Origin of the sequence: Enterobacter cloacae complex sp. 372C4 (genome assembly GCF_050030615.1) — a bacterium.
Classification (GTDB): domain Bacteria; phylum Pseudomonadota; class Gammaproteobacteria; order Enterobacterales; family Enterobacteriaceae; genus Enterobacter; species Enterobacter intestinihominis.
Genome location: NZ_JBLGUQ010000001.1, coordinates 976,264 through 1,893,905, shown reverse-complemented (window position 1 = coordinate 1,893,905; position 917,642 = coordinate 976,264). Strand labels below are relative to the sequence as shown.

Annotated in this window: 860 protein-coding genes, 13 tRNA genes, 10 rRNA genes, 2 other RNA genes, 12 pseudogenes and 2 riboswitches (2 of these 899 only partly in view); of the genes and pseudogenes, 528 read left to right on the top strand and 369 right to left on the bottom strand. The window is 55.3% G+C overall.

Annotated elements, in window-relative coordinates; translation table 11 throughout:
* From ACQG11_RS09110 to nadS, 7 genes are all read left to right on the top strand, one after another.
* Positions 1-65, top strand: partial view of a DeoR/GlpR family DNA-binding transcription regulator gene (locus ACQG11_RS09110; RefSeq protein WP_003861944.1) — the end only. The gene continues 736 nt to the left of window position 1, outside the view; 65 of the gene's 801 nt are visible here — the last part of the coding sequence; its start codon lies off the left edge, out of view; its stop codon occupies positions 63-65.
* Between the two features lie 118 nt (positions 66-183).
* Positions 184-783 (top strand): glucose-1-phosphatase, encoded by a 600-nt coding sequence (gene yihX / locus ACQG11_RS09105; protein ID WP_003861947.1) that lies wholly within the window; start codon positions 184-186, stop codon positions 781-783.
* Positions 777-1,658 (top strand): virulence factor BrkB family protein, encoded by an 882-nt coding sequence (locus ACQG11_RS09100; protein ID WP_023298923.1) that lies wholly within the window; start codon positions 777-779, stop codon positions 1,656-1,658. Before yihX ends, ACQG11_RS09100 begins: the two co-directional genes overlap by 7 nt.
* Entirely contained in the window at positions 1,655-2,092 is a 438-nt protein-coding gene (gene dtd / locus ACQG11_RS09095) for a D-aminoacyl-tRNA deacylase (protein ID WP_015569909.1), read from the top strand. The genes ACQG11_RS09100 and dtd overlap by 4 nt, the downstream gene beginning before the upstream one ends.
* Before the next feature lie 44 nt (positions 2,093-2,136).
* Entirely contained in the window at positions 2,137-3,078 is a 942-nt protein-coding gene (gene fabY / locus ACQG11_RS09090; protein WP_022649838.1) for a fatty acid biosynthesis protein FabY, read from the top strand.
* A gap of 148 nt (positions 3,079-3,226) precedes the next feature.
* Positions 3,227-3,538, top strand: a complete 312-nt coding sequence (locus ACQG11_RS09085) for a hypothetical protein (RefSeq protein WP_022649837.1) — start codon at positions 3,227-3,229, stop codon at positions 3,536-3,538.
* Positions 3,539-3,829: a NadS family protein gene (gene nadS / locus ACQG11_RS09080; protein ID WP_032626927.1), complete on the top strand. Its 291-nt coding sequence runs from the start codon at positions 3,539-3,541 to the stop codon at positions 3,827-3,829.
* 41 nt (positions 3,830-3,870) lie between these two features.
* Here the strand turns inward: nadS and fdhE are convergent, their stop codons facing one another.
* Genes fdhE through fdnG form a run of 4 tightly spaced genes read right to left on the bottom strand, consistent with a single transcriptional unit; the run spans position 3,871 to position 9,394 of the window.
* Entirely contained in the window at positions 3,871-4,800 is a 930-nt protein-coding gene (gene fdhE, locus ACQG11_RS09075) for a formate dehydrogenase accessory protein FdhE (RefSeq protein ID WP_022649835.1), read from the bottom strand.
* On the bottom strand, positions 4,797-5,432 hold the full coding sequence (fdoI, locus tag ACQG11_RS09070) for a formate dehydrogenase cytochrome b556 subunit (RefSeq protein ID WP_006808711.1): 636 nt from the start codon (positions 5,430-5,432) through the stop codon (positions 4,797-4,799). Before fdoI ends, fdhE begins: the two co-directional genes overlap by 4 nt.
* On the bottom strand, positions 5,429-6,331 hold the full coding sequence (gene fdxH, locus ACQG11_RS09065; protein ID WP_003861960.1) for a formate dehydrogenase subunit beta: 903 nt from the start codon (positions 6,329-6,331) through the stop codon (positions 5,429-5,431). Before fdxH ends, fdoI begins: the two co-directional genes overlap by 4 nt.
* A gap of 12 nt (positions 6,332-6,343) precedes the next feature.
* On the bottom strand, positions 6,344-9,394 hold the full coding sequence (gene fdnG, locus ACQG11_RS09060; RefSeq protein WP_250116064.1) for a formate dehydrogenase-N subunit alpha: 3,051 nt from the start codon (positions 9,392-9,394) through the stop codon (positions 6,344-6,346).
* 371 nt (positions 9,395-9,765) lie between these two features.
* Here fdnG and fdhD point away from each other — a divergent pair, with 371 nt between their 5' ends.
* Together fdhD and ACQG11_RS09050 are read left to right on the top strand one after the other, a co-directional pair.
* Positions 9,766-10,602 (top strand): formate dehydrogenase accessory sulfurtransferase FdhD, encoded by an 837-nt coding sequence (gene fdhD, locus ACQG11_RS09055; RefSeq protein ID WP_045308722.1) that lies wholly within the window; start codon positions 9,766-9,768, stop codon positions 10,600-10,602.
* Between the two features lie 114 nt (positions 10,603-10,716).
* On the top strand, positions 10,717-10,929 hold the full coding sequence (locus tag ACQG11_RS09050; protein WP_003861966.1) for a DUF1471 domain-containing protein: 213 nt from the start codon (positions 10,717-10,719) through the stop codon (positions 10,927-10,929).
* 40 nt (positions 10,930-10,969) lie between these two features.
* Here the strand turns inward: ACQG11_RS09050 and ACQG11_RS09045 are convergent, their stop codons facing one another.
* Both ACQG11_RS09045 and ACQG11_RS09040 read right to left on the bottom strand, forming a co-directional pair.
* A complete protein-coding gene (locus tag ACQG11_RS09045; RefSeq protein ID WP_022649832.1) occupies positions 10,970-11,293 on the bottom strand; it encodes an AzlD domain-containing protein in 324 nt (107 codons plus the stop codon).
* Positions 11,293-11,952, bottom strand: a complete 660-nt coding sequence (locus ACQG11_RS09040) for an AzlC family ABC transporter permease (RefSeq protein ID WP_022649831.1) — start codon at positions 11,950-11,952, stop codon at positions 11,293-11,295. The genes ACQG11_RS09045 and ACQG11_RS09040 overlap by 1 nt, the downstream gene beginning before the upstream one ends.
* A 103-nt stretch (positions 11,953-12,055) precedes the next feature.
* Here ACQG11_RS09040 and ACQG11_RS09035 point away from each other — a divergent pair, with 103 nt between their 5' ends.
* The 4 genes from ACQG11_RS09035 (at position 12,056) to ACQG11_RS09020 (ending at position 17,156) form a co-directional block, all read left to right on the top strand.
* Positions 12,056-12,604, top strand: a complete 549-nt coding sequence (locus tag ACQG11_RS09035) for a helix-turn-helix domain-containing protein (protein ID WP_023305101.1) — start codon at positions 12,056-12,058, stop codon at positions 12,602-12,604.
* A gap of 17 nt (positions 12,605-12,621) precedes the next feature.
* Positions 12,622-13,617, top strand: a complete 996-nt coding sequence (locus ACQG11_RS09030; RefSeq protein WP_045308721.1) for a LacI family DNA-binding transcriptional regulator — start codon at positions 12,622-12,624, stop codon at positions 13,615-13,617.
* 105 nt (positions 13,618-13,722) lie between these two features.
* Complete coding sequence (locus tag ACQG11_RS09025; protein WP_426728320.1) at positions 13,723-15,846, top strand: alpha-galactosidase; 2,124 nt, start codon at positions 13,723-13,725, stop codon at positions 15,844-15,846.
* Positions 15,847-15,890: 44 nt separating this feature from the next.
* On the top strand, positions 15,891-17,156 hold the full coding sequence (locus ACQG11_RS09020) for an MFS transporter (protein WP_426728319.1): 1,266 nt from the start codon (positions 15,891-15,893) through the stop codon (positions 17,154-17,156).
* Between the two features lie 33 nt (positions 17,157-17,189).
* On the opposite strand, the gene ACQG11_RS09015 is transcribed toward ACQG11_RS09020, so the two are convergent.
* The 12 genes and pseudogenes from ACQG11_RS09015 to rhaB form a co-directional block, all read right to left on the bottom strand.
* Positions 17,190-18,974: a hypothetical protein gene (locus tag ACQG11_RS09015; RefSeq protein ID WP_426728318.1), complete on the bottom strand. Its 1,785-nt coding sequence runs from the start codon at positions 18,972-18,974 to the stop codon at positions 17,190-17,192.
* Positions 18,974-19,492, bottom strand: coding sequence for a DUF3304 domain-containing protein (locus ACQG11_RS09010; RefSeq protein ID WP_421767871.1), 519 nt, complete (start codon positions 19,490-19,492; stop codon positions 18,974-18,976). Before ACQG11_RS09010 ends, ACQG11_RS09015 begins: the two co-directional genes overlap by 1 nt.
* Positions 19,492-20,003, bottom strand: a pseudogene (locus ACQG11_RS09005) (DUF3304 domain-containing protein). Before ACQG11_RS09005 ends, ACQG11_RS09010 begins: the two are co-directional and overlap by 1 nt.
* Positions 20,004-20,358: 355 nt before the next feature.
* Entirely contained in the window at positions 20,359-20,673 is a 315-nt protein-coding gene (gene rhaM, locus ACQG11_RS09000; protein WP_022649824.1) for an L-rhamnose mutarotase, read from the bottom strand.
* Positions 20,670-21,818, bottom strand: a complete 1,149-nt coding sequence (gene fucO / locus ACQG11_RS08995; RefSeq protein WP_023305097.1) for a lactaldehyde reductase — start codon at positions 21,816-21,818, stop codon at positions 20,670-20,672. The genes rhaM and fucO overlap by 4 nt, the downstream gene beginning before the upstream one ends.
* Before the next feature lie 135 nt (positions 21,819-21,953).
* The gene (locus ACQG11_RS08990; RefSeq protein WP_032622004.1) at positions 21,954-22,955 is read right to left on the bottom strand and encodes an ABC transporter permease; all 1,002 of its coding nucleotides are present in this window, start codon (positions 22,953-22,955) and stop codon (positions 21,954-21,956) included.
* The gene (locus ACQG11_RS08985; RefSeq protein WP_023305096.1) at positions 22,952-23,956 is read right to left on the bottom strand and encodes an ABC transporter permease; all 1,005 of its coding nucleotides are present in this window, start codon (positions 23,954-23,956) and stop codon (positions 22,952-22,954) included. The genes ACQG11_RS08990 and ACQG11_RS08985 overlap by 4 nt, the downstream gene beginning before the upstream one ends.
* Positions 23,956-25,458, bottom strand: a complete 1,503-nt coding sequence (locus tag ACQG11_RS08980; RefSeq protein ID WP_023305095.1) for a sugar ABC transporter ATP-binding protein — start codon at positions 25,456-25,458, stop codon at positions 23,956-23,958. Before ACQG11_RS08980 ends, ACQG11_RS08985 begins: the two co-directional genes overlap by 1 nt.
* Positions 25,459-25,557: 99 nt before the next feature.
* Entirely contained in the window at positions 25,558-26,544 is a 987-nt protein-coding gene (gene rhaS, locus ACQG11_RS08975) for a rhamnose ABC transporter substrate-binding protein (RefSeq protein WP_023298909.1), read from the bottom strand.
* 82 nt (positions 26,545-26,626) lie between these two features.
* Positions 26,627-27,457 (bottom strand): rhamnulose-1-phosphate aldolase, encoded by an 831-nt coding sequence (rhaD, locus tag ACQG11_RS08970; RefSeq protein ID WP_022649818.1) that lies wholly within the window; start codon positions 27,455-27,457, stop codon positions 26,627-26,629.
* 121 nt (positions 27,458-27,578) lie between these two features.
* The gene (gene rhaA / locus ACQG11_RS08965; RefSeq protein WP_022649817.1) at positions 27,579-28,838 is read right to left on the bottom strand and encodes an L-rhamnose isomerase; all 1,260 of its coding nucleotides are present in this window, start codon (positions 28,836-28,838) and stop codon (positions 27,579-27,581) included.
* Positions 28,835-30,304, bottom strand: a complete 1,470-nt coding sequence (rhaB, locus tag ACQG11_RS08960) for a rhamnulokinase (RefSeq protein ID WP_045308717.1) — start codon at positions 30,302-30,304, stop codon at positions 28,835-28,837. Before rhaB ends, rhaA begins: the two co-directional genes overlap by 4 nt.
* Positions 30,305-30,605: 301 nt before the next feature.
* Between rhaB and rhaS (ACQG11_RS08955) the strand changes: the two genes are divergently transcribed.
* Positions 30,606-31,442, top strand: a complete 837-nt coding sequence (gene rhaS, locus ACQG11_RS08955; protein WP_165716206.1) for an HTH-type transcriptional activator RhaS — start codon at positions 30,606-30,608, stop codon at positions 31,440-31,442.
* Positions 31,443-31,515: 73 nt separating this feature from the next.
* Entirely contained in the window at positions 31,516-32,364 is an 849-nt protein-coding gene (rhaR, locus tag ACQG11_RS08950) for an HTH-type transcriptional activator RhaR (RefSeq protein ID WP_426728317.1), read from the top strand.
* On the opposite strand, the gene rhaT is transcribed toward rhaR, so the two are convergent.
* Positions 32,365-33,399, bottom strand: a complete 1,035-nt coding sequence (gene rhaT / locus ACQG11_RS08945; protein ID WP_426728316.1) for an L-rhamnose/proton symporter RhaT — start codon at positions 33,397-33,399, stop codon at positions 32,365-32,367.
* A 288-nt stretch (positions 33,400-33,687) separates the two neighbouring features.
* On the opposite strand from rhaT, the gene sodA reads away from it, so the two are divergent.
* Both sodA and yiiM read left to right on the top strand, forming a co-directional pair.
* A complete protein-coding gene (sodA, locus tag ACQG11_RS08940; RefSeq protein ID WP_003861999.1) occupies positions 33,688-34,308 on the top strand; it encodes a superoxide dismutase [Mn] in 621 nt (206 codons plus the stop codon).
* 66 nt (positions 34,309-34,374) lie between these two features.
* Positions 34,375-35,049, top strand: coding sequence for a 6-hydroxyaminopurine reductase (gene yiiM, locus ACQG11_RS08935; protein ID WP_046621326.1), 675 nt, complete (start codon positions 34,375-34,377; stop codon positions 35,047-35,049).
* A gap of 99 nt (positions 35,050-35,148) precedes the next feature.
* Here the strand turns inward: yiiM and cpxA are convergent, their stop codons facing one another.
* Both cpxA and cpxR read right to left on the bottom strand, forming a co-directional pair.
* Complete coding sequence (gene cpxA, locus ACQG11_RS08930) at positions 35,149-36,522, bottom strand: envelope stress sensor histidine kinase CpxA (RefSeq protein WP_022649811.1); 1,374 nt, start codon at positions 36,520-36,522, stop codon at positions 35,149-35,151.
* Positions 36,519-37,217 carry an envelope stress response regulator transcription factor CpxR gene (cpxR, locus tag ACQG11_RS08925; RefSeq protein ID WP_003862004.1) on the bottom strand — a complete coding sequence of 233 codons (699 nt, stop codon included), beginning with the start codon at positions 37,215-37,217 and terminating at the stop codon, positions 36,519-36,521. Before cpxR ends, cpxA begins: the two co-directional genes overlap by 4 nt.
* A gap of 150 nt (positions 37,218-37,367) precedes the next feature.
* On the opposite strand from cpxR, the gene cpxP reads away from it, so the two are divergent.
* Positions 37,368-37,874 (top strand): cell-envelope stress modulator CpxP, encoded by a 507-nt coding sequence (gene cpxP, locus ACQG11_RS08920; RefSeq protein ID WP_023305089.1) that lies wholly within the window; start codon positions 37,368-37,370, stop codon positions 37,872-37,874.
* Positions 37,875-38,048: 174 nt separating this feature from the next.
* On the opposite strand, the gene ACQG11_RS08915 is transcribed toward cpxP, so the two are convergent.
* The gene (locus ACQG11_RS08915; protein WP_115259791.1) at positions 38,049-39,029 is read right to left on the bottom strand and encodes a phage integrase; all 981 of its coding nucleotides are present in this window, start codon (positions 39,027-39,029) and stop codon (positions 38,049-38,051) included.
* A 69-nt stretch (positions 39,030-39,098) separates the two neighbouring features.
* On the bottom strand, positions 39,099-39,419 hold the full coding sequence (locus ACQG11_RS08910; RefSeq protein ID WP_000229411.1) for a helix-turn-helix domain-containing protein: 321 nt from the start codon (positions 39,417-39,419) through the stop codon (positions 39,099-39,101).
* Between the two features lie 100 nt (positions 39,420-39,519).
* Here ACQG11_RS08910 and ACQG11_RS08905 point away from each other — a divergent pair, with 100 nt between their 5' ends.
* The 13 genes from ACQG11_RS08905 (at position 39,520) to ACQG11_RS08845 (ending at position 47,041) form a co-directional block, all read left to right on the top strand.
* Positions 39,520-39,801: a Cox family DNA-binding protein gene (locus ACQG11_RS08905; protein WP_115259790.1), complete on the top strand. Its 282-nt coding sequence runs from the start codon at positions 39,520-39,522 to the stop codon at positions 39,799-39,801.
* A gap of 12 nt (positions 39,802-39,813) precedes the next feature.
* Entirely contained in the window at positions 39,814-40,017 is a 204-nt protein-coding gene (locus ACQG11_RS08900) for a DUF4761 family protein (protein ID WP_115259789.1), read from the top strand.
* Positions 40,007-40,180: a hypothetical protein gene (locus tag ACQG11_RS08895; protein ID WP_170972971.1), complete on the top strand. Its 174-nt coding sequence runs from the start codon at positions 40,007-40,009 to the stop codon at positions 40,178-40,180. The genes ACQG11_RS08900 and ACQG11_RS08895 overlap by 11 nt, the downstream gene beginning before the upstream one ends.
* A 12-nt stretch (positions 40,181-40,192) precedes the next feature.
* Complete coding sequence (locus ACQG11_RS08890; RefSeq protein ID WP_001514710.1) at positions 40,193-40,420, top strand: phage filamentation protein Fil family protein; 228 nt, start codon at positions 40,193-40,195, stop codon at positions 40,418-40,420.
* Positions 40,421-40,506: 86 nt separating this feature from the next.
* Positions 40,507-40,938 (top strand): tellurite resistance TerB family protein, encoded by a 432-nt coding sequence (locus ACQG11_RS08885; protein WP_063922350.1) that lies wholly within the window; start codon positions 40,507-40,509, stop codon positions 40,936-40,938.
* Positions 40,938-41,120, top strand: a complete 183-nt coding sequence (locus ACQG11_RS08880) for a DUF3927 family protein (RefSeq protein ID WP_063922349.1) — start codon at positions 40,938-40,940, stop codon at positions 41,118-41,120. Before ACQG11_RS08885 ends, ACQG11_RS08880 begins: the two co-directional genes overlap by 1 nt.
* Positions 41,121-41,205: 85 nt before the next feature.
* Positions 41,206-41,598 (top strand): hypothetical protein, encoded by a 393-nt coding sequence (locus ACQG11_RS08875; protein WP_115259787.1) that lies wholly within the window; start codon positions 41,206-41,208, stop codon positions 41,596-41,598.
* A gap of 69 nt (positions 41,599-41,667) precedes the next feature.
* Positions 41,668-42,240, top strand: coding sequence for a 3'-5' exonuclease (locus tag ACQG11_RS08870; RefSeq protein ID WP_115259786.1), 573 nt, complete (start codon positions 41,668-41,670; stop codon positions 42,238-42,240).
* Positions 42,237-43,151 carry a DNA adenine methylase gene (locus tag ACQG11_RS08865; RefSeq protein WP_249358856.1) on the top strand — a complete coding sequence of 305 codons (915 nt, stop codon included), beginning with the start codon at positions 42,237-42,239 and terminating at the stop codon, positions 43,149-43,151. Before ACQG11_RS08870 ends, ACQG11_RS08865 begins: the two co-directional genes overlap by 4 nt.
* Complete coding sequence (locus ACQG11_RS08860; protein ID WP_426728315.1) at positions 43,151-43,459, top strand: DUF4406 domain-containing protein; 309 nt, start codon at positions 43,151-43,153, stop codon at positions 43,457-43,459. Before ACQG11_RS08865 ends, ACQG11_RS08860 begins: the two co-directional genes overlap by 1 nt.
* A complete protein-coding gene (locus ACQG11_RS08855) occupies positions 43,456-46,053 on the top strand; it encodes a replication endonuclease (RefSeq protein WP_426728314.1) in 2,598 nt (865 codons plus the stop codon). Before ACQG11_RS08860 ends, ACQG11_RS08855 begins: the two co-directional genes overlap by 4 nt.
* Positions 46,020-46,529 carry a hypothetical protein gene (locus ACQG11_RS08850; protein WP_001514719.1) on the top strand — a complete coding sequence of 170 codons (510 nt, stop codon included), beginning with the start codon at positions 46,020-46,022 and terminating at the stop codon, positions 46,527-46,529. Before ACQG11_RS08855 ends, ACQG11_RS08850 begins: the two co-directional genes overlap by 34 nt.
* Positions 46,530-46,735: 206 nt before the next feature.
* Entirely contained in the window at positions 46,736-47,041 is a 306-nt protein-coding gene (locus ACQG11_RS08845) for a hypothetical protein (RefSeq protein ID WP_001514720.1), read from the top strand.
* A gap of 410 nt (positions 47,042-47,451) precedes the next feature.
* Here ACQG11_RS08845 and ACQG11_RS08840 read toward each other — a convergent pair whose 3' ends face one another.
* Together ACQG11_RS08840 and ACQG11_RS08835 are read right to left on the bottom strand one after the other, a co-directional pair.
* The gene (locus tag ACQG11_RS08840) at positions 47,452-48,498 is read right to left on the bottom strand and encodes a phage portal protein (RefSeq protein ID WP_060568730.1); all 1,047 of its coding nucleotides are present in this window, start codon (positions 48,496-48,498) and stop codon (positions 47,452-47,454) included.
* Positions 48,499-48,500: 2 nt separating this feature from the next.
* Positions 48,501-50,219 carry a terminase large subunit domain-containing protein gene (locus ACQG11_RS08835; RefSeq protein ID WP_426728313.1) on the bottom strand — a complete coding sequence of 573 codons (1,719 nt, stop codon included), beginning with the start codon at positions 50,217-50,219 and terminating at the stop codon, positions 48,501-48,503.
* 146 nt (positions 50,220-50,365) lie between these two features.
* Between ACQG11_RS08835 and ACQG11_RS08830 the strand changes: the two genes are divergently transcribed.
* From ACQG11_RS08830 to ACQG11_RS08750, 17 genes are all read left to right on the top strand, one after another.
* Positions 50,366-51,205 (top strand): GPO family capsid scaffolding protein, encoded by an 840-nt coding sequence (locus ACQG11_RS08830; protein ID WP_103848521.1) that lies wholly within the window; start codon positions 50,366-50,368, stop codon positions 51,203-51,205.
* Between the two features lie 38 nt (positions 51,206-51,243).
* Positions 51,244-52,290 (top strand): phage major capsid protein, P2 family, encoded by a 1,047-nt coding sequence (locus ACQG11_RS08825; RefSeq protein WP_101360959.1) that lies wholly within the window; start codon positions 51,244-51,246, stop codon positions 52,288-52,290.
* A gap of 44 nt (positions 52,291-52,334) precedes the next feature.
* Positions 52,335-53,180 carry a phage terminase small subunit gene (gene gpM / locus ACQG11_RS08820; protein ID WP_103848522.1) on the top strand — a complete coding sequence of 282 codons (846 nt, stop codon included), beginning with the start codon at positions 52,335-52,337 and terminating at the stop codon, positions 53,178-53,180.
* Positions 53,181-53,279: 99 nt separating this feature from the next.
* The gene (locus ACQG11_RS08815) at positions 53,280-53,768 is read left to right on the top strand and encodes a head completion/stabilization protein (RefSeq protein WP_001514727.1); all 489 of its coding nucleotides are present in this window, start codon (positions 53,280-53,282) and stop codon (positions 53,766-53,768) included.
* Positions 53,768-53,971 carry a tail protein X gene (locus ACQG11_RS08810; RefSeq protein WP_001514728.1) on the top strand — a complete coding sequence of 68 codons (204 nt, stop codon included), beginning with the start codon at positions 53,768-53,770 and terminating at the stop codon, positions 53,969-53,971. Before ACQG11_RS08815 ends, ACQG11_RS08810 begins: the two co-directional genes overlap by 1 nt.
* A 9-nt stretch (positions 53,972-53,980) precedes the next feature.
* On the top strand, positions 53,981-54,310 hold the full coding sequence (locus ACQG11_RS08805) for a phage holin, lambda family (RefSeq protein WP_001514729.1): 330 nt from the start codon (positions 53,981-53,983) through the stop codon (positions 54,308-54,310).
* Entirely contained in the window at positions 54,303-54,692 is a 390-nt protein-coding gene (locus ACQG11_RS08800) for a M15 family metallopeptidase (protein ID WP_103848524.1), read from the top strand. Before ACQG11_RS08805 ends, ACQG11_RS08800 begins: the two co-directional genes overlap by 8 nt.
* The gene (locus tag ACQG11_RS08795; protein ID WP_103848535.1) at positions 54,689-55,213 is read left to right on the top strand and encodes a DUF2514 family protein; all 525 of its coding nucleotides are present in this window, start codon (positions 54,689-54,691) and stop codon (positions 55,211-55,213) included. The genes ACQG11_RS08800 and ACQG11_RS08795 overlap by 4 nt, the downstream gene beginning before the upstream one ends.
* The gene (locus ACQG11_RS08790; RefSeq protein WP_063922335.1) at positions 55,213-55,497 is read left to right on the top strand and encodes a hypothetical protein; all 285 of its coding nucleotides are present in this window, start codon (positions 55,213-55,215) and stop codon (positions 55,495-55,497) included. The genes ACQG11_RS08795 and ACQG11_RS08790 overlap by 1 nt, the downstream gene beginning before the upstream one ends.
* A gap of 57 nt (positions 55,498-55,554) precedes the next feature.
* Entirely contained in the window at positions 55,555-56,022 is a 468-nt protein-coding gene (locus ACQG11_RS08785; protein WP_426728312.1) for a phage tail protein, read from the top strand.
* The gene (locus ACQG11_RS08780) at positions 56,023-56,655 is read left to right on the top strand and encodes a phage virion morphogenesis protein (protein ID WP_060568737.1); all 633 of its coding nucleotides are present in this window, start codon (positions 56,023-56,025) and stop codon (positions 56,653-56,655) included.
* Between the two features lie 180 nt (positions 56,656-56,835).
* Entirely contained in the window at positions 56,836-57,465 is a 630-nt protein-coding gene (locus tag ACQG11_RS08775; protein ID WP_103848536.1) for a phage baseplate assembly protein V, read from the top strand.
* Complete coding sequence (locus ACQG11_RS08770; RefSeq protein WP_103848526.1) at positions 57,462-57,827, top strand: GPW/gp25 family protein; 366 nt, start codon at positions 57,462-57,464, stop codon at positions 57,825-57,827. The genes ACQG11_RS08775 and ACQG11_RS08770 overlap by 4 nt, the downstream gene beginning before the upstream one ends.
* Positions 57,824-58,735, top strand: coding sequence for a baseplate assembly protein (locus ACQG11_RS08765; RefSeq protein WP_426728311.1), 912 nt, complete (start codon positions 57,824-57,826; stop codon positions 58,733-58,735). The genes ACQG11_RS08770 and ACQG11_RS08765 overlap by 4 nt, the downstream gene beginning before the upstream one ends.
* Positions 58,728-59,336 (top strand): phage tail protein I, encoded by a 609-nt coding sequence (locus ACQG11_RS08760; RefSeq protein ID WP_426728310.1) that lies wholly within the window; start codon positions 58,728-58,730, stop codon positions 59,334-59,336. The genes ACQG11_RS08765 and ACQG11_RS08760 overlap by 8 nt, the downstream gene beginning before the upstream one ends.
* Positions 59,333-61,048, top strand: a complete 1,716-nt coding sequence (locus ACQG11_RS08755) for a phage tail protein (RefSeq protein WP_426728309.1) — start codon at positions 59,333-59,335, stop codon at positions 61,046-61,048. Before ACQG11_RS08760 ends, ACQG11_RS08755 begins: the two co-directional genes overlap by 4 nt.
* Positions 61,048-61,425, top strand: a complete 378-nt coding sequence (locus ACQG11_RS08750; RefSeq protein ID WP_286480745.1) for a tail fiber assembly protein — start codon at positions 61,048-61,050, stop codon at positions 61,423-61,425. The genes ACQG11_RS08755 and ACQG11_RS08750 overlap by 1 nt, the downstream gene beginning before the upstream one ends.
* A 126-nt stretch (positions 61,426-61,551) precedes the next feature.
* Here the strand turns inward: ACQG11_RS08750 and ACQG11_RS08745 are convergent, their stop codons facing one another.
* Genes ACQG11_RS08745 through ACQG11_RS08720 form a run of 6 tightly spaced genes read right to left on the bottom strand, consistent with a single transcriptional unit; the run spans position 61,552 to position 67,371 of the window.
* Entirely contained in the window at positions 61,552-62,001 is a 450-nt protein-coding gene (locus ACQG11_RS08745; protein ID WP_426728308.1) for a phage tail protein, read from the bottom strand.
* 11 nt (positions 62,002-62,012) lie between these two features.
* On the bottom strand, positions 62,013-65,168 hold the full coding sequence (locus tag ACQG11_RS08740; protein WP_426728307.1) for a phage tail tape measure protein: 3,156 nt from the start codon (positions 65,166-65,168) through the stop codon (positions 62,013-62,015).
* Positions 65,169-65,243 (bottom strand): GpE family phage tail protein, encoded by a 75-nt coding sequence (locus ACQG11_RS08735; protein ID WP_326490683.1) that lies wholly within the window; start codon positions 65,241-65,243, stop codon positions 65,169-65,171.
* Between the two features lie 50 nt (positions 65,244-65,293).
* Positions 65,294-65,632, bottom strand: coding sequence for a phage tail assembly protein (locus ACQG11_RS08730; RefSeq protein ID WP_001514743.1), 339 nt, complete (start codon positions 65,630-65,632; stop codon positions 65,294-65,296).
* 14 nt (positions 65,633-65,646) lie between these two features.
* Positions 65,647-66,162: a phage major tail tube protein gene (locus ACQG11_RS08725; RefSeq protein ID WP_001514744.1), complete on the bottom strand. Its 516-nt coding sequence runs from the start codon at positions 66,160-66,162 to the stop codon at positions 65,647-65,649.
* Positions 66,163-66,174: 12 nt separating this feature from the next.
* Positions 66,175-67,371: a phage tail sheath subtilisin-like domain-containing protein gene (locus tag ACQG11_RS08720; protein WP_016155241.1), complete on the bottom strand. Its 1,197-nt coding sequence runs from the start codon at positions 67,369-67,371 to the stop codon at positions 66,175-66,177.
* Between the two features lie 161 nt (positions 67,372-67,532).
* Here ACQG11_RS08720 and ACQG11_RS08715 point away from each other — a divergent pair, with 161 nt between their 5' ends.
* The 9 genes from ACQG11_RS08715 to ACQG11_RS08675 all read left to right on the top strand — a co-directional run bounded on the left by ACQG11_RS08715 (position 67,533) and on the right by ACQG11_RS08675 (position 75,731).
* On the top strand, positions 67,533-68,660 hold the full coding sequence (locus ACQG11_RS08715; protein WP_181239940.1) for a phage late control D family protein: 1,128 nt from the start codon (positions 67,533-67,535) through the stop codon (positions 68,658-68,660).
* 46 nt (positions 68,661-68,706) lie between these two features.
* The gene (locus tag ACQG11_RS08710; RefSeq protein ID WP_016155243.1) at positions 68,707-68,949 is read left to right on the top strand and encodes an ogr/Delta-like zinc finger family protein; all 243 of its coding nucleotides are present in this window, start codon (positions 68,707-68,709) and stop codon (positions 68,947-68,949) included.
* A gap of 101 nt (positions 68,950-69,050) precedes the next feature.
* Positions 69,051-69,383 carry a zinc ribbon domain-containing protein gene (locus ACQG11_RS08705; protein ID WP_016155244.1) on the top strand — a complete coding sequence of 111 codons (333 nt, stop codon included), beginning with the start codon at positions 69,051-69,053 and terminating at the stop codon, positions 69,381-69,383.
* 8 nt (positions 69,384-69,391) lie between these two features.
* Positions 69,392-70,024: a type VI secretion system-associated protein TagO gene (locus ACQG11_RS08700; protein WP_016155245.1), complete on the top strand. Its 633-nt coding sequence runs from the start codon at positions 69,392-69,394 to the stop codon at positions 70,022-70,024.
* Positions 70,025-70,268: 244 nt separating this feature from the next.
* Complete coding sequence (gene fieF / locus ACQG11_RS08695; protein ID WP_023298903.1) at positions 70,269-71,153, top strand: CDF family cation-efflux transporter FieF; 885 nt, start codon at positions 70,269-70,271, stop codon at positions 71,151-71,153.
* A gap of 184 nt (positions 71,154-71,337) precedes the next feature.
* Positions 71,338-72,300 (top strand): 6-phosphofructokinase, encoded by a 963-nt coding sequence (gene pfkA / locus ACQG11_RS08690; RefSeq protein WP_003862009.1) that lies wholly within the window; start codon positions 71,338-71,340, stop codon positions 72,298-72,300.
* A gap of 208 nt (positions 72,301-72,508) precedes the next feature.
* Positions 72,509-73,498 carry a sulfate ABC transporter substrate-binding protein gene (locus tag ACQG11_RS08685; protein WP_023298902.1) on the top strand — a complete coding sequence of 330 codons (990 nt, stop codon included), beginning with the start codon at positions 72,509-72,511 and terminating at the stop codon, positions 73,496-73,498.
* 111 nt (positions 73,499-73,609) lie between these two features.
* Positions 73,610-74,353, top strand: coding sequence for a CDP-diacylglycerol diphosphatase (locus ACQG11_RS08680; protein WP_023307189.1), 744 nt, complete (start codon positions 73,610-73,612; stop codon positions 74,351-74,353).
* A gap of 73 nt (positions 74,354-74,426) precedes the next feature.
* Positions 74,427-75,731, top strand: coding sequence for an SLC13 family permease (locus tag ACQG11_RS08675; RefSeq protein ID WP_426728306.1), 1,305 nt, complete (start codon positions 74,427-74,429; stop codon positions 75,729-75,731).
* A 47-nt stretch (positions 75,732-75,778) separates the two neighbouring features.
* On the opposite strand, the gene tpiA is transcribed toward ACQG11_RS08675, so the two are convergent.
* Complete coding sequence (tpiA, locus tag ACQG11_RS08670) at positions 75,779-76,546, bottom strand: triose-phosphate isomerase (RefSeq protein ID WP_003862019.1); 768 nt, start codon at positions 76,544-76,546, stop codon at positions 75,779-75,781.
* A 111-nt stretch (positions 76,547-76,657) separates the two neighbouring features.
* Positions 76,658-77,260, bottom strand: coding sequence for a DUF1454 family protein (locus ACQG11_RS08665; protein WP_426728305.1), 603 nt, complete (start codon positions 77,258-77,260; stop codon positions 76,658-76,660).
* Positions 77,261-77,372: 112 nt separating this feature from the next.
* Between ACQG11_RS08665 and ACQG11_RS08660 the strand changes: the two genes are divergently transcribed.
* Positions 77,373-77,792, top strand: a complete 420-nt coding sequence (locus ACQG11_RS08660; RefSeq protein WP_022649804.1) for a DUF805 domain-containing protein — start codon at positions 77,373-77,375, stop codon at positions 77,790-77,792.
* On the opposite strand, the gene fpr is transcribed toward ACQG11_RS08660, so the two are convergent.
* From fpr to ACQG11_RS08640, 4 genes are all read right to left on the bottom strand, one after another.
* Positions 77,793-78,539: a ferredoxin--NADP(+) reductase gene (gene fpr, locus ACQG11_RS08655; RefSeq protein ID WP_022649803.1), complete on the bottom strand. Its 747-nt coding sequence runs from the start codon at positions 78,537-78,539 to the stop codon at positions 77,793-77,795.
* A gap of 96 nt (positions 78,540-78,635) precedes the next feature.
* Positions 78,636-79,646 carry a class II fructose-bisphosphatase gene (glpX, locus tag ACQG11_RS08650; RefSeq protein WP_023307187.1) on the bottom strand — a complete coding sequence of 337 codons (1,011 nt, stop codon included), beginning with the start codon at positions 79,644-79,646 and terminating at the stop codon, positions 78,636-78,638.
* Positions 79,647-79,816: 170 nt separating this feature from the next.
* Positions 79,817-81,325, bottom strand: coding sequence for a glycerol kinase GlpK (gene glpK, locus ACQG11_RS08645; RefSeq protein WP_022649801.1), 1,509 nt, complete (start codon positions 81,323-81,325; stop codon positions 79,817-79,819).
* A 21-nt stretch (positions 81,326-81,346) separates the two neighbouring features.
* Positions 81,347-82,192, bottom strand: coding sequence for an MIP/aquaporin family protein (locus tag ACQG11_RS08640; protein WP_022649800.1), 846 nt, complete (start codon positions 82,190-82,192; stop codon positions 81,347-81,349).
* Between the two features lie 400 nt (positions 82,193-82,592).
* Here ACQG11_RS08640 and zapB point away from each other — a divergent pair, with 400 nt between their 5' ends.
* Positions 82,593-82,832 carry a septal ring assembly protein ZapB gene (gene zapB / locus ACQG11_RS08635; protein ID WP_022649799.1) on the top strand — a complete coding sequence of 80 codons (240 nt, stop codon included), beginning with the start codon at positions 82,593-82,595 and terminating at the stop codon, positions 82,830-82,832.
* 584 nt (positions 82,833-83,416) lie between these two features.
* Here the strand turns inward: zapB and rraA are convergent.
* From rraA to priA, 7 genes are all read right to left on the bottom strand, one after another.
* Complete coding sequence (gene rraA / locus ACQG11_RS08630) at positions 83,417-83,902, bottom strand: ribonuclease E activity regulator RraA (protein ID WP_022649798.1); 486 nt, start codon at positions 83,900-83,902, stop codon at positions 83,417-83,419.
* Between the two features lie 92 nt (positions 83,903-83,994).
* A complete protein-coding gene (gene menA, locus ACQG11_RS08625) occupies positions 83,995-84,921 on the bottom strand; it encodes a 1,4-dihydroxy-2-naphthoate polyprenyltransferase (protein ID WP_426728887.1) in 927 nt (308 codons plus the stop codon).
* Between the two features lie 62 nt (positions 84,922-84,983).
* Positions 84,984-86,318, bottom strand: a complete 1,335-nt coding sequence (hslU, locus tag ACQG11_RS08620) for an HslU--HslV peptidase ATPase subunit (RefSeq protein ID WP_022649796.1) — start codon at positions 86,316-86,318, stop codon at positions 84,984-84,986.
* Positions 86,319-86,327: 9 nt separating this feature from the next.
* A complete protein-coding gene (gene hslV, locus ACQG11_RS08615) occupies positions 86,328-86,858 on the bottom strand; it encodes an ATP-dependent protease subunit HslV (RefSeq protein ID WP_022649795.1) in 531 nt (176 codons plus the stop codon).
* Positions 86,859-86,952: 94 nt separating this feature from the next.
* Positions 86,953-87,921 carry a cell division protein FtsN gene (ftsN, locus tag ACQG11_RS08610; RefSeq protein WP_017383099.1) on the bottom strand — a complete coding sequence of 323 codons (969 nt, stop codon included), beginning with the start codon at positions 87,919-87,921 and terminating at the stop codon, positions 86,953-86,955.
* Positions 87,922-88,013: 92 nt separating this feature from the next.
* Positions 88,014-89,039, bottom strand: a complete 1,026-nt coding sequence (gene cytR, locus ACQG11_RS08605; protein ID WP_022649794.1) for a DNA-binding transcriptional regulator CytR — start codon at positions 89,037-89,039, stop codon at positions 88,014-88,016.
* 119 nt (positions 89,040-89,158) lie between these two features.
* Positions 89,159-91,354, bottom strand: a complete 2,196-nt coding sequence (gene priA / locus ACQG11_RS08600) for a primosomal protein N' (RefSeq protein WP_154051977.1) — start codon at positions 91,352-91,354, stop codon at positions 89,159-89,161.
* Between the two features lie 200 nt (positions 91,355-91,554).
* On the opposite strand from priA, the gene rpmE reads away from it, so the two are divergent.
* Positions 91,555-91,767: a 50S ribosomal protein L31 gene (gene rpmE, locus ACQG11_RS08595; protein WP_003862040.1), complete on the top strand. Its 213-nt coding sequence runs from the start codon at positions 91,555-91,557 to the stop codon at positions 91,765-91,767.
* A gap of 48 nt (positions 91,768-91,815) precedes the next feature.
* Here rpmE and metJ read toward each other — a convergent pair whose 3' ends face one another.
* Positions 91,816-92,133 (bottom strand): met regulon transcriptional regulator MetJ, encoded by a 318-nt coding sequence (metJ, locus tag ACQG11_RS08590; protein WP_006179183.1) that lies wholly within the window; start codon positions 92,131-92,133, stop codon positions 91,816-91,818.
* A 275-nt stretch (positions 92,134-92,408) separates the two neighbouring features.
* On the opposite strand from metJ, the gene metB reads away from it, so the two are divergent.
* The 4 genes from metB to katG all read left to right on the top strand — a co-directional run bounded on the left by metB (position 92,409) and on the right by katG (position 99,490).
* Entirely contained in the window at positions 92,409-93,569 is a 1,161-nt protein-coding gene (metB, locus tag ACQG11_RS08585; RefSeq protein ID WP_023307184.1) for a cystathionine gamma-synthase, read from the top strand.
* A gap of 2 nt (positions 93,570-93,571) precedes the next feature.
* The gene (locus tag ACQG11_RS08580; protein ID WP_023298896.1) at positions 93,572-96,004 is read left to right on the top strand and encodes a bifunctional aspartate kinase/homoserine dehydrogenase II; all 2,433 of its coding nucleotides are present in this window, start codon (positions 93,572-93,574) and stop codon (positions 96,002-96,004) included.
* A gap of 270 nt (positions 96,005-96,274) precedes the next feature.
* Positions 96,275-97,165, top strand: coding sequence for a methylenetetrahydrofolate reductase (gene metF, locus ACQG11_RS08575; protein WP_022649792.1), 891 nt, complete (start codon positions 96,275-96,277; stop codon positions 97,163-97,165).
* Between the two features lie 144 nt (positions 97,166-97,309).
* On the top strand, positions 97,310-99,490 hold the full coding sequence (gene katG, locus ACQG11_RS08570; protein WP_058677363.1) for a catalase/peroxidase HPI: 2,181 nt from the start codon (positions 97,310-97,312) through the stop codon (positions 99,488-99,490).
* Positions 99,491-99,581: 91 nt separating this feature from the next.
* On the opposite strand, the gene gldA is transcribed toward katG, so the two are convergent.
* The 5 genes from gldA to argE form a co-directional block, all read right to left on the bottom strand.
* On the bottom strand, positions 99,582-100,685 hold the full coding sequence (gene gldA / locus ACQG11_RS08565; protein WP_023298894.1) for a bifunctional L-1,2-propanediol dehydrogenase/glycerol dehydrogenase: 1,104 nt from the start codon (positions 100,683-100,685) through the stop codon (positions 99,582-99,584).
* A 12-nt stretch (positions 100,686-100,697) separates the two neighbouring features.
* Complete coding sequence (gene fsa, locus ACQG11_RS08560) at positions 100,698-101,360, bottom strand: fructose-6-phosphate aldolase (protein ID WP_058646047.1); 663 nt, start codon at positions 101,358-101,360, stop codon at positions 100,698-100,700.
* Positions 101,361-101,488: 128 nt separating this feature from the next.
* Positions 101,489-102,253, bottom strand: coding sequence for a helix-turn-helix transcriptional regulator (locus tag ACQG11_RS08555; RefSeq protein WP_023298892.1), 765 nt, complete (start codon positions 102,251-102,253; stop codon positions 101,489-101,491).
* Between the two features lie 102 nt (positions 102,254-102,355).
* Complete coding sequence (gene ppc / locus ACQG11_RS08550; protein ID WP_022649787.1) at positions 102,356-105,007, bottom strand: phosphoenolpyruvate carboxylase; 2,652 nt, start codon at positions 105,005-105,007, stop codon at positions 102,356-102,358.
* 306 nt (positions 105,008-105,313) lie between these two features.
* On the bottom strand, positions 105,314-106,465 hold the full coding sequence (gene argE, locus ACQG11_RS08545) for an acetylornithine deacetylase (protein ID WP_015569956.1): 1,152 nt from the start codon (positions 106,463-106,465) through the stop codon (positions 105,314-105,316).
* An 88-nt stretch (positions 106,466-106,553) separates the two neighbouring features.
* Between argE and argC the strand changes: the two genes are divergently transcribed.
* From argC to oxyR, 4 genes are all read left to right on the top strand, one after another.
* Positions 106,554-107,558 carry an N-acetyl-gamma-glutamyl-phosphate reductase gene (gene argC, locus ACQG11_RS08540; RefSeq protein ID WP_063163757.1) on the top strand — a complete coding sequence of 335 codons (1,005 nt, stop codon included), beginning with the start codon at positions 106,554-106,556 and terminating at the stop codon, positions 107,556-107,558.
* Positions 107,559-107,564: 6 nt separating this feature from the next.
* Positions 107,565-108,341, top strand: a complete 777-nt coding sequence (argB, locus tag ACQG11_RS08535; protein WP_094948456.1) for an acetylglutamate kinase — start codon at positions 107,565-107,567, stop codon at positions 108,339-108,341.
* Between the two features lie 105 nt (positions 108,342-108,446).
* On the top strand, positions 108,447-109,820 hold the full coding sequence (gene argH, locus ACQG11_RS08530; protein WP_063163756.1) for an argininosuccinate lyase: 1,374 nt from the start codon (positions 108,447-108,449) through the stop codon (positions 109,818-109,820).
* A 305-nt stretch (positions 109,821-110,125) separates the two neighbouring features.
* A complete protein-coding gene (gene oxyR, locus ACQG11_RS08525) occupies positions 110,126-111,043 on the top strand; it encodes a DNA-binding transcriptional regulator OxyR (protein ID WP_022649783.1) in 918 nt (305 codons plus the stop codon).
* Here the strand turns inward: oxyR and sthA are convergent.
* Positions 111,026-112,426, bottom strand: coding sequence for a Si-specific NAD(P)(+) transhydrogenase (gene sthA / locus ACQG11_RS08520; protein WP_003862057.1), 1,401 nt, complete (start codon positions 112,424-112,426; stop codon positions 111,026-111,028). The two genes, oxyR and sthA, sit on opposite strands and share 18 nt — an antisense overlap.
* A gap of 196 nt (positions 112,427-112,622) precedes the next feature.
* Between sthA and fabR the strand changes: the two genes are divergently transcribed.
* Positions 112,623-113,261 (top strand): HTH-type transcriptional repressor FabR, encoded by a 639-nt coding sequence (gene fabR / locus ACQG11_RS08515; RefSeq protein ID WP_003862059.1) that lies wholly within the window; start codon positions 112,623-112,625, stop codon positions 113,259-113,261.
* Positions 113,262-113,270: 9 nt separating this feature from the next.
* Positions 113,271-113,630, top strand: coding sequence for a YijD family membrane protein (locus ACQG11_RS08510; RefSeq protein WP_017383113.1), 360 nt, complete (start codon positions 113,271-113,273; stop codon positions 113,628-113,630).
* Between the two features lie 90 nt (positions 113,631-113,720).
* Here the strand turns inward: ACQG11_RS08510 and trmA are convergent, their stop codons facing one another.
* Positions 113,721-114,821 carry a tRNA (uridine(54)-C5)-methyltransferase TrmA gene (trmA, locus tag ACQG11_RS08505; protein WP_023298887.1) on the bottom strand — a complete coding sequence of 367 codons (1,101 nt, stop codon included), beginning with the start codon at positions 114,819-114,821 and terminating at the stop codon, positions 113,721-113,723.
* Between the two features lie 104 nt (positions 114,822-114,925).
* Positions 114,926-115,101, top strand: a riboswitch (cobalamin riboswitch).
* Between the two features lie 66 nt (positions 115,102-115,167).
* Here trmA and btuB point away from each other — a divergent pair.
* The 9 genes from btuB to ACQG11_RS08460 all read left to right on the top strand — a co-directional run bounded on the left by btuB (position 115,168) and on the right by ACQG11_RS08460 (position 123,521).
* Positions 115,168-117,015 carry a TonB-dependent vitamin B12 receptor BtuB gene (gene btuB, locus ACQG11_RS08500; RefSeq protein WP_023330102.1) on the top strand — a complete coding sequence of 616 codons (1,848 nt, stop codon included), beginning with the start codon at positions 115,168-115,170 and terminating at the stop codon, positions 117,013-117,015.
* Positions 116,960-117,811, top strand: a complete 852-nt coding sequence (gene murI / locus ACQG11_RS08495) for a glutamate racemase (RefSeq protein WP_023298885.1) — start codon at positions 116,960-116,962, stop codon at positions 117,809-117,811. The genes btuB and murI overlap by 56 nt, the downstream gene beginning before the upstream one ends.
* A 383-nt stretch (positions 117,812-118,194) precedes the next feature.
* Positions 118,195-119,736: ribosomal RNA gene (locus ACQG11_RS08490) — 16S ribosomal RNA — on the top strand.
* Between the two features lie 70 nt (positions 119,737-119,806).
* A tRNA-Ile gene (locus ACQG11_RS08485) sits at positions 119,807-119,883 on the top strand.
* A gap of 42 nt (positions 119,884-119,925) precedes the next feature.
* Positions 119,926-120,001 (top strand) — tRNA-Ala (locus tag ACQG11_RS08480).
* A 169-nt stretch (positions 120,002-120,170) separates the two neighbouring features.
* Positions 120,171-123,075, top strand: a 23S ribosomal RNA gene (locus ACQG11_RS08475).
* Between the two features lie 69 nt (positions 123,076-123,144).
* Positions 123,145-123,260: ribosomal RNA gene (gene rrf / locus ACQG11_RS08470) — 5S ribosomal RNA — on the top strand.
* Together the 16S, 23S and 5S rRNA genes with 4 tRNA genes alongside form the textbook arrangement of a ribosomal RNA operon.
* Before the next feature lie 55 nt (positions 123,261-123,315).
* A tRNA-Asp gene (locus tag ACQG11_RS08465) sits at positions 123,316-123,392 on the top strand.
* 53 nt (positions 123,393-123,445) lie between these two features.
* Positions 123,446-123,521: transfer RNA gene (locus ACQG11_RS08460), tRNA-Trp, on the top strand.
* Between the two features lie 100 nt (positions 123,522-123,621).
* Here ACQG11_RS08460 and hdfR read toward each other — a convergent pair.
* On the bottom strand, positions 123,622-124,443 hold the full coding sequence (gene hdfR, locus ACQG11_RS08455) for an HTH-type transcriptional regulator HdfR (protein WP_022649779.1): 822 nt from the start codon (positions 124,441-124,443) through the stop codon (positions 123,622-123,624).
* Between the two features lie 118 nt (positions 124,444-124,561).
* On the opposite strand from hdfR, the gene ACQG11_RS08450 reads away from it, so the two are divergent.
* Positions 124,562-124,900, top strand: coding sequence for a DUF413 domain-containing protein (locus tag ACQG11_RS08450; RefSeq protein WP_006808641.1), 339 nt, complete (start codon positions 124,562-124,564; stop codon positions 124,898-124,900).
* Between the two features lie 26 nt (positions 124,901-124,926).
* Here the strand turns inward: ACQG11_RS08450 and ACQG11_RS08445 are convergent, their stop codons facing one another.
* Complete coding sequence (locus tag ACQG11_RS08445) at positions 124,927-126,447, bottom strand: YifB family Mg chelatase-like AAA ATPase (RefSeq protein WP_426728304.1); 1,521 nt, start codon at positions 126,445-126,447, stop codon at positions 124,927-124,929.
* Positions 126,448-126,787: 340 nt separating this feature from the next.
* Here ACQG11_RS08445 and ilvL point away from each other — a divergent pair, with 340 nt between their 5' ends.
* The 7 genes from ilvL (at position 126,788) to ilvA (ending at position 133,338) form a co-directional block, all read left to right on the top strand.
* The gene (gene ilvL / locus ACQG11_RS08440; protein ID WP_001311244.1) at positions 126,788-126,886 is read left to right on the top strand and encodes an ilv operon leader peptide; all 99 of its coding nucleotides are present in this window, start codon (positions 126,788-126,790) and stop codon (positions 126,884-126,886) included.
* Between the two features lie 86 nt (positions 126,887-126,972).
* Positions 126,973-127,023, top strand: a complete 51-nt coding sequence (gene ilvX, locus ACQG11_RS08435) for a peptide IlvX (protein ID WP_193941730.1) — start codon at positions 126,973-126,975, stop codon at positions 127,021-127,023.
* Between the two features lie 2 nt (positions 127,024-127,025).
* Positions 127,026-128,672 (top strand): acetolactate synthase 2 catalytic subunit, encoded by a 1,647-nt coding sequence (gene ilvG, locus ACQG11_RS08430; RefSeq protein WP_045308986.1) that lies wholly within the window; start codon positions 127,026-127,028, stop codon positions 128,670-128,672.
* Positions 128,669-128,932, top strand: coding sequence for an acetolactate synthase 2 small subunit (ilvM, locus tag ACQG11_RS08425; protein WP_003860184.1), 264 nt, complete (start codon positions 128,669-128,671; stop codon positions 128,930-128,932). Before ilvG ends, ilvM begins: the two co-directional genes overlap by 4 nt.
* Before the next feature lie 18 nt (positions 128,933-128,950).
* The gene (gene ilvE, locus ACQG11_RS08420; protein ID WP_003860182.1) at positions 128,951-129,880 is read left to right on the top strand and encodes a branched-chain-amino-acid transaminase; all 930 of its coding nucleotides are present in this window, start codon (positions 128,951-128,953) and stop codon (positions 129,878-129,880) included.
* A 60-nt stretch (positions 129,881-129,940) separates the two neighbouring features.
* Positions 129,941-131,791: a dihydroxy-acid dehydratase gene (ilvD, locus tag ACQG11_RS08415; RefSeq protein WP_022649775.1), complete on the top strand. Its 1,851-nt coding sequence runs from the start codon at positions 129,941-129,943 to the stop codon at positions 131,789-131,791.
* 2 nt (positions 131,792-131,793) lie between these two features.
* Positions 131,794-133,338: a threonine ammonia-lyase, biosynthetic gene (ilvA, locus tag ACQG11_RS08410; protein ID WP_426728886.1), complete on the top strand. Its 1,545-nt coding sequence runs from the start codon at positions 131,794-131,796 to the stop codon at positions 133,336-133,338.
* 45 nt (positions 133,339-133,383) lie between these two features.
* Here ilvA and ilvY read toward each other — a convergent pair whose 3' ends face one another.
* Positions 133,384-134,274 (bottom strand): HTH-type transcriptional activator IlvY, encoded by an 891-nt coding sequence (ilvY, locus tag ACQG11_RS08405; protein ID WP_017382574.1) that lies wholly within the window; start codon positions 134,272-134,274, stop codon positions 133,384-133,386.
* A gap of 152 nt (positions 134,275-134,426) precedes the next feature.
* Here ilvY and ilvC point away from each other — a divergent pair, with 152 nt between their 5' ends.
* Complete coding sequence (gene ilvC / locus ACQG11_RS08400) at positions 134,427-135,902, top strand: ketol-acid reductoisomerase (RefSeq protein WP_022649773.1); 1,476 nt, start codon at positions 134,427-134,429, stop codon at positions 135,900-135,902.
* A gap of 36 nt (positions 135,903-135,938) precedes the next feature.
* Here the strand turns inward: ilvC and trmL are convergent, their stop codons facing one another.
* The 5 genes from trmL to lldP form a co-directional block, all read right to left on the bottom strand.
* Entirely contained in the window at positions 135,939-136,412 is a 474-nt protein-coding gene (trmL, locus tag ACQG11_RS08395; protein ID WP_022649772.1) for a tRNA (uridine(34)/cytosine(34)/5-carboxymethylaminomethyluridine(34)-2'-O)-methyltransferase TrmL, read from the bottom strand.
* Between the two features lie 46 nt (positions 136,413-136,458).
* The gene (locus tag ACQG11_RS08390; RefSeq protein WP_022649771.1) at positions 136,459-137,799 is read right to left on the bottom strand and encodes an MFS transporter; all 1,341 of its coding nucleotides are present in this window, start codon (positions 137,797-137,799) and stop codon (positions 136,459-136,461) included.
* A gap of 178 nt (positions 137,800-137,977) precedes the next feature.
* Positions 137,978-139,165, bottom strand: coding sequence for an FMN-dependent L-lactate dehydrogenase LldD (gene lldD, locus ACQG11_RS08385; RefSeq protein ID WP_022649770.1), 1,188 nt, complete (start codon positions 139,163-139,165; stop codon positions 137,978-137,980).
* Positions 139,162-139,935 (bottom strand): transcriptional regulator LldR, encoded by a 774-nt coding sequence (lldR, locus tag ACQG11_RS08380; protein WP_023298877.1) that lies wholly within the window; start codon positions 139,933-139,935, stop codon positions 139,162-139,164. Before lldR ends, lldD begins: the two co-directional genes overlap by 4 nt.
* Entirely contained in the window at positions 139,932-141,587 is a 1,656-nt protein-coding gene (gene lldP / locus ACQG11_RS08375) for an L-lactate permease (protein WP_022649769.1), read from the bottom strand. The genes lldR and lldP overlap by 4 nt, the downstream gene beginning before the upstream one ends.
* A 1,099-nt stretch (positions 141,588-142,686) precedes the next feature.
* On the opposite strand from lldP, the gene ACQG11_RS08370 reads away from it, so the two are divergent.
* The 4 genes from ACQG11_RS08370 to ACQG11_RS08355 are packed head-to-tail and all read left to right on the top strand — an operon-like array spanning position 142,687 to position 147,562.
* Positions 142,687-143,268, top strand: a complete 582-nt coding sequence (locus ACQG11_RS08370) for a fimbrial protein (protein WP_032621994.1) — start codon at positions 142,687-142,689, stop codon at positions 143,266-143,268.
* A gap of 30 nt (positions 143,269-143,298) precedes the next feature.
* Entirely contained in the window at positions 143,299-143,973 is a 675-nt protein-coding gene (locus ACQG11_RS08365) for a fimbrial biogenesis chaperone (protein WP_022649767.1), read from the top strand.
* 4 nt (positions 143,974-143,977) lie between these two features.
* The gene (locus tag ACQG11_RS08360; RefSeq protein ID WP_426728885.1) at positions 143,978-146,458 is read left to right on the top strand and encodes a fimbria/pilus outer membrane usher protein; all 2,481 of its coding nucleotides are present in this window, start codon (positions 143,978-143,980) and stop codon (positions 146,456-146,458) included.
* 9 nt (positions 146,459-146,467) lie between these two features.
* Positions 146,468-147,562: a fimbrial protein gene (locus ACQG11_RS08355; protein ID WP_426728303.1), complete on the top strand. Its 1,095-nt coding sequence runs from the start codon at positions 146,468-146,470 to the stop codon at positions 147,560-147,562.
* A gap of 31 nt (positions 147,563-147,593) precedes the next feature.
* On the opposite strand, the gene ACQG11_RS08350 is transcribed toward ACQG11_RS08355, so the two are convergent.
* The 4 genes from ACQG11_RS08350 to ACQG11_RS08335 all read right to left on the bottom strand — a co-directional run bounded on the left by ACQG11_RS08350 (position 147,594) and on the right by ACQG11_RS08335 (position 151,760).
* Complete coding sequence (locus ACQG11_RS08350) at positions 147,594-147,956, bottom strand: YibL family ribosome-associated protein (protein ID WP_022649764.1); 363 nt, start codon at positions 147,954-147,956, stop codon at positions 147,594-147,596.
* Between the two features lie 58 nt (positions 147,957-148,014).
* Positions 148,015-148,605: a mannitol operon repressor MtlR gene (gene mtlR, locus ACQG11_RS08345; RefSeq protein WP_022649763.1), complete on the bottom strand. Its 591-nt coding sequence runs from the start codon at positions 148,603-148,605 to the stop codon at positions 148,015-148,017.
* Entirely contained in the window at positions 148,602-149,750 is a 1,149-nt protein-coding gene (gene mtlD, locus ACQG11_RS08340) for a mannitol-1-phosphate 5-dehydrogenase (protein ID WP_038416916.1), read from the bottom strand. Before mtlD ends, mtlR begins: the two co-directional genes overlap by 4 nt.
* A 102-nt stretch (positions 149,751-149,852) precedes the next feature.
* Positions 149,853-151,760 carry a PTS mannitol transporter subunit IICBA gene (locus ACQG11_RS08335; RefSeq protein ID WP_022649761.1) on the bottom strand — a complete coding sequence of 636 codons (1,908 nt, stop codon included), beginning with the start codon at positions 151,758-151,760 and terminating at the stop codon, positions 149,853-149,855.
* A gap of 436 nt (positions 151,761-152,196) precedes the next feature.
* On the opposite strand from ACQG11_RS08335, the gene ACQG11_RS08330 reads away from it, so the two are divergent.
* From ACQG11_RS08330 to selB, 3 genes are all read left to right on the top strand, one after another.
* Entirely contained in the window at positions 152,197-152,805 is a 609-nt protein-coding gene (locus ACQG11_RS08330; protein ID WP_046620387.1) for a glutathione S-transferase, read from the top strand.
* 103 nt (positions 152,806-152,908) lie between these two features.
* Positions 152,909-154,294, top strand: coding sequence for an L-seryl-tRNA(Sec) selenium transferase (selA, locus tag ACQG11_RS08325; protein ID WP_426728302.1), 1,386 nt, complete (start codon positions 152,909-152,911; stop codon positions 154,292-154,294).
* Positions 154,291-156,129: a selenocysteine-specific translation elongation factor gene (selB, locus tag ACQG11_RS08320; protein WP_063163874.1), complete on the top strand. Its 1,839-nt coding sequence runs from the start codon at positions 154,291-154,293 to the stop codon at positions 156,127-156,129. Before selA ends, selB begins: the two co-directional genes overlap by 4 nt.
* A 3-nt stretch (positions 156,130-156,132) precedes the next feature.
* On the opposite strand, the gene ACQG11_RS08315 is transcribed toward selB, so the two are convergent.
* Complete coding sequence (locus ACQG11_RS08315; RefSeq protein WP_022649757.1) at positions 156,133-157,017, bottom strand: ROK family protein; 885 nt, start codon at positions 157,015-157,017, stop codon at positions 156,133-156,135.
* Between the two features lie 166 nt (positions 157,018-157,183).
* Between ACQG11_RS08315 and aldB the strand changes: the two genes are divergently transcribed.
* Positions 157,184-158,722, top strand: a complete 1,539-nt coding sequence (gene aldB / locus ACQG11_RS08310) for an aldehyde dehydrogenase AldB (RefSeq protein ID WP_023307168.1) — start codon at positions 157,184-157,186, stop codon at positions 158,720-158,722.
* 132 nt (positions 158,723-158,854) lie between these two features.
* On the opposite strand, the gene ACQG11_RS08305 is transcribed toward aldB, so the two are convergent.
* The gene (locus tag ACQG11_RS08305; RefSeq protein ID WP_032626985.1) at positions 158,855-160,804 is read right to left on the bottom strand and encodes a glycoside hydrolase family 127 protein; all 1,950 of its coding nucleotides are present in this window, start codon (positions 160,802-160,804) and stop codon (positions 158,855-158,857) included.
* A gap of 10 nt (positions 160,805-160,814) precedes the next feature.
* Positions 160,815-162,215 (bottom strand): MFS transporter, encoded by a 1,401-nt coding sequence (locus ACQG11_RS08300; RefSeq protein WP_022649754.1) that lies wholly within the window; start codon positions 162,213-162,215, stop codon positions 160,815-160,817.
* Between the two features lie 225 nt (positions 162,216-162,440).
* Here ACQG11_RS08300 and ACQG11_RS08295 point away from each other — a divergent pair, with 225 nt between their 5' ends.
* Positions 162,441-163,259 carry an AraC family transcriptional regulator gene (locus ACQG11_RS08295; RefSeq protein ID WP_022649753.1) on the top strand — a complete coding sequence of 273 codons (819 nt, stop codon included), beginning with the start codon at positions 162,441-162,443 and terminating at the stop codon, positions 163,257-163,259.
* Positions 163,260-163,352: 93 nt separating this feature from the next.
* On the top strand, positions 163,353-163,808 hold the full coding sequence (locus ACQG11_RS08290; protein WP_045309001.1) for a 4Fe-4S dicluster domain-containing protein: 456 nt from the start codon (positions 163,353-163,355) through the stop codon (positions 163,806-163,808).
* A 7-nt stretch (positions 163,809-163,815) separates the two neighbouring features.
* Here the strand turns inward: ACQG11_RS08290 and avtA are convergent, their stop codons facing one another.
* Both avtA and ACQG11_RS08280 read right to left on the bottom strand, forming a co-directional pair.
* Entirely contained in the window at positions 163,816-165,069 is a 1,254-nt protein-coding gene (gene avtA, locus ACQG11_RS08285; protein WP_045622149.1) for a valine--pyruvate transaminase, read from the bottom strand.
* A gap of 242 nt (positions 165,070-165,311) precedes the next feature.
* Positions 165,312-167,342, bottom strand: coding sequence for an alpha-amylase (locus ACQG11_RS08280; RefSeq protein WP_063163875.1), 2,031 nt, complete (start codon positions 167,340-167,342; stop codon positions 165,312-165,314).
* 313 nt (positions 167,343-167,655) lie between these two features.
* Here ACQG11_RS08280 and ACQG11_RS08275 point away from each other — a divergent pair, with 313 nt between their 5' ends.
* Complete coding sequence (locus ACQG11_RS08275; protein WP_022649749.1) at positions 167,656-168,480, top strand: protein bax; 825 nt, start codon at positions 167,656-167,658, stop codon at positions 168,478-168,480.
* A 35-nt stretch (positions 168,481-168,515) separates the two neighbouring features.
* Here the strand turns inward: ACQG11_RS08275 and xylR are convergent, their stop codons facing one another.
* From xylR to xylF, 4 genes are all read right to left on the bottom strand, one after another.
* Positions 168,516-169,694, bottom strand: coding sequence for a D-xylose utilization transcriptional activator XylR (gene xylR, locus ACQG11_RS08270; protein ID WP_038416899.1), 1,179 nt, complete (start codon positions 169,692-169,694; stop codon positions 168,516-168,518).
* Positions 169,695-169,728: 34 nt separating this feature from the next.
* Positions 169,729-170,910 carry a xylose ABC transporter permease XylH gene (gene xylH / locus ACQG11_RS08265; RefSeq protein WP_003860151.1) on the bottom strand — a complete coding sequence of 394 codons (1,182 nt, stop codon included), beginning with the start codon at positions 170,908-170,910 and terminating at the stop codon, positions 169,729-169,731.
* Complete coding sequence (locus tag ACQG11_RS08260; RefSeq protein ID WP_063152813.1) at positions 170,888-172,429, bottom strand: xylose ABC transporter ATP-binding protein; 1,542 nt, start codon at positions 172,427-172,429, stop codon at positions 170,888-170,890. Before ACQG11_RS08260 ends, xylH begins: the two co-directional genes overlap by 23 nt.
* 72 nt (positions 172,430-172,501) lie before the next feature.
* Positions 172,502-173,494: a D-xylose ABC transporter substrate-binding protein gene (gene xylF, locus ACQG11_RS08255; protein WP_022649746.1), complete on the bottom strand. Its 993-nt coding sequence runs from the start codon at positions 173,492-173,494 to the stop codon at positions 172,502-172,504.
* Positions 173,495-173,865: 371 nt separating this feature from the next.
* Here xylF and xylA point away from each other — a divergent pair, with 371 nt between their 5' ends.
* Positions 173,866-175,188, top strand: a complete 1,323-nt coding sequence (xylA, locus tag ACQG11_RS08250) for a xylose isomerase (RefSeq protein WP_045622160.1) — start codon at positions 173,866-173,868, stop codon at positions 175,186-175,188.
* 59 nt (positions 175,189-175,247) lie between these two features.
* The gene (gene xylB, locus ACQG11_RS08245) at positions 175,248-176,702 is read left to right on the top strand and encodes a xylulokinase (protein WP_063163876.1); all 1,455 of its coding nucleotides are present in this window, start codon (positions 175,248-175,250) and stop codon (positions 176,700-176,702) included.
* A 52-nt stretch (positions 176,703-176,754) separates the two neighbouring features.
* On the opposite strand, the gene ACQG11_RS08240 is transcribed toward xylB, so the two are convergent.
* Positions 176,755-177,750, bottom strand: coding sequence for an acyltransferase (locus ACQG11_RS08240; protein ID WP_022649743.1), 996 nt, complete (start codon positions 177,748-177,750; stop codon positions 176,755-176,757).
* A gap of 184 nt (positions 177,751-177,934) precedes the next feature.
* Here ACQG11_RS08240 and ACQG11_RS08235 point away from each other — a divergent pair, with 184 nt between their 5' ends.
* The 3 genes from ACQG11_RS08235 to glyS all read left to right on the top strand — a co-directional run bounded on the left by ACQG11_RS08235 (position 177,935) and on the right by glyS (position 181,391).
* Positions 177,935-178,240, top strand: a complete 306-nt coding sequence (locus ACQG11_RS08235) for a YsaB family lipoprotein (RefSeq protein ID WP_426728301.1) — start codon at positions 177,935-177,937, stop codon at positions 178,238-178,240.
* A gap of 160 nt (positions 178,241-178,400) precedes the next feature.
* The gene (glyQ, locus tag ACQG11_RS08230) at positions 178,401-179,312 is read left to right on the top strand and encodes a glycine--tRNA ligase subunit alpha (protein ID WP_003860141.1); all 912 of its coding nucleotides are present in this window, start codon (positions 178,401-178,403) and stop codon (positions 179,310-179,312) included.
* 9 nt (positions 179,313-179,321) lie between these two features.
* The gene (gene glyS, locus ACQG11_RS08225; protein ID WP_022649741.1) at positions 179,322-181,391 is read left to right on the top strand and encodes a glycine--tRNA ligase subunit beta; all 2,070 of its coding nucleotides are present in this window, start codon (positions 179,322-179,324) and stop codon (positions 181,389-181,391) included.
* Between the two features lie 189 nt (positions 181,392-181,580).
* On the opposite strand, the gene fadA is transcribed toward glyS, so the two are convergent.
* A complete protein-coding gene (gene fadA, locus ACQG11_RS08220) occupies positions 181,581-182,744 on the bottom strand; it encodes an acetyl-CoA C-acyltransferase FadA (protein WP_000416981.1) in 1,164 nt (387 codons plus the stop codon).
* 9 nt (positions 182,745-182,753) lie between these two features.
* The gene (fadB, locus tag ACQG11_RS08215; RefSeq protein ID WP_426728300.1) at positions 182,754-184,943 is read right to left on the bottom strand and encodes a fatty acid oxidation complex subunit alpha FadB; all 2,190 of its coding nucleotides are present in this window, start codon (positions 184,941-184,943) and stop codon (positions 182,754-182,756) included.
* A gap of 190 nt (positions 184,944-185,133) precedes the next feature.
* Between fadB and pepQ the strand changes: the two genes are divergently transcribed.
* The 11 genes from pepQ to birA all read left to right on the top strand — a co-directional run bounded on the left by pepQ (position 185,134) and on the right by birA (position 196,730).
* On the top strand, positions 185,134-186,465 hold the full coding sequence (gene pepQ, locus ACQG11_RS08210; RefSeq protein WP_017382602.1) for a Xaa-Pro dipeptidase: 1,332 nt from the start codon (positions 185,134-185,136) through the stop codon (positions 186,463-186,465).
* Positions 186,465-187,079 carry an IMPACT family protein gene (locus ACQG11_RS08205; RefSeq protein ID WP_015572737.1) on the top strand — a complete coding sequence of 205 codons (615 nt, stop codon included), beginning with the start codon at positions 186,465-186,467 and terminating at the stop codon, positions 187,077-187,079. Before pepQ ends, ACQG11_RS08205 begins: the two co-directional genes overlap by 1 nt.
* A 41-nt stretch (positions 187,080-187,120) precedes the next feature.
* Positions 187,121-188,572, top strand: a complete 1,452-nt coding sequence (gene trkH, locus ACQG11_RS08200; protein WP_022649737.1) for a Trk system potassium transporter TrkH — start codon at positions 187,121-187,123, stop codon at positions 188,570-188,572.
* Between the two features lie 10 nt (positions 188,573-188,582).
* Entirely contained in the window at positions 188,583-189,128 is a 546-nt protein-coding gene (hemG, locus tag ACQG11_RS08195; protein WP_022649736.1) for a menaquinone-dependent protoporphyrinogen IX dehydrogenase, read from the top strand.
* Positions 189,129-189,478: 350 nt separating this feature from the next.
* Positions 189,479-191,020: ribosomal RNA gene (locus ACQG11_RS08190) — 16S ribosomal RNA — on the top strand.
* A gap of 70 nt (positions 191,021-191,090) precedes the next feature.
* Positions 191,091-191,167: transfer RNA gene (locus ACQG11_RS08185), tRNA-Ile, on the top strand.
* Between the two features lie 105 nt (positions 191,168-191,272).
* A tRNA-Ala gene (locus tag ACQG11_RS08180) sits at positions 191,273-191,348 on the top strand.
* Between the two features lie 170 nt (positions 191,349-191,518).
* Positions 191,519-194,423 (top strand): 23S ribosomal RNA (locus ACQG11_RS08175).
* A gap of 69 nt (positions 194,424-194,492) precedes the next feature.
* A 5S ribosomal RNA gene (gene rrf / locus ACQG11_RS08170) occupies positions 194,493-194,608 on the top strand.
* Positions 194,609-194,742: 134 nt separating this feature from the next.
* Positions 194,743-195,771, top strand: a complete 1,029-nt coding sequence (gene murB / locus ACQG11_RS08165; RefSeq protein WP_280005236.1) for a UDP-N-acetylmuramate dehydrogenase — start codon at positions 194,743-194,745, stop codon at positions 195,769-195,771.
* Positions 195,768-196,730 carry a bifunctional biotin--[acetyl-CoA-carboxylase] ligase/biotin operon repressor BirA gene (gene birA, locus ACQG11_RS08160; protein ID WP_003861169.1) on the top strand — a complete coding sequence of 321 codons (963 nt, stop codon included), beginning with the start codon at positions 195,768-195,770 and terminating at the stop codon, positions 196,728-196,730. The genes murB and birA overlap by 4 nt, the downstream gene beginning before the upstream one ends.
* 33 nt (positions 196,731-196,763) lie before the next feature.
* On the opposite strand, the gene bcsG is transcribed toward birA, so the two are convergent.
* Genes bcsG through bcsE form a run of 3 tightly spaced genes read right to left on the bottom strand, consistent with a single transcriptional unit; the run spans position 196,764 to position 200,189 of the window.
* Positions 196,764-198,443: a cellulose biosynthesis protein BcsG gene (gene bcsG, locus ACQG11_RS08155; protein WP_023298844.1), complete on the bottom strand. Its 1,680-nt coding sequence runs from the start codon at positions 198,441-198,443 to the stop codon at positions 196,764-196,766.
* Positions 198,436-198,630, bottom strand: coding sequence for a cellulose biosynthesis protein BcsF (gene bcsF / locus ACQG11_RS08150; RefSeq protein ID WP_022649733.1), 195 nt, complete (start codon positions 198,628-198,630; stop codon positions 198,436-198,438). The genes bcsG and bcsF overlap by 8 nt, the downstream gene beginning before the upstream one ends.
* Positions 198,627-200,189 (bottom strand): cellulose biosynthesis c-di-GMP-binding protein BcsE, encoded by a 1,563-nt coding sequence (gene bcsE, locus ACQG11_RS08145; protein WP_423398289.1) that lies wholly within the window; start codon positions 200,187-200,189, stop codon positions 198,627-198,629. The genes bcsF and bcsE overlap by 4 nt, the downstream gene beginning before the upstream one ends.
* A gap of 174 nt (positions 200,190-200,363) precedes the next feature.
* On the opposite strand from bcsE, the gene bcsR reads away from it, so the two are divergent.
* The 9 genes from bcsR (at position 200,364) to ACQG11_RS08100 (ending at position 216,224) form a co-directional block, all read left to right on the top strand.
* Positions 200,364-200,552 carry a cellulose biosynthesis protein BcsR gene (gene bcsR / locus ACQG11_RS08140; RefSeq protein WP_022649731.1) on the top strand — a complete coding sequence of 63 codons (189 nt, stop codon included), beginning with the start codon at positions 200,364-200,366 and terminating at the stop codon, positions 200,550-200,552.
* Between the two features lie 11 nt (positions 200,553-200,563).
* The gene (gene bcsQ, locus ACQG11_RS08135; RefSeq protein ID WP_023307157.1) at positions 200,564-201,316 is read left to right on the top strand and encodes a cellulose biosynthesis protein BcsQ; all 753 of its coding nucleotides are present in this window, start codon (positions 200,564-200,566) and stop codon (positions 201,314-201,316) included.
* A complete protein-coding gene (gene bcsA / locus ACQG11_RS08130) occupies positions 201,313-203,928 on the top strand; it encodes a UDP-forming cellulose synthase catalytic subunit (RefSeq protein WP_023298842.1) in 2,616 nt (871 codons plus the stop codon). The genes bcsQ and bcsA overlap by 4 nt, the downstream gene beginning before the upstream one ends.
* 10 nt (positions 203,929-203,938) lie before the next feature.
* Positions 203,939-206,362, top strand: a complete 2,424-nt coding sequence (gene bcsB / locus ACQG11_RS08125) for a cellulose biosynthesis cyclic di-GMP-binding regulatory protein BcsB (RefSeq protein ID WP_071785220.1) — start codon at positions 203,939-203,941, stop codon at positions 206,360-206,362.
* 6 nt (positions 206,363-206,368) lie between these two features.
* On the top strand, positions 206,369-207,475 hold the full coding sequence (gene bcsZ, locus ACQG11_RS08120; RefSeq protein WP_426728884.1) for a cellulose synthase complex periplasmic endoglucanase BcsZ: 1,107 nt from the start codon (positions 206,369-206,371) through the stop codon (positions 207,473-207,475).
* Positions 207,457-210,939 (top strand): cellulose synthase complex outer membrane protein BcsC, encoded by a 3,483-nt coding sequence (bcsC, locus tag ACQG11_RS08115; RefSeq protein WP_426728299.1) that lies wholly within the window; start codon positions 207,457-207,459, stop codon positions 210,937-210,939. The genes bcsZ and bcsC overlap by 19 nt, the downstream gene beginning before the upstream one ends.
* A gap of 120 nt (positions 210,940-211,059) precedes the next feature.
* Positions 211,060-213,066 (top strand): biofilm formation regulator HmsP, encoded by a 2,007-nt coding sequence (hmsP, locus tag ACQG11_RS08110; protein WP_023298838.1) that lies wholly within the window; start codon positions 211,060-211,062, stop codon positions 213,064-213,066.
* A gap of 159 nt (positions 213,067-213,225) precedes the next feature.
* Positions 213,226-214,512 (top strand): C4-dicarboxylate transporter DctC, encoded by a 1,287-nt coding sequence (gene dctA / locus ACQG11_RS08105; RefSeq protein ID WP_022649724.1) that lies wholly within the window; start codon positions 213,226-213,228, stop codon positions 214,510-214,512.
* A 221-nt stretch (positions 214,513-214,733) separates the two neighbouring features.
* The gene (locus ACQG11_RS08100; RefSeq protein ID WP_038416892.1) at positions 214,734-216,224 is read left to right on the top strand and encodes a M16 family metallopeptidase; all 1,491 of its coding nucleotides are present in this window, start codon (positions 214,734-214,736) and stop codon (positions 216,222-216,224) included.
* A gap of 486 nt (positions 216,225-216,710) precedes the next feature.
* Here ACQG11_RS08100 and ACQG11_RS08095 read toward each other — a convergent pair whose 3' ends face one another.
* The gene (locus ACQG11_RS08095; protein WP_063148101.1) at positions 216,711-217,640 is read right to left on the bottom strand and encodes a sugar kinase; all 930 of its coding nucleotides are present in this window, start codon (positions 217,638-217,640) and stop codon (positions 216,711-216,713) included.
* 230 nt (positions 217,641-217,870) lie between these two features.
* Between ACQG11_RS08095 and pdeH the strand changes: the two genes are divergently transcribed.
* Together pdeH and ACQG11_RS08085 are read left to right on the top strand one after the other, a co-directional pair.
* Positions 217,871-218,644, top strand: coding sequence for a cyclic-guanylate-specific phosphodiesterase (gene pdeH / locus ACQG11_RS08090; RefSeq protein ID WP_015571521.1), 774 nt, complete (start codon positions 217,871-217,873; stop codon positions 218,642-218,644).
* 65 nt (positions 218,645-218,709) lie between these two features.
* Positions 218,710-220,752 carry an AsmA family protein gene (locus ACQG11_RS08085; RefSeq protein ID WP_426728298.1) on the top strand — a complete coding sequence of 681 codons (2,043 nt, stop codon included), beginning with the start codon at positions 218,710-218,712 and terminating at the stop codon, positions 220,750-220,752.
* Positions 220,753-220,845: 93 nt separating this feature from the next.
* Here ACQG11_RS08085 and ACQG11_RS08080 read toward each other — a convergent pair whose 3' ends face one another.
* The 3 genes from ACQG11_RS08080 to ACQG11_RS08070 form a co-directional block, all read right to left on the bottom strand.
* Complete coding sequence (locus ACQG11_RS08080) at positions 220,846-222,168, bottom strand: MFS transporter (protein WP_022649720.1); 1,323 nt, start codon at positions 222,166-222,168, stop codon at positions 220,846-220,848.
* A gap of 260 nt (positions 222,169-222,428) precedes the next feature.
* Positions 222,429-223,454, bottom strand: a complete 1,026-nt coding sequence (gene yhjD, locus ACQG11_RS08075) for an inner membrane protein YhjD (protein WP_426728297.1) — start codon at positions 223,452-223,454, stop codon at positions 222,429-222,431.
* Between the two features lie 50 nt (positions 223,455-223,504).
* Positions 223,505-224,404, bottom strand: coding sequence for a LysR family transcriptional regulator (locus ACQG11_RS08070; RefSeq protein ID WP_032621978.1), 900 nt, complete (start codon positions 224,402-224,404; stop codon positions 223,505-223,507).
* A gap of 119 nt (positions 224,405-224,523) precedes the next feature.
* Between ACQG11_RS08070 and ACQG11_RS08065 the strand changes: the two genes are divergently transcribed.
* Together ACQG11_RS08065 and ACQG11_RS08060 are read left to right on the top strand one after the other, a co-directional pair.
* Positions 224,524-225,282 (top strand): SDR family NAD(P)-dependent oxidoreductase, encoded by a 759-nt coding sequence (locus ACQG11_RS08065; protein ID WP_023298834.1) that lies wholly within the window; start codon positions 224,524-224,526, stop codon positions 225,280-225,282.
* Positions 225,283-225,456: 174 nt separating this feature from the next.
* Complete coding sequence (locus tag ACQG11_RS08060) at positions 225,457-226,059, top strand: response regulator transcription factor (protein WP_022649715.1); 603 nt, start codon at positions 225,457-225,459, stop codon at positions 226,057-226,059.
* On the opposite strand, the gene ACQG11_RS08055 is transcribed toward ACQG11_RS08060, so the two are convergent.
* The gene (locus tag ACQG11_RS08055; protein WP_022649714.1) at positions 226,038-226,376 is read right to left on the bottom strand and encodes a lysozyme; all 339 of its coding nucleotides are present in this window, start codon (positions 226,374-226,376) and stop codon (positions 226,038-226,040) included. The genes ACQG11_RS08060 and ACQG11_RS08055 overlap by 22 nt on opposite strands.
* 71 nt (positions 226,377-226,447) lie before the next feature.
* The gene (locus ACQG11_RS08050) at positions 226,448-226,987 is read right to left on the bottom strand and encodes a GNAT family N-acetyltransferase (protein WP_022649713.1); all 540 of its coding nucleotides are present in this window, start codon (positions 226,985-226,987) and stop codon (positions 226,448-226,450) included.
* A 146-nt stretch (positions 226,988-227,133) separates the two neighbouring features.
* On the opposite strand from ACQG11_RS08050, the gene ACQG11_RS08045 reads away from it, so the two are divergent.
* Entirely contained in the window at positions 227,134-228,720 is a 1,587-nt protein-coding gene (locus ACQG11_RS08045) for an STY4199 family HEPN domain-containing protein (RefSeq protein ID WP_032626868.1), read from the top strand.
* A 110-nt stretch (positions 228,721-228,830) separates the two neighbouring features.
* Here ACQG11_RS08045 and ACQG11_RS08040 read toward each other — a convergent pair whose 3' ends face one another.
* The 3 genes from ACQG11_RS08040 to ACQG11_RS08030 form a co-directional block, all read right to left on the bottom strand.
* Positions 228,831-230,480 (bottom strand): alpha,alpha-trehalase, encoded by a 1,650-nt coding sequence (locus tag ACQG11_RS08040; RefSeq protein WP_022649711.1) that lies wholly within the window; start codon positions 230,478-230,480, stop codon positions 228,831-228,833.
* A 182-nt stretch (positions 230,481-230,662) separates the two neighbouring features.
* Positions 230,663-232,015: a glutathione-disulfide reductase gene (gene gorA / locus ACQG11_RS08035; RefSeq protein ID WP_426728296.1), complete on the bottom strand. Its 1,353-nt coding sequence runs from the start codon at positions 232,013-232,015 to the stop codon at positions 230,663-230,665.
* Between the two features lie 71 nt (positions 232,016-232,086).
* Positions 232,087-232,929, bottom strand: coding sequence for a 23S rRNA (adenine(2030)-N(6))-methyltransferase RlmJ (locus tag ACQG11_RS08030; protein WP_426728295.1), 843 nt, complete (start codon positions 232,927-232,929; stop codon positions 232,087-232,089).
* A 207-nt stretch (positions 232,930-233,136) separates the two neighbouring features.
* Between ACQG11_RS08030 and prlC the strand changes: the two genes are divergently transcribed.
* The gene (gene prlC / locus ACQG11_RS08025; protein WP_048966515.1) at positions 233,137-235,179 is read left to right on the top strand and encodes an oligopeptidase A; all 2,043 of its coding nucleotides are present in this window, start codon (positions 233,137-233,139) and stop codon (positions 235,177-235,179) included.
* A 7-nt stretch (positions 235,180-235,186) separates the two neighbouring features.
* On the top strand, positions 235,187-235,939 hold the full coding sequence (gene rsmJ / locus ACQG11_RS08020) for a 16S rRNA (guanine(1516)-N(2))-methyltransferase RsmJ (RefSeq protein WP_426728294.1): 753 nt from the start codon (positions 235,187-235,189) through the stop codon (positions 235,937-235,939).
* A 92-nt stretch (positions 235,940-236,031) separates the two neighbouring features.
* On the opposite strand, the gene uspA is transcribed toward rsmJ, so the two are convergent.
* The gene (gene uspA, locus ACQG11_RS08015; protein ID WP_003861223.1) at positions 236,032-236,469 is read right to left on the bottom strand and encodes a universal stress protein UspA; all 438 of its coding nucleotides are present in this window, start codon (positions 236,467-236,469) and stop codon (positions 236,032-236,034) included.
* A 283-nt stretch (positions 236,470-236,752) separates the two neighbouring features.
* Here uspA and uspB point away from each other — a divergent pair, with 283 nt between their 5' ends.
* The gene (gene uspB, locus ACQG11_RS08010; protein WP_003861224.1) at positions 236,753-237,088 is read left to right on the top strand and encodes a universal stress protein UspB; all 336 of its coding nucleotides are present in this window, start codon (positions 236,753-236,755) and stop codon (positions 237,086-237,088) included.
* Positions 237,089-237,142: 54 nt separating this feature from the next.
* Here the strand turns inward: uspB and pitA are convergent, their stop codons facing one another.
* Complete coding sequence (pitA, locus tag ACQG11_RS08005; RefSeq protein WP_022649706.1) at positions 237,143-238,642, bottom strand: inorganic phosphate transporter PitA; 1,500 nt, start codon at positions 238,640-238,642, stop codon at positions 237,143-237,145.
* A 228-nt stretch (positions 238,643-238,870) separates the two neighbouring features.
* Here pitA and ACQG11_RS08000 point away from each other — a divergent pair, with 228 nt between their 5' ends.
* The 8 genes from ACQG11_RS08000 to ACQG11_RS07965 all read left to right on the top strand — a co-directional run bounded on the left by ACQG11_RS08000 (position 238,871) and on the right by ACQG11_RS07965 (position 250,193).
* Positions 238,871-240,073, top strand: a complete 1,203-nt coding sequence (locus tag ACQG11_RS08000; RefSeq protein WP_426728293.1) for an NAD(P)/FAD-dependent oxidoreductase — start codon at positions 238,871-238,873, stop codon at positions 240,071-240,073.
* A 142-nt stretch (positions 240,074-240,215) separates the two neighbouring features.
* The gene (locus tag ACQG11_RS07995) at positions 240,216-241,058 is read left to right on the top strand and encodes a TnsA endonuclease N-terminal domain-containing protein (protein WP_000090707.1); all 843 of its coding nucleotides are present in this window, start codon (positions 240,216-240,218) and stop codon (positions 241,056-241,058) included.
* Entirely contained in the window at positions 241,045-243,168 is a 2,124-nt protein-coding gene (locus ACQG11_RS07990) for a transposase (RefSeq protein WP_063256007.1), read from the top strand. The genes ACQG11_RS07995 and ACQG11_RS07990 overlap by 14 nt, the downstream gene beginning before the upstream one ends.
* Positions 243,168-244,616 carry an ATP-binding protein gene (locus ACQG11_RS07985; RefSeq protein WP_001049180.1) on the top strand — a complete coding sequence of 483 codons (1,449 nt, stop codon included), beginning with the start codon at positions 243,168-243,170 and terminating at the stop codon, positions 244,614-244,616. The genes ACQG11_RS07990 and ACQG11_RS07985 overlap by 1 nt, the downstream gene beginning before the upstream one ends.
* Positions 244,617-244,656: 40 nt before the next feature.
* A complete protein-coding gene (locus ACQG11_RS07980) occupies positions 244,657-246,213 on the top strand; it encodes a TnsD family Tn7-like transposition protein (RefSeq protein ID WP_426728292.1) in 1,557 nt (518 codons plus the stop codon).
* Between the two features lie 11 nt (positions 246,214-246,224).
* Positions 246,225-247,151 (top strand): hypothetical protein, encoded by a 927-nt coding sequence (locus ACQG11_RS07975; RefSeq protein WP_058680833.1) that lies wholly within the window; start codon positions 246,225-246,227, stop codon positions 247,149-247,151.
* A gap of 352 nt (positions 247,152-247,503) precedes the next feature.
* Complete coding sequence (locus tag ACQG11_RS07970) at positions 247,504-247,803, top strand: helix-turn-helix domain-containing protein (RefSeq protein ID WP_001097216.1); 300 nt, start codon at positions 247,504-247,506, stop codon at positions 247,801-247,803.
* A gap of 563 nt (positions 247,804-248,366) precedes the next feature.
* The gene (locus ACQG11_RS07965) at positions 248,367-250,193 is read left to right on the top strand and encodes an AAA family ATPase (protein WP_001239419.1); all 1,827 of its coding nucleotides are present in this window, start codon (positions 248,367-248,369) and stop codon (positions 250,191-250,193) included.
* Positions 250,194-250,361: 168 nt separating this feature from the next.
* Here ACQG11_RS07965 and copM read toward each other — a convergent pair whose 3' ends face one another.
* The 7 genes from copM to silR form a co-directional block, all read right to left on the bottom strand.
* Complete coding sequence (gene copM, locus ACQG11_RS07960; protein WP_000647571.1) at positions 250,362-250,712, bottom strand: CopM family metallochaperone; 351 nt, start codon at positions 250,710-250,712, stop codon at positions 250,362-250,364.
* A 147-nt stretch (positions 250,713-250,859) separates the two neighbouring features.
* A complete protein-coding gene (silE, locus tag ACQG11_RS07955) occupies positions 250,860-251,291 on the bottom strand; it encodes a silver-binding protein SilE (protein ID WP_000790485.1) in 432 nt (143 codons plus the stop codon).
* 287 nt (positions 251,292-251,578) lie between these two features.
* Entirely contained in the window at positions 251,579-253,117 is a 1,539-nt protein-coding gene (locus ACQG11_RS07950; RefSeq protein WP_048213845.1) for an IS66-like element ISKpn24 family transposase, read from the bottom strand.
* A 48-nt stretch (positions 253,118-253,165) separates the two neighbouring features.
* Positions 253,166-253,513 carry an IS66 family insertion sequence element accessory protein TnpB gene (tnpB, locus tag ACQG11_RS07945; protein ID WP_001774233.1) on the bottom strand — a complete coding sequence of 116 codons (348 nt, stop codon included), beginning with the start codon at positions 253,511-253,513 and terminating at the stop codon, positions 253,166-253,168.
* The gene (gene tnpA, locus ACQG11_RS07940) at positions 253,510-253,914 is read right to left on the bottom strand and encodes an IS66-like element accessory protein TnpA (protein WP_003031976.1); all 405 of its coding nucleotides are present in this window, start codon (positions 253,912-253,914) and stop codon (positions 253,510-253,512) included. Before tnpA (ACQG11_RS07940) ends, tnpB (ACQG11_RS07945) begins: the two co-directional genes overlap by 4 nt.
* Before the next feature lie 83 nt (positions 253,915-253,997).
* The gene (silS, locus tag ACQG11_RS07935) at positions 253,998-255,479 is read right to left on the bottom strand and encodes a copper/silver sensor histidine kinase SilS (RefSeq protein ID WP_000555736.1); all 1,482 of its coding nucleotides are present in this window, start codon (positions 255,477-255,479) and stop codon (positions 253,998-254,000) included.
* A complete protein-coding gene (silR, locus tag ACQG11_RS07930) occupies positions 255,472-256,152 on the bottom strand; it encodes a copper/silver response regulator transcription factor SilR (protein ID WP_000697968.1) in 681 nt (226 codons plus the stop codon). The genes silS and silR overlap by 8 nt, the downstream gene beginning before the upstream one ends.
* A gap of 189 nt (positions 256,153-256,341) precedes the next feature.
* Between silR and silC the strand changes: the two genes are divergently transcribed.
* The 7 genes from silC to ACQG11_RS07895 all read left to right on the top strand — a co-directional run bounded on the left by silC (position 256,342) and on the right by ACQG11_RS07895 (position 266,010).
* Positions 256,342-257,727, top strand: a complete 1,386-nt coding sequence (silC, locus tag ACQG11_RS07925) for a Cu(+)/Ag(+) efflux RND transporter outer membrane channel SilC (RefSeq protein ID WP_000475506.1) — start codon at positions 256,342-256,344, stop codon at positions 257,725-257,727.
* A 27-nt stretch (positions 257,728-257,754) separates the two neighbouring features.
* On the top strand, positions 257,755-258,108 hold the full coding sequence (gene cusF / locus ACQG11_RS07920; RefSeq protein WP_001246155.1) for a cation efflux system protein CusF: 354 nt from the start codon (positions 257,755-257,757) through the stop codon (positions 258,106-258,108).
* Positions 258,109-258,221: 113 nt separating this feature from the next.
* Positions 258,222-259,514, top strand: coding sequence for a Cu(+)/Ag(+) efflux RND transporter periplasmic adaptor subunit SilB (gene silB / locus ACQG11_RS07915; RefSeq protein ID WP_000157620.1), 1,293 nt, complete (start codon positions 258,222-258,224; stop codon positions 259,512-259,514).
* A gap of 10 nt (positions 259,515-259,524) precedes the next feature.
* Positions 259,525-262,671 carry a Cu(+)/Ag(+) efflux RND transporter permease subunit SilA gene (silA, locus tag ACQG11_RS07910; protein WP_000574029.1) on the top strand — a complete coding sequence of 1,049 codons (3,147 nt, stop codon included), beginning with the start codon at positions 259,525-259,527 and terminating at the stop codon, positions 262,669-262,671.
* An 86-nt stretch (positions 262,672-262,757) separates the two neighbouring features.
* Complete coding sequence (locus ACQG11_RS07905; protein WP_000758228.1) at positions 262,758-263,198, top strand: DUF411 domain-containing protein; 441 nt, start codon at positions 262,758-262,760, stop codon at positions 263,196-263,198.
* Between the two features lie 126 nt (positions 263,199-263,324).
* A complete protein-coding gene (gene silP, locus ACQG11_RS07900) occupies positions 263,325-265,772 on the top strand; it encodes an Ag(+)-translocating P-type ATPase SilP (protein ID WP_001353604.1) in 2,448 nt (815 codons plus the stop codon).
* A 40-nt stretch (positions 265,773-265,812) separates the two neighbouring features.
* Positions 265,813-266,010, top strand: coding sequence for a DUF2933 domain-containing protein (locus tag ACQG11_RS07895; protein WP_000843494.1), 198 nt, complete (start codon positions 265,813-265,815; stop codon positions 266,008-266,010).
* Positions 266,011-266,043: 33 nt separating this feature from the next.
* Here the strand turns inward: ACQG11_RS07895 and ACQG11_RS07890 are convergent, their stop codons facing one another.
* The gene (locus ACQG11_RS07890; protein ID WP_000287501.1) at positions 266,044-266,781 is read right to left on the bottom strand and encodes a peptidoglycan DD-metalloendopeptidase family protein; all 738 of its coding nucleotides are present in this window, start codon (positions 266,779-266,781) and stop codon (positions 266,044-266,046) included.
* Between the two features lie 288 nt (positions 266,782-267,069).
* Positions 267,070-267,519: a copper resistance protein gene (locus ACQG11_RS07885; protein ID WP_001023257.1), complete on the bottom strand. Its 450-nt coding sequence runs from the start codon at positions 267,517-267,519 to the stop codon at positions 267,070-267,072.
* Positions 267,520-267,753: 234 nt separating this feature from the next.
* Here ACQG11_RS07885 and pcoA point away from each other — a divergent pair, with 234 nt between their 5' ends.
* The 7 genes from pcoA to pcoE all read left to right on the top strand — a co-directional run bounded on the left by pcoA (position 267,754) and on the right by pcoE (position 274,605).
* On the top strand, positions 267,754-269,571 hold the full coding sequence (pcoA, locus tag ACQG11_RS07880) for a multicopper oxidase PcoA (RefSeq protein WP_000925240.1): 1,818 nt from the start codon (positions 267,754-267,756) through the stop codon (positions 269,569-269,571).
* Positions 269,572-269,576: 5 nt separating this feature from the next.
* Positions 269,577-270,467 carry a copper resistance outer membrane transporter PcoB gene (gene pcoB / locus ACQG11_RS07875; protein WP_001378118.1) on the top strand — a complete coding sequence of 297 codons (891 nt, stop codon included), beginning with the start codon at positions 269,577-269,579 and terminating at the stop codon, positions 270,465-270,467.
* A 39-nt stretch (positions 270,468-270,506) separates the two neighbouring features.
* Positions 270,507-270,887, top strand: coding sequence for a copper resistance system metallochaperone PcoC (pcoC, locus tag ACQG11_RS07870; RefSeq protein ID WP_000025662.1), 381 nt, complete (start codon positions 270,507-270,509; stop codon positions 270,885-270,887).
* A 55-nt stretch (positions 270,888-270,942) separates the two neighbouring features.
* Entirely contained in the window at positions 270,943-271,821 is an 879-nt protein-coding gene (gene pcoD, locus ACQG11_RS07865) for a copper resistance inner membrane protein PcoD (RefSeq protein WP_229692861.1), read from the top strand.
* 54 nt (positions 271,822-271,875) lie between these two features.
* Positions 271,876-272,556 (top strand): copper response regulator transcription factor PcoR, encoded by a 681-nt coding sequence (pcoR, locus tag ACQG11_RS07860; protein WP_001188930.1) that lies wholly within the window; start codon positions 271,876-271,878, stop codon positions 272,554-272,556.
* On the top strand, positions 272,553-273,953 hold the full coding sequence (pcoS, locus tag ACQG11_RS07855) for a copper resistance membrane spanning protein PcoS (RefSeq protein ID WP_426728291.1): 1,401 nt from the start codon (positions 272,553-272,555) through the stop codon (positions 273,951-273,953). The genes pcoR and pcoS overlap by 4 nt, the downstream gene beginning before the upstream one ends.
* Positions 273,954-274,170: 217 nt before the next feature.
* Positions 274,171-274,605, top strand: a complete 435-nt coding sequence (gene pcoE, locus ACQG11_RS07850; RefSeq protein ID WP_000723069.1) for a copper resistance system metallochaperone PcoE — start codon at positions 274,171-274,173, stop codon at positions 274,603-274,605.
* A gap of 368 nt (positions 274,606-274,973) precedes the next feature.
* Here pcoE and ACQG11_RS07845 read toward each other — a convergent pair whose 3' ends face one another.
* Both ACQG11_RS07845 and ACQG11_RS07840 read right to left on the bottom strand, forming a co-directional pair.
* Positions 274,974-275,918, bottom strand: a complete 945-nt coding sequence (locus tag ACQG11_RS07845; RefSeq protein ID WP_404348054.1) for a hydroxyacid dehydrogenase — start codon at positions 275,916-275,918, stop codon at positions 274,974-274,976.
* Complete coding sequence (locus ACQG11_RS07840; protein ID WP_063146809.1) at positions 275,918-276,610, bottom strand: RraA family protein; 693 nt, start codon at positions 276,608-276,610, stop codon at positions 275,918-275,920. Before ACQG11_RS07840 ends, ACQG11_RS07845 begins: the two co-directional genes overlap by 1 nt.
* Before the next feature lie 169 nt (positions 276,611-276,779).
* On the opposite strand from ACQG11_RS07840, the gene ACQG11_RS07835 reads away from it, so the two are divergent.
* Complete coding sequence (locus ACQG11_RS07835; protein ID WP_063148109.1) at positions 276,780-277,517, top strand: IclR family transcriptional regulator; 738 nt, start codon at positions 276,780-276,782, stop codon at positions 277,515-277,517.
* Between the two features lie 36 nt (positions 277,518-277,553).
* Here ACQG11_RS07835 and ACQG11_RS07830 read toward each other — a convergent pair whose 3' ends face one another.
* Entirely contained in the window at positions 277,554-278,888 is a 1,335-nt protein-coding gene (locus ACQG11_RS07830) for an MFS transporter (protein ID WP_045308786.1), read from the bottom strand.
* A gap of 328 nt (positions 278,889-279,216) precedes the next feature.
* On the opposite strand from ACQG11_RS07830, the gene ACQG11_RS07825 reads away from it, so the two are divergent.
* Positions 279,217-280,242 carry a TerC/Alx family metal homeostasis membrane protein gene (locus ACQG11_RS07825; protein ID WP_426728290.1) on the top strand — a complete coding sequence of 342 codons (1,026 nt, stop codon included), beginning with the start codon at positions 279,217-279,219 and terminating at the stop codon, positions 280,240-280,242.
* A gap of 83 nt (positions 280,243-280,325) precedes the next feature.
* Here ACQG11_RS07825 and ACQG11_RS07820 read toward each other — a convergent pair whose 3' ends face one another.
* The 3 genes from ACQG11_RS07820 to ACQG11_RS07810 all read right to left on the bottom strand — a co-directional run bounded on the left by ACQG11_RS07820 (position 280,326) and on the right by ACQG11_RS07810 (position 282,803).
* Entirely contained in the window at positions 280,326-280,988 is a 663-nt protein-coding gene (locus tag ACQG11_RS07820; RefSeq protein WP_063201337.1) for an HAD family hydrolase, read from the bottom strand.
* 106 nt (positions 280,989-281,094) lie between these two features.
* On the bottom strand, positions 281,095-281,889 hold the full coding sequence (locus ACQG11_RS07815) for an SDR family NAD(P)-dependent oxidoreductase (RefSeq protein ID WP_022649696.1): 795 nt from the start codon (positions 281,887-281,889) through the stop codon (positions 281,095-281,097).
* 32 nt (positions 281,890-281,921) lie between these two features.
* Complete coding sequence (locus tag ACQG11_RS07810) at positions 281,922-282,803, bottom strand: LysR family transcriptional regulator (RefSeq protein ID WP_023298821.1); 882 nt, start codon at positions 282,801-282,803, stop codon at positions 281,922-281,924.
* A 99-nt stretch (positions 282,804-282,902) separates the two neighbouring features.
* Here ACQG11_RS07810 and ACQG11_RS07805 point away from each other — a divergent pair, with 99 nt between their 5' ends.
* Positions 282,903-283,409: a phenolic acid decarboxylase gene (locus ACQG11_RS07805; protein WP_022649694.1), complete on the top strand. Its 507-nt coding sequence runs from the start codon at positions 282,903-282,905 to the stop codon at positions 283,407-283,409.
* A 59-nt stretch (positions 283,410-283,468) separates the two neighbouring features.
* On the opposite strand, the gene acpT is transcribed toward ACQG11_RS07805, so the two are convergent.
* The 20 genes from acpT to ACQG11_RS07705 form a co-directional block, all read right to left on the bottom strand.
* Complete coding sequence (gene acpT, locus ACQG11_RS07800; RefSeq protein ID WP_022649693.1) at positions 283,469-284,062, bottom strand: 4'-phosphopantetheinyl transferase AcpT; 594 nt, start codon at positions 284,060-284,062, stop codon at positions 283,469-283,471.
* Positions 284,063-284,064: 2 nt separating this feature from the next.
* Positions 284,065-285,294 carry a beta-ketoacyl-ACP synthase gene (locus ACQG11_RS07795; protein WP_023298820.1) on the bottom strand — a complete coding sequence of 410 codons (1,230 nt, stop codon included), beginning with the start codon at positions 285,292-285,294 and terminating at the stop codon, positions 284,065-284,067.
* Entirely contained in the window at positions 285,291-286,022 is a 732-nt protein-coding gene (locus tag ACQG11_RS07790) for a 3-ketoacyl-ACP reductase FabG2 (protein ID WP_032626847.1), read from the bottom strand. The genes ACQG11_RS07795 and ACQG11_RS07790 overlap by 4 nt, the downstream gene beginning before the upstream one ends.
* Entirely contained in the window at positions 286,019-286,489 is a 471-nt protein-coding gene (locus ACQG11_RS07785; protein ID WP_192935579.1) for a 3-hydroxy-fatty acyl-ACP dehydratase, read from the bottom strand. The genes ACQG11_RS07790 and ACQG11_RS07785 overlap by 4 nt, the downstream gene beginning before the upstream one ends.
* Positions 286,489-287,655 (bottom strand): beta-ketoacyl-[acyl-carrier-protein] synthase family protein, encoded by a 1,167-nt coding sequence (locus ACQG11_RS07780; RefSeq protein ID WP_426728289.1) that lies wholly within the window; start codon positions 287,653-287,655, stop codon positions 286,489-286,491. Before ACQG11_RS07780 ends, ACQG11_RS07785 begins: the two co-directional genes overlap by 1 nt.
* A gap of 1 nt (position 287,656) precedes the next feature.
* Positions 287,657-288,235, bottom strand: a complete 579-nt coding sequence (locus ACQG11_RS07775) for a DUF3261 domain-containing protein (protein WP_199159664.1) — start codon at positions 288,233-288,235, stop codon at positions 287,657-287,659.
* Positions 288,232-290,553 carry an MMPL family transporter gene (locus ACQG11_RS07770; protein WP_426728288.1) on the bottom strand — a complete coding sequence of 774 codons (2,322 nt, stop codon included), beginning with the start codon at positions 290,551-290,553 and terminating at the stop codon, positions 288,232-288,234. Before ACQG11_RS07770 ends, ACQG11_RS07775 begins: the two co-directional genes overlap by 4 nt.
* Complete coding sequence (locus ACQG11_RS07765) at positions 290,522-291,127, bottom strand: outer membrane lipoprotein carrier protein LolA (RefSeq protein ID WP_108367959.1); 606 nt, start codon at positions 291,125-291,127, stop codon at positions 290,522-290,524. Before ACQG11_RS07765 ends, ACQG11_RS07770 begins: the two co-directional genes overlap by 32 nt.
* Complete coding sequence (locus ACQG11_RS07760) at positions 291,124-291,546, bottom strand: acyl-CoA thioesterase (RefSeq protein WP_006812302.1); 423 nt, start codon at positions 291,544-291,546, stop codon at positions 291,124-291,126. Before ACQG11_RS07760 ends, ACQG11_RS07765 begins: the two co-directional genes overlap by 4 nt.
* 3 nt (positions 291,547-291,549) lie before the next feature.
* Complete coding sequence (locus ACQG11_RS07755) at positions 291,550-293,241, bottom strand: glycosyltransferase family 2 protein (RefSeq protein WP_038416876.1); 1,692 nt, start codon at positions 293,239-293,241, stop codon at positions 291,550-291,552.
* Positions 293,232-293,582, bottom strand: a complete 351-nt coding sequence (locus ACQG11_RS07750) for a hydroxymyristoyl-ACP dehydratase (RefSeq protein WP_426728287.1) — start codon at positions 293,580-293,582, stop codon at positions 293,232-293,234. The genes ACQG11_RS07755 and ACQG11_RS07750 overlap by 10 nt, the downstream gene beginning before the upstream one ends.
* A complete protein-coding gene (locus ACQG11_RS07745; RefSeq protein ID WP_426728286.1) occupies positions 293,569-294,915 on the bottom strand; it encodes an AMP-binding protein in 1,347 nt (448 codons plus the stop codon). The genes ACQG11_RS07750 and ACQG11_RS07745 overlap by 14 nt, the downstream gene beginning before the upstream one ends.
* The gene (locus ACQG11_RS07740) at positions 294,908-295,507 is read right to left on the bottom strand and encodes a hypothetical protein (RefSeq protein WP_045622193.1); all 600 of its coding nucleotides are present in this window, start codon (positions 295,505-295,507) and stop codon (positions 294,908-294,910) included. The genes ACQG11_RS07745 and ACQG11_RS07740 overlap by 8 nt, the downstream gene beginning before the upstream one ends.
* The gene (locus tag ACQG11_RS07735) at positions 295,479-295,730 is read right to left on the bottom strand and encodes an acyl carrier protein (RefSeq protein ID WP_022649680.1); all 252 of its coding nucleotides are present in this window, start codon (positions 295,728-295,730) and stop codon (positions 295,479-295,481) included. The genes ACQG11_RS07740 and ACQG11_RS07735 overlap by 29 nt, the downstream gene beginning before the upstream one ends.
* Positions 295,731-295,741: 11 nt before the next feature.
* Positions 295,742-295,999 (bottom strand): phosphopantetheine-binding protein, encoded by a 258-nt coding sequence (locus tag ACQG11_RS07730; protein WP_003861263.1) that lies wholly within the window; start codon positions 295,997-295,999, stop codon positions 295,742-295,744.
* Positions 295,980-296,795 (bottom strand): lysophospholipid acyltransferase family protein, encoded by an 816-nt coding sequence (locus ACQG11_RS07725; RefSeq protein ID WP_038416873.1) that lies wholly within the window; start codon positions 296,793-296,795, stop codon positions 295,980-295,982. Before ACQG11_RS07725 ends, ACQG11_RS07730 begins: the two co-directional genes overlap by 20 nt.
* Positions 296,792-297,514 carry a beta-ketoacyl synthase chain length factor gene (locus tag ACQG11_RS07720; protein WP_022649678.1) on the bottom strand — a complete coding sequence of 241 codons (723 nt, stop codon included), beginning with the start codon at positions 297,512-297,514 and terminating at the stop codon, positions 296,792-296,794. Before ACQG11_RS07720 ends, ACQG11_RS07725 begins: the two co-directional genes overlap by 4 nt.
* A 125-nt stretch (positions 297,515-297,639) precedes the next feature.
* Positions 297,640-298,689: an AI-2E family transporter gene (locus ACQG11_RS07715; RefSeq protein ID WP_003861270.1), complete on the bottom strand. Its 1,050-nt coding sequence runs from the start codon at positions 298,687-298,689 to the stop codon at positions 297,640-297,642.
* 135 nt (positions 298,690-298,824) lie between these two features.
* On the bottom strand, positions 298,825-299,382 hold the full coding sequence (locus tag ACQG11_RS07710; RefSeq protein ID WP_022649677.1) for a DcrB family lipoprotein: 558 nt from the start codon (positions 299,380-299,382) through the stop codon (positions 298,825-298,827).
* 72 nt (positions 299,383-299,454) lie between these two features.
* Positions 299,455-300,120: a 7-cyano-7-deazaguanine/7-aminomethyl-7-deazaguanine transporter gene (locus tag ACQG11_RS07705; RefSeq protein WP_022649676.1), complete on the bottom strand. Its 666-nt coding sequence runs from the start codon at positions 300,118-300,120 to the stop codon at positions 299,455-299,457.
* Positions 300,121-300,289: 169 nt separating this feature from the next.
* Between ACQG11_RS07705 and tusA the strand changes: the two genes are divergently transcribed.
* The 4 genes from tusA (at position 300,290) to ACQG11_RS07685 (ending at position 303,557) form a co-directional block, all read left to right on the top strand.
* A complete protein-coding gene (tusA, locus tag ACQG11_RS07700) occupies positions 300,290-300,532 on the top strand; it encodes a sulfurtransferase TusA (RefSeq protein WP_000130627.1) in 243 nt (80 codons plus the stop codon).
* 234 nt (positions 300,533-300,766) lie between these two features.
* The gene (locus ACQG11_RS07695; RefSeq protein WP_063146801.1) at positions 300,767-301,738 is read left to right on the top strand and encodes a TRAP transporter substrate-binding protein; all 972 of its coding nucleotides are present in this window, start codon (positions 300,767-300,769) and stop codon (positions 301,736-301,738) included.
* Between the two features lie 12 nt (positions 301,739-301,750).
* Positions 301,751-302,260, top strand: a complete 510-nt coding sequence (locus ACQG11_RS07690) for a TRAP transporter small permease (protein ID WP_023298808.1) — start codon at positions 301,751-301,753, stop codon at positions 302,258-302,260.
* A 10-nt stretch (positions 302,261-302,270) separates the two neighbouring features.
* On the top strand, positions 302,271-303,557 hold the full coding sequence (locus ACQG11_RS07685) for a TRAP transporter large permease (RefSeq protein WP_426728285.1): 1,287 nt from the start codon (positions 302,271-302,273) through the stop codon (positions 303,555-303,557).
* 89 nt (positions 303,558-303,646) lie between these two features.
* Here the strand turns inward: ACQG11_RS07685 and zntA are convergent, their stop codons facing one another.
* Together zntA and ACQG11_RS07675 are read right to left on the bottom strand one after the other, a co-directional pair.
* Complete coding sequence (gene zntA / locus ACQG11_RS07680; RefSeq protein ID WP_426728284.1) at positions 303,647-305,818, bottom strand: Zn(II)/Cd(II)/Pb(II) translocating P-type ATPase ZntA; 2,172 nt, start codon at positions 305,816-305,818, stop codon at positions 303,647-303,649.
* 76 nt (positions 305,819-305,894) lie between these two features.
* Positions 305,895-306,521, bottom strand: coding sequence for a lysoplasmalogenase (locus tag ACQG11_RS07675; RefSeq protein WP_022649672.1), 627 nt, complete (start codon positions 306,519-306,521; stop codon positions 305,895-305,897).
* Between the two features lie 129 nt (positions 306,522-306,650).
* On the opposite strand from ACQG11_RS07675, the gene ACQG11_RS07670 reads away from it, so the two are divergent.
* Positions 306,651-307,007 (top strand): DUF2500 domain-containing protein, encoded by a 357-nt coding sequence (locus ACQG11_RS07670; protein WP_423398096.1) that lies wholly within the window; start codon positions 306,651-306,653, stop codon positions 307,005-307,007.
* A gap of 60 nt (positions 307,008-307,067) precedes the next feature.
* On the opposite strand, the gene ACQG11_RS07665 is transcribed toward ACQG11_RS07670, so the two are convergent.
* Together ACQG11_RS07665 and rsmD are read right to left on the bottom strand one after the other, a co-directional pair.
* A complete protein-coding gene (locus tag ACQG11_RS07665) occupies positions 307,068-307,349 on the bottom strand; it encodes a DUF1145 family protein (protein ID WP_426728283.1) in 282 nt (93 codons plus the stop codon).
* Positions 307,333-307,935, bottom strand: a complete 603-nt coding sequence (rsmD, locus tag ACQG11_RS07660; protein WP_022649669.1) for a 16S rRNA (guanine(966)-N(2))-methyltransferase — start codon at positions 307,933-307,935, stop codon at positions 307,333-307,335. The genes ACQG11_RS07665 and rsmD overlap by 17 nt, the downstream gene beginning before the upstream one ends.
* Before the next feature lie 126 nt (positions 307,936-308,061).
* Here rsmD and ftsY point away from each other — a divergent pair, with 126 nt between their 5' ends.
* The 6 genes from ftsY (at position 308,062) to livJ (ending at position 315,046) form a co-directional block, all read left to right on the top strand.
* A complete protein-coding gene (gene ftsY / locus ACQG11_RS07655) occupies positions 308,062-309,522 on the top strand; it encodes a signal recognition particle-docking protein FtsY (protein WP_192970332.1) in 1,461 nt (486 codons plus the stop codon).
* Between the two features lie 2 nt (positions 309,523-309,524).
* Entirely contained in the window at positions 309,525-310,190 is a 666-nt protein-coding gene (gene ftsE / locus ACQG11_RS07650; RefSeq protein WP_426728282.1) for a cell division ATP-binding protein FtsE, read from the top strand.
* On the top strand, positions 310,183-311,238 hold the full coding sequence (gene ftsX / locus ACQG11_RS07645; protein ID WP_022649667.1) for a permease-like cell division protein FtsX: 1,056 nt from the start codon (positions 310,183-310,185) through the stop codon (positions 311,236-311,238). The genes ftsE and ftsX overlap by 8 nt, the downstream gene beginning before the upstream one ends.
* A 250-nt stretch (positions 311,239-311,488) precedes the next feature.
* Entirely contained in the window at positions 311,489-312,346 is an 858-nt protein-coding gene (gene rpoH, locus ACQG11_RS07640) for an RNA polymerase sigma factor RpoH (RefSeq protein WP_000159624.1), read from the top strand.
* Positions 312,347-312,482: 136 nt separating this feature from the next.
* A complete protein-coding gene (locus ACQG11_RS07635) occupies positions 312,483-313,748 on the top strand; it encodes a 4-aminobutyrate--2-oxoglutarate transaminase (RefSeq protein ID WP_032626831.1) in 1,266 nt (421 codons plus the stop codon).
* A gap of 197 nt (positions 313,749-313,945) precedes the next feature.
* Positions 313,946-315,046 (top strand): branched chain amino acid ABC transporter substrate-binding protein LivJ, encoded by a 1,101-nt coding sequence (gene livJ / locus ACQG11_RS07630; protein WP_015571474.1) that lies wholly within the window; start codon positions 313,946-313,948, stop codon positions 315,044-315,046.
* Between the two features lie 200 nt (positions 315,047-315,246).
* Here livJ and panM read toward each other — a convergent pair whose 3' ends face one another.
* A complete protein-coding gene (panM, locus tag ACQG11_RS07625; protein WP_022649664.1) occupies positions 315,247-315,630 on the bottom strand; it encodes an aspartate 1-decarboxylase autocleavage activator PanM in 384 nt (127 codons plus the stop codon).
* Between the two features lie 424 nt (positions 315,631-316,054).
* Here panM and livK point away from each other — a divergent pair, with 424 nt between their 5' ends.
* The 10 genes from livK to ugpQ all read left to right on the top strand — a co-directional run bounded on the left by livK (position 316,055) and on the right by ugpQ (position 326,121).
* Positions 316,055-317,164, top strand: coding sequence for a high-affinity branched-chain amino acid ABC transporter substrate-binding protein LivK (gene livK, locus ACQG11_RS07620; RefSeq protein ID WP_426728281.1), 1,110 nt, complete (start codon positions 316,055-316,057; stop codon positions 317,162-317,164).
* 46 nt (positions 317,165-317,210) lie between these two features.
* A complete protein-coding gene (gene livH / locus ACQG11_RS07615; RefSeq protein ID WP_022649662.1) occupies positions 317,211-318,137 on the top strand; it encodes a high-affinity branched-chain amino acid ABC transporter permease LivH in 927 nt (308 codons plus the stop codon).
* Entirely contained in the window at positions 318,134-319,411 is a 1,278-nt protein-coding gene (locus ACQG11_RS07610; RefSeq protein ID WP_069597026.1) for a high-affinity branched-chain amino acid ABC transporter permease LivM, read from the top strand. The genes livH and ACQG11_RS07610 overlap by 4 nt, the downstream gene beginning before the upstream one ends.
* Positions 319,408-320,175 carry a high-affinity branched-chain amino acid ABC transporter ATP-binding protein LivG gene (livG, locus tag ACQG11_RS07605; RefSeq protein WP_022649661.1) on the top strand — a complete coding sequence of 256 codons (768 nt, stop codon included), beginning with the start codon at positions 319,408-319,410 and terminating at the stop codon, positions 320,173-320,175. Before ACQG11_RS07610 ends, livG begins: the two co-directional genes overlap by 4 nt.
* 1 nt (position 320,176) lies before the next feature.
* A complete protein-coding gene (livF, locus tag ACQG11_RS07600) occupies positions 320,177-320,890 on the top strand; it encodes a high-affinity branched-chain amino acid ABC transporter ATP-binding protein LivF (protein WP_023298801.1) in 714 nt (237 codons plus the stop codon).
* 246 nt (positions 320,891-321,136) lie between these two features.
* Positions 321,137-322,453, top strand: coding sequence for a sn-glycerol-3-phosphate ABC transporter substrate-binding protein UgpB (ugpB, locus tag ACQG11_RS07595; protein WP_022649659.1), 1,317 nt, complete (start codon positions 321,137-321,139; stop codon positions 322,451-322,453).
* A 129-nt stretch (positions 322,454-322,582) separates the two neighbouring features.
* Positions 322,583-323,470: a sn-glycerol-3-phosphate ABC transporter permease UgpA gene (ugpA, locus tag ACQG11_RS07590; protein WP_022649658.1), complete on the top strand. Its 888-nt coding sequence runs from the start codon at positions 322,583-322,585 to the stop codon at positions 323,468-323,470.
* Positions 323,467-324,312, top strand: a complete 846-nt coding sequence (gene ugpE / locus ACQG11_RS07585) for a sn-glycerol-3-phosphate ABC transporter permease UgpE (protein WP_023298800.1) — start codon at positions 323,467-323,469, stop codon at positions 324,310-324,312. Before ugpA ends, ugpE begins: the two co-directional genes overlap by 4 nt.
* A gap of 1 nt (position 324,313) precedes the next feature.
* Positions 324,314-325,384 carry a sn-glycerol-3-phosphate import ATP-binding protein UgpC gene (locus ACQG11_RS07580; protein ID WP_022649656.1) on the top strand — a complete coding sequence of 357 codons (1,071 nt, stop codon included), beginning with the start codon at positions 324,314-324,316 and terminating at the stop codon, positions 325,382-325,384.
* Positions 325,381-326,121: a glycerophosphodiester phosphodiesterase gene (gene ugpQ, locus ACQG11_RS07575; protein WP_063163687.1), complete on the top strand. Its 741-nt coding sequence runs from the start codon at positions 325,381-325,383 to the stop codon at positions 326,119-326,121. Before ACQG11_RS07580 ends, ugpQ begins: the two co-directional genes overlap by 4 nt.
* Here the strand turns inward: ugpQ and ACQG11_RS07570 are convergent.
* A complete protein-coding gene (locus ACQG11_RS07570) occupies positions 326,111-326,482 on the bottom strand; it encodes a DUF2756 family protein (RefSeq protein WP_069597024.1) in 372 nt (123 codons plus the stop codon). The genes ugpQ and ACQG11_RS07570 overlap by 11 nt on opposite strands.
* Before the next feature lie 122 nt (positions 326,483-326,604).
* Here ACQG11_RS07570 and ggt point away from each other — a divergent pair, with 122 nt between their 5' ends.
* The gene (ggt, locus tag ACQG11_RS07565; protein ID WP_426728280.1) at positions 326,605-328,350 is read left to right on the top strand and encodes a gamma-glutamyltransferase; all 1,746 of its coding nucleotides are present in this window, start codon (positions 326,605-326,607) and stop codon (positions 328,348-328,350) included.
* A gap of 100 nt (positions 328,351-328,450) precedes the next feature.
* Here the strand turns inward: ggt and yhhY are convergent, their stop codons facing one another.
* A complete protein-coding gene (yhhY, locus tag ACQG11_RS07560) occupies positions 328,451-328,939 on the bottom strand; it encodes an N-acetyltransferase (protein ID WP_023298796.1) in 489 nt (162 codons plus the stop codon).
* A 257-nt stretch (positions 328,940-329,196) separates the two neighbouring features.
* Between yhhY and ACQG11_RS07555 the strand changes: the two genes are divergently transcribed.
* The 5 genes from ACQG11_RS07555 to gntU all read left to right on the top strand — a co-directional run bounded on the left by ACQG11_RS07555 (position 329,197) and on the right by gntU (position 334,138).
* Positions 329,197-330,234 carry an oxidoreductase gene (locus ACQG11_RS07555; protein ID WP_426728279.1) on the top strand — a complete coding sequence of 346 codons (1,038 nt, stop codon included), beginning with the start codon at positions 329,197-329,199 and terminating at the stop codon, positions 330,232-330,234.
* Between the two features lie 123 nt (positions 330,235-330,357).
* A complete protein-coding gene (locus ACQG11_RS07550; protein ID WP_003861565.1) occupies positions 330,358-331,053 on the top strand; it encodes a pirin family protein in 696 nt (231 codons plus the stop codon).
* A 91-nt stretch (positions 331,054-331,144) separates the two neighbouring features.
* On the top strand, positions 331,145-332,140 hold the full coding sequence (gene gntR, locus ACQG11_RS07545; protein ID WP_003861567.1) for a gluconate operon transcriptional repressor GntR: 996 nt from the start codon (positions 331,145-331,147) through the stop codon (positions 332,138-332,140).
* Between the two features lie 126 nt (positions 332,141-332,266).
* Positions 332,267-332,794 carry a gluconokinase gene (gene gntK / locus ACQG11_RS07540; RefSeq protein WP_003861569.1) on the top strand — a complete coding sequence of 176 codons (528 nt, stop codon included), beginning with the start codon at positions 332,267-332,269 and terminating at the stop codon, positions 332,792-332,794.
* Positions 332,795-332,797: 3 nt separating this feature from the next.
* A complete protein-coding gene (gene gntU, locus ACQG11_RS07535; RefSeq protein ID WP_017693851.1) occupies positions 332,798-334,138 on the top strand; it encodes a gluconate transporter in 1,341 nt (446 codons plus the stop codon).
* A 105-nt stretch (positions 334,139-334,243) separates the two neighbouring features.
* Here the strand turns inward: gntU and yhgN are convergent, their stop codons facing one another.
* A complete protein-coding gene (yhgN, locus tag ACQG11_RS07530; protein ID WP_003861574.1) occupies positions 334,244-334,837 on the bottom strand; it encodes an NAAT family transporter YhgN in 594 nt (197 codons plus the stop codon).
* A 178-nt stretch (positions 334,838-335,015) separates the two neighbouring features.
* Between yhgN and asd the strand changes: the two genes are divergently transcribed.
* The 6 genes from asd (at position 335,016) to glgP (ending at position 345,727) form a co-directional block, all read left to right on the top strand.
* Positions 335,016-336,119: an aspartate-semialdehyde dehydrogenase gene (asd, locus tag ACQG11_RS07525; RefSeq protein ID WP_022649649.1), complete on the top strand. Its 1,104-nt coding sequence runs from the start codon at positions 335,016-335,018 to the stop codon at positions 336,117-336,119.
* A gap of 239 nt (positions 336,120-336,358) precedes the next feature.
* On the top strand, positions 336,359-338,545 hold the full coding sequence (glgB, locus tag ACQG11_RS07520) for a 1,4-alpha-glucan branching enzyme (RefSeq protein WP_426728278.1): 2,187 nt from the start codon (positions 336,359-336,361) through the stop codon (positions 338,543-338,545).
* Complete coding sequence (gene glgX / locus ACQG11_RS07515; RefSeq protein ID WP_426728277.1) at positions 338,542-340,515, top strand: glycogen debranching protein GlgX; 1,974 nt, start codon at positions 338,542-338,544, stop codon at positions 340,513-340,515. The genes glgB and glgX overlap by 4 nt, the downstream gene beginning before the upstream one ends.
* A gap of 17 nt (positions 340,516-340,532) precedes the next feature.
* Positions 340,533-341,828, top strand: a complete 1,296-nt coding sequence (gene glgC / locus ACQG11_RS07510) for a glucose-1-phosphate adenylyltransferase (protein WP_003861582.1) — start codon at positions 340,533-340,535, stop codon at positions 341,826-341,828.
* Positions 341,828-343,261 carry a glycogen synthase GlgA gene (glgA, locus tag ACQG11_RS07505; RefSeq protein ID WP_022649646.1) on the top strand — a complete coding sequence of 478 codons (1,434 nt, stop codon included), beginning with the start codon at positions 341,828-341,830 and terminating at the stop codon, positions 343,259-343,261. Before glgC ends, glgA begins: the two co-directional genes overlap by 1 nt.
* 18 nt (positions 343,262-343,279) lie before the next feature.
* Positions 343,280-345,727, top strand: coding sequence for a glycogen phosphorylase (glgP, locus tag ACQG11_RS07500; RefSeq protein WP_023307123.1), 2,448 nt, complete (start codon positions 343,280-343,282; stop codon positions 345,725-345,727).
* Positions 345,728-345,817: 90 nt separating this feature from the next.
* Here glgP and glpD read toward each other — a convergent pair whose 3' ends face one another.
* A complete protein-coding gene (gene glpD, locus ACQG11_RS07495) occupies positions 345,818-347,326 on the bottom strand; it encodes a glycerol-3-phosphate dehydrogenase (RefSeq protein WP_038416857.1) in 1,509 nt (502 codons plus the stop codon).
* Between the two features lie 250 nt (positions 347,327-347,576).
* Between glpD and glpE the strand changes: the two genes are divergently transcribed.
* The 3 genes from glpE to ACQG11_RS07480 are packed head-to-tail and all read left to right on the top strand — an operon-like array spanning position 347,577 to position 349,562.
* Positions 347,577-347,909, top strand: coding sequence for a thiosulfate sulfurtransferase GlpE (gene glpE, locus ACQG11_RS07490; protein ID WP_022649643.1), 333 nt, complete (start codon positions 347,577-347,579; stop codon positions 347,907-347,909).
* A 47-nt stretch (positions 347,910-347,956) separates the two neighbouring features.
* The gene (gene glpG, locus ACQG11_RS07485; protein WP_426728276.1) at positions 347,957-348,787 is read left to right on the top strand and encodes a rhomboid family intramembrane serine protease GlpG; all 831 of its coding nucleotides are present in this window, start codon (positions 347,957-347,959) and stop codon (positions 348,785-348,787) included.
* A gap of 16 nt (positions 348,788-348,803) precedes the next feature.
* Positions 348,804-349,562 (top strand): DeoR/GlpR family transcriptional regulator, encoded by a 759-nt coding sequence (locus tag ACQG11_RS07480; RefSeq protein WP_022649641.1) that lies wholly within the window; start codon positions 348,804-348,806, stop codon positions 349,560-349,562.
* A 78-nt stretch (positions 349,563-349,640) separates the two neighbouring features.
* On the opposite strand, the gene malT is transcribed toward ACQG11_RS07480, so the two are convergent.
* Positions 349,641-352,346 carry an HTH-type transcriptional regulator MalT gene (gene malT / locus ACQG11_RS07475; protein WP_423398101.1) on the bottom strand — a complete coding sequence of 902 codons (2,706 nt, stop codon included), beginning with the start codon at positions 352,344-352,346 and terminating at the stop codon, positions 349,641-349,643.
* A 573-nt stretch (positions 352,347-352,919) separates the two neighbouring features.
* On the opposite strand from malT, the gene malP reads away from it, so the two are divergent.
* Both malP and malQ read left to right on the top strand, forming a co-directional pair.
* Positions 352,920-355,313 carry a maltodextrin phosphorylase gene (gene malP, locus ACQG11_RS07470; protein WP_022649639.1) on the top strand — a complete coding sequence of 798 codons (2,394 nt, stop codon included), beginning with the start codon at positions 352,920-352,922 and terminating at the stop codon, positions 355,311-355,313.
* Between the two features lie 9 nt (positions 355,314-355,322).
* Entirely contained in the window at positions 355,323-357,401 is a 2,079-nt protein-coding gene (gene malQ, locus ACQG11_RS07465; RefSeq protein ID WP_426728275.1) for a 4-alpha-glucanotransferase, read from the top strand.
* A gap of 111 nt (positions 357,402-357,512) precedes the next feature.
* Here the strand turns inward: malQ and gntT are convergent, their stop codons facing one another.
* From gntT to gntX, 3 genes are all read right to left on the bottom strand, one after another.
* Positions 357,513-358,829, bottom strand: coding sequence for a gluconate transporter (gene gntT / locus ACQG11_RS07460; protein WP_023298788.1), 1,317 nt, complete (start codon positions 358,827-358,829; stop codon positions 357,513-357,515).
* Between the two features lie 305 nt (positions 358,830-359,134).
* Positions 359,135-359,710, bottom strand: a complete 576-nt coding sequence (gene nfuA / locus ACQG11_RS07455) for a Fe-S biogenesis protein NfuA (RefSeq protein WP_003861601.1) — start codon at positions 359,708-359,710, stop codon at positions 359,135-359,137.
* 61 nt (positions 359,711-359,771) lie between these two features.
* Positions 359,772-360,452, bottom strand: a complete 681-nt coding sequence (gene gntX / locus ACQG11_RS07450) for a DNA utilization protein GntX (protein ID WP_023298787.1) — start codon at positions 360,450-360,452, stop codon at positions 359,772-359,774.
* A 36-nt stretch (positions 360,453-360,488) separates the two neighbouring features.
* Between gntX and bioH the strand changes: the two genes are divergently transcribed.
* On the top strand, positions 360,489-361,271 hold the full coding sequence (bioH, locus tag ACQG11_RS07445) for a pimeloyl-ACP methyl ester esterase BioH (RefSeq protein ID WP_063163680.1): 783 nt from the start codon (positions 360,489-360,491) through the stop codon (positions 361,269-361,271).
* Here the strand turns inward: bioH and feoC are convergent.
* The 5 genes from feoC to greB all read right to left on the bottom strand — a co-directional run bounded on the left by feoC (position 361,246) and on the right by greB (position 367,298).
* Entirely contained in the window at positions 361,246-361,482 is a 237-nt protein-coding gene (gene feoC / locus ACQG11_RS07440) for a [Fe-S]-dependent transcriptional repressor FeoC (RefSeq protein ID WP_015571443.1), read from the bottom strand. The genes bioH and feoC overlap by 26 nt on opposite strands.
* A gap of 11 nt (positions 361,483-361,493) precedes the next feature.
* The gene (gene feoB / locus ACQG11_RS07435; protein WP_275062499.1) at positions 361,494-363,812 is read right to left on the bottom strand and encodes a Fe(2+) transporter permease subunit FeoB; all 2,319 of its coding nucleotides are present in this window, start codon (positions 363,810-363,812) and stop codon (positions 361,494-361,496) included.
* Positions 363,813-363,842: 30 nt separating this feature from the next.
* Entirely contained in the window at positions 363,843-364,070 is a 228-nt protein-coding gene (feoA, locus tag ACQG11_RS07430) for a ferrous iron transporter A (protein ID WP_022649633.1), read from the bottom strand.
* Positions 364,071-364,406: 336 nt separating this feature from the next.
* Positions 364,407-366,737: a Tex family protein gene (locus tag ACQG11_RS07425; protein ID WP_423398103.1), complete on the bottom strand. Its 2,331-nt coding sequence runs from the start codon at positions 366,735-366,737 to the stop codon at positions 364,407-364,409.
* 87 nt (positions 366,738-366,824) lie between these two features.
* Complete coding sequence (gene greB, locus ACQG11_RS07420) at positions 366,825-367,298, bottom strand: transcription elongation factor GreB (protein WP_022649631.1); 474 nt, start codon at positions 367,296-367,298, stop codon at positions 366,825-366,827.
* Between the two features lie 228 nt (positions 367,299-367,526).
* Between greB and ompR the strand changes: the two genes are divergently transcribed.
* Both ompR and envZ read left to right on the top strand, forming a co-directional pair.
* Entirely contained in the window at positions 367,527-368,246 is a 720-nt protein-coding gene (ompR, locus tag ACQG11_RS07415; protein WP_001157751.1) for a two-component system response regulator OmpR, read from the top strand.
* Positions 368,243-369,589 carry a two-component system sensor histidine kinase EnvZ gene (gene envZ / locus ACQG11_RS07410; RefSeq protein ID WP_003861615.1) on the top strand — a complete coding sequence of 449 codons (1,347 nt, stop codon included), beginning with the start codon at positions 368,243-368,245 and terminating at the stop codon, positions 369,587-369,589. The genes ompR and envZ overlap by 4 nt, the downstream gene beginning before the upstream one ends.
* Before the next feature lie 530 nt (positions 369,590-370,119).
* Here envZ and pckA read toward each other — a convergent pair.
* The gene (gene pckA, locus ACQG11_RS07405) at positions 370,120-371,736 is read right to left on the bottom strand and encodes a phosphoenolpyruvate carboxykinase (ATP) (RefSeq protein ID WP_046620356.1); all 1,617 of its coding nucleotides are present in this window, start codon (positions 371,734-371,736) and stop codon (positions 370,120-370,122) included.
* Between the two features lie 376 nt (positions 371,737-372,112).
* Here pckA and ACQG11_RS07400 point away from each other — a divergent pair, with 376 nt between their 5' ends.
* Positions 372,113-373,870 carry a DUF4153 domain-containing protein gene (locus ACQG11_RS07400; protein WP_058645891.1) on the top strand — a complete coding sequence of 586 codons (1,758 nt, stop codon included), beginning with the start codon at positions 372,113-372,115 and terminating at the stop codon, positions 373,868-373,870.
* Between the two features lie 122 nt (positions 373,871-373,992).
* Here ACQG11_RS07400 and hslO read toward each other — a convergent pair whose 3' ends face one another.
* The 4 genes from hslO to ACQG11_RS07380 form a co-directional block, all read right to left on the bottom strand.
* Positions 373,993-374,877: an Hsp33 family molecular chaperone HslO gene (gene hslO, locus ACQG11_RS07395; RefSeq protein ID WP_006812239.1), complete on the bottom strand. Its 885-nt coding sequence runs from the start codon at positions 374,875-374,877 to the stop codon at positions 373,993-373,995.
* 18 nt (positions 374,878-374,895) lie between these two features.
* Positions 374,896-375,297 (bottom strand): ribosome-associated heat shock protein Hsp15, encoded by a 402-nt coding sequence (hslR, locus tag ACQG11_RS07390; RefSeq protein WP_003861618.1) that lies wholly within the window; start codon positions 375,295-375,297, stop codon positions 374,896-374,898.
* Entirely contained in the window at positions 375,294-375,977 is a 684-nt protein-coding gene (gene yrfG / locus ACQG11_RS07385) for a GMP/IMP nucleotidase (protein ID WP_003861619.1), read from the bottom strand. Before yrfG ends, hslR begins: the two co-directional genes overlap by 4 nt.
* A 64-nt stretch (positions 375,978-376,041) precedes the next feature.
* Positions 376,042-378,180, bottom strand: coding sequence for an intracellular growth attenuator family protein (locus ACQG11_RS07380; protein ID WP_023298780.1), 2,139 nt, complete (start codon positions 378,178-378,180; stop codon positions 376,042-376,044).
* Positions 378,181-378,507: 327 nt separating this feature from the next.
* Here ACQG11_RS07380 and nudE point away from each other — a divergent pair, with 327 nt between their 5' ends.
* Complete coding sequence (nudE, locus tag ACQG11_RS07375) at positions 378,508-379,068, top strand: ADP compounds hydrolase NudE (protein ID WP_003861622.1); 561 nt, start codon at positions 378,508-378,510, stop codon at positions 379,066-379,068.
* 93 nt (positions 379,069-379,161) lie between these two features.
* Here nudE and mrcA read toward each other — a convergent pair whose 3' ends face one another.
* Positions 379,162-381,714 (bottom strand): peptidoglycan glycosyltransferase/peptidoglycan DD-transpeptidase MrcA, encoded by a 2,553-nt coding sequence (gene mrcA / locus ACQG11_RS07370; protein WP_045308980.1) that lies wholly within the window; start codon positions 381,712-381,714, stop codon positions 379,162-379,164.
* Between the two features lie 120 nt (positions 381,715-381,834).
* Between mrcA and pilM the strand changes: the two genes are divergently transcribed.
* The 12 genes from pilM to trpS all read left to right on the top strand — a co-directional run bounded on the left by pilM (position 381,835) and on the right by trpS (position 391,795).
* Positions 381,835-382,608 carry a pilus assembly protein PilM gene (pilM, locus tag ACQG11_RS07365; protein ID WP_063149290.1) on the top strand — a complete coding sequence of 258 codons (774 nt, stop codon included), beginning with the start codon at positions 381,835-381,837 and terminating at the stop codon, positions 382,606-382,608.
* Positions 382,608-383,102 (top strand): PilN domain-containing protein, encoded by a 495-nt coding sequence (locus ACQG11_RS07360; RefSeq protein ID WP_022649625.1) that lies wholly within the window; start codon positions 382,608-382,610, stop codon positions 383,100-383,102. The genes pilM and ACQG11_RS07360 overlap by 1 nt, the downstream gene beginning before the upstream one ends.
* A gap of 3 nt (positions 383,103-383,105) precedes the next feature.
* Positions 383,106-383,558: a hypothetical protein gene (locus tag ACQG11_RS07355; protein WP_023298776.1), complete on the top strand. Its 453-nt coding sequence runs from the start codon at positions 383,106-383,108 to the stop codon at positions 383,556-383,558.
* Positions 383,548-383,952 (top strand): HofP DNA utilization family protein, encoded by a 405-nt coding sequence (locus tag ACQG11_RS07350; protein ID WP_032621951.1) that lies wholly within the window; start codon positions 383,548-383,550, stop codon positions 383,950-383,952. Before ACQG11_RS07355 ends, ACQG11_RS07350 begins: the two co-directional genes overlap by 11 nt.
* Entirely contained in the window at positions 383,864-385,102 is a 1,239-nt protein-coding gene (hofQ, locus tag ACQG11_RS07345) for a DNA uptake porin HofQ (RefSeq protein WP_045308978.1), read from the top strand. Before ACQG11_RS07350 ends, hofQ begins: the two co-directional genes overlap by 89 nt.
* 286 nt (positions 385,103-385,388) lie before the next feature.
* On the top strand, positions 385,389-385,910 hold the full coding sequence (gene aroK, locus ACQG11_RS07340) for a shikimate kinase AroK (protein WP_003861630.1): 522 nt from the start codon (positions 385,389-385,391) through the stop codon (positions 385,908-385,910).
* Positions 385,911-385,967: 57 nt separating this feature from the next.
* Entirely contained in the window at positions 385,968-387,056 is a 1,089-nt protein-coding gene (aroB, locus tag ACQG11_RS07335) for a 3-dehydroquinate synthase (RefSeq protein ID WP_038416842.1), read from the top strand.
* 92 nt (positions 387,057-387,148) lie between these two features.
* The gene (damX, locus tag ACQG11_RS07330) at positions 387,149-388,447 is read left to right on the top strand and encodes a cell division protein DamX (protein WP_032626787.1); all 1,299 of its coding nucleotides are present in this window, start codon (positions 387,149-387,151) and stop codon (positions 388,445-388,447) included.
* Positions 388,448-388,514: 67 nt separating this feature from the next.
* Positions 388,515-389,327, top strand: coding sequence for an adenine-specific DNA-methyltransferase (gene dam / locus ACQG11_RS07325; protein ID WP_003861633.1), 813 nt, complete (start codon positions 388,515-388,517; stop codon positions 389,325-389,327).
* Between the two features lie 39 nt (positions 389,328-389,366).
* A complete protein-coding gene (gene rpe / locus ACQG11_RS07320) occupies positions 389,367-390,044 on the top strand; it encodes a ribulose-phosphate 3-epimerase (protein WP_003861634.1) in 678 nt (225 codons plus the stop codon).
* Positions 390,037-390,798, top strand: coding sequence for a phosphoglycolate phosphatase (gph, locus tag ACQG11_RS07315; RefSeq protein ID WP_017384158.1), 762 nt, complete (start codon positions 390,037-390,039; stop codon positions 390,796-390,798). The genes rpe and gph overlap by 8 nt, the downstream gene beginning before the upstream one ends.
* A complete protein-coding gene (gene trpS / locus ACQG11_RS07310; protein WP_015571430.1) occupies positions 390,791-391,795 on the top strand; it encodes a tryptophan--tRNA ligase in 1,005 nt (334 codons plus the stop codon). Before gph ends, trpS begins: the two co-directional genes overlap by 8 nt.
* A 137-nt stretch (positions 391,796-391,932) precedes the next feature.
* On the opposite strand, the gene ACQG11_RS07305 is transcribed toward trpS, so the two are convergent.
* From ACQG11_RS07305 to tsgA, 5 genes are all read right to left on the bottom strand, one after another.
* On the bottom strand, positions 391,933-392,103 hold the full coding sequence (locus ACQG11_RS07305) for a YhfL family protein (protein ID WP_003861638.1): 171 nt from the start codon (positions 392,101-392,103) through the stop codon (positions 391,933-391,935).
* A gap of 146 nt (positions 392,104-392,249) precedes the next feature.
* Positions 392,250-393,623: a siroheme synthase CysG gene (gene cysG / locus ACQG11_RS07300; protein ID WP_108367942.1), complete on the bottom strand. Its 1,374-nt coding sequence runs from the start codon at positions 393,621-393,623 to the stop codon at positions 392,250-392,252.
* 134 nt (positions 393,624-393,757) lie between these two features.
* Positions 393,758-394,084 (bottom strand): nitrite reductase small subunit NirD, encoded by a 327-nt coding sequence (gene nirD / locus ACQG11_RS07295; protein ID WP_063841658.1) that lies wholly within the window; start codon positions 394,082-394,084, stop codon positions 393,758-393,760.
* Positions 394,081-396,624 (bottom strand): nitrite reductase large subunit NirB, encoded by a 2,544-nt coding sequence (gene nirB / locus ACQG11_RS07290; protein WP_426728274.1) that lies wholly within the window; start codon positions 396,622-396,624, stop codon positions 394,081-394,083. Before nirB ends, nirD begins: the two co-directional genes overlap by 4 nt.
* Before the next feature lie 260 nt (positions 396,625-396,884).
* Positions 396,885-398,069, bottom strand: coding sequence for an MFS transporter TsgA (gene tsgA / locus ACQG11_RS07285; protein ID WP_022649615.1), 1,185 nt, complete (start codon positions 398,067-398,069; stop codon positions 396,885-396,887).
* Positions 398,070-398,347: 278 nt separating this feature from the next.
* On the opposite strand from tsgA, the gene ppiA reads away from it, so the two are divergent.
* From ppiA to argD, 4 genes are all read left to right on the top strand, one after another.
* Complete coding sequence (gene ppiA / locus ACQG11_RS07280; RefSeq protein WP_022649614.1) at positions 398,348-398,920, top strand: peptidylprolyl isomerase A; 573 nt, start codon at positions 398,348-398,350, stop codon at positions 398,918-398,920.
* 105 nt (positions 398,921-399,025) lie between these two features.
* Entirely contained in the window at positions 399,026-399,610 is a 585-nt protein-coding gene (locus ACQG11_RS07275) for a putative adenosine monophosphate-protein transferase Fic (RefSeq protein ID WP_023298771.1), read from the top strand.
* A gap of 30 nt (positions 399,611-399,640) precedes the next feature.
* Complete coding sequence (gene pabA, locus ACQG11_RS07270; RefSeq protein WP_063149297.1) at positions 399,641-400,204, top strand: aminodeoxychorismate synthase component 2; 564 nt, start codon at positions 399,641-399,643, stop codon at positions 400,202-400,204.
* Positions 400,205-400,291: 87 nt separating this feature from the next.
* Complete coding sequence (argD, locus tag ACQG11_RS07265) at positions 400,292-401,512, top strand: bifunctional acetylornithine/succinyldiaminopimelate transaminase (RefSeq protein WP_022649611.1); 1,221 nt, start codon at positions 400,292-400,294, stop codon at positions 401,510-401,512.
* On the opposite strand, the gene ACQG11_RS07260 is transcribed toward argD, so the two are convergent.
* Together ACQG11_RS07260 and crp are read right to left on the bottom strand one after the other, a co-directional pair.
* Positions 401,509-403,596: a YccS/YhfK family putative transporter gene (locus ACQG11_RS07260; RefSeq protein ID WP_023298768.1), complete on the bottom strand. Its 2,088-nt coding sequence runs from the start codon at positions 403,594-403,596 to the stop codon at positions 401,509-401,511. The two genes, argD and ACQG11_RS07260, sit on opposite strands and share 4 nt — an antisense overlap.
* Before the next feature lie 57 nt (positions 403,597-403,653).
* Entirely contained in the window at positions 403,654-404,286 is a 633-nt protein-coding gene (gene crp, locus ACQG11_RS07255) for a cAMP-activated global transcriptional regulator CRP (protein WP_000242758.1), read from the bottom strand.
* Between the two features lie 310 nt (positions 404,287-404,596).
* Between crp and ACQG11_RS07250 the strand changes: the two genes are divergently transcribed.
* Positions 404,597-405,001 (top strand): OsmC family protein, encoded by a 405-nt coding sequence (locus ACQG11_RS07250; RefSeq protein WP_022649609.1) that lies wholly within the window; start codon positions 404,597-404,599, stop codon positions 404,999-405,001.
* 85 nt (positions 405,002-405,086) lie between these two features.
* On the opposite strand, the gene ACQG11_RS07245 is transcribed toward ACQG11_RS07250, so the two are convergent.
* From ACQG11_RS07245 to ACQG11_RS07235, 3 genes are read right to left on the bottom strand one after another with little or no spacing between them, the layout of a single operon-like run.
* Positions 405,087-405,956: a phosphoribulokinase gene (locus tag ACQG11_RS07245; RefSeq protein WP_003861663.1), complete on the bottom strand. Its 870-nt coding sequence runs from the start codon at positions 405,954-405,956 to the stop codon at positions 405,087-405,089.
* Between the two features lie 29 nt (positions 405,957-405,985).
* Positions 405,986-406,204 (bottom strand): YheU family protein, encoded by a 219-nt coding sequence (locus ACQG11_RS07240; RefSeq protein WP_022649608.1) that lies wholly within the window; start codon positions 406,202-406,204, stop codon positions 405,986-405,988.
* The gene (locus ACQG11_RS07235; protein WP_426728273.1) at positions 406,201-407,223 is read right to left on the bottom strand and encodes a hydrolase; all 1,023 of its coding nucleotides are present in this window, start codon (positions 407,221-407,223) and stop codon (positions 406,201-406,203) included. The genes ACQG11_RS07240 and ACQG11_RS07235 overlap by 4 nt, the downstream gene beginning before the upstream one ends.
* A gap of 228 nt (positions 407,224-407,451) precedes the next feature.
* On the opposite strand from ACQG11_RS07235, the gene mdcA reads away from it, so the two are divergent.
* From mdcA to mdcH, 8 genes are all read left to right on the top strand, one after another.
* Positions 407,452-409,107, top strand: a complete 1,656-nt coding sequence (gene mdcA, locus ACQG11_RS07230) for a malonate decarboxylase subunit alpha (protein WP_426728272.1) — start codon at positions 407,452-407,454, stop codon at positions 409,105-409,107.
* On the top strand, positions 409,107-409,964 hold the full coding sequence (locus tag ACQG11_RS07225) for a triphosphoribosyl-dephospho-CoA synthase (protein ID WP_426728271.1): 858 nt from the start codon (positions 409,107-409,109) through the stop codon (positions 409,962-409,964). Before mdcA ends, ACQG11_RS07225 begins: the two co-directional genes overlap by 1 nt.
* Positions 409,965-409,973: 9 nt before the next feature.
* On the top strand, positions 409,974-410,273 hold the full coding sequence (gene mdcC, locus ACQG11_RS07220; RefSeq protein ID WP_045308975.1) for a malonate decarboxylase acyl carrier protein: 300 nt from the start codon (positions 409,974-409,976) through the stop codon (positions 410,271-410,273).
* Positions 410,266-411,099, top strand: coding sequence for a biotin-independent malonate decarboxylase subunit beta (locus tag ACQG11_RS07215; RefSeq protein ID WP_003861672.1), 834 nt, complete (start codon positions 410,266-410,268; stop codon positions 411,097-411,099). Before mdcC ends, ACQG11_RS07215 begins: the two co-directional genes overlap by 8 nt.
* Positions 411,099-411,899: a biotin-independent malonate decarboxylase subunit gamma gene (gene mdcE / locus ACQG11_RS07210; protein WP_032677151.1), complete on the top strand. Its 801-nt coding sequence runs from the start codon at positions 411,099-411,101 to the stop codon at positions 411,897-411,899. Before ACQG11_RS07215 ends, mdcE begins: the two co-directional genes overlap by 1 nt.
* A gap of 123 nt (positions 411,900-412,022) precedes the next feature.
* The gene (locus ACQG11_RS07205; RefSeq protein ID WP_023307100.1) at positions 412,023-412,982 is read left to right on the top strand and encodes an AEC family transporter; all 960 of its coding nucleotides are present in this window, start codon (positions 412,023-412,025) and stop codon (positions 412,980-412,982) included.
* Positions 412,983-412,984: 2 nt separating this feature from the next.
* The gene (locus tag ACQG11_RS07200) at positions 412,985-413,602 is read left to right on the top strand and encodes a malonate decarboxylase holo-ACP synthase (protein ID WP_165716082.1); all 618 of its coding nucleotides are present in this window, start codon (positions 412,985-412,987) and stop codon (positions 413,600-413,602) included.
* Positions 413,602-414,498 (top strand): malonate decarboxylase subunit epsilon, encoded by an 897-nt coding sequence (mdcH, locus tag ACQG11_RS07195; protein ID WP_063138223.1) that lies wholly within the window; start codon positions 413,602-413,604, stop codon positions 414,496-414,498. The genes ACQG11_RS07200 and mdcH overlap by 1 nt, the downstream gene beginning before the upstream one ends.
* Before the next feature lie 100 nt (positions 414,499-414,598).
* On the opposite strand, the gene ACQG11_RS07190 is transcribed toward mdcH, so the two are convergent.
* Positions 414,599-415,531, bottom strand: coding sequence for a LysR substrate-binding domain-containing protein (locus tag ACQG11_RS07190; protein ID WP_022649599.1), 933 nt, complete (start codon positions 415,529-415,531; stop codon positions 414,599-414,601).
* Positions 415,532-415,546: 15 nt separating this feature from the next.
* Positions 415,547-417,451, bottom strand: coding sequence for an ABC transporter ATP-binding protein (locus tag ACQG11_RS07185; protein ID WP_426728270.1), 1,905 nt, complete (start codon positions 417,449-417,451; stop codon positions 415,547-415,549).
* A 132-nt stretch (positions 417,452-417,583) separates the two neighbouring features.
* Here ACQG11_RS07185 and kefG point away from each other — a divergent pair, with 132 nt between their 5' ends.
* The 4 genes from kefG to slyD all read left to right on the top strand — a co-directional run bounded on the left by kefG (position 417,584) and on the right by slyD (position 420,839).
* Positions 417,584-418,135: a glutathione-regulated potassium-efflux system ancillary protein KefG gene (kefG, locus tag ACQG11_RS07180; protein ID WP_003861686.1), complete on the top strand. Its 552-nt coding sequence runs from the start codon at positions 417,584-417,586 to the stop codon at positions 418,133-418,135.
* Positions 418,135-419,940, top strand: coding sequence for a glutathione-regulated potassium-efflux system protein KefB (gene kefB / locus ACQG11_RS07175; protein ID WP_003861688.1), 1,806 nt, complete (start codon positions 418,135-418,137; stop codon positions 419,938-419,940). The genes kefG and kefB overlap by 1 nt, the downstream gene beginning before the upstream one ends.
* A 13-nt stretch (positions 419,941-419,953) precedes the next feature.
* Positions 419,954-420,154 carry a YheV family putative zinc ribbon protein gene (locus ACQG11_RS07170; protein ID WP_022649597.1) on the top strand — a complete coding sequence of 67 codons (201 nt, stop codon included), beginning with the start codon at positions 419,954-419,956 and terminating at the stop codon, positions 420,152-420,154.
* Between the two features lie 94 nt (positions 420,155-420,248).
* Complete coding sequence (gene slyD / locus ACQG11_RS07165) at positions 420,249-420,839, top strand: peptidylprolyl isomerase (RefSeq protein WP_003861691.1); 591 nt, start codon at positions 420,249-420,251, stop codon at positions 420,837-420,839.
* Positions 420,840-420,890: 51 nt separating this feature from the next.
* Here the strand turns inward: slyD and ACQG11_RS07160 are convergent, their stop codons facing one another.
* Positions 420,891-421,109 (bottom strand): protein SlyX, encoded by a 219-nt coding sequence (locus ACQG11_RS07160; protein WP_023298761.1) that lies wholly within the window; start codon positions 421,107-421,109, stop codon positions 420,891-420,893.
* 238 nt (positions 421,110-421,347) lie between these two features.
* Here ACQG11_RS07160 and fkpA point away from each other — a divergent pair, with 238 nt between their 5' ends.
* The 11 genes from fkpA (at position 421,348) to bfr (ending at position 429,548) form a co-directional block, all read left to right on the top strand.
* Positions 421,348-422,166 (top strand): FKBP-type peptidyl-prolyl cis-trans isomerase, encoded by an 819-nt coding sequence (fkpA, locus tag ACQG11_RS07155; RefSeq protein ID WP_003861695.1) that lies wholly within the window; start codon positions 421,348-421,350, stop codon positions 422,164-422,166.
* 167 nt (positions 422,167-422,333) lie between these two features.
* Complete coding sequence (locus ACQG11_RS07150; protein ID WP_003861697.1) at positions 422,334-423,056, top strand: helix-turn-helix transcriptional regulator; 723 nt, start codon at positions 422,334-422,336, stop codon at positions 423,054-423,056.
* Positions 423,056-423,442, top strand: coding sequence for a sulfurtransferase complex subunit TusD (tusD, locus tag ACQG11_RS07145; protein ID WP_003861699.1), 387 nt, complete (start codon positions 423,056-423,058; stop codon positions 423,440-423,442). The genes ACQG11_RS07150 and tusD overlap by 1 nt, the downstream gene beginning before the upstream one ends.
* On the top strand, positions 423,442-423,801 hold the full coding sequence (gene tusC / locus ACQG11_RS07140; RefSeq protein WP_426728269.1) for a sulfurtransferase complex subunit TusC: 360 nt from the start codon (positions 423,442-423,444) through the stop codon (positions 423,799-423,801). The genes tusD and tusC overlap by 1 nt, the downstream gene beginning before the upstream one ends.
* A 7-nt stretch (positions 423,802-423,808) precedes the next feature.
* Complete coding sequence (gene tusB / locus ACQG11_RS07135) at positions 423,809-424,096, top strand: sulfurtransferase complex subunit TusB (RefSeq protein WP_022649592.1); 288 nt, start codon at positions 423,809-423,811, stop codon at positions 424,094-424,096.
* Between the two features lie 124 nt (positions 424,097-424,220).
* A complete protein-coding gene (gene rpsL, locus ACQG11_RS07130) occupies positions 424,221-424,595 on the top strand; it encodes a 30S ribosomal protein S12 (RefSeq protein ID WP_000246815.1) in 375 nt (124 codons plus the stop codon).
* Between the two features lie 96 nt (positions 424,596-424,691).
* Positions 424,692-425,162: a 30S ribosomal protein S7 gene (rpsG, locus tag ACQG11_RS07125; protein WP_003861706.1), complete on the top strand. Its 471-nt coding sequence runs from the start codon at positions 424,692-424,694 to the stop codon at positions 425,160-425,162.
* A gap of 96 nt (positions 425,163-425,258) precedes the next feature.
* Complete coding sequence (fusA, locus tag ACQG11_RS07120; protein WP_022649591.1) at positions 425,259-427,373, top strand: elongation factor G; 2,115 nt, start codon at positions 425,259-425,261, stop codon at positions 427,371-427,373.
* 69 nt (positions 427,374-427,442) lie between these two features.
* Positions 427,443-428,627, top strand: coding sequence for an elongation factor Tu (tuf, locus tag ACQG11_RS07115; RefSeq protein ID WP_017693880.1), 1,185 nt, complete (start codon positions 427,443-427,445; stop codon positions 428,625-428,627).
* 177 nt (positions 428,628-428,804) lie between these two features.
* Entirely contained in the window at positions 428,805-428,999 is a 195-nt protein-coding gene (gene bfd / locus ACQG11_RS07110) for a bacterioferritin-associated ferredoxin (protein ID WP_003863268.1), read from the top strand.
* A 72-nt stretch (positions 429,000-429,071) separates the two neighbouring features.
* Positions 429,072-429,548 carry a bacterioferritin gene (gene bfr, locus ACQG11_RS07105; RefSeq protein ID WP_003863270.1) on the top strand — a complete coding sequence of 159 codons (477 nt, stop codon included), beginning with the start codon at positions 429,072-429,074 and terminating at the stop codon, positions 429,546-429,548.
* On the opposite strand, the gene ACQG11_RS07100 is transcribed toward bfr, so the two are convergent.
* Complete coding sequence (locus ACQG11_RS07100) at positions 429,532-430,005, bottom strand: prepilin peptidase (RefSeq protein ID WP_048966381.1); 474 nt, start codon at positions 430,003-430,005, stop codon at positions 429,532-429,534. The two genes, bfr and ACQG11_RS07100, sit on opposite strands and share 17 nt — an antisense overlap.
* Before the next feature lie 380 nt (positions 430,006-430,385).
* On the opposite strand from ACQG11_RS07100, the gene rpsJ reads away from it, so the two are divergent.
* From rpsJ to ACQG11_RS06945, 31 genes are all read left to right on the top strand, one after another.
* Positions 430,386-430,697: a 30S ribosomal protein S10 gene (gene rpsJ, locus ACQG11_RS07095; protein ID WP_001181005.1), complete on the top strand. Its 312-nt coding sequence runs from the start codon at positions 430,386-430,388 to the stop codon at positions 430,695-430,697.
* Positions 430,698-430,729: 32 nt separating this feature from the next.
* Positions 430,730-431,359, top strand: coding sequence for a 50S ribosomal protein L3 (gene rplC, locus ACQG11_RS07090; RefSeq protein ID WP_225303556.1), 630 nt, complete (start codon positions 430,730-430,732; stop codon positions 431,357-431,359).
* 10 nt (positions 431,360-431,369) lie between these two features.
* A complete protein-coding gene (gene rplD, locus ACQG11_RS07085; RefSeq protein WP_000424395.1) occupies positions 431,370-431,975 on the top strand; it encodes a 50S ribosomal protein L4 in 606 nt (201 codons plus the stop codon).
* Positions 431,972-432,274 (top strand): 50S ribosomal protein L23, encoded by a 303-nt coding sequence (gene rplW / locus ACQG11_RS07080; protein ID WP_000617546.1) that lies wholly within the window; start codon positions 431,972-431,974, stop codon positions 432,272-432,274. Before rplD ends, rplW begins: the two co-directional genes overlap by 4 nt.
* A 17-nt stretch (positions 432,275-432,291) precedes the next feature.
* Positions 432,292-433,113: a 50S ribosomal protein L2 gene (gene rplB, locus ACQG11_RS07075; protein ID WP_000301859.1), complete on the top strand. Its 822-nt coding sequence runs from the start codon at positions 432,292-432,294 to the stop codon at positions 433,111-433,113.
* A 16-nt stretch (positions 433,114-433,129) separates the two neighbouring features.
* Positions 433,130-433,408 carry a 30S ribosomal protein S19 gene (gene rpsS / locus ACQG11_RS07070; RefSeq protein ID WP_001138117.1) on the top strand — a complete coding sequence of 93 codons (279 nt, stop codon included), beginning with the start codon at positions 433,130-433,132 and terminating at the stop codon, positions 433,406-433,408.
* Positions 433,409-433,422: 14 nt separating this feature from the next.
* Positions 433,423-433,755: a 50S ribosomal protein L22 gene (rplV, locus tag ACQG11_RS07065; protein WP_002919773.1), complete on the top strand. Its 333-nt coding sequence runs from the start codon at positions 433,423-433,425 to the stop codon at positions 433,753-433,755.
* Positions 433,756-433,772: 17 nt separating this feature from the next.
* Entirely contained in the window at positions 433,773-434,474 is a 702-nt protein-coding gene (gene rpsC / locus ACQG11_RS07060) for a 30S ribosomal protein S3 (RefSeq protein ID WP_000529945.1), read from the top strand.
* A 12-nt stretch (positions 434,475-434,486) separates the two neighbouring features.
* Positions 434,487-434,897, top strand: coding sequence for a 50S ribosomal protein L16 (gene rplP, locus ACQG11_RS07055; protein ID WP_002919759.1), 411 nt, complete (start codon positions 434,487-434,489; stop codon positions 434,895-434,897).
* Positions 434,897-435,088, top strand: coding sequence for a 50S ribosomal protein L29 (gene rpmC, locus ACQG11_RS07050; protein WP_003863282.1), 192 nt, complete (start codon positions 434,897-434,899; stop codon positions 435,086-435,088). The genes rplP and rpmC overlap by 1 nt, the downstream gene beginning before the upstream one ends.
* Positions 435,088-435,342, top strand: coding sequence for a 30S ribosomal protein S17 (gene rpsQ, locus ACQG11_RS07045; RefSeq protein WP_002438707.1), 255 nt, complete (start codon positions 435,088-435,090; stop codon positions 435,340-435,342). The genes rpmC and rpsQ overlap by 1 nt, the downstream gene beginning before the upstream one ends.
* Before the next feature lie 166 nt (positions 435,343-435,508).
* On the top strand, positions 435,509-435,880 hold the full coding sequence (gene rplN, locus ACQG11_RS07040; RefSeq protein ID WP_002919748.1) for a 50S ribosomal protein L14: 372 nt from the start codon (positions 435,509-435,511) through the stop codon (positions 435,878-435,880).
* Positions 435,881-435,890: 10 nt separating this feature from the next.
* Complete coding sequence (gene rplX, locus ACQG11_RS07035) at positions 435,891-436,205, top strand: 50S ribosomal protein L24 (RefSeq protein ID WP_003863287.1); 315 nt, start codon at positions 435,891-435,893, stop codon at positions 436,203-436,205.
* Positions 436,206-436,219: 14 nt separating this feature from the next.
* Positions 436,220-436,759 (top strand): 50S ribosomal protein L5, encoded by a 540-nt coding sequence (rplE, locus tag ACQG11_RS07030; RefSeq protein WP_022649589.1) that lies wholly within the window; start codon positions 436,220-436,222, stop codon positions 436,757-436,759.
* Positions 436,760-436,773: 14 nt separating this feature from the next.
* Entirely contained in the window at positions 436,774-437,079 is a 306-nt protein-coding gene (gene rpsN, locus ACQG11_RS07025) for a 30S ribosomal protein S14 (RefSeq protein WP_003863291.1), read from the top strand.
* Positions 437,080-437,109: 30 nt separating this feature from the next.
* Entirely contained in the window at positions 437,110-437,502 is a 393-nt protein-coding gene (rpsH, locus tag ACQG11_RS07020) for a 30S ribosomal protein S8 (RefSeq protein WP_006178918.1), read from the top strand.
* Between the two features lie 12 nt (positions 437,503-437,514).
* Positions 437,515-438,048, top strand: coding sequence for a 50S ribosomal protein L6 (gene rplF / locus ACQG11_RS07015; protein ID WP_003863296.1), 534 nt, complete (start codon positions 437,515-437,517; stop codon positions 438,046-438,048).
* 9 nt (positions 438,049-438,057) lie between these two features.
* Positions 438,058-438,411 (top strand): 50S ribosomal protein L18, encoded by a 354-nt coding sequence (gene rplR, locus ACQG11_RS07010; protein ID WP_003863297.1) that lies wholly within the window; start codon positions 438,058-438,060, stop codon positions 438,409-438,411.
* A gap of 14 nt (positions 438,412-438,425) precedes the next feature.
* Positions 438,426-438,926 (top strand): 30S ribosomal protein S5, encoded by a 501-nt coding sequence (gene rpsE, locus ACQG11_RS07005; protein ID WP_003863299.1) that lies wholly within the window; start codon positions 438,426-438,428, stop codon positions 438,924-438,926.
* A 6-nt stretch (positions 438,927-438,932) separates the two neighbouring features.
* A complete protein-coding gene (gene rpmD, locus ACQG11_RS07000) occupies positions 438,933-439,112 on the top strand; it encodes a 50S ribosomal protein L30 (RefSeq protein WP_003863301.1) in 180 nt (59 codons plus the stop codon).
* A gap of 3 nt (positions 439,113-439,115) precedes the next feature.
* The gene (rplO, locus tag ACQG11_RS06995) at positions 439,116-439,550 is read left to right on the top strand and encodes a 50S ribosomal protein L15 (protein WP_014885468.1); all 435 of its coding nucleotides are present in this window, start codon (positions 439,116-439,118) and stop codon (positions 439,548-439,550) included.
* Positions 439,551-439,557: 7 nt separating this feature from the next.
* Positions 439,558-440,889 (top strand): preprotein translocase subunit SecY, encoded by a 1,332-nt coding sequence (gene secY, locus ACQG11_RS06990; RefSeq protein ID WP_003863305.1) that lies wholly within the window; start codon positions 439,558-439,560, stop codon positions 440,887-440,889.
* A gap of 31 nt (positions 440,890-440,920) precedes the next feature.
* Positions 440,921-441,037, top strand: a complete 117-nt coding sequence (rpmJ, locus tag ACQG11_RS06985; protein WP_000868187.1) for a 50S ribosomal protein L36 — start codon at positions 440,921-440,923, stop codon at positions 441,035-441,037.
* 146 nt (positions 441,038-441,183) lie between these two features.
* On the top strand, positions 441,184-441,540 hold the full coding sequence (rpsM, locus tag ACQG11_RS06980) for a 30S ribosomal protein S13 (RefSeq protein ID WP_003863308.1): 357 nt from the start codon (positions 441,184-441,186) through the stop codon (positions 441,538-441,540).
* 16 nt (positions 441,541-441,556) lie between these two features.
* Positions 441,557-441,946 carry a 30S ribosomal protein S11 gene (gene rpsK, locus ACQG11_RS06975; RefSeq protein ID WP_003863312.1) on the top strand — a complete coding sequence of 130 codons (390 nt, stop codon included), beginning with the start codon at positions 441,557-441,559 and terminating at the stop codon, positions 441,944-441,946.
* Between the two features lie 32 nt (positions 441,947-441,978).
* Complete coding sequence (gene rpsD / locus ACQG11_RS06970) at positions 441,979-442,599, top strand: 30S ribosomal protein S4 (RefSeq protein ID WP_003863314.1); 621 nt, start codon at positions 441,979-441,981, stop codon at positions 442,597-442,599.
* A gap of 25 nt (positions 442,600-442,624) precedes the next feature.
* Positions 442,625-443,614 carry a DNA-directed RNA polymerase subunit alpha gene (locus tag ACQG11_RS06965; protein ID WP_002919219.1) on the top strand — a complete coding sequence of 330 codons (990 nt, stop codon included), beginning with the start codon at positions 442,625-442,627 and terminating at the stop codon, positions 443,612-443,614.
* Positions 443,615-443,654: 40 nt separating this feature from the next.
* On the top strand, positions 443,655-444,038 hold the full coding sequence (gene rplQ, locus ACQG11_RS06960) for a 50S ribosomal protein L17 (protein ID WP_001216368.1): 384 nt from the start codon (positions 443,655-443,657) through the stop codon (positions 444,036-444,038).
* 107 nt (positions 444,039-444,145) lie between these two features.
* Positions 444,146-444,514, top strand: a complete 369-nt coding sequence (locus tag ACQG11_RS06955; protein WP_022649586.1) for a DUF1992 domain-containing protein — start codon at positions 444,146-444,148, stop codon at positions 444,512-444,514.
* A 2-nt stretch (positions 444,515-444,516) separates the two neighbouring features.
* Positions 444,517-444,942, top strand: a complete 426-nt coding sequence (gene zntR, locus ACQG11_RS06950) for a Zn(2+)-responsive transcriptional regulator (protein WP_193543924.1) — start codon at positions 444,517-444,519, stop codon at positions 444,940-444,942.
* Positions 444,943-444,999: 57 nt separating this feature from the next.
* Positions 445,000-445,215 carry an alternative ribosome-rescue factor A gene (locus ACQG11_RS06945; protein ID WP_022649585.1) on the top strand — a complete coding sequence of 72 codons (216 nt, stop codon included), beginning with the start codon at positions 445,000-445,002 and terminating at the stop codon, positions 445,213-445,215.
* Here ACQG11_RS06945 and mscL read toward each other — a convergent pair whose 3' ends face one another.
* The 5 genes from mscL to def all read right to left on the bottom strand — a co-directional run bounded on the left by mscL (position 445,216) and on the right by def (position 449,994).
* The gene (gene mscL / locus ACQG11_RS06940; protein ID WP_003863335.1) at positions 445,216-445,629 is read right to left on the bottom strand and encodes a large-conductance mechanosensitive channel protein MscL; all 414 of its coding nucleotides are present in this window, start codon (positions 445,627-445,629) and stop codon (positions 445,216-445,218) included.
* 146 nt (positions 445,630-445,775) lie between these two features.
* The gene (gene trkA / locus ACQG11_RS06935) at positions 445,776-447,152 is read right to left on the bottom strand and encodes a Trk system potassium transporter TrkA (protein WP_003863337.1); all 1,377 of its coding nucleotides are present in this window, start codon (positions 447,150-447,152) and stop codon (positions 445,776-445,778) included.
* A 22-nt stretch (positions 447,153-447,174) separates the two neighbouring features.
* Positions 447,175-448,461 (bottom strand): 16S rRNA (cytosine(967)-C(5))-methyltransferase RsmB, encoded by a 1,287-nt coding sequence (gene rsmB, locus ACQG11_RS06930; RefSeq protein ID WP_045622658.1) that lies wholly within the window; start codon positions 448,459-448,461, stop codon positions 447,175-447,177.
* A gap of 52 nt (positions 448,462-448,513) precedes the next feature.
* Positions 448,514-449,461 carry a methionyl-tRNA formyltransferase gene (gene fmt, locus ACQG11_RS06925; protein ID WP_023298756.1) on the bottom strand — a complete coding sequence of 316 codons (948 nt, stop codon included), beginning with the start codon at positions 449,459-449,461 and terminating at the stop codon, positions 448,514-448,516.
* A 23-nt stretch (positions 449,462-449,484) separates the two neighbouring features.
* Positions 449,485-449,994, bottom strand: coding sequence for a peptide deformylase (gene def / locus ACQG11_RS06920; RefSeq protein ID WP_006812188.1), 510 nt, complete (start codon positions 449,992-449,994; stop codon positions 449,485-449,487).
* Positions 449,995-450,121: 127 nt separating this feature from the next.
* Here def and dprA point away from each other — a divergent pair, with 127 nt between their 5' ends.
* From dprA to ACQG11_RS06890, 6 genes are read left to right on the top strand one after another with little or no spacing between them, the layout of a single operon-like run.
* Positions 450,122-451,246 carry a DNA-protecting protein DprA gene (dprA, locus tag ACQG11_RS06915; RefSeq protein WP_032626756.1) on the top strand — a complete coding sequence of 375 codons (1,125 nt, stop codon included), beginning with the start codon at positions 450,122-450,124 and terminating at the stop codon, positions 451,244-451,246.
* Entirely contained in the window at positions 451,218-451,691 is a 474-nt protein-coding gene (gene smg, locus ACQG11_RS06910) for a DUF494 family protein Smg (protein ID WP_000460665.1), read from the top strand. The genes dprA and smg overlap by 29 nt, the downstream gene beginning before the upstream one ends.
* Positions 451,692-451,717: 26 nt before the next feature.
* Positions 451,718-452,272 (top strand): DNA topoisomerase family protein, encoded by a 555-nt coding sequence (locus ACQG11_RS06905; RefSeq protein ID WP_023298754.1) that lies wholly within the window; start codon positions 451,718-451,720, stop codon positions 452,270-452,272.
* Positions 452,265-452,837, top strand: coding sequence for an L-threonylcarbamoyladenylate synthase type 1 TsaC (gene tsaC, locus ACQG11_RS06900; RefSeq protein ID WP_022649580.1), 573 nt, complete (start codon positions 452,265-452,267; stop codon positions 452,835-452,837). Before ACQG11_RS06905 ends, tsaC begins: the two co-directional genes overlap by 8 nt.
* 4 nt (positions 452,838-452,841) lie before the next feature.
* A complete protein-coding gene (gene aroE, locus ACQG11_RS06895) occupies positions 452,842-453,660 on the top strand; it encodes a shikimate dehydrogenase (RefSeq protein WP_032626754.1) in 819 nt (272 codons plus the stop codon).
* On the top strand, positions 453,657-453,905 hold the full coding sequence (locus tag ACQG11_RS06890; RefSeq protein WP_032626752.1) for a DUF1488 domain-containing protein: 249 nt from the start codon (positions 453,657-453,659) through the stop codon (positions 453,903-453,905). Before aroE ends, ACQG11_RS06890 begins: the two co-directional genes overlap by 4 nt.
* Here ACQG11_RS06890 and ACQG11_RS06885 read toward each other — a convergent pair.
* Positions 453,881-454,435 (bottom strand): gamma carbonic anhydrase family protein, encoded by a 555-nt coding sequence (locus ACQG11_RS06885; protein WP_032626749.1) that lies wholly within the window; start codon positions 454,433-454,435, stop codon positions 453,881-453,883. The genes ACQG11_RS06890 and ACQG11_RS06885 overlap by 25 nt on opposite strands.
* A gap of 477 nt (positions 454,436-454,912) precedes the next feature.
* Between ACQG11_RS06885 and ACQG11_RS06880 the strand changes: the two genes are divergently transcribed.
* From ACQG11_RS06880 to rrf (ACQG11_RS06855), 6 genes are all read left to right on the top strand, one after another.
* A 16S ribosomal RNA gene (locus ACQG11_RS06880) occupies positions 454,913-456,454 on the top strand.
* 84 nt (positions 456,455-456,538) lie between these two features.
* Positions 456,539-456,614 (top strand) — tRNA-Glu (locus ACQG11_RS06875).
* A 182-nt stretch (positions 456,615-456,796) separates the two neighbouring features.
* Positions 456,797-459,702 (top strand): 23S ribosomal RNA (locus tag ACQG11_RS06870).
* Positions 459,703-459,771: 69 nt separating this feature from the next.
* Positions 459,772-459,887: ribosomal RNA gene (gene rrf, locus ACQG11_RS06865) — 5S ribosomal RNA — on the top strand.
* A 14-nt stretch (positions 459,888-459,901) separates the two neighbouring features.
* Positions 459,902-459,977: transfer RNA gene (locus ACQG11_RS06860), tRNA-Thr, on the top strand.
* Positions 459,978-460,020: 43 nt separating this feature from the next.
* Positions 460,021-460,136, top strand: a 5S ribosomal RNA gene (gene rrf / locus ACQG11_RS06855).
* Positions 460,137-460,482: 346 nt separating this feature from the next.
* Here the strand turns inward: rrf (ACQG11_RS06855) and ACQG11_RS06850 are convergent.
* The 3 genes from ACQG11_RS06850 to ACQG11_RS06840 form a co-directional block, all read right to left on the bottom strand.
* Positions 460,483-460,704: a lipoprotein gene (locus ACQG11_RS06850; protein WP_003860364.1), complete on the bottom strand. Its 222-nt coding sequence runs from the start codon at positions 460,702-460,704 to the stop codon at positions 460,483-460,485.
* A gap of 247 nt (positions 460,705-460,951) precedes the next feature.
* The gene (locus ACQG11_RS06845) at positions 460,952-464,065 is read right to left on the bottom strand and encodes an efflux RND transporter permease subunit (protein WP_048206623.1); all 3,114 of its coding nucleotides are present in this window, start codon (positions 464,063-464,065) and stop codon (positions 460,952-460,954) included.
* Positions 464,066-464,076: 11 nt separating this feature from the next.
* A complete protein-coding gene (locus tag ACQG11_RS06840) occupies positions 464,077-465,216 on the bottom strand; it encodes an efflux RND transporter periplasmic adaptor subunit (RefSeq protein ID WP_063199839.1) in 1,140 nt (379 codons plus the stop codon).
* 396 nt (positions 465,217-465,612) lie between these two features.
* Between ACQG11_RS06840 and envR the strand changes: the two genes are divergently transcribed.
* Entirely contained in the window at positions 465,613-466,260 is a 648-nt protein-coding gene (envR, locus tag ACQG11_RS06835; RefSeq protein ID WP_023307086.1) for an acrEF/envCD operon transcriptional regulator, read from the top strand.
* Here envR and ACQG11_RS06830 read toward each other — a convergent pair.
* Both ACQG11_RS06830 and ACQG11_RS06825 read right to left on the bottom strand, forming a co-directional pair.
* Positions 466,255-468,339, bottom strand: coding sequence for a putative bifunctional diguanylate cyclase/phosphodiesterase (locus ACQG11_RS06830; RefSeq protein ID WP_157506556.1), 2,085 nt, complete (start codon positions 468,337-468,339; stop codon positions 466,255-466,257). The two genes, envR and ACQG11_RS06830, sit on opposite strands and share 6 nt — an antisense overlap.
* 139 nt (positions 468,340-468,478) lie before the next feature.
* Positions 468,479-468,643: a DUF2556 family protein gene (locus tag ACQG11_RS06825; RefSeq protein ID WP_003860373.1), complete on the bottom strand. Its 165-nt coding sequence runs from the start codon at positions 468,641-468,643 to the stop codon at positions 468,479-468,481.
* Between the two features lie 363 nt (positions 468,644-469,006).
* On the opposite strand from ACQG11_RS06825, the gene ACQG11_RS06820 reads away from it, so the two are divergent.
* The 4 genes from ACQG11_RS06820 to ACQG11_RS06805 all read left to right on the top strand — a co-directional run bounded on the left by ACQG11_RS06820 (position 469,007) and on the right by ACQG11_RS06805 (position 472,465).
* A complete protein-coding gene (locus tag ACQG11_RS06820) occupies positions 469,007-470,227 on the top strand; it encodes a tyrosine-type recombinase/integrase (RefSeq protein WP_045325326.1) in 1,221 nt (406 codons plus the stop codon).
* Positions 470,227-470,877, top strand: a complete 651-nt coding sequence (locus ACQG11_RS06815; RefSeq protein ID WP_019077825.1) for a hypothetical protein — start codon at positions 470,227-470,229, stop codon at positions 470,875-470,877. Before ACQG11_RS06820 ends, ACQG11_RS06815 begins: the two co-directional genes overlap by 1 nt.
* A 590-nt stretch (positions 470,878-471,467) precedes the next feature.
* Complete coding sequence (locus tag ACQG11_RS06810; RefSeq protein ID WP_019077824.1) at positions 471,468-471,752, top strand: helix-turn-helix transcriptional regulator; 285 nt, start codon at positions 471,468-471,470, stop codon at positions 471,750-471,752.
* Between the two features lie 20 nt (positions 471,753-471,772).
* Positions 471,773-472,465: a hypothetical protein gene (locus tag ACQG11_RS06805; RefSeq protein ID WP_224253882.1), complete on the top strand. Its 693-nt coding sequence runs from the start codon at positions 471,773-471,775 to the stop codon at positions 472,463-472,465.
* Between the two features lie 400 nt (positions 472,466-472,865).
* Here the strand turns inward: ACQG11_RS06805 and ACQG11_RS06800 are convergent, their stop codons facing one another.
* Entirely contained in the window at positions 472,866-473,039 is a 174-nt protein-coding gene (locus tag ACQG11_RS06800) for a hypothetical protein (protein ID WP_162842356.1), read from the bottom strand.
* Between the two features lie 139 nt (positions 473,040-473,178).
* Here ACQG11_RS06800 and ACQG11_RS06795 point away from each other — a divergent pair, with 139 nt between their 5' ends.
* The 15 genes from ACQG11_RS06795 to ACQG11_RS06725 all read left to right on the top strand — a co-directional run bounded on the left by ACQG11_RS06795 (position 473,179) and on the right by ACQG11_RS06725 (position 484,904).
* On the top strand, positions 473,179-473,370 hold the full coding sequence (locus tag ACQG11_RS06795) for a host cell division inhibitor Icd-like protein (protein ID WP_260897133.1): 192 nt from the start codon (positions 473,179-473,181) through the stop codon (positions 473,368-473,370).
* Positions 473,363-473,557 carry a hypothetical protein gene (locus ACQG11_RS06790; protein WP_019077820.1) on the top strand — a complete coding sequence of 65 codons (195 nt, stop codon included), beginning with the start codon at positions 473,363-473,365 and terminating at the stop codon, positions 473,555-473,557. Before ACQG11_RS06795 ends, ACQG11_RS06790 begins: the two co-directional genes overlap by 8 nt.
* Positions 473,554-473,760 (top strand): hypothetical protein, encoded by a 207-nt coding sequence (locus ACQG11_RS06785; RefSeq protein ID WP_019077819.1) that lies wholly within the window; start codon positions 473,554-473,556, stop codon positions 473,758-473,760. Before ACQG11_RS06790 ends, ACQG11_RS06785 begins: the two co-directional genes overlap by 4 nt.
* A 240-nt stretch (positions 473,761-474,000) precedes the next feature.
* Positions 474,001-476,691 (top strand): TOPRIM and DUF927 domain-containing protein, encoded by a 2,691-nt coding sequence (locus ACQG11_RS06780; protein ID WP_045325322.1) that lies wholly within the window; start codon positions 474,001-474,003, stop codon positions 476,689-476,691.
* Between the two features lie 354 nt (positions 476,692-477,045).
* Entirely contained in the window at positions 477,046-477,348 is a 303-nt protein-coding gene (locus ACQG11_RS06775; protein WP_045325320.1) for a hypothetical protein, read from the top strand.
* A 232-nt stretch (positions 477,349-477,580) separates the two neighbouring features.
* Positions 477,581-478,747 carry a phage major capsid protein gene (locus ACQG11_RS06770; RefSeq protein WP_426728268.1) on the top strand — a complete coding sequence of 389 codons (1,167 nt, stop codon included), beginning with the start codon at positions 477,581-477,583 and terminating at the stop codon, positions 478,745-478,747.
* Between the two features lie 51 nt (positions 478,748-478,798).
* Complete coding sequence (locus tag ACQG11_RS06765; RefSeq protein ID WP_045338306.1) at positions 478,799-479,359, top strand: HK97 family phage prohead protease; 561 nt, start codon at positions 478,799-478,801, stop codon at positions 479,357-479,359.
* Between the two features lies 1 nt (position 479,360).
* On the top strand, positions 479,361-480,596 hold the full coding sequence (locus ACQG11_RS06760) for a phage portal protein (protein WP_045338305.1): 1,236 nt from the start codon (positions 479,361-479,363) through the stop codon (positions 480,594-480,596).
* Positions 480,593-480,931, top strand: coding sequence for a phage head closure protein (locus ACQG11_RS06755; protein WP_001201224.1), 339 nt, complete (start codon positions 480,593-480,595; stop codon positions 480,929-480,931). The genes ACQG11_RS06760 and ACQG11_RS06755 overlap by 4 nt, the downstream gene beginning before the upstream one ends.
* The gene (locus ACQG11_RS06750; protein WP_045325314.1) at positions 480,928-481,221 is read left to right on the top strand and encodes a head-tail connector protein; all 294 of its coding nucleotides are present in this window, start codon (positions 480,928-480,930) and stop codon (positions 481,219-481,221) included. Before ACQG11_RS06755 ends, ACQG11_RS06750 begins: the two co-directional genes overlap by 4 nt.
* A complete protein-coding gene (locus ACQG11_RS06745) occupies positions 481,221-481,664 on the top strand; it encodes an HNH endonuclease (protein WP_001145894.1) in 444 nt (147 codons plus the stop codon). Before ACQG11_RS06750 ends, ACQG11_RS06745 begins: the two co-directional genes overlap by 1 nt.
* A gap of 275 nt (positions 481,665-481,939) precedes the next feature.
* Entirely contained in the window at positions 481,940-482,296 is a 357-nt protein-coding gene (locus ACQG11_RS06740; protein WP_000113647.1) for a phage terminase small subunit P27 family, read from the top strand.
* Positions 482,280-483,941, top strand: coding sequence for a terminase large subunit (locus tag ACQG11_RS06735; protein ID WP_063962766.1), 1,662 nt, complete (start codon positions 482,280-482,282; stop codon positions 483,939-483,941). The genes ACQG11_RS06740 and ACQG11_RS06735 overlap by 17 nt, the downstream gene beginning before the upstream one ends.
* A 13-nt stretch (positions 483,942-483,954) precedes the next feature.
* Complete coding sequence (locus ACQG11_RS06730) at positions 483,955-484,557, top strand: tail assembly protein (protein ID WP_040214902.1); 603 nt, start codon at positions 483,955-483,957, stop codon at positions 484,555-484,557.
* Entirely contained in the window at positions 484,554-484,904 is a 351-nt protein-coding gene (locus ACQG11_RS06725) for a hypothetical protein (RefSeq protein WP_230068996.1), read from the top strand. Before ACQG11_RS06730 ends, ACQG11_RS06725 begins: the two co-directional genes overlap by 4 nt.
* 348 nt (positions 484,905-485,252) lie before the next feature.
* On the opposite strand, the gene fis is transcribed toward ACQG11_RS06725, so the two are convergent.
* The 12 genes from fis to ACQG11_RS06665 all read right to left on the bottom strand — a co-directional run bounded on the left by fis (position 485,253) and on the right by ACQG11_RS06665 (position 495,614).
* Complete coding sequence (gene fis, locus ACQG11_RS06720; protein WP_000462905.1) at positions 485,253-485,549, bottom strand: DNA-binding transcriptional regulator Fis; 297 nt, start codon at positions 485,547-485,549, stop codon at positions 485,253-485,255.
* 23 nt (positions 485,550-485,572) lie between these two features.
* Entirely contained in the window at positions 485,573-486,538 is a 966-nt protein-coding gene (gene dusB / locus ACQG11_RS06715; RefSeq protein WP_006812176.1) for a tRNA dihydrouridine synthase DusB, read from the bottom strand.
* Between the two features lie 329 nt (positions 486,539-486,867).
* Positions 486,868-487,608: a carbonic anhydrase gene (locus tag ACQG11_RS06710; RefSeq protein ID WP_038416814.1), complete on the bottom strand. Its 741-nt coding sequence runs from the start codon at positions 487,606-487,608 to the stop codon at positions 486,868-486,870.
* A gap of 137 nt (positions 487,609-487,745) precedes the next feature.
* On the bottom strand, positions 487,746-488,627 hold the full coding sequence (prmA, locus tag ACQG11_RS06705; protein ID WP_038416812.1) for a 50S ribosomal protein L11 methyltransferase: 882 nt from the start codon (positions 488,625-488,627) through the stop codon (positions 487,746-487,748).
* An 11-nt stretch (positions 488,628-488,638) separates the two neighbouring features.
* Complete coding sequence (gene panF, locus ACQG11_RS06700) at positions 488,639-490,090, bottom strand: sodium/pantothenate symporter (protein WP_022649570.1); 1,452 nt, start codon at positions 490,088-490,090, stop codon at positions 488,639-488,641.
* Positions 490,080-490,322 carry a YhdT family protein gene (locus tag ACQG11_RS06695; RefSeq protein ID WP_022649569.1) on the bottom strand — a complete coding sequence of 81 codons (243 nt, stop codon included), beginning with the start codon at positions 490,320-490,322 and terminating at the stop codon, positions 490,080-490,082. Before ACQG11_RS06695 ends, panF begins: the two co-directional genes overlap by 11 nt.
* A 108-nt stretch (positions 490,323-490,430) precedes the next feature.
* The gene (accC, locus tag ACQG11_RS06690; protein WP_003860388.1) at positions 490,431-491,780 is read right to left on the bottom strand and encodes an acetyl-CoA carboxylase biotin carboxylase subunit; all 1,350 of its coding nucleotides are present in this window, start codon (positions 491,778-491,780) and stop codon (positions 490,431-490,433) included.
* A 10-nt stretch (positions 491,781-491,790) separates the two neighbouring features.
* Positions 491,791-492,252, bottom strand: coding sequence for an acetyl-CoA carboxylase biotin carboxyl carrier protein (gene accB, locus ACQG11_RS06685; RefSeq protein WP_010436174.1), 462 nt, complete (start codon positions 492,250-492,252; stop codon positions 491,791-491,793).
* 21 nt (positions 492,253-492,273) lie between these two features.
* Positions 492,274-492,726 carry a type II 3-dehydroquinate dehydratase gene (gene aroQ, locus ACQG11_RS06680; protein WP_022649568.1) on the bottom strand — a complete coding sequence of 151 codons (453 nt, stop codon included), beginning with the start codon at positions 492,724-492,726 and terminating at the stop codon, positions 492,274-492,276.
* A gap of 234 nt (positions 492,727-492,960) precedes the next feature.
* Positions 492,961-493,560, bottom strand: coding sequence for a protein-methionine-sulfoxide reductase heme-binding subunit MsrQ (gene msrQ, locus ACQG11_RS06675; protein WP_022649567.1), 600 nt, complete (start codon positions 493,558-493,560; stop codon positions 492,961-492,963).
* Positions 493,561-494,562 (bottom strand): protein-methionine-sulfoxide reductase catalytic subunit MsrP, encoded by a 1,002-nt coding sequence (gene msrP / locus ACQG11_RS06670; protein WP_426728267.1) that lies wholly within the window; start codon positions 494,560-494,562, stop codon positions 493,561-493,563.
* A gap of 77 nt (positions 494,563-494,639) precedes the next feature.
* Positions 494,640-495,614 (bottom strand): MDR family oxidoreductase, encoded by a 975-nt coding sequence (locus tag ACQG11_RS06665; protein WP_023298743.1) that lies wholly within the window; start codon positions 495,612-495,614, stop codon positions 494,640-494,642.
* Between the two features lie 183 nt (positions 495,615-495,797).
* Here ACQG11_RS06665 and csrD point away from each other — a divergent pair, with 183 nt between their 5' ends.
* The 8 genes from csrD (at position 495,798) to tldD (ending at position 508,071) form a co-directional block, all read left to right on the top strand.
* Positions 495,798-497,738, top strand: a complete 1,941-nt coding sequence (gene csrD / locus ACQG11_RS06660; protein WP_022649564.1) for an RNase E specificity factor CsrD — start codon at positions 495,798-495,800, stop codon at positions 497,736-497,738.
* A gap of 282 nt (positions 497,739-498,020) precedes the next feature.
* Entirely contained in the window at positions 498,021-499,064 is a 1,044-nt protein-coding gene (gene mreB / locus ACQG11_RS06655) for a rod shape-determining protein MreB (protein ID WP_000913396.1), read from the top strand.
* 62 nt (positions 499,065-499,126) lie between these two features.
* Positions 499,127-500,143, top strand: a complete 1,017-nt coding sequence (gene mreC / locus ACQG11_RS06650; protein ID WP_003860400.1) for a rod shape-determining protein MreC — start codon at positions 499,127-499,129, stop codon at positions 500,141-500,143.
* Positions 500,143-500,631, top strand: coding sequence for a rod shape-determining protein MreD (mreD, locus tag ACQG11_RS06645; protein WP_003860402.1), 489 nt, complete (start codon positions 500,143-500,145; stop codon positions 500,629-500,631). The genes mreC and mreD overlap by 1 nt, the downstream gene beginning before the upstream one ends.
* Before the next feature lie 9 nt (positions 500,632-500,640).
* The gene (locus ACQG11_RS06640) at positions 500,641-501,234 is read left to right on the top strand and encodes a Maf family protein (protein ID WP_003860403.1); all 594 of its coding nucleotides are present in this window, start codon (positions 500,641-500,643) and stop codon (positions 501,232-501,234) included.
* Positions 501,224-502,693, top strand: a complete 1,470-nt coding sequence (rng, locus tag ACQG11_RS06635) for a ribonuclease G (RefSeq protein ID WP_003860405.1) — start codon at positions 501,224-501,226, stop codon at positions 502,691-502,693. The genes ACQG11_RS06640 and rng overlap by 11 nt, the downstream gene beginning before the upstream one ends.
* Positions 502,694-502,735: 42 nt before the next feature.
* Positions 502,736-506,542, top strand: coding sequence for an AsmA2 domain-containing protein YhdP (gene yhdP, locus ACQG11_RS06630; protein WP_069597001.1), 3,807 nt, complete (start codon positions 502,736-502,738; stop codon positions 506,540-506,542).
* A gap of 83 nt (positions 506,543-506,625) precedes the next feature.
* Positions 506,626-508,071 (top strand): metalloprotease TldD, encoded by a 1,446-nt coding sequence (gene tldD, locus ACQG11_RS06625; RefSeq protein ID WP_022649562.1) that lies wholly within the window; start codon positions 506,626-506,628, stop codon positions 508,069-508,071.
* A gap of 112 nt (positions 508,072-508,183) precedes the next feature.
* On the opposite strand, the gene aaeR is transcribed toward tldD, so the two are convergent.
* Positions 508,184-509,110 carry an HTH-type transcriptional activator AaeR gene (gene aaeR / locus ACQG11_RS06620; RefSeq protein ID WP_022649561.1) on the bottom strand — a complete coding sequence of 309 codons (927 nt, stop codon included), beginning with the start codon at positions 509,108-509,110 and terminating at the stop codon, positions 508,184-508,186.
* A gap of 178 nt (positions 509,111-509,288) precedes the next feature.
* Here aaeR and aaeX point away from each other — a divergent pair, with 178 nt between their 5' ends.
* From aaeX to ACQG11_RS06595, 5 genes are all read left to right on the top strand, one after another.
* Entirely contained in the window at positions 509,289-509,492 is a 204-nt protein-coding gene (aaeX, locus tag ACQG11_RS06615) for a p-hydroxybenzoic acid efflux pump operon protein AaeX (protein WP_003860416.1), read from the top strand.
* 7 nt (positions 509,493-509,499) lie between these two features.
* The gene (aaeA, locus tag ACQG11_RS06610) at positions 509,500-510,432 is read left to right on the top strand and encodes a p-hydroxybenzoic acid efflux pump subunit AaeA (protein WP_023298740.1); all 933 of its coding nucleotides are present in this window, start codon (positions 509,500-509,502) and stop codon (positions 510,430-510,432) included.
* A 5-nt stretch (positions 510,433-510,437) separates the two neighbouring features.
* A complete protein-coding gene (aaeB, locus tag ACQG11_RS06605; protein WP_426728266.1) occupies positions 510,438-512,405 on the top strand; it encodes a p-hydroxybenzoic acid efflux pump subunit AaeB in 1,968 nt (655 codons plus the stop codon).
* Between the two features lie 86 nt (positions 512,406-512,491).
* Positions 512,492-513,946, top strand: coding sequence for an NAD-dependent succinate-semialdehyde dehydrogenase (locus ACQG11_RS06600; protein WP_017382714.1), 1,455 nt, complete (start codon positions 512,492-512,494; stop codon positions 513,944-513,946).
* A gap of 45 nt (positions 513,947-513,991) precedes the next feature.
* A complete protein-coding gene (locus ACQG11_RS06595; protein ID WP_022649557.1) occupies positions 513,992-514,264 on the top strand; it encodes a barstar family protein in 273 nt (90 codons plus the stop codon).
* Positions 514,265-514,323: 59 nt separating this feature from the next.
* On the opposite strand, the gene yhcN is transcribed toward ACQG11_RS06595, so the two are convergent.
* Both yhcN and argR read right to left on the bottom strand, forming a co-directional pair.
* Complete coding sequence (gene yhcN, locus ACQG11_RS06590) at positions 514,324-514,587, bottom strand: peroxide/acid stress response protein YhcN (protein WP_006812160.1); 264 nt, start codon at positions 514,585-514,587, stop codon at positions 514,324-514,326.
* A gap of 378 nt (positions 514,588-514,965) precedes the next feature.
* Entirely contained in the window at positions 514,966-515,436 is a 471-nt protein-coding gene (argR, locus tag ACQG11_RS06585) for a transcriptional regulator ArgR (RefSeq protein ID WP_003860428.1), read from the bottom strand.
* A 397-nt stretch (positions 515,437-515,833) separates the two neighbouring features.
* On the opposite strand from argR, the gene mdh reads away from it, so the two are divergent.
* Positions 515,834-516,772, top strand: a complete 939-nt coding sequence (gene mdh, locus ACQG11_RS06580) for a malate dehydrogenase (RefSeq protein ID WP_023298737.1) — start codon at positions 515,834-515,836, stop codon at positions 516,770-516,772.
* 51 nt (positions 516,773-516,823) lie between these two features.
* Here the strand turns inward: mdh and degS are convergent, their stop codons facing one another.
* The 3 genes from degS to zapG form a co-directional block, all read right to left on the bottom strand.
* Positions 516,824-517,891: an outer membrane-stress sensor serine endopeptidase DegS gene (degS, locus tag ACQG11_RS06575; RefSeq protein ID WP_003860430.1), complete on the bottom strand. Its 1,068-nt coding sequence runs from the start codon at positions 517,889-517,891 to the stop codon at positions 516,824-516,826.
* A 92-nt stretch (positions 517,892-517,983) separates the two neighbouring features.
* Complete coding sequence (degQ, locus tag ACQG11_RS06570; protein ID WP_022649555.1) at positions 517,984-519,351, bottom strand: serine endoprotease DegQ; 1,368 nt, start codon at positions 519,349-519,351, stop codon at positions 517,984-517,986.
* 171 nt (positions 519,352-519,522) lie between these two features.
* Positions 519,523-519,921, bottom strand: coding sequence for a Z-ring associated protein ZapG (gene zapG, locus ACQG11_RS06565; protein WP_022649554.1), 399 nt, complete (start codon positions 519,919-519,921; stop codon positions 519,523-519,525).
* A 189-nt stretch (positions 519,922-520,110) separates the two neighbouring features.
* On the opposite strand from zapG, the gene zapE reads away from it, so the two are divergent.
* The 11 genes from zapE to ACQG11_RS06510 all read left to right on the top strand — a co-directional run bounded on the left by zapE (position 520,111) and on the right by ACQG11_RS06510 (position 530,133).
* Complete coding sequence (zapE, locus tag ACQG11_RS06560) at positions 520,111-521,235, top strand: cell division protein ZapE (RefSeq protein ID WP_426728265.1); 1,125 nt, start codon at positions 520,111-520,113, stop codon at positions 521,233-521,235.
* A gap of 347 nt (positions 521,236-521,582) precedes the next feature.
* The gene (rplM, locus tag ACQG11_RS06555) at positions 521,583-522,011 is read left to right on the top strand and encodes a 50S ribosomal protein L13 (protein ID WP_003860434.1); all 429 of its coding nucleotides are present in this window, start codon (positions 521,583-521,585) and stop codon (positions 522,009-522,011) included.
* A 15-nt stretch (positions 522,012-522,026) separates the two neighbouring features.
* Positions 522,027-522,419 carry a 30S ribosomal protein S9 gene (rpsI, locus tag ACQG11_RS06550; RefSeq protein WP_003860436.1) on the top strand — a complete coding sequence of 131 codons (393 nt, stop codon included), beginning with the start codon at positions 522,027-522,029 and terminating at the stop codon, positions 522,417-522,419.
* Between the two features lie 307 nt (positions 522,420-522,726).
* Positions 522,727-523,365: a stringent starvation protein SspA gene (gene sspA, locus ACQG11_RS06545; RefSeq protein WP_003860438.1), complete on the top strand. Its 639-nt coding sequence runs from the start codon at positions 522,727-522,729 to the stop codon at positions 523,363-523,365.
* 5 nt (positions 523,366-523,370) lie between these two features.
* Complete coding sequence (gene sspB, locus ACQG11_RS06540; protein WP_032622090.1) at positions 523,371-523,868, top strand: ClpXP protease specificity-enhancing factor; 498 nt, start codon at positions 523,371-523,373, stop codon at positions 523,866-523,868.
* Between the two features lie 269 nt (positions 523,869-524,137).
* A complete protein-coding gene (locus tag ACQG11_RS06535; RefSeq protein WP_022649551.1) occupies positions 524,138-524,878 on the top strand; it encodes a DUF1120 domain-containing protein in 741 nt (246 codons plus the stop codon).
* 49 nt (positions 524,879-524,927) lie between these two features.
* Positions 524,928-525,674 carry a DUF1120 domain-containing protein gene (locus ACQG11_RS06530; RefSeq protein ID WP_022649550.1) on the top strand — a complete coding sequence of 249 codons (747 nt, stop codon included), beginning with the start codon at positions 524,928-524,930 and terminating at the stop codon, positions 525,672-525,674.
* Between the two features lie 147 nt (positions 525,675-525,821).
* Positions 525,822-526,493, top strand: coding sequence for a fimbria/pilus chaperone family protein (locus ACQG11_RS06525; protein WP_022649549.1), 672 nt, complete (start codon positions 525,822-525,824; stop codon positions 526,491-526,493).
* A gap of 24 nt (positions 526,494-526,517) precedes the next feature.
* Positions 526,518-528,905 (top strand): fimbrial biogenesis usher protein, encoded by a 2,388-nt coding sequence (locus ACQG11_RS06520; protein ID WP_271075431.1) that lies wholly within the window; start codon positions 526,518-526,520, stop codon positions 528,903-528,905.
* The gene (locus tag ACQG11_RS06515; protein ID WP_022649547.1) at positions 528,902-529,432 is read left to right on the top strand and encodes a hypothetical protein; all 531 of its coding nucleotides are present in this window, start codon (positions 528,902-528,904) and stop codon (positions 529,430-529,432) included. Before ACQG11_RS06520 ends, ACQG11_RS06515 begins: the two co-directional genes overlap by 4 nt.
* Positions 529,429-530,133 (top strand): DUF1120 domain-containing protein, encoded by a 705-nt coding sequence (locus ACQG11_RS06510; RefSeq protein WP_022649546.1) that lies wholly within the window; start codon positions 529,429-529,431, stop codon positions 530,131-530,133. The genes ACQG11_RS06515 and ACQG11_RS06510 overlap by 4 nt, the downstream gene beginning before the upstream one ends.
* 150 nt (positions 530,134-530,283) lie before the next feature.
* Here ACQG11_RS06510 and ACQG11_RS06505 read toward each other — a convergent pair whose 3' ends face one another.
* The 4 genes from ACQG11_RS06505 to gltB form a co-directional block, all read right to left on the bottom strand.
* Positions 530,284-531,564, bottom strand: coding sequence for a cytosine deaminase (locus ACQG11_RS06505; protein WP_426728264.1), 1,281 nt, complete (start codon positions 531,562-531,564; stop codon positions 530,284-530,286).
* Complete coding sequence (codB, locus tag ACQG11_RS06500; RefSeq protein WP_058677027.1) at positions 531,554-532,804, bottom strand: cytosine permease; 1,251 nt, start codon at positions 532,802-532,804, stop codon at positions 531,554-531,556. The genes ACQG11_RS06505 and codB overlap by 11 nt, the downstream gene beginning before the upstream one ends.
* Positions 532,805-532,991: 187 nt before the next feature.
* Positions 532,992-534,410 carry a glutamate synthase subunit GltD gene (gltD, locus tag ACQG11_RS06495; protein WP_032626441.1) on the bottom strand — a complete coding sequence of 473 codons (1,419 nt, stop codon included), beginning with the start codon at positions 534,408-534,410 and terminating at the stop codon, positions 532,992-532,994.
* A gap of 9 nt (positions 534,411-534,419) precedes the next feature.
* A complete protein-coding gene (gene gltB, locus ACQG11_RS06490) occupies positions 534,420-538,880 on the bottom strand; it encodes a glutamate synthase large subunit (RefSeq protein ID WP_022649542.1) in 4,461 nt (1,486 codons plus the stop codon).
* 687 nt (positions 538,881-539,567) lie between these two features.
* Between gltB and ACQG11_RS06485 the strand changes: the two genes are divergently transcribed.
* Positions 539,568-540,509 (top strand): TIGR01212 family radical SAM protein, encoded by a 942-nt coding sequence (locus tag ACQG11_RS06485; RefSeq protein WP_096147825.1) that lies wholly within the window; start codon positions 539,568-539,570, stop codon positions 540,507-540,509.
* Here ACQG11_RS06485 and ACQG11_RS06480 read toward each other — a convergent pair.
* On the bottom strand, positions 540,489-541,991 hold the full coding sequence (locus tag ACQG11_RS06480) for a helicase HerA-like C-terminal domain-containing protein (protein ID WP_126490384.1): 1,503 nt from the start codon (positions 541,989-541,991) through the stop codon (positions 540,489-540,491). The two genes, ACQG11_RS06485 and ACQG11_RS06480, sit on opposite strands and share 21 nt — an antisense overlap.
* 137 nt (positions 541,992-542,128) lie before the next feature.
* Here ACQG11_RS06480 and ACQG11_RS06475 point away from each other — a divergent pair, with 137 nt between their 5' ends.
* On the top strand, positions 542,129-543,769 hold the full coding sequence (locus ACQG11_RS06475) for a dihydroxyacetone kinase subunit DhaK (RefSeq protein ID WP_045308041.1): 1,641 nt from the start codon (positions 542,129-542,131) through the stop codon (positions 543,767-543,769).
* A 43-nt stretch (positions 543,770-543,812) separates the two neighbouring features.
* Here ACQG11_RS06475 and ahr read toward each other — a convergent pair whose 3' ends face one another.
* From ahr to pepA, 5 genes are all read right to left on the bottom strand, one after another.
* On the bottom strand, positions 543,813-544,832 hold the full coding sequence (gene ahr / locus ACQG11_RS06470; RefSeq protein ID WP_426728263.1) for an NADPH-dependent aldehyde reductase Ahr: 1,020 nt from the start codon (positions 544,830-544,832) through the stop codon (positions 543,813-543,815).
* An 83-nt stretch (positions 544,833-544,915) separates the two neighbouring features.
* Positions 544,916-545,419: a GNAT family N-acetyltransferase gene (locus ACQG11_RS06465; RefSeq protein ID WP_032626432.1), complete on the bottom strand. Its 504-nt coding sequence runs from the start codon at positions 545,417-545,419 to the stop codon at positions 544,916-544,918.
* 123 nt (positions 545,420-545,542) lie between these two features.
* Complete coding sequence (locus ACQG11_RS06460) at positions 545,543-548,398, bottom strand: valine--tRNA ligase (protein WP_063149058.1); 2,856 nt, start codon at positions 548,396-548,398, stop codon at positions 545,543-545,545.
* Complete coding sequence (gene holC, locus ACQG11_RS06455; RefSeq protein ID WP_003861884.1) at positions 548,398-548,841, bottom strand: DNA polymerase III subunit chi; 444 nt, start codon at positions 548,839-548,841, stop codon at positions 548,398-548,400. Before holC ends, ACQG11_RS06460 begins: the two co-directional genes overlap by 1 nt.
* A 118-nt stretch (positions 548,842-548,959) precedes the next feature.
* Positions 548,960-550,471: a leucyl aminopeptidase gene (gene pepA / locus ACQG11_RS06450; RefSeq protein WP_003861882.1), complete on the bottom strand. Its 1,512-nt coding sequence runs from the start codon at positions 550,469-550,471 to the stop codon at positions 548,960-548,962.
* Between the two features lie 265 nt (positions 550,472-550,736).
* On the opposite strand from pepA, the gene lptF reads away from it, so the two are divergent.
* From lptF to mtgA, 5 genes are all read left to right on the top strand, one after another.
* Entirely contained in the window at positions 550,737-551,837 is a 1,101-nt protein-coding gene (lptF, locus tag ACQG11_RS06445; protein ID WP_032676537.1) for an LPS export ABC transporter permease LptF, read from the top strand.
* Positions 551,837-552,919 (top strand): LPS export ABC transporter permease LptG, encoded by a 1,083-nt coding sequence (gene lptG, locus ACQG11_RS06440; protein WP_022649534.1) that lies wholly within the window; start codon positions 551,837-551,839, stop codon positions 552,917-552,919. Before lptF ends, lptG begins: the two co-directional genes overlap by 1 nt.
* Before the next feature lie 137 nt (positions 552,920-553,056).
* The gene (gene arcB, locus ACQG11_RS06435; protein WP_032626426.1) at positions 553,057-555,390 is read left to right on the top strand and encodes an aerobic respiration two-component sensor histidine kinase ArcB; all 2,334 of its coding nucleotides are present in this window, start codon (positions 553,057-553,059) and stop codon (positions 555,388-555,390) included.
* A gap of 232 nt (positions 555,391-555,622) precedes the next feature.
* Positions 555,623-556,276 (top strand): isoprenoid biosynthesis glyoxalase ElbB, encoded by a 654-nt coding sequence (elbB, locus tag ACQG11_RS06430; protein ID WP_063163489.1) that lies wholly within the window; start codon positions 555,623-555,625, stop codon positions 556,274-556,276.
* Entirely contained in the window at positions 556,273-556,998 is a 726-nt protein-coding gene (mtgA, locus tag ACQG11_RS06425) for a monofunctional biosynthetic peptidoglycan transglycosylase (RefSeq protein WP_022649531.1), read from the top strand. Before elbB ends, mtgA begins: the two co-directional genes overlap by 4 nt.
* Before the next feature lie 39 nt (positions 556,999-557,037).
* Here mtgA and npr read toward each other — a convergent pair whose 3' ends face one another.
* The 11 genes from npr to ACQG11_RS06370 form a co-directional block, all read right to left on the bottom strand.
* The gene (gene npr, locus ACQG11_RS06420; RefSeq protein WP_003861872.1) at positions 557,038-557,310 is read right to left on the bottom strand and encodes a PTS phosphocarrier protein NPr; all 273 of its coding nucleotides are present in this window, start codon (positions 557,308-557,310) and stop codon (positions 557,038-557,040) included.
* Positions 557,307-558,161: an RNase adapter RapZ gene (rapZ, locus tag ACQG11_RS06415; protein ID WP_003861870.1), complete on the bottom strand. Its 855-nt coding sequence runs from the start codon at positions 558,159-558,161 to the stop codon at positions 557,307-557,309. Before rapZ ends, npr begins: the two co-directional genes overlap by 4 nt.
* Positions 558,162-558,206: 45 nt before the next feature.
* Entirely contained in the window at positions 558,207-558,698 is a 492-nt protein-coding gene (gene ptsN, locus ACQG11_RS06410; RefSeq protein ID WP_003861869.1) for a PTS IIA-like nitrogen regulatory protein PtsN, read from the bottom strand.
* An 82-nt stretch (positions 558,699-558,780) separates the two neighbouring features.
* Positions 558,781-559,068 carry a ribosome hibernation promoting factor gene (gene hpf, locus ACQG11_RS06405; protein ID WP_426728262.1) on the bottom strand — a complete coding sequence of 96 codons (288 nt, stop codon included), beginning with the start codon at positions 559,066-559,068 and terminating at the stop codon, positions 558,781-558,783.
* 22 nt (positions 559,069-559,090) lie between these two features.
* Positions 559,091-560,524 carry an RNA polymerase factor sigma-54 gene (gene rpoN, locus ACQG11_RS06400; RefSeq protein ID WP_022649530.1) on the bottom strand — a complete coding sequence of 478 codons (1,434 nt, stop codon included), beginning with the start codon at positions 560,522-560,524 and terminating at the stop codon, positions 559,091-559,093.
* 47 nt (positions 560,525-560,571) lie between these two features.
* Entirely contained in the window at positions 560,572-561,297 is a 726-nt protein-coding gene (gene lptB, locus ACQG11_RS06395) for an LPS export ABC transporter ATP-binding protein (RefSeq protein WP_003861862.1), read from the bottom strand.
* A 6-nt stretch (positions 561,298-561,303) separates the two neighbouring features.
* Positions 561,304-561,858: a lipopolysaccharide ABC transporter substrate-binding protein LptA gene (gene lptA / locus ACQG11_RS06390; protein ID WP_254308803.1), complete on the bottom strand. Its 555-nt coding sequence runs from the start codon at positions 561,856-561,858 to the stop codon at positions 561,304-561,306.
* Positions 561,827-562,402 (bottom strand): LPS export ABC transporter periplasmic protein LptC, encoded by a 576-nt coding sequence (lptC, locus tag ACQG11_RS06385; protein WP_022649529.1) that lies wholly within the window; start codon positions 562,400-562,402, stop codon positions 561,827-561,829. The genes lptA and lptC overlap by 32 nt, the downstream gene beginning before the upstream one ends.
* Positions 562,399-562,965, bottom strand: a complete 567-nt coding sequence (kdsC, locus tag ACQG11_RS06380; protein WP_017382729.1) for a 3-deoxy-manno-octulosonate-8-phosphatase KdsC — start codon at positions 562,963-562,965, stop codon at positions 562,399-562,401. The genes lptC and kdsC overlap by 4 nt, the downstream gene beginning before the upstream one ends.
* Positions 562,966-562,979: 14 nt before the next feature.
* Positions 562,980-563,966 carry an arabinose-5-phosphate isomerase KdsD gene (gene kdsD, locus ACQG11_RS06375; RefSeq protein WP_426728261.1) on the bottom strand — a complete coding sequence of 329 codons (987 nt, stop codon included), beginning with the start codon at positions 563,964-563,966 and terminating at the stop codon, positions 562,980-562,982.
* Between the two features lie 13 nt (positions 563,967-563,979).
* A complete protein-coding gene (locus tag ACQG11_RS06370; RefSeq protein WP_045308038.1) occupies positions 563,980-564,957 on the bottom strand; it encodes a calcium/sodium antiporter in 978 nt (325 codons plus the stop codon).
* 227 nt (positions 564,958-565,184) lie between these two features.
* Here ACQG11_RS06370 and mlaF point away from each other — a divergent pair, with 227 nt between their 5' ends.
* The 7 genes from mlaF (at position 565,185) to murA (ending at position 569,978) form a co-directional block, all read left to right on the top strand.
* Complete coding sequence (mlaF, locus tag ACQG11_RS06365; protein ID WP_426728260.1) at positions 565,185-565,997, top strand: phospholipid ABC transporter ATP-binding protein MlaF; 813 nt, start codon at positions 565,185-565,187, stop codon at positions 565,995-565,997.
* A 7-nt stretch (positions 565,998-566,004) separates the two neighbouring features.
* On the top strand, positions 566,005-566,787 hold the full coding sequence (gene mlaE, locus ACQG11_RS06360; RefSeq protein ID WP_003861848.1) for a lipid asymmetry maintenance ABC transporter permease subunit MlaE: 783 nt from the start codon (positions 566,005-566,007) through the stop codon (positions 566,785-566,787).
* A 4-nt stretch (positions 566,788-566,791) separates the two neighbouring features.
* Positions 566,792-567,340: an outer membrane lipid asymmetry maintenance protein MlaD gene (gene mlaD, locus ACQG11_RS06355; protein WP_022649526.1), complete on the top strand. Its 549-nt coding sequence runs from the start codon at positions 566,792-566,794 to the stop codon at positions 567,338-567,340.
* An 18-nt stretch (positions 567,341-567,358) separates the two neighbouring features.
* The gene (mlaC, locus tag ACQG11_RS06350) at positions 567,359-567,994 is read left to right on the top strand and encodes a phospholipid-binding protein MlaC (protein WP_006812130.1); all 636 of its coding nucleotides are present in this window, start codon (positions 567,359-567,361) and stop codon (positions 567,992-567,994) included.
* Positions 567,994-568,287 (top strand): lipid asymmetry maintenance protein MlaB, encoded by a 294-nt coding sequence (mlaB, locus tag ACQG11_RS06345; RefSeq protein ID WP_022649525.1) that lies wholly within the window; start codon positions 567,994-567,996, stop codon positions 568,285-568,287. Before mlaC ends, mlaB begins: the two co-directional genes overlap by 1 nt.
* A 126-nt stretch (positions 568,288-568,413) precedes the next feature.
* Complete coding sequence (gene ibaG, locus ACQG11_RS06340) at positions 568,414-568,668, top strand: BolA family iron metabolism protein IbaG (protein WP_003861840.1); 255 nt, start codon at positions 568,414-568,416, stop codon at positions 568,666-568,668.
* Between the two features lie 50 nt (positions 568,669-568,718).
* Positions 568,719-569,978 (top strand): UDP-N-acetylglucosamine 1-carboxyvinyltransferase, encoded by a 1,260-nt coding sequence (gene murA, locus ACQG11_RS06335; protein ID WP_006812128.1) that lies wholly within the window; start codon positions 568,719-568,721, stop codon positions 569,976-569,978.
* A gap of 63 nt (positions 569,979-570,041) precedes the next feature.
* On the opposite strand, the gene sfsB is transcribed toward murA, so the two are convergent.
* On the bottom strand, positions 570,042-570,329 hold the full coding sequence (gene sfsB, locus ACQG11_RS06330) for a DNA-binding transcriptional regulator SfsB (protein ID WP_022649524.1): 288 nt from the start codon (positions 570,327-570,329) through the stop codon (positions 570,042-570,044).
* A 229-nt stretch (positions 570,330-570,558) separates the two neighbouring features.
* A complete protein-coding gene (gene ispB / locus ACQG11_RS06325; RefSeq protein ID WP_006812126.1) occupies positions 570,559-571,530 on the bottom strand; it encodes an octaprenyl diphosphate synthase in 972 nt (323 codons plus the stop codon).
* 257 nt (positions 571,531-571,787) lie between these two features.
* Here ispB and rplU point away from each other — a divergent pair, with 257 nt between their 5' ends.
* From rplU to cgtA, 4 genes are all read left to right on the top strand, one after another.
* Positions 571,788-572,099: a 50S ribosomal protein L21 gene (gene rplU, locus ACQG11_RS06320; RefSeq protein ID WP_003025032.1), complete on the top strand. Its 312-nt coding sequence runs from the start codon at positions 571,788-571,790 to the stop codon at positions 572,097-572,099.
* 19 nt (positions 572,100-572,118) lie between these two features.
* Entirely contained in the window at positions 572,119-572,376 is a 258-nt protein-coding gene (gene rpmA / locus ACQG11_RS06315; protein ID WP_003861831.1) for a 50S ribosomal protein L27, read from the top strand.
* 95 nt (positions 572,377-572,471) lie between these two features.
* The gene (locus ACQG11_RS06310; protein WP_426728259.1) at positions 572,472-573,437 is read left to right on the top strand and encodes a DMT family transporter; all 966 of its coding nucleotides are present in this window, start codon (positions 572,472-572,474) and stop codon (positions 573,435-573,437) included.
* Positions 573,438-573,452: 15 nt separating this feature from the next.
* Positions 573,453-574,628 carry an Obg family GTPase CgtA gene (cgtA, locus tag ACQG11_RS06305; RefSeq protein WP_003861823.1) on the top strand — a complete coding sequence of 392 codons (1,176 nt, stop codon included), beginning with the start codon at positions 573,453-573,455 and terminating at the stop codon, positions 574,626-574,628.
* Between the two features lie 33 nt (positions 574,629-574,661).
* On the opposite strand, the gene pmrB is transcribed toward cgtA, so the two are convergent.
* Genes pmrB through dacB form a run of 3 tightly spaced genes read right to left on the bottom strand, consistent with a single transcriptional unit; the run spans position 574,662 to position 577,800 of the window.
* The gene (pmrB, locus tag ACQG11_RS06300) at positions 574,662-575,705 is read right to left on the bottom strand and encodes a two-component system sensor histidine kinase PmrB (RefSeq protein ID WP_426728258.1); all 1,044 of its coding nucleotides are present in this window, start codon (positions 575,703-575,705) and stop codon (positions 574,662-574,664) included.
* Complete coding sequence (pmrA, locus tag ACQG11_RS06295; RefSeq protein WP_022649522.1) at positions 575,702-576,364, bottom strand: two-component system response regulator PmrA; 663 nt, start codon at positions 576,362-576,364, stop codon at positions 575,702-575,704. Before pmrA ends, pmrB begins: the two co-directional genes overlap by 4 nt.
* 2 nt (positions 576,365-576,366) lie before the next feature.
* Positions 576,367-577,800 carry a serine-type D-Ala-D-Ala carboxypeptidase gene (gene dacB, locus ACQG11_RS06290; protein WP_003861817.1) on the bottom strand — a complete coding sequence of 478 codons (1,434 nt, stop codon included), beginning with the start codon at positions 577,798-577,800 and terminating at the stop codon, positions 576,367-576,369.
* Between the two features lie 228 nt (positions 577,801-578,028).
* Here dacB and greA point away from each other — a divergent pair, with 228 nt between their 5' ends.
* A complete protein-coding gene (greA, locus tag ACQG11_RS06285) occupies positions 578,029-578,505 on the top strand; it encodes a transcription elongation factor GreA (protein WP_023298719.1) in 477 nt (158 codons plus the stop codon).
* 151 nt (positions 578,506-578,656) lie between these two features.
* Here the strand turns inward: greA and yhbY are convergent, their stop codons facing one another.
* Complete coding sequence (gene yhbY / locus ACQG11_RS06280) at positions 578,657-578,950, bottom strand: ribosome assembly RNA-binding protein YhbY (RefSeq protein ID WP_003861814.1); 294 nt, start codon at positions 578,948-578,950, stop codon at positions 578,657-578,659.
* A gap of 127 nt (positions 578,951-579,077) precedes the next feature.
* Here yhbY and rlmE point away from each other — a divergent pair, with 127 nt between their 5' ends.
* From rlmE to ACQG11_RS06250, 6 genes are all read left to right on the top strand, one after another.
* A complete protein-coding gene (gene rlmE, locus ACQG11_RS06275; RefSeq protein ID WP_003861812.1) occupies positions 579,078-579,704 on the top strand; it encodes a 23S rRNA (uridine(2552)-2'-O)-methyltransferase RlmE in 627 nt (208 codons plus the stop codon).
* A 102-nt stretch (positions 579,705-579,806) separates the two neighbouring features.
* The gene (gene ftsH, locus ACQG11_RS06270; protein WP_003861810.1) at positions 579,807-581,741 is read left to right on the top strand and encodes an ATP-dependent zinc metalloprotease FtsH; all 1,935 of its coding nucleotides are present in this window, start codon (positions 579,807-579,809) and stop codon (positions 581,739-581,741) included.
* 98 nt (positions 581,742-581,839) lie between these two features.
* Entirely contained in the window at positions 581,840-582,688 is an 849-nt protein-coding gene (gene folP / locus ACQG11_RS06265; protein ID WP_022649520.1) for a dihydropteroate synthase, read from the top strand.
* A complete protein-coding gene (glmM, locus tag ACQG11_RS06260; protein WP_003861804.1) occupies positions 582,681-584,018 on the top strand; it encodes a phosphoglucosamine mutase in 1,338 nt (445 codons plus the stop codon). Before folP ends, glmM begins: the two co-directional genes overlap by 8 nt.
* A 222-nt stretch (positions 584,019-584,240) precedes the next feature.
* Positions 584,241-584,573 carry a preprotein translocase subunit SecG gene (gene secG, locus ACQG11_RS06255; RefSeq protein WP_003861803.1) on the top strand — a complete coding sequence of 111 codons (333 nt, stop codon included), beginning with the start codon at positions 584,241-584,243 and terminating at the stop codon, positions 584,571-584,573.
* A 9-nt stretch (positions 584,574-584,582) separates the two neighbouring features.
* Positions 584,583-584,669, top strand: a tRNA-Leu gene (locus ACQG11_RS06250).
* A 187-nt stretch (positions 584,670-584,856) separates the two neighbouring features.
* On the opposite strand, the gene argG is transcribed toward ACQG11_RS06250, so the two are convergent.
* Positions 584,857-586,203 carry an argininosuccinate synthase gene (argG, locus tag ACQG11_RS06245; RefSeq protein WP_022649518.1) on the bottom strand — a complete coding sequence of 449 codons (1,347 nt, stop codon included), beginning with the start codon at positions 586,201-586,203 and terminating at the stop codon, positions 584,857-584,859.
* A 287-nt stretch (positions 586,204-586,490) separates the two neighbouring features.
* On the opposite strand from argG, the gene ACQG11_RS06240 reads away from it, so the two are divergent.
* The 12 genes from ACQG11_RS06240 to mtr all read left to right on the top strand — a co-directional run bounded on the left by ACQG11_RS06240 (position 586,491) and on the right by mtr (position 600,194).
* Positions 586,491-586,567, top strand: a tRNA-Met gene (locus ACQG11_RS06240).
* Positions 586,568-586,774: 207 nt separating this feature from the next.
* The gene (gene rimP, locus ACQG11_RS06235) at positions 586,775-587,227 is read left to right on the top strand and encodes a ribosome maturation factor RimP (protein ID WP_014833432.1); all 453 of its coding nucleotides are present in this window, start codon (positions 586,775-586,777) and stop codon (positions 587,225-587,227) included.
* Positions 587,228-587,255: 28 nt separating this feature from the next.
* On the top strand, positions 587,256-588,758 hold the full coding sequence (gene nusA, locus ACQG11_RS06230; protein ID WP_003861798.1) for a transcription termination factor NusA: 1,503 nt from the start codon (positions 587,256-587,258) through the stop codon (positions 588,756-588,758).
* Between the two features lie 24 nt (positions 588,759-588,782).
* Positions 588,783-591,470, top strand: a complete 2,688-nt coding sequence (gene infB, locus ACQG11_RS06225) for a translation initiation factor IF-2 (protein ID WP_022649517.1) — start codon at positions 588,783-588,785, stop codon at positions 591,468-591,470.
* A 106-nt stretch (positions 591,471-591,576) separates the two neighbouring features.
* A complete protein-coding gene (gene rbfA, locus ACQG11_RS06220; protein ID WP_003861793.1) occupies positions 591,577-591,981 on the top strand; it encodes a 30S ribosome-binding factor RbfA in 405 nt (134 codons plus the stop codon).
* Positions 591,981-592,931, top strand: a complete 951-nt coding sequence (gene truB / locus ACQG11_RS06215; protein WP_426728257.1) for a tRNA pseudouridine(55) synthase TruB — start codon at positions 591,981-591,983, stop codon at positions 592,929-592,931. Before rbfA ends, truB begins: the two co-directional genes overlap by 1 nt.
* A gap of 154 nt (positions 592,932-593,085) precedes the next feature.
* Entirely contained in the window at positions 593,086-593,355 is a 270-nt protein-coding gene (rpsO, locus tag ACQG11_RS06210) for a 30S ribosomal protein S15 (RefSeq protein ID WP_003861789.1), read from the top strand.
* 242 nt (positions 593,356-593,597) lie between these two features.
* The gene (pnp, locus tag ACQG11_RS06205) at positions 593,598-595,736 is read left to right on the top strand and encodes a polyribonucleotide nucleotidyltransferase (RefSeq protein ID WP_022649515.1); all 2,139 of its coding nucleotides are present in this window, start codon (positions 593,598-593,600) and stop codon (positions 595,734-595,736) included.
* Positions 595,737-595,846: 110 nt separating this feature from the next.
* Positions 595,847-596,731 carry a lipoprotein NlpI gene (gene nlpI, locus ACQG11_RS06200; RefSeq protein WP_003861782.1) on the top strand — a complete coding sequence of 295 codons (885 nt, stop codon included), beginning with the start codon at positions 595,847-595,849 and terminating at the stop codon, positions 596,729-596,731.
* Positions 596,732-596,838: 107 nt separating this feature from the next.
* Complete coding sequence (gene yrbN / locus ACQG11_RS06195; protein WP_097397692.1) at positions 596,839-596,919, top strand: protein YrbN; 81 nt, start codon at positions 596,839-596,841, stop codon at positions 596,917-596,919.
* Positions 596,912-598,807 (top strand): DEAD/DEAH family ATP-dependent RNA helicase, encoded by a 1,896-nt coding sequence (locus ACQG11_RS06190; RefSeq protein WP_022649514.1) that lies wholly within the window; start codon positions 596,912-596,914, stop codon positions 598,805-598,807. The genes yrbN and ACQG11_RS06190 overlap by 8 nt, the downstream gene beginning before the upstream one ends.
* 142 nt (positions 598,808-598,949) lie before the next feature.
* A complete protein-coding gene (mtr, locus tag ACQG11_RS06185) occupies positions 598,950-600,194 on the top strand; it encodes a tryptophan permease (protein ID WP_046620869.1) in 1,245 nt (414 codons plus the stop codon).
* A gap of 84 nt (positions 600,195-600,278) precedes the next feature.
* Here the strand turns inward: mtr and ACQG11_RS06180 are convergent, their stop codons facing one another.
* From ACQG11_RS06180 to ubiU, 3 genes are all read right to left on the bottom strand, one after another.
* Positions 600,279-601,286: a luciferase-like monooxygenase gene (locus ACQG11_RS06180; RefSeq protein ID WP_154051815.1), complete on the bottom strand. Its 1,008-nt coding sequence runs from the start codon at positions 601,284-601,286 to the stop codon at positions 600,279-600,281.
* 77 nt (positions 601,287-601,363) lie between these two features.
* Positions 601,364-602,242, bottom strand: a complete 879-nt coding sequence (locus tag ACQG11_RS06175; protein ID WP_063924465.1) for a U32 family peptidase — start codon at positions 602,240-602,242, stop codon at positions 601,364-601,366.
* Between the two features lie 7 nt (positions 602,243-602,249).
* Positions 602,250-603,245, bottom strand: a complete 996-nt coding sequence (ubiU, locus tag ACQG11_RS06170; protein ID WP_426728256.1) for a ubiquinone anaerobic biosynthesis protein UbiU — start codon at positions 603,243-603,245, stop codon at positions 602,250-602,252.
* A 221-nt stretch (positions 603,246-603,466) separates the two neighbouring features.
* Between ubiU and ubiT the strand changes: the two genes are divergently transcribed.
* Entirely contained in the window at positions 603,467-603,991 is a 525-nt protein-coding gene (gene ubiT, locus ACQG11_RS06165) for a ubiquinone anaerobic biosynthesis accessory factor UbiT (protein ID WP_003861771.1), read from the top strand.
* The gene (locus ACQG11_RS06160) at positions 603,985-604,488 is read left to right on the top strand and encodes a GNAT family N-acetyltransferase (RefSeq protein WP_022649509.1); all 504 of its coding nucleotides are present in this window, start codon (positions 603,985-603,987) and stop codon (positions 604,486-604,488) included. Before ubiT ends, ACQG11_RS06160 begins: the two co-directional genes overlap by 7 nt.
* Here ACQG11_RS06160 and ACQG11_RS06155 read toward each other — a convergent pair.
* Positions 604,475-604,804 carry a GIY-YIG nuclease family protein gene (locus ACQG11_RS06155; protein ID WP_023307056.1) on the bottom strand — a complete coding sequence of 110 codons (330 nt, stop codon included), beginning with the start codon at positions 604,802-604,804 and terminating at the stop codon, positions 604,475-604,477. The two genes, ACQG11_RS06160 and ACQG11_RS06155, sit on opposite strands and share 14 nt — an antisense overlap.
* A gap of 14 nt (positions 604,805-604,818) precedes the next feature.
* Here ACQG11_RS06155 and ACQG11_RS06150 point away from each other — a divergent pair, with 14 nt between their 5' ends.
* Complete coding sequence (locus ACQG11_RS06150) at positions 604,819-605,253, top strand: YhbP family protein (protein WP_022649508.1); 435 nt, start codon at positions 604,819-604,821, stop codon at positions 605,251-605,253.
* Here ACQG11_RS06150 and ACQG11_RS06145 read toward each other — a convergent pair.
* Complete coding sequence (locus ACQG11_RS06145; RefSeq protein ID WP_015571965.1) at positions 605,233-605,751, bottom strand: type 1 glutamine amidotransferase domain-containing protein; 519 nt, start codon at positions 605,749-605,751, stop codon at positions 605,233-605,235. The two genes, ACQG11_RS06150 and ACQG11_RS06145, sit on opposite strands and share 21 nt — an antisense overlap.
* Before the next feature lie 128 nt (positions 605,752-605,879).
* On the opposite strand from ACQG11_RS06145, the gene ACQG11_RS06140 reads away from it, so the two are divergent.
* Together ACQG11_RS06140 and ACQG11_RS06135 are read left to right on the top strand one after the other, a co-directional pair.
* A complete protein-coding gene (locus ACQG11_RS06140) occupies positions 605,880-606,524 on the top strand; it encodes an NAD(P)H-binding protein (protein WP_022649507.1) in 645 nt (214 codons plus the stop codon).
* A gap of 40 nt (positions 606,525-606,564) precedes the next feature.
* A complete protein-coding gene (locus ACQG11_RS06135; RefSeq protein ID WP_023307055.1) occupies positions 606,565-607,602 on the top strand; it encodes a permease in 1,038 nt (345 codons plus the stop codon).
* 50 nt (positions 607,603-607,652) lie between these two features.
* Here the strand turns inward: ACQG11_RS06135 and dolP are convergent, their stop codons facing one another.
* Genes dolP through ACQG11_RS06115 form a run of 4 tightly spaced genes read right to left on the bottom strand, consistent with a single transcriptional unit; the run spans position 607,653 to position 611,341 of the window.
* The gene (gene dolP, locus ACQG11_RS06130) at positions 607,653-608,228 is read right to left on the bottom strand and encodes a division/outer membrane stress-associated lipid-binding lipoprotein (protein ID WP_022649505.1); all 576 of its coding nucleotides are present in this window, start codon (positions 608,226-608,228) and stop codon (positions 607,653-607,655) included.
* 9 nt (positions 608,229-608,237) lie between these two features.
* Positions 608,238-608,828: a DnaA initiator-associating protein DiaA gene (gene diaA / locus ACQG11_RS06125; protein ID WP_003861754.1), complete on the bottom strand. Its 591-nt coding sequence runs from the start codon at positions 608,826-608,828 to the stop codon at positions 608,238-608,240.
* A gap of 21 nt (positions 608,829-608,849) precedes the next feature.
* Positions 608,850-609,245, bottom strand: coding sequence for a YraN family protein (locus ACQG11_RS06120; protein WP_022649504.1), 396 nt, complete (start codon positions 609,243-609,245; stop codon positions 608,850-608,852).
* Complete coding sequence (locus ACQG11_RS06115) at positions 609,203-611,341, bottom strand: penicillin-binding protein activator (protein ID WP_426728255.1); 2,139 nt, start codon at positions 611,339-611,341, stop codon at positions 609,203-609,205. Before ACQG11_RS06115 ends, ACQG11_RS06120 begins: the two co-directional genes overlap by 43 nt.
* A gap of 61 nt (positions 611,342-611,402) precedes the next feature.
* Here ACQG11_RS06115 and rsmI point away from each other — a divergent pair, with 61 nt between their 5' ends.
* Positions 611,403-612,266, top strand: coding sequence for a 16S rRNA (cytidine(1402)-2'-O)-methyltransferase (gene rsmI / locus ACQG11_RS06110; protein WP_426728254.1), 864 nt, complete (start codon positions 611,403-611,405; stop codon positions 612,264-612,266).
* Between the two features lie 67 nt (positions 612,267-612,333).
* On the opposite strand, the gene ACQG11_RS06105 is transcribed toward rsmI, so the two are convergent.
* The 11 genes from ACQG11_RS06105 to kbaZ form a co-directional block, all read right to left on the bottom strand.
* A complete protein-coding gene (locus ACQG11_RS06105) occupies positions 612,334-614,223 on the bottom strand; it encodes an enterotoxin (protein ID WP_032626403.1) in 1,890 nt (629 codons plus the stop codon).
* A 16-nt stretch (positions 614,224-614,239) separates the two neighbouring features.
* A complete protein-coding gene (locus tag ACQG11_RS06100) occupies positions 614,240-615,412 on the bottom strand; it encodes a MalY/PatB family protein (protein WP_023307051.1) in 1,173 nt (390 codons plus the stop codon).
* Positions 615,413-615,424: 12 nt separating this feature from the next.
* The gene (gene malX, locus ACQG11_RS06095) at positions 615,425-616,996 is read right to left on the bottom strand and encodes a maltose/glucose-specific PTS transporter subunit IIBC (protein WP_426728253.1); all 1,572 of its coding nucleotides are present in this window, start codon (positions 616,994-616,996) and stop codon (positions 615,425-615,427) included.
* A 116-nt stretch (positions 616,997-617,112) separates the two neighbouring features.
* Positions 617,113-617,985, bottom strand: coding sequence for a tagatose-bisphosphate aldolase subunit KbaY (kbaY, locus tag ACQG11_RS06090; protein ID WP_003861740.1), 873 nt, complete (start codon positions 617,983-617,985; stop codon positions 617,113-617,115).
* Between the two features lie 12 nt (positions 617,986-617,997).
* Positions 617,998-619,143, bottom strand: a complete 1,146-nt coding sequence (locus tag ACQG11_RS06085) for an SIS domain-containing protein (RefSeq protein ID WP_426728252.1) — start codon at positions 619,141-619,143, stop codon at positions 617,998-618,000.
* 246 nt (positions 619,144-619,389) lie between these two features.
* Positions 619,390-620,523 (bottom strand): N-acetylglucosamine-6-phosphate deacetylase, encoded by a 1,134-nt coding sequence (nagA, locus tag ACQG11_RS06080; RefSeq protein ID WP_426728251.1) that lies wholly within the window; start codon positions 620,521-620,523, stop codon positions 619,390-619,392.
* The gene (gene agaF, locus ACQG11_RS06075) at positions 620,520-620,954 is read right to left on the bottom strand and encodes a PTS galactosamine/N-acetylgalactosamine transporter subunit IIA (protein ID WP_426728250.1); all 435 of its coding nucleotides are present in this window, start codon (positions 620,952-620,954) and stop codon (positions 620,520-620,522) included. Before agaF ends, nagA begins: the two co-directional genes overlap by 4 nt.
* A gap of 16 nt (positions 620,955-620,970) precedes the next feature.
* Complete coding sequence (gene agaE / locus ACQG11_RS06070; protein ID WP_022649494.1) at positions 620,971-621,849, bottom strand: PTS N-acetylgalactosamine transporter subunit IID; 879 nt, start codon at positions 621,847-621,849, stop codon at positions 620,971-620,973.
* Positions 621,839-622,618, bottom strand: a complete 780-nt coding sequence (gene agaW / locus ACQG11_RS06065) for a PTS N-acetylgalactosamine transporter subunit IIC (protein WP_426728249.1) — start codon at positions 622,616-622,618, stop codon at positions 621,839-621,841. The genes agaE and agaW overlap by 11 nt, the downstream gene beginning before the upstream one ends.
* Before the next feature lie 10 nt (positions 622,619-622,628).
* Entirely contained in the window at positions 622,629-623,102 is a 474-nt protein-coding gene (gene agaV, locus ACQG11_RS06060; protein ID WP_003861728.1) for a PTS N-acetylgalactosamine transporter subunit IIB, read from the bottom strand.
* Between the two features lie 19 nt (positions 623,103-623,121).
* Positions 623,122-624,429, bottom strand: a complete 1,308-nt coding sequence (gene kbaZ / locus ACQG11_RS06055; RefSeq protein WP_063152496.1) for a tagatose-bisphosphate aldolase subunit KbaZ — start codon at positions 624,427-624,429, stop codon at positions 623,122-623,124.
* Between the two features lie 239 nt (positions 624,430-624,668).
* Between kbaZ and ACQG11_RS06050 the strand changes: the two genes are divergently transcribed.
* Positions 624,669-625,472: a DeoR family transcriptional regulator gene (locus ACQG11_RS06050; protein WP_015571958.1), complete on the top strand. Its 804-nt coding sequence runs from the start codon at positions 624,669-624,671 to the stop codon at positions 625,470-625,472.
* A gap of 108 nt (positions 625,473-625,580) precedes the next feature.
* Here the strand turns inward: ACQG11_RS06050 and garD are convergent, their stop codons facing one another.
* On the bottom strand, positions 625,581-627,152 hold the full coding sequence (gene garD, locus ACQG11_RS06045; protein WP_048965679.1) for a galactarate dehydratase: 1,572 nt from the start codon (positions 627,150-627,152) through the stop codon (positions 625,581-625,583).
* Between the two features lie 367 nt (positions 627,153-627,519).
* Between garD and garL the strand changes: the two genes are divergently transcribed.
* The 11 genes and pseudogenes from garL (at position 627,520) to ACQG11_RS05990 (ending at position 641,302) form a co-directional block, all read left to right on the top strand.
* Complete coding sequence (gene garL / locus ACQG11_RS06040) at positions 627,520-628,290, top strand: 2-dehydro-3-deoxyglucarate aldolase (RefSeq protein WP_426728248.1); 771 nt, start codon at positions 627,520-627,522, stop codon at positions 628,288-628,290.
* A 21-nt stretch (positions 628,291-628,311) separates the two neighbouring features.
* Positions 628,312-629,202: a 2-hydroxy-3-oxopropionate reductase gene (garR, locus tag ACQG11_RS06035; RefSeq protein ID WP_022649490.1), complete on the top strand. Its 891-nt coding sequence runs from the start codon at positions 628,312-628,314 to the stop codon at positions 629,200-629,202.
* Between the two features lie 56 nt (positions 629,203-629,258).
* A complete protein-coding gene (gene garK, locus ACQG11_RS06030; RefSeq protein ID WP_022649489.1) occupies positions 629,259-630,404 on the top strand; it encodes a glycerate 2-kinase in 1,146 nt (381 codons plus the stop codon).
* A gap of 32 nt (positions 630,405-630,436) precedes the next feature.
* An RNA gene (rnpB, locus tag ACQG11_RS06025) (RNase P RNA component class A) lies at positions 630,437-630,813 on the top strand.
* Between the two features lie 665 nt (positions 630,814-631,478).
* The gene (gene tdcA / locus ACQG11_RS06020; protein ID WP_426728247.1) at positions 631,479-632,399 is read left to right on the top strand and encodes a transcriptional regulator TdcA; all 921 of its coding nucleotides are present in this window, start codon (positions 631,479-631,481) and stop codon (positions 632,397-632,399) included.
* 96 nt (positions 632,400-632,495) lie between these two features.
* Positions 632,496-633,485, top strand: coding sequence for a bifunctional threonine ammonia-lyase/L-serine ammonia-lyase TdcB (tdcB, locus tag ACQG11_RS06015; RefSeq protein WP_023298701.1), 990 nt, complete (start codon positions 632,496-632,498; stop codon positions 633,483-633,485).
* Between the two features lie 9 nt (positions 633,486-633,494).
* Positions 633,495-634,826, top strand: coding sequence for a threonine/serine transporter TdcC (tdcC, locus tag ACQG11_RS06010; protein ID WP_426728246.1), 1,332 nt, complete (start codon positions 633,495-633,497; stop codon positions 634,824-634,826).
* Between the two features lie 30 nt (positions 634,827-634,856).
* Complete coding sequence (gene tdcD / locus ACQG11_RS06005) at positions 634,857-636,065, top strand: propionate kinase (RefSeq protein ID WP_426728245.1); 1,209 nt, start codon at positions 634,857-634,859, stop codon at positions 636,063-636,065.
* 15 nt (positions 636,066-636,080) lie between these two features.
* Positions 636,081-638,374 (top strand): annotated as a pseudogene (gene pflB / locus ACQG11_RS06000) (formate C-acetyltransferase).
* 274 nt (positions 638,375-638,648) lie between these two features.
* Complete coding sequence (locus ACQG11_RS05995; RefSeq protein WP_022649483.1) at positions 638,649-639,980, top strand: amino acid permease; 1,332 nt, start codon at positions 638,649-638,651, stop codon at positions 639,978-639,980.
* 20 nt (positions 639,981-640,000) lie between these two features.
* On the top strand, positions 640,001-641,302 hold the full coding sequence (locus ACQG11_RS05990) for a serine dehydratase subunit alpha family protein (protein ID WP_426728244.1): 1,302 nt from the start codon (positions 640,001-640,003) through the stop codon (positions 641,300-641,302).
* Positions 641,303-641,403: 101 nt separating this feature from the next.
* On the opposite strand, the gene ACQG11_RS05985 is transcribed toward ACQG11_RS05990, so the two are convergent.
* Positions 641,404-642,105 carry a pirin family protein gene (locus tag ACQG11_RS05985; RefSeq protein WP_171932332.1) on the bottom strand — a complete coding sequence of 234 codons (702 nt, stop codon included), beginning with the start codon at positions 642,103-642,105 and terminating at the stop codon, positions 641,404-641,406.
* 104 nt (positions 642,106-642,209) lie between these two features.
* On the opposite strand from ACQG11_RS05985, the gene yhaJ reads away from it, so the two are divergent.
* On the top strand, positions 642,210-643,112 hold the full coding sequence (yhaJ, locus tag ACQG11_RS05980) for a DNA-binding transcriptional regulator YhaJ (RefSeq protein ID WP_022649480.1): 903 nt from the start codon (positions 642,210-642,212) through the stop codon (positions 643,110-643,112).
* Positions 643,113-643,159: 47 nt separating this feature from the next.
* On the opposite strand, the gene ACQG11_RS05975 is transcribed toward yhaJ, so the two are convergent.
* From ACQG11_RS05975 to ACQG11_RS05925, 11 genes are all read right to left on the bottom strand, one after another.
* Positions 643,160-643,525, bottom strand: a complete 366-nt coding sequence (locus ACQG11_RS05975) for a DUF805 domain-containing protein (RefSeq protein ID WP_022649479.1) — start codon at positions 643,523-643,525, stop codon at positions 643,160-643,162.
* A 106-nt stretch (positions 643,526-643,631) separates the two neighbouring features.
* Positions 643,632-644,618, bottom strand: a complete 987-nt coding sequence (locus ACQG11_RS05970; RefSeq protein WP_048965768.1) for a glutathione S-transferase family protein — start codon at positions 644,616-644,618, stop codon at positions 643,632-643,634.
* A 72-nt stretch (positions 644,619-644,690) separates the two neighbouring features.
* The gene (locus ACQG11_RS05965) at positions 644,691-645,083 is read right to left on the bottom strand and encodes a DoxX family protein (RefSeq protein ID WP_426728243.1); all 393 of its coding nucleotides are present in this window, start codon (positions 645,081-645,083) and stop codon (positions 644,691-644,693) included.
* A gap of 254 nt (positions 645,084-645,337) precedes the next feature.
* The gene (locus tag ACQG11_RS05960) at positions 645,338-645,634 is read right to left on the bottom strand and encodes a YqjK-like family protein (RefSeq protein WP_022649477.1); all 297 of its coding nucleotides are present in this window, start codon (positions 645,632-645,634) and stop codon (positions 645,338-645,340) included.
* Positions 645,631-646,029 (bottom strand): phage holin family protein, encoded by a 399-nt coding sequence (locus ACQG11_RS05955; RefSeq protein WP_003862647.1) that lies wholly within the window; start codon positions 646,027-646,029, stop codon positions 645,631-645,633. Before ACQG11_RS05955 ends, ACQG11_RS05960 begins: the two co-directional genes overlap by 4 nt.
* Before the next feature lie 2 nt (positions 646,030-646,031).
* Complete coding sequence (locus ACQG11_RS05950) at positions 646,032-646,337, bottom strand: DUF883 family protein (protein WP_008503141.1); 306 nt, start codon at positions 646,335-646,337, stop codon at positions 646,032-646,034.
* A gap of 29 nt (positions 646,338-646,366) precedes the next feature.
* On the bottom strand, positions 646,367-646,735 hold the full coding sequence (locus tag ACQG11_RS05945; protein ID WP_017382428.1) for a DUF1090 domain-containing protein: 369 nt from the start codon (positions 646,733-646,735) through the stop codon (positions 646,367-646,369).
* 143 nt (positions 646,736-646,878) lie between these two features.
* Complete coding sequence (gene mzrA, locus ACQG11_RS05940) at positions 646,879-647,262, bottom strand: EnvZ/OmpR regulon moderator MzrA (protein WP_058677050.1); 384 nt, start codon at positions 647,260-647,262, stop codon at positions 646,879-646,881.
* 2 nt (positions 647,263-647,264) lie between these two features.
* Positions 647,265-647,927 (bottom strand): DedA family general envelope maintenance protein YqjA, encoded by a 663-nt coding sequence (gene yqjA, locus ACQG11_RS05935; protein WP_022649475.1) that lies wholly within the window; start codon positions 647,925-647,927, stop codon positions 647,265-647,267.
* A 341-nt stretch (positions 647,928-648,268) separates the two neighbouring features.
* On the bottom strand, positions 648,269-649,045 hold the full coding sequence (gene exuR, locus ACQG11_RS05930; protein ID WP_023298695.1) for a transcriptional regulator ExuR: 777 nt from the start codon (positions 649,043-649,045) through the stop codon (positions 648,269-648,271).
* 196 nt (positions 649,046-649,241) lie between these two features.
* Positions 649,242-650,540: an MFS transporter gene (locus ACQG11_RS05925; protein WP_336197047.1), complete on the bottom strand. Its 1,299-nt coding sequence runs from the start codon at positions 650,538-650,540 to the stop codon at positions 649,242-649,244.
* A gap of 475 nt (positions 650,541-651,015) precedes the next feature.
* Here ACQG11_RS05925 and uxaC point away from each other — a divergent pair, with 475 nt between their 5' ends.
* Both uxaC and ACQG11_RS05915 read left to right on the top strand, forming a co-directional pair.
* On the top strand, positions 651,016-652,428 hold the full coding sequence (gene uxaC, locus ACQG11_RS05920) for a glucuronate isomerase (RefSeq protein ID WP_023307034.1): 1,413 nt from the start codon (positions 651,016-651,018) through the stop codon (positions 652,426-652,428).
* 17 nt (positions 652,429-652,445) lie between these two features.
* Positions 652,446-653,933 carry a UxaA family hydrolase gene (locus ACQG11_RS05915; protein ID WP_023307033.1) on the top strand — a complete coding sequence of 496 codons (1,488 nt, stop codon included), beginning with the start codon at positions 652,446-652,448 and terminating at the stop codon, positions 653,931-653,933.
* Positions 653,934-654,072: 139 nt separating this feature from the next.
* Here ACQG11_RS05915 and sstT read toward each other — a convergent pair whose 3' ends face one another.
* From sstT to ACQG11_RS05895, 4 genes are all read right to left on the bottom strand, one after another.
* Complete coding sequence (sstT, locus tag ACQG11_RS05910; RefSeq protein ID WP_022649471.1) at positions 654,073-655,314, bottom strand: serine/threonine transporter SstT; 1,242 nt, start codon at positions 655,312-655,314, stop codon at positions 654,073-654,075.
* 275 nt (positions 655,315-655,589) lie between these two features.
* Complete coding sequence (locus ACQG11_RS05905; RefSeq protein ID WP_022649470.1) at positions 655,590-656,555, bottom strand: TerC family protein; 966 nt, start codon at positions 656,553-656,555, stop codon at positions 655,590-655,592.
* A 252-nt stretch (positions 656,556-656,807) separates the two neighbouring features.
* Positions 656,808-657,806, bottom strand: coding sequence for a Gfo/Idh/MocA family protein (locus tag ACQG11_RS05900; protein WP_022649469.1), 999 nt, complete (start codon positions 657,804-657,806; stop codon positions 656,808-656,810).
* Between the two features lie 70 nt (positions 657,807-657,876).
* On the bottom strand, positions 657,877-658,380 hold the full coding sequence (locus ACQG11_RS05895; protein ID WP_023298690.1) for a M48 family metallopeptidase: 504 nt from the start codon (positions 658,378-658,380) through the stop codon (positions 657,877-657,879).
* Between the two features lie 83 nt (positions 658,381-658,463).
* Between ACQG11_RS05895 and rlmG the strand changes: the two genes are divergently transcribed.
* Complete coding sequence (gene rlmG, locus ACQG11_RS05890; RefSeq protein WP_023298689.1) at positions 658,464-659,600, top strand: 23S rRNA (guanine(1835)-N(2))-methyltransferase RlmG; 1,137 nt, start codon at positions 658,464-658,466, stop codon at positions 659,598-659,600.
* A 132-nt stretch (positions 659,601-659,732) separates the two neighbouring features.
* Here rlmG and ACQG11_RS05885 read toward each other — a convergent pair whose 3' ends face one another.
* From ACQG11_RS05885 to lsrR, 3 genes are all read right to left on the bottom strand, one after another.
* On the bottom strand, positions 659,733-661,754 hold the full coding sequence (locus ACQG11_RS05885; RefSeq protein WP_426728242.1) for an FAD-dependent oxidoreductase: 2,022 nt from the start codon (positions 661,752-661,754) through the stop codon (positions 659,733-659,735).
* Positions 661,755-661,951: 197 nt separating this feature from the next.
* Positions 661,952-663,538, bottom strand: coding sequence for an autoinducer-2 kinase (gene lsrK / locus ACQG11_RS05880; RefSeq protein ID WP_108367893.1), 1,587 nt, complete (start codon positions 663,536-663,538; stop codon positions 661,952-661,954).
* A 33-nt stretch (positions 663,539-663,571) separates the two neighbouring features.
* Positions 663,572-664,543, bottom strand: a complete 972-nt coding sequence (gene lsrR, locus ACQG11_RS05875) for a transcriptional regulator LsrR (RefSeq protein WP_155025578.1) — start codon at positions 664,541-664,543, stop codon at positions 663,572-663,574.
* A gap of 215 nt (positions 664,544-664,758) precedes the next feature.
* On the opposite strand from lsrR, the gene lsrA reads away from it, so the two are divergent.
* The 6 genes from lsrA to lsrG are packed head-to-tail and all read left to right on the top strand — an operon-like array spanning position 664,759 to position 670,444.
* A complete protein-coding gene (gene lsrA / locus ACQG11_RS05870; protein ID WP_426728883.1) occupies positions 664,759-666,246 on the top strand; it encodes an autoinducer 2 ABC transporter ATP-binding protein LsrA in 1,488 nt (495 codons plus the stop codon).
* Positions 666,243-667,274, top strand: coding sequence for an autoinducer 2 ABC transporter permease LsrC (lsrC, locus tag ACQG11_RS05865; protein ID WP_426728241.1), 1,032 nt, complete (start codon positions 666,243-666,245; stop codon positions 667,272-667,274). Before lsrA ends, lsrC begins: the two co-directional genes overlap by 4 nt.
* Positions 667,275-668,252 carry an autoinducer 2 ABC transporter permease LsrD gene (lsrD, locus tag ACQG11_RS05860; RefSeq protein WP_022649461.1) on the top strand — a complete coding sequence of 326 codons (978 nt, stop codon included), beginning with the start codon at positions 667,275-667,277 and terminating at the stop codon, positions 668,250-668,252.
* Between the two features lies 1 nt (position 668,253).
* Positions 668,254-669,255 (top strand): autoinducer 2 ABC transporter substrate-binding protein LsrB, encoded by a 1,002-nt coding sequence (gene lsrB / locus ACQG11_RS05855; protein WP_023307027.1) that lies wholly within the window; start codon positions 668,254-668,256, stop codon positions 669,253-669,255.
* Between the two features lie 11 nt (positions 669,256-669,266).
* A complete protein-coding gene (gene lsrF / locus ACQG11_RS05850; protein WP_426728240.1) occupies positions 669,267-670,154 on the top strand; it encodes a 3-hydroxy-5-phosphonooxypentane-2,4-dione thiolase in 888 nt (295 codons plus the stop codon).
* Positions 670,151-670,444, top strand: a complete 294-nt coding sequence (gene lsrG, locus ACQG11_RS05845; protein WP_022649458.1) for a (4S)-4-hydroxy-5-phosphonooxypentane-2,3-dione isomerase — start codon at positions 670,151-670,153, stop codon at positions 670,442-670,444. The genes lsrF and lsrG overlap by 4 nt, the downstream gene beginning before the upstream one ends.
* 195 nt (positions 670,445-670,639) lie before the next feature.
* Here the strand turns inward: lsrG and ACQG11_RS05840 are convergent, their stop codons facing one another.
* On the bottom strand, positions 670,640-671,329 hold the full coding sequence (locus ACQG11_RS05840) for a B3/B4 domain-containing protein (protein ID WP_063150231.1): 690 nt from the start codon (positions 671,327-671,329) through the stop codon (positions 670,640-670,642).
* 42 nt (positions 671,330-671,371) lie between these two features.
* Between ACQG11_RS05840 and ACQG11_RS05835 the strand changes: the two genes are divergently transcribed.
* The gene (locus ACQG11_RS05835) at positions 671,372-671,974 is read left to right on the top strand and encodes a helix-turn-helix domain-containing protein (protein WP_045308009.1); all 603 of its coding nucleotides are present in this window, start codon (positions 671,372-671,374) and stop codon (positions 671,972-671,974) included.
* 85 nt (positions 671,975-672,059) lie between these two features.
* Here the strand turns inward: ACQG11_RS05835 and ygjG are convergent, their stop codons facing one another.
* Entirely contained in the window at positions 672,060-673,439 is a 1,380-nt protein-coding gene (gene ygjG / locus ACQG11_RS05830) for a putrescine aminotransferase (RefSeq protein ID WP_022649457.1), read from the bottom strand.
* A 422-nt stretch (positions 673,440-673,861) separates the two neighbouring features.
* Here ygjG and ACQG11_RS05825 point away from each other — a divergent pair, with 422 nt between their 5' ends.
* Positions 673,862-675,382, top strand: coding sequence for a methyl-accepting chemotaxis protein (locus ACQG11_RS05825; RefSeq protein WP_199160285.1), 1,521 nt, complete (start codon positions 673,862-673,864; stop codon positions 675,380-675,382).
* 239 nt (positions 675,383-675,621) lie between these two features.
* Positions 675,622-677,181 carry a methyl-accepting chemotaxis protein gene (locus ACQG11_RS05820; protein WP_022649455.1) on the top strand — a complete coding sequence of 520 codons (1,560 nt, stop codon included), beginning with the start codon at positions 675,622-675,624 and terminating at the stop codon, positions 677,179-677,181.
* Here the strand turns inward: ACQG11_RS05820 and ACQG11_RS05815 are convergent.
* A complete protein-coding gene (locus ACQG11_RS05815) occupies positions 677,178-677,672 on the bottom strand; it encodes a PadR family transcriptional regulator (RefSeq protein ID WP_063841069.1) in 495 nt (164 codons plus the stop codon). The two genes, ACQG11_RS05820 and ACQG11_RS05815, sit on opposite strands and share 4 nt — an antisense overlap.
* A gap of 145 nt (positions 677,673-677,817) precedes the next feature.
* Between ACQG11_RS05815 and ACQG11_RS05810 the strand changes: the two genes are divergently transcribed.
* The gene (locus ACQG11_RS05810) at positions 677,818-678,582 is read left to right on the top strand and encodes a siderophore-interacting protein (protein ID WP_032626343.1); all 765 of its coding nucleotides are present in this window, start codon (positions 677,818-677,820) and stop codon (positions 678,580-678,582) included.
* On the opposite strand, the gene ACQG11_RS05805 is transcribed toward ACQG11_RS05810, so the two are convergent.
* Together ACQG11_RS05805 and ACQG11_RS05800 are read right to left on the bottom strand one after the other, a co-directional pair.
* The gene (locus ACQG11_RS05805; protein ID WP_426728239.1) at positions 678,583-679,752 is read right to left on the bottom strand and encodes a DNA repair protein; all 1,170 of its coding nucleotides are present in this window, start codon (positions 679,750-679,752) and stop codon (positions 678,583-678,585) included.
* A 456-nt stretch (positions 679,753-680,208) separates the two neighbouring features.
* Positions 680,209-680,700 (bottom strand): Hcp family type VI secretion system effector, encoded by a 492-nt coding sequence (locus tag ACQG11_RS05800; protein WP_045327447.1) that lies wholly within the window; start codon positions 680,698-680,700, stop codon positions 680,209-680,211.
* Between the two features lie 205 nt (positions 680,701-680,905).
* Here ACQG11_RS05800 and ACQG11_RS05795 point away from each other — a divergent pair, with 205 nt between their 5' ends.
* The 4 genes from ACQG11_RS05795 (at position 680,906) to ACQG11_RS05780 (ending at position 683,643) form a co-directional block, all read left to right on the top strand.
* Positions 680,906-681,298, top strand: coding sequence for a polymorphic toxin type 44 domain-containing protein (locus ACQG11_RS05795; RefSeq protein WP_003862589.1), 393 nt, complete (start codon positions 680,906-680,908; stop codon positions 681,296-681,298).
* Positions 681,276-681,740 (top strand): hypothetical protein, encoded by a 465-nt coding sequence (locus tag ACQG11_RS05790; protein WP_023307019.1) that lies wholly within the window; start codon positions 681,276-681,278, stop codon positions 681,738-681,740. Before ACQG11_RS05795 ends, ACQG11_RS05790 begins: the two co-directional genes overlap by 23 nt.
* A 543-nt stretch (positions 681,741-682,283) precedes the next feature.
* Positions 682,284-683,477, top strand: coding sequence for a DUF1441 family protein (locus ACQG11_RS05785; protein WP_426728238.1), 1,194 nt, complete (start codon positions 682,284-682,286; stop codon positions 683,475-683,477).
* A complete protein-coding gene (locus tag ACQG11_RS05780) occupies positions 683,461-683,643 on the top strand; it encodes a hypothetical protein (RefSeq protein WP_426728237.1) in 183 nt (60 codons plus the stop codon). Before ACQG11_RS05785 ends, ACQG11_RS05780 begins: the two co-directional genes overlap by 17 nt.
* An 89-nt stretch (positions 683,644-683,732) precedes the next feature.
* Here the strand turns inward: ACQG11_RS05780 and ACQG11_RS05775 are convergent, their stop codons facing one another.
* On the bottom strand, positions 683,733-684,086 hold the full coding sequence (locus tag ACQG11_RS05775; RefSeq protein WP_426728236.1) for a hypothetical protein: 354 nt from the start codon (positions 684,084-684,086) through the stop codon (positions 683,733-683,735).
* A gap of 340 nt (positions 684,087-684,426) precedes the next feature.
* Positions 684,427-684,502, bottom strand: a tRNA-Ile gene (locus ACQG11_RS05770).
* 124 nt (positions 684,503-684,626) lie between these two features.
* Here ACQG11_RS05770 and mug point away from each other — a divergent pair.
* Entirely contained in the window at positions 684,627-685,133 is a 507-nt protein-coding gene (mug, locus tag ACQG11_RS05765; protein WP_023298636.1) for a G/U mismatch-specific DNA glycosylase, read from the top strand.
* A 100-nt stretch (positions 685,134-685,233) separates the two neighbouring features.
* On the opposite strand, the gene rpoD is transcribed toward mug, so the two are convergent.
* From rpoD to rpsU, 3 genes are all read right to left on the bottom strand, one after another.
* A complete protein-coding gene (rpoD, locus tag ACQG11_RS05760) occupies positions 685,234-687,078 on the bottom strand; it encodes an RNA polymerase sigma factor RpoD (RefSeq protein ID WP_006812010.1) in 1,845 nt (614 codons plus the stop codon).
* A gap of 153 nt (positions 687,079-687,231) precedes the next feature.
* Positions 687,232-688,977: a DNA primase gene (gene dnaG, locus ACQG11_RS05755; protein ID WP_003862574.1), complete on the bottom strand. Its 1,746-nt coding sequence runs from the start codon at positions 688,975-688,977 to the stop codon at positions 687,232-687,234.
* A gap of 115 nt (positions 688,978-689,092) precedes the next feature.
* Positions 689,093-689,308 (bottom strand): 30S ribosomal protein S21, encoded by a 216-nt coding sequence (rpsU, locus tag ACQG11_RS05750; protein WP_001144069.1) that lies wholly within the window; start codon positions 689,306-689,308, stop codon positions 689,093-689,095.
* Between the two features lie 236 nt (positions 689,309-689,544).
* On the opposite strand from rpsU, the gene tsaD reads away from it, so the two are divergent.
* Positions 689,545-690,558: a tRNA (adenosine(37)-N6)-threonylcarbamoyltransferase complex transferase subunit TsaD gene (gene tsaD / locus ACQG11_RS05745; protein WP_284097915.1), complete on the top strand. Its 1,014-nt coding sequence runs from the start codon at positions 689,545-689,547 to the stop codon at positions 690,556-690,558.
* 87 nt (positions 690,559-690,645) lie between these two features.
* Here tsaD and ureG read toward each other — a convergent pair whose 3' ends face one another.
* From ureG to plsY, 9 genes are all read right to left on the bottom strand, one after another.
* Positions 690,646-691,263 carry an urease accessory protein UreG gene (ureG, locus tag ACQG11_RS05740; protein WP_023298635.1) on the bottom strand — a complete coding sequence of 206 codons (618 nt, stop codon included), beginning with the start codon at positions 691,261-691,263 and terminating at the stop codon, positions 690,646-690,648.
* 9 nt (positions 691,264-691,272) lie between these two features.
* Positions 691,273-691,947 (bottom strand): urease accessory protein UreF, encoded by a 675-nt coding sequence (locus tag ACQG11_RS05735; RefSeq protein ID WP_046620811.1) that lies wholly within the window; start codon positions 691,945-691,947, stop codon positions 691,273-691,275.
* On the bottom strand, positions 691,947-692,486 hold the full coding sequence (locus ACQG11_RS05730; RefSeq protein WP_193131720.1) for a HupE/UreJ family protein: 540 nt from the start codon (positions 692,484-692,486) through the stop codon (positions 691,947-691,949). Before ACQG11_RS05730 ends, ACQG11_RS05735 begins: the two co-directional genes overlap by 1 nt.
* 9 nt (positions 692,487-692,495) lie before the next feature.
* Positions 692,496-692,960 carry an urease accessory protein UreE gene (gene ureE, locus ACQG11_RS05725; RefSeq protein ID WP_045308003.1) on the bottom strand — a complete coding sequence of 155 codons (465 nt, stop codon included), beginning with the start codon at positions 692,958-692,960 and terminating at the stop codon, positions 692,496-692,498.
* Between the two features lie 9 nt (positions 692,961-692,969).
* The gene (ureC, locus tag ACQG11_RS05720) at positions 692,970-694,673 is read right to left on the bottom strand and encodes an urease subunit alpha (protein WP_023306978.1); all 1,704 of its coding nucleotides are present in this window, start codon (positions 694,671-694,673) and stop codon (positions 692,970-692,972) included.
* Complete coding sequence (locus tag ACQG11_RS05715) at positions 694,666-694,980, bottom strand: urease subunit beta (RefSeq protein WP_332954337.1); 315 nt, start codon at positions 694,978-694,980, stop codon at positions 694,666-694,668. Before ACQG11_RS05715 ends, ureC begins: the two co-directional genes overlap by 8 nt.
* Positions 694,981-694,990: 10 nt before the next feature.
* The gene (locus ACQG11_RS05710; RefSeq protein WP_332954339.1) at positions 694,991-695,293 is read right to left on the bottom strand and encodes an urease subunit gamma; all 303 of its coding nucleotides are present in this window, start codon (positions 695,291-695,293) and stop codon (positions 694,991-694,993) included.
* Positions 695,294-695,303: 10 nt separating this feature from the next.
* A complete protein-coding gene (locus ACQG11_RS05705) occupies positions 695,304-696,131 on the bottom strand; it encodes an urease accessory protein UreD (RefSeq protein ID WP_426728235.1) in 828 nt (275 codons plus the stop codon).
* Between the two features lie 689 nt (positions 696,132-696,820).
* On the bottom strand, positions 696,821-697,435 hold the full coding sequence (gene plsY, locus ACQG11_RS05700) for a glycerol-3-phosphate 1-O-acyltransferase PlsY (protein ID WP_157506637.1): 615 nt from the start codon (positions 697,433-697,435) through the stop codon (positions 696,821-696,823).
* 107 nt (positions 697,436-697,542) lie between these two features.
* On the opposite strand from plsY, the gene folB reads away from it, so the two are divergent.
* A complete protein-coding gene (folB, locus tag ACQG11_RS05695; protein WP_015571902.1) occupies positions 697,543-697,911 on the top strand; it encodes a bifunctional dihydroneopterin aldolase/7,8-dihydroneopterin epimerase in 369 nt (122 codons plus the stop codon).
* Positions 697,912-698,017: 106 nt separating this feature from the next.
* Positions 698,018-698,839 carry an undecaprenyl-diphosphate phosphatase gene (gene bacA, locus ACQG11_RS05690; RefSeq protein ID WP_003862545.1) on the top strand — a complete coding sequence of 274 codons (822 nt, stop codon included), beginning with the start codon at positions 698,018-698,020 and terminating at the stop codon, positions 698,837-698,839.
* A gap of 13 nt (positions 698,840-698,852) precedes the next feature.
* Here bacA and ACQG11_RS05685 read toward each other — a convergent pair whose 3' ends face one another.
* Complete coding sequence (locus ACQG11_RS05685; protein ID WP_023298627.1) at positions 698,853-700,094, bottom strand: multifunctional CCA addition/repair protein; 1,242 nt, start codon at positions 700,092-700,094, stop codon at positions 698,853-698,855.
* A 60-nt stretch (positions 700,095-700,154) separates the two neighbouring features.
* On the bottom strand, positions 700,155-700,775 hold the full coding sequence (locus ACQG11_RS05680) for a TIGR04211 family SH3 domain-containing protein (RefSeq protein WP_001303390.1): 621 nt from the start codon (positions 700,773-700,775) through the stop codon (positions 700,155-700,157).
* A gap of 237 nt (positions 700,776-701,012) precedes the next feature.
* On the opposite strand from ACQG11_RS05680, the gene ACQG11_RS05675 reads away from it, so the two are divergent.
* From ACQG11_RS05675 to hldE, 3 genes are read left to right on the top strand one after another with little or no spacing between them, the layout of a single operon-like run.
* The gene (locus tag ACQG11_RS05675) at positions 701,013-702,314 is read left to right on the top strand and encodes an inorganic triphosphatase (protein WP_426728234.1); all 1,302 of its coding nucleotides are present in this window, start codon (positions 701,013-701,015) and stop codon (positions 702,312-702,314) included.
* Between the two features lie 21 nt (positions 702,315-702,335).
* On the top strand, positions 702,336-705,191 hold the full coding sequence (gene glnE, locus ACQG11_RS05670; RefSeq protein ID WP_045307997.1) for a bifunctional [glutamate--ammonia ligase]-adenylyl-L-tyrosine phosphorylase/[glutamate--ammonia-ligase] adenylyltransferase: 2,856 nt from the start codon (positions 702,336-702,338) through the stop codon (positions 705,189-705,191).
* Between the two features lie 40 nt (positions 705,192-705,231).
* Positions 705,232-706,662, top strand: coding sequence for a bifunctional D-glycero-beta-D-manno-heptose-7-phosphate kinase/D-glycero-beta-D-manno-heptose 1-phosphate adenylyltransferase HldE (gene hldE, locus ACQG11_RS05665; protein ID WP_063149087.1), 1,431 nt, complete (start codon positions 705,232-705,234; stop codon positions 706,660-706,662).
* Between the two features lie 114 nt (positions 706,663-706,776).
* Here hldE and ubiK read toward each other — a convergent pair whose 3' ends face one another.
* Entirely contained in the window at positions 706,777-707,073 is a 297-nt protein-coding gene (ubiK, locus tag ACQG11_RS05660; RefSeq protein ID WP_000566823.1) for a ubiquinone biosynthesis accessory factor UbiK, read from the bottom strand.
* 120 nt (positions 707,074-707,193) lie between these two features.
* A riboswitch (FMN riboswitch) is annotated at positions 707,194-707,344 on the top strand.
* Between the two features lie 105 nt (positions 707,345-707,449).
* On the opposite strand from ubiK, the gene ribB reads away from it, so the two are divergent.
* Complete coding sequence (gene ribB, locus ACQG11_RS05655; RefSeq protein WP_003862538.1) at positions 707,450-708,103, top strand: 3,4-dihydroxy-2-butanone-4-phosphate synthase; 654 nt, start codon at positions 707,450-707,452, stop codon at positions 708,101-708,103.
* 44 nt (positions 708,104-708,147) lie between these two features.
* Here the strand turns inward: ribB and ACQG11_RS05650 are convergent, their stop codons facing one another.
* From ACQG11_RS05650 to zupT, 5 genes and pseudogenes are all read right to left on the bottom strand, one after another.
* Positions 708,148-709,209, bottom strand: coding sequence for a type 1 fimbrial protein (locus tag ACQG11_RS05650; RefSeq protein WP_423397830.1), 1,062 nt, complete (start codon positions 709,207-709,209; stop codon positions 708,148-708,150).
* Positions 709,193-709,954: pseudogene (locus ACQG11_RS05645) on the bottom strand (fimbrial biogenesis chaperone). The gene ACQG11_RS05650 and the pseudogene ACQG11_RS05645 overlap by 17 nt, the downstream one beginning before the upstream one ends.
* Positions 709,955-709,963: 9 nt before the next feature.
* Entirely contained in the window at positions 709,964-712,408 is a 2,445-nt protein-coding gene (locus ACQG11_RS05640) for a fimbria/pilus outer membrane usher protein (RefSeq protein ID WP_045622941.1), read from the bottom strand.
* Positions 712,409-712,484: 76 nt separating this feature from the next.
* Positions 712,485-713,045 (bottom strand): fimbrial protein, encoded by a 561-nt coding sequence (locus tag ACQG11_RS05635; RefSeq protein WP_022649431.1) that lies wholly within the window; start codon positions 713,043-713,045, stop codon positions 712,485-712,487.
* Positions 713,046-713,311: 266 nt separating this feature from the next.
* Complete coding sequence (gene zupT, locus ACQG11_RS05630; protein WP_022649430.1) at positions 713,312-714,085, bottom strand: zinc transporter ZupT; 774 nt, start codon at positions 714,083-714,085, stop codon at positions 713,312-713,314.
* Positions 714,086-714,215: 130 nt separating this feature from the next.
* Here zupT and ygiD point away from each other — a divergent pair, with 130 nt between their 5' ends.
* Positions 714,216-715,004 (top strand): 4,5-DOPA dioxygenase extradiol, encoded by a 789-nt coding sequence (gene ygiD, locus ACQG11_RS05625; RefSeq protein ID WP_045307992.1) that lies wholly within the window; start codon positions 714,216-714,218, stop codon positions 715,002-715,004.
* Positions 715,005-715,085: 81 nt separating this feature from the next.
* Here the strand turns inward: ygiD and ACQG11_RS05620 are convergent, their stop codons facing one another.
* The 3 genes from ACQG11_RS05620 to tolC form a co-directional block, all read right to left on the bottom strand.
* Positions 715,086-716,246 carry a glutathionylspermidine synthase family protein gene (locus tag ACQG11_RS05620; RefSeq protein ID WP_022649428.1) on the bottom strand — a complete coding sequence of 387 codons (1,161 nt, stop codon included), beginning with the start codon at positions 716,244-716,246 and terminating at the stop codon, positions 715,086-715,088.
* A 2-nt stretch (positions 716,247-716,248) separates the two neighbouring features.
* The gene (locus tag ACQG11_RS05615; protein ID WP_045307990.1) at positions 716,249-716,914 is read right to left on the bottom strand and encodes a DUF1190 family protein; all 666 of its coding nucleotides are present in this window, start codon (positions 716,912-716,914) and stop codon (positions 716,249-716,251) included.
* Positions 716,915-717,105: 191 nt separating this feature from the next.
* Entirely contained in the window at positions 717,106-718,584 is a 1,479-nt protein-coding gene (gene tolC, locus ACQG11_RS05610; RefSeq protein WP_022649426.1) for an outer membrane channel protein TolC, read from the bottom strand.
* A 203-nt stretch (positions 718,585-718,787) separates the two neighbouring features.
* Between tolC and nudF the strand changes: the two genes are divergently transcribed.
* From nudF to parE, 5 genes are read left to right on the top strand one after another with little or no spacing between them, the layout of a single operon-like run.
* Positions 718,788-719,420, top strand: coding sequence for an ADP-ribose diphosphatase (nudF, locus tag ACQG11_RS05605; RefSeq protein WP_022649425.1), 633 nt, complete (start codon positions 718,788-718,790; stop codon positions 719,418-719,420).
* On the top strand, positions 719,417-719,839 hold the full coding sequence (locus ACQG11_RS05600; protein WP_003862516.1) for a DUF1249 family protein: 423 nt from the start codon (positions 719,417-719,419) through the stop codon (positions 719,837-719,839). The genes nudF and ACQG11_RS05600 overlap by 4 nt, the downstream gene beginning before the upstream one ends.
* 27 nt (positions 719,840-719,866) lie before the next feature.
* Positions 719,867-720,694, top strand: coding sequence for a 3',5'-cyclic-AMP phosphodiesterase (gene cpdA / locus ACQG11_RS05595; RefSeq protein WP_023298619.1), 828 nt, complete (start codon positions 719,867-719,869; stop codon positions 720,692-720,694).
* Positions 720,694-721,275 (top strand): esterase YqiA, encoded by a 582-nt coding sequence (gene yqiA, locus ACQG11_RS05590; RefSeq protein WP_023306967.1) that lies wholly within the window; start codon positions 720,694-720,696, stop codon positions 721,273-721,275. The genes cpdA and yqiA overlap by 1 nt, the downstream gene beginning before the upstream one ends.
* 28 nt (positions 721,276-721,303) lie before the next feature.
* Complete coding sequence (parE, locus tag ACQG11_RS05585) at positions 721,304-723,196, top strand: DNA topoisomerase IV subunit B (RefSeq protein ID WP_023306966.1); 1,893 nt, start codon at positions 721,304-721,306, stop codon at positions 723,194-723,196.
* A gap of 126 nt (positions 723,197-723,322) precedes the next feature.
* Here the strand turns inward: parE and ACQG11_RS05580 are convergent, their stop codons facing one another.
* The gene (locus ACQG11_RS05580; RefSeq protein ID WP_045307989.1) at positions 723,323-725,452 is read right to left on the bottom strand and encodes a TonB-dependent siderophore receptor; all 2,130 of its coding nucleotides are present in this window, start codon (positions 725,450-725,452) and stop codon (positions 723,323-723,325) included.
* Positions 725,453-725,836: 384 nt separating this feature from the next.
* Between ACQG11_RS05580 and ACQG11_RS05575 the strand changes: the two genes are divergently transcribed.
* The 5 genes from ACQG11_RS05575 to ACQG11_RS05555 are packed head-to-tail and all read left to right on the top strand — an operon-like array spanning position 725,837 to position 730,507.
* A complete protein-coding gene (locus ACQG11_RS05575; protein WP_023306964.1) occupies positions 725,837-726,649 on the top strand; it encodes an ABC transporter ATP-binding protein in 813 nt (270 codons plus the stop codon).
* The gene (locus tag ACQG11_RS05570) at positions 726,646-727,629 is read left to right on the top strand and encodes a FecCD family ABC transporter permease (protein ID WP_045307988.1); all 984 of its coding nucleotides are present in this window, start codon (positions 726,646-726,648) and stop codon (positions 727,627-727,629) included. The genes ACQG11_RS05575 and ACQG11_RS05570 overlap by 4 nt, the downstream gene beginning before the upstream one ends.
* Positions 727,626-728,675 (top strand): FecCD family ABC transporter permease, encoded by a 1,050-nt coding sequence (locus tag ACQG11_RS05565; RefSeq protein ID WP_426728233.1) that lies wholly within the window; start codon positions 727,626-727,628, stop codon positions 728,673-728,675. Before ACQG11_RS05570 ends, ACQG11_RS05565 begins: the two co-directional genes overlap by 4 nt.
* Before the next feature lie 9 nt (positions 728,676-728,684).
* The gene (locus tag ACQG11_RS05560) at positions 728,685-729,635 is read left to right on the top strand and encodes an iron-siderophore ABC transporter substrate-binding protein (RefSeq protein ID WP_063163865.1); all 951 of its coding nucleotides are present in this window, start codon (positions 728,685-728,687) and stop codon (positions 729,633-729,635) included.
* Positions 729,632-730,507, top strand: coding sequence for a MurR/RpiR family transcriptional regulator (locus tag ACQG11_RS05555; RefSeq protein WP_015571883.1), 876 nt, complete (start codon positions 729,632-729,634; stop codon positions 730,505-730,507). The genes ACQG11_RS05560 and ACQG11_RS05555 overlap by 4 nt, the downstream gene beginning before the upstream one ends.
* Before the next feature lie 29 nt (positions 730,508-730,536).
* On the opposite strand, the gene ACQG11_RS05550 is transcribed toward ACQG11_RS05555, so the two are convergent.
* Complete coding sequence (locus ACQG11_RS05550) at positions 730,537-731,376, bottom strand: AraC family transcriptional regulator (RefSeq protein ID WP_126291779.1); 840 nt, start codon at positions 731,374-731,376, stop codon at positions 730,537-730,539.
* Between the two features lie 166 nt (positions 731,377-731,542).
* On the opposite strand from ACQG11_RS05550, the gene ACQG11_RS05545 reads away from it, so the two are divergent.
* From ACQG11_RS05545 to ACQG11_RS05535, 3 genes are read left to right on the top strand one after another with little or no spacing between them, the layout of a single operon-like run.
* A complete protein-coding gene (locus tag ACQG11_RS05545; protein ID WP_426728232.1) occupies positions 731,543-733,357 on the top strand; it encodes a DUF2264 domain-containing protein in 1,815 nt (604 codons plus the stop codon).
* 31 nt (positions 733,358-733,388) lie between these two features.
* The gene (locus ACQG11_RS05540) at positions 733,389-734,654 is read left to right on the top strand and encodes an oligosaccharide MFS transporter (RefSeq protein WP_022649415.1); all 1,266 of its coding nucleotides are present in this window, start codon (positions 733,389-733,391) and stop codon (positions 734,652-734,654) included.
* Positions 734,655-734,682: 28 nt separating this feature from the next.
* On the top strand, positions 734,683-735,870 hold the full coding sequence (locus tag ACQG11_RS05535; RefSeq protein WP_426728231.1) for a glycoside hydrolase family 88 protein: 1,188 nt from the start codon (positions 734,683-734,685) through the stop codon (positions 735,868-735,870).
* A 12-nt stretch (positions 735,871-735,882) separates the two neighbouring features.
* Here ACQG11_RS05535 and ACQG11_RS05530 read toward each other — a convergent pair whose 3' ends face one another.
* The 6 genes from ACQG11_RS05530 to qseB form a co-directional block, all read right to left on the bottom strand.
* Positions 735,883-736,410 carry a hypothetical protein gene (locus ACQG11_RS05530; RefSeq protein WP_048966582.1) on the bottom strand — a complete coding sequence of 176 codons (528 nt, stop codon included), beginning with the start codon at positions 736,408-736,410 and terminating at the stop codon, positions 735,883-735,885.
* 39 nt (positions 736,411-736,449) lie between these two features.
* Positions 736,450-736,890, bottom strand: coding sequence for a peptidoglycan-binding protein LysM (gene lysM / locus ACQG11_RS05525; RefSeq protein WP_022649412.1), 441 nt, complete (start codon positions 736,888-736,890; stop codon positions 736,450-736,452).
* Positions 736,891-737,041: 151 nt separating this feature from the next.
* On the bottom strand, positions 737,042-737,356 hold the full coding sequence (locus tag ACQG11_RS05520; protein WP_003862506.1) for a putative quinol monooxygenase: 315 nt from the start codon (positions 737,354-737,356) through the stop codon (positions 737,042-737,044).
* A 30-nt stretch (positions 737,357-737,386) separates the two neighbouring features.
* Positions 737,387-737,968 carry an NAD(P)H-dependent oxidoreductase gene (locus tag ACQG11_RS05515; protein ID WP_426728230.1) on the bottom strand — a complete coding sequence of 194 codons (582 nt, stop codon included), beginning with the start codon at positions 737,966-737,968 and terminating at the stop codon, positions 737,387-737,389.
* Between the two features lie 104 nt (positions 737,969-738,072).
* Positions 738,073-739,422, bottom strand: a complete 1,350-nt coding sequence (gene qseC, locus ACQG11_RS05510) for a quorum sensing histidine kinase QseC (RefSeq protein WP_157506663.1) — start codon at positions 739,420-739,422, stop codon at positions 738,073-738,075.
* Positions 739,419-740,078, bottom strand: a complete 660-nt coding sequence (gene qseB, locus ACQG11_RS05505; RefSeq protein WP_022649409.1) for a quorum sensing response regulator transcription factor QseB — start codon at positions 740,076-740,078, stop codon at positions 739,419-739,421. The genes qseC and qseB overlap by 4 nt, the downstream gene beginning before the upstream one ends.
* A 139-nt stretch (positions 740,079-740,217) precedes the next feature.
* Here qseB and ACQG11_RS05500 point away from each other — a divergent pair, with 139 nt between their 5' ends.
* From ACQG11_RS05500 to ACQG11_RS05480, 5 genes and pseudogenes are all read left to right on the top strand, one after another.
* Entirely contained in the window at positions 740,218-740,619 is a 402-nt protein-coding gene (locus ACQG11_RS05500; RefSeq protein WP_022649408.1) for a YgiW/YdeI family stress tolerance OB fold protein, read from the top strand.
* Between the two features lie 118 nt (positions 740,620-740,737).
* On the top strand, positions 740,738-742,996 hold the full coding sequence (gene parC, locus ACQG11_RS05495) for a DNA topoisomerase IV subunit A (protein ID WP_023298608.1): 2,259 nt from the start codon (positions 740,738-740,740) through the stop codon (positions 742,994-742,996).
* 162 nt (positions 742,997-743,158) lie between these two features.
* A complete protein-coding gene (plsC, locus tag ACQG11_RS05490) occupies positions 743,159-743,896 on the top strand; it encodes a 1-acylglycerol-3-phosphate O-acyltransferase (protein WP_022649406.1) in 738 nt (245 codons plus the stop codon).
* Between the two features lie 61 nt (positions 743,897-743,957).
* On the top strand, positions 743,958-745,370 hold the full coding sequence (gene ftsP / locus ACQG11_RS05485; RefSeq protein WP_426728229.1) for a cell division protein FtsP: 1,413 nt from the start codon (positions 743,958-743,960) through the stop codon (positions 745,368-745,370).
* A 151-nt stretch (positions 745,371-745,521) separates the two neighbouring features.
* Positions 745,522-746,697 (top strand): annotated as a pseudogene (locus ACQG11_RS05480) (YgiQ family radical SAM protein); the annotation flags it as partial.
* A 135-nt stretch (positions 746,698-746,832) separates the two neighbouring features.
* Here ACQG11_RS05480 and ACQG11_RS05475 read toward each other — a convergent pair.
* Positions 746,833-747,468, bottom strand: coding sequence for a hypothetical protein (locus ACQG11_RS05475; RefSeq protein ID WP_023279901.1), 636 nt, complete (start codon positions 747,466-747,468; stop codon positions 746,833-746,835).
* A 613-nt stretch (positions 747,469-748,081) separates the two neighbouring features.
* Between ACQG11_RS05475 and ACQG11_RS05470 the strand changes: the two genes are divergently transcribed.
* Genes ACQG11_RS05470 through ACQG11_RS05460 form a run of 3 tightly spaced genes read left to right on the top strand, consistent with a single transcriptional unit; the run spans position 748,082 to position 751,675 of the window.
* On the top strand, positions 748,082-749,329 hold the full coding sequence (locus tag ACQG11_RS05470) for a tyrosine-type recombinase/integrase (protein ID WP_007897923.1): 1,248 nt from the start codon (positions 748,082-748,084) through the stop codon (positions 749,327-749,329).
* Positions 749,316-751,082: a hypothetical protein gene (locus ACQG11_RS05465; RefSeq protein WP_032607906.1), complete on the top strand. Its 1,767-nt coding sequence runs from the start codon at positions 749,316-749,318 to the stop codon at positions 751,080-751,082. Before ACQG11_RS05470 ends, ACQG11_RS05465 begins: the two co-directional genes overlap by 14 nt.
* Positions 751,070-751,675, top strand: a complete 606-nt coding sequence (locus ACQG11_RS05460; protein WP_426728228.1) for a hypothetical protein — start codon at positions 751,070-751,072, stop codon at positions 751,673-751,675. Before ACQG11_RS05465 ends, ACQG11_RS05460 begins: the two co-directional genes overlap by 13 nt.
* On the opposite strand, the gene ACQG11_RS05455 is transcribed toward ACQG11_RS05460, so the two are convergent.
* Genes ACQG11_RS05455 through tnpA (ACQG11_RS05445) form a run of 3 tightly spaced genes read right to left on the bottom strand, consistent with a single transcriptional unit; the run spans position 751,582 to position 753,917 of the window.
* Positions 751,582-753,120, bottom strand: coding sequence for an IS66-like element ISKpn24 family transposase (locus tag ACQG11_RS05455; protein ID WP_048213845.1), 1,539 nt, complete (start codon positions 753,118-753,120; stop codon positions 751,582-751,584). The two genes, ACQG11_RS05460 and ACQG11_RS05455, sit on opposite strands and share 94 nt — an antisense overlap.
* 48 nt (positions 753,121-753,168) lie before the next feature.
* Positions 753,169-753,516: an IS66 family insertion sequence element accessory protein TnpB gene (gene tnpB / locus ACQG11_RS05450; RefSeq protein WP_001774233.1), complete on the bottom strand. Its 348-nt coding sequence runs from the start codon at positions 753,514-753,516 to the stop codon at positions 753,169-753,171.
* Positions 753,513-753,917, bottom strand: a complete 405-nt coding sequence (gene tnpA / locus ACQG11_RS05445) for an IS66-like element accessory protein TnpA (RefSeq protein ID WP_003031976.1) — start codon at positions 753,915-753,917, stop codon at positions 753,513-753,515. Before tnpA (ACQG11_RS05445) ends, tnpB (ACQG11_RS05450) begins: the two co-directional genes overlap by 4 nt.
* Here tnpA (ACQG11_RS05445) and ACQG11_RS05440 point away from each other — a divergent pair.
* The 3 genes and pseudogenes from ACQG11_RS05440 to ACQG11_RS05430 form a co-directional block, all read left to right on the top strand.
* The gene (locus ACQG11_RS05440; protein WP_426728227.1) at positions 753,916-755,649 is read left to right on the top strand and encodes a hypothetical protein; all 1,734 of its coding nucleotides are present in this window, start codon (positions 753,916-753,918) and stop codon (positions 755,647-755,649) included. The two genes, tnpA (ACQG11_RS05445) and ACQG11_RS05440, sit on opposite strands and share 2 nt — an antisense overlap.
* A 3-nt stretch (positions 755,650-755,652) precedes the next feature.
* On the top strand, positions 755,653-756,081 hold the full coding sequence (locus ACQG11_RS05435; RefSeq protein WP_017384060.1) for a hypothetical protein: 429 nt from the start codon (positions 755,653-755,655) through the stop codon (positions 756,079-756,081).
* Positions 756,082-756,171: 90 nt separating this feature from the next.
* Positions 756,172-756,860, top strand: a pseudogene (locus tag ACQG11_RS05430) (IS3 family transposase); the annotation flags it as partial.
* Between the two features lie 546 nt (positions 756,861-757,406).
* Here ACQG11_RS05430 and ACQG11_RS05425 read toward each other — a convergent pair.
* Both ACQG11_RS05425 and ACQG11_RS05420 read right to left on the bottom strand, forming a co-directional pair.
* Positions 757,407-757,715: an ArsR/SmtB family transcription factor gene (locus ACQG11_RS05425; RefSeq protein ID WP_032415288.1), complete on the bottom strand. Its 309-nt coding sequence runs from the start codon at positions 757,713-757,715 to the stop codon at positions 757,407-757,409.
* 95 nt (positions 757,716-757,810) lie between these two features.
* Positions 757,811-758,935 carry an alkene reductase gene (locus ACQG11_RS05420; protein WP_023279877.1) on the bottom strand — a complete coding sequence of 375 codons (1,125 nt, stop codon included), beginning with the start codon at positions 758,933-758,935 and terminating at the stop codon, positions 757,811-757,813.
* Between the two features lie 260 nt (positions 758,936-759,195).
* On the opposite strand from ACQG11_RS05420, the gene ACQG11_RS05415 reads away from it, so the two are divergent.
* The 5 genes from ACQG11_RS05415 (at position 759,196) to ACQG11_RS05395 (ending at position 763,910) form a co-directional block, all read left to right on the top strand.
* A complete protein-coding gene (locus ACQG11_RS05415) occupies positions 759,196-760,128 on the top strand; it encodes a LysR family transcriptional regulator (protein WP_158002126.1) in 933 nt (310 codons plus the stop codon).
* An 82-nt stretch (positions 760,129-760,210) separates the two neighbouring features.
* A complete protein-coding gene (locus ACQG11_RS05410; protein ID WP_017384065.1) occupies positions 760,211-761,086 on the top strand; it encodes an MBL fold metallo-hydrolase in 876 nt (291 codons plus the stop codon).
* Positions 761,087-761,192: 106 nt separating this feature from the next.
* A complete protein-coding gene (locus ACQG11_RS05405) occupies positions 761,193-762,044 on the top strand; it encodes a DMT family transporter (RefSeq protein ID WP_023279882.1) in 852 nt (283 codons plus the stop codon).
* A gap of 75 nt (positions 762,045-762,119) precedes the next feature.
* Positions 762,120-762,956: a helix-turn-helix transcriptional regulator gene (locus ACQG11_RS05400; protein WP_023279881.1), complete on the top strand. Its 837-nt coding sequence runs from the start codon at positions 762,120-762,122 to the stop codon at positions 762,954-762,956.
* A 294-nt stretch (positions 762,957-763,250) separates the two neighbouring features.
* Complete coding sequence (locus ACQG11_RS05395) at positions 763,251-763,910, top strand: SDR family oxidoreductase (protein ID WP_007897903.1); 660 nt, start codon at positions 763,251-763,253, stop codon at positions 763,908-763,910.
* A 41-nt stretch (positions 763,911-763,951) separates the two neighbouring features.
* Here ACQG11_RS05395 and ACQG11_RS05390 read toward each other — a convergent pair.
* A pseudogene (locus ACQG11_RS05390) lies at positions 763,952-764,548 on the bottom strand (LysR substrate-binding domain-containing protein); the annotation flags it as partial.
* A gap of 447 nt (positions 764,549-764,995) precedes the next feature.
* Positions 764,996-765,322 carry a four-helix bundle copper-binding protein gene (locus ACQG11_RS05385; protein ID WP_022649401.1) on the bottom strand — a complete coding sequence of 109 codons (327 nt, stop codon included), beginning with the start codon at positions 765,320-765,322 and terminating at the stop codon, positions 764,996-764,998.
* A gap of 431 nt (positions 765,323-765,753) precedes the next feature.
* Between ACQG11_RS05385 and ACQG11_RS05380 the strand changes: the two genes are divergently transcribed.
* Together ACQG11_RS05380 and ACQG11_RS05375 are read left to right on the top strand one after the other, a co-directional pair.
* On the top strand, positions 765,754-766,887 hold the full coding sequence (locus tag ACQG11_RS05380) for a glutathione-independent formaldehyde dehydrogenase (RefSeq protein ID WP_022651297.1): 1,134 nt from the start codon (positions 765,754-765,756) through the stop codon (positions 766,885-766,887).
* Positions 766,888-767,456: 569 nt separating this feature from the next.
* Positions 767,457-767,756: pseudogene (locus tag ACQG11_RS05375) on the top strand (IS66 family transposase); the annotation flags it as partial.
* 71 nt (positions 767,757-767,827) lie between these two features.
* Here the strand turns inward: ACQG11_RS05375 and ACQG11_RS05370 are convergent.
* A complete protein-coding gene (locus ACQG11_RS05370) occupies positions 767,828-770,479 on the bottom strand; it encodes an excinuclease ABC subunit UvrA (protein ID WP_012561117.1) in 2,652 nt (883 codons plus the stop codon).
* A gap of 616 nt (positions 770,480-771,095) precedes the next feature.
* On the opposite strand from ACQG11_RS05370, the pseudogene ACQG11_RS05365 reads away from it, so the two are divergent.
* The 3 genes and pseudogenes from ACQG11_RS05365 to ACQG11_RS05355 all read left to right on the top strand — a co-directional run.
* Positions 771,096-771,781 (top strand): annotated as a pseudogene (locus tag ACQG11_RS05365) (IS3 family transposase); the annotation flags it as partial.
* Positions 771,782-772,453: 672 nt separating this feature from the next.
* Complete coding sequence (gene ltrA / locus ACQG11_RS05360) at positions 772,454-773,962, top strand: group II intron reverse transcriptase/maturase (protein WP_001189111.1); 1,509 nt, start codon at positions 772,454-772,456, stop codon at positions 773,960-773,962.
* Positions 773,963-774,042: 80 nt separating this feature from the next.
* Positions 774,043-774,499, top strand: a pseudogene (locus tag ACQG11_RS05355) (IS3 family transposase); the annotation flags it as partial.
* A 199-nt stretch (positions 774,500-774,698) separates the two neighbouring features.
* Here ACQG11_RS05355 and fghA read toward each other — a convergent pair.
* From fghA to ACQG11_RS05330, 5 genes are all read right to left on the bottom strand, one after another.
* Positions 774,699-775,535: an S-formylglutathione hydrolase gene (fghA, locus tag ACQG11_RS05350; RefSeq protein WP_012561110.1), complete on the bottom strand. Its 837-nt coding sequence runs from the start codon at positions 775,533-775,535 to the stop codon at positions 774,699-774,701.
* Positions 775,536-775,599: 64 nt separating this feature from the next.
* Complete coding sequence (locus ACQG11_RS05345; RefSeq protein ID WP_012561111.1) at positions 775,600-775,998, bottom strand: VOC family protein; 399 nt, start codon at positions 775,996-775,998, stop codon at positions 775,600-775,602.
* 43 nt (positions 775,999-776,041) lie between these two features.
* On the bottom strand, positions 776,042-777,151 hold the full coding sequence (gene frmA / locus ACQG11_RS05340) for an S-(hydroxymethyl)glutathione dehydrogenase (RefSeq protein ID WP_017384070.1): 1,110 nt from the start codon (positions 777,149-777,151) through the stop codon (positions 776,042-776,044).
* 34 nt (positions 777,152-777,185) lie between these two features.
* Positions 777,186-777,461, bottom strand: a complete 276-nt coding sequence (gene frmR, locus ACQG11_RS05335; RefSeq protein ID WP_017384071.1) for a formaldehyde-responsive transcriptional repressor FrmR — start codon at positions 777,459-777,461, stop codon at positions 777,186-777,188.
* A 113-nt stretch (positions 777,462-777,574) separates the two neighbouring features.
* Positions 777,575-778,272, bottom strand: a protein-coding gene (locus ACQG11_RS05330) for an IS1 family transposase (protein WP_426728226.1) whose coding sequence is annotated in 2 segments (ribosomal slippage) — positions 777,575-778,023 and positions 778,023-778,272 — 699 coding nt in all. Because the reading frame shifts where the segments join, the coding sequence is not laid out codon by codon here.
* A gap of 400 nt (positions 778,273-778,672) precedes the next feature.
* Between ACQG11_RS05330 and ACQG11_RS05325 the strand changes: the two genes are divergently transcribed.
* The gene (locus ACQG11_RS05325; protein WP_023280857.1) at positions 778,673-779,656 is read left to right on the top strand and encodes an MDR family oxidoreductase; all 984 of its coding nucleotides are present in this window, start codon (positions 778,673-778,675) and stop codon (positions 779,654-779,656) included.
* Between the two features lie 62 nt (positions 779,657-779,718).
* Here the strand turns inward: ACQG11_RS05325 and ACQG11_RS05320 are convergent, their stop codons facing one another.
* The gene (locus ACQG11_RS05320; RefSeq protein ID WP_023280966.1) at positions 779,719-780,375 is read right to left on the bottom strand and encodes a TetR/AcrR family transcriptional regulator; all 657 of its coding nucleotides are present in this window, start codon (positions 780,373-780,375) and stop codon (positions 779,719-779,721) included.
* A gap of 423 nt (positions 780,376-780,798) precedes the next feature.
* The gene (locus ACQG11_RS05315; RefSeq protein WP_017384073.1) at positions 780,799-781,095 is read right to left on the bottom strand and encodes a helix-turn-helix transcriptional regulator; all 297 of its coding nucleotides are present in this window, start codon (positions 781,093-781,095) and stop codon (positions 780,799-780,801) included.
* An 858-nt stretch (positions 781,096-781,953) separates the two neighbouring features.
* Between ACQG11_RS05315 and ACQG11_RS05310 the strand changes: the two genes are divergently transcribed.
* The 5 genes and pseudogenes from ACQG11_RS05310 to ACQG11_RS05290 form a co-directional block, all read left to right on the top strand.
* Positions 781,954-782,442, top strand: coding sequence for a P-loop NTPase fold protein (locus tag ACQG11_RS05310; protein ID WP_023280967.1), 489 nt, complete (start codon positions 781,954-781,956; stop codon positions 782,440-782,442).
* A gap of 44 nt (positions 782,443-782,486) precedes the next feature.
* Positions 782,487-783,637 (top strand): IS3 family transposase gene (locus ACQG11_RS05305; protein WP_087855188.1). Its coding sequence is split into 2 segments (ribosomal slippage): positions 782,487-782,745 and positions 782,745-783,637, totalling 1,152 coding nucleotides; the frame shifts between segments, so codons are not numbered across the junction.
* A 124-nt stretch (positions 783,638-783,761) separates the two neighbouring features.
* A complete protein-coding gene (locus ACQG11_RS05300) occupies positions 783,762-786,476 on the top strand; it encodes a P-loop NTPase fold protein (RefSeq protein WP_157843391.1) in 2,715 nt (904 codons plus the stop codon).
* 204 nt (positions 786,477-786,680) lie between these two features.
* The gene (locus tag ACQG11_RS05295) at positions 786,681-787,010 is read left to right on the top strand and encodes a hypothetical protein (protein WP_000140246.1); all 330 of its coding nucleotides are present in this window, start codon (positions 786,681-786,683) and stop codon (positions 787,008-787,010) included.
* Between the two features lie 114 nt (positions 787,011-787,124).
* A pseudogene (locus tag ACQG11_RS05290) lies at positions 787,125-788,138 on the top strand (radical SAM protein); the annotation flags it as partial.
* A gap of 89 nt (positions 788,139-788,227) precedes the next feature.
* On the opposite strand, the gene dkgA reads toward ACQG11_RS05290, so the two are convergent.
* Positions 788,228-789,055 carry a 2,5-didehydrogluconate reductase DkgA gene (dkgA, locus tag ACQG11_RS05285; RefSeq protein WP_023306942.1) on the bottom strand — a complete coding sequence of 276 codons (828 nt, stop codon included), beginning with the start codon at positions 789,053-789,055 and terminating at the stop codon, positions 788,228-788,230.
* Between the two features lie 105 nt (positions 789,056-789,160).
* Positions 789,161-790,324 (bottom strand): alcohol dehydrogenase, encoded by a 1,164-nt coding sequence (gene yqhD, locus ACQG11_RS05280; RefSeq protein WP_023330190.1) that lies wholly within the window; start codon positions 790,322-790,324, stop codon positions 789,161-789,163.
* 195 nt (positions 790,325-790,519) lie between these two features.
* Between yqhD and ACQG11_RS05275 the strand changes: the two genes are divergently transcribed.
* Entirely contained in the window at positions 790,520-791,419 is a 900-nt protein-coding gene (locus ACQG11_RS05275; RefSeq protein WP_017382749.1) for an AraC family transcriptional regulator, read from the top strand.
* A 45-nt stretch (positions 791,420-791,464) separates the two neighbouring features.
* Here ACQG11_RS05275 and yghB read toward each other — a convergent pair whose 3' ends face one another.
* Positions 791,465-792,124: a DedA family general envelope maintenance protein YghB gene (yghB, locus tag ACQG11_RS05270; protein WP_015571869.1), complete on the bottom strand. Its 660-nt coding sequence runs from the start codon at positions 792,122-792,124 to the stop codon at positions 791,465-791,467.
* 142 nt (positions 792,125-792,266) lie between these two features.
* A complete protein-coding gene (gene metC, locus ACQG11_RS05265; RefSeq protein ID WP_023306940.1) occupies positions 792,267-793,454 on the bottom strand; it encodes a cystathionine beta-lyase in 1,188 nt (395 codons plus the stop codon).
* 252 nt (positions 793,455-793,706) lie between these two features.
* Here metC and exbB point away from each other — a divergent pair, with 252 nt between their 5' ends.
* Together exbB and exbD are read left to right on the top strand one after the other, a co-directional pair.
* Positions 793,707-794,438, top strand: coding sequence for a tol-pal system-associated acyl-CoA thioesterase (gene exbB / locus ACQG11_RS05260; protein WP_023298602.1), 732 nt, complete (start codon positions 793,707-793,709; stop codon positions 794,436-794,438).
* Between the two features lie 4 nt (positions 794,439-794,442).
* The gene (gene exbD / locus ACQG11_RS05255) at positions 794,443-794,868 is read left to right on the top strand and encodes a TonB system transport protein ExbD (protein ID WP_023298601.1); all 426 of its coding nucleotides are present in this window, start codon (positions 794,443-794,445) and stop codon (positions 794,866-794,868) included.
* A 91-nt stretch (positions 794,869-794,959) separates the two neighbouring features.
* On the opposite strand, the gene ACQG11_RS05250 is transcribed toward exbD, so the two are convergent.
* Together ACQG11_RS05250 and ACQG11_RS05245 are read right to left on the bottom strand one after the other, a co-directional pair.
* Entirely contained in the window at positions 794,960-795,397 is a 438-nt protein-coding gene (locus ACQG11_RS05250; RefSeq protein ID WP_023330188.1) for a hypothetical protein, read from the bottom strand.
* The gene (locus ACQG11_RS05245) at positions 795,390-795,794 is read right to left on the bottom strand and encodes a hypothetical protein (RefSeq protein ID WP_023298599.1); all 405 of its coding nucleotides are present in this window, start codon (positions 795,792-795,794) and stop codon (positions 795,390-795,392) included. Before ACQG11_RS05245 ends, ACQG11_RS05250 begins: the two co-directional genes overlap by 8 nt.
* A gap of 102 nt (positions 795,795-795,896) precedes the next feature.
* Here ACQG11_RS05245 and ACQG11_RS05240 point away from each other — a divergent pair, with 102 nt between their 5' ends.
* Both ACQG11_RS05240 and ACQG11_RS05235 read left to right on the top strand, forming a co-directional pair.
* Complete coding sequence (locus tag ACQG11_RS05240) at positions 795,897-796,400, top strand: ESA_00282 family adhesion-associated protein (protein ID WP_023298598.1); 504 nt, start codon at positions 795,897-795,899, stop codon at positions 796,398-796,400.
* Between the two features lie 43 nt (positions 796,401-796,443).
* Positions 796,444-796,932 carry a TIGR00645 family protein gene (locus tag ACQG11_RS05235; RefSeq protein WP_006811956.1) on the top strand — a complete coding sequence of 163 codons (489 nt, stop codon included), beginning with the start codon at positions 796,444-796,446 and terminating at the stop codon, positions 796,930-796,932.
* A gap of 113 nt (positions 796,933-797,045) precedes the next feature.
* On the opposite strand, the gene ACQG11_RS05230 is transcribed toward ACQG11_RS05235, so the two are convergent.
* Positions 797,046-798,086: an aldo/keto reductase gene (locus tag ACQG11_RS05230; RefSeq protein WP_022649394.1), complete on the bottom strand. Its 1,041-nt coding sequence runs from the start codon at positions 798,084-798,086 to the stop codon at positions 797,046-797,048.
* A gap of 82 nt (positions 798,087-798,168) precedes the next feature.
* Here ACQG11_RS05230 and yghX point away from each other — a divergent pair, with 82 nt between their 5' ends.
* Positions 798,169-799,056 (top strand): YghX family hydrolase, encoded by an 888-nt coding sequence (yghX, locus tag ACQG11_RS05225; RefSeq protein ID WP_023298595.1) that lies wholly within the window; start codon positions 798,169-798,171, stop codon positions 799,054-799,056.
* Between the two features lie 113 nt (positions 799,057-799,169).
* Positions 799,170-800,717, top strand: coding sequence for a methyl-accepting chemotaxis protein (locus ACQG11_RS05220; protein WP_022649391.1), 1,548 nt, complete (start codon positions 799,170-799,172; stop codon positions 800,715-800,717).
* A 2-nt stretch (positions 800,718-800,719) separates the two neighbouring features.
* Here the strand turns inward: ACQG11_RS05220 and fucR are convergent, their stop codons facing one another.
* Entirely contained in the window at positions 800,720-801,469 is a 750-nt protein-coding gene (gene fucR / locus ACQG11_RS05215) for an L-fucose operon activator (RefSeq protein ID WP_038416725.1), read from the bottom strand.
* Between the two features lie 76 nt (positions 801,470-801,545).
* Positions 801,546-802,412, bottom strand: a complete 867-nt coding sequence (yghU, locus tag ACQG11_RS05210; RefSeq protein WP_126291767.1) for a glutathione-dependent disulfide-bond oxidoreductase — start codon at positions 802,410-802,412, stop codon at positions 801,546-801,548.
* Between the two features lie 183 nt (positions 802,413-802,595).
* Here yghU and gss point away from each other — a divergent pair, with 183 nt between their 5' ends.
* A complete protein-coding gene (gss, locus tag ACQG11_RS05205; RefSeq protein WP_155026025.1) occupies positions 802,596-804,458 on the top strand; it encodes a bifunctional glutathionylspermidine amidase/synthase in 1,863 nt (620 codons plus the stop codon).
* 52 nt (positions 804,459-804,510) lie between these two features.
* Here gss and pgaD read toward each other — a convergent pair whose 3' ends face one another.
* The 4 genes from pgaD to pgaA are packed head-to-tail and all read right to left on the bottom strand — an operon-like array spanning position 804,511 to position 810,650.
* Positions 804,511-804,945: a poly-beta-1,6-N-acetyl-D-glucosamine biosynthesis protein PgaD gene (gene pgaD / locus ACQG11_RS05200; RefSeq protein ID WP_038416723.1), complete on the bottom strand. Its 435-nt coding sequence runs from the start codon at positions 804,943-804,945 to the stop codon at positions 804,511-804,513.
* Positions 804,942-806,273: a poly-beta-1,6-N-acetyl-D-glucosamine synthase gene (gene pgaC, locus ACQG11_RS05195; RefSeq protein ID WP_022649386.1), complete on the bottom strand. Its 1,332-nt coding sequence runs from the start codon at positions 806,271-806,273 to the stop codon at positions 804,942-804,944. The genes pgaD and pgaC overlap by 4 nt, the downstream gene beginning before the upstream one ends.
* A complete protein-coding gene (gene pgaB / locus ACQG11_RS05190) occupies positions 806,266-808,203 on the bottom strand; it encodes a poly-beta-1,6-N-acetyl-D-glucosamine N-deacetylase PgaB (protein ID WP_426728225.1) in 1,938 nt (645 codons plus the stop codon). The genes pgaC and pgaB overlap by 8 nt, the downstream gene beginning before the upstream one ends.
* Before the next feature lie 8 nt (positions 808,204-808,211).
* Positions 808,212-810,650: a poly-beta-1,6 N-acetyl-D-glucosamine export porin PgaA gene (gene pgaA, locus ACQG11_RS05185; RefSeq protein WP_426728224.1), complete on the bottom strand. Its 2,439-nt coding sequence runs from the start codon at positions 810,648-810,650 to the stop codon at positions 808,212-808,214.
* A 668-nt stretch (positions 810,651-811,318) separates the two neighbouring features.
* Here pgaA and ACQG11_RS05180 point away from each other — a divergent pair.
* Positions 811,319-811,846 carry a helix-turn-helix transcriptional regulator gene (locus tag ACQG11_RS05180; protein ID WP_045308383.1) on the top strand — a complete coding sequence of 176 codons (528 nt, stop codon included), beginning with the start codon at positions 811,319-811,321 and terminating at the stop codon, positions 811,844-811,846.
* Between the two features lie 61 nt (positions 811,847-811,907).
* On the opposite strand, the gene ACQG11_RS05175 is transcribed toward ACQG11_RS05180, so the two are convergent.
* Positions 811,908-814,985 carry an autotransporter domain-containing protein gene (locus tag ACQG11_RS05175; protein WP_426728223.1) on the bottom strand — a complete coding sequence of 1,026 codons (3,078 nt, stop codon included), beginning with the start codon at positions 814,983-814,985 and terminating at the stop codon, positions 811,908-811,910.
* A 114-nt stretch (positions 814,986-815,099) separates the two neighbouring features.
* Positions 815,100-815,414 carry a lipoprotein gene (locus ACQG11_RS05170; protein ID WP_003862457.1) on the bottom strand — a complete coding sequence of 105 codons (315 nt, stop codon included), beginning with the start codon at positions 815,412-815,414 and terminating at the stop codon, positions 815,100-815,102.
* A 175-nt stretch (positions 815,415-815,589) separates the two neighbouring features.
* Here ACQG11_RS05170 and ACQG11_RS05165 point away from each other — a divergent pair, with 175 nt between their 5' ends.
* From ACQG11_RS05165 to ACQG11_RS05155, 3 genes are all read left to right on the top strand, one after another.
* Positions 815,590-816,222, top strand: a complete 633-nt coding sequence (locus tag ACQG11_RS05165; RefSeq protein WP_003862456.1) for a response regulator transcription factor — start codon at positions 815,590-815,592, stop codon at positions 816,220-816,222.
* On the top strand, positions 816,219-818,018 hold the full coding sequence (locus ACQG11_RS05160) for an ATP-binding protein (protein ID WP_426728222.1): 1,800 nt from the start codon (positions 816,219-816,221) through the stop codon (positions 818,016-818,018). Before ACQG11_RS05165 ends, ACQG11_RS05160 begins: the two co-directional genes overlap by 4 nt.
* Positions 818,019-818,407: 389 nt before the next feature.
* Positions 818,408-818,734: a hypothetical protein gene (locus ACQG11_RS05155; RefSeq protein ID WP_023298582.1), complete on the top strand. Its 327-nt coding sequence runs from the start codon at positions 818,408-818,410 to the stop codon at positions 818,732-818,734.
* On the opposite strand, the pseudogene ACQG11_RS05150 reads toward ACQG11_RS05155, so the two are convergent.
* The 3 genes and pseudogenes from ACQG11_RS05150 to ACQG11_RS05140 all read right to left on the bottom strand — a co-directional run bounded on the left by ACQG11_RS05150 (position 818,712) and on the right by ACQG11_RS05140 (position 820,937).
* A pseudogene (locus ACQG11_RS05150) lies at positions 818,712-819,468 on the bottom strand (DUF4225 domain-containing protein). The gene ACQG11_RS05155 and the pseudogene ACQG11_RS05150 overlap by 23 nt on opposite strands.
* A gap of 584 nt (positions 819,469-820,052) precedes the next feature.
* Positions 820,053-820,128, bottom strand: a tRNA-Phe gene (locus tag ACQG11_RS05145).
* A 95-nt stretch (positions 820,129-820,223) separates the two neighbouring features.
* Positions 820,224-820,937: a DUF554 domain-containing protein gene (locus ACQG11_RS05140; protein ID WP_426728221.1), complete on the bottom strand. Its 714-nt coding sequence runs from the start codon at positions 820,935-820,937 to the stop codon at positions 820,224-820,226.
* A 181-nt stretch (positions 820,938-821,118) separates the two neighbouring features.
* On the opposite strand from ACQG11_RS05140, the gene ACQG11_RS05135 reads away from it, so the two are divergent.
* Positions 821,119-823,254, top strand: coding sequence for an ornithine decarboxylase (locus ACQG11_RS05135; protein ID WP_022649374.1), 2,136 nt, complete (start codon positions 821,119-821,121; stop codon positions 823,252-823,254).
* A gap of 99 nt (positions 823,255-823,353) precedes the next feature.
* Here ACQG11_RS05135 and ACQG11_RS05130 read toward each other — a convergent pair whose 3' ends face one another.
* The gene (locus ACQG11_RS05130) at positions 823,354-824,046 is read right to left on the bottom strand and encodes a response regulator (protein WP_426728220.1); all 693 of its coding nucleotides are present in this window, start codon (positions 824,044-824,046) and stop codon (positions 823,354-823,356) included.
* Positions 824,036-825,673 (bottom strand): ATP-binding protein, encoded by a 1,638-nt coding sequence (locus ACQG11_RS05125; RefSeq protein ID WP_022649372.1) that lies wholly within the window; start codon positions 825,671-825,673, stop codon positions 824,036-824,038. The genes ACQG11_RS05130 and ACQG11_RS05125 overlap by 11 nt, the downstream gene beginning before the upstream one ends.
* 345 nt (positions 825,674-826,018) lie before the next feature.
* Between ACQG11_RS05125 and ACQG11_RS05120 the strand changes: the two genes are divergently transcribed.
* Genes ACQG11_RS05120 through citG form a run of 8 tightly spaced genes read left to right on the top strand, consistent with a single transcriptional unit; the run spans position 826,019 to position 833,330 of the window.
* Complete coding sequence (locus ACQG11_RS05120) at positions 826,019-827,380, top strand: 2-hydroxycarboxylate transporter family protein (protein WP_022649371.1); 1,362 nt, start codon at positions 826,019-826,021, stop codon at positions 827,378-827,380.
* Between the two features lie 17 nt (positions 827,381-827,397).
* Positions 827,398-828,261, top strand: coding sequence for a fumarylacetoacetate hydrolase family protein (locus ACQG11_RS05115; protein ID WP_015571851.1), 864 nt, complete (start codon positions 827,398-827,400; stop codon positions 828,259-828,261).
* A gap of 13 nt (positions 828,262-828,274) precedes the next feature.
* The gene (citC, locus tag ACQG11_RS05110; RefSeq protein ID WP_022649369.1) at positions 828,275-829,297 is read left to right on the top strand and encodes a [citrate (pro-3S)-lyase] ligase; all 1,023 of its coding nucleotides are present in this window, start codon (positions 828,275-828,277) and stop codon (positions 829,295-829,297) included.
* A gap of 16 nt (positions 829,298-829,313) precedes the next feature.
* Positions 829,314-829,607, top strand: a complete 294-nt coding sequence (gene citD / locus ACQG11_RS05105) for a citrate lyase acyl carrier protein (protein WP_017382935.1) — start codon at positions 829,314-829,316, stop codon at positions 829,605-829,607.
* The gene (gene citE, locus ACQG11_RS05100; protein ID WP_023306921.1) at positions 829,604-830,479 is read left to right on the top strand and encodes a citrate (pro-3S)-lyase subunit beta; all 876 of its coding nucleotides are present in this window, start codon (positions 829,604-829,606) and stop codon (positions 830,477-830,479) included. Before citD ends, citE begins: the two co-directional genes overlap by 4 nt.
* A gap of 10 nt (positions 830,480-830,489) precedes the next feature.
* On the top strand, positions 830,490-832,007 hold the full coding sequence (gene citF / locus ACQG11_RS05095) for a citrate lyase subunit alpha (RefSeq protein WP_045308348.1): 1,518 nt from the start codon (positions 830,490-830,492) through the stop codon (positions 832,005-832,007).
* Between the two features lie 2 nt (positions 832,008-832,009).
* On the top strand, positions 832,010-832,549 hold the full coding sequence (citX, locus tag ACQG11_RS05090; protein ID WP_426728219.1) for a citrate lyase holo-[acyl-carrier protein] synthase: 540 nt from the start codon (positions 832,010-832,012) through the stop codon (positions 832,547-832,549).
* Positions 832,527-833,330: a triphosphoribosyl-dephospho-CoA synthase CitG gene (gene citG, locus ACQG11_RS05085; RefSeq protein ID WP_395036785.1), complete on the top strand. Its 804-nt coding sequence runs from the start codon at positions 832,527-832,529 to the stop codon at positions 833,328-833,330. Before citX ends, citG begins: the two co-directional genes overlap by 23 nt.
* An 81-nt stretch (positions 833,331-833,411) precedes the next feature.
* Here the strand turns inward: citG and ACQG11_RS05080 are convergent, their stop codons facing one another.
* The 4 genes from ACQG11_RS05080 to mutY form a co-directional block, all read right to left on the bottom strand.
* The gene (locus ACQG11_RS05080; RefSeq protein ID WP_022649364.1) at positions 833,412-834,668 is read right to left on the bottom strand and encodes a nucleoside permease; all 1,257 of its coding nucleotides are present in this window, start codon (positions 834,666-834,668) and stop codon (positions 833,412-833,414) included.
* Between the two features lie 259 nt (positions 834,669-834,927).
* Entirely contained in the window at positions 834,928-836,004 is a 1,077-nt protein-coding gene (mltC, locus tag ACQG11_RS05075; RefSeq protein WP_032621902.1) for a membrane-bound lytic murein transglycosylase MltC, read from the bottom strand.
* A gap of 124 nt (positions 836,005-836,128) precedes the next feature.
* A complete protein-coding gene (locus ACQG11_RS05070) occupies positions 836,129-836,401 on the bottom strand; it encodes an oxidative damage protection protein (RefSeq protein ID WP_003862425.1) in 273 nt (90 codons plus the stop codon).
* A 26-nt stretch (positions 836,402-836,427) separates the two neighbouring features.
* Complete coding sequence (mutY, locus tag ACQG11_RS05065; protein ID WP_426728218.1) at positions 836,428-837,480, bottom strand: A/G-specific adenine glycosylase; 1,053 nt, start codon at positions 837,478-837,480, stop codon at positions 836,428-836,430.
* A 144-nt stretch (positions 837,481-837,624) separates the two neighbouring features.
* Here mutY and trmB point away from each other — a divergent pair, with 144 nt between their 5' ends.
* From trmB to ACQG11_RS05050, 3 genes are read left to right on the top strand one after another with little or no spacing between them, the layout of a single operon-like run.
* The gene (gene trmB / locus ACQG11_RS05060) at positions 837,625-838,344 is read left to right on the top strand and encodes a tRNA (guanosine(46)-N7)-methyltransferase TrmB (RefSeq protein ID WP_426728217.1); all 720 of its coding nucleotides are present in this window, start codon (positions 837,625-837,627) and stop codon (positions 838,342-838,344) included.
* Entirely contained in the window at positions 838,344-838,670 is a 327-nt protein-coding gene (locus tag ACQG11_RS05055; protein WP_003862421.1) for a YggL family protein, read from the top strand. The genes trmB and ACQG11_RS05055 overlap by 1 nt, the downstream gene beginning before the upstream one ends.
* Before the next feature lie 57 nt (positions 838,671-838,727).
* Positions 838,728-839,444: a DUF2884 domain-containing protein gene (locus ACQG11_RS05050; protein WP_426728216.1), complete on the top strand. Its 717-nt coding sequence runs from the start codon at positions 838,728-838,730 to the stop codon at positions 839,442-839,444.
* Between the two features lie 83 nt (positions 839,445-839,527).
* Here the strand turns inward: ACQG11_RS05050 and ACQG11_RS05045 are convergent, their stop codons facing one another.
* From ACQG11_RS05045 to ACQG11_RS05020, 6 genes are read right to left on the bottom strand one after another with little or no spacing between them, the layout of a single operon-like run.
* Entirely contained in the window at positions 839,528-839,866 is a 339-nt protein-coding gene (locus ACQG11_RS05045) for an endonuclease domain-containing protein (RefSeq protein WP_023298571.1), read from the bottom strand.
* 56 nt (positions 839,867-839,922) lie between these two features.
* Positions 839,923-841,071, bottom strand: a complete 1,149-nt coding sequence (hemW, locus tag ACQG11_RS05040) for a radical SAM family heme chaperone HemW (protein ID WP_038416710.1) — start codon at positions 841,069-841,071, stop codon at positions 839,923-839,925.
* Positions 841,064-841,657: an XTP/dITP diphosphatase gene (locus ACQG11_RS05035; protein ID WP_045327517.1), complete on the bottom strand. Its 594-nt coding sequence runs from the start codon at positions 841,655-841,657 to the stop codon at positions 841,064-841,066. Before ACQG11_RS05035 ends, hemW begins: the two co-directional genes overlap by 8 nt.
* A gap of 3 nt (positions 841,658-841,660) precedes the next feature.
* The gene (gene yggU / locus ACQG11_RS05030; protein WP_023304404.1) at positions 841,661-841,957 is read right to left on the bottom strand and encodes a DUF167 family protein YggU; all 297 of its coding nucleotides are present in this window, start codon (positions 841,955-841,957) and stop codon (positions 841,661-841,663) included.
* Positions 841,954-842,520: a YggT family protein gene (locus tag ACQG11_RS05025; protein WP_003860024.1), complete on the bottom strand. Its 567-nt coding sequence runs from the start codon at positions 842,518-842,520 to the stop codon at positions 841,954-841,956. The genes yggU and ACQG11_RS05025 overlap by 4 nt, the downstream gene beginning before the upstream one ends.
* A 21-nt stretch (positions 842,521-842,541) precedes the next feature.
* Positions 842,542-843,243, bottom strand: coding sequence for a YggS family pyridoxal phosphate-dependent enzyme (locus tag ACQG11_RS05020; RefSeq protein WP_023298569.1), 702 nt, complete (start codon positions 843,241-843,243; stop codon positions 842,542-842,544).
* 17 nt (positions 843,244-843,260) lie between these two features.
* Here ACQG11_RS05020 and ACQG11_RS05015 point away from each other — a divergent pair, with 17 nt between their 5' ends.
* Positions 843,261-844,241, top strand: a complete 981-nt coding sequence (locus ACQG11_RS05015) for a type IV pilus twitching motility protein PilT (protein WP_032676501.1) — start codon at positions 843,261-843,263, stop codon at positions 844,239-844,241.
* Between the two features lie 10 nt (positions 844,242-844,251).
* On the opposite strand, the gene ruvX is transcribed toward ACQG11_RS05015, so the two are convergent.
* The 8 genes from ruvX to metK all read right to left on the bottom strand — a co-directional run bounded on the left by ruvX (position 844,252) and on the right by metK (position 851,391).
* Complete coding sequence (ruvX, locus tag ACQG11_RS05010) at positions 844,252-844,668, bottom strand: Holliday junction resolvase RuvX (RefSeq protein WP_006811925.1); 417 nt, start codon at positions 844,666-844,668, stop codon at positions 844,252-844,254.
* Entirely contained in the window at positions 844,668-845,228 is a 561-nt protein-coding gene (locus tag ACQG11_RS05005; protein WP_022649353.1) for a YqgE/AlgH family protein, read from the bottom strand. Before ACQG11_RS05005 ends, ruvX begins: the two co-directional genes overlap by 1 nt.
* Positions 845,229-845,302: 74 nt before the next feature.
* Positions 845,303-846,250, bottom strand: coding sequence for a glutathione synthase (gshB, locus tag ACQG11_RS05000; RefSeq protein WP_426728215.1), 948 nt, complete (start codon positions 846,248-846,250; stop codon positions 845,303-845,305).
* A 31-nt stretch (positions 846,251-846,281) separates the two neighbouring features.
* Positions 846,282-847,013 (bottom strand): 16S rRNA (uracil(1498)-N(3))-methyltransferase, encoded by a 732-nt coding sequence (gene rsmE, locus ACQG11_RS04995; RefSeq protein ID WP_003860033.1) that lies wholly within the window; start codon positions 847,011-847,013, stop codon positions 846,282-846,284.
* A gap of 51 nt (positions 847,014-847,064) precedes the next feature.
* Positions 847,065-847,772 carry a deoxyribonuclease I gene (gene endA, locus ACQG11_RS04990; RefSeq protein ID WP_161177545.1) on the bottom strand — a complete coding sequence of 236 codons (708 nt, stop codon included), beginning with the start codon at positions 847,770-847,772 and terminating at the stop codon, positions 847,065-847,067.
* Positions 847,773-847,866: 94 nt separating this feature from the next.
* Positions 847,867-848,364 carry a SprT family zinc-dependent metalloprotease gene (locus ACQG11_RS04985; protein ID WP_426728214.1) on the bottom strand — a complete coding sequence of 166 codons (498 nt, stop codon included), beginning with the start codon at positions 848,362-848,364 and terminating at the stop codon, positions 847,867-847,869.
* A gap of 58 nt (positions 848,365-848,422) precedes the next feature.
* Complete coding sequence (gene galP / locus ACQG11_RS04980) at positions 848,423-849,820, bottom strand: galactose/proton symporter (protein ID WP_023306911.1); 1,398 nt, start codon at positions 849,818-849,820, stop codon at positions 848,423-848,425.
* Between the two features lie 416 nt (positions 849,821-850,236).
* Positions 850,237-851,391 carry a methionine adenosyltransferase gene (metK, locus tag ACQG11_RS04975; RefSeq protein WP_022649349.1) on the bottom strand — a complete coding sequence of 385 codons (1,155 nt, stop codon included), beginning with the start codon at positions 851,389-851,391 and terminating at the stop codon, positions 850,237-850,239.
* Positions 851,392-851,816: 425 nt separating this feature from the next.
* Here metK and ACQG11_RS04970 point away from each other — a divergent pair, with 425 nt between their 5' ends.
* The 4 genes from ACQG11_RS04970 (at position 851,817) to speB (ending at position 855,299) form a co-directional block, all read left to right on the top strand.
* Positions 851,817-851,957, top strand: a complete 141-nt coding sequence (locus ACQG11_RS04970) for a hypothetical protein (protein ID WP_418251239.1) — start codon at positions 851,817-851,819, stop codon at positions 851,955-851,957.
* 94 nt (positions 851,958-852,051) lie between these two features.
* A complete protein-coding gene (yqgB, locus tag ACQG11_RS04965) occupies positions 852,052-852,183 on the top strand; it encodes an acid stress response protein YqgB (protein WP_057979949.1) in 132 nt (43 codons plus the stop codon).
* Positions 852,184-852,191: 8 nt separating this feature from the next.
* Positions 852,192-854,168 (top strand): biosynthetic arginine decarboxylase, encoded by a 1,977-nt coding sequence (gene speA, locus ACQG11_RS04960; protein ID WP_022649348.1) that lies wholly within the window; start codon positions 852,192-852,194, stop codon positions 854,166-854,168.
* Between the two features lie 210 nt (positions 854,169-854,378).
* A complete protein-coding gene (gene speB / locus ACQG11_RS04955; protein WP_017382921.1) occupies positions 854,379-855,299 on the top strand; it encodes an agmatinase in 921 nt (306 codons plus the stop codon).
* 76 nt (positions 855,300-855,375) lie between these two features.
* Here the strand turns inward: speB and ACQG11_RS04950 are convergent.
* Positions 855,376-855,708 (bottom strand): annotated as a pseudogene (locus ACQG11_RS04950) (MFS transporter); the annotation flags it as partial.
* 415 nt (positions 855,709-856,123) lie between these two features.
* On the opposite strand from ACQG11_RS04950, the gene ACQG11_RS04945 reads away from it, so the two are divergent.
* From ACQG11_RS04945 to ACQG11_RS04880, 14 genes are all read left to right on the top strand, one after another.
* On the top strand, positions 856,124-856,447 hold the full coding sequence (locus ACQG11_RS04945) for a Rieske (2Fe-2S) protein (RefSeq protein WP_003860044.1): 324 nt from the start codon (positions 856,124-856,126) through the stop codon (positions 856,445-856,447).
* Positions 856,444-856,752 carry a recombinase-like helix-turn-helix domain-containing protein gene (locus ACQG11_RS04940; protein ID WP_155025147.1) on the top strand — a complete coding sequence of 103 codons (309 nt, stop codon included), beginning with the start codon at positions 856,444-856,446 and terminating at the stop codon, positions 856,750-856,752. The genes ACQG11_RS04945 and ACQG11_RS04940 overlap by 4 nt, the downstream gene beginning before the upstream one ends.
* A 10-nt stretch (positions 856,753-856,762) precedes the next feature.
* Positions 856,763-857,785: an aromatic ring-hydroxylating oxygenase subunit alpha gene (locus tag ACQG11_RS04935; protein WP_017692695.1), complete on the top strand. Its 1,023-nt coding sequence runs from the start codon at positions 856,763-856,765 to the stop codon at positions 857,783-857,785.
* The gene (locus ACQG11_RS04930; RefSeq protein WP_353417033.1) at positions 857,785-858,534 is read left to right on the top strand and encodes an SDR family oxidoreductase; all 750 of its coding nucleotides are present in this window, start codon (positions 857,785-857,787) and stop codon (positions 858,532-858,534) included. The genes ACQG11_RS04935 and ACQG11_RS04930 overlap by 1 nt, the downstream gene beginning before the upstream one ends.
* A 12-nt stretch (positions 858,535-858,546) precedes the next feature.
* The gene (locus ACQG11_RS04925; protein ID WP_032671673.1) at positions 858,547-859,335 is read left to right on the top strand and encodes an IclR family transcriptional regulator; all 789 of its coding nucleotides are present in this window, start codon (positions 858,547-858,549) and stop codon (positions 859,333-859,335) included.
* A gap of 78 nt (positions 859,336-859,413) precedes the next feature.
* Positions 859,414-860,340 (top strand): VOC family protein, encoded by a 927-nt coding sequence (locus ACQG11_RS04920; protein ID WP_271075152.1) that lies wholly within the window; start codon positions 859,414-859,416, stop codon positions 860,338-860,340.
* On the top strand, positions 860,337-861,524 hold the full coding sequence (locus tag ACQG11_RS04915; protein ID WP_426728213.1) for an NAD(P)/FAD-dependent oxidoreductase: 1,188 nt from the start codon (positions 860,337-860,339) through the stop codon (positions 861,522-861,524). The genes ACQG11_RS04920 and ACQG11_RS04915 overlap by 4 nt, the downstream gene beginning before the upstream one ends.
* Before the next feature lie 25 nt (positions 861,525-861,549).
* Positions 861,550-862,806, top strand: coding sequence for an MFS transporter (locus tag ACQG11_RS04910; protein ID WP_022649340.1), 1,257 nt, complete (start codon positions 861,550-861,552; stop codon positions 862,804-862,806).
* Between the two features lie 10 nt (positions 862,807-862,816).
* Positions 862,817-863,347, top strand: coding sequence for a cupin domain-containing protein (locus ACQG11_RS04905; protein WP_022649339.1), 531 nt, complete (start codon positions 862,817-862,819; stop codon positions 863,345-863,347).
* 9 nt (positions 863,348-863,356) lie between these two features.
* Entirely contained in the window at positions 863,357-864,127 is a 771-nt protein-coding gene (locus ACQG11_RS04900) for an alpha/beta fold hydrolase (protein WP_045308337.1), read from the top strand.
* A complete protein-coding gene (locus ACQG11_RS04895; protein ID WP_041907473.1) occupies positions 864,111-864,905 on the top strand; it encodes an SDR family oxidoreductase in 795 nt (264 codons plus the stop codon). The genes ACQG11_RS04900 and ACQG11_RS04895 overlap by 17 nt, the downstream gene beginning before the upstream one ends.
* A 9-nt stretch (positions 864,906-864,914) precedes the next feature.
* Entirely contained in the window at positions 864,915-865,685 is a 771-nt protein-coding gene (locus ACQG11_RS04890; RefSeq protein WP_023295404.1) for an aspartate dehydrogenase, read from the top strand.
* 9 nt (positions 865,686-865,694) lie between these two features.
* Complete coding sequence (locus ACQG11_RS04885) at positions 865,695-867,164, top strand: aldehyde dehydrogenase (protein ID WP_426728212.1); 1,470 nt, start codon at positions 865,695-865,697, stop codon at positions 867,162-867,164.
* Positions 867,165-867,177: 13 nt separating this feature from the next.
* Complete coding sequence (locus ACQG11_RS04880) at positions 867,178-868,818, top strand: thiamine pyrophosphate-binding protein (protein WP_063201536.1); 1,641 nt, start codon at positions 867,178-867,180, stop codon at positions 868,816-868,818.
* 45 nt (positions 868,819-868,863) lie between these two features.
* Here the strand turns inward: ACQG11_RS04880 and ACQG11_RS04875 are convergent, their stop codons facing one another.
* Positions 868,864-869,622, bottom strand: coding sequence for a M48 family metallopeptidase (locus ACQG11_RS04875; RefSeq protein ID WP_003860073.1), 759 nt, complete (start codon positions 869,620-869,622; stop codon positions 868,864-868,866).
* A gap of 272 nt (positions 869,623-869,894) precedes the next feature.
* Between ACQG11_RS04875 and tkt the strand changes: the two genes are divergently transcribed.
* From tkt to ACQG11_RS04810, 13 genes are all read left to right on the top strand, one after another.
* Positions 869,895-871,886: a transketolase gene (gene tkt, locus ACQG11_RS04870; protein WP_022649333.1), complete on the top strand. Its 1,992-nt coding sequence runs from the start codon at positions 869,895-869,897 to the stop codon at positions 871,884-871,886.
* Between the two features lie 313 nt (positions 871,887-872,199).
* The gene (gene cmtB, locus ACQG11_RS04865) at positions 872,200-872,643 is read left to right on the top strand and encodes a PTS mannitol transporter subunit IIA (RefSeq protein WP_022649332.1); all 444 of its coding nucleotides are present in this window, start codon (positions 872,200-872,202) and stop codon (positions 872,641-872,643) included.
* 27 nt (positions 872,644-872,670) lie between these two features.
* A complete protein-coding gene (locus ACQG11_RS04860; RefSeq protein ID WP_333028294.1) occupies positions 872,671-874,050 on the top strand; it encodes a PTS mannitol transporter subunit IICB in 1,380 nt (459 codons plus the stop codon).
* Positions 874,051-874,073: 23 nt separating this feature from the next.
* Positions 874,074-875,351: a zinc-binding dehydrogenase gene (locus tag ACQG11_RS04855; protein WP_426728211.1), complete on the top strand. Its 1,278-nt coding sequence runs from the start codon at positions 874,074-874,076 to the stop codon at positions 875,349-875,351.
* Positions 875,348-876,319, top strand: a complete 972-nt coding sequence (glpX, locus tag ACQG11_RS04850; protein WP_038416695.1) for a class II fructose-bisphosphatase — start codon at positions 875,348-875,350, stop codon at positions 876,317-876,319. Before ACQG11_RS04855 ends, glpX (ACQG11_RS04850) begins: the two co-directional genes overlap by 4 nt.
* 15 nt (positions 876,320-876,334) lie before the next feature.
* Positions 876,335-876,844, top strand: coding sequence for an MltR family transcriptional regulator (locus ACQG11_RS04845; protein WP_022649328.1), 510 nt, complete (start codon positions 876,335-876,337; stop codon positions 876,842-876,844).
* The gene (locus ACQG11_RS04840; RefSeq protein ID WP_022649327.1) at positions 876,841-877,551 is read left to right on the top strand and encodes a nucleoside/nucleotide kinase family protein; all 711 of its coding nucleotides are present in this window, start codon (positions 876,841-876,843) and stop codon (positions 877,549-877,551) included. The genes ACQG11_RS04845 and ACQG11_RS04840 overlap by 4 nt, the downstream gene beginning before the upstream one ends.
* Before the next feature lie 292 nt (positions 877,552-877,843).
* The gene (gene epd, locus ACQG11_RS04835) at positions 877,844-878,863 is read left to right on the top strand and encodes an erythrose-4-phosphate dehydrogenase (protein WP_063853797.1); all 1,020 of its coding nucleotides are present in this window, start codon (positions 877,844-877,846) and stop codon (positions 878,861-878,863) included.
* A 49-nt stretch (positions 878,864-878,912) separates the two neighbouring features.
* Positions 878,913-880,076: a phosphoglycerate kinase gene (gene pgk, locus ACQG11_RS04830; RefSeq protein ID WP_023298554.1), complete on the top strand. Its 1,164-nt coding sequence runs from the start codon at positions 878,913-878,915 to the stop codon at positions 880,074-880,076.
* 92 nt (positions 880,077-880,168) lie between these two features.
* Positions 880,169-881,248 carry a class II fructose-bisphosphate aldolase gene (gene fbaA / locus ACQG11_RS04825; RefSeq protein ID WP_017692704.1) on the top strand — a complete coding sequence of 360 codons (1,080 nt, stop codon included), beginning with the start codon at positions 880,169-880,171 and terminating at the stop codon, positions 881,246-881,248.
* Positions 881,249-881,436: 188 nt separating this feature from the next.
* Positions 881,437-882,291: a small-conductance mechanosensitive channel MscS gene (locus ACQG11_RS04820; RefSeq protein WP_022649325.1), complete on the top strand. Its 855-nt coding sequence runs from the start codon at positions 881,437-881,439 to the stop codon at positions 882,289-882,291.
* 143 nt (positions 882,292-882,434) lie between these two features.
* Complete coding sequence (gene argO, locus ACQG11_RS04815) at positions 882,435-883,070, top strand: arginine exporter ArgO (protein ID WP_003860085.1); 636 nt, start codon at positions 882,435-882,437, stop codon at positions 883,068-883,070.
* 92 nt (positions 883,071-883,162) lie between these two features.
* A complete protein-coding gene (locus tag ACQG11_RS04810) occupies positions 883,163-883,885 on the top strand; it encodes an oxidative stress defense protein (protein ID WP_426728882.1) in 723 nt (240 codons plus the stop codon).
* 42 nt (positions 883,886-883,927) lie between these two features.
* On the opposite strand, the gene argP is transcribed toward ACQG11_RS04810, so the two are convergent.
* Positions 883,928-884,821 (bottom strand): DNA-binding transcriptional regulator ArgP, encoded by an 894-nt coding sequence (gene argP, locus ACQG11_RS04805; protein ID WP_003860089.1) that lies wholly within the window; start codon positions 884,819-884,821, stop codon positions 883,928-883,930.
* Between the two features lie 127 nt (positions 884,822-884,948).
* Here argP and rpiA point away from each other — a divergent pair, with 127 nt between their 5' ends.
* The 3 genes from rpiA (at position 884,949) to ACQG11_RS04790 (ending at position 887,327) form a co-directional block, all read left to right on the top strand.
* Complete coding sequence (rpiA, locus tag ACQG11_RS04800) at positions 884,949-885,608, top strand: ribose-5-phosphate isomerase RpiA (protein WP_022649322.1); 660 nt, start codon at positions 884,949-884,951, stop codon at positions 885,606-885,608.
* A 265-nt stretch (positions 885,609-885,873) separates the two neighbouring features.
* A complete protein-coding gene (gene serA / locus ACQG11_RS04795; RefSeq protein ID WP_022649321.1) occupies positions 885,874-887,106 on the top strand; it encodes a phosphoglycerate dehydrogenase in 1,233 nt (410 codons plus the stop codon).
* 14 nt (positions 887,107-887,120) lie between these two features.
* Positions 887,121-887,327 carry a hypothetical protein gene (locus ACQG11_RS04790; protein ID WP_426728210.1) on the top strand — a complete coding sequence of 69 codons (207 nt, stop codon included), beginning with the start codon at positions 887,121-887,123 and terminating at the stop codon, positions 887,325-887,327.
* A 34-nt stretch (positions 887,328-887,361) separates the two neighbouring features.
* On the opposite strand, the gene ACQG11_RS04785 is transcribed toward ACQG11_RS04790, so the two are convergent.
* The 3 genes from ACQG11_RS04785 to zapA form a co-directional block, all read right to left on the bottom strand.
* The gene (locus tag ACQG11_RS04785; protein WP_193129796.1) at positions 887,362-887,958 is read right to left on the bottom strand and encodes a 5-formyltetrahydrofolate cyclo-ligase; all 597 of its coding nucleotides are present in this window, start codon (positions 887,956-887,958) and stop codon (positions 887,362-887,364) included.
* A gap of 24 nt (positions 887,959-887,982) precedes the next feature.
* Positions 887,983-888,166: non-coding RNA, 6S RNA (gene ssrS, locus ACQG11_RS04780), on the bottom strand.
* A gap of 41 nt (positions 888,167-888,207) precedes the next feature.
* Positions 888,208-888,537 carry a cell division protein ZapA gene (gene zapA / locus ACQG11_RS04775; RefSeq protein ID WP_003860096.1) on the bottom strand — a complete coding sequence of 110 codons (330 nt, stop codon included), beginning with the start codon at positions 888,535-888,537 and terminating at the stop codon, positions 888,208-888,210.
* Between the two features lie 167 nt (positions 888,538-888,704).
* On the opposite strand from zapA, the gene ACQG11_RS04770 reads away from it, so the two are divergent.
* From ACQG11_RS04770 to ACQG11_RS04735, 8 genes are all read left to right on the top strand, one after another.
* A complete protein-coding gene (locus tag ACQG11_RS04770; RefSeq protein WP_074142809.1) occupies positions 888,705-889,283 on the top strand; it encodes a YecA family protein in 579 nt (192 codons plus the stop codon).
* Positions 889,284-889,314: 31 nt separating this feature from the next.
* Positions 889,315-890,628 carry a Xaa-Pro aminopeptidase gene (gene pepP / locus ACQG11_RS04765; RefSeq protein WP_154849503.1) on the top strand — a complete coding sequence of 438 codons (1,314 nt, stop codon included), beginning with the start codon at positions 889,315-889,317 and terminating at the stop codon, positions 890,626-890,628.
* On the top strand, positions 890,625-891,803 hold the full coding sequence (ubiH, locus tag ACQG11_RS04760) for a 2-octaprenyl-6-methoxyphenyl hydroxylase (RefSeq protein ID WP_250116196.1): 1,179 nt from the start codon (positions 890,625-890,627) through the stop codon (positions 891,801-891,803). The genes pepP and ubiH overlap by 4 nt, the downstream gene beginning before the upstream one ends.
* Positions 891,804-891,815: 12 nt before the next feature.
* Positions 891,816-893,018: an FAD-dependent 2-octaprenylphenol hydroxylase gene (gene ubiI / locus ACQG11_RS04755; protein WP_022649317.1), complete on the top strand. Its 1,203-nt coding sequence runs from the start codon at positions 891,816-891,818 to the stop codon at positions 893,016-893,018.
* Between the two features lie 397 nt (positions 893,019-893,415).
* Positions 893,416-894,510 carry a glycine cleavage system aminomethyltransferase GcvT gene (gene gcvT, locus ACQG11_RS04750; RefSeq protein WP_023298548.1) on the top strand — a complete coding sequence of 365 codons (1,095 nt, stop codon included), beginning with the start codon at positions 893,416-893,418 and terminating at the stop codon, positions 894,508-894,510.
* A gap of 23 nt (positions 894,511-894,533) precedes the next feature.
* A complete protein-coding gene (gene gcvH / locus ACQG11_RS04745) occupies positions 894,534-894,923 on the top strand; it encodes a glycine cleavage system protein GcvH (RefSeq protein WP_058646291.1) in 390 nt (129 codons plus the stop codon).
* 127 nt (positions 894,924-895,050) lie between these two features.
* Entirely contained in the window at positions 895,051-897,924 is a 2,874-nt protein-coding gene (gene gcvP / locus ACQG11_RS04740; protein WP_323633712.1) for an aminomethyl-transferring glycine dehydrogenase, read from the top strand.
* Positions 897,925-897,994: 70 nt separating this feature from the next.
* Positions 897,995-898,738, top strand: coding sequence for an SDR family oxidoreductase (locus ACQG11_RS04735; protein ID WP_023306889.1), 744 nt, complete (start codon positions 897,995-897,997; stop codon positions 898,736-898,738).
* A gap of 2 nt (positions 898,739-898,740) precedes the next feature.
* On the opposite strand, the gene ACQG11_RS04730 is transcribed toward ACQG11_RS04735, so the two are convergent.
* From ACQG11_RS04730 to ACQG11_RS04705, 6 genes are all read right to left on the bottom strand, one after another.
* The gene (locus ACQG11_RS04730; protein WP_032626112.1) at positions 898,741-899,241 is read right to left on the bottom strand and encodes a protein disulfide oxidoreductase; all 501 of its coding nucleotides are present in this window, start codon (positions 899,239-899,241) and stop codon (positions 898,741-898,743) included.
* On the bottom strand, positions 899,231-899,833 hold the full coding sequence (locus ACQG11_RS04725; protein WP_023298545.1) for a DsbA family protein: 603 nt from the start codon (positions 899,831-899,833) through the stop codon (positions 899,231-899,233). Before ACQG11_RS04725 ends, ACQG11_RS04730 begins: the two co-directional genes overlap by 11 nt.
* A 1-nt stretch (position 899,834) precedes the next feature.
* On the bottom strand, positions 899,835-901,844 hold the full coding sequence (locus ACQG11_RS04720; protein WP_271075404.1) for a protein-disulfide reductase DsbD family protein: 2,010 nt from the start codon (positions 901,842-901,844) through the stop codon (positions 899,835-899,837).
* A 48-nt stretch (positions 901,845-901,892) separates the two neighbouring features.
* Positions 901,893-902,252 carry a hypothetical protein gene (locus ACQG11_RS04715; protein WP_022649310.1) on the bottom strand — a complete coding sequence of 120 codons (360 nt, stop codon included), beginning with the start codon at positions 902,250-902,252 and terminating at the stop codon, positions 901,893-901,895.
* Positions 902,253-902,376: 124 nt separating this feature from the next.
* Positions 902,377-903,810, bottom strand: a complete 1,434-nt coding sequence (bglA, locus tag ACQG11_RS04710; RefSeq protein WP_022649309.1) for a 6-phospho-beta-glucosidase BglA — start codon at positions 903,808-903,810, stop codon at positions 902,377-902,379.
* A 116-nt stretch (positions 903,811-903,926) separates the two neighbouring features.
* The gene (locus tag ACQG11_RS04705; RefSeq protein WP_022649308.1) at positions 903,927-904,658 is read right to left on the bottom strand and encodes a MurR/RpiR family transcriptional regulator; all 732 of its coding nucleotides are present in this window, start codon (positions 904,656-904,658) and stop codon (positions 903,927-903,929) included.
* A 266-nt stretch (positions 904,659-904,924) separates the two neighbouring features.
* Between ACQG11_RS04705 and trhA the strand changes: the two genes are divergently transcribed.
* A complete protein-coding gene (trhA, locus tag ACQG11_RS04700; protein ID WP_022649307.1) occupies positions 904,925-905,584 on the top strand; it encodes a PAQR family membrane homeostasis protein TrhA in 660 nt (219 codons plus the stop codon).
* Between the two features lie 521 nt (positions 905,585-906,105).
* Here trhA and ygfZ read toward each other — a convergent pair.
* The gene (gene ygfZ, locus ACQG11_RS04695; RefSeq protein WP_426728209.1) at positions 906,106-907,086 is read right to left on the bottom strand and encodes a tRNA-modifying protein YgfZ; all 981 of its coding nucleotides are present in this window, start codon (positions 907,084-907,086) and stop codon (positions 906,106-906,108) included.
* Between the two features lie 294 nt (positions 907,087-907,380).
* Here ygfZ and sdhE point away from each other — a divergent pair, with 294 nt between their 5' ends.
* Together sdhE and ACQG11_RS04685 are read left to right on the top strand one after the other, a co-directional pair.
* A complete protein-coding gene (gene sdhE, locus ACQG11_RS04690; protein ID WP_003863437.1) occupies positions 907,381-907,647 on the top strand; it encodes an FAD assembly factor SdhE in 267 nt (88 codons plus the stop codon).
* Entirely contained in the window at positions 907,628-908,038 is a 411-nt protein-coding gene (locus ACQG11_RS04685; RefSeq protein ID WP_022649305.1) for a protein YgfX, read from the top strand. The genes sdhE and ACQG11_RS04685 overlap by 20 nt, the downstream gene beginning before the upstream one ends.
* A gap of 1 nt (position 908,039) precedes the next feature.
* On the opposite strand, the gene fldB is transcribed toward ACQG11_RS04685, so the two are convergent.
* On the bottom strand, positions 908,040-908,561 hold the full coding sequence (gene fldB / locus ACQG11_RS04680) for a flavodoxin FldB (RefSeq protein WP_015571793.1): 522 nt from the start codon (positions 908,559-908,561) through the stop codon (positions 908,040-908,042).
* Positions 908,562-908,662: 101 nt separating this feature from the next.
* Between fldB and xerD the strand changes: the two genes are divergently transcribed.
* The 5 genes from xerD (at position 908,663) to lysS (ending at position 914,756) form a co-directional block, all read left to right on the top strand.
* Positions 908,663-909,559, top strand: a complete 897-nt coding sequence (xerD, locus tag ACQG11_RS04675; protein WP_192970467.1) for a site-specific tyrosine recombinase XerD — start codon at positions 908,663-908,665, stop codon at positions 909,557-909,559.
* Positions 909,560-909,587: 28 nt separating this feature from the next.
* Positions 909,588-910,301 (top strand): bifunctional protein-disulfide isomerase/oxidoreductase DsbC, encoded by a 714-nt coding sequence (gene dsbC, locus ACQG11_RS04670; RefSeq protein WP_023306885.1) that lies wholly within the window; start codon positions 909,588-909,590, stop codon positions 910,299-910,301.
* A 5-nt stretch (positions 910,302-910,306) separates the two neighbouring features.
* Positions 910,307-912,040 carry a single-stranded-DNA-specific exonuclease RecJ gene (recJ, locus tag ACQG11_RS04665; protein ID WP_048965620.1) on the top strand — a complete coding sequence of 578 codons (1,734 nt, stop codon included), beginning with the start codon at positions 910,307-910,309 and terminating at the stop codon, positions 912,038-912,040.
* Positions 912,041-912,130: 90 nt separating this feature from the next.
* Positions 912,131-913,229, top strand: a protein-coding gene (gene prfB, locus ACQG11_RS04660) for a peptide chain release factor 2 (protein ID WP_115438011.1) whose coding sequence is annotated in 2 segments (ribosomal slippage) — positions 912,131-912,205 and positions 912,207-913,229 — 1,098 coding nt in all. Because the reading frame shifts where the segments join, the coding sequence is not laid out codon by codon here.
* Between the two features lie 9 nt (positions 913,230-913,238).
* Entirely contained in the window at positions 913,239-914,756 is a 1,518-nt protein-coding gene (gene lysS, locus ACQG11_RS04655; protein WP_022649302.1) for a lysine--tRNA ligase, read from the top strand.
* A gap of 48 nt (positions 914,757-914,804) precedes the next feature.
* On the opposite strand, the gene idi is transcribed toward lysS, so the two are convergent.
* Positions 914,805-915,347 (bottom strand): isopentenyl-diphosphate Delta-isomerase, encoded by a 543-nt coding sequence (gene idi / locus ACQG11_RS04650; protein WP_171936855.1) that lies wholly within the window; start codon positions 915,345-915,347, stop codon positions 914,805-914,807.
* Between the two features lie 163 nt (positions 915,348-915,510).
* Here idi and actS point away from each other — a divergent pair, with 163 nt between their 5' ends.
* From actS to ACQG11_RS04635, 3 genes are all read left to right on the top strand, one after another.
* The gene (gene actS / locus ACQG11_RS04645) at positions 915,511-916,251 is read left to right on the top strand and encodes an amidase activator ActS (RefSeq protein ID WP_022649300.1); all 741 of its coding nucleotides are present in this window, start codon (positions 915,511-915,513) and stop codon (positions 916,249-916,251) included.
* 80 nt (positions 916,252-916,331) lie between these two features.
* Positions 916,332-916,405, top strand: a tRNA-Gly gene (locus ACQG11_RS04640).
* A gap of 596 nt (positions 916,406-917,001) precedes the next feature.
* Positions 917,002-917,316: a hypothetical protein gene (locus tag ACQG11_RS04635; protein WP_015673660.1), complete on the top strand. Its 315-nt coding sequence runs from the start codon at positions 917,002-917,004 to the stop codon at positions 917,314-917,316.
* On the opposite strand, the gene ACQG11_RS04630 is transcribed toward ACQG11_RS04635, so the two are convergent.
* A protein-coding gene (locus ACQG11_RS04630) for a DUF4225 domain-containing protein (protein ID WP_022649283.1) crosses the window boundary here: on the bottom strand, positions 917,313-917,642 show its 3' portion. The gene runs 477 nt beyond the window's last position; only the last 330 of its 807 coding nucleotides appear in the window; its start codon lies off the right edge, out of view; the stop codon is at positions 917,313-917,315. The genes ACQG11_RS04635 and ACQG11_RS04630 overlap by 4 nt on opposite strands.

The window sequence follows — 917,642 nt, the reverse complement described above, 5'->3', positions numbered from 1 at the left end:
ACCTCAAATCCAGCAAGGTTGAGGTTGTCGAAGTCAATTCCGGAGAAGAGCAGCAGGCTGGCTGAAAATCCTATGGCCCGATATTGCGATTCGGGCCTTTCCTTTCTCTAAGCTGAATCTGGCGCATAGCTAAACTTTCTCTTTCCCGCTACAGTTACTTTTCCACGGCGAAAGGAGATAAACATGCTTTATATCTTTGACTTAGGAAATGTAATCGTCGATATCGATTTTAACCGGGTGCTGGGCGCATGGAGCGATTTTAGCCGTGTTCCGCTGGCGACGTTAAAGCAGAATTTCGCGATGGGTGAGACTTTCCATCTGCACGAGCGCGGTGAGATCAGCGATGAAGCGTTCGCAGAGCGTTTCTGTCAGGAAATGGGTCTCTCGTTAAGCTACGAGCAGTTTTCCCACGGCTGGCAGGCCATATTTGTCGCGATCCGCCCCGAAGTGATCGACATCATGCACAAGCTGCGCGAGCAGGGGCATCGCGTTGTCGTGCTGTCTAATACCAACCGCCTGCATACCACCTTCTGGCCGGATGAATACCCGGAAATTCACGCGGCGGCAGATAAAGTGTATCTCTCCCAGGAGATGGGGATGCGTAAACCTGAGGCGCGCATCTATCAGGCGGTATTGCAGGAAGAAGGATTCACGGCAGCGGATGCGGTCTTTTTTGACGACAACGCCGATAATATAGAAGGGGCTAATCAGTTAGGTATCACCTCCATTCTGGTGACCGGAAAAGAGACGATACCGAACTACTTTGCGAAGCAGTTATGCTAAAAACCGTTCATCAAAAAGCCAATCACCACACGCGCCCGCTGAGGGCGTGGCTGAAACTCCTCTGGCATCGCATTGATGAGGACAACATGACCACGCTGGCGGGCAATCTCGCTTACGTGTCCTTGCTTTCGCTGGTTCCGCTGGTGGCGGTGATTTTTGCGCTTTTTTCGGCGTTTCCGATGTTTGCCGATGTGAGCATGCAGCTTCGCCATTTTGTTTTCGCAAACTTTATTCCTGCCACCGGCGATGTGATCCAGAACTACATTGAACAGTTTGTCGCTAACTCCAGCAAGATGACGGCGGTGGGGGCGTGTGGGCTTATTGTTACCGCGCTGCTGCTGATGTACTCCATCGACAGTGCGCTCAACACTATCTGGCGGAGCAAAAAAGTCCGCCCAAAGGTCTATTCCTTTGCCGTCTACTGGATGATTTTAACCCTCGGCCCCTTGCTGGCGGGGGCGAGCCTGGCGATCAGCTCCTACCTTCTTTCGCTGCGCTGGGCGAGCGATTTAAACAGCGTGATCGATAACGTGCTGCGCATCTTCCCGCTGATTTTATCGTGGCTTTCGTTCTGGCTGCTTTATAGCGTGGTGCCAACTACGCGCGTACCCAACCGGGATGCCGTGGTGGGTGCGCTGGTCGCGGCGTTGCTCTTTGAGTTGGGCAAGAAAGGATTCGCGCTTTATATCACCATGTTCCCCTCTTATCAGCTGATTTACGGCGTACTGGCGGTGATCCCCATTTTGTTTGTCTGGGTCTACTGGACGTGGTGCATCGTCTTGCTTGGCGCCGAAATAACTGTCACTCTCGGGGTCTACCGCGAACTTAAAAAAGCAGCAGAAGCTGAAAAACAACAAGAAGCAGACCAACCATGATTGCATTGATTCAGCGCGTAACCCGTGCCAGCGTCACCGTGGCGGATGAGGTGACGGGTGAAATCGGCCCAGGACTTTTGGTGCTCCTGGGTGTCGAAAAGGATGACGACGAACAAAAAGCCAACCGCTTGTGTGAGCGCGTGCTGGGCTACCGCATTTTCAGCGATGCGGAAGGCAAGATGAACCTGAACGTTCAGCAGGCGGGCGGCAGCGTGCTGGTGGTGTCCCAGTTTACGCTGGCTGCGGATACCGAACGCGGCATGCGGCCGAGTTTTTCGAAGGGCGCGGCACCGGATCGCGCAGAAGCCCTTTACGAGTACTTTGTTGAGCGCTGTCGCCAACAGGACATGAATACACAAACCGGACGATTCGCTGCGGATATGCAGGTTTCGCTGGTGAACGATGGCCCCGTCACATTCTGGCTCCAGGTATGAGCCAACTGGCGGCCTGGCCGCGGGTAACAAGAGAGAGTACAGCTATGTATCACCTTCGAGTACCGCAAACGGAAGAAGAGTTAGAGGTTTATTACCATTTCCGCTGGGAAATGCTGCGCAAGCCACTGCATCAACCGAAAGGGTCTGAACGCGACGCCTGGGACGCGATGGCGCACCACCAGATGGTGGTTGATGAAGAGGGCAACCTCGTTGCCGTGGGGCGTCTGTATATCAATGCCGACAACGAAGCTTCAATCCGCTTTATGGCCGTTCACCCCTCCGTGCAGGACAAAGGCCTTGGAACGCTGATGGCCATGACGCTGGAATCCGTCGCCCGTCAGGAAGGGGTCAAGCGCGTCACCTGTAGCGCCCGTGAAGATGCCGTTGAGTTCTTTGCCAAGCTTGGTTTCGTGAATCAGGGGGAAATCACCGCCCCGCAAACTACGCCGATTCGTCACTTTTTGATGATCAAACCCATCGCCACCCTGGACGATATTCTCCATCGTGCCGACTGGTGCGGGCAGCTCCAGCAGGCGTGGTATCAGCACATTCCGCTCAGTGAAAAAATGGGCGTGCGTATTCAGCAATATACCGGGCAAAAATTTATTACCACCATGCCGGAAACCGGCAACCAGAACCCACACCATACCCTGTTTGCCGGTAGCCTGTTTTCACTCGCCACGCTCACCGGCTGGGGACTGATCTGGCTGATGCTGCGCGAACGTCATCTCGGCGGCACCATTATTCTGGCCGATGCCCATATCCGCTACAGCGCGCCGATCAGCGGCAAGCCGAGCGCGGTAGCTGACCTGGGCGCACTGGGCGGCGATCTCGACCGTCTGGCGCGTGGGCGTAAAGCACGCGTACAAATGCAGGTTGAGCTGTTCGGCGATGAAACGCCGGGCGCGGTGTTTGAAGGCACCTATATCGTTCTGCCTGCGAAGCCGTATGGCGCGTATGAAGAGGGCGGGAACGAGGAGGAGTAGCAGTCGTCTGGAAAGCGGCTCGCAAATACACAACGTAGCAGGAATTATACTTCGCTTTATTCAGCGTATCCCATTAACGTAATCAGCTAGGGGTACGTCATTGACGTACATTGGATGTTTGCTACTATAAGCCAATGGCGTATGATTTATGCTATTCATTGAAACGGATATTTTTACAGAAGACGTCAAAACGTTACTGGATGACGACGAATATCATAGGTTCCAAATATTCCTGGCAACGCAACCGGATTACGGCGATCTGATCCAGAATACGGGAGGCTTGCGAAAGATTCGCTGGCTTGCTGGCGGTAAGGGAAAGCGTAGTGGAGTCAGAGTTATCTATTTTCACCGTACGCGTGAGTGTGAAATCAGGTTGCTGCTCATCTATCGCAAAGGGATCAAAGATGACCTCTCCGCGGGTGAAAAAGCCATACTGAAAAAGATGATTGAGAGGTGGTAAATGGATAAGGCGCTGTTTGAGCGATTAACCCAAAGCATTGCGCAAATCAACGAAATTGCCGAGGGCCAACGAGAGCCGTCGCGTACGTTTCAAATTGATGCGATGAAAATAAAAGAAATTCGTCAGGCGTCCGGGTTGTCGCAGAGTAAATTCGCGAACTTAATCTCAGTTAGCGTTGATACGTTGCGTAACTGGGAACAAGGCAGACGCTCACCTACAGGCCCCGCTAAAGCGCTATTGCGCGCCATTGCTAACGACCCTCAACATGTCATCCCAGCCCTATCGCAGTAAATAGCCCGGTTGCACAGAGGCTCGCCGGGCTTTAGTGGAGATTACTCCCCTTCCCCCGGGAACAGGAACGGGTTGATCGAGCTACGGGCAAAGCCCTCCTGCTCCATCTTCGCGTCCAGGATCAGCGAGGCGAGATCGTCGGCTACCGCTTCGACTTTCGGGTCTTTTTCCTGATACAGAATCTTCAGGTAGGTCCCGCAGTCGCCGCAGCTTTCGGCTTTCACCGCCGCGTCTTCGTTTTCCAGCGACCAATAGTTCAGATCGCGGGTCTGTTCGCAGTTGCTGCACTTGATGCGCACCACGTGCCACTCGGTTTCACACAGGTTGCAGTGCAAGTAGCGCAGCCCCTGCGTCGTACCAATCTGTACCATGCTGGAGACCGGCATTGAGCCGCACACCGGGCAAAACTGGCGCGCTTCGCCATATTCAGCGCGGGCTTTACCCGGGATCAGGCTCGCCATTTGCGCCCAGTAGAGCGACAGCGCAGCCCAGATGAACGGCGCTTTATCGCTGCTCACCAGCGAGAAGTCGGAGGCAAACAGCGCGCTCGCCATCTCTTCCAGCTCTTGCTCTGAGGCTTTTTCCAGGTTCTCAATGACCGCCAGCGCCGTGCCGCTCATTTCGGGCTTCAGCTCGGCAATCAGCGAATGCAGCAGCTTATGCCAGTGCTTGTCGCGCGGCAGAACGTGAATGTCCAGCGGCGGCTTGCCCTGCGCGTTGGCTTCTTTGATGCGTGCGGTCAGATCCATTTGCAGCGGGTGGTCGTATAGCACCACTTCCTGCGCATGGGCGACCAGCGCGGCAAAACGCAGAAAATCGCCCAGCGGGTTGTTCTCTGCCAGCTCGCGCAGACGCTCTGCGCGGCGGTTGTAGAGGTTCTTGAGTCTGGGGAACAACAACGGCGGAATATAATCCGCCGTGCGTTTCTCGCTCGACCCCAGCTCATCTTGCGGGATTATGCGAATACTCATTCAGATGACTTTTCCTGTTTCTGGCGGACTTCACGGTACCAGCGCGGGTGATGTTTCTTCGCCCACGTACTGGTTACCCATCCTTCCACCATCGCGGTAATGGTGCCTTTCACCCAAAGGGCGGCGTAGATATGCACCATGATAACCACAATTAACGCCACTGCGGCAAATGAATGCAGCATCAGCGCAAATCGGATCACCGGGATTGAGAAAGCAGGCGCAAAGTACGGACGCCAGATGATCACGCCGCTCACCAGCAACAGGACCAGGAAGATAATCGCCGCCCAGAATACGCATTTCTGGCCGAAGTTATAACGCCCGGTATCACCCACTTCCTCGTTGACGACGATCTTACGAATATTCTTCGCCCAAAAGATATCATCCCGATTGATTAGGTTATGGTGCCAGTAGCGGAAAAACATGATGATAAACGAGGCAAACATCACCACACCCACGAACGGGTGCAGGATGCGCGCCAGCTGCGGCGTGCCCAGTATCTGCATCAGCCAGTTGAAGGAGGGGAAGAAGAACCCCAGCCCGCTTATCGCCGCCAGCATGAAGCAGAAGGCGGTGACCCAGTGGTTGATGCGTTCCGGCGCGGTGTAGCGCACGATGGTGTCACGTTTTCTCATTTGCGCACCTCGTCTTTCTCTTCATGCAGGTTATCGTCTTCCTCTTCCGCGCGGTTCGGACCAACGCCGACGTAGTGGAAGATGCTCGCTGCAAAGGTGGCCGCAAAACCGACCGCGGCCAGCGGTTTCCAGATACCTTTCCAGAACTTCACGGTGGCGCTGATTTCCGGGTTCTCCGGCAGGCCATGGTACAGATTCGGCTTGTCGGCGTGGTGCAGCACGTACATCACGTGCGTACCGCCAACCCCGGCCGGATCGTACAGGCCCGCGTTATCGTAACCACGGGTTTTCAGCTCGCCCACGCGCTCTGCCGCCAGCGTTTTCATATCCTCTTTAGAGCCAAAGTGGATAGCGCCGGTTGGGCAGGTCTTCACGCAGGCTGGCTCCTGACCGACATTTACGCGGTCAACGCACAGCGTACATTTGTAGACGCGGTTGTCTTCCGGGTTCATGCGCGGCACGTCGAACGGACAGCCCGCGATGCAGTAGCCGCAGCCAATACACTGCTCAGACTGGAAGTCGACGATGCCGTTGGCATACTGAATGATAGCCCCTTCTGACGGACACGCCTTCAGGCAGCCCGGATCCGCACAGTGCATACAGCCGTCTTTGCGGATAAGCCATTCCAGTTTGTCGTTCTGTTCCACTTCCGAGAAACGCATTACCGTCCAGGACTTGGCGGTCAGGTCCGCCGGGTTGTCGTACACCCCGACGTTGTGACCCACTTCGTCACGGATGTCGTTCCACTCTGAACAAGCCACCTGACAGGCTTTACAGCCGATACAGGTGGTCACGTCGATAAGTTTCGCCACTTCCTGCTGGTGGTCCCGCGCCTGAGGCGCGGGCGTGAAACCGTTAGTCGCGGAACGACGGATAATGTCTTGAGATTGATAAGCCATAAGTCGTCTCCGTTACACCTTTTCCACGTTCACGAGGAAGGCCTTAAACTCCGGCGTCTGCGTGTTCGCATCACCGACGAACGGCGTCAGGGTATTCGCAATGAACCCTTTCTTCGCCACGCCCTCATAACCCCAGTGAATTGGGATGCCGATGGTATCCACCTGCTGACCATGAACGTTCAGCGTGCGAATACGCTTGGTCACCACCGCCTTGGCTTTGATGTAGCCGCGGTTAGAGGAGACCTTCACGGTATCGCCATGGGCAATGCCGAGTTTGTTCGCCAGCTTCTCGCCGATCTCCACAAACTGTTCCGGCTGCGCGATGGCATTCAGCAGCGCGTGCTTGGTCCAGTAGTGGAAGTGCTCGGTCAGACGGTAGGTGGTGCCGACATACGGGAACTTGTCCTTTTTACCCAGCGCTTCAAAATCGCCCTTGAAGATACGGGCTGCCGGGTTAGAGACCACGTTCGGGTGCAGCGGGTTAGTACCCAGCGGCGTCTCAAACGGCTCATAGTGTTCCGGGAACGGACCTTCCGCCATTTTATCGATAGCAAACAGGCGCCCCATCCCTTCAGGCTGCATGATAAACGGCCCGACATCGCTGCCTGGTGCGGCAGTGCTGTAGTCCGGAATATCCACGCCGCCCCATTTCGCGCCGTCCCACTTCAGAAGCTGACGCTTCGGATCCCACGGGTTGCCCTGCGGATCAGCGGAGGCACGGTTATAGAGGATGCGGCGGTTAAGCGGCCACGCCCATGCCCAGCCCAGCGTATTACCGAGGCCCGACGGGTCGGCGTTATCGCGGTTGGCCATCTGGTTGCCTTTCGGCGTCCAGCTCCCGGCAAAGATCCAGCAGCCGCTTGACGTCGTACCGTCATCGCGCAGGTGCGCGAAGGTGCTGAGCTGATCGCCTTTCTTCGCCAGCACCGCACCGGTCGCCGGGTCGATAACGTCCGCCAGCGCCTTACCGTTGCTCTCCATCGCCACTTCTTCCGGAGACGGATTCTCTGGCGTCGAGTAGTTCCAGGTCATGTTCAGCACCGGCTCAGGCGTTGCGCCGCCCTCAGAGGCGTACATCTTACGCAGGCGTAAGAAGATGCCGGCCAGGATCTCGCCGTCGTTCAGGGCGATGCCCGGGGCGTCTGCGCCTTTCCAGTGCCACTGCAACCAGCGGCCGGAGTTGACGATAGACCCGTTCTCTTCCGCGAAGCAGGTGGACGGCAGACGGAACACTTCGGTCTGAATCTTCGACGGGTCGACATCGTTCGACTCACCGTGGTTCTGCCAGAACGTCGAGGTTTCGGTATTGAGCGGGTCAATCGTCACCAGGTACTTCAGTTTCGACAGAGACTCGACAACCTTGTTCTTGTTCGGGAACGACGCCACCGGGTTAAAGCCCTGGCAGATATAGCCGTTGACCTGGCCCTGGTGCATCATTTCGAAGTACTGGAGGACGTCGTACCCTTTGTCCCACTTCGGCAGCCAGTCAAAGCCCCAGCTGTTTTCCGCCGTCGCCTTGTCGCCGTAGAAGGCTTTCATCAGCGAGACGAAGAACTTCGGATAGTTGCCCCAGTAGTTTACCTGGCCTTCGAGCAGCGGTTTTGGCGTGCTGGCCGTCAGATAGGTTTGCAGGTCAGTCTGTTTCTCGCTCGGCAGGTTCATGTAACCCGTCAGGCTCTGAGACAGCAGGCCAAGGTCGGTCAGACCCTGGATGTTGGAGTGACCGCGCAGGGCGTTAACGCCGCCGCCTGCCATCCCCATGTTGCCGAGCAGCAACTGAACCATCGCCATGGTGCGGATGTTCTGCGCGCCGATGGAGTGCTGCGTCCAGCCGAGTGCATACAGGAACGACGCGGTTTTATCTTTGGCGCTGGTTTCCGCAATCAGCTCGCACACCTTCAGGAAGTCCGCCTTCGGCGTCCCACAGATGTTTTCGACAACCTCCGGCGTATAGCGGGAAACGTGCTCTTTCAGCAGGTTCCACACGCAGCGCGGGTGTTGCAGGGTGGTGTCGCGCTTCGCAAAGCCGTTTTCGTCCAGCTCGTAGTTCCAGCTGGTTTTGTCGTATTTGCGTTTTTCGGCGTCATAACCGCTGAACAGGCCATCGTCGAAGCTGTAATCCTCACGCACGATCAGGCTGGCGTTGGTATAGGCTTCGGTGTACTCGCGGTTATATTTTTCGTTGGTCATCAGGTACAGCAGTACGCCTGACAGGAAAGTGATGTCAGTACCTGAACGAATTGGGGTGTAGAAATCCGCCACTGACGCTGTACGCGTAAAGCGGGGATCGATCACAATCAGCTTCGCGCCGTTGTGGATTTTGGCTTCCATCGCCCAGCGGAACCCGACAGGGTGCGCTTCAGCGGCGTTACCGCCCATCACCACAATAAGGTTGGCGTTCTTGATGTCGACCCAGTGGTTGGTCATCGCACCGCGACCAAATGTTGGAGCAAGACTTGCTACCGTTGGTCCGTGTCAGACACGCGCCTGGTTGTCGACCGCGAGCATACCGAGTGCGCGCGTAAATTTCTGGGTTAAATAGCCGGTTTCGTTACTGGACGCTGAAGCACACAGCATGCCGGTGGAGAGCCAGCGGTTAACGGTGGTGCCTTCGGCATTCTTCGCAATAAAGTTGGCATCGCGGTCTTCTTTCATCAGCTTAGCGATGCGATCGAACGCCTCTTCCCAGCTGATTTGTTGCCATTTGTCAGAGCCGGGAGCACGGTACTCAGGAAACTTCAGGCGGCTTTCGGAGTGGATAAAATCTACCAGACCGGCCCCTTTCGGACACAGCGCACCACGGTTGACCGGATGATCCGGATCGCCTTCGATGTGGAAAATAGATGCTTTGGCGTTTTTCGCACCGTCGCCGAGGCTATACATTAACAGCCCACAGCCGACGGAGCAGTACGTACAGGTGTTACGGGTTTCGCGGGTGCGCAGCAGTTTATACTGCCGAGTTTCCGCCAGCGCTACGCCGGGCGCAAAGCCCAGTGCCGCCGCCGTGGTGCCTGCCATACCGCCAGCGCAGATCTTAAAGAACTGCCTTCTGCTGACCTGCATGGGTCACTCCTTGGTTCATTACGACATTGCTATGTAGTTTTACTTTGCGGTTGAGAATTAACCGCAAAGGAGAAAAATTTGCGTTAATCCCTCATTTCTCCGAGGGATAAGCCCAGAATACCACAATGTCGGTACGCCTGTTCCAACGGCGTTAAAACAAAGTGAACGTATTATCACGGCATTGATTATAAAGTGTGATATCAATCACATTTCTCTCTGCGGATGTTAAGGGTGTGTAGCAGATGACCGGTTGCACCCCTCCGAATTGAGTAGGAGAATGGATGCTGAAAAGTTGATCCATACTATGCGTAAGGTCCGCTGTTTGTGGTGCAATAGCAGGCTCACTTCCGTGGTTGTTCAGGAATACCGTCGTGTTTAAACAAAACCGTGCTACCCACGCGTCGCCACTGCCTGCGGGCATTGTGGAACTGTCGGTACACAGACCGCCTCACATTTCACATGCCACGCCGGATTTTCTGGCGGAAGAGGTCCCCGTTGCCCTGGTTTACAACGGGATTTCGCATGTGGTGATGATGGCCTCGCCGAAAGATCTCGAGCTGTTCGCCATCGGTTTCTCCCTCTCGGAAGGCATCATTGCGCATCCGCAGGAGATCTACGGCATGGACGTCGTACCGGCCTGTAACGGTCTCGAAGTGCAAATCGAACTCTCCAGCCGCCGCTTTATGGGGCTGAAAGAGCGCCGCCGGGCGCTGGCCGGACGTACCGGCTGCGGCGTGTGCGGTGTTGAACAGCTTAACGATATCGGCAAACCCATTATCCCGCTGCCGTTCACCCAGACGTTCAATCTGGCGCATCTTGATCGGGCGCTTGTGCACCTGAATGACGTTCAGCCCATCGGCCAGCTCAGCGGTTGTACGCATGCGGCGGCGTGGGTATTGCCGTCGGGGAGCATTGCAGGCGGGCATGAAGATGTTGGCCGCCACGTCGCGCTGGATAAGCTGCTGGGCCGTCGCGCTCGGGAAAACAACGTCTGGCAGCAAGGGGCCGCGCTCGTTTCCAGCCGCGCCAGCTACGAGATGGTGCAAAAATCCGCCATGTGCGGCGTGGAAATTTTGTTTGCGGTGTCAGCGGCAACCACGCTGGCGGTTGAAGTGGCGGAGCGCTGCAACCTGACGCTGGTGGGGTTCTGCAAGCCAGGCAGGGCGACAATTTACACCCATCCGCAGCGATTAATTGTTAATCAGTAATTTTGAATGAGTATAGCAAATCCTTCCGCTTTTAGTTGTTCATGATGAGGTCTAGTATTTATCTCATCAAGGCACGGTGCCTTATCTAAACAACTTAACGAAAGGGTTTATCTCATGAAAAGCATCAAAACTTTTGTCGCAGTAATCGCTCTTGCTACATCTTTCGGTTCTTTCGCTGCGCAGACTGTGACCGCATCCGCCTCTACGCTGGACGGTGCAGAAGCTAAAATCGCCGCACAGGCTCAGGAAGCGGGCGCGTCATCCTACAAAATTACTCAGGCATTCACCGGTAACCGCGTACACATGACCGCTGAACTGAACAAATAATTTCGCAGTACCGTCGAAAGAGCGCCCCTGGGGCGCTTTTTTAGTTTATGCCCGCCAGACGCAGTAGCGCCGTCACCACCGCCGCCGCGACGATCACCACAATTAACGGCATTTTGCGCCAGGCCAGAAACACCGCGAACCCCACCCCCAGCACGCGCGCCATCCCGGCAAAATGGTCCCCTTCATAAAACGTTGTCGCCAGCGCGACGGAGAACAACAATACGGTAGCCGCATCTGAAAGCAGCGCCTGAGAACGTTCAGAAAGCGCCAGCCGGCTGCCGAGTTTTGCCCCGCCGAGACGCATCAGATAGGTTCCGGCAGAAAGAATGGCGATGCCGAGAATAAAGACCGTCATGTTTTCCATTATTTTTTCCTCGCGGCAAGGCCGAGCAAAGAGAGCAGCACCGGCAGGCCCACCGGTGCGAACGGCACGGCTGCCAGCGACAACAACGCGCCGCTACAGGCGCGGATCAGCGTGGTACGGTTTTTAAATGCCGGCACCACTAACGCCAGCAGGATCGCCGGGAACACCGCGTCCAGCCCGATGGTTTCCGGGTCTGGCAGTAGCTTGCCGACCATCGCCCCCAGCACCGCGCCCAGCGGCCAGATGATTGCCACGCCTAACCCGCACAGCCAGTAGGCCGCTTTACGCTGCTCGGCGGTTTTTTGCGACAGGCCAAACACCACGCTTTCATCGTTCATGATATGACAGCCCAAAAAGCTCAGGCCGCGCTTGCCCACCAGGTCACGCACCGTCACGCCGAACGGCACATGGCGCGCGTTTACCAGTAAACCGGCTGCGGCCGCCGCCAGCGGATTGCCGCCGCTCGCCACGATGCCGATGAACATAAACTCGGATGCGCCTGCCAGCACCGTGAGGGAGAGAACAAACGGCACCCACAGCGGGAAACCGTAGGCCATCGCCAGTGAGCCATAAGACATGCCGACCACGCCCACCGCTAGGCAGACCAGGACGATCGCTTTTATCGTGTCGCCTTTCAGGCAAGAGAGGTGATTCTTCATACCATTTTAGCCATATCGAACGTATTTCCATTATAATGAACGCATCAAAAACGTTTTACAAGGCGAACGATTCGTTCGTTATAGAGAGAATGAGGCCGTTATTATGACGCAGCCAATCAGCGTAATCGCCAGAAGCCTGGTGCGAGAACGCCTGCGAACCGGGCTCTCACTGGCGGAAATTGCCCGCCGTGCCGGGATCGCCAAATCCACGCTTTCACAACTGGAGTCTGGCAACGGCAACCCTAGCCTGGAAACGCTCTGGTCGCTTTGCGTGGCGCTGGATATTCCGTTTGCCCGGTTACTGGAGCCACAGCAGCCCGTCACGCAGGTGATCCGCCGCGGCGAGGGCACAAAAGTTGTCGCCGGGCAGGCGAACTACGAGGCGATTTTGCTCGCGGCGTGTCCGCCGGGGGCGCGTCGTGATATCTACCTGCTGCTGACTCAGCCGGGGGCAGACCGTATTTCCCAGCCGCATCCGCCAGGGTCGGTTGAGCATATTATCGTGACCCAGGGGCGGGCGATGGTCGGCCTGATCGACGCGGCGGAAGAGCTCGGCCCGGGAGATTACATTTGCTATCCCGCTGACCAGCCGCATATCTTTAAGGCGCTGGAGCCAGATACGCACGCGCTGCTGGTGGCGGAACAAAACTAAAGAAGATACGGAAAATCATGTCGCTTAAAGCCATTGCCAAAGAACTGGGGCTGTCTGTTACCACCGTCAGCCGCGCCCTCAACGGATATGACGACGTTTCTGCTGAGACGCGCGCCCGCGTGGAAGCGGAGGCCCAGCGCCGTGGCTACCGACCAAATACCTTTGCCCGTCGCCTGAAGATGGGCAAAATCGACGCCGTCGGGTTGGTGTTTCCGGTGCATCCTGTTCCGCTCAATAACAGCGTTTTTATGGACATGGTCGGCGAAATTAGCCACGAACTGGCGCGACATGAGATTGACCTGCTGCTCATCGCTGACGACGATCTGGCGGACAAACACAGCTATATGCGCATGGTGCAGAGCCGACGCGTGGATGCGCTGATAGTGGCGCATACGCTGGATCACGATCCGCGTCTTGAGCAGCTTCAGGCCGCCGGGTTCCCGTTCCTGGCGCTCGGCCGCAGCCAGCTGCCGCAGCCGTACGCGTGGTTTGATTTCGACAACTATGCCGGTACGTATCAGGCCACCCGCTGGCTGATCGAGAAAGGCCATCAGCGCATTGCGCTGCTGGGCGAAAGCAACAACCAGGCATTCATCACCCAGCGTCGCCAGGGCTTCCTGGACGCGCTGCGGGAAGCCGGTCTTTCCAGCGAATGGCTGCGCGCCATGCCCCCTTCGCGCCGCGTGGGGTATGCCACCACGCAAGAACTTCTCTCCCTGCCGCAGCCGCCCACGGCCATCATTACCGACTGCAACACTCACGGCGACGGCGCAGCGATGGCTCTGGCGCAGATGGGGCGCTTAACCGGTGAAAATGCCGTCTCGCTGGTGGTCTATGACGGTTTACCGCAGGACAGCATTGTCGATATCGACGTCGCGGCGGTGATCCAGTCTACCCGTCAGGGCGTCGGGAAACAGATTGCCGATATGGTGCGCCAGCTGATTAACGGCGACGACATTGATACGCTTCAGGTGCTCTGGCAGCCGGAATTTTCCCCAGGCCAGACGGCCTGATTACACCAAAAATTCAAAACTCGATCACAGATCCGAAACGTTGTGGTTTATATCCGAAACGTTTCGGATCAACACTCAGGACATCCCGATGACAGGAGATGTCCGATGCAAGATGCCATTTTTCGACTTGAAAGCAATACGGTTGACGTGGTGCTAAAAACCCATCCGTTCGCCGAAATTCTCTACTGGGGACCGCACCTTCACCACTTTTCGCCGCAGGATGTGCTGAGTATTGCGCGCCCGGTTGCTAACGGCAGGCTGGACGTCGACTCGCCCGTCACGCTGATGGCAGAGCTGGGGCACGGCCTGTTTGGTTCGCCCGGCATCGAGGGGCATCGCCAGGGGCTGGACGGTTCGCCTGTCTTCACCACCACAGGCGTACAACAGCAGGGGCAAACCCTGACGGTAACGGCGGAAGATAAACAGGTGGGCCTGCGCCTGACCAGCGAGCTGGTGCTGGATGCCAGCGGCGTACTGGTGGTGCGCCATGGGTTAACCAACCTGAAAACGCTGGCGTGGCAGGTGGATCGCTTTGCCGTGACGCTGCCGGTGGCCGAACGTGCGCAGGAGGTGATGGCCTTCCACGGACGCTGGATCAGGGAGTTTCAGCCGCACCGCGTGATGCTTGAACATGACAGCTTTGTGATTGAAAACCGCCGGGGTAAAACCTCCCACGAACATTTCCCGGCGCTGATCGCCGGTACGCCATCGTTCAGCGAAATGCAGGGCGACGTCTGGGGCGTGCATCTGGGCTGGAGCGGCAACCACCGCCTGCGCGCGGAAGCGAAAACCGATGGCCGCCGCTATATGCAGGCCGAAGCGCTCTACCTGCCGGGTGAAATGGCGATTGAAGAGGGGGAAACGCTCTGGACGCCGCGCCTGTATGCCAGCCACTCCCCGCACGGGCTGAACGGCATGAGCCAGCAGTTCCACCGTTATCTGCGCGACAACGTTATCCGCTTCCCGGAAGATAAACCGCGCCCGGTGCACCTCAACACCTGGGAGGGGATCTACTTCAACCACGATCCGGACTACATCATGCGCATGGCCGACGAGGCCGCAGCGCTGGGCGTGGAGCGCTTTATTATCGACGACGGCTGGTTCAAAGGCCGCAACGATGACCACGCGGCGCTGGGCGACTGGTATCTGGACGAGAAAAAATACCCGAACGGCCTTAAGCCGGTGATCGATCACGTTAAACAGCTTGGCATGGAGTTTGGTATTTGGGTTGAGCCGGAGATGATTAACCCGGATTCCGATCTGTATCGCGCGCACCCTGACTGGGTGCTGGCGCTGCCGGGCTACGCCCAGGCGACCGGGCGACATCAGCTGGTGCTCAATCTTAATATTCCGCAGGCCTTTGATTATCTGGTCGAGCGCATGAGCTGGCTGCTGGGCGAGCATGCGGTCGACTACGTGAAGTGGGACATGAACCGCGAGCTGGTGCAGCCAGGGCACAAGGGCAAAGCCGCCGCCGATGCCCAGACCCGCCAGTTTTATCGCCTGCTGGACGTGCTGGGCGAGCGTTTCCCGCACATTGAGTTTGAATCCTGCTCCTCCGGCGGCGGGCGAATCGATTATGAAGTGCTGACCCGCTGCCACCGCTTCTGGGCGTCCGACAATAACGACGCGCTGGAGCGCAACACTATCCAGCGCGGCATGAGCTACTTCTTCCCGCCGGAGGTGATGGGGGCGCATATCGGTCATCATAAATGTCACGCTACCTTCCGCCAGCACAGCATTCAGTTCCGCGGACTGACGGCGCTGTTTGGTCACATGGGGCTGGAGCTGGATCCGCTCACCGTCGACGCGCAGGAGCGTGAAGGCTATCGACATTACGCCGCGCTGTATAAGCGGTGGCGCGAGGTCATTCATCACGGCACCCAGTGGCGCGTGGATATGCCGGACGCCACCACCCTGGCGCAGGGTATAGTGAGCGAAGACAAGACGCAGGGGCTGTTTTTGGTCAGCCAGCTCGCGATGCCGGATTACACCCTGATGATGCCGCTGCGCATGCCGGGGTTAGACGCCAGCGCGCAGTACCGCATCACGCTGCTCGATCACCCGAACATTCAGATTACGGGCGAGGGCGGGCACACCATGCGCAAGCTGCCGGCGTGGATGGACGCGCCGCAAACGGTAAGCGGTGAATGGCTGATGCAGGCGGGTATTGCGCTGCCAATTCTGGATCCGGAAACCGCCATTCTGATTGGTGTGGAACGCGTGTAAGGGTGACGGGCCGGGCAACCGGCCCTCCGTTGAGGATAAAAATAATGAACACAACAACCTGTACCCACAAAGACAACCCTAACTTCTGGATCTTCGGGCTGTTCTTCTTTCTCTACTTCTTCATCATGGCCACCTGTTTTCCGTTCCTGCCGATCTGGCTGTCGGACATCATCGGCCTGAACAAAACCCATACGGGGATTGTTTTCTCCTGCATCTCGCTGTCGGCCATTGCCTTCCAGCCGGTGCTGGGGGTCATTTCGGACAAGCTGGGGCTGAAAAAACACCTGCTGTGGATCATTTCGGTGCTGCTGTTCCTGTTCGCGCCGTTCTTCCTGTACGTCTTCGCCCCGCTGCTGAAAACCAATATCTGGCTGGGGGCGCTGAGCGGTGGGTTGTATATCGGCTTTGTCTTCTCAGCGGGTTCGGGGGCGATTGAGGCCTACATTGAACGCGTGAGCCGCAACAGCTTTTTTGAGTACGGCAAGGCGCGCATGTTCGGCTGTCTCGGCTGGGGGCTGTGCGCCTCAACGGGCGGCATCCTGTTCGGCATCGATCCGTCGTATGTTTTCTGGATGGGATCGGCGGCAGCGCTTTTGTTGATGCTGCTGCTGGTGGTTGCGAAACCGAAGCCCAACCAGACGGCGCAGGTGATGAATGCCCTGGGCGCCAATCAGCCGCAGATCACCGCTAAAACCGTCTTCACCCTGTTCCGCCAGCGCAGAATGTGGATGTTCATCCTGTACGTGATTGGCGTGGCCTGCGTGTATGACGTCTTCGACCAGCAGTTTGCCACCTTCTTTAAAACCTTTTTCGCCACACCGCAGGAGGGGACCCGCGCCTTTGGTTTCGCCACCACGGCCGGGGAAATCTGTAACGCGATCATCATGTTCTGCTCGCCGTGGATCATTAACCGCATCGGCGCGAAAAACACGCTGTTGATTGCCGGGGTAATCATGGCGACGCGCATTATCGGCTCGTCGTTTGCCACCACTGCCGTGGAGGTGATTGCCCTGAAGATGCTGCACGCGCTGGAAGTCCCGTTCCTGCTGGTGGGGGCATTCAAGTACATCACCGGGGTGTTTGATACGCGCCTGTCGGCCACCATCTACCTGATTGGCTTCCAGTTTGCCAAACAGTCGGCGGCGATCTTCCTCTCCGCCTTTGCCGGAAATATGTATGACCGGGTCGGCTTCCAGGAGACGTACCTGATGCTGGGCTGCTTCGTGCTGGCGATTACGGTGGTGTCGGCATTTACGCTGAGTGGCAGGCGGGAGATTGCTGCTAGCAGGGGCGCGGTGGAGGTGAATTAGGGAAGGGTGCTGCCGCGAATGCGGCAGCATGACTTAGGCTTCAGGCATCTCCATTGAGCGGATCGCAAAAAAGTCCTGCGAAATACCCGCCCCTTTGTCGACCGTCTGCAGATCGTGAACGAACCATGCGTACATTTCTGGCGGTGCGGTATCCAGGGGTAATGGCCGGGGCTTACCGAGATTTGCCGCGTGGAAGTATTCCAGAAACCGCTTCGCACGCCACAGCGCGGGTCCATATACGCTTGGAACGATATCCCTGCGTTTGTCCCTGGGGTCCTGCTCCATACTGTTTCGCATCCTTATGGCGGCATCCTTCACGTCATCAAGCCAGCCCCAGTTTTGCTGCAATACGGCCAGTTCATTTGCATACTGCCCGGCGGTCTCTTTCGCCTCCTGCGTGATGCCTGCAAATCCCGCAGATGCGCCAGCAGAGGCCAGCACATCGCCGCGCTGTTTTTCATATTTCATGCATTCCGTGCGGTACTGATAGTACTGACGGCCCAGCCAGTCGATATAGCTGTCCAGATGACGGTTCTGGCATGCGGTGCTTAATGAAGTAAAGGGTAGTGCGCTCTGGTACGCCTCTGCCCACTGCAGGACGGACTGGTTTTTGACGTTGTCCTGGACGATGAAATAAGCAGCCACATCAGTATCTATTTCATCGAGCGACTGAAAATCAGGAAAAGGCACGCCCGCCATGGTCGCCTCACGGTACATCCTGTGGAGCGCCACGCGGCAGAGTTCCGCACTGGGCTTTTGTTCGTCCGGTTTCAGGCCCCCGCCGATATCCTCCGCGCATCCGGGATAGAGTTCTTCCTTGTGCGCCGGGTTATTGCCGGTGCGGTACAGGCAGCGCCAGACGCGGGTTTCATGGGCGGCAACCAGATGCAGGCTTTTCTTTACCGACTCAGGCAAGGGGGTATCCTGGTCGATGGACTTGTCTCCCAGCAACACGCTAATCCCTTTTATCGGCCCGCCAAACGCAGAGATAAAGTAATCCACGCCGTTGTTGTTGCTGGCCGACGTGCGTCGCGAGCAGTCAAACAGGCCGGTAAAGACGATATCGACGGGTATGCCCTGGTAGGTGTATTTATCCCCCTCTTTCTTACAGATATCTTTCAGCAGACTGTCCAGGAATTTACGTGCCAGGGTAGCGCCGAGGTCAAAACCGAAAAGGGAGACAGAAATGAGTTTAATGGGCACCGGGCTGGCTGATTTTGCTCTCTCATAAAATCGCTCGAAGCGCATTTTCGCCGAGGCGATACGCGTATCAACGCCTGTTACCAGCATATCTGCGACAGCAGGGTTATCACGTATCCAGGGGGTAGCTTCGATGCTGGCTTTTTTAAGTGCATTCGTGGCTATATTTTTCCCCAGCTTTCTCCACTCTGCGGGTTTAAGCAGCTTTGCACCTTCGTTTTTCAGGATTTCATACCAGTTTCTGCCTTTAAGTAATTCTCCGCCTGCTTCCTTCGCCATTTCAGCAGGCTGAGATTTGAGATCATCCTGCACATTACTTCTGGTACCATCTATTAATGCAGTGAGTTTGGTAGAAAGATCCTCGTTAAAGGGGGTACCAAGACCTGATATGTAGACCGTATCGTACGCTTCTCTTGACGTATTTTGTCTTTCGTCAGGAAATGCACGAAACAAACGGGCAATATTACTGAGTCGTTGCTCTGGCGCATCCTGTTCAATATTCCTGTGAATACCATCGAAAAAGAAACCCACATGCCAGATGCGTGAACAATTGTGTATGCCGTAATCTTCAGCCTGCTGTGCCCGGTTTGCCGCAGAAATGAGGCTTTCTATATCCATTAGTTATTGTCCATTGTATTTAAGTGTGCCGCTTCTGGCCGTTTTTCATAAGGCGACCATGCGTTATCACTCCATCCCAAAAGTACTTTATCGCCAGGCAGAAAATGAACGTGTAAATCATTTTCGCCCTGCTTCCGTACTGGCATAGGCATTTCTGTACGACGAGTTTCTTTACGGAGTCCTGCGTTGTATTGATCTCGCGTCGTACTTAGAGTCCATATTATTTCGGCAGTATCACCGCTAATACTGCCGCAGCAGGTGGCTTTACCCCCGCCATGCGCAAAGGCATTCGCCCCCGCCACGCCATTTACGCTAAACCCCAGGATAGGCCTGTCAATTTCACTGTGAATAATCAGCGTCACCGGCCCCGACGGTGGTCCCCAGGCCGCAGCCCATACCGACCAACCAAGATAAATCACCACCGGCAGTATCAGTGCTCCCCAGAGCCACTTTCCCCAGCGGGCATAACCGCGATTCACGGCGCTGTCTATTTTTTGATATTTACCGAACCATCCCATTATTTTGTTTCCCTGTTATTAGCATTCTCCTGATGCGTTTCATAAGGCGACCATGCGTTATCACTCCATCCTAACAGGACTTTATCGCTCGGGAGGAAATGAACGTGTAAATCATTTTCGCCCTGCTTCCGTATTGGCATAGGCATTTCTGTGCGACGAGTTTCGAGACGCATACCTTTAAGATATTGTTCATGAGTAATATCCAGCGTCCAGATTATTTCAGCCTTCTCCCCGCTAATATTCCCACAGCAGGTTGCCCCTCCCCCCCTTGCGCAAAGGCATTCGCCCCCGCCACGCCATTCACGCTAAACCCCAGAATGGGCCTGTCAATTTCACTGTGAATAATCAGCGTTACCGGCCCTGAGGGTGGTCCCCAGACCGCAGCCCACACCGACCAGCCAAGATAAACCACTACTGGCAGCATCAGTGCACCCCAAATCCATTTCCCCCAGCGGGCATAACCCCGGTTATTTCCATTGTCAATTTTCTTATAAGCTTTGAAAAATCCCATGTTATGTATTCATCCATGATGTTGAGGGTTGTTAATCAAGAAGTCGTAAAGCAGTGTCATACGCTATCTCAGTACCACCCTGTAATGGGGCTGCCCGGAAAAATGTATGGTTCATCTAAAGGCAAGTGGCAGGGTTACCCTGCCACAAAATGCGGAGAATCTGACGTGATCGGATAATTTAGTCACGCGGGGTTGTCCGTTGAAATGCTTTCGCCAGTAATCCATCACCAAAACCTGACTTATCTTAAGGTTAATCAGGATGGTTACATGAAGAAGAGATGCTGTAAACGGATGAAATGCATGTCTAATTCTGAAAAATGCCTCCCCGTAGAGCGGCCTCCAGGGGGAGTATTCATCAGTCCAGGTAAAACACCTCGTTCAGCTCCGCACTCACCGGGCTGTTGTCCGGGTTAGACGGCATAACGTCAGCCATATGTTTCCACCAGCGCTGGCAGACGTCGGTGTTTGCCACCGCGTTCCAGCGCTCTTCCGATTCAATCTCCACTGTCGCAAACAGCAGGTTGCGGGCTTTGTCGAGGTAAATGGCGTAGTGGTGCGCGCCGTGGGCTTTCAGCACCGCTTCCAGCTCAGGCCAGATCGGGTTGTGGCGGCGCGCATACTCCTCGTGCGCATCCGGGTTTACCTGCATCACAAACGCTTTGCGGATCATAATGCCTCCAGGTACAGCTCGCGGACCTCATCGCGGCTGGCGGTACGTGGGTTGCACGGCGCGCACGGGTCAGCGAGGGCTTTATCCAGCCAGCCTTCAATATCGGCTTTGGTCACGCCAAGCTGGCTAAATCCGGACGGAATGCCGACCCGGGCGCTCAGATCGCGAATCGCCTGAATGGCGGACATGCTGGCCGCTTCGTCGCTCATGCCGCGCGTGTCAACGCCCATCGCCTGCGCCACACGGGCGAATCGGGCGACCGCGTTCGGGCGGTTAAAGTTTTCGATGATCGGCAGCAGGATGGCGTTGCACACGCCGTGCGGCAGGTTGTGCGTCGCGCCCGGCTGGTGCGCCAGAGCATGCACCAGCCCCAGCCCGGCGCTGTTAAACGCCATGCCCGCCAGATACTGCCCAAAAGCCATCTGCTCGCGCGCTTCCAGGTTGTGACCGTCGTCGACCGCTTTCGGCAGCCAGAGGTTGATCAGACGAATGGCTTCCAGCGCGTTGGCATCGGTCAGTGGGTGTGCGCCCACGGAGACGTAAGCTTCAATGGCGTGGGTTAGCGCGTCCATGCCGGTTGCGGCGGTCACGGAGGCCGGAATATCGAGCATCACGCTGGCATCGTCCACGGCGATATCCGGGATGATGTTCGGGTCGATAATCACCTCTTTAACCTGACGCGCGGCGTCGATGATCACCGCGTTGCTGGTCATCTCCGCTGCCGTGCCTGCGGTAGTGTTGATCGCCACCAGCGGCACGCCCGCGTTTTTTACTTTGCCGACGCCGGAGTAATCGGTTGACGGACCGGGGTTGGCGGTGAGGATTTTGATCGCCTTGGCGGTATCAATCGGGCTGCCGCCGCCGAAGGCAATCACGTAATCACACTCCGCATCCTGATATGCCGCATAGCCTTTCTGCACCAGCGCTTCCGTTGGGTTTGGGAAGACCTCATCGAACAGGTGATACGACATCTGATGGGCGTCGAGCGCGGAAAACAAACTGTCGAGCAGGCCCAGCTTCACCAGCTGGCCGTCGGTGACAATCAGCGCTTTTCCCCACTGTTTGTTTGCCACCAGATTGACCATATCGCCGATCGCGCCCGCGCCGTGCAGGCTGATTTTGGGGAGTGCCAACATAAAGCTCATGATAATTCTCCTTAATATGCTTTTGAGGTAATCCGTTCCCCTCACCCTAACCCTCTCCCCGGAGGGGAGAGGGGACTGCTCGGTGCGGCTTTTCACCCTCTCCCCTCAGGGGAGAGGGCAGGGGTGAGGGGCAATTTAATTCCGTCTTCGCTGCATCATCCGGCGGGTAATAATCGGCAGCGAAATCACCACGATCAGCATCGCGCCGATAATCACCGACATCACAATGCCGGGCACGTTGAGCAGGCTCAGGCCGAAGGTCACCAGCCCCATCAGGAAGGCGGCGATAATCACGCCCACCATGCTGCCGGACCCACCGAGAATATTGACGCCGCCGAGCACCGCCATCGTCACCACCGCCAGCTCCCAGCCCATCGCGATGGTCGGGCGGGTGCTGCCCAGACGCGAGGTAAGCAGCACCGACGCCAGGCCGGACATCAGCCCAACCAGTGCGAAGAGGATCAGGTTGTGGCGCTTCACGTTGATGCCGGAGTACCACGCGCCGGTCGGGTTGTTGCCGATGGCGTAGGTGCGGCGGCCAAAGTTGGTGCGGTGCAGCACAAAGGCAAACAGAGCGGCCAGCACGATAAACAGCGCGAATTCAAACGACAGCGCGCCCCAGACGTAGCCCTGGCCGAACCAGGCGAAGCTCTCAGGGTAGCTGTTCAGCGCCTGGTCCCCGAGCAGAATGTAGGTGATCCCGCGGTACAGGCTCATCGTGCCGATGGTGATGACGATGGACGACAGGTTAAAGCGCGTCACCAGAATGCCGTTGAACAGCCCGCACAGTAGCCCGACGCCTAATCCGACGCAGACCAGCAGCGGCGTATCGACGCCCGCCGCCGCGCAAAAGCCCATCACCGTGGAGCTGAGCGCGATGGTGGAGGCTACCGACAGGTCAATTTCCCTGGCGATAATCAGCATCGCCATCGGCAACACGATGATCGCTTTTTCGGTGAAGTTGAACGTCGCGTCGGAGAGGTTCCAGATATTGAGAAAGTAGGGTGAGGCGAGCGCGTTCACCAAGAACACCGCCAGCGTCACCGCCAGCAGGAACCCCTCCCAGCACAGCAGACGCTGGAAGATGCCCGGCGCAGAAGTGGGTTTGATTGCTTCAGATGTCATCATTTTGCTCATGATTTCACCGCCAGTTTCTGACGTGCCAGCGCCGCATCGCGCAGTATCAATCGGCCTTTACGTTTATTGCCGCGCTCGTTCAGCAGCACCGCTATCACAATTACCGTGCCGGAAATCGCCATCTGCCAGAACGGGGAGACGCCGATCACCGGCAGGGCGTTGTTAATCACCCCGAGGAACAGTGCGCCAAACAGACAGCCGAGCACGCGCCCGGTGCCGCCCATGGTGCTGATCCCCCCAATCACACAGGCTGCCACCACCTGCAATTCAAAACCGTTAGCGACGTCAACATACGCAACGGCAAAGCGCGATATCCACAGGTAGCCGCAGAACCCGGCCAGCAGACCGGAAAGGCAGAAACTAATGAACTGCATTTTTCCGGCGTTGATCCCGGTGTAGTACGCTGCCGTGGCATTACCGCCTGCGGTGTAGAGCGCTCGTCCGGTGCGGCTGTAGCGCAGGAAGTAGCCCACCAGCAGCAGCGCGGCGATGGCGCACCAGCTCAGCACCGGCAAGCCCAGCACTGACGCACGTGGCAGGCCGAGGAAATCTGTACCCATCTGGTTTGAGTTCACCCAGCCGCCGCCGGAGAGCAAAAAGATCATTCCGCGGTAGATGCTCATAGTGCCGAGCGTTACCACAATCGCCGGAATGCCCAGCTTCCACACCAGCAGGCCGTTTATCGCGCCCATCAGCAGCCCAAGCACGCTGGCAAGGATCAGCAGCGCCCAGACGGGCACGTCCGGGTAATGGAAATTAATCAGGGCGACAATCATCCCGGTCAGGGCCAGATTGGCCGCCATCGACAGGTCGATGCCTTTCGTGAGCAGCACCATCATCTGCCCGAGCGCGAGGACGATCAGAATGGCGGTGTCGTTAAACATCTCCACCAGGTTGCCCGGCGCGATAAACGATGGCACGCGGCTGCCAATGGCGACGATCATCAGGATAATCACCGCGCCCAGCAGGGCTTCGCGGTGTTTTAAGAGTGAGCTAAGCATTATGCCGCCTCCTGTTTTGCACCGCTGGCGGCGCTGACGATGGTTTCCGCCGTCGCGTCTCCCGCCTGGTACTCGGCCACCATCAGCCCCTCGTGCATGACGATAATGCGATCCGCCATGCCCATCACTTCCGGCAGTTCGGACGAGACCATAATTACCGCCAGCCCCTGACTGACCAGCTCGGACATAAACTGATGCACGGCTGCTTTTGAGCCGATATCGATGCCTTTTGTCGGCTCATCGAGGATAATCACGTCAGGGTGCGTCGCCAGCCATTTGCCGATCACGACCTTTTGCTGGTTGCCGCCAGAGAGGGTCTCCACCGCCTGCTTCCAGCTGAAGGCTTTCACTTGCAGGCGTTTGGCGTACTCGTCCGCCAGCTTCCATTCACGGTCGTCATGCAGCACACCGTTCGGATTGAGCTTGCTGAGCTGAGGCAGGCTGATGTTCTGGGCAATCGGCAGGGCGATAATCGCCCCCTGTTTCTGTCTTTCTTCCGGCACGCAGACGATACCGGCTTTGATCGCATCCGCAGGCTGGCGGAAGCGCCGGGGCTGTCCGTTGAGGATAATTTCCCCGGACGATGGCCGCGTGACGCCGGAAAGCGCCTGCATCAGCTCGGTACGCCCGGCCCCCACCAGCCCGTAAAAGCCGAGGATTTCCCCTTTACGCAGGGAGAACGAGATATGCGCAAACTCGGTCGGATGGCAGAGGTTTTTCACCTCCAGCACCGTCTCGCCTTTTTCGCAGTCGATTTTAGGGAAAGTTTGGGTAATGGCGCGCCCGACCATCATCGACACCATCCGCTCCTCGGTGATCTCATTTATTGCACCTGCACCGACGAACGCGCCGTCGCGCAAAATAGTGTAGTGATCGGCCAGCTCAAAAATCTCGTCGAACTTGTGGGAGATAAACAGGATGGCTTTGCCCTCCTGCTTTAAGCGCTCCACAATCTGGTAAAACTCGAGGATTTCATGCTGCGACAGCGCCGCCGTCGGTTCATCGAGGATCACCACCTGCGCCTCAAACGACAGCGCGCGGGCAATCGCCACCATGTGACGCTGGGCGATGCTCAGGGTTTTCAGCGTCGCGCGCGGGTCGATTTGCACTTCCAGCCGCGTGAGGATCGCCTGCGCCCGGCGGTGCATTTCCGGCCAGTCGAGCTTTTTCAGGAAGCCTTTGTGAAGGTACTGACCGACAAAAATATTCTCGGTGACCGAGAGTTCATCAAACAGCACAGTTTCCTGGTGAATGGCGGTGATGCCCATTTTATGCGCCGACTCCGGCGTCGGGAGATGAACGGGGATCGCTTTATAGAGAATTTCGCCCTCGTCGGGCTGGTAAATGCCGGTCATCACTTTGACCAGCGTCGACTTGCCCGCGCCGTTTTCGCCTATCAGGGCGGTCACTTTGCCGGGCCACAGCGCAAGCTGCACGTTCTCAAGAGCACGCACGCCGGGGAACACCTTGGTGATGCCAGAAAGCTGTAGCAATGGGGTCATGATAGTTCTCCTGGACAGAGGAATTTGTAGGGCGGGTAAGCGGCAGCGCCACCCGCCTTTTGCCGGATGGCGCTACGCTTATCCGGCCTACAAATTGCATCAAAAGATTTTCGAGAACTTATCAATATTGCTGGCATCGTAGACGAACGGCTCGGCCATCGCGCCGTTGCCGTCAGCATCCAGCTTCACTTTGCCCAGTCTGCCCATGCTGGCCTCGCCTTTCGTGGCCGTGCCTTTCACCAGGTCATCCGCCAGGTAGGTTGCCGCATAGCCGAGGTCGATCGGGTTCCAGATGGCAAAGCTCTTGCTCGCGCCGGACTTCACCGCGCCCGCCATCTCGGACGGCAGGCCTAAACCGGTGACGTACACTTTGCCAATCTTGCCCTGGTCCTTCACCGCCTGCGCAGCGGCCACAATGCCCACGGACGATGGCGAAACAATCACTTTCAGTTCGGGGTAGGTTTTCAGCAAGCCGACCGCTTCGCGGTAGCTTTTGTCAGAGAGATCGTCTCCGTAGGCCACGGTCACCAGATTGACGGACGGGTACTTCGGCAGCACCTTTTTCATCTCCGCAATCCATGTATTCTGGTTGGTGGAGGTTGGCGTGGCGCTCAGCACCGCCACGTCGCCCTTCTCCACGTTCAGCGCTTTCAGCGCGTCGGCGGCGAGCTTCACGTTGGTTTCGCCAATCAGGGCATTATTGGACGGGTTGAGGTGGATCTGGCGTCCGGCTTTCGCCACCCCGGAGTCCCACGACACAACCTTAATGCCGCGCTGCATCGCTTTTTTCAGCACCGGCACGACGGCGTCCGGATCGTTCGCGGAAATCGCGATCGCATCCACGCCCTGGGCGATCAACCCGTTCAACACCTCGATCTGCGCTTCCGCCGTGGTGGTGGTCGGGCCGGTATAAATCACTTTCACATCGCCTAACTCTTTGGCCGCCTCCTGCGCGCCGACGTTCGCTGCCTCGAAGAATCCATTTCCTAAGGACTTCGCCACCAGGGCGATTTTCACTTCTGCTAAAGCGGAACCGGACAACGCCAGAGCGGCAACGGTGAGGATCAAGCTTGCTTTTATTTTCATTGCTTTTACTCCACTGACTTGAGTTAGTTGTAGGGATTGCAGGTGGTTTTCGCCCCGTCTCAATGAGCGGGGCGCGATGTTGTTATTGGTACAGATCTAACGCCGACTGCATGGGGGTGACGCCAAAGCGTTTGCCCAGGGCGATCAGCTCTTCCCGGGTGATGGTCTGCTTCATGCCGCCCATGGAATAGACCTTCACCAGCACTTCCGCGGATTTCTCGGCGGTGTCGATCAGGCCGAAGGTTTCATCCAGCGTCGGGCCGCTGCCGAAGACGCCGTGGAACGGCCACAGCACCAGTGAGTGCTTCTGCATGTCCGTTGCGGTCGCCTGGCCGATTTCGTCGGTGCCCGGCACCATCCACGGCAGAATGCCGACACCGTCCGGGAACACCACCAGACACTCGGTGCTGCCTTCCCACAGTTTGCGGGTGAAGAAATCAGAATTATTTTCCAGCACGTAGGTCAGGGCGATCAGGTTGGTGGCGTGGCAGTGCATGATCACGCGGTCTTTGCCATTGGTCGCCTTGATGCGTTCGCAGTGGGAGAGGAAGTGCGCCGGCAGTTCAGAGGTCGGCACCGCGTCGTCCGTCAGTCCCCAGAGAATGTGGTAGCCCGCGCCGTCGCTGTCCACCTTCACCACGCCAAGGTTGGCCTGCGGGTCGAGCTGGACGTTGCGGAAGAACTTCCCGGAACCGGTGACGATAAACGGCGTGTTGGCGAGCAGCGGCATCGGCTGGCTCAGGGCGATATAGCGCGGCTTCTGGTGGAAATCGGCGGCAAATGGCTCGATATCCGCGTCGTCCAGGCGTAGCGTCAGGTTGCCGCCGTTGCGCTCATCCCAGCCTTTGAGCCAGGCGTCAGAGGTGGCTTTGATCATGCCCTGGACGAACCAGGAAGTGGTGATGGTCTGCATAGTTTTCATTTCCAGTTATCGCGGTGAGGTTGAACCCCTCACCCTAACCCTCTCCCCAAAGGTGAGAGGGGATGGTTTGCTCCCTCTCCCCTTTGGGGAGAGGGCAGGGGTGAGGGGGCTGTTACCCGCGCTGACTCAACACGTCTTCCTCATATGCCCGCACGTTGTCCAGCCACTGGCTGCCCGCAGGCGCATCGTGACGCTGGCAGTACATCTCCCACACCGCCTGCCACGGCAGGGATTTCTGCTCTTCCAGCAGCGCCAGGCGCGCGGTGTAGTCGCCGTTTTCTTCCAGCTGTTTCAGGGCGGCGACAGGCTCCAGCAGCGCGCGCAGCAGGGCTTTCTTCATGTTGCGGGTGCCGATAACCCACGCCGCGATGCGGTTGATGGAGGCGTCGAAGAAGTCGAGGCCAATGTGTACGCGGTCAAAGAGGTCGTGGCGGATGATTTCGCTGGCAATGGCCTGGGTTTCGTCATCCAGCAGCACCACGTGGTCGCTGTCCCAGCGGACCGGGCGGCTGACGTGCAGCAGCAGGCGCGGCACGTAGAGCATGGCGGCGGAGATTTTGTCGGAGATCACCTCGGTTGGGTGGAAGTGGCCGGCATCCAGGCACAGCGCGGTCTGGCGGCTGGTGGCGTAACCCATGTAGAACTCGTTTGAGCCCACGGTGTAGCTCTCTGCGCCAATGCCGAACAGCTTGCTCTCGACGGCGTCGATGTGGTGCGCCGGGTCCAGTTTTTCGCTGATAGCTTCATCCAGCGCGGCCAGCAGACGCTGACGCGGGGCCAGTCGGTCTACGGTGATGTCTTTCATGCCGTCCGGGATCCAGATATTCATTACCGATGGCGTGCCAAGCTGCTCGCCGAAATACGCCGAGACCCGGCGGCTGGCTTTGACATGGTCGATCCAGAACTGGCGGATTTCGTCGTTGGCGTGCGCAAGGGTAAACCCGTCCGCGCTCAGCGGGTGCGAGAAGCAGGACGGGTTAAAATCCAGACCCAGCCGGTTGGCCTTCGCCCACTCCACCCAGTTCTTAAAGTGTTCCGGTTTGATTTCGTTACGCGCGACCGGCTCGTCGGATTCGAGATAAATGGCGTGCAGGTTCAGGCGCTTTGGCCCGGGGATCAGGCTCAGCGCCAGCTCCAGATCCGCACGCAGTTCGGTGGCGTTGCGCGCTTTGCCCGGGTAGTTACCCGTGGCCTGAATACCCCCCGTCAGGGAACCGCCCGGGTTCTCGAAACCGGCGACGTCATCACCCTGCCAGCAGTGCATGGAGACGGGCAGACGGTCGAGCTGGCGCAGCGCCTCTTCGACATCCACGCCGACGGCGGCGAAACGCTGTTTAGCCAGGTCCCAGGCTTGTTCAAGTTGAGTGGTCATGCGCAAAGCTCCTTAGTCAGTCGTTTTTGCTGAAACTGCGCCCGATAGCGGGCAATTTCATGGCAGGGATGGGGGGTGAAGGTGGTCAGGCTGTTATTCGCCGTCACCACCGAACGGAAATCGTCGACGTTTGAAAGTTCGTCCAGGGTCATCAGCTGAATGCCGATATTGCCGAGCGTGGAGGCTTCAATCGGACCTGCCACCACGGTAATGCCGCAGGCATCCGCGCAGAGCTGGTTCAGCAGCTGGTTCTGGCAGCCGCCGCCCACGATATGCAGTTGTGTGAACGGTTTGCCGCGAAGGTCAGCCAGCTCGCTCAGGATGTCGGCATACAGCAGGGCGAGACTGTCAAAAATGCAGCGTGCCAGCTCGGCGGAGCGGGAAGGTACCGGCTGCCCCGCTTCAAAACAGGCGGCCTGGATTTCGGCGCTCATGTGCACCGGGTTGATAAAGCGATCGTCGTTCGGGTTGATCAGGAAGGTGCAGGCCTTCAGCGTTTCGGTTTCCGCGATAAGCGCGGGCAGGTCGGTGATGTTCTGCTCTTTCAGCACCCGCTGGAGCAGCCACAGCCCCATGATGTTCTTCAGCACCCGGTAGCGGCCTTCGGCACCGCCTTCGTTGGTGATGTTCGCCGCCATCGCGGCATCACTGGTGTACGGGGTTTTGCTCTCGAAGCCCATCAGTGACCAGGTGCCGGAAGAGAGATAGGCCGCATCTTTGTCGGCGAGCGGCGAGGCAATGACCGCACTCGCGGTGTCGTGACTGGCGACGGCGACAACAGGGATTTCATTCCCCTGCGGGCAAAGCCAGTGACCGATTACATTGCCCGGATGGGTTGGCGCGCCGAACCAGGACGGCGAGGCGCCCGTCCAGGCCAGCAGATGTTCATCCCAGTTATCGGTGTTGATGTTGACCAGCTGCGTGGTGGTGGCGTTGGTGTATTCCCAGTTCATATTGCCGGTCAGACGGTAGCTTAAGTAGTCCGGGATCAGCAGCGCATGTGCCACCTTTTCGACCAGCTCAGGCTGTTGCTCAACCAGCGCACGTAGCTGATACAGCGTGTTAAACGGCAGAAACTGGATGCCACTGCGACCATAGATGTTCTCCTTGCCAAGCTGCGCGATGGCGTGCGCCATCAGCCCATCGGTGCGGCTGTCGCGGTAGGAGACCGGCAGGCCGACGCGTTCGCCGTGACTGTCCAGCAGCACGTAATCCACACCCCAGGTATCAATGCCGATACTGTCGATGCGAATACCGTCTTCGCAGACGTTGTGAAGTCCGGTGCGGATCTCTGCTTCCAGGGCGTCGATATCCCAGGTAACAAAACCGTCCTGTTTTTGCAGACAATTGGCGAAACGGTGCATTTCGCGAAGCGTAAGGGTGTGCAGGTCGCAGTCCCAGGTGGCGAGCATTACACGGCCGCTGGATGCGCCTAAATCGACAGCCACACAATGGCGAAAAGTCATGGTCGGGTCCTTTCTTAAGTCATTAGCGAGGAGTGTAAGAAAGGGAAGAAATAGCCACCTTCTCGCCACTGACAGCCCAAATCTCGCGCTGGCAAGAAAGCAAAGATGAACGTGATGGAGTTCACAGTTTCCAGTAATCGCGGGGTTTGCAGGCAGTGTGACGCTGACCGCATTTCCCGATCTTTCCGCCTGTTTCTTGAAAAACCGGCAGCTTTTGCGCGGTTTGCTGTCAAAAATTTAAGGTGAGCGGGGAAGGCCTTAATTACTATTTTGAGAACTTTTCTCATTGGTAGAGGCCGTTATGACCGTACTGCACAGCGTCGATTTTTTTCCTTCGGGGGCTTCGCCGGTTGCGATTGAGCCACGGCTGCCTCAGGCTGCGTTCCCGGAACATCATCATGATTTTCATGAAATTGTGATTGTTGAGCACGGAACGGGCATCCACGTGTTTAATGGTCAGCCGTATACCATCAGCGGCGGTACGGTGTGCTTCGTGCGCGATCACGACAGGCACCTGTATGAACATACCGATAACCTGTGCCTGACCAATGTGCTCTATCGTTCTCCGGATGCGTTTCAGTTTCTCTCCGGGCTGAATCAGCTGTTGCCGCAGGAGAAGGACGGCCATTATCCGTCGCACTGGCGGGTGAATCAGTCCACGTTGCAGCAGGTGCGTCAGCTGGTAAGCCAGATGGAGCAGAGCGAGGATGGACAGGAGACGCACGCCATTGCTACCCGCGAGATGCTGTTTATGCAGCTGCTGGTGCTGCTGCGGCGCAGCAGCCTGGTGGAAGGGCTGGAAAATAACGACGCGCGCCTGAATCAGCTGATGGCCTGGCTGGAAGATCATTTTGCCGACGATGTCTGCTGGGAAACGCTGGCGGATGACTTTTCGCTCTCGCTGCGCACGCTGCATCGTCAGCTCAAGCAGCATACCGGGCTGACGCCGCAGCGCTACCTCAACCGTCTGCGCCTGATCAAAGCGCGTCACCTTTTAAGGCACACGGATGAAAGCGTCACGGATATCGCCTATCGCTGCGGTTTCGGCGACAGTAACCACTTTTCAACGCTGTTTCGTCGGGAATTTAGCTGGTCGCCGCGCGATATCCGTCAGGGGAAAGACGCGTTGCTTCAGTAACGCGAGGGCAGTCACCGTTTTTTTACCGCAGAAAGGCTAATAATGTCCGGTTATTCGCCGTCGAGGTTGTGGTGTGGCTGCTCAGTTAATTCTTCGTAAAGATGATTTTTTTGCCTCCTCGAGTCAGGCCGTCGCGGTGGCGGACCGCTATCCGCAAAACGTCTTTGCCGAGCATACCCACGAGTTCTGCGAGCTGGTGCTGGTGTGGCGGGGCAACGGCCTGCACGTCCTCAACGACCGTCCCTACCGCATCACGCGCGGAGACCTGTTCTACATCCGCGCCGAAGATAAACACTCTTACGCCTCGGTTAACGATCTGGTGTTGCAGAACGTCATCTACTGCCCTGACAGGCTTAAACTGAATGTCGACTGGGCGGGCAATATCCCCGGTTTACATGATGCCAGAGGCGAACCGCACTGGCGCTTAAGCAGCAACGGCATGGCTCAGGTGCGCCAGACGATTTCCCAGCTGGAGCAGGAGAGCCAGAAGAGCGATCCGGTGGCAAACCAGATGTCGGAGCTGCTTTTTGCCCAGCTGGTGATGACCCTGAAGCGCCATCGTTACGCTACGGATAATCCCTCCGCCACCACGCAGGAAGCGCTGCTGGATAAGCTCATCACCCGGCTTGCGGGCAGTCTTAACAAGAGTTTCGTGCTGGAAAAATTCTGCGAGCAGGAGCAGTGCAGCGAGCGCGCGCTGCGTCAGCAGTTCCGCACCCAGACGGGGATGACGGTAAACCACTATCTGCGCCAGCTGCGCATCTGCCACGCTCAGTATCTGTTACAGCATACGGAGCTGATGGTGAGTGAAGTGGCGATGCGCTGCGGCTTCGAGGACAGTAACTACTTTTCGGTGGTGTTTAACCGTGAGGTGGGGATGACGCCGGTTCAGTGGCGTCATCGCAGTCGAAAGGCAGCGTAATCAGTTCGCCATGCCGAGGCCGACGATATTGGCCGCAATAATAATCACCACGCAGCCCAGGCTCAGCACGCCAACCGGACGACGCCCGGCGTTGTTCCACTCCTTCAGTACCAGCCCAACCAGCCCGCCGCACAGCACGTAGAAGCTCATGTGCAGCATCCAGCTCATGTAGTCATACTGCGCCGGAATACTGGCGTGACCCCAGGCGTAAAAGAAGAATTGCAGATACCACATCAGACCGCCGAGGGCGGAAAGCAGGACGTTGGTGACGATCAGCGGTTTTGCCAGCGAGAAGTCGGCTTTTACCGACAGATTCTTCACTTTTGCCAGACGAATGAAGCAAAAGGCGAGGTTTACCAGTGCGCCGCCGCCCATGATCACCACGTAGCTTGGCAGGGCAACGTACAGCGGGTCGACGCCCAGCGCCGCAGCGGCGTCGTGCATCGGTTTGGCGGCGTTCATCGCGAACGACATGCCCGCCGAGAAGACGCCGCACATCACCGCCAGTAGCAGCCCTTTCTTCAGGTTGAACTCTTCGGCTTTGATGCCCATCTTGCGTTCTTTCAACTGGCCCGCGCGGGTGACAATTCCCACGCCGATCACCGCAACCAGCACGCCCAGCAGCGTCATTCGCCCACCCTGGGTGTTGATCAGCACATCGAAGTTGCCGTTGAGGATTGGCGTCATCAGGGTGCCAACAATCAGCGTAATGCCGATCGCGATGCCAATCCCCATCGACATTCCGAGGTAGCGCATGGTGAGGCCGTAGTTGATATTACCGATACCCCACATCGCGCCGAACAGGTATACCGGCAGCAGGGTGGAGGCGTTGAAGGAGGAGAAGTAGCCCCAGAAATCGGGCAGCAGCATGGCGCTGATTGTCCACGGCAAAATCAGCCAGGACACGGTACCGCCAACGGACCACATGGTTTCCCATGACCAGCCTTTCACCTTTTTAAACGGGGCATAGAAACAGGCTGCACTGGCCGCGCCTATCAAATGCCAGAAAATACCCATCGTAATCGCATGATTCATTTTTACATCCTCATCGTTTTTATAGCCGGAGGCTTCCCGCCGACTTGATGAGTGTAAAAATTAGGCGGTTTGGGAACCTTCAGAAGGTTGCCGCACTTTTGTTTTGAATGGCAATCAGCACGTTAACCGCGTGAGCAGACTCACAATTCCTTCATTTCTTAAAAACCGAATAACCTTATAAAAACTACGGCATTGATAATCATTTTCAATATCATTTAATTAACTATAATGAACCAACTGCTTACGCGGCATTAACAGCTGTGCCGCCCGACAATAATGGAGAGGATTATGAGTTATACACTGCCATCCCTGCCGTATGCCTACGACGCACTGGAACCGCATTTCGACAAGCAGACGATGGAAATCCATCACACTAAACATCACCAGACCTACGTGAATAACGCGAATGCTGCGCTGGAAAGCCTGCCAGAGTTCGCTAATCTGCCTGTTGAAGAGCTGATCACCAAACTGGACCAGCTGCCAGCAGACAAGAAAACCGTGCTGCGCAACAACGCGGGCGGTCACGCTAACCACAGCCTGTTCTGGAAAGGCCTGAAAACCGGCACCACCCTTCAGGGCGACCTGAAAGCGGCTATCGAGCGTGACTTCGGTTCCGTTGACAACTTCAAAGCGGAATTCGAAAAAGCCGCTGCAACCCGTTTCGGCTCTGGCTGGGCGTGGCTGGTCCTGAAAGGTGACAAACTGGCGGTCGTTTCAACCGCAAATCAGGACTCCCCGCTGATGGGTGAAGCTATCTCTGGCGCATCCGGCTTCCCAATTCTGGGTCTGGACGTGTGGGAACACGCTTACTACCTGAAGTTCCAGAACCGTCGCCCTGACTACATCAAAGCCTTCTGGGATGTAGTGAACTGGGACGAAGCAGCAGCGCGTTTCGCCGCTAAAAAATAAGGTTGCATTGACGCCTGTGAGAAGCGAGTCTGATGACTCGCTTTTTTTGTATCTGAAGGAGTGGAGATGCATTACCCGGTGAATGTGTTTACAGGCAAGGTAAGGGAGTACGAAGGCAGTCGCCCGAGCGCTATCGCCAAAGTGCAGGTCGACGGTGAGCTGACGCTTACCGAGCTTGGTCTGGCGGGCGACCAGCAGGCCGAAAAGAAAATCCACGGCGGGCCCGATCGCGCGCTGTGCCACTATCCGCGCGAGCACTATCAGCACTGGAAAACCGAATTTCCTGAACAGGCGGACCTCTTCGTCGCCCCCGCGTTTGGCGAAAATCTCTCAACGGAAGGGCTGACGGAGAAGAACGTCTTTATTGGCGATATTTATCGCTGGGGCGATGCTCTGATTCAGGTCACCCAGCCGCGCTCGCCGTGCTTCAAGCTTAACTACCATTTTGGCATTCAGGATATGTCGGCCCAGCTGCAAAACGCGGGTAAAACCGGCTGGCTGTATCGCGTTGTGCAGGCGGGACAGATTTCGGCGGATGCGCCGCTTGAGCTGGCTTCGCGCCTGAGTGAGGTGTCGGTATACGAGGCCTGTGCCATTGCCTGGCATATGCCCTTCGACGATGAACAGTTTCACCGCCTGCTGTCAGCGGCAGGATTATCCACCAGCTGGACCAGAACGATGCAGAAGCGGCGGATAAGCGGCAAGATCGAGAGCAGTTCGCGGAGATTGTGGGGGAAATAATTGCCCCTCACCCCGGCCCTCTCCCCAAAGGGGCGAGGGTGAAAAGACCGCACCGAGCCGTCCCCTCTCCCCTATGGGGAGAGGGTTAGGGTGAGGGGATTACGAACGCTTATACAGCGGCAGCCACAGCGTTAACCGCAGACCGCCCAGCGGGCTGTCATCGGCTTTCACCCAGCCACGGTGCTGCTGCATGGCGGTTTCAACAATCGCCAGACCCAGCCCCGTACCGCCAGATTCACGGTCGCGCGCCTCGTCGGTACGGTAGAACGGACGGAAAATCTGCTCGCGATCTTCCGGGCTGACGCCTGGACCGTCGTCGTCCACGATGATAGTGATCCCGTCTTTATCCACCGAAAACGCCACTTCAATCTTCGTGTGCGAGTAGCGCAGGGCGTTACGCACGATATTCTCCAGCGCGCTTTCCAGCGTGTTGGGGTTACCGTACAGCGGCCACGGGCCCGGCGGGAAATTGACGGTGAAGGATTTGCCCATCTGTTCCGCTTCGAAGGCCGCGTTGTCCAGCACCTCATGCCAGAGGTGATTGGCTTTCACCGTTTCGCTCACCAGCGCGTTTTTCTGCTGATTGCGCGACATCACCAGCAGATCGTTGATCATGCTGTCCAGGCGATGCGCTTCCGTTTCAATACGCTCCAGCTCTTTGCTCTCACCGCTGCGACGGCGCAGCAGGGCGGTACCCAGCTGTAAACGCGTGAGCGGCGTTCGCAGCTCGTGGGAGATATCCGACAGCAGACGTTGCTGGGCCGTCATCATTCGATCAAGCGCGCTCACCATCTGGTTAAAACTGGTTCCGGCGGCCAGGAACTCCTGCGGCCCGGATTCCAGCTCCGGATGCTGCCTCAGGTTGCCCTGCGCCACTTCGTCCGCCGCGTTTTTCAGCTTACGCGCCGGTTTCGCCAGGCTCCACGCCAGCCATAACAGCAGCGGGGAACTAACCAGCATGGTGACAATCAACAGCAACAGCGGACGGTCAAATAGCAGGTTGATGAAGTCGGACTGGGAACTGCTCGCGGGGCGAATCAGGTAGAGCTGGTAGTTATCTTCCCCATCCCGCACCGAGAAAGGGCCCACCATTTCTACCCGACCATATTTCTTTTTCTGCGGGTGATCGGCGTTATCCGCCTGGCCAATAAAGTTGCGGATAATCTGCATTTCATTGCGATCGGCCCCAATCACGCGGCCTTCACTGGTGACCAGTAAAAGACGTTGTCCGGGGGGCGCCCACTTGTCGATAGCGCGAAACAGCCTGCGCCACCACATTAAATCGTTCGGCGGATCGTTTGCCAGCTCCGCTTCCACGTGCTGCTCGATCATCACGCCCTGACGTTGCTCGCTGTCGAGCAGCTCCGTCATCTGGCGTGAGTCGAGTTTTGGCAACATCAAAACGAGCATTAAAACCAGTGCCAGCGTCAGCCAGAAGATGGCGAAGATGCGGGCGGTTAAGCTGCCTATCATGAAGCGGAAACCATCAGATAACCGCGACCACGCAGGGTTTTAAACCAGGGGTGACCGTCTTTACGCTCCGGCAGCTTACGGCGCAGGTTCGAGATATGCATATCGATGGCGCGGTCAAACGGGGTAAGGCGTTTACCCAGCACTTCCTGGCTCAAGTGTTCACGCGACACCACCTGGCCGAGATGCTGCGCCAGCAGATACAGCAGGGTGAACTCGGTGCCGGTTAGCTCCAGCGTTTCACCGTCGAAGCTCGCTTCCTGGCGGCCCGGGTTCAGGCTCAGGGAGTCCACTTCCAGCGTAGGTGAGCTGTTGTCGGTATTCTGCTGCTGCTCGCTCCAGTGAGAGCGGCGCAGGATCGCGCGAATACGGGCCACCAGTTCACGGTCGTTGAACGGCTTAGGTAAATAGTCATCCGCACCCAGCTCAAGGCCGAGTACGCGGTCAAGCTCGCTGCCGCGCGCGGTCAGCATAATGACGGGGGTCTGGTGTGTCTGGCGAAGCTCTTTCAACGTATCAATACCGTTTTTCTTCGGCATCATGACGTCGAGCAAAAGTAAATCGATGCTGTCGTCAAGGAGACTCAGCGCCTGTTCCCCATCATGGGCAACCAGGACGTTGAAACCTTCCATGTCGAGCAACTCCTTTAAAAGAGATGTGAGCTCTCGGTCATCATCAACTAACAGGATTTTATTCATTGTTTAAATACCTCCGAGGCAGAAATTACGACATCAAGGCTATCTAATCCATGACTTTACGTTGTTTTACACCCCCTGACGCATGTTTGCAGCCTGAATCGTAGACTGTCTCTCGTTGAATCGCGACACGAAAGATTTTGGGAGCAAGTGATGCGCAAAGTTACCGCTGCCGTCATGGCCTCAACGCTGGCCTTCTGTGCGTTTAGCCAGGCTGCTGTAGCTATCAACAGCGATAACGGTTCCTCAGCAGAGGGCGCAACGCAGCACAGCAGCCAAAGCCATATGTTTGACGGCATAAGTTTAACCGAACATCAGCGTCAACAGATGCGAGATCTGATGCAGAGGGCACGACACGACCAGCCCCCTGTTAATGTTAGCGAAATGGAGACAATGCATCGCCTTGTCACCGCAGAAAATTTTGACGAAAGCGCTGTACGCGCTCAGGCAGAAAAAATGGCGCAGGAACAGGTTGCCCGCCAGGTAGAAATGGCGAAGGTTCGCAACCAGATGTTCCACCTGCTAACGCCCGAGCAGCAAGCGGTTTTGAATACCAAACATCAGCAACGTATGAACCAGTTGCGTGAGGTTGCACGGATGCAGCGAAGCTCAGATATGACGCTTTTCAGTAGCAATAGCAGTACCCGTAGTAACCAGTAAACCCTGTTTTCCTTGCCATAGACACCATCCCTGTCTTCCCCCACATGATGTGGGGGTTTTTTTTATCAGGTACTTAGAATAAATCCCTTATAAATCAACCATTCTTGCAACAGCCATAAGCAGTTACAAGAAGGATATAGCGTTACGGGTGTAGACAAGATGTAGACAACATTGTCACACCGCCAACCCGCCACCGAGAGGGTTTAACGTTACTGCGTGTTGCAGGTAATCAGGTGCAAGGTGAGCATAAACCATCGTCTGTTGTATGCTGGCGTGCCCCAGAATTTGCTGTAACGCAATAATGTTCCCCCCGTTCATCATGAACCAGCTTGCAAATGTATGCCGAAGCACATGCGTGGCCTGCCCGCGTGGTAAATCGGGCTTAACCTGTCTGAGCCGTTCGCAGAAGTTTTCATAGTCAACTTTGAACAGTGGCCCGGTGTCGCTGGTCTTGATCTCTTTCTCCAGTTCTTCCGATATCGGAACCGTGCGCTTTTTCCCGTTTTTGGTCTTAAGAAACGTCACGCGCCCGTGATTTACCTGCTCGCCTCGCAGCGTGCTACCTTCGCCCCAGCGTGCGCCGGTGCTTAGGCATAACAGTGCTACGCGTCGATCGTCGCCGGTCAGAGTATCCAGCAATTTGCTGATCTCTGATTTGGCGAGGTAGGTCATAGCTGGCGGTGCTTCTTTCAGTGGTTCCAGACCCTTACAGGGGTTTTCCTTCCTGAACTCTTCCAGCTTTATCAACGTGCTGAACATCCCGGACAAGCGGTAAATATCCCGGTTGATCGTTGCTGCGCTGATACCGTCTTCCAGCCGTTGGCTTCGGTGCTGTGCAATCATTCGCTTGTTCAGTCGGTTAACGGCTGGATCACTAAGCGCCCTGATTGTTTTATTCAGGTGCCGCTTTTCAATCTCGCCATTTTCCTGAGTCTGTCCATATAGCAGCCACCAGGTATCTAACAACTCGCTTAAGGTGCGTCGGTCAACGCTCGCGCCCAGCCATTCTTTTTTGTCGGCGTTGGCTAATACATAACGCTCAAAAAGAACTGCCTCTTGTTTCTTCTCAAATCGCCTGCGGATACGTTTTCCGTTACGTCCGCGCGGCCATACGTCCACTTCATATTGACCACCTTCAAGCTTCTTAATCGACATAAGAAAGCCCTCCGGCGTTTATTTCCCCATCCTGATAACAGATAGTGAAAATGTAATGTTTATAAACAGTTAACCAGTTTGTTTCTCGGAGCGGTCTGATCCAGTTGACTCTGGCCCAATGTGTGCGAGGGCCGGTGCGATTTGACCAGCTTGAGGGGCGGTCTTATCAGTCATAAGCCAGAGCGTGTATTTTGCGAAACGTGAATGCTGAGTGATCTTAAGCAAGATATCGCTACCAATACTCTCCACTCTTCCTGTCTCGTAATACTTCTGCGTGCCAGCAGGTATTCCAGTTAATTCAAAGAATTGCTGCCTTGTTAACCCCTCCGCATCCCTGATAGCTCTGATTTTTTCACCCACGCCGCTTGACGGGGTAGGGATTTCTACCATAACATTCTCCTTAAGGGTGGTAATCTCTACCATGAGCAACCGCCAATATAAGCAGTTACAAGCCGAAATAAGCGCCTAGCGCCGATGGGGATTATGACACATGACAGAGAAAGAGTTAGAGGGGTTCATTGAAGTGCGTCACGCCGTTGACGCGGTTCCATACCCTAAATTTGCCGAGTTAATCGGTAAGAAGCCCGCCACGGTTAAGAGCATGATTGAAGACGGTAAGTTGCCGATCATCCCGTGGAAGAACCCGGAAAGCCTGGGCGCCCGTGCTGAGAACTGGATCTACATCCCTGAGTTCAACCGCGCGATGCGCGATGCCTTCTACAACCGTCCGAAAGAGCAGCGTGATGCCTGGCTGCTGTGGATTGGTCTGTAAGGAGTCGATGAGATGACGGGCCAGTTAATACAATTAAGCCGCCATAGTTATATTTATCGTGGCTTCACCATTCATAAATGCCCGCGCAATGCCATTACGATGAAAACGGCATATAGCGTTTTAAATGATGGGAATTATTTAGGGCGTGATTTTGCTTTAGCCGAAGCAATGAAAACAATTGATAAGCTAAAAAGCGGTGAAAGTTATGAAGGCTGAAATGATTATCGGTCTTTCTATTTTTGCTGTGCTGGTTTTGCATTTAATTCAATTACTGATCAGACAGCGAAGCGAAAAAGTAAAGCAGCAGAGAGCTAAAGCGCTTGCTGAATTTAAAACCCGCCGCGAAGAAGTAGAGCGCAAGGCCCGTAGACAACTGTAGCAGGTACACGATATGAACGATAACGCCCCATCACTTGCCAGCCTGTTAAAGCACGGTTGCCAGGTCACGCACTACCGCAATACACGCGGCTGGATTGAATGCCCAGACGGGCGTTTCTTTAAACCGGAACCGAATAAGGTGCGCTTTATTAAAGGTATGAGTAAGCCTTTTGTTTATACGAAGAAGATAAACAAAGGCTTATTTAGTGCCTTAGCAAGTTTATTTAGAAAGCTGCTTTAGTAATTAAGTAACAGATAAAACTTTTTCTACCTGTCGTCACTTTATTAAGTGATGGCGCATTCACTCACCCAAAAAAGGGGTTAATTATGTTTGGCATGTTCAAGAAAAAAACCGCTGCTGTAAAAGTTGAATTAAAGAAAGTTGAAAACCGCGATCTGATGGAGGCCATTGTTGGCGGCTGTCTGCTGGTTGCTGCTGCTGATGGTGAAATTGAGAAAGAGGAAACCGCAAAGCTCGATCAGCTGCTCCGCTCGAATCCCCGCCTGAGCCATTACGGCAACGAAATCACCGCGCTGATCACCCGCTTCACCGAACAGCTTGAGGCAGGTTTCCGCGTTGGTCGCATGAATATCCTGCGTGAAATCGAAGATATCAAAAATGACCCGAAAGAGGCGGAGGAAGTCTTCGTCAACATGCTGACCATTGCCGAAGCTGACGGCGAGATCGAGCCGGAAGAGCAGAAGGTACTGGAAGAGGTTGGGCGTCGTCTGGGCCTGCGCGTTGAGGATTACATCTGATGAACCAGATGCTGAGCATGTTGCGGCCTGCGCTGGTTCTGCTGCTGGCTTTCATGGTGGTAGCGGTGGACTTCACCAGCTATCTGCTCTCAGCGGTTGGCGATCTGTTCTTCGTGGGGGCGCTCGTTGTTCTGGTATGGCCTGCGATTAAGCCAGCCAAAGAGCAGCAGGGCGACGAGTAAGAGAGGCACCGGGCAACCGGTGCTTATCCGGGGCGTTACTTTCGAGTGGCGCGCCTGATAAGCGGCAGTGATGGGGGATAGGGCTATGAGTATCGTGCAAGAAAAACCAGTATCCGGGCGTCAGATGTTCCTTGAACAGCGCGCGCGTTTGCAGTCGAGTATTTCGGTTTCCCGCACCAATGACACGGCGAGCCGTTTCAACCGCCTGGGCGAGACTCAGAAAAAGGCGATCATCCTGCTGGCAAACGAAGCAGCGCAGCGGTTTAACGATCTGCCGTCCCTGACTCATTCCCATCTCACCATGCCTTTCGAACAGTTCAGCTCTCAGGACAAAGTGAGCCTGATGTTGGGCATCAAGCGCCTTGCCGAGCTGGCTGCGGCGTTGCCGTGGGAGTTTCCCGATTATGCCGCGCCACGCCTTGAAATTCAGGCGTTACGCGAATCACAGCCACCCGCGCCGGATGGCGCAGTCAATTAGTCACTGAATGATTAACCAGTAGTCAGGCGCATCACCGCGCCGGGCTTCCTGCACCCAGGAGAAAGCAAAATGAAGCACGTAATGATTGATATTGAAGCCATGGATAACAAGCCAACTGCGGCGATTGCGTCTATTGCTGCGGCAATTTTTGACCCTATGTCAGGTGCAGTTTCCGCCTCAATGTATCGGCGCATTGCTATTGAAAGCAGTGAGGCATTCGGTGGAACGCTGGGCGCTGAAACAATCAAATGGTGGTTTAAGCAGTCGGGAGAAGTACGAGCGGAAGTAATCAAAGAAGGGGCTTACTCCCTCCCTGTAGCTCTTAGTGAATTAAATATGTTTATCCTGGAATATTGTGATCTCGCGAGCGTGAAAGTTTGGGCGCGCGGCACTGATTACGATATGCCGATTATCTACAACGCACTGCGCGCTGTAGATTTAAAACCGGTCTGGAATTTCTGGAATGTCCGCGACGTTAGGACGGTTGAAGAGGTTGCGCTTACTGTCTGTGGGTATGCCTCAAATCGGCTTGTCGATTCTGAAAAGCATAACGCTGCCGCTGATGTGTGGAATCAGATCGCCCAGCTCTCAGACAACCTAAAAAGCCTCGCAGCCAAAGGCGCTACGGGGGCGGCATTATGATCCGCTCACTTCTCAAATGGCCCGGTGGCAAAAGCCGCGTGATGCCTGAATTACTGCCGCATTTACCAAAGGCTGGTTGCCTCGTTGAGCCTTTTGTTGGTGGCGCTTCCGTGTTCCTCAATACCGATTATCGCCGCTATATCCTTGCGGATATCAACCCAGACCTGATCCGCCTTTATCGTGAGGTCAAAAGCAACCCTGAGCTGGTTATTGATCTTGCCCGTCCGCTCTTTGCGACCGGCAACGCCAAAGAAGAATACTTACAGAACCGCCGCATTTTCAACGGTACAAAAGGTTTGCTTGATGTGGCCCGCGCTGCCCTGTTTCTCTACCTCAACCGCCACGGCTACAACGGTGTGGTGCGTTACAACCAGAGCGGCGGTTATAACGTGCCGTTTGGTCAGCACAAAAGCGCGCCTTACTTCCCAGAGGCGGAGATCCGCCAGTTTGCTGAGAAGGCCAACGACACAAAAACTATTTTTCTGTGCAGCTCGTTTCAAAACACCCTCAAAGTGATGGTTGGAACGGATGAAGCAATCTACTGCGATCCGCCGTACCTGCCTGCCAGCGAAACCGCCAATTTCACCCAATACCACACCGAGCCATTCACCGAGAAGCACCACCGCCATTTAGCGGCGGAGCTGCTGGAAGTTAACCGCAAATATGGCGCGCCGGTGGTCATTTCCAACAGTGACACCGAAACCACCCGCGAGATTTACCACCGCTTCCACCTGCATGAAATCGACGTGCAGCGCTCTGTTAGCACTGACGCTAGCAACAGACAGAAGGCTAAAGAAGTGATCGGCACTTTGGGCATCGTTGAAGGATGCCCGGCAGGTGGGTGCGGACACTGCGAGAGCAGCAGAGAATGCCTGGGCATCGCGGACGATTCAGAAATGGAGGCTCTGTAATGTCAAAAATCTATATCGCTGGCCCAATGAGCGGTTTGTCTGGCTTTAATCGCCCGGCGTTTCACCGTGCAGCCGCGCACATTGTACGGCGCGGAAATGTTGCTCTTAATCCGGCGATCCTGCCGGATGGCTTAGAGCAAGCGGAGTATGTGGATATCTGCCTTGCCATGCTTCGCTGCGCTGATGGCATCTTCATGCTGGACGGTTGGCAGCAGTCTGCTGGGGCAAAAGCAGAATACGCGCTTGCTGAAAAGTTGGGGCTGGATATTCAGCACCAGATGATTGATCGGTACATGGGCGCACGATGACCACCGCAGCAAGTGGGCGCGGCGCTCCAACGCCGCCCCCTCCATATCCGGGTAGCGCACCAGACGCCACCCGGTACGCTTACGAATGGCAGAAGCCGAAAGCTGCCATTTGTGTTGATAAGACTCCCGTTGTTGATCTAGTCGAGCTGGGTCAAGAACAGGAGTTTTTGGCGTGGGTGAAAGTTACCCTTTCGCCGCTACCTCGCTTTATTCGTCTGCGTCTGGCTTCCCGTATTGACAGCATTCACACCATGAAGGGCAGGCATATAGCCCGCTCTGAGTTGCGTAATATCATTCGCCGGGAGTTACCGTCCATCAACATGGTGAATGGGCAATATGCTATAGCAATGACCGATGAGGCAAAATCTCAGGCGGATACAGCATTCAATGAGTTAAACCCGCTTTACCACACGTTTAATACTTTGCACGGATTAGTTGAGCGCTTTAACCGCCTGCCGGACTTCACGGCGGAAGATGTTGAGCTGCTGGCGCAGGATATTGCTATCTACATGCGGTCTGTACTGAGTGAAGTTCACGAAACGGTAGAAACGCTGAGTGATCGCCAGTATGCAAAATGCCTTTACGACGAAGCGGCGGGCCTTGCGCGCCTCTTCTGCCTGACGCCGCCAAGAATCAGGCTAGCGCACTTTATTGATGATGCCACTACCGGCATCAGCAAGATGCTGGACGATCGCTATTGGAACAGGAATCTGAAAAAGTACGCCACCCGCTGGCGTGAGCACTTGCATATTGCATTTGGTGACGTGAAGCGGGGCGCTGCACCGTATTGCAGTAAGCACCATGTTGATGAGTGGGATGCCAGGCGTAAACGTAGCCGCGCGATCATGGCCCGTCTTGAACTGGAAGACCAAGACACCAAAGAGCGTATTTCACTTATTGAGCAGATTGATAAGAGCATTTCTAACCCGGCATTGCGCCGCGTTGAACTCATGACCCGCATTGGTGGTTTTGAGAAAGTTGCCACCGAAAGCGGCTATGCAGGCCAGTTTTTTACTCTGACAGCACCATCCAAATACCACGCCTATACCGTATTCGGTCATCGTAATCCCAAATGGAACGGTGCCAGCCCCAGAGCAACGCAGCGCTATCTTAATCGGGTATGGCAACAGATTCGTGCAGAGCTGGCCCGCCGTGAAATTCCTGTATTTGGTCTGCGGGTAGCTGAGTCTCACCACGATGGTACGCCGCACTGGCATGGTCTGCTGTTCTCTTTGCCGGAACATTCCGCGGAACTGCTGGAAGTAATGGAAGATTACGCCACTCGTGAGGATGCGGAAGAGTTGCAGGGCAAGCACGGCAACCGCCCGCGCTTCGAGATGAAACCGATCGATCAGGAAATCGGCAGCGCCACCGGCTACGTGGTGAAGTACATCAGTAAAAACATTGATGGTTACGCGCTCGACGGTGAAACAGACGACGAAAGCGGCAAGCCGCTGAAAGAAACGGCTAAACACGCTACCGCGTGGGCATCGTGCTGGGGCATCCGTCAGTTTCAGTTTTTGGGCGGCGCGCCGGTATCTGTCTGGCGTGAGCTGCGCCGGTTCCGCAATCAGGAACAGGCCGACAAGATAAACCCGCTTTTTGCTGAGCTGCACCGTGCTGCGGATGCTGGCGACTGGCAGCAATACACCCAGTTGCAGGGCGGGGCACTGGTTGCCCGCCGTGATCTGCCGTTGCGCATCTGGTACCAGCAGAAAGACGAGCCGAATGATTACGGCGAGTATCTGGATCTTATCAAAGGTCTGATGATGCCAGCCGTTCACATCCCACCAATTGAAACCCGCCTGCATACCTACCGCATTGTACGTAAGAAACCGGAGATTTTAGACGACTCCGGGCAGGCCGTTGACTTTGATTTTGACCTTCGGGGCGCGTCTGCGCCCCCTAGGACTCGTGTCAATAACTGTACTGAGGTCAAAAAACATACAATTTCAGGGGGTGACAATTCGCCACCAGTTGAGCCTGAACAGTATGAAATTGGTCAAATGACCCACGAGCAGAAAAAACGGCTCAACGAAAGCATCAGAAACTACAAACCGGAACGGCAAAAATCACCTGCTGATGAGTTTGAGGCGCTGGCTAATGCCATTACGGCATCAGATTGTGATGATATTGAGCAGGTCAGGGCGGAGAGCTATCTAAAAGTTGCTCAAGAATTGAGGCAGCAGGAAAGGGATATGCCTGCTGTTACCGCGCCAGCTCCTATATCAGCCGATCGCATTGCGGCACTGGATGATTTTGCCAGATCAATAGGCATAGAGCTGAGCACAGGCCAGTTATCGTTATTGCTACGCGGTGAGTGCTTGCGAATTGATGGCTTTATTGTCTCCGCAACCAGTAGCGGAGAGCTGAGACGCAGAAAAGATAACAGCGCTGACCGGAAGACCGCCGATTTGTGGCAGCATATGAAGCTAAGTCATAATGTTGACAGCAGAGATATCAGGCATGATCCCGTTGGCAGCTATGCGGAAATGTTGAAAAAAGCTGATCCGGCTGCGTGGGACAGGTTGTTTGGCACCAGGAATCAGGAGCAGCGCGTATGTTTGACGAAGAACAGCGAGAGCAGGAAGTAATTGATTTCATCAGTAACAAAATTAAGCGATGCCGTAAGTGTGGTAACGAGCTGCACTACAAGGAAAAGTATTATTTTAATGATCGCATTTGCTGCACCTGCAAGGGGTTAAAACCGTTTGACGCTCCCGAAGATATTGCTTTGTCTGAAAGCTGCGAGCCAGAACCAGCGCGGCTGGCAGATGAAGGCCATGATGCGCGAACCAGTACCGAGCGTGAGCTATTTAGCCGATATCCCGAATGGCAGTTGATGAATGAGAGGGCGGCAAAGAAATGGCGTGAAGAGCATCCGCCTGAAGAAAGCAGTCTCCCATCTTCCCGATCAGCGGTAAATTCCGCAGGCCCATTATCTGTTGAGCGCATCAATGAGCTGATGGCTAAATATGATGCCAGCGAAGCCGTGGATATCAGGCAGGAAGAGCTGATATCGCTGCTGTGGGAAGTGCTCTATCACCGCAAGATTAATCCAGTCTTCTGAATGGCAATCGTTATAACCTTCGCAACTTGTTGCGCAGGTTATGGCGATTCTGCGGGCGCGGGCGGCAAAGAGTCCGCAGCATCGCGAAGCGGTGCTTATGCTGTGTGCGTTTTTGGAAATGAGAGCTGAAACAATAATTTTAGTCATTACAGGCACTAATCTGGCTAAGCCCATTTGGGTGACTAGTCAAATTTAAAGGAATAGAAATGCCAAAAATGAAAGATGGGGATCTGCTTTATAAAGATTACGTTAACCACGCCCGATCAGCTGGTGACGACCCAACCAAGATTATTTCAGATGCCAAGCGCTTTAACAGGCATGAAAAATATGAGGTGCTTGATTTTCTTAATGCACTGCATGGACAGAACGGGGCAGACCTCGCCATCAAAACACGGCAAATTTGTGAGTGGATGATTCGCACCTATCTGCCTGGCACGATTCAAAGCACAAAAGCTGTTGAATCATGGGTTGCTGCAAACTTCGAAGAGCTTTCTAAAAAGTATCCATATTGATGATTTTCATCTCTAAAGGCCGTCATTGATGGCCTTTTTTTATTTTCTGTAGAAATTGCCGCACAATCCCGCATTAAATTGCACAATTTTTTTGACGGTACTTTTGCCAGACAAGCCCAGACGCGGCGCGGCCTGCCGTGATCTGCAAGTTTGCACAAAAAGACGGGGGTTTTGTGTGCGGGCGAGGCGGGGGAACCATCGCGCGCTGAGGGGGTAAGGAGGGTATACCTGTTCATGCCGCTTTTCGCGTCTGTGCGGCTCTGTTTGGATGTGATTGCGAGGTGGTCAGGTGAGGGGGTGGAAAAGAAAAGCCCCTGCCAGCGTGGCGCTGAGGGGCTTATATGGCGTTTGGCTTTCGGGCTGGCTGCGCTCACCCTCTGGCAGGGTGGGGCATCAATCTTTTTGAATGGTCAGGCGGCTGTTGATGGGGTTGCGAGGGCGTAAGGGTTGAAGCGGATCACCTCAATGCCCAGCCAGTCATTCAGCTCTTTCAGGCTTTCTTGTATCGGCGTCAGCTCGTTGATTGAGAAGACGCGGGCGGCTTTCTCAACGTCACCAAACCCCCCGGCGTTGCCTGGCATCACCCCCATCAGTTGAGGCGGGACGCGGTGCGCGGCAAGCATATCATCCCGCGTTGCGTCCTTGATGCCGGTAAACTCATCCTTTGCCGCTATCTGGCTGAATGGCAGGATTTGCAAGCCGTCTTTCTTCCCGCCTGCTGCGTATACGAACAGGTTTTTAAAAGCGCCGCCGCCGCGTGCATCCTTCAATGACTTCTTCAGGCTCTCAACATCTTTGTTGTTGGCGATCGGGTCGGTCAGGTAGACGATTACCCCGGCGTGACTGCCGTTGATGTAGTAGTTACGGCGGAACATGGTCGCTTCACTGTTGAGCATGGCACTTTGTAACGAGGCCATGTATTCAGGTGCGCCGTAGATCTCCTGGTGAATGCTGGGGTTTTTTATCTGGCAGATGCTGCCCGGCTTGAATGGGTAGTCTGCATCGCGACGGGTGATAAACCAGTATTGATCTTTTTTCAGGTCGCTGCCGCGCCGGGTATATTTAGCCTGGGCATGTTTCAACGCGATAGGTTCGCCCAGCATGTTACGGCGCACCTCCATGTAGTTGTTGCCGAATACCAGATAATCCAGCACCCACGCGCTCATTTCCTGCCTGCTCAGTAGCGGGTGAGGGATGTAGCAGGATGTGATCACATTGCGCTTAAAGACCAGCGGCGACTGATGATAGGCCGTTGAATCAAACATCCGGGCGATGCCGTAGGGGCTGATCGGTGGTTCAAAATATACGCCGTTATCAGCACACTCCATGCAATCCAGCAACATGCTGCGATCGGTGATGGCTACCGGGTCGCCAAAGCTGAATGACTCAATGCCTGCGGTTTGTTCGCTGGCAACCGGCTGAGGTCTGGCCTGAAACTTTTGCTTTTTGCGGCTCACGTTTAAAACTCCTCTACAAAACTGTCACTACCGCCGCCGCTTTCGCTGCCGATCGGCTCGTTATACAAAGCTGTCATTGATGCCCAGGCAAGATCGCCGTGGTTGCTGCCGCGTTTGCGGTCGGAAACGTAGGTCATAACCCCGCCTTTCTGCACCTTGCGAACCGTCATAAATGATTGGACGAGATCCAGCATTCCCGCATCCACCTCCAGACGACCGGCACGAATCAACATAAGCGCTTTCATTACCATGGCGCGCTTGAGATGTACGGAATACTGGTACTTCACCGCCAGCGGGAAGAATTTGACTACCAATTGCCAGACGGCATCACCAAAGCCGCCAGTGCCATCGATCGCGATGTGCTGGACGTTGTAACGCTCAGTAAGTGCCTCAATAGCTTTTGCCTGTTCCTCAAACTCCATACCTCTAAGCTGGATGCGTTCAATGATGCGGAACTTGCCGCCCGGCACCGTTGGCGGAACTATGACGACCAGCCCGGCAGAGTCACCATTACCGCTTCCCCCATTGGGGTCGTAGCCTACCCATATCCCGCGATCGCCTATCGGTCTGGGTGCGAATGGGTTCCAGTCGGGCCATACATCATCGTTGAAGCCGTCAACGCAGCAGCCGATCATGGCGTTGTAGTTAAAGGCGCGTTCACCCACGGTGACGAAGCGGCAACGGTAAAGGTTGTCGTATTCCTCTGGGGAGTTCTCCATCTTGATGGTTTCAATTTTCACCAGGTTGAAGCCGAGTTTTACCGCGTCTTCAATGGTGACAATCTGCCGCCAGATCCCATCCCCGCCCAGCTTGCCAGTTTTCAGCGCCTTGTGGCTGACGTCTATTTCTACCCGTTCACCTCTGGGCCTTGCCTTGTTGAACAGGTCGCCAGTCCAGAATGCGTAAGCCTCATGCTCCTCTGTGGATGGCGTAGAAAAGTAGGTACGGCGCAGCCCTTCATGGGTTGCCATACCTGCGGCGACTTTGCGCAGCTCAAGGAAATTATTGATCCAGAATGCTTCATCCAGATACAGATCCCCGGTGTAGCTCTGCGCTGTTGCTGCTGAGGTGCCGAGAAAGTAGAACGTTGCGCCATTGCTCAGGGTGATGGCGTCGCCGCCTTTCAGCTCAACGCCAACCTGTGCAGCCAGTAGCTGGATGAACTTCTTGAACTGGAACGCCTGGGCACGGCTGGCCGATAAAAAGATTTGGTTGTTGCCGGTTTCCAGCGCTCGTAACAGCGCTTCGCGGGCAAAGTACCAGGTGGCACCAATCTGGCGCGATTTGAGAATAAAGCGGTTGCGGCGTTCGCGCTGTTTGTACCAGCGTTTTTGATGCTCGTAGAGTGAATCCAGCACCAAAGTGCGCAGATCCCCGATCTGCTCTTCCGTAAAGTGGTTTTTCGGTTTCTTCTCGCGCCCCTTCTCTTCGCTGCGGCGCTCTTCGCGCTCCATCCGCACCAGTTGACGGGTTAACAGGTCAATGGTTTTGAAGTCATGCGCCGTCAGGTCTGGCTTTTCCGTCAGACGTAATAGCCGCACCTGCATCCGATCCTGTACGCGCTCCAGTGCGGTGGACTCGTCCCACTTATCGCGGCGACGCCATGAATACAGGGTGTTGGTACTCACGCCGATCGATTTTGCGATCTGCGTGATGCTGTATGCCTGCCAGTACATGACCTTAGCGGCAATCCGTGGCTCATCGTGGGAAGTCTGTTTCATGCTGGCAGAGTACCGCGCCCGCGCGCGCGTCGCTTTGGGTTGTCATTGTCGGAAAACGGCAACAACGGCAACGCTTTGCGCGTTTCGGCTGCGGCGGGAATGATAGGGGCACTGGTTAATATCACTCACTCATTCGGGATTTCGACATGCCAAAGTCAAAACCATTTCGCGTTGCTGTCGAGGGTGCTACCTGCGACGGTCGGACGCTGGAGCGTCAGCACATTGTGCAGATGGCTCAACGCTTTAACCCAACCGTATACGGTGCCCGCGTCAATCTGGAGCACCTCCGGGGCTACTCTCCAAACAGTGATTTTCGTGCTTATGGCGATGTTATTGCCGTCAAGGCAGAGGAGATCACCGAAGAGCCGCTGAAAGGCAAAATGGGCCTGTATGTGCAGGTTGATGCCACTGATGATCTGGTTGCCCTGAAAAAGAACCGCCAGAAGATTTATCACAGCATTGAAGTGCATCCCTCTTTTGCAGATACCGGCGAAGCCTACCTGATGGGGCTGGCCTGTACCGATAGCCCCGCCAGTCTGGGCACGGAAATGATGGAGTTTTGTTCCAAAAACACCGTTAACCCGCTGGCATCCCGTAAGCATGATCCGGCTTGTTTCTTCACCGCCGCCGTTGAATCCACGATGGAATTTGAAGATGAGCAGCCGCCGCAGGATGAAGGCAAAAACTTCTTTGCCCGTGTTAAGGCGCTGTTGGGCGGTACGCAACAGCAGTTTAGCCAGCAGAACGGTGAAAACCGTGAAGCTATCGAGGCGATTGCCGAGAGCCAGGGCAAGCTGCTGGACAGCACAACCCAGCTTTCCGCTGCGGTGAAAGGTAAGGCTGACGCTACCGAGCTGGAAAGTCTGCGTAAGGACTTCAAAGCGCTGGAAGAGAAACTGAAAGGCCAGGACGCCGATCAGTACAGCCAGCGCCCGCCTGCAACTGGCGGCGATGGTCAATCAACTCAACATCTGGCTGATTGCTGATAAGGCTCAGTGCGTCAGGCTCAGGAAAGGAAAATAAGATGCGTAATACAACCCGCGATTTGTTTGATAAGTACATTCAGCGACAGGCTGAACTGAACCATATCAGTGCTGCTCACATCACCAAGGCGTACAGCATTGATCCGAGCGTTGAGCAGACGCTTGAGGATAAGATCCAGCAGTCGTCTGAGATGCTGAAAAAAATTAACATTTACGGCGTTAACGATCAGACCGGTGAAAAAATCGGGCTGGGTGTTAGTGGCCCGGTATCCAGTACCAACAATTCCACCACGGATCGCCGTCAGCCTACCTCTGTGGCGGCGCTGGATTCGAATAAGTACACCTGTAACAAGGTGAACGCCGATACCTTTACGCCGTACACGCAGCTTGATGCCTGGGCAAAATTCCCGGACTTTCAGCAGCGCCTCAGCAATCAGATCATCAAGCGTATTGCGCTCGATCGCATCATGATCGGCTTCAACGGTACCAGCTACGCGGAGAAGTCAGACCGCGCCGCCAACCCGCTGTTGCAGGATTGCGGTATCGGCTGGCTCCAGCAGTACCGTGCGAACGCAGCTCAGCGCGTGATGAAAGATGTCACCGTGACCAGCCGTGACGACACCAATCAGGTGATCGCGAAAGGTGATTACGGTAACTATGACTCCATCGTATTTGATGCAGTCAACTCGCTAATGGATGAGTGGTACAAGGATTCGCCTGATCTGGTGGTGATTACCGGGCGTAATCTGACGGTAAACCGTTCATTCCCGATCATCAACGCTGTCAGCACCAATAACCCGAACTCCGAAGCGCTTGCCGGGCAGTTGATTGCGTCACGTAAAACGATCGGCAACCTCCCGTCATTTATCGCGCCATTCTTCCCTGATGGCAGCATGTTCATTACCTCCTGGGAAAACCTGTCTATTTACTGGCAGGAAGGTGGGCACCGTCGCCGCATCGTTGAAGAGCCGGAATATAACCGTGTCTCAACGTACAGCTCTTCGAATGATGCTTACGTCATTGAAGACTACGGCTATGGCTGTCTGATCGAAGGCATCACCGCCGCCGAGCCAGACCCAGCACCATAAGACGCCGCAGGCCAGCAGTGCGCTGGCCTGTTCAGGGGGCATAAATGTTAACACCAGCACAAAAACACTTTGATCGGGTGATGGCAGAGCGCCGCAGTAATCGCGGGGCGACAACAGCCGACAGAACAGCCTACGAGCAGGTGCTTTTCCGCTTGCGCATGGATAAAGCCGACCTCAGCCGCATCCAGTCGAATGCCGGTAAGGCGAAGCTCAAAAGCGAACGCCTGCCGGATTACCTGCCGTGGATTGATGGCGCACTGGCAGCGGATACAGGCCAGGCGGATGAAGTGATCACCACCGTAATGATCTGGGCGGCGGATGCCGGTGATATTGCGCAGGCGCTGCGGATAGGTCAGTACGTGCTGCGCCATAAAATCCCGATGCCTGACCAGTACAAGCGCACCACCGCCACGGTACTGGTTGAAGAAATTTGCGATCCCATCCTTGCCGCCTTCAAAGCGAACCCGGCAAAGGCGAGCGTGAGCATTGACAACCTCAACGCGCTGAACGGCATCACCACCCATGAAGATATGCCCGATCAGGTAAGGGCCAAGCTGTTTAAGGTCATGGGGTACACCGTGCGCCTTAATCAGGACGTTGAGTCCCAGCAGCTTGCCCGCTCGCATTTGCAGGAAGCTATCAGGCTCAACGCAAAAATTGGTGTGGCGCGTGATATCGAACTGCTGGATCGCAATATCAAAAAGCTGACCGCAGCCAGCGGCGTAGAAGGTGAGGGCGATACGCCACCGGTACAGCCGGAAGCGAAGCCAGAGGCCGTGAAAGCAGCGCCGGAGAAAGCGCCGCGCACCACCGCAGCCAAAAAGCCGAAAAACAGCCAGGAAAAGCCAGCAGCAAAGAACAAGACGACGCGTAAAAACGCGAAGTCATAACGAATGTGCCCCCGCGCACCAGGCGGCACGGTGTGACGTAATAAGGCCAAGCCTCTACTGCGTCACACCGTCCACCGCCTGCCTTATGGAGAGTCCTGTATGAGCCTGGTCGCCACTGAACCGGTAAGACCGCCATCAGATCCCGCGCCGGACGATGGCGGCGCAAAGGTTGAGAGCCTGCCTTTCTGGCCTGTCATCGTGCTGGCTGATTTGCGCCGGGCGATGCGCCTTGACGGGCAGGTAACGACCGATCGCCTTATGTCCCGCACCATTGAGGCAGTGGCCCACGTCAACGATCAGCTTCTTCTGTGGCGTCAGGTTCAGGTTGATGCCGGTTATCTGACTCTGGCGGAGATCCCCGCCGATCCGGTGAATGGCGAATCGGTGAAGGTCTGGCGCTATAAAAATGCCGTCTGGTCACTGACCAAAGCCCTGCTGATTGAAGGGTATCGCGATATTGATACCACCAGTAAAGGGGATGACCACGCGCAGGCGCTCAGCACCCAGATAGATACGCTCTGGCGTGATGTTCGCTGGTCGATTCGCGATATCCAGAATGAAGATCGCGGCCTTGCGGAGCTGTGCTGATGAACGTGCAGGCGCAGCAGGATGACACCGTTGATGAACTCTGCTGGCGGTATTACGGCAGGACGGCGGGAGTAACCGAAGCCGTGCATGAAGCCAATCCGGGGCTGTGCGACAGCGGCCCGCTGCTGAGTGCCGGGCAGGTTGTTTATCTTCCCGAATTACCACCACCCACCCAGCGGGAAACCGTGCAGCTATGGGATTGAGAGGTTGCCATGAGCGACGTACCTACGGGGATGCTGGAACAAACAATGAAATGGATTGCTACTTATCTGCCGACGCTTTACGCGGCAGGCGCTGCGCTGAGCATTTCGGCGCTTATGAGTCTGTATGACGGTCAGTCAATGCTGAAAACCGCCACCGGTTCACTGGTCTGCGGGATCGTTACGCTGGCGGTTGCCGGTTCGCTGGAATATCTGGGCTTGCCGTCTAATGCCGTTACCTTCGTGGGCGCATCCATAGGTTTTATGGGGGCTGACAAGGTGCGCAACAAAGTGACCGGCTTTATTGAAACCCGTATCGGGGGAGCGAAAGGAAATGAGTGAATTTAAATTCAGCCAGAGAAGTGAAGATAACCTGAAAGGTGTTAACGCTGACCTTGTGAAAGTCGTCCGCCGCGCCCTTCAACTTTCTGCCGTTGATTTTGGTATCACCGAAGGGCTTCGCACTGTAGAGCGGCAAAAACAGCTTGTTGCTGAGGGGAAAAGTCAGACGATGAACAGCAGGCATATTTCAGGCCATGCGGTTGATGTGTTTGCTTATCCCACTCCGGCAGGCTCATGGGACTGGAAATATTACCAGCAGATTTCCGAAGCCTTCAAACAGGCGGGAAAAGAGCTGAATATCCCCGTTGAATGGGGCGGTGACTGGAAAACCCTGAAAGACGGCCCTCACTTCCAGCTACCTTATGCGGCTTATCCTGCATGATTCTGAACTGGCTCAGGCGACACTGGCGCGGCCTTCTGGTTGCGCTAATTCTGGGTGGTGTCTTCCTTTCTGGTTCATGGTTTGGTGCCAGCCAGGCTAATACGGCATGGGCACTTAAATGGAAACAGCGGGATGCCGACGATGCTACCGCGCTGGCAAAGCGGCAGGCAGAAGCCAGAGCTGAAGAACAACGCCGACAGGGTGAAATAGATGCGATTGAGAAAAGGGCTGAGGGGCAGATTGCTCAGGCTGCTGCTGATGCTGACCATGCCCGCGCTGTTTCTGACGGGCTGCATGACGAAGCCGCAAAACTCGCCGCCAGACTGGCAGCAAGTGAACGCGCCCGCCGTGCCGCAACTGCCAGCGAAAGCGCGACAGGCACCACCGGCAGCGAGCTGCTTGCCGAGCTGTTCCGCCGCGCTGACCAGCGAGCGGGAGAGCTGGCGGCAATTGCTGATCAGGCAAGAATCCGAGGATTAGCCTGTGAGGCTTCTTATAATTCAATAGGTAAGGGAAAGTGATGGAAAAGCAAATGCAGTATGCGGCTACACCGCAGAATTTTAAGTTTAGCCTCTCGCAACTGGTGAATATCCGCGTTAGCGATGAGTGGGGCGAGATTCAGGCCCGCGCTCAATACGCCAATAGCGAGAATCAGTATCTGATCCATTATCAGGCGGCAGACAAATGCGCGCGTACTGAGTGGTTTACTCAGTCGGTGCTGGATGCCGTGGAAGATGATAATTATCCGGGGTGCCCGGTATTTGGTGCCGTAGATTTGCCGAAAGGCGCGGTTGTCGAAGAATAAGCATTCCAGCAGGTGTCTGTGGATGCCTGCGATAATGCTTTTTCGTGAGGGCTTCACATGCTTAAACCCGATCTACTACGCAAGCATATCAGCCACGCGGTGCCATGGTTGCGTGACAACCCTGATAATCTGGCGGTGTATGTACAGAAGGGGCGCATGGTGAGCACCGGGCAGCGCTCTGCCTCGTTTGAATACGAGTACACCATTGAGGTGCTGGCGATGGATTACCCTGAGCCGCTGGATTCCCTCAGCCTGCCAATTCTGGCATGGGCGCGCCTGTATCAGCCTGAGCTGCTATTCAACCCTGACCGCGCCCGCGATGGCATCACCTTTGAAGCGGATATCCTGAGCAATTCCACCATGGACGTGCTTATCAAAATTCAGGCCAGTGAGGCGGTTGTTGTCAAAGTTGAAGAGGGTAAGCCGGTTATACATCACCGTGCTGATCCTATGCCGGGGCCGGAGCTGGGTGCCTGGTCACTGGTCTTTGAAGATACGGTAAGCGGCAAGACGTGGACGGACTAAATGAACGTTGATCCGCTGTTTCATGCCCTTGATGATTATCTGGCAACCGTGGCGGCGCAGCTCGCACCGGGCCAGCGCCGTAAGCTCACGCGCGAAGTGGCTATTGGCCTGCGCAAACGCCAGCAGCAGCGCATCAACAGCCAGAAAAATCCCAGCGGGGAAAGCTATACACCGCGCCGCCGTAAGATTTTGCGCACTCAGGGCGGGGTTAAATTCCTGTGGAAAGATGAAACCCGTGAGCTGAGCAACTGGCGCACCACCGGGCGCGGAGAGCAGCGTGCTATCACCGGTTATGATGTTGATAAAGGGGCGTTGCGCACGTTCTATAAGCGCGATATTCAGCGCTATATTGAGATCCATCTTAACCAGACCAAGCGCACCACCACCCGCAAAGAAAAGATGTTCCGCCGCCTGCGCACCGCTCGCTTTCTCAAGGCATACGGTACCGCCAGCGCCGCCGTGGTGGGTTACTCCGGGCATACCGCCGAGATCGCCAGCGTTCACCAGTATGGTGAGGTTGATACCGTGGCACCCGGTGCCCGCACCCGTTACCCCGCGCGTGAATTGCTGGGCTTTACGGAAAGCGATCTCGACTGGCTGGCGGATACCATCGTCAGTTTTCTGCAACCCTGACACCTTCCTGCAGCACTGTTAAAAGTGACGGTGCTCGATGTTTTTTCCCGGCACTGTCATAGCTGGCAGTGTCTGCCGGTACCGCCATCCATTGTTACCAACTCCTGACAACGCCAGCGCGTTGCTTGCGCGCGCGTGGATCATGAAACTGGCTGTAAATTTAATAACGCAAGCCAGCTTATGAACCTGAACGAACTCAACCGCCTGCTCTGTAATGTTGTCCGCGTCGGTACCGTGACCGAAGTCGATCATGAGCGCTACGTTGCCCGCGTGAAAAGCGGGGGAAATGATGCCGATTGGATCCGCTGGGCAACCTTACGGGCGGGAACGGCGGTTACATGGTGGGCACCAACGCCGGGTGAGCAGGTATTGCTTTTGTCTCCGGGTGGAGACTTTGACAACGCGATTATCTGGGGGAGCCTGTACAGCGACAGCGTGAAGCCACCTGATAGCGGCGCGGCGTCAGATGTGATCCTGTTCCCTGACGGGGCGAAAATAGCCTATGACCCGGAAGCCGGTGCGCTGGTTGTTACTGGAGTGAAGAGCGCAACGGTTAAGGCGCTGGAATCCATCGCAGCGACGGCCCCACAAATTACCTGCACCGCAACAACCTCAATCACTCTTGATACGCCGGAAGTGATCTGCACTCAAAAGCTCTCATGCTCCACGTTTGAGATGAAACAGGGTGGCAAGATGACCGGCAATGTTGAGCATAGCGGCGGCAGCATTACATCAAATGGCGTTGTGGTGCATACCCACAAACATGGCGGCGTAGAACGTGGCGAAAGCCAGACGGACGGCCCACAATGACCAGCGCAAGATATCGCGGGATGAACGCCGAAACCGGTGAAGCGCTCACCGATAACGAGCACATTTCTCAGTCCATCAATGACATTTTGCTAACGCCGGTTGGCTCTCGCGTTATGCGCCGCGCCTACGGCTCGCAGCTCAATAACCTGATTGATCAGCCAGGTAACGCTGTAACGCGCCTTCGCATTATGTCCGCGATATACAGCGCGCTTTTCCTCTGGGAGCCGCGTATCTCGCTGACCAATATTGTGCTGACGGAAACCGGGGCGGGGCAGATGGTTGCCACCATCAAAGCCAGTCGTACCGATACCCAATCACCCTTTACCACGGACGTAACGATCGGCAGGCAGGTGCAGGCATGAGCGGAACAATTGACCTTTCACAATTACCGCCTCCGGTAGTGGTGGAGCCGCTGGACTTTGAAACGCTGTTCAATGAGCGTAAAGAGGCGTTTATCGCGCTTTACCAGGAAGATGAGCAGGACGTTATCAGGCGCACTCTCTCGCTGGAATCTGAGCCGATCACCATGCTGCTGGAAGAAAACTGTTATCGCGAATTGTTGTTACGCCAGCGCGTGAACGAAGCGGCGCGCGCGGTAATGGTAGCGTACTCCGTGGGCAGTGATCTGGATCAGCTGGCGGCAAATTTCAATGTGGAGCGCCTGACCATCACGCCGGAAGATGACAGCGTTGTACCGCCTGTGCCTGCAGTGATGGAATCGGATGCCGATCTGCGCGTCCGCACACCGCAGGCGTTTGAAGGGCTGAGCGTCGCCGGGCCAAAGGCGGCATATGAATTTTTCGGCCTGTCTGCTGATGGGCGCGTTGCTGATGTGTCTGCCGTAAGCCCAACGCCTGCCTGCGTTACCATCTCTGTGCTTTCCCGCGAGGGTGACGGCACCGCCAGCCAGGAGCTGATCGATATCGTTGCCAGCGCGCTGAATGGCGAAGAGGTGCGCCCGGTTGCCGATCGCGTGACCGTGCAGGCGGCGGAGATCGTGCCTTATGAGATTGATGCCACGCTGTATATCTATCCGGGGCCGGAGTCGGAACCCATCCGCCAGGCATCTGAGCAGAAGTTACAAGCGTACATAGCCGATCAGCGTCGTCTGGGGCGGGATATCCGGCTGTCTGCCATTTATGCCGCGCTGCATGTAGAAGGAGTGCAGCGGGTGGAGCTGGCGCAGCCGGTGGCGGATATGGTGCTTGATGATACTCAGGCGTCCCACTGTACCGGCTACACCATAACCGTTGGGGGATACGATGAGTAAAACCCTCACGCCGCCCAGCTCAACGCGCCTTGAGCGTGTCGCCGCCCGCGTCTGCGCCTCTCTGGGGGAAGTGCGGGTACCGCTGCGTCAGCTCTGGGATCCGTACACCTGCCAGGTTGACCTGCTGCCCTATCTGGCGTGGGCTTTTTCCGTTGATCGCTGGGACGAAAGCTGGGCGGAAAACGTCAAGCGCCGCGTGGTGCAAGATGCTTTCTACATCCATCAGCACAAGGGAACAACCAGCGCCGTGCGGCGCGTGGTGGAGCCGTTCGGCTTCCTGATCCGCATCATTGAGTGGTGGCAGACCGGCGAGAAACCGGGCACGTTTCGCCTGGATATTGGCGTGCAGGACCAGGGCATTACGGAAGAAACCTATCTGGAACTGGAGCGCCTGATTGGTGACGCCAAGCCGTGCAGCCGCCATCTGGTCGGCATGTCCATCAACCTGCAGACCAGCGGCCCCTATTTTGTGGGGGCAGCCACCTACACCGGAGAGGAAATCACGATCTACCCGTATATCAACGAAACCATTATTTCCGCCGGCACCGCTTACGAGGGCGGGGCGGTCCATGTTATTGACACAATGAGAGTGAATCCATGAGCGCAAAATTTTATACCCTGCTGACGGATATCGGCGCGGCGAAACTGGCAAGCGCCGCCGCGCTTGGTGTCCCGCTTAAGATTACCCAGATGGCTGTGGGCGACGGTGGTGGAGTGTTGCCAACGCCCAGCGCGCAGCAGACAGCGCTGGTTGCTGAAAAGCGCCGTGCGGCATTGAATATGCTGTATATCGATCCGCAGAACAGCAGCCAGATTATTGCTGAGCAGGTGATCCCCGAAACTGAGGGCGGTTGGTGGATTCGTGAGGTCGGTCTTTTTGATGAAACCGGCGCACTGATTGCCGTGGGCAATTGCCCTGAGAGCTACAAGCCGCAGCTGGCTGAGGGGAGCGGACGCACGCAGACGGTGCGAATGGTGCTTATTACCAGCAGTACCGATAACATTACCCTGAAAATTGACCCGTCAGTGGTTCTGGCAACCCGCAAATATGTGGATGACAAGGTGCTGGAGCTTAGGGTGTATGTGGATGATCTGATGGCTAAACACCTTGCCGCAGCGGACCCTCATACTCAGTACGCCACTAAGGAAAGCCCTACGCTGACGGGGACGCCGAAAGCACCAACTGCACCGGCAGGAACCAATACCACACAGATTGCCAGCACAGCTTTTGTGCAGGCTGTGGTCACGGCCCTAAATAACGCACTGGCGCTGAAAGCTCCACTGGCAAGCCCGACCATGACCGGAACGCCAACGGCACCCACTGCTGCGCAGACCGTGAACAATACGCAGGTTGCCACCACGGCATTTGTGAAATCAGCTATTGCGGCACTGGTGGCATCATCCCCGGCGGCGCTGGATACACTGAATGAACTGGCGGCTGCACTGGGTAACGATCCGAACTTCGCCACTACCATGACGAATGCGCTTGCTGGAAAGCAGCAGAAAGACGCCACGCTGACCAACCTGAGTGGCAAGGATGTTGCGGGACTTCTTCAGTACCTTGGTTTGACCTATTTCGCAGATAGAGGAAGCCTCGCTTTGCAGTATTTCGCGGGGCCACTCTCTTCAAAGGACAGCGTGACAGCGACGTCACCTGATGGCACTACACGTAAAATATCGCTCAATGCCACAAACGGTTTGCAAATAGTTATCTATGACGGGGGGCAGTATCGTGGCGCTATAAATGTTCCTACAAAAGCTGGGACGATGGCTCTTACATCTGATTTGGTTAATTTTGCTGATAAATCGAGCGCTGCAGAGCAATCTTTTACAGGACCAGTATCTTCTGGAGAAGGGCTCGTAGCAAAATATGGTGCCGCAAAAATAATTCTGTCAGCCCAAAACGGTCAGAGAATTGTTGTTTATACAAACGACACTTACCGTGGAGCTATTAATATTCCACTTCGTGACGGAACTATGGCGCTCCTGGATGATGTTACTAATGTTAGCGCAACGCTGCTGGGTATATCTCAGTCATGGCAGAACGTGAAAGCCAACCGTACTGCCGGGGTGACGTATACCAACTCTACAAGTAGGCCAATTGCAGTTTCTATCGCCGGAATAATGGCATCACGTCAGACTGGAGTTCAGTTGTCACTTGCCGTTAATGGCACAGAGGCTTCAAGTTTTGCCGTGACTGACAGCTCGTTTGACATCAGGGGTAACGTATTTGCGATTGTGCCACCAGGAGCAACTTACAACCTTACAGCAAGTAACATTAATTCAATTCTGACCTGGTCGGAGCTTCGCTAATGAATACGGTAATCAAAGAGCAAAAATTCTTTAAAGACGTGGTCGGGGTGATTTTCTGCATCGATATCATGGAAATGAATGCTGACTCTTGGTGTGAGGAAATACAGGAAGGGTGGCAGGAAATTAGTGCCCATGAAGCGATGTTGCTTGCCAATCCTCCCCCGACGCAGGAACAGCTAATCGAACAGGTGAGCGCGCAGAAGCAGACTTTGATTTCTGAGGCGACTGCAATTATAGAGCCACTTAAGGATGCTCTGGAGGGTGGTTATATAGACGATGCAGACAAACCAAGACTGACTACGTGGCAAAAATATCGCTATGAGGTAACGAAGGTTGATCTAGCAAAACCTGTGTGGCCAGTTAAGCCTGCAGCATAGGAACCTTTGATAGAAGCTACAGCACCGCCATAAATGACCGTGCTGTAGCACGGTTAAAAGTGACGGTGCCCGATGATTTCGGTACCACACTGCCAACAATGAACGTGTTGGCCATAAAAAATAAAGTTAGAAATTCACCCCCGCTTTCACCATAGACAGCACATCATTGTTGGTAATTTCCGCCAGCTTCTCCCTGATATCCTCGCTGACCTTTTTCAGGCTGAGGGTAAAATCAATCTTCCGCGCTTTCCCATCCTGAAAGAACTCAGTGCGATTCTGGGTTAACCCGTCGATCACATACATACCGTAAATCTTGCCGGTACCTTCAATCAGGGGCCAGGCTCTGCCGGTGTATGCCATTGTCTCCAGCGTAGTGAGCGACACGTCGCCGCCGCTGATTTCCGGGTACAGCGTACCGGATAGCGTGATCGGCTCTTCATCCGGGCCTATGTACTGATAGCGCGGGGATTTCCCCACGCGATCGTTTTTGACGTGTCGCCATGTATTCGACTGGTTCGACGTCTGGTAGGGCGTCGTTTGCAGCGCAAACGGAAACATGCCCAATATCATCATCATGGCTTTGCCCCTTATTCGTGGTCGGTCAGTTGCGAGCGTTTGCGCCGTGCGGCCTGCTGCTGGGCAACGGTGAACTCTTCGCGGATGCGCTGGACAAGTTTTTGTTCATCCATCTGGCCCGCGTCGTTGATGTTGATTTCAAAGTTAAACACGTCGCCGCCAGGCATCAGCGCCGCGACGGAAGCCGCAGACGGAACCGCCGACACTGGCGAACGAGCGGCAGGCTGCTGAACGCTGTACGGCAGCACCGAAGAAACGAGCGCGCCAGCCTGCTGTTGCATCCATGCGGTGAGTGATGGCACCTGCCGCTGAACCTGTTGCACCGGTTCGGCGTACCCGCCACGGATAGGAATGTACGGCTGTTTATTTTTGAAGACGATTTCACCGGGGCCGTCTTTCTTCTCTGCCGTGTTGCTGGCGATTTTATCCAGGCTACCGCTGATCTTCGGTGCGAGGTTCGCCGGGCCTTTCAGGTTATTGGCAAGCGCCTGTTGCTGCTGGCTCTGTTCCGTTTTCCGCTTCTGCTCCTTCTTCTCTTCTTCCTTCTTCGATTGCGCGGTGACGGCTTTCAGATCTCCGGCAAGCGTATCCGCCAGCCCGGTGAGCTTCTTCTGCGTGTTGGCTTTCTCAGTGGCGGCTCTTGCTCGCTCAGCGGCATCGGGAATTAAACCCAGCGTTTCGAGTATGTTACTTATCCCGTCGGCGATACCTTGAATTATCGGGGTTAACGCAGATAAAGCGCTACCAACAACCTTGCCGAACGTTTCGCCCATGCTGGTGCATGATTCCAGTGCTTCTGTGGAAAACTGAATTGGCTCTAAAAGTTTGGTGAACCAATCCCAAACCCCGCTGATAGCGGTGCCGATTGAGTCGAAGATTGGAGCTAATGGAGCAAAAGCGGTACTAAATGCCGTGGTTAATGGTTGCAATCCACTCATCAGGCCAGTGTAAAAGCCAGTGAAAAATGCTTTTATTGGCTCCCAGAATTTAATAACGGCGATGGCAGCAGCAGCCAAAGCCATAACCAGTACACCGATCGGGCTTAGCAAAAGTGATAAGCCACCACCTAGCGCCATGAATACGGTGCGCCCCACATTGAGAAGCGTCCCAAATCCAGATGTGGCGAGAGTTCTTAACCCATTACCAAGCCAGGTAAGCGCGGTCATAGGTTGCGTGAATAAAGTAAATAAACCCTGTCCGGTGACAACCGCTGCACGGGAGAGGGTTGTTAATGCCGAGCTTACACCGCTGAATGCTTGTTTACCCAATTGCCCTAAACCGGATGCAGCTGCGCGGAAGATAGAGGGCCAGTCTTTAATGCTGCGCCCAACCCCAGATAGTGACGGGATAAGCCCACGCAGTGAGCCGGTCAGCTTAGTTATTGAGCCTGTCAGTGCCCCTGCTCCACCAGGGCCAGCCAGTGTGGTGAAGCTCAGGCGCACAAGCGCCATCGGGCCGAGTATTGCGCCCAGCGCCAGCATAAGCGAACCCAGTACCGTGAGAATGGCACCGATCGCGGCTACGGTCTTCATGATGGCGGCAACCAGCGCCGGGTTGGCTTCAATCCAGCCCCGGATTGATTGCAGGACGCCGCCGACTGATTTCATGATCGCCATCATTGGCCCGCGCATGGACTCACCCAGCGCACTGAAATTGTTGCCAAACTCCGCTTTGGTTATCTGCCACTGTGATGAGAGTGAATCTTTATCAATATCGGATTCCCGCTTCATGGAGCCTTTAGACGCGGTGCCGTGGGTTAATTCGAGCTGCCTGCGCAGCTCTGGCAGGTTGTTAGCGACTTTGGAAACCGCCATTGCGTATTCGTCTCCAAAGAGCTGAGTAAGCACGTTCATTTGCTTATCTGGTTCCAGCTTTTTGGTGGCTTCCATCACCGCCATAATGGTGCCCATGGCGTCTTTTGCCATGTTCTTCTGCACCTTCTCAGCGCTTAGCCCCAGCGCGTCCAGACCTTCCATAAACCGATCTGGTTGCACCATTGCGTTGCCCAGCTCGCGCACCATCGCTTTAACTGCGGTGCCCGCTGTTTCGGATTGTTCACCAAGGCTCAGGAACGTGGAGCCAAGTGCCGCCGCATTCTGATAGCCGAGCTGATCGGCAGCACCACCCACGCGCTGCAACACGTCGATAATGTCAGAGCCTTTTGATTTGGCGTTATCGTCCAGATAGTTGATGACGTCGCCCAGCTTGCCAATATCCTGAATGGGGATTTTATACAGACCGGCGATTTTGCCCAGGCTTTCCGACAGCTGATCGGCAGGCAGCTCAAACGCCTTTGAGGCCATGGCGGCGGTGTTGGCAAAATCCAGTAGATCCTTCTTCTGCTTCTGCCATGGATCATCGCTGTTAGCCACACCCATACGCGCGCCGCCCTCTACCAGTGCGGCATAGTCAACGGCCCCGTTGGGCATTGGCAGGTTTTCGGCGGCGTCTTTGATAGCGTTTTGCATCTCAGCAAACTGAGCGGTGCGGTTGCCGTCATCATCGCGCAGGCCATTCACCTGTTTGGATACGCCCTTCATGGCATCTTCCAGGCTGCTGTAACTCTTGATGGCGGCTGCTACGGGGGCAAGTACCGCCGCGCCGGTCGCTGCGGTCTTCATGCCTGAACTTTGCAGCTTCTCGCCGGTTTCTTTGGCGCGGGCATAGCGGGCCTGCGCCTGAGTGACAGACTCAAGCCGACGCTGCTGCTCAGTAAGCTGGCGATTGTACTGCGCGGTGCGCTGGCTGATTTGTTCCGTTGCCCGGTTGGTACTGCTGATCGCAATCCCTTCACTGTAGAAGCTGGCGCGCAATTGGTTGAGCTGGGCCTGTTCCGTTTTCTGCTGGGCTGTCAGGTTGCGGATCGCTGCCCGCTGCTGATTGAGGGCGGTAACTTGCTCAGCGCTGCGCTGGCGTAGCGGGCCGAATGCCGCCGCCATTTCACGCGCCTGCGTCTTTGCCTGAGCCAGTTGATCGGTGGTCTTCTTATTGGCTGCGGTCAGTCGGTCAAAGCTGGAAGCATGACGCTCAAGCCCTTTGATGCTGCTTTGCGTCTGCTTGATTTGAGAGGCCAGCGCGGCGGCACTCTGGCGCGCCGCACTGACAGGGCGGGACATATTATTCAGGGCACTGAAAGCAACCTGAATATTTAATTTGCGGTCTGCCATTTATTGATCTCCGCCACTGCGCGCAGCGGCTTGATCACGCCATAACAGAAGTTCCTCTACCGTCATGGCGTCCATCTCCGCTGGTCGCCAGTGGAAAATGACGGCGATATCCGCCATTAAGTTTTCTATGCGTTCGCAGGGGCATCGGATGACGCGCTGCCCGTATCCGTCCCGCTCTGATCCGAAGGTGGCTGCAAAAAATCAACCACCGCATTGGCGAGCTGGCAGAAGTCCCACGTATCCATGCGGGCGATTTCGTCAGCGGTCAGCGCCGGGGCTGTAACGCGCGGCAGCAGAACAACCAGCGCATCATAATTCGACGTCAGAACGTCATAGACTTTTAAGCCACGCAGCGATCCGGCCTGCTTTAAGACTGGCGTGATCGTGATTTCGCTGATTGCCGTCTTACCGCGAACGATAGGCGCATTGAGCGTTACAACTTCTTTACCGGTTACTTTGGTCATGGTGTGTTAATTCCTTATAAGCCAATGTTGGCGCGGTGTTTTTCCATCATGTCAACGCCGCCAACTTTGTAGATCATATTGAGCACATCAACTTCAATGATTTCTTCGCCGTTGATGGTCAGCTTGTAATAGGTATTTTTCAGGGTGTACTTATGGGAAGTATCATCCCCGGTTTTGGACGTGCCCGGATCCATCTCCGTAAAGCGTCCGCGCGTCTGGATTTCAACGGGTACCGCTTCGCCGGTTGAATCATCCTGGTAAGACCCGGCATAGCGCGTTTGCATACCATCGGCGGTGGCGATGCCCCATTTTTTCAGCAGCCCCGCATCCATGCCGCCAAGGGTGATATCCATATCCAGCGCCCCGGCATCAAAGCCGAGATCGACCGCGACAGAACCCGGCATACCACCGGCCTGATAATCCTCTGTTTTGCGGGTTAACTTCGCCGGGGTGATTTCCGGCACCATGCCGAAATAGTTATCCCCGTCAAAGAACATGTTGAAGTATTTAAGTTTTTTAGGCAGAGCCATACGCGCCCCCGGTTAGTTATTCACTGCGCTGGAAAACGTAGCGAAGTATTCATCAGTGAACTCCTGCACCAGGCTGAGATTTTCCAGCGGCGGGACAGGCGTGTAGTTGTATTTGATGGTGAGCTGCCCGTTGCGCAGCGTTTCGCTGGTATTCGGTTCAGGGTCATACCAGCAGCGCGCACCCAGCAGCTTGCCCGCCGTCACATAGGACGTCAGCTTGCGGTTGATACCGTCAACGATATCTTTTACCAGCGACGGGGTGAGCGGCTTATCAACATAGGAGAAGTGAGCCTCTGCCACGGTATCAGCCACAATCTGAGCGGTACGGGTGTAGCTCTCAAAGATGTAGGTTTCTTCGTCGCAGGTACGTGATCCCCAGATGCGATAGCCGTCCTGTTTGATCAGGGTGGTGACGCCTGCTGCGTTCAGCTCGTCCGCATCGGTATCGGTGCCCTGTAGGGTGAAATAGATATCGCGATCCATCCCCAGCACGTTGTTAACCGGAACGTTGGAAATGGTTTTGTGCCAGCCCTGCGTTGCGTCGATTTTGGCGCGCATCCCTACCGCATGAGCACCCACCGGCACGGTGGCGTTTGCTCCCGCGTTGGTATCGTAGCAAATGAAGTTAGGCCAGATGACCATCATTTCACGCTGGGCAAACTGCTCGCGGTATTCCTTTGCCTCTGCAATGGTGTTGCAGCCGTTCGCTGAAACATAAGCAAAGGCGCGCAGCTTCTCCGCCATCACGCCGAGTTGCGCCGCTACTGGCTGAGTATCAAGGCCGGGAACGGCAAGCACACGCGGACGGACGCCAACACGCATCTCCGCCGATAACAGCGCATACATGCCGGTGAAAAGTCCTGTTACCGGGTCGGTGCCACCAATGACCAGTTGATCCTGAGTCGGAGCGGTGCCGGTTTCCGGTGGTGGAATTTTTGACGCATCAGCCACGCGGATCACAATGGTCTGTGGGCTGGTCTGGTCTGAAATGGCTTTCAGGGTGGTGAACAGGGTGCCGGTTTTGCCTGCTTTGCCCAGCATGTTAGCCACGCGGGTAATGAGTACAGGGGTATCCAGCGGGAACGCTTCTTCGTCTGCATCGTCAGCGATACAAACGACGCCGATAACCGCCGAATCAATATCGGTGATCATCGTGCTCAGATCGGTGGTTTCCGTGACGGTTACACCGTGATGGTAATTTGTGGCCATGTAGTTGCCTCGCCAGGTCAATGATTGCCACTTATCATTGCGACAATTGCCAGCCGGTGCGAGAGGTGGGCGTTGTCAGCAGACCGCAACAACAGCCCCGCGTTGTCTGTACGCGCGCGCGTGGCGACGATGGTACCCTCACCAATGAGGGAACCAATAAGATGTTGGATGATGATGCGCGTTATTCGCCCCGCCCGGCGTTCAGTATTCAGATTGAGGGCAAGCAGCTCACCGCGCTGGATGATCGTTTGATCTCGTTGTCGCTGACGGACAACCGGGGATTTGAAGCGGATACGCTTGATCTCACGCTGGATGATTCAGACGGACAGATCGTTATGCCATCGCGTGGAGCGAAGATTTCCGTTTCGCTGGGCTGGGATAATGACCCGCTGATATTTAAAGGGCTGTACACCGTTGATGAGGTTGCGCACCGTGGCCCGCCTGATCAGCTCACCATCAGCGCCCGCAGCGCAGACTTTCGCGACACGTTCAACGTGAAGCGTGAATACTCCTGGCACGATATTACCGTTGGCGATGTGGTTGCCAGTATTGCCAGCCGGTACGACCTGCGCGCCGGGGTGAGTGAGGAACTGGCGAAGATTGAGATCGATCACGCTGACCAAACCAGTGAGTCAGATATCAGTTTTCTCACCAGAATGGCGGATATGCTGGGTGCGGTTGCCACCGTCAAAAACGGCATGTTGCTGTTCATCACGCCGGGGCAGGGCGTAACCCAGAGCGGTAAACCTTTACCGGCGATCAGCATTGTGCGGGCCAGCGGCGACAAGCATAGCTTTAGTATTGCCGATCGTGACGCTTATACCGGCGTTACGGCCTACTGGCTGGATCTGAATTTCGGGAAAAAGCCTGCCACCACAGTACAAACCAACACCAGCAGACGCCGCAGAACAACCCAACCGAAGAAGCCGAAAGAACCCGCCTCAAGCAGCAAGGAAGGGGATTACATGGCAGGCGCGGAAGGTAACGTATTCGTGATCCGCAAGACGTTTAAAACTGAGAAGGCAGCGAAGCGGGCAGCAGCGGCGAAGTGGAGCCAGTTGCAGCGTGGCGCGGCGTCATTCTCCATCACGCTGGCGCGGGGCAGGGCAGATTTGTACCCGGAGCAACCGGCAAGCGTATCGGGCTTTAAGTCCACAATTGATAACGGTTACTGGACTATTACCCGATGTGTGCATGATATCGGCAGCGGCGGCTTTACCACTTCGCTGGAGCTGGAAGTTAAGATCGATGAATGGACGGCTGAGGCGGGTGACGAATCAACGGGTTAAGCGTTATACTTGACGTGATATTAACCAGCCCAGAGGAGGCCCGCGTATGGCAATGCGCTGTCCTCGCTGCCGTGCAGTTGCGAAAACTCGTACCAGTGTAGAGTTGAGTGATTTAGTGCGACGCAGTTATCACCAGTGTCAAAACATGTTGTGCGGCTACTGCTTTACCAGCATGACGCAAATAGACGAATCATTAAACCAGACTCAACCAGTCCCCGGCGCGGTGGTTCCTCAAGATGTTTTCCCGCGAAGTCATCACGGCGAAGATCAGTTATCTCTCACACTATGAAATAACCCGCCTATGTGGCGGGTTAATTTTTATTTATTCAAACAAAATCAACTGATAGGCTTTATGACGGTTATGTAACCATGTCTATGGAGAATAGAAAAATGGCATTAGTAAGCTGCCCGGAATGCAGTAAAGAAATTAGTGATTCAGCGTTTAAGTGTCCGTCATGTGGGCACCAAGTAAGAAAACCGAAGCGCTCTTTTTTTGGCAAGATAGTGAAGTGGGTATTTATCCTGTTCAACATCTTCATGATTTATTGCATTTTTGCTGGGGTTGGCGGCAGTAGTGATGTGATCAATAACGCAGCCTCAGACGCTGAACGGGCCGGGGCTGCAATCGGTACGGGGCTGGGAGTGATGATGCTGGGAACTATCTGGGTTATTGGCGATATCATTATCGGGATGTTTGTTTTTTTGACCCGCCCAAAAGCATAGAGGTGTTTATGAAAAAAATAATAATTTCTATGGCGCTCTGCTTTACGGCTGTTTCAACGGCATATGCAGCGGAAGAGGCTAAGGGTGATTTCGATAAAGATGCTTTGCTGAAATGTCAGTCTGAGGCGAAAAATGATTCCCGTTTAGCCTGTTACGATAAAGTTTTACCGCCGAAGGCATCCGAAGAAGCTAAGCCTGCTGTTGGTGTTGGAAAGTGGCAGGTATCAACAAAATCCTCTCCGGTAGATGATTCGGAGAATGTTTTCGTTAGCCTTTCTGCTAATGAGTCTTTTCGCTCTCAATTCGGTGAGTCAATAACTCCTGATCTGTACATCACTTGCAGAGAGAAGAAAACAGAGCTGTATATCAATTGGGATACATATCTGGGCCTTAATGAAACGCAAATGCTATACCGCCTGGACAAGCAAAAGGCAAAAACGAAAACTTGGAATATATCTAGCGATACCAAAGCGGTCTTTTATCGTGGGAATGTGATCGAGTTCGTTAAGTCTTTAAGCCAGGCTAACGTAATGTTCACTCAGATCACGCCATACAACGAAAGCCCTGTAAGTGCGACGTTTGATCTGGCGGGTCTGTCAGAGGCATTGAAGCCACTTCAAAAAGCGTGCGGATGGAAGTAAAGCGGTGTGCAGCCCCGAAATGCTCGGGGCTTTTTTTGTCGAAGTGTAGTCAAAATGTAGACGAAGATTAGAATAAATCCTTTTATTCCATTGTGTTACTGGCCGGATTTCTTCACCATCCCTGTCTTCCCCCACATGATGTGGGGGTTTTTTTTGCCCATCGTTCAGTGTTGTTAACGCTTTATTCATCCTTTCACTCCACCGCCATCCGTTATACTAGCGCCATGGCATGACAGGAGTGTTTATGAATCAATCCTATGGACGGCTGGTAAGCCGGGCCGCAATAGCCGCGACGGTGACGGCGTCGTGTTTGCTGATCATTAAAATTTTCGCGTGGTGGTACACCGGGTCGGTTAGTATTCTGGCGGCGCTGGTGGATTCACTGGTGGATATTGCCGCCTCGCTGACCAACCTGCTGGTGGTGCGCTATTCGCTGCAACCGGCAGATGAAGAGCATACGTTTGGCCACGGCAAAGCGGAATCGCTGGCCGCGCTGGCACAAAGTATGTTTATTTCTGGCTCCGCGCTTTTCCTGTTTTTGACCGGCATTCAGCATCTTATTTCGCCTTCTCCGATGAACGATCCGGGCGTTGGTGTGGTCGTAACCGTAGTTGCACTTATAAGCACACTTGTTCTTGTAACGTTCCAGCGCTGGGTTGTACGCAAAACACAAAGCCAGGCTGTACGGGCCGATATGCTTCATTATCAGTCTGATGTTATGATGAATGGGGCAATTCTTATTGCGCTCGGTCTGGCCTGGTATGGCTGGCATCGTGCCGATGCGTTGTTTGCGTTAGGGATAGGGATCTATATTTTATACAGCGCGTTGCGGATGGGGTATGACGCGGTACAGTCGCTTCTTGACCGTGCGCTTCCGGATGCAGAACGTGATGAAATTTATGCCATCGTGACCCACTGGCCTGGCGTCAGTGGTGCTCACGATCTTCGTACGCGGCAGTCAGGGCCGACCCGTTTTATTCAGATTCATTTGGAAATGGAAGACAACCTGCCACTGGTTCAGGCGCATATGGTCGCTGAACAGGTGGAGCAGGCGATTTTGCAGCGTTTCCCTGGGTCAGACGTCATTATTCACCAGGATCCGTGCTCTGTCGTCCCCAGGGCGTTTTGAGCTTTCGTAATTCGTTGTAAAAAAGTGAGCCAGACCAGCATTTTGTGGATAAATTACCACCATATGGCCTGACCTGAATCAATTCAGCTGGAAGGGATTGATATACTATTTGCAGTATTCGACGGTTGAACAGTTTCTTCCGGCAGCAGATTTCAATTTTGCATTCCTAAGTTCAGAGGTAGTCATGATTAAGAAAATCGGTGTGTTGACAAGCGGCGGTGATGCGCCGGGCATGAACGCGGCAATCCGTGGGGTTGTCCGTGCAGCGCTGACGGAAGGTCTGGAAGTTTTTGGTATCTATGACGGTTACCTGGGTCTGTATGAAGACCGCATGGTTCAGCTCGACCGCTACAGCGTGTCTGACATGATCAACCGTGGCGGTACTTTCCTCGGTTCCGCGCGCTTCCCGGAATTCCGTGACGAACACATCCGTGAAGTGGCTATCGAAAACATGAAAAAACGGGGTCTGGATGCGCTGGTGGTTATCGGCGGCGACGGCTCGTACATGGGTGCAAAACGTCTGACTGAAATGGGCTTCCCGTGCATCGGCCTGCCTGGCACCATCGACAACGACATCAAAGGCACTGACTACACCATCGGTTACTTCACTGCGCTGGGTACCGTTGTGGAAGCGATTGACCGCCTGCGTGACACCTCTTCCTCTCACCAGCGTATTTCCATTGTTGAAGTGATGGGCCGTTACTGTGGTGACCTGACCCTGGCGGCGGCCATTGCCGGTGGCTGTGAGTTCGTGGTAGTTCCGGAAGTAGAGTTCAGCCGTGAAGATCTGGTCGCAGAGATCAAAGCCGGCATCGCGAAAGGTAAGAAACACGCCATCGTTGCTATCACCGAGCACATCTGTGACGTTGACGAGCTGGCGAAGTACATCGAAACCGAAACCAAACGCGAAACCCGCGCGACCGTTCTGGGTCACATTCAGCGTGGCGGTTCCCCAGGCCCGTACGACCGTATCCTGGCGTCCCGCATGGGTGCGTACGCGATCGAGCTGCTGCTACAGGGCCACGGCGGCCGCTGCGTCGGTATTCAGAACGAGAAACTTGTTCACCATGACATCATCGATGCCATTGAAAACATGAAGCGTCCGTTCAAAGGTGACTGGCTGGACTGCGCGAAAAAACTGTACTGATCGGCTCTGTTGCCCGGTGGCGCTGCGCTTACCGGGCCTACAAAAGCACGGATCGTAGGCCGGGTAAGGCGTAGCCGCCCCCCGGCTTTTTTGTGCCCACGCACTTTTTATTCCTTCACGTTATAGCCAATCTTTTTTTATTCTTTAATCATCGGTTAGCTTTCTGGCACGCTGCATTCATCAAAACACTACACAAGAGAGCCGGGCGATGAATAAATGGGGCGTGGGGTTAACATTATTGCTGGCATCGACCAGCGTTCTGGCAAAGGACATTCAGTTACTGAACGTGTCGTACGATCCGACGCGTGAACTGTACGACCAGTACAACAAAGCTTTTGCGGCGCACTGGAAACAGGAAACCGGCGATAACGTGGTGGTTCGCCAGTCTCACGGCGGTTCAGGTAAGCAGGCGACATCGGTGATCAACGGCATTGAAGCCGATGTGGTTACCCTGGCGCTGGCTTATGACGTAGACGCGATCGCGGAGCGTGGCCGTATCGACAAAAACTGGATCAAGCGCCTGCCGGACAACTCTGCGCCATACACCTCGACCATTGTCTTCCTGGTGCGCAAAGGCAACCCGAAACAGATTAAAGACTGGAACGACCTGATTAAGCCGGGCGTGTCTGTCATCACGCCGAACCCGAAAAGCTCCGGCGGCGCACGCTGGAACTACCTGGCGGCCTGGGGCTACGCCCTGCACCACAACAACGGTGACCAGGCTAAAGCGCAGGAATTCGTGAAAGCGCTGTTTAAAAATGTCGAAGTGCTGGACTCCGGCGCGCGCGGCGCAACTAACACCTTCGTCGAGCGCGGTATCGGCGACGTGCTGATTGCCTGGGAAAACGAAGCCCTGCTGGCGACTAACGAGCTGGGTAAAGACAAATTCGAGATCGTGACCCCGAGCGAATCCATCCTGGCTGAGCCGACCGTCTCCGTCGTCGATAAGGTTGTTGATAAGAAGGGCACCAAAGCGGTGGCGGAAGCCTACCTGAAGTACCTCTACTCACCGGAAGGGCAGGAAATTGCGGCGAAAAACTTCTACCGCCCGCGCGATGAGGCCGTCGCGAAGAAATACGAAAACGCCTTCCCGAAACTGAAGCTGTTCACTATCGATGATGTTTTTGGCGGCTGGACCAAAGCGCAAAAAGAGCACTTCTCTAACGGCGGCACCTTCGACCAGATCAGCAAGCGCTAAGCGTTTTACAAAGAACGACACGGTAACCCGGTGTGAGAAATCCACCGGGTTTTTTATTTGGTCATCATTTTGCGTTACTCTTTTGCCTCTATTGAAAACAGGGAACGCGTTGTGAAAAAAATTATCTTACTGATTCTGATCGTTATCGCCCTTGCCGCAGGCGGCGTGTACTGGATGAAAGCGGGTAATCCGAATGCGTTGCGTCATATCGTTCTCGACCAGTGTGTGCCCAACCAGCTGCATAACCGTAACCCGGCACCGTGTGCGCAGGTGATGCCAGATGCGGGCTACGTGGTGTTCAAGGACCGCAACGGACCGCTGCAATACCTGCTGATGCCCACGTACCGTATTAACGGCACCGAAAGCCCGCTGCTGACTGAGCCTCAGACGCCGAATTTCTTCTGGCTGGCATGGCAGTCTCGTCATTTTATGAGCATGAAACGGGGAGCCGACGTGCCTGACAGCGCTATTTCTCTGACCATCAACTCCCCGACCGGACGCACGCAGAACCATTTTCATATCCACATCTCCTGCCTGCGCCCGGACGTGCGCGAGAAGCTGAACGCGGCGCAGGGGCAAATCAGCACCCAGTGGCTACCGCTTCCGGGCGGGCTGGAAGGGCATGAGTACCTTGCCCGTCGGGTGACGGAGAACGAACTGGTGCAGCGCAGCCCGTTTATGATGCTGGCGGAAGAACTGCCGGAAGCGCGCGACCATATGGGACGCTTCGCGCTGGCGATGGCGCAGCAGTCAGACGGCTCGTTTGTACTGCTGGCGACAGAGCGTAACCTGCTTACCTTTAACCGCGCGTCGGCTGAGGAATTGCAGGATCATCAATGCGATATCCTGAAGTGACCCCACCATAAATAGCGTTTACTCGCCCTGCCTGTCGCCGTAGACTTGCTGAAAAATTCTACAGGAGACAGGTATGTCGCTCTGGTTAACGCATCCTCTGCTGCTTCCCTCGCTGATCGTCGGCGTCACCATCGTGCTGTGGGCGACGTCGCTGTTGCCGGAATTTATCACCGCGCTGCTGTTCTTTACGGCGGCGATGACCGCCAGAATCGCCCCGCCGGAAGTGATCTTTGGCGGCTTCGCCTCGTCTGCCTTCTGGCTGGTGTTCAGCGGCTTTGTGCTGGGCGTGGCGATTCGGAAAACCGGCCTGGCGGACAGGGCCGCCCGGGCGCTGTCGGCAAAGCTTACCGACTCCTGGGTGCTGATGGTGGCAAGCGTTGTGCTGCTGAGCTATGCCCTGGCATTCGTGATGCCGTCGAACATGGGACGTATTGCGCTGCTGATGCCGATTGTCGCCGCGATGGCGAAGCGGGCCTGCATTCCTGATGGCTCGCGGGCCTGGTTTGGCCTGGCGCTGGCGGTCGGGTTTGGCACCTTCCAGCTCTCGGCCACTATTTTGCCCGCTAACGTGCCAAACCTGGTGATGAGCGGCGCGGCGGAGGGCTCATACGGCATCCACCTCAACTATGTCCCGTATCTGCTGCTGCACACGCCGGTGCTGGGTATTCTCAAAGGCCTGATTCTGATTGGCCTGATCTGCTGGCTGTTTCCCGGCAACCCAAAACCGGCGAAGGATCTCGCGCCATCGGAACCGATGGGACGTGACGAAAAACGACTCGCCTGGCTGCTGGCGGTGGTGTTGACGATGTGGGTAACGGAGAGCTGGCACGGCGTGGGCCCAGCGTGGACAGGGCTGGCGGCCTCGGTCATCGTTATGCTGCCGCGCATCGGATTTATCACCGGCGAGGAGTTCTCGGCGGGGGTGAATATGCGCACCTGTATTTACGTCGCGGGTATACTCGGGCTGGCCATTACGGTGACGCAGACCGGTATCGGTGCGGCCGTAGGCGAGGCGTTGCTCCATATCATGCCGCTGGATGCAGACCGCCCGTTTACCAGCTTCCTGGCGCTGACGGGGATCACCACGGCGCTCAACTTCATTATGACCGCCAACGGCGTTCCGGCGCTGTACACCACGCTGGCGCAGAGCTTCTCCGACGCGACCGGTTTCCCGCTGCTGTCGGTGATCATGATTCAGGTGCTGGGGTATTCCACGCCGCTGCTGCCGTATCAGGCGTCGCCGATTGTGGTGGCGATGGGCTTAGGGAAAGTGCCTGCGAAGGCGGGGATGCTGCTCTGCCTGGCGCTGGCGATTGCGACGTATCTGGTGCTGCTGCCGCTGGATTATTTGTGGTTTAGCGTATTAGGACGTTTGTAGTGGTTTTGTAGGGCGGGTTAGCGAAGCGCCACCCGCCCCAAAGGCAATTACGCCTGCTTAGCCGCTTCTGCCGCTTTAACGATCACCGCGAAAGCGTCTGCTTTCAGGGATGCGCCGCCAACCAGCGCGCCATCGATGTCTGGCTGGGTGAACAGCTCAGCTGCGTTTGATGCGTTAACGGAACCGCCGTACTGGATGATGACCTGCTCAGCCACTTTCGCGTCTGCTTTTGCAATGTGGTCACGGATGAACTTGTGCACCGCCTGTGCCTGCGCTGGAGTTGCAGATTTGCCGGTACCGATCGCCCAGACTGGCTCGTAAGCGATAACCGCGCCTTCGAACGCTGCCGCGCCCTGGGTTTTCAGCACAGCGTCGATCTGACGTGCGCACACTTCTTCGGTTTTACCCGCTTCGTTTTCTGCTTCGGTTTCACCGATGCACAGAACCGGGATCAGACCCTGCTCTTTCAGCACAGCGAATTTCTTCGCGATGAACTCGTCAGATTCTTTGTGGTAGGTGCGACGCTCAGAGTGGCCGATGATGATGTATTTCGCGCCGATGTCTTTCAGCATTTCAGCGGAGGTTTCACCGGTAAACGCGCCAGACAGGTTAACGTCAACGTTCTGCGCGCCCAGAATGATGTGGCTGCCGTCAGCGGCACGTTTAGCCAGATCCAGGTACATATCCGGCGGAGCGATAGCAACCGCGCAGCCGGTCACGCCAGCCAGCTCTTTACGCAGGTTAGCAACCAGTTCGTTTACCATGTGGCGGCTGCCGTTCAGTTTCCAGTTACCCATCACTAAAGGATGTCGCATTTCAATTCTCCACGCTCAATAAGCGAATTAAGGAATATGGCCACCCTTAAGGGCAGCATGGTCTGTGAATCAGTATAGAGATTTTCCCTCGAAAGGCTTTGCTTTTTGTCATTAATTCGCCCCCTCGAGTGCGTCTGATAGGGCCAGCTTAATCGGTTCAACCGCGAAGGTCAGCCCCTTTTCGCCGTTATCTGCGACAACATAGCGAACGGCACCTTCCGTATCGGCGTAATAGCGTTTGTTTTTCCCGGCGGTAAGCAGTTTTTGCAGCTTTTGCTGGCTTTGCGCTTTCGTGAAGGTGGGGGTAAAGGCGCGCAAAATAGCACTCATATACTCCAGCGCTTTCGCTTTCGCTTTCGCTGCTTTCTGCTCTGGGCCCTGAATCGGCAGCCAGGTGATCTGCATACTTTTGATTTTTAACGTTCCGCGCTCAAGGGCAGTGGAAGCATATAGATTCTCGTTAATTTTGCTGGCAGCGCGGGTCAGGGTTGGCGTATCGCGGGCACCGTCAATCGCACGGAACTCCCCCAGCGCAAGCGAGGGGTTTTCTTTATTGAAGGCTTCGCGGAACTGGCTGATAGATTGATCGAAAGAGGGGGCGCCCGCCAGAAGGTAGGGGGCGGTGACCGGGGAAGCCGGTTCCGCGGCGTGCAGAGAAAAACTGGCGCTCAGCATCGCTAAACACAAATAAAGAGAGTGTGCCGAACTTTTCATCAACATTGCCCCTGGCCGTTATTGCCCATGATTAAAACGATATCTGGTCGGCTTGTCAAAAGGTCACAACTCCAGGGTAAAATGCGGGCTAAACAATAATAAGGAACCTTACATGACCATACAGCAGTGGTTGTTTTCATTCAAAGGGCGTATTGGACGCCGTGACTTCTGGATCTGGATGGCAGCGTGGGTTGTCGCCATGCTGCTTCTGTTTTTTGTTGCCTATAACGCCTGGCTGAGCACGCAAACTGCGGCTTTTGCGCTGGTCTGTTTACTGTGGCCAACCGCCGCCGTGGTGGTGAAACGTCTGCACGATCGCGGTCGCTCCGGCGCTTGGGCTTTTCTGATTATTCTGGCGTGGATGCTGGTGGCGGGGAACTGGTCAATGCTGCCCTCCATCCTCCCGTGGGTGGTGGGCAGACTGCTGCCGACGGTTATCTTTGTGATGATGGTTGTCGAACTGGGCGCGTTTATCGGCACCCAGAGCGAGAACAAATACGGAAAAGATACCCTTGAGGTGAAGTACCGCTGATCACCAGTAGTGTTCGGCGGTCATATGGCCCGGTCGGCGGCGAAGGTGTTTCGTCATCTGCCGGGTATCCTTCAGCAGTTGCTGCGTATCGCGCACCATTTGCGGGTTACCGCACAGCATCACGTGGCTGGTTTCGGTATTCATCGGTAAACCCACCGCCTCTTCCAGCGCGCCGCTTTCAATCAACGCCGGAACGCGGCCGGTTAACGAGCCAGCTGCGGTTTCGCGGCTGACCACCGTCTGAATTTTTAACTTCCCGCCATATCGCTGTTCCAGCGCCTGCATCTGCGGCAAATAGCTCAGGTCTGCGGCGTAGCGCGCGGCGTGAACCAGCACGATATTCTTAAAGCGCTCCAGATCTTTGCCGTACTCCAGGATAGAGAGATACGGGCCGATGGCCGTGCCGGTCGCCAGCATCCAGAGCGTGTCACAGTCGGGGATTTCATCCAGCACGAAGAACCCCGCCGCGTCGGAGACAATCTGCACCTCATCGCCCGGTTTCAGCGCGGCGAGGCGCGGGCTGAGCTTACCGTCCGGAACGGTGACCAGGTAGAACTCGAGATCCGGGTTATCAGGCGCGTTAACGTAAGAGTAGGCGCGCTGTACGCGTTCACCGTCGATATCCAGCCCGAGCTTGGCAAACTGCCCGGCGGTAAACGGATGAACGGGCGCGTGCAGCGTGAGGCTAAATAGCGCATCGGTCCAGAACTGTACCTTTGTGACTTTACCTGTTACCCAGTCCGCCATGATCTTCTCCTGTGCTGTTTCTCTCTTCTATCTTCCGTACTTGTGGGAAACATTTCCAGCCCATTCGGGCCGGAAAGCTCTATCGATCAAACGGTTTTACAGAATGTGCGTCTGTACGTCCGGGTCTTTGCGGTCGAGATAATGAATGGACTGAATGCGGCGAATGGTGCGGGATTTGCCGCGGATCAGCAGGGTTTCAGTGGTGGCCATGTTTCCCTTGCGGGTGATGCCATCCAGCAGATCGCCTTTGGTGATGCCGGTTGCGGAGAAGACCACGTTATCGCTGCGAGCCATCTCGTTCAGCGCGAGCACTTTATTGGCCTCGATGCCCATCGCCGCACAGCGCGCCAGTTCGTCTTCACCAATGCGAAGGTTCTCGTCGCTGTCGCCTTTGACCTCATGGCGTGGCAGCAGACGCGCCTGCATATCGCCGTCCAGCGCGCGGATCACTGCCGCAGAGACCACACCTTCCGGCGCGCCGCCGATGCCGTAAAGCACGTCGACCTCGCTGTCCGGCATGCAGGTCAGAATAGAGGCGGCAACGTCGCCATCAGGAATGGCAAATACGCGCACGCCGAGTGCTTGCAGATAAGCGATGGTGGCGTCGTGGCGCGGTTTCGCCAGGATGGTCACGGTGAGTTCGTTGAGCGGTTTACCCAGCGCCGCTGCGATATTGCGCAGGTTGGCATCCAGCGGCAGGCTAAGGTCGATAGCGCCTTTAGCACCAGGACCGACAATCAGCTTTTCCATGTACATATCTGGCGCGTTGAGGAAGCAGCCCTTATCGCCCACCGCCAGCACCGCCAGCGCGTTGGCCTGGCCCATCGCCGTCATGCGCGTGCCTTCGATCGGGTCGACCGCGATATCCACCGCATCGCCTTTGCCCGTCCCGACTTTTTCACCGATGTAGAGCATCGGGGCTTCGTCGATTTCGCCTTCGCCAATGACGATAGTGCCATCGATATTGACCTGATTAAGCACAATGCGCATGGCGTGGACGGCTGCGCCGTCTGCGGTATTTTTGTCGCCACGGCCCAGCCACTTGTAGCCTGCGAGGGCGGCAGCTTCGGTGACGCGGGAAAACTCGATAGCAAGTTCACGTTTCATGAGGTACTCGTACAATCAAAAGGAATTGCACGAAGTTTATCACAGAGTGGGGAGGGGGAGGGGTGGTGCGGTCTGAGCCCCTCACCCCGGCCCTCTCCCCAAAGGGGAGAGGGTGTTTTAAGTCCCCTCGCCCCTTTGGGGAGAGGGTTAGGGTGAGGGGTGAGTCTGTCTTACTCGTCGTGCTCTTCCCATGCCAGGGCACGTTTCACCGCTTTCTTCCAGCCGCTGTAGCGGTAGTTGCGCTCGGTGGTTTCGATGCCTGGACGGAATTCGCGTTCGATCACCGCTTTTTCCTGAAGCTCGTCAAGGTTTTGCCAGAAGCCAACCGCCAGACCTGCCAGATACGCCGCGCCCAGCGCCGTTACTTCTCGCACCTCAGGACGTTCAACGCGGGTACCCAGAATGTCGGACTGGAACTGCATCAGGAAGTTGTTGGCTACCGCACCGCCGTCCACGCGCAGGGCGTGCAGACGAATGCCGGAGTCCGCCTGCATCGCTTCCAGCACGTCGCGCGTCTGGTAGGCGATGGATTCCAGGGTCGCACGAATAATGTGGTTAGAGTTCACACCGCGCGTCAGGCCGAAAATCGCGCCGCGGGCGTATGGATCCCAGTACGGTGCGCCCAGACCGGTAAACGCTGGCACCACGTATACGCCGTTGGTGTCTTTCACTTTGGTCGCGAAGTATTCGGAGTCAAACGCATCGCTGATCAGCTTCATCTCGTCGCGCAGCCACTGAATGGAGGCACCCGCCATGAATACCGCCCCTTCCAGGGCATAGTTCACTTCACCGCGTGGGCCGCAGGCGATGGTGGTCAGCAGACCGTTTTCTGATTTCACCGCTTTCTCGCCGGTGTTCATGAGCATAAAGCAGCCGGTGCCGTAAGTGTTCTTCGCCATCCCTTCCTTGACGCACAGCTGGCCGAACAGCGCCGCCTGCTGGTCACCGGCAATACCGGCGATAGGAATACGGGTGCCGCCTTTACCGCCGATGTTGGTCTGGCCGTAAACTTCTGAAGATTTGCGCACGTCTGGCAGCATCGCACGCGGAATGTCCAGCGCGTCCAGCATCTTGTCATCCCACTCCAGGGTGTTGATGTTGAACAGCATGGTGCGCGAGGCGTTGGTGTAGTCGGTGACGTGAACGCGTCCCTGAGTCATCTTCCAGATAAGCCAGGTATCGACGGTGCCAAACAGCAGCTCGCCGCGTCGTGCACGTTCGCGTGAACCTTCCACGTGATCGAGGATCCACTTCACTTTGGTGCCGGAGAAATAGGGGTCAATGACCAGACCGGTTGTACTGCGCACGTACTCTTCCATTCCGTCGCGCTTCAGTTTTTCGCAGATCTCTGAGGTGCGGCGGCACTGCCAGACAATGGCGTTGTAGATGGGCTTACCGGTTTCGCGCTCCCAGACAACGGTGGTTTCACGCTGGTTGGTGATACCGATAGCGGCAATCTCGTCAGAACTGATGTCGGCTTTCGCCAGCACTTCCACCAGCGTGGAGCTTTGTGACGCCCAGATCTCCATCGGGTCGTGTTCAACCCAGCCTGGACGCGGATAGATTTGCTCAAATTCGCGTTGAGACACGCTGACAATGTTCGCGTCATGATCCATTACGACAGCGCGGGAGCTGGTAGTGCCCTGGTCGAGCGCAACGATATATTTTTTTTCGGTCATGGTATGTGTCCCGTAGTCAGATTACAGCGAAGCTTTTTGTTGTGTGGTGGAAGTCGACTCTTTTTCCTCTTCCACACAGGTGTCGCACGGTAAGTGGCGACCAATTAATTTGCGATAGCCGAATGCGCCCAGCGCCGCCCCTACGATTGGCCCGAACAGCGGAACCAGGAAGTAAGGAATGTCTTTGCCGCCGGTAAAGGCGACATCGCCCCATCCTGCAAAGAAGGCGAAGGTTTTTGGACCCAGGTCACGCGCCGGATTCATCGCAAAGCCGGTCAGCGGACCCATTGATGCGCCAATTACCGCAATCAGAAGGCCAATCAAAAGTGGTGCCAGCGGGCCGCGCGGAATGCCGTTTCCATCGTCGCCCAGCGCCATAATGACGCCCATCAGAATAGCGGTAATCACCATTTCAACTGCGAACGCCTGCACAAAATTAATATGCGGATTCGGATACGTTGAGAAAATGCCTGCCAGATCCAGACTTTCGACACTGCCACGCACCATATGATGCGTCTGTTCGAAGTCGGTGAAAAGATTGTAATAAAGCCCGTAAACTAACGCCGCTGCGCAAAAGGCGCCGGCAAATTGTGAAATGATGAAAGGGACAACTTTGCGTCCGTCAAAGCACGCGAATAGCCACAACGCGATGGTCACCGCCGGGTTAAGATGTGCGCCGGAAACCCCTGCGGTCAGGTAGATGGCCATCGCCACGCCCAAACCCCAGATAATACTGATTTCCCACTGACCAAAACTGGCACCCGCCACTTTCAGTGCAGCGACACAGCCTACTCCGAAGAATATCAACAACCCGGTACCCAGGAACTCGGCAATGCACTGGCCTTTTAAGGTTGATGTCTGACTCATAATCGGAATCCTGCAAAAGAGTAATGTTTATTGTTTGCGTGACCGCCCGTGACAGCCACGATGCCCTGTAGACATAGTGTTAATTTATCGTTAACGAGCACAAACGAGAAATATCGAAATCTAAATGTGTGGTCTGCGTCAATAAAATGAGCGTTTTCGCGCCATAAAGCGCGTTTTTGCATCAACGGTATAATGTGAGCTGAATCATTTCATTAACTAAAGAGTTAACAATTTAGGGGTATATACCGCGAACGCACCAGGACCAGACCTAAAAGTGTTGCAAACCGCGATCTGCGCGGTGTGTCGCTGGACACAGAGCGCCGCGCTCCATACAATCGACGGTATATGTCGTGCGCGTTTACGTTAAAGCGTCGCCTTGCAATTCAGGAGAGGTAGCATCATGTCTTTAGAAGTGTTTGAGAAACTGGAATCGAAAGTACAGCAGGCGATCGACACCATCACCCTGCTGCAGATGGAAATTGAAGAGCTGAAAGAGAAAAACAACTCCCTGTCCCAGGAAGTTCAGAATGCTCAGCACAGCCGTGAAGAACTGGAGCGCGAAAACAACCAGCTGCGCGAACAGCAGAACGGCTGGCAGGATCGCCTGCAGGCACTGCTGGGACGTATGGAAGAAGTCTGATTTCCTTTGGGAATGAATTGAGTAGGCCGGGTAAGGCGAAGCCGCCACCCGGCTTTTTTATGGTTATTGCTCACGGATTTCAACCATAAAAAAGGCCGCCAGAGGCGGCCTTAACGCTACTTGTCCTGCGCTGTCATAGCATAAGCAACAAACCCACTCGGTTCATCACTCTTTACAACGAGTACGCTGGCGACAATGAACGCGATACATAAATAGCGTTTCATTATGCGGTCCCTGCTGCTTACCGCTCCACCGTTCACCACCGGTGATAAGTCGGTGGACACAAGCCCGGTTAAAGGTTGCTTTACGGTTGTGAATACACCTTTCCCTGGACCGGCGCCCATTTGCGAGATGGCGGAAAGGGACACAGCATCATAATGAGCAACAGCTGCGGAGTTAAGGTTTCCACACATAATTAGGAATTCATAAAGGGTCGACAGGGGTTACCTGAGGAATGAATCAGGGTAAGATAAAAATCCTGGTTAAAGGTTGCAATATCACCCAACGGACCGCGAATCCCGAGGGACAAAAAAACCGCCACATTGCTGTTGGCGGTTTTTTTATGCATCTCGCTTATCGATTAACTACTCAATGTCCAGCGCATCCTCGGAAAGGATAATGCCGGTATTGTCAGCATAAAGGTGGTCGCCCGAGAAGAAGGTCACGCCGCCGAAATTGACGCGCACGTCGCTTTCGCCGATGCCGTCGCCCGCTGCGCCTACCGGTATGGCCGCGATGGCCTGAATCCCGATATCCATGTCTTCGAGATCGTCCACCTGACGCACGGAACCGTACACCACAATGCCTTCCCACTCGTTCTGGACGGCAATTCCCGCCAGTTCAGCATCAATCAATGCACGGCGCACGGAACCGCCGCCGTCGACCACCAGAACGCGGCCACGGCCGTTCTCTTCGAGCAGATCGTACAGCAACCCGTTGTCCTCGAAACATTTCACCGTGATGATTTGTCCGCCAAACGACGACCGTCCACCAAAGTTGGAGAACAGGGGTTCAACGACGTTGACATCTTCCTGGTAGATGTCACAAAGCTCGGAGGTATCGTATTTCATAGGTTTAACGCTCTGTTGCTGCGAATGTGTTCAGTATATCGTGCGAAATGCCTTGTTGGCAAAATCATCAATTGTTAATTGATATTTGTCAGCTAACTCAGCGTCTGGCTTAAGACAATCCCGATGACGAACAGCAGGTTAGTCAGCAACGCGCCTTTTACCGTGCGCTCCAGCATCGGCGGCATGGCAGCCGGGCTGAGTTCACGCATGACATAGCGGGCCTGCTTAACCAGCAGCGGTGCGGCGAGCACAAACAGCCAGCCCCACAGGCTGTGCAGAGAGATCAGATTGAACAGCGCCAGGCAGACCAGCGCGCCGATGAGCAGGCAGGCGTGATAGCGGCGGGCATTCACCGGGCCCAGACGCACGGCCAGCGTGTTCTTACCGTTCTCACGGTCGCTGTCGATGTCGCGCAGGTTATTGATATTCAGCACCGCCGTCGCCAGCAGACCGCAGGCGGTCGCGGGCAGGAACAGGGCGGGGATCACCGTATGCGCCTGCAAGTACCAGCTTCCCATGACGCTCAGCCAGCCGAAGAACACCAGTACGGAGATGTCGCCCAGACCAATATACCCGTAAGGACGCGTCCCGACGGTATAGGTAATTGCTGCAATAATGGCGAGCAAGCCCAGCACCAGGAAGCCAATGAAATCGCTGGTGGTTTTCGAGGCGACCGTCACCAGCGCCAGGCCGGACAGGCAAATCAACACCACGGTGATAATCAGCGCCCGCTTCATCTGTGCCTTGGTAATCACCCCTTTTTGCATCCCGCGCAGCGGCCCGATACGATCAGGTTTATCGCTGCCTTTTACCGCATCGCCGTAATCATTGGCGAGATTAGAGAGGATTTGCAGTAGCCCGGCGGTGACAAGCGCCAGACCAGCCACCAGGGGATCGAAATGCCCCTGCCACCAGGCAAGTGCGGTACCGACGATAATGGCGGCAAAAGCCAGAGGAAGCGTTTTTGGACGCAGACTTTCGAGCCACGCCTGCGTACGGCTGATATCAGTCATAGTTATTTAGCCAATAAAAATGGGGGCCATAGCCCCCATCAACAGTGATGAAAATGCATTGAACGCGATTATAGAATAAAACGGCTCAGATCTTCATCTGCCACTAACGCATCCAGGTGTTTGCCCACATACTCTGCGTCAATGGTAATGGTTTGACCGTTAAGGTCGCTCGCATCGTAAGAGATATCTTCCACCAGGCGTTCCAGCACGGTGTGCAGACGACGCGCACCGATGTTTTCGGTGGTTTCGTTGACCTGCCATGCGGCCTGAGCGATGCGTTTGATCCCATCATCGGTGAACTCGATATTCACGCCTTCGGTCGCCATCAACGCTTTGTACTGTACGGTCACAGAAGCGTTTGGCTCAGTCAGGATACGTTCGAAATCTTCAGTGGTCAGCGCCTGCAGCTCAACGCGGATTGGCAGACGACCCTGCAGTTCCGGAATGAGATCGGATGGGCTGGCAACCTGAAACGCACCTGACGCGATAAACAGAATGTGGTCAGTTTTCACCATGCCGTGCTTGGTAGAGACGGTGCAACCTTCCACCAGCGGCAGCAGGTCGCGCTGAACGCCTTCGCGGGAAACATCCGGGCCGGAGCTGTTGCCGCCGCGCTTACAGATTTTGTCGATTTCGTCGATAAACACGATACCGTGCTGCTCAACCGCGTCGATAGCGTCCTGTTTCAGCTCTTCCGGGTTAACCAGCTTCGCGGCTTCTTCTTCAATCAGCAGCTTCATCGCGTCTTTGATTTTCAGCTTACGCGCTTTCTGCTTCTGCCCGCCCAGGTTCTGGAACATGGACTGCAACTGGCTGGTCATCTCTTCCATGCCCGGAGGGGCCATGATTTCAACGCCCATTGGCGCGGCAGCGAGATCGATTTCAATCTCTTTGTCGTCCAGCTCGCCTTCACGCAGTTTTTTGCGGAATGCCTGACGCGCAGCAGAAGGTTCAGGCTGCTGTTCAGCCTGTCCCCAGTTATTTTTTGCCGGTGGGATCAGCACGTCGAGAATACGCTCTTCGGCCATCTCTTCGGCGCGATAGCGGTTTTTCTCAATCGCCTGGACACGCACCATCTTAATCGCTGAATCGGTCAGGTCGCGGATGATGGAGTCCACTTCTTTACCCACATAGCCCACTTCGGTGAATTTGGTGGCTTCAACTTTGATGAACGGCGCGTTAGCCAGTTTGGCCAGACGACGGGCGATTTCGGTTTTACCCACCCCGGTCGGGCCGATCATCAGAATATTTTTTGGCGTCACTTCATGGCGGAGCTCTTCGTCGAGCTGCATGCGACGCCAGCGGTTACGTAGTGCGATAGCCACGGAGCGCTTGGCGTTGTCCTGGCCGATAATGTGTTTGTTCAGTTCGCTGACAATTTCGCGTGGGGTCATTTCAGACATGGGCGATCCTTACGCTTTGGAGGTCAATTCTTCGATGGTGTGATTGTGGTTGGTATAGATGCAGATATCACCTGCAATATCCAACGCTTTCACCGCGATATCGCGCGCGTTCATGTCGGTATTTTCCAACAGCGCACGGGCTGCGGCCTGGGCGTACGGGCCGCCAGAGCCGATGGCAATCAGGTCGTTTTCAGGCTGAACCACGTCGCCGTTACCGGTGATGATCAGCGAGGCGTTTTCGTCAGCCACGGCCAGCAGCGCTTCGAGCTTGCGTAGCATGCGGTCGGTACGCCAGTCTTTTGCCAGCTCAACGGCGGCTTTCACCAGATGTCCCTGATGCATTTCCAGTTTGCGTTCAAACAGTTCAAACAGCGTGAAGGCATCAGCCGTGCCGCCTGCGAAACCGGCGATCACTTTGTCGTTATAAAGACGACGTACTTTCTTCACGTTGCCTTTCATGACGGTATTACCCAGCGTGGCCTGGCCATCACCGGCAATTACCACCTGGCCGTTACGGCGTACACTTACTATTGTTGTCACGAGCAGACCCCCTGGTTACAGATTCGGGAAACAGAAGCCCTGAGCCTGTGCTCAGGGCTGAATTAAATGATAGATGGGGGGGATTTTGGGGGTTTCAACCCCCGGAGGCGAGTCGAATGCAGTTTGTGTGGCCAGCCACTTTCAAACGGGAAATGGTGCCGTCTGCGTTTTCTTTGCCTTTGACCGGTCCAATCACCACGCGATTCCAGCCGTTATTGGTGGTAATGCGTGAGTCAAATCCTTCAAATGCCAGCTGAGCTCGCACCGTTTCTGCCTGTTCGGCGCCTTTAAACGAACCGCACTGAACCATCCAGCGGCGTTCATCTTTTTTCTCAGCCGTCTGCTTCGGTGCCTCGGTCTCTTTAGTGACCGGCGCAGCCTGCTGCGTTTTTGGCTGTTGCGCAGTGGTATGTGCAGGCGTCTGCAACAGATCCTGATACGGCTGTGCTGTTTGCTTCTGCGGCTGGGCTTTCGGCTGCTGCTGAACAGGCTGCGTTTGTACAGTACGCGTCTGCTGCTGCGGTTGTGTACGCGGCTGTTGTACCGGCTGCGTCTGCGTCCACTGCTGCTGTTGCGTTTGCTGCTGTGCCTGACGCTGGCGCTGCAACGTTTGCTGACGCTGCGCCGGGGTTTGTTCATTCCACGGTACTTCGTTCAACTGCGTAGGCTGCTGGCGCATGTCCGCCTGCATCTGAGCGAGCAACTGGCGCTGTTCGTCCGTCAGCTGATCGGCATTCTTCACTTCACCCCCGGCAGAAGGCTCGGTAGGCGCACGTACGCCAGGCTGGCGGCTTTCCAGCTCTTTAATGTAGCGCCAGCGCTCTTCAGGCTTCGGAGGAAGGCCGTTGCCGACGACCTTGTTACCCTGAAGGGCTTCAGACTCTTCTTTTTTATGATGCGTAATGAAGTAGAGGCCGCCAATAAAGGCCACCAGCACAGCCGCAGCAATGGCGACCATGGCTGGGGAGACAGCAGACAGGCTACGTTGCTTGCTTTTTGAACTACTTTTTTTGCGTCGCGAAGGTGCCGGCTGGCCGCGACGTACATAATCTCGTTGTGCCACTATCGTTTCGCTGTATTTATTCGTTCGTCAGCCCGCCATGTTACTTAAGCGACGGGGCTTTGACCAGATAAGGGTGTCGAAAGGTATTTACTTTAAGTTAATGCCTGGGTAGAGCCGCGCACAATCAGCTCACAATCCAGTAGTCGTGACCCACTGCTAACTGTTTGACCGTGCAGCTGATCCAGCAAAAGCAGCATCGCTTCCCGGCCAATGTCATACCGCGGCTGCGAAACAGTCGAAAGCGGCGGATCGCAAAACTCCGAAAGCGAAATATTATCAAAACCGATTATCGACAGGTCCTTTGGCACGCGCAGGCCGTGACGTTTGGCGTAGGATAACGCCCCCAGCGCCATCACGTCGCTGTGGCAGAAGACCGCGGTAGGTGGTTCTGGCAAGGCAAGCAATTTTTCCAGCGCCTGCCCGCCCGCTTCAAAGGTGAAATCACCGCGCGCAATGTAGTGCGGATCGACAACAGCCCCGGTACGGCGAAGCGCCTGAACGTAGCCCTGCAACCGGTAATGACACAGCGGCATCTCTTCTGGTCCGGCAATACAACCGATACGCTTATGCCCCAGCTCCTGAAGATAGTTCACGGCGTTGAACGCGGCGGTGAGGTTATCGATATGAACGGTCGGCAGCTCCAGCTCCGGCGCGAATTCGTTCGCCATGACCATTGGCGGTAAATTGCGCTGTTCTTCAATGCTGGCATCAAACGGCAGGCGTGAGCCAAGCAGCAGCATGCCATCAATCTGCTTGGTGATGATCAGGTCGATGAACGTTTTTTCCTGCTGGTTCTGGTGGGCACAATCACCAATCAGCACCAGATAGCCCTGGGCGGCGGCCGTGACCTCAATGCCGCGGATGATTTCGCTGAAGAAGGGATCGCAGATGTCCGGCACGATCACCAGGATGGTGCGGGATTCGTTGCGTTTAACGTTGCGCCCCATGGCTTGCGGGAAATAACCGACCTCAAGCGCCGCCTTTTCAACCCGGTTTCGGGTCGCCTGGGAGACTTTGTCAGGGTTCATCAATGCGCGGGACACGGTTGCTGTTGAGACTTGTGCTTTCTCGGCAACGTCTTTCATGGTCGCCGAGGCAACCTCTTTCCTGGACTTCAACGTCTTCTCCTCGCCTGAACACCGAACTGCGGACCGCACCATTTTTACAGATAGTTAATGGAATCGGTTACAGAATTTTCATAAAAAGTGTGAGGCGCATTAAATTTTTCGATCCGTCTTCAGCCTTCAATCGGATCGACGTCCAGAACCCACTTCACTTTTCGCGCTTCCGGCAGGGTATTAATCAGCGCCAGCGTGCCGCTGACGATCTGCTGTAAACGGATACGCGAAGGGTGCTGAAGTAAGAGTTGCCAGCGGAAACGGCCGCCGCGTTTCGGGGCGAGCGCGGGTACCGGGCCTAAAATCCACAGCTGATTATCCACTAGTGGGCTGGCCTGCAGGAGATTTCTCAGCTGTTGCAGGAATAGCGGCGCCTGCTGGTTGTTATGATCTTCCGCACGGATGATGACGTGGCTGGTCCACGGAGGAAGCTGCATCGTCTGACGTTCGGCCAGCGCCTGGTCGGCGAAGGCGTCATAGCCTTTGTGCAGCAGCGTTTGCAGCAGCGGGTGCTCAGGATGGTGCGTTTGCAGCACTACTTCGCCCTGCTTACCCGCTCGACCGGCGCGACCAGCAACCTGGGTATAAAGCTGTGCGAAACGCTCGGCGGAGCGAAAATCCGCGGAGAACAGCGCGCCGTCGACGTCCAGCAGGGCGACCAGCGTCACGTCCGGGAAGTGATGCCCTTTCGCCAGCATTTGAGTGCCAATCAGGATGCGCGCGCCGCCGCGATGCACTTCCGCCAGCTGCTGCTCCAGTGCCCCTTTGCGGCTGGTGGTATCCCTGTCGATACGCGAAATGGGCACATCAGGGAAGAACGGCGCCAGCGCCTGTTCGAGCTGCTCCGTCCCCAGACCCACCGGCACGATGTGCGTTGAGCCGCAGGACGGGCACTGACGGGGTACCGGACGCTGGCTGTCGCAGTGGTGGCAGCGTAAATGGCGCTGAGCCTGGTGGAAGGTGTAGTAGTGATCGCAGCGCGGGCACTCGGCAATCCAGCCGCAGTCGTGGCACAGCAACGCAGGCGCGAAGCCGCGGCGGTTCAGAAACAGGATTACCTGGTTGCCCGCCTGCAAATGTTGGCGCATGCGGCTAATCAGCGCAGGCGCTAACCCGGCCTGCACCTGCTGGCCTTTCAGATCCAGCACATGCTGAATGGCCGGACGGGCATTCCCCGCGCGGCGCGTCAGGCGCAGCATGTGGTATTTACGCTGGCGAACGTTGTGCAGCGTTTCAAGCGCGGGGGTGGCGGACCCCAGAATAATGGGGATTTGCTCGCTGTGGGCGCGGTACACGGCTAAGTCGCGGGCGTGATAGCGCCAGCCTTCCTGCTGTTTATAGGAGCTGTCATGCTCTTCATCGATCACGATAACGCCGAGATTTTTAAACGGCGTAAAGAGTGAGGAACGGGTGCCAATCACAATCGCCGCTTCGCCGTTTTTCGCTTTCAGCCAGGCGCTGAGGCGCTCGCTGTCGTTCAGGCCGGAGTGCAGAACCTCAACGGGCGCATTAAAGCGTTCACGGAAACGGGCGATGGTTTGCGGCGTCAGGCCGATTTCCGGCACCATTACCAGCGCCTGTTTGCCCTGCGCGAGCACATTTTCCAGTACGCTCAGATACACTTCGGTTTTACCGGAGCCGGTGACGCCCGCCAGCAGCCAGGCGGAGAATCGATCGGCGGCGCTGTGAATCGCGCCCACGGCGGTGGCCTGCTCGGTATTCAGACGCAGGCGATCGCCCGAGACGGAAAAGCCGTCGCGCCAGTCGTGAAGGGCAGGTGCTTCGCTGGCCAGCTCGCTCAGCCCTTTCTTCCTTAATGCCTGCAACGCGGTTTCGCTCACCTCGAGCTCGTCGACCTGATGGCGCCAGATTTTCCCCTGGCGTAGCGCGGCCAACGCCTGCTGTTGTTTTTGCGAGCGCTTCAGGCTGTTAATGTCGACCGCCTGACCCTGCTCGGTGGCAAACCAGTACCACATTGGCGCATGGCTGGCGCGCTTACCCTGACGCAGCATAATCGGCAGGGCGTGGAACAATACGTCGCCAATAGGATGGTGATAATAATCTGCCGCCCACAACAGCAGTCGCCAGGTGCTTTGAGAGTAAACAGGTTCATCATCCAGCACTTCAACGATCGATTTCAGCTCGGTAAGCGGCAGCTCGCTTTTATCGCTGACGGAGACGACGATCCCCACGCGCTGCTGTTTACCGAACGGCACGGTCACGCGACAGCCCGCTTTGGCGCTCATGCTGTCGGGCAGCAGGTAGTCAAAGGTGCGGGGAAGCGGAACGGGCAGGGCAACGTGAGCGACGGGCATCGAATCTTCCTGACTTGAAAAGTGGCGCGTTAGTATACACATTAGTGAAAGCGGCGTGCGGATCAGTTTGCATACGTTGGTTAAATTCTGTATGATTCGCCGCCTTTGGTGTACTTTACGCCAAAGAACTTACATTCAACATCGCGTGGTGTCTGGCGTTAGGGCTGGAAGAGCGACGCGGCCTTAACTGAGGTTCTCCCATGAAAAAAGATATTCACCCGAAATACGAAATGATTACTGCAAACTGCTCTTGCGGTAACTCTATCCAGATCCGCTCTACCGTGGGTCACGATCTGAACCTGGACGTGTGCGGCAAATGCCACCCGTTCTACACTGGTAAGCAGCGTGATGTTGCAACCGGTGGCCGTGTTGACCGCTTCAACAAGCGTTTCAGCATCCCGGGCGCTAAATAAGTTTCCCGAAAAAAAGGCACCGCAAGGTGCCTTTTTTGTATCCGCTTATCAGTATTCCCACGTATCCGGGTCGATACCCAGTTCACGCATGATCACCTTCGCCTCTTCTGGAATTTCGTCACTGCGCTCTTTGCGCAGATCGTCATCGTTCGGCAACGGTTGGCCGGTAAACGCATGCAGGAACGCTTCGCACAGCAGTTCGCTGTTAGTGGCGTGACGCAGGTTGTTCACCTGACGACGCGTACGTTCATCGGTGAGGATCTTCAACACCTTCAGAGGAATGGACACCGTGATTTTCTTGACTTGCTCACTCTTCTTACCGTGCTCAGCGTATGGGCTGATATATTCGCCGCTCCATTCAGCCATGAGATACCTTTAATCCTCTCAGTCATTAATCTAAAGGTGCAAAACCGGTAACCATCAGTTTTGAACCGTAATCTTGCGTAGTTTACCGTAGAGACGATACCGAGGCACGGATATTGCCGCTGTAGCGTGTCCTAAAGCATATAATTTTAACGGCTATTTGCGCATTGCTCAATCTATACGCAAAGAAGTTTAGATGTCCAGATGTATTGACGTCCATACTTTCAATGTTTACTCTGGTGCCTGACTTTTCACCTCATTCGCCAGGAAGCCTCACCATGACGCGTAAACAGGCCACCATCGCAGTGCGTAGCGGATTGAATGATGACGAGCAGTACGGCTGCGTTGTCCCGCCAATTCATCTCTCCAGCACCTATAATTTCACCGGATTTAATGAACCTCGCGCGCATGACTACTCGCGTCGCGGCAATCCTACGCGTGACGTTACCCAGCGCGCGCTGGCGGAACTGGAAGGCGGCGCAGGGGCGGTATTAACCAATACCGGCATGTCTGCCATTCACCTGGTAACCACGGTGTTCCTGAAACCTGGCGATCTGCTGGTGGCGCCGCACGACTGCTACGGCGGCAGCTATCGTCTGTTTGATAGCCTGGCGAAACGTGGCTGCTACCGCGTGTTGTTTGTCGATCAAAACGACGAACAGGCGCTGAAACAGGCGTTAGCCGAACAGCCGAAGCTGGTTCTGGTGGAAAGTCCAAGCAATCCATTGTTGCGCGTAGTCGATATTGCGAAAATTTGTCAGCTCGCAAGGGATGCGGGAGCGATAAGTGTAGTGGATAATACGTTCCTCAGTCCGGCCCTTCAGAACCCACTGGCACTGGGTGCCGATCTGGTGTTGCATTCATGCACGAAATATCTGAACGGCCATTCTGACGTGGTAGCGGGTGTGGTGATTGCCAAAGATCCTGATGTTGTCACTGAACTGGCATGGTGGGCCAATAACATTGGCGTCACCGCGGGCGCGTTCGACAGCTATTTGCTGCTGCGCGGCATCCGCACGCTGTCACCGCGTATGGACGTCGCGCAGCGTAATGCCCAGACGATCGTGGATTTCCTGAAAACCCAGCCGCTGGTGAAGAAGCTTTATCACCCGTCGCTGCCGGAAAACCAGGGGCACGAGATTGCCGCGCGCCAACAGAAAGGATTTGGCGCGATGTTAAGTTTTGAACTGGACGGTGACGAGCAAACGCTGCGTCGCTTCCTGAGCGGGTTGTCATTGTTTACGCTGGCGGAATCCTTAGGGGGAGTAGAAAGCTTGATCTCCCACGCCGCAACCATGACGCACGCAGGTATGGCACCCGAAGCACGTGCCGCCGCCGGGATTTCCGAGACGCTGCTGCGTATCTCGACCGGTATTGAAGATTCTGAAGATTTAATTGCCGATCTGGAAAATGGCTTCCGGGTCGCAGCCAAGGGGTAATCATGAGTGTGATAGCGCAGGCAGGGGCGAAGGGTCGTCAGCTGCACAAGTTTGGTGGTAGTAGTCTTGCTGATGTGAAATGTTATCTGCGTGTCGCAGGGATCATGACCGAGTATTCACAGCCGGGGGACATGATGGTTGTCTCTGCGGCGGGCAGCACCACCAACCAGCTGATTAGCTGGCTGAAACTGAGCCAGACCGATCGCCTCTCTGCGCATCAGGTGCAACAGTCCTTACGTCGTTACCAGAGTGAACTGATTGCCGGTTTGCTGCCTGCGGACGTGGCGGACGGACTGATAAGCGCCTTTACTCACGACCTTGAGCGTCTGGCAGCTCTGCTGGACAGCGGCATTACCGATGCGGTGTATGCGGAAGTGGTTGGCCATGGTGAAGTGTGGTCTGCACGCCTGATGGCCGCCGTGCTGCAACATCTTGGCGTGGAAGCCGCCTGGCTCGACGCGCGTGATTTCCTGCGTGCCGAACGCGCCGCACAGCCGCAGGTAGACGAAGGGTTGTCCTACCCGCTGCTGCAACAGCTGCTGGTGCAACATCCGGGTAAACGTATTGTGGTGACCGGCTTTATCAGTCGCAGCAACGCAGGTGAAACCGTACTGCTGGGCCGTAACGGCTCTGACTACTCGGCAACGCAGATTGGCGCCCTGGCGGGCGTGTCCCGCGTCACCATCTGGAGCGACGTGGCCGGTGTCTACAGCGCGGACCCGCGCAAAGTGAAAGATGCCTGCCTGCTGCCGCTGCTGCGTCTCGACGAAGCGAGCGAGCTGGCGCGTCTGGCGGCACCAGTGCTGCACGCGCGCACGCTACAGCCGGTTTCCGGCAGCGACATCGACCTGCAACTACGCTGTAGCTACACGCCGGATCAGGGGTCCACTCGCATCGAGCGCGTGCTGGCATCCGGTACGGGCGCGCGCATTGTCACCAGCCACGATGACATCTGCCTGATTGAGTTCCAGGTGCCTGCGGGCCAGGATTTCAAACTGGCGCACAAAGATATCGACACCATCCTGAAACGTGCCCAGGTGCGTCCGCTGGCCGTTGGCGTGCATAACGATCGCCAGCTGTTACAGTTCTGCTATACCGCTGAAGTGGTGGACAGCGCCCTGAAGATTCTGGATGAAGCGGGACTGCCGGGCGAGCTTCGCCTGCGTCAGGGACTGGCGCTGGTGGCAATGGTGGGCGCGGGCGTCACCCGTAACCCGCTGCACTGCCACCGCTTCTGGCAGCAGCTGAAAGGGCAGCCGGTGGAGTTCACCTGGCAGTCGGAAGAGGGCATCAGCCTGGTTGCCGTTCTGCGCAAGGGGCCAACCGAAAGCCTGATTCAGGGCCTGCACACCTCCCTGTTCCGCGCGGAAAAACGCATCGGCCTGGTACTGTTCGGGAAAGGGAACATCGGTTCCCGCTGGCTGGAGCTATTCGCCCGCGAGCAGGTGACGCTTTCGGCGCGTACCGGATTTGAGTTTATTCTGGCAGGCGTGGTGGACAGCCGCCGCAGCCTGTTGAACTACGAAGGGCTGGACGCCAGTCGGGCGCTGGCCTTCTTTAACGATGAAGCGGTTGAGCAGGACGAAGAGTCGCTGTTCCTGTGGATGCGCGCGCACCCGTACGACGATCTGGTGGTGCTGGACGTTACCGCCAGCGAGCAACTGGCCGACCAGTATCTGGATTTTGCCAGCCACGGGTTCCACGTCATCAGCGCCAACAAGCTGGCAGGCGCGAGCAGCACTGATAAATATCGCCAGATCCACGACGCGTTCGAAAAAACGGGTCGTCACTGGCTGTATAACGCCACCGTTGGCGCAGGTCTGCCGGTTAACCATACCGTGCGCGATCTGATTGATAGCGGCGACAGCATTCTGGCGCTGAGCGGGATCTTCTCCGGCACGCTCTCCTGGCTGTTCCTGCAATTTGACGGTACCGTGCCGTTCACCGACCTGGTGGATCAGGCGTGGCAGCAGGGCTTAACCGAGCCGGATCCGCGCGTCGACCTTGCCGGTAAAGACGTGATGCGCAAGCTGGTGATCCTGGCGCGTGAAGCGGGCTACGACATTGAGCCTGGCCAGGTTCGCGTTGAGTCTCTGGTGCCTGCGGGCTGCGAGGAAGGATCTGTCGATCACTTCTTTGAGAACGGCGACGAGCTGAACGAGCAGATGGTGCAACGTCTGGAAGCGGCAAACGAGATGGGCCTGGTGCTGCGTTACGTGGCGCGCTTCGAGGCGAACGGTAAAGCGCGCGTGGGCGTGGAGGCGGTACGTCCTGAACATCCGCTGGCGGCGCTGCTGCCGTGCGATAACGTCTTCGCCATCGAAAGCCGCTGGTACCGCGATAACCCGCTGGTGATCCGTGGCCCGGGTGCGGGGCGCGATGTGACCGCCGGAGCCATTCAGTCCGACATTAATCGCCTGGCTAAGCTACTGTAACCCCTCACCCTAACCCTCTCCCCTTAGGGGAGAGGGGACTGCTCGGTGCGGTCTTTCCCCCCTCGCCCCTTTGGGGAGAGGGCTGGGGTGAGGGGCCTTCTCACCCCCCATCATGAATCCCCTTCATCTTCCCTGAACAAACCTCACCGTTAATGTTGATTATTTCTGTTGACGTCATCCCGCTTTTCCGTCATTTTTACATCTGGACGTCTAAACGTATAGAAGTTCACAACACAACAAACAATGACACGCGAAAGATAGAGGTAAGGTATGAGCTTTTTTCACGCCAACCAGCGGGAAGCCCTGAATCAGAGCCTGGCCGAAGTAAACGGCCAGATTAACGTCTCTTTTGAATTTTTCCCGCCGCGCACCAGTGAAATGGAGCAAACCCTGTGGAGCTCTATCGATCGCCTGAGCAGCCTGAAGCCGAAGTTCGTCTCCGTGACCTACGGCGCCAACTCCGGTGAGCGTGACCGCACGCACAGCATCATTAAGGGCATTAAAGACCGAACCGGTCTGGAAGCGGCACCGCACCTCACCTGTATCGACGCCACCCCTGATGAACTGCGCGCGATTGCTCAGGACTACTGGAACAACGGCATTCGTCATATCGTTGCCCTGCGCGGCGACCTGCCGCCGGGGAGCGGTAAGCCGGACATGTACGCCACCGATCTGGTTGCCCTACTGAAAGACGTTGCTGACTTTGATATTTCCGTTGCCGCTTACCCGGAAGTTCACCCGGAAGCGAAAAGCGCCCAGGCGGATCTGCTTAACCTGAAGCGTAAGGTGGACGCAGGTGCCAATCGCGCCATTACTCAGTTCTTCTTTGATGTGGAAAGCTATTTACGCTTTCGCGACCGCTGCGTCTCGGCGGGTATTGATGTCGAAATCATCCCTGGCATTCTGCCGGTCTCGAACTTCAAACAGGCGAAGAAATTCGCGGATATGACCAACGTGCGCATTCCGCTGTGGATGTCCAAAATGTACGAAGGTTTGGACGATGACCCGGAAACACGCAAGCTGGTGGGGGCCAATATCGCGATGGATATGGTGAAGATTTTAAGCCGTGAAGGGGTGAAGGATTTCCACTTCTATACGCTTAACCGCGCGGAGATGAGTTACGCCATTTGCCATACGCTGGGTGTCCGCCCGGCGTTATAAAGTAAAAATCCCTCATAAAGTGAGGGTTTTTTACTCGAACAGAAAGTTAAAAGGTATTAGCTATCGAATCTGTGGATTAATTCAACTATCTCTTATCGCTAGTGGTGTATATCGTAACGGTAACACTGTAAAGGGAGCATAGCGATGAGCATGTCAGACGAGACCAATAACGCGGCATCCGCCGGCAAATGTCCGTTCCACCAGGGCGGCGTCGATCACAGCGCGGGTGCAGGTACCGGCAGCAAAGAGTGGTGGCCTAAACAACTCCGCATCGATTTACTTAATCAACACTCCAGCCGTTCAAACCCTCTGGGTGAAGACTTCGACTACCGCAAAGAATTCAGTAAGCTCGACTATTCCGCCCTAAAGGGCGATCTCAAAGCACTGTTAACCGACTCACAACCGTGGTGGCCTGCCGACTGGGGCAGCTATGCGGGCCTGTTTATCCGTATGGCCTGGCACGGTGCGGGTACCTATCGCTCCGTTGATGGTCGCGGCGGTGCCGGTCGCGGTCAGCAGCGTTTTGCGCCGCTGAACTCCTGGCCTGATAACGTCAGCCTGGATAAGGCTCGCCGTCTGCTGTGGCCAATTAAGCAAAAATACGGACAAAAAATCTCCTGGGCCGACCTGTTTATCCTCGCGGGTAACGTGGCGCTGGAGAACTCCGGCTTCCGCACCTTTGGTTTCGGTGCCGGGCGTGAAGACGTCTGGGAACCGGATCTGGACGTGAACTGGGGCGATGAAAAAGCCTGGCTGACTCACCGTGACCCGGAAGCGCTGGCGAAGCGCCCGCTGGCCGCCACAGAAATGGGCCTGATTTACGTTAACCCGGAAGGGCCAAACGCCAGTGGTGAACCGCTGTCTGCGGCGGCGGCGATCCGCGCTACCTTTGGCAACATGGGCATGAATGACGAAGAGACCGTTGCGCTTATTGCAGGCGGCCATACGCTCGGTAAAACGCACGGTGCAGGCGAAGCCACGCACGTGGGCACTGACCCTGAAGCGTCGCCTATTGAAGCGCAGGGCCTGGGCTGGGCCAGCACGCACGGCACCGGTATTGGCGCTGACGCCATCACCTCCGGGCTGGAAGTTATCTGGTCTCAAACCCCAACCCAGTGGAGCAACTATTTCTTCGAGAACCTGTTCAAATACGAATGGGTGCAGACGCGTAGCCCGGCGGGCGCAATTCAGTTTGAAGCCGTGGATGCGCCGGAAATTATGCCTGACCCGTTCGACCCGTCGAAAAAACGCAAGCCAACCATGCTGGTCACCGACCTGACGCTGCGTTTTGATCCGGAATTCGAGAAAATTTCCCGTCGTTTCCTGAACGATCCGCAGGCCTTCAACGAAGCCTTTGCGCGCGCGTGGTTCAAGCTGACCCACCGCGATATGGGGCCAAAAGCGCGGTACATCGGCCCGGAAGTACCGAAAGAAGATCTGATTTGGCAGGATCCGCTGCCTCAGCCGGTGTTCCATCCGACGCAGGAAGATATTGAAAGCCTGAAAGCGGAAATCGCGGCCTCGGGTCTCTCCGTGAGCGAGCTGGTTTCCGTGGCCTGGGCGTCGGCATCGACCTTCCGCGGCGGCGACAAGCGTGGCGGCGCTAACGGCGCGCGTCTGGCGCTGGCACCTCAGCGCGACTGGGACGTTAACGCCGCGGCGGTGCGGGCATTACCGGCTCTGGAAGCGATCCAGCGCACCACCAACAAAGCGTCACTGGCCGATATCATTGTGCTGGCGGGTGTCGTGGGCGTTGAGCAGGCGGCGAAAGCGGCAGGCGTTTACGTCAACGTACCGTTCACTCCAGGTCGTGTGGATGCGCGTCAGGATCAGACGGATATCGAGATGTTTAACCTGCTCGAACCGATTGCCGACGGTTTCCGTAACTATCGCGCACAGGTGGATGTGTCCACCACGGAGTCGCTGCTGATCGACAAAGCCCAGCAGTTGACCCTGACCGCGCCGGAACTGACGGTGTTGATCGGCGGTTTGCGCGTGCTGGGTGCAAACTTCGATGGCAGCAAGAATGGCGTGTTTACTAACCGCGAGGGCGTGCTGAGCAACGACTTCTTCGTCAATCTGCTGGATATGAACACCCAGTGGAAAGCGACCGACGACTCAAACGAGCTGTTTGCCGGTAGCGATCGCGCCAGCGGGGAAGTGAAATATACCGCCACCCGCGCCGATCTGGTCTTCGGTTCCAACGCTGTCCTCCGCGCGCTGGCCGAAGTTTACGCCAGCAGCGATGCACAAGAGAAGTTCATCCGCGACTTCGTTGCCGCATGGGCGCGAGTGATGGATTTGGATCGGTTTGACGTGAAGTAACCCTTGTGCCGGGTGGCGGCTACGCCTTACCCGGCCTACAAATTAAAGTGCCATGTAGGCCGGGTAAGCGCAGCGCCACCCGGCTTTTCTATTACTCCCACTCCTGCAAGAATCGCTGTCCATACTGGTCCGCCACCAGCAGCGCCGCATAGACCTGATCCGGCGTTACGCCGCCAGGCATGTTGTGAATGGTTTCCCCTTCGGCACAGGACGCCTCCGCGATCAGCCGCATTTTAGCCGGAATATCCTCTTTGATATTCAGCTGCGCCAGCGTAATTGGCAGCCCGACGCTATGGCACAGCGCCGCAACGGTTTCGATTTCTTCTACCGGCGCGTTCTCCAGTACCAGTTGCGTCAGCGTACCAAATGCCACTTTTTCACCGTGGTAGAAATGGTGCGCATCCGGCACCGCCGTCATGCCATTGTGAATGGCGTGTGCCGCCGCCAGCCCGCCACTTTCGAAGCCCACGCCGCTCAGATAGGTGTTGGCTTCAATAATGCGTTCCAGAGCAGGCGTCACCACGTGTTGTTCCGCCGCCAGCATCGCTTTCTCGCCCTCTTCAACCAGCGTGTTGTAGCACAGCTCAGCCAGCGCTAACGCTGCCTGCGTGCACTTGCCACCCGCCATGGTCGTGGCGCCGCTACGCGAACAGGCGCGCGCTTCAAACCAGGTTGCCAGGGCATCGCCAATCCCGGCGGCCAGCAGGCGCGCAGGTGCGCCCGCCACCACCCTGGTATCGACAATCACCATGTTCGGGTTGTGCGGCAGCATCAGGTAGCGATCGAACTCGCCGCTGTCGGTATAAATCACGGAAAGGGCACTGCACGGCGCATCGGTGGAGGCAATGGTCGGGGCAATAGCCACCGGCACGTCCATAAAGTGCGCCAGCGCTTTGGCGGTATCCAGCGTTTTTCCGCCCCCGATACCCAGCACCGCCAGGCAGTCGGTACTGTCGGCCAGTTTTTTCAGGCGATCGATTTCATTTTGCGAACATTCGCCGCCAAACGGTGCAATTTCGGCATGGAGTCCGGCTTTTTTAAAACTCTGACGCAGGGTTTCTTCGGCAAAACCCAGCACAAATTTATCGCCTACCACCAGCCAGCGAGCCGCCAGCGGCTTCAGGTAGTCGCCGAGACGAGTGAGAACATCAGCGCCCTGGATGTACTTCCCCGGCGATTGAATGATACGGTCCATAACATTTCTCCCTTAGAGGTTGAGGTTACCAAACGCGTTTTTCCAGTCCTGCTCGAACTTCTCTATGGCTGACTCTACCGCTGGCGTGCCGAGCATTTGTTGCGCTACGTCTAAGGGAAGCGTGATTGCCTCACATCCTGCCAACAGGCAATCCAGCGCCTGGCGCGGCGTTTTAAAGCTGGCAGCCAGCACCATGCTCTCTGGCGCATGCTGTTCCAGCAGGGATTGCAGTTCCTGTACCGTGCGAATGCCGTCACCGCCCTGCGCATCGACGCGGTTTACATACGGTGCGACATATTTCGCTCCTGCCAGCGCGGCCAGTAACCCCTGAGCGGCGCTGTAAACGGCGGTTCCCAGCGTGGTAATTCCCTCTTTCTTCAGCGCTTTAATCGCGATGAGCCCCTGTGCAGTGACGGGAATTTTTACCACGATGTCCGGCAGGGCATTGTTCAGCCGTTTTGCTTCCGCCACCATTCCTTCGGCGTCGCGGCTCATGGTTTGGGCAAACAGCCTGCCCTCCGGGCCGATAGCATGCTGCAGGCGCGGCAACACCTCCCAGACAGATTCGCCGCTGGCGGCTACGATGCTTGGGTTGGTGGTCACGCCCGCAATGGGAAAAATGCGCGCCAGGCGTTCAACTTCTGCCACGTTGGCGGTATCCAGGTACAGTTCCATTATTTTTCCTTAAGTCAGAAAGGTTGAATAAAGGATACGGCGCACCCAGTCGCGGCGAATACAGGTCAATTTTGCCAAATACTGGATAAATGTAATGTCCCTGGCGAAGTGAGAGAGCGATCACAATGCTACTTTTTGGCGATCAGCTGGCTGTGATACTGGCGTCGATATTCGGAAGGGGAACGTTCAGTGTGCTTGCGAAAGAGACGGCAAAAGTAGTTGCTGTCCGTAAATCCGCAGCTTGCAGCGATATCTTTGATTTTAAACTCGTAGCCTTTAAGAAGCTGACGCGCGTGCTCGAGGCGTGTTTGCGTAAGATATTCGTTGAACCCCACGCTGCCTGTTTTTTGAAAAAGATGAGAAAGGTAGTTCGGTGAAATATAAAACGCCTGCGCCACCGATTCACGGGTCAGTGCAGAGGCGTGATGTTCTTCGATGTAGTGACGAATCGCTTCAAATAATGCACGGCTGCGGCTGGCGGTATGGATATCGCTGCCCAGCAGATCGCGACAGTGGCTGAGCAAACTTAATACCACCAGTCTGGCCGTTTCCCGATCGTCTGGCTGCATTTGCAATTCAGCGAGCGTCTGCAAAAGGAATGCGCCCACTCGCGGCCCGCGTCTGGCAACCTGTTGCTGTTGCAAAAGCGTGTTGTCGCGCTCGAGCTGAAGAGTCAGTTGTTGCTTGCCGAAGCTGATGTTGAGCGAAAAGGCGGGTTGAAGCGGAATATTACCGGATGAAAAAAATAACGCTTCGCAGGCCGTATCAAAGCTAAGCACGAGGCAAGGTGACGTTCGGGGGAGCGGTTTAGCCGAAGGGGGGAAATGCACCTGACGCAGCGGCAAGGTGCCGTTGATCAGGTCATTCAGGATGTGGGGGATATCGTGGTGCATGGTGTGGATACCAGGGTATTGCCCGGCGGCGCTGGCGCTTGCCGGGCCTACGAAAAGCCTATTGTAGGCCGGGTAAGCGTGAGCGCCACCCGGCAAAACCGATCAACCGGTGTTACGCATCCCCGCCGCAACGCCCGCAATCGTCACCATCAGCGCCTGTTCAACGCGCGGATCCGGCTCTTTACCTTCCTCTTCCGCCAGACGCGAACGGTGCAGCAGTTCAGCCTGTAAAACGTTCAGCGGGTCGGTGTAGATGTTACGCAGTTGGATAGACTCGGCGATCCACGGCAGGTCTTCCATCAGGTGGGAGTCGTTAGCGATATCCAGCACCACTTTGATGTCGCCTTCCAGCAGCTCGCGTAGCTCTTTACCCAGCGCCCACAGCTCGGGTTTCACCAGACGCTGATCGTAGTATTCCGCCAGCCACAGGTCGGCTTTCGAGAAGACCATCTCCAGCATGCCCAGACGGGTAGAGAAGAATGGCCAGTCGCGGCACATGGTTTCCAGTTCGCTCTGCTTACCGTCTTCCACCACTTTTTGCAGCGCCGCACCGGCACCCAGCCAGGCTGGCAGCATCAGACGGTTTTGCGTCCAGGCAAAGATCCACGGAATGGCGCGCAGGGATTCAACGCCGCCAGTAGGACGACGCTTGGCCGGGCGCGAGCCGAGCGGCAGTTTACCCAGCTCCTGCTCAGGCGTGGCTGAGCGGAAGTAAGGCACAAAGTCTTTGTTTTCACGCACGTAGCCGCGATACAGATCGCAGGAGATGTCAGACAGCTCGTCCATAATCCGGCACCAGGATTCTTTTGGCTCCGGCGGCGGCAGCAGGTTGGCTTCCAGGATCGCACTGGTATAGAGCGACAGGCTGCTGATGGTCACTTCCGGCAGGCCGTACTTGAAGCGGATCATCTCGCCCTGCTCGGTCACGCGCAGGCCGCCTTTCAGGCTTCCTGGTGGTTGAGAGAGCAGCGCTGCGTGTGCAGGCGCACCGCCACGACCAATTGAGCCGCCGCGTCCGTGGAACAGGGTCAGTTCAATACCGGCTTTTTCGCAGGTTTTAATTAGCGCATCCTGCGCCTGATACTGCGCCCAGGAGGCTGCCATCACGCCCGCATCTTTCGCGGAGTCGGAATAGCCAATCATCACCATCTGCTTGCCCTGAATAAAGCCGCGATACCAGTCGATGTTCAGCAACTGGGTCATCACGTCGTTGGCGTTGTTCAGGTCGTCGAGAGTCTCAAACAGCGGTGCTACCGGCAGAGCGTAGTCGATGCCCGCTTCTTTCAGCAGAAGGTGAACGCCCAGCACGTCGGACGGGGTCTTCGCCATGGAGATCACATAGGCGGCCACCGATCCTTTCGGGGCATCCACGATCGCTTTACAGGTGTTGAGCACTTCGCGGGTGTCATTGCTTGGCTCCCAATTGCGCGGCAGCAGCGGGCGCTTGGAGTTCAGCTCGCGGATCAGGAACGCCTGTTTGTCGGCTTCGGACCAGCTTTCATAGTCGCCAATGCCGAGATAGCGGGTCAGCTCGCCCAGCGCTTCGGTATGACGGGTGCTTTCCTGACGGACGTCGATACGCACCAGCGGCACGCCGAAACACTTCACGCGGCGCAGGGTGTCGAGCAGCTCGCCATTGGCAATGATGCCCATCCCGCAGGCCTGAAGCGATTTATAACAGGCGTACAGCGGTTCCCAGAGCTGTTCGTTCTGGCTCAGCAGACCTTCCGGCTTCGGCAGGCGCTGGCCTTTCAGGCGCGCTTCCAGCCAGGCCTGCGTGGCCATCAGCTGACCGCGCAGTTTTTTCATCAGGAAACGGTACGGCTCACTGGCACCTTCTTCACCGGCCAGCGCGCGCAGTTCCGGCGTCGCTTCTACCATCGACAGCTCGGAGATCAGCACCTGAATATCTTTCAGGAACAGGTCGGTTGCTTTCCAGCGGCTCAACAACAGGACGTGACGGGTGATTTCCGCCGTCACGTTCGGGTTGCCGTCGCGGTCGCCGCCCATCCAGGAAGTGAAGCGAACCGGCACAAAGTCGACCGGCAGGCGATAGCCCAGATTTTCTTCCAGCTGTTCGTTCAGCTCGCGCAGGTAGTTTGGCACCCCTTCCCACAGGCTGTTTTCCACCACCGCAAAGCCCCATTTGGCTTCGTCGACCGGGCTTGGGCGATGCTTACGAATTTCATCGGTGTGCCAGGACTGAGCAATCAGCTGGCGCAGGCGGCGCATAAGCTGGTTACGTTCGTAGTCGGCAATGTCTTTGTTATCCAACTGCTTCAGACAGTTGTTCACTTCCACCATTTTGTGGATCAGCGTACGACGCGTGATTTCGGTTGGGTGTGCGGTCAGCACCAGCTCCAGCGAAAGGGATTCCACCGCTTTTTTGATGGTCGCTTCGTTGAGGTTGGGCTGGTCTTTGAGTTTACGAAGGGTGCGGGCAATGACTTCCGGGTTGCTGGCCGCTTCGCCTTTTGGCGAAATGCTGTGGTATTGCTCAGCGGTGTTTGCCAGGTTCAGAAACTGGCTGAAGGCGCGGGCAACGGGCAGTAGCTCATCATTAGAGAGGTTCTGCAAGGTGGTGAGCAGCTCCTGACGATTGGCCTCGTTACCGGCGCGGGAAGATTTGGACAGCTTGCGGATGGTTTCAACACGGTCGAGGATGTTCTCCCCCAACGCATCTTTGATGGTATCTCCAAGCACTTTGCCGAGCATACTGACATTACTACGCAACGCGGAATATTGTTCGTTCATAAAAACCCAGTCACCCCATCATTTTTGTTTATGCCCAGGCGAAAATTTTCTGGACATTATTTTGTCATCTCCCTTTATAAAGCCACGTAAAACCCCCGTCGTCAATTGCTGCGAAAACGGTTCAGCAGATGAATAAATGCGGGCAATTTACGAAATTTAATTCGTATTGCGTCAGATAAGAGATGCTTATGGGAATGTGACGTAGATCGCGGGATTTACTCCTCTCACCCTAACCCTCTCCCCAAAGGGGAGAGGGTACTTGAACACCCTCTCCCCTTTGGGGAGAGGGCAGGGTGAGGGGCCGTTTTAATGCCAGCAGAAGTGATGCACAACCTGGGTAATGAGTTCGCGGGTGGGCTTGATGAAGCGGGTTTCGAGATATTCGTCCGGCTGGTGGGCCTGGTTGATGGAGCCAGGGCCCAGAACCAGCGTCGGGCACAGGGTCTGAATAAACGGCGCTTCGGTGCAGTAGTTCACCACGTCGGTTTTCTCTCCGAGCAGTTTTTCCACCACCTGAACCAGCTGGTGGTCAGGCGGGCATTCGTAGCCTGGAATCGGCGGATGCAGTTCGGAGACCGTCAGACGTCCCGGCCAGCGCTCGCTGACCGGGGCCAGCGCTTCGTTCAGTAAGCCATCCAGATCGCTCAGCGTCATACCCGGCAGAGGACGGATATCCATATGCAATTCGCAGCAGGCGCAGATACGGTTGGACGCATCACCGCCGTGCAGGCTGCCGAGGTTCAGCGTCGGATACGGCACGGTGAACGCCTCGTAGTGATAGCGCTCTTTCAGATCGTCGCGCAGGGTCATGATGCGGCCAATCGCGTCATGCATCAGCTCAATGGCGTTCACGCCGCGCGCCGGATCGCTGGAGTGACCAGACTGGCCCAGCACGCGCACTGCGGTAGAAATATGGCCTTTGTGCGCCCGAATCGGTTGCAGAGAGGTAGGTTCACCGATGATCGCGCAGTCCGGGCGAATCGATGTGTTTTCAGAGAAATACCGTGCGCCCGCCATGCTGGTCTCTTCATCGGCGGTCGCCAGAATGTAGAGCGGCTTTTTCAGCGTTGTCACGTCCACGTCACGCAGCGCGTCGAGGATAAAAGCAAAGAAGCCTTTCATGTCCGCCGTGCCGAGACCGTAGAGCTTGTTGTCGTGCTCTGTCAGGGTGAACGGATCGCGGGTCCAGCGGCCATCGTCAAACGGCACGGTGTCAGTGTGACCAGCCAGCAGCAGGCCGCCAGCGCCATGTCCGGTGCTGGCGAGCAGGTTAAATTTGTGACGTGTTCCGGGGACGGGCTGAACCTCAACGTTAAACCCAAGATCGCTAAACCAACCCGCCAGCAGATTGATTAAAGACTCATTGCTCTGATCCAGCGCTTCTTCCGTTGCGCTGATGGACGGTGTGGCAATCAGGGCGCGGTAAATCTCGATAAATGGCGGTAAGTTCATTTTCATTGTTGACACACCTTAGGTCGTGATAGTATCAATATTCATGCAATAAATGTGAATAAAAATACATTAACGTTGAGCATAAAGGAACCCGATGTTGAATACGCTGATTGTAGGCGCTAGCGGTTATGCGGGCGCAGAGCTTGTAAGCTACGTGAATCGCCACCCACATATGACCATAACCGCTTTGACCGTGTCAGCGCAAAGCAATGATGCCGGAAAGTTAATTTCCGATTTGCATCCACAACTTAAGGGCGTGGTTGATTTGCCTTTGCAGGCCATGTCTGACATCAGCGAGTTTAGTGACGGCGTTGACGTGGTGTTTTTAGCCACCGCACACGAGGTCAGTCACGACCTGGCGCCGCAGTTTCTGGCAGCCGGTTGCGTGGTCTTCGATCTCTCCGGCGCGTTTCGCGTTAACGACAGCGCGTTCTACGAAAAATATTACGGCTTCACCCATCAGCACCCGGATCTGCTCGAAAAAGCGGTGTACGGCCTGGCGGAGTGGAGCGCAGATAAACTGAAAGAAGCGAATCTGATTGCCGTGCCTGGCTGTTACCCGACGGCGGCGCAGCTCTCCCTTAAGCCGCTGATCGACGCGGGTCTGCTGGATCTTGACCAGTGGCCGGTGATCAACGCCACCAGCGGCGTGAGCGGCGCCGGGCGCAAGGCCGCGATCTCCAACAGCTTCTGCGAAGTGAGCCTTCAGCCGTATGGCGTGTTTAATCACCGTCATCACCCTGAAATCACCACCCATCTGGGCGCGGAGGTGATCTTCACCCCGCACCTCGGTAGCTTCCCGCGCGGGATCCTCGAAACCATTACCTGCCGCCTGAAGCCGGGTGTGACCAAAGAACAGGTGAGCGAAGTCTTCACGCAGGCGTATGCGGATAAACCACTGGTGCGTCTGTATGACAAAGGCGTACCAGCGCTAAAAAACGTGGTCGGCCTGCCGTTCTGCGACATCGGCTTTGCCGTGCAGGGCGAGCACCTGATTGTGGTCGCCGCAGAAGATAACTTACTCAAAGGCGCTGCCGCACAGGCAATGCAGTGTGCAAATATTCGTTTCGGCTTCCCTGAAACGCAGGCTCTTATTTAAGGTGTGATGATGAACCCATTAATTATCAAACTCGGTGGTGTACTGCTGGACAGCGAAGAAGCGCTGGAGCGCCTGTTTACCGCGCTGGTGAACTATCGTGAATCACATCAACGTCCGCTGGTGATTGTCCACGGCGGCGGCTGTGTGGTGGACGAGCTGATGAAAGGGCTCAACCTGCCGGTGATTAAGAAAAATGGCCTGCGCGTCACGCCTGCCGACCAGATTGACATTATTACTGGTGCGCTGGCGGGGACGGCGAACAAAACGCTGCTGGCGTGGGCGAAGAAGCACCACATCGCGTCCGTTGGTCTCTGTCTGGGCGATGGCGATAGCGTGAAAGTGACCCAGCTCGACGAAGCGCTTGGCCATGTTGGACTGGCGCAGCCAGGTTCGCCTAAGCTGATTAACACCCTGCTGGAAGGTGGTTTTCTGCCGGTGGTGAGCTCAATCGGCGTGACCGAAGAGGGCGAGCTGATGAACGTCAATGCGGACCAGGCGGCAACCGCGCTGGCGGCCACGCTGGGCGCAGACCTGATCCTGCTCTCCGACGTGAGCGGTATTCTGGACGGCAAAGGCCAGCGTATAGCGGAAATGACCGCCGCAAAAGCCGAACAGCTGATCGATCAGGGCATTATCACCGACGGCATGATCGTTAAGGTGAACGCGGCGCTGGATGCCGCGCGCACGCTGGGTCGTCCGGTGGATATCGCCTCCTGGCGTCACGCGGAGCAACTCCCGGCGCTGTTTAACGGTACGCCGATTGGTACGCGTATTCTGGCTTAAGATTCTGTGCCGGATGGCGCTTCGCTTATCCGGCCTACGTGAATTTTGTAGGCCCGGTAAGCGCAGCGCCACCGGGCAAAAATATCATCATTAAGGAAATTCGTTATGGCACTTTGGGGTGGGCGTTTTACACAGGCAGCGGATCAGCGGTTCAAACAGTTCAACGACTCTTTGCGCTTCGACTACCGCCTGGCCGAACAGGATATTGTCGGCTCTGTGGCCTGGTCCAAAGCGCTGGTGACCGTGGGCGTGCTGACCGCAGAGGAACAGCAGCAGCTGGAAGAGGCGCTGAATAATCTGCTGGAAGAGGTGCGTCTGGATCCGCAGCAAATCCTCCAGAGCGATGCCGAAGATATTCACAGCTGGGTGGAAGGCAAACTCATCGACAAAGTCGGCCAGCTGGGTAAAAAACTGCATACCGGCCGTAGCCGTAATGACCAGGTGGCGACCGACCTGAAGCTGTGGTGCAAAGAGACCATAGGCGAACTGCTGGCGGCAAATCGTCAGTTGCAGGGCGCGCTGGTGGACACTGCGCAGAACAATCAGGATGCGGTGATGCCGGGTTATACCCACCTGCAACGCGCACAGCCGGTGACCTTTGCGCACTGGTGTCTGGCCTACGTTGAGATGCTGGCGCGTGATGAGAGCCGTTTACAGGATACCTTAACGCGTCTGGACGTCAGCCCGTTGGGCAGCGGCGCGCTGGCCGGTACGGCTTATGAAATCGACCGTGAGCAGCTGGCAGGCTGGCTGGGCTTTGCTTCCGCCACCCGCAACAGCCTGGACAGCGTCTCTGACCGTGACCACGTGCTGGAGCTGCTGTCGAATGCCTCTATCGGGATGGTGCACCTGTCGCGCTTTGCCGAAGACCTGATCTTCTTTAACTCTGGCGAAGCGGGCTTCGTCGAGCTGTCCGACCGCGTGACGTCCGGCTCCTCCCTGATGCCGCAAAAGAAAAACCCGGATGCGCTGGAGCTGATCCGCGGCAAATGTGGCCGCGTGCAGGGCGCGCTGACCGGCATGATGATGACCCTGAAAGGGCTGCCGCTGGCATACAACAAAGACATGCAGGAAGACAAAGAGGGGCTGTTCGACGCGCTCGACACCTGGCTGGACTGTCTGCATATGGGCGCGCTGGTGCTGGACGGCATTCAGGTGAAACGTCCGCGCTGCCAGGAAGCGGCGCAGCAGGGCTATGCTAACTCAACTGAGCTGGCGGACTACCTGGTGGCGAAAGGTGTACCGTTCCGCGAGGCGCACCATATTGTGGGTGAAGCGGTAGTGGAAGCGATTCGTCAGGGTAAAGCCCTTGAAGAGCTGGCGCTTGCCGACCTGCAAAAATTCAGTGCGGTTATTGGGGAGGATGTCTACCCGATTCTGGCCCTGCAATCCTGCCTGGATAAGCGTGCGGCGAAAGGTGGAGTCTCGCCGAAGCAGGTAGCGCAGGCGATTACGGACGCGAAAAACCGGTTGGTTTGATTTGTGCGGGCTGGTGCCCTCACCCCGGCCCTCTTCCACAGGGAGAGGGAGAAAAACGGAGCCTGGCTTAGTGCTGGGCTTTTTTATACGCAAAAAAAAGCGGACCACGGGGTCCGCAAAAGTTCACGTTGGCTTTAGTTTTTCGAGTTTTGAGAGAAACTCGCTGACGGTGCGGGGTCGTTTTGGGTCAAACACGTGCCGCCTCGTCTATGTGATGTATTATTCAACAGAATGCTTGATAGGGATAATCGTTCGTTGCTATGCTATCTATCGCCATGAACTATCGTGGCGACGGAGGATGAATAATGAATATTCGTGATCTTGAATACCTGGTAGCGTTAGCTGAGCATCGCCATTTTCGCCGCGCGGCAGACTCCTGCCACGTCAGCCAGCCAACGCTGAGCGGTCAGATCCGCAAGCTGGAAGATGAGCTGGGCGTGATGCTGCTGGAGCGCACCAGTCGTAAGGTACTGTTCACGCAGGCAGGTCTGCTGCTGGTGGATCAGGCGCGCACCGTACTGCGCGAGGTCAAAGTGCTCAAGGAAATGGCAAGCCAGCAGGGGGAGGCGATGTCCGGCCCGCTGCATATTGGCCTGATCCCAACCGTTGGCCCGTATCTGTTGCCGCAAATCATTCCGCTGCTGCACCAGACGTTCCCGAAACTCGAAATGTACCTGCATGAAGCGCAAACCCATCAGCTGCTGGCGCAGTTAGACAGCGGCAAGCTCGACTGCGCGATCCTGGCGCTGGTCAAAGAGAGTGAAGCCTTTATTGAAGTACCGCTGTTCGATGAGCCGATGATGCTGGCGATCTATGAAGATCACCCGTGGGCGAACCGCGATCGCGTGCCGATGGCCGATCTGGCCGGAGAAAAGCTGCTGATGCTGGAAGACGGCCACTGTCTGCGCGATCAGGCGATGGGCTTCTGCTTCGAAGCGGGTGCAGATGAAGATACCCATTTCCGCGCAACCAGCCTGGAAACGCTGCGTAACATGGTCGCGGCGGGAAGTGGCATTACGCTGCTGCCTGCGCTGGCCGTGCCGCGCGAGCGTAAGCGTGATGGCGTGGTCTATCTGCCGTGTATTAAGCCAGAGCCGCGTCGCACGATCGGCCTGGTTTATCGTCCGGGTTCACCGCTGCGCAGCCGCTATGAGCAGCTGGCAGAGGCCATCCGTGGTGCAATGGATGGCCATTTCGACAACGCGTTAAAACAGGCGGTTTAAGCCGTTCAGCGCAGCTACCCGATAGGCTTCCGCCATGGTCGGGTAGTTAAAGGTGGTGTTAACGAAGTACTCGATGGTGTTGCCACCACCTTTTTGCTCCATGATCGCCTGGCCGATATGAATGATTTCCGCGGCACGTTCACCAAAGCAGTGAATACCGAGGATCTCTTTCGTCTCGCGATGGAACAGGATCTTCAGCGTACCCACGCTCATCCCCACAATTTGTGCGCGCGCCAGGTGTTTAAACTGGGCACGACCCACCTCGTAAGGCACCTTCATGGCCGTCAACTGCTGCTCGGTTTTGCCGACAGAACTGATTTCCGGGATGGTGTAGATGCCCGTCGGGATGTCCTCGATCAGATGCGCCGTCGCTTCACCTTTCACCAGCGCCTGTGCGGCGATGCGGCCCTGATCGTAAGCAGCGGAGGCCAGACTTGGGTAACCAATAACGTCGCCCACCGCGTAAACGTGCGGCAGCGCAGTCTGGTACATGCTGTTGACCTTGAGCTGACCGCGGCTGTCGGTTTCAAGCCCGATATTCTCCAGCTGCAATGAATCCGTGTTGCCGGTACGGCCGTTGGCGTACAGCAGGCAGTCCGCCTTCAGCTTCTTACCAGATTTCAGGTGCATGATCACACCGTCGTCGCAGCCTTCGATTTTCTCGTACTCTTCGTTGTGGCGAATCACCACGCCACTATTCCAGAAGTGGTAGGAGAGGGAATCTGACATCTCCTGATCGAGGAACGCCAGCAGCCGGTCGCGGGTGTTGATCAAATCGACTTTGACCTCCATTCCCCGGAAAATCGACGCATATTCACAGCCAATCACGCCCGCGCCATAGATGATCACATGGCGTGGCTCGTGGTGCAGGCTGAGGATGGAGTCGCTGTCGTAAATGCGTGGATGAGAGAAGTCCACGTCTGCCGGATGATATGGGCGCGATCCGCAGGCGATCACAAATTTTTCAGCGGTGAGCGTCTCAACCGAACCGTCGTGGCACTCCAGCGCCAGGGTGTGTTCATCCACAAAATGCGCGTTACCCTGCAGAATTTCACAGTGGTTGCGCTCATAGAAACCCTGACGCATGCGCGTCTGCTGGTTAATGACCGTGTCTGCGTGATTCAGGATATCGGCAAAAGAAGAACGAAGAAGTCGGGAGTGGTCGCTGTAAAGAGGGTTCTGGTTAAATTCGATAATGCGGCTAACGGCGTGGCGGAGGGCTTTCGAAGGGATGGTGCCCCAGTGGGTGCAACCGCCGCCGACATTATGGTAGCGCTCAATAACCGCTACTCTGGCTCCCTGTTTTACCAGACCCATAGCAGCACCTTCGCCGCCGGGGCCGGAACCAATAACTATTGCGTCGTAATCGTAGGAATGTGGCATGGCAAGGCTTACCTGTTCTTATACATAAAAGCAACAGAATCATAACATCATTGCCTGGGTAACCCAATTATCGTTGTGCTTTTTTCGGGCAGTGGAGCACAAACCGCGCGTAAACAATCATTCACAAAGCCAGGTAAACAGATTAATTTTATTCTCTGGTATAGTGCCAACGGGCCTTTGGAAGGATTCAACTATCGTGATGGGCGTAAGAGCACAACAAAAAGAGAAAACCCGGCGTTCGCTGGTGGAAGCCGCATTCAGTCAACTGAGTGCTGAGCGGAGTTTTGCCAGTTTAAGCCTGCGCGAAGTGGCGCGCGAGGCCGGGATTGCGCCAACGTCCTTCTATCGTCATTTCCGTGATGTGGATGAACTGGGCCTGACCATGGTCGACGAGAGCGGTTTGATGCTGCGCCAGCTTATGCGTCAGGCGCGTCAGCGTATTGCCAAAGGCGGCAGCGTGATCCGCACCTCCGTGTCGACATTTATGGAATTTATCGGCAATAACCCTAACGCGTTTCGCCTTTTGCTGCGCGAGCGCTCTGGCACGTCGGCGGCGTTTCGTGCCGCCGTCGCGCGTGAAATTCAGCATTTCATCGCGGAACTTGCCGACTATCTTGAACTCGAAAACCATATGCCGCGTGCGTTTACTGAAGCACAGGCCGAGGCGATGGTGACCATTGTTTTCAGCGCGGGTGCCGAAGCGCTGGATGTCAGCATTGAGCAACGTAAGCAACTCGAAGAGCGACTGGTATTGCAGCTGCGGATGATTTCTAAAGGTGCGTACTACTGGTATCGCCGTGAACAAGAGAAGTTGGCACATCAAAACGATGAGTGAAGGTGAGTAATGAAACAGTCAGGTCAGGATAAAGGAACGCTGTTGCTGGCATTGATCGCTGGCTTATCCATTAACGGTACGTTTGCGGCGGTTTTCAGCTCAATTGTACCGTTCTCGATTTTCCCGATTATCGCGCTGGTGCTGACGGTGTATTGCCTGCATCAACGTTATCTGAACCGCACCATGCCGGTTGGGTTACCGGGGCTGGCCGCAGCCTGTTTTATTCTGGGTGTATTGTTGTACAGCACCGTGGTGCGTGCAGAGTATCCGGATATCGGTTCTAACTTCCTGCCTGCGGTGCTGTCTGTGGCGCTGGTGTTCTGGATTGGCTCGCGCATGCGTAGCCGCAAGAGCCAGTTACCAGAGTAAAGGGTTTTGTCATTGTAGGCCGGATAAGCGAAGCGCCATCCGGCTTTTTTGGCAGGTGGCGCTTCGCTTACCTGCCCTACAAGGCCCACATTACTTCGCCGTGAGCAGTACGCCGCACTCCATATGGTGCGTATATGGGAACTGATCGAACAGCGCCAGACGTTCAACCTTGTGCGTCTGGCTTAATGTTTCCAGATTCTTGCACAGCGTCTCCGGGTTACAGGAGATGTACAAAATACGCGGGTACGCCTGCACCATCTTCTCGGTTTCGCTGTCCAGGCCACTGCGCGGCGGATCGACAAAAATTGTCTCACACTGGTAGCTCTTCAAATCAATCCCTTGCAGGCGGTTAAACTCACGTACGCCGTTCATCGCCTGGGTAAACTCTTCTGCCGCCATACGAATGATCTGCACATTATCAATATGGTTAGCGGCGATGTTGTACTGCGCGGCGGCCACCGACGGTTTGGCGATTTCCGTCGCCAGCACGCGCTCGAAGTTACGCGCCAGCGCCAGCGAGAAGTTGCCGTTACCGCAGTAGAGCTCCAGCAGATCGCCCGTCGACCCTTCCGTCGCATTCAGCGCCCACTCCAGCATCTGCACGTTCATTGCCGCATTCGGCTGGGTGAAGCTGTTCTCCACCTGACGGTAAACCATCTCTTTTCCGGCCACCGGCAAACGCTCGTCGATGTAATCCTGGTCCAGCATGATTTTGGTTTTGGTCGCGCGGCCAATCAGGTGCACGTTGATGTTCTGCGCGCGCAGCGCATCGCGCAGGGCTTCTGCCTGCTCGCGCCACTCGTCGGTCAGCGCTTTGTGATAGAGCAGAGAGACAATGGCCTGATTGCTTTGGGTGGTCAGGTAGTCAATCTGGAACAGCTTGTTGCGCAGCACCGGATTAGTGCGCACACCGTCGATCATCAGCGTCATTAGCTGGTTGATAAGCTCACTCGCCGCCGGGAAACTGTCTACGCGAATCCGGGATTTCGTCTGCTGATCGAAAATGATGTGGTACAGGTCATCGCCATCGTGCCAGATGCGAAACTCAGCGCGCATACGGTAGTGGCTGACCGGAGAACGAAACACCTCGGGAACGGGCGCGTTGAAAGGCGTCATCATACTTTGCAGGCGGACAACTTTTTCTGCCAGCTGTGCGTCGTACTGTTCTGTCGGGAGGTGTTCGGGGGTCATGATGCGTCCTGAGTGATAAAGAATTACGCGGGGATTGTAGGGATTGTGCAGTGGATGTCCAGATTTAATGGCTAATAGCTATCTGGACATCTATACGTGTCTAATTGTAGCATTCTGTTTCCGGTCTCCTGAGAGTGAAAAGGGAATCCAGTGCAAATCTGGAGCTGACGCGCAGCGGTAAAGACTGGCGGGATGAGAGTTGTAGACACTGTGAAAACGGGAAGTCTTCATCCGTATAACGCCACCCAGCCCGAAGACCTGCCGGGATCACGTCGCATTTGGTTTCATCATCGCGTGCTATCGATGAGGCCTGCGGCATCCTTCTTATATTGTGGATGCTTTAACAATGATTAAAAAAGTATCGCTGTTGACGGCGTTTTCCGTCACGGCATTTTCGGGCTGGGCGCAGGAAAGCGCCGACTCGTTGGTGGTGACAGCAAACCGTTTCGAACAACCTGAAAAATCTGTTCTGGCTGCGACTTCTGTCGTGACGCGGGCCGATATCGACCGCTGGCAATCCACCACGGTTCTGGATGTCATGCGTCGCCTGCCTGGCGTAGATACGGCACAAAATGGCGGGATGGGGCAGCTCTCTTCTCTCTTTATACGCGGTACGAACTCCAGCCATGTCCTGATTCTCGTCGACGGGATCCGTCTTAACCAGGCGGGCGTCACGGGGTCGTCCGATCTCAGCCAGTTTCCGATCTCCCTGGTGCAGCGCATCGAATATCTTCGTGGACCGCGTTCGGCGGTGTACGGCTCGGATGCGATCGGTGGTGTAGTCAACATTATCACTACGCGTGCGAAGGATGGCACAACGCTGAATGCTGGCGTTGGGACACACGGCTTCCAGAATTATGGTGGCAGCACCCAGCAAACATTGGGTGAAAGTACGCGCGTTACGCTGGCGGGGGATTACACCTACACAAAAGGCTTTGACGTCGTTGCTGACGGTAATAACGGCGGCCTTGCCCAGACCGATCGCGACGGCTTTATGAATAAAACGCTCTACGGCGCACTGGAGCATGCTTTCTCTGAGCAATGGAGTGGTTTCGTTCGCGGCTATGGTTACAGCAACCGTACCGCCTATGACGGCTATTACAGTTCATTTACCCCTGATGTGCTGGTTGATACCCGCCAACTCTATAGCCAGACCTGGGATGCCGGATTGCGGTTTAACCGGGATGTTTTCCATTCACAGTTGCTCTCCAGCTACAGTCACAGCAAAGACTACAATTACGATCCGCACCTTGGACGCTATGACTCCACAGCAACCCTGGATGAAATCAAACAGTACAATGTTCAGTGGACCAACTCAGTTGACGTGGGACATGGCAACATCGGCGCGGGCGTTGACTGGCAGAAACAGAGCACCGAGCCGGGTACCAACTACGTAACCAACGCCTATGACCTGCGTAACACTGGCGTCTACCTGACTGGGTTGCAGCAGTTTGGAGATTTCACTCTGGAGGCGGCGGCCCGCAGCGATGACAACTCTCAGTTTGGTCGCCATGGTACCTGGCAAAGTAGCGCAGCCTGGGAGTTCGTTGACGGTTACCGCTTCATAGCCTCTTATGGCACGGCCTATAAAGCGCCGAATCTGGGTCAGCTCTATGGCTTCTACGGCAATACCCATCTTGATCCTGAAGAGAGCAAGCAGTGGGAAGGGGCGTTTGAAGGCCTGACGGCAGGCGTAAGCTGGCGCGTATCCGGCTATCGTAATGACGTTGATAATCTCATCGACTTCAACAATAACCTGCAGCAATATTACAACGTCGGCAAAGCACGCATTAAAGGTGTAGAAGCGACAGCGTCGTTTGATACGGGTCCGTTGACGCATACTGTGGGCTACGACTATGTGGATGCCCGCAATGCGGCAACCAATCAACTTCTGGACCGTCGTGCTAAACAGCAGGTGAAATATCAGCTTGATACGCAGATCTATGATGTTGACTGGAGCCTGACGTATCACTATCTCGGCACGCGCTACGACACCGACTTTGGAACCTATCCGTCAGAGAAAGTTAAAATGGGCGGCGTCAGCCTGTGGGACGTCGCGGTTTCATATCCTGTCACCTCACATCTCACAGTTCGTGGTAAAATAGCCAACCTGTTCGATAAAGATTACGAGACAGTTTATGGCTACCAAACTGCAGGACGGGAATACACCTTGTCTGGCAGCTACACCTTCTGATCCGCGTCCCACCGTGCTGGTGTTTGATTCCGGCGTCGGTGGGCTTTCGGTCTATGATGAGATTCGGCAGCTCCTGCCGGATCTCCATTACATCTACGCCTTCGATAACGTCGCGTTCCCGTATGGGGAAAAGAGTGAAGACTTTATCGTTGAGCGTGTGATTGAAATCGTCACTGCGGTACAAAAGCGCTATCCCCTGGCGCTGGCGGTTATTGCCTGTAATACGGCAAGCACGGTCTCTCTTCCTGCCCTGCGCGAAAAATTCCCGTTCCCGGTTGTGGGCGTTGTCCCGGCAATCAAACCTGCGGCGCGTCTGACGGCGAACGGTATCGTGGGGTTGCTGGCGACACGCGGTACGGTAAAACGTCCTTATACGCGTGAGCTTATTGAGCGCTTTGCCAATGAATGCCAGATCGCCATGCTCGGCTCGGCGGAGCTGGTGGAAATGGCGGAAGCGAAACTGCACGGCGAGACGGTATCGCTTGAAGAGCTGCGTCGCATTCTGCGTCCATGGCTGCGGATGCAGGAACCACCGGATACGGTTGTTCTCGGCTGCACCCATTTCCCGCTATTACAGGAAGAGCTGTTAAAGGTTTTGCCTGAAGGGACCCGGCTGGTGGATTCCGGTGCTGCGATTGCGCGTCGGACCGCCTGGCTACTGGAGCACGAGGCGCCGGATGCGAAATCAGCGGATGCTAACATCGCTTTCTGTATGGCGATAACAAAAGAAACCGAACAACTTTTGCCCGTTTTACGTCGTTATGGCTTCGAAACGCTCGAAAAACTGGCGCTGTAGCACGGTTTTGAGCAAAAAAGAGACGGTTGAACGTTTTTTTTCAAAGAGGGGTTGTCAACGTCTGAGAACTCCCTATAATGCGCCTCCACTGACACGGAACAACGGCTTACAAGCCGCCGGGACAGCGGGGTTCAGAGATGAACGCCAACAGAGAAAAGTGAAAATAATTGCTTGACTCTGAATGAGGAAAACGTAATATACGGGACCTCGCAACGATGAGCTGAAAGCCGCGTTGCAACTGCTCTTTAACAATTTATCAGACAATCTGTGTGGGCACTCAAAGTGACATGGATTCTTAACGTCCTCGGACGAAAAATGAATACCAAGTCTCTGAGTGAACATACGTAATTCATTACGAAGTTTAATTCACGAGCATCAAACTTAAATTGAAGAGTTTGATCATGGCTCAGATTGAACGCTGGCGGCAGGCCTAACACATGCAAGTCGAACGGTAACAGGAAGCAGCTTGCTGCTTCGCTGACGAGTGGCGGACGGGTGAGTAATGTCTGGGAAACTGCCTGATGGAGGGGGATAACTACTGGAAACGGTAGCTAATACCGCATAACGTCGCAAGACCAAAGAGGGGGACCTTCGGGCCTCTTGCCATCGGATGTGCCCAGATGGGATTAGCTAGTAGGTGGGGTAACGGCTCACCTAGGCGACGATCCCTAGCTGGTCTGAGAGGATGACCAGCCACACTGGAACTGAGACACGGTCCAGACTCCTACGGGAGGCAGCAGTGGGGAATATTGCACAATGGGCGCAAGCCTGATGCAGCCATGCCGCGTGTATGAAGAAGGCCTTCGGGTTGTAAAGTACTTTCAGCGGGGAGGAAGGCGACAGGGTTAATAACCCTGTCGATTGACGTTACCCGCAGAAGAAGCACCGGCTAACTCCGTGCCAGCAGCCGCGGTAATACGGAGGGTGCAAGCGTTAATCGGAATTACTGGGCGTAAAGCGCACGCAGGCGGTCTGTCAAGTCGGATGTGAAATCCCCGGGCTCAACCTGGGAACTGCATTCGAAACTGGCAGGCTAGAGTCTTGTAGAGGGGGGTAGAATTCCAGGTGTAGCGGTGAAATGCGTAGAGATCTGGAGGAATACCGGTGGCGAAGGCGGCCCCCTGGACAAAGACTGACGCTCAGGTGCGAAAGCGTGGGGAGCAAACAGGATTAGATACCCTGGTAGTCCACGCCGTAAACGATGTCGACTTGGAGGTTGTGCCCTTGAGGCGTGGCTTCCGGAGCTAACGCGTTAAGTCGACCGCCTGGGGAGTACGGCCGCAAGGTTAAAACTCAAATGAATTGACGGGGGCCCGCACAAGCGGTGGAGCATGTGGTTTAATTCGATGCAACGCGAAGAACCTTACCTACTCTTGACATCCAGAGAACTTAGCAGAGATGCTTTGGTGCCTTCGGGAACTCTGAGACAGGTGCTGCATGGCTGTCGTCAGCTCGTGTTGTGAAATGTTGGGTTAAGTCCCGCAACGAGCGCAACCCTTATCCTTTGTTGCCAGCGGTTAGGCCGGGAACTCAAAGGAGACTGCCAGTGATAAACTGGAGGAAGGTGGGGATGACGTCAAGTCATCATGGCCCTTACGAGTAGGGCTACACACGTGCTACAATGGCGCATACAAAGAGAAGCGACCTCGCGAGAGCAAGCGGACCTCATAAAGTGCGTCGTAGTCCGGATTGGAGTCTGCAACTCGACTCCATGAAGTCGGAATCGCTAGTAATCGTGGATCAGAATGCCACGGTGAATACGTTCCCGGGCCTTGTACACACCGCCCGTCACACCATGGGAGTGGGTTGCAAAAGAAGTAGGTAGCTTAACCTTCGGGAGGGCGCTTACCACTTTGTGATTCATGACTGGGGTGAAGTCGTAACAAGGTAACCGTAGGGGAACCTGCGGTTGGATCACCTCCTTACCTTAAAGAACCTGCCTTTGTAGTGCTCACACAGATTGTCTGATGAAAAACAGCAGTAAAAAATCTCTGCAGGCTTGTAGCTCAGGTGGTTAGAGCGCACCCCTGATAAGGGTGAGGTCGGTGGTTCAAGTCCACTCAGGCCTACCAAACTCCTTTTAAAGGATGAGCGGTACAGAGATTACAAACGATGGGGCTATAGCTCAGCTGGGAGAGCGCCTGCCTTGCACGCAGGAGGTCTGCGGTTCGATCCCGCATAGCTCCACCATCCTTTACTGCAAAACAAGAAAACTTCAGAGTGAACCTGAAAAGGTGCACTGCGAAGTTTTGCTCTTTAAAAATCTGGATCAAGCTGAAAATTGAAACGACACACAGCTCATGTGTGTTCGAGTCTCTCAAATTTTCGCAATCAGAAGTGAAACATCTTCGGGTTGTGAGGTTAAGCGACTAAGCGTACACGGTGGATGCCCTGGCAGTCAGAGGCGATGAAGGACGTGCTAATCTGCGAAAAGCGCCGGCGAGGTGATATGAACCTTTGACCCGGCGATGTCCGAATGGGGAAACCCAGTGCAATCCGTTGCACTATCGTTAACTGAATACATAGGTTAACGAGGCGAACCGGGGGAACTGAAACATCTAAGTACCCCGAGGAAAAGAAATCAACCGAGATTCCCCCAGTAGCGGCGAGCGAACGGGGAGCAGCCCGGAGTCTGAATCAGCTTGTGTGTTAGTGGAACGGTCTGGAAAGTCCGACGGTACAGGGTGATAGTCCCGTACACGAAAGCACACTTGCTGTGAACTCGAAGAGTAGGGCGGGACACGTGGTATCCTGTCTGAATATGGGGGGACCATCCTCCAAGGCTAAATACTCCTGACTGACCGATAGTGAACCAGTACCGTGAGGGAAAGGCGAAAAGAACCCCGGCGAGGGGAGTGAAAAAGAACCTGAAACCGTGTACGTACAAGCAGTGGGAGCCTCTTTATGGGGTGACTGCGTACCTTTTGTATAATGGGTCAGCGACTTATATTCTGTAGCAAGGTTAACCGTATAGGGGAGCCGAAGGGAAACCGAGTCTTAACTGGGCGTTAAGTTGCAGGGTATAGACCCGAAACCCGGTGATCTAGCCATGGGCAGGTTGAAGGTTGGGTAACACTAACTGGAGGACCGAACCGACTAATGTTGAAAAATTAGCGGATGACCTGTGGCTGGGGGTGAAAGGCCAATCAAACCGGGAGATAGCTGGTTCTCCCCGAAAGCTATTTAGGTAGCGCCTCGTGAACTCATCTTCGGGGGTAGAGCACTGTTTCGGCTAGGGGGCCATCCCGGCTTACCAACCCGATGCAAACTACGAATACCGAAGAATGTTATCACGGGAGACACACGGCGGGTGCTAACGTCCGTCGTGAAGAGGGAAACAACCCAGACCGCCAGCTAAGGTCCCAAAGTCATGGTTAAGTGGGAAACGATGTGGGAAGGCACAGACAGCCAGGATGTTGGCTTAGAAGCAGCCATCATTTAAAGAAAGCGTAATAGCTCACTGGTCGAGTCGGCCTGCGCGGAAGATGTAACGGGGCTAAACCATGCACCGAAGCTGCGGCAGCGACACTATGTGTTGTTGGGTAGGGGAGCGTTCTGTAAGCCGTTGAAGGTGTCCTGTGAGGGGTGCTGGAGGTATCAGAAGTGCGAATGCTGACATAAGTAACGATAAAGCGGGTGAAAAGCCCGCTCGCCGGAAGACCAAGGGTTCCTGTCCAACGTTAATCGGGGCAGGGTGAGTCGACCCCTAAGGCGAGGCCGAAAGGCGTAGTCGATGGGAAACAGGTTAATATTCCTGTACTTGGTGTTACTGCGAAGGGGGGACGGAGAAGGCTATGTCAGCCGGGCGACGGTTGTCCCGGTTTAAGCATGTAGGCGGAGGTTCCAGGTAAATCCGGTACCTTGTTAACGCTGAGGTGTGATGACGAGGCACTACGGTGCTGAAGTGATAAATGCCCTGCTTCCAGGAAAAGCCTCTAAGCATCAGGTAACACGAAATCGTACCCCAAACCGACACAGGTGGTCAGGTAGAGAATACCAAGGCGCTTGAGAGAACTCGGGTGAAGGAACTAGGCAAAATGGTGCCGTAACTTCGGGAGAAGGCACGCTGATATGTAGGTGAAGTCCCTGCGGACGGAGCTGAAATCAGTCGAAGATACCAGCTGGCTGCAACTGTTTATTAAAAACACAGCACTGTGCAAACACGAAAGTGGACGTATACGGTGTGACGCCTGCCCGGTGCCGGAAGGTTAATTGATGGGGTTAGCGGCAACGCGAAGCTCTTGATCGAAGCCCCGGTAAACGGCGGCCGTAACTATAACGGTCCTAAGGTAGCGAAATTCCTTGTCGGGTAAGTTCCGACCTGCACGAATGGCGTAATGATGGCCAGGCTGTCTCCACCCGAGACTCAGTGAAATTGAACTCGCTGTGAAGATGCAGTGTACCCGCGGCAAGACGGAAAGACCCCGTGAACCTTTACTATAGCTTGACACTGAACACTGGTCCTTGATGTGTAGGATAGGTGGGAGGCTTTGAAGCGTGGACGCCAGTCTGCGTGGAGCCAACCTTGAAATACCACCCTTTAATGGCTGGTGTTCTAACGTAGACCCGTAATCCGGGTTGCGGACAGTGTCTGGTGGGTAGTTTGACTGGGGCGGTCTCCTCCCAAAGAGTAACGGAGGAGCACGAAGGTTGGCTAATCCTGGTCGGACATCAGGAGGTTAGTGCAATGGCATAAGCCAGCTTGACTGCGAGCGTGACGGCGCGAGCAGGTGCGAAAGCAGGTCATAGTGATCCGGTGGTTCTGAATGGAAGGGCCATCGCTCAACGGATAAAAGGTACTCCGGGGATAACAGGCTGATACCGCCCAAGAGTTCATATCGACGGCGGTGTTTGGCACCTCGATGTCGGCTCATCACATCCTGGGGCTGAAGTAGGTCCCAAGGGTATGGCTGTTCGCCATTTAAAGTGGTACGCGAGCTGGGTTTAGAACGTCGTGAGACAGTTCGGTCCCTATCTGCCGTGGGCGCTGGAGAATTGAGGGGGGCTGCTCCTAGTACGAGAGGACCGGAGTGGACGCATCACTGGTGTTCGGGTTGTCATGCCAATGGCACTGCCCGGTAGCTAAATGCGGAAAAGATAAGTGCTGAAAGCATCTAAGCACGAAACTTGCCCCGAGATGAGTTCTCCCTGAGACTTTAAGTCTCCTGAAGGAACGTTGAAGACTACGACGTTGATAGGTCGGGTGTGTAAGCGCAGCGATGCGTTGAGCTAACCGATACTAATGAACCGTGAGGCTTAACCTTACAACGCCGAAGCTGTTTCGGCGAAGAGACAGACACGATTTTCAGCCTGATACAGATTAACAGAATTTGCCTGGCGGCTTTAGCGCGGTGGTCCCACCTGACCCCATGCCGAACTCAGAAGTGAAACGCCGTAGCGCCGATGGTAGTGTGGGGTCTCCCCATGTGAGAGTAGGGAACTGCCAGGCATCAAATTAAGTAGTAAGCCGGTGCATTAATCCGGTGGTTACAGAAGTATTCGGTGGAGCGGTAGTTCAGTCGGTTAGAATACCTGCCTGTCACGCAGGGGGTCGCGGGTTCGAGTCCCGTCCGTTCCGCCACTTATTAAGACATTGAGCCTGCCCTTTGGGCAGGCTTAATGGCAAAAAAATTTAGGGGCGTAGCTCAGTTGGTAGAGCACCGGTCTCCAAAACCGGGTGTCGCGAGTTCGAGTCTCTCCGCCCCTGCCATATAGAATCCTTTGCTTCGGCAAAGGATTTTTTTTTGCCTGTAAAACGGCTCAACACCTTCCTGAAGAATAAGCAGCCTGCGTTTCCGCAGGCTTTTGCGTTAATCCAGTATGCTGGTTTTTAACAGATCTTTTATCTGCGACTGCTTATCGCTGTTTTGCAGCCAAATGGCATACAGCGGCCTGGAGAGCGTTGTTGAATCGGTGACAACATGGAGTGCAGGTTTATTATCCGCCCAGCGAACAGGTAACCATGTACAGCCTTTCAGTGTGGGAAGATGCTGGCATGCGATCTCCGCAGAGCTTGTCGTGAGTTGCGGGATATCATCGCTGGCAATTAACCCCGTCTCGTGCTGCTGAAAATCAGGCCCCCATTCCAGGCGTAAATAATTCAGGTCGGCCTTCATCATTGCAGGCTCGGATGCATAGAGCGCCAGGCTAAACTGTCCAACAATCTGGCTGCTAAATTCATCCATCTTGGGGGCTTCTGTGGTGATCAGCAGATCAAGCTGCCGCTCGTGGAGTTGCTTAACCAGCGACTGGCGTTGCGCAATCCTCGCCTCAAATTGCAGATGATTGTGTGTGCGATATAGCCGCATAAGCCACTGGCTGAGCATGCATTCCCATAGTGAAGCGCTGGCACCGATCGAGAATTCATTATGCCGGGAGGTGTGCGCAACCTCCTTTCGCGCTGCCTGCCAGGTATTCATCAGGGTTTCTGCATAAGGCAATAGCTTTTCACCGGCCGGGGTTAGACGAATATTGTTGCGATGGCGGGTAAAAAGGTTCACACCCAGTTGATTTTCCAGCTGTCGAATACGAAAACTGACTGCTGACTGCGTCAGGTAGAGGGCTTCAGCTGCTCGCCCAAAGTGTCGCGTTCTGCTCACTTCGAGGAAAGTTTTTAGCAATTCCGTATCCACATCTTTCTCCACAAAATTATTTGTCGTTATGATTTAAATGTTTTGTTTTACACTCTGTCAAGCGTAACTAATACTCCGCGCCATAAATAGCTCGGCCAAAGAATTAGGAGCGTGTAGGATGGCGGAAAGCTTTACGACGACTAATCGTTTTTTCGATAATAAACATTATCCGCGCGGGTTCTCTCGTCACGGCGATTTCACTATCAAAGAAGCTCAACTTCTTGAGCGCCATGGTTATGCCTTTAACGAGCTGGATCTGGGTAAGCGCGAACCGGCAACCGAAGATGAAAAACAATTTGTCTCTGTTTGTCGTGGTGAGCGTGAGCCGCAGTCTGATGCAGAACGTGTATGGATCAAGTATATGGCTCGCATTAAGCGTCCTAAGCGTTTCCATACGCTGTCTGGCGGCAAGCCGCAGATGGAAGGTGCAGAAGACTACACCGAGTCTGACGATTAAGAAGAGAAGGGGCTACGGCCCCTTTTTTATGCCAGCATTTTTTGCAGATGCAACAGCAGCCGATCGATCGCACGGTAGCTTAATGCCTCCTGCAAATGTCGCCTCTCTATTCCGGGGCAGCCCTCCACGTCAGCGACCGTGCGCGCAACTTTCAACAAACGCTGCCACGCGCGAATGGATAACCCAAACCGCGTCAGTGTCTCTTCCAGCCAGCCTGCATCTTCGGCGTTGAGAGAGCAAAACTGTCGGATCCCGCTGTTATCCAGCCGGGCATTCAGCCTGTTCTGACGAGCATACTGCCGCGCCTGAGCCGCAATAACCCGTTCTCGCACCGCTGCTGAGCTTTCGCCTTTGATACCGGTTTGCCTCAGCAGACCGGGCGGTGGCAGGGGGATATCGAGAGATAAATCAAAACGGTCGAGGAAGGGGCCGGACAGCTTACTCAGATAGCGCAGCGTCTGCTCCGGCGTACAGCGGTTATGGTTGCCCTGATAATGGCCCGTTGGGCTAGGGTTCATCGCGGCGACCAGCTGAAACTGCGCAGGGTAGCTTATTTTGGCGCGTGTACGAGACAGATGGATTTCGCCGGATTCAATCGGCTCCCGCAACGCATCCAGCACGCGGCGTTCAAACTCTGGCAATTCATCCAGGAACAGAATGCCGTTGTGTGCCAGTGAGATTTCACCCGGTCCGGGAATTGAGCCCCCGCCCACCATCGCGGTAAGAGACGCACTGTGGTGTGGCGAGCGGAAAGGACGGCGGCGCCACTGTTTATGCAGCGATATTGAACTGACCAGGCTAAATATCGCGGCGCTTTCCAGCGCTTCGTGATTATTGAGGGGGGGCAGCAGGCCGCTCAACCTGCTCGCCAGCATCGTTTTCCCCGTGCCTGGCGGACCTATCAGTAGCAGGTTATGCCCACCCGCGGCCGTTATTTCTAACGCCCGCTTACCCTGTTCCTGACCCATAATATCGCTGAGGTCATCGGGTGAATCTGCCACTACCTCCTCATTCTCCTGCGGCTCGGCAAGCTCATGTCGGCCTTCCAGCCAGGCGCAAACCTCCTGCAAATGTCCCGCGACAAGACACCCCTTTTCGGCGATAAGGCTGACTTCAGAGGCATTTTCATTGGCCACAATGATTTGCCTTCCCGCGCGTATGGCTTCAAGCGCACCCGAGATTGCTCCGGGAACGCCTCTTAACGCGCCTGTAAGCGCTAATTCACCCACGAACTCGCACGAGCTTAACCCTGGCGTATTGAGCTGTTCAGAAGCCGCGAGAAGCGCTATAGCAATAGGTAAATCATATCGCCCTCCCTCCTTTGGCAAATCGGCGGGCGCAAGGTTGATGGTGATCTTCTTCGCCGGAAAAGCATAACCGCTATTAATAATTGCGCTGCGCACGCGATCCCTGGCCTCCTTAACGGTCGTTTCGGGTAAGCCGACCAGCGTCAGTCCGGGCAGTCCATTACTTAAATGAACCTCTACAGAAATAAGCGGTGCCTTCACGCCGATGGCCGCGCGTGTATAAACAACTGACAGTGACATAAGCCCCTCCTTGGCGGTGACTATGCCAGCATCATTTTTTCCTGTTTAGCGCTAATTCACTGAATTACGGCGCTCGTTCCAGCCTTTTAGCGCCTAAATGTAATCATTACATGTCGGTGGAATCGGCCTCGCAGAAAAGAAATCATGCGCGCCTTGCCTGATGAAACGGGCCAAAAAATGAAAAATCTTCATTTCTATTTTTTCCCTATATAAAACAACGATTTTGAAAGAAATAGTTCGCCTGCTACAGAAATGAGTCATAAAAAAATCTTGTGTCAGATGAAATATCTGTGGTAACTCTTTAGGTATTCCTTCGAACAAGATGCAAAAAGAACTGAAAATGACAGCCCTTCTACGAGTGATTAGCCTGGTCGTGATTAGCGTGGTGGTGATTATTATCCCACCGTGCGGGGCTGCACTTGGACGAGGAAAGGCTTAGAAATCAAGCCTTAACGAACTAAGACCCCCGCACCGAAAGGTCCGGGGGTTTTTTTATGACTAAAAAACTTAAATGAGGAGCAGAGAATGACGGCTAGCACAAAATTCTGTTTCTCCAGATTTATGACGGGGAACTAACTATGAATGGGGCACAATGGGTAGTACATGCGTTGCGCGCGCAGGGAGTCGAAACCGTATTCGGTTATCCGGGTGGCGCAATTATGCCGATTTACGATGCACTGTATGACGGCGGCGTGGAACACCTCTTGTGCCGACACGAGCAGGGCGCAGCGATGGCCGCCATCGGTTATGCCCGTGCGACCGGTAAAACCGGCGTCTGTATGGCCACCTCCGGTCCGGGCGCAACGAACCTGATCACCGGCCTGGCTGACGCGCTGCTCGATTCCGTACCCGTGGTGGCGATCACCGGCCAGGTGGCCTCTCCTTTCATCGGCACCGATGCTTTCCAGGAAGTGGATGTGCTCGGTTTATCGCTTGCCTGCACCAAACACAGCTTCCTCGTTCAGTCTCTCGAAGAGCTGCCGCGCGTGATGGCCGAAGCGTTCGAGGTTGCCAGCTCTGGCCGTCCTGGCCCGGTTCTGGTAGATATCCCGAAAGATATTCAGGTTGCACTCGGCGATCTGGAACCGCACTTCTCCACCGTTGAAAGCGACAACGTGTTTCCCCATACGGAGGTTGAAGAGGCTCGCCAGATGCTGGCGCAGGCGAAACAGCCGATGCTGTATGTAGGCGGCGGCGTGGGCATGGCGCAGGCTGTTCCTGCCCTGCGCGAATTTATCGCAGTAACGCAAATGCCCGCCACCTGCACGCTGAAAGGATTGGGCGCGGTCGACGCGGACTATCCATACTATTTGGGCATGTTAGGGATGCACGGCACCAAAGCGGCAAACCTGGCGGTGCAGGAGTGTGACCTGCTCATCGCCGTCGGCGCCCGTTTTGACGACCGCGTCACCGGCAAGCTGAACACCTTTGCGCCGAACGCCAAAGTGATCCATATGGACATCGACCCGGCGGAGATGAACAAACTGCGTCAGGCGCATGTCGCGTTGCAGGGCGATCTCAACGCGCTTTTACCGGCGCTGGAGCAGCCGCTGGATATCAACCCATGGCGTCAGCACACCGCAGATATGCGCGCTGAACACGCCTGGCGTTACGATCACCCCGGCGAGGCCATCTATGCGCCGCTGTTGTTGAAACAGTTGTCCGACCGCAAACCCGCAGACAGCGTGGTGACGACGGATGTCGGCCAGCATCAGATGTGGTCAGCCCAGCACATGACCTACACCCGCCCGGAGAACTTCATCACCTCGAGCGGCTTAGGCACGATGGGCTTCGGCCTGCCCGCTGCCGTGGGCGCACAGGTTGCCCGCCCGAACGATACCGTTATCTGTATCTCCGGTGACGGCTCCTTCATGATGAATGTCCAGGAGCTCGGCACCGTGAAGCGTAAGCAGTTACCGCTGAAAATCGTTTTGCTCGATAACCAGCGTTTGGGAATGGTTCGCCAGTGGCAGCAGCTGTTCTTCCAGGAGCGTTACAGCGAAACGACCCTGACCGACAACCCCGATTTCCTCACCCTGGCCAGCGCCTTCGGCATTCCTGGCCAGCACATCACCCGTAAAGACCAGGTTGAAGCGGCACTCGACACCATGCTGTCAAGCGAAGGGCCATACCTGCTTCATGTCTCAATCGACGAGCTTGAGAACGTCTGGCCGTTGGTACCGCCCGGTGCCAGTAACTCACAAATGCTGGAGAAATTATCATGATGCAACATCAGGTTGCCGTGCAGGCTCGCTTCAACCCGGAAACGTTAGAACGCGTATTGCGTGTGGTGCGTCATCGTGGTTTTCAGATTTGCTCTATGAATATGGAAACGGCCACGGATGCACAAAATATCAGTATCGAATTAACCGTTGCCAGCCCGCGGCCGGTCGACTTACTGTTTAGTCAGTTATCAAAACTGGTAGACGTTGCCCATGTTGCCATCTGCCAGAGCACAACCACATCACAACAAATCCGCGCTTAAGCGTGACAGGACGAAAAAATGACGACAAAAAAAGCTGATTACATTTGGTTCAATGGTGAGATGGTTCGCTGGGAAGACGCGAAAGTTCACGTGATGTCCCACGCGCTGCACTACGGCACCTCCGTGTTTGAAGGCATCCGTTGCTACGATTCTCACAAAGGACCAGTGGTGTTCCGCCATCGCGAACACATGCAGCGTCTGCATGACTCAGCCAAAATTTATCGTTTCCCGGTCTCCCAAAGCGTTGATGAGCTGATGGAAGCCTGCCGCGAGGTGATCCGCCAGAACAAACTGACCAGTGCCTATATTCGTCCGCTGGTCTTCGTGGGTGATGTCGGCATGGGTGTCAATCCGCCCGCTGGCTATAACACCGATGTGATCATTGCTGCGTTCCCGTGGGGCGCCTACCTGGGCGCGGAAGCACTGGATCAGGGGATCGACGCAATGGTTTCTTCCTGGAACCGCGTGGCACCAAACACTATCCCGACCGCGGCTAAAGCGGGCGGTAACTACCTCTCCTCACTGCTGGTTGGCAGCGAAGCGCGCCGTCACGGTTACCAGGAAGGTATCGCGCTCGATGTAAATGGCTACATCTCCGAAGGTGCGGGCGAAAACCTGTTTGAAGTGAAAGACGGCATTCTGTTCACCCCGCCGTTCACCTCGTCCGCGCTGCCGGGCATCACCCGCGACGCCATCATCAAGCTGGCAAAAGATCTGGGTATCGAAGTACGCGAGCAGGTGCTGTCCCGCGAATCCCTGTACCTGGCTGACGAAGTGTTCATGTCCGGTACCGCGGCTGAAATTACACCGGTGCGTAGCGTCGACGGCATTCAGGTGGGCGAAGGCCGCTGTGGTCCGGTCACCAAACGCATTCAGCAAGCCTTCTTCGGCCTGTTCACCGGCGAAACAGAAGACAAATACGGCTGGTTGGATCAGGTTAATCACTAAATATAAATTTGGGACGGCACGCACCGTCCCATTTAATAGTCAGACGGGAGTAAATAAAGCATGCCTAAGTATCGTTCAGCCACCACCACCCACGGCCGTAATATGGCGGGTGCCCGCGCACTGTGGCGCGCCACCGGAATGACCGACGCCGATTTCGGCAAGCCAATTATCGCCGTGGTGAACTCCTTCACCCAGTTTGTGCCGGGCCACGTGCACCTGCGCGATCTTGGTAAGCTGGTTGCCGAGCAAATCGAAGCCTCCGGCGGCGTGGCGAAAGAGTTCAACACCATTGCGGTGGATGACGGTATCGCAATGGGCCACGGGGGGATGCTCTATTCACTACCGTCGCGCGAGCTGATCGCCGACTCGGTGGAGTACATGGTTAACGCCCACTGCGCCGATGCGATGGTCTGTATCTCCAACTGCGACAAAATCACCCCGGGGATGCTGATGGCCTCCCTGCGCCTGAACATTCCGGTGATCTTCGTTTCCGGCGGCCCGATGGAAGCGGGTAAAACCAAGCTTTCCGACAAAATCATCAAGCTCGACCTGGTCGATGCCATGATCCAGGGCGCGGACCCGAAAGTCTCTGACGAGCAGAGCGACCAGGTGGAACGCTCCGCGTGTCCGACCTGCGGCTCCTGTTCCGGGATGTTCACCGCCAACTCCATGAACTGCCTGACCGAAGCGCTGGGCCTTTCTCAGCCGGGTAACGGCTCGCTGCTGGCGACCCACGCCGACCGTAAGCAGCTGTTCCTTAACGCGGGCAAGCGCATCGTTGAGCTGACCAAACGCTACTACGAGCAGGACGACGCCAGCGCGCTGCCGCGCAACATCGCCAGTAAAGCGGCGTTCGAAAACGCCATGACGCTGGATATCGCCATGGGCGGTTCCACCAACACCGTTCTGCACCTGCTGGCCGCCGCGCAGGAAGCCGAAATCGACTTCACCATGAGCGACATCGACAAGCTCTCCCGCAAAGTGCCGCAGCTGTGTAAAGTCGCGCCGAGTACCCAGAAGTACCATATGGAAGACGTGCATCGTGCTGGTGGTGTCATCGGTATTCTCGGCGAGCTGGATCGCGCAGGGCTGCTGAACCGCAACGTGAAAAATGTGCTCGGCCTGACGCTGCCGGAGTCGCTGGACCAGTACGACGTGATGCTGACCAAAGACGACGCGGTGAAAAAGATGTTCCGCGCCGGTCCGGCAGGTATTCGCACCACGCAGGCGTTCTCGCAGGATTGCCGCTGGGACACGCTGGATGACGATCGCGCCGAAGGCTGCATCCGCTCGCTGGAACATGCCTACAGCAAAGACGGCGGTCTGGCCGTGCTGTACGGTAACTTTGCGGAAAACGGCTGCATCGTGAAAACCGCAGGCGTGGACGACAGCATTCTCAAATTCACCGGTCCGGCAAAAGTGTATGAAAGTCAGGACGAGGCGGTAGACGCTATCCTCGGTGGCAAAGTGGTGGAAGGCGACGTGGTGGTCATTCGCTACGAAGGGCCGAAAGGCGGTCCGGGCATGCAGGAGATGCTCTACCCGACTACCTTCCTGAAATCGATGGGCCTCGGCAAAGCCTGCGCGCTGATCACCGACGGTCGTTTCTCTGGCGGCACGTCAGGCCTCTCCATTGGCCACGTCTCCCCGGAAGCGGCAAGCGGCGGCAATATCGCGATCATCGAAGATGGCGACCTGATCGAAATCGACATTCCGAACCGCGGCATTCAGCTGAAGCTGAGTGACCAGGAGATTGCGGCCCGTCGTGAAGCGCAGGAAGCCCGCGGCGACAAAGCCTGGACGCCGAAAGACCGCCAGCGCGAAGTCTCCTTCGCCCTGCGCGCTTACGCGAGTCTTGCCACCAGTGCAGATAAAGGCGCGGTGCGCGATAAATCTAAACTTGGGGGCTAATGATGGCCGAGTCACAACCCTTATCCGCCGCCCCTGAGGGGGCGGAATATCTCAGGGCGGTGCTGCGCGCACCGGTCTATGAAGCCGTTCAGGTCACGCCCCTGCAGAAAATGGAAAAACTCTCCTCGCGCCTCGACAACGTCATTCTGGTGAAGCGCGAAGACCGTCAGCCGGTGCACAGCTTCAAGCTGCGCGGCGCCTACGCGATGATGGCCGGGCTGACCGACGAGCAAAAAGCGCGCGGCGTGATTACCGCGTCGGCGGGCAACCACGCCCAGGGCGTCGCGTTCTCGTCTGCCCGTCTGGGGCTGAAAGCGCTGATCGTGATGCCGGTTGCCACGGCGGATATCAAAGTCGACGCGGTGCGCGGTTTTGGCGGGGAAGTGCTGCTCCACGGCGCGAATTTTGACGAAGCGAAAGCCAAAGCGATTGAGCTGGCGCAGCAGCAGGGTTTCACCTGGGTCCCGCCGTTCGATCACCCGATGGTGATTGCCGGGCAGGGTACGCTGGCGCTGGAACTGTTGCAGCAGGATGCCCATCTCGACCGCGTTTTCGTCCCGGTGGGCGGCGGTGGCTTAGCCGCTGGTGTGGCGGTGCTGATCAAACAGCTGATGCCGCAGATCAAAGTCATTGCCGTGGAAGCGGAAGACTCCGCCTGCCTGAAAGCGGCGCTGGATGCCGGGCATCCGGTAGACCTGCCGCGCGTCGGGCTGTTTGCCGAGGGCGTGGCGGTGAAGCGCATTGGCGACGAAACCTTCCGCCTGTGCCGGGAATATCTCGACGATATCGTCACGGTGGACAGCGATGCGATCTGCGCGGCGATGAAAGATCTGTTCGAAGACGTTCGGGCGGTGGCGGAACCGTCCGGCGCGCTGGCGCTGGCGGGCATGAAAAAATACATCGCGCAGCACAACATCCGCGGCGAGCGTCTGGCGCACGTGCTTTCCGGTGCCAACGTGAACTTCCACGGCCTGCGCTACGTTTCCGAGCGCTGCGAGCTGGGCGAACAGCGTGAAGCCCTGCTGGCGGTGACCATTCCGGAAGAGAAGGGCAGCTTCCTGAAGTTCTGCCAGCTGCTGGGCGGTCGTTCGGTAACGGAGTTTAACTACCGTTTTGCCGACTCCAAAGACGCCTGCATTTTTGTCGGCGTGCGTCTGAGCCGCGGCGTGGAGGAGCGCAAAGAGATCCTCAACCTGCTGCATGAGGGCGGCTATAGCGTGGTCGATCTCTCCGACGACGAGATGGCGAAGCTGCACGTGCGTTACATGGTCGGTGGCCGTCCATCCAAGCCGCTCAAGGAACGCCTGTTCAGCTTCGAGTTCCCGGAATCGCCGGGCGCGTTGCTCAAGTTCCTGCACACGCTGGGCACCCACTGGAACATTTCTCTGTTCCACTACCGCAGCCACGGCACCGACTACGGCCGCGTGCTGGCGGCGTTCGAGCTGGGCGAGCACGAGCCGGATTTCGAAACGCGCCTGAACGAGCTGGGCTATGAGTGCCATGACGAAACCCACAACCCGGCGTTCCGCTTCTTCCTCGCGGGCTAAGGGTTGAGCTGCGTGTAGGCCGGGTAAGCGCAGCGCCACCCGGCTTTAGTGGTTCGGCAATATCTTCCAGAACGCATCAATAAGCGGCTCATGCAGCCGCTTTTTTTGTGCGCACACGCCAAGCTCGAACGGCGTTTTTTCGTCGCTGCGTTCTAAAATCATCACGCGATTGCGCACTGGCTCCGGGCTGTTTTCCAGCACCACTTCTGGCAGCAGCGCCACGCCGCAGCCGAGCGCCACCATCGACACCATCGCCTCATGGCCGCCGACCGTGGCGTAAATCGACGGGTTGCTGATTTTCTGGCGGCGGAACCACAGCTCAATGCGGCGGCGCACCGGCCCCTGATCGGCCATGATAAACGGCACCGTCGACCAGTCCGGTTTCTCCACCGAGACCTGGTTGCGCACAGGGCAGGGCAGCGCCGGGGCAATCAGTACTACCGCCAGATTCTCCAGCATTGAGAACGCTACCGCGCCCGGCAGGGTTTCCGGCTTCCCGGCAATCGCGAGATCCGCTTCGCCCGTGACCACTTTTTCCATCGCGTCGGCGGCATCGCCGGTGGTGAGCTTAATTTCAACCGACGGATGTTCCGCGCGGAAGCGGTCGAGAATGGGGGGAAGATGGCTGTAGGCGGCGGTCACGGAGCAGAAAATATGCAGCTCGCCGGAAAGCGACGGCCCCTGCTGGTCGATGGTGTGCCGCAGCTGCTGGTACTGCAACAAGGTTTGCTGGGCAAAGATGCGCAGCTCTTCACCGGCTTCCGTGAGGGTGACGGTGCGGTTATCGCGCACGAACAGCGGCTGGCCGAGGTCTTCCTCAAGGCGCTGGATCTGGCGCGACAGCGTGGAAGGGCTGACGTGCATCGCCCGGGCGCTGCGGCCAAAGTGACGGCTTTCCGCCAGATGCAGGAACATTTTCAGATCGCGTAAATCCACCGATTCCACTCCCTCTTTTTACATTGCATAAATTGCAATGTGACGTTGTGAATATATCAATTTCCGCAATAAATTTCCTGTTGTAATGTGGGTACATTCTCGCTGAAACGCGAACCGAACAATAAGACACACAACATCACGAGGTATCACCCATGGCTAACTACTTTAATACACTGAACTTGCGCCAGCAGCTGGCGCAGCTGGGCAAATGCCGCTTCATGGCGCGCGATGAATTTGCTGATGGCGCGAGCTACCTTCAGGGTAAAAAAGTGGTCATTGTTGGCTGTGGCGCACAGGGTCTGAACCAGGGCCTGAACATGCGCGACTCCGGGCTGGATATCTCATACGCCCTGCGTAAAGAAGCGATTGCTGAAAAGCGCGCTTCCTGGCGTAAAGCGACCGAAAACGGCTTCAAAGTAGGTACCTACGAAGAGCTGATCCCGCAGGCGGACCTGGTGGTTAACCTGACGCCAGACAAGCAGCACTCTGACGTTGTGCGTTCCGTACAGCCGCTGATGAAAGACGGCGCTGCGCTGGGTTACTCCCACGGCTTCAACATCGTTGAAGTGGGCGAGCAGATCCGTAAAGACATCACCGTAGTGATGGTGGCACCGAAGTGCCCGGGCACCGAAGTGCGCGAAGAGTACAAACGTGGTTTCGGCGTACCGACGCTGATCGCCGTTCACCCGGAAAACGATCCGAAAGGCGAAGGCATGGCGATTGCCAAAGCCTGGGCAGCGGCCACCGGCGGCCATCGTGCGGGCGTACTGGAATCTTCCTTCGTTGCGGAAGTGAAATCTGACCTGATGGGCGAGCAGACCATTCTGTGCGGCATGCTCCAGGCGGGTTCTCTGCTGTGCTTCGACAAGCTGGTGGAAGAGGGCACCGATCCGGCATACGCGGAAAAACTGATTCAGTTCGGCTGGGAAACCATCACCGAAGCGCTGAAGCAGGGCGGCATTACGCTGATGATGGACCGTCTGTCCAACCCGGCAAAACTGCGCGCGTTCGCACTCTCTGAACAGCTGAAAACCATCATGGCACCGCTGTTCCAGAAACACATGGACGACATCATCTCCGGCGAGTTCTCTTCCGGCATGATGGCGGACTGGGCGAATGACGATAAGAAACTGCTGACCTGGCGCGAAGAGACCGGTAAAACCGCGTTCGAAACGGCACCACAGTTCGAGGGTAAAATCAGCGAGCAGGAGTACTTCGATAAAGGCGTACTGATGATCGCGATGGTGAAAGCGGGCGTTGAGCTGGCGTTCGAAACCATGGTGGATTCCGGCATCATTGAAGAATCTGCGTACTATGAATCGCTGCACGAGCTGCCGCTGATCGCAAACACCATCGCCCGTAAGCGTCTGTATGAGATGAACGTGGTGATCTCCGATACCGCCGAGTACGGTAACTATCTGTTCTCTTACGCCTGCGTACCGCTGCTGAAAGAGTTCATGACTACCCTGCAAGCAGGCGATCTGGGTAAAGCGATTGCGGAAGGTGCGGTTGATAACGCGCAGCTTCGTGACGTTAATGAAGCGATTCGCAGTCACGAAATCGAGAAAGTGGGCCAGAAACTTCGTGGCTACATGACCGATATGAAACGTATCGCAGTAGCAGACTAAAAAGACAATCGGGTGGCGCAAGCCACCCGAACTGTTTTAGCTACGCAGTATCGCGCCGGGATAACCCAGCTGGCGCCACGCCTCATACACCACCACCGACACCGCATTCGACAGGTTCATGCTGCGGCTGTCCGGCATCATCGGAATACGAATTTTTTGCTCAGCGGGCAGGGCATCCAGAATGGTGGCCGGCAGGCCGCGGGTTTCCGGACCAAACATCAGATAATCCCCGTCCTGATAGCTTACGGCGCTATGCGCTGGCGTGCCTTTGGTGGTCAGGGCAAACATGCGCTGCGGCTTCTCTGCGTCCAGAAACGCGGCGTAATCGTGATGACGAACGACGGCAGTAAACTCATGGTAGTCCAGCCCCGCGCGGCGCAGACGTTTGTCGTCCCACGTAAAGCCCATCGGCTCAATGATGTGCAGACGAAAACCGGTGTTGGCGCACAGGCGGATGATATTGCCGGTATTGGGTGGGATTTCTGGTTCGAATAAGACGATGTTAAGCATGCTGCCCCCTTAATTGCGGGGGGCAGAATAGCAGAAAAGAGAGGGACTAGGCGACGCCCGGCTCCTGCGAGCGGCTATACAGCATTTTGTAGACGGTTGCCGCTGCGGCCACGAGAGCAGGCACGCTGAGGATCATCAAAATACTGTCCGCCTGCCACTGCATGGAAAGAAGCTGGGCGCTGGTCATGGTGCCCGCCACGCCGCCGAAGCGGCCGATCCCCTGCATCCAGGCGATACCCGTCGCGCGGCACTCGGTAGGGTAAAAGGTGGCGGCCAGGGTCTGCATCCCCGACTGCGCGCCGTTCATCGCGATCCCCATCAGGAAGATTAACCCGCCAAACAGGGCGATATGATTATGCTCAATGCCGAGTAAAAGAATCAGGCCCATCGTCAGCACGAAACCACACGCGACCACCTTGTGCGCTTCCCAGCGGTCCATCATCCAGCCCGCGAGCAGAATGCCAGCGGTGCCGCCGAAGGTGAACAGCGAGGTGAGCCAGGCGGATTCCGCCAGCGCATACCCCATCCCCTGCATCAGCGTTGGCATCCAGCTCAGCAGGACGTAATAAATCACCAGTCCCATAAAGTAGGTGACCCACAGCATCAGGGTGCCGGGCAGCCAGGGCATGGAAAACAGCTGCGACACGCTGCCTTTTTTCGACGCGACCTTCTCCTCCGCCAGGAAAAAGCCCGTGACGCTATCCAGCGTGCTGCGGGCGAACCGGCTGGCGATGCGGCGAACCTGCGCGACGTCTTTTCCGCGCTGCACCAGAAACTTCACCGACTCCGGCAACAGCAGCGCCAGCAGCACCGTTAAAATCAGCGGCGCAATCGCGCCGGTCAGCAGCACGCTTCGCCAGCCATGGTGAGGGATAAGCCAGGACGAGATCGCCCCGCCGCCCGCCGCACCCAGCGGAAAGCCGCAGTACATGGTGTTAATTGCCATGGCGCGGCAGCGCTGGGGGGCAAACTCTGAGATCAGCGTGATGGCGTTAGGCATCGCGGCGCCCAGCCCGAGACCGGTCAGAAATCGCCACAGCGTCAGGGTATTCAGACTTTGCGCCCAGGCCGTGCCCAGGCTCGCCAGGCCGAAGAACAGGCATGAAAAGACCAGTACGCGCTTGCGTCCCATACGGTCCGATACCGGACCTGCAATAAGAGCTCCCAGCGACAGCCCCAGTAGCGCCGCACTCAACACCGGCCCCAGATCCTGTTTATGTATTCCCCACTCCGCCGACAGCGTAGGCGCAATGTAACCCATCGCTGCGGTATCGAAACCATCGATCGCCAGCACCAGAAAGCCCAGCACAATAAGAAGCCAGTGAAACCCTGAAAAAGGACTCTCATCGATCACCTGCTGAATATCCACCCGACCTGAATACGTCATACGTTCCCCTCCGATGTGATGTTGTTTTTGTGTTCTTGTATTTGCTTGTCTATACAATTGCGGAGGGCAGGCTGTGTCAAATTTTCTTATCCAGAATGTTACGCAGGTGTTATTTTCGACAAAAAAGCGCCCAAGGGGGAAGTCGGGCGCGGAAGAAGGGGAGGCTAACCGGGGGAGATTAGGCCGCGTTTCCCTGAGAAAGGGGGGCCAGCGCCGCAGGCAGCTTACTGAGCTCCTGCACCAGAGAGTCTTTGCTGATTTCACCGATTGTTTTCGCACCGGTAAGGGTCATCGCCACCTTCATCTCTTTCTCGATCAGGTTCAGCAGATTCGCCACGCCCGCCTGGCCGCTGGTGGCCAGCGCGTACAGGTAAGCACGGCCCAGCAGCACACTGTCTGCGCCCAGGGCAATCATGCGTACCACGTCCAGCCCGTTACGGATGCCGCTGTCGGCCAGAATCGCAATATCGCCTTTCACCGCATCGGCAATGGCTGGCAGGGCGCGGGCGGAGGAGAGCACCCCGTCAAGCTGGCGGCCACCATGGTTAGAGACCACGATCCCATCGGCACCAAAACGCACCGCGTCGCGCGCATCTTCCGGATCGAGGATCCCTTTGATCACCATCGGGCCGTCCCAGAATTCGCGGATCCACTCCAGGTCTTTCCAGGAGATGGATGGATCGAAGTTGTTCGCCAGCCAGCCGATGTAATCTTCCAGCCCGGTCGGTTTACCCAGGTAGGCCGAAATATTGCCCAGATCGTGCGGACGGCCATTCACGCCGACATCCCACGCCCACTGCGGGTGCGTCACCGCCTGCCAGTAGCGGCGCATCGCGGCGTTCGGACCGCTCATGCCGGAGTGCGCATCACGGTAGCGGGCGCCGGGCGTGGGCATATCGACGGTAAAGACCAGCGTTGAGCAGCCTGCCGCTTTGGCGCGCTCCAGCGCGTTACGCATAAAGCCGCGATCGCGCAGGACGTACAGCTGGAACCACATCGGGCGCTTGATGGTCGGGGCGACCTCTTCAATCGGGCAGACGGACACGGTGGAAAGGGTAAACGGAATGCCTTTGGCATCTGCGGCGGCGGCGGCCTGCACTTCGCCCCGGCGGGCATACATGCCGCATAAGCCGACGGGCGCAAGCGCCACCGGCATGGAGAGCGTCTCGTTAAACAGCTTCGTCTCAAGGCTCAGGTCAGACATATTCTTCAGCACGCGCTGGCGCAGGGCCACTTCCGACAGGTCCTCCACGTTGCGGCGCAGGGTATATTCGGCGTACGCCCCGCCGTCAATGTAGTGGAACAGGAATGGCGGCAAAATGCGCTGTGCCGCGGCGCGATAGTCACTGGCTGCGGAAATAATCATGCTTTGTTCTCCCTGGAAATATCACTCTCGCCAGGCAGACGGGTAATACGCGCCTGTCGGGCCTGATCTTCATCGAATCGTTTAATGGTGGTATGCACGAAGCCGAGATGCGCCATCATCGCCTTGCGCGCGGCCTCGGCATCACCGGCCAGAATGGCGTTGAGCACCGCCTCGTGCTGTTCGGTCAGTTGGGCAAATACCGGCGGCACCAGATACATGCGCTGGCGGCTCTGCTTCACGGAGGATTGCAGCAGGTCGAAGAACCCGCGCATGGTTTGCAGCAGAACCACGTTGTGCGAGGCCTCGGCAATCGCGAGGTGAAAACGCACGTCCGCCTGGGAGGCGATGTCCGGGTCGCTGCTTTGCGTGGCCTCAAAGCAGGCTTTGAGCTTCTCTTTGTCGGCCTCGGTTGCCCGCATCGCCGCGTGCCACGCGGTGCTGGTTTCGATGGCGTGACGCGCTTCGAGGATGTCAAAGCTGTAGTCCGGGTCGTTTTCCATCAGCGTTTTAAGCGGCTGCACGATGTTTTGTTCGGACCAGTCGTCATGCTGCCAGCGCACGAAGGTGCCGCCGCCTCGACGGCTCAGCAGCACCCCTTCGCTGACCAGCGTCGCCAGCGCCTCGCGCAGTGAATTGCGCGACACGCCAAGCTGGGCGGCAAGCTGACGCTCGGCGGGCAATCTCATGCCCGCTTCCAGCTGTTGTTCTTCTATCAGCGCCCGTACGCGAGTGGCAATCTCGTCGGACAGACGTCTGGGCATCACTATCATGGAATCATCCAGGTTAAGACATAGGCCTGCAATGTGGTGATCACGCCCACCATGCAGGTAAATATCAGGCTGTGTTTAACGGTAAAGCGGAACAGATCCGACTCTTTGCCTACCAGCCCCACCGCGGCACAGGCAATGGCGATGGACTGCGGTGAGATCATCTTCCCGGTCACGCCGCCGGTGGTGTTCGCGGCGACCAGCAGCACGTCCGAGACGCCAATCTGCTGCGCGGCTGTGGCCTGTAGGGCGGCAAACAGGGCGTTAGATGACGTATCTGAACCGGTCAGGAACACCCCCAGCCAGCCGAGGAACGGCGAGAAGAAGGTAAACGCGTGGCCGGTATGCGCCAGCGCTAACGCCAGCGTCGACGACAGGCCGGAGTAGTTCGAAATAAACGCGAACGCCAGCACCATGCCGATGGAGTAAATCGGCAGCATCAGCTCTTTAATCGTCGCCGCAAAGGTCTGCACCGCGGCGGCAGGCTTCATGCGCAGCCACACTACGGAAAGGATAGCGGCAAACAGGATGGCCGTGCCGGTGGCTGAGAACCAGTCGAACTTAAACACTGCCGCATACGGCGTGGCGTCGTGTACCACCGGCGGCATACGGGCGACCATCTTGTCGAGGAACGGCACGGAGATATTAATCACCATGTCGTACAGCGCGCCGCCCGGGGCGAACAGGGCCTTAAACGGCGGAATGCTCCACAGCGTCACGGTGGCGGTCAGGAACAGGAACGGTGACCACGCGCGCACAATCTGTCCGGCGGTATAGCCGGTGCGCGCCAGCGTCTGATCCACGTGCGATGCGCCCATGTCAGCAAAGCGGAAGATACGTACCGGCTGCCAGCGTTTCAGGAACAGCGTCAGACAGACCAGCGACACCAGGGAAGAGATGATGTCCGGCAGTTCCGGGCCGAGGAAGTTGGAGCTGAGATACTGGGCAATGGCGAACGAACCGCCCGCTACCATCACCGCAGGCCAGGTCTCCTTCACGCCGCGCCAGCCGTCCATAATCGCCATGATCCAGAACAGCACGATAATGGTCAGGAACGGCAGCTGGCGGCCCACCATCTGGCCGATCTCGAAGCTGTCCAGCCCGGTCACCTGGCCCGCCACCAGAATAGGAATGCCCATCGCGCCAAACGCCACCGGGGCGGTATTCACAATCAGGCACAGGCCAGCGGCATACAGCGGGTTAAAGCCCAGACCGACCAGCAGGGCGGCGGTGATGGCCACCGGTGCGCCGAATCCTGCCGCCCCTTCCAGAAATGCTCCGAAGGAGAAGCCGACGATCAGCATCTGCAAACGCTGGTCCGGCGTGATGGAGAGAATCGACGAGCGAATAATGTCGAACTGCCCGGTTTTGACCGAGATTTTGTAGACAAAGACGGCGGCGATGATGATCCACGCAATCGGCCACAGTCCGTAGAAGAAGCCATAGACGACGGAGGCCAGCGCGCGATCGACCGGCATTTTGTAGAAGAACAACGCCACCATCAGGGCGATGGCAACGGTATACGTCGCGGCGAGGTAGCCCTTCAGCTTGAGCTTAATCAGCGCAAAGAAGAAAAACAGGATCGGTAGCGATGCGATCAGGCTCGACAGCCAGATATTTCCGGCCGGATCGTAGTTTTGTTGCCAGAGGCTCATGCAGGTCTCCTGAGGACCACACAGGTGTTCGTCGGGTGAGTCTCTGCTCATCTCTGCGTCACACTTAGTGTAAAAGTGGTCCTTCCAATATTGTGATGTAGGGTTAATGACAACAAATGGTTAACCAAGTGTTGCTATTCAGCAATTGTTTTGTGAAGTGGAGCATCGAAATTGTGAACGATGGATAGCTTTGTGCGTGATTGGTAGGACCAAACCCGCAAAATCAAATCACCGTGTGCGTTGGGAGCGGTGGTCAGGTGGAGAGCCTTACATTCGCCTTTTAAGCAGATACGGCGCGTAAAAGAGGTTATATAAAAAGGAGAGGTGATAATGTTTCGTGAATTTAATGAGGTTTGTTTGTTTTATTTGTGTTTTTGAGAAGCTGTATATGTGTGAGCAGAGTGATATATTTCCTATAAATAAAAATTTTTTTTGGTTAAAAATGCGAAATCTAAGCTGTAGCAAAAAATTTTAATTAAGGTAAATTTCACATATAGATTTTAACAGTGTATTACAAACGATCAATTGATGATCGATAAAGAAATATCCTGTTCAAGTGTTGTTTTTCAGGATAAAGGGTAAGAATTTTGCGCTGAACAGACATTTTTTGGCTAATAATATTCTGAAATAAATTGATCAAACAATGATCAGTTGACTCTCTTGTAATTTAGTTGCGGTATTAAAAGCAGATTAATAATTATTATGGCAATCGAAAGGGGTTAAATTTGTTAGTTGAGTGTTAATTTCTGAGTGTTTACAGACGCGGCATATTGCTTTTCAATGCGTAGACGTTAAAAGGCATTTGATTTACTATTTATTCAGAAGCAACGTAACAGAAGATTTTAAATTTATTACTAACCACAACGTATTCAGTGTTATTTTCGGCCAGAAGTCATTCCTCAGTTGAAGGATATCTGTGTATGGCCTTCTGAAAATATACGGATTATCACCATGGGATGGACCCTGCTTTATTCTATAAGGTCGCGTCACCCATTCTGCTAAAAACCTTTCGGTGGCGTTTTTAAATCCTTATAGCGGTTATTGTACCTGGTACAACAAGTCTATATCTGTTTAATTTACAGAGGGGAAAGTGTTCCAAATGAAAATCAAAAATGTGGCGCTGGCGATTGCCGCGGCGGGGCTGCTGTTATCTTCTCAATCAGTACTGGCAAGCAGTGATTCTGGCGTTAATGCTTCTCTGGATACCGGTGCGGGTTCGCAAAGTACGGGCGGGGTGATCAATTTTACCGGGAAGATTACCCTTATTTCCTGTGATATTACTCCGGCCTCTAAAAACAAAACGGTAGACCTTGGGGCGTGGGCAAAAAGCTACTTTGACGATCACAACGAAACGACGCCGCGCGAGTTCAAAATCAACGTGGAAAACTGCCCGGAGACGGTTGAATCGGTTGCGGTACTGTTTGACGGAACCAAAGATACGGTGAATGACACACTGCTTCAGGTTACGCCGGGTGAAGGTATGGCGACGGGTGTCGGCGTGAAGCTTTATAACAGCGATCGCAGCACCGCGATTAAACCGGGTACGGTATCTGAAACAACCGCACCGGATGATCAAGGCAATGCTGAATTAACTTTCTATGCCGCACTTGACAAAGATGGCACGGAAATCAACGCCGGCGATGTTAACGCCGTATCCAACTTCCTGATGGTTTATAACTGATTTCACTGTCAGCCACCTCCAGAGATAATAATGATGAAACGTTTATCGTATATTATGCTCACTGCATTAATGGTTAGTTCTGCGTCAGTTTCCGCTGGCGTTGTAATGGGGGGAACACGGATCGTATACCCGCAAAACAGCAAGGAGGTGGCATTTTCTGTTTCTAATATGGAAAGTGCGGTTCCCTATCTTATTCAGTCGTGGGTTGAAGGCGATGGGCCGGATAAAAATAACGCTGCGCCATTTATTGTCACACCACCTCTGTTCAGACTTGATCCGGAGCAGACCAACACGCTGCGTATTCAATATACCGGCGCTCCGCTGCCCACAGATCGTGAATCTGTATTCTGGCTCGATATTAAAGCGATAGCGCCAAAGCCAAAAGAGAGCAGCAACGAATTACAGGTAAACGTCAAATCGAAATTTAAAATCTTCTACCGCCCGGATAACCTGAAAGGGGACGCCGCCACGGCCTGGCAGAAAATAACGTTTTCGCGAACGGGAAAAGGGCTTAAGGCCGCTAACCCGACGCCATACTACGTCTCTTTTTATCGTCTGACCGTTGGCGGGCATAAAATTGAGCAGCCGGGCATGATCGGTCCAGGGGAAACCCGGGAATGGCCTGTGTCCGCCTCCGGGGGCGTAAGCTGGTCGGCTATTAATGATTTTGGTGCCATCACCGCCACCCACACCCAGCCTCTTTAAGACCATGCCTTTTCGCCTGTTTCGTTACGCGCCGCTTTCGGTGTTGCTGCTTAGCTTCAGCCGCACGGGGATGGCCGAGGATTACTTTGATCCCGCCGCGCTGGAGCTTTCCTCTACTGAACAGAAAACGGCGGATCTGCACTATTTCTCTGAAAAGGGCGGGCAGATGCCAGGCACCTGGCTCGTGACGCTGGAGATTAACGGACGCGAGGAGCGGCATCAGGAGATCACCTTCGTCAATGAGAAAGGCAGCCTGCAACCCGTTTTTAGCGTATCGCTGCTGGAAGCGCTTGGCGTAAATGTAGGGGCCATTCCTGCATTCTCCCGGTTGCAGGAGGGAGAAACGTTCACGCACCTCGAGGATTTTATTCCGGCAGCGCGAACTTCTTATGATTTCAACCAGCAGCGTCTCTTTCTCAGCCTGCCGCAGGCGGCAATGAAACACCGCAGCCGTGGCTACGTGCCGCAGTCGCAGTGGGACGATGGTATCCCGGCGGCATTTACTGATTACAGTCTGTCGGGCGGTCAGGCCCGTCATCAGAGCGGGGTCACGACATCCAGCTATCTGAGCCTGCGTAACGGCATCAATCTGGGGGCGTGGCGGCTGCGTAACACCTCGGCCTGGAGCTACAGCGACGCGGGCGGCGACCATTTTCAGTCGCAAAGTAGCTGGCTGACCCGGGATATTCGCCGTCTTAACAGCCAGCTACGGATCGGCGATGCCTGGACCGCAGGCGACGTCTTCGATAGCGTGGCGTTTCGCGGGGTACAGCTCTCATCAAGCGAAAGCATGTTGCCCGACAGCCAGCGCGGCTTCGCACCAACCATCCGCGGCGTCGCACACAGCTTCGCTAAAGTCTCCGTTTCGCAAAATGGCTATGTGATCTATGAAACCTGGGTGGCCGCCGGGCCATTTATCATTAACGATCTGTTCCCGGGCGCACAAAGTGGCGATCTACAGGTTACGGTCACGGAAAGTGACGGCTCAACGCGCGTCTTTACCCAGCCCTATTCTGCGGTGCCGTTTATGCGACGCCAGGGCAGCCTGAAATACAGTCTCAATGCAGGACGATTTCACTCCGGCTCCGGTGATGCGCGTTCGCCCGAATTTGTTGAAGGCGCTTTCTTCTACGGTCTGCTCTCCAGGATGACGGTGTATGGCGGCTTTCGTACGGCGAGCAACTATCAGGCCGGTGCAATTGGCGTAGGCAGAGGGTTTGGCGCATTTGGCTCGCTGGGTATTGATGATACGCTGGCAAAAAGCCGTTTACCCGACGGCAAAAGCGCGATGGGGCAGGCGTGGCGCATTCAGTACCAGAAAGATTTCAGCGCTACCGGCACCGCCTTCAACCTGGCGAGCTATCGCTATGCCTCGCGCAATTACTACGAATTTAGTGAACTGAATCAGTCTGACAGCCAACAGCTGCAACTCAATAATCGCCGTAGCCGCTCGCAGGTCACTTTTTCACAGACGCTGGGTCAGTTCGGCAGCCTCAGCGTCTCGGCATGGATGCAGGATTACTGGCATACGTCCGGGCAGGATAAAACCATCCACATTGGCTGGTACACCAGCTGGCGGGGTATTTCCTGGGGCGCGGGGTATGACTACACCGACTCAGCGCTTGAGCAGTATCCCGATCGCACCGTGTCGTTTAACGTCAATGTTCCGCTTGGCAACTGGCTGCCGGGCAGTTCGGTCAGTTACTACGCCAACCACAACAATCGTGGGATGACCACGCAGCAGGTGTCACTCAACGGCAGCGCGCTGGCGAACCGCAACCTGAATTACAGCGTTCAGCAGAGTAAGACCAGTGAGGGAGAGGCCGACAGCACCAGCCTGGCGCTGCAATACAACGGTGGCTACGGCAACGTCAGCCTCGGTTATGACCACAGCCGAAACGGTAGCAACGCGAGTCTTGGACTCGCCGGAGGCGTTATCGCCACGCAGTATGGCGTCACGCTTAGCCAGCCGCTGGGCGATACCGTCGCCCTGCTGCGCGTGCCCGGCGCGGCGAACGTTGAGCCGGAGGGCTACAACGGGATCCATACCGACAGCCGCGGCTATGCGGTCATGCCAACGCTCTCGGCGTATCGCAAAAATACCGTCAGCCTTGATACGGCGACGCTGGGTGAGAACGTCGACATTGAGCAAAGCGGTCTGACGCTCATTCCCACCAGCGGCGCGGTGGTGCTGGCCAATTACACAACCCACATTGGTTATCGCGTTCTGTTTTCCCTGCGCTACAACGGCGAACCGTTGCCGTTTGGCGCGCAGGCTGAAGTGGTGGAGCAGAACCGCCATTCTGCAAACCGAAGCATGGTCGCTGACGGCGGTCAGGCCTACCTGAGCGGGGTACCAGAGCGCGGCACCCTGCGCGTCACCTGGTATGAAAACGGGGAGCAGCAGCAATGCCAGACACCTTTCAGACTGGGGAAAGCTCATATGGCCCCCGGTATCGCCACGCTGTCCGTTGAGTGCCATTAGAGGAATATCATGCGTCGTTTTATTCACTGGTTTTTCTATCTGAGCCTTCTTTCGCTTTTTGGCATGCTGAGTTTTCATGCCCATGCTCAGACTTCACCTTGCCGCACCACGCGCGATCAGTGGGTCGTTCAGGTGCCTTATGCCATTGGGTATGCGCCCGGCACGGCTGACTGGACGCCGATATCTGCGCCGATACAGTCTACCGGGGCAGATTTCTACAGCTGTGATGGCGGGAATGATGCCTGGCGTAGTATCGGCTTTGTCGACGTGGATAACCCCGTCGGCACCGTGGTGGGTGAAGACGGTGCGTCGCGGCACGTCTACAAAACCCAGATTGACGGCATCGGCTACGCGCTCGGGTTTCGCGAGCAGCAGTACTGCGGCGCCGATGTGATACGTTATATTGACGGCACAAGTCAGGTGAATGGCAATGAGTCCCGGCGCATTTGCGACGCATCGCAAAACCCCGCCTTTGCCAGCGCCTCAACGTACAAAATGCAGTTCTGGGTGGTGTTTTACAAAATCCCGACGACCAGCGCCATGCCTGACGATAACGCCAATTCCCAGGAGCAAAATGTCGGCTCGCTGATATTGCAGGCGGGAGAAAATCAAGCCAGCGCCACCAACGTGGCGACACCGGTACAGATCCATCTCGCCAGCTTCACCGTCAGGCGTACCAGCTGCTCAGTGGGCTCTCGCAGCATTCTTGTTCCCATGGGGAGCGTGAGCCAGCGTGAATTTCACGGCATCGGCTCCCGCGCCGGAGGCGGACGCTTCAGCATTCCGGTGACCTGTGAAAATAACACGGCGGTTAAGATGGGTTTCTTTGGCGATACCACGCCAGGCAACGATCGGGCGCTGGCGTTGACGAAGCAGGAGGATAGCGCCAGCGGTGTCGGGATCGAACTGCTTTACGGTGACAATACCGGTTCGGTTCAGGGGCAGGTGGTATCGTGGAACACCCCGCAGGTGTCAGCGCTTGGCCAGGTGGGGGATAACCAGACGCAGACCTTCTGGTTTGATGCGCATTACATTCAGACGGAAGAGAACGTAACGGCGGGAAAAGCAGATGCGATGGCCACGTTTAACCTGATTTACAACTGAGTTTCCCCTGCGCAGCGGCAGGGGAGAGCGATCAGAACGCGGTCTTACTAAAACCCGTCATCTCTTTCAGGCCCATTTCGCGGCCAAGCTCAGTCATCGGGTGCACCACCACCAGGCCACGGACGCTTTTCTTCAGCTTGCCCATGTCGGCCTGCTCTTTTTTGGTGATCGCGCGGCGATGCGGCATGTTCATCAGCTTCTGCGCCTCTTTACTCAGCTTCTGGCCTTTCACATCGCGCAGGCGCTCAATTTCCGCCTCCAGCTTCACGGACTCTTTTTCCAGCTCGGCATATTTCTCGGCGGAATCAACAAGGGAGAGGCCAGCCATCTGATGGCGGATCAGATCCAGACGGTCGCTCAGGCGTTTAATTTCGTTCTTTTCGACTTCTTTCATGACAAATAACTCTGAAAACGGGGAATTTACAGGGAAGGATACACCAATGTGTGCGGGCTTACTTCTGAAACGCTTTTTTTAAGCTGATTTTAGAAATCAGCTCAGTCAGGGAAAGCACCATGGTGGAGCGGACAACTTGTTGATAACGCAGCTTTTGCATCATGTACAGCTCAGGGTCGCTGTCATCAAAATGAGGTGCGGGAGGGAGCGCGGCTACGCAGTGCAGTTCGCCGAAGGGCCCGAGTATCTCATCATCGGTGAAGGTGTACTCATTGCCGTCATGATTGAGCTCTTCGCGCAGCGCCATTAACAGCTCGGCGTCTTCATACTCCTGACGGTTGAGCACGCCAAGCCCGTAGATCAGCTTCAGCCGTACCGATAAATCGCCCAGCGGTCCGTCTCCGTCCAGTAACGGTTCTACAGCATACTTTACCGCGTAGTCGTCTTTGCGAAACACCTGAAGCACCAGAATGTTCACCGCCTCGGTTAACAGCTCGACGGCGGCGATCAGGAAACTTCGTACGGTTTTGCCAGCATTCAGACGCTCAAGCACACGATTTTCAAAGGCCTGGGTTTGTTCCATTATTGCCTGCATATCTGACAATCTGTTATTCGGGCGCAGGCTAACCTGCGCCGGACTCTGCATCATTTGGTTGCGTTGTATGCGCTGACCGCCTCCGCAACCACGTCACTGTTGGCATCCAGACCGGAAATCTGCGCCAGCGCAGCCTGTGCGCCTTTGTCATCAATCAGCTGAGCCAGCTCAATCGCCTGCGGGTCCTGCTCGCTGCGGTAGTGCATTGCGGCAGCAATCCCTTTCACCAGGTTAGCGTGCGGCAGACCGTATTCCAGCGTGCCCAGCAGCGGTTTAATCAGGCGGTCGCCCGCGCTCAGTTTACGCAGCGGCTGACGACCCACGCGCTCAACGTCATCTTTCAGATACGGGTTTTCAAAACGACCGAGGATTTTCTGGATGTATGCTGCGTGTTTATCAGCATCAAAACCGTAGCGTTTGATCAGCACCGCGCCGCTCTCTTCCATTGCCCCTTTTACCACCGCACGGATGTTCTCATCGAGGATCGCGTCACGAATCGTCTGATGACCGGCCAATTTCCCGAGGTACGCGGTTATAGCATGCCCGGTGTTCAGCGTGAAGAGTTTACGTTCGACAAATGCCATCAGATTATCGGTTAATTCCATTCCCGGAATGGTCGGCAGCGCGCCTTTAAACTGAGTTTTATCAACGATCCACTCGCTGAAGGTTTCCACCGTCACTTCCAGCGGGTCGTTGGTGGCGGATTCTGATGGCGGAACGATGCGGTCAACGGCGGAATCCACAAAACCAACGTGCGCTTCAACCCAGGCTTTATCTTCATCAGCCACAGCGGCCAGAACGTGGCCTTTCAGCTGCGTGGTGCCGCGCACCATGTTTTCACAGGCGATGATGTTCAGCGGCGTTTCAACGCCTTGTGCTTTACGCTTCGCCAGGCCTTTCGCGACCGCCGGGGCGATACGCTCAAGCACCACCGGACCCACGGCTGTGGTGACCAGATCAACGCTCGCGATGAGGTCAATCACGTCGTCGCCAATGCTGCTTACCGCGTTGACGCCAGAGACCGTTTCAACCTGTTCGTTTTCACCCACCACGTGAACCTGATAGCTATGACGCGCATTCAGGGCATCCAGAACCACCTGATTCACATCGGCGAATGTCAGGGTAATGCCCGCGTCTGCCAGCAGTTTACCGATAAAGCCACGACCGATATTACCTGCGCCAAAATGTAATGCTTTCATAGTGTTAACCTTCATCAATGTTTTTACCCGAGAGGGCTGGGGTGAGGAACGTTTTCCCCTCACCCTAGCCCTCTCCCCGGGGGGGAGAGGGAAGAGGCGCTGTTACTTGTTAAGCAGAGCCAGAACTTCTTCAACGCTGGTGGTATTGGCCAGACGCTCAATAACCGTTTCGTCATCCAGCGCGTTGGTCAGGCTGGTAATCACCTGGATATGCTCGTTATTGCGAGCGGCGATACCAATCACCAGACGGGCGATGTCGTCCTCTTCTTCACCGAAGCGCACGCCGTCAGGATACTGACAGAACACCACGCCGGTTTTCAGCACGCGGTCTTTGGCTTCCACCGTACCGTGTGGAACCGCGATGGATTCACCCAGGTAGGTTGGGGTCAGCTTTTCACGCTCCAGCATCGCCTCAACGTATTCCGGCTGAACGTAGCCGCCTTTCACCAGCTGCTCACCGGCGAAGCGAATGGCCTCTTCTTTATTGGTCGCCGTGCGGCCAAGGAAGATGTTTTCTGCGCCCAGTTTGAACAGATGCGCGTTGCTCTCGTCGAAGCTGTCTTGCAGGCTGGTGCGCACTTTCACTTCGTTATCTTCATGGCGCTGGGCCGCAACCAGACGTTCTGTCAGGCTGGTGTACAAGCCGCTGTCGAGGAAGTTTGTCAGGGAAATGTGCTGCGCCTGCGGCACCTGACGCATAGCGCGCTCGGTCAGATCGCGGTGCGTGATCACCAGGTCAACGTCCGGCGGCAGGTTGTTAATCGCGCTGTTGGTCACGGAGATGTTGGTCAGACCCGCATCCTGCACTTTCTTACGCAGCACGCCCGCACCCATTGCGCTGGAACCCATACCGGCATCACAGGCCACGATAATTTTACGCACATGGCTCAGGTCGTTAGAGACATCACCCGCCGCCAGCGGCGTTGCGCCTTTGGATTCGGCTTTCATGTCATGCATACGACGGGTTGCCGCTTCGATATCGTCGTCTTCTTTCACCTTGCTGGTTTTCAGCAGGATAGCGGAGACCACGAAGGAGACGGCCATGGCCGCACAGATCGCCGCGATGTTCGCGAAGTAGGCGCCTTTCGGGGTCATCGCCAGCACCGCCAGAATAGAGCCTGGAGAAGCAGGAGACACCAGACCACCGCCCAGTACGCTCAGGGTGAACACGCCGGTCATACCGCCAAGGATAACGGCCAGGATCAGACGTGGGTTCATCAGCACATACGGGAAGTAAATTTCGTGAATACCGCCCAGGAAGTGAATGATAGCCGCGCCGCCAGCAGACTGTTTCGCGCTGCCGCGACCAAAGAACATGTACGCCAGCAGAACGCCCATACCAGGACCCGGGTTCGCTTCAATCAGGAAGAAGATGGACTTGCCGAGATCGTGTGACTGCTGGATACCCAGCGGTGAGAAGATACCGTGGTTGATGGCGTTGTTCAGGAACAGGATTTTCGCCGGTTCAACGAAGATAGACGCCAGCGGCAGCATGTCGTGCGCCACCATGAAGTTAACGCCCGCCGCCAGCAGCTTGGAGAGCACTTCAACCGCAGGGCCAATGCCGAGGAACGCCAGAATCGCGAGGATCATCCCGATGATGCCCGCGGAGAAGTTGTTCACCAGCATTTCGAAGCCGGATTTGATCTTGCCATCAACCCAGACGTCAAATTTCTTGATCGCCCAGCCGCCCAGAGGACCGGCAATCATCGCACCGAGGAACATCGGCATATCCGCACCGACAATCACCCCCATGGTTGTGATGGCACCCACGACACCACCACGGTCACCGCCCACCAGACGACCACCGGTATAACCGATGAGCAGCGGCAGCAGGTACGTAATCATTGGGCCAACAAGTTTCGCCAGCGTTTCGTTAGGCAACCACCCTGTCGGAATAAATAATGCGGTGATAATACCCCACGCGATAAACGCGCCGATATTTGGCATCACCATGTTGCTGAGGAAACGACCAAAGCTTTGCACTTTGATCTTGAAATCGGATGACATAAAACACCCCTTCTTATGTTTACGCTTAGGCTTGTGGCCCGAGGTTTATCGTTAATGTGCGGCGGCAGAGGTAGCCGGGCCCTGTTCTGATGCTGTGAAATCTGGCACTGAATCGTTCAACTGTCCAGACAGCGGAATTTTGTGTGATCTGAATCACATGAATGTAGGGGGTGAGGATATTAATGAAGTGATCGCGATCACATAATGGGTGTGTAAAAAAAATACATTGCTCAGAATTACGCCAAAATGAGGGCTATTTTGTGATTAATATCACAATGTTAAGTTGGCTGTTTGTTTCCAGATTGTGATTTGATTCACAAAATATTTTTATGCAGATTTCTCCCGTATCCCCTCACGGCAGGAATGCGATACGTACACCTGCCTTTTTTCACGGCTTGATCCATACTGACCTCTTTATGGGCATTAAGGATAAGCAATGAAACTCATCGGCAGTTATACCAGTCCTTTCGTGCGTAAGATTTCGATTCTCCTGCTGGAGAAAGGGATTGAATTTGAATTCGTAAATGAACAACCGTACCACGCAGAGAACGGCGTTGCGCAGTACAACCCGCTGGGGAAAGTCCCGGCGCTGGTAACGGACGAGGGCGACTACTGGTTTGATTCCCCGATCATTGCGGAGTACATCGAGCTGCTTGGCGTTGCGCCAGCCATGCTGCCGGCGGATCCAAAAGCGGCGCTGGCGATGAAGCAAATTGAAGCCCTGGCGGATGGCATTATGGATGCGGCATTAACGTCCGTACGCGAGCAGGCAAGGCCCGCCGCCCAGCAGTCAGAAAATGAGCTGCTGCGCCAGCGCGAAAAAATCAGCCGCAGCCTGGATATGTGCGAACAGCTGATCCGCGACGGGAAAATTCAGAGCGATAGCCTGAATCTGGCGACGATCGCCATCGCCTGCGCCATTGGCTACCTTAATTTCCGCCGCGTCTCGCCGGGCTGGTGCGTGGATCGTCCGCTGCTGGTCAAACTGGCGGAGACGCTCTTCCAGCGCGAAAGTTTCGCCCGGACTGAACCACCAAAGGCTTGATGCGGGTTATAACACTTCCTGGCGGGAGGCGGTACAATCCCCCCACATGTTAACTCCCTCTCCCGTCGGGAGGGGGGAAGATATTTACTCGCCAGGCGCATTCATGACTACTCATCATTCCCTCTACAGCCAGATCCCCGCTACCGATCGTCTGCTTCGTGATCCGCGCATCACTGCGGTGCTGGAGCAGTTTGGCCATACTGCAACGGTCGACATGCTACGCCAGCTTCAGGACGATGCGCGTCGCCATATTCAGGCTGAAAACGCGCTACCCGGCTGGTGCGAGGCATGGGCGCAGGAAGTTGAACGCAGGCTGAGCAAGCACGGGCAGAGCGCGTTGCGCCCGGTTATTAACCTGACGGGCACGGTTCTGCACACCAATCTGGGCCGGGCACAGCAGGCAGAAGAAGCAATAGAGGCCGTCACCCGGGCCATGCGCTCGCCGGTGACGCTGGAGTACGATCTGGACGGCGCCGGGCGCGGGCATCGCGATCGCGCACTGGCGGATCTTCTCTGCCAGATCACCGGCGCGGAAGATGCCTGCATTGTGAATAACAACGCGGCGGCGGTGCTGTTAATGCTGGCGGCCACCGCGAGCGGAAAAGAGGTTGTCGTCTCTCGCGGCGAGCTGGTGGAGATCGGCGGGGCGTTTCGTATTCCGGATGTCATGCGCCAGGCGGGCTGCACGCTGCATGAAGTGGGCACAACCAACCGTACCCATGCAAAAGATTATCGCGCTGCGGTGAATGAAAACACCGCCCTGCTGATGAAAGTGCATACCAGTAATTACCACATTGAGGGGTTCACCAAAACGGTGGAAGAGGCCGAACTGGCCGCCATCGGGCGCGAGCTAAACGTGCCGGTGATTGCCGATCTCGGCAGCGGGTCGCTGGTGGATATGCGCCAGTACGGTCTGCCGAAAGAGCCAATGGTGCAGGAAATGGTTGCTGCGGGCGTAAGCCTGGTCAGTTTCTCCGGCGATAAACTGCTGGGCGGGCCGCAGGCGGGGATTATCGTCGGCAAGCGCGAGCTGATTGCGCAGCTACAGCAGCACCCACTGAAGCGTGCCCTGCGTGCCGATAAAATGACGCTGGCCGCGCTGGAAGCCACGCTGCGGCTCTATCTCCACCCGGAGAAACTGGCTGACCGCCTGCCCACGTTGCGTTTGCTGAGCCGTGATGAAGCCTCTGTTCGCGCGCGGGCGGAAGCGCTACTGCCGCAGATTGCTCCTCATTACCCTGAGTTTGAAGTTCGTATCGAGCCTTGCCTGTCGCAAATTGGCAGCGGCTCGCTGCCCGTGGACAGGTTACCGAGCGAAGCGCTGACGTTCACCCCGCGCGACGGACGCGGAAGCCAGCTTGAGGCGCTGTCGGCGCGCTGGCGTGCATTACCGACGCCAGTGATTGGCCGGATCGGTGATGGTCGTATGTGGCTGGATTTACGCTGCCTGGAAGATGAAGGGCGGTTTCTGGAGATGATGTTGAAATGATTATTGCCACCGCCGGTCACGTTGACCACGGCAAAACCACGTTATTGCAGGCCATTACGGGCGTGAATGCCGATCGCCTGCCGGAAGAGAAAAAGCGCGGCATGACCATTGACCTGGGTTACGCCTACTGGCCACAGCCCGACGGTCGCGTGCTGGGCTTTATCGACGTGCCCGGCCACGAGAAGTTTCTTTCCAATATGCTCGCGGGCGTGGGCGGGATCGATCACGCTCTGCTGGTTGTCGCGTGCGATGACGGGGTGATGGCGCAAACGCGCGAGCATCTGGCGATCCTGCAACTGACGGGAAACCCGCAGTTGACCGTCGCCCTCACCAAAGCGGACCGTGTGGATGAGGTGCGTATCAACGAGGTGCGTGAAGAGGTGCTGGCGGCGCTGAGTGAATATGGTTTTAAGGATGCCGCTCTGTTTGTCACCGTGGCGACAGAAGGCCGCGGTATCGACGCTCTTCGCGACCATTTGCAGCAGATCCCGTCTCGTGAGCATGCCAGCCATCACCGCTTCCGTCTGGCGATCGACAGGGCGTTTACCGTGAAAGGGGCTGGGCTGGTGGTGACCGGTACCGCGCTGAGTGGCGAAGTTAACGTGGGCGATACCCTGTGGCTGACGGGCGTGAACAAACCCATGCGCGTGCGCGTGCTTCACGCGCAAAACCAGCCGGTGGAACAGGCCCACGCCGGGCAGCGTATCGCCCTGAATATTGCTGGTGATGCCGAAAAAGACCAGCTTAACCGCGGCGACTGGCTGCTGGCCGACGCGCCGCCGGAGCCTTCTGAACGGATTATCGTTTCTCTACAGACCCACACGCCGCTGACCCAGTGGCAGCCGCTGCATATCCATCACGCGGCCAGCCACATCACCGGACGCGTGTCGCTGCTGGAAAACGATCTCGCCGAACTGGTGTTCGACTCCCCGCTCTGGCTGGCGGATAACGACCGCCTGGTTCTGCGCGACATCTCCGCGCGCGAAACCCTGGCGGGCGCCCGCGTGGTGATGCTGAATCCGCCCCGTCGCGGCAAGCGTAAGCCCGAGTATTTAGCGTGGCTGGCCTCGCTGGCCCAGGCCCGTGACGACAAGTCTGCGTTAGATATCCACCTTGAGCGTGGTGCGGTGGATCTGGCTGCGTTCGCCTGGGCGCGCCAGCTCAGCGGTGAAGGATTGCGTCTTCTGACGCAGGAGCCGGGTTTTATTCAGGCTGGCAACAGCCTGCTGAACGCGCCGGTGGCGGCGCGCTGGCAGCGTAAAGTGCTGAGCACGCTGGCGACCTACCATGAACAGCATCAGGATGAGCCAGGCCCGGGCCGTGAACGTCTGCGGCGCATGGCGTTGCCCATGGAAGACGACGCACTGGTGCTGTTGCTGATTGAAAACATGCGTGAAAGCGGCGTGATTGCAAGTCATCACGGCTGGCTGCACCTGCCGGAACATAAGGCCGGTTTTACCGCTGAGCAGGACGCGGTCTGGCAAAAAGTGGCGGCGCTGTTTGGCGATGAACCCTGGTGGGTGCGCGATCTGGCGCGTGAAACCAATACCGATGAGCAGCTGATGCGTCAGGTACTGCGGCATGCGGCGCAGCAGGGCATGATTGTGGCGATCGTGAAAGATCGTTATTACCGCAACGATCGGATCGTTGCGTTTGCGAACCTGATCCGGGAGCTGGATCAGGCGCGCGGATCAACCTGCGCCGCAGACTTCCGCGATCGGCTGAACGTAGGACGCAAACTGGCGATTCAGATCCTGGAGTATTTCAACCGCATCGGGTTTACGCGTCGTCGTGGCAATGACCATGTGCTACGCGACGCGCAGTTATTTCCGTAAGCGTTAAGCGCTGCGCGCCTGCTTCTGCTTAGCCAGCCAGACCGCGCCCAGCCTTCCCGCCTGGTTACCCAGCTCGCAGGGAAGGATGGGCACCCGGAGCGCTTCCCACTCCTCGAATCGCTGTAAATATTTATCCAGCAGGAGATAGATTTTCTCCTGCTCACTAATGCCGCCGCCAATCAGCACCGCCTGCGGATCAAACATAGAGATCACGCTGTAAATACCGCGCGACAGACAATGCGCCCACGCTTCAATGGCCTCGCGCAGATGTACGTCGCTGTCCATGCGTTTAAACAGCTCCTCACCATCAGGCATCTCATCTTCCGACACGGCCAGCGCGCGGCGGCAGGCTTTCATCAGGCCACTGGCGGACGCCACTTCATGCATCGGTTCGCCCTCATTGCCTACGGGCAGCACGCCAAACTCACCCGCCCGGTAGTGCGACCCGCGGTAGAGATCGCCCTCCATGACGATACCGCCGCCGATGCCGGTGCCGATGGTGATGCAAACGAAATGCTCATAGTCCTTGCCCGCGCCCTGCCAGCGCTCGCCCAGCGCCGCGCAATTGGCATCGTTTTCGATTGTCACGGGGAGATCGGTCAGCTGTGCGAACAGTTCGCACAGGTTTTCGCCGTCAAGATAGTCCAGCGCCCCGGCTTTGGCCGCTTCGCCAGTATGGTGATTGATATGTCCTGGAAAACTCACGCCAATACTGGCGATCTCGTGCTCCTGGCAGTATTTATCCACTACCGTTTTCCACTTCTCTTTGAAGGTGCTTTCATCGTCCGGCGTATCATATTCATCGGATGTCAGTTCTTCGCCGTTTTCATTAATTACGCCGTGTTTGATGTGGGTTCCACCCACGTCAAAGCCGATAAATAGCTGCATTGCATCATTCCTCATGAGCCCTTGAGCTATTAAGTATGGCTGCGGCGGCAGAAACGAAACGTAAAGTACGGTAATCCGTGATGCGGCTCGTAAACCCGCTACCCGCTGGCGAGAAAATCACCAGCCGGAACTACCCTTGTTGTACAACAACAGCAAGGAGACGGTCATGACAAACAATCCTCCCTCATCGCGTATCCAGCCTGGCGAGTATGGTTTTCCCCTTAAGCTGAAGCCCCGCTATGACAACTTTATCGGCGGCGACTGGGTGGCGCCCGTCGACGGTGAATACTATTCCAACCTGACGCCCGTTACCGGCCAGCCGCTGTGTGAAATTGCCAGTTCGGGCAAGCGGGATATCGATTTAGCGCTGGATGCGGCGCATAAGGCGAAAGATAAGTGGGGGCAAATGTCCGTTCAGGACAGAGCGGCCATTTTGTTCAAAATCGCCGATCGGATGGAGCAGAATCTGGAGCTGCTGGCGACCGCAGAAACGTGGGACAACGGCAAGCCGATCCGCGAAACCATGGCGGCGGACGTGCCGCTGGCGATCGACCATTTCCGCTATTTTGCGTCCTGCATTCGTGCCCAGGAGGGGGGAATAAGTGAAGTTGACAAAGATACCGTGGCGTATCACTTCCACGAGCCGCTCGGCGTGGTGGGGCAAATTATTCCGTGGAACTTCCCGCTGCTGATGGCGAGCTGGAAAATGGCGCCCGCGCTGGCGGCGGGTAACTGCGTGGTGCTGAAACCTGCACGCTTAACGCCGCTTTCGGTACTGCTGCTGATGGAGGTGATTGGCGACCTGTTGCCGCCGGGGGTCATTAACGTGGTCAACGGGGCCGGGGGAGAGATCGGCGAATATCTGGCTACTTCAAAGCGTATTGCTAAAGTGGCGTTTACCGGCTCAACGGAAGTGGGTCAGCAGATCATGCAGTACGCGACCCAGAACATCATTCCGGTCACCCTGGAGCTGGGCGGGAAATCGCCGAACATCTTCTTTGCCGACGTGATGGATGAAGAGGACGCCTTCTTCGACAAAGCGCTGGAAGGGTTTGCGCTGTTCGCGTTCAACCAGGGTGAAGTCTGCACCTGTCCGAGCCGCGCGCTGGTGCAGGAATCCATTTATGAGCGCTTTATGGAGCGGGCGATCCGGCGCGTGGAGTCGATTCGCAGCGGTAATCCGCTGGATAACGTCACCCAGATGGGAGCGCAGGTATCGCATGGCCAGCTGGAAACCATCCTCAACTATATTGATATCGGTAAAAAAGAGGGGGCCGATGTGTTGACCGGCGGTCGTCGTAAGGTGCTGGGCGGCGATTTGCAGGAGGGTTACTACCTTGAGCCGACCATCCTGTTCGGTAAGAACAACATGCGCGTTTTCCAGGAGGAAATTTTTGGACCGGTGCTGGCCGTCACCACGTTTAAAACCATGGACGAGGCGCTGGAGCTCGCTAACGACACGCAGTATGGCCTGGGGGCGGGCGTCTGGAGCCGTAACGGTAACCTTGCCTATAAAATGGGCCGCGGCATTCAGGCCGGACGCGTATGGACAAACTGCTATCACGCCTATCCGGCTCATGCGGCGTTTGGCGGCTACAAACAGTCGGGCATCGGGCGCGAAACCCATAAGATGATGCTGGAGCACTACCAGCAAACGAAATGTCTGTTAGTCAGCTACTCCGATAAACCGCTGGGGCTGTTTTAATCTCCCGGCTCAGGCCGTCCCGGGCGGCCTGAGCCGGGTTAAAGCCGGGTGGCGGCTTCGCCTTACCCGGCCTACTTTTTACTCCCTCTCCCGTGGGAGAGGGTTGGGGTGAGGGCAACAGGCCGCAGTTATTCAGCCTTCATCCACCCATATCCGCATTTCCCCTTCTCCCCGGTTTGCCCAGCTGAACCATGGAATAAAGGTCAGCGTCTGGGGCTGACGTTCTACCGGCGAGTGGTCGTACTGCCACAGGGCATCAGTGTCCTTCGCCTGACACCCGATCCCTTCCGCCTGTATCAGCATCTTGTGCGCGAAAATGCCTTTGCCTTCAAATACCCGAAACGCGCTGTCTTGCGGCAAAGAAAGGTTATGCAGATTTGCGCCGTTATCGGCTTCTTCCAGGCAGTAAACCAGCGGCCCACGCTGCAATGCGACTTTCCCCGCCTGCTGGCGCACCTGCGGGTTGCCGTACACGCGGCGGACCGGCATCGGTAACGTCAGCGTCAGCGTGTCGCCTTCCTGCCAGCTGCGGTTGAGGTATAAGTATCCACGGGAGACCTCGCCTGTAATGGCTTGACCATTGAGCGAAACAGCCGGTTCCGCACACCAGTCCGGCAGCCTCAGGGCCAGCGTGTGAGTCACCGGAACTGGTGAGGTTATCTCGATTTTCACCTGCTCATGCCACGGATAGTTTCCGCTAATACGCAGCTGGAGGGTGTTTTCCCCCACCGGAATGGCGACATCGTTTCCCACGTACAGGTTGATCAACAGCGCGTCCGGGCGAACGGTATAAATATAGTGCCCCAGCGAGGTCAGCACGCGCGCAATATTCGGCGGGCAACAGGCGCAGCCGAACCAGCGCTGGCGCACCGGTTTAACGTGGTCATAGATATGGTTAAAGGCCAGTGTTTTCGGGTGCACTTCCAGCGGATTCACATAAAAGAAATGCTTACCGTCCAGCGCCATGCCACCCAGCACCGTGTTGTATAGTGCGCGCTCCATCACGTCGGCGTAGTGGCCGTCCGCCTCCATCTCCAGCATCCGGCGGGCAAACATCATCAGGCCGATGGAGGCGCAGCTTTCGGCATAGACCGTATCGTTGGGCAGATCGTAATCGCTGCTGAATGCCTCGCCGCTGCTTTGCGAGCCAATCCCGCCGGTGATGTACAGCTGGCGCTGTGCCATGTTGTTCCACAGCCGCAGGCAATCCTGACGTTTCCCTTCGTCGTTGCTCAGGCGCGCCAGATGCGCCATGCCCGCCATCAGATAGACAAAACGCACGGCGTGGCCGATGGCCGTTTGTTGTTCGGCAAGGGGCTGATGCGCCTGGCTGTAGGCTTTGTCCTTGACCATCCACGCCGGGCCATAGGTGTTCCAGTATGACGTTCTGCCGCGCTTCTCATATTCGATATCGTAAAAGTGAGGCTGTGTGCCGCGTTCCTCAATAAAGTATTTCACCAGATTGAGATAGCGTGGCTCCTGCGTGACGTCGTACAGCCGCATCAGCGCCAGCTCGATTTCCGGGTGGCCCGGATAGCCGTGCAGCTGGTTTTCGCCCGGGCCAAACACGCTGTCGATATGATCCGCCAGCCTGCACACCACGTCCAGCAGGCGGCGCTTTCCGGTTCCCTGGAAATACGCCACGCCCGCTTCAATCATATGTCCGGCGCAGTACAGTTCGTGGCATTCGGCCAGATTGGTCCAGCGCTCGGCCGGTGCTTTCACCGTGAAATAGGTATTGAGATAGCCATCTTCACACTGCGCCGCTGCGACCAGCTCGATCACCTCGTCGGCGGTTTTTTCCAGTTCGGCATCCGGCTTCTGGCACAGCGACCACGCTACGGCTTCGAGCCATTTCGCCACGTCGCTGTCCTGAAAGACCATCCCGTAAAACGCCCCCTGTTCCAGACCGGCCGCGATGCGGAAGTTGGCGATGGCGTGGCTGGGTTCAGCCTCCGCCACGCGATCGTTAAGCGCATCCCACTGGTAGGGGATTACCACATCGCGGACCAGCCGTTGGTACTGACCAAGAAACGGGTCGTTGATTTTCAGCTGATGCAGGTCGGCTTCCATTATGGTCATATCGTTCTCCTCAGGACTGTACATGACGCTGGCGCAAATCGGTTGCAATGCGCGACATCACGGGATTGTTAAGCCTGCACCAGCGGATAGCGACCGCCAGCAGCAGGTGGAAAAGGGCAGGGAGCAGCGTCTCCATGGCGGTGATGCCCTGCAATGAGGCGGGTGTCTGGTTGCCCGCGCCTGGCTGATAGGCCACGGCAATAAACACCAGGCTGATGATCCCGGCGCTGGATGCCCACGCGAGCTTGATGAAAAATAGATTGAAGGCGAAATTCATCCCCGAGGAGCGCACGCCGGTTTTCCATTCGCCGTAGTCATCGGCAAAGGCCATTAGCGAGAAGTGAAGCGGCAGGGTGAAGCCCAGGATCACGCCGTTACTTAAAATCACGATAAGCCAGAGCGTCTGGTGCGCCGGGCCACCTGGCAGGAACCACATTCCCATAGCAAGCGCAGCGAGCACCAGGTTGGTGTAGTAGTAGAGTTTGACGGTATCAATCCGCCGCGACAGCGGGTTGACGATCACCGCGCCCAGAATGGCGGCAAAGGTCACCATGGTGAAAAACAGCGAGGTGTACGCCGTGCTGCCCTGAAGCACGTAGGTGATGAAGTACATGTACCCGCCGCCGCGAATGTTGAAGACGTTGATCAGCAGAAACGACATCACCAGCATCAGCAGCAGCTGATCGTTTTTACGCAGGCCCGCCAGGTGCTCGCGCAGGGTGAATTTCCCCATCAGCGCAAGCGGGACGCGCTCGCGCACCCAGAAGAAGCAGCACAAGAACATCACCACAGCGATGGCGCACAGTACGCCGACGCCCAGCTGATAACCCCGGGCGGTATTGCCCTGTCCCAGCTCTGACACCAGCCACGGCAGGCCAACGGAGACCAGAAAGCCCGCCACGCCGCACAGTACGAAGCGCCAGGACTGGCAGGATATTACCTCGTTGTGGCGGGTGGTCATGGTGTTGATCAGCGCGCAATATGGCACGTTGATGGCGGTATAGCCCACTGAAAGCAACAGATAGGTGCCGAACGCCCAGGCGATTTTCACGCCCATGCTGGCGTCCGGGACGGTGAAGGTCAGCACGCCGACGATCCCGATGGGAAGCGCGACCCACAGCTGCCACGGACGAAAACGCCCCCAGCGGCTCTGCGTGCGGTCGGCAATCACGCCCATCACCGGATCGGAAATCGCGTCAAATACCCGAAGGGCAATAAACAGCGTGCCCACCAGCGCGGGCGTCAGGCCAAATACATCGGTATAGAAAAAGGTCAGGAAGTTCATGATCAGGCAGGTAATTACCGTGCCGCCCGCGTCGCCCAGGCCGTAGCCAATTTTCTCGCGGACTGACAGCCGGTCATCGGCTGCCTGTTTTGCAACTTCTGCGTCTGTAATCGGTGTGGAAGTCATGGGGTAACTCCTCGATAAACGATTTTTTATCGTATTTGTGCAAGGTACCCCATTTATTCTGCATTCAACGGGCAGACCAACAAGGGAAGGGAAAAGTATAAAAAGGTGACGATTCCGACCTGATGGTAAAACTGTGAGTTTGATCGAGCTGTTCTGCTGATATTTATTAATAATCAAACAATAAACGCAATATTAGCCACCATAAAAGCGGGGAATTGAATATCCATGCTTGAATTATCCATAGCACTTCCGATTAAGGTTCAAAATGGCGGGTTATTTATCTCCCGGGGCGTGGGTCGTCATCCCGCACGAAAATTATCTTCGTGGGAGATAATCTTTGTCGAAAAAGGGACATTAACGATCCAGGAGGAAAATACGCTGTTTGAGGTAAACGCCGGCGAGAGTTTATTACTTTGGCCGAAGCGGCGGCATGTCGGCGTGGAAGATTTTCCGGGCGATCTCAAATTTTACTGGCTGCATTTTGAGGTGGATGAAGGCTTGCCTGCGTTGCCAGGTGCGACGCCACTGTCGATTGAGCAACACTGTAGCGTGCGGGATCCGCAATATGTTATTGCGTTATTCCGTCAGTTTTTAAGCGAGCAGGAAAAATTACAGCGTAGCCAGGCGCTGGAGATAATTTTGCTGTTAATTTTGCAGCAGATATCGCTCTCGCCGGGATATGAAGATAAAGCGGATGATGCGGGCGCAGCAATGGCGTGGAAGGCCAAACAGCTTATCCGCACTCACTTTCATTTGCCCATATCCACTTCACAGCTGGCGAAAGAGCTGCATTGCAATGCAGATTACCTGGGGCGAGTATTTCGCCGGACGTTTCATTTAACCCTGACGGAGGCAATACACCGCCAGCGCGTCAGGGCCGCTGAAAAATTGTTGCTGAACGATGCGGCCTCATTAACTGAAGTGGCCACCCGGTGCGGTTTTAATGACGTGGGTTATTTCCGGCAAATATTCTCGAAACATACCGGGTTAACGCCCGCCGTCTGGAAACGGCGGTACTGTAAAGAGCATATTAATTCCGGATGAGCGCATCCTCTTTGACCCATCACACCTTCGCTGCCTCGGACGTTATGTATGATGTGCTCAGAACCGGGTTTTAATGCACGCGAGGCATAACTGATGAACCGATTTATTCTGACGGATCCTGAAAAATGTATCGGGTGCCGCACCTGTGAGGTGGCGTGCATGATGTCGCATCAAAGCAGCGCCACGCCAGAAGCATTTACGTCACGTATCCGCGTGGTTAAGGGGGGAACCTTCACCACGGCCGTGGGCTGCCACCAGTGTGAAGATGCGCCCTGCGCGAATGTCTGCCCGACGGGGGCCATTCACCGTGCTGCGGGAGCCTGGCTCGTTGAGCAGGCTCGCTGTATCGGCTGCAAAAGCTGTATGGTGGCGTGCCCGTTCGGGGCAATGCAGGTTCGGGTTGTGGGAGATCGCGTTCAGGCGCTGAAATGTGATTTGTGCATGCATCGCGAGGGCGGTCCCGCCTGCGTCGAAGCCTGTCCCACCCACGCGCTGCGCTGCATAGACCCCGCCAGACTACGCGTGGAACGGCTGCGTAATCTGGCCTGAGGTTTTATTAACCGGCCTCGCGCCAGGCGTTCTCAATCTCTTCGGCGAGAATTTTCACACCCGCTTCGATTTTTTCCGGGTCCGGGACGTAGTTCATGCGCATGCACTGGTGCGTATGCGGCCACGGTTTATCCAGTCCCGGGAAGAAGTAATCCCCCGGCACCATCAGCACGCCACGCTTTTTCAGACGCTGATAAAGCAGCTCTGTCGTAATGGGCAGATCCTTAAACCACAGCCACAGGAAAATTGCCCCTTCCGGTTTATGGATCAGGCAGCGTTCCTCCGGTAAGTAGCGGCGAAGGATGGCGATAGTTTCCTGAACGCGCTGAGAGTAAAACGGCTTGATCACCTCATTTGACAGGCGCAGCAGGTCGTTACGCCTGATCATCTCGCACATCATCGCCGGGCCGATGCCGCCAGGGGAAAGGCTGATAATGCCGTTCATGTTGGTAATGGCGGTGATGATTTTCTCGTTAGCAATGATAATGCCGCAGCGGCTGCCCGGCAGGCCCAGCTTGGAGAGGCTCATGCAGAGGATGATGTTCGGGTTCCACAGCGGACGCGCTTCGCTGAAGATGATACCCGGGAACGGTACGCCATAGGCGTTATCGATCACCAGCGGGATGCCGTGCTGATTCGCCAGCACATCCAGCTTCATCAGCTCGTCGTCGGTGATCACGTTCCCCGTCGGGTTGGTGGGACGAGATACGCAGATCATGCCCGTCTCTTCACCGATATGCAGATGTTCAAAATCGACGTGATATTTGAACTGGCCCTCTGGCAACAACTCGATATTCGGACGTGCGGAAACAAACAGGTCTTCTTCGAGGCCGGCATCGGCATAGCCGATATACTCCGGTGCCAGCGGGAACAGCACTTTTTTCGTGGTGCCGTCGGCGCGGCGTCCGGCGAACAGATTGAATAAGTAGAAAAACGCGCTCTGACTGCCGTTTGTCAGTGCAATGTTCTGTGGTTCGATATCCCAACCCAGCGCTTCCCGCAGCATTGCCGCCAGAAGCGTCAGTAGTTCTGTTTTACCCTGAGGGCCGTCGTAATTACATAGCGCATCGGTTGCTTTACCGTTTTCCAGCATGTCTGCCAGCAGCGTCTGGAAGTAGGTGTTCATCTCCGGAATTTGAGCCGGGTTTCCGCCGCCAAGCATGATAGCGCCTGGGGTGCGCAGCCCGTCGTTGAGGTCCTCCATCAGGCGGGTAATGCCTGAATGGCGGGTAAATTTGTCGCCGAATTGTGAAAACGTCATAGCAGGTGATCTGTCGGGCTTAATATGAAAGGCAGTAACCATAACGCCAGCACCGTGTTGGTGCAAATCGGCGGATGTGGTCGGATTTGTTGTTTTGTATGGTGGAGAGGGATTATTGCAGTGAATCCTTCTGATGAATGTACCCCTCACCCCGACCCTCTCCCCAAAGGGGCGAGGGTGAAAGACCGCACCGTGCAATCCCCTAGCCCCTTAGGGGAGAGGGTTAGGGTGAGGGGGCTGTTCTACTGATTACCCGCCCACACCACCATCACCTTATCGCCCTTGTGCTCGCGCACAAAGCCGTAGCCTTCTTTCACTGACAGCGTTGTTTGCTTGCCTTCACCCACAGCCGGATGACGGGCGCGGAACTGCCCCAGAAGCTGCCAGTGGGCGACAGTTAACGCCTGTTTACCCGTGACGTCCTGCCAGTTCATATCCGAACGGGTTCCCTGTAGCGGATCGGAGCCCGTCGGACCAAATGGACGCTCTGATTCATCGCCGTAATAGATCTGCACGCTTCCCGGCGCCAGCAGCAGTAACTCAGCGGCGCGCTGACCCCCTTCACGGAACAGACGCGTATCGTGGGAGGAGAGATAGCTCAGCACATTAAAACTTTGCAGCTTTTCTGCCATTTGCTGCCAGGTCAAATCCATATCTGCCAGACAGTCCACTGCTTTCGCCGCCTGCTCCTGATAGTCAAAGTTGATCATCGCATCGAAGCCGTGACGGTAATAATCGCTCTGCATCACGCCGTGGCCCCAGGACTCACCGGTCATCCAGAACGGCGCATCGTCGAGTTTTTTGTCCGGGTTGGCGGCCTTCCACGCGGCCAGCGCCTGGCTGGCCTGGTCTTTCAGTTGCTGCCAGGCTTCATGCTCAACGTGTTTGGCGGTATCGACCCGGAAACCGTCGATGCCGTAGTCACGTACCCACTGGCTAAGCCAGTGGGTCAGGTAATCTCGCGGCGTGAAATTCGTCATCACTTTCGCGTTGGTGTCGGGCTTGTGTTGATAAAAGTTCGGCAAACCTGACGGGGTTTTTGATTCCGTTTTCAGATCCGGCAGGAAGGCCAGGGACATGGTCAAGTCGTCAAAGCCCGGGTTGTCGTAATCACCGATATCGGTACGGATCCATTTTTTACCCCACCATTTTTCCCATGCGGCTTTGTCACTGAAGTTGATGTAATCGTTGAAGCTGTGCCAGCTTTGAACCGCGCCTGGCTTCCAGTCAGTCCAGCGTTCGCCGAGCGTTTTTTTCAGCTCATCTCCCTGTAAATAGAGTGCGCCAAACTGATATTGCTGCATATCTGCAAGCGTCGCATAGCCCGCGTGGTTCATGACAACGTCAAACAGGACGCGGATACCGCGCCTGTGCGCGTCGTCGACAAGCTGGCGTAAATCATCTTCGTTGCCCATGTTGGCGTCGAGTTTCGTCCAGTCCTGGGTGTAATAACCGTGATACGCGTAGTGGGGGAAATCCCCTTTGGTGCCGCCGCCAACCCAGCCGTGGATCTGCTCCAGCGGGGAGCTTATCCAGAGCGCATTCACGCCCAGTTGCTGAAGGTAATCCAGTTTGCTGGTAAGCCCTTTCAGATCGCCGCCGTGGAAAGTACCTATCTCCTGCATACCATCTTTATGGCGGCCATAGCTGTTGTCGTTGGTGGGGTCGCCATTCACGAAGCGATCGGTCAGCACGAAATAGACGGTGGCGTTTTGCCAGCTGAACGGCGCGGGTTTGTCCGTTTCGGCGCGCTCAAGCAGCAGCAGGCCATTGCTGTTGGCGGCTGGCTGAAGAGTCACTTTGCCATTTTGAACGGTCGCGGTCTGTTTGCTGTAAAAATCACGCACCACCGTGCCTTCCGGGAACGTGTTAACGACGTCGATCGTGAGCGGTTTGCCGTCCCACTTCGGGCACTGGCGGGTAACGTTTGCGACAGGCTGTGGCGCCGCACTTTGTACCGTCAGCATCAGCGTCGGCGTTCCAGAGCGCGTATCAATACGCATCTGATAAACGCCGTCACGGAATAACCGCCACTGCGGTGGCGTGCCTTCGCACGGTTTGAGCGACAGCATCTCGTTGAGCTTAATGGCCTTTGTCGGCTGCCAGCACGCGTTGTCAAGACTCAACGTCAGTGGACGGGTACCCTTCGCAAGCGTTGCCTGGCTGGTAAAGACGCCGGTACCTTCAGCGTTGAATGCGTCAAATCCCGGCGATGACCAGTCGGCATGCGCGAATGCGGGTAACATCAGAACAACTAATGCAGTGCGTTTCATTCCATTTTCCTGTCGCGGCATTTTTGACCAGTGTGCCATTCGGCTCAGGGGAAAAACTCCTCCTCTGAGGCTTTCTGCCAGGAGGACGCGTAGGGATGAGTGATCCCGCGCAAAATTAGGCAGTTATCTGCGATATCGCGCACATTTTTCCAGTGTTGGTGCTTTAATGAGCATGTTCCGGATGACATAGTTTCGGAATTGGACTATTTATAGACGTGCTCTTGAAGACTATTTTTGGTACGATTTGAGATTCCGCTCTCAAATTTTGAAGAAAATAAGGTGTTGGAATGCTTATATCCGACCAGGAGACCTAATGATATCGACTCCCATTCGACGATATGGGGCCGCGATACTCATGTTACTCACCATGGCATTTTCAGGTGAGGTGCTTGCAAAGACGCACACGGATACAACGAGTAAGAAAGCCCACGTAATAAAGACGACAAGCAGTAAGGTTAGCAGTAAACAAGAGTATTCTCGCAATAGTGCAAAGAGTAGTTCACTTCCTGATTTGCGAAAATACCCTTCCGGGACACCAAGGAAAAAAGCGTTTCTCCGGACGGTAATGCCTTACATTAAAAGTCAAAATGCCGCGATTACTGCGGATCGTAACTGGCTGATCGCCAAACAGTACGATAGCCGCTGGTCGCCGTCTGAGCGCACTCGCCTGAAAGATATCGCCAAACGCTATAAAGTGAAGTGGAGCGGGAACACGCGTCGTGTGCCGTGGAACACTCTGTTAGAGCGTGTGGACATTATTCCAGGCAGTATGGTCGCGACAATGGCCGCCGCCGAAAGCGGTTGGGGCACCTCGAAGCTGGCGCGCAACAACAATAATCTGTTTGGCATGAAATGCGCAAAAGGTCGTTGTACTAATGCACCCGGCAAGGTGAAGGGCTATTCACAGTTTGAATCGGTGAAAGATTCCGTGAATGCCTATGTGGTGAATCTGAACACCCACCCGGCCTACTCTTCGTTCCGTAAGTCACGCGCGCAGCTGCGTAAGGCGGACCAGGAAGTGACGGCCACGGCGATGATCCACAAGCTGAAAGGTTATTCCACCCAGGGACAGCGCTACAACAACTACCTGTTCTCCATGTACCAGGATAACCAGCGTCTGATTGCCGCACATATGTAATGAAAAACGCCTTCCACTGGAAGGCGTTCTTTTTTCTAGAGCAGGACTTCACTGTACCGTTCCCGGTACTCCTTCGGCGTGGTGTCATACTCTTTCCTGAACACCGAATAGAAATACTGAAGCGACGGATAGCCGCACATCTGTGAAATCTCGTTGATCGACAGCGAGGTGGAGATCAGCAGACTGCGCGCTTTCTCCAGCTTTTCCGCATGGATCACGGCGTGGATCGTCTCACCGACTTCCTCTTTAAACCGCTTCTCCAGATTCGAACGTGAAATGCCGACCGAATCCAGTACCTGATCGACCTTAATCCCTTTGCAGGCATGATTGCGAATGTAGTGCATCGCCTGAATCACGGCCGGATCGTTTAAGGAACGGTAGTCAGTTGAGCGACGCTCGACCACGCGAACGGGCGGAACCAGCAGACGCTGGAGCGGCAGGGATTCGTTGTCTAACAGTCTGTGCAGCAGCTTCGCGGCCTGATAGCCCATCTGACGGGTACCCTGCGCCACGGATGAGAGCGCCACGCGCGACAGATAGCGTGTAAGCTCTTCGTTATCAATACCAATCACGCACAGCTTTTCAGGCACAGGAATATGCAAATGTTCGCACACCTGTAATACGTGGCGGGCGCGGGCGTCCGTCACGGCGATAATCCCTGTCTGGGGCGGCAGCGTTTGCAGCCAGTCAGCCAGGCGATTCTGTGCGTGCTGCCAGTTTTCTGGCGCGGTTTCCAGCCCCTGATAAACGACGCCGCGATACTTCTCCTGGGCAACCAGCTGGCAGAAGGCATACTCACGCTCCATCGCCCAGCGCTTTCCGCTGGTGGCGGGCAATCCGTAAAACGCAAAACGATGGACGCCTTTCTCCTTTAAATGGAGGAAGGCGGTCTCAACCAGGGCATGGTTATCCGTGGCGATGTAGTGAACGGGGGGGTAATGTTCCGCTGAATGGTAAGAGCCGCCAACGCCCACGATAGGTACGTCGACACCACTCAGCAACTGTTCAATCACGGGGTCGTCAAAGTCAGCGATAACCCCGTCTCCCAGCCAGTCTTTGATGTTCTCCAGACGGGTACGGAAATCTTCTTCGATGAAAATATCCCATTCGGATTGCGACGCCTGCAAATATTCACCAACCCCCTCAACCACCTGACGGTCATAGGCTTTGTTGGCATTGAATAACAACGTAATGCGGTGACGCTTTTCAAACATGGCTCACTTTCCCAAATTAGTCACGATACGGTTCTCAGGCGCGCCGCTTGGTGGCAGAGTCCATCCAGACTGCCAGCAAAAGAATGGCCCCTTTGACGATATACTGCCAAAACGTCGGCACGTCCATCATACTCATCCCGTTATCCAGCGAAGCCATAATAAATGCGCCCATCACCGCACCCGCCACGCTGCCAATGCCTCCGGCGAGGCTGGTCCCGCCAATCACGCAGGCGGCGATGGCGTCCAGCTCGGCAATATTACCGGCAGACGGGGAACCCGCACCCAGACGTGAGCTGAGGATCAGCCCCGCGATGGCTACCATCAGGCCGTTGATGGCAAAGACGGCGAGTTTGGTGCGCTCGACGTTGATACCAGATAAACGCGCGGCTTCAAGATTGCCGCCGATAGCATAAATACGGCGACCGAATGCGGTACGTGTGGCCATAAACATCCCACCTAACAGCAACAGCGCCAGCAGCAGAACGGGCGTTGGGACACCGCGATAATCGTTTAGCAGCCAGATGGCCCCCAGCACAATCACCGCAGTAAGCGCCTGACGGCCGACAACCGAGGTTGAGGCAGGCGAGGCCAGCCCCAGCGCCTGGCGACGCATGCGTCCTCGCCATTGCCACGCGACAAACGCCATCAGCCCAACCACGCCGATCGTAAAACCGACGCCATCAGAGAGGTAGCTTTGGCCAATCTGGGACATCGAGGCGCTGGTCGGGGAGACGGTAGTGCCGTTGGTGATCCCAATCAGAATACCGCGGAAGGCCAGCATCCCTGCTAAGGTGACAATAAACGACGGGACTTTACGGTAGGCCACCCACCAGCCGTTCCACGCACCCAGCAGCAGACCCAGTACCAGCGTGACCGCAATCGTCAGCGGCAGCGGCCAGCCGAGCCAGACGTCAAAAATTGCCGCCACGCCGCCGAGCAGACCCATCATCGACCCTACCGACAGGTCAATTTCCGCTGAGATAATCACAAAGACCATCCCCACCGCCAGGATCCCGGTGATGGCGGTCTGACGCAGCAGGTTAGAGACGTTACGTGCGCTCAAATAGGAGCCATCGGTCATCCAGGTAAAGAACAACATGATGACGATAATGGCGGCAATCATTACAAAAACTTGCAGATTCAACGATTTAAGTCCTGCGAACGCACCGGGCGTCGGAACAGCGACTTTGATATCAGACGGGTTGCTTTTCGACATGGCGTTCGCTCCTTAAGGCAGCTTCCATCACCTGCTCTTGCGTCAGGTTCTGGTTGTTCAGGTTGGCTTTGAGTTTTCCTTCGTGCATGACCAGCACGCGGTCGCTCAGCCCCAGCACTTCAGGCAATTCGGACGAGATAACAATGACGGCAATCCCTTGCTGCACAAGCTGGTTGATCAGCTTGTAGATTTCATACTTCGCGCCGATATCGATCCCGCGCGTGGGTTCGTCCAGAATTAAAATGCGCGGATTAAGCAACAGGCAGCGCGCCAGAATCGCTTTCTGCTGGTTGCCGCCGCTCAGGCGACCTATCGCCAGTTCCGGCGAGGAGGTTTTCACCTTGAGCCTGGCAAGTGACTGAAGAATACACTGCTGTTCTGCGGCATCATCCAGGCTGCTCAGCGCGCCGGAAAACTGGCTGAGCGCCGCCAGCGTGATATTTTTTCCCACCGCCATGACCGGCACGATGCCGTCTTTTTTGCGGTCTTCGGGCACCATAGCAATGCCTTTGGCAATGGCCTGCTGGCAGTTGTCGATTTTTACCGGCTGACCGTCGATATAAATTTTGCCTTCCCAGCGCCCCGGCCAGACGCCAAACAGACACTGCACGGCCTCGGTTCTTCCGGCACCCACTAAACCCGCAATACCGAGAATTTCGCCGCGGTGCAGCGAGAAGGAGAGGTTATCCACGCGCTTGATGTGGCGGTTAACGGGATGCCACGCCGTCAGGTTTTCCACGCGCAGGAGTTCTTCGCCTATGGTGTGTGGTTCGTTGGGATACAGTGCGGTGAGTTCGCGACCCACCATCATGGTGATGATGTCATCTTCGCTCATGCCTTCTGCTTCACGCGTGCCAATGTGCTGCCCGTCGCGGATGACGCAGATGGTGTCGGAAATAGCTTTCACCTCATTGAGCTTGTGCGAAATATAGATGCAGGCGATACCGTGGTTTTGCAGGTCGCGGATGATATTGAGCAGAACGGCGGTTTCCTGTTCGGTGAGCGAGGCGGTTGGCTCGTCGAGGATCAGCAGGCGTACCTGTTTATTTAGCGCCTTGGCGATCTCCACCAGCTGCTGCTGGCCCAAACCTAAGTCGCCCACGCGCGTATGCGGTGAGATAGCGAGACTCACCTGGGCCAGCAGTTTTTCGCAGCGCAGCGTCATGGTGTCGTAATCCAGTACGCCGTGGCGCGAGAGTTCGACCCCAAGAAAGATATTTTCCAGCACGGTAAGGTGCTTCACCAGCGCCAGCTCCTGGTGAATGATAGCGATGCCTTTACGTTCGGTATCACGAATGTGCGTGGCCTGAAGCACCTCACCGGCAAAGACGATTTCGCCCTCGTAGCTGCCGTGCGGATAGATCCCGCACAGCACCTTCATCAGCGTGGATTTCCCCGAGCCGTTTTCGCCGCACAGCGACATCACTTCGCCGGGGTTCAGCCGCAGGCTTACGTTGTCGACCGCTTTCACCGCTCCGAAGGCTTTGGTGATGCTTTTCATTTCAAGTAAATAAGACATAACTGCTCCGCATAGCCCGACAGATGAACAGGGCAGGTCGATGCGCCCCCGCCGGGCAGGGGCTGCGCTGGATTACAGTTCACTCTTCTTATGGAAACCGTCTTTCACCACCGTGGCGTCAATATTCTCTTTGTTGACTTCGATAGGGGTAAGCAGGCGAGCTGGCACGTCTTTCAGGCCGTTATTTAACGTCGCGTCTGCTTTAGGTTGCTGGCCATTTCCCAGCTCAACGGCAATTTCGGCGGCCGTATTGGCAAGCTCGGTAATGGGCTTATAGACCGTCATAGTCTGGGTACCCGCGATAATGCGTTTTACACCCGCAAGGTCGGCGTCCTGTCCGGAAATAGCGACTTTCCCGGCCAGACCCTGCGCGCTCAGCGCCTGAATGGCGCCCCCCGCAGTGGCGTCGTTAGAGGCCACCACTGCATCGATTTTGTTGTTATTTGCGGTCAACGCGTTTTCCATAATTTTCAGCGCGTTTTCCGGTAACCAGCCGTCAGCCCACTGATCGCCGACGACTTTAATTTTGCCCTCGTCGATATACGGCTTCAGCACTTTCATTTGTCCCTGACGGAACAGTTTGGCGTTGTTATCCACAGGCGAGCCGCCCATCAGGAAATAATTCCCTTGAGGCACTTTTGCGATCAAGCTTTTAGCCTGTAATTCACCCACCTTTTCATTGTCGAACGAAATATAATAATCAATATCCGCATTATTAATCATGCGGTCATAAGCCAGGACTTTTATGCCTTCCTGTTTTGCTTCTTTCACCACGTTGCTTAATACCTGGCCGTTATACGGGATAATGACCAGCACATCGACGCCACGGTTGATCATATTCTCAATTTGCGACATTTGCGTCTCTTCGTTGCCGTTAGCGGACTGAACGAACACCTCCGCACCGAGAGATTCCGCTTTTTTAACAAAGATATCGCGATCTTTTTGCCAGCGCTCCAGGCGTAAGTCATCAATCGCCATGCCGATTTTGACTTCTTTGGCGTGGCCGGCAAAGCTTGCAAGCAGGAGAGTAGTGCAGAGCGTTAGGGTCAGGTTCTTTATCTTCATAATTATTAGGCCTTTTTGTAGGGGTATGTGTAGCTGAGATAAAAGAAACATTCACTGCTGAGACGCAGCAAATTTTTAACGTGGAAAGGCCTGCTGGCAATTACAGATTTTTATCTTCTCATTACGATATTTGGTTTATTTCTGAATTTATGACCGCGATCGGATTTTAAAAAGCGTAACCTATTAATTACATTTGATTCTGGAATGCGCGCCGAAAAATAGTTTGTCTGCACATTATTTTGCGAGCCAGCGCACAATTGCGCATTCTCTCAATAGCAGTGTGAAATAACGTAATTGAGCAACCTCCAATGTCTATTCACTATTACTCCAGAAGCAAGACCACGCCGCATACCCTGATTATGGAGCTCAATATGCAAGCTTATTTCGACCAACTCGATCGCGTTCGTTTCGAAGGCACGAAAACGACCAATCCTTTAGCATTTCGTCACTACAACCCGGATGAGCTGGTGCTGGGTAAGCGCATGGAAGATCACTTGCGCTTTGCCGCCTGCTACTGGCACACCTTCTGCTGGAACGGTGCCGATATGTTCGGCGTGGGCTCTTTTGACCGTCCATGGCAACAGCCGGGCGAGGCCATTGAGCTGGCGAAGCGTAAAGCCGACGTCGCGTTCGAGTTCTTCCATAAGCTGAACGTGCCGTACTACTGTTTCCACGATGTGGACGTGTCGCCGGAAGGGGCGTCGCTGAAAGAGTATCTGAACAATTTTGCGCAGATGGTCGACGTGCTGGCTGAAAAACAGCAGCAAAGCGGCGTGAAGCTGCTCTGGGGTACGGCTAACTGCTTTACCAACCCTCGCTATGGCGCGGGCGCGTCAACCAACCCGGACCCGGAAGTCTTCAGCTGGGCGGCAACCCAGGTCGTGACTGCGATGAACGCCACGCATCAGCTGGGCGGTGAGAACTACGTTCTCTGGGGCGGTCGTGAAGGCTATGAAACGCTGCTGAATACTGACCTGCGCCAGGAGCGTGAGCAGATTGGCCGCTTTATGCAGATGGTTGTGGACCACAAGCACAAAATCGGCTTCCGCGGTACGCTGCTGATTGAGCCAAAACCACAGGAGCCAACCAAGCATCAGTACGACTACGATGTCGCCACCGTGTATGGCTTCCTGAAGCAGTTTGGTCTGGAAAAAGAGATCAAAGTGAACATTGAGGCTAACCACGCCACGCTGGCGGGCCACTCGTTCCATCACGAAATCGCCTCTGCGATTGCGCTGGGCATCTTCGGATCGGTGGATGCGAACCGCGGCGATCCGCAGCTGGGCTGGGATACCGACCAGTTCCCGAACAGCGTCGAAGAGAATGCGCTGGTGATGTACGAAATCATCAAAGCGGGCGGTTTCACCACCGGCGGCCTGAACTTCGACGCCAAAGTGCGTCGCCAGAGCACCGATAAATACGATTTGTTCTACGGGCATATTGGCGCGATGGACACCATGGCGCTGGCGCTGAAGGTGGCGGCCCGTATGATTGAAGACGGTGAGCTGGATAAGCGCGTGGCGAAGCGCTACAGCGGCTGGAACAGTGAGCTGGGCCAGCAAATTTTGAAAGGTCAGTTATCGCTTGCGGAGATCGCGAAGTACGCTGAACAGCATCAGTTGGCACCGCAGCATCAGAGCGGCCATCAGGAACTGCTGGAAAACCTGGTCAATCACTACCTGTTCGATAAATAACAGCATTCATGCCCGGTAAGCGCAGCGCCGCCGGGCATTTCTGTCAAAGGAGTCACCACATGTATATCGGGATCGATCTTGGCACGTCGGGGGTGAAAGCCATCCTGTTAAGCGAGCAGGGCGATGTGTTAGCCACGCAGACTGAAAAGTTGCAGGTTTCACGCCCGCAGCCACTTTGGTCGGAACAAGATCCGGAGCAGTGGTGGCAGGCGACGGACCGCGCGATGAAAGCCTTAGGTGAGCAGCACAGCCTGCGCGACGTGAAAGCGCTGGGCATTGCCGGGCAAATGCATGGCGCCACGCTGCTGGATAGCCAGCATCGTGTACTGCGCCCGGCTATTCTCTGGAACGATGGCCGCTGTGCGGAAGAGTGCGCGATCCTTGAGGAGCGTGTGCCTGCGTCCCGCGAGATTACGGGCAATCTGATGATGCCCGGTTTTACCGCGCCAAAACTCCTGTGGGTGCAGCGCCATGAGCCTGAGATTTTTCGTCAGGTGGCGAAGGTTCTGTTGCCGAAAGACTACCTGCGTTTTCGCATGACGGGGGATTTCGCCAGCGACATGTCTGACGCCGCGGGCACGATGTGGCTCGACGTGGCGAAACGGGACTGGAGCGAAGCGATGCTGGATGCCTGCCAGCTGACGCGCGATCATATGCCTGCGCTGTTTGAAGGCAGTGATATCACGGGCGCTTTGCAGCCTTCTGTTGCTGAACGCTGGAATATGCCAGCCGTACCTGTCGTTGCCGGCGGTGGCGATAATGCGGCGGGTGCGGTCGGCGTGGGGATGGTGGAGACAGGACAGGCCATGCTCTCGCTCGGCACTTCCGGCGTCTATTTTGCCGTCAGTGACGGCTATCGTAGTAACCCTGAAAGCGCCGTACACAGCTTCTGCCACGCGTTGCCGGGTAAATGGCATTTGATGTCGGTGATGCTGAGCGCGGCATCCTGCCTCGACTGGGCGGCAAAGCTGACCGGAATGGCGGACGTCCCGGCGCTTATCACAGCGGCACAGCAGGCGGATGATACTGCCGGTGCGGTCTGGTTTTTACCGTACCTTTCCGGCGAGCGGACGCCGCATAACAACCCGGAAGCGAAAGGGGTCTTCTTCGGCCTTACCCATCAGCACGGCCCGGCAGAGCTGGCGCGCGCGGTGCTTGAAGGGGTCGGTTATGCGTTGGCGGACGGCATGGATGTCGTGCATGACTGTGGCCTGACGCCATCCAGCATTACGTTAATTGGCGGCGGGGCACGAAGCAGCTACTGGCGGCAGATGCTTTCCGATATCAGCGGGTTGCAGCTGGACTATCGTACTGGGGGAGATGTTGGTCCGGCGCTCGGTGCGGCACGGCTGGCGCAAATTGCGCTGAACCGGGATAAACCACTGCCCCAGCTTTTGCCCCAGCTGCCGCTTGAACAGCAGCATCGTCCTGATGCGAAAAATCATGCTCGCTACGCTGAAAGACGAGACGTTTTCCGCAAAATCTATCAGCAGCTTTTACCGCTAATGTCATAAACAGGAGCCGGGTGGCGCTAACGCTTACCCGGCCTGCCAGCCTTCAACCGGGTTAGCTCACAAACCTGCGTGTATCGATGCGTTGCAGCAGCATTGAGAGCAGCAGGCTGACAACCAGCGTAACGGTAAATATCCAGACAATATCCAGCACCGGCCAGCTTTTAAGCTCAACGCCGCGGGTGCGCAGGGCGTGGATCACCAGCGCGTGAAAACCGTAAATGCCCAGCGAGTGGCGAGAGATAAACCCCAGCACCGGAAGCGGGCGGGCATTCAGGGTGTTTTTAAACAGGGTCAGCAGCGAAACCGCGCAGATAAAGACCATCGGCCCGCAGTAGAGATACCAGGTATCGGCAAAGTTTCCGCGCCATTGCAGCTCGTGCAGCGTCCCTCGAGAGATAATAAACACACCGGCGATAAATGCTGCCGCGCAAAGCCAGTTTATTCCTCTCTTTTGCGTCTCCATCATGCCGATGGCGCGCCCCAGCATGCCGTACAGCACGTAATAAAACGTATCGCCGTTGATATAGAGGTTAACGGGCAGCCATTCAAAGCCATCAATTTTCTGTGAGACGGTATTCGGGTTTGCCACGATCCCGATTATTACCATCAAGGCCAGCAGCATTTTACCGCTAACGTTTTTTACCTGAATTAACGGCGAAACCAGATAGATAACCATTATCGCGAAGAAAAACCACAGATGATAGAACACTGGTTTTTGCAACAAATTGAGCAGGGAACGTTCAGCATTAATTGAAGTGAACAGGATGATATAGAGCAGCGAAATGGCGCTGTAAAACAGCAAACAGGAGACAATACGGATGAAATGTCTCGGCTGCGCGCTACGCTCGCCAAAAAAGAGAAAACCGGAAATCATAAAGAACAGCGGGACGCTCACGCGTGAGGCTGAGTTCAGAATATTGGCGACATCCCAGTTAACAGGGCTGATACTGTGCGCGTTCGTGACATACCAGGTCGTAGTGTGGATCATCACCACCATCAGACAGGCTATTCCCCGCAGGTTATCAATCCAGTTAATTTTTGACTGCATCAGTTCCTCTGTATTCCTGATAAAGAAAGTGTGACTGCGATTGCGTAAAACTTTTCCCTTGGAAAATTCTGAGTTTAACCAGGCTGTCTTGTCGGGAGCTGGCGAGATTCGCAGAATGTTGAACATTAATCTATAAACGTGTTGCTACTAAAAATAACAGCCACTGACCAGGGCGGTAATAAAAATGATGATGAAGCGTGGGGCGTCACTCTTTCTGCTGCTTTTATTAGCAGGGTGCAGTGCTTCTCAGGAGGCTCCAGTCCAAAAAGCGCAGCAGGGGAAAATGAGCCCGGAGCGTTCCCTGAATATGGAACAGCTGTGCAGGGATCAGGCGGCTCAACGTTATAATTCCGAAGCACAGAAAATTCATATTAACGGCTTCGAGCGCTTTCAGGGCAGCTATGAACTGAAAGGCTATACGGCGCGTAAAGAGGGCTTTGTCTACTCTTTTGATGCAGACGGCCAGTTTTTACATCTCTCAATGCGCTAAATTGCTCGTATAAGCAGCAACCAGAGCCTTCGCAGGTTCTGGCTGTAGGGCTTATTCCCCAATTTTCCCTAAACAACCCCGTTTCGTACTGTATATCTTGCAGCCAGCGGGTATACTGATCCCTTCCATTTAAAACCACACGTATCCAGCACGAAATACTATGCAAAAGTTTGATACCAAGACCTTCCAGGGCCTGATCCTGACCTTACAGGATTACTGGGCTCGTCAGGGCTGCACCATTGTTCAACCTTTGGACATGGAAGTTGGCGCAGGCACCTCACACCCGATGACCAGCCTGCGCGCGTTAGGGCCAGAGCCGATGGCGACCGCCTATGTTCAGCCATCCCGTCGTCCGACCGATGGCCGTTACGGCGAAAACCCGAACCGTTTGCAGCACTACTATCAGTTCCAGGTGGTGATTAAGCCATCACCTGACAATATTCAGGAACTGTACCTCGGGTCACTGAAAGAGCTGGGTATGGATCCGACCATTCACGACATTCGTTTCGTGGAAGATAACTGGGAAAACCCAACGCTGGGTGCCTGGGGTCTGGGTTGGGAAGTGTGGCTGAACGGCATGGAAGTGACCCAGTTCACCTACTTCCAGCAGGTTGGCGGTCTGGAATGTAAACCGATCACCGGCGAAATCACCTATGGTCTGGAACGTCTGGCCATGTACATTCAGGGCGTAGACAGCGTTTACGACCTGGTCTGGAGCGACGGCCCGCTGGGTAAAACCACCTACGGCGACGTGTTCCATCAGAACGAAGTGGAGCAATCCACCTATAACTTCGAATACGCGGACGTAGACTTCCTGTTCACCTGCTTCGAGCAGTACGAGAAAGAAGCCCAGCAGCTGCTGGCGCTGGAGACTCCGCTGCCGCTGCCTGCCTACGAGCGTATTCTGAAGGCTGCCCACAGCTTCAACCTGCTGGATGCCCGCAAAGCGATCTCCGTGACTGAACGTCAGCGCTACATTCTGCGTATTCGTACCCTGACCAAAGCCGTTGCTGAAGCTTACTACGCGTCCCGTGAAGCCCTTGGCTTCCCGATGTGCAACCGAAACAAATAAGAGGCGGCCATGTCTGAGAAAACTTTCCTGGTGGAAATCGGCACTGAAGAGCTGCCACCAAAAGCCCTGCGCAGCCTGGCTGAATCTTTCGCTGCGAACGTCACTGCTGAGCTGGATAACGCTGGCCTGGCGCACGGTAAAATTGAGTGGTTTGCTGCACCGCGTCGTCTTGCGCTGAAAGTGGCAAATCTGGCGGCGTCTCAGCCGGATCGCGAAGTTGAAAAACGTGGCCCGGCCATTGCCCAGGCGTTCGACGCGGAAGGCAAGCCGAGCAAAGCGGCTGAAGGCTGGGCGCGCGGCTGCGGTATCACCGTCGATCAGGCCGAACGTCTGACCACCGACAAAGGTGAATGGCTGCTGTATCGTGCCCATGTGAAAGGCGAAAGCGCGGAAGCGCTGCTGCCAGATATGATTGCGACCTCGCTGGCTAAGCTGCCGATTCCTAAGCTGATGCGCTGGGGAGCGTCTGACGTACACTTTGTGCGTCCGGTTCACACCGTGACCCTGCTGCTGGGCGATACCGTTATTCCGGCGACCATTCTGGGCGTGGCGTCCGATCGCGTGATCCGCGGCCATCGCTTTATGGGCGAGCCGGAGTTCACCATCGACAATGCTGATCAGTACCCGCAGATCCTGCTGGAGCGCGGTAAGGTCATTGCTGACTACGAACAGCGTAAAGCCAAAATCAAAGCTGACGCCGAAGAAGCGGCGCGCAAAATTGGCGGTAATGCCGATCTGAGCGATAGCCTGCTGGAAGAGGTGACCTCTCTGGTCGAATGGCCGGTTGTGCTGACCGCGAAATTCGAAGAGAAATTCCTGGCCGTTCCGGCTGAAGCGCTGGTGTACACCATGAAGGGTGACCAAAAGTACTTCCCGGTTTACGCCAACGACGGCCAGCTGCTGCCAAATTTCATCTTCGTCGCGAACATCGAATCGAAAGATCCGAGCCAGATTATCTCCGGTAACGAGAAAGTGGTGCGTCCACGTCTGGCGGACGCCGAGTTCTTCTTCAACACCGACCGTAAAAAACGTCTGGAAGATAACCTGCCGCGTCTGCAAACCGTACTCTTCCAGCAGCAGCTGGGTACGCTGCGCGACAAGACTGACCGTATCGCGGAGCTGTCCGGCTGGATTGCCCGTGAAATTGGCGCCGACGTTAACCACGCTACCCGCGCGGGCCTGCTCTCCAAGTGCGACCTGATGACCAACATGGTGTTCGAATTTACCGACACCCAGGGCGTGATGGGCATGCACTACGCGCGTCATGACGGCGAAGCGGAAGACGTGGCTGTGGCCCTGAACGAGCAGTATCAGCCGCGCTTTGCCGGTGACGATCTGCCGTCTAACCCGGTTGCCTGCGCCGTGGCGATTGCCGATAAGATGGACACCCTGGCGGGTATCTTCGGTATCGGTCAGCATCCGAAAGGCGACAAAGACCCGTTTGCGCTGCGTCGTGCTGCGCTGGGCGTGCTGCGCATCATCGTAGAGAAGAACCTCAATCTCGATCTGCAAACGCTGACCGAAGAAGCGGTCCGTCTGTACGGCGATAAGCTGACCAACGCGAAGGTTGTGGATGATGTTATCGACTTTATGCTCGGTCGTTTCCGCGCGTGGTATCAGGACGAAGGTTACTCCGTTGATACCATTCAGGCGGTGCTGGCGCGTCGTCCGACCCGTCCGGCAGATTTCGATGCGCGTATGAAAGCGGTATCCCACTTCCGTACGCTGGAAGCGGCGTCTGCGCTGGCCGCGGCCAACAAGCGTGTATCCAATATCCTCGCGAAATCCGACGAGACGCTGAACGAACGCGTAAACGCTGCAACCCTGAAAGAGCCGGAAGAGATTTCTCTGGCGATGCAGGTTGTGGTGCTGCGCGACAAGCTGGAGCCGTATTTCGCGGAAGGTCGCTACCAGGAAGCACTGGTGGAGCTGGCGGAGCTACGTGACGTCATCGATGCCTTCTTCGAGAAGGTGATGGTGAATGTGGAAGATAAAGAGCTGCGTATTAACCGTCTCTCGATGCTTGAGAAACTGCGTGAGCTGTTCCTGCGCGTGGCGGATATTTCGCTGCTGCAATAATGTAAAAAACCCGCCCCTGACAGGCGGGAAGAACGGCAACTAAACTGTCTCTCTTCGCCAATGGCGCCATTACTGCGTTGGCTGCGCTCGTTCACCCGAATCACTTACTAATGTAAGCTCATCGGGATTCGCTCGCTTGCCGCCTTGTTCTGACGTCATTGGCTTTAAGATACTTTTCCTTATTTACATTTACACTCTCTCAAACACCGTCGCGATCCCCTGACCCAACCCGATACACATCGTCGCCAGTCCGAACTGGGCATCTTTGCGTTCCATCAGGTTGATCAGCGTGGTGCTGATACGCGCCCCGGAGCAGCCCAGCGGGTGACCGAGGGCGATCGCGCCGCCATTGAGGTTAATCTTCTCGTCGATCTGATCCATCAGCCCCAGATCTTTAATGCACGGCAGGATCTGCGCGGCGAACGCTTCATTCATCTCAAAGAGGTCGATATCACTTGCGCTCAGCCCCGCTTTTTTCAGCGCCAGTTTTGACGCCGGGACCGGACCGTAACCCATGATGGAAGGATCGCAGCCCACGACTGCCATCGAACGCACGCGGGCGCGTGGCGTCAGGCCTAATTCGCGGGCGCGGCTTTCGCTCATCACTAACATGGCGGCGGCACCGTCGGACAGGGCAGACGAGGTGCCCGCCGTTACCGTGCCGGTGACCGGATCAAACGCCGGACGCAGGGTAGAAAGCGCTTCAACAGTGGTTTCAGGACGGATAACTTCGTCGTAGCTGAACTGCTTCAGTACGCCGTCTGCGTCGTGACCGCCGGTTGGGATGATCTCATTCTTAAAGGCACCAGACTGCGTGGCGGCCCAGGCGCGGGCATGCGAGCGCGCGGCAAAGGCATCCTGCATTTCACGGCTGATGCCGTGCAGACGGGAGAGCATCTCGGCGGTCAGGCCCATCATACCGGCGGCTTTCGCCACGTTGCGGCTCATGCCCGGATGGAAATCGACCCCGTGGCTCATCGGCACGTGGCCCATGTGCTCCACGCCGCCCACTAGACAGGCCTGCGCATCGCCGGTCATGATCATCCGTGCCGCGTCGTGCAGCGCCTGCATCGACGAACCGCAAAGACGGTTGACGGTGACCGCCGGAACCGAATGCGGGATCTCCGCCAGCAGAGACGCGTTACGGGCGATGTTGAAACCCTGCTCCAGCGTCTGCTGGACGCAGCCCCAGTAAATATCGTCCAGCGCAGCAGGGTCCAGCGCCGGGTTACGCGCCAGCAGGCTACGCATCAGGTGCGCCGAGAGATCTTCCGCACGCACGTTACGGAATGCACCGCCTTTTGAACGGCCCATCGGGGTGCGAATTGCATCAACAATGACAACCTTTTCCATTGTGACTCCTTAAGCCGTTTTCAGCGTGCCAACCGGACGGGCTGGCTCAACTGCTGGATAGTAGGGTTCGTTATGGCGCGCTTTGTTACGCAGACCTTCCGGCACCTCATAAAGCGGACCGAGGTGCTGATATTGCTGAGCCATATCGAGATAGCGAGCGCTGCCGAGCGTATCCAGCCAACGGAACGCGCCGCCGTGGAACGGAGGGAAGCCGAGGCCGTACACCAGCGCCATATCCGCTTCTGCCGGGCTGGCGATAATGCCTTCTTCTAGGCAACGCACTACTTCGTTGATCATCGGGATCATCATCCGGGCGATGATCTCATCGTCAGTGAAGTCGCGTTTTGGCTGACTGACGTCGGCCATCAGGCCATCCACCGCCGGATCTTCTTCTTTCTTCGGTTTGCCTTTGCTGTCTTCTTTATAGCGCCAGAAGCCCAGACCGTTTTTCTGCCCAAAGCGGTTGGCGTCGAACAGGGCGTCAATGGCGTCGCGATAATCTTTCTGCATGCGCTGCGGGAAGCCCGCCGCCATCACCGCCTGCGCGTGATGGGCAGTGTCGATGCCGACAACGTCCAGCAGGTACGCCGGGCCCATCGGCCAGCCGAACTGTTTTTCCATCACTTTGTCGATTTTGCGGAAGTCTGCGCCGTCGCGCAGCAGCTGGCTGAAACCGGCGAAGTACGGGAACAGCACGCGGTTAACGAAGAAGCCCGGGCAGTCGTTAACGACGATTGGCGTTTTGCCCATCTTACTCGCCCACGCCACCACTTTGGCGATGGTTTCGTCGGAGGTTTTTTCCCCACGGATCACTTCGACCAGCGGCATGCGATGCACCGGGTTAAAGAAGTGCATCCCGCAGAAGTTTTCCGGACGCTTCAGCACGCTCGCCAGTTCGCTGATAGGAATGGTGGAGGTGTTAGAGGCCAGCACGGTTTCCGGACGTACATTGTCTTCGGTTTCGGCCAGCACCGCTTTTTTCACTTTCGGGTTCTCGACGACCGCTTCAACCACCACGTCCACACGGTCGAAACCGCTGTATTCCAGTACTGGCTGGATGGTGGAGATCACGCCTGCAAGCTTCAGACCGTCAATTTTGCCGCGCTCAAGCTGTTTATTCAGCAGCTTGGCCGCTTCGGTCATGCCCAGCGTCAGGGATTTCTCGTTGATGTCTTTCATCACTACCGGCACGCCTTTCCAGGCAGACTGGTAGGCGATGCCGCCACCCATAATGCCCGCTCCGAGTACCGCCGCGTGTTTTGGCGTTTCAACGTTTTTGGTGAGTTGTTTGGCTTTGCCCTTCACGAACTGATCGTTAAGGAAGATACCAACCAGCGCGCGGGCTTCGTTGGTGTGCGCCAGCGGGACAAAGCTCTGGTTTTCCAGCTTCAGGGCTTCATCACGGCCCAGACGGGCTGCCGCTTCAATGGTTTTCACCGCCGTGATCGGCGCCGGGTAGTGTTTACCCGCCGTCTGCATCACCATGCCCTTGGCGATGGTGAAGCTCATGGTGGCTTCAATTTTGCTGAGCTTCAACGGCTCCAGCTTTGGCTGACGTTTGGCTTTCCAGTCGAGATCGCCGTTAATCGCCTGACGCAGAATGGCTACAGCGCCTTCAATCAGTTTTTCAGGCTTAACCACGCCGTCCACCAGACCGATTTTCTGCGCCTGTTCCGCGCCGACATCTTTACCTGCGGCAATGATTTCCAGCGCGCTGTCGGCACCCAACATGCGCGGCATACGCACCGAGCCACCAAAGCCCGGCATAATGCCCAGTTTGGTTTCCGGCAGGCCGATGCGCAGGTCTGGGGTCGCCAGACGGTAATCAGTGGCTAACACGCATTCGCAGCCGCCGCCCAGCGCGTAACCGTTAACGGCAGAAAGGGTCGGGACAGGCAGATCTTCCAGACGATTAAAGACGCTGTTCGCAAAGTGCAGCCACTGGCTCAGCTGCTCTTCGGGCACCAGGAACAGCGACAGGAATTCGGTGATATCCGCGCCAACGATAAAGGCCGCTTTGTTGGAGCGCAGCAGCAGCCCTTTCAAATCTGATTGCTTTTCAAGTACATCCAGCGCCTGGCCAAGACTGGCCACCGTCGCGGTATCAAGCTTGTTCACTGAGCCGGGGGCATCGAACACCAGTTCGGCAATGCCATCTTCCAGCCAGTCTACGTACAGGGTGTCGCCTTTGTAGAGCATGTCGGTCTCCTGAATCCAGCAATTGGATCTGGTCATACCAGATGAAACGGAGTGTGGAATTTATGTTAATAAAATGCAAATTAGTCATTAAGAAATTGCTGCACTGATCACGGTCGGTGGAAATCACGCAGCCGGAGTGAGGTGTGCTAAGATGCGATGACTTGAGGTCAAAAAAACGAAAGGAAGAATGATGGACTCACTGGCTTCGCTTTATAAAAATCATATCGTTACCCTACAGGAACGTACCCGCGATGTACTGGCCCGCTTCAAGCTGGATGCCCTGCTGATCCACTCCGGCGAGCTGATGAATACTTTTCTTGATGACCACGCTTATCCCTTCAAGGTTAACCCGCAGTTTAAAGCCTGGGTGCCTGTCACGCAGGTTCCAAATTGCTGGCTGCTGGTGGATGGCGTGAACAAGCCGAAACTGTGGTTCTACCTGCCGGTCGATTACTGGCACAACGTGGAGCCGCTGCCGACCTCATTCTGGACCGAAGAAATTGACGTGATTGCGCTGCCAAAAGCAGACGGCATTGGCAGCCAGTTGCCAGCGGCGCGTGGGAACATCGGCTACATTGGTCCGGTTCCTGAGCGTGCGCTGGGTCTGGATATTCCGGCAGATAAACTCAACCCGAAAGGCGTGCTGGATTATCTGCACTACTATCGCGCCTACAAGACCGACTACGAACTTTACTGCATGCGTGAAGCGCAAAAAACGGCGGTGAATGGCCACCGTGCGGCGCACGAAGCGTTCCAGTCCGGTATGAGCGAGTTCGATATCAATCAGGCCTACCTGACGGCGACCGGCCACCGCGATACCGACGTGCCGTACAGCAACATCGTGGCGCTGAATGAACATGCCTCGGTTCTGCACTACACCAAACTGGATCATCAGGTTCCGGCTGAGATGCGCAGCTTCCTGCTGGACGCGGGGGCTGAGTACAATGGCTATGCGGCAGACCTGACCCGTACCTGGGCGGCGAATGCGGATACTGATTTTGCGCAATTGATCAAAGACGTGAACGACGAACAGCTGGCGCTGATTGGCACCATGAAGGCCGGAACCAGCTATGTGGATTATCACATCCAGTTCCATCAGCGCATCGCTAAACTGCTGCGTAAGCATCAGATTGTCAAAGACATGAGCGAAGAGGCGATGGTTGAGAACGATCTGACCGGGCCATTTATGCCGCACGGTATCGGCCACCCGCTGGGTTTACAGGTTCATGACGTCGCTGGCTTTATGCAGGATGATACCGGTACGCACCTGGCGGCACCGTCTAAATATCCTTATCTGCGCTGCACCCGCGTTCTGGCGCCGCGTATGGTATTGACCATCGAGCCGGGTATCTACTTTATTGAATCCCTGCTGGCGCCGTGGCGCGAAGGGCAGTTCAGCAAGCACTTCAACTGGGAGAAAATTGAAGCGCTGAAGCCGTATGGCGGCATTCGTATCGAAGATAACGTGGTTATTCACGAGAACAGCATCGAGAACATGACGCGAGATCTGAAGCTGGCCTGATGGAAAGCTGGCTGATACCGGCCGAGCCGGTCACCTTTGTTGAGGAAATCAAGAAAAGCCGCTTTATCACGCTGTTGGCGCATACTGACGGCGTGGAGGCGGCGAAGGCGTTCGTCGAGTCCGTCCGCGCGCAGCACCCCGATGCCCGCCATCACTGTGTGGCGTGGGTCGCAGGGCCGCCAGACGACTCACAGCAGCTCGGGTTTTCTGACGACGGTGAACCGGCGGGTACGGCCGGAAAACCGATGCTATCCCAGTTGATGGGCAGCGGCGTGGGTGAAATCACCGCCGTCGTGGTCCGCTACTACGGGGGCATTTTGTTAGGCACCGGAGGGCTGGTTAAAGCCTACGGAGGGGGTGTCCAGCAGGCGCTTAATCTGCTGATAACAACCCGCAAAACGCCACTTACGGAATATACTTTGTTATGCGATTACGCCCAGCTATCGGGTATCGAAGCACTGCTTAAACAGTTTAACGGCGTCATCGCACACAGTGATTATCAGGCAATGGTGCAATTACGCGTGGCGCTTCCTCAGGCGGAACTGGCTGCTTTTTCAGCAAAACTCGCTGATTTTAGTCGCGGTTCATTGCAATTACTGCCGATTGAAGAATAATCCCCACCTCACAATTTTGAATACCTAAGGAAGCGGCAGAGATGCATTTTCGTGCCATTACCCGAATCGTTGGATTGCTGGTCATACTTTTCTCCGGGACAATGATCATTCCCGGACTGGTGGCGCTTATCTACCGGGACGGCGCGGGGCGTGCATTTACGCAAACCTTTTTTGTCGCGCTGACGATTGGCTCCCTGCTGTGGTGGCCAAACCGCCGTGAGAAAGGTGAACTGAAATCCCGGGAGGGTTTTCTGATCGTGGTCCTGTTCTGGACGGTACTGGGAAGCGTGGGTGCGCTGCCGTTTATCTTCTCTGAACAACCGAATCTCACCGTCACGGATGCGTTTTTTGAATCGTTCTCCGGATTAACGACCACCGGGGCCACCACGCTTGTGGGGCTGGATTCACTCCCGCATGCAATTCTCTTTTACCGGCAGATGCTCCAGTGGTTCGGCGGTATGGGGATCATCGTGCTGGCGGTGGCTATCCTGCCGATTCTGGGCGTCGGGGGGATGCAGCTTTACCGGGCTGAAATGCCTGGCCCGTTGAAAGATAACAAGATGCGCCCGCGTATTGCGGAGACGGCGAAAACCCTTTGGCTTATTTATGTCCTGCTGACGGTGGCCTGCGCGCTGGCGCTGTGGTTTGCCGGGATGCCTGCGTTTGATGCCATCGGGCACAGCTTTGCCACTATCGCTATCGGCGGGTTCTCCACCCACGATGCCAGCGTTGGGTACTTCGACAGCCCGACGATCAATACCATCATTGCCATCTTTTTGCTGATCTCAGGCTGTAACTACGGTCTACACTTCTCGTTGCTTAGCGGACGGAGCCTGAAGGTGTACTGGCGCGACCCGGAATTCCGGATGTTTATTGGCGTCCAGTTGACCCTGGTGATCATCTGTACCCTGGTACTGTGGTTCCACGATGTCTATAACTCGGCGGTCACGACCCTGAACCAGGCCTTCTTCCAGGTGGTATCGATGGCGACAACCGCCGGTTTCACCACGGACAGTATTGCGCGTTGGCCGCTGTTCCTGCCGGTGCTGCTGTTGTGCTCTGCGTTTATCGGCGGCTGTGCCGGGTCGACGGGCGGCGGCCTGAAGGTGATCCGTATTCTGCTGCTGTTCAAGCAGGGGAACCGTGAACTTAAACGTCTCGTCCACCCGAATGCGGTTTACAGCATCAAGCTGGGCAATCGTGCACTGCCGGAGCGTATCCTCGAAGCGGTGTGGGGATTCTTCTCCGCTTATGCGCTGGTCTTTATTGTCAGTATGCTGGCGATTATCGCCACGGGCGTGGATGATTTCTCTGCCTTCGCCTCTGTGGTGGCAACGTTAAACAACCTGGGGCCGGGGCTGGGTGTCGTGGCGGATAATTTCGCCAGTATGAACCCGGTGGCAAAGTGGATCTTAATCGCCAATATGCTGTTTGGTCGTCTTGAGGTCTTTACGCTGCTGGTGCTGTTTACCCCAACATTCTGGCGTGAGTAAGGAGACATTGGTGAAAACGTTAATTCTTTTCTCAACGCGTGATGGGCAAACGCGTGAGATTGCTTCATATCTGGCTTCTGAACTCAAAGAGCTGGGCATTTATTCTGATGTGGTGAACCTGAATCGCACTGAACAGATTGCCTGGCAGGATTACGACCGTGTGGTCATTGGCGCTTCAATTCGTTACGGTCATTTCCATCCGGCGCTGGATCGCTTTGTGAAAAAGCATACGGCGGAGCTCGCTAAGCTGCCCGGCGCGTTTTACTCGGTCAACCTGGTTGCCCGTAAAGCAGAGAAGCGTACACCGCAGACTAACAGCTATACGCGCAAGTTTTTGCTGAGCTCGCCATGGCAGCCCGATATCTGTTCTGTCTTTGCGGGCGCGCTGCGTTACCCGCGTTACCGCTGGTATGACCGCTTTATGATCCGCCTGATCATGAAGATGACGGGCGGGGAAACGGATACGCGTAAAGAAGTGGTTTATACCGACTGGGATCAAGTGGCCAGTTTTGCCCGTGAAATTGCACGTTTAACGGACGATTCGCGGGTTAAATAAGCGTTGAGTTTGAAAAGTGAGCGAACGAAAAGTTTTTTGTATTTAGTGCTTGTCACTTCAGAAGAACTCCCTATAATGCGCCTCCACTGACACGGAACAACGGCACACACGCCGCCGGGTCAGCAGAGAAAAGCAAAATAAACGCTTGACTCTGAAGCGGGAAAGCGTAATATGCACACCCCGCGCCGCAGCGAAAACGTAGCGGCACTGCTCTTTAACAATTTATCAGACAATCTGTGTGGGCACTCAAAGTGACATGGATTCTTAACGTCCTCGGACGAAAAATGAATACCAAGTCTCTGAGTGAACACGTAATTCATTACGAAGTTTAATTCACGAGCATCAAACTTAAATTGAAGAGTTTGATCATGGCTCAGATTGAACGCTGGCGGCAGGCCTAACACATGCAAGTCGAACGGTAACAGGAAGCAGCTTGCTGCTTTGCTGACGAGTGGCGGACGGGTGAGTAATGTCTGGGAAACTGCCTGATGGAGGGGGATAACTACTGGAAACGGTAGCTAATACCGCATAACGTCGCAAGACCAAAGAGGGGGACCTTCGGGCCTCTTGCCATCGGATGTGCCCAGATGGGATTAGCTAGTAGGTGGGGTAACGGCTCACCTAGGCGACGATCCCTAGCTGGTCTGAGAGGATGACCAGCCACACTGGAACTGAGACACGGTCCAGACTCCTACGGGAGGCAGCAGTGGGGAATATTGCACAATGGGCGCAAGCCTGATGCAGCCATGCCGCGTGTATGAAGAAGGCCTTCGGGTTGTAAAGTACTTTCAGCGGGGAGGAAGGCGACAGGGTTAATAACCCTGTCGATTGACGTTACCCGCAGAAGAAGCACCGGCTAACTCCGTGCCAGCAGCCGCGGTAATACGGAGGGTGCAAGCGTTAATCGGAATTACTGGGCGTAAAGCGCACGCAGGCGGTCTGTCAAGTCGGATGTGAAATCCCCGGGCTCAACCTGGGAACTGCATTCGAAACTGGCAGGCTAGAGTCTTGTAGAGGGGGGTAGAATTCCAGGTGTAGCGGTGAAATGCGTAGAGATCTGGAGGAATACCGGTGGCGAAGGCGGCCCCCTGGACAAAGACTGACGCTCAGGTGCGAAAGCGTGGGGAGCAAACAGGATTAGATACCCTGGTAGTCCACGCCGTAAACGATGTCGACTTGGAGGTTGTGCCCTTGAGGCGTGGCTTCCGGAGCTAACGCGTTAAGTCGACCGCCTGGGGAGTACGGCCGCAAGGTTAAAACTCAAATGAATTGACGGGGGCCCGCACAAGCGGTGGAGCATGTGGTTTAATTCGATGCAACGCGAAGAACCTTACCTACTCTTGACATCCAGAGAACTTAGCAGAGATGCTTTGGTGCCTTCGGGAACTCTGAGACAGGTGCTGCATGGCTGTCGTCAGCTCGTGTTGTGAAATGTTGGGTTAAGTCCCGCAACGAGCGCAACCCTTATCCTTTGTTGCCAGCGGTTAGGCCGGGAACTCAAAGGAGACTGCCAGTGATAAACTGGAGGAAGGTGGGGATGACGTCAAGTCATCATGGCCCTTACGAGTAGGGCTACACACGTGCTACAATGGCGCATACAAAGAGAAGCGACCTCGCGAGAGCAAGCGGACCTCATAAAGTGCGTCGTAGTCCGGATTGGAGTCTGCAACTCGACTCCATGAAGTCGGAATCGCTAGTAATCGTGGATCAGAATGCCACGGTGAATACGTTCCCGGGCCTTGTACACACCGCCCGTCACACCATGGGAGTGGGTTGCAAAAGAAGTAGGTAGCTTAACCTTCGGGAGGGCGCTTACCACTTTGTGATTCATGACTGGGGTGAAGTCGTAACAAGGTAACCGTAGGGGAACCTGCGGTTGGATCACCTCCTTACCTTAAAGAACCTGCCTTTGTAGTGCTCACACAGATTGTCTGATGAAAAACAGCAGTAAAAAATCTCTGCAGGCTTGTAGCTCAGGTGGTTAGAGCGCACCCCTGATAAGGGTGAGGTCGGTGGTTCAAGTCCACTCAGGCCTACCAAATTTTTGCTGATGCTGCGTTGCGGCGACACTCACATACCTGAGTATGCTTCGTGTCACCACGCCTTACGTCAACAAAAATTACCGGTAGAGAGATAACTACGATGGGGCTATAGCTCAGCTGGGAGAGCGCCTGCCTTGCACGCAGGAGGTCTGCGGTTCGATCCCGCATAGCTCCACCATCCTTTACTGCGAACACAAGAAAACTTCAGAGTGAACCTGAAAAGGTGCACTGCGAAGTTTTGCTCTTTAAAAATCTGGATCAAGCTGAAAATTGAAACGACACACAGCTCATGTGTGTTCGAGTCTCTCAAATTTTCGCAATCAGAAGTGAAACATCTTCGGGTTGTGAGGTTAAGCGACTAAGCGTACACGGTGGATGCCCTGGCAGTCAGAGGCGATGAAGGACGTGCTAATCTGCGAAAAGCGCCGGCGAGGTGATATGAACCTTTGACCCGGCGATGTCCGAATGGGGAAACCCAGTGCAATCCGTTGCACTATCGTTAACTGAATACATAGGTTAACGAGGCGAACCGGGGGAACTGAAACATCTAAGTACCCCGAGGAAAAGAAATCAACCGAGATTCCCCCAGTAGCGGCGAGCGAACGGGGAGCAGCCCGGAGTCTGAATCAGCTTGTGTGTTAGTGGAACGGTCTGGAAAGTCCGACGGTACAGGGTGATAGTCCCGTACACGAAAGCACACTTGCTGTGAACTCGAAGAGTAGGGCGGGACACGTGGTATCCTGTCTGAATATGGGGGGACCATCCTCCAAGGCTAAATACTCCTGACTGACCGATAGTGAACCAGTACCGTGAGGGAAAGGCGAAAAGAACCCCGGCGAGGGGAGTGAAAAAGAACCTGAAACCGTGTACGTACAAGCAGTGGGAGCCTCTTTATGGGGTGACTGCGTACCTTTTGTATAATGGGTCAGCGACTTATATTCTGTAGCAAGGTTAACCGTATAGGGGAGCCGAAGGGAAACCGAGTCTTAACTGGGCGTTAAGTTGCAGGGTATAGACCCGAAACCCGGTGATCTAGCCATGGGCAGGTTGAAGGTTGGGTAACACTAACTGGAGGACCGAACCGACTAATGTTGAAAAATTAGCGGATGACCTGTGGCTGGGGGTGAAAGGCCAATCAAACCGGGAGATAGCTGGTTCTCCCCGAAAGCTATTTAGGTAGCGCCTCGTGAACTCATCTTCGGGGGTAGAGCACTGTTTCGGCTAGGGGGCCATCCCGGCTTACCAACCCGATGCAAACTACGAATACCGAAGAATGTTATCACGGGAGACACACGGCGGGTGCTAACGTCCGTCGTGAAGAGGGAAACAACCCAGACCGCCAGCTAAGGTCCCAAAGTCATGGTTAAGTGGGAAACGATGTGGGAAGGCACAGACAGCCAGGATGTTGGCTTAGAAGCAGCCATCATTTAAAGAAAGCGTAATAGCTCACTGGTCGAGTCGGCCTGCGCGGAAGATGTAACGGGGCTAAACCATGCACCGAAGCTGCGGCAGCGACACTATGTGTTGTTGGGTAGGGGAGCGTTCTGTAAGCCGTTGAAGGTGTCCTGTGAGGGGTGCTGGAGGTATCAGAAGTGCGAATGCTGACATAAGTAACGATAAAGCGGGTGAAAAGCCCGCTCGCCGGAAGACCAAGGGTTCCTGTCCAACGTTAATCGGGGCAGGGTGAGTCGACCCCTAAGGCGAGGCCGAAAGGCGTAGTCGATGGGAAACAGGTTAATATTCCTGTACTTGGTGTTACTGCGAAGGGGGGACGGAGAAGGCTATGTCAGCCGGGCGACGGTTGTCCCGGTTTAAGCATGTAGGCGGAGGTTCCAGGTAAATCCGGTACCTTGTTAACGCTGAGGTGTGATGACGAGGCACTACGGTGCTGAAGTGATAAATGCCCTGCTTCCAGGAAAAGCCTCTAAGCATCAGGTAACACGAAATCGTACCCCAAACCGACACAGGTGGTCAGGTAGAGAATACCAAGGCGCTTGAGAGAACTCGGGTGAAGGAACTAGGCAAAATGGTGCCGTAACTTCGGGAGAAGGCACGCTGATATGTAGGTGAAGTCCCTGCGGACGGAGCTGAAATCAGTCGAAGATACCAGCTGGCTGCAACTGTTTATTAAAAACACAGCACTGTGCAAACACGAAAGTGGACGTATACGGTGTGACGCCTGCCCGGTGCCGGAAGGTTAATTGATGGGGTTAGCGGCAACGCGAAGCTCTTGATCGAAGCCCCGGTAAACGGCGGCCGTAACTATAACGGTCCTAAGGTAGCGAAATTCCTTGTCGGGTAAGTTCCGACCTGCACGAATGGCGTAATGATGGCCAGGCTGTCTCCACCCGAGACTCAGTGAAATTGAACTCGCTGTGAAGATGCAGTGTACCCGCGGCAAGACGGAAAGACCCCGTGAACCTTTACTATAGCTTGACACTGAACACTGGTCCTTGATGTGTAGGATAGGTGGGAGGCTTTGAAGCGTGGACGCCAGTCTGCGTGGAGCCAACCTTGAAATACCACCCTTTAATGGCTGGTGTTCTAACGTAGACCCGTAATCCGGGTTGCGGACAGTGTCTGGTGGGTAGTTTGACTGGGGCGGTCTCCTCCCAAAGAGTAACGGAGGAGCACGAAGGTTGGCTAATCCTGGTCGGACATCAGGAGGTTAGTGCAATGGCATAAGCCAGCTTGACTGCGAGCGTGACGGCGCGAGCAGGTGCGAAAGCAGGTCATAGTGATCCGGTGGTTCTGAATGGAAGGGCCATCGCTCAACGGATAAAAGGTACTCCGGGGATAACAGGCTGATACCGCCCAAGAGTTCATATCGACGGCGGTGTTTGGCACCTCGATGTCGGCTCATCACATCCTGGGGCTGAAGTAGGTCCCAAGGGTATGGCTGTTCGCCATTTAAAGTGGTACGCGAGCTGGGTTTAGAACGTCGTGAGACAGTTCGGTCCCTATCTGCCGTGGGCGCTGGAGAATTGAGGGGGGCTGCTCCTAGTACGAGAGGACCGGAGTGGACGCATCACTGGTGTTCGGGTTGTCATGCCAATGGCACTGCCCGGTAGCTAAATGCGGAAAAGATAAGTGCTGAAAGCATCTAAGCACGAAACTTGCCCCGAGATGAGTTCTCCCTGAGACTTTAAGTCTCCTGAAGGAACGTTGAAGACTACGACGTTGATAGGTCGGGTGTGTAAGCGCAGCGATGCGTTGAGCTAACCGATACTAATGAACCGTGAGGCTTAACCTTACAACGCCGAAGCTGTTTCGGCGAAGAGACAGACACGATTTTCAGCCTGATACAGATTAACAGAATTTGCCTGGCGGCTTTAGCGCGGTGGTCCCACCTGACCCCATGCCGAACTCAGAAGTGAAACGCCGTAGCGCCGATGGTAGTGTGGGGTCTCCCCATGTGAGAGTAGGGAACTGCCAGGCATCAAACAAGTGAAGAGGCCATCCGCAAGGATGGCCTTTTTGCGTTTCTGCACCTGCTTCCTTTCCATAAACTAATCACCCATCCCTTCGTATATACGGTAAACTATCCCGGTTTTTGCATCAGGATAGCGTCTATGAATCACTCCCTTAAGCCCTGGAATACCTTTGGTATTCAACGGAATGCTAATCAAATTGTACGTGCCGACAGTGCTCAGCAGTTGCTGAATGCCTGGCAAAACGCAACAGAAAACGGTGAACCCGTACTTATTCTGGGCGAAGGAAGTAATGTCCTGTTTCTCGATGATTTTGCGGGGACGGTAATCGTTAATCGCATCATGGGGATTGAGCGTAAAGAGAGCGCTGACAGCTGGCATTTACACGTGGGTGCTGGCGAAAACTGGCACCATCTGGTGCAATATACCCTTGAAAAAGGGATGCCCGGACTGGAAAACCTGGCCCTGATCCCGGGCTGTGCAGGATCATCTCCTATTCAAAACATCGGTGCCTACGGCATCGAACTGAAACACGTCTGCGAATATGTCGACTGCATCGAACTGGCTACGGGAAATGCTCAACGCTTAACCGCAGAGCAGTGCCGTTTTGGCTATCGCGACAGCATTTTCAAGCACGACTATCAGGATCGTTTTGTCATTGTGGCCGTTGGCCTGCGTCTGCCGAAAGCATGGAAACCCGTTCTGACTTACGGCGATCTGGCCCGTCTCGATCCGGCTACCGTCACACCGCGTGAGGTTTTTGATTCCGTTTGCCACATGCGAATGACCAAGCTACCGGACCCGAAAGTTAACGGAAATGCGGGCAGTTTCTTCAAAAATCCGGTGATCGGCAGCGAAAATGCGAAAGCGTTTCTCGCTGGCTGGCCAACGGCCCCGCATTATCCTCAGGCGGATGGCAGCGTGAAGCTGGCCGCAGGCTGGCTTATCGATCAATGTGAATTAAAAGGTACTACGCTTGGTGGCGCTGCTGTTCATCGTCAGCAGGCGCTGGTACTGATCAACCAGTCCAACGCGACAAGTGAGGATGTCGTCAACCTGGCGCACCATGTTCGCCAGCGTGTGGGCGAAAAATTTAACGTCTGGCTGGAGCCTGAAGTTCGCTTTATTGGCCGAACGGGCGAAGTGAATGCCGTGGAGACCATTGCGTGAAGGACAATACTATTCCGTTAACTCTCATCGGTATTCTTGCTGATGGCGAGTTTCATTCTGGCGAGCAGCTGGGCGAACAGCTGGGCATGAGCCGCGCTGCCATCAATAAACATATTCAAACGCTCCGCGACTGGGGCGTGGATGTGTTTACGGTACCGGGAAAAGGCTACAGCCTGCCGGAACCAATCCAGTTACTGAATGAAGAGATCATCCGCAGCCAGATTGGACACGGTAACGTCGCGGTATTGCCGGTCATTGATTCGACGAACCAGTATCTGCTGGATCGCCTGAGCGAGCTGAAATCCGGTGATGCCTGCGTCGCCGAGTACCAACAGGCAGGACGTGGCCGCCGGGGGCGTAAGTGGTTTTCGCCATTTGGCGCCAACCTCTACCTTTCCATGTACTGGCGGCTTGAACAGGGGCCAGCTGCGGCCATCGGGCTGAGCCTGGTCATCGGCATTGTGATGGCAGAGGTGCTGCATGATTTGGGTGCCGATCAGGTGCGGGTAAAATGGCCCAACGATCTGTATCTCAACGATCGAAAGCTGGCGGGGATCCTGGTCGAACTGACGGGAAAAACAGGCGATGCCGCACAGATCGTCATTGGGGCGGGGCTGAACATGGTGATGCGAAACGTGCAGAACGATGTCGTGAACCAGGCCTGGACCAACCTACAGGAAGCGGGGATCACCATCGATCGCAATACGCTTGCCGTCCGCATGATCAATGAGTTGCGTAGTTCGCTGACGCTCTTTGAACAAGAGGGGTTAGCGCCATTCCTGTCCCGCTGGGAAAAGCTGGATAACTTTATTAACCGACCGGTGAAGCTGCTGATTGGGGATAAAGAGATTTACGGCACATCACGCGGCATTGACGCGCAGGGCGCGTTGCTGCTTGAACAGGATGGCGTGATTAAGCCCTGGGTGGGCGGTGAAATTTCATTACGAAGTGCAGAGTAACCCTCTCCCCCACAGGGGAGAGGGTGTAGCAGGTCACTGCGGATACGGCACCCAATCCCCGGCATTCAGCCGGACATAAGGCTTATTCTGATACTGGATCACCACCGCATTGGCGTTTTCCGATACCTCCGCCGTCTGCGGCAGCCCGCTGGTGAGCTGATCCCAGTTCACGCTATCTTCCACAAACAGCTTACCGTCTACAGCGCGAGCAACCAGTTCCGAGATGGCCAGATAGCTGCTTGGCTGGGTGATCTCAACTGGCGCGCCCTGATGCGGTGCCTTCATGCCAAAGAACTTAATCCCGGCCGGAACGTTTGTGATGGACGGGCTTGGGATATCGCGCAGACCAGACACCTGCATCCTGTCGCCTTTCAGCGCTCCACCATGTTCCGGGACCACCACCACCATCACTTTACGGCCTGATTTTTCCAGCTCGTTGAAGAACGCGTTCAGCTCGTCGAAGAACTTCTGCGCACGGGCCTTATAATCGGCCGTTTTACTTACGCCGGGATAATGGTTCCCGTCGTGAAGCGGCAGCGTATTATAGAACGTCGCGCTACGCGTCCCTTCCTCTTTACCGACGGTGTCGAACCAGCGCTGAAGTACGGCGGTATCGTCATAGACCGGCGAGCCATCGAAGCCCAGTAACGTCACTGGCAGCCCTTTCTGGTCCATCAGCGGGGCCTGCATGCCACCCTGTTCACGCACTTCTTTCAGGAAGTTACCGAACTGACCGTTATGGCCCATCATCAGGTGTTGGGTAAAGCCCAGTTTTGCCAGGTTATCAAACAGGTAACACTGGTTAGCTGCCGGCTGGTAGAGGTTCTTATGCGAAGGCTGTCCGCAACTGGCGCGCAGCAGGCGGATAGCCGCCGGGCCGCTGTACGACGTGGCCGAGTTGAAGTCTTTGAACTGAATATCGAAATGCGACCACAGCGGGTGCGACATCAAACCAGCCGCGTCAACGTCAGCCCAGGACAGAGAACAGATGTTAATGACCAGCAACTCAAACGGCTGAGCATCGGCAGGCAGCGCGTCCGGGAATTTCGTCTGGCGCTTATCTTCCGCAGCGTAAAAACTGGAGAGCCACGCGTTCAGGTTCGTGGATGTCGGCGGCGCCGTCTGCGCTGGAATATCCCCAACCACAGGCGTATCCCCTGCTGTCGCGACGGTAGCGGCGGCGGAACCGCCCGTGGTGGTTACGGTTGTCGTCGGCTGACCGGCTGGCCACAGCGAGAAGCTCGGGCCCGTCAGCGTCAGGACGTTTAGCCAGATCATAATCGCGACGACAAACACCGTCACCCGGATCCACTGAGACAGAAACAGCCAGGCAACCAGCAGGACAAATACCGCGCCAATCATCTGCCAGTTAATAAAGCGCTCAACCAGATCGAGCATATAGTCCGCACTGAAACCTGCGACCTGGGAGCCCTGGCTCATAATGCTTTCGGGGCCGGGTAGCCAGGTATCATGCCAGAACAGGGCGAAACCGATAGGGATAGCAATCCAGTGACGTATACGGTGCAGCCTGAGGTTCGGGATTGGCATCAGCAGGAATGCCATAAACACCAGATTAAGCAGCGGGTGGAAATTAAGATAGCCTGCCCACAGCAGACCAAACTTCACCAGAAAGTAGAAATTCCAGCCGGACAGACCGCGCCAGTATTGCCAGAGTGGCGATGGCGCTGAAGAGGTATAGGTAGAATTAGTCATGTTTTCGGTTTGCCTTGACGTTTGAAGCGCGAGTCAGTGTTCCGGCGGGTTTAATATAGCGAGGTTTGACGAACAGTAATCTGATCGTATCGCGAATACGGCGCAGGGAATGGCGTGCATAGTAGCCAAGCGGCAAAAAAATCAGCGCGCACAGAACAACCAGTTGGATGATATCGCTGATATTCATAATGGAACGCTCTCCTTGTTCTCATCCATTAAGCGTAGCGGCTCAGGAACCCGACGCCATACATGCCCGTCATGTTTCGCGTTCAGAACCGGTTTGGCACCACTTGTTACAGGCAACGGTTTGGCCCATTTTTCAGGTGCCAGGGCTCGCATCTGGACAAGCTCAGCGCTGATCAAATTATCTTCAAACCAGACCATGCGGTTCGAGAAAATATCCCCGGTAGGCAGCGGGAAGATATGGTTCAGGGCGGTATCCAGATCGTTCACCCGACAGAAGGAGAGGAACAGCACCAGGCGATTATCGCCAATGGTCATGATATCCCCGATACGATTAGGGCGGCACAAGGTGAGCGCCTGCTCAACGCGAATGCCCGGCACAGGACGCAGGGCAACCATCACCCCTTTTCCGTCTGCCGGTAAAAGCGTATTGCTCATCATGTTGCCCACCGCATCGCAGAAGGTGTCCCATTTCTGGTAGCCGCGCAGTTTCATCGGCTGCGTCATTGAAAGCAGGGTGCTGATATCTTCCGGAACATATCGATTAAACTGCTGGCCCTGAATGCTTTCGATCAGCGTCAGACAGCGCGACAGGGGAGCATTCCAGGGAATGACCATATTCGCGCCGCAGCCCAGTAATAAGCGCTCATCGGTGGCGCGCAGGCTGGTATTATTTTCACGTACCACGATTTTTAACGCGCTGCCGCGCTGGCGACGTAATGTGTGAATGTGCCGTGCCAGCGTTTCGATTTGGTTATTCTGGATCAACGAGAAGATAATGGTCGCCGCCTGCGTGGTGCGCGCCTCATCAAATAAGGCCTCGTTGGTTTCGAATAGTGACCAGTGCTCAGACAGTGCAGGCGCACCTTCCAGTACCGCAATATGACTCAGAACGCGCTTTTCATCACTGCGTGGCTGAACCACCGTCTCTTCCTGTTGAGCAAGATGCCACTCGTCCCCGACATTTTTGAGGGTAAGCTGCTGTCGGGAGCTCACCCCTTTTTCATTGCACCAGAAAGCCACGTCGTAAAGATGGCTGTCAGTCTGGACACGAATACTGGCCAGGCCATAGAGGGAACGGTATTCACTCATTAAAAGTGAAAAAAGTTTGTCGTTATTACTGCCCGGGTTAACAACCAATAAGGTGCAATTTTGATTTTTTGCCCATCTGCTGATTCTTCCCAGCCATTTCAGCAGTTTTTCAGACGGGATATTTTGTAGACCGTTTTGAGAACATTTAAGAATCAGTAAATAGTGTTCAGGAACAATAGAGCACTGAATATCGCGGGGCAAAAAGTATAAACTGTCGGCCTCCGCTGGCATGGAAAATAATCGTACTGTCTGGGGTCCACGGTCAGTTTCGAGCCTGATGATTGACTTTGGCTCATCGCCCATCGTAATGACGGCCACGCGGTAATCCTTACCCTGCGTCGCTATCGTCTGGTTTACCAGACTGATGGCATCTTCATTACGATCCGTATTAACCCACCAGACTCCTCCGACTGGCATGTGGCGCAATTCGTCCCATAATGACTGGATGCCAATAGAAAATATGGAGTCCACGGTGTCCCTCTTTTCGTCGAATTTCTATGTCTCTCAGTTTACTAGCGAAAGCGTAGAAATAAACCTAACATTGAAATTAAAGAACATCAGATTTAGCATGTAAATGAAATTTCGTGGGCAGGACGCCTCGCTGCATCTGAATCTTATGATTTTACTCAAAGGGATGAAATAAGAATGCAAAATAACGAACCCGCAACTCCAGTCGACCCAAGCCTGGGTTACACATTCCAAAACGATTTTCTGGCGCTCACGCAGGCTTTTTCATTGCCTGAAATAGATTACACCGATATTTCCCAGCGGGAACAGTTGGCTGCGGCTATTAAACGTTGGCCGTTATTAGCTGAGTTTGCCCAACAACAATAAGGAAGCCATTGATGGCCGTACTAGGATTACAGGGCGTCCGTGGTGGAGTGGGTACAACTTCCGTAACCGCGGCGCTGGCGTGGTCATTACAGGTTTTAGGTGAATCAGTACTGGTTATTGATGCCTGCTCCGATAATTTGCTGCGCATGTCTTTCAATGTCGACTTTACGCATGAAAACGGCTGGGGGCGCGCGCTTCTGGACGATAAAGACTGGCGGGATGCGGGTTTGCGCTATACCTCCCAGCTCGATTTGCTTCCCTTTGGTCAGATGACGGAAACCGAACGCGGGAATGAAGCTGCGTTTCAGCGCCTGTTCTCTCGCTTCACCACCGCTTTGCAGAGTCTGAAAGAGAGCGGACACTATCAGTGGATCCTGCTGGACCTGCCGCACGGCGCCGCGTCGCTGACCCGCCAGCTTCTGGCGCAGTGCGACCATGTGCTCTCCATTGCGAACGTAGATGCGAATTGTCATATCCGTCTGCATCAACAGGCAATGCCTGCCAATGCCCATATTCTGATTAACGATCTGCGCATTGGCAGCCAGATCCAGGACGATCTGTACCAGGTCTGGCTCCAGAGTCAGCGCCGCCTGTTGCCAATGGTTATTCATCGTGACGAAGCGATGGCGGAGTGCCTCGCTTCCAAACAACCGCTTGGGGAGTACCGTAGTGATTCACTGGCGGCAGAAGAGATCCTGACGCTGGCCAACTGGTGTCTGCTGCACTTTGCGAAACGGCCGGAGCCTGCCGGGAGTTCAGTATGAGCCGCCTGACCAACTGGTTGCTCATCCCGCCGGTCAGTTCGCGCTTAAGTGAACGCTACCGCCATTACCGTCATCACGGCGCCTCATCGCTGAGCGCTGCGCTGGGCTGCTTCTGGATGATTCTGGCGTGGATGTTCATCCCCCTCGAACATCCACGCTGGCAACGTATTCGTGCGCGCCACGGTGAACTCTATCCGCATATCAACCCTGACAAGCCGCGTCCGCTCGATCCCGCGCGCTACGCTATACAGTCCATCTGGCTTCTGGCGACCTCAACGGGTGCGGAGAAAAAAACGTCCCGCTGGCGCAGCTTCGATCGCGTGCAGAACTTACGTGAACACTATCACCAGTGGCTTAACCGGCTACCCGACCGGGTTGGCGATAGAACAGGTCATTTAGATAATCACAAAGAGCTCGGGCACCTTCACCCGGGCTTACGGCGTTTTATTCTCGGCGTGGTGGTGGTGTTCTCGCTCATACTGGCGCTGGTCTGTATTACCCAGCCCTTCAACCCGCTGGCACAGTTTACCTTCCTGATCCTGCTGTGGGGCGTGGCGCTGCTGGTGCGGCGCATTCCGGGGCGTTTTTCTGCCCTGATGCTGATCGTGCTGTCGCTGACCGTTTCCTGCCGCTACATCTGGTGGCGATATACCTCAACGCTGAACTGGGACGATCCGGTCAGCCTGGTGTGTGGGTTAGTGCTGCTGTTTGCTGAGACCTACGCCTGGATCGTGCTGGTGCTGGGTTACTTCCAGGTTATCTGGCCGCTGAATCGACAGCCGGTGCCGCTGCCAAAAGACACGACCCAGTGGCCAACGGTGGACCTCTTCGTGCCGACCTACAACGAAGACCTGTCGGTGGTGAAAAACACCATTTACGCCGCGCTGGGTATCGACTGGCCGAAGGATAAAATCAAAATCTGGATCCTCGATGACGGTGGCCGCGCCGAGTTCCGCCAGTTCGCGGACGAAGTAGGGGTCGAGTACATCGCCCGTACCACGCATGAACACGCTAAGGCCGGTAACATCAACAATGCGCTGAAATATGCCAAAGGGGAGTTCGTCTCTATTTTCGACTGTGACCACGTGCCAACGCGCTCGTTCCTGCAAATGACCATGGGCTGGTTCCTGAAGGAGAAAGAGCTGGCGATGATGCAGACGCCGCACCACTTCTTCTCACCGGACCCGTTTGAACGTAACCTCGGTCGTTTTCGTAAAACCCCGAACGAGGGCACACTGTTCTATGGTCTGGTGCAGGACGGGAACGACATGTGGGACGCAACATTCTTCTGCGGCTCCTGTGCGGTGATCCGCCGTAAACCGCTGGATGAAATTGGCGGGATCGCCGTCGAGACGGTCACGGAAGATGCGCACACTTCGCTGCGTCTGCATCGTCTTGGCTATACCTCCGCCTACATGCGCATTCCTCAGGCGGCGGGGCTGGCCACGGAATCCCTGTCGGCGCATATCGGCCAGCGTATTCGCTGGGCGCGCGGCATGGTGCAAATTTTCCGCCTCGATAACCCGCTGATGGGTAAAGGACTGAAACTGGCGCAACGGCTGTGCTACGTCAACGCCATGTTCCACTTCCTGTCGGGTATTCCACGGCTTATCTTCCTTACTGCGCCGCTGGCGTTCCTGCTTCTTCACGCTTACATCATCTATGCGCCTGCGCTGATGATTGCCCTGTTCGTTCTGCCGCACATGATCCACGCCAGCCTGACGAACTCGAAGATTCAGGGGAAATATCGCCATTCGTTCTGGAGTGAAATCTACGAAACGGTGCTGGCCTGGTATATCGCGCCGCCAACCATGGTGGCGCTGATTAACCCGCATAAAGGGAAATTCAACGTCACCGCGAAGGGCGGGCTGGTGGAAGAGGAGTATGTCGACTGGGTGATCTCCCGGCCCTATATCTTCCTGGTGCTGCTGAATATTGTGGGCGTGATTGTTGGGGTCTGGCGCTACTTCTACGGCCCGGAAAACGAAATTCTGACGGTCTTCGTGAGTATGGCGTGGGTGTTTTATAACCTGATTATCCTCGGTGGCGCGGTGGCGGTATCAGTGGAGAGCAAACAGGTTCGCCGCGCGCATCGCGTCGAAATCAGCATGCCAGCGGCCATTGCCCGCGACGATGGACATCTCTTCTCCTGTACCGTACATGACTTTTCGGATGGCGGTCTGGGTATCAAGATCAACGGTCAGGCGAAGGTGCTTGAGGGGCAGAAGGTCAACCTATTGCTTAAGCGCGGCCAGCAGGAGTATGTCTTCCCGACGCAGGTGGTGCGTGTGAGAGGAAATGAAGTGGGTCTGCAACTGATGCCGCTGACTAAAAAGCAACACATTGATTTTGTGCAGTGTACGTTTGCCCGCGCGGATACGTGGGCTCTCTGGCAGGACAGCTTCCCTGAGGATAAGCCTCTGGAAAGCCTGCTGGATATTCTTAAGCTGGGGTTCCGTGGCTATCGTCACCTTGCAGAATTTGCCCCGTCGTCGGTGAAATTAATTTTCCGGTCACTTACTTCACTGGTTTCCTGGGTCGTGTCGTTCATTCCGCGTCGACCTGAGCGAGATGAAGCGAAGCAGGCGGACCCGGTTATGGCTCAACAATGATGATAACGCGATGAAAACAAAACTTTCCTGGTTATGTGCAGTGGCAATGGGGATGAGTGCGCTCCCTGCAACAGTGGCTAACGCGGCGCCTGATAACGCAGCGACCACACCCGCGCCAACGGTGCCTGTCGTCGCGCAAGCGACCGATCCGGTAGTGACGGCGGCGCCGGGGCAGACGGAAAACGTCGTCCCGAATCAGCCGACGACGGGGAATACGCTGCCCGCCGACAACCCGGTGGTTGGGCAGGTTATGCCTGGCGTGCCGGGAGCCAGTGCACCGGTGGTTGCGGAAAATACGCCGTCGCGTGACGTTAAGCTGACGTTCGCCCAGATCGCGCCTCCTCCGGGCAGCATGGTTCTGCGCGGCATCAACCCAAATGGCGGTGTCGAATTCGGTATGCGTAGCGATGAAGTCGTGTCGAAAGCGATGCTCAACCTGGAATACACGCCATCGCCGTCGCTGCTGCCGGTGCAATCCCAGCTTAAGGTCTATCTGAATGATGAGCTGATGGACGTCCTGCCCGTCACCAAAGAGCAACTGGGTAAGAAAACCCTGGCTCAGGTGCCGATTAACCCGCTGTTTATCACCGACTTTAACCGCGTGCGTCTGGAATTTGTCGGCCATTACCGCGATGTCTGTGAAAACCCGGCCAGCAGCACCCTGTGGCTGGATGTTGGTCGTAACTCTTCGCTTCAGATGACCTATCAGCCGCTGGCGTTGAAAAACGATCTCTCCGCCTTCCCGGTGCCGTTCTTCGACCCGCGTGATAACCGTCCACTGAACTTGCCAATGGTGTTTGCGGGCTCTCCTGATGTGACCGAACAGCTGGCGGCCTCTATCGTGGCATCCTGGTTTGGTTCCCGCTCCGGCTGGCGTGGCCAGAGTTTCCCGGTTATGTACGACAAAATGCCGGACAAAAACGCGATTGTGTTTGCCACCAACGCCAAACGCCCGGCATTCCTGCGGGACCATCCAGAGGTGAAAGCGCCCACCATCGAGATGATCAGCCATCCCGACAATCCGTACGTGAAGCTGCTGGTGATCTTCGGGCGTGATGATAAAGATCTGGTGCAGGCGGCAAAAGGCATTGCTCAGGGCAATATCCTGTTCCGCGGTAATAGCGTCGTGGTGGATGAGGTGAAACCGCTGCTGGCACGTAAGCCTTATGATGCGCCGAACTGGGTCCGCACCGACCGCGCGATTACCTTCGGCGAGCTGAAAACCTATGAAGAGCAATTGCAGTCAACCGGGCTTGAACCTTCTCCTGTCAGCCTGTCGCTGAACCTGCCGCCGGATCTCTATCTGCTGCGCACCAACGGTATTGATATCAACCTGAACTACCGTTACACCGCGCCGGTAACCAAAGACAGCTCGCGCATGGATATCAGCCTCAACAACCAGTTCCTGCAATCCTTCAGCCTGACCAGCAGCCAGGAGACAAACCGGTTGATGCTTCGTCTGCCTGTATTGCAGGGGCTGCTGGATGGCAAAACCGATGTGTCGATCCCGGCGCTGAAGCTCGGTGCGGTGAACCAGCTGCGGTTTAACTTCCAGTACATGAACCCGATGCCGGGTGGATCGGTGGAAAACTGTATTACCTTCCAGCCGGTGCAAAACCACGTGGTGATTGGTGATGATTCCACAATCGACTTCTCGAAGTATTACCACTTTATCGCGATGCCGGATCTGCGTGCGTTTGCTAACGCCAGTTTCCCGTTCAGCCGCATGGCTGATCTCTCTGAATCGATTGTCGTGATGCCAAAAGCGGCCAACGAAGGCCAGGTTGCCACGCTGCTGGACACCATGGGCACCGTCGGGGCGCAAACCGGCTTACCGGCTATCAACGTGACGGTGACGGATGACGGTAGCCAGATCCAGAACAAAGATGCCGATATCATGGTCATCGGCAACATTCCGGACAAGCTGAAAGACGAGAAGCGCGTCGATCTGCTGGTGCAGGCGGCTCAGTCATGGGTCAACACGCCGCTGCGTCAGACCGAGTTCCCGAGCATCATGCCGGACAGCGGCGATCGTCAGGCCAATATCAGGACGACCGTAAGCTCAACGGGTCCAATGGCTGCGATTGTTGGCTTCCAGTCTCCGTATAACGACCAGCGCAGCGTGATCGCCCTGCTGGCGGACAGCCCGCGCGGCTATGAGCTGCTCAACACGGCCATGAACGACAGCGGTAAACGGGCGGCAATGTTCGGTTCCGTCTCGGTGATCCGTGAGTCGGGGGTAAACAGCCTGCGCGTGGGGGATGTCTACTACGTCGGTCATCTGCCGTGGTTCGAACGCCTGTGGTACGCCCTCTCTAACCACCCGGTGCTGCTGGCCGTGCTGGCTGCGCTCAGCGTTGTATTGCTGGCGTGGGTATTGTGGCGTCTGCTGCGAATCATCAGCCGTCGTCGTCTTAACCCGGACCATGAGTAAGCCGTGATGAAAATCTTTCGCGGGTGTGTAGTCGCTGCGTTGATGCTGGCGGCGGCGAATCTGCATGCCGCCTGTCGCTGGCCTGCCTGGGAGACGTTCAAGCAGGATTATATGAGCGAAAGTGGGCGCGTCATTGATCCCAGTGACGCGCGCAAAATCACCACCTCCGAAGGGCAAAGCTACGGACTGTTCTTTGCCCTGGCAGCAAACGATCGCAAGACGTTCGATCTGCTGCTGACATGGACGCGCGATAACCTTGCCGAGGGGGATTTAGCCCAACATCTCCCGGCGTGGCTGTGGGGGAAAAAGGACGACAACACCTGGGCGGTTATCGACCCTAACTCCGCGTCCGATGCCGATATCTGGATTGCCTGGTCGCTGCTGGAAGCCGGGCGGCTGTGGAAAAATCCCGATTACACGCGCACGGGTAAGGCGCTGTTGACGCGCATTACCAGTGAGGAAGTGGTGAAGGTACCGGGGCTGGGTTCTATGCTGCTGCCGGGTAAAGTCGGTTTTGCCGAAGAGAGTGTCTGGCGCTTCAACCCCAGCTACCTGCCGCCGCAGCTTGCGAGCTATTTCACCCGTTTCGGCGCACCGTGGACAACGCTCCGTGAAACCAACCTGCGTCTGCTGCTGGAGACCGCGCCAAAAGGATTTTCCCCGAACTGGGTGAAATACCAGAAAAAGGGCGGCTGGCAGTTGAAGCAGGATACGACCCTGATCGGCAGTTACGATGCGATTCGCGTCTATCTGTGGGTAGGGATGATGAACGATAACGATCCGCAAAAAGCCCGGCTACTGGCGCGTTTCAAGCCCATGGCGACCACCACAATCAAACAAGGCTTGCCGCCGGAAAAAGTGGACGTAGCGACCGGGAAACGTACCGGAGATGGGCCGGTAGGGTTTTCTGCCTCCCTGCTTCCATTTTTACAAGAACGGGACGCGCAGGCGGTGCAACGCCAGCGTGTCGCCGATCGTTTTCCCGATAACAATGCTTATTACAGCTACGTTCTGACCCTCTTTGGACAAGGGTGGGATCAGCATCGTTTTCGTTTCACCGCGCAAGGTGAATTACTACCGGATTGGGGCCAGGAATGCGCACGTTCACACTAAATCTACTCGCCTTATCGCTTGGCCTGGCGCTCATGCCCCTGGCCCAGGCCGCCAACTCCCCGCAGCAGAGACAGCTGCTGGAACAGGTTCGTCTGGGGGAATCCACCCAGCGTGAGGATTTGGTGCGCCAGTCGCTCTATCGCCTTGAGCTGATCGACCCCAACAACCCGGACGTGATTGCCGCTCGCTTCCGCTACCTGTTACGACAGGGGGATACGGCGGGCGCGCAAAAAGAGCTGGATCGCCTGAAAGGAATGGCACCCGATTCCAGTGCGTACCAGTCCTCCCGTACGACCATGCTGCTCTCCACGCCGGATGGTCGGCAGGCCCTCCAGCAGGCTCGCCTGCTCGCCACCACCGGGCACACGCAGGAAGCTATTGCCGCGTATGACAAACTGTTTGACGGTAATCCGCCCAGCGGCGACATCGCGACGGAGTACTGGAACGTGGTGGCGAAAGAGCCTGCCCGCCGCAATCTGGCCATTAATCAGCTGAAGAAAATCAACGCCAGCAGTCCGGGCAACGCCCCGCTACAGGCTTCGCTGGCGCAGCTTCTGTTCCAGAGCGGACGGCGTGATGAAGGGTTTGCGGTGTTACAGGAGATGGCCAAATCGAACAATGGCCGCAGTCAGGCGTCGGACATGTGGTACCAGCAGATCAAAGATCAGCCGGCCAGCAGCGCCAGCGTTACCGCGCTGCAACAATACCTGAGCGTGTTCAGCGATGGCGATAACGTGACGGCGGCGCGCGCCCAGCTTGAAGCGCAGCAAAAACAGCTCGCCGATCCGGCGTTTCGCGCCAAAGCCGAAGGGTTAGCCGCAGTGGATGCCGGGCAGGGCAGTAAAGCGGTAACGGAGTTGCAGAAAGCAGTCAGCGCCAACCACGCCGACAGTGAAGCCGTAGGCGCGCTGGGGCAGGCCTATTCGCAGAAAGGCGATCGCGCCCGCGCGGTTGCGCAGTTTGAAAAGGCGATCGCCCTCGATCCGCAGAGCGACAACCGGGGCAAATGGGACAGCCTGCTGAAGGTTAACCGATACTGGCTGCTGATCCAGCAGGGTGATAACGCCCTGAAAGCCAACAAGACAGCCCAGGCGGAACGCTATTATCAGCAGGCGCGCAACATTGACAATACGGACAGCTACGCGGTCCTGGGGCTGGGTGACGCGGCGGCGGCGCGCAAAGATAACGACGCGGCTGAACGCTATTATCGCCAGGCATTGCGGATGGACAGCGGCAACAGCAACGCGGTACGCGGTCTTGCCAATATTTATCGCGAGCAGTCTCCGGAGAAGGCGACGCAGTTTATTCAGTCGCTCTCTGCCAGCCAGCGCCGCAGCATTGATGATATTGAACGTAGCCTGACGAACGAGCAGCTCTCGGCTCAGGCTGAACAGCTGGAAAGCCAGGGAAACTATGCGCAGGCCGCAGAAATTCAGCGCCGACGCCTTGCGCTTTCCCCGGGCGACGTGTGGATCACCTACCGGCTATCACGCGATCTGTATAGCGCGGGTCAGCGCAGCCAGGCGGATAACCTGATGCGTCAGCTGGCAAGCCAGAAACCGGGCGATCCGGATCAGGTTTACGCCAGCGGGCTTTACCTGTCCGGTAACGATCTGGACCGGGCCGCGCTGGCGCATCTGAACACGCTGCCGCGCGACAAGTGGAACGGCAACATCCAGGCGCTGGCGGACCGCCTGCAAAGTAACCAGGTGCTGGAAAACGCCAACCGCCTGCGCGACGGTGGAAAAGAGCAGGAGGCGGAAGCGCTGCTTCGCCAGCAGCCCCCGTCCACTCGTATCGACTTAACGCTGGCGGACTGGGCTGAACAGCGTGGCGATCATGAGGCCGCGAAAACCGCCTACAACACCGTCCTGCAACGGGAACCGCAGAACGAAGACGCAATTCTCGGCCTGACCGAAGTCAATCTTGCTCAGGGCAACAGGGACGCCGCTCGCGCTGAGCTGGCGAAACTGCCCGCGGCACAAAACGGCGAACCGCTCTCCCTCAATATGCAGCGCCGGATCGCCATGGCGCAGGCCGGTCTGGGTGATCCTGCCGCGGCAGAAAAGACCTTCAACGCCATTGTTCCTCAGGCAAAATCGCAGCCGCCTTCTATGGAAAGCGCGCTGGTGATGCGTGATGCCGCCCGTTTCCAGGCGCAAAACGGCCAGCCTCAGCAGGCGCTGGACACCTGGAAAGATGCGATGGTCTCATCGGGCATCACGACGACCCGTCCGACCGATAACGACAGCTTTACGCGTCTTACGCGTAACGATGAGAAAGATGACTGGCTGAAGCGCGGCGTGCGCAGCGATGCAGGCGATCTTTATCGTCAGCAGGATCTGAACGTCACGCTGCAACACGACTACTGGGGATCCAGCGGCACGGGGGGCTATTCCGACCTGAAAGCGCACACCACTATGCTCCAGGTGGATGCGCCGCTATCGGATGGCCGCATGTTCTTCCGTAGCGATCTGGTCAATATGAACGCCGGTTCCTTTGACACCAATAACGGAACCTACGATCCGACATGGGGTACCTGCGCCGAAACGCCATGTCACGGCAGCACGAACCAGTCGGCCAACGGCGCCAGCGTGGCCGTCGGCTGGCAGAACAGCACCTGGGCGTGGGACATCGGTACAACGCCGATGGGCTTCGACGTGGTCGATGTGGTGGGCAGCCTGAGCTACAGCAACGACTTGGGGCCGATTGGCTACACCCTGAACGCCCATCGTCGTCCGATTTCCAGCTCTGTGCTGGCCTTCGCCGGGCAAAAAGATCCTAATACCGACACCACCTGGGGCGGCGTGCGTGCTACCGGTGGCGGCGTGAGCATGAGCTACGACAAAGGCGAAGCTAACGGGATCTGGTCAAGCCTGAGTGCCGACAGCCTCACCGGGAAGAATGTCGAAGATAACTGGCGGGTCCGCTGGATGACCGGCTATTACTACAAGCTTATCAATCAGAACAACGAGCGTCTGACGGTCGGTGTGTCCAACATGCTCTGGCATTACGATAAGGATTTAAGTGGCTATTCGCTGGGCCAGGGCGGTTACTACAGTCCCCAGGAGTATGTGTCGTTCGCCTTACCGGTGAACTGGCGTAAACGCACAGAGAACTGGTCATGGGAACTGGGCGGTTCCGTCTCATGGTCCCATTCAAAAACAAAAGATGTGATGCGTTATCCGTTGCAGGGGCTGATACCGGACAATGAGCCAGGCCGTTATACCGATAAAGGTGTGATGGGAACCGGAAGTAGCTCGTCAGGGACGGGTTATACCGCAAGGGCGATTGTTGAACGCCGTGTGACGTCCAACTGGTTTGTCGGTCTGGGCGTCGATATTCAGGAAGCGAAAGACTATACCCCGAGCCATGCGTTGCTCTATGTTCGGTATTCTGCCGCAGGCTGGCAGGGTGATATGGACTTACCGCCGGAACCGCTGGTGCCTTATGCAGACTGGTGATCGGATTTTTGCTTAATCTAATTGTAAGTCTCTCTTAAAAGTGCAGCTATCGGGTATACTCGGGCGCACCAGGTTTACGCCCTGGTGCGCCCTGCGCTTCGAGTTTTGTGGAGAGTCATTTTGCGTGTCAGCCGTTCCTTAACGATCAAACAGATGGCGATGGTGTCTGCCGTCACAATGCTGTTTGTCTTCATCTTCTGCGTCATTTTGCTGTTTCATTCCGTACAGCAGAATCGCTATAACACGGCTTCGCAACTGGAAAGTATTGCTCGCTCGGTGCGGGAACCCCTGTCGGCCTCGATCCTGAAAGGGGATATCCCCGAGGCGGAATCTATCCTGAAGCGCATTCAGCCCGCCGGTATCGTGAGCCGCGCCGACGTCGTGCTGCCGAACCAGTTCCAGGCGCTGCGGATGAGCTTTATCCCGGAGCGTCCCGTCCCGATGATGGTGATGCGCCTGTTTGAACTGCCGGTGCAGATTTCCCTGCCTCTCTATTCCCTGGAAAGACCGGCTAACCCGCAGCCGCTGGCCTATCTGGTACTACAGGCGGACTCGTACCGCATGTATAAATTCGTCATGAGTTGGGTTGCTACGTTAGTGACTACTTACTTACTTTTGACCTTAATGTTGAGCGTGGCGCTGACGTGGTGCATCAACCGGTTAATTGTGCATCCGTTGCGCCGCATAGCCCGGGAGCTGAATGACCTCTCTCCGCAGGAGCATATGGGGCATCAGCTTCCCTTGCCGCGTCTGCATCACGACGATGAAATCGGCATGCTGGTCCGCAGTTACAATATCAACCAGCAGCGTGTCCTGCGTCAGCAGGAAGAGGTCAGTAATAACGCCACCCGTTTCCCGGTTTCCGACCTGCCAAACAAAGCGTTTTTAATGGCCCTGCTGGAGCAGACCGTCGCTCGCCAGCAGACCACCGCGCTGATGGTGATTGCCTGCGAGACCTTGCAGGACACGACGGGCGTGCTGAAAGAGAGCCAGCGCGAGATGCTATTACTGACGCTAGTGGAAAAAATCAAATCTGTGCTGGCGCCGCGCATGGTACTTACCCAGGTCAGCGGCTATGACCTGGTGGTGATTGCGCACGGTGTAAAAGAGCCGTGGCACGCTATTACGTTAGGTCAGCAAGTACTCACTGTCATAAATGAGCGGCTACCCATTCAGGGTATCCAGCTTCGCCCAAGTGCCAGCATTGGTATCGCAATGTACTACGGTGGTCTGACCGCCGAGCAGTTATACCGTCGGGCTTTCTCAGCAGCGTTTACCGCGCGCCGAAAAGGCAAAAACCAGATCCAGTTCTTTGATCCGGAGCAAATGGAAAAAGCCCAGCAGCGCCTGACGGAAGAGAGCGACATTCTGACGGCGATGGACAATCGCCAGTTTGCGCTCTGGCTACAGCCGCAGGTGGATTTGCGCACGGGTGAAGTGACCAGCGCCGAAGCGTTGCTGCGCATGCAGCAGCCGGACGGCACGTGGGAGCTGCCTGAGGGGATGATCGAACGTATCGAGTCCTGCGGCCTGATGGTCACCGTCGGATACTGGGTGCTGGAAGAGTCGTGCCGCCAGCTTGCGGCCTGGCAACAACGGGGCATCACGCTGCCGCTGTCGGTGAATCTTTCTGCGCTACAGCTGATGCACCCGACTATGGTGCCGGATATGCTCGAGTTGATCCATCGCTACCGCATCCAGCCCCACACGTTGATCCTGGAAGTCACCGAGAGCCGTTGTATTGACAATCCTGACGACGCTGTCGCCATTCTGAAACCGCTGTGTAATGCCGGGATCCGCATTGCGCTTGACGATTTTGGTATGGGGTATTCCGGCCTGCGTCAGCTCCAGCACATGAAAACCCTGCCGGTGGACGTCCTGAAAATCGACAAAACCTTCGTGAAAGGGCTGCCGGAGGATTGCAGCCTGGTGCAGGCCATTATCCAGATGGCGCACAGCCTGAACCTGCACGTGACTGCCGAAGGTATTGAGGCCGAAGCCCAGCGCGAGTGGCTGGCTGCGGCGGGTGTGGAGAGCGGTCAGGGCTTCCTGTTTGGCCGCGCCGTGCCGACGGATACCTTTGAGCGACGCTATCTCGCCGACGATGGCAATAACGCAAAAGTGTAATTTTGTTGCTGGCTTGTGCGAGCCAGCTCAAAGTTCTTAACATTTGTGTTTCAAATTTGAACCCCGTTTATTTCTGTCCTGTTATGTGGGTGTTATTTTAAAGCCGCAGGTTAACCATAACCTTACAAAGCCTGTAGTTATTCTTTCCAGGGACACCCTATGAAAACCTCACTCTTCAAAAGTCTTTACTTCCAGGTCCTGACAGCCATCGCCATCGGTATTTTGCTCGGTCACTACTACCCGGAGCTGGGCGCGCAAATGAAACCGCTTGGCGACGCGTTCGTTAAGCTCATCAAAATGATCATCGCGCCGGTCATCTTCTGTACCGTGGTGACCGGTATCGCCGGCATGGAAAGCATGAAGGCGGTCGGGCGTACGGGGGCGGTTGCCCTGCTGTACTTCGAGATTGTCAGTACCATCGCGCTGATTATCGGCCTGATTATTGTCAACGTGGTACAGCCTGGCGCGGGCATGAACGTTGACCCGGCCACGCTGGATGCGAAAGCGGTGGCGGTTTACGCTGAACAGGCGAAAGATCAGGGGATTGTTGCCTTCCTGCTGGACGTGATCCCGAGCAGCGTGATTGGCGCGTTCGCCAGCGGAAATATCCTCCAGGTACTGCTGTTTGCCGTGCTGTTTGGCTTTGCCCTGCACCGTCTTGGCAGCAAAGGTCAGCTGATTTTTAACGTCATTGAAAGCTTCTCGCAGGTTATCTTCGGCATCATCAACATGATTATGCGTCTGGCCCCGATTGGTGCCTTTGGCGCGATGGCCTTCACCATCGGGAAATACGGCGTCGGCACGCTGGTACAGCTTGGCCAGCTGATTATCTGCTTCTACATCACCTGTATTCTGTTTGTGGTGGTGGTGCTCGGCTCCATCGCTCGTGCGACCGGCTTCAGCATCTTCAAATTTATCCGTTACATTCGTGAAGAGCTGCTGATTGTCCTCGGCACATCCTCTTCTGAGTCCGCGCTGCCGCGTATGCTCGATAAAATGGAAAAGCTGGGCTGCCGTAAGTCAGTGGTGGGGCTGGTTATTCCTACGGGCTACTCCTTTAACCTGGACGGCACCTCGATTTACCTGACGATGGCGGCGGTCTTTATTGCTCAGGCCACCAACAGCCACATGGATATCTTCCATCAGATTACGCTGCTGGTCGTCCTCCTGCTCTCCTCGAAAGGGGCGGCGGGCGTAACGGGTAGCGGATTTATCGTGCTGGCGGCCACTATCTCAGCGGTTGGCCATCTGCCGGTGGCGGGTTTGGCCCTGATCCTCGGTATCGACCGCTTTATGTCTGAAGCCCGCGCGTTAACCAACCTGATTGGTAATGGTGTGGCGACGGTTGTGGTGGCGAAGTGGGTAAAAGAGCTGGATCACAAGAAACTTAACGATACGCTGAATAATCGCACATCTGAGGACAAAACCCCCGGTTTATCCTCTTAATCCCTCATAAATGCCCGTATTCCCTTGTGGGGATGCGGGCACCTGCGCATAATAACCGCTCATACCTGTCATATTTCGACAAAATTTTTTTGGGTATATTTCGCTTCCGCCCGTGACGTTTAGCCGAACACGCTGTCTAATCGGAAGGTTTTCATCGTCATCTTTGAGTGCTCACGTCGCGAGACACTCTCTTTAACCAGGAATGTTGATCAGGGGTTCACATGCAGGGCACAAAAATTCGACTCTTAACCGGCGGTTTGCTGATGATGGCAGCAGCCAGTTATGTGCAGGCAGATGCGCTCCAGCCAGACCCGGCCTGGCAACAGGGAACACTGGCGAACGGATTCCAGTGGCAGGTGTTATCCACTCCGCAACGTCCGAGCGATCGCATTGAAATTCGTCTGGCTGTGAATACCGGCTCCCTCACTGAAAGCACCCAGCAGACCGGCTTAAGCCATTTTATTCCTCGACTGGCGCTCACCCAGAGCGGCAGTTTGCAGGCGGTTCAGGTGCGTTCTTTATGGCAACAGGCCATCGATCCGAAACGCCCGCTGCCCCCGGCTGTGGTCTCCTATGACTACACCATGTTTAATCTGAGCCTGCCCAACAACCGTAACGATCTGCTTAAAGAAGCGCTTACCTATCTATCCGATGCCACCGGCAAACTGGCGATTACGCCTGAGACCGTAAACTATGCGTTGAGCAACAGCGACATGGTGGCGACCTGGCCGACGGATACCAAAGAAGGCTGGTGGCGCTACCGCCTGAAAGGGTCCACGCTGCTTGGACACGACCCGGCAGAACCGCTGAAACAGCCGGTTGATGCCGCGCAGGTGAAATCTTTCTACCAGCAGTGGTACACCCCGGATGCCATGACCCTCATTGTAGTGGGCAACGTGGACAGCCGTGCGGTGATAGAGCAGATCAACAAAGCCTTTGGCGATCTAAAAGGGAAGCGTGAAACGCCCGCCCCTGTTCCTACTTTGTCCCCGCTGCGTCCTGAGACGGTCAGTATCATGACGGATACCGTGCGTCAGGATCGTCTTTCGATGATGTGGGATACCGCCTGGCAGCCGATCCGTGAGTCCTCGGCGCTGTTGCGTTACTGGCGTGCGGACCTGGCGCGTGAAGCGCTGTTCTGGCATGTTCAGCAGACGCTCAGCAAGAACAACGTGAAAGACATTGGTCTGGGCTTTGACTGCCGCGTGCTGTTCCAGCGCGCCCAGTGCGCCATTAACGTCGAATCGCCGGGTGATAAGCTGAATGCCAATCTCGGCGTGGTGGCGAAAGAGCTGGCTAAAGTGCGTAAAGAGGGCCTGTCTGAAGAGGAATTTAACGCGCTGGTGGCGCAGAAATCCCTCGAATTGCAGAAACTGTTTGCCACCTATGCCCGCGCCGATACCGATATCTTAATCAGCCAGCGCATTCGCTCCTTACAGAATCAGGTCGTGGATATCGCGCCGGAGCAGTATCAGAAATTGCGTCAGGATTTCCTGAACGGTCTGACCGTGGAGATGCTGAATCAGGATCTGCGGCAGCAGCTGTCTCAGGATATGGCGTTGATTCTGTTGCAGCCGAAAGGTGAGCCGGAATATGACATGAAAGAGTTAAAGGCCACCTGGAACGCCATCATGGCGACGCCGTCGCAGCCAGTACAGGCGGCGGCCGATGATTTGCACCAGGATGCGAGCGATATTCCGCAGGGCCAGTAAGGCCCTGCGTTCCCTCTCCCTGTGGGCTGAGGGATTTTATGCAGAAGCAATAAAGTTGCTTTCTAAATGACTGAGGGCTGTCAGCGATGCCCTGGTCCGGCTGTAAATCGCTGAGGCGTTTCCTGCAGGCCGGGGCGAGGCGCAGGGATGCGCCGAGAGGGCGGCTTTACAGGGACGTTGCCTCCGCCCGTACCCGATAAGCCGGAAGGAATAAGCCGAGGGCACCGCGAAGCGGCGATTTACCGCCGGGAGCCCGGGTCGCCAGGGTGGTGGCGACTGAGCCACCCTGGCACGTTCACCGGTCATGTCGTTACAGAGTAGCAAGGAACATAAAGTGAACGGAATGACCACCACCGCCGTATGTTCCCCTCGCCCTAACCCTCTCCCCGGAGGGGCGAGGGGATTGCTCAGTGCTCGCATTAATTTGTGGGGAACCCTCAGCCCTGTGGGAGAGGGTTAGGGTGAGGGCATCAGCCCGCCCATTCCTTAAGCAGGCATCGCCTCGCGCGGAATAATCGCTCCGCGATACTGAATCACCGTGCTGGCCGTCAAGTGTCCGCGCTGCGCTGCCGCTTCTGGCGTACCTCCCGTCAAACGTACCGCCAGATACCCCGCGCTGAAAGAATCGCCCGCCGCAGTGGTATCAATCACTTTCTCTTTCGCCAGCTTCACCGCCGGCACCTCTTTCACGGCTTCACCCGCCACCGCCACCAGGCAAGACTCCGCCCCGCGCTTAATCACCACTTCGCTGACCCCAGCGGCCTGCGTCCGGGCGATGACCTCATCAACCGGCTTTTCACCCCACAGGGCATCTTCATCGTCCAGCGTCAGGAAGGCGATATCGGTGCATTCCAGCATCTGCTGATACACCTGCTGCGTCTCTTCACGGCTGGCCCAGAGGCGCGGACGGTAGTTGTTATCGAAAATCACCTTACCGCCGTTGGCACGGCATTCACGCAGCAGTGACAGCAGCTTTTCACGGCTCTGCTGGCTCAGGATCGCCAGGCTGATCCCGCTCAGGTAGAGGTAATCGAAGGTGGCCAGCTCTTCGCAAATCGCAGCGGCGGCATCGCTTTCCAGCCAGAATTTGGCAGCCGCTTCATTACGCCAGTAATAGAAGGTGCGCTCGCCGGTACTGTCGGTTTCGATGTAGTACAAACCCGGCAGACGGTTTTCCATTCGCTGGATCAGCGAAGTTTCAACGTTTTCACCCTGCCAGGCCTCCAGCATCTGCTGGCTGAAGCTGTCCGTTCCCAGCGCGGTAACGTAGCTCACGCTCAGCGCGTCGGGGGCGACCTGACGGGCAATGTAAACGGAGGTGTTCAATGTATCGCCGCCAAAACCGCGGCTGACTTCCGCGCCTTTCTGGGACAGCTCAATCATGCATTCGCCAATCACGGCAATTTTCTTAGACATAGTCGTGAACCTGAACAGAGTAATTAAGAGTAGTGTGCGCTGTGTGTTTTTTACGGTCAACTATATTAAAACGACGTTCCATTATTTTTTTTGAGCCAGCGCGTGTTCCGGCATATTTCTGTCATCTTAATTTCATTTTCCCGCTGAATTGAACATAAAGTTCTCACCTGGCGGGCCGATAACTCAGTGACGAGTCCAGAAAGGCTATCCCATACAACAGGACATCCGAAATGAAGTCAGAGCAGGTTATCCAGCGGCTGAGCACTACGCCTGAGGCAAGTATTGAGAACTTGCAGGAGCATCGCTACTGGCTGCAATGTGAGCGAGCGTACACCTATCAGCCTATCTACCGTACTGACGGTCGGTTAATGGCAATTGAGGTGTTAACGGTCGTCACTCATCCATCGAACCCTTCGCAGCGTATCGCGCCGGACCGCTATTTTGCGGAGGTTGCCGTGCGTCAGCGCATCGACGTGCTGGAAGAGCAGTTGAGAATGCTGGCGACGAAGCAGGCGTTCTTCGAGCAGCACGGTATTCTGGCTTCGGTGAACGTGGATGGCCCAACCCTGATGGCGTTACGTCAGAATGCGACGCTGCAGGCGCTGATTGCCACCTTGCCGTGGATGCGCTTCGAGCTGGTGGAACATGTTCAGCTGCCGCAGGACTCCTCATTTGCCTCGATGTGTGAGTTTGGCCCGCTGTGGCTGGATGATTTCGGTACCGGTATGGCCAACTTCTCCGCCCTGAGCGAAGTGCGTTATGACTACATCAAAGTGGCCCGCGATCTGTTTATCATGCTGCGCCAGACACCGGAAGGACGGAACCTGTTTACGATGCTCCTGCAACTGATGAACCGCTATTGCCAGGGCGTCATTGTGGAAGGCGTAGAGACGCTGGAAGAGTGGCGCGACGTGCAAAATTCTCCGGCAGCGGCGGCACAGGGTTATTTCCTCTCTCGTCCTGTCCCCATGGATACCCTGGAAAAGGTGATAACCACCCTCTGATCTGCCCGCTTCCCTTTGTCTGAACTATAGTTTTAAAGGCAAGTTCATCAGGAAAGGGGACAACAATGACAAAAACAACCAGGGTGATTTCCTGGACAGCAGGGATTTTCTTGTTGCTGATCGTGGTCTTAATCATCATTATCGCCACGTTTGACTGGAACCGCCTCAAACCGACCATCAACCAGAAAGTCTCGACCGAGCTAAACCGCCCCTTCGCAATACGTGGCGATTTGGGGGTCGTGTGGGAGCGTCAGAAAGAGGAAACCGGCTGGCGAAGCTGGGTGCCCTGGCCGCATGTTCACGCTGACGACATCATTCTTGGCAACCCGCCGGACATCCCCGAAGTGACCATGATCCACCTGCCGCGCGTGGAAGCCACGCTGGCGCCGTTAGCCCTGTTAACCAAAACGGTGTATCTGCCGTGGATCAAACTTCAGCAGCCCGACGTGCGGCTGATTCGCCTGTCGGAGAAAACCAATAACTGGACGTTCGATCTCGCCAGCAGCGGCGATAAAGATCCGAATGCGCAGCCCTCTTCATGGTCCTTCCGCCTCGACAATATTCTGTTCGATCGGGGGCGGATCGCCATTGACGATAAAGTGAGTAAGGCTGACGTGGAGATCCTCGTCGATCCGCTGGGCAAGCCGCTGCCGTTTAGCGAAGTGACGGGCAGCAAAGCCAAAGGCGATGACAGCAAAGCCGGCGATTACGTCTTCGGCCTGACAGCGAAAGGGCGCTACAACGGCCAGCCACTGACGGGTAAAGGGAAAATTGGCGGTATGCTGGCGCTCAGGAGCGAGGGTACGCCATTCCCGGTGCAGGCGGACTTCCGCTCGGGCAATACACGCGTGGCGTTCGTGGGCACGGTTAACGACCCGATGAACATGGGCGGCGTCGACCTCCAGCTTAAGTTTGCCGGGGATTCGCTGGGTGAACTGTACGATCTCACCGGCGTGCTGCTGCCGGATACCCCGCCGTTTGAAACGGACGGGCGGCTGGTCGCAAAAATCGACGCTGAAAAATCGTCCGTCTTTGACTACCGGGGGTTCAACGGCCGCATCGGCGATAGCGATATACACGGCACGCTGACCTACACCACCGGAAAACCGCGCCCGAAACTGGAGGGGGACGTTGAATCCCGCCAGCTGCGTCTGGCCGATCTTGGTCCGCTGATTGGCGTAGATTCGGGTAAAGGCACGAAGTCAAAAGAGGTCAAAAAGGACGCTCAGCCTGCGGGTAAAGTGCTGCCCTATGACCGCTTCGAAACCGACAAGTGGGACGTAATGGATGCGGACGTGCGCTTCAAAGGACGTAAAATTGAGCATGGCAGCACGCTGCCGTTGAGCAACCTCTCGACCCATATCATCCTGAAAAACGCCGATCTGCGCCTGCAACCGCTGAAGTTTGGCATGGCCGGGGGAACCATTTCCTCGAATATCCACCTGGAGGGGGATAAAAAGCCGATGCAGGGAAGGGCGGAGATCCAGGCGCGTCGTCTGAAGCTGAAAGAGCTGATGCCGGACGTGGAGTTGATGCAGAAAACCCTCGGTGAGATGAACGGCGATGCGGATATTCGCGGCACGGGTAACTCTGTGGCCGCGCTGTTAGGCAGCGGAAACGGCAACCTGAAGCTGCTGATGAACGACGGGCTGGTGAGCCGTAACCTGATGGAGATCCTGGGGTTGAACGTCGGTAACTTCATCGTCGGACAAATCTTCGGAGACGATGAAGTGCGCGTGAACTGCGCGGCGGCAAACGTGGACCTGGTCAACGGTGTGGCGCGTCCGCAGATTTTCGCATTCGACACGGAAAACGCGGTTATCAACATCACCGGTACCGCCAGCATGGCGTCCGAGCAGCTGGATTTAACCATCGATCCGGAAAGTAAAGGCATTCGCATCATCACCCTGCGCTCGCCGCTCTACGTTCGCGGGACCTTCAAAGATCCGCAGGCGGGCGTGAAGGCCGGGCCGCTGATTGCGCGCGGTGCGGTTGCCGCCGCCCTCGCCACGCTGGTCACCCCTGCGGCGGCGCTGCTGGCGTTGATTTCGCCGTCAGAAGGCGAAGCGAATCAGTGTCGGACGATTTTGTCGCAGATGAAGAAGTAAGGTGTGGCCTGTTCTTGCCGGGTGACGCTGCGCTTACCCGGCCTACATGTGAATCGTAGGCCGGGTAAGGCGTAGCCGCCACCCGGCATTCGCTTACAGAGTCTGATGCTTAGTTTCGTGCGTCAGCAGCAGCGCAATCAGCGTCAACGCTGCCATTGCCGCCAGATAGACACCCACATAGAACAGACCATAGTTCGCCTGAAGCCACGTGGCGATATACGGGGCCACCGAGGCGCCCAGAATAGACGAAACGTTATAGGAGAACGACGCGCCGGTATAACGCACTTCAGTCGGGAACAGCTCCGGCAGCAGCGCGCCCATTGGGCCAAAGGTCAGCCCCATCAGGCTCAGACCAATCAGCAGATACGCCATCACCAGCGCAGGGCTACCTGAACCCAGCAGCGGCGGGAAGACAAACAGTGCGAACAGGATGATCAGCGAGGTGATGACGATCATGCTTGAACGACGGCCAAATTTATCCGCCAGCAGGCCCGCGATGGGCACCATCACGCCAAATCCAATAACCGCCATCATCAGCATCCACAGCACTTCGTTACGCGGCAGGCCCAGTCCGACCGGTACGGCGGCGGTACTGTAGGTCATGGAGTACACGGTCATGATATAGAACAGCGTGTAGGTCGCCAGCATGATGAACGTACCCAGCACGGTCACGCGGAGGTGTTTGGTCAGCAGCGTCCCCAGCGGAACTTTAACCTGCTTTTTCGCCGCGGCGACTTTAGCGAAGACCGGCGTCTCGTGCAGCGACACGCGCACGTACAGGCCAATCAGCACCAGCACGGCAGAGAAGACGAACGGAATACGCCAGCCCCAGCTCATGAACTGTTCATCGGTCAGCAGCCAGGAGAGGAGCAGGAAGGTGCCGTTCGCGAAGAAGAAGCCAATCGGCGCGCCCAGCTGTGGGAAAGAGCCATACAGGGCACGCTTACGCGCCGGGGCGTTCTCGGTCGCCAGCAGCGCCGCGCCGCCCCATTCCCCGCCCAGCCCCAGGCCCTGACCAAAGCGCGCCAGCGCCAGCAGCACAGGCGCCAGAATGCCGATAGTTTCATAGGTCGGCAGCAGGCCGATGGCGACGGTGGAGATCCCCATCGTCAGCAGCGAGGCAACCAGCGTCACTTTACGCCCGACGCGATCGCCAAAGTGGCCAAAGACCGCTGAACCTATAGGACGCGCAACGAAGGCGATAGCAAAGGTAGCTAAAGACTGTAGCGTGGCTGCCGTCGGGTCGCCCTGTGGGAAGAAAATATGCGGAAAGACAATGACCGCAGCGGTGGCGTAAATATAAAAGTCGAAGAACTCAATGGCGGTGCCAATCAGCGATGCGACGACGACTTTATTGCGGGAGTTGACCGGAACGTGTTCCGCCCCTTCGTTAAGTGTGGTGGCTGTTGCTTGCATAATATTTTCTTATTTTTGGACGAACGAAGGGCCATATTAGGCACAGCAAAAGCGACATTTCAATCTGTAACAAAGGCGTGACATGGTCATAAAAGCAACAAAAAGCGGATAATTTTCAGACCAGCGAAAACACTTCCATGAAATGCTTCACACATTTTAAATATCAGTCATTAAAACTGGTTTTGAGTTAAATAAAAGTTACGGTCTGGATTTATATGCTGAAATGATGAATCGGGCTGAAATATCAGCCCGACAGGACATCAGTGGTGGGTTTTTCCCGGCATGCGTGGGTCGTCTTTATACTCTGCGGTGGCGATCCACGCGGCACAGAACAGCGTCAGGCGTGCGAAGAAATAGAAGAAGGCCATCAGCCCCAGCACCGAACCAAAGGCCGCGCCGGAGGGGGACTTCACCAGCGATGGCAGCGTATAGGTCATCACAATTTTGATCACCTCAAAGCCAATGGCGGCAATCAACGTCCCACGGATCAGCGCCTTCTTGCGCGGCCGATGGCGGGGCAAACGCCAGAAGATCCAGAAGAACAGCAGGTAGTTAGCAAAGATGGAGATAGCAAGCCCTATACCGCGCCAGGCCGGTTTCAGCCATTCAATGTATTCCAGATACAGCGCGGAGATAATCATCTGCTGCGCAGAACCGGCGACCGAGGTGATAGAGAGCGTGATGACCAGCGCCACCAGCAGACCAATCAGCGAGATAAAGTCGCGCAAATACTTCACCCATATCTTCTCCTGATCCTGCGGCGTACGCTCCCAGACGTCACGCGACTGGGCGCGAATGGCTTCACGCAGGTTGCCCATCCAGTTAACCCCGGAATAGAGCGCAATCAGCAACCCGACGATACCCACGGTGGTACGCTGCTGCACGGCGGTGTTGATGGTGCTTTTGAGCGTCGTGGCGAGCGTCTGGTCGCTGACGTTGGTCAGGATCTTATTGAAGATGTCCTGCAACAGCGTCGGGTGAGACGCCAGAACAAAACCGGCGGCAGCAAACGACACCATCAGGATGGGGATCATCGACAGGAAAGAGAAGTAGGTGATCGCCGCGCCAAACTGATTTCCCATGCGGTCGTTAAAGCGCTCAGCGGCGCGGATCAGGTGAGCAATCGCGGGTATCTGCTGAATTTTTTCGGCTATGCCGGTCACGGTGCCCAGCGCTTTGCTGGTCGTTCCAGGCTCCTTCGGCGCTTCAGGCTCGTTATCCATCTTTTTGATGGGTTCATAATCTAAATGTTGAGTCGGTCGTTGCGGGTTATTTTCCGGCGTCACGCGCATTTTCCTTTTCGTTGAGCTGGATGTTACTGAATTATAGCTTGCGACTAGTCCACGTAACTTTTTGTGAGTTCGGTAAGCCACTCCATAAACACATGCACCCGACGGGAGAGATTACGGCGGTGGGGATAAATGAGGGAGACGGGCATTGGTTCAGCCCGATATTGCGGCAGGATCTCAACGAGTTTTTTCGTGCGCAGGGCATCACGCACCCCGACGCGCGGGACCTGAATAATGCCAAGCCCGGCGATACAGGCGGCCTGGTAGGTTTCCGTGCTGTTAACCGTCAAAACGCCTCCCGTTTTTATCCACTGGGTCGCGCTGCCGTTGAAATACTCAAAACCCAGAGGACGGGTGCCCAGCGTGGCGGAGTAATGAATGAGGGCGTGTGAGCCCAAATCATCCAGCGTCTCAGGGTAGCCGAATCGCGTGAGATAATCCGGGCTGGCGCAGTTAATCACTGAAAGCTTCCCAAGCGGGCGGGCGATAAGCCCGGAGTCCTTCAAGTTTCCCACGCGAACCACGCAGTCAAATCCTTCGCGGATGACATCGACCAGACGATCGCTGCTGCTCAGCTCAAGCTCAATGCCGGGAAACTGTTGTAAAAATGCAGGCAGTTTCGGAATGACGACATTTCGTGCAATGGCAACGGGCATATCCACACGTAGCCGACCGCTGATGGTGGAAGGGTCGTGCAGAAACATGCCGTCCAGTTCGTCCAGATTCATCAGCAGATCTTTTGCGCGTTCGTAATAAACCATGCCGTCCTGCGTCAGGCTGACGCGGCGGGTAGTGCGGTGCAGCAGTTGAGTGCCAAGCGCGTTCTCCAGCGCCTGGATCTGCCGCGAGACACTCCCCTTCGGCAGGCTTAACGTCTCCGCCGCGCGGGTAAAACTCTCCAGTTCCGCGACGCGAAGGAAAAGCTGCATTGCGTATATTTTATCCATAGATATGGGTCATTGTTGTTTGAAATGAAACAGTGAAGCGTTGGCGGCACTATTTGTTGATTTTCTACCATCTAATAAGCTCATTCTCAATCTTCATCGCAGTCGAAACGAGGTGAATTATGCGTGAACGTATTGCATTAGTGACGGGCGGTAGCCGCGGCCTGGGTAAAAATGCGGTTTTGAAGCTTGCTGCGGAAGGGACAGATATCATCCTGACCTGGAACAGCAGTCAGCAGGAGGCGCAGGAAGTTGTACGCGAAATTGAGGGAAAAGGTAGAAAAGCGGCAGCATTGCAGCTTAACGTCGGCGATACGGCAAGTTTTGCGCGCTTCGCTCAACAGGTGAAGGAAACCCTTACACACGTCTGGCAACGTGACACCTTTGACTATTTAGTGAACAACGCAGGTACAGGGTTATACGCACCCTATACCGAGACGACAGAAGCGCAATTTGATGATGCGGTGAATATTCACTTCAAAGGTCCGTTTTTCCTCACACAACAGCTGCTGCCGCTCATAAAAGACGGAGGACGGATCCTGAATGTCTCAAGCGGACTGGCCCGTTTTACTCAGCCAGGTTCAGGGACTTACGCGGCAATGAAAGGGGCGATGGAAGTGCTGACCCGCTATCAGGCAAAAGAGCTTGGCGTGCGCGGAATTTCCGTCAATATCATCGCGCCTGGCGCGATTGAAACCGACTTTGGAGGCGGACGCGTAAGGGATAATGCGGAGCTTAACCAGCTGCTGGCCTCGCAGACGGCGCTGGGACGGGTGGGCCTGCCCGATGATATCGGTGACGCCATTGCGGCGTTGCTCAGTGACAAACTGGGCTGGATGAATGCGCAACGTATTGAAGTTTCAGGCGGTATGTTCCTGTAATGTTCAGACTTAAGGGGGAGGGAACCCTCTTAAGGAAATCCTTAAAGCAGGTGTGTCTAAATGATGAAAGATATAAAGAGAGCTGGGTGAATTGTAACCTCTCCATTCATTGAGTTTTTTCTTAAAAAATGCCTCTGTAGAATCCCCCTTCGCTATTCTCAGAGGAGTAATACGATGCGAGTAATCATGTTTGACAGGCAGTCATTATTTATTCATGGAGCGAAGTGCAGTTTGCAGAAATTAATTCCGGAAATAGATTTGACAGGAACTCGTCAGACTGATGAATTATGGGCACACTTATCCGCGTCGCCTTCCGCTATCGTCATGATAGATGGGTATTTAATTCATGATAACGGTGTGGCTTTACCGGAAGAGATTATGAATCGTTTTCCAACAGCGCGCGTGGTGCTGGTGTTAACGAAAAAAGAGCCTCGCTGGGTTGAGCAAATGCTACAGCGCAACGTGGTGGCAATAATCCCTCGTAATGCGAATCCTGAACGCTTTTCCGCCGTGCTGGATTCTGTATCGCGAGGGATGGTCTGTTTTCCCGGCGAGTGGATGAACCAGCACTCCTCTCATGATGAGCTGTCATTGTTAAGTGAGCGCCAGCGTGAGGTATTGAAATTACTGGCGGCCGGAGAGTCAAATAAAGAGATAGGTCGTAATCTCAATATCAGTGCGGCAACGGTAAAAGCCCATCTTGAGACGCTTTTCCGTCGTCTTGATGTCAAAAACCGGACGCAGGCCGCGATGTACTATACCCGGGCGACGGCCTGAAGGATCTTCTCTGGCAGAGGGGAATCTTCCCCAAAACTGAAGAGCGTTAATACCAGTGCATCATGCTGCTGTTGGGTTAATGGGCGTTTGTTCATTTCCCGCAGCAGCGACTCACATAAATGAATATCATTGAAAAGCAAATTCTCCGCCTCAGTCGGCGTGATGAGGCCGTTAAATTTTTCCCACTGGCGAATCACGTGACCGTAACCTATAACCCATATTCCCTTTTCGTCACGGTATTTCTCCAGGGAAAGACCCTGCTGTTTTTTAATTAATGCGATTGCAGCAGAAGATATCTGCATTGCATAACCCGTCATAAGCGTTTCCTCTTTATGGCGGAACTATAAAGGGAAAACAGCCCGGGGAATATCCGCCAAATGGCCGTTGATCAGGTTTTACTGAACGGATATTCCTTTTTCAGTAAACCGAATAGCCAGTCGTTATGCCATTGCCCTGAAAGGAAATAACTCTCGCGCAACTCACCTTCCAGCTGAAAACCTGTTTTTTCCAGCAGTCGCCTTGAGGCGATATTTCCCGCCGTCACGGTCGCGGTGAGCCGACGGATATTGCCCTGGGTCAGCGCGAAATCACACACCGCCCGCAGAGATTCAAAGCCGTAACCTTTCCCCTGCGCAGAGGGCGCAAAGAGAAAACCGACTTCGGCACAATCTGCTTCCCGGTGCACATAGCCGGTTACGCCCAGCGGCGTCTGGCTGGCCGTCTCACGCACCACAAGGCAGAGCCAGTGCGAGCTGCCCGGTGCCCACGGCAACAGACGAGACACAAAGGCCTCCCGAATGTCAGCCTCGCTACGCTCATGGGCGACAAAACGCATCACGTCAGGATTTTGCTGTAGCGACAGAAAAAAGGGCCAGTCTTGCTCTTGCAGCGGCAAGCAGGTGAGACGCGCGGTGGTTAAGGCGGGCATGACGATCCTCCGGAGACATTGCAAATGATTATAGGGTTGTCACTTTATTTCAACAGAAAGTCAGGTATGTTTAACCTCCTATAAATAAAAAGAAAAACGACTTTTAATGCCGCTTTGGCGGTACTCATTGTCTCTCAAGGAAAACAATGATGATTAGCTCATCGCATCATACCCGCGAACAGTTTGAACACTGTCTGGCGGCGATCCGCCAGGCGTCTGTTGAAATCTTACTTCTGTTGAATGTACATGTTTCTGAAGGAAAAGATCCACGCTGGTTTCTGGAACAACTGGATAGCGCCCGCCTGGGGCTGGGCGGGTGGGGCGCCGTAGCCAGAAAGCTGAACCTGAATGATGCGGAAATGACAGCCTTTACGCTGCAATTACGCTTGCTTCAGCAGCGCGTTCCCCAGTATGAAAGCGGGCAGGATGTCAGCGAAAACCAGCTGATTGCGGCGATGCGCTTCGTCACATCCCTTGAATATCTGCGTCTGCAACAGCCCCTTCTGACCTACGATACCGGGAGGGTGCCAGACAAGGCGAGCCAGCTCCAGGCGCAGAAACAGGTGCGTGCCATTGAGCTGATGATAAAAGGATTGATACAGCAGGCATGGCCCGATCCGGTGAGGCTGAATAATCATCTTAAGACCTTGTTTAATGCTGAACGTGTGCGTCGCTGGCTGAAAAACGGTGAAATTAATGATGTTCTGAGCGGCATGTTATTTAGTGAGCTGGCCCAGCTGCTGGTGGATAAGAAAGAATTTAGCCGCTACTACGCGTCGCTGTTTAACGCCCCGGACATGCTGACGCTGCTGGTAGAACCCCGCAAAACCCTGCAAACCTTCCTCGAAGATATCCGTCAAATCCGCAACAGCATCACCGTGCAGCAGCCGTTGAGCGGGGCGCAAATCCAGCTGCTCGACAGCTATTACACGCAGATCACCCGCTCCGTTCAGCGCGCGTTTGAGGAAGGGCGGACACGCGTTAACCCGGCGGCGCTGATGGCGGTGGATGAAAGCGAGCTGCATGCATTCTGGGAAAAGGCGCAAAAAATAGACCGCACCACAGGCGGCGATCTGTTTGAAGTGCGTGACAGCATAGAGAAACCGACTCAGCGCGCCGCGCGTACGCCAGAGCAGCGCGAACAGCTGATTTCCGGCGTGCTGTGGGGAGCGGTTGGCGTGATGGTTATCGCGATTGTCGTGGGAGGAGCCTGGCTGGTAACCAGCAGTAAACCGCAGCCGACTGTGGCCAGCACGGCATCTCCCGCGCCGGTGCAGGAGATGCGCGAAACGCCTTCCTCGCGAGAAACGCTGACGCGCATGGGTGTCACCTGGGATGAAAACAACTTCCGTTCAGCGATTAGCCGCAATGATACCCGCGTGGCGCTCCTGTTCTTGCAGGGCGGCATGGACTGGAAAATGTCATGGACGGAGGAGGCATTGTCGGCAGGCTACGATGACGTGCTGGAAGTGATGTTGCGCTACCGCCTGCAAATGACAGAGCAAAAGCCCTGCCGACGCTTTATTAATACGCTTAGCCATGCGATGGCGAACGGCGAATCGCTGACGTCTATGCGTAAGCAGTACCTGAAAGCATTCTGTACCGTCCCGGCGGTAGTGAAACGTCAGCAGCACGACGCCGATATGGCAACGCGCCGCGCGAAGACGCAGCCCGATGCCAGTACAAAAAAATGGCAGTCCATCCAGACTGCCATTTATGAGGTGATCCGCTGATTATTTTTCCCCCTCACCCCGGCCCTCTCCCCAAAGGGGCGAGGGAGAAAAGGCCGCACCGTTAAGTCCCCTCTCCCCTCAGGGGAGAGGGTCAGGGTGAGGGGTGAGACTCAGGGCTCCCCATACAGCCCAATCAACCGCCGCACCACCCCATTCGTCCAGCCGAAGCCATCCTGCAACGGATACTCCCCCCCGCCACCTTCGCGTGGCGTGCTGCTGGCGATGTGGTACTTCTCAATCAGCTTATGATGGGTTTTGTAGTAATGGTTTACCGTGTGCAGCCAGCTCCAGGCGATCTCATCCCCCAGCGAGTCGTTGCCGTACTGCTTGAACCCCTGGATCGCCATCCATTGTAGCGGTGCCCAGCCGTTCGGCTTATCCCACTGCTCCCCGGTTTCATATTCGGTGGCGAGAATACCGCCCGGCGTGAGCAGACGGGCTTTAACGGCATCGGACAGCCGTTCAGCCTGCTCATGGGTCGCCATGCCCACATACAGCGGCACAATGCTGGCCGCAGAGAACAGCGCCAGGGCTTCACGGCGCCAGTCGTAATCACGATAACAGCCGTTCTCTTCGTCCCACAGATAGCGGTTCACCGCCGCGCGCCGGTCGCTGGCTTTCTGGCGGAATAGTTCAGCCGTCTCTTTATCCCCTTTCGACGCTGAGATATTGGCGATAGCGCTCTCCAGTTTGAACAGGAATGCGTTCAAATCGATGGGGATAAATTGCGTCGTGCGGATACTGGCCAGCCGCGCAGGATCGCGCAGCCAGCGGGACGAGTAATCCCATCCTGAGGCTGCCCCGGCGCGCAGGTCGCGATACACCTCGTTCGGCGGGCGACCGGAATGACGGGCGGTTTCAACGTCCTCAATCCAGGATTCATCCCGTGGCGTATCGCGATCGTCCCAGTAGCGGTTGAGCAATGAGCCATCCGGCATGCGCACCGCACTGCGATAGGCCTGGTTGAGCAGCAGCGATTCCGCCCCGTCCATCCAGAAGGCGTACTCCATCTTGAGATGCTCAAGATAGCGCTTCGCCCCGCGCACGCCGTCCTCTTCAAACAGCTCCACCATCAGGGCAAAAACCGGCGGCTGGGAGCGGCTGAGGTAGTAGGTGCGGTTGCCGTTCGGGATATGTCCGTAGCGCTCAATCAGCCAGGCGAAGTTATCGGCCATGCATTTCAGCAGATCGTTACGACCGCTTTCTGCCAGCCCCAGCATGGAGAAATAAGAATCCCAGTAGTAGGTCTCGCTGAATCGCCCGCCGGGCACAATATAGGCCTGCGGCAGCGCCAGCAGCGACGACCACGGGATGTGATCCTGCGGCTCGCGCGTCAGCACCGGCCACAGGTTATCAATGTGTTCTTTCAGGGAGAAGCCGGGATCAGAGACATACTCTTTACTGTAGTCCTCCGGCAGCCAGAAGTGATTCTCTACAAAGCGCGCCAGGTCAAAATCCCGATGACGACGCACTTTACGGTAGCGGATCAGGATATCCAGCGGGTCCATTTTCGGCGCGCAGTCTGGGAAAGTTTTGCTGTCCGCAAACAGCCGTGTCGACTGCACATGTTCGAACAGTTCAAGATAACGATCGGCAGGCGTCAGGGCATCGGAGGCAGGTAGCCCCTCGATCATTTCGGGTTCCGGCTCCGCCTCAATCATTTCATCCAGTTTCAACTCGCAGGGATCGGTCTCGTAGCGCAGCTCTTCTGCAATCTCGAACTCGATGTTCTCGGTAGCCTGTAGTTTCTGGTTGAACATGGTGATAAGGACCTCCGGTTGTGTGTTCTAAAAGACAGGTTTTTCCGGGCGTCTTATAAGCGTAGACATTCGCTTCGGTGGATGTGGAGGGATATGTGCGGTAGATCACGATTTTCGGAGCATTCGTTTTGCAACGATTTATGAATGTTAAAAAAATGCCCCTTTGAAGAGGGGCATCAATATCAACGCATTGTTACAAACTCTTCTGCCGCAGTGGGGTGGATCGCCACGGTGTTATCGAAGTCTTTTTTCGTTGCGCCCATCTTCAGCGCCACTGCGAAGCCCTGCAGGATCTCGTCCATGCCAAAGCCTATGCCGTGGATGCCGACGATCTTCTCGTCCGGGCCCACACAGACCAGCTTCATGCGGCACGGCTGACGGTGCGAGGTGACCGCGGTATACATCGCGGTAAACGCCGATTTATACACTTTCACCTGATCGTCGCTGTACTGCTCACGCGCCTGCGGCTCGGTTAAGCCGACGGTGCCGATTGGCGGGTGGCTGAAGACCACGGTCGGGATGTTGCTGTAATCCAGATGTTCGTCCGGCTTGTTGTTAAACAGACGCTCGGAAAGACGACGCCCCGCGGCCACGGCAACCGGCGTCAGTTCTACGGCACCTGTGTTATCACCAACGGCATAAATACCCGGTACGCTGGTGTTCTGGAACTTATCAACGACGATGTAGCCTTTTTCATTGGTTTTCACCCCGGTTGCGGCCAGGTTGAAGTTGTCGGTGGCCGGTTCACGACCAATCGCCCAGATCAGGCAATCAACGGTCTGGCTGCGGCCATCTTCCAGCTCCAGGGTCAGGCTACCGTCCGCATTTTTAACCACCGCTTTTGGCACGGCGTTGGTGTGCAGGGTTGGGCCTTCGGCGTTCATCACCTCGACCAGCGTGTCGACGATTAGCGGATCAAAGCTACGCAGCGGCGCGTGTTTACGCACAAACAGGTGAGCTTCCGCCCCAAGGCCGTTAATCACGCCAGCAAGCTCAACCGCGATGTAACCCGCGCCTACAATGGCAACGCGCTCTGGCAGAGCAGGCAGCTCGAAGAACCCGTCGGAGTCGATGCCGTATTCCGCGCCCGGAATGTTCGGATGGCTCGGACGGCCACCGGTGGCGATCAGGATGTGATCGGCGGTGATCGTCTCGCCGTTCACTTCGATCGTCTTCGCATCCACGAAACGGGCGAAGCCGCGGATCACGTCGACGTTATTCTTGCCCAGCACGTTATCGTACGAGGTGTGAATACGGTCGATATAGGCGGTACGGCTGGCGATCAGCTTATCCCAGTCGAAGTGGTTGATGGTGGTGTCAAAGCCGTAGTCCGGGCCATACATATGGATAGCTTCACGGATTTGCGCGGCATGCCACATCACTTTCTTCGGTACACAACCCACGTTTACGCAGGTGCCGCCGAGTTCTTTGGCTTCAATCAGCGCACACTTCTGGCCGTACATGGCCGCACGGTTGATGGAGGCGATGCCGCCGCTGCCGCCGCCGATTGCGATGTAGTCATAATGCTTAGTCATAGCTTTTGTCCTTAATCGTGAATTGCCGCGATTGTATACCTGAAATCAATAGGTTCCACCGATGGCTGCGATTACTCCGGCACGATCCAGCTTACGGTGGTGTGGCCCGTACCGGCTGGCACCAGCGTTTTGTGCAGCCACGGCAGCACGTTGTTCATCTGCGCTTCGAGCTTCCACGGCGGGTTAATCACAATCATGCCGGACGCGGTCATGCCGCGCTGGTCGCTGTCGGGCCGCACCGCCAGCTCAATCTGCAGGATTTTGCGGATGCCGGTCGCCTCCAGATCCTTGATCATGCGTTTAATTTGCGCGCGCAGCACCACCGGATACCACAGGGCGTATGTCCCGGTGGCGAAGCGTTTGTAGCCTTCGTGAATACCCGTCACCACCGCCTGATAGTCGGTTTTGATTTCGTACGGCGGGTCGATCAGTATCAGGCCACGACGGGAAACCGGCGGCAGCTTGGCTTTCAGCTGCTGATAGCCGTCGGCTTTTTCCACGCGGGCGCGGTTATCTTTCTGAAACTCAGCGCGCAGCAGCGGGAAGTCGCTCGGATGCAGCTCGGTCAGCTGGATGCTGTCCTGCTCGCGCAGCAGCTGGCGGGCAATCAGCGGGGACCCCGGGTAGTAACGCAGCTGGCCGTTGCGGTTGAAGTGGTTCACCACGCCGATGTACGGCTCCAGCTCGGCAGGCAGGTCGTCCTGCTGCCAGATGCGGGCGATCCCTTCCAGATATTCACCGGTACGCTCGGCATGCTCGCCGCTCAGCTGATAACGGCCCGCGCCCGCGTGCGTGTCCAGATAGAGAAACGGCTTCTCTTTCTCTTTGAGCGATTCGATGATCAGGCTCTGAACGGTGTGTTTAAGGACGTCGGCGTGGTTGCCTGCGTGGAAGCTGTGGCGATAACTGAGCATGGGTAATGATATTCCGCTGAATTGACGATTTGCCACAGTTTACAGCAGAACGGCGCAGATTACCCGTAGGCCCGGTAAGCGCAGCGCCACCGGGCTCTTTTCCGCCACGTCTGGCATTGAAATCCTCTACACTTAACCCCATTCTAGATCGCATATGCACAGCGCCGGATGCGCGCTTCATTCATCTATTTCAACAGGACAGCGTTTATGACCAATCCATTACTGACGCCTTTTTCGTTGCCACCGTTTTCTAAAATCCTCCCTGAGCATGTGGTTCCAGCCGTTACCCAGTCGCTGGAAAACTGCCGCGCGGCGGTAGAGAACGTGGTCGCGCAGGGCGCGCCGTACACCTGGGAAAATCTGTGTCAGCCGCTGGCCGAAGTGGACGACGTGCTGGGGCGCATTTTCTCCCCGGTGAGCCACCTGAACTCGGTGAAAAACAGCCCGGAGCTGCGCGAAGCCTACGAACAGACCCTGCCGCTGCTCTCCGAGTACAGCACCTGGGTCGGCCAGCACGAGGGGCTCTACAAAGCCTACCGCGACCTGCGCGACGGCGACCATTATGCCGAACTGAACACGGCGCAGAAAAAATCGGTCGATAACGCGCTGCGTGATTTCGAACTGTCCGGGATTGGCCTGCCAAAAGAAAAACAGGTTCGCTACGGCGAAATCGCTGCGCGCCTGTCCGAACTGGGCAACCAGTACAGCAACAACGTCCTCGACGCCACCATGGGCTGGACGAAGCTGATTACCGATGAATCCGAACTGGCCGGTATGCCGGAAAGTGCGCTGGCGGCGGCAAAAGCCCAGGCCGAAGCGAAAGAGCAGGAAGGCTTCCTGTTAACGCTGGATATCCCAAGCTATCTGCCAGTGATGACCTACTGCGACAACCAGGCCCTGCGCGAAGAGATGTACCGCGCCTACAGCACCCGCGCCTCCGATCAGGGGCCGAATGCCGGTAAGTGGGATAACAGCCCGGTGATGGCGGAGATCCTCTCCCTGCGCCACGAGCTGGCACAGCTGCTGGGCTTCGACAGCTACGCGGATAAATCCCTCGCCACCAAAATGGCCGAGAACCCACAGCAGGTGCTCGACTTCCTGACCGATCTGGCGAAACGCGCCCGTCCTCAGGGTGAAAAAGAGTTAGCTCAGCTGCGCGCCTTTGCGAAAGCGGAGTTCGGCGTGGACGAGCTTCAGCCGTGGGATATCGCATACTACAGCGAAAAACAGAAACAGCACCTCTACAGCATCAGCGACGAACAACTGCGTCCGTACTTCCCGGAAAACAAAGCCGTCAACGGTCTGTTCGAGGTAGTAAAGCGCATCTACGGCATTACCGCGAAAGAGCGTACCGATATCGACGTCTGGCATCCGGACGTGCGCTTCTTCGAGCTGTATGACGAGAACAACGAGCTGCGCGGCAGCTTCTATCTCGATCTCTACGCGCGTGAGAACAAGCGCGGCGGGGCGTGGATGGACGACTGCGTGGGCCAGATGCGTAAAGCGGATGGTTCCCTGCAAAAACCTGTTGCCTACCTGACCTGTAACTTCAACCGTCCGGTGAGCGGCAAACCTGCTCTGTTTACCCACGATGAAGTGATCACCCTGTTCCACGAGTTCGGTCACGGCCTGCACCACATGCTGACCCGCATCGAAACCGCTGGCGTCGCTGGTATCAGCGGTGTGCCATGGGATGCGGTCGAGCTGCCAAGCCAGTTTATGGAGAACTGGTGCTGGGAGCCGGACGCGCTGGCGTTTATCTCTGGTCATTACGAAACGGGCGAACCGCTGCCGAAAGAACTGCTGGATAAAATGCTGGCGGCGAAAAACTACCAGGCGGCGATGTTTATCCTGCGTCAGCTGGAGTTCGGCCTGTTTGACTTCCGCCTGCACGCCGAGTTCAGCCCGGAGCAGGGGGCGAAAATCCTCGAAACCCTGGCTGAGATTAAAAAGCAGGTTGCCGTCATTCCAGGCCCGACCTGGGGACGCTTCCCGCACGCGTTCAGCCATATCTTCGCAGGCGGGTACGCCGCAGGCTACTACAGCTACCTGTGGGCCGACGTGCTGGCGGCGGATGCCTTCTCGCGCTTCGAAGAAGAGGGGATTTTCAACCGCGAAACCGGTCAGTCGTTCCTCGACAACATCCTGACGCGCGGCGGTTCAGAAGAGCCTATGGAGCTGTTCAAACGCTTCCGTGGCCGCGAGCCGCAGCTGGATGCGATGCTGGAGCATTACGGAATCAAAGGCTGATTGCTACGTGAAGATCTGCTTAGTAGATGAAACAGGCGCCGGGGACGGCGCCTTATCTGTTCTGGCGACCCGCTGGGGGCTGGAACATGATGAAGAGAACCTGATGGCGCTGGTGATGACGCCGGAACATCTGGAGCTGCGCAAGCGCGATGAGCCAAAGCTTGGCGGGATTTTTGTCGATTTTGTCGGCGGCGCGATGGCGCACCGGCGTAAGTTTGGCGGCGGTCGCGGTGAAGCGGTGGCCAAAGCGGTCGGCATTAAAGGCAGCTATCTGCCGGACGTGGTGGATGCCACGGCGGGGCTGGGGCGCGATGCCTTTGTGCTGGCGTCTGTCGGCTGTCGGGTGCGGATGCTGGAGCGTAATCCGGTTGTCGCCGCGCTGCTCGACGACGGGCTGACGCGAGGCTATGCGGACCCGGAAATCGGCTCGTGGTTACAGGAACGTTTGCAACTTATTCATGCCTCCAGCCTGACGGCGCTGACCGATATCACCCCGCGCCCGCAGGTGGTCTATCTCGACCCCATGTTCCCGCATAAGCAGAAAAGCGCGCTGGTGAAGAAAGAGATGCGGGTGTTTCAGTCGCTGGTGGGGCCAGATTTAGATGCCGATGGCCTGCTGGAGCCGGCTCGTCAACTGGCGACGAAGCGGGTGGTGGTGAAACGTCCTGACTATGCGCCGCCGCTGGCGGACGTTGCGACCACTAACGCGGTGACCACCAAAGGGCATCGCTTTGATATCTACTCAGGTACGCCGGAATAAAAAAAGCCGGGTGGCGGCTTCGCCTTACCCGGCCTACATTCAGTGCCGCTTGTAGGCCCGGTATGCGTTAGCGCCACCGGGCTTTTTTGCACTTACTCGTCTTCTTCGTCACGCAGTGGAACAATCAGCATATCCACGTGTACGGTGTTAATCAGCTGACGTGCGGAAGACATCAGTTTGCTCCAGAAGTCCTGATGGTGACCACATACCACCAGGTCCATATCGTATTTCTTAATCGCATCAACCAGCACCTGGCCCAGATCGCCGCTACCGCTTAAGGTTTCAGTGATTGGATAGCCCGCGTTGGTAGAAAGCTCGCTCAGCGCGTGGTGAGTCTCTTCGGAGATGCGTTTCTGCATATCGCCGAGATTCACGTCGATCAGACCGGTGTAGAGGTCGGAGTAATTCACATCAACATGAATCAGCGAAACTTTCGCGTTGTAGGGACGTGCCATGGATACTGCTTTATCAACCAGCACTTTACTCTCCGGGGAGAGGTCTACCGCGATAAGAATGTGTTTGTAAGCCATAGTGTTACTCCTTCCTTAAGTTATCGATGACTAAATGGGAAAGCCGTCGTCTGATGCTTTCATTACGGCCCAGTTAAACATATTTTTCAAGCTTTGGTGTTGATAACGATTAACCTTGTGGCAAAAAAATTAACGGATCTCCTACACTATTTAATGAGCCGTTCGGATATTAAAACGCGAACCGGATCGACTTTTAGTCATTCTTTCACTGAACTGTCTGTCAGGGCATTGGGGTGCGGTAGCTCAGGAGCCTTGCTTCGTGGGTGGACGCCGGGGAGGATGTATGATTAGCACCGTCGCATTGTTTTGGGCGTTATGCGTGGTTTGCATAGTGAATATGGCGCGCTACTTCTCATCGTTACGTGCGCTGTTAGTGGTACTTCGTGGTTGCGATCCGTTGCTTTATCAATATGTGGACGGTGGAGGGTTCTTCACCTCGCACGGACAGCCCAGCAAGCAGATGCGTCTGGTGGGGTATATCTACTACCAGCGCTACCGCGATCACCACGATGAAGAGTTTATCCGTCGCTGCGAGCGCCTGCGTCGTCAGTTCATTTTGACCAGCGCCCTGTGTGGTCTGGTTGTGGTGAGTATGATTGCGCTGATGATATGGCACTGAGCATAAAAAAAGCGGGCCAGTTTCCTGACCCGCTTTTTTGTCGCCTTCAGCCGATTAAATTAGCTTCAGCGAAATCCAGTACAGACCGCCAGACAGCAGGATGGACGCCGGGAGGGTGAACACCCAGGCCATCAGAATGTTGGTCACGGTTTTACGCTGCAAACCGCCGCCGTCAACAATCATGGTACCTGCCACGGACGAAGAGAGTACGTGGGTGGTGGAGACTGGCATACCGGTGTAGCTCGCCAGACCGATAGACACTGCCGCCGTCATCTGCGCGGACATGCCCTGAGCATAGGTCATGCCTTTCTTACCGATCTTCTCACCGATGGTGGTCGCCACACGACGCCAGCCAATCATCGTACCGATACCCAGCGCCAACGCGACCGCCATGATGATCCAGATTGGCGCGTACTCAATGGTGTTGAGCATATCGCCTTTCAGTTTCTTCAGCAGACGCTTATCGTCAGCATTGACCTCTGGCAGCTTCGCGACTTTATCGGTCACGTCGGAGATACAGAGCATGATACGACGCAGCTGACCACGCTGTTCTACAGCCAGTTTGTCGTAGCTTTCGATATCGGCCAGCATGCCTTTCGCACGTTCCAGCGCGTTAATCGCGTTTGCCGGGTGGCAATGGAACTCGCCCGGTGCAGTCAGTGCGCCAGAGTCAGGAGAAGGGATCAACTGGTCTACGCCGGTCGCTTTCTTCAGCAAATCAGGATGCTGCTGGAAGTAAGTCTCAACGTTGTTTACCGCATCACGGGTACGGGTGATCTCATAGCCAGAGGCGTTCATGTTAACGACGAAGCCTGCCGGTGCGACGCCAATCAGAACCAGCATCACCAGACCGATACCTTTCTGACCATCGTTCGCGCCATGAGAGAAGGCGACGCCGATAGCGGAAATGATCAGCGCGATACGTGTCCAGAACGGCGGCTTTTTCTTGCCGTCTTTCTTCTCACGCTCTGCTGGCGTCAGGTGGATACGTGCACGTTTCTTCGTGTTGCTCCAGTAGCGACGCAGGATGAAAATCAATCCACCTGCTACCACCAGACCGACGATAGGGGAGATGATCAGAGAGCCGAAAATACCCAGTACTTTAGGAAGGTTCAGCGCATCAACAACCGATGTACCGGTCATCAGGGCGTTAGTTAAACCGATACCGATAATCGCGCCGATAAGGGTGTGAGAGCTGGATGCCGGCAGGCCGAAATACCAGGTACCGAGGTTCCAGATAATCGCAGCAAGCAGCATTGAGAACACCATGGCCAGGCCATGACCGGAACTCACGTTAAGCAGCAGATCCGTTGGCAGCATATGCACAATGGCATAGGCAACGCTCAGTCCGCCCAGGAGGACACCAAAAAAGTTAAATACCGCCGCCATAACGACCGCAAGCTGCGATCGCATTGCGCGAGTGTAGATAACCGTTGCAACTGCGTTTGCAGTGTCGTGGAAGCCATTGATCGCTTCGTAAAACAGCACAAAAACCAGAGCAAGCAATAATAAAAGCCCGGTATGTAAATCCAGGCCGGCAAACAAATGTAGCATAGGACGTTACGCCATTTTGAGGACATGAACGCGGCGCATTATCCAGGACAAATGCGCAACGGGCAAAGTGAAATATAGACTTTTTTTGACATACCACCTGATTTGAGAAATGTGCCTGAATAGATAATCTTTAAATATCAATGAAATGGCTTTGTAATATCTTTTTGCGCTGGTGCGACCACTGAGGAAACTTTACAATCCGCGGCAGTTAACGAAGAGGATTTTGACGTGGAAAGGTTTGATGCCGTAGTAATTGGCGCCGGTGCGGCGGGTATGTTTTGTGCGGCAATGGCCGGACAAGCGGGTCGTCGTGTGCTGCTGCTGGATAACGGAAAAAAGCCTGGCCGCAAGATCCTGATGTCCGGTGGCGGGCGCTGCAATTTCACTAATCTTTATGTCGAGCCTGCGGCCTATTTGAGCCAGAACCGTCATTTTTGTAAATCTGCGCTGGCGCGCTACACGCAGTGGGATTTCATCGAACTGGTGGGTAAACACGCTATCGCGTGGCATGAGAAGACGCTGGGACAGCTGTTCTGCGACGACTCTGCCCAGCAAATCGTGGATATGCTGGTGGCCGAGTGCGAGAAAGGCGGCGTAGTCATGCGCCTGCGCACCGAAGTGTTGGACGTCGCCCGTAACGAGCAAGGGTACACGCTGCAACTCAACGGCGAAACCGTCAGCGCCGATAACCTGGTGATCGCCAGCGGCGGCCTCTCGATGCCGGGGCTGGGTGCCTCACCGTTCGGCTACAAAATCGCCGAGCAGTTTGGCCTGAAAGTATTACCCACGCGCGCCGGGCTGGTGCCGTTCACGCTGCATAAGCCGCTGCTGGAACAGCTTCAGACGCTCTCCGGCGTGTCTGTGCCGTCGGTCATTACGGCCGAAGACGGCACGGTGTTCCGCGAAAACCTGCTCTTTACCCATCGCGGTCTCTCGGGGCCAGCGGTATTGCAGATCTCCAGCTACTGGCAGCCGGGGGAGTTTGTCTCCGTAAACCTGGTGCCGGACTGCGATCTGGACGCCTTCCTCAATGAGCAACGCGCCGCGCACCCGAATCAAAGCCTGAAAAATACCCTGGCGATGCAGCTGCCGAAGCGTCTCGTGGAGTGCTTGCAGGTGTTAGGGCAAATTCCGGATGTTGCGCTTAGGCAGCTCAACAGCCGCGAGCAGGACACGCTGGTGGAGACGCTGACGAACTGGCGCGTACAGCCAAACGGCACCGAAGGCTACCGCACGGCGGAAGTGACGCTGGGCGGCGTGGATACACACGAACTCTCATCCCGCACGATGGAAGCCCGCAACGTGCCGGGTCTTTATTTCATTGGTGAAGTGATGGACGTGACCGGCTGGCTCGGCGGGTATAACTTCCAGTGGGCGTGGGCCAGTGCCTGGGCATGCGCGCAGGCGCTGGCTGATGTCCGAGGACAATAAAGTTGTACACAAAGCACTAAAGTTGTAACCATTCTCAAAAAACGACGCTAATGTTGTATACTTACTGAATGTGTGGTTATAGGGTTGGAGACTATAAAATGCACATATAGGTACGTATCAATGTCGTTTTTAGGGTACGATCATGGCTAGGGGTAGGCGTCTCAAATCCTATTTGGATTATGAAAATGCGCTAGGTGACGGCATAGGAGTGGGCTATGGCCAAAGTTATCAGCCCTGGCTTAGAGCTCAGGACGTTAAATCCCGTGGAAACCGTTCGATAGTCTTTGGCCTTAAGACGTTTCGAAACCATCATCTCCTTTCTTCTGTCGAAAGTAACTTTTTCTATCTGGCTGAGTTTAATGACTCGGTGATTGATATCCGGGAACAATTCCCACTCTTTCCTCTCCGGCTTACCCAACAAATAGCAAATCATCTACATTTTCAACATCCTATGGTGAGGGGAGTAAGAGGAGTACCTGTCGAAGTTCTGAATGTTATGACAACCGATTTTTTACTGACCTTGAGAACTCCTGAAGGCGGACTTCGATACAAAGCTATAGCAGTAAAACATAACGAGAGCATACCTGAACGCGAAGCCCAAAAACTTGAAATAGAGAGGATGTTTTGGCAGTTGATTGATGTTGAGTTTCAAATTTATGTTGGCTCGGAACTCAATAACGTCGTCGGTAAAAACATTTGCTGGGCTACTTCTGTATTAAGAGATGGTTCTGAATTTTATGATAAATATCCTCTTGATAAAATCCTATGGAAGCTTAAACCAGATGTTTATCCCATAGTAGGACTACGTGCAATGATTTCATCAATCTTTGGGGTAGATGCACAAGAAGCGATGATGTTATTGCAGGCAATGATTGGATTAAAAATGATAAATGTTGATTTATCATATCCAATACTCGAAACCGGTCTGATAAAGATAATTTCCAATGACCACTATATAGGACTGAACGCAAATGGATATTATTAGGAATTCAGTCTGGCTCTCTCAAGGCACTGATTTGCTTGCAGAGGGACTTTACCGTGTTTTGGATTTTGACAGAAAGGTCGATTTGTTAATTTTGTTTAAAATAAAATCAGAAAGAACGGGTAAGCCAATCCCTTTCTCATTTTCAATGTTTAAATATTATATTGAATCAAATAGCATAACTTGTAAAGATTATATATATCCTTCATATATGTTAGTAGATGAGAAAGAATTAACAGATAAAGACAGAGGAAGGCGAGATGAAAATTACAATATCATTAAAGATCTTGTAGATGACAGAATGTTTCTGTTCGACTATGCATTACATAAAAAGTCGCACCTTTTAATGGATTACTCAAGAAATAAAAAAATATCACAATATACTATCAGAACGCTTCTGGCGTTGTATTGGCGACATGGGCAGGATATTTATGCATTGCTACCCGCATTCTCGAACTGTGGCGCCGCTGGGAAAAGTAGAATCAAACATGAAATTAAACTTGGGAATTCCAAAAAAAACAGAGCATTACCTAATGAACGATCACGTGTTTTCATTCTTAATGAAAGAGATATAAAAAATATTAGAAAATCTCTCATTACGTATCATTATAAAGTTAACGGAGATACGATAAAGAAAACATTAGAGAGACATATTGATTTGTATTTTAGGGATGAAATTAAAACAGCAAACCTAGAAAATAGAGCTCCATATGTTCCTTCTTTAAAACAATTTTCATACTGGAATAAAAAACTCTTCACTAAAGATTTCTCGATAAATAAGAAGAACACGAAAAAAGAAATAGACCTCAAAATGCGGGCGCTTTTAGGTAGTGTGGCTAATACAACTGTTTTGCCGGGTGATGTTTTCGAAATAGACTCAACTGTCGCTGATGTACATCTTATTTCGAGTTTAAACAGACGAAAAGTCATTGGGCGTCCTACTATTTATACAGTGGTGGATCGTGCAACAAGAATGATTGTTGGCCTTCATGTTTCTTTATACCATGCTTCATGGCGAGCCGCCCGACAAGCGTTAGCAAATTGCTTTATGCCAAAAAAAGAATATTGTAGATTATTTGGAATCTCTATTACTGATGATGATTGGCCTTGTTCTCACATTCCATTAACATTGATGTGTGACAACGGGGAGATGATTGGTCTTAAACCTCAGGAAGAGATGACCCCCCTGACAAAACTTGAGTTTGCGCCAGTCGGTAGAGGCGACAGAAAAAGCATTGTTGAACGCTGTTTCGGCATTCTGAATGATGAGGTTATTCATAGGCTTATTGGAACAACACGAAGGGGAAAGATTGTTAAAGGAGAGCCAACACCGCAATCCAGGGCTTGTTTAACGATTCAGGAGGTCACGTCTTTACTGATTCGGGAGATACTTGCACATAATCAGAGAACGTATGAGGAACTGGCTTATATCAATCCCTTACTGATTGAAAATGATCTCGTAATATCACCAAAAAATAGTTGGATGATAAGCTTAAAGCACGGGAGATTCAGCGCAAGAGCCGTTGGGGCCGACGAAGTGATCGCACGATTGTTAATCCCTGTGAACGCTAACATTACCGCCGGTGGGATTCAGTACAATAATCTTTTTTATGAATGTGATCCTGAAATTGCATCAGGTGTCAGAGTATTTGGAAGAACCACTTGTGAAGCAAGAATAGATGACAATTGCGTAGATTATATATATGTAAGATTTGACAAAAATAGCATTTTCAAAAAACATTACCTACTTAAGAAAAGAGATGTATTTAAAGGGAAAGCTCATCTTGATACAGATGTAATGGCTGATTGGGTAGATACTCAAAAAGAAATTAATTTATTTACTCTGGATTCGCTCAGCAATATCAATAATAAAGATGAATTTAACAGGAAAGGTAACGAAAGATTAAATGAAATATACGAATCTCGCCGGGTACATGGTAAAGATATTAAAAAGAACAGGAAAAATGAACTTGATTCATTAGGGCGAACTCATGTTGCTAATGGAAGATCTGAACCCCTACTTCCTTCATCCAGTAATGTTCTGCTTTTGCCTGGCCGGGAGGAGAAACAAAGATGGTTAAAAGGTAAGAAGAAGACTGAGGACGCAGAATAATGAATCTTATACGGCGCGTTTCAGCGATATATAAAGAACAGGAGTTACCTGAGTATCGTGGCAATCCCTTAATTGAAGCACTTCCTGAAGCGCTTACGGAAGATGAAGTACTTCTGGAAATGAGTTATTTCCCCGAAATTGACGAAAAAATCCGCTGGACTGCCCCGGCGAATGTTAGAGAGCAGTATGTCGAACGTATAAAGAAATTCCGTTGCCCTCAAACCAATCTTATCCAGGCTTATAAGATGATCTTACGGGCACTTAGGGAAAGCTATGCAGCTCGTAATCCTTTAAAAAGCGGAACAATTCAATATCTTCATTACTATGGAAATGAGCGTCCTGATATTGAGCCAGAAAGTGGATATTTTAAATCCCAGGCTGAAACTATTACGATAGTTGGAATGAGTGGTTCTGGAAAAACTACCATGATTGAGCAAGTCATGGATCATTTCCCTCAGATTATAGAACACAGCAGCTATAAAGGAGTTTTTCCCGGCTTCAGTAAGCAAATTGTATGGGTAAAGATTAATTGTCCATACAATTCAAGTGTGAGAGACCTTTGTGAAGAGATTTTACAAAAATTAGATGATGCAATTGGTATTGAACGAACTACACCTGAGATTAGAAATGGTGCTCTGGCTCGCCAGATTGCACAAAGAATTAAATCATCATTTTTGGGTATCCTTGTTATTGATGAAATGCAGAGGCTTAAATTTTCAAGAACCGGGGGTGAGAGTAAGTTGATTGATTTTTTACATGAAATTGTAGATTCCATGGGGGTATCTATGGTTTTTTGTGGAAATCATCCTTTTGACGAGACGCTGACAAAGAAAATGAGAATTGCCAGGCGGGCAGAGTCTGGTGGTTACATGAAAATTAAGAATGTTAGATACGATTCACAAGACTGGCAATCGTTTATTCATTATTTATGGCCATTACAATGGACAAATGTTGAAACTCCATTAAATGATGAGTTAAACGAAAAATTATTCATTTTATCTAAAGGCAATATTGGATTGGCTCAGATGATTTATCGGGGGGCACAATTAAAGGTTATCGGTAGCGGCAATGAAATCATCACTGGCGCAGTCTTGTCGGCCTCTGTACCGGTACTCGTGAGTCATACGGAGGAATATAAGGATACTCCACTCCCGGGGGCCGCGACTGAAGATGAGGAAGCTAAATGGCTCTCTGCATCTAATGAGGGTGATGCTTCGGCTAAAATCATGGCAGAGAAGTCCCTAAAGTCTTTGATCCCAGGGGATATAGACAGGCCACAGCACAAGGAATTCGTAGGAAAAATAGACGAGGTTTTGCGCAATTTCGACGAGAAAATACTGTCTCTTGACCACGATCTTGTTATCAACAGAACAGCTGAAAAGAAAAATACCTACGATGCTCTTCAGCGTTGCGGGCTTATAAATATAGATCCACTTAATAAATTGTAATGAGGTAACAGTTCGTAACGGTCAAAGAGAGGTGTGGGAAATGAGAATGTTGCCTGTTTTGCCTGATGAATCCTTGTTCAGCCGGTTTTGTCGGACAACTACCGTGTACGGTATGTCCCCATCTTCTCTGTTAACGATCATTTTCAACAAACCTGATATGAACGTCCATCCAATTCTCAATTCAGGATTAAAGGCTATTTCTCTTCATACATCCGAAAGTGCAGATCAGCTCTGGCATGAACAGACTTTACTCCCTCTTTTTGCCTGGGCACTACCAATCAGTCGTAATGAAATTATGGATTTCAACACGACCCCTGCCAGGCTTAATCGATTGTGCCGCCTTAGTAATTTTTCACTAGGGCAGCGCACACTATTGAAGTTTTGCCCGGTTTGCGCTCGTGAAGATACTTTTCATTATGGTGTTACTTATTGGCATCTGGCGCATCAGCTTCATGGGGTTACAACCTGCCATCGGCATCCGGTAGCGCTTGAAAGCATCCATGTCCCTTCTTCACCGCACATACGTATTGGACTGATGCCTCCTGTTTCGTATACAGAACAACTTAGCAATGAGATAGACTTCGATTTTGCTAAGTTTTGTTATGAGTCCCTAAATATAATCAGAAGAAAAGATATTACACACCCCAATTACATGGATGTACTTAAAAAGTTGAATTTATTATCATTGGATGGAAATTTAAAGAAAAATGTATTCTACGCACATGTTTATGCTAAGTGCCAGTTATTTGGGGAGGGTTCATCGGGACTTATACCAACATCCCTAACTGATTATCATTACTGGGAGCCTATACTCAAAGACAAATGTTGTCAGCATCCCACAAAGCATCTTTTGCTTTGTTATTGTTTGTTAAATACTTGCTGGCCAACGTATGCAGGAAGTCGTACTAATAAAAAGAAAGAAATCTTTAAAAGTCATAAGAAATACAGTTTTCATATAGTTGAAAATAATACTAGTGTTAGCAACCTTGGGAAGGAATTTAGTCGCAGCAGATGTTACATTAAAACACTTATTTATAAAAAATACCTGAGGGCGTTTAAGCGAAACACAAAAATTAATATATTCACTGAATTGCTTATCAAGTCTATGGCTGTAAGGGGGGTTAGTCTGGCATCCATAGCTGAGAAAAACTCATTATCGGAAGGAGCTGTATCCTCTGTAATTTCATCTTGTTACGGTTTATGCTCATGGCGTAAAAAATGTAAAAAAGATTCTTTAAGACGGCGTCATAAGCAGAAAATATTAAGATTTATACATAATCAATCCGTTTCTATAACACGAAAGTTAGTCAAAGAAAGTTGTTATGCAAGTTTCTATTGGCTAAATAAACATGAATGTGACTGGCTTAATTCCTGTCTTCCTAAAACAATACGATGCTATAAAAATAAAAGAGTAGAGTGGAGCGAGAGAGATATTATCTCATCATCATTAATAAATGATGTTTTATCTCAGGGGCAGTACTCGATGTCACTTACAAGTCTAGATGCTTTACTGGGAGGGCATGGCTGGCTTTTGAAATACAGAGATAAACTACCAATGACAATGATACTTCTCAGAAAAATGGAACTAATTAAATAAGAGGGAGTTATATGGTTTACGAAAATGAATTGTGGCACAGTTTTCTTCTGCGTTCACAGATAATGTATAACTTATCCAATTGCAGGAACATAATATCAAAGCATGGCGCACTAAGGTACGATGCCTTTCCTCGTTTCGAACTGATTGATATGTACAAATTGCATAGCTTGCAGGATATATATGACATTCTTGCCACTAGAAATGGTTATATACTAACTTCCAATATAGTGTCGTTATCTTCTGGTGTTTACGGGTATTTTAACGCTGTTGAAGATGCCTGTCGGAAAAATTTTCACATAACTAATTCATATCCATTGGTAAACATCTCAAACATTCGTTACTGTCACAAATGTATTGTTGAAGATATACACTCTAAAGGCATTGGTTATCTGCGTCATAGATGGTTGTTTGAATCTAAATGTGCAGTTCATAGTACCAGTTTATATGAGGTTTGTTTTGATAACTATTTGAATGCAGTGAAAGGACTTAGTGACTTAATTATAAGTGGAATAAATCCTCATGGTTATTGTTCCCTTGTGGTTGACGTTTCAAACCCTTTCAAAAATCCAGTGTATATATTACCATGTGCACGTAATAAAATTTTAAAATGGATTTCGGACAATAAAAATATGCTGATTTACTTTCTCTTTGATCTCTTCAAATGTAAGTCGCATTCAAGTTTATCTAAGGTTATCGAAGTCAAGATAATGCATGATAGATATATTTCTGCGGTGTTCAAGATGTTAAGTGAAGTTAATTTTTGTAATTTCAACTCATTTATTTCTGATATTTTTGAGGACGTAAGTTATGCCTCTGTCGGACTTGATGATTATTCTGTTAATGTGCATTTTCTCAGGCTAAGGGCTGCAGATTGTAAATTTTGCCAGTTGAATGGTAAATATTTTTGCTCACTTTACAATGTAAAACTTCTTCGCTAATTTCACTTCATTTATAAAATACTAAGAAAGCTAGTTAGATAAGGTTTTATATTTTGACTGGGGCAGGAATAAATTATCACTCATAGAGTTTCCCTGGGGGTTACCACCTGTGTATGATGCCGGTTAGCAACAACGTCTAAAAGACCTGCGATCACGTGGGTCCCTCTCCAGCAAAGGGGCAAGGGGTGCTATATAACGGTGTACTGCTTACCCAATACGGCCTTGTATTTGAAAGATGCCGCATCTTGGCAGGATTCGTATTACAGCCTATAGTCTGTTAATGAGCATTACAGCCTATATGCTGTAAATCCCTGCGTTATGCTTGTTAACTCGTCGATACGGAAGGTCACTTATGAACACTCAATACGCTTTGAAGACTTTGAATCAGTTACGTCCTGTTTTAATCGGCTTTCGCAAAGCCAATGGACTGACGCAAAAAGATGTTTCTGAACGTTTGGGTATAACACAGCAAACTTATGCCCGACTAGAGGCCAACCCTGCAAGTGCGGGTTTTGAGCGTTTGTTTAGGGTGTTCAGCGTCCTTGGAGTGGAGATCGTACTTTCATCCAGGGAACCATTGTCAGATGCAAAGCCCGAATACGGAGCTATGCACAATTATTCTTCACTTCCAGCCAGGCGGGAGAAATGGTGACGCCTGGCGCTTCCCGGTCTAATTTTTCTTCAACAAGATTAACCCCTTAGCGGCCTGAAGTATCAGGTTGCGATAGAGCCTTTCATTTCTTCTGTTATGTTAAATACACCATTTTGAGCTATTTCGCTCGGCCTTAAATTATCTCTTCATTCTTCAGTGAAAATTTTATGTCGATCACATTATCGATGAATTTAGGAAATAATCCGTAAATGAAAATCTATCTTCTTTTAAATTCATCAGTGTCAGTAGCAAATATTACGCATAAAAGAATGGTTATTATTATCATTTAAATTATAAAGCTCATGAGTCAATTCCAAAAAATATAATAAGCATTGAAATCATTACCCGTGATTCTGGAGTTTTAACTTTGCCATGTAACCAACCACAAGTTAGTTTCCGGTGTTTTGAGGGGCAGTAAAGTTCTGAAAGCGCGACCAGATCATAATCCCGAAATGTCGTTAAGATATTCTGAATAACGGTTATCCCTGCTTGTTGGCAGGCATTTGAAAATATATTTTGTATTCAGGTTGCAGCAAAACGCTTTCTTACACACAGGACTTCATATGCGGCTCAGAAAATTAAAACTGAAAAACTTCAGAGGCTACAGAAACTCTACTGAAATCATTATTGATGAAAGCATGACGGGTATTGTCGGTCGTAATGACTTTGGGAAATCAACGCTTCTGGAAGCGCTGGCTATTTTTTTTGAAACAGAAGGAATGAAGGCTGACAAGAATGACATGAACTGTTTCAGCCTAAGAGAAGGGGACGGCCGTTTTGAAATAGCCTGTGAATTTGATGACCTGCCCGATTTTATCATGATCGACGACAGGGTGCAGACCACGCTCGCCTCAGAACATCTGCTGAATGAGGACGGCAATTTTGAAATCGTCAAAACGTTTAAAGCAACGACCTCAGGAAAACCGGAGCAGACCTGCATCCGCTGCATCCACCCGGATGAGGAGCCCCTGAGAAATTTACTGGGCATGAAAATTTCTGAGCTCAAGGCGGTGGGAAAAGAAGTTGAAAAAAATGTGGCGGATAAACGCACTGCATCGTTATGGCGTCAGGCCATCAGGGAAGCCGCAGCCCCCTATACCTGTTCGGAAATTATGCTGGATGTCGATAAAGAGTTCGGAACCGACACAAAATCATTATGGGGTAAGATCCTCGATTTGCTGCCCACGTATGCGATTTTCAAAGCCGACAGGGAAAGCAGCGACGGGGATTCCGAAGCTAAAAACCCCTTACAGCAGGCCGTAAAAGACGCTCAGGCTGCGCTGCAGGACAAAATTACAGCGCTGGAAAATGAGATTCAGGACAGCGTCCTGGATGTCGCACAGAGAACGCTGGATAAATTACGTGAAATGGCCCCCGAACTCGCCAGTGAACTGACTCCACGATTTAAGGAGAAACCCAAGTGGACCTTCAATTTCACCCTGGACGGGGAAAATGGCATCCCCATCAATAAGCGCGGCAGCGGGATAAGGAGGCTTATCCTGTTGAATTTTTTTCGGGCTGAGGCTGAAAAGAATGTCGCGGGGACGCCCAGAAATGTGATTTATGCCATAGAGGAGCCTGAAACGTCACAGCATCCGAACTATCAGATGATGCTGATGAAAGCGTTACTGGCACTGGCAGGCCAGCCGCACCGTCAGATTATCGTCACCACCCATGTCCCGGCGCTGGCCGGATTAATCCCTGTCGAAGGCGTACGTTATGTTACCCGAAATGAGGCGGGTGAACCCGTAGTAAAAATGCCGGATGACGCAGTGCTGAAGGAAGCCACTGAAAGCCTGGGGGTGCTGCCAGAGACCGGTATGGAAAGGGCGCAGGGGATTGTTCTGGTAGAGGGAAAGTCGGATGTTACTTTCCTGAGGCATGCGGCCAGTTCATTAAAACAGTCAGGTGCGCTGCCAGCCTCTCTGGAGGACGTGAAAATAGTGCCAGTCCTCATAGGAGGGTGTGGTAGCGTCAAACACTGGGTTACATTGAATCTGGCCAAAGATCTGGGGCTTCCCTGGTGCGTATTTCTGGACTCCGATATTGGGGGAGACCCTGCACAGGTTCTGTCCATCCAGAAGCGTAAAAAAGAAGTAGAGGAGGCCGGTAAGGTATTTTTCGCTACGCGCAAACGTGAGATAGAAAACTATCTGTGCCCGGATCTTATCGAGGAAATTACTGGTGTAGCCGTCACGTTTACGGACACCTGTGACGCTAAAAAAATAATCGGCCGGGCTGTGGGAATGAAACCCGATAATGTACTAGATAAATTCTGGCCTCAGATGACATCAGAAAGAATCATCTCAAGATCAACCTATCATGACGGAACGCAGGAGAGAAGCGAGCTGGTTGAGATCCTGAGCGACATTGTATCCATGACGAGATAATGTATTAAATAAGCATCTCAGGTGCATATATTCCGGTCCTCAACAAAGGACCGGAGTACAGAGTAGTAAAAACCCGAAATTAATCGGGTTTGAATTATATAAAGATTAACCGACTCCCGCGCCCAGGAACGATGTAAAATCACGCTTGTCGTGACATTTCTACAATGTTTACTTTTGACTATCAAGCCATTTATTCATCTGCTCAATTTCACCTTTTTGAGCTTTAATGATGTCCTGCGCGAGCTTTCTCATTTTCGGATCTTTTCCGTATTTGAGCTCGGTCTCAGCCATTGCTATTGCCCCTTCATGGTGCGCTACCATGCCTTTCGCAAAAGCCTTGTCGGGATCGGACTCATTTACGGCAGCCATCATTTTGTCATGCATGTCTTTCATGCCAGCCATATATTCCTGTGACGAAGCCGAGGTAGACATATCAGTCATTTTCATTTCTGAATGTTCTGCTGAAATCGCTGGCAGGGATAACATTAATACTGCAAATAAAGTGTTTCTGGCTTTCATAAAAAATATCCTTTTAGCGTTGATGCCCGTTAACTGTAGCAGAATCTGATAAAAATGCCCCCTGTAGGGGGCAAAGATGTTGCCATATATCCGGTTACGGAAAAATCTATCAAGGAAATAAGGACAGCACAGATACTTCCCTCGCCGTCAGCCTGCACTGAGCATGCGACGATGCGCTTCGGCCATGGCCTGATGTGGGCCAGACTGACCGTTATTCATAAATTCATGGGCAACTGCAGCTCTTTCATGCTCATTCATTGCCGCTAATGACTTCGACGGCCCGGTAGGGGAAACGGTCTGACTTCCCATCATCCTCTGATGACTTTCCACCATTTTCTGGTGCGCATCCGCCGACCCGTTCGTCATGGTTTCATGAGCAATAATGGCCTGTTCATGCTGGTCCATACCGGCCATACGAGGTGCAGTCCCCTGGATCCCGACAGGAGCCGCAGCAGACTGCATCTGGTGAGCAGGTGCCTGTGCATTGTTGACCCGCTCATGGATATTCACGGTTTCAGTGGCCCAGGCCGAAGAAATTAAGCCAAAGCCCAGCAAGGATGCTAATACGATATTTTTCATGATAACTCTCCATTTCTTAATTAGTGATGTCCGGGGGAGTACAACCGGTGTTTTCAGTTCCATAACTGAAACAGGTTCGGAAGTGTTTATTTCTCCGGGAGGGGACTGGATATTCATTTCCTGGCGTCCACTGACGCCGGATATTGATAAAGCAATCCAGCCTTCCTGATAAGTTGCACTAATTATATCGAATGGCTTCTGTTTGCTGCATGACAGGCTAATGACATCTTTGTCATTTAAATCTTTATTCGTAAGCGTGCAGCGAGAACCGTATTGACGGGGATGTGTTATTCATTTGGCAATGCTACGCGCCAGGGGAGCAGTTCGCTGACCCGGTTTATCGGCCAGTCAGCTATAACATCAAGCACATGGCGAAGGTAGCTTTCTGGCTCCACTCCGTTCAGTTTGCATGTCCCGATCAGGCTGTACAGCAGCGCTCCCCGCTCTCCTCCATGATCCGAACCGAAGAACAGGTAGTTTTTGCGGCCCAGGCTGACCATCCGTAGCGCATTCTCAGCTATGTTGTTATCTGCCTCGGCCCAGCCGTCGTCAGTATAGTAAGCCAGCGCCGGCCACTGGTTCAGTACGTACGTGAACGCTTTCGCCAGTTCTGAGTGTCGCGACAGCGTTTTCACCTTTTCACGCAGCCAGCTTTCCAGGGATTTCAGCCGCGGTTTAGCTTTTTGCTGACGTTCTGCAAGGCGTCGCTTCGCCGGCATCCCCCTTATTTCCGCCTCGATGGCATATAACTCACCGATCCGTTTCAGGGCTTCCTCCGTCAGCGCTGACGGGGTGCGAACGTGCACATCGTGGATCTTGCGGCGGGCATGAGCCCAGCAGGCAGCTTCCGTTATCTGTCCATTGCGGTACAGTTCGTTGAACCCGGCGTACGCATCCGCCTGCAGAACACCGCTGAAGCCAGCGAGATGGCTCTGCGGGTGGATACCTTTTCTGTCCGGGCTGTAAGCGAACCACACTGCCGGCGCCAGCTCTGACCCGGCGTTACGGTCGTCACGAACGTACGTCCACAACCGCCCGGTCTTCGTTTTCTTATTACCTGGCAACAGCACCGGGACAGGCGTGTCATCAGCATGGAGCTTACCGTCAGTCAGCACATAGTCCTGAAGCGCCCCTTCCAGCGGTGACAGTAGCCGGCAACACGCATCCACCCAGCCCGACAGCAGTGAGCGGCTCAGCTCCACACCCTGGCGGCCGTATATTTCAGACTGGCGGTACAGCGGGGTGTGCTCTGCATACTTTGAACTCAGCACGCGGGCCAGCAGCCCCGGTCCTGCGATACCCCGCTCGATGGGCCGTGAAGGCGCGGGGGCCTGCACGATGGCATCGCACTGAGTACAGGCATGCTTTTCACGTACTGTCCGGATAACCCGGAAGGCGCTGCGCATCAGCTCCAGCTGTTCGGCGGCATCTTCACCCAGGTAACTCAGCGCACCACCACATTCCGGGCAGCATGACGCTGCCGGCAGCAGCCGTTTTTCGTCACGGGGAAGTGATTCAGGGAACGGTTTGCGGGTACGGGTCTGCCGCAGCGGGCGCTGCACGGCCGGGTCATCCACCCGGCCGGTAAGGGTATCGCTTTCTTTCTGCAACTGCTTAAGGTCGGCTTCCATCTTCGCGATACGGCGGGAGACTTTTTCGGAGCGGCTGCCGAAGTTCATCCGGCGCAGCTTATCCAGTTGCGCCTGCAGGTGATCTATTTCGCGTTCACGCTCGTTCAGCTTTTCCAGAAGGGCACGGTTCAGCGCCTCCTGTTCGGCAAGGAGACGTTTCAGTTCATCGATATCGTCAGGAAGTAAGCTGTTCATACCGGGTATATTACCAGGCTCATTCAGCGTCGACCAGGATAAAGAGGCCTACAACATAGTCAGTGACGTAAGCAGTCTTTTAGGCTGCCGCCAGTCGATACCTTCAAGGAGCATCGCCAGCTGTGCCTGTGTGAGGAACACTTTGCCATCCCGGGCTGACGGCCAGGCGAAGCGGCCGCGCTCCAGCCGTTTGGTCAGCAGACACAGTCCATCGCCGGTAGACCAGAGGAGCTTTACCTGACTGCCATTACGCCCACGGAAGATAAAAACGTGACCTGACATCGGATCGTCTTTCAGCGTCGTCTGCACCTTTGCCGCCAGGCCGTTGAAGCCGTTTCTCATATCGGTGATGCCAGCGACCAGCCAGATCTTTGTCCCTGATGGTAATGGGATCAACGTTTGAGCTCCCGTATCAGCAGGTTCAGGATATTTTCGCTGATGGCACCATTCAGACGGAGTGATCCGTGCCGGAACGTCACTTCACAGCTGATATTGAGTGATTCAGGTGCCGCAGCAGCTACAGGTTGTGACCGGGGGGAGGTTGCAGGGACAACATCTTCGGCATCAAGTGTTATCGGGAGCAGCTCAGGCACGTTGTTTTCTGTTGTTGAAGGAGGACGTAGTTTTCCTTCGCGCCAGTACTGGCGCCACTTAAACAGCAAATTATCGTTGATCCCATGCTCACGAGCGAGTTGCGCTACGGAGATCTCTGGTCGATGCGAGAGTTCAACCATTTTGATTTTGAACTCAACGGGATAATTAGGGCTTTTTTTACGCACTGCGGTTAATGATTTCATGGATAGCGTCCACCATATTTGGTGTCCATTATCCTCTCAGGAATTTCAGGATCTGCCAGACGGTGCTGAGACGACGCTTACCTTTATTCCCAGCACTGGGTGTCCGGAATCATTTTCTCCAGTCTGGGCACGGATAAGATAAAACGCGTTGAGTGTACGTCCGATTCCACCTGCACTCTTCCGTGATGTGCTTCCACGATTGACTTCACAATCGCAAGGCCGATGCCGCTGCCTTCTCCTTTTCGTTGTCTGGACGGATCCACCCGATAAAAACGGTCAAACAACCTTGATAAATGCTCTTCAGGGATTGGTTTCCCCGGATTTTCAATCACAAGGTCAAAAAAGCTCTCCTGCTCTCTTATTGAGACGGTGATTGCCTGTCCCTCCGGGGTATAACGCAGGGCATTGGATAACAGATTATTGATCGCCCTTCTGAACATTTGTGGATCTCCCTCAACCAGGCAGGGCATCCCGTTAAATTTGAGCGTGATATTGCGTTCTTCGGCCCAGGCTTCGAAAAACTCGAAGACTTTCATGACTTCCGCTCTGAGGTCAAACATGACCCTGTCAGGTATCAGCTGATTATTATCTGCCTGTGCCAGGAACAGCATATCGCTGACCATTTTGGTCATCCGGTTATACTCTTCAAGACTGGAATAGAGGACATCCTCAAGTTCCCTCTGTGTTCGATCCTGACTCAGTGCGATTTCAGTCTGCGTCACCAGATTGGTGATGGGCGTTCTGATCTCATGCGCGATATCGGCAGAGAAATTGGCCTGGCGGGTAAAGACATCCTCAATCTTTCCAATCATATGATTGAACGAGATAACCAGTTGCTCCAGCTCAATGGGAACGCGTGTCGGTTCCAGTCGCGCATCAAGATTCTCGGAGGTGATGTTTTTAATGGCATTGCTGACATTACGAAGGGGCAGGTGCCCCTGACGGACAGCGATTCGAATGATCAGAACAATCAACAGGCTTATCACGACGGCAATCGCAATCAGGTTCTTTTTCAGCGCATCGAGGTAATGGAGATGGAAATTAATGGATAGGCCAGTCAGCATGACATAGTTCTGCTGTTTGCCCTGAAATATCGCCTGACCAGAGGAGGCGATAATCCTGTATGTTTCCATCTTCATTTCGGACCCGGTATCCATCGGTCCCGCAGGATCCTCCACCGTCCAGAGAAAGACATCCCGTGCGCGGCTGTGCTCGCTAAAATCTGCTGAATTCACTGCCGGGCGTAGTGCCGCCCCCTGAGCTGAGCTAAAGAGCACTTCCCCCCTGGGATTGAGGAGCAAAAGGGCAACGTTGCGGTAGCTGGCAATTGATTCCTTTATTTTGCTTATTTTTTTATCATCCGGATCCACCGGGGACTGCAGTATACGGTTCAGTGTGGTGCTGATTTGTTGAAGATCGCTGACATCCTGCTCGGCAAAATGATTTTCAACAGAATGCAGCATAAACCAGGTGAATGCGATAAAAGCCAGTATCGTGGACAGGCTGATAAAAAAGGTCAGCCGCAGAGCGAGTGAGAAAGGGCGTCTGGAAGGTTTGCTATGCATCCGGGACCTCCAGCATGTAGCCCACGCCCCGGACTGTCTGGATCAGCTTTGTCTCGTAATCGTTGTCTATTTTAGCGCGGAGTCGCTTTACTGCGACATCGATCGCATTAGTGTCGCTGTCAAAATTCATGTCCCAGACCTGAGAGGCAATCAGGGAGCGGGGAAGAACCTCTCCCTGATGGCGAATGAAGAATTCCAGCAGGCTGAACTCTTTACTGGTGAGCACAATGCGGTTTCCGGCGCGACTGACTTTTCTGGATACGAGATCAATCGAGAGGTCAGCCACCTTAAACTGGCTTTCCGTGATCATCGTGTTTCCCCGCCTCAGAAGGGTTCTCACCCGGGCGAGCAGTTCGGCAAACGCAAAGGGTTTAACCAGATAATCGTCCGCACCCAGTTCCAGTCCTTTGACCCTATGTTCGATCGTGCCGAGGGCTGTCAGCAGTAAGACCGGCATACCCTTTCCGGCAGTGCGCAGCATGCGGATGATATCCCAGCCGTTCACATCAGGTAGCATGATATCCAGAATGACTAAATCATACTCGGCTGTCATGGCGAGATGATATCCGGTAAGACCATTATCAGCGTGATCCACTACGAACCCTGCCTCTGTAAGCCCTTTGCTGAGATATTCACCTGTTTTAATTTCGTCTTCGACGATCAATATTTTCATCTTGCTCCCCGGCTGGCTGCTAATGTCATTCTATTGCGCCCACGATCGTTATCAACGGATTACAGCAAAAATGACAACATTGTCATTATCCTGTCACCCGGCAAACAGAGAGCGTTAGGTAAAGTACCCCTATCAATACTCTGGACTTCATTTGAACCATTTACCAGGTCTGCCTGGACGAGAAGCGTTATGTTCAAATTAAAATTACTCAGCATTAGCACGATATTCATCCTGGCAGGCTGCGTGTCGCTTGCGCCTGAATATCAGCGGCCCGCAGCACCGGTACCCCAGCAGTTTTCACTGTCCCATAACAGCCTGACGCCAGCGGTAAATGGCTATCAGGATACGGGCTGGCGTAACTTTTTTGTCGATCCCCAGGTTACCCGGTTGATCGGTGAAGCTCTGACTAATAACCGTGATTTGAGAATGGCTGCCCTGAAGGTTGAAGAGGCCCGAGCCCAGTTCAACGTCACGGATGCAGATCGTTATCCCCAGCTGAATGCCTCATCCGGGATAACATACAGCGGTGGTCTGAAAGGTGACAAGCCGACCACACAGGAGTACGACGCGAGACTGGAGCTCAGCTATGAGCTCGATTTTTTCGGCAAACTTAAGAACATGAGTGATGCTGATCGCCAGAACTACTTTGCCAGCGAAGAAGCCCGTCGGGCCGTACACATCCTGCTGGTATCCAACGTTTCACAAAGCTATTTCAGCCAGCAACTGGCGTACGAACAACTTCGTATTGCGCGGGAAACGCTGAAAAATTATCAACAGTCCTATGCTTTCGTTGAGCAGCAGCTCGTGACCGGGAGTACGAACGTTCTGGCACTTGAACAGGCGCGAGGACAAATCGAAAGTACCCGCGCCGAAATAGCCAAACGAGAAGGCGATCTGGCTCAGGCAAACAATGCCCTGCAACTGGTGCTGGGAACGTACCGCGCACTTCCGTCAGAAAAAGGGATGAAAGGCGGGGAGATAGCCCCAGTAAAATTGCCACCAAATCTGTCTTCACAAATTTTGCTGCAGCGACCGGATATTATGGAAGCGGAATATCAGCTGAAAGCGGCTGATGCCAATATTGGCGCAGCGCGAGCGGCCTTTTTCCCCTCAATTACCCTGACCAGTGGTCTTTCCGCAAGCAGTACGGAGCTGTCCAGCCTGTTTACGTCAGGAAGTGGAATGTGGAATTTTATCCCTAAAATTGAAATTCCTATATTTAATGCTGGCAGGAATAAAGCCAATCTGAAGCTGGCTGAAATTCGCCAGCAACAGTCGGTGGTTAATTACGAACAAAAAATTCAGTCAGCCTTTAAGGATGTTTCCGACACGCTTGCGCTGCGCGACAGCCTTAGCCAGCAACTTGAGTCACAGCAGCGTTATCTTGATTCACTTCAGATAACTCTCCAGCGTGCCAGAGGATTGTATGCAAGTGGTGCTGTCAGTTACATCGAAGTGCTGGATGCAGAACGTTCCCTCTTCGCTACCCAGCAAACCATTCTCGATCTTACCTATTCCCGGCAGGTTAACGAAATTAATCTGTTTACCGCGCTGGGTGGCGGTTGGGTAGAGTAAATTTATTTAATTAATCAGGAAATTAAAATGCGTAATTCACTTAAAGCCGTTTTATTTGGTGCCTTCTCTGTCATGTTTTCTGCCGGTCTTCATGCTGAAACACATCAGCATGGCGATATGAATACTGCCAGTGATGCTTCGGTACAGCAAGTTATCAAGGGCACCGGTGTCGTTAAAGACATTGATATGAATACTAAGAAAATCACCATTTCGCATGAAGCAATTCCAGCGGTGGGCTGGCCTGCAATGACCATGCGCTTTACTTTTGTTAATGCAGACGATGCTATTAATGCCCTGAAAACAGGCAACCATGTCGATTTCTCGTTTATTCAGCAGGGCAATATCTCCTTACTCAAAAGCATTAACGTGACGCAGTCCTGATTGGCTGTCCGGAGCGATTACATCCTGTGCGCCTGTACATTCACATAGGTATATGTGTGAGTTAACCGTCAGGCGCATATGCCAGGTGTTTTGATTTTTTAGCGGAAAATTGTATGGCTTCTTTAAAGATAAAATATGCTGCAATAATTATCAGCAGCCTCATAGCAGGGGGGCTGATATCGGTTACTGCCTGGCAGTATGTAAACTCAGCACAAAAGACAGAAAAAACAGAACAAAAGGCACCGGAACGAAAGGTGCTTTTCTGGTATGACCCAATGAAACCGGATACCAAATTTGATAAACCCGGAAAATCGCCCTTTATGGATATGGACCTGGTGCCAAAATATGCTGATGACAGTGGCGATAAAAGCAGTGGCGGGATCCGTATCGACCCAACCCAGGTTCAGAATCTGGGATTAAAAACGCAAAAAGTCACGCGAGGAATGCTGAATTATTCTCAGACAATCCCGGCTAATGTCAGCTATAACGAGTATCAGTTTGTTATTGTGCAGGCGCGTTCTGACGGGTTTGTCGAAAAAGTCTACCCCATGACGATTGGCGATCATGTGAAGAAGGGGACGCCACTTATCGATATTACCATTCCGGACTGGGTGGAAGCACAGAGTGAATTCCTTCTGTTATCCAGCACCGGTGGTACTTCCACGCAAATTAAAGGCGTTCTGGAACGGCTTCGCCTGGCAGGTATGCCGGAAGAGGATATTCAGAGACTGCGTTCTACCCGGAGCATTCAGACCCGTTTTACCATTAAAGCACCTATTGATGGTGTCATTACTGCATTTGACCTGCGCACCGGCATGAATATTTCGAAAGATAAGGTGGTGGCTCAGATTCAGGGAATGGACCCGGTCTGGATCAGCGCTGCAGTGCCAGAATCTATCGCCTATCTGCTGAAAGATACGTCGCAGTTTGAAATTTCGGTACCGGCTTATCCGGATAAAACATTCCATGTCGAAAAATGGAATATTCTTCCCAGCGTGGATCAGACAACCCGTACGCTTCAGGTCCGTCTCCAGGTTTCTAATAAGGATGAGTTTCTCAAGCCGGGCATGAATGCCTATCTGAAACTGAATACCAGAAGCCAGGAGATGCTGCTGATACCAAGCCAGGCCGTTATCGATACCGGCAAAGAACAGCGCGTGATTACTGTTGATGATGAAGGCAAGTTTGTGCCGAAACAGATCCACGTTCTGCATGAGTCACAGCAACAGTCCGGCATCGGCTCCGGCCTGAATGAAGGCGATACCGTGGTGGTCAGTGGCCTGTTCCTCATTGACTCTGAAGCCAATATTACGGGCGCACTGGAACGTATGCGCCACCCTGAAAAAACAGAAAGCAGTATGCCAGCAATGTCTGACCAGCCTGTAAATATGCATTCAGGGCACTGAGGAGACGACGATGATTGAATGGATTATCCGGCGCTCTGTCGCCAACCGTTTCCTGGTCATGATGGGGGCCCTGTTTCTCAGCATCTGGGGCACATGGACGATTATTAACACGCCTGTCGATGCCTTGCCTGACCTGTCAGATGTGCAGGTCATTATCAAAACCAGCTATCCCGGCCAGGCCCCGCAGATTGTAGAAAACCAGGTCACCTATCCACTTACCACCACCATGCTGTCCGTGCCTGGCGCAAAAACCGTGCGTGGTTTTTCACAGTTCGGTGATTCGTATGTGTATGTCATTTTTGAAGACGGCACCGATCTGTACTGGGCCCGTTCCCGCGTGCTGGAGTACCTGAACCAGGTACAGGGAAAACTGCCCGCCGGTGTGAGTTCTGAAATCGGTCCGGACGCCACGGGGGTGGGCTGGATATTTGAATATGCCCTTGTCGATCGCAGCGGAAAACACGACCTTTCAGAACTGCGTTCTCTGCAGGACTGGTTCCTGAAATTTGAGCTGAAAACCATCCCGAACGTGGCTGAGGTCGCTTCGGTTGGCGGCGTGGTGAAACAGTACCAGATTCAGGTCAATCCGGTAAAATTGTCTCAGTATGGTATCAGCCTGCCCGAAGTGAAACAGGCCCTTGAATCGTCTAACCAGGAGGCCGGTGGCTCATCCGTTGAAATGGCCGAAGCTGAGTATATGGTCCGTGCCAGCGGTTATCTTCAGAGCATTGATGATTTTAATAACATCGTCCTGAAAACAGGCGAGAACGGCGTGCCGGTTTATCTGCGGGATGTTGCCCGCGTGCAGACCGGGCCTGAAATGCGGCGTGGTATTGCCGAGCTGAACGGCCAGGGCGAAGTCGCTGGCGGCGTGGTGATCCTGCGGTCGGGTAAAAATGCACGCGACGTTATCACGGCAGTGAGGGATAAACTTGAGACGCTGAAGGCCAGCCTGCCGGAAGGCGTTGAAATCGTGACCACCTACGATCGCAGCCAGCTCATCGACCGGGCGATTGATAACCTCAGTTCCAAACTTCTGGAAGAGTTTATCGTGGTGGCCATCGTCTGTGCCCTGTTCCTGTGGCACGTACGTTCTGCCCTGGTGGCGATTATCTCTCTGCCGCTTGGTCTGTGTATCGCCTTTATCGTCATGCACTTCCAGGGACTGAACGCCAATATCATGTCGCTGGGAGGGATAGCGATTGCCGTCGGTGCGATGGTGGATGCCGCCATTGTGATGATTGAGAATGCGCATAAGCGGCTTGAGGAGTGGGATCATCAGCATCCGGGTGAGCAGATTGACAACGCCACCCGCTGGAAGGTGATTACCGATGCCTCCGTTGAAGTGGGACCCGCACTGTTTATCAGCCTGCTGATCATCACCCTGTCCTTTATTCCTATCTTTACCCTGGAAGGTCAGGAAGGACGTCTGTTTGGCCCGCTGGCATTCACGAAAACGTACTCCATGGCGGGCGCGGCCGCGCTGGCCATCATCGTCATTCCGATTCTGATGGGATTCTGGATCCGGGGGAAAATTCCTGCAGAGACCAGTAACCCCCTGAACCGGGTACTGATCAAAGCGTATCATCCATTGCTGTTGCGGGTTCTCCACTGGCCAAAAACAACCCTGCTGGTTGCGGCCTTGTCCATTTTCACCGTTATCTGGCCGCTGAGCCAGGTGGGCGGTGAGTTTCTGCCGAAGATTAACGAGGGCGACCTGTTGTATATGCCGTCGACCCTGCCGGGTGTCTCTCCGGCTGAAGCTGCAGCGCTCCTGCAGACGACGGACAAGTTAATCAAAAGCGTTCCTGAAGTGGCCTCTGTATTTGGCAAGACCGGTAAAGCAGAGACCGCCACGGATTCCGCACCGCTCGAAATGGTTGAAACCACGATCCAGCTCAAACCTGAGGATCAGTGGCGTCCAGGCATGACGATTGACAAGATTATTGAAGAACTCGACAGGACCGTCCGTTTACCGGGGCTGGCAAACCTCTGGGTGCCGCCAATCCGTAACCGTATTGATATGCTCTCAACCGGGATCAAAAGCCCGATAGGTATCAAGGTGTCCGGAACGGTTCTGTCCGATATCGATGCAACGGCGCAGAGTATCGAAGCGGTCGCCAAAACCGTACCCGGCGTAGTGTCTGCTCTCGCAGAGCGACTGGAAGGCGGGCGCTACATTGATGTGGATATCAACCGGGAAAAAGCCTCCCGCTACGGAATGACGGTGGGCGATGTGCAGCTGTTCATCTCATCAGCCATCGGCGGCGCGACGGTAGGGGAAACGGTTGAAGGCGTGGCCCGGTACCCGATTAATATCCGCTATCCGCAGGATTACCGGAACAGCCCGCAGGCCCTGAAACAGATGCCGATCCTGACCCCGATGAAGCAGCAGATCACGCTGGGCGATGTTGCGGATATTAAGGTCGTTTCCGGGCCGACTATGCTGAAAACGGAAAATGCCCGTCCAGCCAGCTGGATTTACATTGACGCGCGCGGCAGGGATATGGTGTCGGTGGTTAATGACATTAAAACGGCGATCAGTCAGAAAGTGAAACTGAGACCGGGTACCAGCGTGTCATTCTCCGGACAGTTTGAACTGCTTGAGCATGCCAACAAGAAACTGAAGCTGATGGTGCCGATGACGGTGATGATCATCTTCATCCTGTTGTATCTGGCATTCCGCCGGGTTGATGAAGCCCTGCTGATCCTGATGAGCCTGCCGTTCGCCCTGGTTGGCGGGATATGGTTCCTGTACTGGCAGGGCTTCCATATGTCTGTCGCAACCGGAACGGGGTTTATCGCTCTGGCCGGGGTGGCAGCAGAGTTTGGCGTGGTCATGCTGATGTATCTGCGTCATGCCATTGAAGCGCACCCGGAATTGTCCCGTAAAGAGACGTTCACACCGGAAGGCCTTGATGAAGCCCTCTATCATGGTGCCGTACTGCGTGTCCGGCCGAAAGCCATGACCGTGGCGGTGATCATTGCGGGTCTGCTGCCAATACTCTGGGGAACCGGTGCAGGTTCAGAAGTCATGAGCCGTATCGCGGCACCCATGATTGGTGGGATGATCACGGCTCCGCTGCTGTCCCTGTTCATTATTCCTGCCGCCTACAAATTAATCTGGCTGCGCAGACATAAAAAAAGCGTGTCCTGAACCTGAAAGGGCACCCCCTGTGGGTGTCCTTCTTTACTGATTCACCCTGACGTCAGGGTTTAAATCGATAATATACAGAGGTGAGTATGAAAAAAGTGGTTCTGATGGCGCTGGCTCTCGGCCTTTCACTGCCCGCGATGGCGAGTGAAAAAGTGATTGATATGTACAAATCTGAAAACTGTGGCTGTTGTTCCCTGTGGGGCAAGGCGATGGAAAAAGACGGGTTTGAAGTACGAACTCACGTCATGAATGATCAGGCGCTGTCAGCCCTGAAAGAAAAGCATGCTATTCCTGCAGGACTGCGAAGTTGTCATACCGCGGTTGCCGGTAATTTGATCATTGAAGGCCATGTGCCTGCGACAACGATACATAAGGCAATGCAGTCTGGTTCAGGTATATACGGTCTCGCCACCCCCGGTATGCCAGCAGGAAGTCCTGGAATGGAGATGGGAGCCCGAAAAGAGGCTTACGATGTTATCGCATTCTCACCGGATGGAAGTAAAAAAGTCTTCCAGCGAATCGAATAGTCAGCGGAACGGCTGATAACGGGACGCCGGTAGCAGGCACTCCTGTGCCGGCGATATTCGTGGTAATCGCATCCATGACATACCCTGAAGACAGAAGATGCTTCGGTATGCATAAGGAGAGTTACTGTGAAAAATGACAATGCAGTGCAACACAACAACCAGACTGCTTCTGAGCAGACATTATCCCCGGACGAGGGCCACGTATTGCATAAGGTGAGAGATCCCGTGTGCGGGATGGCCATCCTGCCCGACAGGGCGCACAGCAGCATTCGATACCAGGACCATCAACTTTATTTCTGCTCCGCCAGCTGTGAGAGTAAATTTAAAGCCCATCCCGATCGTTATCTTACCGAAGATGCCAGTGAACATTCCCATCACCATCACCACGATCATCACGAAGTCAGCCCTGATCAGATAAAACAGCCTCACCACCAGGCGGAAAAAGAGAATTCTGAAGGTGTGTGGACATGTCCGATGCACCCGGAGATACGCCGCAGTGGTCCCGGAAGCTGTCCTGTCTGTGGAATGGCACTGGAGCCGCTCGTAGCTACGGCATCCACGGGGCCGAGTGATGAACTTCACGACATGACAAGACGCTTCTGGCTGGGGTTGTTGCTGGCGTTTCCGGTTCTGGTACTCGAAATGGGATCTCATCTGTTTCCCGAGTTGAGGAATACAGTACCGCCACAGTACAACACATGGCTGCAGCTGCTTCTGGCCTCCCCTGTCGTGTTGTGGTGTGGCTGGCCATTCTTCGCCCGGGCCGGAATGTCGTTACGTAACCGCTCCCTGAATATGTTTACCCTTGTTGCAATGGGGACCGGCGTAGCCTGGGTTTACAGCGTCATTGCAACCGTCTTCCCCTCCTGGTTTCCTGCATCGTTCAGAAACATGGATGGCCTGGTGGCCGTTTATTTTGAAGCCGCAGCAGTTATTACGGTGCTTGTTCTGCTGGGACAGGTTCTTGAGCTGCGGGCACGGGAACAAACCTCAGGCGCCATTACTGCGCTTCTGAACCTTGCCCCCAAAACCGCCAGACGGCTGGATCATGACGGTCATGAAACGGATATTAATGCGGAAGATGTCCTGCCTGGCGATAAGCTCCGCATCAGACCTGGAGAGAGTATTCCGGTCGACGGTATCGTGATCGAAGGCAAAACAACCGTTGATGAATCGATGGTGACCGGGGAATCTATGCCGGTTACCAAAACGGAGGGTGACCCTGTCATCGGGGGGACCATTAATCAGACAGGGAGTCTCATCATCCGTGCAGAGAAAGTCGGTGATGAAACAATGCTCTCACGAATTGTTCAGATGGTCGCTGATGCACAGCGTTCGCGTGCCCCCATCCAGAGAATGGCTGACAGCGTTTCAGGCTGGTTTGTTCCTCTGGTGATACTTATCGCGGTTGTTGCTTTCGTGATCTGGTCTGTCTGGGGGCCCGAGCCCAGGATGGCGCACGGTCTCATTGCGGCTGTGTCGGTCCTGATTATTGCCTGTCCCTGCGCGCTGGGGCTGGCCACGCCGATGTCGATAATGGTGGGGGTGGGCAAAGGAGCCCAGGCCGGGGTGTTAATCAGGAATGCCGAAGCCCTTGAGCGTCTTGAAAAAGTGGACACGCTGGTTGTCGACAAAACAGGCACGCTCACGGAAGGTTCGCCTACGGTGACAGGGATTATCAGTCTCAATCCGGGTGGGGAAACATCTCTTTTGCGTGTAACAGCCGCAGTGGAAAAAGGCTCGCAGCATCCGCTGGGTATGGCAGTAGTTAAAGCAGCACAGGAAAAGGGGATCGCAATACCCGCAGTCACTCATTTCGATGCACCGTCGGGTAAAGGTGTCTCAGGCGATGTCGAAGGTCAACGGGTTGTTATTGGTAATGAACTGGCTATGCAGGAAAACAGTATAGTTATTGATAATCAAAAGGCCGTTGCGGATACGTTGCGGATGGAAGGCGCTACCGTTATCTATGTGGCCACAGACGGGGACCTTGCAGGCCTGATAGCTATCTCGGATCCCGTGAAAACAACCACGCCGGATGCGCTTAAAGCTTTGCGTCAGGCGGGGATCCGCATCGTTATGCTCACCGGGGATAACCAGCTTACTGCTGAAGCAGTCGCACGGAAACTGGGAATAGATGAGGTTGAAGCCGGAATTCTGCCGGATGGCAAAAAAGCAGTGATAACCCGACTGAAAGAGTCTGGCCATGTGGTTGCGATGGCCGGAGACGGTGTGAATGATGCCCCGGCGCTGGCAGCGGCTGACGTGGGTATAGCCATGGGAACGGGTACAGATGTGGCAATTGAAAGTGCCGGAGTCACCCTTCTCAAAGGCGACTTGATGATACTGAACAGGGCCCGTCATCTGTCAGAGATCACCATGAAAAATATCCGTCAGAATCTGTTTTTTGCATTTATCTACAACGCACTTGGCGTGCCTGTGGCTGCAGGTCTGCTTTATCCTGTGTATGGAATACTGCTGTCGCCAGTTATTGCGGCGGCGGCCATGGCTCTTTCCTCCGTCAGCGTCATTGTGAATGCGTTGCGTCTGAAAAGTGTCAGGCTCGGGAAATAACACTGAGTGAAGGGTCAGTTACGAACAGAAGGAGTCCAGTATGAAAAGTACCACCTATGCGCTTATTGCTGTCGCCGCGATCGCGGCATTTGCCCTCCTGCGCGAACACTGGTCACATGTGGCAGGTTACTGGCCATATCTGTTATTGCTGGTCTGCCCGCTAATGCATCTTTTCCACGGCCACGGAGGGCATGGAGATCATCAACATCACGGAAGTGAAAACGATAAAAAAAATTAATCCGGCAGACGGGGCCGCGTCGCGGTCCCGTTATCAGTCCAGGTATCGTTCGTAGTCTCTGGCATGCGCAAAGGCATGCTGTTCGAGTTTGTTATCAGCGGGTGCCGCTGCCCGGAACGCCAGAGAGTTAACAGGGTTGTTATTGATGACCAGCTCGTAATGCAGATGAGGACCGGATGAACGTCCGCTGTTACCGGATAACGCAATAGCACCTCCCCGTGTAACCCTGGCCCCTTTAGTAACGAGTATTTTATTGAGGTGGAGATAGCGAGTTTTAACACCGGCTTTTCCCGTTACTTCAACAAAATATCCCATGGTACTGTTGTATTCGGCCCGGGTGATTTTTCCGTCGATGACGCTGACTATTTTCGTGTTCATGGGCATGGAATAATCAATGCCATTATGGGGACTCACTTTTCCCGATACCGGGTTAAGTCTTGCAGGATTGAAAGGCGAACTGAGTCTTGCTGTGGCCGGTAACGGATAATCGAGACTGCCTTTCCCGGAAGTATCGGAAAGGTTATAGAACTTTTTATCTGATATACGATACGCCGTGTAATTAAATGAACCGGACGTAAATTTATAGGCCACGACACGTGATTTTCCCGCTTTCTTTTGCAGTACGAGTTTTAATGATTCATTTTTTTTCAAATGCCGCAGATTAAACCGGGAAGGCAAGGAGCGCTGAAGAGTAGCGATCTCGTTCGATTCCAGCCCCGAGCGGGTGGCTGAAAGGTAGGCATTTTCTTTTACGACATCGGTAGAATACATTTACTGGAATTCGCCGTTAGCATGAACACTGCGGCGTATGCTAGGGGTTTTCAGGAGGCGTGTCATCTGTCAGTTAATCGGGAGCACCGTTGATGGTCGTCATTTTTGTAACATATCTTGTTTCCCGTTTGCTCCTGAAGCTCTGGGAACTGTATGACCAGCCCGACGGTGATGATTAACGGGACTGAAACAGGTTACGGCAGAGCAATATGGGGCTCATGTCCTGCTACGTAACCCGTCAGTAAAGCCCTGCTGCGCACCTGACGCTAAGCACTAACCCGCCTGCAGTTACCTGGTCGAATACAGCCCGCGAAGCTTTCTTGCCTGCGTCTGATGTGCTTCCGCACCGGCATTATTGACCTGCTCATGCACGAGAGCGGCTTTTTCTCCGGCATTCAGTTCGTTAAAAGAAGAAGACGAGGTCTTTGAATTTGCATCACTGCCGGACAGCATTTTTTTATGTTCCTCAATCATTTTCTGATGCGCATAGGACGCGCTGTTGTTCATAAATGAATGAGCAACAATGGCCCTTTCATGTTCATTCATTTCAGAGAATGAGGGCGTGTTGTTTTTATTAACCCTGTCCGGTAAGTTTTCATGCGTCGAGGAATTCACATGACTGACGGCTGAGGCATTATTAACAAATCGATGTGCTTCATGGGCAATATCACTGGACTGAGCAAAAGCTGCCCCACAAAATAAAGCTGTAAACGCAGTGGTCGTGATTAATATATTCATGTGTAATTACCTTCTGAGGTACATAAAAGATGTCCTTATGATCATATATAAAAATAATCAACCTGTGGGGAAGATGACGTAAATGTAATACAGCTATGTACATTACACGATTGTAATGAATTTGTTTCTTAAGGTGTGCTAGATTCATTTCATTGTAAGTGGATGAACCAGTAATTTAATTTAAATCGGTTCTCGAATTCTGTCAGTAACCATACTTTAAATAAGGGAATGCGCATGCTGTTGAAAACGTCTCGACGAACTTTCCTGAAGGGGTTAACCCTCTCTGGCGTAGCCGGAAGTCTTGGCGTATGGAGTTTCAATGCGCGTTCCAGTCTGAGCCTGCCAGTTGCCGCATCCCTGCAGGGTACTCAGTTTGACCTGACCATTGGTGAAACGGCCGTCAATATCACGGGCAGTGAGCGTCAGGCCAAAACAATCAATGGAGGCCTGCCGGGGCCCGTTCTTCGCTGGAAAGAAGGTGACACCATTACCCTGAAGGTCAAAAACCGTCTTAATGAACAGACGTCCATTCACTGGCACGGCATTATTCTTCCGGCCAATATGGATGGTGTTCCGGGGCTGAGTTTTATGGGCATAGAGCCTGATGATACCTACGTTTACACCTTTAAGGTTAAGCAGAACGGGACTTACTGGTACCACAGCCATTCCGGTCTGCAGGAACAGGAGGGGGTATACGGTGCCATTATCATCGATGCCGGGGAGCCAGAACCGTTTACTTACGATCGTGAGCATGTGGTCATGTTGTCTGACTGGACCGATGAAAATCCTCACAGCCTGCTGAAAAAATTAAAAAAACAGTCGGATTACTACAATTTCAATAAACCAACCGTTGGCTCTTTTTTCCGCGACGTGAATACCAGGGGGCTGTCAGCCACCATTGCCGATCGGAAAATGTGGGCTGAAATGAAAATGAATCCGACTGACCTCGCGGATGTCAGTGGCTACACCTACACCTATCTCATGAACGGGCAGGCCCCGCTGAAAAACTGGACCGGACTGTTCCGTCCCGGTGAAAAGATACGCTTACGGTTTATCAACGGCTCGGCAATGACCTATTTCGATATCCGTATCCCCGGGCTGAAAATGACGGTCGTGGCTGCAGATGGCCAGTATGTAAACCCGGTTACCGTTGACGAATTCAGGATTGCCGTTGCCGAAACCTATGATGTCATTGTGGAGCCTCAGGGTGAGGCCTATACCATCTTCGCACAATCCATGGACAGGACCGGTTACGCTCGAGGGACACTGGCCACGAGAGAGGGGTTAAGTGCTGCCGTTCCCCCCCTCGATCCCCGTCCTCTGTTGACCATGGAAGATATGGGTATGGGGGGAATGGGACATGATATGGCAGGAATGGACCACAGCCAGATGGGAGGCATGGATAACAGCGGAGAGATGATGTCTATGGACGGTGCTGACCTTCCGGATAGCGGGACATCCTCCGCGCCCATGGATCACAGCAGCATGGCCGGTATGGATCATTCCCGGATGGCCGGAATGCCGGGTATGCAAAGTCATCCTGCGTCAGAAACGGATAACCCACTGGTTGATATGCAGGCGATGAGCGTCTCTCCGAAATTAAATGATCCGGGTATTGGTCTTCGAAATAACGGAAGAAAGGTTCTCACGTACGCGGATTTGAAAAGCCGCTTTGAGGATCCTGACGGACGTGAACCTGGCCGTACCATAGAACTGCATTTAACCGGCCACATGGAAAAGTTTGCCTGGTCATTTAACGGAATCAAGTTTTCAGATGCCGCACCGGTGCTGCTGAAATACGGTGAGCGGCTCAGGATCACGCTGATCAACGATACCATGATGACTCACCCCATTCACCTGCATGGTATGTGGAGCGATCTGGAAGATGAAAACGGTAATTTCATGGTTCGTAAACACACAATAGATGTTCCCCCTGGTACAAAACGCAGTTACAGAGTGACAGCAGATGCGCTTGGCCGCTGGGCGTATCACTGCCATTTGCTCTATCACATGGAAATGGGAATGTTTCGTGAAGTCCGGGTGGAGGAATGATGCGAATGAAGAGAAATTTGAAGGCCATACCTGTTCTGGTCGCCGGTTTGTTTACCTCACAGCTTTCTATTGCGGCGGGCTCCGTCTCTGCAGATCCCCACGCCGGGCACGACATGTCTGCCATGCAGATGCCAGCAGATGAGAATTTCACTGAGATGACGTCAATGGAGCCCATTGTAACTGAGAGCAGAACGCCAATTCCGCCTGTTACCGATGCCGACCGGAAGGCTGCATTCGGCAATTTACAGGGGCATGCGATTCACGACAGTGCGATTAATTATCTGGTTCTGCTGGATCAACTGGAATGGCAACGGTCGGATAACACCAACAATTTCAGCTGGAGTGTTAACAGCTGGATTGGAGGCGACACAGATCGGATTTGGCTAAAGAGTGAAGGTGAACGAAGCAATGGGGAAACGGAGGCGGCTGAAGCGCAGTTACTCTGGGGACATGCGGTTGGCCCATGGTGGGATTTGGTTGCGGGTGTCAGGCAGGATTTCAGACCTGCTTCTGCCCGGACCTGGGCTGCTGTCGGTTTTCAGGGGCTGGCACTCTATAATTTTGAGTCTGAAATTACGGGTTTTGTCAGTAATGGCGGAAAAGCAGCCCTTCGTCTGGGAGGAGAATACGACGTTTTACTGACTAACCGGCTCATACTCCAGCCATCCTATGAGGTGAATTTCTACAGTCAGGATGATGAATCGCGGGGTCGCGGCAGGGGACTGACTGACACAGAGCTGGGGCTCCGGCTGCGCTATGAAATACGCCGTGAGTTTGCACCCTATATAGGCGTTTCCTGGAATCAACTTTACGGGAAAACATCCGATATGGCGAAAAGAGAAGGTGAGAAAGACCATCAGGTAGTATTCCTGGCGGGAGCCAGAATCTGGTTTTAACGCACTGATATAAAACACTCAACTAAACAGGTAAATAAAATGTCGATTTTAAATAAAGCCATTCTTACAGGTGGCCTCGTTATGGGCGTTGCTTTCTCTGCTATGGCCCATCCGGAATTAAAAAGCTCTGTGCCACAGGCTGATTCAGCCGTAGCGGCCCCGGAAAAGATTCAGCTTAATTTCTCGGAAAATCTGACCGTGAAATTCTCAGGTGCAAAATTAACGATGACGGGTATGAAAGGCATGTCATCACATTCTCCGATGCCGGTCGCGGCAAAAGTGGCGCCAGGCGCTGACCCTAAATCGATGGTCATTATTCCGCGAGAGCCTTTACCCGCTGGCACTTATCGTGTTGACTGGCGCGCGGTTTCTTCAGATACGCACCCTATTACCGGTAATTACACCTTTACAGTGAAGTAATATTATGAACGACCTGATTATGATTGTTATTCGTTTTCTTCTTTATCTGGATTTGATGGTAATATTTGGATTGCCATTTTTTCAGATATATGGAATAAGCGGTGTCAGACATGAAACCTATAACCTGACTAATTTCAGGTCGTTTATAACTTTTGCTGTTGTTACAGGCATCATTCTTACTGGCATTAATATGCTCCTGGTATCTAATGCCATGAGTGGAGTAACTGACCTCAGAGAATTATCCATCCATGTTATCGAGATGGTGATAGAAGAAACTGATGTGGGTATTAGCTGGATTGTCAGGCTCTGTGCCCTGTTTACCACACTCGGTGCTTTGTTCCTTTACACTAATAAGAGAGTATTGTCCTGCCTGCTGATGACGATGAGTGGGGGCGTGGCGCTGGCTACACTTGCCTGGGGAGGACACGCCGTTATGCATGACGGTCTGCATTACTATCTCCATTTACTGAGCGATCTGACCCATCTCGGCGCTGCAGGTGCCTGGACAGGTGCTCTGGTTGCATTTGCTATCCTGCTGATGCGCAGAAACGAGCATAATGCACAGAGCGTCATTGTGATATCTGACTCCCTGGCAAAATTTGCCACGGCAGGAACGGTGATTGTTGTAGCCCTGATCCTGAGTGCGCTGGTCAACTATCTGTATATTGCTGAGGGTAACTTAACTCCCTTATTCAACAGTTCCTGGGGGAGGATATTGCTTGCCAAGACGGCTCTGTTTGTTCTGATGCTTCTTCTGGCTGCAGCAAACCGGTTTCACCTGGGTCCCCGGCTTGAAGTTATGGTCAGGGAAGGGAATTATGATCGCAGCGTTGCCCTGATGCGAAACAGCATCCTGACAGAATTCGTTGTTGCGATTATCATTCTGGGCGCCGTAGCGTGGCTCGGAATGCTTGCTCCGTCTCAGGTCAGCTAGGGGACAGCCAAAGCTCATGCGTGAGATTTTTACTTTCATATCAGCGAGTTGACCATGCAGCGTATTTTAATCGTTGAAGACGAACAAAAAACAGGTCGTTACCTGCAGCAGGGACTGGTTGAGGAAGGCTATCAGGCCGATCTCTTTAATAATGGCCGCGATGGTCTCGGGGCCGCGTCGAAGGGACAGTATGATTTGATAATACTGGACGTGATGCTGCCTTTCCTCGACGGGTGGCAAATCATCAGCGCACTGAGGGAGTCCGGGCACGAAGAACCGGTCCTGTTTTTAACCGCAAAGGACAACGTGCGGGACAAAGTGAAAGGACTGGAGCTTGGCGCAGATGACTACCTGATTAAGCCCTTTGATTTTACGGAGCTGGTTGCACGTGTAAGAACCCTACTGCGCCGGGCACGCTCGCAGGCCGCAACAGTCTGCACCATCGCCGATATGACCGTTGATATGGTGCGCCGGACCGTGATCCGTTCGGGGAAGAAGATCCATCTCACCGGTAAAGAATACGTTCTGCTTGAGTTGCTGCTGCAACGCACCGGAGAAGTGTTACCCAGGAGTCTTATCTCGTCCCTGGTCTGGAACATGAATTTTGACAGTGATACGAATGTGATTGATGTCGCCGTGAGACGTCTGAGAAGTAAAATTGATGATGACTTTGAGCCAAAACTGATCCATACCGTTCGCGGTGCCGGATATGTCCTGGAGATCAGAGAAGAGTGAGGTTCAAAATTTCCCTGACCACACGCCTGAGCCTGATTTTTTCTGCGGTGATGCTTACGGTATGGTGGTTATCAAGTTTTATCCTGATTAGCACCCTTAATGGCTATTTCGATAATCAGGACCGCGATTTTCTGACAGGTAAACTTCAGCTCACCGAAGAGTTTCTTAAAACAGAGACGTTCAGGAACAAAACGGATATTAAGTCATTATCAGAAAAAATAAACGATGCGATGGTGGGGCACAATGGCTTATTCATTTCTATAAAAAACATGGAAAATGAAAAAATTGTTGAACTCTATGCCAAAAATTCTGTTGTTCCAGCGGTCCTGCTTAATAAGTCGGGTGATATTCTCGACTATATGATCCAGACGGAAGAAAATAACACCGTGTACCGCAGTATCTCGCGGCGGGTTGCCGTGACGCCGGAACAGGGTAAAAGCAAACATGTCATCATTACGGTTGCCACGGATACTGGGTATCACACCCTGTTTATGGACAAACTCAGTACCTGGCTGTTCTGGTTCAATATCGGTCTGGTCTTTATTTCTGTTTTTCTGGGCTGGCTGACCACACGTATTGGTCTGAAACCGCTACGGGAAATGACCGGTCTGGCTTCCTCCATGACCGTACACAGCCTGGATCAGCGTCTAAATCCCGATCTGGCTCCGCCGGAAATCTCTGAGACCATGCAGGAGTTCAATAATATGTTTGATCGCCTGGAGGGGGCATTCCGGAAACTGTCAGATTTCTCGTCTGACATCGCGCATGAGCTGCGCACACCAGTCAGTAATCTGATGATGCAGACGCAGTTTGCACTGGCTAAGGAAAGGGATGTTTCGCATTACCGCGAAATTTTATTCGCTAACCTGGAAGAACTGAAAAGGTTGTCACGAATGACCAGTGACATGCTTTTTCTGGCACGTTCAGAGCATGGTCTGCTGCGGCTGGATAAACATGATGTGGATCTGGCAGCCGAACTGAATGAATTACGTGAGTTGTTCGAGCCCCTGGCAGACGAAACAGGAAAGACAATCACGGTTGAAGGAGAGGGCGTTGTTGCCGGAGACAGCGATATGCTCCGACGTGCTTTCAGTAACCTGCTTTCCAATGCAATCAAGTATTCTCCCGATAACACCTGTACAGCGATACACCTTGAGCGTGACAGTGACTGTGTGAACGTGATGATTACGAATACGATGTCCGGCCAGGTTCCCGCTAATCTGGAACGTTTGTTTGACCGGTTCTATCGCGCAGACTCATCAAGGTTCTACAACACGGAAGGCGCGGGGCTGGGATTATCAATTACAAGGTCGATCATTCATGCTCACGGCGGCGAGCTGTCAGCAGAACAGCAGGGGCGTGAAATTGTGTTCAAAGTGCGCCTGTTAATGGATTAATCCCGTTGTTCAGGAGAAACCTGGAAGGTGACAAAATTGTCATCATTCAGTCACGCGATAAACAGAGGCGGTTTTTTATAATTATTCATAAATCAGGAGCAGCGTGATAACACAATCACCTGGTTCCTGGAGTGATGATTAACCCGCCCTGAGATCAACTGCTTTCTCTGTTATAAGCCATTGATTGTTTGGGTATGTAAACACCGGAGACCCAACCATGAAAAAGATTCTCGTATCATTTGTTGCCATTATGGCTGCCGCTTCATCTGCCATGGCTGCAGAGACAATGAACATGCATGACCAGGTAAATAATGCACAGGCACCTGCCCACCAGATGCAGTCATCTGCTGAAAAAAGTGCAATTCAGGGAGACAGCATGACAATGATGGATATGAGCAGTCACGATCAGGCCGCAATGTCCCATGACATGATGCAAAACAGCAATTCTGCTGCCCACCAGGACATGGCTGAAATGCATAAAAAAATGATGAAAGCTAAACCCGGAGCTACCAACGAAACAGCAAAGTCATTTTCTGAAATGAGCGAGCATGAGAAGGCCGCAGCTGTACATGAGAAGGCGAATAATGGTCAGTCTTCCGTTGTTCACCAGCAGCAGGCTGATAAGCATCGCAGTCAGATCACCCAGAATTAACCCGCAGCTCCACTTGTTAGACCCTCATTTGACGCCGAAGTCACTGGCTTACGCTCCCGTCCGGGAGCGTTTTTTTTCCCATATATCAAACTTTAACTCTGAAGAGGTGGAAGTATCTGACCAACACTGTCACGTAACGCCAGATAACTACAAAAACACCTTTTTCCTCCTGTAAATTGCAGTTCCTGCAAGAACATCAAGGCATAATGTTGGAACAGCGTGTGATACACACTTAGCATCATGTTTTGTATGTGTTTTTTTAAAACTTTACAACTTTAAAGTCTTTTTCAGGTTAAAGGATACAACTTTAATGTCTCTACACAGCTGAGGGTAAATGACAAGCGGGCGCGGTCATTCATCATTGCATTTCAGGGGCTGACGGCGACGTCAGTCAGGTGTACAACGTCCAGAATATTGCTGGCGGCCACGGTTCCCATCTTGATGTATGACGCTGCGCTGACGCCGCCAATATGCGGCGAAATGATGACGTTATCGACGGTCTGCCACAGGTTCGGGGCGGTCAGTGGCTCGCTGGTAAAGCTGTCGAGTGCCGCGCTGTGCAAGGTTCCATCCTTCAGCGCGTGTAACAGGGCTTCATCGTTAACCAACCCGCCGCGCGCTGTGTTCACCAGAATCGCGTTACGTTTACAGTGCGCGAGCGTGTCTGCGTTGATCATTCCTCTGTTGTCGTCAGTGAGCGGACAATGCAATGAGATAACATCGGCACGGGATAAAAGGTCGGGTAAGGTGTTTGCCCGTTCACAACCAGAAGGCATCGTTTTAGCGTAAGGATCATACGCCACAATCTGCATGCCGAATGCCTGCCCCACCAGCGCAACCCGCGAGCCAATCGCCCCCAGACCGATAAGCCCCAGCGTCATGCCTTCCAGCTCGATAGATTTGTGCGTGGCTTTATCCCAGTGCCCGTCGCGCAGGCGTTTATCAAGGGTGACCACGGATTTGGCACAGGCAAGGATCAATGCCCAGGTATGTTCTGCAACCGCTGCCGCATTGGCACCGGGGGCGGAACGAACGGCGATATTACGCGCCGCTGCCGCTGGCTGGTCTATCACGTCAATGCCGCTTCCGTGTTTCGATATAACCTGTAATGCAGGGGCTGCATCCATGATCCTTGCGGTTATTTTGCCGTAACGCACCAGGATGGCCACAGGATTGTGCCGTTCGCACAGCGTAACCAGCTGATCTTCTGTGGGCTGGTGACCGGCATACACCACGTCAAAGTCTCGCAGCATGTTGACAGCCTGGTCCGCCAGGTCGCATCCCGTGACCAGTACAACGCGTTTGTCTTCCATTACAGCGTCTCCCCGTCAGATAACATGCCTGCCTTACGCAGCGCGTCGTTAAGCCAGTGTGGACGTAAATCGCCCTCACGAATAGCAGCAATACGTCGGGTCTCTGTTTCGAGTTTCCCTTTGGCCATGGCGATAACGGCCTGCACTTCATCACGCGGGATCACCACCACGCCGTCGATATCCGCGACCACCAGATCCCCGGCTCGTACCGTTGCACCAGCGATAGAGATGGGGTGATTAACCCGGCCAGGAATGGATTTTGTCGGGCCACAGGGGTTAAGACCGGCGGCGAAGACGGGGTAGTGCCCTTTACTCAGGGTATCGGCATCACGTACCGCCCCGTCAATGATGATGCCCGCAATACCGCTTGCCTGGGCCTGCGTCGCCATAATCTCACCGAGCAGCGCACAGGTCAGGTCGCCTTTCCCGTCAACAACCAACACATCGCCAGGCTGTGCTACGGCCATTGCGGCATGGATGGCCAGATTATCTCCCGGGCGCACCTCCACGGTGACTGCCGGGCCCGCAACGGCCATGTGAGGCGCGAGCGGTTTGATACGACCATGGAGTGTACCGCGGCGACCGGCAACATCCGCCAGAATGGCGGCCTGATACTCGGCAGCCTGGTGAACCTGTTCAGCCGATACGCGTTCGACCTGACGATTAATCAATGATTTTTCAGAAACGGACATATATGCCTCCATATTGTTTTACTGTGTACAATGCAGGTGTACAATACAAAACAACTATAGCGGTGTTACTTTCCCATTAGCCAGATCTGCGATGGCGTTTGTGATGTAAACACGAAGTGACTCACAAAAATTGAGGTACACTCACTGCCGAGCAGAAAAGGAGATGATGATGGGTAACGAAGGCGTTGTAGCGGTCGAAAAGGCGCTGGCTTTACTGGATTGCTTCCGTCCCGGCGATGAGAGCCTGACGCTGACCGCGCTGGCGCAGCTATCGGGTTATCACAAAACCACGGTTTACCGGTTAATGAATTCGCTTGAGCGAATGAACTATGTCGTCAGGCATGATGACGGCAATTATGCGCTTGGCCCACGTCTGCTTTACCTTGGCAAACTTTATGAACAATCTTTCCATCTTTCCCGGGTGGTGCAGCCTGAGCTTCAGGCGTTATCACAGGCCTCTCAGGAGAGCGCCAGCTGGTATGTGTTAGAAGGCGGGCAACGTCTGTGCCTGTTCCGGGCAGAAGCATCGCACGGGTTGCGTCACAGCAATCTGCCGGGTACTCAGTTTCCGCTGGACGATTCTGCCATCAGTAAAGTGCTTCGCCACTGGGGCCTTAATGACCCGCTGCCAGAGGGGGAGCCCGCTGTTCCGCTCTATACCGCAGGCGCCCGTGACCCGCATACTGCGGCGTTCGCAATGCCCGTCTTCGGCGTCAATGACAAGCTGATTGCGGCGCTGGCGTTGACCGGGCCCATCTCCAGACTGACTGAAGATCGCCGTGAACAGGGGATCAGCCAGCTAATGCATGCCACCGCCAGCCGCCTGTCACAGAAAATGGGGGCCAGTAAGCCTTTTTGCCAGCAGTTTTATGGGGAAACGCAGGATACTGCGGAAGAGAGTCTCTAAGCATAAAGCGGGACGTGCGTCCCGCTTTTGTTATGTCTAATGGGTGACCTGCTTTTCATGCAACTGAGCATTGCGGGCCTGGCGTCCCATCACCAATACCGCGATACCCCCCGTGACGCATAACGCCGCCAGAGGAAGCATGGCCAGCGTGTGGCTACCCGTCCGTTCGTTGATAATACCGTAAGCGTTGACCATCACCGCACCGCCGATAAGGTTAGCGATGGCGCCAATTGCAGCCAGCCCCGCAGCCGCCGACGTGCTGCTCATCCAGCCTGACGCCAGCGCCCAGAAAGGCCCCTTCATTGAATACGCCCCTATCAGCATGATGCTCAGGATAACAATGGTGGCGGAAAGAGAGACGCTGACAAAGGCGGCAAATACGCCTGCGGCAATAATGAAAAGGGTCAGAGCGGTATGCCAGCGGCGTTCGTTGGTTCGGTCCGAACTGCGTCCCCACACAATCATCAGTACGGATGCCAGACCGTAAGGAATGGCGTTGAACAGACCCGTCTCCAGATTATCAAGGTGGAACGATTTCAGCAGCTGCGGTGACCAGACGCTGATGGTGGTGCCCGCTGATGACGCGCCTGCGTAAATCAGCGCCAGCAGCCAGATTTGACGATGCCTGAGCAACTGCCATGTCGTCTGGTGTCCGATATTTTTTTGCTGTTGACGCTCGGTTTCAAGCGTCGTTTCCAGCCATTTTTTCTGTTCCGCGTTAAGCCAGTTAGCCTGGTGCGGACGATCGCGAAGAACAAACCAGGCGGCAATACCCAGCAGGACGGCGGGTAAACCTTCAATGATAAACAGCAGATGCCAGCCGCGCAGACCCAGCCATCCATCCAGCGACAGAATCAACCCGGACAGCGGCGAGCCAATAAAATTGGCCAGCGGGATCGCGACCATAAAGGACGCGATAATTCGCGCACGGTAGCGGGAAGGGATCCACCAGGTCAGAAAGAGTACGACGCCGGGGAAGAAGCCCGCCTCCGCGGCACCCAGCAGAAAACGCACGATATAAAGCGACGTCGTGTTTTGTACCAGTGCCATACACATGGATACCACCCCCCAGCTGATCATAATGCGGGGGATCCACAGACGTGCGCCAACTTTCTGCATTGCCAGATTGCTTGGAACTTCAAACAGAAAATACGCCACGAAATAGAGGCTACTGGCGAAGCCAAATGCCGCTTTGCTGAGACCGAGATCCTCATTCATCTGTAGCGAAGCCATGCCGATATTGCCGCGATCGATAATGGAGACCAGATAACTGACTATCAGAAACGGGAGGATACGCCAGATCACCTTGCGCATAGTCTCTCTTTCTATGTCCTCAGTGGCGGCAGTGCCATTACGAATATGTTCTGTCATGTGTTCCTCGCAGGGTCTGTTCTTGGTTTTATCAGGTACAACTCGGTTTTATTAAACAAAACCACTATAGCGTCGGCGCCTTCTTTTTATCCAGTTAATGGAAGGTTTAAATGATGTAAATAAGACGTGACTCACAGTTAACGGGCTTTACCTCGTGAGCCTAAACGACAGATGCGCCACCCCCCGTTGTGAGGTAAAGTACACACCTTGCGCAGCCAAAGAGCTGCGGTTTTGTGGGGTATAGGCGAATAACACGTTCCCCCATTCTCACTTCTGGTTTACGCCAGCCTGCATGGTGTTGTGTTTTGTCTTCTTAAAAGGGTTGTCTATGTCTGCTGCTCATCTCGGTTTCCCGACGGAAACCGTTGTTGTCTTTGTGGTGATGGCCGTTGGGGCGATGTTTATCGACCTCTTCATGCACCGTCACGATAAACCGATCTCGCTGAAAAGCGCGGCCATGTGGTCCATCTTCTGGGTCATGATGGCGATGGCGTTTGCTGGCTTCTTATACGTGCACCACGGCGCGGAGATGGCCAGTCTGTTCCTCACCGGCTATGCACTGGAAGAGGTGCTCTCCGTCGACAACCTGTTTGTGATGATGGCGATCTTCGCCTGGTTCGGCGTGCCGGATAAGTATCGTCACCGCGTGCTCTACTGGGGCGTGCTGGGGGCGATTGTGTTCCGCGGTATTTTTGTTGCCATCGGCACCAGCCTGCTGAGCCTGGGGCCATACGTTGAGGTGATTTTTGCGCTGGTCGTCGGCTGGACGGCGGTGATGATGCTGAAACGCAATGAAGAGAGTGATGAAGTCGAGGATTACTCCAACCATCTGGCGTACCGCCTGGTAAAACGCTTCTATCCGGTCTGGCCAAAAATCAGCAGCCACGCGTTTATCCTGACCCAAAAAGAGGTGGACGCCGAGCTGGAGAAGCCTGAAAACAAGGAGGTGATGGTAGGTCGTGTGAAGAAGGCGAAGCGCTACGCGACGCCGCTGCTGCTCTGCGTGGCGGTGGTAGAGCTGTCCGACGTGATGTTCGCCTTCGACTCCGTTCCCGCGATCATTGCCGTCAGCCGCGAGCCGCTGATTATCTACAGCGCCATGATGTTCGCAATCCTCGGCCTGCGTACCCTCTACTTCGTGCTGGAAGCGCTGAAGCAGTATCTGGTGCATCTTGAGAAAGCGGTAGTGTTACTGCTGTTCTTCGTGGCGTTCAAGCTGGGGCTGAATGCGACCGATCACTTCTGGCATCACGGCTATAACATCGGTGCCACGGCAAGCCTGTTTGTGGTGCTGGGGGTACTGGCGCTGGGGATTATTGCGAGCGTGATGTTCCCGGGGAAACGTGAGGCCTGATGTATCGCCCGGTGGCGCTTCGCTTACCGGGCCTACGACTGGGATGTAGGCCGGGTAAGGCGCAGCCGTCACCCGGCAAAAGGCTACTTTATTATCGGTGAGTTTCGGCGCTTGCGCGGATGATGGAAATGGCGCCAGTGCGGATCCTGCGCCGCCGCCAGCAGCTCGTGGTCGCCACGCGTGTCGCCCCAGGCGCGCAGGTGATATGCGTTCAGATCGCCATACACCTTTTCCAGCCTCGCCACTTTCTGCGCGCAGCGGCAGTTGTTACCGGTGATCCGCCCGGTCAGCTTGCCGTCTTTCACTTCCAGCTGCGTGCCAATCAGCTTAATGCCGAGCTTATCGGCCCACGGCTGCAATACCAGCGCCGGGGAGGCGGAGCAAATCGTCACTTCCGCACCGGAATTAACTTCGTTGGCGACAGCCATGACCCCTTCCGGGCGCATAAGCTTGTTCCAGTATTTTTCACAGAAGGCCTCTGCCTGCTGACGTAACCAGTGCTCATCCACCCCCGTCAGGAAGGTTTTGATCAACACCTCTTTCAGCTCATCACGCGTCAGCTTGCGACGCACGCAGTGCAGCGTAGGCAGGGCCATGCGCACCAGGCGACCCGCAAAGTAGCGCTTGCCAAAGGCAAAGCGCAGGAACGGAATAAAACTGTCGTGGTGCGTCAACGTACCATCAAAGTCAAAGACAGAGAGCACGCTGGACTTCGCCACGGCTTCGTCGGCAATCATATTGGTCATAAATACGTCTTAGCTGAAATACACATTCTGTTCACTAGTTTACCTGCTTTACCTTCACAGTCCTTCTATCCGATCTCATTTTTTCTCGAACCTGTGGCCTGACGGGTCAAACTATGTCATCCACCACGCCACCGTCAACGCGCAGCGCCGCGCCGGAAGTCGCGGAGGCCTGCATGGAACAGACATACACCACCATATTCGCCACTTCTTCTACCGTTGCGGCGCGCTGAATAACCGAGCTGGGGCGATTCTCCATCACGAACGCTTTCGCCAGCTGCTCCAGCGATTTGCCGGTTCTCTCCATCTCGTCTTTCATCATTGCGGCAAAACCGTCCGACATTGTCGGGCCCGGCAGCACGCTGTTCACCGTGACGCCGCTGCCTGCCACGAACTTCGCCAGACCGCGCGCCAGCGAGAGCTGGGCGGTTTTTGTCACGCCATAGTGGATCATATCCGCAGGAATATTGCAGGCCGATTCTGACGAGATAAACACTACCCGACCCCAGCCTTTTTGTACCATACCGGGCAGCAGGGCACGGGAGAGGCGCACGCCGGACATCACGTTGGTTTGCCAGTAGCGTTCCCAGGTCTCGTCGTCGGTGGAATAAAAATCCTGCTGGCCATAGATCCCGGCGTTATTCACCAGAATATCGACGTGCGTGGCGACCCTGAGCAGTTCGTCAACGCCCTCCTGCGAGCTCAGGTCGGCGATGGCGGCACGGACCTGTACGCCAGGCACCACCTGCTGGAGCGCCTGAATGCCTTTGTTCACCGAGTCGACGCTGCGCCCGTTGACGATCACTTCCGCACCGCTCTCCGCCAGTCCGCGGGCGATGGCAAACCCAATACCGCCGGTGGACGCGGTCACCAGCGCTACTTTCCCCGTTAAATCGATTTTCATCGTTCACTCCTTGTCGTTTTATGGTTCAAAACTTAAAGCGTAGCAGTTGACGATGACGGCTCCTGTTTAAAAAGGCGCAACAGCGTCTCAACCTGCTCGTCCAGCGGGCTGAGGGAGCGTTTAACGATGAGGTGCAGCGGCGTGGCGCGTCGAACGCCGTGGCTGAGGGGCAGGATTTTGAGGATGCCCTGCTGGAGCGGGGTCTGAATGCGTTCTTCCGGTAACCAGCCATATCCAACCTGATACATCACTGCTTCGATCGCGGCATCGATGGTGGAGAATGTCCACGACTCCCCGGTGGGGCGAACGGTGGGCTGGCTGTCTGCGATCTGAATGCGCGGCCACGGTCGAAGCATCTCGTCGTTAAGCGGTGTATCCAGCGCAAACAGCGGGTGCGCGTGATGCGCGACGGCAACAAAATCGATATTCATCAGCCATTCGCCCAGGCCGGTAATGTCCTGGCGGCGGGTTAAGACCATCACGTCGGCCTCATCATTGAGCGCATCTGCGCGGCTGTTTTCCAGCACCTCGGTAAGCCGCACCTGCGTTTGCGGGTACAGCTGCTGAAACTGGCGCAAAATCGCGAACAGCCGGCTGCGCGGAAAAATACTGTCTACCATCAGGTCGATACGGGTTCGCATCCCGCTGCGCAGGGTCGCAGCGCGCGTTTCAACATAGGCGAAGGCTTTCAGCAGCGGTTTAACCTGGTTCAGCAACAGCTCACCAGCCGGGGTCAGCACGGCACGGCGTCCCTCTGTCATCAGGAGCGCTACGCCCAGCCGCTCCTGCAAAAGCGACAGGTTATAGCTGACCGAGGACTGGCTGCGATGGGTCTCTTCCGCCGCCTTAGCGAAGCTGCCAGCCTCGATGACTCTTTCCAGCAAGGCCCACTGTTCGAGCGTCGTCTTGTGCATGATTAATCTAAATTTTGGATGAATTTGATTCAAACATAGCGTTATTCATTCATTTTTTGAAGGGGTACGATCGTCTCATCAAAACAAAGGAGACATCTTATGAGCACCTTCGATAAACATGATTTAAGCGGCTTCGTCGGCAAACATCTGGTATATACCTACGACAATGGCTGGAACTACGAAATTTACGTTAAAAACGAGAACACGCTCGACTACCGTATTCACAGTGGTCTGGTGGGCAATCGTTGGGTGAAAGATCAGCAGGCCTACATTGTCCGCGTCGGGGAAAGCATCTATAAAATTTCCTGGACGGAGCCAACCGGTACCGACGTGAGCCTGATTGTGAACCTGGGCGACCGCCTGTTCCACGGCACCATCTTCTTCCCACGCTGGGTCATGAATAATCCGGAAAAAACCGTCTGCTTCCAGAACGATCACATTCCGCTGATGAACAGCTACCGTGATGCCGGGCCAGCGTATCCAACCGAAGTGATTGATGAATTTGCGACGATTACTTTTGTACGCGACTGCGGTGCGAATGACGATAGCGTTATTGCGTGTGCTGCCAGCGAGTTGCCAAAAAACTTTCCAGATAATTTAAAATAAGCTTAGCAACGCGTTAAATGCACAACGGCCATTTCGGTTTTAACCGGAATGGCCGTTTTTTATGCCGCAGAAATACCGGAGTAAGTCACCGATTCCGCCGTTAAGGTGAAAGGCGTAGGAGTACAGACCGCCAGGCTCAGCGAGCCGAAGCGCAGCTGGCTGACCGGGAGCGACTGGGCGGTGCTGTCAATGCTGACAATCTGCCACGCGCTGCCGCCACGCTGTTTGACGATCGCCTCTTTGCGCGTCCAGATGCGCCAGAATGCGGAAAGCTGTTCTTCCGGCGCTTCACGCTCCAGCTCGTCATGCTCGGTGAGGCTGAAAACGGCATTCGCCAGCGCCTGCCAGTTCTCCCGCGGGCGGATCACTTCGATATCGCAGCCAACCTCGCCTTCATCGCTTATCAGCATGGCAATATCGTCCCCGCTGTGGCTCAGGTTAAACCACAGCGGATGGCCGTTAGCGAAGGCCGGTTTTCCCTGCTCGCCGTAGATTATCTCGGGAAGCGGTGAGGGGGATAAAGTTCTGGCGAGCAGCGTCCGGCCTGCAAGCCAGGAAGCGTATCGCGCACCCTGAGGTGCCATGTCTGCGAGCGTTGACGCCAGCGGGTCCGCGCTAAGGGTGGAGATCTTTCCCAGTACAAACTGGTACATAGTTACGCCCAGCGTTTAATGATTATCGAGGTATTAATGCCGCCAAAGGCAAAGTTATTGCTCTGAATAAATTCGCAATCAATCGGGCGGGTTTCCCCCATAATATAATCTAAAGCGCCGCATTGCTCATCCGGTTGTCTTAAATTGAGCGTCGGCGTGAACCAGCCCTCCCGCATCATATGCAGACTCAGCAAGGCTTCCAGCGCGCCGCAGGCACCCAGGGTATGGCCGAAATAGCTCTTTAAGGATGAGATGGGCACGCTGTCGCCGAAAATAGCGGCGGTCGCCTGACTCTCGGCGATATCCCCGCGATCGGTTGCCGTGCCGTGGGCAGAAATGTAGCCAATGTCCTGAGGGCTAAGACCCGCCATCGCCAGCGACTGTTCCATACACACCTGCATGGTTTCACGCTGGGGCTGGGTGATGTGCGCCGCATCGCAGTTGGTGGCAAAGCCCACGATCTCACCATAGATTGTCGCCCCGCGTGCTCTGGCGTGATCCAGCGCTTCCAGCACCAGCGTGCCCGCCCCTTCGCCAATCACCAGGCCATCGCGCTGAACGTCAAACGGCGACGGCGTGGTTTTGGGCGCGTCGTTACGCTGGCTGGTGGCAAACAGGGTATCGAAAACCGCCGCTTCCGACGGGCACAGCTCTTCCGCGCCGCCTGCCACCATCACGGTCTGGTAGCCGTGACGAATCGCTTCCCAGGCGTAGCCAATCGCCTGGCTGCCAGAGGTACAGGCGCTTGAGGTGGGGATCACCCGTCCGCGCAGGCCAAAGAACAGTCCGGTATTCACCGCCGTGGTGTGCGGCATCATCTGCACGTAGGTGGTGCCGGTGATGTTGTGGGTGTGCTTTTCGGTGAGCATGGAGGCAAACTCGCTGACCGGTCCGGTGCTGCCCGTCGACGAGCCGTAGGCGATGCCGGTCTGACCGTTGGTCAGTACCGCGTCGTCGATCAGGCCCGCCTGCTCCAGCGCCAGCTCGGTGGCGCGGGTTGAGAGCAGCGACACGCGGCCCATGGCGCGAATGCGCTTACGGGTATAGTGAGCGGGCAGAGTGAAATCTTCAATCGGCGCGGCGAGCAGGGTTTGCAGGCCGTCATACGCCTGCCACTCCGTCATGGTACGTACCGCATTTTCATACTCGCGCAGACGGCGCGAGATGGTCGGCCAGTCCTCGCCGAATGCGGTGATGCCGCCCATGCCCGTAATCACTACCCGGCGGGTCATAGCATGCCTCCGTTGATCGATATCACCTGTCGCGTCACATAGCCTGCTTTATCCGACATCAGGTAGCTCGCCAGCCCGGCGACCTCCTCGGCCTGGCCCATACGCTGCATCGGGATCATCGACATCGCCGCGTTCAGCGCGGCTTCATCCATCTCGATCATACCGGTATCAATCAGCCCCGGCGCGATGCAGTTGACGGTGATTTTGCGTTTTGCCAGCTCGGTGGCGAGCGCTTTGGTGGCGCCGATGATCCCGGCTTTCGCCGCGCTGTAGTTCACCTGCCCACGGTTGCCCATAATGCCTGACACCGACGACAGGGTGATGATCCGCCCGCCCTTGCGGGTGCCGATCATCGGCATAATGCAGGGATGAATGACGTTATAAAAACTGTCGAGATTGGTGTGGATCACGCTGTCCCAGTCATCGTCGCTGAGCGCCGGAAATGCGCCGTCGCGGGTAATACCGGCGTTACTGACCACGCCATACCACGCGCCGTGGTCAGCGATCGCCTGTTCCAGCACCGTACGGCACTGCTCGCGGTTGCCCACGTCAAAGGTGAGTAAACGGCCCGCGCCGCCTGCCTGGACAATCGCCTCCAGCGTCTCCTGCGCGCCCGCTTCATCACGATGGTAATGCACGCCGACGGTGAAACCGTCCGCCGCAAGCTGAAGGGCGATAGCGCGGCCAATGCCTTTGCTGGCGCCGGTGACCAGTACGGATCTCATTATGGTGTTCCCTGGTTGAAAAGTGTGGTTAATTCTTCCTCGCTCGGCTGGAAGGTGTTCACGCGGCCCGTGGCGAGGGAGACATTGTCCGCATGAATGGTGCACTCGAAGCTGCCAAAGCGCTCATCCTGCATCAGACGTTCGATGGTGATGGTCAGCGTGCAGCCTGCGGCAAAATGCCCTGCGTCGCACACCAGCTCGCGCGCGCCCAGCACCATACCCAGCGCACAGTGCGGCAGCCCTTTTTGCATCCGGTGCCATTCAGACCAGACGCCCACGGTCTGAGCCATCAGCTCCAGCGCAAACCAGCCGGGCAGGTTGCCGCCTGCGTCCAGAAACGGCGCTAAAACGCCCCGTTCGTTCACCGTCACGTTGCAAATGGCGCGGTCATCGGTGACGCTTTCCACGCTCTCAAGCAGCAGCATCGGCGTGTCGTGAGGAAGATAATCCCCGGGTGGTAAGTAGCGCATCATACTCTCCCCAGCAGAAGGCTGGCGTTGTTGCCGCCAAACGCGAAGGAGTTTGACAGGATCACCGCTTTTTTCAGCGGTGCGCTCTGGTGCAGTAGGCCGAAGGCGGGCAGGATGTCGTCCGGCGCGTAGCGGGAAAAATCCTGCGGCGGCAGCGGCAGGTCTCGGGTCAGGATCAGCCAGCTCAGGGCGGCCTCGGTTATCCCGGCGGCACCCAGCGTGTGGCCGGTAAGATGTTTCGTGGAGCTGCACGGCACGCGGTCGCCAAAGAGATCGTGGATCACCTGCGCCTCAATGCGATCGTTCAGCGGCGTGGCGGTGCCGTGCAGGTTGATATAACCGACGTCCGCCGCCGTCATGCCCGCCTCGTTCAGCGCCTGGGTGATGGCGCGGATCGCCCCTTCGCCCTGCGGATGTGGGGCGGAAATATGGTACGCATCGCTGGATTCCCCCGCGCCCAGGAGCGCAATCTCGCCCGGCTCGCGGGTCAGTACCATCAATGCTGCCGCTTCGCCAATGGTGATCCCCCGACGGTTGCGGCCAAACGGTTCGCACAGGGTCGGGGAGAAGGATTCCAGGCTGTTGAAGCCGTTGACCGGCATGCGGCTCAGGCTGTCGGCCCCGCCGACGATGGCGACGTCCACCAGACCGGCGTCGATCAGGCGACGGCCGCTGATGATCGCCCGTGCGCTGGAGGAGCAGGCGGTCGAGATGGTATACGCCGGGCCGTCCAGCGCAAGCCAGCTGGCGAGAAAGCGCGACGGATCGCCCAGCTCCTGCTGCGGATATTGCCACTGCGGACTGCGCTCGCCGTTCTGCGCGCGGCGCACGTACTCATCACCCTCGTCCAGTCCGGAGGTGCTGGTGCCCAGCACCACCGCCACGCGGTCGCGCCCCACGCGCGCAATGGCCGCATCGACGGCGGGCCGGATTTGCGCCAGCGCTGCCAGCAGCAGCTGGTTGTTGCGACTTCGATGCGCAGAAAAAGACCCGGGAACAGGGGGAAGATCACCCTCCACCCCGCCCAGCACGGCCTCGGGTAAGCCCTGTAGCCAGCCCGCACGCTGGCGCATCCAGGGGGCCACACCAGCGATCAGGTTCGCCGCTATTTCATCAGCCGAGTTGCCGAGCGCGTTGACCATGCCAACGGCAGAAAGGTAAATCATCTCAGTCACCCAGATATTGAATGGTGATGTGGTAGTGAAAAGCGTGCTGCACAATGCTAATCGGTTCGCGTCTGCCGTTACGGTTCAGGTAGGCAATTTCCGTGACCAGTTTGCCATCGGGGTTGCGCAGTTCGCGTCTGGTGTCAGTATCGTTCAGCGTCCAGCCTTTCGGCAACTGCGGCTGCCAGGCGCTGAGCGGCCAGTGGCTGAGCATCACGTCGGCCAGCACCTGGCTGGCGGGCGGCAACTGCGGCATCACAACCGACTGCTCGGTGTGGATCCCGGTGTCGTCGTAGGTGGCGAGGAACAGGCGGATCCCGACGGAGGAGAGGCCGGCAAGCGTCACTTTATCGCCATCGGCGTTCAGCATCACCAGCAGCGACTGGGTCTGGCCTTTAAAACTGCCGGTAAGCAACTGCTGCGCGCGGATGGCAGGCGTGATGCCCGGCGGTGGCAGCGTGACGCGGGTACCGGGCTGTAGCCAGGCCTGAGGACGCGCGTCATCGTGGTTCGTCGTATGGCTACACCCCGCCAGCAACAGGGTCATCATCACTGCCGCCAGGCGAATGAAACGGGTCATGGTAAGTTCTCTTTGTTAGTCGGCATCGCCAGCGGGGCGAGCAGGAACGCGGTGAAGATACCGCTCACCAGCACAATGCCAAAGCTGCTGATGGCCTGAGTGGTGGTGAACACCAGCATTCCCAGCGTCAGCAGGGTGGTCATCATGGCGAGGGTAATCGCCAGCATGGAGGTCAGCGGCGTGCCGCGCGGGTTGCTGAAAAACAGCGTGTAGTTGATGCCAATGCCGAGGACCAGCACCAGCGCCAGCAGGGAAAACAGGTTCACCGGATGGCCCGTCACGGCCAGCGCCGCCAGCCCGCCGCCCAGCGACAGCACGGACGGCACCAGCGCCACCAGCCCTTTTCGCCAGCCGAGGCGCACCACCGCGCCGCAGGCAATCACCGCCAGCGCCACGCCCAGCAGTCCCGTCAGCAGCGCGCGGTAGAGTGCAAACAGGCTGTCGAAGCTGGCCTTACGGTCAACCCAGACGACTCCGGGATGGCGGGCGGCCAGCTCACCGAGCGCAGCGCTGTTTCTGACGCCATCGACCGGGACCAGCACACCGCTTTTGCCGTTCGGCAGCGTCAGCCACAGCAAACGCCAGCCCTCGCTGGCCGGGCTGGCGAGCCACGCCTCCACGCTGACAGGCATGGCGTTCAGATTCGGGGCGACGGCATTCAGCCCCGTGCTTTGCAGCATTTTCGTCACCGTCGGCGCGGCGTTACGCAGAAGTTGTAGATCGCTGTTCTGCCGCGCCAGCGAGTTCAGCGGCAGGGTGCGCCAGCGGGTTAATTCTCCGGCTTTTTGCGCCTGCGCCAGCGCCGGGGTAAACGCCTCCAGCCGCTCCAGCGTTTCCTGAGCCGACGCGCCATACACCACGAACCACTTCTGATCGACATTTTGCCCGGTCAGGGCGGTGATGGTTTTTTCCTGCGCCAGAATGTCCTGCGGCAGCGCCTGAAGCCGGGCGATATCGTCATCCACCCGCAGGCTGGCGATCCCGATGGCGGAGAGCAGCGCCAGTGCTACCGGCAGCCCGACGGAGAGGGTTTTGCTGTCGCGCCAGGCGTTCAGCCAGCGCTGCATCATCCCTCTCAGGGGGATCGGGCGAACCGGCATGCCACGGCACAACCACGGGTGCCAGAAAATTACCGTCAGGCACGAGGCGCTCAGCCCTGCGGCGGCGAACACCGCCATCTGACGAATGCCGGGGAAGGGGGCCAGCATCATGAAGAGATACGCCACGACGGTGGTCAGCAGCGCCAGCAGCAGCGCGTTACGCACTTTTGCCAGGCTTTGCCAGGGCGAGTGTTCCGCGCCGTGCACCATCCGCTCCGTGAGGTAGTAAATCGTATAGTCCGCCGAGATGCCGATGATGCTCATGCTCATCACCAGCGTCATCAGGTGCAGCTCACCGAACAGCAGGAGCGTCACGACCGTCCCCGCCAGCGCGCCGATGGCAATGGAGAGCAGGCTCAGCAGCAGCGGACGTACGGAGCGAAACACCGACACAATCAGCAGGATCACCCCGAGCACCGTGGCGACGCCAAGCGTGGAAATATCTTTTTTAGCCTGCTGGCTGGCGTAATCGCTGTAGAACACTGTCCCGCGCGACAGCAGCTGCGCCTGTGGATACTGGCTTTTCAGCGTCTGCTGCATCGCGTTGAGGGTGGTCACCAGCTGGTGGGTTTGCTGCATGTCAAACGACGAGCCTGCCAGCTCGCCGTGCAGCAGATACCAGTAGTTCCCGGCCGCATCTTTTGTCACCAGCCAGCCGTCCATCAGCTGCATCTTCTGGCTGTTCTTCGCCAGCGCGAGCTGCGCGCCGCGCATCAGCATCAGCGGATCGTTTTGCAGCTCCTTGCCGCTCACGCCGGAAAAGGCGGAGTAAAGCTGGGACAGGATCCACTGAGCCTGCGCTTCACCGCCGTTTTGCAGGCGGGCGCGGGTGGCCGGATCGACCAGGCCATTGCGGTGCTGCCAGAAGAAATCTCCCCAGGCCTGTTGCCCGGCGGCGTCCAGCGGGCCTTTTACCTCGCTGAGCGCCTGGCTGCGTTGCAGCAGGGTTAACCACTGCTGCGCCACGCGCGGGTCCGGCTGTTTACCGGGGCTGACCAGCCAGATGAGCTGGCGGTCGAGGCGCTGCATAAATCCGTCGTTGAGGGCGGGAGGGATCGCGCCGAGCGTCTGTTTCGGCAGCATGGCGAGCACGCTGCTGTTCAGCCGCGCGCCGGGCAGCAGCGACAGCAGCACGCCCAGCAGGATCAGGCATACCGCGGCCCACAGCAGCGCCGGGCGCAGGGCGTTACGGTGCGGCAAAGCGCTGGCGTTCTGCATCGGTCAGGCGGGCGGGCGTCAGTTGGTGGCGGGAGAGGGCGATATCCGTCGTGTCGCCTTGCTTATCGTTCAGGCGAATGGATTCCAGATAGATCGCGCCCTTCAAATCAAGGGTGGAGAAAATCTTGTCCAGCGGCGTGGTAACGGGCGTCAGCACCAGCGACCAGCGGCCTTCGCCCAGGTCTTTGAAATCGATGCGGAAGTTCTCTTCCAGCACCTTGCGGTCGGCCTGGAACAGCGCCCGCAGCAGATGGTTGAACTGGAACATCTGCGGGTTAGTGTCGGCGGTAATGGTCTGCGGCGGCTGACCGTTGACGATTTGCACCATCCGTTTGTCATCCAGCAGCAGCGTCATCGGGAACGGCGCTTTTTGATCCCACAGCAGGCCATTGTCACGGGCGATCAGCATCTCCCCCTGCGAGCGCAGGGGCTGAGGCATGTCCTTGATCGTGCGGATCTGTTCGAAGTGTGCGCGCACCACCGGTTGCTCCGCAAACCGCTGTTGCAGTTCATCCAGCGTGACCGCGTTCACCAGCGGGCTTACCAGCAGCGCGAGTAGCGTTATCCACTTCATGGCGCGATCCCCATGCGTTCGAACAGAATGGCCGGGCTGACAAAGCACATCTCCCGGCTTGCTTCCTCCACGGCCACCTGAATGGTGTAGCCGGTGGTGGTGCGTTTCCCGGTTTGCGCGTCGAAGATTTGATAGGCGATGCGCAGACGGTTTTCAACCTCTTCAATGTGGGCGCGGACGCGAATGCGTTGCTCGAAGGTCACCGCGTCGCGGTATTTCACCCGGGTATCCACCACCGGCCAGACGTAGCCGGACGCTTTCATCTGGCGATAGCCGTAATCAAACTGGTTGAGCAGCGCTTCGCGGGCAATCTCAAAATAGCGGAAATAGTTGCCGTGCCACACCACGCCCATCATATCGACGTCGTGGAACGGAACGGTGATTTCAACTTCAGCCGTAAAGCGGGGATCGGTCAGCACCCTTTACTCCTTCTCGTTGACCTCTGGCAGCTGCCAGAAATCGAAAAAATTAAACCAGTCGAGCGGCGACAAGAGCGCGTAATGCTCCAGCCGCTGCGCATAGCGATCGACGGTCTGCTGTAGCGCCTGCTGGCGTTCGCCGCGCGGCAGCAGCAGCGGGTCGGCAAACGGCTCGCAGTGCAGGGTCAGCTTTCCCTGCTGGCAGAGGGCAAAAATCAGCACCACCGGGCAGCGCAATAGGGACGCCAGAATAAACGGCCCCTGCGGGAACGGCGCGGGCTGGCCCATAAATTCGCTCCATATCACCCGCCAGCTGCCGCCGCGCTGCGGGGTGACGGCGATGCGATCGCCCACGATCGCCACCCATTCGCCGCGATCCAGCTTCTCTTTAATGAGGATGGCGGTCTCCGGGCCAATGTCGGTGACCGGCATCAGGTGAATGCCCGCCTGCGGCGCCATCTCCTCCATCACCTGTTTAAAACGCTGAGCATTGTCGCTAAAGACCAGCGCGTTGATGGTTTTCGCCCCTTCGCGCTGGGCCAGCGCCCGGCAGGCTTCCACATCGCCAAGATGCGACGCGAGCAGCAGTTTGCCCTGAGGATCGTCAAGACCCAGCGCTTCCTGCGCGCCTGGCGCAAAGACCAGATCGCGATGAAGCTTCATTTCGCCGCGCCAGCTGGCCACTTTGTTCAGCATGGCATGACCGAAGCGCAGGAAGTGGGAAAAACTGTTAAGCCGTGCGGGTTGCGGCATTTGCCGCTGTGCCATCACCGTTTTAACCCGCGTCAGCCACTGCTGCGACGCCTGACGCGCAGCGCGGGCGGTCAGCCAGTAGACGGCCGTAACCGGCCACAGCAGGATGGTAAACGCCTTTCGCCCCAGCAACTGCCAGACGCGCAGCATCAGGCGCATGCCCCATAATCCTTTCACCTCCTGCTGCTGCGCCCAGTGCTGCGAGCGGCGACGCATCAGCAGGGAAGGAATGCGCGGCAGCATGCCGAGAAACAGACGGGTATGCATCAACGAGATGCGCACGTTGTCTTTCAGGGCATCGAAATGGGATACCCCGTCCGGCGGATAGGTCACGCGGGTGGGCAGAAAATAGCTGGTGTTGCCCTGCCAGTAGAGGCGCACCATCACTTCAGTATCAAAATCCATCCGCCTGCCAAGCGGCGTGCCCGCCGCCAGGCGCATTACCGGCGCTATCGGGTAAACGCGAAACCCGCACATGCTGTCTTTCAGTTGCAGGGAGAGGGTTTCAATCCAGACCCAGACGTGCGTTATCCAGCGCCCGTACAGGCGCGAACGGGGGATCGAGTCATCATAAACGGGCTGACCGGAAATGAGCGCATCGGGATGGCGTTCGGCCAGCGCCAGCAGTTTGGGGATGTCTTCAATAGCGTGCTGGCCGTCAGCGTCCACCTGAACGGCGTGGGTGAAGCCGCGATCGGCACAGGCTTTCAGCCCCTGCATCACCGCCGCGCCTTTGCCGCTGTTTTCGGCGAGGCGCAGCAGCGTGACCTGCGGACGATCCGCCGCCAGCGCTTCAAGCGTGCGGCGCGTGGTTTCATCGCTGCCGTCGTCCACCACCAGACAGGGCAGATCGAAAGGCGCCAGGCGCGCCAGCACCGAAGCCATCATCGCCCCGTGGTTGTAGCACGGGATCAGCACGCAGGGACGGAAGGTTACTGACATAAGCGAATCTTCCCGCTGCTGGCGGTGTGGCGCTCGTTACCCGCATGGCGCTGGTAGCTAAAGGTCAGCATCTGGCGTTCGGGCTGCCAGGCAAGGAGCAGCGTGACCGTGTTCTCCGGCAACAGCGGGGCGGCGAACTTCACGTTCTGAATACTGTGAAAACGGTAGCCCGGCGCCAGCGCGGCAGCGTAATGCATCACCCGGTCGAGCTGGGCCACGCCCGGCAGCAGCGGCTGTACGGCGAAATGTCCCTTAAACCAGAGCAGGTCAGGATCAAGATAAAGGATTATCTCCAGATACCCGGGGCCAGGCTCGCGTCGTTCGATTTCAGGGATTTTCATGAAACAACTCCTGTAGCTGCGCAGTTACGCGCTTGTTCATGCTGTTGACCGGAATTTCATCAACGATCCGCCAGTAGCGCGGTACGGCAACCGGTTCAAGCCAGGGGCGAAGGGCGCGACGCCAGGCGAGCTCCTGCGCTTTTTTGCTCTGTTCGTGTTGCTGACGCACCGCTTCATTCAGCACCAGCAATACGCCAATACCCTGGCGCCCGCCGCGCGTCACCGTCAGCGCGGCGGCTTCGCGGATGCCGTCCAGCGCCAGCAGGCGGCGCTCAATGTCATCGAGCGAAATGCGCTTATCTTCAATTTTGACCACCCGACCGCGGCGCCCGACGAGGCTGAACTGCCCGTCAGCCGTGAAGTGCAGGATATCATCCAGCAGGACCCCCTCCGCCTCGGGGATCAGCGGCGACGTCACGCGATCGCCGTGAAACGTCACGCCGGGGAAAGGCTGCCAGCGGATGCTTTCCTCCTGACGGTAGCGCCAGGCCATAACCCCCGTTTCTGTGCTGCCATATATTTCATCCGGCCAGACGTTGAGCCAGGCCTGAACCGCGGCGACCTCCTGCCAGGGCAGCGCGCCGCCAGCGGAGAAGAGCAGGTTGACGGGGGGCGGCGTCAGCGACGCGTCCAGCCGCTTGAGAAACGCCGGACTGCTGATGAAAAGATAGCGTTTATCGTCGGGAAGGGCAGAGAGCTGCTCGGCATAGTTGAGCAGGCTGGCGTGCAGCGGCAGGCCGAGCGCCATGGGTAAGACGACACGAAACGTCAGGCCATACAGGTGGTGCAGCACCACGGAAGCGACGACGTGACAGCCTGCCAGACGCTCGCCAAAATGTTCCGCCAGCAGACGAGCCTCACGATCCAGGCTGACCACCGGCTTACTCACCCGCTGCGGCGTGCCGGTCGAGCCGGAGGTGTAAAGCTCGATCGTGCGCATCTCATCGATGGCAGGCAGCGGTGAAAAGGGATGGTCTGCCCGCTGAGCGGAAGCCACCCGCAGCTGTCGCCCCTGAAAATCGAGCGTGGTGTCGCTCAGGACGCCGCTGAACAGCGCCCGCTGTTCGTTAAGCTGCGCCGCCCGGCTGTGCCCGGGGAGGACCGGCGTTTTACCCGCATGCAGCGTCGCCAGCAGCGCGACAATAAACAGATAGCCGTTTTCGATGCACAGCGCCCAGCGCTCGCCTTCTTCATCATGCAGCGTGTCGACCAGCTGAGTGACGTCGTGGCGCAGATCGCCAAGCGTCCAGAGATGGTTGTCCTGCCAGGCGACAGGGGTGTCGTCAGGGCGGGGGGCACTGAGCCACTGGCTAAGCGGGAGAGGGTTAAGCATCGTTTTTCATCACCCGTTGTCGCACCAGCCACTCGCCGGCCATCAGCGTGCCCATCAGGAGATAGGCAATCATCCCGTTCCACAGCGTCCACAGACGGATATCGGCGTGTAATACGGTAAACAGCGCGATCGCCCCGTTAATAATAAAAAAGCCGCACCAGACCTGGGTAACCCGGCGCGTGTAACGTACCCCGACAGGGGAGAGGTCCGGTTCACGCAGGCGCGCCAGCCGTTCAACGACAGGCATTGCCGTCCACAGCGAACCACCAAACACCACCAGCATCACCAGATTCACCACCACCGGATAAAACAGCACCCACTGGTGCGCGTGCAGGACGTAGCTCGCCGCGCAAAGCGCTATGCCAGCCAGCGCCACGCTCACGAAAAGATAACGCAGGGGACCGCCCTGCCGACGGGCCTGGCAGACGCGTAACAGCAGCACCAGCGCCATCACGGGCAGTATCCCGTGCAGGCTATTATTTGCCAGCCCAAAGCCGATCAAAAACGGCCATGCCAGCAGCATCAGCCCCGTCAGGGCGGGAAGAACTGGAATCGAACGCACGTTACGCGTCGCGCTGAAGCTGTTCCACAACGTCCACGACGTCCTGCACCGTGCGCACCGCTTTGAAGGTTTCGGGCTTGATTTTATGGCCCGTCTTCTTTTGCAGGTGCACTACCATATCGACGGCATCAATGCTGTCGAGATCCAGATCCTCGTAAAGCCGTGCCTCAGGGGTAATATCCTCCGGGGCGACTTCAAACAGCGTAATAAGAAGCGCAGAGACTTCCTGATAAATCGTTTGTTGTTCTGTCATAGCGGTCATTCTCAGGCGCGTTGTTGATGAATAAAAGCCGCGAGCGTGGCAACGGAATAGAAGTGCTGACGCATCTCGTCACTTTCGGCAGAAAGCACTACGCCGTACTGATTTTTTACCGCCAGCCCCAGCTCAAGGGCGTCGATTGAGTCCAGACCGAGGCCGTCGCCAAAGAGCGCGGCGTCTGTATCAATATCCTCTGGGGTAAGTTCTTCCAGATTCAGCGTAGAGATAATGAGATTCTTAATTTCAAGATAGAGCGCTTGCATCTTTCGTTCCTGACAAAGATTGAAGACCGGTTGTTAACTGATGCTGCATATGCCGGTTTAACTGCCTTGCTGCCAGCGCGGGTTCGTGCTGACTCGCATCATAAAAATCATGAATGTTGATGCGTTCGCGAACATCCACGGTGAAAACAGGTTTGTTGGGGGGCACGTTATACCAGTTGCTCTGTTTATCCAGCATCCGTTCGCTACAGTGGATCACCACCACGCGCACGGCGCTGTTGCAGCGAACGGCGATATTCGCCGCCCCACGCTGCAGGGTCATGGCTTCTCCCACCCGGGTGCGGGTGCCTTCGGGGAAGATAAGCAGGGTGTCGCCCTGGGCCAGACGCTGCTGGCTTGCGGCAAGCAGCGTGTCGGCTTCGCTGTTAATCAGATAGTCAGCCGCGCGGATCACGCCGCTGACGAACGGGTTACGCAGCAACGCGCTTTTCACCAGACAGTCGGTTTCGTTCATCACCGACGCCAGCAGAACGTAGTCCAGCAGCGAGGGATGGTTCGCAATCACCAGACAGCCCCGCTCGGCGCGCAAAACGTCCAGGTTGTTGAAACGGTAATCCAGTACCCCTACACCGCGTACCACCGCGAGGAACAGGCGGAAACTGGCAGAAATAGTGCGGCGTGCCAGGCGGCGACGTTGGGTGCGGTCACGCTGGAAAATCAGCAGCAGGTTAAACCACACCAGCGACAGCGTCAGCCCGCCGAGGCCGAACAGGGCGAAGCACAATCCGGTCATCAGCATGCGCCATACCCGATCGAGGCGGGAACGTAACCCTCTCATTGGCGCGTCCATTGCCACAGCAGGCGCTCGCCCGGCAGGGTAAACTGGCGCTCGTCCCGCAGGTAATGGCGCAGGAACTGCAGGCTTTGCGGCAGCGAGGGCTCTTCAGGCCTGCGATTGGCGTGCGTTTCACAGCTGAGCGTATTTCCGGCCTCAATTACCAGCGCCAGCGCGTAGGGCCAGACGGGCATCTGCGGCGGCAGCCCGGCGTGATAAAACTCCGGCAGCAGACCGTCGAAATCTACCAATAACACGCGTGAGTAGCCCGCATGCAGCAGGCTCAGCACCTCGCATAAGCTCTGCTGGAAGGTATCCATACCGGCGGAAACCGACGAAGAGACAACAGGCTGACGCGCGGCGATAGTGAGATTGCCGACCGCCGAGTTGTGTACCGACATGGCAAAATCGGTGGGGGAAACGGGCTGATCTGCCGCCAGGGCCTGGAGAATACGAAAATTGCGTTCCAGCTCCCCGTGACGGCTGCTGTAGACGACGGCGTCGATGCGGTGTTTGCGCAGCATCATCAGGCCAAGATCAACGGCCAGCTTGCTGCCTGAATTCAGGCGGCGGGCGGTCATCATCGGCAGATCGGTCAGTTTCGCCAGCGGTGCATCAGGATCGATGGCGTCAGACCGGCGTGACCATGCCTGCCATTCGTCGGCATCGCTGAGTCCTGGCGCTCTTGCCTGCCAGTCGATAAGGGTAAGTGTAAATTTCATCTACGCGCGTCCGCGATAAACCTGTTTCTGTGACTTTTTCTTCGCCAGCGCGATTTGCTGCGCACATCGTACAATGTTGTCGTCGCGCTGGCGAATAAACGTCACTTTTAACCCTTTCCACCCGGTTATCCCGGCAAACGGCTTTTTGGCCGACCCGGACCCAGCAGAATGGCGAGTTTACTGCCTCCTTTCGTGGTTTCCATCCAGATTTTACAGACGCTGGTGAGCGGCACGGAGAGCAGCATGCCCACCGGTCCCAGCAGCCATCCCCAGATCAGTAACGATAAAAACACCACCATCGTCGACATGCCCAGACGGTGACCCATCATGCGCGGTTCGAGAATATTGCCCAGCACCATATGCACGACGAGGAACAGCGCCCCTACCAGCATGCACTCATAAAAACCGTTAAACAGGAACGCCTGGATCATCGGCGGAACGGCAGAAAGCACCGCGCCGATATTGGGCACGTAGTTCAGTAAAAACGCCAGCACGCCCCACATCAGCGCGAACTGCACGTCCAGCAGCACCAGCCCCAGCCAGACGATCACGCCGGTCCACAGGCTTAACAGCGTTTTCAGCGCCAGATATTTGGAAACGCCCTTCAGCGCGCGATGCAAGCCGGCAATGTGGATCTGCGGATTGTTCAGGGCAAAACGCAGCTTATACGGCACGTGGCGCACTTCGAACAGCATAAACACCACCGTCATCACCAGCAGCAGAATGCTGGCCATTGCCCCGGAAAGCCCGGTCATCAACGTGGTGGCGTAGGTCATCACCTTCTCGGAATCCATCCGGCGCAGCATCCGTTCCGGTGAGATATGCAGATTCACGAACGGCAACATGCGCTGGAGATCGACCAGCTTGCGCGTCAGCTCTTTATTGTACTGCGGCAGCATGGTGGAAAATTCGCTCAGCGAGGCGGCGAGCACGCCGAACAGCGCCGTCAGGACAACCAGCATCACCATCACCACAATGGTAATCGCGACCGGGCGGCTGATGCCCCGGCGTAAAAACCACGTCACCAGCGGGTTGAGGACGATGGCGAAAAACAGCGCCAGCAGAAGCTGAACAATGATATCCGCCGCCGCATGGATACCCGCAAGGATAACCACCAGGCAGGCGAGTTTTAATAAAATATGAAGTCCGGCTTTGTCGGGCGGGCTGGCAGTCATAAGAATTCCTTTTTCCGGGGGGCTTGCTAATTGTAGTGCGCCGGATTCGCTTCGTCTGGAGCGTTAGTCTTAAAGTCATGGAAAAAAAATGGCCCCCGGCGCAAGCGACGGAGGCCACGTCATCCCGGTGAACGATTACTGGATCACGAGAGTGTTAATGATGTTTTCAGCGGTTGCCTGCGCTTTTTGCTGATTATCTGCAGGCAGAGTGATCTGCATGGTCAGCAGTTTATTATCTACCTTGCCGAGAACCACAGAGGAGTAAGCGGTCTGGCCTTTGGCGGAGATGATGCTGTCCAGCTGTTGCAGCGTGTGGCCTTTCAGCTCGATAGACTTATTGGTCACCACCTGAAGCTGCGGGTCGCGGCTGCGCTGCTGATCTTCCAGACGTTTGGACAGCACACCCAGATCTTCGCTGGTATCGTCACCGACAATCACAATGACTGCTTTTTGCCCGGTGGCATCGGAGTAGACGTGCATGTTGTTCGCCTGGGTGCCCAGCTTACCGCTCTGATCGGTCATGTCCGCGGGCAGAGAGAAACTGAGTTTGCCATCCATCAGGCTCACCGGCTGACCGGTGGCGTTGCTTTCTGCTGACGCGCCCTGAGCAGGCGTTTTGGTGTCGCTGTTATCACAGGCTGCAAGGCCAACAACCAGCAGGCCAATCCCGACATATTTAACCAGATTGCGCATTGACTTCTTCCTTTCGATAAACGGCCATAGCGGCTCATTCGTTCATCTTATCACAACTGATAAAGCGAACCCTTAACCTGCCTGCAATGCGGAGATTTCAGATTTATCTGCCAGTCTTTTCAGCAGCATATTCAACAGCACGCCGTACATCGGCAGGAAGAAGACCAGGCTGATAAGCACCTTAAAGGCGTAGTCCACCAGAGCGATTTCCATCCAGTGTTCTGCCATGAAGGCGTCCGGGCTGCGCCAGAAGGCAATGAAGAAGAAGGCCAGCGTATCGCTCACGTTACCGAACAGCGTGGAAGCCGTTGGAGCCATCCACCAGCGATGGTTCTGACGCAGGCGGTTAAACACGTGGACATCGAGGATCTGCCCCAGGGCATAGGCCATAAAGCTGGCGGCGGCAATACGCGCGACGAACAGGTTGAAATGCGTCAGGGCTTCGAAGCCCTGCCAGCTTCCCATGTAAAACAGCGAGGAGATGGCGTAGGAGACAAACAGTGCCGGGATCATCACCGCAAAAATAATCCGCCGCGCCAGCGGTGCGCCAAAAATACGCACGGTTAAATCCGTCGCAAGGAAAATAAACGGGAAACTGAACGCGCCCCAGGTGGTATGGAAACCAAAAATGGAGATGGGGAGCTGTACCAGATAGTTACTGGAGATGATCACCAGCAGATGAAATAGCGAAAGCCAGAACAACGCCTTGACGCGTTGCGATTGTGTAAAGGAGTTCATATTGTACCTTTTTGATTAATATTTGGGGTGAGGGAACCCAATAAAGCCGCCGCATGATACTGCTTTAACGACACTTTGCAATGGCTAATTTTCACGCAATCGTTAACCTGGTTTGCATTGGCGATAGCGGGGCGTAAACTACAGCCGTTTTTACCTGAACGAGAAGAACATGACCGACCTGTTTTCCAGCCCAGACCACACGCTTGATGCTCAGGGCCTCCGTTGCCCGGAGCCGGTAATGATGGTGCGTAAAACCGTCCGTAACATGCAGAGCGGCGAAACGCTGCTGATCGTCGCCGATGACCCGGCCACTACCCGCGATATTCCCGGTTTTTGTACCTTTATGGAGCATGAACTGGTAGCGCAGCAAACCGAGACCTTGCCGTACCGGTATTTGATTCGTAAGGGGTAAGTGCGGCCTGATGCCCGGCGGCGCTTCGCTTGCACGGGCTTACGGGTGTAGTAGGTCGGGTAAGGCGCAGCCGCCACCCGACAAGTACTCATCACAATTTCGAACCATCGTTTCAAAATTTCGCGCTTTTTGTGAGGCGCTTCACCCTCCTTTTTCCAGCCGTAGTCTAATTTTTAAACGTCAAAAACTAAAACATCGTTTTAACGCTTATTTCACTACCCTGGAGTTGACTCAATGAAAACGACCCTCAAGCCGTTACTGGCTGCTCTGTGCCTGTCTGCTTTTGCCTGCACCGTTTCTGCCCAGACCATCAAAGCCGCCGATGTGCATCCTGAAGGCTACCCGAACGTGGTGGCGGTTCAGCAGATGGGTGAAAAACTCAAACAACAAACCGATGGCAAGCTGGAGATTAAGGTCTTCCCCGGCGGCGTGCTGGGGGATGAAAAGCAGATGATTGAGCAGGCGCAGATGGGGGCGATAGACATGATCCGCGTCTCTATGGCGCCGGTTGCCGCCATCCTGCCGGATATCGAAGTGTTTACGCTGCCCTACGTATTCCGCGATGAAGACCACATGCACAAGGTGATCGACGGGGATATCGGCAAGCAGATTGGCGACAAGCTGACCGCCAACCCGAAATCGCGCCTGGTCTTCCTCGGCTGGATGGATTCCGGCACCCGCAATCTGATCACCAAAGCGCCGATCGTTAAACCGGAAGACCTGAAAGGGAAGAAGATCCGCGTCCAGGGTAGCCCGGTGGCGCTGGCCACGCTGAAAGCGATGGGGGCGAACTCGGTGGCGATGGGCGTCAGCGAGGTTTACAGCGGCATGCAGACCGGGGTGATCGATGGCGCGGAGAACAACCCGCCAACTTTTATCGCCCACAACTACATGCCGATCGCCAAAAACTACACGCTGAGCGGCCACTTTATCACTCCGGAAATGCTGCTCTACTCCAAAGTGAAATGGGACAAACTCAGCGCTGACGAACAGCAAAAGATCCTGACGCTGGCCCGCGAAGCGCAGTTCGAGCAGCGCAAGCTGTGGAATGCGTATAACGACCAGGCGCTGGCAAAAATGAAGGCTGGCGGCGTGAAGTTCCACGATATCGACAAAACGGTGTTCATCAAAGCCACTGAGCCGGTGCGCGCGCAGTATGGCGACAAGCATCAGGATCTGATGAAAGCCATCGCTGACGTTCAGTAAACCGGAGTACGTATGTCCGAACTCTACCTGAAGTGGATGGATCGTCTGTACCTGCTCGCCATGGCGGTGGCGGGTCTCTCGCTGCTGGTGATGACGATTGTCATCCCCATCGGCATCTTCTCACGCTACGTGCTCAATCGCGGCGAATCCTGGCCGGAACCGATCGCCATTATCTGCATGGTGACGTTTACCTTCATCGGCGCGGCGGTAAGCTACCGCGCCGGGTCGCATATTGCGGTCAACATGCTTACCGACCGCCTGCCCGCGTCGCTGCAAAGGCTGTGCGCGCGGGTAGTGGATCTGCTGATGCTGCTGATTTCTGGCCTGATGTGCTGGTACAGCTACTGGCTGTGCGTTGAGCTGTGGGAGCAGCCGGTGGCGGAGTTTCCGCTCCTGACCTCCGGCGAAAGCTATCTGCCTCTGCCTGTCGGGTCGGCCATTTTGATCCTGTTTGTGCTTGAACGCCTGCTGTTTGGCTCGCAGGAAAACCGTCCGGTCGTGCTGATCGGCAATCACAGTTAAGGGGTGAACAATGGATGCTTTTGTTTTGTTATTCACCCTCGCCATTTTGCTGGCGCTGGGGATGCCGGTGGCCTTCGCCGTCGGCTTAAGCGCCGTGGCGGGCGCGCTGTGGATTGACCTGCCGCTGGAGGCGCTGATGATCCAGATCACCAGCGGGGTGAATAAATTTACCCTGCTGGCAATCCCGTTCTTCATTCTTGCCGGGGCGATCATGGCGGAAGGGGGCATTGCCCGACGGCTGGTGAATTTCGCCTACGTGTTCGTCGGCTTTATCCGCGGTGGGCTGTCGCTGGTGAACATTGTCGCCTCGACGTTCTTCGGCGCGATTTCCGGCTCGTCGGTGGCGGATACGGCGTCTATCGGCAGCGTGATGATCCCGGAGATGGAGAAGAAGGGTTATCCGCGCGAATACGCGGCGGCGGTGACGGCCAGCGGGTCGGTGCAGGCGATTCTGATCCCGCCCAGCCACAACTCGGTGATTTACTCCCTGGCGGCGGGGGGAACGGTCTCCATCGCCACGCTGTTTATCGCGGGCGTGCTGCCGGGCCTGCTGCTGGGGGTGAGCCTGATGGTGCTCTGCCTGTGCTTCGCCCGCAAGCGCGGCTACCCGAAGGGGGACAAAATCCCGTTCAGGCAGGCGCTGAAAATTATGCTCGATGCCCTGTGGGGGCTGATGACGGTGGTGATTATCCTCGGCGGGATCTTGTCCGGGATTTTTACCGCCACCGAATCTGCCGCCGTGGCCTGCCTGTGGGCGTTCTTCGTCACCATGTTTATCTACCGCGACTACAAGTGGAGCGAACTGCCGAAGCTGATGTGCCGCACGGTGAAAACCGTCACCATCGTGATGATTTTAATCGGCTTTGCCGCGGCGTTTGGGGCGGTGATGATCTACATGCAACTGCCGATGCGCATCACCGAATTCTTCACATCGCTCTCCGATAACAAGTACGTGATCCTCATGTACCTCAACATCATGCTGCTGCTGATTGGCACGCTGATGGACATGGCGCCGATCATCCTGATCCTGACGCCGGTGCTGCTGCCGGTGACCAATGCACTGGGTATCGACCCGGTGCATTTTGGGATGATCATGATGGTTAACCTGGGGATTGGGCTGATCACGCCGCCGGTCGGATCGGTGCTGTTTGTGGCGAGTGCGGTGAGTAAGCAGAAGATCGAACACGTGGTGCGGGCGATGCTGCCGTTTTACGGTATGTTGCTGGTCGTGCTGGGGATGGTGACGTACATTCCGGCGATTTCATTGTGGTTGCCGGGGCTGTTAGGGATGCAGTGACGCGTGCGGCCTGATGCCCTCACCCCGGCCCTCTCCCGCGGGGAGAGGGGGCAAACACGAGAAACGGCAACCCGGTTGCCGTTTCACTTTTACCTTTGACGCAACAACCGCAACGCGTTCGCCGTAACCAGCACCGTCGCCCCCGTATCCGCCAGTACCGCCAGCCACAGTCCGGTCATGCCGAGCAGCGTGGTGACCAGGAAAATCCCCTTCAGACCCAGCGCAATGGCGATGTTCTGCCGAATATTGGCGCGTGTTGCCCGCGCAAGTTCTATCATCTGCGCCAGCCCGGTCAGGCGGTTGTGCGTCAGCGCCGCGTCGGCGGTCTCCAGTGCCACGTCGGTGCCGCTGCCCATCGCAATGCCGATGGTGGAAGCTTTCATTGCCGGGGCATCGTTTATTCCGTCCCCGACCATCGCCAGCGGGGCGTTGCTGTTCAGCCCGGTTACCGCGCTGACTTTATCCGCAGGCAACAATCCGGCCTTAAATTCCAGCCCCAGCTCGCCTGCAATCGCCGCCGCCGCGCGCGGATTATCGCCGGTCAGGATCACGCCCTGTACTCCCAGCCTGTGTAGCGCGTCGACGGCCTCTTTCGCATCGTCACGCAGGGTGTCGCGCAGCGCCAGCATGCCCATCGGCACACCGTCCTGCATCACGGTAATGACCGTCTGCCCGGCCTGCTCCAGCGCCTCAACCTGTGGAGTAGAGCGCGCGTCCGCCGCGGCGATCAGCACTTTTTTGCCTTCGACCACAGCTTCAATCCCTGACCCGACCAGCGCTCGCTGGGCCGTTGCCGGAGGGATGTTCAGCCCGCGCCCCTTCGCTTCACGTACAATCGCCTGCGCCAGAGGGTGGGTGGAGCCCTGCTCCACGGCAGCGGCCAGCGTCAGCAGGGCGTCTTCACTGATGTCCTGCGGATACACGCCGGTCACCTGCGGCCTGCCGACGGTCAGCGTGCCGGTTTTATCGAAGGCGATGTGCTGGACCTGGCTCAGCTGTTCCAGCGCCGCGCCGCCCTTAATCAGCGCCCCGCGACGTGCCGCCGCCGCCAGCCCGGAGGTAATCGCCGCCGGGGTGGAGATCACCAGCGCACACGGACAGCCGATCAGCAGCAGCGTCAGCCCTTTGTAAATCCAGCCCTCCCACGGTGCGCCGAAGAACAGCGGCGGGACGACGGTGACCAGCAGCGCCACCAGCATGATGGCGGGGGTGTAAATCCGGCTGAAGCGATCGATAAAGCGTTCTACCGGCGCGCGGCGCTCCTCGGCCTCTTCAATCAGCCTGAGGATGCGGTCGATGGCACTGTCGCCCGGTTCGGAAAGGACCGTCAACTGCACCAGTCGGTCGACGCTGGTGGCGCCCGCAGGCACCTTTTCACCCGCCGCGCGCGCAACCGGGATGGATTCCCCGGTCAGGGCACTTTCGTCAAAACTTGCGGTGGCGGTAACGAGGGCCCCATCGGCTGGCAGACGTCCGCCTGCGGGCACTTCAATCACGTCACCCGGGCGCAGGGTGTTGATGGCGACCGTTTCACGCTGACCATCAATAACCCGCGTGGCGGTTTCCGGCTTTAGCGCCATCAGCGCGCTCACCCCTTTACGCGCCCGGCTCGCCGCCCAGCCCTCAAGGCGTTCGCCAATTAAGAACAGCAGCAGCACCATCGCCGCTTCCGCCGTCGCGCCAATAAACAGCGCCCCGATAGCCGCCACGCTCATCAGCGTTTCGATGGCAAACCAGCTGCCGCTTCTCATCAGACGCAGCGCCTGACGGGCAATCGGGAACAGGCCAACCAGCGTGGTGGCGATAAACGCCAGGTTGCCGAACGGGTGGTTGATCTGCTCCAGCCCCCAGCTCAGGGCCATCATGATGATGAGGGTGATAAGGGGCAGGTTTTCTTTTAGCGGAGACTTTTTTTCTGCGGGCGCCGTTTCGCTGCGCAGGGTATAACCCGCTTTGCTGACGGCGGCTTCAACCTGTCTGCTGACGTCGTTTTCGGCGCTGACCAGCAGCTTTTCGGTAGCGAACAGCACCTGAACGTGGTTCACACCCGGCACCTGCTTCACCGCATTTTCCACTTTGCGGGCGCAGGCCGCGCAGTCCATGCCGTTGACGACCCAGCTGTAGTGATTGCCGCTTTCAGGCAGCGTTTGAGTTTGCGTTTCGCATGCGCCCTCGCAGCAGCAGTCCTCTTTTGGCGGAACCGGGCTGAGCTTAAGTGCCGAGAATTGGGGAACTTTTTTAGATATTTCTGGAGTCGACATGGCAGTCTCCGGTAATGATAATTTTCTCATTAACCGCAGCATACACTCTGGAGTCGACTCCAGAGTCAAGCGTTATTTAGATATACAGTGAACGCACAATCAGGAAGTGTCCGGCAAAGTAACAGGCGGCAGAAATCGCATTATCCGCACGGAAGCGGCGGCGATAGTGGCTGCCCAGCCAGACGATGTTACCCAACAGCAACAGTGCGGCACCGAAGAACGCGGACATCGCAGGCGCTGTCGGACGGAAGAACCACAGCTCGCCCGCCAGCCACACCATCACCAGCGTCATGGCGATAAACGTACACACCGGCAGACGCATCTCTTCCAGACGCGACCAGATCACCGCGATCAGCAGGGCGCCAATCACCAGCAGCACCAGCGGCAGCGGCCAGAAGATGGAGAGCGTCATCTGGCTGGCAAAGTAGATGGTATAGAGCAGATGCGACAGGAAGAATGCCCCCACGGCGTACAGCAGACGCTGGCGCGGCAGCAGGGTTAAGGCATCGCCAATCAGGGACGCACACAGCCCCGCGAGGACAAGATAGCTGATGGCGTTAAACATCGGTGCCTGCCAGGCAAGCAACAGCAGGAGCAATAGCGTGACGGGTTTAAACAACCAGCGCTGCCAGGCTGGGCCACGGTAAGACGCATCGACGTAAAGCCATGCGGAAAAACAGACAGCGATAAATGACCAAAGCATATTAACTCCCTGTAACTGTTGAGGCTGAATGATCAGTTTCTGATCCAGTGTAGTGACGCGAGCGGGCGTTTGGCAATGCCGGGGCAGGCGAGGTATCCTGAATTCCGCATAATCTGATGGGATTTTTCAATGAGCAAGATGCCGCTGTTTTTTATTGTCGTGCTGGCGATTATCGTCATTGCCGCCTCGTTTCGCTTCGTGCAGCAGCGCCGTGAGAAGGCCGACAACGATGCCGCACCGCTGATGCAAAAGCGCGTGGTGGTGACGAACAAGCGCGAGAAACCGCTTAATGACCGCCGATCCCGCCAGCAGCAGGTGACGCCTGCGGGCACAACGATGCGCTATGAAGCGAGCTTTAAGCCGGAAACCGGCGGGCTGGAGATGACCTTCCGACTGGAGGCGCAGCAGTACCACCAGTTGACGGTGGGGGAGAAAGGCACGCTGAGCTACAACGGGTCGCGGTTTGAAGGGTTTAGGGCTGAATAATGCGCGATCGGTCCCCTCTCCCAGTGGGAGAGGGTTAGGGTGAGGGCATCACACCGCACCTTACTTCTTCACCTGCGCCTTAAACGTCTTCATCCACACCAGCAGCTCAAATACGCCGAAAATAAACACCCGCAGCTGCTGCCAGCCGGTCATCGGTGGGCTATCTTTCGGCAGTCCGTTTTTCAGCACCACCATCTGCAAGGCATGCATGAACGCGGTGAAAATCAGCGCCACGTTAATGAAGATATTCAGCGGACGCGGGAACGGGTGCACCAGATTCAAAATCAAAAATGCCCAGACGCCCAGCATTAGCAAGCGCCCTACGTTAATCAGTACTGGCATCGGATCCTCCTTGTGCCTGACGGTGATACAGACGATAAGCCACCTGGCCGGCGACCTTCTCGCGGTGCAGATCCCAGTGAACGGGAACGGGCGGTAGACCATTTTCCACTTCGCTTTCAACGTAAATCAGCGCGTCGTCTGCCAGCCAGCCATTTTTTTCCAGCAACGATAATGTCTCTTCCAGCAGCCCTTTACGGAACGGCGGGTCAACAAACACTACGTTGAACGGCGTCCCCTGTTGCGCGAGGAAGCTCAGCGTGTTGGTATTCACCACTTTGGCGTTGGTTGCTTTCAGCGTAGCCAAATTTTGCTGCAACGTCTGCGCGACGCCGCGCTCCATCTCCAGCAGCGTGGCGCTCGCAGCATAGCGCGACAGCGCTTCCAGCCCTAATGCACCGCTTCCGGCGAAGCAGTCCAGGCAATGGGCGTCTACCATTGACGGGGCGAGCCAGTTAAACAGCGTCTCGCGAACGCGGTCCGTGGTAGGGCGTAAACCGGGGCTGTCCGGCACCGGTAATTTCCGGCCTCGCCACTGACCGCCGATAATGCGAATTTGACCGGCCGGGGCGCGGGTGGGTTTCTTCATCTCAGGAAAGCTCTGTTAACAATGCCCTGCGATTGCGGGCGGTGATGTCAATTAAGTAAAGTGTTAGACTATTTCATCATTTTTTTAGCTTCCCTGTATATAGCGCCGCGAGGAGTGTAGTCGCAGATGGCAAAACAAAAAAAACGTGGCTTCTTTTCCTGGTTGGGTTTCGGTGAAAAAGAGCAAGAAACAGAACAGAAAACCGAAGAACAGCAGGTTGTAGAAGAGCAGTCACAGCCTGAAACGCCTGTCGAAACCGCTGCGGTTGTCGAAGCGGAAGAGCCAGCCCACAGCAAAGAAGAGATTGAATCCTTTGCCGAAGAGGTGGTTGAGGTTACCGAACAGGTTCAGGAGAGCGAAAAACCAGAGCCGGTTATCGTTGAAACCCTTACCGAAGCGCCGCAGGCCGCTATCGAACACGAAGCGCTGCCGCTGCCGGAAGAGGTGAAAGCTGAAGAGGTTTCTGCCGAAGAGTGGCAGGCCGAAGCGGAAACCGTTGAAATTGTTGAGGCGGTGGAAGAAGAAGCGGCCCTTGAGCCAGAGCTGACCGACGAAGAGCTGGAGGCCCAGGCGCTGGCGGCGGAAGCGGCTGAAGAAGCGGTCATCGTCGTGCCGGTGGAAGAGCAGGCCGAAGAAGAGATCGTTCAGGAGCAGGAAAAACCGACCAAAGAAGGTTTCTTCGCGCGCCTGAAGCGCAGCCTGCTCAAAACCAAAGAAAACTTAGGTTCCGGATTTATCAGTCTGTTCCGCGGCAAGAAGATCGACGACGATCTGTTTGAGGAGCTGGAAGAGCAACTGCTGATTGCGGATGTGGGCGTGGAGACCACCCGGAAAATCATCGCCAACCTGACCGAAGGAGCGAACCGCAAACAGCTGCGTGACGCCGAGGCGCTGTACGGCCTGCTGAAAGACGAGATGGGTGAAATTCTCGCAAAAGTTGACGAACCGCTTAATATTGAAGGCAAAACGCCCTTTGTTATTCTGATGGTTGGCGTCAACGGCGTGGGTAAAACCACCACCATCGGCAAGCTGGCGCGCCAGTTTGAGCAGCAGGGCAAATCGGTGATGCTGGCGGCGGGCGATACCTTCCGTGCGGCAGCGGTGGAACAGCTCCAGGTGTGGGGCCAGCGCAACAATATTCCGGTCATTGCCCAGCACACCGGCGCGGATTCCGCGTCCGTGATTTTCGATGCCATCCAGGCGGCGAAGTCGCGTAACGTGGACGTGCTGATTGCAGATACCGCAGGGCGTTTGCAGAACAAATCGCACCTGATGGAAGAGCTGAAGAAAATCGTTCGCGTCATGAAGAAGCTGGACGAAGATGCACCGCATGAAATTATGCTGACTATCGACGCCAGCACCGGACAGAACGCCATCAGCCAGGCGAAGCTGTTCAATGAAGCGGTAGGACTGACCGGGATCACGCTGACCAAGCTGGACGGCACCGCGAAAGGCGGGGTGATCTTCTCCGTGGCCGACCAGTTCGGCATTCCTATCCGTTACATCGGTGTGGGCGAGCGTATTGAGGATTTACGTCCGTTTAAAGCGGACGACTTTATTGAGGCACTATTTGCCCGAGAGGACTAACAATGATTCGCTCTGAACACGTCAGCAAGGCCTATCTCGGCGGGAGACAAGCGCTGCAGGGGGTAACATTCCACCTCCAGCCAGGCGAGATGGCATTCCTGACCGGCCATTCCGGCGCGGGGAAAAGTACCCTGCTCAAGCTGATCTGTGGGATCGAGCGGCCAAGTGCCGGGAAAATCTGGTTCAGCGGCCATGAAATTAGCCGTCTTAAGAACCGTGAAGTGCCGTTCCTGCGTCGTCAGATTGGCATGATTTTCCAGGATCACCACCTGCTGATGGATCGCACGGTTTTCGATAACGTCGCGATCCCGCTGATTATTGCCGGGGCCAGTTACGATGATATCCGCCGTCGCGTTTCGGCGGCGCTGGATAAGGTCGGGCTGCTGGACAAAGCGAAGAACTTCCCGATCCAGCTCTCCGGCGGTGAGCAGCAGCGCGTGGGCATCGCCCGTGCGGTGGTGAACAAGCCTGCCGTCTTGCTGGCGGATGAACCGACCGGTAACCTGGACGATGCCCTCTCTGAAGGGATCCTGCGTCTGTTTGAGGAATTTAACCGCGTGGGGGTCACGGTACTGATGGCGACGCACGACATGGGGCTTATCTCACGCCGTTCGTACCGCATGCTGACCCTGAGCGACGGGCATTTGCACGGAGGCCACGGTGAATAAGCGTGATGCAATGAACCAGATTCGGCAGTTCAGCAACCGGTTTGACCGTTTCCGCAAGCCTCAGGGCGGCGGGGACGGCAATCGCCATGCGCCTAAGCGTGCCAAAGCGACACCGAAACCGAACTCCCGTAAAACCAACGTCTTCAACGAACAGGTGCGCTACGCCTTCCAGGGCGCGTTGCAGGATCTAAAAAGCAAACCGCTGGCGACGTTCCTGACGGTGATGGTGATTGCCATCTCCCTGACGCTGCCCAGCGTCTGCTACATGGTTTACAAAAACGTGAACCAGGCGGCGTCCCAGTACTATCCGTCGCCGCAGATTACCGTTTATCTGGATAAAGCCCTCGACGATAACGCGGCGGCTCAGGTAGTGGGGCAGATTCAGGCCGAGCAGGGCGTGGAGAAGGTGAACTATCTTTCCCGCGATGAAGCGCTGGGCGAGTTTCGCAACTGGTCCGGGTTCGGCGGCGCGCTGGATATGCTGGAAGAGAACCCGCTGCCCGCCGTGGCGGTGGTGATCCCGAAGCTCGATTTCCAGGGCACCGATTCGCTCAACACCCTGCGCGACCGCATTACCCGCATCAATGGGATTGATGAAGTGCGCATGGACGACAGCTGGTTTGCCCGCCTTGCCGCCCTGACCGGGCTGGTGGGGCGCGTATCGGCGATGATCGGCGTGCTGATGGTGGCGGCGGTGTTCCTCGTCATCGGTAACAGCGTGCGCCTGAGCATCTTCGCCCGTCGCGATACCATCAACGTGCAGAAACTGATTGGCGCAACGGATGGTTTCATCCTCCGCCCGTTCCTCTATGGCGGCGCGTTATTAGGTTTTTCTGGTGCATTTCTTTCATTGATTTTGTCAGAAATTTTGGTGATGCGGCTGTCGTCTGCCGTCACCGAGGTGGCGCAGGTTTTCGGAACGAAGTTTGATATCAGTGGCTTAGGGTTCGATGAGTGCCTGCTGTTGCTGCTGGTCTGCTCCATGATCGGCTGGGTGGCGGCATGGCTGGCAACGGTTCAACATTTACGCCACTTTACTCCCGACTAATAAAAGCGTGATATAATCTTTCCCTGCACCGAGATGTTCGCTTGCAGGGAAAGCGTCCCTGTTGTCTCTTCCCCTGTAATCAACTTCATGTCACATTTTGTGCGTAATTTATTCACTGTTGCACCTGGAACTTGTGGATAAAATCACTGTCTGATAAAAGAGTGAATGCTAATCTCGTTGCTCAAACGCTTTGGCATGGTTGTTGCCTGACGGGGACAACCTGGACCAGAAGAAACATTGAGAGGAATGAATGACCAAAGAAATGCAAACTTTAGCTTTAGCCCCTGTTGGTAACCTGGAATCTTACATCCGGGCTGCGAACACCTGGCCGATGTTAACGGCTGAGGAAGAAAAGGAGCTTGCTGAAAAGCTGCATTACCAGGGCGATCTGGAAGCAGCTAAAACGCTGATCCTGTCTCACCTGCGCTTTGTTGTTCACGTTGCTCGTAATTATGCGGGCTACGGCCTGCCGCAGGCGGACCTGATTCAGGAAGGTAACATTGGCCTGATGAAGGCGGTACGTCGCTTCAACCCGGAAGTGGGTGTGCGACTCGTCTCCTTCGCCGTGCACTGGATCAAAGCGGAAATTCACGAATACGTCCTGCGTAACTGGCGTATTGTGAAAGTCGCCACGACGAAAGCGCAGCGCAAACTGTTCTTCAACCTGCGTAAAACCAAGCAGCGTCTGGGCTGGTTCAATCAGGATGAAGTGGAAATGGTGGCGCGCGAGCTGGGCGTTTCCAGCAAAGACGTCCGCGAGATGGAATCCCGTATGGCCGCGCAGGACATGACGTTTGATATGTCTGCCGACGACGATGCCTCCGACAGCCAGCCGATGGCCCCGGTCCTGTATCTGCAGGATAAAACCTCTAACTTTGCTGACGGCATTGAAGAGGATAACTGGGAAGACCAGGCGGCAAACAAGCTGACCTTCGCGATGGAAGGCCTCGACGAGCGTAGCCAGGATATCATCCGTGCCCGCTGGCTGGACGAAGATAACAAGTCCACGTTGCAGGAACTGGCCGACCGCTACGGCGTCTCCGCTGAACGTGTGCGTCAGCTTGAGAAGAACGCCATGAAAAAACTTCGCGCCGCTATCGAAGCGTAATTTCCTCGAAGTACACCGAGAACCCCTGGATGAGAGTCTGGGGGTTTTGTTTTTTTAGCGCCCGCTCTGGCGAATTTCTTCCCCCTGGCAAACACTTACTGATGCGCTAAGCAGGCGACATTCAGAGGGTGACAGGGTGAAAAATAACGAACTGAACGACCGGCGTTTACAGGCAACGCCGCGCGGTATCGGCGTCATGTGTAACTTCTATGCCGATAAAGCCGAAAACGCCACGGTGTGGGACGTAGAAGGTAACGAGTATATTGATTTTGCCGCCGGGATCGCCGTGCTGAATACCGGGCATCGCCATCCAAAAGTTATCGCCGCCATCGAAAAACAGCTTCATGCCTTTACCCATACCGCTTACCAGATCGTCCCCTATGAAGGTTATGTGGCGCTTGCCGAGCGCATCAACCAGCGCGTACCCATAGAGGGGCCAGCCAAAACCGCCTTTTTCTCAACCGGTGCAGAAGCGGTCGAAAACGCGGTGAAAATTGCCCGCGCGTACACCAGACGTCCCGGCCTTATCACCTTCGGCGGCGCGTTCCACGGCCGTACCTTTATGACCATGGCGCTGACCGGCAAAGTGGCGCCCTATAAGCTCGGCTTCGGCCCATTCCCCGGCTCGGTGTACCACGCGCAATTCCCCAACAACCTGCACGGCGTCAGTACCGCCGAAGCGTTAAAAAGCCTGGAGCGCATCTTCAAAGCCGATATCGCGCCCGATCAGGTGGCGGCAATCATTATTGAACCGGTTCAGGGCGAGGGCGGATTCAACGTCGCGCCCGCTGATTTTATGCAGGCGCTGCGTGCCCTGTGCGATACCCACGGGATTTTACTGATTGCCGACGAAGTGCAAACCGGCTTCGCCCGTACCGGCAAGCTATTCTCCATGGAAAACCACTGCGTGAAGCCCGATCTGATCACCATGGCGAAAAGCCTGGCGGGCGGAATGCCGCTCTCTGCCGTCTCTGGCCGGGCAGAGGTGATGGACGCGCCCGCTCCGGGCGGACTGGGCGGCACCTACGCGGGTAACCCGCTGGCGATTGCGGCGGCCCATGCGGTGCTGGACGTGATTGACGAGGAAGATCTCTGCACGCGCGCGTCTCATCTCGGCCATCATCTTGTCGAGGTGCTGAATAAAGCGAAGGATGGCTGTCCCTGGATCGCCGATATCCGTGGACAGGGCTCGATGGTGGCGGTGGAATTTACCGATCCGCAAACCGGACAGCCGTCGCCGGAATTTACCCGTCAGGTTCAGGAGCGCGCGTTGAACGAAGGGCTGCTGCTTTTGAGTTGCGGCGTCTACGGCAACGTTATCCGCTTCCTCTACCCGCTCACCATCCCCGAAGCGCAGTTCCGTAAAGCGCTGGATATTATTTCCGCCTCGCTGACACGATAAAGCCAAAAGCCCGGCTCAAATGACAGTCGGGCTTATCATATTTTCATTTCAAATTAGCTATTCCAAAATCATAAAAATGGGGTATGTTTTAGCAGAGTATGCTGAAAAAGCGCGAACAGCACGCCTATAATTGAAATAAAGCGCTACACAACAACATCACAACAATCGTTATAACCATAATAATGGGGAATCTCAGGATGAACATGAAGGGTAAAGCGTTACTGGCAGGATGTATCGCGTTGGCATTCAGCACTATGGCGCAGGCCGATATTAAAGTGGCCGTGGTGGGCGCGATGTCCGGTCCGGTAGCACAGTACGGCGACCAGGAATTTACGGGCGCGGAACAGGCGGTTGCAGACATTAATGCTAAGGGCGGCATCAAGGGCGAAAAGCTGCAAATCGTAAAATATGACGATGCCTGTGACCCGAAACAGGCGGTCGCGGTGGCGAACAAAGTGGTAAATGACGGGATCAAATACGTTATCGGTCACCTGTGCTCCTCTTCCACCCAGCCCGCGTCTGACATCTACGAAGACGAAGGCATTCTGATGATCACGCCGGCTGCGACGGCACCAGAGCTGACCGCGCGCGGCTATAAGCTGATCCTGCGTACCACCGGTCTGGACTCCGATCAGGGGCCAACCGCCGCGAAATACATTGTTGAAAAAGTGAAGCCGCAGCGCATCGCGATTGTTCATGACAAACAGCAGTACGGCGAAGGCCTGGCCCGTGCGGTGCAGGATAACCTGAAAAAAGCGAATGCCAACGTGGTGTTCTTTGACGGTATCACCGCCGGTGAGAAAGACTTCTCGACTCTGGTAGCGCGTCTGAAGAAAGAGAATATCGACTTCGTTTATTACGGCGGCTACCACCCGGAAATGGGGCAGATCCTGCGTCAGGCGCGTGCGGCGGGTCTGAAGACACAGTTCATGGGGCCAGAAGGCGTGGCGAACGTTTCCCTGTCTAACATCGCGGGTGAGTCTGCTGAAGGGCTGCTGGTGACCAAACCGAAAAACTACGACCAGGTGCCTGCGAACAAACCTGTTGTAGATGCCATCAAGGCGAAGAAACAGGATCCAAGCGGTGCGTTCGTCTGGACCACTTACGCAGCGTTGCAGTCTCTGCAAGCGGGCCTGAACCAGTCAGCCGATCCGGCGGAGATTGCCACCTGGCTGAAAGCGAACTCGGTGGAAACCGTGATGGGGCCGCTGTCCTGGGATGAGAAGGGCGACCTGAAGGGCTTCGAGTTCGGCGTGTTTGACTGGCATGCCAACGGCACGGCGACAGACGCCAAATAAAAGCAAAAAGGCAACGTAAGTTGCCTTTTTTAATGTTTTCTCCCTCTCCCCGTGGGAGAGGGCCGGGGTGAGGGCATCAGGCCGCAGAGCCCCGCTTTTGCCCGGTGGCGCTTCGCTTACCGGGCCTACAATCAGCCTGGGAAAATGCGGCAGATAATGAATGTAGGCCGGGTAAGGCGCAGCCGCCACCCGGCTTTCTTTTAGCGCTTCTCCCACCCGTTCGCCTGCGCCGTAAACCCTAACGCCTGCATAAACGCCGCCATTACGCCGCGATCCTCTACGCCCACGTCGGCCATCCACCAGGAGGTCACGCTCGGGTTTTCGCGGATCACCTCTTCAATCAAATACTGCCCGACCCCGCGACGACGGGTCACGTCGCGCACGCGCAGGGAGTCCAGCGCCCCTTCCGTGCCGCTCAGCGTTACGCGGACGGCGGCCAGCAGGCGCTCGTTAAAGCGCGCGGCATAGATGCGGTGGTTCTCATCGACGGCCAGCGATGAAGAAGAATATTCCGGCCAGATCTTGCCCAGGTCGATATGATCCTGGTCGCTAAAGGTCACCAGACGCACGATAGTCAGTTTCATTAGCTGCTTGTCCAAATCAAAAAGAGTACGGCCAGTGTACTCAATTTAATTGCTCAGGCACTTTCTCTTTTTCTTCCCATTTACCAGGTGATTAGTTTTTTGGCAACGCGATGGGCAGTTTGAAAACACATGGATCGAAAAATAAGCAGAATTTTAACCTGAATGGTAGTGATTTATTCGGCGCTTTGTACCGTTATTTTATGCTGCAAACTGCGCTTTTATTTGTTTATCTCCGTCTGATTTCAGAATATTATCTTTGCTTAATCGCCTGAAAAATAGAGATATTAGTCTGGTTTTTGTTAAAAACCTGCGCTAAACCATTAAAGGCACTGGTAAAAATAGCGTTGTTCATTAAAAGTACAGAATGCTTTTTAACCATAATAAAACAAAATATATACATCACTTCACGAATGGGGATTCTGAGATGAAAAGGAACGCGAAGACGTTAATCGCGGGGATGGTCGCACTGTCGATCTCGCATGCCGCTATGGCAGACGACATTAAAGTTGCGGTAGTGGGTGCGATGTCCGGCCCCGTTGCCCAGTGGGGCGATATGGAGTTCAACGGCGCGCGTCAGGCCATCAAAGATATCAATGCTAAAGGCGGCATCAAAGGCGACAAGCTGGTGGGCGTGGAGTATGACGACGCCTGCGATCCAAAACAGGCCGTCGCGGTCGCCAACAAAATCATTAACGACGGTATCCAGTACGTCATCGGGCACCTGTGTTCCTCCTCCACGCAGCCTGCGTCTGATATCTACGAAGACGAAGGCATCCTGATGATCACCCCGGGCGCCACCAACCCGGAACTGACCCAGCGCGGTTACCAGCACATTATGCGTACCGCCGGTCTGGACTCCTCGCAGGGGCCAACCGCCGCCAAATACATCCTCGAGACCGTTAAGCCACAGCGCATTGCCATCATTCATGACAAACAGCAGTACGGTGAAGGCCTGGCGCGCTCTGTACAGGACGGCCTAAAAAAAGGCGGGGCGAATATCGTCTTCTTCGACGGCATTACCGCCGGTGAGAAAGACTTCTCCGCGCTGATCGCCCGCCTGCAAAAAGAGAATATCGACTTCGTTTACTACGGCGGCTACTACCCGGAAATGGGGCAGATGTTGCGCCAGGCGCGCGCCACCGGTCTGAAAACCCAGTTTATGGGGCCTGAGGGCGTCGGTAATGCCTCCCTGTCGAACATCGCGGGCGATTCTGCCGAAGGCATGCTGGTGACGATGCCAAAACGCTATGACCAGGATCCGGCGAATAAAGCTATCGTGGATGCGCTCAAGGCACAGAAGAAAGATCCGAGTGGCCCATACGTCTGGATCACCTACGCGGCCGTGCAGTCGCTGGCCACGGCCATGGATCGCACCGGCAGCAAAGAGCCGCTGGATCTGGTGAAAGATTTAAAAGCACACGGGGCGAACACCGTGATTGGGCCGCTGAACTGGGATGAGAAAGGCGATCTGAAGGGATTTGAATTTGGTGTCTTTAAGTGGCACGCCGACGGTTCGTCCTCGGTCGCCAAATAATAATCCCACCGCCCGGTTTACCGGGCGGATATAAAAAGGTTTGCATATGTCCGAGCAGTTTCTCTACTTTTTGCAGCAGATGTTTAACGGCGTCACGCTGGGAAGCACCTACGCGCTGATCGCCATCGGCTACACGATGGTTTACGGCATTATCGGCATGATCAACTTCGCCCACGGCGAGGTGTACATGATCGGTAGCTACGTCTCCTTTATGATCATCGCCGCGTTGATGATGATGGGCATCGACAGCAGCTGGTTGCTGGTGGCCGCCGGGTTTGTCGGCGCGATTGTGATTGCCAGCGCCTACGGCTGGAGCATCGAACGGGTGGCCTACCGGCCGGTGCGCAGCTCCAAGCGCCTTATTGCGCTGATCTCCGCCATCGGTATGTCCATCTTCCTGCAAAACTACGTCAGCCTGACAGAAGGTTCGCGTGACGTGGCGCTTCCAAGCCTGTTTAACGGCCAGTGGATTGTGGGGGCCAGCGAAAACTTCTCTGCCTCTGTCACCACCATGCAGCTGGTTATCTGGATTGTGACCTTCCTGGCGATGCTGGCCCTGACCGTTTTCATCCGCTACTCCCGCATGGGACGCGCCTGCCGCGCCTGCGCGGAAGACCTGAAGATGGCGAGCTTGCTCGGGATCAACACCGACCGCGTGATTGCCCTGACCTTCGTGATCGGTGCAGCGATGGCGGCGGTGGCGGGCGTGTTGCTCGGCCAGTTCTACGGCGTAATCAACCCGTACATCGGCTTTATGGCCGGGATGAAAGCCTTCACCGCCGCGGTACTGGGCGGTATCGGCAGCATTCCGGGCGCGATGATTGGCGGCCTGATTTTGGGCGTGGCCGAAGCGCTCTCCTCGGCGTACCTGAGCACCGAATATAAAGATGTGGTGTCGTTTGCCCTGCTGATTCTGGTTCTGCTGGTGATGCCTACCGGTATTCTGGGCCGTCCGGAGGTAGAGAAAGTATGAAACCGATGCATTTTGCGATGGCGCTGCTTTCTGCCGCCATGTTCTTCGTCCTGGCGGGCGTCTTTATGGGCGTCCAGTTAGGGCTGGACGGCACGAAGCTGGTGGTCGACACCGCCGCTGATATTCGCTGGCAGTGGGTGTTTATCGGCACCGCCGTGGTGTTCCTGTTCCAGCTGCTGCGTCCGCTGTTCCAGAAGACGCTGAAGAACGTCTCCGGGCCGAAATTCGTCCTGCCGGCGATCGACGGTACAACCGTGAAGCAGAAGCTGTTCCTTGTGGCGCTGCTGGTGGCTGCCGTGGCGTGGCCGTTTATGGTATCGCGCGGGACGGTGGATATTGCCACCCTGACCATGATCTACGTGATTCTGGGGCTAGGTCTGAACGTGGTGGTGGGGCTGTCTGGCCTGCTGGTGCTGGGCTACGGCGGGTTCTACGCCATCGGCGCGTACACCTTCGCGCTGCTGAACCATTATTACGGCCTCGGCTTCTGGACCTGTTTGCCGCTGGCGGGGCTGGTCTCTGCCGCCGCGGGCTTCCTGCTCGGCTTCCCGGTGCTGCGCCTGCGCGGTGACTACCTGGCGATTGTGACCTTAGGCTTCGGCGAAATCGTCCGTATCCTGCTGCTCAACAATACCGAAGTGACCGGCGGTCCGAACGGCATCAGCCAGATCCCGAAACCGACCTTCTTCGGCCTGGAGTTCAGCCGTACCGCCCGCGAAGGCGGCTGGGATACCTTCAGCAACTTCTTTGGCATCAAATACGACCCGTCCGACCGCGTGATCTGGCTCTACCTGGTGGCGCTGCTGCTGGTGGTGATTACCCTGTTTGTGATCAACCGTCTGCTGCGCATGCCGCTGGGCCGCGCATGGGAAGCGCTGCGTGAGGATGAGATCGCCTGCCGTTCCCTGGGCCTGAATCCGACCCGTATCAAGCTGACCGCGTTTACCATCAGCGCCGCGTTTGCCGGTTTCGCCGGAACGCTGTTTGCCGCGCGTCAGGGCTTCGTCAGCCCGGAATCGTTCACCTTTGCCGAATCGGCCTTCGTGCTGGCGATTGTGGTGCTCGGCGGGATGGGTTCCCAGTTCGCCGTGATCCTCGCGGCCATCCTGCTGGTGGTCTCGCGCGAGCTGATGCGCGACTTTAACGAATACAGCATGCTGATGCTGGGTGGCTTGATGGTGCTGATGATGATCTGGCGTCCGCAGGGCCTGCTGCCGATGACGCGTCCACAGCTGAAGCTTAAGAGCGCGGAAGCGAAAGGAGAGCAGGCATGAGTCAGCCATTATTATCCGTTAACGGTCTGATGATGCGTTTTGGTGGCCTGCTGGCGGTCAACAACGTGAATCTGGATCTGCATAAGAAAGAGATTGTCTCCCTGATTGGCCCGAACGGCGCAGGGAAAACCACAGTATTCAACTGCCTGACCGGTTTTTACAAGCCGACAGGTGGCACCATCATGCTGCGCGACCAGCACCTCGAAGGGCTACCGGGCCAGCAGATTGCCCGCATGGGCGTGGTGCGTACCTTCCAGCACGTGCGTCTGTTCCGGGAGATGACGGTGATTGAGAACCTGCTGGTGGCGCAACATCAGCAACTCAAAACCGGCCTCTTTTCCGGCCTGCTGAAAACCCCGGCCTTCCGCCGCGCGCAGGAGGAGGCGCTCGATCGCGCCGCCACCTGGCTCGACCGTATCGGCCTGCTCCAGCACGCCAACCGTCAGGCGAGCAACCTCGCCTACGGTGACCAGCGTCGCCTTGAGATCGTGCGCTGCATGGTGACCCAGCCGGAGATCCTGATGCTCGACGAACCGGCGGCGGGCCTTAACCCGAAAGAGACCAAAGAGCTGGACGAGCTGATTGCCGAGCTTCGCGATCATCACGACACCACCATCCTGCTGATTGAGCATGACATGAAGCTGGTGATGGGCATTTCGGACCGTATCTACGTGGTTAACCAGGGCACGCCGCTGGCGAACGGCACGCCGGAAGAGATCCGCAGCAACCCGGACGTGATCCGCGCATACCTTGGTGAGGCATAAGATGGAAAAAGCGATGTTAACGTTCGACAAGGTCAATGCGCACTACGGCAAGATCCAGGCGCTGCACGACGTCAGCCTGCATATCAATCAGGGCGAAATCGTCACCCTGATTGGCGCCAACGGCGCGGGGAAAACCACGCTGCTCGGCACCCTGTGCGGCGATCCGCGCGCCACCAGCGGGCGGATTGTGTTTGACGGCAAAGATATTACCGACTGGCAGACGGCTAAAATTATGCGTGAAGCGGTAGCGATCGTCCCGGAAGGGCGTCGCGTGTTCTCGCGCATGACGGTCGAAGAGAACCTGGCGATGGGCGGTTTCTTCGCCCACCGGGATGAATACCAGACCCGCATCAAATGGGTATACGAACTCTTCCCGCGCCTGTGGGAGCGGCGAATTCAGCGCGCGGGCACCATGTCCGGCGGGGAGCAACAGATGCTGGCGATTGGCCGCGCGCTGATGAGCCAGCCGCGTCTGCTGCTGCTGGATGAACCGTCGCTCGGGCTGGCGCCTATCATCATTCAGCAGATTTTCGACACCATCGAGCAGTTGCGCAAAGAGGGGATGACCATCTTCCTCGTCGAGCAGAACGCCAACCAGGCGCTGAAGCTCGCTGACCGTGGCTACGTGCTGGAGAACGGCCGCGTGGTGCTCTCCGATACCGGCGATGCGCTGCTGGCGAACGAAGCGGTGCGGAGCGCGTATTTGGGCGGCTAAGCCGTCTGTATCGCCCGGTGGCGCTGCGCTTACCGGGCCTACGGATACCATGTAGGCCGGGTAAGGCGAAGCCGCCACCCGGCTTTTTTTCATATTAACCCCTTCACACAACCATCATCCCTCTGACGCCTGGCTGTCACCTATCTGTAAACAAACAGTTATTTTTCTGTCATTCGAGCATGTCATGTTACCTCGCGAGCACAAAACGCGTGATATCGCGCATCCGGCATAATAAGAGAGATGACAATGACATCGTTACGACACACAGCTTTGGGTCTGGCAATCGGTCTGGCTTTTGCGACGAACGCAATGGCTGTGACCACCATTCCGTTCTGGCATTCTATGGAAGGGGAGTTGGGTAAAGAGGTTGACTCCCTGGCGCAACGTTTCAACGACACCCACCCGGATTACAAAATTGTGCCGGTGTACAAAGGTAACTACGAGCAGAGCCTGAGCGCGGGCATCGCCGCCTTCCGTACCGGCAACGCGCCAGCCCTGTTACAGGTTTATGAAGTCGGCACCGCGACCATGATGGCCTCCAAAGCCATCAAGCCGGTCTATGAAGTGTTCAAAGACGCGGGCATCAACTTTGACGAATCCCAGTTTGTGCCGACCGTCTCCGGTTACTACACCGATTCCAAAACCGGCCACCTGCTGTCCCAACCGTTTAACAGCTCCACGCCGGTGCTGTACTACAACAAAGATGCCTTCAAAAAAGCCGGTTTAGATCCGGAACAGCCGCCAAAAACCTGGCAGGATCTGGCGGAGTACACCGCGAAGCTGAAAGCGGCGGGGATGAAGTGCGGCTACGCCAGCGGCTGGCAGGGCTGGATCCAGATTGAAAACTTCAGCGCCTGGCACGGCCTGCCGGTTGCCACCAAAAACAACGGCTTCGATGGCACCGACGCGGTTCTGGAATTTAACAAGCCGGAGCAGGTGAAGCACATCGCGCTGCTGGCCGATCTGAACAAGAAGGGCGACTTCAGCTATTTCGGGCGCAAAGACGAATCCACCGAGAAGTTCTACAACGGTGACTGCGCCATTACTACCGCGTCTTCCGGTTCGCTGGCGGACATCCGTCACTACGCCAAATTCAACTACGGCGTGGGCATGATGCCGTACGACGCTGATGTAAAAGGCGCGCCGCAGAACGCCATCATCGGCGGGGCGAGCCTGTGGGTGATGCAGGGTAAAGACAACGGCACCTACAAAGGCGTGGCCGAGTTCCTCGACTTCCTGGCGAAGCCGGAAAACGCCGCCGAGTGGCACCAGAAGACCGGCTACCTGCCGATCACCAAAGCCGCGTACGACCTGACCCGGGAGCAGGGCTTCTACAGCAAGAACCCGGGCGCGGACATCGCGACGCGTCAGATGCTGAACAAGCCGCCGTTGCCGTTCACCAAAGGCCTGCGTCTGGGCAACATGCCACAGATCCGCACCATCGTTGATGAAGAGCTGGAAAGCGTCTGGACCGGGAAGAAAACGCCTCAGCAGGCGCTGGATTCAGCGGTAGAGCGCGGCAACCAACTGTTACGCCGCTTTGAGCAGTCGACGAAGTCTTAATTAAAATCTTACCCCTCACCCTAACCCTCTCCCCATAGGGGAGAGGGGACTGCACGGAGCCGTCTTTTCTCCCTCGCCCCTATGGGGAGAGGGCCGGGGTGAGGGGCGAAAACCTACTTGAGCTAACCTATGTCCTCATCCCGTCCGGTGTTCCGTTCCCGCTGGCTGCCGTACCTGCTGGTTGCGCCGCAGCTGGTCATCACCGTTATCTTCTTTATCTGGCCTGCGGGCGAAGCGCTGTGGTACTCGGTACAAAGCGTCGATCCGTTCGGGCTTTCCAGCCAGTTTGTCGGGCTGGACAACTTTACCGCGCTGTTCCATGACAGCTACTACCTGGACTCCTTCTGGACGACGATCAAATTCAGCGCGCTGGTCACCGTCAGCGGTCTTGTCGCGTCGCTGTTCTTCGCCGCGCTGGTGGATTACGTAGTGCGCGGCAGCCGTCTGTATCAGACCCTGATGCTGCTGCCTTACGCTGTGGCTCCCGCCGTGGCCGCCGTGCTGTGGATCTTCCTGTTTAACCCGGGGCGCGGGCTGATTACCCACTTCCTGGGCGAGTTTGGCTACGACTGGAACCACGCCCAGAACAGCGGTCAGGCGATGTTCCTGGTGGTGTTCGCCTCGGTGTGGAAGCAGATCAGCTATAACTTCCTGTTTTTCTTCGCCGCGCTACAGTCTATCCCGCGTTCGCTGGTGGAGGCCGCCGCGATTGACGGCGCAGGGCCCGTTCGTCGCTTCTTCAAACTGTCGCTGCCGCTGATCGCCCCGGTGAGTTTCTTCCTGCTGGTGGTCAACCTGGTGTACGCCTTCTTCGACACCTTCCCGGTGATCGACGCCGCCACTGCGGGCGGTCCGGTACAGGCGACGACGACGCTGATCTACAAGATCTACCGCGAAGGCTTTGCCGGGCTTGATCTCTCTGCCTCTGCCGCCCAGTCCGTGGTGCTGATGTTCCTCGTCATCATCCTGACGGTGGTGCAGTTCCGCTATGTTGAAAGTAAGGTGCGCTACCAATGATTGAGAACCGTCGCGGGCTGACGATTTTCAGCCATACCCTGCTGATCCTGGGCATCCTCGTCATCCTGTTTCCACTGTACGTGGCCTTCGTCGCCGCCACGCTGGACACCAAAGCGGTGTTCGACACGCCGATGACGCTCGTCCCCGGCGGGCATCTTTTCGAGAACATGAAAACTATCTGGACCCAGGGCGTGGGGGCCAACAGCGCGCCGTTCTGGCTGATGATGCTCAACAGTTTCATCATGGCGTTCGGCATCACCGTCGGCAAAATCACGGTGTCGATGCTTTCGGCCTTCGCCATCGTCTGGTTCCGCTTTCCGCTGCGTAACCTGTTTTTCTGGATGATTTTTATCACTCTGATGCTGCCGGTGGAGGTGCGTATCTTCCCGACGGTGGAGGTGATCGCCAACCTGAAGATGCTCGACAGCTACGCGGGCTTAACCCTGCCGCTGATGGCTTCGGCGACCGCCACCTTCCTGTTCCGCCAGTTCTTTATGACCCTGCCGGATGAGCTGATTGAAGCCGCGCGTATTGACGGCGCCTCGCCGATGCGCTTCTTCCGCGACATCGTGCTGCCGCTGTCGAAAACCAACCTTGCGGCGCTGTTTGTGATCACCTTTATCTACGGCTGGAACCAGTACCTGTGGCCGCTGCTGATCGTTCAGGACGTCAACCTCGGCACCGCCGTGGCAGGCATCAAAGGCATGATCGCCACCGGCGAAGGCACCACCCTCTGGAACCAGGTAATGGCGGCGATGCTGCTCACCCTTATCCCCCCGGTCGTTATCGTTTTAGCCATGCAGCGTGCGTTTGTGCGTGGTTTAGTGGACAGTGAGAAATAAGATGGCAGGTTTAAAATTACAGGCAGTAACCAAAAGCTGGGACGGCAAAACCCAGGTCATTCAGCCGCTGACGCTCGACGTGGCGGACGGGGAATTTATCGTCATGGTCGGCCCGTCCGGCTGTGGGAAATCCACGCTGCTGCGCATGGTGGCGGGGCTGGAACGCGTGACGTCCGGGGATATCTGGATTGACCGCCAGCGCGTTACCGAGATGGAACCCAAAGATCGCGGCATCGCGATGGTGTTCCAGAACTACGCCCTCTATCCGCACATGAGCGTGGAAGAGAACATGGCCTGGGGGCTGAAAATTCGCGGCATGGGCAAAGGCCATATCGAGGAGCGCGTGAAAGAAGCCGCGCGCATTCTGGAGCTTGACGGCCTGCTCAAGCGTCGCCCGCGTGAGCTTTCCGGCGGCCAGCGTCAGCGCGTGGCGATGGGGCGCGCCATCGTGCGCGATCCGGCGGTCTTTCTGTTCGACGAACCGCTGTCAAACCTCGACGCCAAGCTGCGCGTGCAGATGCGCCTTGAGCTACAGCAGCTGCATCGCCGCCTGAAAACCACGTCCCTCTACGTGACCCACGATCAGGTAGAGGCCATGACTCTCGCCCAGCGCGTGATGGTGATGAACAAAGGCATCGCCGAGCAGATTGGCACCCCGGTGGAAGTCTACGAAAAACCGGCCAGCCGTTTTGTGGCGAGCTTTATCGGCAGTCCGGCGATGAACCTGCTGGACGGGCGGATCAATGCTGCAGGAACCCATTTTGAGCTGGAAAGCGGGATGGCGTTGCCGATCAACTGGTACTATCGTGGCTACGCCGGGCGTAAGATGACGCTCGGTATCCGCCCGGAGCATATTGGTTTGACGTCTCAGGCGGACGGCGGCGTGCCGCTGGTGATGGACACGCTGGAGATGCTGGGCGCAGACAACCTGGCGCACGGACGCTGGGGCGAACAAAAGCTGGTGGTGCGCCTGCCGCATCAGGAGCGCCCGAAGGCAGGCAGCACGCTGTGGCTGCATATGCCGGAAAATCACCTGCACTTATTTGACGGTGAAACAGGACAACGAGTATGAGCAACTGGCCTTACCCCCATATTGTCGCCCACCGTGGCGGCGGTAAACTGGCGCCGGAAAACACCCTGGCGGCAATTGACGCTGGCGCGCGCTACGGCCACACGATGATCGAGTTCGACGCCAAGCTGTCGAAGGACGGCGAAATTTTCCTGCTGCATGACGACAACCTTGAACGCACCAGCAACGGCTGGGGCGTGGCGGGCGAACTGCCGTGGCGCGATCTGCTGAAGGTGGACGCCGGAAGCTGGTTCAGCGGTGAATTCAAAGGCGAACCATTGCCGCTACTGGCGGAAGTGGCGGACCGCTGCCGACAGCACGGCATGATGGCTAACATCGAAATCAAACCGACCACCGGCACCGGGCCGCTGACGGGCAAAGTCATCGCGCTGGCCGCGCGTGAGCTGTGGGAAGGGATGACGGTACCGCTGCTGTCGTCGTTTGACATCGACGCGCTGGAAGCGGCACAGGCGGCCGTACCAGAGCTGCCGCGCGGGCTGCTGCTGGATGAGTGGCGAGAAGACTGGCGCGCGCTGACTGCCCGCTTAGCTTGCGTGTCGATCCACCTCAACCATAAGCTGCTGGATGAAGCGCGCGTGACGCTGTTGAAAGAGGCCGGTCTGCATATCCTGGTCTACACCGTCAACAAACCCCAGCGTGCAGCCGAGCTGCTGCGCTGGGGCGTGGACAGCATCTGTACCGATGCGATTGACCAGATCGGGCCGAACTTTATTTATTAAGCATACTGCCGTTCTGCTGGGTCGGCAGCATATGCTGCTGACCGCTGCTTTGCGACATCCCGCCCCCTAACATCCCACCGTTTGAGTTTGACAGCGGCTGCTCGCGCATCTGGCCCTGCTGCACGCGCTGGGTATTAGCGTTCATCTGGTTTTGCAGGTGCTGCTGCTGCACCTGGGTCTGCGTCTTTAACTGCTGATTAAGCATCCCTTTCTGCTGCTGTTGCTGGCTCATCATCTCCGTCTGCATACGCTGCTGGCTCGGAATGACATAGCCCTGCTGGTTCGGGTTGTTCAGCGTGTTTATCGGCTGTGCGAGCGCGGCGAACGGAAGCAGCGCGATCAGGATCGGTAATCGTTTCATGGTTATCTCCTCCTTTGAGGCTTCTCTTAAGTTTATCCTGATTCCGACATAACGATGATTTTTTAAGAGTTGTGAACCAGGCTTAAGCGGGGAATATAGGCCCCTTCACCTGGAGAACAATAATGATGAAACCAACCTTTTTGCGCTGGGTCGCCATCGCTGCGCTGATGGCAGGCGGCACATTTACCGTGGCGGCCAATCCGCCCGCCGCTCCTCCGGTCTCTTACGGCGTGGAGGAGGATGTTTTTCATCCCGTGCGGGCGACGCATGGCATGGTGGCCTCGGTTGACGCGCTGGCAACTCAGGTGGGCGTCGATATTCTTAAACAGGGCGGTAACGCGGTGGATGCGGCGGTCGCGGTCGGGTACGCACTGGCGGTAACGCATCCACAGGCGGGGAACCTGGGCGGCGGCGGGTTTATGATGCTGCGCACGAAAGACGGTAAAACTACGGCCATCGACTTCCGTGAGATGGCGCCGAATCAGGCCTCCCGCGATATGTTCCTCGACGATCAGGGCAATCCGGACAGTAAAAAATCCCTGAACTCGCACCTTGCCTCCGGCACGCCGGGCACCGTTGCGGGGTTCTCGCTGGCGCTGGAAAAATACGGCACGCTGCCGCTGAATAAAGTGGTGCAGCCTGCCATCAGGCTGGCGCGAGACGGCTTCGTCGTCAACGACGCGCTGGCGGACGACCTCAAAACCTACGGCAGCGAAGTTATTCCCAATCATGAAAACAGCAAGGCTATCTTCTGGAAAGACGGCGAGCCGCTGAAGAAGGGCGATAAGCTGGTGCAGAAGAACCTCGCAAAAAGTCTCGAACTGATTGCCGAAAACGGTCCGGACGCCTTCTATAAGGGGCCGATTGCCGATCAAATTGCCGACGAGATGCAGAAGAACGGCGGGCTGATCACCAAAGCGGATCTGGCGGAATATAAGGCGGTGGAGCGCGAGCCGATTAGCGGCACCTATCGCGGCTACGAGGTCTTCTCCATGCCGCCGCCGTCCTCCGGGGGCATTCACATTGTGCAGATCCTCAATATTCTGGAAAACTTCGATATGCACAAGTTCGGCTTCGGTAGTGCCGATGCCATGCAGGTGATGGCGGAGGCAGAAAAGCGCGCCTACGCGGATCGCTCGGAATACCTTGGCGATCCGGATTTCGTGAAGGTGCCGTGGCAGGCGCTGACTAACAAAGCCTATGCCAAATCGATTGCCGATGAGATCGACATCAACAAGGCTAAACCGTCCAGCGAGATCCGCCCGGGCAAGCTGGCGCCGTATGAAAGTAACCAGACCACCCACTTCTCGGTCGTGGACAAAGACGGAAACGCGGTGGCGGTGACATACACGCTCAACACCACCTTCGGCACCGGGATTGTGGCGGGCAACAGCGGTATTTTGCTGAACAACGAGATGGATGACTTCTCGGCCAAGCCGGGCGTGCCGAACGTCTACGGGCTGGTCGGCGGCGATGCAAATGCGGTCGGGCCGAAGAAGCGCCCGCTGTCGTCCATGTCGCCCACCATCGTGGTGAAAGACGGCAAAACCTGGCTGGTGACCGGCAGCCCGGGCGGGAGCCGGATTATCACCACCGTGCTGCAAATGGTGGTGAACAGCATCGACTTTGGGATGAACGTCGCCGAAGCGACCAATGCGCCGCGTTTCCATCACCAGTGGCTGCCGGACGAGTTGCGCGTGGAGAAGGGCTTTAGCCCGGATACCCTCAAGCTGCTTGAGCAGCGCGGGCAGAAGGTGGCGGTGAAGGAGGCGATGGGCAGCACCCAGAGCATTATGGCCGGGCCGGACGGGGCACTGTTTGGCGCGTCGGATCCGCGGTCGGTGGATGATTTAACGGCGGGGTATTGAGGGCTCCCCTGACCCTAACCCTCTCCCCATAGGGGAGAGGGGATTGCACGGTGCGGTCTTTTCTCCCTCGCCCCTTCGGGGAGAGGGTCGGGGTGAGGGGTTACTTCATCCGCGCCATATAATACGCGTCCACGTACTCGCCGTTGCGCAGGGCGTAGCGCCTGCCGGTGCCTTCAATCTCAAACCCGTGCTTTTTGTACACCGCGATTGCCGGTGCGTTATCGACAAACACCGTTAACTCGATGCGGTCGACGCGCAGCCAGTTATCGCACATATCAATCATGGTGCGTATCAGCGCGCTGGCGACGCCCCGGTTTTGCCACTGCGCACCCACACAAATTCCAAAATCGGCGACGTGGCTGCGGCGCGGACGCTGAGCTACGGCAATGCATAGATGCCCGGCGACGGTATCATCAATACAGGCGACCAACTGCTTGATACCGGGCTGATCGGTTAGCCGGTCATGCCACATCTGCTCTGAGGGATGAGGAACCTGTAGCGTGTTGTGGTACACCTCCGGCTGGGCGTGGATCTGACGAATGGCGTCGTAATCTTTCGGTTCAGCGTGGCGTATCACTATCTCACTCATTCCTTGTTCCTCAGTCAGTTAAAAGTCCCTTCCAACATCAGTGACTTTAAAAGTTGAGTCAATCGCTATTTTTTGCAAAAAGTGTTGGACAAGTGCGAATGAGAATGATTATTATTGCTCTGCATTCAGGAAGACCTCCTACGGGAACCTGAAAGCACGACATTGCTCACATTGCTTCCAGTATTACTTTAGCCAGCTTCTCGCTGGCTTTTTTTTTGTTATGGTTAGACTCAGTAACCTTCCAAAAGGACTGAGCCATGACACTACATTGTGCATTTATTGGATTTGGCAAAAGCACCACGCGTTACCACCTTCCGTATGTTCTTAACCGAAAAGAGACCTGGCACGTGGCCCATATCTATCGGCGCCGCGCGAAGCCAGAAGAGCAGTCTCCGCAGTATTCCCATATTCATTTCACCAGCGATCTTGATGAAGTGTTAAATGATCCGCAGGTGAAGCTGGTGGTGGTCTGTACCCACGCCGACAGCCACTTTGACTACGCAAAACGCGCGCTGGAAGCAGGTAAAAACGTGCTGGTGGAAAAACCGTTCACCCCGACCATCGCCGAAGCGAAGGAACTCTTTGCGCTGGCGAAAAGCAAAGGGCTGACCGTCACGCCGTACCAGAACCGTCGCTTTGACAGCTGCTTCCTGACGGCAAAAAAGGCAATCGAAAGCGGCAAGCTTGGCGATATTGTGGAGATCGAAAGCCACTTCGATTACTACCGCCCTGTGGCAGAAACCAAACCCGGCCTGCCGCAGGACGGGTCGTTCTACGGTCTGGGCGTACACACCATGGACCAGATCATCTCCCTGTTTGGCCGCCCGGACCACGTGGCGTATGACATCCGCAGCCTGCGCAATAAGGCCAATCCGGACGATACCTTCGAAGCACAGCTGTTCTACGGCGACCTGAAAGCCATCGTCAAAACCAGTCATCTGGTGAAAATCGACTACCCGAAATTTATCGTTCACGGCAAGAAAGGCTCCTTTATCAAGTACGGCATTGACCAGCAGGAGACCAGCCTGAAGGCCAGCATCATGCCGGGCGAACCGGGCTTTGCGGCAGATGATTCCGTGGGCGTGCTGGAGTACGTGAACGACGAGGGCCTGACGGTCAGGGAAGAGCTGAAGCCGGAAACGGGCGATTATGGACGCGTCTACGATGCGCTGTATGAAACCCTCTCCAGCGGCACGCCGAATTACGTCAAGGAATCTGACGTTCTGACGAACCTGGAAATCCTTGAACGGGCCTTCGAACAGGCTTCCCCTGCCACGGTAACCCTCGCCAGATAAGCAAAAATGGCTCCTTTGCGCTTGTTCTAAATTTTTGAACAGAGGAGTCAATTTTCACCCTCTATGATCCCTGAGCGTTTGCGTCCACACTTACTCCATCGAAACGAACTGAGGGTGAAAACAATGATCTACTTACGCAAAGCAAACGAACGTGGTCACGCGAATCATGGCTGGCTGGACTCATGGCATTCATTCTCGTTTGCCGACTACTACGACCCGAACTTCATGGGCTTCTCCGCGCTGCGCGTCATTAACGACGACGTGATTGATGCAGGCCAGGGCTTCGGTACCCACCCGCACAAGGACATGGAAATCCTGACCTATGTGCTGGAAGGGGCGGTTGAGCACCAGGACAGCATGGGCAATAAAGAGCAGGTTCCGGCGGGCGAGTTCCAGATTATGAGCGCGGGGACCGGGGTGCGTCACTCTGAGTACAACCCGAGCAAAACGGAAAAACTGCACCTGTATCAAATCTGGATCATTCCAGAAGAGACCGGCATCACGCCACGCTACGAACAGCGCCGCTTCGATGCGAAACAGGGTAAACAGCTGGTGCTCTCCCCGGATGCGCGTGAAGGTTCCCTGAAAGTGCATCAGGATATGGAGCTGTACCGCTGGGCGCTGGCGAAAGATGAACAGTCTGTGCACCAGATCGCCGCCAACCGCCGCGTCTGGATCCAGGTGGTGAAAGGCGAGGTGTCCATCAACGGCACCAAAGCCACCACCGCCGATGGCCTGGCAGTCTGGGATGAGCAGGCGCTCTCCGTGCATGCCGACAGCGAAAGTGAAATTCTGCTGTTTGATCTGCCGCCGGTCTAAATAATTTCTCAACCTTCCCTTTAAACGGGGAAGGTTGAGCTTTGTCCGTGATAAACTGAGCAAATCTCTCACTTCAAGATTTCTCAGGACGATGAAAAAGAAACGCCCCGTACTTCAGGATGTCGCCGATCGCGTCGGTGTGACCAAAATGACGGTCAGCCGTTTTTTACGTAACCCGGAGCAGGTTTCCGTGGCGTTGCGTGGCAAGATTGCCGCCGCCCTTGATGAACTGGGTTATATCCCCAACCGCGCGCCCGATATTCTCTCCAATGCGACCAGCCGTGCGGTGGGCGTCCTGCTTCCTTCCTTAACCAACCAGGTTTTCGCTGAAGTGCTGCGTGGCATCGAAAGCGTGACCGATGCCTTTGGTTATCAGACCATGCTCGCCCACTATGGGTACAAGCCGGAACTGGAAGAGGAACGTCTTGAATCGATGCTTTCCTGGAACATTGACGGCCTGATTTTAACGGAACGTACTCACACCCCGCGCACGCTGAAAATGATTGAAGTGGCAGGCATTCCGGTGGTGGAGCTGATGGACAGCCAGTCGCCGTGCCTCGACATCGCCGTGGGGTTCGATAACTTTGAAGCGGCGCGTCAGATGACGGCGGCGATCATCGCCCGCGGTCATCGCCATGTGGCCTATCTGGGTGCGCGTCTGGATGAACGTACTATCATCAAACAGAAGGGATACGAGCAGGCGATGCTCGACGCCGGTTTAACCCCGTACAGCGTGATGGTGGAGCAATCTTCCTCTTATACGTCGGGTATTGAGCTGATGCGTCAGGCGCGACGCGAGTATCCGCAACTGGACGGTATTTTCTGTACCAACGATGACCTTGCGGTCGGCGCCGCGTTTGAGTGTCAGCGTCTGGGTTTAAAAATCCCGGATGATATGGCGATTGCCGGCTTCCACGGCCACGACATTGGCCAGGTGATGGAGCCGCGTCTGGCAAGCGTCCTGACCCCGCGTGAACGCATGGGCCGCATTGGTGCAGAACGCCTGCTGGCGCGCATTCGTGGTGAGGCAGTTACCCCTAAAATGTTAGATTTAGGTTTCACCTTGTCACCGGGTGGATCTATTTAATCCGACAAATTTGAAGTAGCTCACACTTATTCACTTCGCGCACGTTTGGATATTGCTTCTCTTATGCCCCGGCAGGACAATGTTACCGATAACTGTTACCCGTAACAATTGACTGAGGGACACCCTTTGAGCACGACTAATCACGATCACCACGTTTACGTCCTGATGGGCGTGTCCGGTAGCGGTAAATCTGCCGTGGCGAGCGAAGTGGCGCATCAACTCCAGGCTGCGTTTCTTGATGGTGACTTCCTCCATCCGCGCAGCAACATCATGAAAATGGCTTCCGGCGAGCCGCTGAATGACGACGACCGCAAACCCTGGTTGCAGGCGCTGAATGATGCCGCGTTCGCGATGCAGCGCACCAATAAAGTCTCCCTGATAGTCTGTTCCGCGCTGAAAAAAACCTATCGCGACCTGCTGCGCGATGGCAACCCGAACCTCTCTTTCATCTACCTGAAAGGCGATTTCGGGGTAATTGAAAGCCGCCTGAAGGCGCGTAAAGGCCACTTCTTCAAAACCCAGATGCTGGTAACGCAGTTCGAAGCGTTGCAGGAGCCTGGGGCTGACGAACAGGATGTCTTAGTGGTTGATATCGATCAGCCGCTGGAAGGTGTTGTTGCCAGCACCATCGAGGTTATTAATAAAAGGCAGTAAGTTTTGAGTACATTAACGCTTGTTTTGACAGCAGTGGGTTCCGTATTGCTGCTGCTGTTTTTAGTGATGAAGGCACGTATGCACGCCTTCGTTGCTTTGATGGTGGTTTCTATTGGTGCCGGTCTCTTTTCCGGAATGCCGCTCGACAAAATTGCGGCGACGATGGAAAAAGGGATGGGCGGCACGCTCGGCTTCCTGGCCATCGTAGTCGCGCTCGGCGCGATGTTTGGCAAGATTTTGCACGAGACGGGCGCGGTCGATCAGATTGCCGTCAAGATGCTGAAATCCTTCGGACACAGCCGTGCGCACTACGCGATTGGTCTGGCTGGTCTGATTTGCGCGCTGCCGCTGTTCTTTGAAGTGGCGGTGGTGCTGCTGATTAGCGTGGCGTTCTCCATGGCACGCCATACCGGTACCAACCTCGTGAAGCTGGTCATTCCGCTGTTTGCGGGCGTGGCGGCGGCAGCGGCGTTTCTGCTGCCGGGGCCTGCGCCGATGCTGCTGGCTTCCCAGATGCATGCTGACTTTGGCTGGATGATCCTGATTGGCCTGTGTGCGGCGATCCCGGGGATGATTATCGCCGGTCCGCTGTGGGGCAACTTCATTAGCCGTTACGTTGAGCTGCACATTCCGGATGACATCTCCGAGCCGCACCTGGGCGAGGGCAAAATGCCGTCCTTCGGCTTCAGTCTGTCGCTGATCCTGCTGCCGCTGGTGCTGGTGGGCCTGAAAACCATCGCTGCCCGCTTTGTGCCGGTGGGGTCAACCGCTTACGAATGGTTCGAATTTATTGGCCATCCGTTCACTGCGATCCTGGTGGCGTGTCTGGTCGCGATTTACGGGCTGGCGATGCGTCAGGGCATGCCAAAAGATCGCGTGATGGAGATATGCGGTGCCGCGCTACAACCGGCGGGTATTATTCTGCTGGTGATCGGGGCGGGCGGCGTGTTCAAGCAGGTGCTGGTGGATTCCGGTGTGGGTCCGGCGCTGGGCGAAGCGCTGACCGGAATGGGCCTGCCGATTGCGGTCACCTGCTTCGTGCTGGCCGCGGCGGTGCGTATCATTCAGGGCTCCGCGACCGTGGCGTGCTTAACCGCGGTGGGGCTGGTGATGCCGGTGATTGAACAGCTGAACTACTCCGGCGCGCAGATGGCGGCGCTCTCTATCTGTATCGCGGGCGGTTCGATTGTGGTTTCTCACGTGAACGACGCAGGCTTCTGGCTGTTCGGTAAATTTACCGGCGCAACCGAAGCGCAAACCCTCAAAACCTGGACGCTGATGGAAACCATCCTCGGCACGACGGGTGCGGTTGTCGGGATGATTGCGTTTACGCTGCTGAGCTAACGAGACCGTATTTTGTCGGGTGGCGGCTTCGCCTTACCCGACCTACAAAAAAATCAGGTCCCGTAGGCCGGGTAAGCGTAAGCGCCACCCGGCTTTTTTACATCTTCACCCTTTCATCCATGCCCGGATCCCATCCAGGAACATCTGCGTCGCCATCATCACCAGAATCAGCCCCATCAGGCGCTCGAGGGCGTTCACCCCTTTCTCGCCCAGCAGGCGCAGGAACAGCGACGACTGCAGCAGAATAATAAATGTCCCGCCCCAGGCGATCAGCAGGGCAATGACCAGGTGGCTCATCTGATTCGGGTACTGATGCGACAGCAGCATCAGCGTCGCCAGAATCGTTGGCCCGGCGACCAGCGGAATCGCCAGCGGCACGATAAACGGTTCTTCACCCGCAGGCAGGCCGCTGCTGCTGCCTTCCGCGCTCGGGAAAATCATCTTTATGGCAATCAGGAACAAAATGATCCCGCCGGAAATGGAGACCGTTTCGGCACGTAAGTTCAGGAAAGCGAGGATTTTTTCACCGGCGAACAGGAAGATAAACATCACCAGCAGGGCGATGAGCAGCTCGCGGATCATGATCGCCCGACGGCGCTTCGGCTCGGTGTGCTTCAGCACCGACATGAAAATCGGCAGATTACCGAGCGGATCCATAATCAGGATCAATAAAACCGCTGCGGAAATGATTTCACTCATCTTAAATTATCCCTGATACTTATTGTGGTCATTGCGATGATTAGCACTTTTTCTGATTGCCGGGCAATCATCGATTAATTTCGCTTGCGACTTTGGCAGCATTTTGTAATGTGAAGCATATCCCAGTTCAATACTGGCTTGCACAATCAGCACACACCCCTTGCAGGAAAAAAATGCTATGAAAAACGTTGGTTTTATCGGCTGGCGCGGTATGGTCGGCTCTGTACTCATGCAACGCATGGTTGAAGAGCGCGATTTCGACGCCATCCGCCCGGTCTTCTTCTCCACTTCCCAGCTCGGCCAGGCTGCACCGTCCTTTGGTGGTACCACAGGCACGTTGCAGGATGCTTACGATCTGGAAGCGCTGAAGGCACTCGACATTATTGTGACCTGCCAGGGCGGCGATTATACCAACGAAATTTATCCGAAGCTGCGTGAAAGCGGCTGGCAGGGCTACTGGATTGACGCGGCCTCTTCGCTGCGTATGAAAGACGATGCCATCATCATTCTCGACCCGGTTAACCAGGATGTCATCACCGACGGCCTGAACAACGGCGTGAAAACGTTTGTTGGCGGTAACTGCACCGTCAGCCTGATGCTGATGTCCCTCGGCGGCCTGTTCGCACAGGATCTGGTGGAGTGGGTCTCCGTAGCGACCTACCAGGCGGCGTCCGGCGGCGGCGCGCGTCATATGCGCGAGCTGCTGACCCAGATGGGCCAGCTGCACCAGAGCGTCGCGACCGAGCTTGCAAACCCGGCGTCCGCGATCCTTGATATCGAGCGTAAAGTTACTCAGCTCACCCGCAGTGGCGAATTGCCGGTGGATAACTTTGGCGTACCGCTGGCCGGCGGCCTGATCCCGTGGATCGACAAACAGCTGGATAACGGCCAGACCCGCGAAGAGTGGAAGGGCCAGGCTGAGACCAACAAAATTCTCGCCACCGCGAACACCATTCCGGTTGACGGTCTGTGCGTGCGTATCGGCGCGCTGCGCTGCCACAGCCAGGCTTTCACCATTAAACTGAAAAAAGATGTGTCTATTCCGACCGTGGAAGAGCTGCTGGCCGCGCACAACCCGTGGGCGAAAGTGGTGCCAAACGATCGCGATATCACCATGCGCGAACTGACCCCGGCAGCCGTTACCGGCACGCTGACCACCCCGGTTGGCCGCCTGCGCAAGCTGAACATGGGACCGGAGTACCTCTCCGCGTTCACCGTTGGCGACCAGCTTCTGTGGGGTGCCGCCGAGCCGCTGCGCCGCATGCTGCGCCAGCTGGCGTAATAATTTGTTAAACACCGGGGGTGAATGTCACCCCCTTTTTTTGCGTACTACATGGAGTAAAACGCAGATGTCTTATTTTTTATCAGGAGGGCCCACGACGTTGGCTATGCTTTAAGGAAGATTTATTTCTCACCTGAGGGTAGGGCGGAGCAGAGAGGATTAACTGCACCGTTTAGGTCACATTAAAAGTCGTCCCGGAGCGCGTAAAAAGGGCGACATAAAAAAACAGGATGAATACCATGTCCGATCGTATTTCGAGAGACGTGATTAATGCGCTTATTGCGGGTCACTTTGCCGACCCCTTTTCTGTGCTAGGGATGCACCGTACAGAGGCCGGACTGGAAGTTCGGGCGCTGTTACCGGATGCAACAGAAGTGTGGGTTATCGAACCCAAAACCGGCCGCAAGGTGGGTAATCTGGAATGCCTCGACTCGCGTGGCTTCTTCTCGGGCGTCATGCCCCGCCGTAAAAATCCTTTTCGTTATCAGCTTGCCGTTATCTGGCACGGTCAGCAAAACCTGATTGATGATCCCTATAGCTTCGGCCCGCTCTTAAAAGAGATGGACGCCTGGCTGCTGTCCGAAGGGACCCATTTACGCCCCTACGAAACGCTGGGTGCCCATGCGGATACCATGGACGGTATCACCGGCACGCGCTTTGCCGTATGGGCGCCAAACGCCCAGCGCGTCTCCGTCGTCGGGCAGTTCAACTACTGGGACGGTCGTCGTCACCCCATGCGCCTGCGCCGGGAAACCGGCATCTGGGAGCTGTTTATCCCCGGCGCGCATAACGGTCAGCTCTACAAATTCGAGATGATCGATGCCAACGGCAAGCTGCGTATTAAATCCGACCCGTACGCCTTTGAGGCCGAACTGCGCCCGAATACCGCCTCGCTGATTTGCGGCCTGCCGGAGAAGGTTGTCCAGAGCGAGGAGCGCAAGCAGGCCAACCGCTTTGATGCGCCGATCTCCGTCTATGAAGTGCATCTCGGCTCCTGGCGTCGCCACACCGATAACAACTTCTGGCTGAGCTATCGCGAGCTGGCGGACCAGCTGGTGCCGTACGCCAAATGGATGGGCTTTACCCATCTGGAGCTGCTGCCAATCAACGAACACCCGTTCGACGGTAGCTGGGGCTATCAGCCGACCGGGCTATATGCGCCTACGCGCCGCTTCGGCACGCGCGATGACTTCCGCTATTTCATTGATGCCGCGCACGCCGCCGGACTGAACGTGATCCTCGACTGGGTGCCGGGCCACTTCCCGTCGGATGATTTTGCGCTGGCAGAGTTTGACGGTACGAAGCTGTACGAGCACAGCGATCCGCGCGAAGGCTATCACCAGGACTGGAACACGCTGATCTACAACTACGGTCGCCGTGAAGTGTCAAACTACCTGGTCGGGAACGCGCTGTACTGGATCGAACGTTTCGGTATTGATGCCCTGCGCGTCGATGCGGTGGCGTCGATGATCTACCGCGACTACAGCCGCAAAGAGGGTGAGTGGATCCCAAACGAGTATGGCGGGCGTGAAAACCTCGAAGCGATTGAGTTTCTGCGCAACACCAACCGCATTATCGGCGAGCAGGTGGAAGGCGCCGTGACCATGGCTGAAGAGTCAACCGACTTCCCGGGCGTTTCCCGTCCACCGGCAATGGGCGGCCTGGGCTTCTGGTACAAGTGGAACCTCGGCTGGATGCACGACACGCTCGACTACATGAAGCTTGACCCGGTTTATCGTCAGTATCACCACGATAAGCTCACCTTCGGGCTACTCTACAACTACACCGAAAACTTCATGCTGCCGCTGTCGCACGATGAAGTGGTACACGGCAAGAAATCCGTTCTCGACCGCATGCCGGGGGACGCGTGGCAGAAGTTTGCCAACCTGCGCGCCTATTACGGCTGGATGTTCGCCTTCCCGGGCAAAAAGCTGCTGTTTATGGGCAACGAATTTGCGCAAGGGCGCGAATGGAACCACGACACCAGCCTTGACTGGCATCTGCTGGAAGGCGCGGACAACTGGCACCACGGCGTGCAGCGTCTGGTTCGCGACCTGAACCTGACCTATCGCCACCACAAAGCGCTGCACGAGCTGGACTTCGATCCGTACGGCTTTGAGTGGCTGGTGGTGGACGACCACGAGCGCTCGGTGTTTGTCTTTGTGCGCCGCGACAAGGCGGGTAACGAGATCATTGTCGCCAGCAACTTCACGCCGATACCGCGCGAACACTACCGCTTCGGCATAAACCAGCCGGGCAAATGGCGAGAAATCCTTAACACCGACTCCATGCACTACCACGGCAGCAACGCTGGTAACGGCGGGCTGGTACAGAGCGACGCCATCGAAAGCCACGGTCGTCCGAACTCCCTTGGCCTGACGCTGCCGCCGCTGAGCATAATCTGGCTGGTGCGGGAGGGAGAATGACGCAGCTCTCGGCAGGTAAACCCGAACCGCTCGGGGCGAGGTTTGACGGAAAGGGGGTGAACTTCACGCTCTTTTCTGCCCATGCTGAGCGGGTGGAACTCTGCGTGTTTGACGGGGAAGGTAACGAACACCGTTACGATTTACCGGCGCGCACGGGGGATACCTGGCATGGCTACCTGCCCGGAGGACGGCCGGGGATGCACTACGGTTTTCGCGTACACGGCCCCTGGGAGCCCTCTCAGGGGCACTGGTTTAACCCGGCGAAGCTGCTGATTGACCCATGTGCGCACCGCGTGGACGGCGAGTTTAAAGACGACCCGCTGTTCCACGTTGGCTACGGCGAACCAGACCACCGCGACAGCGCACCCGTCGCGCCCAAAAGCGTGGTGGTACACGATCTCTACGACTGGGAAGACGATGCCCCGCCGCGCACGCCGTGGGGCAACACCGTTATTTATGAAGCCCACGTCAAAGGGCTGACGTATCTGCATCCGTCAATCCCCAAAGAGATGCGCGGTACCTACAAAGCGCTTGGGCATCCGACGATGGTCGCGTACCTGAAGCACTTAGGGATCACCGCCCTGGAGCTGTTGCCCGTGGCGCATTTTGCCAGCGAGCCGCGGCTGCAGCGTCTTGGGTTAAGCAACTACTGGGGCTACAACCCGCTGGCGATGTTCGCCCTCGACCCGCGCTACGCGGTGCATCCGGAGAAGGCGCGGGATGAGTTTCGCGATGCGGTGAAGGCGCTTCACGCGGCGGGTATCGAGGTCATTCTGGACGTGGTGTTGAACCACAGTGCAGAAAGCGATCTTGATGGCCCGACGCTCTCTCAGCGCGGAATCGATAACCGTAGCTATTATTGGATCAGGGACGACGGCGATTACGAGAACTGGACCGGGTGCGGTAACACCCTCAACCTCAGTGATCCGGCCGTTACGCATTACGCGTACGCGTGCCTGAAATACTGGGTTGAGACGTTCCACGTGGACGGTTTTCGTTTCGACCTGGCGCCGGTAATGGGGCGCACCCCGGCGTTCAGCCAGCAGGCGCCGCTGTTTGAGGCCATCAAAAACTGTCCGGTGCTTTCAAAGGTGAAGCTGATTGCGGAGCCCTGGGACATCGGCGAGGGCGGTTATCAGGTGGGGAACTTCCCGCCGCTGTTTGCCGAGTGGAACGACCACTTCCGCGATGCCGTCCGCCGCTTCTGGCTGACGCGCGATCTGTCGCTGGGGGAGTTTGCCGGTCGCTTTGCCGGCTCCAGCGATCTCTTTAAGCATGACGGCAAACGTCCGTCGGCCACCATTAATCTGGTGACGGCGCACGACGGTTTTACGCTGCGCGACTGCGTTTGTTTCAATCAGAAACACAATGAGGCAAACGGCGAAGAGAATCGCGATGGGACTAACAACAACCATAGCTTTAACCATGGTATAGAAGGGTTAGGCGGAAGTCTGGATGTGATCGAGCGGCGACGCGCCAGCGTTCATGCGCTGCTGACGACGCTTTTGTTGTCGCAGGGCACGCCGATGCTGCTGGCGGGCGATGAGCACGGTCACAGCCAGCACGGCAACAACAACGCCTATTGCCAGGACAACACCTTGACCTGGCTCAACTGGGAAGAAGCGAACAGCGGGTTGACCCATTTCACCGCGGCGCTGATCCATCTTCGCCAGCACATCCCCGCGCTCACCGCCGACTGCTGGTGGGAAGAGGGCGACGGCAACGTTCGCTGGCTGAATAAAGACGCGCAACCGTTAAGCGCGCAAGAGTGGCAACACGGCATACCCTGTCTGCAAATCCTGCTTTCGGATGCGTGGCTGGTGACGCTGAACGCGACGGATGACGTCGCAGAGATTGTTTTACCTGACGGGGAATGGCGAGCCATTCCTCCCTTTGCCGGAGCGGATAATCCGGTTGTTATGGCTGTCTGGCACGGGCCTGCGCACGGAGTGTGCGTATTCCAAAGATGATAAAAAAGGAGTTAGTCATGGTTAGATTAGAGAAGAACGATCCGTTAATGTTGGCGCGCCAGCTACCATTAAAAACAGTTGCCCTGATCCTCGCGGGCGGGCGTGGTACCCGTCTGAAAGATTTGACCATCAAGCGCGCCAAACCGGCCGTTCACTTTGGTGGTAAGTTCCGTATTATCGATTTTGCACTCTCCAACTGCCTGAACTCAGGCATTCGCCGTATTGGCGTCATTACCCAGTATCAGTCGCACACGCTGGTGCAGCACATTCAGCGCGGCTGGTCATTCTTCAGCGAAGAGATGAACGAGTTTGTCGATCTGCTCCCGGCGCAGCAGCGCGTTCACGGGGAGAACTGGTACCGCGGCACGGCGGATGCCGTGACCCAGAACCTCGACATCATTCGCCGCTACAACGCGGAATACATCGTTATCCTCGCCGGGGACCACATCTATAAGCAAGATTACTCCCACATGCTGATCGACCACGTCGAAAAAGGTGCGCGCTGCACCGTGGCGTGTCTTCCGGTGCCTGTTGCAGAAGCAACCGCGTTTGGCGTGATGCATGTAGATGGCGATGACAAGATTATCGACTTTGTCGAAAAACCGGCGAATCCGCCAACCATGCCGGGAGACGACACCAAATCGCTCGCCAGCATGGGGATCTATGTCTTTGATGCCGATTATCTTTATGAGCTGCTGGAAGAAGACGACAAAGACGAAAACTCCAGCCACGACTTCGGTAAAGACATCATCCCGAAAATTACCAAAGCTGGCATGGCGTATGCACATCCTTTCCCATTGTCCTGCGTGCAGTCCGATCCAAATGCGGAACCTTACTGGCGCGACGTCGGCACGCTGGAAGCCTACTGGAAAGCCAACCTCGATTTGGCATCTGTGACGCCTGAACTGGATATGTACGACCAGAACTGGCCGATTCGCACCCATATGGAATCGCTGCCGCCGGCGAAGTTCGTCCAGGATCGCTCCGGCAGCCACGGTATGACGCTGAACTCGCTGGTCTCTGGCGGGTGCATTATCTCCGGTTCGGTGGTGGTGCAGTCCGTGCTGTTCCCGCGCGTGCGTATAAACTCATTCTGTAATATCGATTCGGCAGTCCTGCTGCCGGATGTCTGGGTAGGGCGCTCATGTCGTCTGCGTCGCTGCGTTATCGACCGTGCCTGCGTCATTCCCGAAGGGATGGTGATTGGGGAAAACGCGGAAGAAGATGCACGTCGTTTCTACCGATCGGAAGAGGGGATCGTGTTAGTAACACGGGAAATGTTGCGGAAGCTGCAAATCAAACAGGAGCGATGATGCAGGTTTTACACGTATGTTCTGAGATGTTCCCGTTGTTAAAAACGGGCGGACTGGCGGATGTTCTTGGTGCATTACCGGCGGCGCAAATTGCCGGAGGGGTGGATACCCGCGTGTTGTTACCCGCTTTTCCGGATATCCGGCGTGGTATTCCCGATGCGAAGGTTGTTACCCGCCGCGAGACCTTCGCGGGACGTATCACCCTGCTGTTTGGACATTACAATGGCGTAGGGATTTACCTGATTGATGCGCCGCATTTATACGACCGACCCGGCAGCCCGTATCACGATACCAACCTGTACGCCTATACCGATAACGTGCTGCGCTTTGCCCTGCTCGGCTGGGTGGGGGCGGAGATGGCCGTCGGGCTGGATCCGTTCTGGCGTCCGAACGTGGTGCACGCGCACGACTGGCATGCGGGGCTGGCTCCTGCGTATCTGGCGGCGAAAGGACACCCGGCGAAATCGGTGTTTACGGTGCACAACCTGGCGTATCAGGGCATGTATTACGCGCATCATATGAATGACATCGATCTGCCATGGTCGTTCTTTAACATGCACGGACTGGAGTTTAACGGACAGATTTCGTTCCTGAAGGCCGGTCTGTACTACGCCGACCACATCACGGCGGTCAGCCCAACCTACGCGCGGGAAATTACCCAGCCGGAGTTCGGTTACGGTATGGAAGGGCTACTGCAACAGCGCCACCGTGAAGGTCGTCTGTCGGGCATTCTGAACGGCGTGGATGAACAGATCTGGAATCCGGAAACGGACCTCCTGCTGGCAGCGCGCTATGGTCGCGACTCCGTGGAGGACAAAGCGGAGAACAAGCGTCAGCTACAGATTGCGATGGGGCTGAAGGTCAACGACAAGGTACCGCTGTTTGCGGTGGTCAGCCGCCTGACCAGCCAGAAAGGGCTGGATCTGGTGCTGGAAGCGCTGCCAGGATTACTGGAGCAGGGCGGCCAGCTGGCGCTACTCGGCGCGGGCGACCCGGTATTGCAGGAAGGTTTCCTCGCGGCCGCGGCGGAACATCCGGGGCAGGTGGGCGTGCAGATTGGCTATCACGAAGCGTTCTCGCACCGCATCATGGGCGGCGCAGACGTGATTCTGGTGCCGAGCCGTTTCGAGCCCTGCGGCCTGACGCAGCTCTATGGTCTGAAATACGGCACGCTGCCGCTGGTACGCCGCACGGGCGGGCTGGCGGATACGGTGTCTGACAGCTCCCTGGAAAACCTGGCGGATGGTATCGCCAGCGGGTTTGTTTTCGAGGACAGTAATGCCTGGTCGCTACTTCGGGCGATCCGGCGTGCTTTCGTCTTGTGGTCCCGTCCATCCCTGTGGCGTTACGTACAACGTCAGGCGATGTCCATGGACTTTGGCTGGCACGTTGCGGCGCAGTCCTACCGCGACCTTTATCAACGCTTGATGTAACGAGGCGAAGTTACTGATATGAATGCTCCATTTAGCTACTCTTCCCCCACGCTCAGCGTTGAGGCGTTGAAACACTCCATCGCCTATAAGCTGATGTTTACCATTGGGAAAGATCCAGTTATTGCCAACAAACATGAGTGGCTGAACGCCACGCTGTTTGCGGTGCGTGACCGTATGGTCGAACGCTGGCTGCGCTCCAACCGCGCCCAGCTCTCGCAGGAGACGCGACAGGTGTATTACCTGTCGATGGAGTTTTTGATTGGTCGCACCCTCTCCAATGCGCTGTTATCGCTCGGGATTTATGACGACGTCAAAAACGCACTGGAAGAGATGGGGCTGGACTTAGAAGAGCTGATTGACGAAGAGAACGACCCGGGGCTGGGTAACGGCGGTCTCGGGCGTCTTGCCGCCTGCTTCCTCGATTCACTGGCGACGCTGGCGCTGCCGGGACGCGGGTACGGTATTCGCTACGACTACGGCATGTTCAAGCAGAACATCGTTGATGGCCGTCAGAAAGAGTCGCCGGACTACTGGCTGGAGTACGGTAACCCGTGGGAGTTCAAGCGCCACAACACGCGCTACAAGGTGCGTTTTGGCGGGCGTATTCAGCAGGAAGGGAAAAAATCCCGCTGGGTGGAAACCGAAGAGATCCTCGCCGTGGCCTATGACCAGATTATCCCCGGCTACGACACCGATGCGACCAACACGCTGCGCCTGTGGAACGCGCAGGCCAGTAGCGAGATCAACCTCGGTAAATTCAATCAGGGTGACTACTTCGCGGCGGTGGAAGATAAAAACCACTCTGAGAACGTGTCCCGCGTCCTGTATCCGGATGACTCGACCTACTCGGGCCGCGAGCTGCGTCTGCGTCAGGAGTATTTCCTCGTCTCGGCAACGATTCAGGATATCCTTAGCCGTCACTATCAGCTGCACAAAACCTATGCGAATCTGGCGGAAAAAACCGCTATTCACCTCAACGATACCCATCCGGTGCTGTCGATCCCTGAGCTGATGCGCCTGCTGATTGACGAGCATAAGTTCAGCTGGGATGACGCGTTTGAAGTGACCTGCCAGGTGTTCTCGTACACCAACCATACGCTGATGAGTGAAGCGCTGGAGACGTGGCCGGTGGATATGCTCGGCAAAATTCTGCCGCGCCACCTGCAAATCATCTTCGAGATCAACGACTACTTCCTCAAGACCTTGCAGGAGCAGTACCCGAACGATACCGGCCTGCTGAGCCGCGCCTCGATCATTGATGAATCCAATGGTCGCCGCGTACGCATGGCCTGGCTGGCGGTGGTGATCAGCCATAAGGTCAACGGGGTTTCAGAGCTGCATTCGAACCTGATGGTGCAGTCGCTGTTTGCAGACTTTGCGAAGATCTTCCCGACGCGTTTCTGCAACGTGACCAACGGCGTCACCCCGCGCCGCTGGCTGGCGCTGGCGAACCAGCCGCTGTCTGACGTGCTGGACGAAAATATCGGCCGCACCTGGCGCACCGATTTGAGCCAGCTGAGCGAGCTTGAGCAACACATTGATTTTCCGACGGTGAACAAAGCCGTACGGGAAGCCAAGCTGCTGAACAAGAAACGGCTGTCAGTCTGGCTGGCGATGCATCTCAACGTGGTGGCGAACCCGAAAGCGCTGTTCGACGTGCAGATCAAACGTATCCACGAGTACAAGCGTCAGCTGATGAACGTCCTGCACGTCATCACTCACTACAACCGCATTAAGGCTGACCCGACGGCGGAGTGGGTGCCGCGCGTGAAAATCTTTGCCGGTAAGGCGGCCTCCGCGTACTACATGGCGAAGCACATCATTCATCTTATCAACGATGTGGCGAAGGTAGTGAACCAGGATCCGGACATTGGCGACAAGCTGAAAGTGGTGTTTATCCCGAACTACAGCGTAAGCCTGGCGCAGCTGATTATTCCGGCGGCGGATCTCTCTGAGCAGATTTCCACGGCGGGGACGGAAGCATCCGGCACCAGCAACATGAAGTTTGCCCTGAACGGCGCGCTGACCATCGGCACGCTGGACGGCGCAAATGTCGAAATGCTGGAGCATGTGGGCGCGGAGAATATCTTTATCTTCGGGAATACGGCGGAAGAGGTAGAGGCGCTTCGCAAGCAGGGCTACTCGCCGCGTGAGTATTATGAAGAGGATGAAGAGTTACGCCAGGTGCTGACGCAAATCGCCACCGGGGTGTTTAACCCTGAGGAGCCTGGGCGCTATCGTGACCTGGTGGACTCGCTGATTAACTTTGGCGATCACTATCAGGTGCTGGCGGATTACCGCAGCTACGTGGATTGTCAGGATAAGGTGGACGAACTGTACCGTCAGCAGGAGAAGTGGACCAGCGCCGCGATGCATAACATCGCCAACATGGGATACTTCTCGTCAGACAGGACCATCAAAGAGTATGCCGAGAATATCTGGCATATTGATCCGGTGAGGTTGTAAAACAAAGCCGGGTGGCGGCTCCGCCTTACCCGGCCTACTCGATCCTGTAGGCCCGGTAAGCGCAGCGCCACCGGGCATTTTTTGTCACCCTCAGGACGCCAGTGACAATTCACGCTTTCCCGCATGCTGTTGCAACCATTGCGCCACGCGAGACTGCTGCTCGGCATTCAGCCACATCCCTTCTTTAGTACGACGCCAGATGGCATCGTCCAGACGGCGCACCCATTCGTGTTCCACCAGGTAGCGCAGTTCCGCTTCGTACAGCTCATGGCCAAAATGCTCGCCCAGATCGGCAATCTCTTTCGCGTTGCCGAGGAACAGTTCGGTATTGCTGCCGTAGGTGCGGGCGTAGTGGCGCGCCATTCCTTCGGTAATGAACGGGAAGCGGCGACGCAGCTTCGCGGCGTAATCGTCGCGGTTATTGCCGATATCGCCGCCAGGCAGCACGGCGCCTTTCGTCCACGCCGGGCCGATGCCTTTGTAATACGGCGCCAGTTTCTCCAGCGCGTGCTCCGCCAGTTTACGGTAGGTGGTGAGCTTACCGCCAAACACCGACAGCAGCGGCGCCTGACCGTCCACGTCATGAATATCAAGCGTATAGTCACGGGTGATGGCCTGCGGTGAGTCAGACTCGTCATCACACAGCGGACGCACGCCGGAGTAGGTCCAGACCACGTCATCGCGCGCCAGCTGTTTCTTAAAGTGTGCGTTGTACACTTTCAGCAGGTAGCTGACTTCGCTCTCTTCAATCTCAACGTTTTTCGGATCGCCCTTGTACTCCACGTCAGTGGTGCCGATGATGGAGAACTCGTCCATCCACGGGATCACAAACACGATGCGCTTGTCTTCGTTTTGCAGGATATAAGCCTGCTTCTGGGTATGCACGCGCGGCACCACAATGTGGCTGCCCTTGATCAGGCGGATGCCGTACGGAGAAGGCAGGTGCATACCGTCATCGAAGAACTGTTTTACCCACGGGCCGGTGGCATTCACCAGGCCGCGCGCTTTCCAGCTAAACTTCTCACCGGTATCTACGTCTTCCGCTTCCACAATCCACAGGCCGTTTTCGCGGCGCGCGGCGATCGCGCGGGTACGGGTTTTCACCTCGCCGCCTTTCTTCTCGACCATCTGCGCGTTAGCCAGCACCAGACGCGCATCGTCCACCCAGCAGTCGGAATATTCGAAACCGCGCACGATTTCAGGCTTAAGGACCGATTCTGAGCCAAAACGCAAACCGGTTGAACCCGGCAGGCTGGTGCGTTTACCCAGATGATCGTACATAAACAGACCGATGCGGATCATCCACGCCGGACGCAGATGCGGGCGATGGGGCAGGCGGAAGCGCATCGGGATCGCCAGATGCGGAGCCATTTTCAGCAGCACTTCGCGTTCGGCCAGCGCTTCGCTGACCAGGCGGAATTCGTAGTGTTCCAGGTAGCGCAGGCCTCCGTGGATCAGCTTGGAGCTGGCGGACGACGTCGCGCAGGCGAGATCGTTAGCTTCCAGCATCAGCACGGATAAACCGCGTCCTGCGGCATCAACCGCAATACCGGCACCGTTGATGCCCCCGCCTATCACAATCAGATCTTTGGTTTCCATAACACCCTCATGCACTTTCGTTAAAGCTCAAAAATGTTCGATATCGCTCATAATAGCAAAGGAACGCGCTTTTGGTAACATCAAAAAAACAATTTAGAGTGATATGGATAACATAATGGCGTTTACCCGCCGCCAGGACGTACACTACGGGGTAAAATCGTGCGACTAACTTTTCTCCCTCTCCCTGTGGGAGAGGGCTGGGGTGAGGGCACCAGAGCGCACCCAACCAGAACAACAGAAAGAGAACACCATGGATCAGTTTGAATGTATTAACGTAGAAGAAGCCCATCAGAAGATGCACCAGAAAACCGCGGTGCTGGTGGATATCCGCGATCCGCAGAGCTTTGCGATGGGCCACACGCCGGGCGCGTTCCATCTCACCAACGACACGCTGGGCGCGTTTATGCGCGATAACGACTTCGACACGCCGGTGATGGTGATGTGCTATCACGGCAACAGCAGTAAAGGCGCGGCGCAGTATCTGCTCCAGCAGGGTTACGACGCGGTATACAGCGTCGATGGCGGCTTCGATGCATGGCATCGTCATTTCCCGGCAGAAGTTGAATACGCGTTTGAGCGCTGATCCCGCTATACTGTCCCCTTTTGTGTGGAAATAAGCGACCGCTGCCCATGTTGATGATCACCTCTTTTAGCAACCCGCGCGTCGCCCAGGCGTTTGTCGACTATATGGCGACGCAGGGCATTATCCTGACTATTCAGCAGCATACACAGACGGATGTCTGGCTGGCAGACGAAAGCCAGGCTGGGCGCGTGAACGCCGAGCTGGCGCGTTTCCTGGAAAACCCGGGCGACCCGCGTTATCTGGCAGCAAGCTGGCAATCCGGCCAGACCGACAGTGGCCTGCACTATCAACGTTTTCCGTTTCTCGCCACCCTCCGCGAGCGCGCAGGACCGTTTACGCTGCTTTTGATGGCAGCCTGCATCAGCGTCTTCATTATTATGAGCGTGGTGGGCGACCAGAGCGTGATGATTGCCCTCGCATGGCCGTACGATCCCTCCCTGCATTTTGACGTCTGGCGCTACTTCACGCATGCGCTGATGCACTTCTCGGTGATGCATATCCTCTTTAACCTGCTGTGGTGGTGGTATCTCGGCGGGGCGGTGGAGAAGCGGCTCGGCAGCGGCAAGCTGATTGTGATCACCCTTATCAGCGCCCTGTTAAGCGGCTATGTGCAGCATAAATTCAGCGGTCCGTGGTTTGGCGGGTTATCCGGCGTGGTGTACGCCCTGATGGGTTACGCCTGGCTCAGAGGCGAGCGCGACCCGGAAAGCGGCATCTATTTACAACGTGGATTAATAACCTTTGCGTTAATATGGCTTATTGCCGGATGGTTTGATCTGTTTGGTATGTCTATCGCCAATGGTGCGCACGTTACCGGCCTGGCGGTCGGGCTGGCGATGGCGCTGGCCGATACGCTCCATGCGCGAAAACGAACATAATTCCCAGGGATATTTCATGAAACAAACACAACGTCATGACGCCATTATCGAACTGGTAAAAAAACAGGGATACGTCAGTACTGAAGAGCTGGTGGAGCAGTTTGCCGTCAGCCCGCAAACCATCCGTCGTGACCTCAACGACCTGGCCGATCAGAACCGTATTCTGCGCCATCACGGCGGCGCGGCGCTGCCGTCCAGCTCGGTGAACACCTCATGGCATGATCGTAAGGCGACGCAAACGGCAGAGAAAGAGCGTATCGCCCGTAAAGTGGCGAGCCAGATCCCGAACGGCGCGACGCTGTTTATTGATATCGGCACCACGCCGGAAGCGGTCGCCCATGCGCTGCTGAATCACGAGAACCTCCGCGTGGTGACCAACAACCTGAACGTGGCAAACACGTTGATGCAGAAAGACGATTTTCGCATCATCCTCGCGGGCGGCGAACTGCGCAGCCGCGACGGGGGCATTATCGGCGAAGCGACGCTCGATTTTATCTCTCAGTTTCGCCTCGACTTCGGCATTCTGGGGATCAGCGGCATCGACACCGACGGCTCGCTGCTGGAGTTTGATTACCACGAGGTGCGCACCAAGCGCGCGATTATTGAGAACTCGCGCCACGTGATGCTGGTGGTGGATCACTCGAAATTTGGCCGCAATGCGATGGTCAACATGGGCAGCATTAGCATGGTTAATGCGGTCTACACCGACGAGATGCCGCCGGCGGGCGTGTTGCAGGTGATTAAGGATAACAATTTGCAGCTGGAGTTGTGCTAGCGGTTGTGTCGGGTGGCGCTGCGCTTACCCGACCTACAAAACCCGTAGGCCGGGGTGAGGGCATCAGGCCGCACAAAACTAAACTCCGTACCCCATCATCTTCAACAACTGCTGCGCATGCTGCACCGCGTCCTGACGGTGCGCCACGCCCAGCTTCTGATACAGATTGCGAATGTGCGTTTTGATGGTGGTTGCCGCCACCGCCAGCTCACCGGCAATCTGCTCGTTGCTGTAGCCGGAATAGATCAGCCCCAGCACCTGCCATTCACGCTGGGTGAGCGGGCTGGTGCGGATAAGCTCCGGCACTTCCGGATGGTTCAGCAGACGTTCAACAAAGTTCTCATCGAAGTGCGCAAACTTGTGGCGGTGGTGCTGGTTAATCTCGCGCAGAATGCGCTGGGCGCGATGCTGATCGAGTTCCGGCAGCGTGTTGAGCTGAATCAGCTGGCGCAACTGCTGGGCCATCACTTCACCCTCAATCACAAAGTGGCTGATAAACCCGGTGCGGTTCGCCAGCTGCAACGCTTCCAGCAGCACGCGCTGGGCATCGTTTTTACGTCCCGCCTGCCAGTAAAGCTGGTTTAACAGCAGCAGGTTGCGGTTTAAATCGCTCATCAGGCGCAGGCTACGGGCGTTTTCGTTTAACTCTTCCAGCACGATTTCGGCAGGCTCGAAGTCACCCAGCAGGATCTGCACGCGGGCAATATTGCGCCACTGGCTTTGCAGGAAGTGGTTATTGGCAAATTCTGGTTTAGGCGTGTGACGCAGCCAGTTGGCGGCGGACTTTTTATCGCCGGTCATCTGCCAGTATATCACCCGGACCTTATCGGCGTTGGAGACCCAGTCGCTATGGTACTGCCCGTTGCCGAGCAGGTTTTCCAGGCGGTTAAGGTGGTTGCGGGCATTATCCAGGTCGCCGCGCGCCAGCGAGCACTGCACCAGCAGGGCCAGGCACTGGAGTTGCTGCTGCGGCTGGAAGCTCGAAAGCACATTCAGGCCCTGGCGGGCGCAGCTTTCTGCTTCATCCAGACGCGACCATGCCCAGAGCAGCTGAGCGCGAATACGCAACAGGAACTCATGCATTGGCAGCTGTTCCAGATGCTGCTCACGGATCAGCTGGAACGCTTTCTCCTGGTTTTCCCAGGCGGCCTGCAGGAACCCCTGAGCAAATAAAATCTCGCTTTGCTGGATCAGGCTCCACAGTGCGTAATGCCAGACATCGTGGCGGCGGGCCATCTGTTCGGTTTGCTGCATGAGCGAAAGCGAACGCGTGAGGTCGCCCTTACAGTGCAGCACTTCGCCGTGTACCGAGGTGGCCACAATACGGCTGTAGAAATTCGCCAGCGGCAGCTCATCCAGCGCGACCATCGCCAGCCGTTCGGCTTCTTCCGGGTCGCCGTCGTTAATCGCCACCTGCGCACGCAGGGCGTTAAATTCGCCGTGCAGGGTGGCATCCATCTCGCTTTCCATCTCCTGCTCGGCGCGCGCCAGCAGGGTGTTCACTTCGCTGTAGCGATGCTGGCTCTGCATCAGCCAGGCCTGGAGCAGCACCAGACGCGGATTCTCCAGCAGGCTCTCCCACGGCAGCGCTTTTAACGACTCTTCCAGCAGCGTCAGTTCGCTGTGGTTGAACAGTCCCCACGCGTGGTTGAGCAGAATATCGCGCAGCATATCGGCATCTCCGGCGGCCAGCGCATGGTGGATAGCCTCGCTCGGGAAACCTTGCGCCATCCAGCTTTCGGCGGCGGCGCGGTGAATTTCTGGCAGCTCTGCGGCCATCTCCCACTGGCAACGCTGGCGCAGGAAGCTGCCAAACAGCGGATGGTAGCTAAACCATTCGCCGGGATCGTCCATTCGCGTCAGGAACAAACCCTGACGTTCAATCTCTTCGAGCTGAAGCTGCCCGTTTTCAATACCGGTGACGCGCACAATCAGCGCATCGTTCATCGAACGTAGCAGGGAGCTTTTCAGCAGGAAATGGCGGGTAGTGAGGTCTACGCTGTTGAGTACCTCATCCACCAGATAATCCGACAGGTGGCTGGCGTTGATGCCCGCCAGGCGGCGCGCGGACTGGTGCGTTGGGCTATTGTTTTGCCGCGCGGAAAGGGCAATCAGCTGAAGCGCCGTGGCCCAGCCTGCAACGTCATCACACAGGCGGCTGCTTTCCGACGCCTCAATCGGAGAAGTCAGACGGCAGTCAAAGAACTGTTTCGCTTCCTGATGGGTAAAGGCCAGCTGCTGACTGCCAATTTCCAGTAGCTGATCGCGCACCCGCAGGTTGGCAATGCCCAGCTGCGGAAGGTTGCGCGACAGGACGACCAGCGTCAGGTTTTCCGGCTGATGGCGCAGGAAGAACCGCATGGACTCGTGAATAACCGGGTTGGTGATCAGATGATAATCATCAATCACCACATACAGCGGGCGATGCCATTCGGCCAGTTCGATAAACAGCTGGGAGAACAGAGAGGACAGGCTGGCGTACTGGCGCTTTTGCACCATCACCTCGCTGGTGACGCAGTGTCCGTTGGTTGCCTGCTGAATCGCGGCAATTAAATAGCTGGCAAAACGCTCCTGCTGGTTATCACCTTCATCCAGGGAGTACCAGCCAAGATCGCTTTTACCTGCCGCCCATTGCGAAATGAGCGTTGTTTTTCCATAACCCGCAGGACTCGTAACCAGCGCCAGTCGGAAATTATGCGCACCGGAAAGTTTAGCCAGCAGGCGCTCGCGGACCACAGTATGGTCAAGACGAACCGGGCGACTTAATTTGGACGGAATCAACATAGTTTTCACTTCACTGTGGGGAACGAGAGAATTTATTTTTTTTGCGCTTCGTAATTAATATCTATAAGTTCGGCCAATAGAGGAACTATTGCAAGTTATGTCTGGGTTTGGAGGCTCTGAATTTGCACTCTGTCACAAAACATTCTCATCATTGGTGGAACTTTTCATAAATGGCTGGATGCCGCGCTGTTACTGGCTTGTCTGCATGGCGCGCGGTTGCGCTGAAACTGGTTTCAGAAAGAGATAATGACGGTGAAGTTAATTAACTTTGGGGAAAGTTGCTCTGGCTTAATAGTGTTGCTGGAAAGCCGCTGTACGTGAGAAATATTATTCTACGTAAGTAATCATTTCAGCGATGATTAATTTCCTCCGAAACTGCATTTCATTTCTTTGACGCTCTTCCGGGATCGCTTTTTCAGCGAAGCGCACACTTACACAGTGGCCTCGATCACACTTTTATGCTCATCCCCGCTACTCCTCCCTGCCTAATCCCCGACAGGAGGAGGAAGAGGCGCAATGAGCCAGGCACACTAGCGCCAAATGTGTTTTCTCTCTACAGGATGCCGATTCCCTATGTCACAGCCTACTTTCAACAAAGCTCAATTCCAGGCTGCCCTGACGCGTCAGTGGCAGCGTTTTGGCCTTCATGCTGCAAACGAGATGACGCCTCACCAGTGGTGGCAGGCGGTGAGCGGGGCGCTCGCAGAGCAGCTGGACGCTCAGCCCGCGACGAAGCCTGTGAAAGGCCAGCGTCACGTCAACTACATTTCGATGGAGTTCCTGATTGGCCGTCTGACGGGTAACAATCTGCTGAACCTTGGCTGGTATCAGGACGTTGGCGACGTGCTGAAAGAACACGACATCAACCTGACCGATCTGCTGGAAGAAGAGATTGATCCGGCGCTGGGTAACGGCGGTCTGGGACGTCTGGCAGCCTGCTTCCTGGATTCCATGGCAACCGTGGGCCAGTCGGCCATTGGCTATGGTCTGAACTACCAGTACGGTCTGTTCCGCCAGTCGTTCGCTGACGGCCACCAGATGGAAGCGCCGGACGACTGGCATCGTAATACTTACCCGTGGTTCCGCCACAACGCACAGCTGGATGTGCAGGTCGGGATTGGCGGGAAAGTCACGAAGCAGGGGCTCTGGGAACCAGCGTTCACAATTACCGGTGAAGCCTGGGATCTGCCGGTGCTCGGCTACCGTAACGGCGTGGCGCAGCCGCTGCGTCTGTGGCAGGCGAAGCACGCGCATCCATTCAACCTGACTAAATTCAATGACGGTGATTTCCTGCGCGCCGAGCAACAGGGTATCGACGCCGAGAAGCTGACCAAAGTGCTCTACCCGAACGACAACCATCTGGCGGGTAAAAAGCTGCGCCTGATGCAGCAATACTTCCAGTGCGCCTGTTCCGTCGCGGACATTCTGCGCCGCCACCACCTGGCGGGCCGCAAGCTGGCGCAGCTGCCGGACTTCGAAGTTATTCAGCTCAACGACACGCACCCAACCATTGCCATCCCGGAACTTCTGCGCGTGCTGATCGACGAGCATCAGCTGAGCTGGGACGACGCCTGGGCCATCACCAGCCGCACCTTCGCCTACACCAACCACACCCTGATGCCGGAAGCGCTGGAGTGCTGGGATGAGAAGCTGGTGAAAACGCTGCTGCCGCGCCATATGCAGATCATCAATAAGATTAACGACCAGTTCAAAACGCTGGTGGAGAAAACCTGGCCGGGCGACAAAGCCGTCTGGGCGAAGCTGGCCGTGGTACACAACAAACAGGTGCGCATGGCAAACATGTGCGTGGTAAGCGGCTTTGCGGTGAACGGCGTGGCCGCGCTGCACTCGGATCTGGTGGTGAAAGATCTCTTCCCGGAATACCACCAGCTGTGGCCGACCAAATTCCACAACGTGACCAACGGCATTACGCCGCGTCGCTGGATCAAACAGTGCAACCCGCTGCTGGCCGGCCTGCTGGACAAGACCCTGAAGAAAGAGTGGGCCAACGATCTGGACCAGCTCATCAACCTGGAAAAATACGCTGACGACGCGAAGTTCCGCGAGCAGTACCGCGCCATTAAGCTGGAGAACAAGGTACGTCTGGCCGAGTTCGTGAAAATGCGTACCGGAATTGAAATTAACCCAAATGCGATTTTCGATATCCAGATCAAACGCCTGCACGAGTACAAACGTCAGCATCTGAACCTGCTGCACATTCTGGCGCTGTACAAAGAGATCCGCGAGAACCCTCAGGCCGACCGCGTCCCGCGCGTGTTCCTGTTCGGTGCGAAAGCGGCGCCGGGCTACTACCTGGCGAAAAACATTATCCTTGCCATTAATAAAGTGGCGGCGGCGATCAACAACGATCCGAAAGTGGGCGACAAGCTGAAGGTGGTGTTCCTGCCGGACTACTGCGTCTCTGCGGCTGAAATGCTGATCCCGGCGGCGGATATTTCCGAGCAGATCTCTACCGCCGGTAAAGAAGCGTCCGGCACCGGCAACATGAAGCTGGCCCTGAACGGCGCGCTGACCGTCGGCACGCTGGACGGTGCGAACGTTGAAATCGCCGAGAAGGTCGGTGAAGAGAACATCTTTATCTTCGGCCATACTGTTGAAGAAGTGAAAGCCATCAAAGCCAAAGGGTATGACCCGGTGAAATGGCGTAAAAAAGACAAAGTGCTGGATGCGGTGTTGAAAGAGCTGGAAAGCGGGAAGTACAGCGATGGCGACAAGCACGCGTTTGACCAGATGCTGCACAGCATGGACAAACAGGGCGGCGACCCGTACCTGGTAATGGCGGACTTTACCGCTTACGTTGAAGCGCAGAAGCAGGTCGACGTGCTGTACCGTGACCAGGATGCCTGGACTCGCGCATGTATCCTGAACACCGCGCGCTGCGGTATGTTCAGCTCTGACCGCTCAATCCGTGATTATCAGGCTCGTATCTGGCAGGCAAAACGCTAAGGAAGCGCGATGGAGAGTAAACGTCTGGACAGTGCCGCGCAGGCGGCGGGAATTAGCCTCAGTTACATCAATGCGCACGGCAAACCGCAGTCTATTGGTGCGGACACCAAAAGACGTTTGCTGGATGCCATGCACAAAACCGACGCGAAAGCGTCGGGAGCGCCGGTGCCGAACGTGAAGGTCTTTACCGCGGGCAAGAAGATGCCGCTGGCGGTGGAAGGGCGCGGCGAGTTCAGCTGGCTGCTCACCACCGAAGAGGGGCATCAGCATAAAGGCCATGCCACCGGCGGCAAAACCCTCACCCTTCCGGCGAAGCTGCCGGAGGGCTATCACAGCCTGACGCTCACCCAGAATGACAGCCGCTTCCACTGTCGGGTGATCGTCGCGCCGAAGCGCTGCTATGAGCCGCAGGCGCTACTCGAAGGCAAAAAGCTGTGGGGCGCCTGTGTGCAGCTTTACACCTTGCGTTCAGACAGCAACTGGGGCATTGGCGATTTTGGCGACCTGAAAAAGATGCTGGCATCTGTTGGTGAGCGCGGCGGGGCATTTATCGGCCTCAACCCGATCCACGCCCTCTATCCGGCGAATCCGGAAAGCGCGAGCCCGTACAGCCCGTCTTCCCGCCGCTGGCTGAACGTGATCTACATCGACGTTAACGCGTTAGACGATTTCAAAAACAGCAAAGAGGCGCAGGCGTGGTGGAAGCTGGACACCACCCAACAGATGCTGAAACAGGCCCGCGATGCGGACTGGGTCGATTATGCCTCCGTGACCGCGCTGAAAATGGCGGCGCTGCGTCTGGCCTGGAAGGGCTTTGCGAAGCGTGACGACGAGCAGATGGCAGCCTTCCGCCAGTTTGTGATGCAGGAAGGCGAGAGCCTTTACTGGCAGGCGGCGTTTGATGCGCTGCATGCGTATCAGGTCCAGGAGGATGAGATGCGCTGGGGCTGGCCGGTGTGGCCGGAAGCGTATCAGTCCGTGGATACCCCGGAAGTGAAGGCGTTTTGTGAGACGCATGCCGACGAGGTGGATTTCTATCTCTGGTTGCAGTGGCTGGCGTACAGCCAGTTTGCTGCCTGCTGGCAGGTGAGTCAGGGCTATAACATGCCGATCGGTCTGTATCGCGATCTGGCCGTCGGCGTGGCGGAAGGCGGGGCGGAGACCTGGTGTGACCGTGAACTTTACTGTCTGAAAGCCTCCGTCGGTGCGCCGCCGGATATTCTGGGCCCGCTTGGTCAGAACTGGGGCTTGCCGCCGATGGATCCACACGTGATGGCGGCGCGTGCCTACGAGCCGTTTATCGATCTGCTGCGCGCTAACATGCAGAACTGCGGCGCGTTGCGTATCGACCATGTCATGTCTGTGCTGCGTCTGTGGTGGATCCCGTACGGTGAAACGGCCGATCACGGGGCGTACGTGCAGTATCCGGTGGACGATCTGCTCTCAATCCTCGCGCTGGAGAGTAAACGTCATCAGTGCATGGTGATTGGCGAAGATCTCGGTACCGTGCCGGTTGAGATTGTCAGCAAGCTCCGCGACAGCGGGGTTTACTCCTACAAAGTGCTCTATTTTGACAACGACCATGAGAAAACCTTCCGCGCGCCGAAAGCGTACCCTGAACAGTCAATGGCAGTCGCGACGACGCATGATCTTCCTACGCTCAGAGGCTACTGGGAAAGCGGCGACCTGACGCTCGGCAAAACGCTGGGTCTCTACCCGGATGAAGAGGTTCTGCGTGGGTTGTATCAGGATCGCGAGCTGGCGAAACAGGGGCTGCTGGATGCGCTGCATAAGCATGGCTGTCTGCCGAAGCGCGCCGGGCATAAGGCGTCGCTGATGTCGATGACGCCAACGCTTAACCGTGGCTTACAGCGCTATATTGCCGACAGCAACAGCGCGTTGCTCGGTCTGCAACCGGAAGACTGGATTGATATGGCGGAGCCGGTAAACATACCCGGTACCAGCTATCAGTACAAAAACTGGCGTCGCAAGCTGTCCACTACGCTTGAAGCGATGTTCGCCGATGACGGGGTGAACAGGCTGATTAAGGATTTGGATAAACGGCGAAAAGCAGCCGCGAAGAAATAATAAAAAACCCGCCAGTGGCGGGTTTTTTATTGCCCGGAGGCGCTAACGCTTACCGGGCCTACAGGTATCGAGTAGGTCGGGTAAGGCGTAGCCGCCTCCCGACTCATGGCATTAAATCACCATATTCAACAGCAGCACCCCGACCAGACCGCACACCGAAATAATGGTTTCCAGCGCGGACCAGGACTTGATGGTTTCACCGATGGTCAGGTTGAAGTACTCCTTGAACAGCCAGAAGCCCGGATCGTTCACGTGGGAGAAAATCACGCTGCCCGAACCGACCGCGATAACCATCAGCTCAGGGCTTACGCCCGTGGTCGCAATCAGCGGCGCAACGATACCACCCGCGGTAATCGCCGCAACGGTTGCAGAGCCCAGCGCGATACGCAGCACCGCGGCAATAGACCATGCCATCAGGAGCGGCGATACGTTGGTTTCATGCATCATGGCAGCAATGTATTTATCCACGCCGCTGTCGACCAGCACCTGCTTAAACGCGCCGCCACCGCCGATGATCAGCAGCATCATGGCAATGATTTTGATGGAAGAGGTCAGCGTGTCGTTGATCTGATCCATGGAGCGACCGCGGTTAAGACCGAAGGTAAACATGGCGATCAGGACCGCAATCAGCGTTGCCATCACCGGGTCGCCCAGGAACTCCGCAACGGACAGGAACGCGTGACCTTTCGGCAGAACCATCTCTGCTACGGCACGCATTGCCATCAGGATCACCGGCACCAGAGAGGTCCAGACGCTGACGCCAAAGCCAGGCATCTCTGCATCTGTGAAGGTTTTGGCGCTGTACAGGCCTTCCGGGATGGGCTTATCAATGCCTTTCAGGAAGCGCGCATAAACAGGACCGGCCAGGATAACCGTTGGGATCGCCAGAATCGTACCGAACAGCAGGGTTTTACCCATGTCGGCATGGAAGATGGTAGCGATAGCCGTTGGACCCGGATGCGGCGGCAGGAAGCCGTGGGTGACGGACAGCGCCGCAGCCATCGGTACGCCTACGAACAGCAGCGGGATGTTGGCGGCAGCGGCGATGGTGAACACCAGCGGCAGCATCAGGACGAAGCCCACTTCATAGAACAGTGCGAAACCGACGGTAAAACCGGTTAACACCACCGCCCACTGGATGTGCTGCTTGCCAAATTTATCGATAAGGGTAGTGGCAATACGCTGCGCGCCACCGCAGTCCGCGAGCATTTTACCGAGCATGGCGCCGAAGCCCATGATCAGCGCCAGGCTGCCGAGCGTACCGCCGACACCGGCTTTAATGGAGCTGATAACTTTAACCAGCGGCATTCCCTGCATCAGACCGACTGCAAGTGCCACCAGAACCAGAGCGATAAATCCGTTCATTTTGAAGCGGATCATCAAGAGCAGTAATAACACAACACCGATAGCGACGATGACTAATGGCATGATTGACCTGGCCTTTGAATTGTTATGGGTAACGTCATTGTTTCAACGACAAATTCCGGTTGTCCCAACTGGGAACAGAGTATTAACGGCACTCATACTGATGCCTGCGAAAACGATAAGTTTAGTCGGCTGTTATAAGGGTGTTGAGTGCCCATGGGAATGATACGGGTAACATGACGTGATTGAGAATCACCCAGGGAGGCAAAATTTGAATTATGAGACGCAGGTCAACATATAGAGGGGGAGGCAAGAAAAAGCAGGCCCGGTAAGCGCAGCGCCACCGGGCAATACAGACGGGCACTGAATTAGTAGTAAGAGTGCTCGCCGCGCTGGTGTTCGGTCAGATCGCGCACGCCTTTCAGTTCCGGGAATTCGTTCAGCAGCTGCTTCTCGATCCCTTCTTTCAGGGTTACATCGACCATGGAGCAGCCGTTACAGCCGCCGCCGAATTGCAGGATCGCCAGACCATCTTCGGTGATTTCCATCAGGGAAACACGTCCACCGTGGCCGGCCAGCTGCGGGTTGATCTGCGATTGCAGCAGATATTCCACACGCTCCATCAGCGGGGCATCGTCAGAGACTTTACGCATCTTCGCGTTTGGCGCCTTCAGCGTCAGCTGCGAACCCAGCTGGTCGGTGACGAAATCAATCTCCGCATCTTCAAGATACGGCGCGCTCAGCTCATCAACGTATGCGGTGAGCTGTTCAAATTTAAGGGCAGTGTCAGTTGCTTCCACAGCATCCGGAGGACAATAAGAGACACCACATTCTGCATTCGGAGTGCCTGGATTGATCACAAACACGCGGATCTGCGTCCCTTCTTCCTGATTTGCCAGCAGTTTGGCAAAGTGCGCTTGTGCAGAATCGGAAATACGGATCATAGCTTTGGCCTAATAGTTGACTAAATTACCTGGGTATAATCATACGCCCATTGAAGAAGGGCTACAAGGTACGGCACAGACACCATACCTGAACTGACGCGGCGCCGCTTTGCAAAAGCAGTCGGGAAAGTTCAGCCACGGTACTGCCCGTGGTGACGACATCATCCACAATCGCGATATGGAGACCGTTGACCGGCAATTCAAGGCGAAAGGCGTTTTTCAGGTTTCTTTTGCGCGACCGGGCGTTGAGCCGGTGCTGAACGGCAGTGGCATGAATACGTTTCAGCGCAGAGGCGGGGTACCGGCAACCCAGCCAGCGGGCGAGCGGACGGCACAGCAGGTCGCTCTGATTGTATCCCCGCCGCCAGTGCCGACGCTGAAAGAGTGGCACGTTCACGAGCGTGTCGACCGACGGTAGCCCGCGCGTTCTTCGCGCCTGCAATACCGCCAGTAATAACAGGCGTGCCAGTGGCTGCGCCAGCGCGAACTGGCTGGAAAACTTAAACTGATGAACCAGACGACTCAGCGGCAAAACGTAATCATCCACCGCCACCAGCGCGCTCCACGGCGGCGCTTTTTTCAGGCATCGACCACAGGGGAGCGTCTGGCTTACGGCAGGCAAGCCGCATTGCGGACAGCCCTTCAGGTAACCCAGCGCTCCCGTGCAAACGGAACAGACGCCCCACGCGCTCAGCGCAAGTGGCATTCGGCATAGCCAGCACAAGCCGGGCACTGTTAGCATACGCAACCTCCATGTGAAAAAAGAGAACGTTAACTGATGAAGACGCTGTGGTGGCAGACCGTTGGGATGGGAAATTGTCATCTTGTGCTGCTGCACGGATGGGGACTGAACGCCGAAGTGTGGCGTTGCATAAGTGAGGAACTGGCCTCGCAATTTACGGTACACCTGGTGGATCTGCCGGGGTATGGCCGTAGCCACGGCTACGGCGCGATGACGCTCGAGGACATGGCGGAGCAGGTTCTGGAAGCGGCACCGCAAAAAGCCGTCTGGCTCGGCTGGAGCCTGGGCGGGCTGGTGGCAAGCCAGATTGCGCTGCGCCATCCTGAGCGGGTGCAGGCGCTGATCACCGTTGCCTCATCACCCTGTTTCAGCGCCCGCGAGGCGTGGCCGGGCATCAAACCCGAGGTGCTGGCCGGGTTCCAGCACCAGTTGAGCGAAGATTTCCAGCGGACGGTGGAGCGTTTCCTGGCGTTGCAGACGATGGGAACTGAAACCGCCCGTCAGGACGCGCGGATGCTGAAGCAGACGGTGCTTTCCCTGCCGATGCCGGAGGTTGAGGTGCTGAACGGTGGACTGGAGATCCTGAAAACGGCCGATCTGCGTGAGCCGCTGGCGTCACTGACGGTGCCGCATCTGCGTATTTATGGCTATCTGGATGGGCTGGTCCCGCGCAAGGTGGTTCCGCTGCTGGATGCGCTGTGGCTGGAGAGTGAATCAATGGTGGTTGCCAAAGCGGCACATGCGCCGTTCATCTCTCATCCTGCTGAGTTTTGTTCGGCGCTGTCCAATTTTATCAGCGAAGCGTCCACCACTCCCTGAGGCAGGCTTTACCTTCCGGACAACTTTTACAACTGCCGGACAGACAACTGTCCGGCTCTTCCTGAATGCGCACGGCTTTCCCCATCGCCTCCAGCCTTTCCAGCATGGCATCGATCATCGGCTGCGGCGTATGCAGGCTGAGGCTGAGCTGCTTCGCCTCCATTCGTCCCTGTAACGCCAGTAAGTCACGGACCTGAATCAACGATGCCATCTTTTTTCCCCTCAGTGACAGTCGCCCGCAGGGCTACTACAGCAGGTCGTTGGGGTTTTGCGCGTTGCCAGCAGGTTAACGTCAACGCGGCTACGCGCCCGGCGCAGCAGGCCAATCACCATCACGTTAAACAGGATCACCGCGAGGATACAGACCAGGCTGTAGCGCGGATGCTGGCTGTAATTGACGGTTTGATAAAACACGGTCGCCAGCGAGTAGGCAATGTTCAGCCCCCACAGAATGGAGAAGCCCATCCATCCGCGGCTGGACTCACGGGCAATGGCGCCCATGACCGAGATGCACGGAATATAGAGCAGGACGAAGATCAGGTAGCTGTAGGCCGCCGACGCGCTGCCAAATTTCTGGCCCATCACGCCCATTGCTCCGGTCGCCATTACGCCGTCGCCTTTGCTGGCTTCAATCGGGTTCGCCAGCACGCTCAGGCTGAAGGTGTCTTTCAGGCTCTGCCAGGTCTCTTCTACTGCACCCAGAAGTTCGTCACCGAGGCTGAACTCTGCCGGGTTGAACTCCTCTTCCTGGATGTTTTCCGCGGTGTAGAGCGTGTTCAGGGTGCCGACAACCACCTCTTTTGCCATCGCGCCGGTGAACAGGCCCACGGTTGCCTGCCAGTTGTCTTCCTGTACGCCAATCGGTTTGAAGATCGGCGTAATGATCCGGCTAACGGAGGCAAGGGCAGAGTCATTAATGTTGTCCGCTGCCTGGCCGCTCAGGGTGAAGCTGTTCAGGGCGCTCAGGAAAATGCTGACCACTACAATCACCTTACCGGCGCGCAGAACAAAGCCCTTCAGGCGCTGCCAGGTTTGAATAATCAGGCTTTTCAGGTGCGGAACGTGATAAACCGGCAGTTCCATCACGAACGGCGACGCTTCGCCACGCATGATGGTGTGCTTCAGCATCAGGCCGGTGAGAATAGCCATCACGATACCCAGCACATACAGGGAGAAGACGGCCAGCGCCCCTTCCTGACCAAAGAACGCCGCGGCAAAGACCGCGAAGATCGCCAGACGTGCGCCGCAGGACATGAACGGCGCCATCATGATGGTCATCAGGCGTTCGCGCGGTGCGTCCAGCGTACGCGCGCCCATGACTGACGGCACGTTACAGCCAAAACCGACAATCAGCGGCACGAAGGATTTCCCCGGCAGCCCCAGCGCCTGCATCAGGCGGTCCATTACGAAGGCGGCGCGTGCCATGTAACCGGAATCTTCAAGGAAGGAGAGGAACAGGTACATCATGCCGATCTGCGGTACCAGCGGCAGGACGGTGTTGATCCCGCCGCCGATCCCCTGCGCAAGGAAGATGGTCAACCATTCCGGGAAGTGGAGGGTGTAGCCCAGCCACTGAATACCGTGCACGAAGATAGCGACAGAGCCGCCATCAAAGATGGGTTGTAATGCACCGCCGATGTTTATAGCGAGCAGGAACATTACGTACATCACCAGTAAAAAGATTGGCAAACCGAGGAAGCGGTTGAGCACAATCTTATCCACGGCGGCGGTGAAGCGGCTGGGTTCAGCGGTTAATGCATTACTGACCACGTCACAGATAGCGGCGATGGCCTGATAGCGCGCATCCGCAATATGCAGGGCCGGGTCGTCGAGCTCGTCGCTCAGGCGAGCCTGTGCAACGCTCAGTTTATCCGCCGCATCGCCTGCGTAGGCGCGGCTGTAGATATCGCCTTCCAGCATTTGCAAGCCAAGCCACAGGCGCTGTCTGGCGGGCATGGCGTTGTCCATCTCCTGCGCCAGCTGCCCGGCCTCGCGCAGCAGCGGCTGGGCGTAGTGCACCAGTTCGACGTCGGCATTGCCCGTGTGGCGGTCAATTGCCAGCTTCAGGGCGTCAATGCCGCGCGCGCGGGTAGAAACCAGCGGAACCACCGGGCAGCCCAGACGGGCGGAGAGGGCGTCGACGTCGATGCGCAGCTTTTGCTTCTCGGCGATGTCGAGCATGTTAAGCGCTACGATGCAGGGGATCCCCAGCTCCAGCAGCTGTAGCGTGAGGTACAGATTTCGTTCGAGATTGGAGGCATCCACCACGTTGATGAGCAGATCCGCGTCGCCGCTCAGAATATAGTGGCAGGCAATTTGCTCATCGAGAGAGGTCTGAGATGAAATTGTGGTGAGTGAATAGGTCCCCGGTAAATCAACCAGCGTGACCTGATTATCTGTCGTGGTGAACAGGCCTTCTTTGCGTTCAACCGTTACGCCTGCCCAATTTCCCACACGCTGGCGTGCGCCGGTTAACTGATTAAATAAGGTTGTCTTGCCGGAATTAGGATTGCCAATTAAGCCAATAGTTAATTTTTTCATTGTTTTAGACTCACTGAAACCGCTGGCTTGTTAACGGGATAAAGATTCAACTTCAATTAATGCGAGGTCTTTTTTACGCAGAACCAGATTAACGCGTCGGGTTTCGATATGAACAGGATCGCCCAACGGCGCCACGCGCACCACCTGGAATGATGAGCCGGGTAGCATGCCCAGTGACAGTAGCTTCTGCCGATAGGCCGGGCTTATCTCACGGGTAAAACCGATAATTTTCCACGCACTTTCTGGAGTGAATTGCATAGCGCCTGATTCCACGAGAGGTTAAATAATCAACACTGCGATGATAATGAGAATAGTTTTTATCAGCAATAATAAAAATGTGACGGGATGTTGTTAATCGTATTAATTTGCGGTCTGCTTGACCTTGCTCAATATTTGCGGGAATACCCGGGAAGGAATAAAAAGCGTATTTGTTAATGGAGTGATAAATAGCGGTTTAAATATGGATATGCAATCGGTTTCATATTTTACGATATAATTTTTCCCCTCACCCCGGCCCTCTCCCCAAAGGGGCGAGGGTGTTCAAGTACCCTCTCCCCTTTGGGGAGAGGGGTAGGGTGAGGGGCATTTACAGGATTAGCGTTTCTTACCCATCGCCGCTGCCAGAGCATCCATCATCGCGCTGTTGCCTGCTGGCTGTGCGTCACGTCCGCGTGGCTTCGCGGCTTTCGCTGCCGGACGCTGCTGTTCACGGCCACCGCCATTACCGCCACGGCGCGCGTTAGTGTCGCCCGGCTGCTCGTCCAGACGCATGGTCAGGGCGATACGCTTACGCTGAAGATCCACTTCCAGCACTTTCACCTTCACGATGTCGCCCGCTTTGACCACGGTGTGCGGATCTTCAACGAACTTGTCGGCGAGGGAAGAGATATGCACCAGACCGTCCTGATGCACGCCGATATCCACAAACGCGCCAAAGTTGGTGACGTTGGTTACCGCCCCTTCCAGCACCATGCCCGGCAGCAGGTCGTTCATGGTTTCCACGCCGTCAGCAAAGGTCGCGGTTTTAAACTCAGGACGCGGATCGCGGCCCGGTTTTTCCAGCTCTTTGATGATGTCAGTGACCGTCGGCACGCCGAACTGTTCGTCGGTAAAATCCACCGCTTTCAGGTTACGCAGCGCGCTGCTGTCGCCCATCAGGTCTTTCAGCGCCTGCTGGGTGGCGGCCAGGATACGCTCGACAACCGGATAGGCTTCCGGGTGAACGGTAGAGGCATCCAGCGGGTTATCGCCGTGGTTGATGCGCAGGAAGCCCGCGCACTGCTCAAATGCTTTCGGCCCCAGACGGCTCACCTTCAGCAACTGCTGGCGGTTCTGGAACTGACCGTTCTCATCACGCCAGGCGACGATATTCTGCGCCATCATACGGGTCAGACCCGCCACGCGGGTCAGCAGGGGAACGGAAGCGGTGTTCAGGTCCACGCCGACGGCGTTAACACAGTCTTCCACTACCGCATCCAGCTTGCGCGCCAGCTGCGTCTGGCTCACGTCGTGCTGATACTGGCCCACGCCGATGGATTTCGGGTCAATCTTCACCAGCTCCGCCAGCGGATCCTGCAAACGACGGGCGATAGAGACCGCACCGCGCAAGGAAACGTCCAGTTCCGGGAACTCCTGCGCTGCCAGCTCAGAGGCGGAATAGACAGATGCCCCCGCTTCGCTGACGATCACTTTCTGCGCCGTCACTTTCGGGAACTGCTTCTGCACGTCGAGATAGAAACGTTCGGTTTCGCGGGACGCCGTACCGTTACCGATGGCAACCAGCTCAACGTTGTACTTCTCGCACAGCGCGGCGACCACGACAGCCGCTTTCGCTGCCTGACCGGTGTGCGGGTAAATGGTGTCGGTGGCAACCAGCTTGCCGGTGCCGTCAACCACGGCCACCTTCACGCCGGTGCGCAGACCCGGATCGAGACCCATGGTGGCGCGCAGGCCAGCCGGCGCAGCCATCAGCAGGTCGTGCAGGTTACGGGCGAAGACGTTGATCGCTTCGTCTTCGGCGCGCTCGCGCACGGTGCCCATCAGCTCGGTTTCGAGGTGCATGAGCACCTTGATGCGCCAGGTCCAGCTCACCACGCCTTTGCGCCAGCTGTCCGCCGGGGCGTTGTTCAGGCGCAGGCCCAGATGGTCGATTATGATCTGCTCACAGTGGCTCTCTTTAGGCGGCTCGTCAAACTGCGGATCGGCATTCAGGGAGAGTTGCAGCACGCCTTCGTTACGACCGCGGAACATCGCCAGCGCGCGGTGAGACGGCGCGGTAGAAATGGGTTCGTGGTGATCGAAGTAGTCGCGGAATTTCGCGCCTTCGTCCTCTTTGCCGGACACCACGGTGGAGACGATATGGGCGTTCTTCCACAGGTAATCACGCACTTTGGCCAGCAGTGCCGCGTCTTCGGCGAAGCGCTCCATCAGAATGTAGCGAGCGCCGTCCAGCGCGGCTTTGGTGTCCGCTACGCCTTTTTCGGCGTCGATAAATCTGGCGGCTTCGGTTTCCGGATCGTGAGACGGCTCGTTCCACAGCAGGTCGGCCAGCGGCTCAAGGCCGGCTTCGATCGCAATCTGCCCGCGCGTGCGGCGCTTCGGTTTGTACGGCAGATAGAGATCTTCAAGTTCGGTTTTGCTCAGGGTACCGTTAATGGCTTTTTCCAGGTCACTGGTCAGCTTGCACTGCTCGCCGATAGATTTGAGGATCGCCTGACGTCGGTCTTCCAGCTCGCGCAGATAGCCCAGACGGGTCTCAAGGTTACGCAGCTGCGTGTCATCCAGACCGCCGGTGACTTCCTTACGATAACGTGCAATAAACGGCACGGTGTTCCCTTCATCAAGCAGACGAACGGCAGCTTCTACCTGTTCGGCTCTGGCCTGAATATCACCCGCAATAATGCGGCAGAGCGACTCTTTCATCATGGTCAGTTCATCTTGTGGATCGAAAATCAGGGGGATAGTTATACGGGCTGACACCAAAAAATGCCAGCCGGGGAGGGCGCTCTCGGACTATTTAACATACTCGATTTCGTTGACGTACCAGCTTGCTTCACCCGCGGGCGTCTGGACAACGGCTAAATCGCCCACCTCTTTTTTCAGCAGGGCGCGGGCCATGGGTGAATCGATAGAAATGTAATCCTTACGACCGAAAATTTCATCATAGCCAACGATACGAAAACGCAGGGTGTCGCCGTTGTCGTTTTCAATTTCGACCCACGCGCCGAAAAACACTTTACCTTCCTGCTGCGGGGAGTAATCGACAATTTTGAGATTCTCGAGGCACTTCGTCAGGTAGCGTACCCGGCGATCGATTTCGCGCAGTCGCTTTTTATTGTACTGATAGTCCGCATTCTCGCTGCGGTCGCCCAGACTTGCGGCCCAGGTGACTTTTTTGGTCACTTCCGGACGCTCTTCGCGCCACAGGTAATCCATCTCTTTTTTGAGTTTCTCGTACCCTTCGCGGGTGATCAGAGGCGTTTTCATGGTGCTGCCTTTAATGCCGGTTAACTGTCTTTGCGCACAATACGTAGCGCACAGTGTAACAGACAAGATTAATAATGATTTATGTGATGAAATGAACAGATAAGCTGCTGTTAAATATGCTTTGTAACAATTTCGTCTAGAATTTATACCAGAATTTGCTGGTCGAACCCGTGCACTTTTTTAGAATACGCTGTTCCAGGCTTATCCGAACCTTTGGGAGTACACACAATGCAAGAGAACTACAAAATTCTGGTCGTAGATGACGACATGCGCCTGCGTGCGCTGCTGGAACGTTATCTGACCGAGCAGGGCTTCCAGGTTCGTAGCGTCGCGAACGCGGAACAGATGGATCGTCTGCTGACGCGTGAATCCTTCCACCTGATGGTGTTGGACCTGATGCTGCCTGGCGAAGATGGGCTCTCTATTTGCCGTCGTCTGCGTAGCCAGAGCAACCCGATGCCAATCATCATGGTGACGGCGAAGGGTGAAGAAGTTGACCGTATCGTCGGCCTTGAGATTGGCGCTGATGACTACATTCCTAAGCCGTTCAACCCGCGTGAACTGCTGGCGCGTATTCGCGCCGTGCTGCGTCGTCAGGCGAACGAGCTGCCGGGCGCGCCGTCTCAGGAAGAGGCCGTCATTGCATTCGGTAAGTTCAAGCTGAACCTCGGCACCCGTGAAATGTTCCGTGAAGATGAGCCAATGCCGCTCACCAGCGGCGAGTTTGCGGTACTGAAAGCGCTGGTCAGCCACCCGCGTGAACCGCTTTCACGTGACAAGCTGATGAACCTGGCGCGCGGCCGTGAATACTCCGCAATGGAACGTTCTATCGACGTGCAGATCTCTCGTCTGCGCCGCATGGTGGAAGAAGATCCGGCGCATCCTCGTTATATTCAGACCGTGTGGGGTCTGGGCTACGTGTTTGTCCCGGACGGCTCTAAAGCATGAGGCGAATGCGCTTCTCGCCGCGAAGTTCGTTTGCCCGCACGCTGTTATTGATCGTCACCCTGCTGTTTGTCAGCCTGGTGACGACCTACCTGGTGGTGCTGAACTTTGCGATCCTGCCGAGCCTTCAGCAGTTTAATAAGGTGCTGGCATACGAAGTGCGTATGCTGATGACCGACAAACTGCAACTGGAGGACGGCACGCAGTTGGTTGTCCCCCCGGCGTTCCGTCGGGAAATCTACCGTGAGTTGGGCATTTCTCTCTACTCGAACGAAGCGGCGGAAGATGCCGGCCTGCGCTGGGCGCAGCACTATGAATTCCTTAGCCAGCAGATGGCGCAGCAGCTTGGCGGCCCGACGGAAGTGCGCGTTGAGGTCAATAAAAGCTCGCCGGTTGTCTGGCTGAAAACCTGGCTGTCACCCAACATCTGGGTGCGTGTTCCGCTCACCGAGATTCATCAGGGCGACTTCTCACCGCTGTTCCGATACACCCTGGCGATCATGCTGCTGGCTATCGGCGGCGCATGGCTGTTTATTCGTATCCAGAACCGACCGCTGGTCGACCTGGAGCATGCGGCATTGCAGGTTGGTAAAGGTATTATCCCACCGCCGCTGCGCGAGTATGGCGCATCGGAAGTGCGCTCGGTAACGCGTGCTTTTAACCACATGGCGGCAGGCGTTAAACAGCTGGCTGACGACCGTACGCTGCTGATGGCGGGGGTTAGCCATGACCTTCGCACCCCGCTGACACGTATCCGCCTGGCAACAGAGATGATGGGCGAGCAGGATGGTTATCTTGCAGAGTCCATCAACAAGGATATCGAAGAGTGTAACGCCATCATCGAGCAGTTTATCGACTACCTGCGTACCGGGCAGGAGATGCCGATGGAGATGGCGGATCTGAACGCGGTTCTGGGCGAAGTTGTTGCCGCCGAAAGCGGTTATGAACGTGAAATTGCGACCGACCTTCAGGCGGGCGAGATTCAGGTACGTATGCACCCGCTCTCCATCAAACGCGCGGTGGCGAATATGGTGGTCAACGCGGCGCGTTACGGCAACGGTTGGATCAAAGTCAGCAGCGGTACGGAACTCAACCGCGCCTGGTTCCAGGTGGAAGACGATGGCCCGGGCATCAAGCCTGAGCAGCGTAAGCACCTGTTCCAGCCGTTTGTGCGCGGCGACAGCGCGCGCAGCACCAGCGGAACCGGCTTAGGCCTGGCGATTGTGCAGCGTATTGTTGATAACCATAACGGACTGCTGGAAATTGGCACCAGCGAACGGGGTGGTTTGAGCATTCGCGCATGGTTACCGGTGCCGGTTTTACGGGGGCAGGTGAAAGAGAGTTAAAAAAGGGTGGGGCCTGATGCCCTCACCCCGGCCCTCTCCCACGGGGCTGAGGGTTCCCCACAAATTAATGCGAGCACTGAGCAATCCCCTCGCCCCTCCGGGGAGAGGGTTAGGGTGAGGGGAATATACGGCGGTGGTGGTCATTCCGTTCACTTAATGTTCCTTGCTACTCTGTAACGACATGACCGGTGAACGTGCCAGGGTGGCTCAGTCGCCACCACCCTGGCGACCCGGGCTCCCGGCGGTAAATCGCCGCTTCGCGGTGCCCTCGGCTTATTCCTTCCGGCTTATCGGGTACGGGCGGAGGCAACGTCCCTGTAAAGCCGCCCTCTCGGCGCATCCCTGCGCCTCGCCCCGGCCTGCAGGAAACGCCTCAGCGATTTACAGCCGGACCAGGGCATCGCTGACAGCCCTCAGTCATTTAGAAAGCAACTTTATTGCTTCTGCATAAAAAAATTACTGGGGATCCCTCAGCCCACGGGGAGAGGGAGAAAACATTAAAAAAGGCAACTTTCGTTGCCTTTTTGCTTTTACCTTGGTCCCGCACTCACCAGCGCAGCACCCGCCGGGGTGTCGGTATACTTCTCAAAGTTTTCGATAAACAGTTTCGCCAGCGATTCTGCCTTCTCGCGCCACTGTTCCGGTGAACCATAGGTGTTACGCGGATCGAGGATACGCGTATCCACGCCAGGCAGCTCTGTTGGGATCGCCAGATTGAACATCGGCAGCGTAAAGGTCTCGGCGTTATCCAATGAACCATCCAGAATCGCGTCGATGATGGCGCGTGTATCTTTGATGGAGATACGTTTGCCCGTCCCGTTCCAGCCGGTGTTCACCAGGTATGCCTGTGCGCCGGATGCCTGCATGCGTTTCACCAGCACTTCCGCGTACTGCGTCGGGTGCAGCGACAGGAACGCCGCGCCGAAGCAGGCGGAGAAGGTTGGGGTTGGCTCGGTCACGCCGCGCTCGGTACCCGCCAGCTTAGCGGTAAAGCCAGAGAGGAAGTGGTACTGCGTCTGGCTGGCGGTCAGGCGGGAAACTGGCGGCAACACGCCGAACGCGTCTGCGGTCAGGAAAATCACCTTCGTGGCGTGGCCCGCCTTCGACACCGGCTTCACGATGTTGTCGATGTGGTAAATCGGGTAAGAGACGCGGGTGTTTTCGGTTTTGGACGCATCGTCGAAGTCGACAGAGCCATCGGCACGCACGGTGACGTTTTCCAGCAGCGCATCGCGGCGAATCGCGTGGTAGATATCCGGCTCTGCCTCTTCAGACAGGCGAATGGTTTTCGCGTAGCAGCCGCCTTCAAAGTTAAACACACCGTCGTCGTCCCAGCCGTGCTCGTCGTCGCCAATCAGACGACGTTTTGGATCGGTGGACAGAGTCGTTTTACCGGTGCCGGAAAGGCCGAAGAACACCGCCACGTCACCTTTTTCACCGACGTTCGCCGAGCAGTGCATGGAGGCGATACCGCGCAGCGGCAGCAGGTAGTTCATGACCGAGAACATCCCTTTCTTCATTTCGCCGCCGTACCAGGTACCGCCGATCAGCTGGATACGCTCGGTCAGGTTGAAGGCGATGAAGTTTTCGGAGTTCAGACCCTGTTCTTTCCACTGCGGGTTGGTGCATTTCGCGCCGTTCATCACGATAAAGTCAGGGGTGAAGTTTTGCAGTTCTTCATCGGTCGGACGAATGAACATGTTCTTCACGAAATGCGCCTGCCAGGCCACTTCAGTGATAAACCGAACGGAGAGACGGGTGTCGGCGTTAGCGCCGCAGAAAGCATCGACGATGAACAGACGCTTGCCGGAAAGCTGATGGGTGACGAGCCCTTTCAGATGCTGCCAGGTTTCAGGAGAGAGCGGTTTGTTATCGTTCTTCCCTTTGCCTTTATCGGCCCACCACAGCGTATCGCGGGTGGTATCATCTCGGACGATGTATTTATCTTTCGGCGAACGGCCGGTAAAAATACCGGTATCGACGGCGATAGCACCAAGATTCGTCAACACACCTCGCTCGTACCCTTCCAGTGCCGGATTGAGCTCTTCCTGATACAGCGTATCGTAATCGGGGTTGTAGACCACTTCCTGGACGTCGTGAATACCATAAGCCTTGAGATCTTGCGGGGTTAAACCATTAACACGCATATCACTGCTCCTTAGCCAATATGTACTGCCTGAAATTGTAGGGTTTTTCTGGGGATGTTAACCGCGACGGGGCTCATAGATTTACGTATCTGGTCAAAACCCTTACTAACGGAAAACGCTGCGACTCCAGTCACAGGGCGGGCAGATTATCGCAGGAATCGCTTTTTGGTTGGGGAAAATGTTCTTAAAAGGTTAATCTCTGGTGAATTTATCCAGAAGAATGTGAATGTAATCGCATACATGAAAGAAAATTACGTAAGAGTTACATTGGGAAAACGATTCAGGTCTCTTGGGTCAGCTATTTTCAGAGTTTGAGGTGGGGGCCAGACTTTTGCCTTGATGAGACAATAGATTTTTCATGAACAAGGGATGAGAAATGGAAAACCGTGAGACGTTATCTCCTTCAACGCGCGTAGCCGTCGTGCTGGCGGGGGCTCTACAGGGCGTAATTTGCTATGTAATTACGTGGTATATCGAGTACGCAAAATTGCCATCGGATACGCTGTGGCTGATGTGTGTAGTACCTGCCACCGTGGTAATGACAACCACGTTGTCTCTTGCCATGACGTCATTCAGAAAGCCATTTTTGTGGCTGTCACTCGGGATGATCGGCGCGGCAGTCGCGGGTATGGGCGGCTGGCTTAAGTGGAGCGTTGCAGGACTCGAAAGCTGGAATCTCAGAGATGAGATGCTCGTTTTCGGCTTTCATCTGCTGCTGATGACGCTGTTCGTGTTGCCATGGCTTCAGCGGCGTCTGGATCCCGTCCCGACTACCTCGTTCTACAGCGACTTTTATCAACGAAACTGGCATAACGCGCTGACACTGCTCATTATTTTTGTTTCGAATGGTCTCTTCTGGCTGGTGCTTTTCCTCTGGGCCGAGCTTTTCGAACTTATCGGCATCGGCTTTTTTGATCGGCTTTTCTTTCATTCTGACGGGTTTATTTCAGTGGCGATTGGCGTGGTTTCAGCCAGTGCGGCCGTGCTCACGCGCATGCAGGTAAGGTTAATCCTTGCCCTGCAAAATCTGCTGACCCTCATCGCCACCGGTCTGCTTCCCCTGATGGCGGCGCTGGCGCTGCTCTTTATTGGCGCGTTGCCTTTTGTCGGCTTTGAATCCATTTCAGCCAGAATATCCGCCGCGGGCTTGCTGACCACCTTAGCGCTGCTGCTGTTATTCCTGGTGACGATAGTGTGGCATCCACAGCGTCAAACGCTGCCTTACTATGCCCCGTTGCGAGGGATGATTCGCCTTGCTGTGGCTATCGTACCCGCGTATCCGGTTCTGGCGGGGTGGGCGCTGTGGCTACGCATTTCGCAATACGGCTGGTCACCCGAGCGTCTGTACGGGGTATTGATAACCATCGTGGCGCTGGTCTGGGCGGTCGGTTTTTGCGCCAGCGTTCTGATTCAGCGCCGTGAGCCGCAGAAGATCCATGCGTACGTCATCCCGACGACCGGGCTGCTTTCCCTCATCTTCCTGGCGTTGATCCATACCCCCGTGCTGGATCCGTGGCGAATAAGCGTTGCAAGCCATATGGCCCGCTATCAGGACGGCAGAATAACTGCGGATCAAGTCAGCCTGTATATGCTCAGTAACGCTGGACGAAAGGGGCGGGAGGCGATGCTCACGCTGCAAAACGATCCGCAGTTTATCTCTAACCCAAAACGCCAGCGTGAAATAAATGGTCTTCTCTCCAGGAACGCTGGCGGAGCAGGTAAGATGACCGCCGCGATGCTGGAAAAACAGGTCCAGCTCGCACCGGGAATGGCTCGTCCTGATAAGACATTGTGGCAAGCCATGCTCAGCAATCAGTATCGCTTTGAGAGCTGCGATAGCGCCCAGAGTAACTGTTTACTCATGCCGCTGGATCTTAACGGCGACGGCAAGCCTGAGGCCGTGCTATTTCAATTTACCGATCGCACGATCGTGGCTTACACACAAACCAACACGGGCTGGAGGATCGCCGGGGACGCGTGGAAAATGCCGGAGGCATTGACCAGAGAAGAACTTGACCGCGCATTAAGGCAGAGGAAAGTGAAATCTGTCGTGAAGCCCTGGGCGGATATTGAGATTTTTGGGGAGCGTGTCGATATGAGCTACGACAGTTACAATAATGCGCGGCGGCGTTAGTGCTCTTGCTTGCCGGGTGGCGCTACGCTTACCCGGCCTACAATTAGCAATCATATCAAAAAATTGCACAATTCATTGTAGGCCCGTGCGAGCATAGCGCCGCCGGGCAACAGGCTCAGAGCTTAGTGAACCTGCGGATCCGCCGGAGAGGCGTTATTGCGGATCTCCGCGATATCCATCGAATTGAACACGTAGTGCGTACCACAGTAGTCACAGTGCATATCGATTTCACCGTCTTCCGCCATGATGCTGTCGATCTCTTCATCCGGCAGCGTTTTCAGGGCGCCAGCACAACGCTCGCGGGAGCAGGTGCACTTAAATTCCACCGCCTGCGGATCGTAAACCGTCACTTCTTCTTCGTGGTAGAGACGCCACAGCACGTCGGTCGCCGACAGGGTGAACAGCTCTTCCGCTTTGATGGTTTCCGTCAGCGTTGCCAGATGCTCGAAATCATTGGTCTGCGCATCCTGCGCGGGCAGAACCTGAAGCAGCATACCACCGGCAGCAGGCTGACCATCCACTTCACCGGTGCGGATGAACAGACGGGTTGGCAGCTGTTCGGAACGCATGAAGTAATCTTCCAGGCAGGCGGCAAGCGTATCGCCTTCCAGACCGACAACGCCCTGATAGCGTTCCCCCTCTTCAGGCGAGATCGTGATGACCAGGTAGCCGTTACCGACCAGCGTTTTCAGATCCGCATTTTCAGGGATATCGCCCTGAACGCGCGCCACGCCGCGCATCTGCTGCTGGTTATTGCCGTTGATCACCGCCAGCGACATTGGGCCATCGCCCTGCAACTGGACGGTAATATCGCCAGCGAACTTCAGCGTGGCGGTCAGCAGGCTGGTGGCAACCAGCAGTTCGCCCAACAGGGTTTTTACCGGCAGCGGGTAGTTGTGGTTTTCCAGAATCTGTTTCCAGGTTTCGGATACGGTGACCAGCTCGCCGCGCACGGCGAATTGTTCAAACAGATAGCGGTGTAATTGGTCGTGTTGGGCCATTTTCATCTCTCATGCAGGTGAGGGTTACTCGCTCTCACCGTGTTTAAATTTCATCAGATCGCGGCGCTCTTTTTTATCCGGTCGCCGGTCCGGGTGAGGCATAGTCAGCGCGTTCATTTTGCGCGCCAGCGCGGTTTTCTCGCGCTTCTCTATGCTTTCGGCCGTCTCTTCATACAGCAAAACGGCTTCGGTTGCGGGCCGCCGCTGTTCGGTAATGGCTTTCACCACCACCGTTTTCTCATCGTTGCCCTGGCGAAGCGTTAACGTGGCATTCAGTTCAACCAGCTTGCTCGGTTTGCTGCGCTGACCGTTGTAATGCACCTTTCCGCCGTCAACCATTTCTCGGGCAAGGGCGCGCGTTTTGTAAAAACGGGCGGCCCACAGCCATTTATCCAGTCTTACCCCATCAGAGGGTTTTTCTTTCATGGCGTCTCCTTCACGGTGAGTGAGGGGATCATCCGGCGATAGTCGTTCAGCCCCGGATGTCGCAGATAGCTTTTTTCAGCCAGGCCGGAATCAGGATTGGTCACGCCCAGACAATAGCGAATGCCAAAAGCGGCCGCAGAATCCAGAATCGGCTCGCTGTCGTCAATGAACAGCGTGCGTTCCGGCTGTAAACCGGTCTCTTCCACCACGGCATGCCACAACCGCTGATCCTCTTTCGGATAACCAAATGTGTGGGTGGAAAGCAATAAATCAAGGTGCGAAGCAAGACCGGTATGTTCCAGCTTCACGGCCAGGTTATGGGGATGCGCATTTGTCAGCAAAATACGGCGCTTACCGCAGGCTTTCAGCGCGTCCAGGAACGGGACCGTATCTTCGCGCAGTACGGCGCGTGCGCCCTGGGCGGTGGTCATGGCGCAAATATCCAGACCGAGTCGCTCGCTCCAGTAGTCAAGACAGTACCAGTTTAGCGTATGCTGCACCGCGCTATATTGCGAACGAATGAATTCCTGCGCTTCCGCCGGGGAGATCCCCTGCTGTTCACCGTACGTTTCCGGAACCAGCTTTTGCCAGAAATAGTTATCAAAGGCGAGATCAAGCAGCGTGCCGTCCATATCAAGCAGGACGGTATCGACCGCCTGCCAGTCGATATTAAGATGCATAAGGGGGAACTCCAGCCAGAAGAAACGTGCGCGACAGGGTAGCACAACTTGTCGCGCAGAGACGTTATCCGATCAGGCTCTCAGAAGAGGAGATCAGTTTCGGGTTTAGGCAATTTTCGTAGTAGGCCTGGATTTCTGCCAGTCGCGTGCGGGAGCGCTGATAGCGGCGTACGGCCTGATAACCGTTCCAGATAATACACGCCAGCATCGCAATCAGCAGCAGGGATGTCCCTACATAGCGCCACAGGCCAGCGCTATCCGGCATACGGTGCAGGCCAATATGACGCGTGCCGTTGGCATCGGTAAAGAGGGTGGTGACGATCCCTTCCGCGCTGAATGGCGTCTGCATCAGCATCTGCGCCAGACGCTGGAATTCGCTCCACTGCTCCTGGGCAGGATAGTCATACAGCGAAACCTGCGGATAGGGTTGATCCACCAGGTCGCTGCCTTCATCGCTGGCAATCACAAAACCGCCAGGCGCCGGGCTGTTAAGCGCCTGGGCGGCACGGGTGGTTTCACGCATCACGAAGGGGGCGGTAGAGGTCGCCACCAGGTTATCCAGCGACTCGGCGCTGACCGGACGCAAAAGCACATTCACACCATCGAGGCGTCCCGCTTCGGCGCGTTTCACCAGCGCGTCCCAGTCTTTGCTGTTGCCGAGGTTGACCAGCGCGTTCTTCAGCCGGATACAGTCATCCTGAGCTGAGCAGAGATCTTCTGTTTTCAGGACGATTTCGCCAAAGTCATCCAGCAGCACCATGCCGGACTTCTGAATGGCCGAACGCAGGGCAGGGCTGACGCGAGAATCATCATCCGGTTTTGGATGGAGCTGGCGATTAATCGTCTGGGTGAGCGCGGTGGCCTTATTGACCACATCCGATTCCGGAAGCGGCAGCGGAGAGGCGTCATTCCAGATGATCTGAGAGCAGTCGAACGGCGCGAACGGCGAGTTCTGGCGCGTGTTCCAGGCGCCCGGTGAGTGGATATTACACATCCCGGTGCCTTTCAGCCGCAACGTATCCCCCACGCGTACACCCGCTTCTTCGAGCTGCTGTACGCTGGTGGCTTCCACGGTTTGCGCCCCTTTGATCCATGACAGGGTAAATTTAATCGGCATATCCAGCGGCACGAAAAGCAGCAGCATGAGGAAGATTAACGCGGCGCCACCGGCAATCACCGCGCTGCGAAGCCAGTGCTGAAGCGGGAAGTTTTTTACTTCGTCGTGCAGGGATAAGTAACGTCCCTGGCGTACAACGTGGCGGTCGAGATAGATATCAATATCCGTTTTGTGGCCCAGGTCCTGCGCAATCCACGGCTGCCAGTGGCGCGGATAGATGAGATCGATGATCCCGAGCGAGATATTGTTGATATGTTCCTGATCGTTTTCGCCGAACAGTCCCCAGCGTTTTGGGGTTCCGCGCAGGCAGTGAATTTCGCGTAATGACGTTTTTGCCGGCGGGGCAAATATGCCCCACAGCCCGGCGGCCAGAAGCAGTACTGCGCCGCCCGCGAGCCACGGAACAAACACGTCCGGCGTCAGCAGGCAGATGAAAAAGAGCAGGAACGAGACGACAATCAGCACCGCTTCGCGAATGCCATCCGGGCGGCTCAGGACGTACTCTTCATGCGTTTCCTGGCGGATGTTGAGCAGTTCAATCTGCTCTGTCTCTTCACCACGAATAGAGGCCTGCGTTCCGCTCGCGCGTTCCAGCGCAAAGCGTGGCGCTTCCTGAACATATTCGCTCAGAGTATGACCATTAAGGGAGATAACCAGCGGCAGCGTATCGGTATGGATGAGCTCGACGCTGTTTTCGTCGTTGATATACTGCTCCCAGAAGGGAGGCAGGTGCACTTCAACAGAGTCGAGATAGTAACGCCATTTGTTGGGATCGTCGGTTGTGATGCCGTAGCGGGTAATAGAGCGCGTTACGCACAAAACGGTGTCGCTTTGGGCGTTCAAGTTGAGCGATACGGGGGCGGCGCTGGCGCCGGTAGGGCCAGGCGAAAGCCGGGATCGGTTCAGCGTGTCGAGATACTGCTCAACGGTGCTGCGTTCCTCTGGCGAAAGCTTGCGCGTGTTTGCCCCGGCAAACGCGTTCAAAAAGGGCAGCCGATAACGGCGATGTACGCGGCGCCTGAATACCCACACCGCAATCGACGCGCAGGCCAGCACAGCAGCGAGAAAAATCAAAATGGTGCTCATGCTTTCCCCATCTTACTTATCTTCTTACAGGTGTTGTCAGTCGCACCTTTTGTACAATGAATGAGATTCTGTGGTCGGCTATCGGCAAGTATGGAGTCTAACTTGAGCATGTTGACGCGCATCCCAGTGACCGGTAATGATAACAAAGCCTGTTCCGGCGCGATATCAGCAAATTCCTGGAAACTTTTCAACCTCTTGACATTTGTTTTGAAATGAGAATTGCCTACAGTTACGTTGCATAAATGTAAATAAAGAGCAATTGACATTGCCGAAACCGTGCGGCGTATCGCACAATAAAGCCAGTTCACCCAGCAAAGACCCGTCAAGATGACCAAACCCTTACAAAAGCCCACCATTCTGAATGTTGAAACCGTCGCAAAATCGCGTCTGTTTAATGTTGAAAGCGTGGATCTGGAGTTCAGCAACGGTGTGCGTCGTGTTTATGAGCGTATGCGCCCCTCCTCGCGTGAAGCGGTGATGATAGTGCCTATCGTCGACGAGCACCTGATCCTCATTCGTGAATACGCCGTGGGCACAGAATCCTACGAGCTGGGCTTCTCCAAAGGACTGATCGATCCGGGCGAAACGGTGTTTGAAGCGGCAAACCGGGAGCTGAAAGAAGAGGTCGGCTTTGGCGCGAAAGAGCTGACGTTCCTGAAAAAGCTGAGCATGGCGCCGTCCTATTTCTCCAGCAAAATGAACATTGTTGTCGCGGAAGATCTCTATCCTGAATCGCTGGAAGGAGACGAGCCGGAACCGCTGCCGCAGGTTCGCTGGCCGCTGGCTCATCTGATGGATTTGCTGGAAGATCCTGACTTTAACGAGGCACGCAACGTGAGCGCACTGTTCCTGGTGCGGGAGTGGCTGAAGGGGCAGGGGCGTTTGTAGCGCCACCATTAAAAACGGCAACCGAAGGTTGCCGTTTTGCATTACGCTGTAGGCCGGGTCGGGCGTCGCCACCGCCCGGCTTTTTTGTTGGCGTCAGAAGAGCTCGTGCGTTTCGCCGTTATCAATGATTTCGGTACCCACCTCATGCACCGCCTGCGTGGTTGGCTGCGTACCCTCGATGAAATACTCGGCACGGCTGTTGCCGCCATTCGCGAGCTGTCCGGTGCTGCGGTCAATATTGATCGTGACAATGCCCGGCGGAGGCGTTAGCGGCTGCTCCGGCACGCCCTCGAGAGCGGCCTTCATGTAAGCATCCCAGGCCGGTTGCGCACTCTTAGCCCCACCCTCGTAACCGGAAATCTGATCTTTAATTGCGCCAGAAGCGGTTGTGCGTCCAAGAGTGCGGCGGTGATCGTCAAAACCAATCCAGACCGAGGTGACAACGCCCGGGCCATAACCTGAGAACCAGGCATCTTTTGAGCTGTTGGTTGTGCCTGTTTTGCCGCCGATGTCGCGGCGCTGCAAATCGCGGCCCGCTCGCCAGCCGGTGCCTTGCCAGCCCGGTTCGCCAAAGATGTTGGTGTTCAGCGCGCTCTTAATCAGGAATGACAGCGGCGTGCTGATCACGTGCGGAGCATACTCCTGCGCGCCACTCTGGGCGACCAGCGCCTGATTGGCCTGTTCCAGCTGAGGCTGCGGCACCGCAAGATTCTGACGTTCCTGAGAGATGGCAACATCTTCCATGTCCTTGTTTTCAAGGACATTGGATTTTGGCGTGTCGCCGTAAATCACCGGAATATCGCATTCAGGGCAGGCAATTTTCGGCTTCGCTTCAAACAGTACGCCGCCCTGATCGTTCTCGATTTTGCTGATGAAATACGGATCGACCAGGAAGCCGCCGTTTGCCATTACCGAGTAGCCACGCGCGACCTGGAGCGGTGTGAAGGACGCGGAGCCGAGCGCCAAAGATTCGGTATGAACGATGTTTTGCGCCGGGAAGCCGAAGCGTTGCAGATACTCTGCCGCATAATCAACGCCCATCGCACGCATCGCGCGAACCATGACCACGTTCTTCGACTGGCCAAGGCCCTGACGCAGACGGATAGGGCCAGCGTATTGCGCCGGAGAGTTCTTCGGCTGCCAGTCAGAGCCCGCACCGGCATCCCATCGGGAAATTGGCACGTCGTTGAGAATGCTGGCGAGCGTTAGCCCCTTGTCCATCGCCGCGGTATACAGGAACGGTTTGATGTTCGAACCGACCTGACGCAGCGCCTGGGTTGCGCGGTTAAATTTGCTCTGGTTGAAATCGAACCCGCCAACCAGCGCCATCACGGCACCGTTCTGCGGATTGATGGAGACCAGGGCAGAGTTGACGTCCGGCACCTGTGCCAGCCACCAGGCATCGCCTACCTGACGCACCCAGATTTGTTGTCCGGTTTGTACCACATCCGTCACTTTACGTGGAGTAGGCCCCTGAAGGGTGTCAGAACGGTACGGACGCGCCCAGCGGATACCCTCCATACGCAGCGAAACGGATGTACCATCGGCCATCATCGCCACCGCTTCCTGCGGATCGGCCTGGGTGACCACCGCCGGACGCAGCGGGCCATAGGTCGGCAGCGCTTTCAGGGAATCAGTAATTTTTTTGCTGTCCCATGCGCCTTCGCCCACTCTCCACAGCACGTTGGACGGGCCGCGATAGCCGTGACGCATATCGTAATCCATCACGTTATTACGCACCGCCTGCTGGGCAGCCTGCTGCACCTTGCGGGTCACGGTGGTATAAACGCGATAGCCGTCTTCATATGCTTTGTCGCCGTAGCGGCGCACCATCTCCTGGCGAACCATTTCCGTCAGATACGGCGATGAGAAAGCAATTTCCGGTGCATGGTAATTGGCATCAATCACATCGCTGCGTGCCCGATCGTACTCATCCTGGCTGATGTAGCCTTCGCTCAACATACGCGATAGCACAACGTTACGGCGCGCGGTGGCGCGGTCCAGCGAGTAGAGCGGGTTAAACGTTGATGGTGCTTTTGGCAGGCCGGCAATGGTCGCCATTTCGCTCAGCGTGAGCTGATCGATCGACTTACCGAAATAGACCTGAGCCGCAGCCCCTACACCATAGGCGCGGTAGCCCAGATAGATCTTGTTGAGGTAAAGCTCAAGGATCTCGTCTTTGCTCAGCAGTTGCTCAATGCGGATCGCGAGGAACACTTCTTTGATCTTACGTATCAGCGTCTTTTCCGGGCTGAGGAAGAAGTTACGCGCCAGCTGCTGGGTAATGGTACTTGCCCCCTGAGAGGCATGACCGGAGAACAGCGCCACGCTTGCCGCACGGAAAATACCGACCGGATCGACACCGTGGTGCTCGTAAAAACGGCTATCCTCGGTGGCGATAAAAGCCTTCACCATCACGGGTGGAATTTGATTTAAGGTCAGTGGGATACGACGTTTCTCGCCGTATTGCGCCATCAGTTCACCATCGGCGCTATAGACCTGCATAGGGATCTGAAGCCGCACATCACGAAGTGTGGCGACATCAGGGAGTTGCGGCTCGACATATTTGTACAAACCAATAATCGAGCCTGCTCCCAGCAGAATGCAACAGACTGCAAGGATCAATAAATACTTTACGAACTTCACCGGAGATTTCCCATTTGGTTTAGCCTGGGCAGTTTCTAAACAATCGCGCGGTAGTATAAAGGCAAGCCTGATTCATTGATATAGCCGTCACTCCGACGGGCGATAAGGAGATCGTGAAGCATGGCTTTTAAAACGTGGCAAACAGGCGTTCATATTCAACAGGATAAGGTGATTGCCGTGGCGCTGACCAGAGAGCGGGCCGGCTGGCGTTTACGGCGCTGGTGGGCGGTGCCGCTGTCGGACGGGGTTATGGGTGAAGGCAAAATACTTAAGCCAGAACAACTGGTTAACGCATTACGTGGCTGGCGGAAAACATTGCCGCACTCGCATCGGGTATTTCTCTCATTTCCGGCAACGCGCGTTCTGCAACGCGCGTTGCCCCGTCCATCCGTTAACTTGCGTGACAGCGAACAGCTCACCTGGGTAGGCGCCGCATTAGCGCGTGAGCTGGAGATGCCTCCCGATACGCTCTGCTTTGACTACGCGCAGGATACGTTCAGCAACACTTTTCAGGTTACCGCCGCGCAAAACAGAGAGGTCGATACCCTGTTGTCGCTGGCGAAAGCGCTGCGTTTGCGCCTGGCCGCAATCGTCCCGGATGCCGGCGCGCTGGCTAATCTTCTCTCTGCTGTTGCCCCCGTCCGGTGCGTAGCCTGGAGGGATAAAGACCAGTGGCTGTGGGCGATGCGTCACCAGTGGGGGCGGCGCTACACCACAGAAGCGGCGACGGTGAATGAGCTGGCGGCGTTGCTTGCGCTTTCTCCTTCTGATATCGCCGTGTTTGATGCTGCACGGGATCCCTGGGAAGCGGTGACGCTGTGTCAGCCGCCGTTGCCAGAATGTGGTGCTAATTACACCGTCGCCCTGGCGCTGGCCATGAGCGAGGCGCCGTAATGAGCATGCCCAATCTTTTACCCTGGCGTCGGCAGCAACGTAATCAGCGCCTGCGTTTTTGGGGGCTGCTGTTTACCGCCTCATTGTTGGTGATGCTGGCGGGAGGCGTCAGCCTTCGGGCGACGCAGACTCTCGCGTCACAGGCGTTGCAGAGCGATCTGGCGGGAACGCGTGCGGTGCAGAAGGTATTGAAAGCCCGTCAGCCGCAGTCTGCGGGGCTGGAACCCCCTTCGCAGCCGCCTGAGACGGTGGCATGGCAACCCGCGCTTGAATCCCTTGCCAGCGCAATGCCCCGGCAGGCGTGGCTGACGGCGCTGCGTTATCAGCCACCCTCGCTGATCCTGACGGGCTATACCACCTCACTCCCGACGCTCTCCGCCATGACCGATGCGCTGAAAAGGGTGACGGGGTTTAACCCCGGACCGGCAGGCGAACTGCAACAGGATAGCCAGGGGCGATGGATGTTCTCTTTTCAACTGCATAGCCGGAGGTAGCCAGTGGGCATCTGGTATCAACGCTGGACAGATGCTCGTCCTTCCCGGCGCGTCCTTTGCTGGTTGATCGCGTCGGGGATCGTTGCGTTTGCGATTTGGGGAGCGCTGCTCAGACCCGCTGCTCTGTGCTACGCCGATATTCAGGCGCAGGCCAGCAGTGCGAAGCGAATCAACGCCTCGCTGTGGCCAAAGGCCGGGCGGCGACCTGTGGTTACGCAAGTGAAGCCGGTGCAGCCCTTTTCTCCGCTGGCATTTCAGCGTGAGGACGCAAGGCTGGTTTACTGGAAACCGCAGCAGAGTGGGGGAGAGCTGGCGCTGGATGCCTTGTGGGGCGCAGTTCCGGCGCTCTTTTCCCGGCTGGCGCTTGAGAACGTGCGGGTGAGCGCGTTTTCCATCACCCCACAGGGAAAACAGCTACGCCTTAGCCTGCAACTGGAGATCGGCCATGCGCAGTAAAACCCGTTTGCTGATCCTGCTTTCTCCGCTTTTCCTGACCGGGATGCGGGATCCCTTCTCCGTGCCGGAAGAGCGTTGCGCAGCAGGGCAACTCAGCCAGTGGCGGTATCAGGGAGTCGTCAGCGGCAGCAGGGATATCGGCCTTATGCAGGACGGGCAGAACCGCTGGCACCGGGTAAAAACGCAGATGCGGTTACCGCCAGGCTGGCGGGTGAGTGCGATAGATACACAACAACTGACCGTTGATGTCGGCGAGATGTGCGAGCCGAAGCGATGGACATGGCAGCGAGAAGGAACGAAAAAAAGTGAAGATATGGATAGGGCTGTTACTGGCGGCACTCAGCCAGCCCCTGTGGGCCGCGACGCCAAAACCGGTCACCCTGCTGGTGGATGATGTCCCGGTGGTGCAGGTATTACAGGCAATGGTAGCGCAGGAAGATCGCAATCTGGTGGTGTCGCCGGATGTCAGCGGTTCGCTTTCGCTGAATCTAACGCGGGTGCCCTGGAGGCAGGCGCTTCAGACGGTAGTGAACAGTGCCGGGCTGGTATTGCGGGAAGAGGGCGGCATTTTTTATGTGCATACGGCGGCCTGGCAGCGGGAGCAACAGACGCGTAAAGAGCAGGAGCGGGCCCAGCGTCTGCTCGACGCTCCGCTGCTCTCTCACAGCATTCCGTTTGCTTATGCGGATGCGGCCGAATTGCAAAAAGCGGCGGAAAAGCTCTTAAGCCCGAAAGGCAGTCTCTCCGTCGACAAGCGCACCAACCGTCTCCTGGTCAGGGATAACAAGTCGGTGGTGGATATGCTCCAGCGCTGGGCAGCGCAGATGGATCTGCCCGTCGAGCAGGTAGAACTGGCGGCGCAGATTGTGACCATTAGTGAAAAAAGCCTGCGTGAACTGGGGGTGAAATGGAACCTCGCTGACGCAACGGAAGCCGGTAAGGTGGGTCAGGTCACGACGTTGGGCGCTGACCTGTCGGTGGCCAGTGCAACCACACACGTTGGGTTTAATATCGGGCGCATCAACGGCAGGATGCTGGATCTTGAGTTGTCGGCGCTTGAGCAAAAGCAGCAGGTGGATATCATCGCCAGCCCGCGGCTACTGGCGTCGCACATGCAGCCGGCCAGCATCAAGCAGGGCAGCGAAATCCCGTATCAGGTTTCCAGCGGCGAAAGCGGGGCGACCTCCGTTGAGTTTAAAGAGGCGGTATTAGGCATGGAGGTCACGCCGGTGGTGCTCCCGGGCGGCCGCGTTCGTCTGAAGCTGCATATCAGTGAAAATATGCCTGGCCAGGTGCTGCAACAGGCGGACGGCGAAACGCTGGCGATTGATAAGCAGGAGATCGAAACGCAGGTAGAGGTAAAAAGTGGGGAAACGCTCGCGCTGGGCGGGATCTTTTCGCAAAAGAATAAAACCGGACGCGACAGCGTGCCCGTGCTGGGCAACATTCCGTGGCTGGGTCAGTTGTTCCGCCATGACGGAAAAGATAACGAACGGCGCGAGTTAGTGGTGTTTATCACGCCACGTCTGGTCAGTATTCATTAATGGGTAACGATCCCCGCAATGATTTTGCATTCAGTTTGTTGCAGATGTTTGACGTGGGGCATGAATTAGCATACAAGGAGTACCGATTTGAGTTGGACTTACGTCTTATTTCCTTATGCGCCGGGAACGGTGATTTAATCAGTTGCCAAACAAGCCGGAGTATTGAGATAATTTTTCGTCTGACTCTCGCTCTATTGCAAATGAGGTTTCAGTTCATGTCCTGCTACGCCGGGTGTCTGCGCAGCGGGGATTACCATTAACGAATAGTCTTAGTAGTACCGAAAAAATGGCAGAGAAACGCAATATCTTTCTGGTTGGGCCTATGGGTGCCGGCAAAAGCACTATTGGGCGTCAGTTAGCTCAACAACTCAATATGGAATTTTACGATTCTGATCAAGAGATTGAGAAACGAACCGGAGCGGATGTGGGCTGGGTCTTCGACGTAGAAGGCGAAGAAGGTTTCCGTGACCGAGAAGAAAAAGTGATCAACGAACTCACGGAAAAACAGGGCATTGTGCTGGCAACAGGCGGCGGCTCTGTAAAATCTCGCGAAACCCGCAACCGTCTCTCCGCCCGTGGCGTAGTGGTCTATCTTGAGACGACCATCGAAAAACAGCTGGCACGCACGCAGCGTGATAAAAAGCGCCCGTTGTTGCAGGTTGAAACACCGCCACGTGAAGTTCTGGAAGCTTTGGCCGATGAACGCAATCCTCTGTACGAAGAGATTGCTGATGTGACCATTCGTACTGACGATCAAAGCGCTAAAGTGGTTGCAAACCAGATTATTCATATGCTGGAAAGCAACTGATTCTGGCTTTATATACACTCGCCTGCGGGTAAAAGCATTTAAGGTGGATGTCGCGTCATGGAGAGGATTACAGTTACTCTCGGGGAACGTAGTTACCCTATCACCATCGCGGCTGGTTTGTTTAACGATCCAGCTTCCTTCTTACCACTGAAAGCGGGTGATCAGGCGATGCTGGTCACCAACGAGACGCTGGCTCCGCTTTATCTCGACCGTGTACGCCACCTGCTTGAGCAGGCGGGCGTGAAGGTCGACAGTGTGATTCTGCCCGATGGCGAGCAGTACAAAAGCCTGACGGTACTGGATACCGTCTTTACCGCACTTCTGCAAAAACCGCACGGTCGTGATACAACACTGCTTGCCCTGGGCGGCGGCGTTGTGGGCGATCTGACCGGTTTTGCAGCCGCCAGCTACCAGCGCGGTGTGCGCTTTATTCAAATTCCAACCACGTTGCTCTCACAGGTCGATTCTTCTGTGGGCGGTAAAACGGCGGTTAACCATCCGCTCGGCAAAAACATGATTGGCGCGTTCTACCAGCCTGCATCGGTGGTGGTGGATCTCGACTGTCTGCAAACCTTGCCAGCGCGCGAACTGGCGTCCGGCCTTGCAGAAGTGATCAAATACGGCATTATTCTTGACGGTGAGTTCTTCACCTGGCTGGAAGAGAATATGGATGCGCTGCTGCGCCTCGATGGGCAGGCAATGGCCTACTGTATTCGCCGTTGCTGTGAGCTGAAAGCAGAAGTCGTTGCCGCAGATGAGCGTGAAACCGGCTTACGTGCTTTACTGAATCTGGGGCATACGTTTGGTCATGCGATCGAAGCCGAAATGGGCTACGGTAACTGGCTTCACGGTGAAGCTGTCGCTGCCGGAATGGTCATGGCGGCCCGTGCCTCTGAACGTCTGGGGCAGTTCAGGCCGGAAGAGACAGCACGTATCATCACGTTGCTTAAACGTGCTGGCTTGCCGGTGAATGGTCCGCAGGAAATGTCTGCGCAAGCGTACCTTCCCCACATGATGCGCGATAAAAAAGTATTGGCAGGTGAGATGCGTCTGGTACTCCCGCTTGCAATAGGGAAAAGTGAAGTGCGCGGCGGAGTGCCGCACGAAGTCGTACTTGGCGCTATTGCTGATTGTCAGCAGGCGTAACAACTAGAAAGGTCAGGCTGCTGTAACAGGTGGTCGTTTTAGCTTCAGGTAAATGCAGAGTCGTTGGCAGAAGCCTTTGAGTGGGGTGTTAAATGGATGAATTCAAACCAGAAGACGAGCTGAAACCCGATCCCAGCGATCGTCGTACTGGTCGTTCTCGTCAATCTTCAGAACGTGATAACGAGCCGCAGATCAACTTTGACGATGTCGATCTGGATGCAGACGATCGTCGCCCTTCGCGTAGCCGTAACGCGCGAAATGAGCGTGAAGACGAGGAGTATGAATCCGAAGAAGAGTTAATGGATGAACAGCCTGTTGAACGTCGTCCGCGCAAACGTAAAAAAGCGGTAGCGGCAAAACCGGCCTCCCGTCAGTACATCATGATGGGCCTTGGCGTTCTGGTTCTGGTATTGCTGATTGTCGGCATTGGTTCCGCGCTAAAAGCACCTTCTACCCATTCTACCGAGCAGACAGCGTCTGCCGAGAAGAGCATCAACCTGTCTGGTAACGATGCGAGCAACCAGGCGAATGGCGCTCAGCCAGCGCCGGGCACCACTTCCGCAGAGCAGACCGCAGGTAACACCAGCGCCGGTCAGGATATCTCTCTGCCGCCCGTCTCTGCGACCCCAACTCAGGGCCAGGCGCCTGTTACGCCGGAGGGCCAGCAGCGTGTTGAAGTTCAGGGCGATCTGAATAACGCGCTGACGCAGCCGCAGAATCAGGAGCAGGTTAACGCTGCCGTGGTGAACTCCACGCTGCCTACTGAACCTGCCACCGTTGCGCCAGTTCATGGCAGCAATGCCCAGCAGCAAACGGCGGCAACGGAAACCAAACCGCGCCATACCCAGACTGCGCCGCGTCAGGAGCGTAAGCAGGCTGTGATTGAGCCGAAGCGTGAGACGAAACCGCAGACCGTGGCAAAAGCGCCAGAAACGAAAGCGCCAGCGCAGACAAAACCTGCGGTGAGCCAACCGGTTAAAGCGCCAACGCCTGCGGCAACCGCTGCACCTAAAGCAACGGCGACCACAACCGCGCCTGCTGCAACTGCGGCACCGGCTGCTACGCCAACCGCTAGCGCATCCAGCACCGCGGCAGGTAAAACGACGGGTAACGTGGGTTCTCTGAAATCCGCATCATCCAGCAACTACACGTTGCAGCTGAGCAGTTCGTCTAACTACGACAACCTCAACGCCTGGGCGAAGAAATCGAATCTGAAAAACTATGTGGTTTATCAGACGACCCGTAACGGACAGCCTTGGTACGTTCTGGTAAGCGGAGTTTATGCCTCAAAAGATGAAGCAAAACGTGCCGTTTCCACGCTGCCAGCCGACGTGCAGGCGAAAAACCCGTGGGCGAAGCCGATTCATCAGGTGCAGGCCGATCTGAAGTAATGTTTAAAGCGCAGGATGCTGTCGGAGCTTTCTCCACAGCCGGAGAAGGTGTAATCAGTTAGTCAGCATGAAAAAAAATCGCGCTTTTCTGAAATGGGCAGGGGGGAAATACCCCCTGCTCGACGATATTAAAAAGCACCTGCCGAAAGGCGAGTGTCTTATCGAGCCCTTCGTGGGTGCTGGATCGGTGTTCCTGAATACCGATTTTTCTCGTTATATCCTGGCGGATATCAACAGCGACCTTATCAGCCTCTATAACATCGTCAAACTGCGTACCGATGAGTATGTGGAAGAGGCGCGGAAGCTGTTTACGCCAGAGAACAACAACCCGGACGTCTACTATCAGTTCCGCGCTGAGTTTAATCAGAGCCAGGACCCGTTCCGTCGCGCGCTGTTGTTTCTTTATCTCAACCGCCATGGCTACAACGGTCTGTGCCGGTATAATCTGCGTGGCGAGTTTAACGTGCCGTTTGGCCGCTATAAGCGTCCCTATTTCCCGCAGGACGAGCTGTATCACTTTGCTGAAAAAGCGCAGAATGCCGAGTTCTACTGTCTCTCCTATGAAGAGTGCATGGAGCTGGCGGGTGTAAACTCGGTGGTCTACTGTGACCCGCCTTACGCGCCGCTGTCTGCCACGGCAAATTTCACCGCCTACCACACCAACAGCTTCAGCCCGGCCGAGCAGGCGCGTCTGGCTGAGATGGCGGAAAAGCTGGTCAGCAAAAGAATTCCGGTGTTAATTTCGAATCACGACACGCCTGATACGCGCGAATGGTACAAAGCCGCGAAGCATTTTCAGGTAAAAGTGCGGCGTAGCATTAGCAGCAACGGCGGCACACGTAAAAAGGTGGACGAACTTCTGGCGCTTTATCGACCCTGAGCCTTTGCCCGCCGGTAAACACATTTCAAGGAGATGCGGATGAAACAGTTTTTGATTGCCCCCTCAATTCTGTCGGCCGATTTTGCCCGCCTGGGTGAAGACACTGCCAAAGCTCTCGCGGCTGGCGCGGATGTCGTCCATTTCGACGTTATGGATAACCACTACGTTCCCAACCTGACCATCGGTCCGATGGTGCTTAAAGCGCTGCGTAACTACGGGATCACCGCGCCCATTGACGTGCATCTGATGGTGAAACCGGTTGATCGCATCGTGCCTGATTTCGCCGCGGCGGGTGCCAGCATCATCACTTTCCACCCGGAAGCCTCCGAACACGTTGACCGCACGCTACAGCTGATCAAAGAGAACGGCTGTAAGGCGGGGCTGGTCTTTAACCCGGCGACCCCGCTGAGCTATCTCGACTACGTGATGGACAAGCTGGACGTGATCCTGCTGATGTCCGTCAACCCGGGCTTTGGCGGCCAGTCGTTTATTCCTCAGACGCTCGACAAGCTGCGTGAAGTGCGCCGCCGCATTGATGAGTCTGGCTATGATATTCGCCTGGAAGTGGATGGCGGCGTGAAGGTCAATAACATCGGTGAGATTGCGGCGGCAGGGGCGGATATGTTCGTCGCAGGCTCCGCCATCTTCGATCAACCGGATTACAAAAAAGTCATTGATGAAATGCGCCGTGAACTGGCGAAGGTAAGTCATGGATAAATTGCAGGCTATTCGGGGTGTAGCATTTGACCTCGACGGCACGCTGGTCGACAGCGCGCCAGGATTAACCCGCGCCGTCGATCAGGCGCTGTATGCCCTTGAACTCCCCGTTGCGGGCGAAGAGCGCGTCGTGACGTGGATTGGTAACGGTGCAGACGTGCTGATGGAGCGCGCGCTGACCTGGGCTCGTCAGGAACGTGCCTCTCAGCGTTCCGCGCAAGGGAAACCGAGTGTTGACCACGCGGATATTCCCCAGGATGAGCAGCAGCGTATTCTGCGCAAACTGTTCGACCGTTTCTACGAAGAGACCGTCGAAGAGGGCAGCTTCCTGTTCCCGGATGTCGCTGAAACGCTGAGCGCGCTACATGCGAAAGGCATCCCGCTGGGGCTGGTGACCAACAAGCCGACACCGTTCGTTGCGCCTCTGCTGGAAGCGCTGGATATCGCGAAATACTTCTCCGTAATTGTGGGCGGCGATGACGTGCAGAATAAAAAGCCGCATCCGGAACCGCTATTGCTGGTGGCAGGAAAATTATCCTTAGCGCCTGCGGAGCTGCTCTTTGTCGGGGATTCCCGCAATGATATTCTGGCCGCCAGAGCGGCAGGTTGCCCGTCTGTTGGGTTGACCTACGGCTACAACTACGGTGAAGCCATTACGCTGAGTGAGCCGGACGTTGTGTTCGACCACTTCAAAGATTTGTTGCCCGCACTCGGGCTCTCGCACAGTGAACATCAGGAATTGAATAATGACTAAGCCCATCGTTTTTAGTGGCGCACAGCCTTCAGGTGAACTGACCATTGGTAACTACATGGGTGCGTTACGTCAGTGGGTGAGCATGCAGGATGACTACCACTGCATTTACTGCATCGTGGATTTGCATGCTATCACCGCGCGTCAGGATCCCGAGAAGCTGCGCAAGGCGACGCTCGATACGCTGGCGCTGTACCTGGCGTGCGGTATCGATCCCGAGAAGAGCACCATTTTTGTTCAGTCTCACGTGCCAGAGCACGCGCAGCTGGGCTGGGCGCTGAACTGCTACACCTATTTCGGCGAGCTGAGCCGCATGACCCAGTTCAAGGATAAATCTGCGCGCTACTCTGAAAACATCAACGCCGGTCTGTTTGATTATCCGGTGCTGATGGCGGCAGATATTCTGCTGTACCAGACCAACCAGGTACCAGTGGGTGAAGACCAGAAGCAGCACCTGGAGCTGAGCCGCGATATCGCCCAGCGCTTCAATGCGCTTTACGGCGACGTGTTCAAAGTGCCTGAGCCGTTTATTCCGAAATCCGGCGCGCGCGTGATGTCGCTGCTGGAGCCGACCAAAAAGATGTCCAAGTCTGACGATAACCGCAACAACGTTATCGGCCTGCTGGAAGATCCGAAATCGGTGGTGAAAAAGCTCAAGCGTGCGGTGACCGACTCCGACGAGCCGCCAGTGGTGCGCTACGACGTGCAGAACAAAGCGGGCGTATCCAACCTGCTGGACATTCTCTCCGGTGTGACCGGACAGAGCATCCCTGAGCTGGAAAAACACTTTGAAGGCAAGATGTACGGCCACCTGAAAGGTGAAGTGGCAGACGCCGTTTCCGGCATGCTGACCGAGTTGCAGGAGCGCTATCACCGTTACCGTAACGACGAAGCTTTCCTGCAAAAAGTGATGAAAGAGGGCGCGGAAAAAGCCAGCGCGCGCGCCTCCGAAACCCTGAAAGCGGTGTACGACGCGATTGGGTTTGTGGCGAAACCTTAAGCCGCTTTGCCGGGTGGCGCTTACGCTTACCCGGCCTACAGGACCGTGTAGGTCGGGTAAGGCGGAGCCGCCACCCGACAAAACTGACGAAACAAAAAAACCGGGAAATTCCCGGTTTTTTTACGCCTGAAAAACGCTTACTGCTGTGCCGCCGGGCCGCAACCGCCGATGATCTTCGAAATGGAGATTGCCGGATGCAGCAGGTAATCGTAGCTGCAATTATTTTTAGTATTTTGAACGTGACCGGTGCAGGCCGTCAGAGTTGTTAACAGGCCGACCAGAACGGCAGCTTTTGCCAGTTTGAACATACGCATTCCTTGTCAATAAAATCAAAAAATTGGATGTAACACGAGGGAATAAATGGAAAAGTTCCATTACGCGGGCGGTATGTTATCGACTGAGGTAAGAAGGGAGTAGTCCGCTTCAAGACTACTCCCGGGAGAGAGATTGTGCGTTAGTGGCTGGAGAACCAGTTCAGTTTTTCACGCAGTGCTACCACGCGGCCCACCACGATCAGCGCCGGGCTTTCAACCTGCTGCGCCAGCTCGCCCAGCTGCGTCAGTACGCCATCGACCACGCGCTGAGTAATGGCGGTACCGTTTTCTACCAGCGCGACCGGCATATCTGCTTCCATGCCGTGCTCCAGCAGTTTCGCCTGAATCGTGGCTGCCTGATTTAGCCCCATGTAGAAGACCAGCGTCTGCTTTTCAGCGGCCAGATTATGCCAGTCCAGTTCGCTGCCGGTTTTCAGGTGGCCCGTCACCAGGCGCACGCTCTGGGCATAGTCGCGATGGGTTAACGGAATGCCGGAATAGGCAGAACAGCCGGATGCCGCCGTAATGCCCGGCACCACGGAGAACGGAATGCCCGCGTTGCAGAGAGTTTCCAGCTCCTCGCCGCCGCGACCAAAGATAAACGGATCGCCCCCTTTCAGACGCACCACACGCTTACCTTTTTGCGCTTCCCGCAGCAGGATCTGGTTGATCTCCTCCTGCGGTACGCAGTGATAACCTGCCCGTTTGCCGACGAACACGCGGTCAGCATCGCGGCGCACCAGATTCATGATGTCATCAGAGACCAGACGGTCATACACCACGATGTCCGCCTGCTGGATCTGCTGGAGACCCTTCAGCGTCAGCAAGCCCGCATCGCCGGGACCTGCGCCCACCAGTACCACTTCACCGCGATGATCCAGCGGTTCAGAGAGGAGTTGCTCGGTCGTCTCTTCAACCGCTTTGGCGTCCTGATTGGCCAGCGACTGCGCCAGCCTGTCGTTGACAAAGAACTTCTCCCAGAAGCGACGGCGTTCGCCCACGGTTGCGAAGGTTTGCTTCACGCGGGAACGCAGCTGCCCGGCGTAATGGGCAATCTGACCAAGGTGTTGAGGCAGCACGGCTTCCAGTTTTTCCCGCAGCAGACGGGCAAGAACGGGCGAGCGGCCACCGGACGACACCGCAATCATCAGCGGCGAGCGGTCGATAATGGATGGCATGATAAAGCTCGCCTCTTTCGGCGCATCCACCACGTTACAGAAGATGCGGCGCGCTTCGCAGGCGTCGCTGACGCGCTGGTTAACGTCATCGTTATCCGTTGCGGCGATGGTCAGCCAGCAAGTATCCAGCAGGGATTCATCAAATTCGCCCTGCACCTGCGTGAGCATCCCTTCCTGCGCCCAGACGTCAAACTGTGGGGCGAAGGTGAGGGCGTTAACGGTCAGTTGGGCGCCCGCCTCTAACAGCAGGCGCGCCTTGCGTTCAGCCACATCGCCGCCGCCCACGAGCAGGCAGTCGCGGTTGCGTAATTGACAAAAAATCGGCAGGTGATCCACGACGTTACCTCACAGCATTCATGGCGGGGGAAGAATTGACGTCAGGATAACAGCAGGAATCGTACAGAACATACGGTTTTTCCTGCCGTTACCCATAAGGGGTCATAAGCCTTTCCTATTGAAAAGGCGAGGGGTTACGCTTTCAGCTGCACCTCGCCGTCCTTCACGCGGACGTCGTAGTGTTTGACCGAGAAGCTTTCATCTTCCATGCAGCGCCCGTCGGTTAAGCGGAAGCGCTGCTTTTTCAGCGGGCTGGCAACCCACAGTTCGCCCTGGTGCTCCGCAATCAGACCGCGGGAGAGCACGCTGGCCTCAAAGAACGGGTCGATATTGCTGATGGCAAAGACCTGTTCATCGTGGCGAGGGCGGAAAATCGCCACCTGCTCGTCACCCAGCAAAGCACAGACGCCGGTTGCTGGCAGAATGTCGTTAATGTTGCAGATGTTTACCCACTGGCTCATGCGTTTTCCTCCACCAGCATCACCGGAATACGTTCATACGGGGTCGCTGGACGATGCTGTTCGCGCTCCGGCACCACCTGCACGTTCGGGTCGCGCTGGGTGCTGTTGATAAAGTGTTTGAAGCGCGTCTGCGCCGCTGGCGTGTTCACGGTTTCGGTCCACTCGCAGATAACCGCCTCGCGCAGGCGAGTCATCTCGGATTCCAGCTGTTCATTCAGGCCCAGCTTGTCGTCGATAATGACTGACTTCAGATAGTCGATGCCGCCTTCGAGATTATCCAGCCAGGACGCGGTACGGGTCAGCTTATCGGCGGTACGAATGTAGAACATCATGAAGCGGTCGAGGTATTTGATCAGCGTATCGCGATCGAGATCGGCAGCCAGCAGATCGGCGTGGCGAGGTTTCATCCCGCCGTTACCGCACACGTACAGGTTCCAGCCTTTCTCGGTGGCGATAATACCCACGTCTTTACCCTGTGCTTCCGCACATTCACGGGTACACCCTGAGACGCCGAACTTCATTTTGTGCGGCGTACGGATACCTTTGTAGCGGTTTTCCAGCTCGACGCCGAAGCCCACGCTGTCGCCCACTCCGTAGCGGCACCAGGTGCTGCCCACGCAGGTTTTCGCCATGCGCAGCGCCTTAGCGTATGCGTGACCGGTTTCGAAGCCCGCCTCAATCAGCTGACGCCAGATTTCCGGCAGATCATCTTTCTGCGCACCAAACAGGCCGATACGCTGGGAACCGGTGATTTTGGTGTACAGATTAAACTCACGGGCGATACGGCCCACGGCGACCAGCCCCTCAGGGGTAATTTCTCCCCCGGCAGAACGCGGGATCACCGAGTAAGTCCCGTCTTTCTGAATATTGGCCAGGAAGTTATCGTTGGTGTCCTGAAGCGGAGTGTGTTCTGGTTTGAGCACATATTCGTTCCAGCAGGACGCAAGCAGGGAACCGACGGTAGGCTTACATACTTCACAGCCGTAGCCCTGGCCGTGTTTCTCCAGCAGTTCGTCGAAGGACTTAATGCCCTCCACGCGGATCAGGTGATACAGCTCCTGGCGAGAGTAAGCGAAGTGCTCGCACAGGTTGTTGTTCACTTCAATGCCCTGTTTTGCCAGCTCGGCGTTCAGCACCTGGTTGACCAGCGGGATACAGCCGCCGCAGCCGGTCCCGGCTTTGGTTTCCGCCTTCAGCGCCGCAACGGTGTGGCAGCCTTTGTTAATGGCGGAGATCAGCATGCCTTTGGTCACGTCGAAGCAGGAGCAGATTTGCGCGCTGTCCGGCAGTTTATCCACGCCAATGGACGGCTTACCGCTGGAGGCGTGCGCCGGGAGGATCAGCGCGTCCGGGTTTTCCGGCAGCTCAATGGCGTTCAGCACCAGCTGGAGCAGGTTGCCGAAGTCGCTGGTGTCGCCCACCAGCACCGCCCCGAGCAGGGTTTTGTTGTCCTGGCTGACGATAAGACGTTTGTAGACTTCTTTGCTTTCGTCCAGATAAACATAGCTGCGGGAGTTCGGGGTGCGACCATGCGCATCGCCAATACCGCCCACGTCCACGCCCAGCAGCTTCAGCTTCGCGCTCATGTCTGCGCCGGTGAAGGCATTTTCGCTGCCGAGGATATGGTCAACGGCGACCTGCGCCATTTTGTACCCAGGTGCAACCAGACCGTATACGCGGTTATTCCAGCTGGCGCATTCGCCGATGGCGTAGATGTCCGGATCGGAGGTCTGGCAGGTATCGTTGATCATGATCCCGCCGCGCTGCGCAACGGCCAGACCGCACTGAGTAGCCAGCTTGTCGCGCGGGCGAATGCCGGTGGAGAAGACGATGAAATCCACTTCCAGCTCGCTGCCGTCGGCAAAGCGCATGGTTTTACGCGCTTCAGTGCCTTCCTGCACGATCTCTTTAGTGTTCTTGCTGGTGTGAACCTTCACGCCCATGCTTTCGATTTTACGGCGTAACTGGTCGCCACCCATATGGTCCAGCTGTTCCGCCATCAGCATCGGGGCAAATTCGATGACGTGGGTTTCAACGCCGAGGTTTTTCAGTGCGCCTGCCGCTTCCAGACCCAGCAGACCACCGCCGACAACCGCGCCACGTTTGCTTCGACGTGCGCAGGATTCAATGGCGTTGAGGTCTTCAATGGTACGGTAAACGAAGCAATCCTGGGTTTCCGAACCTTTAATCGGCGGGATCCACGGATACGAGCCTGTCGCCATGATCAGCTTATCGTAAAAAACCGTGCGTCCGGCGCTGGAGTGGATCACTTTCTCCTGACGGTTGATGGTGATAGCGCGTTCGCCCACCAGCACTTTTACGCCATGCTTCTCGTAGAAACCTTCACGCACCAGAGAGAGTTCTTCGGCGGTATGGTGAGAGAAGTAGGAAGACAAGTGCACACGGTCGTACGCCTTGCGGGGTTCTTCACAGAACACGGTAATATCGAACTGGTTAGCATCGGCTTTATCGAGAAGATCCTCAATAAAGCGGTGGCCGACCATGCCGTTACCGATGATAGCGAGTCTGACTTTGCTCATTTTTGCCTCGATTTCTTTTCTATTACTGCCTACCTTAACGATTCAGCAGGGGCACTTATTGATGCAAATCAAATACGCCTTCACCTACCCCTTAGGGGGTATATCTATGATTTGTCAGGATTTTTATAAGTGACGGATATTGTTTGATTTTTGTGCTTGCTTGTTTTTCGCACAATTTTGGTGGGGTTTTTTACCCATCGGCGGGCGGGGCGGGTGAGCAGGGGAAAACCCCTTTGCAGTACGCAAAGGGGTTACGGCGATTAGTGGGTAGCTGTTGCCGGGTTGTGTTGACGGTGACGGGTCACAAAGCCCAGCACGAAGCACATGATGAACACCACGGCGTACAGACCGTTAGCGGTATGCAGCGCCGCCAGCGGGCCGCTGTGCGCCACAATTGGGCCCGTGACCACGAAGGTCAGCATGGTGCCGATGGTGCCGCAGGTCAGCACGAAGTTCACCAGCTTCGGTGAGGCCACTTTGGTCTGAAGAGAGCCAAGGGTGATGATCGAGGTATAAATCGCGCTGGAGAAGAAGCCCAGGGTCAGGATGAACCACGGCATATGCTCCGGGGAACCGTTGATGAACAGATACATCAGCACGGTTGCCAGACCCGCCAGAACGGTCAGGATCCGTTGCAGGTCGAAGAAGCGCAGGATAAAGCTAAACGCCCACATGCCGAACATGTAAGACATCCAGAAATCGCTCACCAGTTTACCCGCGTCGTTCAGACTCATGCCCAGACCTTTCGCATACTCAGGAACCCAGGAGATAAAGCCCAGCTGGCCCAGGATGTAACACAGCGCGGCGATGGAAAGGAACAGCACGCCGATACCCCATTTTTCTTTCGCAACTGGCTCAGACGTGGTCTGCGCTTTTTTGCCCAGCACCGGGAACTCGCAGCCGAAGGTGAGAATAAAGATCGCGACATAGACCAGACCAATGCAGGCGTATACCCAGTACCACTCAATGCTGCGCGCCAGAAGATACGCGGCGACCATCGGGAAAATCATCCCGGCCATGCTGAAGAAGGAGTCGGTGAACAGCAGACGCGCGCCGCGCTGGCGACCTTCATACATATGGGTGATCAGGAACGTACCGATCGACATGGTGATCCCGCTCACCAGGCCCAGCACGAACATGGCGGCAGAGAAGAGGGCGATGCTGTGGCTCAGCACCAGGCCCGCCACGGCGGCAACCATCAGCACGAAGCCGAAGCGCAGCTGGGTTTTCAGCGGCACGATTTCCATCAGCCAGGCATTAAGGAAAATAGAGATCAGGATCCCCGCGTTCAGGAAAGTGAAGGTATTGCTCATGCTGGAAACGGGCAACTGGAAGTAGTCTGCGATATTTCCCATCACCATCCCGGTGACGATCACCAACGCGCCGGTCAGGGCGTAGGAGAAGAAGCTGATCCATGTGAGCTTGATGCGATTGCTGTTAGTCATGTCTGGCCTGTTAAAAGTAAAGAAAAACGCAATGACTGCGTTTGAGCGGGCAGATTTTAGTCGCGAAAGTGATCTAATTAAATCTTTTCAGAAAATATTGAGCACAATTGCAGGCTTTAACGTGATGGAGATCACATTAAATCGCGGGGTGAACAATCGTTTGCGCGGTAATAATTGTTTCAATTTCGTAAAATTAGGTAAAAGACTGGTCTGGGGTCATACTGCTCTTTAGAATCAAGCCATTCGCTTTTTATACTGCGCTTTGTTAAGGAATTCTCATGCTCAAATCAACACTGGCGGCTGTCGCAGCTGTGTTTGCTCTTTCTGCCGTTTCCCCTGCTGCGCTGGCAGCCAAAGGAGACCCTCACGTCCTGCTGACTACCTCTGCGGGGAATATTGAGCTGGAGCTGGATAGCCAGAAAGCCCCTGTTTCTGTGAAAAACTTCCTCGACTACGTGAACAGTGGTTTTTATAACAACACCACGTTCCACCGCGTGATCCCAGGCTTTATGATTCAGGGCGGCGGTTTCAACGAGCAGATGCAGCAGAAAAAGCCTAACCCGCCAATCAAAAATGAAGCGGATAACGGCCTGCTGAACAAGCGCGGCACCATTTCTATGGCGCGTACGGCGGATAAAGACAGCGCCACCAGCCAGTTCTTCCTCAACGTGGCGGATAACGCCTTCCTGGACCACGGCCAGCGCGACTTTGGCTACGCGGTGTTCGGTAAAGTGGTGAAAGGCATGGACGTGGCGGACAAGATCTCTCAGGTTCAGACTCACGATGTCGGTCCATACCAGAATGTGCCGTCTAAGCCAGTGGTGATTCTCTCCGCGAAAGTGCTGCCGTAATCGTTCCCTCACACGGGCACATCCTGCCCGTGTCTTTCCGCCCTCCCTGCGAAAGCGCGTTTTGCTGCTTATACTTGTGGCAAACGGACTATTCAGGGAGGCGTAGTGAAAAAACTCACCGACAAGCAAAAATCCCGACTCTGGGAGCAACAGCGTAGCGTCAATCTTCAGGCCAGTTGCCTCCTTGAAAAAGGCAAGGGTCCCGCTGAACCCGATATCGAGACGCTGGCACTGGGGCCTTCTGCACCGGGTTTACCCCATCTGTGCCTTATTCACCGCCATTTATTCCGCAACGAAATGAAAGGCGCTGGCGAGCTGCGCACCGCCGATATCTCCAAGGGCGACATTCCATTTTGCCATTTCGAGTACATCGAGAAGGTGGGTAATGAGCTGATGGCTTCGCTGGAAAGCGATAAATATCTGGTGGGCCTTCAGAAAGAAGAGTTTACAGACAGAATCAGTCATTACTACTGTGAAATCAACATGCTACATCCGTTTATGAGCGGTAATGGCGTGGCTCAGCGGATCTTCTTTGAACAGCTGGCGATCCATGCGGGCTACGTGCTGAACTGGCAGGGGATCGACCCGGACGACTGGGCATCCGCCAACCAGAGCGGGGCGATGGGTGATCTGACCGCCCTGAATGCTATCTTTGCCAAAGTTGTGAGCGAAGCGCGGGGATCTGAGTAAAATAGGGCGGCCATTTTTTCAGGAGCCGCCATGATTCTGCTGATTGATAACTACGATTCCTTTACCTGGAACCTTTACCAGTATTTTTGTGAGCTGGGGGCAGAGGTGGTTGTCCGCCGTAACGATGAGATCGCGCTGGCTGACATTGACGCGCTGGCGCCCCAGAAAATCGTGATTTCGCCCGGGCCGTGTACGCCGTCGGAGTCCGGCATCTCGCTGGAGGTAATCCGCCACTATGCGGGCAAGCTGCCGATTCTGGGCGTCTGCCTGGGTCACCAGGCCATTGCGCAGGTCTTTGGCGCCAGCATTGTCCGTGCCGCGAAAGTCATGCACGGCAAAACCTCACCGATCACGCACACCGGTACCGGCGTATTCCTGGGGCTAAACAATCCGTTAACCGTGACGCGCTACCATTCTCTGGTGATTGATCCGCCGACCCTGCCCGCAGACTTTGAAGTGACCGCCTGGAGCGAGACGCAGGAAATCATGGGCATTCGCCACCGCGAGTACGATCTGGAAGGGGTGCAGTTCCACCCGGAAAGCATTCTCAGCGAACAGGGGCACGCACTGCTGGCCAATTTCCTTAATCGCTGAATATCTGTTGCCTTGTTGTGATTTTTTATGCATATTTTGTGCTTATATTTTCACAATCACTGTGACATAAAAATGGATGGTCATGACATGGCAACTGAACAACCAGCAATTACCCGCGCGACATTCGATGAAGTGATCCTGCCGATTTATGCACCGGCTGAGTTTATCCCGGTGAAAGGGAGAGGCAGCCGCGTCTGGGATCAGCAGGGCAATGAGTATGTTGATTTCGCAGGCGGTATTGCGGTGACGGCGCTGGGCCATTGCCATCCTGCGCTGGTGGACGCGCTGAAAACGCAGGGCGAAACGCTGTGGCACACCAGCAACGTGTTCACTAACGAACCGGCGCTGCGTCTGGGGCGTAAGATCATCGATGCCACCTTCGCCGAACGCGTGCTGTTTATGAACTCTGGCACCGAAGCCAACGAAACCGCCTTTAAGCTTGCGCGCTACTACGCAACCACGCGTCATAGTCCGTACAAAACCAAAATCATCGCCTTCCATAACGCCTTCCACGGTCGCTCGTTCTTTACCGTTTCCGTTGGCGGCCAGCCGAAGTATTCCGACGGCTTTGGTCCGAAACCTGCGGATATCATCCATGTGCCGTTTAACGATCTGCACGCCGTTAAAGCGGTGATAGACGATCACACCTGTGCCGTGGTGGTCGAACCCATTCAGGGGGAAGGCGGCGTCACGGCGGCCACCCCGGAATTTCTGCAAGGTCTGCGTGAGCTGTGCGACGAGCACCAGGCGCTGCTGGTGTTTGATGAAGTGCAGTGTGGTATGGGGCGTACCGGAGACCTGTTCGCTTATATGCACTACGGCGTAACGCCGGATATTCTGACCAGCGCGAAAGCGCTCGGCGGCGGTTTCCCGGTCAGCGCGGTGCTAACCACCCAGGATATTGCTTCCGCATTTCATGTGGGCTCACACGGCTCCACTTACGGCGGTAATCCGCTGGCGTGCGCCGTGGCGGGAGCGGCGTTCGACATCATTAATACGCCGGACGTCCTGAATGGCGTGAATGCGAAACGCGCCCTTTTTGTGAAACATCTTCAGCAGATTGACGAACAGTTTGATGTCTTCAGTGAAATCCGCGGGATGGGACTGCTGATCGGCGCCGAGCTGAAGCCTCAGTACAAAGGCCGCGCGCGCGATTTCCTGCACGCCGCCGCGCACGAAGGCGTCATGGTGCTCAACGCCGGGCCGGACGTGATGCGCTTCGCGCCGTCGCTGGTGGTGGAAGACAAAGACATCGAAGACGGGTTAACCCGTTTTGCCGCGGCGGTCGCGAAGATCGTCAGAGGCTAATACGCGGTTCGTTTTAACCGGCGCGTTAACCAAATCCCGTGATGCGGACGCTGACGCCATGCCACCGACGAAATGGTGTGCATGGTGTTGAGATGCCCGAGAACGCGCTGTAAATGCTGCTCCAGGGTGCTCATCGGCCCGTGGGTCAGCGTCTCCGGCGCTTCCAGAATGTTCGAATCCCCTGACTCGCCCGGCGCGTCGTACTCCAGACGCTGCTGACAGCGCTGGAGGGCAATTTCACACGACTGCAAATAGCGCTGCGCCAGATCCGGCGTCAGCATGGTGTGCTCGCGCGCCAGCGTGGTCATGGCATTGATGTGTTCGACGATAAACTGGCTGTGCGTGACCCACAGCTTCATGTCTGCCAGATAGTGCGAGTTGAAGCCCGGCTCCTGCATGGCCTGGTTAAGGGAGTTGAACAGGGCATTATGCGCCTGGTTGACCTTCATGCGCTCGTAGGCCAGCGGAGACGGCTGCGGGTCGTCGCTCAGGATCAGGCGAATGGCCTGCTGATCCGCCTCCAGCGCGTCGTGGGCGTTTTGCCTCAGTAATCCACTTTGCCACTGCGGCCACAGCCAGACCATGCCGCCAAAGGCGATCAGGCAGCCAATCAGGGTATCGACCAGGCGGGCAATAATTAACTGATCGGCGTTGAGCGTAAGCAACTGCAGGGTGTACACCGCCGTTACCGTAAAGCCCACCGTCGCCCAGCCGTAGTTTTTACGGATGATCAGATAACTCACCATCGTAATCGCCAGCATGCCGACCAGCGTATACCCTTCCGGCACGTGGAAGTGCAACGTTACGCCCGCGATAATCAGCCCCGCCATCGTGCCGCCCGCCCGATGCAGAATGCGCACCCGCGTGGCGCCATAGCCGTTCTGGGTGACAAACAGCACGGTCATTAAGATCCAGTAGGGTTTCGGCAGGTGCAGGGCCATTCCCATCAGGCTGGCGATGCTGAGCATGACGCTAATTCTTGCGGCGTTGCGCAGGGCGGAAGACTTCAGCGACAGGTAGCTTTTGAGCGCAGGCAGCAACGGCAGTCGTTTTTGCTTATCGGCCATCAGGTCCCGGGTATAAAGCGGGCGCTGGGTGCGCAACACCCGGGCGATGCGGCTGAAATGCCAGGCGGCAAACTGCCCGACCGGGTTATCCGCGTGCTGACGCGCAATCTTTTCCAGCGCGCCGAGCTGTTTGTCCATGTTAAAGCGCGTCGGATAGCGGTGATAGAGGATATCCTCAGCCAGCACCCGCAGGCGCGCCGCGACGGTCTGCGCGTTCCAGCGGATCACCGCTTCCGCATGGCTGCGCTCCACCAGCTTTTGCACCTCTTCCGGATTATGAAGGCTGACGGAAATATGCTCCTGCAAATCCAGCCCGACCTGAAAGGTACGCAGCAGCCGCTTATATTCATGATTTTTGTTGGCGGCAAGCATGTGCAACTGCTGATAGCACTGGCTGATCAGATCCACCACTTTTTGCTGGCGTGCCAGCAGCGGCGGCAGGGATTTTTCCGGGTCGGTATGTTGCGTGAGCAGGGTGTATTTTGCTTCGCAGTATTCAGCAAGCTGCACGTAGAGCAGGCTCAGGGATTCGCGAAGCGGCTGTTCCCGCCACAACCAGAACCAGAACCAGTTAAACAGCCCGTACCACAGCGTGCCGAGGGCGTAGATCAGCAATGGCTCCCACACCGGCATATTGCCCGCAAGGCTTAAGGTGAAGATGGCGGCAATCAGCGACGCAGGAAGCAGGCGGGCGTGCAGCGAGCTGATTTCAGCGGTTACGCCAAGCGTCATCGCCAGCACGGTCAGGATCAGCGGCAGAGGAATGTCGCGGGCCAGTAAGAGTTGCACGGCAAGGCTACAGCCGGCAAACAGGCAGCCGCCAATAATCAGGCGTTTGAAAAAGCGTTTATGCGGGGTGTCCAGACCGGCAATGTTGCAGCAGGCGGGCACGAGGGAAAACAGCAGGCCTTGCTGAAGATGTCCGAGGATCAGGCCCACGGCCACGGGAAGACACAACACCAGCGTTTGTCGCAGTGCGTAGTTAACTTCCGGGTGATAGATCAGCCTGCGCCACATAAGGAGTAGAGACAAAAACGGCGTGCCACCCTGCGGCGGCACGCCGTCTGACCGGAATTAACGGGTCCCGTAAACCACGATGGTTTTACCGTGGGCGGAGATCAGGTTTTGATCTTCCAGCATCTTCAGGATACGGCCCACTGTTTCACGGGAGCAGCCGACGATCTGACCGATTTCCTGGCGGGTAATTTTAATTTGCATACCGTCAGGGTGGGTCATGGCGTCTGGCTGTTTCGCCAGGTTCAACAGAGTCTGCGCGATACGACCGGTCACGTCCAGGAAGGCGAGGTTACCCACCTTCTCAGAGGTCACTTGCAGACGGCGTGCCATCTGGGAAGAAAGACGCATCAGGATGTCAGGGTTGACCTGAATCAGCTGACGGAATTTCTTGTAAGAAATTTCAGCCACTTCACATGCTGTTTTTGCACGAACCCAGGCGCTACGTTCCTGGCCTTCTTCAAACAGGCCCAGTTCACCGATAAAATCGCCCTGGTTCAGATAAGAAAGGATCATCTCTTTCCCTTCTTCATCTTTGATCAGCACGGCCACCGAGCCTTTAACGATGTAATACAACGTTTCCGCTTTTTCACCCTGGTGAATCAGCGTGCTCTTTGATGGGTACTTATGAATGTGGCAATGAGACAAGAACCATTCGAGAGTCGGGTCTGTTTGCGGTTTGCCAAGCACCATGCGCTGTTATCCTCTGTTATAAGCTGTCACCAGAGTCATAAGATGCATCCGGACTCTGGGGTTGCAATCGAATTCTTACCCATACCTGGGAAGTCGGCTGTCGTAACGTTTCGCAGCCAGTAAAGTTTGATGTCCTCTGCATACATGTGTAACGTCAATGTATTACTGTAGCATCCAGAGTGTTTTAGCATAGCTTTCGCCGCGTGTCTCCTGGTGTCTCGCTTCAGCATGACGCAGGTCGCCTTCCGTTGCGAGAAATGTAACGTACACGTAATCTGTCATAAAAAATGCAACGTTGGAGTGAGTGAATATGCAAGCGCGTGTGAAATGGGTTGAAGGGTTAACGTTCCTGGGCGAGTCTGCTTCCGGGCACCAGGTTTTGATGGATGGCAACTCCGGCGATAAAGCCCCAAGCCCGATGGAAATGGTGCTGATGGCGGCAGGTGGATGCAGTGCGATCGACGTGGTGTCGATCCTGCAAAAAGGCCGTCATGACGTGACCGATTGTGAAGTGAAGCTGACGTCAGAACGTCGCGAAGAGGCGCCACGTCTGTTCACGCATATTAATCTGCACTTTATCGTCACCGGCAAAGAACTGAAGGATGCGGCGGTCTCGCGTGCGGTTGACCTGTCTGCGGAGAAATACTGCTCTGTGGCGTTAATGCTGGAGAAAGCGGTAAACATCACCCATTCGTATGAAGTGATCGAGGCTTAATTTTTGGCGGGTGGCGCTTTGCTTACCCGCCCTACAAAAGCACGCCCGTAGGCCCGGTAAGCGCAGCGCCACCGGGCAAAACAACTCACGCGATTTGCTTTCCTTCCATCAGCCGCTGCACCAGTGGCGTCATGATCAGCTCCATCGCCAGCCCCATTTTTCCGCCCGGTACCACTAACGTATTCATGTGCGAAATAAACGAACCTTGTAGCATCGCCAGCAGCCAGGGGTAATCAATGCCTTCCAGGTTGCGGAAGTGGATCACCACAAAGCTCTCGTCCAGGGAAGGGATGCTTTTTGCGGCGAACGGGTTGGAGGTGTCCACGGTGGGGACGCGCTGGAAGTTAATGTGGGTTCGGGAGAACTGCGGCGTGAGGAAGTTGATGTAATCTTCCATGGAGCGCACCACCGAATCCATTACCGCCTCTCGCGAATGGCCGCGCTCGCTCATGTCACGCGTCAGCTTCTGGATCCACTCAAGGTTAACAATCGGCACCACTCCCACCAGCAAATCCACATGGCGCGCCACGTCGTGCTGAGGCGTCACCACGCCGCCGTGCAATCCTTCGTAAAACAGCACGTCAGTCGGTTCCGGCAGCGGCTGCCAGGGCGTGAACGTGCCGGGGACCTGGTTCCAGGGCACGGCTTCATCGTAGGTATGGAGATACTTGCGGGACTGCCCGGTGCCGCTCTGCCCGTATTCACGGAAGGTTTGCTCCAGCAGGCCGAAGTCATTGGCCTCCGGGCCAAAATAGCTGATGTGTTTACCCAGATCGCGCGCCTTGCGGATGGCCATATCCATCTCCGGGCGCGTGTAGCGGTGAAAGCTGTCGCCCTCTACCTCTGCCGCCCGTAAGTTAAGCTGGGCGAAAATCTTGCGGAAGGCGAGGCTGGTGGTAGTGGTTCCCGCCCCACTCGAACCCGTAACGGCAATAACCGGATGTCTGGCAGACATAGCAACTCCCTGACTGGAAAAATGTAAGATCAGCCATGAAACGCGTTGCGGGGCATGATATTCACCGTCTCATGCAGTTCGGACCATACCAGCACCACGTCGCCGCTTTTAAGCTGGCGCTTCACATCGCTGACCTTTTGTTCAAGCGAACGTTCATGTTCACCATAATCGGTGCCTTCGCGCAAGACAAAGCTTTCAATCAGATTATCGAGCGTGTCGGGAGAGAGATCCTGCCAGGGAATAATCATTTTTTACCGTCCAGATAGGCCGTTAACCAGTCGGGTATACGCGTCTCAAGCCACATTTTTGGCCGACGCAGCGTGCCGCCAACAAAGCCGACGTGCCCGCCGAACTCGGTGAGCTGATACTCCACGTTATCCGGCAGATAGTCAGGGGCGGGGATCGAGTGATGATCCATAAACGGATCGTCTTTGGCGTGGATAATCAGCGTGGGTTTCGTGATTTGATTCAGTAAAGGCATAGCGCTGCACTGACGGTAATAGTCAATCGCATCGGCAAAGCCGTGAATTTTAGAGGTGATCAAATCATCAAACTCGCGCAGGCGCTTCACGCGTTTGAGCTGTTGCAGCGTCACAGGCAGCGTATCCGGATAGGCCTTAAGTTTACGTGCGGCGTTGGCTTTCAGCAGGTTGAGCAGATAACGCTGATAGACCCGCGAAAACCCCTTTTCCATATGATAACTGCACTGCTCCAGCATAAAGGGCGCAGAGACAATCACCGCCGCATCCAGCGGTACGGCGTCGCTCTCCTTCGCCAGCAGGCAGGCCAGCATATTCCCGCCCAGCGAATACCCCACCGCTGCCGTTGGTGCTTCGCCGAAATTGTCTCTTAGCCAGCGCAGGAACCAGGAGCCGTCCTCGGTTTCACCCGAGTGATAAATGCGTTTCTGACGGTTAGGCTCGCCGCTGCATCCGCGAAAATGCATCACCACCCCAAGCCAGCCGCGGGCTTTCGCCGCCTCAATGAGACCGTGTGCGTAAGGGCTGTGCAGGCTGCCTTCCAGGCCGTGAAACACCACCAGACGGGGTTTATGTCTGGCCCGATCCGGATCTTCGCTCCAGGCGAGATCCAAAAAGTCACCGTCCGGCAGGTCAATGCGCTGCCAGTAGGGGTTGAACTGCACCTTGCGGCGGATCAGGCGCGGCAGCATGGTTTGCAGGTGAGGGTTAGCCACACCGCGCATGGGCACGAACTCTGCGCTCTCTTCGGCTGCAATGTCGAAGTCTGAGGGAATGATTTGGGTCATAAGGGCGATGCTGATTCTTGTCAGAAATTAACTATACCTTCCGAATTGTACCCCGTTTAGCCCGTTTTTCCGAAACATGAACTGATCCCGATCACATTTCTTTACCTTGATTATTACTCTCAGGCTAATGATTACGTCCTACGCTTAATTGATGCCTTTCTCACCAGAGCGCACACTTTACTCAACGTTAAGCAAATCAGAATGATGTGCTGAATCAGGAGGTTAATAATGTTATCTGGGCAAACACCCACCCGGCAATGGAACACCCGACGCAGCGAGAAAGCGCGTCGTCTGGCGTCCGTACCGGTGCAGGGCAAGGTACTGCCAACCGGCGATCTTGTCGCCATGCTGGAAAAACTGATCGCACCAGGCGACAAAGTCGTTCTGGAAGGCAACAACCAGAAGCAGGCGGATTTCCTTTCCCGTTCACTGGCCGAAGTGAACCCGCTAATCGTGCACGATCTGCATATGATCATGCCGAGCGTGGGCCGCAGCGAACATCTGGACATCTTTGAGAAAGGAATCGCCCGCAAGCTCGACTTCTCCTTCTCCGGTACGCAAAGCCTGCGCATTTCGCAGCTGCTGGAGGATGGTCAGCTCGAAATCGGGGCGATTCACACCTACATCGAACTCTACTCACGTTTATACGTCGACCTTTCGCCAAACGTGGCGCTGATTGCCGGTTTTAAAGCGGACCGTAAAGGTAACCTCTACACCGGGGCGAGTACCGAAGATACCCCGGCGCTGGTGGAAGCCGCCGCGTTCCACGACGGCATCGTCATCGCACAAGTGAACGAGCTGGTGGACGACGAGTGCGACCTGCCGCGCGTCGATATTCCGGGCTCGTGGATCGATTACGTGGTGGTGGCGGACAAGCCGTTCTTTATTGAGCCGCTCTTCACCCGCGACCCGCGCCTGATTAAACAGGAACACATCCTGATGGCGATGATGGCGATTAAAGGCATCTACGCTGAACACCAGGTGCAGTCCCTGAACCACGGGATTGGCTTTAATACCGCAGCGATCGAACTGCTGCTGCCAACCTACGGCGAACAGCTCGGACTCAAAGGCAAAATTTGTAAACACTGGACGCTGAACCCGCATCCAACGCTGATCCCGGCCATCGAAAGCGGCTGGGTGGAGAGCGTCCACTGCTTCGGCGGCGAGCTGGGGATGGAAGAGTACATCCGCGCCCGTCCGGACGTGTTCTTTACCGGTGCTGACGGCTCCATGCGCTCTAACCGCGCCTTCTGTCAGCTGGCTGGTCAGTACGCGGTCGATATGTTTATCGGTTCCACTCTACAGGTTGATGGTTACGCTAACTCCTCAACCGTGACCCGCGGCCGTCTCTCCGGCTTCGGCGGCGCACCAAACATGGGCCACGATCCGCACGGTCGTCGCCACGCCACACCGGCCTGGCTGAACATGATCACCGAGCCTGACCCGATGCAGCGCGGTAAAAAGCTGGTTGTGCAGATGGTGGAAACCTTCCAGGCGGGCGTGAAGCCAACCTTCGTGGAGAAACTCGACGCCGTAGACGTGGCGAAAGCCTCCGGCATGCCGCTGGCGCCGGTTATGATTTACGGCGATGACGTCACCCACGTGCTGACGGAAGAGGGGATTGCTTACCTCTACCGGGCGAAAGATCTGGAAGAGCGTCGCGCCATGGTCGCCGCCGTGGCGGGTATCACCGATATCGGTCTGGGCGTTGATGCCAAACGCGTGGCGGAACTGCGCCAGAGCGGCAAGGTTGTGTATCCGGAAGATATGGGTATTCGTCGTACCGATGCCACCCGCTCTCTGCTGGCTGCGGGCAGCGTGGCTGACCTCGTTGAGTGGTCCGGCGGCCTGTATAACCCACCTGCGAAATTCCGGAGCTGGTAATGAAACTTCTGCCCCAGATCCAGGTTGAAGGCGGTGCCGAATGGCTGGCGCGAACCGCCACGCAGTGTCTGATTGACGAAGCACGTTTAAGCCCGAAGCCCGGTCTGGTGGACAGCCGGGGGAACGGCGCGCATCACGATTTATCGCTTGCGCTGATGGAGCGCTCCGCTCACAGCCTGACCCCCACGTTTCAGGCGCTGGCGCAACAGAGCTGGCAGCGTCCGGCGGATATTGCCCTCAGGCAAACCGTTGGCCGCCTGGGTCGTGAAGGCGAACGGCAGATGATGGCCGCTACCGACGGCGTGAACACACACCGTGGCGCGATCTGGGCGCTGGGATTGCTGGTGAGCGCGGTGGCGATGCTGGGCGGCGATGCCCGGGCGCAAACCGTCGCGAACACCGCCGCTCAGCTGGCGAAACTGCCGGATGACGCGGCGCCGAAAGTATTCAGCAAGGGGTTACGCGTCACGCACCGCTACCGTGTACCGGGCGCGCGTGAAGAGGCTCAGCAGGCGTTTCCGCACATCATGCAGCGCGCGCTGCCGCAGCTTCACCTCAGCCGTCTCAACGGCAGCAGCGAAACGCAGGCCAGACTCGACGCGCTGATGGCGATCATGACCTCGCTCACCGACACCTGCGTGCTGTCGCGCGCCGGCATGGAGGGGCTGGACGCCATGCAGAACGGCGCCCGTGCGGTGCTGAACGCCGGAGGATGCGCAACCCTCGCCGGGCAGCAGGCGCTGGCGCGGTTAGACCGTCAGATGCTGACGCTTAACGCCTCGCCGGGCGGAGCCGCAGACCTGCTTGCCGCCACGCTGTTTCTTGACCGCATCGAAACGCCCTATTCAAAGCATTAAGAGGATGTTATGGAAAAAATCATATTGACCGTGCCCGCCAGCCGCGAAGTAAGCGGCAGGGCGCTGGCAGGGGTAGTCGGTTCCGGGGATATGGAGGTGCTTTTCACCGCCGAACCGGGCCAGACCTTAACCATTGATATCACCACCTCCGTCGACAACAGCCGTGGGCGCTGGGAGGCGTTGTTCAATCGCCTGCAAACCGTCAGCAGCCTGCCCGCAGGTAAGCTGACCATCCACGACTTCGGCGCGACGCCGGGCGTGGCACGCATTCGTATCGAACAGGTTTTTGAAGGGGTGAACCATGCGTGATGACAGCAGCTTTATCGAATTAAAAGCGCGCCAGCGTGCGCAGGCGCTGCTCGACGACGGCAGCTACCGCGAACTGCTGGATCCGTTTGAAGGCATTATCTCTCCGTGGCTTGGGCCACAGGGGATTGTTCCTCAGGCCGATGACGGCATGGTAGTCGCGAAAGGGACCATCAACGGCCAGCCTGCAGTGGTGGTGGCGATTGAAGGCACCTTCCAGGGCGGCAGCATGGGCGAAGTGTCCGGTGCCAAAATGGCGGCGGCGCTGGAGCTGGCGGCGGAAGATAACCGCAACGGCATTCCGACTCAGGCGGTACTGTGCCTCGAAACCGGCGGCGTACGTTTGCAGGAAGCCAACCTTGGCCTGGCGGCGATTGCCGATATCCACGCCGCGATCGTTGACCTGCGTCGCTATACCCCGGTTGTCGGGATTGTCGCCGGGACCGTGGGCTGCTTCGGCGGGATGTCTATCGCCGCGGCGCTGTGCAGCTACCTGATTGTGACCCGCGAAGCGCGTCTTGGCCTCAACGGCCCGCAGGTTATTGAGCAGGAAGCGGGCATTGAAGAGTATGACTCCCGCGACCGTCCGTTTATCTGGAGCATGACCGGCGGCGAAGTGCGCTATGAAAGTGGGCTGGTGGACGCGCTGGTGGGCGACGGCGTGAACGCGGTGAAAGCCGCGATGAACGAGGCCATCGCCAAAGGCGTACCGGCGAAACATCGCACCGATAACTACGACGATTACCTGAACCGTCTGACGAATTTCGACACCCGCAAACAGGCCGATGCCGAACAGATTAAAGCGCTTTTTGCCCGGGAGGTGAAATGATGACTAACTCAATTAGCCGTGGCGAACTCTGGCTGGAAACTCTGGCCCCGAACGCGAAACGTCTGGAGGGGTTATGCCCGTCCGTGCAGGCGGCAGACGGCGAGCTGAACGATGAAACGGTGCGCTTTGTCGCCGTGGTGCCGGACGCCAACAACCACTTCCCGCGCGCGGCGCAGGGTGAAGTCGGCCTGCTGGAAGGATGGACGCTGGCAAAAGTGGTCAGCGAAACCGTCGCCGCTGACGCCGATAAAGCCGTGAAGCGCCCGATTGTGGCGGTGATCGATGTCCCAAGCCAGGCCTATGGCCGTCGCGAAGAGGCGTTTGGTATCCACCAGGCGCTGGCCGGCGCCGCTGCCGCCTATGCCAATGCGCGGCTGGCGGGGCATCCGGTGATTGGTCTTATCGTCGGTAAGGCCATGTCCGGCGCGTTTCTGGCGCACGGCTACCAGGCCAACCGCCTGATTGCCTTCAACGATAAAGGCGTGCTGATCCATGCCATGGGCAAAGAGTCTGCTGCGCGCATTACGCTGCGTACCGTGGAGGCGCTGGAAAAACTGGCGGCAACCATTCCGCCAATGGCGTACGACATCAGCAACTACGCCACGCTGGGGCTGCTCTCCGACCTGCTGGATATCAGCAACCCGGATGCCCCTTCCGAAAGCGATCTGACGCGGGTGAAAACTACCCTGCAACAGGCCATCAGCGACGCTCGTCAGGACACCACGTTGAAAAACCGTCTGGGTGCTGACAACCGCCGCAGCTCGGCGCTCGTACGTGAACGTATGCGAGCCAGCTGGTAAGTAAAAAGAGACCTGCCAGATGCATTACCCCGTGGGCGCGCCCGTTGCGTCCACGCGGGAACCTGCATCCTGAAAATAATAAACATCGCGCCAGTGCTTAAACTTTTTTACTACAGGTGATTTATGACTTACGTAATTGTTCATGCTCTTGCACCGATTTTCGTCATCATGCTGCTGGGATTCTGGGCCGGTAAAGCAAAGATGGTCGATAACAAAAATGTTTCCCTGCTGAATATCTTCGTTATGGATTTTGCACTCCCTGCCGCGCTGTTCAGCGCCACCGTGCAAACCCCGTGGACCGGCATTGTGGCGCAGTCGCCGCTGATCCTGGTTCTCACCCTGGCGATGTGGATCACCTATGCGGCCATCTACTTCCTCGCCACCAAAGTCTTTAAAAAATCTCCGCAGGATGCGGCCGTACTGACGCTGACCGTCGCTCTGCCAAACTATGCGGCGCTCGGCCTGCCGATTCTGGGCAGCGTGCTGGGTGAAAGTTCTTCTACTTCACTCTCCGTGGCGGTCTCCATCGCCTGTGGTTCGGTGCTGATGACCCCGTTCTGCCTGCTTATTCTGGAGCGTGAGAAAGCCCGCGCCGAAGGCAATAACTCCGGTTCAACGCTTTCCATGCTGCCGGTGCTGATGTGGCGCTCCATTAAAAAACCGATCGTGATGGGCCCGCTGCTGGGTGTGATCCTGTCCGCTATCGGCATCAAAATGCCGGAGCTGGTACTGGCGGCGATTAAACCGCTGGGACTGTCCGCGACCGCTGCGGCGCTGTTCCTGACCGGGGTGATCCTCTCCGCGCGTAAGCTTCAGATCAACACCATGGTGATCACTTCCACTATCGCCAAGCTGCTGATCCAGCCAGCGATTGCCTGGGGTATCGTTTTAATCTTCGGTCTGCACGGCTCCGTGGCGATCACCGCCATCCTGATGATTGCGCTGTCTGCGGGCTTCTTTGGCGTGGTGTTCGGTAACCGCTTTGGCGTGCAGTCGCCGGATGCTGAAGCCGTGCTGCTGTTGAGCTCCATACTGTGTATTCTGTCGCTGCCGCTGTTTATCTCGCTGACTTCAGGAATGTAATTATGACCACAACATTACGCCCACACGACCTCATCTGGCTTACCGCGCGCGACGCCCTGGAAGGGATTACCGAATCCTGGGTAGATGCGGCCTGGCATACCGGGCTACCGGTAGTGGTGCGGCGTGATGTTGATAATGAAGGCCGTATTCCCGTTGGCGTGCGCGGATTGCGCCGCGACCAGCGGGCGGCCGGATGGGTGAAGCCTGAGAACGTGTTGCGCGTGGTGTCGCCCGAAGAGTTGAGCGTTGCCGCCGACCTGCTGCGTTCGCCGTTTGTCACTCAGCCGCCGGTTCAGGTGGCGCTTCAGCTTGCGCAGCAGTCGTGGCCGTGGACGTGGGGGATAACCGGCAGTACGGGTTACGCGCTGGCGACCGGCATTCCGGTGATCCACGCCGATAGCGATCTCGATCTGCTGATCCGCGCCCCGCGTACCGTTTCCCCTGAGGCGTTTACTGACTGGCAGGCTCAGCTCAGCCGTGCGTTGTGCCGGGCGGATACGCAGGTGGACACGCCCGAGGGCGGATTCGCGCTGGCAGAATGGTTACGCGACGGCAAAACGCTGCTAAAAACGCAATGTGGACCGCGCCTGGTAGCGGATCCATGGCACAGGGAGGAGTAATGAAAATACTGTTTACCTTTCCGGGGCAGGGCACACAGCACGAAGGTATGCTGCAAAACCTGCCGGGAACGGAGCTGGAGCAGGCCCGTGCTGTGCTGGGGGCGGAAGTCGATACCCTGGACAGCGCATCCTCGTTAACCCACACCCGTGCGGTTCAGCTTTCACTGCTGATTGCCGGCGTGGCCTGGGCGCGCGAGCTGGAACGTCGCGGCGTGTCGCCGGATATTGTCAGCGGTCTGTCCATTGGCGCTTATCCTGCGGCGGTTATCGCAGGCTCGCTGGACTTTACGGATGCGCTGAAGCTGGTGGCGCTGCGCGGTGATTTGATGGAGCAGGCGTATCCGCACGGCTACGGCCTGACGGCGATTATGGGGTTGACCCTGCCGCAGGTGGAAAACCTGATTCAGGGGACTGGAACCTATATCGCTAACCTGAACGCCGAAACGCAGATCGTGATTGCCGGAACCGATGAAGGTATGGCGCAGGTGGCGGAGCGCGCGCTGGCGAAGGGCGCAAGCAAGGCCAAACGGCTGGCGGTGAGCGTGCCATCGCACTGCGCGCTGCTGGCGGAACCGGCGAAGAAGCTGGCAGCGGCGTTTGAATCGGTCACGCTTTCCCGTCCCCGCTGCGCGTACCTGAGCGGCAGTACCGGACGCGTGCTCTGGCAGGCGGAGAAAATTGCCGACGATCTGGCAATGAACATGGCGCGAACCGTGCGCTGGCAGGAGGCGGTGATTTCCGCTAACGAGCGTGAAGCGCGGCTGGCGATTGAGATGCCGCCGGGAGGCATATTAACCTGCCTGACGCGGCAGGCGGCGTGGGAAGGCGAATCCATTTCGCTGGAGCGCAGCGGGGTGGACGTGGCGGTGCATCTGGCGGGTCGACTTCAGCGGTGACTTTTTGCCCGGTGGCGGCTGCGCCTTACCGGGCCTACGGGTTCGGTTGTATTATTTTGTAGGCCGGGTAAGACGCAACGCGTCGCCACCCGGCAAGGCCTCAGGCTCCGTCCTGCAAACTTCTGGCATACATCCGCCCTTCCGCGGCCAATGCCCGCAGGCTCGGATCCTGCTCGCGGTTGCGGGCAAAGACGATCGCAATCAGCTGCTGCATCTGGTACGGCTGTGCCAGCTTCAGTAGCTGCACCGAATTTTCGTACACTTTCTTCATCCTGCCCGGCATCAGCGTAAACCCGACCCCCGCCTGCACCAGGCTCAGCATCGAGAAAATATCGTTTACCCGCGTCACAATCTCCGGCTCGAAACCGGCAATATGAAACGCTTCCTGAAAGCCGGCGTAAGTGGCGAACCCTTCCGCGAGGGCGACAAACTTCTGATCTTTATAGTCACGCAGATCGGCGGGACCGCTGGTATTCAGCGTGGCAGAGGCCGGTGCGGCAAGGAAAATATCGTCATGGAACAGGGGCAGCACTTCGAGGCTGTTACGGTCGATATCGCTCTCGGAGATAGAGATTAAAATCGCATCCAGCGACCCCTCATCCAGCATATGGAGCAGGGTTTCGTTCGAGCCCATCGTCAGATCCATCTCCAGATCCGGACGGCGCAGCTTCATGCCCATTATCAGGCGCGGCACGGTTTCCAGCGTCAGCGAGTAAAGCGTACCGACGCGCAACCGTCCCTGGCCGATACCGGCAATCTTGCGCGACTCTTCCAGCCCGCGCTCCATCACCTGCATCACCTCCTGACAATACTCCAGCAGCGTCCACGCGGAGGGGAGGGCAATCAGGTTACGCCCTTTGTGAGCAAAGAGCGGGCAGCGGACGTTCTCTTCGAGGGTATGCAGCGCGCGGTGCACGCTGACACCGCTCAGGCCGAGCGTTTCGGCGGTACGTGCGATATTGCCCTTGTCCATGAACGTCATGAAGATGCTGAGCTTACGGAATGTAATCTCGCTCGTGGTATCGAAGCCCATAACCCTCCCGGCGTGTTAGTCGGCTTGCAGCATCGCTTCCAGCTGTTCCTGCGCGTCCAGCCATGCCATTTCGCACTCTTCGAGACTGGATTTGGTTTTCGCCTGCGTTTGCAGACAGTCCGTCAGCTCCGCTTTGCGGCTCTGATCGTACAGTTCGCTGTCGCCCAGCTTCTCTTCGACGGCGGCAAGCGTGGCGTTAAGCTTTTCCATCTCTTTTTCGAGACGGGTAATCTCTTTACGCAGCGGCTGAGTCTGGGTGCGCAGTTCCGCTTCACGGCGCTTCTGGTCTTTACGCGCCTGGGCGCTGTTGGCGTTGTCTTTCGCTGACTCTTCCGGCTGGTTTTCCTGCTTCTGCACGTCCGTCAGCCACTGCTGGTAATCTTCCAGATCGCCGTCGAACGGCTCCACTTTGCCGCCGTGAACCAGATAGAGATCGTCGGTGGTGGAGCGGATCAGGTGGCGATCGTGCGAAACGACAACCAGCGCCCCTTCGAACTCGATCAGCGCTTCGGTCAGCGCCTGACGCATGTCGAGATCGAGGTGGTTGGTCGGTTCATCGAGCAGCAGCAGGTTTGGATGCTGCCAGACGATCAGCGCCAGCACCAGACGCGCTTTTTCGCCGCCGGAGAAACGCGCTGTATTTTCAGTCACCTTATCGCCCTGGAAGCCAAAGCCGCCGAGGTAGTCGCGCAGCTTCTGCTCCATCTCCTGCGGCGCCAGGCGCGCCAGGTGCTGGATCGGCGATTCATCGGCGCGTAAAAATTCCAGCTGATGCTGGGCGAAGTAGCCAAGCTTGATGCCCTTCGCCAGCCCGATTTCGCCGCTGACCGGGTTAAGCTCGCCCGCCAGCAGCTTGATCAGCGTCGATTTACCGGCGCCGTTACGCCCCAGCAGACCGATGCGTGAACCCGGCACCAGGTTGAGCTTGATAGAGTCGAGAATAATGCGATCGCCATAGCCCGCGCTCACTTTTTCCATTTTCAGCAGCGGGTTCGGCAGGCTCTCCGGCTCGCGGAAGCTGAAGTGGAACGGGTTATCCACGTGCGCCGGGGCGATCATCTCCATGCGTTCCAGCATCTTGATGCGGCTCTGCGCCTGCTTGGCTTTTGACGCCTTGGCCTTGAAGCGATCCACAAAGCTTTGCAGGTGCGCCACGCGCTGCTGCTGGCTTTCATACATCGCCTGCTGCTGGGCAAGGCGCGTCGCGCGCTGGCGCTCGAAAGAGCTGTAGTTGCCGGTGTATTCGAACATGCTTTGCTGTTCGATATGAATGATTTTATCCACTACCGGATCGAGGAAGTCGCGGTCGTGGGAGATCAGAATCAGAGTGCCCTGATAGCTCTTGAGCCACTTCTCCAGCCAAATAACCGCATCAAGATCGAGGTGGTTGGTTGGTTCATCGAGCAGCAAAAGGTCGGAGCGGCAGATCAGCGCTTGGGCCAGGTTAAGGCGCATGCGCCAGCCGCCCGAGAAATCGCTCACCGGGCGTTCAAGCTGTTCGTTGCTGAAACCCAGACCGTGCAGCAGGCTGGAGGCACGGGAGCGAATGGTCCAGGCGTCGATGGCGTCCAGCTTGCCGTGGACGGTGGCGATGGCGTGGCCGTCGTTGCGCTCGTTGGCGGCGTTGAGCTCCGCTTCGAGCTTGCGGTATTCACGGTCGCCGTCGATAACATAGTCGAGCGCCGGTTCGCTCAGCGCGGGGGTCTCCTGGTTTACCCAGGCGAGCTGCCAGTTGCCCGGGAAGGTAAAGTTCCCGCCATCCGCGCTTATCTCGTTTTTCAGCAGTGCCAGCAGGGTGGATTTACCGCAGCCGTTTTTGCCGACCAGCCCCACTTTCTGGCCCGGGTTGATGGTAGCAGTCGCATTATCCAGCAGGACGCGCACGCCGCGACGAATTTGTAACGAGGAGAAAACAATCATAGAAGCGCCGTATGTTCCGACTATGTTAATTTGTCATTATGATAATGTAAGGTGTGGGCCAATTTCCCCACCGGGCCGCCATGGTAGCCCAAAACGACAACAATACACAAAAACAGAACCGGGAGGGGAGTGATGTCTCAGACAGCGAAAGTGCTGCTGCTGTATGCCCATCCGGAATCACAGGACTCGGTGGCAAACCGGGTGCTGCTTAAGCCGGCCACACAGCTCAGTAACGTAACGGTGCACGATCTCTACGCGCACTATCCCGATTTCTTTATTGATATTCCTTACGAGCAGGAACTGCTGCGTCAGCACGACGTGATTGTGTTCCAGCATCCGCTTTATACCTATAGCTGTCCGGCGCTGCTGAAAGAGTGGCTGGACCGCGTGCTGAGCCGGGGTTTTTCCAGCGGGGTGGGGGGCAACCAGCTGGCGGGAAAGTACTGGCGGAGTGTCATCACCACCGGTGAGCCGGAAAGCGCTTACCGTCACGATGGGCTGAACCGTTACCCCATGAGCGACATTCTGCGGCCGTTTGAGCTGACGGCGGCGATGTGCCGTATGCACTGGATGAGCCCGATTATTATCTACTGGGCACGGCGGCAGGATCCGAAAGCGCTGGCGAGCCATGCCAGGGCCTATGGCGAATGGCTGGCGTCACCGATTCCGGCGGGAGGACGCTAATGGACGGTTCGAATTTACTCCTCGCCGGGGTGCTGTTTTTGTTTGCCGCCGTCGTCGCGGTCCCCCTTGCCGCGCGTCTCGGCATTGGCGCGGTGCTGGGCTATTTGCTGGCGGGGATAGCCATTGGTCCCTGGGGGCTTGGGTTTATCAGCGATGTGGATGAAATTCTCCACTTCTCCGAGCTGGGCGTGGTGTTCCTGATGTTTATCATCGGGCTTGAGCTTAATCCATCCAAGCTGTGGCAACTGCGGCAATCTATTTTTGGCGTCGGGGCGGCGCAGGTATTGCTCAGCGCCGCCATTCTGGCGGGCCTGCTGATGCTGACGCAGTTTTCCTGGCAGGCGGCGGTGATTGGCGGGATCGGTCTTGCGATGTCGTCGACGGCGATGGCGCTTCAGCTGATGCGCGACAAAGGGATGAACCGCAACGAGGCGGGGCAACTGGGCTTTTCGGTGCTGCTGTTCCAGGATTTAGCGGTGATCCCGGCGCTGGCGCTGGTGCCGCTGCTGGCAGGCTCCGGAGACGATCATTTCGACTGGATGAAGATCTCCATGAAGGTGCTGGCCTTCGCGGGGATGCTGATCGGCGGACGGTTTTTACTGCGTCCAGTGTTCCGGTTTATTGCCGCATCCGGCGTACGCGAGGTCTTCACCGCCGCAACGCTGCTGCTGGTGCTTGGTTCAGCGCTGTTTATGGATGCGCTGGGGCTGTCGATGGCGCTCGGGACGTTTATCGCCGGGGTGCTGCTTGCGGAAAGCGAGTACCGCCACGAGCTGGAAACCGCCATCGATCCGTTTAAGGGACTGCTGTTAGGGCTGTTCTTTATCTCGGTGGGTATGGCGCTTAATCTTGGCGTGCTCTATACCCATCTGCTGTGGGTTATTGCGAGTGTCGCCGTGCTGGTGGCGGTCAAAACGCTGGTGCTGTATCTCCTCGCGAGGATTTACGGGCTGCGCAGCTCGGAAAGAATGCAGTTTTCCAGCGTGTTAAGCCAGGGCGGAGAGTTTGCGTTCGTGCTGTTTTCCACTGCGTCGTCTCAGAAGCTGTTCAAAGATGACCAGATGGCGCTGCTGCTGGTGACGGTTACGCTGTCGATGATGACCACCCCGCTGCTGATGAAGCTGGTGGACAAACTGCTGTCGCGCCGCCTGAATCCCGCAGACGATGAAGACGAAGCGCCGTGGGTGGAAGATGATAAACCGCAGGTGATCGTCGTGGGCTTTGGCCGCTTCGGACAGGTGATTGGTCGCCTGTTGATGGCAAATAAAATGCGCATTACGGTGCTGGAGCGCGATATCAGCGCCGTCAACCTGATGCGCAAATATGGTTATAAGGTGTACTACGGGGATGCGACGCAGCTTGAGCTGCTGCGCTCGGCGGGGGCAGAGGCTGCGGAGTCCATCGTCATCACCTGTAACGATCCGGAAGACACAATGAAGCTGGTGGAGCTGTGCCAGCAGCATTTCCCGCATCTGCATATTCTGGCGCGTGCGCGCGGACGTGTTGAGGCTCACGAACTTTTGCAGGCGGGTGTGAAACACTTCTCCCGCGAAACCTTCTCCAGCGCGCTGGAGCTGGGGCGCAAGGCGCTGGTTTCGCTGGGTATGCATCCTCACCAGGCGCAACGCGCCCAGATGCATTTCCGCCGGCTGGATATGCGAATGCTGCGTGAACTGATGCCTGTGCACAGCGACACGGCGCAGATCTCCCGCGTGCGGGAAGCGCGTCGCGAACTGGAGGAGATCTTCCAGCGTGAGATGCAACAGGAACGACGCCAGCTCGACGGCTGGGATGAATTTGAATAAAGGGTAACGAAAGATGGCTTTACGTAAACGCTTTATCGCGGGCGCAAAATGCCCGTCCTGCCAGGCGCAAGATACGCTGGCCATGTGGCGGGAGAATAATATCGATATTGTTGAATGTGTTAAGTGCGGTCACCAGATGCGTGAGGCCGACAAAGAAGCCCGCGATCACGTTCGCAAAGAAGAGCAAGTGATCGGCATTTTTCATCCAGACTAGCGATATGCTCTGAGTTTTTTTAAGCTTAAGGGTACACGGGTGCAGAATTCCGCTACAATCTGCGCCAGCAATTTTCCCACGCTCAGGAGATATCATGAAAGTAGCAAAAGACCTGGTGGTCAGCCTGGCCTATCAGGTACGTACAGAAGACGGTGTGTTGGTTGATGAGTCTCCGGTGAGTGCGCCGCTGGACTACCTGCATGGTCACGGTTCCCTGATTTCCGGCCTGGAAACGGCGCTGGAAGGTCATGAAGTTGGCGACAAATTCGACGTTGCTGTCGGCGCGAACGACGCTTACGGTCAGTATGATGACAACCTGGTTCAGCGCGTTCCTAAAGACGTGTTCATGGGCGTTGACGAGTTGCAGGTTGGCATGCGCTTCCTGGCTGAAACTGACCAGGGTCCGGTTCCGGTTGAAATCACAGAAGTTGAAGACGACCACGTTGTGGTTGACGGCAACCACATGCTGGCTGGTCAGAACCTGAAGTTCAACGTAGAAGTTGTTGCTATCCGTGAAGCGACCGAAGAAGAGCTGGCTCATGGCCACGTTCATGGTGCGCACGGTCACGACCATGACCACGATCACGGCCACGACGGCTGCTGCGGTGGTCACGGCCACGATCATGGTCATGACCACGGCCACGGTAAAGGTGGTTGCGGTAACGGCGGCTGCGGCTGCCACTGATTCCGTACTGCGGAAAATAAAAAAGCGGGATAATCCCGCTTTTTTTACGCCTCAATAATGAGGTGGTGGCGTCTCTTCAGCCTGAGAGGCGATGTGCGACGACTGCGTTGCCTTCACTTTTTCAGTGAGAAGTCGCATCAAATCGCGCATTTTTGCCATTTCAAGCTCATGAGCCGTCACGGTCTGGTTCAGTTCTTCGATGGTGATGTCCTGAAAAGCCAGGCGGCTTTCCAGCTCAGCCAGTCTCGCTTCGATCGTTGTATCCTTCATCATTCACCTCGTTTATCTCTCATGCGCCATAATGGACCAGCGGCGGCGAAGTTTATCTGACTTTTTCCTTAAGTACAGTATCCATCTCCCTGACAAGAAACTTATTTAAACAAAAATAGTCTGAAAAGAAGCGACATTCGGGGGAGTCTGTCTGTAGATTTCTTCCACAACGTTTTATAGTACGTCACTCATTTACGTTTAACACTGGGGTGAGAGACCTCAGGTCCTGGAGATATGGATGAAATCACTGTTTAAAGTTACGCTGCTGGCGACCACTATGGCTGTAGCGCTCAATGCGCCGCTGTCTTTCGCTGCTGATACTGCTGCGAAGCCTGCTGCGACTACAGACAGCAAAGCGGCATTCAAGAATGACGACCAGAAATCCGCCTACGCACTCGGCGCGTCTCTGGGCCGTTACATGGAAAACTCTCTGAAAGAACAAGAGAAACTGGGCATCAAACTGGACAAAAATCAGCTGATCGCAGGGGTTCAGGATGCGTTCGCAGACAAGAGCAAACTGTCTGACCAGGAAATCGAGCAGACTCTGCAAGCGTTTGAAGCGCGCGTGAAAGGCGCCGCTCAGACCAAGATGGAAGCAGACGCTAAAGATAACGAAGCGAAAGGCAAAGCCTACCGCGATAAGTTCGCTAAAGAGAAAGGCGTTAAAACGTCTTCTACTGGCCTGATCTATAAAGTTGAGAAAGAAGGTACCGGCGACGCGCCTAAAGACAGCGACACCGTTGTAGTTAACTACAAAGGTACGCTGATCGACGGTAAAGAGTTCGATAACTCTTATACTCGCGGTGAGCCTCTCTCCTTCCGTCTGGACGGTGTGATCCCGGGCTGGACCGAAGGCCTGAAGAACATCAAGAAAGGCGGTAAAATCAAGCTGGTCATCCCACCGGATCTGGCTTACGGCAAAACCGGCGTTCCGGGTATCCCGGCTAACTCTACGCTGGTATTTGATGTAGAACTGCTGGACATCAAACCGGCGCCAAAAGCGGATGCGAAAACAGACGCACCGGCTGACGACAAAGCCGCAGCAGCTAAGAAGTAATGCTGAAAAAAACCGCCGCCTTTACAGGCGGCGGTTTTTTTATTGTGGGGCAGATATAATTAACACTGGAAAGCGTTATACACGCTGTATTAATTTAGTTGTCCGTGTAGATAATGAGCCTGCCCTGAAAACCTAACGACAGGCTCCTGAAAAGGAGTGTTTTTTTCATGTCCAGGTCGCTTTTAACCAACGAAACCAGTGAACTTGATTTGCTGGATCAACGTCCATTTGACCAGACCGACTTCGATATTCTGAAATCCTACGAAGCGGTAGTGGACGGGTTAGCGATGCTCATTGGTTCCCACTGCGAAATCGTATTGCATTCCCTGCAAGATCTTAAGTGTTCCGCTATCCGCATTGCGAATGGTGAGCACACTGGCCGTAAAATTGGTTCGCCAATCACCGACCTTGCATTGCGTATGTTGCATGACATGACCGGCGCGGACAGCAGCGTCTCAAAATGCTATTTCACCCGCGCCAAAAGCGGCGTGCTGATGAAATCAGAAACTATCGCGATTCGAAACCGCGAACACCGGGTAATCGGTTTGCTGTGCATCAACATGAACCTTGATGTGCCATTCTCGCAAATCATGAGCACCTTCATCCCGCCAGAAACGCCGGACGTGGGCTCATCGGTGAACTTTGCCTCTTCTGTTGAGGATCTCGTGACACAGACGCTGGAGTTCACCATTGAAGAGGTGAATGCCGATCGCAACGTATCCAACAACGCCAAGAATCGTCAGATCGTCCTGAACCTCTATGAGAAAGGGATTTTTGATATCAAAGATGCCATCAACCAGGTGGCCGATCGCCTGAATATCTCCAAACACACGGTTTACCTCTATATTCGCCAGTTCAAAAGCGGCGACTTCCTGGGGCAAGACAAGTAATGCGTTTTGCGTTAATGGTGACGGGCCCGGCGTACGGTACCCAGCAGGCCAGCAGCGCGCTACAGTTTGCCCATGCGCTGCTTGATGCCGGTCATGAACTGGCAAGCGTCTTCTTCTATCGTGAAGGGGTCTATAACGCGAACCAGTTTACGTCCCCGGCGAGCGATGAGTTTGACCTTGTGCGCGCCTGGCAAAAATTAAACGAAACGCAGGGCGTCGACCTGCATATCTGCGTCGCGGCGGCACTGCGTCGCGGCGTGACGGATGCGACTGAAGCCGAACGCCTTGGTCTGGCAGGGGCTAACCTGCAACCGGGCTTTTCGCTCAGCGGATTAGGCGCATTAGCACAGGCGGCGTTGACCTGCGACAGAGTGGTGCAATTTTGATGAAGCGCGTAGCGTTTGTTTTTACTTCTGCCCCGCATGGCAGCGCTTCAGGCCGGGAAGGGCTGGATGCATTGCTCGCGACCTCGGCTTTAACCGAAGATATTGGCGTCTTCTTTTTAGGCGATGGCGTATTCCAGCTTCTGGCAGGCCAACAACCGCAGGCTATTCTTGCGCGCGACTACATTGCGACCTTTAAAGTTCTGCCGCTCTATGACATTGAAACCTTCTATGTGTGCGCCGACTCGCTGGCCGCTCGTGGGTTAAATGAGAAAATACCGTTGGTGCTGGACGTGACGATCCTGACATCTTCTGCGCTGCGCGAACAACTTTCTCACTACGATACCGTTCTGACTTTCTGAGGCTATCATGCTCCATACCCTGAGCCGTTCACCGTGGCAATGCGATATCGACACGTTACTGAGCATGCTGCGCGAAGGCGATGATCTGCTGCTGATTCAGGATGGCGTGCTCGCGGCGCTTGATGGCAGCCGTTTTGTTGAAATCCTCGCTAATGCCCCCATAACAGTCTCTGCGCTTAAAGAAGATCTGGATGCGCGGGGTCTTTCTGGTCAAATTTCAGCCAAAATTGACGTGGTTGGCTATACTGATTTCGTCAATCTTACTGTGACGCACGCCAGTCAAATGAACTGGTGATTTGAGATCGCTGTATATTTCTTGACACCTTTTCGACGTAGCCCTAAAATTTCGCGTCCTCATATTGTATGAGGTCGTTTTATTACGTGTTTACGAAGCAAAAGCTAAAACCAGGAGCTATTTAATGGCAACAGTTAACCAGCTGGTACGCAAACCACGTGCACGCAAAGTTGCAAAAAGCAACGTGCCTGCGCTGGAAGCCTGCCCGCAGAAACGTGGCGTATGTACTCGTGTATATACCACCACTCCTAAAAAACCAAACTCCGCACTGCGTAAAGTATGCCGTGTGCGTTTGACTAACGGTTTCGAAGTGACTTCCTACATCGGTGGTGAAGGTCACAACCTTCAGGAGCACTCCGTGATCCTGATCCGTGGCGGTCGTGTTAAAGACCTTCCGGGTGTTCGTTACCACACCGTTCGTGGTGCGCTGGACTGCTCAGGTGTTAAAGACCGTAAGCAGGCTCGCTCCAAGTACGGCGTGAAGCGTCCTAAGGCTTAATGGTTCTCCGTTAAGTAAGGCCAAACTGATTTATCTTAATGTCAAACTAAACTCGTAGAGTTTTGGACAATCCTGAATTAACAACGGAGTAATCCCATGCCACGTCGTCGCGTCATTGGTCAGCGTAAAATTCTTCCAGATCCGAAATTCGGATCAGAACTGCTGGCAAAATTTGTAAATATCCTGATGGTAGATGGTAAAAAATCTACTGCAGAAGCAATCGTATACAGCGCGCTGGAGACCCTGGCTCAGCGTTCTGGTAAAAATGAACTGGAAGCTTTCGAAGTCGCTCTCGACAACGTGCGCCCGACTGTAGAAGTTAAGTCTCGCCGCGTTGGTGGTTCTACTTATCAGGTTCCAGTTGAAGTTCGTCCGGTTCGTCGTAATGCTCTGGCAATGCGTTGGATCGTTGAAGCTGCTCGTAAACGCGGTGATAAATCCATGGCTCTGCGTCTGGCGAACGAACTTTCTGATGCTGCAGAAAACAAAGGTACTGCAGTTAAGAAACGTGAAGACGTTCACCGTATGGCAGAAGCCAACAAGGCGTTCGCACACTACCGTTGGTAATCCCTTCGGAGTCGTAGTCACCAGGCGGGCGCTTCAGAGAAGCCGCCCGCTCTGGGTAACTTAACTGAACGCCTAAAGATATAAACGAGGAATCAAATGGCTCGTACAACACCCATCGCACGCTACCGTAACATCGGTATCAGTGCGCACATCGACGCCGGTAAAACCACTACTACCGAACGTATTCTGTTCTACACCGGTGTAAACCATAAAATCGGTGAAGTTCATGACGGCGCAGCCACCATGGACTGGATGGAACAGGAGCAGGAGCGTGGTATTACTATCACCTCCGCAGCGACTACTGCTTTCTGGTCAGGTATGGCTAAGCAGTACGAACCGCATCGCGTAAACATCATCGACACCCCAGGGCACGTTGACTTCACCATCGAAGTAGAACGTTCCATGCGTGTTCTTGACGGCGCGGTAATGGTTTATTGCGCAGTTGGTGGTGTTCAGCCACAGTCTGAAACCGTATGGCGTCAGGCTAACAAATATAAAGTTCCACGCATCGCGTTCGTTAACAAAATGGACCGTATGGGTGCTAACTTCCTGAAAGTTGTTGGCCAGATCAAAACCCGTCTGGGCGCGAACCCTGTTCCGCTTCAGTTGGCAATTGGTGCTGAAGAAGGCTTCACCGGTGTTATCGACCTGGTGAAAATGAAAGCCATCAACTGGAACGAAGCAGATGCGGGCGTTACCTTCGAATACGAAGATATCCCGGCAGAGATGCAGGACCTGGCTGACGAATGGCACCAGAACCTGATCGAATCCGCAGCAGAAGCTTCTGAAGAGCTGATGGAGAAATACCTGGGTGGTGAAGAACTGACTGAGCAAGAGATCAAATCTGCTCTGCGTCAGCGTGTTCTGAACAACGAAATCATCCTCGTAACCTGTGGTTCTGCGTTCAAGAACAAAGGTGTTCAGGCAATGCTGGATGCGGTAGTTGACTACCTGCCATCCCCGGTTGACGTTCCTGCGATCAACGGCATCCTGGACGACGGTAAAGATACTCCGGCTGAGCGTCACGCAAGTGATGACGAGCCGTTCTCTGCGCTGGCGTTCAAAATTGCTACCGACCCATTCGTGGGTAACCTGACCTTCTTCCGCGTTTACTCTGGTGTGGTTAACTCCGGTGACACCATCCTGAACTCCGTGAAATCGGCGCGTGAACGTTTTGGCCGTATCGTACAGATGCACGCTAACAAACGTGAAGAGATCAAAGAAGTTCGTGCGGGCGACATCGCTGCTGCTATCGGTCTGAAAGACGTGACTACTGGTGACACCCTGTGTGACCCGGATCACCCGATCATTCTGGAGCGTATGGAATTCCCTGAGCCGGTAATCTCCATCGCGGTTGAACCAAAAACCAAAGCTGACCAGGAAAAAATGGGTCTGGCTCTGGGCCGTCTGGCGAAAGAAGACCCATCATTCCGCGTATGGACTGATGAAGAATCTAACCAGACCATCATCGCTGGTATGGGTGAACTGCACCTGGACATCATCGTTGACCGTATGAAGCGTGAATTCAACGTTGAAGCGAACGTGGGTAAACCTCAGGTTGCTTACCGCGAAGCGATTCGCGCGAAAGTTACCGATGTTGAAGGTAAACACGCTAAGCAGTCTGGTGGTCGCGGTCAGTACGGTCACGTTGTGATCGACATGTACCCACTGGAGCCGGGCTCTAACCCTAAAGGTTACGAGTTCATCAACGACATCAAAGGTGGTGTAATTCCTGGCGAATACATCCCTGCCGTTGATAAAGGTATCCAGGAGCAGCTGAAAGCTGGTCCTCTGGCTGGTTACCCGGTTGTAGACATGGGTGTTCGTCTGCACTTCGGTTCTTACCACGACGTTGACTCCTCTGAACTGGCGTTTAAACTGGCTGCGTCTATTGCCTTTAAAGAAGGCTTTAAGAAAGCAAAACCAGTTCTGCTTGAGCCAATCATGAAGGTTGAAGTAGAAACTCCGGAAGAGAACACCGGTGACGTTATCGGTGACTTGAGCCGTCGTCGCGGTATGCTGCGTGGTCAGGAATCCGAAGTAACTGGCGTTAAGATCCACGCTGAAGTTCCGCTGTCTGAAATGTTCGGATATGCAACTCAGCTGCGTTCTCTGACCAAAGGTCGTGCATCATACACTATGGAATTCCTGAAGTATGATGATGCGCCGAACAACGTTGCTCAGGCCGTTATCGAAGCCCGTGGTAAGTAATCCACAGGATTAAAACCTAAGTCCCGTGCTCTCTCCGAAGGGGAGAGCACTATAGTAAGGAATATAGCCGTGTCTAAAGAAAAATTTGAACGTACAAAACCGCACGTCAACGTTGGTACTATCGGCCACGTTGACCATGGTAAAACTACCCTGACTGCTGCAATCACTACCGTACTGGCTAAAACCTACGGCGGTGCTGCTCGTGCTTTCGACCAGATCGATAACGCACCAGAAGAAAAAGCTCGTGGTATCACCATCAACACCTCTCACGTTGAGTATGACACCCCGACTCGCCACTACGCACACGTAGACTGCCCAGGCCACGCCGACTATGTTAAAAACATGATCACCGGTGCTGCGCAGATGGACGGCGCGATCCTGGTTGTTGCTGCGACTGACGGCCCTATGCCTCAGACTCGTGAGCACATCCTGCTGGGTCGTCAGGTAGGCGTTCCTTTCATCATCGTGTTCCTGAACAAATGCGACATGGTTGATGACGAAGAGCTGCTGGAACTGGTAGAGATGGAAGTTCGTGAACTGCTGTCTCAGTACGATTTCCCAGGCGACGATACCCCAATCGTTCGTGGTTCCGCGCTGAAAGCGCTGGAAGGCGAAGCAGAGTGGGAAGAGAAAATCATCGAACTGGCTGGCTACCTGGATTCTTACATCCCAGAACCAGAGCGTGCGATTGATAAGCCATTCCTGCTGCCAATCGAAGACGTATTCTCCATCTCCGGTCGTGGTACCGTTGTTACCGGTCGTGTAGAGCGCGGTATCATCAAAGTTGGTGAAGAAGTTGAAATCGTTGGTATCAAAGAGACTGCGAAGTCTACCTGTACTGGCGTTGAAATGTTCCGCAAACTGCTGGACGAAGGCCGTGCTGGTGAGAACGTTGGTGTTCTGCTGCGTGGTATCAAGCGTGAAGAAATCGAACGTGGTCAGGTTCTGGCGAAGCCAGGCTCAATCAAGCCACACACCAAGTTCGAATCTGAAGTGTACATTCTGTCCAAAGACGAAGGCGGCCGTCATACTCCGTTCTTCAAAGGCTACCGTCCACAGTTCTACTTCCGTACAACTGACGTGACCGGTACCATCGAACTGCCAGAAGGCGTAGAGATGGTAATGCCAGGCGACAACATCAAGATGGTTGTGACTCTGATCCACCCAATCGCGATGGATGACGGTCTGCGTTTCGCAATCCGTGAAGGCGGCCGTACCGTTGGCGCGGGCGTTGTTGCTAAAGTTCTGGGCTAATTAATTATCCCTGAAATAAAAAGGACGCTTCGGCGTCCTTTTTTGTTTTCTGCCGTTGGGCATTGTCATAAAAATTCGCATTTTTTGCTTTCTCCCGCCACGTATTCCGACGCCCGTGCTATTGTAATCATAACCATTCTCACTTACACTTTGCGCATATTTTGAACGGGAGTCTTTATGTACGTTTGTTTATGTAATGGTGTAAGCGACAAAAAAATTCGTCAGGCCGTTCGCCAGTTTCAACCACAATCTTTCCAGCAGCTTCGTAAGTTTGTTCCGGTGGGAAATCAATGCGGTAAATGCGTTCGCGCAGCGCGTGAGATCATGCAGGACGAACTGATGCAGATCCCGGAATTCAAAGAGATCGCGTAAGCCTCCATCTTTTTTTTGACATCCCCGTAGCCCGATCTACGCTTCAATGAGTGGAAGCGGAGGGACTATATAATGAAAGGTGATGTTAAAATCATAAGTTATCTCAATAAATTATTGGGAAATGAGCTTGTCGCAATCAATCAGTATTTTCTCCATGCAAGAATGTTCAAAAACTGGGGACTGACTCGCCTCAACGATGTTGAATACCATGAGTCCATTGATGAAATGAAACACGCCGATAAATATATTGAGCGTATTTTATTCCTCGAAGGCATTCCTAACCTACAGGATCTCGGAAAACTGGGCATCGGAGAAGATGTTGAAGAGATGCTGCGTTCTGATCTCCGGCTGGAGCTGGAGGGTGCAAAAGACCTGCGTGAAGCCATTGCCTATGCGGACAGCGTACATGACTACGTCAGCCGGGATATGATGATCCAGATCCTGGCCGATGAAGAAGGGCACATCGACTGGCTTGAGACCGAACTGGATCTCATTAGCAAAATTGGCCTACAGAACTACCTTCAGTCTCAGATCAAAGTGGAAAGTTAATCAGGCTTTCCCAGCCAACGCATAAACCCGCTGCCGCCAGAAATGGCCCAAAAGGCAGTGGGTTTTTTAATGCCTGCTTATCAGGGTTGAACAACGAGAAACCAACCAGATACAGCAGAGCCATTAACGCGGCCACTAATGCCAGTACTGGCAGTACACACCAGCCATGCCATGCTCCCAGCGCCGCAAGATATTTTATGTCGCCATACCCCATCCCTTCACGTCGGCAGATGAGTCGATATCCCCAATAGATAACGGCGAATCCGGCGTATCCTGCCGTCGCACCCACTACCGCGCTCGGCAAAAAATCAGGATGAAGACAAAGCTGGTAGAGCAGGCCCGTCCATAGCAGCGGGCAAAGGAATTTATCGGGAAGCAGCCCCGTGCGAATATCGGTGCGTACAAGCAAGGCCGATAACGCAAAATAGATCAGCAGAAAGGGGAGGGACATTAGCATAGCGAGAGCCTCAAAATGGTTTGAGCGCATACTCGTAATAATCTGCATGCCCGGCAATGTGTAAAAACACCAATTGCGCAGCGGCTTCAGACAAAGAGTTGAGAAGGGATACTTTGCATAAAAAATTGCGAGGCCTTACGCAGAGTACGACTTTGGCGCTTAATTTCTAAACGGCACTTGCGTCTTTCGCTGATTTACGTATAATGCGCGGGCTTGTCGTAATTGACGGCGGGTTCAATCTGAACCAGAGTAGCTCACTTTGTTACTCAACAATGCTCCCAATTGGGGAGCTACGTAAGAACGGTTACACTCTCCCATCAATCGTAATGGGTTTGAGGAGTAATCATTTTCGTTTATAAAATAATTGGAGCTCTGGTCTCATGCAGAACCAAAGAATCCGTATCCGCCTTAAAGCGTTTGATCATCGTCTGATCGATCAATCAACCGCGGAAATCGTCGAGACTGCTAAGCGCACTGGTGCGCAAGTCCGTGGTCCGATCCCGCTGCCGACCCGCAAAGAGCGCTTTACCGTTCTGATCTCTCCGCACGTTAACAAAGATGCGCGTGATCAGTACGAGATCCGCACTCACAAGCGTCTGGTTGACATCGTTGAGCCAACTGAGAAAACCGTTGATGCTCTGATGCGTCTGGATCTGGCTGCCGGTGTAGACGTGCAGATCAGCCTGGGTTAATCAGGTCATCGAGCGATTGAGAGGTTGATACAATGATTGGTTTAGTCGGTAAAAAAGTGGGCATGACCCGCATCTTCACTGAAGATGGCGTTTCAATCCCAGTAACCGTAATCGAAGTTGAAGCAAACCGCGTTACCCAGGTTAAAGATCTGGCTAACGATGGCTACCGCGCTGTTCAGGTGACCACTGGTGCTAAAAAAGCTAACCGTGTAACCAAACCAGAAGCGGGTCACTTCGCTAAAGCTGGCGTAGAAGCTGGCCGTGGTCTGTGGGAATTCCGTCTTGCTGAAGGCGAAGAGTTCACCGTAGGTCAGGACATTAGCGTTGAGCTGTTTGCTGACATTAAAAAAGTTGACGTAACCGGTACCTCTAAAGGTAAAGGTTTTGCTGGTACCGTTAAGCGCTGGAACTTCCGTACCCAGGACGCTACTCACGGTAACTCCTTGTCTCACCGCGTTCCGGGTTCTATCGGTCAGAACCAGACTCCGGGCAAAGTGTTCAAAGGCAAGAAAATGGCAGGTCAGCTGGGCAACGAACGTGTAACCGTTCAGAGCCTGGACGTAGTACGTGTTGACGCTGAGCGCAACCTGCTGCTGGTTAAAGGTGCGGTCCCGGGTGCAACCGGTAGCGACCTGATCGTTAAACCAGCTGTGAAGGCGTAAGGGGATAGCAATGGAATTAGTATTGAAAGACGCGCAGAGCGCGCTGACTGTTTCCGAAACTACCTTCGGTCGTGATTTCAACGAAGCGCTGGTTCACCAGGTTGTTGTTGCTTATGCAGCTGGTGCTCGTCAGGGTACTCGTGCTCAGAAGACTCGTGCTGAAGTAACTGGTTCAGGCAAAAAGCCATGGCGCCAGAAAGGTACCGGCCGTGCGCGTTCAGGTTCTATCAAGAGCCCGATCTGGCGTTCAGGTGGCGTGACCTTCGCTGCGCGTCCACAGGACCACAGTCAAAAAGTTAACAAAAAGATGTACCGCGGCGCGCTGAAAAGCATCCTGTCCGAACTGGTACGTCAGGATCGTCTGATCGTTGTCGAGAAGTTCTCTGTTGAAGCGCCTAAAACTAAGCTGCTGGCACAGAAACTGAAAGACATGGCTCTGGAAGATGTGCTGATCATCACCGGTGAGCTGGACGAGAACCTGTTCCTGGCCGCGCGTAACCTGCACAAGGTTGACGTACGCGACGCGACTGGTATCGACCCGGTTAGCCTGATCGCCTTCGACAAAGTCGTAATGACTGCTGATGCTGTTAAGCAAGTTGAGGAGATGCTGGCATGATTCGTGAAGAACGTCTGCTGAAGGTGCTGCGCGCACCGCACGTTTCTGAAAAAGCGTCTACTGCGATGGAAAAAACAAACACCATCGTTCTCAAAGTTGCTAAAGACGCGACCAAAGCAGAGATCAAAGCTGCTGTGCAGAAACTGTTTGAAGTCGAAGTCGAAGTCGTTAACACCCTGGTAGTTAAAGGGAAAGTTAAACGTCACGGACAGCGTATCGGTCGTCGTAGCGACTGGAAAAAAGCTTACGTCACCCTGAAAGAAGGCCAGAACCTGGACTTCGTTGGCGGCGCTGAGTAAGTCGGAGGAGTAATACAATGGCAGTTGTTAAATGTAAACCGACATCTCCGGGTCGTCGCCACGTAGTTAAAGTGGTTAACCCTGAGCTGCACAAGGGCAAACCTTTTGCTCCGTTGCTGGAAAAAAACAGCAAATCCGGTGGTCGTAACAACAATGGCCGTATCACCACTCGTCACATCGGTGGTGGCCACAAGCAGGCTTATCGTATTGTTGACTTCAAACGCAACAAAGACGGTATCCCAGCAGTTGTTGAGCGTCTTGAGTACGATCCGAACCGTTCCGCGAACATCGCGCTGGTTCTGTACAAAGATGGCGAACGCCGTTACATCCTGGCCCCTAAAGGCCTGAAAGCTGGCGACCAGATTCAGTCTGGCGTTGATGCTGCAATCAAAGCAGGCAACACCCTGCCGATGCGCAATATCCCGGTTGGTTCTACCGTTCATAACGTAGAAATGAAACCAGGTAAAGGCGGTCAGCTGGCGCGTTCCGCGGGTACTTACGTTCAGATCGTTGCGCGTGACGGTGCTTATGTCACCCTGCGTCTGCGTTCTGGTGAAATGCGTAAAGTCGAAGCAGACTGCCGCGCTACTCTGGGCGAAGTTGGCAATGCTGAGCATATGCTGCGCGTTCTGGGTAAAGCTGGTGCTGCACGCTGGCGTGGTGTTCGTCCTACCGTTCGCGGTACTGCGATGAACCCAGTCGATCACCCACATGGTGGTGGTGAAGGTCGTAACTTTGGTAAGCACCCGGTAACTCCGTGGGGCGTTCAGACCAAAGGTAAGAAGACCCGCAGCAACAAGCGTACTGATAAATTTATCGTACGTCGCCGTAGCAAATAATTTTAGAGGATAAGCCATGCCACGTTCTCTCAAGAAAGGTCCTTTTATTGACCTGCACTTGCTGAAGAAGGTAGAGAAAGCGGTGGAAAGCGGAGACAAGAAGCCCCTGCGCACTTGGTCCCGTCGTTCAACGATCTTTCCTAACATGATCGGTTTGACCATCGCTGTCCATAATGGTCGTCAGCACGTTCCAGTCTTTGTTACCGACGAAATGGTTGGTCACAAACTGGGTGAATTCGCACCGACTCGTACTTATCGCGGCCACGCTGCTGATAAAAAAGCGAAGAAGAAATAAGGTAGGAGGAAGAGATGGAAACTTTAGCTCAACATCGCCATGCTCGTTCTTCTGCACAGAAGGTTCGCCTTGTTGCTGACCTGATTCGCGGTAAGAAAGTGTCGCAGGCCCTGGACATCCTGACCTATACCAACAAGAAAGCTGCGGTATTGGTCAAGAAAGTACTGGAATCTGCCATTGCTAACGCTGAACACAACGATGGCGCTGACATCGACGATCTGAAAGTCGCGAAAATTTTCGTAGATGAAGGCCCAAGCATGAAGCGCATTATGCCGCGTGCGAAAGGTCGTGCAGATCGCATCCTGAAGCGCACCAGCCACATTACTGTGGTTGTGTCCGATCGCTGAGACTCTGGAGACTAGCAATGGGTCAGAAAGTACATCCTAATGGTATTCGCCTGGGTATTGTAAAACCATGGAACTCTACCTGGTTTGCGAACACCAAAGAATTCGCTGACAACCTGGACAGCGATTTTAAAGTACGTCAGTACCTGACTAAGGAACTGGCTAAAGCGTCTGTATCTCGTATCGTTATCGAGCGTCCAGCTAAGAGCATCCGTGTGACTATTCACACTGCTCGCCCTGGCATCGTTATCGGTAAGAAAGGCGAAGACGTAGAAAAACTGCGCAAGGTCGTAGCGGATATCGCTGGCGTTCCTGCACAGATCAATATCGCTGAAGTTCGTAAGCCTGAACTGGACGCTAAATTGGTTGCTGACAGCATCACTTCTCAGCTGGAACGTCGTGTTATGTTCCGTCGTGCTATGAAGCGTGCTGTACAGAACGCAATGCGTCTGGGCGCTAAGGGTATCAAAGTTGAAGTTAGCGGCCGTCTGGGCGGCGCGGAAATCGCACGTACCGAATGGTACCGCGAAGGTCGCGTACCGCTGCACACTCTGCGTGCTGACATTGACTACAACACCTCTGAAGCGCACACCACTTACGGTGTAATCGGCGTTAAGGTATGGATCTTCAAAGGTGAGATCCTGGGTGGTATGGCTGCTGTTGAACAACCGGAAAAACCGGCTGCTCAACCTAAAAAGCAGCAGCGTAAAGGCCGTAAATAAGGAGCGTCGCTGATGTTACAACCAAAGCGTACAAAATTCCGTAAAGTGCACAAAGGCCGCAACCGTGGTCTGGCGCAGGGTACGGATGTTAGCTTCGGCACTTTCGGTCTGAAAGCTGTTGGCCGTGGTCGTCTGACTGCACGTCAGATCGAAGCAGCACGTCGTGCAATGACCCGTGCAGTTAAGCGTCAAGGTAAGATCTGGATCCGTGTATTCCCGGACAAACCGATCACCGAGAAGCCACTGGAAGTTCGTATGGGTAAAGGTAAAGGTAACGTGGAGTACTGGGTTGCCTTGATCCAACCGGGCAAAGTCCTTTATGAAATGGACGGTGTTCCGGAAGAGCTGGCCCGTGAAGCCTTCGGCCTGGCAGCAGCGAAACTGCCTATCAAAACCACCTTTGTAACTAAGACGGTGATGTAATGAAAGCAAAAGAGCTGCGTGAAAAAAGCGTTGAAGAGCTGAACGCTGAGCTGCTGAACCTGCTGCGTGAGCAGTTCAACCTGCGTATGCAGGCTGCAAGTGGCCAGCTGCAACAGACTCACCTGCTGAAGCAAGTGCGTCGCAATGTTGCGCGCGTTAAGACTTTACTGACTCAGAAGGCGGGTGCGTAATGACCGATAAAATCCGTACTCTGCAAGGTCGTGTTGTTAGCGATAAAATGGAGAAATCCATTGTTGTAGCTATCGAACGTTTTGTGAAACACCCGATCTACGGTAAATTCATCAAGCGTACGACCAAACTGCACGTACATGACGAGAACAACGAATGTGGTATCGGCGACAAGGTTGAAATCCGTGAATGCCGTCCACTGTCCAAGACTAAGTCCTGGACGCTGGTTCGCGTTGTAGAGAAAGCGGTTCTGTAATAGAGTACGCATTCTCAATACGAATAAACGGCTCAGCAATGAGCCGTTTATTTTTTCTACCCATATTGCAGAAGCGGTGTTATAATGCCGCGCCCTCGATATGGGGCTTTTTAACGGCTCTGATTTTAGAGTCTCAGGTAGTAGTTGACATTAGCGGAGCACTAAAATGATCCAAGAACAGACTATGCTGAACGTCGCCGACAACTCCGGTGCACGTCGCGTAATGTGTATCAAGGTTCTGGGTGGCTCGCACCGTCGCTACGCAGGCGTAGGCGACATCATCAAGATCACCATCAAGGAAGCAATTCCACGTGGTAAGGTCAAAAAAGGTGATGTGCTGAAGGCGGTAGTGGTGCGCACCAAGAAGGGTGTTCGTCGCCCTGACGGTTCTGTCATTCGCTTCGATGGTAATGCATGCGTTATTTTAAACAATAACAGCGAGCAGCCTATCGGCACGCGTATCTTTGGGCCGGTAACTCGTGAACTTCGTACTGAGAAGTTCATGAAAATTATCTCTCTGGCACCAGAAGTACTCTAAGGAGCGAATCATGGCAGCGAAAATCCGTCGTGATGACGAAGTTATCGTGTTAACCGGTAAAGATAAAGGTAAACGCGGTAAAGTAAAAAATGTTCTGTCTTCCGGCAAACTAGTCGTTGAAGGTATCAACCTGGTTAAGAAACATCAGAAGCCGGTTCCGGCCCTGAACCAACCAGGCGGCATCGTTGAAAAAGAAGCTGCTATTCAGGTTTCTAACGTTGCAATCTTCAATGCGGCTACCGGTAAGGCTGACCGTGTAGGCTTTAGATTCGAAGACGGCAAAAAAGTCCGTTTCTTCAAGTCTAACAGCGAAACTATCAAGTAATTTGGAGTAGTACGATGGCGAAACTGCATGATTACTACAAAGACGAAGTAGTTAACAAACTCATGACTGAGTTTAGCTACAATTCTGTCATGCAAGTCCCTCGGGTCGAGAAGATCACCCTGAACATGGGTGTTGGTGAAGCGATCGCTGACAAGAAACTGCTGGATAACGCAGCAGCTGACCTGACAGCAATCTCCGGTCAAAAACCGCTGATCACCAAAGCACGCAAATCTGTTGCAGGCTTCAAAATCCGTCAGGGCTATCCGATCGGCTGTAAAGTAACTCTGCGTGGCGAACGCATGTGGGAGTTCCTTGAGCGCCTGATCACTATTGCTGTTCCACGTATCCGTGACTTCCGTGGCTTGTCCGCTAAGTCTTTCGACGGTCGTGGTAACTACAGCATGGGTGTCCGTGAGCAGATCATCTTCCCAGAAATCGACTACGATAAAGTCGACCGCGTGCGTGGTTTGGATATTACCATTACCACTACTGCGAAATCTGATGAAGAAGGCCGTGCTCTGCTGGCTGCCTTTGACTTCCCGTTCCGCAAGTAAGGTAGGGTTACTGAATGGCTAAGCAATCAATGAAAGCACGCGAAGTAAAGCGCGTAGCTTTAGCTGATAAATTCTTCGCTAAACGCGCTGAACTGAAAGCGATCATTTCTGATGTGAACGCTTCCGACGAAGATCGTTGGAATGCGGTTCTCAAGCTGCAGTCTCTGCCGCGTGATTCCAGCCCGTCTCGTCAGCGTAACCGCTGTCGTCAAACAGGTCGTCCACATGGTTATGTGGGCAAGTTTGGGTTGAGCCGTATCAAACTGCGTGAAGCCGCCATGCGCGGTGAAGTACCAGGCTTGAAAAAGGCTAGCTGGTAATTACCAATTGAATCACGGGAGTAAAGACAGATGAGCATGCAAGATCCGATCGCGGATATGCTGACCCGTATCCGTAACGGTCAGGCCGCGAACAAAGTTGCGGTCACCATGCCTTCCGCCAAGCTGAAAGTGGCAATTGCCAACGTGCTGAAGGAAGAAGGTTTTATCGAAGATTTTAAAGTTGAAGGCGACACCAAGCCGGAACTGGAACTTACTCTCAAGTATTTCCAGGGTAAAGCTGTTGTAGAAAGCATTCAGCGTGTCAGCCGCCCAGGCCTGCGCATCTATAAGAAAAAAGATGAGCTGCCAAAAGTAATGGCTGGTCTTGGTATCGCAGTTGTTTCTACCTCTAAAGGTGTTATGACTGATCGTGCAGCGCGCCAGGCTGGTCTTGGTGGCGAAATTATCTGCTACGTAGCCTAATCGGAGGAAAGAATGTCTCGTGTTGCTAAAGCACCGGTCGTTATTCCTGCCGGCGTTGATGTCAAAATCGACGGTCAGGTTATTACGATCAAAGGTAAAAACGGCGAGCTGACTCGTACCCTCAACAAAGCTGTTGAAGTTAAACATGCAGATAACGCTCTGACCTTCGGTCCACGTGATGGTTTCGTGGATGGATGGGCTCAGGCTGGTACCGCGCGTGCCCTGCTGAACTCAATGGTTGTTGGTGTTACCGAAGGCTTCACTAAAAAGCTTCAGCTGGTTGGTGTAGGTTATCGTGCAGCTATCAAAGGGAATGCAGTAGGCCTGTCTCTGGGCTTCTCACACCCTGTTGAGCATCCGCTGCCGGCCGGAATCACTGCAGAATGCCCGACTCAGACTGAAATCGTGCTGAAAGGCGCTGATAAACAGCTGATCGGTCAGGTTGCAGCAGATCTGCGCGCCTACCGTCGTCCTGAGCCTTATAAAGGCAAGGGTGTTCGTTACGCCGACGAAGTCGTGCGTACCAAAGAGGCTAAGAAGAAGTAAGGTAACACTATGGATAAGAAATCTGCTCGTATCCGTCGTGCGACCCGCGCACGCCGCAAGCTCAAAGAGCTGGGTGCAACTCGCCTGGTGGTACATCGTACCCCGCGTCATATTTACGCACAGGTAATTGCACCGAACGGTTCTGAAGTTCTGGTAGCTGCTTCTACTGTAGAAAAAGCTATCTCAGAACAATTGAAGTATACCGGTAACAAAGACGCCGCTGCAGCTGTAGGTAAAGCTGTTGCAGAACGCGCTCTGGAAAAAGGCATCAGCAATGTTTCCTTTGACCGTTCCGGGTTCCAATATCATGGTCGTGTCCAGGCACTGGCAGATGCTGCCCGTGAAGCTGGCCTTCAGTTCTAAGGTAGAGGTGTAAGATGGCTCACATCGAAAAACAGGCTGGCGAACTGCAGGAAAAGCTGATCGCGGTAAACCGCGTATCTAAAACCGTTAAAGGTGGTCGTATTTTCTCCTTCACAGCTCTGACTGTAGTGGGTGATGGTAACGGTCGCGTTGGTTTTGGTTACGGTAAAGCGCGTGAAGTTCCAGCAGCGATCCAGAAAGCGATGGAAAAAGCCCGTCGCAATATGATTAACGTCGCGCTGAACAACGGTACCCTGCAACACCCAGTTAAAGGTGTTCACACGGGTTCTCGTGTATTCATGCAGCCAGCTTCCGAAGGTACCGGTATCATCGCCGGTGGTGCAATGCGCGCCGTTCTGGAAGTTGCTGGAGTTCATAACGTTCTGGCTAAAGCATATGGTTCCACCAACCCGATCAACGTGGTTCGTGCAACTATTGATGGCCTGGAAAATATGAATTCTCCAGAAATGGTCGCTGCCAAGCGTGGTAAATCCGTTGAAGAAATTCTGGGGTAATTGACCATGGCAAAGACTATTAAAATCACTCAAACCCGCAGTGCAATCGGTCGTCTGCCGAAACACAAGGCAACGCTGCTTGGCCTGGGTCTGCGTCGTATTGGTCATACCGTTGAGCGCGAGGATACTCCTGCTGTTCGTGGTATGGTCAACGCGGTTTACTTCATGGTTAAAGTTGAGGAGTAAGAGATGCGTTTAAATACTCTGTCTCCGGCCGAAGGCTCTAAAAAGGCGGGTAAACGCCTGGGTCGTGGTATCGGTTCTGGCCTCGGCAAAACCGGTGGTCGTGGTCACAAAGGTCAGAACTCTCGTTCTGGCGGTGGCGTACGTCGCGGTTTCGAGGGTGGCCAGATGCCACTGTACCGTCGTCTGCCGAAGTTCGGCTTCACCTCTCGCAAAGCAGCGATTACAGCGGAAATCCGTCTGTCTGACCTGGCGAAAGTTGAAGGCGGCGTTGTAGACCTGAATACGCTGAAAGCAGCTAACATTATCGGTATCCAGATCGAGTTCGCGAAAGTGATCCTGTCTGGTGAAGTTTCTACTCCGGTAACTGTTCGTGGCCTGCGTGTTACTAAAGGTGCTCGTGCTGCTATCGAAGCTGCTGGCGGTAAAATTGAGGAATAAGTAGCAGATGGCTAAGCAACCGGGATTAGATTTTCAAAGTGCCAAAGGTGGATTTGGCGAGCTGAAACGCAGACTGCTGTTTGTAATCGGCGCGCTGATTGTGTTCCGTATTGGCTCTTTTATTCCGATCCCTGGTATTGATGCCGCTGTACTTGCCAAACTGCTTGAGCAACAGCGAGGCACCATCATTGAAATGTTCAACATGTTCTCTGGTGGTGCTCTCAGCCGTGCTTCTATTTTCGCACTGGGTATTATGCCGTACATTTCGGCATCGATTATTATCCAGCTGCTGACGGTCGTTCATCCGGCCCTGGCAGAGTTGAAGAAAGAAGGGGAGTCTGGACGTCGTAAGATTAGCCAGTACACCCGTTACGGCACTCTGGTGCTGGCAATATTCCAGTCGATCGGTATTGCTACCGGTCTTCCGAATATGCCTGGTATGCAGGGCCTGGTATTAAACCCAGGCTTTGCATTCTATTTCACCGCTGTTGTAAGTCTGGTCACAGGGACCATGTTCCTGATGTGGCTCGGCGAACAGATTACTGAACGAGGTATCGGTAACGGTATCTCAATCATTATCTTCGCCGGTATCGTTGCGGGTCTCCCGCCGGCCATCGCCCATACTATCGAGCAAGCGCGTCAAGGCGACCTGCACTTCCTCCTGTTGCTGTTGGTTGCAGTATTAGTATTTGCAGTGACGTTCTTTGTTGTCTTCGTTGAACGTGGTCAACGCCGCATTGTGGTGAACTACGCTAAACGTCAGCAGGGTCGTCGTGTCTATGCTGCACAGAGCACACATTTACCGCTGAAAGTGAATATGGCGGGGGTTATCCCGGCTATCTTCGCTTCCAGTATTATTCTGTTCCCGGCAACCATCGCGTCATGGTTCGGGGGCGGTACTGGTTGGAACTGGCTGACAACAATTTCGCTGTATTTGCAGCCTGGGCAACCACTTTATGTGTTACTCTATGCGTCTGCGATCATCTTCTTCTGTTTCTTCTACACGGCGTTGGTCTTCAACCCGCGTGAAACAGCAGATAACCTGAAGAAGTCCGGTGCATTTGTACCAGGAATTCGTCCGGGAGAGCAAACGGCGAAGTATATCGATAAAGTAATGACTCGCCTGACTTTGGTTGGTGCGCTTTATATTACTTTTATCTGCCTGATCCCGGAGTTCATGCGTGATGCAATGAAAGTACCGTTCTACTTCGGTGGGACCTCACTGCTTATCGTTGTTGTCGTGATTATGGACTTTATGGCTCAAGTGCAAACTCTGATGATGTCCAGTCAGTATGAGTCTGCATTGAAGAAGGCGAACCTGAAAGGCTACGGCCGCTAAATGGTCGTCTGAGAAGTTACGGAGAGTAAAAATGAAAGTTCGTGCTTCCGTCAAGAAATTATGCCGTAACTGCAAAATCGTTAAGCGTGATGGTGTCATCCGTGTGATTTGCAGTGCCGAGCCGAAGCATAAACAGCGCCAAGGCTGATTATTTCGCATATTTTTCTTGCAAAGTTGGGTTGAGCTGGCTAGATTAGCCAGCCAATCTTTTGTATGTCTGTACGTTTCCATTTGAGTATCCTGAAAACGGGCTTTTCAGCATGGTGCGTACATATTAAATAGTAGGAGTGCATAGTGGCCCGTATAGCAGGCATTAACATTCCTGATCAGAAACATGCTGTGATCGCATTAACTTCGATCTACGGCGTCGGCAAGACCCGTTCCAAAGCCATTCTGGCTGCAGCGGGTATCGCTGAAGATGTTAAGATCAGTGAGCTGTCTGAAGAACAAATCGACACGCTGCGTGACGAAGTTGCCAAATTTGTCGTTGAAGGTGATCTGCGCCGTGAAATCAGCATGAGCATCAAGCGCCTGATGGATCTTGGTTGCTATCGCGGTTTGCGTCATCGTCGTGGTCTGCCAGTGCGCGGTCAGCGTACTAAGACCAACGCACGTACCCGTAAGGGTCCGCGCAAACCGATCAAGAAATAATCGGGGTGATTGAATAATGGCAAAGGCACCAGTTCGTGCACGTAAACGTGTAAGAAAACAAGTCTCTGACGGCGTGGCTCATATCCATGCTTCTTTCAACAACACCATCGTTACTATTACTGATCGTCAGGGTAACGCATTGGGTTGGGCAACAGCCGGTGGTTCCGGTTTCCGTGGTTCTCGCAAATCCACTCCGTTCGCAGCTCAGGTTGCAGCAGAGCGTTGCGCTGAAGCCGTAAAAGAATACGGCATCAAGAATCTGGAAGTTATGGTTAAAGGTCCGGGTCCGGGTCGTGAATCTACTGTTCGCGCTCTGAACGCCGCTGGTTTCCGCATCACGAATATTACTGATGTGACTCCGATCCCTCATAACGGTTGTCGTCCGCCGAAAAAACGTCGCGTATAACGCTCGTTTTTTAGGTTAGTTGGAGATAGAAAATGGCAAGATATTTGGGTCCTAAGCTCAAGCTGAGCCGTCGTGAGGGCACCGACTTATTCCTTAAGTCTGGCGTTCGCGCGATCGATACCAAGTGTAAAATTGAACAAGCTCCTGGCCAGCACGGTGCGCGTAAACCGCGTCTGTCTGACTATGGTGTGCAGTTGCGTGAAAAGCAAAAAGTTCGCCGTATCTACGGTGTGCTGGAGCGTCAGTTCCGTAACTACTATAAAGAAGCAGCACGTCTGAAAGGCAACACAGGTGAAAACCTGCTGGCTCTGCTGGAAGGTCGTCTGGACAACGTTGTATACCGTATGGGCTTCGGCGCGACTCGTGCTGAATCACGCCAGTTGGTTAGCCATAAAGCAATCATGGTAAACGGTCGTGTTGTTAACATCGCTTCTTATCAGGTTAAAGCGAATGACGTTGTTAGCATTCGTGAGAAAGCGAAAAAGCAATCTCGCGTGAAAGCCGCTCTGGAGCTGGCTGAGCAGCGTGAAAAGCCAACCTGGCTGGAAGTTGATGCTGGCAAGATGGAAGGTACGTTCAAGCGTCAGCCTGAGCGTTCTGATCTGTCTGCGGACATTAACGAACACCTGATCGTCGAGCTTTACTCCAAGTAAAGCTTAGTACCAAAGAGAGGACACAATGCAGGGTTCTGTGACAGAGTTTCTAAAACCGCGCCTGGTAGATATCGAGCAAGTGAGTTCGACGCACGCCAAGGTGACCCTTGAGCCTTTAGAGCGTGGCTTTGGCCATACTCTGGGTAACGCACTGCGCCGTATTCTGCTCTCATCGATGCCGGGTTGCGCGGTGACCGAGGTTGAGATTGATGGTGTACTTCATGAGTACAGCACCAAAGAAGGCGTTCAGGAAGATATCCTTGAAATCCTGCTCAACCTGAAAGGGCTGGCGGTGAGAGTTCAGGGTAAAGATGAAGTTATTCTTACTCTGAATAAATCTGGCATTGGCCCTGTGACTGCAGCCGACATCACCCACGACGGTGATGTTGAAATCGTCAAGCCGCAGCACGTGATCTGCCACCTGACCGATGAGAACGCAGCTATTAGCATGCGTATCAAAGTTCAGCGCGGTCGTGGTTATGTGCCGGCTTCTGCCCGAATTCATTCGGAAGAAGATGAGCGCCCAATCGGCCGTCTGCTGGTCGACGCATGCTACAGCCCTGTAGAGCGTATTGCCTACAATGTTGAAGCAGCGCGTGTAGAACAGCGTACCGACCTGGACAAGCTGGTCATCGAAATGGAAACCAATGGCACAATCGATCCTGAAGAGGCGATTCGTCGTGCGGCAACCATCCTGGCAGAACAACTGGAAGCTTTCGTTGACTTACGTGATGTACGTCAGCCGGAAGTGAAAGAAGAGAAACCAGAATTCGATCCGATCCTGCTGCGCCCTGTTGACGATCTGGAATTGACTGTCCGCTCTGCTAACTGCCTCAAGGCAGAAGCTATCCACTATATCGGTGATCTGGTACAGCGTACCGAGGTTGAGTTGCTGAAAACGCCGAACCTGGGTAAAAAATCTCTTACCGAGATTAAAGACGTGCTGGCTTCACGTGGTCTGTCTCTGGGCATGCGCCTGGAAAACTGGCCACCAGCAAGCATTGCTGACGAGTAACCGGATCACAGGTTAAGGTTTTACTGAGAAGGATAAGGTCATGCGCCATCGTAAGAGTGGTCGTCAACTGAACCGCAACAGCAGCCATCGCCAGGCTATGTTCCGCAACATGGCAGGTTCACTGGTTCGTCATGAAATCATCAAGACGACCCTGCCTAAAGCGAAAGAGCTGCGTCGCGTAGTTGAGCCGCTGATTACTCTTGCCAAGACTGACAGCGTTGCTAATCGTCGTCTGGCATTCGCCCGTACTCGTGATAACGAGATCGTGGCAAAACTGTTTAACGAACTGGGCCCGCGTTTCGCGAGCCGTGCCGGTGGTTACACTCGCATTCTGAAGTGTGGCTTCCGTGCAGGCGACAACGCGCCGATGGCATACATCGAGCTGGTTGATCGTTCAGAGAAAGCAGAAGCTGCTGCAGAGTAATCTGTAGTAACGTAAAAAAACCCGCCTCGGCGGGTTTTTTTATATGCGCAGAATCTCCACTTATCTACAATGTCTGTATCTTTTCTGCTCATCCCCTGGAGTTCATTATGTGGTTGCTCGATCAGTGGGCTGAACGCCATATTAGCGATGCCCAAAACAAAGGCGAGTTTGAAAATCTCCCCGGTAGCGGTGAGCCACTGGTGCTGGACGATGATTCACACATTCCCCCTGAATTACGAGCCGGTTATCGCTTACTGAAAAACGCAGGTTGTTTACCCCCTGAACTTCAGCAACGCAATGAAGCCGTCGAGCTTGCCGATCTGCTTAAAGGCATTCATAAGAATGACCCGCGGTACTCCGAAATCAGCCGTCGATTAGCGCTCATCGAAATAAAACTGCGCCAGACGGGAATGAATACTGACTTTTTGCATGGTGAGTACAGTGAAAGGTTAATGCAAAAAATAAACGAGGAGTAGCCATGTACCGCATAGGTGAACTTGCGAAGCTTGCTAACGTAACGCCGGATACTATCCGCTACTACGAAAAGCAGCAGATGATCGATCATGAGGTCAGAACAGAAGGTGGATTTCGCCTTTATACGGATAACGACCTGCAACGCCTTCGTTTTATCCGCTATGCCCGGCAACTCGGCTTCACGCTGGAGTCGATCCGTGAACTGCTGTCGATCCGTATCGATCCTGAACATCATACGTGTCAGGAATCTAAAAGCATCGTTCAGGCCCGGCTGGATGAAGTTGAAGGACGAATTCAGGAGCTGCAGGCCATGCAACGATCTCTACAAAGGCTGAATGACGCGTGCTGCGGTACTGCTCACAGCAGTGTTTATTGCTCAATACTGGAAGCCCTTGAACAGGGCGCCAGTAGTGAAACTCTGGGTTGTTGATTTTTTATCAGCCACGGACTAGACTCCCGCCGACATTAACTATGCTCAGGAGAAATGATGAGCCGCTATCAGCATACTAAGGGACAAATTAAGGATAACGCCATTGAGGCATTGCTTCACGACCCGCTTTTTAGACAGCGTGTTGAGAAGAACAAGAAGGGAAAAGGGAGTTATTTGCGTAAAGGTAAACATGCACAACGTGGTAACTGGGAGGCCAGTGGCAAGCAAGCTAATCGCTTTTTTACCACTGGCCTTTCTGTTTCTCTCGCCTGATTAAACGCGGTTATTCTGCTCTTTTAACAGATCGCGAATTTCAGTCAGTAAGACTTCTTCTTTAGTTGGTGCTGGCGGGGCAGCAGCCGGTTCTTCTTTTTTACGGTTAAGTCTGTTGATAAGTTTGATCGCCATGAAAATGGCAAATGCCACGATCACGAAATCAAATACGTTCTGAATGAATACGCCGTAGTGCATTACAACCGCAGGGATATCGCCCTGAGCTTCCCGAAGGGTGAAGGCGAATTGTTTGAAATCAATGCCTCCAATCAACAGTCCTAACGGCGGCATAATAATGTCGGCGACTAATGATGAAACGATCTTACCGAACGCCGCACCAATAATGACACCCACAGCCAAATCCACCACATTCCCGCGCATCGCAAATTCGCGAAATTCTTTAATAAAACTCATTATGTTCTCCTTGTGCCAGCTGACGCCTATAAGTTTAACAAATGATTAGCTAATTGCCATTGGGGATAAATAATCGTTATGAAAAATAAAAGGCATGAAAATTAGAAGGTTAATATTTGGGTGCCCTCGTCTGAGCACCCAAATCATTACAGGAAGAACGGGCTTGGCTGGAATAAACGCTCGACGTCGGTAATAAATTTTTTATCGGTCAGGAACATAATAACGTGGTCACCCTGCTCAATACGTAAATTATCATTGGCGATCATCACATCATTACCTCGCACTACTGCGCCGATAATGGTGCCTGGTGGAAGTTTAATTTCATCGATTGCGCGACCAACAACGCGTGACGTCGTTTCATCCCCGTGAGCGACGGCTTCAATGGCTTCAGCAACACCACGACGAAGAGATGACACGCCGACAATATCCGCTTTACGCACATGGCTTAGCAGGGCAGAGATGGTGGCTTGCTGGGGTGAAATAGCAATATCAATTACGCTACCCTGTACCAGATCGACATAAGCCTTACGCTGGATAAGCACCATAACTTTTTTCGCCCCCATACGTTTAGCGAGCATGGCGGACATAATATTCGCTTCGTCGTCGTTGGTGACGGCAATAAAAAGATCAACCTGATCGATATGCTCTTCGGCCAGCAATTCCTGATCCGAAGCATCGCCATAAAACACGATGGTATTCTGAAGTTTTTCAGCCAGCTCTGACGCGCGTTGTTGATCCCGTTCGATCAGCTTCACGCTGTAGTCTTTTTCCAGCCGTCTCGCCAGACCTGCGCCAATATTACCGCCGCCAACCAGCATAATACGTTTATACGGTTTTTCGAGACGCTGTAGTTCACTCATCACCGCACGGATATGCTGAGAAGCCGCAATAAAGAAGACTTCATCCCCGGCTTCTACAATGGTGGAACCTTGCGGACGAATAGGTCTGTCGTGACGGAAAATCGCCGCAACACGCGTATCGATATGTGGCATATGCTCGCGCATTGTCGACAGGGCATTACCAATCAGCGGGCCCCCGTAATAAGCCTTCACGACCGCCAGGCTTACTTTCCCTTCAGCAAAGTTCACAACCTGCAACGCGCCCGGGTACTCAATCAGACGATAAATACTGTCGATAACCAGCTGTTCAGGCGCAATAAGATGGTCGATGGGTACTGCTTCGGAATTAAACAGCTTTTCCGCATCCCGGACATAGTCCGGAGAACGAATGCGGGCGATGCGGTTTGGGGTGTTGAAAAGCGAGTAGGCCACCTGACATGCAACCATGTTGGTTTCATCAGAACTGGTTACTGCAACCAGCATGTCGGCATCGTCCGCGCCCGCTTCCCGAAGCACACGTGGATGAGAGCCGTGCCCCTGAACAACGCGGAGGTCGAACTTGTCCTGCAAAACGCGCAGGCGATCGCCATTGGTATCCACAATGGTGATATCGTTGTTTTCGCCCACGAGATTTTCCGCCAGCGTTCCGCCAACTTGCCCTGCGCCCAGAATGATAATTTTCATCTTTCGTGACCTGTTCTCAACATCACTCTTTGATTAGCTTAGCGTAAAAGAAGCCATCACCCTCTTCTGCGCCCGGCAGGTTTTGCAGACCCGGGTGCTCAGGCGTTCCCGTATCGTGCAGCGTAGCGTCCGGGGTGCGTTTCAGGAAAGCCGCAATTTGCTGACTGTTCTCTTCCGTGAGAACAGAGCAGGTTGCATACACCAGGGTTCCGCCGGGTTTGAGATGCGGCCAGATGGCATCCAGAATTTCGGATTGCAACTGGGCAAGCTCCTTGATATCACGATCGCGACGCAGCCATTTGATATCGGGATGACGACGAATCACGCCGGTTGCTGAGCAGGGGGCGTCCAGCAAAATGCGATCGAACCGGGTATCACCACACCAGTCAGCGGGTTTGCGTCCATCGCCTTGCTTAACCTGTGCTTTCATACCCAGACGCTTAAGGTTGTCATAGACGCGTGAAAGGCGCTGCTCATCAACATCCACGGCCATCACGCTGGCCTGCGGCGCCACTTCCAGGATGTGCGTTGTTTTCCCCCCTGGCGCTGCACAGAGATCGAGGATCTGCTCCCCGTCTTTCGGCTCAAGCCAGGTCATGCAGCCCTGAGCAGATGCGTCCTGTACCGTTACCCAGCCCTCTTCAAAACCGGGTAATGCATGTACCGGTGCAGGGGAGGCTAAACGAACCGCATCAGGATAAGCAGCGTGTGTGAAGCCGCTCATTCCGGCCTCTTCCAGCAGGGCCAGCCATGCGTCGCGTGTATGATGGTTACGATTGACGCGTAACCACATCGGCGGACGTTGATTATTGGCATCCACAATGTCTTGCCATTGCTGTGGGTAGGCTTTTTTAAGGCGATTCAGCAGCCATTCAGGGTGAAGGAAGCGCGCTTCGCTTTGCGCAAATTCTGCCAGCAGTTCGTCCTGCTGACGCTGGAACTGACGCAGCACGCCGTTGATCAATCCTTTTAGCTGAGGACGTTTAATCGCAACGGCACCCTCCACTGTCTCGGCCAGCGCAGCATGAGGTGGAATGCGGGTATGAAGAAGCTGGTAGAAACCGACCATGATCAAATAATGCACGGTACGCTGCTTGCCGCTCATCGGGCGTGACATCAGCTTGTTAATCAACCACTCAAGCTGAGAGAGGGTGCGCAGCACGCCAAAGCACAGCTCCTGGAGCAGGGCTTTGTCTTTATCGGAAACCTTTTGTTGCAGTGGAGGCAGGACATTACTCAGTGACTGGCCCTGCTCGATAACCTGCTCAACGGCCTGAGCCGCCATAGTGCGTAGATTTTGTCTTTTCATAACCGTAAAAATAAAAATGCCCGGAAACACCGGGCCTTAAGAATAAATTTGTTCAGGCAAGGCGATTGCCAGGGATGAACCATTCACGACGAGAATTTAATAGATCCTGCGCGCTCATTGCCTTTTTACCGGCCGGTTGCAGCGATTCAAGATTCAGTATCCCTTCTCCGGTCGCAACCTGGATACCGTTTTTGCTGGCGTCGATAATCGTACCGGGCTCTGCCGATGCATTGCCGTTAATAACTGAAGCTTTCCAGACTTTCACTGGCTGCTCATCAATCATCAACCAGCTCATCGGCCATGGATTAAAGGCGCGGATGCAGCGTTCGAGTTGAGCTGCTGACAGGGACCAGTCGATCCGGGCTTCTTCTTTACTCAGTTTCTCAGCATAGGTCACCTGTGCCTCATCCTGCACTTCAGGTGTCGCTGTATTGTCAGCAAGCTGTTGCAGCGTCTCAATCAGCCCCTGCGGGCCGAGATCCGCCAGCTTGTCATACAGCGTGGCGCTGGTATCTTCTGCGGTGATGGGACACGCCAGTTTATACAGCATGTCGCCCGTGTCTAAACCTACGTCCATCTTCATGATTGTCACGCCAGTTTCAGCATCGCCTGCCCACAGAGCGCGCTGAATAGGGGCTGCACCACGCCAGCGTGGGAGCAAAGAACCATGAACGTTAACACAGCCAAGGCGGGGCATATCAAGTACCGCTTTCGGCAGAATGAGGCCGTAAGCCACAACTACCATCACGTCCGCGTTCAGGTCTGCCACTAACTTCTGGTTTTCCTCAGGTCGTAATGACGCAGGCTGGAAAACCGGTAAACCATGTGTTTCTGCCAGTACCTTAACCGGGCCAGGCATCAGTTTTTTACCGCGGCCAGCCGGACGGTCCGGCTGAGTAAATACGCCAACAATCTGATGGCCAGACGTTAACAGCGCGTCGAGATGACGCGCTGCAAAATCAGGGGTACCCGCGAAGATTATACGTAGTGATGTAGACACGTTATTCCTTGTATCCGGGGGCGTTAAGCGCGAGAACGCAAACGATCCAGTTTCTCAACTTTCTGACGAATACGCTGTTGCTTCAGAGGTGAGAGGTAATCGATAAACAGTTTACCGACCAGGTGATCCATCTCATGCTGAATGCAAATTGCCAGCAGATCGTCGGCTTCCAGCTCAAACGGATTGCCGTCACGATCCAGTGCGCGGATTTTAACTTTTTCGGCACGTGGCACCAAAGCGCGCTGTTCAGGGATAGACAGACAGCCTTCCTCAATACCTGTTTCGCCGCTTTTTTCCAGCAGCTCAGGGTTGATCAGCACCAAGCGCTCATCACGATTTTCAGAAACGTCGATCACAATAATACGTTTGTGAATGTCTACCTGGGTCGCGGCAAGGCCAATGCCTTCTTCAGCGTACATGGTATCGAACATATCATCGACGATACGCTGAATTTCTGCATTCACTTCTTTAACCGGTTCCGCGACGATGCGAAGGCGCTCGTCAGGAATATGTAACACTTGCAAAACTGCCATAAATTTCCAGAGTCGTGTTCAGGAGTTGATAAGAATATTACTTCTATTCTAGACAAATCCCCGGTCGATTGACAGCATCAGTGACCAATCGCAAAGATTGCTGAGGCTGCTTATGGCAGGGAAAAGGATGACGTCCACAGAGATATGGTTACGGCTTATAAACATCGGGTCGTTATACGGTGATGCGATGCTGGAGATTGCGCAGAGGCTGCTTCGCCAGGCAACCGTCGATGCTGAAGCCGTCAACGCGTCAGGGCTTTCGCCCAAACATGCCGTAAAGTTTTTTTCGTTCAGCGAGAGTGAGCTTGAACGTAGTCTGGAATGGCTGGAACACGCCGACAACCACCTTCTCACGGCGGATGATCCTCGCTTCCCGCCATTGTTGCGTTCTATCCCTGATTTTCCCGGGGCGCTATTTGTGAGAGGCCGCGTTGACGTGCTTAATAGCATGCAGCTTGCGGTAGTGGGCAGCCGTGCGCCCTCGTGGTATGGCGAGCGTTGGGGGAAAATGCTGAGCGAACAGCTGTCCCAATGTGGCTTTACGATCACCAGTGGCTTGGCTTGCGGCATCGACGGTGTAGCACATCATGCGGCGTTGTCCGCAAAAGGGCGAAGTGTCGCCGTGCTTGGCAATGGTCTTTTTAGTCTCTATCCGCGTCGTCATCATATTCTGGCTGAGCAACTTATTGCTTCAGAGGGGGCAATAGTGTCTGAGTTTTCACTCTCAACACCGCCCAGACCGGGTAACTTTCCACGGCGTAACCGGATCATCAGTGGGTTAAGCCAGGGTGTGCTGGTGGTCGAAGCTGCGATTCGGAGTGGATCGCTGGTTACCGCAAGGTGCGCACTGGAGCAGGGGCGTGAAGTTTTTGCGCTGCCCGGCCCGTTGGGGAACCCCGGCTGCGAAGGCCCTCACTGGCTGATAAAACAGGGGGCGACGCTGGTGACCTGCAAAGAAGATATCCTTGAAAATTTGCAGTATGGACTGCATTGGTTGCAGGATGATCTCCAAAAGCGACATATTTCATCGGATCAGGAGGCAGTAGCATTGCCATTTCCCAAGCTCCTGGCTAACGTAGGAGATGAGGTAACACCTGTTGACGTTGTCGCTGAACGTGCCGGCCAACCTGTGCCAGTAACGGTAGCACAGCTACTCGAACTGGAGTTAGCAGGGTGGATCGCAGCTGTACCCGGCGGCTATGTCCGATTAAGGAGGGCATGCCATGTTCGACGTACTGATGTATTTGTTTGAGACTTACATCCACAACGAAGCAGAAATGCAGGTGGATCAGGACAAATTAACACGGGATCTGACCGACGCAGGTTTTGAGCGGGAAGATATATATAATGCGTTGATGTGGCTGGATAAGTTGGCTGATTATCAGGACGGCCTCGCCGAACCGATGCAGCTTGCTTCTGACCCATTGTCTGTGCGCATCTATACAGCTGAAGAGTGTGAAAGGCTGGATGCCAGCTGCCGGGGATTCATTTTATTCCTCGAGCAGATTCAGGTGCTAAACCTCGAAACGAGAGAGATGGTGATAGAGCGCGTCATGGCGCTGGATACTGCTGAGTTTGAACTGGAAGATCTGAAATGGGTGATCCTGATGGTTCTGTTCAACATTCCAGGCTGTGAAAATGCCTATCAGCAAATGGAAGAATTACTCTTTGAAGTGAATGAAGGTATGCTGCATTAATTCTATGTGCAGCAACAAGAGTTGTTATGGCCAAATCAGCACTCTTCACGGTGCATAAAAACGAGCCCTGCCCACAATGCGGGGCAGAACTTGTTATTCGGTCCGGGAAACACGGTCCGTTTCTCGGTTGTTCACACTATCCGGAATGTGATTATGTCCGTCCCCTGAAAAGCCAGGCGGATGGACATATCGTCAAAATTCTGGAGGGACAGCTTTGTCCTCTCTGTGGCGGTGAACTGGCGCTGCGGCAGGGGCGGTTCGGGATGTTTATCGGATGCAGCCGCTACCCGGAGTGTGAACATACGGAACAAATTGATAAGCCAGATGAAACGGCAATTGCCTGCCCTCAGTGCCAGCGTGGCCAATTGGTGCAGCGGCGCTCTCGTTATGGCAAGACCTTCCATTCGTGCGATCGCTATCCTGAATGCCAGTTCGTCATCAATTTCAAACCAGTAGCGGGCGTCTGCTCTCATTGCGATTATCCGTTACTTATAGAGAAGAAAACCGCGCAAGGCTTGAAACGCTTTTGCGCCAGTAAACAATGTGGAAAGCCGGTTTCGGCGGATCAAATCAGTGAATAATAACCTGCCATCAGGCTCCATCGCGCAGGCGGTGGAAATCCTGAAAAAAGAAGAAGTCATCGCCTATCCAACAGAAGCCGTTTTCGGGGTCGGGTGTGATCCTGACAGCGAAGTCGCCGTTAACCGTCTGCTGGCGCTAAAACAGCGGCCTGTCGAAAAAGGATTGATTTTGATCGCTGCGAACTACGAGCAGCTTAAGCCTTATATTGATGATTCCATGCTGACACCTGCACAGCGGGAAACCATTTTCTCTGCGTGGCCTGGTCCCGTGACGTTTGTTTTTCCTGCACAGCCGACAACGCCGCGCTGGTTAACCGGGCGTTTCGATTCACTCGCGGTACGCGTCACCGACCATCCGCTGGTGGTGGAGTTATGCCAGGCATTTGGTAAACCTCTGGTTTCAACCAGCGCCAACCTGACCGGGCTTCCCCCTTGTCGGACAACCGAAGAAGTTCTGGCGCAGTTCGGGAATGATTTCCCGGTAGCCGTGGGTGAAACCGGTGGTCGTCTTAACCCGTCAGAAATTCGCGATGCCTTGACCGGCGAACGTTTTCGCCAGGGATAATGTGATGGAAACCTATGCTGTTTTTGGTAACCCGATCGCGCACAGCAAGTCGCCTCTGATCCATCGGCTGTTTGCGGAGCAATTGCATATAGATCACCCGTATGGTCGGGTTCTTGCGCCTGTTGATGCATTTATACCGACGCTGAATAGCTTTTTTGATGCGGGTGGTAAAGGTGCGAACGTCACGGTGCCTTTTAAAGAAGAGGCTTTCGGGCGCGCGGATGAACTGACCGAACGTGCGTCGCTCGCTGGCGCCGTCAATACTCTTAAGCGGCTTGAAGATGGTCGCCTTCTGGGCGATAACACCGATGGGATTGGTTTACTCAGCGATCTGGAGCGATTGTCGTTTATTAAACCAGGCTTTCGGATCCTGCTGATCGGCGCGGGTGGCGCCTCGCGCGGCGTATTGCTTCCTCTTCTTTCGCTGGATTGTGCGGTGACAATCACCAACCGTACTTTCTCCAGAGCAGAAGAGCTGGCGGCGTTGTTCGCACACACAGGCAGCGTAGCTGCGGTAGCACCTGACGATCTCGCGCGTCACGAATTTGATCTTGTGATTAATGCCACCTCAAGCGGTATTAATGGAGAGATCCCGGCGATTCCTGCATCCCTGATTCATTCCCACATCTACGCCTATGACATGTTTTATCAAAAAGGGAAAACGCCCTTTCTGACCTGGTGCGAACAACAGGGGGCAAAACACGTGGCTGATGGTCTGGGAATGCTGGTGGGGCAGGCGGCTCATGCGGTGCTACTCTGGCATGGCGTGTTACCCGCAGTAGAACCGGTGATTGAAAAGCTCAAACAGGAAATGACGGCGTGAATCAGGCGATTCATTTTCCCGACAGAGAAATCTGGGATGAAAACAAGCAAGCGGTTTGTTTCCCGGTGCTGGTGCATGGAATGCAGCTCACCTGTGCGATTAAAGGGGAAACGTTGCTTCAGCGCTTTGGGGGGGCAGATCCGTTAGCGGTCTTTTGCGAAAATCGCTGGGACCTGGAAGAGGATGCCAGCGATTTGATCCGCGATCAGCAGGAAGACGATCAGGGTTGGGTCTGGTTATCCTGATCCAGATAGTCATTTTTCCATTTAACGTAATTGTTCGCTGAGTATTTCAATCCTTCGATCTCCGTCTCTTTTAGGGGGCGGATCTGTTTAACCGGGCTGCCTAAATAGAGATACCCACTTTCAAGACGCTTGTTTTGCGGAACAAGACTCCCTGCGCCAATCATTACGTCATCTTCTACAATGACGCCATCCAGCAAAATCGATCCCATCCCAACGAGAACCCTGTTACCGATCGTGCAGCCGTGGAGCATCACTTTATGGCCGACGGTAACATCTTCCCCAATAATGAGCGGGTTGCCCTCAGGGTTATAAGATGACTTATGAGTCACATGCAACACGCTGCCGTCCTGAATATTGGTGCGTGCACCGATTGCAACGTAGTTAACATCGCCCCGGATCGCGACAAGTGGCCAGATGCTGACATCATCGGCCATGCGAACATCACCAATGACCACGCTGCTGGCATCGATCATCACGCGATCGCCTTTTTGGGGGAACAGATGTTTATAAGGACGTAATACTGCAAACATATCTACCTCGATACAGATGAGCGTTATTAAAGAAGACTTTGATCGTATTCCTGGAGCGAGGCAAGGCAAAATGCGTCAATTTTTAAGCGGATCGGGTGGGTTTTCAGCGAAAAGCACGGAAAATCATCAGTTGGAAAAAAAGATCTAAAAAATACTTGTGCTAAAAACTGGGATCCCTATAATGCGCCTCCATCGACACGGCGGATGTGAATCACTTCACAGACAACCCGGTCGGTTGAAGAGAAAAAATCCTGAAATAACGGGTTGACTCTGAAAGAGGAAAGCGTAATATACGCCACCTCGCGACAGAGCGCTGAAGCGCGTCGCAACTGCTCTTTAACAATTTATCAGACAATCTGTGTGGGCACTCAAAGTGACATGGATTCTTAATGTCCTCGGACACTAAATGAATACCAAGTCTCAACGAGTGAACACGTAATTCATTACGAAGTTTAATTCATTGAGCATCAAACTTTTAAATTGAAGAGTTTGATCATGGCTCAGATTGAACGCTGGCGGCAGGCCTAACACATGCAAGTCGAACGGTAACAGGAAGCAGCTTGCTGCTTCGCTGACGAGTGGCGGACGGGTGAGTAATGTCTGGGAAACTGCCTGATGGAGGGGGATAACTACTGGAAACGGTAGCTAATACCGCATAACGTCGCAAGACCAAAGAGGGGGACCTTCGGGCCTCTTGCCATCGGATGTGCCCAGATGGGATTAGCTAGTAGGTGGGGTAACGGCTCACCTAGGCGACGATCCCTAGCTGGTCTGAGAGGATGACCAGCCACACTGGAACTGAGACACGGTCCAGACTCCTACGGGAGGCAGCAGTGGGGAATATTGCACAATGGGCGCAAGCCTGATGCAGCCATGCCGCGTGTATGAAGAAGGCCTTCGGGTTGTAAAGTACTTTCAGCGGGGAGGAAGGCGACAGGGTTAATAACCCTGTCGATTGACGTTACCCGCAGAAGAAGCACCGGCTAACTCCGTGCCAGCAGCCGCGGTAATACGGAGGGTGCAAGCGTTAATCGGAATTACTGGGCGTAAAGCGCACGCAGGCGGTCTGTCAAGTCGGATGTGAAATCCCCGGGCTCAACCTGGGAACTGCATTCGAAACTGGCAGGCTAGAGTCTTGTAGAGGGGGGTAGAATTCCAGGTGTAGCGGTGAAATGCGTAGAGATCTGGAGGAATACCGGTGGCGAAGGCGGCCCCCTGGACAAAGACTGACGCTCAGGTGCGAAAGCGTGGGGAGCAAACAGGATTAGATACCCTGGTAGTCCACGCCGTAAACGATGTCGACTTGGAGGTTGTGCCCTTGAGGCGTGGCTTCCGGAGCTAACGCGTTAAGTCGACCGCCTGGGGAGTACGGCCGCAAGGTTAAAACTCAAATGAATTGACGGGGGCCCGCACAAGCGGTGGAGCATGTGGTTTAATTCGATGCAACGCGAAGAACCTTACCTACTCTTGACATCCAGAGAACTTAGCAGAGATGCTTTGGTGCCTTCGGGAACTCTGAGACAGGTGCTGCATGGCTGTCGTCAGCTCGTGTTGTGAAATGTTGGGTTAAGTCCCGCAACGAGCGCAACCCTTATCCTTTGTTGCCAGCGGTTAGGCCGGGAACTCAAAGGAGACTGCCAGTGATAAACTGGAGGAAGGTGGGGATGACGTCAAGTCATCATGGCCCTTACGAGTAGGGCTACACACGTGCTACAATGGCGCATACAAAGAGAAGCGACCTCGCGAGAGCAAGCGGACCTCATAAAGTGCGTCGTAGTCCGGATTGGAGTCTGCAACTCGACTCCATGAAGTCGGAATCGCTAGTAATCGTGGATCAGAATGCCACGGTGAATACGTTCCCGGGCCTTGTACACACCGCCCGTCACACCATGGGAGTGGGTTGCAAAAGAAGTAGGTAGCTTAACCTTCGGGAGGGCGCTTACCACTTTGTGATTCATGACTGGGGTGAAGTCGTAACAAGGTAACCGTAGGGGAACCTGCGGTTGGATCACCTCCTTACCTTAAAGAACCTGCCTTTGTAGTGTCCACACAGATTGTCTGATGAAAAGTAAATAGCAAGGCGTCTTGCGATTGAGACTGTACGTCCCCTTCGTCTAGAGGCCCAGGACACCGCCCTTTCACGGCGGTAACAGGGGTTCGAATCCCCTAGGGGACGCCACTTGCTGGTTCGTGAGTGAAAGTCACCTGCCGTCATATCTCAAAACTGACTTGCGAGTCATGTTTGAGATATTTGCTCTTTAAAAATCTGGATCAAGCTGAAAATTGAAACGACACACAGCTCATGTGTGTTCGAGTCTCTCAAATTTTCGCAATCAGAAGTGAAACATCTTCGGGTTGTGAGGTTAAGCGACTAAGCGTACACGGTGGATGCCCTGGCAGTCAGAGGCGATGAAGGACGTGCTAATCTGCGAAAAGCGCCGGCGAGGTGATATGAACCTTTGACCCGGCGATGTCCGAATGGGGAAACCCAGTGCAATCCGTTGCACTATCGTTAACTGAATACATAGGTTAACGAGGCGAACCGGGGGAACTGAAACATCTAAGTACCCCGAGGAAAAGAAATCAACCGAGATTCCCCCAGTAGCGGCGAGCGAACGGGGAGCAGCCCGGAGTCTGAATCAGCTTGTGTGTTAGTGGAACGGTCTGGAAAGTCCGACGGTACAGGGTGATAGTCCCGTACACGAAAGCACACATGCTGTGAACTCGAAGAGTAGGGCGGGACACGTGGTATCCTGTCTGAATATGGGGGGACCATCCTCCAAGGCTAAATACTCCTGACTGACCGATAGTGAACCAGTACCGTGAGGGAAAGGCGAAAAGAACCCCGGCGAGGGGAGTGAAAAAGAACCTGAAACCGTGTACGTACAAGCAGTGGGAGCCTCTTTATGGGGTGACTGCGTACCTTTTGTATAATGGGTCAGCGACTTATATTCTGTAGCAAGGTTAACCGTATAGGGGAGCCGAAGGGAAACCGAGTCTTAACTGGGCGTTAAGTTGCAGGGTATAGACCCGAAACCCGGTGATCTAGCCATGGGCAGGTTGAAGGTTGGGTAACACTAACTGGAGGACCGAACCGACTAATGTTGAAAAATTAGCGGATGACCTGTGGCTGGGGGTGAAAGGCCAATCAAACCGGGAGATAGCTGGTTCTCCCCGAAAGCTATTTAGGTAGCGCCTCGTGAACTCATCTTCGGGGGTAGAGCACTGTTTCGGCTAGGGGGCCATCCCGGCTTACCAACCCGATGCAAACTACGAATACCGAAGAATGTTATCACGGGAGACACACGGCGGGTGCTAACGTCCGTCGTGAAGAGGGAAACAACCCAGACCGCCAGCTAAGGTCCCAAAGTCATGGTTAAGTGGGAAACGATGTGGGAAGGCACAGACAGCCAGGATGTTGGCTTAGAAGCAGCCATCATTTAAAGAAAGCGTAATAGCTCACTGGTCGAGTCGGCCTGCGCGGAAGATGTAACGGGGCTAAACCATGCACCGAAGCTGCGGCAGCGACGCTTATGCGTTGTTGGGTAGGGGAGCGTTCTGTAAGCCGTTGAAGGTGTCCTGTGAGGGGTGCTGGAGGTATCAGAAGTGCGAATGCTGACATAAGTAACGATAAAGCGGGTGAAAAGCCCGCTCGCCGGAAGACCAAGGGTTCCTGTCCAACGTTAATCGGGGCAGGGTGAGTCGACCCCTAAGGCGAGGCCGAAAGGCGTAGTCGATGGGAAACAGGTTAATATTCCTGTACTTGGTGTTACTGCGAAGGGGGGACGGAGAAGGCTATGTCAGCCGGGCGACGGTTGTCCCGGTTTAAGCATGTAGGCGGAGGTTCCAGGTAAATCCGGTACCTTGTTAACGCTGAGGTGTGATGACGAGGCACTACGGTGCTGAAGTGATAAATGCCCTGCTTCCAGGAAAAGCCTCTAAGCATCAGGTAACACGAAATCGTACCCCAAACCGACACAGGTGGTCAGGTAGAGAATACCAAGGCGCTTGAGAGAACTCGGGTGAAGGAACTAGGCAAAATGGTGCCGTAACTTCGGGAGAAGGCACGCTGATATGTAGGTGAAGCCCCTGCGGGCGGAGCTGAAATCAGTCGAAGATACCAGCTGGCTGCAACTGTTTATTAAAAACACAGCACTGTGCAAACACGAAAGTGGACGTATACGGTGTGACGCCTGCCCGGTGCCGGAAGGTTAATTGATGGGGTTAGCGGCAACGCGAAGCTCTTGATCGAAGCCCCGGTAAACGGCGGCCGTAACTATAACGGTCCTAAGGTAGCGAAATTCCTTGTCGGGTAAGTTCCGACCTGCACGAATGGCGTAATGATGGCCAGGCTGTCTCCACCCGAGACTCAGTGAAATTGAACTCGCTGTGAAGATGCAGTGTACCCGCGGCAAGACGGAAAGACCCCGTGAACCTTTACTATAGCTTGACACTGAACACTGGTCCTTGATGTGTAGGATAGGTGGGAGGCTTTGAAGCGTGGACGCCAGTCTGCGTGGAGCCAACCTTGAAATACCACCCTTTAATGGCTGGTGTTCTAACGTAGACCCGTAATCCGGGTTGCGGACAGTGTCTGGTGGGTAGTTTGACTGGGGCGGTCTCCTCCCAAAGAGTAACGGAGGAGCACGAAGGTTGGCTAATCCTGGTCGGACATCAGGAGGTTAGTGCAATGGCATAAGCCAGCTTGACTGCGAGCGTGACGGCGCGAGCAGGTGCGAAAGCAGGTCATAGTGATCCGGTGGTTCTGAATGGAAGGGCCATCGCTCAACGGATAAAAGGTACTCCGGGGATAACAGGCTGATACCGCCCAAGAGTTCATATCGACGGCGGTGTTTGGCACCTCGATGTCGGCTCATCACATCCTGGGGCTGAAGTAGGTCCCAAGGGTATGGCTGTTCGCCATTTAAAGTGGTACGCGAGCTGGGTTTAGAACGTCGTGAGACAGTTCGGTCCCTATCTGCCGTGGGCGCTGGAGAATTGAGGGGGGCTGCTCCTAGTACGAGAGGACCGGAGTGGACGCATCACTGGTGTTCGGGTTGTCATGCCAATGGCACTGCCCGGTAGCTAAATGCGGAAGAGATAAGTGCTGAAAGCATCTAAGCACGAAACTTGCCCCGAGATGAGTTCTCCCTGAGACTTTAAGTCTCCTGAAGGAACGTTGAAGACTACGACGTTGATAGGTCGGGTGTGTAAGCGCAGCGATGCGTTGAGCTAACCGATACTAATGAACCGTGAGGCTTAACCTTACAACGCCGAAGCTGTTTCGGCGAAGAGACAGACACGATTTTCAGCCTGATACAGATTAACAGAATTTGCCTGGCGGCTTTAGCGCGGTGGTCCCACCTGACCCCATGCCGAACTCAGAAGTGAAACGCCGTAGCGCCGATGGTAGTGTGGGGTCTCCCCATGTGAGAGTAGGGAACTGCCAGGCATCAAATTTAGCGTGCTGATATGGCTCAGTTGGTAGAGCGCACCCTTGGTAAGGGTGAGGTCCCCAGTTCGACTCTGGGTATCAGCACCACTTTATACTTAGGTTAAAGTTCGGCAAGAAGTAAAAGAATTTGTCTGGCGGCTTTAGCGCGGTGGTCCCACCTGACCCCATGCCGAACTCAGAAGTGAAACGCCGTAGCGCCGATGGTAGTGTGGGGTCTCCCCATGTGAGAGTAGGGAACTGCCAGACATCAAACAAGTAGAAAGGCCATCCGAAAGGATGGCCTTTTTGCGTTATGCCCTCAGCTAAACCAATTTCCTTATCAGATATTCCAACGAGTGCCGTTAATACCTTACTGACGTATTAAAGCGTCTTAACCCAGCTATAAATGAATTCACGGAATGCATAATGCTTACTCGCAGCAGCGTTAAATCAATTCAGTGATTCAGACTGAGGTTGTATAGGTAAGGAAATAGGGCTATAAAAAAACAGGATACTGAATCTAAAAATTATCTGATGATATCTGAGAGGGGAAATATACATCCCTTTGATTAGATAAAATAAAAGCGCGGCGATGGCCGCGCTTTTAAAAGTATTATTTAGTCAGGGCGACAATACCGAGAGTCAGGCCAGCTATTGCTGCGGCGCCACCGGCAATCGCACCTGCTGTTTCCCAGTTATCCTGGGTAGTCCCCTTCATACAGGTATTGGTGTGAACCAGTCGCCCCTGATCGTCGTATACCGGTACACAGGGAGAGTCGTGCGCGCAACCAGCAAGCAGCGCAGCGAGAAGTGCAACGGAAAGGAATCTTTTCATGATGTTACCTCAATATGATCGCTTATTCGCTTAAGAGCCGATGCGGCAATTTACGAATTGATGATTATTTTACCACCGCACTAATACCATACAGCACGGGGAATAATCTCAAATTGTGTGGATTGTAAAAATCATGGAGAAAAAAGAGGGGCGTTGATTATTTATGGAGGAAATGTGAAGAGATGTCTTTTTATTAGAATGCTGACAGGAAATTAAAAAGGCACCAGAGGTGCCTTTATGATTTTCATTAATCCTTATGCTTTGTAAACCGTCTCCGGACAACAACGAAGAAAACAGGAACAAAGAAAATAGCCAGCAGAGTGGCTGACAGCATCCCGCCCATCACGCCCGTCCCGACAGCGTTTTGTGCCCCACTACCTGCGCCACTACTGATGACCAGAGGCATAACACCAAGAATAAATGCCAGGGAGGTCATCAGGATAGGGCGCAGACGCATACGTGAGGCTTCCAGCGTGGCTTCAATAATCCCTTTGCCTTCTTTATCCATAAGATCCTTGGCGAACTCAACGATCAGTATGGCGTTTTTGGCTGATAAACCAATTGTCGTAAGCAGACCAACCTGGAAGTAAACGTCATTGTTCAGCCCACGTATTGATGCAGCCAGAAGCGCGCCGATCACCCCCAGGGGCACAACCAGCATGACCGAGAATGGAATTGACCAGCTTTCATAGAGAGCCGCCAGACACAGGAACACCACAATCAGTGAAATGGCATACAGTGCTGGAGCCTGATTTCCGGAAAGACGTTCCTGATAAGACATCCCCGTCCAGTCGTAGCCAATTCCGGAAGGCAGTTTCGACGCAAGGCTTTCCATCATCTCCATTGCCTCACCGGTACTTTTGCCTGGCGCAGACTCACCGAGGATCTCCATTGATGGCATCCCATTGTAACGTTCCAGACGAGGTGAGCCGTACACCCAGTGAGAGCTACTAAAGGCAGAGAAAGGCACCATTTCGCCGTTAGCACTACGCACATACAGGTCGTTAATATCTCCTGGTAACATACGGAAGCGAGCATCAGCCTGGACATAAACTTTTTTCACGCGTCCATGATCGATAAAGTCGTTCACATAAGTGCCACCCAATGCTGTTGAGATGGTCTGATTGACATCAGATATGCTCACACCCAGCGCCTGGGCCTTCTCCTGGTCGACATCCAGTTTGTACTGTGGCGTATCTTCCAGTCCGTTAGGACGCACGCGGACCAGTAAGTCAGGATGTTCCCTTACCATGCCAAGCAGTTGGTTACGTGCCTGCGTGAGCTGCGTATGTCCCAGGTTTGCCTGGTCAATCAGTTCAAAGTCAAAGCCTGTTGCGGTACCCAGTTCAATAATGGCAGGGAGGTTAAACGGAAATACAAGACCATCTTTGATCTGGCTAAACGCTTTCGTTGCGCGGCTGACAATCGCCTCAACGCCGTTTTCCTTGCCCGGGCGTTCTTCCCATGGCTTCAGGCTGACGAAAGCGATACCGGAGTTCTGCCCCTGCCCGCTAAAGCTAAATCCGTTTACGGTAAAGACCGATTCAACGTTCGCTTTCTCTTTCGTCAGATAATAGTCCTGAACCTGATCGAGTACCTGCTGGGTACGCATCTGCGTCGCCCCTGCCGGCAGCTGAACCATCGTCATAAACACCCCCTGATCCTCTTCCGGCAGGAAGGAGGAAGGCAGGCGCAGGAACAGTATTGCCATGCCGCCGACGATGATGACGTAAACCAGCAGATAGCGTCCGGTCTTACGTAAAATGCCGCTCACGCTGTTGCTGTAGTGCTCCACGCTCTTATCAAAAAGCGCGTTAAACCAGCCGAAGAATCCACCTTTCTTTTCATGATGGTCGCTGGAAACCGGTTTGAGCAGCGTTGCACATAAAGCAGGCGTTAATATCAACGCCACCAGCACCGATAAGGCCATCGCGGAGACAATGGTCAGCGAGAACTGGCGATAGATAGCCCCGGTTGAACCTCCAAAAAATGCCATCGGAATAAACACCGCTGAAAGCACCATGGCAATGCCCACCAGAGCGCCCTGGATTTGCTCCATCGACTTCTGGGTCGCCTCTTTTGGCGGCAGCTTGTCCTCAACCATGACGCGTTCTACGTTCTCAACCACCACGATGGCATCATCGACGAGCAAACCTATCGCCAATACCATCCCGAACATCGTCAGGGTGTTAATGGAGAAACCAAACGCAGCCAGTACCGCGAAGGTACCCAGTAGCACCACGGGCACGGCAATAGTCGGAATAAGGGTCGCCCGCAGGTTTTGCAGGAACAAGTACATCACCAGGAACACGAGAACGATCGCTTCAAACAGCGTCTTCACCACTTCATGGATTGAGATCTTCACGAAAGGTGTGGTGTCGTACGGATAAACGACTTTCAGGCCCTGAGGGAAGAAGGGCTGCAACTGCGCCAGTTTACTCTTAATGGCGGCAGCGGTATCCAGCGCGTTTGCGCCAGTCGCCAGCTTGATCCCGAGCCCCGTTGCTGCCTGGCCATTGATTTTGGTGACCATGTTGTAGTTTTCGCCACCCAGCTCAATGCGGGCCACATCTTTCAGGTGGACCATTGAACCGTCCTGGTTCACCTTCAGCGTCACACGGCCAAACTCCTCCGGTGATTTCAGGCGCGTTTGAGCAATAATTGAGGCGTTCAGTTGCTGCCCTGGTACGGACGGCGTTCCTCCCAACTGGCCCGCAGCAATCTGGTCGTTCTGCGTTTTCAGTTGGTTAATGACATCCAACGGCGTGAGCTGATATTTATTCATCGCGTTGCTGTCCAGCCAGATGCGCATTGCATACTGCGCACCGAACAGCTGCACATCACCGACGCCGGAAGTACGGCTGATCGCATCTTTTACGTTAGAAGCGACATAGTCGGAGATATCATCCTGAGTGAGGTTTTTATTATCCGACACAAATCCCGCGACCAGCAGGAAGCTGCTGCTGGATTTTTCCACGCCGATCCCCTGTTGCTGTACTTCTTGCGGTAGCAGCGGCATAGCGAGCTGGAGTTTGTTCTGAACCTGCACCTGCGCGATATCAGGATCCGTACCCGACTCGAACGTCAGGGTGATGGTGACGTTACCGGCAGAATCACTGGTGGACGACATGTACATCAGATTGTCGATTCCGTTCATGTTCTGTTCGATAACCTGCGTCACGGTATCCTGGACCGTCTGGGCATCAGCGCCAGGGTAGGTCGCTGTCACCGCAACTGCTGGCGGCGCAATGGTTGGATATTGCGCCACCGGCAGTTTTAAAATGGCCAGCCCGCCCGCAATCATCAGAATGATGGAGAGCACCCAGGCGAAAACAGGCCGTTGAATAAAGAAATTAGCCATCTCGTTATCCCTTAACTGGCTGGAGTCGCGGCGGTATCAGGAATAGCCACGGCGGTGACGCCAGGGCGAACTTTTTGCAGGCCGCTGATAATGACGCGGTCGCCATTTTTCAGACCTTCCGTGATCAACCACCGATCGCCAATCGCCTGCGGTGCAACGACAGTGCGAGATTCCACCTGGTTTTTATCGTTTACCACAAGCACGGTTGCATCACCGCGAGGTGTACGGGTTACCCCCTGCTGGGGAACAAGGATGGCATCAGGCTGTGTGCCTTCGTCAATGCGTGCACGGACAAACATACCCGGTAACAGCATATGCTGAGGGTTAGGGAAGAGAGCGCGAAGGGTGATTGAGCCGGTACTTTCATCTACCGTGACATCAGAGAACTGGAGCGTTCCTTTCAGCGGATAAGGCTGGCCATTTTCCATCAGCAACTCAACGCTGCTGGTGTCTCCCTTTTGCAGGCTCGTCTGCTGCTTCAGACGCATAAAATCGCTGCTGGATTGCGTTACATCGACATAAATGGGATCGAGCTGCTGAACTGTCGCCAGTGCGGTTGACTGACCATTAGTGACTAACGCCCCTTCAGTGACGCTGGATTTGCCAATGCGCCCGTTGATTGGCGATGTGACTTTCGTATAAGCAAGATTGATCCGCGCGTTTTCAACGCCAGCTTTCGCGGCAACGACGCTTGCATCCGCCTGCTGGGCGGTTGCCACCGCCTGATCATACTCCTGCTTGCTCACATATTGCGTACCGACCAGCGGAAGGTAACGTTTTACCGTCAGATGGGCTATGTTTGCCGCCGCCTGCGCTTTTACCAGTTCACCTTTCGCATTGTCGTAGGCTGCCTGATAGGTGGCCGGATCGATCTGATAAAGTGATTCACCCGCTTTGACGTCGCTGCCTTCGGTAAAATTACGGTGCAGAATGATACCACTTACCTGGGGACGAACCTCCGCTACACGATAAGCGTCAGTTCTGCCTGGCAATTCCGTCGTTACGGCCAGTGGCGCGCTTTTGACAATATGAACACTGACCTGAGGAGCTTGCCCATGCTGCTGTGGGTTTTCTTGCCCATCGCACCCGGCGAGCAGTGCAGCACAGACAATGAAACCGGATAAGGGTAAGCGTCTGAAGTGATTCGTCATTACTGTTCCTTAAACTACCCTTGAACCGATATATGCCATAAGTCGGTGAAAGGGTGTGAGGCAAAAAAAGAAATGTAGCTGCGTATAATAATGAGGGTATTCAAGGTTTTTTAATTTATAAGTGCTGATGGAGGCAATAAAAAGCAAAATCAGATTCTGAACCAGTGTATTCGAAATCCGGCTTCTGTCAGGATAATCAACGGAATACTTATGAGTAAATACAAACTATTTATTTAATGAATTTGATTCGCTCAATTTATTCGTATGAATTATAAATTAAATGAATTGACTTTTTTTGTGCAAAACTAAAACGGGTTATGGTGAATACTTTGACTTACACGACCCTTTAATAACGTTTGATGTCGTATCAACCGTATAAGTAATGAGTAGCAGGCTATGGCGCGTAAAAAGAAAGAAGAGGCTCAAAAGACCCGGCAGCAGCTGATTGAAGCCGCTATCGGGCTATTCGCGACACGTGGCGTGGCTAATACCACGCTTACCGACATCGCCGATGCTGCTCAACTTACTCGCGGGGCGGTTTACTGGCATTTTTCGAGTAAAGCGGAAATATTTAACGCCATCTGGGAACAGCAATTGCCGCTGCGTGAAATGATTCGTGACAGGTTAATACTTTCTGAAAAAGATGACCCTTTGTTAATGCTTCGTGAACAGTTTATTGTCGCGCTGCAATATATTGCGAGCGAGCCACGTCAGTATGCTCTTTTACAAATCCTGTATCATAAGTGTGAATTTCATGACGATGTGATTTCAGAATGTGAAATACGCAAGCGGATCGGTTTAAACGATAATTATCTTCGCAGGACGTTGAGACAATGCGTTGCGCGTAGCATTATTTCTTCCCAAACTAATATTGAACTGGCGCTGATTGTTTTCCACGCATTTTTTAGCGGAGTCATTAAAAACTGGTTAATGGATAGCAACAGTTTTAATCTGTACAAACAGGCGCCGGCGCTGGTGGATAATATTCTTGCGACACTAAATATCACTCGAGTGGCGCCAGTGTTTTACGATACAGCCTCATGATTGCATACGGGATGGTGACATCTCCCCGTGCTGGCACTGTTCCATAATAGCCTGCGCGGTAATCGGTTTGCCCAGCAGATAACCCTGTAGCGTATTGCATCCCAGTTCTGTCAGAAAGGTCTGCTGCGCTGCGGTTTCGACCCCTTCTGCCACGACCTTCAGATTCAGCGTTTTTGCCAGGGCGATAATCGCCGAGACGATCGTCGCATCTTCACTCTCTCCACTTAACTCTTTTACAAAAGCACGATCGATTTTCAACTCGCAGGCAGGGAGTCGCTTAAGATAAAGAAGGCTTGAATAACCTGTACCAAAATCGTCTATCGAGGCTTTTACGCCCGCATCCGTCAGCGCTGTCAGGACACGAACGCTTTCGTCCGGATTGCTCATCGCCGTGGTTTCGGTCACCTCCAGGATCAACATGCCGGGCGGTACGCTATGGCGCGTCAGACAATCGAGAACCGTTTTAATCAGCGACGGCTGTTCGAACTGCAACGTAGAAAGATTCACCGCCATTGACCAGTCCGTGTGGCCCTGAAGGTGCCATTCTCGAAGCTGGCGGCAGGCCTCGTCGATTACCCAGTTTCCAATTGGAATAATCAGCCCGGTTTTCTCTGCAAGCGGTAGAAACAGGTCGGGGGGCAGTAATCCCTGTTTGGGATGCTGCCAGCGTAACAGCGCTTCGAATCCGATGACCGGCCCGGCAGGGGCATGGAATTTAGGTTGATAAAGCAGGCGTAACTCATCACGGTCGATGGCCTGCCACAGATCATTCATCAGCTGTAGATGCGTCTGCGCCAGCGTATTCATTGACGGCTGAAAGAAGTGATAACCGTTACGACCCATATGTTTCGTGTGGTACATCGCAGCATCAGCGTTAAACATCAGTTCACGATCGGTTTTGCCATCGTGTGGATAGAGCGCAATGCCAATGCTCAGGGTGACCATCAGTTCGTAAGGATCGAGATGGAACGGGCTATCAATGACGCGTACCAGTGAATTTGCCAGTGAGGCAGCATCATCCGGGGTAGTGGTTTCGGCCAGCAGGACGAATTCATCCCCACCGATACGCGCCAGCGTGTACTGACCTTTCAACTGCAACAGCAAACGCTGAGTCACCGCAACCAGAAGATTGTCACCGACATCATGACCATAGGCATCGTTGACGGTTTTAAAGCCATCAAGATCCATAAACATCAGCGCGAAAGGGCTTCCTTCGCGATCGGCCTTGCTGATGGCCTGATCGAGGCGATCCTCAAGCAGAATACGATTGGGTAAGCGCGTCAGCGTATCATGCAACGCCAGCTGAGCGAGTTCACGGTTAGCTTCTGCCAGTGATGAGGCCAGCAGCGAGGTACGAGCCTGAAGGCGGGCATCGAACATCGATACCAGCAGCGTAATCCCCAGAATAGCGAGCGCGACCACGCTAACCAGTATCGCCAGCCAGCTCCCGTTAATGCCATGATGGTGGACCATCGTCGACATTGGAAATTGTGCTGCTTCCATGCCGGCGTAATGCATGCCAGCGATAGCGATGCCCATGGTGATCGCCGCCCCCAGACGCATCAACGCCATTCGTGCAGCTTCCTGACGTAAACGGAACGTCAGCCAAAGAGCGGCCAGTGAAGCGGCAAGGGCTATGCCCACAGAGATAGCCATCCACGTTTTATCCCAGACAATACCCGGAGTGACCTCCAGGGCAGCCATACCGGTGTAGTGCATGGTAACTATGCCTGCACCCATCACGACGGCGCCAGGCAGCAGTCGGCGCAAATGTAGCTGCTCGCCGCTAACGAGCCACAGGGCGAACATTGACGAGCTGATGGCGATAATCATCGAAAGCACGGTCAGGGTCGCGTTGTAACTCATGCTCATGGAAAGATCCATCGCCAGCATACCGATGAAATGCATCGCCCACACGCCAATCCCCATCGAAACACCGCCACCTGCCAGCCAGACGCGTGCAGCGACGCCCTGGCTTCCGGCAACGCGCGCAGCCATATTCAGCGCGGTATAGGCGGCAAGAATGGCGACAATAAAGGAGATGACGACGAGGATTTGGTTGTATTGGCTAACCAGCATGGTCTGTTCACTCGTTGTGAGACGTTAAGCAAGAGCGGTTGAAAAGGGCACAGACATTATCATCGTCAGGAAATGACGAAAAGTGATTTAAGCCCCTGTTTTTATTGGGTGATAACAGAGGGGTACAGGATGGAAGAGGCTAGTCCAGCTCTGAGCAGTTGACCAGTTTTAGCGGGTTCACGGAATTCATATTGCGACATTTATCGGTTTCGGTGCTCATCAGTTCAATCCACTGCATCAGCAGCGCATCGAAAATGAAAACAGAGACAGCAAAAACGACCAGCCACCAGTATTTACGAATCATGTGTCATTCCGCGAAAAGAGAGCCTGTAAGGTGGTGGAAATATACACGAAAAGCGGGCGTTGAAAAGTGGGGAAGGAGAAGGTTTACAAAGCGTTGACGGTCACCCATCCGGGCAATAAAAAAGGCGCTTCCCCATGCCGAAGAGCGCCTTTTTAAACAAGCATTTAACTGATTAGTATCAGTTCATGCCGTACTGTCATATTAGCTGTTTTCATGCTTTTAGATGATTTTAATATTCATATAATAATCAATGTGTTGTATAAATTCATGCCTGTATATTGTTCCAGTGTTTTTCTTTGTTTATACTATTATGCAAGCAATTCTGTATAAACATTTGTATAAACACTTTGGGCTGGGTGGTCTATGGCTGGCGAACTTAACAAACTGAGCGACAGGAAGTTAAAGGGATTACATGGTATCCCGGCCAGTAAGATTGAGTTCTATGCTGATGGTGCCGGGCTGAGCGCCAAGGTAACGAAAGCTGGTGGTATTAGCTGGGTGTTTACTTACCGACTCGACGGGCAGAAGCTGCATCGTCTTACTCTGGGACGATACCCGGATATGAGCCTCAAAGAAGCCCGTTCTTCGCGTGATAAATGCCGCCAATGGCTGGCCTCAGGTAAAGATCCAAAGCACCAGTTGGCGCTGGCCACTCAGGAAACGCTTAAACCGGTCACTGTTAAGGAAGCTATAGAATACTGGATACGCGAATATGCAGAAGAGAACCGCGCGAATGTTGAACGGCACAAAGCGGAGCTGCGAAAACACATTTATCCTTATATAGGGAAAATGGCGCTCGCTGACTGTGAAACACGATACTGGCTTGACTGCTTTGACAGGATGAAAAAGAAAACTCCAGTCGCCGCAGGTTATGTGTTCCAGATGTGCAAACAAGCCCTGAAATTCTGCCGGGTTCGTCGCTATGCTGTGAGTACCGCGCTTGAAGATTTAACAATTCCAGATGTCGGTAAAAAACAGGCAAAAAAAGACCGGGTATTAAACGATAAAGAGGCTGGCGATTTATGGGCTGCCATTTCCTCTGGCACTTGCTTCATGCCTTACTACACCAGGCTACTGACAATCCTAATGGTGTTTGGGTGCCGAACGCAGGAGGCCAGGCTATCAGAGTGGAGTGAATGGGATATGGATGCCTGGGTCTGGACAGTTCCCAAAGAGCACAGCAAGGGCGGCGAGAAGATTGTAAGACCTGTGCCGGATGCCATGCGCAAATTCATTGAAATACTGCATGATGAAACGAAACGATCCGGCCTTTTGCTTGGGTCGGTTAAAGGCAGTGAAGCGGTAAGTCAGTGGGGCCGCGGCGTTTATAAAAAGCTGGGGCATTCTGAACCATGGACACTGCACGATCTAAGACGAACTTTAGCAACGCATATGAATAATATGGGTATAGCACCACACGTTGTCGAACAGTTGTTGGGGCACTCAATGCCGGGAGTCATGGCGATTTATAACCGTAGTCTGTATTTGCCTGAGAAACTGGATGCGCTGAATAAATGGTATGACAGACTTGATATTTTATCAGGTGGATTCACTAACATTGTTTTGTTGAATAAGGCTGAATAATGACTAGTTTTCTAAAATTGGGTATTTTCGAGCGAGAAGCCAAAGCCCCGGAGCTAAATATTAAACAACTTGCACTACTTATGTGTGGGGTAGATCCGACAGTTAAAACTGCTGATATCCCTGAGGCGAAAGTTGAAGCTTACAATATATACTATCGACAACTGAGTAGATGGTTATCAGCATCTAAATTATTTCGAGGTGGAAACTCAACAGCCTATCCCGCAGACTATATGTTTGCTCTGGCATATCCTCTTATTGATGAAGATATTACACCACAACCCATAAAGGACAGATGCCTTGCGGCGGTGGCTATAATTGCTAATCAAAACAAAGGAAAAGAGCATCTTTATGCTATGGGAGGGGATGAGCTTTTACAGGTCGGAATTGCATTGAAAAGCAGCAAACGCGGCTTGCATCGTAAAGAAGATGAAAAGGAATATAATGATAAATTAATGGGGATGCTGGTCAAGCTTATAGCACATAAGATAGGCCATTCGTTTGGCACCTCTAAAAAACCAAGCATCTCGGCTATTTTAAACGAACTATATAAATTAGCTGATGAGGAAGGTATATCTAAAACTGGATTATCCAAATCAGCAATATATGAGAAAATTCGCAAGGCATTAAATTCGATTTATTATACGGAATGAATATTATTTTGCAGTGTTAGTGGGTATTATTTATATTTCATGTGAAAATACTAATTAATTATATTTGTTGGAGCTTTTGGCGATTCTATGATCGCCAAGGAGATTCAATTGTTATATTTGATGTGTATTACAGTTACATTCAACAGCATTCAACAGCATTCAACAGCATTCAACGACACGTAACGACACGTAATGACACGTAACGGCACCCGACAGCACCTAACAATACCTAGCTCCATCCACGGTCTCTACTAGGTCATTACTTGCTAACTTTTTCCATCTTTGTTCATGGTTATTCATCACTGTTCATCAGCGTTCATCATTGTTCATCTTTGTTATGAACAATCCAAGGCGAATCAAATCGTTAAAGAACGGTGATCTTCGGCGAGTTATTGAAATTCATGATTTTTTCTCTCGCGACAGCCGTTGAAATTACTGTGGAAATTGTTTTCAACAGGGGAGCGTTATCTTGATGGAATTTCTATCTTTCAATGGAATTGCGTGTTCTTTTAAAGGATTCCAGAATCAATGGAAATGCTGGTCGTTTATCCACTAATCTCTTCGCATAACATTGAAACAGTGGAGGCAGCATGCAAAATATAACCTTTACCCCGCCAAATCCTGAACAACGCCGCACCCTTTTAGAAGAGTACGGCTTTAAGTTTGATCGCCGAATCCGTGAAGATGAATGCAGCGAGATCACCAGTCTTTCCCGTTCCAGCCGCTGGAAGATGGAACAGCAGGGGCGCTTCCCTCCGCGCTGTCACTTTGGCCGTAATAGCTGTGCTTGGCTTCTTTCGGATGTGCTCTGGTGGGTTCGTAATCCGCCAGCAGTAGAGAACGTCAATAACCCATACAGCCGTAAATCTGCTTAATTAACCACAGGTAATCTGAGATGAAAAAGATTAATGCCCTCCACGGGCAGGGATTCGCTCACCCTGTAGCCAGCCAGCACGATATTTCAGCGAACCGTAAACAGGTTATTTCCGGTGACTGGTCGCCCATTAATCGCGGTGAATTTACGCTTGCCGATCTGGGGTTGCGCCACAACGGTAACGGGCTGGTGTGGCTGCGTTCCGGCGTGTCCGTGCATGAGGCAGACCATGATGCAGGGATAAGCGGCAAGGACAAGACCAAAGGAAGGGTTAACGGCCTTCCTTTTGAATTTGTCGGCCAGTGGCAGGAATACCCGACTAAACGCAGCTTTGCAGTTTCAGTATCTACGGAACTACGGCGCCAGTATTACCCGGACGATGCCGCATTCAGTAAGGCAATGCGTGAGGCTGGTTATGTTCCGGTGCGCACTCGCAAACTGACCGGAAAGGATGCTCGTTTTTGGCTGTACCGTGTAACGGGCAATGATAAGGGGGTTGTCGCAGCAGAATCCGCGCCACACAAGGCTTGCGCGCCAGTTGTCCAGACCATATCTAAGCCTCATCCGTGGTTTAAGCGTGTGGCACTCGATGGTAAATGGCAGTACGTCTACGCAGATCACATCCGCTTTCTGACTAAAAAGCGTCATCGCGTCGATGGTGTTCGGGTTCAGGGGTATACCGCTGGCGGGCTGAAAGTGGAGGCTATTGTATGACAGGCAAAACAAAGGCGGCCATGCCGGGCCGCCAGTGCAATACCGCTTTACTGAAACATCGCCAGATTACCAGGCTTACCGCTGGTGGTCAAACTTTGAGCCAACGAAATCCGTACGCACAAATTAACCGCGTACGTTTAACGTACGAACATCTCAACCCATTGAATCATCTTAATTATCGCGAAACGCGAGAATTGGCGAGCAACGAACACGAAAAGTATTCGGGTTCTCCGGAACATCAACACTGCTTAGGTTCAGAGGTTCCGACGAATAACGTAGAGAGCTGCGAAGATAACCAACCCTCTTTAAGAGGTGAGCCTCTGCACAACTCATTAAGAGTTGCGCAAAACAGACCCTTTTTAAGAGGGGCAGTCCACAGCATTACGGGGAGTAACCCTGTTCAGCCTTTTGGCTCGATGCCGCGCTTATCAAGTTCACGGCGCAAAAGGCGTTTTATCCATCCCGACTTATTATCGTCACCGTCTTCTTTCATCGCTAAAGCGAGCCGCTCTGACAGTTCTTTATCGAGTCTGAGCTGCACAACATGGCGCTCTTTATTTTCGCTTGTTGACATTGTCAACTCCTGTGGTCTAGTCTGTAGTGGAGTTGACAATGTACTACATTGCATGACTTTTAGTAAAGCAAAGCCCGGCAGTGGTGGAACACTAACCGGGCCTCTAACCACCACCGTTAGCGAAAGTAACGAGGCAGCTATGAAAGATCATACCACACACCCGCAAGGGCGGAATAACTACATCTGGCGTTTTCTCGCACTGAGCGCCATCGGGCGCAACGTCATTCACATTACCGCCGCTACCGAACGCGAAGCCCGTGAGCAATCACCGGCTGGCTGCGTGATGGTATTCGCTGGCCGTCTACCAGTTCAGGAGGTTCGCTATGCGTGAGCCAATCTGTCTGGAGCAGGCCGAATATAAATCAGCGCTGGCTTCATCACTTTACGAAACCATTCTGGAGAAGGCCTCTGCTGAATGTTCAGAAACGCTGCTGAATCTGATTTCTATTGCGTGTGATTTTAACCAGGAAATTCACCGGGCATTAATCGCCGAGCTGCGCATGGGAGAGACAAAATGAGACAGGTTCCTTTTGAAGTCCTGATGCACGCCGAAGACGCACTGGCATACAGCAATCAGGCTCTGGCTATGCTGGAAATCTGGATGGACTCCCTCGGCGAAGGTGATGAACACGAATCTAACTGTGTGGCCGCCATTTTCAGCCTGGTGCATGAGTCCAAAGATCGTCTACAGAAAGCGCGGGAGGCTTCCAGTGCAAAATGACTTTGTAAGCGATGCGCGGCACGGGAAGCGCGGAGAGTTCAAATTGCCGCTGTTTTGTGAACTGACTGCAGAAGGGCAGAGTCACATCACCTTTGCCCTAAAGTTTGCCCCCGAGTCTGTGGCTGTGTTCCATCCCGATTCGGGAGAAATATCTCACTGGCTCAGCCGCGGAAACGAGATTATCGACATTTACGGTTGCTATACCGTCTTTCCTCGCAATGGCATTAGGGAGGAACAGCAATGAGCCGCGCAATTGAGATTATCCGTGAAGTTAAGCGCCAAGCTGCCGGAAGCTGGGAAAGCCTACTTCCTCAGTGCGGGGTGACTGTTCCGCCGAAAGGCCGTCACGGCCCATGCGCCATCTGTGGTGGATCTGACCGATTTCACTACATTGACGACCACGGCGGCGGCGAGTGGCATTGTCGCCAGTGTGACGAGCCAAATCACGGCGACGGTCTGGATCTCATTGCCAGATCTCAGGGCATTACCATAACCGCTGCGGCGCAGAAAGTATCCTCTGTGCTGGGTGGTGATACCCGGACACCGGAACCGAAGCCAGCCAGAGAGAAGCCTCAGACGGATATCGCCGGGAAAGTTGCGGCGCTGACCGCTAAAGCCTCTCCGGGGCAGTCTGCTTACCTTACATCAAAGGGGCTTCAATGCCCCTTCCCGATGCTGTCCGATGGGTCGCTGCTGCTGGTGCTGAAAAACGGTGCTGGCGCGACGACAGGCGCACAGGTGATTAAGCCAGATGGCAGTAAGCGGCTGGTGGCCGGAACGGTAAAGAAAGGCTCTTTTTGCGTGGTTAATTCCGGTGAAACGCCGGAGACGGTGATTATCGCCGAAGGACTGGCAACGGCGCTTTCGGTTCAGCAGTTTCGCCCAGATGCGACAATTATCACAGCGATTGACGCCGGGAATTTGCTGTCAGTTGCGCAGGTGATGCGACAGCGTTACCCGGATGCGCAGATCATCATCGCCGCAGATAACGATATTAAGCCTGGCGAACCAAACACGGGTAAATCAGCCGCAGAAAAAACCGCTAAAGCTGTCTCTGGCTGGGTAGCTTTACCTCAGTCTGAGGAAAAGGCCGACTGGAATGATTTTCACCAGCAACACGGGCTGGAAGCAGCCGCAGCAGCATTTAATGATTCGATGTACCAGCCGGAGGGCGAAAAGGTGGTGGTAAAACTTAAGTCTATTGACGGCGGTAAAAAAGAGCAAAAATCAGCTCTGCAAGGTGACGAACTGAAACCACGCGTGGAGAGCCGTAACGATGGCTTGTACTGGATTACGCCAAAGGTGGACAAGGACAGCGGAGAAATCATCAATAACGAAGCGTGGCTTTGTTCGCCTCTTGAGGTAGTTGGTTCAGGTAGTGACGGGGCAGAACGCTATCTTGTTTTGCGCTGGCGTTCGCCGCGTGGCCACGAAGATATTACCAGGGCGATCCCTTGCGCTGATGTTGGAGAGCGTGAGGGATGGCGCTCACTTAAAGCTGGAGGGGTTAACGTGACCACTAAAAACACCTTTCGTGCCATTCTGGCCGATTGGCTGCAGCAGTGTGGATCTGGTCAGGAATGGATTATCACTCATACCACTGGCTGGCATAATGGGGCATATATCATGCCTGATGGCGAAGTTATTGGTGATCCAGAGACACCCATTCTCTTTAATGGTCGCAGCGCTGCATCTTCCGGTTATGCCGTTTCTGGTACGGCTGAGGGCTGGCGGGATTCAGTGGCTTATCTGGCCGGTGGCAACCCATCAATGATGCTGGGAGTGGCGGCGGCATTATCCGCGCCGCTTATTGGGCTGGTGGGTGCTGATGGTTTCGGTGTCCACTTGTTCGAGCAGTCGAGCGCCGGTAAGACCACTACAGCTAATATTGCGAGCAGTCTGTGGGGAGAGCCGGATGCTCTGCGCCTAACGTGGTACGGTACTGCGCTTGGTATCGCTAACGAAGCGGAGGCGCATAACGACAGTCTGTTACCGCTGGATGAAGTGGGGCAGGGGAGCAGCGCCAAAGACGTTGCCACTTCGGCATACACCTTGTTTAACGGTGCTGGAAAGCTGCAGGGAGCCAAAGAGGGCGGCAATCGGGAGTTGAAACGTTGGCGCACTGTAGCAATCAGTACCGGGGAAATGGATATCGAGACGTTTCTTTCTGCTGGTGGGCTAAAAGTTAAGGCAGGCCAGTTGGTTCGCCTGCTGAATATCCCTATGGAGAAATCGACGGCCTTTCATGGCCTGCAGAACGGCAAGGCTCATGCTGATGCACTGAAGCAGGCATGGATTGAAAATCACGGTGCAGCGGGCCGAGAGTGGGTTAAATGGTTGGCGGCTCACCAGAAGGAAGCTAAACAGGCCGTACATGACGCCCAGACGCGCTGGCGCGGACTCATTCCGGCTGATTATGGCGAGCAGGTGCACCGCGTGGCAGAACGCTTTGCAATCCTTGAAGCTGCGCTGGTGACTGGTGCATCAATCACCGGATGGGATGAACAGGCCAGCCGTGATGCTATCCAGCATAGCTTTAATGCCTGGGTGAAAGAGTTCGGAACGGGAAATAAAGAGCACCAGCAGATCATCGAGCAGTGCGAGGCGTTTCTTAATGCTTATGGTCTGAGCCGGTTCGCCCCTTTGCCTTATGATCCTGCAAGCCTGCCAATCAGTAATCTTGCCGGGTATCGTAAGCGTAAGAGCAACCATGATGATGCGCCCATGGTGTTCTATACATTCCCTGCAACGTTTGAGAAGGAGATAGCGCAGGGATTTAATGCTAGGCAGTTTGCCCGTGCGCTTGCCGCTGCCGGTTTGCTCTCTGAGCCATCAAGTGGGAGAGGATATCAACAGAAATCACCGCGAATTGATGGGCGCCAAATCAACGTTTATGTACTTCAACAAGTTGCAGAAGAAGGGGCGGAATAAAATACACATGTGAGGATTGTTATTGTTGGTTCAGTTGGTTCAATGATTGTTAATTACATTCATGTTACTGTTTTACATAGGGTTTATGTCTAATAATTGAACCAACACTGAACCAACAAACGGCTATTTTGAACCAACATGTTCCGCTATTGAACCAACCCCCTTTTCTGGCTGGCCTGTAAATATTTGCCACTGAACCAACATAAAAATAGCATTTGTTGGTTCAAAAAGGGGCTTTGTTAGTTCACTTAATGAAAATAATGCCTTTAAAAACAATAATCTTTACAAATTGAACCAACTGAACTGACTGAACCAACATAGTTTTGCATCTATACACAAAAAATAGAGGATGTTATGGACAAAAAAAACAGTGATGACCTGGTATATTCGAAGGTGCTGATCCAGAAAGTGGTTGAGCACAAAGATATGTTTGGGGTTCCAGACAGCAAAACGGATTTGCAGCTTATGCCGCTTAGCGAATACCGGGAACTGGTGAAGCGAGAAGCTTTCTTTTTTGTGGATCACAATGGTTTCCTGCGCCATCAATTTTCTGGTGATGTTATGGCTGCCAGCAAAGAACAACTGGATATCCTTATCGGCGAATTGAAAGCGAAGCGTGAGCTGCTTGATGATGCTCTGGATTGCGCTAAGGAATAATTTTGTAAATTATTTGTACTCATGTTTACCCGTGATTACCCCTGTCTCTGATGGGGGTTTTCTTTATATTTTTCATGTATATCTTGAAGAGTGGCACTCAGACGTGAGCCGCCACTGGCCGTTAAGTCAAGCTGTAGCGAGTACAGCCTGCGAGAGGCAGAAAAAGATTTAACGGCCTCCCCTCCAAGCGCTGGTTTCACGTCTCTACGTTAATTGATACGGAAACCACTCCATGAAGAAACTACTCGAATTACGCCAGCAGAAAGCCGCACTCAAAACACAGATGCGTTCCATGCTGGACAAAGCCGACACCGAAAAGCGCAGCCTAAACGAAGAAGAGGGCAAAAAGTTCGACGAACTCCGCGCCCAGGCTGATGCGCTTGAAGTTGAAATCACCCGCCTTGAAGCCGTCGCCGACGATCAGCGCAATCTGCCTGGTACTTCCGTCGAAGGTGAGCCAGTAAGCAACGACGAGCTGCGCCACTACATCATGACAGGTGATACCCGTTCTCTCTCCACGCTGGTGCAGGCTGACGGCGGTTATACCGTTATCCCTGAGCTGGACAAAGAGATTATGCGCCAGTTGCAGGATGATAGCGTGATGCGTTCCATCGCAACGGTGAAGACCACCAAAACCAACGAATACCAGAAGCTGGTATCTGTGGGCGGCACTACTGTTAATCGTGGTACCGAAGGTGAGGCACGTACCGAAACCAGTACGCCGAAGATGGAGCGCGTTGATATCAAACTCAACCCGATCTACGCCTACCCGAAAACCACTCAGGAGATTCTCGACTTCTCTGAGGTGGACACTCTGGGCTGGCTGTCTTCTGAAATCGCCGACACCTTCACCGCTACCGAAGAGAGCGACTTTGTGAACGGCGACGGTGATAAAAAATCCAAAGGGTTCCTGTCTTACCCTCGCGCTGTCACTGCCGACAAAACCCGTCCGTTCGGTACGCTGGAGAAGATGGAGGCGGCTGACGTTTCCTCTGATGGCCTGATCGACCTGCTGTATAAGCTGAAAGCCAAATACCGCAAAAACGCCGTATGGGTGATGAACTCCAACACCGCCGCCAAACTGCAAAAGCTGAAAAACGGCAACGGAGATTACATCTGGCGCGATCGTCTGGTTGCCGGTTCTCCCGATACGCTGCTGGGCCGTCCTGTTCAGTATCTGGAAACCATGCCGGATGCGGATGCAGGTAAAGCGTTCCTCGCGGTAGGCGACTTCAAGCGCGGCTATTTCATCGTGGATCACACCACTGGCGTGCGTACCCGTCCTGACAACATCACCGAACCGGGTTTCTACAAGGTGCATACCGATAAGTACCTGGGCGGCGGTGTGGTGGACTCCAACGCCATCAAGGTGCTTGAGCTTTCAGGCTCCGGTTCCTGATTTGACGTTTAAGGGGCTGCGGCCCCTTTTTGCCCTCTGTGGAGTCCAGTAATGAAAACAATTGATTTTGAAATCCGTACTTCCGAAGTGAGCGCCAGCAACAAAAAGCTGGTGGGCTATGCCGTGCGCTGGAACAGCCTGTCAGAAGTTATCTGGGATGAGTTCCGCGAACAGTTTGCGCCGGGAGCGTTTAAAGACAGCCTGGCATCCGGTAGCGATGTGCGTGCGCTGTATGAGCATAACTATACCCAGCTGCTGGGCCGCACTAAATCCGGCACGCTGGTGCTGTCCGAAGACGATACCGGGCTGCGCTTCGAGCTGACTCCGCCGAATACCCAGCTTGGCAACGATGTGCTGGAGCTGGTGGAGCGCGGGGATATCTCCGGCATGAGCTTTGGTTTCCGGGCGCTGAAAGAGGCGTGGGATATTGCTCAGTCTCCATATCTGCGCACTGTTACCGCTGCCGAACTGCGGGAGATTACCGTTACCTCTATGCCTGCTTATCCTGAGTCTGGCGTGGAAATCGCGCACCGTTCGCTTTTCTCCCAACATCCTGAACTGCGCCGCGCTGGCGATAACCGTCGCCGCTGGGCTGATTTAGCGGGGCTCTGATATGTGGAATATCTGGCCGTTTGGCCGTAAGTCTGAACCCTCAGAGCAGCGCAGCATGACCATTGATGAATTTCTGGCGATGGCAGGGATTCCAAATACCGGATCAGGCGAGTATGTGTCTGCGGGTACTGCGGAATCTCTGCCGGCGGTCATGAACGCCGTATCAGTTATCAGTGAGGCGGTGGCAACAATGCCCTGCTATCTCTACCGCGTCCGTAATGATAATGGTCGTGAGGCGCGAGAATGGCTGAGTAATCACCCGGTGGATTTTCTCCTGAACGAGCAGCCGAACGACTGCCAGACGCCTTATCAGTTTAAACGCACGATGATGCGCCATTGTCTGCTGAATGGTAACGCCTATGCGGTGATCCAGTGGGGCCGCGACGGCCAGCCGCAATCCCTGCACCCGTATGCGCCGGGGGCGGTTGTTCCTGAGCGTATCGGCCAGCATAAGTACAAATACACCGTTACAGAGCCGTTTACCGGGGCTGTGCGCACCTATCTACAGGAAGAGATTCTGCACCTGCGTTACTCCACCGATGATGGCTTTCTGGGGCGTTCGCCTATTACTACGTGCCGTGAGGCGCTGGGGTTAGGTCTGGCCCAACAGCGCCACGGTGCCAGCATTATGAAAGATGGCATGATGGCGGCGGGCGTCGTCACTACTGCTGAATGGCTCGACAGCGTGAAGGGTAAGCAGGCTCTGGACGCACTGGAGCGCTACAAAGGTGCCAGAAATGCCGGGAAAACGCCGATCCTTGAAGGTGGCATGGACTACAAGCAGCTTGGCATGAGCAATCAGGATGCCGAATGGCTGGCGTCGCGCCGGTTCTCCATTGAAGACATTGCCCGCATGTTCAACGTGTCGCCCATCTTCCTGCAGGAATACAGCAACAGCACCTACAGCAATTTCAGCGAAGCGAGCCGCGCCTTTCTCACCATGACCATGCGCCCGTGGCTGGCGAACTTCGAGCAACAAATCAAATCTGCTTTGCTGGTGGCCTCTCCGGTTCCGGGAACCCGTTATCAGGTGGAGTTTGACTCTGCTGACCTTCTCCGTGCCACACCTACCGAGCGTTACGCCACTTATGAGCGAGGCATTAAGAACGGGATCATGAACCCGAACGAAGCCCGTGAGCGCGAGGGGATGCCGCCGCGTGAAGGTGGTGACGAATTCAGCCAGGCATGGAAGCAGGAAGTGAAGATCAGCAAAGACGGCAAGGAAGGTGACGCATGAGAGCCGGGGGGCTGAGAAGCCGCGTCACTATTCGGGTATTCACTACCCACAGGGAGCCGTCCGGTCAGGTTGTTCAGGTCTGGGAAGACGGGGAAACCATATGGGCTGAGGTTAAGGGGATCAGTGGCCGAGAGTTAATGGCGTCAGGTGCCGAGGTTGCCGAAGCGACGATCCGCGTTTGGGTGCGTTTCCGCCGTGATATTACCGCAGCCAACCGTCTGAAAGTGCTTACTGGCCCGTTTGCTGGCAGCACTCTCAATATTATCGGGCCTCCTATTCCTGATTCGGAAGGTACCCGGCTGGAAATTCTCTGCAAGACAGGAACGGAAAAATGACAGCAGAAATCACCCTGGAAGAAGCAAAGCTGCATTGCCGTATTGATGATGATTATGAAGACACGCTGATACAGGCGTACATCGATGCGGCGCTGGAGGTTTGCCAGAAGCATATCGGCAAGCGGTTTGATAACGGGCTGGAGTTTACGCCAGCTATCAAGATTGGCTGTCTGATGTACGTATCTCAGCTGTACGAGTACCGCACGATGATTGGTGATACCGACGCCAAAGAGATACCGATGGCTGTCTCTGCGTTGTGGTCTGTCTATCGTGATGTGGGGGTGTACTGATGCCGTGGCAACCACTACGCCGGTGCAATGAGCCGGGATGTAATAAACGGGTGAAGTCTGGCAAGTGTGACGAGCATAAGCGGGATGCCCGCCGACAAAGCGACAGCCGAAGAGGTACGCGAACAGAGCGTGGTTACTCCAACCGCTGGGGCGAATACCGTCGTCATTTTCTAAAAGCTAATCCGCTGTGTGTCCATTGTCTCAAGGCTGGCGTCTATGCATCGGCAACTATCGTCGATCACATCATCCCTATCGAGGGTGAAGCTGATGTGCTGTTCTGGCCCGCCAGTAATCACCAGTCGTTATGCGCTGCCTGTCATGGACGGAAGACAACCACAACAGACCCGGTGACGAAGCAGCAGCGTAAAGCCGGTAAGTTCCGCGAGCAGGAAGAAGCAGCACGTCATCGCACCGACTGGATCTATGAGGCAAACAATGACTGAGCAGGAACAGCAGCGGCTGATTAGTGGGCTGATAAAGCAGCGCGAGGCATGGCAACCAGCCAGACAGAGAGCGCATAAGAAGCCCGTAGCAAAGCGCATGAGCCAGCGTGACCGGGAGCTTATGGAATGCTTTCGCAACCGCTGACAGGCCGAATGGACGGGGTGGGGGAGGTTTTCAGGACAAACCCCTCTCAGCGAGGAACCACCCGCCCCCTCAAATTTTTACGCACGGTGATTTTTTTGAAAATAAAACGCGATGGAAACGAGAAATTTTTATGGCAAGACCACCAAAACCGCCAGCTTACCTTGATGAGTTAGCCGCGCAGCAGTGGAAAGCGAAAGCGAAGCAACTGGCCGAGCGTGGCGATCTGACACCCGCCGACTGGAACAACCTTGAGCTTTTTTGCGTCAACTATTCGATGTACCGCAAAGCAGTGGAAGACCTTGCCAGCCGTGGGTTCAGCATTGTTAACAGCCAGGGGGGCGAGAGCCGAAATCCTGCACTGAGTGCAAAGGCTGATGCTGAAAAAATCATGATTAAAATGTCGTCGCTGCTGGGCTTTGATCCGGTAAGCCGCCGCCGTAACCCGGTAGAAACGGAAGAGGAGGACGAGCTTGACCGTCTGGAATGAGTACGCAAATGCGATAAAAACGGGCGAAATTCCGGCCTGTAAGCGCGTAAAACAGGCCGTGGAAAGGTACTTTTCAGACCTGAATGACCCCCGATATGAGTTCGATACGGCGACCGTAGAGCGGTTTATTGCGTTCTCGCGGCTCTGTCCTCACGTCAAAGGCCCGCTTCGGGGCCAGCCAATCGATCTGGAACCGTGGCAGCAGTTCGCCTTTGCTAACCTGCTGGGCTTTAAAGTTAGAGAGACAGGCCGCCGTAAGTACAGCAGCGCCTTTATTGAGGTGCCGCGCAAGAATGCCAAATCAACCGTGGCCGCCATGCTGGCTAACTGGTTTCTGGTAATGGAGAAGGGCCAGCAGGATATCTACACGGCGGCGGTAAGCCGGGATCAGGCCCGAATCGTGTTCGACGATGCCCGCCAGATGTGCCTGCTGTCAAAACCGCTGAAAAAGCGCGTCAATATCCAGGCGCATAAGGTCATTTTTCCGAAGAGCAACAGCCTGTTAAAGCCGCTGGCGGCGAAAGCGGCCACCATTGAAGGGACTAACCCCAGCCTGGCGATTGTCGATGAATACCACCTTCACCCGGATAACGGCGTTTATTCCGCCCTCGAGCTGGGTATGGGCGCACGTCCGGAGGCGATTTTGTTCGCTATCACTACCGCCGGGAGTAACGTTGTCTCTGCCTGTAAGCAGCATTATGACTACTGCTGTCAGATTCTGGCCGGGGAGGAGGGCAACGATTCGCTGTTTGTACTGATCTACGAGCTGGACGACGAAAGCGAGGTTGAGCAGCCTGAAATGTGGATCAAGGCTAACCCTAACCTGCATGTGTCCGTTGACGCAGCGAAACTAGAATCCACTATCCAGAAAGCCCGGGGTATACCGTCGCAGTGGGTGGAAATGCTGACCAAGCGTTTCAATATCTGGTGTCAGGGCTCCACTCCGTGGATGGGCGCCGGTGCATGGGATGCCTGTACGCTCGACTATACCGAAGACGATCTGGCCGGAATGGAGTGTTATGCCGGGTTTGACCTGTCCTCTACCAGCGACATCACCAGCGTAAGCTATGCGTTCCCGTTCGACAGGGAGATCAGACTCCTTACGCGTCATTATCTGCCGGAAGCGCAGCTGCTTAACGTCGCGAACAAAAACCGCGCCATCTACCGCCAGTGGGTGAAAGCGGGCTGGATACGCACCACCCCCGGCGACTGTATCGACTATGACCGCATCCGTGACGATATCCTGCGCGACGCTGAAACCTTCAATATCAGGCTGGTGGGTTTCGATACGTGGAACGCCACGCACCTGCGCACCCAGCTACAGGGGGCGGGCCTCGATGTGGAGCCGTTCCCGCAAACCTATCTCAAGTTCAGTCCTGTGGCGAAATCATTTGAGGTGTTCGTTAACCGTAAGGCGGTGCGCCATCGCGGCGATCCGGTTCTGGCCTGGGCGATTGGAAACGTGGTGATGGAGTCCGACGCTAACGCCAACATTAAGCCCAACAAAAAGAAATCCTCCAACAAGATAGACCCGGCTGTATCCGCGCTGATGGCGTTCGGCACCTTCCAGGCTGAGCATGAGGATTTTGCTTTCGATATGAGCGACAGCCACAAACAACGGCTGGCAACATTTAACGGTATCTGACAGGAGTAGAAAGATGAATACAGCAAACCATGAAACCATGAGCACGATCCTTTTGAGCGGCTCGCTGGCTAAACTTTTTGGCCGTACTCACCAGCGACTTATTGGCCCGACACGTGAGGCGTTTACTGCGTTATCCGCCACCATTCCCGGCTTTCAGAAATTCATGAATACCAGCAAAGCCCGAGGACTTACGTTCGCTGTATTCGTGGACAAAAAGAACGTCACTCAGGATGATCTCGATTTTCCGAACGGCAACAGGACGATTCGGATTGTTCCGATCATAATCGGGAGCAAGAAAGCGGGTATTTTGCAGACCATCATGGGCGCTGTTCTGGTGGCCGTGGGGGCAATCGCAACCTTTGGGTTCGGCCAGGCATGGGGCGTCAATGTTATGGTTGCAGGCGGTTCGATGATTGCTGGCGGTGTAATCCAGATGCTATCCCCTCAGCCTACAGGGCTGGCAAGCAAACAAAGTGCTGATAATAAAGCCTCATATGCGTTTGGTGGCGTTACTAATACTGCAGCGCAGGGCTATCCAGTACCATTGCTTTACGGTAAGCGCCGTATCGGCGGTGCAATCATATCGGCGGGTATCTATGTGGAGGATCAGCTTTGACAAATCAGGTGCAACTCTGGCCGGAAGGTGAGGTATTTACCCGAGAGGTATTGATACCGACGAAATACGAGCCATTACCAGTGGAGGTAACTTACACCGTTCCTCCTTTCGAGATCGTTGTCGAAACGTGGCAGAACAGAGACCCAGCTAAGGCTTACGCTCTGTTTAGACAGTTCATTGTTGACTGGGATCAGCAGGACAAACTCACCGACGATATTCTGATGTGCTTTCTGGCAGGCTACCCGGGAACCGATGAGGCTATTTTTGCCGGATGGTATGAGCATATGAAAGAAGTGCTGACGGTAAATGCGCAGCTCTTCGCAGATTACAGCCAGTCAATTAACTGAGGGTTTGTATGCTGGATCGGACTGTATTAGAGAAAGCAATAATGGTAGCGGCTGAGTTGCAGGGTCATGAACTTAACGGGCGAGATCGTCTAATGGTGCGTAATCGCGTTGCCGCTTGCCTGGCTGCGAAAGAACGCCACCGGCAAAGGATGGATGCCAAACCGTATCAATGGAGAAAGCCGGAAAGGCCAAGGTGATAAACCCAACCTATTAAAGCACTGGACTATGTTCTGGTGCTTTTTTATTTGTGCGAGCCAACGTGTATAAACATATGTATAAACACTAATAAAAAAGGCGCTTCCCCATGCCGAAGAGCGCCTTTTTAAACAAGCACTTAACTGACTAGTATCAGTTCATGCCGTATTTTTTCAATTTCTTACGCAGGGTACCACGGTTGATGCCCATCATCAGGGCAGCGCGGGTTTGATTACCACGGGTGTATTGCATCACCATGTCCAACAGTGGCTGTTCAACTTCAGCCAGTACCAGCTCATACAGGTCATTAACATCCTGACCGTTCAGTTGAGCAAAATAGTTCTTCAGTGCCTGTTTAACCGAGTCACGCAGGGGCTTTTGAGTCACCTGATCCTGAGAGTTAACGGTAGAAACGGTCAGTACGTCAGAATTTACGCGTTGTTCGAACATAGTTCTGTCAGCTCTTTATTTCATTACGCAAGATTTTCGAAGTATGCCTCCAACGCCTCCAGCTGTTCGCTGGCATCCTCAATGGCGTTGAATGTGCGCCGAAACTGGTCATTTGGAGCGTGCTCCTGGAGATACCAGGATACGTGTTTACGCGCAATTCGGTACCCTTTTGCCTGGCCGTAGTGGTCATGCAGTTCCCGAACATGCGAACAAAGCAAGCGCTTAACCTCTGCCAGAGGCAGCGGGGCAAGCAGCTCCCCAGTGTCCAGATAATGCTGGATTTCCCGAAAGATCCAGGGTCTTCCCTGAGCGGCACGTCCTATCATCAGAGCATCAGCTCCCGTATAGTCGAGCACAGCTCTGGCTTTAAGCGGGTCAGTTATGTCGCCATTCGCGATAATCGGAATGGAAACTTTCTGCTTAACTGCCCGAATGCTGTCGTATTCAGCTTCACCGTTGAACAAACAGGCGCGAGTGCGTCCATGAATGGTCAGGGCCTGAATGCCACAGTCTTCGGCCAGTTGGGCAATCTCTACACAGTTACGGTGTTCCGGCGACCAACCCGTGCGAATCTTCAACGTAACAGGAACGTCCACTGCGCTGACAACCGCCGTCAGGATTGACTTCACCTGGTCGGGGTATTGCAGAAGGGCTGAACCTGCAAGCTTGCGATTCACCTTTTTGGCCGGGCAACCCATATTGATATCAATAATCTGGGCGCCACTTTCCACGTTAATACGCGCGGCATCTGCCATCTCTTCAGGCACGCTTCCGGCAATTTGCACGGTGCGGATACCTGGCTCATCCACGTGCACCATCCGAAGGCGGGACTTGTCGCTTTCCCAAACCTGCGGGTTAGACGACATCATCTCGGAAACGGTTAATCCTGCTCCCATCTCGTAGCACAGCGTCCTGAACGGCCGGTCGGTAATACCTGCCATTGGGGCTGCGATCAGGCGATTTCTAAGCTGGTGGTGTCCGATGCGCATGAGTTAAGAAATGACCATACTGTGACTGCAAGGCGGCGTATATTACGCATTTTTTGCACGAGATGAAAGGCCAAACTTTGAACAATCCTCTGTTGTAGATCAAGGAATCGCCAGTCATTCTTTTCGGATAAGATTATTCGCTATTTAAATCATTGTGTTATGAAGAAATGAACATTTTGTGGGCGCTTACAATTTCCCGTAACTTCTCATCATTTCTGAATAAATGAATCAATTGGCCGGGATAATCTGCTGCGATATGCAGCAGATTATGGCGCTTCTTTGCGATCTGCGTCGCATTTCAGCACAGGATATCAGCGCAAAAAATCGGCTTATTCAACAACCAGACGGCCATGAAGCGGCTGAACCGGGCGGCTGTTTTCGTGGTGCATAGTGTGAGTGAATTTTTGCAGCTGTTCAGCAGAGACGGTCAGCGGATGCTTGAGCACCAACCATGTCACCCCTTCTGAGCACGGTGGCGTGGTCAGGGAGCCGCTAAAACGCCAGTAGGTTTTATCCGCAGGCAGTAATTTATTCATATCGAGGGTTGGCTTAATTGTAACGTTCTGGTCAACCTGTCCTGGCATCACGCCCCAGAGTTTATCCAGCTCAGTGTTTGCCGCGCCCTGATCGAACATAACGGCAACGACCGTCAGTTCGCCGTCAGCGTTTTTATGGACCAGATGCATTTCCATTGCGTATTTTTTACCGTGCACCGTGTTTTCGGATGGTGCATGGAAATGGAACTGCTGTAACGTCCAGCGCTGTTTATCAAGCGTGATGCTGTCGCGTGTATCGGCATTTTCACTCGCCTGGATAGTATGGCCGTTGTTTGTCAGAATGACCGGGCCGTCGATATAGTGCGTTTCCAGCGGAGAGATGTGGGCTTTGACCGTGTTGTCTATGTTGACCGGCGACTGATACATTCCGCTTTTACACGTCTTGTACGCCTCGTCCAGTTCGCCCCAGTGTTCCGGTGCGCCTTCTCCCTGATAGCTCCAGTGTGATGCGTAAGCCGTAGCCGAAATCATGCTCAGCGCCAGCAGCGCTGCCTTGCCTGAAATGTGTTTCATCGTATTCTTCCTGTGAATTTTATTATCCAAATCAATGATTAACATTATGATTTGTGAGGTTATTTTATCGAAGAAAGGATGAAGGGGGGAGAAAAAACCGAAGGGAAAAGGCGTGGTCAGACGACCACGCCAAAGGCTTATTTTTTACGACCGGTGATGCGACACCACTCTTCTTTCTCGACAACCGGGTCGAGCGCAAAGAGATCGGCGTAGGCTTCACAGACGCTGGCTGCCTGGCTGGCAAGGATACCGGACAGGCCCAGCAGACCGCCTTCAACCGGCAGCACGCTGATTAACGGCGCCAGCTCGCGTAACGGGCCAGCCAGGATATTCGCGACCACCACATCGGCTTTCATGGCCTCTGGCTGTGCATCGGGCAGATACAGTTCAAGGCGATCGGAAACGCCATTACGCTCGGCGTTATCACGGCTGGCCTGAATCGCCTGCGGATCGATGTCGATCCCGATGGCTTTTGCCGCGCCCAGTTTCAGCGCCGCGATAGCGAGGATCCCGGATCCGCAACCGAAGTCGATCACGGTTTTGCCTTCCAGATCCAGGCCATCCAGCCATTGCAGGCACAGGGAGGTTGTCGGATGGGTACCGGTGCCGAACGCCAGACCCGGATCCAGCATTACGTTGACCGCATTTTCATCGGGAACGTCGCGCCAGCTTGGGCAGATCCACAGACGCTGACCAAACTGCATCGGATGGAAGTTGTCCATCCACTCGCGTTCCCAGTCTTTGTCTTCCAGCTGTTCGATTTTATGCGCGAAACCCGCGCCCAGCAGCGGATGGTTTTCCAGAATCGCCACGACCTCTTTCATGTCGGTTTCTGCATCGAACAGGCCGATAACGTCCGTATCACCCCACAGGCGCGTTTCGCCTGGTAGCGGCTCAAAGACCGGCGTGTCATGCGTGTCCTGGAACGTGATAGAGACCGAACCGGCCTCCATCAGCGCATCACTCAGTTCTTCGGCGTTCGCGCCGGTTGTGTTCAGTTTCAATTGGATCCACGGCATGGCAAAACTCTTTATTTATCAGTAGAAATCAGGGTGGCGGGTGGAACGGGACGGCCAAAACGGTTACCCACCACAAACGCCAGTAAACTTAACAGTAACGAAGGCACGATCGGGTGAAAGCCAAGATACTGAATTTTCAACGTGGCGAGAACGGCATACAGGACGCCCCCGACAATCATGCCGCTTAATGCACCCGCGGCATTCGCGCGTTCCCAGTACAGCCCCAGCACCAGCGGCCACAGGAACACGGCTTCCAGCCCGCCAAAGGCGAGCAGGTTCAACCAGATGATCATCTCCGGTGGACGCCACGCGGCCAGCAGCAGCAACGCCCCCAGCACCAGGGTAATCACCGCCGACATGCGCTTGAGGCGTCGCTCATTTTCGACCTGTTCAGGGCGCAAATTCAGATAGAGATCTTTAATGATCGTAGCGGAACTTTGCAGCAACTGAGCGTTGATGGTCGACATAATGGCCGCCATGGGTGCGGCGAGGAAAATTCCGGCGGCAAACGGCGGAAGTACTTTCACCATCAGGGTTGGAATGACCAGATCCGGTACGGTAAGGTCAGGGATCACCGCGCGTCCCAGCGCGCCCGCCAGGTGCATACCAAACATCAGGATTGCCACCACAATTGTCCCGATAATAATCCCGCGGTGTACCGCTTTGCTGTCTTTATATGAGATGCAGCGCACGGCGGTATGCGGCAGGCCAATCACGCCAAAGCACACCAGCACCCAGAACGAGGTCATAAAGGTTGGAGAGAGGATGTCATCCGCCCCCTGCGGCGAGACCAGTTTCGGATCGATCGCTTCCAGGGTTTCAACCGCATGGCTCAGGCCCCCTGCGGCATGCACGATACCCACCAGCAGAACGAGAGTGCCAATGAGCATCACCATTCCCTGCATCGTATCGTTCAGAACGCTGGCACGGAACCCGCCAAACGCGGTGTACAGCGCGATACTCACACCGAAAATGACCAGACCCGTCTCGTAGGGGATCCCGGCTGCCGTTTCCAGCAGACGTGCGCCGCCGATAAACTGCACCGTCATCGCACCAATAAACGCCACCAGCAGACTCAGGCTTGCCAGCCATACCAGCAAGCGACTCTGATAGCGGGCAAACAGCATATCGTTCAGCGTCACGGCATTGTAGCGACGGGCCAGAATGGCAAACTTTTTACCCAGTATGCCCAGAGAGAGCCAGATGGCAGGCAGCTGGATCATGGCCAGCAGTACCCAGCCCAGTCCGTACTTATAAGCGGCGCCCGGGCCACCGATAAACGAGCTGGCGCTGATGTAAGTAGCGGTCAGCGTCATGGCCAGCACGACGCCACCCATTGAGCGGCTCCCGAGGAAATACTCGTTCAGAAAGGTGCCGGTCGAACGTTTACGCATCGCATAAACCGACAGGCCAAACACCAGGAACAGGTAAGCGACAAGCGGCAGAATGACTTCAAGCTGCATCATCGTCCTCCAGGGAGATATCGCGATAGATGAATTTCACCATCGCCCAGCACAGCACAATAAACACCAGCGGCAGCAGCAGGCAGGCCATTTCAAACCAGTGCGGGAGGCCGGTAATGCCAATCGCTGAATCAGGTAAGTAAGCAGTTACTAACCATGCAGCGAGATAGAGAAGGGTCAGCCACAGCGCCCAGCGCGCTTCTTTATGGGCCTGAACAAAACGTTTGTCCATTTTTTGTCCCTTGTGGATGAAGAAAGCGGGGATTGTACATGATGGGGCTTTGCGATCCCCAGAAATAAAAAAGGCCGGATAATCCGGCCTTTTAGCAACACTGGTCTCTTACTTCTCGTTCAGACCGAGTTTTTTCTCCAGGTAGTGGATGTTAGTACCACCATTCTGGAAGTGCTCGTCGCTCATGATGCGCATCTGGAGATCTACGTTGGTTTTGATCCCGTCGATGATCAGCTCCTGAAGGGCGTTCTTCATGCGGGCAATGGCCACGTCACGGTTTTCGCCGTAGCAGATCAGCTTACCGATCATTGAGTCATAGTACGGCGGTACGGTGTAACCGGCGTAAATATGGGACTCCCAGCGCACACCAAAGCCACCCGGCGCGTGGAAACGCGTGATTTTACCCGGGCTTGGCAGGAAGGTGTTCGGGTCTTCGGCGTTGATACGGCACTCTACCGCATGGCCTTTAACCACAACTTCTTCCTGTTTGATGGACAGCGGCTGACCGGCTGCGATACGCAGCTGTTCTTTGATCAGGTCAACGCCGGTGATCATTTCGGTAACCGGGTGTTCAACCTGAATACGGGTGTTCATCTCAATGAAGTAGAACTCGCCGTTTTCGAACAGGAACTCAAAGGTACCCGCCCCGCGATAGCCGATATCGACACACGCTTTGGCGCAACGCTCACCGATGTAGCGACGCAGTTCCGGCGTAATGCCCGGCGCTGGCGCTTCTTCGACGACTTTCTGGTGACGACGCTGCATGGAGCAGTCACGTTCAGCCAGATAGATCGCGTTGCCCTGACCGTCAGCCAGCACCTGAATTTCGATGTGGCGTGGGTTTTCCAGGTATTTTTCCATGTACACCATGTCATTGCTGAAAGCCGCTTTCGCTTCCGCTTTGGTCATGGAGATGGACTGCGCCAGTTCAGCATCGCTGCGTACAACGCGCATACCGCGACCGCCGCCGCCGCCAGACGCCTTGATGATAACCGGGTAGCCAATGCGTTTAGCATGGGCGCGGTTAGCATCCATATCGTCGGTCAGCGGGCCGTCAGAGCCCGGTACGGTTGGCACGCCGGCTTTTTTCATCGCGGTGATGGCAGACACTTTGTCACCCATCAGGCGAATGGTGTCGGCTTTCGGGCCAATGAAGATAAAGCCAGAGCGTTCAACCTGCTCAGCAAAGTTGGCGTTCTCAGAGAGGAAACCATAACCCGGGTGAATCGCGACCGCGCCAGTGATTTCGGCGGCGCTGATGATCGCCGGGATGTTCAGATAGCTTTTTACGGACGGAGCCGGACCGATACAGACCGTCTCATCCGCCAGCAATACGTGTTTTAAATCGCGATCCGCGCTTGAGTGCACGGCCACGGTCTTGATGCCCAGTTCTTTACAGGCACGAAGAATACGCAGTGCAATCTCGCCACGGTTGGCGATAACAATTTTATCCAGCATGTTCGCCTCGTTACTCGATGACGACCAGCGGCTCGTCAAATTCTACCGGCTGACCACTTTCGACCAGAATCGCTTTCACAGTACCTGATTTGTCTGCTTCGATCTGGTTCATCATTTTCATGGCTTCAACGATGCACAGGGTATCGCCTACGTTGACTTTCTGACCCACTTCGATGAACGCTTTCGCGTCCGGGCTCGGGGTGCGGTAGAAAGTACCAACCATTGGGGAACGTACGATGTGACCACTGATTTCTGCAGCTGCTGCAGGTGCGGCTTCTGCTGCTGGTGCAACGGCTGCGGAGAGCGCAGGCTGCTGCACTGGCGCAGCATAAGCTTGCTGCATTACCGGGAAGCTAGCGGCTGGGGCTGCACGGCTGATGCGTACAGACTCTTCGCCTTCAGAAATTTCCAGTTCGGAGATGCCTGATTCTTCAACCAGCTCGATCAGTTTTTTAATCTTACGAATATCCATGAGTGGGTTCCGTACTCTTGTTTAGTGTGATTGTGACAAGCGTTTTACCGCTGTCTGTAAAGCGTATGAATAGCCGTCTGCACCCAGCCCACATATCACGCCAGCGGCGATATCTGACAAGTAGGAATGGTGGCGGAACGGCTCTCGGGCGTGCACGTTACTCAGATGGATCTCGATAAACGGGATACTCACCGCGAGCAGTGCGTCGCGTATAGCAACACTGGTGTGCGTAAACGCGGCCGGATTGATCAGGATATAGTCCACAGTGTCTTTAGCCTGATGAATACGGTCGATGATTGCGTACTCCGCGTTTGACTGAAAATGGTCCAAATCCACATTCAGCGAGGCTGCTTCCGTACCCAGACGGTTAACAATTTCGCTCAATGTCAGCGTGCCGTACTTCTCTGGCTCACGGGTGCCGAGCATGTTCAGGTTCGGTCCGTTCAATACTAAAATTTGGAATTTGTCAGCCATTGTGCCGCTATCTCCTGCGATTTTCGGGTAAAAAACAACATATACCCTCAATACGCAATTGTCACCCTTTCAGAGGCCAAAAACCCCTGTCCGGAAAACCGAAGTCGCACATTATAACGATTTCGTAGCATTTGGCAGCTAAATACTGGTCTTATCAGGGAAGATTATCAACCGCTATCCGAAAAAGATTCGCGGCTGATAAATAATCTGCGGGAAAACGCACAGTTTCGTGGACTATCGTACCCACTGGCGGAACTTCTTATAACGCCATGCTAAAAGGGCCAATGCCAGCAGGGCGTAGATGACCGGCTGAGGAGATAATATCTTCACCGACCACAGGTAATGGATGGGCGCGAGGATCGCGACAAGATAGACGAAGTTGTGCAGCAGTTGCCAGCGCCGTCCCATTTTTCGCTGCGCGTACTGCGTGGATGTCAGCGTCAGCGCCAGTAAAACCAGCCAGCTTACGATACCCAGCGTCAGATAAGGACGCGTAACCAGTTCGCTGCCAAGGAGTGCCAGGTTGTTAATGCCCAGTTCCAGCAGGGCGTAACTGGTGAGATGCAGCGTCGCCCAGGCAAAACACCATAGCCCCAAAAGCCGACGGGTACGTATTAGCAATGGCTGTTTAGCGTAGCGCGCAAGCGGTGAGACGAGCAAGGTCGCCAGCAAAAATTTCAGAGCCATCCGACCCGTAAAATGCTGAATATCTTTAGCCGGATCGGCACTGAACTGTCCCTGGCTGGCTGCCCAAAAGAGCCAGATAAAGGGGAGCAATCCGGCTAAATGCAGGAGTACCTTCAGCCAGGTTATCTGCTTTGCCGTTAAACGCACTTAGAAGTTCTCCCGTAAATTCAGCCCACGATAGAGGGATGCCACCTCATCTGCATAGCCGTTAAACAGCAGCGTTGGCTGGCGTTTAACATCCAGCGCGCCGCCGGAACCGATAAAACGTTCCGTCGCTTGCGACCAGCGTGGATGATCAACGTGCGGGTTAACGTTGGCAAAAAAACCATACTCATCTGGCGCTGCGAGGTTCCAGGTGGTGGGTGGGCGTTCACGGGTGAGCTTAATGCTGACGATCGATTTGATGCCCTTGAAACCGTATTTCCACGGTACGGTCAGGCGAATGGGCGCCCCGTTTTGCGGCGGCAGCGCTTTGCCGTAAACCCCGACGGTGAGCAGCGTAAGCGGATGCATGGCTTCATCGAGACGTAAACCTTCAACGTAGGGATACTCCAGCCCGCCGCCGATAAACCGATCCTTCTGGCCTGGCATCTCGTCCGGGGCATAGCGCGTCTGGAAAGAAACATACTTCGCGTTGCTGGTGGGCTCAACCAGCGCCAGCAGTTTATGCAAAGGGAAACCTACCCACGGCACCACCATCGACCAGGCTTCCACACAGCGCAAACGGTAAATGCGTTCTTCAAGTGGGAAGCGGGTGGTGAGGTCATGATGATCCAGCGTCAGCGGCTTTGCCACTTCGCCATCAATCTTCAGCGTCCAGGGATCGGTTTTCATGCTCCCGGCGTTGGCGGCAGGATCGGCCTTATCGAGGCCAAACTCATAGAAGTTGTTATAGCCGGTGACTTTATCTTCCGGCGTCAACGTCAGTTTATTCTGCCACTGCGCCGGTTTCGTGAAGTTAAGCGGTGCGCCAGAGGGGGCTTTCGGGCGGTCGTTGCCCTTAAACCAGTCGAGCAGATCGGCGTGGGCCGCAGGGGTGAGCGTCAGGGCAGTGGCGCTGATGCCAAGCATTTTCAGGATCTGGCGACGCTGTAGCATAAAGACAGACTCGGACGTTACGTCGGCTTCCGTCAGTTTTCGGGTTTTCATGGCATCCTCCGTCAGGCGTTTTTCTAAGCATGACGGAGGAGGAGGGTTAGCGCGAATATGTCACGAAAATTTGAAGATTAGGCGATTTTAACCAGCGCACGACCGTGGAACTGGTTGTCCATGATTTTATTGGCGTACTCTGGCGCCTGGCTCAGGGTAATCTCAGTGGCGCTCTGCTCATAGAATGAGGCTGGCAGATCCCGCGCCAGACGTTCCCAGGCCTCAGCCCGCCGCTCGGCTGGGGTCATGACCGAATCGACACCCTGAAGACGCACGTTACGCAGAATAAATGGCATCACCGTCGTCGGCAGGGCAAAACCACCCGCCAGACCACAGGCCGCCACGCAGCCACCGTAATTCATTTGCGCCAGCACCTTCGCCAGCACTTTGTCGCCGACGGTATCTACAGCGCCAGCCCAGACCTGTTTTTCCAGCGGACGGGTCTCGGCGAATTCGTCGCGGCTCAGAATACGGCTTGCGCCCAACTGACGTAGATAATCATGCGTACTTTCGCGGCCAGAGACGGCGGCGACCTGGTACCCCAGCTTGTGCAGCAGCGTGACGGCCGTGCTGCCCACGCCACCGCTGGCGCCGGTCACGACAATTTCGCCAGAGTCAGGACGGATCCCGGCCTCTTCCAGCGCCATCACGCAGAGCATGGCGGTGAAACCTGCCGTGCCGACGATCATCGCCTTACGGCCGTCCAGGCCTTTCGGCATCGGGACCAGCCAGTCACCTTTTACGCGCGCCTGCGCTGCCAGTCCTCCCCAGTGGTTTTCACCTACGCCCCAGCCGGTGAGCAGCACCTGCTGTCCGGCGTGAAAACGCGGATCTTCACTGGTATGCACGCGACCAGCCAAGTCGATGCCTGGCACCATTGGGAAATTTCGGATGATTTTACCTTTTCCCGTAATGGCCAGTGCATCTTTATAGTTCAGGCTTGACCAGTCGATATCTACGGTCACGTCGCCCTCCGGCAGGCGGCTCTCGTCAATGGCTTGCACCGAGGCAACGGTTTTGCCGTCCTGCTGTTCTAAGATCAAAGCCTGCATACAGGGTCCTCACTAGGATTGATGATGGGAAAATATGTACTGAAGACTATACTCGCTCAATGAAACGCAGTGCCGATTTAACGCAATAAATTGCCAGATACACCAGGTTTGCTAGTATGCCGCATTTGAAATGCAAGTTAGCGCTCACTTGCGACCCCTTCAACCCACGGAGTAATCTCAAGGATGCGATTAACGACGAAGTTCTCAGCTTTTATCACCTTGCTGACGGGACTGACCATATTTGTCACGCTAATCGGCTGCTCGCTGAGCTTTTATAATGCCATCCAGGATAAGCTGGTTAACCGGGTAGAATCGGTTGCATCGGTTATCGACACTCGCCTGATTACAACCTCCTTCCCGGCACTTTCGCGTGAACTGGATGAGTTAATGGTGCCTGTGGATATCGTGCAGATCGACATTAAACAGGGGAAGCAGACCGTTTTCAGCCATACCCGTCAGGGCAGCTACCGTCCTGCCGGCACGGTAGATCAGTATCGGGACATAACGGTACGCTCACTTAAACATCCGGGTATGACAATCCATCTGATGTACCAGGATCCGATGAGCAACTATTTACGCTCGCTCATGACCACCGCGCCCTTAACCATCGCCGTTGCCTTGATCGTCCTGCTGATTTTCCTCGCCGTTCGCTGGCAGCGTCGTCAACTTTCCGGCCAGGAACTGCTGGAAACACGCTCGGTGCGAATACTGAATGGCGAGCGGGGTCCGCAGGTACGGGGATCGGTTTATGAATGGCCATCACGTACCAGTAGCGCCCTGGACGTGCTGCTCTCCGAAATCCAGTTTGCCAGCGATCAGCGTAGCCGTATGGACACGTTGATTCGCTCCTACGCCGCGCAGGATAACAAAACGGGCCTTAACAACCGTCTCTTCTTTGATAATCAGCTGGCTACGCTTCTTGATGATCCCGAAAAGGTGGGGACGCATGGCGTGGTAATGATGATTCGCCTGCCCGACTTCGATCTGCTCCGTGATACCTGGGGCCAGCGCGTGGCGGAAGAGAATCTCTTCACGCTGATTAACCTGCTGTCCACCTTTATTATGCGCTACCCCGGCGCGTTACTGGCACGCTACCACCGCAGCGACTTTGCTGTCTTGCTGCCGCATCGCACCTTAAAGGAGTCCGAGAGTATCGCCAGCCAGCTGTTGAAAGCCGTCGATGCGCTACCCCAGAGCAAAATGCTCGACCGCGACGATATGGTGCATATGGGCATCTGTGCCTGGCGCGGCGGTCAGTCGACGGAGCAGGTGATGGAACATGCAGAAGCGGCCACGCGCAACGCCGTATTGCAGGGGGCGAACGGCTGGGCGGTCTATGATGATACGCTACCGGAAAAAGGGCGCGGCAACGTACGCTGGCGAACCCTGATTGAACAGATGCTGAGCCGGGGTGGACCGCGCATCTATCAAAAACCGGCGGTCATAAAAAATGGTCATGTCCATCATCGTGAGCTGATGTGCCGTATTTTTGATGGGACCGAGGAGGTTATCTCCGCAGAGTATTTGCCGATGGTGCTGCAATTCGGATTGTCCGAAGAGTATGACCGCCAGCAAATCACCCGCCTCATTCCGTTTTTATCGTACTGGCCTGAAGAAAATCTGGCTTTACAGGTGACCGTCGAATCGCTGATCCGTCCGCGTTTTCAGCGTTGGTTACGTGACACGTTAATGCAATGCGAAAAATCGCAACGCAAACGCATTATTTTTGAACTTGCAGAGGCAGATGTAGGTCAACACATCAGCCGGTTGCGCTCGGTTGTGCGTTTAATCAATGCGCTTGGGGCTCGCGTGGCGGTAACACAGGCGGGTCTTACCCTGGTCAGCACCAGCTGGATCAAAGAGCTGGATGTCGAATTATTGAAGCTGCATCCGGGTCTGGTAAGGAATATCGAAAAGCGCACGGAAAACCAGCTGCTGGTACAAAGCCTGGTGGAGGCGTGCAAAGGAACGCAAACGCAAGTATTTGCCGCAGGCGTACGTTCACGCAGTGAATGGCAGATGTTGACAGAGCGCGGCGTGACGGGCGGTCAGGGGGATTTTTTTGCCGCCTCTCAGCCGCTTGACACCAATGTGAAAAAATATTTGCAAAGATACTCTGTTTGACCTGCCGTTTACTTTGTTTTCACGTAGAATATCGCGCCTGTAGCTTTGAGTAAGACGAGCATAAAAGCCAGTGAACGACCTTTTATAGGTTACAAGTGAAAGTGAGGGACGCTGCTGTTTACTCAGCCCTGAGGGATTCAGGGGATGAATTTGTAACAAAGGAAACGTGCTGCACTAATTTTCACCGTAGCAGACGATTTTTGCGCCTTGTCGCTGCTGCGTGTGGTTGGTAAAGTAAGCGGATTTTGTTTTCCGCCCCAGCTTTCAGGATTATCCCTTAGTATGTTGAAAAAATTTCGTGGCATGTTTTCCAATGACCTGTCCATTGACCTGGGTACCGCGAATACCCTTATCTATGTAAAAGGACAAGGCATCGTATTGAATGAGCCTTCCGTTGTGGCCATTCGTCAGGATCGTGCTGGCTCGCCAAAAAGCGTGGCCGCAGTAGGCCATGATGCGAAGCAGATGCTGGGCCGTACGCCGGGCAACATTGCCGCGATCCGCCCAATGAAAGATGGCGTTATTGCTGACTTCTTCGTGACCGAAAAAATGCTTCAGCACTTCATCAAGCAGGTTCACAGCAACAGCTTCATGCGCCCAAGCCCGCGCGTACTGGTGTGTGTGCCGGTTGGCGCAACCCAGGTTGAACGCCGTGCAATCCGTGAATCCGCTCAGGGTGCCGGTGCGCGTGAAGTGTTCCTGATTGAAGAACCGATGGCTGCGGCAATTGGTGCGGGTCTGCCGGTTTCTGAAGCAACCGGTTCTATGGTGGTGGATATCGGTGGCGGTACCACTGAAGTGGCCGTTATCTCCCTGAACGGCGTGGTGTACTCCTCTTCCGTGCGTATCGGCGGCGACCGTTTCGACGAAGCCATCATCAATTACGTTCGCCGTAACTACGGCTCTCTGATCGGTGAAGCGACCGCAGAGCGCATCAAGCATGAAATCGGTTCTGCCTATCCGGGTGATGAAGTTCGCGAGATCGAAGTTCGCGGTCGTAACCTGGCAGAAGGCGTGCCACGCGGATTCACCCTGAACTCCAACGAAATCCTGGAAGCGTTGCAGGAGCCGCTGACCGGCATCGTGAGCGCGGTGATGGTTGCGCTGGAACAGTGCCCGCCAGAGCTGGCCTCCGATATCTCCGAGCGCGGTATGGTTCTGACCGGTGGTGGTGCGCTGCTGCGTAACCTCGACCGCCTGTTAATGGAAGAGACAGGTATTCCTGTCGTAGTTGCAGAAGATCCACTGACTTGCGTCGCCCGTGGTGGTGGCAAGGCGCTGGAAATGATCGACATGCACGGCGGCGACTTGTTTAGCGAAGAGTAGTCGGGTGTGAGAGGGTAGCAAATGGCTACCCTTTCTCTCTGACGCGAGAATACGCATAGCCTATGAAGCCAATTTTTAGCCGTGGCCCGTCGCTACAGTTTCGCCTGATCCTGGCGGTTCTGGTGGCGCTCGGGGTCATTATTGCCGATAGCCGCCTCGGTACGTTCAGCCAGATCCGAACGTACATGGATACCGCCGTCAGTCCTTTCTACTTTATTTCAAATGGTCCCCGTGAACTGCTCGACTCCGTGTCGCAAACGCTTTCATCGCGTGACCAGCTCGAACTCGAAAACCGTGCATTACGCCAGGAACTGCTGCTGAAAAACAGCGAGCTACTGATGCTGGGGCAATATAAGCAGGAAAACGCGCGTCTGCGGGAACTGCTTGGCTCGCCGCTGCGCCAGGATGAACAGAAAATGGTCACCCAGGTGATCTCCACCGTAAACGATCCATACAGCGATCAGGTGGTGATTGATAAAGGCAGCGTGAACGGCGTATACGAAGGTCAGCCTGTCATCAGCGATAAAGGCGTTGTGGGCCAGGTCGTGGCGGTTGCCAAACTGACCAGCCGTGTGCTGCTGATTTGCGATGCCACCCATGCACTGCCGATTCAGGTGCTGCGTAACGATATTCGCGTAATTGCCGCCGGTAATGGTTGTACGGACGATCTGCAACTGGAACACCTGCCCGCCAACACGGATATCCGCGTGGGTGACGTGCTGGTGACGTCTGGTCTGGGCGGTCGTTTCCCTGAAGGCTACCCGGTTGCGGTTGTCTCTTCCGTGAAGCTCGACACTCAGCGTGCCTACACCGTGATCCAGGCGCGTCCAACGGCTGGCTTGCAGCGTTTACGCTACCTGCTGCTGCTATGGGGCGCCGATCGCAACGGCGCTAACCCGATGACGCCGGAAGATGTGCATCGCGTGGCCAATGAGCGCCTGATGCAGATGATGCCGCAGGTGCTGCCTGCGCCGGATGCAATGGGGCCACCTGCGCCCGTACCGGCTCCGGCGACGGGGTTAACGCAGCCGCTACCGGATGCGCCGCCACCGCCGCAAGTCTCGGGTGGAGGGCAGTAGTGGCCAGTTATCGTAGCCAGGGGCGCTGGGTAATCTGGCTCTCATTCCTCGTTGCATTGTTGCTGCAAATTATGCCCTGGCCGGACGACATTCTTGTTTTCCGGCCAAACTGGGTATTACTCATTTTGCTCTACTGGATCCTTGCCCTGCCGCACCGCGTAAATGTCGGCACAGGTTTTGTGATGGGTGCCATACTGGATCTTATCAGTGGCTCTACGCTTGGCGTCCGCGCCTTATCCATGAGCATTATTGCGTATCTCGTTGCACTCAAATTCCAGCTCTTTCGTAACCTTGCGCTCTGGCAACAGGCGCTGGTGGTGATGTTGTTGTCGCTCGCTGCGGATATCGTTGTTTTCTGGGCAGAGTTTTTAGTGATCAACGTCTCTTTCCGACCGGAAGTGTTCTGGAGTAGTGTAGTAAACGGTGTGCTCTGGCCGTGGCTGTTCCTGCTGATGCGTAAAATTCGCCAGCAGTTTGCCGTGCAATAAAAGGTTTCTATGACGTCTTTGTATCTTGCCTCCGGTTCTCCGCGTCGCCAGGAACTGCTCGCGCAGTTGGGTGTATCCTTCGAACGCATCGTTACCGGTATCGAAGAAAAACGTGCTGAGGGCGAAAGCGCTCAGCAGTATGTCTCCCGTCTGGCGCGTGAAAAAGCGCAGGCGGGCGTTGCATGCGTGCCGCGTGACTTACCGGTGCTGGGGGCCGATACCATCGTCATTCTCAATGGTGAGGTGCTTGAGAAACCCCGCGACGCAGACCATGCGGCGCGGATGCTGCGTAACATGTCCGGACAAACCCATCAGGTGATGACGGCGGTAGCGCTGGCAGACAGCCAGTACGTTCTGGATTGCCTTGTGGTAACGGAAGTGACGTTCAGAGTCCTCACCGACGAGGAGATCGCCGGCTATATCGCCAGCGGTGAACCTATGGATAAAGCAGGTGCATACGGTATTCAAGGGTTGGGTGGCTGTTTTGTCAGGAAGATAAATGGCAGCTATCACGCCGTAGTCGGCTTACCGCTGGTGGAAACGTATGAGTTGCTGAGCAATTTTAACTCACTGCGTGAGGGAAGGGATAATTATGACGGCTGAATTGTTGGTAAACGTAACGCCATCGGAAACCCGTGTGGCCTACATTGATGGTGGCATTCTTCAGGAAATTCATATTGAGCGTGAAGCGCGGCGCGGAATCGTAGGCAATATCTACAAAGGTCGTGTCAGTCGTGTACTGCCGGGTATGCAGGCGGCTTTTGTAGATATTGGGCTCGATAAAGCGGCGTTTTTGCACGCCTCCGACATCATGCCGCATACCGAATGCGTGGCAGGCGAAGAGCAAAAACAGTTTGCCGTGCGCGACATCTCTGAGCTGGTGCGTCAGGGCCAGGATCTGATGGTGCAGGTGGTAAAAGATCCGCTGGGCACCAAAGGCGCGCGTCTGACCACCGACATCACCCTTCCTTCACGTTATCTGGTCTTTATGCCGGGGGCGTCGCACGTCGGCGTGTCACAGCGTATTGAGAGCGAAAGCGAGCGTGAACGCCTGAAAAAGGTGGTCAGCGCCTACTGCGACGAGCAGGGCGGGTTTATTATCCGTACCGCAGCGGAAGGGATCAGCGAAGAAGACCTGGCCTCGGATGCGGCCTATCTGAAGCGCGTCTGGACCAAAGTGATGGAGCGTAAAAAACGCAACCAGACCCGCTACCGGCTATACGGTGAGCTGGCGCTCGCTCAGCGCGTATTACGTGATTTCGCCGATGCGCAGCTCGACCGCATCCGCGTGGACTCGCGTCTGACGTACGAAGCCTTACTGGAGTTCACCGCCGAGTACATCCCGGAAATGCCGGGGCTGCTGGAGCATTACACCGGACGCCAGCCAATATTTGATCTCTATGACGTTGAAAACGAAATCCAGCGTGCGCTGGAGCGTAAGGTTGAGCTGAAATCGGGTGGCTATCTGATCATCGATCAAACCGAAGCGATGACCACCGTCGACATCAACACCGGCGCGTTTGTCGGCCATCGCAACCTCGATGACACCATCTTTAATACCAATATAGAAGCGACGCAGGCCATCGCACGCCAGCTTCGCCTGCGTAATCTGGGCGGTATTATCATCATCGACTTTATCGATATGAATAATGAAGACCACCGCCGTCGCGTGCTGCACTCCCTGGAGCAGGCGCTGAGTAAAGATCGCGTGAAAACCAGCATCAATGGCTTCTCGCAGCTCGGTCTGGTGGAAATGACCCGGAAACGGACCCGCGAAAGCGTGGAACATGTCCTGTGTAATGAGTGTCCAACCTGCCATGGACGCGGAACGGTAAAGACGGTGGAGACGGTCTGCTACGAGATCATGCGTGAGATTGTCCGTGTCCATCATGCCTACGACTCAGACCGTTTTCTGGTCTATGCTTCCCCTGCGGTGGCAGAGGCCCTGAAAGGGGAAGAGTCGCACGCGCTGGCGGAAGTGGAAATCTTTGTCGGCAAACAGGTAAAAGTGCAAATTGAGCCGCTCTATAACCAGGAGCAGTTTGACGTCGTCATGATGTAAACGCAGTTCGCTGCGAGATTTAAGGCTGACAAGGAGAGACGCGTGAGGCGATTGCCGGGGATTTTACTGCTTACAGGGGCAACGCTGGTCGTGATTGTCGCGTTGCTCGTGAGCGGGCTGCGTCTCGCCTTGCCGCATCTGGACAGCTGGCGGCCGCAGATCCTGGCAAAAATCGAATCTGCCACCGGTCTGCCGGTGGACGTGAGCCATATCGAGGCAAGCTGGCAGAACTTTGGCCCGACGCTTGATGCGCGGGATATCAGCGCCAGCCTGAAAGATGGCGGCCATCTTAAAATCAAACGCGTCACCCTGGCGCTGGATGTCTGGCAAAGCCTGCTGCATCTGCGCTGGCAGTTTCGCGATCTCACCTTCTGGCAACTTCAGCTGATGACCAACACGCCGCTGCAAAGCGGCGACAGCGATCGTGGGCTGGAAACCAGCCGTATCAGCGATCTCTTCCTGCGTCAGTTCGATCATTTCGATCTCCGCGACAGCGAAGTGAGCTTTATAACCCTTTCCGGACAGCGCGCTGAGCTGGCGATCCCACAGCTGACCTGGCTAAACGGGAAAGATCGCCACCGCGCCGAGGGGCAGGTGAATCTCTCCAGCCTGAACGGGCAGCACGGCGTTATGCAGGTGCGGATGGATCTGCGCGACGACAATGGCCTGCTGAACAACGGCAGGGTGTGGCTACAGGCAGACGACGTGGACGTGAAGCCGTGGCTGGGTGAGTGGCTACAGCAGAACATGCAGCTGGAAACCGCGCGCTTCAGCCTGGAAGGCTGGATGACCCTGACGAACGGGGCATTCGCCAGCGGCGATATCTGGCTTAAGCAGGGGGGCGCGAGCTGGAAGGGGGAAAACCATCAGCATCAGCTTTCCGTCGATAACCTCACCGCACACGTGACGCAGGATAAAGGCGGCTGGCAGTTCGCTATTCCGGATACGCGCATCTCCATGGATAACAAACCCTGGCCGCGCGGCGCACTGACGCTGGCGTGGATGCCGGAGCAGGACGTCGGCGGGATAAACGGTAAACGCAGCGATGAGCTGCGTATCCGTGCCAGTAACCTGGATCTGACGGCGATCGAAGGGTTGCGTTCAATGGCCGCAAAACTCTCACCGGAGCTGGGCGAAATCTGGCTGGCGACGCAACCGAGCGGGCAGATAAACCGGCTGGCGCTGGATATTCCGCTCCAGGCCACGGAAAAGACGCGTTTTCAGGCGGCATGGAAAAATCTCGCATGGAAACAGTGGAAGCTGCTGCCGGGTGCCGAGCACTTCAGCGGTAAACTGGAAGGAAGCGTGGAAAACGGCAGGCTGACGGCAGAAATGCAGGAAGCAAAAATGCCGTACGAAACGGTCTTCCGTGCGCCACTGGAGATCGAAAAGGGAAACGCCACTCTTAACTGGCTGAAGAATGACAAAGGTTTTCAGCTCGATGGTCGCGATATTGATGTAAAAGCCAAAGCGGTACATGCCCGCGGTAATTTCCGTTATCTACAGCCTGAAGGCGATGAGCCGTGGCTGGGCATTCTGGCAGGCATCAGCACAGATGACGGTTCGCAGGCGTGGCGCTACTTCCCGGAAAACCTGATGGGGAAAGCGCTGGTAGACTATCTCAGCGGCGCCATTCAGGGCGGTCAGGCGGACAACGCCACGCTGGTCTACGGCGGCAATCCGCACCTGTTCCCGTATAAGCATAACGAAGGCCAGTTCCAGGTTCTGGTGCCGCTACGCAACGCCACCTATGCCTTCCAGCCGGACTGGCCCGCGCTGAAGAATCTGAATATCGAACTCAACTTCCTGAATGACGGCTTGTGGATGAAGACGGACAGCGTTGCGCTGGGCGGCGTAACAGCAAGCAACCTGACGGCAAACATCCCGGATTACTCCAAAGAGAAACTGCTGATTGATGCGGATATTAAGGGGCCGGGTAAAGCGGTTGGCCCATATTTTGAAGATACGCCGCTGGATGACTCCCTGGCGGCCACTCTCCAGCAGTTGCAGTTAGATGGTGATGTGAATGCTCGCTTACATCTGGATATCCCGCTCGACGGTGAAATGACCACCGCCAAAGGCGACGTTCGTCTGAACAATAACAGCCTCTATATCAAGCCGCTGGACAGCACGCTGAAAAACCTTAGCGGTCAGTTCAGCTTTGTTAACGGCAATCTGAAAAGTAAGCCGCTGAAAGCGACCTGGTTCAATCAACCCGTCAATATCGATTTCTCCACCACCGAGGGCGATAAAGCCTACCAGGTGGCGGTCAATATGGACGCGAACTGGCAGCCGTCACGCATGGATGTTCTGCCGAAGCCGATTGAGAATGCGGTGGACGGCGCGGTGTCATGGAATGGCAAGGTCGCCATCGACCTGCCTTATCATGCCGGTGCGCGCTATAACGTCGACATTACGGGCGATCTAAAAAACCTCAGTAGCCAGCTTCCCGCACCGCTGAACAAGAAAAGCGGTGAAGCACTGCCCGTCAACGTTAAGGTTGCGGGCAACCTCAACAGCTTTGATTTAACCGGAAACGCTGGCGGAACAAACCACTTCAACAGCCGCTGGCTGCTTAACCGCAAGCTGACGCTGGACAGGGCGATCTGGACGACTGACAGCCGTACCACGCCGCCGCTGCCGGAGCAGGCGGGCATTGAACTGAATCTCCCGCCGATGGATGGCGCAGAGTGGCTGGCACTGTTTCAGAAAGGTGTCGGGCAAAACGTCGATCAAACGGCGCAGTTCCCGCAGTCCATTACCTTGCGCACGCCTGCGCTGACGCTAGGTGGGCAGCAGTGGAACAACCTGAGTATTGTCTCCCGGCCGACGGTGAACGGCTCAAAGGTCGAGGCGCAGGGGCGTGAAATTAACGGTTCGTTGACGATGCGCGATAACGCGCCATGGCAGGCGGCTATCCGTTATCTCTATTACAACCCGACCTTTACGGCGTCTAAAACACAGTCGACAAGTACGTCTCCTTTCAGCAGCAGTGGAACGTCGCGCGTGGATTTCAGCAACTGGCCCGATCTCCAGCTGCGCTGTGCGGAGTGCTGGCTGTGGGGACAGAAATATGGCCGTATCGACGGTGATTTTGCTATTCAGGGCAATACGCTGAGCCTCTCTGGTGGGCTGGTGGATACCGGCTTTGGCCGCATGACCGCCGCTGGCGAGTGGGTGAACAAACCGGGTGAACAGCGCACCTCGCTGAAGGGCGATATTAAAGGCAACAAGCTGGACTCCGCGGCTAACTTCTTTGGGATCAGCACGCCGCTTCGCGGATCGTCCTTCGATGTGAATTACGATCTGCACTGGCGCGCGGCACCGTGGCAGCCGGACGTTGCCTCGCTGAACGGTATCCTCAGAACCCGTTTTGGTAAGGGACAAATTGCCGATGTTAGCACCGGTCATGCAGGGCAAATACTGCGCCTGCTGAGCTTTGACGCGCTGCTGCGCAAGCTGCGCTTCGATTTCAGCGATACCTTCAACGACGGTTTCTATTATGACTCCATTCGCGGAACGGCCTGGATCAAGGACGGCGTGATGCATACCGATGATACGCTGTTGGACGGCCTGGAAGCGGACATCGCCATGAAAGGATCAGTGAACCTCGTGCGCCGGGAGCTGGATATGGAAGCGGTTGTTGCCCCGGAAATCTCCGCTACAGTGGGTGTTGCTACCGCTTTTGTGGTCAATCCGATAATCGGCGCGGCGGTATTTGCCGCCAGCAAAGTGCTGGGGCCGCTCTGGAGCAAAGTCTCGATTCTGCGCTACCGCATTACGGGCCCAATCGATAAACCGCAGATTAATGAAGTGCTGCGCCAGCCGCGCAAAGAAGCACAGCAATGATTTGACGTGGGCAGGTAATTGCCTCACTCTCAATAATATTGATTTTATACCGCCACTGGCGGCAACGAACGAGTAGCAATACGATGAGTCTGAACCTGGTAAGTGAACATTTGCTCGCAGCGAACGGCCTGAGCCATCAGGACCTGTTCTCCATTCTTGGTCAACTGACCGAACGCCGCCTCGACTACGGCGATCTCTATTTCCAGTCGAGCTATCACGAATCCTGGGTTTTAGAAGACAGCATCATTAAAGATGGTTCTTATAACATTGACCAGGGCGTCGGCGTGCGCGCCGTCAGCGGCGAAAAAACCGGTTTTGCTTATGCAGACCAGATAAGCCTGGCCGCGCTGGAGCAGAGCGCGCAGGCGGCGCGAACCATTGTGCGCGATACCGGCGACGGTCGTGTCAAAACGCTGGGTGAAGTGCAGCACGCTGCGCTTTATACCAGCATCGACCCACTGCAAAGCATGAGCCGCGAAGAGAAGCTGGACATCCTGCGTCGCGTGGACAAAGTGGCTCGCGCGGCGGACAAACGCGTGCAGGAAGTCTCTGCCAGTCTGAGCGGTGTTTATGAATTGATTCTGGTGGCGGCGACGGACGGTACGCTGGCCGCCGACGTGCGTCCGCTTGTGCGCCTCTCTATCAGCGTACAGGTGGAAGACGACGGCAAGCGCGAGCGCGGCTCAAGCGGTGGCGGCGGTCGTTTTGGCTACGACTGGTTCCTTGGCGACGTTGACGGCGAAGCGCGCGCGGATGCGTGGGCAAAAGAAGCCGTGCGCATGGCGCTGGTCAACCTGTCTGCCGTGGCGGCACCTGCCGGTACGCTGCCGGTGGTTCTGGGCGCAGGCTGGCCTGGCGTGTTGCTGCACGAAGCGGTCGGTCACGGCCTGGAGGGGGATTTCAACCGTCGCGGGACGTCCGTATTCAGCGGTCAGATGGGGCAGCTAGTCTCCTCCGAACTGTGTACCGTGGTGGATGATGGCACCATGCTCGACCGTCGCGGCTCGATTTCTATCGACGATGAAGGCACGCCGGGCCAGTACAACGTGCTGATCGAAAATGGCGTACTGAAAGGTTACATGCAGGACAAGCTTAACGCGCGTCTGATGGGCGTTGCGCCAACGGGTAACGGTCGTCGCGAATCCTACGCGCACCTGCCGATGCCGCGCATGACCAACACCTACATGCTGCCGGGTAAATCCACGCCGCAGGAGATTATCGAATCCGTTGATTACGGGATCTTCGCGCCGAACTTTGGCGGCGGCCAGGTGGATATCACCTCCGGTAAATTTGTCTTCTCTACCTCAGAGGCGTATCTGATTGAGAAGGGCAAAGTGACCAAAGCGGTGAAGGGCGCAACCCTGATTGGCTCTGGCATTGAGGCCATGCAGCAGATTTCCATGGTGGGTAACGACCTGAAGCTGGATAACGGCGTGGGCGTCTGCGGCAAAGAAGGTCAGAGCCTGCCGGTAGGCGTGGGCCAGCCAACCCTGAAGGTCGATAACCTGACGGTGGGCGGCACGGCGTAATTTTTTCATTTTCCCCTCACCCTAACCCTCTCCCCAACGGGGAGAGGGGACTGCTCCGTGCTGTCTTTTCTCCCTCGCCCCTTTGGGGAGAGGGCCGGGGTGAGGGGGAGGCCTACTCTTTCCTTCTTCCCCGCATCCCCTGAAACAGCTCTGCCACTTCCACAAAATAGTCCGTCAGATAGTTAATACAGACCTGCACCTTCAGCGGCAGCTTGTCCTTTTCGGTATAGAGCGCGTACACCGGGCGCGGATCCGACTGGTAGCGCGGGAAGAGGATCTCCAGTTCGCCGCTGTTGATCTCGTTGATCACCCACATCAGCGGCACGTAGGCGATCCCGGCCCCGGCCACCAGCCAGCGTGAGATGGTCATCGGATCGTTGGTCACGAAACGGCCTTCAGGCAGCAGTTTGGTGGAAAGCCCTTCTGGCGCGATCAATTCAAATTCGTTATCTGGGCGAACGCTGTATTCCAGCCACGAGTGGTTGCTAAGGTCGGCAGGTTTTTCCGGTACGCCATACTGTGCCAGATAGCTTTTCGAAGCGCAGACCACCATCGGCATGCTGCCCAGTCGACGCGAGAACAGGCTCGAGTCCTGCAATGCGCCAACGCGGATCACCACGTCTAACCCATCGGCAATCAGATCCGGTGCCGGAATACCCGTTACCAGATTAACGGTTAAACCGGGATACTCTTTCAGCATTTCCGCCGTCATGGCAGCGAGAACATTTTGTGCCATAGTTGAAGAACACCCGATACGCAGCGTGCCGATAGGCGTGTTGTTAAAGGCGTAGAGCTGCTCGTGAACATCCTGCACTTCATGCAGCATTCGACGGCAGCCCTGATAGTAAATTTTACCCGCTTCCGTCAGCCCAATGCTGCGGGTGCTGCGGTTGAGCAGCTTCACCTGGAGCTCATCTTCCAGTTTTGACACTGTCTGGCTAATGGATGAGACGCTCATTTGTAGCTGACGTGCTGCGGCGGTAAAAGAGCCTTGCTCAACCACTTTCGCAAAGACGGACATGCGTTTTAGACGTTCCATTATTCACTCTGGCTTAAAAGTGATTTAGATCACATATGATAGATAACAGCATAACAGTTACGTTAATATATTATTAATTACATAACGGCTGCGCCACTCTCACCCGGCAATTCATGCTCTCCTGCGGCGGCGTGAGCTTAATAATCCAGTAACCTGCATCTCTTTAATCAAGGTCAACATGAGTCTGTTTCCCGTTATCGTGGTGTTCGGTCTGTCGTTCCCACCGATATTTTTCGAGCTTCTTTTATCACTGGCGATCTTCTGGCTGGTGCGCAAGGTGCTGGTCCCTACCGGGATTTATGATTTCGTCTGGCATCCTGCATTGTTTAATACCGCGCTGTATTGCTGCCTGTTCTATTTAATATCGCGCATGTTTGTCTGAGGTTGATGTGAAAACGCTAACAAGAAAAATCTCCCGCACTGCCATCACTATGGCGCTGGTCATCCTGGCGTTCATCGCTATTTTTCGCGCCTGGGTTTATTACACCGAATCCCCGTGGACGCGCGATGCGCGTTTCAGCGCGGAGGTGGTCGCGATAGCGCCCGATGTCGCCGGTCTCATTACGGCGGTCAATGTCCACGATAACCAGCTGGTGAAAAAAGATCAGGTACTGTTCACTATCGACCAGCCGCGCTATCAAAAAGCGCTGGAAGAAGCGGAAGCCGACGTAGCGTATTACAACGCGCTGGCCGCTGAAAAACGCCGTGAAGCAGGACGTCGTAACAAGCTGGGCATCCAGGCCATGTCCCGGGAAGAGATTGATCAGTCCAATAACGTGCTGCAAACCGTGCTGCATCAGCTGGCAAAAGCGCAGGCGACGCGCGATCTGGCGAAGCTCGATCTGGAACGTACCGTTATCCGCGCCCCGTCCGATGGCTGGGTAACCAACCTCAACGTCTATGCGGGTGAGTTTATCACGCGCGGCTCTACGGCCGTGGCGCTGGTGAAACAGAACTCTTTCTACGTCCTCGCCTATATGGAAGAGACCAAGCTGGAAGGCGTGCGTCCGGGCTATCGCGCCGAAATCACGCCGCTCGGCAGCAACCGGGTCCTGAAAGGAACCGTGGACAGCGTGGCCGCGGGGGTGACCAACGCCAGCAGTACCAATGATTCAAAAGGGATGGCGACCGTCGATTCTAACCTCGAGTGGGTTCGTCTGGCGCAGCGCGTACCGGTACGCATTCGTCTGGATGAGCAGCAGAGCAACCTCTGGCCCGCTGGCACCACGGCGACGGTAGTGATCACCGGTGAAAAAGACCGTGATGCCAGCCAGGATTCTATCTTCCGTCAAATCGCCCATCGCCTGCGCGAGTTTGGTTGATCGCTATGGGCATTTTTTCCATCGCCAGCCAGCACATCCGCTTCGCCGTGAAGCTGGCATGCGCCATTGTGCTGGCGCTGTTTGTTGGCTTCCATTTCCAGCTTGAAACGCCGCGCTGGGCTGTTCTGACCGCCGCGATCGTCGCCGCCGGTCCTGCCTTCGCGGCGGGTGGCGAACCTTACTCCGGGGCAATTCGCTATCGCGGGATGCTGCGTATTATCGGTACCTTTATCGGCTGTATCGCCGCCCTGACCATTATCATCCTGATGATCCGCACGCCGCTGCTGATGCTGATTGTATGCTGTATCTGGGCGGGTTTTTGCACCTGGGTCTCTTCGCTGGTGAAGGTGGAGAACTCGTACGCCTGGGGCCTGGCGGGATATACCGCGCTGATTATTATCATCACCATTCAGAGTGAACCGCTGCTTGCTCCGCAGTTCGCCGTGGAACGTTGCAGCGAGATTGTCATTGGTATCGTCTGCGCGATTGTCGCCGATCTGCTCTTCTCTCCGCGATCCATCAAGCAGGAAGTCGATCGTGAGCTGGACGCGCTGATTGTTGCCCAGTACCAGCTCATGCAGCTGTGCATTAAGCACGGCGACAGCGAAGAGGTCGACAAGGCCTGGAGCGCGCTGGTGCGCCGCACGCAGGCGCTGGAAGGGATGCGCAGTAATCTCAATATGGAGTCTTCCCGCTGGGAGCGTGCCAATCGTCGTCTAAAAGCGATCAATACCGTCTCGTTAACGCTGATCACCCAGGCGTGTGAAACCTACCTGATTCAGAACACTCGCCCCGAAGTGGTAACGGATACCTTCCGCGAACTGTTTGATGAGCCTGTGGAGACGGTGCAGGACGTGCATCGACAGCTTAAACGCATGCGTCGTGTGATTGCCTGGACGGGCGAACGGGATACGCCAGTCACCATTTATACCTGGGTTGGCGCCGCAACGCGCTACCTGCTTCTGAAACGCGGCGTGATTAGCAACACCAAAATCAGTGCGGCGGAAGAAGAGGTGTTACAGGGCGAAGTGGTGATCAAACCGGAATCCGCCGAGCGTCATCATGCGATGGTTAACTTCTGGCGTACCACCCTGGCCTGTATACTCGGCACGCTGTTCTGGCTGTGGACCGGCTGGACGTCCGGCAGCGGCGCGATGGTGATGATTGCCGTCGTTACCGCGCTGGCGATGCGTCTGCCCAACCCGCGCATGGTCGCTATTGATTTTCTGTACGGCACCATTGCGGCGTTACCCATTGGCGCGCTCTACTTCCTGGTAATCATCCCCTCGACGCAGCAAAGCATGCTTTTGCTCTGTATCAGCCTGGCGGTGATGGCGTTCTTTATCGGGATTGAGGTACAAAAACGCCGTCTGGGATCGTTAGGTGCGCTGGCGAGTACGATTAACATCCTCGTGCTGGATAACCCGATGACCTTCCATTTCAGCCAGTTCCTGGATAGCGCATTAGGCCAGCTGGTGGGCTGTTTCCTGGCGATGATGGTGATCCTGCTGGTGCGGGATAACTCTCAGGCGCGGACAGGGCGCGTGCTGCTCAATCAGTTTGTGTCGGCCGCCGTATCGTCCTTGACCACCAACACCGTGCGGCGCAAGCAGAACCACCTTCCGGCCCTTTACCAGCAACTGTTCCTGCTGTTGAATAAATTCCCGGGCGATGTCGCTCGCTTCCGTCTGGCGTTAACCATGATTATCGCGCACCAGCGTCTGCGGAACGCGCCAGTGCCGATCAACGACGATTTGTCCGCTTTCCACCGCCAGCTACGGCGAACGGCGGACCATGTGATATCGGCATCCAGTGATGACAAACGTCGCCGCTACTTTAAGCAACTGCTGGAGGAGCTGGATATCTACCAGGAGAAACTGCGAGTCTGGGAAGCCCCGCCGCAGGTTACCGAGCCGGTAGAGCGGCTGGTGTTTATGCTGCACCGCTACCAGAATGCCCTGACAGACAGCTAACGAAGAGAAAACCGACGCCAAAAGCGTCGGTTTTTTTGTGGCTATACTTATTCTTGCAGGTTCAAACATTCAGGAAGGGAGGACACATGACAACCCAGGCTCTTCAGGACAGTATTCTTTTTCAGACCGGGTATCTGGTTAACGGTATCTGGAAAACACTCGACACCACGTTTGATGTGCTAAACCCGGCCACGGGCGAGGTGGTTGCGAAAGTGGCGAAAGCAGGGAAAGCCGAAACCGAAGAGGCCATTGCGGCCGCGACGAAAGCCTTTCCCGCATGGCGCGCAAAAACGGCAAAAGAGCGTTCCACGATCCTCTATCGCTGGTATGAACTGATTATCGAGAACAAAAGCTGGCTCGGGCGGCTGATGACCACCGAGCAGGGCAAGCCGCTGAAAGAGGCTGAGGGCGAGGTGGACTACGCTGCCAGCTTTATTCAGTGGTTTGCGGAGCAGGCCAAGCGCGCTAACGGTGAAATCATTCCTCCGGTTAAACCCGGCTCCCGTATTCTGGCCACTCGTGAACCTGTTGGGGTGGTTGCTGCTATCACGCCATGGAATTTCCCGATGGCTATGCTCACCCGTAAGCTCGGCCCGGCGCTGGCAGCAGGATGTACCGGCGTCATCAAGCCTGCAAACAACACGCCGCTGAGCGCCTTTGCGCTGCTGACGCTGGCGAAGCAGGCCGGTGTGCCGGATGGTGTGCTGAATGCGGTCGCGGGGAGCACCTCAGAAATTAGCGACGCCATTATGGCCAGCCATGACGTGCGCAAAATCTCGTTTACGGGGTCAACCGCCGTCGGGAAAACGCTGGTTCGCAATTCCGCTGAGACCATGAAAAAGGTATCGATGGAGCTGGGCGGCAATGCGCCGTATATCGTTTTCGAGGACGCGGATATTGAGGCCGCCGTCAAAGGCGCCATCGCCAATAAATTCCGTAACGCCGGGCAGGTCTGCGTCAGCGTAAACCGTTTCTATATTCAGGAGACGGTCTATGACAAGTTTGTCAATCAGCTTGCCGATGCGGTGAAGGCGCTGAAGGTGGGTAACGGTCTGGACGAGGGCGTCGTTGTCGGCCCGCTGATTGAGCCTTCGGCTGTCGAGAAAGTCCGTGAGCACGTCGAAGATGCGGTAGCGAAGGGGGCCACGGTGCTGGCTGGGGGTAAACCGCACGAACTTGGCGGCAACTTCTGGATGCCAACCGTACTCGGTGACTGCCATGAAGGCATGAAGCTGGCAGAAGAAGAGACCTTTGGTCCCGTTGCCGCCTGCTTCCGCTTCACGTCGGAAGACGAAGTGGTTATGCGCGCTAACAATACGCCTTACGGGCTGGCGGCCTACTTTTATACCCAGAATCTCTCGCGCGTGTTCCGCGTCTCACAGGCCATTGAGAGCGGCATGATCGGAATTAATGAATGTGCGGTCTCGACCGAGCTGGGTCCGTTTGGGGGCGTAAAAGAGTCCGGGCTGGGACGCGAGGGGTCCGTGCTGGGGCTGGAGGAGTTTCTGGAAGTTAAAACCCTGCATATCGGGGGCTTATAATAGACAGGGCGGCATCTGCCGCCCGCCTGTACCGGGTGGCTGGCAATGAAAATTTATACCTTTGATTTTGACGAAATTGATAGTCAGGAAGACTTCTACCGCGAGTTTATCCGGGCGTTCGACCTGGAGCGGGGCAGCGTAAACAATCTTGATATGCTGTGGGATGTGGTTACCGGCGACAGGCTGCCGTTACCGCTGGAGATCGAATTTACCCATCTGCCTGAAAAACTGCGCAGACGCTTTGGCGCATTGATTTTATTGTTTGATGAAGCGGAGGAGGAGCTGGAAGGGCAACTGCGTTTCAACGTGCGCCAGTGATAAAAAAGCCCCTGACCGGGAGGTCAGGGGCAAGTCGTATGATGAGATACGACGAGGGTTTATTTGTACAGTTCTGCGGTAGCGTGCCAGTGGTCGCCACTGCGCGCTTCGATGATGCGATAAGATGACGCACCCTGTTCTTCCGCTTTTTTGTTCAGCATTTCGTGCATGTCCATCGGAGAAGTACCGATGGCACCAACAGAAACGGTCCCGATAGCCTGACGGGATTGTGCCTGTTCGGCGTTAATAGTGTCGGCTGCAAACGCACCGAATGACAGGACTGACAGTACGCTCAGGGCAGCTACAGTGGTTTTAATTTTCATGATTATTTACCTCGTCAATTATTTTACTGGGGTCTTTGTTCTGTGACCCTCATCACAAAATCAAGTATACACTAATCACGCAAAAAATTAATACCAGACTAATGGTTTCGCCTGTTATTACGTGTTAAAAACATCATTTTTTATAACGGGAATGAATAAAAAAGGGCGTTACTCTGCAGGTGTTATGATTTTTTCTTATGTAAATCAATTGGATAGGTGGCTTTGATTTTTAGTGCGATTTTACGGCAGATCATTCACTGAATGAATGTTAACAGGCGGTAAAAAGCACTATTTGCAAAAGCAGCAGGCAGAGAAAAGCAGGGTAAAACGAGGCGGCAGCAGAATGATCCCCGCAGCCAGGCGCTACGGGGCAGAAGATTACAGTTCCTGTTCGAACAGGACCAGAATCGCTTCGTAGAGGTCTTTCACCGAGAAACCATTTGCCGGGGTCGTAAAAATGGTGTCATCGCCGGCGATGGTCCCGAGGATCCCCTCTGCTTTACCCAGTGAGTCCAGCAGGCGGGCAATCAGCTGGGCTGCACCCGGGCTGGTGTGGATCACGACCACGGCATCGTTATAGTCAATGTCCAGAACCAGGTTTTTCAGCGGGCTGGAGGTCGTTGGCACGCCAAGTTCAGCAGGCAGGCAATAAACCATCTCCATTTTGGCGTTGCGCGTACGCACTGCACCAAACTTGGTTAACATGCGGGAGACCTTCGACTGGTTGATGTTGTCGAAGCCTTGCTCCTGCAACGCCTGAACAATTTCTCCCTGAGAACTGAATTTCTCTTCTTTGAGTAGCGCTTTAAACGCTTTCACTAATTCTTCTTGCTTAGACGAGCTTCGCATAAGTCACCCGGAATATGACGATAGAAACAACATTATTATGCATGTGGATGAATTTTTATGCAAATTATCTACCTGGCACCAGGCTGAAATAATGTTATGAAAGGGAGAGATTTTAACAGATTTCGTTATCAGAAAACATGCCTGGGTCACGCCGCGCAAATAAGCTTAAAAGTAAATTAAATGTTATCAAAATGATGTTGTTTTGGTGGCGTGGCAGGGTGTATTGTAACCCCCTCTTAATTCGTTGTTGCCCACAGCCTGATAGCATTCGGGTGAAGGTCAAAGACGTGCGACCTCAAATTCTTTAGCGATGAAAATTGTAATTAATGACGTGCTGAATTATGGTCGCCGCAACGGAGTTACAGATACTTAAGTTAACCATAATAAGGAGTTTAGGATGAAAGTCGCAGTCCTCGGCGCTGCTGGTGGTATCGGCCAGGCGCTTGCCCTACTACTGAAAACCCAACTGCCTTCAGGCTCAGAACTCTCCCTGTACGATATTGCTCCGGTAACCCCAGGTGTGGCGGTTGACCTGAGCCACATCCCGACAGCTGTGAAAATCAAAGGCTTCTCCGGTGAAGATGCGCGTCCTGCGTTGCAGGGTGCCGATGTGGTGCTGATCTCCGCGGGTGTTGCACGTAAACCGGGTATGGATCGTTCAGACCTGTTCAACGTCAACGCGGGCATCGTGAAAAACCTGGTTCAGCAGATCGCTGAAACCTGCCCGAAAGCGTGCATCGGTATCATCACCAACCCGGTGAACACCACCGTTGCCATCGCAGCAGAAGTGCTGAAGAAAGCGGGCGTTTACGACAAGAACAAACTGTTCGGCGTAACTACGCTGGATATCATCCGTTCCAATACCTTCGTGGCTGAGCTGAAAGGCAAGCAGCCAACGGAAGTGGAAGTGCCGGTTATCGGCGGACACTCTGGCGTGACCATCCTGCCTCTGCTGTCGCAGATCCCGGGCGTGAGCTTCACCGAGCAGGAAGTGGCTGACCTGACCAAACGTATTCAGAATGCAGGCACCGAAGTGGTGGAAGCGAAGGCGGGTGGCGGTTCTGCAACCCTGTCTATGGGCCAGGCGGCGGCGCGTTTCGGCCTGTCTCTGGTTCGCGCGCTGCAGGGCGAGAAAAACGTGGTTGAATGCGCTTACGTAGAAGGCGACGGTGAACACGCGCGCTTCTTCTCTCAGCCGCTGCTGCTGGGTAAAAACGGCGTTGAAGAGCGTAAGTCTATCGGCACGCTAAGCGCGTTTGAGCAAAACGCGATGGAAGGCATGCTGGATACGCTGAAGAAAGACATCACGCTGGGCGAAGAGTTCGTTAACAAGTGATCTTGTCCCGGTAAAAAAAACGGAGCGCTAAGCTCCGTTTTTTTATGCCCGTCAGTTAGTGGCCGGGTATTCCTGGATGGTGACCTGAATCGTGAGCTTCTTGTCATTACGCATGACTTCTACGGGGATGATAGAGCCCGGTCGAATTTCCGCCACCTGGTCCATCGTTTCAAGCGCAGAGACCGCCGGCGTGCCGTTGACGGAAAGAATAACGTCGTTCACCTGGATACCTGCATTGGCCGCCGGGCCGCCAGGTGCCACTTCGTTGACCACAATCCCCTGGATCTGATCGATACCACCGCCCTGCGTATGCATCGGCGCGATTTCACGCCCGCCAATACCGATGTAGCCACGGATCACGCGGCCATCGCGGATCAGCTTGTCCATGATCTTGGTCGCCAGCTGGAACGGAATGGCAAAGCCAATCCCTTCCGGTGTTTCGCCATCGTTGCTCTTGTCGAAGGAGAGGGTGTTAATGCCCATCAGTTCGCCCAGAGAGTTCACCAGCGCACCGCCGGAGTTACCGTGGTTGATCGAGGCATCGGTTTGCAGGAAGTTCTGCCGCCCTGACGGGTTCAGTCCAATTCGACCTGTCGCGCTGATGATCCCCTGAGTGATGGTCTGGCCCAGGTTGTACGGGTTACCGATCGCCAGCACCACATCGCCGATGTGCGGCGTTCGTTTGCGATTAATCGGGATAGTCGGCAGACCGCCCGTGGCGTTGATCTTCAGCACCGCCAGATCGGTCAGGCTGTCCGACCCCACCAGCAGGGCTTCAAACACGCGGCCATCCTGCAAGGCGACGATAATCTGGTCGGCATCGTTGATCACGTGTTTATTGGTGATGATGTAACCCCGGTCATCCATGATCACACCGGAACCGAGCGTGCGGATCTCCAGCTGGTTATGAGCGGAACTGTTAAGCCCGCGGTTATAGACGTTAACCACGGCGGGGGCGGCACGGCGTACCGCCTGATTGTACGTTGCAGGCGTTTCATCCGTGCTGTCGAACTGAGGAGCCGACAGTTTGTTGAACTGGCGTAAAGATGGCATAGCCACCAGCAGCAGACCGGCAACGATCAAACCAATGACAATTGAACGAAAGAGCTTTAAAAGCATGATGCGTGTGTCGTTAAAAAAGGAACGGTTTGCAGCATAACATGAGTTATCCGGACATCACACGCAGCGGCGATGCCCGGAGTCGCAAATGGTTAACGCAGTAAAATGTAGAGGGTGTCGTTGCCACGGATAATTTGCAGGGCAATGACCGCCGGTTTACTCTCCAGCACCTTACGCATTTCGGCAATAGACTGCACGCGAGTGCGGTTCACGCCCACGATCACGTCGTCCTGATGTAAACCTGCCTGCGCGGCCGGGCTGCTCTTCTCAACGGCAGTGACAGAAATGCCTTTCGTGCCGTCTTTAAGCTGACCGTCGCTCAGCGTTGCGCCCTGTAGCGCCGGGGAGATCTGTTCTGCACTGGCGGAAGAGGAAGTGCTCTTGTCCAGTGTCACTTCCACGGTCAGCGGTTTGCCCTCGCGGATCAGGCCCAGCTTCACTTTAGCGCCAGGCTCCGTGGTGGCAATACGCGAACGTAATTCAGCGAAGCTGCTCAGCGGTTTATCGTTCAGGCTGACAATAACGTCACCGGATTTCACGCCCGCTTTCGCAGATCCTGAGTTGGGCAGCACTTCGCTGACAAACGCCCCGCGCTGGACGTTGAGCTTAAAGGCTTTGGCGATATCAGCGCTCATCTCCATGCCTTTAATGCCCAGCAGCCCGCGCTTAACCTCGCCAAACTGTATCAGCTGTTGAGACAGGGTTTTCGCCATGTTACTCGGAATGGCAAAACCAATTCCGATGCTGCCGCCGCCTGGTGCGAGGATAGCGGTATTAATGCCGATCAGTTCGCCGTTCAGGTTAAGCAGCGCACCGCCGGAGTTGCCCCGGTTGATGGAGGCATCGGTCTGGATGAAATTTTCCAGCCCTTCGAGATTTAGGCCGCTGCGCCCCAGGGCAGAGACAATCCCGGAGGTGGCGGTCTGCCCTAAACCGAACGGATTACCGACCGCGACGGCAAAATCACCCACGCGCAGCTTATCGGAATCGGCGATGGCGATCTGGGTCAGGTTGCTGGGGTTTTGCACCTGTAGCAGGGCGATATCACTCTGATCGTCACCGCCGATCAGTTTGGCGTCAAACTCCCGGCCATCGTTCAGCTGAACGCTGATTTTATCAGCCTGGCTGATCACGTGGTTATTGGTCAGGATATAGCCTTTGGCCGCGTCGATAATCACGCCCGAACCAAGGCCTTCAAACGGCTGAGCCTGCTGATCCGGCGCCTCTTCGCCAAAATATTTCTTCAGCTCTTCGGGAATACGCTGGCTTTGGCGTGCCGTCCCTTCCACCTGAACGCTGACTACCGCAGGCAGGACTTTTTCAAGCATCGGCGCAAGGCTGGGAATGGCTTCTTGTCCTGGCACCTGCGAAGGTAGTGCCGCACTGGCGGGGAAGGACGCCGAGAGAGATAACCCGACACTTAACGCTAAGGCGCTCAACAGCTGGTTTTTTTTCTTCATCGATGCTGACTCTCGTATCCTGGAATGAAAAAGAACGGCCCCAAAAACATCTTGATGTTATTGAATTTTCAACCGCTGAACAATGGAGGTGTTTGACTAAATAATAGCTGGGGACGGGAAGAAAGGACGGGCGCATAGGGTGCGCCCGTAAAATTTATTCAGGTTGTGCGATTAATCGCGTTTTACGCCACCGCGCAGCAGGCCGGACGCGCCGTCTGAATAGTCGCGTGGCATCTGAACCGGTGCCTGATCGTTACCGGCCTCAGAGTCCGCCAGACGATTGCGGAAGGGGTTGCTCTCCGCGGTCATTTCCGGCAGCAGGCTGCTGGAGCTTTTCGCCATGTGCTGGTAGAGCTGGCGATAATCTGTCGCCATGTTGTCCAGCAGCTCAGCGCTACGGGCAAAGTGGCTGACCAGCTCTTCGCGGTATTCTTCCAGTTCGGCTTTGTTCTTTTCCAGTTCGTATTGCAGTGACTGCTGCTGACGCAATTTGCGGTTACCGAAACGCATGGCCACAGCACCAATGATGATGCCGACGACTAAACCGATTAGCGCATATTCCCAGGTCATGAACTTCTCCCGTTGTCTTGTTGTTCCGTAGGGTGTTGGCTCGGCTCCTGCCTGTGCCTGATTATGCCACTATAACCGCTATTTCCGCAGAAGTGGAATCCTGACGTATCATCGCGTAGTGTAGAACGGCCTTTTTTTCATCAGCCACGCGCGCTGATGAGGTTTAACTAAAGGAATAACAATAACATCATGCAAAACCTGTCCCCATCATCGCGTTACCAACTCGCCCTGAGTGAGGGCACACACCAGCCGGATGATGTCCAGCGTGAAGCGGTAAACCGCCTGGACACGATTTACCAGGAGCTTCTGGCGAAACCCGCCGATGCGGTGCAGAGCAGTGGGCTGAAGGCGGCATTCGGCCGTTTACTGGGCAAAAAAGAGCCCACGGTAAACGCACCGGTTCGTGGCTTATATATGTGGGGCGGCGTTGGGCGGGGTAAGACCTGGCTGATGGACATGTTCTACCAGAGCCTGGCCGGCACGCGTAAGCAGCGTCTGCACTTTCACCGTTTTATGCTGCGGGTTCATGAGGAGTTGACGGCGCTCCAGGGCGAAACCGACCCGCTGGAAATCGTGGCGGACCGCTTCAAGGCGGAAACGGACGTACTCTGCTTCGACGAATTCTTTGTTTCCGATATTACGGACGCGATGCTGTTGGGGGGGCTGATGAAAGCGCTGTTTGCGCGTGGGATCACCCTGGTGGCGACCTCAAATATCCCGCCGGATGAGCTTTATCGCAACGGTCTCCAGCGGGCGCGTTTCCTGCCAGCCATAGATGCCATTAAGCAGCACTGCGACATCATGAATGTCGACGCTGGCGTCGACTATCGTTTGCGCACGCTGACGCAGGCGCACCTGTGGCTTTCACCGCTGAACGCCGACACAGCCAGCGAGATGGATAAACTCTGGCTGGCGCTGGCAGGGGCGCCGCGGGATAACGCACCAGCGCTGGAGATTAATCATCGTCCGTTGCCGACGCTTGGCGTAGAGAACCAGACGCTGGCCGTCTCGTTTGCAACGCTCTGCGTGGACGCCCGCAGTCAGCATGACTACATTGCGCTTTCGCGTCTGTTCCATACCGTTATGTTATGGGATGTGCCCGTCATGACCCCACTCATGGAGAGCGAAGCGCGCCGCTTCATCGCGCTGGTGGACGAGTTTTATGAGCGCCACGTCAAGCTGGTAGTCAGTGCCGAGGTGCCTTTATATGAGATCTATCAGGGCGAGCGCCTGAAGTTTGAGTTCCAGCGCTGCCTGTCGCGCCTGCAAGAGATGCAGAGCGAAGAGTACCTTAAGCGTGAGCATATGCCATAAATGCTACCCTCAGCCCCGTGGGTGAGGGGCTGTGGGTGAGGGCACCAGGCCTTAACAAACGCTACCCTCTCCCTGTGGGAGAGGGGCTGGGGGTGAGGGCACCAGACCGCACAGTACGCAACCCCGAAAAACCCATCCCAAATCACATTTAAGGGTCGATCTTTGACCTCAACTTCTCTATAATCTTGCGACCCCACGTTACGAGAAGGTTTTTTTCCCGAAACTTTCTATGTGTCGGCATGTGCTATTCGAAGGGGTAGGTTTGCCGGACTTTGTCGTGTGAACCTCAACTGACTAAACGTTTGGGTGTTCACCAACGTGTAACTTATTATTTGGGTAAGCTTTTAATGAAAACTTTTACAGCTAAACCAGAAACCGTACAGCGCGACTGGTATGTTGTTGACGCGACCGGTAAAACTCTGGGCCGTCTGGCTACTGAACTGGCTCGTCGCCTGCGCGGTAAGCATAAAGCGGAATATACTCCGCACGTTGATACCGGTGATTACATCATCGTTCTGAACGCTGACAAAGTTGCTGTTACCGGCAACAAGCGTACTGACAAAATGTACTACCACCACACCGGCCACATCGGTGGTATCAAAGAAGCGACCTTTGAAGAGATGATTGCCCGCCGTCCTGAGCGTGTGATTGAAATCGCGGTTAAAGGCATGCTGCCAAAAGGCCCGCTGGGTCGTGCTATGTTCCGTAAACTGAAAGTTTACGCAGGCAACGAGCACAACCACGCGGCACAGCAACCGCAAGTTCTTGACATCTAATCGGGATTATAGGCAATGGCTGAAAATCAATACTACGGCACTGGTCGCCGCAAAAGTTCCGCAGCTCGCGTTTTCATTAAACCGGGCAGTGGTAAAATCGTAATTAACCAGCGTTCTCTGGAACAATACTTCGGTCGCGAAACTGCCCGCATGGTAGTTCGCCAGCCGCTGGAACTGGTTGATATGGTAGAAAAACTGGATCTGTACATCACCGTTAAAGGTGGTGGTATCTCCGGTCAGGCAGGTGCGATCCGTCACGGTATCACCCGCGCGCTGATGGAGTACGACGAATCCCTGCGTTCTGAACTGCGTAAAGCTGGCTTCGTTACTCGTGACGCTCGTCAGGTTGAACGTAAGAAAGTGGGTCTGCGTAAAGCACGTCGTCGTCCACAGTTCTCCAAACGTTAATCTATTCTGCTTACGCAGAACGATTGGCGAAAAACCCGCTTCGGCGGGTTTTTTTATGGATAATGCGCAGGTTATCCACAGTAACATTTCATATATCTTCTCTTTTTCCACATTTCCGGCATCCCCTCACCACAAAGCCATCAAAATCTGGTAAACTATCATCCAATTTTATGCCCAAATATCGGTGAATACTCGATTTTTGTTCGATTCTTGAACAATGTGTTTTCTCTGGGATGGGCGATACATCATCTGGCTGGCCCCGTTGGGCTGGTAGCAGTAAAAATTCTGAATATACCTGGAGGTTTTCATGGCTGTCGCTGCCAACAAACGTTCGGTAATGACGCTGTTTTCTGGTCCTACTGACATTTATAGCCATCAGGTTCGTATCGTGCTGGCCGAGAAGGGTGTCAGTTTTGAGATCGAGCATGTGGAAAAGGATAACCCGCCTCAGGATCTGATCGATCTCAACCCGAGCCAAAGCGTACCGACGCTGGTGGATCGTGAGCTGACCCTGTGGGAATCCCGTATCATTATGGAATACCTGGATGAGCGTTTCCCGCATCCGCCGCTGATGCCTGTTTACCCTGTTGCGCGTGGTGAAAGCCGCCTGTACATGCAGCGTATCGAGAAAGACTGGTACTCGCTGATGAACGTTATCGTTAACGGTTCCTCTTCAGAAGCGGATGCTGCGCGTAAACAGCTGCGTGAAGAGCTGCTGGCGATTGCGCCGGTATTTGGTCAAAAACCTTTCTTCCTGAGCGATGAGTTCAGCCTGGTAGATTGCTACCTGGCACCGCTGCTGTGGCGCCTGCCAACCCTGGGCGTAGAATTCAGCGGTCCTGGCGCGAAAGAGCTGAAAGGCTACATGACTCGCGTCTTCGAACGCGACTCTTTCCTGGCATCCTTAACTGAACCGGAGCGCGAAATGCGTCTCGGCCGAGGCTAATGACTGTGGAAATGTCACAACTTTCACCACGCCGTCCGTATCTGCTGCGCGCCTTCTATGAATGGCTGCTGGATAACCAGCTCACGCCGCACCTGGTTGTGGATGTGACGTTGCCGGGCGTGCAGGTTCCAATGGAATACGCACGCGACGGACAGATTGTACTGAATATTGCGCCACGTGCAGTGGGTAACCTGGAACTGGCTAACGACGAAGTGCGCTTTAATGCGCGTTTCGGCGGCGTGCCGCGTCAGGTTTCCGTTCCGCTGGCTGCGGTTCTGGCTATCTACGCCCGTGAAAACGGTGCAGGTACCATGTTCGAACCGGAAGCGGCTTATGATGAAGAGGTCGCCAGCCTGAACGATGATGGGACATCCGATGAACGTGAAAGCGACACGGTAATGTCTGTGATTGATGGCGATAAACCCGACCATCACGACGACAATGACCCTGATGACGATCCGCCTCCGCGCGGTGGTCGTCCGGCACTCCGTGTCGTCAAATAAACTTCATAAAGCACAATATTTTTTCCGAACCTGCACAACTGTGCAGGTTTTTTTATTTTCTGCATAAAATTACTCTCTAAAAAACTTGTGTCTTTGCAAAAGATATCGGTCTATTAATTGGCATGGGATTAATCTTGTTGGGTTATTTTCTGTAGGACAGTTAAATTTATCTTCAATAATGTTTTATTTTAATTTGATTGTATCCGATATCACCCTGTGAAAATATATATGTGCGTTAACAAAAACGGATTTTCTTTTAAGGACAAATTATGAATATCACTTTTAAAAAATTATTTTCATCTGCTGCTATTTGTGCAGCCCTCGCCATGTCAAATGCACACGCGGCTAATGATGTGACGTTGAAAGTTATTGGTAATATCGTTCCTGGTTCCTGCGTACCCTCACTGCCAAACGGTGGAGTGGTAGATTATGGCACAATGCCAGCTTCTACCATCAATCCAACTGGCACGGCGAATACACTGGTTCAGTTGGGGGCTAAAAGTATTACTCTCACTATTACCTGTGACAGCGATACCAGCGTTGGGGTGACTTCTACGGATAACCGCCATGATACTCGTGTGGGCCTGGGGAGCGCCGCTTATATTGAAAATGGGTTTTTCGATAATGTAAATGCTAACGCTTCAGGAAACGCCTATGGCTTGGGTAAAACGAGTGCGGGTGTGAATATTGGCTCCTATGTCATTGCAGCAGATCCCGTTAATACAACAACAGATGGTGTTGTCGCTGATCTCATTGCAGCCACAGGTACCGATACATCAAATTATACCTGGGTAAAATCCAGTACGGGTGCTTTTGCACCAGTTAACAGTGGCACAGGCCAGACACGTGTCTTTACGGCTGCTGCATCGGGAACCACCACACCAAAAGCTTTTAAAGTTATGAATATGCCGTTACGCATTACAACTGCGCTTCAGGACAACACTGTATTGGGTACAGGCGATACTATCACGCTTGACGGTAATGCCACGCTGAGCCTTGTTTATCTTTGATATTCGTTATTGCTAAATGCTGTAGAAAATAAATCGGGAAATGAAAATAATGGAATTTAAAAAAGTACTCTCGGCAGCAACCGTCGCCGTAGCCTTCGGTTTATCCGCTTTTGCTGCCCAGGCCGCTAACGATGTTACGCTGAAAGTTGTCGGTACGATTAACCCGGCTGCATGTACGCCGACCCTGCCTGATGGCGGCGTTGTAGATTATGGAACGGTACTGAACCAAAATATTGCACCGACCGGTGCGACAAACAAGCTGGTACAATTGGGGCAGAAAAGCATCACGCTAAATATCAGTTGCGAAAGCAACATGAGCGTTGCTTTTACCTCCACCGATAACCGCCTGGACAGTCGCGTTAACCTGTCTTCAACCGCGTTTATCGCAGGTAGCGGTACGGATAAATCAGACTTCAGCAACACCGCTGGTGCCTTTGGTCTGGGTAAAACCACCGCTGGCGTGAGCATTGGTGCTTACACCGTTGCCATCAATACTGAAGCGGTCACAGCGGATGGCGCGAATGTTGACACCCTGGTAACAGGGAGCATCACTGAAGGTCAGCGTTCCTGGGAGAAAGTTGCGCCAGGCCTGGGTTACCTCTGCTCGCTTAATGGCTGCACGGGCTACCAAAAAGCGAATACCGTAGCAACAGCCGGTACCACGCAGCCAAAAGCCTTCAAACAGCTTAGCGTGCCGTTGCTGGTTACCTCTGCAGTGCAGGATAACTCGGTATTAGGTACGACTGACGTAATTACGCTGGACGGTAACGCAACCATTAGTCTGGTATATCTCTAATAATTTAACGCTTAATTAACGTGGCAATGGTTAGAGTATTTAAAAGCCATTGTCACGCTTTTTTTGCATTAAAATAGCTTTCTCTGCCGCAAGAATAATAAAAATAATGCCGGTATGATTTTTATTTATTTATGTGAGTGGAAAGTCATGAAGAAAATTTTATATCTTGCGTTGTTGGCTGTAGCGACAAAGTGTTGTGCCACCGGTATGGTTCCAGAAACATCGGTTTTATTAGTCGATGCACAAAAAGGCGAAGCCAGTATGAATGTTAAAAATACGGATTCGCAACCTGCATTGCTTTATACAAACATTGTAGATTTACCTGATAGCGATAAATCTATTCGTTTAATCGTTTCTCAACCTGTAGTCCGTGTCGACGCCGGGGAAACACAGCGAATGCGTTTTCTGCTGCAAACCAGCAAACCCATGAAGTATGAAGAACTTAAACGCGTCACGTTCGAAGGCATTCCTCCAAAGGAGAAAGGAGAAGATAAAGTTGCGTTGACTATCCGCCAGGATCTTCCTGTTGTAATTCATCCTGCGGGTCTACCTGAGGAGACGCAGCCATGGAAATTTTTGACATGGAACAAAAAGGGAGATGGCCTGGTTATCAACAATCCCAGCGATTACGTTGTTCGTATAACGGCATCCTTTAAAACATTACCCTCAGGAAAAGCGGGTGTGCTGGATAAGACCTACATCCTTCCTCACACCTCGATAAAAACAACATTACCAAATTTCTCTGATAATAAAGTTGAATTCTATCCGGCGAGTCGTTACGGCTATAAAGGGGATCGCTTTACTACAGATTTGAAGTAAGCCTCTATAAGGACAGCAAAGGATATGCAGCAAAAAACGTTACTCGCCTGTCTCATTGGCCTGGTCTGTTCTGGCCAGGCGATGGCTCAGCAGATGGAGACTGCTGCCATTAATTTTGATCAGGAAACGCTTCGTTCACTGGGGATAAACCCGGACGTATCAAATTATTTCTCCCGCAAGACGAAGTATTTACCGGGTAGCGTTTCCGTCGCTCTGAAGGTGAATGGTGATAATAAAGGCAACGTTATTGCTCGTTTCGACAACAACGGCGATCTCTGTTTCGACAAACCTTTTATGGAGCAGGCAGGATTAAAAGTTCCCTCTGACTATGAGTCCGGCTGCTACGATTATACCGGTCATATCCCGAGCGCTATTGTGGAGGCTTCGCCTGCGCAAGAATCTCTAAGTCTGGTTGTACCGGCGGATCGGGTAGCAAACAGCGAATCGGATATCGGAGCTTATACTTCCGGTGGCACTGCTGCGCTGTTGAATTATTCTCTTCTCTCCTCGCGCAATGAGTTTGGTGACGGGCACTCTGACTATTCACAGGCCATGCTGGACGGTGGGGTCAATTTCGACGACTGGATCTTACGTACACAGCAACTGCTGAGCCGGAGCGACGGAGAATTTGAAAGTAATAACTCATCGACCTATTTGCAGCATACCTTTGTCCCCCTGAAAAGTACCCTACGGGCGGGCGAGGTCAATATCAATAACTCCCTTCTTCAGGGTACGGGAATCTATGGTATCGAGCTTTCACCGGAGAGCGCCTTACAACAGGGGGGTAGCGGAGTGAGCGTGTCCGGTATCGCCAATACGCCTCAGGCCCGTATTGAAGTGCGTCAGCAAAATGTTCTGGTGTACAGCACACTGGTACCGGTCGGGCCGTTTAATCTCACCGATGTGCCGGTACGTAACGGCGTTAGCGATCTGAACGTGACGGTAGTGGAAACCGATGGCAGCCAGCACAGCTATGTGGTGCCCGCAGCGCTGTATAACCAGAGCGCAGGGGCGCCTTCAGGATATCACTTCGCGCTGGGACGAGTGAGCGATAGCTATAGTGAAACGCCATGGGTAGCCAGCCTTTCTGGAGGCTGGAAACTAAGCGAACGGGTGAATTTCAACGCAGGCTCAATCGTAGGCGAAGATTACCAGGCTGTCGCCACCAGCCTTGATACAGTGCCGCTACCAGCCTGGCTTGTTTCACTCCAGGCGAACCAGTCCAACGATTCGAAAGATTCACTGAAAGGGCAGAGGTACACGCTATCGGCAACATGGAGTTCTGACCCCGCATTTGGCATGGGGGCTAACGCCTCTGTTACGCATAAATCGCAAGACTATCGCGAACTTTTTGAAGCACTGGATGATGATTTCGACAGCGGTAATAAAAATGAGTATTCCGCCGGGCTGACCTGGAGTGTGCCCTACTTAGGCACGCTTAGCACCAGCTACTACCAAACGCAGGGTTATGATAAGTCAGATGATTCCCGCTTCATCTCTGCGGGTTGGAACAAGTCATTCAAGTACGCCACGATTTCCATGAACTGGCAACATCAGTTGAGTGCAGATGAGGAGAATGAGGATGATGGCGATCTGTTCTACGTCAACCTCAGTATTCCTTTTGGTGCCAGCAATAGCGTTAGCCTGTACAGCCGTCATGATGACCATAAAACGCGGTATGGCGCCTCTGCGCTTGGCGTTGTAAGTGATACCACATCCTGGTCGCTGGGAGCTGAACACGATCAGGCCACGAATCGCGATAATGTAAACGGTGGGATAAGCAGCAACCTTCACTATACGCAGCTTGGCCTGAGCGCCAGTTCGGATAACGAGAATAGCCGCAGCTATTCAGGATCGCTACAGGGGGGCATCGCGGTTCATGGACAAGGCGTTACGTTCTCTCCATGGGCGATCCGCGACACGTTCGCGATCGCTGCTCTGGATAAACCCGTCTCCGGTGTGAGGATTGACACGCCCCAGGGGCCGGTATGGACCGACTTCCGTGGTCAGGCAGTGGTACCGTCAGTGGGAGCCTGGCGCCCAGCGCGGGTAGAAGTGGATACGGAAACATTGCCGAAAAATATGGATATCGGGAATGGAACCCGTGTCGTCACGCTTGGCAAAGGAGCGGTAGGGCATCTTGATTTTACTGCGTTAACCCAGCGACGTGCACTGGTGAACGTTACCCTGGCAAACGGTAAAAAGCTGCCGAAAGGGATCGCCCTTGAGGATTCGCACGGAAATTATCTTACGACCTCAGTGGATGACGGCGTGGTCTTTTTTAACGATGTTGAACCTGCTCAACAGGTGGTGGCAAAACTGGATAACGGCACCTGTGCATTTGGTCTGAAGCTTCCGAAAGAGGCAAATACCGATACATTCTATGAAACTGTCAATGAGGTGTGTAAATGAAGGCGCTTTTTTTAGCCGTGTGCGCAATGGCGTTTTCTCTGCATGCTATGGCTGACTGCCAGTTAGTATCAAGCCAGCAAAAACTCAGCTATGGCCGTATGAGTGCCGCAGAGCGCCAGGCGGAAGGGAACAGGTTGATTGAGATGCCGGAGAAACAGATTGTCCTGAACGTGATATGCGATGAACCGTCGCGTATTCGTCTCTTTCTGGGCAGTAACGTACCGAAAGGGCATGAATTTGGTTTTGGTGATAACGGCGTCATGCGCGTTACTGCCGCGCAGGCAACGGTGGACGATCGTACAGTCAATCTGGCGGCTATCCATGCCGGCGACCCGTGGGTTACCAATGGCGGCGTGAGAGAGATCGCGCCAGCGCTTAACGAAGGGATTGCGTTTATCAACGGTCAGGAGCTGCGGGGAAAAACGGCGTCTGTCACGCTTACCATCAAACCGCGCTTCAAAAGTAACCATATTACGGACAGAGAAGTGTGGCGCGGAAATTTACGCGTAAGGATGGATGTACAATGAAAAAGCGTATAGCGCTATTACTCTGCGGAATGTCTGCCGCGTCAGCGGTATGGGCAACTGATACGGTCAATATTGATGTGGATGTCACCGTTGACGCTGCCGCCTGTACACCGGCGTTGAGCAATGGCGGTGTGGCAGATTTCGGCACGCGCTATGCGGGGTCGCTCTCCTCCAGCGCATTCACACAGCTTGGTACTCGCGATCTTACACTATCGGTGACGTGTGAATCTTCTACGGGAGTTGCGATTACCGCGCGTGATACCCGCGCCAGTTCCGTGGTCGTTGGCAAAGATAAATCCGGGCAAGAAGGGGTAAAATTCCAGATAAATAACGGTGCCTATGTGCGTGATACGACCCGCCTGTTTGGTTTAGGATTGACCAGCGAGCAGAAGCCGATTGGCAGTTATGGGGTGCAAATTAACGCGGCAGGCGTGACGGCAGCCGACGAAAGTGCCGCTGTTCAGGTGGAGATCGCCGGGGCCGCGACCAAAAATGGTCCATGGACGCGCACGACGCTATTGCCCTTGCCGACCCAGCAGGACTTTTTCTATACGTTTGTGCAAAAAGGCACGGATATTCCGCAGCCGATCTCATCGGCGGTTGTTCCGCTACAGGTGAGTGCCGCAGTCGCCAACGGGCTTGGCAGCGGGCAAGAGATCAAGTTGGACGGCGAGGCGGTGATTACGCTGGTCTATTTATAATCTCTTTTCTGTAAAAGAATATCGAAAATAGACACGCCAGTTCACCGCTGGCGCCGCGCTTACCAGGTCTGCAAAGAGGCTGCGATTTGTAGACCTGATAAAGCGTAAACAGGCTGATACGTCTCCGGATGAGATTTCCTGAAGCGATAATTACCGTTTAAAGGTTACCGCTTCCGGCTGCGTCAGATGCAGCGTTGTCTGGCTGGGTACCGTCTCGGCGATAACCCGCCCGTGACGAACAGAATAACGCGCAGGCGTCTGGCGACGAACCGCATCAAAGCCATTTTCGGCCGGTAAAACAACCAGGTTCGCAGAATTACCCACCTTCACGCCGTAGTCCTGCAGGTTGAGCGTTTTCGCGCTGTGGGTGGTGATCAGATTCAGCCCGTCGTTAATCTGCCCGTACCCCATCAGCTGGCAGACGTGTAAACCCATATGCAGCACCTGCAACATATTGGCGGTGCCCAGGGGATACCACGGATCGAAAACGTCATCATGCCCAAAGCAGACGTTGATCCCCGCCTCCAGCATCTCTTTCACGCGCGTTACGCCGCGGCGCTTAGGATAGGTGTCGAAGCGGCCCTGAAGGTGGATGTTCACCAGCGGATTGGCGACGAAGTTGATGCCCGACATTTTCAGCAAACGAAACAGGCGGGACGCGTAGGCGCCATTATAGGAGTGCATCGCTGTGGTATGGCTGGCGGTAACGCGCGCGCCCATCCCGTCACGGTGCGCCAGCGCGGCGACGGTTTCCACGAAGCGCGACTGTTCATCATCGATTTCGTCGCAGTGTACGTCGATCAGCCTGTCGTACTTCTGCGCCAGTGCGAAGGTTTTGTGCAACGACTCCACACCATACTCGCGGGTAAATTCAAAGTGCGGAATTGCGCCAATAACGTCCGCCCCCATACGCACCGCCTCTTCCAGCAACGCTTCACCGTTGGGATAAGAAAGAATGCCCTCCTGGGGGAACGCCACGATTTGCAGATCGACCCACGGGGCGACCTCCTGCTTCACTTCCAGCATCGCTTTCAGCGCCGTCAGCGAGGGATCGGAGACGTCAACGTGAGTACGCACATGCTGAATGCCGTTGGCCATCTGCCACTTCAGCGTCTGCATTGCGCGGGTCTTAACATCTTCGTGGGTGAGCAGCGCCTTACGTTCAGCCCAGCGCTCAATCCCCTCGAATAAGGTACCAGACTGGTTCCAGCTCGGTTCACCAGCCGTTTGAGTGGTATCCAGATGGATATGCGGCTCAACGAAAGGGGGAATGACCAGCCCGCCTTCAGCATCAAGCACCTGGCCCGCAGGTGACGATGCCTCGTCCTGCGGTTCAATACGGCTAAAGCGCCCGTTTTCAATTGCGATCTGCCATAACCCCTCTTGCCCCTGTAAACGGGCCTGACGAATGGTGAGGGTATTATTCTGCATGGGGAGCCTCCGGGGCGGTAGCAAAGGTACGTCTGACTAAGGGGGTTAACAGAAGGTAGCTGAATACGCCGCCGAGGACCGCATTCACCGGCACTATACCGGGAATAATATTCCCGGCAGCCACGCCGAGCGCGACCGAAAGAATGGCTACCCAGTTGACCGGCACAAAGGTAGCGCTATGGAAGCTGGCGTAGCGGCGGCGGTTGATCAGATAGTCGGCGATAATCACCCCACCGACGGGAGGGATCGCCGCCGACAGAAAGGTGAGCCAGCCGACAAAGTTATTGTACAGCCACAGCGCGCAGAGCGTGCCGATAATACCGTTAACCACCGACAGCGTGCGGCTGGAAAGGCCGGTCACGTTGGCAAAGCCCAGACCCGACGCATAGAGCGCGTTGTCGTTGGTTGTCCAGATGTTCAGGCCGAGAACGATAATGGCGGGCAGCAGTAGCCCCTGAGCGATCATCACGTCCGAGATATCCGCCTGTCCAACTGCCGCGGCGCCTGCCGCACCGAAGATAAACATCAGCGAGTTGCCAAGGAAAAACGCCACCATTGCCACCACCACGGCGCCTTTCGCGTTACGCCCAAAGCGGACGAAGTCGGCGGTCAGCGTTCCGGCGCTGATGAAGGAGCCGACGACCAGCGCCAGCGCGCCTGAAAAATTGAGCGGGGTCTGTGGCACCATCGCTTTTAAATGATCCAGCCCGCCCACGCCGTGCACCGCCAGCCAGACGGAGTAGCTGCCGAGGATAACTATCGCGGGAACGGCGATGATCGACAGAATCGTCAGTGCTGAGATACCAAAGAAGATGGTCATGGTCATCAACAGACCGGATACCGCGATCAGGATATTGACGTCGATGCCCGTGGCTTTACTCACCGGGATGGCAAACATCGCTACGCCGACGCCAAACCATCCTACCTGCGTACCGCCTAAAAGCATGGAGGGAAGCCAGGAACCTTTTATACCGAACGAGTAACGCGCAAGAAGATGGGTTGAGAGGCCGGTTTTTGCGCCAATGTAGCCAAGAAAAGCAGTGTAAATACCGAGGAGGAGATTGCCGAAGAGAACTGCGAGGAAGAAATCATTATAGGAAAGACCGGTACCGAGCGTACCTCCGGTCCACATACTGGCGGAAAAAAAGGTTAACCCTAACATCACAAAAGTGAGTGGAATCACGCCTTTCCGCGCCGCCAGAGGGACGGGGCCCTGGCTATAATTGTTATCTTGCGACACAACGCCTCCTTGAATTTTGGCCAAAAAATCCGCCGCATAATATACAGTTTTTACATGAAAGCAAACGTTTACGTCAGGGTTTGCGCTGCTTTTTTGCTTAAAAAGGTATCATTAACTTAAGGGCAGGCTACTGAAAACAGGCTCCCCAGCGTTCCGCTTTATGCTTCTGCCGGGGAGTCAGAGGGGCTTACACTTCCAGGAAGTTCATGATCCCGTCAGCCGCTTTACGGCCTTCGGCAATCGCCGTGACCACCAGGTCAGAGCCGCGAACGATGTCGCCACCGGCGAAGATTTTCGGGTTGCTGGTCTGGAACGCGTTGTCGCTGCCTTCCGGCGCAATTATGCGGCCCTGAGAGTCCAGCTCTACGCTGTGCTTCGCCAGCCACTCCATGCTGTGAGGACGGAAACCAAACGCCATCACCACGGCGTCAGCCGGGATCACGTGTTCAGAACCGGCCACGATCTCCGCGCGACGACGGCCTTTCGCATCCGGCGCGCCCATCTCCGTGCGCGCCATCTTCACGCCGCTCACTCTACCGTTGGCATTCACCTCAATACCCAGAGGCTGGATGTTGAACTGGAACTCCACGCCCTCTTCACGCGCGTTTTTCACTTCGCGCTTAGAGCCCGGCATGTTCTCTTCGTCACGACGGTAAGCACAGATGACGTGCGCCGCGTTCTGACGAATGGAGGTACGCACGCAGTCCATCGCGGTATCACCGCCGCCCAGCACCACCACGCGTTTGCCTTCCATGCTGACGAACGGCTCATCGGCGGTCTCACCATAGCCCATGATCTGCCTGGTGTTGGCAATCAGGAACGGCAGCGCGTCGTACACGCCCGGCGCATCTTCGTTCTCCAGGCCACCGCGCATGGACTGATAAGTACCCACGCCCAGGAACACGGCGTCGTAATCCTTCAGCAGGTCGTCGAGCTGCACGTCACGGCCCACTTCCACGTTCAGTTTGAACTCAATGCCCATGCCGGTGAAGATTTCGCGGCGGCGGGTCATCACCTCTTTCTCCAGCTTGAAGGCCGGGATACCGAAGGTCAGCAGGCCGCCAATCTCCGGGTGGCGATCAAAGACCACCGCTTTCACGCCGTTACGGGTCAGCACGTCCGCACAGGCAAGGCCTGCCGGGCCCGCGCCAATAATCGCCACGCGCTTGTCGGTTTGACGCACGCCGGTCATATCCGGACGCCAGCCCATTTCGAACGCTTTATCGTTGATATAACGTTCGATGTTGCCGATGGTCACCGCGCCAAACTCGTCGTTCAGCGTACAGGAGCCTTCACACAGACGATCCTGAGGGCACACGCGGCCGCACACTTCCGGCAGGGTGTTGGTCTGATGAGACAGCTCGGCGGCTTCAAAAATACGCCCTTCGTTGGCCAGCTTCAGCCAGTTCGGGATGTAGTTATGGACCGGACACTTCCATTCGCAGTAAGGGTTACCGCAGGACAGGCAGCGGTCTGCCTGTGCTTTGGCCTGGCCTTCTGAAAACGGCTCGTAGATTTCAACAAATTCAATTTTACGGATCTTCAGCGGTTTCTTTGGCGGATCAACACGCTGAAGGTCGATAAACTGGTAAACGTTCTGGCTCATCTGAATTCCTTACTGCGCCTGCACGCGCAGCTCTGCTGCGCTACGACTACGGTGACCCAACAGGGCTTTAACATCGCTGGACTTCGGCTTAACCAGCGCGAATTTCGCAGAGAACGCCGGCCAGTTGGCCAGGATCTCTTCGCCGCGCGAAGAACCGGTATGCTGCACGTGTTCGGTAATTAAGCCGCGCAGGTGTTCTTCGTGGATGGCCAGCGTATCAACGTCCAGCACTTCCACCAGTTCCGGGTTCACGCGTTTGCGGAACTCACCGTCTTCATCCAGGACGTAGGCAAAACCGCCCGTCATGCCCGCGCCAAAGTTCACGCCGGTTTTACCCAGGACGCACACAATTCCGCCCGTCATGTATTCACAGCCGTTATCGCCGATGCCTTCCACCACGGTGATGGCACCGGAGTTACGCACCGCAAAACGCTCGCCCGCACGGCCCGCGGCAAACAGACGACCGCCGGTTGCACCGTACAGACAGGTATTGCCGATGATGCTTGCTTCATGGCTGCGGAAGGCTGAACCAACCGGAGGACGCACCGCCAGCAGACCGCCCGCCATGCCTTTTCCGACGTAGTCGTTGGCATCACCGGTCAGGTATAACTCAACGCCGCCCGCGTTCCACACACCGAAGCTCTGACCCGCGGTACCGCTGAAGTGCGCGGTAATCGGATCCGACGCCAGGCCCTGGTCACCGTGCGTTTGCGCGATGTAACCGGAGAGGGACGCACCCACGGAACGATCGGTGTTGCGGATATCAAACCAGAACGTTTTGCTCTGCTTCTCATCCACGTACGGCTTCGCCTGTTGCAGCAGCTGCGCGTTCAGCACGCCGTTGTCGAACGGCGGGTTGTTCTCGGTGCAGTAAACCGCTTTGCCAGGATGCGGCTGAGCGGTTTCCAGCAGCTTAGACAGCTCCAGCTTCTGCTGCTTGGCCGTGAAGCCCTCAAGCTCTTTCAGCAGGTCGGTACGGCCAATCAGATCCACCAGACGCTTCACGCCCAGCTGCGCCATCAGCTCGCGGGTTTCACGGGCGATGAAGTCAAAGTAGTTAGTCACTTTGAACGGGAGGCCGTGATAGTGATTCTTACGCAGCTTTTCATCCTGCGTAGCAACGCCCGTTGCGCAGTTGTTCAGGTGGCAAATACGCAGGTATTTACAGCCGAGCGCAACCATCGGGCCGGTACCGAAGCCGAAGCTTTCCGCACCCAGAATCGCCGCTTTGATGATGTCGAGGCCGGTTTTCAGCCCGCCGTCCACCTGTAAGCGGATTTTGTGACGCAGGCCGTTGGCGACCAGCGCCTGCTGGGTTTCCACCAGACCAAGCTCCCACGGACAACCCGCGTATTTTACGGAGGAGAGCGGGCTTGCGCCGGTGCCGCCGTCGTAGCCGGCGATGGTGATCAGATCCGCATAGGCTTTCGCCACGCCGGTGGCGATGGTGCCAACGCCCGGCTCGGAAACCAGCTTCACGGAGATCATCGCTTTCGGGTTGACCTGTTTCAGGTCGAAAATCAGCTGCGCCAGATCCTCGATAGAGTAAATATCGTGGTGCGGCGGCGGGGAGATCAGCGTCACGCCCGGCACCGAGTAGCGAAGCTTAGCGATGTACGGGGTGACTTTATCACCCGGCAGCTGACCGCCTTCACCCGGTTTTGCCCCCTGCGCGACCTTAATCTGGATCACGTCGGCGTTAACCAGGTACGCAGGCGTTACGCCGAAACGGCCGGACGCCACCTGCTTGATACGGGACACTTTATTGGTGCCGTAACGGGCAGGATCTTCACCGCCTTCGCCGGAGTTGGAGTTGCCGCCGATGCTGTTCATGGCTTCCGCCAGCGCTTCGTGGGCTTCCGGGCTCAGCGCGCCGATGGACATCGCCGCGGTATCGAAACGTTTGAACAGCTCAGATGCGGGTTCAACCTCGTCAATGCTGACCGCTTCCTCACCCGGATTGAGGGCAATGAGATCGCGCAGCGTCGCCGCCGGACGGTTGTTCACCAGCTCAGCATACTGCTGATAATCGCTGTACTCGCCGCTTTGCACCGCCTGTTGCAGTGTGCGCACCACGTCCGGGTTATAAGCGTGATACTCACCCCCGTGAACGTATTTCAGCAGACCGCCCTGTTCCAGCGGCTTACGTGCCAGCCAGGCGCGTTTCGACAGGTTCACCAGATCCTGCTGGAAGTCAGCAAAGCCTGCGCCACCGATACGGCTGATCACGCCCTGGAAGCAGAGGTTGGCAACGTCGTCATGCAGACCGACCGCTTCAAACAGCTTCGAGCAGCGGTAAGAGGCGATGGTCGAGATGCCCATTTTGGACATGATCTTGTACAGACCTTTGTTGATGCCGTTACGGTAGTTCAGCATCACAGCACGGTAGTCTTTATCGATCGCGCGGGTATCCACCAGGCGGGCCAGTGTTTCGTAGGCCAGATACGGGTAGATCGCCGTGGCGCCAAAGCCTAACAGCACCGCAAAGTGGTGCGGGTCGCGCGCGCTCGCAGTTTCAACGATGATGTTGGCATCGCAGCGCAGGCTCTTGTCCACCAGACGCGTCTGGATAGCCCCCACCGCCATGGGTGCAGGCACCGGCAGACGGTTTTTCGCGATGTTGCGGTCAGACAGCACCAGCAGAACGGTGCCGTTACGCACCATCTGCTCGGCTTTGTCGCACAGCGCGTTCACCGTCTCTTCGAGGCTCGTTTCGGTCACGTCGAAGGTGATATCGAGCGTGTCGGCGCGATAGTGCTCCTCGGTCATGGTGGTGAGCTGTTTGAAATCGGAGTACAGCAGGATCGGTGATTTAAAGGTCAGACGGTGCGCCTGACCTTCGGCTTCACAGAATACGTTCATCTCACGGCCGATGCTGGTGGCCAGCGACATGACGTGGGCTTCGCGCAGCGGATCGATTGGCGGGTTGGTGACTTGCGCAAACTGCTGACGGAAATAGTCGTAAATAATGCGTGGCTGGCTGGAGAGCACAGCAAACGGGGTATCGTCACCCATTGAGCCGACCGCTTCCTGGCCGTTTTCGCCGAGCACGCGAATAACCGAGTCCAGCTCTTCCGCGCTGTAGTTAAACTGCTTCTGGAAGCTCGCGAGGGTGTCATCGTCCAGCTCGCGGCTACCCACTTCTTCGTCTGACAGATCTTCAAACGGCACCAGACGACGCACGTTTTTCTCCATCCACTCTTTGTACGGATGGCGGCTCTTCAGATCGTTGTCGGTTTCAGCAGAGTGCAGAATACGCCCACCGCGGGTGTCAATCACCATCAGCTCGCCCGGTCCGACGCGGCCTTTCTCGACCACTTCGTCTGGCTGGTAATCCCAGATACCCACTTCAGAGGCACAGGTGATGAGCTTGTCTTTGGTAATGACATAGCGCGCCGGACGCAGACCGTTACGGTCCAGGTTACAGGCGGCAAAACGTCCGTCGGACATAACGATGCCTGCCGGGCCATCCCACGGCTCCATGTGCATGGAGTTAAAGTCAAAGAACGCGCGCAGCTCAGGGTCCATATCCGGGTTGTTCTGCCAGGCCGGCGGTACAAGCAGACGCATGGCGCGCACGATATCCATCCCGCCCGCCAGCAGCAGTTCCAGCATGTTATCCATTGAGCTGGAGTCCGAGCCGGTTTCGTTCACGAACGGCGCGGCATCGTGTAGGTCCGGGATCAGCGGGGTCTGGAACTTATAGGTACGGGCGCGGGCCCACTGGCGGTTACCGGTGATGGTGTTGATCTCACCGTTGTGCGCCAGGTAGCGGAACGGCTGAGCCAGCGGCCAGCGTGGAACGGTATTGGTGGAGAAGCGCTGGTGGAACAGGCAAATGGCCGATTCCAGACGCAGATCCGCCAGGTCCAGGTAGAAGCGCGGCAGGTCAGCCGGCATACACAGACCTTTATAGATGTTCACCAGGTTAGAGAGGCTACAGACGTAGAACTCTTTATCGTCCTGAAGACGTTTTTCAATGCGGCGGCGGGCAATAAACAGACGGCGTTCCATATCACGCGGACGCCAGCCCGCAGGCGCGTTGACGAAAATCTGTTCAATACGAGGCAGCGAGGAGAGGGCGATTTCACCGAGCACCCCTTCGTTGGTTGGCACATCGCGCCAGCCGACAATCGACAGGGTTTCACGCTGAAGTTCTTCTTCAACGATGCGGCGTGACGCGGCAGCTTTTTCAGGATCCTGATTCAGGAACAGCATACCGACAGCGTAGTTTTTGGCTAAACGCCAGCCGCGCTCTTCCGCCACGATGCGGAAGAAACGATCCGGTTTTTGCAGCAGCAGACCGCAACCGTCGCCGGTTTTACCATCGGCAAGGATGGCGCCACGGTGCTGCATACGGGCCAGTGCGTGAATAGCAGTACGCACTACCTTGTGGCTAGGTTCGCCTTCTATGTGGGCGATCAGGCCGAAACCACAGTTATCCTTCTCAAGGGATTTATCGTACAACATATCAGTGAACCTCCCCAGGCTCGTCGGGCTTCCCACTGAACTTTACCGTGGCGCACAGGCGCAGAAAGAGCATGGCGACGGGGTTAGCGTTTCATACGCGGACCTCGCATTCGCCCTCTTTTTCATCCTTTCGCGCAGGTAAACAAGTTTGAGGACTTGCTTCAGAGGGAATCTCAATTACTGCATAAATATGATGAGCAGGCCGCTCATCCAGAAAGCTTCCAGCGGATTTCCAACTTATCGGGAATTGGTACACAGGTCAAATGGCAATCTTATTTATACAAAAATGTGCTAAAGAGTGGTCATATTGTTGTTTTTATTGATGATTTCACTATTTTTACAACCACTTAAAGCGCCGGGAAGGTGCAGGGGAGTGTGATCTGACTCACTATATGAAAGCGGTATTATCAATGCAGCGTGCTGAAATGCAGATTTATAGCAGAATAATAATCTGGGGTGGCATTCAAACCCGCATAAAATCACTGTTTTTCAGACCTGGCGCTATAAATAAAAAAAACCATCAGAACATAAGGAAAAGTAATTACGTTCAGGGTGAATGAAATCTCGGTAATCGTGATTATTTATTCAAATAGATAAAGGCCGTCCAGGGCGATTGATCCAGGTCATCGCCGACAGAGGCTAAAAATGGCAGGCTTGTCCCCTTTCTTCGGGACGGTCTATCAGATTATGCAGTTACAGAAATTAGTCAATATGTTTGGTGGGGATCTTTTGCAGCGCTACGGACAAAAGGTTCACAAACTGACGCTGCACGGCGGCTTTAGCTGTCCGAACCGCGATGGCACCATCGGGCGTGGTGGCTGCACCTTCTGTAACGTGGCCTCGTTTGCTGATGAAGCTCAACAGCATAAATCTATCGCTGAACAGCTCGCCCATCAGGCGAGTCTGGTGAACCGCGCGAAGCAATATCTGGCCTATTTCCAGGCCTACACCAGCACGTGGGCGGAGGTGCAGGTGCTGCGCGCTATGTATCAACAGGCGGTTGCTCAAGCGAACATTGTCGGGCTGTGCGTGGGGACGCGTCCGGACTGCGTGCCGGACGCCGTGCTGGATTTACTTAGCGAGTACAAAGAGAAGGGCTACGAGATCTGGCTGGAGCTGGGCTTGCAGACCGCGCACGACAAAACCCTGCACCGTATCAATCGCGGTCATGATTTTGCCTGCTACCAGCGCACCACGCGTCTCGCCCGCGAGCGTGGATTAAAAGTCTGCTCGCATCTGATTGTCGGCTTGCCGGGAGAAGGGCAGCAGCATGGTCTTGAAACGCTGGAAAAAGTCGTCGAGACCGGCGTGGACGGCATTAAGCTGCACCCGCTGCATATTGTTACGGGAAGCATTATGGCGAAAGCCTGGGAAGCGGGGCGGTTAAGTGGTATCGAACTCGACGACTATACGGTGACGGCGGGGGAGATGATTCGCCACACGCCGCCGGAGATTGTTTACCACCGCATCTCGGCAAGCGCCCGCCGCCCAACGCTTCTGGCACCGCTCTGGTGTGAGAACCGCTGGACGGGGATGCTGGAAATCGACCGCTATCTACAGGAGAACGGCGTACAGGGGTCGGCGCTTGGCCGCCCGTGGGTTCCACCGCTACCGGCGACGGCCGCCTAACAGACTTCCCAGCATGCCGCGCACTATCTGGTTGGTAATCTGACGCGTCGCGCTTTTTGCCATGGTCTGCACCACGCCATCGCGTTTGCCGCCGCGCGGCCCGGTGCTGCCGAACAGAATATCTTTCAGCCCGCCGAGAATGCCGTCGTCCACGGCTACAGATTGCCCTTTGGCGGCAGGCGCATTCTGCGATTCGGCAGTCGCCTGCACCCCTTTTTGCAGCATCTCGAACGCGGATTCTCGATCCACCTCGTCTTCATACTTCCCGTACACCGGGGAGTGGTTGATCAGGCCGTTGCGTTCATCGTCCGTTACTGGCCCCATGCGCGAGCAGGGCGCAATCACCATCGCGCGCTCGACAACTGTCGGGCTGCCTTTTGCATCGAGGAACGAAATCAGCGCTTCACCGGTGCCCAGCGCCTGAATGGCGTTTTCGGTATCAAAGGCCGGATTGGCACGCATGGTTTGCGCCGCGGCTTTCACCGCTTTCTGATCTTTTGGCGTAAAGGCGCGCAGGGCGTGCTGCACGCGGTTACCCAGTTGCCCCAGTACGTTGTCCGGAATATCCGACGGGTTTTGCGACACAAACCAGACCCCGACGCCTTTGGAGCGGATCAGGCGGATAACCTGTTCAATTTTATCCAGCAGCACCTGCGGCGCGTCGTTAAACAACAGGTGCGCTTCGTCAAAGAAGAACACCAGTTTGGGTTTTTCCAGATCGCCTGCTTCCGGCAGTTGTTCGTAGAGTTCAGAGAGCATCCACAGCAGGCTGGCGGCGTAGAGCTTCGGCATCTGGTAGAGCTTCTCTGCACTCAGAATGTTGATGATGCCTTTGCCGCTGCTGTCGGTGCGCATCCAGTCTTTGATATCCAGCATTGGCTCGCCGAAGAAATGCTCGGCGCCCTGTTGCTCCAGCGTCAGGAGCCCGCGCTGAATGGCGCCCACCGAGGCGCTGCTGATATTGCCGTACTGGTTCTGGAAGGATTTGGCGTTATCGCCAATGTACTGGGTGATGGCGCGCAGATCTTTGAAGTCGAGCAGCAGTAAGCCCTGATCGTCGGCGATACGGAAGATAATGTTCAGCACCCCGGACTGCACGTCGTTAAGATTAAGCAGACGGGCCAGCAGCAAAGGGCCGAGGTCGGAGACGGTGGCGCGCACCGGATGCCCTTTTTCGCCGAAGATATCCCAGACCACCACTGGATTACCGTGCGGCGTCCAGTCCGTGATGCCGATATTTTTCAGGCGCTCGAGCAGTTTTTCTGACGCCGTGCCTTCCTGAGCCACCCCGGTTAAATCGCCCTTCACGTCAGCCATAAAAACCGGCACGCCAGCCTCGGACAACGACTCAGCCAGCTTCTGCAGGGTGACGGTTTTTCCCGTCCCGGTCGCGCCTGTGATCAGGCCATGACGGTTCGCCATCGCGGGCAGTAAAAACAGCTCTTTTTCCAGCGTCCTGGCGATTAACAATGGTGTACTCATGATGCACGTCCTCTCGTAGTCCTGGGTGGAGTATAGGCAACCTGACGGCAAAATGTCTGCGTAAATTCCTCACTTTGCGGCGCATTATCCAGTGCGGACTATGCTTTTACATACGGTAAACAAAATTTTGGGAAACTATGTCCAGATTCTTTTTTAACGACCGCAAACAGCTTGTCAACGATGCCATTGAAGGCATACTTCTCTCCGCGCCGCACGGTAATCTCGTCAAACTGGATATCGATCCGGCCATCCGCGTGGTGGCACGCGGCGACTGGGATAAAAGCCGCGTGGCGGTGATCTCCGGTGGCGGCTCCGGCCATGAACCGGCACATGCCGGGTTCGTCGGTAAAGGCATGCTTACCGCAGCGGTGTGTGGCGATTTGTTCGCCTCCCCAAGCGTGGATGCGGTCCTCAATGCCATTGTGGCGGTGACGGGCGATCGTGGCTGCCTGCTGATTGTGAAAAACTACACCGGCGACCGGCTTAACTTTGGCCTGGCAGCGGAAAAAGCCAAACGCTACGGCCTGAAGGTGGAGATGGTTATCGTCGCGGATGATATTGCCCTGCCGGATAACAAGCAGCCGCGTGGTATCGCGGGAACGGCGCTGGTGCATAAGATTGCGGGATATGCGGCAGAGCAGGGGAAATCGCTAAACGACGTGCGGGATATAGCGCAACAGGCCTGCGATAACCTCTGGAGCCTGGGCGTGGCGATGCAAACGTGCAACCTGCCGGGCAGCGATGATGAAGAGGGGCGCATAAAACAAGGCCATGTCGAGCTGGGTTTGGGCATTCACGGCGAGCCGGGAGCTTCCGTCGTGGATACGCAAAACAGCAAAGCCATTATCGACACGCTGGTGACGCCGTTACGCGCGCAGGCGGGGGACGGGCGCTTTGCGGTGCTGATCAACAACCTCGGCGGCGTGTCAGCGCTGGAGATGGCTCTGCTCACCAAAGAGCTGGCGCATTCGGCGCTGAAAGAGAACATTGCGTATCTGATTGGCCCGGCGCCGCTGGTGAGTGCGCTGGATATGAAAGGGTTTTCGCTAACGCTGTTAAAGCTCAACGATTTCTTCGAGAAGGCGATTCACGCCGAGGTCGAGACGCTGGGCTGGCAGAAGCCCGTCGCGTTCGCGCCCCTGCGTACCGTCCCCCATAGCGCCCTTCGTGACCGCGTGGAATATACCCCATCGGACAATCCGCAGGTGAGCGAGGCCGTCGCTTCGGTAACGAAGACATTGATCCAGCTGGAAAACCGCCTCAACGCGCTGGATGCCAAAGTAGGCGATGGCGATACGGGCTCCACCTTTGCGCAAGGGGCGCGGGATATTGCGCAGCGACTTGAGGAGAACAACCTGCCCCTTAACGACGTGCCGACATTACTCCTGCTGGTGGGGGAGCGGCTGGCTACGGTAATGGGCGGGTCGAGCGGGGTGCTGATGTCGATCTTCTTCACGGCGGCAGGACAAAAGCTTCACGATGGACAGCCGCTACCAGAAGCATTGTTGAGCGGACTGGCGCAGATGAAGCAGTATGGCGGTGCAGATCTCGGGGATCGCACGCTGATCGACGCCCTGCAACCGGCGCTGGAGGCGTTAAGGGATGGCGATCTGCGGACGGCGGCGCAGGCTGCGCAGCAGGGCGCCGAAGCAACGGCAAAAATGGCGAAAGCCGGCGCGGGACGCTCGTCGTATGTCAATAAAGAGAACCTGGATGGGGTGATGGATCCGGGAGCGGTCGCGGTGGCAGAAGTACTTAACGTATTGGCGCGGCAGTGAAAGTAGGCCGGGTCAGGCGAAGCCGCCACCCGGCAAACTCACATCAGAAATCCGCTTTCAACACCACGCGGTAGCGGGCTTTGCCGTCGCGCACGTGCTGGATTGCTTCGTTGATTTTTGACATCGGATACAGTTCGGTGGTCGGCGCCACTTTTGTGCGTCCGGCAAACTTCATCAGCTTGCGTAACTCATATGGCGTGCCGGTAGCAGATCCGGATACGCTGCGATCGCCGCCGATCAGGGTAAACGCCGGAACCGGCAGCGGCTTCATCACCGCACCCACGGTGTGGAAGTTACCGCCGTAGGCCAGGGCTTCAAAGTACGGCTGCCAGTCGAGATCGACGTTGACGGTGTTGATGATCAGGTCAAACTGGCCTGCCAGGGCGGTGAGCGCCTCGGGATCGCGACTGTTCACTACTTTATCCGCACCCATCGCCAGCACTTCCTGCTCTTTCGCCGGGTTAGAGCTGAACGCCGTCACTTCACAGCCCATCGCGTGCAGCAGTTTGATGGCAATATGCCCCAGCCCGCCAATACCGATCACGCCCACGCGGCTGGTGGCAGTTACGTGATGCATCAGCAGCGGTTTAAATACGGTGATACCGCCACACAGTAGCGGACCTGCTGATTCAATATCAATGCTGTCCGGCAGCGGGATAACCCATTGCCAGTCGGCGCGTAGTTTATCGGCGAAACCACCCTTGTTCAGGATGGTCGGCGTAGCGCCCTCAAGGCAGTTGATATGGTTACCGCTAATACAGGCGTCGCAGTGGCCGCAGCTGCGTGCCGTCCAGCCGATACCCACGCGCTGGCCCACTTTCAGCCCTTTGTCCTGCGCGGCGCTGCCGAGCGCAACGACGCGGCCAATGACTTCGTGCCCGGCAACCAGCGGATAGCTGGAAAAGCCCCATTCATTGTCGATCATCGAGAGGTCTGAATGGCAGATCCCGCAGTAATCCACCTGTACTTCGACGTCTTCCGCTTTTAGTTCGCCCGCATCGTACTCGTACAGCTCAAGTTCTGCACCCGCCTGCGGTGCGGCGTAGCTTTTTATCTTCGACATCGCGTTTCCCCTGTTTTGGTGTGAACTGTGAGTGTAGAGCATTCAGTTTACAGACGCTTAACAGAAGACGGCAGGAACAAAACTTACAGACTTTTCAGCATTCTGACTTCGCAGTCCACGTGGCCCGTGCAGCCCAGTGGCGCATCGATATGCTTAAAGCCCAGATGCTCATACAGGCCAATGGCCTCTTTAAGGAAAGCGGTGGTTTCAAGGTAGCAACGTTTAAAGCCCTGTGAGCGTGCATGTTCCAGGGCGACCAGCGCCAGCTTTTTCGCCAGGCCTTGTCCGCGTATCGTTGGCAGGAAATACATTTTCTGGAGTTCACAGATATCCGGCTCGCTGCAGAGCAGGGGGGCAATGCCGCCGCCGCCCACGACCTGGCCGTCCTGCTCGATGACCCAATAGGCATGGCCCGGCTGGTTGTACAGCTGAAAAAGTTCGTCCAGATTGGGATCGGCCACGGTGTAGCCTTTGTCGGCGGTCAGGCCATATTCGGCCGATACCGTGCGGATAACGGCGGCGATAGCCGGGTTGTCCTGCTCAGTGATCCGACGCATTGTCGTCGCGACGGGGGTAATCACGCTCATAGCATTACTCATGACAAAAATTGACACACAACTGCTGTTAATAGCACCGCAGAAAGGGGAGTGCAAGCGAGGAGTTTTCAGGAAGGATACCCCTTACGCCCTGAAGCGTAAGGGGTAAAAGCATTACAGGGCTGCGATAACCGCCTGCTGCTCGATCAGTTTGGTCTTCGCATCGGCGAAGGCAACCAGACGCTCACGCTCTTTGGCGATGACCGCTTCCGGCGCGCGGGCCACAAAGCCTTCGTTCGCCAGTTTGCTTTCGATTTTGCCGATTTCCACGTCGACTTTCGCCACTTCTTTCGCCAGACGAGCCAGCTCAGCATCTTTGTCGATCAGGCCCGCCATCGGGATCAACAGCTCCGCGCCGTCGATAATTTTGGTCACGGAAACCGGACCTTTATCATCGGCAGGCAGCACGGTGATGCTTTCCAGACGCGCCATGGTTTTCAGGAAGGTGTTGTTCTCGGTGACGCGACGAACGACAGCTTCGCTGCAACCGCGCAGCAGCAGCTCCAGTGGTTTACCTGGAGCGATGTTCATTTCCGCGCGGATGTTACGTACCGCAACGATCGCCTGTTTCAGCCACTCGGTATCCGCAGACGCGGCTTCATCCACTTTCGCGGCGTCGAATGCCGGGAACGGCTGGAGCATGATGGTATCGGCGTTTATACCGGCAATTACCTTCACGCGCTGCCAGATGGTTTCGGTGATGAACGGAATGATCGGGTGCGCAAGGCGCAGCAGACCTTCCAGGACGGTAATCAGCGTATTACGCGTACCGCGCAGCTCCGCCTCAGTGCCGCCGTTCATGACCGGCTTCGCCAGCTCCAGATACCAGTCACAGAACTGGTTCCAGGTGAATTCGTAAAGGATGCCTGCCGCGATGTCGAAGCGGTAGCTGTCCAGCGCGTCGCGGAACGCTTTCACCGTCTGGTTAAATTCCGCCAGGATCCAGCGGTCTGCCAGAGACAGGGTCATTTCGCCGCCGTTAAATCCGCAATCCTGATCTTCGGTGTTCATCAACACGAAGCGGCTGGCATTCCACAGCTTGTTACAGAAGTTACGGTAACCTTCCAGACGCTTCATATCCCAGTTGATGTCACGACCGGTGGAGGCCAGCGCCGCCAGGGTGAAGCGCAGGGCGTCGGTACCGTGAGATTCGATCCCGTTCGGGAACTGCTTCTCGGTACGCTTGCGGATTTTCTCCGCCAGCTGCGGCTGCATCATGTTGCCGGTACGTTTTTCCAGCAGCTCTTCCAGAGAGATACCATCAACCATGTCCAGCGGGTCGATAACGTTACCCTTGGATTTGGACATCTTCTGGCCTTCGTCGTCGCGGATCAGGCCGGTCATGTAAACGGTATGGAACGGAACCTGCGGCTTGCCATCTTCGTCTTTGATGAAGTGCATGGTCATCATGATCATGCGGGCGATCCAGAAGAAGATGATGTCGAAGCCGGAGACCATCACGCTGGTTGGGTGGAACTGACGCAGCGCGTCGGTGTTTTCCGGCCAGCCGAGGGTCGAGAAGGTCCACAGCGCGGAAGAGAACCAGGTATCCAGCACGTCTTCGTCCTGGCGCAGCGCAACGTCAGCGCCCAGGTTGTTTTCCTGACGCACTTCCTCTTCGGTGCGGCCAACGTAGACGTTGCCTTCATTGTCGTACCACGCCGGGATACGGTGACCCCACCACAGCTGACGGGAGATACACCAGTCCTGAATATCGCGCATCCAGGAGAAGTACATGTTTTCGTACTGCTTCGGCACGAACTGAATGCTGCCGTTCTCAACCGCTTCCACAGCCGGTTTCGCCAGCACGTCGGCACGCACGTACCACTGGTCGGTCAGCATTGGCTCGATAACTACGCCGCCACGGTCGCCGTACGGCACGGTCAGATCGTGAGGTTTAATCTCTTCCAGCAGGCCGAGCGCGTCAACGGCGGCTACGACGGCTTTACGCGCGGCAAAGCGCTCCAGCTTCTGGAACTCAGCCGGGATGTCGCTGGAATAAACGTCGGATTCGTTGCCTTTGGTGTCGTACACTTCTGCGCTTTCGCGGATATCGCCGTCGAAGGTCAGAATGTTGATCATCGGAAGTTGATGGCGACGACCGACTTCATAGTCGTTAAAGTCGTGTGCCGGGGTGATTTTCACGCAGCCGGTGCCTTTTTCCATGTCGGCGTGTTCGTCGCCCACAATCGGAATACGGCGGTTCACCAGCGGCAGCACCACAAATTTGCCGATCAGATCTTTATAGCGCGGATCTTCCGGGTTAACGGCCACGCCGGTATCGCCCAGCAGGGTTTCCGGACGGGTGGTCGCCACCACCAGGTAATCTTTACCGTCGGCGGTTTTTGCACCGTCGGCCAGCGGGTAGCGGATGTGCCACATGGAGCCTTTAGACTCGCGGTTTTCTACTTCCAGGTCAGAGATGGCGGTACGCAGTTTCGGGTCCCAGTTGACCAGGCGTTTGCCACGGTAAATCAGGTCTTCTTTGTACAGGCGCACGAAGACTTCTTTCACGGCGTTGGACAGGCCTTCGTCCATGGTGAAGCGCTCACGCTCCCAGTCCACGGAGTTGCCGAGACGGCGCATCTGACGGGTAATGGTGCCGCCGGATTCCGCTTTCCACTGCCAGATTTTGTCGATAAACGCGTCGCGACCGTAGTCGTGGCGGGTTTTACCTTCTTCAGCGGCAATTTTACGCTCAACCACCATCTGGGTCGCGATACCCGCGTGGTCAGTCCCCGCCTGCCACAGGGTGTTTTTACCCTGCATACGCTGGTAGCGGATCATGGTATCCATGATGGTCTGCTGGAAAGCATGCCCCATATGCAAACTGCCGGTGACGTTCGGCGGCGGGATCATGATGCAGAAGGACTCTTTGCTTTCGTCGCCGTTAGGCTTGAAATAGCCCTGCTGTTCCCAGTGCTCGTAAAGCGGCTGTTCGATATCGCGTGGGTTATATGTCTTTTCCATTATTTCCAGGTTGCCGTATTCAGGTTAAAACCGGCCAGGCGGTACGCTTTGTAGCGTTCGCGCGCCAGCTGTTTCAAAGATTCTTCGTAAGGGACAAAGTCTACCACTTCTGTGAAAGCGGTGGCAAAATCTGCAAAGTCTGTCCGCAGGCTAATGAGAATGTCGCGCGCGCTGCTGTTGCGTTTTTGCGGCCAGGCAATCTCCACCGGTGCCCCGCCGCGTGGACCTTCGCCCGACAGGTTATGCGGAACAAAACTCTCCGGCGGGCGCGCCCATAGCGCTTCATCCAGACGAATCGCCTGCTGCTCATCTTCACAGGCAATCAGGACGCGTTTACCTGCGCGCCAACGTTCTGCGGCAATTTCACACACCAGTTGTTCAACGGCGCTGAGGCCATCCTGATGGGTGTCATTGTCCAGAAGGTAGAACGTTGCATTCTTCATATATGGGGTTTCTTGTCGTGGATTTAAATGCAAAGCCGGGTGGCGCTACGCTTACCCGGCCTACGGTTGAGTGACGTTGTAGGCCGGGTAAGGCGAAGCCGCTACCCGGCGTTTTTCATCACTCGTCGCCGTTAAAACCCGCGCGATTGAGCAGGAACTGCGACAGCAGGGCCACCGGACGTCCCGTCGCGCCTTTGGCTTTACCGGAGCGCCATGCGGTCCCCGCGATGTCCAGGTGCGCCCAGTTGTACTTGCGGGTGAAGCGCGCCAGGAAGCAGCCTGCGGTAATTGCGCCGCCAGGACGACCACCAATGTTCGCCATGTCCGCGAAGTTAGACTCCAGCTGTTCCTGGAACTCGTCCCCCAGCGGCAGACGCCACGCGCGGTCGCCAGCCTGTTCGGACGCGCCGATCAGCTCATGCGCCAGCGGATTGTGGTTCGACATCAGGCCGGTGATGTGATGCCCCAGCGCAATCACGCAGGCGCCGGTCAGGGTAGCTACGTCGATAACCGCTTCAGGTTCGAAACGCTCAACGTAGGTCAGCACGTCGCACAGCACCAGACGGCCTTCGGCGTCGGTGTTCAGCACTTCAACGGTCTGGCCGGACATGGTAGTCAGCACATCACCCGGGCGATAAGCGCGGCCGCCAGGCATGTTTTCGCAGCCCGCCAGCACGCCGATCACGTTGATGGGCAACTGAAGTTCCGCGACCATGCGCATGACGCCGTAAACCGCCGCCGCGCCACACATGTCGTACTTCATCTCATCCATGCCTTCTGAAGGCTTGATGGAGATACCGCCGGAGTCGAAGGTCAGCCCTTTGCCAACGAGCACGATCGGACGCGCGTCTTCAGACGGATTGCCTTTGTATTCGATGACCGACATCAGGGATTCGTTCTGGGAGCCGTTACCGACCGCCAGATAAGAGTGCATCCCCAGCTCTTTCATCTGCTGTTCGCCGATAACGCGGGTGATGACGTTCTTGCTGTAGGCGTCAGCCAGCTGGCGCGCCTGTGACGCCAGGTACGCGGCGTTACAGATGTTTGGCGGCATATTGCCAAGATCTTTTGCCGCTTTAATACCGGCAGCAATCGCCAGACCGTGCTGAATGGCGCGCTCGCCGCTGGTCAGCTCGCGACGGGTCGGCACGTTAAAGACCATTTTACGCAGCGGGCGACGCGGCTCGCTTTTGGTGGTCTTCAACTGATCAAAGCTGTAGAGGCTCTCTTTTGCGGTTTCGACGGCCTGGCGTACTTTCCAGTACGTGTTGCGGCCCTTAACGTGCAGCTCCGTGAGGAAGCAGACGGCTTCCATCGAACCAGTATCATTCAGTGTATTAATGGTTTTCTGAATAACCTGCTTGTACTGGCGCTCATCAAGCTCACGTTCTTTACCGCAGCCAATCAGCAGAATACGCTCGGACAGGACGTTTGGAACGTGGTGCAGCAACAGGGTCTGCCCTGGTTTGCCTTCCAGTTCGCCACGGCGCAGCAGGGCGCTGATATAGCCGTCGCTGATTTTATCGAGTTGCTCGGCGATCGGGGAGAGTCGGCGTGGTTCAAAGACGCCCACAACGATGCAGGCACTCCGCTGTTTCTCCGGGCTACCGCTTTTTACACTGAACTCCATGCACTACGCTCCTGAATCTTAAAGACAACGGCGGCGGCTACGGATAGAATTGAAACCTTTCGTAACTCATGTCCGCCGTTGTGGTGACTTCGTGTTAATCTTACGTTACTACGGTTTCGACACGTCAATAAATGTCATGAAGCGCGAATCCGCCGGGTTTTTTAATCTTAGCGATGATTTCGACGACTCAAGAGAATAAATGACGTTTAAGCCATGAAACAAGCTAAATTCCTGCATAAGACGAGTTTTAACGGGCGTATTTAAAGTGATAATCATAAGATATCTGGTTCGGGAGACGCTGAAGAGCCAACTGGCGATCCTCTTTATCCTCCTTCTGATCTTTTTCTGTCAGAAGCTGGTCAGGATCCTCGGCGCGGCAGTTGATGGCGAAATCCCAACGAATCTGGTGCTTTCCCTGCTCGGGCTTGGCGTGCCGGAAATGGCGCAGCTTATCCTGCCGTTAAGCCTGTTCCTTGGTCTGCTGATGACCCTGGGTAAGCTCTATACCGAAAGTGAAATTACCGTGATGCATGCCTGCGGCCTCAGTAAGGCCGTACTGGTAAAGGCAGCCATGGTGCTGGCGCTGTTTACGGGCATTGTTGCCGCGGTTAACGTCATGTGGGCGGGGCCGACCTCGTCCCGTCATCAGGATGAGGTGCTGGCGGAAGCAAAAGTTAACCCGGGGCTGGCGGCGCTGGCGCAGGGGCAGTTCCAGCAGGCGACCGACGGTAACTCCGTGCTGTTTATCGAAAGCGTCGATGGCAGCCGCTTCAATGACGTGTTTCTTGCTCAACTGCGCCCGAAAGGTAACGCTCGCCCTTCTGTGGTAGTGGCGGACTCCGGTCAGCTGGCGCAGCGTAAAGACGGCTCTCAGGTTGTCACGCTGAACAAAGGAACGCGTTTCGAAGGCACGGCTATGCTGCGTGACTTCCGTATCACCGATTTCCAGAACTACCAGGCCATCATTGGTCACCAGGCCGTCGCGCTCGATCCAACGGATACTGAGCAGATGGATATGCGCACCTTAATGAATACTGATACCGATCGTGCGCGTGCTGAACTGCACTGGCGTATCACGCTGGTATTCACCGTATTTATGATGGCGCTGATGGTAGTGCCGCTGAGCGTGGTGAACCCGCGTCAGGGCCGCGTGCTGTCGATGCTGCCAGCGATGCTGCTGTATCTGGTGTTCTTCCTGCTGCAAACCTCAATCAAGTCTAACGGCGGGAAAGGTAAAATTGACCCGATGATCTGGACCTGGGTCGTGAATGGTTTGTATCTGCTGCTGGCAGTCGGACTCAACTTGTGGGACACGGTGCCTGTGCGTCGTCTTCGTGCCCGGTTTACGCGTAAAGGAGCCATCTAATGCAGGCGTTTGGCGTACTTGACCGCTATATCGGTAAAACAATTTTTACCACCATCATGATGACCCTGTTCATGCTGGTGTCGCTCTCGGGCATTATCAAATTTGTCGACCAGCTGAAAAAAGCCGGGCAGGGGAGTTACGACGCGTTGGGCGCCGGGATGTACACCCTGCTCAGCGTACCAAAAGATGTACAGATCTTCTTCCCGATGGCGGCCCTGCTGGGTGCGCTGCTGGGCCTGGGGATGCTGGCTCAGCGTAGCGAACTGGTGGTGATGCAGGCATCGGGCTTTACCCGTATGCAGGTTGCGCTGTCGGTGATGAAAACCGCGATCCCGCTGGTGCTGCTGACCATGGCGATCGGCGAATGGGTCGCGCCGCAGGGCGAACAGATGGCGCGTAACTACCGTGCTCAGGCGATGTACGGCGGTTCTCTGCTCTCCACGCAGCAGGGATTATGGGCGAAAGATGGCCAGAACTTCGTCTATATCGAACGCGTGAAAGGGGATGACGAGCTGGGTGGCGTGAGTATCTATGCTTTCAATAACGATCGTCGTTTGCAGTCAGTGCGTTATGCCGCCTCTGCTAAATTTGATGCAAACAACAAGCTGTGGCGGTTATCCCAGGTTGATGAATCTGACCTGACTAACCCGAAACAGATCACCGGTTCGCAGACCGTTAGCGGTACCTGGAAAACCGACCTGACGCCGGACAAGCTCGGCGTCGTGGCGCTTGACCCCGATGCGCTCTCCATCAGCGGTCTGCATAACTACGTGAAGTATCTGAAATCGAGCGGGCAGGATGCGGGGCGTTACCAGCTCAACATGTGGAGCAAAATCTTCCAGCCGCTGTCCGTGGCGGTGATGATGCTGATGGCGCTGTCGTTCATCTTTGGACCGCTACGTAGCGTGCCGATGGGGGTTCGCGTGGTAACAGGTATCAGCTTTGGTTTCGTGTTCTACGTCCTCGATCAGATTTTTGGTCCGCTGACGCTGGTGTATGGCATTCCGCCAATTATCGGCGCGCTGTTGCCGAGCGCCAGTTTCTTCCTGATCAGCCTCTGGATGCTGCTAAAACGCTCCTGATAAACCTTCTTCCTCGCTCCCGCTTGCCCGGGGGCGAGGCTAATCTCCTGTTTCACCCCGCACTTTTTCTCACAACCTTCAACGCCTCGCCGTGAATTTGAGTATTATTGAGCGATAAAGTCGTGAAGGGATCCTCTATGAAGCAAATTCGAATGCTGGCCCAGTACTACGTCGACCTGATGATGAAGCTCGGGCTGGTGCGTTTTTCCATGCTGCTGGCGCTGGCGCTGGTCGTTCTGGCCATCGTCGTGCAAATGGCCGTGACCATGGTTCTGCATGGTCAGGTCGAGAGCATCGACGTGATCCGCTCTATTTTCTTTGGCCTGCTGATCACCCCATGGGCGGTCTATTTCCTCTCCGTGGTGGTTGAGCAGCTGGAAGAGTCCCGACAGCGTTTATCGAAACTGGTGGATAAGCTGGAAGAGATGCGCGAGCGCGATCTTAAACTCAACGTTCAGCTCAAGGACAACATTGCCCAGCTGAATCAGGAAATTTCAGACCGTGAGAAGGCGGAAGCCGAGCGTCAGACCACGCTGGAGCAGCTGAAAATTGAGATGAAAGAGCGTGAGGTCACGCAGATCCAGCTTGAACAGCAATCCTCTTTCCTGCGCTCGTTCCTCGATGCGTCGCCGGATCTGGTGTTCTACCGTAATGAAGATAAAGAGTTCTCCGGCTGTAACCGGGCCATGGAATTGTTGACCGGGAAAAGCGAAAAGCAGCTGATACACCTGAAACCTCAGGATGTCTATTCCGAAGAGGCGGCGGCAAAAGTGATGGAGACAGATGAAAAGGTCTTCCGACATAACGTCTCGTTGACCTATGAGCAGTGGCTGGATTATCCCGACGGGCGCAAAGCCTGCTTTGAAATCCGCAAAGTGCCTTATTACGACCGGGTGGGTAAACGTCATGGTCTGATGGGCTTTGGCCGTGATATCACCGAGCGTAAGCGATATCAGGATGCGCTGGAGCGCGCCAGTCGTGACAAGACCACCTTCATCTCCACCATCAGCCATGAGCTTCGTACGCCGCTAAACGGTATCGTGGGGCTGAGCCGTATTCTGCTGGATACCGACCTGACCAGCGAGCAGGAAAAATACCTCAAAACGATCCACGTCTCGGCGGTCACGCTGGGCAATATCTTCAATGATATTATCGACATGGATAAGATGGAGCGACGTAAGGTTCAGCTCGACAACCAGCCGGTTGATTTTACCGGCTTTCTCGCGGACCTGGAGAACCTGTCAGGTTTGCAGGCCCAGCAGAAAGGGTTGAGCTTCGTGATGGAACCGACGCTGCCGCTGCCGCATAAAGTGGTGACGGACGGCACGCGTCTGCGTCAGATCCTGTGGAATCTCATCAGCAACGCCGTGAAGTTTACCCAGAAGGGACAGGTTGCGGTGCGCATTCGCTATGATGAGGGGGACATGCTGCACTTTGAAGTTGAGGACTCGGGTATCGGCATTCCTCAGGATGAGCAGGATAAGATCTTCGCCATGTATTATCAGGTTAAAGACAGCCACGGCGGTAAACCGGCGACCGGCACGGGCATTGGCCTGGCGGTGTCGAAACGTCTGGCGAAAAGTATGGGTGGGGATATCACCGTTGCCAGCCAGCCGGGTAAAGGCTCCACCTTTACGCTTACCGTCCACGCCCCTGCTGTTGCTGAAGAAGTGGAAGATACGTTTGAGAACGACGATATGCCGCTTCCAGCCCTGCACGTCCTGCTGGTTGAAGATATTGAGCTGAACGTCATTGTCGCCCGGTCGGTACTGGAAAAACTCGGTAACAGCGTGGATGTCGCGATGACCGGCAAAGCCGCGCTGGAGATGTTCACGCCGGGCGAGTACGACCTGGTGCTGCTCGATATTCAGCTACCGGACATGACCGGGCTGGATATCTCCCGCGAGCTGACGCGCAAATATGCTCCTGACGAGCTGCCGCCTCTGGTTGCGTTGACCGCAAACGTGTTGAAAGATAAAAAAGAGTACCTCGAGGCCGGTATGGACGACGTGCTCAGCAAGCCGCTGGCAGTACCTGCCCTGACGGCGATGATCAAGAAGTTCTGGGATACCTGCGATGAAGAGGAGAGCACCATGACGTCTGTTGATAGCGCTAAAACCCAAACGATACTGGATACCGCCATGCTGGAGCAGTATATCGATCTGGTGGGACCCAAACTGATCACCGATGGCCTGGCCGTGTTTGAAAAAATGATGCCGGGCTATCTGAACGTGCTCGAATCCAACCTGACGGCGCGTGACCAGAAGGGCATCGTCGAAGAGGGACATAAAATCAAAGGCGCAGCTGGTTCAGTCGGGTTACGCCATCTCCAGCAGCTGGGCCAGCAGATTCAGTCGCCTGATTTACCTGCCTGGGAAGATAACGTAGGTGATTGGGTTGAAGAGATGAAACAGGAGTGGCAAAACGATGTGGCAGTGCTGAAAGCCTGGGTAGAATCCCGAAAAAAATGACCCCGGCTATACCGGGGTGCGCGAATACTGCGCCAACACCAGGGAAATCGTGGCTGCGCCTGATTTTTATGGGTTGTTTTCGCATGGACGCCGCCTGAAAATTAAGGCCGCACGCAGATAAGATAGCAAATCTTAAACAGTTTGTTACATGAATCAGTGAAATGTGTGAAGCATAGCGTTTTAATCAGAATTTTTAATGTGCTTCAGCGAGTTGCATAGAAGGATCGTCAGAATGAAGAAAGTGGGTGTCGTGCTGAGCGGATGTGGCGTTTACGATGGTTCAGAGATACATGAAACCGTATTAACGCTGCTGGCATTATCGCGCCAGGGGGCCGACGTTATCTGCTTCGCTCCGGATAAAACGCAGGCAGACGTGGTTAATCATCTTACCGGCGAGCCAATGGCGGAAAGCCGTAACGTGCTGATTGAAGCGGCGCGTATTGTGCGCGGGGATATTCATCCGCTGGTACAGGCCGATGCGGCTGAGCTAGATGCGCTCATCGTGCCGGGCGGCTTTGGCGCGGCGAAAAACCTGAGCACGTTTGCAACGCAAGGCGCGGCGTGCCATGTCGATCCCGATTTGAAAGCGCTATCGCTGGCGATGCATGCGGCAGGTAAGCCGCAGGGCTTTATCTGCATTGCGCCAGCCATGCTGCCGAAAATTTTTGATTTCCCGCTGCGGCTCACGATCGGAACCGACATTGATACTGCTGAAATTGTCGAAGATATGGGCGGCGAACACGTGCCATGTCCGGTAGACGACATTGTGGTGGATGAGGACAATAAAATCGTCACCACACCGGCGTATATGCTGGCGCAGAACATTGCCGAGGCTGCTGCAGGCATTGAAAAGCTGGTGGACAGAGTGCTGGTTCTTTCCGAATGAGTCGTAAATTATCCCCTGGCGGGTGGTTAAAACGGATCCTGCTGCGTATTGTGCTGGTCCTGGCCGTTTTTTGGGGCGGAGGCATTGCGCTGTTCAGCATCCTGCCCGTCCCGTTCTCGGCCGTGATGGCAGAGCGGCAGATTAGCGCCTGGCTCTCGGGTGATTTTGGCTATGTTGCCCACTCAGACTGGGTCGGCATGGATGAAATCTCCCCGTGGATGGGGCTGGCGGTCATTGCGGCAGAAGATCAGAAATTCCCGGAGCACTGGGGTTTTGACGTGGCGGCTATCGAGAAGGCGCTGGATCATAATGAACGTCATGAAAACCGCGTCCGCGGTGCGTCGACGCTTTCTCAGCAGACGGTAAAAAATCTGTTCTTATGGGACGGTCGCAGCTGGGTGAGAAAAGGGCTGGAGGCCGGGCTGACGCTGGGCGTCGAGACGGTGTGGAGCAAAAAACGCATTTTGACCGTCTACCTGAATATCGCGGAGTTTGGTGACGGCGTGTTTGGCGTCGAATCGGCATCGCAGCGCTATTTTGGCAAGCCCGCCAGCAGGCTGACTATGTCCGAAGCGGCACTGCTTGCCGCCGTGCTGCCGAACCCGCTGCGTTTTAAGGCCAGCGCGCCGTCAGGCTACGTGCGAAGCCGCCAGGCGTGGATTATGCGCCAGATGCGTCAGCTGGGTGGGGAAGGGTTTATGGAGCGAAATAATCTTATGTAAAGCGTGTAAGCGCAGCGCTACCCGCCGACGTGGCGAACGTTAATCTTCGTCAAACCCGGCGTTAAACAGGGCAATCACTGCCGCCAGCGCTTCTTCTTCCTGTGGGCCGGTGGCTTCAACTTCAATCTGGCGGCCTTTGGCAGAATCCAGCATCAGCAGCGCAATCACGCTGTTGGCTTCTGCCTCGGTTCCCTCATCGTTGCGCAGCAGCACCTCAGCATCAAAACCCTGCATCAGTTCAAACAGCTTCATCGCCGGGCGCGCATGCATGCCCAGCTTATTGGTGATTTCGACGGTCTGTTTTACGGTCATGTTTTACGTTTTTCCAGCGTGCGATGACGGGACTGAACGTTCTTCCCGCGTGAGCGGAAGTAATCGGCCAGCTGTTCGGCAATGTAGACCGAACGATGTTTACCGCCGGTACAGCCAATCGCCACCGTCAGATAGCTACGATTGTTTGTCTCCAGCATAGGTAACCATAGCTCAAGGTAGCTTCGCGTCTGGTAGATAAAATTGTGTACTTCTGTGTGTCGGTCGAGGAACGCCGCCACCGGCTTATCCAGACCGGTCATCGGACGCAGTTTCGGATCCCAGTGTGGGTTCGGCAGGAAACGCACATCAAAAACGTAATCCGCATCGATAGGGATACCGTGCTTAAAGCCGAAGGATTCAAACACCATCGTCAGTTCGCGCTCGCGCTTGCCGAGTAAGCGAGTACGCAGCATTTCCGCCAGCTCGTGGACGGACATTTCTGAGGTGTCGACAATCAGGTCGGCCCGGGAACGCAGCGGCTCAAGCAGATCGCTCTCTTTATCGATGGCGCTTTCCAGCGAAAGATTTTTACTCGAGAGCGGGTGCAAACGACGTGTATCGCTGTAACGGCGGATCAGCGTGTTGCGGTCAGCATCCAGGAACAAGAGCTGAGGCGAGAAGCATTCCGGCAGGCTGTTCATTGCCTGCTCGAAGATTTCCGGCGATTCCGGCATGTTACGCACGTCAATACTGACGGCGGCAGAGATTTGCCTATCCGCCAGCGTCCGCGCCAGATCGGGTAACAGCACTACCGGCAGGTTATCTACGCAGTAAAATCCCATGTCTTCCAGCGCGCGCAGGGCCACGGACTTCCCGGACCCCGAACGACCGCTGACGATCATCAGCACCATGTTCCGTTTCTCCTCAGGGAAGCCGTTCTGAAGGCCCTTTCCCGATTATGCCTCATCCTGATTGCCTTCTGCTTCAGTGATAATTTGATAAAGCTCTTCATCACTTTGAGCTGAGCGCAGTCGACGACAAATGGTTTTATCCGCCAGACGTTTGGCAACCAGCGACAGCGTGTGCAGGTGGGTTTTGGTCTGATCGGCAGGAACCAGCAGCGCGAAGAGCAGATCCACAGGCTGGTTATCGATGGCGTCAAAAGCGATAGGCGTTTCCAGTTGCACAAACACCCCCACGGCACGCAGCGTATCTTCTTCCAGCTTGCCATGCGGGATCGCAATGCCATTGCCGATGCCGGTACTGCCCATTTTTTCACGGGTCAGAATGGCTTCAAACACGATCTGCGGCGGCAGACCCAGCTGTTTTGCGGCCAGCTCACTGATGATTTCCAGCGCACGTTTTTTGCTCTGGCAGTGAACGCCACTGCGGGTACAATCCTGGTTAAGGACATTGCTCAGTTGAAGAGCGGAATCGTTGTTTATCATAATTTCACCTAAGCGCTAACTGTACAAATGGCCTGTTGTGTTTCACAACAGGCCGTCCTGCACCCGTTAACTGCCCGGACAATTAGTGTTGTTTCAGTTTATCTTTATGTTTATTGAGCTGTCTCGCAAGCTTATCAATCAAGCCGTCGATAGCCGCGTACATGTCTTGCCCTTCCGCACTGGCATGAAGTTCCCCTCCGTTGACGTGCAGGGTCGCATCCGAGATATGCGTCACTTTCTCCACTTTCAACACAACATAGACCTGGTTGATCCTCTCGAAATACTGCTCGAGTTTCGCGAACTTAGCGTTTACAAAATCGCGTAAAGCCTCAGTAATTTCGACGTTATGTCCGGTGATATTGAGCGGCATAGTGTCTTCCTTATCGGTTGTGTCAAACCAGTTGTTTACGCTGGTTAGACGGCGGAATGGATAAAGACTCTCGATACTTCGCGACAGTACGGCGTGCCACCATAATACCCTGATCGGACAGCATGGTGGTTAACTTACTGTCACTGAGTGGCTTCGCGGGGTTCTCCGCGGCGATCAACTTCTTCACCAGTGCGCGAATAGCTGTTGACGAGGCTTCGCCGCCGCCTTCGGTGTTCACGTGGCTGGAGAAGAAATACTTAAGCTCAAAAATACCGCGTGGGCTGTGCAGATACTTCTGCGTGGTCACGCGGGAAATGGTTGATTCATGCATCTCGACGGCCTGGGCGATGTCCGCCAGCACCATCGGTTTCATAAACTCTTCGCCCTGCTCAAAGAATGCCTGCTGCTGTTCGACAATACAGCGGCTGACGCGCAGCAGCGTGTCATTACGGCTTTCCAGACTCTTAATCAACCAGCGTGCTTCCTGAAGGTTGCTGCGAATGTATTGATTATCAGCGTCGTTACGGGCGCTGGTGCACATGGAGGCGTATTGCTGGTTGATTTGCAGGCGAGGAATGCTGTCGGCGTTCAGTTCAACGACCCAACGGCCATTGTGTTTTCTCACCAGCACATCAGGAATAACGTATTCCGGTTCGCTGGTCTGGATAGATTGCCCCGGACGCGGATCGAGTGACTGGATCAGATTCACCGCTTCCTTCAGCACCTCTTCTTTGAGGCGCGTGACGCGCATCAGGGTGCGGAAGTCGTGATTTGCCAGCAAATCCAGATGCTCGCTGATGATGAGCCGGGCTTCGTCAATCCACGGTGTCTCTTTGGCAAACTGCGAAAGCTGGATCAGAAGGCAGTCGCGCAGATCTTTCGCGGCGACGCCAATCGGGTCGAAACGCTGAACGCGTTTCAGGACGGCTTCGATCTCTTCCAGTTCAATCTCGTCATCGCCGATGCTTTCCAGAATCTCGTCCAGCGTCACGGTCAAATAGCCCGTGTCGTCAACGGCATCGACAATCGAGGTGGCAATGGCGCGATCGGTATCGGAGAAAGGCGTCAGCTCCACCTGCCACATCAGGTAGTCCTGAAGCGACTGGGTAGTTTCGCCCTGGTAGACCGGGAGTTCATCGTCCTGGTAATCTGCACGCGTCCCGGAAGGGGTACCCGCGGTGTAGATTTCATCCCAGCTGGCATCCAGCGGCAGTTCCTCCGGCATCTCTTTCTGTTCGAGCGCATCTACGGAGTCGAGCGTTTCTGTGTCCTGCGTCTGCTGAGCGTCTACCTCGTCATGAAGATCGGTTTGCTCCAGCAGCGGATTGCTGTCCAGCGCCTGCTGGAGCTCCTGCTGGAGTTCTAACGTGGACAGCTGCAACAGACGGATTGCCTGTTGTAGCTGCGGCGTCATGGCCAGTTGCTGGCTGAGCCGTAATTGCAAACCTTGCTTCATGTTCAGAGCGTTTTTCTCCGGTTCGGCGTGACTTAACCTCTACCCTATCAGAGTCTGAAGTCTTCCCCAAGGTACACGCGCTTAACATGCTCATCTTCGAGGATTTGCTGTGGCGTGCCGTGGGCAATCAGATGGCCCTGGCTCACTATGTAGGCGCGCTCACACACGGCCAGCGTTTCGCGAACGTTGTGGTCCGTGATCAGTACGCCAAGCCCGCTGTCGCGCAGGTGCTCAATAATACGTTTGATATCGATAACGGAGATGGGGTCAACGCCCGCAAACGGTTCATCCAGCAGGATAAATTTCGGGTTTGCTGCCAGCGCGCGCGCAATCTCAACGCGGCGGCGTTCACCACCGGACAGCGCCTGACCGAGGCTGTCACGCAGATGTTCGATATGAAACTCTTCCATCAGCTCGTTCGCACGGTCAGTGCGCTGCTCGCTGGTCAGATCGTCACGGATCTGGAGCACGGCCATCAGGTTGTCGAACACGCTTAAGCGGCGGAAGATGGAGGCTTCCTGCGGCAGATAGCCGATGCCACGACGCGCGCGGGCATGCAGTGGCAGCAGACTGATATCTTCATCATCGATGATGATGTTGCCGGCGTCACGCGGGACGATGCCCACCACCATGTAGAAGGTCGTGGTTTTACCCGCCCCGTTAGGGCCAAGCAAACCAACGATTTCGCCGGAGTTGACGGTCAGACTGACATCTTCGACGACGCGGCGGCCCTTATACGCTTTCGCGAGGTTTTTTGCAGTTAAAGTTGCCATAACGAATTAGTTACTCTTTTTCTGTGCCGGAGCCTGGCCGTTGTTCTTGTCCTGCAATTGCGAAGGCACAAGAACGGTCGTGACGCGTTTGCCTTTTTCACTGGAGGCCTGCATTTTCTGCTCTTTCACCAGATAAGTGATCTTGTCGCCTTTGATATTGCTGTCCAGCTGTTCCAGGTAAGCATTACCGGTCAGGATGACCAGATCCTTCGCCAGTTCATAGTGCATATGCGAGGCATGGCCTTTCACCGGCTTGCCGTTGTCCTGCATCTGGTAGAAGGTGGCCGGGTTGCCATAACCATCGATAATCTCTTTGCCCTGCTCGCCGCCCGGTCGGGTAACGACCACTTTGTCGGCGTTGATTTTGATGGTGCCCTGGGTCATGACCACGTTGCCGGTAAAGGTGACGACGTTACCCTGCATATCCAGAGACTGGGTATCGGATTCAATATGAATCGGCTGTTCGGTGTCGCCAGTCACAGCAAGCGCGGGAAGACTGGCCGCCAGCAGCGCGCTGGTGATAACAACTTTAAGGCTGAGTTTGTTTGTTTTGAATTTCATAGGAGGTTCTAACCTTTTCAATCAGCTCGGCGTTTTTGCTGCGTAAGTTCCCGCGCATTCTTAAACCGCTGGAATTAAATGTTGTGCCATACAGGGTGACTAAATCCTGCGACGTGACATCCTGGGTGACCAGGTTGATCTGGGCGTTATCCGTCGTAATTTTTCGCAGTTGCGCGTCAGCGGTCAGGGCGTTGACTTCAACGTGACCATACAGGTAAAGCATACGGTCATTTGTCAGTTTTGCCCGGTCAGACTTGATAGACCACGTCGGCACTTTGTCCGTATCAAAGGTGGTCATGACCGGTTGGGTAAACCACGAAGTACCGTCATCTGAAAAATATTCTACATGCTGAGCAACGAGGCGATAGTTCAGCGCGCCTTCCGGGCTATAGACCACGGTGTCGCTGTGATCGCTTTTGTAGGTCGGGTCGCTCGTGTTAACCACTTCCGCTTGCGTATCTTCGCGGTCAGCGAGGTTTACGCCAATCAGTACCAGGGCGACAAGCGCAAGCAGAATGATAACCCAACGTCTGGTTTTACTCATATCGATTGCCCTTTCGCCTCATCAAGCTTGCCCTGCGCCAGCAGAAGCAGATCGCAGACTTCACGGACGGCGCCGCGGCCACCGTGAATATGGGTAACATAATCAGCACGCGGGATCAGCAGCGGGTGCGCGTCAGCCACGGCGATGCTCAGACCCACCTCCGCCATGACTGGCCAGTCGATCAAATCATCCCCGACGTATGCCACATTCTCTGGTGCAATGGCCAGTTTTCCCAACAGATCCCGGAAGGCTACCATCTTATCAGACTGCCCCTGATAGAGATGGGTAATGCCCAGCGTTTCACACCGATCTTCTACCAGTTTAGCTTTCCGCCCGGTGATGATTGCAACTTCAATACCGGACGTGAGCGCACAGCGGATACCGTAACCGTCGCGAACGTTAAAGGCTTTCAGCTCTTCGCCGTTATTGCCCATATAAATCAGACCGTCGGAGAGCACACCATCCACATCGAGGATCAGCAGGCGGATATTTTCCGCCTTTGCCATCATGTGGGCGCTCACCGGGCCATAACAGGTTGCAAGGGATGCACCCGCATTACTCATTGTCTTATCCTTCATTACACTACGCCAGCGCGCAGCAGATCATGCATATGTACCACACCCAGCAGTTGGTCGCCATCGGCAACCATCACTGAGGTAATATGACGGGACTGCATCAGGTTCAGTACATCTACCGCCAGCGTGCCCGGACGGACGCGGATCCCGCCTGGTGTCATTACATCAGCGATGCCCAGCGTTCGGACATCCACACCCATATCGAATACCCGGCGCAGGTCGCCGTCGGTGAAAATGCCCTGAATCTTCATCAGATCGTCGCAGATAACCGTCATGCCCAGGTTTTTACGGGTGATCTCCAGTAACGCGTCGCGCAAAGAGGCCTCTTTGCTGACGTGCGGGATCTCATCCCCGGTGTGCATAATATCGTTGACCCGCAGCAGCAGTTTGCGCCCGAGCGCGCCGCCGGGGTGAGACAGGGCGAAATCTTCTGGCGTAAAACCGCGGGCTTCCAGCAGCGCAACGGCAAGGGCATCGCCCATCACCAGCGCGGCGGTTGTGCTGGAGGTCGGCGCCAGCCCCAGCGGACAGGCTTCTTTAGGCACCTTCACGCACAGGTGAATATCTGCCGCACGCGCCATGCTGCTTTCCGGGCGGCTGGTCATGCAAATCAGCGGTACGTGCAGACGCTTCAGCACCGGGATCAACGCCATGATTTCATTCGATTCCCCGGAGTTGGACAGCGCAATAACCACGTCCTGCGGCGTAACCATGCCGAGGTCACCGTGCGCGGCTTCACCGGGATGAACGAAGAATGACGACGTGCCGGTACTGGCAAAGGTCGCCGCCATTTTGCGCCCGATATGGCCGGATTTGCCCATCCCCATCACCACGACTTTACCGGCGCAGTAGAACATCTTCTCACAGGCCAGACTAAAATCCTGATTAATGTACTGATCTAACTGCGCCAGACCTTCACGTTCAATCTCCAGAACGTCTTTGCCTGCTTTCTGAAAGTCAAAACCCGGCTGCAATTCTATTTGCGACATAATGCGTTTCCGTTTACCCAGAGAGAAGTGGCGAGAGCCAGTACAGCATCGCCAGCCATACGATAAATCCACCCGTCAGCAGCGCGCCCGCGCCTTTGCCGATCTGCTCTTTTCGCTGCCAGCAGAGCAGGGCGAAAATTACGCTGACCAGTAGCATCACACCGTAATCGCGCGTGAAGACCATAGGGTTAAACGGCCCCGGTGAGATTAATGCCGGCAGCCCCGTCACGATCGCGATATTGAAAATATTCGAGCCAATGATATTGCCGATGGCGATATCATCTTCCCCTTTACGCGCCCCGGCGATGGCGGTAGCCAGCTCTGGCAGGCTGGTGCCGATGGCGATGACCGTCAGACCGATTGTCAGTTCGCTCATCGCAAACGCGTTCGCCAGCACCGTCGCGTTATCGACCACCATCCGCGTGGCCATTGGCATTATGATCAGCGCGACGCCCAGCCACAGCAGGGCGACGGGTAAGGTCCCTTCCCGTGGCAGCTCGGCGAGATGCTCACGCGTGAGGCTATCATTACCCTGTTTTTCCGCCAGACGTGCGATCTTCACGCTGTAAAGCAACCAGATCACGGCCAGGGCGAGCAGGAATATACCGTCACCGACGCTCAGCACCCCGTCATAAAGCACATAGCCTGCCAGCAGACTGACGACTAACATTAGCGGCAATTCACGACGCAAAACATCGGAATGTACGCGAAATGGATGCAGTAATGCGGCTAAGCCTAAAATCAGCAAGATATTGACGATGTTAGAGCCAATCGCAGTGCCAATAGCGAGGTCGACCTGGCCATGCAACGAGGCTGAAACAGAAACGATGATTTCAGGAAGCGATGTGCCTACACTGACCACCGTCATCCCAATAATGATGGGCGGCATGCCAATGAGTCGACAGAGAATGGATGCGGCAAAGACCAAACGGTCAGCACTGTAGACCACCAACAGTAAACCAATTATTAACAGTGCTGTTGCTAAAAGCATCAAAAGTCCTTTCTTCAGGTATACTCGCTGGTCCACTGCGCACGAATTTTAGCGCCAGATGAAGTCTGAGACGTGACGAATTCCTAATTTTGACTTTATGCGCCGGAAAAGTAAAACAAATGCCAGCTTTCGCTAACCCCAATAGTGAATATTCTGTAAAAATGCGGGGTTTAGGGCTGATTTACGCTTCATGCCAGCAGTGAAGCAAGGTAAGTAAGGAACCATAAATGAGCCAAACGATGGCGAATATAGTCGATGTCCGGGGCGTCAGTTTTTCTCGCGGCAACCGGGTGATATTTGATGATATTTCGCTGACCGTGCCGCGCGGTAAAATCACCGCCATCATGGGGCCGTCAGGGATCGGTAAAACGACGTTGCTGCGTCTTATCGGCGGGCAAATCCCCCCTGATAGCGGCGAAATTCTCTTCGACGGTGAAAACGTCCCGGAGATGTCTCGCTCGCGCCTCTACACGGTTCGCAAACGGATGAGCATGCTCTTTCAGTCGGGTGCGCTGTTCACCGATATGAACGTATTTGACAACGTGGCCTATCCGCTGCGTGAGCACACCCATCTTCCTCCTGCGCTGTTGCACAGCACGGTGATGATGAAGCTCGAAGCTGTGGGGTTGCGGGGGGCTGCGAAACTTATGCCGACCGAACTCTCGGGTGGGATGGCGCGCCGCGCCGCGCTGGCGCGTGCTATTGCCCTGGAACCCGATTTAATCATGTTCGATGAACCGTTCGTCGGGCAGGACCCTATCACCATGGGCGTGCTGGTGAAGTTAATCTCGGAGCTGAACAGCGCCCTTGGCGTCACCTGCGTGGTGGTTTCCCACGACGTGCCGGAAGTGCTGAGCATTGCTGATTACGCCTATATTGTGGCTGACAAAAAGATCGTCGCCCACGGCAGCGCTCAGGCGTTGCAGGAGAATGGCGATCCGCGCGTGCGGCAGTTCCTGGACGGTATCGCAGATGGGCCGGTGCCTTTCCGCTATCCGGCGGGCGACTATCATGACGATTTACTGGGAATAGGGAGTTAATCCACTCATGCTGTTAAATGCGTTGGCGGGTCTTGGACACCGTGGCCTAAAAACCATCAGTACGTTCGGGCGTGCCGGATTAATGTTGTTCAACGCGCTGGTTGGCAAACCGGAGTTCCGCAAGCATGCGCCGTTACTGGTGCGGCAGCTTTATAACGTCGGCGTGCTGTCGATGCTTATCATCATCGTGTCGGGTCTGTTTATTGGCATGGTGCTAGGGTTGCAGGGGTATCTGGTGCTGACAACCTACAGCGCGGAAACCAGCCTTGGCATGCTGGTGGCGCTCTCGCTGCTGCGTGAACTCGGGCCGGTTGTAGCAGCGCTGCTGTTCGCCGGGCGTGCCGGATCAGCGCTGACGGCTGAAATTGGCCTGATGCGCGCCACAGAGCAGCTCTCCAGTATGGAGATGATGGCGGTCGATCCGCTGCGCCGGGTGATCTCGCCGCGCTTCTGGGCCGGGGTTATCTCCTTACCGTTACTGACTATCCTCTTTGTGGCGGTAGGTATCTGGGGAGGCGCGCTGGTTGGCGTCAACTGGAAAGGCATTGATGCCGGGTTCTTCTGGTCTGCCATGCAGGACGCCATCGATCTGCGGATGGATCTGGTGAACTGTCTGATCAAGAGCGTGGTTTTCGCTGTGACGGTTACCTGGATTGCGTTGTTTAATGGTTACGATGCCATTCCGACGTCGGCGGGCATTAGCCGTGCAACGACGCGTACTGTCGTACATTCGTCGCTGGCCGTTTTAGGTCTGGATTTTGTGCTCACCGCACTGATGTTTGGGAATTGAGTTCATGCAAACGAGAAAAAATGAAATTTGGGTTGGCGTGTTTTTGCTTCTGGCGCTGCTGGCCGCACTGTTTATCTGCCTGCGCGCGGCGGACATCACCTCTGTTCGCACCGAGCCGACGTATCGCGTCTACGCGACTTTCGATAATATCGGCGGCCTGAAGGCGCGCTCACCGGTCCGTATTGGTGGCGTCGTTATTGGACGTGTCGCTGACATTACGCTTGATGAGAAAACCTATCTGCCGCGCGTCGCAATGGATATCGAAGAACGCTATAACCACATTCCTGACACCAGCTCGCTCTCTATCCGCACCTCTGGCCTGCTGGGGGAGCAATATCTGGCCCTTAACGTTGGTTTTGAAGATCCTGAGCTGGGAACGTCTATCCTTAAAGACGGTAGCGTAATCCAGGATACCAAGTCAGCGATGGTGCTGGAAGATATGATTGGTCAGTTCCTTTACAACAGTAAAGGGGATGATAAAAAGTCTGACGATGCCCCTGCGCAGAGTGAAGACCACACCAACGTCGAACCGACGCCAGGCGCGACGAATTAATTTCAGGAGAAGTCATTCATGTTTAAACGACTGTTAATGGTTGCCATGCTGGTCATTGCCCCTCTAACCGCGGCGCACGCTGCGGATCAGAGTAACCCGTACAAACTGATGGATGAGGCCGCGAAGAAAACCTTCGACCGTCTTAAAAACGAACAGCCCAAAATCCGTTCCAACCCTGATTATCTGCGTGATGTGGTGGATCAGGAGCTGCTGCCGTATGTGCAGATCAAGTACGCGGGCGCACTGGTGCTGGGCCGTTACTACAAAGACGCGACCCCGGCGCAGCGCGAGGCTTACTTTGCGGCGTTCCGTGAATACCTGAAACAGGCTTACGGCCAGGCGCTGGCGATGTACCACGGGCAGACCTATCAGATTGCCCCTGAACAGCCGCTGGGCGATGCCACCATCATTCCTATCCGCGTGACGATTATCGATCCAAACGGTCGTCCACCGGTACGCCTGGACTTCCAGTGGCGTAAAAACAGCCAGACCGGAAACTGGCAGGCGTACGACATGATCGCTGAAGGCGTCAGCATGATCACCACTAAACAGAACGAGTGGAGCGATCTGCTGCGCACCAAAGGCATCGATGGCCTGACGGCTCAGCTTCAGTCCATCTCTCGTCAGAAAATTACCCTGGACGAGAAGAAGTAATGTCGCAGCAGCTTAGCTGGGCGCGTGACGGCGAGACGTTGACGCTGACGGGAGAGCTGGATCAGGATCTGCTTAACCCGCTGTGGGACGCTCGCCATAACGCGATGCAGGGCGTGACGTTGATTGATCTCCATGGCGTCACGCGGGTAGATACCGCCGGTATCGCCCTGCTGGCGCACCTGGTGGCCACGGGCAAAAAGCAGGGGAGTAGCGTCACCCTGACGGGGGTAAGCGATAATGTCGTAACCCTTGCACAGCTTTACAATTTGCCTGAAGACGTATTACCTCGCTAACTTTTTCAGTACGTTACTTCCGAAAGCCCCGACAGTTTACGCGTCGGGGCTTTTTGCTTGTTTAAGACCGCGCCACTTTGCTCTAAGATGTTGAGCTTGTTTTCACTATCAGATGATGTAGACCCCATGGAAAATAATGAAATCCAGACAGTGCTGATGAATGCACTCTCCCTTCAGGAAGCCCACGTCTCTGGCGATGGCAGTCACTTCCAGGTTATTGCTGTGGGTGAGATGTTCGACGGAATGAGTCGCGTGAAGAAACAGCAGGCTGTGTACGCGCCGCTGATGGAATACATTGCGGATAACCGCATCCACGCCCTGTCGATTAAAGCGTTCACCCCACAGGAGTGGGCACGCGATCGCAAACTAAACGGTTTTTGAGCTGAGGGCGAAGCGCCCGCAGCACGGTTGAATTTATAAGAGAGCAAACGATGGATAAATTTCGTGTACAGGGACCCACGCGTCTCCAGGGCGAAGTCACAATTTCTGGCGCTAAAAACGCCGCGCTGCCCATTCTTTTCGCTGCGCTGCTCGCAGAAGAGCCGGTAGAGATCCAGAACGTACCGAAGCTGAAAGATATCGACACGACCATGAAGTTGCTCGGCCAGTTGGGCACCAAAGTGGAGCGTAACGGTTCCGTCTGGATCGATGCCAGCAACGTGAACAACTTCTCAGCGCCGTATGAGCTGGTGAAAACCATGCGTGCTTCCATCTGGGCGCTTGGCCCGCTGGTGGCGCGTTTCGGTCAGGGACAGGTTTCACTGCCGGGCGGATGCGCTATCGGCGCCCGTCCAGTCGACCTGCATATCTTCGGTCTGGAAAAGCTGGGCGCGGAGATCAAGCTGGAAGAGGGGTACGTTAAAGCGTCCGTCAATGGTCGCCTGAAAGGCGCGCACATTGTCATGGACAAAGTGAGCGTGGGTGCAACGGTAACCATCATGTCGGCTGCTACGCTGGCAGAAGGCACTACCATCATCGAAAACGCCGCCCGAGAGCCGGAAATCGTGGATACCGCGAACTTCCTGGTCGCGCTGGGGGCGAAGATCAGCGGGCAGGGCACAGACCGTATCACCATCGAAGGCGTTGAACGTCTGGGTGGTGGTGTGTACCGCGTACTGCCAGACCGTATCGAAACCGGTACTTTCCTGGTAGCGGCTGCCATTTCTGGCGGTAAGATTGTTTGTCGTAACGCACAACCGGATACCCTGGATGCGGTGCTGGCGAAACTGCGCGATGCGGGTGCGGACATTGAAATTGGTGAAGACTGGATCAGCCTCGATATGCACGGGCAGCGTCCTAAAGCCGTTAACGTGCGCACTGCGCCACATCCGGCATTCCCGACGGATATGCAGGCACAGTTCACCCTGTTGAACCTGGTGGCCGAAGGCACAGGCTTCATCACGGAAACTATCTTCGAAAACCGTTTCATGCACGTACCGGAACTGATCCGTATGGGTGCGCATGCTGAGATTGAAAGCAACACGGTCATTTGCCACGGCGTTGAAAAACTGTCCGGTGCGCAGGTGATGGCGACCGATCTGCGCGCGTCTGCGAGCCTCGTACTGGCAGGTTGTATTGCAGAAGGGACTACCGTTGTCGATCGTATCTACCACATCGATCGTGGTTACGAGCGTATTGAAGACAAACTGCGCGCGCTGGGTGCGAATATCGAGCGTGTGAAGGGCGAGTAATCGTTCCGGCACCCCCCTGCCAGAACAGGCCGGGGGATTGCTGTTCCTGTAAATCCGGGTGCATCAGTCCTGATGTGCTTTCTTCGCTTTGCTCTGGCGCATCATGCGCGTTCTGTCGATAAATTCATGAGTAATGGGATCGTGATAGCGTGACGGCCATATCACCCACGGATGCGTATCCAGCGCCGTCGCAATAATCAGTTCCCCCTTCGGCCATGGGCGGGTCAGGGCGTTTGCCAGCGTCGACGAGCTCAGCCCATGACGACGTGATTCGGCAGCCAGCGATGTCCCTTTTTTACGCAGTGCCGCAATAATGTCAGCAGAATGCCAGTCGATGAATTTTGTATCCATAATGCTGTCCTTGTGTTCGTTATCGTCCACGTCGTTTCGTGTGAAAAGACAGCATTACTATACTCACTTCGAACATCTGTTCTAAAAAGTTCATGTTACGAGAAGCAATATTCAGAATAAGGCACGGCTTTATACATACGGCCTGTAACCTGATGAGCTTACGCGTAAATGTAATTTATTGGTGCGTACTGGAACCTCCCTACGAGATCGCAGGGAGATGAGGAGGGGATTAACGGTCGCGCTGGACGGCGATGTGCGCGAGGCCGATTAGCGCATCACGCCATGGGCTGTCGGGAATGACCTGAATTGCGGCGATGGCTTTGTCTGCTTCTTCTTCAGCACGCTGACGCGTCCATTCAAGGGAACCACAGATGGCCATTGTTTCCAGTACCGGTTCCAGAAGATGGCGACCATTTCCCTGCTCGATAGCCTCCCGGATCATTTTCGCCTGCTCTGGTGTGCCATTGCGCATCGCGTGGAGCAGCGGCAGCGTTGGCTTGCCTTCGTTCAGGTCATCGCCAACGTTTTTACCGAGCGTTTCGCCATCCGCGCTGTAGTCCAGCAAATCATCAATCAGCTGGAACGCGGTGCCGAGGTAACGGCCATAGTCCTGAAGCCCTTTTTCCTGAGCTTCGCTACAGCCTGCCAGAATGCCGGAGCACTGCGCGGCGGCTTCAAACAGACGTGCGGTCTTGCTGTAAATCACCCGCATATAGTTTTCTTCGGTGATATCCGGGTCGTTGACGTTCATCAACTGTAGGACTTCGCCTTCAGCGATAACGTTTACGGCTTCTGACATCACTTCCAGCACCTTCAGCGAGCCAAGGCTGGTCATCATCTGGAAGGCTCGGGTATAGATAAAATCCCCTACCAGAACGCTTGCCGCATTACCAAACGCGGCATTGGCGGTGGCTTTGCCACGACGCATGTCTGATTCATCCACAACATCGTCATGAAGCAGGGTGGCGGTGTGGATAAATTCGATCAGCGCCGCGATCGTGACGTGGGCATTTCCTTGATAGCCAACCGCGCGTGCGGCCAGAATGGCAATCATCGGACGAATACGTTTACCGCCGCCGCTGACGATGTAATAGCCCAACTGATTGATCAGCTGAACGTCAGAGTTGAGTTGCTCCAGGATTGCTGCATTCACACCCGCCATATCTTGCGCGGTTAACTCATTGATTTTTTCTAAATTCATCGCAAAAGCCGGGCTTTTTATCCTGTTTATCCCACACGAGATGGGTACACAAAGGGTTTCGGTTTATAAATAGTATTGCTGATTGTACTGAAAAAATGGCTCAGATAAACGTTACCGTACGTGTTGTGTTTTTTTTCTTCATGTATTGATGGTAGCACTTGTCAAAGGCTCGCGTTTTGCGTAATATTCGCGCCCTATTGTGAATATTTATAGCGCACTCTGAATCATACGAGGATGTGCGCGGAAGCGGAGTTTATATGTACGCGGTTTTCCAAAGTGGTGGTAAACAACACCGAGTAAGCGAAGGTCAGACCGTTCGCCTGGAAAAGCTGGACATCGCAACTGGCGAATCTGTTGAGTTCGCTGAAGTTCTGATGATCGCAAACGGTGAAGAAGTCAAAATCGGCGTTCCTTTCGTTGATGGCGGCGTTATCAAAGCTGAAGTTGTTGCTCACGGTCGTGGCGAGAAAGTTAAAATCGTTAAGTTTCGTCGTCGTAAACACTATCGTAAGCAGCAGGGCCACCGTCAGTGGTTCACTGATGTGAAAATTACTGGCATCAGCGCCTAAGACCTGAGGAGAGATTTAAATGGCACATAAAAAGGCTGGCGGCTCCACACGTAACGGTCGCGATTCAGAAGCAAAACGCCTGGGCGTTAAGCGTTTCGGTGGCGAATCCGTTCTGGCGGGTAGCATCATCGTTCGTCAGCGTGGCACCAAGTTCCACGCGGGTACCAACGTAGGTTGCGGTCGTGACCACACTCTGTTTGCTAAAGCAGACGGTAAAGTGAAATTTGAAGTTAAAGGCCCGAACAACCGTAAATACATCAGCATCGTTGCTGAGTAAGGTTTTCTCGGTCCGGTAACGGATTAAAGCCCCGCAACGTGTTGCGGGGCTTTTTACATTGGAAACCCGGAAAATTTTCTGTAGGGAAAACGGGCATGAAGCAGCAGGCCGGCATTGGTATTCTTTTGGCGCTCACTACCGCGATGTGCTGGGGTGCGCTGCCAATTGCAATGAAGCAGGTACTGGAAGTGATGGAACCGCCCACGGTGGTGTTTTATCGCTTCCTGATGGCAAGCATTGGCCTGGGCGCCATTCTGGCCGTCAAAGGTAAGCTGCCACCGCTGCGCATCTTCCGAAAACCGCGCTGGCTGGTGTTACTGGCTATCGCGACGGGCGGTCTGTTCGGTAACTTCATTCTGTTCAGCTCTTCCCTGCAATATCTTAGCCCTACAGCGTCGCAGGTGATTGGTCAGCTATCACCGGTCGGCATGATGGTCGCCAGCGTATTCATCCTCAAGGAGAAGATGCGCGGTACGCAGATCATCGGGGCAAGCATGCTGCTTTGCGGTCTGGTGATGTTCTTTAACACCAGTCTGATCGAGATTTTTACCCGCCTGACGGATTACACCTGGGGTGTCATTTTTGGGGTGGGTGCAGCAACGGTCTGGGTGAGTTATGGCGTCGCGCAAAAGGTGTTATTGCGTCGACTTGCCTCACAGCAGATCCTCTTTTTGCTGTACACTTTGTGTACACTGGCATTATTGCCGTTAGCTAAGCCGGAGGTGATTACCCAGCTCAGCGACTGGCAACTGGCGTGCCTCATTTTTTGTGGGCTGAACACGCTGGTCGGTTATGGCGCGCTGGCTGAAGCTATGGCGCGCTGGCAGGCAGCACAGGTGAGCGCCTTAATCACGCTTACCCCGCTGTTTACGCTGTTATTTTCAGATTTGTTATCAATGGCCTGGCCCGATGTCTTCGTCAAGCCGATGCTCAACCTGTTGGGTTATCTCGGTGCGTTTGTCGTGGTTGCGGGCGCGATGTATTCCGCCATTGGTCATCGTCTCTGGGGGCGTTGGCGCAAAAATGAAGCGGTTGTAATAGTCCCCCGCTCAGGCGAATGAGTTACGGAGAGTAAAATGAAGTTTGTTGATGAAGCGACGATTCTGGTCGTGGCAGGTGATGGCGGTAACGGTTGTGTAAGCTTCCGCCGTGAAAAATATATTCCTCGTGGCGGTCCTGACGGCGGTGACGGTGGGGACGGTGGCGACGTGTGGCTGGAGGCGGATGAAAACCTCAACACGCTGATCGACTACCGTTTCGAAAAATCTTTCCGCGCCGAACGTGGGCAGAACGGCCAGAGCCGCGACTGTACCGGTAAACGCGGTAAAGACGTGACGATCAAAGTGCCGGTAGGTACGCGTGTCATCGATCAGGGCACGGGCGAAACCATGGGTGATATGACCAAACACGGTCAGCGCCTGATGGTGGCGAAAGGCGGCTGGCACGGTCTGGGTAACAGCCGTTTCAAATCTTCCGTTAACCGTACCCCGCGTCAGAAAACCATGGGTACCCCGGGTGATAAGCGCGACCTGCAACTGGAACTGATGCTGCTGGCGGATGTGGGGATGCTGGGTATGCCAAACGCCGGTAAATCGACGTTTATCCGTGCGGTCTCTGCGGCGAAACCAAAAGTGGCGGATTATCCGTTTACGACGCTGGTACCGAGCCTGGGCGTTGTCCGTATGGATAACGAGAAGAGCTTCGTGGTCGCTGACATCCCGGGTCTGATTGAAGGGGCAGCAGAAGGCGCCGGTCTGGGGATTCGCTTCCTGAAGCACCTTGAGCGTTGTCGCGTACTGTTGCACCTCATCGACATCGATCCAATCGACGGTTCCGATCCGGTTGAAAACGCCCGTATCATTATCGGTGAGCTGGAGAAATACAGTGAAAAACTGGCGCAAAAACCGCGCTGGCTGGTATTTAACAAGATCGACCTGATGGATAAAGCGGAAGCTGAAGCGAAAGCTAAAGCGATTGCCGAAGCGATGGGTTGGGAAGATAAGTACTACCTGATCTCTGCCGCCAGCCAGGTTGGCGTGAAAGATCTCTGCTGGGATGTGATGACCTTTATCATCGAGAATCCGGTTGTTCAGGCAGAAGAGGCGAAACAGCCTGAAAAAGTCGAATTCATGTGGGATGACTACCACCGCCAGCAGCTCGAAGAGCTGGAAGCGGAAGAAGATGATGAAGACTGGGACGATGACTGGGATGAAGACGACGAAGAAGGCGTCGAGTTCATCTACAAGCACTAACCTCAGTATAAAGCCCCTTAACGGGGCTTTTTTTTATCCTATTTTCGCCGGTAACCAACAGCTGGCGATGAGGCCGCCCTCAGCGCCGTTCTCCAGCGTTAAATTGCCATGATGGAGCTGTACGATACGCTGTACGATGCTCAGCCCAAGGCCGCTGCCGCCGTAGCGCTGGTCGAGACGTCGGAAAGGTTCGGTGATCGACTGGCGGTGTGCCTCATCAATACCCGGCCCCTGATCGATAACGCTCACCCGGGTACCGCTCTCCGTCGCTGTTAATGCCACTTCATTGGTTGTGCCTGCCGGGCTGTAGCGGGCGGCATTCTCCAGAAGGTTCCTTAGCATCAGACGTAACAGGACGGCGTCGCCCTGTACCGTCAGCGGGCTGTGAGCAGGCCATATCACCGTATGCTCTCTGGCTTCATGCTCCAGGCTGAGCGGTGCAATGATCGTCTCAGTCCAGTTCACGGTATCGTAATGGCCGCTGGCCATCGCCTGTCCGGCACGCGCCAGCATCAGCAGCTGTTCCACCGTGTGCATCAACTGATCGATCCGGTTTATCAGTGGTGTGGCCTGCGGGGAACCGGACTGAGCCATCAGTTCCAGATGGAGCCTGATCCCCGCAAGCGGCGTACGTAACTCGTGTGCCGCATCGGCGGTAAACAGGCGTTCCTGTTGAATAGTGTGATCCAGCCGGGCGAGGAGTTGATTGAGCGATGTGGTCACAGCGCCTATCTCTTCCATATCAGAATACATCGGCAGGGGAGTCAGATTATCCGCCGAACGGTTCGCAAGGCTGACGCGAAGTTTGTTGAGTGGTCGGGTGATCCAGGTGACGGCCCAGAATGAGAAGAACAGGGTAAAACCGACCATCACCAGAGAAGGGACCAGCAGGGAGGCAATGGCTTCGCGGATCTCTTTTTCGACATGGTTGTTGCGCGCTTTCGCAGACAACGTTTCATTCACCAGAAAACCGATTTGCTCGCGGCTCTCATGCCACAGCCAGACTACGCTAACCAGTTGAAAAAATAGCAGTATAACCGCCAGCAACACCATTAATCGCCGGCGCATACTGTTCATTTCTGGCTCTCCAGACGGTAACCCACGCCACGTACGGTTTTGATGCGATCTTTACCGAGCTTGCGGCGCAGATTATGAATGTGAACTTCAAGCGTGTTTGATCCTGGATCGTCCTGCCAGGAGTAGATGTCCTGTTGCAGCGTTTCACGGTGCACGGTCTGCCCGCTGCGCATGATCAGACGCGTCAGCAGAGCGAACTCTTTTGGGGTCACTTCCACAGGCTGAGACTGGCGCAGCACCTGCTGAGTTTGCAGATTGAGGGTGATATCCCCGTCCGTCAGCAGGTTGTCGCTGTGGCCCTGATAGCGGCGGATTAACGCCCGTACGCGAGCCTGTAGCTCGGCAAGGGCGAAGGGTTTTACCAGATAATCGTCAGCGCCAGAATCCAGCCCGTTAATTCTGTCTTCAATGGCATCGCGGGCGGTGAGAATCAATACGGGATTCTCCACTCCGCGACGACGCCACTGGCAGAGCAGCGTCGCGCCGTCTTTATCCGGCAGTCCCAAATCCAGGATCACAAGGCTGTATTCTCCGCTCTGGATCAAGGCATCTGCTTCAGCCGCCGTGGCGGCACAATCCAGGGCGTAGCCCTCATTCTCCAGTGCCAGCGCTAACCCTTCCTGTAATAACAGATCGTCTTCAACTATCAGTAGTTTCATCGCTAGTTATTCTGGTAGATGTCCTTATAGAGCCTGCTTTCGAAACGCACCAGTGGAATACGACGATTGCGCTGGTCAGCCGGTTCGACGGCATAGCCGGACAGATACTGCACAAAGGCCATGCGTTGCCCGCTGGCTGTCGTGATAAAACCGGCAAGGTTGTAAACGCCCTGCAGGGAACCCGTTTTGGCTGACACTTTGCCATCCACGCCTGCAGCGTGAAGGCCCGCACGGTACTGAAGTGACCCATCGTGTCCGGCGAGCGGCAGCATTGTAATAAAGTTTAGCTCAGCGTCATGCTGAGCGATGTACTGCAACACCTGCATCATGGTGGCCGGTGAGATCAGGTTATGGCGCGATAAACCGGAACCGTCGACAGCGATCGTATTGCCCAGATCGATACCCGCCTGCTGGCGCAGGATCTGACGTACGGCATCAGAACCGGCCCGCCAGGTTCCTGGCACACCAAAGCGCGCGTGCCCAATCATACGGAACACCGTGTCGGCAATCATGTTATCCGACTTTTTCAGCATAATCTTAAGCAAATCATGCAGTGGCGCGGACTGTTTACTGGCAATCACCGTGCCTGGTTCATTCACCTGCGTCTGGCGCAGCAGCGTTCCGGTGTAGGTTATGCCCGCCTGCTTCAGTTCATCTTTAAAAATGGCACCGGCATAGCCTGCGCCATCCTGAATGGCAAAGGCCAGCGGGAGGGGATCGGCCCGCTGGGTCAGGCAGCCGGTGAGCGTATAGCGATTGAGATCGCCCGGTACCACGTCGAGCTCACAATACTGTGCCTCCGGGGAGCCTTTCGCCAGCGTCCGCACCTGGCTGAACATCGTGACCGGGTAGTAAGACGCCACGCGGATAAACGCTAAGTCATTGGGTTTTGGCGCGCTGTAAAGCGATACGGAGAAGCAGTTACGGTCAACGATGGCGGCGGCTGGCGGGGCGCTAAAGCACTGCGTCATGTCGTTCCATGGCCAGCCAGGCGCTTTATCGTGGCTGGCGAAAATGGAGGTGTCGATCAGCACGTTGCCATCAATTTTTGTTACGCCGGATTTTTTCAGTACCGCCACCATGTTGCGGACATCCTGGCGCTTAAAGGTGGGATCGCCACCAAAACGGGCGATAAGATCGCCTTTCAGTTCGCCACCCTCAACGTTACCTCTGGTTTCAAGGGTGGTAGTAAAACGGAAGTCAGGCCCGAGCTGGAGCAGGGCGGCGAGGGCAGTGATCACCTTCTGGGTACTGGCAGGCAGCGCCATCTGTTGACTGTGATAGTCAATCTCGGGAGCCTGCGCGCCAACCTTCTGCACCATCAGGGCAAGGTTCGCGCCGGCGGGCAGTTGATTAATGTACTCATCAACATTCGCAGCCTGAACGGTGAACGTTATACTGGTAGTCAATCCGATGATAAAACTGGAAAATCGCATAATCTCGCGCTAACAACCCGAAAACAAACCGTCATACTACGGTGCATGGCACTGTAAAGTAAACGATGACCCATAGTGAACTTCGCGGTAAAATGCGTATCAAATTGAAAAATTGCTGCTGACCTGGGGCGTTGCTCCCGGGTCGGTTTTCTTTTTGCTTCTGGCCTGTTCAGGTGGGCTGGAGCAGGGAACACTGCTCCCAACAGGAATGTTTAAGAGGTATAACAAATGCAAGCTATTCCGATGACCTTACGTGGTGCCGAAAAACTGCGCGAAGAGCTGGATTTTCTGAAATCCGTACGTCGCCCTGAAATCATCGCCGCTATCGCGGATGCGCGTGAGCATGGCGACCTGAAAGAGAATGCTGAATACCACGCGGCGCGTGAGCAGCAGGGTTTCTGCGAGGGGCGCATCAAAGATATCGAAGCGAAACTGTCCAACGCGCAGGTTATCGATATCACTAAAATGCCTAACAACGGTCGCGTGATCTTCGGCTCTACCGTCACCGTCCTGAATCTGGACAACGACGAAGAGCAAACCTATCGCATCGTGGGTGATGATGAAGCGGACTTCAAACAGAACCTGATTTCGGTGAACTCCCCGATTGCTCGCGGCCTGATTGGCAAAGAGCAGGATGATGTTGTGATTATCCGCACCCCGGGTGGCGAAGTGGAATACGAAATTATTAAGGTTGAATACCTGTAATTCGCTTCTCTTCTAAGATGTTGATACATTGTAAAGAAAAGAAAAAGGCCGCATAGCGGCCTTTTATCAACTCAAGGAGCATGGCATTTTGCTCGCCTGCTGAAAGAAATCCCTCGTTTCACACAGAAAATGTGTTTGATTCAGGATATCCTTAACGTGGCAGCGAGATTTTGCGCTCTTTAGATGGGCGATAGAGCACCAGCGTTTTACCGATGACCTGTACATTACAGGCGCCGGTTTCGCGCACGATGGCTTCCACGATCAGGTTTTTAGTGTCTCTGTCTTCAGAGGCGATTTTCACCTTGATCAGCTCGTGGTGTTCCAGCGCTTGTTCAATCTCGGCAAGCACCCCTTCGGTCAAACCATTGTTGCCAAGCATCACTACAGGCTTGAGCGGATGTGCCAGACCTTTAAGGTGCTGTTTTTGTTTAGTACTCAGATTCATCGTATATTTTTGCTTACGTTGGGATTGAAAACGGTTCATTCTACCGCCATCTCCCTAATATCGCCAAATAGCTGCGTAGAAATTTACGTCACAGGCAAGTAACGATGAACCAGGACGGAAATGTTAAATGACAGGTAAAAAGCGTTCTGCCAGCTCCAGCCGCTGGCTTCAGGAACACTTTAGCGATAAATATGTTCAACAGGCGCAGAAAAAGGGGTTACGTTCCCGCGCCTGGTTTAAACTTGATGAAATACAGCAAAGTGACAAACTTTTTAAACCGGGAATGACGGTGGTCGACCTCGGTGCGGCACCTGGCGGATGGTCCCAGTATGCGGTTACGCAGATCGGCGGAACGGGCCGAATCATCGCATGCGATCTTTTACCAATGGATCCCATCGTCGGTGTCGACTTCCTTCAGGGCGACTTTCGTGATGAATTAGTGCTTAAAGCATTACTTGATCGTGTAGGTGACAGTAAGGTCCAGGTTGTCATGTCGGATATGGCACCAAATATGTGTGGAACACCGGCGGTGGATATCCCCCGCGCCATGTATCTGGTGGAACTAGCGTTAGAAATGTGTCGTGATGTACTAGCGCCTGGTGGTAGTTTTGTTGTGAAGGTGTTTCAGGGCGAAGGTTTCGAGGAGTATCTTAAGGAAATTCGCTCCCTGTTTGCGAAGGTCAAAGTTCGTAAGCCGGACTCTTCCCGGGCCCGTTCCCGTGAAGTGTATATTGTAGCGACCGGGCGAAAATGATAACCGGTAGATTTCAGGCGAAAGTTTGAATGAAACTGGATATAGAGTATCCTGACGCTGTTTTTAACACAGTTGTAATATGAGGTTAATCCCTTGAGTGACATGGCGAAAAACCTAATACTCTGGCTGGTCATTGCCGTTGTGCTGATGTCAGTTTTCCAGAGCTTTGGGCCCAGCGAGTCGAATGGCCGCAAGGTGGATTATTCTACCTTCCTGCAAGAGGTCAATCAGGACCAGGTTCGCGAAGCGCGTATCAACGGACGTGAGATCAACGTTACCAAGAAAGATAGTAACCGTTACACGACTTACATCCCGGTGAACGATCCTAAGCTGCTTGATAACCTTCTGACCAAAAACGTCAAAGTGGTAGGCGAGCCGCCGGAAGAACCAAGCCTGTTGGCTTCTATCTTCATTTCCTGGTTCCCGATGCTGCTTCTTATCGGCGTCTGGATCTTCTTTATGCGCCAGATGCAGGGCGGTGGTGGCAAAGGTGCCATGTCGTTCGGTAAGAGCAAGGCGCGTATGCTGACGGAAGACCAGATCAAGACCACCTTTGCTGACGTAGCAGGTTGTGACGAAGCAAAAGAAGAGGTGGGTGAATTGGTTGAATACCTGCGCGAGCCGAGCCGTTTCCAGAAACTGGGCGGTAAGATCCCGAAAGGCGTCCTGATGGTCGGCCCTCCGGGTACCGGTAAAACCCTGCTGGCAAAAGCCATCGCGGGTGAAGCGAAGGTCCCGTTCTTTACTATTTCAGGTTCTGACTTCGTTGAAATGTTCGTGGGTGTCGGTGCATCTCGTGTGCGTGACATGTTCGAGCAGGCTAAGAAGGCAGCACCGTGCATCATCTTCATCGATGAAATCGACGCCGTTGGCCGCCAGCGTGGCGCAGGCCTGGGCGGTGGTCACGATGAACGTGAGCAGACCCTGAACCAGATGCTGGTTGAAATGGACGGCTTTGAAGGTAACGAAGGTATCATCGTTATCGCGGCAACTAACCGTCCAGACGTACTCGACCCTGCGCTGCTGCGTCCAGGCCGTTTCGACCGTCAGGTTGTGGTCGGTCTGCCGGATGTTCGTGGTCGTGAACAGATCCTGAAAGTGCATATGCGTCGCGTACCGCTGGCGCCAGATATCGACGCGGCAATCATCGCGCGTGGTACTCCAGGCTTCTCCGGTGCGGATCTGGCTAACCTGGTCAACGAGGCAGCACTGTTTGCCGCTCGCGGTAACAAGCGTGTAGTGTCCATGGTGGAATTTGAGAAAGCGAAAGACAAAATCATGATGGGTGCGGAACGTCGCTCCATGGTGATGACGGAAGCGCAGAAAGAGTCCACGGCATATCACGAAGCGGGCCACGCGATTATCGGTCGTCTGGTGCCGGAACACGATCCGGTACACAAGGTGACGATCATTCCACGCGGTCGTGCGTTGGGTGTGACCTTCTTCCTGCCTGAAGGCGACGCGATCAGCGCCAGCCGTCAGAAGCTGGAAAGTCAGATTTCAACCCTGTACGGCGGTCGTCTGGCAGAAGAGATCATCTACGGTGCGGAACATGTTTCCACCGGTGCGTCGAACGATATTAAAGTGGCGACAAACCTGGCACGTAACATGGTGACCCAGTGGGGCTTCTCCGACAAACTCGGTCCGCTGCTCTATGCAGAAGAAGAGGGCGAAGTATTCCTGGGCCGCTCCGTGGCAAAAGCGAAACATATGTCCGATGAAACGGCTCGTATCATCGACCAGGAAGTGAAAGCGCTGATTGAGCGTAACTACGCTCGCGCCCGTCAGATCCTGAATGACAATATGGACATCCTGCATTCGATGAAAGATGCGCTCATGAAATATGAGACCATCGATGCGCCGCAGATTGACGACTTGATGGCTCGCCGCGAAGTGCGTCCGCCAGCAGGCTGGGAAGACCCAGGCGCGTCTAACAATTCTGACAACAATGGCACCCCGCGTGCACCGCGTCCGGTCGATGAACCGCGTACGCCAAACCCGGGCAACACCATGTCAGAGCAGTTGGGCGACAAGTAAGTCACTGCTGTTGAAGCGTTTGTCTGTACATCAAACCCTGGAGCGTGCTCCGGGGTTTTTCTTTTTTATATAACCATGCAAATAACAGGGATTTAGCCATGAAACTCTTCGCCCAGGACTCGCATCTCGACCTTTCACATCCGCATGTGATGGGGATCCTGAATGTCACGCCTGATTCCTTCTCTGACGGCGGCACGCATAACTCGCTTATCGACGCGGTTAAACACGCGAATTTAATGATCAACGCGGGTGCCACCATCATTGACGTTGGAGGGGAGTCAACGCGGCCTGGCGCGGCGGAGGTTTCGGTGGAAGAAGAGCTGGCGCGCGTGGTGCCGGTGGTGGAGGCTATCGCCCGGCGCTTTGAAGTGTGGATCTCCGTTGATACCTCCAAACCCGAAGTGATCCGTGAAGTGGCGAGAGTGGGCGCTCACATTATCAATGATATCCGCTCGCTGACCGAGCCGGGCGCAATTGAAGCCGCCGCTGAAACCGGGCTACCGGTGTGTCTGATGCATATGCAGGGCCAGCCTAAGACAATGCAGGAGGCGCCAAAATATGAAGATGTGTTTGCCGACGTCACCCGCTTCTTTATTGAGCATATCGAACGCTGTGAACGTGCGGGTATCGCAAAAGAGAAATTGCTGCTCGACCCGGGCTTCGGTTTCGGTAAAAATCTCTCACACAATTACGCGTTGCTTGCGCGCTTATCAGAGTTTCATCAGTTCGGCCTGCCACTGCTGGTGGGAATGTCGAGAAAATCGATGATTGGTCAGTTGTTGAATGTCGGGCCGAACGAACGTCTGAGCGGCAGTCTGGCCTGCGCGGTGATTGCCGCGATGCAAGGTGCACACATCATTCGCGTCCATGACGTAAAAGAAACAGTAGAAGCCATGCGTGTGGTGGAAGCCACACTGGCAGCGAAGGAAAACAAACGCTATGAGTAATCGTAAATATTTTGGTACCGATGGCATCCGTGGGCGCGTAGGCGATGCGCCAATTACCCCTGACTTTGTCCTGAAGCTGGGCTGGGCGGCGGGTAAGGTACTGGCGCGTCATGGCTCCCGTAAGATCATTATTGGTAAAGATACCCGTATTTCGGGTTATATGCTTGAGTCCGCGCTGGAAGCCGGGCTGGCGGCGGCGGGGCTTTCAGCTTCCTTTACGGGGCCAATGCCGACCCCTGCTGTTGCCTATCTGACTCGTACCTTCCGTGCGGAAGCGGGCATCGTCATTTCAGCTTCTCATAATCCGTTCTATGACAACGGTATCAAATTCTTCTCCATCGACGGCACTAAACTGCCGGATGACGTGGAAGAGGCGATTGAAGCGGAAATGGAGAAAGAGATCACCTGTGTCGACTCCGCTGAGCTGGGTAAAGCCAACCGTATTGTCGATGCCGCAGGCCGCTACATTGAATTCTGCAAAGGCACGTTCCCGAATGAACTGAGCCTGGCACACCTCAAAATTGTGGTGGACTGTGCAAACGGTGCGACCTATCACATTGCGCCGAATGTTTTCCGCGAGCTGGGCGCGAAAGTGATCACCATCGGCTGCGAGCCGGACGGTCTGAACATCAATGAAGAAGTCGGCGCGACAGACGTGCGTGCCTTGCAGGCGCGTGTACTGGCTGAAAAAGCCGATCTGGGTATTGCCCTGGATGGCGATGGCGACCGTGTGATCATGGTTGACCACGAAGGTAACAAGGTCGACGGGGATCAGATCCTCTACATCATTGCGCGTGAAGGCCTGCGTCAGGGGCAACTGCGCGGTGGCGCGGTGGGCACGCTGATGAGCAATATGGGTCTGGAGCTGGCGCTGAAACAGCTGGGCATCCCGTTTGTTCGCGCGAAAGTGGGTGACCGCTACGTGCTGGAAAAACTTCAGGAAAAAGGCTGGCGCATTGGCGCGGAAAACTCCGGCCACGTGATCCTGCTCGATAAAACCACCACCGGTGACGGCATTGTGGCGGCGCTTCAGGTTGTTGCCGCGATGGCGCGTAACCATATGAGCCTGCACGATCTGTGCAGCGGCATGAAAATGTTCCCGCAGATCCTGGTGAACGTGCGTTTCACCGCTGGTAAAGGCGACCCACTGGAAAATGATAACGTGAAAGCGGTGATGGCAGAGGTGGAAGCGACGCTTGGCAGCCGTGGACGCGTCCTGCTGCGTAAGTCGGGTACCGAGCCGCTGATCCGCGTGATGGTGGAAGGTGAAGACGAAGCGCAGGTAACTGAATTTGCGCACCGCATTGCGGATGCAGTGAAAGCTGCATAATCTTTCAGAATAAGTGTTTAAAAAGGCGGCGTTTGCCGCCTTTGTTTTAAGCAATTAATGGCTTTTTGCTGTTTTTTTCCGCAGTTGATACAATGCCTCGAAAATGCCCTTGCGAAGGTGATTCGCTTTGGTTAGTATTCACACCCGCTTCAGTGGGAAACAAAATCCTGCTAATTGGTCGAAGCATTGGTATGCGGCAAATCCGCAAGGAACAGGTTGATTATGTACGAAGCTCTTTTAGTTATTTTCCTTATTGTAGCCATCGCTCTCGTAGCGCTGATTATGCTGCAGCAAGGTAAAGGCGCTGATATGGGAGCCTCCTTCGGAGCAGGCGCTTCCGGTACGCTGTTCGGTTCAAGTGGTTCTGCGAACTTCATGACCCGTACGACGGCGATCCTGGCTACGCTGTTCTTCATCATCAGTCTGGTGCTGGGCAATATCAACAGCAACAAGACCAGTAAAGGAAGCGAGTGGGAAAATCTGAGCGCGCCAGCAAAAACTGAGCAAACTCAGCCAGCTGCACCGGCTAAGCCAACCAGCGATATCCCGCAGTAAGTATTCAGTACCGAGGTGGTGGAATTGGTAGACACGCTACCTTGAGGTGGTAGTGCCCTAACGGGCTTGTGGGTTCGAGTCCCATCCTCGGTACCAATATTCCAGAAGAAAGACGTCTTGCGACGTCTTTTTTTTCGTCTGTACATTCTGTGTTTCCGATCTATTGTAGGGCGGGTAAGCGCAGCGCCGCCCGCCGTTTTGCCCGGTGGCGCTGCGCTTACCGGGCCTACGAAGACCACAAAAAAGGCGCCCATTGGGCGCCTTTTGCATGTCTTGCTGTCGATTACTTCTTATCGCTGTGTTCCAGGTTCTCAACCTGCGGCAGACCATTACCGGAATTCGCGGAGAGCAGGCCATTCTCAACATAGTTGAACAGCTTCTCACGGGTATCGGTGATGTCCAGGTTACGCATGGTCAGTTGACCGATACGGTCATCCGGAGAGAATACTGACTCACCTTTCTCCATGGTCAGACGCTCTGCTTTATAGGTCAGGTTGTCAGACACGGTATTGAGGATGGAGTAATCATTGCCGCGACGCAGTTCCAGCGTCACTTCGCCGGTGATTGCGCTCGCCACCCAACGTTGCAGGGCGTCACGCAGCATCAGCGCCTGTGGATCAAACCAGCGACCCTGATACAGCAGTTTGCCCAGCTGACGGCCATGAGCGTGATACTGCTCAATGGTGTCTTCGTTGTGAATACCGGTCAGCAGACGCTCGTAAGCGATGTGCAGCAGCGCCATCCCCGGAGCTTCGTAAATGCCACGGCTTTTCGCTTCGATGATACGGTTTTCGATCTGATCGCTCATACCCAGACCGTGACGACCGCCGATGCGGTTTGCTTCCAGCATCAGTTCAACATCGTCTGAGAAGGTTTTACCGTTCAGGGCAACCGGATGACCGCGTTCGAAACGCACGGTCACTTCTTCCGCCGGGATCTTCACGTTCTCATCCCAGAATTTTACGCCCATGATCGGGTTAACAATTTTTACGCTGGAGTTCAGGAATTCCAGGTCTTTCGCTTCGTGCGTCGCACCCAGCATGTTGGAGTCGGTTGAGTAGGCTTTCTCAACGGACATCTTATAGTCAAAGCCGCAGGCAATCATAAACTCAGACATTTCATGACGGCCACCCAGTTCGTCGATGAAGTCGGTATCCAGCCACGGTTTGTAGATCTGCAACTCGGCGTTGGTCAGCAGACCGTAACGATAGAAACGTTCAATATCGTTGCCTTTATAGGTACTGCCATCACCCCAGATGTTCACGCCATCTTCTTTCATGGCGGCGACCAGCATGGTGCCGGTGACAGCACGACCCAGCGGAGTGGTATTAAAATAGGTCAGGCCGCCGGTAGTGTTATGAAAAGCACCGCACTGGATAGCGGCAATGCCTTCAGCGACCAGTTGCTTACGGCAGTCAATCAGACGTGCGTTCTCTGCGCCATACTCCATGGCACGACGAGGGATCGCGTCATAATCTTCCTCGTCCGGCTGACCCAGGTTCGCAGTATATGCATACGGAACCGCTCCCTTCTGGCGCATCCACAGCAGTGCAGCGCTGGTATCCAGGCCGCCTGAGAAAGCGATGCCAATACGTTGTCCTACCGGAAGATGCTTGAGAATCGTCGTCATAGAATAAAACCCTGCTTGATTGACTGATTAGAGACCGCTTTCGCTCTCTTGTGCATTTTTATGCAAAATAAGTGAGTATTCATTTAATCATCTTTTGTCGAAGACCGAAAGAGACTCGTGCGTTTTTTGTAAAAAATTTGGTCTGTTCTGTCTGGCAGAAGCTGGGTTGACAGGTGGGGTCAACTATCAATATACTAAACGCCGATTTTACGTCCCGTCTTCGGTACCAAATCCCAGCATTATTTGCAAATTCTGTCCAAAACGCGTAGAATTTGCCACGTTTCAGGCGCGGGGTGGAGCAGCCTGGTAGCTCGTCGGGCTCATAACCCGAAGGTCGTCGGTTCAAATCCGGCCCCCGCAACCACTTTCCTATAAAGTTCTTTTTCAAATATACTGTGAAGACTTAGAGCCTTCGTAGCTGGATTTGAAAAAATTCTTTCGGAAAGTGCTCCAGGCCACAGTTGTGGCTATAGGGTTCAGTTATCTAAAGCCCCGATTTATCGGGGTTTTTTGTTATCTGACTACAGAATAACTGGGCTTTACGCCCTTTTTTTATGTCTTGGGGGTGGGCTTGTCCACATTAGAGCAAAAATTAACAGAGATGATTACTGCACCGGTCGAAGCACTGGGCTACGAACTGGTCGGCATCGAATTCGTTCGCGGCCGCACATCGACGCTGCGCATCTATATTGATAGTGAAGATGGCATCAATGTTGATGATTGTGCTGATGTCAGCCACCAGGTGAGTGCGGTTCTTGATGTTGAAGATCCGATTACCGTTGCGTACAACCTGGAAGTTTCCTCACCTGGCCTCGATCGTCCGATGTTCACGGCCGAGCACTATGTGCGCTTTACCGGTGAAGAAGTGGCTCTCGTTCTGCGTATGGCCGTACAGAACCGCCGTAAATGGCAGGGAATTATCAAAGCCGTTGATGGTGAAATGATCACGGTGACAGTCGAAGGCAAAGATGAAGTGTTCGCGCTGAGTAATATCCAGAAGGCGAACCTGGTTCCCCACTTTTAACAGTCTGGATTGAGGTGAAAAGCCCGCGATGAACAAAGAAATTTTGGCTGTTGTTGAAGCCGTCTCCAACGAGAAATCACTGCCGCGTGAGAAGATTTTCGAAGCGCTGGAAAGTGCACTGGCTACAGCAACCAAGAAAAAATACGAACAAGAGATCGATGTTCGCGTAGAAATCGATCGTAAAAGCGGTGACTTCGATACATTCCGTCGTTGGGTAATCGTTGAAGAAGTGACCCAACCGACCAAAGAGATCACCCTGGAAGCGGCACGTTTTGAAGACGAAAGTCTGAACGTGGGTGACTACGTTGAAGATCAGATTGAATCTGTCACCTTCGACCGTATCACCACCCAGACTGCGAAGCAGGTTATCGTGCAGAAAGTTCGCGAAGCCGAGCGCGCGCTGGTTGTCGATCAGTTCCGCGATCAGGAAGGCGAAATCATCACTGGCGTGGTGAAGAAAGTGAACCGCGATAACATCTCTCTGGAGATCAAATCCGAAGGGCTGCCGGGTAACGCTGAAGCCGTTATCCTGCGTGAAGACATGCTGCCGCGTGAAAACTTCCGCCCAGGCGACCGTATTCGTGGTGTGCTGTATGCCGTACGTCCTGAAGCACGTGGTGCACAGCTGTTCGTGACGCGTTCTAAACCAGAAATGCTGGTTGAACTGTTCCGTATCGAAGTGCCGGAAATCGGCGAAGAAGTTATCGAAATCAAAGCGGCGGCCCGCGATCCGGGTTCCCGTGCGAAAATTGCGGTGAAAACCAACGACAAGCGTATCGACCCGGTCGGTGCTTGCGTCGGTATGCGTGGCGCACGTGTTCAGGCGGTTTCTACCGAACTGGGCGGCGAGCGTATTGATATCGTTCTGTGGGACGACAATCCGGCGCAGTTCGTGATCAACGCAATGGCACCGGCTGATGTGGCGTCTATCGTTGTTGACGAAGACAAACACACCATGGATATCGCTGTAGAAGCGGGCAACCTGGCGCAGGCGATTGGCCGTAACGGTCAGAACGTACGTCTGGCGTCACAGCTGAGCGGCTGGGAACTCAACGTGATGACCGTTGATGACCTTCAGGCCAAGCATCAGGCTGAAGCCCACGCGGCGATCGATACCTTCACCAAATACCTGGACATTGACGAAGACTTCGCCACTGTGCTGGTTGAAGAAGGTTTCTCTACGCTGGAAGAACTGGCCTACGTGCCAATGAAAGAGCTGCTGGAAATTGACGGTCTGGATGAACCAACCGTTGAAGCCCTGCGTGAACGCGCTAAAAACGCACTGACCACCCTGGCGCTGGCTCAGGAAGAAAGCCTTGGCGATAAGAAGCCGGCTGATGACCTGCTGAATCTGGAAGGTCTTGATCGTGCGATTGCGTTCAAGCTGGCTGCCCGTGGTGTTTGTACGCTGGAAGATCTCGCTGAGCAAGGCGTTGATGACCTGGCCGATATCGAAGGTTTAACCGACGAGAAAGCCGGCGAACTCATCATGGCCGCACGTAATATTTGCTGGTTCGGCGACGAAGCGTAATAAACTGTAGCAGGAAGGAACAGCATGACTGATGTAACTGTAAAATCGCTGGCTGCTGAGATTCAGACCTCCGTGGACCGCCTGGTACAGCAATTTGCTGATGCAGGGATCCCGAAGGCCGCTGATGACTCGGTGACCGCGCAAGAAAAACAAACCTTGTTAGCGCACCTGAACCGTGAACACGGCTCTACGCCTGACAAGTTAACGCTGCAGCGCAAAACGCGTAGCACGTTGAACATCCCTGGTACCGGTGGCAAAAGCAAATCGGTACAAATTGAAGTCCGCAAGACGCGCACCTTTGTAAAACGTGATCCGCAAGAGGCAGAACGCCTTGCTGCGGAAGAGCAGGCACAGCGTGAAGCGGAAGAACAAGCTCAGCGTGAGGCAGAAGCCACTGCTAAACGCGAAGCAGAATTAAAAGCTGAACGTGAGGCCGCAGAAAAAGCGAAACGCGACGCCGGTGAAAAAGCGAAGCGTGACGCTGCGGAAAAAGACAAAGTGAGCAATCAACAGACCGACGAAATGACCAAAACTGCCCAGGCTGAAAAAGCCCGCCGTGAAAATGAAGCTGCCGAGCTGAAGCGTAAAGCGGAAGAAGAAGCCCGCCGCAAGCTTGAAGAAGAAGCTCGCCGCGTCGCCGAAGAAGCGCGTCGCATGGCAGAAGAAAACGAGAAGAACGGTGTGAATACCGCTGAACCAACTGAAGACAACAGCGATTATCACGTCACTACCTCTCAGCATGCGCGCCAGGCAGAAGACGATAACGACCGTGAAGTTGAAGGTGGTCGTGGCCGTACTCGCAGTACAAAAGCGGCGCGTCCTGCGAAAAAAGGTAACAAGCACGCTGAATCTAAAGCTGACCGTGAAGAAGCACGTGCAGCGGTTCGCGGTGGTAAAGGCGGTAAGCGTAAAGGTTCCGCTCTGCAGCAGGGCTTCCAGAAGCCAGCTCAGGCCGTTAACCGTGACGTTGTGATCGGCGAAACCATCACCGTTGGCGAACTGGCTAACAAGATGGCGGTGAAAGGCTCTCAGGTCATCAAAGCGATGATGAAGCTGGGCGCAATGGCCACCATCAACCAGGTCATCGACCAGGAAACCGCACAGCTGGTTGCCGAGGAGATGGGCCACAAAGTTATCCTGCGTCGTGAAAACGAGCTGGAAGAAGCAGTAATGAGCGACCGTGATACGGGTGCAGCGGCTGAACCGCGTGCCCCGGTTGTGACCATCATGGGTCACGTTGACCACGGTAAAACCTCTCTGCTTGACTACATTCGTTCTACTAAGGTTGCCTCCGGCGAAGCGGGTGGTATTACCCAGCATATCGGTGCTTACCACGTAGAAACCGAAAACGGCATGATCACCTTCCTGGATACCCCAGGCCACGCAGCGTTTACCTCAATGCGTGCTCGTGGTGCTCAGGCAACGGATATCGTTGTTCTGGTTGTTGCTGCCGATGATGGCGTGATGCCACAGACCATTGAAGCTATCCAGCACGCGAAAGCGGCGCAGGTGCCTTTGGTTGTTGCAGTCAACAAAATCGATAAGCCAGAAGCCGATATGGATCGCGTTAAGAACGAACTGTCACAGTACGGCGTTATGCCGGAAGAGTGGGGCGGTGAAGCGCAGTTCATCCCTGTATCTGCAAAAGCAGGTACCGGTATCGACGACCTGCTGAACGCTATCCTGCTTCAGGCTGAAGTTCTGGAGCTGAAAGCGGTTCGTAAAGGTATGGCGAGCGGCGCGGTAATCGAATCCTTCCTGGATAAAGGTCGTGGTCCGGTTGCAACCGTTCTGGTTCGCGAAGGTACTCTGCACAAGGGCGACATCGTTCTGTGTGGTTTCGAATACGGTCGCGTTCGTGCGATGCGTAACGAACTGGGTCAGGAAGTGCTGGAAGCGGGTCCGTCCATCCCAGTGGAAATCCTCGGCCTGTCCGGTGTTCCGGCTGCCGGTGACGAAGTAACCGTGGTACGTGACGAGAAGAAAGCACGTGAAGTGGCGCTGTATCGTCAGGGTAAATTCCGTGAGGTGAAACTGGCTCGCCAGCAGAAATCTAAACTCGAGAACATGTTCGCCAACATGACTGAAGGCGAAGTTCACGAAGTGAACATCGTTCTGAAAGCGGACGTACAGGGTTCTGTGGAAGCGATCTCCGACTCCTTGCTGAAACTGTCTACCGACGAAGTGAAAGTGAAGATTATCGGTTCTGGCGTAGGTGGTATCACCGAAACCGACGCAACCCTGGCAGCTGCGTCCAACGCTATCCTGGTTGGCTTCAACGTTCGTGCTGACGCATCTGCGCGTAAAGTTATCGATGCTGAAAGCCTGGATCTGCGTTACTACTCCGTCATCTATAACCTGATTGACGAAGTGAAAGCAGCGATGAGCGGCATGCTGTCTCCTGAGCTGAAACAGCAGATCATCGGTCTGGCTGAAGTACGTGACGTGTTCAAATCACCGAAATTCGGTGCGATCGCGGGCTGTATGGTTACCGAAGGGACCATTAAGCGTCACAACCCAATCCGCGTACTGCGCGACAACGTGGTTATCTACGAAGGTGAGCTGGAATCCCTGCGCCGCTTCAAAGATGACGTTAACGAAGTTCGTAACGGCATGGAATGTGGTATCGGTGTTAAGAACTACAACGACGTTCGCGTTGGCGATATGATCGAAGTGTTCGAGATCATCGAAATTCAGCGTACCATCGCGTAATCTTCGTCAACTGAAGATTAATTAGCGTAGGCCGGGTAAGCGAAGCGCCACCCGGCAGTAATTTTAAAAAGGGGCTTAAGCCCCTTTTTTGTCTGGAGAATTTATTATGGCGAAAGAATTTGGTCGCCCACAGCGCGTCGCGCAGGAGATGCAGAAAGAGATCGCTCTCATTCTGCAACGTGAAATCAAAGATCCACGCGTGGGGATGATGACCACCGTGTCTGGCGTGGAAATGTCCCGCGACCTGGCGTACGCCAAAGTGTTTGTGACATTCCTGAATGACCAGGATGAAGACGCCGTGAAGAACGGCATTAAAGCGCTGCAGGAAGCCTCTGGTTTCATCCGCTCTCTGCTTGGCAAAGCGATGCGTCTGCGTATTGTGCCGGAGCTGACCTTCTTCTACGACAACTCGCTGGTTGAGGGTATGCGTATGTCCAACCTGGTGACCAGCGTGGTGAAACATGACGATGAGCGTCGTGTTAACCCGGCGGACGACAGCAAGGAGGACTGATGAGTCGTCCTCGTCGTCGCGGTCGTGACGTGCATGGCGTGCTGTTGCTGGATAAACCACAGGGCGCATCCAGCAACGACGTGCTGCAAAAAGTAAAGCGTATTTATAATGCCAATCGCGCGGGGCACACCGGCGCGCTGGATCCGCTGGCAACCGGGATGCTCCCGATCTGCCTGGGTGAAGCGACAAAGTTTTCCCAGTATCTGCTGGATTCCGATAAGCGCTACCGCGTGATTGCCAAACTGGGCCAGCGCACGGACACTTCCGATGCGGATGGTCAGGTGGTTGAAGAGCGCCCGGTAACCTTCAGCGCAGAGCAACTTGATGCGGCGCTGGAGAGCTTCCGGGGCGACACAATGCAGGTGCCGTCGATGTATTCGGCGTTGAAATATCAGGGCAAGAAGCTTTACGAATATGCGCGTCAGGGCATTGAAGTTCCGCGTGAAGCCCGTCCGATTACCGTGTATGAGCTGCTGTTCATTCGCCACGAAGGTGATGAGCTGGAGCTGGAAGTACACTGCTCGAAAGGGACCTACATCCGCACCATCATTGACGACCTCGGTGAAAAGCTGGGCTGCGGCGCGCATGTGATTTATCTGCGTCGTCTGGCGGTCAGCAAGTATCCGGTCGAACGTATGGTAACGCTTGAGCATCTGCACGCCCTGGCTGAACAGGCGCAAGCGCAGGGAATTGCGCCGGCAGATCTGCTGGATCCGCTGCTGATGCCAATGGACAGTCCGGCAGCAGATTTCCCGGTTGTTAATCTTCCTTTAACATCGTCCGTTTACTTTAAGAACGGAAACCCGGTCCGCACAACGGGGGCGCCGCTTGAGGGCCTGGTCCGTGTGACGGAAGGGGAGGAAGGCAAGTTTATCGGGATGGGCGAAATGGACGGTGAAGGGCGCGTTGCCCCGCGTCGTCTGGTCGTCGAATACCCGGTCGAAGCGTGACGGTGATAACGCCTCACCTTGCGATAAGCAGGGGAGACGAGTAGAATATCGCCGCTTAACGCCTGGTAAATTGTTTAACAATCTGCGGGGCGTACATGGGATAGCTGAATTAGAGATCGGCATCCTTACATTCTTTATACTTTGGAGTTTGAAAATGTCTCTAAGCGTTGAAGCTAAAGCTAAAATCGTTTCTGAGTTTGGTCGTGGTACTAACGACAGCGGTTCTACCGAAGTTCAGGTTGCACTGCTGACTGCACAGATTAACCACCTGCAGGGTCACTTTGCAGAGCACAAAAAAGATCACCACAGCCGTCGTGGTCTGCTGCGTATGGTTTCTCAGCGTCGTAAACTGCTCGACTACCTGAAGCGTAAAGATGTTGCACGCTACACCGCGCTGATCGAGCGTCTGGGTCTGCGTCGCTAATTCTTGCGAGTTTCAGAAAAGGGGGCCTGATGGCCCCTTTTTTCAACCAGACGGCAGCAATTCAGGGGAAACTATTGTATTGTTGCTATAAATGATCTTCATTGCAGAGGTTCGCGCGGCTAATGAGAGGCTTCACCCATGGGGGTGTCGGTTGTCATTAGTCGCGAGGATGCGAAGAAGGTCGGGTTAAATCGTCAGCACACCTGAGGTGTGCTTTCAAACATTTAAGAAAGGACAGAATTTTGCTGAATCCGATCGTTCGTAAATTCCAGTATGGTCAGCATACCGTCACGCTGGAAACCGGCATGATGGCTCGTCAGGCTACTGCTGCCGTAATGGTAAGCATGGATGACACTGCTGTATTCGTTACCGTAGTTGGCCAGAAAAAAGCTAAACCAGGTCAGGACTTCTTCCCACTGACCGTGAACTACCAGGAGCGTACCTACGCTGCCGGTAAAATCCCGGGTGGCTTCTTCCGTCGTGAAGGCCGTCCAAGCGAAGGCGAAACCCTGATCGCGCGTCTGATTGACCGCCCGGTTCGTCCGCTGTTCCCGGAAGGTTTCGTCAATGAAGTGCAGGTTATCGCAACCGTTGTATCCGTTAACCCACAGGTTAACCCGGACATCGTAGCGATGATCGGTGCGTCTGCTGCCCTGTCACTGTCTGGTATCCCATTCAATGGCCCAATCGGTGCCGCGCGCGTCGGTTACATCAACGACCAGTACGTGCTGAACCCAACTCAGGAAGAGCTGAAAGAGAGTAAGCTGGACCTGGTTGTTGCCGGTACTGAAGCAGCGGTTCTGATGGTTGAATCTGAAGCAGAACTGCTGAGTGAAGACCAGATGCTGGGCGCAGTGGTCTTCGGCCACGACCAGCAGCAGATTGTTATCCAGAACATCAACGACCTGGTTAAAGAAGCCGGTAAACCACGTTGGGACTGGCAGCCAGAAGCGGTAAACGACGCGCTGAACGCACGCGTAGCTGCACTGGCAGAATCTCGTCTGAGCGATGCATATCGCATTACAGACAAACAGGAGCGTTATGCTCAGGTTGACGTGATCAAAGATGAAACCATCGCAACCCTGATCGCGGAAGACGAAACGCTGGACGCTAACGAGCTGAGCGAAATCCTGCACGCTATCGAGAAAAACGTTGTTCGTAGTCGCGTACTGGCAGGCGAGCCGCGTATTGATGGCCGTGAAAAGGACATGATCCGTGGTCTGGATGTGCGTACTGGCGTGCTGCCACGTACTCACGGTTCCGCGCTGTTCACCCGTGGTGAAACCCAGGCGCTGGTTACCGCTACCCTGGGTACTGCACGTGACGCACAGAACATCGATGAACTGATGGGCGAGCGCACTGACAGCTTCCTGTTCCACTACAACTTCCCTCCGTACTCTGTGGGCGAGACCGGTATGGTTGGCTCACCGAAGCGTCGTGAAATTGGTCACGGTCGTCTGGCGAAGCGCGGCGTGCTGGCAGTAATGCCAGAAGCAGACAAATTCCCGTACACCGTACGTGTCGTGTCTGAAATCACTGAATCCAACGGTTCTTCTTCCATGGCTTCCGTGTGTGGTGCCTCTCTGGCGCTGATGGATGCAGGCGTGCCGATCAAAGCCGCCGTTGCGGGTATCGCAATGGGTCTGGTGAAAGAAGGCGACAACTTCGTTGTTCTGTCTGACATTCTGGGTGACGAAGATCACCTGGGTGATATGGACTTCAAAGTGGCGGGTTCCCGCGACGGTATCTCTGCCCTGCAGATGGATATCAAAATTGAAGGTATCACCAAAGAGATCATGCAGGTTGCTCTGAACCAGGCTAAAGGTGCGCGTCTGCACATCCTGGGCGTGATGGAACAGGCTATCAACGCACCACGCGGTGATATCTCTGAATTCGCTCCGCGTATTCACACCATCAAGATCAATCCAGACAAGATCAAAGATGTTATCGGTAAGGGCGGTTCTGTTATCCGTGCACTGACCGAAGAAACGGGCACCACCATCGAAATCGAAGATGACGGTACTGTGAAAATCGCAGCAACCGACGGTGAGAAAGCGAAATATGCTATCCGCCGTATCGAAGAGATTACAGCAGAAATCGAAGTGGGCCGTATCTACAATGGTAAAGTGACCCGTATCGTTGACTTTGGCGCATTCGTTGCCATCGGTGGCGGTAAAGAAGGTCTGGTACATATCTCTCAGATCGCTGACAAGCGCGTTGAGAAAGTGACCGATTACCTGCAAATGGGTCAGGAAGTACCGGTGAAAGTTCTGGAAGTTGACCGCCAGGGCCGTATCCGTCTGAGCATTAAAGAAGCAACCGAGCAGTCTCAGCCTGCTGCGGCGCCGGAAGCTCCGGCTGCTGAACAGCAAGGCGAGTAAGGTTGCCATTTGCCCTCCGCGCAGGCGGAGGGCTTATTATCAGGCAGGACGCCTTGTTAAGCCGCCGGGGGACAGGACGTTCATCCAATAGTTGTCTTCGGGAGTGGGAAATGAAGCCTTTTTTGCGCTGGTGTTTCGTTGCGACAGCTTTAACGCTGGCAGGATGCAGCAACTCTGCCTGGCGTAAGAGCGAAGTCCTCGCAGTGCCATTGCAACCGACTTTGCAGCAGGAAGTGATTCTGGCACGCATGGAACAAATACTTGCCAGTCGGGCTTTAACCGATGACGAACGCGCACAGCTTTTATATGAGCGCGGAGTGTTGTATGATAGTCTCGGTCTGAGGGCATTAGCGCGAAATGATTTTTCACAAGCGCTGGCAATTCGACCTGATATGCCTGAAGTATTCAATTACTTAGGCATTTATTTAACGCAGGCAGGCAATTTTGATGCTGCCTATGAAGCGTTTGATTCTGTACTTGAGCTTGATCCAACTTACAACTACGCGCACTTGAATCGCGGTATCGCATTGTATTACGGCGGTCGTGATAAGTTAGCGCAAGATGATCTGCTGGCGTTTTATCAAGACGATCCTAATGATCCTTTCCGCAGCCTGTGGCTTTACATCGTTGAGCAGAAGCTCGATGAGAAGCAGGCCAAAGAAGCACTGAAACAGCGCTTCGAGAAATCGGACAAGGAACAGTGGGGATGGAACATTGTCGAGTTCTACCTGGGCAACATTAGCGAAGCAACGCTGATGGAACGCCTCAAGGCGGACGCAACGGATAACACCTCGCTCGCTGAGCATCTCAGTGAAACCAACTTCTATTTAGGTAAGTACTACCTAAGTCTGGGGGATATGGACAGCGCTACGGCACTGTTCAAATTAGCGGTTGCTAACAACGTACATAACTTCGTTGAGCACCGTTATGCATTGTTGGAATTATCGCTCTTGGGCCAGGAGCAAGACGACCTGGCAGAATCGGACCAGCAATAGCTGACGACATAAACATCAGCCCGTAATCTTTTGATTGCCATCACCTTCACTGGTGAGGGCGTTGTTGTTCGTCAATACACCTAATTTGAGCCGGTTCACACTTTTCAATGAAAATTGCTAATCATTTTCACGATGAGCTAAGTAGACTGGCCGCCATTAATATCGAGGCACTTGTACTACATGGCTGAATTCGAAACCACTTTTGCAGATCTGGGCCTGAAGGCTCCTATCCTTGAAGCCCTTAACGATCTGGGTTACGAAAAACCATCTCCGATCCAGGCTGAGTGTATCCCACACCTGCTTTCTGGTCGTGACGTGCTGGGCATGGCCCAGACCGGTAGCGGTAAAACCGCAGCATTCTCGCTGCCGCTGCTGAACAACATTGATCCGGACCTGCGTGCACCGCAGATCCTCGTCCTGGCTCCAACCCGTGAACTGGCTGTTCAGGTTGCTGAAGCAATGACGGAATTCTCTAAACATATGCGCGGCGTAAACGTGGTAGCCCTGTACGGCGGCCAGCGTTATGACGTGCAGTTACGCGCCCTGCGCCAGGGCCCACAGATTGTTGTCGGTACGCCGGGCCGTCTGCTGGATCACCTGAAGCGCGGTACCCTGGACCTCTCTAAGCTGAGCGGCCTGGTACTGGATGAAGCAGATGAAATGCTGCGTATGGGCTTCATCGAAGACGTTGAAACCATCATGGCGCAGATCCCGGAAGGTCATCAGACCGCTCTGTTCTCTGCAACCATGCCAGAAGCGATCCGTCGCATTACCCGCCGCTTCATGAAAGAGCCGCAGGAAGTGCGTATTCAGTCTAGCGTGACCACTCGCCCGGACATCAGCCAGAGCTACTGGTCTGTATACGGCATGCGCAAAAACGAAGCGCTGGTCCGTTTCCTGGAAGCGGAAGATTTTGATGCGGCGATTATCTTCGTACGTACCAAAAACGCGACCCTGGAAGTGGCTGAAGCGCTGGAGCGTAGCGGCTACAACAGCGCAGCGCTGAACGGCGACATGAACCAGGCGCTGCGTGAGCAGACTCTGGAGCGTCTGAAAGACGGTCGTCTGGATATCCTGATTGCAACCGACGTGGCAGCACGTGGTCTGGACGTTGAGCGTATCAGCCTGGTTGTAAACTACGATATCCCAATGGACTCCGAGTCTTACGTTCACCGTATCGGCCGTACCGGTCGTGCGGGTCGTGCGGGCCGTGCGCTGCTGTTCGTTGAGAACCGCGAGCGTCGTCTGCTGCGTAACATTGAACGCACCATGAAGCTGACCATTCCAGAAGCTGAGCTGCCAAACGCAGAACTGCTGGGCAAACGCCGTCTGGAAAAATTCGCCGCGAAAGTACAGCAGCAGCTGGAAAGCAGCGATCTGGATCAGTACCGTGCGCTGCTGTCCCAGATCCAGCCTGTCGCTGAAGGCGAAGAGCTGGATATGGAAACTCTGGCCGCAGCACTGCTGAAAATGGCGCAGGGCGAACGTAGCCTGATCGTGCCACCTGATGCACCGATGCGTCCTAAGCGTGAGTTCCGTGACCGTGACGATCGTTTCGAACGTCGTGGCGACCGTAACGACCGTGGTCCACGCGGTGACCGTCCAGAGCGTGGTGGTGAAGACCGTCCACGTCGCGAGCGTCGTGACGCTGGCGAAATGGAACTGTATCGCATTGAAGTGGGCCGTGATGATGGTGTTGAAGTTCGTCACATCGTTGGCGCGATCGCTAATGAAGGCGACATCAGCAGCCGTTACATCGGTAACATCAAGCTGTTCGGTTCACACTCAACGATCGAGCTGCCAAAAGGCATGCCGGGCGAAGTACTGCAGCACTTTACGCGCACCCGCATTCTGAACAAGCCAATGAACATGCAACTGATGGGTGATGCACAGCCTCGCTCTGACCGCGGTGGCGAACGCCGTGGCGGTGGTCGCAGCTTCGGTGGCGAGCGTCGTGAAGGCGGTCGTAGCGAAGGTCGCACTGGCGAACCTCGTCGTTTCTCCGGCGAGCGCCGTGAAAATCGTGGCCCACGCCGCGAAGAAGGCACCAGCCGTCGTCGTTTCGGTGACGCGTAAGCCTTTTCGCTTTTGACGTAAAGTAAAATATACAGCCCCGATAGTTGTTATCGGGGCTTTTTTTATTCCTTTTGTACTCTTGTACTGGTACAGTGCGTCACATTAAAATGCACACCACATTTTTGACTGGAGATAAGGCCGCATGGCAACACTAACCACCACCCAAACGTCACCTTCGCTGCTTGGCGGCGTGGTGATCATCGGCGGAACCATTATTGGTGCCGGGATGTTCTCCCTGCCAGTGGTTATGTCCGGTGCGTGGTTCTTCTGGTCGCTGGCGGCGCTGGTTTTCACCTGGTTCTGCATGCTCCATTCCGGGCTGATGATCCTTGAAGCAAACCTGAACTACCGCATTGGCTCCAGCTTCGACACCATCACCCGAGATCTGCTGGGCAAAGGCTGGAACCTGGTGAACGGGTTGTCCATCGCGTTTGTACTCTATATCCTGACCTACGCGTACATTTCAGCGAGCGGGTCGATTCTGCATCACACCTTCTCCGAGATGTCGCTGAACGTTCCGGCGCGTCTGGCGGGTCTCTGCTTCGCGCTGGGCGTGGCGTTTATCGTCTGGATGAGTACCAAAGCGGTCAGCCGCATGACGGCGATCGTGCTGGGCGCCAAGGTCATCACCTTCTTCCTGACCTTCGGCAGCCTGCTGGGGCACGTCACGCCGGCCACGCTGTTTAACGTTGCGGAAGTGAACACTTCCTACACGCCATACCTGCTTATGACGTTGCCATTCTGTCTGGCGTCGTTCGGCTACCACGGCAACGTACCGAGCCTGATGAAGTACTACGGCAAGGATCCGCGCACCATCGTGAAATGCCTGATTTACGGCACGCTGCTGGCGCTGGGGCTGTATGTGATCTGGCTGCTGGGGACGATGGGTAACATCCCGCGTCCAGAATTTATCGGCATTGCGCAGAAGGGCGGTAACATTGATGTGCTGGTACAGGCGCTGAGTGGCGTGCTGAACAGTCGCAGTCTGGATCTGCTTCTGGTGGTCTTCTCTAACTTTGCGGTGGCGAGCTCATTTCTCGGCGTGACGCTGGGCCTGTTTGACTACCTGGCAGATCTGTTTGGTTTTGATGACTCTGCGATGGGGCGCTTCAAAACGGCGCTGTTGACCTTCCTGCCGCCGATTGTGGGCGGCCTGCTGTGGCCGAACGGTTTCCTGTACGCCATCGGCTATGCAGGACTGGCGGCTACCATCTGGGCGGCGATTGTACCGGCGCTGCTGGCGCGTAAATCACGTAAGCGCTTCGGCAGCCCGAAATTCCGCGTCTGGGGCGGAAAACCGATGATTGCGCTGATCCTGGTATTTGGTATCGGCAACGCGGTGGTGCACATGCTGTCGAGTTTTAATCTGTTGCCTGTGTATCAGTAAACAGAAAGCCCGGTGGCGCTACGCTTACCGGGCCTACAGGGATCGCGTAGGCCGGATAAGGCGAAGCCGCCATCCGGCAAAAAACTACCCCACCAACTCCTCTTTCACCTGCATCGCCAGATCAAATGAATGCAAACGCGCCTGATGATCGAAAATCTGGCCGTTGACCATAATTTCATCCGCCTGCGTTTCTCGTAGCACTGCCGCCAGACCGTGACGCACCTTCGCCTTATCACCCACCAGCGACATGCTCAGGGCCTGCTGCACGCCATACTGCTCGGAGGCCGACCACAGCTGATGCATATTTTCTACCGGTGGTGGCAACTGGCCCGTCTCGCCGCGACGCAGCTTCACAAACGCCTGCTGCATGGAGGTAAACAGGAATTCCGCGTCGCGGTTGCTGTCGGCGGCAATGATATTGATGCACACCATCGCATACGGCTTCTCAAGACGCTCGGAAGGCTTGAAGTTTGTGCGGTAGAGATGCAGAGCCTGATGCAGCATATCCGGTGCGAAGTGGGAAGCGAACGCGAACGGCAGCCCCAGCTGTGCGGCAAGCTGTGCGCTGTACAGACTTGAGCCTAACAGCCACACCGGGATTTTCTCGCCGTAGCCCGGCACCGGGCGCACGTGCGGGTTAGGATCGCTCGCATCGAACCAGTCTACCAGCTCCGCTACATCACGCGGGAAGTTGTCGATATCGCCGCTCATATGGCGACGCAGGGCGCGCATGGTCGGCTGGTCGCTGCCCGGCGCGCGGCCAAGACCCAAATCAATGCGACCGGGGTAGAGTGTATTCAGGGTGCCAAACTGCTCGGCAATCACCAGCGGGGCATGGTTCGGCAGCATCACGCCACCGGAGCCAAGGTGCAAAGTAGTGGTATTCGCCGCCAGATAGCCAATCAGCACTGAGGTGGCAGCGCTGGCGATGCCCACCATATTATGGTGCTCCGCCAGCCAGTAGCGGTGATAGCCACGTTTTTCGGCAAGCTGAGCCAGATCCAGAGAGTGCGAAAAGGCTTCTCTTGCCGAGGAGCCTTGTGGAATCGGTGCCAGATCCAGCACCGAAAACGGAATGGTTTTGTCAGTCATAACAGCTCACTTTGTCGACGGTCAATCTTTAATACTGCATTAAAAAATGATAACCGTTGTTAACAAAGTGAGCTTTTTTACCCCTGCAATTCCAGCCCGGCGAGACGTTTCCAGTAACCGTTGCAGTCGCTGTTTGCCGTCAGCGGCAGCGGCGAGGCGCCGTTTTCGTTGGTGCGGAAGGCGTCCAGCATGGCGAACACGCCGGTATCGAGCGGCGAAAGACGCACCATATCCACCAGCCCATGCATTGACGCCAGCTCATTGCCGAGGTTATAGACGTAACCGCTCATAGTCTGAATGCCGTTGAGGACAAACACCTGCTGATTCTCCTGCGACAGCATGCTGCGTCCGTTCGGGTACTTAATGCAGCAGGTTTCACACTCGTCTTTCGGGCGATCTTCGGAACGCGCGGTGAAGCAGCGGGCAGAGTAGGCCAGCGGCAGATGGCCGTAGCTCAGCACTTCGACTTCAAACTGATTGCGAATGCCCAGCTCGTCACACTGATTTAGCAGGTTGACCAGCCAGTCGCGGGAGAGCTCAACCGGCATGCACCAGCGTGTCATCCCCTGTTTGAGCAGCAGGCGCAAGGTCACCGCGTTATAGCAGTTCAGCGCATGTCCGGCGACAAACGGCAGCTTACGCTCGGCGCACATGTTCACCACGCCCAGGTCGCTCGCCTCCAGCAGGAACTCACCGTTTTCGACGTAGCGCTTCAGCTCGCCCAGTTCAGAGGACGCCTGCACCAGCGCCAGCGTCGAGAGCACCACCTGCTTGCCGCTGCCGGCCAGGCTTTTCGCCATATCCAGCCAGTCGCCCACTTTGGTGGCACGGCGCTTGCTGCACACCGCTTCGCCGAGGTAAATCACATCGGCGCTGCTGTTAGCCGCCTGCTGGTAAAAATCTTCCAGCATCTCTTTTGGCCAGTAGTAAAGCACCGGCCCTAATGAATATTTCATGATTATCTCACTGCCATTTACGGTGATACGCGCCGAGCGTGGTTTGCGTGCCTTCGGACATCGCGCCGAGCGTCTCCATCCAGGCCGCCTGCGGGGCGTAGTTTTGCGGGTCCGCCATGCAGCGGTCGATGGCCTGACGCCACACCTTCGCCACCTGGCTCACGTAGGCCGGGCTACGCTGGCGGCCTTCGATTTTCACCGAGGCAATGTTGGCGGCCAGCAGTTCCGGCAGCAGCTCCAGCGTGTTGAGGCTGGTGGGCTCCTCCAGCGCGTGGTAGCGCTCGCCGTCCACCAGATAGCGGCCTTTGCACAGCGTCGGGTAGCCCGCGTTTTCACCGTCCTGATAGCGGTCGATTAACACGTTATTCAGGCGCGACTCCAGCCCCTGCGGCGTTTGCTGCCAGCGAACGAAGCGGGCAGGCGAGCAGGCGCCGACGGTATTTGGCGATTCCCCGGTGAGATAGGAAGAAAGATAGCAGCGGCCTTCGGCCATGATGCACAGGCTGCCGAAGGCAAAAACCTCCAGCGGCACTGGCGTGACGCGCGCCAGTTGCTTAACCTGATGAATAGAGAGCACGCGCGGCAGCACCACGCGAGCCACGTCAAAGTGTCGATGATAAAAACGCACGGCCTCTTCATTGGTGGCCGATGCCTGAACAGAGACGTGGCGCTCAATATGCGGATAACGTTCTGCCGCATACTCAAGCATAGCGAGGTCGGCCAGGATCAACGCATCGGCGCCCAGCTGGGCCGCCATATCCACGGCGCGCTGCCAGCGGGCGTAGCCATCAGGATGGACAAAGGTATTGATGGCGATGTGCAGTTTGCGCCGGTGCTGGTGAACGAAGTTAACGGCTTCCTGAAGCTTTTTCTCCGTAAAGTTAAGACCCGCAAAATGGCGGGCATTGGTATCATCTTTCAGCCCGATATAGACCGCATCGGCCCCATTTTCGATGGCCGCCTTAAGCGCCGGAAGGTTTCCGGCAGGGCAGAGCAGCTCCATAATTTATCCCGATGTTGTCGATCGCAGGGATCGTAAAAAATGTTAACGAGCTGGGATTTTAATTAACCCATACGCGACAATTTTTGATTTAAGGCAGCTAATGGCGTATTGATGGCACCAATAATGAGGTATACCGGACAACGGTTTGTTGATTTACGCCGCTATCTTCTTGTCGGGATATGGCAAAATAGCAGGACTATAGCTATCAGGGAGTAAAGCTCGTGCTGGATAAACTGCGTTCACGTCTCGTACAATTTGGCCCATCAATGCTGAGCGTGCCGGTAAAACTGGCGCCGTTCGCGCTTAAACGCCAGGTGCTGGAACAGGTACTGAGCTGGCAGTTCCGCCAGGCGCTACAGGACGGTGAGCTTGAGTTTCTGGAAGGCCGCTGGTTAAAGATTGAAGTACGCGATATCGGGTTGCGCTGGTTTACTTCCGTTGAAAACGATCGGCTGATCGTCCGTGAAACCGCCGAGGCGGATGTCAGCTTTAGCGCGGATGCCAGCGATCTGCTGATGATCGCCGCGCGCAAACAGGATCCGGACACCCTCTTCTTCCAGCGTCGTCTGGTGATTGAAGGCGACACGGAGCTCGGTCTGTACGTCAAAAATTTAATGGATGCCATTGAGCTGGAGCAGATGCCGAAAGCGCTGCGTATGATGTTGATGCAAATGGCAGATTTCGTTGAGGCCGGGCTAAAAACCCCGCCGGACAGTAAACACACTTCAGTAGGTGAACCATGCTGATTCGAGTCGAAATTGGGATTGATGCGCCGGGTATCGATGCGTTGTTACGCCGCTCTTTTGCAGGCGACGCCGAAGCTCAACTGGTTCACGATCTTCGCGAAGATGGCCTGATTACGCTGGGCCTGGTTGCCACCGACGATGAGGGGCAGGTGGTCGGCTACGTGGCGTTCAGTCCGGTGATTGTGCAGGGCGAAGAGTTACAGTGGGTCGGCATGGCGCCGCTGGCGGTGGATGAAAACTACCGTGGACAGGGCCTGGCACGCCAGCTGGTCTATGAAGGGCTGGATTCCCTGAATGAATTCGGCTATGCCGCTGTCGTCGTTCTGGGCGATCCGGCGTTCTACGAGCGTTTAGGCTTTGAGCCAGCGTCCAGATACGATCTGCGCTGCCACTGGCCAGGCACGGAAACATCTTTCCTGGTACATCCTCTGGCGGACGATTCGCTCGATGGGGTTACCGGTCTGGTGGAGTACCACGATCATTTCAATCGTTTTTAAGCAGGCTTTCGCGTAGCGCCTCGAAAGAGCCGTCCCCGTTGACGAGACGCTCTTTCTGGCGCTTCGTCAGCTGCTTGATGCGGTATTCCAGCCTGAGCGCCAGGGATCTGTCGCCCACGGCGGCTGAAAACGCCAGCTGAAGTTCACCTTTCCCCCGCAGTGCTTTCGCCCCTTTTCCCGTTTGATGTTGTAAAAAACGCCGTGCCACATCGGTAGTGATCCCGGTGTAGAGTGCGTTATCAGGGGTTCGGACAAGATAGAGAAACCAGCACACGGTAAACAGATTCAGTATGTTAAGGTGAACGCACCATAGCATGAGAGAGAGCGAAAATGGAAACACTGGCCGCCATTAACCGCTGGCTGGCAAAGCAGCATGTTGTGACCTGGTGCGTCTGTAAAGACGAGGAGATGTGGTGCGCAAATGCCTTTTATTACTACGATCCCGAGCGCGTGGCCTTTTACGTGATGAGCGAAGACAAAACGCGGCATGCGCAGATGACGGGCCAACAGGCAAAAGTGGCGGGCACGGTAAATGGTCAGCCTAAAACCGTTGCGCTGATCCGCGGGGTCCAGTTCAAAGGCGAAATTCGTCGCCTGGAAGGTGAGGAAAGCGACGCCCAGCGTAAACGCTATACGCGCCGCTTCCCGGTGGCCGCAGCGCTAAAAGCCCCGGTGTGGGAAATCCGCCTCGATGAGCTGAAATTTACCGACAACACCCTGGGCTTTGGCAAGAAGCTGCACTGGTTACGCACCGAGCAGGCGTAGCGCTTCGCGGTTAAACGCTGGAAGATCGTCCGGCGTACGGCTGGTGATCAGCTGATCGTTATCGTTCACCACTTCCTGATCGTAGAACTCGGCACCGGCGTTTTTCAGATCGATAACGATCGGTTTCACCGCGGTGAGCTTACGCCCGCGTACCACCTCGGCGCTGATCAGCAGCTGCGGACCGTGGCAAATGGCAAACACCGGTTTACCGGTGCCGACGAAGTCACGGGTAAAGGTGACGAAACGCTCGTCCCCGCGCAGGGAATCCGGTGAATGGCCGCCCGGTAACAGCAGGGCGTCGAAATCCGACGGGCTGACGTTATCAATGGATTCGTCAATGGTCACGCTGGCTTCACCCTTGTGGCCCTTCACGGTTTTACCCGCTTCTTTTTCGATGGTGACCACCTCGTGGCCCGCCTTGCGGAATGCCTCTGCTGGCGACGTAAATTCTGAATCTTCAAACTCGTCGGTAATCAAGACTGCGATTTTTTTACCCATGCTTCCTCCGTTGTTTTCGCTTCAGACTGTTTTTTTCCCGTTTGTGGTAAATACTTACCGGTAACAGACTTTTAAGTGTGGTAGAGCAGGCCCAGATCGCAAACGGACAATTCTGTAAAGGGGACAAGATGAGTCAGGTACTGATTACCGGCGCAACCGGGCTGGTGGGTGGACATCTGCTGCGGCTGCTGATCCAGGATCGGCATATCAACTATATCGCCGCCCCGACGCGTCGCCCGCTGTTGGATATCACCGGCGTCTATAACCCGCACGATCCCCAGCTTACCGACGCGCTGGCGCAGGTGCAGGATCCCATTGATATCGCCTTTTGCTGCCTTGGCACCACCCGACGGGAAGCGGGCAGTAAGGAAGCCTTTGTCCATGCAGATTACACGCTGGTGGTAGATACCGCCCTGACGGCCAAAAAGCTGGGTGCTAAGCATTTCCTGGTGGTCAGCGCGCACGGCGCGAACGCAGGCTCGCCGTTTTTTTACAACCAGGTGAAGGGCAAAATGGAAGAGGCGTTAATCGCGCAGCAATGGGAGCGCCTGACCATCGTGCGGCCTTCCATGCTGATGGGCCACCGCGACGAACGGCGTTTTAACGAGTCTTTTTTCGCTCCGCTGTTTCGCATCCTGCCAGGTAACTGGAAGTCCATCGAGGCGCGGGATGTCGCGCAGGCGATGCTGAAAGAGGCACTGGCTCCGTCGCAAGAGGGGGTTAATATTATCCCTTCGGCAAAACTGCGTGAAATCGCGCAGGGCGAGGCGTAAACTTCCCCGGCTTATTAAATAACACCTTCCGGGGAATGGTATGACTGGTCAGTCTTCATCTCAGGCGGCAACACCTGTTCAGTGGTGGAAGCCCGCACTCTTCTTTCTCGTGGTCATCATTGGCCTCTGGTATGTGAAATGGCAGCCGTACTACGGTAAAGCCTTCACCGCCGCCGACACCCACAGCATCGGTAAATCGATTCTCGCGCAGGCCGATTCCAGCCCGCTTCGCGCGGCGTGGGATTACGCAATGGTCTATTTTCTTGCCGTCTGGAAAGCGGCGGTATTGGGCGTATTGCTGGGCTCGCTGATTCAGGTACTTATCCCGCGTAACTGGCTGATAAAAACCCTGGGACAACCGCGCTTGCAGGGCACGCTGCTGGGAACGATTTTCTCCCTGCCGGGCATGATGTGCTCCTGCTGCGCTGCACCGGTGGCGGCGGGTATGCGCCGACAGCGCGTGTCGATGGGCGGCGCGCTTGCCTTCTGGATGGGTAACCCCCTGCTGAACCCGGCAACGCTGGTGTTTATGGGCTTCGTTCTCGGCTGGCATTTCGCGTTTATCCGTCTGGCGGCTGGCCTGCTGACGGTGGTGCTTGTCGCTACGCTGGTGCAGCACCTGGTGAAAGACAACGAGGCCGGGCCTGCCTCCGTTGAGCTGGACCTCAGCGATCCGCAGGGCAGTTTCTTAGCTCGCTGGGGCAAAGCGCTGTGGCAGCTTTTCTGGAGCACAATCCCGGTCTATATCCTGGCCGTACTGGTGCTCGGGGCGGCGCGCGTCTGGCTGTTCCCGCATGCGGATGGCGCTATCGACAATACGCTGATGTGGGTGATTGCGATGGCGGTGGCCGGTTGCCTGTTTGTGATCCCAACCGCGGCGGAGATCCCGATTATTCAGACCATGATGATGGCTGGCATGGGTACCGCACCGGCGCTGGCGCTGCTCATCACGCTGCCGGCGGTGAGCCTGCCGTCGCTGATCATGCTGCGTAAGTCATTCCCGGCGAAAGCGCTGTGGCTGACGGCGGGGCTGGTGGCGTTGAGCGGAGTGATTGTGGGGAGTATGGCGCTGGTGTGAAAGAAAGCCCGGTGGCGCTGGCGCTTACCGGGCTTACAGTCAGGTGTGAATTACTTGATATAAGTAAAGGCGGTGGTGACGTGCTTCACGCCGCTCACCCGGCTGGCGATATCCGCCGCCGCTTTCCCTTCACGTTCTGTCACCAGGCCCAGCAGGAACACTTCGCCGTTCTCCGTGGTTACTTTCACGTTTGAGGATTTCACCTGGTCGGTACCCAGCAGCTGGGAACGCACTTTGGTGGTGATCCAGGTATCAGATGACGCGGTGCCGAGACCAATCGGCTGGCCCTGACGGATCTCGTTAAACACTTCCGCCGTACCTTCTACGCCCATCGCGATCTGTTTGGCGCGCGAGGCGAGTTCAGGGGTTGGCGCCTGGCCTGCCAGCAGAACTTTGCCCTGATAAGCCGTCACGTTAATGCGTGCTTCTTTCTTGATCTGTTCGTCTTTCGACAGCGCACTGTTTACGCGCAGCTCAAGCGTACCGTCATCCACCTGCGTCCCAACGGTACGCGGATCGGTCGCTGCTTTGGTGCCGACCGCTGCGGTACCGACTACAGCGGCAGCGATGCATCCCTGAAGCAGTAATGCAGACATCACGACTGCAAGGGCCGATAAAACCTTCATGAGAACTCCTTAATCATCCTGGTGAGGGAAAAGCGTGTTATCGATCAGATCGCATAAGCAGTTCACCGTGAGCATATGCATCTCCTGGATGCGGGCGCTACGGTGCGAAGGAATGCGGATTTCCACATCCTGCGGCCCCAGCAGGCCAGCCAGCTCACCGCCGTCGTAACCGGTCAGGGCGACAATCGTCATGTCCCGGGTTACTGCCGCTTCAACCGCCTTAACGATATCCCGGCTGTTACCGCGCGTGGAGATCGCCAGCAGCACGTCTCCGGCATGGCCTAAGGCGCGCACCTGCTTGGCGTAAATTTCGTCATGCAGACGATCGTTGGCAATCGCAGTTAAGACCACGTTATCGGTGTTTAGTGCAATGGCTGGTAAACTCGGTCGCTCGGTTTCGAAGCGATTGATCATGCTGGCAGCAAAATGCTGTGCGTTGGCGGCGGACGTGCCATTGCCACAACAGAGGATTTTGTTGCCGTTGAGCAGCGACTGAACCAGCGTCATCGCTGCACGCGAGATCGCGTCCGGAAGGGCTTCCGCTGCGGCAATCTGCGTTTGAATGCTTTCTGTGAAGCACACTTTTATTCGTTCGAGCACGGTATCCCTTTAAAATCTTATTTATGCGTCTTCGCCAAACGCGTTTTTAAGCCAGTCGATCGCATTTCCGGTGAAGGCTACCACATCGAAACGGCAATCCACAGTATCAAAACTCCCATTATGGCGGGCAAGCCACAAGTGGGCAGTCTGTAATAATTTTTGTTGTTTGGCGAGCGTCACGCTGGCGGCAGCACCGCCAAAACGGGACGACTGTCGGTAGCGTACTTCAACAAACACGATGGTTTGACCGTCTTTCATGATCAGGTCAATCTCGCCGCCGCGCCCGCGAACGTTGGCGGCGACAAAGCGCAGTCCTTTGCCTTCAAGCCAGCGGCGCGCTTTTAGCTCCCACGCGTCGCCGGTCTCTTTGCGGCTTAACTGGCCGGGACGATCTGCCCCTGCTGGTATTTGAGCCATGATAACTTCCTGTTAATCACACAATCCTGATCGGCGGTCAGATCGCCGGTATTCCCGTTAAGCTCAAAGCCCGGTACCTGGCGCATCTGGGTAAAGTGGTTTGCCAGCGCCCAGGCATCGACGCCCATCGCGTACAAACGCGCCAGGGAATAATCATTGCGCACCGCGCCCAGCGCCTGCTGCATCAACTGCGGGTTGCTGCCTGCCAGCATAGGGATCTCGCTGTATTGCAGTCCTTCCATTTCCAGACGGAAATCCGGGCCTGCGGTACCCTGTGCGCTGCGGGAGCTGGCGTAGAGCGTTGCGCCGCTCTGGCTGCCGTTACGCATGGCGATCATTGGTTTGATAAAGGCGATCTCTTCCGGCGTAGCGACGATGTATGCCGAATCCACTTTACCGCCGCCGCTGATTTGCGCGTCGGTAGGGGGGGCTGGGATCGTCAGACCGCCGATGGTGACGCTCTGCTGCTGCGGCAGGCTGGCGGATACCGGGCTACCGTTGAGGGCAATACCTGCCCCGCCGTTCACACCCGCTCTCAGTTCGGAAGCTGAGCCAAATTTCTGCTGCAACACCACGCCACCGCCAAGGGTCTGCCACTCTTGCGCAAAGGCGTTGGCAACGCGGTCGCCCAGCGTGCTGCGTGGGATCAGCAGCAGCGGCGCCTGTTTGCCCTGCTCGTGGATATGACGGGCCGCATCGCGGGCTTCATCCTCCGGAGAGAGGGCGAAGTAACAGATATTGGCGCGGTTCTGAACCTGCTCAGGCTGGTTAAGCGCCAGCACGTTCAGCGTGGTGTTGCTCTTCATCAGCGCTTCCACGTTGTTTTTCAACAGCGGGCCGACAACGATGCTGGCCCCGTCCTGCTGAACCTGCGCCAGCACCTGGTCAAGCGGCTGGGCGCTGGTGTCGTAGATTTTCAACTCTGCACCAGGGTTAGCGCTGGTGGTGGCCACAGCCTGCGGCTGGGATGCTGGCTGCTGTTCTGGCTGCGCGGTTTGCGGCTGAGGTTGTTCTGCCGTCGCGGGCGCCGGAGTTTCAGCCGGGGCCTGTGTTGCCGCAGGCGCTGAGGTAGCGGGTTGCGTCGTTGGGGCGGTAACCGGATTCTGCATGGTGCCCTGGGCAGGGGTTTGCGCGGTGGTCAGGTCGCTGGTTTCGGCGGCTGACGGACTGACGACGTCATTCACATTCGCCGCCTGTGCTGCCTGCGCCGGAACGGCGCTGCCGGTGACGGCGGTAGTGCCGTTTTTCGCGGCTTCAAAACCTTGCTGAATGGCGCGGCCAAACACCGCTGCCTGGCCGTTTAACGGCAGCAGCAGGGCGATTTTGCTGGTGGAGGCGGGCTTAAAGTTTTGCACGTTCACCAGCTGCGTTGGCAGCATTTTTGCTCCCGGGTTTTGCGGGTAGCGCTTTTGCCAGTCGGTAATGCCGGCTTTCAGCATGTTCGGATCGCTGCGGTTGTTGAACCACATCTGTTGCAGATCCAGCCAGCCTTGCAGGACATTTTCATCGGCGTTGATCACCAGCGCTCTGGCCTGATCCTGGGTCATGGAGGCGAGTGCCTGCCAGGTTGCGTCAATATTTTTCTGCTTGTCCGCACCCGCAAGCAGAGGCTCCTGGGCAATCAGCGCGCGGAGAAGCGTCAGGGAGGGGCGACCCTGCTCAGCGGTGATACCGGCCTGCCAGAAACGGGCCTGCTGATTCTTATCCAGCGCGCTCAGTTCGATAGTGCCGAGGATCTTCTTCGCGCCGTCGAAATCTTTCTGCGCGACCTTCAGTTCTGCCGACAGCAGCGTCTGCTCATGGTGCTGATCGTCGTTAAGATCCTGCGGCAGCTGGTTGAACAGCTCGGCGGCCTGCTGGGTTTTTCCTTCCTTCAGCAGTGCACGAATGGCGAGTAATTGCCAGTTGATCCTGGTATCATTTGAACTCTGCGACATTTGTTGCAGATAAAAGCCAGAATCAGCCTGAGCGGATCCCTGCATATGAGCAGTGCTCTGGTCGGGTGCCTGAGTGCCGCAGCCTGTAAAGATCAGGGCTGCCAGCAGGAGGGGCACGCTGTGCGCGGCTTTTTTACGAAGAAACGTTAACGGTACCATACTGTATCCAGTGATTTTTTTACGCAATGCTCAATATTAAATCGGCAATACGGACGAAACAATGAAACAACACGAAACGGCAGATAATTCTCAAGGCCAGCTTTATATTGTACCTACTCCTATCGGGAATTTGTCTGATATTACCCAACGTGCACTCACTGTATTGCAAGCTGTTGATTTAATTGCTGCTGAAGACACCCGTCATACCGGTTTACTGCTGCAGCACTTTGCCATTAACGCCCGTTTGTTTGCCCTGCACGATCACAATGAGCAACAAAAAGCCGAAACGCTGGTGGCGAAGCTGAAAGAAGGGCAGAACATCGCGCTGGTCTCCGATGCGGGTACGCCGCTTATCAACGATCCGGGTTACCATCTGGTGCGCACCTGCCGTGAAGCAGGGATCCGCGTTGTGCCGCTGCCGGGGCCGTGTGCTGCTATTGCCGCATTAAGTGCGGCGGGCCTGCCGTCCGATCGTTTCTGCTACGAAGGTTTCCTGCCTGCTAAATCCAAAGGCCGTCGCGACGTGTTAAAGGATCTGGAAGCAGAGCCGCGTACCCTGATTTTTTACGAATCAACCCACCGCCTGCTGGAAAGCCTGGACGATATGATTACCGTCTGGGGCGAATCCCGCTACGTGGTGCTGGCGCGCGAGCTGACCAAAACCTGGGAAACCATTCACGGCGCGCCGGTTGGCGAACTGCTGGCGTGGGTGAAAGAGGATGAGAACCGCCGCAAGGGCGAAATGGTGCTGATTGTCGAAGGGCATAAAGCGCAGGAAGACGCCCTGCCTGCCGATGCGCTGCGTACGCTGGCCCTGCTACAGGCTGAACTCCCCCTGAAAAAAGCGGCGGCGCTGGCGGCGGAGATCCACGGCGTGAAGAAAAATGCGCTGTATAAATATGCGCTGGAGCAGCAGGGGGAGTAAGCCCCTGCCGCCTGTTTTGCCGGGTGGCGGCTTCGCCTTACCCGGCCTACACCGTGTCAAAGCCTCACTATTTTCCCGGCATCGCCTCAAACACCAGCGTTTCCAGCGGTTGCAGCGTAATCACCACAGCGTTTTTATACTCCTCTGGTACGGTCGAATTACTGCCGTACACGGCTTTCAGGGTAAACTGCGAGCGCTCTCCTGCCGGGATCTCAAAATCTTTGGTTAAATCCAGGTAGTAACGTTGCGGCTTATCCGACGGGTTGCGTAAGCCAAAAATCGCTTTGTCTTTACTCCATGAGGCCCAGCCGTAAACCTCAAGCGAAGTTGGGTCACCGCCAATCCAGTGCGTATCCACCAGCACGCTGGCATTCTCACGCGACCACTTCGCCGCCTGTGCCAGGGTGTCCCACTTCGCCTTGTTAAGCATGGACGGCGTGATGTACAGCTCCTGAAGTTGAGTTCCGGTCGCGAAGTAGCTCCAGACCTGATCGGCAAAATCACCGTCCGTTTGTACTTTCTCCAGTCCATAGTAAGCGTTCTCTGCACTGACGATCCCGTGGTACATCAGGGAGTTCAGCGGGAACAGCGGGCCTTTGCGTACGATGGAGCGATAAGTTTCGGCATCCCGGTAGGTCATCCACTGCTGCACTGGCGTGCCGGGACCGTACAGGTTGATATCATCGCCCTGACGCCAGATTGAATCAGCATAGAACAGCCAGGACGGGCTCGCGTCGGTCCCGGTGGTCAGGTTGATAAACAGGTTCGGGTTTGCGCTGCGCATGTTGTGCAGCAGGGCAATGGACGCGTCAAAATCCGATGCAAATGGGCTGCCCTTGATATGCGAATTGGCGTTACCCATTCCGTCGAGCTTGAACGAGGTAATGTGCTCGTTTTTGATCAGCTTAATGATCTGATCGTTAAAGTTTTTAAAGTAGTTCGGCCCCGACAGCGCCAGCTTGCCGTCTACGGTTTCGAAACCATACTCTTTTGCATGCGAGACGCGAATATCGCGCGGCTTGTTGTAACCGCCCCACGGTGAAAGCCACAGCCCAACCGAGCTATGCAGGCTATCGGCTTTTTCCCTGACTTTGCCAAAACCGTTGCTGAATGCCGGGCCAAACAGCCAGCGTCCGGTGCGATCGTCCCAGCCATCGTCCAGCAGGAACGCGTCCAGCGCCACCCCGCGTCCGGCAATAAATTCTTTATTCCATTCGTCCATCCGCCCAATGACATCCTGCTCGGAGTAAGGAGTAAAGAAGCCAATGTCCATCCAGCTGTTGTAGTGCAGATAAGGCTTATAAGGCCGCGGGCGCACGGCATCGATAAACTGGTTTACGCTGCGCCGCAGCTGATTAGTTTCCGGGAAAGTGCCGAACCAGGTGGTAAAACTGACCGGTGTCTCAGGCAGAATTGGCGTTTTCAGCTCCACGTTGAGGTTCGTGGTGGCTTCATAAGCGTAAGTATTCACAATCGGTTTGTCTGGCAGGATGAAGAACGAGTCGGCCACGATTGGCGAGCTGTTAATCGCCCCGTCAACGTAAGGTGCCTGAGACTGCTTCTTCGTCGGGAAGAAGGTCATTTTCGCTACGTCCCGCGGCTGCCCGACGGCGGCGATGGTGTAGCCGATGCTGGCGTATTTTCCCTTCACCAGGTTCAGTTTCACCGTTACGTTAAAATCCGGATGCGTAAAGTCGATGACTATCGCGTTGTCCTGCTTTTCGACGTGCTTGATTTTGAAATCAGCGGTGTGGATTTTTGTTTCATCCGGTAGCGTCAGAAAGAACAACTCCTGGGGCGTGAGCGGATGGTTAGCTTTGCTGTCCGTTACTACTACCGTTGCATTTGCATCATCAAACGAAAGGGCAATATTGTTGTTACTGAGCGCGTAGTTTGCTGCCGCCGCGCCATGAGAAACACAGAGAGCCAGCAGCGAGAGAGTGAGCCTTGTTTTCATCGGGGTAAGATCCTTATCAGTAATGCTTTAGCATTCGGTTGATGGACTGTTCCAGCCAGTAGCGCTGGGTGCCGAAGTTAATACGCAGGTAGTTTTCGCCGTTTTGTACGTAGTGGCTGCCATCTTCGATGACCACGCCAGCCTGTTTGGCGAAATGTTGGGTTAGCGCCGTCGCACTGCGATCGTCCGCACTGACGTCTATCCAGGCGAGATACGACGACTCCGGGTTCATCATCTTCCATGCAGGGAAGTGGGTCTGGATGGCATCCGCAAGGTAGCGGGCATTGCCGCGCAGATAACCATTCAGCGCGTCGAGCCATGGCAGACCTTGCTGATAGGCCAGAATAATCCCCCACACGCCGAAGATATTCGGCGAGGTAATGGAGTTCTTCTCCAACTGCTGGCGGAAACGCTGGCGCAGCGAATCGTCTGGAATCATTGAGTAGGATGTTTTTAGCCCGCCAAGGTTGAAGGCTTTATTGGGGGAGGTCAGCACAATCAGGTTGTCCTGGGCGGCACAGCCCGAAGTCAGACAGCTGACGAATGTACCGTCCAGAATGTGCTCGGCGTGAACCTCATCAACCACCAGAATCGTGCCGTAGCGCTTACAGAGATCGGACACCTGGCGTATCTCATCCGCGCGCCAGATGCGGCCCGAGGGGTTATGCGGCGAGCAGAAAAACCACAGTTTTGGACGGTGAGTTTTGAGCTGAACTTCAATCAGATTAAAATCCAGCTGATAGCGGTTTTCCTTCACGCTCAGCGGATTTGCAAGCACCCGCACGCCCTGTCGCTGTGTCGCCATCGCAAACGGGTCATACACCGGGGTGTTCATCATCACGCAGTCGCCGGGATTGCAGAACGCCTGAACCGTATAGTGCAGCGTAGAAACGGTGCCGTAGGTCAGGGTGATCCATGACTTATGCACCTCAACCTGATGACGGGTGCGCTGGAAGGCGATGACCGCATCGTAGAATTCGTCGAAGCACCAGGTGTAACCGAAGGTGCCATGCTCCACGATGCGCTGGAAGCCTTCAATCACGGCGGGTGGCGAGGTGAAATCCATGTCTGCTATCCACAGCGGGATAAATCCCTCCGGGACATCACCGAAACGCGAACACACAAACGCATGGTCCCATTTACGGCATTTATCGCTTTTACGCTCAATGATTCTGTCGAAATCAAACACAACGACCCCCTGTTAAATTAAGGCTTCAATGCCGGATTTGACGCTCTGCACCTGCGGGCCGATGATCACCTGAACGCTGTGGGCATCAAGCACCACGACTGACAAGGCGCCAGCGGCCTTCAGCGCCTGCTGGTCGATAAGCCCCATATCTTTCACCACCAGACGTAAGCGGGTAATGCAGTTGTCGAGCGACTCAATATTCTCTTTACCGCCAAGCGCGCGAAGAATAAGCCCATGATCGTATTTTGATTTTCCACGTGCCCGGGTATTGGTTTCCACCGCCTGGAGCGCACCCTGCGCGTCAACCTCACGGCCTGGCGTTTTTATATCGTGCTTGAGGATGTACCAGCGGAAGACGAAGAAGTAGATAGCAAACCAGGCAAGACCCACCGGGAACAGCAGATACCATTTGGTCGACATCCCCTGCATGACGCCGAAGATCAGCAGATCCAGAATACCGCCGTCAGTGTTGCCGATGGTGACGCCGAGCAGCGCCATCACCATCAGCGCCAGGCCAGACATAACGATATGAAACGCGTAAAGCACAGGGGCAATAAACAGGAACAGGAACTCAATCGGCTCTGAAATACCCGTGACAACTGAAACCAGCACGCCTGAAAGCAGCAGCCCTTTAATCACCGGACGGTTTTCCGGGCGCGCGGTGCGGTAGATAGCGTAAGCCACGGCAGGTAGGCCGAAGATAAAGGTCGGCATAAACCCTTGCGATAAAAATGCCGTAATGTGCGGGCTAAACGGCAGACCCGCTTTCAGCTCGGCGTAGAAAATGTTCAGCGCACCGGCCACTTCCTGGCCGTTAACCATCTCAATGCCGCCCGCCGGGGTGAAGCGCACCATCGCCAGCAGAATGTGATGCAGGCCAAAAGGTTTGAGTAGCAGCACGCCCACGCCATACAGGAACGGCCCAAAGACGCTGGTGCTCTGGATGATATGACCAATCCCGGCAATGCCCATTGCCACATATTCCCACAGCAGGGGGATGACCAGGCCGACCAGCGACAGGGTGAGGGCGGTAACAATCGGAACAAAACGAATGCCGCTAAAGAAGGCAAATGCGTCGTGCAGCACCGTGTCCTGGAAGCGTTCGTGCAGGAAGTAGGTGATCACCCCTACCACAATGCCGCCGAGCACGCCCATCTCCAGCGTTTGAATGCCAAGCACGATGGATTGTCCCACCTGTCTCATGGTGGCGGCATCCGCAAGCTGGTGGGTGGCGGTCAGGTAGTAGTTGATGCTCATGTTCATCAGCATGTAGCCAACGAATCCGGCAAAAGCGCCCACCGCTTTATTACGTCTGGCAAGGCCCATTGGGATCGCCATGGCAAACATCAGCGGCAGATAGGTAAAAGCAAAGCCACCGACCATGGCGATAAAACCAAAGGTGAGCTGCGTTAACTCGCCGCCCAGAAAGGGAAAACTTTTGATGGTGGAAGGGCTGGTGACAGAACTACCGATACCTAACAACAACCCCATAAAGGCCAATAGCGAAACCGGGAACATAAACGTCTTTCCCAGGCTCTGGAAAAACTCCCACGCTTTCGATTTAAACGACTTTTCCTGTGTCATGTAGGGACTCCTCGGATTTTTAGGATAATGGAAGGCGCTGTCCGGCTTAAGGACGCGCCTTCATATTTGCGAGGCTTATAGTTATTTTTTAGGTACTAACGTTATGCGCGATGGGTTCAGGCTTCAGCCGGAAGCAGCAGCCGGTTCGCCGAGCCGCAAACGGTAATTTTGCTTCTGACCACCTCTTTCATGGCATCCATGCCGACGCGCATGTAGAAGCGCGGATCGTTGCCCTGTGGGTTCTCGGCAAACCAGGCTTTGACTGCGTCAGAGAAGGCGATTTTCAGCTCTGTTGCGACGTTAACTTTGCAGACGCCCAGCTCAATGGTGCGGCGCACATCCTCATCCGGAACATCGCTCGCACCGTGCAGTACCAGCGGCACTGTCACTACCTCGCGGATCTCGGCCAGCCGCTGGAAGTCGATTTTTGGGCGTTTGGTATAGAGGCCGTGCGCGGTTCCGATGGCAACGGCGAGGCTGTCCACGCCTGTCAGTTCGACAAAGCGTTTTGCTTCCTGCGGGTCGGTCAGGAACGCGCTTTCGGCGTCGACGCTCATGTCATCTTCCACTCCACCCAGTCGGCCCAGTTCGGCCTCGACGCTACAGTCGTTGAGGTGACAGAAATCGACGACCGATTTCACCAGCTTGACGTTTTGTTCGAAGGGGTAATGGCTACCGTCGATCATTGCGCTACGTACGCCGGCATGGACTTTGCGGCGAATGTCGTCCAGCGATTCGTGGTGATCGAGGTGTAGCGCCAGCGGCATGTCATAAGTAAGGGAATATGCGCTGCACAAGGCGTAGATCTCTTCCAGCGCAATATGTTTAAACGTCCCCGGCGTACCCGCGAGGATCACCGGGGATCGCATTTCGCTACAGACTTCGAGGATCGCCTGGATCGTCTCGGCGTTATGAATGTTAAAGGCCGGAACGGCATAGCCCTTTGCCTGTGCGTCCTGCAAAAGATATTTGGTGGAAATAATACTCATGAGCCTGTCCTCTTAAGCCTGCCACGGATGAATAACGACGCCCTGGACCACACGGTTAACCGTACCGCTGGCGGATGGCGTATCTGGCGTATTGCCAACGTGCAGAGACTGGGTCAGTGCAAAGACCTGGGCGTACATCAGGAAGCAGAACGCCTGCTCCATATCGTTAAATGAACGAGAAGGCGGCAGCAGGATATGCGGGCCAGCTTCAATGACCGGATCCGTTTCGGCTGCAATGGCTACTACCCGCATAGCCTGACGATCGCGACGTAGCTCGGCGAGCAGATCCAGATCGTACTGACGCGTGTACGGATGGCTGGAGACAAACACGACGACCAGCGTTTCGCTGTCCACCAGCGACTTAGGCCCGTGACGGAAACCCGTTGGCGAATCGTAGAATGCCGCCAGCTTGCCGGCGGTCAGCTCCAGCACTTTCAGCGCAGACTCCCGTGCGGCGCCCTGTAATCCACCGCTGCCCAGATAAACAATGCGTTTCCACGGTTCGTTACCAAAGACGCCGGGGCTGAAATCGCCAAGCGATGTGAGGATCGCCTGACAGCGATCGGACACGTCGCGGAACGTTTTGCTGTTGATCGTTTCCGGTGCGAATACCGCCAGGCAGCTCGCCATCATGGTGGTGATGCTGCTTGTCATCGCGAACCCGCGATCGTGCGTTTCGGCTGGCATGAGCAGAGCGCAGGCGTTATCGCTGTCGACGGCATTCTGGTACAGGCTGCCCGCTTCATTACAGGTGATCGACAGGTGGTAGCACTCCGGTACGAACTGATTCGCCAGCTCAACGGCGGCGACGCTCTCCGGGCTATTGCCAGAACGGGCGAAAGAGACCAGAAGCAGCGGGTGCGCAGGGCTGAAATAATCCATCGGGTTGGTGACCAGATCGGTCGTAGGTATCGCGACGATGTTTTTCCCCGTGTGGCTGGCAAGCCATGGCGCAATGATGTCGCCGATAAAAGCGGACGTACCCGCGCCGGTCAGAACGATCCGCAGATCGGGCTTGCGCAACAGTGGCGTCAGAAAACTGTCGATCGACGCGCGCAGATTATCAATATTGTTGAGCGAGCGAAGCCAGCTGGCTGGCTGCTGGCGGATCTCTTTTTCGGTCCAGGTGCCGGTGGTGGCGGTAGTGGTTTGTGGCATAACTCAGTCCTTAGTCGTGTGAATTCCACATCAGACGCTGGCAAACGTGTCGCTATCTTTCGTTTCGTTTCACTTGTTCACTTTAGCAGTTAAATAAAATCTATAGAAAAGAAATCGAAAGTTCAATGGCGTAAAAGAAATAAAACGAAAAGTGTGATCGCGAAAGGAAAGGAGAAAATCAAGGAAAGGAAAAGAAAGGCCTTACGATCGTCTTCCATAAGGCCAACAGGGCACACTGTGAAAGGGCTACAGGGAAAGAGCCTGACCCTGGATCCAAATCTGCCGGAGGTGTAAACCCGCATCCAGCGCAATAATATTGGCGCGTTTGCCCGGCGCTAACGATCCCAGCAGGTGATCCATACCGAGCAGACGGGCGGGATGCAGTGAAGCCATATGGATAGCTTGCTCTGGGGCGACCCCCGTATGCTCCACCATATTTCGCACGGCGGCATCCAGCGCGAGCGTGCTGCCCGCCAGCCCGCCTGAGGCCGTGCGGACAACGCCGCCCTGCATCTCGACACTTTCACCACACAACGTATAGCCCCCATCAGGCATACCCGCCGCCTGCATGGCATCGGTAATCAGCACCGTACGATCCTTCGCGCAGCAACAACACAGCCGCATGGCTCCAGGATGAACGTGATGCCCGTCGGCAATAAGCTCCAGCCACGCGCGTGGGTCCGTAAGGCCAGCGCCAACCATGCCGGGCTCCCGGTGGTGTAACCCCGTCATGCCGTTGTAGCAGTGCACCAGCCCGGCTGCGCCTGCATCAAATGCGGCCAAGGTTTGCGCGTATGTAGCGGCGCTGTGGCCCAGCATGACGCGTATCCCTTTTTGCTTGAGGTGATGGATCGCCTTCAGGGCTTCCGCTTTTTCCGGCGCAAGCGCCACTACCCGCAGCGTGTTCTGCGAAACCGCAATCAGATCATCAAGTTCCGCGAGATCCAGTTCGCGAAACAGTTCTTGCGGATGTGCCCCTTTGTTCTGCGGCGTAAAGTACGGGCCTTCCAGATAGCTGCCCAGGACCTGCGCACCGGGGCCACCGACATGACAGCGTCGGGCAATGCGCCGTAACGCGCTATGGATCGCCTCCAGCGGAGCGGTGACGGTGGTTGGCAGAAACGCCCCCACGCCTTCACGCGCTTTATGCATGGCTAACCGGTCCAGTACGTCGGGGGCATCATCCATCACATCCACACCCGCGCCGCCGTGGACGTGGATATCAATGTATGCCGGGCAAAGCAGGTCTGCCTCGCGGGTGTTAACCCCTGCCGGAATCGGCTCGATGGCGGTGATGACGCCTCTATCCATGCGCAGCTGATGGTCATCCAGCCAGCCCCGCCCGGTAAGCAGACGACGCGCGCGCAGCAGCTGGCTCATATCCCTTCCTCGGCGGGCGCTTCCTCGCGACAGCGTGCAAGCTCATCCACCAGGCTGGTCAGGCCGCGATGGCCGCACTCCAGCGCCTGCAAACGAAATGCTTCACTGCTTAACCCGTCGCGCTCCAGAACCATCTCCAGCAAAAGCTGGAGATTGGTGCCGGTGATCACTTCGCTGCCGGGGTGTTGCATCGCGAGGGTAGAGGCCACACGAAACGGCGTACCGCCGAGAAGATCGGTGAGAAACACGATATCGTGCTCTGCATCCAAATCATTCACTGCCTGCTCAAGCTGCGCGGTCAGCTGCGCAGTGGTGGAGCTTTCCGGAAAATCGATGGCTATAAACTGCGGCTGTTCGCCGAGGATTTGCTTCATCGCCTGTTCCAGCCCGCTGGCAAAACCGCCATGACCCGTCAAAATAATGCCTAACATCGCAACCTCTTTGCTTTTACAGGAAGTGACAGAATTTACCGACAACGCCCAGCACCACGGTGATACCAATCAGGCGCAGCGGGCTCCAGCCACGGCGTACCAGCCAGAACATGGTCAGGGTGTAGACCAGCGGCAGAAAGGCGGGCATCAGTTTGTCGATCACGTCGGTTTGCAGTTTGACGACCGCATCCCCGGCTTTAATCTCAAGTGTGGTATTCAGGCGCACATAGGTTGCCACCAGCGCACCAATCACCGTCATCCCGACAATGGACGCAGCATGACCAACCTTTTTGGTATTGGCCTTGATCAGCGGGATCGCGGCGACCCCCATCCGATAGGCGTAGTGCGCCAGACCAAAACGCAGGCCGAGATGTACCACGTTAAACAGCACGATAAAGACCACGGCGCCAAGAATGGATCCCTGTAGCGCCAGGCTGGCGCCAATCCCCCCGCAAATAGGCAGCAGGGTTAGCCAGAACATGGCGTCACCAATGCCACCGAGCGGTGCACCGACGGCAATTTTAGTGCTCTGGATGCTGTTCACATCCTGCTTGGAACGCTCCATTGCCAGAATAATGCCGATGACGAAGGTCACCAGGAACGGGTGGGTGTTAAAGAAGCCCATATGGCCTTTCATGGCGCGCGCCAGGTCGCGCTTATTGGTGTGGATCTTTTTCAGCGCGGGCAGTAGCCCATACAGCCAGCCGGAGGCCTGCATTCGCTCGTAGTTGAACGAGGCCTGTAGCAGCATGGAACGCCAGGCGACACGGTTAATATCCTTTTTCGTTAGCTCAGCGCCAATACTCTGGTCTTCGTAGACGTTTTCATTCACGCCGGTCAGCAGCGTCTCTTCACTTTCAGACACGCCCGGCAGGGTGGTTGGATTAGATGCCATCTTCAAATTCCTCTTTCTGGGCCGCAGGCGCCGTCGGTTCAGGCGATTTGCGCAGCAGGTCGATCAGCGCCATCGCCAGCGCAGCCGCGGCAATCGCCAGCACCGGGAGTTTCAGCCAGGCCGCGGCGACAAAGCCGACAATGAAGTAAGGGATGTAAACGTTTTTCATCATGATCTTCAGCAGCACGGCGAAGCCGATCGCTGGCATGATGCCGCCCGCGACGCCGAGACCGTCGATCAGACGTTCCGGCAGCACGTCAATGGCGGTTTTCGCATGTTCAGCCCCGAAGTAGATGGGCAGAAACGCGCACAGGAAGTAGAAGACGCCGAGCGCCAGCAGTGCCAGATAGTTGACCCGTTCAATACCACGGGTGTCTGCGTTAGCCGCCATGCGATCGCAGCGGGACATCACGCCGGACATCACCGAGAAGAGGAAAGTGATCCCCATCTGAACCGCCACGGCAAACGGCACGGCGACCCCAACGGCGACATCCGGCTTCACGCCTGTGGTAATGGCAAATGTGGTGCCAACGATGGTGCCGATAATCACGTTTGGCGGCTGCGCGCCCGCCAGCGGCGCGAGTCCCATCCAGACCAGTTCTAACGTACCGCCGGTCAGAATTCCGGTGTGCAAATCGCCCAGAATCAGGCCAACCAGTGGCCCGAGCACCACTGGACGGTGCATGTGTGTTAAGCCGTTAAACATATCCAGGCCCGCGATAAAGGCGAGAAGCCCCAGCGCGAAAGCCTGCAACAGACTGATTTCCATTGTGAATCCCTCAGAGCAGTTTAAAGAGATCCAAAGCAGTCTCTGTTGGAACGCCCTGAACGAAGCATTCCACTCCGGCCGCCTTCAGGCCGTTAAACGCGGCGATATCGTTCGCGTCTACAGATACCGTTTTGGCAATTTGCTGTTTGCCACTGGCGTAATGCATATTTCCGACGTTGATACGGGTGATGGGCACGCCGCCCTCGACCAGCGTTAAAAAATCAGCCGGTGTTTTACAGACCAGCAGAATTTTCTGCCGATCGGCGGCGCGATGAATGTTGTCGATCACTTTTTGCAGGGACCAGAAACGCACGGCGATGCCTTCCGCAAGCACCATCTCCATCAGGTTTTGCTGAACCGGATCGTCTGCAACCTCGTCATTTGCCACCAGCACCAGGTTCGCCCCCGCAAACCCCACCCACTGTACGCCCACCTGACCGTGGATCAGGCGTTCATCAATGCGGCATAAGACAATGTTTGGCATAGCGTTTTCCTCTTTTTAATTATGCGTGTTGAGTCGTTACGCCTTCGCAGGCGGCATGGTACTGCTGGAGTATGTCCTGAATGTGGTCGAGAATGAGCTCCCGTGGTGTGGACCTGAGAGCACCCTCGCGAACTTTGCTGTACTGCAACGGCAGATACTGGCTGATCAGCGGCAGCGGGATCGGTTCATCCGCCAGGTTGCGTACCAGTCGCTCAAAAGCCTCGTCAATCTGGCTGTCTGGCCAGTAATAGCGCACGCGGTCGGAATAGCTGTAACCGCGGGCCAGGCGACGGGCATTGCCGTCGCCGTGATAGTGGCTTTGCCAGTATTCCGGGCGATCGAGCATCACGTTTTCCAGGACGTGACGCAGTCCTGAGCAGGCTTTTGCCGGCAAAAGCTCTTCTTCAATTGCAGCCAGTGAGAACAGCGCTTCGCGCAGCGCGAAGGTTAGCGCAGGGCCGACTTTCAGAATGGCGAAGTGATCTTTCACCAACTGGCGCAGCGCCTGCGGCGTCTGGTAATCGGTAGAGTGTGCTTCAAATACGAGCGTGTCGTAGGCTTCAACCATCTTGCTCAGTGCGACGGCTTTATGCGGTTGATAGTCACAAACGTGCGCATGGTCGAACTCAACGCCAGGCTGAACCACCAGGCCAATAATGCGCGGCCAGATGTCGCTTAACCCTTCCTTCTCGAATGCGTGGCGGTGTGCCTCAAGCGTGGCACGTGCCGCCTCTGGTGTGGTGACCTCAAGCTCGGTCAGCGTTTCGTGTGCCCCACCGGGAACCGGAACTTCCGTGCCGATAACGTAGACCAGATCCGCTACGCCAAATTGCTCGAGACAGGTGGTTTCGGCAATTTTAGCCAGCCGAGCGGCACGCCCGGCAACGATTGCATCGGTTAAAGGAACCGGATCGTCTTCGCAGGACATGCTGCAATCGAGGTGAATTTTTTTAAATCCGGCCGCCACGTAGCTTCTGATCAGATCGTCGGCGTTCGCCATCGCCTGTAAAGCTGGCAGGTTTTGCCAGCGGTTAGGACCTAAATGATCGCCGCCAAGGATCAGCTGTGAGGTGGGGAAACCGAGGGATCCTGCCAGCTTGCAGACAAACCCATAAAAATCGGCGGGCGTCATACCGGTATAGCCGCCAAACTGATCCACCTGGTTTGAGGTGGCTTCAATCAGCAGAGGCGTCTGTTGTGAATGGGCGTAACGAATTGCAGCTTCAAGTACCAATGGATGTGCGGAACAGACGGCGTAAATCCCGTTTGTATTCCCCCGTTTATGTTGTTCCACCATTTCTGTCAGATGTTTCACTTTCCTCTCCATTTCGGATGGTGTTGGTATTCATCTTTCGTTTTGTTTCATTTGATACTGCATTATGGTGGGGTAAAAATAAAACGAAAGATAATAGTTTTCCGATCTGTTTCACAAAAGAAACATAATGAAAGGTTTCAGCGGCGGTTAAGCTTGCGTCTGCTCACCATACAGGGCTTGCATTCCCTCAAAAGAAAGGCGTTAATAAGCAAAACGAAATGAAACGAAAGTTTATTTACTAAGGAGCTCGTATGAGCAGCACCGATTCATCCGCAGAGAAGCGCATCACCGGCACCAGTGAAAGGCGAGAGCAGATCATTCAGCGGTTGCGGGCGCAGGGAAGCGTGCAGGTTAACGATCTTTCTCTTTTATACGGCGTGTCGACGGTGACGATCCGTAACGATCTGGCCTTTCTGGAAAAGCAGGGGATTGCCGTTCGCGCTTACGGCGGCGCGCTGATTTGCGAAGGCAATGCCCCCGGCGTGGAGCCGTCCGTTGAGGACAAAAGTTCCCTTAATACGGCTGTGAAGCGCAGCATCGCGCAGGCGGCGGCTGAACTGGTGAAGCCGGGTCACCGCATTATTCTGGACTCCGGCACCACGACCTTTGAAATTGCTCGCATGCTGCGCCAGCATACCGATGTTATTGCCATGACCAACGGGATGAACGTGGCAAACGCGCTGCTGGAAGCGGAGGGCGTAGAGCTGCTGATGACCGGCGGGCACTTGCGCCGTCAGTCGCAGTCCTTCTATGGTGACCAGGCGGAGCAGTCCTTACAGAATTACCATTTTGACCTGCTGTTCCTGGGCGTCGATGCCATCGATCTCGATCGGGGGGTGAGTACGCACAACGAGGATGAAGCCCGTCTGAACCGGAAAATGTGCGAGGTGGCGGAGCGTATTATCGTTGTCACTGATTCCAGCAAGTTTAACCGTTCAAGCCTGCATAAAATCATTGATACTCAGCGGATCGACATGATTATCGTTGATGAAGGTATTCCGGCGGAAAGCCTGGAAGGGTTACGCAAAAGCGGGATCGATGTGGTGCTGGTCTAAAGAGGCTTTTCCCCCTCACCCTAACCCTCTCCCCATAGGGGAGAGGGGACTGCTCGGTGCGGTTTTTTTACCCTCTCCCCGGTGGGGAGAGGACAGGGTGAGGGGCCATCACGTCACCGGCGCCGGGTTAAACACCGCCAGCGAGTTATGCAATCCCCATTGATCGGAGAAGGTTTTCTTCCGTCCGCTTGCCACATCCAGAATGAAGTGGAACAGCTTCCAGCCCACCTCTTCAATACTCTCTTCCCCGGTGGCGATGGTGCCCGCGTTGATATCCATTAAGTCATACCAGCGGTTTGCCAGCTCGGTGCGGGTCGCCATTTTGATCACCGGTACCGCCATCAGGCCGTACGGCGTGCCGCGTCCGGTGGTAAAGACCTGTACCGTAATGCCGGATGCCACCTGCTGGGTGCCGCACACGAAATCACTGGCAGGCGTTGCCGCGTAGATCAGACCGCGTTTGGTTGGTCGCTGGCCAGGTGAGAGCACTTCCACAATCGCGCTCTGGCCGGATTTGGCAATCGACCCGAGGGCCTTTTCCACCACGTTTGCCAGGCCGCCTTTCTTGTTACCCGGCGACGGGTTGGCGCTGCGGTCGGTTTTGCCCATGTCGAGATAGTTATCGTACCAGGCCATCTCCTCCAGCAGGCGTTTGCCCACCTCTTCGTTGACGGCGCGCGGCGTGAGCAGGTGGATAGCATCACGCACTTCGGTGACTTCGGAGAACATCACCGTGGCGCCGCAGCGCACGAACAGATCGGAGGCATAACCTACCGCCGGGTTAGCGGTGACGCCGGAAAACGCATCGCTGCCGCCACACTGTGTCCCAACCACCAGTTCAGAGGCCGGGCAGGTTTCACGCTGGCGTTTGTTCAGCTTCTCCAGATGGCGCTCTGCCACCTGTAAAATGTCGTCGACCATCGATCTGAAGCCGACATGGTGTTCATCCTGAAGACGCACAATACTGGCCTCGTCAACCGGAATGGCTTTCACATCCTCAGTACCCTGCAACAGGCGTTCTGGCTGCAATTTTTCACAGCCGAGGCCAATCACCATCACCTCGCCGCCAAAGTTCGGGTTAAGGGCGATATTGTGGATCGTGCGGATCGGCACGACCGCTGCGGGCGCGTTGATCGCCACGCCGCAGCCGTACAGGTGGTTAAGCCCCACCACGCCGTCAACGTTGGGGTATTTCGGCAGCAGATCGCGCTCAATAATTTTCACCACGTAATCCACGACACCCGCCACGCAATGCACGCTGGTGGTGATGCCAAGCAGGTTTTTGGTTCCCACGCCGCCATCCGCGTTGCGGTAACCTTCGAAGGTATAACCCTCCAGCGGAGGTAACGGCTCAGGGACGCGGGTAGCCAGCGGCAACGTCTCCAGCGGCGGGGCGGTGGGCAGCTCAACCAGCGACTCCTCAATCCAGCTACCCTGCGGGATAGCGCGCACCGCATAGCCGATGACTTCGCCGTAGCGCACGATTTCGCCCTGCGCCGGGATATCGACCAGTGCGACTTTATGCCCCTGCGGAATGTGCTCAATCAGCTCCAGCCCGTCCGGGAACCGGGTACCCGCTTTTAAGCCATTGTCGTTGACAATAATCGCCACGTTATCGGTATCGTGCACTTTTATATAGAACGCCGTCGGTGCCGCCTGTCGAATTTCAATATCGGCCATTGTTCACTCATCTCCAGCAAAATATCTGATACTAAATATAGCCAGATGGTTAATCGTTTCTTATTGAGGAAATAAAGAATGTCAGGAGAGGAAAAGTGAGAATGTGATCGCGATCGCTCCCGAAACACTAATCGTTGATTCTGTGCATCAGCGCCCACTGCATTGGGCAAATGCTCAAAATAGCGTGCTAACCCCGTTGGATAATTGAGCATTGAGACAATGTGCTACCGGGTGGTGACGATTATACTGAATGACGATTTTATAACGCCAAAATTCAGTCAGGAAAATAAATATAACGCTGACGCTGAGTCGGAATAAATAAGAAAAGCTACTGGCTAAAACTGCGGAATTAAAAAAGGTATACGTAATGAGTAACGACATCTTCCCGAATAAATTTAAAGCGGCCCTTGCGGCGCATCAGATTCAGATTGGCTGCTGGTCTGCGCTGGCCAACCCCATCAGCACCGAAGTGCTGGGCCTGGCCGGATTCGACTGGCTGGTGCTGGACGGCGAACATGCGCCAAACGATATCAACACGTTTATTCCGCAGCTGATGGCGCTGAAAGGCGGCCACAGCGCGCCGGTGGTGCGTGTACCTACCAACGAGCCGGTGATCATCAAGCGTCTGCTGGATATCGGCTTCTACAACTTCCTGATCCCGTTTGTTGAAACGGAAGAAGAAGCGGTGCTGGCCGTAGCTGCCACCCGCTATCCGCCGGAAGGGATCCGCGGCGTGTCTGTCTCGCACCGCGCCAACATGTTTGGCACCGTGCCGGACTATTTCGCCCAGTCCAACAAGAACATCACCATTCTGGTTCAGATCGAGAGCCAGCAGGGGGTCGATAACGTCGACGCCATTGCCGCGACCGAAGGTGTCGACGGTATTTTCGTCGGCCCGAGCGATCTGGCGGCCGCCTTTGGTCATCTGGGCAACGCCAGCCACCCGGACGTGCAGCGGGCAATCCAGCACATTTTTGCCCGTGCCAAAGCGCACGGTAAACCGTGTGGCATTCTGGCGCCGGTGGAAGCCGATGCCCGCCGCTACCTGGAGTGGGGCGCAACGTTTGTCGCCGTCGGCAGCGACCTCGGCGTATTCCGCGCCGCCACGCAGAAATTAGCAGACGCTTTTAAAAAATAACCATCATTGAGGAAACAGATTATGACGCTGAAAGTGGGTTTTATTGGCCTGGGTATCATGGGCAAACCAATGAGCAAAAACCTCATCAAAGCAGGTTACTCACTGGTGGTTTTAGATCGTAATTCAGACGCGGTGGCAGAAGTGATTGCGGCTGGCGCAGAAACGGCGACAACTGCAAAAGCGATCGCCGAGCAGTGCGATGTCATTATCACCATGCTGCCAAACTCCCCGCACGTGAAAGAGGTGGCGCTGGGTGAGAACGGCATTATCGACGGCGCGAAGCCGGGTCTGGTGGTGATCGACATGAGTTCTATCGCGCCGCTGGCGAGCCGCGAAATCAGTGAGGCGCTGAAAGCGAAAGGCGTGGAGATGCTGGATGCGCCGGTCAGCGGCGGCGAACCGAAAGCCATCGACGGTACTCTGTCGGTGATGGTGGGGGGCGATAAAGCCGTGTTCGACAAATACTACGACCTGATGAAAGCCATGGCTGGCTCCGTGGTGCATACCGGTGAAATTGGCGCAGGCAACGTCACCAAGCTGGCAAACCAGGTGATTGTGGCGTTGAACATCGCGGCCATGTCCGAAGCACTGACGCTGGCCACCAAAGCGGGCGTTAATCCGGATCTGGTCTATCAGGCCATTCGCGGTGGTCTGGCGGGCAGCACCGTGCTGGATGCCAAGGCACCGATGGTGATGGATCGTAACTTCAAGCCGGGCTTCCGCATCGATCTGCACATTAAAGATCTGGCGAATGCGCTGGATACCTCCCACGGCGTGGGCGCGCAGTTGCCGCTGACTGCCGCCGTCATGGAGATGATGCAGGCGCTGCGTGCGGACGGTCTGGGCACCGCCGATCACAGCGCGTTAGCGTGCTATTACGAAAAGCTGGCGAAGGTTGAAATTGCTCGCTAATGACGTCCCGCCCGGTGGCGTTACGCTTACCGGGCCTACGGCTCAGGCATACAACTATGAAAATCGTAATCGCGCCAGACTCTTATAAAGAAAGCCTGTCTGCCACTGAGGTGGCGCAGGCGATAGAAAAAGGATTTCGGGAAATTTTCCCCGACGCTCATTACGTGTCTGTTCCCGTTGCTGACGGCGGAGAAGGTACGGTTGAAGCGATGATCGCCGCGACGCAGGGCACCTGGCAGCAGGCTGTCGTCACCGGCCCGTTAGGGGAAAAGGTGAAGGCCAGCTGGGGGATCTCGGGCGACGGTACCACCGCGTTTATCGAGATGGCCGCCGCCAGCGGCCTGGTACTTGTTCCTCCCGCGCAGCGTAACCCGCTGGTCACGACGTCGCGCGGGACGGGGGAGCTGATCCTCCGCGCGCTGGATAAAGGCGCGCGCAACATCATTATCGGTATCGGCGGGAGCGCAACCAACGATGGGGGCGCGGGTATGATGCAGGCGCTGGGCGCAAGGTTTACGGATGCGAACGGGACGGAGATCGGCTACGGCGGCGGCAGCCTGATGGCGCTGAACCGTATTGATATTTCTGATCTTGATCCGCGTCTTCAGGGGTGCGCAATCCGCGTCGCCTGTGACGTGACGAATCCGCTGGTCGGTGAAAGCGGCGCGTCGCGTATCTTTGGCCCGCAAAAAGGCGCCACGGAGGAGATGATCCTCGAACTCGACGCCAGTCTTAGCCACTACGCCAACGTGATCAAAAAATCGCTGCGCATTGACGTCAACCCGGTTCCGGGGGCAGGAGCGGCGGGCGGCATGGGCGCGGCGCTGATGGCCTTCCTGGGCGCTGAGCTGAAAAGCGGCATTGAGATTGTCACTCAGGCGCTCAATCTTGAAGAACATATTCACGACTGCACGTGGGTGCTGACGGGAGAAGGGCGCATCGACAGCCAGAGCATTAATGGCAAAGTGCCCGTCGGCGTGGCGAGCGTCGCCAAAAAATACCATAAGCCGGTGATAGGGATTGCCGGAAGTCTGACGCAGGATGTGGGTGTGGTGCATCAGTACGGCATCGACGCGGTGTTCAGCGTATTGACCCGCATCGGTTCACTGGAAGAGGCGTTCCAGGGAGCGTACGACAACATTTACCGCGCCTCGCGCAATATCGCGGCCACATTGCAGGTAGGCATGCGTAGCCAGGGGTGACAGCGGCGCGCAAACCCTCTATACTGCGCGCCGAAGCTGACCAGACAGTCGCCGCTTCGTCGTCGTCCCTTTCGGGGGAGACGGGCGGAGGGGAGGAAAGTCCGGGCTCCACAGGGCAGGGTGCCAGGTAACGCCTGGGGGGGAAACCCACGACCAGTGCAACAGAGAGCAAACCGCCGATGGCCCGCGTAAGCGGGATCAGGTAAGGGTGAAAGGGTGCGGTAAGAGCGCACCGCGCGGCTGGTAACAGTCCGTGGCACGGTAAACTCCACCCGGAGCAAGGCCAAATAGGGGTTCACATGGTACGGCCCGTACTGAACCCGGGTAGGCTGCTTGAGCCAGTGAGCGATTGCTGGCCTAGATGAATGACTGTCCACGACAGAACCCGGCTTATCGGTCAGCTTCAACTTCTTACGAAACCCCGCTTCGGCGGGGTTTTTGTTTTCTGAAGGTTGCATGCCGGGTCAGCGAAACGCCATCAATTCTCAATTTTGCGACGCTAAGCACATTTAACTATTTTACCGACTATGCGTTCCTTTCATCTGCTGCGCATGATCGTAATCACAAAATTTAACGCTATAAAATTAGAAAATTTTGGTGTTGAACAGATGTTGTGAATGTTGAATCAGTGATGCTGAATGTTATTCATTTGATAATTTAATATTGAATCTAAAAACATTCTTCTGGTGAATGTGTGATATATCCCACTCTTTGACCGGAAGCTGAGAAAATATTCCTGGTAAAGTTGATAAACCACAAAAATGTTTTAAAAGAATAATGATGGTTTATTAACCTTTAATTGCCTGAAAGATAGTCTTTATTAATATTTTTAAGGCAAAAAAATTCATGCTGGTTATTGCCATAAAATAAATTTATTACCGCGGATTTTGTTGATCAATATCAGCGTAATTGCGTATTTTTAGCCATCTAACTGTTTGAATAATAAGATTATAAATCGATTTTAAATGTGATTGTAAAAAGGGCGTCCTGGCAAATTGTGAGTAACAGCACATACCCCCTGAAACAATATTGGGTAGAATCTGCTGCGTCATAGGGAAATAAGCGCAGAATATTATGAATACTATTATTCTACCGAAAACACAGCACCTCGTGGTATTTCAGGAAGTCATCAAAAGTGGCTCTATAGGTTCTGCTGCAAGACAACTGGGGCTGACGCAACCTGCCGTCAGCAAAATCATCAGCGACATCGAATCTTACTTTGGGGTGGAAGTGATGGTGCGTAAAAACACCGGCGTAAAACTCACTGCCGCCGGTCAGGTGCTGCTGTCCTACGCTGAGTCGATCACCCGCGAAATGAAAAACATGGTGAGCGAGATCAACAGCCTCAGTTTCAGTACCGTCATGGACGTCTCCTTCGGCTATCCGTCGCTGATTGGCTTCACCTTCCTGTCCGGGATGATCAAAAAATTCAAGGAAGTGTTCCCGAAGGCGCGCGTCTCAATGTATGAAGCGCAGCTCTCTTCATTCCTGCCCGCCACTCGCGATGGCCGGCTGGATTTCGCCATCGGCACGCTGAGCGACGGGATGTTGCTCCAGGATCTTCACGTTGAGCCACTCTTTGAATCTGAGTTTGTGCTGGTGGCGAGTAAATCACGAACGTGCACCGGCCCGACCAGACTGGCATCGCTCACGCACGAGCAGTGGGTGATGCCGCAAACCGATATGGGCTACTACAATGAACTCCTGACCACCCTGCAAGATAACCACATCAGCATTGAAAACATCGTCCAGACCGATTCCGTCGTCACCATCTATAACCTTGTTCTCAATGCCGATTACCTGACGGTGATCCCCCGTGACATGATTGCGCCATTCGGCTCGGACCAGTTTATTGTCCTGCCGGTGGAAGATGCATTACCTGTGGCGCGTTATGCTGCCGTGTGGTCAAAAAATTACAGTATTAAAAAATCGGCGTCAGTATTAGTTGAACTGGCAAAACAATATTCGTCGATGAATATCGAAAAACGACGATAGAAATAATGATGATTTAAAATACCCGGAGCGACGATTTTTAACGCTCTGATACCCTGACTTTGCCTGAAAACAATGAATTATTATAACGAGGATATTATGCACATTACTTACGATCTCCCGGTGACCATTGACGATATTCAGGACGCCAGAAAAAGACTGGCGGGAAAGATCTATAAAACCGGTATGCCGCGCTCAAATTATCTGAGCGAACGGTGTAAGGGTGAGATATTCCTGAAATTTGAAAATATGCAGCGTACCGGTTCGTTTAAAATACGTGGGGCGTTTAATAAATTAAGCTCGCTGACCGATGCGGAAAAACGCAAGGGCGTGGTTGCCTGTTCCGCAGGGAACCACGCGCAGGGGGTGTCGCTCTCCTGCGCCATGCTCGGCATCGACGGCAAAGTGGTAATGCCTATGGGCGCGCCGAAATCCAAGGTGGCCGCCACGCGCGACTACTCCGCCGAAGTGGTGCTGCACGGCGAGAACTTTAACGACACTATCGCCAAAGTGAGCGAAATCGTCGAGATGGAAGGGCGCATATTTATCCCGCCTTACGACGATCCGAAAGTGATCGCCGGTCAGGGCACCATCGGCCTGGAAATCCTCGAAGATTTATACGACGTGGATAACGTGATTGTTCCCATCGGCGGTGGTGGTTTAATTGCCGGTATTGCGACAGCAATTAAATCCATCAACCCAACTATCAATATTATCGGCGTGCAGTCTGAAAACGTGCACGGAATGGCGGCGTCGTATCAGACCGGTGAAATAACGAACCACCGCATTACCGGCACATTAGCGGACGGCTGCGACGTGTCTCGCCCGGGTAATTTAACCTTCGAAATCGTTCGTGAACTGGTTGACGACATTGTGCTGGTCAGCGAAGACGAGATTCGCAACAGCATGATCGCGCTTATTCAGCGAAATAAAGTGGTTACGGAAGGTGCTGGCGCGCTGGCGTGCGCGGCGTTATTAAGCGGCAAGCTGGACCACTATATTCAGGGCCGAAAAACCGTCTGCATTATTTCCGGCGGCAATATTGATCTCTCCCGTGTTTCCCAAATTACCGGCTTCGTTGACGCATAAAGGTGACCTATGAGCAACACAGAAAGCATTATCGTTGGCCAGACAAAAACGTCCACCTGGCGTAAATCGGATACCACCTGGACGCTCGGCCTGTTTGGTACCGCCATTGGCGCAGGCGTGCTGTTCTTCCCTATCCGTGCAGGCTTTGGCGGCCTGATCCCTATCCTGCTGATGCTGGTACTCGCGTTCCCGATTGCGTTTTACTGCCACCGCGCGCTGGCGCGTCTGTGTTTGTCCGGCAGTAACGTCTCCGGCAACATCACCGAAACGGTGGAGGAGCATTTTGGTAAGACCGGCGGGGTGGTGATCACCTTCCTCTACTTCTTTGCTATTTGCCCGCTGCTGTGGATTTACGGCGTCACCATTACCAACACCTTTATGACCTTCTGGGAAAACCAGCTCCAGATGCCTGCCCTGAACCGCGGCGTGGTAGCGCTGTTCCTGCTGCTGCTGATGGCCTTTGTGATCTGGTTCGGTAAAGACCTGATGGTGAAGGTGATGAGCTACCTGGTGTTCCCGTTCATCGCCAGCCTGGTGCTGATTTCTCTCTCGCTGATCCCGTACTGGAACTCAGCGGTGATCGACCAGGTTAACCTGAGCGATATTGCCTTCAGCGGTCATGACGGCATTCTTGTCACGGTGTGGCTGGGGATTTCCATTATGGTCTTCTCCTTCAACTTCTCGCCTATCGTCTCCTCGTTTGTGGTCTCCAAGCGCGAAGAGTACGAGCCGGAGTTTGGTAAAGAATTCACCGAGCAGAAATGTTCCAAAATCATCGGTCGCGCCAGCCTGCTGATGGTGGCGGTGGTGATGTTCTTCGCCTTTAGCTGCCTGTTTACGCTCTCTCCGCAGAACATGGCGGACGCCAAAGCGCAGAACATTCCGGTGCTCTCTTACCTGGCGAACCACTTTGCGTCGATGTCAGGCAGTAAATCCACGTTCGCCACGGTGCTGGAGTACGGCGCGTCCATCATCGCGCTGGTCGCTATCTTTAAATCCTTCTTCGGTCACTACCTGGGCACGCTGGAGGGGCTGAACGGCCTGATCGTTAAGTTCGGCTACAAGGGCGACAAGAAGAACGTCTCCGTGGGCAAGCTGAACACCATCAGCATGGTCTTCATCATGGGCTCCACCTGGATTGTGGCCTATGCCAACCCGAACATTCTGGACCTTATTGAAGCCATGGGCGCGCCAATTATCGCCTCTCTGCTGTGCCTGCTGCCGATGTACGCCATCCGCAAAGCACCGGCGCTGGCGAAATACAAAGGCCGGACCGAGAACATCTTCGTAACCGTGGTCGGCCTGCTGACCATTCTGAACATCGTGTACAAACTGTTTTAAACCAAAGCTCAGGAAGAGCGGAGCCATACCATGATTGAGTTTCCGGTAGTACTGGTCATTAACTGCGGATCGTCCTCTGTTAAGTTTTCGGTGCTGGACGCCGCAGGCTGCGATGCCCTGCTGACGGGCATTGCGGACGGCATCAACACAGAAAAAGCCTTTATTTCCGTGAATGGGGGTGAGCCAGTCAGACTGGCTCATCAGGACTACGAAGGGGCGCTGGCCGCCATCGCCCTGGAGCTGGAGAAGCGCGACCTGATGGGCAGCGTGGCTTTGATTGGCCATCGCATTGCCCACGGCGGCAATCTCTTCAGCGAGTCGACCCTGATCACGGAAGAGGTGATGGAACAGATCCGCCAGGTCTCCCCGCTGGCGCCGCTGCATAACTACGCTAACCTGAGCGGCGTGGAAGCCGCAGAGCGACTCTTCCCCGGGGTGCAGCATGTGGCGGTATTTGATACCAGCTTCCACCAGACCATGGCGCCGCAGGCGTATCTGTACGGCTTGCCGTACCGCTATTTTGAAGAGCTGGGCGTGCGCCGCTACGGCTTCCACGGCACCTCTCACCGCTACGTGGCGGCGCAGGCGCACGCGCTTCTCGGGCTCTCCGCCGAAGACAGCGGCCTGGTGATTGCCCATCTCGGCAACGGGGCGTCCATTTGCGCGGTGCGTAACGGCGTAAGCGTGGACACGTCCATGGGGATGACGCCGCTTGAAGGACTGGTGATGGGCACGCGCTGTGGCGACGTAGATTTTGGCGCGATGGCGTGGATTGCCCGGCAGACCGGCCAGACGTTCGAGGATCTGGAGCGCGTGGTCAATAAAGAGTCCGGGTTGCTGGGGCTCTCCGGCATCTCCTCCGATTTGCGCGTGCTGGAGAAAGCCTGGCATGACGGCAACGAGCGGGCGCGGCTGGCGATAAAGACCTTTGTCCACCGCATAGCGCGGCATATCGCCGGTCATGCCGCGTCCCTGCACCGTCTGGATGGCGTGGTGTTTACCGGCGGGATCGGTGAGAACTCTGTGCTCATACGCGCGCTGGTGGTGGAGCACCTGAAGGTGTTAGGCATCATCCTCGACGAGTCCAAAAATGCCCTGCCGGGCAGCGCGGGTGAGCGCGTGATCTCCACCGAGTCGTCACGCGCGGCCTGCGCGGTGATCCCTACCAATGAAGAAAAAATGATCGCGCTGGATGCCCTCCGTCTTGGGAAGGTCACCCCGGCTGCGGCTTACGCCTGATAAAGCGAGAATCTGATGAAAGTAACAATCGATACGGGCGTCGCGCCTTACAGCGACGCATGGGCCGGGTTTTGCGGTGAAGAATGGAAAAACGCCGTTAACGTGCGCGATTTTATTCAGCATAACTACACCCCTTATGAAGGCGATGAAGCTTTCCTCGCGCAGGCGACGCCAGCAACGACGGCGCTGTGGCAGAAGGTGATGGTCGGCATTCGCCAGGAGAATGCCACCCACGCTCCGGTGGATTTTGACACCAACATCGCCACCACCATTACCGCGCACGGGCCGGGCTATATTGACCAGGAGCTGGAGACGATCGTCGGCTTGCAAACCGACAAGCCGCTCAAGCGGGCCCTGCATCCGTACGGCGGGATCAATATGATCCGCAGCTCGTTCGAAGCCTACGGTCGCGAGATGGATCCGCAGTTTGAATATCTCTTCACCGATCTGCGTAAAACCCACAACCAGGGCGTGTTTGACGTTTACTCCCCGGAGATGATGCGCTGCCGAAAATCCGGCGTGCTCACCGGTTTGCCTGACGGCTACGGGCGTGGACGCATCATCGGCGACTACCGCCGCGTGGCGCTATACGGCATCAGCTATCTGGTGCGCGAGCGTGAACTTCAGTTCGCCGATCTCCAGGGGAAACTGGAGCGCGGAGACGATCTGGAGGCCACGATCCGCCTGCGCGAGGAGCTGGCGGAGCATAAACGTGCGTTGCTCCAGATCCAGCAGATGGCGGCGAACTATGGCTTTGATATTTCACGTCCGGCGATGAATGCGCAGGAAGCGGTGCAGTGGGTCTACTTTGCCTACCTTGCCGCAGTGAAATCCCAAAACGGCGGGGCGATGTCGCTGGGGCGCACGGCCTCGTTCCTCGATATCTACATTGAACGCGACATGCAGGCAGGAAGGCTGAACGAGGTGCAGGCCCAGGAGCTGATCGACCACTTCATCATGAAGATCCGCATGGTGCGCTTCCTGCGCACGCCGGAGTTCGACACGCTCTTCTCCGGCGATCCGATCTGGGCCACGGAAGTGATCGGCGGCATGGGGCTGGATGGGCGCACGCTGGTGACCAAAAACAGCTTCCGCTATCTGCATACCCTGCACACCATGGGGCCTGCGCCGGAGCCAAACCTGACGATCCTCTGGTCCGAACAGCTGCCGATCGCGTTCAAGAAATACGCCGCGCAGGTCTCGATCGTCACCTCCTCGCTGCAATACGAGAACGACGATCTGATGCGTGCCGACTTCAACAGCGACGACTACGCCATTGCCTGCTGCGTCAGTCCGATGGTGATCGGCAAGCAGATGCAGTTCTTCGGCGCAGCGCCAACCTGGCGAAAACGCTGCTGTACGCGATTAACGGCGGGGTGGATGAGAAGCTGAAGATCCAGGTGGGGCCGAAAACCGAGCCGCTGCTGGATGAGGTACTGGATTACGACACCGTAATGGCGAGCCTCGATCACTTCATGGACTGGCTGGCAGTGCAGTACATCAGTGCGCTGAATCTCATTCACTACATGCATGATAAATACAGCTACGAAGCCTCGCTGATGGCGCTGCACGACCGGGACGTTTACCGCACCATGGCCTGTGGCATTGCCGGGCTGTCGGTGGCGGCGGATTCCCTGTCGGCCATCAAGTATGCCACGGTAAAACCGGTGCGCGACCACACCGGTCTGGCGGTCGATTTCGTCATCGAAGGCGACTATCCGCAATACGGCAACAACGACGATCGCGTGGACAGTATCGCCTGCGATCTGGTTGAGCGCTTTATGAAGAAAATCCAGGCGCTGCCGACGTACCGCAACGCCGTGCCGACGCAGTCGATCCTGACCATCACCTCCAATGTGGTTTACGGGCAGAAGACCGGCAACACGCCGGACGGACGTCGCGGCGGTACACCGTTTGCGCCTGGTGCCAACCCGATGCACGGGCGCGACAGAAAAGGGGCGGTGGCGTCGTTGACCTCGGTCGCCAAGCTGCCGTTCACCTATGCCAAAGACGGGATCTCCTACACCTTCTCCATCGTGCCGCAGGCACTGGGCAAGGACGAGCTGGTGCGCAAAACCAACCTTGTCGGGCTGCTGGACGGGTACTTCCACCACGAAGCGACCATTGAGGGCGGGCAGCACCTGAACGTCAACGTGATGAACCGGGAGATGCTGCTGGATGCCATCGCCCATCCGGAGAACTATCCGAACCTGACGATCCGCGTTTCAGGCTATGCGGTGCGGTTTAACGCTCTGACCCGCGAGCAGCAGCAGGACGTGATTTCGAGGACGTTTACGCAGGCGATCTAACACAGGCTCCATCTTCAGCCTCCTCAGATGAGGAGGCTTTTAATTTTGTGAACACCGTCAATTTTAGAAAACTCGCTCTCTTTTCTGCTATCCCGAAGTAATATTTTCCTCTCGCCTAAGGAAATCCCTATAAAAGTTGTGACTTTTTTCTCCCGCGCTCCGGATATGATCTCCCCATACCAATAACTCACACCTGCACCCTCTGACTCGCAATCGCTGGCGATCGGAACCTTATAAAAACAAATCGTTACCCTACAAAATAAGCGAGTGCCCTATGAATATGGCAACAAACAGCAGTGTGATTGTGAGTGATTCCCCTGCGGCAAGGCGGGCGGGAATGAGCGAAAGCGAATGGCGAGAGGCGATTAAATTCGACAGCACCGATACGGGCTGGGTCATCATGAGTATTGGGATGGCTATCGGCGCGGGCATTGTTTTTCTTCCGGTGCAGGTTGGATTAATGGGGCTATGGGTATTTTTACTCTCGTCGATAATTGGTTATCCGGCCATGTACCTGTTCCAGCGCCTGTTTATTAATACGCTGGCGGAATCACCGGAATGTAAAGACTATCCGAGCGTTATTAGCGGATATTTAGGCAAAAACTGGGGCATCTTGTTGGGTGCACTTTATTTCGTGATGCTGGTGATCTGGATGTTTGTCTATTCGACGGCCATTACCAACGACAGCGCATCCTATTTACACACCTTCGGCGTAACCGACGGTTTGCTCTCGGAAAATCCGTTCTACGGCTTATTCCTGATCTGCATTCTGGTCGCCATTTCGTCGCGCGGTGAAAAGCTGCTGTTTAAAGTCTCCAGCCTGATGGTGCTGACCAAATTATTTGTGGTAGCGGCGCTGGGGCTTTCGATGATTGGCCTCTGGCATTTAGCCAACGTCGGCATGCTGCCGCCAATGGGGCTCCTGATTAAAAACGCCATTATTACGCTGCCTTTCACCTTAACCTCCATTCTGTTTATTCAGACATTAAGCCCGATGGTGATTTCCTATCGTTCAAGGGAAAAATCCGTTGAGGTGGCGCGTCATAAAGCGCTGCGGGCAATGAATATCGCCTTTGGCGTGCTGTTTGTGACGGTCTTTTTCTACGCTGTCTCCTTCACCCTGGCGATGGGGCACGACGAGGCGGTAAAAGCCTACGAGCAGAATATTTCCGCCCTGGCAATCGCAGCACAGTTTATCAGCGGTGACGGCGCGGGCTGGGTCAAAATCGTCAGCGTAATCCTCAATATTTTCGCTGTGATGACCGCGTTCTTTGGCGTCTATCTCGGCTTTCGTGAGGCGACGCAGGGCATTGTGATGAACATCCTGCGCCGCAAAATGCCGGCGGAGAAAATCAATGAAAATGCCGTCCAGCGCGGGATTATGCTGTTCGCCATCCTGCTGGCCTGGAGCGCGATTGTGTTAAACGCGCCGGTGCTGAGCTTCACTTCCATCTGTAGCCCTATTTTCGGGATGGTGGGCTGCTTAATTCCGGCGTGGCTGGTCTACAAAGTGCCCGCACTTCATAAATATAAAGGCGTATCGCTGGTGATTATTGTGATTACCGGGCTGCTGCTTTGTGTTTCTCCTTTCCTCGCCTTCTCATGAGGTTAAATAAGGTCGTAACGATGTCTGAGCAAATTAATCCTTTATGGAACCATTTTATTCGCGCGGTGCAGGAAGAGGTAAAGCCTGCGCTGGGCTGTACCGAACCCGTCTCGCTGGCGCTGGCGTGCGCGATGGCTGCCGGACAGCTTGACAGTGAGGTGACGCGTATCGAGGCTTGGGTATCGCCGAACCTGATGAAAAACGGGCTTGGCGTAACGGTGCCCGGTACCGGTATGGTCGGTTTACCCATCGCGGCCGCGCTGGGGGCGACAGGCGGTAATGCACACGCCGGGCTGGAGGTGTTGAAAGACGCGTCGTCCGAGGCGCTAACGCGCGCCAAAGCACTGCTGAACGCGGGTCTGGTGCAGGTAAAATTGCAGGAGCCGTGCGATGAGATCCTCTATTCACGTGCCTGCGTTTACGTCGGTGAATCCTCGGCGATGGTGACCATCGCCGGCGGGCACACCCGTGTGGTGGAGATGGTGTGTCAGGGCGAAACGCGCTTCAGGCTTGACGATAATCAGAGCCAGAACAGCGACGATCCGCTGGAGGTGCTCTCGACCACCACGCTGTCGCAGATCCTTGAGTTTGTGGAACAGGTGCCGTTCGACGCGATCCGCTTTATCCTCGATGCGGGACGGCTGAACGATGCGCTCTCCCGGGAAGGTTTACGTGGCAACTGGGGGCTGCATATTGGTGCGACGCTCAATAAACAGCGCACACGCGGATGGATGGCGCAGGATCTGGGTTCAGACATTGTTATCCGCACCAGCGCAGCTTCGGATGCCCGCATGGGGGGCGCGACGCTGCCGGCGATGAGCAACTCGGGTTCCGGAAATCAGGGCATCACCGCCACCATGCCGGTGGTGGTGGTGGCTGAGCACGTTCAGGCCGATGACGAACGGCTGGCGCGGGCGCTGATGCTCTCGCACCTGTCGGCGATCTATATCCATTACCAGCTTCCGCGCTTGTCCGCGCTGTGTGCGGCGACAACGGCCGGAATGGGGGCTGCGGCGGGGATGGCGTGGCTGATGGGCGGATCTTACCAGACTATTGCCATGGCGATCGGCAGTATGATCGGCGACGTCAGCGGGATGATCTGTGACGGGGCGTCTAACAGTTGCGCAATGAAGGTCTCGACCAGCGTCACCAGCGCCTGGAAAGCCGTGATGATGGCGCTGGATGATACTGCCGTGACGGGCAACGAGGGGATTGTGGCCCACGACGTGGAGCAGTCGATCGCGAACCTGTGCGCGCTGGCGTGCCGCTCGATGCAGGCAACGGACCGGCAGATTATTGAGATTATGGCGAGTAAGGTGTAAAAATTTCCCCTCACCCCAACCCCTCTCCCCATAGGGGCGAGGGCTCGATCGTTCCCTCTCCCCTTTGGGGAGAGGGCTAGGGTGAGGGGCGAGTCTGTTCTTTAAACCGGCAAATCAATCAGCAGCGCGCGCAGCGGCGTATCCGCCACCAGGGTGATATTCGCTTCATCACGAATAAACGCGCCGTCGCCGCAGGTGAGCGCCTCTTTCTCTTCCGCGTGCGTCACCGCATGCACCGTTCCGTGAATGGACTGCAGATAGGCGCGCGGGCCATGAAGCTGGAAGCTTGCCTGTTCACCTTTTTTCAGTTCGATATGGTGCAGCCACACCTGCTGGCGTAACTGCAGGCTGCCTTTGCTGCCGTCTGGCGAGGCAATCAGCTGCTGTTTATCGCCCTTCAGATCGATTTTTTGCACCAGCGGATTTTCCCGCTCCGGACAGGCATCCAGCCACAGCTGCATGCGGGTCAGCGTTTTGTCTTTGCTGAGGTTATGCTCGCTATAGCTAATACCCGGCTGCGTGGAAATTAACAGCGCCTCGCCAGCCTTCGCCTGGATATGATTGCCCTCGCTATCGCGGTATTCTGCTTCGCCTTCCAGGATCAGGTTCAGGATATCGACTTTCGGGTACGTGCGCGGCTGGAAGGACGCGCCCGGGGCGAGCACTTCCTGGTTCAATACGCGCAGTGAAGCGTAACCGAGAAGTTTAGGGTCAAAGTAGTGTCCAAAGGAAAAGGTGTAGCGGGCCTGCAACCAACCGAAATCGGCTTGTCCGCACTGTTTCGCTGTTCTTGTCGTAATCATAAACTTGACCTCTCTTTACACTAAATCAATGGTAAAGGTATGGACGCTGCATTGTTAGCCAGATATTCTGCCCGGTATGTTCAAATTTCCTGAATGAGAACGAGATGGCTAAAGAGAGAGCATTGACGCTTGAGGCGCTTCGCGTCATGGACGCGATTGACAGGCGCGGCAGTTTTGCCGCGGCGGCAGATGAACTGGGGCGCGTTCCGTCTGCGCTGAGCTATACCATGCAAAAGCTGGAGGAGGAGCTGGATGTTGTGCTCTTCGATCGCTCCGGCCATCGAACAAAATTCACCAACGTTGGGCGGATGCTGCTGGAGCGCGGCCGCGTATTGCTGGAAGCGGCGGATAAACTGACGACCGATGCCGAAGCGCTGGCCCGCGGCTGGGAAACCCATCTGACGTTAGTGACCGAAGCGCTGGTGCCCACCGAGGCGCTGTTCCCGCTGGTGGACAGACTGGCCGCGAAAGCCAATACCCAGCTGTCGATCATCACCGAGGTACTGGCCGGGGCGTGGGAGCGTCTTGAGACGGGCAGGGCGGATATCGTCATTGCGCCGGATATGCATTTCCGCTCATCGTCAGAAATTAACTCGCGCAAACTGTACAGCGTGATGAACGTCTACGTCGCTGCGCCGGGTCACCCGATCCATCAGGAGCCGGAACCGCTCTCTGAGGTCACGCGCGTGAAATACCGCGGCGTGGCGGTGGCGGATACCGCGCGCGAGCGCCCGGTGTTAACGGTGCAGTTGCTGGATAAACAGCCGCGTCTGACGGTGACGTCGCTGGAAGATAAGCGTCAGGCGCTGCTGGCGGGGCTGGGCGTGGCGACCATGCCGTATCCGTTCGTCGAAAAGGACATTGCAGAGGGACGGCTGCGCGTTGTCAGCCCGGAATACACCAGCGAAGTGGATATTATTATGGCGTGGCGTCGTGACAGCATGGGCGAAGCCAAATCATGGTGTTTACGCGAAATTCCGAAGCTTTTCACGCAATATAATAAATAAAATCGCAATTTGTAGGCCCGGTAAGCGAAGCGCCACCGGGCTTTTTTTTATGCGCAGATCTTCGGATCCGGACCAAAGCGGTTTTCTCCCGGCGTTCCGCTCTGACAGTTGAAAATCAAAATCACGATCCAGCCGATAAGCGGGATCAACAGCAACAGCAGCCACCACGCCGAACGATCGGTGTCGTGAAGACGACGAAACAGTACGGCCCATGAAGGCAGCAGAACCAACACACCATAAATGGTGGTGAGAATGCCTTCGCCCCCCTCGCGTTCCCAGCCGAGGATTTTGTCCACAATACCCAGCACCATAATCAGGACGAAGTTCACCAGAACGAACATCCAGTACTCTTTACGGCGGGCACGGCCACCAAATCCAACGTAGTTGCGCAGTACTTTTAAATACCAGTCCATTTTTCCTTGCCTCTTAGTCAGTCAATCACTTGTTTTCTAAGCGATCGAGGTAAGGATAGATGTATGCCGTGAATTAAAAAAGGGAATCAATTGATTCCCTAAATAATTATCCGAAACGCACGTCGCGCCCGTGTGGTTCATCCAGGTCCTGCCACGGGCCAATGGAGATAATGCCCGTTGGGTTGATGGTCTTATGACTGCGGAAATAGTGGGTGCGAATATGGTCAAAATTGACCGTCTCCGCAATCCCCGGCATCTGATAGATGTCGCGCAGGAAACCGTGCAGGTTCAGGTAATCACTGATGCGATGCTTGTCGCACTTGAAGTGGGTGACATATACCGGATCAAAGCGGATCAGCGTCGTCCACAGGCGGATGTCTGCTTCGGTGAGGCGATCGCCCGTTAAATAACGATGCTGGCCGAGGATCTGCTCCAGGCGCTCCAGGGATCCAAACACGTTGCCGACCGCTTCGTCGTACGCTTCCTGACTGGTGGCAAAGCCCGCTTTGTAGACGCCGTTGTTAACGTTGTCGTAGATCCAGCCGTTCAGCTCGTCAATTTTCTCGCGCAGCTCAACCGGGTAGTAATCCCCGGCGCGGGCACCGTGCGCGTCAAACGCGGTATTGAACATGCGAATGATTTCAGCGGATTCATTGCTGACGATCGTCTGGTTTTTCTTGTCCCACAGCACAGGCACCGTTACGCGTCCGGTGTAGTGCGGATCGGCGCGCAGATAGAGCTGATACAGGAAATCGTGATGATAAAGCTCATCACCCGTCGCGGCCGGGAAGTCACTGTCGAACGTCCAGCCGTTTTCCAGCATCAGCGGGTTGACCACCGAAACCGGAATTAGCGATTCGAGACCTTTAAGTTTGCGCACAATCAGCGTACGGTGCGCCCACGGACAGGCGAGAGAAACATACAGATGATAACGATCTTTCTCCGCCGCAAAGCCCCCTTCGCCACTCGGGCCGGGTGCGCCGTCGGCGGTCAGCCAGTTACGGAAGGCCGAAACAGAGCGCTTAAAGCGTCCACCGGTGGATTTGGTGTCATACCAGATATCCTGCCAGACGCCGTCTACGAGTTGTCCCATTTTTTACTCCTCCGTCAGATAGCAAAAGCGAGGAGATGTCTCCTCGCTTTGAATTTAATCAGTATAGCGTGCTTACCACTTCTTATTCAGAAGACGGTCGATGCTGTAGGCGCCCGGACCCGTGATAGCCAGCAGCAGGAAGCCACCCGCGATGGTCAGGTTTTTCATAAACATCAGGGAGTTCACGCCTTCCGTAAAGTTGCTGTGGAAGATGAACGCGGTCAGCAGGGTAAAGCCTGCGGTGAACAGCGCCGTGGTGCGGGTCAGGAAACCGAACAGCACTGCCAGGCCGCCGCCGAACTCAAGCAGGATGGTCAGTGGCAGCAGGAAACCCGGTACGCCCATCGCTTCCATATACTGCTGAGTGCCCGCATAGCCGGTAATTTTGCCCCAGCCTGCGGTGATGAACAGCACAGGCATCAGAATACGCGCTACCAATACACCAACATCTTCTAATTTTTTCATTTTACTCTCCAGGAAACCACATCAGCGGCTAAACGTTATTTGCGTGCAAATTCGGGTAGATACCGCGTCTTTGCTGTCGATGGAGAGGAGTGTAAACGGGGCGGATGGCAATTGTTAGCAAGGAAAACTGTCAATCTTTTTCAAAGATATTGAGTAAGGGAGCATAGAGAGATTTTGCCGGGTGACGGCTACGCCTTAGCCGGCCTACTTTTTTACCGTAGGCCGGGTAAGCGCATCGCCACCCGGCGAGAAGGCTAGCGCAGCTGCTGCTGACGAATAGTTGCTTTCACCAGACGCCATGCGCTCCAGACACCAAAGCCACGGCGTGCCCAGCGAATAAGCATGTTTGGATGACGAATCGTCCAGATCGCCATCACGCTGCTACCCACCAGCGCCCACGAACGCAGGCTCAGAAGAGTATTCCAGCCGCGATCGTAACGCTGGGTCAGCTCCAGCCAGTCGCGACGGCTGGCGGACAGGTCCAGCCGCTGCTGCTGGATCTGGCTCAGCAGATACGCTTTCCGCTTTTGACGTTCGGCTTTGTCGCTCACGACTTATCATCCTCCAGCAGGGCGCGGTCGTTGGCCAGCTCCTGGCGCGTATGGCGCAGGAAGGTCGACGTGCGCGCTTTATGCAGGGTCCAGATACCGCCTATCAGCGCCGCCACCAGCAGAACCACGGTAGTCGCAATCATCGCGTTCAGTCGATACTGTGGATCGATAGCCCAGATGATTAACACCATCAGGCTCATCAGACCAAACGCGGCAAAGAGCATCGTAAGCCCAAGCATGAGCAGCATCTGGAAGAGATTGGCTTTCTCCTCTTCCAGTTCCACTACCGCAAGCCGGACGCGCGTTTCGGCAATCCCGACCAGCGTCGTAAGAATACGCTGGCCGATGCCGAGGACGTTTTTAGCAGGCCCTTGTGCGTGACGTGGATCTTCCATAATCAACGACGCGTCAGCAGGACACCCAGCACCACACCCACTGCGGCACCAATACCAACGCCTGTCCATGGATTGTCACGTACATATTCGTCTGCGCGCGCAGCCGCTTCGCGGGTCTGTTTCGCCAGTGCATCACCGGTTTCACCCAGACGGTAACGGCTCTCTTTCAGTGCCTGCTCCGCTTTGCTGCGCAGTTTGCTGACTTCTTCTTTCGATTTATCGGCAGAAGAGTTCAGCACCTCTTCCAGGGTGTCCGCCAGGGATTTCAGCTCAGCGCGCAGATGTTCTGAAGTTGTATCTTTTGACATGATTCTCTCCTGTTGAGATTTCCGTTAACTCAATAATCGCGAGCTTCCAGCGCTTTCAGTTCGTCCTGCGCCTCTTGCAACTTCCTCTCGCGCTTGGCAATTTTTTCCGCATCACCTTTCTCTTTCGCTTCTTGCAGGTCTTGACGGCGCTCGGCTATCTCGTCCTTCTGTTCAGCGATTTTTTCCTGATGATCGGCACGCAGCTTGCTGTCCGTACAATTGTCTTTCACTTCGCTCAGCGCTTTTTTCAGTCCGTCGATCCGGTGCTGATTGTTATGCTTTTCGGCATAACTGATTTCGCGTTGAATATCCTGTTCTTTCTCCTGACAAAGAGACATAGCGAAGGAAGCTGTGCTTAAAGAAAAAAGGGCCAGAGCCAGGGTGATGCGGTATTTCATTATAGAAACCTTCCATTGTGTTACGGCGTAAGCCGTGTTCCAGAACTATGCGGAGAACATCTGAGGGGTGCTCCGCGTACTTAAGCATAGTAAGTAAACGGGAGTTTCACCAAAGTGGGTGAAAATATTCGGAATATTAGTCGTTAGCCAAATCGATGCGACGTGTCGCGTAACCGTGACATCCAGGAGGTTACGTGGCTGTCATCATCCTGTTGCGCGATGATGTAACCCTGCGGCAACGTGCGGTCCAGCACCGCTTTCGCCGCGGCGCTTTGCGCACTGGAGTCAAATTTTATCAGCAGCACATCGTCTTGCGGCGTGATGCTCTTAAAGCGGATCCCGTTAGCATCCAGATGATGCCAGATGGAAAAACCATCCGGCACGCTGGTTCCTTGACTCACAGGACGGATAGTCAGCGTCGACTCCTGGTGCTGTAGGGCAGACCATAGCAGGATGAGAGCGCTGAACATCATTAGCGCGACGATGGCGTAAGAGAAGCGGCGCAGCGCGAGCGGGGAGATAACCATCGTTAACCCCTGGCTCCGTATTTCTTTTTCCACAGTACGACCAGTGAACCGACCAGGCCAAACACCAGCAGGACGACGGGCAGCAGCATCAGGCAAGACATCAGCTGGTCTTCATATTTCATAAAGACCGGCGTTTTACCGAGCGCGTAGCCGAGCGTGGTCAGGATCAGAACCCACAGCAGGCCGCTCATCCAGTTAAAGAACTGGAAGCGCGCGCTGCTCAGGCCGGACAAGCCCGCAATGGTCGGCAGCAGGGTGCGTACGAATGCGATAAAGCGGCCAATCAGCAAGGCGGAGAGCCCGTGCTTATGGAAAAGGTGGTGCGCTCGCTGGTGATAATGTGCCGGAAGATGCGAAAGCCAGTTCTGAACGATTCGCGTGTTGCCCAGCCATCGCCCCTGAATATAACTCACCCAGCAACCCAGGCTGGCGGCAATGGTCAGCAGCAGAACCGTTTGTGGGAAAGCCATCGCCCCTTTTGCACAGAGCACCCCAACCAGCACCAGCAGGCTGTCGCCCGGTAAAAAGGCAGCAGGCAGCAAACCGTTCTCAAGGAACAGGATCATAAATAACACAAAGTAGAGCATGCCAATCATGGACGGGTTGGCCAGCGTTTCGAAATCCTGAGCCCAGAGGGCGTTCAGTAGTTGGGTCAAAAGTTCCATTCAGTGTTCCTGGAAATCGGTTAACGTCACGCCTGTCATTCGGGAAAACAGCACGGCGACATTGTTATGATTTCATTATGGTCGCTCGCGGACACATTGATGTGTGGCCAACACTGTTCCCTGTTAATTGGCTGGTTAGCAAGCACTAACTTACAAAATAACGAAGTGAATCCAATTGTAACAAAGCCCGACGTTCTGCGTCACAGAATTTGAGGGGAAACACGATTTTGGCGTAAGCCACGGAGGGGAGCGAGAGATTTTACAAAGGCTGACACTATAGAGGTTTTCTTACCCTGTCTGGCCGGAAGGCGCGGCGGTGCGCCTGCCAGCAGTTCAGGAGGTTATTTTGCGACATTGGTCGCGGTATCGAGGTGAACCACCGGATTATCAGCAAAAAGATAGCGGTCAGCGTTAAATTCAAAGTCATCACTCGTTTCATTAAAAAGCATCTGTTTAGTGTTCTCCAGATGCTGCCACATTGCCAGTTTCGCCGCATGCGGATCTTTACGAATCAGGGCCTTAAGAATCTGGTCGTGGTCGTCACACCAGTTATCTACCGTGCGGGAATCAATGTGATCGTGCAGTTTCTTCCAGTACGGGTTGTGAACGCGCTGAGTCCACATTTTTTCAACGATTGCCGCCAGCGCTGTGTTTTGAGTCGCAAGGGCGACCTGGACGTGGAATTGCAGGTCCCATTCGGAATCGCGGAAACATTTTTCTTTACGCGCATGATCCTGGATTTCCATCAGCTTCATGATGTCCTGCTTGGTGACCTGCGTCGCTGCGAATTCTGCGATATTGCTTTCAATCAGCTGGCGAGCCTGGAGAAGCTCAAACGGACCGTAGCTGGCAAATTCCAGACTTTCGTCCGGCGTGGGGGAGTGTTTCGCCTGGCTGGAAATCACGTGAATACCGGAACCTTTGCGTACCTCAACATACCCTTCAACTTCCAGCATGATGATGGCTTCGCGGACCACCGTACGGCTGACGCTTTTTTCATCCGCAATAAAACGCTCAGCGGGAAGTTTATCACCGACAAGATAGACCCCTTGCTCGATGCGATCTTTCAGCTCGGCGGCAAGTTGTTGATATAAACGACGTGATTCGGTGATTTCCATATGCGCTCCAGGCAGGGTACGGCGAATGATTTGTTATACCACTTTTGCGTGCCACTCTCCAGATTTCGCCATTAAAAAAGCCGCCCGGAGGCGGCTTTTGCGACGTTTTTGCCGGGTGGCGCTACGCTTACCCGGCCTACGGTTTTATCGGGTGTTGTAGGCCGGGTAAGGCGGAGCCGCCACCCGGCACAACAAGCTAACTCTGCGTCGCCGGTCCCCCAAGGGACTCTTTCGCCAGTTCCTCGGCGGACTTACTCTTCAGCACCGTCCAGATAACCACCGCGCCCAGCAGGTCGAAGATGGCCAGTACCGCGAACAGCGGGCTGAAGCCGATGGTGTCTGCCAGCGCGCCGACCACGAGGGCGAACAGGGTACTTGCGGTCCAGGCGGCCATCCCGGTCAGACCGTTGGCGGTGGCAACTTCGTTACGACCAAACACGTCGGACGAGAGCGTAATCAGTGCGCCAGACAGAGACTGGTGAGCAAAGCCCCCGATACACAGCAGGGCGATAGCCACGTAAGGACTGGTGAACAGGCCAATCATGCCAGGGCCAATCATCAGCAGGGCGCCCATGGTGACCACCATCTTACGGGACACAATCAGGTTCACGCCAAACCAGCGCTGGAACAGCGGTGGCAGGTAGCCGCCGACGATACAGCCCAGGTCTGCAAACAGCATTGGCATCCAGGCGAACATCGCGATCTCTTTCAGGTTAAAGCCGTAGACTTTGAACATGAACAGCGGGATCCAGGCGTTGAACGTACCCCAGGCCGGTTCCGCCAGGAAGCGTGGCAGGGCGATACCCCAGAACTGACGGGTACCCAGGATCTGCCAGATGGACATTTTTTTACCGTTGTCGGTCTGATGATGAGATTCCTGACCATTGATAATGTAGTCACGTTCTTCGGTAGACAGCTTTTTCTGATCGCGCGGGTGTTTATAGAAGATCAGCCACGCCATGGCCCAGGCAAAACTCAGCACACCGGAGATGATGAACGCCATTTGCCAGCTGTGCATCACAATCGCCCACACCACCAGTGGCGGAGCAATCATCGCCCCGATGGAGGAACCCACGTTGAAGTAACCGACAGCGATTGAACGTTCTTTTGCCGGGAACCATTCAGAGCTGGCTTTCAGACCCGCAGGGATCATCGCCGCTTCGGCAGCACCTACCGCACCACGCGCCAGCGCCAGCCCGCCCCAGCTGCCAGCCAGCGCCGTCGCCCCGCAGAAGACGGCCCATGCTACAGCGAAGAAGGCATAACCAATTTTTGTACCCAGAATATCAAGAACATAACCTGCAACAGGCTGCATTACGGTGTAAGCGGCAGAATACGCCGCAATGATGTAAGAGTATTGTTGTGTGGAGATATGTAACTCTTCCATCAACGTTGGCGCCGCTGCTGCCACGGTGTTACGTGTCAGGTAGCCCAGCACGGTGCCGAGCGTCACCAGTGCGATCATGTACCAACGTAACCCTTTAATTTTACGCATGTAAAACCTCATCGTTATGTTATTTCCGTGTCGGGACACGGCAACAACTCAACCGTTGCCGGGAGCTGTTCTGTAACGGGAGGGGCGTAACCGGGAACCTGTCCCGGAACGGCCCGAACCTTGCCATAAGTCATCGTGCTAAGTCGGCTTCCGTACCGTTAAATCCGATGTAACAAACACCGGTAATGCATTCCGTCGGCTTATAGTTTGCGACGGCGAAAAGATAACTTGTCATACAACTTTAAAAGGTGAGTGACATCACAAAAGAGTGAATCTTTGTAGGGATATTATGAGGCGTGCGCAAAGCCAGATCTGGCGCGGCCTGCAAGAAGGTTTACCCCTTTGAGGGTAATTTATTTGTCGACGTTTATTGATCTAACTCACGAAAAAAACGTCGGACTCTGGAAATTGGTGTGATAACTTTGCAGCATCTGAACATAAGCTTTCTGACGCTCCCGTAATGAGGAAGACGATAATGACACCGTTTATGACCGAAGATTTCCTGTTAGATACCGAATTTGCTCGCCGCCTGTACCACGACTACGCAAAAGATCAGCCGATTTTCGACTACCACTGCCATTTACCGCCGCAACAGGTTGCCGAAAATTACCGTTTCAAAAACCTGTATGATATCTGGCTGAAGGGTGACCATTATAAATGGCGCGCGATGCGCACCAACGGCGTGGCCGAGCGCCTGTGTACCGGCGACGCGACCGATCGCGAGAAGTTTGATGCCTGGGCCGCTACCGTTCCCCACACCATCGGTAACCCGTTATACCACTGGACGCACCTCGAACTGCGTCGTCCTTTTGGCATCACCGGCAAGCTGCTCTCTCCCGCCACGGCGGATGAAATCTGGGATCAGTGCAACGAACTGCTGGCGCAGGATAGCTTCTCGGCGCGCGGCATCATGCAGCAGATGAACGTGAAGATGGTGGGCACAACCGACGATCCGATCGACTCCCTGGAGCACCACGCGGTTGTCGCGAAGGACAGCACCTTTGACATCAAAGTGCTGCCAAGCTGGCGTCCGGATAAAGCCTTCAACATTGAGCTGCCGACCTTTAATGACTACATGACGAAGCTGGCGGAAGTATCGGATACCGATATCCGTCGTTTCGCCGATCTGCAATCCGCGCTGACCAAACGTCTGGATCACTTTGCCGCACACGGCTGTAAAGTGTCTGACCACGCGCTGGACGTGGTGCTGTTCGCGGATTCCAGCGAAGCCGAGCTGGACAGCATCCTGGCGCGTCGTCTCTCCGGCGAAGCCCTGAGCGAGCATGAAGTCGCCCAGTTCAAAACCGCGGTGCTGGTGTTCCTCGGTGCGGAATATGCCCGTCGCGGCTGGGTTCAGCAGTACCATATCGGCGCGCTGCGTAATAACAACCAGCGTCAGTTCAAACTGCTGGGCGCGGACGTAGGCTTTGACTCCATCAACGACCGCCCTCTGGCGGAAGAGCTGTCAAAACTGCTGAGCAAACAGAACGAGCAAAACCTGCTGCCAAAAACCATTCTCTACTGCCTGAACCCGCGCGATAACGAAGTACTGGGCACCATGATCGGCAACTTCCAGGGCGAAGGGATGCCGGGCAAGATGCAGTTCGGTTCCGGCTGGTGGTTTAACGATCAAAAAGACGGCATGGAGCGTCAGATGACACAGCTGGCGCAGCTCGGCCTGTTGAGCCGCTTCGTTGGCATGCTGACCGACAGCCGCAGTTTCCTCTCCTATACCCGCCATGAATATTTCCGCCGCATTCTGTGCCAGATGATTGGCCGCTGGGTGCACGCGGGCGAAGCGCCAGCGGATATCCAGCTGCTGGGCGAAATGGTGAGAAACATCTGCTTTAACAATGCGCGTGACTACTTCGCCATTGAACTGAACTAAGGCCGTTTGAGGTTGATATGCAATACATCAAAATCCATTCGCTGGATAACGTTGCCGTCGCGCTGGCAGATTTAGCCGAAGGGATGGAAGTGACCTTCGACAACCAGTCGGTGACGTTACGCCAGGCCATTGGACGTGGACATAAGTTTGCCCTGATCCCTATCGCGAAAGGGGAGAACGTGGTGAAGTACGGTTTGCCCATCGGTCATGCGCTGGCGGATATTGCGCCGGGTGAATACATTCATTCCCACAATACCCGCACCAATCTCAGCGATCTGGACGAGTACAGCTATCAACCTGACTTCCAGCCAGAAGAAGGACAGGCGGCCGATCGTGAGGTACAGATCTACCGCCGCGCCAGCGGCGAGGTGGGGATCCGCAATGAGCTGTGGATCCTCCCGACTGTCGGCTGCGTGAACGGGATCGCGCGTCAAATTCAGACGCGTTTCCTGAAAGAGACTAATGATGCTGAAGGCACCGACGGCGTGCATCTGTTCAGCCACACCTACGGTTGTTCCCAGCTGGGCGACGACCACATCAATACCCGCACCATGCTGCAAAATATGGTGCGCCACCCGAACGCGGGCGCGGTGCTGGTGATCGGCCTCGGCTGCGAGAACAATCAGGTCGACGCCTTCCGCGACACGCTGGGCGAATTTGACCCTGAGCGCGTGCACTTTATGGTGTGTCAGCACCAGGACGACGAAGTGGAAGCGGGCGTTGAACAGCTGCATCAGCTGTACGAGGTGATGCGTCACGACAAGCGCGAGCCGGGCAAGCTGAGCGAACTGAAGTTTGGCCTGGAGTGCGGCGGATCTGATGGCCTTTCCGGCATTACCGCTAACCCAATGCTGGGTCGCTTCTCGGATTACGTGATTGCCAACGGCGGCACTACGGTGCTGACCGAAGTGCCGGAGATGTTCGGCGCAGAGCGCATTCTGATGAGCCACTGCCGCGACGAAGAGACCTTTGAGAAGACCGTCACCATGGTCAACGACTTCAAACAGTACTTCATCGCCCATAACCAGCCGATATACGAGAACCCCTCGCCGGGTAACAAAGCGGGCGGGATCACCACGCTTGAAGAGAAATCCCTGGGCTGTACTCAAAAAGCGGGCGCCAGCCAGGTGGTGGACGTGCTGCGCTACGGTGAGCGGCTGAAAACGCACGGCCTGAACCTGCTCAGCGCACCGGGCAACGATGCGGTCGCCACCAGCGCGCTGGCAGGCGCGGGCTGTCACATGGTGCTGTTCAGTACCGGGCGCGGTACGCCGTACGGCGGGTTTGTGCCGACGGTGAAAATCGCCACTAACAGCGAACTGGCGGCGAAGAAAAAGCACTGGATCGACTTTGACGCGGGCCAGCTGATCCACGGCAAAGCGATGCCGCAGCTGCTGAGCGAATTCGTGGACACGATTGTGGAATTTGCCAGCGGCAGGCAGACCTGCAACGAGAAGAACGACTTCCGCGAGCTGGCGATCTTTAAGAGTGGTGTGACGCTATAAGTCGGGTGCGGGCTGGTGCCCTCACCCCGGCCCTCTCCCACAGGGAGAGGGTGCAAACACTAAAAACGGCAACACATGTTGCCGTTTTGCATTTACCTTGTAGGCCCGGTAAGGCGTAGCCGCCACCGGGCTTTTCTTTTTAACCTCGCAGGGCGTTCTTCGCTAAACGCGCATCTTCCGCCTGACAGGCTGCGGCGGTAAACAGCACGTCGGTAGAGGAGTTCAGCGCGGTTTCGCAGGAATCCTGCAATACGCCGATAATGAAACCGACCGCGACAACCTGCATGGCAATCTCGTTCGGAATACCGAACATGTTACAGGCCAGCGGGATCAGCAGCAGAGAGCCGCCCGCCACGCCGGATGCGCCACAGGCACACAGCGATGCAACGACGCTCAGCAGCAGCGCGGTTGGCAGATCTACCGGAATACCCAGCGTATGCACCGCCGCCAGCGTCAGCACGGTGATGGTAATCGCCGCACCGGCCATGTTCACGGTTGCACCCAGGGGAATCGATACCGAATAGGTATCGCGGTCCAGGTTCAGCTTCTCCGCCAGCGCCATGTTCACCGGTATGTTCGCCGCTGAGCTGCGGGTGAAGAAGGCATACACGCCGCTCTCGCGCAGGCAGGTCAGCACCAGCGGATACGGGTTGCGGCGGATCTGCCAGAACACCAGCAGCGGGTTGATCACCAGCGCCACCAGCAGCATACAGCCGACCAGGACGACCAGCAGCTGCGCGTAGCCCCACAGTGCGTCGAAACCGGTGGTGGCCAGCGTCGAAGAAACCAGACCAAAGATACCGACTGGTGCAAAGCGAATCACCAGCTTCACCATGAAGGTCACTGCATTGGACAAATCGTTAACCAGGTTTTTCGTGGTCTCGTTGCCATGACGCAGCGCGAAGCCCAGACCAATCGCCCAGACCAGGATGCCAATGTAGTTTCCGTTCATCAGTGCGGTGATGGGGTTAGAGACCATGCTCATCAGCAGGCCGCGAAGGACTTCCACAATCCCGGACGGCGGGGTGATATCACCGGCCGCGCTGGTCAGGTGCAGCGTGGACGGGAACAGGAAGCTAAACACAACGGCCGTTAAGGCAGCAGAGAAGGTTCCCAGCAGATACAGGAACAGAATAGGGCGAATGTTGGTTTTTTGTCCGTGCTGATGGTTGGCAATCGACGCCATCACCAGCATCAGCACCAGTACCGGGGCGACGGCCTTCAGTGCGCCAACGAAAAGGGTGCCGAGCAGTCCCGTCGCTTCCGCCGCAGGTTTTGACACCATCGCCAGCAGAATACCCAGTACCAACCCGACCAGAATTTGTTTTACAAGACTGCCCTGCGCCAGGCGCGCAAGCAGGCCCTTAGATTGTGTGCTCATACGTTATTCCTGAGTGAAATTGCGTTCCATCCTGGATGTGCTCTAAGTCACATTTGTATCCGGATGTAAGTATTTGTTTGCCTGGTTGAGTATCAGGGAAAGCAGCGAAAGGCGGAAGCGTAAAATGCTGGATTTTACGTGTTGCGTCATGTTTTTTAACTATTGGTTAACGAAAGTGCCGGGTGGCGCTGCGCTTACCCGGCCTGCATTGCATTTCCCCCTCTCCCCGTGGGAGAGGGGTGGGGTGAGGGCATCAGCCCGCACCGAACGTTGCACTAAGCCTGCTGCTTCTTATCGTGCTGGCGGTTAACCCAGGTATTGATAATCAGCGTCACCAGCAGAATGCCAAACACCACGCCGAGCGAAATGGCGATCGGGATATGGTAGAAATCAACAATCAGCATCTTGATACCGATAAAGACCAGAATCACCGACAGACCGTACTTCAGCATTGAGAAGCGCTCTGCCGCGCCCGCCAGCAGGAAGTACATCGCACGCAGGCCGAGGATCGCGAACAGGTTCGAGGTCAGGACGATGAACGGGTCGGTAGTGACCGCGAAGATAGCCGGGATACTGTCCACCGCGAAAATCACGTCGCTCAGCTCGACCAGAATCAGCACCAGCAGCAGCGGGGTGGCGAACAGCAGGCCGTTCTTACGCACGAAGAAATGCTCGCTCTCGATCTTGTCCGTCATGCGCAGATGACCCCGGATCCACTTCACCAGCGGCTTATCACCGATACCGGTATCGTCTTCTTTCGCCAGCGCCATTTTGACCCCGGTGAACAGCAGGAACGCACCAAACACGTACAGCAGCCATTCGAACTGGGTAATCAGCCAGCTACCGGCGAAGATCATGATGGTACGCAGGATGATGGCGCCTAGCACGCCGTATACCAGCACGCGGCGTTGCAGGGCCGCAGGCACGGCGAAGTAACTGAACAGCATCAGCCAGACGAAGACGTTATCAACCGCCAGCGCTTTTTCAATCAGATAGCCGGTGAGGAAGGCGAGTGCCTGAGGATCGGCCACCGCGCGACCTTCGGTTGAGGCCAGATACCACCAGAAGGCGGCGCAGAAAAGAAGTGAGAGGGTAACCCATACCAGCGACCAGACGGCGGCTTGCTTAACGCTCATGCCGTGTTCGCCGCGACGACCCTGCAAAAAGAGGTCGATCGCCAGCATGATGAGCACGACAACCGCGAATCCGCCCCACAGCATTGGAGTGCCGACAGAATGCATACTATTTTCCTTACACATAAAAAAACAAAAACGGCTATGGTCAGAAGACGATAGCCGTTAGCTTTTTATGCATAGACCTCGCCTTCCGGCAAGGTCTCACTTACAACCACGAAGGTTGCCCGGCGACCGGATGCGGTTTTGCACGCATCGTAATGACGATCCACCGGCGAAGAAGTTACTCCCCTTTGCAGGTAACAAATTATGTCAGACCATCGATTTCGTCAATGGTCTGCACGATTTCATTACACAGCTTTACGCGACGGCTTCCACATTCACGCCGTCTGCGGGGAAGATTACGCCGGTCTGTCGGCGGATCTCCGTTTGCAGCTTCGCCGTGGTGCGGCTGATCGCCAGTCCCGGGTGGTTCACTTCGTTGTCTTCTACCAGACGGGCGAAGACCTCTGCCTCATAAAGCATAGTGTTAATATGCTGAGGCTGCGTCAGCTCCTGCGCTTTTCCGCCGCGCGGAACGATGCTGAGCTTCTGGCATTCGGAGATTTTTTCGATCACCAGCGAGCCGTCTTCGCCCTGAATTTCGCTTGGCAGCACGGAGTCGCTGACCTTCGAGTGCTGCAACGTCACGCTGAAATCGCCGTAGTCCAGCACCACAACGCCGTGTGCATCCACGCCGCTCTCCAGCAGGCTGGCGGTGGCCGTCACGCCGTGTGGTTCCCCCCACAGCGCAACCGCAGAGGCCAGGCAGTAAAAACCGATATCCATAATCGAGCCATTCGAGAAGGCCGGGTTAAAGGTGTTCGGGTTTTCGCCGTCCAGATAGCGCTGGTAGCGCGAGGAATACTGGCAGTAGTTGATAAAGGCTTTACGCACTTTGCCAATTTTCGGCAGGGACTGCTGCAACAGCAGGAAGTTGGGCAGGCTGGCGGTTTTGAACGCTTCAAACAGCACCACCTGGTTTTCGCGGGCAAGCGCAATGGCGGCTTCCACTTCGTGGATATTCGACGCCAGCGGCTTCTCGCAGATCACATGCTTTTTATGGCTGAGGAACAGCTTCGTTTGCGGGAAGTGCAGAGCATTCGGGCTGGCGATATAGACCGCGTCAATGGCGTCGCTTTGCGCCATCTCATCGAGCGAGGTGAACAGATGTTCAACCAGGTAGTCATTCGCAAAACTTTGCGCCTGCTCAAGGCTGCGGGAATAGACTGCGGTGAGCTTATATTTGCCGGTTTCGTGGGCGGCGTCGACGAACTGGCGCGTGATCCAGTTCGTACCGATGACTGCGAAACGTATCATAAACGTTTACGTACTCCGTAGCAGGGAACCTAAAGCCACTGTAGCACGTCCTCATGACATTTCGCGTGCGCTACTGCGCATTACTCTTTAACGATAAATGCGTCAGCCACAAACGGGTATCAAACTCCAGCTGGTGGTACTGCGGCTCCATATGGCAGCACAGGGAATAGAACGCTTTGTCGTGATCTTTCTCTTTCAGGTGCGCCAGCTCGTGCACCACGATCATCCGCAGAAAGGCTTCCGGCGCATTGCGAAAGACGGTCGCGACGCGGATCTCCGCCTTAGCCTTCAGCTTGCCGCCCTGCACGCGGGAGATGGCGGTATGCAGGCCGAGCGCGTTTTTCAGCACGTGGATCTTGTTGTCGTACATCACCTTGTTGATCGGCGGGGCGCTCTTCAGATACTGGCTTTTCAGATCCTGCGTATACTGCCAGAGGGCTTTGTCAGTCGCGAAATCATGCGTGCCCGGGTAGCGTTTTTCCAGCACCGCGCCGAGCTTTCCCGCGGCGATCAGGTCGCGAACCTGGGATAGTAATTGCTCCGGGTAGCCCTGGAGATAAGTCAGCTGGTTCATCAAAACCCCAAAATAGTGTGAAAACGGGTATACTCACGCACCCTTTTCAGGGATACGCCAAATTTTACCATTCAGGAGGGCCGATGAGCCACTTAGACAACGGTTTCCGTTCACTCAACCTTAAACGTTTCCCGGAAACGGACGACGTGAACCCGCTTCAGGCGTGGGAAGCGGCGGATGAATATCTACTGCAGCAGTTGGATGAGACTGAAATCCGCGGCCCGGTTCTGATCCTGAATGACGCGTTTGGCGCGCTGGGCTGTGCGCTGGCGGAACATGCGCCTTACAGTATCGGCGATTCTTACTTAAGCGAGCTGGCGACGCGTGAAAACCTGCGTCACAACGATATCGACGAATCCAGCGTGAAGTTCCTCGACAGCACCGCGGACTACCCGCAGGCGCCAGGGGTGGTGCTGATTAAAGTGCCCAAAACCATGGCGCTGCTGGAGCAGCAACTGCGCGCGCTGCGTAAAGTCGTGACGCCAGAAACGCGCATCATCGCGGGCGCCAAGGCGCGTGATATTCACACCTCGACGCTGGAACTGTTCGAGAAAGTGCTCGGCCCGACCACTACGACGCTGGCCTGGAAAAAAGCGCGCCTGATCAACTGTACCTTCAGCGCGCCGGAACTGGCCGACGCGCCAGAGACCCTGAGCTGGAAGCTGGAAGGGACCGACTGGACCATCCACAACCACGCGAACGTCTTCTCCCGTACCGGTCTGGATATCGGCGCACGCTTCTTTATGGAACATCTGCCGGAAAACCTGGAAGGGGAGATTGTCGATCTCGGCTGCGGTAACGGCGTGATTGGCCTGACGCTGCTGGCGAAGAACCCGGAGGCCAGCGTGGTGTTCAGCGACGAATCGCCAATGGCGGTGGCTTCAAGCCGTCTGAACGTGGAAACCAATCTGCCGGAGGCGCTGGATCGCTGCGAGTTTATGATCAATAACGCGCTGTCCGGCGTAGAGCCTTTCCGCTTCAACGCGGTGTTTTGCAATCCTCCGTTCCACCAGAAGCACGCCCTGACGGATAACGTCGCGTGGGAGATGTTCCACCACGCGCGCCGCTGCCTGAAAATCAACGGCGAGCTGTACATCGTGGCGAACCGCCATCTGGACTACTTCCACAAGCTGAAGAAGATTTTCGGTAACTGCGTCACCATTGCGACAAACAACAAGTTTGTGGTGCTGAAGTCGGTGAAGCTGGGGCGTCGTCGATAAGATCGTTTTGCCTGGCGGCGTTTCGCTTGCACAGGCCTACGGTTTCAAATGCCCGGTGGCGCTTCGCTTACCGGGCCTACAATGGCCTCGGACCCGTAGGCCCGGTAAGCGAAGCGCCACCGGGCGATGCCGTTAAATACTCAGCGCCAGTTTTGTCCCCTGCGCAATCGCCCGCCGCGCATCCAGTTCCATCGCCACGTCGCACCCGCCGATCAAATGCACCGTTTTACCCGCTTCGCGCAGCGGATCGGCCAGATCGCGCTTTGGCTCCTGTCCGGCGCACAAAATCACATGATCCACGCGCAGCAGCTGCGGTTCACCACCGATCAGCACATGCAGCCCGTCGTCGTCGATCTTCTGGTAGCTCACCGCCGGGATCATCTTCACCCCGCGCGAGAGCAGGGTGGCGCGGTGGATCCAGCCAGTGGTTTTCCCCAGCCCTTCACCCGGCTTGCTGGCTTTACGCTGGAGCATCACGATCTGACGCGGGCTTTTCGGCAGTTGCGGACCTTCCGGGCGTAAACCGCCGGACTGACTGAGACTGGTATCAATGCCCCATTCCACGCAGAACTCAGCGATGTTCTGGCTGGTGGCTTCGCCCGGCTGGCTTAAATACATCGCAGTATCAAAACCGATCCCGCCGCAGCCGATGATCGCCACCTTCTCGCCAACCGGCGCTTTGTCGCGCAGCACGTCCAGATAGCTCAATACCTTCGGATGATCGATGCCTTCGATCGCAGGGGTGCGCGGGGCGATCCCACTCGCGAGGATCACCTCGTCGAAACCGATCAGATCCGCCGCGCTGACAACCTGATTGAGCCGCAGATCGACGCCCGTCACCTCGATCATCCGGCGGTAATAGCGCAGCGTTTCATAGAACTCCTCTTTGCCGGGGATCTGTCTGGCGATAGTAAACTGCCCGCCGATTTCCGCCAGCGCATCAAACAGCGTCACGCTGTGCCCACGCGAGGCGGCATTGACCGCAAACGCCAGGCCAGCGGGTCCTGCGCCCACCACGGCCAGACGCTTCTTGTTGGTCGCAGGAACGATCGGCATTTTGGTTTCATGGCAGGCGCGGGGATTCACCAGGCAGGAGGTGACCTTGCCGACGAAGATCTGATCCAGACACGCCTGGTTACAGCCGATACAGGTGTTGATCTCATCCGCACGGCCGCTTTGCGCTTTGGAGAGCAGTTCGGCATCCGCGAGGAACGGACGCGCCATCGACACCATATCGGCGTCGCCGCGGGAGATCACATCGTCCGCCACCTGCGGATCGTTAATGCGGTTAGTGGTCACCAGCGGAACGGAGACTTTGCCTTTCAGCTTGCGCGTTACCCAGCTGAACGCCGCACGCGGCACCGGCGTGGCGATGGTGGGGATGCGCGCTTCGTGCCAGCCAATCCCGGTGTTGATAATGGTGGCACCGGCGGCTTCAATCGCCTGCGCCAGCTGCACGGTTTCGTCGAAGGTGCCGCCGCCTTCCACCAGGTCGAGCATCGACAGGCGGAAGATGATAATAAAATCCGCACCGGCACGTTCACGCACCGCACGCACCACCTCCACGGCAAAACGCATGCGGCGGGCATAGTCACCACCCCATTCATCCTCGCGCTGGTTGGTGCGTGCGGCGAGGAATTCATTGATCAGGTAGCCTTCTGAGCCCATCACCTCCACGCCGTCGTAGCCCGCTTCCCGCGCCAGCGCGGCGCAGCGAGCAAAGTCATCTATCAGCGCCAGGATCTCGTCATGGCTGAGGGCATGGGGAGTAAAGCGGTTAATCGGTGCCTGAATAGCCGAGGGGGCAACCAGGTTCGGCTGATAGCTGTAGCGCCCGGTATGCAGAATTTGCAGGGCGATTTTGCCGCCCTCGTTGTGAACCGCGTCGGTCACCATGCGGTGGTGCGGCAGCTGTGTCGCATCGTTCAACACCGCGCCGCCCTCCATCGTCACCCCGGAAGGGGCAGGGGCTACGCCGCCAGTGACAATCAGCGCCACCCCGTGGCGCGCGCGCTCGGCATAGAAGGCTGCCAGACGTTCAGCCCCGTCCGGACGCTCCTCCAGCCCGGTGTGCATTGAGCCCATTAACACGCGGTTTTTGAGGGTAGTGAACCCCAGATCGAGAGGGGCGAATAACGACGGGTAGCGGCTCATAGTCTCTTCCAGTGTAAAATTATTGTTATGTGGTCGGATGAGTTACTAATTTAGCCAGCGGCGGCAGAAAGGTAAAAGCGGGATCGAATGATTGTGATAGATCTCAAAGAACTTCACCCCTCACCCCGGCCCTCTCCCCAGAGGGGAGAGGGTGAAAGGCCGCACGGAGCAGTCCCCTCTCCCCTCTGGGGAGAGGGTTAGGGTGAGGGGCGTGTGTCGCGCATCAGGCCCGGCGCCTGCCACATCGAGGTTGTCAGCCCGCTGTCCACCAGCCCGAGCTGGTCCGCGTACACCGCCTGCCATTTCTGCATCATGCCGTCGTACAGCTCGCGGTGCGCCGGGTTTGGCGTGAACTCGCGGCTCCACTTCACCAGCCGCTCGCCCGTCGAGGCCATATCCGCGAACAGCCCCGCGCCAGCTCCTGCGGCAATAGCGCAGCCGAGCGCCGTTGCCTCTTTGACTTCTGGCACGCGCACCGGCAGGCCGGTGACGTCGCTTAAAATCTGGCTCCACAGGGCGCCTTTCGAACCGCCGCCGGCAAACACCAGGCTCTCAAACGTCACGCCGGAAAAGTGAGAAATCTGCGCCAGGTTGCAGGCCGAGACGATCGCCGCGTTCTCTTCCAGCGCGCGGAACAGCGTCGCTTTGTTGCACTTTTCCGGGTCGATGGAGAGGTTAATAAACGACGGCGCGGCGTGGTACCACTGTTTGAAATGCATCGCGTCGGAGAAGATCGGCATCACCCCGTGGGAGCCCGGCGGGACGCGGCTCGCCATCTCTTCGAGCAGGGAGTAGGGGTCCATTCCCATGCGTTCGGCAATCAGCTTCTCTTCGGCGCAGAAGGCGTCGCGGAACCAGCGCATGGTCAGCCCGGTAAAGAAGCTGATCGACTCTGCCTGCGCCATGCCGGGGATAACGTGCGGGTTTACGCGGATGTTCATCTCAGGGTCGGTGCGCACCTGCGGCAGGTTCACCACCTGTTGCCAGAAGGTGCCGCCCAGCACCGCCGTTTGTCCGGCGCGCACCACGCCCAGCCCCAGACAGCCCAGTTGCACGTCGCCGCCGCCCATCACCACCGGGGTGCCCTCGCGCAGGCCGCTCTGTTGTGCGGCTGCTTTGGTGATGGCCCCCAGCACGGTGCCGGTCTCTTTTACCGGGGAGAGGATATCGGCGCGCAGCCCGGCCATGTCGAGCAGCGCCGGACGCCAGTCGCGGGAGAAGAGATCCAGCATGCCCGTCGTGCCCGCATTGGACGGGTCCACCGCCAGCTCGCCGGAGAGCTTCGCCGCCAGCCAGTCGCTGATCATAGTGATGGTGGCGGCTTTACGATAAATATCCGGACGATGGTGCGCCAGCCACAGCAGGCGCGGCATGGCGCTGAGGGCAAGCGTCTGGCCGGAAACGTCATACACTTCGGATTCAAACCGGTAGTCGTGGATCTCTTTGAGTTCAGCTACCTCGCGGCTGGCGCGGGCGTCGACGTTGGCGCAGGCCCAGATAGCCTCGCCGTTGCGGTCGTACAGCACAATCCCTTCGCGCATCGAACAGCAGGCGACGGACTGAATATCCGCCGCGCTCAGGCGCGCGCGCTCCAGCGCCTGATGAATACACCGGCAGGCCAGTTGCCAGTTGGTGTCGAGGTCGAACTCCATTGAGCCCGGCACGTTCTCGACGCTCAGGTGTTTCCACTCGGCCTGGCCAACGGCAATCTGGTTGCCCTGCAAATCGAAAATAACGGCGCGAACGCTGCCTGTCCCTGCATCTAACGCTAAAAGGTAACTCATGAGCATGCCTCATTGTTAGCGCAGGGAGGGCTCTTAAATGGCCAGAGCCAGCACCGCGCGGGCTGTCGTCTCTTCCGTCACCAGGCCATTAATACGGCGGCCCTTCAGTGCGGCATAAATCGCATCGGCTTTCTCTTCCCCCCCGGCCACGCCTACGATGGTGGGCAGCTGTGCCAGTTCATCGAGCGTGACGCCCAGTAGTTCTTTGTGGATCTCCAGCTCCTCGACGCATTCCCCTTCGGCATTGAGGAAATAGCCAAGGATATCGCCGACCGCGCCCTTGCGGGCGTACATCAACTGTTCACCTTCGCTGATATAGCCGGAGCGCAGTATCGTCGCGTCACGGCGCTGGTTCACCGAGCCAATGCCGACCACCGCCACGTCAGCGGCGGTGGCGGCGAGGATCACGTCCCGCACGCTGGTTTCGCGCTTTAAGATCCCGGCGACTTCAGCGGATGACACGCGAAGCGGGGCAGGGATCATGCTGACGCTACAGGCCGCATCCAGCTGGCCGATACCGGTCATATACGGCCCCACGCCGCCGGAGAGCGTCACCAGGCGGATCTGCTGTGAGCTGATAAAGCCGCTCAGGTGTTGCAGGCTGCTCATGGTGGTTTCACCGAAGCCCACCGCTAACAGCTGGCCGGGCTCCAGCACGCCCATCAGCGACTGGGCCGCGCCAATGCCTAACCGCACGTTCATCGGCGGCGTATTCAGGGCGGGCATCACGCGCACCAGCTTCAGGCTAAATCGTTGTTGCAACTCGGTTTCCAGCGCCAGGCAGCCCTCGTAGCGGGAGTTTATCTGCACGCGGATCACCCCGGACTGACGGCCTTTCTCCAGCAGGCGGGAGATCTTCAGGCGCGGCAGCCCGAGCCGCTCGCCGATGTCGTTCTGGGTCAGCCCGTCGTGGTAGTAGCACCAGGCCACGCGCGCCACCAGCTCCTCTTCCGCCAGTGCCAGCCCGGCAAACCGTCCTTCTTCCGCAGTGCGTTTATCGCTCATAGTTGAACTCTTATAAAAATTTAGATCATATGTTCGTGATGGTGCGGCGTGAAAATGTGAGCCACGCGACAAAACGGATCTTTTCGATCCTTTCCGGTTTATCTGAATCTCAATCGATAAAACTGTGATCCCTGCACGGTTGTAAATATAGTTCACCGTCTACGCTTTTGAACATTATTAAATCTAAAAATCATTTGTTCAATAGCGGAGCGATGATGACACCACTTCTCGAGGCACGTGACATCTGCAAACAGTTCTCTGGCGTGCCTGTGTTAAAAGGCATTGATTTCACGCTGCTTGCTGGGCAGGTGCATGCGCTGATGGGCGGTAACGGCGCGGGAAAATCGACGTTGATGAAAATCATCGCCGGGGTTGAAACGCCGGATCGCGGTGAGCTTTCGGTTGCGGGCGAGTCTTTTGCACGGCTTACCCCGTCGCAGGCGCACCGGTTAGGCATTTATCTGGTGCCACAGGAGCCGCTGCTTTTCCCCAACCTGACGGTGCGGGAAAACATCCTGTTTCGTCTGCCGCGCGAACGAGATCGGGAAAAGCGGCTGGCGGAGAAACTCCAGCAGCTGCAATGTCAGCTTAATCTTGATGCCGCTGCCAGCACTCTGGAAGTCGCGGATCAGCAGATGGTGGAGATCCTGCGCGGGCTGATGCGCAACGCCAGAATTCTGATCCTCGACGAACCCACGGCATCGCTCACGCCGGGCGAGACCGAACGCCTGTTTCGCCAGATCCGCGCGCTGCAGGATCTCGGCGTTGGCATTGTTTTTATCTCGCACAAGCTGCCGGAAATTCGCATGATTTCGAGCCACGTCTCGGTGATGCGCGACGGCGCGGTGGTGCTGAGCGGCGAAACCGCGCAGTTTGACGATAACGCCCTGATCGCCGCGATGACGCCGGTCAGCCGGGAAAAGTCGCTAAGCGATACGCAAAAGCTGTGGCTGGCGCTGCCGGGCAACCGCCGAACCCAGGCGCAGGATTTCCCGGTGCTGCGGGTGGAGGATCTCACCGGGGAAGGGTTTATCGATCTCAGCCTTGAGATTTACGCCGGGGAGATCGTCGGTCTGGCCGGGCTGGTGGGGTCCGGGCGTACCGAGTTTGCCGAAACGCTTTACGGCCTGCGTCCGGTACGCGGCGGGCGAGTGTGGCTGGAGAACCAGGAGATCACCGCCGATCCGGTCAGTTCCCGTCTGGAAAAAGGGCTGGTTTATCTGCCGGAAGACAGGCAGGTGTCCGGCCTGTTTCTCGACGCGCCTGTCCGCTGGAACACGGTGGCGCTGAACGAGCCGTCGCTCTGGCAGCAGCGAAAGCGGGAGTCTGCGGTGGTGGAGCGTTACCACCGGGCGCTGGGGATCAAGCTCAACCATGCGGATCAAACCGTGCGCACGCTCTCCGGTGGTAATCAGCAGAAGGTGCTGCTGGCGCGCTGTCTTGAGGCCAATCCGCTGCTGCTGATCGTCGATGAACCGACGCGCGGCGTGGATGTATCGGCGCGCGCCGATATCTACCAGCTGCTGAAAAGCGTAGCGGCGCAGAACGTGGCAGTGCTGATGATCTCAAGCGATCTCGATGAGTTTCCCGGCCTCGCGGATCGGGTGCTGGTAATGCATCAGGGCGTGCTCAGCGGCGAACTGCCGCGCCAGGCCGTCAGCCTCGATCGGATGATGGCGCTGGCGTTTGGAGGGCAATCATGAAGATCTTACTGAAAAACCGCGAGCTGAGCGCGTTTCTCGCCATTCTGGCCCTGTTCGCCGTGCTGGTGGCGCTGAACCCGTCCTACCTTAGCTTACAGACCCTGGGGATGATCTTCGCCAGTTCGCAGATCCTGATTTTGCTGGCCATCGGCGCGGCGCTGGTGATGCTGACCCGCAATATCGACGTCTCCGTCGGCTCCACCGTCGGGCTGTCCGCCATTGCCGTCGGCGTGGCGCTGAACGGCGGCTACAGTCTGCCCGTTTCCATTCTCTTCGCGCTGACGATTGGCGCGCTGGCGGGAGCGTTCAACGGTTTTCTGGTGGTGGGGCTGCGCATTCCAGCGATTGTCGCCACCCTCGGCACGCTGGGGCTGTATCGCGGAGCGATGCTGCTGTGGACCGGCGGGAAGTGGATTGAAGGGCTGCCGCCGGGGCTGAAATCCCTCTCTGAGCCTGCCGCCGTCGGCATTTCTCCGCTCGGCATTGTGGTGTTGATAATCGTGGTTACAGGCGCGTGGACATTGTCGCGCACCGCCTTTGGCCGTGATTTCTACGCCGTGGGGGATAACCTCGCCGCCGCACGTCAGCTGGGCGTGGCGGTGAACCGCACGCGGATGCTCGCCTTCACCCTCAACGGCATGCTGGCGGCCTGCGCCGGGATCGTCTTTGCCGCGCAGATTGGCTTTGTGCCCAACCAGACCGGCAGCGGGCTGGAGATGAAAGCCATCGCTGCCTGCGTGCTGGGGGGCATCTCGCTGCTGGGCGGCACCGGCACGCTGGTCGGTGCGTTCCTCGGCGCGTTCTTCCTCACCCAAATCGATACCGTGCTGGTGCTGTTCAGGCTCCCGGCGTGGTGGAATGACTTTATCGCCGGGCTGGTGCTGCTGGGCGTGCTGGTGCTCGACGGGCGTCTGCGTCAGGCACTGGCGCGGCATCAGCGGGCGCTGAAATACAGCCGTTTCCAGCCCGGTAACAAAGGGGGAAAGCACGTCACCCCGTTTCCCAAACGCAAAAAAGAGGTGGCGTGAATGAGGCTTAACTGGGAAAGCGCGCTGCTGATTTTACTGGTGCTGGAGATCCTGCTCTTCGGCGCCATCAACCCGCGCATGCTTGATATCAACATGCTGCTGTTCAGCACCAGCGACTTTATCTGCATTGGCATCGTGGCGCTGCCGCTTACGCTGGTTATCATCAGCGGCGGGATCGACATCTCCCTCGGCTCAACCATCGGCCTGTGCGCCATCGCGCTGGGGGTGATGATGCAGGCCGGGTGGCCGATGGCGGTTGCCATCCCGCTGACGCTGTTGCTCGGCCTGCTGTGCGGGCTGGTGAATGCGGCGCTGATCCACTACACCGGCATCAGCCCGTTGGTCATTACCCTCGGCACGCTCTACCTCTACGGCGGCGGGGCGCTGCTGCTCTCCGGCATGGCGGGGGCGACGGGCTACGAGGGGATCGGCGGCTTCCCGGACAGCTTTACCGCCTTCGCTAACCTCACGGTGATGGGCCTGCCGATCCCGCTGGTGCTGTTCGCGGTGATTACCGCTTTCTTCTGGCTGATTACCCATCGCGGGCGCTTTGGTCGGCATCTGTTTTTAATTGGCCAGAATCCGCGCGCGGCGCGCTATGCGGCGCTGTCGGTGAACGGTATGCCGTATGCGCTGTACGGCCTGGTGGGCGTGGCCTCGGCGATTGCCGCGCTGGTGATGGTCTCCTATTTCGGCTCCGCGCGTTCGGATCTGGGGCGCGATTTACTGATGCCTGCGCTCACCGCCGCCGTGCTCGGCGGAGCGAATATCTACGGCGGCTCAGGTTCGGTTGTCGGTACGGCGCTGGCGGCGCTGCTGGTGGGGTACCTGCAACAGGGTTTACAGATGGTTGGCATCCCCAACCAGGTGTCGAGCGCGCTGTCAGGGGCGCTGCTGGTTGTGGTGGTGATGGGGCGTTCGCTGAGTCTGCACCGTGAATGGGTGCGTTCTCTCTTCAGAAAACTATCCGGAGCGTAAGATGAAAACAAAACTGCTCGTCCTGGCAATGGCCCTCAGCTTCGCTTCGGCGCAGGCGGCGGACCGCATTGCCTTTATCCCAAAACTGGTGGGTGTGGGATTCTTCACCAGCGGCGGCAACGGCGCGAAAGAGGCGGGGAAAGAACTTGGCGTGGACGTGACTTACGACGGCCCGACCGAGCCGAGCGTCTCCGGCCAGGTGCAGCTGATCAATAATTTCGTCAACCAGGGCTATAACGCCATCATCGTCTCTGCCGTGTCGCCGGACGGTCTCTGCCCGGCGCTGAAGCGCGCGATGCAGCGCGGCGTGAAGGTCCTGACCTGGGATTCCGACACCAAACCGGAGTGCCGCAGCATTTACATCAACCAGGGCACGCCGGAACAGCTGGGCGGCCTGCTGGTGGAGATGGCAGGCAAGCAGGTCACCAAACCGAACGCGAAAGTGGCGTTCTTCTACTCCAGCCCCACCGTCACCGACCAGAACCAGTGGGTGAAAGAGGCGAAGGCCAAAATCGAGAAAGACCATCCCCAGTGGCAGGTCGTCACCACGCAGTTTGGCTATAACGACGCCACTAAATCCCTGCAAACCGCCGAGGGGATCTTAAAAGCCTATCCGGATCTGGATGCGATCATCGCCCCGGACGCCAACGCCCTGCCAGCCGCGGCACAGGCGGCGGAAAACCTGAAGCGGGAAGGGGTGGCGATTGTCGGCTTCAGCACGCCAAACGTGATGCGTCCGTACGTTGAGCGCGGCACGGTGAAAGCCTTCGGCCTGTGGGACGTGGTGCAGCAGGGCAAAATTGCGGTCAATGTCGCCGATCGTTTGCTGAAAAAAGGCGATCTTAACCCTGGCGACAGCGTGGAGGTGAAAGATATCGGGACGCTGAAGGTCGAGCCGAACAGCGTGCAGGGCTACCAGTATGAGGCGAAGGGCAACGGCATTGTGCTGCTGCCGGAGCGGGTGGTGTTCACCAAAGAGAACATCAACAAATACGATTTCTGACGGGGGAGCAAATGGCTGATTTAGACGACATCAAAGACGGCAAGGATTTTGGCATCGGTACGCCGCAGCAGAATGTGCCGTACACCCTGAAGGGCTGCGGTTCGCTCGACTGGGGCATGCAGTCCCGGCTTTCGCGCATTTTCAACCCGCAGAGCAACCGCACGGTGATGCTGGCCTTTGACCACGGTTACTTTCAGGGACCGACCACCGGCCTTGAGCGTATCGATCTCTCCATCGCGCCGCTGTTTGGCGAAACCGACGTGCTGATGTGTACCCGCGGCATCCTCAGGAGCCAGGTACCTGCCGCGACGAACAAACCGGTGGTGCTGCGCGCCTCCGGCGGTAACTCGATTCTGGGCGAGCTGTCTAACGAGTGCGTGGCGGTGGCGATGGAAGACGCGCTGCGCCTGAACGTCTGCGCGGTGGCGGCGCAGGTCTATATCGGAAGCCCGTTTGAACATCAGTCGATCAACAACATCATCAAGCTGGTGGATGCGGGAGCGCGTTACGGCATGCCGACGCTGGCGGTGACGGGCGTGGGTAAAGATATGGCGCGCGAAGCGCGCTATTTCTCGCTCGCCAGCCGCATCGCTGCCGAAATGGGGGCCCAGTTCGTCAAAACCTACTACGTGGACGAGGGCTTTGAAAAAGTGACCGCCAGCTGTCCGGTGCCGATTGTTATCGCGGGCGGCAAAAAGCTGCCGGAGCATGAGGCGCTTGAGATGTGCTGGCGGGCGATTGACCAGGGCGCGTCCGGCGTGGATATGGGGCGCAACATCTTCCAGTCCAGCGCGCCGCTCGCCATGCTGAAGGCGGTGAAGAAAGTGGTTCACGAGAACATGAGCGCCCGTGAGGCGTTCCAGTTCTGGCAGGAAGATAAACAGGGAGAAGCAAAATGAACGTGACGCTGGTGGAAATCAACATCAAACCCGAGCGGGTGGATGAGTTTCTGGAGGTATTTCGCGCCAACCACGAGGGAGCGATCCAGGAGCCGGGCAACCTGCGCTTTGACGTCTTGCAGGACCCGAGGGTGAAAACCCGGTTCTTTATCTATGAGGCTTATAAAGACGAAGAGGCGGTGTTGGCGCATAAGCAAACGCCACACTATCTGGCGTGCGTGGACAAGCTTGAAGAGTTGATGTCAGAGCCGCGCAAAAAACGCTGCTTTGTGGGGTTGTTGCCGGAGTAGCGTTTTGCCCGGTGGCGCTGCACTTACCGGGCCTACGGGGGCGAGAGGGGGCGGTGTTTGCCCGGTGGCGCTACGCTTACCGGGCCTACGGGAGGATGGTGCGGTGTTTGCCCGGTGGCGCTGCACTTACCGGGTCTACGGGTACGGGGGGGTTGATTTTGTAGGCCGGGTAAGCGAAGCGCCACCCGGCGTTGTTCACGCCAGCTCCAGCAACTGAACACGCGCCGTCGCGCCCGGCATCAGCTTTTGCAGATTGCTCACCAGCTCATCGCCAGCTTCCTGTAATGCCGCCAGCGGCATCGACGGCAGGCTTTCGAGAATAAACCACATGGACTGCGCCTGGCTGTCCAGACGCGTGCGTATCCCCTGTCGCCAGTTCCAGCGGCGGCAGGTGACGCCAAGATCGTCACGCCAGATAACTTCGCCTGGTTCCGGGTTTTCGACTACCGGCTCACCCTCTTTAAAGGTATCAAACGGCTCGCTGCCGTCGGCCAGCGTCAGGCGCGGCTCACCCGCGTAAGCCGCCAGATTTTCTCCCCCCACCGGAATAGCGTAGCGGATGCTGATGGCATTATAGATATCCACCACCGGGTCGAGCGGCGGCAGCGAACCGTCTCTCATCACGCGCTTACGCAGAGCCGAGGCCGAGCAGGGCGTACGTTTGGGTTTTGCACCAAAGGCTTTAAACACCTCATCCCAGGCGGCGAGATGATTTTCTGCCCAGGGCACATCATCATTGAGCATCTGCTGGCAGACCTGCGCCAGCGCGGCGGGAGCAACCTCCGGTTGGGTGATCGGGGCGGCTTCAACCTGAATGCTCAACGCCCGAAAGCCGGGCGCGATCCCGACAAGTCGCGAATCTATTGACGGTGCTACAAGAGACATAAATAATCCTGTATTGACTGTTTTATACCATGGTAGTGACCAATGACTGATAAAGTCAATATAATGACCGACGCGGGCGCCGATGTTGCCCAGGTAAGCCTGGCCGTCGCGAACCGTATCCGCAGCTGGCGGAAAGAGAAAAAACTGTCGCTGGACGAGCTTTCTCGCCGCGCCAGCGTCAGCAAAGGCATGCTGGTGGAGATCGAAAAAGGGGCTGCCAACCCCAGCATTGCCATTCTGTGTAAACTGGCCGCCGCGCTTGGCGTTTCGGTGGCAGATATCGTTAATGTCTCCAGCGAGCCGCAGGTACACATTATTCAGGAAGAGGCGATCCCGGTTCTGTGGCAGGGCGCACAGGGCGGTTACGCCAGATTGCTGGCAGGCACCGCAGGCCCGGACATGATTGAGCTGTGGCAGTGGGAGATGCATCCGGGAGAAACGTTCACCTCTCCGGGACATCCGGCGGGAACGTTTGAGCTGCTGCACGTGAACGAAGGCGTATTAACCCTGACGGTGGACGAGACGGTGGCACAGGTTAATGCTGGCGCGTCGGCGGTGGCGAAAACGGAAGCGGCGCACGGCTATGCCAATGAAAGCGATACCGTGCTTCGCTTCACCATGACGGTGGCAGAGTTTCACCGATAAAAAGCAGCCCGGTGGCGCTGCGCTTACCGGGCCGACATCTGCAGTATGTTGTAGGCCGGGTAAGCGTAGCGCCACCCGGCGTTTTTTACGCCTCTTCCACGCTCACCCGCAGCGCCGCCAGCGCCTTACGCGCCGCCTTCAGCACCTGCTCACACTGCTCAATGGTGAGCGTCAACGGTGGCTCAATGCGGATGGTTTTCGAGTTGTTGAGCGTTCCCGCCACCAGTACCCGCTGGCGGAACATCTCGCTTGCGAAGCTATAACCGGTTTCGTTATCAACGAACTCAATCGCCATCAGCATCCCTTTCCCGCGCGCATCCTGTACCAAATCCGGGTATTCCCGGCCCAGCTGACGGAAGCCGTCCAGCAGCATGTCGCCTTTCTGCTCCGCCTGCGCAGGCAGGTTTTGCTCCAGCAGCACGTTGATGGTGGCCAGCGCTGCCGCACAGGCCAGCGGGTTACCGCCAAAGGTGGTGGTATGTAAGAACGGGTTGTCGAATAGCACCGAGAAGACCTCCTCAGTGGCGACCGTTGCGCCAATCGGCATCACGCCGCCGCCGAGCGCTTTCGCCAGGCATAAAATGTCTGGCTGAACGTTCTCATGCTCGCAGGCGAACATCCTGCCGGTGCGCCCCATCCCGGTCTGCACTTCGTCGAAGATCAGCAGCGCGCCAAACTCATCGCACAGCTGACGCACGGCGGGCAGATAGCCCTGCGGCGGGAGGATCACCCCGCCTTCGCCCTGAATCGGCTCCAGGATCACCGCCGCCACGTCGTCGCCGGTTTTACGGCATTCACTCAGCATGGTGCGCATGGCGTTGATGTCGCCGAACGGTACGTGGCGGAAGCCCGGCAGCAGCGGCATAAACGGTTTGCGGAAGGTGGATTTGGCGGTCGCCGACAGTGCGCCCAGGGATTTCCCGTGGAACGCGCCGCTGGTGGCGATAAAGGTGAATTTCCCGCGCGGCGACTGGTACGCTTTGGCGAGTTTAATCGCCGCTTCGACCGATTCGGTGCCGCTGTTGCTGAAGAAGCTGTATTTCAGCTTACCGGGCGTTAAGGCTGCCAGCGTTTTCGCGAGCATGGCGCGAAGCGGATCGAGCAGTTCCTGGCTATGGAGAGGTTGTTTCGCAAGTTGATTCTGTACGGCGGAAACCACAACTGGATTACGGTGCCCCACGTTGAAAATACCAAAACCACCCAGGCAATCGATAAACTCCTGTCCCTGGGTGTCGACAAGCGTATTCAGACTCCCCGCTTGCCACTCTACGGCTCCGTAATCCCCGCCGGCGGTAACAGATTTGCGATACTCCAGAAAACCAGGATTCACATGCTCTTTAAAGTAATCAATGACCTCACGGTTAAGTTGTTTCATCTCCTCATGATCAAGCGTTCGCTTTTCAATGAGATTCAGTGCGTGCGCGGTACAGGCAAGAGCCGAGGCGCTGGAAGGTAACCTGTTCAAAATATGCTCCCGGGGATCGCGTATCACATGATACTGAGTTAAGTATTGCAGGGATTACGCCACCTCAGATGCCTTAACAAAAATCGGGATAAACGCCAGGTGAAATCAAAGTTGCACAATATTTAATCATGCCATCGCGCGCCGCACGGGATAAGGGATAACGAGCCGGGGATGGGGTTTCGTCAATTGCACTGCTCCAGGGCAGGAAATGCGCCTTAAGTGTGCGCCGGGGGATCATGCTTTGTAGGTAGTTTCGTGTCGAAAGTATTTTAAATCAATTAATTAGAAAAGCGTACGAAAAGTGCGGTTTAACCGAGATTTGCGATCTCAATCATATTTAACAACTAAAGATAAATTTTTTATCGCCGAAAAAACATAAGCCACAAAATTAACATTCAAATAACCTGCAAGGGATGCTCACTATGTCCTCTCCTGACTATGTCACCCAGAATGAATATCCGCTGGACGATGACACCACGCTTATGTCGACCACCGACCTCCACAGCTACATGACCCACACTAACGACACCTTTGTGCAAGTGAGTGGCTTTACGCTTCAGGAGTTGCTCGGGCAGCCGCACAACATTGTGCGCCACCCGGATATGCCGAAAGCGGCTTTTGCCGACATGTGGTACACGCTGCAAAAGGGCGAGCCCTGGAGCGGGATTGTCAAAAACCGACGTAAAAATGGCGATCACTATTGGGTACGCGCCAATGCGGTACCGATGGTGCGTAACGGCCAGATGACGGGCTATATGTCCATTCGTACCCGCGCCACCGAGGACGAGATCGCCGCGGTGGAGCCGCTTTATAAGGCGCTCAATGAAGGACGTAGCAAAAAACGCATTCATAAAGGGCTGGTGGTGCGCAAAGGCTGGCTCGGCAAATTACCGGCGATGCCGCTGCGCTGGCGCGTGCGTAGCGTAATGGCGGTACTTTTTGCGGTGATGGCCGCAACGCTGGTTGCCAGTTCCGCGGGCTGGGCTTCGCTGGTGGCGGCAGCCGTGGTGATGCTGCTTGGCACCCTGGTATTTGAGCAACAGATTGTCCGCCCGGTGGAAAACGTCGCACGGCAGGCGCTCAGGGTCGCTACCGGCGAGCGTAACAGCGTGCAGCATCTTAACCGCAGCGATGAACTGGGGCTGACGCTGCGGGCCGTCGGACAACTGGGGCTGATGTGCCGCTGGCTGATCAACGACGTCTCCAGCCAGGTGGTGAGCGTGCGCGACGGCAGCGACAGGCTGGCGCAGGGTAATGAAGATCTCAACGACCGCACGCGCCAGACCGTGGCTAACGTGCAGCAGACCGTGGCAACAATGAACCAGATGGCGGCGTCGGTGCAGAGTAACTCTGAGACCGCAGCCGAAGTCGACAAGCTGTCGATGGCTGCCAGCAGCGCGGCCACGCAGGGCGGCACCGTGATGCAGACCGTGGTGAAAACCATGGATGACATTGCCGACAGTACCCAGCGCATTGGCTCTATTACCTCGCTTATCAATGACATCGCCTTCCAGACCAATATTCTGGCGCTGAACGCCGCGGTTGAGGCGGCACGCGCGGGCGAACAGGGGAAAGGCTTTGCGGTGGTGGCGGGCGAAGTGCGTCATCTTGCCAGCCGCAGCGCGAACGCGGCTAACGATATTCGCAAGCTGATCGACGCCAGCGCCAGCAAAGTGCAGTCGGGCGCCGATCAGGTCCACGCCGCGGGACGTACCATGGATGATATTGTCGAGCAGGTGAAAAACGTCACGCAGCTTATCGCGCAGATCAGCCACTCCACCTCCGAGCAGGCGACAGGCCTGACAGAGCTGACCCGTGCCGTGGCAGAACTGGACAGCATTACGCAGAAAAATGCTGACCTGGTCGAAGAGAGCGCGCAGATTTCCGCGATGGTTAAGCACCGGGCCGGACGTCTTGAAGATGCGGTTACCGTGCTGCATTAAGAAATGCATGCTTCGATAAAGCCGTTTATTCCTCCGGGGTAAACGGCTTTTTTGTTTTTCAGAATAAGTTATGTTGTTAATGAAATATTAAGTAACTAAAAAAAGTACCCGATTTTTAATTGCTACGCCCCGGATTTATTGAAAGTGATAAATAAAAAAACGATCAAAGTCATAAAGTTAGCGCGTTTCCTACCGATAACAGCGATCGTCTGAGAAATAATCACATCGATGGGGTAAATATGTTCATACATGACGTAAAGATCGGCACGAAATTATTTCTGGCGTTTGGATTATTTATTGTCCTGATGGTCGTCAGCGCAAGCTTGTCTCTGATGAGCCTGAATCGGGCAAACAATGGAATGCAAACCATTCTTACCAGCGACTATCCAACTACGGTAAAAGCGAACCAGTTAATCGACAACTTCCAGGAATTTATCAGCACGCAGCAGCTCATGCTGCTGGACGAACAGGGAATGTACACGACGCAATCAGAACAGCGTCTGAAGGCGATAAGCGAGCGCATCACCGCAATCCTGAGCGAGCTGGACAACGCTCTCAAGGATAAAAAATCCCAACAGGTGCTGGCGGACATCCACGGCGTACGCCAGCAATATCTTGACTCACGCTACCGCATTTTGCAGGCCGTGCAGAATAACGACCGTGCGGGCGCGATAAACGAGATGATGACCAACACCCTGGACCTGCAACAGTCTTATAAAGCGAAAGTGCAGGCGCTGATTGCGATCCAGGATCATGAAATGCAGAGTGCGGGCGAGCAGGTGGAAGGCGATTTCCGCACTAATCGTCTGCTGCTGATCCTGATTACGCTTTTCAGCGTCGCGGCAGCCAGCCTGACTGGCTGGTTCATTGTGCGATCCATTACCCGCCCGCTGAACGACGCGGTAAATTTTGCGGAGGCCATCGCCGATGGCGATCTCACCGGCAGCATTACCTCGCACGGTAAAGATGAAACCGGACTGCTCCTCACCGCATTGATGGAGATGAAAACGCGCCTGCTGGAGATTGTGCAGCAGGTGCAAACCGGATCGGAAAACATCTCCAGCGCCGCCGCGCAGATTGTCGCAGGCAACCAGGATCTGGCTGCCCGCACGGAGGAGCAGGCCAGTTCCGTTGAGCAGACGGCCGCGTCGATGGAGCAGATTACCGCCACGGTGAAGAACACCGCGTCCCACACCGGAGAAGCGACGAACCTGTCTGCCGATGCGGCTGCCGTGGTCAAAAACAACGGCGAGATGATGAAGCAGGTCACCAGCAAAATGCGCCTGATTAACGAAACATCGAACAGGATGTCCGACATTATCGACCTGATCGACGCCATTGCCTTCCAGACCAACATTCTGGCGCTGAACGCGGCGGTCGAAGCGGCGCGCGCAGGTGAGCATGGTCGCGGCTTTGCGGTGGTGGCGGGCGAGGTACGCCAGCTCGCGCAGAAAAGTGCAACATCTGCGAGTGAGATCCGCCAGCTGATTGAAAGCTCCACAAGCCAGACGCAGGACGGCATGAACCTTGTGGAGAAAGCCAGCGGGCTTATCAACGGCATGGTCGGCAACGTGGAAGAGATGGACGTCATCCTGCGTGAAATTCGCCAGGCCAGCCATGAACAGACGGAAGGTATCTCGCAGATCAACAGCGCGATTGGCCTGATAGACGCCACCACCCAGCAGAACTCCGCGCTGGTGGAGGAGTCCGTTGCGGCGGCGGCATCCCTTAACGAACAGGCGATGCACCTGAAAGAGCTGGTCCGCGTGTTCCGCGTGAGCGACGGCGTGCTGGCTTAATCCAGCTGGGAGATCTCCAGTGCCGCGCGGTCAATCACGCCGATAATCTGTTTTAACTGCGCGTCGCTGAGTTCTCCCTGATTAACCTTCAGATCCAGAACCGCTTTGAAGTTATCCAGCGCCCGCTTCATCTGTGGGTTTTTGCGCAGCTGGAACCCGACGGAGCGCGCCTTGATACGCGTCTGGATCTGCTCCAGCTGTTCCCGATTGTCATCCAGCCATTGCTGCCCGGCGGCGTTAATTGCAATCCGCTTACGGCCGTTCTCTTCTTCGGTAATGGTGATCAGCGCCTGATCCTGCAAGTAATCCAGCGTCGGGTAGATCACGCCAGGGCTTGGCGTGTAATGTCCCTGCGTCAGGTTTTCGATCTCTTTGATCAGCTCATAACCATGGCTCGCGTTGCGGGTCAGGATATCCAGGATCACCAGCCGCAAATCACCATGGCCAAAAAATCGTGGCCGGCGTCCGCCGCCGTCGTGTTGGTGTCGCATGTTTCTTCCTCAATTTGATATATCTAAACTATATCTAAGATATATTCAGATGCAATCTAAAAGATCTTGATTTCTGAGTTAATAGCAATCATTATCATTAAAAATTCATTCCGATATATCGTATTCACCTGAGAAGGGCATCAACATGGCATCTACCCGTTACCCTCAACGTGTCCGCAATGACCTGCGTTTTCGTGAGCTGAACGTGATGCGCACTGAGCGAGTCAGCGCAGGATTTCAGCGCATTGTACTAGGCGGCGAGGCGCTGGAGGGCTTTAGCTCTCGCGGCTTTGACGACCATACCAAAGTCTTTTTCCCGGCACCGGGCACCCCTTTCGTGCCGCCTGTGGTGACCGATGAAGGCATCGACTGGGGCGACGGGGTGCGTCCGCAGGCGCGTGACTACACCCCGCTGTACGATGACGAAAAACACGAGCTGGCGCTCGATTTTTTCGTGCATGATGGCGGCATTGCCAGCAACTGGGCGGTGGAGGCGAAGGTGGGCGACAAGCTGACCATCGGCGGTCCGCGTGGTTCGCTGGTGGTGCCGGAAGATTACGCCTGGCAGTTGTACGTGTGCGACGAGTCGGGTATGCCCGCGCTGCGTCGCCGTTTAGAAAGCATCGCAAAACTGCCTGTTCCCCCGGCGATCCACGCCATCGTTACCGTGGGCGATGCGGCGTACCAGGACTATCTGGCGCACCTGAGCGGGTTCAACATCACCTGGGTTATCGGCCACAACGAGCAGGCGGTAGCCGACCATCTTGCAGCGCTGGCCGTGCCGGAAGAGGATTACTTTATCTGGCTGACCGGAGAGGGGAAGGTGGTGAAACGCCTGAGCCGTCAGTTTGAAACCGACGCAATTGACCCACAGCTGGTACGTGCCAGTGCGTACTGGCACGCCAAATAATCAGGCTGCGGGATCCAGCTGCGCTTCGCTCACCTGATGTTCGAGCGAGGCGCATACCTCTCTCAGCGCTTTCTCCTGCTGGGCAAAGTAGGCTTCCATATTGCTGAGCGACGAGACGAGCAGCCAGGACTCTTCCTTCTCCAGCTCTGCCAGCTCGTTCACCAGGGTGTCGATTTGCTCACGCACCTGCGCCATTTTTTTGCGAATACGTTCCAGGTCGTTCAGCCTGTCGCTCGCCATCATCGGTTCAAACCCTTGTTGCAGACGGGCGACCAGCGAGCGAATGGCCTTCACGTCGCCGCGCTGTTTGGCCTGGTTGAGTTGCACCATCATCCTGTTGGCTTCCTCTTTTAAATCATCGGCAACCAGATCCGGGTGGCATAGCTTGCTCGCCTGACGCCAGAGCCGCTTCAGCTCGTTCCGATCCTCTTCAGAGAGAGCCTTGCCTTTACGCAGGCGCACCTCGGCATCATGATGCTGTTCGCGATACTTTTTGTACTCTTCGTTGGCCTCATCGCGCGCCTGACGTGCTGGCTCTTCTTCACGCGTTAAACCGGTCTCCAGCTCCATCGCTTCGGCCAGTAGGTTGGCAATCAGATTACTTTGCTGCTGAAGATGCTTGCGCGCCTCTGCCGCCTGAACGGAATCCGCAGGCAGATCTCGCCAGCGCCGGGTGAGCGTTGTCAGAACCTCTACGGCCTGCGCCATATAGCCCTGGCAGCGGCGGTAATCCTCTTCCCGACGACGCGTCTCCGCCTGCTGACGACGCAGGTTAAGCTCCGCCAGCGTTTTACGCAGGGCGAGGATCTGCTGCATCAACGGCCCGAGGCGGGAGAAATAGAGATCGTTGAATTCATCAAGCTGCTGTACCCGGGCGTTACGGCGATCAATCAGATCGCGCAAGCGCTCTTCCAGAGCTTTCAGCTCCAGCGTGCTGGCCGCCAGCTGCGGGTCACGCCACGGGGTAACGGCGCGCTGGCTTTGCAGCCAGGCGGTGATAGCGCGAAGGGCTGCGGTGTAATTTTTCTGCTCAAGCGCCGCGACGATGGACAGGAGATTATCGTCAAAGGCTTCCTCTTTGAGACGTTTCAACTGGCTCCGGATGATGTCGTCATCTTCCAGCTCAATGGCATTTTTAATGATTTCTAGCCGTTTGATCGGTGTGCTCATGATGCCTTTCGCTCTGGCGCTTAAGTATTTGAGTTAAGGTTAGTTGTTGTAAAAGCTAAAGGAAATAATACACACGGATGATGATCGGCGCGATGGGGGATTTCTTTAGTTTTTAGGGTTTGTGAAAGAGTGAGAGTTATTGAATCTTCCTTCTGGAACGGGGAGCACGGGGTTAAATGTGACCTTAGAGTTCACTTTTGAATGCGTGAGCCGAGAAACTCGAAAATTTGGGGTTCTGGAGGCATGCAGCGGCAGCGGTACGCCGCAATAACTGCCAGAGAATGCTTAACAGCATTAAGCATGATTAAAATACCCCAAATGTATAAAAAGTGCGGAGAGCTGGCACCAGGTGATCGCGCGGGGTGTTGCCATTGAGGGGAGGCTACGTGCTGGCAAACCGAGGGGGCGAAAGAATTGGCACTAAAAACAATACAGGGCGGATTAACCGCCCTTTTTTTACGCTGTAACCCGCTCGTTCCACGCGTCCGAGTATTGGATGTTCCCATCGCAATACTTCCAGGTGATCCGCTCATAGCGGAGCTGTATTCCCTCATTATGATTGTGTATCTGTAACGCTGGCTCTTTACAGTTATGCATGACGGGGTTAATGCTGACTACCCGGACGTTTTCAAGCAGCATATTGAAATATTCAACCTCCTGGCCCGCATCGTTGATTTTATACCACTTGATCTCTGCGCTTTTCAGCGTTTGACCGGTGGCTACCGCTTTGTAGAGATACGGGCTGGAGCTATCAAACTCTTTTTCAATTACGAGCGGCGCATGTAAGCGCGTGCCGGTGATCTTGCCTGTGTTGTTATCGGTCGGAACTAACAAGCCGTGACTAAAAGAGAGGATCTCTATACTACCTTCTCTATTTTGAACATCCACAGATCCCTTAATCGGGTTGCCGCCATCATCCTTAAGCCATAGATAAGCAGGAATAGCCATTTTTAAAACTCCATTTCCATTAGGGTAAACCCTCATTAATGACTAAATACGGATCGTAGGTGATACAAATTGTGTTATAGGTTCGTGTTATTTAATTTCGTTACTTATTGATGTTGCAAATAAAATTAATAAATTGATCTTCAGCAATACGCGTTACCGTTATTGCTCTTATGTTGCCCTTTTTGCCTGGCAGAAAGGAAGAACGATGGCATGTATACCGATTTATCCACCCCGCGGGCTGGAGATATTGCGCGAACACATAAGGCTCGCGCGGGCGCGTCACGAAGTCCAGAATATGGCCGCCCCGCTTACGTATACGTGGTTTTATGAGCGAGTAAGAAACGGCGGGCCGTGGGATTACAAACAACAAAAACGGGCTTATGCTGACTTCGGGAATTTCCATTACGGCGCTGTGGGTTATGCAGCGTGCATCCCTGCAAAGATTTTGCTTATTGCTGCCGGCGCGGCGCAGTGGAAAGCCGGCACATCAAGACCCGAATGGGGTAATTTCACGGGGGCCCCGCCGTTTGGTGATGATCCGATTGACCAATTTTGGATAAAGCAAGGCATCGACTATGTTAAACAGCATCACTTTTAGGACGCTGCACTGGATCGCCACTATTCTTATGGCCCTGGCGGTCGCGGGGTACTGTTATTTCCAACATATACAGCGTTTAACTGTTAGTGATCGGCTATATCAAGTTCGCCAGCTCACGCCCCGGACCTGGTTATACATTACTGAGTATGACGGCTCGAACATGACCACCGGGGAAGTGTATCGTTATTTTTTAGCGAGTAAGATTGACGGTGATCCGCTGGTGGCTCTCGAAAAACAACATATCGCGCCCACGCTTACAGCGAATACCGCCCGCGCAAAAGTTGAAGGCATAGGCAACAATATCTCATTTACTGTTCACGGCACAGTGTACAGCTTTACAACGTCCGCATTTTTTTATGATGCTGAGGGAATAGCGGCCGTGCCGTCAATTGACTTAACGGCCCGCGGCGAGAGCTGGGACAAGGGGAAATTTAGTCGATAGATAAATATTTATTTAAAAATCCCTTGCGGTCGGGTCAATGACCCGATGAGCAGCGTGTAAGTTTTCACGGCGTATCCGTAGCCGTTCATGGGGCAGAAGTACATTCTGGTTGTCCACCGGGTTCGAACAGGGTTATTGCCCCGCCCGGCCCTTGCTGTATTTGGTGGCCCCTGCTGGACTTGAACCAGCGACCAAGCGATTATGAGAATGGCGATAACATCTTACCTGAACATACTTTGTCATAATAAATCAATTACTTAACTAATATATTGACACTGTATAAATAACCAGAAATACTCTATTTTACCTGCTTATGGCACCCCCACGGCACCCCCAGATTCGGACCCCCGTGCCCACATCAACGCGCACAACGGTAATATCGTTGGTGATTCAGTTCGTGCAGCGATTGAGGCTCGTGTCGGTCTCAGGGAGGCGGAGAAAGACAACCGCTACAATGGTTATGCGCTGAAAGAACTGGCGCGCGCCTCCCTTCAGGATCGCAGTATCAGTATTGCGGGTAAAAATGTCGTGCAGATGGTGGGCATGGCATTTACACACTCATCAAGTGATTTCAGTTTTATCCTAAGCGATGTGGCGAATAAATCCATGCTTCAGGGCTGGGCTGATTCCCCTGAAACGTTTGACAGGTGGACTCGAGCCGGGAATCTGCCAGATTTCAAACCGGGACACCGTGTCGGCCTCGATACGTTCCCACGCCTGCGTGAGGTTCGTCCGGGGGCGGAGTACAAATACGCTACCATCGGCGAGAAGGGAGAAAAAATTATACTGGCCACTTACGGCGAACTGTTCAGCATCGATCGCCAGAGCATCATCAATGACGATCTGTCTGTGTTGTCCACCATTCCGATGTCGATGGGACGAGCAGCAAAAGCAACCGTAGGGGATCTGGTCTATGCCGTATTGCAGAATAATCCGGCGCTGAGTGACGGCTTGCCGCTGTTTGGCGTCGAACACAATAACTATGTTGCTGGTGAATTGTCTGTTGATAATCTGGCCTCTGCACGCGCTCAGATGCGCCTACAGAAAAGTCAGGCCGGGCAGGTGCTTAATATTGTCCCTAAATTCCTTATTGTCCCCGCTATTCAGGAAGCGTTAGCAGAGACCATTATCCGCTCTATTTCTGTGCCGGGCTCATCCAACAGCGGAACACATAACCCGGTAAGGGATACGCTGGATATTGTCGTTGAGCCGCGTCTTGATGGCGTGGATGAGGATGCGTGGTATCTGGCTGCTGCACAGGGCAGCGATACTATTGAGGTGGCGGAGATTTTGGGGCGCGATCGTAAATCCGTCGCCGCGATAGCCAGACCATTGAAGCCGACGCCGGACAGCAGCAAGACCCGGAAAAATTACACCGTTCGTACTTTGCTGCAGGCGCTCGGCAACCCGCAGGATCTGGACGTAAACCAGATGACCCCGGCAGAACGGCGAGCGCACTGGCAGGCAGAAAATGAGCGATTGAAGTATGAGGCGGCCAGGCGATTCTTGATACCGGCTGAAGAATGCGCCCGTGAGTTCAGAGCGATAGCCAGGGGGACTATCATGACACTTGAAACCCTGCCCGATATTCTGGAACGTGATTGTGCCCTTTCGAATCAAGCTGTTACGCGAATGGTTGAAGTGATTGACAAGTTTCGCGATCATCTGGCTGTGGAACTGATGAGCGATAAATTTTATGACGATATAGAGGAAAAAACGGATGGCGAAAATGAATGATGTGAGGATTACACAGGCCGAAATTGCACGAGATGCCAGACTGAGCCCGGAGTATGTGGAAGCGATAATGGCGCACTATGAGCCGCTGGGAACCAATGAGGCAGGCGAGCCGCTTTATTCAATTGTTCAAATGTGTGCTGCGATCCTTCGAGGCACCCAGATGTAACTGACGTACAACCCAGCTATACCCAAAACTCAATTCCTGAAAAAAGGGCTGCAATATGCATAATTGCGGCAGCCCACGACAGCATTAGCTTACTTTAGTGGGTATTGTTCTGGGAATGCGCTAGACATTTGAATCAGTTCGTTGGTCCAGGCTAAAACTAAGCATAGGCCTAGGTTACGGACACCCCACTTTCTTGACTCATTCCCTGCGTAGCCATCATAAAGGCTGAGCATCCGCTCTTCATAGATATCTTCAAATTTAATGTCTTCATCCAAGTGAAGACTGAGATCAATATCTTTGCCGCAGCGTTTTTTTAGGAACTTTAAAAGCTGTTTGCGTTCGATGGCATTATGAACTTCTTCGATTGTAATGTCGTTGTACTTCCCTGAGTCGATAAGGGAGTTGATATGGAGAATCAAAAGTGTCAGATACGTTAGTTTCATTTAGGTCTCACTAAAGAAGGTTATTGATTGCATCACGTTGATTTACACGCCAAACCAGTTTGCACTTCTTCGAACGTGTGCTCAATACCCGCTTCGATATACCGCATTTTTAACGTACCAATTTTCCCCGCTATACACGTGTAGATTGGGCGATAGTGGTACGAAACAGAACACCTTTTCTAAATATACGCCTGTATATTTAACCTATATGTGCCGATTTTGGGATGATACATAAGTGATCCGACCAAACGACTTTTACCCCGCAATACCTGCGCATGGCACCCCCACGGCACCCCCAAAAAACAAAAGGACTCACGATTTATCGTAAGTCCTTGATATTTGGTGGCCCCTGCTGGACTTGAACCAGCGACCAAGCGATTATGAGTCGCCTGCTCTAACCACTGAGCTAAGGGGCCGTGGCGGTGAATTATAAAGTAACTCCCCTCATCAATCCAGCCATTCACACCTGCCTGCTGTTTTTATAAACAACGCATAATCAATCCTTTATACTTATCTTAAGATGCATAGACAGGAGTAGAGATGATCAATGATATTCTGGCCCCTGGCCTGCGGGTGGTGTTCTGCGGAATCAACCCGGGCAAGTCCTCGGCGCACACCGGTTTTCACTTTGCTCATCCGGGAAATCGCTTCTGGAAGGTGATCCACCAGGCCGGTTTTACCGACAAACAGCTTAAGCCGGAAGAAGAGCAGCAGCTGCTGGATACGCGCTGTGGCATCACCATGCTGGTCGAGCGTCCAACGGTGCAGGCGAGCGAAGTAAATCTGCATGAGCTGCGTACTGGCGGGCGGGAACTGGTGAAGAAGATTGAAGACTACCAGCCCGCGGCGCTGGCGATCCTCGGCAAGCAGGCCTACGAGCAGGCGTTCAGCCAGCGCGGTGCGAAGTGGGGTAAGCAGAACATTACCATTGGCGTAACGCAGGTTTGGGTGTTGCCGAATCCGAGCGGGCTGAACAGGGCGACGCTGGACAAGCTGGTGGAGGCGTATCGGGAACTTGATGAGGCGCTGGTGGTGAGGGGGCTTTAGCTCCTCTGCGGCCTGATGCCCTCACCCTGGTCCTCTCCCACAGGGAGAGGGAATAAACAAAAAAAGCTCCCGATTGGGAGCTTTTCCATTTCAGGACCGATTAATCGTCCAGGAAGCTACGCAGCACTTCAGAGCGGCTCGGATGGCGCAGCTTACGCAGCGCCTTCGCTTCGATCTGACGGATACGTTCGCGGGTCACGTCAAACTGTTTACCCACTTCTTCCAGCGTGTGGTCGGTGTTCATGTCGATACCGAAACGCATACGCAGCACTTTCGCTTCACGGGCGGTCAGGCCAGCCAGCACGTCGTGCGTAGCGGCACGCAGGCTCTCGGTGGTGGCAGAGTCCAGCGGCAGCTCGAGGGTGGTATCCTCGATGAAATCACCCAGATGCGAATCTTCATCATCACCGATTGGCGTTTCCATGGAGATTGGCTCTTTAGCGATTTTCAGCACTTTACGGATCTTGTCTTCCGGCATCAGCATGCGTTCAGCCAGCTCTTCCGGCGTCGGCTCGCGACCCATCTCCTGCAACATCTGGCGAGAAATACGGTTGAGCTTGTTGATGGTCTCAATCATATGCACCGGAATACGGATGGTGCGCGCCTGGTCTGCGATAGAGCGGGTGATCGCCTGACGGATCCACCAGGTAGCATAGGTGGAGAACTTGTAACCACGACGGTATTCAAACTTATCTACCGCTTTCATCAGACCGATGTTGCCTTCCTGAATCAGATCCAGGAACTGCAGGCCACGGTTGGTGTATTTCTTGGCGATAGAGATAACCAGACGTAAGTTCGCTTCAACCATCTCTTTCTTAGCACGGCGGGCTTTCGCTTCACCGATAGACATACGACGGTTGATGTCTTTCACCTGCTCGATGGTCAGGCCGGTCTCTTCTTCAATCTGATGCAGCTTTTGCAGGCCGCGCTGTACGTCTTCTTTCACGTCGTGCAGCTTTTCAGACCACGGCTTGTTCATCGCGATAGCGGCGTTGAACCAGGTTTCGCTGGTTTCATTGCCGGTGAAGAGGGTGATGAAATTCTTCTTCGGCATTTTGCACTGTTCAACACACAGCTTCATGATGATACGTTCCTGGGTACGTACGCGATCCATCATCACGCGCATGCTGTTCACCAGGTAGTCGAACTGTTTTGGCACCAGGCGGAACTGTTTGAACACTTCCGACAGCTTAAGGATCTCTTCCTGAGCGGCAGCATGGCTGCGGCCTTTCGCTTTGATGGTGTCACGCGTCACTTCGTACTGAGTACGCAGCTCGGCAAACTTCTCGCGCGCCAGTTCAGGGTCGATGCTGTTGTCGTCGTCGCTGCTGTCGTCGTCTTCTTCTTCATCTTCGTCTTCGTCGTCATCCATCTCTTCCTGAGACAGCTCAGAACCGACGTGAGTGGCGGTTGGCGCCATATCTTCTTCAGCGTTCGGGTCGACAAAGCCAGTGATCAGATCGGACAGACGCGCTTCTTCCGCTTCAACGCGATCGTACTGCTCCAGCAGATAGGTAATCGCTTCCGGGTATTCGGCAACAGAGCACTGAACCTGGTTGATCCCGTCTTCGATGCGTTTTGCGATGTCAATTTCGCCTTCGCGGGTCAACAGTTCAACGGTACCCATTTCACGCATGTACATGCGGACCGGGTCAGTGGTACGCCCGATTTCAGATTCCACGCTGGACAGTACCTGTGCAGCAGCTTCTTCCGCATCTTCGTCAGTGTTGTTGGAGGTTTCAGCCAGCAACAGATCATCGGCATCCGGTGCTTCTTCCATCACCTGAATGCCCATGTCATTGATCATTTGGATGATATCTTCGATCTGATCTGAATCGACGATATCTTCCGGCAGATGGTCATTGACCTCGGCATAGGTCAGATAGCCTTGCTCCTTACCGCGTTGGACAAGAAGTTTCAGCTGTGACTGCGGGTTTTGCTCCATAAGACGGTATCCACACTTAATTCGTTTGATTGGTGTCGGCGATAGGGCTGCCAACCTTTAAAGCGAGGGCGTACTTATATTTTTGCCGCTGCCTCTCAGTGCGGCTGCCGGGGGCTTCCCGATCGATATTCGGCACTTAAGCCGTTAAATTTTTTATTTCTTCGCCAGTTCCTGGTTAATCATCCAGAGCTCCCGGCGTTCTTCGCTGCTTAAGCCATGGGTGCGCTCGCGAGCTATCAACTCTTCCTGGCGCAACTCAAGCATCGAATCAAACATATGGTTGAGTGAGTCGGTGAACGTTTTTTCTGCGATATCCTTATCTGCTATATCGTCCCACATCGACAGTTTTTCAAGGGTAGCGGCCTCTTTTGTGCCGCGATAATGCTCTAAAAGTTGTCCGGTGGTCAGACCTGGCTGCGACAAACAAGTGTTGACCAATTCTGAAAATAAGCCAAGTCCGGGCAATTTTTCGTGGTTCAAACCCGCCAGTGACGGCACTTGCGGAGCAAGTTCGGGGTTTTGCACCAGCAACCCTATCAGTATACGCATGGTTGTGCGTTTTAGCTGAGGCGCGGGGCGTACCGTGCCGTTTTCAGCCTGTTTAGGCATTAAACGTTCAAGCTGGCTGTCATCCAGAATGCCGAGCTTGTTGCCTAACTCCTGACGCAGATAGATGCGCAGCGTTTCGCCGGGCACCTGGCTGATTAACGGCAACGCCAGCGTGCTGAGCTGCGCGCGCCCGTCAGGGGTACTCAAATCCACCTGCGGCATCAGGCTGTTAAACAGAAACGTGGAGAGCGGCTGAGCCTGCTCCATCCGCGCTTCAAATGCCGCTTTGCCCTCTTTACGCACCAGCGTATCCGGGTCTTCACCGTCGGGCAGGAACATAAAGCGTAGCTGACGCCCGTCGGTCATATACGGCAACGCGGTTTCCAGCGCTCGCCAGGCGGCGTCGCGTCCTGCGCGGTCACCGTCGTAACAGCAAATCACGTTGTTGGTGACGCGGAACAGCAACTGGATATGGTCCGCCGTGGTGGACGTTCCCAGCGACGCAACGGCATAGTTAATGTCGTACTGCGCCAGCGCAACAACATCCATATAGCCTTCGACGACCAGAAGACGCGGAGGTTCCGCATTATCCTGCTGTGCCTCATAAAGACCGTAAAGCTGGCGGCCCTTATGGAAAATATCGGTTTCCGGGGAGTTAAGGTATTTCGGCAGGGCATCACCCAGCACGCGACCACCAAAACCTATCACCCGGCCACGCTTGTCGCGGATCGGGAACATCACCCGTTCACGGAAGCGGTCGTAGCTTCGTCCCTGGTCGTTGGTGACCAGCATGCCTGCGTCGATGAGGGATTTACGATCTTCGCTATTGCCGCCAAAACGCTTTAACACGTTGTCCCAGCCGGGCGGGGCGTAACCAATAGCGAAACGCGCAATCACATCGTCGCTCAGTCCGCGCTTGTTCAGATACTGACGCGCAGGCTCAGCCGCAGAGTGCTTAAGAGACTGTTGGTAAAACGAATTCAGGCCATCCATCAACTGATATAGCGTTTGCCGCTGATGGCGCTCGATCTGACTTGGCCCACTGCCTGCTTCATACGGCACTTCAAGGTTATGCATCGCCGCCAGCTCTTCGACGGTTTCAACGAACTCGAGCTTATCGTAGTTCATCAAAAAATCGACGGCATTACCGTGTGCGCCACAGCCGAAGCAATGGTAGAACTGCTTTTCACCGTTTACGGTGAAAGAGGGGGTTTTTTCGTTATGGAACGGACAGCACGCATGGTAGTTCTTGCCCTGCTTTTTTAGCTTCACCCGCGCGTCGATGAGATCGACGATGTCGGTTCTGGCAAGCAGGTCATTGATGAAAACGCGTGGGATTCTTCCGGCCATATGCCCCAAAAATTTAAGCGACTTATAAACGAAAACAAGCCGCGCATTCCTTCCGGAAGCACGGCCTTACGACTACAACTCTGTCTGTCAATTGAGGGCTGTGGCCCTCAACAGATTAGTACAGACGAGTACGGCGTGCGTTTTCGCGAGCCAGTTTCTTCGCGTGACGTTTCACAGCGGAAGCTTTAGCGCGCTTACGTTCGGTCGTTGGTTTTTCATAAAACTCACGACGACGAACTTCAGCCAGAACACCTGCTTTCTCGCATGAACGTTTGAAGCGACGCAGTGCTACGTCGAACGGCTCGTTTTCACGTACTTTAATTACCGGCATGTAACTCTCACCTTTAATAAATTCGGTTTGCCGCTGGCATCAACGCCAGCTTATTTCAAAATGGTGCGGAATTTTACTGCAAATGCTGCTGCTTTGTAAAGCACCGATGCGATTTTGAAAGGGACTTTTATAAGGGGGAAGAGTATACACGAGGCTTCTTCCTGGGGCGAACAAAGTTTTACATCAACCCGCCCAGGCTCTACACTGCGCGGTATTGAAACGAGGTAAAACAAGTCATGCGTGTACTGGGTATTGAAACATCCTGCGATGAAACCGGCATCGCGATTTACGACGACGAAAAAGGGCTTCTGGCCAACCAACTGTATAGTCAGGTGAAATTGCACGCTGACTACGGCGGCGTCGTGCCTGAACTGGCCTCTCGTGACCACGTGCGTAAAACGGTTCCCCTGATTCAGGCGGCACTGAAAGAGGCCGGGTTAAGTGCAAAAGATATTGATGCCGTGGCCTATACTGCAGGACCGGGCCTGGTTGGCGCGCTGCTGGTCGGCGCAACGGTAGGGCGTTCGCTGGCCTTCGCGTGGGACGTTCCGGCCATTCCGGTTCACCATATGGAAGGACATCTTCTGGCTCCGATGCTAGAAGCCAATCCGCCAGCGTTCCCGTTTGTGGCGCTGCTGGTCTCCGGCGGTCATACGCAGCTGATTAGCGTAACGGGCATTGGCAAGTATGAACTGCTGGGCGAATCGATCGACGACGCGGCCGGTGAAGCCTTCGACAAAACCGCCAAGCTGCTGGGCCTGGATTATCCTGGCGGCCCGATGCTGTCGAAAATGGCCGCGCAGGGAACGGAAGGGCGCTTTGTCTTCCCGCGTCCGATGACCGATCGTCCGGGGCTGGATTTTAGTTTCTCCGGTCTGAAAACCTTCGCGGCGAACACCATTCGCAATAACGACGACAGCGAGCAGACGCGTGCCGACATCGCCCGCGCGTTCGAAGATGCGGTGGTGGATACGCTGATGATCAAGTGCAAGCGTGCGCTGGATCAGACGGGCTTTAAGCGCCTGGTGATGGCCGGTGGCGTGAGCGCCAACCGTACGCTGCGCGTGAAGCTTGCCGAAATGATGCAAAAGCGTCGTGGGGAAGTGTTCTACGCGCGTCCGGAATTTTGTACCGATAACGGGGCGATGATCGCCTACGCCGGGATGGTGCGCCTGAACGCTGGCGCCACGGCTGACCTGAGCGTGTCCGTGCGTCCGCGCTGGCCGCTGGCGGAGCTGCCTGAGGCGTAAGTCTTTTGCCCGGTGGCGCTGCGCTTACCGGGTCTGCAAAAATCGTAGGCCGGGTCAGGCGAAGCCGCCACCCGGCAATAAACCGCACTACATCCGCAGCATCCCTTTCTCTTCCAGAAACGCAATAATCGTCGCCAGCCCGTCACCCGCCTTCAGGTTGGTAAAGGTCCACGGACGCTCGCCGCGCATGCGATTAGTGTCGCGCTCCATTACCTCCAGCGACGCCCCCACGTACGGCGCGAGGTCGGTTTTATTGATCACCAGAAAATCGGATTTGGTGATCCCCGGCCCGCCCTTGCGCGGGATTTTTTCCCCTTCGGCCACGTCGATCACGTAGATGGTGAGGTCCGCCAGCTCCGGGCTGAAGGTCGCGCTCAGGTTATCCCCACCGCTTTCGACGAAGATCAGATCCAGATTGCCGAACTTCTCGCTCAAGGCTTCCACCGCTGCCAGGTTCATTGAGGCATCTTCGCGGATGGCGGTGTGCGGACAGCCGCCCGTTTCCACCCCTACGATGCGCTCTGGCTCAAGCGCACCCGCCTCGGTCAGGATGCGCTGATCCTCTTTGGTGTAGATATCGTTAGTCACCACCGCAAGATGATAGGTGTCGCGCATCGCCTTGCAGAGCGCTTCCAGCAGGGCGGTTTTGCCCGACCCTACCGGGCCGCCCACGCCAACGCGCAGGGGATGTTTGTAATCAGCCATATTGACTCCTCAGGAACGGAATAGTCGTGAATATTGGGTTTCGTGGCGCGCGGAGGCGATGGCGGACAGCGGCGTAGCTGCCCCCAGCGCGTCGTCGCCACGTAAAAATGCCTGTTCAAACCCAGCGGCAAAATGGTCGCTCAGGTCGATAATCAGCTGTTGTGCGGCCTGCTGCCCAAACGGCACCAGCTTGACGCCCGCCATCACCGCGCTCTCAATCCAGCTGTAGCCGAGGCTCAGCGCCAGCTCGCGCGCGCTAATGCCCCAGCGCACGCCGAGCCACGCCATACCGCCGAGCTGGCTCTGCATCAACAGCGGCAGCCATTCTGCCGGGCAGGCGGGTTCCCAGCTTTTAACCAGGCGCGTAAAGGCTGCGCCGCGGTTGCGTTCTTCCTCGCGCAGTTCGCGCGTTTCCCGACAGGCGAGCAGGTATGCCGTCCAGCGTTTTGCTGCCGCGACGTCCTGCTGCTCGCAGGCACAGTACAGGCGGATAAACAGCGGCAGGTCGACGCAGAAAAAGCTCTGCTCCATCTGCTGGATCTGCCAGCGCCTGAAAGCCTCAGCGTCCGTGATCCACCCGGCCTCGACAGCCCATTCCAGCCCCTGTGACCAGGTAAACGATCCGACCGGCAGGCTACTGCTGGAGAGCTGCATCAGGCGCAGCCGCTGGCGGGCGTGCTCCATCAGCTCATCAGCGCCAGCAGGGCAGAGACGATCAGCCCGCCGCCGAAGGTTTTACGCAGGCCGTCGTGACGGCGCAGCAGCAGCCCTGCCGCGAAGCTGGCGCACAGCACCGTGGCACTGGCTAACATAAATCCGCTGGTAAAGAGCCAGAAGCTGTGGCCGGACATCTCCACGCCGTGCGCCCAGCCGTGGAACATCGCCAGGGCTGGCACTGCCAGCAGCAGGCGATTTTCAGTCTTAAACATCATCACGCCGCAGACCGCCAGTGAGGCGATAATCAGCATCTCCATGCCGCTAAAGCCGCCGAGCAGGCTGCCCGCAATGGCGCCAGCCAGCATCATGCCGAGCGTTGCTAACGGCAGCAGCAGCTTGCGGCCGCTCAGGGCGGACAGCACGCCAGCCCCCGTCAGCATCAGCAGGTGATCCAGCCCGGTCAGCGGATGGAGAAAACCTGCCTGAAAGCTGTCGGTCCCGTGACCGGGATGGGCAAGCGCCGGAACGGAAAAGGCCAGCAGAAACAGCGGTAAATACTTACGCATGATGAGTCCTTAATGTGAATGAGCGTGGGAGTGGCCATGACTGTGGGCATCGCTGGTGTAAGCGCCCGCTTCTGGTTCAAAGGGCAGGCTGGCGAAGGTCACCTCCAGCCCGAACTGACGTAGCATGTCGTCGAGAACGTGATCGTGGTGGTAGCGCAGTTCGCCGGGCATGATTTGCAGCGGTACGTGGCGGTTGCCCAGGTGATAACAGGCGCGGGCGAGCAGGAACGGGTCGGCGCAGCGCACCACGGAAACCGACTCCGGGGCGGCGATCACTTCGATCACTTCGCTGCCGTCGTCGGTAGTCAGCAGGTCGCCCCCGCGCAGCAGCAGGCCGCGCGGCAGCATTAGCCCGGCTTCGCGGCCGTCGTTCAGCGCCACGCGGGCGCGGCTTTTTACCCGCACGTCAATCGGCAGCGTAACGCTGGCGGTGACGGGGTGCGCGTGGTCCAGGCGTTGGGTTAAATAAATCATCATCACTCCTCAAAACAGAAAATAGCGTTGCGCCATCGGCAAAACTTCTGCCGGTTCGCTGGTGATCAATTCGCCGTCGACGCGAACCTCATAGGTTTGCGAGTCAACGGTGATATTCGGCTGTAAATCGTTGTGGATCATGTCGGCCTTTTTCACCGTCCGGCAGCCTTTCACCACCGCGGTGGCGCTTTGCAATCCGAGCCGCTGCGGAATGCCGCTGGCATCAGCGGCCTGCGAGACAAACGTCAGTCGCGTGGCGTGGCGTGCGGCACCAAGTGCACCAAACATCGGGCGGTAATGCACCGGCTGCGGCGTAGGGATCGAGGCGTTGATGTCGCCCATCGGCGCGCAGGCGATCATCCCGCCTTTGACGATGGTGGCGGGTTTGACGCCAAAGAAAGCGGGGGACCAGACCACCAGATCCGCCAGCTTGCCCGCCTCAATAGAACCGACCTCATGGGCGATGCCGTGGGTAAGAGCCGGATTAATGGTGTATTTGGCGACATAGCGCTTCACGCGGAAGTTGTCGTTCTCGCCTGTCTCTTCCGGCAGTGCGCCGCGCTGCACCTTCATGCGGTGCGCCACCTGCCAGGTGCGGATAATCACTTCCCCCACGCGGCCCATGGCCTGTGAATCTGACGAGGTGAGCGAGAACGCGCCGATATCGTGCAGCACGTCTTCGGCGGCGATGGTTTCCCGACGAATACGGGATTCCGCAAACGCCACGTCCTCGGCGATATCCGGGTCGAGATGATGACAGACCATCAGCATGTCCAGGTGCTCGTCGATGGTATTCACCGTGTAGGGCAGCGTCGGGTTGGTGGAGGAGGGCAAAATATTCGGGTGCGCGCAGGCGGTGATGATATCCGGCGCATGGCCGCCGCCCGCCCCTTCGGTGTGGAAGGTGTGGATGGTGCGCCCGGCGATGGCAGCCAGCGTGTCTTCGACAAAACCGGACTCGTTCAGCGTGTCGCTGTGCAGCGCCACCTGAATATCCATCTCTTCAGCGACCTCCAGCGAGCAGTTGATTGCCGCAGGCGTCGCGCCCCAGTCTTCGTGGATCTTAAGCCCGATAGCGCCAGCCGCGATCTGCTCGCGCAGCGCGTCCGGGTTTGAACCGTTCCCTTTGCCCAGCAGGCCAATATTCACCGGCAGCGTATCGGCGGCCTGCAGCATGCGGGCGATATACCACGGCCCCGGCGTGCAGGTGGTGGCGTTTGTACCTGCCGCAGGGCCGGTGCCGCCGCCGATCATGGTGGTGACGCCAGAGACCAGCGCCTCTTCCGCCTGCTGCGGACAGATCCAGTGGATGTGGGTGTCGATCCCGCCAGGGGTGACGATCTTCCCTTCGGCGGCGATCACTTCCGTTGCCGCGCCAATCGGGATCGTCACGCCGGGCTGAATGTCCGGGTTTCCGGCTTTGCCGACGGCGAAGATCCGCCCATCTTTTATGCCGATATCCGCTTTCACAATCCCCCAGTGATCGACAATCAGCGCGTTGGTGAGCACCAGATCCACGCAGTCGTCGGCGGTCATCTGCCCCTGTCCCATGCCGTCGCGGATCACTTTTCCGCCGCCGAATTTAACCTCTTCGCCGTAGATCGTGAGATCGTCTTCCACTTCGATCCACAGCTCGCTGTCGGCCAGCCGCACTTTATCCCCGGTAGTGGGGCCGAACATATCGGCATACGCCTGGCGTGAAATCTCAGCCATGTTTCACCTCGCCCATGACCTCGCCGCGAAAACCAAAAATGCGCTGCGCGCCCGTCACCTGCACCAGCGTCACTTCCCGCTTCTGGCCGGGTTCGAAGCGCACGGCAGTGCCGGCCGGGATGTTGAGTCGGTAGCCTCGGGTGGCTTCGCGATCGAATTTCAACGCCGGGTTGACCTCGTAAAAGTGGTAATGCGAGCCGACCTGGATCGGCCTGTCGCCGTGGTTTTCCACGATCACACTTCGGGTTTCGCGCCCGACGTTGAGCGCAATGTTGCCGGACTGGATCTGGTATTCGCCTGGGATCATCACGCGCTCCTTACACGATCGGATTGTGGACGGTGACGAGCTTGGATCCGTCTGGGAAGGTGGCTTCCACCTGGATATCCGGGATCATCTCCGGCACGCCCTCCATCACCTGATCGCGCGTCAGGATGTGGCGGCCGGCTTCCATCAGCGAGGCGACGGTTTCGCCATCGCGCGCGCCTTCCATAATAAAGGCGCTGATCAGCGCGACCGATTCCGGGTAGTTGAGCTTTACCCCGCGCGCGAGGCGGCGTTCGGCAACCAGCGCGGCGGTGAACAGCAACAGCTTGTCTTTTTCTCTGGGAGTCAGTTCCATAGCGTTTCTCTTATGTCTGCCAGATACGCGGCGAACAGGCGGTTTTGGGGGTTAAAAGCGGGCGAAGCGACTGCCAGATATCGCGCATCACCCGCTGGCAAATGAGGTTGTCGTGGGAGAGAAAACGCACCGACAGCAGGTCGTCGGTGAGCGTCGCCCCGCCAAAGTTTTCCAGCGGGGCGAGCCGCTCGCGCACTGTATCAAGATGTGCTTCCCGGGCCGGGTAGAACAGCAGCGTGCCGACCCACGGATGGCCTGCGACGGGCGACAGATCGCCATCGTTAAGATGCAGTCGCTCAATCAAACGCGGCTCGCCATCCACCCACACCTCAAGGCGGCTCTCCAGCGTGCCGTGGCTGAAGGTTTCGTTTATCACCGGACGGCCCAGACAGTACAGCTCCCACGCCAGCAGCGTGCTGGTGGCCTTAAGATGGAAGACGGAACGCAGCGCGGCGTTAGCGCCGGGGAAAATTATGGTGTCCTGCGGCAGCCACTCCAGCGTGGCCTCTTCGTCGAGGTAAAATTGCTGATTCAGACAGGCCAGCGGGCCGCTGCTGCGATAGAACTTGCTGGCGCCGGGCATGGTGATGAGGGCATGGCTTTTGGCGTCGAGCCGCACGGAAATATCCAGCGTATCCCCGCCCACAATCCCGCCTGGCGGATGCAGCAGGTAAAGATGGCAGGTCTCGCCTTCAGGGTAAAACGGGCGCTGAACGGTGAGCGGCCCGGTGTGACGCGCGGAATGGAGGAGGGTTTTCTCAGGGGTATGACAAAACTGGAGGGCAAGCGTGGCCTGCCAGCCTTTGTATGAATTATCAGTGACCTGAGTTGCTAACATGGTGCTTCCACTTCCGCACTATCGGGATACGTTTCAGTATGCCCTGGCGGAAATGAAGGCTGTCATATGAGTCGCTTATGGATGGGGCCTGTATTTTGGGGCTGCGGTGGAAGGGTTCCGTTCACTATGGTTTTTCTGCTTTATAGGTATCCCGCTGCGGTGAACGTGTTAAGGGGGCCACCGCGGCCCCCTTAACAATCCCGGCTCCCGGCAAAGAAAATCGCCGCTGCGCGGTCCCTTCGGCTTATTCCCTCCGGCTATCGGGTCGGGCGCGATCCTACATCCATGTAGGTCACGCCCTCTTGGCGCATCCATGCGCCTCGCCCCGGCCTGCGGTCAACGCCTCAGCGATTTTCAGCCGGATCAGGCGTTTCCTCAACCTTCTCAGCAGCTTGAATGTGGCACGGGTGTTTAGTCCCCGCTGAAATCGGCGAACCGGAGACCGGATGACAAGGGCTGGACGCCAGGGATGGCGGCCAGAGGCGAATCGAGACAGGATGTCGAGTTGAGCCGACCGCAGGAAGCGGGTCGTGAGGTGAGCGCAGTGCGAAGCACCGATTTCGTCGCGGGGCCGCGGGGATTGATAAGGGGGCCGCGGTGGCCCCCTTATCACGTTCACGGGTTCCGGAATGTCATATTCTGTTGGTCATAAAGTGAACGGAACAATTCCACTAAAAGTAAATAAAACCTTACCGCGTCTCTCTCTTCTTCCGCTTTAACCGCGCCCAGATCTTCGTCTCCTGGCGACGCCACAGGCGCTGAATGTTGTCATGATGACGCAGCAGGATCAGGCACGAGAGCATCGATACCGGGAAGGTAAACTGCGGTTTGAACCACCAGACATAAAACGGAGCGATCAGCGCGCTGACGATGGCGCCCAGCGATGAATAGCCGCTCAGCAGGATGGTCAGCAGCCAGGTGCCCGCCATCACGCCAGTGAGATCCCAGCCGATCGGCGCAATCGCGCCAAACGCGGTTGCAACGCCTTTACCGCCTTTAAAACCAAAGAAAACGGGCCAGATATGGCCGACGCAGGCGGCGATAGCAATCAGCCCCAGCCAGAAGGGTGTGACGCCCAGCGCATACGCACCCCAGACGGGGAGCATTCCTTTCAGAACATCAAAAATCAAAACCGCTACGGCTGCTCCCTTGCCGCCAATTCGTAGTACATTGGTCGCCCCCGGATTCCCGGAACCACTTTCACGCGGGTCAGGCAACCCGGCGATGCGGCAGACCAGAATGGCGCTGGAGATTGAGCCGCAAAGGTAGGCGAGGATAATCATTCCAGGCGCGATTGCACTCATAACGCTGTTCCGTTTTGAAAATGTATCTGTATTCTCAGCATCTGTGGATAATACGCATAATTCGCCGGAAGTGGTATCCGGTTTAGCCAAAAAGCAGGCAGGTCGTGATGGATATTGTATTTATAGAGCAACTTTCGGTAATCACCACAATTGGTGTTTACGACTGGGAACAGACCATCGAGCAGAAACTGGTGTTCGATATCGAAATGGGCTGGGACAACCGCAAGTCAGCAAAAAGCGATGATGTGAATGACTGTCTGAGCTACGCCGACATCAGTGAAACGGTCATCGCCCATGTGGAAGGGCAACGTTTTGCGCTGGTAGAACGCGTGGCGGAAGAGGTAGCAGACCTGCTGCTGAGCAAATTTAACTCCCCATGGGTGCGCATTAAGCTAAGCAAGCCGGGAGCGGTGGCGCGCGCCGCCAATGTGGGCGTGATTATCGAGCGTGGCACAAATCTGAAAGGAAAGATTTAACGTCATAATTGCTAAACCATTTTAGGTTATATCGGTCTTAAAGCTGTATCTTTCACGGTTGTCCGCGTGGGACACCGTTTTTTTATATCTTTTTAGGGGTTTATAGATGAGCGATATGCACTCGCTGCTGGTGGCGGCAATTCTGGGTGTGGTCGAAGGATTGACGGAGTTTTTGCCGGTGTCCAGTACGGGCCATATGATTATCGTTGGCCATCTCCTGGGCTTTGAAGGCGATACCGCAAAGACGTTTGAGGTGGTTATTCAGCTGGGCTCTATCCTGGCGGTGGTCGTCATGTTCTGGCGTCGTCTGTTTGGTCTGATCGGCATCCACTTCGGGCGTTTACCGCAGCGTGAAGGAGAGGGCAAGGGGCGCCTGACGCTGATTCATATTCTGCTGGGGATGATCCCGGCGGTGGTGCTGGGGCTGGTGTTCCACGACACCATAAAATCGCTTTTCAACCCGATTAACGTGATGTACGCGCTGGTTGTCGGCGGCTTCCTGCTGATTGCCGCCGAAGTGCTGAAGCCAAAAACCCCGCGTGCAGAAGGTCTGGACGATATGACGTATCGCCAGGCGTTTATGATTGGCTGCTTCCAGTGTCTGGCGCTGTGGCCGGGCTTCTCCCGTTCAGGGGCAACCATTTCCGGCGGGATGCTGATGGGCGTGAGCCGTTACGCGGCGTCTGAGTTCTCGTTCCTGCTGGCGGTACCGATGATGATGGGCGCCACCGCACTGGATCTCTACAAAAGCATCGGCTTCCTGACCGTAGGCGACATTCCGATGTTCGCCGTGGGCTTTATCACCGCCTTTATCGTGGCGCTGATTGCCATCAAAACCTTCCTGCAACTGATTAAGCGTATCTCGTTTATTCCGTTCGCGATCTACCGCTTTATCGTCGCGGCTGCCGTGTACGTGGTCTTCTTCTGATGACCGACCGCCCTCAGTCTTTCGGCTGAGGGCAACGTTTTTCCTTCCACGCCGCGACCGCATCAATCCGCCGTTTCGTCAGCTCTTCGCGGATCTCCGGGCCTTTAAACCCTGCCTCCACCACCTCTTTCGTTGGCACCGCTTTTGCGATTTCCCACGCCTCGCGCAGCAAACGACCCTGCGGATAATCGGACGCTTCAAACCCGGTACGGCCGCGCACGTCCGCTTCGCTGGTCAGCGCAATTTGCTCCACGCGCTGCGGCTTGCGCCAGGCGTCGATGTTATCGAACAGCCTGACGATGGTGGCGGGTTTCAGGATCGGAAAGGTGTGGATCAGGTCGTGAAACTCGGCGACCAGTTTTGCCAGATCGCGAATGTCATTCGGCACGCGCAGGCGCTGGCAAAGCCCTTCAACCAGCTTTACGCCAGCCGGACCGTGCCCGTGGTGGCGTGGCCACAACTCCTTTGGCGTTAACCCCTTGCCGAGGTCATGGCAGAGGGTGGAAAAGCGCACGTCCACTTCAGGGCTGAGCATGGCGGCCATGCTCAGGGTCATCAGAGTGTGAATGCCGGTATCAATTTCCGGGTGCCATTTCGCCGGGGCGGGCACGCCAAACAGCGCGTCTATTTCCGGGAACAGCACTTTCAGCGCCCCGCAGTCGCGCAGAACCTGGAAAAAGACCTGTGGATTACGGGTAGTCAGGGCGTTTTCGGTCTCTTTCCAGACGCGTTCTGGCGTCAGGTGTTCCAGCTCGCCCGCGTCGGTCATGGCCGTCATCAGCGCCATCGTCTCGTCGGCGATACGGAAGCTCAGATGGGCATAACGGGCGGCAAAACGCGCCACGCGCAGTACGCGAAGCGGATCTTCAGAAAAGGCGGGGGAAATATGGCGTAAAAGACGATCGCGCAGATCGTTCTGGCCGCCGTAGGCGTCGATGATATGTCCGTTTTCGTCCTGCGCCAGGGCGTTAATGGTGAGATCGCGGCGCAGTAAGTCCTGCTCCAGCGTGACATCCGGCGCGGCATAGCAGGTGAAGCCGGTATAACCGGAACCCGATTTCCGTTCGGTACGCGCCAGGGCGTACTCTTCGCGGCTTTTCGGATGGAGGAACACAGGAAAATCGCGGCCTACCTGCTGGTAGCCCGCGTCAATCATCGCTTCGGGCGTGGCACCGACCACGACCCAATCTTTATCTTTGACCGGCAGACCTAATAACGCATCACGTACCGCACCACCGACCAGATAACTCTTCACGCCAACACTCCCGTTTTCTCTTTTCGCAAGATGATACGTAAGTGTGGCAGAGAAGACGAGTTAGTTCATCCAGCGGTCTTTACGTTTACGGCTTGGGATAAGGTGAGGAAGCACCAGACCCAGCACCAGACCGACGCCCAGTACGCCGCCGCCATACATAAACCACTGCATGATGATGGTGCGTTGTTTGTCATCCAGCTGTAGATTAGCGGCGTTTACTTTCTTCTGTGCGACGATCAGCTCATTTTTCAGCTTCTGATTTTCGTCTTTCAGGCCGGCGATCACGCTGTCGCTTTGCGCCACTTTCTGCTGCATCTCTGCGGTGCGCTGGTTCCAGGTACCGTCAATGTTGTTCAGCTTATCGGTCAGGGTTTTCACCTGATTTTCCAGATCCGGCACGCGGGTGCGCAGGCTTGGCACTGTGCTTAGCTCTTTCAGCGGGATCCATGAGGTGCGGCCAGAGCTGTCACGAACCTGACCGTAATTGGTGTCTGCGTTAGTTTGCAGCAGAGTCACTTCCTCGCCGGCATTTACCGTACCCACGAGGCGATAATTGTCTCCAGGGCCGCTGCGTACCCAGGTATTCAGTTCATCAGAAACGTAACGTTTCTCTTCAGCGTGGACCGCGGTTGCGGCGCTAAAAGCGAGTAAAGTAAGTCCAATCAGGCGTAATTTAAGCATATCAGTCGTTATTTTCATAAAAAGTGGAACGATAGTAGTGGTATCAGTGTCGCTACGCAAAGGATTCATCATCAATCGGAATCATCTGTGTCATGATTTCCACCGCTTTAAACTTTTACGCCCGTCAAATTGCTCATTGCGTGGCAATTTGGCGCAAAATACTATGTACTGACAAACAAATGGCGAGGAAGTTCGCCTTCATCGACGCGTCTGTGACGCACGCAAAAGTACAAGGCTATGGCACAAGAGATCGAATTAAAGTTTATCGTCGAAAAAGACAGCGCTGACGCGCTCCGCCAGCATCTGAATACGCTGTCCGGCGAGCACCATGAACCCGTACAGCTGCTCAACATCTATTACGAAACGCCGGACAACTGGCTGCGCAGCCACGATATGGGCCTGCGCATCCGTGGTGCGAACGGGCGCTACGAGATGACGATGAAAATCGCCGGTCGCGTGGTGGGCGGTTTGCACCAGCGTCCGGAATACAATATCGACATCAGTAAGCCAGAACTTGAGCTGGATCGTTTTCCGGCGGAAGTGTGGCCGGAAGGGACGCTGCCCGCAACGCTGTCGGCAGAGGCGCAACCGCTGTTCAGCACCGATTTCTGGCGCGAGAAATGGCTGGTGACGGAAGGCAAGAGCCGCATTGAGATTGCGTTTGATCGAGGTGAAATTAAGGCTGGTGAAGAGCAGGAGCCGATCTGCGAGCTGGAGCTTGAACTGCTGGAAGGCGACGCGAGCGACGTGCTGAAGCTGGCGCACAAGCTGGTGAACCAGCCTGGCCTGCGTCAGGGCAGCCTGAGTAAAGCGGCGCGCGGCTATCACCTGGCCGCCGGGAATGCGCCGCGCGTGCTGCGAGAAACCCCGATTCTGCGCGTTGTGCCGAAAGCCTCCGTTGAGCAGGGCATGGAAGCGGCGCTGGAGCTGGCGCTCTCTCAGTGGCAGTACCACGAGGAGCTGTGGGCGCGTAACGTGAAAAATGCCAAAAAACAGGTGCTCGCTGCTATGGGGCTGGTGCGTCATACCCTGGCGCTGTTCGGCGGTATTGTACCGCGTAAAGCCAGCGCTCACTTACGTGATCTGCTCACTCAAACCGAAACGCGGATGCTTTCTGACGTGTCGGCACAAACGGCGATCTACAGCCCGCAAAACGCCAGCGCGAAACTGGCGTTGACCGAATTTCTGGTGACGCGCGGCTGGCGCATTTTCCTCGATGCGAAAGGGCAGACTAAAATCGCGGAAAACTTCAAACGTTTTGCGGATATCCACCTCTCCCGTCACGCGGCCGAGCTGCGAACCACCTTCGCGCATCCGCTGGGCGACCAGTATGGCGATCAGCTTCCCCGCCTGGCGCGTAACATCGACAGCATGTTGCTGCTGTCAGGTGCGTATGAGGGCGTAAAGGCGCAAGCCTGGCTGGAGAACTGGCAGGGGCTTAAGCATGCCATCGAGACCCGTCAGCAGATTGAGATCGAGCATTTCCGCAACGAGGCCATTTCACAGGATCCGTACTGGCTGCACAGCGGAAAACGTTAATTCTGGCAAGGAACCCCTGATATGCCGCTTTCTTCGCAGTTACAGCAGCACTGGCAGACCGTTTGTGAACGCCTGCCTGAGTCGTTACCCGCGTCATCGTTAAGCGAGCAGGCGAAAAGCGTGCTCACGTTCAGTGATTTTGTGCAGGAGAGCGTCAGCGCTAACCCGGACTGGCTGGCAGCGCTGGAAAGCGCGCCGCCGCAGGCTGACGAGTGGCGGCATTATGCTGGCTGGCTGCAAACCGCGCTGGCAGAGGTGGCAGATGAACCCACGCTGATGCGCGTTCTGCGTCAGTTCCGCCGCCGGGTGATGGTACGCATTGCCTGGGCGCAGGCGCTGGAGCTGGTGAGTGAAGAGAGCACCTTGCAGCAGTTGAGCGAGCTGGCGCAGACGCTGATCGTCGCCGCGCGGGACTGGCTCTACGCCGCCTGCTGTAAAGAGTGGGGCACGCCGTGCAGCGAAGACGGGGTTCCGCAACCGCTGTTGATACTGGGGATGGGCAAGCTGGGCGGCTGCGAGCTCAATTTTTCCTCAGACATCGACCTGATTTTTGCCTGGCCGGAGAACGGCACCACGCGCGGCGGTCGTCGCGAGCTGGACAACGCCCAGTTCTTTACCCGCCTCGGCCAGCGGCTGATTAAGGCGCTGGATCAGCCCACCCAGGATGGTTTTGTCTACCGCGTGGACATGCGTCTGCGTCCGTTTGGCGACAGCGGGCCACTGGTGCTGAGCTTTGCTGCGCTGGAAGATTATTACCAGGAGCAGGGGCGCGACTGGGAGCGTTACGCGATGGTCAAAGCGCGGATCATGGGCGACAGCGACGATGCCTACGCCAACGAGCTGCGCGCCATGCTGCGCCCGTTTGTGTTCCGCCGCTACATTGACTTCAGCGTGATCCAGTCCCTGCGAAATATGAAAGGGATGATTGCCCGCGAGGTGCGTCGCCGTGGCCTGAAGGACAACATCAAGCTCGGCGCGGGCGGTATTCGTGAGATCGAATTTATCGTCCAGGTCTTCCAGCTGATACGCGGCGGGCGTGAACCTTCTCTGCAATCCCGCTCGCTGCTGCCGACGCTGAGCGCTATCGAGCAGCTGCATCTGCTGCCGGAAGGCGATGCGCAAACGCTGCGTGACGCTTATCTCTTCCTGCGTCGTCTGGAAAATTTGCTGCAAAGTATCAACGACGAACAGACCCAGACGTTACCGGGCGATGAGCTGAACCGGGCGCGTCTGGCCTGGGGGATGCGGGTGGATGACTGGGCGGCGCTGACGGAACGGCTGGAAGCGCATATGGCGGGCGTGCGCCGCATCTTTAACGATCTGATCGGCGACGACGAAAGTGAATCGCAGGACGATGCGCTCTCCGAGCACTGGCGCGAACTGTGGCAGGACGCGCTTCAGGAAGATGACACCACGCCGGTGCTGGCGCACTTAAGCGACGATGCCCGCCATCGCGTGGTGGCGTTGATTGCTGATTTCCGTCTCGAACTGAACAAACGCGCCATTGGCCCGCGCGGTCGTCAGGTGCTGGATCATCTGATGCCGCATCTGCTGAGCGATGTCTGCTCCCGCGAGGATGCGCCGGTGCCGCTGTCGCGCATGATGCCGCTCCTGAGCGGGATCGTCACGCGTACCACCTACCTTGAACTGTTAAGTGAGTTTCCCGGCGCGCTGAAGCATCTGATTTCCCTTTGCGCCGCCTCCCCGATGGTGGCGAACAAGCTGGCGCGTTATCCGCTGCTGCTCGACGAACTGCTCGACCCGAATACGCTCTATCAGCCGACGGCGACGGATGCTTACCGCGACGAGCTGCGTCAGTATCTGCTGCGCGTGCCGGAAGAGGACGAAGAGCAACAGCTTGAGGCGCTGCGTCAGTTTAAGCAGGCACAGATGTTGCGCGTGGCGGCGGCAGATATCGCCGGTACCCTGCCGGTAATGAAAGTGAGCGATCACTTAACCTGGCTGGCGGAAGCGATCATCGACGCGGTAGTCCACCAGGCGTGGGTGCAAATGGTAGCCCGCTACGGGCAGCCGAAGCACCTTGCTGACCGTGAAGGCCGCGGTTTTGCGGTGGTGGGTTACGGCAAGCTGGGCGGCTGGGAGCTGGGCTACAGCTCCGATCTGGATCTGATTTTCCTCCACGACTGTCCGGTTGACGTGATGACCGACGGCGAGCGCGAAATCGACGGGCGGCAGTTCTACCTGCGCCTGGCCCAGCGCATCATGCACCTGTTCAGCACTCGCACCTCATCCGGCATTCTGTATGAAGTGGATGCGCGTCTGCGCCCGTCCGGCGCGGCAGGCATGCTGGTTACCTCCACGGAGGCTTTTGCCGACTATCAGAAGAACGAAGCCTGGACGTGGGAGCATCAGGCGCTGGTGCGCGCCCGCGTGGTGTACGGCGATCCGCAGCTCAAAACGCAGTTCGATGCGATCCGCAAGGCGGTCATGACGACCCCGCGCGAAGGCTGTACGCTGCAAACCGAAGTGCGGGAAATGCGTGAGAAAATGCGCGCGCACCTTGGCAACAAACATCGCGATCGCTTTGATATCAAAGCTGATGAGGGCGGGATTACCGATATTGAGTTTATCACTCAGTATCTGGTGCTGTTGCACGCGCACGATAAGCCGAAGCTGACCCGCTGGTCGGATAACGTGCGCATACTGGAACTGCTGGCGCAGAACGACATTATGGATGAGCAGGAGGCGCAGGCATTAACCCGCGCCTACACCACGCTGCGTGACGAGCTGCACCATCTGGCCTTACAGGAACAGCCGGGCCATGTGGCGCTGGACGGTTTCACCGATGAACGCGCGCAGGTGACCGCAAGCTGGCAGAAGTGGCTGGTGGAACCGTGCGTAACAAAACAAGTGTGATATTATCGCGCGCAAATTGTGAATCTTTCTGGAGTCAGGAATGAAAGTAACACTGCCAGAGTTTGAACGTGCTGGAGTTATGGTTGTCGGGGATGTGATGCTGGATCGCTACTGGTATGGGCCGACCAGCCGTATCTCTCCGGAAGCGCCGGTGCCGGTAGTTAAGGTCGACACCATTGAAGAACGTCCAGGCGGCGCGGCAAACGTGGCGATGAACATAGCCTCGCTGGGCGCGCATTCGCGGCTGGTGGGCCTGACCGGCATTGACGATGCGGCGCGTGCGCTGAGCCAGTCGCTGGCGGACGTGAACGTGAAGTGCGACTTCGTTTCTGTTCCGACCCACCCAACCATCACCAAGCTGCGCGTGCTGTCGCGTAACCAGCAGCTGATCCGCCTCGACTTTGAAGAAGGGTTCGAAGGCGTTGATCCTGAGCCGCTGCATGAGCGCATTAGCCAGGCGCTGGGCAATATCGGCGCGCTGGTGCTGTCTGATTATGCCAAAGGTGCGCTGGCGAGCGTGCAGACCATGATCCAGCTGGCGCGCAAAGCCAGCGTTCCGGTGCTGATCGACCCGAAAGGCACCGATTTTGAGCGCTATCGCGGCGCAACCCTCCTGACGCCCAACCTCTCTGAGTTTGAAGCGGTGGCGGGCAAGTGCAAAACTGAAGAAGAGCTGGTTGAGCGCGGCATGAAAATCATCGCTGATTTCGAGCTGTCTGCGCTGCTGGTGACCCGTTCAGAACAGGGCATGACGCTGCTGCAACCGGGCAAGGCGCCGCTGCATATGCCAACCCAGGCGCAGGAAGTGTACGACGTGACCGGTGCCGGTGATACGGTGATCGGCGTGCTGGCGGCGACGCTGGCGGCGGGTAACACTCTGGAAGAAGCGTGCTACTTCGCGAACGCCGCGGCGGGCGTGGTCGTCGGTAAACTCGGAACCTCCACCGTTTCGCCAATCGAGCTGGAAAATGCGGTGCGTGGGCGTGCGGATACCGGCTTTGGCGTCATGACCGAAGACGAGCTGAAAGTGGCCGTTGCCGCCGCGCGCAAACGCGGTGAAAAAGTGGTGATGACGAACGGCGTGTTCGACATCCTGCATGCGGGTCATGTCTCGTATCTGGCGAATGCGCGCAAGCTGGGCGACCGCCTGATTGTGGCGGTCAACAGCGATGCCTCAACCAAACGTCTGAAGGGTGAAACGCGTCCGGTGAACCCGCTGGAGCAGCGCATGATAGTGCTCGGCGCGCTGGAAGCGGTGGACTGGGTGGTCTCATTTGAAGAAGACACCCCGCAGCGCCTGATTGCCGGAATTCTGCCTGACCTGCTGGTGAAGGGCGGTGATTACAAGCCAGAGCAAATCGCAGGTAGCGAAGAGGTCTGGGCGAATGGCGGTGAAGTGATGGTGCTCAACTTTGAGGACGGGTGTTCAACCACTAACATCATTAAGAAGATCCAGAAAGACAGTCAGTAAAAAACGGGCCAGTTGGCCCGTTGTTTTATGTCGGGTGGCGGCTGCGCCTTACCCGACCTACGCGTTCATGTAGGCCCGGTAAGGCGTAGCCGCCACCGGGCACAACAGGCCGCACTATGCCTGGTCATCCACCGGTGGAATAGCTGGCGCTGGCTTCACCTCTTCCGGCGCATTGCGGCTCTCCAGCTCGCTCAGACGCTGTTCCAGCAGCGCCAGCTTCTCGCGGGTGCGCAGCAGCACCTGCGTCTGCACGTCAAACTCTTCGCGGCTGACTAAATCAAGGCGAACCAACTGTGCCTGCAACGTCTGGCGGATTTTCTTCTCAACGTCATCACCAAACTCACGAATACCTTTCGGCATGGACTCATGAACCTGACGCGCGATCTGCTCAATTTTCTTTGGGTCAATCATTGTCGTTTCCCTTGATGAAAAGGTGTTAGTGCCTATTGTAGCGCGTCATGCCGCGGGTTAAACAAAATTGTTTGAAGCTTATGCATTGCCCAGGGTAATCAATAGCGTTATAGTTATCTCGCTTATTCTCAGGGCGGGGCGAAATTCCCCACCGGCGGTAAATCAGCTTAACGCTGAAAGCCCGCGAGCGCTTTGGGTGAATTCTCAAAGGTCAGCAGATCCGGTGTAATTCCGGGGCCGACGGTTAGAGTCCGGATGGGAGAGAGTAACGATCCAGTCGGGCAAGGCCCGCTCACGTTATTTTTTTGCCGCTTGTACGGCGCTCCTAAGACTGCCCTGATTCTGGTAACCATAAAGTTAATGAGGTTTTTTTACCATGAATCAGACGCTACTTTCCTCTTTTGGCACTTCAACTCAACGTGTTGAACATGCACTGGATGCACTGCGCGAAGGCCGCGGTGTAATGGTGCTTGACGATGAAAACCGTGAAAACGAAGGCGACATGATTTTTGCCGCCGAGAACATGACCGTTGAGCAGATGGCGCTGACCATCCGTCACGGTAGCGGCATCGTATGCCTGTGCATCACCGAAGACCGTCGCCAGCAGCTTGATCTGCCGATGATGGTTGAAAACAACACCAGCGCCTTTGGTACCGGCTTCACCGTGACCATTGAAGCGGCACATGGCGTCACCACCGGGGTGTCGGCGGCTGACCGCCTGACTACCGTGCGTGCAGCGATTGCTGATGGTGCAAAACCCTCCGATCTGCACCGCCCTGGTCATGTCTTCCCGCTGCGCGCGCAGCCGGGCGGCGTGCTGACCCGTGGTGGTCATACCGAAGCTACCATCGATCTGGTGACGCTGGCTGGCTTCAAACCCGCAGGCGTGCTGTGCGAACTGACCAACGATGATGGCACCATGGCGCGCGCGCCGGAGTGCATCACCTTTGCGCGTCTGCACAATATGCCAGTGGTGACGATTGAAGACCTGGTTGAATACCGCCGGGCGCATGAGCGTAAAGCCAGCTGAACATGCTGATGTGAAAAAGCCGGGGAAACCCGGCTTTTTTGTTTCTAGTGGTAGTTAATTTTGAACAGTACCACGGTTTCAAACGGCCCGGACTGAATCGCTTTTCCTTCATCCCGCGAAAGTTCAGCCGTGTAGTTTTGCTCAAGATTCATCATATCGCCCGTAAAATCGGCGTATTCCTTGTACTGGTTGAATGTGTAAGGCTCCGTTCCGTTAAGAATACGCAGCTTTAACCCATTCCCTATCAGTACCGCGGTGTCGTCTGCGCTGAGCGTTTCGGTTGTGTAAAATGACGAGTCCATCTTAAATCCGTCCGAGCACTGGGCATCCTGCACTTTGGTGGTTCGAATTGAAAACGTGCGAATACGCTTCTGCTGATTCACAATGTCGCGCGCACTGAAGGTGCCGAAGTCAATCTCCTGATTCTCAGGGTAAATGCTAAACGTCGCCCCGCAATCAAGTACCGTAATGTTTTGCAGCCCGTTGATGTGATACTTCAGGTTCTTCGCGTCGGCCATCTGATTAACGCCGCCCTTACCGTCAAATTGCACAACGATGTAATCGCTGAGCGAACTGACATAGCCATGCGGCGGCACAGCCTTTATTCTCACGAAAAGTCGTAATCGGGCGACGAACGTGCGCGAAATATGGATATCATCCGGATTACCAGAGCAAATGCGATTCTCCCACCCCATCTGGCGGATTTGAGCAGGGGTGTAAATAGTGATGTTATCGTTGTCCAGGCACTGGCGGGTATCCACGCCGTTGGGCTGGCCTGTGGCATCGTAATCTATGCCTTCATAGGTGACGCCCAGTTCATAGTAGGGATCGGTTGCGGCAGGATAAGGGTTTACCCAGGCAAAGACATCTTCCGGCTTAAAATTGCTCGAGACGTTGTTATCACACGTCACCGGAATCTTAATGTCATCAGACTCCCATATTTTTTGGCCAATTTGGGCGTTGCTGGGTATGGCAAAGGGGGAGATCGTTTTTGTCTCCTCGACGGAACCGCCAGAGCCACCCAGATAACAGTTAAGCGCCATCGCATCTTCCAAAGGTAGCGCTGAAAGCAGCAATGTAAGCAGGATACTAGCGAGCTTTCGCATCTTTATCGATTTTCCGTTCGGTAAGTTTACATTGCGCCGTTCCGGTGCACTGCACGTCGACTTTTTTCAGTGCACCTTAATCGTCGATATAGCCGATGCTGTAATAACTACCGTGGTAATCGCCGGTAGACGCGGTTGCCGTGGCGAAAGGCGCAATCATCAGACTGTCAAAACCCGGCAGCATGGTTTTAGCATTTTTGCTCAGCCACGCCAGCGTGATGTAGTACGGCGTAGGGTTGTGGACCGTGAGCCCATTCGCGTTGGCGGAAATTTCCATTCGCATTTCAGTCAGTTCGCCGGATTTTTTGCTAATCGCTTCTGGACGCCAGAACAGCTTAATTCGGCTCTGCATTGCTACCTGCATCACGCTGCGCTCCTCGCTGGCGCTGGTGTTTTTTGGCGGTACTTCACGCAGGTTGAAATAAAACAGCGATTCCCTGTCTCCTGGCAGCTGGCGAGTAGCGGCTTGTTTAACAATCCTTATCTGCGACGAGGTGCCCGCTTCGATACGTTGAATGGGGGGAAGCGCCATAAAGTGCGTATCTTCTTTTTGTCCCTTTTCATCTTCAATCCAGGAGAGCGCCAGATAAGGCAGCACCTTGCTCTGGTTGTCCACTTTCAGGCTGCTGGCCTTGTCGCTTTCTGGAAAAACAATGCGCGTGCGGTCCAGATTAATGGCTGCGTGGGTAGCAAATGCTGTGCTGGTTAGCATCAGGCACAGGCTTTTAAACGGCGTTAATTTCATGATGATTTCTTACTGACACGGCAGTATCAACTGCATACTGTTTTCTAAGTGAGAAGGTAACGAGAAGCGACACTGTTGGTTGTCGCCCCATGTCACGCGAAACTGCTGTTCTGGCTCAACGGCGGCCAGCCAGACGCGGCCTTCATCGGCCACCATCCCAACCTGCAAATTGCTTGCTTCCAGGCGAACAATCGCCCCGAGAGGTGGCGCTCCTGATGACATTCGCAGAACGCCTGTCACGTCCTTACCTGCGCGCGTGGCAATCTGACGATAACCAATGGCTCCCTCAGTCCAGGTTGAGGTCACGACGCGGTTGTCTACGTCCACGCCATCAGGGAGGTTGTTCAGATTGACCTGCACGCTGGAGGGGGAATAGCTGGAGAATGACGGTAAAACGCCGATGCCAAAACGGTTGGTCTCATCTCGCGACATGTTCAGCGGGATATTGCCTACCCCGTCGGTGCTGACCATCACACGAGGTTCATTACCGTAGCTGCGCCGGTGCAGCGCGGCGCCTTTCGCCGTTGAGGTGAAGGAACCACTCCAGCTCGCGCTGAGGGAGTTATATTCGTCAGCTTTATAGCTGCCTGAGAGATTGAGATCGCCGTACGTAGAATAATGCTGATAATTCCCGCTGACCTGCGCGCCGGAATCTGGCTTCCCGCTCTCCGCGCCTGCGGAAACGCCCCAGGTATTATTGCGATCCGACGTGTCATACCACGACACGTTATGACTCAGCGTGTCGCTGTTACGCAGGTCATAGTTAAGACGATGATCGGGATCGAGCGGTACGCTGAGCGAGAGATAGAACTGAGTATCGTCACTTTCGTCTTCCTCATCGTAATGCGTTTTACTCCAGGACAGGGTTACGCCGAGGTTCTTCCAGCGGCCCATATCAAAGTTGTAGCCCGCCGTGATGCTGCCGGTCGTGGAAGGTGAATCATTCCACCATGTCTGACGCAGCATGTTGACGTACAGGTTCAGGGATAACGCTGAAATGTACTGGCTTGCCGTCACGCTCAGGGTTTGTTTCTCCGACTGGCGGTCACCGTCGTCATAATCAAGGTAGCGGGCGTAGCTCAAAAACTGGGGGTCTGAGTAGCGGTAGCTGGCAAGCGTAAGCTGACTGCCGGTGGTATCGAAACGCTTGCTGTAGTTAATGCGATAGCTGTAACCCGTCTGACTGCGCTGGTGTGGCAGCTGGCTGGTGGCCTGCGTGACGTCAAAAGAGAGCGCCCCCAGCCAGGCCATATTCTGGCCGATCCCGGCAGCGACGGAACGATAACCGTCGCCATCAGTCAGCGTGCCGCCATACAGGGAGGTATGTGACAGCATGCCCCAGGAAAATTCGCCGCTCATGAAGGCGTTATCTTCAACGTCATGGGAGGCACCCTGGCGCGCTTTACCCGCCGCGAACTTGTAGCGAACCTGACCCTTGCGCGTTAAAAACGGCACGGACTCGGCAGAGACCTGGAAGGTGCTGACGCGGCCGTCCTCTTCCGTGACTTTGACGTCCAGCGTGCCCTGAACCGACTGGTTAAGATCCTGAATAACAAACGGGCCTGGTGGCACTTTACTTTGGTAAATCACGCGATCGGCAAGGCTTACAGTCACCGTGGCGTTGGTTTGCGCTATCCCGGTAATCTGCGGGGCATAGCCGCGCAGCGACCATGGCAGCATACGTTCTTCGCTGATTAGCGATGCGCCGGTATAGGTAAAGGCGTCAAAAATTGCGGACTGGAAATCCGTTTCACCCAGCGTCAGTTTCGCTCCGATTGAGGGCAGAGGGCGGAACATATATACGCGTGAAAAACGGCCATCCTGCTCTGAGCCTGCTTCAGTATCGCTTCGCGTGTACTGGTAATCGCTTCGCAGGCGCCACGCGCCCATGTTCGCACCGACGGTGCCATAGGTATTGGCGTTGTTATTGCTGCTGCCGCTATTGGGCTGATAATGGCTGGCAAAAAGATTGTAATCCAGCAGTACGCCCGGCACGCCGTTGTCCCAGGTGGATGGCGGCATCCAGTCCACCGCACGGTATTGCAGCCATGCCTGGGGGATCGTCACATTCAGGGATTGGCTATCTTGCTCAAACGTAAATCTGATGTCTGGTCTGGCGGCGAAATCAACGCATCCCTCTTTTTCTGGCAAAGCGTGACGAACCTCATCCTGTAACGCAAATGTATCGGCCAGTTCGTGAGGAATACACACTTGAACTGCATTATTTATTTCTCTCCAGCGAAGGAGCCAGCCATTTGCCAGCGGAATATCATTAACTGAAACGGTAACGAAATAGCTTCCCGGCGTAACCGATATTTGATCTTTAAAACGTGATAAATCGACGCTGCCGCGCTGATCTTTATCAATGGCATTTATATTAAATTCAGTGGCAGAGGTAAGTCTCGTCATTAACAGGGATGCAATGATGATTATCCATTGTAATTTGTATGTCATCATCCTGTTACTCGAATATATAAAGGATGCCGACCGGTATGAATTACCAGTCGGCTAATACTGTTACGTAACAGAACTATTTGTACAACAGGACGTAGTTAGCCGTGGCTTCAACCTGGCCTGCCGTCGCAGTTTTACCCGTGGGGACTTCCATAACCGCTTTGAAATGCAGCGTCTGGGTGGTTGATCCTGCCAGCAACTCAACCTCGTTGGATTCTCCCAGCGTGATAGCAGCCTCCGCATTATCCAGCAGACGTACACCCACGTTCTGCGCACCACTTGCATAGGTGTTACTCATCAGGCTGGTGTCCGTCGCGTCTGTCGCTGCGCTGGTGAAGGTGACATCCACTTTGGTAATTGGCGTGTCGGTTTCGTCTGCCGGATCGTCAAGCTGGCAGTTTTCCAGATTAATATCGACCGGAACCGGCGTGGATTTTTTGTTGGCGTTGATAACGGCCGTAGTCACTTCACCCAGATCGACTTCTTTATCAACGCTGTCTGGTGCGATGCTGCACGGTGCGTCAATAACAACACCTTTGAATTTGATTTTGCCAGAGCCTTGATCTTCAGCAAAAGCAGAACCCGACACAATGCCAGCCATAGCCGCTGCTAACAGTAATTTCTTACCCATATACATGGAAATATCCTTTTTCAAAGTGATTCATAATGTGAATATTAGTTTCAGAATACTTGCAAAGTATACGGATTGGGGTGGGAATACGCGATTAACGTGACTTAAATATATTTGTAGGTGCTTTTAATTAATATTTTCAGGCTATCTTAAGAGACGCCTTTTTTTGAAATTCTAATGGGTTTATATTTGGTGGGTTATTATAGGGTAAATATATAGGATTGTTATTTTGAATAGTATAATGCCTCCGTATGAAACGGAGGCATTAATTCTTAACCAATACCTGCCGTTTGTAGCAGAACCAGACTCATCCCCATCACTGACATTCCACACAGCACGCCGTAGCTTGGGTTATTGTTGGGATCGATCTCTTTTGCCAGCGGCATCAGCTCATCGACAGAGAGCGCGACCATAATTCCGGCCACGGCAGCCATAATTGCAGCCATTACAACCGGGGATACGAGGCTACCGAGGATCAGCCACGCCAGCACGCCGCCGAGAATTTCAGCCATCCCGGAGATACCCGCCCAAAAGACAGCTGTACGTTTTGAACCCGTGGCGGCATAAACGGGCCCGGCAACGGCAAGTCCTTCAGGAATATTGTGCAAAGCAACGGCCAGCGCGACACCAAAACCCATTTCCAGGTTGCTGCTGGCCGTGACATAGGTGGCGATACCTTCCGGAAAGTTATGCAGGCTGATACCCAGCGTCAGCAGAATGGCCGTGCGTTTGATATTGCCAGGGATGGGGGCAACGCTTTTTTGCATTAGATCCTGCGGGTGCGCGTGAGGAAGGATACGGTCGAGTGCAAAATAACCCAGCAGGCCAATGATAAACATGCCATAGCCCAGAACAGGCGACATCCCTTCGGCGTGAAGCGCGGCGGGCAGCATCTCCATCAGCGAGATAAGCAGCATGATCCCGGCGGCGAAACCCAGCGAGAAGGCCAGCAGGCGATTAGAGGGTTTTTGACCGAGTACCCCAAGGAACGCACCGATAAAGGTCGCGGCGCCCGCAAGTAAGGTCAAAATCAAAGGTACTGACATGCATTCTCCTTAAGCGATATCTGGCATTCAAATTTCCTGATGATGATCTTCACGGTTATCTACGTTCATCTTCACCTGAATGCGCGTAATGTAGGCCCATCACTTTGTCACTTCCTCTAAGGATATCACCATGTCTCCTTCTCGTATGCCAGCACTGTTTTTAGGCCATGGCAGCCCCATGAACGTTCTGGAAGATAACGTCTATACCCGCGCCTGGTGTCAACTGGGTAAGACGTTACCGCGTCCGAAGGCAATTGTGGTGGTCTCTGCGCACTGGTTTACCCGGGGTACCGGCGTGACGGCCATGGAAGCGCCAAAAACGATCCATGATTTTGGCGGTTTTCCGCAGGCGCTGTACGATACGCATTATCCGGCCCCCGGTTCGCCTGAGCTGGCGCAAACGCTGGTGGATTTGCTGGCACCTTTCCCGGTCACCCTGGATAAAGAGGCCTGGGGCTTTGACCATGGCTCGTGGGGCGTGCTGATTAAGATGTATCCTGATGCGGATATCCCGATGGTGCAACTGAGTATCGACAGCACCAAACCGGCTGCCTGGCATATGGAGATAGGGCGTAAGCTGGCTTCGCTTCGTGATGAGGGCATCATGCTGATTGCCAGTGGCAACGTGGTACACAATCTGCGTACGGTACGCTGGCACGGTGAAAATACGCCGTACCCTTGGGCAACAGCCTTTAATGACTATGTAAAAGACAACCTGACCTGGCAAGGGCCGGTCGAACGGCACCCTTTGGTGAACTATCTGGATCACGACGGCGGTTCGCTCTCTAACCCGACGCCGGAACACTTCTTGCCATTGCTGTATGTATTAGGCGCATGGGACGGTCAGGAGGTTATTACAACACCGGTCGACGGTATTGAGATGGGGAGCTTGAGTATGCTGTCGGTGCAGGTGGGGTAAAACATGCCCGGTGGCGCTGCGCTTACCGGGCCTACGCTCGACATGTAGGCCGGGTAAGGCGAAGCCGCCACCCGGCAAGTCTTATTCAATAAAAATATGCGGGTAGAAACGCGACAGATCCTGCGTAATCAGCGCGCGATCTTCGCGAATACCAATCCCGGCAGGCTGATCGTTAATAAGCCAGCTGCCGATCAGCGTATAGCTGTCGCCAAACTTCGGCAGTTGATAAAACGCCTGGACGATCATCCCTTCCTCACCGTACGGCCCTTCAACCGCTTCCAGCGTTTTACCGTTTTCGATAATCGAGACGTTCGCGCCTTCACGAGAGAAGATTGGCTTAACGACGTATTTCTCCATTGGCGGGAAATCATCTTCGGCAAAGTAAGCAGGCAGCAGGTTCGGGTGGTTCGGGAACATCTCCCACAGCATCGGCAGCAGGGCTTTATTGGAGATAATGCTCTTCCAGGCTGGTTCCAGCCAGCGCACACCGGCGTCTTCCAGCTTGGTAGAAAACATTTCGCGCAGCATGTATTCCCACGGGTAGAGCTTGAACAGGTTGCTGATCACCTGATCCTGCGTGTCCGTAAACTGACCTTTTTCACCTAAACCGATCTCTTCGATATAGAGGAATTCCGTCGCCACTTCCGCTTCGGCTGCGCAGTCCTGCAAATACTGAACCGTACCGCGATCTTCTTCGGTATCGCGACAGCAGGCGAGGTGCAACAGGTTGAAACCGTGCTGTTCTCGCAGTTCGGCGAAACGCTCAATTAGTTTTTCCTGAAGGCTGTTGAACTGGTCGCTGCCTTCCGGCAAGTTTCCGGCATTCGCCTGATCTTCCAGCCAGATCCACTGGAAGAACGCGGCTTCGTACAGGGAGGTTGGCGTATCTGCGTTGTTTTCTAAAAGCTTCGGTTCACCCACGCCATCCCATGCCAAATCGAGGCGAGAATAGAGCGAAGGCTGGTTCGTTTTCCAGGACTGACGAACAAAGCTCCAGGTGTGCTTCGGAATGCGGAATTTGGTCATCAGCTCATCGCTGTCGATGACTTTCTCTACCACCTTCAGGCACATCTGGTGCAGTTCTGCGGTCACCTCTTCAAGCTTTTCGACCTGCGCGAGCGTGAGCTTATAGTAAGCGTCTTCACACCAGTACGGCTCACCGTACATGGTGTGAAAGTTGAAACCGTATTCGGTGGCTTTTTCGCGCCAGTCCGGGCGCTCGACAATACTGACTCGTTCCATGATCAGCCGCCCATTGAGCGAGTCGAAGAGCCGGTCGCACTACGCTGCATGGTGGTTTGTTTCGCCACAGACTCACCGAAGCCGCCACGGGTAATGGTGCTGGTAGTGGCTGGTTTCGGTGCCATCGCGGTTTTCGGTACGGCCATCGTACGGCCAGGCGTTGCAGCACCGTAACCCTTGCCGGTGGCATCGGTGTATTTACCGTACGCCGGGCTGTTTGGGTTTTTAGAACTAAACAGTGGTTGCTGCTGGTAGCCCGCGCCGCCGCTCATCAGACGGCCCATCATATAACCCGCCATCAGAGGCATCCAGAAGCTACCGCTGGACTGTGCCTGCGCCTGGTTTTCCGGTGCCATACCTGCCTGAGCAGGAGCCTGCTGGCACTGGCCTTCGCCGAATTCGGCTACACAGTCTTCGCGTGAGGCATATTTCGGCGCGGTACGTTCTGCCTCTTTCAGGGCGTTGTTATAGGCCGTCGTACACTCGGCGGCTTTACCGGTTGCGCTCGCACAATCGTCAGCGTTTTGATATAGCGACACCGTTTCGTCGCTTTGCTCACAGCCTGCCAGCATAAAGACGGCGGTGACCGCCAGCGCGACAGGTGTCAGGTGGCGTGCGTTCCAGCTTTTGCGGAACGACGCGTGATTCATCGTTTTTGTCCGTTTCATATTTGTCTTCCAGGACCCAAGGGTATTAACGCTCAGGATAGAGGATGAGTGGTTGAAAATGAAGCGAAGAGGGGCTAAATCCGGGGGATCTTTACGTTGGCTTACGTTCGGGGGGGGATTAATGTGCTCCCTCTCCCTGTGGGAGAGGGCTGGGGTGAGGGCATCAGGCCGCACTGGGCCTGATGACACACTTAGTTGCGGAACGGATTCGTGCCGCTGCTGGCAGGTGAGGTGCTGCGTGCTGCCGCTGGCTGTGCAACCGGGGCGCTGCCGTTAGCGTTGAAGTTATCAACCGCGGCATCCTGCTCTGGATTTTCCGGCGCCACGCTGTCAGGCGACGTGGATACCGGTTTACCCAGCGTACTGTTCAGCATTTGCAGATCCTGCTCGTTCAGCGTACCCAGCGCCTGCTTGATGTTCAGCTGGTTAATCAGGTACTGGTAACGTGCGCTGGAAAGCTGCTGTTTCGCGTTATACAGCGTGGTCGTTGCGTCTAACACGTCAACGATGGTACGCGTACCGACGGAGTAGCCTGCTTCCATCGCGTCCAGAGAGCTTTGCGCAGAGACAACGGCCTGTTTGTAAGCGTTGATGCTACTGATAGAGGCATTGACGTTGTTAAAGGAAGAACGCACGGTCTGCACCACGTTGCGGTGCGCGCTTTCCAGCTGCTCGCTGGCACCCACAAAGTTGTATTGCGCCTGTTTCACCTGAGAGTTAACCATCCCGCCCTGGTACAGCGGCAGAGAGAAGCTAAGGCCCACTTTGTTCTGGCCAACGTTGCTGTCGTCATAGGCCTGAGACGTCGTTTTAGACCCGCTGTAGCTGGTATCCGATACGCCGGTAGAGGCGCTCAGGCTCAGGGTTGGCAGGTGACCATCCTGTGCAAGGCGGATCTGCTCGCGTGCCAGATCCTGGCTCAGGCGCGCCTGCAATAAGGTCAGGTTACGGTTTTCCGCTTCTTTCAGCAGAGCATTAACCGCCTGCGGTTTGTCCGTTTTGAAACTGTCCACGTTCAGAGAGGCCAGCTCAGGATAGTAGTTACCGGTGACCTGACGCAGTGCTTCCAGTGCGTTGTCGAGGTTGTTACGTGCGGTCACTTCGTTAGCCAGTACGGTATCGTACTGTGAACGGGCGTTCTGCACGTCCGTGATCGCGACCAGGCCTACGTTAAAACGCTGGGTGGTTTGATCTAACTGGCGGTAAATCGCCTGTTTCTGCGCTTCGGTATAGGAGAGCGCGTCAATCGCGCTCAGCACCTGGAAATAGGCGGTCGCGGTATTCAGGATCAGCGTTTGCTGATCGGTCTGATAGGTGACATCCTGAATGCCTGCGCTCTTTTCCTGCAAACTCAGTTCACGCCATTTGGACATGTCGAACAGGGTCTGTGTAAGCTGTAAAGAGGCGCTGGTGGCATTCGAGTCGATGCCATTGTTATCGCGAAAACCGTTAGTGTAGGTATAATCTGCACCTAAGCCTAACTGCGGCAGCAGTGGACTACGTGCTTCGTTAATCTTTTCAAACGCAGCATCACGATCGGCCGCTGATTTACGTAAATCAGGGTTGCCCAGACGTGCCTGCTGGTAGACCTGTAACAGGTTCTCTGCCTGGCTCATTGCACTGAAGCCCGTCAGGCTCAGGCCGATAAGGATGGGGAGCAATTTCTTCATTTGCATTCCTTGTTGTGAAGCAGTATTAGCGCTGATCTAATTAAAAATAATTGCCGATTCTAACAGAATCATCCACACCAAAAGGTTGGCGTAACGTGCCATCTGGCGGTAATTTGCTCCAATCTACCATATAGCCATACAAACGGCAGCCAAACAGCCTTGAAATTCACAATTTCATCACCATTGCTACCAGGACTCGACCGATGCAAAAACCAGAAAACGTGCCTGTCACCTTCGCCAAAAACGATGTAGAAATTATTGCACGAGAAACGCTTTATAGCGGTTTTTTTTCAATGGAACTTTACCGTTTCAGGCATCGCCTGTTTAACGGTGAAATGAGCGGTGAAATCAAACGCGAAATTTTTGAGCGCGGGCATGCGGCAGTCTTGCTACCCTTTGACCCAGTGCGTGATGAAGTCGTGCTGGTCGAGCAGGTCCGTATTGCGGCGTATGATACCAGCGAAACGCCGTGGTTGCTGGAGATGGTGGCCGGGATGATCGAGGAGGGTGAGTCGGTCGAAGACGTCGCTCGCCGCGAGGCGCTGGAAGAGGCAGGCCTGGCGATCGGTCGGACGAAACCGGTGTTGAGCTACCTGGCAAGTCCGGGGGGAACAACGGAACGCTCATCTATTATGGTGGGCGAAGTGGACGCCACGACAGCGAAAGGGATCCACGGTCTGGCAGATGAAAACGAAGATATTCGGGTTCATGTGGTGAGTCGGGAGCAGGCTTACCAATGGGTAGAAGAGGGTTTAATCGACAACGCAGCGTCTGTCATCGCCTTGCAATGGCTGCAACTGCATCATCAGAATTTACGAAACGAGTGGAAAAAATGAAGCGCTATACACCTGACTTCCCAGAAATGATGCGCCTGTGCGAAACCAATTTCGCCCAGCTGCGCCGCCTGCTGCCGCGAAACGACGCGCCCGGCGAAACGGTAAGCTATCAGGTGAGCAACGCGCAGTATCGGTTAACGATAACAGAATCAACGCGCTACACTACGCTGGTGGAGATTGAGCAAACGGCGCCGAGCATCAGCTACTGGAGCCTGCCGTCAATGACGGTACGTCTTTATCATGATGCGATGGTCGCTGAAGTGTGTTCAAGCCAGCAGATCTTTCGCTTCAAAGCGCGGTATGATTATCCGAATAAAAAGTTGCATCAACGCGACGAAAAGCATCAAATTAACCAGTTTTTAGCCGACTGGCTAAGATATTGTTTAGCACATGGAGCAATGGCGATTCCGGTTTGTTAGCGTCATAAACCTACCTAAGGACACCATTTGGAAAGCCTGTTGAACCTGACTGTTGCTGGTGGGGCGCCAGTCAGGATATTACAAATCACCGACACCCACCTTTTTGCCGAAAAGCATGAGACGCTTCTGGGCGTGAACACCTGGGAGAGTTATCAGGCGGTTCTTGACGCGATCCATGCTGAAAAGCGGCCATGCGATCTGATCGTCGCGACAGGCGATCTGGCGCAGGATCAATCCTCCGCAGCCTATCAGCATTTCGCCGAAGGAATTGCGAGCTTTAGTGTGCCTTGCGTCTGGCTACCGGGCAATCACGATTTTCAGCCCGCCATGTACAGTTCGCTTCAGGAGGCGGGGATTTCGCCGGCAAAATGTGTCTTTACGGGGGACCAGTGGCAAATTCTGCTCCTCGACAGTCAGGTGTTTGGCGTTCCGCACGGTGAGTTGAGCGACTATCAGCTTGACTGGCTGGAGACAAAACTGGCCGCCGAACCGAATCGTAATACGCTGCTGTTACTGCATCATCATCCGCTGCCGGCGGGCTGTAGCTGGCTTGATCAGCACAGCTTACGCAACTCTGCGGCGCTGGATAGCGTGCTGGCGAAATTCCCGCGCGTGAAAAATTTGCTGTGTGGGCACATTCACCAGGAACAGGATCTCGACTGGAACGGTCGCCGCCTGCTCGCGACGCCGTCCACCTGCGTGCAGTTCAAGCCCCATTGCGCTAACTTCACGCTGGACACCATCGCACCGGGCTGGCGCTGGCTGGACCTGCATGCCGACGGCTCGCTGACCACCGAAGTGTGCCGTCTGGCTGGCGCGCAGTTCCGCCCGGATACCGCTTCAGAAGGCTATTGATGTCGACGCTCCTCTATCTGCACGGGTTCAACAGTTCTCCGCGTTCCGCAAAGGCGACGCAGTTTCGCCAGTGGCTGAGCGAACATCATCCGCACGTGGAGATGATTATTCCGCAGCTGCCCCCTTATCCGGCGGACGCGGCAGAAATGCTGGAATCGATTGTGCTTGAACACGGCGGCGAATCGTTTGGCGTTGTCGGCTCGTCCCTCGGCGGCTACTACGCCACCTGGCTGTCGCAATGCTTTATGTTGCCCGCTGTCGTCGTTAACCCGGCGGTCCGGCCATTTGAGCTGTTAAGGGACTTTCTTGGCGAAAACGAGAACCCCTACACCGGCCAACAATATGTGCTAGAGTCACGCCATATTTACGATCTCAAAGTTATGCAGGTCGACCCGCTTGAAGCGCCCGATCTTATCTGGCTGCTGCAACAGACGGGAGATGAAGTGCTGGATTACCGCCAGGCAGTGGCGTATTACGCATCCTGCCGCCAGACTGTAGAAGAGGGCGGAAACCATGCTTTCACGGGCTTTGAAGATCATTTCACCCAGATTGTCGATTTTCTTGGACTGCACAGCCACTGACAATCAATGCGAATTGCTAGCTTAAATCATGACGCAAACCTATAACGCTGATGCCATTGAGGTACTCACCGGGCTTGAGCCGGTTCGCCGCCGCCCGGGGATGTACACCGACACGACGCGCCCAAACCACCTGGGCCAGGAAGTAATTGATAACAGTGTGGACGAAGCGCTGGCAGGTCATGCCAAACGCGTGGACGTTATCCTGCACGCCGATCAGTCGCTGGAAGTCATCGACGATGGCCGCGGCATGCCGGTGGATATTCACCCGGAAGAGGGGGTTCCTGCCGTTGAGCTGATCCTCTGCCGTCTGCATGCGGGCGGTAAGTTCTCCAACAAAAACTACCAATTCTCTGGCGGCTTGCACGGCGTGGGGATCTCTGTGGTTAACGCCCTGTCAAAGCGCGTGGAAGTGAACGTCCGTCGCGACGGACAGGTGTATAACATCGCGTTTGAAAACGGCGAAAAAGTGCAGGATTTGCAGGTCGTCGGGACGTGCGGTAAACGCAACACCGGCACCAGCGTCCATTTCTGGCCTGACGAAAGCTTCTTCGACAGCCCACGCTTTTCTGTTTCCCGCCTGACGCACCTGCTGAAAGCCAAAGCGGTGCTGTGCCCAGGCGTAGAAATCACCTTTAAAGATCACGTTAACAACACCGAACAGAGCTGGCGCTACGAAAAGGGTCTGAACGACTACCTGTGCGAAGCGGTTAACGGCCTGCCGACCCTGCCGGAAAAACCGTTCGTCGGGAATTTCGAAGGTGATACCGAGGCGGTGGACTGGGCGCTGCTGTGGCTACCTGAAGGCGGTGAGCTGCTGACGGAAAGCTACGTCAACCTGATCCCAACGCTGCTCGGGGGGACGCACGTCAACGGCCTGCGTCAGGGTCTGCTGGATGCGATGCGCGAGTTCTGCGAATACCGCAACATTCTGCCGCGCGGCGTGAAGCTTTCCGCAGAAGATATCTGGGACCGCTGCGCCTACGTGCTTTCCGTGAAAATGCAGGATCCGCAGTTTGCCGGTCAGACTAAAGAGCGCCTGTCGTCACGCCAGTGTGCGGCGTTTGTTTCCGGCGTGGTGAAAGATGCGTTTACCCTGTGGCTGAACCAGAACGTTCAGGCCGCAGAAATGCTGGCTGAAATGGCGATCTCCAGCGCCCAGCGTCGTCTGCGCGCGGCGAAGAAAGTGGTGCGTAAAAAGCTGACCAGCGGCCCCGCGCTGCCGGGCAAGCTGGCGGACTGTACCGCGCAGGATCTCAACCGCACCGAGCTGTTCCTGGTGGAAGGGGACTCGGCGGGCGGATCGGCCAAGCAGGCGCGCGATCGTGAGTATCAGGCGATCATGCCGCTCAAGGGTAAGATCCTGAATACCTGGGAGGTCTCTTCTGATGAAGTGCTGGCCTCGCAGGAAGTACACGATATCTCGGTGGCGATCGGCATCGATCCGGACAGCGACGATCTGAGCCAGCTGCGCTACGGCAAGATCTGCATTCTCGCGGATGCGGACTCCGATGGTCTGCACATCGCCACGCTGCTGTGCGCGCTGTTCGTGAAGCACTTCCGCACGCTGGTGAAAAACGGTCACGTCCACGTGGCGCTGCCGCCGCTGTACCGTATCGACCTTGGCAAAGAAGTCTACTATGCGCTGACGGAAGAAGAGAAAGCGGGCGTGCTGGAACAGCTGAAGCGCAAGAAGGGCAAACCGAACGTGCAGCGCTTTAAAGGGCTGGGCGAGATGAACCCGATGCAGCTTCGCGAAACGACGTTGGATCCGAACACGCGCCGTCTGGTGCAGCTGACGATCAGCGACGAAGACGAACAGCAAACCAACGCCATGATGGATATGCTCCTTGCCAAGAAACGTTCGGAAGACCGACGTAACTGGCTGCAGGAGAAAGGCGATATGGCGGATATTGAGGCCTGATGCTGAAAAAGCCCTGCGATGCAGGGCTTTTTTTTGCCCGGTGGCGCTGCGCTTACCGGGCCTACGATCGATCCCCTCGCCCCTCTGGGGAGAGGGTTAGGGTGAGGGGAACGCCTCGCACTGACGTCAAAACTCCATCTTCACCGTAAACTGCACTTCACGCGGGTCGCCAATCTGGTTGGCCAGGTTATTGGTCGCAATCGACGACGTGTAGTAGGTCTTATCAAACAAATTCTTCACGTTCACCTGTAGCGTCAACGGATATTGCAGCTTCATTTTGTACGCCGCAAATGCATCCGCCACGAAATAGCCCGGCAGATAATAATCCGCACCGTTAGTCGCTGAACGACGGCTCACGCCGTGCCCGCCGCCGCCAATTGTCAGCGTATTCCCGGCAAACGCATTGTGAATATCGTACGTCAGGAACAGGGAGCCGGTATGGCGCGGCACGTTCGGCAGCGGTTTGCCCGCGTAGTCCGGGTCTTCCAGCACCTTCGCATCGGTATAGCCGTAGCTGGCGATAATGTTGGTGTTCTCGGTCAGCGATCCGGCGAGATCTACTTCGACACCCTGCGAGCGCACGCGGCCCGCGGTTTTGGCGACGGTTTCATCACCGATGCTCTCGGTGTACAGCACGTTGCGCTTGTGGATATCAAACAGCGCGATGTTGGCAGTAATGCCGTCGAACAGGTCGAATTTAGCGCCTATTTCATACGCGTTCGACGTTTCCGGCGGCAGGTCGCCGATGTAGCTCGCAATGGACGACTGCGGCATAAACGTCTGGGAATAGTTAGCAAACAGGGAGACTGCCGGCGTGAGCTTGTATACCAGGCCCAGCTTCGGCGTCCACTGGTCGTCGCGGCTGTCGGTGTTGACGTTAAACGGACGGCCTTTGCCCGCGTACTGGGTGTAATACTGGTAGCGCAGTCCGGCAACGGCGATCCATTTATCGGTCAGGTACAGCGCGTCCTGCGCGTAGGCGGAGTAGCTCTCCTGCTTGATGGTTTGATCGCTGTCGGATGCCGAGACGGTGGTGCACTTGCCGAGGCTGCCGTAGCTCGGGTTGTAAATATTGAAATCCTTAACGTTCTTACAACGGATCATGTCCGTACGCAGCAGATCGTAATTCTCATACGACACGCCGGTCAGGATCTCATTGTAAAAGCCCGCGATGTCCACGTTCCCCTGCAAATCTGCCCGCGTTGTGTGCATACGCTGGGTCGAACCCTGGGTCGCATCCACGCGGCGGGTCAGGTTGCCGGTTTTTGAATCGTAGGCCATCACGCGAGCCTGGTTATCGCTGTACTTATCCTGGCTGTAGCTGTAGTCGAACTTCGCGGTCCACTGGCTGTTAAGGCGATACTCCGCGTTAAGCTGAGCGAGGTCGGACTGACCGTCGGTCACGTTAAATGGCTCATCAAAGCGGGTTTTGCGATCGACGTCGACGGCCTTTTTGGTGTTGAGATCGAAGATCGTTCCGCGATCGAACGGCGTTTTATAGTCGCGATGCGAATAGAGCACGGTCACGGTGGCATCATCGCCGAACCAGGTCAAAGACGGGGCGATAAAGGTGCTGCGTTCGGTGCCGAAATTACGCCAGTAATCCTCGTCCTGATACTCCCCCGTCAGGCGATAGGCCAGACGCGTACCTTCAATCGGACCGGTGACGTCAAACTGTCCGGTACCGCCGCCAAAGCTGGTTGATGTGGCAGAAATCGAGCCGCCGAAGGTTTTCTCCGGGCGTTTGGTCACCACGTTAATCAGGCCGCCGGGGTCGAGAATACCGTAAAGGGTCGAGGCCGGGCCTTTTAGCACCTCCACGCGCTCGGTTGCGGCATTGAAGCTGCGCGGCAGCACGGTGCGCAGGCCGTTGGTCATGATCGAGCCGTCGCGGTTTGCGCCGAAGCCACGGCGCACGAAAGCATCCTGCGTGCCGCCCAGGGTGTTGGTCTGCACCACGTTGCTGACGTTATACAGCGCCTCGTCGAGCGTGGTCGCGTTTTGGTCTTCCAGCACTTTATCGCTGACGGTATTGACCACCTGCGGGATGTCCAGCATCGGCATGTTGGTCAGCGTGGCGGTGGAGGTGTTCAGGGGCTGATAGCCGCTGGTGGCGTCGGTGGAAGCGTAAGGGTCGGCAGTGACGGTAAGCGTCTCACCGTCTTTTGCTGCTGCGTGCACCAGAGGTGCCATGAACAGGAGTGAAAAGAGCGCGCGCCCTTTTACCCCGGCGAATGAAGGTGTGAACTTAGCCATTACATCTGTTTTCCCAAAATATCCTGCGATGAAATGCTCGCGGAAGAATGTGTGAGTCATTGCCCTTACGGTCTGTCCGTTAGCCTCTACGGCATCGGACTTGTAATTGAGAATCATTCAAGCATGAGGGGGTGTAGTAGTAAACGGAATAAATAAAAATTTCGCTACAGAGGTTTCTCTCTGGCTAATACGCGTTTATTTCTTGTTTAAGGTATTGAAAATAATTGATAAAAAAGAATTTTAATTTGTGCAGTGATGCTCAGTTATCCCTGGGGTTTACAGGGTATATCTTCGCTTGACTACTACATGGCGCGGCGGCAAACTCACAAAAGAGAATGAGTTTTATTTTTATTTGTTGGTTTTTTTTCTTACGTTGGCGTTCACGTGGCTCACTACATCAAAAAGCCGGGACTGGTTCTTGAGAACCTCTCCGCGGGTTACCAGAAAAAAATCATCGTTGATGATATCTCCCTTGCGATCCCCCAGCAGAAAATGACTGTTCTGGTGGGCGCAAACGGCTGTGGAAAATCGACGCTGTTAAGTACCCTCGCGCGACTGCTTCAGCCGCTCGGCGGCAGCGCGGTGCTGGACGGCAAAGCCATCCACTCGCAGCCAACCAAAGCGGTCGCCCGCCAGCTCGGGATCCTCCCGCAGTCTCCGCTGCTTCCAGAAGGGTTAACCGTATTTGAGCTGGTCTCGCGCGGACGTTTCCCCTGGCAGAACGTGATGCGCCAGTGGAGCGAAGAAGACGAGCGGGCCGTGGAGGAGGCGTTACGCCTGACCGGAACGGCAGAGTTTGCCCATCATCTGGTTGAAAGCCTGTCCGGCGGCCAGCGCCAGCGCTGCTGGATCGCCATGGTGCTGGCGCAGCAAACGCCCTACATCCTGCTGGATGAACCCACGACGTACCTCGATCTTCGCTACCAGGTAGAGATCCTCGAACTGCTGCACACGCTGACGCGCCGGCACGGGCGCACCGTGGTGGTGGTTCTGCACGATCTCAACTTCGCCGTGAACTACGGTGATTCGCTGGTCTTTTTACGTCAGGGAAAGGTTGAGGGGGTACTGCATGAGGGCGACGCCTGCACGCCGGAGCTGATCAAAGCGGTGTTTGATGTCGACGTGCATATGTCGGTTAACCCGTTGACCGGCAAGCCGTTCTTTATGCCGTTCCGTCAGGCTGTCGACAAACCATGATGCGCACGTCTGTGGCCTTTATTCTCTTTACGCTGCTGCTTCTGGCAGGCGCGATTGCGCACCTGAGCATCGGGGCGCGCGTTATCGCCCCCCGGACGGTAGTAGACGCATTTTTCCACTTCGACCCGCGCAATTTTGAGCATAGCGTGATCGTCAGGCTGCGCTTGATGCGACTGTGCGCCGCCCTGGTGACGGGCGCGGCGCTCGGCGTCGCGGGCGTGCTGCTGCAGTCAGTGATCCGCAACCCGCTCGGCGAGCCGCATATCCTGGGGCTAAATGCAGGGGCGGCGCTGGCGGTGGTGCTGACGAGTGCCCTCGGGCTGTCGCTGCCGTTTGGCCGCCCTCTGATAGCCGCAGCCGGCGCCGCCGCGCTCTTTTTGCTGGTGCTAACGTTCTCCTCATCCGGGCGTACCGGTCTCACGCCGATGAAAGTCACGCTGTGCGGCGTGGCGATGTCGGCATTTGCCTCATCGATAACCGCCACGGTGTTGATTCTGGATGAACAGACGCTGCTGGCCATGCGGACCTGGCTTGCGGGGGATGTGGCGGGAGTCATCGGCGAGACGACCGCTAGCGCCGCGGGGGCCGCTGCCGTGGGTTTTGCGCTGGCGCTCTGGCTGTCGCCGTCGCTGAACATGCTGGCGCTGGGGGACAGAATGGCGCAGGGGCTTGGCGTGTCGCTGATGAAAACGCGCCTGCTCGCGCTGCTGGCCATCGCCCTGCTGTGCGGCGCGGCGGTTTCAGTTGCCGGACCGATCGGGTTTATCGGACTCGTGGTGCCGCAGCTGATTCGCCGTCTGGTATCGGTGGACCTGCGCGTGATGGTGCCGCTCTCAGCCCTGTGCGGGGCGCTGGTTCTGCTGATGGCGGATATCGCCGCCCGCACGCTGTTTACGCCGTATGAGCTGGCAACCGGCGTGATGACTGCGCTGGTCGGCGCGCCGGTCTTTATCCTTATGGCGTCAAGGATGTTCAAATGAACCGGGCTGGATTGAGGGCAGTACGATTTTCCTCCTTCTCGGCGCTGGTTCGCCCGAGGGCGCTGCTGTATCTGACCGTTTTAACCCTTGCCGTTTTACTGCTGCTAAGTTTTGGCCTGACGCACGGCTCGCTGCCCATTCCTGCTTCCGCCATCGGACGTGCGCTGTTTTATCCTGAACGTCTGACGGCGGATGCGCATTACATTGTGATGGATATCCGCCTGCCGCGCCTGCCGCGCCTGCTGATGGCGGTGCTGTGCGGCGCGATGCTCGGCATGGCGGGGGCGGCCATGCAGTCCATTACCCGCAACGGCCTTGCTGACCCCGGACTTATCGGCGTGAAAGAGGGCTGTAGCGCGGCGGTGCTGCTGCTGATTTTTCAGTTTCCGGGATTGGGGCCGTACTGGCGTCCACTTATCGGCATGGCCGGTGGGCTGCTGACCGCGCTGCTGGTAGTGGCGCTGGCGCGTGATATCTCGCGCCCGCGATTCATCCTGATCGGCATCGGCGTGTCATGGGCGTTTGCCGCCGCGATGGGGGTCTTTATGACGACCGCCGACGTGCGCGACGTCCAGACGGCGATGCTGTGGCTGGCGGGGAGTCTGCATGCGGCAAGCTGGACGCTGGTCAGCATCGCTGCTGCCTGGACAGTGCCGGCGTTTGCGCTGCTGCTCTTTACCGCGCGCGCCGCAGACGTAGCCTTGCTCGGCAACCACATTGCGACGGGGCTGGGCGTGCGGACTTCACGCCTCGCGCTGCTGCGCGTGTTTGCCCCCGTGGTGCTCACCGCGGCCTGCGTCTCCTGCGTGGGGAGTATCGGCTTTGTCGGGCTGATTGCCCCGCACATGGCGCGCCTGCTGCTGCGCGGAGGGCAAACGGCACTGCTGACGGGAAGTGCCGTACTGGGCGCGCTGCTGGTGCTGCTGGCGGATAACGTCGGGCGGCTGGCATTTCTCCCGTTGCAGCTGCCGGCGGGAATTGTCATTTCACTGATTGGCGGACCGTTTTTCCTGCTGCTGCTCTGGCAGCGTCGGGATCGATTTTAGGGGATAGAAATGCGCGTATTTTTTGCAATGCTGGTGCTGGTGGGTTTTGCTGCAGGAGCCGCAGAGCCAACGCAGACGTTTACTGACGACCTGAACCGCAAAGTGGTGGTGCCGGTTAACCCGAAGCGGATTGTGTCCCTGCACGACCTGGATATCACCATTCCGCTGATCGAGCTTGGCGTACCGCCGGTTGCCAGCCATGGCCGTACCCGACCGGACGGCAGCCATTTTCTGCGCTCCAGCGGCATGCTGACGGGCATCGATTTTGATAATTCCGACATCACATTCATCGGCACCGCCGATATCGATATTGAAGCCATCGCCGCGGCGAAGCCGGATCTTATCATCACCGAGCCGACCCGCAACACGCCGGTCGAACAGCTGGAAAAAATTGCCCCGACGGTGAGTATCGATCACCTCGACGGCGGCGCGCCGGAGATCTACCGCAAGCTGGCGCAGCTTACCGGGACAGAGACGCGGCTGAAGATTCTGGAGCGTCGCTATCAGGAGCAGATCGAGGCGCTAAAGGCGACCATCGATACGAGCAAACTGACCGTCTCGGTGATTCAGGCCAATCAGGGCAAAATCAACGCCATGCACAGCTACCACTCGCTTGGGCGCGTGCTGCGCGACGCAGGGTTCAGGTTCCCGCCGCTGATTGAGAGCATCCCGGAGGGCGGGCGCATCGACGTCAGCGCCGAGCGCCTGCCGGAGCTGGATGCTGATTTTGTCTTTGCAACCTGGCGCGGGGACACCGGCGGAAAACCGCAGGACGAGCTGGCGGCGATGGATGCGGTGATGCCGGGCTGGTGTCAGTTTCTCAACGCCTGCCGAACCGGGCATTACGTGCTCATCTCCCGCGAGGAAGCGATCTCAAATTCATTTGCCTCGCTGGGGCTGATGGCCGCGCAGGTGCAGTCGCAGATAGCGGGCCGTCCGCTGCCGGAGGCCGCACGATGATCCGAAAAATTGATGTCTACGGCGACCGCCTCCGCTCGCGGGCGCACCAGCTGACGCCGCGCCTGCTGCAGGTGGCGAGCTATATCAATGAAAATCGTGAAGCGGTTATGGAGCAGACGGCAATGGAGATTGCCGCTGTGCTACACACCTCGGACGCCACCGTGGTGCGTGCCATTCAGGCGCTTGGGTTTGGCGGGCTGCGGGATCTCAAGCAGACCCTGGAGCAGTGGTTTGGCCCGGTGGTCACCTCCAGCGAGAAGATGTCCACGACGGTAAACACGCTTACCAGCGACGTCGACGCGAGCATCGATTTTGTGCTGGAAGGCCATCAACACACCTGCGCGGTGTTGTCCGAACCGGGCAACCGCTACGCGATGGCGCAGGCGGTGTCGCTGCTGGCGCAGGCGAGACAGGTCGCTATTTTTGGCATTGGCGCATCCGGCATTCTGGCTGAGTACACCTCGCGACTGTTTAGCCGTATAGGCCTGCCTGCGATCCCGCTCAACCGCACCGGTATTGGCCTCGCCGAACAGCTGATTGCCCTACAGCGCGGTGACGTGCTGGTAATGATGGCGCAAAAATCCGCGCACCGGGAGGGACAGACCACGCTGCGCGAAGCGAAGCGCCTGGGTATTCCCACCATTTTGCTGACCAACGCCACGGACTCGCGCTTTAGCAAAGAGGCAAGCGTAGTGATCCACGTCCCGCGCGGCGGCGAGAAGGGCAAAATCCCGCTGCACGGCACGGTGCTGCTGTGCCTGGAGATGATTATTCTGTCCGTCGCCTCCACCGAGCCGCAGCGCACCATCAAGTCGATGAAGCGCATCAACGAGTTACACCGCGGATTAAAGCCGGGCAAGAAGAGCGGTTGATTTTCCCCCTCTCCCCGTGGGTGAGGGCGTCAAACCGCACGATGGTTCTTCCTGTACTGCAGCGGCGTCTCGCCAATCCCTTTTTTAAACGCGCTGATAAACCACGTCACGTCGGAAAAACCCGTCTGTGCGGCAATGTCACGCACGCTCGAATCAGTGTGGAGTAAACACTCACACGCCTTACGCAACCTTAGCGTATTCAGGTAGTCGTGAATTTTTTCGCCCGTTTCCGCATGGAATTTTCGCGATACGTAGCTGCGGGATTTTCCCAGCTCATTGGCCAGCGCATCCAGACGAAATTTCTCCTGATAATGCTCGTCGAGCCAAAACATCACCTGGCTGGCGATCCCCTGGCTGTTTCCCGGCTCGCCGTCGCGATCGTCGGGCAGCATCGCGAACAGGCCGATCAGCAGGCTGGCGATGATCTCGCCGTTCATCGGCGGTTTATAGCAGCTAAACAGATGGTCGATATGGTGATGGAAGTGAGCTAAATCGGCGACCCACGCTTCGCCGCCACGGCGTGACAGCCGCTCCAGACGCTGCCGGGTCTGGGGAAAATCCCGCAGGATCTTCAGCACCGCGTGCTGGTCGAGATGAATAATGGTGCGGCGGTAAATTGCCTCCGCCTGTTCGTCCACCATGACCTTGTGCAGCGTAAAAGGCGGGAAGAAAAACAGCCGTCCGGGGCGCATGGTGTAGTGACGATTATCGACAATCGCCACGCCAAAGCCCTCTTCCACATAGAGGATCTCCAGACACTGGTGCCAGTGATGGTAGCGCACGGTATTGGCAAACAGGCGGCTGAACGAGGCCACGGTATCGTTCAGGGCGATCAGTTCCAGAAGATCGGATGTCGGCGTGTCGCGCATAGTGCAATAAAACTCAACTTTTTCCCGTCTGACCGTCTTTATAAACCACCTTTTTAAATTTTCTCAACTGGAGGTTTATTCATCGTTCATGCCTGTGACACGGCTAACATTTCTGCCCCTTGCGGATTCACTATGCTTTGCCGCAGTTGATTACGAGGGCGAACCGATGTGGGCGGCAAACAAAGAAAAATCAAATCCGTTGTCTTCACGCCAGGATGTAGTGGCGTCGTTGAATGCACTTTTACAGGCGCTGGACACGCAATTTCCGGCGAACCGTTCACGATTCTCGCTGGGTGATACCTGCGCCCATTACACAGCGGATATTGCGCAGATGGAGGGACTTTCCCGCGCGCTGTGGGGGCTGTTTCCGCTGATGGCATCCGGCGAAAGCACGCCGTTCAGCGAGAAGTACCTTACTGCCATTAAGCTTGGTACCGACCCGCAAAGCACCGGCTACTGGGGTGAAACCGGCCCGTACGATCAGCGTCTGGTAGAGATGGCGGCCTACGGTCTGGGGCTCGCTCTGCTGGGAGATAAACTCACCGCGCACTTTACCGGGCGCGAGGTGATGAACCTGCACGCGTGGCTCAACCAAATCACCGACGCGCAGATGCCGGACAGCAACTGGAACTATTTTGCCATTATGGTCCAGCTCGGCTTTAAGCGCGCCGGCCTGCCGTACGATCAGGCCGCCATTGACCACCGCTTTGCGCTGATGGATGCCTACTATCTCGGCGACGGCTGGTACTCCGACGGTCCCGGCCGCCCGAAAGACTATTACATCTCCATGGCTTTCCATTTTTACGGCCTGATTTACGCCACCCTGAGTGACGACGAGGCGAGGGCGAAGGTGCTGCGCGAGCGCTCGCGTCTGTTCGCGGAAGACTTTATCTACTGGTCCGCCGCCGATGGTGCCTCGGTGCCGTTTGGCCGCAGCCTGACCTACCGCTTTGCCATGGTTGCCTTCTGGAGCGCGGTGGCTTTTTCTCAGCTGGACGTCTTCACCCCGGGTATCTTGAAGGGCATTGTGCTGCGGCATCTGCGCTGGTGGCAGCAGCAGTCGATTGTCGATCGCGACGGTATTCTTACCCTGGGGTTTGCGTATCCGAACCTGGCGATGTGCGAGGATTACAACTCCCCCGGTTCACCGTACTGGGCGCTGAAAACCTATCTGATCCTGGCGCTGCCGGAAGCACACCCGTTCTGGCAGGCGGAAGAACAACCGCTGCCCGCGCTTGCTGAAAAACATGTGATCCCGCATGCGCAGCAGATCCTGATGCATTCGAAAGCTTCGCAGCACGTCGTCATGCTCACGGCTGGTCAGCTGGAGCTGAATAACTACGTTAACACCGAAGCGAAATACACCAAATTTGCCTACTCCAGCCGCTTCGGATTCACCATTGAGCGCGGGCGTTTTGGCCTGAAGCATGCCGCCTGCGATTCCATGCTGCTGCTGGCGGACGAAGATGACTATTTCCGCGGTCGTCGCGAGTGCGAAGAGGTTCGGGTGGATGAACATTACATTTTCTCGCGCTGGTCGCCGTGGCGCGACGTGCAGATTGCGACCTGGCAGATCCCGTTCGGGGAGTGGCACCTGCGCCTGCACCGTATCAACAGCGCGCGCACTCTGCAAACCGTCGAGGGCGGCTTTGCGGTGATGAAAACCGCCCACCAGGTGCGCGATCGCGGTTGTTATCTGATGGCTGAAAACGGCAGCAGCGTCATTGTCGATCTTTCGCCGGTCATTCACCGCCAGCCAGACAGCATCGTCACGCCGCCGAACAGCAGCATTATGTTTGCGGAGTGCGCTTCCATTCCGTTGTTAAAGGCCGACCTCCCGCAAGGGGAAAGCTGGCTCTGTTGCGCCGTTCTGGCTGGCGGAAAACAGCCCGTTGCGGCGACGCCGCAGCTGAATATAACCCATAGCCGGGTCGTCATTAGCGAACCCGGAAGCGAACGTAAGCTGTCGTTCACATTATAAAAATCTGGCCCTACACGTCGGCGAGGATGATATGAAAAGCACATCGACAACTAACAGAACTGAATATTACAAAATCAGTAGCTTTATCTTTCTCTATTTCTTTACCTGGTCTGCCAGTATTGGACTGCTGGCGATCTGGCTTGGCCAGAAAGCCAATCTCAGCGGCTCGGTGATTGGAACCGTTTTTGCGGTGAACGGGATATTCTCCGTTATTCTTAAACCGATCTACGGCTATATTCTCGATAAGATCGGCATGAGCAAATACCTGCTCTATTTTGTGGTGATCATGTCGGCCCTGATGGCGCCGTTCTTTATTTACGTATACCAGCCGCTGTTAATGTCTAATACCCTGCTGGGGATTATTATCGGTGCGCTCTATTTAAGCTTTGCCTGGTACGCGGGTGTGGCGGCGTGCGAATCGTATTCCGACCGCTTTAGCCGCTTAAACGGCATGGAGTTCGGGCAAATTCGCATGTGGGGTTCGCTCGGCTGGGCGGTGGCATCGTCCTTCTCCGGCCTGCTGTTTAACCTCTCACCGGCGTATAACTTTATTCTCGGCAGCGTGGCGTCGGTGGTGATGCTGATCGTCCTGCTGAGCCTGAAAGTGAACACTAACTCCATTCACGCGGGCGAGGTGCTGACGAAAGAGAAAATCGCCCCGTCAGACGTTTACGCCCTGCTGCGAAACCGCAAATTCTGGGCCTTCTGCCTGTACGTGGCGGGCGTGGCGTGGATGATGTTTATCGCCGAGCAACAGTTCTCGCGCTATTTCGTCACCTTCTTCGATGATATTCATGAGGGCAACGCGGTATTCGGTTATCTCGGGACCGTGCAGTCGGGCATGGAATTTGTCATGTATATGGTGGTCCCGCTGTTTGTGAACTTTATTGGCGCCAAACGCGGGCTATTAATTGTCGGGCTGGTGGTCGGGGCGCGTCTGATTATTTCCGGCATGTGTGATTCTCACCTGTTAATTTCAGTGCTTAAGCCGCTGTACGGTCTGGAAATTTGTCTCCTGCTGGTGTCGGTATTTAAATATATCGCCGAGCATTTCGACAAGCGCGTCAATGCCACCATGTATTTACTCGGCTATCAGGCAATGCTCTACGTTGGCAACGTGGTGGTCTCTTCCCCTGCCGGCTATATGTATGACCGTATTGGCTTTGAGCACACCTATATCATCATGGGCGCAACGGCGCTGACCTTTACCCTTATTTCTGCTTTTACGTTATCCGCCTGTCAGAGCAAATGGCGCGGGGCTCGTGCGCTGAACGTAGCAGAAACGTCAACACGATAAATTACGCCGTCAAAGAAGGAACCGAAATATGTTAAGTCGTATCAAAGAAGAACGTCTGCCTGTTATCGCTGCGCCCGTTGACTCCCGCGCATTCAGCGATGAACTGAATTCGGCGCGCAGCCACGTTCTGGACCTGATTAGCCGTCATTTAACGGAGTTCGGCGACAAATTCCCGGCGGAAACCTGCCAGAACGGTTTTTATCCGCTGACTGACAACGTGGAGTGGACCACCAGCTTCTGGACCGGGCAGCTGTGGCTGGCGTGGGAGATGAGCGGCGAGGAAAAATTCCGTGCGATGGCGGAAAAACACGTGCGCTCGTTTGGCCTGCGCATCGCCGGGCGCAACGACACCAACACCCACGATTTAGGCTTCCTCTACACGCTCTCCTGCGTAGCCGCGTGGCGGCTGACCGGAAATCGCGAGGCGCGCGGCTTCTCGCTGCTGGCGGCGGAAGCTCTGCTGGAACGCTTCCACGAGAAGGCGAAGATCATCCAGGCGTGGGGCGATCTCTCCGATCCGGACCAGGCCGGGCGGATGATCATCGACTGCAACATGAACCTGCCGCTGCTCTACTGGGCAACGGAGCAGACGGGCGATCCGCGCTTTGCCGACGCCGCAAAAGCGCACGTCATGCAGGCGGCGACGTACCTCATTCGTGACGATGCCTCCACCTTCCACACCTACTATATGGATGTGACAACCGGCGCACCGCGCTACGGCAACACCCAGCAGGGCTACGCCGACGACTCCTGCTGGTCACGCGGGCAGGCGTGGGGAATTTACGGCTTCCTGCTGAGCTATATCTATACCGGCGACGAGAAGATGATCGCCCTGTCAAAACGGCTGGCGAACTACTTCCTCAATCGCCTGCCCGACGACTACGTCTGCCACTGGGATCTGGCGCTGGTGGGCACCGACGCGCTGCGTGACTCTTCCTCGGCGGCGATTGCGGTATGTGGGCTGCTGGAGCTGGTGAAACACCTGCCGGTCACGGATCCGGATCGCGAGCGCTATATGGAATGGGCTAAAGGCATTATGTCGTCACTGACGAAACACTATCTGATGGGGAGAGAAGAAAAGGGCAACGGGCTGCTTAAACACTCGGTTTACCACCTCGGGAGCAACAAAGGCGTGGATGAGTGCGCAAGCTGGGGAGATTACTTCTACGTTGAGGCGCTGGTGCGTTTCACCCGGAGCTGGAAACTGTACTGGTAACTGGCCGGGGGATTACCATCCAAGCACGTCTTTAATGACGCGCCGGTAGGGCGTATCAAGCTGGGCAGGCACGCGGCAAATATAGTCCCGCGCATGGCTGCGGGTCTCTCCGCTGAGGCCGTCGAGATAAGCGATGGCTTCGTCCACGGCAGGAACCCTGCCTTCCTGTGACGCGCTTCTCGGCGGGAGCCCGGTCCAGATGATCGCTTCAATACCTTTCTCCCTGGCCCATGTTGACAGGATACCCGTGTCGCGTCCGGTGATTAGCAGCGAGCCAATGCCATCGCAGCGATCCTCGGGAATGGCTTCGCGCTCACGCAAAGCGCGGCAGGCCACGCTCAACGTTGTGGCCTCCAGCCATGCCCAAAGCACCGGCACGGCAGGGGCATTCATACAGATGGCGGTCGCCAGTTCACCGCCATCGCTGACCCGACAGAACTCGACGGGCAAAGAAGGCCCGTCGGTCTGCCACTCACCGGCTACCGGTAACGCGCCGCTTTTCCAGATTAACGAACCCCAGCCAAGACAAGCTATTTTCATTCTGTTCCTCTGCGCGACGTGAACCGACTGTTTTAGACGTTATGCTTTAGGAATACGCAGCGTCTGGCCGGGATAGATTTTATCGGGGCTGGAGAGCATAGGGCGGTTAGCCTCAAAAATCTTGTTGTACTGGTTAGCATCGCCGTACACGGTTTTAGAGATCGCGCTCAGGGTATCGCCGGATTTCACCGTATAGTAAGTAGCTTCATCTTTGGCATCTGTCGCGGTGATGTTGTTCTCCACCTCGCTGACGCCTGCGATGTTGCCGACGGCGACCTGGATTTTTTCTTTCTGCTCCTGCGTCAGCCCGTCGCCCGTCACGCTGGCTTTGCCGTCGGTGACGTCAACCTGAACCTTATCGGAACCGGGAATGTTGAGTTTCTTGAGGTGCTCGGTGATTTTGTCGCTCTGACCCTTATGATCGGTCAGATTGTCCCACAGCTTTTCGCCTGCTTCTTTTACGAAATTAAAAAGACCCATTCCATCCTCCTGTTTAACATGAAGTCAGAATAAGCATAGCAGTTGAGTGTTAAGGTGATAAAAAAAGCCCGGTGGCGTTAACGCTTACCGGGCCTGGGAGGGAAGTTGTAGGCCGGATAAACGCAGTGCTACCCGGCAAATTTCACAGAACTTAGACCCCTTGCTCCAGAATACGAATATGGGTTTCCAGAACGTCCCCTTTCACCGCGTCGCTCCACGCTTTCATATGCGCGGTCTGCAAATGCGCTTCAAGGTGCGCGACGGTTTCCCACTGCTCAACCATGATGATCGAGTCTGGCGCGGTCGCCTGGAAGCTTGCGCTGGTGGCGGCGTCCACCATTGGCGCGTAGCCGTGGCAGCCTTCTTCTTTCAGTACGGTCGGGATGATCTTTGCGAACTCATCCAGCACCGCCTGGCGGTGATGTTGGCCAGGACGCGTACGGATTTCAGCAATAACGGTAAGCATAATTAACTCCTTCTAATTCCAGGCTACCAGTTAAGCAAAAATTTCCGCGAGATGCTTGCGATATTCTGCGATATAGCGTGGGACGTCCGGCATTTTAATTACGTCATTGACGATAAAGGTCGGCAGCGGCTCCATAGCCAGGAACTGATTCGCCTTGTGGAATGGCAGATACGCGCCGTCTACGCCTACGCCTTCAAAGAACTGATCTTGCTCGGTGAACGCTTCAAGCGGGGCATTCCAGGTCAGGGAGAGCATGTATTTCTTGCCCTGCAACAGGCCGCCGGAACCGTATGTTTTAGACGCGTCTGAGCGGGTGCGGCCGTCGCTGGCATACAGCGAACCGTGACCTTCGGTAAACACATCGTCCATGTATTTTTTCACGGTCCACGGTGCGCCCATCCACCAGCCCGGCATCTGCCAGATAACCACGTCGGCCCACAGGAAGTTCTGCACTTCGGCCTTCACGTCGTAATCGCTGTCCGCGCGCACAACCTTAACATCATGTCCGGCGTCGCGCAGGAAACCATCCGCGACCTCGGTCAGGGTGTCATTGAGCTGGCCTTTAGAGTGCGCAAATTCTTTCGCGCCGTTGATAATCAGAATGTTGCTCATTATTTGTCCTCGATGCTGAGAGTATGCCAGGTATTCTACGCGCGAGGACGGAGCGGAAAAATAAGCAAAATGTGCAAAGTCTTTTGCGCTCATCGCAATAATGGCTACCAGCTGACGGTCACCTCAAAGCCCCCTTCAGGCGCATTGCCCAGCGAGACGCGCATCCCGTGTAACGCCGCGATGCGCTTCACGATAGACAACCCCAGACCGCTGCCGGTGGCGTCCTGGCCCGGTGGACGATAAAAGCGCTCGCCGAGACGCGCCAGCGCATCGGGTGAAATGCCCGGGCCGTTGTCGCGCACGGTAAAGCTTTGGGTGTTCAGCGTCACGTCCACCACGCTGCCGCGCGGGCTGTAACGAACGGCGTTGTCCAGCAGGTTACGCGCCAGCAGGCTCAGCAATAGCGGCTGTCCGTGACGCATCACCTCGGGCGCGTTGACGTTGAGCCGAATATCAATGCCCGCCTGCTGCGCCGGATGCCAGATATCCAGCACTGCGGATTGCAGCAAATCGGCCATCATCACGGGTTCGACGTCATCAAGATTATCCAGTGAATCCAGGCGCGACAGGGTGAGAAGCTGGTCCACCAGTCGGGAGGCGCGGTCGATGCCCGCATGCAATTGCCCCAGCGCTTTAGACTGCGCCCCGGGATCGTCAAGGGAAAGCTGCGCCACGTCGGTTTGCACCTTCAGCGCGGCAAGCGGGCTGCGCAACTCATGAGCGGCATCCGAGGTGAAGCGGCGCTCGCGGGCCATCATCTCCTGCGTACGGGCGAAAAGATGGTTAAGCGCATCAAGCAGCGGGCGAACCTCCGTCGGCACGCCGTGGGTGGGCAGCGTATCGGTCGCATCCGGCGAGCGTGAACGCAGGGTCTGCGCCAGGTTTTTCAGCGGTTTCAGTTCCCGGCTCAGCAGGACAATCAGCAACATCAGCATTACGGGCAGCGCCACCAGCCACGGCGTCAGCTGCGAGCTGACCACGTCCAGCGCCATATCTTGTCGGTACTCCCACTCCTGGCCAACCACCACGCGGTATTTCCCGTCCGGGGAGGTCAGCCACAGGAAACGCCATTCGTCGTTGTCATCCTGCAACCGACCGTCATCAAATCCGTCCCGGCGGTAGTGATAAGGTATGTCACGCCCGTTCTCACCGTCGTTAAGCACCATGCTGCCGTCTGCGGTGAAGATTGCGAAGGCCAGCGCATCGTCGTCAAGATGGCCGTGTTTGGCTTTTTTCGGCACCTCGCGCATGCGTTCCGGGGCGCGGAGTTCGTCCACGTCCATCGTCAGCAGCCGTTTGGCAAACAGCATCTGCTGGGTATCGAACAGCTTATCGAGCTTGTCGGTCGTCTGGTGCCAGGCCACCACGCTTGCGGCAAACCAGGCCGCCAGGGACAGCAGCAAAAAGAGGAGCGTCAGGCGCAGCTTCAGGCTCAGGCGTTGGGTCAGTTTCATGCGTCACCCAGGGTATAACCGATGCCGTGCACGGTGCGGATAAATTCGCTGCCGAGCTTGCGGCGTAAATGATGAACGTGGACTTCGACGGCGTTGCTGGAGACGTCATCATCCCAGTTGTAGAGTTTCTCTTCGATGGCCTTGCGCGGCAGCACGCGGCCCGCGTTGCGCATCAGCAGTTCCAGCAGGGCGAACTCTTTGGGTTTGAGCACCAGCGTTTCGCCCTCCAGCGTGGCGACGAGACTTGCCGGATCGAGCGTGACCTTGCCGTGACGCAGCTCGCTGCGCGCCTGCCCGTGGCTGCGGCGCACCAGCGCTTCGAGGCGGGCTGCCACTTCAATCAGCGCGAACGGCTTACACAGGTAATCATCCGCCCCCAGGCGTAACCCTTCGACGCGCTGATTCAGCGCATCCCGCGCGGTGAGGATCAGCACCGGTTCGCTCTTACCGCTTTCGCGCCAGGCGCGCAGGATCTCAAGCCCGTCGATTTCCGGCAGCGTCAGGTCCAGCACCACGGCATCGTACGGCGCGGTGTACAGGGCCGCCTGCCCGGTTTTACCGTCGGTAAACCAGTCCACGTTAAAGCCCATTTTGCTTAAGCCCGCTTTGATGCCATCGCCGATGAGCTTGTCGTCTTCTACCAGTAAAATGCGCATATTTCCTCCTTGATGCCGTCAGTAAACCTTCTGCAAGCGCCTGCTGTACAGTAAAAATAAATAAATTTTCCCCTTAAGAAGTTGTTAAGGTTTACCCTGTTTAATGGATTGTGAAACGACATTAAAGGGAGAGATTAAGATGAAAAAATACGCTGCAATTGCTGCCATTATGATGATGACCACTGCCCCTGTTTTTGCTGCACAGGGTGGCTTCTCTGGCCCATCTGCGACACAGACCCAGACGCAAACCCAGCAGGGTGGCTTTGTCGATAATAACGCCAACCTCACTACCGCGGCTAAAGTCAAAGATATGAAGGACGACAGCTGGGTGAAGCTGCGCGGTAATATTACCGAGCGCCTGTCCGATGACCGTTACACCTTCCGCGATGAAAGCGGCACGGTGGTGGTGGAGATCGACCACAAGCGCTGGAACGGCGTGACGGTGACGCCACAGGATAAAGTCGAACTCCAGGGTAAAATCGATAAAGACTGGAACGAGTTTGAAATCGACGTGAAGCAGGTTATCAAGCTGAACAAATAACCCGGAAAGGGCCGTTTATGCGGCCCTTTTTCTTTGTGACTCAACTCGCCAGATGAGGTAGTATCTGCGGCAATATTGCCTGAAACCCATCGGTTTCTGAGTTGAGGAATCACACGTAATGAGCGATATGGCAGAGCGCCTCGCGCTACATGAATTCACGGAAAACGCCTACCTGAACTACTCCATGTACGTCATCATGGACAGGGCGTTGCCGTTTATCGGGGATGGCCTGAAGCCCGTTCAGCGCCGCATCGTCTATGCGATGTCCGAACTGGGGCTGAATGCGACCGCCAAGTTCAAGAAATCCGCCCGTACCGTCGGTGACGTGCTGGGGAAATACCATCCGCACGGTGACAGCGCCTGCTATGAAGCGATGGTGCTGATGGCCCAGCCGTTCTCTTACCGCTATCCGCTGGTGGATGGCCAGGGGAACTGGGGGGCGCCGGACGATCCGAAATCCTTCGCGGCGATGCGTTATACCGAATCCCGCCTGTCTAAATATGCCGAAGTGCTGTTGGGCGAGCTGGGGCAGGGTACGGTCGACTGGGTACCAAACTTCGACGGTACGATGCAGGAGCCGAAAATGCTGCCTGCGCGTCTGCCGAACATCCTGCTGAACGGCACGACCGGTATCGCCGTGGGCATGGCGACGGACATTCCGCCGCACAACCTGCGTGAAGTGGCGAAAGCCGCCATCACCCTGATTGAGCAGCCAAAAACCTCGCTGGACGATCTGCTGGATATCGTGCAGGGGCCGGACTATCCGACCGAAGCCGAGATCATCACCTCGCGTGCGGAAATCCGTAAAATCTACCAGAACGGCCGCGGCTCCGTGCGCATGCGCGCGGTATGGACCAAAGAGGATGGCGCCGTGGTGATCACCGCGCTGCCGCACCAGGTCTCCGGCGCGAAGGTGCTGGAGCAGATTGCCTCCCAGATGCGCAATAAAAAGCTGCCGATGGTGGACGACCTGCGTGACGAATCGGACCACGAAAACCCGACCCGTCTGGTGATCGTGCCGCGCTCTAACCGCGTGGATATGGAGCAGGTGATGAACCACCTGTTCGCCACTACCGATCTGGAAAAAAGCTACCGCATCAACCTGAACATGATTGGTCTGGACGGTCGCCCGGCGGTGAAAAACCTGCTGGAGATCCTCACCGAATGGCTGGCCTTCCGCCGCGATACGGTGCGCCGCCGTCTGAACCATCGCCTGGAGAAAGTGCTTAAGCGCCTGCATATCCTCGAAGGTTTGCTGGTGGCGTTCCTCAACATTGACGAAGTGATTGAGATCATTCGTACCGAGGACGAACCTAAGCCTGCCCTGATGTCGCGCTTTGGCATCAGCGAAACCCAGGCCGAAGCGATCCTCGAACTGAAGCTGCGCCATCTCGCTAAGCTGGAAGAGATGAAGATCCGCGGCGAGCAGAACGAGCTGGAAAAAGAGCGCGATCAGCTTCAGGCGATTCTGGCGTCCGAGCGCAAGATGAACACCCTGCTGAAGAAAGAGTTGCAGGCCGATGCCGACGCCTTTGGCGACGACCGTCGTTCTCCGCTGCATGAGCGCGAAGAAGCGAAGGCGATGAACGAGCACGACATGCTGCCGTCCGAGCCGGTGACCATCGTGCTTTCCCAGAGCGGCTGGGTGCGTAGCGCCAAAGGCCACGATATCGACGCGCCGGGTCTGAGCTACAAATCCGGTGACAGCTTCAAGGCGGCGGTGAAGGGCAAGAGCAACCAGCCGGTGGCGTTTATCGACTCCACGGGCCGCAGCTACGCCATTGATCCGATCACGCTGCCATCCGCGCGCGGGCAGGGCGAACCGCTGACCGGCAAGCTGACGCTGCCGCCGGGCGCCACGGTTGACCATATGCTGATGGAAGCCGACGATCAAAAACTGCTGATGGCGTCTGATGCTGGCTACGGCTTTATCTGCACCTTTAACGATCTGGTATCGCGTAACCGCGCCGGTAAAGCGCTGATCAGCCTGCCGGATAACGCCCACGTCATGCCGCCGCTGATCATCGAGAACGAAAGCGATATGCTGCTGGCGATCACCGCTGCCGGACGCATGCTGATGTTCCCGGTCAGCGATCTGCCGGAGCTGTCGAAAGGGAAGGGCAACAAGATCATCAGTATCCCGTCAGCGGAAGCGGCAAAAGGCGAAGATAGCCTGGCGCATCTCTTCCTGCTGCCGCCGCAGAGCACGCTGACCATTCATGTCGGCAAACGTAAGATCAAACTGCGTCCGGAAGAGTTGCAGAAGGTGGTTGGCGAGCGCGGACGTCGCGGCTCACTGATGCGTGGCCTGCAGCGCATCGACCGCGTGGAGATCGACTCGCCGGCGCGCAGCAAAGCGGACGACAGCGAAGAGTAACCTGTTTCATCCCCCCTCTTTCCGGAGGGGGATTACCATAAAATTTCCCGTAAAAACGTTGTTAATTCGTGCGTTGCGATTAACAATACGCGCTCGTAATAAAGTCCTTACCTGGCCACAGGTGAAGTATAATTGTCAGCTGTCAGGGCTTCAGAGGTCGCTATGCTATACATTGTTCGTCTTATTCTTACCGTTATTTACTGCATTCTGGTCTGTATTTTCGGATCGATTTATTGCCTGTTCAGCCCGCGTAACCCAAAACATGTCGCGACGTTCGGGCACATGTTTGGTCGCCTTGCGCCATTGTTCGGCCTGAAGGTTGAAAAGCGTCTGCCTGAAGGGGCGGAGAATTTCGGTAACGCCATCTATATCGCTAACCATCAAAACAACTACGATATGGTGACGGCCTCAAATATTGTTATTCCGCCGACCGTAACCGTCGGGAAAAAGAGCCTGCTGTGGATCCCGCTTTTCGGCCAACTGTACTGGCTCACCGGTAACTTGCTGATTGACCGCAACAACCGTGCGAAAGCGCATGGCACCATTGCGGAAGTGGTGGATCAGTTTAAAAAGCGCCGGATCTCAATCTGGATGTTCCCGGAAGGGACGCGCAGCCGCGGTCGCGGCCTGCTGCCGTTCAAGACCGGCGCGTTTCATGCTGCAATTGCGGCAGGCGTTCCAATTATTCCCGTGTGCGTTTCCAATACATCGAATAAGATTAATCTTAACCGTCTGAAAAACGGACTGGTCATTGTCGAAATGCTACCGCCGGTGGATACCTCCAAATACGGTAAAGACCAGGTGCGCGAGCTGGCCACGCACTGCCGCGAGCTGATGGCTCAGCACATTGCACAGCTCGATAAAGAAGTTGCAGAGCGAGAAGCCGCCGGTAAGATTTAACCCGGTTTCGTTCAAGGGAAAACGAATTCCCGCGTTGTTAGTCGTTTCAGATGGAGCTTATATGTCACTCAGTCGGCGTCAGTTTATTCAGGCTTCGGGTATCGCCCTTTGTGCGGGTGCGATGCCGCGGACAGCCAGCGCCGCCGGGCAGCAACAGCCGCTGCCTATTCCGCCGTTGATTGAATCCCGTCGCGGACAGCCGCTATTCCTCACGCTTCAGCGTAGCCACTGGTCCTTTACCCAGGGAACGCGCGCGCAGGTATGGGGCATTAACGGACGCTACCTCGGGCCGACCATTCGCGTGTGGAATGGGGATGACGTCAAGCTCATCTACAGTAACCGGACGACGGAAAATGTCGCAATGACCGTCAGTGGGTTGCAGGTGCCGGGGCCGCTGATGGGCGGCGCGGCGCGCATGATGTCGCCGAATGCCGACTGGGCGCCCGTCCTCCCGATTCGTCAGAGCGCGGCGACATTGTGGTATCACGCCAACACCCCGAACCGCACCGCCCAGCAGGTCTATAACGGCCTGGCCGGGATGTGGCTGATTGAAGATGAGGTCAGTAAAACGCTGCCGATCCCGAATCACTACGGTGTTGATGATTTCCCGATCATTATTCAGGACAAGCGTCTGGATAACTTCGGTACGCCGGAGTACAGCGAGCCGGGCAGCGGTGGCTTTGTGGGCGATACGCTGCTGGTTAACGGCGCGCAAAGCCCGTATGTCGAAGTGTCTCGAGGCTGGGTGCGCCTGCGTCTGTTGAATGCCTCTAACGCGCGCCGCTACCTGCTGCAAATGAGCGACGGCCGCGCCCTGCATGTGATTTCAGGCGATCAGGGGTTATTACCTGCGCCGGTGTCGGTGAAACAGCTGGCGCTTGCGCCGGGCGAACGTCGTGAAATCCTCGTGGATATGACCAACGGGGATGAAGTGTCCGTGACCTGCGGCGAAGCGGCAAGCATTGTTGACCGCATTCGCGGCTTCTTTGAACCGTCGAGCGTTCTGGTCTCCACGCTGGTGCTGACGCTGCGCCCGACCGGCCTGTTGCCGCTGGTGACCGACAGTCTGCCGATGCGCCTGCTGCCGCAGGAAATTGTGACCGGCCCGGCAGTACGCAGTCGCGATATCAGCCTTGGCGACGATCCGGGCATCAACGGCGCGCTGTGGGACGTAAATCGTATTGATATCACCGCCCAGCAGGGAACCTGGGAGCGCTGGACCGTCCGCTCGGAGATGCCGCAGTCGTTCCATATTGAAGGGGTGTCATTCCTGATCCGCAACGTCAACGGGGCGATGCCGTTCCCGGAAGACAGGGGCTGGAAAGATACCGTCTGGGTGGATGGGCAGGTAGAACTGCTCGTCTACTATGGACAGCCGTCATGGCCGCACTTCCCGTTCCTGTTCCACAGCCAGACGCTGGAGATGATGGACAGGGGGTCGGTAGGGCAGATGCTGGTGAATCCGGCACCGTAAAACGAGTCGGGTGGCGGCTTCGCCTTACCCGACCTACAGGCCCGTAGGCCCGGTAAGCGTAGCGTCACCGGGCAATAAATACCCCTTCATTTCCCCCGATAAACCAGCGTATAATCCCGCTCCTTTTGTCTATTTTTTCTTCGGAAGCATTATGAGCGCAATTTCCCTGATCCAGCCGGATCGCGACCTCTTCTCCTGGCCCCAGTACTGGGCAGCCTGCTTTGGACCGGCGCCGTTCCTGCCGATGTCCCGGGAAGAGATGGATCAACTGGGCTGGGACAGCTGCGATATCATTCTGGTGACGGGTGATGCGTATGTCGATCACCCGAGCTTTGGCATGGCGATCTGCGGCCGTATGCTGGAAGCTCAGGGTTTCCGCGTGGGGATTATTTCTCAGCCTGACTGGAACAGCAAAGACGACTTTATGCGTCTGGGTAAACCTAACCTGTTCTTTGGCGTGACCGCGGGCAACATGGACTCGATGATCAACCGCTATACCGCGGACCGTAAGCTGCGCCATGACGACGCTTATACGGCAGATAACGTGGCGGGTAAACGTCCCGATCGCGCGACCCTCGTCTACACCCAGCGATGCAAAGAAGCATGGAAAGACGTGCCGGTGATCCTGGGCGGCATCGAGGCGAGCCTGCGCCGCACCGCGCACTACGACTACTGGTCTGACACCGTGCGCCGTTCGGTGCTGGTGGATTCGAAAGCCGACATGCTGATCTTCGGCAACGGCGAGCGTCCGCTGGTGGAAGTGGCGCATCGCCTGGCGCAGGGTGAAGCGGTCAGCGAGATCCGCGACGTGCGCAACACCGCGATCATGGTGAAAGAGGCGCTGCCGGGCTGGAGCGGGGTGGATTCCCGCATTATCGATATGCCGGGCAAAATCGACCCTATCCCGCATCCGTACGGTGACGATCTGCCGTGCGCGGATAACAAACCAGTTGAGCCGAAGAAAGCGGAAGCAAAGGCCGTGGTGGTGCAGCCGCCGCGTCCGAAGCCGTGGGAAAAGACCTATGTGCTGCTGCCGTCATATGAGAAGGTCAAAGCTGACAAGGTGCTCTACGCACACGCCTCCCGTATTTTGCACCATGAAACCAACCCGGGCTGTGCCCGCGCGTTGATGCAAAAGCACGGCGAGCGTTATATCTGGGTTAACCCGCCGGCGATCCCGCTCTCTACCGAAGAGATGGACAGCGTTTTTGCCCTGCCGTACAAGCGTGTGCCGCATCCGTCATATGGCAACAGCCGTATTCCGGCGTACGAGATGATCCGCTTCTCGGTCAACATCATGCGCGGCTGCTTCGGCGGGTGCTCCTTTACTCTTGTTTTTATGTATTTAGAGTTAAACTCTACTTTTCTATTTTTAGAATTCAAGCTATTCATCGTAATTGAGAGATATCCTTTTAATGTTCAGCAAGCCTGTTAAAAGCACTTTATCTGAACCGCGTTTTGCCTAAATCCTGCTCAATATATACTCTCCCTGAGTTCTGAAATCCTCAAATTCCCCAATCTTAAAGCATTGATACATAGATGATGTCAGATAATGCGCAATCATCTCACCGCCAATATGGATCCGTTCCGGGTGTGAGTATGTCGCCTGTATAGCCCTTTGTTCATTCATCATTACAGGAATTGTCTGCAACAAATCCCCATCCAGGATTTGGCACTCAGGTTTTACTCCTGTTCCGTATTGTAATTGCTCTGATTCGAAATCATGGACTGAGCGATAGGCGAACGAAACGATATTTCCTGTTTCCTCGCAAATTGCGAACTGATAAACACTGGTTGTCACCGTTGAAGAAGAGGGAATTGCATGGTCATGCTTGTATTGTTTCCACAGCCTCCTTAGACAGGCCGATGTATGATAATTGAGATTTTGTATACCTGATACGACCATTCTGGTTGATGCTTCAAGCAACCAGGTGTTAGAAAATCCACCTGCCCCCGTACCTGCTATGATGGTTCTTAGCTGGGGGATGTAACCTGCTTTGGAAACAAAAGATAACGGCTCCCCATTATCGGTGACGGCAAGGGTATCTGTTACAATCAGTGCTTGTGCTTCGTCTGTATAAAATATCAGTGATGACATATTTTCCTCATCCAGAAAAGACATTACATGAATCACAGAACAGGTCACTACAACCACGTGAAAGGGAGTCAGACCATTTTCCAGAGGTAAATATATTCTTGTGTTTGGACGCGTTGCGGTTCTCTGTAAAAAATATATAGCACAAACAAAAGTCCCCGCAGGGATAAATATAGTTATATGCGCTTTTTCTGCTGGCTTTTACAATTGAAAGTGACAGGTAAACGAAATGTGTTACAGGTTTCTTTTGCTTTTCGTTGGGTTCTGTATATGCGAATTTACCCTGTGTGTTATTTTTGCAATGGACTCAGGCTGTATTCAATCAATTAAGGTTTACTTCTGGCATTAAGATGTATCCGTTGCCTGTTTTTTAAGGGCACGGTTTGTGCCGGGAAATGAAAATCACATCTTAAGTTCTTCACTCAAAGGATTTGTGATGTTTATCACGTATGGTCCGGGTAACGTGTTGAGGTCAATGTATTGCATCGTGATGGTGTCGTTACATCTTTTACTTTCCTCCTGATTTGCATATTCACTCCCGGCAACCTGGTTGTTTGTTTTTTCTTCTTCCGGATTTATAGTGTAGGCATGAGGTGGCGTTTCAGGGCGACAGACTGTGAGGATAATCACTAACATTCATGCGCGTTATGGGCGTGTCAGCAAACTGGATGCAACAGAGCCGAAACTGAAATTTGAACCCGGATTTCTGTATGCTGAAATACCTTATATTAGCGGCATCCAGAATCGAAAACTGAGCCGATATGTACACTTTTATCTTATGGATAAAGCTATCCTGCAGGCCAGGGATTTAAAGCCTTTAGCCCGGGCATTTTTACGCTGGATAAGGTGGCTGGAGGATAACGGACTTGACCCTTTCACCCCGGGAACGTTGAAATACCAAAGCCCTACATATGGCTTCAGGGAGTATCTTCTGGGGGCCGTAAGGCAGGGGCGCATCGCCTCATCCACCGCGGCGGTGTACATCAGCGTTATCCGACGGTTTTACGTATTTCTGGGCAAGTGTGGTGAGCTGGCTGCCAGCTCATTTTTTACGTTGGTCGAAAAAGTCGTTGACGGGCGACGCAAGGTGATAAGTTCGGATCTTGCCATCAGGATAACCAGCACAACAAAAAGGACAATCAACCCACTGAATGATGCAGAGGTTCATATCCTGGATGAGGCACTGAAATCTGAGTCCGGGTTGTTCAGTTTAATGATTGTGCTGATGAAAAATTGTGGGTTACGGCTGGATGAAATGCTGACCCTGCCGTCGTCACTCTTTACTGAAGAGTACCTTGCCAGTGTCCCTGTATCTGAGTTGACCATCAGGGGGCTTCATATTGGTCCGAGATGCGGAGTTCATACGAAGTTTGGGATGACGCGAGAACTCTTCATCACCAGACGATTGTACGAGCAGGTTCTGGATTATCTGGCGGATGAGGAGTATGAAAAGAAGATCCAAAAATGGCGTGCACGACAGGGTGGGGAAGGGCGGCACGAGCCTTTATTTTTAATGGCAAACGGGAAACGGATGTCTGAAAAAGCCTTTTACTCCCGCTGGTACAGTTTTCGCCATCGCCTGGCCCGGTCTGCTCCGGGAAATGTGTTCAGACATAAACCCCATGATTTGCGGGCAACGTTTGCGACCCATTTTTTACGCTCGGCACTGAGTTGCTATCCCGATCAGGCCGCAAATGCGCTGGGTACAGTAAAATACTGGATGGGCCATAAAAGCGAAAATACGACGATGAAATACATCGTCTTTCTTCAGCAAAACCAGATTTCTGATGCAGTCGCCGGGGTCATGGACGCATTGATTGACGGTGCTGCAGGTCGCGATGGAGCCATATATGAGCCGGAGTGAAACGCAGATAACGTGGATGGCCGAAAATGTGCTGTCATGGGAGACGGTCAGCGGACACATCACTCAGCGGGATCTGAACCGATATTATTTACTTGACGTTTATCTTCAGGCTCATTTTTCAGATTATGTGTTGCTCCCCGGATGGTTTAGTGAACATTCGCATCTTGCCCGCCCTGAAAAACGCGATTTTATTGCCTCTCTGAAACGATTTCTTCTGTCTTACCGTCCCGCCGGAAGGTTAACCATTTTCCGTTATCTCAATATGTTTTTTATATGGCAGTCAGTCAATCAGTATGACTATGGCACGGCTGAAGGCGTTGAAATGTATATTAAACATCTCATGAACGATATTCGTCGGCGAAAAATTTCAGTCAGGATGGCAAGACACTACTTGTCCGTGGTCAACCGGTTTTTGCTTACGGGCGGGCAGATTCAGAGGCGGTATGAATATGAATTCTTACCGAAAGGAACGTATCAGCAGCAGGGAAGGGATAGCTATACCAGGAATGAACTTTCCGAGATCCTGAGGCAGTTGTCATCCATGAATGAGTTCCTTGCGGGATGTATCCGGGAGCATATCGCTAAATCGGAAAAAGGGGTGCGGCATTTCTCACCGTCTTTGCTGGCACCTGTTTATGAAGCGTATTTCCGGTATCCGGGAGAGAACGGGGTCAGCAGGGCAGAGATCATCATCAGGGACGTTCTGGAAAATTACTTTCTTACTTCTTTTTTTCTGTTCTGTTACCACACATGGGGAAACACCTCTCAGGTTCTGGGTCTGACGCGGGATGATATACATCTGGATGAAAAGGGTATCAGCACTGATTATGTTTATAAGGGGAGAGCGAATAAGTATATACGTCTGACGATAGGTAAATCGGAGTATGTGACCAAACGTGCGGGCTATTACTGGTTTCTGTCTTTTATCAGGCTCAGGGACGACATCGTTAACTATCTGGTTTCCGCAGATAACTTCCCTCCGGTACAGGCGCTGTTTCTGAGTGAGCCGCAGGTGAAATTCCGTAAGCTTTATTCTCTTAATCCCAGTCATCTGACTAAATTTTCTAACTCTGAGGGGGCGTGGGCCACGATGCGGCAGCTTAATCCCTCGCTTCCATCAATTACCGTTTCTGGCTTGCGCAAAACGTCTGAGCAGTATACGGACAGAACATTAAAGAATGGTCTGATTACGGCGGAAAAAGCACAGCATAACTGGGGCACTTACAGGCGGAATTATGCTGCAGGTAACCCACAGGGGGCGAAGGAAAACTTCAGTGCTGCACTTGATACGCTTATGAATCAGGGGATTGCGACACGTGCGTTATCCGAGCGGGTAAAAGTTGCTGATGAGCTGGGGATCGATCTGCGTGGAAGCGATGAGGGTGTGGATCTTTTATTGAATGGCCTGGGATGTCGATCGCAGGAGCCGCCTACAGATATTGAATTGCGCTTTATAAAAAAGCAAAAACGATTTGGCCGGACACCAAAGGCTTGTGCGGATTTTTCTCATTGTGTCGAATGTTCAAAAAGTTGCGTTGTGGAAACGCTGGAGTCTGTATGGCTCCTGCTGTCATTCAGGCATGCTATCGAGTATGGAAAACCGTTGTACATCGGTTCGGTCAATGCTGTGGAGCGTTATGAAACGTTACTCCTGAAGATTGATTTACGGCTTGGGCTGGTAGATGAGGCGATCCTGAAAAAAGCGCGCGTTAAACTTCAGCGAGAAGGTGTGGCTCCGGTATGGCAGATTTGAAGAAAAAAGAGGTAAGCCGTAGTCGAATGGCGGAGTTTCCTGCCGGAACGCCGCTTCGTTCAGGGGATGAGTTTCCGACTGAGGATATCATCTGTGAGGCACTAGAAAACAAAAGCTTTGAACGTCTGAATAACTGCCTGGTTATCGCCAGCTCAGATGAACATGATATGCGTTTTATCAATGAGGAGACGCTGAATATTTATTTCAGGGATGATGTCTGGACCAATCGCTATGTCAGAACCCATATTGGTGAAACGTTAAGAACCGTTAATTTTTCAGGCATACGGGATCCTGAACTGCGTCTTGAAGCCAAAATCATCTCAGCCAGCCTGCTCTGGATTGTCGGCAGGACCGCGAAGACGCAGTCCCTGATCCGGAAATGTGCAAACATTGTGGCGGGAGCCCGTATTATTGAGTCTATGGGGTATCGCAGTCTGTTTCAGCTTCGTTTTCCGCTTGTCCGTAAGCGTGCAGCGAGAACCGTATTGACGGGGATGTGTTATTCATTTGGCAATGCTACGCGCCAGGGGAGCAGTTCGCTGACCCGGTTTATCGGCCAGTCAGCTATAACATCAAGCACATGGCGAAGGTAGCTTTCTGGCTCCACTCCGTTCAGTTTGCATGTCCCGATCAGGCTGTACAGCAGCGCTCCCCGCTCTCCTCCATGATCCGAACCGAAGAACAGGTAGTTTTTGCGGCCCAGGCTGACCATCCGTAGCGCATTCTCAGCTATGTTGTTATCTGCCTCGGCCCAGCCGTCGTCAGTATAGTAAGCCAGCGCCGGCCACTGGTTCAGTACGTACGTGAACGCTTTCGCCAGTTCTGAGTGTCGCGACAGCGTTTTCACCTTTTCACGCAGCCAGCTTTCCAGGGATTTCAGCCGCGGTTTAGCTTTTTGCTGACGTTCTGCAAGGCGTCGCTTCGCCGGCATCCCCCTTATTTCCGCCTCGATGGCATATAACTCACCGATCCGTTTCAGGGCTTCCTCCGTCAGCGCTGACGGGGTGCGAACGTGCACATCGTGGATCTTGCGGCGGGCATGAGCCCAGCAGGCAGCTTCCGTTATCTGTCCATTGCGGTACAGTTCGTTGAACCCGGCGTACGCATCCGCCTGCAGAACACCGCTGAAGCCAGCGAGATGGCTCTGCGGGTGGATACCTTTTCTGTCCGGGCTGTAAGCGAACCACACTGCCGGCGCCAGCTCTGACCCGGCGTTACGGTCGTCACGAACGTACGTCCACAACCGCCCGGTCTTCGTTTTCTTATTACCTGGCAACAGCACCGGGACAGGCGTGTCATCAGCATGGAGCTTACCGTCAGTCAGCACATAGTCCTGAAGCGCCCCTTCCAGCGGTGACAGTAGCCGGCAACACGCATCCACCCAGCCCGACAGCAGTGAGCGGCTCAGCTCCACACCCTGGCGGCCGTATATTTCAGACTGGCGGTACAGCGGGGTGTGCTCTGCATACTTTGAACTCAGCACGCGGGCCAGCAGCCCCGGTCCTGCGATACCCCGCTCGATGGGCCGTGAAGGCGCGGGGGCCTGCACGATGGCATCGCACTGAGTACAGGCATGCTTTTCACGTACTGTCCGGATAACCCGGAAGGCGCTGCGCATCAGCTCCAGCTGTTCGGCGGCATCTTCACCCAGGTAACTCAGCGCACCACCACATTCCGGGCAGCATGACGCTGCCGGCAGCAGCCGTTTTTCGTCACGGGGAAGTGATTCAGGGAACGGTTTGCGGGTACGGGTCTGCCGCAGCGGGCGCTGCACGGCCGGGTCATCCACCCGGCCGGTAAGGGTATCGCTTTCTTTCTGCAACTGCTTAAGGTCGGCTTCCATCTTCGCGATACGGCGGGAGACTTTTTCGGAGCGGCTGCCGAAGTTCATCCGGCGCAGCTTATCCAGTTGCGCCTGCAGGTGATCTATTTCGCGTTCACGCTCGTTCAGCTTTTCCAGAAGGGCACGGTTCAGCGCCTCCTGTTCGGCAAGGAGACGTTTCAGTTCATCGATATCGTCAGGAAGTAAGCTGTTCATACCGGGTATATTACCAGGCTCATTCAGCGTCGACCAGGATAAAGAGGCCTACAACATAGTCAGTGACGTAAGCAGTCTTTTAGGCTGCCGCCAGTCGATACCTTCAAGGAGCATCGCCAGCTGTGCCTGTGTGAGGAACACTTTGCCATCCCGGGCTGACGGCCAGGCGAAGCGGCCGCGCTCCAGCCGTTTGGTCAGCAGACACAGTCCATCGCCGGTAGACCAGAGGAGCTTTACCTGACTGCCATTACGCCCACGGAAGATAAAAACGTGACCTGACATCGGATCGTCTTTCAGCGTCGTCTGCACCTTTGCCGCCAGGCCGTTGAAGCCGTTTCTCATATCGGTGATGCCAGCGACCAGCCAGATCTTTGTCCCTGATGGTAATGGGATCAACGTTTGAGCTCCCGTATCAGCAGGTTCAGGATATTTTCGCTGATGGCACCATTCAGACGGAGTGATCCGTGCCGGAACGTCACTTCACAGCTGATATTGAGTGATTCAGGTGCCGCAGCAGCTACAGGTTGTGACCGGGGGGAGGTTGCAGGGACAACATCTTCGGCATCAAGTGTTATCGGGAGCAGCTCAGGCACGTTGTTTTCTGTTGTTGAAGGAGGACGTAGTTTTCCTTCGCGCCAGTACTGGCGCCACTTAAACAGCAAATTATCGTTGATCCCATGCTCACGAGCGAGTTGCGCTACGGAGATCTCTGGTCGATGCGAGAGTTCAACCATTTTGATTTTGAACTCAACGGGATAATTAGGGCTTTTTTTACGCACTGCGGTTAATGATTTCATGGATAGCGTCCACCATATTTGGTGTCCATTATCCTCTCAGGAATTTCAGGATCTGCCAGACGGTGCTGAGACGACGCTTACGCTTGTCCGGAATGCTTTCATTGTAAAGATGAAGGAGGAGGATGAGCACGGCAGGAAGCGTTCTGAAAGAACATTACGTAATTACTTTATGGACCTGGCGGATATCTCGCTGACAGGTCATACCCGTCTTCGAAAATACGGTTACTTTCCTGATATTAGCTTCGACAGTTACAACAGTGTGGATGATTCAAACCAGACATATTGTATGCCTTTCAGTCTTATGATGTCTGTCTGGGAAGGGCTGATTACTGAACTGGATGCTGAAATCAGTGATTTCGATTTTGACGGGTTTTCCCGGCTGTGCGCTATCATAAACGGTTTTTATGATTCGCCTTACTATACGTCGATGCTGGAAGCCCGTAAAAGAGGGACAGCAAAAAGCATACCGGATTACCGGGCCGCGTATTACTACAATATTGTTGCCGGGGAAATTCGGGCGCTTTTCGCGACACTTGGCCCCGGGATGCAGGGCTGGTTCTCGGTACATAAAAATAAGCGCTGGAGATCTGATTTTATTGGCGTTGATCACATAAAGCTGAACACCTGGCATTTTGAGCTGACGTTAAAAGTCATGAATGTGATACAGGCCATGTCGGGGATGAGACACAGCGAAGTGCTTGGCGTGATGCACGGTTCACTGATTTATGATGGTGATATCCTGGGACTTCGTTCGGTGTTGCATAAGTTCGCCCCGGAAGGTGGAAGTCACGAAGACTGGGTTGTTTGTCGCTATGTGGAAAAGCCTTTTCAGCATTTACGCAGAATTAATCAAATCATGACAGGCCTGGACGGGAAGACGCTGGACAATGTTCCATTGTCTTTAAATATCAGGTCGTGGTTCTCGGAGCAAAAACTCTCTTTTATGGGGACGCAGCGCCAGACTGAGTGGGCAAAGAAATTTGTGAAAAGACACCATCTGTTCATCCGACGTGACCATATTGATGAGTTCAGGCTTTTAAATCCAAACATACGTGATGATGAACGCGTTGCGATGGAGATTCGGGAGGGGGCTTTCTGGCCATTGCGAACCCATCAGTTTCGCCGTTCACTTGCTGTACACCTCAGGCGTCTTGATCTGATTTCTACTAATGATCTTATCCGGCAGTTTAAGCACTTAATCAGAGGCATGACGGAGTGGTATATGTCCGGTGCACTCAACGCTTCGCATTTTAGCCGGGCGATCCCTCAGGCATTCGCTGCCGAGATTGAGAGGGTTGATACCGAACTCTCAGCTTCCAGGGCTGTTTCTTATCAGCATGAAGGCCTGCTTTATGGCGAAGGCGGGAAGTTACTGATGTCCCAGAGAGGTGGGCACTTACATCAGATGACGTTTCCTACACTGAAAAAAGCGATGAGCATGGCTAAACGAGGCGGGCAAAAACTGGTATCTCTTGGAAACGGTTTTTATTGCATGAATGGCCATGACTGCGAGTTTAAGGCGGTTGTTCAGTCAGCGTCCTGCAATCCGGGATGTGAGAACATGCTGGCCGGAGCTGATTCTGTTCCCGTGTGGAAACGCAGGATGGCTCATTATGACAACCTTCTGGAGATTGCCGTGCGAAATAATGCTCCTCAGGCTGACAGGGATTTTCTGATGCTTGAGAGAGATTTTTATGCAGATGCTGTCCGTTTTTTTGAAAAGGATGAATAGAGCATGACGAACGAACAGTCGGGGGTTAAAAAAACACAGGCAAGAGCAGAGCAGGCCCTGAGGGAACTGATGTTATCAGGGGAGCGTATCAGCCAGTATGCTGTGGAAAAACGAGCGGGGCTGGCAAACGGCACCCTGAATTATAACTGTCCTGAGTACAGGCAGGTCAGGGAGGCTATCCGCAGTCTGAAAAAAACGTGCCAGGGCACCGCGCCGGTTGATGAGCAGGGCATTGAGCAGCAGATCAAGCTGAAAGAAAAGTATCGCCGTCAGAGAAATGAGCTGAGGGAAGAAATCAAAAAGATGATGGCTGAAAATGTAGAGCTGTTACATAACCTTATACTTTTACAGCAGTATGTCAGGGAGCTTGAACGCAACACCGGGAGGGAGAAAGGGGACGTCATTCCGTTCTCGGGTGGTGTCAGGGACTGAGGCTATACTGAACGGAAGGACGCGAGGTGAATCGCCACAGGTTTAACAGACACCTCAGAGTCATTTAAGATGACTTAAAGAGAGGTGCCCATGAGCGGTAAGCGTTATCCTGAAGAGTTTAAAATTGAAGCAGTCAAACAGGTTGTTGATCGCGGTTATTCTGTTGCCAGCGTTGCAACGCGTCTCGATATCACCACCCACAGCCTTTACGCCTGGATAAAGAACTACGGTCCGGATTCTTCCACTAATAAAGAACAGTCAGATGCTCAGGCCGAGATCCGCCGTCTTCAGAAAGAGCTGAAGCGGGTTACCGACGAACGGGACATATTAAAAAAAGCCGCGGCGTACTTCGCAAAGCTGTCCGACTGAGGTACGCCTTTATTCGTGACAACACCTATTGCTGGCCTGTTCGCCTGCTCTGTCGGGTGCTGGATGAACATCCCAGTGGTTTTTACGCCTGGCTTCAGCAGCCGCATTCACAACGCCATCAGGCAGACCTGAGACTGACAGGACAGATTAAACAGTTCTGGCTGGAATCGGGATGCGTCTATGGTTATCGCAAAATCCATCTGGATCTGCGGGACAGCGGGCAACAGTGCGGAGTGAACAGAGTCTGGCGACTGATGAAACGTGTCGGGATAAAGGCTCAGGTCGGATACCGGAGCCCGAGGGCATGTAAAGGCGAGGCCAGTATCGTGTCGCCCAACAAGCTCCAGCGACAGTTCAATCCGGATGCTCCGGATGAGCGTTGGGTAATCACAGCGTGGTTTCCTCAAACCCTCGCTGTGAATTAACTGAAATACTTCATTGAAGCTGTAACCAAACAGTTAACTGAAAGAATGAGCCCGCAGAGCATTGCACAGCGATGACACCATTTGTTGAGCTTCACCGTTTTCGCATACAACCGTCCGGAATTTGGAAAAGCACTGTCTTTTTGTACTGACCGATCATGATTAAGTGACACCTCTTCGAAAAAGAGAGCGCGATGAGCGATTAATATATGGCTCGAAAGACAATTATGTTGGGCTTTTATGACCGCTGTCAGAGGTATTATCTTACCCGGACGGCAACAGGGTCGGAATGTCATCAGCGGCACTGTAACAAGCTATCCGCCATCTTAAATATCTGCAGGTCCTTGCACCGAGTATGCACACCAACCGACAGAGTGATTTGACCCAAACTGGTGGATATTTTGCAAAACTATTAGCCTCTTATGACCGGTCTGCAGCCTGATATTGAGGAATTAGTGCGCTTTCATGGAATGCCTGCCGGGATCGCAAGTACGAACCCCCGGTACTGTTACACTGAATGTGCTCAGTCCTGTATCAGATTGTATTTTTCAGCAACTCAAGAACAACCCTTATTTTATCATTGTCACGTTTGTAGTACGTCCAGGGACCGATGCGCTGAGAAGTAACAAGTTGTGCCCGTTGAAGAGCTGAGAGGTAAAGAGAAACGGTAGACTGTGAGAGCCCGACCTTTTCCTGAATGATACTGACACACACACCGAACTCGTCCGCATCAGCATAAGGCTGATGGAAGTGTATTTTCGGTTCCTTGAGCATATGCAGAATTTTTCTTCTAACAGGGTTTCCCAGCGCCTTAATCACGTCATTCAAATCAATATCAGGCATAAACTCTGTCACTTGTCGCATTGAGGAATTGCAATGTTACGATACTTCTCTACGTTAAGCATCAGCTTTTGAAAAGCTGATGCTCATAAGAATGGTTAGCCAAAGGCGGGATAATCTGTGTAGCCTTTTGCCGTTCCACCATACATGGTTGTTGGATCGACCGGATTCAGTGGCCATTCATGATAAAGGCGCTGCGGTAAATCCGGATTAGCTATGAACGGGCGGCCAAATCCGATAATGTCTCCCCAGCCAGCACCGATAATCCGTTCGGCTTTTTCTTGCGTATATCGCCCGGCATACATAATTACACCGCTGAATAACTTACGGACTTCAGCTCTGAATGCTTCAGGCAATTCGGGAGCATCATCCCAGTCGGCTTCAGCAAGAGAAATATAGGCTATTCCGATTTCTTCAAGAATTTTAACGGCTTCGGTATAGGTTTCATGGGGATCATCTTCCACCAGGCCAAGATAGACCCTTACTTCATCCGTGGTCTGAAAGAGCGGAGCAAAACGGACTCCCACACGGTCTTTACCGACCACATCAGCGACAGCCTGCGTCACTTCGCGCAGAAACCGCAGCCGGTTATGTAATGAGCCACCATATTCATCCTCTCTTTTGTTGCTATGGGATGACATGAACTGGTTAACCAGGTATCCATTTGCACAGTGAATTTCCACACCGTCAAAACCGGCATCAAGGGCGTTCTGAGCTGCCCCGGCGTACATCCTGACAATCTCACTAATTTCCTCTTTTTCCAGTGCGCGGGGGCAGGAAGCGGTAGCCAGCGCACCCTCTCCCGGCCCGGTTTCGATGAATACCTTAACGTTTTCCCCTGCCGGTATCGCCGACGGAGCGACAGGCGAGGCGTTACATGGCTGCAGGGAGTTATGGGATACTCTTCCGACATGCCAGAGCTGGGCAAAAATGATGCCTTCTTTTTCATGCACTGCCCGCGTCACTTTCTTCCAGCCTTCCACTTGCCGTGAGCTGTAGATCCCCGGGGTCCACGCATAACCCTGCCCACGAGGTTCGATTTGTGTTCCTTCGGTCACCATAAACCCGGCACTGCTGCGCTGTGCGTAATATTCAGCCATCAGTTCGTTCGGAATATCACCCGGTTGTGAGCTCCGTGAGCGGGTTAAAGGCGGAAGTACAACACGATTCTTCAGGGTGTAGGGACCTAGTCTGGTGGGAGAGAACAGGTTTTTCGTCTTCATTACATATCCTGATATAGCGAATTTTCAATATCACTGAAACGCCATGTCTCAGCATTTACGACCTGGCATGTCGTCGTTCGGCCGATGTAGCCGCAGAACCACGACACTTTATTCCACATATTGAGATTTACCAATATCTAGATTTATAAAAATTATGATCGGATGAGCGGAACGGGGGGGTTGCCTGATGGCTCACAGAATCGGCATCATGAACCTAAATGGTTCTGATAATGTTATCGGAGATCCTGAACGGGAACGGTATGCGTCACGATTTTAATGACTATGTTGCATTCATGGCAGTAGCACAGGAGTGCAGTTTTTCACGGGCTGCTGTCCGCCTCGGGATCTCGGCATCCACGCTTTCACACACGATACGTCGTCTCGAGGAGCGCGTTGGCATGCCGTTACTTATGCGTACAACCAGGCGGGTGGCTGTCACCGAAGCCGGTAAACAATTATTACTGACGCTTGAACCCGGTCTTGCGCGCATTGAAGCGGGCGTGACAGCTCTTCAGAGACTGCGCCATACACCGGCTGGGCTGGTCAGACTTACGGTATCAGATCACATGATTCATGAATGTCTCTGGCCACGATTGTCACCGTTACTAAAAAAATATTCGGATATCAAGGTGGAAATGTCGCAGCAGAACGGTTTTGTCGACATTGTTGAGGGCAATTTTGATGCCGGAGTCCGAATTGGTGATGACATATTAAAGGATATGGTGGCCGTCCGAATCGCACCGGACATACGGTTTGTCGTCATTGGATCGTCCACCTATCTTGCAGAAAGAGGTCTGCCGCTACATCCCTCTCAGCTGGAAAAACATGACTGCATCAATATACGTCTGTCACCCACAGGCCCGCTGTATGGCTGGGAATTTGTCAGGCAGGGGGAGATTGTGAAAAAAGTGGACGGGCAGCTTACTTTTTCAAGCATTTATCCAATGCTTCAGGCAGTAAAAGATGGCTACGGCCTGGCCTACCTGCCGGAGTCTTCTGCCCTGGCGGGGATTGAGGCGGGACACTATTGTCGGGTGCTTGAGGACTGGTCAGAGGCTTTTCCCGCCGACATGATAATTCCAATAATGTCCATTACAGGCTCCGGTAAAGATAATACCGACACCTTACATGAGAAAGGCAAAAGCAATATAACCTGCTGTGCTCCGGATTTTAAGAATGAGCGGTTTACGTAGCAGGATGAGCAGTTCGAACCAGAAATTTCGTTACTATTGCTAAAGTAAAACCTGATGACCTCTAATCGTAACGGAGACCAATATGACTTCACAACTGAACTGGCAGGCCCCGGCTATCAATCGCAAAAAAGTAGGTGACATGACTGTGACCATGCTGAGTGATGGCTATCTGGACGTATCTTTTGAGCTGCTGTCTGGTATTGACGGCTCACGTGCCGAGGATTTACTGCAGAAGCGCGGTGTGCCAGCAGTACCCCGTATTAATATCAACGTCTACGTTATCCAGACGCCTGAGCGAACCATCCTGATTGACAGTGGTGCCGGAGGTATCAATGGCTGGGGCGGTCGGCTTCAGGTAGCCCTGGCCGCGGCAGGCATTGACCCGCTTCAGATTGATACCCTTCTCCTGACTCACGCGCATCCTGACCATATCGGCGGGCTTGCAGGCCCCCTGCAGACTCCCGTTTTCCGCAATGTTCAGCAGTTGTTTGTGCATGAGAAAGAACTCGCTTTCTGGCGTGATGAAACCATTTCCGCTGGCGCGCCTGACGCATTCAAGCCGTTCTTTGAAGTAGCAAGGAACGCCTTCAGCGCTTATGACGACAAACTGGTGCCATTCCGCGAGGAAGCGATTTTACCAGGTATTCAGACTGTACCGCTGTTCGGCCATACACCAGGACATACCGGTTATCTGCTGGGTGATGAAAAAGAGTCGCTGCTCATCTGGGGTGATATTGTTCACTTCCCGCACATTCAGGTTGCTCAGCCTGACGTTACTATCGCGTTCGACAGCGATCCTGCGGCGGCGGCGGCCATCCGTAGCAAAGTGCTTGACCGCGCAGCGAGCGATAACCTGGCTGTCAGTGGTATGCACTTCAACCTGCCTACTACCGGTAAGGTTATCCGTGAAGGTAACAGCTTCGCACTGAATTACGACCTGTGGTCACCCGCAGTCTGATCACCTTCCTTCCCGGTGCACACAATAGTGACCGGGAAGATCCCCTTTCATATCGCCCGACAAGAACCCACCTGCAATACTATGAATATCACTGCCTCACAAAAAAATGGCTCATTACTCTTGCGCCCTGGCTTTTTGTATTCCTCTGGAGTCAGGGTTTGTCGCAGCCAAATTTACCGTGCAGTACAGCGCGCCGTTTCATCTTTTATTCCTGCGTGGCGCATTTTCCTGTCTGGTCCTTCTGCTGCTTACACTGGGGTTCAGGGCCCGTTTTCCGTCCGGCAGAGGAATGGTTCGCAACCTGATTGTCGGACTTTTCCTGCAGAGCTTCTTTCTGGGCGGATGCTTTTATGCCATCCATCGTGGCATGCCGTCAGGCATTGTGGCGCTCATCACCGGCCTGCAGCCGGTACTGACTGCAATACTGGTTTCACTCATGCACCGTCAGTCCCTGCATCCCCGGAAATGGCTGGGTATTGCGATTGGCTTTGCGGGCGTTTTCCTGGTGCTCTCGCCAGGCCAGCATAGTTTTGCACTGGATCCTGTGGCTTTTGGGTCGGTCATGCTGGGGTTATTTGGCGTAACGATCGGAGCGCTTTATCAGCGCCGTGCTCAGGGAGATGGACATATCTTTGCGAACACGTTTTTACAGTACGTCACTTTGACAATATCGATGGGTGCAATTAGCCTGATGTTCGAATCTGCTCCGACGCAGTGGAGCTTATCATTTGCGCTGGGTCTGGGCTGGCTGGTTATTGGCGTATCGGTTCTGGCGATTATGTTGCTGATTTTTATGATACGAAGCGGTGAAGCAACCAAAGTCGCTACTTACTTTTACCTGGTTCCCATTCTCACGGCAGCTGAAGCGTGGTTGCTGTTTGGAGAGGCCATTACATTGCCCATGCTTGTGGGTATGGCAATAACTATAATCGGCCTGATTTTTGTCATCCGGGAATAGACAACCGCACGCGTCGCTGTATGCTTTTGTATATGGCGACGTATAATAGCGGTCAAAGTCAAATTCCGGATGAATATGCAAACAGTCAGCTTTTCCGATTCTCCCGTTGATGATCTCCTCGCTGAGCTTCTTACCCTGGCACGCTCCCGTTTTCCACTTCCCTGCGATTGCCTTCGCGCAGAACAGACGCATCAGGTAAAGAAGTTCGAGGTGGAAGGTGCGACCCTTTCCTTCCCGCTGGAAGGAGAATTCCGGTATCGTGAAAATGAGAAATGGCACCGGGTGATCCCGGGCGAGATTATGGTCGTCCCGAATGCCCGTAGCATCGATATAGAATATGCCCCTTCAGAACAAAGTGGTGAGTTTGTTGCCCTGAGCGTGGTGCTCGCGGAGGAACAGCTTGAAGCAGCCAGGCTGTTACTTGCCGCACCACCACCACAGGACACCGGCAGCATCGCAGCCATTTCCGTATCAGCTCTTCTTTCACCCCTTAACCGCTGGACAGCCGCAATGCGGGAAGGGAAGCGTCCGCTTTCCCTGCACGCCATGGTTGAAGTGGTGCTCTGGCTTTATGGCATGGGATACCATGCTTTGCTGCGAGCCCGGCAGCCAAGTCTGGCCATGAAAATCCGTCAGATGGTAGCGGACAAACCGGCTCATCCCTGGAGTGCTGCTGAAATTGAAGATCTGACGGGACTCAGTGGCCCCACGCTTCGGCGCCACCTGGCCAGTGAGTCAACCAGCTTACGCTCAGTTATCGCCGATGCACGTATCGCGGAGGCTCTCCGCCTGCTGATGACATCGACGCTGCCGGTAAAAACGGTCGCGGGGCGGGTGGGTTACAATTCACTATCGAGCTTCAGCAAGCAGTTTTCTGAACGCTATGGAATCGAACCTTCAGGGTTCCGCTGACTTCAGTTCGTTCAAGGTACACATTGCGTCCCTCGCACTTCAGTAACTTGCGTGGATCTTTCGAATATAACGGAAGATATTGGCCGGCATTGCGTGTAACCGGTTCAGGAGTTCTCATCGTGACGGGAGAGCTAAATCGGTACGGCTGTTGTTCTCAGCTATAAGAACAACTGAGTATCTGACCAGCTGTCTGGTGCTGGCAGCAGCATGCAGTGCAATCGGTCAGGCTCAAAGGAACTGACCTGATGTCAGGTTATAATTTCGGACACATCATAACCCCAGAAGGAGACAACTGTGGTTCATGTTTTCATTATCGGTGGTGCAGGCAAAATCGGCCAGCGTCTGTGCAGGATCCTTTCAGGTAGGGGGCATGCTGTTCGTGCCCTCTACCGTAAGCCAGAGCAGCAGGCATTGCTAGGCGAGCTGGGTGCTGAGCCCGTCAGTGGGAGCCTGACAGAGCTGGATGCAGCTGCGCTGGCGATGCACTTTGCAGGTAGTGATACAGTGGTGTTTACTGCCGGTGCCGGCGGTAAGGGGGGACAGGAGATGACCAATGCGGTCGACGGCGAAGGGCTGAAAAAGTCGGTAGCTGCCGCCCTCAGTGCCGGTGTGTCTCGCTTTCTGCTCGTTTCTGCATTCCCGGAGTCCGCACGGGGAGAAACCACTTCTGAATCATTCGAAAATTATATGCGTGTTAAAAAAATGGCCGATGTGGAACTAGCACAAAGCGAGCTTGACTGGGTGATCCTGCGCCCCGGCGCGCTGCAGGATAAGACTGGTACGGGTTATGTACGTGCCGGCCTGGCCATCCCGTATGGTAACGTGCCCCGTGATGACGTGGCGGCTACGCTGGCTGAACTCATTGAGCAACCTGCCGTCAGCCGCGTCATCATTGAGCTGACGTCTGGCGATGCTCCTGTCCGTGAAGCCATACAGAAGCTGGCGGGCCGATAAAAGGCAGCGCACGTACCAGCAGGCTGCAGGCCCCCAGGCGTTTACAATAAACTTTCCAGCCAGTCGGTAAACGCCCGTACTTTTCGGGAGAGATGGCGGTGCGGATACAGAAGTTACAGTTTGCGATTCGGGGACGTATTATCTGGCAGAACCTCTACCAACAGCCCGCGATCGAGATAAGGCTGCAAAAAAATATTCATGCCCTGTAGTATTCCCAGCCCCGCCAGGCCTGCTGCAATGTAGGCTTCTGAGTTATCCACGACAAGCCTGCCTGGAAGTTCAATTTCGGTGGAGCCCTCTGACGTCCCGAATGTCCAGGGCATAACTTGTCTGTTGCTGCTGTTAATCCAGTTGACGGCCTGATGCTGCTGCAACTCGTCCATTGTTTCCGGGGTGCCGTGTTGATCAAGATACGCAGGACTGGCGCAGGTCGTCATTTTAACGGTTCCCACCTCCTTTGCGATATAGTCGCCATCGTCCAGCTCCCCCACCCTCAGTATGCAGTCCAGGCCATCATGCAGCATATTCCGTCGGCGGTCTGAGCTGCTCAGGATAATTTCAATTCCGGGATGCTGGCGATAAAAATCAGGCAGGTTGGGTATAACAAGTAAAGCCGCAAACGCGACAGGCATATCTATGAGCGAATAGCGGGCGTCAAAATGATAGCGACAGGAAAGTTCTGCCATATTAAACATAACAACCCTTGGGCGCACCGCCGCAGGCGCCCTCAGCACGTTTCTGCGGCCTCCCGCCTGTTTCCGGCACCTTTCAAACGCCCCTGATGATTTCTGCGCGTCTGCATGGCTATGCAGTGAGATCTGCTCTCCACCGATTAGTGCATGCAGATTTTGGAAACGTCCAATTCTGGCACGAAGCGGTCACCCCGGCGGGGTGCAGTCCGCTGTCAGCGAAAACGGACATTGAGCCAATCAAATAATCTGTGCCAGAATTTGTCATTGAGGCTAGTACTTTCGAGTAGATCTATTTCCCGCCCGTACTCTTAAACTCATCTATCTCATCCTTCTACGACTTATTACCGGGAATATAAAACCCCGCCGAAGCGGGTTTGGTAATTTGAGTTTTTCTCAGGCGGCCATCTTTCTGCATTGTTCGGCGCAGTGATGACAAGCGCTTGAGCAATCCTGACAATGGTCATGTTCATGCTTTCCACACTCGTCACCGCACTTCTGACAAACATCAGCGCAAAGACGGCAAAGATCCTGGGCAGACCCGCTATTTAGTGTCATGAATTGAGCTGCAAGACGGCAGATATTTGCACACTGCATATCCAGTTTTATGCACTCGCGCATCATCTCCAGATTCTCTTCGTCGAGACACGAAGCCGCACAGTTATCACATGCCGTTGCACATAGATAACAGGCTTCGATGCATTTTTTGTATTCGTCTAACATAATTTCTCCTTAGCTAAGGTTACGTATTAAGCATGGAAGAGATAACTGATTATTCAAATTTTGAATTAGTTAATTACCTTTTCAGCATTTCATATCATTGATTCAAAGTGCATCTCTAGGGTTACCTAATTCACCTATGTCTACTTCTGGCACAATGCAGAAATGAGATAGATTTACTTTATCCGCTTCTCGCTCAAAGCTGTCCGTAATCCCTTGCCTGCTTAAAAAAACCGGATTAACGTGTGATGTTTTTACGTTTTCCAGGCAGCCTTCATCGGTAAGTACCTGTCTTACAGACTTCAATGCACTTAGTTAAGAAACATCCTAATCGTCCTTTCGCCGATCGCGAGATCTGTTATGGCAGCTAAACTCGATTGATACCCCAATCCGCGGGGCAGCATTTCCTTTCCGCACGCAAGAAGGAGAAGATCATGAAAGCAGTAATTTACAACGGTCCTTATGATGTAAAAGTAAAAGACGTACCGGATGCGAAAATTGTCCGCCCCACGGATGTACTCGTCCGCATCACCACCACCAACATTTGTGGGTCGGACTTGCACATGTATGAGGGCCGGACCAGCTTTGAACAGGGACGGATTCTGGGTCACGAAAACCTGGGTGAAGTGGTCGAAATTGGCTCAGGCGTTGAACGTATTAAGGTGGGCGACTATGTTTGTCTGCCGTTTAACGTGGGATGTGGTTTTTGCGAAAACTGTGAAAAAGGTCTGACCGGCTTTTGTCTCACTACCAATCCGGGTACGGCAGGCGCAGCTTATGGTTTTGCTGAAATGGGTCCCTGGGAGGGAGGTCAGGCGGAACTTCTTCGGGTGCCATTTGCCGACTTTAACTGCCTTGTTCTTCCCCCTGATGCGGCAGAAAAAGAAGATGATTATGTGATGCTCTCTGACATTTTTCCTACCGGCTGGCATGCAACAGAACTTGCCGGATTGAAGCCTGGTGAAAGCGTGGCCATTTATGGCGCGGGGCCGGTCGGTTTGATGGCAGCTCATTCGGCGATCATTAAAGGTGCTTCACAGGTGTTTGTGGTTGATACGCACACAGACCGGTTGGCTCTGGCTGAAAAAATGGGGGCGACGGGCATCAATGCTACTGGCGATGAAGCTGTACAAAAAATTCTCGACCTGACGGATGGACGCGGTACGGATTGTGGCTGCGAATGTGTTGGCTATCAGTGCTGTAACAAACATGGCCATGAAGATAACTCTGTTACCATGAACAGTCTTGTTGCGTCGACGAAAGCAACCGGGGGAATTGGTGTGGTTGGCGTCTTTATTCCTCAGGATCCGGGGGCTGAATCGGAGCTTGCCAGAGAGGGTAAGATGCCATTTGATTTTGGGAGTTTCTGGTTTAAAGGACAGGCAATCCGTACCGGCCAGGCGAACGTTAAGGCCTATAACCGTCAGCTGTCTCGCCTCATCCATCACGATAAAGCCAGTCCGGGCAAAATAATTTCTCATCGTCTTTCGCTTGAAGAGGCTCCTGCCGGATATAAGCACTTCGATGAGCGGGATGAAGGATGGACGAAGGTTATCCTTAAGCCTTAAATAGAGTTATCCGGTATGAGAAAGCAAAAACCGGGAAAGAATGTATGACTTTTGACAGGGTGCAATAAAATATCCTGTCAGGGCGTTATTATTCATACTTTCAGCTGCCAGGCGCTTCCATATCCAGACTTGTTCCCTGATTTTGCCGACGAGATAGCAAAATTAATACATTCAGGAGGAGGCATCTGCGGTTGATCTGTTCCGTATTTATTAACGCCCTGTGCTGTAAGTATTGTCTGCCTCTACCACATAGCAGACATGTGCGCAGGAACGGTCCGCTATGAGCGAAAAGCGGACTTCCGGTCCTTGCGCAAACTCCCGTTCCGAGAAGTTGCAGTTCACAAATCACCTGTTAAAGAAGGTATGGTAGCCCACAGCATTAATTTTGCTTCCATCTTCAGTCAGACTGGCCGGTACCGGCTTCCGATAAGTTTCGTCGGCTGAGGCCCGCTAAAGTAGAGAGGTCAAAAAATAACCTTGACGTACAATAATTTTCGATATCCAAACTGACCCCTAATTAGGTGGACACCTGATGACTGACTTAAAATTTCTATCACGCCAGCGTTACACATCCGCAGTCGCATCTTGCGGGGTTCAGCGGGGTGTTGCAGGCGGACGTGCACGTGCGGACGCCCTCTGACACCACGACCGAAGCGCTGTGCCGTATCGGCGAGCTGTATGGCATCGAGGCGGGCATCCGGGGCAAAAGCGCGGCGGAACGGCTGGCCATTCGGCAGGAAAAAGCGGTACCGCTGCTGACCGCGCTGGAGGGCTGGCTGCGTGAAAAGCAGAAAACGCTGTCACGGCACTCGGAGCTGTCGAAGGCGTTCGCGTACGCGCTGAACCAGTGGGATGCGCTGAAATTATACCTGCGGGAGATTACTGATACAGAACACGCCGGGAATGTGCCGCCATTGACGCAATGACGACACAGCCCTTTTTAACCGTTCCGTGAGAGTTCCCTGGCAATATACTGTGCGGTACGGCTTTCTTTGACCTGCGATACCTGTTCGGGAGTTCCTGCGGCAACCAGGCGTCCTCCCTCATGTCCCGCTCCAGGACCGATGTCGATAACCTGGTCTGCCTGAGTAACCGCCCGCATATCGTGTTCAATCATTATCACCGTATTTTCTGCATCAACAAGCCGCTGCAGCTGCACAAGGAGGCGGTCGGCGTCTGAAGCATGCAGGCCGGTTGTCGGTTCATCTAGGATATACAACGTGTGGCCACGTTGGCTACGTTGTAGTTCGGTTGCCAGCTTGATCCTTTGCGCCTCCCCTCCGGATAACTCGGTTGCTGGTTGTCCCAGACGCAGGTAGCCCAGACCAATTTCACTCAGCAGACGGAGGGGACGAGCCACTGGTTCTTCAGTCGCAAAGAACTGACTGGCTTCATCCACCGTCATATGCAGGACCTCCGCGATATTTTTGTCCTGCCAGCAGATCCTGAGAGTATCCCGGTTATACCGCGCGCCATGGCAGGTCGGGCACGGTGCATACACGCTCGGCATAAACAACAGCTCCACGCTGACGAATCCTTCACCTTCACAGGTTGCACAGCGGCCTTTTGCCACATTGAAAGAGAATTGACCCGCATCGTAATGATGGAGTTTGGCGTCAGTCGTTCCGGCAAAGAGCTTACGAACAGGATCAAACAACCCGGTATATGTCGCCAGGTTTGAACGGGGGGTCCTGCCTATCGGTTTCTGGTCAACCTGAACCAGACGCTTTACCAGTCCGGTATCACCGGTCAGGGTACCGTACGTTTTCTCCGTTACGGATGGCCCCTCAGCGTCGCTGGCTTCGGAAAGCACGTCTTCTGGCTCACCGCCAAGTGAAGAAAGCACCAGTTCCGGTAAGGCCTGGGCAATCAGACTGGATTTACCGGAGCCAGAGACTCCCGTCACGGCTGTCAGCACACCCAGAGGAATATCAACATCGATCCACTTAAGATTGTGGCGATGGATCCCCTGCAGTTTCAGCCACCCGGATGGGATACGGGCAAAAGATTGTGGTGGCCGGACTTCATCAAATAAATAACGCGCGGTACGAGATTGGGTGACGGCTTTCAGATCTTCAGGAATACCACTGTAGAGAACATGTCCTCCCTGTTCACCAGCCGACGGTCCCACATCAACAAGCCATTGCGCCCGTCGCATCAGGTTAAGATCATGTTCAACGACAAACACCGAGTTGCCGGCATCACGAAGGTTCTCAAGCGCATCGTAAAGCGCTTTACTGTCTGAGGGGTGCAGACCCGCAGACGGTTCATCAAGAACATAGACCACACCAAACAGCATCGAACTGAGTTGCGTGGCAAGACGCAGTCGCTGAAGCTCTCCTGCAGATAGAGTTGGGGTTGCTCTGTCCAGCGTAAGATAACCCAGCCCCAGCTTCTGCAACTGATACAACCGGGCCATGACACCACCGGTCAGCCGTTGTGCCGCCAGTCGTTTCTCTTCCGATAACGCCGATGTCCGGCAGACATCGGCGTTATCGGAATGGACCGCTTTTCCGGATGCAGCACGCTCTGTCAGATCCCGACGGGTGATATCCCTGTCGGCATCTGCGCCGGCGTGGTGGGCACTGAAATCCCCCCGGGAGATTGGAAGGAGCAATTCCGCCAGCTGGTCTAAGGGCATCTGCATAAATTCACCAATGTCCACACCGGCAAAGGTGACGGACAATGATTCTGACTTCAGTCTTTTCCCGTGACAGACCGGACACAGCTTGCCTTCCATAAAACGGGAGACTCGTTTTCTCATCAACGCGCTTTGCGTGCTGGCGAAGGTATGTAGCACATAACGACGTGCCCCGGTGAAGGTCCCCATATAACCCGGCGTCATTTTTTTCCTGACGGCTTCGCGCGTATCTTCCGGACTCAGTCCCGGGAAAACCGGTACAGTGGGGGTGTCTTCGGTAAAAAGGATCCACTGACGGTCTTCCGCTGGCAGATTTTTCCAGGGAGTGTCGATGTCATACCCCAGCGTCACCAGAATATCCCGCAGATTCTGTCCGTGCCAGGCCGGGGGCCAGGAAGCAATAGCCTTTTCACGGATACTAAGTGAGGGATCGGGCACCATCAGTGTTTCAGTTACCTCATAGATATGGCCCAGACCATGGCAAGAAGGGCATGCCCCCTGCGGCGTGTTGGGAGAAAAATCCTCGGCATACAGCATCGGTTGTCCGGCAGGATAAGCGCCCGCCCGTGAGTACATCATTCGCACCAGACTGGATAAGGTGGTCACGCTGCCGACAGAGGAGCGCGCGTTACTGGCACCGCGTTGTTGCTGAAGCGCAACGGCTGGCGGCAGTCCGTCAATGGCATCCACATCCGGAACCCCGACCTGATCAATGAGGCGACGAGCGTAGGGGGCAACCGATTCAAAGTAGCGCCGTTGCGCCTCAGCATAAATGGTGCCAAAGGCCAGTGAAGACTTACCCGAGCCTGACACACCCGAAAAAACAACCAATGCGTTGCGCGGAATGGAAACATCCACCTCTTTAAGGTTGTTCTCGCGAGCACCGCGAATCACAACTGAATTGTTGTCGTCAGTCAGGATGGGATGATAACCGAAAAGTTTCTTTGCCATAGAATTTCCTGTGCTAGGTGTGTCCGCTCTTAATAAGGCCACCTCTTGTGACGGTATCTGGTGTGCCGGACCGCTCGATCAGAAAGCCCGTCGAAAAAAGCGTTTGTGTGACTGGAAACAGATTGCTGAAGCTGGGCCCGGTGGTACCATGTGGGACACCGCTGAAGTTTCAGCGGTACCCTGCGGATCCGCCTTCTGTATGAGAACTGGCTGGCGGCGTACCCGGGACCGGAGATTTGGCTCCCGTGATAATGCGGGCTCCCCGGTACGCGACGCTGTGGTTCCAGACCCAGCTGATGGCGACACTCAGGCGGTTTCGGGTACCAATTAAAAAATACAGATGAATAATGCACGTGATTTCATATGTCATTTCCTTTCATTACAGTTTTAGACCCCATCAGACATCTGCCTGGCAGAGTTAACGGAGATAGGAGCGGACTATCGAAATGGTGTCGTCGATTGACCTCTTCTGCGACTCATTTCGTTTGCCCGTATCGGGGAATTCCTCCCGAAGATAGCTTTCCAGAACAACCGCCATCAGGTCGTTAACGGCTCCCTGGACTGACCCCGCCCCGGTAGACGATCCTGCCCTATAGTTTGAGTATAGGAGGAGCGTATGGGCACACCACGATTTACACCTGAATTTAAGGAAGAAGCCGTCCGTCAGATAACGGAACGCGGTTATTCCGTCGCCTAAGTATCTGAGCGTCTGGGCGTCTCTGCACACCGCCTCTACAAGTGGCTACGGGCTATCAAACCTGATAACAGCGAGCAGCATGCCCGGGATTTACTGGAAGCTAAAAGCGAGATCCTGAAACTCCGGGCGCAGCTAAAACGCACCGAAGAAGAACGGGATATCCTGAAAAAGGCCGCGCGGTACTTTGCAAAGGAGCCCGACTGAAGTACCGCTTTATCAATGAGCACCGAACTGTATGGGGTGTGATGACGATGTGTCGGGTACTGAATGTCGCCCGGGCCGGGTTCTATGCGTGGCTGCATAACCCTGTCTCGGCGCGTGATAAAGATAACCAGCGCCTGCTGATGCTTATCCGCGACTCATATTCCCTGAGCGGAGGCGTATACGGTTACCGGCGGGTTCATGGCGATCTGAACGAAATCGGGGAAACCTGTGGTAGAAACCGGGTGGGTCGGATCATGCAACTGGACCGGATTAAAGCTGTGCGCGGCTATAAAGCGCCACGTCGTATCGCTGGCAGGCCTTCAGTCGTTGCTCCTAATCTCGTGCAGCGGCAGTTCACCGTTGTCCGGGCCACCCAGGTCTGGGTCACCGATATTACTTATAGTGTGCCCGGAGTTCAGGGCGGGCATGGATGCTTAAATGAACCGCGAGTCTGTCTGGAATATTGAACCGGTAACTCACGATGAGAAACCCAACAATCCCACCGGGTGTGACGGTGGAGAACCTGAGCGGCAGTGACCTGCGGCATGCCCGCAGGGTGATGTAACCCGCTGACAACGGGGATTGAGGCGAGATCACTAAGCCGAGATGATCCTCAAGGTTAAGTACTGAAAGGCTGAAGAACATGAACCCGTTAATCCGCCTCTGTGGGTTGAAAACGTCACCACGGCCTACGTGATCTGACAGGCCGTGCAGGAGGAACTGGCAGTGATACGTAAGCACTGCCGGTCGAAGGTGTTTTGACATGTATGCGAAACACCGGGGCAGCAGCGTCTATCACGCTTGCGTTGCTGACTTCTGCCAACTTGCGGCAAGCAAGGATAAAGAGTGCGACGGGCAGCCTCCTCAGTATGCCTGAGTCCAGGCAGGTAAACCGGGGAAGGTCAGCGACGGATGTTAAGGGGGCATGGCTCCGATGACGCGCTGGCTGGCGGAGCTTCCGTAGTAGTCCGCGATGGGGAAAGCCCATTACATGGCGAAGGGAAGCAGTTTGAATGTGTTTGCGACGTGAATTAACTGACCTAACGAGGTGAAGACCTTTGATAATCAGCGAAATGCAACGCAAGCTTGCCACATGGGCAGCCACCGATCCGTCCCTACGGATTCAACGGCTGCTGCGTCTGATAACACAACCAGAATGGCTGGCTGAAGCGGCGCGGATCACGCTTTCATCAAAGGGGGCCCATACCCCCGGCGTTGATGGCGTGAACAAAACAATGCTACAGGCCAGACTGGCTGTTGAGCTGCAAATCCTCAGGGATGAATTACTCTCAGGCCACTACCAGCCCTTGCCCGCCAGACGGGTTTACATCCCTAAAAGCAACGGCAAACTGCGACCACTGGGTATCCCCGCGTTGCGGGATCGTATTGTTCAGCGGGCCATGCTGATGGCGATGGAGCCGATATGGGAGAGTGATTTTCATACGCTCTCATATGGCTTCCGGCCTGAGCGCAGTGTCCACCACGCGATCCGCACGGTGAAATTACAGCTCACAGACTGCGGTGAAACCCGGGGACGCTGGGTGATTGAAGGCGACCTGTCCAGTTACTTCGACACCGTACATCATCGACTGCTGATGAAGGCTGTACGCCGCAGGATCAGTGACGCACGTTTCATGACTCTGCTGTGGAAAACCATCAAGGCGGGACATATCGATGTCGGTCTCTTTCGGGCGGCCAGTGAAGGTGTACCACAGGGCGGTGTTATATCGCCGCTATTATCGAACATCATGCTGAATGAGTTCGATCAATACCTGCATGAGCGCTACCTGAGCGGGAAAGCCAGAAAAGATCGGTGGTACTGGAATAACAGTATCCAACGGGGCCGAAGTACGGCGGTCAGAGAAAACTGGCAGTGGAAACCCGCGGTGGCGTACTGCCGCTATGCCGATGATTTTGTCCTCATCGTCAAAGGCACCAAAGCACAGGCGGAAGCCATCAGGGAGGAGTGTCGGGGTGTGCTCGAAGGCAGTCTGAAACTCAGGCTGAACATGGATAAGACTAAAATCACCCATGTTAATGACGGCTTTATCTTTCTGGGGCACAGGATCATTCGCAAACGCAGTCGTTATGGCGAGATGCGAGTGGTCTCAACGATCCCGCAGGAGAAAGCCAGAAACTTCGCCGCATCGCTGACAGCACTGTTATCAGGCAACTACAGTGAAAGCAAAGTCGATATGGCTGAACAACTCAACCGAAAACTGAAAGGCTGGGCTATGTTCTATCAGTTCGTTGATTTTAAGGCCAAAGTCTTCAGTTATATCGACCGTGTCGTGTTCTGGAAGCTGGCTCACTGGCTGGCCCGCAAATACCGTACAGGTATCGCTTCCCTGATGAGGTGGTGGTGTAAATCACCGAAACCGGGTCAGAGCAAAACGTGGGTTTTATTTGGTAAAACCAATCACGGCAAGCTCAGCGGCGAAATACTGTACCGGTTGGTGGGGCAAGGCAAGAAGCTGTTCCGCTGGCGGCTACCCGAAGGTAATCCCTATCTGAGGACGGAGACCAGAAACACGTATACATCGCGCTTTACAGAAGTGGCAATGGCGTTCGCCAGCATTTAAATGGAGAGCCGGATGCGCTGAAAGGTGCACGTCCGGTTCGGGGAGGAGAGGCAGGGAAATAGTCCGACTACGCCCTGCCTCTTACTCTACTCCGCACCTGGCAGGGCTGGCTGTATCTGGCGGTGGTTATCGATCTCTTCGCCCGTAATGTGGTCGGCTGGTCGATGAAACCCACTCTCTCACGCGAACTGGCGCTCGACGCGCTGATGATGGCGGTCTGGCGCCGAAAACCAGACAGCGAGGTTATCGTACATAGCGATCAGGGCAGCCAGTACGGCAGTGACGACTGGCAGCGCTTCTACCGGGCCAATAACCTGGCGCCGAGCATGAGCCGGCGTGGCAACTGCTGGGATAATGCGGTGGCCGAATCGTTCTTCAGTTCGCTGAAAAAAGAACGGATCAGAAAACGCATATATAAAACCAGGGATCTGGCCCGGGCGGATCTTCGATTACATTGAAGTCTTCTATAACCGGTCCCGGCGCCACAGCCACCTCGGCGACGTCAGTCCGGAGGCCTTCGAACAGGCCTCGTCGTGAGGACAGGATTTGTCTACAGGCGTGGGGTCAGTCCAAACTATAGGGCAGGATCGTCTACCGGGGCGGGGTCAGTCCATCAACGGCTCGGAAGTGTCTAGATTATCCGTGGCGATTCAGTTACAGTACATCTCAGGTCTGCAGGGTTCAGGCCCTGTTCAGGCCTGAAAATTAAGCACATTTTCTGAGGCTGGAAATCAACTCATGCTGACAGCCTGAGCCTGTTGGCATGGTAAGCAATGTGCTCACCAATAAAGCTGGAAATGAAATAATAGCTGTGGTCGTATCCAGTATGATATCGGAACGACGCATTGAGGTTCATCTCATTGCATACTCTCTCAAGGATTTTGGTGCGCAGTTGCTCTTCATAAAAGGCGTCACTCAGCCCCTGATCAATGAAGATTTCTGGTAATTTTTCACCCTGTAAAATGAGGCTGACTGGATCGTAGGCTTCCCACGTTTTTCTGTTTTCACCCAGGTAAGCGCTAAATGCCTGTTGCCCCCATGGCACCTGAGAAGGCGATACTATCGGGGAAAATGCTGATACGCTCACATATTCACCAGGATTTCGCAGAGCCAGCACCAGAGCACCCAGCCCTCCCATAGAATGACCGGATATAGATTTTCTTGCCGTTGCAGGAAAATGATTCATGACGACATCCGGAAGCTCTCTGAGAATATAGTCATACATCCTGTAATGAACATTCCACGGCTGTTCCGTCGCGTTCAGATAAAAACCGGCCCCCTGGCCAAGATCGTAACTGTCGGCATCCGGGACATTATTACCCCGGGGACTGGTATCCGGGACAACAACGATGACGTTATGCCGGGCTGCATAATGCTGCATACCTGATTTGGTGATGAAATTCTGCTCAGTACAGGTCAGGCCCGACAACCAGTATAGTACCGGCAGTTTTTCTGTTACTGCTTTGGGAGGAAGATACACACCGAAATTCATTTCACAATTAAGGGATTGTGAATAATGCCGGTACACGTTTTGCCAGCCGCCAGAGCTGGCATGCTGCTCAATGAGTTCCATCAGCCGTTATCTCATGGTTATTTCCCCTGACCGAAGCCAGGGGAAGTATCTTTAAATCCGGACGTCAGATAAACGTATACGCCGTGATTTTGTTACCCGCCGGATCCCGCAGGTAGGCAGCATAGGCCCCGGGAAGGTGACCACGCGGGCCAGGTTGACCTTCATCAGCTCCACCGGCGGCAAGGCCGGCAGCATGGAAAGCATCAACCTCTTCCGGGGTGGCAGCAGCGAAGCCGACAGTCACCCCGTTAGCGGAAGGTGCTTCACCGTTGCCCGGACGGGCAATGATAAATGCCGGCTTTTCGCGGCCATAGAGTACCCAGCCGTTGCCAAACGGGCCGAGGTTATTGATACCAAGCGTGCCCAGGACGACATCGTAAAATGCGGAGGATTTCTCGACATCGGCTGCGCCAATGAACACATGAGAAAAGATGCCGTCACCAGAAATTACCGGAGTTGTCATTTTCCACTTCCTTCAGTTTGAGTTGATTAAAATTCTGATGGGATCAGTAATGAATCACTGTCCGGATAGATTTGCCTTCATGCATAAGCTCGAAGGCGTCATTGATTTCATCCAGTGTCATCGTATGGGTTACAAATGGCTCAAGGTCAATATCCCCCTTCATGGCATCCTCGACCATACCGGGGAGCTGAGTGCGGCCTTTTACTCCGCCAAACGCGGAACCTTTCCATACGCGCCCGGTGACCAGCTGGAAAGGACGGGTGGAAATCTCCTGTCCGGCCCCTGCGACACCAATGACAACGGACTGCCCCCACCCACGGTGAGCACTTTCCAGCGCTGCACGCATGACGTTAACGTTACCGATACATTCAAAGGTATGGTCAATACCCCACTTGTTGATATCCAGCAGAACATCTTTAATCGGTTTGTCATAATCATTCGGGTTAATGCAGTCAGTGGCCCCGAACTGACGGGCCAGGTCAAATTTTGTCGGATTAGTATCGATAGCGATAATACGTCCCGCTTTTGCCTGACGGGCCCCCTGTACCGCAGCCAGACCAATTGCCCCCAGACCAAAAATGGCAACTGAATCGCCCGGCTGCACTTTAGCCGTGTTATGGACGGCGCCAATACCGGTAGTCACGCCACAACCCAACAGGCAGACGTGTTCATGGTTCGCCTCCGGGTTAATTTTTGCCAGAGAAACCTCGGCCACAACGGTGTATTCACTGAATGTGGAACATCCCATGTAGTGGTAAAGAGGCTGACCGTTGTATGAAAAGCGAGTGGTCCCGTCAGGCATCAGTCCTTTGCCCTGAGTCTCGCGAACCGATACACAGAGGTTCGTTTTACCGGACTGGCAGAATTCACACTCCCCGCATTCAGCGGTGTAGAGCGGAATAACATGGTCACCCGGCTTCACACTGGTGACGCCTTCACCAACTTCAACGACGATACCGGCTCCCTCGTGGCCGAGAACCACCGGGAAAACGCCCTCAGGGTCATTCCCTGAGAGGGTAAAGGCATCGGTATGGCAGACACCTGTGTGGGTGTTTTTAATCAGCACCTCGCCTTTTTTAGGCGGAGCAACATCAATTTCAACAATCTCCAGGGGCTTCCCTGGTGCAAATGCAACAGCGGCACGTGATTTCATACGTAATATATCCTCAATGTAATAATGGCCTCACCTATTTAAGATAGGCACGAACCAGCTCAATCGTATCGTCAACTGATTTACTGACTTCATGACTGTAGCTGTCATTCTGGTCAAAGGTTTCCCGTATGTGGCTCTCCAGCACCTCTGCCATCAGTCCGTTAGCGGCGCCCCGGACGGCGGCGATTTGCTGGAGAACGGAACGGCATTCAGCGCCACTTTCAAGTGCTCTTTCCAGAGCATCAATCTGACCCCGGATACGGCGAACCCGGGTTAGGACCTTTTTTTTCTCTTCAGGAGTACTGGGCATTGCTTACCTCACTGCTCTGTATTTCTTATACTATAGGGGAGTATTACATTAAGATCAACACATACCCCACTATAGTATAATAAATATATCAGAGCACCGGTAATGACTCCAACTTACTGATAGTGTTTTATGTTCAGATAATGCCCGATGACTTTGTCATGCAGCTCCACCGATTTTGAGAACGACAGTGACTTCCTGCCCAGCCTTGCCAGATGCTGCCTCAGATTCAGGTTATGCCGCTCAATGCGCTGCGTATATCGCTTGCTGATAACGTGCAGTTCTCCCTTCAGGCGTGATTCATAAAGCGGCCAGCCATCCGTCATCCATACCACGACCTCAAAGGCCGACAGCAGGCCCAGAAGACGCTCCAGCGTGACCAACGTGCGTTCACCGAATACGTGCGCCACAACCGTCCTCCGTATCCTGTCATACGCGTAAAACAACCAGTGCTGGCGTGATTTAGCGCCGACGTAACCCCACTGTTCGTCCATTTCCGCGCAAACAATGACGTCACTGCCCGGTTGTATGCGTGAGTTTACCGACTGCGGCCTGAGTTTTTTAAGTGTCGTAAAATCGTGTTGAGGCCAACGCCCATAATGCGTGCACTGGCGCGACATCCGACGCCATTCATGGCCATATCAATAATTTTCTGGTGTGTACCGGGCTGAGAGACGGTGTAAGTGAACTGTAGCTGCCATGTTTTACGGCAGTGAGAGCAGAGATAGCGCTGATGTCCGGCAGTACTTTTACCGTTACGCACCACGCCTTCAGTAGCTGAACAGGAGGGACAGCTGATAGAAACAGAAGCCACTGGAGCACCTCAAAAACACCATCATACACTAAATCAGTAAGTTGGCACCATTACCCGAATTACCAGCGTCTGCTCTTGGCACGGAGCGGACCTATTTACTGAGCCGAAGGTCCGCTCAGACTAACTCATTAAAGCCTGGTTGTTTTATCGCATCATCAGCCGTGTTCTGAAGCATTAGCTATGTATCTTCAGGGATGCTGATTTTCCCTCTGCACCAGATAAACCAGAATACAGTTTGATGTCGGTCAAAAAAGACAGCTTTAAGTGCATGAAATGAATAATGTTTCTTGAATGCTGGCAAAGCACTGGGATAGTAGTGTTGATTATTAGACGATCGGTCAATATTATTTATTGACGACTTAATGACTGAACGGTAAACGCCCGGACAAACGAGGTGAACGTGTTTAAATCTTTATTAATCAACAAAACAGATGGACGCTATAGTGCGCAACTTGCTGAAATCGCTGAAAGTGAACTACCGCAGGGGGATGTGGAGGTCAATGTTGACTATTCATCCATCAACTACAAAGACGCACTGGCCATTACGGGCCGGGGCCCAATCGTCCGACGCTTTCCCATGGTGCCCGGCATTGATTTTACCGGTACAGTGTCCGCCAGTTCACATCCCGAATATCAGGCCGGAGATAAGGTTCTCCTGACCGGCTGGGGTGTTGGGGAAAAACACTGGGGCGGACTATCCGAAAAAGCACGGGTAAATGGAGACTGGCTGACGCCGCTCCCGGCTGGCGCTAACGGCAAACACGTAATGGCAATCGGAACAGCTGGGTTTACCGCGATGCTGTGCGTAGACGCACTTCTGAATCATGGTATTAAGCCTGAAGATGGTCCGGTACTTGTTACCGGTGCCAGCGGCGGCGTCGGGAGCATTGCGGCCATGATCCTTGCATCAATGGGGTACCGCGTTACGGCGTCTACTGGACGCCCGGAAGAGGCTGCCTGGCTCTATAAAACGGTCGGTGTGGACGAGATTATTAACCGTTCCGAGCTCTCCTGTCCCGGAAAACCGTTACAGAAAGAACGCTGGGCTGCCGCCATTGATACAGTCGGTAGCCATACGCTCTGCAATGTATGCGCCGGGGTGCGTTATGGCAGTATTGTTGCAGCCTGCGGCATGGCACAGGGGATGGAACTAATGGGGAATGTGGCTCCGTTTATCCTGCGTGGCGTCACGCTGAAAGGGATTGACAGTGTCATGTTCGCGAAGGAAAAAAGAGCGGCGATCTGGCAGCAGGCGGTACAGTATTTACCGGAGTCCAGACTGGATAGCCTGACCACCGTTTATCCGCTGAGTGATGCCATCAATGTGGCCGAAAAACTTCTGAGTGGCGGAATTCGTGGCCGGGCAGTAATTCAGTGTAGCTAATGAAGTGGAAGCCAGGCTCAGCCTGGGTTTGATAATTATTATCAGGGGCTGCGGCCCCTTTTTTACTTTTCAACAGCCGTGTCCTTAGAGGGCTGATAGCGTACTGACTTTTTGAAATAGCTCCAGAAGTCGTACACAGGCTGGGTTGAGCAATAAAGTTTGGCACGCATTACGGCACCCTCCCAACTGCTCCAGAAAATGGCCGCCAGTTGCGTATTATTCATATCGGAACGGATTTCGCCCGAAGATAACGCGTCGGACAGACAGCACGCCACAAGCGCCTGCCAGCGCTCAAGTATTTCGTGGAGCTGTTTGATAAAGGACAGTGGAAGACCCGGACTCTCCTGCATCATATTGCCAACCAGACAGCCCCGGGTGAAATTGTACTTTTTAATGCCGTCGCAGGCATCGTCGATGAAATTTTCCAGACGCATCATTGGTGTGAAGGATGATTCATACAGATGTTTTTGGAGTTTATGCACAAAGAAACTGTCATAGGCGCTCAGAACAGTCTGGGCATACTCTTCTTTGCTCTTGAAATAGTAATAAAATGAGCCTTTAGGAACACTGGCATTTTTGACAATGGCATCGACTCCCGTTGAAAGAAAACCATTCTGCGTGAGCAGTTCAAGCCCGCTTCGGATCAGGTCATTACGGGTATCTGTATAGGTACTCTCTGTTTTTCGTGGCCTGCCTCGCCCACGAATTTCGCCAGTCATGACTTTGCTCCTGCATTTTATTAACGGAAAAGAATAAGTGATTTTGCGCGGAGGCTTCAATCAGTTTATCCCCGGCGGTGACGAGGTGGCCACCTATGCCGACTGGACAGGGGACTGACTATTGCCATAACGCCATCGCAGGTTGCTTCAGTAAACCTGCTAATCCCGTACAATGGCGAATTCGCTATATCCGCTTCTCGCACTTAGCTGCCATAAATCGGCCAGGCAATCACAGGTCATTTCTGTCTCGCAAAGAAGGTGCCGTTTCTGCTTTGCGTTGACACCCCTAAATATTAGAATTAAAAGGAGAGAGTTACTGGAAAAAGGCAGCGGAGGCAGTGACAATCGTGGCTTGAAGCCACTACTCGATGGATGCGGACATGTAGTTGGCGTCATTCGACAAAACTAGCAAACTTCTAATAGTCACCATTTCTCCCGTCTGGCGGGAGTGCTGTCAAATGCCCCCCTCATCTCTGTGTGGGAAATGAAGGGTGAAGGGGAAATAGATGACAGCGTTATTTCTACGCCCAGAATACTGAATACCTTGTACAGACGATCAATACTGGCGCTAGCAGGGTTTGCTTCCAGGCGGGCATAGGTTTGCTGCGTTACGCCAAGCCTCTCAGACACATCTTTTTGCGTGAAGCCCTTGATTTTGCGAAACCCGATTAGCACAGGTCTGAGCTGGTTCAGCGTTTTTATCGGGAACTGATTATTCATAAGTGACCTGCCTCGCAGACTGAGTAGGGAGTACCGCCCTGTAATACAGCAGGTAAGGTGTATTTTGTGTTATACAGACTATAGGCTGTAAAACCTTTATTGAAAAGATGCTGATGTTCCAGGGGCATGCCGAGCATGGACGATTTTCTGCGGGGCGGTATTTCGCTACGGGGGAGATTGCGTTCGGGCAATGTACCGGTGTAAAAAACGTCAATTTTTCAAAACCGCTGTTATCGGGATAAGCTGAAAACTCCGAAGGCAGACACAGCCACGAATAATGTCAGACTTAAACTCTGTAGCTGTCTTCTTTTGCCTGTAAATAACGTCTAGTTTGACTCTGATGAAGGCTGTACCAGGCAGAGAACATGTCACTCTCGGGGCCGGATGATAAAATGTGTTCAACTGGCTGGGCAGGGTAATAGCGAAGAACGTTCTCTGAAATTCGATTCAGCTCAGCGTAACGTGCGCTGTAGGTATGTATAATCCATTGCATCAATTTTGCATCCGTATTATTCGCAGATTACACACAAGAAGCTTAACAATGGCTGAAAGAGTGAGCAGGGATATGTAACAAAAACAAGGGCTTCAAGATGAACTGGATAAAACCGGAGCAGAGCAAGCCCTGTTCCGGTTTGTCAGGCTTTGGAATTTCTTCCAGGCCCCTGCAGCTAGTCACAACAAACACATTAATGTTTTCATTGCTTCAATTCAATATTATTGTGTGAAAGGGATTCCATCGAAATCGGCTTATGCATGCTTAAAACTAAACTGCCCCGGCTGCAGTCATTTGGTTGCTGTGGGCTCTGTACTGTGTCTAATAGTGAAAGAATCTTACGTTATAACGAAGGAAATTGCTGAATGACTCTACGATTGCAGACGGAATCACCCGCTGACCAGGATATGTTTAGAGGCAGCAGTCATGAAAAAGTTGCAGAGAATGTGGCTCAGATCATCAGGACACCTGATGTCAATATTATTGGTCTGGAAGGTGAGCTGGGTTCAGGTAAGTCAACAATATTGAAGTTCCTGCAGAAAAAGCTTAAAGATGATTTTACGTTCATTAACTTTGATGCAGAACGTTACCATCATGGCTCAACTAAAAAAGCGCTTATCGATGTCATCCACCACGGGGTCAGCCTACAATGTCCGGGCTCCCGGGATGTGTTGGATAAGTATAAAAATCTGGCTCTGGGTAACATCGTTGAATACGACAAGAGGGTCAGCAGCAGGCTAAGCTGGTTGACCGTCGTTTTTATTTTACTGTCATTGCTTTCCGTGCAGATGCTTCGTTATGTGCTAACAGACCTTAATCAATATTTTACTAACAATGATCTTACCCACGAATAGTGGACACACGACTAAGTGAGTAAACTCTTAACCAGAGGTGACTCATGACAAAACCAGCATCAACCAGTAAGAAGCCCCGCAAACAGTACACGCCTGAATTCCGCAACGAAGCCCTGAAGCTTGCGGAACGTATCGGTGTTGCTGCCGCTGCCCGGGAACTCAGCCTGTACGAATCCCAGCTCTACGCATGGCGCAGTAAGATTAACAATGCCCGCAGCTCTTCCGAACGTGAGCAGGAAATGTCCGTTGAAATTGCCCGTCTTAAGCGCCAACTGGCGGAACAGGCAGAGGAGCTGGCCATTCTCCAAAAGGCCGCGACATACTTCGCGAAGCGCCTGAAATGAAGTATGTCTTTATTGAAAAACATCGGGCTGAGTTCAGCGTCAAAGCCATATGCCGGGTACTGCGGGTCGCCCGTAGCGGCTGGTATGCGTGGCGTCTGCGTCGTCAGCAGATAACACCACGTCAGCAGTTCCGGCTCGTCTGTGATACTGCTGTCCGTCAGGCATTCACTGAGGCAAAACAGCGTTATGGTGCGCCTCGTCTCGCTGACGAACTGCCTGAGTACAACGTCAAAACCATTGCCGCCAGCCTGCGGCGTCAGGGGCTTCGCGCAAAAGCGGCCCGGAAGTTCAGCCCGGTCCGATACCGCGAACATGGCCTGCCGGTGTCTGAAAATCTGCTGAAACAGGATTTTTACGCGAGTGGCCCGAATCAGAAGTGGGCGGGTGACATCACGTACTTGCGCACGGACGAAGGCTGGTTGTACCTGGCGGTGGTCATTGACCTGTGGTCCCGTGCTGTCATCGGCTGGTCGATGTCGTCGCGGATGACAGCGCAGCTGGCCTGCGATGCGCTACAGATGGCACTCTGGCGACGTAAGCGCCCGGAAAATGTCATCGTGCATACGGACAGAGGCGGGCAGTACTGTTCGGCAGACTATCTGGCGTTACTGAAGCGGCATAATCTGCACGGTAGCATGAGTGCCAAAGGATGTTGTTACGACAATGCCTGCGCGGAAAGCTTCTTCCACTCGCTGAAGGTGGAATGTATCCACGGGGAACGCCTTATCAGCCGGGAAATCATGCGGATGACGGTGTTTAATTATATCGAGTGTGATTACAATCGGTGGCGCCGACACAGTGCCTGTGGCGGACTCAGTCCCGAACAATTTGAAAACCAGAACCTCGCTTAGGGCCGTGTCCACATTACGTGGGTAGGATCACAAGGAGTCATTATTAGGGTGGCTTTTTTATGTTGAGGTGGCCGCGTTTCTTTCTCCTGCCATTATGGTCGCAGGACTGGCATGCCTGCAGAACATGGAATGGTACAGAAAGAAAGGGTATTCGAGTATTGGTGATTTGTTCAAACGCAACAGTACTGACAGGATTGAAGAGACTTGGCTAGTTAATAAGGAGGTCGGAGCTATTGAGCTGGCTGAAGCTCTGCAGGGATTTACCTCCAAAGAGGTCATTTCCCATGGAGATCGCTTCATCCTTATCATTGATAATCTGGACCGAATCAGTGCAGACAAAGTGAAAGAGCTCTGGAGTGATATGGAGCTTATTGCCGGAGCCACTCATGAACACTTCAGGATAGTGGTGCCCTATTCGGCAAGACAGGTTTCAGCCTCACTTTCTGTGGCGGGTTTCAGCGGGCGTGAGTTTATTGCAAAGCGGATTCCTGTAAGTTTTCAGGTTCCTCCTCTTATTTCGGCAGGATGGCAGGAAGCGTTAAGGCAGTACTGGAAAGAAACAGTAAATGAGGATGCAGGGATAGCGTGCCGGGAAGCAACGGTGTTGCTTGAGCGCTGGAAACCCTCTGAGTATCCTCGTATCACACCGCGATTAATGAAGAAGTTTGTTAATGATATTCATATTCTGAACCTTACCGTTCCTGCAACAGAAGATCATCGCCATATTCTTATTGCTCTCTACTTACTGGTGGTCAGATACGGGGAGCGAGATATTAAAGTATTACTTCGCGATCCCAAAGCTAGTCAGACCGAACCCGGTATTGCTCCGGATGATTTTGACGAGATGCTCTCGCTAACTTATCAACAAATATCCCGAATTTTTAATAACGATACAGAAAGATGGAGCGAATTTCTGATGAGCATCCACTATCAGTCCACGGTGGAGCTTGCCAGGAGCGAGTTGCTTGATACGCCTCTTAAAGACGCGATTGGTGCTATAAATATCCCACGGCTTGAAGAACTGACGGCCTTGTGGGGTTTCGCTGAAGCATGGCAGCGAGTGGCACCACATATTCAGATGCGAGACTGGCTGGTTTCTTATAGCCGGATGGATGAGAAGTGTCAGGCTCTCGCCGAACCGCAACTCAAAGTCGCAGTGCAAATGCTGAATCAGAGTTATGCTGTTTCACTCAGAGAAAAGAATGATGAAGGTTTCGTATTGAGTCTGCAGAAACTGATGGCTGACGGGCGGATAAGCCTAGAGCCTTTCGTCGAAAGGCAAATATCGTTTATTGTGAGTAAACTTGATGAAATTCAGGATTCAGAAAAATTGGAGGCTGAATCCACGCAGACGTTGCTGCAGGAAGCTGATTCATACTCTGTTCTGGCCGGTGAATCACTACTGAATAAAATGGAGAATTTTGTAGATGGCGTATTTTATGTGGAATACCTTGTCAATAATGAAGAGACCTTGTCAAACCTGAAAATTGGCACACTAGATATCGGAAATCACGGTCGGGAGGAGATGTTACGCTATGGAGCTGAGCAACCTCAGATAGACCTTTTTAATCCGGGAATTATCCGGCATATCAATATTGCATCGAAGGCGGTACAGAACGTAATTGGAAAGAATGATGGTACAGGTGGGGCTCAGGTTAGCTCTGCAATAATGACGCTTAAAAATCGTCAGGTTGTTGAGGACGTTATCCATTTCAGAAAAATTGTTCTGAGCCCGGACTGGAATAATAATGTTTTAAATCAATATTATCTTAATAATACGGCGACGAGGAATCTCTTCCCTGCGGAATTTGCTGCACAGGCTGTTGCTCACATGGTGCTCCATGGTAACTATGCCGGTATCGAGTCGTACAGTGAACATATTGGTGAGGAACGGTTTGACCTGGCTTTGGCTGCATATCTTCGTTATCTACGTACTGCCGAGAGTATCTTTATAGCACTTAAGGATAAAAATGTTCTGCCGTACATCAAAAATGCTGTTGGCAGGATTGTTGATTTAGGTCTTCTGGTGAATATACCTGTCCTGAGCTTTGTTAAAGGTCAGTATGACGTCATCAAAGAAGCTACAAATGCAACCTCTCTTTTAATATTTGTGCGAGAGCGTCAAAAAGCACTGTCAGAGAAAATAATTGAGTCTGATGTGAATGCTATGGGTCCAGTATTTCTCCATGACGTATATCAGTCAGGTGAGCAGTTTGATATTTTGAAGAAAAAGCTGAACGCCCTGGCATGTGGAGTATTTAGTTCTTCTGAAAGGCTTATTGAGTGTTTTACGGTTCTTCCTGTGAACATGCGCTTTATCCTTGAACAAATGCAACTTCAGGGGCAGCATATCCGGATGGAAGGTAGTGTGGGTATCTTTGCATCATGGTTCCGTGATGCAGAGCCAGACGTTGTCACAAATGCCGAGAACATTCATTTCCTGTGGTCTTGCCTCGACGATACCCAGAGAGAGACTGTACTTGATGAGTTGCACGATGTCTTACTTGAAAGACATATTCGTATTGACAGCCGTATTGCGATTATTACCCGTTTTCATAATGAGTTGTCGTTTATTGAACCTGAGAAGGCCGTTGAACGCAGGGCTATTGCGGCGCTGTTTAGCGCTTCTGTTGATAATGTATTATTGTCTCAATGGCTTGACCGTCAGACGTTTTCATTTTCATCATGGTCTCCGGAGGACGCCCGTACGGCAACGAGTTGTATAATGAATAACTCGGAGATTTTTCCTCTCATCTGCAGGAATTCACAGTATATTAAAAACAGAATGTTACCAGAGAAAGCGGACGTTACAGAAGATAGTGATACGTTTCCGGACTGAGTTCGTTCTTTAAATCCTATACCTGAAGACCACAGCGGTGGTCTTTGGGAGTTTTTTTATTGCCTGATATACATTAAGCATGTTATATCTTGCTAAGAAATAATCATTCAGGGATTAATCATAACTACTGAAGTTATGTTGTGTTCTTTTCTTTTAAAAATAAATTATTCAGATTTATTTTCTATTGATTTAATGAGGTAGGGAATGACAGAAAGTGCTTTGCTTTTGCGAGAGGCATTTAATGAATCGGTTAACTATATGACATGGTCTTTTTATTCACTGATAACTGCTTACGTTTCGATGGCTTTTTATGATAGAGTTGAGGTTAAGACCCGAATAAATAATTATCTGAATAAGTTACTTTTCGTGATTGCTATGTCCGTTTTTATCCCAAATATGTACTTTGTTTCAATGGTGTTCAGTCAGAAGTTAGGCACCGCAGCTGGCGTTGCGTCATTCATTATTGGGCTACTTTTCATGATGTTAAACTCGGCGCCTGTAATTACTGGTATCGTACAGCAGCGCAAAGATTGAGTTTTATGAGTATAGTCAGTTGGGTTTTCATCTGTTTTATCAGACTTAGAAAAATGAAATCTTTCAATTCATTGATTTTAAACGCAAAAAAATTTCTAAATGATCAGAATTATAGGGTGTTCACTCTGTTCGATCACCGAACACGAAGGTCGTATTATTCAGAGCCGTTCCGAAGAGTCGATTGTTAACGAGATCGAAGCGATTCGCGACTCGGTCCCGGGCTTTACCGGCGTAATCTCCGATCTGGGTGGTCCAACGGCTAACATGTACATGCTGCGCTGCAAATCGCCGCGCGCTGAGCAGACCTGTCGTCGTCTCTCCTGCGTCTATCCGAGCATTTGCGAGCATATGGACACCAACCACGAGCCGACGATCAACCTTTACCGTCGCGCCCGTGACCTGAAAGGCATCAAGAAGATCCTGATCGCCTCCGGCGTGCGTTACGACATTGCGGTGGAAGATCCGCGCTACATCAAAGAGCTGGCGACGCACCACGTTGGCGGTTATCTGAAGATCGCCCCGGAGCACACCGAAGAGGGCCCGCTGTCCAAAATGATGAAGCCGGGCATGGGCAGCTATGACCGCTTTAAACAGCTGTTTGATACCTTTTCAAAACAGGCGGGGAAAGAGCAGTATCTGATCCCATACTTCATCTCCGCGCACCCCGGCACCCGTGATGAAGACATGGTGAACCTGGCGCTGTGGCTGAAGCAGCGTCGATTCCGTCTGGATCAGGTGCAGAACTTCTACCCGTCGCCGCTCGCTAACTCGACGACCATGTATTACACCGGCAAAAACCCGCTAAGTAAGATTGGCTATAAGAGTGAAGACGTGGTGGTGCCGAAAGGGGATAAACAGCGCCGTCTGCACAAAGCGCTGCTGCGCTATCACGACCCGAAAAACTGGCCGCTGATCCGTCAGGCGCTGGAAGAGATGGGGAAAAAGCACCTGATCGGCTCGCGTCGTGATTGCCTGGTGCCTGCGCCAACGCTGGAAGAGATGCGCGAAGCGCGCCGCCAGAACCGCAATACGCGCCCGGCGCTGACCAAGCACACGCCAATTGTGCATCAGCGTTCGAACGGTGGGGCTTCGGGGACGAAAAAAACGGGAAAACGTAAGATCGGATAACGATGATGCCCTCACCCCGGCCCTCTCCCACAGGGAGAGGGTGGAAAGCATTCCCTCTCCCTGTGGGAGAGGGTTAGGGTGAGGGGAAACTACCCGCCAAACTGATCCGGGTCCGGCCCAAGCCGCTTGCCCTGATCCAGCTTCGCAATCTCACCCAGCTCGTCTTTATCCAGGCGGAAATCCCAGACGTCGAAGTTCTCGGCGATACGCGATGGCGTGACCGATTTCGGGATCACCACCAGACCGCTATCAAGATGCCAGCGAATGACGATCTGCGCCGGCGTTTTGCCGTACTTATCCGCCAGCTCGCGGATAATTTTCTGGTCAAACACCCCTTCGCCGCCCTGAGCCAGCGGGCTCCAGGATTCGGTCTGGATCTTGTGCGTGGCGTTCCACGAATGAAGCTGGCGCTGCTGCATCAGCGGGTGTAGCTCAATCTGGTTAATCACCGGCGCGACGCCCGTTTCATCAATCAGGCGTTGCAGGTGATGAACCTGGAAATTACAGACGCCGATGCTTTTTATCAGTCCCTCTTTTTGCAGCTCAATCATCCCTTTCCAGGCATCAACGTAATGGTCGATAGCCGGTACCGGCCAGTGCATGAGATAAAGATCGACGAAATCGAGCTGGAGTTTCTCCAGGCTCTCCTGTAACGCTTCGCGTGGACGCTTTTGATCGTCGTTCCACAGCTTGGTGGTGATGAATAACTCATCGCGGGGAATGCCAGCGCTGGCAAGCGCGGTCCCCACGCCGTCCTCGTTTTTATAGGCGGCGGCGGTATCAATGGACCGATAGCCGACTTCCAGGGCTTTATGAATGGCGGAGACGACCTCGTCGTTACCGGCTTTCCATACACCTAGCCCCAGCTGGGGCATCACGTTGCCGTCCTGTAGCTTGATTACGGTTTGGTTTGCCATTTTTCCTCCTTCAGGTGCTCATCGCCGGAGGGAACCTCCGACGATGTGATGTGCATTAAGTCTGGACGAAATGTCAAAAAACGAAAGTCAGGATCCTAAAAACGCTTAGCGTGCCGCTTCGTAAATACGACGGCTGACGTCCAGGGTGATGTCGCCGTGCTCGCCGATCTGCGTCATACCGTGTGCTTCCAGCTTCGCCAGCAGGGCAGGGATGGAGCTGCCGTCCAGGCCGTAGTCAGAGAGACGCGTTGGCACGCCCAGGCTTTCAAAGAAGTGACGGGTGGCTTCAATTGCGGCATCAATACGCGCATCGTCGGAACCCTCGGTGATGTTCCACACGCGTTCGGCGTACTGGAGCAGTTTGGCGCGTTTAGCGTCACGTTTTTCATTCCACAGCGCAGGCAGAACCACCGCCAGCGTCTGGGCGTGATCCAGGCCGTGCATCGCCGTCAGCTCGTGACCGAGCATATGGGTCGCCCAGTCCTGTGGCACGCCTGCACCGATAAGGCCATTCAGTGCCTGTGTTGCAGCCCACATCACGTTAGCACGCACGTCATAGTTTTCAGGCTCTTTCAGCGCTTTCGGACCTTCTTCAATCAGCGTCAACAGAATGCCTTCCGCGAAACGATCCTGAATTTTGGCGTTCACCGGGTAAGTGACGTACTGCTCAACGGTGTGAACAAAGGCGTCGACCACGCCGTTCGCCACCTGACGCGCAGGCAGGGTATAGGTGTAAACCGGATCGAGGATCGCGAACACGGGCTGAACGTGTTCGTTCATAAAGGCCTGCTTGTCACCGGTGGTTTTACGGGAGATGACCGCGCCTTTGTTGGACTCAGAGCCGGTGGCCGGCAGCGTCAGCACGGAGCCCATCGGGATCGCACTGCTGATGTCGCTGCCGCCCGTTTCCAGAATATGCCACGGGTCGATGCCGTCAGCGTAATGCGCTGCCGCCGCGATGAATTTGGTGCCATCCAGCACGGAACCGCCGCCCACCGCCAGCAGGAAAGTGATCTGCTCCTCACGGGCGATTTTTACCGCGTTCATCAGCGTTTCATAAGACGGGTTAGGCTCGATACCGCCGAACTCGCGTACGTCCAGCCCTTCCAGAGCGCTGTAAACCTGATCCAGTACGCCGGTTTTTTTCACGCTGCCGCCGCCGTAGGTAATCAGGACGCGGGCGTCCGTCGGGATTTGCGCGCGCAGGTCAGCGATAGCGTCTTTACCAAACAGAATGCGGGTTGGGGTGTGAAGATTAAAGTTGTTCATGGCTTGTTCCCTGTAGTGGGTAAAAAATCGTGGTGGCGCAGAAGGCAACCTGATGCTGCACATTGTGGCGGGCAGGCGCTATCCTCTCAATGCACATTCCTGCCGATGTCTTGCCCATTTCTACAGCGCTCTGGAGAAACGGTAAGAAAATGCGCACACTGTCAGCGTCGGAAACCGTACCCGGAGTAACTGAAAATGAACCGTGATGCCATCTGCCGCCAGCTAACGTCGCAGATTAAAAGACTGATAGATAACGGAAATGATTCGGCTGAGCTGTTGCCGGATATCCGATTGCTCTACGGTACCCAGCCCGGAACGCGCACCCCTGTGATGTATCAGCCCGGCATCGTGTTTCTCTTTTCTGGCCATAAGATTGGCTATATCAATGAGCGCGTGTTCCGTTACGACACCAATGAATATCTGCTTCTGACTGTACCTTTACCCTTCGAATGTGAAACTTTCGCGACAGAGGAGGTACCGCTGGCCGGGATCCGCGTCAACGTCGACATTCTCCAGTTGCAGGAGTTGCTGATGGAGATTGGGGAGGACGAACTTTTCCGGCCGTCGATGGCGGCAAGCGGTATCAACTCCGCGACCTTATCGGAGGAAATTCTCTGCGCGATTGAACGCCTGTTAGACGTGATGGAAAGGCCTCTGGACGCGCGTATTCTCGGAAAGCAGATTATCCGCGAAATTCTTTACCATGTGCTGCTGGGACCGGGCGGCGGGGCGCTGCTGGCGCTGGTAAGCCGGCAAACGCACTTCAGCCTCATTAGTCGCGTGCTGAAGCGCATCGAGAGCCAGTACACGGAAAACCTCAGCGTTGATCAGCTGGCGGCGGAAGCCAATATGAGCGTCTCGGCGTTTCACCATAACTTTAAATCCGTCACCAGCACGTCGCCGTTGCAGTACCTCAAAACTTACCGTCTGCATAAGGCGCGGATGCTGATGATCCACGATGGCATGAAGGCCAGCGCCGCGGCGATGCGGGTCGGGTATGAAAGCGCGTCGCAGTTTAGTCGGGAATTTAAGCGTTACTTCGGCGTCACGCCGGGGGAAGATGCGTCACGTATCAGAACCATGCAGGGAGCGTGAGGGGAAACGGAGGCCGGGTAAGCGGTAGCGCCACCCGGCTTTTATTTATGCGCTGCAATACTTTTTCTTGATCACCACCGCAATGGTACCCACCAGCCCTGCAACCAGCAGGAAAATCGGCAGGATCATCAGGAAGGTCATCACCTGGTCTTCATGGCGCTTAACAAAGGGGATCATATTCAGCGCGTAGCCGAGCGTGGTAACCACGCCCACCCAGAGCAGGGCGCTCAGCCAGTTGAAGAACTGGAAGCGGCGGTTAGAGAGGCCTGAAATACCCGCCATGGTAGGCAACAGGGTGCGAACGAACGCCAGAAAACGCCCGGCAAGCAACGCCAGCAGGCCGTGACGGTCAAACATGCAGGTCGCGCGCTGATGATATTTATGCGGCAGCTGCGCCAGCCAGCCTTTCACCACGCGGGTGTTTCCAAGCCAGCGCCCTTGCAGGTAGCTCAGCCAACAGCCGAGACTGGCCGCAGAGGTGAGGATCACCATTGTCGGTGCGAAGTCCATCACGCCCTTGCCGATTAACGCCCCTGCGAGCAGGAGCAGGCTGTCACCGGGTAAAAATGAGGCTGGCAGTAATCCATTTTCCAGAAACAGCGTCGCGAACATCACGAAATAGACAATCCCGACGACATGTGGGTCCGCCAGCGCGGCAAAATCGTGTTGCCAGAGCGCCGTGATGATATTTTGAATAACAGCCATGGACTTTCCTGTGGAACAGCAGATATAACGCTATTGTACTCCCAATTTTGCCTGTCGGGGTTGATCGCAGGCGCATCTCATACAGACTTTTCTGCTTGCGGTGTTCAGAATAGCGTCCAGGGAGTACATGTCAGCCAGCACTTTACACGATGCGCTCAAATCCTGCCGATAAATCCGCAATTAAATCGTCCACATTTTCCAGCCCGATATGCAGGCGGATTAAGGTCCCCTCGAAGTCCACCTCGCCGCCCGGGCGCAGGGCCGCAATCTGCTCCGGCTGATTGGGCAGGATCAACGATTCAAACCCACCCCATGAATAGGCCATGCTGAAGAGGGTAAAGTTATCCAGATAGCTTGCCAGCTCGGCGTCATTCAGGCGCTTCTTAAGAACAAATGAGAACAACCCGCTGCTGCCCGTAAAGTCACGTTGCCAGTATTCGTGGCCCTTGCTGCCCGGCAGCGCCGGATGGTTAACGCGCTCCACCTGCGGATGCAGCGCCAGCCACTGTGCAATTTGCAGGCTGCTTTCGTGATGCTGACGCAGACGCACGCCGAGCGTACGGATGCCCCGGCTGGTCATGTAGGCGGTATCGGCATCCACCATCTGGCCCATCAGGTAGGCGTTTTCACGCAATTGCTCCCAGCAGCGGGCATTAGATACCGCCGTACCGATCATGCCGTCTGAGTGGCCAATCAGGTATTTGGTCGCCGCCTGAATGGAGATATCGATGTCAAATTCCAGGGCTTTAAACAGCACACCTGCCGCCCAGGTGTTGTCGATCATGATGATCGCTTCCGGCGCTATGCTGCGCACCGCCTTCACGATGGCCGGGACGTCATGCACTTCCATAGTGATGGAGCCGGGAGATTCCAGGAACACAACGCGCGTGTTGGGCTGAATAAGCCCGGCAATACCGGCCCCAATCAGCGGATCGAACCAGCTGGTGGTGACGCCGAGCTTGCTGAGTATTTTGGTGCAGAAGTCCTGGCTTGGCTCGTAGGCGGTATTGGTCATCAGGATGTGGTCACCCTGTTCAACAAACGCCAGAATGGTATTGGCGACCGCCGCCGCACCGCACGGGAACAGCGCGCAGCCCGCGCCGCCCTCCAGTTCGCACATGGCTTCCTGCAACGAGAAATGGGTTAACGTGCCACGGCGACCGTAAAACAGCCCGCCCTTCGCGCGATTACGCGTGGCGATTTTTTTATCTTCGACGGTATCAAACACCAGCGAGGAGGCACGCTGGATCACGCTGTTGACCGAGCCCTGGGTGTATTTTTTACTGCGTCCTGCCTGCACCAGCGTGGTCTCAAGCTGCTTTTTAGTCATGTTCGCTAACCCTATTTTTTATACGTCTGGACGTCCAGACTACCACGATTGTCACAATGTGCATTCGGATGCTTATCGAATAAGCAGAAAATATTATCAAATATTCGCATAAGAAATTTTTACTGCGTAAGCGCAAGGAAAGTGAGCGAAAATTACGGCACTATGTAAATACTAATGAGAACTACTATCAATTCGACGACGTTTTGATATTATTACGTTCAGATTGTGTGATTTGCGTCCTGGAGATACAGAGTGGGTAATAATTTGATGCAGACGGATCTCTCCGTTTGGGGCATGTATCAACATGCTGACATCGTCGTTAAGGTTGTGATGATCGGCCTGATTCTGGCGTCCGTGATCACCTGGGCTATCTTCTTCAGCAAGAGCGCCGAACTTCTTTCACAAAAACGCCGCCTCAAGCGTGAGCAGAAGCAGCTGGCGGAAGCCCGCTCTCTGGATCAGGCTTCTGATATCACCTCATCCTTCCATGCGAAAAGCCTGACTACCCTGTTAGTGAACGAAGCGCAGAACGAGCTGGAACTCTCCGCAGGCAGTGAAGATAACGAAGGCATTAAAGAGCGTACCGGCTTCCGTCTGGAGCGTCGCGTTGCGGCCGTGGGTCGTCATATGGGCCGCGGTAACGGCTACCTGGCGACTATCGGCGCTATCTCCCCGTTCGTCGGCCTGTTCGGTACCGTCTGGGGCATCATGAACAGCTTTATCGGTATCGCCCAGACGCAGACCACTAACCTTGCGGTCGTCGCGCCGGGTATCGCAGAAGCGCTGCTGGCAACGGCTATCGGTCTGGTTGCCGCTATCCCTGCGGTAGTTATCTATAACATCTTCGCGCGCATGATTGGCAGTTACAAAGCCACACTGGGTGACGTTGCCGCGCAGGTTCTGCTGCTGCAAAGCCGCGATCTGGACCTGAACGCCAGCGCCGTTAAACCGGTGCATGCGGCGTCCAAACTGCGCGTAGGTTGATTGTATGGCAATGCGTCTTAATGAAAATCTGGACGATAACGGTGAAATGCATGAGATCAACGTGACGCCGTTTATCGACGTCATGCTGGTTCTGCTGATTATCTTTATGGTTGCCGCGCCGCTGGCGACGGTGGACGTGAAGGTGAATCTGCCAGCGTCCTCCAGCCAGCCGCAGCCGCGTCCGGAAAAGCCTGTCTACCTGTCCGTGAAGGCCGATAAGTCCATGTTCCTGGGCAACGATCCGGTGACGGATGCCTCGGTTATTCCGGCGTTGGACCAGCTGACCGGCGGCAAGAAAGACACCACCGTCTTCTTCCGCGCGGATAAAACCGTCGATTATGAAACCATGATGAAGGTAATGGACACGCTGCATCAGGCGGGATACCTGAAGATTGGCCTGGTCGGCGAAGAGAAAGCGGCCGCGAAGTAAAACGAAGGCGAAGCCGCCTTCCGTGCCGGGTGGCGGCTTCGCCTTACCCGGCCTACAATCTCAGGCTAGCGCCGCCGGGCGAACCACGTTGTCAGCAGTTAGAAGATGTTGTTGACGCCTCTTCATCGAGCGCCACGCAGGTGACGTTTGATGTGCGATAGTTGCCCTCCGAGAGTTTACGGGTCAGGCGCAGGGTGGCTGTCTCGCGTGCCAGCAGGTACTGATAGTTCGTCTCCAGTCGCCCAAGGATCTTCTCTTTAAGCTCAGGGCGCTGCTCAATAATAGCGTTCATCACCGCGCCGTAAATCTCCTCTTTGGCCTGCAAGGCATAAATTTCCCGACGGTTCTGCCATTTCAGGCGCACCAGCGTGGCCGGAATCGAAACCAAGTCCTGCGTTATTCGCGTCATCTCGTCATTTTTTATCTTTTTCAGGGCGTCAAGATTCTGCTTTAAGATAAATTCATCGCTTTTCTTATCATCTAAAGTCAAATAAACGTTATTACCGCTATCATCATTCACGTTAATCATCCCCCAGGTTATAAAAAATGGGATTGTTTTTTTCACGCGTAATTAAGTTAAGCCAAATTTCATTGCCAGCTTCATTTATTTGCTGTGTTTTCTCGGCCATTATTTGACTTAGAGCCTGGGCATCTATTTCCCCTTCGGCCTGTAAATCATTTAGCAGATGAACTAAGGCTTCAATCTTGATGGCACGAAATAACCGTTCTTTTAAATGACGATCGTGCTCTTCCAGCACCATATTACGGGATTTGCCGGTGCGTGAAACACCAATTAATATATCGGCTTCATAGTCGGAGAGTTTTCTTTTTCCTTGAGTGAAATTCGCCTCTTTATCTGCTTCCGTCGAAGGCTGTTCCACAGGCGTAATGTGGTACTTTGCCGGGACAAGATTGTCGGGCAGCATTTTAATTTCCTTTAATTTCAAAAGGGTGGGGTTGGAAAAAGGGTGAGATTCGTTGACAATATCATGAGGCAATTTTAAAATCAAAAAAAATGGAGCCTACCCATGAACAGCATTTTCTTCACGGTCGTAACGTTACTATTACTGACCGCTGGCGTGCTTTTATTGATGCAAGAGTTCAATAAAACGAAAGTGTCAAATGACGCCAGTGAACCACCGCAGCCTGAATTGATGTCCAAAGAGGAGGGGGAAGATCATTTCTCCGTCTTGATGAACGCCGTGACGCCAGTCTGGTACTGGCGGGTGAATCACGAATATATCGATTTTCTCCATGCGACAATTAAGCGAATGAAAATGGCCGAAATTAATGATACGCCCGGCCTGTTCGACGCGCAGCGCCGCTGTAGCGACCTTAATTCGGCGGTCTATAAATATTACGACAATATCAAAAAGCGCTGTCTGAATGGCGAGAAGGTGTCGTATTCCGATTTAGACGTATTAAATCTGCGCCAGTGTTTTCGCGAGTTTAGCCTGGAAGCCTACCCGGAACTGGTCGCACTGGTCTGGCCGGAGTATGCGCGTCCGGATGTGGATCCCAACGAGGTATAGTTGAGATATACTGAGCGCTGGTTTCGTTTGCAGACAGGATTTTATGGAACGCTTCTTTGAAAACGCAATGTATGCCTCTCGCTGGCTGCTCGCACCCGTCTATTTTGGTCTCTCTCTGGCGCTGGTCGCCCTGACGATCAAGTTCTTCCAGGAGATATTCCACGTCCTGCCAAACATTTTCTCCGTGGCAGAAGCCGATTTGATTCTGGTTCTGCTGTCGCTGGTGGATATGACGCTGGTAGGAGGATTACTGGTGATGGTGATGTTCTCCGGTTATGAGAATTTCGTCTCTCAGCTTGATATCGCCGAGCACAAAGAAAAGCTCAACTGGCTGGGGAAAATGGACGCCTCATCGCTGAAAAATAAAGTCGCGGCGTCGATTGTGGCGATTTCGTCTATTCACCTGTTACGTGTCTTTATGGATGCTAAAAACGTCCCGGATAATAAGCTGATGTGGTATGTGATTATCCACCTGACGTTTGTACTGTCGGCGTTTGTGATGGGCTATCTGGATAAGATCAGTAAGAAATAAATTTACAGCGCCCCTCACCCTGCCCTCTCCCCAGAGGGGAGAGGGTGTTCAAGTTCCCTCTCCCCTCTGGGGAGAGGGTTAGGGTGAGGGGCGAAAGCATCGGACCGCACTATTTATTTATCCGACGACGCCTGCCACAAATTCAGCTCACCATCCGCCACGTGCTGGTCAATCCGCGTCAGTTCATCTTCGGTAAAGCACAGGTTATTCAGCGCCTGAACGTTCTCTTCCAGTTGCTCCGGGCGGCTCGCGCCAATCAGCACTGACGTTACACGTGTATCTTTCAACAGCCAGCTTAGCGCCATCTGCGCCATCGTCTGCCCGCGCGCATGCGCCATCTCGTTCAGCAGACGAAGGCTGCTCAGGTTGGCTTCGGTCAGCATTTTCTCCGTCAGGCCGCGCACTTTTTTCCCTTCGCGCTGCATACGTGAACCGTCCGGAATACCGTTCAGGTATTTCCCGGTCAGCAGGCCCTGCGCCAGCGGGGTAAAGGCGATACAGCCCGTTCCGTTTTTCTCCAGCGCGTCCAGCAGACCAGTCTTGTCGACCCAGCGGTTAAGCAGGTTGTAAGACGGCTGGTGGATCAAAAGCGGGATCTTCCACTCGCGCAGCAATTCGGCCATCACCGTCGTGCGTTCCGTGGAGTAGGACGAAATGCCGACGTACAGCGCTTTTCCGCTCTGCACCGCGTGTGCCAACGCGGCGGCGGTCTCTTCCATCGGCGTGTTTTCGTCTACGCGGTGAGAATAGAAAATATCCACATACTCCACGCCCATGCGTTTCAGGCTCTGGTCGAGGCTGGCGAGCAGATACTTACGTGAACCACCCGAACCATACGGTCCTGGCCACATGTCGTAGCCCGCTTTGGTGGAGATGATCAGCTCGTCGCGATACCCGGCAAAATCTTCTCGCAGCAGGCGGCCAAAATTTTCTTCAGCGCTGCCTGGAGGGGGGCCGTAGTTGTTGGCAAGGTCAAAATGGGTAATGCCGAGATCGAAGGCCTTACGCAGCAGCGCGCGCTGGGAATCGAGCGCCTGAATGTGGCCAAAGCTGTGCCACAGACCCAGCGACAGCGCCGGTAAGCGCAGGCCGCTTTTGCCGCAGTATCGGTACTGCATGTTTTCGTATCGGCCGGTGTAAGGGTGCCAGGACATGATGTCTCCTTTCTTATCGGTGAATTTTCGAAACAGCGTTTTTATTCTAAGCTTATCAAATCATAAATCATGGAGATAAGCGATGACGCGCCTGACTGCCAAAGATTTTCCGCAAGAGCTGCTTGATTACTATGACTATTACGCCCACGGTAAAATCAGCAAACGCGAATTTCTGAATCTCGCGGCGCGCTATGCCGCAGGCGGCGTAACGGCGCTGATGCTGTTTAATATGCTTAAACCCAACTACGCCCTCGCGGAGCAGGTTAAATTCACCGATCCCGATATTCTTCCGGAATACATCACTTATCCCTCGCCCAATGGTCACGGCGAAGTGCGCGGTTACCTGGTGAAGCCGGCCAAAGCTACCGCGAAAATGCCCGCGGTAGTGGTCGTGCATGAGAACCGGGGGCTTAATCCGTATATTGAAGACGTGGCACGACGCGTGGCGAAAGCGGGATATATCGCGCTGGCTCCCGACGGCCTGAGCTCGGTGGGGGGATACCCCGGCAACGACGACGAAGGAAAGGTTTTGCAGCAGAAGGTCGACCCGACAAGGCTGATGAACGACTTTTTTGCCGCCATAGAGTTTATGAAAAATCATCCGGAAGCCACCGGTAAGGTGGGGATTACCGGTTTTTGCTACGGCGGCGGCGTATCGAATGCCGCCGCCGTAGCGTATCCGGAACTCGACTGCGCGGTGCCCTTCTATGGTCGTCAGCCGCGGGTGGAGGATGTGCCAAAAATTAGCGCGCCGCTCCTGCTTCATTATGCCGAGCTGGACAAAAATATTAACGAGGGCTGGCCTGCCTATGAAGCCGCGCTGAAATCAAATAATAAGGTTTATGAAGCGTATATCTACCCTGGCGTAAACCATGGATTTCACAACGATTCTACCCCACGCTATGACCAGCCCGCAGCCGAGCTGGCCTGGTCGAGAACGTTAAGCTGGTTTAAAAAATATCTGGAATGATAAGCCCTGCTTAAATAAATCATCACAAAGGGTTATCTTTTCCCCTGTCCCTGCCGATAACGAGGGTAGTACTCGCCTCTGGGCGAATTCACCCTCACGGCAAGGAATACTCAATGAAGATGCTTCGTAATTTCACCATCCGTTTCGTCATGCTGACGGTACTGGGGATCTTTTGTGTCATGTGGGCAGGCGTGGGGCTTTATAGCACCTGGTCTCTGTCTCGTGTTTCTGATGGTAATGACGTTGACCGCCAGCTGGTCAGGCAAATGACGGTGCTGAGCCAGGGCAACGATCAGTATTTCCGTTTCGTCACCCGCCTGAGCCGGGCGATGGAAGCTAAAGCAGCGGGCGGCACGCCGGACCTGGCTCCTGCTCAGCAGGCGCTGGATAACATGAGTAAAAAGCTGGCAGAGATGAAGGCTATCTCCCCGGGCCCGATGGATGAAAAGGTCTCTGCGCAGGTGATTTCCACCTGGCAGGCGCTGCTCGATCGGGGCGTTACGCCTCAGATGGTGCAGGCAAAGCAGGCGACGCTCGAAGGCTATCGTCAGCATGCCAACAACGTTACGCCGCCGCTAAGCCGCGCGTTTGGCGCCGCGGTTGAGAACTTTAACAATTCTGCGGTGAAGGCGCTCGACAGTACGCGCGTTGTGGTCGACAGCCTGACCAGCATGACCCGGACGGTGATTATCACCGCCACGATCGTGGGTCTGCTGATCCTGCTGTTCACCGACCGCTACCTGGTGGCGCTGCTGGTAAAACCGCTGGAGCGTATCCGTCAGCAGTTCCGCCAGATTGCGCAGGGCGATCTCAGCCAGCCGATTGAGCCCATTGGCCGCAACTGCGTGGGGCAACTGGTTCCGCTGCTGAGCGCCATGCAGGACAGCCTGCGGGAGGCGGTCAGCACGATTCGTTCCGGCAGCGAGAATATCTGGCGCGGGGCAACGGAGATCTCCAGCGGGAATAACGATCTCTCTTCGCGTACCGAAGAGCAGGCCGCTGCGCTGGAAGAGACCGCGGCCAGCATGGAGCAGCTTACCGCAACGGTGAAGCTGAACGCCGAAAGCGCGCGCCAGGCCAGCCAGCTTGCGGATGTCGCCTCCAGTACGGCCAGCCGCGGCGGGTCGCTGGTAGACGATGTGGTCACGACCATGAGCGGCATTTCGGACAGCTCGAAGAAAATTGCTGAAATCACTACCGTTATCAACAGCATCGCCTTCCAGACCAATATTCTGGCGCTGAACGCCGCGGTGGAAGCGGCTCGGGCCGGGGAGCAGGGGCGCGGTTTTGCGGTCGTGGCGGGTGAGGTGCGTAATCTGGCCAGCCGCAGCGCGAATGCGGCAAAAGAGATCGAAGGGCTGATTGCGGATTCCGTTGCCCGCGTGGAGCAGGGGGCGCAGCTGGTGAACGATACCGGCACGACGATGGAAGCTATCCTGCGCGACGTGACGGAGGTGACCGTCATTATGAAGCAGATCGCCACCGCGTCAGAGGAGCAGAGCAAAGGTATTTCTCAGGTCGGCGTAGCCATCACGCAGATGGACGGCGTGACCCAGCAGAATGCCTCGCTGGTGGAGCAGGTTTCCGCCGCCGCGGCCGCACTGGAACGGCAGACCGAAGAACTCCAGCGCTCAGTGCAGAAGTTCCGTCTCTCCGCGTAACATCATCGCGTCAGGCCGTCTCTGGCGGCCTGACATTTATCGCTCTGAATAATCTGTGTCACCTGCGACAGCTGACCGATTTTCACTTCGCTTGCCCGCATAAATTTACTTTTGTCGATCAGCAGCAGCGACTGGCTGGCCCGGTTTAACAGCAGCGCCTTAAAGCCCGCGTTGTGCTCGGACGGATCCCAAAGGATGCCATGCTCATCAACCCCTTCACACGAGAAGATAAACAGATCGATCTCCAGTCCTTTAAGCTGCGTCACCAGCGCCGGATTAACATAGCAGCGATACTTACGCTCAAGCGTTCCGCCGGAGCAGATAAGCGTGATCCGCTCGCGCTTTGCCATCTCGTGGCAGACAGGCAGGCTATTGGTAAACACGGTGAGTTCGATATCCGGAAGCTGGCGCGCCAGATGAAAGCAGGTCGAGCTGGCGTCGAGGGCGATGGTCATCCCTTCGCTGATCCAGCCCAGCGCGTGTCGGGCAATATCGGCTTTGTCGGCATAATGGCTTTTCAGGCGTGCGCCAAAGGGTTCACCGCTGTCGCGGCTGTCCGGGTGAATCAGACGCGCACGCCCGTGCTGGCGCAGAAGTTTCCCCTGCTGCTGTAACGACTTCAGATCCCGGCGGATCGTCTCTTTGCTGACGGAGAGCTTTTCAGCCAGGGCATCGGTGGTCAGCCAGTCACTTTTACTCAGCAGGGTGATGATGCTCTGCTGTCGGGTCGCTTTTAGCGTCTGGTCTGACATTCGAGGATCCTTGCTCACGCGTGCTGACTCATTTTTCTCATCGCAGAAGAGGGGCGGCGAACCGCCCGGTCATGGGTCAATCCTGACGTTTATCTTCCGTCTGGGTATCGAAGTCGCTCGCTGAATGGCGCTCATGCAGCTGCTCGTTCAGCTCGCCGTTGGTGCGGTTAACAATGCGCCCGCGTTTAACGGCCGGGCGATTCGCCACATCTTTTGCCCAGCGCTGCACGTTGGTGTACTTCCCGGCGTCGAGGAATTCGGCGGCGTTGTAGACGCTGCCCAGCGCCACGCAGCCAAACCATGGCCAGACTGCCATATCCGCAATGGTATATTCCTCACCCGCTACATAACGACCGCGCCCCAGCTGCTTGTCCAGCACGTCGAACAGGCGTTTAGCTTCCATGGTGAAGCGATCGATAGCGTACTCAATCTTCACCGGCGCGTAGTTATAGAAGTGGCCAAAACCGCCGCCGAGGAACGGGGCCGCGCCCTGTAACCAGAACAGCCAGTTCAGGGTTTCCGTTCGTCCTGCCGGATCTTTTGGCAGGAAGTGACCAAATTTCTCGGCCAGATAGAGCAGGATATTGCCGGATTCAAAGACGCGCGTCGGCGGGGTGGTGGAGTGGTCACGCAGTGCCGGGATCTTCGAGTTCGGGTTCACGTCGACAAAACCGCTGGAGAACTGATCGCCCTCACCGATGCGGATTAACCATGCGTCGTATTCCGCGCCCGTCACGCCCAGCGCCAGCAGCTCTTCCAGCATGATGGTAACTTTCTGTCCATTCGGCGTACCGAGAGAGTACAGCTGGAGCGGGTGCTCGCCCACGGGCAGCTCTTTCTCGTGCGTAGCGCCCGAGACGGGACGGTTGATATTGGCGAACGCGCCGCCGTTATTCTGTTTCCATTCCCACACTTTCGGTGGCTGATAGGTGTTATTTGACATGTTGGCCTGCCTTTTTGGTGTTGTGTTGAGGCAGTGTAGCAGGAGATAAGGGAACCGTTTAACGATGCGAGCGTAATGGGCAGGGCGAGTGTATGATAACGCCACCTCTGTCAGTTAATTACAACGTGCAGACGACGACAACCCCACAAAAAAATTGCCGCCTGCCTGTTTTAGGTTGGACACATGCGTAAAGGAACGTTAAGCAGTGACGCACCCTTCGGGACGTTATTAGGTTATGCGCCGGGTGGCGTGGCGATTTACTCTTCAAATTACGGCAGTCTCGATCCGCGGCACTACCCGGAAGACGCGGAATTCCGCAGCTATATCGGCAACGAATACATGGGCCATAAATGGCAGTGCGTTGAGTTTGCGCGCCGTTTCCTGTTTCTCAACCACGGGTTTGTCTTTACCGACGTCGGGATGGCGTGGGAGATCTTCTCCCTGCGTTTTTTACGCCAGGTGGTGAATGACAACATCCTGCCGCTACAGGCCTTTGCTAATGGCTCAAAACGCGCGCCGCAGGCCGGTGCGCTGCTCATCTGGCAAAAGGGCGGTGAGTTTCAAGAGACCGGCCACGTCGCCGTCATCACCCAGTTGCTGGACGACAGAGTGCGCATTGCCGAGCAGAACGTTATTCACTCTCCGCTGCCGATGGGGCAGCAGTGGACGCGCGAGCTGCGTCTGAGCGTTGAGAACGGTTGCTATACGCTTCATGATACGTTCAGCGATACCGAGATCCTCGGCTGGATGATCCAGACGGAGGAGACGGAACACAGTATTCCTCAGCCGGAGATCGACGGTGAGCTGCTGAAAATCAGCGGCGCGCGGTTGAAGAACAACCGTCAGTTCGACGGAAAATGGCTCAATGAAAACGACGCCCTGCAACAGGCGTACATTCGCGCGAACGGCCACGTTATTAACAACGATCCCTGCCAGTACTTCACCATTACCGAAAGTGCCGAGCAGGAGCTGATCAAAGCCACCAACGAACTGCACCTGATGTACCTTCATGCCACCGACAAGGTGCTGAAAGACGACAGCTTACTCGCGCTTTTCGACATCCCGAAAATTCTCTGGCCGCGTCTGCGCCTCTCGTGGCAGTGGCGTCGTCACCATATGATCACCGGTCGTATGGATTTCTGCATGGATGAGCGCGGCATTAAGGTTTACGAGTACAACGCGGATTCCGCCTCCTGCCATACCGAGGGCGGGCTGATTCTTGAAGAGTGGGTGAAAAACGGCTATCGCGGCACCGGCCACAATCCGGCGGAAGGCTTGCTGGAGGAGCTGACCGGCGCCTGGAAGCACAGCCACGCGCGGCCGTTCGTCCATATCATGCAGGACAACGATATCGAAGAGGATTACCACGCGCTCTTTATTCAGCGCTCGCTGATCCAGGCCGGGTTTGAAACCAAAATCCTGCATGGACTGGGCGCGCTGAGCTGGGATGCCGCCGGGCAACTGATTGATGATGAAGGCCGTCACGTCAACTGCGTATGGAAAACCTGGGCGTGGGAAACGGCGATCGAGCAGATCCGCGAGGTGAGCGAAACCGAGTACGCCGCCGTGCCCATCCGTACCGGTCACCCGAAGGGTGAAGTGCGCCTGATTGACGTCCTGCTGCGCCCGGAAGTGCTGGTCTTTGAACCGCTGTGGACGGTGATCCCAGGTAACAAGGCGATCCTGCCGGTGCTATGGCAGCTGTTCCCGAACCACCGTTACCTGCTGGATACCGATTTTGAGGTGAATGCGCTGCTGAAACGGACAGGCTATGCCGTTAAACCGATAGCCGGACGCTGCGGGAGCAATATCGATCTGATCGGCGCCCAGGATCAACTGCTGGACCAGTCCAGCGGCAAGTTTGTTGACCGCAAAAATATCTACCAGCAGCTATGGTGCCTGCCAAAGGTTGACGGCAGATACATACAGGTCTGCACCTTTACCGTGGGCGGAAACTATGGCGGAACCTGTCTGCGTGGGGATGACTCGCTGGTGGTGAAGAAAGAGAGCGATATTGAACCGCTGATTGTGGTGAAGGATAAATAACGTCTCCCTGTTATAAAAAAGCCCCCGCAGGGTATGCTGCGGGGGCTTTTTATTACTCTTCTTCCTCGACCTGCTGCTCGCTGATCTTCAGATCAATGATCCGGCCGATCTGGTCATGATAGACCGTCAGCAGGTTGTACTGGCTCATCTCGGACATAATTTGCGGCGTGACGTTAAAACTTTGGGCAAGCTCGTCATGGCGCAACATTTGCGGATGACGCCGCCTCACATGCGCGCGGCGGCGATTGTACTGATACCACAGGATCAGCAGCCAGCCGTTGAGCGCGGCAATCAGCAGATAGACCAGTACTGTATTAAAAGAGGCGATAATCACGCTCCAGCGGTGATCGCTCTCCTCGGTTAACTGCATCCACAGCCTGGCATACAGGAAAAACAGGAATCCTCCCCAGGCTATCAGCGTTAATGCGGCATCGAAAAGACGCGGTGCCAGCCGATGTTCAGTCAAAATTAACGTATTCTCGTTCATTGAATGCTCCCTTTTCCCCGGTCCGGACTGATCCAGCGCGCGCGGGCGCGTTTACGTTTAAGCATGACTTTCGGAAATGCCACGAGGGTGGTAAACAGGCCAATCATCCAGTACACCATCGGGAACCAAATCACCCAGAACAGCGAGCCTGCCACTTTCCGCTCGTAGCGCCGCTCGATATACAAACTGACGAGGAATTGCAGCAGGCACATCACCCCCAGCAGCAGCCCGGTAAACGCCGGGGGAAACAGACTCGCAACGGCCAGGTTCGCGGGAAGAGGGATAATATGGCTAAGAATGAACAACACCACGGTCGCTCCATAGGCAAACGCCCACAGCGTTGATAGCGCGTACTCGAGAAACAGGGGCCACATCCGATGATGTTCCCAGCGGGCCATTTTGCGCAGGTTAACCAGAAACACCTCTGCACCGCCCTGAGCCCAGCGCAGACGCTGTTTCCACAGCCCCTTGAGCGTCTCCGGCATCAGGATCCAGCACAGCGCCCGCGGCTCGAAAAAGATATCCCAGTGGCGCAGCTGAAGCTTCCAGCTTATGTCAATGTCCTCTGTGATCATATCCGGGCTCCAGTACCCGACATCCGCCAGCGCCTGTCGGCGAAAGGCGGCGATGACGCCGGAGACCGTAAAGACCCGGCCATAGATCCGCTGCGTTCGCTTGATAAGACCAATAATGGAAGAAAACTCGCCCACCTGAATACGACCAATCAGCGTTGAGCGCGTGCGAATACGCGGATTTCCGGTGACGGCCCCAACGTGGGGATACTGAATCAGCGGTGCCACCAGATACGCGGCCGTATCGCGATCGAGCAGGGCGTCGCCGTCAATGCAGACCAGCAGATCGCCCCGGGCCGCCGCCGCACCAGCCTTGAGCGCCACGGCTTTCCCCTGATTCTCCGCGAGATTAATCACCCGCAGGCGCGGCTGCTCCTGCGCCAGTTGATGCAGCACCTGCGCGGTATTGTCCGAAGAGCCGTCGTTGATGGCGATAACCTCAACATTCCAGTACCGCTGACCCAGCGCGGCGCTAATGGTCTCCCGTGCGTTGCGTTCCTCATTAAAGCAGGGAATAAGAATCGAGATTAACGGTTCACCGGCTAAGGCGGGCGCGGGTGTTGCGTTATCCCACGACCAGTGCCGTTCAAGCTGAAACCAGAAATAGAGGCCGCCGGTTACCCAGAGCACGGACATAAACAGCGGCCAGAAAAAGACAAAGTCCAGAATCAGTTCGCCGGTAAATAGCGCGGCTACGCCTAACGGCAACCCGAATACCAGACACAAAATAGAGAAGGCGATAATGCGATCAGTCATTGTCAGGATACCAGTACGAAGAAAATTCAGGCCTGATACGCGAAATATCAGGTTGGTTGTTGAGGAAGTCGTCGGGGTAATAACCGTAATTTTTGATGCCGTTCAGCTGGAGCACCTGCATCCACTCCACCAGACGTTCATCGGCTACGGCACGCTGCGGTTTCTGCGCCCAGTCCCTGGCCTGTAGCTCAAAAATCGTTTTATTCAGCGCGCCGGGGCGTGCGGCGACGGCGTTGACTAAACGCGTCAGCCAGGCATTGCTCTCTTCTGCCGGGACGGACTCCATCAGTGGCATTGCCATCGGCACCGTCCAGTCGTAGGCCGACAGAAAATCATCCAGATTTTGCGCAAACCACGCTTCGCTTTCGGGCTGCAGAATGGGGAGGGCGAACATATTGCGCGCGGTCTTGATCTGCGGGCCACGGATGTCCTTCACCGTCTGGCTAAGGGCCCGGGTAAACCCGATAAGCTGCTGGCTTTTCTGCCGGGTCGTCTCCTGTCCGGCATCATCAACGTCCGTCAGCACCGCGTCGTCATGGAACAAGATCCCGTTGAAGCTGGCATAGCGGGCCAGATCTTCATAGATCTCCGTCACCTGTTGGCGAACCTGTGGACTCCAGGGGGAGAGCCGGATATAGGGCTCGGCGGCCACGGTCAACTCTCCCGTTTGGCGATCCCGGCGCTGCACGCGCGGCAGGGCTGGACTGAGATCGAAAGAGAGGACCGGCATCCACGCAAAGACTTTCACTCCCGCGCGGGTTTGTAGCTGCCAGGCGACAAAATTAAAAAGATCGGCCCGGACCGGAAGACGACGGTTGGGGAAATAGAGCGCGCCGATCCTGCCGTCGCCCCGCGGATCCGAAAACGCCTGGAGAAACACATGGCTGATTTTCATGTCGTAGACCCGCTGGACGAGTTTGTTGATGTTTTTCGTCTGCTGGGCCGGATCGGGATCGTAGACATAATCGAGATCAACATGCATGACGCGCACCGGGTCAAACTCCTGAACGCGGCTAACCGTGTTGGCAAAGGTTTTTATCGACGGATTTCCGGCAATCAGCAGGCGCGGGATGTTGCCGAGGTCGCGCACGTTTGCCAGCCCGTCCTCCAGGGTAAAGGCCAGCTGATAGCCCTGTTTCTGGGCGATAGCGAGCGATGTACCGTTGGCAGCCCCATAGGGCCACACCCAGGCACGCGGCGCTTTTCCCGTCACCTGGGTGATTTTTTCGGTGACTTTCCGTACGTCTGCGGCGATCCGCTGGTTGAAGTGTTCATCGGTTTCGTAATGCCCCGTCGCGTTATCGAAAAAACGGTTGGCGATAGCGGGTTCACGGCTTCCCTGCGGGTTGGCCGGGATGCCGTAATGCGAGGCCCAGGTATGCGAGCCGATTTCAACCAGCGGGGAGCGGCTGAGCTCGCGCACCATGTCCCATGTCGCGAACCGATCGCGGGGCGTCATCAGACCGCCGAAGTTAACTTTTTGATTTGCCGGCGTATCCACCCAACTGCCCACCGGCGCCCACAGCGCAGGAACGTTCCAGGCCTGAAGCAGGGGCCAGACGCGGGTGTAAAAGCTGCTGTAGCCGTCGTCGAAGCTGAGCAAAACGGCTTTCGGCGGCAGCGTTTTTTTTCCTTCATGCGCATCCACAATGTCCTGCACGCTGATGGCGTGATAGCCGTTGTGCAAAAGCCAGCTTATCTGCTCGTTTAACGCGCTGGTGCGAACGGAGAGGTAGCGCTGATCGGCAGCATCATCTTCGACGTCGTGGTAGGCCAGGACCAGAAACTGATTCTCCGGCCAGGGTTTGCTGGCCTCCAGCTGCGGCCTCTCTTCAGGAGCCATAAAGGAGAGCGGCTGCGCGCAGAGGCTCGCGCTGAGGCAGAGCCAGCCGATGACGATCAGGCTTACAGAAAAACGTGTATTCAGCATATTCATCCTTAAAAGCGTAAAGTCGCATCTAACGTGACGGAGAGATTGCTCTCGCGTTTGCCGTCGTAAGGGCGTTTATCCCAGTTCAGCATCACGCCAGTATCGACAACGTTGTTCCACTGAATGCGTTGCCCGTAACCCAGCAGGGTAATGGCGCCAGGCGACTGATTTTTCTGCCAGTAGCTGCCGCCGCCTGCCACGAACTGCTGGCTCCAGAGGGTGTCGTAGTGGCGGTACATCTCATGGTCAACGGACAGGGCTGCCGTCACGGAAAGATCCCGTGCCGGGTTGTAATAGAGCGTATTCCGCAGGCTGTTTTTACTGGCGGCGATCCCCGGTTCGAGATCCAGCGTCAGGGTCGGGGTCTGCCAGAGACGCTCTTTCCCAGAGAGGGTGTATTCCTGACGGCGGTTGTGGTCTGAGAAGCGGCTGACGGCGGCGTTGAACTGGTATTCACGTCGCTCGTTTTGATACCAGCGCACCCCACCTTCACCCCGGTTGGCGCTGATCCCATTGCGTAATGCCCGTAAGGGTGTCGCGCGTGATAAGCGCTCGAGGCTACCGCTGACCTGCCAGTTATCACTCAGGCTGTAGGTTGTTGAGAGCCGTGCGCCCGGCCTGTTTGTGCCGTGATAGCGGTTGCTGGAGAGCTCGGCTTCGAGCGTGAGGTCACGTGGGCGCCACTCAACGCCGCCCAACAGGTGGCGGCTGATGCCTTTACCTTCGTCGAAATTCCCCTGTGCATAGCGGGCGCCAGCAAATAGCCGCCAGTTATCCGCCACGGGTGGGCCATAGAGCGTGGCGTCCCAGCTCATGTCGTGGCTACCGCTGACGGGGTTATCTGAGTGCAATCCTTTACCCGCGTTCAGACGCAGCTCTGACATATGGTGGACCGCTCTGAGCCTGTCCAGGCGACGGGCGCTGCGATCGGCGGGGGCGCGAGCAATTACGTCATCAGCCAGTAAATCCATCTGGCGCCACTCCTGAAGGTCCATTGCGACGTAAGCCTGCTGTTTTTCAAGCTCCAGATTCGTGGGTTCGAGCGCCTCTGCTCGTTTAAGCTTTTGCTCGGCCGCGCGCGGCAGGCCCCTGGCCTGAAGCAGGGCGGCATAATCAATCTGTAATCCCTGATTTCCCGGCGCCGTTGATGCCAGACGATACGACAGCTTTTCGGCCTCCGGCAGGGCGTTGGTCGCCAGCAAATAGTTAAGTTTGAGTGACTGTCCGGTGAGCCACCGATCGTTCGGCTGAGCGGTCGGGGACCCGAAATCGTAGCGGGTCCAGGGAACGCTGCGGGTCTCGCGCTCAACGTAGCGGCGGGCGGTCTGATACTGCCCCGTATCCAGCCAGGCGTAGAAAAGCGCATGTTCCTCGTCCTGCGGATCGGAGGCGTAGTGTGGATAGCGTTGCACAAGCGAGAAGGCGGCGACGGCATTTTTCTCCTGCAAATATGCAGAGATCACCCAGCCGATGGCCCAGTCCGGCACCGGATGCTGGGCGGTCGTCAGCGCCTCGTATTCGCTAATGACCTGCCGGTAATCACCCTTCGCATACAGCGCGCCAAGCCGATCGATACGGGCAAGGATGACGTCTTCAGCCGCCTGCGGTTCGTTTTGCCAGCGGGAAAGCAGGGCGTGATAGCGATCTAATGCGTTTTGTGCCAGCCGCAGCCGCTCTTTCTCCGTTCTGCCAGGCACATCCGCCAGGCGTACCTTTTCAGCCGCGGCTTTACGCTCAAGGCGGCGACGCTCCGCGGGGGACATCGCTGCGCTTTGCGACAGCCAGAGTGCGGGTGTGCTTACCCGGTTATCCGTTAACGCATCGATCGTCTCGCGAAGAAGGGCGTTATTCCCTGGTGCGGCGTTTAGCGCGCGCATGTCCGCCAGCAGCCGGTCCCCGTTTTTTCCCTGGCGCATCCAGACATAGGAGAGCGTCTCAAGGTGCGCGGGAGAAGGATTGTCCTTAACCAGCTGCCGGGCTTTCGAAAGCGCGAGGCGATCTCTGCGGGCATCGGCCAGGGTCTTAACATAGCCGATGCGGTAATCGTCGTTATCCGGCGCAAGGCTGAGCGCCTCTTTCCACAGCGATAAGGCGGATGGCCAGGCTTTTTGGTTTCTTCTGGACTGGGCGACAGCAGCGATGGCGCGAGCGGGCAGCGGCATATAAATACCATAACGCTGCCAGACTCGAATAACCTCATCATCGCGTCCTGCCCAGGAGGCTACCTGTAACCAGTCCGCAACCTGTCCAGTTGTTAAAGCATGCTGTTGCTCATAGCGCTGTAGGTAATCAAGAAACAGAGCGTAATTACCGTTACGTGCCTGTTGTATCTGATGCTCATAAACGGATTCATCAGCCTGAACCAGAACAGGAAAGAGTAAAAGCAGGAACAATAATATTGTGGTGCGATAAAAGAATAACGTAGTGAAGCTAAGCGATCTTTCCATATCTATTTGCCATTTGTTTATCGTGAATCCATTGCATAACACGGCCGCCTTTTAACTCTGCGTTAAAGGGCATAAAGGAGAACATTAAAACTGAATGATGCTACGTTATGGGGTACTTACTTAAAGGTAATTATGCGCCCTCATCTCAGTGGTCTGATTGGGCTTAATGTACACCCGATGTGTTGGGGGATAAATAAGTTGAAAAGCGGCTGGGAGGTTTTGAGATAATTCTGGAAGAAGTAAGTTTTTTAGATAATTCAGTGCAGGATTGTTCTTTTTAACTGATTGATATTAAATGCTTTTTCTTTTGCTGTTTGCAGTTTTTTTATATTTGAAATGAAGTTCTGCTGAGTTAATTAAAGTACTTTCCGGTGCATGTTTGGGAAGTTTCATGACAAAAATTCTTAATGTTCAGAGAAGTGACTTTTCTGAAATTCTTTTTTATTTATAATTAACGACAGGCATTGAGTGATAGTCTACAAAAAGTCTAGCTCACCAATGTCATATTGAGGGATGATCAAAGCCAGAAAACATTTGCCGTTAATGTAAAGCGCTATAAACGAAAGCGTCCTTGTTTCTTAAGAGGCGGGCTTGCTTTAATCTAAAAGGGATGATTAGTGGCGACTTCAATAGTGTTAGTGACTCAGGATTGTTTCCTTGTCAGGGGGATGCGGCTATTTTTCCCGGATATAATTTGCCTCTGTTCGATAGACAGAAACATATTTGATACCGACGCAAATGAATATACTGTACTGATTGATAGCCGTACGCCGCTCCGTTTATATGATTACCTGATACGCCATCCGGCCAGAACGAGAAAAACCATCTGCTGCGTTATGCTGGATATGCGCCCTCGAGAGGAGGATCTGCACAGTATGAAGCTGTTTATGAACACGTCGCTTACGCCTCCGGATATGGCGTCGTTATTCAATCTGGTGCTTGATATGAAAGGCTGGCGTCTGACAACCAAATGGCTGCTTAACTTACGGCTGAGTAGACATGAAGCGATAATGCTCCGGTTGCTGAAGGCAGGGAGGTCAATGGAAGAGATTGCAGATAAGCTGAATATGTCGGTTAAAAGCCTCTATCGCAAGCGAACGGCGCTATCGGAGCGGTTAGGGGCAGGGAACTTCAACGAGGCGTGTTTGTTTATCTTTAAAAACAAACTGCTGGACGCGGCTGGGAACGATCCCTAGCTTCGTCAGAAGCCAAAAGCACAAACCCGCCACGAGGGCGGGTTCTTTTAATGGAAATAATTCAGAACGACCAGCGCAGATTGGCGTTAACAGAGTTGACGCGGGTATCCGCACCATATTGTCCCTGATAACCCACATCCAGCGTCGCAGCACGCGACAGCTGTACGCTCACGCCGATATCACCCACCATTACGTCCTCATCCACGGCTTGCCCCTGAGTAATGAACGCGTCGCTGCCCGCAAACGCCATGCGCGAAGAGGTATTCTTATCGCCATAAGCGTGCTGCCAGCCCAGCGAACCGTAGAGGTTAACGTTCTTCGGCAGCTCGGTCACACCGCGCACCCCGAGTGTGGAATAGAAGGTGTTCATCGTTTCGTTACGGACGCTCAGCGCAGCGGCACCGCCGTCTTCCCTGAAGCTGTCGGTATGCAGCCGGATGTACGATAAATTGACGAACGGCTCAATATTCCTGTCTGGCTGGCCGAAACGGTAGCCCGCTTCGGTAAACGCCAGCAGCGAGTTAGCGTCATAATCTGACTTCAGCCGATCCGAGAAGCCGCTGAAATCAACATTGCGCTCGCCCTGGATCTTGTGCCAGGTGTAACCCATCGCGCCGCGAAGGGAGAACGCATCCTGTTGACCCGCCGCATACAGGCCAAGGTGATAGTTGTCGGTATCCGTTGAGGAGCGACGGCTGTCGACGTCGTAATCACCCCGGCTGTAGCCGAAGTAGCCGCCGACACGCACGTTATGGTCCGCCAGCTTGCGATCTGCCCCCAGCAGGAAGCCGGTGGTGTTGCCGTCCAGCTTGCCCACGTTTCCGTCGCCGCTGTTTCGGCTCCAGGAGCTGAAGGTCTGGCCCCAGACGCCATTGTTTTGCGGCTCCGGCTGCTGCACCAGCGACATGGCTAACGGTGGGATCGGCAGGCTGTCGTTATCAAACGCGCGCTGCATACGCTGGTTTAACACGTTAAACACCTGCGTGCTGCCAGCGATCAGGTTGGACTGCATTGATGGATAAACTTCGCCAGACAGCTGGTTGAACGCCTCGCGCGCTTCCGGCGCACTCAGCAGCAACAGCGAGTTATACAGCGCCAGCGACGGGCCGCTTTGCGTCAGCGTGGAGAGCGCGCCAGCGGTATTCCACTGGTTGCTGCTTTGGGCCACGGTCTGGAAAATGCCCGGCTTGCCGCTGCCCGGGTTTTCGCCGCCAGGATTCTCACCGCCCGGGTTTTCGCCGCCAGGATTCTCACCGCCCGGGTTTTCACCTCCGGGGTTTTCACCGCCCGGGTTCTCGCCTCCGGGATTTTCACCGCCCGGGTTCTCGCCTCCGGGATTTTCACCGCCCGGGTTCTCGCCCCCAGGATTTTCGCCTCCGGTCTCTTTCTGCGCGATGGTCAGATCGACGGCGTTGGTGCTTTGCTCAAGCGCCACGTTCAGGAAGGCGGATTTGGAAATCGCTCCGGCGAACTCACCGTCAATTCCCCCGTCGGAGGTCAAAATGCGGTAGCTTTGGCCCGTTTTATAGCTGGTTTGCGGATCCAGCGCGGTGACCTGTACCTTAGCCCGATCGCTGATGGTGGTTTTGCCCGATACCAGTAGCTGGTCGCTGCTGCCATCGCCCGCGATATCCACGTCATAGAAGGATTCGCCGATAAAGTTCAGATAGCGTTTCAGCGTCAACGTACCGATATTGCCGTCGCCAGGCGAGATATGCCCGCCAGACAGGATCTCGGTCTGGCCCAGCGTGCCGTTGCCGCCCAGCGTGCCGCCGGACTTGATTGACGCGGCGCTGCTGTAACCGACCCCGTCGCTGACGTCTGAACCCGCCGTCGCGTTGAGGATTAGCGTACCGCCGTTTTCGGCGCTAAGGGTCTGAACATCAAAAATATCGTCTTCTGGCTGGGTATTAATATTGCTGGCAATGATGACTTTACCGCCCCGCGCGGTTACGTTCGCCTTGAGTGCGGAAAGATCGCCGTTCAGCGTCGTTTGCCCGGAGGTGTTGATCACATCACCTTCACCGCTCATCGTGTTGCTGAAGATGTAATTTCCGTCGGTATGGTTGAAGTAGACATAGCTGCCGAACAGTCCGCCACGCAGGCTGATTGCCGTCTTCGCATCGAGGGTACCTGCGCCGCCCGCCGTGCCAGGTGTTGGCTCAGTTAAACCCGTGCCGGTGTCCATATTGCCGCGGCTGCCGATGATGAGCGCACCCCGGTTCGAGCCGGAACCCGATGTCCCCACGATCAGCGCATTGCTGCCAGCGGAAAATGAACCGCCGTCAATCACAGACAGCACGCCATTGCCGTAATCGCCCACGCTCACGCTGCTGCCGCTGGTAAAGCGCGAGTCCTTGCCCGCAATAACCAACTCGGCGGTTTTCCCTGCGCCGGAGACGCCCGCCACCTGCACGCCGCCAACGTTAACCGCTCCGCCGTCCAGTACGTCCAGGTCGCCATTAAGCGTTAACGTACGGCCAACGTTCCACTGTGAGCCGCTCCCGGTGACGGTGGCTTTCGGGCTCAGCGTGTCGGTTTCACCCGGCCCGGTACCATTCCCGATGCGCGCATCGTAGGCGGTATTGAGCGCCGCGCCGTCCTCAATTGCCAGCGTGGAGCGTGCGCCCAGATCGGTGCCTACGCTCAGAAAATTACTGGTCACGCGAGAGCCGGCACCCGTGGCGATAAGGTGGCTGTCGTAGCCCCGGGTGGTGCCGACAACAATCTCCTTTGCGCTTGCCAGCGCGCCCTCTTCGACTCGCAGGGTGCCGAGGCCAAGATTCAGGTCGCCGCGCAGAACGTACCGATCGTTCACCGCGTTAAGCTCAGCGTCTGGCCCACGGACCGTGACCACGCTTTCATAAATTTTGCCGTCGAACAGCCGACCGATATTGATGTTATAGGCGGTGATTTTGCCATTATCGATCAGCAGGTTTCCGCGTTGATTACGTCCAACATAAACATCTCCGGTGTAACCCAGCGTTTCGGTAATACGCGAGTCGCCATCAAAAAAGGCATCGGCTGCACGCGCGATATCGGCAGGTAAAAACAGTAACAGCGGCGCGGAAAATAGAGCGAGGTAAAGTCTGGAAAGCGGCGTCTTAACCGCTAAAGCATGCGATGTAGAGTTATTCACGGGCTATCTCCGTACTCATTAGCGTGATGTCTGGAAAATCGTTTTTATGAAAAATCAGATACGTCAGAAAATGTAAAAGGCGTTATTTATGTACGCCTTTTGATGCGGCGTTAATTATTTATGTGTGACAACAGGTGTACAGGTTGGCGCGCTTAGCGTCGGTGCGGATCCTAAAATCCCCGGCATCATCATTGATGAACAATCGAAAATACGCCCTTTTTCTGTCGTGGCGCGATAAGACAGTTTTTGTCCTCCCAGTGCGTCCGGCTGGGCGCCATTAACGTTGGTCACGGTTATTTCATCCGATGAGCCCAGTCCCAGCATTTTAGCGGTCTCCGCTTGCAGGAGTGGAATAGCCTGATCGGTTTTCAACGTGGAACAACCGGCTAGCATCAACGTAACGGTTAAAACGATTAGTGGTTTTTTCATAAATTATCCTTGATATCCAACCAGTTAATTTCACTGATTGTATTTATGTTTTCTTTTACCCAAATCAGCGAATAATATATTTCTCTTTCCTAATCGAAAAAACCCTCCTAAAGTAGGGTGGGTAGATAATAATTCATCTGTACTCTAAGATATGCGAAGGTAAAAGGAGGCTCCTTTGGGACAGAATTATGCGTTAGTCGTTGATGACCATCCATTGGTAGCAAGCGGCATCGCCAATTTTCTGATTACACATTGCCAGTTTAAACAGGCGTGTGTGGTGACGAATGAGGATGATTGCTACCGCCAAATTAGGGATCATGGCCCGCCACGTTTGCTGGTAATCGATTTTTGGCTCTCTTCCGGAACGGCCCTGAAATTACTCAAAGAAGTAAAACAACTTTACCCACAGGTACGACTCCTGGTGGTCAGCGGGGATGACAATAATGACATCTGGCGCAAAGTTAATGCCGCCGGGGGACACGGTTTTGTATTGAAAAGCGAGCCACCTGAGATGTTCTCGCGGGCCGTTTTCGCACTCACTGATAATCAGACCTGGTTTCCTGAGGGAAACGAAATTTCCGTTAAGGCAAATAATGAGAAGTTAAGTAAATTTAACTTAACGCCGCGACAAATAGACGTATTAAATATGATTATGCGCGGCCTGCCAAATAAACGAATCGCCGCACAGCTTTCAATTTCTGAGCCCACAGTCAAAGAACACATCAGCAATATATTGAAAAAGATAGGTGTTAACAGCCGGGTCGAAGCCATCACGCTTCTGCACGGCAAGCAGGAACCGTCGGAATGAGGTTTTTCCAGAGCTTACAAAACGAAGGTATATCTGCTCCGGCGCAGATCCGTTTGCTAAACAACACCTTTCTGCGGCTGGTATTTAGCTTTAGTGCTGTGCCCTTTGTGGGTATTCCTTTCGCCATCTGGATTTATATGCTTGGGGACGACCTCGGCCCAACGATTATCTGGATAATTATTTATCTGCTATGTGCCGTGGCGATAAGACTATTGCACCGACGCTATCAGCGTGAAGCGAAAGAAAACGGTGAAAGGGACGTCCTGCGACGCTGGCTTCCGCGTATTAATAATATCGCCTTTATTCACGGGCTGGGCATTTCTTCACTCTATTTAATTACTCCACAGACGCAGAATTTTGACTTTTTCCTGTTACTTAATATCAGCATCGCCGCTATCGTCGCCGCCAATGCGACGCATCTGACGCCGGTCATCAGCACCTTTACGCGCTTTTTCTTCGCCTCCTGGGGGGTGCTGAACCTCGGTATTATCTGGCGGCTGGATGAGTTGATGTTCATCGTGCTCATGCTGAATCTGCTTTACGGCTTCGCAATTTACCGCCATGCGTTAACTTCCCATGCGTTCTTTATTCAGCAGGCACTGCTTGAGGAAAAAAGCTCACGCCTGGCGGAACAGTTTCGTCAGGCCAAAGAGGACGCGGAGCAGGCACTGCTGGATAAAAATCAGTTTCTGACAACCGCCAGCCACGATCTGCGCCAGCCCGTACACGCTATGGGCTTTCTGATCGAAGCCATCCTCCACCGAAACCGGGACGACAGCCTGACGCCACAGCTTCTTGACCTGCAGCAGAGCGTTCGCTCGGTACATTTAATGCTCAACTCTCTGCTCGATCTCAGCAAAATAGAATCCGGGAATGTCCTCTCTGTCCCGACCAAAGTGGATATCGGTGCTCTGCTCGACTCGGTCATCACGCTGTTTCGCGAAGAGGCCAACAGCCGCGCGCTTAGGCTGTGCATTCGGCGGCCTAAACGCCGTATCTACGTGATGGGCGATTCGCTGCTGGTGCGACAGTCCCTGATTAACCTGATTCAAAACGCCCTTCGTTACACGCTCCAGGGCGGGGTGCTGGTCGCCATCCGACCGCGCGGTGACGAGTGTATGGTGGAGGTGTGGGACACGGGAGTCGGTATCGCCGATGAAGAGAAGGGCAAAATCTTCTCACCTTACTACCGCCCCGAGCTGGCATGGAAGATCGACAGCGCCGGACACGGGCTGGGACTGGCCGTAGTGGCCCGTTGTGCCAAGCTGATGAAGGTGAAATACGGGATGCAATCCATTGAAGGTAAAGGCTCACGCTTCTGGATGCGCTTCACCCAATATGCTGGCGAAGATAGCGCCCTGGATATCCCGCCCGCCGCTGACAACACCGCCACGCCGGTACGCTATGCGCCCCTGCACGGTTCCTGCCTGGTCGTCGATGACGACCCGCTGGTGACGTCTGCCTGGGAGAGCCTGATGAACATCTGGGGAATCGACGTACGCTGTGCGGCCTCGGCTGAAGAAGCGTTTGCCATAATCGACGACGGCTTTACGCCGTTCGCCGTGCTGTGCGACCAGCGTCTGCGATCCGGCGAAAGCGGCTTCGATATCCTGAAAGCGCTTTTTGACCGTCTGCCGGATATGAGCGGCGCGATAGTCAGTGGCGAATTTAATTCACCGGTTCTGCTGGAGGCGGAGCAGGAGGGGTATCTGGTGCTCCGCAAGCCTCTCGAGCCAGCTAATCTGTATGCGCTGCTGACGCAGTGGTCGGGGTGTCGTGGATACGGGAATAGATAATAGCAGCATTGCGCTTCACTGTAGGGCCAGATAGTACGCGGTGTCCTGCTGTGATGCCAATGTGTCGGTATGGTTGAGCCGCTGAGGGAGGATTTCGCGGGCCTGATTAATGATTTCATCGTGCATGATTCAGCCTCCTGTGGTGATCTGCATGTTGCTTCTACCGGGCAGGGCGGGAGATGTTGGAAACGGCCCCGAAGGAGTCATTAGAGTTTCTACCAGCGAAGTTCCGCAGTGGGCAATAATGTCAGTTTTCGAGCGTATACTCTAAGATATCTTCAACTCGTTGATATATATAAATTTGACGAATATCGTCAGGTAGCGATTTATCCGCAAAATTAAGTTAAACTTCGTCACAGGTTTCAGTGAGTTATGGGACGGATAATAGAATGACCAGCGAAGAGGCACTTTTAAAATCAGGTTTTAGCAAACGAGATCTTCAAAAGTTAAAAAACAATATTGAAAATTACGGTGGTTCGTTTGATAGCGTAACTCATGATCTGGCCAATCGTTTTAAGGCTATGAAGTGGATAACTATTATTGCCTTCATCATACTGGCTTTAACTCTTTTACTTGCATCCAAGGATACAAGCCTGACACTTGCGCTCACATTATTGATTGTACTACCTTTCATCTGGTATATAACGCCAGCAAAACTTGGCTACAAATCCTGGCGTTATCGTAAAATGCTGACTAATTCTGGGACGGGTCGCTGACGGACAACAGATCAAAAATAATCTTAGCTTTCACGCCATAACCCGCTATTTTCATTGTAAGCTGCGGGCGGCTCAGTGTGCTCACCTTTCGGTAATAGTCAGCAGGGAGATAACGAAACAGTCGCCAGGTACCAGGTCGCCGTAACAAGCCAAAAATGGTGTACGCATTAGCGGCCAGTGAAATTGATTTGTAGACACCTAACCCATTCTCACGACTAAAGCCCATAAACTCAGCTGTAGACATCGCGGCATTCGCGACCAGCCCTTCACTGGTAGTGTTGTTAGTTGCGTAGCGAGCCACTTCTTTACTGATGCTGTTTGTCCCGTCAGTAACCAGAATCGCACCAGCAAGAACCCCGAGAGGGGTCATAGTGCCTATGAGGGTAAATCCTGCGGCTATTTCAGCACCGGCCAGGACAACACTAACAGCCGAGATCACATACCCAACAATTTTGTTATTCTCTCGGATAAAACTCGACTTTAGCGTAAAGCTTCGCTGCCTTCGTTCTTAATAAACGCGCTTGTTCCAGCAGGTTACTGTTTTCTTCTCTGAGAATTTTAACGCATTCCATGCATTCTTCATCTGATTTAGCCCGACGAGCTAACGTAAACTGATGTTCTATGAGGTCCCGAATTTCCTGAACAAACTTCATTCGAGTCAAACTATCGCTGAGATGAAAAGCCGACAGAGTGTTGGCTGTATTTACCAGTTTCCTGGCTTCCATATTCACCATAGTTTCCGCTCAGGCTTTATTTCTTCCATCTGAGCGCATCATGTTAAGTAATGCTGCATCCATTGTAGTTCCTCTCAATTGCTTTACCGGCCTCTGCTTAGACTGATAAATGCCCCCATGACAGCCATGCGTGCCAACGCACACACAATATAGTAGCAATGTGGTTACGGTGTCTGAAGTAGAAGTCGCTTTTTACAGCTTCGTTCCTCGGCCTACTTTACTGCGGTTAGCCAGGGCCTGTTCCAGCAGTGTACGGAACGCCGAAAGGTCACTTTTCAGGATGTCCCGGATGGATTTACCACCGATGAATCTAATAAAACAGTTAGCCGATGGGGGGTAATCACGGATACGTGATGCCGCTCTGTCGGGCTCTGTCCAATTGATATGTGCATTTGTAATGCTCAAATAGATCGGTGAAGGTCAGGTTTTTATGCTTCTGTGTGGCGGTAAAGGCGGTAAACAACGCCAGTTGTACCACCGGGAAGCGGGGCCGGAGGAGAGATAAGGGCGGTAACTACTGTTCAAACAACGAGTTGCTGACTCAGAAAGCAAAAACCCCCGCCGAAGCGAGGGTTATAAATAAGTGGTGCCCGGACTCGGAATCGAACCAAGGACACGGGGATTTTCAATCCCCTGCTCTACCGACTGAGCTATCCGGGCAACGGGGCGCATTAAACCCGATCCGCCCTCCGACGTCAACGAAATTTGTTGTTTTCGGTGCAGACTGCACACTCTCTCACCATTTCGTCGCAAACTTAAGCGAAAAAGTGCGTCCAGAGCGCGGAAAGCGGCATCGCGAGCAGCAGGGCAGGGAGCATGTTCACCACTGCAAACATCTTGATGCCACAGATGCGCAGCCCTGTCGCCAGCAGCAGCAGGCCGCCGACGGCGGTAAAGTCCGCCATCATCGCAGGCGTCGTCAGCGGCAGGATCAGCGTGGCGCAGGTGACCAGCGCCAGCTGAATAAGCAGCATCGGTACACAAATCGCCGCCACGGCGATGCCGAGGGTGGTGGCAAAGATGGTGGCAGTAAAGAAATCCAGAAACGCTTTCGCAATCAATATGCTGGGATCGCCGGTCATCCCTTCCTGCATCGAACCGAATATCCCCGTGCCGCTGGCGCAGAACAGAATAATGATCGCAACGTAGTTCTGAATAAACGACTCGTGCGTGCCGTGCTTTGCCTTGCCCGGTCGGGCAATCAGATTTTTGGCTTTGCCTACCGCGTGATTAATGCCTTTTTCCAGATAGCAAAACTCGCCGATCAGCGCGCCGAGCAGTGTCGCCAGTACCATCACCGGCAGGTTGGCGCATTTCACCACTAAAAGGATACCAATCCCTAACGACGCCAGGCCAAAAATGGAGGGCATGGAGACGCGAATACGCTCCGGCAACCGCTGGCTTAATACTGCCCCAAGTACACCGCCCAGCAATACGGCTCCCGCATTGATAAAGGGTCCAATCACCACGTTTAACTCCTGTTATTTAAGCACTGGCATTGCATGATTATGGCACGTCCGTCCCTGATTATGCTTAGCTTTGGGAGGCGTAACGCATACTGATTCCTTCTTGCACCTGAAAATAAAAGGTGACATGATTGCGCGAATTTTCTCCTTCCTGTCTCACCGTTCGGTGAGGGTATTTGCGCTTATGAAAACCATGAAAATTGCCGTCAGCCGTGAGCTGGTATCCAAAGTTTCTACGCATCGCGAAAAGGTTATGCTGGATAACACCGATTTCACCGATGTGGCGGCAGTCGTCATTACGGTTGTTGAAAGCTACAGCGGCATTCTTGCGTTGCTGAAGCGTACGGGCTTTCAGCTACCGGTATTTATGTTCTCAACAGAGCCAGGAGAGGTGCCAGAGGGTGTCACGGCGATCATCTCGGGTAAAGCACAAGAATTGCTGGAACTGGAATCTGCCGCCTGCCGGTATGAAGAGAACCTGCTGCCACCCTTTTTTGACACCCTGAGCCAGTATGTGGCGATGGGAAACAGCACCTTTGCCTGTCCGGGTCACCAGCACGGCGCCTTTTTCAAAAAACATCCCGCCGGGCGGCAGTTTTACGACTTCTTCGGTGAAAACGTGTTTCGTGCCGATATGTGCAATGCCGACGTGAAGCTCGGTGATTTGCTGATCCACGAAGGTTCTGCCAAGCACGCGCAAAAGTTCGCGGCGAAAGTGTTCAACGCGGATAAAACCTACTTCGTGCTGAACGGCACGTCGGCGGCCAATAAAGTGGTGACCAATGCGCTGCTGACCCGTGGCGATCTGGTGCTGTTCGATCGTAACAACCATAAGTCCAACCATCATGGGGCGCTGATCCAGGCCGGGGCAACGCCTGTCTATCTTGAGGCAGCCCGTAATCCGTTTGGTTTTATCGGCGGGATCGATGAACACTGCTTTGATGAGGCCTGGCTGCGGGAACTGATCCGTGACGTCGCGCCGCAGAAAGCCGCCGAGGCGCGCCCGTTCCGTCTGGCGATCATTCAGCTCGGCACCTACGACGGCACGATCTACAACGCCCGTCAGGTGATCGACAAGATCGGTCACCTTTGCGACTACATCCTCTTTGACTCCGCCTGGGTCGGCTACGAGCAATTTATCCCGATGATGGCGGAAACGTCTCCGCTTCTGCTGGAACTGAACGAGAACGATCCGGGAATTTTCGTGACCCAGTCGGTCCACAAACAGCAGGCCGGGTTCTCGCAAACCTCACAGATCCATAAAAAGGATAACCATATTCGCGGTCAGTCGCGCTTCTGCCCGCACAAGCGGCTGAACAATGCGTTCATGCTGCATGCCTCCACCAGCCCGTTTTACCCGCTGTTTGCGGCGCTGGACGTGAACGCCAAGATCCACGAGGGTGAGAGCGGACGCAGGTTGTGGGCTGAGTGCGTCGAGCTGGGCATTGAAGCGCGCAAAGCCATTATCGCCAACTGCAATATGATCAAACCCTTTATCCCACCGGTGGTGGCGGGGCGGCCATGGCAGGATCACCCCACGCAGGCTATCGCCAGCGAGCGTCGCTTCTTTAGTTTTGAACCGGGTGCAAAATGGCACGGTTTTGAAGGCTATGCCCGCGAGCAGTATTTCGTCGATCCGTGCAAGCTGCTGCTGACCACGCCGGGCATTGATGCGGAAACAGGGCACTATACCGATTTCGGCATTCCGGCGACCATTCTCGCCCACTACCTGCGCGAAAACGGCATTGTGCCGGAGAAGTGCGATCTCAACTCCATCCTGTTCCTGCTGACGCCAGCCGAGAGCGCGGAGAAGCTAATGCAACTGGTGGCGATGCTGGGGCAGTTTGAACAGCATATTGAAGACGATACGCCGCTCGTGGATGTGCTGCCGACCATCTATCAGAAATACCCGGTGCGTTACCGCGACTATACGATCCGTCAGCTGTGCCAGGAGATGCACGATCTCTACGTCAGCTTTAACGTGAAGGATTTACAGAAGGCGATGTTCCGTCAGGAGAGCCTGCCTGCCGTGGTGATGAACCCGCAGGATGCCAACCAGGAGTACATTCGCGGGAACGTCGAACTGGTGCGTATTCGTGACGCCGAAGGACGCATTGCCGCCGAAGGTGCGCTGCCATACCCGCCGGGCGTGCTGTGCGTGGTACCGGGGGAAGTCTGGGGTGGAGCAGTACAGCGCTACTTCCTGGCGCTGGAAGAGGGCATTAATATGCTGCCGGGTTTCTCGCCAGAGTTGCAGGGCGTTTACAGCGAGAAGGATGCCGACGGGATCAAGCGACTGTATGGGTACGTGTTAAAGTAGGGCCCCTCACCCTAACCCTCTCCCCAAAGGGGAGAGGGGATTGCACGGAGCCGTCTTTTCACCCTCGCCCCTTTGGGGAGAGGGCCGGGGTGAGGGGAGTTAAGTCGCACTACGCCGGTACATCCTTCTCGGATGCCCAATCTTCCCGTACAGCATCTCCACCGTCAGAAAACCCACCTCCACGCAGTGTTCCAGATAGCGCCGGGTGGTGGTTTTACTCAGTCCCGTCTCGCTCACCACCTCATCCACCGTAAAGCAGTGCGCCGCCTTGTTGTTAAACAGCGTTTGCACCCGCGCCAGCGTGTTCTCCTCTATCCCTTTGCTGCCGTTGTCCAGTCGATAATTTTTCGCCTGTAGCTGATAGAGTGAATCCACGTTCTGCTGGTCGACAATCTTCCAGACGCGCTGCTGTTCGGCAAACTGCACAAAACGTTCCAGCGACTGGCTCAGGCGCTTCCAGGAAACCGGCTTGAGGATGTAGTCGAACGCGCCGTTACGAATGGCCTGGCTACAGGTGTCCATATCGCTGGCGGCGGTGATGAAAATCACCGAGCAGTTGGCGCGGGTGAGCATCGGGTTGCTGATAAGGGTGATGCCTTTGCCGTCCGGCAGATAGTTATCCAGCAGCATCAGCTTCGGCTGTTTGCTCTCCAGTTGTACCTGCGCGTCGGCCAGTGACGCGGCAATCCCCACCAGCCTCAGGCGCGGATGTTTACCGATAAGCTCCGCGTGCAGTTGCGCCAGTTCGTTCTCGTCTTCAACAATCAGTACGTCGATAAGATCATGTTGCATAGTCGGTATCTTCCAGTTCCTGTACGGGGTGCCGGACCGTTCCCGTGGCGGGAATAAACAGTGAGAAAATGGCACCGCGTGGGGTGTTATCGGCAACTTCAATTGCACCGCCAGCCTGCGTGACGTAGCTTTCAATCAGATACAGGCCAATACCGTGATCGCCGCGCGTTTTGGTAGTGATGCCGCGCTCAAAGATCCGGTCGCGGATCTCCGGTGTGATGCCGACGCCCTGGTCGGCGACTTCAATAATCAGTTCCTGCTCGTTCAACTTTATTAGCACGTCTACCGGGGCATGCGGGAGCGGGGCGCGCTGGGTCGCTTCGATGGCGTTATCCAGCAAGTTCCCGATGATCGAGACTAGTTCCGATTCGAGCAGCGGCAGGAAGGGTTTGTCCACCCGGCAGGCTGGATCGAAGCTCAGCTCAACGCCTTTTTCACGCGCGCGGGCGGCCTTTCCAAGCAGCAAACCGCACAGCGTCGGGGAGCTAAAGCGGGACGAGATAAAGTCCAGCAGCTCCTGAGCGTGTTCCGACTGCGCCTGTATATAGCGAATTGCCTCGTCATAACGGCCCATATGCAGCAGGCCGGACAGCGTGGTCATGCGGTTCAGCTGTTCATGGCGCATAATGCGCAGGTTATCAACATAGCGCTTCACCTGGCTGAGCTGGGCGCTGAGCGAGTCGATCTCGTTGCGATCGCGAAAGGTGATCACCCAGCCCTGCAACGCATCTTCCAGCATGATCCGCACCCGGCTGGCAATGACCGTGAGATCGTTAAAGCGACAGATCTCATCGTGGGTGTCTTTCGCAAGCATGGTTTGCGCGTTAAAGAACGGGACGGGCGCGATCACCTGGCTGATGAGTTGACCCCGCAGTTCGCGGGCGGGCTGGCGTAAGCCTAATAATTTACGCGCCGCCTGGTTAATCACCTCAATGCGGAGATCGTCGTCGATGGCAATCACCCCTTCATAAATGGATTCCATCATCGCCTTTTGCTGACGCACCAGCAGGCCGATTTCGCGCGGCTCCAGAGAGAATATCTGCTTCTTGATGCTGCGGGTGAAGAACCAGGAGAAAATAAACAGGGCGATAAGCAGCAGCACGGCGGCAATCAGGATATTAACCACCTTGCTGACGGTGATGGTGTCCAGATAGCTTGTGAGATAGCCTACCGAAACAATCCCCACCACCTGCCCGGCATCATTAAAAATGGGCGCTTTGCTGCGCAGCGAAATGCCTAACCCGCCCTTGCGGATGGTGATGGTGCTTTTGCCGTGTAATACCTCGTCGTTGTCTCCGCCAACCAGCGTTTTGCCTACCCGGTCGGCAAACACGGAATGGAAAAGATGCAGCCCTTTATTGTCACCAATCACAATAAAACTGGCGTCGCTGCGGGCGGCTATTTTCTGCATAAAGTCATGGATGCCCTGGATATCCTTTTGTTCGACTTCTTTTCGCAAAGAAGGAATAAGCGCAATTTCTTCGGCCTGTATTTTTGCGCGCGCGCTCATTTCCTGATAAAGCTGCCTGCCGACATCGACATAATAATATCCGCCCAGTAATGCGAACAGCACTGAGAAAAAGGCGACCAGCGAAATAAACAGCTTGATCTGAAACGATACTTTCATAACTATCACGCGAGATATCAACAGGTCGGCTGAATATATCATCTTTTAAGGCCAGGATGCCCGCTTTGCCGAAAACTTGTGATCCCTTGCACAGCGCAGCCTGTAAAAGATTTTTCCGAAAGTCTTATCCTCTTAAGGCTAAATGAATAAATGTTATTTCTTTGTTCAGTTAAGAAAAGAAACCATAAAAACCACGGTAATAAATAAGGCATAAATCACATTAAATAAAAGAAACCATTAAAACCATAGCGGCCATTAAAACTTCGCTTTTAATATGCCATTCCTCACATAAAGTAAGCCTTTGTGACTCTAAGCTGGACGCACAAAATAACTAAGGGGCTTATTATGAGCACAACTGACGATTCATTCTCTGTTACCCACGACCCGATTGATATTCAGCGGCCATCGCTCAAAGAGCGCTGGTGGCATATTATGGATACCTGGAAAATCGGCATTATTCCTCTGCCACTGTTCGTTCTGGCGGGCGCGCTGATTGCGATAGATTGCCTGGGCGGAAAACTGCCGAGCGACATCGTAGTCATGGTGGCCACGCTGGCCTTCTTCGGCTTTGCCTGCGGTGAGTTCGGCAAACGCCTGCCGATTGTCGGCAAACTCGGCGCGGCGGCAATTTGCGCCACCTTTATCCCTTCCGCGTTGGTCTATTACGGCCTGCTGCCGGACGTGGTGGTCGAGTCCACGACCAAATTCTATAAATCCACCAATATTCTCTACCTCTATATCTGCTGCATTATTGTCGGCAGCATCATGAGCATGAACCGCACCGTGCTGATCCAGGGCTTCCTGCGCATCTTCTTCCCGATGCTGTGCGGTGAAATCGTCGGCATGATTGTCGGCATGGGCGTTGGGCTGGCGCTGGGCCTCGAGCCGTTCCAGATCTTCTTCTTTATCATTCTGCCGATCATGGCGGGCGGCGTCGGGGAAGGGGCGATCCCGCTCTCTATCGGCTATGCCACCCTGCTGCACATGGATCAGGGCGTGGCGCTCGGCCGCGTGCTGCCGATGGTAATGCTCGGCGGCCTGACGGCGATCATCATCTCCGGTTGCCTCAACCAGCTCGGGAAACGCTACCCGCACCTGACCGGTGAAGGCCAGCTGATGCCTAACCGCGCCAACGCCGATGCCACCGTCTCTCAACCCGCGTTCTCCGGCAAAGCGGATGTGACCACCATCGCCTCCGGCGCGCTGCTGGCGGTGCTGCTGTACATGCTAGGCATGCTCGGTCACAAGCTGATTGGTCTGCCAGCGCCGGTCGGTATGCTGTTTATGGCGGTGCTGGTGAAGCTCTGCAATGGCGCCTCTCCGCGTCTGCTGGAGGGTTCTCAGGTGGTGTACAAATTCTTCCAGACCTCCGTGACCTACCCGATTCTCTTCGCCGTTGGCGTGGCGATTACCCCATGGCATGAACTGGTGGCGGCGTTCACCGTCAGCAACCTGCTGGTGATTATCAGCACCGTTTCCGCGCTGGTGGCAACCGGATTCTTCGTTGGCAAAAAGATTGGTATGCACCCGATTGATGTCGCCATCGTCTCCTGCTGTCAGAGCGGGCAGGGCGGTACTGGTGACGTGGCGATCCTGACCGCAGGCAACCGCATGAGCCTGATGCCATTCGCCCAGATTGCTACCCGTATCGGCGGGGCGATTAACGTCTCTGTCTCACTGCTGATTCTGGGCAACTTCCTCGTTTAAGTTTTCAGGAAAGAACAATGAAACTCGCAAGCTTTTTATACCAGGGTAAACGCAGCTACGGCATCGTTCAGGCCGAGGGCGTGATTGATTTAGGCCGCCGCCTGGGCGACCGCTATGGCGACCTTAAAGCGCTGTTGCAGGGGAACGGGCTGGCGCAGGCCACCCGTTTTCTGAACGACGCGGTGGATGTACCGCTGAACGCCATCACCTTCTTACCGGTGATTGTCCAGCCGGAAAAAATTCTCTGCGTGGGCATGAACTATGCCGACAAGCGCAAGGAGTTTGACCAGCACAACCCGGCCCCGACGCTGTTTGTCCGCTTCCCGGATTCACAGACCGGCCACAACGAACCGGTGCTGAAGCCGCGCCACTCCAGCGAATTCGACTACGAAGGCGAGCTGGCGGTGATCATCGGCAAAGGCGGGGAGAACATCAGCCGCGACGACGCCCTGCGCCACGTGGCGGGCTACAGCTGCTACATGGACGGCTCCGCCCGCGACTGGCAGCACACCTGGTTCACCGCCGGGAAAAACTGGCGGCAGACCGGGGCGTTCGGCCCGTGGATGGCGACGGCGGATGAGATCCCGGACCCGCACAGCCTGGCGATCCGCACCTGGCTGAACGGCCGCATGGTGCAGGAGGACAACACCAGCAGCATGATCCACAAGGTGGCGGAGCTGATCGAATACATCAGCACCTTCACCCGTCTCAGCCCGGGCGACGTGATCATCACCGGCTCGCCTGGCGGGGTGGGTAAAAAGCGCAACCCGCCACTGTTTATGAAGGAGGGGGATCGCATTGAGGTAGAGATCGAGCATATCGGTCATCTGAGCAACGTGATCGTGGAAGCGCCAGCCGTCGGGCTCGCGGCAGCGCACTGAGTAAGGCGGCAGCATGCAATCGCAACCCATTGATTTTCGCCACACCGTTGTGGCGAAACACCCGGAACGCTTAAGCCAGATCCGCTACCTGCTGGCAGACAGCGGCCTTGGCCTGGACAACGACATCACGCTGTTTGTTGAAGCCTGGTCCGGCGCGCAGCTGGTGGGTTGCGCCGGGCTTGCTGCCAACGTCATCAAGTGCGTGGCGGTCAACGAGCAGCTTCGTGGGGAAAACCTCAGCGCGCGTCTGCTGGCAGAGGTGGAAAATGCGGCGCTGGAGCGCGGCCATTTTCACCTCTTCCTCTGCACCCGTCCGTGTAATAAGGAGCGCTTTGGCCGCAGCGGTTTCTGGCCGGTTGCCCAGAGCGGGAACAACGCGGTGCTAATGGAGAACACTCCGCAAGGGATCGTGCGCTACTGCCGATCCCTGCGCGCTAGCCGCAAGTGTGGGGAGAAGATTGGTGCCATCGTGATGAACGCCAACCCGTTCACCCTCGGTCACCGTCATCTGGTGGAGCAGGCGGCGGCGCAGTGCGATGCTCTGCATCTGTTCGTGGTGCGTGAAGACGCCTCGTTCTTCCCGTTCAGCGCGCGCCTTGAGATGGTGCGCGCGGGCGTGGCGCATCTGCCGAACGTGGTGGTGCATGAAGGCTCGCAGTACATCATCTCCCGCGCCACGTTTCCGGCCTACTTCCTGAAGGAGACCGGCAAAGTGCAGCAGGCGTGGAGCGAGATCGACGTGCTGATCTTCCGGGACTTTATCGCCCCGGCGCTGGGCATCACGCACCGTTTTATTGGTTCGGAACCGTTCTGCGATATCACCCGCCAGTACAACCAGACGCTGCACGATCTGCTGGCCTCGCACATCGACGTGGTGGAAATGCCGCGCATCAAAGCCACCGGCAACGCCATTTCGGCCTCGGAAGTGCGCCGTTTACTCAAGACACAGCAGTTTTCCCGGATCCGGGAGATTGTCCCGGACTCCACCTTCGCGCACCTCGAAGCACATTATCGTGCGAGTGCGGAAGTCGCATAACTATCAGGAATTTATCATGAATATTGTAAGGGAGGCGCTGGCCGGAACGCAGGAGTCCAGCGACCTGATGGTGAAAATCGCCCCCGCTCACGGTGAGCTGGAGATTGTCATCCACAGTGAAGTGATTAAGCAGTTTGGCGAGCAAATACGCCAGGTGGTCAACGACACATTGCGCGCCATGAACGTGCACCAGGGATTAATCATTATTGAAGACAAAGGGGCGCTGGACTGTGTGATCCGCGCCCGCCTGCAAAGCGCGCTTCTGCGTGCAGCCGATGAACAGGCCATCAACTGGGGGGCGCTGAAATGAGCAAACTCCGCCGCAGTATGCTGTTCCTGCCGGGCGCCAATGCCGCCATGCTCTCCACCGCCTTTATCTACCGCCCCGACTCCATCATGTTTGACCTTGAGGACGCCGTGGCCCTGCGCGAGAAAGACACCGCACGCATGCTGGTGTTCCACGCGTTGCAGCACCCGATGTATCAGGATATCGAAACCGTGGTGCGTATTAACCCGCTGAGCACGCCGTTTGGCCTGCTGGATCTGGAGGCCGCCGTGCGCGCGGGCGTAGACGTGATTCGCCTGCCGAAAACCGACACCCCGGACGATATCTACGAGCTGGAAGGCCACCTGGAGCGCATTGAGCAAGAGTGCGGGCGTGAAGTAGGTTCCACCCGCGTGATGGCGGCGATTGAATCGGCCATTGGCGTCATCAACGCCGTGGCGATTGCCCGCAGCTCCCCGCGCCTTATCGGCATCGCGCTGGCCGCCTTTGACTACGTAATGGACATGCAGACCGAGCGCGGCGACGGCACCGAGCTGTTCTACGCCCGCTGCGCCGTGCTGCACGCCGCCCGCGCTGCGGGCATCGACGCTTTCGACGTGGTGTGGTCAGACGTTAACGACGAAGCCGGGTTCCTGCGCGAGGTCGATCTGATCCGCAAGATGGGCTTTAACGGCAAATCGCTGATTAACCCGCGCCAGATTGACCTGCTGCACAACGCCTACGCCCCGACTCAGGAAGAGGTGGATCACGCGAAACGGGTGATTGAAGCGGCAGAAGAGGGCGAGCGTAACGGCCTGGGCGTGGTGTCGCTCAACGGCAAAATGGTGGATGCACCGATTATTAACCACGCGCAGGTGGTGCTGGAGCGCGCGGCGGCCTCCGGCGTGCGTCGGTAAGGATGACATAATGAATCAGACAGAACTTCTCCATGTGAATTTCCCCCATCTGCGGGATCTGAAGCCTTTTGATACCGCCCACAGCGCGACGCCGTGGCTGGCGGACAGCGAGGCGAAACACAACCGTAAGCTTTGCGCCTCCCTCGAAGAAGCCGTCATGCGCAGCGGCTTGCAGGACGGGATGACCATCTCTTTCCACCATGCCTTTCGCGAAGGCGACCGGGTGATCAACACCGTTGTGGCGCTGCTGGCGCGGATGGGTTTTAAAAATTTGACCCTGGCCTCCAGCTCGCTGATGACCTGCAACGACGCGCTGATCGAGCATATTCAAAGCGGCGTGATCGCCCGAATTTACACCTCCGGTATGCGCGGCAGGCTGGCGGAGGCCATCTCCCACGGGCTGATGGACGAGCCGGTACAAATTCACTCCCACGGCGGGCGCGTGAAGCTGCTCCAGGATGGCGAGCTGAATATCGACGTGGCATTTCTCGGCGTGCCGTGCAGCGATGAGTTTGGCAACGCCAACGGCACGCAGGGCAAATCGTGCTGCGGTTCGCTGGGCTACGCCATGGTGGACGCACACTTTGCCCGTAAGGTGGTGCTGCTGACCGAAGAGCTGGTGCCGTTCCCGAATATGCCCGCCAGCCTGGTGCAGGATCAGGTGGACTACATCGTGCAGGTGGAGAGCGTGGGCGACCCGGCGAAAATCAGCGTCGGTGCGGCGCGCGTCACCAGCAACCCGCGCGAGCTGATGATTGCCCGCTATGCGGCGGACGTGATTGAACACTCTGGTTACTTTAAACCGGGCTTCTCGATGCAGACCGGCTCCGGCGCGGCGGCGACCGCCTGCACCCGCTTTATGGAAGAGAAGATGGAGCGCAGCGGCGTGAAGGCGCGCTTCGCCCTTGGCGGTATCACCGGCAGCCTGGTGGATTTGCACGAGAAGGGGCTCATCGAAAAGCTGCTCGACACCCAGTGCTTTGACGGCCAGGCGGCGGCCTCGCTGGCGCGCAACCCGAACCACGTGGAGATCTCCACCAACGTCTACGCCAACCCCGGCAGCAAGGCGGCAAGCTGCGACCAGCTCGACGTGGTGATCCTCAGCGCGCTGGAAATCGACGTCGATTTTAACGTCAACGTCATCACCGGATCCGACGGCGTGATGCGCGGCGCATCCGGCGGGCACTGCGACGTGGCGTCGGCAGCCAACCTGACCATTGTGGTCGCGCCGCTGCTGCGAAGCCGCATCCCGACCGTCGTGAAGCGCGTTACCACGCGCCTCACGCCGGGGGAGAGCATTGACGTGCTGGTCACCGACCACGGTATTGCGGTCAACCCGGCGCGCCCGGAGATCCGCGAACGACTCATGGAAGCAGGCCTGAAGGTTGTAGATATCAACGCGCTCTATGAGCGGGCGATTTCCCTGACCGGCGTACCGAAACCGATTGAGTTCACCGACAAAATTGTCGGGGTGATCCGCTACCGCGACGGCAGCGTGATCGACACCGTTCGACAGGTAAAGGAGTGAATATGACTATTGCGACACCCGTGCGGACGGGTGTCAGCCTGGACGCGCTGCTGGCGGCGAAAGAGCGCCGCGCAGCGCGCCAGGCTGACATGCTTGCGCACTATCAACAACCGGTGATCTCCCTAACGCTGGTCACGCCCGGGCAAATCAAAGACAGCCTGCGCTATCGCAACACCATGGGCGTGGCGTTACAGATGTGCGACCAGCTGCTGTGGGAAAACCGCTGGCAGGTGCTGGACCGCCAGGTGCTCTGGCTACCCACCGGACCTGAAGCGCTGTGGTGCGTCGCGCATCCGGCGGCGGAAATTAAAGCGCACTGTGCTGAACTGGAGCAGACGCACCCGCTCGGCAGACTGTGGGATCTGGATGTGATCTGCCCTGAAAACGGCCACGTTGGCCGTCAGTCGTTGGGTTCACACCTCAGGCGCTGTCTGATTTGCGACGAGCCTGCCCACGCCTGTTCCCGTTCTCGGCACCATCCCGTTGAGCAGGTGGTTTCCCGCGTGGAGAAGATGATAGATGACTGGTTTGCTCGCGACTAAACCGCGCCCGGTTGATGTCCCTGCGCTTGCCGCAGAGGCGCTGTGGCAGGAGCTGGAGCTGACGCCCAAACCGGGGCTGGTGGACAGGCTCAATAACGGCTCCCATCGCGATATGGACCATACCTTATTCCTCCGCAGCATTGCGGCGATTACGCCGTGGTTTGCCCGTTTTGCGGAACTGGGTGAAGCACATGCGGAAAAACCTGCTGGAGAGCAGCTACGGATTATCCGCCCGATGGGAATGGCCTGTGAGCAGGCGATGTACGCCGCCACGGGCGGGGTGAACACGCACAAGGGCGGGATTTTTGCCCTTGGTTTGCTCTGCTTCGCCGCCGGACGTGTGAAAAATATCTCTGCGGATAGCCTCTGTTGTGAGGTAAGTAACATCTGTCGTGGGCTCGTGGCGCGGGAACTGGGCGGGCGCTGCGGGCAGGCAACGGCGGGAGAGCGACAGTTTCAACAGTACGGTTTAACCGGCGCGCGCGGTGAGGCAGAAAGCGGCTTCAGCACGGTGCGTAAGGCGTTGGCTCAGTGGAAGGGAAACACCCTTCATGACCTGTTATTGCGCCTGATGGCCATCAACCAGGACAGTAATCTCGTTTCGCGCGGCGGCACTGAAGGGCTGCGCTACGTCCAGGGTTATGCGCAGGAGCTGCTGGCGAACGGCTGGGATCAGGATGCGTTACTTAGGATGGATAACGCGTTGATTGAACGAAACCTGAGTCCGGGCGGCAGCGCGGATTTGCTGTCGGTGGGGTGGGTGCTGTCTGGAATAAAATAGCCGGGTGGCGCTAACGCTTACCCGGCCTACGGTTTGCGGTTTGTAGGCCCGGTAAGGCGAAGCCGCCACCGGGCACAACAATCAATGCGCGATCGGCTGCGCACCGTGTGGTTCGCGTACGTGCTTGTACTTGAACAGCACGATGAACGCGAAGAACAGCACCAATGAGTACCCGGCGAAGATCAGCCACACTGGCTGCCAGTTGGTGATGCCGTTGGTGGTATACATCTCAACCACTTTACCGCTCACCACGCCGCCCAGAATACAGCCGAAGCCGTTGGTCATCATCAGGAACATGCCCTGCGCGCTGGCGCGAATTTCAGGTTTCACCTCTTTTTCTACAAACACCGAGCCGGAGATATTGAAGAAGTCGAAGGCGCAGCCGTAAACAATCATCGACAGAACCAGCAGCACGGTACCGAACGCGCTTGGGTCGCCGTAGGCGAACAGACCGAAGCGCAACATCCAGGCAGCGATACTGATCAGCATGACGTTCTTGATGCCGTAGCGGCTCAGGAAGAACGGGATGGTCAGGATGAACAGCGTCTCAGAGATCTGCGAGATGGACATCATCACCGACGCGTGTTCAACGATAAAGCTCCCGGCAAACAGCGGATCGTTATCGAAGCTGTGCAGGAAGGTATTACCGAACATGTTGGTGATTTGCAGTTCCGCCCCCAGCAGCATGGAGAAAATAAAGAAGATCGCCATGCGCTTGTTTTTGAACAGGGCGAAGGCATCCAGGCCAAGCATGGTGCTCCAGCTCTGGTTTTTCTGCTGGTTAGAAACCGGAATGGTGGGCAGCGTCAGGGTGAACAGCGCCAGCAGCACGGAGAGCGCGGCACCAATATACAGCTGCATGTGGCTCAGCTCGAAGCCCGCGAAGCTCACGCCCCACATTGCCATGATAAAGCCGATGGTGCCCCAGATACGGATTGGCGGGAAGTCGGTGACGATATCCAGACCGGCAGATTTCAGGCGGTAGTAGGAGATGGTGTTGATCAGGCCAAGCGTTGGCATATACGCCAGCGAGTTAAGCAGGATCACCATAAACATCGCCCCCGGCGTGGTCACTTCGGCCGCCATAAACAGCGTCCCCGCACCCACCAGATGGCAAAGCATATACAGCCATTTCGCACTTAACCATTTATCTGCCACGATACCGAGCAGCGTTGGCATGAAAACAGCCGCAATACCCAGCGAGCTGTAGACGGCACCGATTGACGCACCATCGAACTTGAGCGTCACAAACATATAGGAGCCGAGTGTAGTCAGCCAGCTACCCCACAGGCAGAACTGCAGAAACGACAAGATTTTAAGCTGCAGCTTAAGGTTCATGTTACTTTCCTCACAAGTGAGCGGGAGATATGTTGTTATAGGAACATTCAGGGTTGTTATTTGATGCAATTCTATCAGTTGGCAACGATATGTTTTGTTACCTCCCGCAAAAAAATGCAATCCACATTAATTTGCAGTTTGGATTGTGATGCAAATAGCATTTTTGTATGGGTGGGGTGGAGTGAGTGCGGTCTGATGCCCCCTCACCCTAACCCTCTCCCCTTTGGGGAGAGGGTAGGGTGAGGGGTGGTGTTGGTTTCTAGCGACGACGATAGTTCTTCTGCGCCGTATTCACCTTATACAGATAGCGGCGGGATTCCGCAGACGGGTGGCGAGTGGTGAGGGTTGAGTAGACATCCCCCGGCGCCATGCTGTTGATGATGTTCGCGGCCTGAACTTTATCGTTCGAGAAGACGCGCAGGACGCTGCCCGCGCCGCCGTTGTAGGCGGTGATCACCGCATAGCGACGTGAAGTCGGGTTATCAATCCCGCCGAGATAAACATTGTTCAGCATCGCCAGATATGCGGTACCGGTATCAATGTTGCTTTGCGGGTCAAACAGGTAGCTGCGGCTCGGCGTACCGGATTTCCCCTGCGCGCGGAACACGTCTTTACCGGCGCTGTGCTGCACAACCTGCATCAGCCCCAGCGCGTCGGAACGGCTCACCGCATACGGGTTGAACGAGGATTCGGTCTGCATAATCGCCAGGATCAGCGACTCATCCACGCCATACTTACGCGACGCCTGACGCACCATGCCCAGATACTTATGCGCACGCTTGTCGAGGTGGTTCGGCACCAGGTTGATCGTAACGCTATAGATCACCTTCAGGCCATTGGTGCGGCTTTTCAGGCGCGTTTGCAGCAAATAGTCTGCGAAGTTCGTCGCGCGCCCTTCCCAGCGAATCGGCTGACCGGTCTGGTCAACGACCTGCCCATACAGGAATGGCTCTTTGGAGATAGTGATGTCATCGGCATCAGAGTAGAGATCGATAGATCCCGGATCGTCGCCCATCAGCAGGGTTTTGATGATGGCCTGACGTAAATGCGCCGCAGGTTCAGTCCCCGCGATGGTTTCAATCGTAATCGTACCGTCATCGAAGTTGATGTGGCTACGGGTCTGATAGGCGTCGGTATACTTAACGTAGTCCTTCGGTCCGGCAATAAGAACTTCGTTAAATCCCCATATGTTCTCGATGTTATGGGCAAACTGCCCCATCAAAATGTCAAAACCGTTGGTGTCCTTAACCCAGGCTTCGTTATAGCTATCGCCCTTTTTGGAAGAACAAGACACAAGCAACGGCGCAACAAGTGCTAGCGCTAATAGTTTTTTCATCATTCCGGGAGTGCGTGTTGTGTTTGCTTTGAGGTTGCTGTTGCCGGGTGGCGCTGCGCTTACCCGGCCTACATAACCGTAGGCCCGTGCAAGCGCAGCGCCGCCGGGCAGCAGCCGCAGAGTATTATTTTTCCGGTGGCGTATAGCCTTCGATGTGGACGTCTTTACCCTCGAACAGGAAGTTCACCATCTCCTGCTCCAGCAGCTTGCGGTGTTCCGGGTTCATCATGCTGAGCTTTTTCTCGTTGATCAGCATGGTCTGTTTTTTCTGCCACTGTCCCCAGGCTTCTTTGGAGATCTCGTTGTAAATGCGTTTACCCAGGTCGCCCGGGTAGAGCTGGAAATCCTGGCCTTCAGCGTCGCGCTGCAGGAAAGTACAAAAAATGGTTCTGGCCATACTCATTCCTCTTTGTCTTGCCGATGCTAAACCATTGCACCGACACGTAATTGCTGTAACAGGCGCTCCACGGGAGCCGCCAGCCCGACTGATGGCGGTTGCGCTAAGTTATACCAGAGAGCGGTGCCTTCATCCATGCAGGAGGTGAATGAGGACACGGGAAGCCACATAGGCACAATATCCAGATGGAAATGGCTGAAGGTATGACGGAACGCGTTGAGTTGCGTCAGGGTATCGGCCGCAATGCCGCGCTGTTCAAGCCATGCCCGAAGCGAAGCTTCATCCTCAAACTGTGGGAAGCAGTATAGACCACCCCACAGGCCACTCGGCGGGCGCTGGGCGAGAAACACCTCGTCGCCATGCTGCATCAGCAGCATGTACCCGGTGCGTTCAGGCAGCGTCTGCTTCGGTTTTTTCCCCGGATACTGCGCCCAGGAGTGGTTCGCATAGGCCACGCAGAGGTTATTTACCGGGCAGAGTTCGCACTTCGGTTTTGAACGGGTGCAGACCATCGCGCCCAGATCCATCATCGCCTGGTTAAAACGCTCCACCCCTTTCGCCGGAGTGACCGCTTCACTGATCTCCCACAGGCGCTTCTCAACCTCTTTCTTGCCCGGCCAGCCTTCTACGGCGTAGCAGCGTGCCAGCACGCGCTTGACGTTGCCGTCGAGAATAGGGAAATGCTTGCCTAAAGACAGGGAAAGGATTGCGCCTGCGGTTGAACGCCCGACGCCGGGCAAATCCGCCACCTCGTCAAAGGTTTCCGGGAATTTACCGTTGTGGCGGGTGGCGACCTGCTGTGCGGCTTTGTGCAGGTTACGCGCGCGGGCGTAATAGCCGAGGCCTGTCCACAGGTGCAGTACCTCGTCTAACGGCGCTTTGGCCAGATCGGTGATTGTCGGGAAGCGCGCCATAAAACGCTCGAAATAAGGTATGACCGTCGCGACCTGCGTTTGTTGCAACATCACCTCGGAGAGCCATACTTTGTAAGGCGTTTTTTCAATTTGCCAGGGCAGGGTTTTACGCCCGTATTTGTCGTACCAGTCCAGCACCTGGGCTGAAAATTGAGAGGCTTGCATGGTCATCGATTCGCTTAATCAGGGAGGCAGATTGCAGCACAGCGTCAATCTGCTGTAAACCGGATCTTTCCCATGCTTGCATAGAAGCCTTAACTTTGGATAATGCCCGTTTCCCGTACACTCTCACAAGCAGACAACTCTTTTATGAAAAACGACGTCATTTCACCGGAATTTGATGAAAACGGTCGCCCGCTGCGCCGTATTCGCAGCTTTGTCCGCCGTCAGGGCCGCCTGACAAAAGGGCAGCAACACGCGCTGGACAACTACTGGCCGGTGATGGGCGTTGAGTTCAGCGAGCAGCCGCTCGACTTTACCGAGCTGTTTGGCCGCGATGCGCCAGTGACGCTGGAGATCGGTTTTGGCATGGGCACCTCGCTGGTCACTATGGCGAAAGCGCGACCGGAGCAGAACTTCCTCGGTATTGAAGTGCACTCGCCAGGCGTCGGTGCGTGTCTGGCAACGGCCCATGAAGAGGGCGTTGAGAACCTGCGCATTATGTGTCACGACGCGGTGGAAGTGCTGCACAAAATGATTCCTGACAATTCTTTGAACATGGTTCAGCTCTTTTTCCCTGACCCGTGGCACAAAGCGCGTCATAATAAACGCCGTATCGTTCAGGCGCCGTTTGCCGAGCTGGTGAAAAGTAAGCTTAAGCTGGGCGGCGTCTTCCACATGGCGACCGACTGGGAACCTTATGCGGAACACATGCTGGAAGTGATGTCGTCGCTGGACGGGTATAAAAACCAGTCTGAAAGCAACGACTACGTACCGCGTCCGGATTCACGTCCGGTGACAAAATTTGAACAGCGTGGCCATCGTCTTGGTCACGGCGTATGGGACTTAATGTTCGAGAGGGTGAAATAATGGCAAAGAATCGTAGCCGTCGTCTGCGTAAAAAGATGCACATCGAAGAATTCCAGGAAGTGGGTTTCTCCGTTGCCTGGCGTTTCCCGGAAGGCACCAGCGTTGAGCAGATCGATCAGGACGTTGATGCGTTCATCAACGAGGTGATCGAACCCAACAAGCTGGCCTTCGACGGTAGCGGCTATCTGGCGTGGGAAGGTCTGATTTGCACCCAGGAAGTGGGGAAATGCACCGAAGAACATCAGGCGCTGGTACGCAAATGGCTTGAAGACCACAAACTGGAAGATGTCCGCGTCAGCGAACTTTTCGACGTTTGGTGGGACTAATAAAGCAAGAACGGGGCCAGCATTAGCTGGCCCATTTTGTCTGAGGGAGTGTTGAAGATGCGTAAAACGTTGCTGGCGGTTGCTTTACTGGCAATCGGAACCACCGCCCATGCGGAGTATAAATGTAGCGTCACCCCGCGTGACGACGTGGTATTAAGCCCGCAAACCGTGCAGGTTAAGGGCGAGAATGGCAATCTGGTGATCACGCCGGATGGCAACGTGACGTTTAACGGCAAACAGCAAAACCTGACGGCCGCCCAGCGCGAGCAGGCGATGGACTACCAGGCCGAGTTGCGTACCGCGCTGCCATGGATAAACGATGGCGCGCTGACCCGCGTTGAGAAGGGCCGCGTGGCGCTGGATAAAATCATCACCAAAGAGGTGGGGGAGAGCAGCAATATGCGCACCCGCCTGACGAAGCTGGATAAACAGCTGAAAGAACAGATGAACCGCATTATTGAGACGCGCTCTGATGGCCTGACGTTCCACTATAAGGCGATCGATCAGGTGCGAGACGACGGTCAGCAGCTGGTGAACCAGGCGATGGGCGGCATTCTCCAGGACAGCATCAACGAGATGGGCGCCAAAGCGGTGCTGAAAGGCGGCGGTAATCCGTTGCAGGGAGTACTGGGTAGCCTGGGCGGACTGCAAACCTCGATTCAGAACGAGTGGAAGAATCAGGAAGCCGATTTCCAGCAGTTCGGCAAAGACGTGTGTAAACGCGTGGTGTCCCTGGAAGACAGCCGGAAGGCGCTGGTGGGGACGCTGAAGTAACGCCTCTGCGCGTAGGGCCCCTCACCCCGGCCCTCTCCCCAGGGGAGAGGGAGTAACCATTTCCCTCTCCCTGTGGGAGAGGGTTAGGGTGAGGGCATCAGGCATTGCAATCGTTGCAGAATAGCCATCAGCATCTCCTCCTCATTAGCCCTGAATTCATGATTCCAGAACCGTACGACTTCCCAGCCGTTCGCATTCAAAAACTCGGTGCGACGAGAGTCATAGGCCTCTTTATCCTGATGTTGCCCCCCGTCCAGCTCAACAATCAGTTTCGCCTTAAAGCAGGCAAAATCCACGATGTACGGCCCAACCGGCATCTGTCGGCGAAACTTATACCCAAAGAAGCGGCGACCTCTGAGCAGATACCAGAGGCGTAATTCTTCGGGTGTCATTTGTTTGCGGAGTTGTTTTGATTTTTCCATCCCCACACTCTGCCAGCCTTTCCCTCAACCAGCAGAACGGGATGTAAAATCCTGAATCAGCCTTCAGGATTTTCAGCGAGGAACAGCTCAAGAAGGGAGTTTAGGAACAGCTTACCGTGCTCGGTGATCTGCCAGTACTCATTACACTCGGTCAGATACCCCTGCGCCAACGCCTCGTCAATCTGCGGACGAATCACCGACTCTGACAACCCGGTGTAGAGCGCAAACTCCGCGCGCGGTGCGGCTTCCAGCAGACGGAAGCGGTTCATAAAGAACTCAAACGGCTTATCCACCGCCTCGACGTCATGCTGACGCTCCAGGTAGCGGCCTTCCATAAACCCGCGCGGATGACGCGTTTTTGCAGTGCGCAGAATGCGCCCGTCCGGGAAGGTCACTTTGCCGTGTGCCCCGCAGCCAATCCCCAGATAATCACCAAAGCGCCAGTAGTTCAGGTTGTGCTGACACTGATAGCCCGGCTTCGCATACGCCGAGGTTTCGTATTGCTGATACCCCGCCGCGGTCAAAAGCTGGTGGCCCTGCTCGAAGATATCCCACAGCGCGTCATCGTCCGGCAGCACTGGAGGACGGGAACCAAACAGGGTGTTCGGTTCAATGGTCAACTGATACCACGACAGATGCGGCGGGTTCAGTTCAATCGCCTGACGCAAATCGTCCAGCGCTTCTTCGAGCGACTGATCCGGCAGGCCGTGCATCAGGTCGAGGTTAAAGCTGCGCAGCCCAAGCCCCGTTGCCAGGTTTGCCGCGCGCTTTGCCTCTTCCGGGCCGTGAATGCGCCCCAGACGCTTCAGCTTTGGCTCGCTAAAGCTCTGCACGCCGATAGAGATACGGTTCACGCCCGCACGCTGGTACTCGACAAAACGGTCGGCCTCAACGGTGCCGGGGTTGGCTTCCATCGTAATTTCAGCATCCGCTGCCAGGTTCAGGCGTGCGCGCACGCCATCCAGCAGCGTCTGCATCGCCGGGCCTGAAAGCAGGCTCGGCGTACCGCCACCAATAAAAATGGTCTTCACTTCACGTCCCTGTGCGTACGGTACATCGGCATCCAGATCGGCCAGCAGATGCGCGACGTAATCATCGTGCGGCACTTCACCCTTCAGCGCGTGCGAGTTGAAATCACAGTACGGACATTTCTGCACGCACCATGGGATGTGAATATAAAGACTCAGAGGCGGCAAATTAGCCATTACGCAGTGCTTCCAGTAACAGTTTCAGGGCGCGTCCACGGTGGGAGATCGCGCTTTTCTCTTCGCGGGTGAGTTCCGCAGCGGTTTTTCCCTCGGTCGGGACAAAGAAAATCGGGTCGTAACCAAAGCCGCCGTTGCCCGCCGCTTCACGGGTGATCACGCCCGGCCAGCTGCCGTGACAGACAATCGGCGTGGGATCTTCCGCGTGACGCATGTAGACCAGCACGCAGTGGAACTGCGCGGTACGCTGTTCGTCAGGGACGTCTTTCAGGGCCACAAGCAGCTTTTCCAGATTCTGCTGGTCGGTGGCGTCCACCCCGGAATAGCGGGCGGAGTAAATCCCCGGCGCACCGCCCAGAAAATCCACGGCCAGACCGGAGTCATCAGCTATCGCGGGCAGTCCGGTGATCTGCGCCGCATGGCGCGCTTTCAGAATGGCGTTTTCGATAAACGTCAGGCCGGTCTCTTCGGCGGATTCCACGCCCAGCTCGGTCTGGGCCACCACGTCCAGCCCAAAATCATTTAATAGCGAGGCCAGCTCGCGCACTTTACCGGCGTTACCGGTGGCGAGAACAACTTTCTGCATGGTTTAGTCCTGTTCTTTCAGAGCCGCGACTTCCGTCGGGATAGATTGCGGGTTAAGGATTTTTACCTGTTTATGCCGGCCAAGTTCACCTTTCTCAATGATGACCTGGCTTTTAGCGACGCGAAACTGTTTTGCCAGATATTTAGTCAGATGCGCATTCGCCTGGCCGTCAACGGGCGGGGCAGTGATGGCGACTTTTAGCTCGTCGCCATGCAGCCCAACAATGCTGTCGCGGCTGGCTTTCGGCTGAATGTACAGCCGTAAAACCAGCCCGTCGGCGCAGGGGCTAACTGCACTCATAACGCCATCCACAGCCCCGGCAGCAGCATATTACCCGTCGCCTGTAACAGTTCCGCGATACCCATATTCAGCACGTACAGCAGCAAAACGAGAAGCATCGGGGAGAAGTCGATTCCGCCCATCGCAGGCAGCAGGCTACGGATCGGACGCAGCAATGGTTCAGTCAGCTGAATCAACGCGTACTCCACCGGGCTACGGCCCCGGCTTACCCAGCTCATAATCGCCATCACCAGCAGGACCCAGAAGATCAGCGAGCCGACGGTTTTAACCAGGATCAGAACGGCTGAAATCCAGATAATCGGCTGGAAAGTGATGACCATAAACAGCACGATCGCTTTGATAACGCTCAGAATAAACGCCATCAGCAGAGATGAACTGTCAATCGGCCCCATTGCCGGAATGATGCGGCGAAGCGGCCCCACAATGGGCTGCGTGATTTTCACGATAAATTGTGAGAATGGATTGTAAAAATCACAACGGGCCCACTGCATCCAGACGCGCAGTAGCAGCGCCATCGTATACAGTTCAATGACCGTTGAAAGCAGGAAAGTCAACGTCTTCATGGCGTTCCTCAGGTTTCCTTATTATTGGGTGTAATCGCGCGCACCGAAAATTGCTGTGCCGATGCGCACCATGGTGCTGCCTGCCGCGATGGCGGCTTCCATATCGTCCGACATGCCCAGAGAAAGCGTGTCTACCGTGTCATAGCGCGCTTTAAGCGCCTCAAATGCTACAGCCATTTGCTGTGCTACGGCAAACTGCCTTTCATAACTTGACTCTGGTGCCGGAATGGCCATCAGTCCGCGCAGGGTTAAGCGCGGCAGCGCCGCCACGTCCGCCGCCAGCGCATCCAGTTCGCTCAGCGTAATGCCGGACTTGCTGTTTTCATCACTGATGTTGATTTGAATCAGCACGTTAAGCGCTGGCATCTCCATAGGGCGCTGGTCGCTCAAACGGGTAGCGATACGCAGACGATCGATGGTGTGACACCAGTCGAAGTGCTCTGCTACCAGACGGCTTTTGTTCGACTGTAGCGGACCGATAAAGTGCCACTGCAGGTCTGTATTTCCCCGCTCCCGGAAAGCGCGAATCTTATCTACGCCTTCCTGCACATAGTTTTCACCAAAGGCACGATGACCGGCGGCTATCGCTTCTGCGATGGCGCTCGCAGGCTTGGTTTTGCTGACTGCAAGCAACGTAATTTCTTCTGAAGCACGGCCGCAACGCGTTGCCGCGGCTGAGATTTTGTCCCGGACCTGTGCCAGGTTATGCGCAATGTCGTTCATTTTCCGAGGAGTTGTCTATGGATGTGGAAGAAATTGTGGCCCTTAGTGTAAAGCATAACGTCTCCGATCTACACCTGTGCAGTGATTCACCACCGCGCTGGCGCAGGTCAGGCCGTCTTGAACCTGCGCCGTTTCCGCCCCCGGATGTGGAGGCGTTATTAAAAGCGTGGCTCAATGACGAACAGCAGGGCGCCTGGTGGGCAAACGGGCAGGTAGATTTTGCCGTTACCCTCACAGGCGGTCAGCGGCTGCGCGGCAGTGCGTTTAAGCATATGCACGGCGTTTCGATCGCGCTACGCCTGTTGCCGCTGACGTGTCCGCAGCTCTCTGCGCTAGGCGTGCCGCGCGCGATCCCGGAGCTTTTGTCCAATGACAATGGCCTGATTCTGGTCACCGGCGCCACCGGCAGCGGGAAATCGACCACCCTGGCCGCGATGGTCGATTTTCTCAATCACCATACGGACGGGCACATTCTGACCCTGGAAGATCCGGTGGAGTTTATGTACCAGAGCCAACGTTGCCTCATCCGGCAGCGGGAGATAGGCCAGCATAGCCCGTCCTTTGCCGAGGCCCTGCGCAGTGCGCTGCGTGAAGATCCGGATGTGATTCTGCTTGGTGAGCTGCGCGACAGCGAGACGATACGCCTGGCGCTGACGGCGGCTGAGACTGGCCATCTGGTGTTGGCCACGCTGCACACGCGCGGTGCGGCGCAGGCGATCGAGCGCCTGGTCGATACCTTCCCGGCGCAGGAGAAAGATCCGGTTCGTAATCAGCTGGCGGGAAGCCTGCGTGCGGTACTGGCGCAGAAGCTGCGTCAGGATGTCCAGGGCGGGCGCGTGGCGCTGTATGAGCTACTGGTGAATACGTCGGCGGCGGCAAACCTGATCCGCGAAGGCAAAACCTGGCAACTGCCGGGCATTATTCAAACGGGGCAGCAGGCGGGGATGCAGAACTTTGAGCAGAGTCTGGCGGAGCGACGGGCGCAGGGGCGGCTGTAGGCCCCGGCGCTCAGTAACCCTGTTCGAAATAGCTTTCGAGGATAATGACGGCTGAAGCTGAATCCACGCTGCCTTTGTTCAACGCCCGGAAGCCACCGTGCTCGAACAGGCCAGCGCGTGCCTCGACGGTGCTCAAACGTTCATCGTGCAGCTTAACGGAGACACCAAAGCGGCCATGAATTTTGTTCGCGAACTTGCGCGCGCGGGCGGTAAGCGGCTGCTCGGTGCCGTCCATGTTCAACGGCAGACCGACAATCACGTCGTCCGGCTGCCACTCTTTGAGCAAGCGCTCAATAAGGTTCCAGTCCGGCGTGCCGTCGTTAGCTTTCAGCGCCGTGAGCGGGCGGGCGGTGCCGGTGATCCGTTGACCCACAGCGACGCCGATGCTTTTGGTGCCGAAGTCAAAGGCGAGAAGGGTGCCGCTCATTACGCGTGCCCCGCAACGCCAGGCATGGTCAGAATATCAATGCCAATCAGTTTTGCCGCGTCACGCCAGCGATCGGCGATAGGGGTTTTAAACAGGATATTCATATCCGCAGGGGCCGTCAGCCAGGCGTTGTCCAGAATTTCTTGTTCCAGCTGCCCTTTTTCCCAGGAAGCGTAGCCGAGCGCAACCAGCACCTCAGAAGGCTGATTTGCCGTGCCCAGTGTTTCGAGCACATCGCGAGAGGTGGTGACGACGGTGTTATCGGAGATACGAATGCTGGACGAGAAAACCGGCGGGGTATGCAGGATAAAGCCACGATCTTCTGCAAGCGGTCCGCCGAGCATCACCGGTTTATCAAGACGGATTTCCGGCAGCCGCGCTTCAGCAGGGATTTTCAGCTTGTCCAGAATGCCTTCGACCTGAAGGTTTTCCAGCGGCTTATTGATGATAATCCCCATTGCGCCGTCTTCGTTGTATTCGCAAATATAGACCACGGCGCGGCGGAAAATCGGATCCTGGAGAGCAGGCATGGCAATAAGAAAGTGATGCTGTAAATTCATTGTCAGAGGTACTGTTTCCTGGTTTAAAAAGCGACAGCGCCCAGTATGGGGATAAACACAGGCGCTGTCACAGGTTATTTCTGTAAACGTTTTTCGATAGCGTCCATCAGCATTCCGGTGATCGAGATCGGGAATTCCGCTTCGATCTCACGAATGCAGGTCGGGCTGGTGACGTTCACTTCGGTCAGACGATCGCCGATAATATCGAGGCCAACGAAGATCAGGCCTTTGGCTTTCAGCGTAGGGCCGACGCGGCGGGCAATTTCCCAGTCGCTTTCGCTTAACGGACGCGGTTCGCCACGACCTCCGGCCGCCAGGTTGCCACGGGTTTCACCACCCTGCGGGATACGCGCCAGGCAGTAAGGCACCGGCTCGCCGTCTACAACCAGCACACGCTTGTCACCGTCTTTAATGGCCGGCAGATAGTTTTGCGCCATGCAGTAGCGGGTCCCCAGCTCGGTCAGCGTTTCGGCAATCACGCCAATGTTCGGGTCGCCCTCTTTCACGCGGAAGATCGATGCGCCGCCCATGCCGTCCAGCGGCTTCATGATGATGTCGCCGTGCTTCTGCCAGAATTCTTTCAGCTGCGTTTTGCTGCGGGTGACCAGCGTTTCCGGCGTCAGGTCAGAGAACCATGCGGTATAGAGCTTCTCGTTGCAGTCGCGCAGGCTCTGCGGCTTGTTGACGATCAGCGTGCCTTTCTCTTCGGCACGCTCAAGGATATAGGTGGAGTAAATGTATTCGGTGTCGAACGGCGGATCTTTACGCATCAGGATCACGTTAAGGTTGGCCAGGGCAATATCCTGCTCGGTGCCGAATTCGTACCATTTTTCGTAGTTCTGCTCGACGTTAACGATGCGGGTACGTGCGCGGGCTTCACCGTTGATCAGGTACAGATCGTTCATCTCCATATAGTGGAGTTCATAGCCGCGACGCTGCGCTTCCAGCAGCATAGCGAAGCTGGAATCTTTCTTAATGTTAATGTTTGCGATGGGGTCCATCACGATGCCGAGCTTAATCATGTTCTTCTCCGGTTATGGGTCAGGCTTTGCTTCAACCCAGATCGCCAAATCGCACCTGTAGGGCGGTAATGGCGGTGAGTGCCGTTGTCTCAGTGCGCAGAACGCGAGGTCCCAACAGAATATCAGTAAACTGGTAACGCGCCGTCATGGCGATTTCGTCAGCCGACAGGCCGCCTTCCGGGCCAATCAGCAGGCGTACACGCTCAACGGGCAGCGGCAGCGTATTGATGCTGGCGCTGGCGCGCGGATGAAGATTAAGCTTAAGCCCGCTTTCCTCTTCTGCACACCAGTCCTCCAGATCCATCGCCGGGCGGATCTCCGGGATGCGGTTGCGGCCACTCTGTTCACAGGCTGCAATGGCAATTTTCTGCCACTGCTGGATCTTTTTGTTCAGACGTTCCGCATCCAGTTTAACGCCGCAGCGCTCAGAAAAAAGTGGCGTAATGAGGCTTACACCCAGTTCAATGGATTTCTGAATGGTGAACTCCATCTTTTCCCCGCGCGACATCACCTGGCCAAGGTGAATGTGCAGCGGGGATTCCCGGTCGTCCACGTCGCCACGCAGCACCTTCACGTGCACGCTTTTTTTATCGGCGCGCGTAATTTCAGCGTCAAAAATCTGATTAGAGCCGTCAAAGAGCTGAATCGCCTGGCCTGCGCCCATGCGCAGCACGCGGCCTACGTGGTTTGCGGCATCATCAGACAGGGCGATTTCGCCGCCTGGGGTAATCAGTTCAGGGTGATAGATGCGAGGGATGCGCATAGTCAGAAATTCCATGTGTCATGCGATATAAGCGAATTGCCGTAGTGTAGGTTAGCTCTTTTGCGCCTGGCAAGCCCGCCGGACGTAAGGGTTGTGATTCCCCTGGACTTTGGCGATACGTTCGTCGCGCTGGCATTCCCAGTCCGTCACCGGGTAGAGCTTGTCCCAGGCATTGAAGAGTTGCGTCTGCTGGCGGGAAAGGTTGAGATCGTAGCGGTCGCGCATATAGAAGTAAGTGCGGGCGATGCTGCCGCGCGCGCGGGCAGGCGGTTCGGCGAGTTTCTCTTTGAAATCGACCTTCATGGCGCACTGACCGTACTGGCCTTCGCCACCGTTCCACTGGCTGTACATGAAGTTTCCGCGGTCGCCATTGACTTCACCCACGGCGGGTTGCAGGTTGTGCATATCGCTTTCCATCTGGCGGTAGACCGGATCTTTTGCGCAATTTTTACGTCCACCGTCCTGCCAGCACTGGCGCTGGTGGCCAAACTGCCAGGCCGGAACAACGTGTTCCCATTCGATTCGGCTGGCGCGGTTCTCGTTCTTGCGCACCTTATAGCCGCAGGATCCCAGATCCACGACCCCTTTCTTACCCTGCCAGTTAATTTTACAGCCGCAGTAGAAATCACCCGGCACGTCGGCGTTAATCTTTACGCCTGCGGTTTTTGCCTGTGAGAAACTGTGAATACCGTCGGCCAGAGCATGGCCGGAGAGCGCCGTCGCCAGAAAAGCGACTGCGAGAGAAACATTACGGGACATCTTACACTCCGTGTCAAAACGAGCCCGCAACGTAACGAATGTTGTTCCCGTATGCAATCAGTCAGATCAGGAAAGTTCCTGAAAGTTCGAGTGATTATTCCGCCACCAGTGGTTCGCCGCACTTTACGCAGCGATAGGTCGCCTCGCCGCGCACCACGCGGTTGTGACGGCGGACGGTAAGCTGGTGCTGCTGGCACTGGCAGCGGTAGGGAAACGTATTGCGGCGTACCGATTCCAGCTCGAACTGGTGGGTGCGGCGGGCCGGAACGCCGAGCACCGCCTCCATCATCCATTTCCACTCTTTGCCGTGCGGCGCGACGCGGCCAAAGTGTTTCCACACCAGAAGGTGGGCCAGCTCGTGCGGCACCACTTCTTCGATAAACGCCTGCTGATTTTCCATCAGCAACACCGGATTCAGGCGGATCTCATACGATTCCAGCCAGGCGGTGCCTGCCGCGGTGCCACGCTGCTGATAGACCAGCTTCGGTTCAGGATAATCGCGGCCGAGCTTCAGGTTGGCCTGGGCGAGTTTTTCCCGCAGGCTGCGCATAACGGCTTGCTGAATGGCGATGGGGAGACGGGGAGATTTCATAGGGGCAGAGCATAAAGCGGGAAGCGGGGAGGCGCAAGAGGCGCCTCCCGCAGGAGGATCAGTCGTGTGCGCCGATTTCGCGCAGAGGACGACCTTTCATCAGGTTACGTTCAATGTGTTCCAGTGAAACATGTTTGGTTTCAGGAACCAGCCAGATCGTGAGAACAATAAAGAACAGGTTCAGACCGGCGTAGACCCAGAAGGTATTGGCATTACCCAGGGTATTGAGCATGGTCAGGAACGTTGCGCCGACGATCATGTTGGCAATCCAGTTGGTTGCGGTAGAACAGGTGATACCAAAATCACGCCCTTTCAGCGGCTGGATCTCAGAGCACAGCACCCAAATCAGCGGACCGGCGCTCATCGCAAACCCAATGATAAACATCAGCAGCATCGCCACGGCGAAGTACTGTGCCGTTGGGGAGTGAATGCCCATGTGCATCATGGTACCCAGCACGCCCATCCCGATGGCCATCACCAGGAAGCCCAGCGTCAGGGTTGGTTTACGCCCCCAGCGGTCCACCAGACCGATAGCGATAAAGGTCGCCAGCACGTTGGTCAGGCCGACGATCACGGTGCCCCACATCTGTTCGGTGGTGTTGGTGTAGCCCGCCAGTTCGAAGATTTTCGGCGCGTAATACATGATGACGTTCATCCCGGTGAACTGTTGCATGATCTGTAACAGCACACCGAGGAACACCGCGCGGCGGAAGTTGCTGTTCTCTTTGAACAGCGCCCAGCCGGACTGTTTGACCTTCAGGCTTTCGCGGATCTCTTCCAGCTCGTTTTTGGCTTCGGCGCTGGTATCACGCAGGCGTAAGAGCACGCGTTCGGCATCGTGGAAGCGGCGTTTGGCGGCGAACCAGCGCGGGCTGTCCGGCAGGAAGAAGACACCAATCAGTAGCAGAATGGCCGGAATGATGATGACGCCCAGCATCCAGCGCCATGCGCCGCTGTAGCTGAAGGCGGTATCGGAAAGATAAGCCCCCAGAATACCGATGGTGATCATCAGCTGATACATGGAAATCATGCTGCCGCGGATTTTTTCCGGTGCGATTTCAGACAGGTACAGCGGGGCAGTATAAGACGCCACGCCCACTGCCAGACCGAGCAGCACGCGGGAGAGGATCAGCACTTCAACGTTAGGCGCAGCGGCAGAGAACAGTGAGCCGGCAACGAACAGGATCGCGCCGATCATCAGGCTCTTTTTACGCCCGAGCTTAAAGGAGAGCCAGCCGCTGCCGACCGCGCCGACGGCGGCACCGAACATCATGGAGCTGACCACCCATTCCTGAGTGTGTGCGCTAATCTGGAACTCATCGGTGATGAAAGGTAATGCACCGGCAATTACGCCAATATCCAGGCCAAAGAGTAATCCTGCCAGAGCGGCGAGGAAGCAGACGAAGAACGTCATTGCCTTATTGGACGTACGCCCCTGTTTATTATTGTCAGGCATTATGCCCTCCAGTTGGGTTATCAGTTTTTACGATATTAAGAGTAGGTGAGCGGCTCATAAAAATATGTGAGTCAAATCACAACGGTGTAATCGGTTACACTAGTTTGTAACCGTAAAAATAATTAAAGCTTTGAAAATATAGAGGTAAATTAATTGATATGCATCGCGTTTGCACAAATTTCAGACTTAACTGAAAGGGAATGTAACAGCAGAAGAAATGCGATCATGCAAAGAGAATATTCTGAAAGCGGGGTATAGAGAGTGAGGTGTAAACGGTTCCAAACATTGCCGGGTGGCGGCTGCGCCTTACCCGGCCTACCAAAATTCACTACCCGTAGGTCGGGTAAGGCATAGCCGCTACCCGACATAAAAAAGGCCAGCACAAAGGCTGGCCTGTTTAAGCTGCTGGCAGTCGATTATTTCAGACCGGCAGCATCACGCAGCAGGGCGGCTTTGTCGGTTTTTTCCCAAGGGAAATGTTCGCGACCAAAGTGACCGTACGCTGCGGTTTCCTGGTAGATTGGGTGCAGCAGATCCAGCATCTGAATCAGACCGTATGGACGCAGGTCGAAGAACTCACGCACCAGCAGGGTCAGCTGTTCAGAAGGCACTTTTTCAGTACCGAAGGTTTCCACCATGATGGAGGTTGGCTCAGCCACGCCGATGGCGTAGGAAACCTGAATTTCACAGCGGTCAGCCAGGCCCGCAGCAACGATGTTTTTCGCCACATAACGTGCAGCGTACGCCGCAGAACGGTCCACTTTAGACGGGTCTTTACCGGAGAACGCGCCGCCACCGTGGCGCGCCATGCCGCCGTAGGTATCTACGATGATTTTACGACCGGTCAGACCGCAGTCACCCATTGGGCCGCCGATAACGAAGCGTCCGGTTGGGTTAATGAAGAATTTGGTCGCAGAGCTCAGCCATTCAGTTGGCAGAACCGGCTTGATGATCTCTTCCATCACCGCTTCCTGCAGGGATTTCTGGTCAATATCTTCAGCATGCTGCGTGGAAAGAACCACGGCATCAATGCCGACGATTTTCCCGTCGTCATACTGGAAGGTCACCTGGCTTTTCGCATCCGGACGCAGCCACGGCAGGGTGCCGTTTTTACGCACTTCAGCCTGACGCTGCACCAGACGGTGTGCGTAAGTCACCGGCGCTGGCATCAGCACGTCGGTTTCGTTGGTCGCGTAGCCGAACATCAGGCCCTGGTCGCCCGCGCCCTGTTCCAGCGGATCGGCACGGTCAACGCCCTGGTTGATGTCCGGGGACTGTTTGCCGATAGCGCTCAGTACGGCGCAGGAGTTGGCATCAAAGCCCATATCAGAATGTACATAACCGATCTCACGCACCGTGTTACGGGTGATCTCTTCGATATCAACCCATGCGCTGGTGGTGATCTCACCGCCAACCAGAACCATGCCGGTTTTGACATAGGTTTCACACGCTACGCGCGCCTTTGGATCCTGCGCGAGGATCGCATCCAGCACCGCATCGGAGATTTGGTCAGCAATTTTATCAGGATGTCCTTCTGATACGGACTCGGACGTAAACAGGTGTTTTGCCATGTTTTATTTCACCTAAAAGGAATTTGGTTAGCTCGAACTGCTGTGTGGAATAGCCAAAGGAGATAATTCTACCAAGGCCTGCAGGATTTTGACACTGGCAGTCTGAGTGTTAATCGGTATGGATGGATTAACATCTGGACGTCTATTTTAGGTCACTTCTTCACCCGATTTCCAGTTTTTTTTGACTCACCTCTCACTGCGTTGAAAACACGGCTGGAAATTTTTCCTGACGGCGCTGGCAACCTGCGCATTTTTGTTTTGCTTTTTAGCGACCTTCTCGGTATAAAACGCGGCGCGCGGCTCATATAAAATAAGCGCTCGATGAACACATCGTGTCGCCACTTCCAGCCGGGTTAAGCAGTGAACTTTTAGCTTTGGCTTGTGGTCCGTTTCAGCAGAGGCGGCCGTGGAGGTGATACGAGATAATGAACCATTGTTTTCCGCTCATTCAGCGCAGTCGTTCTGGCGCGCATTTGATTCCCACCCGCACTTCTGGTCTAAACACCTGCCGATGTTATACCCATCTCGGTGCTTCTCAGGATTCCAGAGCCGGTCACGCTTTGTGAAAACTGAACAAGGGCGCTCTTGTTAATACAGGAGTTTTCTCGTGGTTTCGCCGAACCTTGTCATACAGAGTTCGGATACGTGTTTTACAATGATATGAATAAGAAACCGGTCGCACGGTCTGGATTTCAGCATACTCTGCTGGGAAATGGAGCCGTTAATGGGTTGTTATCGCCGTATAACGCTGCGATAGTAGTCAACTGTTTTACACTTAATACAAAGAGTTGAGGTTCGCTATGTCTGACGACATGTCTTCGCTTTCGCCTTCGTCAGCAGGCGAACAGGGTGTACTACGTTCTATGCAGGAGGTTGCGATGAGCTCCCAGGAAGCCAGCAAGATGCTGCGCACTTACAATATTGCCTGGTGGGGCAATAACTACTACGACGTTAACGAGCTGGGCCACATCAGTGTCTGCCCGGATCCGGACGTCCCGGAAGCGCGCGTGGATCTCGCTAAGCTGGTGAAAGCCCGTGAAGCCCAGGGTCAGCGCTTGCCTGCACTGTTCTGCTTCCCGCAGATCCTGCAACATCGCCTGCGTTCTATTAACGCCGCGTTCAAACGCGCGCGGGAATCGTATGGTTATAACGGCGACTATTTCCTTGTTTACCCGATCAAGGTAAACCAGCACCGTCGCGTGATTGAGTCCCTGATCCACTCCGGCGAACCGCTGGGCCTGGAAGCTGGCTCCAAAGCGGAGCTGATGGCGGTTCTGGCGCACGCGGGCATGACCCGGTCGGTGATCGTCTGTAACGGCTATAAAGACCGCGAATACATTCGTCTGGCGCTGATTGGCGAGAAGATGGGCCACAAGGTCTATCTGGTGATCGAGAAGATGACCGAAATCGCGATCGTGCTGGAAGAGGCCGAGCGTCTGAACGTGATCCCACGCCTTGGTGTGCGTGCGCGACTGGCGTCGCAGGGTTCCGGTAAATGGCAGTCTTCCGGCGGTGAAAAATCCAAGTTCGGCCTCGCGGCGAACCAGGTGCTTCAGCTGGTGGAAATTCTGCGCGAGCGCGGTCGTCTGGACAGCATTCAGCTGCTGCACTTCCACCTTGGCTCGCAGATGGCCAACATTCGCGACATTGCCACCGGCGTGCGTGAATCGGCACGTTTCTACGTTGAGCTGCACAAGCTTGGCGTAAATATTCAGTGCTTTGACGTGGGCGGTGGCTTGGGCGTGGATTACGAAGGGACACGCTCGCAGTCTGACTGCTCGGTCAACTACGGCCTGAACGAATACGCCAACAACATTATCTGGGCGATTGGCGATGCCTGCGAAGAGCACGGCCTGCCGCACCCGACGGTGATCACCGAATCCGGCCGCGCGGTCACTGCGCACCATACGGTGCTGGTCTCTAACATCATCGGCGTTGAGCGCAGCGAAATCACTGAAGCCACGCCTCCGGCAGACGATGCCCCACGTTCCCTGCAAAGCATGTGGGAAACCTGGCAGGAGATGCACGAGCCGGGCACGCGTCGTTCTCTGCGCGAATGGCTGCACGACAGCCAGATGGATCTGCACGACATTCACGTCGGTTATTCTTCAGGCACCTTTAGCCTGCAGGAACGCGCGTGGGCGGAGCAGCTCTATCTGAACATGTGCCATGAAGTGCAGAAGCAGCTCGATCCGAGCAACCGCGCGCACCGTCCGATTATCGACGAGTTGCAGGAACGTATGGCGGACAAAATGTACGTCAACTTCTCCCTGTTCCAGTCGATGCCGGATGCCTGGGGTATCGACCAGCTGTTCCCGGTTCTGCCGCTGGAAGGGTTGAATCATGCGCCTGAACGCCGCGCGGTGCTGCTGGACATTACCTGTGACTCAGACGGCGCGATTGACCACTACGTCGACGGTGACGGTATCGCTACGACCATGCCAATGCCGGAGTACGATCCGGAGAACCCGCCAATGCTGGGCTTCTTTATGGTGGGTGCGTATCAGGAGATCCTCGGCAACATGCACAACTTGTTCGGTGATACCGAAGCGGTTGATGTGTTTGTCTTCCCTGACGGCAGCGTGGAGGTTGAGCTGTCCGACGAAGGGGACACCGTGGCGGATATGCTCGAATACGTTCAGCTGGATCCGAAAAAACTGCTCACCCAGTTCCGCGATCAGGTCAAAAACACCGGTCTGGACGATGCCTTGCAGCAGCAGTTCCTGGAAGAGTTTGAAGCGGGTCTGTACGGGTATACGTATCTGGAAGACGAGTAGTAAAACCTCCCTCTCCCGGTGGGAGAGGGTTGGGGTGAGGGCATCAGACCGCACGATGCCCTATACTCACTTGAACCCGTATGAATTAACGGCGATAATTCGCCCCACTATGCGATTTACGAATCAATCCCTTCCTCGTCGGGTTTAACGACGCGGAGGGGATTTTTTTTCATCTGTTTTTAATGTATCGACTTTATAAGAGGTCAGGACATGAGCACTTTAGGTCATCAGTACGATAATTCTCTGGTATCTAACGCGTTTGGTTTTTTACGCCTTCCGATGAACTTCCAGCCTTACGACAGCGATGCTGACTGGGTGATCACCGGCGTACCGTTCGACATGGCAACGTCCGGTCGTGCGGGTGGACGTCATGGCCCGGCGGCAATCCGTCAGGTTTCCACCAACCTGGCCTGGGAGCACAACCGCTTCCCGTGGAACTTCGACATGCGCGAGCGCCTGAACGTGGTGGACTGCGGTGATCTGGTGTACGCCTTCGGTGACGCGCGCGAAATGAGCGAAAAATTGCAGGCGCACGCCGAGAAGCTGCTGGCGGCCGGTAAACGCATGCTCTCCTTCGGCGGTGACCACTTCGTGACCCTGCCGCTGCTGCGCGCCCACGCGAAGCACTTCGGTAAAATGGCGCTGGTGCACTTTGACGCGCATACCGACACCTACGCGAACGGCTGCGAATTCGACCACGGCACCATGTTCTACACCGCGCCGAAAGAAGGCCTGATCGATCCGAACCACTCCGTGCAGATCGGCATCCGCACCGAGTTCGACAAAGACAACGGCTTCACCGTACTCGACGCGGGCCAGGTGAACGATCGCGGCGTGGACGATATTCTGGCTCAGGTTAAGCAGATCGTCGGCGATATGCCTGTCTACCTGACCTTCGACATCGACTGCCTGGATCCGGCATTCGCACCGGGTACCGGTACGCCGGTGATCGGCGGCCTGACGTCAGACCGCGCCATCAAGCTGGTGCGCGGCCTGAAGGATCTGAACATTGTCGGGATGGACGTGGTGGAAGTGGCTCCGGCCTATGACCAGTCCGAGATCACCGCGCTGGCCGCGGCGACCCTGGCGCTGGAAATGCTCTACATCCAGGCAGCGAAAAAAGGCGAATAAGCCTTACGCGCTGATTGCTGCTGCGCGCCGCATGCGCAGCAGCAACATTCCCCAGGCCAGCGTGAAGGTGTGGACAAACCCCGGTTATTTCGCGGGCGATGACCATTCCCGTCAGCGAGCCTAACAAAGGCGAAACCGCGCAGACCGCGGCCCAAATCGCAATGCTGCTTAATAATCCCTGCCGATAATGAAGTTTGCTTTCAATAACCGGCGTTAATAATAGAGCGGAAAAACCATAACCCAGAAGAAAGCAGGTCATGAGTAGACCCTGTAACATTCTGTTTTCATTTAACTGAAAATGTTCGGCAAATTCCGGGTTTAAAATCATTACCGAGATATTTACCCGATCGACGTACGAAATAATAATGAGTAATAAAAGCGCAATCGTGCCTTGCCATCTTGCCGTCATCATGTCCGCCTTACGTTTTTTGTAACTTATATTTTTCATCAATGTGATTGTCACGGAGCTAAAATGATTCACCTGTGAAACTCATTGTTTATTAAAGATAAATTAAAAATCAGTTTCACCGGTGAAACGCGAAAGAGGTGACGTTAATTTATTTTTAAAGAGTAAAAAGAAAGGAAGTCAATATCTTTTATTCAAAATAAGAGACCATTAAAAAAACGTATTTCTCACGCTGTAATAATGAAAATTTCATATCGCTGCATTTTTTCGTGATCCCTTGCACACTTAGTTAATTAATTGCCGATCGATTAACAAATTCGTCACATTGTCGCTTGACGAAACATTCATCGCTTTTATATTGACCGTATTAAATAAGAAACAGAGTTTCATATATGAAACAAAAGCCTGGAGGATCGTGATGAGCTGGATAGGCGTATGTGACGCAGAACAAGTACAGGAAGATTTCCCTTTTAGCGGCAACGTCGACGGGAAAGAGATCGGCGTTTACCTGATCGACGGTGAATATTACGCGCTGGAAGACGTATGCCCCCACGCCTATGCCCTGCTGAGTCAGGGCTTCGTAGAAGACGGCAAGGTGGAATGCCCGCTGCACGAGGCGGTGTTCGACGTCAAAACCGGCCAGTGTCTGCACGGCCCCGGAGGACGCAACCTCAACCGTTACCCGGTTCGGGTCTTTGAAAACCAGATTCAGATTACCTTTGTTGAGGAGACCGTGGCATGAGCGACACGCTGAACTACAACCCGGCGCTGCCGGAAAGCCGCCAGTTTACCCCGCCGGCAGAGGGCGGTAATGGCGCCATTCACAAGCCGGGCGAGTACCAGAACCTGATCTGGCAGACCCGCAGCCGTGAGCCGGAAAGCTGGGAGGTGAAGCTGATTGCGACGCTGGAAGAGCTTTTCGAACAGGGCGTTGAAACCCTGCCGGAGCTGGTAAACGGGCTGAACGCGGTGCGCATGCACGACCAGCAGGGCGAGCCGTGGAGCGACGCCAGCTTCCAGGTATTCTTACAGGTTAACGGCTACTGAGGGCAACGCGATGACAACGACCGTACAACACTATCTGGATAAAGGCCTGCGCGGCCTCTGGTATCCGGTGCTGGCGAGCTGGGAAGTGCAGTCTGCTCCTGTGGGCATCACCCGCCTGGGCGAGCAGATTGTGGTCTGGCGCAACAAAGACGGCCAGGTGCAGGCGCTGGAGGACCGTTGTCCGCACCGCGGCGCGCGCCTGTCGATGGGCTGGAACCTCGGCGACCGCATCGCCTGCTGGTATCACGGCGTAGAGGTGGCGGGCAACGGCGAGGTGAAAGACGTGCCCGCTGTGGATAAATGTCCGCTGGTCGGCCAGCAGTGCGTGCGCAGCTATAACGTGCAGGAGGCGCACGGCGCCATCTTCCTCTGGTTTGGCGTCACCGCGGATCAGCAGCCGGACGAACTGACCTTCCCGGATGAACTCGCCGACACGGAAAACTTCAGCAACTTCCTCTGCACCGCCGCGTGGAAATGCAATTACCAGTACGCGCTGGAAAACGTGATGGACCCGATGCACGGCACCTATCTGCACTCCTCCTCGCACTCGATGGCGGAAGGGGATCGCAAGGCCGACATGGTGCTCCAGCCGACCAAAACCGGCTTTATCTTTGAGAAGAAAGGGCAGAGCGGCGTCAACTTCGACTGGGTGGAGCTGGGCAACAGCGGCACCTGCTGGATGCGTCTCTCCATTCCGTACAAGAAGCGTTTCGGGCCGGGCGGCCACTTCTTTATCGTCGGCATGGTGGTGCCGGAAGATAACGACAACTGCCGCGTCTTCTTCTGGCGCATTCGCCGGGTGCAGGGCTGGCAGCGCGATATGTGGCGCTTCATGTACCGCAACCGTCTGGAAAAACTGCACTGGGAAGTGCTGGAGCAGGACCGCGTGGTGCTGGAGAGCCTGGCGCCAAACGCCCGCGATCATGAATACCTGTATCAGCACGACGTTGGCCTCTCGCGCCTGCGCCGCATGATGCAAAAGGCCGCCAAAGAGCAGCTGGCGATGCGTGAAGCACAGCAGGGGGCCGCCTGATGAACGGGCTGCTGAGCGGTAAGCGCATCGTCATAACCGGCGCCGCGCGCGGGCTGGGCTTTCACTTTGCCAAAACCTGCGCGGAGCAGGGCGCGGCGGTGGTGATGTGCGACATCCTCAAAGGCGAGCTGGCCGAGAGCGCCCACCGGCTGTGTGAGCAAGGCTATGCGATCGAATCGCACGTTATCGATCTGGCCGATCCGCAGTCCATTGAGCAGGTGTTCAGCGCGATTGGCGAGCAGGGGCTGATTGACGGCCTGGTGAACAACGCGGCGATGGCGACGGGCGTCGGCGGCAAAAATATGCTCGATTACGATCCGGATCTCTGGGATCGGGTGATGAGCGTCAATGTCAAAGGCACCTGGCTGGTAACGCGCGCCGCCGTACCGCTGCTACGCGAGGGGGCGGGCATCGTGAACGTCGCGTCCGACACCGCGCTGTGGGGCGCGCCGCGCCTGATGGCCTACGTCGCCAGCAAGGGCGCCGTGATTGCCATGACCCGCTCAATGGCGCGCGAACTGGGTGAAAAGCGTATACGCATTAACGCCATCGCGCCGGGGCTAACCCGCGTCGAGGCGACGGAATATGTCCCCGCCGAACGGCATCAGCTCTACGAAAACGGCCGTGCGTTAACGGGCGCGCAGCAGCCGGAAGACGTCACCGGCAGCGTGGTCTGGCTGTTAAGTGATCTGTCGCGGTTCATCACCGGACAGCTGATCCCGGTCAACGGCGGTTTTGTCTTTAACTAAGGTAGGGCAATGATGGCAAACGATCAGGAAGTGAAGTATCTGGTGCCGGGGCTGGAGCGCGGTTTACAGCTGCTGTTGGCCTTTGGCGAGCAGCATCGCGATCTGACCTTTGCCGAACTGCATCGGCTGGTGGATATGCCGAAGGCCACCGCCTATCGCGTGGTACAGACGCTGGAGTACATGGGATTTCTGGAGCGCAACACGCGCACCAATACCTTTTCGCTGGGCATGAACGTGCTGCGTCTTGGCTTTGAGTACATCGCCTCGCTGGACGTGGCGCAGGTCGGCCAGCCGGTGATCGAGCAATTGCGCGACGTGAGCCAGTGCAGCAGCCATCTGGCGATCCGCGACGGGCGCGACATTATCTATATCGCCCGCGTCAGCGCCGCCGGGTCGCGTATCAACCAGGTCAGCATTGGTACCCGTCTGCCGGTGCACTGCACCTCGCTGGGCCGCATGCTGTTGACCGATATTTCCCGCGCTGATTTCGAACAGCTGTTCCCGCATGAGCGCCTGCCGGGCAACACGCCGGGGCAGCTTCACGACCGCGAAGCCCTGTGGCAGATGGTGCAGCAGGACAAAGCCCGCGGGTATGTCATCGGCGAATCCTTCTTCCGCCACGGCATCTCTTCCATCGTCTACCCGGTGTATGACCGAAGCGGCCGCGTGGCGGCGGTGGTCAGCATTCTGGTGCCGTCGGAGGAGATCCCACTGAGCGACCGCGAGCGCCTGCAAAACGAGGTTCGCCTTGCGGCGGATAAAATTTCTGGCTTCTTAGGGTATCTGTCACAGGCCAGTTAAATCAGTGAGTTAACGTCAGGCGCTTGACTGCGTCGGGCATGTTTTACGCCCAATCTGGGCCAGATGAGGCAACGAACGATGAGTATAACCGGAATTGAAAAGCTGGAATTTGGTGTGGAAGACCTGACGCACTGCGCCAAATTTATGCGTGATTTTGGCCTGACGGGCGATGCCAGCGGCCAGCGTTTCACCACCCTGAGCGGCGCGCGCGTGGAGCTTAACCCGATCGACAGCCCCGACCTGCCGCCCGCGTTTGAAGCGGGCAACACCCTGCGCCGCATGACCTGGGCGGTTGCCAGCCAGTCTGAGCTGGATGCGCTGCGCCCGAAGCTGGCGCAACAGCCAGGTTTTCGTGAAGTGGGCGACGCGCTGGAATGCCTGGATCCGAACGGCATGACGCTGCGCGTGCAGGTGACCCAGCAGACCGACGTGGAGCTTAACGTCGAGCCAATAAACCAGTGGGGCGACGCCCGCCGTATCGACACACCCAGCCCGGTTTACGATCGCGCCCAGCCGATCAACGTGGGGCATGTGGTGTTCTTCGTGGAAGAGCTGGCGGCAGTAGAGAAATTCTACCGCGAGGTGCTCGGCTTCCAGGTCTCGGATCGCTATATCAACCGCGCCGTGTTCCTGCGCTGCGGGGCGCGTGGCGGCCATCACAACCTGTTCCTGCTGCAACTGCCGAACCGCAAGCGCGGCCTTAACCACGTGGCCTTCACCGTGCGCGACATCCACGAGGTGATCGGCGGCGGTATCGCGATGAATAAACATAACTGGAGCACCTTTATCGGGCCGGGCCGTCATCCGGTGTCGTCGGCGTACTTCTGGTACGTCAACAGCCCGACCGGCGGCGCGTTTGAGTATTACACCAACGACGACTACCTGACCGAAAACTGGCAGCCGCGCGAGCTGGAGCACTCCCTGGTCTCCTTTACCGAATGGGCGGTGGAGGGCGGGATTGACCACGACACGCGCCGTCAGCAGAAAAAGCCGGAGGCGGTATGACATCGCGCATTGTCATTATCGGCGGCGGCCAGGCGGGCGGCTGGGCGGCGAAAACCCTGCGTGACGAGGGCTTCGACGGCGAGATTTGCGTGGTGGCGGAAGAGGAATGGGATTTCTACGAGCGGCCGCCGCTGTCAAAAGCGTCTCTGCTGGAGCCGGACTCCGCGCTTCCGCGGCTGTTTAGCGAAGAAGCGCAGCAGGCGCTGAACCTGATCTGGTACCGCCCGCTGCGTGCTGAATCAGTCGATCGTGAAGAGAAAATCGTGCGTTTAAGCAACGGCGAATGTCTTAGTTACAACATCCTTTTAATCGCTACCGGCGGGCGGGCGCGCCTGCCTTCGCAGGCGTGGGCCAGCCATCCGCAGGTCTACACCCTGCGCCACTGGCAGGACGCGCAGCGCCTGAAAAGTCGCCTGTCGGAAAGTCACAAACTGGCGATTATCGGCGGCGGCTGGATTGGCCTTGAGATTGCCGCTTCCGCGCGGAAAAGCGGCGTGGCGGTCACCCTGTTCGAGCAGCAGCCTGCGCTCTGCATGCGCTCGGTGAGCGGCGAGGTGTCCCAGCGCCTGGAGGCCATCCACCGCGAGCAGGGGGGGGAGATCCGTACCGGTTGCGGCGCGCTGGAGCTGGAGGACGACGGCGGACTGCCGGTCATCCACTGCGACGGCAACCGTGAAACCTTTGATACGGTCGTGGTCGGGATCGGCGTCGATCTCAATCTGGAGCTGGCGCTTGATGCGGGGCTGAAAACCGGGCGCGGGATCGTGGTGGATGCCCAGGGACGCACCTCGGATCCATTCATCTTTGCCGCAGGAGATGTCGCCCAGCACCATCACTACGGCCTGTGCATCCAGTCCTGGGCCTTCGCCCAGAATCAGGCGGTGGCGACGGCGAAAGCGATGCTCAACCCCGATGCGCCAGGTTATGACGACGCGCCGTGGCTGTGGTCGGATCAATATCAGCACAATATTCAGATCCTCGGTATTCCGCAGCCGGAGAGTAAAACGATAGTGCGTGCAGATGCGCTGTTCTTCTCGCTGGATGAAAACGGGCGGCTGACGCAGCTGGTGGCGTTCAACGATGCGCGCACCGTCAAGCTGGCGAAGCGCTGGATGGCGGCGGGGCGGGATCTGTCGAACGTACCGCTTGCCGACCCGACATTTTCACTGATGTCACTGCGATAGCTAACCCGCACCCGTAGGGGGAGAGATGACCACACTAGAGACGAACACCGCGCCGGTTGAGGCGAGCGGTGAGGGGACCCGCACGCCCGAAAAAGCGGTGCGCTGGGCCATCCCGTTGTCGCTGCTGGCCTGCGTGCTGCTGGCGTTTTTCGACAAAATCAGCATCGCGGCGCTCTTTTCGGATACCCATTTCCAGCAGGCGATGGGCATTGATTTCGACACCACGCGCCTCGGCATATTGATGAGCGCCTTCCTGCTGAGCTACGGCTTTTCGTCGGTATTTTTGAGCGGTTTAGGCGACAAAATCGCGCCGCTGCGCCTGCTCACCGGGATGATGGCTGTGTGGTGCGTGCTGATGGTGGCGATGGGCTTTACCCATAACTACACGCTGATGATCGTCCTGCGCATCCTGCTGGGCGTGGCGGAAGGGCCGCTGTTCCCGCTGGCTTTCGCCATCGTGCGCCACAACTTCCCGCAGCATCTGCAGGCGCGCGCCACCATGCTGTGGCTGCTGGGCACACCGGTAGGGGCGGCAATTGGCTTCCCGCTCTCCCTCTGGCTGCTGAACACCTTCGGCTGGCAGAGCACCTTCTTTGTCATGGCCATGCTTACCGTGCCGGTGCTTATCTTTGTACGCATCGGCCTGCGCGGGATCCGTCTGGAGGCTAAACCCGGCACCTCGCAGGCGTCTCAGGACGAGCGGCGCGCGGCGCGGCGCGAGCTGTTCGTCAGCCCGCATTTCTGGATCATCTGCATCTTTAACATCGCGTTCCTGACCTACCTGTGGGGCATCAACGGCTGGCTGCCGGGCTACCTGATCAAAGGCAAAGGCATTCACCTTGAGCATGCAGGCTGGCTGTCGTCGATGCCGTTCATCGCCATGCTGGCGGGGGAAGTGATTGGCGCGTGGCTCTCGGACAGGGTCGATAAGCGCGCGGCGGCCTGCTTTATCTCGATGGCGGGGGCGGCGGTGGGGCTGGCGGCGGTGATGCACCTCGATACCCCGCTCGCCGTCATCGCGGCGATGAGCTTCAGCACCTTTATGTGGGGCACCGGCGCGCCCAACATTTTCGCCCTGCTGGCGAAGGCCACCCATCCCCGGGTGAGCGCCACGGCGGGCGGCATTTTCAACGGGCTGGGAAACTTTGCAGGCGCGCTGTCGCCGGCGGTGATGGGCGCGCTTATCGCCTTCACCCACAGCATGGATTCCGGGCTGATTTTTCTGGCGGTGATGGCGGCGGTGGGCTGCGTCCTGTTACTGCCGCTGCTGAGACGTTACTGAGGAGAGTGTCATGACTGATTCAACCGTAACCCACAAAACGGGCATCAAACCTGACCATCTGACGATGGAGGAGTGGGTCGAGTCGCGCATCGCGCGCTTCGAAGGCCGTAAATACGACTGGAACGCGCTGAAGTTCCAGGCCGATTTTGACCCAAAATACCGCCGGGCGCAGATGCGCTACATCGGCACCGGCGCAACCGGCGTAGCGAACGACACCAACACCGTGCAGGCGGACCATTTTACCTTCTCGACCATGGTACTGCCGTCGAAGTGCGAAGGGCCGCTGCACCTGCACGACGACGTGGAAGAGGTGTTCTTCATGCTCAAGGGGCAGATCACGCTGATGATCCAGGACGGCGACAACTACACCGAAACCGTGCTGCGCGAGCGTGACCTGATCTCCGTCCCGCCGGGCATCTATCGCGGCCTGTTTAACCACGGGGAAGAAGAGGCGCTGATGTGCGTCATGCTGGGGACCAACAAGCCGGAAATCCCGACCTATCCGTCCGACCATCCGCTCTCGAAAGTGAAGCGGAACTAAGGGGGCGCCATGACGGGTTTTCGTGAACAGGGAAGCGGCATTCCGCTGATGCTGCTACACGGGATCAGCTCTGGCGCTGCGTCCTGGCACAAGCAGATGGCGCTGAACGGTTTTCGCGTGCTGGCGTGGGACATGCCCGGTTATGGCGAAAGCCCGATGCTGGCCGTCGCGCGGGCAAACGCGGGGGATTACGCCGACGTGCTGGCGGCGATGCTGGATCGCGCCGGTGTCTGGCAGGCGGTGCTGGTGGGCCATTCCCTGGGGGCACTGGTCGCAAGTGCGTTTGCGGCGAAGTTCCCGGATCGCGTCATTCATCTTGTACTGGCCGACGCTGCGCAGGGCTACGGCAATGCCGCGCCGGAGCAGCGGGAGCAGGTCTGGCGCAACCGCGAGCAGCAGATGGCATTGGGCGGCGAAATCCTCGCCCAGACCCGTGCCGCGAAGCTGCTGCGCCCCGGCGCGCGCGCGGAAGATATCGCCACCGTCGCGGCGGGCATGCGCACGCTGCGCCCGGAAGGCTACCTTGCCGCCGCGTGGATGCTGGCGCATGACGACATTCACGGCTGGCTTAAACGATACTCCGGCACGTTTGAAGTCTGGTGCGGCGAGCAGGACGCGATAACGCAGCCCGAACTGGTGCAGGGGCTGGCGCTGCGCTACGGCATGCCGTTTACCACCATTCCGCAGGCCGGGCACGCCAGCTATCTCGATAACGACGTGTTTTTCAACCAACAGCTTTTACGCATTAACGAAGAGGTGCGCGATGAATGCACAAATTGACGGGCGCGTAGCGGTAGTCACCGGCGGTTCTTCTGGCATTGGCTTTGAAACGCTGCGCCTGCTGCTGGGGGAAGGGGCGAAAGTCGCCTTCTGCGGCCGTGACCCGGACCGGCTCGCCAGCGCCCATGCGACGCTGCAAAACGAATTCCCCCACGGGGAGATTTTTTCTTACCGCTGCGACGTGCTGAACGCCGACGAGGTTCAGGCCTTTGCGGATGCGGTGCAGGCGCGCTTTGGCGCGGCTGATCTGCTGATCAACAACGCCGGGCAGGGCTACGTGGCGCACTTCCATGACACCCCGCGCGAGGCGTGGCTGCACGAGGCAGAGCTGAAGCTGTTTGGCGTCATCAATCCGGTGCAGGCGTTTCAGCCGCTGCTGGAGCAGTCAGACATTGCCTCTGTTACCTGCGTCAACTCCCTGCTGGCGCTACAGCCGGAGGAGCACATGATCGCCACCTCCGCTGCTCGTGCCGCGCTGCTGAACATGACGCTGACGCTCTCGAAAGAGCTGGTGGGTAAAGGCATTCGCGTCAATTCCATTTTGCTCGGCATGGTGGAGTCCGGCCAGTGGCAGCGCCGCTTTGAAAACCGGGCGGACAAAAGCCAGAGCTGGCCGGAGTGGACGGCGGATATCGCGCGCAAGCGCGGCATTCCAATGGCGCGCCTCGGCAGGCCGCAGGAGCCCGCGCAGGCGCTGCTGTTCCTCGCCTCGCCGCTGGCCTCGTTTACCACCGGCGCCGCGCTGGACGTTTCCGGCGGCTTCTGTCGCCATCTGTAAGGACGCATCATGAAAAAGGTAATGTTGATTGGTTTTGGTGCCATGGCGCAGGCGGTGATTGAGCGCCTGCCCGCCGGTGTGGCTATCGGCTGGATCGTGGCGCGCGCGTCTCACCATGCCGCCATTCACGACCAGTTTGGCGATGCGGTCGAGGCGTTGACGTCGCCAATGGCGTGCGCGCAAACGCCGGATCTGGTGCTGGAATGCGCCAGCCAGCAGGCGGTGGCCCAGTACGGGGAAGAGATCCTGCGTCGCGGCTGGCATCTGGCCGTCATTTCCACCGGCGCGCTGGCGGACAGCGCGCTGGAGCAGCGTCTGCTCGCCGCGGGCGGAAAACTGACTCTGCTTTCCGGTGCAGTGGCCGGTATCGACGGGCTGGCGGCAGCGAAAGAGGGTGGGCTTGAACGCGTCACCTATCAGTCGCGCAAAAGCCCGGCCAGCTGGCGCGGCAGCTATGCCGAGCAGCTTATCGATCTGAATGCGGTGTCAGAGGCAAAGGTCTTTTTTGAAGGCAGCGCCCGCGAGGCGGCGCGGCTGTTCCCGGCGAACGCCAACGTAGCGGCGACCGTGGCGCTCGGCGGCGTCGGGATGGATGACACCCGCGTGCAGCTGATGGTTGACCCGGCAACGAAACGTAACACCCACACGCTGCACGTCGAAGGATTATTCGGCGAGTTCCATCTGGAGCTGAGCGGGCTGCCGCTGGCGTCTAACCCTAAAACCTCCACCCTGGCGGCACTGAGCGCGGTGCGCGCCTGCCGCGAGCTGGCCCTGAGCTGAGGAGTGACGATGGACGATCTGAAGATTTTTATCGGCGGACAGTGGCGACACGGCGGAGGTAACCCGATGCAGAGCCACTTCCCGGCAGACGGGTCGATCAACGCGACGCTGAACGCCGCCAGTCTGGATGACCTGGAGGAGGCGGTAGACGCCGGAGAGCGCGCGTGGCGCGATCCCGCCTGGCGTAACAGCCTGCCGCACGTGCGGGCGAAGATCCTGCACAAGGTGGCGGATCTTATTGAATCCCGTGTGGATGAACTGGCGCAGATGCAGAGCCGGGATAACGGCAAGCCGCTGGCGGAAGCGTGCGGGCTGGTGATGAGCGCGGCGGGAACGGCGCGCTACTTTGCCGCCGCCTGCGAGCTGCTGGAAGGGGAACTTCCGACACCGCGCCAGCCGGATCTGCTGACGCTGAGCCGCTACGAGCCCCTTGGCGTGGTAGCGGCCATCACGCCGTGGAACTCGCCGATTGCCAGCGAAATGCAGAAGGTCGCACCGGCGATTGCCGCCGGGAACGCGGTGATCCTCAAGCCCGCCGAAGCCACGCCGCTGATGGCGCTGGAGCTGGCGCGGATTTTTGAACAGGCCGGGCTGCCCGCCGGGCTGCTGAGCGTCCTGCCGGGCAAAGGCTCGGTGATTGGCGATGCGCTGGCGCGTCATCCTCGCGTGCGCAAAATTTCCTTTACCGGCGGAACCACTACGGGCCGTCATCTGGCGCACGTGGCGGCGGAAAAACTGATCCCGGCCTCGCTGGAGCTGGGCGGCAAATCGCCGACTATCGTGCTGGAGGATGCCGATATCGAACAGGCGGCGCGTGGGATCTGCTACGGCATTTTCAGCTCGGCGGGGCAGGCGTGCATCGCCGGATCGCGGCTGTTTATCCACGAGAGTATTTACGCCCCGCTGATGGCGAGGCTGCAGGAATTAACTCGCGGGCTGCGCGTCGGGCATCCGTTTACCGACGGCGTGCATGTAGGACCGCTGATCGGCGAGAAACATCGCCAGAGCGTGATCGAGTACGTCGAACTTGCGAAGCGGGAAGGGGGCCGCGTGCTGTGCGGCGGCGAGATCCCCGCCGATCCCGCTCTGGCAAACGGCAGCTTCTTCCAGCCAACCATTATCGAAGGGCTACACAACAGCGCCCGCGCATGTCAGGAAGAGATCTTCGGCCCGGTGCTGGTGGCGATGCCGTTTGGCGATGAAGCGGCGCTTATTCGCGAGGCGAACGACTCGGTTTACGGCCTGGCGGCGGGGATCTGGACGCGCGATACCGGGCGCGCCCTGCGTCTCAGCGAGCAGCTGGAGGCAGGCACGGTGTGGATCAACACCTACAAAGTTTTTGCGATTTCGACCCCGTTCGGGGGCTTTAAAGAAAGCGGTCTGGGCCGCGAGAAGGGTATCCAGGGGCTGAAAGCCTGGATGCAACAAAAGAGCATTTATCTGGCGACGGGTAACAGCGTCAACCACTGGTGCGACTGAGAAAGGGTGAGCAATGAGCGAAATGATAACCGTCGGCGACGCCATCGCCAGAACGCTGGAGCAGTATCAGGTTGAGGCCATCTACGGCGTCATCTCCATTCACAACCTGCCGATAGCGGATGCGGTTGGGCAGCGGGGCAATATCCGCTTTGTACCCGCGCGCGGTGAAGCCGGTTCCGTCACCATGGCCGATGCTCACGGGCGCTTTTCCGGCCTCGGCGTGGCGCTGACCAGCACCGGCGCGGGGGCCGGGAACGCGGTAGGCGCGCTGGTGGAAGCGATGAATGCCTGCACGCCGCTGCTGCATTTAACCGGGCAGGTAGAGAAAGCCTGGCTGGACGCCGACACCGGGTTTATCCATGAAACCCGCGATCAGCTGACCTTCCTGAAGGCCAGCTCAAAACGGGCGTACCGTATCAGCAATGCGAATCAGGCGATAGCCATTCTGCATAAAGCCATCCAGGAGGCGCAGACCCCACCGTGCGGACCGGTCTCGGTGGAAATCCCGATTGATATTCAGGGCGCCAAAATTCCGCTGTCGCTGGTTACCGCCCCGGTCAAACCGGCATCGGTTCCAGCCGTGGATACCGGGATGGTTGACGCGCTGTGGGCGCAGCTCAAACAGGCGAAACAGCCGCTGCTGTGGCTGGGCGGCGGGGCGCTGGGAAGCGCTGAGGCGGTGAAAAAACTGGCGGATGCGGGCATCACCGTGATTTCCAGCACCCACGCGCGCGGCGTGCTGCCGGACGACCACCGCGCCAGCCTGCGGGCGTTCCACAACTCGCCGTCGGTGGAGGCGCTGATTGCGCAGTGTGATTTTACGCTGGTGGCCGGTTCACGTCTGCGCAGCAACGAAACCCGCTCCTGGACGCTTGAGCTGCCGTCCCCGCGGGTGCAGATTGATATCGACCCGGCGGCGGCCAGCCGTAACTACCTGATGGATAGCACGTTGATAGCCGATTGTTCAGCGCTGCTTGGCGCGCTGGCTAAAAAAGTGCAGGGCCGCGAGTGGGGCAACGCGCAGTGGGATATGCAGGTGCAGCAGGCGGTCGGGCAAGCTGAGCAGGGGCTGCGCGAGCAGTGCGGCGCCTATGCGAAGCTTAACGACGCCATAGAAAAAGCCTTGCCGAAAGACGGCCTGCTGGTGCGCGATATCACCGTGTCCGGCAGCCTGTGGGGTAGCCGCCTGTTCAGGGCTAACGGTCCGCTGCTGAACATTCACTCCCTCGCCGGGGCGATTGGTATGGGACTGCCGATGGCCATCGGCACCGCGATTGCCAACCCGCAGCGCAGGGTGGTGGGACTGGTGGGCGACGGCGGCCTGAGCCTCAATTTAGGCGAGCTGGCGACGCTGGCGCAGGAGAAAGCCAACGTGACGCTGCTCATCATGAACGACGGGGGCTACGGCGTAATGCGCGGTATTCAGGATAAATATTTTGGCGGGCGTCAGTATTATAACGAACTGCATACACCGGACTTTACCCTGCTGGCGCAGGCGATTGGCCTACAGGCCTGGAGCGTTGAGCGGGCTGAGGACTTTGATGCGGTGATGACGGAAGCGCTGGCGATGCCGGGGCCGTCGGTGGTAGAAGTGCGGATGGGGCAGATTGGCGCCCTGAAGTTTGCCGGGCCGCCACAGAAAACGCTGTACTGATTGAGCCTTGTTGCCCGGTAGCGCGGCGCGCACCGGGCCGAAGTTTTATTTAATTCCGTCTGCCGCCATGCGGTCACGGATATGCTGCGCGCGTTCAACGGAGGCCGGGTGATCGTCAAACATGGAGCTTTGACGGCCTTCCTCCAGTTTCGCCAGTTTTTCGAAGCTGGTGGCTAAACCCGATGGATTGATGCCGCGTTTGCGCAACAGATCGTAAGAGTAGTCATCCGCTTCCGACTCCTGACGCTGGGAGAACTGGGAGTTAACCAGTTTCTCACCCACGTCGCCCAGCTGCGACTGGGACAGGCTGCCGACAATGCCGCCCGCAGAGGCCGCCGCAGCACGCACGGCATTGGTGCCCAGCGCAACCTGCATCCCTTTCTTCACGTGACCGAGAGCAACGTGACCCATTTCATGGCCGATCACCGCTTCCACTTCGTTGTCGGTCATCATGTCCATCAGGCCGCTGTAAACGCGGATACAGCCGTTAGCCATCGCGAAGGCGTTGACGTCTTTCGCCATATACACCTTGTAGTTCACCGGCTGACCGTTAATGTTGTCGCCCAGCGCGGAAGCAATCTTGTTCAGACGCTGCGTGTAGGTGCTGTTTGCCGGGGCAAGCGTAGCTTTTCCATCCATATCCTTACAGGCCTCGTCGCTCAGCGCTTTCACCTGCGCATCGCTCAATGAGTAGGCCTGAAAAGCTTCTGCGCCTGAGGTCATCAGGCCGTTAGAATCCATATTCTGACAGCCGCTTAGCAGGAGCGTTGTTCCCACAGCCAGCCCAATTGCACGCATTTTCATGATGTTGCTTCCGTACTCGTTAATCTGAATTAATTCCGAAAAATGCACCGTCAACGAAGCCGGTGTCGGGCTAAGTATAAGGAATATCTACAGGGGCGGGCGAGTAGATTGCGCAACATGCGAGCATGATCCAGAGATTTCTTAAGCTGCAAAAGAATGGTCCATGTACATGCCCTGCGGCTTGGGTTACATTGTTGGCACTTTTTTCCGGCGTAGCCCAAAACGCGCTGTCGTCAAGGGCATGGCCTTTAACAGTCCGATCTGGAGTTAAAATGTCCTCACGTAAAGAGCTTGCTAATGCTATTCGTGCGCTGAGCATGGACGCAGTACAGAAAGCCAAATCCGGCCACCCGGGCGCCCCTATGGGCATGGCTGACATCGCCGAAGTCCTGTGGCGTGATTTCCTTAACCACAACCCGCAGAACCCGGCATGGGCAGACCGCGACCGTTTCGTGCTGTCTAACGGCCATGGCTCTATGCTGATCTACAGCCTGCTGCACCTCACTGGCTACGATCTGCCAATCGAAGAGCTGAAAAATTTCCGTCAGCTGCACTCCAAAACTCCAGGTCACCCGGAAGTGGGCTACACCGCTGGCGTTGAAACCACTACCGGTCCGCTGGGTCAGGGCATTGCGAATGCCGTGGGTATGGCGATTGCTGAGAAGACCCTGGCGGCACAGTTCAACCGTCCTGGCCACGACATCGTTGACCACTTCACCTATGCGTTCCTGGGCGACGGCTGCATGATGGAAGGCATTTCTCACGAAGTGTGCTCCCTGGCAGGCACCCTGAAGCTGGGTAAACTGGTTGCGTTCTACGACGACAACGGCATCTCCATCGACGGTCACGTTGAAGGCTGGTTCACTGACGACACCGCCGCACGTTTCGAAGCCTACGGCTGGCACGTTGTGCGCGGCGTTGATGGCCACGATGCTGACTCGATTAAACGTGCCGTAGAAGAAGCGCGCGCCGTGACCGACAAACCGTCCCTGCTGATGTGCAAAACCATCATCGGCTTCGGTTCTCCGAACAAAGCGGGCACTCACGACTCCCACGGCGCACCACTGGGCGACGCGGAAATCGCACTGACCCGTGAAGCGCTTGGCTGGAAACACCCTGCCTTCGAAATCCCATCTGAAATCTACGCGCAGTGGGATGCGAAAGAAGTGGGCCAGGCGAAAGAAGCGGCCTGGAACGAGAAGTTCGCGGCTTACGCGAAAGCCTTCCCACAGGAAGCGGCTGAATTCACCCGTCGTATGAAAGGTGACATGCCGTCTGACTTCGACGCGAAAGCGAACGAGTTCATTGCGAAGTTGCAGGCGAACCCGTCTAAAATCGCCAGCCGTAAAGCGTCTCAGAATGCGATCGAAGCGTTTGGTCCTCTGCTTCCAGAATTCCTCGGCGGTTCCGCTGACCTGGCGCCATCTAACCTGACCCTGTGGTCTGGCTCTAAGCCAATCAACGAAGACACTGCCGGTAACTACATCCATTATGGTGTACGTGAATTCGGTATGACTGCGATTGCCAACGGTATCGCTCTGCACGGTGGTTTCCTGCCGTACACTTCTACCTTCCTGATGTTTGTGGAATATGCACGTAACGCCGTGCGTATGGCTGCGCTGATGAAACAGCGTCAGGTGATGGTCTACACCCACGACTCCATCGGTCTGGGCGAAGATGGTCCAACTCACCAGCCGGTAGAGCAGGTGGCTTCCCTGCGCGTGACCCCGAACATGAGCACATGGCGTCCATGTGACCAGGTTGAATCTGCGGTGGCGTGGAAATACGGCGTTGAGCGTCAGGACGGCCCGACTGCGCTGATCCTCTCCCGTCAGAACCTGGCGCAGCAGGAACGTACCCCAGAGCAGCTGGCAAACATCGCCCGCGGTGGTTACGTGCTGAAAGATTGCGCGGGCCAGCCTGAGCTGATCTTTATCGCGACCGGTTCTGAAGTTGAACTGGCCGTTGCCGCATGGGAAAAACTGACTGCTGAAGGCGTGAAAGCGCGCGTGGTTTCCATGCCGTCTACCGATGCGTTCGACAAGCAGGATGCCGCGTACCGCGAATCCGTACTGCCTAAAGCGGTCTCCGCTCGCGTGGCAGTGGAAGCGGGTATCGCTGATTACTGGTTCAAATACGTGGGTCTGAACGGCGCTATCGTCGGTATGACCACCTTCGGTGAATCTGCTCCGGCAGAGCTGCTGTTCGAAGAGTTCGGCTTCACCGTTGAGAACGTTGTCGCTAAAGCGAAAGAACTGCTGTAAATCTCTCCGTGAGGCAAACGGGTCGCTCAGGCGGCCCGTTTTTATTTTGGAGGTATTTTCTTTGGTATTAACAACATATATTTGGTGATTCTCATCACAAATACGAAAAGTTATAATATGTTGAATTTGCAATGGATATCACATATATAGACTTGCTTTTTAATTTCTTTTTTTTAACGATCTGTTTTTATTCGTTTTATTAAAATCCACTCTGACATGCTCGCTATTTTCTCTCCGTTTGATTTCATTTTACCGCAGGCGTATTTTGTTTTTAGCGATACGTTGTACCCTAAAAATAAAATAAGGATGATATATGCGGTTAATTGATTATTTCCCTGAATCCTCAATATCAATAAAATCCGCAGCAAAGGACTGGCAGGAAGCCATTGATTTTTCCATGTCGTCTTTGCTGCAAAATCATTGTATTAACGCTGATTATATTGAGGCAATTAAAACCTCGACGCTCACTAATGGTCCTTATTACATTCTCGCTCCGGGTGTAGCGATGCCTCATGCCCGTCCGGAGTGCGGTGCCTTAAAAACAGGTATGTCATTAACGCTTCTTAAACAGGAAGTGCAATTTGCCGACGACAATGAGCCCGTAAAATTACTCATTGGTTTATCTGCGGCGGATGCGGATTCACATATCGACGCTATCCAGGCATTAAGCGAATTATTATGTGAAGAAGATATGCTGTCAGCGTTGTTAACCGCTAAGTCAGAAAAGCAACTGGCGGATATTATCGCTCGCGCATAATTATTCTCTCCTTTACAGGATATTATTATGGAACACAAGTCTGCTCGTGCAAAGGTCCAGGCTTTTGGGGGCTTTTTGACTGCAATGGTCATCCCGAATATTGGCGCGTTTATTGCCTGGGGATTTATTACCGCATTATTTATACCAACCGGATGGATGCCAAATGAGCATTTCGCCAAAATTGTCGGACCGATGATCACCTATTTACTGCCGGTGATGATTGGCTCTACCGGTGGACACCTGGTTGGCGGCAAACGTGGGGCGGTGATGGGGGGGATCGGCACTATCGGCGTGATCATCGGCGCGGATATTCCTATGTTCCTCGGCTCAATGATTATGGGGCCACTCGGCGGCCTGGTGATTAAGCATATCGACCGAATGCTGGATAAACGCATTCCAGCGGGTTTTGAGATGGTCATCAACAACTTCTCGCTGGGTATTGCGGGCATGATCCTCTGCCTGCTGGGGTTTGAAGTCATCGGTCCTGCGGTGTCGATTGCCAATAACTTTATTAAAGAGTGTATTGAATCACTGGTACATGCAGGCTACTTGCCGCTGCTGTCGTTGATTAACGAACCGGCAAAAATCCTGTTTTTAAATAACGCTATCGATCAGGGGGTTTATTATCCGCTGGGGATGCAGCAGGCTTCCGAGACGGGTAAATCCATCTTCTTTATGGTGGCCTCCAACCCCGGGCCGGGTTTAGGCCTGCTGCTGGCTTTTGCTTTTTTCGGCAAAGGAATGGCGAAAAAGTCAGCCCCCGGCGCGATGATCATTCACTTCCTGGGCGGCATTCATGAGCTCTATTTCCCTTACGTACTGATGAAACCACTGACGCTGATTGCGATGATTGCTGGCGGCATGAGCGGGACGTGGGTATTTAACCTGTTAGGCGGTGGACTGGTGGCTGGCCCAAGTCCGGGTTCGATTTTCGCCTACCTCGCGTTAACGCCTAAAGGCGCATTCCTCGCCACGATTGCTGGCGTAACGGCAGGCACGTTGGTCACCTTTGCGGTCGCCTCTTTTATCCTGAAGATGGATAAAAATAGCGAAGCTGAAACGGAAGAAACTTTCAATGATTCTGCCAACGCCGTTAAAGCCATGAAGCAGGAAGGCAAGTTTTCTTACCAGGATGTTAAGCATATCGCTTTTGTCTGCGATGCCGGAATGGGCTCCAGCGCTATGGGCGCGACGACATTCCGGAAGCGCCTGGAAAAAGCCGGACAAAATATCGAAGTAAAACATTATGCCATCGAAAATGTGCCTGACGACGCGGACATTATTGTTACCCATGCCAGCCTGGAGGGGCGCGCTAAACGGGTCAGTGACAAACCGTTAGTGTTGATAAAAAACTATCTCGGCGATCCGCAGCTTGACGAATTATTTAAGCATCTAACGGCGAATTAATCTATCTGGTTCCTGGAGTCATTATGAAAACGAAAGTGGCTGCCATTTATGGCAAGCAGGATGTTCGTATCCGCGAATTTGAACTGCCCGAAATAAGCGACAATGAACTGCTGGTGAGCGTAATTTCCGACAGCGTTTGTTTATCCACCTGGAAGGCAGCCAAATTAGGCAGTGAACATAAACGTGTGCCGGACGATCTGGAAAATCATCCGGTCATTACCGGACATGAATGCGCCGGGGTGATTGTTGAGGTCGGAAAAAACCTTGCCGGGAAATATAAAAAAGGTCAGCGCTTTGTTTTACAACCGGCAATGGGATTGTCAAGCGGTTATTCCGCTGGATACAGCTACGAATATTTTGGCGGCAATGCGACGTATATGATTATTCCAGAAGTCGCGATTAATCTGGGCTGCGTTTTACCTTATCACGGCTCCTATTTTGCGGCAGCTTCGCTGGCGGAACCCATGTGCTGCATTATCGGCGCGTATAACGCCAATTATCATACGACGCAATATGTCTATGAGCACCGGATGGGTGTGAAACCGGGAGGTAATATTGCGCTTCTGGCCTGCGCCGGGCCGATGGGAATTGGCGCTATTGATTATGCGATTAACGGCGGGATTCAGCCGTCGCGCGTTGTGGTGGTAGATATTGATGAGGCCCGCCTTGCGCAGGCGGAAAAACTCCTGCCGGTTGAGCTGGCGGCACAAAAGGGTATTGAGCTTATCTATGTCAATACCTCTGTACTGGAGAACCCGGCCGCTACGTTACGCGCATTAACTGACAATGTCGGCTTCGACGACGTGTTTGTCTATGCCGCGGTTCCGGCGGTCATTGAACTGGCAGACAATCTTCTCGCCGAGGACGGGTGCCTGAATTTCTTCGCCGGACCAACGGACAGCAATTTCAAGGTGCCGTTTAATTTTTACAACGTCCATTACAACAGTACCCACGTGGTGGGCACCTCCGGCGGCTCGACGGAGGACATGAAAGAGGCGATTGCGCTGAGTGCGACGGGCCAGCTTCAGCCGTCGTTTATGGTGACCCACATCGGCGGCCTTGATGCGGTGCCGCATACGGTACTCAACCTGCCGGACATTCCTGGAGGCAAGAAGCTTATCTATAACGGTGTCACCATGCCGTTAACGGCCATTGCCGATTTTGCCGAAAAGGGTAAGACCGATCCGCTTTTCCGGGAGCTGGCAAGGCTTGTGGAAGAGACTCACGGCATCTGGAATGAAAAAGCAGAGCGCTATCTGCTGGCGCAGTTTGGGGTGGATATTGGGGAGGCGGCAGCATGATGTCTCTGGCATGGCCGCTCTTTCGCGTTACGGAACAGGCGGCGCTGGCCGCCTGGCCGCAAACCGGATGCGGCGATAAAAACCGAATCGACGGGCTGGCGGTAACCGCCATGCGCGAGGCGCTAAACGCGATAGCGATTCGCGGGCGTATCGTCATCGGCGAAGGTGAGATTGACCATGCGCCAATGCTGTGGATTGGTGAGGAGGTTGGAAGCGGCGTCGGCCCGGCGGTAGATATTGCCGTCGACCCCATAGAGGGCACCCGCATGGTGGCGATGGGGCAAAGCAATGCTCTGGCAGTGATGGCGTTTGCGCCTGAGGGCAGCCTGTTTCATGCCCCTGATATGTACATGAAAAAACTGGTGGTTAACGCAGCGGCCGCCGGGGCAATCAGCCTCGATCTCCCGCTGGCAGAAAACCTTCGCAACGTTGCCCGGGCGCTGGGCAAGCCGCTGGAGCATCTGCGGATGGTGACGCTGGACAAACCGCGCCTGCAAAATGCAATTGCCGAGGCGACGCAGCTGGGCGTGAAAGTGTTTGCGTTGCCCGATGGCGATGTCGCTGCCAGCGTACTGACCTGCTTACAGGATAATCCTTATGATCTGATGTACACCACAGGCGGCGCGCCGGAAGGGGTGATCTCCGCCTGCGCGGTGAAAGCGCTGGGCGGCGATATGCAGGCGGAACTGATCGATTTCTGTGAAGCGAAAGGGGAGAGTCCTGAGAACCGTCGGGTCGCCATGCAGGAGCACCGCCGCTGTGCGGAGATGAAAGTGGAAGTCAATCGTATCTATACCCTTAGCGAACTGGTAAAGGGCAATGACATCCTGTTCAGCGCGACGGGCGTGACGGGCGGCGAACTGGTTAAAGGTATTCAACAGGTTGCGAAGGGTGTGCGCACGCAAACTTTACTGATCGGCGGCGCAGATCGAACGTGTAATATAATAGACTCTCTGCATTCACGGTGATTTATCGAGATACAAATGACGACGCTGACAGAAGACGATGTGCTTGAGCAACTGGATGCTCAGAATAACCTCCTCGCATTCATGACGACGGCACAGTCTTTTTTGCTCCAGGGCATTAAATGTTTTCTGCCGTCGTTGTTTGTCGATAACGATGAAGAGATCGTGGAATATGCAGTGAAGCCGTTACTCGCCCGGAGTGGGCCGCTTGATGACATTGATGTGGCGTTACGACTGATCTATGCGCTGGGGAAAATGGAAAAATGGCTCTACGCCGACATTACGCATTTTTCGCAGTTTTATCAGTATCTGAAAGAGCAGGATACGATCCCTGGCTTCGCCGATGACATCACCTGGGATTTTATCAGCAACGTTAATTGCATCACCCGTAACGCGACGTTATTCAGCGCGCTGGAGTCGATGAAATTTGCTGACTTTGCCGCATGGTCTGAGGTGCGCTTTACCGCAATGATCAAGACGGCGCTCACCCTGGCGGTAACGACAATTTTAAAGGAACTGACGCCGTGAAAATTGGGCTAACGGTTAACGGGCTACATGTAGAAGCACATTACCCTGATGACGAAATCGAAAATGTTCATAAGCCTTTGCTGCGGCAACTGGCGAAACTGCATTCTGCCAGCGCCAGCAAACGTACGATTGTTTTTCTCAGCGCGCCGCCCGGGACGGGCAAATCCACGTTGACCGCCTTCTGGGAATTCCTCTCTCGTCAGATGGAGGGGATGCCGCCGATCCAGACGTTGCCGATGGATGGTTTTCATCACTACAACGCGTGGCTTGAGGCCCATAACCTGCGTGCGTACAAAGGCGCGCCCGAGACCTTTGATGTCGACAGGCTTGCGCAACATCTGCGGCAGATAAAAGAAGGCGACAGTACCTGGCCGCAGTATGACCGACAAACGCACGATCCTGTCGAAGAGGCTATTGTGGTAACGGCCCCTGTCGTGATTGTTGAGGGTAACTGGCTGCTGCTTGATGACGAACGATGGCGAACGCTGATGGAATACTGCGATTTTTCATTGTTCATTCGCGCGCCCGCTGAAGCGTTACGTACGCGCCTGGTAGGGCGTAAGCTGGCCGGGGGACTCTCTCAGGCCGACGCCGACGCGTTTTATGCGCGCACCGACGGGCCAAACGTGGAGCGTGTTTTGCGTCACAGCCGTTCTGCCAATGTGGAACTGATGATGTCGGCAAATGGCGAATACCGACTCGTCTGATCTTTCGCGGCGTTCCATGGGTGCAGCGGTCAACCCGCCGCGTTTTACGTGGCGGGAAGAAAAGGGATTATTCCGGAAAAATGTGATGGAGATCAGATAAAATCGCTCTTAATCTGGACAGAGATTCCTTTTATTCCCCGATTCGCTTATTCTTGCTGAAGCGTTTCAGTCGATTAAATGTTCGACAATTGACCAATCAATCGCAGTTTGTGACAGCAAGGATTCCCCTTCGGGCGTCGCTGGATTACTCTTTCAGCCACCTCAAACTCAGGGATAGCTTTGCAGGAGATCTATGACCGTACGCGTAGCGATTAATGGCTTCGGTCGCATCGGGCGCAACGTGGTTCGTGCTTTATATGAATCCGGGCGTCGTGCGGAAATCACCGTGGTGGCAATCAATGAACTGGCGGATGCTGCGGGCATGGTGCATTTATTGAAATATGACACCAGCCACGGTCGCTTTGCCTGGGACGTTCGCCAGGAAAGGGAACAGCTGTTCGTCGGTGACGATGCCATCCGCGTGCTGCATGAGAACAGTATTGAAGAGCTGCCCTGGCGCGAACTGGGTGTGGATGTGGTGCTGGACTGTACCGGCGTGTACGGTAACCGTGAACATGGCGAAGCGCATCTGAATGCTGGCGCGAAAAAAGTGCTGTTCTCCCATCCCGGCAGTCACGACCTCGACGCCACCGTCGTGTTTGGTGTCAACCAGCACGAGCTGCAGGCTGAACACCGCATTGTCTCCAACGCCTCCTGTACCACCAACTGCATTATTCCGGTCATTAAACTGTTAGACGATGCGTATGGCATTGAATCCGGTACCGTGACCACGATTCACTCCGCCATGCACGATCAGCAGGTTATCGACGCCTACCATCCGGATTTACGACGCACTCGCGCGGCGAGCCAGTCCATCATTCCGGTGGATACGAAACTGGCTGCCGGGATCACGCGTATTTTCCCGCAGTTTAACGACCGTTTCGAAGCGATTGCCGTGCGCGTCCCGACGATAAACGTCACCGCAATCGATCTTAGCGTGACGGTGAAAAAACCGGTAAAAGCCTGTGAAGTCAACCTGTTGCTGCAAAAAGCGGCACAGGGAGCATTTCATGGTATAGTTGACTATACGGAATTACCGTTGGTCTCAGTAGATTTTAACCACGACCCGCACAGCGCCATCGTGGATGGCACGCAGACGCGAGTCAGTGGTGCGCACCTCATCAAGACGCTGGTCTGGTGTGATAACGAATGGGGCTTTGCTAACCGAATGCTCGACACCACGTTAGCCATGGCCGCAAAAGGTTTCAGGTAGAGCGCACCTTGCGCTTGCAAAACTTTAAGAATCAACGAGAGGATTCACCATGTCTGTAATTAAGATGACCGATCTGGATCTGGCAGGTAAACGCGTTTTCATCCGTGCCGATCTGAACGTACCGGTTAAAGATGGCAAAGTGACCAGCGACGCGCGTATCCGTGCATCTCTGCCAACCATTGAACTGGCTCTGAAGCAGGGCGCTAAAGTGATGGTCACCTCCCACCTGGGCCGTCCAACTGAAGGCGAGTACAACGAAGAGTTCTCTCTGCTGCCGGTTGTTAATTACCTGAAAGACAAACTGTCCAACCCGGTTCGCCTGGTGAAAGATTACCTGGACGGCGTAGAAGTTGCCGAAGGTGAGCTGGTTGTTCTGGAAAACGTTCGCTTCAACAAAGGCGAAAAGAAAGACGACGAAACCCTGTCCAAAAAATACGCTGCGCTGTGCGACGTATTCGTGATGGATGCATTCGGTACGGCTCACCGTGCGCAGGCTTCTACCCACGGTATCGGTAAATTCGCAGACGTCGCCTGTGCAGGTCCACTGCTGGCTGACGAACTGGAAGCGCTGGGTAAAGCACTGAAAGAACCTGCTCGTCCGATGGTCGCTATCGTTGGTGGTTCTAAAGTTTCTACCAAACTGACCGTTCTGGATTCTCTGTCCAAAATTGCTGACCAGCTGATCGTTGGCGGTGGTATCGCGAACACCTTCGTTGCTGCGCAAGGCCACAACGTGGGTAAATCCCTGTACGAAGCGGATCTGGTTGACGAAGCCAAACGCCTGCTGAGCACCTGTGATATCCCGGTTCCAACTGACGTTCGCGTGGCGACCGAGTTCTCCGAAACTGCTACCGCAACCCTTAAATCTGTTAATGACATCAAAGATGAAGAGCAGATTCTGGACCTGGGCGACGTTTCTGCACAGAAACTGGCTGAAATCCTGAAAAACGCAAAAACTATCCTGTGGAACGGTCCTGTCGGCGTGTTCGAATTCCCGAACTTCCGCAAAGGGACTGAAATCGTGGCTAACGCTATCGCAGACAGCGAAGCGTTCTCTATCGCAGGCGGTGGTGACACCCTGGCAGCTATCGACCTGTTCGGTATCGCTGACAAGATCTCCTACATCTCCACTGGTGGCGGCGCATTCCTCGAATTCGTGGAAGGCAAAGTCCTGCCAGCAGTAGCAATGCTCGAAGAGCGCGCTAAGAAGTAAGCCATTCAGGGGCAGGGAAACCTGCCCAATTTTCAGCGCGCTTATCAGAGCTCGCACCTTTTCTAACGGCCGAAGATACAGGACTAAGCAACATGTCTAAAATTTTTGATTTCGTAAAACCTGGCGTTATCACTGGTGATGACGTACAGAAAGTGTTCCAGGTAGCTAAAGAAAACAACTTCGCTCTGCCAGCAGTTAACTGCGTAGGTACCGACTCCATCAATGCCGTACTGGAAACCGCTGCAAAAGTTAAAGCACCGGTTATCGTTCAGTTCTCTAACGGCGGCGCTGCGTTCATCGCAGGTAAAGGCGTGAAAACTGACGTTCCTCAGGGCGCTGCTATCCTGGGTGCTATCTCTGGCGCACATCATGTTCACCAGATGGCTGAGCACTACGGTGTTCCGGTTATCCTGCACACTGACCACTGCGCGAAAAAACTGCTGCCATGGATCGACGGTCTGCTGGACGCAGGTGAAAAACACTTCGCAGCAACCGGTAAGCCACTGTTCTCTTCTCACATGATCGACCTGTCCGAAGAGTCTCTGGAAGAAAACATCGAGATCTGCTCTAAGTACCTGGCGCGTATGTCCAAAATGGGCATGACCCTGGAAATCGAACTGGGTTGCACCGGCGGTGAAGAAGACGGTGTGGACAACAGCCACATGGACGCTTCTGCTCTGTACACTCAGCCAGAAGACGTTGATTACGCTTACACCGAGCTGAGCAAAATCAGCCCACGCTTCACCATCGCAGCATCCTTCGGTAACGTGCACGGCGTGTACAAGCCAGGTAACGTGGTTCTGACCCCGACCATCCTGCGTGATTCTCAGGAATATGTGTCTAAGAAACACAACCTGCCGCACAACAGCCTGAACTTCGTCTTCCACGGCGGTTCCGGCTCTTCTGCTCAGGAAATCAAAGATTCCGTAAGCTACGGCGTAGTGAAAATGAACATCGATACCGACACCCAGTGGGCAACCTGGGACGGTATCCTGCAATACTACAAAACCAACGAAGCTTACCTGCAAGGTCAGCTGGGCAACCCGAAAGGCGAAGACCAGCCGAACAAGAAATACTACGATCCACGCGTATGGCTGCGCGCTGCCCAGACTTCTATGATTACTCGTCTGGAGCAGGCTTTCAAAGAACTGAACGCGGTTGACGTTCTGTAATTTGAACTGCTGACAGCACATCAGAAGGCCCGCAAATGCGGGCCTTTTTTTATGCTTTTTCAATATCCTGCAATACCTGATTTTGTGATCTGTTTGGCATTACCCGCTCTTTTTGTTTACCCTTTACTGACCTGCCTGTCCCCTTAAGGGATAGATTTTGTGTTTTGGTTTAGCAAAAGGAAGAATAAATGGAACAACTTGATGTTGTAGACAGCATCAATCACGCGGGTAACTGGCTGGTGCGCAACCAGGCGCTACTGCTGAGCTACGCTGTGAATATTGTTGCCGCTATTGCCATCATCATTGTCGGGATGATCGTGGCGCGTATCGTATCGAACGCGGTCAACCGGGTGATGGTTGCACGACACATTGACGCCACGGTCGCCGATTTCCTCTCCGCGCTGGTGCGTTACGGCATCATCGCCTTTACGCTGATTGCGGCGCTGGGGCGTGTCGGCGTGCAGACGGCATCCGTCATCGCTGTGCTCGGTGCTGCCGGTCTGGCCATTGGTCTGGCATTACAGGGTTCGCTGTCGAACCTGGCGGCGGGCGTACTGCTGGTAACCTTCCGTCCGTTCCGTTCCGGTGAATACGTGGATTTAGGCGGGATCGCGGGTACCGTGTTGCAGGTACAGATTTTCTCTACCACTCTGCGTACTGTCGACGGTCGTATTGTGGTGGTACCGAACGGGAAAATCATTGCCGGCAATATCATTAACTTCTCCCGCGAGCCGGTGCGTCGTAACGAGCTGATCATCAGCGTGGCGTACGATTCCGATATCGATCAGGTGAAGTCTCTGATTACCAACATCATTGCTTCAGATGACCGTATTCTGAAGGACCGCGAGCAGACCGTTCGTCTGAATGAACTGGGCGCATCATCCATTAATTTTGTGGTGCGCATCTGGAGCAAAAGCAGCGATCTGCAAAACGTATACTGGGATGTGCTGGAGCGCATTAAGCGTGACTTCGATGCTAACGGCATCAGCTTCCCGTACCCGCAGATGGATGTAAACGTCAAAAAAGTCAAAGAAGCAGAGTAACGTCTCCGTAGGCCCGGTAAGCATCAGCGACACCGGGCTTTTCTTTTATTAGCCTCGCTAATCCCCAATTAATATTATCCATTTCCTCTAATGTCGTTCCCGCAGTATAGTCTGCCCCAGGACAACTCTGCGAGAATTACGTTATGTTATCTTACTATTTTCAAGGGCTTGCGTTAGGTGCGGCCATGATCCTTCCCCTTGGTCCACAAAATGCGTTCGTGATGAATCAGGGCATCCGCCGTCAGTACCATCTGATGATTGCCTTGCTGTGCGCGGTGAGCGATCTGCTGCTGATTTGCGCCGGGATCTTTGGCGGCAGCGCCCTGTTGATGCAGTCGCCGTGGCTGCTGGCACTGGTTACCTGGGGCGGCGTAGCGTTTCTGCTGTGGTACGGGTTTGGCGCCTTGAAAACGGCCATGAGCAGCAATCTTGAGCTGGCGAGCGCCGAAGTGATGAAGCAAGGGCGCTGGAAGATTATCGTCACCATGCTCGCCGTGACATGGCTTAACCCGCACGTTTATCTTGATACGTTCGTGGTGCTCGGCAGCCTGGGTGGACAGCTGGACGTTGAGCCCAAACGCTGGTTTGCGCTCGGTACGGTCAGCGCCTCCTTCCTCTGGTTCTTTGGTCTTGCGATCCTGGCGGCATGGCTGGCGCCACGACTGCGTACCGCCAAAGCGCAGCGCATTATCAATACCCTGGTGGGGCTGGTGATGTGGTTTATTGCCTTCCAGCTGGCGAAAGAGGGCATTCATCACGTACAGGGATTGTTCAACTAAGCGTTGTCTTATGGACATCTGAACAAGACCCGCTAAGCTTGCTGGCATGAGCCCTGTTAACAGGGCACTCTTCGCAACATGGAGGAATGACAGTGAAGTTTAAGGTGATGGCCCTGGCGGCATTAGTAAGTTTAGGTGCGGTGTCGGTGCAGGCGAATGAACTGCCAAATGGCCCGCACATTGTCACTTCAGGTACGGCAAGCGTGGATGCGGTACCGGATGTTGCAACCCTGGCAATTGAAGTGAACGTGGCGGCGAAAGATGCTGCTTCCGCCAAGAAACAGGCAGACGATCGTGTTGCGCAATACCTCTCTTTCCTGGAACAGAACGGTGTCGCGAAAAAAGACATCAGCTCTGCGAACCTGCGTACTCAACCGGATTACGATTACCAGAACGGCAAAAGCATCCTGAAAGGCTATCGCGCCGTGCGTACTGTAGAAGTGACCGTGCGCCAGCTTGATAAGCTCAACGGATTGCTGGATGGTGCGCTGAAGGCAGGGCTGAACGAAATTCGTTCCGTCTTGCTGGGCGTTGCGCAACCGGAGAAGTATAAAGACGAAGCGCGTAAAGCGGCGATTGATGATGCCATTCATCAGGCACAGCAGCTGGCATCCGGCTTCAAGAGCAAGCTCGGTCCGGTTTACAGCGTGCGTTACCACGTTTCAAACTACCAGCCAAGCCCGATGGTGCGGATGATGAAAGCGGACGCCGCGCCGGTTTCTGCTCAGGAAACCTACGAGCAGCCAACCATTCAGTTCGACGATCAGGTTGATGTGGTGTTCCAGCTGGAGCCGACTGAAAAGCCAGCTCAGTAACCCGTAGGCCGGGTAAGGCGAAGCCGCCACCCGGCTTGTTTTTCAATCCTGTCTTAACACCTTATGCCCAAACGCCAGCAGCGCGTCGGTGACGTTGCGCATCATGCGGCTTTCCGGCGCAAAACGGTGCCAGTACAACATCCGGCGCTGATACAGCCCCGGAGTTAAATCAATCAGCTCACCGCTTTTCAACTCTTTCTCAATCTGCAGATGCGGGATCATGCAGCAGGTGGTTCCCTGACGTGCAAGCTGCACAAAGGCTTCGGACGAGTTAACGATATGACACGGCACGCTGCCCGGCGGCAGATCGAAGTTTTGCTGCAGGAAGGCCTGATGCATATCGTCCAGATGGTCGAACGCGACGGCAGGGGCTTTTAGCAGCGCGGCGCGGGTCACACCGTTCGGGAAATAGCGCTCGGCAAAGGCTTTTGAACCGACGAAGAGGTAATCCAGCGCGCCCAACTGATCCACCAGACAGCTTGGCAGCGCCTGAGGCTGAATACTGACGGCACCAACCACTTCGCCGCGACGCAGGCGTTCCTGGGTGCGGGTTTCATCTTCAACCTGGAGATTCAGGCGGATAGGGGAGTCGGCCAGCACCGGCGCAAGGGCCGGCAGCAGCCAGGTTGCCAGACTGTCGGCGTTCACCGCCAGCGACAGCAGCAGCGGCGTGGAGCCGGTCTGTTCATCGCCCAGCCACTCGTCTTCCAGCAGTTCAACCTGGCGCAGCAGGGCGAGGAGCTTTTGTCCTTGCTCCGTTGGACGCGGCGGTACGGTACGCACCAGCAGCGGCTGCCCGAACATGTTTTCAAGCTGTTTGATACGCTGTGATACGGCGGACTGGGTGATGCACAGCTTTTGCGCCGCGCGCTCAAAACCGCGTTCACGAATAACTGCATCAAGTGCCTGTAGTGTTCTGTAGTCCGGACGTTTCATTGCTCTGGCTGACTCCTTAATTTTGCTTAATCTGCACTATGACACAATTTTCCCTTCGTGGCAGACGAAATCCATTCGACGTGTTCTATAATGCGCCCTGAGTTTTCACACCACAGGCAAAACGATCATGACGCAGGATGAACTGAAAAAAGCAGTAGGATGGGCCGCTCTCCAGTACGTACAGCCGGGTACCATTGTCGGTGTTGGTACGGGATCGACGGCGGCGCACTTTATCGATGCGCTGGGCACGATGAAGGGGCAAATCGAGGGCGCGGTTTCGAGCTCCGATGCTTCCACGGAAAAGCTGAAAAGCCTCGGCATCACTGTTTTCGACCTCAACGAAGTGGACCGTCTGGGCATTTACGTTGATGGCGCGGATGAAATCAACGGCCACATGCAGATGATCAAAGGCGGTGGCGCGGCGCTGACCCGTGAAAAAATCATTGCCTCCGTGGCGGATAAGTTCATCTGCATCGCGGACGCCTCCAAGCAGGTCGACATTCTGGGGAGTTTCCCGCTGCCGGTCGAAGTGATCCCGATGGCGCGCAGTGCCGTGGCACGTCAACTGGTGAAGCTGGGTGGTCGTCCGGAATACCGTCAGGGTGTGGTGACCGACAACGGCAACGTGATCCTCGACGTTCACGGCCTTGAGATCCTCGATGCCATTGCGCTGGAAAATGCGATCAACGGCATTCCGGGCGTCGTTACAGTAGGGTTATTTGCCAACCGTGGCGCGGACGTGGCGCTGATCGGCACGGCTGACGGTGTAAAAACCATCGTAAAATGATCTGACGGGGGGAGCGCTCCCCCCGCTAAAAAATTTTGAAAAGCTAAATTCGGTGACTTGTGTCACGTTTTTCCGCCTCTTTTGCCGATCCTGCCGCGTTTGTAAATTTCCATAGCATTTTCCTCTGTCATTTTGCTCTGTATGACTTTTCTTCAGAGTGCCGACGCAAACGTTCATATTGCTGCAATAGTTTTTTTTGATATGTTGGCTGCACGGGATTTATATCCAGCACAACATCAGTTCAGATAAAAACAGGGTCGGGTAAATGGCAAAGGTATCACTGGAGAAAGACAAGATTAAATTCCTGCTGGTTGAAGGCGTGCACCAGAAAGCGCTCGATAGCCTTCGCGCTGCAGGTTACACCAACATCGAATTTCACAAAGGCGCGCTGGATACTGAAGAGCTGAAAGCGTCCATCCGTGATGCCCATTTCATTGGCCTGCGATCCCGTACCCAACTAACTGAAGACGTTATTGCTGCGGCGGAAAAGCTGGTGGCGATTGGCTGTTTCTGTATCGGTACCAACCAGGTTGATCTGAATGCTGCCGCAAAACGCGGTATCCCGGTCTTTAACGCCCCGTTCTCCAACACCCGTTCCGTGGCGGAGCTGGTGATTGGCGAGCTGCTGCTACTCCTTCGCGGTATTCCGGAAGCTAACGCCAAAGCGCACCGCGGCGTGTGGAATAAACTGGCCGCGGGCTCCTACGAAGCGCGTGGTAAAAAACTCGGGATTATTGGTTACGGCCACATCGGTACGCAGCTCGGTATTCTGGCGGAATCCCTTGGCATGCACGTGTTTTTCTACGATATCGAAAACAAACTGCCGCTGGGTAACGCGACGCAGGTGCAGCATCTTTCTGACCTGCTGAACATGAGCGACGTGGTCAGCCTGCACGTGCCGGAAAATGCGTCCACCAAAAACATGATGGGAGCGGAAGAGCTGGCGCTGATGAAGCCGGGCTCACTGCTGATCAACGCCGCGCGCGGTACAGTGGTCGATATTCCTGCCCTGTGCGATGCGCTGAAGCGTAAGCATCTGGCGGGTGCGGCGATTGACGTGTTCCCGACGGAACCGGCCACCAACAGCGATCCGTTCACCTCTCCGCTGTGCGAGTTCGACAACGTGATCCTGACGCCGCACATCGGCGGTTCTACTCAGGAAGCGCAGGAGAATATCGGCCTGGAAGTGGCGGGCAAGCTGAGCAAATATTCCGACAACGGTTCAACGCTCTCTGCGGTGAACTTCCCGGAAGTGTCTCTGCCGCTACACGGCGGGCGTCGTCTGCTGCACATTCACGAAAACCGTCCGGGCGTGCTGACTGCTATCAACCAGATCTTTGCCGAACAGGGCGTCAACATTGCCGCGCAGTATCTGCAAACGAACGCGCAGATGGGTTATGTGGTGATTGATATTGAAGCGGATGAAGACATTGCCGAGAAAGCATTGCAGAGCATGAAGGCCATTCCGGGGACGATTCGCGCGCGTCTGCTGTACTGATAGTGCGGTCTGTGGTGTCGGGTGGCGCTTACGCTTACCCGACCTACAGCGGTCGTGCGGTCTGCGTGTCGGGTGGCGCTTACGCTTACCCGACCTACAATGTTCGTGCGGTCTGTGTGTCGGGTGGCGCTTACGCTTACCCGACCTACAATGTTCGTGCGGTCTGTGTGTCGGGTGGCGCTTACGCTTACCCGACCTACAATGTTCGAGGATTTATGTAGGCCGGGTAAGGCGTAGCCGCCACCCGGCTTTGTTCTACCAGGTCCAGGTTTTACTGGGCGTCACCACCGCCGGTAACGGCACATCCCATTTCTCCACGGGTAATGCCTCCACGCCCTGACAATCATGCGCATAGCCCACCGGCTGCAATCCGTACTGCTGCCAGTTTTGTAGCGTTCTGTCGTAAAAACCACCGCCCATTCCCAGGCGCTGTCCCTGCTCGTCAAACGCCACCAGCGGCGTAATCAGCACATCCAGTTCAGATAGCGGCAGCACATCGCGCACGTCGAGTTTGGGTTCGGTGATTTTCAGACGATTCAACACCAGCTCGCTGTGCGGATGGTAGTGCAGAAACAGCAGATTGCCCCGGCTAAAGGGATGCAGCACCGGCAGATAAACTTTTTTCCCGGCGCGCCAGAGCTGGTCGATAAGTGGTTGGGTATCCAGCTCACCATCAAACGAAAGAAACAAGGCGACGGTGTTTGCCATCACCACAGGCGGATAGGCCATCATACGGGCGGCGGCCTGCTGGGCAAACTGTGCCTGTTGTTCGGCGCTTAAGGCACGACGACGCTGGCGAATGAGCTGACGGATATCCTGGCGTGAAGCAGAAACTTCAGGGAATTGAGTCATGGTTGTTGGTAGAAGAAGAGAGAGGGAATCTCCGAGATGCCGCCGCAGGCTGTAACCCTTGAACCCTTGGTTCAAGGTGAATGTGTCGTCATAGTTTTAAGGCTTCTCGGACGGACCGAGCATGCTCACCAACCATGGAGCGCCACATTCTTGTGGTATGAAATATCGGCTCAGGGGACTGGCCCGCTTGCAAACATCTCAGAGAAATTTTGTCTTCACAGTTACTCTACCATAGTCAACTGAGAAGTGTTATTCAAACTTTGGTCCCGGTCTTTCAGGACTGCGACCTTGATCAAGCAATGCCTGTTCAATGGTCTGCTGGAGCATTTTAATGCGCTGCTCCATGCTTGCCGCGTAATCGCGGGTCTTCGCTTTTTCCTGAGTCAGTTCATAGCTGATGTTCAACGCGGCGATGAAAACCAGCTGCTCAGTATTTGTGACTCTAGTGCGTTCTTTTAGATCTTGCAACCGCTGATTCAAATCGTCCGCAGCCTGATTCAAAGCATCCCTTTGTTCAGGCGGACAATTCACTCGCAGTGAACGGCCAAAAATCTGGAGATCGACGGGTTGTGCAGACATGCCACCTTCCTGCTGATTGACTGCGCTGCCTTCGCTTACTGCCCTGGGGGCTGCGAAGGGGCGACACTATAGCTACCCTGATGTGAAGATACAAGCCCTTTTCTGGTATCACCAGGGTCCAAAGTGGTAGCATATCATGAATATCCTCCCTTTGATGACGAATGCGTATGTCTATACAGAACGAAATGCCTGGTTACAAGGATTTAAACCAGTTACTGAACCAGCAGGGAGTCGGTCTAACCCCTGCCGAAATGCACGGTCTGATCAGCGGCATACTGTGCGGCGGAAACAGCGACAGCTCATGGCTGCCGCTGATCCACGACCTCACCAACGAAGGGCTGGCATTTGGCCACGAACTGGCGGAAGCGCTGCGTAAAATGCACGCCACAACCAGCGATTCCCTGGAAGACGATGGCTTTCTTTTTCAGCTTTATCTGCCTGAAGGCGACGATGTCAGCGTCTTCGATCGCGCTGATGCGCTCGCGGGTTGGGTAAACCACTATCTGCTTGGCCTGGGCGTAACCCAGCCTAAACTGGATAAAGTGACCGGCGAAGCGGGTGAAGCGATCGACGATCTGCGTAACATCGCCCAGCTCGGCTACGATGAAGACGAAGACCAGGAAGAGCTGGAGATGTCTCTCGAAGAGATCATCGAGTACGTGCGCGTGGCGTCTCTGCTGTGCCACGACAACTTTACGCGCTCGCAGCCGACCGCGCCGGAAGTTCGCAAGCCAACATTACACTAAGAAAAATAACGCACAGGAGGGTGTCATGGTTATCTCCAGTCAAGAGTATTCTCGCCGTCGTCAGGCGCTGCTGGCAAAAATGCAGCCGGGAAGCGCTGCCCTGATTTTCGCCGCGCCGGAAGTGACGCGCAGCGCCGACAGCGAATACCCCTATCGCCAGAGCAGTGATTTCTGGTACTTCACCGGGTTTAACGAGCCGGAAGCGGTACTGGTGCTGATTAAAAGCAATGACACCCACAACCACAGCGTGATTTTCAACCGCGTGCGCGATCTGACTGCGGAAATCTGGTTTGGCCGCCGCTTAGGTCAGGAGGCGGCGCCGGAAAAACTGGGCGTGGACCGCGCGCTGGCCTACAGCGAAATCAACCAGCAGCTCTATCAACTGCTCAACGGCCTGGACGTGCTGTACCACGCGCAGGGTGAATACGCGTATGCGGATGAGATTGTTTTCACTGCGCTGGATAAGCTGCGTAAAGGCTCACGTCAGAATTTGTCTGCACCCGCAACCCTGACAGACTGGCGACCGGTGGTGCATGAGATGCGCCTGTTTAAGTCTGAAGAAGAGCTGAATGTGATGCGCCGCGCGGGCGAAATCAGCGCCCTGGCGCATACCCGCGCCATGGAAAAGTGCCGTCCCGGTATGTTCGAGTACCAGCTTGAAGGGGAAATTCACCATGAATTTAACCGTCACGGCGCGCGCTTCCCGTCCTATAACACCATCGTAGGCGGCGGGGAAAACGGCTGCATTCTGCACTACACCGAAAACGAAAGTGAACTGCGCGACGGCGATCTGGTGCTGATTGACGCCGGCTGTGAATATCAGGGTTACGCGGGCGACATCACCCGTACCTTCCCGGTGAACGGTAAATTCACCCCAGCGCAGCGTGAAATCTATGACATCGTGCTTGAGTCTCTGGAGACCGCGCTGACGCTGTTCCGCCCTGGCACCTCCATCCAGGAGGTTACGGGCGAGGTGGTGCGCATCATGATTACCGGGCTGGTGAAGCTCGGCATTCTGAAAGGCGATGTGGACACCCTTATAACCGAAAACGCCCATCGTCCGTACTTTATGCACGGCCTGAGCCACTGGCTGGGGCTGGATGTGCATGACGTGGGGGTATACGGTCCGGAACGTTCGCGCGTGCTGGAGCCTGGCATGGTGCTGACCGTTGAGCCGGGGCTGTACATCGCGCCGGATGCCGACGTGCCGGAACAGTACCGCGGGATCGGCATTCGTATTGAAGATGACATCGTCATCACAGAAACCGGTAACGAAAACCTGACCGCGACCGTGGTGAAAAAAGCCGATGACATCGAGGCGCTGATGGCGGCGGCACGCGGATGAGCGTAATCATCGTTGGCGGAGGCATGACCGGCGCTACTCTGGCGCTGGCTATTTCGCGGTTAACCCAGGGCCAGCTTCCAGTGCATCTGGTTGAGGCGGTCGCGCCGCAGGCGGCCGATCATCCCGGTTTCGACGCCCGCGCTATCGCGCTGGCGCAGGGAACCTGTCAGCAGCTTGCGCGTATTGGGATCTGGCAGGCGATAGCGGATTGCGCGACGGCGATCGGCACCGTTCACGTCAGCGATCGCGGGCATGCCGGGTTTGTGACGCTGGATGCCCACGATTACCGGATCGGGGCGCTGGGGCAGGTTGTCGAGCTGCATGACGTAGGGCTGCGGCTGTTCCGTCTTTTACAGGACGCGCCTGGCGTCACGCTGCACTGTCCGGCGCGCGTCGCCAGCTTTAACCGCCGTGACGAAGCCGTCAGCGTGACGCTGGACAACGGCACCACGCTGGAGGGGGAACTGCTGGTGGCGGCGGATGGTTCACGCTCCGCGATCGCCACGCAGTGCGGCGTCGAATTGCGCTCTGAACCCTATGGGCAGGTGGCGGTCATCGCTAACGTCTCTACGGCTGGCGCGCATAACGGCAGGGCATTTGAGCGCTTCACTGAGCACGGCCCGCTGGCCATGCTGCCGATGTCGAACGGGCGCTGCTCGCTGGTGTGGTGCCATGCGCAGGACCGGGCCGATGAGGTTCTCTCCTGGTCCGACGAACGTTTTAGTTCCGAGCTGCAAAAAGCCTTCGGCTGGCGGCTTGGGCGTATCACCCAGGCCGGAAAACGCGTGGCCTATCCGCTCGCGCTGACGACCGCATCGCAGACTGTCTCCCATCGCGTCGCCCTGGTCGGCAACGCCGCGCAGACGCTGCACCCCATCGCCGGGCAAGGCTTTAACCTTGGCCTGCGTGACGTGATGAGCCTGGCTGAGCTACTGGCGCAGACGTGGAGCGAACAACAGGATTGTGGCGCATACTCAGTGCTGAGCCATTACCAGAAACGACGTCAGGCGGACAAAGCGGCGACCATTGGCGTTACCGACGGTTTAGTCCACCTGTTTGCCAATCGCTGGGCACCGCTGGTTGCGGGTCGCAACCTTGGGCTGATGGCGATGGAACTGTTCATTCCGGCACGTGACGTGCTGGCGCAGCGGACCCTGGGTTGGGTCGCGCGTTAAGGAGTAATCACCGTGCAAAATGTTGATGTCGCCATTGTCGGCGGCGGAATGGTAGGACTGGCGCTGGCCTGTGGTTTACAGGGCAGCGGCCTGCGCGTGGCGGTGCTTGAGCAAAACGCGCCGCAGCCCGTGGCGCAGGATGCACCGCCGGAGCTGCGCGTCTCGGCGATCAATGCCGCCAGCGAAAAGCTACTGACGCACCTTGGCGTCTGGTCTGAAATCGTGGCGCTGCGTGCCAGCTGTTACCATGGCATGGAAGTGTGGGATAAAGACAGCTTCGGCCATATCGCGTTTGACGATGAAAGCATGGGCTACAGCCACCTTGGGCACATCGTTGAAAACGCGGTGATCCACCACGCGCTGTGGCAAAAAGCGCAGCAGTGCAGCGACGTCACGCTGATCGCACCGGCGAAACTTCAGCAGGTGGCGTGGGGCGAAAACGACGCGTTTATCACTCTTGAAAGCGGCGACATGCTGACCGCGCGGCTGGTAGTGGGTGCCGACGGCGCCAATTCCTGGCTGCGTAACAAAGCGGATATTCCGCTGACCTTCTGGGATTACCGTCATCACGCCCTGGTTGCGACAATCCGCACCGAAGAGCCGCATGGCGGCGTGGCGCGCCAGATTTTCCACAATGATGGCATTCTGGCCTTCCTGCCGCTTGCCGATCCGCATCTCTGCTCCATCGTCTGGTCTTTAGAGCCGGAGAAAGCGCAGCAGATGCAGGAGGCGACGCCGGACGCCTTTAATCAGGCGCTATGCGTGGCGTTTGATAACCGTCTGGGCCTGTGCACGCTTGAAAGCGAACGCCAGGCGTTTCCGTTAACCGGTCGCTACGCGCGTCAGTTTGCGGCGCACCGTCTGGCGTTGGTGGGGGATGCGGCGCATACGATTCATCCGCTGGCCGGGCAGGGGGTGAACCTCGGCTTTATGGACGCGGCCGAGCTGGTTGAAGAGCTGCGTCGTCTGCATCGGGAAGGTAAAGATATTGGTCAGCATCTGTATCTGCGTCGCTACGAGCGCAGCCGCAAACACAGTGCGGCGATGATGCTGGCGGGTATGCAGGGCTTCCGCGAGCTATTTGCCGGAGCGAACCCGGCGAAAAAACTGCTGCGCGATATCGGCCTCAAACTGGCCGACACCCTTCCCGGCGTCAAACCGCAGCTTCTTCGTCAGGCAATGGGCCTTAACGATCTTCCCGACTGGTTACGTTAATCTCGATCCCCGTCACACTTTATTTTCCCGGCCTTCGCGCCGGGGAAATCTCCTCGTTTGAAATAATCTAATTTCACGTCATTTTTCGCATTAGAAAATCTAATCTTACTATTTTTATGTTACGGAAATTCGGCCCGTTTTTCCGCACGAAATATCACCATCTGCTAAATCCTGTTAGCTCGATGTTAATTTTATGCGGGTTTAATCGCATTTTACCAGTGAATAACTCTGTAGGCTTTTCAGCGAATTTTGGTCATAAGCTAATGTGATGACCCGTTTTACCTTATGGTTAACCGCCGGTTTCGGTGGTAAGTTCAGGTAAAAGAGAACGTTTGCGTCGGCCCCCGATCGCGAGGTCGACACCGGGTTTCACGGTGAATTTTTCAACGAGGAAAAGATGGCTCAACAGACTCCTTTGTACGAACAGCACGTGTTATGCGGCGCCCGCATGGTGGACTTCCACGGCTGGATGATGCCGCTGCACTACGGCTCGCAGATTGATGAGCACCACGCGGTGCGCACCGATGCCGGTATGTTCGACGTGTCTCATATGACGATTGTCGACCTGCGCGGAAGCCGCACCCGGGAGTTTTTGCGTTATCTGCTGGCAAACGACGTCGCCAAACTAAAAACGCCGGGCAAAGCGCTCTATACCGGCATGCTCAATGCCTCTGGCGGCGTGATTGACGACCTCATCGTCTACTACTTCACCGAAGATTTCTTCCGCCTCGTTGTAAACTCCGCCACCCGCGAAAAAGACCTCTCCTGGATTTCCCAACACGCTGAACCTTACGCCATCGACATCACCGTTCGTGACGATCTGTCGCTGATTGCGGTGCAGGGGCCAAACGCCCAGGCGAAATCCGCGTCTCTGTTCAGCGACGAGCAGCGCAAAGCAACCGAAGGCATGAAGCCGTTCTTCGGCGTGCAGGCGGGGGATCTGTTTATCGCCACCACCGGCTACACCGGTGAAGCGGGCTACGAAATTGCAATGCCAAACGAAAAGGCCGCCGATTTCTGGCGTGCGCTGGTGGAGGCGGGTGTGAAGCCTGCGGGCCTGGGCGCGCGCGATACACTGCGTCTGGAAGCGGGGATGAACCTCTACGGTCAGGAGATGGACGAAGGCGTCTCACCGCTGGCGGCCAACATGGGCTGGACCATCGCGTGGGAACCGGCTGACCGTGATTTTATTGGCCGTGAAGCGCTGGAGATGCAGCGCGAGAAGGGCACTGAACAGCTGGTTGGCCTGGTGATGAAAGAAAAAGGCGTTCTGCGCGGCGAGCTGCCGGTGCGCTTCACCGATGCCGATGGCAATCATCGCGAAGGCGTGATCACCAGCGGAACGTTCTCCCCGACGCTCGGCTACAGTATTGCACTGGCACGCGTGCCAGCGGGGATTGGCGAAACGGCGGTGGTGCAGATCCGCAACCGCGAAATGCCGGTCAACGTGACCAAACCGATTTTTGTTCGCGCCGGTAAGCCGGTCGCCTAACTATTTTTATCAGGAGAACTTCAATGAGCAATGTGCCAGCAGAACTGAAATACAGCAAAGAACACGAGTGGCTGCGCAAAGAGGCGGACGGCACTTACACCGTTGGGATCACCGAGCACGCGCAGGAACTGCTGGGCGACATGGTGTTTGTTGACCTGCCGGAAGTGGGCGCAACCGTGAGCGCAGGCGACGACTGTGCGGTGGCGGAATCCGTTAAAGCGGCCTCTGACATCTACGCTCCGGTGAGCGGTGAAATTGTTGCCGTGAACGACGCGCTGAGCGACTCCCCGGAGCTGGTGAACAGCGAGCCTTATGAAAGCGGCTGGATCTTTAAGATCAAAGCCAGCGACGAAGCGCAGGTTGCCGCGCTGCTGGATGCGACCGCGTACGAAGCACTACTGGAAGACGAATAACGTTGTGCCGGATGGCGCTGCGCTTATCCGGCCTACAGATCTACGTAGGCCCGGTAAGCGTTAGCGCCACCGGGCAACAGCGTTACAGATAATTACGATTCACTGCACGTTTCAGGAACCATCGCTCATGACACAGACTTTAAGCCAGCTTGAAAACCGTGGCGCCTTCATTGAACGTCACATTGGGCCGGATGCTCAGCAACAGCAGGAGATGCTGAAGACAGTTGGCGCGGATTCATTAAACGCACTGATCGGCCAGATCGTGCCAAAAGACATCCAGCTTGCCACACCGCCGCAGGTAGGCGAGTCCACGACGGAGTTCGCCGCGCTGGCGGAGCTGAAGGCCATCGCCGGCCTTAACAAGCGCTATAAGTCTTACATCGGCATGGGCTACACCAACGTGCAATTACCGCCGGTGATCCTGCGTAATATGCTGGAAAATCCGGGCTGGTACACCGCTTACACCCCGTATCAGCCAGAAGTCTCCCAGGGCCGTCTGGAAGCGCTGCTGAACTTCCAGCAGGTGACGCTGGATCTGACCGGTATGGATATCGCCTCTGCCTCGCTGCTGGATGAAGCCACTGCCGCCGCTGAAGCGATGGCGATGGCGAAGCGCGTGAGCAAGCTGAAAAACGCCAACCGCTTCTTCGTCGCGGCGGACGTGCATCCCCAGACGCTGGACGTGGTGCGCACCCGTGCGGAAACCTTCGGCTTTGAGGTGATTGTCGACGACGCTGACAAAGTGCTGGATCACCAGGACGTCTTCGGCGTGCTGTTACAGCAGGTGGGCACCACCGGGGAAGTGCATGATTACAGCGCGCTGATCGCCGAGCTCAAATCCCGTAAGGTTATTGTTAGCGTCGCCGCTGATTTTATGGCGCTGGTGCTGCTGACGGCGCCAGGTAAACAGGGCGCGGATATTGTCTTCGGCTCAGCGCAACGCTTCGGCGTGCCGATGGGCTACGGCGGTCCGCACGCGGCGTTCTTTGGCGCGAAAGATGAATTTAAACGTTCCATGCCAGGCCGTATTATCGGCGTATCGAAAGATGCCGCCGGTAACACCGCGCTGCGCATGGCGATGCAGACCCGCGAGCAGCATATCCGCCGCGAGAAAGCGAACTCCAACATCTGTACCTCGCAGGTGCTGCTGGCTAACATTGCCAGCTTATACGCGGTGTTCCACGGTCCGGCAGGTCTGAAACGCATTGCCAGCCGCATCCACCGTCTGGCCGATATCCTGGCCTGCGGTCTGCAACAGAAAGGTCTCAGGCTGCGTCATGAGCACTACTTCGACACCCTGTGCGTCGAGGTGGCAGACAAAGCGGCCGTGCTGGCGCGCGCCGAGGCAGCACAAATCAACCTGCGCAGCGACATTCACAATTCGGTCGGCATTACGCTGGACGAAAGCACCACCCGTGACGATATCCTGACCCTGTTCAACGTATTGCTGGGTGACGCACAGGGTCTGGACGTTGATACGCTCGACAAAGAGGTTGCGCTCGACAGCCGCGCCATTCAGGAAAGCATGCTGCGCGACGACGCGATCCTGACTCACCCGGTGTTCAACCGCTATCACAGCGAAACCGAGATGATGCGTTACATGCACTCTCTGGAACGTAAAGATCTGGCGCTGAACCAGGCGATGATCCCGCTGGGCTCCTGCACCATGAAGCTGAACGCCGCGGCTGAGATGATCCCAATCACCTGGCCTGAATTCTCCGAGCTGCACCCGTTCTGCCCGGCTGAGCAGGCGGAAGGTTATCACATGATGATCAACCAGCTCTCCGACTGGCTGGTGAAGCTGACCGGGTACGACGCGCTCTGCATGCAGCCGAACTCCGGTGCGCAGGGTGAATACGCCGGTCTGCTGGCGATCCGTCACTATCACGAAAGCCGCAACGAAGGCCACCGCGATATCTGTCTGATCCCAAGCTCTGCCCACGGTACCAACCCGGCTTCTGCCCAGATGGCAGGAATGGAAGTGGTGGTTGTGGCGTGCGACAAAAACGGCAACATCGATCTGGCCGACCTGCGCGCGAAAGCCGAGCAGGCAGGCGACAAACTCTCCTGCATCATGGTGACCTACCCGTCCACCCACGGCGTGTACGAAGAAACGATCCGTGAAGTATGTGAAGTGGTGCATCAGTTCGGCGGCCAGGTTTACCTCGACGGCGCGAACATGAACGCCCAGGTGGGCATTACCTCTCCGGGCTTTATTGGCGCGGACGTGTCGCACCTCAACCTGCATAAAACGTTCTGCATTCCGCACGGCGGCGGCGGCCCGGGCATGGGCCCAATCGGCGTCAAAGCGCACCTGGCACCGTTTGTGCCAGGCCATAGCGTGGTGCAGATTGAAGGCATGCTGACCCGTCAGGGCGCGGTCTCCGCGGCACCGTTCGGCAGCGCCTCTATCCTGCCAATCAGCTGGATGTACATCCGCATGATGGGCGCGGAAGGGCTCAAGCAGGCCAGCCAGGTGGCGATCCTCAACGCCAACTACATCGCAACGCGTCTGAAAGACGCCTATCCGGTGCTCTACACCGGCCGCGATGGTCGCGTGGCGCACGAATGCATCCTCGATATTCGTCCTCTGAAAGAAGAGACGGGCATCAGCGAGCTGGATATTGCCAAGCGTCTGATCGACTACGGCTTCCACGCGCCAACCATGTCCTTCCCGGTTGCAGGAACGCTGATGGTTGAGCCGACCGAGTCTGAAAGCAAGGTGGAGCTGGATCGCTTTATCGACGCGATGCTGGCGATCCGCAGCGAAATCGACCGCGTGAAAGGCGGGGAATGGACGCTGGAAGATAACCCGCTGGTCAACGCGCCGCATACCCAGAACGAACTGGTGGCAGAGTGGAACCACGGTTATACCCGCGAGCTGGCTGTCTTCCCGGCAGGTGTAGCAAACAAATACTGGCCAACCGTGAAACGTCTTGATGATGTTTACGGCGACCGTAACCTGTTCTGCTCCTGCGTGCCGATGAGCGAATACCAGTAACGTTGTTCCTGTAGTAACGTAGGCCGGGTAAGGCGAAGCCGCCACCCGGCTTTTTTATTGGGAGAAAAGAATGGCAATTGCATTGGTCACCGGCGCCAGCCGGGGTATTGGTAAAGCCACCGCGCTACAGCTGGCAAGCGAAGGCTACACCGTTGCGGTGAATTTTCATCACAACATCAAAGCCGCGACAGAGGTCATTAATCAGATCGTGGACGCGGGCGGTAAGGCCTTTGCCGTGCGCGCGGATATCAGCGATGAATCGCAGGTGATGGCGATGTTCGACAGCATCGATCGCGAAGGTGAGCCGCTCGCCGCGCTGGTGAACAACGCCGGGATTTTGTTTGAACAATCCTCCATCGAAAACCTCTCCGCTGAACGTATTAACCGCGTGCTGTCCACCAACGTCACTGGCTATTTTCTCTGCTGCCGTGAGGCGGTGAAGCGCATGTCGCATAAACACGGCGGCAAGGGCGGCGCGATTGTGAATGTCTCCTCGGCGGCCTCACGACTGGGCGCACCGGGGGAGTATGTGGATTATGCTGCCTCCAAAGGGGCCGTGGATTCCCTGACAACCGGCCTCGCGCTGGAGGTGGCGGCGCAGGGCATTCGCGTTAACTGCGTGCGGCCAGGCCTGATTTATACCGATATTCACGCCTCCGGCGGCGAGCCGGGGCGTGTGGATCGGGTGAAGTCGATGTTACCGATGCAGCGTGGCGGTCAGCCGGAGGAGGTCGCCCAGGCCATTACCTGGCTGCTGAGCGACAAAGCCTCCTATGTCACCGGTAGCTTCCTGGAGCTGGCTGGCGGGAAGTAACGCTACGACGCCAGCCACAGCCGCAGGCGCATTCCCCAGCCGCTGGTCCAGCCGGTGGTGATCGACTTCACTTCACCGTGAGAGATCACCACAAGCGTTGGCGTCACCTGAACGTCCCACTGACGCGCCAGTTCTCCGCTGGCGTCGTTGACCGTGGGCATCATCGCCTTCTTCTTTCTCATCCATGTTTCGAGCGTCGCGTTATCGCCCGAGCGCAGCGCAACCGACATCACGTTACCCCCGTCCGCGGCAATCGCCGCCACCGACGGCGTGGTGTAGCGGCAGACGCCGCACCATGTCGCCCAGACGTAGACCAGCAGCGGTCGCTCCTTACTCATGGCGATAAGATCGACGGGCTGACCGTCGAGGGTGTGCAGTGCCGTCGCGGAGAAATTCTGCGGCAGCGCGGGCTGGCGGAAATAGTCCACCGCCAGGCTCACGGCTACGCCAATCAGCAGCCACACGGCCAGCTCGCGCAGCAGGCGAGGAAGCTTACTTGCCACGGGCGTTTGCCAGCTGTTCTTTGACCAGCCCCTCCAGATCGTCATACGGGATTGCGCCCGCCACCATCTGGTCACCGATGATGGTCGCCGGGGTGCCCTGAATATTCAGCACCTGCGCCAGGATCAGGTTCATCTTTACGCTGTCCATAGTTTTATCATCGGTTTTAATGCTGTCCGTCCCGGTCTTCACCTGCGCGGCGGCGATGCTGGCGTCATCGTGATAGCCCTTTTTCATCATCAGCCGCTGGTGTAGTGCCCAGAATTGATCCGGCGCCTGCTGCCACGTTGAGAGCGCCGCTTTCGCGGCATTTACCGAGCTTTGTCCCTTGAACGGCAGCAGTTTGATGATGAGCTGCACGTCGGGATTATCGTGCACGATTTTCTCCAGCATTGGGTCGAACTGCTTGCAATACGGGCAGTTGTAGTCCGTGAAGGAGACGATGGTGAGCTTCGGCGATGTCGCGCCGGTTCGCGGGCTGTTGGGGTCGTTAAACAGCAGTTTTGCCAGCTGGTCGTTGGAAGCGTCATCTGACGGTGCGGCGAAACCGAACGTTGATAACGACAGCAGAAGTAAGGCAACGAAGGTTCTCATGTTATTTTCCTTTTGCATCGGACAGGGTGCTCAGCACCGCTTCGCGGCTTAACAACGCAGGCAGCACGTGGCCCTGCGGTAATCCCGGTCCGTAGATCTGGTTAAACGGCACGGCGGCGCTGCCGCGCGTGGTTAAAAACTGACTGATGGTATCTGAGGGACGACTCCAGTCGCCGCGCAGGGCGACAACGTCCGGGGCGGAGAGCGCGACCTGCACGTCGTCGCGCAGCAGTACGTTGTATTTATTGGCTTTACAGGTCACGCACCAGTCGGCGGTCACGTCGACGAACACCCGTTTGTTCTCCGCCAGCGCGCGGACAATGGCCTGCTCGCTGAGCGGCTGCCAGTGAATACGATCGCGGCGGGAGCCCTCGCCGCCGGAGCCGGAAACAAACGCGACTACCCCGGCCACCAGTACAGCTAATACCCCGGCGCGCAGTGCCGTTTGCCAGCGGTAGCGCCAGGCGGTGACCAGCAGCAGCGCAAGGATCAGTAGCACGCCCAGCGTAATGACCGGCAGGCTGCCAATGTGCACCGTCAGCAGGCTCAGCAGCCACAGCGATGAGCCGAGCATCATCATCCCCAGCACTACGCGTACAACGTTCATCCAGCGCCCCGGACGCGGCAACCGCTGGGCCAGCCCCGGCCAGGCCGCCACCAGCAGCCACGGCAGGCTCATGCCGATACCCATCGCCAGGAAGATCCCCCACAGCAGGGGAAGCGGCGCCGCCAGCGCGACCGAGACCGCCGTCCCCAGGAACGGCGCGGTGCAGGGTGTCGCCAGCAGCGTGGCAAACGCGCCTTGCCAGAAATGACCCGCAAGCCCGTTGCCGCCGCGCGTGGCGAGGAAGGTGCTGGCGCCGGAAGGGAGACGGATTTCAAACAACCCCAGCAGGCTGGCGCTGAAAAGCACCATCACCAGCGCCATCGCACCAATAAACCACGGGTTCTGGAACTGGATCCCCCAGCCGAGCGCCTGATTGCCTAAACGTAATACCGTCATCATCAGCGCCAGTGCGAGGAACGAGATCACGATCCCGGCTACCGATGCAAGAAACTGTCGGCGTACCTGACCCCGCGCCTGCCGTTCGGTTTGCATCAGCGTGCCCAGCTTCATGGCCAGCACGGGCAGTACGCAGGGCATGACGTTAAGGATCAGACCGCCAGCAAGCGCCATCAGCAGCACCCAGCCTAACGGGAGCGTCGGCGCGGCGTTCCCCGGCTGAATGCTCAGGCTGGACTCCTGCGCCTGCCCGCTATCGGCCAGAACCAGCGACAGGGTTTTGCCGCTGAGGTTGGGCGCGGCCTCGCCCCAGCTGTCCGTCACGGGCACGGTGGCGACCAGCGAATCACCGCGCATGGTGAGGGCCGGTTTGCCGAAATCAACATCATCCATACCGTCGATAAACAGCGACGGCGCCTGCCAGCCTGCGTCACGCTGCGCCGTTACGGTCAGCTTGCCGGGGGCATAGGTGGCGTTAAGCGTTGAGGTCAACCCGCCGCTGAGCGGAAGGGTGCCCATGGCCCGACTGAAATCGTAATCAAAACCGGCACCTGCGGATGCGGTCATGTTCAGTGAAAACGGGTAGTCGGTAAGAATACAGACGTTGCTACAGGTGGAGAGCGTCAGCACGCCGCTCAGGATCGTCGGGACGTCGCCCCGCAGAGTGAGGGGAAAGCTGACATCGCCGTGATAGCCCTGCGTGGTGATGCCCGCGACGTCGAAACGCTGCGGCACAGGCCAGCGCCAGATCGCCTCGACGGGCTGATGCCATTTAATCGCGGGTGCGACGCCGCCTTCGCCCGGCGAGCGCCAGTAGGTTTTCCAGCCTTTTTGCAGGGCGACGTCCAGCAGCAGGCGGGTTTCGCCAGTGCTTTCAGGTTGCGCACGCAGCCTGACGCTGGCGTGCTGATTATCGGCGGCGCGCAACCAGCCGCTGTCGGCAGCCTGGCTGAGGGGCAGCCATAGCCAAAGCAGGCAGACCAGCAGTCGCCTGAATACAGTAAACATAAATTTTCTCCGTAAATGATGAATTAACCTGAAGTAACAGGCGAAGGCTCATTCACGGAAGACGCATAATCGCAGATGCACCCTTAACCGGGGCGGGGAGATAACGCGGGGAGGCCACTGCCGTTCGCGGCGCGGTGGACTGGCTGCCAGCAACGCAAGCAGCAGGGTGACGGCAATCAGGGCGCCTTCAAACAAAACAGGCGGGACCGACATCAGCGACTTGGCGCTTAGCTCACACGGGGTTACCGGTGCGTCGGCACTCTCCTGCCCCTGCTGGACAGACTGGCTCGTGGCGGTGACGTTCATGACAAGCGCGTGCATCCCGGCCATCCGCTGGGCGGTACATATCAGCACCACCAGACAGGCCAGGGCTACAAGCAGGATAGCGTTGCGTTGTCGCTTAATCATGTTCGCCTCAAATATTCAGGATGCCTATATTATCGGGCGAACATATTTTGGCAACGCAAAAGCTGTAAAGAAGTGTCTGGAAGATAAGCAGTTTGCCCTCTCCGCTTGCAGAGAGGGCAAGCCATTACAGCGTTTCGCCGTTGCTGGCAATGACGGTTTTATACCACTCAAAGCTCTTCTTACGGGAGCGGGACATGTCACCGGTGCCGTCGTCGTGCTTGTTGACGTAGATAAAGCCGTAGCGCTTGCTGTACTGGCCGGTGGTGAAGGAGACGCAGTCGATGCAGCCCCACGGAGTGTAGCCCATCAGATCCACGCCGTCCCAGGTCACCGCCTTCATCATCTCTTCCACATGGGCGCGCAGGTAGTCGATGCGGTAGTCATCGTTGATGCTGCCGTCCTCTTCCACCTTGTCGTAGGCGCCGAAACCATTTTCCACGATAAACAGTGGCTTCTGGTAGCGCTCGTACAGTTCACACAGCGAATAACGCAGGCCCACAGGGTCAATCTGCCAGCCCCAGTCGGACGCCTTGACGTGTGGGTTCGGCACGCTGCCCTCGAAGCCGGAAATGGCGTCACCGGTGCCGCCTTCCGCTTTGACCGCGTTGGTCATGTAGTAGCTGAAACCTAAGTAATCGCAGGTGCCTTCACGCAGGATCTGCTCGTCGCCTGCTTCCATTTTGATGGAGAAGCCACGGCGTTCCCACTCGTTCAGCACGTAAGACGGGTAGTAGCCGCGCAGCTGTACGTCGGTAAAGACGTAGCGCTCGCGCATGGATTCCTGAGCAAACATGACATCTTCTGGCTTGCAGGAGTACGGATAGAGCGCCACCATCGCCAGCATGCAGCCGACTTTCATCTCCGGGTTAATGCGGCGGGCGGCTTTCACCGCCAGTGCGCTGGCCACGAACTGGTGGTGCAGCACCTGGTACATGGTCTCTTCCGGGTTGTCGTGCTCGGTATAGACCACGCCAGAGCAGCAGTAGCCGAACAGCGGCGCACGCCAGTTGCGCTGGTTGTTGATTTCGTTGAAGGTCATCCAGTATTTGACCTTATTTTTGTAGCGCTCAAATACCACTTCCGAGAAGCGTACAAAGAAATCGACTACTTTACGGTTGGTCCATCCGCCGTATTCCTGAACGAGGTGCAGCGGCATTTCAAAGTGGGAGAGGGTGATCACCGGCTCGATGTTGTACTTCAACAGTTCATCGAACATGTCGTCGTAAAACTTCAGCCCCTCTTCGTTTGGCTGAGTTTCGTCGCCTTTCGGGAAGATGCGCGTCCAGGCGATAGAGGTACGGAAACATTTGAAGCCCATCTCGGCAAACAGCTTGATGTCTTCTTTGTAATGGCCGTAAAAGTCGACGGCTTCGTGGTTCGGGTAATATTTGCCTTCAATCACTTCCTGCGTGATTTCACGCGGAACGCCGTGTGCGCCGCCGGTGAGCACGTCGCAAATGCTTGGCCCTTTGCCGCCTTTGTTCCAGCCGCCTTCAACCTGGTGCGCCGCCACCGCGCCGCCCCATAAAAAATCTTTCGGTAAAGTGAGTTTTTTCATCTTTGCTATTCTCAATTCAGGACTTATTGATTTCGAGTCTAGCAAAGCGGAAATAAATGTCACGATATAACATTTTGCGGGAATTGTAATTTGTCACATCAAAAAAACAGGATGTTTTATTCTGTTAATTTCTTCGCCAGTTTCCGGCCTAATGATTCAAGAATATAGATGACGGGAATTTGGGTGGTTATATCGTAAACGCCGCCTATGCGCGTTTGGGGGACATGCCAGGAGAGATTAAAGTCCGCCAGTTTCGCGAGACGAGAATGTTCGTGGCTGGTGACAGAGAGCACCTTGCAGCGATGCAGGCTGAACTGGCTGGCGAAGCGCAGGATTTCCTCGGTTTCTCCGGAGACGGAAAGTACAATGGCCAGTGCATTTTTAGCCATATCGTTAGTGACCGGGAAATAAGGATCGTCGATATGGTTGCTGAATTTCCCGATATTTGAAAAGAAACGTGCACCATATTTTGCCAGCGATCCGGACGTGCCTGCGCCAACAAAAATAATTCGTTCAGATGATAAAATAATATCGACGGCTTTATCTAATAACGCATCGAACTCTTCGTTATTTACGCTTTTAAAGAAGCTGATAATTTCACTGGCACCAAAATTCGCCTGCTGGGGCTCGTTCTGCTCCAGATAGAGTTTAAAGCGCACCCGAAATTCCGAGTAGCCTTCGCAGTTGAGCTTTCGGCAGAAGCGCAGGATAGTAGTGGTAGAGACTCCCGCCGCATCCGCCAGCTCGCGGATGGTCATGTACATCACTTTGTCACGGTTCTTAATGACATAGTTGTAGACCATCATTTCCAGATTGTTGAGGCTGGCAATGGCGGAATGGCTGAACATACTCACAATGGGCAAACTCGCTGTCGGACACTATCCCTGAAGCATACCATGATGACGAAGGGTGAGAGACGGATTTATCTCCTTGATTACTCAGGTGTTAATGAAATCATTTACACCTGTGCGGTGGATTTATTTTGCATTATACTGATTTGTAAGGATAAATCTTGATTATGGATTTATTTTAGCTAACAGGTGTTCACTGGAATCATTCTCAGTTAGCATAGACTGGCGATGAATAATCATCTTTTGTTTTCCCGGAGTTAAGTATGGTGAGCAGACCATTAATCGCACAGGGATATTCGCTGGCTGAGGAAGTAGCCAACAGTATAAGCCATGGCATTGGCCTGGTGTTTGGGATTGTCGGCTTAGTATTGCTGTTGGTGCAGGCGGTAGATACCAACGCCAGCGCGATGGCCATTACCAGCTACAGCCTGTATGGCGGGAGTATGATCCTGCTTTTCCTTGCCTCAACGCTGTATCACGCTATTCCGCATCAACGGGCGAAGATATGGCTCAAGAAATTTGACCACTGCGCAATCTATCTTCTCATTGCAGGCACTTACACGCCATTTTTGCTGGTGGGGCTCAACTCACCGCTGTCGCGTGGCCTGATGATTGTGATCTGGAGCCTGGCGCTGCTGGGGATCCTGTTCAAGCTGACCATCGCGCACCGGTTCAAAGTGTTGTCGCTGGTCACCTATCTGACAATGGGCTGGCTGTCGCTGATTGTGGTGTATCAGTTAGCCATTAAGCTGGCGGTGGGGGGCGTGACGCTTCTGGCGGTGGGCGGAGTGATCTACTCGCTGGGCGTGATTTTCTACGTCTGCAAGCGTATCCCGTACAACCATGCCATCTGGCACGGCTTTGTGCTGGGCGGCAGCGTGTGCCACTTTCTGGCAATTTATCTGTATGTTGGTCAGGTGTAGTTTTTTTGTAAGGTGCGGTCTGATGCCCTCACCCCGACCCTCTCCCACAGGGCTGAGGGTTCCCCAGTAATTTTTTATGCAGAAGCAATAAAGTTGCTTTCTAAATGACTGAGGGCTGTCAGCGATGCCCTGGTCCGGCTGTAAATCGCTGAGGCGTTTCCTGCAGGCCGGGGCGAGGCGCAGGGATGCGCCGAGAGGGCGGCTTTACAGGGACGTTGCCTCCGCCCGTACCCGATAAGCCGGAAGGAATAAGCCGAGGGCACCGCGAAGCGGCGATTTACCGCCGGGAGCCCGGGTCGCCAGGGTGGTGGCGACTGAGCCACCCTGGCACGTTCACCGGTCATGTCGTTACAGAGTAGCAAGGAACATAAAGTGAACGGAATGACCACCACCGCCGTATGTTCCCCTCACCCTAACCCTCTCCCCGGAGGGGCGAGGGGATTGCTCAGTGCTCGCATTAATTTGTGGGGAACCCTCAGCCCACAGGGAGAGGGAGAATATCAACACCGGGCGATACAGCATCAATCTTCCAGTGAATACGGCAGCGGCTCAATGCTGAGCGTGTTTGCATCGTCCCGCACGCGGAACACGCTGTCGGGCTCCATATCATTATTCATGACAACCTGCACCAGCACGCGGCCATCATCGAGCTGGACGGCGGCTAACACGGTGCCGGTACGGCGCCAGTTTTCGCCCATCTTCATCTCGAGATCTTCACCCGCTTCCGGCACACGGCTGGCGTGACCAGCCAGCGTCCACAGGGCGCGTTTGTTCGCGCCGCGGAATTTCGCACGCGCCACCATTTCCTGTCCGGTGTAGCAGCCCTTCTTAAAGCTGATACCACCCAGCGCCTGGATGTTTGTCGCCTGCGGGATAAACTGCGCGCTGTTTGCCGCGTCAATAACTGGCAGGCCCGCTTCGATGTTCAGCGCCAGCCACTGCTGGCTGTTGTTGAGCTGTGCTTCACCGCGCAGGGCGTCAGTGACGCGTTCCGCCGTTGCTTCGTCGGTTACCAGCAGGAAGCGCTCCGCAGGGTGTTCGAACCACAGAATGGAGGTTTCTCCCTCGCTGATCAGCTGTTTTCCGGCATCCGGTAGCTCGGCAAACAGGTTTTTCAGCGCTGCACGCGCCTGGAAACCCGCGACCCCCAGCAGAACGTGTTCATCGTCCGGGGCGATGGTGACTTTAGAAAAGACCGCGTATTTTTTCAGCTCTTTAAGCTGGGCGTCACGCAGGCTGCGACGCTCAATCAAGGCGAATCCGTCCTGACGGCGGAACAGACGCAGGTTGCTCCACATTTTGCCTTTTGGATCGCAATGCGCGGCCAACAGATGCTGGTGCTCAGTCAACTGCGCCACGTCCGCCGTGACCTGGCCTTGCAGGTATTTTTCGCTGTCCGCACCGGTCAGTGTCGCCAGTGCCCAGTCATCAAGAGTAATCAGCGTCAGCGGCAGACGCGCAGAGGCGGCGGGCTGGCGAGGAGAAAATGGTGTAAATGCCATAGTGATGTCCTGAATTGCTTAACGCTTTGATAATACCTAATGGTAAAAGAGACTGTATTCAATGCAAGCGCTTTCAGCAGGCCATTCGTGCCATTACGCGGTTATGCGTGGCGCTACGCAAAATAGTGTAATCCGCTGTCTTTATAAGGATTATTCAGGAAGCTTGCTCGAGGTTCGCAATATTCCAGTAAAGAAACGGTCAAAAACACGTTACACTAGCAGGTGTTCCCGAAGAGCAATAATGAATACCGAACGGGATACCGACTGTGCCAAACGTAATGCAGGAAACAGAACATGGATATTAACAACAAGGCCCGTATTCACTGGGCGTGCCGTCGCGGCATGCGTGAACTTGATATCTCCATCATGCCTTTCTTCGAGTATGAGTACGACAGCTTAAGCGATGACGATAAGCGCCTGTTTGTCCGTCTGCTTGAGTCCGACGATCCGGATTTATTCAACTGGCTGATGAATCACGGCAAGCCCGCCGACACCGAGTTGCAACGGATGGTGCAATTAATTCAAACACGGAATCAGGAACGTGGTCCTGTGGCAATCTGATCTTCGCGTCTCGTGGCGCTCACAGTGGATGTCCTTACTGCTCCACGGTCTGGTCGCGGCAATGGTGTTATTGGTGCCGTGGCCGCTAAGCTATACCCCTCTGTGGCTGCTTTTGCTGTCGTTTGTAGTGTTTGACAGCGTGCGCAGCCAGCGTCGAATCAACGCCCGTCAGGGTGAAATTAAGCTGCTGATGGATTCTCGCCTGCGCTGGCAGGGAAAAGAGTGGGAAATGATAGGGACGCCGTGGATGCTCAACACCGGGATGATGCTACGGCTGCGTCGGGTCGAGGACAATCGTCGCCAGCACCTGTGGCTGGCAGCAGACAGTATGGATCCTGCGGAGTGGCGAGATCTGCGCCGGTTGATCGTGCAACAGCCGACGCAGGAGTAAATCAGCTGAACTGCTCGGCCATCTCACCCAGAATCTGCTCGCACCAGCTCTGGAGGCGCTCGTCGCTAAGATCGTACTGGTTGGTTTCATCCAGCGCGAGCCCGACAAACAGCTGACCGTCGGCAATAATCGGTTTTTGACTGGTGAACTCATAGCCTTCCGTAGGCCAGTAGCCGATAAAGGTCGCGCCCTTTGGCGCCAGTTTGTCGTGCAGCATGCCGAGTGCGTCAAGGAACCACTCCCCGTAGCCCAACTGGTCGCCCATGCCGTACATCGCAATGATTTTGCCTTCAAAATTGACTGAATCGAGCTGATCCCAGATGGCTTCCCAGTCTTCCTGAATCTCACCAAAGTCCCAGGTAGGGATACCCAGAATCAGCACATCGTACTGCTCCATCAAGGCAACCGCGTCATCTTTCAGGTTATGCAACGTCACCAGTTCCGGGCCAATAATGTCGCGAATTTTCTCCGCCGCCATTTCGGTGTAGCAGGTGCTGGAACCATAGAACAGACCAATATTCATCGCGTAACTATCTCAATTCTTGCTATGACTTTGCGCGTAGTGTACCAGAAACCGATGGCAATCAGGCATAATGGCCAGATTGCAGAACCATAGGGGTTGATGTGGAAAAGGATCTCGCACTCATCGAACAGTTTCTCGACGCGCTGTGGCTGGAGAAAAACCTCGCTGAAAATACGCTTAGCGCCTATCGTCGGGATCTCACTTTGCTGGTCGAGTGGCTGGCGCACCGGGGGCTGACGCTTGAAAGCGCACAAAGTGATGACCTGCAAGGGTTACTGGCTGAGCGGATGGAAGGGGGGTACAAAGCCACCAGCTCCGCACGTCTGCTGAGCGCCATGCGCCGCCTGTTCCAGCACCTTTACCGCGAGAAGAGCCGCGCGGATGATCCCAGCGCACTGCTGGCATCGCCTAAACTGCCTCAGCGGCTGCCAAAAGATCTCAGCGAAGCGCAAGTTGAGAGATTATTACAGTCGCCCGCAGTTGACCTTCCGCTGGAGTTACGCGATAAAGCCATGCTTGAACTATTGTATGCCACGGGCTTGCGCGTTTCTGAGCTGGTGGGCCTGACGATGAGCGATATCAGCCTGCGTCAGGGCGTGGTGCGCGTTATCGGTAAAGGGAACAAAGAACGGCTGGTGCCGCTGGGTGAAGAGGCGGTCTACTGGCTGGAGACGTATCTGGAACACGGGCGTCCGTGGCTGCTGAACGGCGTCTCCATAGATGTATTATTCCCGAGCCAGCGCGCGCAGCAGATGACGCGACAAACGTTCTGGCATCGCATTAAACATTACGCCACACTGGCGGGTATTGACAGTGAGAAGCTGTCGCCGCACGTTTTGCGTCACGCCTTCGCGACGCATCTGTTAAACCACGGCGCGGATTTACGCGTGGTGCAGATGTTGCTTGGACACAGCGATCTTTCAACGACGCAAATATATACCCATGTCGCGACGGAACGCCTGCGGCAGCTACACCAACAGCACCACCCTCGCGCGTGAGTGCCGACGAATTGTTACAGGATCATATATGAAAAAGTCTTTAGCGCTGTTCACCCTGCTGGCAGCTTCGGTTTCCGGTTTTGCCCATGCGGATGATGCCGCCATTAAACAGTCTCTGACGAAACTCGGCGTCGCCAGCAGCGAGATCCAGCCAGCGCCGGTGGCTGGTATGAAAACGGTGCTGACCAACAGCGGCGTGCTGTACGTGACCGAAGACGGAAAGCACATCATTCAGGGGCCAATGTACGACGTGAGCGGTGGGCAGCCGGTGAACGTCACCAACCAGCTACTGATGAAAAACCTGAATGCGCTCGAAAAAGAGATGATTGTCTACAAAGCGGCGCAGGAAAAGCACGTCATTACCGTCTTCACCGACATCACCTGCGGCTACTGCCACAAGCTGCATGAAGAGATGAAAGACTACAACGCGCTGGGCATTACCGTGCGTTACCTGGCCTTCCCACGCGCTGGCGTGCAGAGTCAGCCTGAGCAGGATATGAAAGCGATCTGGTGTGCGAAAGACCGCAACAAGGCCTTTGATGACGCGATGAACGGTAAAGGCGTGAAGCCCGCCTCCTGCGATATCGACATCGCTAACCACTACGCGCTGGGCGTACAGTTTGGCGTGAGCGGTACGCCAGCCATTGTGCTGAGCAACGGCTATGTGGTGCCGGGCTACCAGGGGCCAAAAGAGATGAAAGCGTTCCTCGACGAACACCAGAAACAGACGGGTGGTAAATAATTCGCGTGAAAGCCCCGATAAAACTGCGCCGCCGCGATGCGGTTGAAACCGCGGATTTACCAGATACGCTTCCGCTGCTGTTAAAGCGGCTGTACGCCAGCCGTGGCGTGCGTACGGCAAGCGATCTTGAGCGCAGCGTCAAAGGCATGCTGCCCTGGCAAGCGCTGAGTGGCATCGAAAAAGCGACTGAAATGCTCTACGACGCGTTCCGTGACGGGACGCGGATTGTCGTGGTGGGCGATTTCGATGCCGACGGCGCAACCAGTACCGCGCTGAGCGTACTCAGCCTGCGTGCGCTGGGCTGCGATAACGTGGCTTACCTGGTGCCGAACCGGTTTGAAGACGGCTACGGCCTCAGCCCGGAAGTGGTCGATCAGGCCCATGCCCGTGGTGCACAGATGATCATGACCGTGGATAACGGGATCTCTTCTCATGCGGGGGTCGATCATGCCCATGCGCTGGGGATCCCGGTACTGGTCACCGATCACCACCTGCCAGGAGAAACCCTGCCAGACGCCGAAGCCATCATTAACCCGAACCTGCGCGACTGCGATTTCCCGTCGAAATCGCTGGCCGGAGTAGGGGTGGCGTTTTATCTGATGCTGGCGTTACGCACGTTGCTGCGTGATAAGGGCTGGTTCGAATCGCGCGGGATTGCCGTGCCGAATCTTGCGGAGTATCTCGATCTGGTGGCGCTGGGAACCGTGGCGGACGTGGTGCCGCTCGATACCAATAACCGTATTCTCACCTGGCAGGGCTTGAGCCGCATTCGGGCGGGCAAATGCCGTCCGGGGATCAAGGCGCTGCTGGAAATTGCCAACCGCGATCCGCTGAAGCTTGCGGCAAGCGATTTGGGTTTTGCCCTCGGCCCGCGCCTGAACGCGGCGGGGCGGCTGGACGATATGTCGGTTGGCGTTGCGCTGCTCCTGTGCGACAACATCGGCGAAGCGCGCGTGCTGGCCAGTGAGCTGGACGCACTCAACCAGACCCGTAAAGAGATTGAGCAGGGGATGCAGGCCGAAGCGCTGACCCTGTGCGAAAAGCTGGAGCGCAGCGGCGATAACCTGCCGGGTGGGCTGGCGATGTATCACCCCGAATGGCACCAGGGCGTGGTGGGCATTCTGGCGTCGCGCATTAAAGAGCGTTTCCACCGCCCGGTGATCGCGTTCGCCCCCGCCGGGGACGGCACGCTGAAAGGCTCTGGTCGTTCCATTCAGGGGCTGCATATGCGCGATGCGCTGGAGCGTCTGGATACGCTGCATCCGGGGTTGATGATTAAGTTCGGCGGTCACGCGATGGCGGCAGGCCTGTCGCTGGAAGAGGCGAAGTTCGACGAGTTCCAGCGTCTGTTTGGCGAACTGGTCACCGAGTGGATCGATCCGTCTCTGTTGCAGGGTGAAGTGGTTTCTGACGGCGAGCTTTCTCCGGCTGAAATGACCATGGAGGTGGCGCAGATGCTGCGCGATGCCGGCCCGTGGGGGCAGATGTTCCCGGAGCCGCTTTTCGACGGACGTTTTCGTTTGCTGCAACAGCGCATCGTGGGCGAACGCCATCTCAAAGTGATGGTGGAACCGGTCGGCGGCGGGCCGCTGCTCGACGGCATCGCCTTTAACGTTGATACCTCCATCTGGCCGGACAACGGCGTGCGCGAGGTTGAGCTGGCCTATAAGCTGGATATTAACGAGTTCCGCGGTAACCGCACCCTTCAGATCATCATCGACAATATCTGGCCAATTTAGCGTCAGTAATCTCTATAAAAAAGGGCGTGGATTCGGTACAATCCCGCTCTTATCACCGCATTTTGACAAGCTCATAAAAGAAAACAGACCATGTTTGAAATTAATCCGGTAAAAAACCGCATTCAGGACCTCACGGAGCGCTCTGACGTTCTTAGGGGGTATCTTTGACTACGATGCCAAGAAAGAGCGTCTCGAAGAAGTAAACGCCGAGCTGGAACAGCCGGACGTCTGGAACGAACCTGAACGCGCGCAGGCGCTGGGTAAAGAACGTTCCTCCCTCGAAGCCATCGTAGATACGCTGGATCAAATGGCGCAGGGTCTGGAAGATGTTTCTGGGCTGCTGGAGCTGGCTGTCGAAGCCGACGACGAAGAAACCTTTAACGAAGCCGTGGCAGAGCTCAACGTGCTGGAAGAGAAGCTGGCGCAGCTGGAATTCCGTCGCATGTTCTCCGGCGAATACGACAGCGCTGACTGCTATCTCGATATTCAGGCAGGCTCTGGCGGTACCGAAGCGCAGGACTGGGCCAGCATGCTGATGCGTATGTATCTGCGCTGGGCAGAAGCGCGCGGTTTCAAAACCGAGATTATCGAAGAGTCCGAAGGTGAAGTGGCGGGTATCAAGTCCGTCACCATTAAGATTATTGGCGATTACGCCTACGGCTGGCTGCGTACTGAAACCGGCGTTCACCGCCTGGTGCGTAAGAGCCCGTTCGATTCCGGTGGCCGTCGCCACACCTCCTTCAGCTCCGCGTTTGTCTACCCGGAAGTGGATGAAGATATTGATATCGACATCAACCCGGCGGACCTGCGTATCGACGTTTACCGCGCATCCGGCGCGGGCGGTCAGCACGTTAACCGTACGGAATCTGCGGTGCGTATTACCCACATTCCAACCGGGCTGGTAACACAGTGCCAGAACGACCGTTCCCAGCATAAGAACAAAGACCAGGCCATGAAGCAGATGAAAGCGAAGCTTTATGAGCTGGAGATGCAGAAGAAAAATGCTGAGAAGCAGGCGATGGAAGACAACAAGTCCGACATCGGCTGGGGCAGCCAGATCCGTTCTTACGTCCTTGATGACTCCCGCATCAAAGACCTGCGTACCGGGGTTGAAACCCGTAACACGCAGGCGGTGCTGGACGGCAGCCTGGATCAATTTATCGAAGCAAGTTTGAAAGCAGGGTTATGAGGAACCAACATGTCTGAACAACAATCACAGGGCGCTGACGCGGTAGTCGATCTTAATAACGAACTGAAAACCCGCCGCGAGAAGCTGGCAGCGCTGCGCGAGCAGGGCGTGCCGTTCCCGAACGATTTTCGTCGTGACCACACCTCAGACCAACTGCACGCAGACTTCGACGGTAAAGAGAACGAAGAGCTTGAAGCGCTGAACGTTGAAGTGTCCGTGGCGGGCCGCATGATGACCCGTCGTATCATGGGTAAAGCCTCCTTCGTGACCTTACAGGACGTTGGCGGCCGCATTCAGCTGTATGTCTCTCGTGACGACCTGCCGGAAGGCATCTATAACGAGCAGTTCAAGAAGTGGGACCTGGGCGACATCCTGGGCGCTAAAGGTAAACTGTTCAAAACCAAGACCGGTGAACTGTCTATCCACTGCACCGAGCTGCGTCTGCTGACCAAAGCCCTGCGCCCGCTGCCGGACAAGTTCCACGGTTTGCAGGATCAGGAAGCGCGCTATCGTCAGCGCTACCTGGATCTCATCTCTAATGATGAATCCCGTAAGACCTTCAAAATTCGCTCCCAGATCATGGCCGGTATTCGCCAGTTCATGGTTAACCGCGACTTTATGGAAGTAGAAACCCCGATGATGCAGGTGATCCCAGGCGGTGCCTCTGCCCGTCCGTTCATCACCCATCACAACGCCCTGGACCTGGACATGTACCTGCGTATCGCGCCGGAACTGTACCTGAAGCGTCTGGTGGTCGGTGGTTTCGACCGCGTGTTCGAGATCAACCGTAACTTCCGTAACGAAGGTATTTCCGTACGTCATAACCCAGAGTTCACCATGATGGAACTCTATATGGCGTATGCGGATTACAAAGATCTGATCGAGCTGACCGAATCCCTGTTCCGCACCCTGGCGCAGGATATTCTGGGCACCACGCAGGTCCCTTACGGTGAAGAAGTGTTCGACTTCGGCAAGCCGTTCGAAAAACTGACCATGCGCGAAGCGATCAAGAAATACCGTCCGGAAACCAACATGGCGGATCTGGACAATTTCGACTCTGCGAAAGCGATCGCTGAAAGCATCGGTATTAAGGTTGAGAAGAGCTGGGGTCTGGGCCGTATCGTGACCGAGATCTTCGAAGAAGTGGCCGAAGCGCACCTGATTCAGCCGACCTTCATCACCGAATACCCGGCGGAAGTGTCTCCGCTGGCGCGTCGTAATGACGAGAACCCGGAAATCACTGACCGCTTCGAATTCTTCATCGGTGGCCGCGAAATCGGTAACGGCTTTAGCGAGCTGAACGATGCAGAAGATCAGGCGCAGCGTTTCCAGGATCAGGTTAACGCGAAAGCGGCAGGCGACGACGAAGCGATGTTCTTCGACGAAGACTACGTAACCGCGCTGGAGCACGGCCTGCCGCCGACGGCTGGCCTGGGTATTGGTATCGACCGTATGGTGATGCTGTTCACCAACAGCCACACCATCCGCGACGTGATCCTGTTCCCGGCGATGCGTCCGGTGAAATAAGCCGTTAAGACGTAAAAAAAGCCCCGTGCGTTTATCGCCGGGGCTTTTTTATTGCGCCGCAAAAGCGCTGAGTTTTTCGCGCGCAGTGTTCGCTTCCTGCACCATCCACGGACTAAATGCCCACGGTGTGGCGTCCAGCGCGCGGAAGAGCGCGTCCAGCTCCACCCACTGATACTCCATCACTTCGTCGCTATTGATTGCGAGGGTATTCGTTACGCGGGCGGCATAGACCGGGCAGATTTCGTTTTCAACGATCCCTGAAGGGTCGGCTTCACGGTAGCGGAACTCCGGGGCAACGGGGGTGATGTCGGTGATTTCGGCGCCGACTTCAAAGCGGCAGCGGCGGATAATCGCCTGCTCTGTCGCTTCGTCGGCCTGTGGATGTCCGCAAACGGAGTTGGTCCACACGCCGGGCCAGGCTTTTTTACTTAAGGCGCGCCGGGTAATCAGACATTCTCCGTTAGCGTTAAACAGCCATGAAGAGAAGGCCAGGTGTAGCGGGGTGTGTGACGTGTGCGCGGCGTACTTCTCCTGAGTGCCAATCACCTTTCCCTGGTCATTTACCAAAATAACGTGTTCTTGAATACTCATTGATGCTCCAGTGCCATAATGCTTAATGGTTCAGCACCATCAGCGGAATTATTATACTGCATTCTTATGCGAACGGTTTGGCCCACAGAGCGGAAAAGGGCATGACCCGCATCAGTTTGGGCTGCTATCATAGTGCGCCATTCACGCTGACCGAGGAGCTGTTTTGTTTGCAGGAAGCCTGACGAGAAACCCGATCATTGCCATTTTCTGCCTGACGCTGACGCTACTTATAGCAGGATGCTCGGGGAGTAAATCTTCGGATATGGGCAGTTATTCCGGTGCCGTCTATACCGTTAAGCGCGGGGACACGCTCTACCGCATCTCACGTGCCACGGGGACCAGCGTGAAGGAGCTGGCGCGCCTGAATAATATCTCTCCACCGTATACCATTGAGATAGGGCAAAAGCTCAAGGTTAACGGCGGTTCCTCCTCAGGGAAAAAGTCCTCAACGCGTAAAACAGCCAAAGTGACGCCATCCTATCAGGTGCCTAAATCATCCTGGCCGCCGGTCGGTCAGCGCTGCTGGATCTGGCCTGCAAGCGGAAAAGTGGTTGCGCCGTACTCGCTCTCGGAAGGGGGCAATAAAGGTATTGATATCGCTGCCGCACGCGGCACGCCGGTTTACGCTTCAGGGGCCGGAAAGGTGGTCTATGTCGGTAACCAGCTTCGTGGATACGGTAACCTGATCATGATTAAGCATGGTGAGGACTACATTACGGCATATGCGCATAACGACACGATGTTGGTGAATAATGGCCAGAACGTGAAGGCGGGGCAGAAGATTGCGACCATGGGCAGTACCGGGACGGATACGGTGAAGCTGCATTTCCAGATCCGCTATAAGGCCACGGCCATCGATCCGCAGCGTTATCTTCCGGCGCAGGGCAGTAAACCGAAGTGCTAAGTGATTATTTAATCGCCACTTAGTGGGGTAAAGGCTTGTATGAAGAGGCGTAAGGTCTATAATGCCTTACGCACTTCAAAGCGGGCGTAGTTCAATGGTAGAACGAGAGCTTCCCAAGCTCTATACGAGGGTTCGATTCCCTTCGCCCGCTCCAGTCTCCTCATAAATCAAGAAGTTATATTTCATCAGTTAGTTACGTTGCTCTGCTTTAGCAGGTACAACTAAAACTACCCACTGTTCTATACCCGTACCTGTCGCGTGATAGGTCTGTGGTACAAGGGAACATATCCTCACGCTGGCGGTGGTTCCAGGTTCTTACCGCGATAGTACAACAACGAACAAAAAGCCGCATACCTGGCATAACTCCCGAACAGATTGAACACACGCATTTAAGCCCGATGTGTGGCCCTATGAGCCACGTAAACAGGTGAATAGTGGTAATGCCCCGGTAGCTACAGATCCGGCTCTGCCAGCGCTTTGCTCACGCTCCGAAAGGTACACGAGCACCCTGATAAGGTGTGATCCCCCTGACAATCTGATTTGGTCACTGGTGACTTTCGCAAAGCGAAACCAACTAGGTTGGCCTGTTGCAGTCGCTATGCTCCGCTTGTTGCTTCTACCACTAACGGGGCTTTATGGCTTCTATTGTCTGAAAGCTGATACATTGCACAAACATCATGTGGATTACTGTAAAGTTCATCACTATGATTATGTGTGCCATTGCCAGTTAAGAAATGCGGAGAGGACAATATGGATGTTACTGATGAGGCTTTGTTGAGTTCTGGCTTTACACCATCGGATTTGAAGAAGATAAAGAACAACGTTGAAAGCTATGGTGGAACGTTGGGGAATGCAATCAGGGACCTGGCTAGGCGATTTATTCTTGCCGTGTGGGTTGTATCCGGTTGCCTTGCTGTATTCATTTTTCTTGTGATGTTCGCATCTGAGCAGAGTGTTTTCTCTGGTGCTATTGGCCTTTCTTGTGGCGCAGCGGTTGCAATTTTTATACAACCGCCTGTACTTGCTTATAAATCTTGGCGATTCTGTAGAGCGAACAAATCTTAATTAGTACTGTTATCAGTAGCCAGAAGATCAAAAATGACTTTCGCTTTGACACCATATCCAGCGATTTTCATCGTTAGCTTAGGCTTGCTCATTGTGTCAACTTTTCGGTAGTAATCACGCGGCAGCCAACGGAATAATCGCCAAGCTCCGGGTTTCCTTGCTAAGCCGAAGATACTATAGACACTCGCCCCTAGAGTCACCGTATTATAAAGAGCTAATCCACTTTTTGGGCTAAACCCCATAAATTGCGCGGTCTCCATTGCGCCATCAGCAAAAATTCCTTCCGATTTGGATTGTTCACCATAGCGAAGATGGCTTGCTTCTTT

What these genes read in the sequence shown, in the direction of transcription:
- yihX (WP_003861947.1), top strand. Translation starts at nt 184, where the DNA reads ATGCTTTATATCTTTGACTTAGGAAATGTAATCGTCGATATCGATTTT.
- ACQG11_RS09100 (WP_023298923.1), top strand. Translation starts at nt 777, where the DNA reads ATGCTAAAAACCGTTCATCAAAAAGCCAATCACCACACGCGCCCGCTG.
- dtd (WP_015569909.1), top strand. Translation starts at nt 1,655, where the DNA reads ATGATTGCATTGATTCAGCGCGTAACCCGTGCCAGCGTCACCGTGGCG.
- fabY (WP_022649838.1), top strand. Translation starts at nt 2,137, where the DNA reads ATGTATCACCTTCGAGTACCGCAAACGGAAGAAGAGTTAGAGGTTTAT.
- ACQG11_RS09085 (WP_022649837.1), top strand. Translation starts at nt 3,227, where the DNA reads ATGCTATTCATTGAAACGGATATTTTTACAGAAGACGTCAAAACGTTA.
- nadS (WP_032626927.1), top strand. Translation starts at nt 3,539, where the DNA reads ATGGATAAGGCGCTGTTTGAGCGATTAACCCAAAGCATTGCGCAAATC.
- fdhE (WP_022649835.1), bottom strand. Translation starts at nt 4,800, where the DNA reads ATGAGTATTCGCATAATCCCGCAAGATGAGCTGGGGTCGAGCGAGAAA.
- fdoI (WP_006808711.1), bottom strand. Translation starts at nt 5,432, where the DNA reads ATGAGAAAACGTGACACCATCGTGCGCTACACCGCGCCGGAACGCATC.
- fdxH (WP_003861960.1), bottom strand. Translation starts at nt 6,331, where the DNA reads ATGGCTTATCAATCTCAAGACATTATCCGTCGTTCCGCGACTAACGGT.
- ACQG11_RS09050 (WP_003861966.1), top strand. Translation starts at nt 10,717, where the DNA reads ATGAAAAGCATCAAAACTTTTGTCGCAGTAATCGCTCTTGCTACATCT.
- ACQG11_RS09045 (WP_022649832.1), bottom strand. Translation starts at nt 11,293, where the DNA reads ATGGAAAACATGACGGTCTTTATTCTCGGCATCGCCATTCTTTCTGCC.
- ACQG11_RS09040 (WP_022649831.1), bottom strand. Translation starts at nt 11,952, where the DNA reads ATGAAGAATCACCTCTCTTGCCTGAAAGGCGACACGATAAAAGCGATC.
- ACQG11_RS09035 (WP_023305101.1), top strand. Translation starts at nt 12,056, where the DNA reads ATGACGCAGCCAATCAGCGTAATCGCCAGAAGCCTGGTGCGAGAACGC.
- ACQG11_RS09030 (WP_045308721.1), top strand. Translation starts at nt 12,622, where the DNA reads ATGTCGCTTAAAGCCATTGCCAAAGAACTGGGGCTGTCTGTTACCACC.
- ACQG11_RS09025 (WP_426728320.1), top strand. Translation starts at nt 13,723, where the DNA reads ATGCAAGATGCCATTTTTCGACTTGAAAGCAATACGGTTGACGTGGTG.
- ACQG11_RS09020 (WP_426728319.1), top strand. Translation starts at nt 15,891, where the DNA reads ATGAACACAACAACCTGTACCCACAAAGACAACCCTAACTTCTGGATC.
- ACQG11_RS09015 (WP_426728318.1), bottom strand. Translation starts at nt 18,974, where the DNA reads ATGGATATAGAAAGCCTCATTTCTGCGGCAAACCGGGCACAGCAGGCT.
- ACQG11_RS09010 (WP_421767871.1), bottom strand. Translation starts at nt 19,492, where the DNA reads ATGGGATGGTTCGGTAAATATCAAAAAATAGACAGCGCCGTGAATCGC.
- rhaM (WP_022649824.1), bottom strand. Translation starts at nt 20,673, where the DNA reads ATGATCCGCAAAGCGTTTGTGATGCAGGTAAACCCGGATGCGCACGAG.
- fucO (WP_023305097.1), bottom strand. Translation starts at nt 21,818, where the DNA reads ATGAGCTTTATGTTGGCACTCCCCAAAATCAGCCTGCACGGCGCGGGC.
- ACQG11_RS08990 (WP_032622004.1), bottom strand. Translation starts at nt 22,955, where the DNA reads ATGAGCAAAATGATGACATCTGAAGCAATCAAACCCACTTCTGCGCCG.
- ACQG11_RS08985 (WP_023305096.1), bottom strand. Translation starts at nt 23,956, where the DNA reads ATGCTTAGCTCACTCTTAAAACACCGCGAAGCCCTGCTGGGCGCGGTG.
- ACQG11_RS08980 (WP_023305095.1), bottom strand. Translation starts at nt 25,458, where the DNA reads ATGACCCCATTGCTACAGCTTTCTGGCATCACCAAGGTGTTCCCCGGC.
- rhaS (WP_023298909.1), bottom strand. Translation starts at nt 26,544, where the DNA reads ATGAAAATAAAAGCAAGCTTGATCCTCACCGTTGCCGCTCTGGCGTTG.
- rhaD (WP_022649818.1), bottom strand. Translation starts at nt 27,457, where the DNA reads ATGCAGACCATCACCACTTCCTGGTTCGTCCAGGGCATGATCAAAGCC.
- rhaA (WP_022649817.1), bottom strand. Translation starts at nt 28,838, where the DNA reads ATGACCACTCAACTTGAACAAGCCTGGGACCTGGCTAAACAGCGTTTC.
- rhaB (WP_045308717.1), bottom strand. Translation starts at nt 30,304, where the DNA reads ATGACTTTTCGCCATTGTGTGGCTGTCGATTTAGGCGCATCCAGCGGC.
- rhaS (WP_165716206.1), top strand. Translation starts at nt 30,606, where the DNA reads ATGACCGTACTGCACAGCGTCGATTTTTTTCCTTCGGGGGCTTCGCCG.
- rhaT (WP_426728316.1), bottom strand. Translation starts at nt 33,399, where the DNA reads ATGAATCATGCGATTACGATGGGTATTTTCTGGCATTTGATAGGCGCG.
- sodA (WP_003861999.1), top strand. Translation starts at nt 33,688, where the DNA reads ATGAGTTATACACTGCCATCCCTGCCGTATGCCTACGACGCACTGGAA.
- yiiM (WP_046621326.1), top strand. Translation starts at nt 34,375, where the DNA reads ATGCATTACCCGGTGAATGTGTTTACAGGCAAGGTAAGGGAGTACGAA.
- cpxA (WP_022649811.1), bottom strand. Translation starts at nt 36,522, where the DNA reads ATGATAGGCAGCTTAACCGCCCGCATCTTCGCCATCTTCTGGCTGACG.
- cpxR (WP_003862004.1), bottom strand. Translation starts at nt 37,217, where the DNA reads ATGAATAAAATCCTGTTAGTTGATGATGACCGAGAGCTCACATCTCTT.
- cpxP (WP_023305089.1), top strand. Translation starts at nt 37,368, where the DNA reads ATGCGCAAAGTTACCGCTGCCGTCATGGCCTCAACGCTGGCCTTCTGT.
- ACQG11_RS08915 (WP_115259791.1), bottom strand. Translation starts at nt 39,029, where the DNA reads ATGTCGATTAAGAAGCTTGAAGGTGGTCAATATGAAGTGGACGTATGG.
- ACQG11_RS08910 (WP_000229411.1), bottom strand. Translation starts at nt 39,419, where the DNA reads ATGGTAGAAATCCCTACCCCGTCAAGCGGCGTGGGTGAAAAAATCAGA.
- ACQG11_RS08905 (WP_115259790.1), top strand. Translation starts at nt 39,520, where the DNA reads ATGACAGAGAAAGAGTTAGAGGGGTTCATTGAAGTGCGTCACGCCGTT.
- ACQG11_RS08900 (WP_115259789.1), top strand. Translation starts at nt 39,814, where the DNA reads ATGACGGGCCAGTTAATACAATTAAGCCGCCATAGTTATATTTATCGT.
- ACQG11_RS08895 (WP_170972971.1), top strand. Translation starts at nt 40,007, where the DNA reads ATGAAGGCTGAAATGATTATCGGTCTTTCTATTTTTGCTGTGCTGGTT.
- ACQG11_RS08890 (WP_001514710.1), top strand. Translation starts at nt 40,193, where the DNA reads ATGAACGATAACGCCCCATCACTTGCCAGCCTGTTAAAGCACGGTTGC.
- ACQG11_RS08885 (WP_063922350.1), top strand. Translation starts at nt 40,507, where the DNA reads ATGTTTGGCATGTTCAAGAAAAAAACCGCTGCTGTAAAAGTTGAATTA.
- ACQG11_RS08880 (WP_063922349.1), top strand. Translation starts at nt 40,938, where the DNA reads ATGAACCAGATGCTGAGCATGTTGCGGCCTGCGCTGGTTCTGCTGCTG.
- ACQG11_RS08875 (WP_115259787.1), top strand. Translation starts at nt 41,206, where the DNA reads ATGAGTATCGTGCAAGAAAAACCAGTATCCGGGCGTCAGATGTTCCTT.
- ACQG11_RS08870 (WP_115259786.1), top strand. Translation starts at nt 41,668, where the DNA reads ATGAAGCACGTAATGATTGATATTGAAGCCATGGATAACAAGCCAACT.
- ACQG11_RS08865 (WP_249358856.1), top strand. Translation starts at nt 42,237, where the DNA reads ATGATCCGCTCACTTCTCAAATGGCCCGGTGGCAAAAGCCGCGTGATG.
- ACQG11_RS08860 (WP_426728315.1), top strand. Translation starts at nt 43,151, where the DNA reads ATGTCAAAAATCTATATCGCTGGCCCAATGAGCGGTTTGTCTGGCTTT.
- ACQG11_RS08855 (WP_426728314.1), top strand. Translation starts at nt 43,456, where the DNA reads ATGACCACCGCAGCAAGTGGGCGCGGCGCTCCAACGCCGCCCCCTCCA.
- ACQG11_RS08850 (WP_001514719.1), top strand. Translation starts at nt 46,020, where the DNA reads ATGTTTGACGAAGAACAGCGAGAGCAGGAAGTAATTGATTTCATCAGT.
- ACQG11_RS08845 (WP_001514720.1), top strand. Translation starts at nt 46,736, where the DNA reads ATGCCAAAAATGAAAGATGGGGATCTGCTTTATAAAGATTACGTTAAC.
- ACQG11_RS08835 (WP_426728313.1), bottom strand. Translation starts at nt 50,219, where the DNA reads ATGAAACAGACTTCCCACGATGAGCCACGGATTGCCGCTAAGGTCATG.
- ACQG11_RS08830 (WP_103848521.1), top strand. Translation starts at nt 50,366, where the DNA reads ATGCCAAAGTCAAAACCATTTCGCGTTGCTGTCGAGGGTGCTACCTGC.
- ACQG11_RS08825 (WP_101360959.1), top strand. Translation starts at nt 51,244, where the DNA reads ATGCGTAATACAACCCGCGATTTGTTTGATAAGTACATTCAGCGACAG.
- gpM (WP_103848522.1), top strand. Translation starts at nt 52,335, where the DNA reads ATGTTAACACCAGCACAAAAACACTTTGATCGGGTGATGGCAGAGCGC.
- ACQG11_RS08815 (WP_001514727.1), top strand. Translation starts at nt 53,280, where the DNA reads ATGAGCCTGGTCGCCACTGAACCGGTAAGACCGCCATCAGATCCCGCG.
- ACQG11_RS08810 (WP_001514728.1), top strand. Translation starts at nt 53,768, where the DNA reads ATGAACGTGCAGGCGCAGCAGGATGACACCGTTGATGAACTCTGCTGG.
- ACQG11_RS08805 (WP_001514729.1), top strand. Translation starts at nt 53,981, where the DNA reads ATGAGCGACGTACCTACGGGGATGCTGGAACAAACAATGAAATGGATT.
- ACQG11_RS08800 (WP_103848524.1), top strand. Translation starts at nt 54,303, where the DNA reads ATGAGTGAATTTAAATTCAGCCAGAGAAGTGAAGATAACCTGAAAGGT.
- ACQG11_RS08795 (WP_103848535.1), top strand. Translation starts at nt 54,689, where the DNA reads ATGATTCTGAACTGGCTCAGGCGACACTGGCGCGGCCTTCTGGTTGCG.
- ACQG11_RS08790 (WP_063922335.1), top strand. Translation starts at nt 55,213, where the DNA reads ATGGAAAAGCAAATGCAGTATGCGGCTACACCGCAGAATTTTAAGTTT.
- ACQG11_RS08785 (WP_426728312.1), top strand. Translation starts at nt 55,555, where the DNA reads ATGCTTAAACCCGATCTACTACGCAAGCATATCAGCCACGCGGTGCCA.
- ACQG11_RS08780 (WP_060568737.1), top strand. Translation starts at nt 56,023, where the DNA reads ATGAACGTTGATCCGCTGTTTCATGCCCTTGATGATTATCTGGCAACC.
- ACQG11_RS08775 (WP_103848536.1), top strand. Translation starts at nt 56,836, where the DNA reads ATGAACCTGAACGAACTCAACCGCCTGCTCTGTAATGTTGTCCGCGTC.
- ACQG11_RS08770 (WP_103848526.1), top strand. Translation starts at nt 57,462, where the DNA reads ATGACCAGCGCAAGATATCGCGGGATGAACGCCGAAACCGGTGAAGCG.
- ACQG11_RS08765 (WP_426728311.1), top strand. Translation starts at nt 57,824, where the DNA reads ATGAGCGGAACAATTGACCTTTCACAATTACCGCCTCCGGTAGTGGTG.
- ACQG11_RS08760 (WP_426728310.1), top strand. Translation starts at nt 58,728, where the DNA reads ATGAGTAAAACCCTCACGCCGCCCAGCTCAACGCGCCTTGAGCGTGTC.
- ACQG11_RS08755 (WP_426728309.1), top strand. Translation starts at nt 59,333, where the DNA reads ATGAGCGCAAAATTTTATACCCTGCTGACGGATATCGGCGCGGCGAAA.
- ACQG11_RS08750 (WP_286480745.1), top strand. Translation starts at nt 61,048, where the DNA reads ATGAATACGGTAATCAAAGAGCAAAAATTCTTTAAAGACGTGGTCGGG.
- ACQG11_RS08745 (WP_426728308.1), bottom strand. Translation starts at nt 62,001, where the DNA reads ATGATGATGATATTGGGCATGTTTCCGTTTGCGCTGCAAACGACGCCC.
- ACQG11_RS08740 (WP_426728307.1), bottom strand. Translation starts at nt 65,168, where the DNA reads ATGGCAGACCGCAAATTAAATATTCAGGTTGCTTTCAGTGCCCTGAAT.
- ACQG11_RS08730 (WP_001514743.1), bottom strand. Translation starts at nt 65,632, where the DNA reads ATGACCAAAGTAACCGGTAAAGAAGTTGTAACGCTCAATGCGCCTATC.
- ACQG11_RS08725 (WP_001514744.1), bottom strand. Translation starts at nt 66,162, where the DNA reads ATGGCTCTGCCTAAAAAACTTAAATACTTCAACATGTTCTTTGACGGG.
- ACQG11_RS08720 (WP_016155241.1), bottom strand. Translation starts at nt 67,371, where the DNA reads ATGGCCACAAATTACCATCACGGTGTAACCGTCACGGAAACCACCGAT.
- ACQG11_RS08715 (WP_181239940.1), top strand. Translation starts at nt 67,533, where the DNA reads ATGTTGGATGATGATGCGCGTTATTCGCCCCGCCCGGCGTTCAGTATT.
- ACQG11_RS08710 (WP_016155243.1), top strand. Translation starts at nt 68,707, where the DNA reads ATGGCAATGCGCTGTCCTCGCTGCCGTGCAGTTGCGAAAACTCGTACC.
- ACQG11_RS08705 (WP_016155244.1), top strand. Translation starts at nt 69,051, where the DNA reads ATGGCATTAGTAAGCTGCCCGGAATGCAGTAAAGAAATTAGTGATTCA.
- ACQG11_RS08700 (WP_016155245.1), top strand. Translation starts at nt 69,392, where the DNA reads ATGAAAAAAATAATAATTTCTATGGCGCTCTGCTTTACGGCTGTTTCA.
- fieF (WP_023298903.1), top strand. Translation starts at nt 70,269, where the DNA reads ATGAATCAATCCTATGGACGGCTGGTAAGCCGGGCCGCAATAGCCGCG.
- pfkA (WP_003862009.1), top strand. Translation starts at nt 71,338, where the DNA reads ATGATTAAGAAAATCGGTGTGTTGACAAGCGGCGGTGATGCGCCGGGC.
- ACQG11_RS08685 (WP_023298902.1), top strand. Translation starts at nt 72,509, where the DNA reads ATGAATAAATGGGGCGTGGGGTTAACATTATTGCTGGCATCGACCAGC.
- ACQG11_RS08675 (WP_426728306.1), top strand. Translation starts at nt 74,427, where the DNA reads ATGTCGCTCTGGTTAACGCATCCTCTGCTGCTTCCCTCGCTGATCGTC.
- tpiA (WP_003862019.1), bottom strand. Translation starts at nt 76,546, where the DNA reads ATGCGACATCCTTTAGTGATGGGTAACTGGAAACTGAACGGCAGCCGC.
- ACQG11_RS08665 (WP_426728305.1), bottom strand. Translation starts at nt 77,260, where the DNA reads ATGAAAAGTTCGGCACACTCTCTTTATTTGTGTTTAGCGATGCTGAGC.
- ACQG11_RS08660 (WP_022649804.1), top strand. Translation starts at nt 77,373, where the DNA reads ATGACCATACAGCAGTGGTTGTTTTCATTCAAAGGGCGTATTGGACGC.
- fpr (WP_022649803.1), bottom strand. Translation starts at nt 78,539, where the DNA reads ATGGCGGACTGGGTAACAGGTAAAGTCACAAAGGTACAGTTCTGGACC.
- glpX (WP_023307187.1), bottom strand. Translation starts at nt 79,646, where the DNA reads ATGAAACGTGAACTTGCTATCGAGTTTTCCCGCGTCACCGAAGCTGCC.
- glpK (WP_022649801.1), bottom strand. Translation starts at nt 81,325, where the DNA reads ATGACCGAAAAAAAATATATCGTTGCGCTCGACCAGGGCACTACCAGC.
- ACQG11_RS08640 (WP_022649800.1), bottom strand. Translation starts at nt 82,192, where the DNA reads ATGAGTCAGACATCAACCTTAAAAGGCCAGTGCATTGCCGAGTTCCTG.
- zapB (WP_022649799.1), top strand. Translation starts at nt 82,593, where the DNA reads ATGTCTTTAGAAGTGTTTGAGAAACTGGAATCGAAAGTACAGCAGGCG.
- rraA (WP_022649798.1), bottom strand. Translation starts at nt 83,902, where the DNA reads ATGAAATACGATACCTCCGAGCTTTGTGACATCTACCAGGAAGATGTC.
- hslU (WP_022649796.1), bottom strand. Translation starts at nt 86,318, where the DNA reads ATGTCTGAAATGACCCCACGCGAAATTGTCAGCGAACTGAACAAACAC.
- priA (WP_154051977.1), bottom strand. Translation starts at nt 91,354, where the DNA reads ATGCCCGTCGCTCACGTTGCCCTGCCCGTTCCGCTTCCCCGCACCTTT.
- rpmE (WP_003862040.1), top strand. Translation starts at nt 91,555, where the DNA reads ATGAAAAAAGATATTCACCCGAAATACGAAATGATTACTGCAAACTGC.
- metJ (WP_006179183.1), bottom strand. Translation starts at nt 92,133, where the DNA reads ATGGCTGAATGGAGCGGCGAATATATCAGCCCATACGCTGAGCACGGT.
- metB (WP_023307184.1), top strand. Translation starts at nt 92,409, where the DNA reads ATGACGCGTAAACAGGCCACCATCGCAGTGCGTAGCGGATTGAATGAT.
- ACQG11_RS08580 (WP_023298896.1), top strand. Translation starts at nt 93,572, where the DNA reads ATGAGTGTGATAGCGCAGGCAGGGGCGAAGGGTCGTCAGCTGCACAAG.
- metF (WP_022649792.1), top strand. Translation starts at nt 96,275, where the DNA reads ATGAGCTTTTTTCACGCCAACCAGCGGGAAGCCCTGAATCAGAGCCTG.
- katG (WP_058677363.1), top strand. Translation starts at nt 97,310, where the DNA reads ATGAGCATGTCAGACGAGACCAATAACGCGGCATCCGCCGGCAAATGT.
- gldA (WP_023298894.1), bottom strand. Translation starts at nt 100,685, where the DNA reads ATGGACCGTATCATTCAATCGCCGGGGAAGTACATCCAGGGCGCTGAT.
- fsa (WP_058646047.1), bottom strand. Translation starts at nt 101,360, where the DNA reads ATGGAACTGTACCTGGATACCGCCAACGTGGCAGAAGTTGAACGCCTG.
- ACQG11_RS08555 (WP_023298892.1), bottom strand. Translation starts at nt 102,253, where the DNA reads ATGCACCACGATATCCCCCACATCCTGAATGACCTGATCAACGGCACC.
- ppc (WP_022649787.1), bottom strand. Translation starts at nt 105,007, where the DNA reads ATGAACGAACAATATTCCGCGTTGCGTAGTAATGTCAGTATGCTCGGC.
- argE (WP_015569956.1), bottom strand. Translation starts at nt 106,465, where the DNA reads ATGAAAATGAACTTACCGCCATTTATCGAGATTTACCGCGCCCTGATT.
- argC (WP_063163757.1), top strand. Translation starts at nt 106,554, where the DNA reads ATGTTGAATACGCTGATTGTAGGCGCTAGCGGTTATGCGGGCGCAGAG.
- argB (WP_094948456.1), top strand. Translation starts at nt 107,565, where the DNA reads ATGATGAACCCATTAATTATCAAACTCGGTGGTGTACTGCTGGACAGC.
- argH (WP_063163756.1), top strand. Translation starts at nt 108,447, where the DNA reads ATGGCACTTTGGGGTGGGCGTTTTACACAGGCAGCGGATCAGCGGTTC.
- oxyR (WP_022649783.1), top strand. Translation starts at nt 110,126, where the DNA reads ATGAATATTCGTGATCTTGAATACCTGGTAGCGTTAGCTGAGCATCGC.
- sthA (WP_003862057.1), bottom strand. Translation starts at nt 112,426, where the DNA reads ATGCCACATTCCTACGATTACGACGCAATAGTTATTGGTTCCGGCCCC.
- ACQG11_RS08510 (WP_017383113.1), top strand. Translation starts at nt 113,271, where the DNA reads ATGAAACAGTCAGGTCAGGATAAAGGAACGCTGTTGCTGGCATTGATC.
- trmA (WP_023298887.1), bottom strand. Translation starts at nt 114,821, where the DNA reads ATGACCCCCGAACACCTCCCGACAGAACAGTACGACGCACAGCTGGCA.
- btuB (WP_023330102.1), top strand. Translation starts at nt 115,168, where the DNA reads ATGATTAAAAAAGTATCGCTGTTGACGGCGTTTTCCGTCACGGCATTT.
- murI (WP_023298885.1), top strand. Translation starts at nt 116,960, where the DNA reads ATGGCTACCAAACTGCAGGACGGGAATACACCTTGTCTGGCAGCTACA.
- ACQG11_RS08450 (WP_006808641.1), top strand. Translation starts at nt 124,562, where the DNA reads ATGGCGGAAAGCTTTACGACGACTAATCGTTTTTTCGATAATAAACAT.
- ACQG11_RS08445 (WP_426728304.1), bottom strand. Translation starts at nt 126,447, where the DNA reads ATGTCACTGTCAGTTGTTTATACACGCGCGGCCATCGGCGTGAAGGCA.
- ilvL (WP_001311244.1), top strand. Translation starts at nt 126,788, where the DNA reads ATGACAGCCCTTCTACGAGTGATTAGCCTGGTCGTGATTAGCGTGGTG.
- ilvG (WP_045308986.1), top strand. Translation starts at nt 127,026, where the DNA reads ATGAATGGGGCACAATGGGTAGTACATGCGTTGCGCGCGCAGGGAGTC.
- ilvM (WP_003860184.1), top strand. Translation starts at nt 128,669, where the DNA reads ATGATGCAACATCAGGTTGCCGTGCAGGCTCGCTTCAACCCGGAAACG.
- ilvE (WP_003860182.1), top strand. Translation starts at nt 128,951, where the DNA reads ATGACGACAAAAAAAGCTGATTACATTTGGTTCAATGGTGAGATGGTT.
- ilvD (WP_022649775.1), top strand. Translation starts at nt 129,941, where the DNA reads ATGCCTAAGTATCGTTCAGCCACCACCACCCACGGCCGTAATATGGCG.
- ilvA (WP_426728886.1), top strand. Translation starts at nt 131,794, where the DNA reads ATGGCCGAGTCACAACCCTTATCCGCCGCCCCTGAGGGGGCGGAATAT.
- ilvC (WP_022649773.1), top strand. Translation starts at nt 134,427, where the DNA reads ATGGCTAACTACTTTAATACACTGAACTTGCGCCAGCAGCTGGCGCAG.
- trmL (WP_022649772.1), bottom strand. Translation starts at nt 136,412, where the DNA reads ATGCTTAACATCGTCTTATTCGAACCAGAAATCCCACCCAATACCGGC.
- ACQG11_RS08390 (WP_022649771.1), bottom strand. Translation starts at nt 137,799, where the DNA reads ATGACGTATTCAGGTCGGGTGGATATTCAGCAGGTGATCGATGAGAGT.
- lldD (WP_022649770.1), bottom strand. Translation starts at nt 139,165, where the DNA reads ATGATTATTTCCGCAGCCAGTGACTATCGCGCCGCGGCACAGCGCATT.
- lldR (WP_023298877.1), bottom strand. Translation starts at nt 139,935, where the DNA reads ATGATAGTGATGCCCAGACGTCTGTCCGACGAGATTGCCACTCGCGTA.
- lldP (WP_022649769.1), bottom strand. Translation starts at nt 141,587, where the DNA reads ATGAGCCTCTGGCAACAAAACTACGATCCGGCCGGAAATATCTGGCTG.
- ACQG11_RS08370 (WP_032621994.1), top strand. Translation starts at nt 142,687, where the DNA reads ATGAAAATCAAAAATGTGGCGCTGGCGATTGCCGCGGCGGGGCTGCTG.
- ACQG11_RS08365 (WP_022649767.1), top strand. Translation starts at nt 143,299, where the DNA reads ATGATGAAACGTTTATCGTATATTATGCTCACTGCATTAATGGTTAGT.
- ACQG11_RS08360 (WP_426728885.1), top strand. Translation starts at nt 143,978, where the DNA reads ATGCCTTTTCGCCTGTTTCGTTACGCGCCGCTTTCGGTGTTGCTGCTT.
- ACQG11_RS08355 (WP_426728303.1), top strand. Translation starts at nt 146,468, where the DNA reads ATGCGTCGTTTTATTCACTGGTTTTTCTATCTGAGCCTTCTTTCGCTT.
- ACQG11_RS08350 (WP_022649764.1), bottom strand. Translation starts at nt 147,956, where the DNA reads ATGAAAGAAGTCGAAAAGAACGAAATTAAACGCCTGAGCGACCGTCTG.
- mtlR (WP_022649763.1), bottom strand. Translation starts at nt 148,605, where the DNA reads ATGATGCAGAGTCCGGCGCAGGTTAGCCTGCGCCCGAATAACAGATTG.
- mtlD (WP_038416916.1), bottom strand. Translation starts at nt 149,750, where the DNA reads ATGAAAGCATTACATTTTGGCGCAGGTAATATCGGTCGTGGCTTTATC.
- ACQG11_RS08335 (WP_022649761.1), bottom strand. Translation starts at nt 151,760, where the DNA reads ATGTCATCCGATTTCAAGATCAAAGTGCAAAGCTTTGGTCGTTTCCTC.
- ACQG11_RS08330 (WP_046620387.1), top strand. Translation starts at nt 152,197, where the DNA reads ATGAAACTCATCGGCAGTTATACCAGTCCTTTCGTGCGTAAGATTTCG.
- selA (WP_426728302.1), top strand. Translation starts at nt 152,909, where the DNA reads ATGACTACTCATCATTCCCTCTACAGCCAGATCCCCGCTACCGATCGT.
- selB (WP_063163874.1), top strand. Translation starts at nt 154,291, where the DNA reads ATGATTATTGCCACCGCCGGTCACGTTGACCACGGCAAAACCACGTTA.
- ACQG11_RS08315 (WP_022649757.1), bottom strand. Translation starts at nt 157,017, where the DNA reads ATGCAGCTATTTATCGGCTTTGACGTGGGTGGAACCCACATCAAACAC.
- aldB (WP_023307168.1), top strand. Translation starts at nt 157,184, where the DNA reads ATGACAAACAATCCTCCCTCATCGCGTATCCAGCCTGGCGAGTATGGT.
- ACQG11_RS08305 (WP_032626985.1), bottom strand. Translation starts at nt 160,804, where the DNA reads ATGACCATAATGGAAGCCGACCTGCATCAGCTGAAAATCAACGACCCG.
- ACQG11_RS08300 (WP_022649754.1), bottom strand. Translation starts at nt 162,215, where the DNA reads ATGACTTCCACACCGATTACAGACGCAGAAGTTGCAAAACAGGCAGCC.
- ACQG11_RS08295 (WP_022649753.1), top strand. Translation starts at nt 162,441, where the DNA reads ATGCTTGAATTATCCATAGCACTTCCGATTAAGGTTCAAAATGGCGGG.
- ACQG11_RS08290 (WP_045309001.1), top strand. Translation starts at nt 163,353, where the DNA reads ATGAACCGATTTATTCTGACGGATCCTGAAAAATGTATCGGGTGCCGC.
- avtA (WP_045622149.1), bottom strand. Translation starts at nt 165,069, where the DNA reads ATGACGTTTTCACAATTCGGCGACAAATTTACCCGCCATTCAGGCATT.
- ACQG11_RS08280 (WP_063163875.1), bottom strand. Translation starts at nt 167,342, where the DNA reads ATGAAACGCACTGCATTAGTTGTTCTGATGTTACCCGCATTCGCGCAT.
- ACQG11_RS08275 (WP_022649749.1), top strand. Translation starts at nt 167,656, where the DNA reads ATGATATCGACTCCCATTCGACGATATGGGGCCGCGATACTCATGTTA.
- xylR (WP_038416899.1), bottom strand. Translation starts at nt 169,694, where the DNA reads ATGTTTGAAAAGCGTCACCGCATTACGTTGTTATTCAATGCCAACAAA.
- xylH (WP_003860151.1), bottom strand. Translation starts at nt 170,910, where the DNA reads ATGTCGAAAAGCAACCCGTCTGATATCAAAGTCGCTGTTCCGACGCCC.
- ACQG11_RS08260 (WP_063152813.1), bottom strand. Translation starts at nt 172,429, where the DNA reads ATGTCTTATTTACTTGAAATGAAAAGCATCACCAAAGCCTTCGGAGCG.
- xylF (WP_022649746.1), bottom strand. Translation starts at nt 173,494, where the DNA reads ATGAAGATAAAGAACCTGACCCTAACGCTCTGCACTACTCTCCTGCTT.
- xylA (WP_045622160.1), top strand. Translation starts at nt 173,866, where the DNA reads ATGCAAGCTTATTTCGACCAACTCGATCGCGTTCGTTTCGAAGGCACG.
- xylB (WP_063163876.1), top strand. Translation starts at nt 175,248, where the DNA reads ATGTATATCGGGATCGATCTTGGCACGTCGGGGGTGAAAGCCATCCTG.
- ACQG11_RS08240 (WP_022649743.1), bottom strand. Translation starts at nt 177,750, where the DNA reads ATGCAGTCAAAAATTAACTGGATTGATAACCTGCGGGGAATAGCCTGT.
- ACQG11_RS08235 (WP_426728301.1), top strand. Translation starts at nt 177,935, where the DNA reads ATGATGATGAAGCGTGGGGCGTCACTCTTTCTGCTGCTTTTATTAGCA.
- glyQ (WP_003860141.1), top strand. Translation starts at nt 178,401, where the DNA reads ATGCAAAAGTTTGATACCAAGACCTTCCAGGGCCTGATCCTGACCTTA.
- glyS (WP_022649741.1), top strand. Translation starts at nt 179,322, where the DNA reads ATGTCTGAGAAAACTTTCCTGGTGGAAATCGGCACTGAAGAGCTGCCA.
- fadA (WP_000416981.1), bottom strand. Translation starts at nt 182,744, where the DNA reads ATGGAAAAGGTTGTCATTGTTGATGCAATTCGCACCCCGATGGGCCGT.
- fadB (WP_426728300.1), bottom strand. Translation starts at nt 184,943, where the DNA reads ATGCTCTACAAAGGCGACACCCTGTACGTAGACTGGCTGGAAGATGGC.
- pepQ (WP_017382602.1), top strand. Translation starts at nt 185,134, where the DNA reads ATGGACTCACTGGCTTCGCTTTATAAAAATCATATCGTTACCCTACAG.
- ACQG11_RS08205 (WP_015572737.1), top strand. Translation starts at nt 186,465, where the DNA reads ATGGAAAGCTGGCTGATACCGGCCGAGCCGGTCACCTTTGTTGAGGAA.
- trkH (WP_022649737.1), top strand. Translation starts at nt 187,121, where the DNA reads ATGCATTTTCGTGCCATTACCCGAATCGTTGGATTGCTGGTCATACTT.
- murB (WP_280005236.1), top strand. Translation starts at nt 194,743, where the DNA reads ATGAATCACTCCCTTAAGCCCTGGAATACCTTTGGTATTCAACGGAAT.
- bcsG (WP_023298844.1), bottom strand. Translation starts at nt 198,443, where the DNA reads ATGACTAATTCTACCTATACCTCTTCAGCGCCATCGCCACTCTGGCAA.
- bcsF (WP_022649733.1), bottom strand. Translation starts at nt 198,630, where the DNA reads ATGAATATCAGCGATATCATCCAACTGGTTGTTCTGTGCGCGCTGATT.
- bcsR (WP_022649731.1), top strand. Translation starts at nt 200,364, where the DNA reads ATGCAAAATAACGAACCCGCAACTCCAGTCGACCCAAGCCTGGGTTAC.
- bcsQ (WP_023307157.1), top strand. Translation starts at nt 200,564, where the DNA reads ATGGCCGTACTAGGATTACAGGGCGTCCGTGGTGGAGTGGGTACAACT.
- bcsA (WP_023298842.1), top strand. Translation starts at nt 201,313, where the DNA reads ATGAGCCGCCTGACCAACTGGTTGCTCATCCCGCCGGTCAGTTCGCGC.
- bcsB (WP_071785220.1), top strand. Translation starts at nt 203,939, where the DNA reads ATGAAAACAAAACTTTCCTGGTTATGTGCAGTGGCAATGGGGATGAGT.
- bcsZ (WP_426728884.1), top strand. Translation starts at nt 206,369, where the DNA reads ATGAAAATCTTTCGCGGGTGTGTAGTCGCTGCGTTGATGCTGGCGGCG.
- bcsC (WP_426728299.1), top strand. Translation starts at nt 207,457, where the DNA reads ATGCGCACGTTCACACTAAATCTACTCGCCTTATCGCTTGGCCTGGCG.
- dctA (WP_022649724.1), top strand. Translation starts at nt 213,226, where the DNA reads ATGAAAACCTCACTCTTCAAAAGTCTTTACTTCCAGGTCCTGACAGCC.
- ACQG11_RS08100 (WP_038416892.1), top strand. Translation starts at nt 214,734, where the DNA reads ATGCAGGGCACAAAAATTCGACTCTTAACCGGCGGTTTGCTGATGATG.
- ACQG11_RS08095 (WP_063148101.1), bottom strand. Translation starts at nt 217,640, where the DNA reads ATGTCTAAGAAAATTGCCGTGATTGGCGAATGCATGATTGAGCTGTCC.
- pdeH (WP_015571521.1), top strand. Translation starts at nt 217,871, where the DNA reads ATGAAGTCAGAGCAGGTTATCCAGCGGCTGAGCACTACGCCTGAGGCA.
- ACQG11_RS08085 (WP_426728298.1), top strand. Translation starts at nt 218,710, where the DNA reads ATGACAAAAACAACCAGGGTGATTTCCTGGACAGCAGGGATTTTCTTG.
- ACQG11_RS08080 (WP_022649720.1), bottom strand. Translation starts at nt 222,168, where the DNA reads ATGCAAGCAACAGCCACCACACTTAACGAAGGGGCGGAACACGTTCCG.
- ACQG11_RS08070 (WP_032621978.1), bottom strand. Translation starts at nt 224,404, where the DNA reads ATGGATAAAATATACGCAATGCAGCTTTTCCTTCGCGTCGCGGAACTG.
- ACQG11_RS08065 (WP_023298834.1), top strand. Translation starts at nt 224,524, where the DNA reads ATGCGTGAACGTATTGCATTAGTGACGGGCGGTAGCCGCGGCCTGGGT.
- ACQG11_RS08060 (WP_022649715.1), top strand. Translation starts at nt 225,457, where the DNA reads ATGCGAGTAATCATGTTTGACAGGCAGTCATTATTTATTCATGGAGCG.
- ACQG11_RS08055 (WP_022649714.1), bottom strand. Translation starts at nt 226,376, where the DNA reads ATGACGGGTTATGCAATGCAGATATCTTCTGCTGCAATCGCATTAATT.
- ACQG11_RS08050 (WP_022649713.1), bottom strand. Translation starts at nt 226,987, where the DNA reads ATGCCCGCCTTAACCACCGCGCGTCTCACCTGCTTGCCGCTGCAAGAG.
- ACQG11_RS08045 (WP_032626868.1), top strand. Translation starts at nt 227,134, where the DNA reads ATGATGATTAGCTCATCGCATCATACCCGCGAACAGTTTGAACACTGT.
- ACQG11_RS08040 (WP_022649711.1), bottom strand. Translation starts at nt 230,480, where the DNA reads ATGTTCAACCAGAAACTACAGGCTACCGAGAACATCGAGTTCGAGATT.
- gorA (WP_426728296.1), bottom strand. Translation starts at nt 232,015, where the DNA reads ATGACTAAGCATTATGACTACATCGCAATCGGCGGCGGCAGCGGCGGC.
- ACQG11_RS08030 (WP_426728295.1), bottom strand. Translation starts at nt 232,929, where the DNA reads ATGCTCAGTTATCGCCACAGCTTCCACGCAGGCAACCACGCCGACGTC.
- prlC (WP_048966515.1), top strand. Translation starts at nt 233,137, where the DNA reads ATGACCAATCCATTACTGACGCCTTTTTCGTTGCCACCGTTTTCTAAA.
- uspA (WP_003861223.1), bottom strand. Translation starts at nt 236,469, where the DNA reads ATGGCTTACAAACACATTCTTATCGCGGTAGACCTCTCCCCGGAGAGT.
- uspB (WP_003861224.1), top strand. Translation starts at nt 236,753, where the DNA reads ATGATTAGCACCGTCGCATTGTTTTGGGCGTTATGCGTGGTTTGCATA.
- pitA (WP_022649706.1), bottom strand. Translation starts at nt 238,642, where the DNA reads ATGCTACATTTGTTTGCCGGCCTGGATTTACATACCGGGCTTTTATTA.
- ACQG11_RS07995 (WP_000090707.1), top strand. Translation starts at nt 240,216, where the DNA reads ATGGCTAGGGGTAGGCGTCTCAAATCCTATTTGGATTATGAAAATGCG.
- ACQG11_RS07990 (WP_063256007.1), top strand. Translation starts at nt 241,045, where the DNA reads ATGGATATTATTAGGAATTCAGTCTGGCTCTCTCAAGGCACTGATTTG.
- ACQG11_RS07985 (WP_001049180.1), top strand. Translation starts at nt 243,168, where the DNA reads ATGAATCTTATACGGCGCGTTTCAGCGATATATAAAGAACAGGAGTTA.
- ACQG11_RS07980 (WP_426728292.1), top strand. Translation starts at nt 244,657, where the DNA reads ATGAGAATGTTGCCTGTTTTGCCTGATGAATCCTTGTTCAGCCGGTTT.
- ACQG11_RS07975 (WP_058680833.1), top strand. Translation starts at nt 246,225, where the DNA reads ATGGTTTACGAAAATGAATTGTGGCACAGTTTTCTTCTGCGTTCACAG.
- ACQG11_RS07970 (WP_001097216.1), top strand. Translation starts at nt 247,504, where the DNA reads ATGAACACTCAATACGCTTTGAAGACTTTGAATCAGTTACGTCCTGTT.
- ACQG11_RS07965 (WP_001239419.1), top strand. Translation starts at nt 248,367, where the DNA reads ATGCGGCTCAGAAAATTAAAACTGAAAAACTTCAGAGGCTACAGAAAC.
- copM (WP_000647571.1), bottom strand. Translation starts at nt 250,712, where the DNA reads ATGAAAGCCAGAAACACTTTATTTGCAGTATTAATGTTATCCCTGCCA.
- silE (WP_000790485.1), bottom strand. Translation starts at nt 251,291, where the DNA reads ATGAAAAATATCGTATTAGCATCCTTGCTGGGCTTTGGCTTAATTTCT.
- ACQG11_RS07950 (WP_048213845.1), bottom strand. Translation starts at nt 253,117, where the DNA reads ATGAACAGCTTACTTCCTGACGATATCGATGAACTGAAACGTCTCCTT.
- tnpA (WP_003031976.1), bottom strand. Translation starts at nt 253,914, where the DNA reads ATGAAATCATTAACCGCAGTGCGTAAAAAAAGCCCTAATTATCCCGTT.
- silS (WP_000555736.1), bottom strand. Translation starts at nt 255,479, where the DNA reads ATGCATAGCAAACCTTCCAGACGCCCTTTCTCACTCGCTCTGCGGCTG.
- silR (WP_000697968.1), bottom strand. Translation starts at nt 256,152, where the DNA reads ATGAAAATATTGATCGTCGAAGACGAAATTAAAACAGGTGAATATCTC.
- silC (WP_000475506.1), top strand. Translation starts at nt 256,342, where the DNA reads ATGTTCAAATTAAAATTACTCAGCATTAGCACGATATTCATCCTGGCA.
- cusF (WP_001246155.1), top strand. Translation starts at nt 257,755, where the DNA reads ATGCGTAATTCACTTAAAGCCGTTTTATTTGGTGCCTTCTCTGTCATG.
- silB (WP_000157620.1), top strand. Translation starts at nt 258,222, where the DNA reads ATGGCTTCTTTAAAGATAAAATATGCTGCAATAATTATCAGCAGCCTC.
- silA (WP_000574029.1), top strand. Translation starts at nt 259,525, where the DNA reads ATGATTGAATGGATTATCCGGCGCTCTGTCGCCAACCGTTTCCTGGTC.
- ACQG11_RS07905 (WP_000758228.1), top strand. Translation starts at nt 262,758, where the DNA reads ATGAAAAAAGTGGTTCTGATGGCGCTGGCTCTCGGCCTTTCACTGCCC.
- ACQG11_RS07895 (WP_000843494.1), top strand. Translation starts at nt 265,813, where the DNA reads ATGAAAAGTACCACCTATGCGCTTATTGCTGTCGCCGCGATCGCGGCA.
- ACQG11_RS07890 (WP_000287501.1), bottom strand. Translation starts at nt 266,781, where the DNA reads ATGTATTCTACCGATGTCGTAAAAGAAAATGCCTACCTTTCAGCCACC.
- ACQG11_RS07885 (WP_001023257.1), bottom strand. Translation starts at nt 267,519, where the DNA reads ATGAATATATTAATCACGACCACTGCGTTTACAGCTTTATTTTGTGGG.
- pcoA (WP_000925240.1), top strand. Translation starts at nt 267,754, where the DNA reads ATGCTGTTGAAAACGTCTCGACGAACTTTCCTGAAGGGGTTAACCCTC.
- pcoB (WP_001378118.1), top strand. Translation starts at nt 269,577, where the DNA reads ATGAAGAGAAATTTGAAGGCCATACCTGTTCTGGTCGCCGGTTTGTTT.
- pcoC (WP_000025662.1), top strand. Translation starts at nt 270,507, where the DNA reads ATGTCGATTTTAAATAAAGCCATTCTTACAGGTGGCCTCGTTATGGGC.
- pcoD (WP_229692861.1), top strand. Translation starts at nt 270,943, where the DNA reads ATGGTAATATTTGGATTGCCATTTTTTCAGATATATGGAATAAGCGGT.
- pcoR (WP_001188930.1), top strand. Translation starts at nt 271,876, where the DNA reads ATGCAGCGTATTTTAATCGTTGAAGACGAACAAAAAACAGGTCGTTAC.
- pcoE (WP_000723069.1), top strand. Translation starts at nt 274,171, where the DNA reads ATGAAAAAGATTCTCGTATCATTTGTTGCCATTATGGCTGCCGCTTCA.
- ACQG11_RS07845 (WP_404348054.1), bottom strand. Translation starts at nt 275,918, where the DNA reads ATGGAAGACAAACGCGTTGTACTGGTCACGGGATGCGACCTGGCGGAC.
- ACQG11_RS07840 (WP_063146809.1), bottom strand. Translation starts at nt 276,610, where the DNA reads ATGTCCGTTTCTGAAAAATCATTGATTAATCGTCAGGTCGAACGCGTA.
- ACQG11_RS07835 (WP_063148109.1), top strand. Translation starts at nt 276,780, where the DNA reads ATGGGTAACGAAGGCGTTGTAGCGGTCGAAAAGGCGCTGGCTTTACTG.
- ACQG11_RS07830 (WP_045308786.1), bottom strand. Translation starts at nt 278,888, where the DNA reads ATGACAGAACATATTCGTAATGGCACTGCCGCCACTGAGGACATAGAA.
- ACQG11_RS07825 (WP_426728290.1), top strand. Translation starts at nt 279,217, where the DNA reads ATGTCTGCTGCTCATCTCGGTTTCCCGACGGAAACCGTTGTTGTCTTT.
- ACQG11_RS07820 (WP_063201337.1), bottom strand. Translation starts at nt 280,988, where the DNA reads ATGACCAATATGATTGCCGACGAAGCCGTGGCGAAGTCCAGCGTGCTC.
- ACQG11_RS07815 (WP_022649696.1), bottom strand. Translation starts at nt 281,889, where the DNA reads ATGAAAATCGATTTAACGGGGAAAGTAGCGCTGGTGACCGCGTCCACC.
- ACQG11_RS07810 (WP_023298821.1), bottom strand. Translation starts at nt 282,803, where the DNA reads ATGCACAAGACGACGCTCGAACAGTGGGCCTTGCTGGAAAGAGTCATC.
- ACQG11_RS07805 (WP_022649694.1), top strand. Translation starts at nt 282,903, where the DNA reads ATGAGCACCTTCGATAAACATGATTTAAGCGGCTTCGTCGGCAAACAT.
- acpT (WP_022649693.1), bottom strand. Translation starts at nt 284,062, where the DNA reads ATGTACCAGTTTGTACTGGGAAAGATCTCCACCCTTAGCGCGGACCCG.
- ACQG11_RS07795 (WP_023298820.1), bottom strand. Translation starts at nt 285,294, where the DNA reads ATGACCCGCCGGGTAGTGATTACGGGCATGGGCGGCATCACCGCATTC.
- ACQG11_RS07785 (WP_192935579.1), bottom strand. Translation starts at nt 286,489, where the DNA reads ATGCGCTACTTACCACCCGGGGATTATCTTCCTCACGACACGCCGATG.
- ACQG11_RS07780 (WP_426728289.1), bottom strand. Translation starts at nt 287,655, where the DNA reads ATGATTTACCTTTCTGCCGTTGGCATGGTCAACGCGCTCGGCAACTCG.
- ACQG11_RS07775 (WP_199159664.1), bottom strand. Translation starts at nt 288,235, where the DNA reads ATGACCCGTTTCATTCGCCTGGCGGCAGTGATGATGACCCTGTTGCTG.
- ACQG11_RS07770 (WP_426728288.1), bottom strand. Translation starts at nt 290,553, where the DNA reads ATGCAGAACGCCAGCGCTTTGCCGCACCGTAACGCCCTGCGCCCGGCG.
- ACQG11_RS07765 (WP_108367959.1), bottom strand. Translation starts at nt 291,127, where the DNA reads ATGAAGTGGATAACGCTACTCGCGCTGCTGGTAAGCCCGCTGGTGAAC.
- ACQG11_RS07755 (WP_038416876.1), bottom strand. Translation starts at nt 293,241, where the DNA reads ATGTCAGTAACCTTCCGTCCCTGCGTGCTGATCCCGTGCTACAACCAC.
- ACQG11_RS07750 (WP_426728287.1), bottom strand. Translation starts at nt 293,582, where the DNA reads ATGAAAATCCCTGAAATCGAACGACGCGAGCCTGGCCCCGGGTATCTG.
- ACQG11_RS07745 (WP_426728286.1), bottom strand. Translation starts at nt 294,915, where the DNA reads ATGCTTAACCCTCTCCCGCTTAGCCAGTGGCTCAGTGCCCCCCGCCCT.
- ACQG11_RS07735 (WP_022649680.1), bottom strand. Translation starts at nt 295,730, where the DNA reads ATGACAGAACAACAAACGATTTATCAGGAAGTCTCTGCGCTTCTTATT.
- ACQG11_RS07730 (WP_003861263.1), bottom strand. Translation starts at nt 295,999, where the DNA reads ATGCAAGCGCTCTATCTTGAAATTAAGAATCTCATTATCTCTACGCTG.
- ACQG11_RS07725 (WP_038416873.1), bottom strand. Translation starts at nt 296,795, where the DNA reads ATGAGAGGGTTACGTTCCCGCCTCGATCGGGTATGGCGCATGCTGATG.
- ACQG11_RS07720 (WP_022649678.1), bottom strand. Translation starts at nt 297,514, where the DNA reads ATGAAATTTACACTTACCCTTATCGACTGGCAGGCAAGAGCGCCAGGA.
- ACQG11_RS07715 (WP_003861270.1), bottom strand. Translation starts at nt 298,689, where the DNA reads ATGACTGCCAGCCCGCCCGACAAAGCCGGACTTCATATTTTATTAAAA.
- ACQG11_RS07710 (WP_022649677.1), bottom strand. Translation starts at nt 299,382, where the DNA reads ATGCGCAATCTGGTTAAATATGTCGGGATTGGCCTGCTGGTTGTTGGC.
- ACQG11_RS07705 (WP_022649676.1), bottom strand. Translation starts at nt 300,120, where the DNA reads ATGAACTCCTTTACACAATCGCAACGCGTCAAGGCGTTGTTCTGGCTT.
- tusA (WP_000130627.1), top strand. Translation starts at nt 300,290, where the DNA reads ATGACCGACCTGTTTTCCAGCCCAGACCACACGCTTGATGCTCAGGGC.
- ACQG11_RS07695 (WP_063146801.1), top strand. Translation starts at nt 300,767, where the DNA reads ATGAAAACGACCCTCAAGCCGTTACTGGCTGCTCTGTGCCTGTCTGCT.
- ACQG11_RS07690 (WP_023298808.1), top strand. Translation starts at nt 301,751, where the DNA reads ATGTCCGAACTCTACCTGAAGTGGATGGATCGTCTGTACCTGCTCGCC.
- ACQG11_RS07685 (WP_426728285.1), top strand. Translation starts at nt 302,271, where the DNA reads ATGGATGCTTTTGTTTTGTTATTCACCCTCGCCATTTTGCTGGCGCTG.
- zntA (WP_426728284.1), bottom strand. Translation starts at nt 305,818, where the DNA reads ATGTCGACTCCAGAAATATCTAAAAAAGTTCCCCAATTCTCGGCACTT.
- ACQG11_RS07675 (WP_022649672.1), bottom strand. Translation starts at nt 306,521, where the DNA reads ATGCTTTGGTCATTTATCGCTGTCTGTTTTTCCGCATGGCTTTACGTC.
- ACQG11_RS07670 (WP_423398096.1), top strand. Translation starts at nt 306,651, where the DNA reads ATGAGCAAGATGCCGCTGTTTTTTATTGTCGTGCTGGCGATTATCGTC.
- ACQG11_RS07665 (WP_426728283.1), bottom strand. Translation starts at nt 307,349, where the DNA reads ATGCCAGTACTGATTAACGTAGGGCGCTTGCTAATGCTGGGCGTCTGG.
- rsmD (WP_022649669.1), bottom strand. Translation starts at nt 307,935, where the DNA reads ATGAAGAAACCCACCCGCGCCCCGGCCGGTCAAATTCGCATTATCGGC.
- ftsY (WP_192970332.1), top strand. Translation starts at nt 308,062, where the DNA reads ATGGCAAAACAAAAAAAACGTGGCTTCTTTTCCTGGTTGGGTTTCGGT.
- ftsE (WP_426728282.1), top strand. Translation starts at nt 309,525, where the DNA reads ATGATTCGCTCTGAACACGTCAGCAAGGCCTATCTCGGCGGGAGACAA.
- rpoH (WP_000159624.1), top strand. Translation starts at nt 311,489, where the DNA reads ATGACCAAAGAAATGCAAACTTTAGCTTTAGCCCCTGTTGGTAACCTG.
- livJ (WP_015571474.1), top strand. Translation starts at nt 313,946, where the DNA reads ATGAACATGAAGGGTAAAGCGTTACTGGCAGGATGTATCGCGTTGGCA.
- panM (WP_022649664.1), bottom strand. Translation starts at nt 315,630, where the DNA reads ATGAAACTGACTATCGTGCGTCTGGTGACCTTTAGCGACCAGGATCAT.
- livK (WP_426728281.1), top strand. Translation starts at nt 316,055, where the DNA reads ATGAAAAGGAACGCGAAGACGTTAATCGCGGGGATGGTCGCACTGTCG.
- livH (WP_022649662.1), top strand. Translation starts at nt 317,211, where the DNA reads ATGTCCGAGCAGTTTCTCTACTTTTTGCAGCAGATGTTTAACGGCGTC.
- ACQG11_RS07610 (WP_069597026.1), top strand. Translation starts at nt 318,134, where the DNA reads ATGAAACCGATGCATTTTGCGATGGCGCTGCTTTCTGCCGCCATGTTC.
- livG (WP_022649661.1), top strand. Translation starts at nt 319,408, where the DNA reads ATGAGTCAGCCATTATTATCCGTTAACGGTCTGATGATGCGTTTTGGT.
- livF (WP_023298801.1), top strand. Translation starts at nt 320,177, where the DNA reads ATGGAAAAAGCGATGTTAACGTTCGACAAGGTCAATGCGCACTACGGC.
- ugpB (WP_022649659.1), top strand. Translation starts at nt 321,137, where the DNA reads ATGACATCGTTACGACACACAGCTTTGGGTCTGGCAATCGGTCTGGCT.
- ugpA (WP_022649658.1), top strand. Translation starts at nt 322,583, where the DNA reads ATGTCCTCATCCCGTCCGGTGTTCCGTTCCCGCTGGCTGCCGTACCTG.
- ugpE (WP_023298800.1), top strand. Translation starts at nt 323,467, where the DNA reads ATGATTGAGAACCGTCGCGGGCTGACGATTTTCAGCCATACCCTGCTG.
- ACQG11_RS07580 (WP_022649656.1), top strand. Translation starts at nt 324,314, where the DNA reads ATGGCAGGTTTAAAATTACAGGCAGTAACCAAAAGCTGGGACGGCAAA.
- ugpQ (WP_063163687.1), top strand. Translation starts at nt 325,381, where the DNA reads ATGAGCAACTGGCCTTACCCCCATATTGTCGCCCACCGTGGCGGCGGT.
- ACQG11_RS07570 (WP_069597024.1), bottom strand. Translation starts at nt 326,482, where the DNA reads ATGAAACGATTACCGATCCTGATCGCGCTGCTTCCGTTCGCCGCGCTC.
- ggt (WP_426728280.1), top strand. Translation starts at nt 326,605, where the DNA reads ATGATGAAACCAACCTTTTTGCGCTGGGTCGCCATCGCTGCGCTGATG.
- yhhY (WP_023298796.1), bottom strand. Translation starts at nt 328,939, where the DNA reads ATGAGTGAGATAGTGATACGCCACGCTGAACCGAAAGATTACGACGCC.
- ACQG11_RS07555 (WP_426728279.1), top strand. Translation starts at nt 329,197, where the DNA reads ATGACACTACATTGTGCATTTATTGGATTTGGCAAAAGCACCACGCGT.
- ACQG11_RS07550 (WP_003861565.1), top strand. Translation starts at nt 330,358, where the DNA reads ATGATCTACTTACGCAAAGCAAACGAACGTGGTCACGCGAATCATGGC.
- gntR (WP_003861567.1), top strand. Translation starts at nt 331,145, where the DNA reads ATGAAAAAGAAACGCCCCGTACTTCAGGATGTCGCCGATCGCGTCGGT.
- yhgN (WP_003861574.1), bottom strand. Translation starts at nt 334,837, where the DNA reads ATGAGTGAAATCATTTCCGCAGCGGTTTTATTGATCCTGATTATGGAT.
- asd (WP_022649649.1), top strand. Translation starts at nt 335,016, where the DNA reads ATGAAAAACGTTGGTTTTATCGGCTGGCGCGGTATGGTCGGCTCTGTA.
- glgB (WP_426728278.1), top strand. Translation starts at nt 336,359, where the DNA reads ATGTCCGATCGTATTTCGAGAGACGTGATTAATGCGCTTATTGCGGGT.
- glgX (WP_426728277.1), top strand. Translation starts at nt 338,542, where the DNA reads ATGACGCAGCTCTCGGCAGGTAAACCCGAACCGCTCGGGGCGAGGTTT.
- glgC (WP_003861582.1), top strand. Translation starts at nt 340,533, where the DNA reads ATGGTTAGATTAGAGAAGAACGATCCGTTAATGTTGGCGCGCCAGCTA.
- glgA (WP_022649646.1), top strand. Translation starts at nt 341,828, where the DNA reads ATGCAGGTTTTACACGTATGTTCTGAGATGTTCCCGTTGTTAAAAACG.
- glgP (WP_023307123.1), top strand. Translation starts at nt 343,280, where the DNA reads ATGAATGCTCCATTTAGCTACTCTTCCCCCACGCTCAGCGTTGAGGCG.
- glpD (WP_038416857.1), bottom strand. Translation starts at nt 347,326, where the DNA reads ATGGAAACCAAAGATCTGATTGTGATAGGCGGGGGCATCAACGGTGCC.
- glpE (WP_022649643.1), top strand. Translation starts at nt 347,577, where the DNA reads ATGGATCAGTTTGAATGTATTAACGTAGAAGAAGCCCATCAGAAGATG.
- glpG (WP_426728276.1), top strand. Translation starts at nt 347,957, where the DNA reads ATGTTGATGATCACCTCTTTTAGCAACCCGCGCGTCGCCCAGGCGTTT.
- ACQG11_RS07480 (WP_022649641.1), top strand. Translation starts at nt 348,804, where the DNA reads ATGAAACAAACACAACGTCATGACGCCATTATCGAACTGGTAAAAAAA.
- malT (WP_423398101.1), bottom strand. Translation starts at nt 352,346, where the DNA reads ATGTTGATTCCGTCCAAATTAAGTCGCCCGGTTCGTCTTGACCATACT.
- malP (WP_022649639.1), top strand. Translation starts at nt 352,920, where the DNA reads ATGTCACAGCCTACTTTCAACAAAGCTCAATTCCAGGCTGCCCTGACG.
- malQ (WP_426728275.1), top strand. Translation starts at nt 355,323, where the DNA reads ATGGAGAGTAAACGTCTGGACAGTGCCGCGCAGGCGGCGGGAATTAGC.
- gntT (WP_023298788.1), bottom strand. Translation starts at nt 358,829, where the DNA reads ATGCCATTAGTCATCGTCGCTATCGGTGTTGTGTTATTACTGCTCTTG.
- nfuA (WP_003861601.1), bottom strand. Translation starts at nt 359,710, where the DNA reads ATGATCCGTATTTCCGATTCTGCACAAGCGCACTTTGCCAAACTGCTG.
- gntX (WP_023298787.1), bottom strand. Translation starts at nt 360,452, where the DNA reads ATGCTAACAGTGCCCGGCTTGTGCTGGCTATGCCGAATGCCACTTGCG.
- bioH (WP_063163680.1), top strand. Translation starts at nt 360,489, where the DNA reads ATGAAGACGCTGTGGTGGCAGACCGTTGGGATGGGAAATTGTCATCTT.
- feoC (WP_015571443.1), bottom strand. Translation starts at nt 361,482, where the DNA reads ATGGCATCGTTGATTCAGGTCCGTGACTTACTGGCGTTACAGGGACGA.
- feoB (WP_275062499.1), bottom strand. Translation starts at nt 363,812, where the DNA reads ATGAAAAAATTAACTATTGGCTTAATTGGCAATCCTAATTCCGGCAAG.
- feoA (WP_022649633.1), bottom strand. Translation starts at nt 364,070, where the DNA reads ATGCAATTCACTCCAGAAAGTGCGTGGAAAATTATCGGTTTTACCCGT.
- ACQG11_RS07425 (WP_423398103.1), bottom strand. Translation starts at nt 366,737, where the DNA reads ATGATGAAAGAGTCGCTCTGCCGCATTATTGCGGGTGATATTCAGGCC.
- greB (WP_022649631.1), bottom strand. Translation starts at nt 367,298, where the DNA reads ATGAAAACGCCTCTGATCACCCGCGAAGGGTACGAGAAACTCAAAAAA.
- ompR (WP_001157751.1), top strand. Translation starts at nt 367,527, where the DNA reads ATGCAAGAGAACTACAAAATTCTGGTCGTAGATGACGACATGCGCCTG.
- envZ (WP_003861615.1), top strand. Translation starts at nt 368,243, where the DNA reads ATGAGGCGAATGCGCTTCTCGCCGCGAAGTTCGTTTGCCCGCACGCTG.
- pckA (WP_046620356.1), bottom strand. Translation starts at nt 371,736, where the DNA reads ATGCGTGTTAATGGTTTAACCCCGCAAGATCTCAAGGCTTATGGTATT.
- ACQG11_RS07400 (WP_058645891.1), top strand. Translation starts at nt 372,113, where the DNA reads ATGGAAAACCGTGAGACGTTATCTCCTTCAACGCGCGTAGCCGTCGTG.
- hslO (WP_006812239.1), bottom strand. Translation starts at nt 374,877, where the DNA reads ATGAAAATGGCCCAACACGACCAATTACACCGCTATCTGTTTGAACAA.
- hslR (WP_003861618.1), bottom strand. Translation starts at nt 375,297, where the DNA reads ATGAAAGAAAAACCCTCTGATGGGGTAAGACTGGATAAATGGCTGTGG.
- yrfG (WP_003861619.1), bottom strand. Translation starts at nt 375,977, where the DNA reads ATGCATCTTAATATCGACTGGCAGGCGGTCGATACCGTCCTGCTTGAT.
- ACQG11_RS07380 (WP_023298780.1), bottom strand. Translation starts at nt 378,180, where the DNA reads ATGAGCACCATTTTGATTTTTCTCGCTGCTGTGCTGGCCTGCGCGTCG.
- nudE (WP_003861622.1), top strand. Translation starts at nt 378,508, where the DNA reads ATGACCAAACCCTTACAAAAGCCCACCATTCTGAATGTTGAAACCGTC.
- pilM (WP_063149290.1), top strand. Translation starts at nt 381,835, where the DNA reads ATGGCTTTTAAAACGTGGCAAACAGGCGTTCATATTCAACAGGATAAG.
- ACQG11_RS07360 (WP_022649625.1), top strand. Translation starts at nt 382,608, where the DNA reads ATGAGCATGCCCAATCTTTTACCCTGGCGTCGGCAGCAACGTAATCAG.
- ACQG11_RS07350 (WP_032621951.1), top strand. Translation starts at nt 383,548, where the DNA reads ATGCGCAGTAAAACCCGTTTGCTGATCCTGCTTTCTCCGCTTTTCCTG.
- aroK (WP_003861630.1), top strand. Translation starts at nt 385,389, where the DNA reads ATGGCAGAGAAACGCAATATCTTTCTGGTTGGGCCTATGGGTGCCGGC.
- aroB (WP_038416842.1), top strand. Translation starts at nt 385,968, where the DNA reads ATGGAGAGGATTACAGTTACTCTCGGGGAACGTAGTTACCCTATCACC.
- damX (WP_032626787.1), top strand. Translation starts at nt 387,149, where the DNA reads ATGGATGAATTCAAACCAGAAGACGAGCTGAAACCCGATCCCAGCGAT.
- dam (WP_003861633.1), top strand. Translation starts at nt 388,515, where the DNA reads ATGAAAAAAAATCGCGCTTTTCTGAAATGGGCAGGGGGGAAATACCCC.
- rpe (WP_003861634.1), top strand. Translation starts at nt 389,367, where the DNA reads ATGAAACAGTTTTTGATTGCCCCCTCAATTCTGTCGGCCGATTTTGCC.
- gph (WP_017384158.1), top strand. Translation starts at nt 390,037, where the DNA reads ATGGATAAATTGCAGGCTATTCGGGGTGTAGCATTTGACCTCGACGGC.
- trpS (WP_015571430.1), top strand. Translation starts at nt 390,791, where the DNA reads ATGACTAAGCCCATCGTTTTTAGTGGCGCACAGCCTTCAGGTGAACTG.
- ACQG11_RS07305 (WP_003861638.1), bottom strand. Translation starts at nt 392,103, where the DNA reads ATGTTCAAACTGGCAAAAGCTGCCGTTCTGGTCGGCCTGTTAACAACT.
- nirD (WP_063841658.1), bottom strand. Translation starts at nt 394,084, where the DNA reads ATGAGCCAGTGGGTAAACATCTGCAACATTAACGACATTCTGCCAGCA.
- nirB (WP_426728274.1), bottom strand. Translation starts at nt 396,624, where the DNA reads ATGAGCAAAGTCAGACTCGCTATCATCGGTAACGGCATGGTCGGCCAC.
- tsgA (WP_022649615.1), bottom strand. Translation starts at nt 398,069, where the DNA reads ATGACTAACAGCAATCGCATCAAGCTCACATGGATCAGCTTCTTCTCC.
- ppiA (WP_022649614.1), top strand. Translation starts at nt 398,348, where the DNA reads ATGCTCAAATCAACACTGGCGGCTGTCGCAGCTGTGTTTGCTCTTTCT.
- pabA (WP_063149297.1), top strand. Translation starts at nt 399,641, where the DNA reads ATGATTCTGCTGATTGATAACTACGATTCCTTTACCTGGAACCTTTAC.
- argD (WP_022649611.1), top strand. Translation starts at nt 400,292, where the DNA reads ATGGCAACTGAACAACCAGCAATTACCCGCGCGACATTCGATGAAGTG.
- ACQG11_RS07260 (WP_023298768.1), bottom strand. Translation starts at nt 403,596, where the DNA reads ATGTGGCGCAGGCTGATCTATCACCCGGAAGTTAACTACGCACTGCGA.
- crp (WP_000242758.1), bottom strand. Translation starts at nt 404,286, where the DNA reads ATGGTGCTTGGCAAACCGCAAACAGACCCGACTCTCGAATGGTTCTTG.
- ACQG11_RS07250 (WP_022649609.1), top strand. Translation starts at nt 404,597, where the DNA reads ATGCAAGCGCGTGTGAAATGGGTTGAAGGGTTAACGTTCCTGGGCGAG.
- ACQG11_RS07245 (WP_003861663.1), bottom strand. Translation starts at nt 405,956, where the DNA reads ATGTCTGCCAGACATCCGGTTATTGCCGTTACGGGTTCGAGTGGGGCG.
- ACQG11_RS07240 (WP_022649608.1), bottom strand. Translation starts at nt 406,204, where the DNA reads ATGATTATTCCCTGGCAGGATCTCTCTCCCGACACGCTCGATAATCTG.
- ACQG11_RS07235 (WP_426728273.1), bottom strand. Translation starts at nt 407,223, where the DNA reads ATGACCCAAATCATTCCCTCAGACTTCGACATTGCAGCCGAAGAGAGC.
- mdcA (WP_426728272.1), top strand. Translation starts at nt 407,452, where the DNA reads ATGTTATCTGGGCAAACACCCACCCGGCAATGGAACACCCGACGCAGC.
- ACQG11_RS07225 (WP_426728271.1), top strand. Translation starts at nt 409,107, where the DNA reads ATGAAACTTCTGCCCCAGATCCAGGTTGAAGGCGGTGCCGAATGGCTG.
- mdcC (WP_045308975.1), top strand. Translation starts at nt 409,974, where the DNA reads ATGGAAAAAATCATATTGACCGTGCCCGCCAGCCGCGAAGTAAGCGGC.
- ACQG11_RS07215 (WP_003861672.1), top strand. Translation starts at nt 410,266, where the DNA reads ATGCGTGATGACAGCAGCTTTATCGAATTAAAAGCGCGCCAGCGTGCG.
- mdcE (WP_032677151.1), top strand. Translation starts at nt 411,099, where the DNA reads ATGACTAACTCAATTAGCCGTGGCGAACTCTGGCTGGAAACTCTGGCC.
- ACQG11_RS07205 (WP_023307100.1), top strand. Translation starts at nt 412,023, where the DNA reads ATGACTTACGTAATTGTTCATGCTCTTGCACCGATTTTCGTCATCATG.
- ACQG11_RS07200 (WP_165716082.1), top strand. Translation starts at nt 412,985, where the DNA reads ATGACCACAACATTACGCCCACACGACCTCATCTGGCTTACCGCGCGC.
- mdcH (WP_063138223.1), top strand. Translation starts at nt 413,602, where the DNA reads ATGAAAATACTGTTTACCTTTCCGGGGCAGGGCACACAGCACGAAGGT.
- ACQG11_RS07190 (WP_022649599.1), bottom strand. Translation starts at nt 415,531, where the DNA reads ATGGGCTTCGATACCACGAGCGAGATTACATTCCGTAAGCTCAGCATC.
- ACQG11_RS07185 (WP_426728270.1), bottom strand. Translation starts at nt 417,451, where the DNA reads ATGATTGTTTTCTCCTCGTTACAAATTCGTCGCGGCGTGCGCGTCCTG.
- kefG (WP_003861686.1), top strand. Translation starts at nt 417,584, where the DNA reads ATGTCTCAGACAGCGAAAGTGCTGCTGCTGTATGCCCATCCGGAATCA.
- kefB (WP_003861688.1), top strand. Translation starts at nt 418,135, where the DNA reads ATGGACGGTTCGAATTTACTCCTCGCCGGGGTGCTGTTTTTGTTTGCC.
- ACQG11_RS07170 (WP_022649597.1), top strand. Translation starts at nt 419,954, where the DNA reads ATGGCTTTACGTAAACGCTTTATCGCGGGCGCAAAATGCCCGTCCTGC.
- slyD (WP_003861691.1), top strand. Translation starts at nt 420,249, where the DNA reads ATGAAAGTAGCAAAAGACCTGGTGGTCAGCCTGGCCTATCAGGTACGT.
- ACQG11_RS07160 (WP_023298761.1), bottom strand. Translation starts at nt 421,109, where the DNA reads ATGAAGGATACAACGATCGAAGCGAGACTGGCTGAGCTGGAAAGCCGC.
- fkpA (WP_003861695.1), top strand. Translation starts at nt 421,348, where the DNA reads ATGAAATCACTGTTTAAAGTTACGCTGCTGGCGACCACTATGGCTGTA.
- ACQG11_RS07150 (WP_003861697.1), top strand. Translation starts at nt 422,334, where the DNA reads ATGTCCAGGTCGCTTTTAACCAACGAAACCAGTGAACTTGATTTGCTG.
- tusD (WP_003861699.1), top strand. Translation starts at nt 423,056, where the DNA reads ATGCGTTTTGCGTTAATGGTGACGGGCCCGGCGTACGGTACCCAGCAG.
- tusC (WP_426728269.1), top strand. Translation starts at nt 423,442, where the DNA reads ATGAAGCGCGTAGCGTTTGTTTTTACTTCTGCCCCGCATGGCAGCGCT.
- tusB (WP_022649592.1), top strand. Translation starts at nt 423,809, where the DNA reads ATGCTCCATACCCTGAGCCGTTCACCGTGGCAATGCGATATCGACACG.
- rpsL (WP_000246815.1), top strand. Translation starts at nt 424,221, where the DNA reads ATGGCAACAGTTAACCAGCTGGTACGCAAACCACGTGCACGCAAAGTT.
- rpsG (WP_003861706.1), top strand. Translation starts at nt 424,692, where the DNA reads ATGCCACGTCGTCGCGTCATTGGTCAGCGTAAAATTCTTCCAGATCCG.
- fusA (WP_022649591.1), top strand. Translation starts at nt 425,259, where the DNA reads ATGGCTCGTACAACACCCATCGCACGCTACCGTAACATCGGTATCAGT.
- bfd (WP_003863268.1), top strand. Translation starts at nt 428,805, where the DNA reads ATGTACGTTTGTTTATGTAATGGTGTAAGCGACAAAAAAATTCGTCAG.
- bfr (WP_003863270.1), top strand. Translation starts at nt 429,072, where the DNA reads ATGAAAGGTGATGTTAAAATCATAAGTTATCTCAATAAATTATTGGGA.
- ACQG11_RS07100 (WP_048966381.1), bottom strand. Translation starts at nt 430,005, where the DNA reads ATGCTAATGTCCCTCCCCTTTCTGCTGATCTATTTTGCGTTATCGGCC.
- rpsJ (WP_001181005.1), top strand. Translation starts at nt 430,386, where the DNA reads ATGCAGAACCAAAGAATCCGTATCCGCCTTAAAGCGTTTGATCATCGT.
- rplC (WP_225303556.1), top strand. Translation starts at nt 430,730, where the DNA reads ATGATTGGTTTAGTCGGTAAAAAAGTGGGCATGACCCGCATCTTCACT.
- rplD (WP_000424395.1), top strand. Translation starts at nt 431,370, where the DNA reads ATGGAATTAGTATTGAAAGACGCGCAGAGCGCGCTGACTGTTTCCGAA.
- rplW (WP_000617546.1), top strand. Translation starts at nt 431,972, where the DNA reads ATGATTCGTGAAGAACGTCTGCTGAAGGTGCTGCGCGCACCGCACGTT.
- rplB (WP_000301859.1), top strand. Translation starts at nt 432,292, where the DNA reads ATGGCAGTTGTTAAATGTAAACCGACATCTCCGGGTCGTCGCCACGTA.
- rpsS (WP_001138117.1), top strand. Translation starts at nt 433,130, where the DNA reads ATGCCACGTTCTCTCAAGAAAGGTCCTTTTATTGACCTGCACTTGCTG.
- rplV (WP_002919773.1), top strand. Translation starts at nt 433,423, where the DNA reads ATGGAAACTTTAGCTCAACATCGCCATGCTCGTTCTTCTGCACAGAAG.
- rpsC (WP_000529945.1), top strand. Translation starts at nt 433,773, where the DNA reads ATGGGTCAGAAAGTACATCCTAATGGTATTCGCCTGGGTATTGTAAAA.
- rplP (WP_002919759.1), top strand. Translation starts at nt 434,487, where the DNA reads ATGTTACAACCAAAGCGTACAAAATTCCGTAAAGTGCACAAAGGCCGC.
- rpmC (WP_003863282.1), top strand. Translation starts at nt 434,897, where the DNA reads ATGAAAGCAAAAGAGCTGCGTGAAAAAAGCGTTGAAGAGCTGAACGCT.
- rpsQ (WP_002438707.1), top strand. Translation starts at nt 435,088, where the DNA reads ATGACCGATAAAATCCGTACTCTGCAAGGTCGTGTTGTTAGCGATAAA.
- rplN (WP_002919748.1), top strand. Translation starts at nt 435,509, where the DNA reads ATGATCCAAGAACAGACTATGCTGAACGTCGCCGACAACTCCGGTGCA.
- rplX (WP_003863287.1), top strand. Translation starts at nt 435,891, where the DNA reads ATGGCAGCGAAAATCCGTCGTGATGACGAAGTTATCGTGTTAACCGGT.
- rplE (WP_022649589.1), top strand. Translation starts at nt 436,220, where the DNA reads ATGGCGAAACTGCATGATTACTACAAAGACGAAGTAGTTAACAAACTC.
- rpsN (WP_003863291.1), top strand. Translation starts at nt 436,774, where the DNA reads ATGGCTAAGCAATCAATGAAAGCACGCGAAGTAAAGCGCGTAGCTTTA.
- rpsH (WP_006178918.1), top strand. Translation starts at nt 437,110, where the DNA reads ATGAGCATGCAAGATCCGATCGCGGATATGCTGACCCGTATCCGTAAC.
- rplF (WP_003863296.1), top strand. Translation starts at nt 437,515, where the DNA reads ATGTCTCGTGTTGCTAAAGCACCGGTCGTTATTCCTGCCGGCGTTGAT.
- rplR (WP_003863297.1), top strand. Translation starts at nt 438,058, where the DNA reads ATGGATAAGAAATCTGCTCGTATCCGTCGTGCGACCCGCGCACGCCGC.
- rpsE (WP_003863299.1), top strand. Translation starts at nt 438,426, where the DNA reads ATGGCTCACATCGAAAAACAGGCTGGCGAACTGCAGGAAAAGCTGATC.
- rpmD (WP_003863301.1), top strand. Translation starts at nt 438,933, where the DNA reads ATGGCAAAGACTATTAAAATCACTCAAACCCGCAGTGCAATCGGTCGT.
- rplO (WP_014885468.1), top strand. Translation starts at nt 439,116, where the DNA reads ATGCGTTTAAATACTCTGTCTCCGGCCGAAGGCTCTAAAAAGGCGGGT.
- secY (WP_003863305.1), top strand. Translation starts at nt 439,558, where the DNA reads ATGGCTAAGCAACCGGGATTAGATTTTCAAAGTGCCAAAGGTGGATTT.
- rpmJ (WP_000868187.1), top strand. Translation starts at nt 440,921, where the DNA reads ATGAAAGTTCGTGCTTCCGTCAAGAAATTATGCCGTAACTGCAAAATC.
- rpsK (WP_003863312.1), top strand. Translation starts at nt 441,557, where the DNA reads ATGGCAAAGGCACCAGTTCGTGCACGTAAACGTGTAAGAAAACAAGTC.
- rpsD (WP_003863314.1), top strand. Translation starts at nt 441,979, where the DNA reads ATGGCAAGATATTTGGGTCCTAAGCTCAAGCTGAGCCGTCGTGAGGGC.
- ACQG11_RS06965 (WP_002919219.1), top strand. Translation starts at nt 442,625, where the DNA reads ATGCAGGGTTCTGTGACAGAGTTTCTAAAACCGCGCCTGGTAGATATC.
- rplQ (WP_001216368.1), top strand. Translation starts at nt 443,655, where the DNA reads ATGCGCCATCGTAAGAGTGGTCGTCAACTGAACCGCAACAGCAGCCAT.
- ACQG11_RS06955 (WP_022649586.1), top strand. Translation starts at nt 444,146, where the DNA reads ATGTGGTTGCTCGATCAGTGGGCTGAACGCCATATTAGCGATGCCCAA.
- zntR (WP_193543924.1), top strand. Translation starts at nt 444,517, where the DNA reads ATGTACCGCATAGGTGAACTTGCGAAGCTTGCTAACGTAACGCCGGAT.
- ACQG11_RS06945 (WP_022649585.1), top strand. Translation starts at nt 445,000, where the DNA reads ATGAGCCGCTATCAGCATACTAAGGGACAAATTAAGGATAACGCCATT.
- mscL (WP_003863335.1), bottom strand. Translation starts at nt 445,629, where the DNA reads ATGAGTTTTATTAAAGAATTTCGCGAATTTGCGATGCGCGGGAATGTG.
- trkA (WP_003863337.1), bottom strand. Translation starts at nt 447,152, where the DNA reads ATGAAAATTATCATTCTGGGCGCAGGGCAAGTTGGCGGAACGCTGGCG.
- rsmB (WP_045622658.1), bottom strand. Translation starts at nt 448,461, where the DNA reads ATGAAAAGACAAAATCTACGCACTATGGCGGCTCAGGCCGTTGAGCAG.
- def (WP_006812188.1), bottom strand. Translation starts at nt 449,994, where the DNA reads ATGGCAGTTTTGCAAGTGTTACATATTCCTGACGAGCGCCTTCGCATC.
- dprA (WP_032626756.1), top strand. Translation starts at nt 450,122, where the DNA reads ATGACGTCCACAGAGATATGGTTACGGCTTATAAACATCGGGTCGTTA.
- smg (WP_000460665.1), top strand. Translation starts at nt 451,218, where the DNA reads ATGTTCGACGTACTGATGTATTTGTTTGAGACTTACATCCACAACGAA.
- ACQG11_RS06905 (WP_023298754.1), top strand. Translation starts at nt 451,718, where the DNA reads ATGGCCAAATCAGCACTCTTCACGGTGCATAAAAACGAGCCCTGCCCA.
- aroE (WP_032626754.1), top strand. Translation starts at nt 452,842, where the DNA reads ATGGAAACCTATGCTGTTTTTGGTAACCCGATCGCGCACAGCAAGTCG.
- ACQG11_RS06885 (WP_032626749.1), bottom strand. Translation starts at nt 454,435, where the DNA reads ATGTTTGCAGTATTACGTCCTTATAAACATCTGTTCCCCCAAAAAGGC.
- ACQG11_RS06850 (WP_003860364.1), bottom strand. Translation starts at nt 460,704, where the DNA reads ATGAAAAGATTCCTTTCCGTTGCACTTCTCGCTGCGCTGCTTGCTGGT.
- ACQG11_RS06845 (WP_048206623.1), bottom strand. Translation starts at nt 464,065, where the DNA reads ATGGCTAATTTCTTTATTCAACGGCCTGTTTTCGCCTGGGTGCTCTCC.
- ACQG11_RS06840 (WP_063199839.1), bottom strand. Translation starts at nt 465,216, where the DNA reads ATGACGAATCACTTCAGACGCTTACCCTTATCCGGTTTCATTGTCTGT.
- envR (WP_023307086.1), top strand. Translation starts at nt 465,613, where the DNA reads ATGGCGCGTAAAAAGAAAGAAGAGGCTCAAAAGACCCGGCAGCAGCTG.
- ACQG11_RS06830 (WP_157506556.1), bottom strand. Translation starts at nt 468,339, where the DNA reads ATGCTGGTTAGCCAATACAACCAAATCCTCGTCGTCATCTCCTTTATT.
- ACQG11_RS06825 (WP_003860373.1), bottom strand. Translation starts at nt 468,643, where the DNA reads ATGATTCGTAAATACTGGTGGCTGGTCGTTTTTGCTGTCTCTGTTTTC.
- ACQG11_RS06820 (WP_045325326.1), top strand. Translation starts at nt 469,007, where the DNA reads ATGGCTGGCGAACTTAACAAACTGAGCGACAGGAAGTTAAAGGGATTA.
- ACQG11_RS06815 (WP_019077825.1), top strand. Translation starts at nt 470,227, where the DNA reads ATGACTAGTTTTCTAAAATTGGGTATTTTCGAGCGAGAAGCCAAAGCC.
- ACQG11_RS06810 (WP_019077824.1), top strand. Translation starts at nt 471,468, where the DNA reads ATGCAAAATATAACCTTTACCCCGCCAAATCCTGAACAACGCCGCACC.
- ACQG11_RS06805 (WP_224253882.1), top strand. Translation starts at nt 471,773, where the DNA reads ATGAAAAAGATTAATGCCCTCCACGGGCAGGGATTCGCTCACCCTGTA.
- ACQG11_RS06800 (WP_162842356.1), bottom strand. Translation starts at nt 473,039, where the DNA reads ATGTCAACAAGCGAAAATAAAGAGCGCCATGTTGTGCAGCTCAGACTC.
- ACQG11_RS06795 (WP_260897133.1), top strand. Translation starts at nt 473,179, where the DNA reads ATGAAAGATCATACCACACACCCGCAAGGGCGGAATAACTACATCTGG.
- ACQG11_RS06790 (WP_019077820.1), top strand. Translation starts at nt 473,363, where the DNA reads ATGCGTGAGCCAATCTGTCTGGAGCAGGCCGAATATAAATCAGCGCTG.
- ACQG11_RS06785 (WP_019077819.1), top strand. Translation starts at nt 473,554, where the DNA reads ATGAGACAGGTTCCTTTTGAAGTCCTGATGCACGCCGAAGACGCACTG.
- ACQG11_RS06780 (WP_045325322.1), top strand. Translation starts at nt 474,001, where the DNA reads ATGAGCCGCGCAATTGAGATTATCCGTGAAGTTAAGCGCCAAGCTGCC.
- ACQG11_RS06775 (WP_045325320.1), top strand. Translation starts at nt 477,046, where the DNA reads ATGGACAAAAAAAACAGTGATGACCTGGTATATTCGAAGGTGCTGATC.
- ACQG11_RS06770 (WP_426728268.1), top strand. Translation starts at nt 477,581, where the DNA reads ATGAAGAAACTACTCGAATTACGCCAGCAGAAAGCCGCACTCAAAACA.
- ACQG11_RS06765 (WP_045338306.1), top strand. Translation starts at nt 478,799, where the DNA reads ATGAAAACAATTGATTTTGAAATCCGTACTTCCGAAGTGAGCGCCAGC.
- ACQG11_RS06760 (WP_045338305.1), top strand. Translation starts at nt 479,361, where the DNA reads ATGTGGAATATCTGGCCGTTTGGCCGTAAGTCTGAACCCTCAGAGCAG.
- ACQG11_RS06755 (WP_001201224.1), top strand. Translation starts at nt 480,593, where the DNA reads ATGAGAGCCGGGGGGCTGAGAAGCCGCGTCACTATTCGGGTATTCACT.
- ACQG11_RS06750 (WP_045325314.1), top strand. Translation starts at nt 480,928, where the DNA reads ATGACAGCAGAAATCACCCTGGAAGAAGCAAAGCTGCATTGCCGTATT.
- ACQG11_RS06745 (WP_001145894.1), top strand. Translation starts at nt 481,221, where the DNA reads ATGCCGTGGCAACCACTACGCCGGTGCAATGAGCCGGGATGTAATAAA.
- ACQG11_RS06740 (WP_000113647.1), top strand. Translation starts at nt 481,940, where the DNA reads ATGGCAAGACCACCAAAACCGCCAGCTTACCTTGATGAGTTAGCCGCG.
- ACQG11_RS06730 (WP_040214902.1), top strand. Translation starts at nt 483,955, where the DNA reads ATGAATACAGCAAACCATGAAACCATGAGCACGATCCTTTTGAGCGGC.
- fis (WP_000462905.1), bottom strand. Translation starts at nt 485,549, where the DNA reads ATGTTCGAACAACGCGTAAATTCTGACGTACTGACCGTTTCTACCGTT.
- dusB (WP_006812176.1), bottom strand. Translation starts at nt 486,538, where the DNA reads ATGCGCATCGGACACCACCAGCTTAGAAATCGCCTGATCGCAGCCCCA.
- ACQG11_RS06710 (WP_038416814.1), bottom strand. Translation starts at nt 487,608, where the DNA reads ATGAAACACATTTCAGGCAAGGCAGCGCTGCTGGCGCTGAGCATGATT.
- prmA (WP_038416812.1), bottom strand. Translation starts at nt 488,627, where the DNA reads ATGCCGTGGATCCAATTGAAACTGAACACAACCGGCGCGAACGCCGAA.
- panF (WP_022649570.1), bottom strand. Translation starts at nt 490,090, where the DNA reads ATGCAGCTTGAAGTCATTCTGCCGCTTGTCGCTTACCTGTTCCTGGTG.
- ACQG11_RS06695 (WP_022649569.1), bottom strand. Translation starts at nt 490,322, where the DNA reads ATGGACAAACGTTTTGTTCAGGCCCATAAAGAAGCGCGCTGGGCGCTG.
- accC (WP_003860388.1), bottom strand. Translation starts at nt 491,780, where the DNA reads ATGCTGGATAAAATTGTTATCGCCAACCGTGGCGAGATTGCACTGCGT.
- accB (WP_010436174.1), bottom strand. Translation starts at nt 492,252, where the DNA reads ATGGATATTCGTAAGATTAAAAAACTGATCGAGCTGGTTGAAGAATCA.
- aroQ (WP_022649568.1), bottom strand. Translation starts at nt 492,726, where the DNA reads ATGGCTGACAAATTCCAAATTTTAGTATTGAACGGACCGAACCTGAAC.
- msrP (WP_426728267.1), bottom strand. Translation starts at nt 494,562, where the DNA reads ATGAAAACCCGAAAACTGACGGAAGCCGACGTAACGTCCGAGTCTGTC.
- ACQG11_RS06665 (WP_023298743.1), bottom strand. Translation starts at nt 495,614, where the DNA reads ATGCAGGCTTTGATCTTAGAACAGCAGGACGGCAAAACCGTTGCCTCG.
- csrD (WP_022649564.1), top strand. Translation starts at nt 495,798, where the DNA reads ATGCGATTAACGACGAAGTTCTCAGCTTTTATCACCTTGCTGACGGGA.
- mreB (WP_000913396.1), top strand. Translation starts at nt 498,021, where the DNA reads ATGTTGAAAAAATTTCGTGGCATGTTTTCCAATGACCTGTCCATTGAC.
- mreC (WP_003860400.1), top strand. Translation starts at nt 499,127, where the DNA reads ATGAAGCCAATTTTTAGCCGTGGCCCGTCGCTACAGTTTCGCCTGATC.
- ACQG11_RS06640 (WP_003860403.1), top strand. Translation starts at nt 500,641, where the DNA reads ATGACGTCTTTGTATCTTGCCTCCGGTTCTCCGCGTCGCCAGGAACTG.
- rng (WP_003860405.1), top strand. Translation starts at nt 501,224, where the DNA reads ATGACGGCTGAATTGTTGGTAAACGTAACGCCATCGGAAACCCGTGTG.
- tldD (WP_022649562.1), top strand. Translation starts at nt 506,626, where the DNA reads ATGAGTCTGAACCTGGTAAGTGAACATTTGCTCGCAGCGAACGGCCTG.
- aaeR (WP_022649561.1), bottom strand. Translation starts at nt 509,110, where the DNA reads ATGGAACGTCTAAAACGCATGTCCGTCTTTGCGAAAGTGGTTGAGCAA.
- aaeX (WP_003860416.1), top strand. Translation starts at nt 509,289, where the DNA reads ATGAGTCTGTTTCCCGTTATCGTGGTGTTCGGTCTGTCGTTCCCACCG.
- aaeB (WP_426728266.1), top strand. Translation starts at nt 510,438, where the DNA reads ATGGGCATTTTTTCCATCGCCAGCCAGCACATCCGCTTCGCCGTGAAG.
- ACQG11_RS06600 (WP_017382714.1), top strand. Translation starts at nt 512,492, where the DNA reads ATGACAACCCAGGCTCTTCAGGACAGTATTCTTTTTCAGACCGGGTAT.
- ACQG11_RS06595 (WP_022649557.1), top strand. Translation starts at nt 513,992, where the DNA reads ATGAAAATTTATACCTTTGATTTTGACGAAATTGATAGTCAGGAAGAC.
- yhcN (WP_006812160.1), bottom strand. Translation starts at nt 514,587, where the DNA reads ATGAAAATTAAAACCACTGTAGCTGCCCTGAGCGTACTGTCAGTCCTG.
- argR (WP_003860428.1), bottom strand. Translation starts at nt 515,436, where the DNA reads ATGCGAAGCTCGTCTAAGCAAGAAGAATTAGTGAAAGCGTTTAAAGCG.
- mdh (WP_023298737.1), top strand. Translation starts at nt 515,834, where the DNA reads ATGAAAGTCGCAGTCCTCGGCGCTGCTGGTGGTATCGGCCAGGCGCTT.
- degS (WP_003860430.1), bottom strand. Translation starts at nt 517,891, where the DNA reads ATGCTTTTAAAGCTCTTTCGTTCAATTGTCATTGGTTTGATCGTTGCC.
- degQ (WP_022649555.1), bottom strand. Translation starts at nt 519,351, where the DNA reads ATGAAGAAAAAAAACCAGCTGTTGAGCGCCTTAGCGTTAAGTGTCGGG.
- zapG (WP_022649554.1), bottom strand. Translation starts at nt 519,921, where the DNA reads ATGACCTGGGAATATGCGCTAATCGGTTTAGTCGTCGGCATCATCATT.
- zapE (WP_426728265.1), top strand. Translation starts at nt 520,111, where the DNA reads ATGCAAAACCTGTCCCCATCATCGCGTTACCAACTCGCCCTGAGTGAG.
- rplM (WP_003860434.1), top strand. Translation starts at nt 521,583, where the DNA reads ATGAAAACTTTTACAGCTAAACCAGAAACCGTACAGCGCGACTGGTAT.
- rpsI (WP_003860436.1), top strand. Translation starts at nt 522,027, where the DNA reads ATGGCTGAAAATCAATACTACGGCACTGGTCGCCGCAAAAGTTCCGCA.
- sspA (WP_003860438.1), top strand. Translation starts at nt 522,727, where the DNA reads ATGGCTGTCGCTGCCAACAAACGTTCGGTAATGACGCTGTTTTCTGGT.
- ACQG11_RS06535 (WP_022649551.1), top strand. Translation starts at nt 524,138, where the DNA reads ATGAATATCACTTTTAAAAAATTATTTTCATCTGCTGCTATTTGTGCA.
- ACQG11_RS06530 (WP_022649550.1), top strand. Translation starts at nt 524,928, where the DNA reads ATGGAATTTAAAAAAGTACTCTCGGCAGCAACCGTCGCCGTAGCCTTC.
- ACQG11_RS06525 (WP_022649549.1), top strand. Translation starts at nt 525,822, where the DNA reads ATGAAGAAAATTTTATATCTTGCGTTGTTGGCTGTAGCGACAAAGTGT.
- ACQG11_RS06520 (WP_271075431.1), top strand. Translation starts at nt 526,518, where the DNA reads ATGCAGCAAAAAACGTTACTCGCCTGTCTCATTGGCCTGGTCTGTTCT.
- ACQG11_RS06515 (WP_022649547.1), top strand. Translation starts at nt 528,902, where the DNA reads ATGAAGGCGCTTTTTTTAGCCGTGTGCGCAATGGCGTTTTCTCTGCAT.
- ACQG11_RS06510 (WP_022649546.1), top strand. Translation starts at nt 529,429, where the DNA reads ATGAAAAAGCGTATAGCGCTATTACTCTGCGGAATGTCTGCCGCGTCA.
- ACQG11_RS06505 (WP_426728264.1), bottom strand. Translation starts at nt 531,564, where the DNA reads ATGCAGAATAATACCCTCACCATTCGTCAGGCCCGTTTACAGGGGCAA.
- gltD (WP_032626441.1), bottom strand. Translation starts at nt 534,410, where the DNA reads ATGAGCCAGAACGTTTACCAGTTTATCGACCTTCAGCGTGTTGATCCG.
- gltB (WP_022649542.1), bottom strand. Translation starts at nt 538,880, where the DNA reads ATGTTGTACGATAAATCCCTTGAGAAGGATAACTGTGGTTTCGGCCTG.
- ACQG11_RS06485 (WP_096147825.1), top strand. Translation starts at nt 539,568, where the DNA reads ATGCAGTTACAGAAATTAGTCAATATGTTTGGTGGGGATCTTTTGCAG.
- ACQG11_RS06480 (WP_126490384.1), bottom strand. Translation starts at nt 541,991, where the DNA reads ATGAGTACACCATTGTTAATCGCCAGGACGCTGGAAAAAGAGCTGTTT.
- ACQG11_RS06475 (WP_045308041.1), top strand. Translation starts at nt 542,129, where the DNA reads ATGTCCAGATTCTTTTTTAACGACCGCAAACAGCTTGTCAACGATGCC.
- ahr (WP_426728263.1), bottom strand. Translation starts at nt 544,832, where the DNA reads ATGTCGAAGATAAAAAGCTACGCCGCACCGCAGGCGGGTGCAGAACTT.
- ACQG11_RS06465 (WP_032626432.1), bottom strand. Translation starts at nt 545,419, where the DNA reads ATGAGCGTGATTACCCCCGTCGCGACGACAATGCGTCGGATCACTGAG.
- ACQG11_RS06460 (WP_063149058.1), bottom strand. Translation starts at nt 548,398, where the DNA reads ATGGAAAAGACATATAACCCACGCGATATCGAACAGCCGCTTTACGAG.
- holC (WP_003861884.1), bottom strand. Translation starts at nt 548,841, where the DNA reads ATGAAGAATGCAACGTTCTACCTTCTGGACAATGACACCCATCAGGAT.
- pepA (WP_003861882.1), bottom strand. Translation starts at nt 550,471, where the DNA reads ATGGAGTTCAGTGTAAAAAGCGGTAGCCCGGAGAAACAGCGGAGTGCC.
- lptG (WP_022649534.1), top strand. Translation starts at nt 551,837, where the DNA reads ATGCAGGCGTTTGGCGTACTTGACCGCTATATCGGTAAAACAATTTTT.
- arcB (WP_032626426.1), top strand. Translation starts at nt 553,057, where the DNA reads ATGAAGCAAATTCGAATGCTGGCCCAGTACTACGTCGACCTGATGATG.
- elbB (WP_063163489.1), top strand. Translation starts at nt 555,623, where the DNA reads ATGAAGAAAGTGGGTGTCGTGCTGAGCGGATGTGGCGTTTACGATGGT.
- mtgA (WP_022649531.1), top strand. Translation starts at nt 556,273, where the DNA reads ATGAGTCGTAAATTATCCCCTGGCGGGTGGTTAAAACGGATCCTGCTG.
- npr (WP_003861872.1), bottom strand. Translation starts at nt 557,310, where the DNA reads ATGACCGTAAAACAGACCGTCGAAATCACCAATAAGCTGGGCATGCAT.
- rapZ (WP_003861870.1), bottom strand. Translation starts at nt 558,161, where the DNA reads ATGGTGCTGATGATCGTCAGCGGTCGTTCGGGGTCCGGGAAGTCCGTG.
- ptsN (WP_003861869.1), bottom strand. Translation starts at nt 558,698, where the DNA reads ATGATAAACAACGATTCCGCTCTTCAACTGAGCAATGTCCTTAACCAG.
- hpf (WP_426728262.1), bottom strand. Translation starts at nt 559,068, where the DNA reads ATGCCGCTCAATATCACCGGACATAACGTCGAAATTACTGAGGCTTTA.
- rpoN (WP_022649530.1), bottom strand. Translation starts at nt 560,524, where the DNA reads ATGAAGCAAGGTTTGCAATTACGGCTCAGCCAGCAACTGGCCATGACG.
- lptB (WP_003861862.1), bottom strand. Translation starts at nt 561,297, where the DNA reads ATGGCAACTTTAACTGCAAAAAACCTCGCGAAAGCGTATAAGGGCCGC.
- lptA (WP_254308803.1), bottom strand. Translation starts at nt 561,858, where the DNA reads ATGAAATTCAAAACAAACAAACTCAGCCTTAAAGTTGTTATCACCAGC.
- lptC (WP_022649529.1), bottom strand. Translation starts at nt 562,402, where the DNA reads ATGAGTAAAACCAGACGTTGGGTTATCATTCTGCTTGCGCTTGTCGCC.
- kdsC (WP_017382729.1), bottom strand. Translation starts at nt 562,965, where the DNA reads ATGAGTAATGCGGGTGCATCCCTTGCAACCTGTTATGGCCCGGTGAGC.
- kdsD (WP_426728261.1), bottom strand. Translation starts at nt 563,966, where the DNA reads ATGTCGCAAATAGAATTGCAGCCGGGTTTTGACTTTCAGAAAGCAGGC.
- ACQG11_RS06370 (WP_045308038.1), bottom strand. Translation starts at nt 564,957, where the DNA reads ATGCTTTTAGCAACAGCACTGTTAATAATTGGTTTACTGTTGGTGGTC.
- mlaF (WP_426728260.1), top strand. Translation starts at nt 565,185, where the DNA reads ATGAGCCAAACGATGGCGAATATAGTCGATGTCCGGGGCGTCAGTTTT.
- mlaE (WP_003861848.1), top strand. Translation starts at nt 566,005, where the DNA reads ATGCTGTTAAATGCGTTGGCGGGTCTTGGACACCGTGGCCTAAAAACC.
- mlaD (WP_022649526.1), top strand. Translation starts at nt 566,792, where the DNA reads ATGCAAACGAGAAAAAATGAAATTTGGGTTGGCGTGTTTTTGCTTCTG.
- mlaC (WP_006812130.1), top strand. Translation starts at nt 567,359, where the DNA reads ATGTTTAAACGACTGTTAATGGTTGCCATGCTGGTCATTGCCCCTCTA.
- mlaB (WP_022649525.1), top strand. Translation starts at nt 567,994, where the DNA reads ATGTCGCAGCAGCTTAGCTGGGCGCGTGACGGCGAGACGTTGACGCTG.
- ibaG (WP_003861840.1), top strand. Translation starts at nt 568,414, where the DNA reads ATGGAAAATAATGAAATCCAGACAGTGCTGATGAATGCACTCTCCCTT.
- murA (WP_006812128.1), top strand. Translation starts at nt 568,719, where the DNA reads ATGGATAAATTTCGTGTACAGGGACCCACGCGTCTCCAGGGCGAAGTC.
- sfsB (WP_022649524.1), bottom strand. Translation starts at nt 570,329, where the DNA reads ATGGATACAAAATTCATCGACTGGCATTCTGCTGACATTATTGCGGCA.
- ispB (WP_006812126.1), bottom strand. Translation starts at nt 571,530, where the DNA reads ATGAATTTAGAAAAAATCAATGAGTTAACCGCGCAAGATATGGCGGGT.
- rplU (WP_003025032.1), top strand. Translation starts at nt 571,788, where the DNA reads ATGTACGCGGTTTTCCAAAGTGGTGGTAAACAACACCGAGTAAGCGAA.
- rpmA (WP_003861831.1), top strand. Translation starts at nt 572,119, where the DNA reads ATGGCACATAAAAAGGCTGGCGGCTCCACACGTAACGGTCGCGATTCA.
- ACQG11_RS06310 (WP_426728259.1), top strand. Translation starts at nt 572,472, where the DNA reads ATGAAGCAGCAGGCCGGCATTGGTATTCTTTTGGCGCTCACTACCGCG.
- cgtA (WP_003861823.1), top strand. Translation starts at nt 573,453, where the DNA reads ATGAAGTTTGTTGATGAAGCGACGATTCTGGTCGTGGCAGGTGATGGC.
- pmrB (WP_426728258.1), bottom strand. Translation starts at nt 575,705, where the DNA reads ATGAACAGTATGCGCCGGCGATTAATGGTGTTGCTGGCGGTTATACTG.
- pmrA (WP_022649522.1), bottom strand. Translation starts at nt 576,364, where the DNA reads ATGAAACTACTGATAGTTGAAGACGATCTGTTATTACAGGAAGGGTTA.
- dacB (WP_003861817.1), bottom strand. Translation starts at nt 577,800, where the DNA reads ATGCGATTTTCCAGTTTTATCATCGGATTGACTACCAGTATAACGTTC.
- greA (WP_023298719.1), top strand. Translation starts at nt 578,029, where the DNA reads ATGCAAGCTATTCCGATGACCTTACGTGGTGCCGAAAAACTGCGCGAA.
- yhbY (WP_003861814.1), bottom strand. Translation starts at nt 578,950, where the DNA reads ATGAATCTGAGTACTAAACAAAAACAGCACCTTAAAGGTCTGGCACAT.
- rlmE (WP_003861812.1), top strand. Translation starts at nt 579,078, where the DNA reads ATGACAGGTAAAAAGCGTTCTGCCAGCTCCAGCCGCTGGCTTCAGGAA.
- ftsH (WP_003861810.1), top strand. Translation starts at nt 579,807, where the DNA reads ATGGCGAAAAACCTAATACTCTGGCTGGTCATTGCCGTTGTGCTGATG.
- folP (WP_022649520.1), top strand. Translation starts at nt 581,840, where the DNA reads ATGAAACTCTTCGCCCAGGACTCGCATCTCGACCTTTCACATCCGCAT.
- glmM (WP_003861804.1), top strand. Translation starts at nt 582,681, where the DNA reads ATGAGTAATCGTAAATATTTTGGTACCGATGGCATCCGTGGGCGCGTA.
- secG (WP_003861803.1), top strand. Translation starts at nt 584,241, where the DNA reads ATGTACGAAGCTCTTTTAGTTATTTTCCTTATTGTAGCCATCGCTCTC.
- argG (WP_022649518.1), bottom strand. Translation starts at nt 586,203, where the DNA reads ATGACGACGATTCTCAAGCATCTTCCGGTAGGACAACGTATTGGCATC.
- nusA (WP_003861798.1), top strand. Translation starts at nt 587,256, where the DNA reads ATGAACAAAGAAATTTTGGCTGTTGTTGAAGCCGTCTCCAACGAGAAA.
- infB (WP_022649517.1), top strand. Translation starts at nt 588,783, where the DNA reads ATGACTGATGTAACTGTAAAATCGCTGGCTGCTGAGATTCAGACCTCC.
- rbfA (WP_003861793.1), top strand. Translation starts at nt 591,577, where the DNA reads ATGGCGAAAGAATTTGGTCGCCCACAGCGCGTCGCGCAGGAGATGCAG.
- truB (WP_426728257.1), top strand. Translation starts at nt 591,981, where the DNA reads ATGAGTCGTCCTCGTCGTCGCGGTCGTGACGTGCATGGCGTGCTGTTG.
- rpsO (WP_003861789.1), top strand. Translation starts at nt 593,086, where the DNA reads ATGTCTCTAAGCGTTGAAGCTAAAGCTAAAATCGTTTCTGAGTTTGGT.
- nlpI (WP_003861782.1), top strand. Translation starts at nt 595,847, where the DNA reads ATGAAGCCTTTTTTGCGCTGGTGTTTCGTTGCGACAGCTTTAACGCTG.
- yrbN (WP_097397692.1), top strand. Translation starts at nt 596,839, where the DNA reads ATGAAAATTGCTAATCATTTTCACGATGAGCTAAGTAGACTGGCCGCC.
- ACQG11_RS06190 (WP_022649514.1), top strand. Translation starts at nt 596,912, where the DNA reads ATGGCTGAATTCGAAACCACTTTTGCAGATCTGGGCCTGAAGGCTCCT.
- mtr (WP_046620869.1), top strand. Translation starts at nt 598,950, where the DNA reads ATGGCAACACTAACCACCACCCAAACGTCACCTTCGCTGCTTGGCGGC.
- ACQG11_RS06180 (WP_154051815.1), bottom strand. Translation starts at nt 601,286, where the DNA reads ATGACTGACAAAACCATTCCGTTTTCGGTGCTGGATCTGGCACCGATT.
- ACQG11_RS06175 (WP_063924465.1), bottom strand. Translation starts at nt 602,242, where the DNA reads ATGAAATATTCATTAGGGCCGGTGCTTTACTACTGGCCAAAAGAGATG.
- ubiU (WP_426728256.1), bottom strand. Translation starts at nt 603,245, where the DNA reads ATGGAGCTGCTCTGCCCTGCCGGAAACCTTCCGGCGCTTAAGGCGGCC.
- ACQG11_RS06160 (WP_022649509.1), top strand. Translation starts at nt 603,985, where the DNA reads ATGCTGATTCGAGTCGAAATTGGGATTGATGCGCCGGGTATCGATGCG.
- ACQG11_RS06155 (WP_023307056.1), bottom strand. Translation starts at nt 604,804, where the DNA reads ATGCTATGGTGCGTTCACCTTAACATACTGAATCTGTTTACCGTGTGC.
- ACQG11_RS06150 (WP_022649508.1), top strand. Translation starts at nt 604,819, where the DNA reads ATGGAAACACTGGCCGCCATTAACCGCTGGCTGGCAAAGCAGCATGTT.
- ACQG11_RS06145 (WP_015571965.1), bottom strand. Translation starts at nt 605,751, where the DNA reads ATGGGTAAAAAAATCGCAGTCTTGATTACCGACGAGTTTGAAGATTCA.
- ACQG11_RS06140 (WP_022649507.1), top strand. Translation starts at nt 605,880, where the DNA reads ATGAGTCAGGTACTGATTACCGGCGCAACCGGGCTGGTGGGTGGACAT.
- ACQG11_RS06135 (WP_023307055.1), top strand. Translation starts at nt 606,565, where the DNA reads ATGACTGGTCAGTCTTCATCTCAGGCGGCAACACCTGTTCAGTGGTGG.
- dolP (WP_022649505.1), bottom strand. Translation starts at nt 608,228, where the DNA reads ATGAAGGTTTTATCGGCCCTTGCAGTCGTGATGTCTGCATTACTGCTT.
- ACQG11_RS06120 (WP_022649504.1), bottom strand. Translation starts at nt 609,245, where the DNA reads ATGGCTCAAATACCAGCAGGGGCAGATCGTCCCGGCCAGTTAAGCCGC.
- ACQG11_RS06115 (WP_426728255.1), bottom strand. Translation starts at nt 611,341, where the DNA reads ATGGTACCGTTAACGTTTCTTCGTAAAAAAGCCGCGCACAGCGTGCCC.
- rsmI (WP_426728254.1), top strand. Translation starts at nt 611,403, where the DNA reads ATGAAACAACACGAAACGGCAGATAATTCTCAAGGCCAGCTTTATATT.
- ACQG11_RS06105 (WP_032626403.1), bottom strand. Translation starts at nt 614,223, where the DNA reads ATGAAAACAAGGCTCACTCTCTCGCTGCTGGCTCTCTGTGTTTCTCAT.
- malX (WP_426728253.1), bottom strand. Translation starts at nt 616,996, where the DNA reads ATGACACAGGAAAAGTCGTTTAAATCGAAAGCGTGGGAGTTTTTCCAG.
- kbaY (WP_003861740.1), bottom strand. Translation starts at nt 617,985, where the DNA reads ATGAGTATTATTTCCACCAAATATCTTTTGCAGGACGCACAGGCAAAG.
- ACQG11_RS06085 (WP_426728252.1), bottom strand. Translation starts at nt 619,143, where the DNA reads ATGCCACAAACCACTACCGCCACCACCGGCACCTGGACCGAAAAAGAG.
- nagA (WP_426728251.1), bottom strand. Translation starts at nt 620,523, where the DNA reads ATGAGCCAGCTGCTGCGCGCGCGTCGTCTGCTTACCGGGCGGGGCTGG.
- agaF (WP_426728250.1), bottom strand. Translation starts at nt 620,954, where the DNA reads ATGTTAGGCATTATTTTGACGGGTCATGGCGGTTTTGCCAGCGGGCTG.
- agaE (WP_022649494.1), bottom strand. Translation starts at nt 621,849, where the DNA reads ATGGCATCTAATCCAACCACCCTGCCGGGCGTGTCTGAAAGTGAAGAG.
- agaW (WP_426728249.1), bottom strand. Translation starts at nt 622,618, where the DNA reads ATGGAAATCAGTCTGTTGCAGGCTTTCGCGCTGGGGCTTCTCGCCTTT.
- agaV (WP_003861728.1), bottom strand. Translation starts at nt 623,102, where the DNA reads ATGCCAAACATTGTCTTATGCCGCATTGATGAACGCCTGATCCACGGT.
- kbaZ (WP_063152496.1), bottom strand. Translation starts at nt 624,429, where the DNA reads ATGGAGAGGAAAGTGAAACATCTGACAGAAATGGTGGAACAACATAAA.
- ACQG11_RS06050 (WP_015571958.1), top strand. Translation starts at nt 624,669, where the DNA reads ATGAGCAGCACCGATTCATCCGCAGAGAAGCGCATCACCGGCACCAGT.
- garD (WP_048965679.1), bottom strand. Translation starts at nt 627,152, where the DNA reads ATGGCCGATATTGAAATTCGACAGGCGGCACCGACGGCGTTCTATATA.
- garL (WP_426728248.1), top strand. Translation starts at nt 627,520, where the DNA reads ATGAGTAACGACATCTTCCCGAATAAATTTAAAGCGGCCCTTGCGGCG.
- garR (WP_022649490.1), top strand. Translation starts at nt 628,312, where the DNA reads ATGACGCTGAAAGTGGGTTTTATTGGCCTGGGTATCATGGGCAAACCA.
- garK (WP_022649489.1), top strand. Translation starts at nt 629,259, where the DNA reads ATGAAAATCGTAATCGCGCCAGACTCTTATAAAGAAAGCCTGTCTGCC.
- tdcA (WP_426728247.1), top strand. Translation starts at nt 631,479, where the DNA reads ATGAATACTATTATTCTACCGAAAACACAGCACCTCGTGGTATTTCAG.
- tdcB (WP_023298701.1), top strand. Translation starts at nt 632,496, where the DNA reads ATGCACATTACTTACGATCTCCCGGTGACCATTGACGATATTCAGGAC.
- tdcC (WP_426728246.1), top strand. Translation starts at nt 633,495, where the DNA reads ATGAGCAACACAGAAAGCATTATCGTTGGCCAGACAAAAACGTCCACC.
- tdcD (WP_426728245.1), top strand. Translation starts at nt 634,857, where the DNA reads ATGATTGAGTTTCCGGTAGTACTGGTCATTAACTGCGGATCGTCCTCT.
- ACQG11_RS05995 (WP_022649483.1), top strand. Translation starts at nt 638,649, where the DNA reads ATGAATATGGCAACAAACAGCAGTGTGATTGTGAGTGATTCCCCTGCG.
- ACQG11_RS05990 (WP_426728244.1), top strand. Translation starts at nt 640,001, where the DNA reads ATGTCTGAGCAAATTAATCCTTTATGGAACCATTTTATTCGCGCGGTG.
- ACQG11_RS05985 (WP_171932332.1), bottom strand. Translation starts at nt 642,105, where the DNA reads ATGATTACGACAAGAACAGCGAAACAGTGCGGACAAGCCGATTTCGGT.
- yhaJ (WP_022649480.1), top strand. Translation starts at nt 642,210, where the DNA reads ATGGCTAAAGAGAGAGCATTGACGCTTGAGGCGCTTCGCGTCATGGAC.
- ACQG11_RS05975 (WP_022649479.1), bottom strand. Translation starts at nt 643,525, where the DNA reads ATGGACTGGTATTTAAAAGTACTGCGCAACTACGTTGGATTTGGTGGC.
- ACQG11_RS05970 (WP_048965768.1), bottom strand. Translation starts at nt 644,618, where the DNA reads ATGGGACAACTCGTAGACGGCGTCTGGCAGGATATCTGGTATGACACC.
- ACQG11_RS05965 (WP_426728243.1), bottom strand. Translation starts at nt 645,083, where the DNA reads ATGAAAAAATTAGAAGATGTTGGTGTATTGGTAGCGCGTATTCTGATG.
- ACQG11_RS05955 (WP_003862647.1), bottom strand. Translation starts at nt 646,029, where the DNA reads ATGGAAGATCCACGTCACGCACAAGGGCCTGCTAAAAACGTCCTCGGC.
- ACQG11_RS05950 (WP_008503141.1), bottom strand. Translation starts at nt 646,337, where the DNA reads ATGTCAAAAGATACAACTTCAGAACATCTGCGCGCTGAGCTGAAATCC.
- ACQG11_RS05945 (WP_017382428.1), bottom strand. Translation starts at nt 646,735, where the DNA reads ATGAAATACCGCATCACCCTGGCTCTGGCCCTTTTTTCTTTAAGCACA.
- mzrA (WP_058677050.1), bottom strand. Translation starts at nt 647,262, where the DNA reads ATGGTTATCTCCCCGCTCGCGCTGCGCCGCTTCTCTTACGCCATCGTC.
- yqjA (WP_022649475.1), bottom strand. Translation starts at nt 647,927, where the DNA reads ATGGAACTTTTGACCCAACTACTGAACGCCCTCTGGGCTCAGGATTTC.
- exuR (WP_023298695.1), bottom strand. Translation starts at nt 649,045, where the DNA reads ATGGAAATCACCGAATCACGTCGTTTATATCAACAACTTGCCGCCGAG.
- ACQG11_RS05925 (WP_336197047.1), bottom strand. Translation starts at nt 650,540, where the DNA reads ATGCGTAAAATTAAAGGGTTACGTTGGTACATGATCGCACTGGTGACG.
- uxaC (WP_023307034.1), top strand. Translation starts at nt 651,016, where the DNA reads ATGACACCGTTTATGACCGAAGATTTCCTGTTAGATACCGAATTTGCT.
- ACQG11_RS05915 (WP_023307033.1), top strand. Translation starts at nt 652,446, where the DNA reads ATGCAATACATCAAAATCCATTCGCTGGATAACGTTGCCGTCGCGCTG.
- sstT (WP_022649471.1), bottom strand. Translation starts at nt 655,314, where the DNA reads ATGAGCACACAATCTAAGGGCCTGCTTGCGCGCCTGGCGCAGGGCAGT.
- ACQG11_RS05905 (WP_022649470.1), bottom strand. Translation starts at nt 656,555, where the DNA reads ATGCATTCTGTCGGCACTCCAATGCTGTGGGGCGGATTCGCGGTTGTC.
- ACQG11_RS05900 (WP_022649469.1), bottom strand. Translation starts at nt 657,806, where the DNA reads ATGATACGTTTCGCAGTCATCGGTACGAACTGGATCACGCGCCAGTTC.
- ACQG11_RS05895 (WP_023298690.1), bottom strand. Translation starts at nt 658,380, where the DNA reads ATGAACCAGCTGACTTATCTCCAGGGCTACCCGGAGCAATTACTATCC.
- rlmG (WP_023298689.1), top strand. Translation starts at nt 658,464, where the DNA reads ATGAGCCACTTAGACAACGGTTTCCGTTCACTCAACCTTAAACGTTTC.
- ACQG11_RS05885 (WP_426728242.1), bottom strand. Translation starts at nt 661,754, where the DNA reads ATGAGCCGCTACCCGTCGTTATTCGCCCCTCTCGATCTGGGGTTCACT.
- lsrK (WP_108367893.1), bottom strand. Translation starts at nt 663,538, where the DNA reads ATGAGTTACCTTTTAGCGTTAGATGCAGGGACAGGCAGCGTTCGCGCC.
- lsrR (WP_155025578.1), bottom strand. Translation starts at nt 664,543, where the DNA reads ATGAGCGATAAACGCACTGCGGAAGAAGGACGGTTTGCCGGGCTGGCA.
- lsrA (WP_426728883.1), top strand. Translation starts at nt 664,759, where the DNA reads ATGACACCACTTCTCGAGGCACGTGACATCTGCAAACAGTTCTCTGGC.
- lsrC (WP_426728241.1), top strand. Translation starts at nt 666,243, where the DNA reads ATGAAGATCTTACTGAAAAACCGCGAGCTGAGCGCGTTTCTCGCCATT.
- lsrD (WP_022649461.1), top strand. Translation starts at nt 667,275, where the DNA reads ATGAGGCTTAACTGGGAAAGCGCGCTGCTGATTTTACTGGTGCTGGAG.
- lsrB (WP_023307027.1), top strand. Translation starts at nt 668,254, where the DNA reads ATGAAAACAAAACTGCTCGTCCTGGCAATGGCCCTCAGCTTCGCTTCG.
- lsrF (WP_426728240.1), top strand. Translation starts at nt 669,267, where the DNA reads ATGGCTGATTTAGACGACATCAAAGACGGCAAGGATTTTGGCATCGGT.
- lsrG (WP_022649458.1), top strand. Translation starts at nt 670,151, where the DNA reads ATGAACGTGACGCTGGTGGAAATCAACATCAAACCCGAGCGGGTGGAT.
- ACQG11_RS05840 (WP_063150231.1), bottom strand. Translation starts at nt 671,329, where the DNA reads ATGTCTCTTGTAGCACCGTCAATAGATTCGCGACTTGTCGGGATCGCG.
- ACQG11_RS05835 (WP_045308009.1), top strand. Translation starts at nt 671,372, where the DNA reads ATGACTGATAAAGTCAATATAATGACCGACGCGGGCGCCGATGTTGCC.
- ACQG11_RS05825 (WP_199160285.1), top strand. Translation starts at nt 673,862, where the DNA reads ATGTCCTCTCCTGACTATGTCACCCAGAATGAATATCCGCTGGACGAT.
- ACQG11_RS05820 (WP_022649455.1), top strand. Translation starts at nt 675,622, where the DNA reads ATGTTCATACATGACGTAAAGATCGGCACGAAATTATTTCTGGCGTTT.
- ACQG11_RS05815 (WP_063841069.1), bottom strand. Translation starts at nt 677,672, where the DNA reads ATGCGACACCAACACGACGGCGGCGGACGCCGGCCACGATTTTTTGGC.
- ACQG11_RS05810 (WP_032626343.1), top strand. Translation starts at nt 677,818, where the DNA reads ATGGCATCTACCCGTTACCCTCAACGTGTCCGCAATGACCTGCGTTTT.
- ACQG11_RS05805 (WP_426728239.1), bottom strand. Translation starts at nt 679,752, where the DNA reads ATGAGCACACCGATCAAACGGCTAGAAATCATTAAAAATGCCATTGAG.
- ACQG11_RS05800 (WP_045327447.1), bottom strand. Translation starts at nt 680,700, where the DNA reads ATGGCTATTCCTGCTTATCTATGGCTTAAGGATGATGGCGGCAACCCG.
- ACQG11_RS05795 (WP_003862589.1), top strand. Translation starts at nt 680,906, where the DNA reads ATGGCATGTATACCGATTTATCCACCCCGCGGGCTGGAGATATTGCGC.
- ACQG11_RS05790 (WP_023307019.1), top strand. Translation starts at nt 681,276, where the DNA reads ATGTTAAACAGCATCACTTTTAGGACGCTGCACTGGATCGCCACTATT.
- ACQG11_RS05785 (WP_426728238.1), top strand. Translation starts at nt 682,284, where the DNA reads ATGGCATTTACACACTCATCAAGTGATTTCAGTTTTATCCTAAGCGAT.
- ACQG11_RS05780 (WP_426728237.1), top strand. Translation starts at nt 683,461, where the DNA reads ATGGCGAAAATGAATGATGTGAGGATTACACAGGCCGAAATTGCACGA.
- ACQG11_RS05775 (WP_426728236.1), bottom strand. Translation starts at nt 684,086, where the DNA reads ATGAAACTAACGTATCTGACACTTTTGATTCTCCATATCAACTCCCTT.
- mug (WP_023298636.1), top strand. Translation starts at nt 684,627, where the DNA reads ATGATCAATGATATTCTGGCCCCTGGCCTGCGGGTGGTGTTCTGCGGA.
- rpoD (WP_006812010.1), bottom strand. Translation starts at nt 687,078, where the DNA reads ATGGAGCAAAACCCGCAGTCACAGCTGAAACTTCTTGTCCAACGCGGT.
- dnaG (WP_003862574.1), bottom strand. Translation starts at nt 688,977, where the DNA reads ATGGCCGGAAGAATCCCACGCGTTTTCATCAATGACCTGCTTGCCAGA.
- rpsU (WP_001144069.1), bottom strand. Translation starts at nt 689,308, where the DNA reads ATGCCGGTAATTAAAGTACGTGAAAACGAGCCGTTCGACGTAGCACTG.
- tsaD (WP_284097915.1), top strand. Translation starts at nt 689,545, where the DNA reads ATGCGTGTACTGGGTATTGAAACATCCTGCGATGAAACCGGCATCGCG.
- ureG (WP_023298635.1), bottom strand. Translation starts at nt 691,263, where the DNA reads ATGGCTGATTACAAACATCCCCTGCGCGTTGGCGTGGGCGGCCCGGTA.
- ACQG11_RS05735 (WP_046620811.1), bottom strand. Translation starts at nt 691,947, where the DNA reads ATGGAGCACGCCCGCCAGCGGCTGCGCCTGATGCAGCTCTCCAGCAGT.
- ACQG11_RS05730 (WP_193131720.1), bottom strand. Translation starts at nt 692,486, where the DNA reads ATGCGTAAGTATTTACCGCTGTTTCTGCTGGCCTTTTCCGTTCCGGCG.
- ureE (WP_045308003.1), bottom strand. Translation starts at nt 692,960, where the DNA reads ATGATTTATTTAACCCAACGCCTGGACCACGCGCACCCCGTCACCGCC.
- ureC (WP_023306978.1), bottom strand. Translation starts at nt 694,673, where the DNA reads ATGGCTGAGATTTCACGCCAGGCGTATGCCGATATGTTCGGCCCCACT.
- ACQG11_RS05715 (WP_332954337.1), bottom strand. Translation starts at nt 694,980, where the DNA reads ATGATCCCAGGCGAATACCAGATCCAGTCCGGCAACATTGCGCTCAAC.
- ACQG11_RS05710 (WP_332954339.1), bottom strand. Translation starts at nt 695,293, where the DNA reads ATGGAACTGACTCCCAGAGAAAAAGACAAGCTGTTGCTGTTCACCGCC.
- ACQG11_RS05705 (WP_426728235.1), bottom strand. Translation starts at nt 696,131, where the DNA reads ATGTTAGCAACTCAGGTCACTGATAATTCATACAAAGGCTGGCAGGCC.
- plsY (WP_157506637.1), bottom strand. Translation starts at nt 697,435, where the DNA reads ATGAGTGCAATCGCGCCTGGAATGATTATCCTCGCCTACCTTTGCGGC.
- folB (WP_015571902.1), top strand. Translation starts at nt 697,543, where the DNA reads ATGGATATTGTATTTATAGAGCAACTTTCGGTAATCACCACAATTGGT.
- bacA (WP_003862545.1), top strand. Translation starts at nt 698,018, where the DNA reads ATGAGCGATATGCACTCGCTGCTGGTGGCGGCAATTCTGGGTGTGGTC.
- ACQG11_RS05680 (WP_001303390.1), bottom strand. Translation starts at nt 700,775, where the DNA reads ATGCTTAAATTACGCCTGATTGGACTTACTTTACTCGCTTTTAGCGCC.
- ACQG11_RS05675 (WP_426728234.1), top strand. Translation starts at nt 701,013, where the DNA reads ATGGCACAAGAGATCGAATTAAAGTTTATCGTCGAAAAAGACAGCGCT.
- glnE (WP_045307997.1), top strand. Translation starts at nt 702,336, where the DNA reads ATGCCGCTTTCTTCGCAGTTACAGCAGCACTGGCAGACCGTTTGTGAA.
- hldE (WP_063149087.1), top strand. Translation starts at nt 705,232, where the DNA reads ATGAAAGTAACACTGCCAGAGTTTGAACGTGCTGGAGTTATGGTTGTC.
- ubiK (WP_000566823.1), bottom strand. Translation starts at nt 707,073, where the DNA reads ATGATTGACCCAAAGAAAATTGAGCAGATCGCGCGTCAGGTTCATGAG.
- ribB (WP_003862538.1), top strand. Translation starts at nt 707,450, where the DNA reads ATGAATCAGACGCTACTTTCCTCTTTTGGCACTTCAACTCAACGTGTT.
- ACQG11_RS05650 (WP_423397830.1), bottom strand. Translation starts at nt 709,209, where the DNA reads ATGCGAAAGCTCGCTAGTATCCTGCTTACATTGCTGCTTTCAGCGCTA.
- ACQG11_RS05640 (WP_045622941.1), bottom strand. Translation starts at nt 712,408, where the DNA reads ATGACATACAAATTACAATGGATAATCATCATTGCATCCCTGTTAATG.
- ACQG11_RS05635 (WP_022649431.1), bottom strand. Translation starts at nt 713,045, where the DNA reads ATGTATATGGGTAAGAAATTACTGTTAGCAGCGGCTATGGCTGGCATT.
- zupT (WP_022649430.1), bottom strand. Translation starts at nt 714,085, where the DNA reads ATGTCAGTACCTTTGATTTTGACCTTACTTGCGGGCGCCGCGACCTTT.
- ygiD (WP_045307992.1), top strand. Translation starts at nt 714,216, where the DNA reads ATGTCTCCTTCTCGTATGCCAGCACTGTTTTTAGGCCATGGCAGCCCC.
- ACQG11_RS05620 (WP_022649428.1), bottom strand. Translation starts at nt 716,246, where the DNA reads ATGGAACGAGTCAGTATTGTCGAGCGCCCGGACTGGCGCGAAAAAGCC.
- ACQG11_RS05615 (WP_045307990.1), bottom strand. Translation starts at nt 716,914, where the DNA reads ATGAAACGGACAAAAACGATGAATCACGCGTCGTTCCGCAAAAGCTGG.
- tolC (WP_022649426.1), bottom strand. Translation starts at nt 718,584, where the DNA reads ATGAAGAAATTGCTCCCCATCCTTATCGGCCTGAGCCTGACGGGCTTC.
- nudF (WP_022649425.1), top strand. Translation starts at nt 718,788, where the DNA reads ATGCAAAAACCAGAAAACGTGCCTGTCACCTTCGCCAAAAACGATGTA.
- ACQG11_RS05600 (WP_003862516.1), top strand. Translation starts at nt 719,417, where the DNA reads ATGAAGCGCTATACACCTGACTTCCCAGAAATGATGCGCCTGTGCGAA.
- yqiA (WP_023306967.1), top strand. Translation starts at nt 720,694, where the DNA reads ATGTCGACGCTCCTCTATCTGCACGGGTTCAACAGTTCTCCGCGTTCC.
- parE (WP_023306966.1), top strand. Translation starts at nt 721,304, where the DNA reads ATGACGCAAACCTATAACGCTGATGCCATTGAGGTACTCACCGGGCTT.
- ACQG11_RS05580 (WP_045307989.1), bottom strand. Translation starts at nt 725,452, where the DNA reads ATGGCTAAGTTCACACCTTCATTCGCCGGGGTAAAAGGGCGCGCGCTC.
- ACQG11_RS05570 (WP_045307988.1), top strand. Translation starts at nt 726,646, where the DNA reads ATGATGCGCACGTCTGTGGCCTTTATTCTCTTTACGCTGCTGCTTCTG.
- ACQG11_RS05565 (WP_426728233.1), top strand. Translation starts at nt 727,626, where the DNA reads ATGAACCGGGCTGGATTGAGGGCAGTACGATTTTCCTCCTTCTCGGCG.
- ACQG11_RS05560 (WP_063163865.1), top strand. Translation starts at nt 728,685, where the DNA reads ATGCGCGTATTTTTTGCAATGCTGGTGCTGGTGGGTTTTGCTGCAGGA.
- ACQG11_RS05555 (WP_015571883.1), top strand. Translation starts at nt 729,632, where the DNA reads ATGATCCGAAAAATTGATGTCTACGGCGACCGCCTCCGCTCGCGGGCG.
- ACQG11_RS05550 (WP_126291779.1), bottom strand. Translation starts at nt 731,376, where the DNA reads ATGCGCGACACGCCGACATCCGATCTTCTGGAACTGATCGCCCTGAAC.
- ACQG11_RS05545 (WP_426728232.1), top strand. Translation starts at nt 731,543, where the DNA reads ATGTGGGCGGCAAACAAAGAAAAATCAAATCCGTTGTCTTCACGCCAG.
- ACQG11_RS05540 (WP_022649415.1), top strand. Translation starts at nt 733,389, where the DNA reads ATGAAAAGCACATCGACAACTAACAGAACTGAATATTACAAAATCAGT.
- ACQG11_RS05535 (WP_426728231.1), top strand. Translation starts at nt 734,683, where the DNA reads ATGTTAAGTCGTATCAAAGAAGAACGTCTGCCTGTTATCGCTGCGCCC.
- ACQG11_RS05530 (WP_048966582.1), bottom strand. Translation starts at nt 736,410, where the DNA reads ATGAAAATAGCTTGTCTTGGCTGGGGTTCGTTAATCTGGAAAAGCGGC.
- lysM (WP_022649412.1), bottom strand. Translation starts at nt 736,890, where the DNA reads ATGGGTCTTTTTAATTTCGTAAAAGAAGCAGGCGAAAAGCTGTGGGAC.
- ACQG11_RS05520 (WP_003862506.1), bottom strand. Translation starts at nt 737,356, where the DNA reads ATGCTTACCGTTATTGCTGAAATCCGTACGCGTCCTGGCCAACATCAC.
- ACQG11_RS05515 (WP_426728230.1), bottom strand. Translation starts at nt 737,968, where the DNA reads ATGAGCAACATTCTGATTATCAACGGCGCGAAAGAATTTGCGCACTCT.
- qseC (WP_157506663.1), bottom strand. Translation starts at nt 739,422, where the DNA reads ATGAAACTGACCCAACGCCTGAGCCTGAAGCTGCGCCTGACGCTCCTC.
- qseB (WP_022649409.1), bottom strand. Translation starts at nt 740,078, where the DNA reads ATGCGCATTTTACTGGTAGAAGACGACAAGCTCATCGGCGATGGCATC.
- ACQG11_RS05500 (WP_022649408.1), top strand. Translation starts at nt 740,218, where the DNA reads ATGAAAAAATACGCTGCAATTGCTGCCATTATGATGATGACCACTGCC.
- parC (WP_023298608.1), top strand. Translation starts at nt 740,738, where the DNA reads ATGAGCGATATGGCAGAGCGCCTCGCGCTACATGAATTCACGGAAAAC.
- plsC (WP_022649406.1), top strand. Translation starts at nt 743,159, where the DNA reads ATGCTATACATTGTTCGTCTTATTCTTACCGTTATTTACTGCATTCTG.
- ftsP (WP_426728229.1), top strand. Translation starts at nt 743,958, where the DNA reads ATGTCACTCAGTCGGCGTCAGTTTATTCAGGCTTCGGGTATCGCCCTT.
- ACQG11_RS05475 (WP_023279901.1), bottom strand. Translation starts at nt 747,468, where the DNA reads ATGTCATCACTGATATTTTATACAGACGAAGCACAAGCACTGATTGTA.
- ACQG11_RS05465 (WP_032607906.1), top strand. Translation starts at nt 749,316, where the DNA reads ATGAGCCGGAGTGAAACGCAGATAACGTGGATGGCCGAAAATGTGCTG.
- ACQG11_RS05460 (WP_426728228.1), top strand. Translation starts at nt 751,070, where the DNA reads ATGGCAGATTTGAAGAAAAAAGAGGTAAGCCGTAGTCGAATGGCGGAG.
- ACQG11_RS05455 (WP_048213845.1), bottom strand. Translation starts at nt 753,120, where the DNA reads ATGAACAGCTTACTTCCTGACGATATCGATGAACTGAAACGTCTCCTT.
- ACQG11_RS05440 (WP_426728227.1), top strand. Translation starts at nt 753,916, where the DNA reads ATGGATAGCGTCCACCATATTTGGTGTCCATTATCCTCTCAGGAATTT.
- tnpA (WP_003031976.1), bottom strand. Translation starts at nt 753,917, where the DNA reads ATGAAATCATTAACCGCAGTGCGTAAAAAAAGCCCTAATTATCCCGTT.
- ACQG11_RS05435 (WP_017384060.1), top strand. Translation starts at nt 755,653, where the DNA reads ATGACGAACGAACAGTCGGGGGTTAAAAAAACACAGGCAAGAGCAGAG.
- ACQG11_RS05425 (WP_032415288.1), bottom strand. Translation starts at nt 757,715, where the DNA reads ATGCCTGATATTGATTTGAATGACGTGATTAAGGCGCTGGGAAACCCT.
- ACQG11_RS05420 (WP_023279877.1), bottom strand. Translation starts at nt 758,935, where the DNA reads ATGAAGACGAAAAACCTGTTCTCTCCCACCAGACTAGGTCCCTACACC.
- ACQG11_RS05415 (WP_158002126.1), top strand. Translation starts at nt 759,196, where the DNA reads ATGCGTCACGATTTTAATGACTATGTTGCATTCATGGCAGTAGCACAG.
- ACQG11_RS05410 (WP_017384065.1), top strand. Translation starts at nt 760,211, where the DNA reads ATGACTTCACAACTGAACTGGCAGGCCCCGGCTATCAATCGCAAAAAA.
- ACQG11_RS05405 (WP_023279882.1), top strand. Translation starts at nt 761,193, where the DNA reads ATGGCTCATTACTCTTGCGCCCTGGCTTTTTGTATTCCTCTGGAGTCA.
- ACQG11_RS05400 (WP_023279881.1), top strand. Translation starts at nt 762,120, where the DNA reads ATGCAAACAGTCAGCTTTTCCGATTCTCCCGTTGATGATCTCCTCGCT.
- ACQG11_RS05385 (WP_022649401.1), bottom strand. Translation starts at nt 765,322, where the DNA reads ATGTTAGACGAATACAAAAAATGCATCGAAGCCTGTTATCTATGTGCA.
- ACQG11_RS05380 (WP_022651297.1), top strand. Translation starts at nt 765,754, where the DNA reads ATGAAAGCAGTAATTTACAACGGTCCTTATGATGTAAAAGTAAAAGAC.
- ACQG11_RS05370 (WP_012561117.1), bottom strand. Translation starts at nt 770,479, where the DNA reads ATGGCAAAGAAACTTTTCGGTTATCATCCCATCCTGACTGACGACAAC.
- ltrA (WP_001189111.1), top strand. Translation starts at nt 772,454, where the DNA reads ATGCAACGCAAGCTTGCCACATGGGCAGCCACCGATCCGTCCCTACGG.
- fghA (WP_012561110.1), bottom strand. Translation starts at nt 775,535, where the DNA reads ATGGAACTCATTGAGCAGCATGCCAGCTCTGGCGGCTGGCAAAACGTG.
- ACQG11_RS05345 (WP_012561111.1), bottom strand. Translation starts at nt 775,998, where the DNA reads ATGACAACTCCGGTAATTTCTGGTGACGGCATCTTTTCTCATGTGTTC.
- frmA (WP_017384070.1), bottom strand. Translation starts at nt 777,151, where the DNA reads ATGAAATCACGTGCCGCTGTTGCATTTGCACCAGGGAAGCCCCTGGAG.
- frmR (WP_017384071.1), bottom strand. Translation starts at nt 777,461, where the DNA reads ATGCCCAGTACTCCTGAAGAGAAAAAAAAGGTCCTAACCCGGGTTCGC.
- ACQG11_RS05320 (WP_023280966.1), bottom strand. Translation starts at nt 780,375, where the DNA reads ATGACTGGCGAAATTCGTGGGCGAGGCAGGCCACGAAAAACAGAGAGT.
- ACQG11_RS05315 (WP_017384073.1), bottom strand. Translation starts at nt 781,095, where the DNA reads ATGAATAATCAGTTCCCGATAAAAACGCTGAACCAGCTCAGACCTGTG.
- ACQG11_RS05310 (WP_023280967.1), top strand. Translation starts at nt 781,954, where the DNA reads ATGACTCTACGATTGCAGACGGAATCACCCGCTGACCAGGATATGTTT.
- ACQG11_RS05300 (WP_157843391.1), top strand. Translation starts at nt 783,762, where the DNA reads ATGGAATGGTACAGAAAGAAAGGGTATTCGAGTATTGGTGATTTGTTC.
- ACQG11_RS05295 (WP_000140246.1), top strand. Translation starts at nt 786,681, where the DNA reads ATGACAGAAAGTGCTTTGCTTTTGCGAGAGGCATTTAATGAATCGGTT.
- dkgA (WP_023306942.1), bottom strand. Translation starts at nt 789,055, where the DNA reads ATGGCAAACCAAACCGTAATCAAGCTACAGGACGGCAACGTGATGCCC.
- yqhD (WP_023330190.1), bottom strand. Translation starts at nt 790,324, where the DNA reads ATGAACAACTTTAATCTTCACACCCCAACCCGCATTCTGTTTGGTAAA.
- ACQG11_RS05275 (WP_017382749.1), top strand. Translation starts at nt 790,520, where the DNA reads ATGAACCGTGATGCCATCTGCCGCCAGCTAACGTCGCAGATTAAAAGA.
- yghB (WP_015571869.1), bottom strand. Translation starts at nt 792,124, where the DNA reads ATGGCTGTTATTCAAAATATCATCACGGCGCTCTGGCAACACGATTTT.
- metC (WP_023306940.1), bottom strand. Translation starts at nt 793,454, where the DNA reads ATGACTAAAAAGCAGCTTGAGACCACGCTGGTGCAGGCAGGACGCAGT.
- exbD (WP_023298601.1), top strand. Translation starts at nt 794,443, where the DNA reads ATGGCAATGCGTCTTAATGAAAATCTGGACGATAACGGTGAAATGCAT.
- ACQG11_RS05250 (WP_023330188.1), bottom strand. Translation starts at nt 795,397, where the DNA reads ATGATTAACGTGAATGATGATAGCGGTAATAACGTTTATTTGACTTTA.
- ACQG11_RS05245 (WP_023298599.1), bottom strand. Translation starts at nt 795,794, where the DNA reads ATGCTGCCCGACAATCTTGTCCCGGCAAAGTACCACATTACGCCTGTG.
- ACQG11_RS05240 (WP_023298598.1), top strand. Translation starts at nt 795,897, where the DNA reads ATGAACAGCATTTTCTTCACGGTCGTAACGTTACTATTACTGACCGCT.
- ACQG11_RS05235 (WP_006811956.1), top strand. Translation starts at nt 796,444, where the DNA reads ATGGAACGCTTCTTTGAAAACGCAATGTATGCCTCTCGCTGGCTGCTC.
- ACQG11_RS05230 (WP_022649394.1), bottom strand. Translation starts at nt 798,086, where the DNA reads ATGTCCTGGCACCCTTACACCGGCCGATACGAAAACATGCAGTACCGA.
- yghX (WP_023298595.1), top strand. Translation starts at nt 798,169, where the DNA reads ATGACGCGCCTGACTGCCAAAGATTTTCCGCAAGAGCTGCTTGATTAC.
- ACQG11_RS05220 (WP_022649391.1), top strand. Translation starts at nt 799,170, where the DNA reads ATGAAGATGCTTCGTAATTTCACCATCCGTTTCGTCATGCTGACGGTA.
- fucR (WP_038416725.1), bottom strand. Translation starts at nt 801,469, where the DNA reads ATGTCAGACCAGACGCTAAAAGCGACCCGACAGCAGAGCATCATCACC.
- yghU (WP_126291767.1), bottom strand. Translation starts at nt 802,412, where the DNA reads ATGTCAAATAACACCTATCAGCCACCGAAAGTGTGGGAATGGAAACAG.
- gss (WP_155026025.1), top strand. Translation starts at nt 802,596, where the DNA reads ATGCGTAAAGGAACGTTAAGCAGTGACGCACCCTTCGGGACGTTATTA.
- pgaD (WP_038416723.1), bottom strand. Translation starts at nt 804,945, where the DNA reads ATGAACGAGAATACGTTAATTTTGACTGAACATCGGCTGGCACCGCGT.
- pgaC (WP_022649386.1), bottom strand. Translation starts at nt 806,273, where the DNA reads ATGACTGATCGCATTATCGCCTTCTCTATTTTGTGTCTGGTATTCGGG.
- pgaB (WP_426728225.1), bottom strand. Translation starts at nt 808,203, where the DNA reads ATGCTGAATACACGTTTTTCTGTAAGCCTGATCGTCATCGGCTGGCTC.
- pgaA (WP_426728224.1), bottom strand. Translation starts at nt 810,650, where the DNA reads ATGGAAAGATCGCTTAGCTTCACTACGTTATTCTTTTATCGCACCACA.
- ACQG11_RS05180 (WP_045308383.1), top strand. Translation starts at nt 811,319, where the DNA reads ATGCGGCTATTTTTCCCGGATATAATTTGCCTCTGTTCGATAGACAGA.
- ACQG11_RS05170 (WP_003862457.1), bottom strand. Translation starts at nt 815,414, where the DNA reads ATGAAAAAACCACTAATCGTTTTAACCGTTACGTTGATGCTAGCCGGT.
- ACQG11_RS05160 (WP_426728222.1), top strand. Translation starts at nt 816,219, where the DNA reads ATGAGGTTTTTCCAGAGCTTACAAAACGAAGGTATATCTGCTCCGGCG.
- ACQG11_RS05155 (WP_023298582.1), top strand. Translation starts at nt 818,408, where the DNA reads ATGACCAGCGAAGAGGCACTTTTAAAATCAGGTTTTAGCAAACGAGAT.
- ACQG11_RS05135 (WP_022649374.1), top strand. Translation starts at nt 821,119, where the DNA reads ATGAAAACCATGAAAATTGCCGTCAGCCGTGAGCTGGTATCCAAAGTT.
- ACQG11_RS05130 (WP_426728220.1), bottom strand. Translation starts at nt 824,046, where the DNA reads ATGCAACATGATCTTATCGACGTACTGATTGTTGAAGACGAGAACGAA.
- ACQG11_RS05125 (WP_022649372.1), bottom strand. Translation starts at nt 825,673, where the DNA reads ATGAAAGTATCGTTTCAGATCAAGCTGTTTATTTCGCTGGTCGCCTTT.
- ACQG11_RS05120 (WP_022649371.1), top strand. Translation starts at nt 826,019, where the DNA reads ATGAGCACAACTGACGATTCATTCTCTGTTACCCACGACCCGATTGAT.
- ACQG11_RS05115 (WP_015571851.1), top strand. Translation starts at nt 827,398, where the DNA reads ATGAAACTCGCAAGCTTTTTATACCAGGGTAAACGCAGCTACGGCATC.
- citC (WP_022649369.1), top strand. Translation starts at nt 828,275, where the DNA reads ATGCAATCGCAACCCATTGATTTTCGCCACACCGTTGTGGCGAAACAC.
- citD (WP_017382935.1), top strand. Translation starts at nt 829,314, where the DNA reads ATGAATATTGTAAGGGAGGCGCTGGCCGGAACGCAGGAGTCCAGCGAC.
- citE (WP_023306921.1), top strand. Translation starts at nt 829,604, where the DNA reads ATGAGCAAACTCCGCCGCAGTATGCTGTTCCTGCCGGGCGCCAATGCC.
- citF (WP_045308348.1), top strand. Translation starts at nt 830,490, where the DNA reads ATGAATCAGACAGAACTTCTCCATGTGAATTTCCCCCATCTGCGGGAT.
- citX (WP_426728219.1), top strand. Translation starts at nt 832,010, where the DNA reads ATGACTATTGCGACACCCGTGCGGACGGGTGTCAGCCTGGACGCGCTG.
- citG (WP_395036785.1), top strand. Translation starts at nt 832,527, where the DNA reads ATGACTGGTTTGCTCGCGACTAAACCGCGCCCGGTTGATGTCCCTGCG.
- ACQG11_RS05080 (WP_022649364.1), bottom strand. Translation starts at nt 834,668, where the DNA reads ATGAACCTTAAGCTGCAGCTTAAAATCTTGTCGTTTCTGCAGTTCTGC.
- mltC (WP_032621902.1), bottom strand. Translation starts at nt 836,004, where the DNA reads ATGAAAAAACTATTAGCGCTAGCACTTGTTGCGCCGTTGCTTGTGTCT.
- ACQG11_RS05070 (WP_003862425.1), bottom strand. Translation starts at nt 836,401, where the DNA reads ATGGCCAGAACCATTTTTTGTACTTTCCTGCAGCGCGACGCTGAAGGC.
- mutY (WP_426728218.1), bottom strand. Translation starts at nt 837,480, where the DNA reads ATGCAAGCCTCTCAATTTTCAGCCCAGGTGCTGGACTGGTACGACAAA.
- trmB (WP_426728217.1), top strand. Translation starts at nt 837,625, where the DNA reads ATGAAAAACGACGTCATTTCACCGGAATTTGATGAAAACGGTCGCCCG.
- ACQG11_RS05055 (WP_003862421.1), top strand. Translation starts at nt 838,344, where the DNA reads ATGGCAAAGAATCGTAGCCGTCGTCTGCGTAAAAAGATGCACATCGAA.
- ACQG11_RS05050 (WP_426728216.1), top strand. Translation starts at nt 838,728, where the DNA reads ATGCGTAAAACGTTGCTGGCGGTTGCTTTACTGGCAATCGGAACCACC.
- ACQG11_RS05045 (WP_023298571.1), bottom strand. Translation starts at nt 839,866, where the DNA reads ATGGAAAAATCAAAACAACTCCGCAAACAAATGACACCCGAAGAATTA.
- hemW (WP_038416710.1), bottom strand. Translation starts at nt 841,071, where the DNA reads ATGGCTAATTTGCCGCCTCTGAGTCTTTATATTCACATCCCATGGTGC.
- ACQG11_RS05035 (WP_045327517.1), bottom strand. Translation starts at nt 841,657, where the DNA reads ATGCAGAAAGTTGTTCTCGCCACCGGTAACGCCGGTAAAGTGCGCGAG.
- yggU (WP_023304404.1), bottom strand. Translation starts at nt 841,957, where the DNA reads ATGAGTGCAGTTAGCCCCTGCGCCGACGGGCTGGTTTTACGGCTGTAC.
- ACQG11_RS05025 (WP_003860024.1), bottom strand. Translation starts at nt 842,520, where the DNA reads ATGAAGACGTTGACTTTCCTGCTTTCAACGGTCATTGAACTGTATACG.
- ACQG11_RS05020 (WP_023298569.1), bottom strand. Translation starts at nt 843,243, where the DNA reads ATGAACGACATTGCGCATAACCTGGCACAGGTCCGGGACAAAATCTCA.
- ACQG11_RS05015 (WP_032676501.1), top strand. Translation starts at nt 843,261, where the DNA reads ATGGATGTGGAAGAAATTGTGGCCCTTAGTGTAAAGCATAACGTCTCC.
- ruvX (WP_006811925.1), bottom strand. Translation starts at nt 844,668, where the DNA reads ATGAGCGGCACCCTTCTCGCCTTTGACTTCGGCACCAAAAGCATCGGC.
- ACQG11_RS05005 (WP_022649353.1), bottom strand. Translation starts at nt 845,228, where the DNA reads ATGAATTTACAGCATCACTTTCTTATTGCCATGCCTGCTCTCCAGGAT.
- gshB (WP_426728215.1), bottom strand. Translation starts at nt 846,250, where the DNA reads ATGATTAAGCTCGGCATCGTGATGGACCCCATCGCAAACATTAACATT.
- rsmE (WP_003860033.1), bottom strand. Translation starts at nt 847,013, where the DNA reads ATGCGCATCCCTCGCATCTATCACCCTGAACTGATTACCCCAGGCGGC.
- endA (WP_161177545.1), bottom strand. Translation starts at nt 847,772, where the DNA reads ATGTCCCGTAATGTTTCTCTCGCAGTCGCTTTTCTGGCGACGGCGCTC.
- ACQG11_RS04985 (WP_426728214.1), bottom strand. Translation starts at nt 848,364, where the DNA reads ATGAAATCTCCCCGTCTCCCCATCGCCATTCAGCAAGCCGTTATGCGC.
- galP (WP_023306911.1), bottom strand. Translation starts at nt 849,820, where the DNA reads ATGCCTGACAATAATAAACAGGGGCGTACGTCCAATAAGGCAATGACG.
- metK (WP_022649349.1), bottom strand. Translation starts at nt 851,391, where the DNA reads ATGGCAAAACACCTGTTTACGTCCGAGTCCGTATCAGAAGGACATCCT.
- ACQG11_RS04970 (WP_418251239.1), top strand. Translation starts at nt 851,817, where the DNA reads ATGAACCATTGTTTTCCGCTCATTCAGCGCAGTCGTTCTGGCGCGCAT.
- yqgB (WP_057979949.1), top strand. Translation starts at nt 852,052, where the DNA reads ATGAATAAGAAACCGGTCGCACGGTCTGGATTTCAGCATACTCTGCTG.
- speA (WP_022649348.1), top strand. Translation starts at nt 852,192, where the DNA reads ATGTCTGACGACATGTCTTCGCTTTCGCCTTCGTCAGCAGGCGAACAG.
- speB (WP_017382921.1), top strand. Translation starts at nt 854,379, where the DNA reads ATGAGCACTTTAGGTCATCAGTACGATAATTCTCTGGTATCTAACGCG.
- ACQG11_RS04945 (WP_003860044.1), top strand. Translation starts at nt 856,124, where the DNA reads ATGAGCTGGATAGGCGTATGTGACGCAGAACAAGTACAGGAAGATTTC.
- ACQG11_RS04940 (WP_155025147.1), top strand. Translation starts at nt 856,444, where the DNA reads ATGAGCGACACGCTGAACTACAACCCGGCGCTGCCGGAAAGCCGCCAG.
- ACQG11_RS04935 (WP_017692695.1), top strand. Translation starts at nt 856,763, where the DNA reads ATGACAACGACCGTACAACACTATCTGGATAAAGGCCTGCGCGGCCTC.
- ACQG11_RS04930 (WP_353417033.1), top strand. Translation starts at nt 857,785, where the DNA reads ATGAACGGGCTGCTGAGCGGTAAGCGCATCGTCATAACCGGCGCCGCG.
- ACQG11_RS04925 (WP_032671673.1), top strand. Translation starts at nt 858,547, where the DNA reads ATGGCAAACGATCAGGAAGTGAAGTATCTGGTGCCGGGGCTGGAGCGC.
- ACQG11_RS04920 (WP_271075152.1), top strand. Translation starts at nt 859,414, where the DNA reads ATGAGTATAACCGGAATTGAAAAGCTGGAATTTGGTGTGGAAGACCTG.
- ACQG11_RS04915 (WP_426728213.1), top strand. Translation starts at nt 860,337, where the DNA reads ATGACATCGCGCATTGTCATTATCGGCGGCGGCCAGGCGGGCGGCTGG.
- ACQG11_RS04910 (WP_022649340.1), top strand. Translation starts at nt 861,550, where the DNA reads ATGACCACACTAGAGACGAACACCGCGCCGGTTGAGGCGAGCGGTGAG.
- ACQG11_RS04905 (WP_022649339.1), top strand. Translation starts at nt 862,817, where the DNA reads ATGACTGATTCAACCGTAACCCACAAAACGGGCATCAAACCTGACCAT.
- ACQG11_RS04900 (WP_045308337.1), top strand. Translation starts at nt 863,357, where the DNA reads ATGACGGGTTTTCGTGAACAGGGAAGCGGCATTCCGCTGATGCTGCTA.
- ACQG11_RS04895 (WP_041907473.1), top strand. Translation starts at nt 864,111, where the DNA reads ATGAATGCACAAATTGACGGGCGCGTAGCGGTAGTCACCGGCGGTTCT.
- ACQG11_RS04890 (WP_023295404.1), top strand. Translation starts at nt 864,915, where the DNA reads ATGAAAAAGGTAATGTTGATTGGTTTTGGTGCCATGGCGCAGGCGGTG.
- ACQG11_RS04885 (WP_426728212.1), top strand. Translation starts at nt 865,695, where the DNA reads ATGGACGATCTGAAGATTTTTATCGGCGGACAGTGGCGACACGGCGGA.
- ACQG11_RS04880 (WP_063201536.1), top strand. Translation starts at nt 867,178, where the DNA reads ATGAGCGAAATGATAACCGTCGGCGACGCCATCGCCAGAACGCTGGAG.
- ACQG11_RS04875 (WP_003860073.1), bottom strand. Translation starts at nt 869,622, where the DNA reads ATGAAAATGCGTGCAATTGGGCTGGCTGTGGGAACAACGCTCCTGCTA.
- tkt (WP_022649333.1), top strand. Translation starts at nt 869,895, where the DNA reads ATGTCCTCACGTAAAGAGCTTGCTAATGCTATTCGTGCGCTGAGCATG.
- cmtB (WP_022649332.1), top strand. Translation starts at nt 872,200, where the DNA reads ATGCGGTTAATTGATTATTTCCCTGAATCCTCAATATCAATAAAATCC.
- ACQG11_RS04860 (WP_333028294.1), top strand. Translation starts at nt 872,671, where the DNA reads ATGGAACACAAGTCTGCTCGTGCAAAGGTCCAGGCTTTTGGGGGCTTT.
- ACQG11_RS04855 (WP_426728211.1), top strand. Translation starts at nt 874,074, where the DNA reads ATGAAAACGAAAGTGGCTGCCATTTATGGCAAGCAGGATGTTCGTATC.
- glpX (WP_038416695.1), top strand. Translation starts at nt 875,348, where the DNA reads ATGATGTCTCTGGCATGGCCGCTCTTTCGCGTTACGGAACAGGCGGCG.
- ACQG11_RS04845 (WP_022649328.1), top strand. Translation starts at nt 876,335, where the DNA reads ATGACGACGCTGACAGAAGACGATGTGCTTGAGCAACTGGATGCTCAG.
- epd (WP_063853797.1), top strand. Translation starts at nt 877,844, where the DNA reads ATGACCGTACGCGTAGCGATTAATGGCTTCGGTCGCATCGGGCGCAAC.
- pgk (WP_023298554.1), top strand. Translation starts at nt 878,913, where the DNA reads ATGTCTGTAATTAAGATGACCGATCTGGATCTGGCAGGTAAACGCGTT.
- fbaA (WP_017692704.1), top strand. Translation starts at nt 880,169, where the DNA reads ATGTCTAAAATTTTTGATTTCGTAAAACCTGGCGTTATCACTGGTGAT.
- ACQG11_RS04820 (WP_022649325.1), top strand. Translation starts at nt 881,437, where the DNA reads ATGGAACAACTTGATGTTGTAGACAGCATCAATCACGCGGGTAACTGG.
- argO (WP_003860085.1), top strand. Translation starts at nt 882,435, where the DNA reads ATGTTATCTTACTATTTTCAAGGGCTTGCGTTAGGTGCGGCCATGATC.
- argP (WP_003860089.1), bottom strand. Translation starts at nt 884,821, where the DNA reads ATGAAACGTCCGGACTACAGAACACTACAGGCACTTGATGCAGTTATT.
- rpiA (WP_022649322.1), top strand. Translation starts at nt 884,949, where the DNA reads ATGACGCAGGATGAACTGAAAAAAGCAGTAGGATGGGCCGCTCTCCAG.
- serA (WP_022649321.1), top strand. Translation starts at nt 885,874, where the DNA reads ATGGCAAAGGTATCACTGGAGAAAGACAAGATTAAATTCCTGCTGGTT.
- ACQG11_RS04785 (WP_193129796.1), bottom strand. Translation starts at nt 887,958, where the DNA reads ATGACTCAATTCCCTGAAGTTTCTGCTTCACGCCAGGATATCCGTCAG.
- zapA (WP_003860096.1), bottom strand. Translation starts at nt 888,537, where the DNA reads ATGTCTGCACAACCCGTCGATCTCCAGATTTTTGGCCGTTCACTGCGA.
- ACQG11_RS04770 (WP_074142809.1), top strand. Translation starts at nt 888,705, where the DNA reads ATGTCTATACAGAACGAAATGCCTGGTTACAAGGATTTAAACCAGTTA.
- ubiH (WP_250116196.1), top strand. Translation starts at nt 890,625, where the DNA reads ATGAGCGTAATCATCGTTGGCGGAGGCATGACCGGCGCTACTCTGGCG.
- gcvT (WP_023298548.1), top strand. Translation starts at nt 893,416, where the DNA reads ATGGCTCAACAGACTCCTTTGTACGAACAGCACGTGTTATGCGGCGCC.
- gcvH (WP_058646291.1), top strand. Translation starts at nt 894,534, where the DNA reads ATGAGCAATGTGCCAGCAGAACTGAAATACAGCAAAGAACACGAGTGG.
- gcvP (WP_323633712.1), top strand. Translation starts at nt 895,051, where the DNA reads ATGACACAGACTTTAAGCCAGCTTGAAAACCGTGGCGCCTTCATTGAA.
- ACQG11_RS04735 (WP_023306889.1), top strand. Translation starts at nt 897,995, where the DNA reads ATGGCAATTGCATTGGTCACCGGCGCCAGCCGGGGTATTGGTAAAGCC.
- ACQG11_RS04725 (WP_023298545.1), bottom strand. Translation starts at nt 899,833, where the DNA reads ATGAGAACCTTCGTTGCCTTACTTCTGCTGTCGTTATCAACGTTCGGT.
- ACQG11_RS04720 (WP_271075404.1), bottom strand. Translation starts at nt 901,844, where the DNA reads ATGTTTACTGTATTCAGGCGACTGCTGGTCTGCCTGCTTTGGCTATGG.
- ACQG11_RS04715 (WP_022649310.1), bottom strand. Translation starts at nt 902,252, where the DNA reads ATGATTAAGCGACAACGCAACGCTATCCTGCTTGTAGCCCTGGCCTGT.
- bglA (WP_022649309.1), bottom strand. Translation starts at nt 903,810, where the DNA reads ATGAAAAAACTCACTTTACCGAAAGATTTTTTATGGGGCGGCGCGGTG.
- ACQG11_RS04705 (WP_022649308.1), bottom strand. Translation starts at nt 904,658, where the DNA reads ATGTTCAGCCATTCCGCCATTGCCAGCCTCAACAATCTGGAAATGATG.
- trhA (WP_022649307.1), top strand. Translation starts at nt 904,925, where the DNA reads ATGGTGAGCAGACCATTAATCGCACAGGGATATTCGCTGGCTGAGGAA.
- ygfZ (WP_426728209.1), bottom strand. Translation starts at nt 907,086, where the DNA reads ATGGCATTTACACCATTTTCTCCTCGCCAGCCCGCCGCCTCTGCGCGT.
- sdhE (WP_003863437.1), top strand. Translation starts at nt 907,381, where the DNA reads ATGGATATTAACAACAAGGCCCGTATTCACTGGGCGTGCCGTCGCGGC.
- fldB (WP_015571793.1), bottom strand. Translation starts at nt 908,561, where the DNA reads ATGAATATTGGTCTGTTCTATGGTTCCAGCACCTGCTACACCGAAATG.
- dsbC (WP_023306885.1), top strand. Translation starts at nt 909,588, where the DNA reads ATGAAAAAGTCTTTAGCGCTGTTCACCCTGCTGGCAGCTTCGGTTTCC.
- lysS (WP_022649302.1), top strand. Translation starts at nt 913,239, where the DNA reads ATGTCTGAACAACAATCACAGGGCGCTGACGCGGTAGTCGATCTTAAT.
- idi (WP_171936855.1), bottom strand. Translation starts at nt 915,347, where the DNA reads ATGAGTATTCAAGAACACGTTATTTTGGTAAATGACCAGGGAAAGGTG.
- ACQG11_RS04635 (WP_015673660.1), top strand. Translation starts at nt 917,002, where the DNA reads ATGGATGTTACTGATGAGGCTTTGTTGAGTTCTGGCTTTACACCATCG.